This window comes from Marinomonas rhizomae (genome assembly GCF_024397855.1).
Taxonomy (GTDB): Bacteria; Pseudomonadota; Gammaproteobacteria; order Pseudomonadales; family Marinomonadaceae; genus Marinomonas; species Marinomonas rhizomae_A.
Genome location: NZ_CP073343.1, coordinates 288357 through 1211102, shown reverse-complemented (window position 1 = coordinate 1211102; position 922746 = coordinate 288357). Strand labels below are relative to the sequence as shown.

At 43.4% G+C, this 922746-nt stretch carries 863 protein-coding genes, 19 tRNA genes, 3 rRNA genes, 1 other RNA gene and 2 pseudogenes (2 of these 888 running past the window's edge); 347 read left to right on the top strand and 541 right to left on the bottom strand.

Annotation, left to right across the window (positions count from 1 at the left end; translation table 11 throughout):
• From truD to KDW99_RS05590, 8 genes are all read right to left on the bottom strand, one after another.
• Positions 1–990, bottom strand: the 5' portion of a protein-coding gene (gene truD / locus KDW99_RS05625; RefSeq protein WP_255828315.1) for a tRNA pseudouridine(13) synthase TruD. The gene continues 102 nt to the left of window position 1, outside the view; 990 of the gene's 1092 nt are visible here — the first part of the coding sequence; its start codon is at positions 988–990; the stop codon falls past the left edge of the window.
• Positions 987–1493: a 2-C-methyl-D-erythritol 2,4-cyclodiphosphate synthase gene (ispF, locus tag KDW99_RS05620; RefSeq protein ID WP_255828314.1), complete on the bottom strand. Its 507-nt coding sequence runs from the start codon at positions 1491–1493 to the stop codon at positions 987–989. Before ispF ends, truD begins: the two co-directional genes overlap by 4 nt.
• Before the next feature lie 52 nt (positions 1494–1545).
• Complete coding sequence (gene ispD / locus KDW99_RS05615; protein ID WP_255828313.1) at positions 1546–2259, bottom strand: 2-C-methyl-D-erythritol 4-phosphate cytidylyltransferase; 714 nt, start codon at positions 2257–2259, stop codon at positions 1546–1548.
• A complete protein-coding gene (locus KDW99_RS05610) occupies positions 2256–2534 on the bottom strand; it encodes a septum formation initiator family protein (RefSeq protein ID WP_113917303.1) in 279 nt (92 codons plus the stop codon). Before KDW99_RS05610 ends, ispD begins: the two co-directional genes overlap by 4 nt.
• A 154-nt stretch (positions 2535–2688) precedes the next feature.
• A complete protein-coding gene (eno, locus tag KDW99_RS05605; RefSeq protein ID WP_255828312.1) occupies positions 2689–3990 on the bottom strand; it encodes a phosphopyruvate hydratase in 1302 nt (433 codons plus the stop codon).
• 51 nt (positions 3991–4041) lie between these two features.
• Positions 4042–5676 (bottom strand): CTP synthase, encoded by a 1635-nt coding sequence (locus KDW99_RS05600; protein ID WP_205115481.1) that lies wholly within the window; start codon positions 5674–5676, stop codon positions 4042–4044.
• 177 nt (positions 5677–5853) lie between these two features.
• A complete protein-coding gene (locus KDW99_RS05595) occupies positions 5854–6810 on the bottom strand; it encodes a PDR/VanB family oxidoreductase (protein ID WP_255828311.1) in 957 nt (318 codons plus the stop codon).
• Between the two features lie 76 nt (positions 6811–6886).
• Positions 6887–7993: an aromatic ring-hydroxylating dioxygenase subunit alpha gene (locus KDW99_RS05590; protein ID WP_255828310.1), complete on the bottom strand. Its 1107-nt coding sequence runs from the start codon at positions 7991–7993 to the stop codon at positions 6887–6889.
• Between the two features lie 251 nt (positions 7994–8244).
• On the opposite strand from KDW99_RS05590, the gene KDW99_RS05585 reads away from it, so the two are divergent.
• Positions 8245–8970, top strand: coding sequence for a GntR family transcriptional regulator (locus KDW99_RS05585; protein WP_255828309.1), 726 nt, complete (start codon positions 8245–8247; stop codon positions 8968–8970).
• A 9-nt stretch (positions 8971–8979) separates the two neighbouring features.
• Here KDW99_RS05585 and KDW99_RS05580 read toward each other — a convergent pair whose 3' ends face one another.
• Entirely contained in the window at positions 8980–9276 is a 297-nt protein-coding gene (locus KDW99_RS05580) for a DUF6482 family protein (protein ID WP_255828307.1), read from the bottom strand.
• 126 nt (positions 9277–9402) lie between these two features.
• On the opposite strand from KDW99_RS05580, the gene KDW99_RS05575 reads away from it, so the two are divergent.
• Entirely contained in the window at positions 9403–10080 is a 678-nt protein-coding gene (locus KDW99_RS05575) for a hypothetical protein (protein WP_255828306.1), read from the top strand.
• Between the two features lie 38 nt (positions 10081–10118).
• On the opposite strand, the gene KDW99_RS05570 is transcribed toward KDW99_RS05575, so the two are convergent.
• The 21 genes from KDW99_RS05570 to rpsB all read right to left on the bottom strand — a co-directional run bounded on the left by KDW99_RS05570 (position 10119) and on the right by rpsB (position 33457).
• Entirely contained in the window at positions 10119–12155 is a 2037-nt protein-coding gene (locus KDW99_RS05570) for an FUSC family protein (RefSeq protein ID WP_255829259.1), read from the bottom strand.
• Positions 12156–12175: 20 nt separating this feature from the next.
• On the bottom strand, positions 12176–13036 hold the full coding sequence (locus tag KDW99_RS05565) for an efflux RND transporter periplasmic adaptor subunit (protein ID WP_255828305.1): 861 nt from the start codon (positions 13034–13036) through the stop codon (positions 12176–12178).
• Between the two features lie 3 nt (positions 13037–13039).
• Positions 13040–13243, bottom strand: coding sequence for a DUF1656 domain-containing protein (locus KDW99_RS05560; RefSeq protein WP_255828304.1), 204 nt, complete (start codon positions 13241–13243; stop codon positions 13040–13042).
• A 138-nt stretch (positions 13244–13381) separates the two neighbouring features.
• Positions 13382–14692 carry a tRNA lysidine(34) synthetase TilS gene (gene tilS / locus KDW99_RS05555; RefSeq protein ID WP_255828303.1) on the bottom strand — a complete coding sequence of 437 codons (1311 nt, stop codon included), beginning with the start codon at positions 14690–14692 and terminating at the stop codon, positions 13382–13384.
• 84 nt (positions 14693–14776) lie between these two features.
• Positions 14777–15724, bottom strand: coding sequence for an acetyl-CoA carboxylase carboxyl transferase subunit alpha (accA, locus tag KDW99_RS05550; protein ID WP_255828302.1), 948 nt, complete (start codon positions 15722–15724; stop codon positions 14777–14779).
• A 125-nt stretch (positions 15725–15849) separates the two neighbouring features.
• Positions 15850–19326 (bottom strand): DNA polymerase III subunit alpha, encoded by a 3477-nt coding sequence (gene dnaE / locus KDW99_RS05545; RefSeq protein ID WP_255828301.1) that lies wholly within the window; start codon positions 19324–19326, stop codon positions 15850–15852.
• Positions 19327–19330: 4 nt separating this feature from the next.
• Positions 19331–19930 (bottom strand): ribonuclease HII, encoded by a 600-nt coding sequence (gene rnhB, locus KDW99_RS05540; protein WP_255829258.1) that lies wholly within the window; start codon positions 19928–19930, stop codon positions 19331–19333.
• Positions 19930–21087 (bottom strand): lipid-A-disaccharide synthase, encoded by a 1158-nt coding sequence (lpxB, locus tag KDW99_RS05535; RefSeq protein ID WP_255828300.1) that lies wholly within the window; start codon positions 21085–21087, stop codon positions 19930–19932. Before lpxB ends, rnhB begins: the two co-directional genes overlap by 1 nt.
• A gap of 64 nt (positions 21088–21151) precedes the next feature.
• On the bottom strand, positions 21152–21928 hold the full coding sequence (gene lpxA / locus KDW99_RS05530) for an acyl-ACP--UDP-N-acetylglucosamine O-acyltransferase (RefSeq protein ID WP_255828299.1): 777 nt from the start codon (positions 21926–21928) through the stop codon (positions 21152–21154).
• A complete protein-coding gene (gene fabZ, locus KDW99_RS05525) occupies positions 21928–22365 on the bottom strand; it encodes a 3-hydroxyacyl-ACP dehydratase FabZ (RefSeq protein ID WP_255828298.1) in 438 nt (145 codons plus the stop codon). The genes lpxA and fabZ overlap by 1 nt, the downstream gene beginning before the upstream one ends.
• Positions 22366–23403, bottom strand: coding sequence for a UDP-3-O-(3-hydroxymyristoyl)glucosamine N-acyltransferase (gene lpxD, locus KDW99_RS05520; RefSeq protein WP_255828297.1), 1038 nt, complete (start codon positions 23401–23403; stop codon positions 22366–22368).
• Between the two features lie 3 nt (positions 23404–23406).
• A complete protein-coding gene (locus tag KDW99_RS05515) occupies positions 23407–23901 on the bottom strand; it encodes an OmpH family outer membrane protein (protein ID WP_255828296.1) in 495 nt (164 codons plus the stop codon).
• A gap of 31 nt (positions 23902–23932) precedes the next feature.
• Positions 23933–26275: an outer membrane protein assembly factor BamA gene (bamA, locus tag KDW99_RS05510; protein ID WP_370646883.1), complete on the bottom strand. Its 2343-nt coding sequence runs from the start codon at positions 26273–26275 to the stop codon at positions 23933–23935.
• Positions 26256–27602 carry an RIP metalloprotease RseP gene (rseP, locus tag KDW99_RS05505; protein ID WP_255828294.1) on the bottom strand — a complete coding sequence of 449 codons (1347 nt, stop codon included), beginning with the start codon at positions 27600–27602 and terminating at the stop codon, positions 26256–26258. The genes bamA and rseP overlap by 20 nt, the downstream gene beginning before the upstream one ends.
• Positions 27599–28774 (bottom strand): 1-deoxy-D-xylulose-5-phosphate reductoisomerase, encoded by a 1176-nt coding sequence (gene ispC, locus KDW99_RS05500; RefSeq protein WP_255829257.1) that lies wholly within the window; start codon positions 28772–28774, stop codon positions 27599–27601. The genes rseP and ispC overlap by 4 nt, the downstream gene beginning before the upstream one ends.
• Entirely contained in the window at positions 28774–29577 is an 804-nt protein-coding gene (locus KDW99_RS05495; RefSeq protein ID WP_255828293.1) for a phosphatidate cytidylyltransferase, read from the bottom strand. The genes ispC and KDW99_RS05495 overlap by 1 nt, the downstream gene beginning before the upstream one ends.
• Positions 29578–29579: 2 nt before the next feature.
• Positions 29580–30311 (bottom strand): polyprenyl diphosphate synthase, encoded by a 732-nt coding sequence (gene uppS / locus KDW99_RS05490; protein ID WP_255828292.1) that lies wholly within the window; start codon positions 30309–30311, stop codon positions 29580–29582.
• A 49-nt stretch (positions 30312–30360) separates the two neighbouring features.
• On the bottom strand, positions 30361–30918 hold the full coding sequence (frr, locus tag KDW99_RS05485) for a ribosome recycling factor (protein ID WP_255828291.1): 558 nt from the start codon (positions 30916–30918) through the stop codon (positions 30361–30363).
• Between the two features lie 7 nt (positions 30919–30925).
• Positions 30926–31648 (bottom strand): UMP kinase, encoded by a 723-nt coding sequence (gene pyrH, locus KDW99_RS05480; RefSeq protein WP_113917277.1) that lies wholly within the window; start codon positions 31646–31648, stop codon positions 30926–30928.
• 128 nt (positions 31649–31776) lie between these two features.
• Positions 31777–32637: a translation elongation factor Ts gene (gene tsf / locus KDW99_RS05475; protein WP_255828290.1), complete on the bottom strand. Its 861-nt coding sequence runs from the start codon at positions 32635–32637 to the stop codon at positions 31777–31779.
• 85 nt (positions 32638–32722) lie between these two features.
• Positions 32723–33457: a 30S ribosomal protein S2 gene (rpsB, locus tag KDW99_RS05470; protein ID WP_012068986.1), complete on the bottom strand. Its 735-nt coding sequence runs from the start codon at positions 33455–33457 to the stop codon at positions 32723–32725.
• 332 nt (positions 33458–33789) lie between these two features.
• Between rpsB and map the strand changes: the two genes are divergently transcribed.
• From map to KDW99_RS05445, 5 genes are all read left to right on the top strand, one after another.
• Positions 33790–34647, top strand: a complete 858-nt coding sequence (map, locus tag KDW99_RS05465; protein ID WP_255828289.1) for a type I methionyl aminopeptidase — start codon at positions 33790–33792, stop codon at positions 34645–34647.
• A 79-nt stretch (positions 34648–34726) separates the two neighbouring features.
• A complete protein-coding gene (glnD, locus tag KDW99_RS05460) occupies positions 34727–37420 on the top strand; it encodes a [protein-PII] uridylyltransferase (protein ID WP_255828288.1) in 2694 nt (897 codons plus the stop codon).
• Between the two features lie 6 nt (positions 37421–37426).
• A complete protein-coding gene (dapC, locus tag KDW99_RS05455; protein WP_255828287.1) occupies positions 37427–38614 on the top strand; it encodes a succinyldiaminopimelate transaminase in 1188 nt (395 codons plus the stop codon).
• Positions 38615–38660: 46 nt separating this feature from the next.
• Positions 38661–39698, top strand: coding sequence for a 2,3,4,5-tetrahydropyridine-2,6-dicarboxylate N-succinyltransferase (gene dapD / locus KDW99_RS05450; RefSeq protein ID WP_255828286.1), 1038 nt, complete (start codon positions 38661–38663; stop codon positions 39696–39698).
• 61 nt (positions 39699–39759) lie between these two features.
• Complete coding sequence (locus KDW99_RS05445; protein ID WP_255828285.1) at positions 39760–40107, top strand: ArsC family reductase; 348 nt, start codon at positions 39760–39762, stop codon at positions 40105–40107.
• Here the strand turns inward: KDW99_RS05445 and KDW99_RS05440 are convergent.
• Positions 40104–40301 (bottom strand): hypothetical protein, encoded by a 198-nt coding sequence (locus KDW99_RS05440; protein WP_113917269.1) that lies wholly within the window; start codon positions 40299–40301, stop codon positions 40104–40106. The two genes, KDW99_RS05445 and KDW99_RS05440, sit on opposite strands and share 4 nt — an antisense overlap.
• Before the next feature lie 79 nt (positions 40302–40380).
• Between KDW99_RS05440 and dapE the strand changes: the two genes are divergently transcribed.
• Genes dapE through panD form a run of 4 tightly spaced genes read left to right on the top strand, consistent with a single transcriptional unit; the run spans position 40381 to position 42645 of the window.
• Positions 40381–41523, top strand: a complete 1143-nt coding sequence (gene dapE, locus KDW99_RS05435; protein WP_255828284.1) for a succinyl-diaminopimelate desuccinylase — start codon at positions 40381–40383, stop codon at positions 41521–41523.
• A 42-nt stretch (positions 41524–41565) separates the two neighbouring features.
• Positions 41566–41832: a hypothetical protein gene (locus KDW99_RS05430; RefSeq protein WP_255828283.1), complete on the top strand. Its 267-nt coding sequence runs from the start codon at positions 41566–41568 to the stop codon at positions 41830–41832.
• Between the two features lie 4 nt (positions 41833–41836).
• Positions 41837–42211, top strand: a complete 375-nt coding sequence (locus KDW99_RS05425; RefSeq protein ID WP_255828282.1) for a hypothetical protein — start codon at positions 41837–41839, stop codon at positions 42209–42211.
• Between the two features lie 53 nt (positions 42212–42264).
• Positions 42265–42645: an aspartate 1-decarboxylase gene (panD, locus tag KDW99_RS05420; protein ID WP_255828281.1), complete on the top strand. Its 381-nt coding sequence runs from the start codon at positions 42265–42267 to the stop codon at positions 42643–42645.
• A 98-nt stretch (positions 42646–42743) separates the two neighbouring features.
• Here the strand turns inward: panD and tpx are convergent, their stop codons facing one another.
• Positions 42744–43241, bottom strand: a complete 498-nt coding sequence (gene tpx, locus KDW99_RS05415; protein ID WP_255828280.1) for a thiol peroxidase — start codon at positions 43239–43241, stop codon at positions 42744–42746.
• Between the two features lie 27 nt (positions 43242–43268).
• Complete coding sequence (locus KDW99_RS20475) at positions 43269–43739, bottom strand: cold-shock protein (RefSeq protein WP_304941379.1); 471 nt, start codon at positions 43737–43739, stop codon at positions 43269–43271.
• A 289-nt stretch (positions 43740–44028) separates the two neighbouring features.
• Between KDW99_RS20475 and KDW99_RS05405 the strand changes: the two genes are divergently transcribed.
• Positions 44029–44241, top strand: a complete 213-nt coding sequence (locus tag KDW99_RS05405; RefSeq protein ID WP_255828279.1) for a SlyX family protein — start codon at positions 44029–44031, stop codon at positions 44239–44241.
• 11 nt (positions 44242–44252) lie between these two features.
• Here the strand turns inward: KDW99_RS05405 and KDW99_RS05400 are convergent, their stop codons facing one another.
• The 9 genes from KDW99_RS05400 to cysM form a co-directional block, all read right to left on the bottom strand.
• Positions 44253–45047: a class I SAM-dependent methyltransferase gene (locus KDW99_RS05400; protein WP_255828278.1), complete on the bottom strand. Its 795-nt coding sequence runs from the start codon at positions 45045–45047 to the stop codon at positions 44253–44255.
• A gap of 197 nt (positions 45048–45244) precedes the next feature.
• Positions 45245–46045: an undecaprenyl-diphosphate phosphatase gene (locus KDW99_RS05395; protein WP_255828277.1), complete on the bottom strand. Its 801-nt coding sequence runs from the start codon at positions 46043–46045 to the stop codon at positions 45245–45247.
• Positions 46046–46049: 4 nt separating this feature from the next.
• Positions 46050–46757 carry a tRNA (adenosine(37)-N6)-threonylcarbamoyltransferase complex dimerization subunit type 1 TsaB gene (tsaB, locus tag KDW99_RS05390; protein ID WP_255828276.1) on the bottom strand — a complete coding sequence of 236 codons (708 nt, stop codon included), beginning with the start codon at positions 46755–46757 and terminating at the stop codon, positions 46050–46052.
• A gap of 7 nt (positions 46758–46764) precedes the next feature.
• On the bottom strand, positions 46765–47421 hold the full coding sequence (adk, locus tag KDW99_RS05385) for an adenylate kinase (RefSeq protein WP_255828275.1): 657 nt from the start codon (positions 47419–47421) through the stop codon (positions 46765–46767).
• Between the two features lie 226 nt (positions 47422–47647).
• A complete protein-coding gene (gene ppc, locus KDW99_RS05380) occupies positions 47648–50278 on the bottom strand; it encodes a phosphoenolpyruvate carboxylase (protein ID WP_255828274.1) in 2631 nt (876 codons plus the stop codon).
• A 68-nt stretch (positions 50279–50346) separates the two neighbouring features.
• Complete coding sequence (gene mazG / locus KDW99_RS05375; protein ID WP_255828273.1) at positions 50347–51150, bottom strand: nucleoside triphosphate pyrophosphohydrolase; 804 nt, start codon at positions 51148–51150, stop codon at positions 50347–50349.
• Positions 51147–53396, bottom strand: a complete 2250-nt coding sequence (relA, locus tag KDW99_RS05370; protein WP_255828272.1) for a GTP diphosphokinase — start codon at positions 53394–53396, stop codon at positions 51147–51149. The genes mazG and relA overlap by 4 nt, the downstream gene beginning before the upstream one ends.
• A 16-nt stretch (positions 53397–53412) precedes the next feature.
• Positions 53413–54735, bottom strand: coding sequence for a 23S rRNA (uracil(1939)-C(5))-methyltransferase RlmD (gene rlmD / locus KDW99_RS05365; RefSeq protein ID WP_255828271.1), 1323 nt, complete (start codon positions 54733–54735; stop codon positions 53413–53415).
• Positions 54736–54863: 128 nt separating this feature from the next.
• A complete protein-coding gene (gene cysM, locus KDW99_RS05360; protein WP_255828270.1) occupies positions 54864–55757 on the bottom strand; it encodes a cysteine synthase CysM in 894 nt (297 codons plus the stop codon).
• A 382-nt stretch (positions 55758–56139) separates the two neighbouring features.
• Between cysM and KDW99_RS05355 the strand changes: the two genes are divergently transcribed.
• The gene (locus KDW99_RS05355; protein WP_255828269.1) at positions 56140–58923 is read left to right on the top strand and encodes a response regulator; all 2784 of its coding nucleotides are present in this window, start codon (positions 56140–56142) and stop codon (positions 58921–58923) included.
• Between the two features lie 49 nt (positions 58924–58972).
• Here the strand turns inward: KDW99_RS05355 and acpS are convergent, their stop codons facing one another.
• From acpS to glgC, 8 genes are all read right to left on the bottom strand, one after another.
• Positions 58973–59356, bottom strand: a complete 384-nt coding sequence (acpS, locus tag KDW99_RS05350) for a holo-ACP synthase (RefSeq protein ID WP_255828268.1) — start codon at positions 59354–59356, stop codon at positions 58973–58975.
• A 27-nt stretch (positions 59357–59383) separates the two neighbouring features.
• Positions 59384–60121, bottom strand: a complete 738-nt coding sequence (gene recO, locus KDW99_RS05345) for a DNA repair protein RecO (protein ID WP_255828267.1) — start codon at positions 60119–60121, stop codon at positions 59384–59386.
• 5 nt (positions 60122–60126) lie between these two features.
• Positions 60127–61035, bottom strand: a complete 909-nt coding sequence (gene era, locus KDW99_RS05340; protein WP_255828266.1) for a GTPase Era — start codon at positions 61033–61035, stop codon at positions 60127–60129.
• On the bottom strand, positions 61028–61711 hold the full coding sequence (gene rnc, locus KDW99_RS05335; protein WP_113917248.1) for a ribonuclease III: 684 nt from the start codon (positions 61709–61711) through the stop codon (positions 61028–61030). The genes era and rnc overlap by 8 nt, the downstream gene beginning before the upstream one ends.
• A gap of 18 nt (positions 61712–61729) precedes the next feature.
• Positions 61730–62554 (bottom strand): signal peptidase I, encoded by an 825-nt coding sequence (gene lepB / locus KDW99_RS05330; protein ID WP_255828265.1) that lies wholly within the window; start codon positions 62552–62554, stop codon positions 61730–61732.
• Positions 62555–62604: 50 nt separating this feature from the next.
• The gene (lepA, locus tag KDW99_RS05325) at positions 62605–64410 is read right to left on the bottom strand and encodes a translation elongation factor 4 (protein WP_255828264.1); all 1806 of its coding nucleotides are present in this window, start codon (positions 64408–64410) and stop codon (positions 62605–62607) included.
• Between the two features lie 236 nt (positions 64411–64646).
• Positions 64647–65279, bottom strand: coding sequence for a riboflavin synthase subunit alpha (locus KDW99_RS05320; RefSeq protein WP_255828263.1), 633 nt, complete (start codon positions 65277–65279; stop codon positions 64647–64649).
• Between the two features lie 372 nt (positions 65280–65651).
• Positions 65652–66902 (bottom strand): glucose-1-phosphate adenylyltransferase, encoded by a 1251-nt coding sequence (glgC, locus tag KDW99_RS05315; RefSeq protein ID WP_255828262.1) that lies wholly within the window; start codon positions 66900–66902, stop codon positions 65652–65654.
• Between the two features lie 93 nt (positions 66903–66995).
• On the opposite strand from glgC, the gene glgA reads away from it, so the two are divergent.
• Positions 66996–68429, top strand: coding sequence for a glycogen synthase GlgA (glgA, locus tag KDW99_RS05310; protein ID WP_255828261.1), 1434 nt, complete (start codon positions 66996–66998; stop codon positions 68427–68429).
• Positions 68430–68498: 69 nt separating this feature from the next.
• On the opposite strand, the gene KDW99_RS05305 is transcribed toward glgA, so the two are convergent.
• Both KDW99_RS05305 and KDW99_RS05300 read right to left on the bottom strand, forming a co-directional pair.
• The gene (locus tag KDW99_RS05305; RefSeq protein ID WP_255828260.1) at positions 68499–69329 is read right to left on the bottom strand and encodes a substrate-binding periplasmic protein; all 831 of its coding nucleotides are present in this window, start codon (positions 69327–69329) and stop codon (positions 68499–68501) included.
• A 282-nt stretch (positions 69330–69611) separates the two neighbouring features.
• Positions 69612–71828 carry a transglycosylase domain-containing protein gene (locus KDW99_RS05300; protein ID WP_255828259.1) on the bottom strand — a complete coding sequence of 739 codons (2217 nt, stop codon included), beginning with the start codon at positions 71826–71828 and terminating at the stop codon, positions 69612–69614.
• A 372-nt stretch (positions 71829–72200) separates the two neighbouring features.
• Between KDW99_RS05300 and KDW99_RS05295 the strand changes: the two genes are divergently transcribed.
• Entirely contained in the window at positions 72201–72530 is a 330-nt protein-coding gene (locus KDW99_RS05295) for a Rieske (2Fe-2S) protein (RefSeq protein ID WP_255828258.1), read from the top strand.
• A 200-nt stretch (positions 72531–72730) separates the two neighbouring features.
• Here KDW99_RS05295 and KDW99_RS05290 read toward each other — a convergent pair whose 3' ends face one another.
• Positions 72731–73183: a DUF2798 domain-containing protein gene (locus KDW99_RS05290; RefSeq protein ID WP_255828257.1), complete on the bottom strand. Its 453-nt coding sequence runs from the start codon at positions 73181–73183 to the stop codon at positions 72731–72733.
• Between the two features lie 103 nt (positions 73184–73286).
• Here KDW99_RS05290 and KDW99_RS05285 point away from each other — a divergent pair, with 103 nt between their 5' ends.
• Positions 73287–73733 (top strand): MarR family winged helix-turn-helix transcriptional regulator, encoded by a 447-nt coding sequence (locus tag KDW99_RS05285; RefSeq protein ID WP_255828256.1) that lies wholly within the window; start codon positions 73287–73289, stop codon positions 73731–73733.
• A gap of 12 nt (positions 73734–73745) precedes the next feature.
• Here the strand turns inward: KDW99_RS05285 and KDW99_RS05280 are convergent, their stop codons facing one another.
• Together KDW99_RS05280 and KDW99_RS05275 are read right to left on the bottom strand one after the other, a co-directional pair.
• Positions 73746–74384, bottom strand: coding sequence for an HD domain-containing protein (locus tag KDW99_RS05280; RefSeq protein ID WP_255828255.1), 639 nt, complete (start codon positions 74382–74384; stop codon positions 73746–73748).
• A gap of 114 nt (positions 74385–74498) precedes the next feature.
• The gene (locus KDW99_RS05275; protein ID WP_255828254.1) at positions 74499–75110 is read right to left on the bottom strand and encodes an OmpW family outer membrane protein; all 612 of its coding nucleotides are present in this window, start codon (positions 75108–75110) and stop codon (positions 74499–74501) included.
• A 315-nt stretch (positions 75111–75425) separates the two neighbouring features.
• Between KDW99_RS05275 and KDW99_RS05270 the strand changes: the two genes are divergently transcribed.
• On the top strand, positions 75426–76301 hold the full coding sequence (locus tag KDW99_RS05270) for a carboxylate/amino acid/amine transporter (protein WP_255828253.1): 876 nt from the start codon (positions 75426–75428) through the stop codon (positions 76299–76301).
• 54 nt (positions 76302–76355) lie between these two features.
• On the opposite strand, the gene KDW99_RS05265 is transcribed toward KDW99_RS05270, so the two are convergent.
• Positions 76356–77084 (bottom strand): YccT family protein, encoded by a 729-nt coding sequence (locus KDW99_RS05265; protein ID WP_255828252.1) that lies wholly within the window; start codon positions 77082–77084, stop codon positions 76356–76358.
• Positions 77085–77486: 402 nt separating this feature from the next.
• On the opposite strand from KDW99_RS05265, the gene KDW99_RS05260 reads away from it, so the two are divergent.
• Entirely contained in the window at positions 77487–78383 is an 897-nt protein-coding gene (locus tag KDW99_RS05260) for a GGDEF domain-containing protein (protein ID WP_255828251.1), read from the top strand.
• Position 78384: 1 nt separating this feature from the next.
• Here the strand turns inward: KDW99_RS05260 and KDW99_RS05255 are convergent, their stop codons facing one another.
• From KDW99_RS05255 to KDW99_RS05225, 7 genes are all read right to left on the bottom strand, one after another.
• Positions 78385–78813: a GNAT family N-acetyltransferase gene (locus KDW99_RS05255; RefSeq protein ID WP_255828250.1), complete on the bottom strand. Its 429-nt coding sequence runs from the start codon at positions 78811–78813 to the stop codon at positions 78385–78387.
• Position 78814: 1 nt separating this feature from the next.
• Entirely contained in the window at positions 78815–79294 is a 480-nt protein-coding gene (locus tag KDW99_RS05250; protein ID WP_255828249.1) for an MgtC/SapB family protein, read from the bottom strand.
• Between the two features lie 172 nt (positions 79295–79466).
• Positions 79467–81479: a cache domain-containing protein gene (locus KDW99_RS05245; RefSeq protein ID WP_255828248.1), complete on the bottom strand. Its 2013-nt coding sequence runs from the start codon at positions 81477–81479 to the stop codon at positions 79467–79469.
• Positions 81480–81666: 187 nt separating this feature from the next.
• Entirely contained in the window at positions 81667–83085 is a 1419-nt protein-coding gene (locus KDW99_RS05240; RefSeq protein WP_255828247.1) for an esterase-like activity of phytase family protein, read from the bottom strand.
• A gap of 194 nt (positions 83086–83279) precedes the next feature.
• On the bottom strand, positions 83280–85118 hold the full coding sequence (locus tag KDW99_RS05235) for an ATP-binding protein (RefSeq protein WP_255828246.1): 1839 nt from the start codon (positions 85116–85118) through the stop codon (positions 83280–83282).
• A 160-nt stretch (positions 85119–85278) separates the two neighbouring features.
• Positions 85279–86880: an isocitrate lyase gene (locus KDW99_RS05230; protein WP_255828245.1), complete on the bottom strand. Its 1602-nt coding sequence runs from the start codon at positions 86878–86880 to the stop codon at positions 85279–85281.
• A 49-nt stretch (positions 86881–86929) separates the two neighbouring features.
• Positions 86930–89101 (bottom strand): malate synthase G, encoded by a 2172-nt coding sequence (locus tag KDW99_RS05225; protein WP_255828244.1) that lies wholly within the window; start codon positions 89099–89101, stop codon positions 86930–86932.
• 143 nt (positions 89102–89244) lie between these two features.
• On the opposite strand from KDW99_RS05225, the gene KDW99_RS05220 reads away from it, so the two are divergent.
• From KDW99_RS05220 to KDW99_RS05210, 3 genes are all read left to right on the top strand, one after another.
• Entirely contained in the window at positions 89245–90771 is a 1527-nt protein-coding gene (locus tag KDW99_RS05220) for a DUF3612 domain-containing protein (RefSeq protein WP_255828243.1), read from the top strand.
• A 229-nt stretch (positions 90772–91000) separates the two neighbouring features.
• Positions 91001–91306: a hypothetical protein gene (locus tag KDW99_RS05215; RefSeq protein WP_255828242.1), complete on the top strand. Its 306-nt coding sequence runs from the start codon at positions 91001–91003 to the stop codon at positions 91304–91306.
• 1 nt (position 91307) lies between these two features.
• Positions 91308–91907: a hypothetical protein gene (locus KDW99_RS05210; RefSeq protein WP_255828241.1), complete on the top strand. Its 600-nt coding sequence runs from the start codon at positions 91308–91310 to the stop codon at positions 91905–91907.
• Here the strand turns inward: KDW99_RS05210 and KDW99_RS05205 are convergent.
• From KDW99_RS05205 to KDW99_RS05195, 3 genes are all read right to left on the bottom strand, one after another.
• Positions 91852–92169: a CopG family ribbon-helix-helix protein gene (locus KDW99_RS05205; protein ID WP_255828240.1), complete on the bottom strand. Its 318-nt coding sequence runs from the start codon at positions 92167–92169 to the stop codon at positions 91852–91854. The genes KDW99_RS05210 and KDW99_RS05205 overlap by 56 nt on opposite strands.
• A gap of 102 nt (positions 92170–92271) precedes the next feature.
• Positions 92272–92490: a DeoR family transcriptional regulator gene (locus KDW99_RS05200; protein WP_255828239.1), complete on the bottom strand. Its 219-nt coding sequence runs from the start codon at positions 92488–92490 to the stop codon at positions 92272–92274.
• A 17-nt stretch (positions 92491–92507) separates the two neighbouring features.
• Positions 92508–93674 (bottom strand): MFS transporter, encoded by a 1167-nt coding sequence (locus KDW99_RS05195; RefSeq protein WP_255828238.1) that lies wholly within the window; start codon positions 93672–93674, stop codon positions 92508–92510.
• Positions 93675–93805: 131 nt separating this feature from the next.
• Here KDW99_RS05195 and KDW99_RS05190 point away from each other — a divergent pair, with 131 nt between their 5' ends.
• Entirely contained in the window at positions 93806–94771 is a 966-nt protein-coding gene (locus KDW99_RS05190) for an AraC family transcriptional regulator (protein ID WP_255828237.1), read from the top strand.
• Between the two features lie 45 nt (positions 94772–94816).
• Here KDW99_RS05190 and KDW99_RS05185 read toward each other — a convergent pair whose 3' ends face one another.
• Positions 94817–96154: an alpha/beta hydrolase family protein gene (locus KDW99_RS05185; RefSeq protein WP_255828236.1), complete on the bottom strand. Its 1338-nt coding sequence runs from the start codon at positions 96152–96154 to the stop codon at positions 94817–94819.
• 240 nt (positions 96155–96394) lie between these two features.
• Between KDW99_RS05185 and KDW99_RS05180 the strand changes: the two genes are divergently transcribed.
• Both KDW99_RS05180 and KDW99_RS05175 read left to right on the top strand, forming a co-directional pair.
• Positions 96395–97453, top strand: coding sequence for a LacI family DNA-binding transcriptional regulator (locus KDW99_RS05180; protein WP_255828235.1), 1059 nt, complete (start codon positions 96395–96397; stop codon positions 97451–97453).
• A 177-nt stretch (positions 97454–97630) separates the two neighbouring features.
• A complete protein-coding gene (locus KDW99_RS05175; protein WP_114410709.1) occupies positions 97631–98842 on the top strand; it encodes a phosphoribosyltransferase family protein in 1212 nt (403 codons plus the stop codon).
• An 89-nt stretch (positions 98843–98931) separates the two neighbouring features.
• On the opposite strand, the gene KDW99_RS05170 is transcribed toward KDW99_RS05175, so the two are convergent.
• A complete protein-coding gene (locus KDW99_RS05170; RefSeq protein WP_255828234.1) occupies positions 98932–99822 on the bottom strand; it encodes a LysR family transcriptional regulator in 891 nt (296 codons plus the stop codon).
• Positions 99823–99921: 99 nt separating this feature from the next.
• On the opposite strand from KDW99_RS05170, the gene KDW99_RS05165 reads away from it, so the two are divergent.
• Positions 99922–100896, top strand: coding sequence for an NAD-dependent epimerase/dehydratase family protein (locus KDW99_RS05165; protein WP_255828233.1), 975 nt, complete (start codon positions 99922–99924; stop codon positions 100894–100896).
• A gap of 83 nt (positions 100897–100979) precedes the next feature.
• On the opposite strand, the gene KDW99_RS05160 is transcribed toward KDW99_RS05165, so the two are convergent.
• A complete protein-coding gene (locus KDW99_RS05160) occupies positions 100980–101564 on the bottom strand; it encodes a hypothetical protein (protein ID WP_255828232.1) in 585 nt (194 codons plus the stop codon).
• A 135-nt stretch (positions 101565–101699) separates the two neighbouring features.
• Positions 101700–101963, bottom strand: a complete 264-nt coding sequence (locus KDW99_RS05155; RefSeq protein WP_255828231.1) for a DksA/TraR family C4-type zinc finger protein — start codon at positions 101961–101963, stop codon at positions 101700–101702.
• A gap of 167 nt (positions 101964–102130) precedes the next feature.
• Between KDW99_RS05155 and KDW99_RS05150 the strand changes: the two genes are divergently transcribed.
• Entirely contained in the window at positions 102131–103234 is a 1104-nt protein-coding gene (locus KDW99_RS05150; protein ID WP_255828230.1) for an OmpP1/FadL family transporter, read from the top strand.
• A gap of 28 nt (positions 103235–103262) precedes the next feature.
• Here KDW99_RS05150 and KDW99_RS05145 read toward each other — a convergent pair whose 3' ends face one another.
• Positions 103263–103898 carry a LysE family translocator gene (locus tag KDW99_RS05145; RefSeq protein WP_255828229.1) on the bottom strand — a complete coding sequence of 212 codons (636 nt, stop codon included), beginning with the start codon at positions 103896–103898 and terminating at the stop codon, positions 103263–103265.
• 41 nt (positions 103899–103939) lie between these two features.
• Entirely contained in the window at positions 103940–104266 is a 327-nt protein-coding gene (locus KDW99_RS05140; protein ID WP_255828228.1) for a DUF2834 domain-containing protein, read from the bottom strand.
• A 267-nt stretch (positions 104267–104533) separates the two neighbouring features.
• On the opposite strand from KDW99_RS05140, the gene KDW99_RS05135 reads away from it, so the two are divergent.
• Complete coding sequence (locus tag KDW99_RS05135; protein ID WP_255828227.1) at positions 104534–105115, top strand: HupE/UreJ family protein; 582 nt, start codon at positions 104534–104536, stop codon at positions 105113–105115.
• A gap of 236 nt (positions 105116–105351) precedes the next feature.
• Positions 105352–107547: a bifunctional diguanylate cyclase/phosphodiesterase gene (locus KDW99_RS05130; protein WP_255828226.1), complete on the top strand. Its 2196-nt coding sequence runs from the start codon at positions 105352–105354 to the stop codon at positions 107545–107547.
• Between the two features lie 119 nt (positions 107548–107666).
• Here the strand turns inward: KDW99_RS05130 and KDW99_RS05125 are convergent, their stop codons facing one another.
• The 5 genes from KDW99_RS05125 to ectA form a co-directional block, all read right to left on the bottom strand.
• Entirely contained in the window at positions 107667–109109 is a 1443-nt protein-coding gene (locus tag KDW99_RS05125) for an aspartate kinase (protein WP_255828225.1), read from the bottom strand.
• A gap of 87 nt (positions 109110–109196) precedes the next feature.
• Positions 109197–110216: an ectoine hydroxylase gene (gene thpD / locus KDW99_RS05120; RefSeq protein WP_255828224.1), complete on the bottom strand. Its 1020-nt coding sequence runs from the start codon at positions 110214–110216 to the stop codon at positions 109197–109199.
• Positions 110217–110274: 58 nt separating this feature from the next.
• Positions 110275–110664 (bottom strand): ectoine synthase, encoded by a 390-nt coding sequence (locus KDW99_RS05115; protein WP_067013657.1) that lies wholly within the window; start codon positions 110662–110664, stop codon positions 110275–110277.
• A gap of 149 nt (positions 110665–110813) precedes the next feature.
• Positions 110814–112127 carry a diaminobutyrate--2-oxoglutarate transaminase gene (gene ectB, locus KDW99_RS05110; RefSeq protein ID WP_255828223.1) on the bottom strand — a complete coding sequence of 438 codons (1314 nt, stop codon included), beginning with the start codon at positions 112125–112127 and terminating at the stop codon, positions 110814–110816.
• Positions 112128–112272: 145 nt separating this feature from the next.
• Entirely contained in the window at positions 112273–112773 is a 501-nt protein-coding gene (gene ectA / locus KDW99_RS05105; RefSeq protein ID WP_255828222.1) for a diaminobutyrate acetyltransferase, read from the bottom strand.
• Between the two features lie 449 nt (positions 112774–113222).
• Between ectA and KDW99_RS05100 the strand changes: the two genes are divergently transcribed.
• Positions 113223–114581, top strand: coding sequence for a sodium-dependent transporter (locus KDW99_RS05100; RefSeq protein ID WP_255828221.1), 1359 nt, complete (start codon positions 113223–113225; stop codon positions 114579–114581).
• Positions 114582–114683: 102 nt separating this feature from the next.
• Here KDW99_RS05100 and KDW99_RS05095 read toward each other — a convergent pair whose 3' ends face one another.
• The gene (locus tag KDW99_RS05095) at positions 114684–114923 is read right to left on the bottom strand and encodes a DUF2061 domain-containing protein (protein WP_255828220.1); all 240 of its coding nucleotides are present in this window, start codon (positions 114921–114923) and stop codon (positions 114684–114686) included.
• Positions 114924–115025: 102 nt separating this feature from the next.
• Complete coding sequence (locus KDW99_RS05090) at positions 115026–115961, bottom strand: MerR family transcriptional regulator (RefSeq protein WP_255828219.1); 936 nt, start codon at positions 115959–115961, stop codon at positions 115026–115028.
• 180 nt (positions 115962–116141) lie between these two features.
• Here KDW99_RS05090 and KDW99_RS05085 point away from each other — a divergent pair, with 180 nt between their 5' ends.
• The 4 genes from KDW99_RS05085 (at position 116142) to KDW99_RS05070 (ending at position 120244) form a co-directional block, all read left to right on the top strand.
• On the top strand, positions 116142–117155 hold the full coding sequence (locus tag KDW99_RS05085) for an NAD(P)/FAD-dependent oxidoreductase (RefSeq protein ID WP_255828218.1): 1014 nt from the start codon (positions 116142–116144) through the stop codon (positions 117153–117155).
• Between the two features lie 32 nt (positions 117156–117187).
• Entirely contained in the window at positions 117188–118168 is a 981-nt protein-coding gene (locus KDW99_RS05080) for a YbgA family protein (protein WP_255828217.1), read from the top strand.
• A gap of 14 nt (positions 118169–118182) precedes the next feature.
• Positions 118183–119595 (top strand): deoxyribodipyrimidine photo-lyase, encoded by a 1413-nt coding sequence (gene phrB, locus KDW99_RS05075; protein WP_255828216.1) that lies wholly within the window; start codon positions 118183–118185, stop codon positions 119593–119595.
• A gap of 160 nt (positions 119596–119755) precedes the next feature.
• The gene (locus KDW99_RS05070; protein ID WP_255828215.1) at positions 119756–120244 is read left to right on the top strand and encodes a MarR family winged helix-turn-helix transcriptional regulator; all 489 of its coding nucleotides are present in this window, start codon (positions 119756–119758) and stop codon (positions 120242–120244) included.
• Between the two features lie 185 nt (positions 120245–120429).
• On the opposite strand, the gene dapB is transcribed toward KDW99_RS05070, so the two are convergent.
• From dapB to pomA, 3 genes are all read right to left on the bottom strand, one after another.
• Positions 120430–121230, bottom strand: coding sequence for a 4-hydroxy-tetrahydrodipicolinate reductase (gene dapB / locus KDW99_RS05065; RefSeq protein WP_255828213.1), 801 nt, complete (start codon positions 121228–121230; stop codon positions 120430–120432).
• 135 nt (positions 121231–121365) lie between these two features.
• Positions 121366–122358 carry a flagellar motor protein MotB gene (locus tag KDW99_RS05060; RefSeq protein WP_255828212.1) on the bottom strand — a complete coding sequence of 331 codons (993 nt, stop codon included), beginning with the start codon at positions 122356–122358 and terminating at the stop codon, positions 121366–121368.
• A 27-nt stretch (positions 122359–122385) separates the two neighbouring features.
• Entirely contained in the window at positions 122386–123141 is a 756-nt protein-coding gene (pomA, locus tag KDW99_RS05055; RefSeq protein ID WP_255828210.1) for a flagellar motor protein PomA, read from the bottom strand.
• A 174-nt stretch (positions 123142–123315) separates the two neighbouring features.
• Here pomA and KDW99_RS05050 point away from each other — a divergent pair, with 174 nt between their 5' ends.
• The 3 genes from KDW99_RS05050 to dxs are packed head-to-tail and all read left to right on the top strand — an operon-like array spanning position 123316 to position 126382.
• Entirely contained in the window at positions 123316–123558 is a 243-nt protein-coding gene (locus KDW99_RS05050; protein WP_255828209.1) for an exodeoxyribonuclease VII small subunit, read from the top strand.
• On the top strand, positions 123555–124436 hold the full coding sequence (gene ispA, locus KDW99_RS05045; RefSeq protein WP_255828208.1) for a (2E,6E)-farnesyl diphosphate synthase: 882 nt from the start codon (positions 123555–123557) through the stop codon (positions 124434–124436). Before KDW99_RS05050 ends, ispA begins: the two co-directional genes overlap by 4 nt.
• Before the next feature lie 50 nt (positions 124437–124486).
• Positions 124487–126382 carry a 1-deoxy-D-xylulose-5-phosphate synthase gene (gene dxs / locus KDW99_RS05040; RefSeq protein ID WP_255829256.1) on the top strand — a complete coding sequence of 632 codons (1896 nt, stop codon included), beginning with the start codon at positions 124487–124489 and terminating at the stop codon, positions 126380–126382.
• Positions 126383–126402: 20 nt separating this feature from the next.
• On the opposite strand, the gene KDW99_RS05035 is transcribed toward dxs, so the two are convergent.
• The 4 genes from KDW99_RS05035 to KDW99_RS05020 all read right to left on the bottom strand — a co-directional run bounded on the left by KDW99_RS05035 (position 126403) and on the right by KDW99_RS05020 (position 128318).
• Entirely contained in the window at positions 126403–126735 is a 333-nt protein-coding gene (locus KDW99_RS05035; RefSeq protein WP_255828207.1) for a YnfA family protein, read from the bottom strand.
• A gap of 25 nt (positions 126736–126760) precedes the next feature.
• Positions 126761–127204, bottom strand: a complete 444-nt coding sequence (locus tag KDW99_RS05030; RefSeq protein ID WP_255828206.1) for a GNAT family N-acetyltransferase — start codon at positions 127202–127204, stop codon at positions 126761–126763.
• Between the two features lie 212 nt (positions 127205–127416).
• A complete protein-coding gene (locus tag KDW99_RS05025; RefSeq protein ID WP_205115668.1) occupies positions 127417–127878 on the bottom strand; it encodes a DMT family transporter in 462 nt (153 codons plus the stop codon).
• 11 nt (positions 127879–127889) lie between these two features.
• A complete protein-coding gene (locus KDW99_RS05020) occupies positions 127890–128318 on the bottom strand; it encodes a DMT family transporter (RefSeq protein WP_255828204.1) in 429 nt (142 codons plus the stop codon).
• Between the two features lie 89 nt (positions 128319–128407).
• On the opposite strand from KDW99_RS05020, the gene KDW99_RS05015 reads away from it, so the two are divergent.
• The gene (locus KDW99_RS05015) at positions 128408–129358 is read left to right on the top strand and encodes a LysR family transcriptional regulator (protein WP_255828203.1); all 951 of its coding nucleotides are present in this window, start codon (positions 128408–128410) and stop codon (positions 129356–129358) included.
• 53 nt (positions 129359–129411) lie between these two features.
• On the opposite strand, the gene KDW99_RS05010 is transcribed toward KDW99_RS05015, so the two are convergent.
• The gene (locus tag KDW99_RS05010; RefSeq protein WP_255828202.1) at positions 129412–129837 is read right to left on the bottom strand and encodes a DUF7282 domain-containing protein; all 426 of its coding nucleotides are present in this window, start codon (positions 129835–129837) and stop codon (positions 129412–129414) included.
• 421 nt (positions 129838–130258) lie between these two features.
• Here KDW99_RS05010 and KDW99_RS05005 point away from each other — a divergent pair, with 421 nt between their 5' ends.
• From KDW99_RS05005 to KDW99_RS04995, 3 genes are all read left to right on the top strand, one after another.
• Positions 130259–131263: an ABC transporter substrate-binding protein gene (locus KDW99_RS05005; RefSeq protein ID WP_255828200.1), complete on the top strand. Its 1005-nt coding sequence runs from the start codon at positions 130259–130261 to the stop codon at positions 131261–131263.
• 85 nt (positions 131264–131348) lie between these two features.
• Entirely contained in the window at positions 131349–132251 is a 903-nt protein-coding gene (locus KDW99_RS05000; RefSeq protein WP_255828198.1) for an ABC transporter permease, read from the top strand.
• Positions 132241–133428, top strand: a complete 1188-nt coding sequence (locus tag KDW99_RS04995; protein WP_255828196.1) for a quaternary amine ABC transporter ATP-binding protein — start codon at positions 132241–132243, stop codon at positions 133426–133428. The genes KDW99_RS05000 and KDW99_RS04995 overlap by 11 nt, the downstream gene beginning before the upstream one ends.
• Positions 133429–133532: 104 nt before the next feature.
• Here KDW99_RS04995 and KDW99_RS04990 read toward each other — a convergent pair whose 3' ends face one another.
• The 7 genes from KDW99_RS04990 to prfB form a co-directional block, all read right to left on the bottom strand.
• On the bottom strand, positions 133533–134297 hold the full coding sequence (locus KDW99_RS04990) for an anti-sigma factor (RefSeq protein WP_255828195.1): 765 nt from the start codon (positions 134295–134297) through the stop codon (positions 133533–133535).
• A complete protein-coding gene (locus KDW99_RS04985) occupies positions 134294–134863 on the bottom strand; it encodes a sigma-70 family RNA polymerase sigma factor (RefSeq protein ID WP_255828194.1) in 570 nt (189 codons plus the stop codon). The genes KDW99_RS04990 and KDW99_RS04985 overlap by 4 nt, the downstream gene beginning before the upstream one ends.
• A gap of 69 nt (positions 134864–134932) precedes the next feature.
• Positions 134933–135349, bottom strand: a complete 417-nt coding sequence (locus tag KDW99_RS04980) for a hypothetical protein (protein WP_255828193.1) — start codon at positions 135347–135349, stop codon at positions 134933–134935.
• An 18-nt stretch (positions 135350–135367) separates the two neighbouring features.
• On the bottom strand, positions 135368–135844 hold the full coding sequence (locus KDW99_RS04975; RefSeq protein WP_255828192.1) for a prolyl-tRNA synthetase associated domain-containing protein: 477 nt from the start codon (positions 135842–135844) through the stop codon (positions 135368–135370).
• Between the two features lie 121 nt (positions 135845–135965).
• Positions 135966–137027, bottom strand: coding sequence for a histidinol-phosphate transaminase (hisC, locus tag KDW99_RS04970; protein WP_255828191.1), 1062 nt, complete (start codon positions 137025–137027; stop codon positions 135966–135968).
• A gap of 108 nt (positions 137028–137135) precedes the next feature.
• The gene (gene lysS / locus KDW99_RS04965) at positions 137136–138638 is read right to left on the bottom strand and encodes a lysine--tRNA ligase (RefSeq protein WP_255828190.1); all 1503 of its coding nucleotides are present in this window, start codon (positions 138636–138638) and stop codon (positions 137136–137138) included.
• Between the two features lie 48 nt (positions 138639–138686).
• A protein-coding gene (prfB, locus tag KDW99_RS04960; RefSeq protein WP_255828189.1) for a peptide chain release factor 2 occupies positions 138687–139782 on the bottom strand; the annotation gives its coding sequence in 2 pieces (ribosomal slippage) (positions 138687–139709 and positions 139711–139782; 1095 coding nt in all).
• Between the two features lie 144 nt (positions 139783–139926).
• On the opposite strand from prfB, the gene KDW99_RS04955 reads away from it, so the two are divergent.
• From KDW99_RS04955 to KDW99_RS04945, 3 genes are all read left to right on the top strand, one after another.
• A complete protein-coding gene (locus KDW99_RS04955) occupies positions 139927–140226 on the top strand; it encodes a cell division protein ZapA (protein WP_255828188.1) in 300 nt (99 codons plus the stop codon).
• A gap of 129 nt (positions 140227–140355) precedes the next feature.
• Positions 140356–140533: non-coding RNA, 6S RNA (gene ssrS, locus KDW99_RS04950), on the top strand.
• 4 nt (positions 140534–140537) lie between these two features.
• A complete protein-coding gene (locus tag KDW99_RS04945; protein ID WP_255828187.1) occupies positions 140538–141122 on the top strand; it encodes a 5-formyltetrahydrofolate cyclo-ligase in 585 nt (194 codons plus the stop codon).
• On the opposite strand, the gene traF (KDW99_RS04940) is transcribed toward KDW99_RS04945, so the two are convergent.
• From traF (KDW99_RS04940) to astE, 8 genes are all read right to left on the bottom strand, one after another.
• Complete coding sequence (gene traF / locus KDW99_RS04940) at positions 141123–142454, bottom strand: conjugal transfer protein TraF (protein ID WP_255828186.1); 1332 nt, start codon at positions 142452–142454, stop codon at positions 141123–141125. It abuts the gene before it with no gap.
• A 207-nt stretch (positions 142455–142661) separates the two neighbouring features.
• Positions 142662–144089, bottom strand: coding sequence for a conjugal transfer protein TraF (gene traF / locus KDW99_RS04935; protein ID WP_255828185.1), 1428 nt, complete (start codon positions 144087–144089; stop codon positions 142662–142664).
• 197 nt (positions 144090–144286) lie between these two features.
• Positions 144287–145081 carry a 3-deoxy-manno-octulosonate cytidylyltransferase gene (kdsB, locus tag KDW99_RS04930; RefSeq protein ID WP_255828184.1) on the bottom strand — a complete coding sequence of 265 codons (795 nt, stop codon included), beginning with the start codon at positions 145079–145081 and terminating at the stop codon, positions 144287–144289.
• Positions 145081–145662: a KdsC family phosphatase gene (locus KDW99_RS04925; protein ID WP_255828183.1), complete on the bottom strand. Its 582-nt coding sequence runs from the start codon at positions 145660–145662 to the stop codon at positions 145081–145083. The genes kdsB and KDW99_RS04925 overlap by 1 nt, the downstream gene beginning before the upstream one ends.
• A 3-nt stretch (positions 145663–145665) precedes the next feature.
• Complete coding sequence (gene kdsA / locus KDW99_RS04920) at positions 145666–146532, bottom strand: 3-deoxy-8-phosphooctulonate synthase (RefSeq protein WP_255828182.1); 867 nt, start codon at positions 146530–146532, stop codon at positions 145666–145668.
• 74 nt (positions 146533–146606) lie between these two features.
• Positions 146607–147593: a KpsF/GutQ family sugar-phosphate isomerase gene (locus tag KDW99_RS04915; protein ID WP_255828181.1), complete on the bottom strand. Its 987-nt coding sequence runs from the start codon at positions 147591–147593 to the stop codon at positions 146607–146609.
• A 116-nt stretch (positions 147594–147709) separates the two neighbouring features.
• On the bottom strand, positions 147710–148708 hold the full coding sequence (znuA, locus tag KDW99_RS04910; RefSeq protein WP_255828180.1) for a zinc ABC transporter substrate-binding protein ZnuA: 999 nt from the start codon (positions 148706–148708) through the stop codon (positions 147710–147712).
• A gap of 108 nt (positions 148709–148816) precedes the next feature.
• Complete coding sequence (astE, locus tag KDW99_RS04905; protein ID WP_255828179.1) at positions 148817–149833, bottom strand: succinylglutamate desuccinylase; 1017 nt, start codon at positions 149831–149833, stop codon at positions 148817–148819.
• Between the two features lie 273 nt (positions 149834–150106).
• On the opposite strand from astE, the gene KDW99_RS04900 reads away from it, so the two are divergent.
• From KDW99_RS04900 to hemE, 3 genes are all read left to right on the top strand, one after another.
• Positions 150107–150643 carry an NUDIX hydrolase gene (locus KDW99_RS04900; protein WP_255828178.1) on the top strand — a complete coding sequence of 179 codons (537 nt, stop codon included), beginning with the start codon at positions 150107–150109 and terminating at the stop codon, positions 150641–150643.
• A complete protein-coding gene (locus tag KDW99_RS04895) occupies positions 150600–151412 on the top strand; it encodes a DUF2927 domain-containing protein (RefSeq protein WP_255828177.1) in 813 nt (270 codons plus the stop codon). The genes KDW99_RS04900 and KDW99_RS04895 overlap by 44 nt, the downstream gene beginning before the upstream one ends.
• Positions 151413–151630: 218 nt before the next feature.
• Positions 151631–152731: a uroporphyrinogen decarboxylase gene (gene hemE / locus KDW99_RS04890; RefSeq protein WP_255828176.1), complete on the top strand. Its 1101-nt coding sequence runs from the start codon at positions 151631–151633 to the stop codon at positions 152729–152731.
• A 76-nt stretch (positions 152732–152807) separates the two neighbouring features.
• Here the strand turns inward: hemE and KDW99_RS04885 are convergent, their stop codons facing one another.
• Positions 152808–153176 carry a hypothetical protein gene (locus KDW99_RS04885; RefSeq protein ID WP_255828175.1) on the bottom strand — a complete coding sequence of 123 codons (369 nt, stop codon included), beginning with the start codon at positions 153174–153176 and terminating at the stop codon, positions 152808–152810.
• Positions 153177–153304: 128 nt separating this feature from the next.
• On the opposite strand from KDW99_RS04885, the gene KDW99_RS04880 reads away from it, so the two are divergent.
• Positions 153305–153643 carry a P-II family nitrogen regulator gene (locus tag KDW99_RS04880; RefSeq protein ID WP_255828174.1) on the top strand — a complete coding sequence of 113 codons (339 nt, stop codon included), beginning with the start codon at positions 153305–153307 and terminating at the stop codon, positions 153641–153643.
• Positions 153644–153730: 87 nt separating this feature from the next.
• Here KDW99_RS04880 and KDW99_RS04875 read toward each other — a convergent pair whose 3' ends face one another.
• The 5 genes from KDW99_RS04875 to KDW99_RS04855 form a co-directional block, all read right to left on the bottom strand.
• Positions 153731–154441, bottom strand: a complete 711-nt coding sequence (locus KDW99_RS04875) for an ABC transporter permease (protein ID WP_255828173.1) — start codon at positions 154439–154441, stop codon at positions 153731–153733.
• Positions 154442–154444: 3 nt separating this feature from the next.
• Positions 154445–155134 carry an ABC transporter permease gene (locus KDW99_RS04870; protein ID WP_255828172.1) on the bottom strand — a complete coding sequence of 230 codons (690 nt, stop codon included), beginning with the start codon at positions 155132–155134 and terminating at the stop codon, positions 154445–154447.
• Positions 155135–155209: 75 nt separating this feature from the next.
• A complete protein-coding gene (locus KDW99_RS04865; protein WP_255828171.1) occupies positions 155210–155968 on the bottom strand; it encodes a transporter substrate-binding domain-containing protein in 759 nt (252 codons plus the stop codon).
• Between the two features lie 77 nt (positions 155969–156045).
• Positions 156046–156813, bottom strand: a complete 768-nt coding sequence (locus tag KDW99_RS04860) for an ABC transporter ATP-binding protein (RefSeq protein ID WP_255828170.1) — start codon at positions 156811–156813, stop codon at positions 156046–156048.
• Positions 156814–156963: 150 nt separating this feature from the next.
• Positions 156964–157983: a GlxA family transcriptional regulator gene (locus KDW99_RS04855; protein WP_255829255.1), complete on the bottom strand. Its 1020-nt coding sequence runs from the start codon at positions 157981–157983 to the stop codon at positions 156964–156966.
• Between the two features lie 295 nt (positions 157984–158278).
• On the opposite strand from KDW99_RS04855, the gene KDW99_RS04850 reads away from it, so the two are divergent.
• The 4 genes from KDW99_RS04850 (at position 158279) to KDW99_RS04835 (ending at position 166918) form a co-directional block, all read left to right on the top strand.
• A complete protein-coding gene (locus tag KDW99_RS04850) occupies positions 158279–163096 on the top strand; it encodes an NAD-glutamate dehydrogenase (protein WP_255828169.1) in 4818 nt (1605 codons plus the stop codon).
• Between the two features lie 54 nt (positions 163097–163150).
• On the top strand, positions 163151–164386 hold the full coding sequence (locus KDW99_RS04845; protein ID WP_255828168.1) for an aspartate aminotransferase family protein: 1236 nt from the start codon (positions 163151–163153) through the stop codon (positions 164384–164386).
• A gap of 247 nt (positions 164387–164633) precedes the next feature.
• Entirely contained in the window at positions 164634–165782 is a 1149-nt protein-coding gene (locus KDW99_RS04840; RefSeq protein ID WP_255828167.1) for a YjgN family protein, read from the top strand.
• Positions 165782–166918: a M48 family metallopeptidase gene (locus KDW99_RS04835; RefSeq protein ID WP_255828166.1), complete on the top strand. Its 1137-nt coding sequence runs from the start codon at positions 165782–165784 to the stop codon at positions 166916–166918. The genes KDW99_RS04840 and KDW99_RS04835 overlap by 1 nt, the downstream gene beginning before the upstream one ends.
• Positions 166919–166968: 50 nt before the next feature.
• Here KDW99_RS04835 and KDW99_RS04830 read toward each other — a convergent pair whose 3' ends face one another.
• On the bottom strand, positions 166969–167829 hold the full coding sequence (locus KDW99_RS04830) for a PhzF family phenazine biosynthesis protein (protein WP_255828165.1): 861 nt from the start codon (positions 167827–167829) through the stop codon (positions 166969–166971).
• Positions 167830–168051: 222 nt separating this feature from the next.
• On the opposite strand from KDW99_RS04830, the gene sbmA reads away from it, so the two are divergent.
• Complete coding sequence (gene sbmA, locus KDW99_RS04825) at positions 168052–169326, top strand: peptide antibiotic transporter SbmA (protein ID WP_255828164.1); 1275 nt, start codon at positions 168052–168054, stop codon at positions 169324–169326.
• Positions 169327–169424: 98 nt separating this feature from the next.
• Here sbmA and KDW99_RS04820 read toward each other — a convergent pair whose 3' ends face one another.
• The 3 genes from KDW99_RS04820 to KDW99_RS04810 all read right to left on the bottom strand — a co-directional run bounded on the left by KDW99_RS04820 (position 169425) and on the right by KDW99_RS04810 (position 173735).
• The gene (locus tag KDW99_RS04820; RefSeq protein WP_255828163.1) at positions 169425–169634 is read right to left on the bottom strand and encodes a hypothetical protein; all 210 of its coding nucleotides are present in this window, start codon (positions 169632–169634) and stop codon (positions 169425–169427) included.
• Positions 169635–169785: 151 nt separating this feature from the next.
• Positions 169786–172716, bottom strand: a complete 2931-nt coding sequence (gene glnE, locus KDW99_RS04815; RefSeq protein ID WP_255828162.1) for a bifunctional [glutamate--ammonia ligase]-adenylyl-L-tyrosine phosphorylase/[glutamate--ammonia-ligase] adenylyltransferase — start codon at positions 172714–172716, stop codon at positions 169786–169788.
• A 74-nt stretch (positions 172717–172790) separates the two neighbouring features.
• Positions 172791–173735: a CYTH domain-containing protein gene (locus KDW99_RS04810; RefSeq protein ID WP_255828161.1), complete on the bottom strand. Its 945-nt coding sequence runs from the start codon at positions 173733–173735 to the stop codon at positions 172791–172793.
• Positions 173736–173867: 132 nt separating this feature from the next.
• On the opposite strand from KDW99_RS04810, the gene argE reads away from it, so the two are divergent.
• Positions 173868–175043, top strand: a complete 1176-nt coding sequence (argE, locus tag KDW99_RS04805; protein WP_255828160.1) for an acetylornithine deacetylase — start codon at positions 173868–173870, stop codon at positions 175041–175043.
• Entirely contained in the window at positions 175033–176355 is a 1323-nt protein-coding gene (argA, locus tag KDW99_RS04800) for an amino-acid N-acetyltransferase (RefSeq protein ID WP_255828159.1), read from the top strand. The genes argE and argA overlap by 11 nt, the downstream gene beginning before the upstream one ends.
• A gap of 77 nt (positions 176356–176432) precedes the next feature.
• Here argA and KDW99_RS04795 read toward each other — a convergent pair whose 3' ends face one another.
• The 7 genes from KDW99_RS04795 to lptM all read right to left on the bottom strand — a co-directional run bounded on the left by KDW99_RS04795 (position 176433) and on the right by lptM (position 181620).
• Positions 176433–176858 carry a chemotaxis protein CheW gene (locus tag KDW99_RS04795; protein WP_255828158.1) on the bottom strand — a complete coding sequence of 142 codons (426 nt, stop codon included), beginning with the start codon at positions 176856–176858 and terminating at the stop codon, positions 176433–176435.
• 722 nt (positions 176859–177580) lie between these two features.
• Entirely contained in the window at positions 177581–177907 is a 327-nt protein-coding gene (gene trxA, locus KDW99_RS04790) for a thioredoxin TrxA (protein ID WP_255828157.1), read from the bottom strand.
• A 104-nt stretch (positions 177908–178011) separates the two neighbouring features.
• A complete protein-coding gene (locus KDW99_RS04785; RefSeq protein WP_255828156.1) occupies positions 178012–178725 on the bottom strand; it encodes an HAD family hydrolase in 714 nt (237 codons plus the stop codon).
• Positions 178722–179387 (bottom strand): DUF484 family protein, encoded by a 666-nt coding sequence (locus tag KDW99_RS04780; protein WP_255828155.1) that lies wholly within the window; start codon positions 179385–179387, stop codon positions 178722–178724. Before KDW99_RS04780 ends, KDW99_RS04785 begins: the two co-directional genes overlap by 4 nt.
• A 7-nt stretch (positions 179388–179394) precedes the next feature.
• On the bottom strand, positions 179395–180225 hold the full coding sequence (dapF, locus tag KDW99_RS04775; protein WP_255828154.1) for a diaminopimelate epimerase: 831 nt from the start codon (positions 180223–180225) through the stop codon (positions 179395–179397).
• Between the two features lie 10 nt (positions 180226–180235).
• Complete coding sequence (gene lysA, locus KDW99_RS04770; protein WP_255828153.1) at positions 180236–181489, bottom strand: diaminopimelate decarboxylase; 1254 nt, start codon at positions 181487–181489, stop codon at positions 180236–180238.
• A gap of 14 nt (positions 181490–181503) precedes the next feature.
• On the bottom strand, positions 181504–181620 hold the full coding sequence (lptM, locus tag KDW99_RS04765) for an LPS translocon maturation chaperone LptM (protein ID WP_255828152.1): 117 nt from the start codon (positions 181618–181620) through the stop codon (positions 181504–181506).
• Between the two features lie 212 nt (positions 181621–181832).
• On the opposite strand from lptM, the gene KDW99_RS04760 reads away from it, so the two are divergent.
• Positions 181833–182711, top strand: coding sequence for a hypothetical protein (locus tag KDW99_RS04760; protein WP_255828151.1), 879 nt, complete (start codon positions 181833–181835; stop codon positions 182709–182711).
• An 83-nt stretch (positions 182712–182794) separates the two neighbouring features.
• Here the strand turns inward: KDW99_RS04760 and argH are convergent, their stop codons facing one another.
• The gene (argH, locus tag KDW99_RS04755; protein ID WP_255828150.1) at positions 182795–184195 is read right to left on the bottom strand and encodes an argininosuccinate lyase; all 1401 of its coding nucleotides are present in this window, start codon (positions 184193–184195) and stop codon (positions 182795–182797) included.
• A 156-nt stretch (positions 184196–184351) separates the two neighbouring features.
• Between argH and hemC the strand changes: the two genes are divergently transcribed.
• The 4 genes from hemC to KDW99_RS04735 are packed head-to-tail and all read left to right on the top strand — an operon-like array spanning position 184352 to position 188548.
• Complete coding sequence (gene hemC, locus KDW99_RS04750; protein ID WP_255828149.1) at positions 184352–185275, top strand: hydroxymethylbilane synthase; 924 nt, start codon at positions 184352–184354, stop codon at positions 185273–185275.
• A gap of 18 nt (positions 185276–185293) precedes the next feature.
• Positions 185294–186055, top strand: a complete 762-nt coding sequence (locus KDW99_RS04745; RefSeq protein WP_255828148.1) for a uroporphyrinogen-III synthase — start codon at positions 185294–185296, stop codon at positions 186053–186055.
• On the top strand, positions 186048–187322 hold the full coding sequence (locus KDW99_RS04740; protein ID WP_255828147.1) for a uroporphyrinogen-III C-methyltransferase: 1275 nt from the start codon (positions 186048–186050) through the stop codon (positions 187320–187322). The genes KDW99_RS04745 and KDW99_RS04740 overlap by 8 nt, the downstream gene beginning before the upstream one ends.
• Positions 187319–188548 carry a heme biosynthesis HemY N-terminal domain-containing protein gene (locus tag KDW99_RS04735; RefSeq protein WP_255828146.1) on the top strand — a complete coding sequence of 410 codons (1230 nt, stop codon included), beginning with the start codon at positions 187319–187321 and terminating at the stop codon, positions 188546–188548. The genes KDW99_RS04740 and KDW99_RS04735 overlap by 4 nt, the downstream gene beginning before the upstream one ends.
• Before the next feature lie 90 nt (positions 188549–188638).
• Here the strand turns inward: KDW99_RS04735 and KDW99_RS04730 are convergent, their stop codons facing one another.
• The 3 genes from KDW99_RS04730 to KDW99_RS04720 form a co-directional block, all read right to left on the bottom strand.
• Positions 188639–190186 carry a methyl-accepting chemotaxis protein gene (locus KDW99_RS04730; protein ID WP_255828145.1) on the bottom strand — a complete coding sequence of 516 codons (1548 nt, stop codon included), beginning with the start codon at positions 190184–190186 and terminating at the stop codon, positions 188639–188641.
• A gap of 102 nt (positions 190187–190288) precedes the next feature.
• Positions 190289–191200: a hypothetical protein gene (locus KDW99_RS04725; protein ID WP_255828144.1), complete on the bottom strand. Its 912-nt coding sequence runs from the start codon at positions 191198–191200 to the stop codon at positions 190289–190291.
• A 52-nt stretch (positions 191201–191252) separates the two neighbouring features.
• Complete coding sequence (locus tag KDW99_RS04720) at positions 191253–191438, bottom strand: hypothetical protein (protein WP_255828143.1); 186 nt, start codon at positions 191436–191438, stop codon at positions 191253–191255.
• A gap of 91 nt (positions 191439–191529) precedes the next feature.
• Here KDW99_RS04720 and yaaA point away from each other — a divergent pair, with 91 nt between their 5' ends.
• The gene (gene yaaA, locus KDW99_RS04715) at positions 191530–192312 is read left to right on the top strand and encodes a peroxide stress protein YaaA (protein ID WP_255828142.1); all 783 of its coding nucleotides are present in this window, start codon (positions 191530–191532) and stop codon (positions 192310–192312) included.
• A gap of 37 nt (positions 192313–192349) precedes the next feature.
• Here yaaA and prmC read toward each other — a convergent pair whose 3' ends face one another.
• Genes prmC through hemA form a run of 3 tightly spaced genes read right to left on the bottom strand, consistent with a single transcriptional unit; the run spans position 192350 to position 195566 of the window.
• Positions 192350–193186 (bottom strand): peptide chain release factor N(5)-glutamine methyltransferase, encoded by an 837-nt coding sequence (gene prmC, locus KDW99_RS04710; protein WP_255828141.1) that lies wholly within the window; start codon positions 193184–193186, stop codon positions 192350–192352.
• Between the two features lie 19 nt (positions 193187–193205).
• Positions 193206–194294, bottom strand: coding sequence for a peptide chain release factor 1 (gene prfA, locus KDW99_RS04705; protein WP_255828140.1), 1089 nt, complete (start codon positions 194292–194294; stop codon positions 193206–193208).
• A gap of 3 nt (positions 194295–194297) precedes the next feature.
• Positions 194298–195566 (bottom strand): glutamyl-tRNA reductase, encoded by a 1269-nt coding sequence (gene hemA / locus KDW99_RS04700; protein ID WP_255828139.1) that lies wholly within the window; start codon positions 195564–195566, stop codon positions 194298–194300.
• Positions 195567–195788: 222 nt separating this feature from the next.
• Here hemA and KDW99_RS04695 point away from each other — a divergent pair, with 222 nt between their 5' ends.
• The 13 genes from KDW99_RS04695 (at position 195789) to KDW99_RS04635 (ending at position 203663) form a co-directional block, all read left to right on the top strand.
• The gene (locus KDW99_RS04695; protein WP_255828138.1) at positions 195789–197576 is read left to right on the top strand and encodes a tetratricopeptide repeat protein; all 1788 of its coding nucleotides are present in this window, start codon (positions 195789–195791) and stop codon (positions 197574–197576) included.
• Positions 197573–198151 carry a lipoprotein insertase outer membrane protein LolB gene (gene lolB / locus KDW99_RS04690; protein WP_255828137.1) on the top strand — a complete coding sequence of 193 codons (579 nt, stop codon included), beginning with the start codon at positions 197573–197575 and terminating at the stop codon, positions 198149–198151. The genes KDW99_RS04695 and lolB overlap by 4 nt, the downstream gene beginning before the upstream one ends.
• On the top strand, positions 198136–199011 hold the full coding sequence (gene ispE / locus KDW99_RS04685; protein WP_255828136.1) for a 4-(cytidine 5'-diphospho)-2-C-methyl-D-erythritol kinase: 876 nt from the start codon (positions 198136–198138) through the stop codon (positions 199009–199011). The genes lolB and ispE overlap by 16 nt, the downstream gene beginning before the upstream one ends.
• Before the next feature lie 85 nt (positions 199012–199096).
• The gene (locus KDW99_RS04680; protein WP_110577430.1) at positions 199097–200044 is read left to right on the top strand and encodes a ribose-phosphate diphosphokinase; all 948 of its coding nucleotides are present in this window, start codon (positions 199097–199099) and stop codon (positions 200042–200044) included.
• Positions 200045–200113: 69 nt separating this feature from the next.
• Complete coding sequence (locus tag KDW99_RS04675; RefSeq protein ID WP_255828135.1) at positions 200114–200692, top strand: 50S ribosomal protein L25/general stress protein Ctc; 579 nt, start codon at positions 200114–200116, stop codon at positions 200690–200692.
• A gap of 21 nt (positions 200693–200713) precedes the next feature.
• Positions 200714–201298, top strand: a complete 585-nt coding sequence (gene pth, locus KDW99_RS04670; RefSeq protein WP_255828134.1) for an aminoacyl-tRNA hydrolase — start codon at positions 200714–200716, stop codon at positions 201296–201298.
• A gap of 25 nt (positions 201299–201323) precedes the next feature.
• Complete coding sequence (ychF, locus tag KDW99_RS04665) at positions 201324–202415, top strand: redox-regulated ATPase YchF (RefSeq protein ID WP_255828133.1); 1092 nt, start codon at positions 201324–201326, stop codon at positions 202413–202415.
• A gap of 114 nt (positions 202416–202529) precedes the next feature.
• Positions 202530–202604, top strand: a tRNA-Gln gene (locus KDW99_RS04660).
• A gap of 10 nt (positions 202605–202614) precedes the next feature.
• Positions 202615–202691, top strand: a tRNA-Met gene (locus KDW99_RS04655).
• Positions 202692–202701: 10 nt separating this feature from the next.
• Positions 202702–202776 (top strand) — tRNA-Gln (locus KDW99_RS04650).
• Positions 202777–202801: 25 nt separating this feature from the next.
• Positions 202802–202878 (top strand) — tRNA-Met (locus tag KDW99_RS04645).
• 20 nt (positions 202879–202898) lie between these two features.
• Positions 202899–202973: transfer RNA gene (locus KDW99_RS04640), tRNA-Gln, on the top strand.
• A gap of 114 nt (positions 202974–203087) precedes the next feature.
• Positions 203088–203663 carry a hypothetical protein gene (locus tag KDW99_RS04635; RefSeq protein ID WP_255828132.1) on the top strand — a complete coding sequence of 192 codons (576 nt, stop codon included), beginning with the start codon at positions 203088–203090 and terminating at the stop codon, positions 203661–203663.
• Positions 203664–203736: 73 nt separating this feature from the next.
• Here the strand turns inward: KDW99_RS04635 and clpB are convergent, their stop codons facing one another.
• The 3 genes from clpB to rluD all read right to left on the bottom strand — a co-directional run bounded on the left by clpB (position 203737) and on the right by rluD (position 208227).
• Positions 203737–206316, bottom strand: coding sequence for an ATP-dependent chaperone ClpB (clpB, locus tag KDW99_RS04630; protein WP_255828131.1), 2580 nt, complete (start codon positions 206314–206316; stop codon positions 203737–203739).
• A 123-nt stretch (positions 206317–206439) separates the two neighbouring features.
• A complete protein-coding gene (pgeF, locus tag KDW99_RS04625; RefSeq protein WP_255828130.1) occupies positions 206440–207186 on the bottom strand; it encodes a peptidoglycan editing factor PgeF in 747 nt (248 codons plus the stop codon).
• 57 nt (positions 207187–207243) lie between these two features.
• Positions 207244–208227 (bottom strand): 23S rRNA pseudouridine(1911/1915/1917) synthase RluD, encoded by a 984-nt coding sequence (rluD, locus tag KDW99_RS04620; RefSeq protein WP_255828129.1) that lies wholly within the window; start codon positions 208225–208227, stop codon positions 207244–207246.
• Between the two features lie 160 nt (positions 208228–208387).
• Between rluD and KDW99_RS04615 the strand changes: the two genes are divergently transcribed.
• Entirely contained in the window at positions 208388–209230 is an 843-nt protein-coding gene (locus tag KDW99_RS04615; protein ID WP_255828128.1) for an outer membrane protein assembly factor BamD, read from the top strand.
• A gap of 7 nt (positions 209231–209237) precedes the next feature.
• Here the strand turns inward: KDW99_RS04615 and KDW99_RS04610 are convergent, their stop codons facing one another.
• Both KDW99_RS04610 and KDW99_RS04605 read right to left on the bottom strand, forming a co-directional pair.
• Entirely contained in the window at positions 209238–209912 is a 675-nt protein-coding gene (locus KDW99_RS04610) for a glutathione S-transferase (RefSeq protein WP_255828127.1), read from the bottom strand.
• Between the two features lie 114 nt (positions 209913–210026).
• On the bottom strand, positions 210027–210239 hold the full coding sequence (locus KDW99_RS04605; protein WP_255828126.1) for a cold-shock protein: 213 nt from the start codon (positions 210237–210239) through the stop codon (positions 210027–210029).
• Between the two features lie 453 nt (positions 210240–210692).
• Here KDW99_RS04605 and KDW99_RS04600 point away from each other — a divergent pair, with 453 nt between their 5' ends.
• Complete coding sequence (locus KDW99_RS04600) at positions 210693–211904, top strand: ammonium transporter (protein ID WP_255828125.1); 1212 nt, start codon at positions 210693–210695, stop codon at positions 211902–211904.
• 79 nt (positions 211905–211983) lie between these two features.
• Positions 211984–212484: a DTW domain-containing protein gene (locus KDW99_RS04595; protein WP_304941378.1), complete on the top strand. Its 501-nt coding sequence runs from the start codon at positions 211984–211986 to the stop codon at positions 212482–212484.
• Here KDW99_RS04595 and KDW99_RS04590 read toward each other — a convergent pair.
• The 11 genes from KDW99_RS04590 to tyrS form a co-directional block, all read right to left on the bottom strand.
• Entirely contained in the window at positions 212474–213181 is a 708-nt protein-coding gene (locus KDW99_RS04590; RefSeq protein ID WP_255828123.1) for a fumarylacetoacetate hydrolase family protein, read from the bottom strand. The genes KDW99_RS04595 and KDW99_RS04590 overlap by 11 nt on opposite strands.
• A 27-nt stretch (positions 213182–213208) precedes the next feature.
• Positions 213209–213847 (bottom strand): cupin domain-containing protein, encoded by a 639-nt coding sequence (locus tag KDW99_RS04585; protein WP_255828122.1) that lies wholly within the window; start codon positions 213845–213847, stop codon positions 213209–213211.
• 250 nt (positions 213848–214097) lie between these two features.
• The gene (locus tag KDW99_RS04580; protein ID WP_255828121.1) at positions 214098–215003 is read right to left on the bottom strand and encodes a porin; all 906 of its coding nucleotides are present in this window, start codon (positions 215001–215003) and stop codon (positions 214098–214100) included.
• Between the two features lie 396 nt (positions 215004–215399).
• Entirely contained in the window at positions 215400–215942 is a 543-nt protein-coding gene (locus KDW99_RS04575) for a DUF2058 domain-containing protein (RefSeq protein ID WP_255828120.1), read from the bottom strand.
• Between the two features lie 150 nt (positions 215943–216092).
• Positions 216093–216302 carry a cold-shock protein gene (locus KDW99_RS04570; RefSeq protein WP_012071288.1) on the bottom strand — a complete coding sequence of 70 codons (210 nt, stop codon included), beginning with the start codon at positions 216300–216302 and terminating at the stop codon, positions 216093–216095.
• A gap of 1100 nt (positions 216303–217402) precedes the next feature.
• Positions 217403–217517 (bottom strand): 5S ribosomal RNA (gene rrf / locus KDW99_RS04565).
• A 215-nt stretch (positions 217518–217732) separates the two neighbouring features.
• A 23S ribosomal RNA gene (locus KDW99_RS04560) occupies positions 217733–220631 on the bottom strand.
• A gap of 272 nt (positions 220632–220903) precedes the next feature.
• A tRNA-Ala gene (locus KDW99_RS04555) sits at positions 220904–220979 on the bottom strand.
• Positions 220980–221113: 134 nt separating this feature from the next.
• Positions 221114–221190, bottom strand: a tRNA-Ile gene (locus KDW99_RS04550).
• Between the two features lie 94 nt (positions 221191–221284).
• Positions 221285–222824: ribosomal RNA gene (locus KDW99_RS04545) — 16S ribosomal RNA — on the bottom strand.
• The 16S, 23S and 5S rRNA genes sit together here with 2 tRNA genes alongside, the layout of an rRNA operon.
• A 445-nt stretch (positions 222825–223269) precedes the next feature.
• Positions 223270–224574, bottom strand: a complete 1305-nt coding sequence (gene tyrS / locus KDW99_RS04540; RefSeq protein ID WP_255828119.1) for a tyrosine--tRNA ligase — start codon at positions 224572–224574, stop codon at positions 223270–223272.
• Positions 224575–224682: 108 nt separating this feature from the next.
• Here tyrS and KDW99_RS04535 point away from each other — a divergent pair, with 108 nt between their 5' ends.
• Complete coding sequence (locus KDW99_RS04535; protein ID WP_255828118.1) at positions 224683–226089, top strand: peptidoglycan DD-metalloendopeptidase family protein; 1407 nt, start codon at positions 224683–224685, stop codon at positions 226087–226089.
• Between the two features lie 501 nt (positions 226090–226590).
• Here KDW99_RS04535 and KDW99_RS04530 read toward each other — a convergent pair.
• The 5 genes from KDW99_RS04530 to rpoE form a co-directional block, all read right to left on the bottom strand.
• Entirely contained in the window at positions 226591–228000 is a 1410-nt protein-coding gene (locus KDW99_RS04530) for a DegQ family serine endoprotease (protein ID WP_255828117.1), read from the bottom strand.
• Positions 228001–228061: 61 nt separating this feature from the next.
• Positions 228062–228529 carry a SoxR reducing system RseC family protein gene (locus KDW99_RS04525; protein ID WP_255828116.1) on the bottom strand — a complete coding sequence of 156 codons (468 nt, stop codon included), beginning with the start codon at positions 228527–228529 and terminating at the stop codon, positions 228062–228064.
• Entirely contained in the window at positions 228529–229494 is a 966-nt protein-coding gene (locus tag KDW99_RS04520; RefSeq protein ID WP_255828115.1) for a MucB/RseB C-terminal domain-containing protein, read from the bottom strand. Before KDW99_RS04520 ends, KDW99_RS04525 begins: the two co-directional genes overlap by 1 nt.
• A gap of 3 nt (positions 229495–229497) precedes the next feature.
• Entirely contained in the window at positions 229498–230163 is a 666-nt protein-coding gene (locus tag KDW99_RS04515; protein WP_255828114.1) for a sigma-E factor negative regulatory protein, read from the bottom strand.
• Positions 230164–230165: 2 nt separating this feature from the next.
• Complete coding sequence (gene rpoE, locus KDW99_RS04510) at positions 230166–230753, bottom strand: RNA polymerase sigma factor RpoE (protein WP_255828113.1); 588 nt, start codon at positions 230751–230753, stop codon at positions 230166–230168.
• Between the two features lie 232 nt (positions 230754–230985).
• Here rpoE and nadB point away from each other — a divergent pair, with 232 nt between their 5' ends.
• Positions 230986–232581: an L-aspartate oxidase gene (gene nadB, locus KDW99_RS04505; protein WP_255828112.1), complete on the top strand. Its 1596-nt coding sequence runs from the start codon at positions 230986–230988 to the stop codon at positions 232579–232581.
• A 22-nt stretch (positions 232582–232603) separates the two neighbouring features.
• Here the strand turns inward: nadB and KDW99_RS04500 are convergent, their stop codons facing one another.
• Both KDW99_RS04500 and KDW99_RS04495 read right to left on the bottom strand, forming a co-directional pair.
• Entirely contained in the window at positions 232604–232930 is a 327-nt protein-coding gene (locus KDW99_RS04500) for a hypothetical protein (RefSeq protein ID WP_255828111.1), read from the bottom strand.
• A gap of 103 nt (positions 232931–233033) precedes the next feature.
• Positions 233034–233309 (bottom strand): FAD assembly factor SdhE, encoded by a 276-nt coding sequence (locus KDW99_RS04495; protein WP_255828110.1) that lies wholly within the window; start codon positions 233307–233309, stop codon positions 233034–233036.
• A gap of 323 nt (positions 233310–233632) precedes the next feature.
• On the opposite strand from KDW99_RS04495, the gene KDW99_RS04490 reads away from it, so the two are divergent.
• The 6 genes from KDW99_RS04490 (at position 233633) to KDW99_RS04465 (ending at position 240339) form a co-directional block, all read left to right on the top strand.
• Positions 233633–234952, top strand: coding sequence for an ABC transporter substrate-binding protein (locus KDW99_RS04490; protein ID WP_255828109.1), 1320 nt, complete (start codon positions 233633–233635; stop codon positions 234950–234952).
• Positions 234953–235055: 103 nt separating this feature from the next.
• On the top strand, positions 235056–235916 hold the full coding sequence (locus KDW99_RS04485; protein WP_255828108.1) for a carbohydrate ABC transporter permease: 861 nt from the start codon (positions 235056–235058) through the stop codon (positions 235914–235916).
• A gap of 10 nt (positions 235917–235926) precedes the next feature.
• On the top strand, positions 235927–236757 hold the full coding sequence (locus tag KDW99_RS04480) for a carbohydrate ABC transporter permease (RefSeq protein WP_255828107.1): 831 nt from the start codon (positions 235927–235929) through the stop codon (positions 236755–236757).
• Between the two features lie 18 nt (positions 236758–236775).
• The gene (locus KDW99_RS04475) at positions 236776–237870 is read left to right on the top strand and encodes an ABC transporter ATP-binding protein (protein WP_255828106.1); all 1095 of its coding nucleotides are present in this window, start codon (positions 236776–236778) and stop codon (positions 237868–237870) included.
• Between the two features lies 1 nt (position 237871).
• Entirely contained in the window at positions 237872–239302 is a 1431-nt protein-coding gene (locus KDW99_RS04470) for a mannitol dehydrogenase family protein (protein WP_255828105.1), read from the top strand.
• A gap of 140 nt (positions 239303–239442) precedes the next feature.
• Positions 239443–240339 carry a helix-turn-helix domain-containing protein gene (locus KDW99_RS04465; protein ID WP_255828104.1) on the top strand — a complete coding sequence of 299 codons (897 nt, stop codon included), beginning with the start codon at positions 239443–239445 and terminating at the stop codon, positions 240337–240339.
• Positions 240340–240380: 41 nt separating this feature from the next.
• Here KDW99_RS04465 and xylB read toward each other — a convergent pair whose 3' ends face one another.
• Positions 240381–241871, bottom strand: coding sequence for a xylulokinase (gene xylB / locus KDW99_RS04460; RefSeq protein ID WP_255828103.1), 1491 nt, complete (start codon positions 241869–241871; stop codon positions 240381–240383).
• 245 nt (positions 241872–242116) lie between these two features.
• On the opposite strand from xylB, the gene KDW99_RS04455 reads away from it, so the two are divergent.
• The 3 genes from KDW99_RS04455 to ygfZ all read left to right on the top strand — a co-directional run bounded on the left by KDW99_RS04455 (position 242117) and on the right by ygfZ (position 247519).
• Positions 242117–245482 (top strand): MHYT domain-containing protein, encoded by a 3366-nt coding sequence (locus KDW99_RS04455; RefSeq protein WP_255828102.1) that lies wholly within the window; start codon positions 242117–242119, stop codon positions 245480–245482.
• Positions 245479–246474, top strand: coding sequence for a response regulator (locus tag KDW99_RS04450; RefSeq protein ID WP_255828101.1), 996 nt, complete (start codon positions 245479–245481; stop codon positions 246472–246474). The genes KDW99_RS04455 and KDW99_RS04450 overlap by 4 nt, the downstream gene beginning before the upstream one ends.
• A 127-nt stretch (positions 246475–246601) precedes the next feature.
• Entirely contained in the window at positions 246602–247519 is a 918-nt protein-coding gene (ygfZ, locus tag KDW99_RS04445; protein WP_255828100.1) for a CAF17-like 4Fe-4S cluster assembly/insertion protein YgfZ, read from the top strand.
• Positions 247520–247568: 49 nt separating this feature from the next.
• Here the strand turns inward: ygfZ and ung are convergent, their stop codons facing one another.
• Both ung and KDW99_RS04435 read right to left on the bottom strand, forming a co-directional pair.
• Positions 247569–248291 carry a uracil-DNA glycosylase gene (ung, locus tag KDW99_RS04440; protein ID WP_255828099.1) on the bottom strand — a complete coding sequence of 241 codons (723 nt, stop codon included), beginning with the start codon at positions 248289–248291 and terminating at the stop codon, positions 247569–247571.
• 28 nt (positions 248292–248319) lie between these two features.
• Entirely contained in the window at positions 248320–249210 is an 891-nt protein-coding gene (locus KDW99_RS04435; protein WP_255828098.1) for a choline/ethanolamine kinase family protein, read from the bottom strand.
• A 91-nt stretch (positions 249211–249301) separates the two neighbouring features.
• Here KDW99_RS04435 and KDW99_RS04430 point away from each other — a divergent pair, with 91 nt between their 5' ends.
• Together KDW99_RS04430 and putP are read left to right on the top strand one after the other, a co-directional pair.
• Positions 249302–250168: a MurR/RpiR family transcriptional regulator gene (locus tag KDW99_RS04430; RefSeq protein WP_012068799.1), complete on the top strand. Its 867-nt coding sequence runs from the start codon at positions 249302–249304 to the stop codon at positions 250166–250168.
• A gap of 444 nt (positions 250169–250612) precedes the next feature.
• Positions 250613–252109, top strand: coding sequence for a sodium/proline symporter PutP (putP, locus tag KDW99_RS04425; protein WP_255828097.1), 1497 nt, complete (start codon positions 250613–250615; stop codon positions 252107–252109).
• 260 nt (positions 252110–252369) lie between these two features.
• On the opposite strand, the gene edd is transcribed toward putP, so the two are convergent.
• Positions 252370–254184, bottom strand: a complete 1815-nt coding sequence (gene edd / locus KDW99_RS04420) for a phosphogluconate dehydratase (protein ID WP_255828096.1) — start codon at positions 254182–254184, stop codon at positions 252370–252372.
• A gap of 382 nt (positions 254185–254566) precedes the next feature.
• Here edd and gap point away from each other — a divergent pair, with 382 nt between their 5' ends.
• The 6 genes from gap (at position 254567) to KDW99_RS04390 (ending at position 260105) form a co-directional block, all read left to right on the top strand.
• The gene (gene gap, locus KDW99_RS04415) at positions 254567–255580 is read left to right on the top strand and encodes a type I glyceraldehyde-3-phosphate dehydrogenase (protein WP_255828095.1); all 1014 of its coding nucleotides are present in this window, start codon (positions 254567–254569) and stop codon (positions 255578–255580) included.
• Between the two features lie 81 nt (positions 255581–255661).
• The gene (gene pyk / locus KDW99_RS04410) at positions 255662–257110 is read left to right on the top strand and encodes a pyruvate kinase (RefSeq protein WP_255828094.1); all 1449 of its coding nucleotides are present in this window, start codon (positions 255662–255664) and stop codon (positions 257108–257110) included.
• A 6-nt stretch (positions 257111–257116) separates the two neighbouring features.
• Positions 257117–257587, top strand: coding sequence for a methylglyoxal synthase (locus tag KDW99_RS04405; protein ID WP_255828092.1), 471 nt, complete (start codon positions 257117–257119; stop codon positions 257585–257587).
• A gap of 214 nt (positions 257588–257801) precedes the next feature.
• Positions 257802–258293 (top strand): 5-(carboxyamino)imidazole ribonucleotide mutase, encoded by a 492-nt coding sequence (purE, locus tag KDW99_RS04400; RefSeq protein WP_255828091.1) that lies wholly within the window; start codon positions 257802–257804, stop codon positions 258291–258293.
• Between the two features lie 3 nt (positions 258294–258296).
• Positions 258297–259364: a 5-(carboxyamino)imidazole ribonucleotide synthase gene (gene purK / locus KDW99_RS04395; protein WP_255828090.1), complete on the top strand. Its 1068-nt coding sequence runs from the start codon at positions 258297–258299 to the stop codon at positions 259362–259364.
• 267 nt (positions 259365–259631) lie between these two features.
• Positions 259632–260105, top strand: coding sequence for an Lrp/AsnC family transcriptional regulator (locus KDW99_RS04390; RefSeq protein ID WP_255828089.1), 474 nt, complete (start codon positions 259632–259634; stop codon positions 260103–260105).
• A gap of 61 nt (positions 260106–260166) precedes the next feature.
• Here the strand turns inward: KDW99_RS04390 and KDW99_RS04385 are convergent, their stop codons facing one another.
• Positions 260167–261408 (bottom strand): MFS transporter, encoded by a 1242-nt coding sequence (locus KDW99_RS04385; protein WP_255828088.1) that lies wholly within the window; start codon positions 261406–261408, stop codon positions 260167–260169.
• 1121 nt (positions 261409–262529) lie between these two features.
• Between KDW99_RS04385 and KDW99_RS04380 the strand changes: the two genes are divergently transcribed.
• The gene (locus KDW99_RS04380) at positions 262530–263363 is read left to right on the top strand and encodes a DUF2806 domain-containing protein (protein WP_255828087.1); all 834 of its coding nucleotides are present in this window, start codon (positions 262530–262532) and stop codon (positions 263361–263363) included.
• Between the two features lie 91 nt (positions 263364–263454).
• Here the strand turns inward: KDW99_RS04380 and KDW99_RS04375 are convergent, their stop codons facing one another.
• Positions 263455–264345, bottom strand: coding sequence for a LysR family transcriptional regulator (locus KDW99_RS04375; RefSeq protein ID WP_255828086.1), 891 nt, complete (start codon positions 264343–264345; stop codon positions 263455–263457).
• 155 nt (positions 264346–264500) lie between these two features.
• Here KDW99_RS04375 and KDW99_RS04370 point away from each other — a divergent pair, with 155 nt between their 5' ends.
• Together KDW99_RS04370 and KDW99_RS04365 are read left to right on the top strand one after the other, a co-directional pair.
• Positions 264501–265280: a HalD/BesD family halogenase gene (locus KDW99_RS04370; protein WP_255828085.1), complete on the top strand. Its 780-nt coding sequence runs from the start codon at positions 264501–264503 to the stop codon at positions 265278–265280.
• Between the two features lie 324 nt (positions 265281–265604).
• Positions 265605–266945 carry a Na+/H+ antiporter family protein gene (locus KDW99_RS04365; protein WP_255829254.1) on the top strand — a complete coding sequence of 447 codons (1341 nt, stop codon included), beginning with the start codon at positions 265605–265607 and terminating at the stop codon, positions 266943–266945.
• A gap of 12 nt (positions 266946–266957) precedes the next feature.
• Here KDW99_RS04365 and KDW99_RS04360 read toward each other — a convergent pair whose 3' ends face one another.
• On the bottom strand, positions 266958–267431 hold the full coding sequence (locus tag KDW99_RS04360) for a GNAT family N-acetyltransferase (protein WP_255828084.1): 474 nt from the start codon (positions 267429–267431) through the stop codon (positions 266958–266960).
• Positions 267432–267525: 94 nt separating this feature from the next.
• Between KDW99_RS04360 and KDW99_RS04355 the strand changes: the two genes are divergently transcribed.
• On the top strand, positions 267526–268620 hold the full coding sequence (locus KDW99_RS04355) for an MBL fold metallo-hydrolase (RefSeq protein WP_255828083.1): 1095 nt from the start codon (positions 267526–267528) through the stop codon (positions 268618–268620).
• A 66-nt stretch (positions 268621–268686) separates the two neighbouring features.
• Here the strand turns inward: KDW99_RS04355 and KDW99_RS04350 are convergent, their stop codons facing one another.
• Positions 268687–269580: a LysR family transcriptional regulator gene (locus KDW99_RS04350; RefSeq protein WP_255828082.1), complete on the bottom strand. Its 894-nt coding sequence runs from the start codon at positions 269578–269580 to the stop codon at positions 268687–268689.
• A gap of 193 nt (positions 269581–269773) precedes the next feature.
• Between KDW99_RS04350 and KDW99_RS04345 the strand changes: the two genes are divergently transcribed.
• Entirely contained in the window at positions 269774–271798 is a 2025-nt protein-coding gene (locus KDW99_RS04345) for a TonB-dependent receptor domain-containing protein (RefSeq protein ID WP_255828081.1), read from the top strand.
• Positions 271799–271977: 179 nt separating this feature from the next.
• Here the strand turns inward: KDW99_RS04345 and KDW99_RS04340 are convergent, their stop codons facing one another.
• Entirely contained in the window at positions 271978–273354 is a 1377-nt protein-coding gene (locus KDW99_RS04340; RefSeq protein ID WP_255828080.1) for a glycine--tRNA ligase, read from the bottom strand.
• Between the two features lie 343 nt (positions 273355–273697).
• Between KDW99_RS04340 and KDW99_RS04335 the strand changes: the two genes are divergently transcribed.
• The 3 genes from KDW99_RS04335 (at position 273698) to KDW99_RS04325 (ending at position 275392) form a co-directional block, all read left to right on the top strand.
• A complete protein-coding gene (locus KDW99_RS04335; RefSeq protein WP_255828079.1) occupies positions 273698–274141 on the top strand; it encodes a DUF3429 domain-containing protein in 444 nt (147 codons plus the stop codon).
• Positions 274142–274235: 94 nt separating this feature from the next.
• Positions 274236–274628: a thiol-disulfide oxidoreductase DCC family protein gene (locus tag KDW99_RS04330; RefSeq protein WP_255828078.1), complete on the top strand. Its 393-nt coding sequence runs from the start codon at positions 274236–274238 to the stop codon at positions 274626–274628.
• A 38-nt stretch (positions 274629–274666) separates the two neighbouring features.
• Positions 274667–275392, top strand: a complete 726-nt coding sequence (locus tag KDW99_RS04325) for an SDR family NAD(P)-dependent oxidoreductase (protein WP_255828077.1) — start codon at positions 274667–274669, stop codon at positions 275390–275392.
• A 38-nt stretch (positions 275393–275430) separates the two neighbouring features.
• Here the strand turns inward: KDW99_RS04325 and KDW99_RS04320 are convergent, their stop codons facing one another.
• Positions 275431–276159 (bottom strand): DUF1826 domain-containing protein, encoded by a 729-nt coding sequence (locus KDW99_RS04320; protein WP_255829250.1) that lies wholly within the window; start codon positions 276157–276159, stop codon positions 275431–275433.
• A gap of 143 nt (positions 276160–276302) precedes the next feature.
• Here KDW99_RS04320 and KDW99_RS04315 point away from each other — a divergent pair, with 143 nt between their 5' ends.
• On the top strand, positions 276303–276770 hold the full coding sequence (locus KDW99_RS04315; RefSeq protein WP_255828076.1) for an Lrp/AsnC family transcriptional regulator: 468 nt from the start codon (positions 276303–276305) through the stop codon (positions 276768–276770).
• Between the two features lie 19 nt (positions 276771–276789).
• Here KDW99_RS04315 and KDW99_RS04310 read toward each other — a convergent pair whose 3' ends face one another.
• Positions 276790–277050, bottom strand: coding sequence for a DUF5062 family protein (locus KDW99_RS04310; protein ID WP_168822450.1), 261 nt, complete (start codon positions 277048–277050; stop codon positions 276790–276792).
• Positions 277051–277376: 326 nt separating this feature from the next.
• On the opposite strand from KDW99_RS04310, the gene KDW99_RS04305 reads away from it, so the two are divergent.
• The 9 genes from KDW99_RS04305 to ggt all read left to right on the top strand — a co-directional run bounded on the left by KDW99_RS04305 (position 277377) and on the right by ggt (position 289525).
• Entirely contained in the window at positions 277377–278066 is a 690-nt protein-coding gene (locus KDW99_RS04305) for a GntR family transcriptional regulator (protein WP_255828075.1), read from the top strand.
• Between the two features lie 27 nt (positions 278067–278093).
• On the top strand, positions 278094–278972 hold the full coding sequence (prpB, locus tag KDW99_RS04300; protein ID WP_255828074.1) for a methylisocitrate lyase: 879 nt from the start codon (positions 278094–278096) through the stop codon (positions 278970–278972).
• 16 nt (positions 278973–278988) lie between these two features.
• Entirely contained in the window at positions 278989–280128 is a 1140-nt protein-coding gene (gene prpC, locus KDW99_RS04295; protein ID WP_255828073.1) for a bifunctional 2-methylcitrate synthase/citrate synthase, read from the top strand.
• Positions 280129–280169: 41 nt separating this feature from the next.
• Positions 280170–281657: a 2-methylcitrate dehydratase gene (prpD, locus tag KDW99_RS04290; protein ID WP_255828072.1), complete on the top strand. Its 1488-nt coding sequence runs from the start codon at positions 280170–280172 to the stop codon at positions 281655–281657.
• Positions 281658–281727: 70 nt separating this feature from the next.
• Entirely contained in the window at positions 281728–283818 is a 2091-nt protein-coding gene (locus KDW99_RS04285) for a tRNA(Met) cytidine acetyltransferase TmcA (RefSeq protein WP_255828071.1), read from the top strand.
• A gap of 271 nt (positions 283819–284089) precedes the next feature.
• Positions 284090–285082: a TRAP transporter substrate-binding protein gene (locus KDW99_RS04280; RefSeq protein WP_255828070.1), complete on the top strand. Its 993-nt coding sequence runs from the start codon at positions 284090–284092 to the stop codon at positions 285080–285082.
• Between the two features lie 166 nt (positions 285083–285248).
• Positions 285249–285926, top strand: a complete 678-nt coding sequence (locus tag KDW99_RS04275; RefSeq protein WP_255828069.1) for a TRAP transporter small permease — start codon at positions 285249–285251, stop codon at positions 285924–285926.
• A gap of 15 nt (positions 285927–285941) precedes the next feature.
• Positions 285942–287555, top strand: coding sequence for a TRAP transporter large permease (locus tag KDW99_RS04270; protein WP_255828068.1), 1614 nt, complete (start codon positions 285942–285944; stop codon positions 287553–287555).
• A gap of 209 nt (positions 287556–287764) precedes the next feature.
• Positions 287765–289525, top strand: coding sequence for a gamma-glutamyltransferase (gene ggt / locus KDW99_RS04265; RefSeq protein WP_255828067.1), 1761 nt, complete (start codon positions 287765–287767; stop codon positions 289523–289525).
• A gap of 33 nt (positions 289526–289558) precedes the next feature.
• Here the strand turns inward: ggt and KDW99_RS04260 are convergent, their stop codons facing one another.
• The 6 genes from KDW99_RS04260 to KDW99_RS04235 all read right to left on the bottom strand — a co-directional run bounded on the left by KDW99_RS04260 (position 289559) and on the right by KDW99_RS04235 (position 296186).
• The gene (locus KDW99_RS04260; protein WP_255828066.1) at positions 289559–290254 is read right to left on the bottom strand and encodes a GGDEF domain-containing protein; all 696 of its coding nucleotides are present in this window, start codon (positions 290252–290254) and stop codon (positions 289559–289561) included.
• Positions 290255–290341: 87 nt separating this feature from the next.
• A complete protein-coding gene (locus KDW99_RS04255) occupies positions 290342–291106 on the bottom strand; it encodes a sulfite exporter TauE/SafE family protein (protein ID WP_255828065.1) in 765 nt (254 codons plus the stop codon).
• A gap of 96 nt (positions 291107–291202) precedes the next feature.
• Positions 291203–292561: a sigma-54-dependent transcriptional regulator gene (locus KDW99_RS04250; protein ID WP_255828064.1), complete on the bottom strand. Its 1359-nt coding sequence runs from the start codon at positions 292559–292561 to the stop codon at positions 291203–291205.
• The gene (locus KDW99_RS04245) at positions 292561–294783 is read right to left on the bottom strand and encodes an ATP-binding protein (RefSeq protein ID WP_255828063.1); all 2223 of its coding nucleotides are present in this window, start codon (positions 294781–294783) and stop codon (positions 292561–292563) included. The genes KDW99_RS04250 and KDW99_RS04245 overlap by 1 nt, the downstream gene beginning before the upstream one ends.
• 155 nt (positions 294784–294938) lie before the next feature.
• Positions 294939–295916, bottom strand: coding sequence for an EF-P lysine aminoacylase EpmA (epmA, locus tag KDW99_RS04240; RefSeq protein ID WP_255828062.1), 978 nt, complete (start codon positions 295914–295916; stop codon positions 294939–294941).
• 57 nt (positions 295917–295973) lie between these two features.
• The gene (locus KDW99_RS04235) at positions 295974–296186 is read right to left on the bottom strand and encodes a hypothetical protein (protein WP_255828061.1); all 213 of its coding nucleotides are present in this window, start codon (positions 296184–296186) and stop codon (positions 295974–295976) included.
• Positions 296187–296289: 103 nt separating this feature from the next.
• Between KDW99_RS04235 and KDW99_RS04230 the strand changes: the two genes are divergently transcribed.
• Positions 296290–297123, top strand: a complete 834-nt coding sequence (locus tag KDW99_RS04230; protein WP_255828060.1) for a LysR family transcriptional regulator — start codon at positions 296290–296292, stop codon at positions 297121–297123.
• A gap of 4 nt (positions 297124–297127) precedes the next feature.
• Here the strand turns inward: KDW99_RS04230 and KDW99_RS04225 are convergent, their stop codons facing one another.
• A complete protein-coding gene (locus KDW99_RS04225; protein ID WP_255828059.1) occupies positions 297128–297769 on the bottom strand; it encodes a LysE family translocator in 642 nt (213 codons plus the stop codon).
• 2 nt (positions 297770–297771) lie between these two features.
• Positions 297772–298659: an EamA family transporter gene (locus tag KDW99_RS04220; protein WP_255828058.1), complete on the bottom strand. Its 888-nt coding sequence runs from the start codon at positions 298657–298659 to the stop codon at positions 297772–297774.
• A 298-nt stretch (positions 298660–298957) separates the two neighbouring features.
• Between KDW99_RS04220 and KDW99_RS04215 the strand changes: the two genes are divergently transcribed.
• Together KDW99_RS04215 and KDW99_RS04210 are read left to right on the top strand one after the other, a co-directional pair.
• Positions 298958–300382 (top strand): aminotransferase-like domain-containing protein, encoded by a 1425-nt coding sequence (locus KDW99_RS04215; RefSeq protein ID WP_255828057.1) that lies wholly within the window; start codon positions 298958–298960, stop codon positions 300380–300382.
• Between the two features lie 112 nt (positions 300383–300494).
• A complete protein-coding gene (locus KDW99_RS04210) occupies positions 300495–301487 on the top strand; it encodes an NADP-dependent oxidoreductase (RefSeq protein WP_255828056.1) in 993 nt (330 codons plus the stop codon).
• Between the two features lie 57 nt (positions 301488–301544).
• Here KDW99_RS04210 and KDW99_RS04205 read toward each other — a convergent pair whose 3' ends face one another.
• On the bottom strand, positions 301545–302273 hold the full coding sequence (locus KDW99_RS04205) for an SDR family oxidoreductase (RefSeq protein ID WP_255828055.1): 729 nt from the start codon (positions 302271–302273) through the stop codon (positions 301545–301547).
• Positions 302274–302531: 258 nt separating this feature from the next.
• On the opposite strand from KDW99_RS04205, the gene KDW99_RS04200 reads away from it, so the two are divergent.
• Positions 302532–302969 carry a DoxX family protein gene (locus KDW99_RS04200; protein ID WP_255828054.1) on the top strand — a complete coding sequence of 146 codons (438 nt, stop codon included), beginning with the start codon at positions 302532–302534 and terminating at the stop codon, positions 302967–302969.
• 114 nt (positions 302970–303083) lie between these two features.
• On the opposite strand, the gene KDW99_RS04195 is transcribed toward KDW99_RS04200, so the two are convergent.
• Positions 303084–303608 (bottom strand): nuclear transport factor 2 family protein, encoded by a 525-nt coding sequence (locus KDW99_RS04195; protein ID WP_255828053.1) that lies wholly within the window; start codon positions 303606–303608, stop codon positions 303084–303086.
• Positions 303609–303739: 131 nt separating this feature from the next.
• Between KDW99_RS04195 and KDW99_RS04190 the strand changes: the two genes are divergently transcribed.
• Positions 303740–304150: a winged helix-turn-helix transcriptional regulator gene (locus KDW99_RS04190; RefSeq protein ID WP_212917759.1), complete on the top strand. Its 411-nt coding sequence runs from the start codon at positions 303740–303742 to the stop codon at positions 304148–304150.
• Positions 304151–304234: 84 nt separating this feature from the next.
• On the opposite strand, the gene efp is transcribed toward KDW99_RS04190, so the two are convergent.
• A complete protein-coding gene (gene efp / locus KDW99_RS04185) occupies positions 304235–304810 on the bottom strand; it encodes an elongation factor P (protein ID WP_255828052.1) in 576 nt (191 codons plus the stop codon).
• 187 nt (positions 304811–304997) lie between these two features.
• On the opposite strand from efp, the gene epmB reads away from it, so the two are divergent.
• Positions 304998–306035 (top strand): EF-P beta-lysylation protein EpmB, encoded by a 1038-nt coding sequence (gene epmB, locus KDW99_RS04180; RefSeq protein WP_255828051.1) that lies wholly within the window; start codon positions 304998–305000, stop codon positions 306033–306035.
• Between the two features lie 25 nt (positions 306036–306060).
• On the opposite strand, the gene KDW99_RS04175 is transcribed toward epmB, so the two are convergent.
• On the bottom strand, positions 306061–307344 hold the full coding sequence (locus tag KDW99_RS04175) for a ribonuclease J (protein WP_255828050.1): 1284 nt from the start codon (positions 307342–307344) through the stop codon (positions 306061–306063).
• Between the two features lie 236 nt (positions 307345–307580).
• Entirely contained in the window at positions 307581–308987 is a 1407-nt protein-coding gene (locus tag KDW99_RS04170) for an amidohydrolase (protein ID WP_255828049.1), read from the bottom strand.
• A gap of 122 nt (positions 308988–309109) precedes the next feature.
• Between KDW99_RS04170 and KDW99_RS04165 the strand changes: the two genes are divergently transcribed.
• Complete coding sequence (locus tag KDW99_RS04165; RefSeq protein ID WP_255828048.1) at positions 309110–310042, top strand: hypothetical protein; 933 nt, start codon at positions 309110–309112, stop codon at positions 310040–310042.
• A gap of 56 nt (positions 310043–310098) precedes the next feature.
• Here the strand turns inward: KDW99_RS04165 and KDW99_RS04160 are convergent, their stop codons facing one another.
• Entirely contained in the window at positions 310099–310476 is a 378-nt protein-coding gene (locus tag KDW99_RS04160) for a DUF4870 family protein (RefSeq protein WP_255828047.1), read from the bottom strand.
• 165 nt (positions 310477–310641) lie between these two features.
• Between KDW99_RS04160 and KDW99_RS04155 the strand changes: the two genes are divergently transcribed.
• The 3 genes from KDW99_RS04155 (at position 310642) to KDW99_RS04145 (ending at position 313307) form a co-directional block, all read left to right on the top strand.
• Positions 310642–311118, top strand: a complete 477-nt coding sequence (locus tag KDW99_RS04155; protein ID WP_255828046.1) for a LabA-like NYN domain-containing protein — start codon at positions 310642–310644, stop codon at positions 311116–311118.
• An 81-nt stretch (positions 311119–311199) separates the two neighbouring features.
• Positions 311200–312252, top strand: a complete 1053-nt coding sequence (locus KDW99_RS04150) for a GGDEF domain-containing protein (protein ID WP_370646881.1) — start codon at positions 311200–311202, stop codon at positions 312250–312252.
• Positions 312253–312305: 53 nt separating this feature from the next.
• Positions 312306–313307 carry a GGDEF domain-containing protein gene (locus KDW99_RS04145; RefSeq protein ID WP_255828044.1) on the top strand — a complete coding sequence of 334 codons (1002 nt, stop codon included), beginning with the start codon at positions 312306–312308 and terminating at the stop codon, positions 313305–313307.
• Here KDW99_RS04145 and KDW99_RS04140 read toward each other — a convergent pair.
• The 10 genes from KDW99_RS04140 to KDW99_RS04095 form a co-directional block, all read right to left on the bottom strand.
• Positions 313304–313525, bottom strand: coding sequence for a VF530 family DNA-binding protein (locus tag KDW99_RS04140; protein ID WP_110575768.1), 222 nt, complete (start codon positions 313523–313525; stop codon positions 313304–313306). The genes KDW99_RS04145 and KDW99_RS04140 overlap by 4 nt on opposite strands.
• Before the next feature lie 118 nt (positions 313526–313643).
• Entirely contained in the window at positions 313644–314780 is a 1137-nt protein-coding gene (locus KDW99_RS04135; protein WP_205113525.1) for a Gfo/Idh/MocA family protein, read from the bottom strand.
• 4 nt (positions 314781–314784) lie between these two features.
• Positions 314785–315840, bottom strand: coding sequence for a sugar phosphate isomerase/epimerase family protein (locus KDW99_RS04130; protein WP_255828043.1), 1056 nt, complete (start codon positions 315838–315840; stop codon positions 314785–314787).
• 9 nt (positions 315841–315849) lie between these two features.
• The gene (locus KDW99_RS04125; RefSeq protein ID WP_255828042.1) at positions 315850–316989 is read right to left on the bottom strand and encodes a Gfo/Idh/MocA family protein; all 1140 of its coding nucleotides are present in this window, start codon (positions 316987–316989) and stop codon (positions 315850–315852) included.
• The gene (locus tag KDW99_RS04120; protein ID WP_255828041.1) at positions 316986–317750 is read right to left on the bottom strand and encodes a sugar phosphate isomerase/epimerase family protein; all 765 of its coding nucleotides are present in this window, start codon (positions 317748–317750) and stop codon (positions 316986–316988) included. The genes KDW99_RS04125 and KDW99_RS04120 overlap by 4 nt, the downstream gene beginning before the upstream one ends.
• A gap of 38 nt (positions 317751–317788) precedes the next feature.
• Entirely contained in the window at positions 317789–318862 is a 1074-nt protein-coding gene (locus KDW99_RS04115) for an ABC transporter ATP-binding protein (RefSeq protein ID WP_255828040.1), read from the bottom strand.
• 4 nt (positions 318863–318866) lie between these two features.
• Positions 318867–319760 carry a carbohydrate ABC transporter permease gene (locus KDW99_RS04110; RefSeq protein WP_205113520.1) on the bottom strand — a complete coding sequence of 298 codons (894 nt, stop codon included), beginning with the start codon at positions 319758–319760 and terminating at the stop codon, positions 318867–318869.
• Between the two features lie 9 nt (positions 319761–319769).
• A complete protein-coding gene (locus KDW99_RS04105; protein ID WP_205113519.1) occupies positions 319770–320687 on the bottom strand; it encodes a carbohydrate ABC transporter permease in 918 nt (305 codons plus the stop codon).
• A 96-nt stretch (positions 320688–320783) separates the two neighbouring features.
• Positions 320784–321977: an ABC transporter substrate-binding protein gene (locus tag KDW99_RS04100; RefSeq protein WP_255828039.1), complete on the bottom strand. Its 1194-nt coding sequence runs from the start codon at positions 321975–321977 to the stop codon at positions 320784–320786.
• A 215-nt stretch (positions 321978–322192) separates the two neighbouring features.
• Positions 322193–323182, bottom strand: a complete 990-nt coding sequence (locus KDW99_RS04095; protein WP_255828038.1) for a LacI family DNA-binding transcriptional regulator — start codon at positions 323180–323182, stop codon at positions 322193–322195.
• Between the two features lie 161 nt (positions 323183–323343).
• Between KDW99_RS04095 and KDW99_RS04090 the strand changes: the two genes are divergently transcribed.
• Together KDW99_RS04090 and KDW99_RS04085 are read left to right on the top strand one after the other, a co-directional pair.
• On the top strand, positions 323344–323631 hold the full coding sequence (locus tag KDW99_RS04090) for an HlyU family transcriptional regulator (RefSeq protein WP_255828037.1): 288 nt from the start codon (positions 323344–323346) through the stop codon (positions 323629–323631).
• 17 nt (positions 323632–323648) lie between these two features.
• Positions 323649–324662: an alpha/beta hydrolase gene (locus KDW99_RS04085; protein WP_255828036.1), complete on the top strand. Its 1014-nt coding sequence runs from the start codon at positions 323649–323651 to the stop codon at positions 324660–324662.
• A gap of 11 nt (positions 324663–324673) precedes the next feature.
• Here the strand turns inward: KDW99_RS04085 and KDW99_RS04080 are convergent, their stop codons facing one another.
• Positions 324674–325507 carry an SDR family NAD(P)-dependent oxidoreductase gene (locus KDW99_RS04080; RefSeq protein ID WP_255828035.1) on the bottom strand — a complete coding sequence of 278 codons (834 nt, stop codon included), beginning with the start codon at positions 325505–325507 and terminating at the stop codon, positions 324674–324676.
• A gap of 147 nt (positions 325508–325654) precedes the next feature.
• Between KDW99_RS04080 and KDW99_RS04075 the strand changes: the two genes are divergently transcribed.
• Positions 325655–327277 carry a methyl-accepting chemotaxis protein gene (locus KDW99_RS04075; protein ID WP_255828034.1) on the top strand — a complete coding sequence of 541 codons (1623 nt, stop codon included), beginning with the start codon at positions 325655–325657 and terminating at the stop codon, positions 327275–327277.
• 224 nt (positions 327278–327501) lie between these two features.
• Here the strand turns inward: KDW99_RS04075 and KDW99_RS04070 are convergent, their stop codons facing one another.
• Entirely contained in the window at positions 327502–328272 is a 771-nt protein-coding gene (locus tag KDW99_RS04070; RefSeq protein ID WP_255828033.1) for a helix-turn-helix transcriptional regulator, read from the bottom strand.
• 23 nt (positions 328273–328295) lie between these two features.
• Positions 328296–328829 carry a YbhB/YbcL family Raf kinase inhibitor-like protein gene (locus tag KDW99_RS04065; RefSeq protein ID WP_255828032.1) on the bottom strand — a complete coding sequence of 178 codons (534 nt, stop codon included), beginning with the start codon at positions 328827–328829 and terminating at the stop codon, positions 328296–328298.
• A gap of 283 nt (positions 328830–329112) precedes the next feature.
• Here KDW99_RS04065 and KDW99_RS04060 point away from each other — a divergent pair, with 283 nt between their 5' ends.
• Both KDW99_RS04060 and KDW99_RS04055 read left to right on the top strand, forming a co-directional pair.
• Positions 329113–329994 (top strand): MBL fold metallo-hydrolase, encoded by an 882-nt coding sequence (locus KDW99_RS04060; RefSeq protein WP_255828031.1) that lies wholly within the window; start codon positions 329113–329115, stop codon positions 329992–329994.
• Positions 329995–330020: 26 nt separating this feature from the next.
• Complete coding sequence (locus KDW99_RS04055) at positions 330021–330344, top strand: TIGR01244 family sulfur transferase (RefSeq protein ID WP_255828030.1); 324 nt, start codon at positions 330021–330023, stop codon at positions 330342–330344.
• Positions 330345–330502: 158 nt separating this feature from the next.
• Here the strand turns inward: KDW99_RS04055 and KDW99_RS04050 are convergent, their stop codons facing one another.
• Positions 330503–332602 (bottom strand): hypothetical protein, encoded by a 2100-nt coding sequence (locus tag KDW99_RS04050; RefSeq protein ID WP_255828029.1) that lies wholly within the window; start codon positions 332600–332602, stop codon positions 330503–330505.
• 217 nt (positions 332603–332819) lie between these two features.
• On the opposite strand from KDW99_RS04050, the gene KDW99_RS04045 reads away from it, so the two are divergent.
• On the top strand, positions 332820–333164 hold the full coding sequence (locus tag KDW99_RS04045) for a cupin domain-containing protein (RefSeq protein ID WP_110575810.1): 345 nt from the start codon (positions 332820–332822) through the stop codon (positions 333162–333164).
• 81 nt (positions 333165–333245) lie between these two features.
• Here the strand turns inward: KDW99_RS04045 and KDW99_RS04040 are convergent, their stop codons facing one another.
• Together KDW99_RS04040 and KDW99_RS04035 are read right to left on the bottom strand one after the other, a co-directional pair.
• Positions 333246–334406, bottom strand: coding sequence for an amidohydrolase (locus tag KDW99_RS04040; RefSeq protein ID WP_255828028.1), 1161 nt, complete (start codon positions 334404–334406; stop codon positions 333246–333248).
• A 144-nt stretch (positions 334407–334550) separates the two neighbouring features.
• Positions 334551–335030, bottom strand: a complete 480-nt coding sequence (locus KDW99_RS04035; protein ID WP_205113511.1) for a GNAT family N-acetyltransferase — start codon at positions 335028–335030, stop codon at positions 334551–334553.
• Between the two features lie 138 nt (positions 335031–335168).
• Here KDW99_RS04035 and KDW99_RS04030 point away from each other — a divergent pair, with 138 nt between their 5' ends.
• Positions 335169–335948, top strand: a complete 780-nt coding sequence (locus KDW99_RS04030) for an SDR family oxidoreductase (protein ID WP_255828027.1) — start codon at positions 335169–335171, stop codon at positions 335946–335948.
• Between the two features lie 535 nt (positions 335949–336483).
• On the opposite strand, the gene recA is transcribed toward KDW99_RS04030, so the two are convergent.
• Complete coding sequence (recA, locus tag KDW99_RS04025; protein WP_255828026.1) at positions 336484–337551, bottom strand: recombinase RecA; 1068 nt, start codon at positions 337549–337551, stop codon at positions 336484–336486.
• Between the two features lie 110 nt (positions 337552–337661).
• Complete coding sequence (locus tag KDW99_RS04020; protein ID WP_205115792.1) at positions 337662–338156, bottom strand: CinA family protein; 495 nt, start codon at positions 338154–338156, stop codon at positions 337662–337664.
• A 79-nt stretch (positions 338157–338235) separates the two neighbouring features.
• Between KDW99_RS04020 and mutS the strand changes: the two genes are divergently transcribed.
• Entirely contained in the window at positions 338236–340890 is a 2655-nt protein-coding gene (gene mutS / locus KDW99_RS04015; RefSeq protein WP_255828025.1) for a DNA mismatch repair protein MutS, read from the top strand.
• Between the two features lie 140 nt (positions 340891–341030).
• Positions 341031–341354: a ferredoxin FdxA gene (gene fdxA / locus KDW99_RS04010; protein WP_012071401.1), complete on the top strand. Its 324-nt coding sequence runs from the start codon at positions 341031–341033 to the stop codon at positions 341352–341354.
• Positions 341355–341911: 557 nt separating this feature from the next.
• Here the strand turns inward: fdxA and KDW99_RS04005 are convergent.
• A complete protein-coding gene (locus tag KDW99_RS04005; RefSeq protein ID WP_255828024.1) occupies positions 341912–343132 on the bottom strand; it encodes an EAL and HDOD domain-containing protein in 1221 nt (406 codons plus the stop codon).
• 162 nt (positions 343133–343294) lie between these two features.
• Here KDW99_RS04005 and ilvD point away from each other — a divergent pair, with 162 nt between their 5' ends.
• The 3 genes from ilvD to KDW99_RS03990 all read left to right on the top strand — a co-directional run bounded on the left by ilvD (position 343295) and on the right by KDW99_RS03990 (position 347322).
• Positions 343295–345139 (top strand): dihydroxy-acid dehydratase, encoded by a 1845-nt coding sequence (gene ilvD, locus KDW99_RS04000; RefSeq protein WP_255828023.1) that lies wholly within the window; start codon positions 343295–343297, stop codon positions 345137–345139.
• Positions 345140–345233: 94 nt separating this feature from the next.
• Entirely contained in the window at positions 345234–346076 is an 843-nt protein-coding gene (locus KDW99_RS03995; RefSeq protein ID WP_255828022.1) for a 23S rRNA (adenine(2030)-N(6))-methyltransferase RlmJ, read from the top strand.
• Positions 346077–346098: 22 nt separating this feature from the next.
• Positions 346099–347322 (top strand): sensor domain-containing diguanylate cyclase, encoded by a 1224-nt coding sequence (locus tag KDW99_RS03990; protein WP_255828021.1) that lies wholly within the window; start codon positions 346099–346101, stop codon positions 347320–347322.
• A 75-nt stretch (positions 347323–347397) separates the two neighbouring features.
• Here the strand turns inward: KDW99_RS03990 and KDW99_RS03985 are convergent, their stop codons facing one another.
• Both KDW99_RS03985 and folA read right to left on the bottom strand, forming a co-directional pair.
• Positions 347398–347817 carry a secondary thiamine-phosphate synthase enzyme YjbQ gene (locus KDW99_RS03985; protein ID WP_255828020.1) on the bottom strand — a complete coding sequence of 140 codons (420 nt, stop codon included), beginning with the start codon at positions 347815–347817 and terminating at the stop codon, positions 347398–347400.
• A 6-nt stretch (positions 347818–347823) separates the two neighbouring features.
• Complete coding sequence (gene folA / locus KDW99_RS03980) at positions 347824–348333, bottom strand: type 3 dihydrofolate reductase (protein WP_255828019.1); 510 nt, start codon at positions 348331–348333, stop codon at positions 347824–347826.
• 163 nt (positions 348334–348496) lie between these two features.
• Here folA and KDW99_RS03975 point away from each other — a divergent pair, with 163 nt between their 5' ends.
• A complete protein-coding gene (locus KDW99_RS03975; RefSeq protein WP_114413244.1) occupies positions 348497–349348 on the top strand; it encodes a thymidylate synthase in 852 nt (283 codons plus the stop codon).
• A gap of 86 nt (positions 349349–349434) precedes the next feature.
• On the opposite strand, the gene KDW99_RS03970 is transcribed toward KDW99_RS03975, so the two are convergent.
• The 6 genes from KDW99_RS03970 to KDW99_RS03945 form a co-directional block, all read right to left on the bottom strand.
• Positions 349435–349941: a GNAT family N-acetyltransferase gene (locus tag KDW99_RS03970; protein WP_255828018.1), complete on the bottom strand. Its 507-nt coding sequence runs from the start codon at positions 349939–349941 to the stop codon at positions 349435–349437.
• Positions 349925–350452, bottom strand: a complete 528-nt coding sequence (locus KDW99_RS03965; RefSeq protein ID WP_255828017.1) for a GNAT family N-acetyltransferase — start codon at positions 350450–350452, stop codon at positions 349925–349927. Before KDW99_RS03965 ends, KDW99_RS03970 begins: the two co-directional genes overlap by 17 nt.
• Before the next feature lie 354 nt (positions 350453–350806).
• The gene (locus KDW99_RS03960) at positions 350807–351292 is read right to left on the bottom strand and encodes an AAA family ATPase (RefSeq protein ID WP_255828016.1); all 486 of its coding nucleotides are present in this window, start codon (positions 351290–351292) and stop codon (positions 350807–350809) included.
• A 101-nt stretch (positions 351293–351393) separates the two neighbouring features.
• Complete coding sequence (gene lgt / locus KDW99_RS03955; RefSeq protein WP_255828015.1) at positions 351394–352203, bottom strand: prolipoprotein diacylglyceryl transferase; 810 nt, start codon at positions 352201–352203, stop codon at positions 351394–351396.
• 23 nt (positions 352204–352226) lie between these two features.
• A complete protein-coding gene (gene ptsP, locus KDW99_RS03950) occupies positions 352227–354515 on the bottom strand; it encodes a phosphoenolpyruvate--protein phosphotransferase (protein ID WP_255828014.1) in 2289 nt (762 codons plus the stop codon).
• 49 nt (positions 354516–354564) lie between these two features.
• Entirely contained in the window at positions 354565–355050 is a 486-nt protein-coding gene (locus tag KDW99_RS03945) for an RNA pyrophosphohydrolase (protein WP_255828013.1), read from the bottom strand.
• A 135-nt stretch (positions 355051–355185) separates the two neighbouring features.
• Here KDW99_RS03945 and KDW99_RS03940 point away from each other — a divergent pair, with 135 nt between their 5' ends.
• A complete protein-coding gene (locus KDW99_RS03940; protein ID WP_255828012.1) occupies positions 355186–355842 on the top strand; it encodes an HAD family hydrolase in 657 nt (218 codons plus the stop codon).
• Positions 355843–355928: 86 nt separating this feature from the next.
• Here the strand turns inward: KDW99_RS03940 and KDW99_RS03935 are convergent, their stop codons facing one another.
• Positions 355929–357125: a class I SAM-dependent rRNA methyltransferase gene (locus tag KDW99_RS03935; RefSeq protein ID WP_255828011.1), complete on the bottom strand. Its 1197-nt coding sequence runs from the start codon at positions 357123–357125 to the stop codon at positions 355929–355931.
• Between the two features lie 102 nt (positions 357126–357227).
• Here KDW99_RS03935 and KDW99_RS03930 point away from each other — a divergent pair, with 102 nt between their 5' ends.
• Complete coding sequence (locus tag KDW99_RS03930) at positions 357228–358094, top strand: HDOD domain-containing protein (protein WP_255828010.1); 867 nt, start codon at positions 357228–357230, stop codon at positions 358092–358094.
• A gap of 112 nt (positions 358095–358206) precedes the next feature.
• Here the strand turns inward: KDW99_RS03930 and KDW99_RS03925 are convergent, their stop codons facing one another.
• The 9 genes from KDW99_RS03925 to recJ form a co-directional block, all read right to left on the bottom strand.
• Complete coding sequence (locus KDW99_RS03925; protein WP_255828009.1) at positions 358207–359274, bottom strand: ABC transporter ATP-binding protein; 1068 nt, start codon at positions 359272–359274, stop codon at positions 358207–358209.
• 24 nt (positions 359275–359298) lie between these two features.
• Positions 359299–360963: an ABC transporter permease gene (locus tag KDW99_RS03920; protein WP_255828008.1), complete on the bottom strand. Its 1665-nt coding sequence runs from the start codon at positions 360961–360963 to the stop codon at positions 359299–359301.
• A 55-nt stretch (positions 360964–361018) separates the two neighbouring features.
• Complete coding sequence (locus tag KDW99_RS03915; RefSeq protein ID WP_255829249.1) at positions 361019–362086, bottom strand: Fe(3+) ABC transporter substrate-binding protein; 1068 nt, start codon at positions 362084–362086, stop codon at positions 361019–361021.
• Positions 362087–362376: 290 nt separating this feature from the next.
• Positions 362377–363204: an HDOD domain-containing protein gene (locus tag KDW99_RS03910; protein ID WP_255828007.1), complete on the bottom strand. Its 828-nt coding sequence runs from the start codon at positions 363202–363204 to the stop codon at positions 362377–362379.
• A 142-nt stretch (positions 363205–363346) separates the two neighbouring features.
• A complete protein-coding gene (locus KDW99_RS03905; protein ID WP_255828006.1) occupies positions 363347–364552 on the bottom strand; it encodes a UbiH/UbiF/VisC/COQ6 family ubiquinone biosynthesis hydroxylase in 1206 nt (401 codons plus the stop codon).
• Positions 364553–364583: 31 nt separating this feature from the next.
• The gene (locus KDW99_RS03900) at positions 364584–365891 is read right to left on the bottom strand and encodes an aminopeptidase P N-terminal domain-containing protein (protein ID WP_255828005.1); all 1308 of its coding nucleotides are present in this window, start codon (positions 365889–365891) and stop codon (positions 364584–364586) included.
• Positions 365892–365972: 81 nt separating this feature from the next.
• Positions 365973–366563, bottom strand: coding sequence for a UPF0149 family protein (locus tag KDW99_RS03895; RefSeq protein ID WP_255828004.1), 591 nt, complete (start codon positions 366561–366563; stop codon positions 365973–365975).
• A 126-nt stretch (positions 366564–366689) separates the two neighbouring features.
• On the bottom strand, positions 366690–367532 hold the full coding sequence (gene folD, locus KDW99_RS03890; protein ID WP_255828003.1) for a bifunctional methylenetetrahydrofolate dehydrogenase/methenyltetrahydrofolate cyclohydrolase FolD: 843 nt from the start codon (positions 367530–367532) through the stop codon (positions 366690–366692).
• A 136-nt stretch (positions 367533–367668) separates the two neighbouring features.
• Positions 367669–369393, bottom strand: coding sequence for a single-stranded-DNA-specific exonuclease RecJ (gene recJ / locus KDW99_RS03885; RefSeq protein ID WP_255828002.1), 1725 nt, complete (start codon positions 369391–369393; stop codon positions 367669–367671).
• Positions 369394–369756: 363 nt separating this feature from the next.
• Here recJ and KDW99_RS03880 point away from each other — a divergent pair, with 363 nt between their 5' ends.
• Complete coding sequence (locus tag KDW99_RS03880) at positions 369757–370989, top strand: sugar MFS transporter (protein ID WP_255828001.1); 1233 nt, start codon at positions 369757–369759, stop codon at positions 370987–370989.
• Between the two features lie 78 nt (positions 370990–371067).
• Here KDW99_RS03880 and KDW99_RS03875 read toward each other — a convergent pair whose 3' ends face one another.
• The 10 genes from KDW99_RS03875 to ffh form a co-directional block, all read right to left on the bottom strand.
• Complete coding sequence (locus tag KDW99_RS03875) at positions 371068–372174, bottom strand: GGDEF domain-containing protein (RefSeq protein WP_255828000.1); 1107 nt, start codon at positions 372172–372174, stop codon at positions 371068–371070.
• A gap of 161 nt (positions 372175–372335) precedes the next feature.
• Positions 372336–373058, bottom strand: coding sequence for a 16S rRNA (uracil(1498)-N(3))-methyltransferase (locus tag KDW99_RS03870; RefSeq protein WP_255827999.1), 723 nt, complete (start codon positions 373056–373058; stop codon positions 372336–372338).
• 84 nt (positions 373059–373142) lie between these two features.
• Entirely contained in the window at positions 373143–374528 is a 1386-nt protein-coding gene (gene thrC / locus KDW99_RS03865) for a threonine synthase (RefSeq protein WP_255827998.1), read from the bottom strand.
• 12 nt (positions 374529–374540) lie between these two features.
• Positions 374541–375842 (bottom strand): homoserine dehydrogenase, encoded by a 1302-nt coding sequence (locus KDW99_RS03860; RefSeq protein ID WP_255827997.1) that lies wholly within the window; start codon positions 375840–375842, stop codon positions 374541–374543.
• Between the two features lie 162 nt (positions 375843–376004).
• Positions 376005–376721: a thioredoxin fold domain-containing protein gene (locus KDW99_RS03855; RefSeq protein WP_255827996.1), complete on the bottom strand. Its 717-nt coding sequence runs from the start codon at positions 376719–376721 to the stop codon at positions 376005–376007.
• A gap of 105 nt (positions 376722–376826) precedes the next feature.
• Positions 376827–377189 (bottom strand): 50S ribosomal protein L19, encoded by a 363-nt coding sequence (rplS, locus tag KDW99_RS03850; protein ID WP_255827995.1) that lies wholly within the window; start codon positions 377187–377189, stop codon positions 376827–376829.
• 69 nt (positions 377190–377258) lie between these two features.
• Positions 377259–378011 carry a tRNA (guanosine(37)-N1)-methyltransferase TrmD gene (trmD, locus tag KDW99_RS03845; protein WP_114412617.1) on the bottom strand — a complete coding sequence of 251 codons (753 nt, stop codon included), beginning with the start codon at positions 378009–378011 and terminating at the stop codon, positions 377259–377261.
• 22 nt (positions 378012–378033) lie between these two features.
• Positions 378034–378579, bottom strand: a complete 546-nt coding sequence (gene rimM, locus KDW99_RS03840) for a ribosome maturation factor RimM (protein WP_113917778.1) — start codon at positions 378577–378579, stop codon at positions 378034–378036.
• A 15-nt stretch (positions 378580–378594) separates the two neighbouring features.
• Positions 378595–378843 (bottom strand): 30S ribosomal protein S16, encoded by a 249-nt coding sequence (gene rpsP, locus KDW99_RS03835; protein ID WP_012071436.1) that lies wholly within the window; start codon positions 378841–378843, stop codon positions 378595–378597.
• 178 nt (positions 378844–379021) lie between these two features.
• On the bottom strand, positions 379022–380407 hold the full coding sequence (ffh, locus tag KDW99_RS03830; RefSeq protein ID WP_255827994.1) for a signal recognition particle protein: 1386 nt from the start codon (positions 380405–380407) through the stop codon (positions 379022–379024).
• Positions 380408–380536: 129 nt separating this feature from the next.
• Here ffh and KDW99_RS03825 point away from each other — a divergent pair, with 129 nt between their 5' ends.
• The 3 genes from KDW99_RS03825 to KDW99_RS03815 all read left to right on the top strand — a co-directional run bounded on the left by KDW99_RS03825 (position 380537) and on the right by KDW99_RS03815 (position 383219).
• Complete coding sequence (locus KDW99_RS03825; protein ID WP_255827993.1) at positions 380537–381304, top strand: cytochrome C assembly family protein; 768 nt, start codon at positions 380537–380539, stop codon at positions 381302–381304.
• Positions 381305–381387: 83 nt separating this feature from the next.
• A complete protein-coding gene (locus tag KDW99_RS03820) occupies positions 381388–382644 on the top strand; it encodes an HlyC/CorC family transporter (protein WP_255827992.1) in 1257 nt (418 codons plus the stop codon).
• Positions 382645–382673: 29 nt separating this feature from the next.
• Positions 382674–383219: an NUDIX hydrolase gene (locus KDW99_RS03815; protein WP_255827991.1), complete on the top strand. Its 546-nt coding sequence runs from the start codon at positions 382674–382676 to the stop codon at positions 383217–383219.
• Here the strand turns inward: KDW99_RS03815 and KDW99_RS03810 are convergent.
• From KDW99_RS03810 to dinB, 10 genes are all read right to left on the bottom strand, one after another.
• Positions 383200–383508, bottom strand: a complete 309-nt coding sequence (locus tag KDW99_RS03810) for an NGG1p interacting factor NIF3 (RefSeq protein ID WP_255827990.1) — start codon at positions 383506–383508, stop codon at positions 383200–383202. The two genes, KDW99_RS03815 and KDW99_RS03810, sit on opposite strands and share 20 nt — an antisense overlap.
• A gap of 47 nt (positions 383509–383555) precedes the next feature.
• Positions 383556–384419, bottom strand: a complete 864-nt coding sequence (locus KDW99_RS03805) for a DUF72 domain-containing protein (RefSeq protein WP_255827989.1) — start codon at positions 384417–384419, stop codon at positions 383556–383558.
• Positions 384416–384925: a transcription elongation factor GreB gene (greB, locus tag KDW99_RS03800; protein WP_255827988.1), complete on the bottom strand. Its 510-nt coding sequence runs from the start codon at positions 384923–384925 to the stop codon at positions 384416–384418. Before greB ends, KDW99_RS03805 begins: the two co-directional genes overlap by 4 nt.
• A gap of 115 nt (positions 384926–385040) precedes the next feature.
• Entirely contained in the window at positions 385041–385871 is an 831-nt protein-coding gene (locus KDW99_RS03795) for a mechanosensitive ion channel family protein (protein WP_255827987.1), read from the bottom strand.
• 37 nt (positions 385872–385908) lie between these two features.
• Positions 385909–386160, bottom strand: a complete 252-nt coding sequence (locus KDW99_RS03790; RefSeq protein ID WP_255827986.1) for a hypothetical protein — start codon at positions 386158–386160, stop codon at positions 385909–385911.
• 119 nt (positions 386161–386279) lie between these two features.
• Entirely contained in the window at positions 386280–386738 is a 459-nt protein-coding gene (locus KDW99_RS03785; RefSeq protein WP_255827985.1) for a DUF2489 domain-containing protein, read from the bottom strand.
• Between the two features lie 30 nt (positions 386739–386768).
• Entirely contained in the window at positions 386769–387581 is an 813-nt protein-coding gene (locus KDW99_RS03780) for an inositol monophosphatase family protein (protein WP_255827984.1), read from the bottom strand.
• A gap of 48 nt (positions 387582–387629) precedes the next feature.
• Positions 387630–388298, bottom strand: coding sequence for an alpha/beta hydrolase (locus KDW99_RS03775; protein WP_255827983.1), 669 nt, complete (start codon positions 388296–388298; stop codon positions 387630–387632).
• Positions 388299–388419: 121 nt separating this feature from the next.
• Positions 388420–389400 (bottom strand): hypothetical protein, encoded by a 981-nt coding sequence (locus KDW99_RS03770; RefSeq protein ID WP_255827982.1) that lies wholly within the window; start codon positions 389398–389400, stop codon positions 388420–388422.
• A 70-nt stretch (positions 389401–389470) separates the two neighbouring features.
• Positions 389471–390529, bottom strand: a complete 1059-nt coding sequence (gene dinB / locus KDW99_RS03765; protein WP_255827981.1) for a DNA polymerase IV — start codon at positions 390527–390529, stop codon at positions 389471–389473.
• A 393-nt stretch (positions 390530–390922) separates the two neighbouring features.
• Here dinB and KDW99_RS03760 point away from each other — a divergent pair, with 393 nt between their 5' ends.
• The 6 genes from KDW99_RS03760 (at position 390923) to KDW99_RS03735 (ending at position 394802) form a co-directional block, all read left to right on the top strand.
• Entirely contained in the window at positions 390923–391570 is a 648-nt protein-coding gene (locus tag KDW99_RS03760; RefSeq protein WP_255827980.1) for an LPP20 family lipoprotein, read from the top strand.
• Positions 391571–391573: 3 nt separating this feature from the next.
• Entirely contained in the window at positions 391574–392767 is a 1194-nt protein-coding gene (locus KDW99_RS03755; protein ID WP_255827979.1) for a flagellar assembly protein T N-terminal domain-containing protein, read from the top strand.
• A gap of 59 nt (positions 392768–392826) precedes the next feature.
• Entirely contained in the window at positions 392827–393057 is a 231-nt protein-coding gene (locus KDW99_RS03750; protein ID WP_255827978.1) for a cell division protein ZapB, read from the top strand.
• Complete coding sequence (locus KDW99_RS03745; RefSeq protein ID WP_255827977.1) at positions 393054–393527, top strand: hypothetical protein; 474 nt, start codon at positions 393054–393056, stop codon at positions 393525–393527. Before KDW99_RS03750 ends, KDW99_RS03745 begins: the two co-directional genes overlap by 4 nt.
• 186 nt (positions 393528–393713) lie before the next feature.
• Positions 393714–394667 carry a ProQ/FINO family protein gene (locus KDW99_RS03740; RefSeq protein WP_255827976.1) on the top strand — a complete coding sequence of 318 codons (954 nt, stop codon included), beginning with the start codon at positions 393714–393716 and terminating at the stop codon, positions 394665–394667.
• Positions 394668–394718: 51 nt separating this feature from the next.
• A tRNA-Tyr gene (locus tag KDW99_RS03735) sits at positions 394719–394802 on the top strand.
• 1061 nt (positions 394803–395863) lie between these two features.
• Here the strand turns inward: KDW99_RS03735 and KDW99_RS03730 are convergent.
• The 10 genes from KDW99_RS03730 to KDW99_RS03685 form a co-directional block, all read right to left on the bottom strand.
• Positions 395864–396448 (bottom strand): hypothetical protein, encoded by a 585-nt coding sequence (locus KDW99_RS03730; protein WP_255827975.1) that lies wholly within the window; start codon positions 396446–396448, stop codon positions 395864–395866.
• 34 nt (positions 396449–396482) lie between these two features.
• Positions 396483–396558 (bottom strand) — tRNA-Lys (locus tag KDW99_RS03725).
• A gap of 27 nt (positions 396559–396585) precedes the next feature.
• Positions 396586–396662: transfer RNA gene (locus KDW99_RS03720), tRNA-Pro, on the bottom strand.
• Between the two features lies 1 nt (position 396663).
• Positions 396664–396739, bottom strand: a tRNA-Asn gene (locus KDW99_RS03715).
• 33 nt (positions 396740–396772) lie between these two features.
• Positions 396773–396848, bottom strand: a tRNA-Lys gene (locus tag KDW99_RS03710).
• Positions 396849–396861: 13 nt separating this feature from the next.
• Positions 396862–396937: transfer RNA gene (locus KDW99_RS03705), tRNA-His, on the bottom strand.
• A gap of 27 nt (positions 396938–396964) precedes the next feature.
• A tRNA-Pro gene (locus KDW99_RS03700) sits at positions 396965–397041 on the bottom strand.
• 2 nt (positions 397042–397043) lie between these two features.
• Positions 397044–397119, bottom strand: a tRNA-Asn gene (locus KDW99_RS03695).
• A 41-nt stretch (positions 397120–397160) separates the two neighbouring features.
• A tRNA-Ser gene (locus KDW99_RS03690) sits at positions 397161–397251 on the bottom strand.
• A 62-nt stretch (positions 397252–397313) separates the two neighbouring features.
• Positions 397314–398378 carry a polysaccharide deacetylase family protein gene (locus KDW99_RS03685; RefSeq protein ID WP_255827974.1) on the bottom strand — a complete coding sequence of 355 codons (1065 nt, stop codon included), beginning with the start codon at positions 398376–398378 and terminating at the stop codon, positions 397314–397316.
• Between the two features lie 199 nt (positions 398379–398577).
• Here KDW99_RS03685 and KDW99_RS03680 point away from each other — a divergent pair, with 199 nt between their 5' ends.
• The 5 genes from KDW99_RS03680 (at position 398578) to glsB (ending at position 404538) form a co-directional block, all read left to right on the top strand.
• The gene (locus KDW99_RS03680) at positions 398578–399798 is read left to right on the top strand and encodes a glycine C-acetyltransferase (protein WP_255827973.1); all 1221 of its coding nucleotides are present in this window, start codon (positions 398578–398580) and stop codon (positions 399796–399798) included.
• Positions 399798–400823, top strand: a complete 1026-nt coding sequence (gene tdh, locus KDW99_RS03675) for an L-threonine 3-dehydrogenase (RefSeq protein ID WP_255827972.1) — start codon at positions 399798–399800, stop codon at positions 400821–400823. Before KDW99_RS03680 ends, tdh begins: the two co-directional genes overlap by 1 nt.
• Before the next feature lie 73 nt (positions 400824–400896).
• A complete protein-coding gene (gene nudC / locus KDW99_RS03670) occupies positions 400897–401703 on the top strand; it encodes an NAD(+) diphosphatase (RefSeq protein ID WP_255827971.1) in 807 nt (268 codons plus the stop codon).
• Between the two features lie 109 nt (positions 401704–401812).
• Positions 401813–403492, top strand: coding sequence for a choice-of-anchor I family protein (locus KDW99_RS03665; protein WP_255827970.1), 1680 nt, complete (start codon positions 401813–401815; stop codon positions 403490–403492).
• A 134-nt stretch (positions 403493–403626) separates the two neighbouring features.
• Positions 403627–404538, top strand: a complete 912-nt coding sequence (gene glsB / locus KDW99_RS03660; protein ID WP_255827969.1) for a glutaminase B — start codon at positions 403627–403629, stop codon at positions 404536–404538.
• 188 nt (positions 404539–404726) lie between these two features.
• Here glsB and ppnN read toward each other — a convergent pair whose 3' ends face one another.
• The 3 genes from ppnN to KDW99_RS03645 form a co-directional block, all read right to left on the bottom strand.
• Complete coding sequence (gene ppnN, locus KDW99_RS03655; RefSeq protein ID WP_255827968.1) at positions 404727–406097, bottom strand: nucleotide 5'-monophosphate nucleosidase PpnN; 1371 nt, start codon at positions 406095–406097, stop codon at positions 404727–404729.
• A gap of 150 nt (positions 406098–406247) precedes the next feature.
• Positions 406248–407393 (bottom strand): cell division protein ZapE, encoded by a 1146-nt coding sequence (gene zapE / locus KDW99_RS03650; RefSeq protein ID WP_255827967.1) that lies wholly within the window; start codon positions 407391–407393, stop codon positions 406248–406250.
• Between the two features lie 52 nt (positions 407394–407445).
• Entirely contained in the window at positions 407446–408351 is a 906-nt protein-coding gene (locus tag KDW99_RS03645; RefSeq protein ID WP_255827966.1) for a LysR family transcriptional regulator, read from the bottom strand.
• A gap of 123 nt (positions 408352–408474) precedes the next feature.
• Here KDW99_RS03645 and KDW99_RS03640 point away from each other — a divergent pair, with 123 nt between their 5' ends.
• Positions 408475–410097 carry an NADH-quinone oxidoreductase subunit L gene (locus KDW99_RS03640; protein ID WP_255827965.1) on the top strand — a complete coding sequence of 541 codons (1623 nt, stop codon included), beginning with the start codon at positions 408475–408477 and terminating at the stop codon, positions 410095–410097.
• Positions 410098–410106: 9 nt separating this feature from the next.
• Positions 410107–412542, top strand: a complete 2436-nt coding sequence (locus tag KDW99_RS03635) for a YbcC family protein (RefSeq protein ID WP_255827964.1) — start codon at positions 410107–410109, stop codon at positions 412540–412542.
• A 6-nt stretch (positions 412543–412548) separates the two neighbouring features.
• Here KDW99_RS03635 and KDW99_RS03630 read toward each other — a convergent pair whose 3' ends face one another.
• The 7 genes from KDW99_RS03630 to KDW99_RS03600 form a co-directional block, all read right to left on the bottom strand.
• Positions 412549–413769: an MFS transporter gene (locus tag KDW99_RS03630; RefSeq protein WP_255827963.1), complete on the bottom strand. Its 1221-nt coding sequence runs from the start codon at positions 413767–413769 to the stop codon at positions 412549–412551.
• A gap of 171 nt (positions 413770–413940) precedes the next feature.
• Positions 413941–416763, bottom strand: a complete 2823-nt coding sequence (locus tag KDW99_RS03625) for a M16 family metallopeptidase (RefSeq protein ID WP_255827962.1) — start codon at positions 416761–416763, stop codon at positions 413941–413943.
• 93 nt (positions 416764–416856) lie between these two features.
• Positions 416857–419631, bottom strand: coding sequence for a secretin and TonB N-terminal domain-containing protein (locus tag KDW99_RS03620; RefSeq protein ID WP_255827961.1), 2775 nt, complete (start codon positions 419629–419631; stop codon positions 416857–416859).
• A 112-nt stretch (positions 419632–419743) separates the two neighbouring features.
• Entirely contained in the window at positions 419744–420730 is a 987-nt protein-coding gene (locus KDW99_RS03615; RefSeq protein ID WP_255827960.1) for a DUF4880 domain-containing protein, read from the bottom strand.
• Positions 420731–420734: 4 nt separating this feature from the next.
• Positions 420735–421271 carry a sigma-70 family RNA polymerase sigma factor gene (locus KDW99_RS03610; RefSeq protein WP_255827959.1) on the bottom strand — a complete coding sequence of 179 codons (537 nt, stop codon included), beginning with the start codon at positions 421269–421271 and terminating at the stop codon, positions 420735–420737.
• Between the two features lie 148 nt (positions 421272–421419).
• A complete protein-coding gene (locus KDW99_RS03605) occupies positions 421420–422085 on the bottom strand; it encodes a glutathione S-transferase (protein WP_255827958.1) in 666 nt (221 codons plus the stop codon).
• 190 nt (positions 422086–422275) lie between these two features.
• Positions 422276–422689: an HPF/RaiA family ribosome-associated protein gene (locus tag KDW99_RS03600; RefSeq protein ID WP_255827957.1), complete on the bottom strand. Its 414-nt coding sequence runs from the start codon at positions 422687–422689 to the stop codon at positions 422276–422278.
• A 125-nt stretch (positions 422690–422814) separates the two neighbouring features.
• Here KDW99_RS03600 and nhaR point away from each other — a divergent pair, with 125 nt between their 5' ends.
• Positions 422815–423711 carry a transcriptional activator NhaR gene (nhaR, locus tag KDW99_RS03595; RefSeq protein WP_255827956.1) on the top strand — a complete coding sequence of 299 codons (897 nt, stop codon included), beginning with the start codon at positions 422815–422817 and terminating at the stop codon, positions 423709–423711.
• Between the two features lie 19 nt (positions 423712–423730).
• Here nhaR and KDW99_RS03590 read toward each other — a convergent pair whose 3' ends face one another.
• Positions 423731–424903, bottom strand: coding sequence for a hypothetical protein (locus tag KDW99_RS03590; protein ID WP_255827955.1), 1173 nt, complete (start codon positions 424901–424903; stop codon positions 423731–423733).
• 173 nt (positions 424904–425076) lie between these two features.
• On the opposite strand from KDW99_RS03590, the gene KDW99_RS03585 reads away from it, so the two are divergent.
• The 6 genes from KDW99_RS03585 (at position 425077) to KDW99_RS03560 (ending at position 431993) form a co-directional block, all read left to right on the top strand.
• The gene (locus KDW99_RS03585; RefSeq protein WP_205115862.1) at positions 425077–425826 is read left to right on the top strand and encodes a helix-turn-helix domain-containing protein; all 750 of its coding nucleotides are present in this window, start codon (positions 425077–425079) and stop codon (positions 425824–425826) included.
• 133 nt (positions 425827–425959) lie between these two features.
• Positions 425960–426937, top strand: a complete 978-nt coding sequence (locus KDW99_RS03580; protein ID WP_255827954.1) for an iron-siderophore ABC transporter substrate-binding protein — start codon at positions 425960–425962, stop codon at positions 426935–426937.
• Complete coding sequence (locus tag KDW99_RS03575; RefSeq protein ID WP_255827953.1) at positions 426934–427956, top strand: FecCD family ABC transporter permease; 1023 nt, start codon at positions 426934–426936, stop codon at positions 427954–427956. The genes KDW99_RS03580 and KDW99_RS03575 overlap by 4 nt, the downstream gene beginning before the upstream one ends.
• Positions 427953–428993 carry a FecCD family ABC transporter permease gene (locus tag KDW99_RS03570; protein WP_255827952.1) on the top strand — a complete coding sequence of 347 codons (1041 nt, stop codon included), beginning with the start codon at positions 427953–427955 and terminating at the stop codon, positions 428991–428993. The genes KDW99_RS03575 and KDW99_RS03570 overlap by 4 nt, the downstream gene beginning before the upstream one ends.
• Positions 428990–429799 carry an ABC transporter ATP-binding protein gene (locus KDW99_RS03565; protein ID WP_255827951.1) on the top strand — a complete coding sequence of 270 codons (810 nt, stop codon included), beginning with the start codon at positions 428990–428992 and terminating at the stop codon, positions 429797–429799. Before KDW99_RS03570 ends, KDW99_RS03565 begins: the two co-directional genes overlap by 4 nt.
• Positions 429800–429893: 94 nt before the next feature.
• Positions 429894–431993: a TonB-dependent siderophore receptor gene (locus KDW99_RS03560; RefSeq protein ID WP_255827950.1), complete on the top strand. Its 2100-nt coding sequence runs from the start codon at positions 429894–429896 to the stop codon at positions 431991–431993.
• Between the two features lie 178 nt (positions 431994–432171).
• On the opposite strand, the gene KDW99_RS03555 is transcribed toward KDW99_RS03560, so the two are convergent.
• Together KDW99_RS03555 and KDW99_RS03550 are read right to left on the bottom strand one after the other, a co-directional pair.
• A tRNA-Arg gene (locus KDW99_RS03555) sits at positions 432172–432248 on the bottom strand.
• Between the two features lie 192 nt (positions 432249–432440).
• Entirely contained in the window at positions 432441–432734 is a 294-nt protein-coding gene (locus tag KDW99_RS03550; protein WP_255827949.1) for a putative quinol monooxygenase, read from the bottom strand.
• A 146-nt stretch (positions 432735–432880) separates the two neighbouring features.
• Here KDW99_RS03550 and KDW99_RS03545 point away from each other — a divergent pair, with 146 nt between their 5' ends.
• Complete coding sequence (locus tag KDW99_RS03545; protein WP_255827948.1) at positions 432881–433219, top strand: c-type cytochrome; 339 nt, start codon at positions 432881–432883, stop codon at positions 433217–433219.
• Here KDW99_RS03545 and rep read toward each other — a convergent pair.
• The 3 genes from rep to KDW99_RS03530 all read right to left on the bottom strand — a co-directional run bounded on the left by rep (position 433216) and on the right by KDW99_RS03530 (position 438068).
• Positions 433216–435264, bottom strand: a complete 2049-nt coding sequence (gene rep / locus KDW99_RS03540; protein ID WP_255827947.1) for a DNA helicase Rep — start codon at positions 435262–435264, stop codon at positions 433216–433218. The genes KDW99_RS03545 and rep overlap by 4 nt on opposite strands.
• Positions 435265–435419: 155 nt before the next feature.
• Positions 435420–436349, bottom strand: a complete 930-nt coding sequence (locus KDW99_RS03535; RefSeq protein WP_255827946.1) for a bile acid:sodium symporter family protein — start codon at positions 436347–436349, stop codon at positions 435420–435422.
• Between the two features lie 207 nt (positions 436350–436556).
• Positions 436557–438068: a YifB family Mg chelatase-like AAA ATPase gene (locus tag KDW99_RS03530; protein ID WP_255827945.1), complete on the bottom strand. Its 1512-nt coding sequence runs from the start codon at positions 438066–438068 to the stop codon at positions 436557–436559.
• Between the two features lie 115 nt (positions 438069–438183).
• Between KDW99_RS03530 and KDW99_RS03525 the strand changes: the two genes are divergently transcribed.
• The gene (locus KDW99_RS03525) at positions 438184–438399 is read left to right on the top strand and encodes a TIGR02450 family Trp-rich protein (protein ID WP_255827944.1); all 216 of its coding nucleotides are present in this window, start codon (positions 438184–438186) and stop codon (positions 438397–438399) included.
• Positions 438400–438444: 45 nt separating this feature from the next.
• Here the strand turns inward: KDW99_RS03525 and KDW99_RS03520 are convergent, their stop codons facing one another.
• The gene (locus KDW99_RS03520) at positions 438445–438684 is read right to left on the bottom strand and encodes an accessory factor UbiK family protein (RefSeq protein WP_255827943.1); all 240 of its coding nucleotides are present in this window, start codon (positions 438682–438684) and stop codon (positions 438445–438447) included.
• A 492-nt stretch (positions 438685–439176) separates the two neighbouring features.
• On the opposite strand from KDW99_RS03520, the gene glnK reads away from it, so the two are divergent.
• The 4 genes from glnK (at position 439177) to radA (ending at position 444002) form a co-directional block, all read left to right on the top strand.
• Positions 439177–439515 (top strand): P-II family nitrogen regulator, encoded by a 339-nt coding sequence (gene glnK, locus KDW99_RS03515; protein ID WP_024023270.1) that lies wholly within the window; start codon positions 439177–439179, stop codon positions 439513–439515.
• A gap of 39 nt (positions 439516–439554) precedes the next feature.
• Positions 439555–440820, top strand: a complete 1266-nt coding sequence (locus KDW99_RS03510) for an ammonium transporter (RefSeq protein ID WP_255827942.1) — start codon at positions 439555–439557, stop codon at positions 440818–440820.
• Between the two features lie 199 nt (positions 440821–441019).
• Positions 441020–442552, top strand: coding sequence for a carbon-nitrogen hydrolase family protein (locus KDW99_RS03505; protein ID WP_255827941.1), 1533 nt, complete (start codon positions 441020–441022; stop codon positions 442550–442552).
• A 61-nt stretch (positions 442553–442613) separates the two neighbouring features.
• On the top strand, positions 442614–444002 hold the full coding sequence (gene radA / locus KDW99_RS03500) for a DNA repair protein RadA (protein ID WP_255827940.1): 1389 nt from the start codon (positions 442614–442616) through the stop codon (positions 444000–444002).
• A 24-nt stretch (positions 444003–444026) separates the two neighbouring features.
• On the opposite strand, the gene KDW99_RS03495 is transcribed toward radA, so the two are convergent.
• Together KDW99_RS03495 and KDW99_RS03490 are read right to left on the bottom strand one after the other, a co-directional pair.
• Positions 444027–444317: a DUF1289 domain-containing protein gene (locus KDW99_RS03495; protein WP_255827939.1), complete on the bottom strand. Its 291-nt coding sequence runs from the start codon at positions 444315–444317 to the stop codon at positions 444027–444029.
• Positions 444318–444348: 31 nt separating this feature from the next.
• Entirely contained in the window at positions 444349–444882 is a 534-nt protein-coding gene (locus tag KDW99_RS03490; RefSeq protein WP_255829248.1) for an alpha/beta hydrolase, read from the bottom strand.
• Between the two features lie 472 nt (positions 444883–445354).
• Between KDW99_RS03490 and KDW99_RS03485 the strand changes: the two genes are divergently transcribed.
• Positions 445355–446167, top strand: coding sequence for a GGDEF domain-containing protein (locus KDW99_RS03485; RefSeq protein WP_255827938.1), 813 nt, complete (start codon positions 445355–445357; stop codon positions 446165–446167).
• 60 nt (positions 446168–446227) lie between these two features.
• Here KDW99_RS03485 and KDW99_RS03480 read toward each other — a convergent pair whose 3' ends face one another.
• Entirely contained in the window at positions 446228–447718 is a 1491-nt protein-coding gene (locus KDW99_RS03480; RefSeq protein WP_255827937.1) for a CoA-acylating methylmalonate-semialdehyde dehydrogenase, read from the bottom strand.
• Positions 447719–447895: 177 nt separating this feature from the next.
• On the opposite strand from KDW99_RS03480, the gene KDW99_RS03475 reads away from it, so the two are divergent.
• From KDW99_RS03475 to KDW99_RS03460, 4 genes are all read left to right on the top strand, one after another.
• On the top strand, positions 447896–448801 hold the full coding sequence (locus KDW99_RS03475) for a LysR family transcriptional regulator (protein ID WP_255827936.1): 906 nt from the start codon (positions 447896–447898) through the stop codon (positions 448799–448801).
• 137 nt (positions 448802–448938) lie between these two features.
• Positions 448939–450051 (top strand): efflux RND transporter periplasmic adaptor subunit, encoded by a 1113-nt coding sequence (locus KDW99_RS03470; RefSeq protein WP_255827935.1) that lies wholly within the window; start codon positions 448939–448941, stop codon positions 450049–450051.
• Positions 450051–453140, top strand: coding sequence for an efflux RND transporter permease subunit (locus KDW99_RS03465; RefSeq protein ID WP_255827934.1), 3090 nt, complete (start codon positions 450051–450053; stop codon positions 453138–453140). The genes KDW99_RS03470 and KDW99_RS03465 overlap by 1 nt, the downstream gene beginning before the upstream one ends.
• Before the next feature lie 103 nt (positions 453141–453243).
• Positions 453244–454224: a LysR family transcriptional regulator gene (locus tag KDW99_RS03460; RefSeq protein ID WP_255827933.1), complete on the top strand. Its 981-nt coding sequence runs from the start codon at positions 453244–453246 to the stop codon at positions 454222–454224.
• 6 nt (positions 454225–454230) lie between these two features.
• On the opposite strand, the gene KDW99_RS03455 is transcribed toward KDW99_RS03460, so the two are convergent.
• Positions 454231–454455: a DUF1653 domain-containing protein gene (locus KDW99_RS03455; RefSeq protein WP_255827932.1), complete on the bottom strand. Its 225-nt coding sequence runs from the start codon at positions 454453–454455 to the stop codon at positions 454231–454233.
• 154 nt (positions 454456–454609) lie between these two features.
• On the opposite strand from KDW99_RS03455, the gene KDW99_RS03450 reads away from it, so the two are divergent.
• The 4 genes from KDW99_RS03450 (at position 454610) to astB (ending at position 459671) form a co-directional block, all read left to right on the top strand.
• Complete coding sequence (locus KDW99_RS03450) at positions 454610–455623, top strand: arginine N-succinyltransferase (RefSeq protein WP_255827931.1); 1014 nt, start codon at positions 454610–454612, stop codon at positions 455621–455623.
• 70 nt (positions 455624–455693) lie between these two features.
• A complete protein-coding gene (astA, locus tag KDW99_RS03445) occupies positions 455694–456770 on the top strand; it encodes an arginine N-succinyltransferase (RefSeq protein WP_255827930.1) in 1077 nt (358 codons plus the stop codon).
• A gap of 26 nt (positions 456771–456796) precedes the next feature.
• Positions 456797–458269, top strand: coding sequence for a succinylglutamate-semialdehyde dehydrogenase (gene astD, locus KDW99_RS03440; RefSeq protein ID WP_255827929.1), 1473 nt, complete (start codon positions 456797–456799; stop codon positions 458267–458269).
• A gap of 55 nt (positions 458270–458324) precedes the next feature.
• Positions 458325–459671 carry an N-succinylarginine dihydrolase gene (astB, locus tag KDW99_RS03435; RefSeq protein WP_255827928.1) on the top strand — a complete coding sequence of 449 codons (1347 nt, stop codon included), beginning with the start codon at positions 458325–458327 and terminating at the stop codon, positions 459669–459671.
• 104 nt (positions 459672–459775) lie between these two features.
• Here the strand turns inward: astB and KDW99_RS03430 are convergent, their stop codons facing one another.
• From KDW99_RS03430 to cbiB, 6 genes are all read right to left on the bottom strand, one after another.
• Positions 459776–460108, bottom strand: coding sequence for a DUF1904 family protein (locus KDW99_RS03430; protein ID WP_255827927.1), 333 nt, complete (start codon positions 460106–460108; stop codon positions 459776–459778).
• Between the two features lie 50 nt (positions 460109–460158).
• Positions 460159–460566 (bottom strand): DUF2914 domain-containing protein, encoded by a 408-nt coding sequence (locus KDW99_RS03425; protein WP_255827926.1) that lies wholly within the window; start codon positions 460564–460566, stop codon positions 460159–460161.
• A 231-nt stretch (positions 460567–460797) separates the two neighbouring features.
• Positions 460798–461295 carry a xanthine phosphoribosyltransferase gene (gpt, locus tag KDW99_RS03420; protein ID WP_255827925.1) on the bottom strand — a complete coding sequence of 166 codons (498 nt, stop codon included), beginning with the start codon at positions 461293–461295 and terminating at the stop codon, positions 460798–460800.
• Positions 461296–461394: 99 nt separating this feature from the next.
• Complete coding sequence (cobU, locus tag KDW99_RS03415) at positions 461395–461907, bottom strand: bifunctional adenosylcobinamide kinase/adenosylcobinamide-phosphate guanylyltransferase (protein WP_255827924.1); 513 nt, start codon at positions 461905–461907, stop codon at positions 461395–461397.
• A complete protein-coding gene (locus KDW99_RS03410) occupies positions 461904–463001 on the bottom strand; it encodes an aminotransferase class I/II-fold pyridoxal phosphate-dependent enzyme (RefSeq protein WP_255827923.1) in 1098 nt (365 codons plus the stop codon). The genes cobU and KDW99_RS03410 overlap by 4 nt, the downstream gene beginning before the upstream one ends.
• A complete protein-coding gene (cbiB, locus tag KDW99_RS03405) occupies positions 462986–463966 on the bottom strand; it encodes an adenosylcobinamide-phosphate synthase CbiB (protein WP_255827922.1) in 981 nt (326 codons plus the stop codon). The genes KDW99_RS03410 and cbiB overlap by 16 nt, the downstream gene beginning before the upstream one ends.
• A gap of 86 nt (positions 463967–464052) precedes the next feature.
• On the opposite strand from cbiB, the gene KDW99_RS03400 reads away from it, so the two are divergent.
• The 7 genes from KDW99_RS03400 (at position 464053) to KDW99_RS03370 (ending at position 471873) form a co-directional block, all read left to right on the top strand.
• Positions 464053–465576 (top strand): cobyric acid synthase, encoded by a 1524-nt coding sequence (locus KDW99_RS03400; protein WP_255827921.1) that lies wholly within the window; start codon positions 464053–464055, stop codon positions 465574–465576.
• A 42-nt stretch (positions 465577–465618) separates the two neighbouring features.
• Positions 465619–465747, top strand: a complete 129-nt coding sequence (locus KDW99_RS03395; RefSeq protein WP_255827920.1) for a hypothetical protein — start codon at positions 465619–465621, stop codon at positions 465745–465747.
• A gap of 129 nt (positions 465748–465876) precedes the next feature.
• Positions 465877–468018 carry a TonB-dependent hemoglobin/transferrin/lactoferrin family receptor gene (locus tag KDW99_RS03390; protein ID WP_255827919.1) on the top strand — a complete coding sequence of 714 codons (2142 nt, stop codon included), beginning with the start codon at positions 465877–465879 and terminating at the stop codon, positions 468016–468018.
• A gap of 84 nt (positions 468019–468102) precedes the next feature.
• Entirely contained in the window at positions 468103–469194 is a 1092-nt protein-coding gene (locus tag KDW99_RS03385) for a hemin-degrading factor (RefSeq protein ID WP_255827918.1), read from the top strand.
• A complete protein-coding gene (locus KDW99_RS03380) occupies positions 469191–470048 on the top strand; it encodes a heme/hemin ABC transporter substrate-binding protein (RefSeq protein WP_255827917.1) in 858 nt (285 codons plus the stop codon). The genes KDW99_RS03385 and KDW99_RS03380 overlap by 4 nt, the downstream gene beginning before the upstream one ends.
• A complete protein-coding gene (locus KDW99_RS03375) occupies positions 470045–471058 on the top strand; it encodes a FecCD family ABC transporter permease (RefSeq protein WP_255827916.1) in 1014 nt (337 codons plus the stop codon). Before KDW99_RS03380 ends, KDW99_RS03375 begins: the two co-directional genes overlap by 4 nt.
• Positions 471058–471873, top strand: a complete 816-nt coding sequence (locus KDW99_RS03370; protein ID WP_255827915.1) for a heme ABC transporter ATP-binding protein — start codon at positions 471058–471060, stop codon at positions 471871–471873. The genes KDW99_RS03375 and KDW99_RS03370 overlap by 1 nt, the downstream gene beginning before the upstream one ends.
• Before the next feature lie 132 nt (positions 471874–472005).
• Here KDW99_RS03370 and KDW99_RS03365 read toward each other — a convergent pair whose 3' ends face one another.
• On the bottom strand, positions 472006–473358 hold the full coding sequence (locus KDW99_RS03365) for an MATE family efflux transporter (protein WP_255827914.1): 1353 nt from the start codon (positions 473356–473358) through the stop codon (positions 472006–472008).
• Between the two features lie 413 nt (positions 473359–473771).
• Between KDW99_RS03365 and KDW99_RS03360 the strand changes: the two genes are divergently transcribed.
• The 6 genes from KDW99_RS03360 (at position 473772) to KDW99_RS03335 (ending at position 480824) form a co-directional block, all read left to right on the top strand.
• A complete protein-coding gene (locus KDW99_RS03360; RefSeq protein WP_255827913.1) occupies positions 473772–474749 on the top strand; it encodes an IS110 family transposase in 978 nt (325 codons plus the stop codon).
• Between the two features lie 193 nt (positions 474750–474942).
• Positions 474943–475857: a lysine exporter LysO family protein gene (locus tag KDW99_RS03355; protein ID WP_255827912.1), complete on the top strand. Its 915-nt coding sequence runs from the start codon at positions 474943–474945 to the stop codon at positions 475855–475857.
• Between the two features lie 449 nt (positions 475858–476306).
• A complete protein-coding gene (locus tag KDW99_RS03350; protein WP_255827911.1) occupies positions 476307–477011 on the top strand; it encodes an FKBP-type peptidyl-prolyl cis-trans isomerase in 705 nt (234 codons plus the stop codon).
• 159 nt (positions 477012–477170) lie between these two features.
• Positions 477171–477992: a hypothetical protein gene (locus tag KDW99_RS03345; protein ID WP_255827910.1), complete on the top strand. Its 822-nt coding sequence runs from the start codon at positions 477171–477173 to the stop codon at positions 477990–477992.
• Between the two features lie 47 nt (positions 477993–478039).
• Positions 478040–479368: an O-antigen ligase family protein gene (locus KDW99_RS03340; protein ID WP_255827909.1), complete on the top strand. Its 1329-nt coding sequence runs from the start codon at positions 478040–478042 to the stop codon at positions 479366–479368.
• Between the two features lie 40 nt (positions 479369–479408).
• On the top strand, positions 479409–480824 hold the full coding sequence (locus KDW99_RS03335) for an undecaprenyl-phosphate glucose phosphotransferase (protein ID WP_255827908.1): 1416 nt from the start codon (positions 479409–479411) through the stop codon (positions 480822–480824).
• A gap of 19 nt (positions 480825–480843) precedes the next feature.
• Here the strand turns inward: KDW99_RS03335 and KDW99_RS03330 are convergent, their stop codons facing one another.
• The 15 genes and pseudogenes from KDW99_RS03330 to galE form a co-directional block, all read right to left on the bottom strand.
• Positions 480844–481968, bottom strand: a complete 1125-nt coding sequence (locus KDW99_RS03330; protein ID WP_255827907.1) for a glycosyltransferase family 4 protein — start codon at positions 481966–481968, stop codon at positions 480844–480846.
• Between the two features lie 36 nt (positions 481969–482004).
• A complete protein-coding gene (locus KDW99_RS03325; RefSeq protein WP_255827906.1) occupies positions 482005–482910 on the bottom strand; it encodes a glycosyltransferase family 2 protein in 906 nt (301 codons plus the stop codon).
• Positions 482903–483880 carry a GDP-L-fucose synthase gene (fcl, locus tag KDW99_RS03320; protein ID WP_255827905.1) on the bottom strand — a complete coding sequence of 326 codons (978 nt, stop codon included), beginning with the start codon at positions 483878–483880 and terminating at the stop codon, positions 482903–482905. The genes KDW99_RS03325 and fcl overlap by 8 nt, the downstream gene beginning before the upstream one ends.
• 3 nt (positions 483881–483883) lie before the next feature.
• Positions 483884–485002: a GDP-mannose 4,6-dehydratase gene (gene gmd / locus KDW99_RS03315; protein WP_255827904.1), complete on the bottom strand. Its 1119-nt coding sequence runs from the start codon at positions 485000–485002 to the stop codon at positions 483884–483886.
• A 69-nt stretch (positions 485003–485071) separates the two neighbouring features.
• Positions 485072–486028: a GDP-mannose 4,6-dehydratase gene (locus tag KDW99_RS03310; protein ID WP_255827903.1), complete on the bottom strand. Its 957-nt coding sequence runs from the start codon at positions 486026–486028 to the stop codon at positions 485072–485074.
• Positions 486025–487140, bottom strand: coding sequence for a glycosyltransferase family 4 protein (locus KDW99_RS03305; RefSeq protein WP_255827902.1), 1116 nt, complete (start codon positions 487138–487140; stop codon positions 486025–486027). The genes KDW99_RS03310 and KDW99_RS03305 overlap by 4 nt, the downstream gene beginning before the upstream one ends.
• Positions 487137–488090: a hypothetical protein gene (locus KDW99_RS03300; RefSeq protein WP_255827901.1), complete on the bottom strand. Its 954-nt coding sequence runs from the start codon at positions 488088–488090 to the stop codon at positions 487137–487139. Before KDW99_RS03300 ends, KDW99_RS03305 begins: the two co-directional genes overlap by 4 nt.
• 2 nt (positions 488091–488092) lie before the next feature.
• Positions 488093–488962, bottom strand: coding sequence for an NAD-dependent epimerase/dehydratase family protein (locus tag KDW99_RS03295; RefSeq protein ID WP_255827900.1), 870 nt, complete (start codon positions 488960–488962; stop codon positions 488093–488095).
• Between the two features lie 114 nt (positions 488963–489076).
• Positions 489077–489892 (bottom strand): glycosyltransferase family 25 protein, encoded by an 816-nt coding sequence (locus KDW99_RS03290; RefSeq protein WP_255827899.1) that lies wholly within the window; start codon positions 489890–489892, stop codon positions 489077–489079.
• A 4-nt stretch (positions 489893–489896) separates the two neighbouring features.
• Positions 489897–491195 carry a flippase gene (locus KDW99_RS03285; RefSeq protein WP_255827898.1) on the bottom strand — a complete coding sequence of 433 codons (1299 nt, stop codon included), beginning with the start codon at positions 491193–491195 and terminating at the stop codon, positions 489897–489899.
• 50 nt (positions 491196–491245) lie between these two features.
• The gene (locus KDW99_RS03280; RefSeq protein WP_255827897.1) at positions 491246–492721 is read right to left on the bottom strand and encodes a phosphomannomutase; all 1476 of its coding nucleotides are present in this window, start codon (positions 492719–492721) and stop codon (positions 491246–491248) included.
• Positions 492722–492751: 30 nt separating this feature from the next.
• Positions 492752–494149: a mannose-1-phosphate guanylyltransferase/mannose-6-phosphate isomerase gene (locus KDW99_RS03275; RefSeq protein WP_255827896.1), complete on the bottom strand. Its 1398-nt coding sequence runs from the start codon at positions 494147–494149 to the stop codon at positions 492752–492754.
• A gap of 257 nt (positions 494150–494406) precedes the next feature.
• Positions 494407–495675 (bottom strand): O-antigen ligase family protein, encoded by a 1269-nt coding sequence (locus tag KDW99_RS03270; RefSeq protein WP_255827895.1) that lies wholly within the window; start codon positions 495673–495675, stop codon positions 494407–494409.
• 168 nt (positions 495676–495843) lie between these two features.
• A complete protein-coding gene (locus tag KDW99_RS03265) occupies positions 495844–497832 on the bottom strand; it encodes a polysaccharide biosynthesis protein (RefSeq protein WP_255827894.1) in 1989 nt (662 codons plus the stop codon).
• Between the two features lie 277 nt (positions 497833–498109).
• Positions 498110–499102, bottom strand: a pseudogene (gene galE, locus KDW99_RS03260) (UDP-glucose 4-epimerase GalE).
• Positions 499103–499363: 261 nt separating this feature from the next.
• Between galE and KDW99_RS03255 the strand changes: the two are divergent.
• Entirely contained in the window at positions 499364–500362 is a 999-nt protein-coding gene (locus KDW99_RS03255) for a T6SS phospholipase effector Tle1-like catalytic domain-containing protein (RefSeq protein WP_255827893.1), read from the top strand.
• 222 nt (positions 500363–500584) lie between these two features.
• On the opposite strand, the gene KDW99_RS03250 is transcribed toward KDW99_RS03255, so the two are convergent.
• The 15 genes from KDW99_RS03250 to KDW99_RS03180 all read right to left on the bottom strand — a co-directional run bounded on the left by KDW99_RS03250 (position 500585) and on the right by KDW99_RS03180 (position 516270).
• Positions 500585–501136: a sugar transferase gene (locus KDW99_RS03250; RefSeq protein WP_255827892.1), complete on the bottom strand. Its 552-nt coding sequence runs from the start codon at positions 501134–501136 to the stop codon at positions 500585–500587.
• Between the two features lie 17 nt (positions 501137–501153).
• Complete coding sequence (locus KDW99_RS03245; protein ID WP_255827891.1) at positions 501154–502095, bottom strand: UDP-glucose 4-epimerase family protein; 942 nt, start codon at positions 502093–502095, stop codon at positions 501154–501156.
• A complete protein-coding gene (locus KDW99_RS03240; protein ID WP_255827890.1) occupies positions 502088–503260 on the bottom strand; it encodes a glycosyltransferase family 4 protein in 1173 nt (390 codons plus the stop codon). Before KDW99_RS03240 ends, KDW99_RS03245 begins: the two co-directional genes overlap by 8 nt.
• Entirely contained in the window at positions 503257–504888 is a 1632-nt protein-coding gene (locus tag KDW99_RS03235) for a heparinase II/III family protein (protein WP_255827889.1), read from the bottom strand. The genes KDW99_RS03240 and KDW99_RS03235 overlap by 4 nt, the downstream gene beginning before the upstream one ends.
• Complete coding sequence (locus KDW99_RS03230) at positions 504888–506120, bottom strand: hypothetical protein (protein ID WP_255827888.1); 1233 nt, start codon at positions 506118–506120, stop codon at positions 504888–504890. Before KDW99_RS03230 ends, KDW99_RS03235 begins: the two co-directional genes overlap by 1 nt.
• An 82-nt stretch (positions 506121–506202) precedes the next feature.
• Entirely contained in the window at positions 506203–507270 is a 1068-nt protein-coding gene (locus KDW99_RS03225) for a hypothetical protein (RefSeq protein WP_255827887.1), read from the bottom strand.
• Positions 507257–507811 carry an acyltransferase gene (locus tag KDW99_RS03220; RefSeq protein ID WP_255827886.1) on the bottom strand — a complete coding sequence of 185 codons (555 nt, stop codon included), beginning with the start codon at positions 507809–507811 and terminating at the stop codon, positions 507257–507259. Before KDW99_RS03220 ends, KDW99_RS03225 begins: the two co-directional genes overlap by 14 nt.
• Positions 507789–509168 (bottom strand): oligosaccharide flippase family protein, encoded by a 1380-nt coding sequence (locus KDW99_RS03215; RefSeq protein WP_255827885.1) that lies wholly within the window; start codon positions 509166–509168, stop codon positions 507789–507791. Before KDW99_RS03215 ends, KDW99_RS03220 begins: the two co-directional genes overlap by 23 nt.
• Positions 509168–510238: a DegT/DnrJ/EryC1/StrS family aminotransferase gene (locus KDW99_RS03210; RefSeq protein WP_255827884.1), complete on the bottom strand. Its 1071-nt coding sequence runs from the start codon at positions 510236–510238 to the stop codon at positions 509168–509170. Before KDW99_RS03210 ends, KDW99_RS03215 begins: the two co-directional genes overlap by 1 nt.
• Positions 510239–510246: 8 nt before the next feature.
• Positions 510247–511128: a hypothetical protein gene (locus tag KDW99_RS03205; protein ID WP_255827883.1), complete on the bottom strand. Its 882-nt coding sequence runs from the start codon at positions 511126–511128 to the stop codon at positions 510247–510249.
• Positions 511115–512068 carry a Gfo/Idh/MocA family protein gene (locus KDW99_RS03200; protein ID WP_255827882.1) on the bottom strand — a complete coding sequence of 318 codons (954 nt, stop codon included), beginning with the start codon at positions 512066–512068 and terminating at the stop codon, positions 511115–511117. Before KDW99_RS03200 ends, KDW99_RS03205 begins: the two co-directional genes overlap by 14 nt.
• A 39-nt stretch (positions 512069–512107) precedes the next feature.
• The gene (gene tviB / locus KDW99_RS03195) at positions 512108–513373 is read right to left on the bottom strand and encodes a Vi polysaccharide biosynthesis UDP-N-acetylglucosamine C-6 dehydrogenase TviB (RefSeq protein WP_255829247.1); all 1266 of its coding nucleotides are present in this window, start codon (positions 513371–513373) and stop codon (positions 512108–512110) included.
• A gap of 5 nt (positions 513374–513378) precedes the next feature.
• Positions 513379–514662, bottom strand: coding sequence for a UDP-N-acetyl-D-mannosamine dehydrogenase (gene wecC / locus KDW99_RS03190; protein WP_255827881.1), 1284 nt, complete (start codon positions 514660–514662; stop codon positions 513379–513381).
• 70 nt (positions 514663–514732) lie between these two features.
• Positions 514733–515848: a non-hydrolyzing UDP-N-acetylglucosamine 2-epimerase gene (wecB, locus tag KDW99_RS03185; protein ID WP_255827880.1), complete on the bottom strand. Its 1116-nt coding sequence runs from the start codon at positions 515846–515848 to the stop codon at positions 514733–514735.
• A gap of 101 nt (positions 515849–515949) precedes the next feature.
• On the bottom strand, positions 515950–516270 hold the full coding sequence (locus KDW99_RS03180; RefSeq protein WP_255827879.1) for a MarR family EPS-associated transcriptional regulator: 321 nt from the start codon (positions 516268–516270) through the stop codon (positions 515950–515952).
• A gap of 277 nt (positions 516271–516547) precedes the next feature.
• Here KDW99_RS03180 and KDW99_RS03175 point away from each other — a divergent pair.
• Both KDW99_RS03175 and KDW99_RS20500 read left to right on the top strand, forming a co-directional pair.
• Positions 516548–517726, top strand: a pseudogene (locus tag KDW99_RS03175) (MBL fold metallo-hydrolase); the annotation flags it as partial.
• Positions 517700–517987, top strand: a complete 288-nt coding sequence (locus tag KDW99_RS20500) for an MBL fold metallo-hydrolase RNA specificity domain-containing protein (protein WP_370646894.1) — start codon at positions 517700–517702, stop codon at positions 517985–517987. The pseudogene KDW99_RS03175 and the gene KDW99_RS20500, both read left to right, overlap by 27 nt.
• 51 nt (positions 517988–518038) lie before the next feature.
• Here KDW99_RS20500 and glmS read toward each other — a convergent pair whose 3' ends face one another.
• Together glmS and glmU are read right to left on the bottom strand one after the other, a co-directional pair.
• Positions 518039–519865 carry a glutamine--fructose-6-phosphate transaminase (isomerizing) gene (glmS, locus tag KDW99_RS03170; protein WP_255827878.1) on the bottom strand — a complete coding sequence of 609 codons (1827 nt, stop codon included), beginning with the start codon at positions 519863–519865 and terminating at the stop codon, positions 518039–518041.
• A gap of 279 nt (positions 519866–520144) precedes the next feature.
• Positions 520145–521506 (bottom strand): bifunctional UDP-N-acetylglucosamine diphosphorylase/glucosamine-1-phosphate N-acetyltransferase GlmU, encoded by a 1362-nt coding sequence (glmU, locus tag KDW99_RS03165; protein WP_255827877.1) that lies wholly within the window; start codon positions 521504–521506, stop codon positions 520145–520147.
• 293 nt (positions 521507–521799) lie between these two features.
• Between glmU and KDW99_RS03160 the strand changes: the two genes are divergently transcribed.
• Entirely contained in the window at positions 521800–522354 is a 555-nt protein-coding gene (locus KDW99_RS03160) for an MSMEG_1061 family FMN-dependent PPOX-type flavoprotein (RefSeq protein WP_255827876.1), read from the top strand.
• 12 nt (positions 522355–522366) lie between these two features.
• Here the strand turns inward: KDW99_RS03160 and KDW99_RS03155 are convergent, their stop codons facing one another.
• On the bottom strand, positions 522367–523287 hold the full coding sequence (locus tag KDW99_RS03155; protein ID WP_255827875.1) for a LysR family transcriptional regulator: 921 nt from the start codon (positions 523285–523287) through the stop codon (positions 522367–522369).
• A 168-nt stretch (positions 523288–523455) separates the two neighbouring features.
• Here KDW99_RS03155 and KDW99_RS03150 point away from each other — a divergent pair, with 168 nt between their 5' ends.
• Positions 523456–524049, top strand: coding sequence for an FMN-dependent NADH-azoreductase (locus tag KDW99_RS03150; RefSeq protein WP_255827874.1), 594 nt, complete (start codon positions 523456–523458; stop codon positions 524047–524049).
• 93 nt (positions 524050–524142) lie between these two features.
• Here the strand turns inward: KDW99_RS03150 and KDW99_RS03145 are convergent, their stop codons facing one another.
• Positions 524143–526305 (bottom strand): Tex family protein, encoded by a 2163-nt coding sequence (locus KDW99_RS03145; RefSeq protein ID WP_255827873.1) that lies wholly within the window; start codon positions 526303–526305, stop codon positions 524143–524145.
• Positions 526306–526682: 377 nt separating this feature from the next.
• On the opposite strand from KDW99_RS03145, the gene KDW99_RS03140 reads away from it, so the two are divergent.
• Positions 526683–527081, top strand: a complete 399-nt coding sequence (locus KDW99_RS03140) for an H-NS histone family protein (RefSeq protein ID WP_255827872.1) — start codon at positions 526683–526685, stop codon at positions 527079–527081.
• 100 nt (positions 527082–527181) lie between these two features.
• On the opposite strand, the gene KDW99_RS03135 is transcribed toward KDW99_RS03140, so the two are convergent.
• The 6 genes from KDW99_RS03135 to KDW99_RS03110 all read right to left on the bottom strand — a co-directional run bounded on the left by KDW99_RS03135 (position 527182) and on the right by KDW99_RS03110 (position 531895).
• Positions 527182–528324, bottom strand: a complete 1143-nt coding sequence (locus KDW99_RS03135) for an LPS O-antigen chain length determinant protein WzzB (RefSeq protein WP_255827871.1) — start codon at positions 528322–528324, stop codon at positions 527182–527184.
• 92 nt (positions 528325–528416) lie between these two features.
• Entirely contained in the window at positions 528417–529127 is a 711-nt protein-coding gene (gene trmB, locus KDW99_RS03130) for a tRNA (guanosine(46)-N7)-methyltransferase TrmB (protein WP_255827870.1), read from the bottom strand.
• A 185-nt stretch (positions 529128–529312) separates the two neighbouring features.
• Positions 529313–529792, bottom strand: coding sequence for a DUF423 domain-containing protein (locus KDW99_RS03125; RefSeq protein ID WP_255827869.1), 480 nt, complete (start codon positions 529790–529792; stop codon positions 529313–529315).
• 3 nt (positions 529793–529795) lie between these two features.
• A complete protein-coding gene (locus KDW99_RS03120; protein WP_255827868.1) occupies positions 529796–530779 on the bottom strand; it encodes a WD40 repeat domain-containing protein in 984 nt (327 codons plus the stop codon).
• Positions 530751–531221 carry a sigma D regulator gene (gene rsd, locus KDW99_RS03115; protein ID WP_255827867.1) on the bottom strand — a complete coding sequence of 157 codons (471 nt, stop codon included), beginning with the start codon at positions 531219–531221 and terminating at the stop codon, positions 530751–530753. Before rsd ends, KDW99_RS03120 begins: the two co-directional genes overlap by 29 nt.
• Positions 531222–531388: 167 nt before the next feature.
• Positions 531389–531895 (bottom strand): disulfide bond formation protein B, encoded by a 507-nt coding sequence (locus KDW99_RS03110; protein ID WP_255827866.1) that lies wholly within the window; start codon positions 531893–531895, stop codon positions 531389–531391.
• A gap of 152 nt (positions 531896–532047) precedes the next feature.
• On the opposite strand from KDW99_RS03110, the gene KDW99_RS03105 reads away from it, so the two are divergent.
• Complete coding sequence (locus tag KDW99_RS03105; protein ID WP_255827865.1) at positions 532048–532470, top strand: flagellar basal body-associated FliL family protein; 423 nt, start codon at positions 532048–532050, stop codon at positions 532468–532470.
• Positions 532471–532839: 369 nt separating this feature from the next.
• On the opposite strand, the gene KDW99_RS03100 is transcribed toward KDW99_RS03105, so the two are convergent.
• The 4 genes from KDW99_RS03100 to KDW99_RS03085 all read right to left on the bottom strand — a co-directional run bounded on the left by KDW99_RS03100 (position 532840) and on the right by KDW99_RS03085 (position 537983).
• The gene (locus KDW99_RS03100; RefSeq protein WP_255827864.1) at positions 532840–533124 is read right to left on the bottom strand and encodes an oxidative damage protection protein; all 285 of its coding nucleotides are present in this window, start codon (positions 533122–533124) and stop codon (positions 532840–532842) included.
• A gap of 131 nt (positions 533125–533255) precedes the next feature.
• Positions 533256–534467, bottom strand: a complete 1212-nt coding sequence (gene chrA, locus KDW99_RS03095; RefSeq protein ID WP_255827863.1) for a chromate efflux transporter — start codon at positions 534465–534467, stop codon at positions 533256–533258.
• Positions 534468–534488: 21 nt separating this feature from the next.
• Entirely contained in the window at positions 534489–535538 is a 1050-nt protein-coding gene (gene mutY, locus KDW99_RS03090; RefSeq protein ID WP_255827862.1) for an A/G-specific adenine glycosylase, read from the bottom strand.
• A gap of 54 nt (positions 535539–535592) precedes the next feature.
• On the bottom strand, positions 535593–537983 hold the full coding sequence (locus tag KDW99_RS03085; protein ID WP_255827861.1) for an AsmA family protein: 2391 nt from the start codon (positions 537981–537983) through the stop codon (positions 535593–535595).
• 399 nt (positions 537984–538382) lie between these two features.
• Here KDW99_RS03085 and hisB point away from each other — a divergent pair, with 399 nt between their 5' ends.
• The 4 genes from hisB to gshA all read left to right on the top strand — a co-directional run bounded on the left by hisB (position 538383) and on the right by gshA (position 542308).
• The gene (gene hisB, locus KDW99_RS03080; protein WP_113917351.1) at positions 538383–538976 is read left to right on the top strand and encodes an imidazoleglycerol-phosphate dehydratase HisB; all 594 of its coding nucleotides are present in this window, start codon (positions 538383–538385) and stop codon (positions 538974–538976) included.
• A 27-nt stretch (positions 538977–539003) separates the two neighbouring features.
• Positions 539004–539666 carry an imidazole glycerol phosphate synthase subunit HisH gene (gene hisH, locus KDW99_RS03075; RefSeq protein ID WP_255827860.1) on the top strand — a complete coding sequence of 221 codons (663 nt, stop codon included), beginning with the start codon at positions 539004–539006 and terminating at the stop codon, positions 539664–539666.
• 58 nt (positions 539667–539724) lie between these two features.
• A complete protein-coding gene (hisF, locus tag KDW99_RS03070; protein ID WP_255827859.1) occupies positions 539725–540498 on the top strand; it encodes an imidazole glycerol phosphate synthase subunit HisF in 774 nt (257 codons plus the stop codon).
• Between the two features lie 217 nt (positions 540499–540715).
• The gene (gshA, locus tag KDW99_RS03065; protein WP_255827858.1) at positions 540716–542308 is read left to right on the top strand and encodes a glutamate--cysteine ligase; all 1593 of its coding nucleotides are present in this window, start codon (positions 540716–540718) and stop codon (positions 542306–542308) included.
• A 69-nt stretch (positions 542309–542377) separates the two neighbouring features.
• On the opposite strand, the gene KDW99_RS03060 is transcribed toward gshA, so the two are convergent.
• From KDW99_RS03060 to KDW99_RS03050, 3 genes are all read right to left on the bottom strand, one after another.
• Positions 542378–543157, bottom strand: coding sequence for an SHOCT domain-containing protein (locus KDW99_RS03060; RefSeq protein ID WP_255827857.1), 780 nt, complete (start codon positions 543155–543157; stop codon positions 542378–542380).
• Between the two features lie 300 nt (positions 543158–543457).
• Positions 543458–544321 carry a glutathione-dependent disulfide-bond oxidoreductase gene (gene yghU / locus KDW99_RS03055; protein WP_255827856.1) on the bottom strand — a complete coding sequence of 288 codons (864 nt, stop codon included), beginning with the start codon at positions 544319–544321 and terminating at the stop codon, positions 543458–543460.
• Between the two features lie 45 nt (positions 544322–544366).
• Positions 544367–545143 carry a ferredoxin--NADP reductase gene (locus KDW99_RS03050; RefSeq protein ID WP_255827855.1) on the bottom strand — a complete coding sequence of 259 codons (777 nt, stop codon included), beginning with the start codon at positions 545141–545143 and terminating at the stop codon, positions 544367–544369.
• A gap of 283 nt (positions 545144–545426) precedes the next feature.
• On the opposite strand from KDW99_RS03050, the gene msrA reads away from it, so the two are divergent.
• The 3 genes from msrA to KDW99_RS03035 all read left to right on the top strand — a co-directional run bounded on the left by msrA (position 545427) and on the right by KDW99_RS03035 (position 547216).
• Positions 545427–546053, top strand: coding sequence for a peptide-methionine (S)-S-oxide reductase MsrA (msrA, locus tag KDW99_RS03045; RefSeq protein ID WP_255827854.1), 627 nt, complete (start codon positions 545427–545429; stop codon positions 546051–546053).
• Positions 546054–546347: 294 nt separating this feature from the next.
• Positions 546348–546917 (top strand): porin family protein, encoded by a 570-nt coding sequence (locus KDW99_RS03040; RefSeq protein WP_255827853.1) that lies wholly within the window; start codon positions 546348–546350, stop codon positions 546915–546917.
• A gap of 122 nt (positions 546918–547039) precedes the next feature.
• Entirely contained in the window at positions 547040–547216 is a 177-nt protein-coding gene (locus KDW99_RS03035; protein WP_255827852.1) for a hypothetical protein, read from the top strand.
• Positions 547217–547293: 77 nt separating this feature from the next.
• On the opposite strand, the gene KDW99_RS03030 is transcribed toward KDW99_RS03035, so the two are convergent.
• Positions 547294–547716 carry an RrF2 family transcriptional regulator gene (locus tag KDW99_RS03030; protein WP_255827851.1) on the bottom strand — a complete coding sequence of 141 codons (423 nt, stop codon included), beginning with the start codon at positions 547714–547716 and terminating at the stop codon, positions 547294–547296.
• 113 nt (positions 547717–547829) lie between these two features.
• Here KDW99_RS03030 and KDW99_RS03025 point away from each other — a divergent pair, with 113 nt between their 5' ends.
• The gene (locus KDW99_RS03025) at positions 547830–548579 is read left to right on the top strand and encodes an SDR family NAD(P)-dependent oxidoreductase (protein WP_255827850.1); all 750 of its coding nucleotides are present in this window, start codon (positions 547830–547832) and stop codon (positions 548577–548579) included.
• Between the two features lie 44 nt (positions 548580–548623).
• On the opposite strand, the gene KDW99_RS03020 is transcribed toward KDW99_RS03025, so the two are convergent.
• Both KDW99_RS03020 and KDW99_RS03015 read right to left on the bottom strand, forming a co-directional pair.
• On the bottom strand, positions 548624–549286 hold the full coding sequence (locus KDW99_RS03020) for a 3'-5' exonuclease (protein WP_255827849.1): 663 nt from the start codon (positions 549284–549286) through the stop codon (positions 548624–548626).
• A complete protein-coding gene (locus KDW99_RS03015; protein WP_255827848.1) occupies positions 549287–551203 on the bottom strand; it encodes a DUF294 nucleotidyltransferase-like domain-containing protein in 1917 nt (638 codons plus the stop codon).
• A 289-nt stretch (positions 551204–551492) separates the two neighbouring features.
• Between KDW99_RS03015 and KDW99_RS03010 the strand changes: the two genes are divergently transcribed.
• From KDW99_RS03010 to fecE, 9 genes are all read left to right on the top strand, one after another.
• On the top strand, positions 551493–552509 hold the full coding sequence (locus tag KDW99_RS03010; protein WP_255827847.1) for a TRAP transporter substrate-binding protein: 1017 nt from the start codon (positions 551493–551495) through the stop codon (positions 552507–552509).
• Between the two features lie 85 nt (positions 552510–552594).
• Positions 552595–553152: a TRAP transporter small permease subunit gene (locus KDW99_RS03005; RefSeq protein ID WP_255827846.1), complete on the top strand. Its 558-nt coding sequence runs from the start codon at positions 552595–552597 to the stop codon at positions 553150–553152.
• Entirely contained in the window at positions 553145–554461 is a 1317-nt protein-coding gene (locus KDW99_RS03000) for a TRAP transporter large permease (RefSeq protein ID WP_255827845.1), read from the top strand. The genes KDW99_RS03005 and KDW99_RS03000 overlap by 8 nt, the downstream gene beginning before the upstream one ends.
• Positions 554462–554548: 87 nt before the next feature.
• Positions 554549–555040, top strand: a complete 492-nt coding sequence (locus tag KDW99_RS02995) for a gluconokinase (RefSeq protein WP_255827844.1) — start codon at positions 554549–554551, stop codon at positions 555038–555040.
• A 178-nt stretch (positions 555041–555218) separates the two neighbouring features.
• A complete protein-coding gene (gene gntR / locus KDW99_RS02990) occupies positions 555219–556244 on the top strand; it encodes a gluconate operon transcriptional repressor GntR (protein WP_370646877.1) in 1026 nt (341 codons plus the stop codon).
• Positions 556245–556357: 113 nt separating this feature from the next.
• Positions 556358–557251, top strand: coding sequence for a Fe(3+) dicitrate ABC transporter substrate-binding protein (locus KDW99_RS02985; RefSeq protein ID WP_255827843.1), 894 nt, complete (start codon positions 556358–556360; stop codon positions 557249–557251).
• Positions 557248–558249: an iron chelate uptake ABC transporter family permease subunit gene (locus KDW99_RS02980; protein WP_114411759.1), complete on the top strand. Its 1002-nt coding sequence runs from the start codon at positions 557248–557250 to the stop codon at positions 558247–558249. Before KDW99_RS02985 ends, KDW99_RS02980 begins: the two co-directional genes overlap by 4 nt.
• Positions 558249–559205: a Fe(3+) dicitrate ABC transporter permease subunit FecD gene (gene fecD, locus KDW99_RS02975; RefSeq protein ID WP_255827842.1), complete on the top strand. Its 957-nt coding sequence runs from the start codon at positions 558249–558251 to the stop codon at positions 559203–559205. The genes KDW99_RS02980 and fecD overlap by 1 nt, the downstream gene beginning before the upstream one ends.
• A gap of 3 nt (positions 559206–559208) precedes the next feature.
• Positions 559209–559976 (top strand): Fe(3+) dicitrate ABC transporter ATP-binding protein FecE, encoded by a 768-nt coding sequence (gene fecE / locus KDW99_RS02970; RefSeq protein ID WP_255827841.1) that lies wholly within the window; start codon positions 559209–559211, stop codon positions 559974–559976.
• A gap of 8 nt (positions 559977–559984) precedes the next feature.
• Here fecE and KDW99_RS02965 read toward each other — a convergent pair whose 3' ends face one another.
• The 4 genes from KDW99_RS02965 to KDW99_RS02950 form a co-directional block, all read right to left on the bottom strand.
• Positions 559985–560563, bottom strand: coding sequence for a cysteine hydrolase family protein (locus KDW99_RS02965; RefSeq protein ID WP_255827840.1), 579 nt, complete (start codon positions 560561–560563; stop codon positions 559985–559987).
• A gap of 29 nt (positions 560564–560592) precedes the next feature.
• Positions 560593–560955 (bottom strand): hypothetical protein, encoded by a 363-nt coding sequence (locus KDW99_RS02960; RefSeq protein WP_255827839.1) that lies wholly within the window; start codon positions 560953–560955, stop codon positions 560593–560595.
• Between the two features lie 202 nt (positions 560956–561157).
• Positions 561158–563020 carry a methyl-accepting chemotaxis protein gene (locus KDW99_RS02955; protein ID WP_255827838.1) on the bottom strand — a complete coding sequence of 621 codons (1863 nt, stop codon included), beginning with the start codon at positions 563018–563020 and terminating at the stop codon, positions 561158–561160.
• Between the two features lie 211 nt (positions 563021–563231).
• Positions 563232–564128, bottom strand: a complete 897-nt coding sequence (locus tag KDW99_RS02950; protein WP_255827837.1) for a LysR family transcriptional regulator — start codon at positions 564126–564128, stop codon at positions 563232–563234.
• A gap of 159 nt (positions 564129–564287) precedes the next feature.
• Between KDW99_RS02950 and KDW99_RS02945 the strand changes: the two genes are divergently transcribed.
• Entirely contained in the window at positions 564288–564977 is a 690-nt protein-coding gene (locus KDW99_RS02945; protein WP_255827836.1) for a type 1 glutamine amidotransferase domain-containing protein, read from the top strand.
• An 88-nt stretch (positions 564978–565065) separates the two neighbouring features.
• Here the strand turns inward: KDW99_RS02945 and KDW99_RS02940 are convergent, their stop codons facing one another.
• Complete coding sequence (locus KDW99_RS02940; RefSeq protein WP_255827835.1) at positions 565066–565362, bottom strand: Dabb family protein; 297 nt, start codon at positions 565360–565362, stop codon at positions 565066–565068.
• A gap of 165 nt (positions 565363–565527) precedes the next feature.
• On the opposite strand from KDW99_RS02940, the gene KDW99_RS02935 reads away from it, so the two are divergent.
• On the top strand, positions 565528–566118 hold the full coding sequence (locus KDW99_RS02935) for a LysE family translocator (RefSeq protein WP_255827834.1): 591 nt from the start codon (positions 565528–565530) through the stop codon (positions 566116–566118).
• A gap of 10 nt (positions 566119–566128) precedes the next feature.
• Here the strand turns inward: KDW99_RS02935 and KDW99_RS02930 are convergent, their stop codons facing one another.
• From KDW99_RS02930 to KDW99_RS02885, 10 genes are all read right to left on the bottom strand, one after another.
• Positions 566129–566962, bottom strand: a complete 834-nt coding sequence (locus tag KDW99_RS02930; protein WP_255827833.1) for an AraC family transcriptional regulator — start codon at positions 566960–566962, stop codon at positions 566129–566131.
• 39 nt (positions 566963–567001) lie between these two features.
• Positions 567002–567808, bottom strand: coding sequence for an endo alpha-1,4 polygalactosaminidase (locus tag KDW99_RS02925; protein ID WP_255827832.1), 807 nt, complete (start codon positions 567806–567808; stop codon positions 567002–567004).
• A gap of 135 nt (positions 567809–567943) precedes the next feature.
• Complete coding sequence (locus KDW99_RS02920; RefSeq protein WP_255827831.1) at positions 567944–568579, bottom strand: response regulator transcription factor; 636 nt, start codon at positions 568577–568579, stop codon at positions 567944–567946.
• A 23-nt stretch (positions 568580–568602) separates the two neighbouring features.
• Positions 568603–569958, bottom strand: a complete 1356-nt coding sequence (locus KDW99_RS02915) for a cache domain-containing protein (RefSeq protein ID WP_255827830.1) — start codon at positions 569956–569958, stop codon at positions 568603–568605.
• A gap of 120 nt (positions 569959–570078) precedes the next feature.
• Positions 570079–571368, bottom strand: coding sequence for a TRAP transporter large permease (locus KDW99_RS02910; protein WP_255827829.1), 1290 nt, complete (start codon positions 571366–571368; stop codon positions 570079–570081).
• Positions 571369–571401: 33 nt separating this feature from the next.
• Positions 571402–571941 (bottom strand): TRAP transporter small permease subunit, encoded by a 540-nt coding sequence (locus tag KDW99_RS02905; protein ID WP_255827828.1) that lies wholly within the window; start codon positions 571939–571941, stop codon positions 571402–571404.
• Between the two features lie 56 nt (positions 571942–571997).
• The gene (locus tag KDW99_RS02900; RefSeq protein ID WP_255827827.1) at positions 571998–573083 is read right to left on the bottom strand and encodes a TRAP transporter substrate-binding protein; all 1086 of its coding nucleotides are present in this window, start codon (positions 573081–573083) and stop codon (positions 571998–572000) included.
• 176 nt (positions 573084–573259) lie between these two features.
• Complete coding sequence (locus KDW99_RS02895; RefSeq protein ID WP_255827826.1) at positions 573260–573925, bottom strand: GDSL-type esterase/lipase family protein; 666 nt, start codon at positions 573923–573925, stop codon at positions 573260–573262.
• Between the two features lie 17 nt (positions 573926–573942).
• A complete protein-coding gene (locus KDW99_RS02890; RefSeq protein WP_255827825.1) occupies positions 573943–574572 on the bottom strand; it encodes a LysE family translocator in 630 nt (209 codons plus the stop codon).
• 94 nt (positions 574573–574666) lie between these two features.
• Positions 574667–575131 carry a GNAT family N-acetyltransferase gene (locus KDW99_RS02885; protein WP_255827824.1) on the bottom strand — a complete coding sequence of 155 codons (465 nt, stop codon included), beginning with the start codon at positions 575129–575131 and terminating at the stop codon, positions 574667–574669.
• A 147-nt stretch (positions 575132–575278) separates the two neighbouring features.
• Here KDW99_RS02885 and KDW99_RS02880 point away from each other — a divergent pair, with 147 nt between their 5' ends.
• Complete coding sequence (locus tag KDW99_RS02880; RefSeq protein WP_255827823.1) at positions 575279–576019, top strand: ElyC/SanA/YdcF family protein; 741 nt, start codon at positions 575279–575281, stop codon at positions 576017–576019.
• Positions 576020–576022: 3 nt separating this feature from the next.
• Positions 576023–576217 carry a hypothetical protein gene (locus KDW99_RS02875; protein WP_255827822.1) on the top strand — a complete coding sequence of 65 codons (195 nt, stop codon included), beginning with the start codon at positions 576023–576025 and terminating at the stop codon, positions 576215–576217.
• A 10-nt stretch (positions 576218–576227) separates the two neighbouring features.
• Here KDW99_RS02875 and KDW99_RS02870 read toward each other — a convergent pair whose 3' ends face one another.
• The 4 genes from KDW99_RS02870 to KDW99_RS02855 all read right to left on the bottom strand — a co-directional run bounded on the left by KDW99_RS02870 (position 576228) and on the right by KDW99_RS02855 (position 578980).
• On the bottom strand, positions 576228–576530 hold the full coding sequence (locus KDW99_RS02870; RefSeq protein WP_255827821.1) for a helix-turn-helix domain-containing protein: 303 nt from the start codon (positions 576528–576530) through the stop codon (positions 576228–576230).
• 134 nt (positions 576531–576664) lie between these two features.
• Positions 576665–577327, bottom strand: coding sequence for an anthranilate synthase component II (locus KDW99_RS02865; protein WP_255827820.1), 663 nt, complete (start codon positions 577325–577327; stop codon positions 576665–576667).
• 7 nt (positions 577328–577334) lie between these two features.
• Positions 577335–578753 (bottom strand): anthranilate synthase component I family protein, encoded by a 1419-nt coding sequence (locus KDW99_RS02860; protein WP_255827819.1) that lies wholly within the window; start codon positions 578751–578753, stop codon positions 577335–577337.
• Positions 578750–578980 (bottom strand): Trp family transcriptional regulator, encoded by a 231-nt coding sequence (locus KDW99_RS02855; RefSeq protein ID WP_255827818.1) that lies wholly within the window; start codon positions 578978–578980, stop codon positions 578750–578752. The genes KDW99_RS02860 and KDW99_RS02855 overlap by 4 nt, the downstream gene beginning before the upstream one ends.
• A 135-nt stretch (positions 578981–579115) precedes the next feature.
• Between KDW99_RS02855 and KDW99_RS02850 the strand changes: the two genes are divergently transcribed.
• Entirely contained in the window at positions 579116–579403 is a 288-nt protein-coding gene (locus KDW99_RS02850) for a helix-turn-helix domain-containing protein (RefSeq protein WP_255827817.1), read from the top strand.
• A 1-nt stretch (position 579404) separates the two neighbouring features.
• Here KDW99_RS02850 and KDW99_RS02845 read toward each other — a convergent pair whose 3' ends face one another.
• On the bottom strand, positions 579405–581939 hold the full coding sequence (locus KDW99_RS02845; protein ID WP_255827816.1) for a tetratricopeptide repeat protein: 2535 nt from the start codon (positions 581937–581939) through the stop codon (positions 579405–579407).
• A gap of 178 nt (positions 581940–582117) precedes the next feature.
• On the opposite strand from KDW99_RS02845, the gene nadS reads away from it, so the two are divergent.
• Positions 582118–582402: a NadS family protein gene (gene nadS / locus KDW99_RS02840; protein ID WP_255827815.1), complete on the top strand. Its 285-nt coding sequence runs from the start codon at positions 582118–582120 to the stop codon at positions 582400–582402.
• Positions 582403–582543: 141 nt separating this feature from the next.
• Positions 582544–582855 (top strand): cupin domain-containing protein, encoded by a 312-nt coding sequence (locus KDW99_RS02835; RefSeq protein WP_255827814.1) that lies wholly within the window; start codon positions 582544–582546, stop codon positions 582853–582855.
• On the opposite strand, the gene KDW99_RS02830 is transcribed toward KDW99_RS02835, so the two are convergent.
• Positions 582856–583611: an SDR family NAD(P)-dependent oxidoreductase gene (locus KDW99_RS02830; protein ID WP_205113343.1), complete on the bottom strand. Its 756-nt coding sequence runs from the start codon at positions 583609–583611 to the stop codon at positions 582856–582858. It lies immediately after the preceding gene.
• An 85-nt stretch (positions 583612–583696) separates the two neighbouring features.
• Between KDW99_RS02830 and KDW99_RS02825 the strand changes: the two genes are divergently transcribed.
• From KDW99_RS02825 to KDW99_RS02790, 8 genes are all read left to right on the top strand, one after another.
• A complete protein-coding gene (locus KDW99_RS02825; RefSeq protein WP_205113342.1) occupies positions 583697–584668 on the top strand; it encodes a LysR family transcriptional regulator in 972 nt (323 codons plus the stop codon).
• Positions 584669–584803: 135 nt separating this feature from the next.
• A complete protein-coding gene (cysP, locus tag KDW99_RS02820; RefSeq protein ID WP_255827813.1) occupies positions 584804–585817 on the top strand; it encodes a thiosulfate ABC transporter substrate-binding protein CysP in 1014 nt (337 codons plus the stop codon).
• Positions 585818–585933: 116 nt separating this feature from the next.
• Positions 585934–586794 carry a sulfate/thiosulfate ABC transporter permease CysT gene (cysT, locus tag KDW99_RS02815; RefSeq protein ID WP_255827812.1) on the top strand — a complete coding sequence of 287 codons (861 nt, stop codon included), beginning with the start codon at positions 585934–585936 and terminating at the stop codon, positions 586792–586794.
• 9 nt (positions 586795–586803) lie between these two features.
• On the top strand, positions 586804–587685 hold the full coding sequence (gene cysW / locus KDW99_RS02810; RefSeq protein ID WP_255827811.1) for a sulfate ABC transporter permease subunit CysW: 882 nt from the start codon (positions 586804–586806) through the stop codon (positions 587683–587685).
• On the top strand, positions 587682–588803 hold the full coding sequence (locus KDW99_RS02805; protein ID WP_255827810.1) for a sulfate/molybdate ABC transporter ATP-binding protein: 1122 nt from the start codon (positions 587682–587684) through the stop codon (positions 588801–588803). The genes cysW and KDW99_RS02805 overlap by 4 nt, the downstream gene beginning before the upstream one ends.
• A 218-nt stretch (positions 588804–589021) precedes the next feature.
• Complete coding sequence (locus tag KDW99_RS02800) at positions 589022–590002, top strand: TRAP transporter substrate-binding protein (RefSeq protein WP_255827809.1); 981 nt, start codon at positions 589022–589024, stop codon at positions 590000–590002.
• Positions 589999–590511 (top strand): TRAP transporter small permease subunit, encoded by a 513-nt coding sequence (locus KDW99_RS02795; protein ID WP_255827808.1) that lies wholly within the window; start codon positions 589999–590001, stop codon positions 590509–590511. The genes KDW99_RS02800 and KDW99_RS02795 overlap by 4 nt, the downstream gene beginning before the upstream one ends.
• A gap of 1 nt (position 590512) precedes the next feature.
• Positions 590513–591817 carry a TRAP transporter large permease gene (locus KDW99_RS02790; protein WP_255827807.1) on the top strand — a complete coding sequence of 435 codons (1305 nt, stop codon included), beginning with the start codon at positions 590513–590515 and terminating at the stop codon, positions 591815–591817.
• Between the two features lie 45 nt (positions 591818–591862).
• Here KDW99_RS02790 and KDW99_RS02785 read toward each other — a convergent pair whose 3' ends face one another.
• On the bottom strand, positions 591863–592786 hold the full coding sequence (locus KDW99_RS02785; RefSeq protein WP_255827806.1) for a histone deacetylase family protein: 924 nt from the start codon (positions 592784–592786) through the stop codon (positions 591863–591865).
• 166 nt (positions 592787–592952) lie between these two features.
• Between KDW99_RS02785 and KDW99_RS02780 the strand changes: the two genes are divergently transcribed.
• Complete coding sequence (locus tag KDW99_RS02780) at positions 592953–595346, top strand: bifunctional acetate--CoA ligase family protein/GNAT family N-acetyltransferase (RefSeq protein WP_255827805.1); 2394 nt, start codon at positions 592953–592955, stop codon at positions 595344–595346.
• A 154-nt stretch (positions 595347–595500) separates the two neighbouring features.
• Here the strand turns inward: KDW99_RS02780 and KDW99_RS02775 are convergent, their stop codons facing one another.
• Entirely contained in the window at positions 595501–595884 is a 384-nt protein-coding gene (locus tag KDW99_RS02775) for a septal ring lytic transglycosylase RlpA family protein (protein WP_255827804.1), read from the bottom strand.
• Between the two features lie 289 nt (positions 595885–596173).
• On the opposite strand from KDW99_RS02775, the gene KDW99_RS02770 reads away from it, so the two are divergent.
• Positions 596174–597253: an AbrB family transcriptional regulator gene (locus KDW99_RS02770; protein WP_255827803.1), complete on the top strand. Its 1080-nt coding sequence runs from the start codon at positions 596174–596176 to the stop codon at positions 597251–597253.
• Between the two features lie 46 nt (positions 597254–597299).
• Here KDW99_RS02770 and KDW99_RS02765 read toward each other — a convergent pair whose 3' ends face one another.
• The 9 genes from KDW99_RS02765 to radC all read right to left on the bottom strand — a co-directional run bounded on the left by KDW99_RS02765 (position 597300) and on the right by radC (position 605075).
• Positions 597300–597716 (bottom strand): cytidine deaminase, encoded by a 417-nt coding sequence (locus tag KDW99_RS02765; RefSeq protein WP_255827802.1) that lies wholly within the window; start codon positions 597714–597716, stop codon positions 597300–597302.
• A 17-nt stretch (positions 597717–597733) separates the two neighbouring features.
• Entirely contained in the window at positions 597734–598702 is a 969-nt protein-coding gene (locus tag KDW99_RS02760; protein WP_255827801.1) for an ABC transporter permease, read from the bottom strand.
• Between the two features lie 9 nt (positions 598703–598711).
• Positions 598712–599809: an ABC transporter permease gene (locus KDW99_RS02755; protein ID WP_255827800.1), complete on the bottom strand. Its 1098-nt coding sequence runs from the start codon at positions 599807–599809 to the stop codon at positions 598712–598714.
• Entirely contained in the window at positions 599806–601362 is a 1557-nt protein-coding gene (locus KDW99_RS02750; RefSeq protein ID WP_255827799.1) for an ABC transporter ATP-binding protein, read from the bottom strand. The genes KDW99_RS02755 and KDW99_RS02750 overlap by 4 nt, the downstream gene beginning before the upstream one ends.
• A gap of 92 nt (positions 601363–601454) precedes the next feature.
• Positions 601455–602447 carry a BMP family lipoprotein gene (locus KDW99_RS02745; RefSeq protein WP_255827798.1) on the bottom strand — a complete coding sequence of 331 codons (993 nt, stop codon included), beginning with the start codon at positions 602445–602447 and terminating at the stop codon, positions 601455–601457.
• Between the two features lie 239 nt (positions 602448–602686).
• Complete coding sequence (mutM, locus tag KDW99_RS02740; RefSeq protein WP_255827797.1) at positions 602687–603505, bottom strand: bifunctional DNA-formamidopyrimidine glycosylase/DNA-(apurinic or apyrimidinic site) lyase; 819 nt, start codon at positions 603503–603505, stop codon at positions 602687–602689.
• A gap of 176 nt (positions 603506–603681) precedes the next feature.
• On the bottom strand, positions 603682–603852 hold the full coding sequence (rpmG, locus tag KDW99_RS02735; protein ID WP_011978459.1) for a 50S ribosomal protein L33: 171 nt from the start codon (positions 603850–603852) through the stop codon (positions 603682–603684).
• Between the two features lie 11 nt (positions 603853–603863).
• Complete coding sequence (gene rpmB, locus KDW99_RS02730) at positions 603864–604100, bottom strand: 50S ribosomal protein L28 (protein ID WP_011978458.1); 237 nt, start codon at positions 604098–604100, stop codon at positions 603864–603866.
• 300 nt (positions 604101–604400) lie between these two features.
• A complete protein-coding gene (gene radC, locus KDW99_RS02725; protein WP_255827796.1) occupies positions 604401–605075 on the bottom strand; it encodes a RadC family protein in 675 nt (224 codons plus the stop codon).
• A gap of 102 nt (positions 605076–605177) precedes the next feature.
• Here radC and coaBC point away from each other — a divergent pair, with 102 nt between their 5' ends.
• The 4 genes from coaBC to slmA all read left to right on the top strand — a co-directional run bounded on the left by coaBC (position 605178) and on the right by slmA (position 608788).
• Positions 605178–606401: a bifunctional phosphopantothenoylcysteine decarboxylase/phosphopantothenate--cysteine ligase CoaBC gene (gene coaBC, locus KDW99_RS02720; protein WP_255827795.1), complete on the top strand. Its 1224-nt coding sequence runs from the start codon at positions 605178–605180 to the stop codon at positions 606399–606401.
• Between the two features lie 37 nt (positions 606402–606438).
• A complete protein-coding gene (gene dut, locus KDW99_RS02715; protein WP_011978451.1) occupies positions 606439–606897 on the top strand; it encodes a dUTP diphosphatase in 459 nt (152 codons plus the stop codon).
• Between the two features lie 322 nt (positions 606898–607219).
• Entirely contained in the window at positions 607220–608128 is a 909-nt protein-coding gene (gene argB, locus KDW99_RS02710; protein ID WP_255827794.1) for an acetylglutamate kinase, read from the top strand.
• 66 nt (positions 608129–608194) lie between these two features.
• A complete protein-coding gene (slmA, locus tag KDW99_RS02705; RefSeq protein WP_255827793.1) occupies positions 608195–608788 on the top strand; it encodes a nucleoid occlusion factor SlmA in 594 nt (197 codons plus the stop codon).
• A gap of 40 nt (positions 608789–608828) precedes the next feature.
• On the opposite strand, the gene pyrE is transcribed toward slmA, so the two are convergent.
• Positions 608829–609476, bottom strand: coding sequence for an orotate phosphoribosyltransferase (pyrE, locus tag KDW99_RS02700; RefSeq protein WP_255827792.1), 648 nt, complete (start codon positions 609474–609476; stop codon positions 608829–608831).
• A gap of 119 nt (positions 609477–609595) precedes the next feature.
• Here pyrE and KDW99_RS02695 point away from each other — a divergent pair, with 119 nt between their 5' ends.
• The gene (locus tag KDW99_RS02695; RefSeq protein ID WP_011978447.1) at positions 609596–610372 is read left to right on the top strand and encodes an exodeoxyribonuclease III; all 777 of its coding nucleotides are present in this window, start codon (positions 609596–609598) and stop codon (positions 610370–610372) included.
• A 148-nt stretch (positions 610373–610520) separates the two neighbouring features.
• Here KDW99_RS02695 and KDW99_RS02690 read toward each other — a convergent pair whose 3' ends face one another.
• The gene (locus tag KDW99_RS02690; RefSeq protein WP_255827791.1) at positions 610521–611492 is read right to left on the bottom strand and encodes a D-hexose-6-phosphate mutarotase; all 972 of its coding nucleotides are present in this window, start codon (positions 611490–611492) and stop codon (positions 610521–610523) included.
• A 173-nt stretch (positions 611493–611665) separates the two neighbouring features.
• On the opposite strand from KDW99_RS02690, the gene KDW99_RS02685 reads away from it, so the two are divergent.
• Positions 611666–612169, top strand: coding sequence for an ATP-dependent zinc protease family protein (locus tag KDW99_RS02685; RefSeq protein ID WP_255827790.1), 504 nt, complete (start codon positions 611666–611668; stop codon positions 612167–612169).
• Between the two features lie 78 nt (positions 612170–612247).
• On the opposite strand, the gene KDW99_RS02680 is transcribed toward KDW99_RS02685, so the two are convergent.
• From KDW99_RS02680 to KDW99_RS02670, 3 genes are all read right to left on the bottom strand, one after another.
• On the bottom strand, positions 612248–612733 hold the full coding sequence (locus KDW99_RS02680; RefSeq protein WP_255827789.1) for a PAS domain-containing protein: 486 nt from the start codon (positions 612731–612733) through the stop codon (positions 612248–612250).
• Positions 612730–613749, bottom strand: a complete 1020-nt coding sequence (locus KDW99_RS02675) for a response regulator (RefSeq protein ID WP_255827788.1) — start codon at positions 613747–613749, stop codon at positions 612730–612732. Before KDW99_RS02675 ends, KDW99_RS02680 begins: the two co-directional genes overlap by 4 nt.
• A gap of 170 nt (positions 613750–613919) precedes the next feature.
• Positions 613920–615104 (bottom strand): GAK system CofD-like protein, encoded by a 1185-nt coding sequence (locus tag KDW99_RS02670; protein ID WP_255827787.1) that lies wholly within the window; start codon positions 615102–615104, stop codon positions 613920–613922.
• Positions 615105–615287: 183 nt separating this feature from the next.
• Here KDW99_RS02670 and KDW99_RS02665 point away from each other — a divergent pair, with 183 nt between their 5' ends.
• Together KDW99_RS02665 and KDW99_RS02660 are read left to right on the top strand one after the other, a co-directional pair.
• Positions 615288–616055, top strand: a complete 768-nt coding sequence (locus KDW99_RS02665) for an IclR family transcriptional regulator (protein WP_255827786.1) — start codon at positions 615288–615290, stop codon at positions 616053–616055.
• A 38-nt stretch (positions 616056–616093) separates the two neighbouring features.
• Positions 616094–617017, top strand: coding sequence for a DUF808 domain-containing protein (locus KDW99_RS02660; protein WP_255827785.1), 924 nt, complete (start codon positions 616094–616096; stop codon positions 617015–617017).
• Between the two features lie 32 nt (positions 617018–617049).
• Here the strand turns inward: KDW99_RS02660 and KDW99_RS02655 are convergent, their stop codons facing one another.
• From KDW99_RS02655 to KDW99_RS02605, 11 genes are all read right to left on the bottom strand, one after another.
• Entirely contained in the window at positions 617050–617883 is an 834-nt protein-coding gene (locus KDW99_RS02655; protein ID WP_255827784.1) for an HAD family hydrolase, read from the bottom strand.
• Between the two features lie 7 nt (positions 617884–617890).
• Positions 617891–618649, bottom strand: coding sequence for a DeoR/GlpR family DNA-binding transcription regulator (locus KDW99_RS02650; RefSeq protein WP_255827783.1), 759 nt, complete (start codon positions 618647–618649; stop codon positions 617891–617893).
• Between the two features lie 14 nt (positions 618650–618663).
• Complete coding sequence (locus KDW99_RS02645; RefSeq protein ID WP_255827782.1) at positions 618664–619440, bottom strand: glycerophosphoryl diester phosphodiesterase; 777 nt, start codon at positions 619438–619440, stop codon at positions 618664–618666.
• A gap of 7 nt (positions 619441–619447) precedes the next feature.
• Positions 619448–620515 carry a sn-glycerol-3-phosphate import ATP-binding protein UgpC gene (locus tag KDW99_RS02640; RefSeq protein ID WP_255827781.1) on the bottom strand — a complete coding sequence of 356 codons (1068 nt, stop codon included), beginning with the start codon at positions 620513–620515 and terminating at the stop codon, positions 619448–619450.
• A gap of 2 nt (positions 620516–620517) precedes the next feature.
• A complete protein-coding gene (gene ugpE, locus KDW99_RS02635) occupies positions 620518–621366 on the bottom strand; it encodes a sn-glycerol-3-phosphate ABC transporter permease UgpE (RefSeq protein ID WP_255827780.1) in 849 nt (282 codons plus the stop codon).
• A complete protein-coding gene (gene ugpA, locus KDW99_RS02630; RefSeq protein ID WP_255827779.1) occupies positions 621363–622241 on the bottom strand; it encodes a sn-glycerol-3-phosphate ABC transporter permease UgpA in 879 nt (292 codons plus the stop codon). The genes ugpE and ugpA overlap by 4 nt, the downstream gene beginning before the upstream one ends.
• 100 nt (positions 622242–622341) lie before the next feature.
• The gene (gene ugpB, locus KDW99_RS02625) at positions 622342–623643 is read right to left on the bottom strand and encodes a sn-glycerol-3-phosphate ABC transporter substrate-binding protein UgpB (RefSeq protein WP_255827778.1); all 1302 of its coding nucleotides are present in this window, start codon (positions 623641–623643) and stop codon (positions 622342–622344) included.
• A 206-nt stretch (positions 623644–623849) separates the two neighbouring features.
• Complete coding sequence (locus KDW99_RS02620) at positions 623850–624197, bottom strand: Hpt domain-containing protein (protein ID WP_255827777.1); 348 nt, start codon at positions 624195–624197, stop codon at positions 623850–623852.
• Between the two features lie 30 nt (positions 624198–624227).
• The gene (locus tag KDW99_RS02615) at positions 624228–627398 is read right to left on the bottom strand and encodes an ATP-binding protein (protein WP_255827776.1); all 3171 of its coding nucleotides are present in this window, start codon (positions 627396–627398) and stop codon (positions 624228–624230) included.
• A gap of 132 nt (positions 627399–627530) precedes the next feature.
• Positions 627531–627606 (bottom strand) — tRNA-Phe (locus KDW99_RS02610).
• 85 nt (positions 627607–627691) lie between these two features.
• Positions 627692–627767: transfer RNA gene (locus tag KDW99_RS02605), tRNA-Phe, on the bottom strand.
• A 119-nt stretch (positions 627768–627886) separates the two neighbouring features.
• Between KDW99_RS02605 and trmL the strand changes: the two genes are divergently transcribed.
• A complete protein-coding gene (gene trmL, locus KDW99_RS02600; protein ID WP_072838830.1) occupies positions 627887–628360 on the top strand; it encodes a tRNA (uridine(34)/cytosine(34)/5-carboxymethylaminomethyluridine(34)-2'-O)-methyltransferase TrmL in 474 nt (157 codons plus the stop codon).
• Between the two features lie 14 nt (positions 628361–628374).
• Positions 628375–629478 carry a potassium channel protein gene (locus KDW99_RS02595; protein WP_255827775.1) on the top strand — a complete coding sequence of 368 codons (1104 nt, stop codon included), beginning with the start codon at positions 628375–628377 and terminating at the stop codon, positions 629476–629478.
• Positions 629479–629548: 70 nt separating this feature from the next.
• Here KDW99_RS02595 and KDW99_RS02590 read toward each other — a convergent pair whose 3' ends face one another.
• The 12 genes from KDW99_RS02590 to KDW99_RS02535 all read right to left on the bottom strand — a co-directional run bounded on the left by KDW99_RS02590 (position 629549) and on the right by KDW99_RS02535 (position 639972).
• Positions 629549–631279, bottom strand: a complete 1731-nt coding sequence (locus KDW99_RS02590) for a potassium/proton antiporter (RefSeq protein ID WP_255829245.1) — start codon at positions 631277–631279, stop codon at positions 629549–629551.
• Positions 631280–631304: 25 nt separating this feature from the next.
• On the bottom strand, positions 631305–631556 hold the full coding sequence (locus tag KDW99_RS02585; RefSeq protein WP_148834327.1) for a YfhL family 4Fe-4S dicluster ferredoxin: 252 nt from the start codon (positions 631554–631556) through the stop codon (positions 631305–631307).
• A gap of 67 nt (positions 631557–631623) precedes the next feature.
• Positions 631624–632109 carry a pantetheine-phosphate adenylyltransferase gene (gene coaD, locus KDW99_RS02580; RefSeq protein WP_113917486.1) on the bottom strand — a complete coding sequence of 162 codons (486 nt, stop codon included), beginning with the start codon at positions 632107–632109 and terminating at the stop codon, positions 631624–631626.
• Between the two features lie 150 nt (positions 632110–632259).
• Complete coding sequence (locus KDW99_RS02575) at positions 632260–632820, bottom strand: YggT family protein (protein WP_255827774.1); 561 nt, start codon at positions 632818–632820, stop codon at positions 632260–632262.
• Positions 632821–632837: 17 nt separating this feature from the next.
• Entirely contained in the window at positions 632838–633665 is an 828-nt protein-coding gene (gene proC / locus KDW99_RS02570; RefSeq protein WP_255827773.1) for a pyrroline-5-carboxylate reductase, read from the bottom strand.
• Positions 633666–633760: 95 nt separating this feature from the next.
• Positions 633761–634489, bottom strand: a complete 729-nt coding sequence (locus KDW99_RS02565) for a YggS family pyridoxal phosphate-dependent enzyme (RefSeq protein ID WP_255827772.1) — start codon at positions 634487–634489, stop codon at positions 633761–633763.
• Positions 634490–634637: 148 nt separating this feature from the next.
• On the bottom strand, positions 634638–635744 hold the full coding sequence (locus tag KDW99_RS02560) for a diguanylate cyclase domain-containing protein (RefSeq protein ID WP_255827771.1): 1107 nt from the start codon (positions 635742–635744) through the stop codon (positions 634638–634640).
• A gap of 117 nt (positions 635745–635861) precedes the next feature.
• Positions 635862–637139 carry a dihydroorotase gene (locus tag KDW99_RS02555; protein WP_255827770.1) on the bottom strand — a complete coding sequence of 426 codons (1278 nt, stop codon included), beginning with the start codon at positions 637137–637139 and terminating at the stop codon, positions 635862–635864.
• A 1-nt stretch (position 637140) separates the two neighbouring features.
• Entirely contained in the window at positions 637141–638145 is a 1005-nt protein-coding gene (locus KDW99_RS02550) for an aspartate carbamoyltransferase catalytic subunit (RefSeq protein ID WP_255827769.1), read from the bottom strand.
• Between the two features lie 239 nt (positions 638146–638384).
• Entirely contained in the window at positions 638385–638882 is a 498-nt protein-coding gene (gene pyrR / locus KDW99_RS02545) for a bifunctional pyr operon transcriptional regulator/uracil phosphoribosyltransferase PyrR (protein WP_255827768.1), read from the bottom strand.
• A 47-nt stretch (positions 638883–638929) separates the two neighbouring features.
• Positions 638930–639400: a Holliday junction resolvase RuvX gene (ruvX, locus tag KDW99_RS02540; RefSeq protein ID WP_255827767.1), complete on the bottom strand. Its 471-nt coding sequence runs from the start codon at positions 639398–639400 to the stop codon at positions 638930–638932.
• Entirely contained in the window at positions 639400–639972 is a 573-nt protein-coding gene (locus tag KDW99_RS02535; protein WP_255827766.1) for a YqgE/AlgH family protein, read from the bottom strand. Before KDW99_RS02535 ends, ruvX begins: the two co-directional genes overlap by 1 nt.
• A gap of 301 nt (positions 639973–640273) precedes the next feature.
• Between KDW99_RS02535 and KDW99_RS02530 the strand changes: the two genes are divergently transcribed.
• Complete coding sequence (locus KDW99_RS02530) at positions 640274–640429, top strand: hypothetical protein (protein WP_255827765.1); 156 nt, start codon at positions 640274–640276, stop codon at positions 640427–640429.
• A gap of 98 nt (positions 640430–640527) precedes the next feature.
• Positions 640528–641373, top strand: a complete 846-nt coding sequence (locus KDW99_RS02525; protein ID WP_255827764.1) for a 2OG-Fe(II) oxygenase family protein — start codon at positions 640528–640530, stop codon at positions 641371–641373.
• 104 nt (positions 641374–641477) lie between these two features.
• Here the strand turns inward: KDW99_RS02525 and KDW99_RS02520 are convergent, their stop codons facing one another.
• From KDW99_RS02520 to KDW99_RS02500, 5 genes are all read right to left on the bottom strand, one after another.
• Complete coding sequence (locus KDW99_RS02520) at positions 641478–642389, bottom strand: 5-dehydro-4-deoxyglucarate dehydratase (protein ID WP_255827763.1); 912 nt, start codon at positions 642387–642389, stop codon at positions 641478–641480.
• Positions 642390–642520: 131 nt separating this feature from the next.
• On the bottom strand, positions 642521–643315 hold the full coding sequence (locus tag KDW99_RS02515) for an NAD-dependent epimerase/dehydratase family protein (protein ID WP_255827762.1): 795 nt from the start codon (positions 643313–643315) through the stop codon (positions 642521–642523).
• Between the two features lie 34 nt (positions 643316–643349).
• Positions 643350–644633, bottom strand: coding sequence for a TRAP transporter large permease (locus KDW99_RS02510; protein WP_255827761.1), 1284 nt, complete (start codon positions 644631–644633; stop codon positions 643350–643352).
• A gap of 1 nt (position 644634) precedes the next feature.
• Positions 644635–645177: a TRAP transporter small permease gene (locus KDW99_RS02505; RefSeq protein WP_255827760.1), complete on the bottom strand. Its 543-nt coding sequence runs from the start codon at positions 645175–645177 to the stop codon at positions 644635–644637.
• Positions 645178–645261: 84 nt separating this feature from the next.
• Positions 645262–646260 (bottom strand): TRAP transporter substrate-binding protein, encoded by a 999-nt coding sequence (locus tag KDW99_RS02500; protein WP_255827759.1) that lies wholly within the window; start codon positions 646258–646260, stop codon positions 645262–645264.
• A gap of 268 nt (positions 646261–646528) precedes the next feature.
• On the opposite strand from KDW99_RS02500, the gene KDW99_RS02495 reads away from it, so the two are divergent.
• Entirely contained in the window at positions 646529–647254 is a 726-nt protein-coding gene (locus KDW99_RS02495) for a FadR/GntR family transcriptional regulator (protein ID WP_255827758.1), read from the top strand.
• A gap of 53 nt (positions 647255–647307) precedes the next feature.
• Here the strand turns inward: KDW99_RS02495 and KDW99_RS02490 are convergent, their stop codons facing one another.
• The gene (locus KDW99_RS02490; protein ID WP_255827757.1) at positions 647308–648258 is read right to left on the bottom strand and encodes an AEC family transporter; all 951 of its coding nucleotides are present in this window, start codon (positions 648256–648258) and stop codon (positions 647308–647310) included.
• Between the two features lie 139 nt (positions 648259–648397).
• Entirely contained in the window at positions 648398–649114 is a 717-nt protein-coding gene (locus KDW99_RS02485; RefSeq protein WP_255827756.1) for a GntR family transcriptional regulator, read from the bottom strand.
• Between the two features lie 193 nt (positions 649115–649307).
• Here KDW99_RS02485 and KDW99_RS02480 point away from each other — a divergent pair, with 193 nt between their 5' ends.
• The 4 genes from KDW99_RS02480 (at position 649308) to KDW99_RS02465 (ending at position 654030) form a co-directional block, all read left to right on the top strand.
• The gene (locus KDW99_RS02480) at positions 649308–650342 is read left to right on the top strand and encodes a TRAP transporter substrate-binding protein (RefSeq protein ID WP_255827755.1); all 1035 of its coding nucleotides are present in this window, start codon (positions 649308–649310) and stop codon (positions 650340–650342) included.
• A 109-nt stretch (positions 650343–650451) separates the two neighbouring features.
• Complete coding sequence (locus KDW99_RS02475; protein WP_255827754.1) at positions 650452–652530, top strand: TRAP transporter large permease subunit; 2079 nt, start codon at positions 650452–650454, stop codon at positions 652528–652530.
• 15 nt (positions 652531–652545) lie between these two features.
• Positions 652546–652668, top strand: a complete 123-nt coding sequence (locus KDW99_RS02470; RefSeq protein ID WP_255827753.1) for a dihydroxy-acid dehydratase — start codon at positions 652546–652548, stop codon at positions 652666–652668.
• Positions 652669–652758: 90 nt separating this feature from the next.
• On the top strand, positions 652759–654030 hold the full coding sequence (locus tag KDW99_RS02465; RefSeq protein ID WP_255827752.1) for a glucarate dehydratase family protein: 1272 nt from the start codon (positions 652759–652761) through the stop codon (positions 654028–654030).
• A 112-nt stretch (positions 654031–654142) separates the two neighbouring features.
• Here the strand turns inward: KDW99_RS02465 and KDW99_RS02460 are convergent, their stop codons facing one another.
• The 11 genes from KDW99_RS02460 to KDW99_RS02410 all read right to left on the bottom strand — a co-directional run bounded on the left by KDW99_RS02460 (position 654143) and on the right by KDW99_RS02410 (position 667221).
• Positions 654143–655096, bottom strand: a complete 954-nt coding sequence (locus tag KDW99_RS02460) for a 2-hydroxyacid dehydrogenase (protein WP_255827751.1) — start codon at positions 655094–655096, stop codon at positions 654143–654145.
• Positions 655097–655118: 22 nt separating this feature from the next.
• Positions 655119–656057 carry an AEC family transporter gene (locus tag KDW99_RS02455; RefSeq protein ID WP_255827750.1) on the bottom strand — a complete coding sequence of 313 codons (939 nt, stop codon included), beginning with the start codon at positions 656055–656057 and terminating at the stop codon, positions 655119–655121.
• An 89-nt stretch (positions 656058–656146) separates the two neighbouring features.
• Positions 656147–657733, bottom strand: coding sequence for an aldehyde dehydrogenase (NADP(+)) (locus KDW99_RS02450; RefSeq protein WP_255827749.1), 1587 nt, complete (start codon positions 657731–657733; stop codon positions 656147–656149).
• Positions 657734–657878: 145 nt separating this feature from the next.
• The gene (locus KDW99_RS02445; protein ID WP_255827748.1) at positions 657879–658625 is read right to left on the bottom strand and encodes a FadR/GntR family transcriptional regulator; all 747 of its coding nucleotides are present in this window, start codon (positions 658623–658625) and stop codon (positions 657879–657881) included.
• A gap of 67 nt (positions 658626–658692) precedes the next feature.
• Positions 658693–660018, bottom strand: coding sequence for a glucarate dehydratase family protein (locus tag KDW99_RS02440; RefSeq protein ID WP_255827747.1), 1326 nt, complete (start codon positions 660016–660018; stop codon positions 658693–658695).
• A 68-nt stretch (positions 660019–660086) separates the two neighbouring features.
• A complete protein-coding gene (locus tag KDW99_RS02435; protein WP_205113294.1) occupies positions 660087–660995 on the bottom strand; it encodes a 5-dehydro-4-deoxyglucarate dehydratase in 909 nt (302 codons plus the stop codon).
• A gap of 114 nt (positions 660996–661109) precedes the next feature.
• A complete protein-coding gene (garD, locus tag KDW99_RS02430) occupies positions 661110–662681 on the bottom strand; it encodes a galactarate dehydratase (protein WP_255827746.1) in 1572 nt (523 codons plus the stop codon).
• Positions 662678–664186, bottom strand: coding sequence for a tripartite tricarboxylate transporter permease (locus KDW99_RS02425; RefSeq protein WP_255827745.1), 1509 nt, complete (start codon positions 664184–664186; stop codon positions 662678–662680). The genes garD and KDW99_RS02425 overlap by 4 nt, the downstream gene beginning before the upstream one ends.
• Positions 664187–664201: 15 nt before the next feature.
• The gene (locus tag KDW99_RS02420) at positions 664202–664639 is read right to left on the bottom strand and encodes a tripartite tricarboxylate transporter TctB family protein (RefSeq protein WP_255827744.1); all 438 of its coding nucleotides are present in this window, start codon (positions 664637–664639) and stop codon (positions 664202–664204) included.
• 70 nt (positions 664640–664709) lie between these two features.
• Entirely contained in the window at positions 664710–665759 is a 1050-nt protein-coding gene (locus KDW99_RS02415) for an ABC transporter substrate-binding protein (protein ID WP_255827743.1), read from the bottom strand.
• Positions 665760–666009: 250 nt separating this feature from the next.
• Complete coding sequence (locus KDW99_RS02410) at positions 666010–667221, bottom strand: Gfo/Idh/MocA family protein (RefSeq protein WP_255827742.1); 1212 nt, start codon at positions 667219–667221, stop codon at positions 666010–666012.
• Between the two features lie 108 nt (positions 667222–667329).
• Here KDW99_RS02410 and KDW99_RS02405 point away from each other — a divergent pair, with 108 nt between their 5' ends.
• A complete protein-coding gene (locus KDW99_RS02405; protein ID WP_255827741.1) occupies positions 667330–668223 on the top strand; it encodes a LysR substrate-binding domain-containing protein in 894 nt (297 codons plus the stop codon).
• 117 nt (positions 668224–668340) lie between these two features.
• Here the strand turns inward: KDW99_RS02405 and KDW99_RS02400 are convergent, their stop codons facing one another.
• Entirely contained in the window at positions 668341–669411 is a 1071-nt protein-coding gene (locus tag KDW99_RS02400; protein ID WP_255827740.1) for a TRAP transporter substrate-binding protein, read from the bottom strand.
• Between the two features lie 238 nt (positions 669412–669649).
• Here KDW99_RS02400 and KDW99_RS02395 point away from each other — a divergent pair, with 238 nt between their 5' ends.
• Positions 669650–670387, top strand: a complete 738-nt coding sequence (locus tag KDW99_RS02395) for a GntR family transcriptional regulator (protein ID WP_255827739.1) — start codon at positions 669650–669652, stop codon at positions 670385–670387.
• A 96-nt stretch (positions 670388–670483) separates the two neighbouring features.
• Here the strand turns inward: KDW99_RS02395 and KDW99_RS02390 are convergent, their stop codons facing one another.
• The 5 genes from KDW99_RS02390 to araD form a co-directional block, all read right to left on the bottom strand.
• Positions 670484–671230: a TSUP family transporter gene (locus KDW99_RS02390; RefSeq protein ID WP_255827738.1), complete on the bottom strand. Its 747-nt coding sequence runs from the start codon at positions 671228–671230 to the stop codon at positions 670484–670486.
• Between the two features lie 66 nt (positions 671231–671296).
• Positions 671297–672583 (bottom strand): TRAP transporter large permease, encoded by a 1287-nt coding sequence (locus tag KDW99_RS02385; protein WP_255827737.1) that lies wholly within the window; start codon positions 672581–672583, stop codon positions 671297–671299.
• 3 nt (positions 672584–672586) lie between these two features.
• On the bottom strand, positions 672587–673135 hold the full coding sequence (locus tag KDW99_RS02380) for a TRAP transporter small permease (RefSeq protein WP_255827736.1): 549 nt from the start codon (positions 673133–673135) through the stop codon (positions 672587–672589).
• Positions 673136–673145: 10 nt separating this feature from the next.
• Positions 673146–673913 carry an HpcH/HpaI aldolase family protein gene (locus KDW99_RS02375; RefSeq protein ID WP_113917503.1) on the bottom strand — a complete coding sequence of 256 codons (768 nt, stop codon included), beginning with the start codon at positions 673911–673913 and terminating at the stop codon, positions 673146–673148.
• Positions 673914–675635: an L-arabinonate dehydratase gene (gene araD, locus KDW99_RS02370; RefSeq protein ID WP_255827735.1), complete on the bottom strand. Its 1722-nt coding sequence runs from the start codon at positions 675633–675635 to the stop codon at positions 673914–673916. It lies immediately after the preceding gene.
• 240 nt (positions 675636–675875) lie between these two features.
• Between araD and KDW99_RS02365 the strand changes: the two genes are divergently transcribed.
• Positions 675876–677336 carry an NAD-dependent succinate-semialdehyde dehydrogenase gene (locus KDW99_RS02365; RefSeq protein ID WP_255827734.1) on the top strand — a complete coding sequence of 487 codons (1461 nt, stop codon included), beginning with the start codon at positions 675876–675878 and terminating at the stop codon, positions 677334–677336.
• Between the two features lie 86 nt (positions 677337–677422).
• The gene (locus KDW99_RS02360; RefSeq protein ID WP_255827733.1) at positions 677423–678187 is read left to right on the top strand and encodes an SDR family NAD(P)-dependent oxidoreductase; all 765 of its coding nucleotides are present in this window, start codon (positions 677423–677425) and stop codon (positions 678185–678187) included.
• Between the two features lie 82 nt (positions 678188–678269).
• Here KDW99_RS02360 and KDW99_RS02355 read toward each other — a convergent pair whose 3' ends face one another.
• Entirely contained in the window at positions 678270–679346 is a 1077-nt protein-coding gene (locus KDW99_RS02355; protein WP_255827732.1) for a lactonase family protein, read from the bottom strand.
• Between the two features lie 268 nt (positions 679347–679614).
• Between KDW99_RS02355 and KDW99_RS02350 the strand changes: the two genes are divergently transcribed.
• Positions 679615–680280 (top strand): DsbA family oxidoreductase, encoded by a 666-nt coding sequence (locus tag KDW99_RS02350; RefSeq protein WP_255827731.1) that lies wholly within the window; start codon positions 679615–679617, stop codon positions 680278–680280.
• Between the two features lie 123 nt (positions 680281–680403).
• Here the strand turns inward: KDW99_RS02350 and KDW99_RS02345 are convergent, their stop codons facing one another.
• On the bottom strand, positions 680404–681864 hold the full coding sequence (locus KDW99_RS02345; RefSeq protein ID WP_255827730.1) for a benzaldehyde dehydrogenase: 1461 nt from the start codon (positions 681862–681864) through the stop codon (positions 680404–680406).
• A gap of 261 nt (positions 681865–682125) precedes the next feature.
• Between KDW99_RS02345 and KDW99_RS02340 the strand changes: the two genes are divergently transcribed.
• Positions 682126–683889, top strand: coding sequence for a sigma-54-dependent Fis family transcriptional regulator (locus KDW99_RS02340; protein ID WP_255827729.1), 1764 nt, complete (start codon positions 682126–682128; stop codon positions 683887–683889).
• A gap of 94 nt (positions 683890–683983) precedes the next feature.
• Here KDW99_RS02340 and KDW99_RS02335 read toward each other — a convergent pair whose 3' ends face one another.
• The 5 genes from KDW99_RS02335 to KDW99_RS02315 form a co-directional block, all read right to left on the bottom strand.
• Positions 683984–684748 carry a coniferyl-alcohol dehydrogenase gene (locus KDW99_RS02335; RefSeq protein WP_255827728.1) on the bottom strand — a complete coding sequence of 255 codons (765 nt, stop codon included), beginning with the start codon at positions 684746–684748 and terminating at the stop codon, positions 683984–683986.
• Positions 684749–685049: 301 nt separating this feature from the next.
• Positions 685050–685643 carry a Crp/Fnr family transcriptional regulator gene (locus KDW99_RS02330; RefSeq protein ID WP_255827727.1) on the bottom strand — a complete coding sequence of 198 codons (594 nt, stop codon included), beginning with the start codon at positions 685641–685643 and terminating at the stop codon, positions 685050–685052.
• On the bottom strand, positions 685618–686592 hold the full coding sequence (locus KDW99_RS02325) for a DMT family transporter (protein ID WP_255827726.1): 975 nt from the start codon (positions 686590–686592) through the stop codon (positions 685618–685620). The genes KDW99_RS02330 and KDW99_RS02325 overlap by 26 nt, the downstream gene beginning before the upstream one ends.
• Complete coding sequence (locus KDW99_RS02320; protein WP_255827725.1) at positions 686589–687434, bottom strand: arylamine N-acetyltransferase family protein; 846 nt, start codon at positions 687432–687434, stop codon at positions 686589–686591. Before KDW99_RS02320 ends, KDW99_RS02325 begins: the two co-directional genes overlap by 4 nt.
• Before the next feature lie 185 nt (positions 687435–687619).
• Positions 687620–688894 carry an ABC transporter substrate-binding protein gene (locus KDW99_RS02315; protein ID WP_255827724.1) on the bottom strand — a complete coding sequence of 425 codons (1275 nt, stop codon included), beginning with the start codon at positions 688892–688894 and terminating at the stop codon, positions 687620–687622.
• Between the two features lie 189 nt (positions 688895–689083).
• Between KDW99_RS02315 and KDW99_RS02310 the strand changes: the two genes are divergently transcribed.
• From KDW99_RS02310 to KDW99_RS02285, 6 genes are all read left to right on the top strand, one after another.
• Positions 689084–691615: a hypothetical protein gene (locus KDW99_RS02310; RefSeq protein WP_255827723.1), complete on the top strand. Its 2532-nt coding sequence runs from the start codon at positions 689084–689086 to the stop codon at positions 691613–691615.
• Between the two features lie 96 nt (positions 691616–691711).
• The gene (bglB, locus tag KDW99_RS02305; protein WP_255827722.1) at positions 691712–692797 is read left to right on the top strand and encodes a beta-galactosidase BglB; all 1086 of its coding nucleotides are present in this window, start codon (positions 691712–691714) and stop codon (positions 692795–692797) included.
• A 120-nt stretch (positions 692798–692917) separates the two neighbouring features.
• On the top strand, positions 692918–694009 hold the full coding sequence (locus tag KDW99_RS02300) for an ABC transporter ATP-binding protein (RefSeq protein WP_255827721.1): 1092 nt from the start codon (positions 692918–692920) through the stop codon (positions 694007–694009).
• Positions 694006–694995 carry a carbohydrate ABC transporter permease gene (locus KDW99_RS02295; protein WP_255827720.1) on the top strand — a complete coding sequence of 330 codons (990 nt, stop codon included), beginning with the start codon at positions 694006–694008 and terminating at the stop codon, positions 694993–694995. The genes KDW99_RS02300 and KDW99_RS02295 overlap by 4 nt, the downstream gene beginning before the upstream one ends.
• Positions 694996–694997: 2 nt before the next feature.
• A complete protein-coding gene (locus KDW99_RS02290; RefSeq protein WP_255827719.1) occupies positions 694998–696041 on the top strand; it encodes a carbohydrate ABC transporter permease in 1044 nt (347 codons plus the stop codon).
• A 3-nt stretch (positions 696042–696044) separates the two neighbouring features.
• Positions 696045–697067, top strand: coding sequence for a LacI family DNA-binding transcriptional regulator (locus KDW99_RS02285; RefSeq protein WP_255827718.1), 1023 nt, complete (start codon positions 696045–696047; stop codon positions 697065–697067).
• Between the two features lie 64 nt (positions 697068–697131).
• Here the strand turns inward: KDW99_RS02285 and KDW99_RS02280 are convergent, their stop codons facing one another.
• The 3 genes from KDW99_RS02280 to KDW99_RS02270 all read right to left on the bottom strand — a co-directional run bounded on the left by KDW99_RS02280 (position 697132) and on the right by KDW99_RS02270 (position 702283).
• Positions 697132–697641 (bottom strand): GNAT family N-acetyltransferase, encoded by a 510-nt coding sequence (locus KDW99_RS02280; RefSeq protein ID WP_255827717.1) that lies wholly within the window; start codon positions 697639–697641, stop codon positions 697132–697134.
• Between the two features lie 66 nt (positions 697642–697707).
• Positions 697708–698526: an alpha/beta hydrolase gene (locus KDW99_RS02275; RefSeq protein ID WP_255827716.1), complete on the bottom strand. Its 819-nt coding sequence runs from the start codon at positions 698524–698526 to the stop codon at positions 697708–697710.
• 91 nt (positions 698527–698617) lie between these two features.
• Positions 698618–702283 (bottom strand): autotransporter domain-containing protein, encoded by a 3666-nt coding sequence (locus KDW99_RS02270; RefSeq protein WP_255827715.1) that lies wholly within the window; start codon positions 702281–702283, stop codon positions 698618–698620.
• A 414-nt stretch (positions 702284–702697) separates the two neighbouring features.
• Between KDW99_RS02270 and KDW99_RS02265 the strand changes: the two genes are divergently transcribed.
• A complete protein-coding gene (locus tag KDW99_RS02265) occupies positions 702698–704665 on the top strand; it encodes a sensor histidine kinase (protein WP_255827714.1) in 1968 nt (655 codons plus the stop codon).
• Positions 704662–705354 carry a response regulator transcription factor gene (locus KDW99_RS02260; protein ID WP_255827713.1) on the top strand — a complete coding sequence of 231 codons (693 nt, stop codon included), beginning with the start codon at positions 704662–704664 and terminating at the stop codon, positions 705352–705354. Before KDW99_RS02265 ends, KDW99_RS02260 begins: the two co-directional genes overlap by 4 nt.
• 100 nt (positions 705355–705454) lie before the next feature.
• Here the strand turns inward: KDW99_RS02260 and KDW99_RS02255 are convergent, their stop codons facing one another.
• On the bottom strand, positions 705455–706324 hold the full coding sequence (locus KDW99_RS02255; RefSeq protein ID WP_255827712.1) for a DUF4394 domain-containing protein: 870 nt from the start codon (positions 706322–706324) through the stop codon (positions 705455–705457).
• 186 nt (positions 706325–706510) lie between these two features.
• Positions 706511–707515, bottom strand: a complete 1005-nt coding sequence (locus KDW99_RS02250) for a helix-turn-helix domain-containing protein (protein ID WP_255827711.1) — start codon at positions 707513–707515, stop codon at positions 706511–706513.
• 228 nt (positions 707516–707743) lie between these two features.
• On the opposite strand from KDW99_RS02250, the gene KDW99_RS02245 reads away from it, so the two are divergent.
• From KDW99_RS02245 to eat, 3 genes are all read left to right on the top strand, one after another.
• Entirely contained in the window at positions 707744–709165 is a 1422-nt protein-coding gene (locus tag KDW99_RS02245; protein WP_255827710.1) for an ethanolamine ammonia-lyase subunit EutB, read from the top strand.
• Positions 709162–710049 (top strand): ethanolamine ammonia-lyase subunit EutC, encoded by an 888-nt coding sequence (gene eutC / locus KDW99_RS02240; protein ID WP_255827709.1) that lies wholly within the window; start codon positions 709162–709164, stop codon positions 710047–710049. The genes KDW99_RS02245 and eutC overlap by 4 nt, the downstream gene beginning before the upstream one ends.
• Before the next feature lie 74 nt (positions 710050–710123).
• Positions 710124–711530 (top strand): ethanolamine permease, encoded by a 1407-nt coding sequence (gene eat, locus KDW99_RS02235; protein WP_255827708.1) that lies wholly within the window; start codon positions 710124–710126, stop codon positions 711528–711530.
• 115 nt (positions 711531–711645) lie between these two features.
• Here eat and KDW99_RS02230 read toward each other — a convergent pair whose 3' ends face one another.
• Positions 711646–713082: an NCS1 family nucleobase:cation symporter-1 gene (locus KDW99_RS02230; RefSeq protein ID WP_255827707.1), complete on the bottom strand. Its 1437-nt coding sequence runs from the start codon at positions 713080–713082 to the stop codon at positions 711646–711648.
• Between the two features lie 263 nt (positions 713083–713345).
• On the opposite strand from KDW99_RS02230, the gene KDW99_RS02225 reads away from it, so the two are divergent.
• The 6 genes from KDW99_RS02225 (at position 713346) to KDW99_RS02200 (ending at position 719931) form a co-directional block, all read left to right on the top strand.
• A complete protein-coding gene (locus tag KDW99_RS02225) occupies positions 713346–714011 on the top strand; it encodes a GntR family transcriptional regulator (protein WP_255827706.1) in 666 nt (221 codons plus the stop codon).
• 7 nt (positions 714012–714018) lie between these two features.
• Positions 714019–714750 carry an aspartate/glutamate racemase family protein gene (locus KDW99_RS02220; protein ID WP_255827705.1) on the top strand — a complete coding sequence of 244 codons (732 nt, stop codon included), beginning with the start codon at positions 714019–714021 and terminating at the stop codon, positions 714748–714750.
• Positions 714751–714789: 39 nt separating this feature from the next.
• The gene (gene puuE, locus KDW99_RS02215; RefSeq protein ID WP_255827704.1) at positions 714790–715713 is read left to right on the top strand and encodes an allantoinase PuuE; all 924 of its coding nucleotides are present in this window, start codon (positions 714790–714792) and stop codon (positions 715711–715713) included.
• A gap of 190 nt (positions 715714–715903) precedes the next feature.
• A complete protein-coding gene (locus tag KDW99_RS02210) occupies positions 715904–716431 on the top strand; it encodes a sigma-70 family RNA polymerase sigma factor (protein ID WP_255827703.1) in 528 nt (175 codons plus the stop codon).
• Positions 716424–717383, top strand: coding sequence for a FecR domain-containing protein (locus tag KDW99_RS02205; protein WP_255827702.1), 960 nt, complete (start codon positions 716424–716426; stop codon positions 717381–717383). The genes KDW99_RS02210 and KDW99_RS02205 overlap by 8 nt, the downstream gene beginning before the upstream one ends.
• A 127-nt stretch (positions 717384–717510) precedes the next feature.
• Positions 717511–719931, top strand: coding sequence for a TonB-dependent receptor domain-containing protein (locus KDW99_RS02200; protein WP_255827701.1), 2421 nt, complete (start codon positions 717511–717513; stop codon positions 719929–719931).
• Between the two features lie 51 nt (positions 719932–719982).
• Here the strand turns inward: KDW99_RS02200 and KDW99_RS02195 are convergent, their stop codons facing one another.
• The 12 genes from KDW99_RS02195 to KDW99_RS02140 form a co-directional block, all read right to left on the bottom strand.
• Positions 719983–720783, bottom strand: a complete 801-nt coding sequence (locus tag KDW99_RS02195; RefSeq protein ID WP_255827700.1) for an IucA/IucC family C-terminal-domain containing protein — start codon at positions 720781–720783, stop codon at positions 719983–719985.
• Positions 720776–721636, bottom strand: a complete 861-nt coding sequence (locus KDW99_RS02190; RefSeq protein WP_255827699.1) for an ABC transporter ATP-binding protein — start codon at positions 721634–721636, stop codon at positions 720776–720778. Before KDW99_RS02190 ends, KDW99_RS02195 begins: the two co-directional genes overlap by 8 nt.
• Positions 721637–721666: 30 nt before the next feature.
• Positions 721667–722698 carry a FecCD family ABC transporter permease gene (locus KDW99_RS02185; protein ID WP_255827698.1) on the bottom strand — a complete coding sequence of 344 codons (1032 nt, stop codon included), beginning with the start codon at positions 722696–722698 and terminating at the stop codon, positions 721667–721669.
• Entirely contained in the window at positions 722691–723701 is a 1011-nt protein-coding gene (locus tag KDW99_RS02180) for a FecCD family ABC transporter permease (protein WP_255827697.1), read from the bottom strand. The genes KDW99_RS02185 and KDW99_RS02180 overlap by 8 nt, the downstream gene beginning before the upstream one ends.
• A 7-nt stretch (positions 723702–723708) precedes the next feature.
• On the bottom strand, positions 723709–724653 hold the full coding sequence (locus tag KDW99_RS02175) for an ABC transporter substrate-binding protein (protein WP_255827696.1): 945 nt from the start codon (positions 724651–724653) through the stop codon (positions 723709–723711).
• A 172-nt stretch (positions 724654–724825) separates the two neighbouring features.
• Entirely contained in the window at positions 724826–725191 is a 366-nt protein-coding gene (locus KDW99_RS02170) for a cupin domain-containing protein (protein WP_255829244.1), read from the bottom strand.
• 408 nt (positions 725192–725599) lie between these two features.
• Complete coding sequence (locus tag KDW99_RS02165) at positions 725600–726826, bottom strand: allantoate amidohydrolase (protein WP_255827695.1); 1227 nt, start codon at positions 726824–726826, stop codon at positions 725600–725602.
• On the bottom strand, positions 726826–728046 hold the full coding sequence (locus KDW99_RS02160) for a pyridoxal-phosphate-dependent aminotransferase family protein (RefSeq protein ID WP_255827694.1): 1221 nt from the start codon (positions 728044–728046) through the stop codon (positions 726826–726828). The genes KDW99_RS02165 and KDW99_RS02160 overlap by 1 nt, the downstream gene beginning before the upstream one ends.
• A 9-nt stretch (positions 728047–728055) precedes the next feature.
• Positions 728056–728874, bottom strand: a complete 819-nt coding sequence (locus tag KDW99_RS02155; protein WP_255827693.1) for a sulfite exporter TauE/SafE family protein — start codon at positions 728872–728874, stop codon at positions 728056–728058.
• Positions 728875–728968: 94 nt separating this feature from the next.
• On the bottom strand, positions 728969–730564 hold the full coding sequence (locus tag KDW99_RS02150) for a gamma-glutamyltransferase family protein (protein WP_255827692.1): 1596 nt from the start codon (positions 730562–730564) through the stop codon (positions 728969–728971).
• A gap of 4 nt (positions 730565–730568) precedes the next feature.
• The gene (locus KDW99_RS02145; protein ID WP_255827691.1) at positions 730569–731765 is read right to left on the bottom strand and encodes an amidase; all 1197 of its coding nucleotides are present in this window, start codon (positions 731763–731765) and stop codon (positions 730569–730571) included.
• 100 nt (positions 731766–731865) lie between these two features.
• Positions 731866–732684 (bottom strand): MurR/RpiR family transcriptional regulator, encoded by an 819-nt coding sequence (locus KDW99_RS02140; protein ID WP_255827690.1) that lies wholly within the window; start codon positions 732682–732684, stop codon positions 731866–731868.
• A 343-nt stretch (positions 732685–733027) separates the two neighbouring features.
• On the opposite strand from KDW99_RS02140, the gene KDW99_RS02135 reads away from it, so the two are divergent.
• From KDW99_RS02135 to KDW99_RS02120, 4 genes are read left to right on the top strand one after another with little or no spacing between them, the layout of a single operon-like run.
• Positions 733028–733819, top strand: coding sequence for a transporter substrate-binding domain-containing protein (locus KDW99_RS02135; RefSeq protein ID WP_255827689.1), 792 nt, complete (start codon positions 733028–733030; stop codon positions 733817–733819).
• A 10-nt stretch (positions 733820–733829) separates the two neighbouring features.
• Positions 733830–734492: an amino acid ABC transporter permease gene (locus tag KDW99_RS02130; RefSeq protein ID WP_255827688.1), complete on the top strand. Its 663-nt coding sequence runs from the start codon at positions 733830–733832 to the stop codon at positions 734490–734492.
• A gap of 48 nt (positions 734493–734540) precedes the next feature.
• A complete protein-coding gene (locus KDW99_RS02125; RefSeq protein ID WP_255827687.1) occupies positions 734541–735191 on the top strand; it encodes an amino acid ABC transporter permease in 651 nt (216 codons plus the stop codon).
• A complete protein-coding gene (locus KDW99_RS02120; protein WP_255827686.1) occupies positions 735178–735906 on the top strand; it encodes an amino acid ABC transporter ATP-binding protein in 729 nt (242 codons plus the stop codon). The genes KDW99_RS02125 and KDW99_RS02120 overlap by 14 nt, the downstream gene beginning before the upstream one ends.
• A 167-nt stretch (positions 735907–736073) precedes the next feature.
• On the opposite strand, the gene KDW99_RS02115 is transcribed toward KDW99_RS02120, so the two are convergent.
• Positions 736074–737288: an MFS transporter gene (locus KDW99_RS02115; protein ID WP_255827685.1), complete on the bottom strand. Its 1215-nt coding sequence runs from the start codon at positions 737286–737288 to the stop codon at positions 736074–736076.
• Positions 737289–737451: 163 nt separating this feature from the next.
• Between KDW99_RS02115 and KDW99_RS02110 the strand changes: the two genes are divergently transcribed.
• Positions 737452–738072, top strand: a complete 621-nt coding sequence (locus tag KDW99_RS02110; RefSeq protein ID WP_255827684.1) for a TetR/AcrR family transcriptional regulator — start codon at positions 737452–737454, stop codon at positions 738070–738072.
• Between the two features lie 79 nt (positions 738073–738151).
• On the opposite strand, the gene KDW99_RS02105 is transcribed toward KDW99_RS02110, so the two are convergent.
• The 3 genes from KDW99_RS02105 to KDW99_RS02095 all read right to left on the bottom strand — a co-directional run bounded on the left by KDW99_RS02105 (position 738152) and on the right by KDW99_RS02095 (position 739944).
• Complete coding sequence (locus KDW99_RS02105) at positions 738152–738625, bottom strand: GNAT family N-acetyltransferase (RefSeq protein WP_255827683.1); 474 nt, start codon at positions 738623–738625, stop codon at positions 738152–738154.
• Positions 738626–738634: 9 nt separating this feature from the next.
• Entirely contained in the window at positions 738635–739114 is a 480-nt protein-coding gene (locus KDW99_RS02100) for a GNAT family N-acetyltransferase (protein WP_255827682.1), read from the bottom strand.
• A gap of 107 nt (positions 739115–739221) precedes the next feature.
• Complete coding sequence (locus tag KDW99_RS02095) at positions 739222–739944, bottom strand: HPP family protein (RefSeq protein ID WP_255827681.1); 723 nt, start codon at positions 739942–739944, stop codon at positions 739222–739224.
• 160 nt (positions 739945–740104) lie between these two features.
• Here KDW99_RS02095 and KDW99_RS02090 point away from each other — a divergent pair, with 160 nt between their 5' ends.
• Positions 740105–740956, top strand: coding sequence for a LysR family transcriptional regulator (locus KDW99_RS02090; protein WP_255827680.1), 852 nt, complete (start codon positions 740105–740107; stop codon positions 740954–740956).
• Here KDW99_RS02090 and KDW99_RS02085 read toward each other — a convergent pair.
• Positions 740939–741514, bottom strand: coding sequence for a hypothetical protein (locus tag KDW99_RS02085; protein ID WP_255827679.1), 576 nt, complete (start codon positions 741512–741514; stop codon positions 740939–740941). The two genes, KDW99_RS02090 and KDW99_RS02085, sit on opposite strands and share 18 nt — an antisense overlap.
• A gap of 13 nt (positions 741515–741527) precedes the next feature.
• On the bottom strand, positions 741528–741881 hold the full coding sequence (locus KDW99_RS02080) for a DUF805 domain-containing protein (protein ID WP_255827678.1): 354 nt from the start codon (positions 741879–741881) through the stop codon (positions 741528–741530).
• 148 nt (positions 741882–742029) lie between these two features.
• Here KDW99_RS02080 and KDW99_RS02075 point away from each other — a divergent pair, with 148 nt between their 5' ends.
• Positions 742030–743079, top strand: coding sequence for a helix-turn-helix domain-containing protein (locus KDW99_RS02075; protein ID WP_255827677.1), 1050 nt, complete (start codon positions 742030–742032; stop codon positions 743077–743079).
• Here KDW99_RS02075 and KDW99_RS02070 read toward each other — a convergent pair.
• From KDW99_RS02070 to KDW99_RS02035, 8 genes are all read right to left on the bottom strand, one after another.
• Positions 743076–744092, bottom strand: coding sequence for an alpha/beta hydrolase family protein (locus KDW99_RS02070; protein WP_255827676.1), 1017 nt, complete (start codon positions 744090–744092; stop codon positions 743076–743078). The two genes, KDW99_RS02075 and KDW99_RS02070, sit on opposite strands and share 4 nt — an antisense overlap.
• 87 nt (positions 744093–744179) lie before the next feature.
• Positions 744180–745169, bottom strand: a complete 990-nt coding sequence (locus tag KDW99_RS02065; RefSeq protein ID WP_255827675.1) for an aldo/keto reductase — start codon at positions 745167–745169, stop codon at positions 744180–744182.
• 84 nt (positions 745170–745253) lie between these two features.
• Entirely contained in the window at positions 745254–746108 is an 855-nt protein-coding gene (locus tag KDW99_RS02060; RefSeq protein ID WP_255827674.1) for a fumarylacetoacetate hydrolase family protein, read from the bottom strand.
• Between the two features lie 62 nt (positions 746109–746170).
• Positions 746171–747118, bottom strand: a complete 948-nt coding sequence (locus KDW99_RS02055) for an ABC transporter substrate-binding protein (protein ID WP_255827673.1) — start codon at positions 747116–747118, stop codon at positions 746171–746173.
• A gap of 98 nt (positions 747119–747216) precedes the next feature.
• Entirely contained in the window at positions 747217–748224 is a 1008-nt protein-coding gene (locus KDW99_RS02050; protein WP_219701727.1) for an ABC transporter permease, read from the bottom strand.
• Positions 748225–748246: 22 nt separating this feature from the next.
• Complete coding sequence (locus KDW99_RS02045) at positions 748247–749737, bottom strand: sugar ABC transporter ATP-binding protein (protein WP_255827672.1); 1491 nt, start codon at positions 749735–749737, stop codon at positions 748247–748249.
• Positions 749738–749793: 56 nt separating this feature from the next.
• Positions 749794–750543: an SDR family oxidoreductase gene (locus KDW99_RS02040; protein WP_255827671.1), complete on the bottom strand. Its 750-nt coding sequence runs from the start codon at positions 750541–750543 to the stop codon at positions 749794–749796.
• A gap of 81 nt (positions 750544–750624) precedes the next feature.
• Positions 750625–752145 carry a UxaA family hydrolase gene (locus KDW99_RS02035; RefSeq protein WP_255827670.1) on the bottom strand — a complete coding sequence of 507 codons (1521 nt, stop codon included), beginning with the start codon at positions 752143–752145 and terminating at the stop codon, positions 750625–750627.
• A gap of 108 nt (positions 752146–752253) precedes the next feature.
• Between KDW99_RS02035 and KDW99_RS02030 the strand changes: the two genes are divergently transcribed.
• From KDW99_RS02030 to KDW99_RS02020, 3 genes are all read left to right on the top strand, one after another.
• On the top strand, positions 752254–752946 hold the full coding sequence (locus tag KDW99_RS02030) for a GntR family transcriptional regulator (RefSeq protein ID WP_255827669.1): 693 nt from the start codon (positions 752254–752256) through the stop codon (positions 752944–752946).
• Between the two features lie 68 nt (positions 752947–753014).
• Positions 753015–753452 carry an RbsD/FucU family protein gene (locus KDW99_RS02025; protein ID WP_255827668.1) on the top strand — a complete coding sequence of 146 codons (438 nt, stop codon included), beginning with the start codon at positions 753015–753017 and terminating at the stop codon, positions 753450–753452.
• Positions 753442–754269, top strand: a complete 828-nt coding sequence (locus KDW99_RS02020; protein ID WP_255827667.1) for an amidohydrolase family protein — start codon at positions 753442–753444, stop codon at positions 754267–754269. Before KDW99_RS02025 ends, KDW99_RS02020 begins: the two co-directional genes overlap by 11 nt.
• On the opposite strand, the gene KDW99_RS02015 is transcribed toward KDW99_RS02020, so the two are convergent.
• Positions 754264–755160 (bottom strand): GntR family transcriptional regulator, encoded by an 897-nt coding sequence (locus KDW99_RS02015; protein WP_255827666.1) that lies wholly within the window; start codon positions 755158–755160, stop codon positions 754264–754266. The genes KDW99_RS02020 and KDW99_RS02015 overlap by 6 nt on opposite strands.
• 404 nt (positions 755161–755564) lie before the next feature.
• On the opposite strand from KDW99_RS02015, the gene KDW99_RS02010 reads away from it, so the two are divergent.
• The 7 genes from KDW99_RS02010 to KDW99_RS01980 all read left to right on the top strand — a co-directional run bounded on the left by KDW99_RS02010 (position 755565) and on the right by KDW99_RS01980 (position 763259).
• Entirely contained in the window at positions 755565–756575 is a 1011-nt protein-coding gene (locus KDW99_RS02010) for a zinc-binding alcohol dehydrogenase family protein (protein WP_255827665.1), read from the top strand.
• A 3-nt stretch (positions 756576–756578) separates the two neighbouring features.
• Entirely contained in the window at positions 756579–757763 is a 1185-nt protein-coding gene (locus KDW99_RS02005; RefSeq protein ID WP_255827664.1) for a mannitol dehydrogenase, read from the top strand.
• A complete protein-coding gene (locus KDW99_RS02000; protein WP_255827663.1) occupies positions 757760–759400 on the top strand; it encodes a UxaA family hydrolase in 1641 nt (546 codons plus the stop codon). Before KDW99_RS02005 ends, KDW99_RS02000 begins: the two co-directional genes overlap by 4 nt.
• Before the next feature lie 83 nt (positions 759401–759483).
• Positions 759484–760548: a sialic acid TRAP transporter substrate-binding protein SiaP gene (locus KDW99_RS01995; RefSeq protein ID WP_255827662.1), complete on the top strand. Its 1065-nt coding sequence runs from the start codon at positions 759484–759486 to the stop codon at positions 760546–760548.
• 20 nt (positions 760549–760568) lie between these two features.
• Complete coding sequence (locus KDW99_RS01990; RefSeq protein WP_255827661.1) at positions 760569–761141, top strand: TRAP transporter small permease; 573 nt, start codon at positions 760569–760571, stop codon at positions 761139–761141.
• A gap of 15 nt (positions 761142–761156) precedes the next feature.
• Complete coding sequence (locus KDW99_RS01985; RefSeq protein WP_255827660.1) at positions 761157–762434, top strand: TRAP transporter large permease; 1278 nt, start codon at positions 761157–761159, stop codon at positions 762432–762434.
• Positions 762435–762605: 171 nt separating this feature from the next.
• Complete coding sequence (locus tag KDW99_RS01980) at positions 762606–763259, top strand: helix-turn-helix transcriptional regulator (protein ID WP_255827659.1); 654 nt, start codon at positions 762606–762608, stop codon at positions 763257–763259.
• A 42-nt stretch (positions 763260–763301) separates the two neighbouring features.
• On the opposite strand, the gene KDW99_RS01975 is transcribed toward KDW99_RS01980, so the two are convergent.
• The 4 genes from KDW99_RS01975 to KDW99_RS01960 all read right to left on the bottom strand — a co-directional run bounded on the left by KDW99_RS01975 (position 763302) and on the right by KDW99_RS01960 (position 765296).
• Positions 763302–763610 (bottom strand): 4a-hydroxytetrahydrobiopterin dehydratase, encoded by a 309-nt coding sequence (locus tag KDW99_RS01975; RefSeq protein WP_255827658.1) that lies wholly within the window; start codon positions 763608–763610, stop codon positions 763302–763304.
• A gap of 145 nt (positions 763611–763755) precedes the next feature.
• A complete protein-coding gene (locus KDW99_RS01970) occupies positions 763756–764178 on the bottom strand; it encodes an organic hydroperoxide resistance protein (protein ID WP_255827657.1) in 423 nt (140 codons plus the stop codon).
• Between the two features lie 139 nt (positions 764179–764317).
• Positions 764318–764752, bottom strand: coding sequence for a MarR family winged helix-turn-helix transcriptional regulator (locus KDW99_RS01965; protein ID WP_255827656.1), 435 nt, complete (start codon positions 764750–764752; stop codon positions 764318–764320).
• An 82-nt stretch (positions 764753–764834) separates the two neighbouring features.
• The gene (locus tag KDW99_RS01960) at positions 764835–765296 is read right to left on the bottom strand and encodes an Lrp/AsnC family transcriptional regulator (RefSeq protein WP_255827655.1); all 462 of its coding nucleotides are present in this window, start codon (positions 765294–765296) and stop codon (positions 764835–764837) included.
• 159 nt (positions 765297–765455) lie between these two features.
• Between KDW99_RS01960 and KDW99_RS01955 the strand changes: the two genes are divergently transcribed.
• Both KDW99_RS01955 and KDW99_RS01950 read left to right on the top strand, forming a co-directional pair.
• A complete protein-coding gene (locus tag KDW99_RS01955) occupies positions 765456–766892 on the top strand; it encodes a GNAT family N-acetyltransferase (RefSeq protein ID WP_255827654.1) in 1437 nt (478 codons plus the stop codon).
• A 72-nt stretch (positions 766893–766964) separates the two neighbouring features.
• Positions 766965–767183: a putative quinol monooxygenase gene (locus KDW99_RS01950; protein WP_255827653.1), complete on the top strand. Its 219-nt coding sequence runs from the start codon at positions 766965–766967 to the stop codon at positions 767181–767183.
• Between the two features lie 40 nt (positions 767184–767223).
• Here KDW99_RS01950 and KDW99_RS01945 read toward each other — a convergent pair whose 3' ends face one another.
• Positions 767224–768069: a LysR family transcriptional regulator gene (locus KDW99_RS01945; RefSeq protein ID WP_255827652.1), complete on the bottom strand. Its 846-nt coding sequence runs from the start codon at positions 768067–768069 to the stop codon at positions 767224–767226.
• 132 nt (positions 768070–768201) lie between these two features.
• Between KDW99_RS01945 and KDW99_RS01940 the strand changes: the two genes are divergently transcribed.
• Positions 768202–768813 carry a glutathione S-transferase family protein gene (locus KDW99_RS01940; protein WP_255827651.1) on the top strand — a complete coding sequence of 204 codons (612 nt, stop codon included), beginning with the start codon at positions 768202–768204 and terminating at the stop codon, positions 768811–768813.
• 9 nt (positions 768814–768822) lie between these two features.
• On the opposite strand, the gene KDW99_RS01935 is transcribed toward KDW99_RS01940, so the two are convergent.
• Complete coding sequence (locus KDW99_RS01935; RefSeq protein ID WP_255827650.1) at positions 768823–769290, bottom strand: OsmC family protein; 468 nt, start codon at positions 769288–769290, stop codon at positions 768823–768825.
• A 316-nt stretch (positions 769291–769606) separates the two neighbouring features.
• Here KDW99_RS01935 and KDW99_RS01930 point away from each other — a divergent pair, with 316 nt between their 5' ends.
• Positions 769607–771223, top strand: coding sequence for a methyl-accepting chemotaxis protein (locus KDW99_RS01930; protein ID WP_255827649.1), 1617 nt, complete (start codon positions 769607–769609; stop codon positions 771221–771223).
• A 68-nt stretch (positions 771224–771291) separates the two neighbouring features.
• Here the strand turns inward: KDW99_RS01930 and KDW99_RS01925 are convergent, their stop codons facing one another.
• Entirely contained in the window at positions 771292–772368 is a 1077-nt protein-coding gene (locus KDW99_RS01925; protein ID WP_255827648.1) for an MbnH family di-heme enzyme, read from the bottom strand.
• 297 nt (positions 772369–772665) lie between these two features.
• Here KDW99_RS01925 and KDW99_RS01920 point away from each other — a divergent pair, with 297 nt between their 5' ends.
• The 4 genes from KDW99_RS01920 (at position 772666) to KDW99_RS01905 (ending at position 776781) form a co-directional block, all read left to right on the top strand.
• On the top strand, positions 772666–773517 hold the full coding sequence (locus KDW99_RS01920; RefSeq protein ID WP_255827647.1) for an ABC transporter ATP-binding protein: 852 nt from the start codon (positions 772666–772668) through the stop codon (positions 773515–773517).
• Positions 773518–773541: 24 nt separating this feature from the next.
• Positions 773542–774525, top strand: a complete 984-nt coding sequence (locus KDW99_RS01915; protein ID WP_255827646.1) for an ABC transporter substrate-binding protein — start codon at positions 773542–773544, stop codon at positions 774523–774525.
• Complete coding sequence (locus KDW99_RS01910) at positions 774522–775580, top strand: FecCD family ABC transporter permease (protein WP_255827645.1); 1059 nt, start codon at positions 774522–774524, stop codon at positions 775578–775580. Before KDW99_RS01915 ends, KDW99_RS01910 begins: the two co-directional genes overlap by 4 nt.
• 82 nt (positions 775581–775662) lie before the next feature.
• The gene (locus tag KDW99_RS01905) at positions 775663–776781 is read left to right on the top strand and encodes a PA0069 family radical SAM protein (protein ID WP_255827644.1); all 1119 of its coding nucleotides are present in this window, start codon (positions 775663–775665) and stop codon (positions 776779–776781) included.
• 88 nt (positions 776782–776869) lie between these two features.
• Here the strand turns inward: KDW99_RS01905 and KDW99_RS01900 are convergent, their stop codons facing one another.
• The 5 genes from KDW99_RS01900 to KDW99_RS01880 form a co-directional block, all read right to left on the bottom strand.
• Positions 776870–778183, bottom strand: coding sequence for a methyl-accepting chemotaxis protein (locus KDW99_RS01900; protein ID WP_255827643.1), 1314 nt, complete (start codon positions 778181–778183; stop codon positions 776870–776872).
• 146 nt (positions 778184–778329) lie between these two features.
• Entirely contained in the window at positions 778330–778608 is a 279-nt protein-coding gene (locus KDW99_RS01895) for a hypothetical protein (RefSeq protein ID WP_255827642.1), read from the bottom strand.
• Positions 778605–779837: an MFS transporter gene (locus KDW99_RS01890; protein ID WP_255827641.1), complete on the bottom strand. Its 1233-nt coding sequence runs from the start codon at positions 779835–779837 to the stop codon at positions 778605–778607. Before KDW99_RS01890 ends, KDW99_RS01895 begins: the two co-directional genes overlap by 4 nt.
• Complete coding sequence (locus KDW99_RS01885) at positions 779834–780865, bottom strand: class I SAM-dependent methyltransferase (protein WP_255827640.1); 1032 nt, start codon at positions 780863–780865, stop codon at positions 779834–779836. The genes KDW99_RS01890 and KDW99_RS01885 overlap by 4 nt, the downstream gene beginning before the upstream one ends.
• Positions 780866–780878: 13 nt before the next feature.
• The gene (locus KDW99_RS01880; RefSeq protein ID WP_255827639.1) at positions 780879–782891 is read right to left on the bottom strand and encodes a TonB-dependent receptor; all 2013 of its coding nucleotides are present in this window, start codon (positions 782889–782891) and stop codon (positions 780879–780881) included.
• A 158-nt stretch (positions 782892–783049) separates the two neighbouring features.
• On the opposite strand from KDW99_RS01880, the gene KDW99_RS01875 reads away from it, so the two are divergent.
• Together KDW99_RS01875 and KDW99_RS01870 are read left to right on the top strand one after the other, a co-directional pair.
• A complete protein-coding gene (locus KDW99_RS01875) occupies positions 783050–784003 on the top strand; it encodes a helix-turn-helix domain-containing protein (RefSeq protein WP_255827638.1) in 954 nt (317 codons plus the stop codon).
• 74 nt (positions 784004–784077) lie between these two features.
• Entirely contained in the window at positions 784078–785127 is a 1050-nt protein-coding gene (locus KDW99_RS01870; protein ID WP_255827637.1) for a peptidase M42, read from the top strand.
• A 137-nt stretch (positions 785128–785264) separates the two neighbouring features.
• Here the strand turns inward: KDW99_RS01870 and KDW99_RS01865 are convergent, their stop codons facing one another.
• A complete protein-coding gene (locus KDW99_RS01865) occupies positions 785265–786215 on the bottom strand; it encodes an alpha/beta hydrolase family protein (protein ID WP_255827636.1) in 951 nt (316 codons plus the stop codon).
• Positions 786216–786310: 95 nt separating this feature from the next.
• On the opposite strand from KDW99_RS01865, the gene KDW99_RS01860 reads away from it, so the two are divergent.
• Entirely contained in the window at positions 786311–787237 is a 927-nt protein-coding gene (locus KDW99_RS01860; RefSeq protein ID WP_100186139.1) for an AraC family transcriptional regulator, read from the top strand.
• A 110-nt stretch (positions 787238–787347) separates the two neighbouring features.
• Here KDW99_RS01860 and KDW99_RS01855 read toward each other — a convergent pair whose 3' ends face one another.
• The 3 genes from KDW99_RS01855 to KDW99_RS01845 all read right to left on the bottom strand — a co-directional run bounded on the left by KDW99_RS01855 (position 787348) and on the right by KDW99_RS01845 (position 790239).
• Positions 787348–788406: a methionine synthase gene (locus tag KDW99_RS01855; RefSeq protein ID WP_255827635.1), complete on the bottom strand. Its 1059-nt coding sequence runs from the start codon at positions 788404–788406 to the stop codon at positions 787348–787350.
• A 58-nt stretch (positions 788407–788464) separates the two neighbouring features.
• A complete protein-coding gene (locus KDW99_RS01850; RefSeq protein WP_255827634.1) occupies positions 788465–789439 on the bottom strand; it encodes a DUF1852 domain-containing protein in 975 nt (324 codons plus the stop codon).
• Positions 789440–789711: 272 nt separating this feature from the next.
• The gene (locus tag KDW99_RS01845) at positions 789712–790239 is read right to left on the bottom strand and encodes a DUF7482 domain-containing protein (RefSeq protein ID WP_205113214.1); all 528 of its coding nucleotides are present in this window, start codon (positions 790237–790239) and stop codon (positions 789712–789714) included.
• A gap of 112 nt (positions 790240–790351) precedes the next feature.
• Between KDW99_RS01845 and KDW99_RS01840 the strand changes: the two genes are divergently transcribed.
• On the top strand, positions 790352–791239 hold the full coding sequence (locus KDW99_RS01840; RefSeq protein WP_255827633.1) for a LysR family transcriptional regulator: 888 nt from the start codon (positions 790352–790354) through the stop codon (positions 791237–791239).
• A 99-nt stretch (positions 791240–791338) separates the two neighbouring features.
• Positions 791339–791740: a RidA family protein gene (locus KDW99_RS01835; protein ID WP_255827632.1), complete on the top strand. Its 402-nt coding sequence runs from the start codon at positions 791339–791341 to the stop codon at positions 791738–791740.
• Positions 791741–791787: 47 nt separating this feature from the next.
• On the opposite strand, the gene KDW99_RS01830 is transcribed toward KDW99_RS01835, so the two are convergent.
• On the bottom strand, positions 791788–793209 hold the full coding sequence (locus KDW99_RS01830) for an EAL domain-containing protein (protein ID WP_255827631.1): 1422 nt from the start codon (positions 793207–793209) through the stop codon (positions 791788–791790).
• 187 nt (positions 793210–793396) lie between these two features.
• Positions 793397–795415: a sigma-54-dependent Fis family transcriptional regulator gene (locus KDW99_RS01825; protein ID WP_255827630.1), complete on the bottom strand. Its 2019-nt coding sequence runs from the start codon at positions 795413–795415 to the stop codon at positions 793397–793399.
• Between the two features lie 318 nt (positions 795416–795733).
• Here KDW99_RS01825 and KDW99_RS01820 point away from each other — a divergent pair, with 318 nt between their 5' ends.
• The 6 genes from KDW99_RS01820 to KDW99_RS01795 all read left to right on the top strand — a co-directional run bounded on the left by KDW99_RS01820 (position 795734) and on the right by KDW99_RS01795 (position 801847).
• On the top strand, positions 795734–796822 hold the full coding sequence (locus tag KDW99_RS01820; RefSeq protein WP_114413324.1) for an ABC transporter ATP-binding protein: 1089 nt from the start codon (positions 795734–795736) through the stop codon (positions 796820–796822).
• Positions 796823–796824: 2 nt separating this feature from the next.
• Positions 796825–797982: an ABC transporter ATP-binding protein gene (locus tag KDW99_RS01815; protein WP_255827629.1), complete on the top strand. Its 1158-nt coding sequence runs from the start codon at positions 796825–796827 to the stop codon at positions 797980–797982.
• Complete coding sequence (locus tag KDW99_RS01810; protein ID WP_110574667.1) at positions 797972–798841, top strand: carbohydrate ABC transporter permease; 870 nt, start codon at positions 797972–797974, stop codon at positions 798839–798841. The genes KDW99_RS01815 and KDW99_RS01810 overlap by 11 nt, the downstream gene beginning before the upstream one ends.
• A gap of 30 nt (positions 798842–798871) precedes the next feature.
• Positions 798872–799744, top strand: coding sequence for a carbohydrate ABC transporter permease (locus tag KDW99_RS01805; protein WP_441902244.1), 873 nt, complete (start codon positions 798872–798874; stop codon positions 799742–799744).
• An 11-nt stretch (positions 799745–799755) separates the two neighbouring features.
• Positions 799756–800028, top strand: coding sequence for a DUF2160 domain-containing protein (locus KDW99_RS01800; protein WP_255827627.1), 273 nt, complete (start codon positions 799756–799758; stop codon positions 800026–800028).
• Between the two features lie 94 nt (positions 800029–800122).
• Positions 800123–801847 (top strand): ABC transporter substrate-binding protein, encoded by a 1725-nt coding sequence (locus KDW99_RS01795; RefSeq protein WP_255827626.1) that lies wholly within the window; start codon positions 800123–800125, stop codon positions 801845–801847.
• Between the two features lie 127 nt (positions 801848–801974).
• On the opposite strand, the gene KDW99_RS01790 is transcribed toward KDW99_RS01795, so the two are convergent.
• Together KDW99_RS01790 and KDW99_RS01785 are read right to left on the bottom strand one after the other, a co-directional pair.
• On the bottom strand, positions 801975–802157 hold the full coding sequence (locus KDW99_RS01790; protein WP_255827625.1) for a hypothetical protein: 183 nt from the start codon (positions 802155–802157) through the stop codon (positions 801975–801977).
• A 161-nt stretch (positions 802158–802318) separates the two neighbouring features.
• Positions 802319–802501 (bottom strand): hypothetical protein, encoded by a 183-nt coding sequence (locus KDW99_RS01785; protein ID WP_255827624.1) that lies wholly within the window; start codon positions 802499–802501, stop codon positions 802319–802321.
• 384 nt (positions 802502–802885) lie between these two features.
• Between KDW99_RS01785 and KDW99_RS01780 the strand changes: the two genes are divergently transcribed.
• The gene (locus KDW99_RS01780) at positions 802886–803770 is read left to right on the top strand and encodes a phytanoyl-CoA dioxygenase family protein (RefSeq protein WP_255827623.1); all 885 of its coding nucleotides are present in this window, start codon (positions 802886–802888) and stop codon (positions 803768–803770) included.
• 19 nt (positions 803771–803789) lie between these two features.
• On the top strand, positions 803790–804128 hold the full coding sequence (locus KDW99_RS01775) for a hypothetical protein (RefSeq protein ID WP_255827622.1): 339 nt from the start codon (positions 803790–803792) through the stop codon (positions 804126–804128).
• 262 nt (positions 804129–804390) lie between these two features.
• Here the strand turns inward: KDW99_RS01775 and KDW99_RS01770 are convergent, their stop codons facing one another.
• The 5 genes from KDW99_RS01770 to KDW99_RS01750 form a co-directional block, all read right to left on the bottom strand.
• A complete protein-coding gene (locus tag KDW99_RS01770; RefSeq protein WP_255827621.1) occupies positions 804391–805182 on the bottom strand; it encodes a DODA-type extradiol aromatic ring-opening family dioxygenase in 792 nt (263 codons plus the stop codon).
• Positions 805183–805421: 239 nt separating this feature from the next.
• Complete coding sequence (locus KDW99_RS01765; protein ID WP_255827620.1) at positions 805422–805808, bottom strand: VOC family protein; 387 nt, start codon at positions 805806–805808, stop codon at positions 805422–805424.
• Between the two features lie 125 nt (positions 805809–805933).
• Positions 805934–806281, bottom strand: coding sequence for a hypothetical protein (locus KDW99_RS01760; RefSeq protein WP_255827619.1), 348 nt, complete (start codon positions 806279–806281; stop codon positions 805934–805936).
• Positions 806282–806311: 30 nt separating this feature from the next.
• The gene (locus tag KDW99_RS01755; protein ID WP_255827618.1) at positions 806312–807022 is read right to left on the bottom strand and encodes a helix-turn-helix transcriptional regulator; all 711 of its coding nucleotides are present in this window, start codon (positions 807020–807022) and stop codon (positions 806312–806314) included.
• Between the two features lie 4 nt (positions 807023–807026).
• Positions 807027–807473: an Rrf2 family transcriptional regulator gene (locus KDW99_RS01750; RefSeq protein ID WP_255827617.1), complete on the bottom strand. Its 447-nt coding sequence runs from the start codon at positions 807471–807473 to the stop codon at positions 807027–807029.
• A 147-nt stretch (positions 807474–807620) separates the two neighbouring features.
• Between KDW99_RS01750 and KDW99_RS01745 the strand changes: the two genes are divergently transcribed.
• From KDW99_RS01745 to KDW99_RS01735, 3 genes are all read left to right on the top strand, one after another.
• Entirely contained in the window at positions 807621–808517 is an 897-nt protein-coding gene (locus tag KDW99_RS01745) for an NAD(P)/FAD-dependent oxidoreductase (RefSeq protein WP_255827616.1), read from the top strand.
• A gap of 279 nt (positions 808518–808796) precedes the next feature.
• Positions 808797–809792: an OmpA family protein gene (locus tag KDW99_RS01740; RefSeq protein ID WP_255827615.1), complete on the top strand. Its 996-nt coding sequence runs from the start codon at positions 808797–808799 to the stop codon at positions 809790–809792.
• A gap of 678 nt (positions 809793–810470) precedes the next feature.
• The gene (locus KDW99_RS01735) at positions 810471–811019 is read left to right on the top strand and encodes a porin family protein (protein WP_255827614.1); all 549 of its coding nucleotides are present in this window, start codon (positions 810471–810473) and stop codon (positions 811017–811019) included.
• Between the two features lie 147 nt (positions 811020–811166).
• Here KDW99_RS01735 and KDW99_RS01730 read toward each other — a convergent pair whose 3' ends face one another.
• Positions 811167–812402 carry a TIGR03862 family flavoprotein gene (locus KDW99_RS01730; RefSeq protein WP_255827613.1) on the bottom strand — a complete coding sequence of 412 codons (1236 nt, stop codon included), beginning with the start codon at positions 812400–812402 and terminating at the stop codon, positions 811167–811169.
• Positions 812403–812501: 99 nt separating this feature from the next.
• Positions 812502–813086: a DUF502 domain-containing protein gene (locus tag KDW99_RS01725; protein WP_255827612.1), complete on the bottom strand. Its 585-nt coding sequence runs from the start codon at positions 813084–813086 to the stop codon at positions 812502–812504.
• 168 nt (positions 813087–813254) lie between these two features.
• Here KDW99_RS01725 and KDW99_RS01720 point away from each other — a divergent pair, with 168 nt between their 5' ends.
• Positions 813255–814160, top strand: coding sequence for a LysR family transcriptional regulator (locus KDW99_RS01720; protein WP_255827611.1), 906 nt, complete (start codon positions 813255–813257; stop codon positions 814158–814160).
• Here KDW99_RS01720 and KDW99_RS01715 read toward each other — a convergent pair whose 3' ends face one another.
• Positions 814161–815432, bottom strand: a complete 1272-nt coding sequence (locus KDW99_RS01715; protein ID WP_255827610.1) for an amidase family protein — start codon at positions 815430–815432, stop codon at positions 814161–814163.
• Between the two features lie 197 nt (positions 815433–815629).
• Between KDW99_RS01715 and KDW99_RS01710 the strand changes: the two genes are divergently transcribed.
• The 13 genes from KDW99_RS01710 (at position 815630) to KDW99_RS01650 (ending at position 830811) form a co-directional block, all read left to right on the top strand.
• A complete protein-coding gene (locus KDW99_RS01710; protein WP_255827609.1) occupies positions 815630–816430 on the top strand; it encodes a putative hydro-lyase in 801 nt (266 codons plus the stop codon).
• 97 nt (positions 816431–816527) lie between these two features.
• The gene (locus tag KDW99_RS01705) at positions 816528–817499 is read left to right on the top strand and encodes a TRAP transporter substrate-binding protein (protein WP_114413345.1); all 972 of its coding nucleotides are present in this window, start codon (positions 816528–816530) and stop codon (positions 817497–817499) included.
• A gap of 117 nt (positions 817500–817616) precedes the next feature.
• Positions 817617–818135, top strand: a complete 519-nt coding sequence (locus tag KDW99_RS01700; RefSeq protein ID WP_114413346.1) for a TRAP transporter small permease — start codon at positions 817617–817619, stop codon at positions 818133–818135.
• A complete protein-coding gene (locus KDW99_RS01695) occupies positions 818135–819442 on the top strand; it encodes a TRAP transporter large permease (protein ID WP_114413347.1) in 1308 nt (435 codons plus the stop codon). The genes KDW99_RS01700 and KDW99_RS01695 overlap by 1 nt, the downstream gene beginning before the upstream one ends.
• A gap of 34 nt (positions 819443–819476) precedes the next feature.
• Positions 819477–820229, top strand: a complete 753-nt coding sequence (locus KDW99_RS01690; protein WP_114413348.1) for a 5-oxoprolinase subunit PxpA — start codon at positions 819477–819479, stop codon at positions 820227–820229.
• Between the two features lie 3 nt (positions 820230–820232).
• Positions 820233–820937, top strand: a complete 705-nt coding sequence (gene pxpB, locus KDW99_RS01685) for a 5-oxoprolinase subunit PxpB (RefSeq protein WP_205113199.1) — start codon at positions 820233–820235, stop codon at positions 820935–820937.
• Complete coding sequence (locus tag KDW99_RS01680) at positions 820927–821850, top strand: biotin-dependent carboxyltransferase family protein (protein WP_255827608.1); 924 nt, start codon at positions 820927–820929, stop codon at positions 821848–821850. The genes pxpB and KDW99_RS01680 overlap by 11 nt, the downstream gene beginning before the upstream one ends.
• Positions 821851–821986: 136 nt before the next feature.
• Positions 821987–823147 carry an ABC transporter substrate-binding protein gene (locus tag KDW99_RS01675; RefSeq protein ID WP_255827607.1) on the top strand — a complete coding sequence of 387 codons (1161 nt, stop codon included), beginning with the start codon at positions 821987–821989 and terminating at the stop codon, positions 823145–823147.
• 37 nt (positions 823148–823184) lie between these two features.
• Positions 823185–827054, top strand: coding sequence for a response regulator (locus tag KDW99_RS01670; protein WP_255827606.1), 3870 nt, complete (start codon positions 823185–823187; stop codon positions 827052–827054).
• 5 nt (positions 827055–827059) lie between these two features.
• A complete protein-coding gene (locus tag KDW99_RS01665) occupies positions 827060–828139 on the top strand; it encodes a response regulator (protein ID WP_255827605.1) in 1080 nt (359 codons plus the stop codon).
• Between the two features lie 107 nt (positions 828140–828246).
• Positions 828247–828804 (top strand): alkyl hydroperoxide reductase subunit C, encoded by a 558-nt coding sequence (gene ahpC, locus KDW99_RS01660; protein ID WP_255827604.1) that lies wholly within the window; start codon positions 828247–828249, stop codon positions 828802–828804.
• Positions 828805–828895: 91 nt separating this feature from the next.
• Entirely contained in the window at positions 828896–830443 is a 1548-nt protein-coding gene (gene ahpF, locus KDW99_RS01655) for an alkyl hydroperoxide reductase subunit F (RefSeq protein ID WP_255827603.1), read from the top strand.
• Positions 830444–830556: 113 nt separating this feature from the next.
• Complete coding sequence (locus KDW99_RS01650) at positions 830557–830811, top strand: type II toxin-antitoxin system Phd/YefM family antitoxin (protein WP_255827602.1); 255 nt, start codon at positions 830557–830559, stop codon at positions 830809–830811.
• A gap of 79 nt (positions 830812–830890) precedes the next feature.
• On the opposite strand, the gene KDW99_RS01645 is transcribed toward KDW99_RS01650, so the two are convergent.
• Positions 830891–831649 carry a 5'-nucleotidase, lipoprotein e(P4) family gene (locus KDW99_RS01645; RefSeq protein WP_255827601.1) on the bottom strand — a complete coding sequence of 253 codons (759 nt, stop codon included), beginning with the start codon at positions 831647–831649 and terminating at the stop codon, positions 830891–830893.
• Between the two features lie 505 nt (positions 831650–832154).
• Here KDW99_RS01645 and KDW99_RS01640 point away from each other — a divergent pair.
• Complete coding sequence (locus KDW99_RS01640) at positions 832155–832616, top strand: DUF3237 domain-containing protein (RefSeq protein WP_255827600.1); 462 nt, start codon at positions 832155–832157, stop codon at positions 832614–832616.
• Positions 832617–832623: 7 nt separating this feature from the next.
• Here KDW99_RS01640 and KDW99_RS01635 read toward each other — a convergent pair whose 3' ends face one another.
• Positions 832624–834531, bottom strand: coding sequence for a putative bifunctional diguanylate cyclase/phosphodiesterase (locus KDW99_RS01635; protein WP_255827599.1), 1908 nt, complete (start codon positions 834529–834531; stop codon positions 832624–832626).
• 306 nt (positions 834532–834837) lie between these two features.
• Here KDW99_RS01635 and KDW99_RS01630 point away from each other — a divergent pair, with 306 nt between their 5' ends.
• A complete protein-coding gene (locus KDW99_RS01630; protein WP_255827598.1) occupies positions 834838–835305 on the top strand; it encodes a GNAT family N-acetyltransferase in 468 nt (155 codons plus the stop codon).
• Positions 835306–835463: 158 nt separating this feature from the next.
• Positions 835464–835739, top strand: a complete 276-nt coding sequence (locus KDW99_RS01625; RefSeq protein ID WP_255827597.1) for a DUF3817 domain-containing protein — start codon at positions 835464–835466, stop codon at positions 835737–835739.
• A gap of 117 nt (positions 835740–835856) precedes the next feature.
• Here KDW99_RS01625 and KDW99_RS01620 read toward each other — a convergent pair whose 3' ends face one another.
• Positions 835857–836801 (bottom strand): alpha/beta hydrolase, encoded by a 945-nt coding sequence (locus KDW99_RS01620; RefSeq protein WP_114412102.1) that lies wholly within the window; start codon positions 836799–836801, stop codon positions 835857–835859.
• A 71-nt stretch (positions 836802–836872) separates the two neighbouring features.
• Between KDW99_RS01620 and KDW99_RS01615 the strand changes: the two genes are divergently transcribed.
• Complete coding sequence (locus KDW99_RS01615; RefSeq protein WP_114412101.1) at positions 836873–837805, top strand: LysR family transcriptional regulator; 933 nt, start codon at positions 836873–836875, stop codon at positions 837803–837805.
• A 95-nt stretch (positions 837806–837900) separates the two neighbouring features.
• On the opposite strand, the gene KDW99_RS01610 is transcribed toward KDW99_RS01615, so the two are convergent.
• On the bottom strand, positions 837901–838242 hold the full coding sequence (locus KDW99_RS01610; RefSeq protein WP_304941377.1) for a zinc ribbon domain-containing protein YjdM: 342 nt from the start codon (positions 838240–838242) through the stop codon (positions 837901–837903).
• 221 nt (positions 838243–838463) lie between these two features.
• Here KDW99_RS01610 and KDW99_RS01605 point away from each other — a divergent pair, with 221 nt between their 5' ends.
• Genes KDW99_RS01605 through KDW99_RS01595 form a run of 3 tightly spaced genes read left to right on the top strand, consistent with a single transcriptional unit; the run spans position 838464 to position 842853 of the window.
• Positions 838464–839783: a DASH family cryptochrome gene (locus tag KDW99_RS01605; RefSeq protein WP_255827596.1), complete on the top strand. Its 1320-nt coding sequence runs from the start codon at positions 838464–838466 to the stop codon at positions 839781–839783.
• An 11-nt stretch (positions 839784–839794) separates the two neighbouring features.
• Complete coding sequence (locus KDW99_RS01600) at positions 839795–841303, top strand: cryptochrome/deoxyribodipyrimidine photo-lyase family protein (protein ID WP_255827595.1); 1509 nt, start codon at positions 839795–839797, stop codon at positions 841301–841303.
• Positions 841300–842853: a cryptochrome/photolyase family protein gene (locus tag KDW99_RS01595; protein ID WP_255827594.1), complete on the top strand. Its 1554-nt coding sequence runs from the start codon at positions 841300–841302 to the stop codon at positions 842851–842853. The genes KDW99_RS01600 and KDW99_RS01595 overlap by 4 nt, the downstream gene beginning before the upstream one ends.
• 39 nt (positions 842854–842892) lie before the next feature.
• On the opposite strand, the gene KDW99_RS01590 is transcribed toward KDW99_RS01595, so the two are convergent.
• Entirely contained in the window at positions 842893–843825 is a 933-nt protein-coding gene (locus tag KDW99_RS01590) for a DMT family transporter (protein WP_255827593.1), read from the bottom strand.
• Between the two features lie 98 nt (positions 843826–843923).
• Here KDW99_RS01590 and KDW99_RS01585 point away from each other — a divergent pair, with 98 nt between their 5' ends.
• Positions 843924–844829 carry a LysR family transcriptional regulator gene (locus KDW99_RS01585; protein WP_255827592.1) on the top strand — a complete coding sequence of 302 codons (906 nt, stop codon included), beginning with the start codon at positions 843924–843926 and terminating at the stop codon, positions 844827–844829.
• A 23-nt stretch (positions 844830–844852) separates the two neighbouring features.
• Here KDW99_RS01585 and KDW99_RS01580 read toward each other — a convergent pair whose 3' ends face one another.
• The 15 genes from KDW99_RS01580 to KDW99_RS01515 all read right to left on the bottom strand — a co-directional run bounded on the left by KDW99_RS01580 (position 844853) and on the right by KDW99_RS01515 (position 855479).
• Positions 844853–845371: a glycine cleavage system protein R gene (locus KDW99_RS01580; protein ID WP_255827591.1), complete on the bottom strand. Its 519-nt coding sequence runs from the start codon at positions 845369–845371 to the stop codon at positions 844853–844855.
• 1406 nt (positions 845372–846777) lie between these two features.
• On the bottom strand, positions 846778–847323 hold the full coding sequence (locus KDW99_RS01575) for a YiiX/YebB-like N1pC/P60 family cysteine hydrolase (RefSeq protein WP_255827590.1): 546 nt from the start codon (positions 847321–847323) through the stop codon (positions 846778–846780).
• 5 nt (positions 847324–847328) lie between these two features.
• On the bottom strand, positions 847329–847802 hold the full coding sequence (locus KDW99_RS01570; protein WP_255827589.1) for a hypothetical protein: 474 nt from the start codon (positions 847800–847802) through the stop codon (positions 847329–847331).
• Between the two features lie 602 nt (positions 847803–848404).
• On the bottom strand, positions 848405–849418 hold the full coding sequence (locus KDW99_RS01565; protein ID WP_255827588.1) for a hypothetical protein: 1014 nt from the start codon (positions 849416–849418) through the stop codon (positions 848405–848407).
• 7 nt (positions 849419–849425) lie between these two features.
• Complete coding sequence (locus KDW99_RS01560) at positions 849426–849941, bottom strand: hypothetical protein (RefSeq protein ID WP_255827587.1); 516 nt, start codon at positions 849939–849941, stop codon at positions 849426–849428.
• Positions 849942–850169: 228 nt separating this feature from the next.
• A complete protein-coding gene (locus tag KDW99_RS01555) occupies positions 850170–851183 on the bottom strand; it encodes a hypothetical protein (RefSeq protein ID WP_255827586.1) in 1014 nt (337 codons plus the stop codon).
• Between the two features lie 662 nt (positions 851184–851845).
• Positions 851846–851992: an HNH/endonuclease VII fold toxin-2 domain-containing protein gene (locus KDW99_RS20495; protein WP_370646893.1), complete on the bottom strand. Its 147-nt coding sequence runs from the start codon at positions 851990–851992 to the stop codon at positions 851846–851848.
• A 103-nt stretch (positions 851993–852095) separates the two neighbouring features.
• On the bottom strand, positions 852096–852584 hold the full coding sequence (locus KDW99_RS01550) for a hypothetical protein (protein ID WP_255827585.1): 489 nt from the start codon (positions 852582–852584) through the stop codon (positions 852096–852098).
• Positions 852584–853018 (bottom strand): DUF5675 family protein, encoded by a 435-nt coding sequence (locus KDW99_RS01545; protein ID WP_255827584.1) that lies wholly within the window; start codon positions 853016–853018, stop codon positions 852584–852586. The genes KDW99_RS01550 and KDW99_RS01545 overlap by 1 nt, the downstream gene beginning before the upstream one ends.
• 199 nt (positions 853019–853217) lie before the next feature.
• Positions 853218–853427, bottom strand: coding sequence for a hypothetical protein (locus KDW99_RS01540; RefSeq protein WP_255827583.1), 210 nt, complete (start codon positions 853425–853427; stop codon positions 853218–853220).
• Positions 853428–853472: 45 nt separating this feature from the next.
• Complete coding sequence (locus KDW99_RS01535; protein WP_255827582.1) at positions 853473–853676, bottom strand: hypothetical protein; 204 nt, start codon at positions 853674–853676, stop codon at positions 853473–853475.
• A 63-nt stretch (positions 853677–853739) separates the two neighbouring features.
• Entirely contained in the window at positions 853740–854303 is a 564-nt protein-coding gene (locus KDW99_RS01530) for a hypothetical protein (protein WP_255827581.1), read from the bottom strand.
• Between the two features lie 2 nt (positions 854304–854305).
• Positions 854306–854758 carry an HNH/endonuclease VII fold toxin-2 domain-containing protein gene (locus tag KDW99_RS01525; RefSeq protein ID WP_255827580.1) on the bottom strand — a complete coding sequence of 151 codons (453 nt, stop codon included), beginning with the start codon at positions 854756–854758 and terminating at the stop codon, positions 854306–854308.
• Between the two features lie 174 nt (positions 854759–854932).
• The gene (locus tag KDW99_RS01520) at positions 854933–855064 is read right to left on the bottom strand and encodes a hypothetical protein (RefSeq protein WP_255827579.1); all 132 of its coding nucleotides are present in this window, start codon (positions 855062–855064) and stop codon (positions 854933–854935) included.
• A complete protein-coding gene (locus tag KDW99_RS01515; RefSeq protein WP_255827578.1) occupies positions 855057–855479 on the bottom strand; it encodes a hypothetical protein in 423 nt (140 codons plus the stop codon). Before KDW99_RS01515 ends, KDW99_RS01520 begins: the two co-directional genes overlap by 8 nt.
• Positions 855480–855600: 121 nt before the next feature.
• Between KDW99_RS01515 and KDW99_RS01510 the strand changes: the two genes are divergently transcribed.
• A complete protein-coding gene (locus tag KDW99_RS01510; RefSeq protein ID WP_255827577.1) occupies positions 855601–856119 on the top strand; it encodes a tlde1 domain-containing protein in 519 nt (172 codons plus the stop codon).
• On the top strand, positions 856100–856483 hold the full coding sequence (locus KDW99_RS01505; protein WP_255827576.1) for a DUF2195 family protein: 384 nt from the start codon (positions 856100–856102) through the stop codon (positions 856481–856483). Before KDW99_RS01510 ends, KDW99_RS01505 begins: the two co-directional genes overlap by 20 nt.
• Before the next feature lie 123 nt (positions 856484–856606).
• Here KDW99_RS01505 and KDW99_RS01500 read toward each other — a convergent pair whose 3' ends face one another.
• The 40 genes from KDW99_RS01500 to KDW99_RS01305 all read right to left on the bottom strand — a co-directional run bounded on the left by KDW99_RS01500 (position 856607) and on the right by KDW99_RS01305 (position 901950).
• Positions 856607–857062, bottom strand: coding sequence for an HNH/endonuclease VII fold toxin-2 domain-containing protein (locus tag KDW99_RS01500; RefSeq protein ID WP_255827575.1), 456 nt, complete (start codon positions 857060–857062; stop codon positions 856607–856609).
• Between the two features lie 174 nt (positions 857063–857236).
• Positions 857237–857368, bottom strand: coding sequence for a hypothetical protein (locus tag KDW99_RS01495; RefSeq protein WP_255827574.1), 132 nt, complete (start codon positions 857366–857368; stop codon positions 857237–857239).
• A 274-nt stretch (positions 857369–857642) separates the two neighbouring features.
• Complete coding sequence (locus KDW99_RS01490) at positions 857643–858236, bottom strand: hypothetical protein (protein ID WP_255827573.1); 594 nt, start codon at positions 858234–858236, stop codon at positions 857643–857645.
• Positions 858237–858381: 145 nt separating this feature from the next.
• Positions 858382–859257: an energy transducer TonB gene (locus tag KDW99_RS01485; protein WP_255827572.1), complete on the bottom strand. Its 876-nt coding sequence runs from the start codon at positions 859255–859257 to the stop codon at positions 858382–858384.
• A 92-nt stretch (positions 859258–859349) separates the two neighbouring features.
• Positions 859350–859676 (bottom strand): hypothetical protein, encoded by a 327-nt coding sequence (locus KDW99_RS01480; protein WP_255827571.1) that lies wholly within the window; start codon positions 859674–859676, stop codon positions 859350–859352.
• Between the two features lie 160 nt (positions 859677–859836).
• Positions 859837–860451: a hypothetical protein gene (locus KDW99_RS01475; protein WP_255827570.1), complete on the bottom strand. Its 615-nt coding sequence runs from the start codon at positions 860449–860451 to the stop codon at positions 859837–859839.
• Between the two features lie 17 nt (positions 860452–860468).
• Positions 860469–861671, bottom strand: coding sequence for a hypothetical protein (locus tag KDW99_RS01470; RefSeq protein WP_255827569.1), 1203 nt, complete (start codon positions 861669–861671; stop codon positions 860469–860471).
• A gap of 10 nt (positions 861672–861681) precedes the next feature.
• A complete protein-coding gene (locus KDW99_RS01465) occupies positions 861682–862683 on the bottom strand; it encodes a hypothetical protein (protein ID WP_255827568.1) in 1002 nt (333 codons plus the stop codon).
• 10 nt (positions 862684–862693) lie between these two features.
• Positions 862694–864112 carry a PAAR-like domain-containing protein gene (locus tag KDW99_RS01460; protein WP_255827567.1) on the bottom strand — a complete coding sequence of 473 codons (1419 nt, stop codon included), beginning with the start codon at positions 864110–864112 and terminating at the stop codon, positions 862694–862696.
• A gap of 65 nt (positions 864113–864177) precedes the next feature.
• Positions 864178–864867 (bottom strand): hypothetical protein, encoded by a 690-nt coding sequence (locus KDW99_RS01455; protein WP_255827566.1) that lies wholly within the window; start codon positions 864865–864867, stop codon positions 864178–864180.
• A 314-nt stretch (positions 864868–865181) separates the two neighbouring features.
• Complete coding sequence (locus tag KDW99_RS01450) at positions 865182–866384, bottom strand: hypothetical protein (protein ID WP_255827565.1); 1203 nt, start codon at positions 866382–866384, stop codon at positions 865182–865184.
• 18 nt (positions 866385–866402) lie between these two features.
• Positions 866403–867398, bottom strand: coding sequence for a hypothetical protein (locus KDW99_RS01445; RefSeq protein ID WP_255827564.1), 996 nt, complete (start codon positions 867396–867398; stop codon positions 866403–866405).
• A 17-nt stretch (positions 867399–867415) separates the two neighbouring features.
• Positions 867416–869056, bottom strand: a complete 1641-nt coding sequence (locus KDW99_RS01440) for a PAAR-like domain-containing protein (protein ID WP_255827563.1) — start codon at positions 869054–869056, stop codon at positions 867416–867418.
• Positions 869049–870095 carry a hypothetical protein gene (locus tag KDW99_RS01435; RefSeq protein WP_255827562.1) on the bottom strand — a complete coding sequence of 349 codons (1047 nt, stop codon included), beginning with the start codon at positions 870093–870095 and terminating at the stop codon, positions 869049–869051. The genes KDW99_RS01440 and KDW99_RS01435 overlap by 8 nt, the downstream gene beginning before the upstream one ends.
• A 14-nt stretch (positions 870096–870109) precedes the next feature.
• A complete protein-coding gene (locus tag KDW99_RS01430) occupies positions 870110–871192 on the bottom strand; it encodes a DUF2169 family type VI secretion system accessory protein (RefSeq protein WP_255827561.1) in 1083 nt (360 codons plus the stop codon).
• A 1-nt stretch (position 871193) separates the two neighbouring features.
• Entirely contained in the window at positions 871194–871694 is a 501-nt protein-coding gene (locus KDW99_RS01425; RefSeq protein WP_255827560.1) for a DUF6484 domain-containing protein, read from the bottom strand.
• A 4-nt stretch (positions 871695–871698) separates the two neighbouring features.
• Positions 871699–873870: a type VI secretion system Vgr family protein gene (locus tag KDW99_RS01420; protein WP_255827559.1), complete on the bottom strand. Its 2172-nt coding sequence runs from the start codon at positions 873868–873870 to the stop codon at positions 871699–871701.
• A 104-nt stretch (positions 873871–873974) separates the two neighbouring features.
• Positions 873975–874451, bottom strand: a complete 477-nt coding sequence (locus tag KDW99_RS01415) for an Hcp family type VI secretion system effector (protein ID WP_255827558.1) — start codon at positions 874449–874451, stop codon at positions 873975–873977.
• A 285-nt stretch (positions 874452–874736) separates the two neighbouring features.
• Positions 874737–875372, bottom strand: coding sequence for a hypothetical protein (locus tag KDW99_RS01410; protein ID WP_255827557.1), 636 nt, complete (start codon positions 875370–875372; stop codon positions 874737–874739).
• Positions 875365–878016 (bottom strand): type VI secretion system ATPase TssH, encoded by a 2652-nt coding sequence (gene tssH / locus KDW99_RS01405; protein WP_255827556.1) that lies wholly within the window; start codon positions 878014–878016, stop codon positions 875365–875367. The genes KDW99_RS01410 and tssH overlap by 8 nt, the downstream gene beginning before the upstream one ends.
• A complete protein-coding gene (locus tag KDW99_RS01400) occupies positions 878013–879680 on the bottom strand; it encodes a serine/threonine protein kinase (protein WP_255827555.1) in 1668 nt (555 codons plus the stop codon). Before KDW99_RS01400 ends, tssH begins: the two co-directional genes overlap by 4 nt.
• 12 nt (positions 879681–879692) lie before the next feature.
• Positions 879693–880781 carry a type VI secretion system baseplate subunit TssG gene (tssG, locus tag KDW99_RS01395; RefSeq protein ID WP_255827554.1) on the bottom strand — a complete coding sequence of 363 codons (1089 nt, stop codon included), beginning with the start codon at positions 880779–880781 and terminating at the stop codon, positions 879693–879695.
• Positions 880778–882604: a type VI secretion system baseplate subunit TssF gene (tssF, locus tag KDW99_RS01390; protein WP_255827553.1), complete on the bottom strand. Its 1827-nt coding sequence runs from the start codon at positions 882602–882604 to the stop codon at positions 880778–880780. Before tssF ends, tssG begins: the two co-directional genes overlap by 4 nt.
• Entirely contained in the window at positions 882604–883074 is a 471-nt protein-coding gene (gene tssE / locus KDW99_RS01385; RefSeq protein WP_255827552.1) for a type VI secretion system baseplate subunit TssE, read from the bottom strand. Before tssE ends, tssF begins: the two co-directional genes overlap by 1 nt.
• Positions 883075–883128: 54 nt before the next feature.
• The gene (locus tag KDW99_RS01380) at positions 883129–883449 is read right to left on the bottom strand and encodes a DUF1493 family protein (protein ID WP_255827551.1); all 321 of its coding nucleotides are present in this window, start codon (positions 883447–883449) and stop codon (positions 883129–883131) included.
• A 181-nt stretch (positions 883450–883630) separates the two neighbouring features.
• The gene (locus KDW99_RS01375; protein WP_255827550.1) at positions 883631–884467 is read right to left on the bottom strand and encodes a type VI secretion system accessory protein TagJ; all 837 of its coding nucleotides are present in this window, start codon (positions 884465–884467) and stop codon (positions 883631–883633) included.
• Between the two features lie 2 nt (positions 884468–884469).
• The gene (tssC, locus tag KDW99_RS01370; RefSeq protein ID WP_255827549.1) at positions 884470–885915 is read right to left on the bottom strand and encodes a type VI secretion system contractile sheath large subunit; all 1446 of its coding nucleotides are present in this window, start codon (positions 885913–885915) and stop codon (positions 884470–884472) included.
• 68 nt (positions 885916–885983) lie between these two features.
• Positions 885984–887480 carry a type VI secretion system contractile sheath large subunit gene (tssC, locus tag KDW99_RS01365; protein ID WP_255827548.1) on the bottom strand — a complete coding sequence of 499 codons (1497 nt, stop codon included), beginning with the start codon at positions 887478–887480 and terminating at the stop codon, positions 885984–885986.
• 11 nt (positions 887481–887491) lie between these two features.
• Complete coding sequence (tssB, locus tag KDW99_RS01360) at positions 887492–888004, bottom strand: type VI secretion system contractile sheath small subunit (protein WP_255827547.1); 513 nt, start codon at positions 888002–888004, stop codon at positions 887492–887494.
• Positions 888005–888109: 105 nt separating this feature from the next.
• Entirely contained in the window at positions 888110–889219 is a 1110-nt protein-coding gene (tssA, locus tag KDW99_RS01355) for a type VI secretion system protein TssA (protein ID WP_255827546.1), read from the bottom strand.
• Positions 889220–889252: 33 nt separating this feature from the next.
• On the bottom strand, positions 889253–890368 hold the full coding sequence (locus tag KDW99_RS01350; RefSeq protein WP_255827545.1) for a hypothetical protein: 1116 nt from the start codon (positions 890366–890368) through the stop codon (positions 889253–889255).
• A gap of 2 nt (positions 890369–890370) precedes the next feature.
• On the bottom strand, positions 890371–891105 hold the full coding sequence (locus KDW99_RS01345; RefSeq protein ID WP_255827544.1) for a PP2C family protein-serine/threonine phosphatase: 735 nt from the start codon (positions 891103–891105) through the stop codon (positions 890371–890373).
• Between the two features lie 8 nt (positions 891106–891113).
• Positions 891114–891824: a type VI secretion system-associated protein TagF gene (gene tagF, locus KDW99_RS01340; protein WP_255827543.1), complete on the bottom strand. Its 711-nt coding sequence runs from the start codon at positions 891822–891824 to the stop codon at positions 891114–891116.
• On the bottom strand, positions 891824–895372 hold the full coding sequence (tssM, locus tag KDW99_RS01335; RefSeq protein WP_255827542.1) for a type VI secretion system membrane subunit TssM: 3549 nt from the start codon (positions 895370–895372) through the stop codon (positions 891824–891826). The genes tagF and tssM overlap by 1 nt, the downstream gene beginning before the upstream one ends.
• Positions 895372–896694, bottom strand: a complete 1323-nt coding sequence (gene tssL / locus KDW99_RS01330; protein WP_255827541.1) for a type VI secretion system protein TssL, long form — start codon at positions 896692–896694, stop codon at positions 895372–895374. The genes tssM and tssL overlap by 1 nt, the downstream gene beginning before the upstream one ends.
• A 23-nt stretch (positions 896695–896717) precedes the next feature.
• The gene (gene tssK / locus KDW99_RS01325; protein WP_255827540.1) at positions 896718–898040 is read right to left on the bottom strand and encodes a type VI secretion system baseplate subunit TssK; all 1323 of its coding nucleotides are present in this window, start codon (positions 898038–898040) and stop codon (positions 896718–896720) included.
• 6 nt (positions 898041–898046) lie between these two features.
• Positions 898047–898553, bottom strand: coding sequence for a type VI secretion system lipoprotein TssJ (tssJ, locus tag KDW99_RS01320; protein WP_255827539.1), 507 nt, complete (start codon positions 898551–898553; stop codon positions 898047–898049).
• Positions 898550–900121 carry a type VI secretion system-associated FHA domain protein TagH gene (tagH, locus tag KDW99_RS01315; RefSeq protein WP_255827538.1) on the bottom strand — a complete coding sequence of 524 codons (1572 nt, stop codon included), beginning with the start codon at positions 900119–900121 and terminating at the stop codon, positions 898550–898552. The genes tssJ and tagH overlap by 4 nt, the downstream gene beginning before the upstream one ends.
• A gap of 350 nt (positions 900122–900471) precedes the next feature.
• Positions 900472–900585, bottom strand: a complete 114-nt coding sequence (locus KDW99_RS01310; RefSeq protein WP_255827537.1) for an ACT domain-containing protein — start codon at positions 900583–900585, stop codon at positions 900472–900474.
• Between the two features lie 126 nt (positions 900586–900711).
• The gene (locus tag KDW99_RS01305) at positions 900712–901950 is read right to left on the bottom strand and encodes an MFS transporter (protein ID WP_255827536.1); all 1239 of its coding nucleotides are present in this window, start codon (positions 901948–901950) and stop codon (positions 900712–900714) included.
• A gap of 234 nt (positions 901951–902184) precedes the next feature.
• Here KDW99_RS01305 and KDW99_RS01300 point away from each other — a divergent pair, with 234 nt between their 5' ends.
• A complete protein-coding gene (locus KDW99_RS01300) occupies positions 902185–903819 on the top strand; it encodes a methyl-accepting chemotaxis protein (RefSeq protein ID WP_255827535.1) in 1635 nt (544 codons plus the stop codon).
• Positions 903820–903912: 93 nt separating this feature from the next.
• Here the strand turns inward: KDW99_RS01300 and sstT are convergent, their stop codons facing one another.
• Positions 903913–905133, bottom strand: a complete 1221-nt coding sequence (gene sstT, locus KDW99_RS01295) for a serine/threonine transporter SstT (protein WP_255827534.1) — start codon at positions 905131–905133, stop codon at positions 903913–903915.
• 222 nt (positions 905134–905355) lie between these two features.
• On the opposite strand from sstT, the gene KDW99_RS01290 reads away from it, so the two are divergent.
• The 3 genes from KDW99_RS01290 (at position 905356) to KDW99_RS01280 (ending at position 908869) form a co-directional block, all read left to right on the top strand.
• Positions 905356–905994, top strand: a complete 639-nt coding sequence (locus KDW99_RS01290) for an NAD(P)H-dependent oxidoreductase (protein ID WP_255827533.1) — start codon at positions 905356–905358, stop codon at positions 905992–905994.
• Positions 905995–906176: 182 nt separating this feature from the next.
• Complete coding sequence (locus KDW99_RS01285; protein WP_255827532.1) at positions 906177–906713, top strand: DUF3750 domain-containing protein; 537 nt, start codon at positions 906177–906179, stop codon at positions 906711–906713.
• 230 nt (positions 906714–906943) lie between these two features.
• Positions 906944–908869 carry an amylosucrase gene (locus KDW99_RS01280; RefSeq protein WP_255827531.1) on the top strand — a complete coding sequence of 642 codons (1926 nt, stop codon included), beginning with the start codon at positions 906944–906946 and terminating at the stop codon, positions 908867–908869.
• 78 nt (positions 908870–908947) lie between these two features.
• Here the strand turns inward: KDW99_RS01280 and KDW99_RS01275 are convergent, their stop codons facing one another.
• Together KDW99_RS01275 and prlC are read right to left on the bottom strand one after the other, a co-directional pair.
• A complete protein-coding gene (locus KDW99_RS01275; protein WP_255827530.1) occupies positions 908948–909208 on the bottom strand; it encodes a YheV family putative zinc ribbon protein in 261 nt (86 codons plus the stop codon).
• A gap of 105 nt (positions 909209–909313) precedes the next feature.
• Entirely contained in the window at positions 909314–911344 is a 2031-nt protein-coding gene (prlC, locus tag KDW99_RS01270; protein ID WP_255827529.1) for an oligopeptidase A, read from the bottom strand.
• A gap of 166 nt (positions 911345–911510) precedes the next feature.
• Between prlC and KDW99_RS01265 the strand changes: the two genes are divergently transcribed.
• The 7 genes from KDW99_RS01265 to KDW99_RS01235 all read left to right on the top strand — a co-directional run bounded on the left by KDW99_RS01265 (position 911511) and on the right by KDW99_RS01235 (position 915526).
• Positions 911511–912068 (top strand): gamma carbonic anhydrase family protein, encoded by a 558-nt coding sequence (locus KDW99_RS01265; RefSeq protein WP_255827528.1) that lies wholly within the window; start codon positions 911511–911513, stop codon positions 912066–912068.
• A 77-nt stretch (positions 912069–912145) separates the two neighbouring features.
• Positions 912146–912775 carry an RNA polymerase factor sigma-70 gene (locus KDW99_RS01260; protein WP_255827527.1) on the top strand — a complete coding sequence of 210 codons (630 nt, stop codon included), beginning with the start codon at positions 912146–912148 and terminating at the stop codon, positions 912773–912775.
• Entirely contained in the window at positions 912776–912982 is a 207-nt protein-coding gene (locus tag KDW99_RS01255; RefSeq protein WP_255827526.1) for a zf-HC2 domain-containing protein, read from the top strand. It abuts the gene before it with no gap.
• Positions 912983–913078: 96 nt separating this feature from the next.
• Entirely contained in the window at positions 913079–913354 is a 276-nt protein-coding gene (locus KDW99_RS01250; RefSeq protein ID WP_255827525.1) for a BufA1 family periplasmic bufferin-type metallophore, read from the top strand.
• A 17-nt stretch (positions 913355–913371) separates the two neighbouring features.
• Positions 913372–914274, top strand: coding sequence for an MNIO family bufferin maturase (gene bufB, locus KDW99_RS01245; RefSeq protein ID WP_255827524.1), 903 nt, complete (start codon positions 913372–913374; stop codon positions 914272–914274).
• Positions 914258–915013, top strand: a complete 756-nt coding sequence (locus KDW99_RS01240) for an HvfC/BufC N-terminal domain-containing protein (RefSeq protein WP_255827523.1) — start codon at positions 914258–914260, stop codon at positions 915011–915013. Before bufB ends, KDW99_RS01240 begins: the two co-directional genes overlap by 17 nt.
• Positions 915014–915040: 27 nt before the next feature.
• A complete protein-coding gene (locus KDW99_RS01235; protein WP_255827522.1) occupies positions 915041–915526 on the top strand; it encodes a DoxX family protein in 486 nt (161 codons plus the stop codon).
• Positions 915527–915601: 75 nt separating this feature from the next.
• On the opposite strand, the gene KDW99_RS01230 is transcribed toward KDW99_RS01235, so the two are convergent.
• From KDW99_RS01230 to KDW99_RS01200, 7 genes are all read right to left on the bottom strand, one after another.
• The gene (locus tag KDW99_RS01230) at positions 915602–917230 is read right to left on the bottom strand and encodes a methyl-accepting chemotaxis protein (RefSeq protein ID WP_255827521.1); all 1629 of its coding nucleotides are present in this window, start codon (positions 917228–917230) and stop codon (positions 915602–915604) included.
• A gap of 158 nt (positions 917231–917388) precedes the next feature.
• Positions 917389–918180: a zinc ABC transporter permease subunit ZnuB gene (gene znuB, locus KDW99_RS01225; RefSeq protein ID WP_255827520.1), complete on the bottom strand. Its 792-nt coding sequence runs from the start codon at positions 918178–918180 to the stop codon at positions 917389–917391.
• Between the two features lie 38 nt (positions 918181–918218).
• Entirely contained in the window at positions 918219–918995 is a 777-nt protein-coding gene (gene znuC / locus KDW99_RS01220; protein ID WP_255827519.1) for a zinc ABC transporter ATP-binding protein ZnuC, read from the bottom strand.
• On the bottom strand, positions 918992–919492 hold the full coding sequence (locus KDW99_RS01215) for a Fur family transcriptional regulator (protein ID WP_114412085.1): 501 nt from the start codon (positions 919490–919492) through the stop codon (positions 918992–918994). Before KDW99_RS01215 ends, znuC begins: the two co-directional genes overlap by 4 nt.
• The gene (locus KDW99_RS01210) at positions 919492–920478 is read right to left on the bottom strand and encodes a nickel/cobalt transporter (RefSeq protein ID WP_255827518.1); all 987 of its coding nucleotides are present in this window, start codon (positions 920476–920478) and stop codon (positions 919492–919494) included. The genes KDW99_RS01215 and KDW99_RS01210 overlap by 1 nt, the downstream gene beginning before the upstream one ends.
• A 114-nt stretch (positions 920479–920592) precedes the next feature.
• Positions 920593–921213 carry a MarC family protein gene (locus tag KDW99_RS01205; RefSeq protein WP_110574558.1) on the bottom strand — a complete coding sequence of 207 codons (621 nt, stop codon included), beginning with the start codon at positions 921211–921213 and terminating at the stop codon, positions 920593–920595.
• 287 nt (positions 921214–921500) lie between these two features.
• Positions 921501–922746 carry the 3' portion of an efflux RND transporter permease subunit gene (locus KDW99_RS01200; protein ID WP_255827517.1) on the bottom strand. 1856 nt of this gene lie beyond the right edge of the window, so the window shows 1246 of its 3102 coding nt (coding positions 1857–3102); its start codon lies beyond the right edge, outside the window — the gene reads right to left on this strand; the stop codon is at positions 921501–921503.

The following is a 922746-nucleotide window of genomic DNA, read 5'->3' as shown; positions in this document are numbered from 1 at the left end:
CTCCACAATCAACTGCGCATTCCCTTCTTTCTCTCTAAGCAATTCCCACGCCATATTCATCGGCACAAGACGCGCTAGACGACTGTCCCTAGAAAGATCAAACGCAATGAGAGCATCAACCAAATCCATGCGCTCAGATAGGGAAGCCTTCATAACTCGCTCTCTCTGAGGACCTGTGCCGGCCTCCCAACCTTCGCTAATCATAGGTAAAACAGGGCTTACCGTCCCGCGTAAAACGCTCAAATGCATCAAGGCATCAACTTCTTTCACTCGGAATTGCTCATCTTTGTGTTGAAACTGAGCAATATCACCATCACATAAGCGCATCCACATACCGTTTTCCACTTGATCACTTAATGCCTCATTGAAGCACCAAGAGCGAATTGCGGATAACCAAAAGGACTCTGTCTTTGATAATTTACGGCGACTTTGCCGCCCTTTAAGGACAAAATCTTGGCCGTTATGCAAATTATTACCGTTTATTCCAAAGCGCTGTGGCCCATAATAGTTGGGCACACCCGCTTGTTTTATCAAATTCAAGCGCCCTTCTAGTTCGTCCAAATCACCACTCACACTTCGTAATCGAATAACAAAGCGATTTGCTAAATGTGCGCCTGTTCGAAGCTTTTTAGAATGACGTAACTGCGCAATAACTCGCACGTTCTCCGGCTCTCTAAAGGCTTCTTGAATCGTTGATAAATCAGGCTCTTGATTCAGAACATGCAAACAAAACCACTGACGCGTACAAGCATGACGATCTTTTACGCCACTGTAAGTCACTTTATTCGGTGCTATTCCTGCGATTTGAGCCAAACGTTTGGCAAGAAAGTCGGTATTCACCCCTTCTTTCTCAATAAACACAAAGCAAAACTCGCCTTTGCCATCAGGCTCGAAGCCTAACTGCTCTTCGACGTAAAAGTCTTGTACATGGGTCTTCAAATCCCCTGTAACAGTTGGCTTAGACCAAGCGTATCGCCATTCGGTATTCATACATTACCTTGATTTAAAAGAGCTTTATTAAAAATAAGTGCAACCGCTTCAACCGCAATGCCTTCTTTGCGACCCGTAAAGCCAAGTTTTTCCGTTGTCGTTGCTTTGACATTTACCACGCTAATATCGACCGTTAAGTCTTCAGCAATGTTGGCACGCATAGCATCAATATGAGGACGCATCTTTGGAGCTTCAGCAATAATAGTGACATCAACATTGCCCACGTAAAAACCAAGAGCTTGTATTTCCTGATAAGCACGCTTTAATAAAATTCGGCTATCTGCACCAGAAAAAGCAGCATCTGTATCAGGAAAATGCTTTCCTATGTCACCCAATGCAGCGGCGCCTAACAAGGCATCAGTCAAAGCATGTAATGCTACATCACCATCAGAATGAGCAATCAAGCCCTTGGAGTAAGGGATAGAAACACCGCCAATGACAAGGTGATCACCTTCACCAAATTTATGAACATCAAAGCCATGACCAATTCGGAACGGAATCATGATAACTACTCCTGTGCTATGAATTGCACTTACTGTTTAAACTTGAACCGCTTCAATTCGGAAGATTAGAACCTGAAAGATAAGAAAAAAGCGCCTCTGCGATCAATAGGTCTTCTGGTAATGTAATTTTAATATTGCAGCTTTCTCCGACAACAAGATCTGGGTGCCAACCAACAAATTCCATGGCGGAGCACTCATCTGTCACTACGACCCCTTGAGTTTGAGCTTTTTCCAAAGCATCCAATAGGGCTTGGGCAGGAAATTTCTGAGGAGTCTGAGCGAGCCAGATTGTATTTCGGTCCAGAGTCTCACCAACCGATGGCATGCCTATCACTTGACGTTTCACCGTTTCTTTCGCCGGCATTGCCAGTAACGCACCTTGATCTGAATGATGTTGAATAATGCGATTTAACGCGGCCTGGCTTAACAGAGGACGCGCAGCATCATGAACCAAGACATCTTGTTGTTGCACACCGACTGTATCCAACAAATAGCGTAATCCTTTCTGTACGGTGTCACTTCGTTCCTTGCCACCAACAAAACTATGAACTAGATCGTCTTGTCGCCATTTTGAATCTGGCCAGTATGCGTCATTTTCACCAATACCAATCAACACACCAGCGATAAGTGGGTGTGAAGTGAAAATATCTATCGTGCGGTCTAGAATGGTTTGTCCTGCAAGAGAAAGGTATTGTTTTGGGCAATTCGCTTGCATACGTTGCCCAACACCTGCTGCGGGAATGATAACCCACAAAGGTTCGATCATTTTTTATTCACCATGCGATAAAACACTTCACCATCTTTGATATACTGAAGCTCACTGCGAACATGCTCTTCTACCGCCTCTTCACCCTGGCGAAGATCGTGAACCTGAGCTCGAAGCGCTTGATTTCGATGTTTCAGTCGTAAGTTAATCCGTTCTTGATAGGCGATCTGCTTTGCTAGCTCTTCCTGTCGCTTAACGCCCTGCTCACCAAAATATAGGTGATAAGATTGATAACCCACAGCACAGACAAAGAAAACAATTAACAAACGTGCCATAACACCCTCAAACCTAAAATAAAACATTCCTCTCTTCCGAGATTTGATAAAACTACCTCGCAGTTAACGTCTTGCAAAGCTTTTTAACAAAGGAATTAAAGCAAAAAAACAAAAAAGGGAGAACCAAGTTCTCCCTTTTTTAAGTCAGACGAGATTAAGCCTGACCTTTGATCTCAGAAAGACCTTTGTACGGTGCTTTACCACCTAATTGCTCTTCAATGCGAAGCAATTGGTTGTACTTAGCAACACGATCAGAACGACATAAGGAACCCGTCTTAATTTGGCCTGCTGCTGTGCCTACTGCAAGATCTGCAATAGTCGCGTCTTCTGTCTCACCAGAACGGTGAGAAATAACAACGGTAAAACCAGCGTCTTTTGCCATCTTAATAGCTGCTAACGTCTCAGTTAAAGAACCGATTTGGTTAAACTTGATTAAGATTGAGTTCGCAATACCGTTATCAATGCCACGTTTCAAAATCTTAGTGTTGGTAACGAAAAGATCATCACCCACTAATTGGATTTTATCGCCCATTAATTTAGTTTGATGAGCGAAGCCATCCCAGTCTGACTCGTCAAGACCGTCTTCGATAGAAACAATCGGATACTGCTTAGTAAGGTCTTGTAAGAAGAAGTTGAACTCTTCAGACGTGAATTTCTTACCTTCACCTTTAAGGTTGTAGATATTTGCTTCTTTGTCGTAAAACTCAGAGGCAGCACAATCCATCGCCAAAGTGATGTCTTTACCTAGCTCGTAACCTGCTGCTGCAACGGCTTCTTTAATAACAGCCAATGCTTCAGCATTAGATGACAAATCAGGGGCAAAACCACCTTCATCACCAACTGCTGTACTTAAACCACGATCGCTCAATACTTTTTTCAGCGCATGAAAGATTTCAGCACCGTAACGTAATGCTTCGCGAAAGTTTGGCGCACCAACAGGCTGAATCATGAACTCTTGAATATCAACGTTGTTATCTGCGTGCTCACCACCATTAATGATGTTCATCATAGGCACAGGCATTGAGTAAACGCCTGGCGTGCCGTTGATGTCAGCAATATGAGCATACAGAGGCACTTTCTTAGAAGTCGCTGCGGCTTTGGCTGCTGCCAAAGAAACAGCCAAGATAGCGTTCGCACCAAAAGTAGATTTGTTTTCTGTGCCATCCAGATCAATCATAATCTGATCTAGTTCTGCTTGAGCAAGGGCATCTTTGCCGATCAAAGCATCACGGATAGGACCGTTTACCGCTGCAACCGCTTTCAATACACCTTTGCCTAGGTAGCGACTTTTATCGCCATCACGTAATTCTAAAGCTTCACGAGAACCGGTAGAGGCACCAGACGGTGCACACGCTGAACCTACAGAACCATCAGCTAAAATAACATCAGCTTCAACAGTAGGATTACCACGAGAATCTAATACTTCTCTGGCCTTAATATCAACGATTTGACTCATAACAAACCTCTTAAAATAAATGAAAAATCACAAACTACCTGTTTGCTCAAATTATTTTTCTTTTCCTGCGTATTTTAGTGCCGCATGTACAAAGGCACTAAACAGGCCGTGTCCATATCTAGGTGTAGAAGTGAACTCTGGATGGAACTGACAAGCAACAAACCAAGGGTGATCGGCAATTTCTACCATCTCAACCAAAGAATTGTCTTCTGAACGACCAGAAATCGTCAGACCTGCTTTCATCAGATCTTCAACATAAAAGTTATTTACTTCATAACGATGACGATGACGCTCTTTTATGACCGCTTCACCATAAGCTTCAAAGGCTTTTGTGCCTTCCGTAAGATTACAGTTCTGCGCGCCAAGACGCATCGTTCCACCTAGATCGGATTCCTCTGACCGGATTTCTTTGGAACCCTCTGCATTAGTCCATTCTGTAATCAGACCAACAACTGGGTTCTCTGCTTTTAAATTAAACTCGGTGCTGTGTGCACCGGCTAAATTTGCCACATTGCGAGCAAATTCGATAACCGCTACTTGCATACCCAAACAAATACCTAAGTAAGGCACTTTATTTTCACGAGCATACTGAGCCGTTAATATTTTACCTTCAACACCACGTTCGCCGAAACCACCAGGAACAAGAATCGCATCCATCCCTTTTAACTGATCGGTACCTTTTTCCTCGATACTTTCAGAATCAATGTAATGCAGTTTCACTTTAGTACGAGCATGAATACCCGCATGATCCATCGCTTCAATCAAAGACTTGTAGGCGTCCAACAACTCCATGTATTTACCAACCATGGCGATATTGATTTGCTTCTCAGGGTTCAATTTCGCTTGAGTCACTTTATTCCAGATTTCAAGATCTGGCATATTACAATCTAAGTTGAAGTGCTCAACAATCAAGCTATCTAAGCCTTGATCGTTCAACATCTGAGGGATACGGTAAATAGTATCGGCATCAGGAAGGGAAATAACCGCGCGTTCTTCAACGCTGGTAAACAAGGCGATCTTCTTACGCTCTGGCGCTTCGATAGACACTTCAGAACGACAAATAAGAATGTCTGGCTGAATACCGATAGAACGAAGTTCTTTCACAGAGTGTTGGGTAGGCTTAGTTTTGGTTTCACCCGCAGTACGAATGTAAGGGACAAGAGTCAAATGCATGAACAAAGCACGACGTGCACCTAGCTCAACTTTAAGCTGACGTACCGCTTCTAAGAAAGGTTGTGATTCGATATCACCAACCGTACCACCGATTTCAACCAAAGCAACATCTGCGCCTTCAGCACCAGAAATAACGCGGCGTTTAATTTCATCGGTAATATGAGGAATGACTTGAACGGTTCCACCAAGATATTCACCACGACGCTCTTTTTTAAGAACATGTTGATAAACACGACCACTGGTGAAGTTATTACGCTTGCCCATTTTAGTGGAGATGAAACGCTCATAATGGCCAAGATCAAGATCCGTTTCGGCACCGTCTTCTGTTACATAGACTTCACCGTGCTGGAAAGGGCTCATGGTGCCGGGATCCACGTTGATGTATGGATCTAGCTTTAACATGGTGACTTTTAGACCGCGTGATTCAAGGATAGCGGCCAAAGATGCTGCTGCCAAACCTTTACCAAGAGATGAAACTACACCGCCTGTAACGAAAATATATCGTGTCGCCATGAGTGGTTAACCCGCCTTACAAATATGAAAAAATGAGATTTGAAGGCACATAACAATGTACCTTCAGGACGGGAGAAAATAATAACATCGGAAGGCTGTTCACTCAATGTAAAACACAGTTGTTTTACATTGAGTGAACGATTCATCCCAAGAATAGTAAGGACAAATTAAGCAAGGCTATAAGTCCAACTCCAAAACAGGTGTTTTAGAGCGAGAACAACACGGCATAACCAGTTTACCTTGCGCATGTTCTTTGTCTGTCAGAAAGACATCCCTATGGTCGGGAACGCCTTCAATGACGCCTGTTTGACATGTACCACATACGCCAGATTCGCACGACACGGCAAGGAAGACACCATTATTATCCAATACCTCAAAAATACTCTGATCCGCTTCAACATCAAAAACCTCTCCAGTACTATGGATTTTGACTTTAAACGGGGTATTGTCGCCTATATTTTCATCCATTGCAGGCGCGGCAAAAAACTCTCGATGCATACGATCTTCAGGCCAACCTAGCATTTTTGCTTGCAATAGAACGTAACTAATAAAGTCCGCAGGACCACAAATATACAACTCTGAATCACTCGAATGACGTGACAAAACATTCACCACATCCATTCGCCCAGAACTCGGAACCTGACTGTAGTGGAAATGCATTTTATCAGCAAAAGAACTGCTTTCTAATGCCGATGAAAAAGCAGCCGTTTCAGGTGACTTTGCACAATAGTGAAACTCAAAAGGCAATCCCATTTTTTGCAACTGCTGCGCCATTGGCAACATTGGCGTCACACCAATCCCCCCAGCGACCAAGACACTATGTCGTTTTGTGTCCATCAAAGGAAAATGATTCTTCGGTTCACTAATCAACAGTCCATCACCAATTTTTAAGCGATGCACTTCTGAAGAACCGCCTCTTGATTGTGGATCTTTTAAAACCGCAATTTCATAGTACTGCGCTTCCGATTGCATACGACACAAAGAGTATTGGCGAATCAAACCGCTGGGTAAATGAAGGTCAATATGCGCTCCGGCTTCAAAACCAGGCAAATCTGAACCATCCTCAGAACCCAACACAAGCCGAACCACGCCCTGCGCTTCAGTGACAACATTTCTTACAACTACCGGAATCATTTGGCTCTCCTGACCTATTTATTTTTTTAAAACTAGAGAGCAAAGCCAGTTCACTCTCTAGCAGACACCAATCAAGTTAAAATGACACCGTTTGAAGTGGTGCGGTCGACTGAGATGCCGCCGCTTTAGATTGTTCTTTGGCGGCATGCTCTTTAGCAATCAGCCGATCGATTACTCGTCTTGACTGAACGCCACCTGCATCGATATCCAACTTCAATAAATCATAGTCAGGAAAAGCCAATAAGTTTTGCTGCTGTCGCTCTAGCACCTCCAAATCTTCAGAAAAAATCTTGCCCTGCCCTTCACGAATTGTATCCGTGAGTGCTTGATCTTCTGGCTTGAAATTACGCGCCATTCCCCAAAAATACCAAATAGACGTTTCCGTTTCAGGCGTAATAAAATCAACCACAGTGCTGCTGGCTTTTTTATCTGCTGGGGCATCAAATCCCCCATTTCCAGCATGAGCCACACCCACATCTATCATCACATGAGAAGGCGGACTGAAACGACAAATCTGCCAACGATCGACCAAAACGTCGTCAGCCAAACCATTACCTTTTAGCGCGGCCTGCCAAAATGGTGGCGGCATGATGTTTTCCATAAAACGACTCGTAATCACTTTGTCGCCATCCACGTTTGTGGAAACAGGAGACTCATCAATTTCCTTCTGACCAATACTGCTAGCGTGAACATAAGTCTCATGAGTCAAATCCATCAGGTTATCAACCATCAAACGATAATCACAATTGATGTGATACAAACCACCACCATAGGCCCACTCTGGACTTACCGCCCACTCTAGATGTGGAATCTGTGATTTATCGGCTTGAGATTGATCACCCGGCCATACCCAAATAAAACCGTAGCGCTCCTCCACCGCGTAGGATTTCATACAAGGAAAACCTTTCACTCGCTGCAAGGGCATTTCTTTGGTTTTGCCATCCGCGCCCATTTTCAATCCATGATAACCACAGACCAAAAGACCTTCTTCAACATAACCTAGAGACAAAGCGGCTCCTCGGTGTGGACAAAAGTCCAAGACCGCGGCAATTTCGTTATCATGGGAACGGTAAAAAGCGATACTTTCACCACAGATTTTACGACCAAGAGGTTTGCTGCCCGCAACCTCTTCAGACATAGCAGCGACATACCACGTATTTTTAGGGAAAGTTTGCTGACTCATTGGAGTTCTCCTGCTGTTATTTTTATTTATTGGATCCAATATAGCCCAAAAAAATCATAAAACAATATAGCTATGCATTAATTGGATCCATTAAATCCATAATGAATATTAGTTATCAGCCTAAACAATTGATAAATAAAAGCTTCTTTATTGGATCCAATAGTTACTTTTTTCACTGCATTTACGCTATGATTATTTTTAAAATAACAATGTGTCGAAAACAATGAGCGCTTCCCAATGAGTACTTTTCAATGAGTAAACCTGGACAACAAGTAATCAGTCGATTGCGGCAAATGATTTTGTCTGGTGAGCTAGAGTCAGGACAACGACTTGCTGAGATCCCTACCGCAGAACATTTAAGTGTGTCACGCACTCCAATTCGCATTGCCTTTCGAACTTTAGAGCAAGAAGGCTTGCTGACGAAGCTATCAGGGCGTGGCTATATCGTTCGTCAAGTAACACAAGCAGAAATTAGTGGTTCAATTGAAGTTCGAGGGGTGCTGGAGGGGTTGGCAGCAAGACAAGCCGCCGAAAATACCCTATCAAATACCCAGTCTAATGAATTATTAAAGCTATTAAAGCAAGGTGATGAGCTATTCGCGAAAGGAAGCATCAATGAACAAGATCTCGCCTCCTATCACGACATGAATCAGCGTTTTCACCAAATCATCATAGAAGCCAGTTTAAACCCTGCTATAGCTGAAGCCTTAAGCCGCAACGAACATCTGCCCTTTGCATCAGTTAGCGCCCTGGCTTTTGATCGTAACAACCTAGACCAAGAGTACCGACGCTTTAACTTTGCTCACATGCAGCACCACGCGGTATTTGATGCGATTAGCCATGGACAAGGAAGCCGAGCAGAAGCCATCATGCGTGAACACGCTAACGCCACACACAGCTACGCTAAAATTTTTTCTCAAATGGAAGAAAACGGTGAAAAAATGCATATATTAAAAAACATAAGCACACCAGCTTAGAAAAAACACCTAAGACAGATCTGTATTGCCAAGTGGCACTTCTAAAGTATTAACGGCACCAATGGGCTGGCCGACCATTTCATCGTAGGCACTTTGATGGCAAAGCACCATCGCGCCTACCGTCTTACCTTTAAACAACGCCTGTAGGTCCAACTTGTTATGACTAGTAAGAAATCGCCCTGCGTCTGTTTGTATGTAGTCTTCTTCCTCTCCGATCACTACGGACAATTGATACAAGTTTGACTCCAAAGAATGCAGTTTCACTTTATCAACATGAGAGATATTTTTAAGCTCTTTTAATAACATGACAATACACCTTTTGCTGCTTTTCTTTAGATACGCATTTAGCCATCACTCAGTTCACAAAAATTGCGAATCATCTTAATACGTTCGTGCTAGAGTTCAGTAATAGATAAAAAAACAGGAAAATATATGGCTCTTGATATTTATGGCAGCTTTGCAAATTCAGCAGAGCTACAAACGGCATTGGCTAAAATTCAACGCCGTTTAGACGAACCCTGCCGCACCTTGATCGGTTTAACCGGCGGCCCCGGCTCTGGCAAAAGCACGCTAGCCAACTACCTACTTAATCACTTTACGAAACAACAGAACACGCAAGTTACGTGCCTCTCAATGGATGGTTTTCACCTTTCTAAAGCCCAGCTTCAGGCCTTACCCAATGCCGATAAAGCTTTTGCGCGTCGAGGTGCCCCTTGGACATTTGATAGCACAGCCTTTATTGAACGTGTTAATAAGATTAAGCAAAGCTATCAGCAAGAGGATATTTTGTGGCCAAGCTTTGATCACGCCCTTGGAGACCCCATTGAAGATGATGTATCGGTCAACAAAGAAACCAAGGTAATACTGGTTGAAGGGTTATATCTGTTACACCAACAAGATGGCTGGCAAGAATCCAAAGCGCTGTTTGATGAGCATTGGTTTTTAGACATTCCTGTAGCGGATGCCATTGAGCGCTTAGCAAAACGGCACATGAAAGCATGGAACTTTACCCATGAACAAGCAATGGATAGGATCAATCAAAGCGACAGCCTAAACGCAAAATTAGTTGCAACGTACAAAGATCAGGCTGATTGGCTATTAAGAATCTAGACGCTTAATAACACCGCTTTTTAAAGGTTTTTCTCTCATTATGCTTTTTTATCTGCGATGGCCTCAGCACTTCGCTCGAACGTCAAGTTGATCCTCAAGAACATCCCCTGAATGGCTTCAACTTGATTAGTGTCCCCTACCAAATCAAACAATTCTTCATGTAAAGAGTGACAGGCTTTTTCAAAACCATCATCACATCGTCCCTTGCTGGCCAATAAAAAAGCATTAGCTAAAGCCACCTGCCAGCTTTCTAATGACTGTAATTGTTTGCCAGCTAAATCCTCACAGATCGAACGTAAGCGAATTGAAACATGCCCAAGATTCAAAGCCGTCAATGCCAAATCTGTAATCGCACGTGATTGAGAGCCTTGGTCATAGTTCGTTAGACGTAACAATCTATCAGCCATACGACGGTTATACCAAGCAACAGGGCTACTATGCTTATTAATTTCCAATAGATCTTGATAAGTTGTTTTAAAAATACGATGCACCAATAACTGAACACTTGGCCCTGTAATTAAGTGAAACACCCAGAATAAAATGCACACACCTGCAAAAATTGCCATAGCAGAGCTCACGGTGTAATCAATTGAAAAAGATCGACTCATGTCCCTACTTGGGCTAACCAAAATGGAAAAAGGAATACAAAAACCTAAGCCATAAGGTAAGGTTTGCCTATCAGACAAGAGCAATAAACCAATAAAGTAAGGGCCAGCTAACACCAACAATAAAATCTCTAATTGCCCCGAACTCTGAGACAACAAGTTAAGAGCAAAAAATACCGCAACGAGAACCGCCGCAATAACCCCAAGCAACAGCCTTTTTAGCACTACTTTTAGAATCATCAAGGGTAATCGGGCCAGCATGATGGAAAAAATGACGGGTAAAATCATGATCATCAAAGCCGCTGTAGAACCTGTTCCAACCCAGATACAAGCACCAATCAAAAATACAACACTCGTTCGAATGCCAATAATCAATCCTGCCAACGGATCTCGATAGGTCAACATACTCGGCGCATTCAACAAGGTACTATCACGCTTCTCTAGAGCACGATACGCGCGTAATAAAACCGTCATTTCAGATGTGATCTCTGCACTGACATTCATCATATGAGATTCAAACGGCGAGTCAGGCTGATTATTTGAACGGTAGTCAGCAAGATCACGACGCAATGTTTTAACCTGATCTAAGCAATAGTCAAAATCACTCGACTCTGCAATACGGTCAAATGCCTCACGTAATTGATCCAGCAATTGAGACAGCGCAGGTGTTATTAATTCTGCATGGCGACGCTGCAAGCGACCAAATATCTGTACCAATGCCAATAACGAAAGTACTTTCTGAGCCAACTGGTTCGCTGCTCGTGTCCGACCTGGACCTTTTGGACCTTCGTAACTAGCTGCACTAGAGTCTTCGCTCACCATCCCCAATGTCGCCATAATTCCATCTATTTGCTTATGACGCGCTTCGTGAGAACCTGACTTATCTAATTCCGTCACTAAATACTGTAAGGTTTGATTAATAACAGACCTTGCCTGCATTTGCAGACTGTCTTTCACTTTGACAGGCCAGAACATGTGACTAACAACACCAGCACAAATGGACCCAATAACAATTTCACTTACACGCGCTTGAGCGATGCTAAAAACGGCCTGACTGTCAGCGGTTGATGGGCTCGCCATTACCATCAAAACAATAATTTCTGAGGTGACAGCCGCCATAGCGAACGCATAAACAAAATTAGCTTGTCTCACCATGGCCGATAAAGCTGAATTCAGCCCTAACCATAATGTCAAAACACCCAGCGCTAAATAGGGATATGGCATCAGCTGAGTTAACAACAAAATACCAAATAAACCACCTACGATAGTTCCGACAATCTGACAAATGGCTTTTTCAACCACCAAACCACTCTCAGGTCGCATCTGTAAAAAAACAGCTGAGACTAACGCCCAATATGGACGATCCAAATTTAAAGAAAGAGCAATTGTTAACGCCATCGCCATGGCAATAACGCCTTTAAGCGCAAAAATAACCGCCTGCTTTTCAGGAAAAAACAGATTACGAAGCACAATCCCCAAAACGACGCTCCTTACTGCTTAGTAAGATGAATAGTGGCCGTCATCCCAGCGCTAAGTTGTGTTTCAGTATTTGACGTATCTAACTTGATATCTACCGGAATACGCTGCGCTAAACGCACCCAGTTAAAGGTTTGCTGAACCTGTGGTAAAAGCTGACCATTGCTTTGGGTGTTGGTATTCGCTATAGCTTTGCCAATACTCACCACATGACCATTTAGAGGCTTACCACCACTTAGCAAGGTAATTTTGGCTTGTTGATTGAGATGAACTAGAGGAATTTTAGTTTCTTCAAAATAAGCCGTCACATAAAATGAATTGGACTGAACAATGGCAAAAACAGAAGCACCTTGCCCAACATAATTACCCTGACGTAAATTCAAGTTAATTATATTGCCTGACACAGGAGCATAGACCTTAGTACGGTCTAAATTAAGCTGAGCACTCTCCTGCTGAGCAACCGCTAAATCATAATTCGCTTTGGCTATTTCTGTACTAATTCTAGAAGCTTCCAAGTCTTCAGCACTAATGGCTTTTTGGCTCAACAATGCGGTACGACGCTCATATTTATGTTTCGCCAACTGCCAAGAATATAACGCATTCTCTGTATTAGCTTTGCTTTGATTGAGTGCCGCCTGATAGCGCTGGGGATCTACACTAAATAATAAATCGCCTTTTTTGACAGCCTGATCGTTGGTGATATTCAAGTTGGTAACCCAGCCAGACACATCAGGAGCAACCGTTACAATATCGGCACGAATACGACCGTCACGAGTCCAAGGTGAATGCATGTAATCATTCCAAACCCAACGTCCAGCAAAAATTGCAGCCAACACAACCAATACCGTCACTAGAATACGCAGATATTTCGTCATTGATTAACTTCCACCCAATAAATACACAGTTAATGCCAAGTAACAAACAAATAACGACACTTCAAACCAGGCAACTCGCCAAATACGATCGTGCCAGTCCAAGCGGTGAAGAACAAAACGAGTCAAGGCAGCCAATAAAAAAGCAATCGGAAAATATACAACCAAGGGACTAAACTCTAAACCACCAAAAACAACCACATGAAGCATTATAAAAACCTTGCCGTTAAGACATTAGACAACATTATGAATACTCAAAAAAAGATCATATTTAAAGAATAGAATTTTATCTCGATAATACAAACTAAATGTGCAGCTAACAGCCAAATAAAAACACAATAATAACAACTAGCTACATCTAGGAAGGGGTAACTTAGCGCTTCGTTGCCATGAAACCTTAAGGTAACAATAATCAGGATGTTGCCAAAGGTCACCAATAGCCACCAACGTATCTCCCAAATACAAATATGGAAGATGGTCACGCCACCAGCTTGGAATCGCTTTATCGTTAAGCCATTTTTTCAACTTACGCGTTTTGCCATTGGGCATCAGTATGCTTTCACTTTGAGGTCGAGCTTTCAATTCACAGGCATCACTGCCAATCACGCAAATCTTATCAAAAGAACGCTGCAATACCTCACCCGACATCAAGGGGGCAAGTTTCACCGTTTTCTCTAATGGCAAAAGATAAACCGCATTTTGATGGCGCATAATGCGACCAAGAGCAAATACAAATTCAGGCTGCTTATCCTCCCTACTAGAAAACATGGCTTCAACGCTTTCTAACTGAGATTGAGGTAATGAAACCCCTTTGTATTCTAAAAAGTGTCGCCACCAAAAGAGTCGCTCGTCTATCGTTTTTCCCGCAATAGAAGACAAATCCAAACCGCCAAATTCATTACACCAAACAGCGAGCTGCTGCTGAGCAAATTGAGCAAGCATCGCATAATCAGTCGCAATACGCTGGGTACTAGAAAGTATATTTTGCTCCATCTTTGGAAACCGCTTTTTCAGAACAGGAACAATACTTTGACGAAGGAAGTTACGACTAAAACGCTCATCAAGATTAGACTCATCATGAATCCAAGCAAGGTCATTCTGCTGAGCATAATCTTCTATATCTTTTTTTGACGCAGCTAATAGAGGGCGAATCAAACGAGCACAGCCATTACCAAGCGCTCTCTCTCGTGGAATACCTGCTAAACCTTTACCTCCAGTTCCCCGTAACAAACGAAACAGCACGGTTTCAACTTGATCTCCCGCATGATGAGCAAGCAGAATAACGTCTTGCTTTCCCATTATTTTTTGAAAAGCTTGGTAACGAGCATTACGAGCTGCATTTTCTAGGGATGCTTGAGCTTCTAACTGCACCCGCTCAGCAACAAAAGGCACGCCAAGGTTGGCACAAATCACCTTACAATGTTTTAGCCAATCATCGGCATTAGTACTCAAACCATGATGAACATGAAGCACGACAAGCTGCCGTTTTTGCTCTACTGAGATTTGATTAGCTAAAGCATGAAGCAAAACATGAGAATCGACGCCACCACTAAAACCAACCCATACTTTTGTCTGCCCCGAGAATACAGAATCAATCCACTCAGTGTTAAACCTGAGAGGAGATAAAGAAGTCAGTGATTTAGAGAGTAAACGTTTCATCATACAGCCCGGAAGGAAAACACCTTAACCGCAAGAAATAAAAAAGCCCCCTATATATAGGAGGCTTTTTAAGTAAACAAAAATTTATAGACCGTAAGACATCAAACGGTTGTAACGACGAGCCAATAACTCTTCTGTCGTTAATGCTTCCATACGATCTAATGCTGCAAGCACATTTTGCTTCAAGCTTTGCGCAATTTGTTCGTGAGCAATATGCGCACCACCTAAAGGTTCTTGGATAATGGTATCGACAAAACCTAGCTCTTGTAGACGCTGGGCAGTGATGCCCATAGCTTTGGCAGCATCAGAAGCACGATCCGCACTCTTCCATAAAATAGACGCGCAGCCTTCAGGAGAGATAACCGAGTAAGTGCCATATTGCAGCATCATTAGCTCATCACAGACACCAATCGCCAATGCACCACCAGAACCACCTTCACCAATAACGGTAGAAATGATCGGCGTTTTCAAACGAGACATAACCGCTAAGTTAAAAGCAATCGCCTCACTCTGACCACGTTCTTCAGCACCAATACCAGGATACGCCCCAGGTGTATCGATTAATGTCACGATAGGCATATTGAATCGCTCAGCTGTTTCCATAAGACGTAATGCCTTACGGTAACCTTCTGGACGAGGCATACCAAAGTTACGAAGTACTTTTTCTTTTACTTCACGTCCTTTTTGATGACCAATAACCATAACAGGGCGGCCATCTAAACGAGCAATACCACCAACAATAGCACGATCATCAGCATAGTGACGATCACCATGCATTTCTTCAAAATCGGTAAAAACGTGTTTAATATAATCAAGAGTATATGGGCGCTTTGGGTGACGCGCTAATTGAGAAACTTCCCATGCCCCTAAATTACTAAATAGGCTCTTGGTTAATGCTATTTTTTTATCTTCAAGGCGACTAATTTCATCGCTTATGTTGAGTTCATTGTCGTTACCGACTAAACGTAACTCTTCAATTTTCTGTTCGAGCTCAGCAATCGGCTGCTCAAATGGGAGATAATCTAAATTCATGGTTTAATTACACTACTGTTTGGTTGCCATCAAATACAAGGGCAAAAGGCGGCTAGCCAGTTGCTCTATAGCTCTTTAAAGCGTACTGCTACGCTGCATTCCATTGCTAAAACTATTAAATGAGTCTAAGTATACACTAACTGAACATTTTGTTTACCGTATTGTTTCTGAAGTTGATGAATTAATTCGTCATCCGGACGAACTTTCCAACTCGATCCTAAACGGATGTCACCACATGCTTGCGGTGTATCAAAACCTATCACCACATCGCAGCCATCGCCTCGATATGATTCCATAAAGTTTGCCAATGTCTGTATTTCTGTTGGTGTTACTGTCTCTGACGTCCATGTAATTCGTAATGCTTCCACATAACGAACTCGAGCCTGAGCAATATCTAGAATGTTTCTTGCAATAACTTTCTGTCCGCCACGAAACTCGTCAACAGTAATCTCCCCTTCAACCACAACCACTTCATCTTTGACAATAACGTCTCTAAAAGTGTCATAGTTATCAGGAAACACCGTCACTTCTATTCGAGCTGAACGGTCATCTAAAGTGACAAAGGCAATGTTACCACCTTTTTTACTCTTAGTAATACGCAAGTCAACGATCAAGCCCGCCATGATCTGCGTATCACCACGCTTGGGCTGTAAATCCACAATTTTTGAACGTACAAAGCGACGTATCTCTTTCTCATATTCATCAATTGGGTGACCTGTCACATACAAACCCAGTGTATCTTTCTCACCATCAAGGCGCTGGCGCGGAGGCCATTCATGCTGAATGCCAATATCCCTATATGCATCCTCCGTACTTTCTTCTACCGCAACCCCAAACAGATCCATCATGCCGGCATCTTGGTTTTTCGCATCTTGAACCGCTCTCTTAAGAGCCTCATCAATACAGGCAAACAAGGTTGCACGATTTGGCCCAATGGTGTCAAACGCACCTGAACGAACCAAGGCTTCCATAACTCGCTTATTCACTCTCTTACCAACACGTTGGCAGAAATCAAAAATATGCTCAAATGGTCCTTCTTTACGTGCTTCTACAATCGCCTCAATCGGACCTTCACCCACACCTTTAATGGCGCCGAGACCATATACAATGGCACCTTTTGGATTAACGGTAAACTTATAAACCGACTCATTCACGTTCGGTAACTCTAATGCCAGCGACATAGAACGACATTCTTCGATGAAGATAACGATCTTATCTGTGTTCTGCATATCTGCAGACAATACCGCCGCCATAAATGGCGCAGGGTAATGATTTTTTAACCAAGCCGTTTGATAAGAAACCAGTGCATAGGCCGCTGAGTGCGATTTGTTAAAACCATACCCTGCGAACTTTTCCATCAGGTCAAAGATGTTACCTGACAAGTCTTTATCAACATTATTTTTAAGAGCGCCTTCCATAAAGATCAAACGCTGCTCAGCCATAACTTCGGCTTTTTTCTTACCCATGGCACGACGAAGCAAATCAGCGCCGCCCAGTGAGAATTTGGCAAGTACCTGAGCAATCTGCATTACCTGCTCTTGATACAAGATAATGCCGTAAGTTGGTTCCAATACAGGAATCAAATCTTGATGCTGGTAATCAGGGTGCGGAAAAGCCAATTCTGCGCGACCATGCTTACGGTTGATAAAGTCATCAACCATGCCGGAACCCAATGGACCAGGACGATACAAGGCCACCAAGGCGATAATATCTTCAAAGCGCGATGGCAAAAGCTTTTTAATCAACTCTTTCATACCGCGAGATTCCAGCTGGAATACAGCGGTAGTTTCAGCTCGTTTTAGTAGGTCATAAGTGGACTTGTCTTCCAGATCGATCAAAGAGATATCGAGCGGAGGCTTACCTTCTAGCGCATTAATGGTATCAATGTTTTTAACGGCCCAATCGACAACGGTTAAGGTTTTAAGACCCAAGAAATCGAACTTTACCAAGCCCGCTTCTTCAACATCGTTTTTGTCGTATTGGGTCACCAGACCAGAACCATCTTCTTCACAATAGAGCGGGGCAAAATCGATCAATTTGGTTGGTGCAATTACCACACCACCAGCATGCTTACCAAAGTTACGTACCACGCCTTCTAAAGAAATTGCCATTTCCATTACTTCGGCCGCATCTTCATCCCCCGCTAAAAATTCAGGTAATGCAGGCTCTTCTTCTAAGGCCTTTTTAAGTGTCATGCCGATTTCAAATGGGATCAGTTTAGATAGCTTATCACCCAAGCTATATGGTTTACCTTGCACCCTTGCGACATCTCGAACCACGGCTTTTGCTGCCATTGCTCCAAAGGTGATAATCTGAGACACAGCGTCACGACCATAAGTTCGTGACACATAATCGATCACTCGGTCACGGTTATCCATACAGAAATCGATGTCAAAGTCAGGCATGGATACCCGCTCAGGGTTTAGGAATCGCTCAAATAACAAGTCATATTCAAGTGGATCAAGATCGGTGATTTTAAGCGCATAGGCCACCAAGGAACCCGCACCAGAACCTCGCCCAGGGCCTACTGGGATATCGTTGTCTTTGGCCCACTGGATAAAGTCCATTACTATCAAGAAGTAACCAGGGAACCCCATTTGGTTAATAATAGTTAATTCGAAATCCAAACGATCCCAATATTCCTGACGGCGTTTTTCAATACGTTCGCCATATTTTTTAGTAAGGAAGTTAAAGCGCTCAATCAGGCCGTCATAAGAAAGCTTGCTAAAGAACTCCTCCATCGTCATGCCTTCTGGCACAGGGTAGTCTGGTAAAAAGTACTTACCCAACAGAACATCAACACTACATCGCTTGGCAATTTCGACGGTATTTTCTAAAGCTTCTGGGATATCTTGAAACAGCTCCGCCATTTCTTCGGGCGTTTTAAAGTACTGTTCTTCCGAATAACGACGTTTACGGCGAGGGTCATCGATAGTAACGCCATCATGAATACAAACTCGTGCTTCATGAGCATCAAAGTTTTCACGCTTCAAAAAACGCACATCATTAGTCGCAACGACAGGACAACCCAGCTCGCTCGCCAATGGCACAACTGCGTGTATATAACTTTCTTCTCCGGGACGACTCGTTCTTTGTAACTCAACATAAAAGCGATTAGGAAACACAGACATCCAATGCGCTAACCGATTTTTGGCTTGCTCATTTCGCCCCTTTTGCAATAAATAGCCAATATCACCAAAACCAGCACCAGAGAGCGCAATAACATCCTCGCTATGTGCTTCTATCCATTCACGCTGAACAATAGGACGACCTTCTACCTGCCCTAACTGATAGCCTTTCGAAATAATGGCTATGATATTCTTGTAGCCTTTATTTGACGTCGCCAATAGGGTAAATCGATAGCGAGAATCCACATCCTCATCTTCGTCAACCACGACGTCGGCACCACAAATTGGCTTTATACCTTTTTCCATTGCGCCTTTGTAAAAACGCACAAAACCACAAAGGTTATTTTCGTCCGTAATGGCAACGGCAGGCATAGACATAAACTCAGTAGTACCAAGCAAGCCTTTGATTTTTACCAAGCCATCCACCAAGGAAAACTCGGTATGGACTCGTAGATGTATAAATGACGTGGACAAAATATTATCCCTCTAAAATCTTTTTAACTGGGCCAAAACTTCGTCGGTGAATCGGCGTGATACCATGCAACCGAATCGCTTCTAGGTGCAAAGCAGTAGGATAACCTTTATGTTTTTCAAACCCGTATTCTGGGTAAATCTCTGCGGCTTTTACAATATCTCTATCACGGGTAACTTTCGCCAAAATGGAGGCAGCAGATATGGCTGCCTGCCGAGCATCGCCTTTCACCACGGCCTCCGCTGAACAAGGCAAATTTGGCGGTATACGATTACCGTCAACCAATACATGCTCAGGCACTAAGGAAAGTAAAGCAACAGCACGAGACATTGCCAACATACTGGCATGTAAAATATTTATTTCATCAATTTCTTCAATCGTTGCACAGGCAATACCGTAAGCTAACGCTTTATCTATTATCTCAGTGTAAAGAGCTTCACGTTTTTTCTCTGTTAATTTTTTAGAATCCGCCAAGCCAAGGATAGGACGAGCAGGATCTAGAATCACAGCTGCTGCAACAACCTCACCAGCTAAAGGACCTCGCCCAGCCTCATCGGTACCTGCTAGCAAATCACCAAAATATATCTGACTAACAAAAGGCTCCATCACTTCCCTTTTCCTTCAAGCATAGTAACAATAGCTTGTGCGGCTTGGGCGCCTGCATTTTTTCGTAACATAGTATGCAAGTCTAGATACTTGGTCTGAATGTTTTTATCCGTAATGAAAGATCGCCAAGTTTGTATCAAACGCGTCGCCAAATTATCTGGTGTCGCAGCATCTTGCAGTAGCTCTGGAACTAATGCTTCATTAGCTAGCAAATTAGGCAAAGAGACATAAGGTACTTTGATCATTCTAGACATGATGGCATAAGTTAATTTATTAACTCGATATGATACAACCATTGGTCGCTTCACAAGCATAGCTTCTAATGCAGCCGTACCAGATGCCAGTAAAATAGCATCCGATGCTGCCATCACTGTACGGGATTGCCCATCAACCAATATCGCCTCAGCGTTAGTTTCTTGTAGAATCGCTTCTATTTGAGCGCGTCTCTCTTTATTTGAGGCAGGAATCAAGAAAGTCGCATTGGGCTCTTTTTGCTTAATCAGCTTCGCTGTTTCAATAAACAATGGCGCTAAACGAGACACTTCCCCCTCACGGGAGCCAGGTAATATACCAAAAACAGGCCCCTTAACATGATCTAAATCCAGTGTTTTTCTTGCTTCCGTTACATCACTATCAAGAGGAATATCATCTGCAAGTGTATGACCGACACACACTACAGGAATATTGTGTTCATGATAAATTGGCAATTCAAAAGGAAACAGTGCCAGCATCAGATCGACAGATTTTTTGATATTAAAGATTCGTTTTTGGCGCCACGCCCAAACAGACGGGCTGACATAGTGAACAGTTGGTATGCCTGCTTGTTTTAGCTTTCTCGCAAGCGGCATATTAAAATCAGGCGAATCAATACCAATAAAAGCAGTAGGTGGATTTTTTAAACAAGACTGATATAGACGTTTGCGAATACCCAAAAGCTCTCTAAGGCGGCCCAAGACCTCTACCAACCCCATAACAGATAATCTATCCATTGGGACGACACTTTTGAAGCCTTGTGCTTCCATCAATGGGCCACCAACACCCTCAAAAATTGCATCTGGTTGTAACATTTTTAAATGAGCAATTAAGTTTGCGCCCAAAATATCACCCGAAGCCTCACCAGCCACCAACACATAACGTGCCTTAGACGTCACTTGCATTTATACAACCTCTGATAATAAAAAACCCCGAAATAGTCCGGGGTTTTCTTTTAAAACATGATGCCTATCGGACAATTCCACGTTTTGAATGCCGAATTGATAAAACATACTCTGCTACTTCAGGAATATGGATCATATCCCCTTGCTCAAGCTCTAACAGTGCAGCTTCTAATGTTAAACCTTTTAGATATACCGTCTTATATGCAGTGCGCAATGCTCGAATAACATCTGATGGCACGCCTCGACGACGCATGCCTTCAAAGTTCATTCCGTGTGCTTTAGCTGGAGTACCGGAAACCATGACATACCGAGGCACATCCTTAGCAACCATTGATCCCATGCCGCACATACTAAAAGAGTTCACTTGGCAAAACTGATGAATCCCAGTATAACCGCCAAGAATAACAAAATCGCCAACCGTCACATGCCCAGCAAGCGCTGCAAAGTTAGCTAATATATTATTATCGCCAACAATACAGTCATGACCAACATGCGTACTTGCCATAAACAAGTTGTTATTACCAATTAGAGTAATACCATTATCCTGAACTGTGCCACGATGAATCGTTGCATTCTCACGGATCACATTGTTATCACCAATTACAAGCTGTGTTGGTTCACCCTTATACTTTTTATCTTGGTTTGCCTCTCCGACAGAAGCAAACTGATAAATTTCATTATTAGAACCAATCGTTGTGTGACCATTAATCACAACGTGGGATTTAATAACACTATCAGCACCAATTTTCACATTCGGTCCGATCACACAAAAAGGACCAATCTCCACACTGGAGTCAACCTCGGCTTTCGAATCGATCAAAGTAGTTGGATGTATCGCCACTATATCTTCCTGTCAGCACACAGAATAGTTGCAGAACAAGCTAACTCACCGTCAACCGTTGCTCTACACTCAAATTTCCAAATTCCACGTTTTTCAGTAACAATTTTCGCTTCAAGCTGCAATCGATCACCAGGGACAACCGGACGCTTAAAGCGAAGTTTATCAGAGCCTACAAAATAATAGATAGAACCATCTTCTGGCTTTTTATCCATTGTTTTAAAGCCCAGTATTCCTGCTGCTTGAGCCATAGCCTCGATAATCAAAACTCCAGGCATTACTGGATGATCTGGAAAATGACCATTAAAAAATGGCTCATTAATCGTGACGTTTTTATAAGCAATAATGGACTCTTTCAAATTCAGTTCAACAACACGATCCACCAATAGAAACGGATACCTGTGAGGTAAGTATTGGCGGATTTCATTTACGTCCATCATTTATTTATCAACCTTCTCTAAAAACTTATTAACCTGTTGTTTCAGTTGTGCAAACTGCTTTGCCATATCATCTATTCTTCTAACTCGAGCTACTGTCCTGCGCCATTTTCCGGTTGGTTCCATCCCCATCCCAGAAGAGTAAGACCCAGCTTCTGAGATCGAATTACTAATCATACTCATACCAGTAATATGAACTTTATCAGTAAGCTCCAAATGGCCTGCAATACAAACACCGCCTGAAATCGTACACATAGAGCCAATTTTAGTACTTCCAGCAATCGCCGTAGATGCTGCGATAGCTGTATTATCCCCAATTATAACGTTATGAGCAATTTGAACTTGATTATCTATTTTAACACCCTGACCTATTTGCGTATTTTCTATAGCGCCACGGTCAATTGTTGTACTGGCTCCAATCTCAACATTGTCGCCAATAACCACTGAACCTAGTTGATCAATCTTTTCCCAAGAGCCATTGTTAGGAGCAAAACCAAATCCATCAGCACCAATAACTGCTCCGCTATGAATAATACACGCCGCTCCAATTTCTACATTATGGTAAAGGGTGACGTTAGGGTATATGCGAGAACCTTGGCCTATTTTAACACCTCGACCAATAACGCAACCAGCACCGATAACACAGTCCTCTGCAATAACGACATCGTCGTCAATAACAACATTAGGGGCAATAACCACATTTTCAGATAACGTTGCTTTTAAGGAGACTACGGCACTTTGATGAATACCAGACCAATTATGTGTTGCCGGTACAAAAATATGTGATAGCTGAGCAAATGCCAAATAAGGGTTTGAAACAACAATAGCGTTATTGACTAATTTAGCTAACTCTTCAGTCTTGACCAGAACTGCACCTGCCGAGGTAACTTCAAGTAAACTCTGGTATTTGGGATTCGCTAAAAAACTCAATTCATTTCGAGTCGCTTTTTCCAACGTTCCTAATTTATCTATCACTAGATTAGCATCCCCCTTTACAATCCCTTGTACTTTGGCGGCTAATTGCCCTAGCGTATAACTCATAGGTTAATTGTCCTTATTAATACGTTTCACTAGCTCATCAGTAATATCTGCGTCCGCATTAGCATACAAACTTAATTGTCTATTTAATACCAAATCTAATTTTCGCTCTTCTATCAAAGATTTCAGGGCTGCTTCACCTTGTGGTGTCAGAGACTGTATTAATTGCTGTTCTAGTTCTTTAGCTTGACGCTGCATATTGGCAGCCATACCACGCACTTGATTTTGTTGCTCTGCCAATTGCTGACGACGCTTTTTAAATTCCTCTTCGGAGAGCGTTAATTCATCACGCTTCAAATCTTTTGCAGAAGCTTCAAGCTTTTCCTGTTCTTTTTTCAAACGAGCATCCATCGAGGCCACTTTTTGCTTTGGATCTTTGGCAGCATCTTGACCAATATTACTTTGCAAAAGTGCTGCTCTAAAATCTACTACAGCCACCTCAGTCGCTTGCACGCTACCAAAAAAGCATAGTGTAAAAATTACTGTTATGAGCTTTTTCATTTTAAAATCCTATTAAATAATGTTTTTTAAATTAAAAAGTTGTTCCCAGCTGAAACTGGAAAAAGTCTGTTTTATCGCCGCTTCTTGAATTCAAAGGACGTGCGAAATTAAATGACAGAGGGGCAATCGGCGTAATCCATGTCCAACTTAAACCAAGACTAAAGCGAATTTCAGCAGGATCTACACCTTCATTACATTCGGTGTTACCCGCAAGACAGGTATCTGTAAAAACGTTACCACCATCGAGGAATAATGCCGTTCTGACCGACTTATGATCTTCCACCATGGGCATTGGAAAAATAAGCTCAGCCGTTCCCGTCATAAGGATATTCCCCCCCAAGGCCGATGGCGAATTCGACGAGTTTGTGTAGGAGTTTTTTGGGCCTAGTGAAGAGGCACCGTAACCTCGTACCGAATAGGATCCACCCGCGAAATAGTTTTCGAAGAAAGGCAAAACATCAGAATCCCCATACCCTGTACCATAACCTAAACGACCTTTCAGGCGGAACAGCCATAAATCTGATCCATTTAAGTTCCAGTAACGCTGAGAGGACAACCCTAATTTGGCATACTGTTGATCCCCAACAGGAAGAGCAACTTCCAATGTGGCTTTCGTCGAATATCCATTTGTTGGTAACACACCACCAACGAGATCATTATCACTCCATGTTAAACTGGCAATAACATCATCGTAGTTATCACCATTGCTTTTAACATAATCACCTGTTTCATCAGATGGGTCATAACCCAACTTCACTGTCGTTTCTTTAACCGTCATGCCAAACGACAAGCGCTGCGTATCTGAAATAGGATAACCATAACTAACACCGGCACCAATTTCATCTAGATCGTAATCTTCTACATCATCATCCGCATGATCACTGGTTTTATAGAAAATCTGAAAGCCTCGACTAACGCCATCCACTGTGAAGTAAGGGTTGTCATAACTAATGGCATAATCTTGTGTTTGGTTAGTACGTGAGGCATTAAACGACAACTTATTACCCGTACCTAAAAAGTTACGCTTAGAAATACCAAAGCCTAGCACCGTACCATCTTCTTGTGAGTAGCCGATACTAGCCTGAATACTACCTGAAGCTTGTTCCTGCACAACAACATCAAGGTCAACCTGGTCAGAGGTTCCAGCCACAGGCCGCGTACGAAGGTCAACACTACTAAAGAAGCCTAATCGCTCTATTCGACGCTTAGACGCCTGAATTTTAGAATGCGTAGCCAAAGCCCCTTCAAACTGAGTCATCTCACGACGTAACACTTCATCTTGTGTTTCGCTGTTACCACTAAAAGTAATACGACGAACGTATACTTTAGGACCTGGAGCGATTTGATAACTAAGGTTAACAGTATGATTATCTAACTTCTCTGGAATCACATTAACGTTAGTAAACAGATAGCCTTCATCCCCTAGCACGGTTGAAATGCCTTCAATTACTTTGGTTACATCACTACGAGAAAAAACATCGCCTTTTTGCTGAGAAATCTGTTTCCAAACCAAGTCTTCAGAAATGGGCAAACTGCCACTCAACGAAACGTTATTAATATTATAAGGCTTGCCTTCTTCGACATTAATAACAATATAAACGTCACGCTTATCGGCCGACAAACTTACCTGGCTAGAAACCACGTTAAAATCTAAATAACCATGATCTAAATAAAAGCTCTTAAGAGTATTGATATCACCATCAATCTTACCTTTAGCGTATTCGTCAGCAGAACTAAAAGGATTCCAAGACCCTGTTTCACTGGATTCAAAGTCTTTCGTCAGTGTCTCTTCATCAAAAGCTTTATTACCAACAATATTCATATGAACGATTTTAGCCGTATCGCCTTCGTCAATTTTAATGACGATTCCAGCACGATTACGAGGCATATCCTCGACTACAATATCCACTTTGGCACTATAACGGCCAAGCGCATAATATTGACGCTGAAGCTCTTGAACTATTTGATTTAGCGTCTCAGGTTTGTAAATCTCACCTACTTCTAAGCCCGATAACTTTAATCCGCGCTCTAAATCTTCTGTTTTGATCAGCTCATTACCTTCGATAGTCAAGTTGCCTATCGAAGGACGCTCCTCTACATCAAACACCAAGACGTTACTTTCTTCATATACATCTATGTCACTAAAATAGCCCGTATTAAAAAGAGAATTAATCGCCTGATAAACCTTATTTGAGTCATAGGACTCATTCTTATCAAAGCCGATAACATCAAATGCTCTGGACGATGGCATTTGCACCAAGCCATCAATTCGAACATCCTCTACATCTTTTGCAAAACTTTGCACGCTTATTAAAGCCAAAAATACTGCTGAAACGACTTTCACATCTACCTCTCTACAAGCGGGCAATATCATTAAAAATGGCAACGGCCATTAAAGCAAATAAAAGAGAAGCACCAACTCGATACGCCATATTCTGAATTTTTTCAGAGACTGGCTTTCGACGAATAGCTTCAATACCAAAAAATAACAAATGCCCACCATCTAACATTGGAATAGGCAACAAATTAAGCACCCCCAAACTAACACTGAGGTAAGCCATGAACTTCAAAAACGATTGTAACCCTGAGTCTGCTGACGCACTCGCCACTTTAGCAATAGTTATTGGGCCGGATAAATTATCAACAGAAATCAACCCCTGTACCATTTTCCCAATAGAAGAAACAGTTAAAGATATCATCTTAGAGGTTTGCGCAACACCATAAGAAAGCGACTCAATCGGACCATAATGGCGCTCTCTAATAAGATCGTCATCCCACTTAGGTGGAACAACGGCCAATCCAGCATACCCTATCGTCTTGCCATTTTGTTCAGTAGATTTAGGCAACAATAATAATTTAACAACATTTTGTGAGCGCAACACTTCAACAGCAAGCTCCCCACTAGGGCTTGCTTGAACCACTGAAACAACTTGCTGCCAGCTAGATACCGGTCGATTGTTTATACTTAAAATTTCATCTCCAACCTGAAAACCAGCCACAGATCCAGCGCCATCATCCACAACCTGAGCAATAATAGGAACCACTGTCGGCTGCCATGGGGATAAACCAAAAGCACGAATCAGATTGCTTGGTTCATCGCCAACCAACCACCGATTAAGCTGTATAGTATCTTCCTGTAAAGAACTCATACCATCGGGCTGATAACGAACGGTAATAGTTCCTGTTTTTCCTATCAAGCCTGCTAACACTAAATTTACATCTTCCCATGAAGCAACAGACTCATCAGCAAGAGAAACAAGCTCGTCACCGGGCTGAATTTGCGTTTGAGCAATAGGAGAATTTTTTTCAATTTGGCCAATTTTTGGTGCTATAGATTGCACGCCAAGTAAAGCCACTAAGGCATAAATAGCAATCGCTAAAATAAAGTTAGCAATAGGGCCTGCGGCCACAATAGCAATGCGCTGCCAAACATTTTTTGTATTAAAAGCCTGATTTCTCAACTCAGCAGGAACATTTCCTTCGCGCTCATCAAGCATTCGGACGTAACCACCAAGTGGAATCATTGCCAATGTATATTCTGTACCGGTTTTGCCAACATAACGATAAATTGGCTTTCCAAAACCAACAGAGAAGCGCAGCACTTTGACACCGCAACGACGAGCGACAAAAAAATGTCCAAACTCATGAAAAGTAATCAACAAGCCTAAGGCAACAACAATAGAGAGAATATTCTGTATCATGAAAAATTACCGCTAGAAATCATATCCAGTGCCAATTGACGAGAATATCGATCCGCCTCAAAAACATCATCAAGGTCATTCACAACAACGACATTCGCCGCCATCAAAACCCGCTCATTTAGCTTTGCAATGTCCAGAAAGCCAATCTGTTGATTCAAAAAAGCAGCCACAGCAATTTCATTTGCAGCATTCAAAACCGCCATAGCCGTCCCACCCATAAACCAGGAATCAGCCGCCAATTTTAAATTAGGAAAACGTACTAAATCTGGGGATTCAAAATTCAAACGCGCAATATCAACTAAACTCAATGGTGGAACGCTCGTTTTTATGCGTTTTGGCCAGCTCATACCATAAGCAATTGGAATTTTCATATCCGGATTGCCCATCTGAGCAATTACTGAGCCATCAAGGTAGGACACCATAGAATGAATGATACTTTCTGGATGAACCACAACATCCACTTCACTAGGCGTAACATCGAATAACCAGCAAGCCTCGATCAACTCCAAACCTTTGTTCATCAAGGAAGCAGAATCTATAGATATTTTCTGCCCCATTGACCAGTTAGGATGCTTGCATGCCTGCTCTGGTGTCACGGTCGCCATATCATCAAGAGACCAGGTTCTAAAAGGCCCACCAGAAGCAGTCAAAATCACCTTGGAAACATCTTGCTTATGCGCTCCACGATCAGTTTGAGGCAAGCTCTGATAGATCGCATTATGTTCACTGTCTATTGGCAAAAGCATAACATCATGACGAGCCACTTCGTCCATAAAAAGCTTACCGGCAGTAACTAAGGACTCTTTATTGGCTAACAAAGTTCTCTTACCAGCACGAATACCCGCCAAAGTAGGCTTAAGACCAGCAAACCCCATAATGGCAGCCATTACCTGATCAACAGCAGAGTCAGCAGCGATACTATCTAAAGCCATCTCCCCCCACTCAAACGAAATAGCCATGCCCGGACACATTCCAGCCAATTCATCGCGCGCCTTTTGCGACCCCATCACGACACGTTGAGGCTTGAAGCGGCGACATATTTCTGCCATTTTATCGACACTTTCATTGGCCGATGCACTAATTAAAGCAAATTTGTCTGGGTGCTGAGCAATAATATCTAAAGTACTTTGACCTATCGACCCAGTCGCACCTAACAAGCAAATACCTTGCATCAAAGCCATCCAGCCAAACTTAGTAATAAAACATAAATGGGAGCCGCAGCAACCAAACTATCAACTCTATCCATAACGCCACCATGTCCAGGAATAAGATGGCTAGAATCTTTCAAATCTTCATGACGTTTAAACAAACTTTCCGTCAAGTCACCCAAGACAGAAACAGACGATGTAATTAACGCAATGCCAGCTAAAATACACCAATGAGATAGCGTAAAATCATTCAATACAGCAAAAATAGCCACACCAATTTGAGTTAGCACTAAGCCACCCATTACGCCTTCCCATGACTTACCAGGACTAACAAAACGCGCCAATTTCCTTTTACCAAAGGCTCGCCCTGCAAAATAAGCACCTGAATCAGCCCCCCAGATCAACCCCATCAGAAGCAACACCCAAACAACAAAGTTATTTGATTGCTTCAATACCACCAAGGCCGACCAAGTTGTCACTAACACCAAGACGCCAAACAACAAACGACTAAAACTATGACGCCAAATAAGTGGCGCTGGATAACGAATCACCCAATATAATGCCAAGACCCACAACAAAGGGCTCAAATAAAGCGATGCTTTTTGCAAGTCATAATTCAATACGACAAAACAGACACAACCAATAAAAGCAGCAAACAGAATACGAGAGGCCTGATTAACTAAACCAGATAGACGAGCCCATTCCCAGCCTGCTAAAAATACAACAACCCCCATAGCAAAAATAAAATTAGAGGCTTCAAGTACAAAAACAGCAAAAATAAACAATACAGCCATGACAATGGCACTAAAAATTCTAGGGAGTAACATGGTTATCGACCACCATAACGTCGTTGACGGTTTTGATAAGTTTGAATAGCCTCATCAAAATGTTTTTGACCAAAGTCCGGCCATAACACCGGAAGAAAAACAAATTCAGAGTAGGCTGTTTGCCACAATAAAAAGTTGCTAATTCGCTCTTCCCCCGAGGTTCGAATCAAAAGATCAGGCGCCGGCAAGTCTGCCAACTGCATATGCTCACCCAACAACTCTTCATCAATATTTTCTGGAGAAAGCTCACCTAACGCAACACGCTCTGCGATCGCTTTTGTCGCTTGAGCGATATCCCATCGACCACCGTAATTGGCTGCAATCACCAAAGTCATCTGGTCATTGTCTTTTGTTGCATCTTCGACATTCTTGATTTGCTTTTGCAAACCACTACTAAAGCTTGAAAGATCGCCTATCACTCTAAGTCTAATTTTGTGTTCATTTAATCGCTTAAACTCTTTTTTCAAAGAACGCATAAACAATGTCATTAAGCCATCGACTTCTAGCTTAGGACGTTTCCAGTTTTCACTAGAAAAAGCGAACAACGTCAACACCTTAACATCAGACCTAGCAGCGGCCTCAACCACACGTCGCACAGCTGACGCCCCTGCTGTATGACCAGCAATACTCGGAAGATGTTTTTTATTTGCCCAGCGATTATTACCATCCATAATGATGGCAATATGAGCTGGAACGACAGCTGAATTAAGATCAGCGCCATCCAATTCAGACATAGCGTTACCCTAGTCAATAAAAAAAGCGAGCCGAGGCTCGCCTTCTTCATTAAATTTCCATCAAGTCTTTTTCTTTTGCCGCAAGACGCTCTTCAACTAGCGCAACATGCTTGTCCGTAATTTTCTGAACCTGATCCTGTCCACGACGATCGTCGTCTTCAGAAATCTCTTTTTCTTTCACTAGGTCTTTCAAACTTCCGTTAGCATCACGGCGAATATTACGAATAGCAATACGGCCATTTTCAGCTTCGTTCTTTGCTTGTTTGAAGTAATTCTTACGAGTCTCTTCAGTTAGCGCAGGCATAGGAATTCGTATTAGATTGCCATTAGTCGCTGGGTTTAAGCCAAGATCAGATTTCATAATGGCTTTTTCAATTTCAGGGACTAAGTTATTTTCCCAAGGGGAAACCCCCAAAGTTCGTGCGTCTTCAACGGTAATGTTGGCCACTTGGCTTAACGGTGTTTCAGAACCGTAATAGTTCACTTTAACTGAATCTAGAATACTAGGGTGCGCACGGCCTGTACGGATTTTTTTGAATGCAGACTCTACAGAAGCAACAGCTTTGCCCATACGGTCTTCTGCATCTTTAAGAATTTCGTTAATCATAACTTCCTCACTTAATCAGTGTACCTTCACTGCCACCAACCATGATATTTACCAAGGCTCCCGGCTTATTCATATTAAATACGCGTATTGGCATACTGTGATCACGGGTCAAACATATTGCTGTTAAGTCCATGACACCTAATTGTTTTTCAAGAACTTCATCGTAGCCCAATGTATCATATTTCACCGCAGCAGGATCTTTCATTGGATCTGCGGAGTAAACACCGTCTACTTTCGTTGCTTTCAGTACGACATCCGCATCAATCTCAATACCGCGCAAACAAGCAGCAGAGTCAGTCGTAAAGAAAGGGTTGCCAGTACCAGCAGAGAAAATGAGCACATCACCTTCTTTCATCAAGCGCATGGCACGACGTCTATCATAAGGCTCAACGATACCAGTCATTGTGATTGCTGACATCACACGAGTTGCAATATTTGCACGCTCTAACGCATCACGCATAGCCAACGCATTCATTACCGTTGCCAACATCCCCATATGGTCACCAGTAACACGATCCATACCAGCCTGACTTAACGCCTGACCGCGGAACAAATTACCACCACCAATAACGATACCAACCTCAACCCCTATACCGCGCAACTGCCCAATCTCTAGGGCAATACGATTCAACACTTTAGGATCGATACCAAAGGACTCATCCCCCATCAAGGCTTCGCCGCTCAGCTTAAGCAAAATTCTTTTGTATTTTGGACTCTTTTCTTTTGGCATATCAACCTCCGGCAATGATTTCATATCTTGAGTAATTGAGGCTAATGTAGCCGACACTCATGTACTTGTCTTTCATAAAAAGGGGCAGTCAAGCTGCCCCTTTTTTTGCAAGACATTACAACTAGGAATTAACCTTTAAGTTGTGCTGCTACTTCTGCTGCAAAATCCACTTCAGCAACTTCAATACCTTCACCTACTTCAAGGCGAATGAATGAAGCTACCGTTGCGCCAGCGTCTTTTACTAACTGACCAACTTTGATTTCTGGGTTCTTAACAAAAGGCTGTTCAGTTAAGCTGTTTTCAGCCAAGAACTTCTTCATACGACCAACAATCATTTTATCAACGATTTCTGCTGGTTTACCAGCCATGTCTGGCTGCGCACGAACAATCTCTTCTTCTTTTGCAAGAACTTCAGCAGGCATATCTTCACCGCGAACAACGCGAGGAGATACAGCGGCAACGTGCATAGAAACATCTTTAGCCAGTTCCGCAGAACCACCTTCAAGCTGAGTCAATACAGCGATTTGGCCATTACCGTGAAGGTAACCACCTACTAAGCCACCCTCGATGATAACAGCACGACGAGGTGTGATGTTTTCACCAATTTTTTGGACCAAAGCTTCACGAGCTTCAAGCATTTCGCCTGAAATTACTTTCGCCATGTCAGTTTCTTTCGTTGCAAAAACAACGTCAGCTACTTTATTAGCGAAAGAAATAAAACCTTCGTCACGAGAAGCGAAGTCAGTTTCAGAGTTAACTTCAACCAAGACACCGTAAGATGAATCATCAGCTACACGCATAATGATTGTACCTTCAGCTGCAGTACGGCCCGCTTTTTTAGCTGCTTTCATGCCACTTGATTTACGTAGTTCTTCGATAGCCACTTCGATGTCAGCGTCAGCAGCGACAAGTGCTTTCTTACACTCCATCATGCCTAGGCCAGTACGATCACGTAACTCTTTTACCAATGCTGCAGATACTGCGGCCATGTTAAATCCTCTTTATACCAATTCAAATTTAAAAAAGGAGGTAAGAAACCTCCCTTTAGAAACCAGAACAAACTAGAAAGTTTGCTTACGCTTCAGTAGCTTCGCTTACTTCAACGAATTCGTCAGCAGTGCCAGCAGTCGCATTACGACCTTCAAGAACCGCATCAGCAAAAGCGCCAACGTACAATTGAACTGCACGAATCGCATCATCGTTAGCTGGGATGATGTAATCAACACCATCTGGATTACTGTTAGTATCAACGATACCGATAACAGGAATACCTAATTTGTTTGCTTCTTTAATTGCGATACGCTCATGATCAACGTCAACTACGAACAATACATCAGGAAGGCCGCCCATATCCTTGATACCACCCATAGAAAGCTCTAGTTTTTCAAGCTCACGAGTACGCATCAAAGCTTCTTTTTTAGTCAGCTTATCGAAAGTACCATCGGACATTTGAGTTTCAAGTTCACGAAGACGCTTGATAGATGCACGAATAGTTTTGTAGTTAGTCAACATACCACCTAACCAACGGTGGTTAACGTATGGCATACCAGAGCGAGCAGCTTGCTCTTTAATCGTTTTAGACGCAGCACGCTTAGTACCAACAAACAAAACCTTGTTCTTGTTTTCAGCCATTTTTTTAACAAGCTCTAGAGCATTGTTAAGAGCTGGAACAGTGTGCTCAAGGTTAATGATGTGGATCTTGTTACGAGCACCAAAAATGAAAGGCTTCATTTTTGGGTTCCAGTAACGAGTTTGGTGACCAAAGTGTGAACCAACCAATAATAGGTCGCGCATAGAAACTGTAGGCATTTTACTATCCTTTATATTTGGGTTATTTATGCTTACCAGCTAAAAGCGTCAGTCAAATAAGGTTTAAGGCAACCTAAGACACCCAAGACACTTTCTTTAGTAGCGGCAAGATCGTTGATTTAAGTTAATTAGCTTATTTTAGGCACAAGCCTAACAAGCCGGCGTTTTATACCACATTCAGGCAAAAACCAAAAGACTTGAACGTATTTTTTACACACCATCAGAGACACGTTTTTTTCAATTAGAGAGGCGATTCTGCCGCTCAAGTCATGTAGAATGTCCCGCAACGATATTATCGACCCAGATATAAACCTATTTAAGACATGTGAATTATGAGCAACGAAACCCTACAGAAAATTGAAGAGCTGACCAAAAATGGTCGAATAGAAGCACCTAGCTGGACACCACGCCCAGCGTCGACTCGCTTTACAGATATTAGCGATATAGAAGGTATGCGTACGGCAGGCAAACTGGCTGCTGACGTGCTGGTTATGCTAGAAGAATTTGTTGTTCCAGGCGCAACGACAGAGCAGCTAGACATTATTGCCCACAACTACATTATCGAAGTGCAAGGCGCAATCCCCGCCCCCTTAAACTACCATGGCTTCCCTAAGTCTTGCTGCACCTCTGTTAATGATGTTATCTGTCACGGCATCCCAAACGATAAAGCACTAAAAAAAGGTGATGTAGTCAATATCGACATTACCATTATAAAAGATGGGTATTACGGTGACACCAGTAAAATGTTTTTCGCAGGCCCAGCTCTACCTCATGCAGAGCGCTTAGCAAAAATCACTCAAGAGTGTCTCTACCTTGCTATCGACATGGTGAAACCAGGCACACGTCTTGGCGATATCGGCGCCGCTATTTCCGCCCATGCACACAAACACCATTACACAGTTGTGGAAGAATATTGCGGCCACGGTGTTGGAACGACATTTCACGGCGAACCACAAGTCGCTCATTACGGTAAAGCTGGCACTGGCGTTATGCTAGAAGAAGGAATGACTCTTACTATAGAGCCAATGATTAATGCGGGTAAAAAACAAGTTAAACACACCGGTCCAGATAATTGGATAGCTAAAACCAAAGATGGCCGCTTATCCGCTCAATATGAACATACTCTCCTTGTCACTGCTGAGGGGGTTGAAGTGCTTACCCGTCGACCAGAGGAAACGCGCTTCTCTTAAGAGGGGCGCATTTCTTAAGAATAGTTTAACAATCTTTTGCACGCACACTTAACAATCACTTATTCTTCGAGGCTATTGTATGGACTTCCCTGCTTTTCCAGACGCTCCGCCACTTCTGACACAGGAAGAGAAACACGAGCTAGCAAAAGCAAACTGCTCTGTTTCACATTACAAAGCCATCATTGAAGAAAAAACCTACAGCTATAATGATCTTTTTCACTCTCTGTATCCCATTGAAAAACTCGTTAAAGGCCTTTCCTGTTTCTACGACGAAATCATGCAAGCCGCATGGATATCGAAGGGATTAGATAACGAAGCTCATGTCAGCCTTGTTGCCGTTGGTGGATATGGCCGCGGAGAATTGCACCCTAAATCTGATATTGACCTATTGATTTTAATAGAGAATGAAACATCTGCACCAAAAGATAAACTTGAAGCTTTTATTACCTTTCTTTGGGACATCAATTTAGATGTCGGCCATAGCGTCCGCACCATTGATGAATGCACAGAGATGGCAGCCAAAGACATTACCGTCATCACTAACTTAATTGAGTCACGCACACTCATCGGACCAATTAACTTATTAGCCACACTAAAACTTCACGTTGATATATCTCAGATGTGGGATGGCCACTCTTTTTACCAAGCTAAATTAGCCGAGCAAAAACAGCGCCACGCAAAATATCAAAACACAGCATACAACTTAGAACCCAACCTAAAAGAATGTCCTGGCGGCCTAAGGGATATGCAAGTCATCGACTGGGTTGCTAAACGTCACTTACACACCCATAGACTTAGCGCCCTCATCGAAAAAGAGTTTTTATCGGAAGATGAATACATACAACTAAAAGGCGCTGTTAGTCACCTTTGGAGAGTTCGCTGGGCTCTACACATGGTCGCAGGACGCAAAGAAGATCGACTACTTTTTGACCATCAACGCACCCTAACCAAATTATTTGGATTTGACGATGATGACCTGAAGCGAAACGTTGAACGCTTCATGCAAGGCTATTATCAAAGCGTTGCCGCAATTCAACAACTTAACGACTTGCTCCTCCAACACTTTGAAGAGTCTTTTTTAGCCAAAGATGCGATTAATACGGTAGAAGTCATTAATGATCACTTTCAAATTGCCAACGGCCAACTTGAAGCTCGCTCTGCGACACTGTTCAACGACACACCTTCCAGCATGCTGGAGTTGTACGTTTTATTTGGCGCTCACGAAAACATAAAAGGCATTCGCGCCAACACAATGCGACAACTTCGCGATAGCCTAGACCTTATTGATGACGACTATAGAAACAACAAAGTAAATACCGATCTATTCCTCGATATAATAGCCAGTCGTTATCGACTCACCAGCATTTTAAGATCGATGAAACACCTAGGACTACTTGGCCGATATTTACCCGAGTTTGGGGCAATCATTGGACAAATGCAGCACGACTTGTTTCATATTTATACAGTTGATGCACACACACTACAGCTAGTCGAAAACTTACGCCGCCTCTGGCTCCCAGAATTTAAGCAAAAATTCCCTATTTCTGCACAGGCCATCCGTCACGTTGCGAAAGTTGAGCTCCTGTACATAGCTGGCTTATACCATGACATAGCGAAAGGCCGAGGTGGCGACCACTCAGAGCTAGGCTGCGTTGATGCACAAGCTTTTTGCGAGCGCCACGGACTGTCAAAGCAAGACACCGACCTTGTCGTTTGGCTAGTAAGAAACCACCTATTCATGTCAGTAACTGCGCAACGCAAAGACATCTCTGATCCAGAAGTTATTTGGGAGTTTGCCAGCTACGTAAAAGATCAAGAACGCTTAGATTATTTATTTATACTTACTGTTGCCGACATCAACGCAACCAACCCAACGATGTGGAACAGTTGGCGGGCCTCTCTTATGCGCCAGCTGTATTTAGAAACCAAACGCGCACTTCGCCGTGGCTTGGACTTTCCAATTGATGCTGACATGATAAGTGACGAGCACAAACAACGCGCTCTGGAAATTATGATCGAGCGTAATGTAGACATAATGGAAGCCGAAACAATTTGGGAAACCATAGAAGACGAGTACTTTATTCGCTCAAACGGCGACGAAATTGCTTGGAATACCGAAGCCATTTTGCGCCACAGACCCAGTGATAAGCCATTAATCGCCATCACACCATTAGGCGGTCGAAACTTCTCAGGTGCCAGCAAAATTTTCATCTATACCTTAATCAGTAAGCACCTGTTTGCAGTGACAGCCGCGACGTTTGAGCAGCTTGGCCTTACTATTTTAGATGCCAAAATAAGCCACACCACGAACAACTACAGCTTAGACAGCTTTGTTGTTATGGACAGCAACGACAGCGATACAAACCTACACCTAGATAAAGAACGCATCACTCTTATTCGTAAAACATTGATGGAACAACTGGAAACCCCATCTCTTTATGAAAGTGTTGTTCAACGTCACACACCGAGAATTTTAAAAATATTCAACTCTCCATCGACAGCTCACTTTGTCAGCCAACCAGAAGAAGTTTGGTCAGCTCTTGAGATAACCGCCCCAGACAGACCCGGCTTACTAGCCTTGGTGGGACAGTTTTTTATGAATCAGAACATCATGCTTCATAAGGCAAAGATTGCCACGCTAGGAGAGCGCGTAGAAGATACCTTCTACATCACCGAAGAAAATGGTGACCTTATTACAGACCCTGAAACCATGAATAAAATTTGCACCCTTTTAAAAGAGAAAATAGACCGTTTTTCTCAAGCGATGGACTAAAGACCAATGAACCCTCTTATACATTCTTTGCACCCATACCCTTTCCAAAAGCTTGCAGAGCTTATAGAAGGGTTGACTCCAAACCCAGAAAAGCCGCTGATCAAACTAACGATTGGAGAGCCGCAACATGATGCTCCAGCCATCGTCCTTGAAACACTAGCCAATAGCCTTGGTGGTGTGAGCAAGTACCCAAGCACCAAAGGCGAACCCCCACTAAGAGACGCCATTAGCAAATGGGCAAAACGTCGCTTCCATTTGGAAAAACTCGACCCTGATACAGAAATACTACCTGTAACAGGAACAAGAGAAGCCCTGTTCGCCATTACCCAAACACTGGTTGGAGAAAAGCAAAACCCTCTCGTTGTTAGCCCAAACCCCTTTTACCAAATTTACGAAGGTGCTGGCATTCTTGCGGGAGCCGACCTGCACTTTTTACCTTGCGGGTCAGAAACTAACTACAAAGTAGATTATCAACTTGTCGATGACGCTACTTGGCAGCGCTGTGAAGTTTTATTCGTTTGCTCCCCTAACAACCCTAGCGGCAGTATCACAACATTAGAGGAATACGCTTACCTAATAGAGAAAGCCAAAACCTTTAACTTTACTATTGTCGCTGACGAATGTTATTCCGAAATTTATTTTGGCGATCAAGCCCCATTAGGATTATTAGAAGCCTGTGATATATTGGGACATAAAGATTATAAACACTGCCTAATCTTCCAATCCCTATCAAAACGCTCTAACTTACCAGGCCTTCGATCTGGCTTTGTTGCTGGCGATGCCACTATCCTCAAGCCATTTCTTCTATACCGAACCTACCAAGGCTGCGCGATGCCAATTCATCACCAAGATGCTTCGGTTGCCGCTTGGAACGACGAAGAACATGTCATTAAAAATCGTGAGATTTACACACGTAAATTTGATTCAGTTTTAGAAATATTATCTCCTATTATGCCAATATCTAAACCTGAAGCCGGTTTTTACCTTTGGCCAGAACTCAGCATGAGCGATGAAGAGTTCTGTACTGCTTTGTATCAGGAAGAATCGGTTTTAGTACTGCCAGGCAGCTATTTAGGACGTGCAGTAGAAGGCATTAACCCTGGTAGCCACCATGTACGCATGGCACTAGTCGCAGAAGAATCTGAATGCGTTGAGGCAGCTAAAAGAATTAGAGACTTCCTCAGTCGCAGATAACCCCTTAGCAACCCCCTTTAGACAGATAACTCAGTTGGAGAATCACATGAGTAATACAATTTTCGCGTTCGGTCTTGGTATCGGATCACAAAACAAAGAAGGCAACTGGCTAGAAGTATTCTACTCAGCGCCAAGCCTAAACGTAGAAAAAAGCACCCTAGATGCACTTTTAGAAAGCACAAACTACGAAGGCGGTAACAGTACGCTAGTGTTAGATGAAAGCGATCTAAACCGCTTGCACATGAGCCTTCTAAAAGCAGGCAATATCGAACAAGCAGAATTAGCCTCTCGCCTCAAAGCCTCTACTAAGCCTGTTATTCTTTGCGTTCTAGCAACGGATGAAGCACCAACAAGCCCAGCTGAAGTTTACCTAAAGCTTCAACTAATCTCGCATCGTTTAGTTACACCTCACAACACTGTGCTGGATGGCATGTTTGGCCTATTAATCAATACCGCATGGACAAGCGAAGGCCCTATCGACGTTCGTGAACTTGCTGATCGCCAATTAAGCGCCCGTATGGAAGGACGTACCATCGAAGTATTCAGCGTTGATAAATTCCCTAAAATGCTAAACTTCATTGTCCCTACAGGCATCCGCGTTGGCGATGCAGCACGTGTTCGTTTAGGTGCACACCTAGCAGAAGGCACAACGGTTATGCACGAAGGCTTTGTTAACTTCAATGCAGGAACGCTTGGTAACAGCATGGTCGAAGGTCGTATTTCTGCTGGTGTTGTTGTAGGTAACGGTTCTGACCTTGGCGGCGGCTGCTCTACTATGGGAACCCTGTCTGGCGGCGGCAACATTGTCATCGCTGTTGGCGAAAAATGTTTGATCGGTGCGAATGCCGGTATAGGTATTGGCCTTGGTGATCGCTGTATCGTTGAGTCAGGCCTTTATATTACTGCAGGCTCTAAAGTTGCTGTTCTTGATGAAAACAACCAAGTTGTTTCCACTGTAAAAGCCCGTGAACTTTCTGGTCAATCTGATCTATTGTTCCGCCGCAATTCTGCGACAGGCGCAATTGAATGCAAAACCAATAAAACGGCTATTGAACTGAACGAAGCACTGCACGCTCATAACTAATAGTAAGTCCAAAAACGCCATTTTGATTAAACAGCAAAATGGCGTATTAGGAGAACACAATATGATTAAAGTATTTGGCATCAAAAACTGCGATACCATGAAAAAAGCTTTTCGCTGGCTAGATGAAAACAACGTGGAATACAGCTTCCATGACTACAAAAAACAAGGTCTAGACGAAGCCACAGCAAAAGAATGGGTCGATAAGCTAGGTTGGGAAAACGTAATCAATAAACGTGGAACGACTTGGCGCAAACTGGACGAAGAAACAAAGAGCACAATGGACAACAATAATGCTGTCAATACTATGCTCTCAAACACATCCATTATTAAACGCCCACTCTTAGTGGCGGCCGATAACGAAATATATTTAGGGTTTAACCCTGAAGAGTATGCTCAGCAATTACTCTAACGAAGAACTGGAGTATAAATGCGAGGCTGTTCTCGTCGCTGCTGCGACATAGGCGTTACGGTTGGCGTGTAGCCAGAAGATGAGTTATCTGAACGGATAACTGGCACAAAATAGGACTCCTGAATGACAGGTTGCTGAAATAGGCTACAACCAGCGGAAATCAAACCCAAAAAAACAACAACACCTAACTTCATAACCCCACCTTTATTTGAATCTCCTGTTATAGTAACAGAATCTTCCATAAGGTAGCGAAAACCAACACAAAGGTAAAGAATGTCTGACTTGTCTCCTACACTAAAACTTGCCATGGATCTTATTTCACGCCCTTCTGTGACCCCAGAAGATGCAGGCTGCCAAGATCTGATGATAGAGCGATTAAAAAACATTGGTTTTGAAATCGAATACATGCCTTTTGGGGAAGTTAAAAACTTTTACGCAAAGCGCGGTAATACTGGCCCTAATCTATGTTTTGCAGGACATACTGATGTCGTGCCAACTGGCCCAGAAGCCGAGTGGAAAGTCCCACCATTTGCCCCGGCCATTGTAGACGGTATGCTGTTCGGTCGTGGCGCGGCCGACATGAAAGGCAGCCTTGCCGCCATGGTAACGGCAGTGGAAGATTTTGTTGCCAAGCACCCAGACCACCAAGGTCAAATCTCTTTTTTGATCACCAGCGACGAAGAAGGCCCTTTCGTTGATGGCACCACTAGAGTCGTTGATGCCTTAATGGCACGCAACGAAAAAGTAGACTGGTGTATCGTTGGCGAACCTTCAAGCACCAAAACACTGGGTGATATTATCAAAAATGGCCGTCGAGGCTCATTCAGCGGTGACCTAACCGTTTACGGTAAACAAGGTCATGTTGCTTATCCACACCTAGCAGAAAACCCAATTCATTTAGCGGCACCAGCGCTTACTGAAATGGCAAGCGCGCATTGGGATGATGGCAATGACTTTTTCCCACCGACCAGTTTCCAAGTTTCGAATATTCACTCAGGAACAGGTGCTACCAATGTTGTTCCGGGCAAATTAAACGCTCAATTTAATTTCCGCTTCTCTTCTGAGCTAGACTTTGATGCACTCAAAATTCGCGTTCTTGAAATTTTGGACAAACATAATTTACGCTACGATATTGAGTGGACATACAATGGCCTACCTTTTTTAACTCGCCCTGGCGAATTAGTAGATGCGATAGTTGACGCCGTTCAATCAACGGTCAATATCACTCCCGAATTATCCACTTCAGGTGGCACTTCCGATGGCCGGTTCATTGCCAAAATGGGTACGCAGGTTGTCGAACTTGGTCCGATTAACGCGACAATCCATCAAATTAACGAATGCGTCGACGCCGAGAGCATAAACCAACTTTCAGTGGTTTATGCCCGAATACTTGAGAATCTTTTTACTACAAAATAGCCCAAAATAAAGTAATCCGTGAGAGTATAAACCAACACCCAAATGAAGAATGCCATACATAAACTAGCCATGAAGCTGGGCAATAACCCTAGAGCTGCTTTAATCAAGATGATACAAGGCGGATTAATTTTCGTCTTTGGCGTTTTGGTACTTATGGTGGCAGATCGTGTTGTTGTTGAGTCTCTAGCTCAAGAGATCATGGCATTATTTGGACTGATACTTGCGGGTTGCGGCGTGCTATGGACGCTCATTGGCTATTTATCAATGAGCGTCCTCAGAATTTACCACATGATTAAAAAGAAGGATTAGAACGATGCAAGCCGACATTGAAATATATGTATTGTCCTGCCCGACAGAAAACATCATTTCCTGGCTAGAAAACACCTTTACTCTAGTCAAAAAAAGCAGCCCTTCGGCACTCTGCTCAAAATTAACCTTAGCATCAAATGATCACGAAATTGAGGTGACTATTTTAGAGCAGGCAGCGGGCAAGCGCTTCACCTCTATCTGGTTCGACTCAGATAAAACCCCTTGGGAAGACGATATCACTTGTGCCAAGCAAGCATTCAAATCCCTAAATTGCGAAGTGCGTTGCAACTTTCAAGGATGGGAAGAAGAAGGCAACCAAGACCCAGACCAATGGTGGCGAATTAATAGCCATGAAGAAGGCCCGTTCATCTGGAACTAAAGGCGCCATAAACGTAAACACGCTACACAGAAACAATTATAGAGACCCAACACATGCAAATTACACTTCTTAAAGGCAAACTACACATGGCTAGCGTTACCCAAGCGGAGCTTTGGTATGACGGCTCCTGCGCCATAGATAAGGACCTTGTAGAACTCGCTGGCTTTCGAGAGTTTGAACAAATCGATATCTACAACGTCGACAATGGCGAACGCTTTCATACGTACGTAATCTTAGCCGAGTCAGGCTCAGGCACTATTTCTATGAATGGCGCTGCCGCTAGAAAAGTACAAGTGGGCGATCGAGTCATCATTGCCGCTTATGGTCAAATGGATGAAGCTCAAGCCGATGAATTCAAGCCCAAATTAGTCTACCTAAACAAAGACAACAGTGTAGAAAGAACAACCAACACTATTGCTATGCAAAAAGACTAGACCAGACTTTCTGGATTTAAGAGCCAAAACTTTTTTACAAAGACAAAAAAAGGCCGCTTCCGATCAACTCAGAAGCGGCCTTTTTTATCATTATCAAATTACGATAATACAGCCAAAGCCGCTTCGTAATCAGGCTCATCAGCCGTTTCAGCAACTTGTTCTGTGTAAATTACAGAACCCTTTTCATCCAATACCACAACAGCACGAGACAAAAGACCAGTAAGAGGTCCCGTTGCAAAAGCAAGGCCGTAATCAGCGCCAAATGTTGAACGGAAAGTAGATCCTGTATCAACATTATCGATACCCTCAGCACCACAAAAACGCGCTGCAGCAAAAGGCAAGTCAGCCGACACACAAATGACGTTAACACCTTTTAGTGACGCTGCGGACTCATTGAATTTACGCACAGATGTTGCACAAGTTGGCGTATCAACAGAAGGAAAGATATTTAGCACCAATTTAGCGCCTTCATAATCCGCCAATGTAGCGACAGACAAATCCGTTTTGACAAGCTCAAACGCTGGCGCGACAGAACCCACTGCAGGAAGGGAACCTACTGTCTCAAAAGAGTTACCTTTTAATGTTACAGTTGCCATAAAAACCTCTTAAATCGAATAAAAGAATTAACCGCGGATTATAGATACATTTTCAGCTTGCTTGCCTTTCTCACCTTCAGTGACATAAAAGCGAACCAACTGACCTTCAACCAAAAAGCGGCGACCACGACCACGAATAGCACGGTAATGAACAAACACATCATCACCATTTTCCATGGTTAAAAAACCAAAACCTTTAGAGGAGTTAAACCACTTAACCGTTCCTTGCTCACGATCATCATCTTCATCTTCTTCAGACTCAGAATCAAATCCAGCAGAACTGGTCTGGCTTACCATAGCACCGACAAAAACAGACACTAGAAAAAAGCCAAAATATACTAGGTAATTTGTGCCTATCTCTTCTTTCAATACCAAAGCTAAAAGCAAAGGCACAATCAAAGCAATAACAAGGCTAACTATAAATGTGCGCAACGAAAACAAACCGGAACCAACAGAAGACCCTTTATTACGCGAAACATTATCCTGATGATCATTCATAACAGTATATCTCTTATTAAATTAAATATTATTGTGAAGCAGACTAATTCCCTAACAGAAATCAAGCCTGTATTAGTAAAACGTGAATAAATGAATATTTTTACTAAACTCTTGCTGAAATCGCCATGTGAAGCTAAAGAAGATAGTAGTAAAATACTCAACTTCTTATGAGAGCAATTTTCACGCCACTCTTACACGTAAACTGACCAATACTTACGTCATGTTTTTGTATAGAATCGCTCATTAAATACGAATTTAGCCTACTAAGGTTAACACACAGAAGGTATCTATGAACACCTCACAAATCAATCAACGTATTGACGAATTAGAATTCAAACTGCAATTTCAAGAAGATACGATTGATAGTTTAAATCAGGCGCTTATCAGCCAACAAAAAGACATGCTATTAATGAAAGAAAAATTGGTTCAGTTAGGCAATAAGCTAGAGTCTTATCGCCAACAGCAACCTATTCACGATGGTGATCGACCACCGCATTATTAATAGCCGGTGCGTTAAACAGAGGGAGAATCGAGTGATTTTAATACGTAAATATCAAATCGCCCAGACTTACCCTCTAATTGGTAGGTTGGCTCAGTATTATCTAAAAATGGAGCGCCTTTAGGGCGTTTCACAACAACTCGATATTCCGCTAAACGCAACGCATAAGTCAGCAAGTTATCAGCATCTAGATCCTTACCTACTAGATCCCTAAAGAAAGCCATTTCTTTTTTAGCAGCCGCTGAGGATTTATCTGTGTGTGGGTACATAGGGTCCAAATACACAACATCAAACCTCTCTTGTACATCGATACCAGCAATATCCGTCTCGAGCAATGACATCTTAGCGACAATTTCAGCCACCTCATGATGAAAAGACGCTCTATACAAACCATCTTTTAACATGGCACGTACAAAACCCACCCGTTCGCACAAGGAAACAGAACAACCTAAGCAGGCCAATACAAAAGCATCGCGCCCCAAACCGGCCGTCGCATCCAGTACAGATAAGCTTGCGCGCTTATTAAGCCCAACTGCTTTAGCAATATCTTGGCCTTTCCCCCCTCCGAACCGCCTTCTGTGATCGACAGCCCCGGAGGTAAAGTCCACATAAACAGGCTTCGGAGCCCCTTTACCTGTTTTAGCCACCGCAATCCCATCCGGCGTTATTAATAACAGATAATCAATTTTAGAAACAAACTTGAGAGGCTCATGCAAAGACATAAAATCAAGATTTAATGACTTAGCCAATAAGCGAGACTCCGATTCCAAAGACTTATCAGTTGTCGCAACAGCAATGGAATTAAGCAAAAGTCTCTCCAAAAAATATCATTAAACAAAAACAAAAACCGCGCCACCACATAACAATAACGCCAAATAAAACGGATATTTATATGACTACAAATAGAAAAAGCTTCTAAACATTAGAAGCTTTTCACATTAACTAAAGAAGTCCATTCACTGCATCCATTACCAAGCACTCAACCTAAATAAAGAGCCTCGAGCAACTAGAGGTAAACAATTAACAAAAGTATGACACCTAAGACTAACCTGTAGACAAAAAACGGAAAAAAACCGATTTTATTAAGCCATTTTAGGAAAAGATAAATACATAGATAAGCACTGATCGCTGATAAAATAACCCCCATTAGGATACTCACCCAATCAACGTCAATATTTGACGTTACCAGCTCAATCGACTTCAAACCACCAGCGGCCAAAATAAGAGGGATAGATAATAGGAACGAAAACCGTGCCGCACACTCTCGACTAAAACCAAGAAACCGAGCCGCCGTCATCGTAATACCAGAACGTGAAGTTCCTGGTATTAAAGCTAAAGCTTGAGCTAAGCCAATATACAGAACATTTTTTAGTCCAAAATCTTGCTCACTCTTGTTGGAAGAGCCATATCGATCAGATAACCAAAGCAAAACACCAAAACCAATCGTGGTGTAAGCAATCACTTCCAAAGAACGCAAGTGAGTACTAATAAAATCATCAAACACCAAACCTGCCACACACGCCGGCAAGGTCGCAAGGCAAATCCACCAAGCCAAGCGACTATCAGTTGTTGAACGCTTATCTCTAATGGAAACTAACCAAGCCACCACGATTTGCACGATGTCTTTTCTAAAATATCCAACGATGGCAATTAAGGTTCCTACATGCACGGCAACATCAAACGCTAAGCCCTGATCAGGCCAATGCAACAATTGCGCAGGAAGTATTAAATGAGCAGAACTTGAAATAGGCAGAAATTCTGTTAACCCTTGAATAACGGCCAAAAAGACAATGTGATACCACAACATATATTTAACGCTTCCCTATACGTGGAGCCTGTTTTTCCCAGCTTATTTCATCCCTTAAATACGTTGGAATAGCGTCATAGGAAGACAGCATTTCACCTTTCTGAAATTCCAACATGGCCAACTCCGCAATACAAGCGGCACGAGGTGCTAAATCAGTTAAAATATGAGCAGGAAGAATAGGCAGCAAAGGTGTTAAAACATCTTCGTAGCACCAGCCAGAACCAACACCATCAAAGTTAATTGAAAACGCAGACAATGCCGCAGGCTTAACCACGCACTCAGCAATTAAAGGCTCTATTTCGTAGCGCCCTTCTACTTTATTGACACGGTAACCACCCATATAGATTTCACCCATACGAGCATCAAGGGCAGCCAGCCAATTATTTTGCCCCGTTTTCTGAAATCCTTCCAACGACAAAGCCGCAAGTGTAGAAATAGGAATAACCGGCAAATCTGCACCAAAAGCGAGCCCCTGTACAACGCCTGCACTAATTCTAAGCCCGGTAAATGAACCAGGACCTCGCCCAAAAGCGATAGCGTCAATATCAGATAAACTCAAACCTGCTTGACTAAGAATCTGATCAACCATGGGTAAAATCAAATCATTATGGAGACGTGGAGCCATGCGAAAATCTTCCAACACGACCCCGTCAATATTCAACGCCACCGAACACGCTGGCGTTGATGTATCTAATGCTAAAATAACCGTCATTGAATAATTAAGCCTTTAAAGACGCTAATAGGCTTTGCTTAATCTCATTCAAATCGCCAATACCATTAACTTTGACAAACTTAGGCGCTGTTGCGCTGTCTGCTTTTAGCCAATCTTGGTAATAACCAATTAGTGGCGCGGTTTGATCGTGGTATACACCTAAGCGAAGACGAACTGTTTCTTCTGTATCGTCTGCACGCTGCACAAGGTCATCCCCTGTCACATCGTCCTTACCTTCTACTTTAGGCGGATTGTAAACAACATGATAAGTTCGGCCAGAAGCTTCGTGCACACGACGTCCGCTCATGCGCTTGACGATTTCTTCATCAGCCACATCAATTTCAACAACGTAGTCAATTTTCACACCAGCTTCTTTCAAAGCATCAGCTTGAGGAATAGTGCGTGGAAAACCATCAAACAAAGCGCCATTGGTACAGTCGTCTTGCGTCAGACGCTCTTTAACTAAACCAATAATAATATCATCAGAAACAAGTTGCCCTGCGTCCATAACCGCTTTGGCTTTTAAGCCCATCTCACTTCCAGCTTTTACGGCCGCACGCAGCATATCTCCAGTAGAGATCTGCGGGATACCAAACTCTTCCGTGATAAATTGAGCCTGAGTACCTTTACCAGCGCCTGGCGCACCTAATAATATTACTCGCATAAAAAGTCTCCAAAAGACAGCGTTAACTGAATAGCAAGGATGCCCAACACAATGCTTCTTCAACGTACACTTAAGCACGGCAGCAGAGTGTCCAGACAAACCAATTGCATACTAAAAAATTGAATGGCCGCCAAGCATACCCAAGCAGCCATCCATTATGCAAATTTACCTGCCTTTTTTTATCGTTTTCTTACTCATACTGAGCATTTATCAACCAGATTTTCAATTAGCCCGTATTTTGCATCCCACTTGCAATGCCAGCCATGGTAATCATTAAGGCTTTATTCACTTCAGCATTCTCTTCATCTTTTCGACTACGATACAAAAGTTCTGCCTGTAAATAATGCAATGGATCAATGTATGGGTTACGCACATCAATAGACTGACGAATGGTTTTATTGTCTTCGATGAGACGCTCTTGCTTCTTCAGCATTTTCACCAACTCACTGACTTGCTTAAGCTTACCTCGCAACAACCGCCCTAAGCCTTGCAGTTCTTCGCCGACCAAACGCTTTTCATAATATTCAGCAATCTCGGGCTCAGCTTTTGCCAATACCATGTCGAGCATGTCTAAATAAGCACCAAAAAACGGCCATTTTTTATGCATTTCACGCAGCTTTTCTAAATTTCCAGATTCAATACCTTGCTGCAACGCGCTCTCTGCACCTAACCAAGCAGGCAGCATTAGACGAATTTGCATCCAAGCAAAGATCCAAGGTATAGCGCGCAGACTTTCTACGCCACCATCCGAACGACGACGCGCAGGACGAGAACCTAAAGGCAACTTGGCTAATTCTTGCTCTGGTGTTGTCGCTCTAAAGTAAGGTACGAAATCCTCATGACCACGAATAATAGAGCGGTACTGATTCATCCCTACTTCGGCCATTTCATCCATAATCGCACGCCATTCCTCTTTCGGAGGCTCAGCAGGAATCAAAGATGCCTCCATCACAGCGGAGCAGTAAAGCTCTAAAGAACGTACCGCGATATCAGGAATACCAAACTTAAAGCGGATCATTTCACCCTGTTCGGTCACCCGAATAGCACCGTTTACGGAACCCGGCGGTTGCGACAAAATCGCTACATGAGCAGGACCGCCGCCTCGACCTACGGTGCCACCACGGCCGTGGAACAACGTCAGGTGAATGCCATGTTTTTTACAGAGTCGAGTCAAAGCCTCTTGCGCTCGGTATTGGCCCCACGTTGCGGCAATTTGCCCTGCATCTTTGGCAGAGTCAGAATAGCCTATCATCACTTCCTGACGACCATTGATATAAGACTTGTACCAAGGAATTGAAAACAACTGCTCAATAATAGGTTCTGCATTATCCAAATCCGCAAGGGTTTCGAACAAAGGAACAATACGCATTGGAAAGTTAACACCAGACTCTTTTAGCATTAAGGCAACCGCCAAAACGTCAGATGGCGCACTCGCCATGGAAATAACATAAGAGCCAAATGAGTTCTGCTGACCTTGAGAGATCATCGTAAAAGTATCTAATACTTCTTTTACTTCAGCCGTTGGCGTCCACTCCATAGGTAAAAGTGGGCGTTTAGAGTTTAGCTCCGTCAACAAGAAAGCCTGACGCGACGCTTCATCCCATTCTGCATAGTCTCCAAGACCATAGAAACGCGTAATCGCAGATAACGCATCAATATGCCGAGAAGCATCTTGGCGGACATCGAGACGCACTAAGGTCGCCCCAAACGTTGCTGCACAACGAATGAGATCTAGCAGTGATCCATTAGCAATCACCTTCATACCGCAATCTAACAGAGACTCGTAACACAGAATCAGATCATCAGTGAGCTCTTGAATATCAAGGAAAATATCCTCACCAGCTGTTGGCTTACCATCTAAACAGGCTTTCGCCCAATTCTTAGTTGCGAGCATCTTGTTTTCTAGATGTCGTAAAACTTCACGGTAAGGCTGAGCGCTATCACCAACACGGGCACGCAACGCATCATTGCATTGCGTCATAGAAAACTCTGAACGCAATATATTCAAGTCTTTTATATAGAGATCCGCAGCCATCCAGCGAGCTAATAACGTCACTTCTTTAGTTACTGTATGAGTCACATTCGGGTTGCCGTCTCGGTCACCGCCCATCCACGTCGCAAAACGAATAGGCGCCAAATCCAATGGCAAACGATCTTCATTTGAAAACTCACTAAACTGCTCATCTAATTGACGAAAAAAGCGTGGTACAGCTTGCCATAAGGATTGCTCAATAACCGCAAATCCCCATTTGGCTTCATCAACTGGCGTTGGGCGATCTTCACGAATTTCATCTGTATGCCAAGCCTGAGTAATGATTTCTTTCAAGCGGCGTATATGCTTGGTTTCTTCTAAAGGTAAGATATTATCTTTATCGAGAGCTTCCAGTTCACTGGAAATGTTGTCGTATTTACGAATCAATGAACGACGCACGACTTCGGTAGGGTGTGCAGTAAGAACAAGCTCAATCGATTGCGATTGCAGTGATGAAACCATTTGTTCAGCAGTAAAGTTCTGCTTTGAAAGACGGGCTAACAAATCGCCAACAGGGTTGTGGTACACGCCCAAGCTTTCATTGGTTCTGCGGCGGTGAACTCGGTGGTATTGTTCGGCAATATTAGATAAATTCAAAAATTGATTAAACGCACGGGCAACGGGCACAATCTCTTTGTCTTCTAACGCTTCTAAGGCTTGAATAAGAGCCGCAGAATCGCCAGACTGACGCCCATCTTTCGATAGTAATCGGATATTTTCTACTTTTTCTAGAAAGCCTTCTCCTAAATGATTGCTCATGCTTTCGCCAAGACAGTCTCCTAGCAACCTAACATTTTCGCGTAATGACGCCTGACTATCACTCACTTCACCCTCCTAAATGTTGCCAATAACGCCCTTTCAAGCGATCTATTATCCGTGTGTAGATTCTCCCACTATAAACCTTCGCGTTTGGCCTGATCCCAATAACGATCTAGTTCTTCTAATGAGCAATCTGTTAGTTTTTTATTCTGTGCCGCTACAAGGCTTTCGATTCTACCAAAACGGCGGCGAAACTTTATATTCGTTTTATTTAATGCCACATCAGGCGAGACCTTAAGATGACGGGCCAAGTTGCTGACAGCAAACAGAACATCTCCCATTTCCTCTTCAATATGAGGATGGTTTTGCTCCTTCATTGCCTCTTCAAGTTCATCTAATTCTTCTCTGATTTTGTCAAAAACAGGGGCAACATCCGGCCAGTCGAAACCCACCTTAGCGACTTTCTGTTGGATTTTTACCGCCTGCATTAACGCAGGCATAGAGTTTGGCACTTCTGCTAACAAGGCCTTATATGTCGGGCCTTTTTCTTGTGCTTTAATCTGTTGCCATTGCTCCGCGATTTGCACTTCAGTCAGCGCTGTGGGCTCACCAAAACGAGTAATATCCCCATCAGGAAAAACATGAGGATGACGTCGCAGCATTTTTTCAACAATACCAGCCGCTATATCATCAAACGTAAAGCGCTGTTCTTCTTCCGCCATTTGCGCATAAAAAATCACTTGGAAAAGTAAATCCCCTAGCTCTTCTTTTAAATGTTCAAAATCTTCACGCTCAATGGCATCCAACACTTCATACGTTTCCTCTAACGTATAAGGCGCGACGCTTTTATAAGTCTGTTTTTTATCCCAAGCACAACCAAACTGTTTGTCCCTAAGGCAACTCATCAAATACTGAAGCTGTTCAACCTTGCTGCTCAAAAGTCTCTCTCTCTGAACACATTCAACACATTAGGCAACTGATTAATACGATGCAACAACTTACTCAACACGCTCAACTCACCCACCTCAATAGTAAAGCGAATACTGGCTGTGTGGTTTTCTTTTGCAGATAAGGTATTCATCGATAAAAGGTTTACCTTTTCATTCGCCAACAAACCTGTGATGTCATTCAATAAGCCAGTACGGTCATAAGCCTCTACCTGAATATTGACAGGGTATTGATTATCAAGCTCTTCTCCCCAGCTAACATCGATAATACGTTCCGGCTCATCTAAGCCTAACTGAACGATATTAATACAATCCTGTCTGTGTACCGATACGCCCCGACCTTGGGTAATAAAGCCAACAATGTCATCTCCGGGAATAGGTGTACAACATTTCGCCATCTGAGTTAATAATTTGCCCACGCCCAGGATATGAATATCATTATCCGAAGACTTATGACGGCTCTTTTTCAAACGAATAGGACGCGGCGTCGATGTTTCGCCATTGAGGCTGTAAAAATCATCAATAACACGCAACACACGAGATAACTGAATATCTCCCGCCCCTAGGGCAACATATACTTCATCTGCATAAGAAAAGTTAAAGCGCGAAGAAATGGCCTGCAAATCGATACGATTATCTTCCAAACCAAGTCGCTTTAATTGCTTATCAAGCAAGAGCTTACCCGCTTCTAGATTTTTCTCTCGGTCTTCTTTTCTAAACCAGTTTTGAATCTTAGCTCTGGCACGGTTGGTCTGAACATAACCCAATGTAGGATGTAACCAATCACGACTAGGACCACCTTCTTTAGTGGTTAATATTTCAACTTTATCGCCCGTTTTTAAGTGTGTGACCAAGGAAATAATTTTACCGTTTACCTTAGCGCCACGGCAGCGATGGCCAATTTCGGTATGAACTCGATACGCAAAATCAACCGCTGTTGCGTTGATAGGTAAGTCAACCACGTGACCATCAGGAGTAAATACATAGATGCGATCTTGTTCAATGTCGCTGCGAACTTGTTCAGACAAAGACTCCAAATCACCTTGCACTTCATGGAAGTCCAAAATAGTTCTGAGCCATTGGAGTTTTTCTTCATAGCTACTGCTGTTGGAACTTAAATCCGTGCCTTTATATTTCCAGTGTGCACACACCCCAAGCTCTGCATCTTCATGCATTTTGTGGGTACGAATTTGAATTTCTAACGCACGACCTTGAGGGCCAACAACCGCCGTATGAAGAGACTGATAACCGTTCGATTTAGGATTACTAATGTAGTCATCAAATTCCTGTGGAATAGGACGCCATAAATTATGAACAACACCAAGAACGCCATAACATTCCATTGGCTCATCAACTAAGATACGCACAGCACGAACGTCATACACTTCATCAAAACCAATATTTTTGCGCTTCATCTTACGCCAAATACTGTAGATATGTTTTGCTCGCCCCATCAAATCCGCATGAATATTAATGGCCTTTAAGCGCTCATCTAATAAGCTGATCACATCATCGATATACTGCTGACGGTCTAGACGCTTTTCATCTAGCCAAGTGGCAATGCGTTTGTAATCACCAGGATAAAGGTAGCGAAAAGAAAGATCTTCTAATTCCCATTTGATATGACCTATCCCCAAGCGGTGAGCTAAAGGCGCATAAACACTCTGCACTTCTAGCGCAACAGCAACACGACGATCTTCATCTTGATGCTTAGCTTCTTTAATAGCACAGGCACGTTCTGCGAGTTTTATCAGCACCACTCGCACGTCATCAATAATTGAAACCAGCATCTTTCGTAAAGATTCTAGCTGATTATCACTACGGCCTAACACTTCAGCCGCGGAGTCAGCCGTCAAATTTTTTGAGACTTCGCCCATTTTCATTACCCCTTCGACAAGCGAAGAGACTTTTCGACCAAACATCTCAGTCACACGTGAAATAGGTAATTGATCTTCTCGTACAACACGATATAAGGCAGCGGCAACCAGTGAATCTTGGTCGGCTCTAAAACCGGAAAGGATTTCAACCATCTCCAGTCCTGCACGGAAAGTACTCGCTTGCGCGCCCCAATAAGAAGGACGAGCGCACTGCAATTCAGCTTGACGAGCCAACTCACAGGCCATACGTAGAGGAACTCGGGAACTGTCGTCAATCAGATGGGCAAAATGCCCCATCCAAGCATCAATATCGACACTTCCATCCTCTAACACAGGGTGATCTTTTCTTACCGTTACCATTTATCCGCCCTTAAATTCACTTCTTTTTTTGCAATAACATCATCGTTTCTACATGAGAGGTTTGAGGAAACATGTCCATCAAACTAACCCGTAAAACACGATATCCCTTTGCAACTAAATATTCAGCATCTCTGGCTAAAGTAGAAGCATTGCAAGAAACATACAATATTTGCATGGGTCCAATTTTTATTATGCTGTCTAAAAACTCAAATGCTCCAGCACGAGGTGGATCCAACAACACTTTGGTAATGTTCTGCTTAAAAAGTTCATTTTCAACTGGTTTGGTCAAATCAGCCGCTACAAACGACAGGTTGTCAAAACCATTAAGCAGCGCATTGTCCTGCGCTGCTTTAACCATCATGTCTTGCACTTCAACGCCAATAACGGCTTGTGCACGCTGTGCTAGCGGTAACGAAAAATTACCTACACCGCAAAACAAATCTAATACTACATCTTGCTTGCTTGGACTTAGCCAGTCCATTGCTTGCGCGACCATTTTTTGATTCATGGCAGCATTTACTTGGATAAAATCTTGTGGATGATACTTCAACCTCAACTCACCAAGATCATAATAGCGCATTTTTTCAGGTACCACTTCGGCCTTGCTCGCTTTTGGTGCCTGCCAATATAAAGCAACCTGCTCGTTTTCAGCCCAGTCTCCCCATGCTTTTTCAAGCTCATCGGGGATTGAAGACGTTAACCGCAACAGGACAGAAACACCTTTAGTATCTTCAAGTAACTCCACATGACCCAGTACACCCGCTAGTTCATTTTCTAATAGCGCGTGCTTGAGTGAAAGAAAGGTATTTTGCAAATTGGGGGTAAGCACAACACATTGATCGATCGAGATAATGTCGTTAGATGCTTTACCACGAAAGCCAAATGCCACACGGCCTTTTTTGAGATCAATCGATATGCGAGCGCGTCGACGATAACCGCTGGGGTTATCTGATAACAGCTCAAGTTCTTGGGTTGTGATTAGATTACGCAGTTGTCCCTTCAACCAATCGGCTTTTGCAGAAAGCTGTTGCTCGTCCGCTAGATGCTGAAAACTGCAACCGCCGCAAACGTCGAAATGCTGACAAGAGGGATCAACTCGATAAGCACTCGGTTCGATGATGTTTACCAGAACCGCGTCATCAAAGCGACGACCCGCTTTCTTAACTTGTGCCTCGACAGTTTCACCAGGCAAAGCACCTTCAATAAAAGTGACTTTACCTTGTAAACGCGCGACGCCTTTTGCTTCATGCGTCAAACCATCTACCACAAAGGTCTGTATTGGGCCCATCGGCTGTGGTTTAGGTGTTGTTGCTCGACGTGGGGATGTTCTTCTTCTCAAAGGAGGCTCTCTTATTCCTGAGTCTAGGATAAATGCGTGGTTATTCTATCGCATCTGAATACAGAACAGTATGCGATAGCGAGCCTTAAATAATTGGAACCTTGATAAATATCATGAGCAAGGGTTTGCTAACTATCAAAAACACCTGTCGACAAATAACGATCACCACGATCACAAATAATCGCCACAATCACAGCATCATTTAGCTGTTTCGATAATTCCAGCGCGGTAGCAACAGAACCTCCTGAAGATACACCACAGAAAATCCCTTCCTCTTTAGCTAATCGACGCATTGTTACTTCTGCATCCTCTTGAGAAACATCCATAACAGTATCCACTCGAGTCTCATCAAAAATAGAGGGCAAATACTCTTTTGGCCAACGGCGAATACCTGGAATACTTGAGCCGTCTTGAGGCTGAAGCCCAACAATTTGTATATCCTTATTCTGCTCTTTCAAGTATTGAGAAACGCCCATAATGGTACCAGTCGTGCCCATTGAGCTTACAAAATGAGTCACTGCACCTTGTGTTTGTTGCCAAATTTCTGGACCGGTCGTGACATAATGCGCGTTGGGGTTATCTTGATTAGCAAATTGATTTAAAACGATACCCACACCTTGATCTTGCATTTCTTGAGCAAGGTCCCGCGCCTTCTCCATACCTTCTTCTTTGGTCACCAAGTGCAATATTGCCCCATAAGCTGACATAGCAGACTTACGTTCTTGGCTCATATTATCAGGCATGATCAAATGCATTTTATAGCCTTTAATCGCTGCTACCATAGCTAACGCAATACCTGTGTTACCACTGGTTGCTTCAATCAAGCTATCGCCCGGTTTTATATCACCACGAAGTTCTGCCTGAAGTATCATATTTAAAGCAGGACGGTCTTTTACTGAGCCTGCGGGGTTTTGCCCTTCTAGCTTTAATAAAATCGTATTACGTGTATTAGGATTGATACGCTGCAAGCGAACCAAAGGTGTTTGTCCGATTAAGGACTCGATACTAGGGTATTGGATCATAAAAAACTTCATTGACATTGATGACTTAGGGAATGACACTTAACGCATTACGCCTATTTAAGAACACTTACACTAAACAGTACAATAAGAAAGCGTTATAAACTTAGTTTCAATTTCGCATTCTAGAGTAAAAGATATGCTCGTAACACGCATTTTCACCCTACTTTGTTTATCACTAATAATAAGTAGCTGTGACCAGTCCAATGAAGATCTTACTGGACTAAATAATGTAGAACTCAGAAAAAAGTGGCGCGGATGCGCTTACATTAACGCGCCAACTAGCAGTGAACAGAAAGCATGCGGTAACTATGAAAGAGAATGCAATGACCGTAAAAATAAAGGCAATCTATCCTGCTACTAACTCGCCAATTAGATTCATAGCATGAAGAAACCATCCATTAAAAACCTACCTACGCTCAGTCTAAGCAACAAACTATTTTGGGCATTATTTGCGCCAGTTTTCATCATTTCTTTGCTGGCCAGTGGCTTTCTTTTATCGACACGTTTTCACGACCTAAATAACAATTTATACGAGCACACTTCCCACATTACAGAGCAAGTTGCCACCACGAGTGAATACGCGATTGTATTTTCCGACCAAAACATGATGTATCGAATTCTGCAAAATGCCCTAAAAAATCAAGACATTAGTAGTGTGCAACTGTTTAGTAGTGAACAAAAAATCATAGCAGAACTAGGCAAAGCACCAGAGCCGAACGATATTATATTTCCCGATGACAGCACGATAAGAGAGTACGATTCCTACTTAGAATCCATTAGCGCCATTCACTACACCAACAATTCCTCCGATGCTGCCTTTAGTACTCAAGCCGATTTGTTCAACTCAGCGAATCAGCGCAGCCTAATAGGCTGGGTGAAAATTGAAGCGAATAAATCTGCAATACAAATAGAAATGTATCAATATGCTAGCTTGATCATTTTTACTCTCGTCATTTTTAACATCCTGGTTATTTTAGGGGCCTTTCACCTTTCTAAAACTCTAACACTGCCAATAGACAGACTCTCTTCTGCCTTAAATAAACTGGTGAAAGGTCAATTTTCTACCGCTAAGCTGATGAAATTACCGCCAGAATACGCAACGCTTCAAAAGGACTTATTAGATCTAAGTGAAAGACTTGAGCACCATAACGAAGAAATGACAGCGGGTATTGAGCAAGCAACGGAAGACATACGCCGAAGCATGGATAGCATGGAAGAAAAAAGTGCTCAGCTACACATAGCCAACCGCGAAGCGATGGAGTCAAACCGTTTAAAATCACAATTCTTGGCCAACATCAGCCATGAAGTACGAACGCCATTGAATGCTATATTGGGTTACACCAAAACCCTGCAAAAAGACATTACCGACACCCAACAACGTCTTTATGTAGATACCATCGAACAGTCCACTAATAGCCTACTCACGATTATCGGCGACATTTTAGACTTTTCAAAAATTGAAGCTGGTAAACTTAGCCTTGAAAGCAATCACTTTAACTTAAAGGCACTTCTAGATGATGTTTATCAAATCCTCAGCATCAACCTACTGACAAAAGAAAAACAGATCGACCTAGTGCCAGAGTTTAGCCAAGATGTGCCAGAGTGGGTCATTGGCGACAGCACACGAGTTCGCCAAATTTTAACCAATCTTATAGGTAACGCCATCAAGTTTACCCACCAGGGTTCGGTTCGTACCAGGGTATCTATCGCTCCGCAAAACAGCCAAGATATAACCCTGTGTTTTCAAATTATCGACACTGGCATAGGCATCGCTGAACATAAAATACACCGTTTGTTTAAGCCTTTCTCACAAGTTGATACCAGCACCACCAGACAATTTGGTGGAACTGGACTGGGTTTGGTTATCACTAAAAAGTTAGTTGAGCAGATGAATGGTAAAATCGAAGTTAGCAGCGACCCAAGCATTGGCTCGACATTTCGTTTTACCATCGACCTCAAAGCCTCACAAAAATTAAACCTTGATAAAAGCACATTAGACCGACATGTCGTTTTACTCGAACCTAGCACTACGTATAAAAGCTATCTAAACAGCTATCTAAAAAGCATTGGCGTTAGCTGTACAGCCTGTTCTGATTTAGAGCAAATGGTCGCTCTGCTCAATAAGCAGCACGATAGTATTGATGCTATTTTGCTCAGCGTTATGCCTGATGAGCAAAGCGCTGCCGAAGCCCGCGAGCTTATTACCTATTCAAAACAGCAATTTTCTATTCCATGCATTTTGATGATTCAGCCTCCCGGACAAGTCACTCATTACCCAGATCTAAAAGAGCTGTGCAGTGACATCCTGCTTAAGCCTATTAGTCACGATCGTCTCTATAACGCACTGCAAAACCTTAGCAACAGCAATACACCAATTAAGCTTCAAAAACCTAAAATAAATACGCTACACGAAAAAATTAGTGGGCTTAAAGTTCTGGCGGTAGACGACTCACCAATAAACTTACAACTGCTCAAGCACTGGCTAGCCCCAATAGGCATTGAAGTATCTTTAGCTTACAGCGGACGACAAGCCATAGATATGGCAATGAATGAAAGCTACGATCAGATATTCATGGACATACAAATGCCAGAAATGGACGGCATGGAAACCACACGCCAACTTCGACAAATCGAAAACTATAAGAACATTCCTATTATCGCCCTCACTGCGCATGCATTAGGGTCAGAGCAGCAACAGATTCTGTCTAGCGGCATGAATGCTTATCTCACTAAGCCAATTAATGAAGAGCTACTGCTTAACACCATTGCAACATGGCGATCAAATACCGACACCTTTCAAGATCAAGTTGATGCCAAATTAGTCGGTATTTTTGATTTAGACAAAGCACTCGAAATTGTCGATGGAAAAGTGGAAATAGCAAAGGAAATGTTCGATATGCTAGCCGACTCACTGGATGCTGAGAAAAAGCTAGTCCAACATCACCTAGAAAATCAAGACACAGAAAAACTCATTGAAGTTGTGCACCGAATACATGGTGCTTCTAAATACACAGGCACAATAAACATTGCACGTCACGCAGGTTTTTTAGAGACACACCTGAAAGAACTGGGCCTAGAAGAGGTAGAAGGTGTAGCGGAAGACTTCATTGAGGCTATAGAAGATCTGCTGAACCACAGGCAGCTTATTCCTTGGCCTCAGCGGTAAAGCTCTACTATTTAGACTCAATTATTTGGATTCTATTATTTAGATTCTTCTATTTAGACTCAAGAATGACAAAAGCCTGAGCATAGGCTTTTTCGTCTGTCAGGCTTAAATGCCAAGATACCGGAAAATCGTAACGAGCCGTGATACTCTCATCCACGATAAGTACAGGCTGACCAGAAGACAGATTACTAACGTTAAAATGCTGAAAGCTGACCCCAGACCCAATACCCGTTCCTAATGCCTTTACTGCAGCTTCTTTTGCTGCGAAACGTTTAGCGACATAGGCGTTCGCTTTCTCTAAGTTGCTAATTTGTGCCCAACGAGCTTTCTCATCGGCGGTTAATATTCTATCGATGAATCGCTCACCTAATCGCTCAATAGATTGAGCAATACGAGATATTTCTACTAAATCAGTACCAACACCAATAATCAAACACTCACCTCTTTATAGAACTCATTTTCACAAAGCACGAAAAATAGGCACACCTAAATGTCGCTCCCCTTGAAAAGGTTGTTTCGGTAATAAGCGTCTGGAAACGACGGGCTTACCATTCAATAAACTATCCAGCCAATTACGATGCAATTCTTTAGCGAGACTCAAAACCTGCTTATCAGTCCACTTGCCAGCGTGATAATCGAGTGCAACCCGCCCTTCTACAAACAACATGGGTGTTTGTTTAGGTATCTCGCCATAATAAGGCCGCAGACCAAACTTATAATGAAACTGATAAAGCTGACGCGCCTCAAGCGCCTCTCCCCGACCGGTTGATATCATATTAATACCAACACCTAATTCAGAAAAAAGCCCGACTTCAAAGCGCCTTAACAAAGGTGCGATCGGAGCACCAGCATGTAAGTTTTCAATTAACCATTTATAGAGTTCAAAAACATCTGGCAATGGTAAGTTAACAGGCAGCAGTTTCTCAAGCAGCTCATGTACATAAAGTGCCGCGTAAAGAGGCAGCCTCTCTAGAGAGGAGGCTGACTTTATCGACTCTAAGCTTTTTACGGTTTTTAAATCACCACGGCCAGAAAACTCCATTTCATAACATAAAAAAGGCCCAGGTATGACCCGAGCCTCTTTTTTTGGTAATCGCCATACTCCCCTAATCAAACCCTGCTCAAGCGTTAACATATCAAGCAGGATTTTACTGTCCTGAAAAGGGCGGGTATGAATAACATACGCAGAAACGCGCATCGGATTTATTCTTCCTGATAACCTAGACTGGCCAACGCACGCTCATCATCAGACCAACCAGAACGTATTTTAATCCAGAGGTTCAACATCACTTTATGCTGAAACAAGTTCTCCATATCAATACGTGCTTCCTTACCGATAAGCTTAAGTTTTTCACCACGCTCACCGATAATAATGCGTTTTTGGCCGTTTCGCTCAACCAAAATCAAAGCACTAATATGAATAGCAGATTCCTCAAAAACAAATTCTTCAATCTGTACAGCCACTTCATAAGGTACTTCTTGACCAAGCTGACGAGTGATTTTTTCACGAACAATTTCCGCGGCCAAAAAACGCGAACTACGGTTCGTTATCTGATCTTCAGGGTAAAACTGTGTGCCTTCTGGAATGTAGCTTTCAACTAAGCGCTCCAAACGGTCCAAGTTGTTATTGCGCAGTGCTGATATTGGTACGATCTGAGCGAAATTCATCCGATCAGATAAATTAGCTAAGCGTGGCAAAAGGTCTTCTTTCTGATCCAATTGATCCACTTTATTCACTACCAAAATAACAGGGCAGCGAGCATGCTTGACCTTTTGAAGAACCGACTCATCTTCCTCTGTCCATCTATCCGCATCAATAACAAACAACACAACATCAACATCTTTCAACGCGGCGGCGGCTGTTTTATTCATAATACGATTGATGGCTTTCGCTTCACCTAAATGCAATCCAGGTGTGTCAACATAAATGGCCTGAACATGACCTTCTGTTTTTACGCCTAAAATCTGATCTCGGGTTGTCTGCGGCTTACGTGAAGTAATCGATAATTTTTGACCCAAGATGTGATTAAGTAAGGTTGATTTACCCACATTTGGGCGACCAACAATGGCGATATAACCACAGTGCGTAACTTCAACTTCAGCTTCAGACATCTTTCTTTTCCAATTTTTTCAATGCTTTTGCAGCAGCATTTTGCTCTGCAATTCGGCGGCTATTACCCTTACCTTCAATGAACTCTTCACAAAGCTCTATATGACAATGCACATAAAAAGTCTGATCGTGAGGGTCACCTACAATATTAACCACATCATATTGAGGTAATGCATGTTTACGAGCCTGCAAAAACTCTTGTAGACGAGTTTTTGCATCTTTAGTGACAATTTTTAACGATGTCGCATTTAGACGCTCTTTATACCACTCTAAAATATGCTGACGACAAACATCCATACCAGCATCTAGGTACATGGCGCCTATGATCCCTTCGACTGTGTCTGCCAAAATAGAATCACGTCTAAAACCACCACTCTTTAGCTCTCCAGCTCCCAGTTTAAGATAGTCACCTAGCTCAAACTCCCTTGCCAATTCAGCCAAAGTATCACCTTTAACCAACGAGGCTCTCAAGCGGCTTAATTCGCCTTCTTTGGCTTTTGGAAAACGGTGAAAAAGATCTTCCGCAATCACATAGTTAAGAATAGAGTCACCCAAAAACTCAAGGCGCTCATTATTTTTTCCACCAAAACTACGGTGCGTTAGCGCCAGTTCAAGCAGTCCAAGGTCAGCAAAAAAGTAACCAATTCGCCGACTCAGCTTCTGATACAATGAACTCAAAATGTCTCCAAAAAATACTTATTCAATCAAACCGTTATTTTTAAAGCTTGGGATACTGAAAAACTTATCCCAATGTAGCCACACATAAAAGGCGCGACCCTTCATATTTTCATCTGGGACAAAACCCCAGAAGCGGCTGTCTGCGCTGTTATCTCGATTATCACCCATAACAAAGTAATGCCCTGCAGGAACAGTCCATTCTCCTTCATGAGGGGTAAATCGATAACTATTATAAATATCGTGCTGTACGCCACCCAAGTTCTCGCTAAACAACTCAACCGGCTCTTGATCCGGGTTCAATGACACTGACAATTTAGCTAAAAGCTCTTTACTCACTTGCTTATCATTTATCGTCAATATCTTATTGTGATAACTAATATGATCGCCAGGTAAACCGACTAAACGTTTAATATAGTTTAAATCAGGTTTTAACGGATACTTAAAAACCACTACATCACCACGTTTTGGTTCTGTAGTAGGAATGATAGTGGTATTTAAAACAGGCAAGCGAAGACCGTAGTCAAATTTATTAACTAGAATGAAATCGCCTATTTTAAGTGTTGGCAGCATAGAACCAGAGGGAATTTGAAAAGGTTCCACAACAAAAGAACGAAGCCCAAAGATAACAGCGATAATAATGAAGTATGACTTCACTTCTACAACAAACTTAGGCGTCTGTGCCAATCGTTGCTGAGCATCTTTGCTCAAGGCCGCTCGCGTTTCGCTTGCCATATTTGCCATCACCGCTTTACGTTTTGGCAAATACACAATACGGTCGTAAACCCAGAAGACACCCGTCACCAAAAACGCTATGGCCAGTATCAATTCGAAATCAAAACCCATACTTCATTTCTCCACCAAGATGTGCACTGGCACACCTGTTGATTATCTGGCTAGCTATCCAGTTGTAAAACAGCAAGGAAAGCAGACTGTGGCACTTCAACGTTACCAACCTGCTTCATGCGTTTTTTACCTTCTTTCTGCTTCTGTAACAGTTTCTTCTTACGGCTTACGTCGCCACCGTAACATTTGGCAATAACGTTTTTACGCAACGCTTTTACCGTGGTACGTGAAATCACTTTCGCGCCAACTGCACCTTGGATTGCGACGTCAAACATCTGACGAGGAATCAAGTCCTTCATTTTTTCACACAAAGCTCGACCTCTGAACTGCACGTTATCTTTGTGCATAATCAGTGCTAGTGCATCCACTCGCTCGCCATTAATCAATATATCCAAACGGCACAAGGGTGCTGGGCTAAAATGAGAAAAGCTGTAATCCAAAGAAGCGAAACCGCGACTACAAGATTTCAATTTATCAAAGAAGTCCATAACCACTTCGTTCATTGGTAGCTGATAGCGCAACTGCACTTGTCGGCCAACATATAACATGTCTTTCTGAATACCACGTTTCTCAACACACAGAGTAATAACGTTCCCCAAGTACTCTTGTGGCACCAAAATATTGGCTTCCACAATAGGTTCACGCATTTCTTTAATGGTGGCAGGATCAGGCATTTTTGAAGGGCTATCTACATTAATAACGTCACCGTTATTTAGCTCCACTTCAAACACTACCGTTGGCGCAGTGGTAATCAAATCTAGATCGTATTCACGCTCTAAACGCTCCTGAATGATTTCCATATGCAGCATCCCTAAGAAGCCACAACGAAAACCAAAACCTAGTGCATCAGAACTTTCAGGCTCAAAGAACAAAGACGCATCGTTTAGTGTCAATTTATCCAAAGCGACACGAAAATCTTCGTATTGATCCGAGCTTACTGGAAAAACACCAGCATAAACTTGCGGTTTAACTTTTTGGAAACCCGCTAATTGAGGAACATCAGGAGTCGACGTATGGGTAATGGTATCACCCACTGGCGCACCATGAATGTCTTTAATACCCGCAACAACATAACCTACTTCCCCCGCTCTCAACACGCCAGTTTCTTTACGTTTTGGCGTAAAAATACCAGCCATATCAACAGGGTGAGACATCTTAGTAGATTTAATATAAATCTTATCTTTCTTGCGTAAAGTACCTTGCTTAATACGAACAAGGGAAACCACACCCAGATAATTATCAAACCAAGAGTCGATAATAAGCGCTTGAAGCGGCGCATCCACATCGCCTTCCGGAGGTGGAATGGTCGCAACTAAACGCTCTAAAACATCATCAACGCCCATGCCAGTTTTTGCAGAACAGGTCACAGCATTCATTGCATCGATACCAATGATCTCTTCAATTTCAGCACTGACGCGTTCGGGTTCAGCTTGAGGCAAGTCAATTTTGTTCAATACCGGCATAACTTCGAGACCTTGCTCGATGGCGGTATAGCAGTTAGCAACAGATTGGGCTTCAACACCTTGCGCCGCATCAACCACCAGCAATGCACCTTCACAGGCTGCAAGAGAACGTGAGACCTCATAAGAGAAATCAACATGCCCCGGTGTATCGATAAAGTTCAATTGATAAACTTGACCATCTTTCGCATGGTAATCCAGCGTGACGCTTTGCGCCTTGATAGTAATGCCTCGTTCACGCTCGATGTCCATAGAATCGAGAACCTGAGCAGACATCTCACGCTCGCTCAAACCTTCACAAGTCTGAATGAAGCGATCGGCTAAGGTCGATTTTCCGTGGTCGATATGGGCGATAATGCTAAAATTGCGTATGTGCTTAAGATTATTGGAAGACACTATTTACTCACACTTTAAAAGCGATGTTTGAATGATTACCTGTTGATAAACAACTCACCTATGCACATTTTTTAATCTAAATCGTGCATTCGTTAGCTAACATCATCATGTAAGCCAAATGGAAAAATTTATCAACAAGTATTCAGAATAGAAATTGGCGAGCATTCTACCGAAAATCGAGCGCGGACTCCATTTATTTCAGAGATCAAACAAGATGGAGCCTCAACAACTTGCCTTTACGGTAAGACAATGCCTCGTTCCTTCAAAATGCGCTCTACAGTATCGACAGTAGCTTGCGTATGCGCATCTATCTCAAGATTCACTTTATCGCCAACCGACAAACTACCAAAGGTAGTCAACCTGAGCGTTTCAGGAATTAAAGACACCTCCAACCAATCATTGCCAATATCACTAATCGTCAAACTCGCTCCATTCAAGCCGACGTAACCTTTATTGAATAGGTAACGTCTGGCATCGACTTCATCTTGGCGATCAGTTGTAAAACGAATATGGACACTTTCTTCAATTTTTTCGATAAGGGACACAGTAACAGACGTCATGATATGGCCAGACATTACATGCCCGCCAATCTCATCGCCCATTTTTGCGGCACGTTCAAAATTAACCACATCGCCTGCCTGTAAAAGGCCAATATTAGTTAATGCTAACGTGGTATCAATAACGTCAAATGTCAGTACGTCATGTCCCATTTCCGCAACAGTAAGACAAACACCATTTATCGCCACACTAGCGCCGAGTTGCTGGCTCAACATAACCCCAGCAGGAAAAACAATTTCAAGGCGCTTATTTCGCCCAACTTGACTCGCTGTCTGGACAGTCGCCGTGCCCTGAACAATACCCGTAAACATAAAACGCCCTCACTTTCAGGTGAAAATATAAACACATTAGTCAATTAACATACGTTAAATCAAAGACTGAAGAAGAAATGAACACCTATGATCAAAGCTGCATAGTGACTGGTTCTGCGTAAGTTATCAAAGATTCACCAATAGGGTTATCCACAGGTTACGGGGATAACCAACATTCAACCTGATAACTAAAATTCTTAACCCTACTAATGCGCCCAATTTATTGTTTTTCAAGCACTGCAAAAACAATAGTTAAATAAATACCAACCAACAACGAAAGAAAATACACATTTTCACTTATTTTAGAGATAAAAAAACCGCTTTAAAAAGCGGTTTTCCCTCATACAAAAAAAACCAAATTACAAAAAATGGCTAGGATAATGCTTCGATCATTTCTTGTGTCACCAGGGTAATACCATCTGAATTTCGATAAAAACGCGCAGCATCCGCAGCAGGATCTTCACCAATAATTGTACCTTCTGGGATACAGCAATCAGAGTTAACAACCACCTTCGTCAAACGACAATGTCGCCCAATATCGCAACGAGGCAATATGACCGATTTGTTCACATGAGAATAAGAGTTTACGCGGACATTATTAAATAAAATGGACTGCTCAACCGTTGAGCCTGATACGATACAACCCGCTGACACCACAGAATTTAACGCGGTACCAATGCGTTCTTCATAATTGTAATTAAACTTGGCTGCTGGTCGCTGATATTGAGCAGTACGAATCGGCCACTCTTCATCATACAAATCCAGTTCAGGAACCAAACGAGTCAAATCCATATTGGCTTCCCAATAGGCCGTCAACGTCCCCACATCTCGCCAGTAAGGGTCATCAGGATAGTTCTTGTTATCGATGACACTGTTAGCAAAATGATGCGCTTTAATTTTACTGCGGCCCACAAATAGCGGAATCAAATCCTTACCAAAATCATGACTGGATGCATCATCACTCGCATCTGAGCGTAAATTTTCAGACAAGAATTTAGTGTTAAAAATATAAATCCCCATGCTCGCAAGCGAGACATCAGGCTTACCAGGCATTGTTGGTGGGTTAGAAGGCTTTTCTTCGAACGCTATAATATTATCGTTTTCATCCACATGCATAATGCCAAACTGATCGGCCTCTTTCAGCGGCACTTCTATACAAGCAACAGTTACATCCGCCCCACTTTCAATATGGTCTTGTAACATAAGGCTATAATCTTGTTTATAAACATGATCGCCAGCAAGAATCAAAATGTATTCGCTGTCTAAATCATTAATCATGCTTAGATTTTGGTATACCGCATCCGCTGTGCCACGATACCAATCACTACCTGTTTGCTGTTGGGCGGGCCAGAGCTCAATAAATTCATTAAAGTCGGAACGCAGGAAGTTCCACCCTCTTTGAACATGTTGATTTAAAGTGTGGGAGCGATATTGCGTGAGGACAGCAATACGTCGCATGCCTGAATTGATACAATTAGAAAGCGGAAAATCAATTATCTTATACTTACCCGCAATAGGAACTGCAGGTTTAGAGCGGTTATCCGTTAATTGCTTTAATCTTGAACCACGTCCACCGGCTAAAATAATGGACAGAGTCTTCATACGCGCCGTATTTAAATCCATGTAATGCCCTTAAAATTTTTATCAACACACTCTATTCGAAGTTTCATTTAGGTATACTCTTATCATTATTCCAAATCAATAAGATGCCTAATAATGAAAATACTATTTGCTGCCTCCGAAATTTATCCCTTAATCAAAACAGGTGGCTTAGCCGATGTAGCTGGCGCCCTTCCCGCTGCTTTGAGAAAAAAAGGCCACGATGTCAAACTGATAATGCCCGCTTACCAAGGCATATTAGAAAAGGTAGCGCCAATTCAAAAGAGTATCAACCTAGGAAATCCATTTGGGGTTGGAGATTTGTTACTTCTTGAAACTCATATCCCCGAAAATGACACGCCAATTTGGCTCTTACAATGCCAAGCTCTTTATGAACGGGAAGACGGGCCCTATGTCGATAAAAACGGTATAGACTTCGAAGACAACCACATCCGTTTTGCCGCGCTATCATGGGCTGCCGCTACGTTAGCGCTGCATGGGCACCTAATGGATTGGCAAGCCGACATTCTCCATTTAAATGATTGGCAAACAGGCTTTGCAGCCGCCTATTTGGAAAGCTGGAAAACAGAGCATATCCCCGTTGTCACGACCGTACATAATTTACGCTATAACGGTAGTTTTGACATGGATCAATTTTCCGCCATGCAGTTATCTCCAGAATTACTCAGCATGCATGGCATGGAGTTTTATGGCAGATTCTCTGGCCTTAAAGCGGGTTTAGTCTACGCAAATGCAATCACCACCGTCAGCGCCACTTATGCCCAAGAAATTCTCACACCAGAATATGGCGACGGGCTAGATGGTACTCTAAGGGCCATGCAAAATAAGTTAGTCGGTATTTTAAATGGTGTCGACTACGATCAATGGTCACCAGAGAAAGATACATTAATTCCACAAAATTACAGCACAGACACGCTCAATCAAAAACAAGCCAACAAGCTCGCTTTATTACAAGAGAACAATCTATCAGAAGATCTAAACCAACCTGTGTTTGGTGTGGTTAGCCGACTAACCGAGCAAAAGGGATTAGACCTTATTTTGCAAGTTATGCCAGCTATATTAGAGAAAGGAGCCCGACTTATAGTGTTAGGTTCAGGCGATAAACATCTAGAAAACCAGTATTTAGAGCTTCAAAACGATTACCCAAAACAAGTCTCTGTGCGGATTGGATACTTTGAAGATTATTCGCATCGCCTCCAAGCTGGCATTGATGCCTTGCTTATTCCATCGCGCTTTGAACCTTGCGGATTAACACAACTCTATGCGCTTAAATACGGAACCCTTCCGGTAGTAAGGCAAACAGGAGGCTTAGCCGATACCGTGTTTGAAGAAGGGGAGAAAGCGAACGGGTTTGTTTTCAAAGATGCCAATGCAGCATCTTTGCAAGCGGCAATGGAACGTACAGTTGAGAACTTCCATGACGCCACTAATTGGCGACAAAAGCAACAAAACGCAATGAGTTATGACTACAGCTGGGAAGCGGTAACCGATCAGTGGATTCAGCTCTATGAGTCCTTGATCAATCAGTAAAAAGTCACCAAGAAAAAACAAAGGGAGGCAGCAACCTACCTCCCTTTATTCCTACAAAGCCTTTAATCACTAATTAACCGTTATACCTACTCGGGTACGAACATCCCATTCCTGCATGCCATCCAGTGCTGCTTGCCCAGTAAAACCTTCTTTCTTCATATCTTGTAAGGCAATCGCTATTTTGTGCTTTACACTATCAAGGTTACAGGGAGACTTCTTAGACATGGTTAAGTACAACCCCTCTCTACTGATATAGGGCGACACAGGGACAATTAAGTCAGACAATCCCAGCATAGCTGCATAAGCATGCGCTGGATTTTTTTCATATAAGACATAATCCACACGATCTGTGGCTAACATGCGCAGTGCCTGAGACAAACTAGCCACTGCTAATATATTAAGATTTTGTTGGGCATATTGGTCAAAATCTTGACCAAAACTATTATTAATCACAGTCACTCCCCACTTGCCGAGTAAATCTTCTTTCTCATTAAAAGGAAAAGGCTTGTCTCTACTTTGCCAAACAACGCTTGTGGTATGAAGCATCACTGGCGTGAAGTAATCCATGTAATCGGCTCGCTCATTTGTATAAAAAGCCCCAGCCATCAGGTCCACTCGACCACTTTTCACTTCACTTTGAGTTCTAGACCAAGGACCAACATGAATGAGTTTAATTGGGATATTAATACGTCGGCTTAACTCATCAATAATCAGACGATTCACTCCGTGAAGCGCTGTTGAATTAGACGAGTCTCGCCATAAAAACGGAGGGTACTCAGAATTACCTGATGCAGTAAGCGATTTACATAACGAAGACGGTACATCTTGCCCTAGAGCAATACTGGTATTTAAGGAAATTACTGCGGATAGACAGCAAATTATTTGAGTGTGCAGCCGCATAAAGCGCCTCTCCCTTACAAGTAGAATTCAAACGATAAGCGAAGCTTTTTTCTTTTGTATACTCAAGGTGATGCTATTTCTAAGAAGCGTCTTAGCCGACTTCTTTTCTAGGCAGTCATTCCCAAATCGCCTTAATATCTTTTTCCATAAAGGCACCAATACCTTTTATAACAATAACTTAAAAATAAAAACAGAAGTAACATTATCATTGCAAAGACCCTATGAGGCTATATAAGAACTAAACAATTATCAATCTTCTTTTCCAATTTCATATAGATGAATTTAAAAAGGCCAAAAACATGAGCTACTTTCTTTTGGCTCTGTGCCTAAAATAAACGCCAACTGAGTTTTGTCTTGACAACGATCAGCGGCAATCTCAAATTCACTATCTAATACATTGTAACGAGCCGCACCTCTAGGTAAGGCATCTGGCAAAGATCTAGGGTTAACATTTTTGGTAAAATCTACCCAAACTTTCAATGCTCCACTGCTACCTGTAATACTTAATGGCACATTATTATCATCGCCAAGCCATACAGTTGACGAGTAATCGCCAGTAATACCAACAAACCAGCTGTCTTTTTGCTGATTCGTGGTGCCTGTTTTTGCTGCGAAATTCAGCTCTGGAAAAACAGCCTGCGCCGCCCTAGCTGTCCCGATTTTAGGTGTTTTTGTCATGCCATCGAGAGTCACAGCAAGTAAAGCATCAGTAAAAGGCACATCATTATGCTGATCAAACCGTTTCATTAGCTGATCTTTTTGATCCATAACCGCTAACACAACCCCTAGCTCACTGCTCTTTCCTTGAGAGGCAATGGGTTGATATAAGCGAGACACTTCAAAAGGAGACAACTCCAATGCTCCCAGCGCCATCGCAGGATGCATAGTAAAAGATCGCTTTACTCCTAACTGTCGCAAGGTATCACCAACTCGATCAAAACCAATTTGGCTGGCCAAAGAGACGGTTGCCAAGTTATAGGATTTAGCCATGGCCTCATAAAGATGCACTACACCATGTGTTCTTCTATCGTAGTTTTCAGGTTCCCAAACCTGACCACCTACGTTAAAACGTAATTTTTTATCTTCTATCTGACTCCACCAGGTGTAACGCCCAGTTGCCAAGGCCGATAAATACAGCGGAGGTTTCACTAATGAACCAATTGGCCTAACCGCCCCCAAAGCTCTATTGAAACCGGTGTAGTGCTGACCACTAGACCCAACTACAGCACGCACTTGCCCTGTAATCCTATCGGTGACAACCATAGCGCCTTGCAATCCTTTCAACTTAGGGTCACGCTTTTCCAACGCACTCACTTGACGCTGCATGGCTAAACTCGCCGCTCTCTGAGCACGTATATCGACACCAGTATAAATTCGTAAGTTTTTCGTCGCCAAAGTAATTTCATCAAAATCCCGCGACAATTGCATAGCAACCAAATCCAAATAGTCACCAAACACGGAGCGCTCTTTCTTCTTATCAGCAAGTCGGATAGGTTGTTTTATTAAGCTGCTATAATCGGCATCCGATAATCGGCCTTGGTTTTTTAATATTGCCAACACCGTATTACGACGGTTTTTGGCACGATTCGGTGATCGTTCAGGATTATAGAGCGATGGGCCTTTGACCATTCCCACTAACAGAGCCAATTCATCAATATTCAGCTCGTTAAGTGGACGACCAAAAAAGTGCTGACTCGCAGCGCCAAAGCCATGCAGAGCACTGTTACCTAATTGCGCCAAATACACTTCGTTCATATAAGCGGTAATAATGGCTTCTTTCGAATAATGATATTCAAGCAATAAACTCATGACGACTTCAGTTAATTTTCGCGTATAAGTACGCTCAGAGCTTAAATACATGTTTTTCACAAGCTGCTGAGTCAAGGTGGAACCACCTTGACGACGAGAGCCATGGGTTAAATTCACTAAAGCCGCACGCGCTATACCGGTAGGAGAAATCCCCCAATGCTGATAAAAGTCTTGGTCTTCTACGGCAATTAAGATATCGATCAGAGGTTTAGGGATATCCTCGTATGTTAAGATTTGGCGACTTTCAGTATTACCACCGTATAAAAAACCAATACGCTGGGGCTCAATTCGCGCTTCGTCTATTTTATCGCCATTCAATGCTTGAATGACCAAACGTCCATTTTGGAAAGAAAAAATACGCCTTTCGCTCTCATGAAACCCTAGATGATCAACATAGGAACGCAGATGCGCACTGACTTTTGTTCGGCTACGTGCAGCCCAACCAACATTCTGACTATTTCGGCCAAATCGATATCCGGTTTCTTTCAACAGATTTTCGAGATCTTGTTTTTTCCAAGGCGCTCCATTCGACAAAATAATAGGAGCACTATACACCTCCGAAGGAACTTGCCATTTTTGTCCTTCAAATTGACTAACAACTTGACCGTTCAGCCACCATACCCAACCAGCAAAAGGAATAGAGCCCACTAACGTAATAATGATTCCCCATTTAAAGCAGAAACGAATCATCCTCTTCAACCAAGAAGATTTAGGTGGCTTTTTCGAACGAGTTGAGGGCTTACGGGAAGATTTTGTCGGCGTTTTTTTAGTCATAGCGCGCAAGTATAAGGAGCTTATAGGAAGCAAGCAACGGTCTAAAAACAACTAACTCAATTCTTGCGTATTGACTCGTCATCAATAGCACTTTAGAGTCTTTGCTCACAGAAAGATTATACAACTGACGTTTCGCTGAACTTTATTAGCTTAGTCAGCGATAGATTTGAAAGAAAACACCACTAAGAAGACAATATTTTTTGCTGCCGAATTTAGTGCGCATGATTATGGAAAGCGTCAATTCTATTGAAATAAACTACATTCATTATAAAAAAGTGCGGTAATCACGTGTTTAACAAGTACCTTATCCCCGATGCTCAAAACCTTCCTGAAGGCAAAGCACTAAGCATAAAAGTTGAAGAGTACAACTTTTTAGTCACTAAACAGCAAGGGCAGATTCTGGCTTTTGAGAACCTATGCCCTCATCAAAAGAAGCAACTTAATTGGTCTGATGACCTTGCGTTAGATGAAGAAGGTGATTACTTAAAGTGCCACCATCATGGCGCCTTATTTTCACCTGTAGACGGAACCTGCATTACCGGTCCCTGCCAAGGTAGCCAACTTAAAAAAGCCACGGTAGGAATAGAGCAAGGTAACTGCTACTTATTGTTCGCCTAAACAGGCATTTCACTTTAATAATTTAAAAAGAACAACCTAAATATTCTTATCTATTAAGACGCTACCCTTTTATAGCAAGCTTAGCGTCTTACTCTTTACAGACGTTCAATTATGTCTGAATTTTTGACGATCTAAGCATCTACTGCTAATGTCCTCGATTGCTCAAGGCTGCTCAGTTACACTCCTGTTGTAAAACAACCTTATGCAGGCTTAGCCCAAAAAGCGGCTAATTTCGGCTTAATAACTAGAGACATCAATACAGAAATAGCCAACCCAGCCGGTAACGCTGAAACAAACGTCGCAAGCCAAAAATCAACAAACTCTTTTATCATCATAAAACCGTGTAGATTTATCGTAGTAACAACGGCCATAATAGATTCCATCATCACCGCCATAACAAGTCCAAAAACAATGTTTTTCTTCACAGAAGATAAACTTGGAAAGATTAAATTAACCAGTCGATTAATGATAAAAGCAATAACACCACCAATTGGCGCAATACACAAAACGCACAAGGCAAAAGAAGAGAGCCAAGCTCCTATGAAGCCATCAGTAAAACCGATATTCTTCCACGTCATCAGTAAGGTTAAAAAACCACCAAAAGTAACAACCAAACCGAAAATCACACCAATTTTCTGAACATTTTTTGACATAGATCCTCTCGCAATGAATGATAGGGTTAACACAAGAATTGAAATTGACAAAGTCAACCATATGACTTTATGTTGACTTTGTCAACTATCTGGACTTTTTCCCATGACGTATTACGAATCAGAACTACAAACTCTTTTTATAAGCACCATCGGTGGATTAAAGACATCCATGAAGAACACCATGAAAAAGAATGGAATTCCCCTATCTCCTTTGTATTTTATGGTTTTGAAAAATATCCATGAAACAGAAAACTGCACAGCAAACTACCTTGCAGATATAACAGAAAGAGATAAAGGCCAAATCACTCGATTAATTCAAGATGTAGTGAACCAACAGCTGGTGGTTAAATCCCCTAATCCAAAGGATAAACGTAGCCAATTCCTACAGTTAACCGAAAAAGGTTTAAGCTTTTACTTACAATTAGCAGAAGCAGACCAAGCTATTTTAAAAGAAATGAGAACGGATGTTAGTGATCAAGAGCTAAAGGTTTTTTTAGATATTGGCGCCAAAATGCTCTCAAATTTAAACGCCATTAATCACAAAGTATAAAAGAAATGCTGACTAAATCTCTAATGCTAAATTGTCTAAAAAAGACCTCATTATCGCCTCTCGTCGTTTGCCTTCTAACCGTGCAGAGGGCGTATTCAGGCTTCCAGCAATACACAATAACTTATTATAAAAGTGATCAACTGAGTATAGGGAGTCATCAGGCTCTCGGGCTTCACAAAAAGGATCATCTGACGCATACAAAGCGCGATTAAGCGTACCACTTACTTGCATACAACGAGCGATACCGACAGCTCCCAATGCATCTAAACGATCTGCATCCTGCACTATCTTAGCTTCAAGCGTTTCCGCTTTAATATTGGCACTAAAACTATGAGCCTTAATAGAATGACGGATCGCGTCGAAATACTCACTTGAATAATGAATGGAGGCTAAAAACTCAATGGCTTTATCGCTCGCCAATGTCGAAGCCAAATGCCGTTCGGGATGGTTTTTGGGTAAAGATACACAATCGTGAAGCCAAGCGGCCGGAACGACCACTGCCAAATCAGCGTTTTCAGCTGAAGCAAGCTGCTTAGCAACTTTGACCACTCGCAAGATATGATTCAAATCATGGGCGGTATCAGCGTGGTCTTGAGCCTGTAAAAAAGCCCGACAGCGAGATTCAAACTCAGAAACAAAAGTTAAAGACATCGTTTTCCAAAATAACCTTAAATAGAAAAGCCTATCTTACACCTATGAAACAACACAATAAAAAGGCTTTGATTCGAAAACCAAAGCCTTTCCATATCCCCCTAGGTCAAAGTTTTAGAAGGTATAACCAACACTTGCCATAAAGGTAATAGGATCAATGTCAGCATCAAAAGTCCCTACCACTGTATGCACATCAGTATTGATATCCATGTACCAAAGAGAGGCGTTAGCAAACCAGTTTTCAGCAAAATTTACATCTATACCAACCTGAGCAGCTAAACCAAAAGAATTATCAAGGTCGACATCCGTATCCGCTAATGCCCCCTTACCTTTCTCATCAAAGAAGACGGTGTAATTCAAACCCGCGCCGATATAAGGACGGATTTGACTGTTCGCTTGGCCAAAGTAATATTGCGCCATGATAGATGGAGGTAAGTGCGACACTTCTGCAACATCCCCTAAACCTTTTGTAGAAACCTCATGAGTAAAAGGTGTCGCAGCGAGTAACTCTACACCCAATTGATCAGTCAACATGTAAGTAAGTGTCACACCCACTTGAGTATCATTATTCAGTTCTAATTCACCTGAACTGGCAACATCATCGCTGCTTTCATCTGGCATAACAGCCGCTAAGCCACCACGAACAAAAATATCACCGGCATTGTGCGCTAAAGCCATAGATGAACAAAGCGCAGAAACAAAGACAACAGGAAGTAAAGCTTTCATAATCGATTCCTTTTTTGATCAAATAAAATATCTGTGACAAAGAAGGTAACAGGATGAAAAATAAAATTATTAACCTAGATCAAAGTTTTGGGGCAACTCTAAAGGCAATATCAGCAATACCGAAGATAGATCAACAAAACAGTTATTATCTGAACAAATTACGTTCTCTCTATCTTGCTGATAAAAAAAGATTACCTTAGGAAAAGCTCACCGTAGACACATTAGTAAACCATTAAGAATAAATAAGTAAACTGTTTTACCATTCAACTAAAAATCGGTAAACTTTGCGAAAACTCTCATATGGAATCAATCAATATGCCGATACTTATTGCCGTCACCCTACTTTGGGCGTTTTCATTCAGCTTGATTGGGGTTTACCTAGCCGGGCAAGTCGATGCTTGGTTTTCTGTATTAATGCGAGTCGCACTTGCTACTATTGTATTTTTGCCTTTCCTCAAACTGCGTCAAATTGAAGCAAAAATCGCATTCAAACTAATGATCTGTGGTGCTTTACAACTTGGTATCATGTACGGGTTTTACTACCAATCGTTCTTATATTTATCAGTGCCAGAAGTTCTACTCTTTACCGTTATGACACCGCTATATGTCACGCTTATCAATGACATGCTAGATCGTCGTCTTAATGTAGGCTTTGCCATCAGCGCAATCTTGGCCATTTTAGGAGCTGTAGCTATCCGTTATCAAGGTATAGATGAAGGCTTTATTAAAGGATTACTGATCGTTCAAGGCGCTAATATTTGCTTTGCTTCAGGACAAGTTGGTTATAAACGCATTATTGCAAAAGAGCGCCCAGATCTGCCACAGCGCACTGTATTTGGATGGTTTTTCCTTGGAGCAATAGCGGTTGTTGTACCGTGTTACCTAGCATTAGGTAACCCAGATAAGCTCCCAACAACGACGCTACAATGGTCCATTTTGACCTATCTTGGCATCGTTGCTTCTGGGTTAGGCTATTTTGCTTGGAATAAAGGCGCAACCATGGTGAACATAGGTACTCTGGCCGTAGCCAATAATCTTCTTATTCCTGCAGGGATTATCGTCAATGTGGTTTTCTGGAACAGAGATGCCGACATTGTGCGTCTAGCCATTGGTGGCGGAATTATATTGTTGGCACTTTGGGTCAACGATAAATTCAACCAAAAGTATGCAGAAGCAAAAGTGCCCGCTTAGCCTAACTGTATTAGCTAACGCCCAGCTTCCACTGGGCGTTTATTACTTAAAAAATCATTTTAATAGCCAAGCTTGGAATTCTTTTTTCGCTTCTTTATCCGCTTTTTTAACCCAAAACTGGAACATATCAAGCTGAGTATTAGCAACTTTAGGCTTGTACATATTATCCGCTATCCAGATTCGAGCATCTTTGCGAGTTAACTCATCAGATTCGTTATACCAAAACTGCATCATGCCCAATGCCACATCTTCTGCCATTAGAATTGGCGCTCGAACCGGACCAGAATCAGAGCGCATACTGTCCAAAGTTTTGGTTGCCGTTACTTTTTCAATCTCAGAGACATAGTCACGGGTGTTTTGCAGCCCAGACTTAGTTGTTAAACTTTTCTTTTTGTAATCAACGTCCTGTCCGGTCACATCATCATAAATCGTAAATTGTGGATCTTTAGCATTGGCCTCAGCTTGTTTCTGATTAGATATATAAGGAGCTTTTAAGATCAAATACCCATTCTTCGTAAACTGCAAATCTAAGACAACTGGCTCTGATTGATACTCATGAGTATCGCCACCGCTGCGCAACAACTTATTAAAACGCACAACGATCTGATGCTGACCTTCGTCAAGATCCACTTTAAAGTCATTACCAAACTGACTAGCACTTTCAAGGTCTACATACATTATTTCAAAAGACCGCGGCACTTCAAACGAAGCCGCTATTGCTGGTAACGCAGTGAAACTGCCCAATAAAATCCCAAACGAAATAGCATAATTTCTTATTTTCATCGATTTTCCCTTACAACACGTAACAAAGCAAAAGTTGAATCTAGCATATAGTGCTGTTCAATTTACTAGGTTTACTGCGCGTCGAGGTCACTTACTCGATTTTGTCTTTTTTCATGACTTAAAACAGAGACATCGAACACAACTCGACAAAAAGCAGAGTCTCTACATACTTCTATGTAGCTTCATGATGACACTATTGCTGATTATTTTTTTATACAAAATCCTTTGATTCTATTAAAACAGGACATTTACATAAAAGTTATGCCAAACAAAATTGAAACTCAGCTGAGCCACAAACTCATTCTGCGCATAATTGAGTTATCCATCTTAACCTTAATTATTGATCTCACCTTGCGCCCTTTTTTTGTCACGCTACCTATCTACTTTACATGGATTGGTTTAGTGGATTTAGTAATGGTAACCGGCCTCTACGTCGTCATCCGTTGTAATGCTTTTCCTGCATTAGAGATTTATATCTCTTTATTCATTGCTATTATTATAATCCTCCCTTCTCTAGTTTTATCTGGTGGCGTCAACAGTCAGGTCGCTTATTTGCTACCCCTGTACCCTGTCATGGCCGCATTAATTGGGGGTTATAGAGAATCTCTTATTATCACCATTCTGCTAGTCATTGGGGTTATCTTAGCCACGATATTTAGCGAGCACTTCATTGACCTCACGGAAGAAGCGTATTCCAGCACAAAATCAATAGACAGAGGATTTTGGCTAGCTGCCTCTATTATTTTTAGTGGTGTATTTGGACGCTTTTTTCTCAAACGCTATTCAGAGCTCACTGAACAATTGAAAAATGAAAACATACAAGACCCTTTAACTGGTCTACTGAATCGGAGAGGTTTAAACCTCTATTTCAGCCAAGAACTAGATAATGCAGAGGTCTCAAACTTGGCATTGAGTCTCATACTGATTGACATTGACTATTTCAAAAAAGTAAACGATATGTACGGTCATGATATTGGTGACAGATGTTTGATCGAGATAGCCAACACCTTATCTCAAGCAATTAGAAAAACCGACATTATTGCTCGGTTTGGTGGAGAGGAATTCATCATTATTTTACCAAACACACAAGAAATTGAAGCCGAAGTAATAGCGGAAAAATTGAGAGTACTCATATCCGAGCAAAAATTCAGTGAATTTAAATTATCACTTAGCATTACCCAAGGACTCACACAGCGCCATAGCGATAATGATAATGCGCTGAAAATGATTAAGCGTGCAGACAAAGCACTCTATAAAGGCAAAGAACAAGGGCGAAATTGCATACAACGGTCTGAATAAACTATCCCTTATAGATATCCGGCTGCCATTTTTGCATAAAGGTTGCAGGTGAGCTCAACGATGTGTAGCCAAACTGTTGGTATAAGCTATGTGCATCCCTGGTGGCCAGTAGGATTCTTCTCAACCCCTGTAAAGAGGGATGATCATGGACTTCCTGCATAAGCCACTTAGACAAGCCTTTACCACGATGTGCTTCATCAATAAACACATCCGCCAAATACGCGAAGGTTGCCTGATCCGTTATCATTCTGGCAAAACCAACTTGTTTTCCTTCAGAGGAAAAAACACCAAAACATAATGAATTATCTAATGCCTTTTTAAAAGTTTCTTTAGGGATTCCTTCTGCCCAATACGTATTTGATATGTAACCATGAATAACATCAAAATCCATTTCTTCACGAGAACTACTAACCTGATAACCTGACACCATTTTAATCTCTCTTACGCCAACGACTGTATTTAGAATGTACGCCGCGTGTAAAAGCAGACGAATATTCCTCAAGAATGTCTACGCCATATAAAATAGCGACCACAATAATGGATAACTTTATCGCCACGTAAGAACCAACAATCGCAATACACACCCCGATTGCAGCCAATGTCCAAATCGTTGCCGCAGAGGTAACCCCTATAACAGCACCATCTTTAGATAACATAACACCAGCGCCCAGAAAACCAATCCCAGTAATTACCTGGCCAATAATTCGTGATGGGTCCGTTGTATCAGCAGCCACAAACATCGACGAAGCAATAAACACATACGTGCCTAATACAATTAATGCAGACGTTCGAATCCCTACTGGCTTACCTCTCAACTGTCGCTCTAAGCCGACAATAACGCCACAAAAAATAGCCGTAGCAATCGAACTCCAGCTAAAGGGAGTAATGGAAAATAACGATTCTAAATTCATACAAACTTTCTTAGGACAAACGCCATGACGAGAAGAATAAAACCTGATCAATAGGTTACTGAGTTTTTGCGATTAGTACAGTTTTTAGTCAGAGATACATACAAAAAAAGCAGGAAAGAGACGCGCAATAAAACAGAGATGTCTTCCATGACATCATATTAATTTCTTTAGATTAACAAGGGACAAGCACCCAAGAAATTATCGTATTCTCATAACCATCTTGACGTTTGTACTCACGATATCCGTTCGATCTGGCAGCACCAATAAGATATGCAGAGTCATCTAGTCTAATAGCGGTTGCAGTGCTGCCATCTTGGTATAGCTCTGTCATGTTAATGGTAGGAAAAAAGACACTACCAACAGCATGATCATCCGACGAACTTGCAATGACAAAGCCTTTATCAGTGGTGAACAAGGCTTTAGTACCTGTTTTTACAACACCATTGTCTCTGGGCAAAATATCATTAAGAATGGCACGAAACTCTACCGTAGAATCGAATACGATACCGATACCGCCAACCACTTCATTGCTTTTTTCAGGACTACGAATGGCGGCATTATAAATATAAGTATGTTCTCCACCGTAGCACTCGAAAGGCATGAATGGGGATACGCTATATGCGTAAATATCTTGCGAATGAAATACACTCTGTCCAGCAGAATTTGGCTCTATAATCTGCCCAATTTTGCGCTGATAAGTATCATCTGAAAAGGCGATATAACGCCCATCTTGATCATAAACGTATAAAGTATGATACACAGTATACAAGGAATGTATTTTTCCTAACGTCTGACGAATACTGTTTTCATCAACCTCAGGTGCTGATAACGCCGTTTGTAATGATGTGCTCAAGCTCCACCAGCGACAGTCATTTGCACGTTCATAAAGGTTACGATCCATAATGTCTACCGCCAAGCTGGCTTGCAAAATTATTGCATTCAGTTGACCTGAAATGATGGTAGAAAACAAAGACTCAATGGAGTTCGCAAACACATTATCAATGTCTCGACCAATCTTTTTGATGGCCTCTAATACCGGCATAAACTCTACTGCATCTTTGCGAGCTGCTGTAATAATGCCATTCAGAACAATCAACTCTAAATCATCATTGATAGAAATAGATTGGTAGCGGATATCAAAAAAATCTGCTGAAATAAGCCCAGCAAGATCAGCAATCAATGCTTGATGATCCTCTGTATCGCTTACACCCCGATCCATATTTTCTAATGCCAATAAAGACCCCATATGCCAGTTTTCAGGCCCTCTATAGCCTTGATAAGGCTGACCTTTGGCCATCACTTGAACGCTGTCTTTATTGTGAACCGACACCACTTTTGGCGCAGCGCTTATTGATAGATGAGTAGGAAAAACCTGCTGGTAACTTTGTGGGGCAAACAGCACATTTCCCGCGCCATTTAAGAGCAGAAAGTGATTCTCTTCCTTTTTAAATAAAAGATGCTTGGTAATTTCTTCCAGCTCATTTTGGAAGCGAAAACACAAAACAATAACACCAACAACACGATTTTCATCCATGGCCGCACTAGCATACAAAAGACTTGGTAGGGCTCCCTCAATCAAACTCGTTTGCCCGAAATACTCAACATAACGATCTGGGTATTTAATCGCTTGCTGAATTAGCTCATCCTGTACTTTGCCTCGTCGTGAAGGCTGACTGAGCTGAAACACCACCTCGCCATCAGGCGCAACAAGAAATGCATCTTGATAGACTGAGTAAATATCAATATAGGCTTGAAGCCTCTGCCTTAAAAAAACACTATCTTCTTCTTTTGTATCACTATTTTTTAAAAAATGGATGACATCAAGGTCAGTAGCTAAAAAGCCGATATCGGCCGTTCTCTCAAAAAGGTTACGAATTAACACATCTATCGCCATCTGACAGCGTGACAAATCTTGTACGATAACTTTTCGAGCATGCTCGTTTGTCAAACTTTCGATCAATCGTTTTTGCAGAAGATGGAACTGCCCTAAAGTATTATCCATATCTTCTAATATGGTCGAAGCCACTTCAAAACTATTAATTTTGCCAATTAAGGCAATTTTTTCCCACCAAGTACTCAGAGACTTTAATGTTTGATCGTATTTATCCACTCCTTTTATAAAACGTTTAATTGTTGATTGGTTTTTAGCAAGGAAAACGTCCACTTCAGATATCCTAGAAAACATTAAAGATCGCCATAAACAGCAATTAGCTTGCCAATATTGATACAACTAAGAAAAAGCAAAATAACAGTGAATCACACATAATAAGAGCCACTTAGTTAGATAATAACCCTAGGGGTTTAGGATATAAAAAAGGAATGCTCTTTGGCATTCCTTTGTATGAAACCCTTTCGTTGTATCGATAAGTCGATCAATTACCCATCAAATCCGCTTTAATGATGTAGAGACGATTAGAGTCAACCGTGTTTTTATCAAGGTGCTTTTGCTCCAATTTGCCTTTCGTCGACCAAGTAGCAAAATCATCATCATTCAACACTCCAAGATGATTGTTATCAATTACCCACAAACCTTCCATTTTATCGTGAGGATAAGAAACAGCTTTCACCATATCAACAACCAAGGTTTTGCTAACGGGTTTAATTCCTTTCTCTGCCAACGCTTGCCAGCCATTTTTAATCGCGAACTGCTCTAGTGTTAAGCCGTCAATCATCAAACCATGGCTTGCATCACGCTTAACAGACTTAGACAAAGGGATAGAAGACAGAGGGGTGGCTGTTGTTAGATCAATACGATAAACATGCTTTTGTGCATTCGGCTTAGCTTTAGAGTCACCATCGGGGCCGCCTAATAAGAAAGCACCGTCTCGCTCGATCACCAAAAACTTATTCGCTGTTAAAGCAGAAATTTCAGAGTTCGAGTTTTCATTTTTTTCTTGGCGATACAAATACTGTTCAGTTTTGCCAGTGGTTAAATTCAACGTCACAATACGCGTTAAATTACTTTTTTGAGCAGCTTTATCTGGGTTCTGCAACGTCGACTGCATGATGCCCACTAAGGTCGTTTCGTCTGGCGTAATGGCTAGCCCCTCCATGCCTCGGTTGGCTCGACGGTGTGCAAAGACAGCAGGAAGATGATAGATATCACGACTGTCGTCTTTAAAAGCATTAATACGACCTATCTCGACACCATTACTATCAAAATGAACAATGTGTGGCCCATATTCATCACTCACCCAAAACGTACCGTCTTTAAGTGCAACTAAACCTTCGCCATCCAAACCGTAATCATCAAGCTTAATAGGGTTAGTGGTCTTATCGTAAGGCTTATTGTCATTTACTAAAACAGGCTGACCATTTGAATGATAAGGCGTCTCACCTGTGCCACCTAATGAAGACGTATTGGGTAAACCGGAAATCAAGCTGCCTTCTGGACGTTTCAGTAAAATGCTTTTCACCATCGACACCTTGCCATCGACAGCCACTTCAAACAAACCGATACGTGGAGTATAAGACGCCACAGGAAAGCTTTTACCTTTTCCATAATCGCTACTATAGTTAGCATTTGGACCACGATCAGTTAATGCATAAAACTGATTCGCTTGATTTGGATTTGCCGTCATTGCCGAGCCAAAACCACCATTGCGAATTTCAAATGACTGATTCGTCTTACCATCAATCAAATCATCACGTAATACAGAGTAAGGCAACTCACTGCCTTGCTTTGAGACATTATCAACAAAACTTAATGCTGAAGTCGTTGTAGTGTGATTTGCACAACCAGATAAAACCCCAACAGAAATCAAACTCGCTAACCAAATCTTACTTATCATTTCTTCGCCCTTTTTGTGAAATCGCACATCAGTGCATTTTATAATTCTCACTTTAGGGTAAAGACGCGCCATGACGGTTTGATGAACAGGTATAAAAAAGCCTGAACATTGGGAAGATCAATGACTCAGGCTTCGCTTGGAATGCTTGACCTCACGTATTAACCGATGCAAAGAAATCAGACAATAAAAGTAGCCTAACTATTTTTGCCAACCTCTTTTAATGTAATCTCATTATGCATGCCAGCTCGAACTTTATTAACCATGGTTTCTAAATCTTCAAATAAGAAAGGTTTACTAATAAAAGCGTTCATACCGGAATCAAGGCATCGCCGTTTAATATCGTCTTCTACATGGGCGGTCAGTGCGATAATTGGTGTTTGCTTTAAGCCCTTACTTTGTTCTAGCTGCCGAATAGCCACTGTGGCTGAAAAACCATCCATTTCCGGCATGTTACAGTCCATAAAAATGACATCGTAAGGTTCAGGGCTATTAAATTTTTCCAACGCTATAATGCCGGTCTCAGCTAAGTCGACAGAGCATCCCAATTTAGAGAAGAATTGCTCACAGAGCATTTGATTGATTTTATTATCTTCTGCCAACAAAATGCGTAAATCAGTCTGGGAATCAGGTTTTACAAAGAGTTTCTCTGATGACTCTAGGGATTCTTTCACAGCTGTTTGAGCAGACAAAACAAACGGAATCGCGACAGTAAAAGTACTTCCTACTCCCATTTCACTCTCAACCAAGATAGTTCCGCCCATTAGCTCGACTAAGCGTCGTGTAATACTCAATCCCAACCCAGTCCCTCGAATGTTAGGGTTAAAATGGTTAATTTGATAAAACTGCTCAAAAATTTGCTGTTGATCGTCAGGCGAAATACCAATACCCGAGTCTCTGATAGCAAAAGACAAAATTACTGTATTTTCTTCATCACTTTCTTTAGAAGATACCTCAATACATATTTCTCCTTCATCGGTAAATTTAAAGGCATTGCCGACAAGGTTATAAAGGATTTGATGGAGCCTATAAGGGTCACCCTGAACGGTCTCAGGAATGTCTCCAAAATCACAAGTAAGGCTTATTGGTTTTTTTTCAAACTGAGGTGCGAGCAATAACATCACTTCGTTAACAATATTGCGTGAACTAAATAGAATCTTTTCTAACTCTAGCTGCTCTGCGTTAATTTTAGAGTAATCTAAAATATTATTAATAATGTGCATTAAGGTTCGACCCGCATTATTGATCACGGTGACTTGTTGTTGCTGTTTTTCGTTAAGGTCTCCCATCGCCAATAATTGTGCCATGCCAAGCACCCCGTTCATGGGCGTGCGTATCTCATGGGTCATCGCAGATAAAAAATCGGCTTTGGCTTGACCGGCTACTTCAGCCGCTATTTTGGCATTTTCAAGTTCTTCAGCCTGCTCTGAAAGCTTTAAATTATCGTTAAGAGCCTGCCAGTACATTTGATTTTGTTGCTTCCCTGTCACAAAAATAAACAGCCCATAACCAAGAATTAAACCAACAACAATCCAGTTACCAGGCTCATCGAGAAATAAACCAGAGGCCAAAGCAAAAGGCCAACAAATCAACAACCAGTAACTGCGCATTATTCTATAGGAAGGTGCCAATACGGTAATTCCACCAATACTAATACCAGCCGCCGCCATCATGTTAATGGTCACAGGTAAGTCGACAATCGGGTTAATGTAAAAAAGCCAAGCAGAACCACTCACCCACACAATTGCAGAAGAATTGTAAATAAAAGCATAACGGGAAAAATAGGACGGATAGTCAATTTCGTGCGAGGAAAACACTTTGAAAAATAAAACCAAACGGTAAATTTGCAGAAGTATAAAACAGCCAGAAAAAAGGCCAATAATATCGAGATGCTCTCGTGCTGTTGCTGAACTAAAAACAGCCGCCCAAAAGGCAAACAGATAGAAGACGCCACCAAACCGAGAGCGCTTAGCTAAATCTTTTAAGCTAATGTCATTAACTTGTTTATCATCTAGCGCATAACGTGAATTATTCAATAGAATCCTCGAATTCAATAGCCATAAAAGTTTGAGGTAGCCAGTTTCCAACAGCCATAATAATCCATTTACACAATATTAAAAACTAAGCAAAAAAAACCAGCAGGGGGAAGACTGCTGGCCTTTTTTATCAATACATTCTGACGCTCATTTTATTTAATCAGACTGCAAATTGATTCATGGTGTTATCTTTACCAGACGCTTTTAGCGCTTGCTCACCAGAGAAGTACTCTTTGTGATCATCACCTATGTTAGAACCCGACATGTCTTGGTGCTTCACACAGGCCAAGCCTTGGCGAATTTCCTTGCGCTGCACTTCTCTCACATAACCCAACATACCTAGCTCACCGAAGTAGTCTTTCGCTAAGTTATCCGTAGACAAAGCGGCAGTATGGTACGTCGGCAAGGTAATCAAATGATGGAAGATCCCTGCTTGCGCAGCGGCATCTTTTTGGAAGCGTCGAATACGCTCATCCGCTTCCTCGGCTAACATGCTGCCATCAAAATCTTGTGACATCAGTTTCTCGCGTTGGTATTGGCTAACATCTTTGCCTTCTTCCAACCACGCATCAAACACTTGCTGACGGAAGTTCAATGTCCAGTTGAAAGAAGGGCTATTGTTATACACAAGCTTGGCGTTTGGCATAACGTCACGAATACGATTCACAATCGCGGCGATTTGCCCGATGTGTGGTTTCTCCGTTTCGATCCACAATAAATCGGCACCATTCTGCAAAGAGGTAATACAATCCAACACCACGCGGTCTTCACCTGTATTGGGTTTAAAGCGCACCAAACCATTGGCTAAACGAGTTGGCTTAATCAAACGCTCACCCAGTTTGATAGCCATTTCGCCAGACTTCATTTGCTCAAGTGAGGTCACTTCTTCGCCATCAATGAAGGCATTGTATTGTTCTGCCAAGTCGCCAGCCGTTTGTGATACTGGGATCTTTTGCGTTAAACCCGCGCCCAAAGAGTCAGTACGAGCCACGATCACGCCATCGTCCACGCCCAACTCCAAGAAGGCATAACGCACCGCGTTAATTTTCGCTAAGAAGTCTTCATGAGGCACGGTTACCTTACCATCTTGGTGACCACATTGTTTTGCATCTGACACTTGGTTCTCGATCTGGATACAGCAAGCACCCGCTTCGATCATTTTCTTCGCTAGCAAATAGGTCGCTTCTTCGTTACCAAAACCCGCATCGATATCCGCAATAATTGGCACAACGTGAGTTTCAAAGTTATCCGCTTTTTGCTGCGCGGCTTGTTCGCGAACTTGATCTCCCGCTTCTCTGGCGTCATCCATTTCTTTGAATAAATACTGCAACTCTCGTGCATCGGCTTGTTTCAAAAAGGTGTATAGCTCTTCGATCAAAGCGGGCACTGAGGTTTTTTCATGCATAGATTGATCTGGCAATGGGCCAAATTCAGAACGCATCGCCGCCACCATCCAGCCTGACAAGTACAAGTAACGACTACGCGTGGTGCCAAAATGCTTCTTGATAGAAATCATTTTTTGTTGGCCGATAAAACCGTGCCAGCAACCTAAAGACTGAGTGTAGTTCGCTGGGTCTTTGTCGTAGCTCGCCATGTCTTCTCGCATGATCTTAGCTGTGTATTTGGCGATATCTAACCCCGTATTAAAACGGTTTTGCAATTGCATTCTCGCTACGAATTCAGGGTTCATCGCCGCCCAAGTTGGGCCTTGTTGATTGATCGTATTGCTCGCTTGCTGTGTTTTATTATTATAAGTTTGCATGGTTCTTCTCACTCTTTAGGTTGTTTAAGATAAATTTATTAATAGGTAATTAATTTGCTGCTTTCGCTTTAACTCGGTACGCGTGTAAAAGTGGCTCGGTATAACCATTTGCCTGAATCACGCCTTTAAAAATCAAATCTTGCGCTGCTTTAAAAGCGAAACTCTTGGCATTTAAGGCCATCGGGCGATACCCTTCTGTGGCTATATTTTGCTCGTCCACCACCCGCGCCATGCGTTGCATCACCTCATCAATCTGCTCTTTACTGCACACACCATGAAGCAACCAGTTCGCTAAATGTTGGCTAGAAATCCGCAAGGTGGCACGGTCTTCCATCAAACCCACATTGTTAATGTCAGGCACTTTCGAACACCCCACGCCCGCTTCAATCCAGCGCACCACATAGCCCAATAACCCTTGAACGTTGTTTTCGATTTCTCGTTCAATCACTTGCTGCGACAAAGTCAAATTGCTTGGAATCGTCGGGATGGTAAGTAAATCTATCAGGCTCGCTTTCGGACGATTTTTGAGTCGCTCTTGCACTTCAAACACATCCACTTGGTGATAATGCAATGCGTGTAAAGTCGCCGCGGTTGGTGATGGCACCCAAGCCGTATTCGCGCCCGCTTTCGGATGGACTACTTTCGCCGCCATCATCGCTGCCATTTCATCCGGCATGGCCCACATACCTTTGCCGATCTGCGCTTTGCCCGGCAAACCACACTGCAAGCCTATGTCGACGTTGCGATTCTCATAAGCCTGAATCCAAGGCTGGTTTTTAATCTGATCTTTTGGCAAGAAAGCGCCAGCCTGCATACTGGTGTGAATTTCGTCACCAGTTCGATCCAGAAACCCCGTATTGATGAAAAACACCCGAGATTTCGCCTGACAAATACACTCTTTCAAGTTCAAGGTCGTACGGCGTTCTTCGTCCATAATGCCGATCTTGATGGTGTTTTCTGGTAAGCCAAGCATCTGCTCTACTCGAGCAAATAACTCACAACTAAATGCCACTTCCTCTGGGCCATGCATCTTGGGCTTGACGATGTAAATACTGCCCGTTCTACTGTTACGAATGCCCTTGTGACTCTGCAAATCCAACGCGGCAATCAAGCTTGTTACGACCGCATCAATAATGCCTTCAGGCACAAAGTTACCCAGTTCGTCTTGCATCAAGTCACATTCCATCAAGTGACCGACATTGCGAATCAACAACAAAGAACGGCCATGTAAGAGGTATTCTTGATTGTCTAAGTCCGTAAAAATACGATCTGGGTTCATGCGGCGCGTTTGTGTCTGCCCACCTTTTTCGAAGCTAGCTTCTAGCGTGCCTTGCATTAGGCCAAGCCAATTGCGGTACACGTCAATTTTGTCTTCCGCATCAACGGCCGCCACGGAATCTTCACAGTCCATAATGGTACTTAGAGCTGACTCAATAAGAATGTCATTGATATTGGCTGGGTCTTTCACACCATTTTTGCCGTTACGATCAAACTGAATTTCTACATGCAAACCGTTATTTTTCAGTAATACGGCTTCAGGCTCACTACGCTGACCATTTACCGCCACCAGCTGGCAAGGTTGCTGTAAACCGGTTTGGCTTCCATCTTGGAAAAAAGCCAATAAATGATGGTAATAAACCACGTAGCTGATCACGTCTTTGTGAGAACCAGACTCGAGCGGAAACACCTCATCTAAAAAGTCTTTGGCTTTGGCAATCACGGCGTCACCACGAACTGGGTTATAGGCTTTGCCTGTCGCTAGCTCGTCTGTTTTAGGAATCACATCCGTGCCGTAAAAAGCGTCGTACAAACTGCCCCAACGAGCATTGGCGGCATTCAGCGCAAAACGTGCGTTCTTGACTGGCACAACCAATTGAGGCCCTGCTAAGTGAGCAATTTCTTCATCGACATTTGAAGTGGAAATGGTGAAGTTTTCACCCTCTTCGACTAAGTAACCAATCTTACGCAAGAAAGCCTCATACGCTTTGATATCCATCGCTTGACCCTTGTGGTCAAGATGCCATTGGTCAATCTGCTGTTGCATCTGATCACGAGTGGCCAATAGCTGACGGTTTATAGGCGACAAATCAGCAATTAGCTGTTCAAGGTCGCGCCAAAATTTGGTTGGTTCAATAGCGTGAAGTGGCAGCACTTCTTCATTGATGAAGTGGCAAAACCCTGGATGAATCACACTGTTATTTTTAGCTTGGGGCATATTCATCTCACTTTCCTTCTTTCTCTTATCGTTCTGATTCTTAGGGTTAGCAATTCGCTTGATCTCTCTTTCGATTGCTTGATTTATAGTCTATGCCCGTCTAAGCTAAAATTTCACAATAAGAATTACACAGTGTAAATTTTACAAAAATGAAAAATAAAAATAGCCTCAATCGCAAAGCCCATTTTTTGGGAACAAAAATCCGCAACCTGCGTAAACGCAACCGTTTGACGATGGAAGACCTGTCGGCACGGTGCATTAAAATAGACGCAGAATCCGCGCCTTCAGTGTCTTATTTATCCATGATAGAAAGGGGAAAACGCATCCCCAGTGAAGACGTATTAGAAGTCATCGCGAGCGTTTTTCAGAAAGAAGTCGAATGGTTTTTAGACGATATTCCGGAAGAAGAAGCCATTACCCCAACGAAAGGATCTGGCGGTGGTATCGATGGCATGGCCCTAGAGCCGAACTTTTTGTTCTCGAAAGAAATACTGCAAATAGCCATTCCTGAGATGCTTTCCCAAACGGGCACCAGCGGTCGACAATTTGCACATCTATTGATTCGCGCTCACCAAGAACATCATCAAAATCATTTCCCAGATTTAGAGCGCGCGGCGGAAGAAGTGGGACTCAAACGCTTGCCATTGAGCCTTGATGAGATTGTCGCTATCACCAAGCAAATGGGCTTGCAGATTAAATGGTTTCGCAAGACGCCGTTAGCGGTATTACAAGAGATGGGCATCGGTGAAAGCCATGTAGTGACGTCTTTTTTTGATCCACCGAGCACTATTTACATCAACCAAATCATGAAGGCCCAACCACAACGATTAAAATACAATCTCGCAGTGCATATTGGTCACACGGTATTGCACGACAAAGACGGCATGAAAAACGTCTTGGTCACAGGGCGAAATGAAATATCCCCATTGCAGGCTAAGTCATCCAAAATACAATCATCTGGTATGGATGCTCAGGATATTTTGTACGCTTGGCGAGACTTCGAATGCAGCTTCTTTGCGGGTGCTCTGCTTTGTCCAAAAGTGCCGTTTAGACAAATGCTGGATCGCAACGGCTACGAAATTAATACCGCACAACTGGCGGGTGTTTCAGAATCCGTTACCATGCGTCGTATGACAGCGGCGTCGCCTTATCCCCATTGGCATTATTTTGATGCTTACGCACCGGGCAAACTCAAAGCCGTGTATCGAGGCAATGGCATTCCGTTGCCTTGGGGCAACATGAGCATGGTGGAAGATCCTTGCCAGCACTGGTCAGTGTTTCGCAAGATCAGTGAGCCAAGTACTGGCACATCAGCACAAATATCGATTCTTAATGTCGGCGATGAGCCACGAATTTACGCGTGTGAATCGGTGAAAGTCCAAGACCTTGCAGGTAACAATCACGTACTTTGCTCCGGCATCGATTTGAACCCAGCTATTGACGCCCAAGGCAAAGACGCCCTTTCAATTGCCGCCGATTTACGGGAAGCCTGTGTAACCAAAGGCGGCTCCTCACAGATACCAAGAAACATCAAAAAAGACCTAATGAGCGTGGCGAAGATTCTTAACATCAACTGGGTCGAACGAGGCATAGACAATGATGCGAGATTGATTTGCTCTCGTGGCGCCGTCTGCCCAAGAAAACCGAGTTGTTATCAACAATGCGAGGCGAGGTAGTCAGCTTGTTTGAGGAGAGTTTATCGGTGGAAGCCAAGCCGTGTGGTGTTTTGCTTGCGTCACTGACGTCGTCAGCGCAAAACACCACACGGCTAACTTCTACTTATGTTTTTTTATCGTCTCGGTTTTTGGTGATAGTTTGAACTAAAATAAAGATAACGGATTGAAAAGTACGAATAATGACGTACAATAAAAAAGTACGATTTATTTCGTACAAAAAGGAGTAGTGATGGGTTTCAAGGATGTGAAATCACAAGTGATAATTTGCTTAGAAAATGGCTCATACGACCATGAAGTGAGAGAAAAAATTGATATCAAAAACCTTTTCCAGTGCGGTCAGTTAAACGATGATGAGGTTATTGAACTGATACGTCATACTCGCGGCAACGAATATGAATCCAGCCCTCACCATCAAGTATCTACTATTGATGTACATGTATTAAAGCCATTCAAGAATGGTAAACGATGGTATATAAAATTTTACTTTATCGAGCCCGATGCCATGTTTATCAGTGTTCACGAAAGTGGAGTGTAAAATGAAGATAGTTAAAGAAGGTGATTCAAGACAGGTCATTTGCCCAGAATGTGGTTTAACACATGCGACTTATCAGCTTCGAGATGTCAGTTTTAATGATGATTCAGGCTTGGTGAAAAATATCTTGGCGGCGGTATGCAATCACTGTAATACAGTAGTTAGCATCCCAAAACAATCCACCGCGAAAGTGCGTGCCGAGTACAATAAAATCAAAACGCCAATCGATGTGCGTTTGCCTGCTCACTTTTTAGATATTCTAAATATAGCGACGCAGAAAATAGACGCCAGCTTGGGAGACAGCTTTAATAAAGCCTTGGTTTTATACTATCTTCACGCCTTAAGTTCCAATCGATTCTCTCAAAATGACTTAGGCTTGCTGTTAACATCCGACCTTGCCAAGGCAAAAGCTTCAAAGCGCTTTTCAGTTAAGCTTAATGAAAAGAGTATTAACGAAATCAAATCCTTAATGGCATCGCAAAAACTGAAAAATAACACGGAAGTCTTTAAAAGTCTGATACTTAGAATCAATGAGGACATCGTTCAGCCTAAGCAACCCAAACATCTAGCAGAATTGCAAAACTTCGCCGCGGCTTTTGCATAATCAATGAACTAAATAAGTCCATTTGAACAGCACGCTTTGCATCCCATTTCGCTTTAATATCAGAGTGGTCGATCAATTTCCCTTTGTCCGCTGACTCAATGCCTTTTTCTACTTCACGAATAAACCAGTCTTCGCGGGCAGCGTATTGTTTAATCGCTTCCGCCATTAGCCATGCTCGGTGCCTATCCATTGCTTCAGCCATTTGGCCAACACGTTGCAGTGTCTCTTCGTCTAGCCTGACGGAGGTTGCTTTTAAAGACATTGAAATTCTCTGAGGTTCTCTAAGAATCTAAATCATAGTCCATACGTGTTTCTTCGTCTTAATCACCCTTAAAATTTGACGATGAATAAGACAAGATAACAGCTACTTTTCTTCTGGCTCCGAATACGCTTCTACAGCCCCAGCGTCAATACGTTTTAACAAACCCTCTTTTTCTAGATAAATCATGTCGTTGTAAATGATGTTATCCGACACATTAAATCGCTGCTTTAACGTCTCAGAGAATACTTTTCCATCCAATGCTAACAACAGCAGTATGGTTTGTTGTCGCTGAATGCTTTTCCTATTCTCGAAGCTCATCATTACGTCGCTCCTCGTTATTAACGTAAGGAAGTATTGCTGTAACGTCGTAATCGCTCAGTTGTCACTAATATAACGACAGAAAGAAAGATTAATATCACCGGCAATGACGCGAAAGTGAAGGCTGTTGCGGCACTACCTAGCACTGGCGGAACTATCATAATTCCTATATAAGCCGAGGCCATAGATAAGCCTATAATGGTTTGTGATGCAGCCGAGCCAAAACGTTTTGGGGTCATTTGAAGGGTATTAGGAAAGATAGGTGCGCAACCGAGTCCAATCAATATCAAGCCAATTTTTGCAAGTCCATCAAAGAACGGCATAGCCAGTAATATACAACCCAATAAGATAATGAACACGCCAGCTCGTATTAGAGCTTCTTCGGTAATTTTTTCAGCAATGACGCCACAAGCAAATCGCCCAGCCGTAATCCCCAAATAATACATGGCGACCCAGAACGCGGCATCGGCAGCCAATACGTCTCTTTGTGTCGTGAGATAACTTGCCGCCCACAATCCAGTACTCATTTCTATTGAGCAATAGCAAAAAAACACCGCCATTTGCAATGGAACGCCTTTTATTTTCAAGGCGGTCGCATTCGAAACTAGCGCCCCACTAGTGTCATTACTTTCTAAAGACTTAACAGCAAACTTCTTCCACAGTGGCAGGGAGGAAAAGAGCAAAATAACGAGTAAAAATTGCACTACTGCGATTGTTACATAGCCATCACGCCAGCCTTCACTAAGGGTCAGGTAATTCGCCATTAATAGTGGACCTGCCGTCGCACCCACGCCCCAGAATGAATGCAAGTAATTCATGTGTTTCGCTTTGTAATGCAAAGCCACGAAGTTGTTTAATGCAGCATCCACTGCACCCGCCCCAAGACCCAAAGGAATAGCCAAAAATACAAGCGCTAGAGCCACATTGGACATACTAAAACCAAGTAATGCGATGGCTGTCAGCAAAACGCTTATTGCGACGACTTTTCCAATCCCAAAACAGTTAATTGCTTTTGTCACATAAAGACTAGAAAGAACGGTACCAGCACTAATAATGAGAGAAATGACACCCGCAAATTCCATCGAGGCATTTAAGTCGCTCCTCATTACTGGCCACGATGACCCAAGTACAGCATCAGGTAATCCTAAACTGATAAAAGCGATGTAAATAATAAAAAGCAATAGCATGACAATCTTGACCTATATGTGATTTTTTAAAACAATACTGCCTAATTTATTTTGAATATAGATATATACTTCCTAAAAATATAACGATTCTATCGAAACAACGTCGCCAAACAACTTTACTAAGTGATGCCATGCAAATTTATAAAATTGAAACCGAAGAAAATGGCAAAGAGCTAACCACTCACGGTAGCCATGACTTTCCCTGTGGATCTTATGACGAACGTTTTTCCCATTTTGTTGGTGGCGAAGTTCCATGGCATTGGCACGATGAAATTGAAGTCGTATTGGTTATCGAAGGGGCTACTAAAGTCGAATGTCTCAATACCAGTGACATTGTAAGAACTGGTGAAATGATCTTTATCAACGCGAACACCCTACACAAGCTGACGAACCATGGAACTGAAGATTGCCGTATACTCAATGTGGTATTCAGCCCGAAAATACTCGGTGGTGGCGATTTTGGACTCATTTATAAAAAGCATGTACTTCCGGTTATTAATAACAAAGAGCTCATGTTCTATAAATTTTCTACGGATAAAGCTTGGCACCAACAAGCCATTAATGAGTTAACGAGTGCTTTTAAGGTATGGGATGAGAAACGCTCTGATCACGAGTTCTATATGAATATAGCCTTAATGAAATTTTGGCATATTTTCTGTACTAATCATCAAGATATTACCTCTTCAAAGAACGCCTCGAAAACGAATGAAAAAAGAGTACAAACTTTACTCAATTTTATTCATAGCCATTATGATGAACGTATTTCCATTGCTGAGATCAGCCGTGCGGCAAGCATCAGTGAGAGTGAATGCTATCGTTTATTTCGTAATGCGTTGGGCTGCTCTCCTAACAGCTACTTATTGAATTATCGGCTAAGACAATCTGTACAATTACTAACTGAAAGCAATAAGCAAATCGCAGATATTGCCTACGCAAGTGGCTTTAATTGCTCTGCTTACTTTGCCAAAAAGTTCAAACTTGCCTTCAATACGACCCCAATGCAATTCCGTAAAAATTACAGTGTTACTTCTGATCCCTTATCCACTAATCATTTACCCGTGACACTTAAGCCATATAGGCAAGACCCAAAAGCTTGATTCTGTCCTTTTCGATCTTGCCTATATGCGCCATTAAAGGTGTTTTTAAGAATCCGTTTTCAGTGTTTCAAACCTTAATCCACTGGCGCTTCTATTAGGAAAGCCCTTCCAGTAAGTGTGGTTGGCGCTACCCTCACCATCACCCCAAGTGCCTTCATTAGAATGCGGCACTAAATCTAAATAGCCTGACATTGCATCATCATGCTTCAAATACTGACCTAACCAAGCGGTAATAAAATGAGTCGAAACGTTATTCATACGCACATTATCCCAAACAGGGTCCAGGTAATGCATAGACAAGTTGAAACCTAACTCTGGGTCCACTTTATACATTTCAGCTGGGGGTGCCATTGGAGCACCTGCATTATGATTAGCGTAATCAAACGTCAGTAAAGCACGGTCAACGCTAGTTGATGCTTTCCATAACGCACGTACTCCGTCTTCATATCCCACTGTGTCGTCTACCGACCCTGCTATATACAGCATAGGAACACGAATCCCTTTCGCTGTTTTAGCATCCATAAAGCCATTATTCATACCTGCTGGAGCAAAGGTGACTGCGGTTTTAATACGACTGTCCGCCAAAGCAAGATAATCCTCGCTGCCACTTAAGTACTGATCCAATGTGCCGTTCGGTGCAGAAAAGAAACCTTCGTTTTTATTGACACCATAGGAAGTTAAACCACCTCCAACCGTCACAACGGTGCCATAACCGCCCATTGAATAGCCGATAATACCAGTATTATTCGTATCCACTAGGTTATATAAAAAAGAAGATTTGTCTTTCGCCAACTGACTAATTTGATCCAAAATAAACAACTGATCTTTGGTTCTGTTAACGATGCTGGAGCTGATATCAGACAAGGTGCTATAGGTTGAGTCAGTATGATCAATCGCAACGACAACATAGCCCTTTGAGGCAATATTTTCGGCTATTGGGGACATTAAAAAACGGTTACCTGGGTAACCATGAGAAAGTATTACCAGCGGAAAAGCGGTTTTTACCTTAGCAGGTTCAGCATCTAGAATCGCTTGGCCATGCAGCTCAATTTCTGTTTTTCCGTCTCGTGCAAAAACCTTTAACACCTGAGAACCTTTCGAATTAGCTTGCGCCGGATACCAAGTTTCAACCGTTAAAGGGCGATCATAATATGGAAATGCATCGCCTTCTTGTCTCTCTCTATCTGTATTTAATACATCAATCTGATTTTTATGGACAAAATCGATTTGCCTAACACCAACGGCTTGCTCGCCATAAGCTGCTAATTCAGGTGCATCGGCACGGATAATATCAATTCTGTTTTCAGCCTGTACCGCAGAAAATGGAACACAAGACGCAACCAGTAACATAACGGCATATCGGGTCATTTGCTTATTCTTCATTACAACAGTCCTTATTATCTTTATTGTTTTAGCTGTTAAAAGGCCCACCTAAAAGCAACCAAAGTGTTTCTGATAACATTTAGGTAATCGATTAACCAAACAAAGTATAAACAGGTAGACCCTTCACCCTCAAGCACTAACTAAAACAGACTGATACTGACAAACCAGCTTCCCCGCTTGTTGCTCCCATCAAACAAAGATAAAATCTTGGCTCTTCAATGCCTTCATCAAGGAAGCGTCATGCCACCCACCCAGCGTAGAAAACAAAAACATTCATCAAATAATAGAGTGTCTTTAGCTATGGTGGCCGCTCATGCCAAGGTATCGACAGCAACAGCCTCTCGTATCATCAATGGCATAACTAACAAGGCCTCTGAGCAAACTATTCAGCAAGTCAAAAAAGCGGTTGAAGAACTTGGTTATAGACCAGCGAGTATTGGCAGAGCATTGAGGTGTCAGGAAAGCCAAATTGTAGGTGTTTTAGCCGCAAGTTTGGCTAATCCAACAATGTCCGCCATTGCCTCCTCTATAGAGTGGGCATTAAGGGATGAAGGCTACATTATGTCATTGTGCGACACCCACGAAGAGGCAAAAATACAAGACGAATATTTACAAGAAATGCGGTCTCAACTGGCTCGTGCGGTAGTCATTATTGGTGCGGTAAAAAGTGAGCTTTTACATATGTACCGTGATAATGGCACGACATTGGTGTTTGTTAACCGTCCAGCTCCAGATCAAGAAAATAGTCACTATGTGGGCATCAATAATTATCAAGCAGGTGTCGATGTTGCGAATTTACTTCTGCAACATGGAAAGAAAAACATCGGGATCATTCATGCATCGCTTGATCAAACTGCAGCAGCTGAGCGACGAAGGGGTTTACTAGACAGGCTGTCAGAAGCAGGAATTACTCCCGATGATGTCCCTCATGCTCATGCAGAGGGACTTAATCATCTAGAGGTGGGATATAAAAGTATGCACGCTTTTTTAGATATGCCTAAAAGACCCGATGTCATTGTCTGTCTCAGCGATATGCTAGCTTATGGTGCGTATCGTCTCACACAGGAAGCTGGGCTAGATCCCACTGAAGACATAACGTTTTTCGGTTTTGACGATAATCCACTGAACCCTTGGATCGCTAACTGGCTTAATTCAGTCGGTGTTCCAGCTAATTTATATGGGTCAGCTACCGTTGCCACTTTAAAAGCCATCTGGAACCAGTCACCGCCAACAGAACCAGTTTATCTTTCGCATCAATTTCGTTTGAATAAAGTATTTAGAAAGAATGAAAGTAGCTGAGAATAACTATCATCACTGACAACACATTGAAAATTTCTCTTAATTTTTGACTCAATAAAAAGTAAGACTTCATTAGATCGACATAAAAATGCCTTTTTCCGCAATCAGCCCTATCGAAAAAAGCCTACAAGTATTAAAATCAGCGCAAATTCCCATACCCTTAGTTAAGGAAACCTCATGACTTTGTCGACCAGCCAGTCAACTAATGTCGTAGTTGTTAGTAACTCTTCTGATAATCCCTTTGCTATTGATGTTGCCTATGCAATGGGCCAACACGAAGACATCGCTGATCTGATCAGTATGAAGCAATTCATGAACTCTGAATTTTGCCCTCGTTTTATTTCTGACGAAGCAGATTTCGAAAACATTGGCCGTAAACTTAAGGGTAAAGCTGTCATCATCGTCAGTACTGGCAGTCATGTAAAAAGCCGCCAAGAATTAGCCATGTCTAACCTAATTATCGCTCGCGCCGCAAAAGAAAATGGTGCTGATCGCGTTATCTTGGTTGAACCAGATTTATTCTACAGCGCACAAGACCGTGGCCCTCACCAAAGCCTAGGTGAAACAAGCTTCGAGCGTGACATCAATGATGTTAAGAAGTTTGACGGACAGCCTTTCACAGCGAAGCTTTACGCTCAACTATTAAAGCTGTCTGGTGTGGATACGGTAATGACCATCCACAACCATTCTGATTCAGTTCAAAAAATCTTTAATGACGTATTTGAAGGTGATTTCCATAACTTAATCCCTTATGAGATTTACGCCCATTACTTATTGAATTCTAACATTTTGAACTACGGCGAAGACGGCGAAGGACTTGTCCTTTGTGCACCTGATAAAGGCGCTCGCGATTTCGTTAAAGAAATGTTTAGAACTTTGGGTCTTAGCAAAGCAAAATTCATCATGCTTGATAAAGACCGCACGGCTGAACGCAAAGTAGAAATTACGCTTCATAAAGAAAGCGAACACACTTTCGACGGTCTCGATGGTGCGAGCATTGTATTGTTCGATGACATGGTTCGTACGGGCTCTACGGTAGTGAAATCTTGCCAGTTCTTACAGCAGATCAATCCTGAACGTATGGTGTTTGCGGTATCGCATTTTTATGCCAGCGATGAAGGTCGTGAGCGTATGGCGCACCCTGCGATTGGTGAAATTTTAACGCTGAATACTTTACCTACGATTTTGAACCGTGATGAGCAAGGCCGTCTACGTAAGAAAATGGTCGTACTCAAGGTAGAGAAATGGCTTGCTCAAGAGCTTTGCAACATTCTTGATTTGCCACAAACTCACGAGCCGAATCCTTACAAGATCGATATGTCTTCGAAAAACCCACGTTTTAAGCGCAAAATTTGGTTCAGTGAAGAGCTGTCTGAATTAAAAAGCTAACATTCAATATAGCCCAACATGACAACATGTTGGGCTATATACTCCCCGCGTAAGACCTTCCATTGCTTCAAGCTAAGCTTTTTCTCTGGCTAATCCACATAACCTAGCAAACCAGTAACAAGTTGATCAAAGACAGCTTTGCAAGCTGGGCTTTTTCTTAGATCCTCATGCATGGTCACCCAAGTATCCATTTCAAAACAAAAATCATCTGCTAATAAACGAACCAGGTCATCATCTTGCTTGGCTAAACCTTGCTGACAAATACCTATCCCCACACCAGCCCGAATTAGAGCGAGTTGCGCCACATTACTGTCGGTGCGAAAACAGAAACTATCCTTCTCAACAGAAAAAGGTAATGTTTTGACTACTGCTCGGATGTAGTCAGTCAGCCGATCAAAACCAATTAAACGATGCTTTTCAAGATCCTCCAGTGTCATAGGCACGCCATGCTTGTTTAAATAATTTTGATGGGCAAAAAAGCCAACTTCTATATTGCCAATACGTCGTGCGACTAATTGAGTTTGTGTCGGACGAAATAAGCGTATTGCAATATCGGCTTCTCGGTTGAGTAAATTTTGCACCTTATCAGACAAAACCAACTCGATCTCAACCTGCGGTAGTCGTTCCGCAATGTCAGCGAAAATTCTTGGTAACACTTCGATGGCAATCACGTCACTGGTTGTGACTCGCACCGTGCCTTGAATACCGTCAAACTGCGAACTCGCTACACGCTCAATAGCTTCAGCTATACTTGCCATTTCACTCGCTGGCGCCAATAAAGCGTTTGCAGCTTCAGTCGGTGTTAATCCCCCCTGAGTACGGACAAATAGCGTCATTTTCAATACTCGTTCTAACTCAGATATATGCCGTCCAATAGTAGGCTGAGTGGAGCCAAGCGCACGTGCCGCAGCCGATAAAGACCCTTCCTGCATGACACTAAGAAATGACCTGTATAACTCCCATCCAATATTTTCATTCATACAAAAATGTATAGCCGCCCTATTGTTTTCATCAATTTCATTCAACTAAAAGAATATCTAAGCTTGCTTCATCAATCTACTTAATTTTGGAGAAGTAAAATGAAGCAGTCATTAAAGCAAAACAAAGCCTTAATATTAGGCGCCACAGGAGGCATTGGCAGCGAAGTAGCAAATCAACTTAGCAATGCAGGCTGGTACATTAATGCACTCAAACGTCGTGCTCATACCATGTCGGAAAAGAAGAATATTACTTGGTTCGAAGGCGATGCACTCAATCAAGCCGATGTGGAAGCCGCGGCTGAAGACTGTCAAATCATCCTCCATGGTGTTAATCCCGCAGGCTATAAAAACTGGGGGACCTTGGTTTTACCTATGTTAGATAACACTATTGCGGTTGCCAAAAAAACGGGGGCTTGTATTGTTCTGCCTGGCACTATCTATAACTATGGGCCCGATGCTTTTCCTGTAATTCATGAAACATCTCCACAAAACCCTACCACAAAAAAAGGTCGTATCAGGGTTGAAATGGAACGCCGTTTACAAGGTTTTGCAAACTCAGGAGGGAAAGTTATCATAGTTCGAGCAGGGGATTTTTTTGGACCAAGCGCTGCGAACAGCTGGTTTTCTCAAGGATTAATCAAGCCAAATCAAGCCATAAAAAACATCAACAATCCATCTGAAATTAATATTGGCCACCAATGGGCTTACTTACCAGATGTCGCTAAAGTCATGGTTAAATTAATTGAAACTCGTGACACATTAGACAGCTTTTCAACATTTCATATGAATGGTTTTTGGGATGAAGATGGAGTGCAAATGGCAAAATCCATTCGTCGAGTAGTAGAAAGAAGCACAGGTAGAACGCCAAATATTTGCGCATTTCCTTGGTGGCAAATACGTTTTCTCACGCCATTCAATCAAACACTAAAAGAACTGATGGAAATGAAATATCTTTGGCAAAACACGATACGCATGGACAACAGTAAACTTATTCAACAATTAGGGTACGATCCATTTACCCCAATAGACAAAGCACTAGAAAATACCTTAAAAGAACTCAATTGTCTGAATTAAAAAGCTAATTCTATATACTTAAAGTAGCTATAAAAATGCCGCGATCACGCGGCATTTTTGTTTCTTGTGTTCAAGAATATTTCTTAGGCACGAAACGCCAGCAAGAGGATATCTTTGATTTTACGATCTATTTCTACTTGTGCCGTTTCAAAATCGGCTCTTTCTACCTTGTACAAGAAAGGTTGAACACCACGCAGTTTCTTGATCGCTTGCGGATCTTCGGCCAGCAAGACGGCAACATAAGAAAAAGCATCATAGTAAGAAAAAGCCTGTTCTTTAAGCGCATTCAAGTAAGAGTCGACAGACTCTTCTCCAAACACTTGCTTAATCGCCGTAACAGCACCAAACACAGCAACACCTTCACATAAAGCAGGTGTTGTCGCGCCGTCATAACCAATCGGATATTGGCCACGCACCATCTCTTGAATGACATCCGCCAACAGCATGACATCATTACTGAATACTCTGGCTGGCATATGAATTTTGTAACGATATGGCTCATCAGCGTGTATAAATACAGCACTTGGTTTGGCTATATCATCCCAAACTTCAAAGCCATCAAATTTGGCCTCTTCAACGGCTTCGCCAAAAAGAAACTCGACAGCAGGCAACCAAGCTGCACGCAATTTATCTAATTTATTTACTTCTGTTGAGTAAGTGTCTACCACAGCCTCATCCTTATTTATTCTGAAAGAAATTGAGCATCAGACCCATGGTCAAAGTGCCCTTATAGATAGACGAAACCTTATCATATTGAAGGCATCCAAGCAGGAGAAATTCTCGTTAACAAATGAGATAAATCATTATCTTAGCTGGCTATCTTTACTGCCAGCGCGATTATACAAAGCAGAACGACTCTGTTTCTCTTGCTCAGATTGGCACTGGATGCACAAACGCACACCTTGAATAGCTTTACGACGAGGTTCCGGGATCACCGCATCACATTCTTCACAATGAGTCAGACTCTCACCTTTTGGCATGCTGTTTTTTGCACGCTCAACTTCGGAGTCAACTGTTGCGTCTATTTGATCTTGAACTGCGCCATCTTGCGCCCAACCGCTAGCCATAATAGTTAAGCCTCAAACTTTATAAATAACTGATTTACCATTTAGTAATTTTTTGTAAATACTTTATTATTGGCCGCCATAAAAGGCACGCTAAATATTTTTTATTTGCTTTACAGCACCATTTTAAACATTAAGCCGACATAGAACCGATAATAGGTATAAGCTCCATGAAAAAAACAGTCATTTTAATCACTCTTTGTGCAATTAGTACCAAAGAGGTATATGCCGGCGGCATGAGTCTATCTGGTCAATCCATTACGCCCTTATTCGAAAAAGGAACCTATATTGAATTAAGCGCTTATAGCTTTGATCCGGAAGTGTCAGGAAAACTAACGAACTCAATCCATTCAGGAAACGTAGCGAAAAAAGGCTATTTTTTTAGTGGAGCCTATAAACAAGATCTTCCTCACTCTACGTCAATGGCCATTATTATAGATCAGCCTTTTGGTGCAGATATTCGCTACCCTTCTAGCTCGACATACCCCCTTTCTAAAACCAGTGCTTCTGTCGATACTACAGCTATCAAAGGAATCATTCGCTATAAAATAAACACACCGTTTTCAGTCTACGGCGGACTCAGAAATGTCACGTCCAACGGTGAGGTTACCGTGAATCAGCCATCAAACCATCTACTCTATACAATGAAAACGGACACTCAGAACGATTGGGGCTATCTATTTGGCGCAGCCTATGAAATTCCAGAGATCGCACTTAGAGCCTCGTTGACTTATAACTCTGCTATCAAGGTGAAATTTAAGAGCCAAGAAAATATTGTCAATTCCTCTCTTGCGAGAGAGACTTCATTTAACACTGATATGCCGAAATCAGTAAACTTTGATTTTCAAATGGGGGTTTCACAATCAACACTACTGATGTTTTCTGCCCGCTGGGTAGAATGGAAAAAAACAAAAATCACCCCACAACTTTTCACCCAGTTTGTTGATGTTGGAAACAACCTCGTTGATTTTAAAGACAACACAATCACCTACTCTCTCGGACTTGGTCAGAAACTAACAGATACGCTTACCGGGTCACTCACCATTGCGTATGAAGAACCGTCAGAAAAAGTGGCGAGTAATCTGTCACCGAGCGATGGCTATACTTCGTTAATTGCTGGGCTGAAATATCAAGCAACACCAAACACAGCCATTGCCACTGGAGTCTCTTACACATGGATCGGCGAAGCTAAAACTAATTTATCAAGTAATGAAGCGACTTTCGAAAATAACCATAGTATGAATTTTGGAGTAAAGCTCTCGCATCATTTTTAATGTCTTAAAGCTTGGTAGCGAAAAGGCCTTATCGATTACTCAATAATATTCCACCGCCCATGGCGATAAATAAGCTACCTGTCACTTTAGTGATTTTGGCGTCCATGTTTTTTAGCGAGAAACGTTTTCCTAGACGAGCAATACCAAAAGCATAGCCGATATGTACACTGGTAACGATAGCGCAAATAGTAATAAACATGACCAAAAACTGCTGATACGCTGGCGACTCTAGGCTCAGAAACTGAGGCAAGAATGCGGATAAAAATATCAATGTTTTTGGATTACTTGCAGAGACCAAGAACGCTTCACTAAACAGCGCAAGTCCCGTTTTAGTCGAGGTCGTTACGGCTGTATTATCCATTGCATCAAAGGTTGATCGCTTTTTGGATCCTAGTGCTTTAATCCCAAGGTAAATCAAATAGGTTCCGCCCAATATTTTCATCACCAGAAACCAGACTGGTAGAGTTTGTAAGAGTGCACCAACGCCTAAGGCAACCAAACAAACAATCAAAAATTGGCAGGTCAAATTACCAAAAATCGTAATAAAGGCAGATTTCCAACCAAATTGAATACTATTTTTAAGCACTAACAATACGTTTGGCCCTGGCGACAGTGTGGTCACCAGGTAAGCCAAGAAAAACAAAGTCCATAGGTGAAAGGTCATAGCTGATCCCTAAATGTGTTGTTAAATAATAATGGCATTTCTCATTTTCTAATCTGTTCTGCACCACGCTGCCTTTCCCGTAAATAAAGGTACAAAGGGAGCCCGAAGGAAACACCAACACTTAACGTCCCAACTATTGCGATAAATCGCCATCTAACTTGTTTTTTTTGGCCATCATGGATAATAAAAACCAATAGCGTAATCGCTGCCACAACCACATCTAACCACGCAAACATGCTGATAGGATTAGCCATCATTTCAGCACAAAACTGTGGGATATCGACACCGTTTTGAAGCAACCAAGGAACAAAAGCCGCATAAGGCACAAGTACCCCAATAATTGCCAAACCTAAATAAAACATTGTCATCGTTATACCTCCTTGTATCGATTGTTAATTCTCTCTCGAAAACAAGCCCTTTCAGGTCTCTATTTCAAGACAATACCATAAAGTTAAGCACTTCTTATTTAAACTTTATTTGCCAAACTGAATATTTCGTTACCTATTGGCAACATCATTCAATTTACCCTCCCTGTGGGTATGTTAGAATCCTCGCTTCCAGCCGCAAGAGCGGTGGTTTAGAGAAGACTATTTTGTAACGTCTTTTATACTCACATATTTTTTGGAGACAACACCATGCGTTTATCGCTAAAAATGGCATTAGCTGCTCTTGTTGCCGTAATACCTGCTCTTGCATTTGCTCACCCAGGACACGAACACACAACGAGCTTCATGACGGGATTCATGCATCCTATGGGGGGCTTGGATCACTTATTGGCCATGTTGGCCATTGGTCTTTGGGCTGCTAGCCTTGGCGGTCGAGCTTTGTGGGCTGTGCCTTCGGCTTTTGTTGGTACTATGTTAGTCGGTGGCGGTTTAGCGGTTGCTGGCGTGCAAGTACCTTTCATTGAACAAGGTATTGTCTTGTCCGTTATTCTGATGGGGGCATTGTTGGTTGGTGCAGCACGTTTCCCTGTTGCCGTCTGCGCAGGCATTGCAGGATTGTTCGCTTTGTTCCATGGTGCTGCACACGGCTTAGAAATGCCATTAAATGCTAATGGTGCGGAATACGCTTTGGGCTTTGCACTAGCAACGGCTTTGTTGCATGTTGCCGGTATTGGCTTTGGTATGGCAATTGCGCGCTTCCAAGCTCCTATTGTGACTCGCCTAACTGGAAGTGTTATTGCTATTGCTGGCGTATTTTTAGCTCTAGCATAAAAGCTTAAAACGCTACTAAAACCACGGTATTTTTGTCATAAATGCCGTGGTTTTTTTATTTTTACACTATTTTCCCACCTCATCTATCGTCTCAATCAACCAGTCAAAAATGGGTTACATTAATTTTTGCATAATCACGTAACAGCGCATCTATTTACAAAAATATTAAATACCCTGTAAGAGTTTATGTGTATGATTTTTGCTTGTTTATTAATTTCCCAAGAAAGGAGCAATTGTTGAAGAAAGCAGAGTTTAAGCAACCTTCCGCCTTATTTTTCTCGTTGATTGCTTTTTTCGCTATTGCATCTTTTGGGGGGTATTGGACTCAATCAAGCAATAAAGCCATCATTAATCAACAGGAGTCCTTGTTAAGTGGTGTCTCTAGAACACAAGCATCCGTTCTAGAAAGACGCCTTTCTTCGGCCTTTACCTCCGCGCAAATTCTAGCTTATGAAGTTGAACAAAATAGTGGTAGCGGCGAGTGGTTTCCTAGTTATGCAAATAAGCTAATCAAATCCATTGGCGGTATTGAAAACCTTCAACTTGCCCCAGATGGCATCATTTCTAACATCTACCCTCTAGAGGGAAATGAAACGGCTATTGGTTACGATATCGTCTCAACCCCCAAATTTAAAGAGGAAGCTCTACTCTCAATAAAAAATCACAGCCTATTTGTGATTGGCCCAGTCTCGCTTGTACAGGGTGGCGTTGCCGTCATAAGTCGAGCACCTATTTTCTTGCATAAAGGTACCCAGCGAGAGCTTTTTTGGGGGTTTTCTTCAGCAGTCATTTATTTAGATGACCTATTAGAAGCAACACAATTAAAACAGCTAGAAAGCGAAGGCTATCAATACAGCCTTTCGAGACAACATGCAGCAACAGAGGAAACCATCGTTTTATCAGCCTCTGCCACACCACTTTCTGATATTCAAGCATCAACCAATCTGATTTTACCTGTTGGCACTTGGACTCTCAGAATTAGCCGTGATCTAGGTTCTCAATTAAAACAGCGCACGCTAATAGGCTATGGAATTAGTTTTTCCGTAGCATTTTTACTCTCAATTGCTTTATACGCAATCCTAATCCAGCCTTTAAAACTGCGCACTTTGGTGAAAGAAAAGACCGCAGAACTTCAAAAGCTTGCCTATAACGACCCATTGACTGGATTACCAAATCGACGTTTTTTGCAAGATAGTCTGTCCAAGATCCTGCACAACAATCAAAGACGCAAGCGTGTATCCGCCTTTATCTATTTTGATCTCGATAACTTCAAGCGAATTAATGACACCATTGGCCACGATGTTGGAGACCAAGTACTTGTTATTGCAGCAGAGAGATTAAACAAAATAAAAGGTATATCTGACCTTGTTGTACGCTTGGGTGGGGACGAATTTGGCATTTTACTTGGAGATATTGGCGATAAAGCACAAGCAGCTGAGCAAGCAAATCGAATATTAGAAAGTATTCGAGCTCCTATCAAAATGGACTCACGAGATTATAATTTAAGTACGTCATTGGGCATCGCAATGATTCCAGAGCATGGCTATGATCTTGTTACTATCATGCAAAATGCCGATATGGCTCTGTATCAAGCCAAGCAAAAAGGCAAAAACCAATATGCTTTCTATACTGAAAAAATGAAGATCAGTACGCACAATCTGATAAAAGCCGAAGAAGATCTTACGCTTGCATTACAAAGAAATGAATTTGAAATGTATTACCAGCCACAGTTTAATCTTCGTACCAACCATGTTATTGGTGCTGAAGCGCTCATTCGCTGGAATCACCCAGAAAAGGGGCTAATTTACCCTAATGACTTTATCCCTCTTGCTGAAAGTACAGGAAAAATTGTCGAGTTGGGCTACTGGGTTCTAGAAAGTAGCATCGCTTACTTGGCAAAACGAAAACAGGAAGGTCGGCCTGATATTTTACTGCATATCAATCTAGCTTCTGAGCAATTATCAGATCCTCATTTTGTCACTCTAGTTCAGGCATTATTATCAAAATATCAAGTGCCCGCTCATTTAGTTGGCTTTGAAATCACTGAGACTTCTATTCTTGAAGACATTCATCTTGCTAGATATTTGCTGCAAACCCTTAAAGATATGGGGATCTGTATCGCTATAGATGATTTCGGTACAGGCTATTCATCACTGTCTCAACTTAAAAACCTCCCAGTAGACTTACTAAAAATTGATCGTAGTTTCGTGATGGATTTAGAAAACGACCCAGATGATCGAAAAATAGTGGAAGCCATTATCGCCATGGCTCATAAACTCAATATCAAAGTATTAGCGGAAGGTGTAGAGACTAGAGAGCAATGGAAAATGCTCGTGGCATTTCAATGTGATTTTGGCCAAGGTTACTATGTTAGTAAGGCAGTAACAGCCGATGAGTTTAATCAAGGCACTCCCATTGTGCATAAGAATTAGTGTGTTGTCTTATTCTGTATGTAAAATCCTCCAACCTTACACGTCGGTCACAAAAAAGCCCCAAGTATCATCATAGATACTTGGGGCTTTAGATTACCCTAAACAGCGCAGCTTATTGATTAAGACGCTAAGCAAATCGCTCTACCATGGTTATGAACTTCAACCAATTCTTTATGTAGGCTGCAGATTGCTTTTTCGTAGTCTTCTTCATCAACCACAAACTGCATATCTACTTGGCGCATAGATTGGTGCATTGCCAATACGTTAACCTCTTGCTCAGCAATGGCTTTTACTGCCTTCGCTAACATACCTGTGGTTTTCATATCACTACCGATTGCAGAAACTATCGCCACTTTACGCTGCGTGATTTCAGCGTCCGCAAAACGTTCATGCAGAACTCGCATGACTCGCTTCAAGGTTTTTAGATTGATCGCTAGATAATGCGTAATCGTGTTGGCATTAATATCTTTAGCGATGATATGAGCGTGGAATTGTCTTAATACTTTAAGAATATCCACATCAAACTTATCAATATCACCAGCCATGTCTTGGTCAAATAGCTCTACGGCAAATACACCACGACAACCTGCAATGATCTCAACACACGGTGCATCACTTACGTAATCACCAGTAATAAGCGTACCAGTATGTTCTGGTTCAAAGGTGTTTTTCACACGCAATGCGATACCGCTTTGACGCAAACCTTTTGCAGCCTTTGGATGGATCGCTTCCATACCAAGGTTGGCAAGCTGATCGGCCACATCGTAGTTAGTACGACCTATCGGCACAGCTTTGGTTTCACCAACTAAACGAGGATCGGCACTACTTAAGTGAAATTCTTTATGAATCACAGCTTCATGAGCTTCCGTTAGTACAGCAATTCTACTGAACGTCATTTCACTATAACCGCGATCAAAAGTAGACATTAAACCAGTTTCGCTGTGAGCATAGCCCGTCGCAATAGGAAGCTCTTTGCTCATATCAATGTCTTTAAACGCATCTATAATACGCTCATCAAGCGACATATGGCTTGGGCTGTTCCAACCCGTCAAATCAACGAATACGGCATTCACACCGTCACGTTGCAATAGATGAGCGGTGTTCCAAGCACTGTGCGCTTCACCAAGACTGGCAAGCATTTCTCGTACGGTAGCAAGGTGTTCACTAATCGAAAAATGGCCGTGCTGACAAAGGCGATGCAGATCTTCTAGGCACTCTTGAGCTTCTTGCAAACGACTGTTCAAAAACGCGTCCGCTTTATTACGTAACTCACCCACTTCGAACAAACTATGGTTAATGTCCAACATGGCCGTGCGAACATCTTGTAACGCTGGGAACCAGTTATTTTGCTTACGCTCTTGAGCGAATAAAGCAAACACTCCAGCATCACCCGTTTTCTTGTGTTCAAGCAGCTTATCCGTCATACCGGCATAAGCAGAAACAACAAAAACACGCTGATACATGTTGTTCACTAAAGTGGGTTTGAAAATAATATTATCTCTAACTGAACGGTAGTCACTCATGGACGTGCCGCCAATTTTTTCAACTGTATGTTGTCCCATCATTTTTCCAATATGTTAAGGGGCTAAAAGCCATGCCAAAATTTAAACTGCCGCTATATTGTCATAAGGTTGCGGAAAATTTAAGCATTAATCGCTTTTTCTAAGCGCTTTAATCGACTTCCTAGCCGCGATGTATTCAGGCCTTGGGGCTGTGTTGCCAAATGGCAAGTCCACACGGTTCGACAAGGCATTGTAGACAAAAAATAAATTCGAACGAGGCGCTGATGTAATGTTGCCGTTTGAGCCATGTAATACATTGCAATCAAACAAGATGATTCTGCCAGGCTGACCTACTGCGGCTTCTATACCATTCTGCTCTATCAGTGACTGCAATGAGGCATCATCAGGAACGCCAACATTCTGCTTTTTAAGTGAGAAAAGGTAGTTATTCTCTGGGGTATCACCAACACAAGGTATATAAGTATGATGAGAACCGGGAATCAGTAACAAAGGGCCATTGTGGTGATCGTTTGGAGTCAATGTAATGGACATACTTAAGGCTCTCATATGTGGCATGCCATCTTCCACATGCCAGGTCTCAAAGTCTGAATGCCAATAAAACTCTTTACCACGAAAGCCCGGTTTATAATTCAAACGCGTCTGATGAAGATAAACCTCATCCCCTAAAAGGTATTCTGCGATTCGAATCAATCTTGGGTCTTGGGCAATCTTCTGAAAAAAGCCACTTAATCTATGAACATCAAAGACCGAACGAACATCACCGCTACTGGCTTCTGTAATACTCTCTTCTCTTTGCTTAATTGCATCGCTGTCTCGCAAGCTCTGCATTTGCTTTTGCATATCTGCAATTTCACGATCATCGAAAATATGATCTAAAAATAAAAAGCCTTTTTCTTCATATTGATCTAAAAGCGCTTCTTCGAGCGGCGCTTTTTGTCGATCATTTGAGTAGATAACGGGGTCCTTACGGTTAATATACGTTGGCAAAGAATACTTTCTGGAAGGATAGTGATCTTTCTGCCCTCCTCCTTGTGAATTCTTTTTCACCCTCTCTTCGCTAGAATTATCTTTACTTAAAAGCTCTTGTTCCAAAAGCTCTGTATCATAAAAAATATCACTTGCTAAAGCTGATGCCGACGCTGACATTAACGTACCTCCTGATCTACTCCTTCAAAAATTAATAATCTGATCTAAACATTCGAGTTTAATCCAGCAGCTCGTAAGCGCCTTCAGAGTTGTGTACTTCTTTACCCGTAATTGGCGGATTAAAAACACAAGCTAGCTTCAGCTCTTTAAAAGCTCGAAGTGTATGCGCATCATGTTTATCAAGTACGTACACTACGCCTGGCTTAATATGATGTTTTTGACCTGTTTCGCGGCTTTCTACTTCGCCTTCACCAGAAATGCAGTACACAGACTCAAGGTGGTTTTGATAATGCATATCAAAATCTTTGCCTTCATAAATAGTCGTAATGTGAAAAGAGAACCCCATATTGTCTTCTTTCAACAACAGACGTGTACTTTCCCAATTACCATCTGGGGACACTACACGACGTTCGGTTTTCTCACATTCTGCTAAATCACGTGCAAACATTCTTTTCTCCTTTTATGATCCGAAGATCGCTTAAATGCCGGTAAAGAGTTACCGGAGGAAACCTGAGGTTTTTTTCTTACAATTTACTTCACTCAAGTAGATGAAAAAGCCGCCTTCAAATTAAGAAGGCGGCTTTTATAGAAGAGAAACTAGACGGCAATGTCGTAGTTTTCATCAAAGTAGCTTTTTGCTTCTGGCATATCATCTTCTTTAGCACACACATCACGAATAGCGCGCTCTAAGATATCAATACCTTCTTTCAGGTCTTCATCACTGATGATAAGTGGACAAAGAAACTTAACAACCTGGTCATCTGCACCAGATGTCTCAATCATCAACCCATTCTGGAAGCACTTTTTAGTGATTTTATTCGCTAAATCACCACTGATACAGTTGATACCACGCATCATGCCTCGGCCTTGAACAACGAAGTTACCTTCACCGAACTCATTAATAATATCTTGTGTACGCTGATGGATGTATTCACCTTTACGTTTAATTTCTTTCTCAAACGCATCATCTTTCCAATAAGTTTCAATCGCCACTTTAGCGGTTACAAAGGCTAGATTATTACCACGAAAAGTACCGTTATGCTCACCTGGTTTCCATTCATCCAACTCTGGGCGCATTAAAACAACAGCGAATGGCAAACCATAACCGCTCAGTGATTTCGACATAGTGACAATATCAGGCTTAATGCCTGCATCTTCAAAACTGAAGAAAGTACCAGTACGACCACAACCCGCTTGAATATCATCAACGATTAATAGAACACCATGTTTCTTACAAACCGCTTCTAGATTCTGTAACCATTCAAAACTTGCCACATTAATGCCGCCTTCACCTTGAACGGTTTCAACAATAACAGCCGCTGGCGTATCTACACCGCTACTAGAGTCAGACAATACTTTGTCTAGGTACTCTGTTGTTTCAATGCCATCACCTAAATAGCCATCAAAAGGAACGGTAGAAACGCCGGCACCTAATGTAGTTCCTGCTGCGCCACGGTGGTGTGAATTACCTGTTACAGACAAAGCACCCAAGCTACAACCGTGGAAACCGTTAGTGAAGCTAATAATATTTTCTCGACCTGTAACATTGCGAGCTAACTTAAGCGCGGCTTCAACCGCATTGGTACCTGTCGGCCCTGTAAACTGCATCATATATTCCAAGCCACGAGGCTCTAAAATATACTGTTTGAAAGACTCTAAAAACTCACCTTTGGCTTTGGTATGTAAATCTAGGCCATGAGTAATACCGTCTTCCATGATGTATTCGACGAGCTTTTCTTTAAAGACAGGGTTGTTATGACCATAATTCAATGTTCCGGCACCCGCCAAGAAATCTAAGTATTTATTACCTTCCTCATCAAACAAATGAGCGCCTAGTGCACGATTAAAAATTCGAGGGAAAGAGCGCGCATAAGATTGTACTTCTGATTCGATTTCGTCAAAAATTTTCATTTTTTATCATCCTTTAAGTTTATAAATAGTTATTTAGACATCAAGCAGAAAGCAAAAACTGAGAGTGAAAGCAGCACCTTCTAACTCATCGCATTTCTAACTCGCGTACGTTTACATTTATTAAGTCGTTTGACTTATTAGCTTTTTAATTTTTAGTGAAGGGGCCAATCCTTACGAGATGTTCGGTATCGTGCTGCCCTTTAAAGTGATCTTGTTTATCGAACATGACAGATTCTTCCAAAGGGGCGTCTAGCTGATTTGCAAGACGTCGAAACAAAGCCCAAGAACCTTCATTTGATGCAGTAATACTGGTCTCTATGTAACGCACATCTGAACAGCTGGATCGTTCAAGTAGTGATGAAACCATTTTTTTCGCTAAACCCTGTCCGCGCGCTTTTTCACTAACCGCTACTTGCCAAACGAACAGAGTGTCTGCTTGGTTAGGAATGATATAACCAGAGACAAAACCCACCATTTCACCATCTTCGAAGCTAGCCGCTATGGATGTTTCCTTGAAATGGCTGGTTTGGAGCAAATTACAATACGCAGAGTTGGTATCTAGCGGCGGACAAGATGCAACCAACTTATTCACTGCTATACCATCTACAGCACTAGGCTTAGTAAACACAATTTTTTCTGAACTCATAATCATATCCATTAGAAAACAAAGCATTATCAACCAGTTTTTTCATACAAAAAATGTTCACAAGGAACAATGGTGACTGATTTATATGAATTTAATGTTACTAAACTGGTTATCACGTCAATTTAGTTTGATGTCTAATCATTCTACCTAAAAGTAATTTCATGTCCAGATATTTATTTAGAGAACTAACGATTACAGCCGTAACATTCTACCCAAAGCTAGAGCAGCCCTAAGGTAAAAAGCACTCATTAATTTACGAAAAACATCATAAAAAAACATTTTTAGTTGCATATATGCATCGAAATTCGGAAAATCCCGCCCCTATTCGGAGTTTTGCTTACTGGCATTCATTTATGCTGGGGAAGTGGGGGGCATTGGTATAGCAAAAAATACCTACTCCGATCGCTGTTTATGTATTTTGCTTTCAACCATTTAGATTAGAGATAACTATGAAAAATAAAACTTCTATTCAAGGCTCGTGGGCGAGCCGATGGATATTCATTTTGGCGGCAACAGGTTCCGCTGTAGGTCTAGGTAATATCTGGAAATTCCCTTACATCACAGGGGAAAACGGTGGCGGGGCATTTGTTCTTGTTTATTTGGTTTGTATCTTGCTTGTTGGTATTCCAATTATGATGGCTGAGGTGTTTATCGGCCGTCGCGCACGCAAGAACCCAATTGCCGCTTTAACGGATGTCGCTGAAGAATCTGAAGGCGCTAAGTCTTGGGGATTGATTGGTTTGATGGGAATGCTGTCTGGTCTTCTTATCTTTTCATTTTATTCAGTCGTGGGCGGCTGGGTTCTTCACTATATTAAAGTGATGCTAACGGGCGAAATGGCTGGGATATCTTCTGATGATGCTGGCGCTGCATTCGGTGCCCTACTTGCTGATCCAGCAACTTTGCTAGGATGGCACACTCTATTCAGCATTATGACTGTTTTTGTTGTTGCTGCAGGTATCAACAAAGGTATTGAAACAGCAACTCGCATTATGATGCCGGCCTTATTTGTCTTGCTAATTATCTTACTTGGCTATGCAATGACAACTGACGGTTTTGCGCAAGGTTGGAACTTCATGTTCGAGTTTGACTTTAGCAAGTTAACTTGGAATGCCGCTTTGGTCGCTCTGGGCCATTCGTTCTTTACTCTATCCTTGGGTATGGGAACCATCATGGCTTACGGTTCTTACATGACTAAAAATGCGTCCATCGGTAAAACCGTTCTAGCTATCGGTGCACTAGATACTTTGGTTGCTTTGGTCGCTGGTTTGGCTATCTTCCCTATCATCTTCTCGAACGGAATGGACCCTGCTGCAGGTCCGGGCTTGATGTTTATTTCTTTGCCTGTGGCATTTGGTCAAATGCCTTTCGGTCAGTTGTTCGGTGTGTTGTTCTTCGTCTTAGTAGGCGTAGCGGCATGGACGTCTGCCATTTCTTTGCTAGAACCAACCATAGCTTTCCTAGTTGAACGTTTCAAAATGAAGCGTATTACAGCGTCTATTAGCTTAGGCATTGTGGTATGGGGATTGGGCATTGCATGTTTAGGCTCATTCAGCTTTATGTCTGACGTCACCTTCTTCGGCAAGAATACTTTTGATTTCCTAGACTACATTACTGCGAACATCATGTTGCCATTAGGCGGTATTTTGATTGCACTATTTGCAGGCTGGATTGTGAAAAACAAATACGCACAAGACGAGCTAAACTTGTCTGAAACTGTATTCAAACTATGGAATTTTTCTATGAAGTTCACAGCTCCAATCGCAGTGGCTGTTGTATTGTACTTCTTGATAAACCCGATGAAATAACACTTACATACTGTAAATATTATTAATCAGGCTTTTCTGTAAATACCAACCCCATCAGCGCAGAGCGTTGGTGGGGTTTGTTTTTTTATAGTCGCTATAAAGTCACATTGATCTTAGCGCGTAATTTTCCCCTGCGGTTTGAATCGTCTTACTTAACTCAGACGCTACACCCGCATGTTGAACTTTATTCCATACAATCTCATGAAAATAAAAGGCAACGGTATTAATCGCTGGCTCTACGATAGCCACCAAGCCACCGACTAACAAACTCCCCGTAATAAGATACGCAACAGAGAACGCGATCGAAAAGTGCATAACAGCAAACGTCATTGTCTTAGCCATAATTGAATACCCTTCTTTGTTTTATTTGATAACAGAAGAGTAAGCCAGACCTTGCCATAAGAAAAATATATTATAGATATGAATCTAATAGCTTTTTACTTTTTAATTAGCCAACCTATCTATAAAATTAATCACACCTTCAAATGGTTCAGAATAGACTTTGACCTGATCAATGTTCGTCATATTAGACTCATGGGCCGCTAACCAAAAACTCGCTCCGATCACACCAACGGGCCTTTGCCATTGCTGCATTTGATTCACTAATTCTATCGCTTTACTGGCGAGTTCATTCTCACAAAATACCAATACAGAGTGAGCCTGAACACCCTCAATCAAAGTTGACCAATCACTACTTTGCTGTACATTCGGGACAACACTGCACAACATACCTTTATCTAATAAAATGGCCGCGGCCATATAACACCACAAGCTACGCTGGGAAGTTAACCCGGTAATCAACACCTTAGGCGCATTCTTTTTTTGCACTTTAAACGTACTTACACGAGCCATTAAACATGACAGTACAACAGACTCACAGAATGCTAAGACCGCACCTTTTCCCATTTGCTCAAAACTGGGTAATAACCAATCTCGTATAGCAATATCAGCAGGATATTGAGAAAAAATTTGCTGATACATCTGTTCAATTTTGTCCTCTTGAAAAGCCTCAGATGCTTTCACTAAAGATGCTTGCCACTCTAGCCATTCATTCGATGGCACTACGCCGTCTAGCGTCGCCCCTTTCTCCAGCAAAGCTCGAACTTTACTGACTGCAACCCCTTGTTGTATCCAACGCACTATACTTTCTACAAGTTGCACATCACTTTGATCATACAATCGATGACCTTTGCCAGTACGCTTGGGCTTTAACAAGCCATAACGGCGCTCCCAAGCTCGTAATGTGACTGAGTTCACGCCAGTTTTCAGAGATAACTCTCGAATAGGGAAATAGGCAGGACTATCCAATAGTACCAACTCATCTAAAGATTCTTGGTCTTGCTGTTTTTTTATTTCCGCATTTTTGTTTGACTGATTCATACATTTTTCCAAAAATCATCATTCATCTAAGGCAATAAAACGATTGTGACCTAAACTTTTATAACCACCAAAGATCACAGCAAAAACTATACAAATATTTTTTTGTATAAGATAGTTGATTTTCTTGTACGGTTTTATATATTGTATAAGAAAAGCAGCATGAACACTGGGAAAAATAAGATGAATACATTAACCGCCAGTCAAGTCCACACTCCAACCTTTGATATCGCCATTATTGGCGCTGGTCTGGCGGGAAGCTTGTGTGCGCATTTACTCTCCCAGTCAGGACAAAGCGTTTGCATAATAGACAAAAGCCGCGGTAGTGGCGGCAGAGCTAGCAGCAAAAGATTAGATGGTGACATCAGCTGCGACCTCGGTACGCCTTACGTTGTTGCTAAGCATCCAGATACCCTCGCACTCTTTGCACAGCTTATGGAAGAGCATATTGTCGCGCCATGGAAACAGCTTAGTAATATGGGCTCACAAGCCTTTGTAGGTGTGCCCAAAATGAGCGCTATCACTCGCCATTGGATTCAAAACGCTAAATTCATTACGAGCACTCGCATTCATCATTTGGATCAGATCTCACAGCAAGGCGATGATCAGTCAAGTTGGTTATTAAGAGACGATAAATACCAACCTGTTGTCATTGCCAAAAAAATCATCGTCGCAGCGCCAGCACCTCAAGCTGCATCAATACTGGCTTCACACGATAATTTGGCTGTACTGCTACTGAGGGCAAATCAGGCGAGCGCTTCTTATCTATCTCAGTGGGCCATGTGGTTAGAAACAGAACAGTGCGACTTAAACGCTTTGATTGAACCAAAAAACTCTTTAATCAAACGCATGATAAAAGACAACTACAAACCCATGCGTCACAACGAAAAAGTCGACCGTTGGGTTATTCAAACAGAGCCTAACTGGACAAAGCAAAATCTTGATTCAGATAAAGAATGGATCTCCCAAACGCTGTTACAAGCGTTTGCCGAAATCACCGAACACAGGGTTTTAAAACATGGTGAACCACATCGTTGGTTCCTCAGTCGCTTTACTGAAAACAAGGGCAACAAATGCTTCGTTTGGTCTCCTGAACACAATGTGGGCCTAGCGGGTGACTGGCTGTGTCAGGGCGACGCTGAAGGCGCTTTACTCAGCGCCCTATCACTTGTTAATCATATGAAAGATTCAGAATAGAACAATGACGTTGTCCAATGGAGGACTCATCTATGCCACACTCTCAACCATCACCAGATCAGCTAAAACATAAAATCCCTGTTGGTATTAGTTCATGCTTATTGGGTGAAAATGTTAGATTTAACGGCGGACACAGCCATTCTGATTATTGCGATAAAGTACTCAGCCACTATTTTGATTATCAAAAATTCTGCCCTGAAGTCGCTGCAGGGTTTGGCACGCCTCGTCCAACACTGCGCCTAGAAGGCAATCCAGAAGATCCAAGAATGGTTTTCAGCAAGAACTCCGAAGAAGACGTATCCGATGTCTTCATGGCAGCGTCTAACAAGTATCTAGAAAACTTATCCCATTTAGATGGTTATATCTTGATGAAGAAATCGCCAAGCTGCGGCATGGAGCGCATCAAGGTTTATCAAGAAAATGGTCATCCACACATGCAAAGAAGCGCAGGACTTTTTACCAAAGCCCTTCAGCAGCGCTATCCACTATTACCAGTGGAAGAAGATGGTCGTTTAAATGACCCAGCACTAAGAGAAAACTTTTTATTACGTGTTTTTACTCATCACGATTTTCGTCACAGCATGGGCGAAGAATCTAGAATGAAGGACCTTATTGCTTTTCATAGCCGTTATAAATATATGGTTATGGCTCATTCTCAACCCATTTACCGCCAGCTTGGACGCATGCTTTCTGGCAACGACCCAAGACCTTTTGATGAATTGAAAGCGGCTTATTTTGAAATTTTAATGATAACCCTCTCAAAACCAGCAGAGCGTAAAAATCACTGTAACGTGCTCATGCACCTTGTGGGTTATTTAAAACACGCCGTGGATGTATCGGTTCGAAAGGATATTTTAGATGTGGTTGAGCAATATCGTCGCGGTGAAGTCAATCTTGCCACGCCTGTCACCTTACTGCATCACTACTTAAAACATTACGGCAGTGAGTACATCAATGAGCAAAGCTATTTCATCCCCTATCCATCGCCTCTTGGCATTCGTAACACGGTTTAAGGTAACGCAATAAAATGAAGATCACACATTTGGTTTGGTTGCGAAACGACCTTCGCTGCGTAGACAATCCAGCACTTTATTATGCCTCTTTAGAAGCAAAATCCGCTAAAGAAGGCATTGCGGTTGTTGTTACTCCCACACCAACACAATGGGCAACCCATAACGAATCGGATGCTAAGACAGGGCTTCGTGCTGGACTCATCAAAAATCTAGCGAACACACTCGCAACTCTTGGTATTCCAATGCATATTCTGCATGCCGAAACGTTTGGGCAGCTTCCAGATACCATTACTGAATATTGCATTAATAATAGTATCAAACATATTTGGTTTAACCGCGATCTACCTATTCACGAGCAACAACGCGATCAAGCCGTATGCGAAAAATTACAGCAACACCAGGTTAGTGCTCATGTTCAGGCGACAGATATCATTGTTCCGCAAGATGTACTTAGTCAGCAAGGCACGCCATTTAAAGTTTTTACACCGTTTTTCAATCGCTGGGTCACCATGCTTGCTCAGCAAGATATAACACCATTGCCAGCACCAGATCCACAGGCTGAAGCCTTGCCAGAACCAAGTTTAAATCTTACATGGGAAAAGCCATTTAGAGAGGATTTATGGCCAGCTGATCACGACATTGCCAAACAAAAACTCTGGCAGTTTTGTCATCATAAAGAACGCCATTATCAAGAAAGTAGAGACTACCCAATTGAGCCTGCCACCAGCACGCTATCCCCGTACCTTGCACTGGGTGCACTAGGTCCGAGACAGTGTTTGGAAGCGATTTTTTACACTTGCGGTCAGGAAGAAAGGCGCTGGCAAGACAGCATTTGGCTAAAAGAACTGGCATGGCGAGATTTCTACCGCCAGCTCATGGCGCACTTTCCTTTTCTTTGCAAAAACCGTCCGTTTAAACCAGAGACAGATGCGTTGGTTTGGCGACACAACGAAAAAGAATTTCAAGCATGGTGCGAAGGTAAAACAGGCTTCCCTATTGTCGATGCTGCCATGCGCCAGCTCAATCAAACAGGCTGGATGCATAACCGATTAAGAATGGTGGCGGCCAGCTTCTTCACCAAACTCATGTTTGCTGATTGGCGCAGAGGCGAAGCCTATTTCATGAGTAAATTGATCGATGGTGAATTCGCTGCCAATAATGGCGGCTGGCAATGGAGTGCGTCGACAGGCTGCGATGCCGCGCCCTACTTTCGAGTTTTTAACCCGACCAGACAATCACAAACCTATGATAAAGACGGTAGTTTTATCCGTCGCTTTGTGCCTGAACTCGCAAAATTAGACGCTAAATCCATTCATGACCCTAAGCCTGAACAAAGAAAACAGTGCCATTACCCAGAAGCAATCATTGATTATAAACCTGCAAGATTAGCCGCTATTGCGGCGTTCGATGAATTAAAGGGACGCTAAGTTAGGTGTGTTTTTCTGATGGCGATTTTGGCAAATTGGCAAATTGGCAAAAATGAAAAACACGCCTATACTTTGAGTTGTAATATTTATCAAACTAAGCTTTTACACATCAAAACAAAAACATATAATCCGTAAAATTTTTTTGGATATATTAATTGCTATGCCTGACTCACCACAACACTTACATGATGTCCTTGTCCACCTTAGACGCATTATCCGTGCTACGGATCTACAATCAAAGCGCGTTGTAAAAGCCTGCGGACTAACGATTCCACAAATAATGGTGCTTCGTTCTATTGAAGCTCTAGGCGATGTTACTGTACGAAAAATTTCTGACAGTGTGTCCCTAAGCCAAGCGACGGTCACAACGATACTGAACCGTTTAGAAGATCGAAAATACGTTGAACGAGTTCGAGGACAAAAAGACAAGCGTGTCGTTAACGCTCGCTTAACACAAATAGGCGTAGAAACGTTAAAAACCACGCCCCCATTGTTACACGAGAAGTTTATTGCCGAGTTTGACTCTCTAGAAGGCTGGGAACAAACTCAAGTTCTAGCCTCTCTGCAGCGCATCGCAATGATGATGGACGCAGAAAACCTAGACGCTGCGCCTTTACTGGACATCAACTCTCCCGATGCATCAGTTTAAGATATAAAATAAAAAAATGGCCGCAAATTTGCGGCCATTTTTGTTTCAATCAGATTTATTATGTTACTGCTTTTTGGGCACTTTCACGATGCTACTGGCGAAGCAAAGACAACAACAGACTAAAAAATGGAGTTAATAGCCTGTTTTTAGCAAAGTATTGACGAGCACTGCAATCGCGCAAAAACTCATTTTAGATTAAGCACATCCTGCATATCATACATACCAGCAGATTTACCTTCCAGCCAGCTTGCTGCGCGAACAGCGCCTTTAGCGAAAGTCATACGGCTACTCGCCTTATGAACAATCTCAATACGCTCACCTTCCGTCGCAAACCAAACACTGTGTTCACCCACTACATCACCAGCACGAATGGTTTCAAAGCCGATTTCTTTTTGAGTACGCGCTCCCGTTTGCCCTTCACGACCATAAACTGCACATTCTTTTAAGTCACGACCTAGTGCTTCAGCAACGACTTCGCCCATTCTCAATGCCGTCCCGGAAGGTGAATCGACTTTATGGCGATGATGCGCTTCTACGATTTCCACATCATAATCATCACCCAAAATCTGCGCAGCGGTAGCAAGCAACTTCAAAGTTAAATTAACGCCAACACTCATATTCGGAGCAAAAACAACTGCTGATTGCTGAGCCGCCTCATTTAGCTTGGCTTTTTCAGCATCGCTCAAACCGGTTGTTCCAACCACGATGGCTTTTTGATGTTTGGCACAAAAAGCGGCATTTTCTAACGTTAGCGTCGGTGTTGTGAAGTCAATAAGTACATCGAAGTCATCCACACAATCTGCCAATGATGCAACTGCGGCAACCCCCAGTTTTCCAACACCAGCAATTTCACCAGCGTCCGCACCAATTAGGCTACTACCAGGTTTCAAAATCGCGGCACCCAAAGATACATCTTTAGCATCATGAATCGCGGTGATTAAATTTTTTCCCATGCGCCCTGATGCGCCAATAACTGCTACTCGCATTGATCTACTTCCTCAATTTTGTCTGCGCAAACCATAGCAAAAATTCACTTAAATCTCAGCATTAAAAATCAATATGGTCGACTACAGAGCATAAAAAAGGAGCCGGAGCTCCTTCATATGATAATACCCAGCCGATTAAAATATTTCGTTTGGCTTCAGCTCATCCACCATATCTCTGTCAAACTCGATAACGCCGTCCGACGGTATTTCATCTATTGTGTTACGCATTTTAGGTCGAGATGTGTCATTTTGCTTAATGACAATCTCAACACGTCGGTTGGTTGCACGATGAGCCGCTGTATCATTAGGCACCAAAGGACGCGTATCAGCATAACCCGTAACAGCGAATCTGCCCTGATTAAGCTGCCCAGTTGAAAACAGCTCTTCAGCCACAGAAATAGCCCGAGCTGATGATAATTGCCAGTTGGAACGGAATCGACCGCTTCCTATAGGCACGTTATCGGTATGACCCTCAACCGAAATAGTACCTTGAATACCGACAAGAACATCGCGAATCAAATCAATAACAGGAATAAAGTCATAATTTAATTCAGCAGAGCCAGATTCAAACGATCCCTGATCTTTGATCCGAATTGTTATGGTCTCTTCTTGCGTTTCAATTTCCACTGTCCCCTTTGAAATTTCTTCACGCATCACCGAGGCAATCATCTGCGCATCACTTTCAGTTTGTTGAATCTTCTTATCCCTTTCTAGATCAGCTTTAGATTTATCTACAAATGTGACGGGCGAAGGTGATCCAGAATCACTTTGCTTTTTTAATTCTGCATCACCCGGTTTACAAATCACTTCCAGCGTATTTTCAGGTGTATTGTCTGCTTTTTGCTTCACTTCATTAATTGGTGTGGGCTCTGGACGACCAGGGCTAAACTCCTGCGCAATGACAGAGGTGCCCATAGGAATAGAATCGGCTTGAACCTCTCGCTGTACGCCAAATGCGGTTTTTAATGATCCAGCAAGTTGCTTGAATTTTATGACATCCATTTCTGAGAACGACAATAAAAGTACAAAGAAACACATCAACAAAGACATGAGATCCGCAAAAGTTCCCATGTAAGCAGGTAAGCCCTCTACACATTCGGGGCATTCTGACTCTTCTTCATCACTCATTCTTAAATTCCGCTTACATCTAACATTTTATTCACGCTCTAATCGCTTGTTTTCAGCCATATAAGACTTAAGAGCACCATCCAAAATACGAGGGTTCTGGCCAGACTGAATGGCAAGCAAAGCATCTAATATTAACTTTTGGCAAATTAACTCTTCATCAGCACGAATATTTAGTTTTACTTGCATGGGCAAAAACACCATGTTGGCCATCATAGCGCCATATAGTGTTGTTAAAAGGGCTACAGCCATCGCAGGTCCAATTGCTTTTGGATCAGACATGTTTGCCAACATCTGTACTAGACCAACCAATGTGCCGATCATACCCATGGCCGGGCCGACATCACCGAAGGCTTTGAAGATCTTGGCACCGGCCGTATGTCGAGCGTATGACTGATTCATATCTTTAGATAGTTGACTTTTGACCACCGTACTATCATGGCCATCTACCAACATCTGAATACCTTTTGATAAAAACGGGTGACTAACCTCTTTACCTTCTAATGAAAGTAAACCACCCTTACGGGCTTCATCTGCTAGGCCATAGATCTCATCGATCAAAGTATCTAACGGTATGCTCTTAAACATGAAGGCTTTCGCAGCAACTTTGCCGGCACTAAGAAACTGACTTAATGGGTATTGCATCAACACAACAAAGATAGAACCAACTAACACAATCAAAATCGATGGAACATTGAGGAACATCCCTGCTGATCCACCGACAAATATGGCGGAAATAATTACTATAAAAGACCCTATAAGGCCTATTAACGTTGCGATATCCACACACGTCTCCTAACAAAAAAGCTATAATGCGACTGGTACAATTTAATGATTCTATACGAAACACAGAAGAAGAATGACATCTTCTTGCAGAATTTTTGTAATTTTCATTAACACTCCCTCGAACAGTAGCTTATTTTCTGTTACAAAACGTAGGTTTAAACAAGAGTAGTCATCATGCCCCGTAAAACAAATGTCCGTCATTTTGAAGAAAACCTCAGTGAATTAGACACGCTTGTCACGCAACTGGAGTCTAACCAGCTTTCTCTTGAAGAGGCGCTAAAAGCCTTTGAAAAAGGTGTTAAACTGAGCCAAGAATGCCAGTCAGTTCTCACCCAAGCTGAGCAAAAAGTTCAAATACTCTTGGAAAAACAAGATGGTGAGCACCTAGAAACTTTTGATCCGGAATTAAATTCGTGACTTTAGACGATTTTTCTCAATACGCTCGCTGTAGAGTTGATGATTACCTTACAAAAAACTTAGGTCAATACAAACCTGCCTCTGATTTACAAAGAGCCATGGCATACAGTTTGTTTAATGGCGGCAAACGCGTTCGCCCTATGTTAACCTACGCTACCGCCTCTTTGTTTGGGCCGTCTAATGAACTGACTGACGCCAGCGCCGCAGCCATCGAGTCTATTCATGCCTATTCCCTGATTCATGATGACCTTCCTGCAATGGATAACGACGACCTTCGCCGCGGCAAACCCACTTGTCATATTGAATTCGATGAAGCGACAGCCATACTTGCTGGTGACGCACTGCAGACCTTTGCCTTTGAGCTACTGAGTGACTCAAAGCACCAGAATACAACACGTCAAATACAATTGATTCAAGAGCTTGTTCAGGCTTCTGGCCGTCACGGTATGGTCACGGGGCAAATGATTGATTTAGCCAACGTTGGCAAAAATATTAATATTGATGAGCTAGAACAAATGCACCAGCATAAGACGGGCGCATTGATTCGAGCCAGTATTCGCATGGGCGCAATTAGTACTGGAGCAAAGAGTGAAGCCGATTTCGCCGCCCTAGATGCTTATGCAGCAGCGATTGGCTTAGCATTTCAAGTTCAAGACGATATTATCGATATCACCAGCGATACAACGACGTTGGGTAAAACGCAATTCTCTGATGAAGACGCAAATAAGCCAACATACCCAAAACTGCTTGGTTTAGAAGGCGCTCAAGCGCTTGCGCTGAGTTTACATGAGCAAGCTATTACCGCTATTTCACCATTTGGTGACGCAGCCCAGCCTTTAGTTGAGCTGGCGAACTATATTATTGGTCGTAACCACTGATATACTTACCCGCTTTTTTAGATTAATTAAATGTGACCAAACCTGTGCCGATGTTCGAAGAGATACCTACTGCGCGACCTGACACGCCGCTACTTGATCAAGTCAACTCACCTGCTGACTTGCGTGCCTTTAAAAAAGAGCAATTGCCTTCTCTTGTCCGCGAGTTACGAGAGTTCATGCTGTACAGCGTCGGACAAACTGGCGGTCACTTTGGCGCTGGTCTTGGCGTCGTAGAACTAACCGTTGCCCTTCACTATATATACAACACACCAGAAGATCGCATTGTTTGGGATGTAGGACATCAAGCCTACCCACACAAAATTCTGACGGGGCGTCGCGACGCGCTACTTAATATTCGTCAGGAAAACGGTATATCCGGTTTTCCAAAGCGCGATGAAAGTGAATACGATACCTTTGGTGTTGGTCACTCAAGCACATCGATTGGTGCCGCACTGGGCATGTCACTTGCTGCACGTCAATTAAAAACAGGCCGCAAAGCGGTGGCAATCATTGGTGATGGTGCTATGTCTGCTGGCATGGCGTTCGAAGCACTTAATCATGCGGGTGATGTGAAAGCCGATATGCTGGTAATTCTAAATGACAACGAGATGTCTATTTCGAAGCCGGTTGGCGCACTGTCTAGCTATTTTGCTCGTATTTGGGCCAGTAAAACTTATGACCACATTCGAGAAGGTGGCAGAAAAGTTTTTTCAGGTTTGCCTTCCGCATTAGAACTGGCTCGAAAAGCCGAAGAACACATGAAAGGTATGGTATCGCCAGGCATGATGTTTGAAGAACTTGGTTTTAACTATATCGGGCCGATTGATGGTCACGATATGGACCATTTATTAACAACAATCGCTAATCTAAAAGACCGAAAAGGCCCTCAATTCCTTCATGTCATAACAAAAAAAGGCAAAGGTTTTGAGCCCGCTGAAGGCGACCCTATCGGCTATCACGCTATTAATAAGATCGAGCCTGATCCGAAACCAAACGTAGAGAAAAGCAAATTACCAAAATACTGTAATGTGTTTGGGAAATGGGTGTGTGATGCCGCCGAACAAGACGACAAATTGGTCGCTATCACCCCAGCTATGAAAGAAGGCTCCGATCTAATTGAGTTTGCTGATCGCTTCCCAGAAAGATACTTTGATGTTGCCATCGCAGAGCAACACGCAGTGACATTAGCCGCTGGCATGGCCTGTGATGGCGTTAAACCTGTTATTGCGATTTACTCAACTTTTCTGCAACGCGCTTACGACCAACTCATTCACGATGTGGCACTGCAAAATCTTGATGTCTTGTTCGCCATTGACCGAGCAGGATTAGTCGGTGAAGACGGTCCAACTCATGCTGGCGTTTACGATTTAAGTTACCTTCGTTGTATCCCAAATATGGTTGTTATGGCGCCTTCTGATGAAGACGAATGCCGTAAGATGCTACAAACTGGTTACGAACATAAAGGCCCAGCTGCCGTGCGTTATCCTCGCGGAACTGGCCAAGGTATTAATATTGAATCAACATTGAGCACACTTGCCATTGGCAAATCTCGTACACTAAGAACTGGTCAATCTGGTGTTGTCATTTGCGGTTTTGGTCGCCCTACTTACGATGCTCTACAAGCCGCAGATAAATTAGACGCGACCTTGCTCGATATGCGCTTTGTTAAACCGATCGATGAAGAAGCGTTACTTGCTAATCGCGAGGCAAAACTTATCGTAACCGTTGAAGAGAATGCCATCATGGGCGGGGCAGGTTCAGCAGTAAGTGAATTCCTACTTGCTAACAACATAAACATTCCAACGCTTCACCTTGGTTTACCAGATCAATACGAAGAACATGCTAGCCATGCATCTATGCTAAGACGCATAGGATTGGACGCAGAAGGGATTTTGCAAAGTATCGAAAAAAAAGCTAAATTCGCTATAGAAGGCTTCCAAGGCTGAATCTAAGCCACGGTCTGTCGTTATGCTGACCGTGGTGCAAACATAATAATTGCCATTCCTAATAGCGCCACCGCAGAACCAAGCATATCCCACGTCGTTGGACGAATACCGTCAACCACCCACAACCATAAAACGGCCATGAAGATATAGACACCACCATAAGCCGCATAGACCCTGCCTGATGCTGTCGGATGCAGCGTTAACAACCAAGCAAATGCCACTAAGCTAAATACAGCAGGCACTAATAACCAGATTGTTTTGCCTTCACGCAACCAAAGGTAAGGCAAATAGCAACCAACAATCTCTGCCAGTGCGGTTACCATAAAAAGACCTAGTGTTTTTAACTCAGGCAAAAGAGTATTCCTTCTAATAATCTAATCAACGCACCAAACACATAGGCACAAAGCGAATACCATTAAAATCAGCCTCGCTCCCTGTTACTTCAAACCCATAAGATTCATAAAAGCCAACCGCATTCACTGACGAACGCAGACTGATTTCTTTAGCGTCTGTTGTCTCTAATAAAGCGCTAAGTAATTGTTTACCAACCCCCTGACCTTGCAGCGATTTAGACACAAATAAATGAGTAAGATAATTGCCATCACGTAACGCAGCAAAACCAACGATCTCGCCAGAGTCTACGACCTTTAGAGTCTGGAAACGTTCTACATCAAACGTCGTAATAATATCGGGTAAGACACGCGCTTGGTATTCCGCTTTTCCCTGAACATTGAAGTGAGGCAACACGTCCACTGCAGATACTTGGCTAATAAAGAGCTTAACAGGTTCTAAATCTACAACATCCGCTTCCTGAATATTCATTTCTACTCCGTAAACGCAAACCTTAAGTCGCAGTTTTTCATCTAAAAATATCAGTTTACAAGCGAAGCGAACAATACAGAAGGTTGTTCTGTGACATTTTTTTGAGCCAGCTCTATTAAGACGACAGCATTTGAAGAAGTAAAGACGAAAGTGGCCTAGCCGATCTATTGTTTACAAATCGACTAGGCCACTAAAGGTAACAGGATGAATAATTAAGCTGCTTTTAAACTGCGTTTGTTACTCAAATAGATCATTGTGATCGCGCCAATTAACAACAGAATCGCAATGTATCTGCTGCTATCTAATGGAATAATATTATTTTCCAACCAGCCAAAATGGTCGATGACCAGACTCATAATCAATTGACCTGAAATCGTACAGACTGTCGCTGCTGCTATACCAATTTTAGGCACAGCAAACACCACAATTAACATATACATCACACCAAATAACGCTCCCATAAGCTGCCACTTAGGCGCACTAAAAAGGGTGACGTCATGGTTTGGTTCAAAGAAGAAAAACAGCAAGAAGGAGATAGCGAAACCAATCACAAAAGTCAGCCAAGCACTGGCAATTACGCCAACCGTATTGCCAAGACGGCCATTAATGGAAGACTGAACAGACAGGGCCACACCACCCAATATCAACATAAACACGGCGATAATTACGGTCATACTATTTTCTCCTAACTCAAAAGCCAAAGGGCGGCGACAATCATCACCACAGCCAAAATTCGATACGGATCAATCCCGCGTTTTTCACTGCCCAACAAACCATAATGATCAATCACCAGACTCATACCGATTTGTCCTAATAAAACACTGGTCATCGTCATACCCACACCAATAATCGGTGTTGCTATGGTGAGAAAAACAACATAAACAGGTCCTAAGACGCCGCCGGTTAATAACCATTTAGGCTGTTTAAACAACTCAGGTAAATTAGGCTTAGCAAAGAACACCATAATCAATGACAACAATATCGACCCAATCATAAAAATCGCCAAGGTAGCTGAAAAATGCCCAACTAATTCGCCTAATGGCCCTAACAGTCCAGCCTCAGCAGACAATCCCATGCCCGCTGCCAACACCAAGAGATAAACAATTATTTGCATAGCTTTTATTCCACTCGTTTTCGTTGCGGGCATTGTTTATTGATGCTTAAATTAAATCAATAACACAGATAACAAGTAATAATTGCATTATGAGCATCAAACCACTCAGAGTTTTTCTTTCCGTTGCTAAAACAGGTAGCTTTGTTGCAGCTGCACGTGAGCTGAATTTACCTCCGTCTTCTATCTCTCGATACATCTCAGCCTTGGAAGAGGAGCTTGGCCAGCGTCTTTTTTATCGACATACCCGTGCGGTAAAGCTTACCGAAGTGGGCGATTATTATTTTGCGGAAGTAAGAGAAGCATTAATTAGCCTAGATTTAGCCACAGAGCATGCTAAAGGCTCGCTTCTCACTCCACAGGGCAATCTAAACATTAATGCGCCAGTTTCATTTGGCCGATTACACTTATCTCAATTAATCGGTCAGTTTCAGCAGCGCTATCCAGACATAAATGTTGAATTGATGCTAACCGATGCCTATGTCGATCCTGTCGCGAATGGCTCTGATATTGTTATTAGAATTGGTGGTTTTGAAGACTCTAGTTTGAATTACCAAGCCATTGCCGACGAACAATTCGTACTGTGCGCAGCACCAAGTTATCTTGAAAGCATAAAAGAAAAAATCGACACCCTAACTCAGCCAAAGCAACTGCTCGATTTAAACTGCTTGGTTTATAAAGGCAATAACGGACGTCGTAGCTGGTTCTTCCAACAGGAAGGCAAGACCGCATTTGAGTACATTGAAGTCACTGGCAACCTATGCAGCAACAATGCAGACATTCTGGTGCAAGCTGCCTTAGCTGGCCAAGGAATTATTTTATTTCCACGCTGGTTAGTATTTAAGCACTTGGCATCAGGAGAATTGGTTGCCTTGCTAGAAAACTGGGAAGGATCAGAGAAAGACACCCAACAAAGCATTTATGCTCTCTATCCAGGCAACAGACTAAAGTCTTCAAAAGTGGTGTATTTTCTTGATTTTATGGCAGACTTTTTTGGCCGTTCGCATCCCTACTGGAATAAACGCCTTATTGAAAACGCATAAGAAAGGGGGAGATGAAAATACATCTCCCCCTTATTAATCAATAATCTTCGACATTATTTTGCTGTGATCACGTCCATCACTAGCTTGCCGTTCACCTTGATAGGGCCATCTTCTTTCGCACCTAAGGTGTATTCAAAAATACCGGTTTTCATGCCACCAGCCTCACCATGTAACATCAGCATCAACATTTCACCTGATTTAACAGGCTCAGTTAAAATCGCTGATACATCATGATTCATACCTTTTCTAAGTGGTGCATAGGCCACGACAGGACCGGGTTTCATCGCCTTATCTGTACGATGAACAACTAACCAGCCATTACTATCAGCGGTAACGACATCTGCACTTACTGTACCACCAGATACATCTTGATCACTGCCTTTTACCGAAAGATTGCCGCTCATTCCACCTGCTAAAGCAGCACCAGTCATTGTCAAAATACCTAAGCCAAGTGTTATACGTGAAAATGTATTTTTCATAATAAACTCCTAAATAGTGTCTTATTGAGTAGTATTTTCCTTTTACACTGATAGCTACGAGCACAATTGAAAAAGGTTTCAGCCAATTAGTGTTTTCTTAGATTTTTTTAACACTTGAAAATAAATGCCAACCCACCACACATGAGAAGTACAAATCCTTCAAATTATGAGAAGAGTTAAACGCTAATAAACTCCGGCAAACAAAACAATTTACACCTCTAATTTAGACACAACCCTCTCAAATACTCAGGGTATCTTTTTCAGCTAAAAAGCAACTAAATCAAGCATATTAGACGCATACAATCACAACTAAAGCGGCTAAATATTTGAAATACAATAATTAGAGATGTAAGTTAATAGTCAACCTCCTATAAAAATATTAAAAATTCTTTGATAAAAATCATCACTAAAGGACACTATTATGAAAAGTAAACTGCTACTTTCTGTCGCCCTGACCCTAGGCGCTTCAGGGGCATTCGCGGCTCATCATGAGTGCGGAAAAGTGACTATTGCAGACATGAATTGGAGTTCAGCTTCACTGATTGCCAACATCGATAAATTCATTCTAGCCAATGGTTTTGGTTGTGACGCAGAATTAGTACCGGGCGACACAATGCCAACTGGTACATCAATGATTGAAAAAGGACAACCAGACATAGCGCCGGAACTCTGGACCAACTCTTTCAATGACTTATTGAATCAAGGTGTTGATGAGGGTCGCTTAAAACTGGCAGGCAAATCTCTATCTGACGGCGGTGAAGAAGGCTTCTGGGTTCCTGCTTACATGGTTAAAGAAAACCCTGAACTTGCCACAATCGAAGGGGTAATTAAACACGCAAAAGAATTTCCACACACTGAAGATGACAGCATATCAGGCTTCTACGGCTGCCCTGCAGGTTGGGGCTGCCAGATTTCCAGTTCTAATTTATTCCGAGCCCTAAAACTGAAGGAAGCAGGGTTTGAATTGATCGACCCAGGTTCTGGCGCAGGTTTAGCCGGTTCCATCGCCAAAGCTTATGAACGTAAAGCACCATGGTTTGGCTACTACTGGGCACCAACTGCTGTGCTAGGAAAGTACAAAATGGTTAAAGTCGACTTTGGCTCAGGGGTGAAAAAAGAGGAATTCATAAACTGTATTGCGCTAGCAGACTGTTTAGAGCCAACTGTGTCTATGTACCCACCTTCTCCAGTCTATACCGTTACCACAGACGAATTTGCTGATACATCACCAGAAGCTTATGACTATTTAGGCAAACGCTCTTTCACCAACGAGCAAATGAATGGTTTGCTTGCCTGGATTGAAGAAAACCAAGCGGATGGACAATATGCAGCAGAAAACTTTATGTTTGAACATGAGGAGGTCTGGTCTAAGTGGGTCAGCACAGAGGTAAAAAATAAACTTATAGCCGCATTAGATAACCTATAAGTATGCCGTATAACATTCATATCATGAGCATGGTGTCTGCCATGCTCATGACTTTTCCTACCTGATATAACCGAAAGAATACACTATGGCAGATCAATCTTGGCTTACTGAATTTCCCGATATGAGCCGCAGAGAACTTCTGGGAATACGAAAAACACTGGATGGCGCGTATCGTGATTTTTCACGTGCTTATGGAGACCAAATCGAAGCTTTCTTCGATCCTCTACTGAGTTTCCTAGTGTGGTTTGAAAACTTGCTGCTAGATACACCTTGGTTGTTAGTGTTGGGGGTTTTAGCTGGTTTAGTCTATTTCATGAGTCGCTCTTGGAAACTTTGTGTTGGCGTCTCCGTTTCTTTGTTAGCCATTGGTTATTTTGGTATGTGGGATAATACGATGCGAACTCTCAGTATTATTACCGTTTGTACTTTCTTAGCCATCGTCCTAGGCATTCCCGTGGGAATCATGATGGCACGTTCAAATCGAGCGCAATCCATCATCACACCCTTTTTAGACATAATGCAGACCATGCCTGCATTTGTATATTTGATTCCTGTAGTGATGCTATTGGGCATTGGTAAAATCCCGGGGGTAATCGCCGTAGTAATCTACGCCATTCCCCCCGTCATTCGTTTAACCAATTTGGGCATACGCCTAGTGCCGCATGAAACCTTGGAGGCCGCAACGGCATACGGTGCAACGCCAACACAACGTTTATTTGGCGTTCAACTACCACTCGCTATGCCAACGATTATGGCTGGTATCAACCAAACTATCATGATGGCACTCGCCATGGTCGTTATCGCTTCCATGATTGGTGTAAAAGGACTTGGACAACCCGTTTTGAAATCCATCACCAATCAATATTTCACGCTAGGCCTACTTAATGGGTTGGCGATTGTCGCCCTCGCTATCATGTTTGACCGCGTCTCTCAGAGTTATGCAAAGCGCACACAAAAACACCTTGGAGGCGGCCAGAATGGACAATAACGCAACGCCCATTATTGAGATTGAGTCTCTCACTCAAATCTTTGGCAACCACCCTACAAAGGTACTACCAAAGGTGAATGACGGTATGAGCAAAAGCGATGTGCTCGCCAAAACAGGCCACACCGTTGGTTTGCGTGACATTAATTTATCGGTTAATCGCGGTGAAATCTTTGTCATTATGGGACTGTCTGGGTCTGGCAAATCCACTTTAATCCGCCATTTTAACCGCTTAATAGACCCAACAGCTGGTAAGATAAAAGTGGAAGGCGAAGACATACTAACTTTAAGCCCAAAAGAGTTAATAGAATTCCGTCGCCATAAGATGTCTATGGTATTTCAACATTTTGGCTTAATGCCTCACCGCTGTGTCCTCGACAATGTGGGGTACGGCTTATCTGTTCAAGGGGAAAAGCCTAATATTTGGAAAGACAAAGCCAAAGAATGGCTTGAAGTCGTAGGTCTAGAAGGTTATGAGGATCAATACCCTTCTCAATTATCTGGAGGTCAGCAACAGCGGGTTGGATTAGCTCGTGCCCTGTGCACGGACGCTGAAATACTCTTAATGGACGAAGCTTTTTCTGCGCTTGATCCGCTGATCCGCTATGAAATGCAAACTCAGTTAATCGGGTTACAAGGCAAATTACAGAAAACCATCATTTTCATCACCCATGATCTAGATGAAGCATTACGTTTAGGGGATCGTATTGCCGTACTAAAAGACGGTGAAATGATTCAAGTCGGCACACCTGAAGACATCATTCTAAATCCAGTCGATAATTATGTAAGAGATTTTGCCAAAGACGTAAACCGAGCCAAAGCCTTGAAAGTTAGGCATATTATGGATCGAAGTAAGAACAAAATCATCGATTGCGATTTTGCAGAAGGCTTAAGCGATGCGTTCAAAAAGCATGACACCCTAGTTTGGATCAAAAACAATCAGCTGCAAGGAGTGGTCAGTAAAAATCGTCTAGCAGCTTACCAAGCAGGCCGCATCGATTCACCACTTTTGCATCAAGCCTGTGTGAAAGAGAAAGACTACTTACAAACTGTGCTACCGACCGCTCTGTTAACGGACCATCATTTGTTGCCAGTGCTAGACAGTGACAACCAAGTGATTGGCTGCCTTTCAAATGATGCCATTGCAGAAGTATTAAGCCCAAGTTTTGACGCTGCTTGACGACAAAGCTCTCTCAAAAAAAGATGATACAGATTACTAATCAGCCCTAGCGACCTGCTAGGGCTGATTTCTTAGTTCAACTTTGCACCACCGCGATTCCTTCATCACAAAGACGTTGGATATAGCCTACCGTGAATGGCTGGCCCAGTTGGTACTCCGGTTGGAGAGCCGCCTGCAGGTTCAACGCTTATGCCAAACGTTGCGTGGCGAATCACCGCCGGATCATAATTAATTTGTTTTTGGATAGGGTTAGCAATATTGGCTAATAAACCTAAAGAACGTGGTGCTGGACCAATTTCATCCGCCTTAATCCACAACTGATAGGTTTTACCTTCACCTTGTCCCTGCGCACTGACAGGACGAACGGTAAGTTGGCGAGTATCAATATCCAGCGACATGATAAAAGCAGGTTGCTTATCGTCTGCTTGAAACACCGCAACAAAAGGCGCGTTAGCCTGAACGACTGGCGCAACAGGTGGTTTAACCACCATAAAGATGGCAAGACAAGCCGCAATAGCCGATGCGCCAAACGCACCAAATCGCCAACGTTTCAGCTTGGTCCGCATCGCTTCCATTTCGACAACAACAGCGGAGGCGGCTGAATTTAGTGAACGACTGCTCACAGATTTTTGATCTGATCTTTGGTCAAGTTTAGCCAAGATTTCATCAAACAAACCTTCCCTTGGCTCTGCATCCTGCACATAGTCGTTTAGCCCTGCAAGGTGTGCTTGCCAGCTTACAATGGCTTGCTCAAGTAAAGGCTCATTCACGCGGCGAGCTTCTACCGCGTCGCGCTCATCTTTATCCAAAGTGCCCAGTACGTACTCTGCTGCCAATGTTTGAATGGATGTTTCTTCGTCGTTATTCATAAGTTCATACAACCTTGCAGCTGTTTGATGCTGCGATGAAGCCAAGTTTTAATAGTGCCTAAAGGCTGTTCGAAACGTTCAGCAAGCTCTTGACGAGAACAACCATCAAGGTATGCCGCTTTTATCATTTGTGCACGAGGCGATTCAAGGCCATCTAAACACGCTTCAAGCTTTAGTAAATCTCGACTCTTGCTAAAAGAATCATCTGGCGTCATAGAGTCATCTACGATTAAATCAAAATCCACATCAGCATCACTGTCTGGTAATTGATTTTTTCGTACTTCATCAATGGTACGATTACGTGCAATCGTCGCCATCCAAGTAATCGGTGATGCAAGGCTCGCATCAAAGCTTGATGCTTTATCCCATATTTTAAGATAAACCTCTTGCAGCACTTCTTCGGATACCGCCTGATTCTTCAAGATACGATAAACAATGCCAAAAAGTTTCCGATAAGTTGCTTCATATAGTTCAGAGAAGGCAGAACGATCTTCTTTTGCCACTCGAATAAGCAAATTCGCCAAGGATTCCGTCGTGTGCTGTTCCGATAATAAAGATTGATTCATAAGACTCGCATCGATTAGGTACCCACTTCGTAGAGTGTCAGTATTACACTATTTTTGATCAAACCCAATTCAAGAAATCATAACCTCAATAAACCATTTTGGCTGCATAGCCTCGAAGTCAGTTCGAATATTCACAGGTAAGTAACTGGCGGAATCTAGCACAAAAGCTTTACCATCAACTCGCTTAAACACCACCCAATGCCAGAAGTCTTTACCTGCTTCTTGATGCTGCTTAATGGCAAGCAAGGCTAAATCCGGCAAATCATTCCATGATGAAAACGAAATCTCTTCTGTCGATGTTTTCACGCCAGCAGCAGATAACATTTGTCTTACATATTGAGTGTCCGACCAAAGAGATATATCGTCCGCATAAATCCCCATTGCATTGGCTGAGGCTTTCATCTGTCCATAGGTTTTACCCAGAATATTCGCCACAGTAGCAATGCCGCAACCAGTGGCTTCCTCTTGTATTACAGGTTCAAGCATTAATGGCTCCTTAAATATTTAAAGCTGAATAACCTTACTTGTCCTGCCTAAGTGTTCAAATAATATCGCTATGTCGCTAAGTTTCATAACCAAAGTAGAGGTATTCACCAAGGGGTGACACTGTAACGTCTCGGATTGCCATACATCTTGATCAATAATAACTTCCACTAAGCCCTCAGGGTCATTCACCACACCTAAAATAGAAACAGAGCCAGGCGCAGTGTCTAGATACTTTTCTAGTCGTTGAGGAGAGGCGAAACTCAACTGCTTCACATCAAGAATGCTAGATAAGTAATTCAAATCAATTTGCTTCTCATCCAAAACAACGACTAGAAAGTGACGCTTGCCTTTTCGGTCCCGTAAAAATAAATTTTTAGTCTTTGCTCCAGATATATGAGAATTTATACTGTTGGCTTCTTCACACGTATAAACAGGCTCATGATCAAACTTTTCGTATGAAATTTTCAAGCCATCAAGCGTTTCAAATATTCCCATAACCCTCTTCTCTGTCGCTTCCCTGATAATGCAGCTTAACAAAAACTGAGAGCATAAAAAAACCGCTCATTGAGAAGCGGTTTTATAAAACATAACCATTAAAATAAACACAAGTGCGCGATTACAGTGTTTTCAACGCTGCAGTTAGGGCAGCCATTTCTTCATCCGTTCCGATAGTAATTCGTAAATAGTTGTCAATACGTGGTTTGTTGCTACCAAAGAAACGAACAAGAATCCCCTGCTCTTTTAAAGCCAAGTAAATTTGCTCAGCGTCTTTGTCTGGGTGTGTTGCGAAAACAAAGTTGGTCGCAGAAGGAATGATGTTGAACCCTAACGCTTCAAGATCTTTAACAGACTGCTCGCGCGTGGCAATGGTTTTTTCGCCAATCTCTCTTAAATACGCCTCATCTTCCACCGCTGCAGTCGCACCCGCTAAAGCAATGCGATCAATTGGGTAGGAGTTAAAAGAGTTCTTCAAACGCTCCAAACCTTCGATCAAATCTGGATGGCCCAACGCGTAGCCGACACGGATCCCTGCCAAGGCACGGGATTTAGACAAGGTTTGCACAACCAGTAGATTAGGATATTGATTGATCAGTGACACAGCACTTTGCGCACCGAAGTCCACATAAGCTTCATCAACCAACACCATCACATCTGGGTTCGCTTTTAGAATTGCTTCAATATCCGCCAAAGGTAAGGCTTTACCCGTCGGTGCATTCGGGTTGGTAATAACCACACCTGACACATCTAGGTTTTCATAATCTGCAGGGACGATGTCGAAATCATCGTTAAGCGGGATCAGTTTTGGTTCGATGCTGTATAAACCAGCGTACACCTTATAAAAGCTATAAGTGATGTCAGCGAAAGCCAATGGTTTACCACCAGCAAAATACCCCATGAACGCCAAAGCCAATACTTCGTCCGAGCCGTTGCCAACAAACACTTGATTCGCATTTAGCTGGTAACTTTTTGCTAATGCGTTTTTCAGGGTTACACAGTTTGGGTCTGGATAAAGGCGTAAACGCTCACTGACTTCCAATGCCATTGCTTCTAGCGCCTTAGGAGACGGAGAGTATGGACTTTCGTTGGTGTTTAGCTTGATGTACTTTTTGTCTTGCGGTTGTTCGCCTGGCACATAAGGGTCAAGAGAAGCAATTTTATCTGTCCAAAAACGACTCATGGAATGCTCCGTTGTACGTCATCAAAAATAGAGTATGGAAACAAAATAAGGCCTCAATTGAGGCCTTATAAATACATTACTAAGTATCAGTGACTATCCGGCCTGGGATCAGTCCTGAGGCTTCATATGTGGGAACAACAATACATCACGGATCGAAGGTGCATCAGTAAACAACATCACCAAACGGTCGATACCGATACCTTCACCAGCGGTTGGTGGTAGGCCGTATTCTAGTGCATTGATGTAGTCTGCATCGTAATGCATGGCCTCATCATCACCCGCGTCTTTTTCTGCAACTTGACGCATGAAACGCTCTGCTTGGTCTTCTGGATCGTTAAGCTCCGAGAAACCGTTAGCGATTTCACGACCACCCACGAAGAATTCAAAACGGTCGGTAATGAAATCATTGTCATCATTACGACGCGCCAGTGGCGATACTTCCGCTGGGTATTCCGTAATGAAAGTCGGTTGATCCAATTTGTGCTCTGCGGTTTCTTCGAAAATTTCTGTCCAAAGCTTACCCAAGCCCCAAATTGGTTTCACGTCGATTTTTAGTTTCTTCGCAACAGCTGTCGCGCCTTCTAGCGTTTCTAGATCTGCCGCTGTCAATTCGGGATTGTAGTGCAGAATCGAATCCAACATGCTCATGCGAACAAACGGCGCACCAAAGTCATATTCTGAACCTTGGTAAGTGACTGTCGTTGTGCCCAAAACTTTCTCTGCCACTTCACGCAACATAGCTTCTGTTAGGTCCATTAGATCTTTGTAGTCTGCGTACGCTTGGTAGAATTCGATCATGGTGAATTCTGGATTGTGACGAGTCGATGTACCTTCGTTACGGAAGTTACGGTTAATCTCGAATACACGCTCAAAACCACCGACAACCAAACGCTTCAAGTAAAGCTCTGGTGCGATACGCAAGTACATACTCATGTCCATCGCATTATGATGCGTAACAAATGGACGCGCTGACGCACCACCAGGAATGGTTTGTAGCATTGGCGTTTCAACTTCCATGAAACGACGATCTTCTAAGAAGCGACGAATCGTAGAGATGATTTTTGAACGCATTTGGAAAGTCTCACGAGACTCTTCGTTTACGATCAAATCGACATAACGCTGACGGTAACGCATCTCCATGTCAGACAAACCGTGGTGCTTGTCTGGTAATGGACGTAGAGATTTGGTCAGCAATTGCGCTTCTTGCATATCAATGTACAAGTCGCCTTTTCCAGATTTGTGAACTGGACCTGAAATACCAATAATATCGCCCAAATCCCACGTTTTTTGATCGGCCAATAGCTCTGGGCTTAAGGCTTTACGGTTTACATAAGCTTGGATTTGACCTGTCATGTCTTGTAACAACATGAAAGCGCCACGGTTACGCACGATACGACCAGCAATACTAACCTTGTGGTCTTTTTCTTCTAGCTCGGCTTTTTCTAGTTCGCCGAATTCCGCTTGAAGATCCGCTGCGTAAGCATTTGGACGAAACGTGTTTGGGTAAGCATTACGCTCAGCGCGAATAGCCGCCAATTTACCACGACGTTCTGCTACTAAGCGGTTGTCGTCAGATTGTACTGTGGATTCTGTGTTATTTTCGTTAGCCATGATTTTGCTATCTACTCTTTTTAAGTGTTCTAAATAAGGAACGGCGCTTTATAGGCCCTGTTTTAAACTTGCAATGATAAACTGGTCTAAATTGCCATCTAACACAGCACCAGTATTGGAAGTTTCCACTCCTGTACGCAAATCCTTAATACGTGACGCATCCAATACATAAGAGCGAATCTGACTGCCCCAACCGATATCAGATTTGCTGTCTTCAACCGCTTGCGCCGCTTCGGTCCGTTTCATCATTTCAAATTCGTACAATTTGGCACGAAGTTGTTTCATGGCAAAGTCACGGTTAGCGTGTTGAGAACGCTGGTTTTGACATTGCACCACGATACCCGTAGGAACGTGGGTAATACGTACCGCAGAGTCAGTGGTGTTTACGTGCTGACCACCGGCACCAGATGAACGGTAAGTATCTGTACGAATGTCTGCCGGATTGATTTCAATATCAACGTTGTCGTCGATCTCAGGAGAAACGAAGACAGACGCAAACGATGTATGACGACGGTTACCTGAATCAAAAGGCGACTTACGAACCAAACGGTGTACACCGGTTTCTGTACGCAGCCAACCAAAAGCATACTCGCCTTCAAAACGAATAGTCGCGGATTTAATCCCGGCAACATCGCCCGCGGATACTTCCATCAACTCAACTTTAAAGCCTTTGTCTTCACCCCAACGCAAATACATGCGCAATAGAATGTTGGCCCAATCTTGAGCTTCTGTACCGCCAGAGCCTGACTGAATATCCAAGAAAGCACTGTTTTCGTCCATTTCTTTAGAAAACATGCGGCGGAATTCTAACTTGCCTAACAGAGCTTCTAACTCTTCTAGTTCAAGTTCAACCGCTTCTACAGAATCTTCGTCGTTTTCTTCTACGGCGATATCTAACAGTTCTTTGGAATCATTAAGACCAGATTCCATGCTGTCTAGGGTTTCAACAACGGCTTCAAGCGCTGCACGCTCTTTTCCGAGTTTTTGGGCGTATTCTGGATCGTTCCAAATAGCTGGATCTTCCAGTTCTCGGTTAACTTCCTCTAAGCGTTCTTTCTTTGACTCGTAGTCAAAGATACCCCCGAAGGGTTAAAGCACGAGCTGAAAGGTCTTTTATCTTTGAAAGTATCGGGTTTATTTCCATATTGGCGTCAATTTGCTATAAACAGTGTGAATAAATGTGTTTCGGAATTGTAACGAATTTAGTCGCAGCATAAAATGCCATTCGCTACCCAATGATGGAAAAACAGACCATTTTTTGTGGGCCTTGCTATCAAATGGAGTCAATATGGATAAGCCAACCGTTTCAGTCGCCATACTGGGACAAAATTATAAAATAAATTGCCCTAAAGGGCATGAAGCAGATTTGAAAGAAGCTGCTGAATATTTAAACAATCAAATGCGTGAAATCAAAGCCAGCGGCAAAATAGTCGGCCTTGAAAAAATAGCCGTACTTGCGGCGTTGAATATTACTCACGATATGCTTAATAACCGAAAATACGCCCGTTCTAACGAGCAGCAGTTGCGAGAACTGACATCACAGCTTGATGCTGCTCTAACGCATGATACAAAGTTGGTTAACGAATAAACATCCATGGTTTATTTCTTGATCTACTTTTTTGATTGCAAGCGTAGAACACGAATTTTCTTCATACAATGCAGAAAACGTTTTGTGCTATTGAGTGATTTCTATGGTGAGTTACTCTATACTGGACTTCGTTTCCTGGGTTGTTCGAAGCGGCTTAACGCCCTTGAGCCTATGAGTAATACCCCGGAAAGAGCCTGCTGGTTTGGTGTGCATGTCCGTGCGTCGGAAAGCCTAAAGAATCACAGCTCTCTCCACCTTGAACCACTGGGTTCAAGGCCAATAGCCGAAACGGCAACTTGGGAAACTCTTTTATGACATCTCATCTCGACCCTAGACAGACACTTCGTCGTCAATTACGCCAAACAAGAAGAAATCTCTCTATTAGTGAGCAATTAGATGCCGCCACGACTCTAATTCCTTGTTATATAAATCTGTTTGAGCGTCTTGCTATCCACCCAGCTAAGCGTGTTGCTTTATACCTAAGCAATGACGGTGAAATATCTCCACACCTTTTATGCGAATTCTTTTGGCAGCAAAATATCGAAACTTATCTTCCTGTAGTACAAGGCAAACAACTAACATTTGCACGCTATTGCGAAGAAACGGTCTGGCAAGAAAACATTTTTGGTATCAAAGAACCTATGACGACAGAGTATCTATCTGGTAATGAGCTGGATATTGTCTTACTTCCTTTGGTTGGATTCGATTCAAACGGCGGACGGCTTGGAATGGGTGGCGGCTTTTACGACAGGACATTTGAAAACAAGAGAGCAGATGAAACTCCCTTGCTAATTGGTCTAGCTCATGACTGTCAAGAAGTGAAAAGCCTACCTATTGAAGGTTGGGATGTGCCTTTACAAGCCATCCTCACACCAACAAAAATTGTATTGGTGTGATCAAAAAGCAAGACCATAGCCCAACGAAAAGTAAACACTACGAGGCAAACTTTCACCCTCAGGTTTCTCTAGTCCATAGGCAATATCAAAATCCAACCGCCGTATTAAGGTTACACCTACTGTTGCGTAACTCAACTGACTTCCTGCTTGGTTTTTTCTATAACCTACGCGAACACCAGGAAAATAAAAGTTATCACTAAAATAAGACAAAGAAACCGTTTGCCATTGATGCTTATCTCCAACGGCATCTGCGACAGGATTTACTTCATAAGAACCAGCTAAAGACCAGTTTTGATTACTAGACATCAAAGCGGCATCCAATTTAAGTTGAGCTTTCATCTTATAAGTTTCTTTGAGCTTTAACTTCCCTTTATTTGATAAGCGGATAGTACTATTGCAACTAGACAACTCTGGCCCTGATAAACCATTACACTGACCAAGCTCTTCGAAATCGAATTCCGGCTCATTGATGCTAGTAGCTGCAACACCTAATTGATAGTTCGGAGCAGTCCAAATAGCCCCTAAGTCTATACTAATTCCCGACTGGACATTATCTCTATCCATAAGGAAATCACCAAATGCATCTGTAGCACTGTCGTCTTCATTCGTTAAAAATGACAATTTTTGGCCCAAGGCTATCTGGTGAAGGTTTATCTTTCCGCCCAAAATAAGTGCACCACTGACAGGTCGACCAACAGCCTGACTGTATCCAAGCCCAATACGAAAATCCGATGCTCTTTTTAGATATACAGCGGTATCAGATACTAACTCAACCCCTTCATCTAACGTTCGTACAGATATATCATCAGACAACACACCAACACGACCAACAAATGAAAGACCAGAGTCCAGCATGAATGCACCGTGCTTTTGAGTCTTATAAATAACCGGCATAAACGGAACCTGTAAAGCTCCAGACAGCTTGATATAAGCTGTCTCACCAACATTATTGAGGATACTGTTCGCTTCACTTATCGACCTAGAAACTTCATTATCCCCTTCAAGCACTAAAGCATTAATTTCTGCATCAGTGATTCCAAGACTCTCAATATCTGCCTTACTTAAATCACTAAGGTCCCCTAAAGCAATTAACGCAGCCAAATCAGTGGGATCAACTAAAGCCACTAAATCATCAAGTTCGACAAAAGAACTTAAACCATCAGAATCGCCATAATCTTTCTCTAGAATTTTTTCTAATTCCTCGACCTGATCCTCAAGATCTTTCACATCGCCCATTTCATAACCCAAACTTAAAGGGCCTAAAAAGCCTGATCGCAAGCTTTGAATATTTGTCATTAAAAAAGGGGCGGCAGGATTGGATAAAGACGTCATTATTGACTGTCTATTTGCATAACTACCCAATACTGTACTCGATCCAATAGGCGAAAACGCCATTATGTTAGTACTAATAGACGCCAAAAATAAAATCGCATACCGCATTAATCGTATATCCATATCCATGAATTTAAATCGCTCAAAAAATTAAAAAAAGCCAACAACCTACAATGTTATCGGCTTTTTTTCTAAATCTTTACAACCTTAAAAGGCAGTATCATAACCAATTGAAAAATAAGCACTACGAGGGACCTCATCGCCATCCTCATTTTCAACCGAGTCTAAAGCAACGGCAACATCTATGTTTAAACGCTTAACAATGGTTAGGCCGAAAGTTGCGTAGCTTAACTCTGTTCCGGCCATATTCTTACGCAAACCGACCCGAAGCCCTGGTAAAAAGTGTGAATCACCGTAATACGATAGAGACGCAACACCCCATTGGTACTCATCACCAACTGGATCGTTAACAGAATTCACATCGTAAGAACCAGCCAATGTCCACTGTCTATTTTTAGACGTAATAGCGGCATCTATGGTACTTTGCATCTCCATGGTATAATCACCATTTCTTGACAAACTTTTTTCGTCTTTTAATATTGCTGCCGTTTTACAACTTAAAGATGTACCACAATTCTGGCCTAATGCAGCACCGTCAAATTCAGGCTCATTAATATTCGCCACTGTCAGACCCACTTGATAGTAATTAGCAGACCAAACAGCGCCCAAATCGATACCAACGCCAGTAGAGCTAACGCCATCGTCAGAAATGGTATCAGAAATAGCATCACCAGCATCAATACTATCATCTGTCAACGCAACAAGAGATCGTCCCAAGGTAATCTTATGGACATTGGCTTTGGCACCACCAATAAGTACACCATTAGAGTTTTTCCACATAGCCCGGCTATAACCAAAGCCAATATTAAAATCCGTAGCGGCTTGCGTGTAAAAAGAAGCCGTCGATTCGAATTCATTATCAACATTCTTTATAGTACCTTCTATAAGATTGCCTTTTACAGCTGCAGAGATACTAGAATCAATCGTAAACGCACCTTTGTCTCGAGTTTTATAAATCAACGGCATGAAAGGAACTTGAGCACTAACCATCGCTTTAACATAGGCGGAATCACTAATACCAGCTAGTATATTATTTGCTCTAAGTACTGCCGAATCAATTTTATCCCTTATAACCCCTTCAATTTTAACCTCAATATTGCCCTGCTCTCTCCTAGCAATTGCCTCTAATTGTTCTTTGCTAGTTGCGCTTTGAATTTCATCCAATAAAGCCTCAGAAATACCCGAGTTAATAACCTCAGTCTTAATTGACTCAATGTCTGTTGCACTCAGTGAATCGACAAGATCCTGCACCTCATCAACTCGATCTTCTAAATCACTGACATCGCCCATTTCTATACCAATACCAATAGGCCCAACGATACCGAAACGGAAATAATCATCAGTCCCGTTTACCATTAAAAAAGGGGCGGCCGGATTATTAAGCGAGGTAGACAGTGACCTTTGATTAACAGAGCTACCAAGAGTAAAAGAAGAGCCTGTTGGAAGATAAACTGGCGTAGCAGAGAGAACTGCTGTACTCAACAAACTACTGGAAACAAGTAATAGCTTTTTCATAGTTCTATCCTTCAGAAATCGAAATGACCTAGCAACAAGAACTATTATAAACCATTTTTTTACACATTTCTTACGAAAAATAGACATCTTGAAGAAGGGGTTCACAATATTGAAAATAGAAACGAAGGAATTATTACTAAAACAAAACGGCAAACCTTAATAAGATTTGCCGCTCTAATTGTTTTTTAATAAATAGACTAAATGCTATCTAAAGAAAGCTGATACCTAAGCTTTTCCAAATCTTCCGGGGTATCCACACCATGAGTAGGCAAACCATCTGCCAAAGCCACTTGAACCTTGATACCTTGATGCAAGAAGCGTAACTGCTCTAGTTTTTCCCAACGTTCTAGTGGTGACATTGGCAAATCGGCGTATCGGGCCAATAAGCTAGCCCGATATACATACAAGCCAATATGACGAAGGGCAGGAAAACCAACTGGCAACAACCCTGTTCTATCAAGATTACTAGCAAAGCCATCTCTATCCCAAGGCATAGGAGAGCGACTAAAATACAGCGCACGCTGCTTTCCATCACACACCACTTTCACCACATTGGGGTTAAAGAAGTCTTCGGCCTGATCAATCGCGCAGGCAACCGTTGCCATCTCAGCTTCTTTATCTTGGTTTAACGCGATTACACTTGAATGAATCAAGTTAACCGGTAAAAAAGGTTCGTCACCTTGCACGTTAACGACAATCTCATCGCCCAGCCAACCCATTTTGGCCGCCACTTCAGCAAGACGTTCTGTGCCGTTTTCATGATCATCACGAGTCATCACAACTGACGCCCCAAAACCAAGCGCGGCTTTCTCTATAAGCTGATGATCTGTGGCAATCGTTACTGATTGCGCCCCCGCTTTTAAGGCTAACTCGTAAACCCACTGCAATACTGGCTTGCCACCTAAATCGGCCATCAGCTTCTGTGGAAAACGCTGAGAAGCGTAACGGGCAGGAATTACGATGTGAAAATCAGGTAAGGCTTGAATCGTCATTATTTTTCAAACTCCGGCTTTTGAGCCAATTCGTAGGCTTGTTCCAAAGACATTCTAGACGCTAACACCATGTCAGCAACTTCCCTTGCGACGCCTTCACCAGCGGCTTTACTAAGTATAATAGGACAATGACGTTGCAATAAAATATGTGCGTCTGCTGGGCATAGGGCAACACCAACTTTAGGCATGACTTGAAGGTCAATCACGTCATCGCCAACATAAGCGGCTTCTTCTGGTTTAATCCCCAAACGCTCTACCAACTCATCAAAGGCTTCAGCTTTGTTATGGCAACCAGGATAAAAATGTTCTACTTTTAATTCCTTCATTCGTTGCCTTAATGGTGCAGAATCTTTCGCGGTGATAACCGCAACCTGAATACCCCACTTTGGCAACAGCTTCATTGCCACACCATCTTTTACGTTGAAGCGCTTTATGGTTTCGCCTTGCTCAGTGTAAAGCAGACGTCCGTCAGTTAGTACGCCATCTACGTCAAACACCACCAGTTTCAAAGCTTGCAGCTTAGCTAACAACCCCTTATTAGTTTCGAGCGCAGGATAAAAAGAAAGAAAAGCCGCATCCATTTCTTAAACGCTCGTATCCAATGTTTCGAAGGTTTTTACCAATTCATCAAGCTGCTTCATCTGCTTTAGGAATGGCGCTAATTTACCCAAAGGCAAAGCACATGGACCATCGCATTTAGCATTATCTGGATCTGGGTGAGTTTCTAAGAACAAACTAGACAAGCCAAGTGACATACCTGCACGAGCCAATTCAGTGACTTGCGCACGACGGCCATCAGCAGAATCTTCACGTCCACCTGGACGCTGCAAAGAATGGGTTACGTCAAACATGACAGGGAAACCAAACTTTTTCATTTCTCCGAAGCCAAGCATATCAACAACCAAGTTGTTGTAGCCCATCATGGTGCCACGCTCACAAAGCATAAGTTGATCGTTTCCGGCTTCTTGGCATTTTGTCAGGATATGTTTCATTTCATGTGGCGCTAGGAATTGTGCTTTTTTGATATTAATCACAGCACCGGTTTTCGCCATCGCCACAACTAAGTCCGTTTGGCGAGACAAGAAAGCAGGCAACTGAATCACATCTGCCACTTCAGCAACTGGCGCACACTGATACTCTTCGTGCACATCGGTAATCACAGGCACACCAAAGGTGTCTTTGATCTCTTGTAGAATTTTCAACCCTTCTTCCATACCAGGGCCACGGAAAGAATTGATAGACGAACGGTTCGCTTTATCAAAAGAGCCTTTAAAGACATAAGGAATGCCCAGCGCTTCCGTCACTTTTACATGTTCTTCTGCTACACGCATGGCCAAGTCGCGAGACTCTAATACATTCACACCACTGAACAACACAAAAGGAAGGTGGTTAGCCACTTCAATCTTGCTACCAATTTTAATAATCTTTGATTCTTGAGCTGACTGCGTCATGAGAACTCCATTTAAATCTAGGTTTGCTCACTTTAGACAAATCTAAAGCGGCGTAAAATTTGTTGAGCCGTTTTTTATCGATCGTAAATTTCCAAAATACCGGATAAGTTGTTCGCATCGTCCACCACAACCAACAAGGTGATTTTATCGCGCAGCATTTGTTCTTCTGCTTGCACTATCATCACATTTTCATTGATGGTTTTGGGGTTAGGAGTCATCAAGTTAGCCATGGTTTTATGTATCATACCTTCACTTTCTTTAAGCATGGCTCGACGTAAGTCACCATCGGTAAAGATCCCCAGTAACCTCCCTGCTTCTTGAATCAATACCACGCCCATTCTGCCATGTGTCATAACAGAAATGGCGTCTTTCAAGGTAGTTTCAGGTGCACAAACAGGAAGACTATCCTTATGCATTATATCTTTAACACGAGTTAACAGTTTACGACCTAAGCTTCCACCAGGATGAAAACGGGCAAAATCTTGTGGCTGGAAGTTACGACACTCCATCAAAGCCACAGCCAAGGCATCACCCATGGCGGTTGTCATGGTCGTCGATGTCGTTGGCGCTAAATTATTTGGGCAAGTTTCTTTATCAATAGAAAGATCCAATATACAATCACAATGTTTCGCCAAAGTAGAATCTGTGTTTCCTACCATGGCAATACTTCGATTGCCGAAACTTTTCAGCGAAGGAAGTAAGCGCATCAACTCTTCAGTTTCACCCGAAAAACTAATCAGCACTAAGACATCTTCCGGCTGGATCATGCCTAAATCGCCATGAAAAGCCTCTCCCGGGTGGAGAAAGAAACTAGGCGTGCCTGTTGAGGCTAAAGTAGCCGCGATTTTTTTACCGATTAGGCCAGATTTACCCATGCCACAAATAATAGTACGACCCTTGCTAGCAAGAATCAGTCGAACGGCTTTGGGGAATTCTTCGGTTACTTGGTTGGCTAAATTCGCTAAAGATTGGGCTTGTGTAGATAAAGTACGTCGAGCACTTTCAATAAGGATATCGGAGTGAGTACTCGAATCGGCACTCAAATTAAATAAATCGCTCATAAAGCCTCGCTGCCCAATGTAATAATCGTAAAGTAAGACCATTATACAGAGGAGAAAGCGGGAGGACTATCAAAGAGCAAGCATTCCTTGCCTACTCTTTGATAAACACAGAGGTATTATCCTAAACAGCTAAGAAATTGACCACTCAAACTGTCTAAAAATGAGAAGTAAGCATTGCTTCCCATTTTCACCTTGCCACCTAATGGATCCAAAGGTGCGGTTTTTACATCAGAACCTTCCAATAGCGTTTTCACTATCGCAGGGCTAAATTGTGGCTCACTAAAAACACACTGCACTTTGTTCTCTTGGATTTCATGACGGATCTCAGCAACTTTTTTCGCGCCTGGTTTACGCTCTGGGCTGACGGTAATTTCGCCAGCGTGGCTCAAACCATAATGTTGCTCAAAGTAACTATAACCATCATGGAATACGATATAAGGCACTTTATTGACCTTGTTTAGGGCTTTGCGAATTTCTGCGTCTTTCGCAGTAAGACCTTTTTCAAAGGATGCTAAATTCCCTTTATAATACTCAGCATTGGCCGAATCCAATGACACCAAACGAGCTGTCACCGCCTTTGCCAATACTTTAGCATTATCAGGTGATAGCCAAACATGTGGATCTACGCCATCATGATGATGTCCTTCGTGCCCTTCGTGCTCATCATGTTCTTCGTGCTCATCATGATCACCATGTCCTTCGTGTTCATGATCATCATGAGCTTCGTGGTCGTGGTGATGATCATCTTCCGCTTCGTCTTCATCATGGTGATGCTCTTTAGCGAAGTTATGCAATGCCATACCATCTAATGCTAACCACTCGATTGACGAGTCTTCTTTACCGGCATTCTCAAGTGGTTTTTCTAAAAATCGTTCTAAAGACTCGCCTACCCAGACGACTGTATCAGCATTGACAATTTTCCGCAGATCCGAGGGGCGCAAAGCAAAATCATGCGGCGATGCCGTACTGGATACAATTTGCTGAATCTCCGCTTTATCGCCAGCAATCGCGGCAACAACCATAGAAACAGGCTTAATACTGGTGACAATTACTGGTTTAGCGAATGCTAAAGGAGATAAGGCTGACACACCTAAGGCCAAAAGAAGTTTATTCATTATTCAATACCGTCAAATTAATGTTATAACGTAACAGTACGATATTAAAAAAAGAGATTCAAGGGGTTAGCTTAAATCTCTTTTTTCATAAGGCAAAAATTACCCCGCTTAATTTAATGTTAAATCAGCCATTAAGGCGCAACGCACTATCAAGCCAGCACGCTGACCAACAGGGAGATTGGTATTTGGAAACACAATCGCATCACCCGTTTGCTTAATGTAATAATCGCTTTTGTTAGAGAGCGCTATTCGATAGCCAGCTTCAAATGAAGTAAAGTTTTTCACATCATCAGCAATACTTAACTCATAACTGTCATCGTCTTTCACCAAGCTATCTGACACGCTAAATGCACACAAACTAGACAAGGAAGATTGTGCTAGAACGCCCTTTTCCAATAACAAAGTCAAACTGTCTTTAAGATCAGCAAAGCGCGACAAATCATTTTCACCAAACGGATACACTTTCCCCAATTCAACCGTAAAAGCATGAGCATCATGCACGGCAAAACTATAATAAGAAAAAGTCGTTGTTGGCTGGTGCGACAATAAAACCGCGTCGATTCCACTGGCTGCTAAGAACGCCAATTGCTCTTGGTTATAAACACCATTTTCAACATAAGGATAAACGGCAAATTTTTCATACACAGAGCCTCGAATGGCCGTGTGCAGATCGTAATGTAGCTTTACTTGATCCGCTTTATTCTCAACGTTTGAGTAAAAATCACTAACAGCTTGCTCTAGACGTTGCGCTCTCTTTGCTTCAAAACCCTCAAACTTTTGCCACGCGCCACTGAACAATCGATTCAGATTCACATCACAAAAACGTTTTGCCGAATTAGCCGCTACTGGGTTACCTATTAGCACCAATAACCGAACACTCAATGTAACGGCGCCTTCTAATATATTGGTAACCAATTGATTTACTAACTCGATCGGCCCGGTTTCATTACCGTGAACGCCAACGGATAAAACAAGGCTGGTCGCACTCGACTGTGTAGGCTCAAGACGTAAAACTCCCGTATCCTCAACAAAGCCTATACCACCTGGAAAAGAAAACTGAAAAGGCGTAATACCATCTTGGTTAGCAAGAGTTAACGCTAAAAAATCATTGTTCAAAATGGACATGTTTTCCACTAACCTTCCCTATTAATTTGATTACAAAATACAGCTTAGAAGCAACAGATTATGATACCGCTTTAGGCTAAATAATAAGGTAAATAATGCTAAGCCGTAGCTATTACGCAAAAACAGGTCGCTTTCTCGACACCCTACACGCTCTAGTAGGCTTATTATCTTGAGTTACTCTGCATTCTTTAATGAGTAAGAAGGCTTTTCTTTCAAGACAAATGCCGATACCCTTTTGCTTTCTACCAGATTCACTTTCTAATTGAGTATTTTATGCCCGAAAATGACGAAGTCATTATCTTAGTCGATAAAAATAACAAGATAATTGGCGATGTGCCACGACGCTTAATGAACTTTGGCAGAGACTTTCATCGTGTCACTTATATATTGGTTTTTAACACGGCAGGAAATTTACTCATTCAAAAAAGAACCGACGACAAGGCTTTTTGTCCAAGTTTTTACGGAGTGACGACTGGTGGCGTGGTTGAAAAGGGCGAATCCTACATTGATTCTGCCCATAGAGAATTGCAAGAAGAACTAGGATTTGATGCCCCGCTCGAAAGCCAAGGTGTGTTTTTTACCGAAGGTGAAGGCTTTAAAATATGGGGGAAGATTTTCACTTGTCACTACGATGAAACGGTACATGGCGAACTAACCTTACAACCTAAAGAAGTCGCTTCTGTTCATGAAATGAGTATCGATGACGTATTAAACAATACTGACAATTTACCATTCACGCCAGATTCGTTAAGTGCGTTACAACATTATGCTAACAAACTTACTCAGCCTCAGCCTGATGATCCGCTATAGTCCTTTTTGGCTCATAGTTTTTTTCCTCTCCTCATTCGCTTTAGGTGAGGAACGCTGGCAAAACGATGCTTACATACAAGACAGCTTTATTAAAATTGCTTTAGAGCGTGAGTACAAAGAAACCAAATACCCTAAATTAATCCGCTGGAATAAACCTATTAAGCTGTTTTTTGAAAGCGACAGTGGTGACGCCAGCCTACAAAAAGAATTACTCAGCGTCCACGCACAGCACCTTGCCTACATTACAGGGCTGCCAATCGACTTTACCAACGACCCTAAACAAGCCAATATTTTTATTATTTTCACCACCTATGACAATATCGAAAACAAAGTCAGACAATACATAGGTGACCCAGAAAAAATTCGTGCAGCGCTAAATGAAGCCATTTGCCTAGGTAACTTTAGCCGTAATGGAAAATACGAAATCACCAAAGGTAGCATCATTATTCCTGTCGATTATGCACGCAGAAAGGCGCGCTTTTTGGATTGTATTGTAGAAGAGATCACGCAATTACTCGGACTTCCCAATGACTCTAATGATGTTTTTCCCTCTGTGTTTAACGACGTTAGTGTAGATACTTACCTAAGTCCTCTGGATTATTTACTGCTTAAATCCCTTTACTCTACTCATCTCAAGCCAGGAATGGATGTCGCACAAACAAAAGCCGCCTTTCCTAAAGTTTTAGCTGAACTACATGCCAATCAAGACATAGAAAAGGCCGCCCAACGAGTACAAAAATACAGTCTTAAAACCTATCTTGGCGACTGATTTTTATATACGCAGCCAATCATTTAAAGGCCTTTCACGAAAAAAGGCACGATCCTAATAGGCGAAAGAAGTCTTAAATAGGCACAGACAAACCCTGCCATAGATCAATAATATTAGCCTTTTCAATAACCAAGCCATAAATTGTGCTTATTCACTCTGCTTTTCCTGTCCAACTTAGGTAAAATGCGCCAACTGAAAATTTATATCGGAGAGTCCTAATGTTTCCAGAGCTCAAAAATGACCGCTTTTTGCGCGCATTACTCAAACAACCTGTCGATACAACACCTGTATGGATGATGAGACAAGCAGGACGCTACTTACCAGAGTACCGTGCCAGCCGCGCCACAGCCGGAGACTTTTTGAGCCTTTGCAAAAACGATGCGTTTGCTTGCGAAGTAACCCTTCAACCACTTAAGCGTTACGACCTAGACGCGGCCATTTTGTTCTCTGACATACTCACTATTCCAGATGCTATGGGTCTAGGCTTGTATTTTGAAACGGGCGAAGGTCCTAAATTCAGACACACTATTCGCAGCAAAGCCGATGTGGATGCTATTCCTGTTACAACAGCGAACGACTTAGACTACGTAATGAAAGCAGTCACCACGATCCGCCACGCTTTGAATGGTGACGTGCCACTAATTGGTTTCTCTGGCAGCCCATGGACACTGGCAACCTACATGGTAGAAGGCGGCTCAAGCAAAGATTTCCGTCACATAAAAGCCATGATGTACCGTTCACCTGAAACCCTACACGCCCTACTCAGCAAAATCGCGAAATCTGTTATCGCCTACCTTAACGGTCAAATTTTAGCAGGTGCTCAAGCCTTACAGATTTTCGACACATGGGGTGGCGTGTTAAGCGGACCAATGTATCAGCAGTTCTCATTGCTATACATGAAAGAGATTCTAGATGGCTTAATTCGTGAACATGAAGGTAGAAAAATCCCTGTCATTCTATTCACTAAAAATGGCGGTCAATGGCTAGAAAACATAGCAGCAACTGGTGCCGATGCTCTAGGCTTGGATTGGACCACAGACATTGCAGAAGCTCGTGCTCGTGTCGGAGATAAAGTGGCACTGCAAGGCAATATTGACCCTTGCGTTCTTTATGCTGATAAAGATGTCATTGAACGCGAAGTAGAGAACGTATTGTCTGGCTTCGGTACAGGAAGCGGCCATGTATTTAACTTAGGCCATGGCATTCACCAATTTGTAAATCCAGATCACCCAAAATACTTGATCGATGCCGTTCATGAACTAGGAAGAAAATATCACGAACCTAAATATGATGACCTAGATGAGTTGAATGGCCTTTAAGGTCTTATAAACAATAATAGGTAGAGCTTTATCATAAAGACCTTCGCCCAGATACTAGGCGAAGGTCTTTATGATTTTACGCAACCAACGTTTCAAACCCCTGTAAACACAATGCTTCGGCACTCTTATTCTGTTTTTTCCAAATGCCATCTGACGTCATAACCAAGCAATCGAAAGTCTGGTTCACATAGCAACAGACGTGATCGACTCCACGCCAGTCCAACCAAGACAAGCGCCCAAGTAAAAAATCATGAGCAAGCGGAATCAACACCAGCCTTAACTGCAAATTATTAATCGTGCCTTGAGTGCGATAACAAGCAAGGCTTTGAGGCGAAGAAACACTGGACAATTGCACGCCATCGCGGTCAGACAATAAAACAGCAACGTCAGCAAAAAAAGTCTCTGAACCTGATACAAAATGCTCACTTGGTGTTATTTTTTTCATTTTAAGCACTCCATTCCAATGAAGATATGTTTACTAAATGTAGATCATAATCATCAAGCCTGTAGCGACTTTTTTAATAGAGTGGTATTTTTAGACTAATTAATGCTTTATTCGTATGGAGAAAAGAAATGAAACTAATTACGGCCATTGTTAAGCCTTTTAAACTTGATGAAGTGCGTGAAGCGCTTTCTGAAATTGGTATTAACGGCATTACCGTCACTGAAGTGAAGGGTTTTGGGCGCCAACGAGGCCATACAGAACTTTACCGTGGAGCAGAATACGTTGTCGACTTCCTGCCAAAAGTAAAATTAGAGCTTGCAGTAGAAACAGACCAAGTTGAACGCGCTATTGAAGCAATCCAACAAAGCGCAAACACTGGCAAAATTGGCGACGGAAAAATATTCGTTACGGCTCTAGAGCAAATAATCCGTATTCGTACAGGTGAAACGGGCGCGGAAGCAATCTAAGTTATTACCACCCATTTTAGGCATTTAGTTGCTATAAAACAAAAAAGAGGCCTAGGCCTCTTTTTTGTTTTAGTGACGTTTATCAGATCAACCTTTATCAGGAACCTTGATGGATAATGTGCCCAAATAACGATTTTGGCGTAACTCAATCTGACGAAAAATTGCAATGATCACAATGCTAATTACCAAGTAAATAGCACCTGCCGCCAAGAAAATTTCCATCGGCGTATAGGTTCTTGCGATGATAGTTCGCGCCATTCCTGTTAAATCCAGAATCGTAATCGTACTCGCCAAAGCACTGCCTTTTAGCATCAAGATAATCTCATTGCCATAAGCGGGTAGAACAATACCAAAAGCACGAGGTAATAAGACACGTCGGTACATCTGAAACTTCGTCATACCAATGACTTTACATGCTTCAACTTCGCCTTCAGGAATTGCTTGAATCGCGCCGCGGAAAATCTCAGCGGTATAAGCAGAGGTATTTAGCGTAAAGGCAATAATGGCACACCAAAATGGCTCTCTCAGTATTGGCCACAAGAAACCTTCTCTCACGACATCAAATTGCGATGCGCCGTAATATACCAAAAAGATCTGTACTAACAGCGGCGTTCCACGGAAGAAAAAGATATAAGCAAAAGGCACTGCTCGGATCCATGCAATAGGTGAAATCCTTGCTAAAGCAATCGGCAAAGCAAAAACACCACCCAATACAATAGAGACAATCACTAACTGAAGACTAACCCAAGCCCCTTCGAGCAAACGGGGAAAATATTCAACAACAACCGAAAAATCCATACATTATCCCCTATTCAAACCACGGCTCGCTCGTTTTTCCATATAGGAAACGAACACCATAGAGATAATGGTTAAAGCCAAATACATAAATGCTGCGACCAAATAAAACAGGAACGCTTGCTTGGTACTACTTACAGCAATATTTGCCTTACGCATAATATCGTCTAACCCAACAACAGATACCAAAGCAGTATCTTTTAGCAAAACCAGAAATAAATTCCCTAGCCCAGGCAATGCAATTCGCCATACCTGCGGCAAAATAATACGGTAAAACTTTCGAATGGGCCCCATTCCTAAAGCGGTTGCTGCTTCATGCTGCCCTTTCGGAATAGATTGTAGAGCACCACGGAATACTTCTGTTGCATACGCGCCAAACGTCAAACCAAGTGCAGTAACACCTGCTGCAAAAGCGCCAACTTCAATATATTCGTCGTAACCAAACAAACCGGCTATCGCCATCAAAACACTGGTGGCACCAAAATAAATAATAAGTACGGTTAGCAGCTCAGGAATACCACGAATAATTGTGGTGTAACCGTTAGCGATCCATCGAATAACTGCGATAGAGGACAATTTAGCAGAGGCGCCTAATAGTCCTAAAATCAAACCAACAAACAGCGAAGCCAGCGCTAGCTCTAAGGTAACAACAGCACCTTGCAGCAGCTGATCACCGAATCCATGAAGATCAATCATAGTTTTTTCTCAGAGTAAGCTTAAAGTAGGTTTCTCGGCACTATTGTGCCGAGAAACTCTAAGAAATATCTACGCTTAGTAGATAGAGAACGGGAAGTAACGAGCATTAATTTTCTGATAAGTACCATCCGCTAAAATAGCATCAAGTGCTTTATTCAATTTCGCTTTCAACTTGTCATCACCCTTACGAATAGCAATAGCAATGTTGTCTGTTTTCATGAAAGCATCGCCTTTAAACTCAAATTTAGAACCACTTTCTGATGTTTTCAACCAGTTATACGTTGGTAACTCATCAGATAGAACAATGTCCAAACGACCAGAAACAAGGTCTAGATACACATTATCTTGGTTGTCGTAGAATTTTAAGTTGGCTTTACCTGAAAAGTTATCTTCAAGATATTGTGCACCTAGAGTCGCACGCTGCGCACCAATGGTTTTTCCATCAAGATTAGAAAGATCAAATGTCTCACCAACGCGCCCCATGAAACGCAAGCCACCTGAATAATATTTATTGGTGAAATCAACGACCTTCAAACGATCTTCTGTAATAGACATAGACGCAATAATCGCATCAAATTTGCGCACTTTAAGTCCAGGAATCAAACCATCCCAGTCCTGAGTTAGAATCTCGCAATCTGCTTCCATTTTTGCACACAAAGCACGAGCAATATCCACATCAAAACCTTGTGGCTTACCATTTGAGTCAATAAAGTTAAATGGTGCCCAAGCACCTTCTGTGACAAAACGTACTTTATCGGCAGCCTGTACGGAAACAGCGGAAAATGCTGCTGTTAGCAATAGCGCTGACCCCAAAACCATTTTTTTCAATTTCATTGTAATCCCCTTAGTATATTTGTTTATTTATTTAGTCATTTTACTTTGATCTTGTCGTTGCTTTATACAGCAATCAACTAAAACACACTGGATATAAACGCTTTACAGCGCTCTGATTTTGGTGCGCCAAACACTTGATCTGGCGTACCTTTTTCTTCAACCACACCCTGATGTAAAAATACAACTTCACTAGACACTTCACGAGCAAAATTCATTTCATGGGTCACTATAAGCATAGTACGCCCTTCTTCCGCCAAATTGCGCATAACGCTAAGCACTTCGCCCACAAGTTCAGGGTCCAACGCTGATGTCGGTTCATCAAACAATATTACCTGAGGATCCATTGCCAATGTCCTAGCGATAGCCACACGTTGCTGTTGGCCACCAGATAATTGATTAGGGTACATGTCCTTTTTTTCTGCAATACCAACCTTACGCAATAAATGCTCAGCGTATTCTGCGACTTCATGCTTAGGACGTTTTAGAACGTGAAGAGGCCCTTCCATCACATTCTGTAAAATGGTCATATGCGGCCATAAATTAAAGCTTTGAAAAACAAAACCAATCTGCTGACGCATTTGCGTAAGTTGCTTCATATTGTTGGCGACTAAGTCAGACTCACCTTGAATCAAATCAAGCTTATTGCCATTAAAAAGGATATCGCCACGGGTGGGATTCTCAAGCAAGTTAACACAGCGTAAAAAAGTACTTTTACCTGAGCCACTAGAACCAAGAATAGAAATGACGTCACCATCGTAAGCTTTTAGGGAAATCCCCTTCAACACCTCAATATCACCAAACGTTTTATGGATATCAATGAGCTCTAACGCCGGGACTTTCGACATGTTTTATACCTTCTTTTATTGTATGAACTTATTATTTTTGCCGTAATAACAACGAAACACTTAATTGACGACTAGCTAATAAACAATCAACTTGCACAACCAAGTAGAATACAAGAATCACGCCAAGAACAATGTAACCCGTATTTTAAGTTACTTTTTCCAAAGTCGCCTCTTTTTCTTGTCCATTTGGACAGGGGCAGCGCTTTTATTGTGTATTTTATTACGTTCTTCTCTTGGTGTAATTCCAAAAAAACCTTTGTAGGTTGTACTAAAATGGGGCGCAGACCCAAATCCACACTCCAGACCAACCTCGGTAATCGCTTTATCCGTTTGGATGATCAGCTGCTTAGCATGCTGTAGGCGTAATTCAAGATAGTAGCGCGACGGCACAATATCTAAATTACTTTTAAAAAGACGCTCTAGATGTCGCCTAGAAACGCCAACATGATAAGCAATATCATCCGATGATAAGGGCTCTTGAATATTGGCTTCCATTAACTGAACAGCCTCAACAAGCTTAGGCTGACCTGTGCCTATACGAGCTTGAAGAGGTATTCTTTGCGGGTCTTCATGCGTGCGAATTCTCTCACATACAAATTGCTCAGAAATACTACTAGCGAGCGTCATACCATGCTGCTTACCTATTAGAAAAAGCATCATATCCATCGCGGCTGTACCACCACTACAAGTATAACGGTCTCGATCGACTTCAAAAAGATGATTAGAAACGATCGTCTGTAAAAATTCATCTCGCAAGTTAGCCAAACTGCGCCAATGGATCGTTGCACGATAACCATCTAACAGGCCAGCTTTTGCCAATAAATAGCTTCCTGTACACACACCACCAAGCCCAACCTGTTTTTTTGCTTGTTTTTTTATCCAATTTTCTAAAGTCTGACTTTCGTTTTTTATCACTGGCGATGCACCACAAACAAAAATCGCGTCTAAATCGTTTGGCGCGTCACTTGTCAGGTAGTCTGAAAGAGTTACAACCCCCGTACTTGAAGGGATCTCCCTTACTTCATGGCTAATGGTACAAAAAGAATAAAGCTCTTTTCCCGCCACCCAGTTTGCCATATGCAATGTTTCAATGGCGGAAGAAAAACCCAGCATAGAATAATGAGGCAAGAGCAAAAAGCCGTACTTTTGTGGCTTTTTACTTGCCTGCATGATTTCTCTTGATGCGAATTCGGTCTTGTACAAAATATTATCCTGCGAACTATAGGCAAAAAAGGAGTTTATTTCGTTTAAAATGGATAACAAAGGTTTTTTTCGTATTGAGCAAGACTTTTTTAGTCCAATTAACCAGACATCACAACAATATGTCGCAATTTGATAAGTTAGTAACTATGAAAGGAGTGAAATTTTCATAATAATCATATCCAGAGTCCAAACAGAATACTTTCGCAAAATTGCATTAACTACTAGTTTTATTAAGAACACCACTCATGAGGGATGAGTTCTAATGACTGATTACAAAAAAAATGAATTGATCGAACGTGTTGAAGTAGAAATAAACGAAAACTTTAGCACAGCAGAAGCGAACAACTTGATTCAACTTACCCACCTCTACTTCCAGGACTCTTTAACGGAAGATTTGGCCAATGAATCTATCGAAAACCTATATGGCACCATTCTTTGTCTATGGGATTTCATCCAACAACGCCCAGTAAACCAACCTAAAGTTCGTGTCTACAATCCGAACTACGAAGAACATAGCTGGCAATCGACTCATACCGTTATCGAAATCCTAACGGATGACATGCCCTTCCTTGTTTCATCTTTCAATATGGCTCTGGTTCGTCTTGGCCACACTATTCATTTGACTGCGCACCCAGTGGTTCCAGTCGACCGTAACAAAAAAGGCGAGTTACAAGGTATCAACCCGTCTTCAACATCACACGAAGCAATGATGCGCTTTGAAATCGACCGCTTGTCTGATATCAACTTACTTGATGAGATTAAAGAAGAGCTACTTAAGAGCTTAGTCGATGTGAAGAAAACCGTCGCTGATTGGCCAACAATGAAGGCTAAGTTAAGCGATATTATTAGTGAATCTGAACAACTTGCACACTTAAAAAAGAACGAAGAACATCAAGAAATTCTGGATTTCTTGCGCTGGGTTGCCAATGACCATTTCACCTTTATCGGTTTCCGCGCTTACGATCTTTCAGTGGAAGGAGACGAAACACACCTTAAATTGGTTGAAGGCTCAGGCCTGGGTACGTTCCGAGACATCAACGACAAGAAAGTAAAACGCGACATTGTTTTACAAGACAACCTTGCCAAATTGGCCGTTGATAGCAACAACATTCTTGTGTTGACCAAATCAACCGCGGTTTCTACCGTTCACCGCCCTGTCCACCTTGACTACCTTGGCGTAAAACGTTTCGACAAAAAAGGCAATGTGATTGGCGAATGGCGTTTCTTTGGTCTGTACTCTTCAGCTGCTTATATTGCTCGCTTGCAAGACATTCCACTATTGCGCAAGAAATTGAATGTCATTGTCGAAAAAGCCAATGTGGACCCAAATAGCCATAAGGGTAAAAACCTTAAGCACATCTTAAACAGCTACCCACGTGATGAGATGTTACAAGCACCTGTTGATGAGCTTTTTACTACCATCGAAAGCATTCTAGCGATTCAAGAACGTCGTCAGTTGCGCGTATTCCTGCGTAAAGACATTTATGGTCGATTCCTAAACGCTTTAGTTTACGTGCCTCGCGATCGTTACAACACGGAATTGCGTATGAAGATGCAAGACATCTTAATGAGCGCATGCAACGGCACCAGCTCTGAATTTAACGTGCAATTCTCACAGCTTGTTTTAGCTCGTGTGAACTTCACCATTCAAATTGCCGATCCTAAGCAAAGTCCAACTATCGACGCAGAAGACATCCAACGCAAAATGCAGGATGCAATGAGCTCATGGGAAGACAAACTCTTAAGTGCACTTCACAAGAGTCATGGCGAAGAAAGTGGCAATCAAATGTTCAATGATTACGTTCCTTATCTGCCAGCGGCTTACCGTGAGGACTTCTCTCCTAATGCCGCCGTTTTAGACATTGAGCGTTTAAATCAACTGGCTGGTGAAGGCGATATTTCAACACACATCTACCGTCAGGTTGGACAAACCAAAAACAATTACTTCTTCAAAGTATATGGCGCTGGCACAACGCTCATTTTGTCAGACGTGCTACCGATTTTGGAATACATGGGGCTACGTGTACTAGAGGCTCGCCCATACGAGTTAGATCAAAATGGTGATGGTACGGCGAACACCTGGGTGGTTGAATTTGCCATCAGCGTGGATGCGGACATCAACCTTGAGAAGAACTCTCAACGTGAAGCCTTCCAAGATGCCTTCAATCAAGTATTCAGCCGCCGTGTTGAAAATGATCGTTTCAATGCTTTGGTACTAAGTGCTTCTTTGACATGGCGCCAAGTCACCATGTTAAGAGCTTTAACCAAGTACTTAATGCAACTTCAAGTGCCTTTCTCTTTGCAATACATGCAACAAACCCTAGAGAAAAACGCTGGTATCGCTCGCCTTTTGGTTCAATTATTCGAACAACGCTTCGATCCTAGCCAAGAAGCAAAGCGAGATGAAAAAGTACAAAAACTGCTTGAGAAAATCGATCTAGAATTGGACCAAGTTGCCAACTTAGATGAAGACCGCATTCTGAAACACTACCTTTCTGTGATTCAAGCCATGCTGCGCACAAACTTCTATCAAGCAGGCACTGAAGGCGAAGTAAAAGACTATGTTTCTTTCAAGCTGGACCCTTCTCAAATTCCAGCCGTACCATTACCAAGACCGAAGTTCGAAATATTCGTTTATGCACCTTGGGTAGAAGGTATTCACATGCGTGGCGGTAAAGTCGCTCGTGGTGGTTTGCGCTGGTCTGACCGTATGGAAGATTTCCGTACTGAAGTACTTGGCCTAGTAAAAGCACAAATGGTGAAAAACGCCGTTATCGTACCATCTGGTGCAAAAGGTGGTTTCGTTGCCAAGCAGCTTAAAAAGAACGCATCTCGCGAAGAAGTACAAGCAGAAGTTATACACTGCTACACTACTTTCATTAGCGGTTTGCTAGACATTACTGACAACCTAGTGCAAAACCAAGTAGTTCCGCCTCTATCCGTGCTTCGCTATGACGAAGACGACCCGTACTTAGTCGTCGCAGCCGATAAAGGCACAGCCACCTTCTCTGACTTGGCAAACAGTATATCTGCGAAATATGGCTTCTGGTTAGGCGATGCTTTTGCTTCTGGTGGTTCTAACGGTTACGACCATAAGAAAATGGGTATCACGGCTCGCGGCGCTTGGGAGTCCGTTAAGCGTCAATTTAAAGAGATCGGAGTTGATTGCCAAACCACAGACTTTACCGCTGTTGGCGTCGGTGACATGGCAGGTGACGTCTTTGGTAACGGTATGCTGTTATCGAAACATACGTGCCTTATCGCGGCATTTAACCACATGCATATCTTTATCGACCCAACGCCAGATGCCGCGACATCTTTTGTCGAACGTGAGCGTATGTTCAAACTGCCTCGTTCTTCTTGGGAAGATTACAACAAAGAACTTATTTCAAAAGGCGGTGGTATCTTCAATCGCTCTGCGAAATCTATCCCTATCAATGCAGATATTCGCAAAGCCTTGGGCATCGAGGGCAATATCAAATCCATGGCACCAACCGATTTGATCAACGCCATTCTGAAAGCCCCAGTTGACCTACTTTGGAACGGCGGTATCGGCACCTACGTTAAATCCGAAGGCGAGTCCCATGCTGATGCAGGCGATAGCGCTAACAACGGATTACGCGTAAATGGTAAAGAGCTTCGTTGTAAAATTGTTGGTGAAGGCGGTAACTTAGGTTTAACTCAACTGGGTCGTATTGAGTTTGCCCAGAAAGGCGGCTTGATAAGCACCGATGCGATAGATAACTCTGCGGGTGTAGACAGCTCGGATCACGAAGTAAACATTAAGATCTTACTTAACCGCGTGGTCGAGAACGGTGACCTGACCGAGAAACAACGTAATAGTTTGCTCGCAGAAATGACCGATGAAGTGGGTAAACTGGTATTAAGACATAACCGTGGCCAAAGTCATGTATTGTCTTTGGCAAACGCACAAGCACCAGAACGTTTAACAGATCATTGGCGTTTGATTCAATCTCTTGTCCGTGAAGGTCGTTTGAATCGTGAAATAGAGTACTTGCCTAGCGATACACAAATCAAAAAACGCTTAAACAAAGGTTTAGGCTTAGCGCGTCCAGAAATTTCTGTCCTGCTAGCTTATTCAAAAATCAAACTGTCTGAGCAATTAGTAGAAGACGGTATTGGCGAAGACGTCGATTTGACCACTCAAATCAATGAATACTTCCCAACCCAGCTAACCAAGCATTTCGGCGGCCAAATGGCGTCACATCCGTTGATTCAAGAAATCATCGCAGGACATGTGACAAACAACCTAGGCAACCGCATGGGGCCAACGTTCAGCACTTACATGCAAGAAGAAACTGGTGCGACTTCTTTGAATGTCGTGCGTGCATACATGGCAGCGGAAGACATTTTTGGTATTCCAGCACTTTGGGATGCAATCAACGAACTAGACTTTACCGTCTCTAACACGGTTTTAAATAGTTTGCTGATTCGTATTCAAGGACTTCTAGAGCGAGCAACCCTTTGGCTATTGCGTAACACTCGTGAGAGTTTATCGATCCAGCGTTTGAAAGACACTTACAAACCAGGTGTTGAAGTGATTAGAGCCAACATGCAGGCAATTTTGACTGAATCCAGTCAAGCGCATCTGGCCGATATTGCTGCCAACCTTGTTGAGCAAAACATCCCAGCAGAGGTAGCGGAAAGACTATCGTCTCTACACTACCTATTCTACGGATTAGACATTATTCGCGTCGCGGCAAATACCGATACCGAAGTACTGGATGTTGCTCAAACCTACTTCGCCCTTGAAATGGACTTAGAGCTGCATTGGTTGCGTCATAAAGTTAGCGAGCTATCGGCTGACGATATGTGGCAGCGTCGTGCAAAAGCGGGTCTAGGCGACGAAGTGGATAATAGCTTAAGAACACTCACCCAAGAAGTCATTCAATCCAGTGTCGATATCAAGAAACTGGAGCAACGTCTGACTCATTGGCGCGAATCAAATAATGACAGCATCAAGCACTACCGCGCGACTTTTAGTGAAATAAAAGCCGAGAGCGAATTAACGCTTGCTATGGTAACTGTCGCTATTCGTGAGTTGAGAAATCTGATATAAACCAACTGGTGGCTGCTATTGCAGCCACCTATTTTTAAGAGGTCTTTTTTTAGGATGGATAGAAAAGTGACGCAACAAGTAACGAGAGCAACCTTTGACGAAGTAATGACTCCAAACTATGCACCTTCTGCGATTATTCCAGTGCGTGGCGAAGGCTCTCGCGTATGGGACAAAGAAGGCAAAGAATACATAGATTTTGCAGGCGGTATTGCTGTTACTGCATTGGGTCATTCACACCCGACCCTAGTCGATGTTATGCGCGAGCAAGCTGGACAACTTTGGCATTTATCCAATGTTATGACTAACGAACCAGCGCTACGATTGGCGAAAAAGTTGACTGAAAAGACCTTTGCCGATCGAGTTTTCTTTGCTAACAGTGGCGCAGAAGCCAACGAAGCTGCTTTTAAACTCGCTCGTCGTTACGCGTTTGATAATTTTGGCCCAGAAAAGCACGAAATTATCGCCTTTTATAAATCTTTCCATGGTCGTACCTTGTTTACCGTTTCTGTAGGCGGTCAAGCAAAATACAAAGAAGGTTTTGAGCCGACGCCTGGTGGCATCAAACATTGTGACTACAATGATATTGAGCAACTTAAAGCGATTATTAGCGATAAAACCTGTGCCGTTGTTATGGAACCCATTCAAGGTGAAGGCGGAATCATCCCAGCTGACGTTGAATTTGCCAAGCAAGTACGTGAATTGTGTGATCAATACAATGCGCTATTGGTTTATGACGAAGTTCAATCCGGTGTAGGCCGTACAGGTACGCTATACGCTTACGAGCAACTTGGCGTAAAACCAGATGTGTTAACAACCGCAAAAGCATTAGGTAACGGCTTCCCTGTTGGCGCCATGTTAGCCACAGAAAAAGCAGCAAAAAGCTTAGCTTTTGGTACTCATGGCAGCACCTATGGCGGTAATCCAATGGCTTGCGCCATCGCTGAAGCGGTTATTGATATCATCGACACACCTGAAGTATTAGGTGGTGTTGCAAAACGTCATGACCTTTTTGTTGAAGGGCTAAAAGCCATTAACGAAAAATATCATGTCTTTAAAGACATTCGTGGCATGGGACTACTAATCGGTGCCGAAATGGTGGACAGCCTTACTGGTAAAGCCGGTGAGATTATTAAAGCCGCAGCAGAAGAAGGCTTATTTGCCCTAGTCGCTGGTCCAAACGTACTACGTTTAGCTCCGTCTTTGATCATTCCAGAACAAGACATTGCCGAAGGACTTGCTCGACTGGATAAAGCCATCGCAACCGTAGTGGCAAACAACAAAGCTGCATAAACTATTCAGCACTAGACAAAACAATTAAAAATCGGGCTTAGGTCCGATTTTTAAATATTGCATCCGCGAAAAAACTCTTATCTAGTTTCCTTAATACCACATTAAAAAAGGTAAATCTGATTAAAAGTATTAAATAATACATATTCCCTTACTAATCATTTACATATAAAAGATTGAATGAAGCTTAATATAACGATAATATCGCCGAAAATTTTAAGATATATCTGCATAAGAGGGTAAAAAGGAAATGACTCCACTTAAATTCAATGGATCTGGTTCAGAATATTTCAAAATCTGGATAGTGAATATTCTACTGACAATTATTACACTAGGTTTATATAGACCATGGGCTAAAGTTCGAACATTGCGCTACTTCTATGGCAATACAGAACTTGATAATGCAAACTTTGAATACCACGCAACGGGCAAACAACTGTTCTTCAGTTTCATTATCGCCATAGCATTATTTATTCTATACACAATCATAAGCCAAGCGAATGCTATACTGGGAATCATTTTACCAGTAGTCCTCCTTGCAGCCTTACCTTGGATTATTTTGCGTTCAATAAAGTTTAATCTCAGTATGTCAAGCTACCGTAATGTTCGTTTTGGTTTCAACGGCAAGCTTTCTGGATCTTATATCGCATTACTGGCTTATCCTATCGGTATGTTATTAGTCATTATTGGCGCAGTATCTTTAGCAGGTTCAATTTCGTTTTGGCTAGCAGCTATATTAACCGTTGCGGCTTACCCTACTTATCTTGCGATAACCAGCAAAGTGATAAATAACTACATTCTAAATGGCATTAATTTTGGTCAAGGTAAGGTTAACAGTAAGCTTGAATTCAAGCCTTTTTTAATTATTTTTTTTAAAGCAGCAGGAATATTTTTACTGCTTGCACTGGCGGCTGCAATCATTTTTTCAGGTATAGCTTATATCAGCATAAGCTCAAACCAAGTTAATTCACTAATACAAAACATCAGCGAGCTTGGACAGGGCGCAAGGCCAAGCAGCTTCATTGTGTATAGCTTGGTAATATTCTATTTAATGCTTCTCAGCATAAGCATGTATGCACTTGCTTATGTAAAAGCACACCAACGTGTATACCTTTTAAACGAAACTATATTGGATAATTCAATTACATTTGAATCGACACTCACGACAAATAAATACTTTGGCGTTATGTCCACAAATTTATTGTTACTTATCTGCACTCTAGGTTTAGCTTACCCATGGGCCGCGATACGACTCTATCGTTACTCCATAGAGAGTGTCAGTGTTCAGGCTAATCAAGGTTTTGACCAATTCATCAGCACACAGAGTGATAACAAAGGCCCACTGGGAGAAGAGCTTGGTGACGCTTTTAATGCAGATATTGGCGGTCTCGTTTTTTAATGATCAATGGCAAGCTTTATTTGGCAGGAAGTGCAAAATCTCTTGCTGCTGAATTGCACATCTCTGAAAATGGTTTTCAGCTTTACGCTGAAGACCATTTTTCTATGACGGGCAAATTTGATGAACTGGAAATTTCTGACCGTCTAGGCAATATTGCACGTAAAATAACACTTAAAGATGGCAGCGTCTTTGAAACAAAGGCGAATGACGAAATAGACCAATCGTTAAAAAAACAGACCAAATCTACTGGTCTCATGGTTTTTATCCATCAATTAGAGAAAAATTTATCTTTAGTAGTTTTAAGTGTTTTTATTATTGCTGGACTATTTTTTTCAGGTATCAAATGGGGATTACCCGCCGTCAGTAATATCATTGCAGAAGCACTTCCTGATTCTGCTAACCAAGCCCTATCCAGCTATGCTTTGCAGTTTCTAGACTCCAGCATTTTAGAACCAAGCCAACTCCCCAAATCAACACAAGAAAAAATCCTTCAGCATTTTAAAGAAGACATTGCTCCTCTATATCAAGCAAATAATGCAACGAGCTTTTCATTGCATTTTCGCCGTTGGCCATTAAATGGAAAAGACAGCATAGCTAATGCTTTAGCTCTGCCCAATGGCAATATTATTATTACTGATCGCTTTGTCGAACTGGTACAAAATGACAATGAAATGGATATCGTGTTACTACATGAAATGGGGCATATCGTTGACCGCCATGCCTTAAAGAAAGTAATCGCAGGTAGTATAATGACAGTTATTTCATCCTTAATTTTAGGAGATGCCAGCTCGGTGGCCGATTTTGGTGTTGGTATTGGTTCATTTCTTGTCAGCAACACCTATTCTAGACATTATGAAACACAAGCAGACCGCTTTGCTTATGAACATGCGATAAAAGCAGGTATTCCCCCTTTCAGTTTAGGCGCTATATTAACTACAATGGAGCAAGACTCTATTGGAAAAGTGGAGCGAAGAGACAGTAATCCAACTTCTAAGATAGAAGAAACAAAAGCCGATAACAATTTGTCCGACTTTATATCTAGCCATCCAAGTTCCAAAAAGCGAATCATCATGGGGGAACATTACCAAGCCTGTTTTGACAATGGCATAACAAGCTGCCCGCCCCCAGAAAACTAACTCTTCCCAATCACCAAATAAATACAAAAGTCATTTATACTACCAAGGGCTTAGCAAGTTAATATCAATTTTTTAAAGAACGCCGCTTCGCCTCCAACTTGAACCTGAGTTAACAATTCATTTTCTGTTGTTAATTGAGTCACTAGTCGCGATGGCATTCCCATTGCCCGTCCTTGTTCAAAAATAGCCTGCTGATAACTAAAATGACGATGCAAATAACAGGCTAGCGCGCCACTCGAACTGCCAGTAGCCGATTCTTCAGGAATACCAACCGCCGGTGCAAAATTTCGACAACTTGCGGCATAAGAAGATTCTGGTGGATTCATTTCAAAGACATGAAAACCAACAAAATGATGCTGATCACAGAAACGAGTTATTGCATCATTATCAATGTCGAGATTATCCAGCAAGCCGAAGGGAACGGGAACCATTAAATCAACTAACCCTGTCGAAATCGCCTGAGCAGGCAAGCCCGTCTGAGCTATCAGTGATGGCTGAATACCTAGCATGGGCGCAATATCTTCTGCACTGTATTCACCCCACCACACAGGCAAATTCTGACTCATCAAAACATCCCCTTGTGATTCTATCTCGACAGATAAAATACCAGCCTTGGTTTCCTGCTGATAACTACCAGCCGAAATATACTGTAAATGATGCAACAACCAAAACACACTCAGAGTCGCATGACCGCAAAAATCAACTTCTACAGTTGGAGTAAAGAAAGACACTTGAAAATCAGCTTTATCGCTTTGGCAAACAAAAGCGGTTTCTGACACACCGACTTGCTTAGCAATAGACTGCTTTTGCAAATCCGTTAGCGTATCCGCGTTTAAAACCACGCCGGCTAAATTCCCACCTTTTCCAGCAATAGAAAAAGCTCGAATCAAATACAACTCAACTTGTGTCATGTAATTTTCCTATTGTCTTAAGCTTGCAATATAGTGTCTTATTATAATTAAAATGACTCATTGATTAATGCATTATCGCCTTTTTTGCTGATTCCAGTATCGGCATTTGATTGTCATTATCACCTCACTGGTTTAAGCTCCGATCATTCGCCATTAACTAAACCTGCGTATATCAATGGCTTACTCACCTAAACCGATTAACCAACATAGAGAAACAACAACGTGTTTCAATCTTTCTTTCCTAAACCCAAGCTCTTTTTTCTCAGTTTTGTCATCTGGGCACTTGTATGTGTCATTGGCTGGTATTTAGAACTCCAAGATTTAGGCAGCGTATTAAGCCTTGGCTCGTTATTTGGCGTGCATTTTCCAGCAGCATTAGCCGAAGGTGCTGATGCCGCCGCCCAAGCCGCCTTTCAAAGTACCCAAGAAACAGCGTTAACCGTATGGCTCTATCAATACATAGCAGTGTGTTATGGGTTATTTATTGGGATCTGGATGGTCTACGGTGGACATAAATGGGCAAAATGGTCAGTAATGGGGTCTGGCTTAATTATTTTTACGACGTGGTTTAGCGTGCAACTTAGCGTCATGCTGAATAGTTGGTATGGCGATTTTTATAACCTCGTCCAAAAAGCCTTAACAACACCAAATTCAATTACTATGGATGACTACTTTTCTCAGATTTACGTATTCTTTGGTATTGCTTCAATTCACATAACCCTAGTGGTACTTAAGAGTTTCTTTGTAAGCCATTACATCTTCCGTTGGAGAACCTCTATGACGGAATATTACTCTTCCAAATGGCAACAAGTTAGACACATTGAAGGGGCATCACAGCGTATTCAGGAAGACACCATGCGCTTTGCCAGCATAATGGAAGGCCTTGGAGTTCGTTTGATAAGTTCAGTTATGACTTTACTCGCTTTTTTACCTGTTTTGTGGGGACTTTCCTCCTACGTCAAAGAGCTTCCCTTTATCGGAGAAGTACCACAGGCATTAGTTTTTACCGCATTATTTTGGTCTATTATCGGGACGGTACTTCTCGCAATAGCAGGTATCAAACTCCCTGGCTTGGAATTTAAAAATCAACGAGTTGAGGCGGCATATCGGAAAGAACTGGTGTATGGAGAAGATAGAGAAGATAGAGCAGACCCAGCTACATTGAAAGAACTGTTCGATCATGTTCGCAAAAATTACTTCACTCTCTACTTCAACTACTTGTATTTTAACGTGGTCCGTTACGGCTACTTACAAGCAAGTGTTCTTGTACCAATGATCGCGCTTGGCCCTTCTATTGTTGCTGGCGCCATCACTTTTGGGATATTTCAACAAATCAATAATGCATTCAGCCAGGTAGAGAACTCCTTTCAATACTTGGTCAACTCTTGGACAACCATTGTAGAGCTGCTCTCTATCTACAAGCGTCTAAAAGCATTTGAAGCGGTTATCGACAATCAACCACTACCAGAAGAAGATCAAAATTTTATCGGAACCTAGAATTTAAGCGTCTTGCAGTTCTGTTTACATAATAAAAAGCCCCATCATAAGTGCTATTTGATGGGGCTCTCGTTTTTTTACGGTTTTAAGACAATACATCAAACATTAATGTTGATATTCTGACCCAAGTTATCGGTCGTCGTATGTGATCCACTGCTTGCCGCAGGCGTAACACTTTTCGCAGCTTCTTCTAATAAAGTAAGCTCCTGTTCCGCTTTTTGTTGCTGAGCTACTTTAGATAAGCTCGCACTATACGCTTCACTAGCATAATCCATCGCAGGACTACTCAAACCATTAATACTTGGCATCTTTCCTCCTATAAATCTACTCTACGTTCTCCGCACTTGTAGATTAATTATTGATCAAAAGAACTCAATAATTAAAGTATAGCGATACTTTGATCAATTTACGAACACCTTTTTGTAAAGCTTAGCTAACGAATTAAAACAAAAACAACGCCTAGATCTTGCCATCATTAACAAAGCTATCCCAATACTGGCTCACTAAGTTTTGGTTATCCACCAAGGTATCTTTTTGCACCACTCTGCCTTGTTGCTGCAAGCTCAATCGGTGAGTCAGAGACCGATAAAGCGTGTAAGTATCGGTCATTTTTTCAGCTTGTTCAGCACCAATTAAGCCAACTTCGGCTGCCGCCTCCAGCTGACGCACATTGTCGGAAAATCGCATCAATTCCGGGTATTTGCATGACCAAGCCAATACTAAATATTGCACCATGAATTCAATATCAATAATTCCACCAGCGCCTTGTTTAAGGTCAAAACCTTTCTCTTTACCGCCAGTATCAAGATGAGCGCGCATTTTCTCACGCATTTTGATGACCTCGGTTTTTAACACGTTACGATCTCGAGTCGAGGCAATAATACCTTTACGGCAATCTTCAAATTTAGCCAGTAAATTAGACTCTCCTGCCAAGCCGCGAGATCGGGTCAAGGCTTGGTGCTCCCAAACCCAGGCTTCTTTCTGCTGGTAATCTTTAAAAGCTTCCAAACTAGAAACCAACAGGCCTGAATTGCCTGAGGGGCGCAGGCGCATGTCAACTTCGTATAAACGACCAGCAGCGGTAAAGCTAGTAATCATGTGTATTAAACGTTGACCGAGGCGTGTATAGAAGGTGAGATTATCGATACTACGACCTCCGTCTGTACTTCCATTTGCCTGCGCATCGTGAATAAATACCAGATCAAGGTCCGAGTCGTAACCGAGCTCCCAACCACCCGACTTTCCATAACCAATAATCGCCAACTGCGGTGTTGAAGCCACTTCCCCTTGGCTTACTGGAAAGCCGTGTTTCTTGGTTAAATACTGCCACGATTGCATCAAAACCTGATCCAATAGCACTTCCGCCAACCAGGTTAAGTGATCACTTACTTTCATTACAGGTAGTATTTCTGTTATGTCACAGGCCGCAATACGCAAAATGATAGAACGCCTAAAACGACGCATTGCGTCCATCTGTGCTTCTTCATCATCTTCGGGCAAACGCAATAAGATCAGTCGCAACTCTTCCGCCAGCATGGTTTTATCCGGTGGCGAAAAGAGTGTATTAGCGTCTAGTAGTTCATCCAACAACGCAGGTGTCGTTGAAATTGCCTCGGTAAACCAGACACTTTCACGACATAGACGAATAAGATGCGTCAGCGCGGTTTGGTTTTCACACAACAAAACCAAATACGCAGTACGGCGCAACACCGCTTCGAGAATTGGGAAAACGCGCTCTAACACGAGATCTGGATTAGCTTCGTCTGTTAATTTAGTGATCAAAGCTGCTAAAAACACAGCCAGTCGTTCATGCCCTATCGGCTGCATAAATACCACGGTACGGGAACTGAGCAATTGAGAAATTCGTGAAATGCTCGCTTCTTGATCTTGCCCGGCAATCAACTCTATCGCGTCTTGTATGGCCTCTCGGTCTTCTGGATGCTTAATCAGCAAGCGCCATGTTTCCTGACTTTTAACTTCCTCACTGCTCTCATGACCATCGTCGATCAATGCCACAAAAGAGCGATGTACATTTTTCCGGACCTCCCAAAGCCGCTTATCCAAAGCTTCCCAGGAAGGAAAGCCGACCATCAAGGCAATGCGTGTACGTGCTCTATCACCTTCAGGCAATAGCTGGGTTTGTTCGTCATTCACAGATTGCAACGCATGCTCGGTACGACGTAAAAGCAAATACGCCTCACGTAATTGATCCATTTCTTCAACAGGTAAATAATCCTGCTGGGCAAGGTAAGGCAATACTTTCAGTAAGGCTGGCGTTTGCAAGCCTTGATCTCGGCCTCCGTGTAAAATCTGTAAAGCTTGAGCAATAAACTCTACTTCACGAATACCACCTTCGCCTAATTTTATATTGTGTTCTATTCCTTTTCGGCGCACTTCTTTGGCAATCATTTGTTTTAGATCACGCAATGCACCAATCGCACCAAAGTCCAAGTATTTACGATAGACGAAGGGCTTTCGCAAGGCTTCAAATTCACGAACATCCAAAGCATCACCCGACATAACGCGGGCTTTGATCATGGCGTAACGTTCCCAATCTCGACCTTGGTCTTGGTAATAGTTCTCTAGAGAATCCATATTTAAAACCAAAGCACCAGACTGGCCAAACGGCCGCAAGCGCATGTCGACTCGGAAAACAAAGCCATCAGCATTCACTTGGTCTAGATGCTGAATCAGTTTTTGGCCTAGCTTAGTAAAATATTCTTGGTGAGATAGGCTTTTTTTGCCGCCTTGGGTGTCACCATGTTCGCGGAACGCAAAAATTAGATCGATATCAGAAGACAGGTTTAACTCGTTGCCCCCCAACTTCCCCATGCCAATCACAATCATTGACTGAGGTTGGTTGTTGCCATCCAACGCCTGACCGTACAAAGCAAGGTAGTGCTGTGTTGTCCATTGCAGGCTGGCATTCACACAAGCATCAGCCAAAGCACTTAAACGCGACGTCAGCTCGGTCAATGAAAGCCGCTGCTGAATATCAAAGGCAATCAAGCGCACCATCCACCATTGTCGATATAAACGTAAACGCTTAATAAAACTCACTTCATCCAATGGCTCTAATGATTTTGTTGGGCAAGCGCTCGCTTCACATGAAAAAAAAGCCTCGCCAGCCATCAAAGCTTCTTTAGATGGTTTTTCTGGTAGCGCTTTAAGCACCAGCAAATCATCTAGCCAATGGGGAAATCGTATAAACTGCTGATGCAAATACTCGCTCAACATCCACAAGGGCTCTAACGTGTCAATTTGCTCTTGGCTTAATACTTCAAGGCTGTGTCTTTCTCGGGCGTCATGGACGTGCTCTAGTAGCAAAGCACGAGATGAGGATTGTTCACAAAATATCGCGTAGTTCGGGTTCAAATGCGGAGGTGTCACAAGGCTTCCTTACAAAATCTTCTTTTTATTTTTCATACAGTAATGTCATACAGCAACCGCCGTCAAAAAATCCATCACACTTGTTTATTTAACCATTGCCCAACCAATAACATAGTCATGCCAATTTGAGTCATACCCGCTAAGTTTTTCAACAATAAATCGTCTTCCACAATTAATTGCTGCTCTAACTTTGCGTCTAAGCTATTGAGCTCTTGCGCTAACGCTGATGGCACACACGCTTGTAATTGAGCCATGGAATGACGCACTGGTTGCATTAGTGCTTCGTCTTTCATGAAATACATTGCTTCCCAATAGACTAGCCATACCTCGTACCAATAAGCAGCTAACTCTAATGAATTTGACGTATTATCAGGCTTCTCAGGAAACTCTATCTGTCCGTATTTTAAACGCACGCCTTTTTGCGCCTTGGAAACAATACTAACCTGAACAGGAACTCGCTCTGCAAGTTGCAAAGCAAACTGGTACAAACCAGCCTCATCACCGTCTTTTAGTTCCAGCTCTAACTCACAAATAGCGTCTTCGCCATAGGGTGAGGTAACCAGCCCTTGATCACAAACCACTTCCATTTTGGATTCTTGGGATTGGATATTCCAAACTTGTCGCTCAAAGTCAGTACGATATACCTCGATCAACTTGTTACTCCAAGACATACCTTGCAATGATTCCGGTAAAGGCACGTCACTTAATAGCGATAAATCCAATTGGTCGCTGGGGACAAACCACTCCCATTCACCACGAGCATGCATGCCAATGCGGTTGCTACCACGCGTTTTTACGGTTTGAATAAACTTGTTATTTACAGCGCGAATGCGCAGCGCCATCCCGCCCTGCATCAGCTCGGCATCTTCTGTATCAAAATAGGCATTCATCAAAGCCAATGTAGGTTGACGAGATTGATCATCAGCATCAGAAAGTGCACAAACTCCATCAAGAAAATCACTTGCGGACTTGAGATACTCCGACTGAAGCATTAACTTTAGCTCTAGCTCGGTAGCCATAATATACGAACCTCTATAACCTTTGCGGTTGAGCAAACAGCAAAGAAAAAATAATGTGCGAGCAAGTGTACCAGATGCCTAGCGTACAGTAGTAATATTCGCTAATAACTCGGATTCAAGGAACTCCTTTATATGCCCGCACTTCCCTCGCTCATTAGTATGATGTCCCAATTAATTGCATCGCCTTCTATCAGTTGTAGCCAAGCCCATTGGGATCAGTCAAATAAAGGTGTTATTGAATTACTCGAAAGTTGGCTAAGCTCACAAGGGTTTCAATGCGAAGTCATGCCTTTGCCAGATCAGCCCAACAAATTCAATCTGATTGCGACTCTCGGAAGTGGCGACGGTGGTTTGGTGTTATCCGGTCACACAGATACCGTTCCTTACGATAAAGGCCGTTGGAAATCAGATCCGTTCAAGTTGGAAGAAAGAGAGCAAAAACTTTACGGCCTTGGTAGCTGCGATATGAAAGGCTTTTTCGCCATTGTGATCGACACAATTCGCCAAATGCAGCTGTCTGGCCTCAAGCAACCCCTCATCATTCTTGCGACCGCTGACGAAGAAAGCTCTATGTCTGGCGCACGAGCCTTGGTTGAACAAGGATCATTAAAAGCTCGATATGCGTTGATTGGTGAGCCTACCTCTTTGACTCCTATTTATGCTCACAAAGGCATTATGATGGAGCGCATTCAGGTAACGGGGCAATCCGGCCACTCTTCTAATCCATCATTGGGGAATAATGCCCTGGATGCCATGCATGATGTCATGTCAGAGTTGATGTTATTTCGTCAGCAACTTAAAACAAACTATCGCGATGCGAGCTTTGTGATTGATTATCCAACCATGAACTTTGGCTGTATACATGGCGGCGACAACCCAAACCGTATTTGTGGACGCTGTGAACTAGAATTTGATTTGCGGGCTCTACCGGGCATGAGTAACCAAGCCTTAATGCACGAGATTGCTGAAATATTGCCTCGCATCGAAGAGAAAACGGGAACAAAAATTCAGTTAAATAGTTTATTTCCTGATGTTCCATCTTTTTATACATCGATCGAATCGGATATCATAAAAGCCTGTGAAGCCTTAACCAATCGCCAGGCAAGTACTGTGGCGTTTGCAACGGAAGGTTCCTTCCTAAATCAAATGGGAATGGAAACCTTAATTTTAGGGCCGGGCTCTATTGATCAAGCCCATCAGCCAAATGAATTTATGGCACTGAATCAAATTCAACCTATGCAAAAGGTAATTCGCGGTCTAATCGAGCGTTTTTGCCTTCAATTAAACGAGCCAAAAAATGAGGAATAGCGTGACAGAAGAATTCAATTATGTGGACTGGTTCCGCCATTCTTCCCCCTATATCAATGCCCATAGGGGAAAAACCTTTGTCATATTGATTCCAGGTGAAGCCGTCGAATGCGCTCACTTTTCAAGTATTATTCACGATCTTGCCTTGCTGGACTCATTGGGAATTCGACTTGTTTTAGTACAAGGTGCACGTCCACAAATAAGTCGTGTTTTAGCGAATAAACAGATAGTCAGTCGTGTTGAAGATGATTACCGTGTCACACCACAAGATCAGCTTTTGGATATTATCCAAGCCTCTGCAGCCGTGCGCGTTCAGCTGGAAGCCCAACTGTCTATGGGACTATCAAATACTCCAATGGATGGCGCAAGGCTTAAAGTATGTAGTGGTAACTACGTTATTGCCAGACCACTTGGCGTCGTAGATGGCATTGATTACGGTCATACAGGTGAAGTACGCCGCATTGACACAGAAGCCATTTTCCGCCTGCTTGAAGATGACAATATGGTGCTTTTGCCCCACCTTGGCTTTTCACCAACCGGTGAAGTCTTTAACTTAAAAAGTGAAGACGTCGCGATCCAAGCAGCCATCCAGCTAAAAGCTGACAAGCTTATTGTTTACGCTGAAGAAGAAGGTGTCTTTAAAAGCGATGGTGAGCTTTATTCTGAACTATTAACCAAAGACGCAGAGGCCATTCTGAAAGAAAAGTCTCTCTCCAGCATTACCCACGCAGCGTTAGATGCCTGCGTGCAAGCTGTTCGCAAGGGCGTGCCGAGAGCACATTTAATTTCATACAATGAAAATGGCGGCTTACTACAAGAACTCTTCACCCGTGAAGGTTCAGGCACCATGATTGATGAAGACAGCTATGAACAACTGCGCCCAGCTCACATTGATGATGTTGGCGGTATGATGGCATTGCTAGCTCCACTGGAAGAGAAAGGTGTCTTGGTAAGACGATCTCGCGAACTATTAGAGAACGAAATAGATCGCTTTATTGTCATTGAACGAGATGGCGCCATTGTCGCCTGCGCAGCGCTTTACCCATTTGAACAAGAATATTCGGGGGAATTAGCCTGTTTAGCGGTATCGCCAGATTATAGAGGCTCTAATCGTGGTGAACGCTTACTAAAAGGCATAGAACAAGTCGCTAAACGTCAAAATCTAACCATGCTTTTCTTATTAACCACACGAACAGCTCATTGGTTTATTGAGCGAGGATTTAGCGAAACAACATTGGCAAGTTTACCAACGCAAAAACAGGCTTTGTACAACTACCAACGCAACTCAAAAATCTTTTCAAAACAACTTTAATATCGACGCATTTCGTATCTCACACTAGAACCTGCAAGCCAATAATTAATCATTGGCTTGCAGGTTCTAACGTTAGGCTAATCAAGGGCAGCACAGTACTCATTGAACTCGACTAAGATATAAAGATCGCTATCTTGCTGGATAGTCCCATGAATGCAATCATGATCTCGATAATCAAGGCCATGGGCATCGTTGTTTTCAGGAATATCCATAATCCGCTCCACAGCCTCTACTCGAATTCCAAAATAGCCCGTGGGTAAATCCAGTACAATAATATGGCCTTCTTCTTCACACTCAGCTGGGTCTAAATTCAGTAAATGACTGCCATACAACACTGTCACCATATTACCACGTACATCAATCATACCCTCAACGCCTTCACCAGCACCTGGTATAGGAGCAGGAGACTGATAGCTAAGTACTTCTTTAACAGTTGAAATGGGGTGTACATAACGCTCGCTCCCCAAACGAAAGCAAATCCCCTTCTCTACCAATTGCTCCACAATCCGCCCCTCTAAAATAGTTTCTGTCTAAATTAAAAACACTATAAACATGACAAAAAATAGTTACACGTCTAACCTTTAACTTCAAGTTTAAAGCAAAAAAAAGCGACCTTTTTGTTAACACAGTTCACATAAGAGTTGGGGTTAATTGAATCGTTCCAGAAAATCCGATTACGGTTTCTTACTCTACATTACCCACCTCGTCAAAAGCGAGAATCGGCGACAACGTTTGCCTGAAAATCTATTTCTGTAGCTAATCTTAGGCATGATTTTTTTCCAAGATGAAGCAATCGAAGAAGTGACTGGATGTTTAAATGTCTGTTCCGAAGGATCAGTATAGGAGCGACCCGTTACCAATATTGGCGTATTTCGCGCAAGGCATAGCTCAGATTCGGATCCTATGTAGTAGCTAATCAAGCTAACTTGTGAATATTAGATTAATAATCAGTTTTGGTAAGTATTTGATATTTATGGAGTCATACTTGATTATGGCGCCTGCGGCTAAGCCAGAGTCGAAGACAAAAATACGTCTTAAGGGGCTAAGGTCTGGGATATGCAATTCTTTGGCGAACAAAAAAGCGAGGCCTAGTAGGCCTCGCTTGGTATAGCAGTTAAATCCAGCATCTAGCAATACTCTTCCACTTAAGTGAACAGCATTAACCTTTGGACTGCTTTTTTAAAATGTAACAATTATCTAGCTAGGACAAAGGCCCTATTAGAAATTAGATAGCGCTGTTTACAAATTCTACCAATTGAGATTTAGACACCGCACCCACTTTAGTTGCTACCACTTCGCCACCTTTAACGATAAGCAAAGTAGGAATGCCACGAACATTGTACTTAGGCGCTGTTTCTGTGTTTTCGTCAACGTTAAGCTTAACCACTTTCACTTTGCCAGCGTATTCAGCTGCGACGTCTTCCAAAACAGGTGCAATCATTTTACAAGGTCCACACCATGGAGCCCAAAAATCAACAATCACAGGGATTTCTGAATTAAGCACTTCTTCTGCAAATTGAGCATCAGTGATTTGAATTGTGTTGTCGCTCATAATAATTCCTCAAAATTCTATATTTAACTAATGAATGGCGCTAGTGTATCACTAAATGATTAGGGTAAAAACGAGTTCTATCTAATTAAAGCAATAGAAAAATGCTATAGCATTAAAGACCTAATAACCGTTGGCAATTCAAGCAATGAATGTATTTCTGCATGAGATCGAGCGCCCCAGTCATCTCCCCAGCGCTGCGCGCCATGGCGATTGAACCAAACACTTTTAGCGCCAGCATTAGAGGCTCCATAAACATCATCCACAGGATGATCCCCAATATGGATAAGCTCAGAGACGTCTACTCCTGCATTCTTTGCAGCCATTGAAAATACATCAATAGCAGGTTTAGCGATACCAACCTGATCCGCTCTAACAGCAAAATCAAAGTATTGACCTAGACCGATATAAGGATGGAATACATCAGCATTACCATTGGTAATAACAGCCAAAGTATAGTCTTGATTCAACGCCTCCAACACATCGACAACATGCGGATACAGATCCACTTTTTGTCGCCACTCACAAAAATGTGCCAACGCAGCGCCCGCAACAGATTCAGCCTCTTCTGAAGGCAAGCCAAATTGTTTTAATGCAAGTTTGTACACAGCCAAACGAACCGCGGTCAAATTAAAAGCCATTTCTGGATTTTTCGCTAAAACGTTGTTTTTTAACTCTTCTCGGACAAGAAACGAGTATTGAATAGAAAAGCCAGGGAAGCGCTCCTCAAACCAAGACTCCATAGCATGTTCTGCTCGCGTAATTACTGGAGCAACATCCCAAAGAGTATTATCAAGATCAAAAGTAATCAGCACACTCACGGCAACAACCTCAACAAGATAGCACTCAATAAATCAGCAATGTATTGAAGAAATAAGGCCCCTTTTTCTTTATCAAAAGCCGATTTATTTTCAGACCCTAATACAAGAATACCGCATTTTCTAACCTCTCCGCCCTCTCTAGAAAGCAGTGGCAATACAGCAACAGAACGAATTGAAGAAGCATCCTCTGGAAAAAGAAAGCTCATTTCATTGGCGGGCAACATGCCACAAAAACAGTCGGTAAACCCAGCAGCATGAGACAAAAACACATCATCTTCCACCAACACATGAGACCGAACCGCACTATCGGGAAATTCACCATATAAAACCAACGTATGGTGAGAAACGTCAAAATCATCTCTCACCATGTCATCGATAATAACGGAAAGATCATCCAGAGAGCTGCAAGTAAGACCCGCTAAGACTAAGCGACGACTTTTTTGCATCGTTGACTCATTCTCGCGAGCCACCTCTATCAAACGATCGAACTCTGCACGATAATCGGCTGTTGTTTTCCGCAACGAATGCACTTGGTATTCAAGCAGTGAAACCACCTTCCCATTAACTGGATGAGGAAGCGTCAGACTCTCCAACAAATCAGTATTCCGAACAAAAAAATCCGGTGTTTTTGACAAATATTGAATAACTTCTTCTTCGCTCATAATTCCTCTATAGGTAAATTTGACCTTCGAACACCTTTTCAGCAGGGCCCGTCATAAGAATAGGCTGACCTTCACCTTGCCACTCAATATGTAGATCACCTCCGCGTAAATGAGCGGTCACTTTAGGAGACAACCATCCCTGCTTAATACCGGCAACGACGGCCGCACAAGCTCCAGTTCCACAGGCCTGAGTTTCCCCGACGCCACGTTCATAAACACGCAAATTGATTTCATCAGAACTAATAACCTGCATAAAACCAACATTCACATTTCGAGGGAAACGTTCATGACATTCAAGCAAGGCTCCTGCTTTAGCAACCTCTTCGTCCATCAACTGATCGACTTTGATCACGGCATGAGGATTTCCCACAGACACTGGTGTCATTAAATACTCAGTCTCACCAGCCATAATGCTGTAAAGACCATCCTGAGGTTCTGCAGTAAAAGGTAGGTCTACTGGATCAAAGCTTGGCGCGCCCATATCGACGGTGACCAAACCACCATCTAATACACGCAGTTGAATGGCACCGCGCTTTGTTTCAACATTAATAATACGCTTATTCGTTAATTCTCGATCTAAAACAAACTTAGCAAAGCAACGAGCACCATTTCCACAGTGCTCAACTTCGCTACCATCTGAATTATAAATGCGGTAACGAAAATCCATATCAGGATTCGTTGGCGGCTCGACCACTAAAAGCTGATCAAAACCAATCCCCCAGTTTCGATTACTTAATCGCTCGATTTGCTGTTTATTAAAAAACACTTTACGAGACACCGCATCAACGACGACAAAATCATTTCCTAGCCCATGCATTTTGGTAAATTTCAACAACACGACGAACTCCTCAGACTGGCAAAATTTGCTCACCAGCTAACTGATGCTCAATCGTTTCACGAGCACGAATCAAATACGTTTTATCACCGTCAACCATCACTTCAGCTGCACGATTACGGCTATTGTAATTTGATGCCATAGTGAACCCATAAGCCCCAGCTGAGCGAACGGCTAAAAAATCTCCAGCCTGAATATCAAGCTCACGATCTTTGCCTAAGAAGTCACCTGTCTCACAAATAGGACCAACAAGATCGTAGCTCCGTTTACCTTCAGAGGTCGGCAATAAAGACACAGGGACAATATTCATCCAAGCACCGTATAAAGATGGACGAATAAGGTCATTCATTGCCCCATCAATGACGGCGAAGTTTTTGTGCGGCGTGCATTTCAAAAACTCAACTTGGGTCAACAAGACACCCGCATTCGCAGCGATAGAGCGACCAGGTTCAAAAGCAAGTTCAAAATTCTTACCTTTTACTTTTTCGAGCAATAATTTAGCGTAATCGGCTGGCGATGGCGGTACTTCATCGCGATAGCGCACGCCTAAGCCACCACCTAAATCAAGGTGCTTAATCGTAATACCCTCTTCTGCTAACTCATCAACCAAACCAATCAAGCGGTCAAATGTATCCAAGAAAGGCTTAAGCTCGGTCAGTTGTGAGCCGATATGACAATCCACTCCCATGACATTTAGGTTAGGTAATTCATGAGCAATTTTATAGATGCGAACCGCGTCTTGAATATCGATACCAAACTTATTTTCTTTCAACCCTGTTGAAATATAAGGGTGTGTTTTGGCATCAACATCAGGGTTAACACGCAAAGAAACGGGCGCTAATTTACCCATTTCGCCAGCCACTTGATCTAATCGGTACAATTCCGCTTCAGATTCCACATTGAAACAGTGAATACCCACTTCAAGTGCTCGGCGCATCTCTACCGCTTGCTTGCCTAAACCTGAGAACATGATTTTAGATGGCTCGCCACCCGCCTTTAAAACGCGCTCAAGCTCACCAATAGAAACGATATCAAAACCTGACCCCAAGCGAGCCAATACATTTAAAATTGCAATATTTGAACACGCTTTAACGGCGTAACAGATTAACGTGGGGTGTGATGCAAACGCTTCCGCATAGGCTTTGTAGTGCCGCTCAAGAGTCGCACGAGAATAAACGTAACACGGCGTACCATATTGATTAGCAACATCTGATAGAGCAACATCCTCTGCATGCAGAGTCTGATTTGAGTAATTAAAAAAATCCAAAGGGGAATCCTCAGCTATAAAGACGACTCTTGTTGCGAGTCAGTTGTGTCACTCGGCAAATAAAGGGCACCTTTATTTCCGCAAGCCGTAAGTAAAACAGCCAAAACACATACTGAAAGCAATTTAAACATCGTCTTATCTCTTCTATTTTTGATTGAGACAGTATACCTTGCAGCCAGTTCGTTTCCCAACCCCAGTGAGCCAATTACATAGATATTCTTTACCTTGAATAAGAAGGCGCTGTAGCTTGAATTTGCTATATTTATCTCAAGCTATGTACACAAAGACTTAAATTGGGTTACACATTACCAACCGAAGCAAGACATCACATATTAGAAGGTTTATGAAAAACAGGATTGCCCCATGGATGGCAGCACTTTTCTGTGCCATCGCAATACACATAGTTATAATCGGAATCTCAGATAACCAACATTGGTTTGATATAGACACACGCCCATCGACTTTTGAGTTACTTTTATTGCCAGCTGCATCAAATGATGAAGTAACAGAAACAAAGGCGTTTACGCAGAACGAAGAAAATACAGCGGCTGATACTAAGCAAAATGACGCAACTCTCGATACAACTGGAGAGCAAACAGATAACCCTGAACAAGCAGATAACACTGAGCAAACCAATAACTCTGAACAAACAGCTGAGCAGCCATCTGATTCTTTAGGAGCCGAAAGCCTTACTGGCAAAGAACTCAGTGAAAGAAACAATGAGTTTGATCCTCAAGAAATCATCAACAACCAAGACAATGAGCAAACACTATCAGAAACGTTTCTACAAAATGACACATTAAATCCAAGCCCTAATTCCAATCAATTAAGCTCAGACAAACCTGAGTTACTTGATTTATCAAAAGTGTCTTTATCTCCAGACGTAAAGGATGAAGCATTAACAAATATTTTTTCTCCGGAACTCAGAGACAAAATTACCGAGTCTAAAAAAGCACAAAAAGACTATCTGAAAGGCCTAACAAAAGAAGTGGACTACCCAATAACAAAAGACGCGGATGGAACACGCTATGTCAATATCAAAGGGGTTTGCTGGAAACTACCCAAAGAAGGCAGCAATGAAGGTTGGGCCATTGTGTTTGACGGCTGCGGTGTCAAATCCAAACTTTTTCACTTTGAACTAAATATTTCACCTAGCATCATCACAAATGAAGTATTAGGTCCGGATTCGCCATTCAACCTAGATCAACCAATAAAACAATAGCTCCTCTGAGGCCTGACACACATAAAAAAGCGGCAACTCTAAGGTTACCGCTTTTTTAGCATTGTCATTTAGTCTAGCAAAACTTAGCGCGCAGCTAAATCTGCTTTAGCTCGCTCTACTGCTAGTAACACTTGAGCTGGAGCCGTTCCACCAATATGATTACGAGCAGCCACAGAACCTTCTAACGTCAAGACATCAAAAACATCCGCTTCAATCATGCTACCGAAAGTTTGCAGCTCTTCCAGCGTCATTTCGGATAAATCTTTACCTTCTTTCACGCCATGGCCAACCGCTTTACCAACGATTTCATGAGCGTCTCGGAAAGCCACACCGTGACGAACCAAGTAATCCGCCAAATCGGTTGCAGTAGAGAAACCACGGCGAGCCGCTTCATACATATGCTCTTTACGAGACTCTATTGCAGGAATCATATCGGCAAAGGCACGCAATGAACCTTTTAGCGTGTCAACCGTATCAAACAAAGGCTCTTTGTCTTCTTGGTTATCTTTGTTGTACGCCAGACACTGAGACTTCATCAAGGTTAACAAGCCCATCAAATGTCCGTAAACACGACCGGTTTTACCTCGAACCAATTCTGGCACATCAGGATTTTTCTTCTGCGGCATAATAGATGAGCCTGTACAGAAGCGATCAGGTAGGTAAATAAAGTTAAACTGAGCCGACACCCACATCACCATTTCTTCTGCCCAACGAGACATATGCATCATGATGATAGACGCTGTTGCCGTGAACTCGATAGCAAAATCTCTGTCACTAACAGAATCCAATGAGTTATAAGTCGGACGCTCAAACCCTAGTAACTCAGCGGTCATATGACGATCAATCGGATAAGTTGTACCCGCTAGCGCCGCCGCACCAAGCGGTAGAATATTAATACGCTTACGGCAATCCACCAGACGCTCGTAATCACGTTGCATCATTTCATACCAAGCCATCAAATGATGGCCAAAAGTAACTGGCTGAGCCGTTTGCAAGTGAGTAAAGCCAGGCATAATTGTATTGGCTTCTTTTTCCGCCAAACTCAAAATCCCCTGCTGAAGTCGAGTCACTTCTTCCATCAAGAAATCCACTTCATCACGCATATATAGGCGAATATCTGTGGCTACTTGGTCGTTACGAGAACGGCCAGTATGCAGTTTTTTGCCAGTAATACCGATCTTCTGCGTCAAGCGAGCTTCGATGTTCATGTGGACATCTTCTAATTCAACAGACCACTCAAACTCGCCGCGTGCAATTTCATCTTCAATTTCGGTCAGACCCTGAATAATCTGATCTCGTTCTTCTTCCGTCAAAACACCAACGCTAGCGAGCATTTTGCCGTGAGCAATTGACCCTTGAATATCCTGTTTTGCCATACGTTGATCAAACTCAACAGACGCAGTAAAACGCGCGACAAACGCATCAACAGGCTCAGAAAAACGACCACCCCATTGCTGGTTCGTGGTTTTATTAGTATCAGTCATTCGGTTGGTTCCCACACAAATTCAAACAGCTGCCAAGAGTACATTAAGCGCCTCGACTTATAAAGCATTGAAAGATGACGGAGTCCCTCTTAACGAGTATCATTAATCTATGAAATAAGAAGATATTAGTCCATCTACAACCCAATAGGAGATGAAGTGAAAGACAAGATTGTGATCGCAACCAGAGAAAGCCAGTTAGCCCTTTGGCAAGCCAACAATGTCAAAGCGCAACTAGAAAGCCTCTACCCAGACATGACTGTAGAGTTGCTAGGCATGACAACAAAAGGCGATCAAATTCTCGATTCACCATTATCTAAAATAGGTGGCAAAGGCCTTTTTGTTAAAGAATTAGAAAGTGCGCTTATGGATGGCCGAGCAGACATTGCTGTTCACTCTATGAAAGATGTACCGATGGCATTTCCTGAAGGGCTTGGACTTGCCGTCATTTGTGAACGCGAAGACCCTAGTGATGCCTTTGTTTCCAATAAAGTCGAATCACTAGATCAACTTCCCAAAGGCGCCGTTGTTGGTACATCGAGTCTGCGCCGCTCTTGTCAGCTACGCATGAATCGCCCAGACTTAATAATCAAAGACCTACGCGGCAACGTCAATACTCGCCTAAGAAAAATGGACGACGGCGAATACGACGCTATTATTCTGGCAACTGCAGGCTTAATTCGCCTAGAAATGTTTGACCGAATTAAACAAAGAATCCCTGCCGAAACTAGCTTGCCAGCAGGCGGACAAGGCGCAATGGGAATAGAGTGCCGCTCCGATGACGTACAAACCATTAATTTACTAGCGCCACTGCAACATGAAGAAACCGCCGTTCGCGTCGCTGCAGAACGCGCAGTGAATGAACGCCTTAACGGTGGTTGCCAAGCTCCTATAGCCTGTTTTGCGATATTAACAGACGACTCTATTTGGTTAAGAGGCTTAGTGGGCAGCCCTGATGGTAAAACCATGATTGAAGGTGAAATTCGTGGACACAAAGACGACGCAAAATCTCTTGGGGTTCAGTTAGCCGATGATTTACTGGCCCGTGGCGCTGACGTCATTCTTGACGCCCTGTACAAATAACTAAAAGGCAAAATATTGGTGCAAGACTGTCGTATCCTAATTACCCGACCAGAGCCAGAAAATACACTCAGCCGTGAACGCCTAAGCGCTCGTGGCTGGGTAGCGATTCCTCTTCCAATGCTGGAAATTTCACCGATAGAAGACGCTCTTAAAAAAGCGGTCATTCGAGCGCAGGTATTTGATATCGACACATTTGATTACGTCATATTTGTCAGTAAGAATGCTGCTCGTCTCGCTTGTGATTGGTTGGATGAGTGCTGGCCTATGCTGCCCGCCAATGTTCACTGGATAGGCATAGGCCAAGGAACAACACAGACATTACTTGATGAGGGCGTTCCAGCGCTATCAAATCCAGGACACACCACAGAAGCCTTACTTGATTGGTTGAAACCTGCCAGAATGAAAGATCAGAAGATACTGATTGTTCGTGGTGAAGGTGGTCGCCCAGAGTTAGGCAATAAATTAGAAGAGCGAGGAGCAAAAGTAAGCTACCTTTCACTCTATGAAAGAAAAAAACCTCAGTATTCAGCTCAAACTTTCTTCATGCTGCCCGATATCAATTTAATATGGGTTACCAGTGGCGAAAGCTTACTCAACCTATCAGAATACGTGTCACAGCATAAACCAGAGTGGAAAGCTCTGCCGATACTGACACCGAGTATTAGGGTCAATCAACAAGCAAAAGAAATGGGCTGGATAAATGCCTCGTGCGCAAATGGCGCTGACGATAACAGCTTGATCAAAGCGACGGAATTTCACACAGGAAAACAGAATGACTGATAACAATAAACAAGCGCAAGAATCAAACGAGGCGATTGAAAAATCATCAGATGCAACGGAGACTCAACCTACCGCATCAAAGACGCCCCACCAAAAAGAGCCAACACAAAAAACGAGCCTGACACCTAATTCATCCGTCAATACTTTTGCGGCGTTATCCCTCGGGCTTTCCGCCATCGCCATCGCGACAAGTGGCTGGCTGTATTTCCAAAGCACACAAAGTACGCTAAATAGAGACATTCAACAATTAACAGCGCAACAAAACACTTTAGATAGTAGACTCCACGCCAACACTCTCAACAAATCTCAGCTAACACAGTTGGTTGATCAGGTAAAAACGTCTGAAAAAAATCTTCTATTGGAAAAGGCCGAGCTCGCAACTCAACAAGCCCAACAAAATGAAAAACTATTGTCGCTTGAATCCAAACTTAACCGTCTCAATAACACGACAAAAGAAGACTGGAAATTAGCGGAAGCTGAATATTTGATTCGTCTCGCCAATCAACGTTTGTTGCTTGAAGCGGATAACAATGGCGCAGCGACATTACTCATTAACGCTGACGACATTCTTAATGAACTTGAGGACCCTATCGTATTTGCTACACGCAAAGCCTTGGCAAAAGACATCCAAGCGTTAAAATCCATTAGCCAATTTGATCTAGAAGGCGCTTACCTCAAACTGAACGCTTTGTATGATAATGTTCAAACCTTACCTCAACGAGAACCGTCAAAAGAGTGGCAAGCCAGTACGACTGAGAAAAAAAATCAGATAGACGACTCTACAACGGGCAAAATTACCTCCGTTCTAGACAGTTTTTGGAATTCAATACGCTCACTGGTTGTGATTAATTACAATCACAAACCCATCAAAGCATTATTACCACCAGCGGAATACCAAGAACTCATTACTGGCATACAACTGCAACTGGAAATTGCTCAGGTAGCCTTGATCAAAGGTGAGCCCTTGATTTATCAGCAAGCATTATCTCGTGTTGCAAACGCCACAACAGAACATTTTGAAACCCAATCAAGCAGTGTCACGACATTCTTAGCCAGTCTAACCGCCTTGCAACAGCTAAACCCGTCACCAGATTTACCACTCCCTAGAGAGTCATTAATGTCTATGAAATCATTAATGAAAGAATGGAATAACCGTAGCTCAAACAACACAGATACATCCAACAATACTGAGCCATCTCAAATAGAGAGCGAGAGCAAAATTGAAAGCATGACTGCGCCTCAAACCGACCTAGGAGATAAGGCATGAGAAAACTCCTCTTCTTACTTGTCATTATGATGGCAGTCGGTGGTGTCTTAGGGTTGCTTATGCGCCAAGACAGCGGCTACGTTTTAGTCGCCTACAATGGCGTTACCATTGAAACCAGCTTATGGGTTTTAGTGGTGGTCATCGTTATCTCGTTGTTTGTACTTAGCTGGGTAAAACGCATTCTGTTTATCGCTCTAAGGCCTAGTAGCTCTTTAGCAAAAGTTACGGGCAACTTAGCGCAAAAAAGAGCATCACGAAACACCATCCGCGGCATGCTAGAACTCGTTGGGGGTAATTGGAACAAAGCAGAAAAACTGCTAACCAATAGCGCTGAAAAAGTCCCTTATCCATTAATAAACTACATTGGTGCCGCCTACGCAGCAAACGAACAAGACGAAGCTGGACGCTCGAAAGCTTTGTTGCGTGCCGCTCATAAATCAGCACCTGAAGCCGAATTCGCTATTGGCTTCGCACAAAGCCAAATTCAAATAAAACAAGAACACTACGAAGGCGCCTTAGCCTCTCTTTTACGCCTTCAAAAGCTAAAACCGAAGCATAAACAGGTTTTAAAAATGTTAGTGACTGTTTACAAACAGTTAAAAGATTGGGATGCCTTGCTCACTCTCACAGCAACACTAAAAAAAGACGGCATTTTTGACGACGATAATATGCTAGAACTTGAGCGCAATGCGTTCTTGGCACTGCTTGATAAAATCAAATTTCGCAATAAACTCGGACAGAACAGCAAAGAATTAGTCGCTGAAGTTGAAAGCTTATGGAATAAGCTGGACACCCTGTCTCAAGATGACAGAATGAGGCAGCTCTATGCTCATACACTTATCCATTTTGGTGATAGCACCAAAGCAGAAAGCTTTATTCGTAATAGCTTGAATAACAAGTGGTCTGAGGCGTTAGTTTATGAGTATGGCAACGTACAAATAGATAACACTAAGAAACTGCTTTCCAACTGTGAAAACTGGCTAAAGAAAGAGCCAGCAAGCGCAAACTTATACTTGGTCTGCGGCCGCTTGAGTCAGTCAATGATGCTATGGGGGAAAGCACGAGACTATTACGAGCAATCTCTCTCACTTGACTCTCACAATGAGGCATTGGCAGAACTAAGCCGCCTACTTAAAGCCATGGGCGACACCAAAGCAAGCCAAGAGCTAATGATGATCAACCTAAACCATGCTAGCAATCAATTAAAACCATTGCCGCTGCCTTAGTAAGGTCATTTACAAAAAATAAGGGAGGCATAAAAAATGCTGTTATTTTCATAACAGCATTTTTTTATTTTAACTAAGACAAATTGTGAGCTACTTGAAACGCACAACCAATTCATGCATGTTGTTCGCTACATCTTGCAATGCTCGAATACTATCACTTGACTGGTTAGATTTCTCAGAACTCTCAACGGATAAATCAGAAATACGCACCACTTGACGATTAATATCTTCAGAGACATGAGCCTGCTCCTCAACCGCCGCTGACATTTGCATGGCCATATCAGATATTTTTGAAACGCCCTCAACAATACTCCCAAAGGCACTCTCCATCTCAATGATTTTTTCTAACCCTTGAGTGGCATCATGTCGACCCTGATTAGCAATAGAAACTGAGTTTTTAGCTCCGCTACGAAGTGTTTCTATAATATGATGAATATCTTTAGTTGAATCTTGCGTTCTTTGGGCCAGCTGACGAACTTCATCGGCTACCACTGCAAAGCCTCGACCATGCTCACCTGCTCGCGCCGCTTCGATCGCAGCATTCAATGCTAAAAGGTTCGTTTGTTCGGCTATCTGATCAATCATCTGCGCAACTTGTGCTATTTGTTCAGAGCGATCCGCCAACTCTTGTACTGTCGCGCCAATATCATTCACGGTTTCACTCAATTGACGAATAGACTGACGTGTCTCTTCAACAATTTTTTGTCCGCTCCCTGCTGTCTGCGAAGACGATTTAGCGCTATCCGCTGTCATCTGAACATGTTGAGCAACGTCGTTGATCGTCATCGTCATTTGTTGCATGGCCGCAGCTACATCTTGAGTTTCATGTTGCTGACTCACCATACCTTTTGTCGTTTCAATGGTAAGAGCAAGGCCAATTTTAGATTGTTCAGAGACTTTCAGAGACTCATCTTCAAAACGGGTCAATACGGCATCCATTCTTGATAATAAACTCTTTACACCAACATCAAGCGATGCAATATCCAAAGAAGTATCGGAATACGTTATCCCCGCTAAAGGATGAAGAAAAGCACTTGATAACCGCTGTTTTAACGTCGCCTGTAATTTAGAATGATTCAGTAAAAATAAGACATTAGCCAGTAGACTTGTTGCTGCTAATACACCGACGCCATAGAATACATTAACACTACCTGCTGCAAGGGTCAGGACAATACCTACCAATGGCAATATAAGCTTCCATGACATAAAGGATCGTGGAATGACATTTTTACCACTGTTGATGCGTTGATAAACTTTCTCCGCTCGCGCCACATCCTCTCGGCTAGGAACCGTACGAACAGATTCATAACCAACAACTTTTCCGCTTTCAGTCACGGGGGTCACATAAGCGTCCACCCAATAAAAATCGCCATTCTTACAGCGGTTTTTAACCAACCCCATCCATGCTTTACCTTGTTTTAAGGTATCCCACATAATTTGAAATGCTTCTTTCGGCATGTCTGGATGACGCACGATATTATGAGGGCTGCCAATCAACTCGCTTTTATCAAAGCCACTGATTTTTACAAATGCATCATTGCAATGAAGAATCTTTCCTTTTAAATCCGTAGTCGTAATGAGCTTCTCATTTTTAGAGAATGTTTTCTCTTGATTTGTCACTGGCGTATTTTGGCGCATAGAAAGGCAATCCTTGAGAACTTACATATGTTTTTTTAGATAGAAACTAATTTTTCAAAAATTAACTTAAGCATAAGATAAATTTATAAAAATATCTAAATATTACTTTAGTAAAGAAGTATTTAACCAGCGAGTAAAAATAGGTAATAAATATGTGGGTATTTGTAAAGCACCAGCTAAAGGCAAAAACGCCGGCCCTAATAAGACGCCAGCAATGCTATACGTCAATAATACATTTCGATTTCCCGAAGTAATGGCAGCACTAAGCGCAATAGCTTTACCTTGCTTACGATAAAAAAGGTAAGACAATGCGAAAAACAGACAACACAAGCCAGTGGCTATCAAGAAATAATTCAATGCCATCAGTGGGTCTTGATCAAATAGCATGCGAAAACTCCCCACCAGACCAAAAGGAAAAGCAAACACCAATAAAATGGTATAAGGCGATATTTTTATCAAAAAGCGGCTTAGCGCTTCCTCAGGTAAAAAGCGATGAGTAAAAAATGAAAATAACATTGGTCCAAAAATAAAAACGACTAGACGGACAAAATAACTAGACCAATCAAGCTCTACGCTTTCTGTTTGAAAGAATATCAAGGTGATAAAAATTGAAATAGGCAAAACTAATGTCGTTGCAATCGTCATCGCCATTGCTTGCAAACTATCAAACCCTAATGCTCGAACAATCGCGGGCGTTGCAAACAAAGATCCTGTTGCCGCCACAGCAACAACTGCCAGCAAAAGACCTGAATCAAACGACAAAAACCAGCCAATAAAACTGACCACCCCCATAAATACAGCAGAGTGCAAAACAGTATAAAACCATATTTCTTTACTACCTAATCGCTTCATTAACTCATTTTGCTTCATCCCCAACAAAGTTAATGACATTAGAGTAAAGAGTACTATAGGTAGAAAAGGGAAAAAGGCTAACGATATAGAAGGAAACAGGAAGCCAAGTACGGCAAACACAAACATGAAAGGAAGAGAGTTTCGAACAAAGAACTGCAACATGGGTTGAACACCTTAGATAGGTGGCCCACTTTAAACATCAGACATTATCTAATTATTTTTTGGAACCACAACAGATTTTATTATTTTCAGGTAACTCAGCAAGTTCAACCACCCAATCAGCACGAGCCTTATCAAAAGCCGCCCTAAGCGCTGCTAGCTCATCGTTGGATGCCGGAGAAACTTCTTTTTTGCCACGACCCTGACAAGAAGAAGGGAATGGTATCAGATTATTCTTCATAAATTGTCTCTATTAAAGCATTGTCTGGATATCTATCGACACTCTATGGATAATCTTTAACAAACGCAATGATCAAGCAGATGGAATCCTTATGAAGTTCTTAATATCACCAGCAAAAACACTGGACTTAACCTCCACACCTAACATTGATACCGTTAGCCAACCAGAGTTGCTAGATGAGTCTCAACAGCTCATCAACACTATCAAGCCATATACGCCCGCCGATATAGCGTCTCTGATGAAGCTCAGCGATAAGCTGGCCACACTCAATGTCTCTCGTTACCAGGAGTGGCAAAAAGAGCACACGCAAAGTAACAGCCGTCCTGCCATTTATACTTTTATGGGTGATGTGTATACAGGGTTAGACGCTTACTCATTAAATGAAAGCGATCTTAAATATGCCCAAGAGTCTCTGCGCATTTTAAGCGGTCTATATGGATTATTAAAACCGTTGGATCTAATGCAAGCCTATCGACTAGAAATGGGCACTAGCTTAAAAAACGATAGAGGCACTAACCTTTATCAATTTTGGGGAGATATTATCGTTAACAAGATTAACGAGACCCTTGATGAAGGCGAACTACTGGTCAACTTGGCGTCCAATGAATATTTCAAAGCGGTTAACAAGAAAAAGCTTACTGCAACATTAATCACACCGAATTTTCTCGATGAAAAAAATGGTAAATTTAAAGTCATCAGCTTTTATGCGAAAAAAGCACGTGGTTTGATGGCTCGATACTTGATTGAAAACCGCTGTGAAACACTAGATGAACTTAAAGCATTTGACCTTGCGGGTTACCGCTACGACCCTCAACAATCAACCAAAGACAGTCCAGTGTTTATTCGACCAGAAAGCGCCCAGCCGCAAAAATAAAGAGCGACACAGAAGTAAGCGCTAGCGCTTACTTCATTTACTTGAGGCGCCCTATTGTCACCCGGTCATTGCCGCCTAAATCCTGAAAACTCTCGACCGCAATAAAACCCGCTTCAACAAAACACGTTTGCACAGCGATGGCTTGGTCATAACCATGTTCAAACATCAAATAAGCTCCTTGTTTCATAAAACGAGGGGCAACTTGAATAATGTACTCAATGTCCGCCATACCATGATTATCCGCCACCAAAGCACTTTTAGGCTCAAACCGCACATCCCCCTGAGACAAATGCTCGTCGTCAGGATCAATATAAGGTGGGTTAGATACGATTAGATCAAACAAATTGCCTTCCAGCGCTTCGAACCAACTACTTTGTATAAAAGTCGCATTACTCAATTGATTTCGTATAGCATTGCGCTTAGCAAGAGCGACGGACTCTTCAACTAAGTCCACACCGACGACTGTCGATCTAGGCCGTTCTGACGCCAGAGATAACGCAATCGCCCCAGTCCCCGTACCAAGATCTAAAATACGATTAACGTCACCTATATCAAGCACAGAAAGCGCCACCTCCACCAGCCTCTCGGTGTCGGCTCGGGGAATTAAAGTACAAGGCGCCACTTCTAGGTTCAAACTCCAGAATGACTGCTGCCCCAATAAATAAGCAACAGGCTCTCCCGACTCTCGACGCTCTAATAAGCCATTAAACCGACTAATGTCTGCTGCGCTCACTTCTTTCTCGGGCCAAGTGTAAAAATAGGAAGTTGACACCGCCAAGACATGAGCAAGCAATAGCTGCGCATCTAGCTGAGCCGTCTCTGAAATAGAATAAAGGCGCTGAATAGCGCCTTTTAGTAGTTCATCAATTCGCATAAGCGATGATTACCTCAGATTAATTATCGCCACTTAGTGCTGCAAGTTGCTCCGCCTGGAACTCATTCACCAGTGGATTAATCAACACATCCAAATCACCCGTTACGATTTCATCTAACTTATACAGTGTTAGGTTAATACGGTGGTCTGTAACGCGCCCTTGTGGGTAATTGTATGTACGAATACGCTCAGAGCGGTCACCACTACCAACCAAAGACTTACGCGCTTCGGATTGATCACTGGCCGCTTTTTCTTGCTCTGCTGCCTGCAAACGAGACGCAAGTAGTGACATGGCTTTAGCACGGTTCTTATGCTGAGAACGCTCTTCCTGACATTCGACAACAACACCCGTTGGAATATGCGTCAGACGAATCGCTGAGTCTGTTTTGTTAACGTGCTGACCACCAGCGCCAGACGCACGGAAAGTATCAATACGCAAATCAGATTTATTGATGATAATATCATCAATCTCATCCATTTCAGGCATTACCGCTACAGTGCAAGCCGAAGTGTGAATACGACCTTGTGACTCTGTCGCAGGTACTCGCTGAACTCGATGTGCGCCAGATTCAAATTTCAATTTAGAATAAGCACCATCACCAACGATACGCGCGATCACTTCTTTATAACCACCATGCTCGCCATCGCTGGCACTGACGATTTCGACTTTCCAACGTTGCGTCTCAGCATAACGTGAATACATACGGAATAAATCGCCAGAGAATATGGACGCTTCATCACCACCGGTTCCGGCACGCACTTCCAAAAACACGTTACGGGAATCATTCGGGTCTTTAGGCAGCAGCAATTTCTGCAATACCAACTGAAGCTCTTCTTTTTGCGCTTGGCCTGCTTTGTACTCCTCGACCCCCATTTCTTTTATATCTGGGTCAGCATCTGTCATCATTAACTCCGCTTCAGCAATGTTTTCATCAATTTGCTGAAACTCATTAAAACACTTAACAACAGGCTCAAGCTCTGCATACTCTTTGGAGTAAGAGCGGAATAAATCCTGATCCATGATAACTTCCGCCACACCTAACAATGCAGCCAACTCGTCATAGCGATCAGATAAACTTTCTAATTTTAACTTTATGGATTCTTTCATTTTTTAATTATCTTTTTCTTCGTAAATGCCCAATACATTTGAGGCAATGATTAATGCGTCTTGATCAGCGTCGGCGCCCGCATCACGCAAATAGCGTGTTGGAGCATGGATGAGCTTATTCATTAAGCCATGAGCCAGTTTATTAATAACCTGCTCTGGTGGCTGGCCCATTTCAAGACCTTTAAGCGCTTTTTCTAATTCTGTATTTTTAATGGCTTCAGAGGACTGTCTAAAGGTCACAATCAAGTCAGATACTTTTCTCGACTCAACCACTCGCCGATAAGAATCTACCCCTTCTTCTATCATTTGCTCAGCCGCTTTCGCCGCATCTTGCCTTGCTCTGACATTTTCTTCAATCACTGAATGAAGGTCATCGACAGTATAAAGATAAGCGTCGTCTACTTCTTCAACTTCTGGCTCGATATCTCGAGGCACTGCGATATCAATTAATAGCATTGGTTTATGGCGACGCTGTGATGTGGCGCGCTCTACCATGCCCTTACCAATGATGGGTAATTGGCTAGCCGTAGAAGAAATGACAATATCAGCTTGCGATAAATACTCGCCAATATCACCAAGCATAATAGCTTCCGCATCCAGTTCATCTGCCAAAACTTGAGCTCTTGCCAACGTTCGGTTGGCTACAATAATATTTTTAATACCATTTTCTTTTAGGTGTCTTGCCACCAGCTCAATGGTTTGTCCGGCGCCAATTAACAGCGCGGTGCTGTTTCTAATATCGGCAAAAATTCGCTGCGCAAGACTCACTGCTGCAAACGCAATAGAAACTGGGTTTTCACCTATAGCCGTATCGGTACGTACGCGCTTAGCAACAGAAAATGTACGCTGAAACAAAGATTCCAACTCTGGCCCAATACATGAACCTTCTTGCGAAACGGCATATGCCGACTTTACCTGCCCAAGAATTTGAGGCTCCCCAAGAATCAAAGAATCTAAGCCAGATGCCACTCGCATGACATGACGCACGCTATCATCCGCAGAGTGCGTATAACAATATTGCTGCAACTCAGGCAACGCAATACCGTGGTATTCACTTAGCCAAGCAATGACGTCGCCCGCCTTAGTAAGATCTTCTATAGAACAATAAAGCTCGGTGCGATTACAGGTCGATACTATTACTGCTTCATTGGCTTTTTTCTCAGAAATCAGAGAAGACAAGGCATCGATCATCTTTTCAGGCGCAAAGGCCACGCGCTCACGTATCGAGACCGGCGCAGTTTTGTGATTTACACCTACAGTAATTAGCGGCATTCAGGACTCTTCTCAAAGATCGAGATCTTAAGGTAATGACAGAAGCAAGCATTGCTCCAACATGACTCTTTACATAAAGAAGACACATTATACGAGAAATTCGCTTTTTTTCGCACCCCATATGACCAATAAAAGTAATAGGATTAGTTTATAGTTATGACTGACATAACGAGCCGCTAACGATACCATAAGGGTTGTATGAATTTAGCATCGAGAAAAAAAATGCCTGCTGTTTTAGGCCCTATACACAAAAAAGATTCTCCAACGCCCGTTCAGAAAGGGTTGCTGTTGTTGTTAGCGCTACTAAGCCTGCCTCTAGTAAGCGCGTGTAGCCAAGATACACGCCAACAAAACACCTTGCCTCCGATCAAAGAATCGTTTCAGACAGGGAACTTTACTAATGAAAATGAAATTGAAGAATTGCTTAATGCTGAATTCACATTGCAAAGAGAAGGCCCTAATAAAGCGTTCGAACCATTTTATAAGCTAGCCAGTCAATCCGGTGATATCCAGTTAATCGAAAGACTAATGCACATTGCGGTGGTTTCTCAGAATCACTTGTACATAGAAAGAAGTGCAAACTTATGGCTCTCTGCTGAACCGACGGCCGAAGCGGCCTATGCGTTAAAGTTACAAGTTCTCATCAAAGACAACCGTACGGAAGAGGTCACGACACTACTCACGAACGCCATTCGACATAAGGTTTCTCTGCGATTCCTGCCTCTTTATCTTGAAGACAATGTTCGTAATAATGACCAGATCAACACCATAGAAGAGGCAATTTCAGCCCTTTCACCAGAATATAAAGCGAATCAGTACGTACAATTGAGCTACGCACATTTACAACTGCTTACGGGAAAATACCAACTCGCGGTTAATACATCAGAAAAACTGTTAGCCAACCCCAATACAGATAAAAATGAAACACTTCATCTTATTCTCGCTTTTAGCCAAAAAAACCTAGGTCTTACAGAGGATGCAATCAAAACGCTTCAAACAGCATCAAAGCTTTTCCCAAATAACACTAGAGTCATCACACCTTTAATTGATTTTTTGGTTGAAAATGGACAATCAAAGCGTGCTAGCGAAATTTATCAAAAAGCAGATTTAAACTCACCGGAAAAACTACAAGTTGGTATTAATTTAATGCGAGCTTTACTGGAACACAACCAACCAAAATTAGCATTAGCAACGGCCAACAGTCTTCCCGAAGAGCAACTCGGTTTATCAGATCAAATACAATATTTAACGGCTATCGCCACAGCTCAACTAGACAAAAAAGCACAAGCCATTGCATTGATGGAAAAAGTAGAAGGTGCTCTACAGACCAACGCCACCAACCAAATCGCGCTGTGGCTATATGACGAGAACCAAGAAAATGACATTAATAGTATGGTGCTCAATCGAACGCAGCGAGAAAACATGCCAGAGCAAGTTGCTGCGATCAGTCGCCTTCACGAGGAAAAAGGCCGAACTGACCTATCATTCCAGCTAGTCAGCGATGCCTTGGTCGCACTTCCAGAATCGGATGCACTGCGCTATCACAAAGCCTTACTTGCTGACACCCTAGGTAACTGGAAAACGACTGAAAACGAGCTTACCACCTTACTACAAAAAGACCCGCACAATCCTCAGTACTTGAATGCACTCGGCTATACCTTACTCACCCGGACCAAACGACTTGATGAAGCCATGAAGTACATTGAATCAGCTTACGAAAAAACAGACAATGATCCAGCCATAATAGATAGCCTAGGGTGGGGCTTTTTCCTGAAGGGAGAGCTTGAACAGTCTTCTTACTACTTAAAAAAAGCCTGGTCTATTTTACCTGACGCAGAAATAGCAGCGCATTATGGCGAATCCTTATGGAAACAACATCATTATGAAGAAGCAATATCGATCTGGGAAAGCGCATTAGAGACATCACCCGATACACCACTTTTAATCGATACCATAAAACGACTGTCACCGTCGTTACTGGAAGAACAAAAACAGGACTCATCATCATGACTTATCGCACGCTCTACATTCTTGCTTTTACCGCACTCATTAGTGCCTGTAGTTCTAGGCCAACAGGGCCACAAATACCGCCACCAGAAAGTGTAGACGCCATTTCAAAATGGGAAACCTCCGGCAGAGTAGGCATACGAACCAAAAATGATGCGGTTTCCGGCAATTTTAATTGGCAAAAAGATCCAAAAACGTTTGCCTTAAATATCGTTGGTCCATTTGGTCAAGGTGCAACTAACCTAAGCCAAACAACAGATGGGAAGGTGACCCTATCCTATGAGGATAAAGTCATCACAGGCAATGACCCAGCGACACTTCTACAGCAAGAATTAGGCTGGGAGTTCCCTGTTGCTCAAGTTACCTATTGGATCAGAGGACTGGTTGCTCCAACTTCTACGGCTAACGTGACTAGAGACCCAGAAACGCAGTTACCAGAGAAAATAGAACAAGATGGTTGGATTATTACCTACAGCAATTACGAAAAAATAGACGGCTTACCTTTACCGCAAAAAATGCAGGTATCCAACCCGCCGTTTAGAGTCAACCTAATCATCAACCAATGGACTATCCAGTAACCAAGATGCAATTACCTTCTCCTGCAAAATTAAATTTATTTTTACATATCACAGGTCGACGAGAAGACGGCTACCATGAACTGCAAACTCTGTTTCAGTTCATTGATTTGTGCGATACGCTGGATTTTACACTGACACATAATAAAAAAATCACTATTTCACCCATAATTGAACGACTGCCTACCGAAGACAACCTCATTTATAAAGCAGCAAAACTGCTTACACCATTCAGAAAAGACCTCACTTTCGGCATTGATATTATTCTGACAAAACAATTACCTATGGGTGGTGGCATTGGCGGTGGCAGCTCAAACGCAGCAACGACTTTACTGGCCCTAAACGTACTGTGGAAATGCCATCTTTCTTTGGAAAAGCTAGCCGAATTAGGCGTACAATTAGGCGCTGACATTCCTGTTTTTATCATGGGATTTTCAGCCTTTGCAGAAGGCGTTGGAGAGAAGCTGCAAAAAGTTGAGTTAGACACTCCATATTTTTTACTCCTCAAGCCCAATTGCCATGTCTCAACTGGTCAAATATTTACCGATAAATATTTGACAAGAGACACCCCTCCCATCAGAATATCGCACGCCTTGAAGCTGGGTGGGCATAATGATTGCTTAGACGTGGTAAAAAAGCACAATCCTGAGGTCAATGAAGCGTATTTATGGTTGAAAAATCATGGCGACGCGAAGCTAACAGGAACAGGCGCTTGTTTATTTTTAGCATTCGATAATTTGCGCGACGCAGAACGAGTAAGATCGTCTACACCGAAAAAATGGCAGAGCTGGGTTTGCCGTGGTTGTAACACTTCTCCAACACATGACGCGCTAAACCAGTGGATTGAGCAAAATAGGAACTAATGTGCCTATATAAACACATAGTCCTCGGCCTGTCTTTCCTTGGCCAGTCAATAGTCATCGCTACAAAATACAAAAGGTATACACAGTGTCCAAGTTGATGGTTTTTACCGGTAATGCAAACCCTGAACTCGCTCGCAGGGTGGTTCGTCGCCTAGGGCTACCTATCGGAAACGCAACCGTAGGTAAATTTAGCGACGGAGAAATTACGGTCGAGATCAATGAAAATGTTCGCGGTAAAGACGTTTTCATTATCCAATCTACCTGTGCACCTAGTAATGATAATTTAATGGAACTTATCGTCATGGCCGACGCATTACGTCGTGCTTCGGCCACTCGCGTAACAGCTGTTATCCCTTACTTTGGATACGCTCGTCAGGATCGTCGCGTACGTTCTGCACGTGTACCAATTACAGCAAAAGTAGTCGCAGATATGATTTCAGCAGTAGGCATCAACCGCGTACTAACGGTTGATCTTCACGCAGACCAAATTCAAGGATTCTTTGATATCCCTGTTGATAACGTCTATGCAACCCCTTTGCTGCTAGATGATTTGCAACGCCAAGGCCATGAAAATATCACGGTTGTTTCTCCTGATGTTGGCGGTGTTGTTCGCGCTAGAGCGTTTGCAAAACTGCTTGATGATGCTGATTTAGCTATTATTGATAAGCGCCGACCTCGCGCTAACGAAGCTCAAATCATGCATTTGATTGGTGACGTTGAAGGCAAAACATGTGTTTTAGTCGACGACATGTGTGATACAGGCGGTACTCTGTGCGCAGCGGCAAAAGCCCTAAAAGAACATGGCGCTGCAAAAGTACTTGCTTACTGTACTCACCCTGTACTGTCTGGCAAAGCTATTGAAAACATTAAGAATTCCGTGCTTGATGAGTTGGTCGTGACTGATACCATCCCATTGACACAAGAGGCGCTTAACTGCCCTCAAATACGCCAATTGTCGATGTCTGACATTATGGCGGAGGCTGTTCGTCGCGTATGCAACGAAGAGTCTATCAGTGCCATGTTTGGGGCCTAAGCCAAACACTAACGCTCGGAACGGGTCGCATTTCTGGGCACAAACTTTATTAATTATTAGGAAAATACCATGTCATTATCTATTAATGCCGTAGCACGTACTCAAGAAGGTAAAGGTGCGAGCCGCCGCCTTCGTAACGAAGGCCTAGTGCCTGCTGTTATTTATGGCGGTGAGACTGCTCCAGTATCTATCTCTTTCAAAGACAACGAGCTACTTAAAGCTGTTGGCACTCCAGGCTTCTTGACAGGCCTAGTTGAAGTAACAGTAGAAGGCAAAACTGAGCAAGTTCTTGTTAAAGCTCTACAACGTCACCCATCAACTGGCGCTGTAATGCACATGGACCTTCAGCGCGCTCAAGCTGATAAAGTAATCACTACTCGTGTTCCTTTAAGCTTCATCAACGCTGCACAAAGTGAAGGTGTTAAGAGCCAAGGCGGTCGTTTGACTGTTGAATCTAAATTGGCTGAAGTTCGTTGTTTACCAGCGAACCTTCCATCCGTATTGACAGTAGACGTGATCAAAGGCCAACTTGATCAAATCTTCCACTTGTCTGATGTTATCCTTCCTGAAGGCGTAGAGCTTGTGTCATTGCTTAAAGGCGAAGATCACGACCAACCTATCGCTCGTATCGGTAAGTCTAAACGTTAAGATCTCATTGAAGGCAGTATTGTGGCAGGTTTCAGATTATTAGTAGGCTTGGGTAATCCAGGCAGCGAATACGAGAACACTCGCCACAATGCAGGCGCTCAGTGGATTGAGGCATTGGCTCGTCAGAGCCAATGCTCTCTTCGTTCTGAGAAGAAATTTTTTGGCCAATTTGGCAAAGTTTATATAGCTGGTGAAGAGTGCTACCTTCTTATTCCCACCACCTATATGAATTTAAGCGGTAAAGCGGTTCAGGCCGTCTGCCAGTTTTATAAAATCCCTCCTGAAGAAATCCTTGTTATTCACGATGAGTTAGATATCCCCCCAGGTACCGTCAAATTAAAACAAGGCGGTGGGCATGGTGGTCACAACGGATTAAAAGACATTATTTCAAAGCTGGCGAACAATAGAGAATTTGGTCGACTCAGAATCGGTATTGGCCATCCAGGCCATGCCAGCCAAGTCGCCAATTACGTCCTTAAAAAAGCCGCTCCAGACGATTACACGAAAATAGAACAAACAATCGACGAATCATTGCGCTACGTAGATGACATCGTTCGCGGCAATCTTAATGCCGTTATGAATCAACTACACAGCTTCAAAGCATAATCACTTAATTATTAGGAATCTCACTATGGGTTTTAATTGCGGCATCGTTGGGCTACCTAACGTTGGTAAGTCAACTCTATTTAATGCATTAACCAAAGCCGGCATTGGCGCAGAAAACTTCCCATTCTGTACGATCGAGCCAAATGCGGGTGTTGTTGCCATGCCTGATCCGCGCTTGGACGCTTTGGCTGAAATAGTTAAACCCGAGCGAGTTTTAGCAACAACAATGGAATTTGTCGATATTGCAGGCTTGGTTGAAGGCGCTTCGAAAGGTGAAGGCCTTGGAAACAAGTTTTTAGCAAACATACGCGAAACGGATGCTATTGCTCACGTGGTTCGCTGCTTTGAAGACGAGAACGTCATTCACGTCTCCAACCATGTTAACCCAAAGCTAGACATCGAGGTCATTAACCTTGAATTAATTTTTGCCGATATCGAATCCATCGATAAACAGCTATTCCGTACTGCGAAAAACGCCAAAAGCGGCAATAAAGAAGCAATCGCTCATAAAGCTTTCCTAGAAAGCATTAAAGCGCATTTAGAAGATGGCTTACCTGTTCGCGCTATGGAAATGTCCGATGAGCAAAAGAAAGAAGTTCGCTCACTGCACCTTTTAACAACCAAACCTACTATGTACATAGCCAACGTTGCTGAAGACGGTTTTGAAAATAACCCATACCTTGATCAAGTACGTGAAATAGCTGAAGCCGAAGGCGCTATGGTCGTTCCTATCTGCAATCAGCTTGAAGCAGAAATTTCTGAACTAGATGCAGAAGAGATGCAAGAGTTCCTTGATGAAATGGGCATGGAAGAGCCTGGCTTGGATCGAGTCATCCGCGCTGGCTATGAATTACTAGGCCTTCAGACGTACTTTACAGCGGGCGTTAAAGAAGTACGTGCATGGACAGTAAAACAAGGCGCAACAGGCCCACAGGCCGCTGGTGTGATCCACACAGACTTTGAGAAAGGCTTTATCCGAGCGGAAGTTATCAGTTACAACGATTTCATCCAATATAAAGGGGAAAGTGGTGCAAAAGAAGCCGGAAAATGGCGTCTTGAAGGTAAAGAGTACATAGTAAAAGACGGTGATGTTATGCATTTCCGTTTCAATGTTTAAGAGATTATAAAACATTTTTCGAAAAACACTTGACCCATTAACAGGTTATATGAATAATATCGCGCCACAGAGGCAGTAGATCGATTTGTATAAACTGTTTTTGTGTTAGTCTGTTGGGGTATAGCCAAGCGGTAAGGCAACGGGTTTTGATCCCGTCATGCGTAGGTTCGAATCCTTCTACCCCAGCCAACAGACAAAAGGCTATGTAGCTCAGTTGGTTAGAGCACATCACTCATAATGATGGGGTCACTAGTTCGAATCTAGTCATAGCCACCAATTCGATAATTGGGGTATAGCCAAGCGGTAAGGCAACGGGTTTTGATCCCGTCATGCGTAGGTTCGAATCCTTCTACCCCAGCCATCGATATATTTAGTAAAACAGTTAAGGCTATGTAGCTCAGTTGGTTAGAGCACATCACTCATAATGATGGGGTCACTAGTTCGAATCTAGTCATAGCCACCAACTTAAAAGAAATCCTTTATTGGGGTATAGCCAAGCGGTAAGGCAACGGGTTTTGATCCCGTCATGCGTAGGTTCGAATCCTTCTACCCCAGCCATCTATGTAAATATTCTTCACAATTCGTCATATCTCCTCCTTATTTCATTGGATTTTAGTTCTCTTCATCCTATAATTAGTCTAAATTTATCCTATCGATATATGGACAATAATCATGAAGAAATCAGCTATTTTACTCTCAACTGCTTTGTTTGCCAGTGCGGCTAATGCAGATTTTATTGGCGCAAATGCAGAAGCTGGACTTTTCGACAGTGACGATGGATCAGCTACCTACGCAAGTATTGATGTACAGCATCCTATTCCTTTAATCCCAAACCTTCGCTTGGATGTCTGGGACTTTGAATCTGACCCTTCGGGAGTAAATATTAGCCATCTAGATTTCACCGGCTATTATGGTGTAGGTATATTATGGGCAAGCGTTGAAGGCGGTGTCACATTTCGCAATCTAGATATGGATAGAGGCGCATCTAGCGATAGTGAATCTGTGCCAATGCTTTTCTTAGCCGCTTCACTTGCTATTCCAGGCACAGGAGTTACGTTGGCCGCAGAATCTAAAAGCATCTCTTCATTTGATGATGTGACTATTACAGACCAATCATTCAAAATACAGTACCAGCCTATCCCTGTTGTCGGCTTAGAAGCAGGCTATCGATCAATCGATCAAGAAACTAATTTTCTTGGCAACACAGATTACGATGGCTATTTCATCGGCATCACAATCGATATTTAACAACTCCAAAAATTTAGAATTAAAAAAAACGCTAGCCTAGAAAAGCTAGCGTTTTTTTATTCTTAATCAACTATTAATCCTTAGAAAAAACGAACTGATTATTAATTACCTGAACTTTAATCATATCCCCTAAAACGAAATTTCCAGATAGCAGTTCATTTGCTAATGGGTTTTCGATCCATTTCTGTATTGCACGCTTCAATGGTCGTGCACCATAAACAGGATCGTAGCCAACCTCTGCCAACTGGTCTGCAGCAGCTTCAGTCAATGCTAAGGTCATTCCCATCTCTTTCAATCTATCATTTAAATGCGCCAGCTGAATGGTCGCAATGCCTTTGATCTGAGACTTCATTAGAGGATGAAATACAACGGTCTCATCAATACGGTTAATGAATTCCGGACGGAAATGCGTTCCCACCACTTCCATAACTTTAGATTTAATCTCCTCATATTGATCCGCAGATTGATATTCTTGAATCAGATCAGAACCCAAGTTCGAGGTCATGACAATAACCGTATTTCTAAAATCTACAGTTCGACCTTGCCCATCGGTTAATCGACCATCATCTAAAACTTGTAGAAGAATATTGAAAACATCAGGATGCGCTTTTTCAACTTCATCTAGCAGCAATACAGAATAAGGACGACGTCTTACCGCTTCCGTCAAATACCCTCCTTCTTCATAACCCACATAACCTGGAGGCGCACCAATTAATCTAGCAACAGAATGCTTTTCCATAAACTCAGACATATCAATCCGAACCATGGCTTGCTCTGTATCAAAAAGAAACTTCGCAAGCGACTTACATAACTCTGTCTTACCCACGCCCGTAGGTCCCAAGAACAGGAAAGAGCCATTAGGTCGATTAGGATCAGCCAAGCCTGAACGAGAACGGCGAACCGCATTAGAGACAGCCAAAACGGCTTCATCTTGCCCCATGACAGATTCATGCAATGCCTCTTCCATACGTAACAACTTATCGCGTTCGCCTTCGAGCATTTTATCAACGGGAATGCCTGTCCATCGCGACACCACGGTCGCAATTTCTTCCTCTGTCACTCGCCTTTTTAACAATCGAGTTTCTGTTGTTTCTTCTGCTTTACTGGCTTTTTCAATCTCGGCCTCTAACATTGGAATCACGCCATACTGTAGCTCTGACATTTTCGCTAAATTACCACTTCGACGGGCTTCTTCCATTTCATGGCGAACTGACTCCAACTCTTCTTTGAGCTTTTGCGCACCTTGAACGGCGGCTTTTTCAGCATTCCAGATTTCTTCCAAGTCAGAAAACTGCTTCTGTAAGCCATCAATTTCAACATCCAGTTCAGCTAGTCGCAGCTTAGATGCTTTATCCTTTTCTTTCTTTAAGGCTTCTTTTTCAATCTTTAACTGGATTAAGCGGCGCTCTAAACGGTCCATATCTTCCGGTTTAGAGTCCATTTCCATACGGATACGACTGCCTGCTTCATCAATCAAATCAATCGCCTTATCTGGCAACTGTCTATCGGTTATATAACGCTGTGAGAGCTTCGCGGCAGCAATGATGGCGGAGTCAGTAATATCCACACCATGGTGAACCTCATAACGCTCTTTTAACCCCCTCAAAATAGCGATGGAATCAAGCACACTGGGCTCCTCCACCAACACTTTCTGGAAACGTCTTTCTAATGCCGCGTCTTTTTCAATAAACTGTCGATATTCATTCAATGTGGTGGCACCAACACAATGCAACTCACCACGAGCAAGCGCGGGCTTAAGCATATTGCCTGCGTCCATTGAGCCTTCCGACTTGCCCGCGCCAACCATGGTGTGAATTTCATCAATAAACAAAATCACTTGCCCTTCTTGCTTTGCTAACTCATTAAGCAAGGCTTTTAGGCGCTCTTCAAATTCACCACGGTATTTGGCACCCGCGATCAGGGCCGCCATATCAAGGGACAAAACGCGTTTATTTTTTAAGCCTTCAGGTACTTCTCCGTTAATAATTCGCTGGGCCAAGCCTTCTACAATGGCAGTTTTACCCACGCCAGGCTCACCAATCAAAACGGGGTTATTCTTACGACGACGCTGCAGGACTTGAATCGTACGACGAATTTCATCATCTCGACCAATAACTGGGTCCAGTTTGCCTTCTGCCGCTCTCGCTGTTAGATCAACCGTGTACTTATCCAACGCTTGACGACTTTCTTCTGCATCAGGGTCATTCACCGAATCACCGCCACGAATACTATCAATCACAACAGCGATATCCGCTTTTGTCACACCACTCGCTTTGAGGCTTTTGGCAAGATCATCTTTGCCATCAAACATAGCCATCAACACAAGTTCGGATGAGATATACTGATCTTTTCGCTTCTGCGCTTCTTTATCCGCTAAATTAAGCAACCGCCCCAATTCTGGAGACATCTGCACATTGCCATCATGGTCATTCACTTTGGGAAGACGAGTTAATAACTCATTTAAACTTTCGCGAAATTTAGCGACAGGAATACCAGCTTGCTGAAGGATTGGACGAGTACTACCACCCTGCTGATCTAGCAAGGCCATCATCAAGTGAAGCGGCTCGATATAAGAATGATCCTGCCCAAGTGCAACGGACTGGGCATCGGAAAGCGCTAGCTGCAATTTACTGGTTAAACGATCTATACGCATGATCTAACATCCTCTGTAACATAAGATGGAATATTTATATTAAAAGCTTAATAGCCCCTAAAAATGACTTTTCAAGAGCTCGGGTGTCATTTTTTTGACACCCATCAATAAAACACAATATTTCTAACCATCTATCCAAATAACAGAGGCCATTCGCCCTGTTTTACCATCGCGCCGATAGGAATAAAAACGCTCATCATCAGTAAATGTACAATAATCACCTCCATAAATCTGTGTCACGCCTGCAGCCACTAAACGCTGCTTGGCCAATAAATACAAATCACCTAGCCATTTACCTTTTTGCTGGGCTGGTTTGAAAGCCGCTTCCGCATCGGGAATAATCGACATAAATGCTTCTCGCACCTCTTCTCCGACTTCAAATGCATCAGGACCAATTGCCGGCCCTAGCCAAGCCATGATAGGCTCTTTTTCATCGAATTTCGCTAAGGTAGACTCTAAAACGCCGGCACAAAGCCCACGCCAACCAGCATGAGCCACCGCGACCTGCGTCCCAGCTTGATTGCAAAAAAAGACAGGCAAACAATCGGCCGTCAGCACAGCACAAACTTGATTTACAGTATAAGATACCGCGGCATCTGCACTTTCAGGCAATACACCGCAAGGTAAAAGTGCCACATCAATTCCATGCACCTGATTTAGCCAAACAATAGAGTCTGGCATCCCTACACGTGATGCAAAGAGTTGACGATTTTGCATCACAGCAAGGGGATCATCCTGAACATGGAGACCTAAATTAAGCCCATCAAACGGGGCGCCGCTTACACCTCCAATACGAGTAGAAACATAAGCACGAACGGATGATGGCGCAGGCCAACTAGGACAAATATAAGAAGAGGCGTTAGAAGACATAACTATCTCCAAAAATAAAAAAAGGCAGCCAAAGCTGCCTCTAAACATACAATTTAATTAAAAATACTCAGAGTCATTACTACCAGACTCTACCGTATCCTTTTTAAGTGCATCCAATAATTTCTTCATATCAGCTGGCAAATCAATTTCCCATTCCATCCATTCACCCGAAATAGGATGAGAAAGCTCTAACTTCTTGGCATGCAACGCCTGACGACGGAAGTGACGCAATTCCTCTTGTAACTCTGGAGAACACGCTTTTGGCATTTTCAAGCGTCCACCATATTGAGGATCGCCTACCAATGGATATTGAATAAACGCCATATGAACGCGAATTTGGTGCGTTCGTCCAGTTTCTAGTTTTAAACGGATATGTGTATGGTTTTTGAAACGCTCAACCAAACGATAATGTGTGACTGCATCTTTACCGTTTACAGGCTCTACCGCTTGCTTTTGGCGGTTATGTGGGTGGCGGCCAATTGGCTCATCCACTACACCACCGCCAGTCATTACACCAATAGAGATTGCTTCATACTCACGCCCCATGCTGCGCTCTTGCAGCTGAGTCACAAGATCGGTTTGTGCGGCCAACGTCTTGGCAACCACCATTAGACCTGTTGTTTCTTTATCCAGGCGATGCACAATACCCGCGCGCGGAATATGAGCCGTCTCTGGTGCATGATGAAGAATTGCGTTCATCAGGGTGCCATCTCGGTTACCCACAGCAGGGTGAACAACCAAGCCCGCCGGCTTATTAATAATCATAATGTCGTTATCTTCATAAACAACATCAAGGTCCATTTCTTGTGCTTCATGCTCTTCTTGAGCCTCGATCACGATGTCTAATGTCACCACTTCACCACCAAATAATTTCTCTTTTGGCTTAGTGATTTTTCCATCAACTTTCAAGGCTCCTTCTTTAATCCAGCCTTGAATTCGTGAACGGGAATAGTCGCTAAACAATTCTGTTGCGATCTGATCGAAACGGTTACCACCCAAATCGAACGGAACTTGGGCTTCTTTTACTATGCGCTCTGCCATACAATGTACTTTAATCTGTTGTTTTCAGCTCAATAATTTTATCATTGGGCTTGAATGTGAAAAAACGTGTAGCGCCTTGCACTTCATCATCTTTCGCAATATAACGCTACAAAATGCCGATTAAGGCTTATCTACTACCATATCAAGGTTTTGATTATACATGGGATTTCATCACTCGTTGCTCCGATTCTCTGGAATAGTAAGTTTTTCTTTATTCATTGTTGCTTGTTCAAGCAAACAAGTACAGGAACCAGACCTTCCAGAACGCGTCTATTACGACAAAGCTCAACAAGCTCTGGAAGAAAACCTTCCCACGACAGCCATTAAGCACCTTAAAGATTTAGATTCTCGATATCCGTTTGGCGAATTTAGTATTCGCGCAGAATTAGATCTAATTTACGCGCAAATGGAGGCAAGTGATTTCATTGCCGCTCATGCGTCTGCTGAACGCTTTATCAAAAATCACCCAGAGCATGACTCAATTGATTACGCTTATTATATGCGTGCTTTATCAACCTACAAAGGCGCAGAGAGCTTAATGTCTCGCTACCTGGGTCTAGACCCAAGCGAAAGAGACTCAAAAGAGCTAACTAAAGCCTTTAATGAGCTCGCTGATTTCACGTCTCGCTTTCCGAAAAGTACATACGCTCCGGATGCAAAAGCACGAATGTATTATTTACGCGAAATGGTGGCTCGTCATGAACTACAAGTGGCGCATTATTATTTAAAAAGGAAAGCGCCACTTTCTGCCCTACGTCGTAGCCAAGAGGTTATTCAACACTATCCAAGTACACGATCTGTTGAGGAAGCCCTAGCTATTAGCATTCAATCTTACAAGGATTTGAATGAACCAGATTTAGCGCAGACTAATCTTGCAGTGTTAAAACAAAACTTCCCAAACACACTACATATCGATGATCAGGGAAAATTCATCAAACTTAAATTACCAAGTGATGCCGATCCAGGATTTTTATATTGGGTAACGTTTGGGCTCATCGAATAAGCCGTATCTAATTGGCATATTGGTTTGCAGGGTAAAGAGTATTTTCTTGCCCTGCTTGCCAGGCTGGATACTTTACCATGACCACTGAATTAAATATTTCCGAATTTACAAAACTAACCAACCAACGCTTAACATTATTATATTGAGATGCATCAAACCATTTCTGATTAACCGCTGCAAACTGACGTATGAACGGAAAAACAGCAATATCAGCCAAACTCATCTTGTCTCCAAATAAAAAGTTCCTTTCGCTTAAACGCTTATCCAAACGAGACAAAAAGACCTCACCTTTATCACGATAGTAGTCTTCACTGTATTCAGGATATCGATCTGCGTACTTATAACGATCTAACCAGTATTTGAAAAAGTGATCATTATAAGTTATCCAAGCCTTCATTCGATTTCTTCGAATACTATTCGATGGCCATAGCTCATTTACGGCTTTCTTGTAATCAGAGCTGGTAAGCGCCCAGAAAATGATATCAAGACTTTCTGGATACCTCGTCCCATCAATATCAACAAGCTGAGGCACACTGGATCGTCCGCCTAATGACAGCAACTCAGAAGGCTTAGACCTCAAAACCACCTCACGTAAATGTACAGGCACACCCAATAAGGCAATCATATATCTAGACCTAATTGCATAAGGACAGCGTCTGAACGAATACAGAACAGGTAACAAAACAACCTCCTTTTTCTAAAAAATCACAAGCATAAAAAAACCATGCCTTTTAATAAACATCTTATACAAAGTAAGAGGTTCACACGCATGGTTTTTGACCGATTAAAAGCTCAATTAAGCTGGAGTAACATTCTCAGCTTGAGGACCTTTTTGCCCTTGAGTTACTTCAAATGTTACTTTTTGACCTTCTTGCAGAGTACGACGGCCCGTTCCATTTATAGAACGAAAATGAACAAAAACATCTGCTCCACCTTCACGCTCGATAAAACCAAAGCCTTTTTCATCGTTAAACCATTTTACAATACCTGATACTAACTGACCTGACATAACAACCTCATTTTTATGTTGCTCTTAAATGAGCAATCTTTTAACTACACTAAAAGCAACTTAGCTTTGAGTAATTCCCTAACGTTAAGCGTTTTAAGCCAATAATAATCTTAAAAACACACTAACTAATTGATAATAAGTCGTTAATAGCAAAATAGAAAGTAGACTAAAAACAAGTATTGTTAAAAAAAGTAATAACACCTAGATGAAATATTAGCCAACTCCATTCTATTAAGTGAAAACCATAACCCACATTAATCCTCCACCAAAACGGTGCATAAATAATCCATGACACCAAAAGGCACCAAATAATGGCATAAATGGAACAATAATTGCTTAAAGCAGATTAAGCTTTAAATTCATTAATCCAAAACACCAATTAAGCCCCAAAAAAGAGCAACTATGGATGATAGCAAACCTTTTCGGTGCAAAGACAAACGTTAGGAGCCACGTGTGACATCCACAAACAGTGCAGTAGAAATGCTAGTTTCCAGTTCAAACACCCTTTTTATATTACTTGGCGCCATAATGGTGTTCGCCATGCATGCTGGGTTTGCTTTTTTAGAAGTTGGGACAGTAAGACATAAAAACCAAGTAAATGCGTTAGTCAAAATAATGACGGATTTTGCTATTTCAGCGCTCGTTTATTTTTTTATTGGCTATCAAATCGCTTATGGAGTCAATTTTTTTGATAGCGCCGCCGTACTATCGCAAGAGCACGGTTATAGCCTAGTGAAGTTTTTCTTCCTCATGACCTTTGCCGCTGCGATACCCGCCATCATTTCAGGTGGCGTCGCTGAGCGTGCTAAGTTTTATCCTATGCTGATTTCCGCAGCGGTAATTGTTGGTATTGCCTACCCACTTTTTGAAGGCATTGTATGGAATGGCAATTACGGTCTTCAAGATTGGCTAACCAAACATTATGGCGCCCCTTTTCATGATTTTGCAGGCTCTGTTGTCGTTCATGCTTTTGGTGGGTGGGTTGCGCTAGCAGCCATAGTATTACTTGGCACTCGTCGCGGCCGCTTTAAGCATGGAAAGCTAGTTGCTTTCGCACCATCAAACATCCCATTTTTGGCATTAGGCGCCTGGATTCTTTGCATAGGCTGGTTTGGCTTTAACGTTATGTCCGCACAAACGCTAGAAGGGGTAAGTGGCTTAGTCGCTGTAAACTCTTTAATGGCCATGGTCGGCGGCATTATTGCGGCCATGCTGTTTGGTAAAAATGACCCAGGCTTTATCCATAACGGCCCATTAGCAGGCTTAGTCGCTATCTGCGCAGGTTCAGACATCATGCATCCTATTGGCGCATTAGTCACAGGCGCATTTGCCGGTGCTATATTCACCACTCTCTTTACTGTTGTTCAACAAAAATTCAAAAACACAGATGATGTTCTTGGTGTTTGGCCACTTCATGGTGTTTGTGGGGCCTGGGGAGGCATTGCCGCAGGGATTTTCGGATCTGAATCACTTGGTGGACTAGGTGGCGTTAGCTTCCTCTCTCAGCTCTTAGGAAGCCTAGGGGGAGTTGTGATAGCAGCGCTGAGTGGGTTTATTGTTTATGGAATAGTTAAGTCTGTAAGTGGTTTACGTCTCAGTGAAGAGGATGAATTCAACGGCGCTGATTTATCAATTCATAAAATTGGCTCTATTGGCAAAGAATAACACTACTTTTGTTGGGCCTGATGGCGGTTCATTGTTTACTGCACCGCCATCAGGCTTTTTCATATTCTAGTTCATTTTAATGAAGGGTATAATTGCCTATTTATCAATAGCGAAGACTCTAATGAAAATCTGGTTACTCACCCATAGCGAAGAACTCAAAAAGCCTTCAGGTACAGGAAAGCTAGTAAAAGAGGTACTGAATGATGAGTGTGAAGTCGTCGTATGGTCCAGAGTTTCACCAAGCATAGATATCTTAAATCTATCTCCTAGTAACACATTACTCATTTACCTATGTAAAAACGAACAACAAAGATTCTGTGAGGATATTTCGCAGTCAATCAACAACATCATTATAATTGATGGAACTTGGCAACAGGCTCAGAAAATATACAATAAATCGCCCTATCTACATAAGTTTAAACACTATGAAATTCAGGGCGTGACATCTATATACACAAAACGTCGTAATCAAAAAAATATCGGCCTTTGCACTGCTGAAGTTGCAACTCAACTATTAAACGAATATAAACATCCAGCAGCATCCACCATATTCAATAAATTTATTGAATTTAATCAGTAACACTTATTCTTATCTCACCCAAATGCTCAACCCAAGCCAGCATCTCATCATCAGCAACAACAACCCCTACATTTTCAGGCGTCCCTGTCATGATTAAATCACCAGGCCGCAATTCAAATACCTCTGACAGTTTGCAAATAACCTCTTCAATTGACCAGGTTAAATTGGCCACACTACTAATTTGCTTAAGGTCACCATTCACTTTTAAACCGATCTCCGCTTTTGCAACATTACCTGCAAGCAAATCTGTTTTTAATGAAATAGGACTAATTGGTGCGGACTCATCAAATGACTTGCCAACTTCCCAAGGACGCCCTTTCTTTTTCGCCTGCGCCTGAAGGTCACGACGCGTCATATCCAAGCCTACAGCATAACCAAGAACGGCTTCTCTAGCTTGCTGCAACGATAGATTACGACCGCCTTCTCCTAGCGCCACCACGAGCTCTACTTCATATTCAAACTGTGATGTGGCCATAGGGTATGCAATACGAGTAACGTCAGAGAACGCAGAAGGCACAACACTAGAGGCATCTTTTACAAAGAAGAATGGCGGATCTCGTTCTGGGTCATCCCCCATTTCTTTTGAATGTTCTGCGTAATTACGACCAACACAAAAAACGCGACCAACTGGATAAACTTGATCATTTTCAACAATGGGCAAATAAACCCTAGATTGCTCAGATACGATATTCTTCATTTAACCCCCAGCAAAGAATAGGAAGAATTAGAAATGGCCTGACTTTAGCCAAATAAAACAACTTGAAGGTACCACCCAATCCTCTAACTTAAACTCAGGCTCACGTAGCCATACACCAGAAGACATTTGAAGGCCGTCATACTCAGCTTGCCCCGATATAACAAATAACTCAACAGAAGCCGATAAGTCCAATTCATGCAATATATCTTCACCATTCTGAATACGAACAAACCAGACTCGCTCCGAACCAAATTCGTAAAGAGGCAGAATGCCAGATTGTGTAGATGACCAAATACCGGGAGTATCTATATAGACTTGATTTAAATCGGTGGTTTGAAACTGATGTAACTTAACTAATAGAAAGCAACCATTATGGCTATGAGGCGCATGACTACTACCGGGAGGATTTCTAAAATAACTGCCAGCGTTAAAATCCCCCTTTTCATCAGAAAAAATACCGCTCAACACTAATATTTCTTCACCTAAAGGATGTGGATGAGGGCGAAAAACTGAACCCGCCTCATATTGCACAAGACTTGTTGCATGGCCTCGCTCTGCCTCTTCTCGCGCCAAAGGCTTTCTATAAACACCAGACATGGGACTTGCAACCCAATCAAGTTTATTTGTATCGATAAACACAGCTTGGGCAAAGTCCATATTAAGCATAACAACCGCCAATCAAAGTAAAACTTCAGTGTAACGGTTTGGTCAAATAACAATCAAGTATTTGTAATATCAAGTAGAAAAGCTTGTAATAAAAAAAGCACCTGATGTTTCCACCAAGTGCCAAAATGTTCCAACAGTCTGCCTACAAGAGAAGAAATATGGAACCTTGAATGATCTTGCTTAACATAAGGCTCCCACCTTATTAATTAGCAGGAGCCTTAGAGTAAATAAAATCAACTATAAGAAGATCTTAGAAACCGTAGTAAACACCAACAGCTGTTTGTGTGTCTGCATCAGCATCAGCGCTTGCTTCGATGCTAGCTACTTCACCGTATACATAAACATTTGATGCTAGGCTGTATGTTACGCCAACGCCAGCTTCATTGTACTCATCGCCTTGGTCAGGAGAGATAACTTGCGCAGAAGCGTAAACATCACCAGCGCCGTAACCGTAACGAGCAGATAGACCAACTCTATCTTCAGCATCTTTAGTTGTTTCAAATTTAGCCGTAACATTTAAGTTAGACTGAATATCATAACCTACAGATAGACCTATAGTGTTTTCATCATCAGCTTGATCGTTTTCAAGAGAATCATAACCTAGAGCAACAGTCAAAGCGTCAACATTGTATTTACCTACAAGTGTTAGTGCGGTACCGTCGTTAGCATTATCAGTGCCCTTAACTTGAGCTGACGCTTGAACTTCAAAGCCACCCATTGAAGGAGAGAAGTAAGCAATAGTATCGCCTTCAGATGTCGTATTATTTGAAGAGAAACCTAGGTATTCAAACTGATCAACAGAATCTTGAATGGCATTATTATAAATAGAATCGAATGAACCTACTTGAACCTTACCGAAGTTACCTTTTAAACCAACAAAAGCTTGATCAAGATTTACATCTACACCTGACTTTTTCTGGTCAGCATCAGCTTCAAGTTCATATTTGAAAAAAGCAGTCAAATCGTCGTTGATTTTAGTTTCACCTTTAAAACCAAAAGTTGAACCATTATCCTCAAAATCTGAACCAGCATCGTTATCAGTGTATGCGTACTGGATATTACCGTAGACATCTACAGTAGAGCCTTCAGCTGCGTAAGTTGATACAGAAGCAAGTGCCGCACTTGATACAGCAATAGCAATAATCGATTTTTTCATTTTCGTTTCCCTTTTGAATGTTTACGCTTTTCTTGTAGGCGCTTGATATGTGCAAGCAACAGTCAAACAATCTAAACATTTCGTAGAAATAGACAACCACTCGCAAGTTAGTTGCATCAAGTATTCACTATATGTGCTTTTTTCTTGAAATATGTTACATAAAAAGGATATAGAAAAAGAGGTGGATTGAAAATAATATATTAAAATCAATAGCTTAATAGATATAAGGGGATATCAATGTGCATAAAAACGTTATTTAAGTACTTTTTTTTGAAAATACATTGCTTATCGACTACTTCACACAGCAATAAACGACATAGAGGACTAAAAAAGGGAATAGGTAAAATATGAGAACTAGAGGGTTAAGAAAACCCTCATTCAGCAATAACAATACGGTTACCACATCAAATCATCAGGAATTTGAAAGTCTGCATACGGATCATCTTCAACACTCTCAATGCGATTATTACAAACAAGAATATAGGACGAATCACGTTCATTAATTTTCACAGCAACAGGCTCTGGGATGATCTCATACGATTCATCAAGTTTTACTATTGCTAAGCGCCCACGACTCAAATCATCGTGCATAGGTTGACTTATATACAGCTGCTTTACTTTTTTATTATCAGTAAAATGATAAGCAATGTCTCCATCCTCTTTTCGCACACGATTCTGCTCAATCATCTGACGAATCTGCCCATGGATCGCTTTTTGCTCTGCAAGCTTCTGTCGCTCCATGTTTAACGCTCGATCATTCTCAGCCTTCGCCTCCCTTTGACGCTTCAGCTCTTCTTGGCGGCTATCATCAGACGCAACAACCTTGCCTTTTTTTACTTTTTGTTTTAGCTGTAAAGATTCAGCTTTTAATTTCTTAACTTTCTTTTTATCAACAAGCCCAACACCCAACAGTTGCTCCTGTAAAGACTTCACAGCCATTAGAACCTCCTTACTACTTACCAACATAATTTAGGCCTAACTAAGAGAGTCACACCTTATATAAATCGTTACCTATAAAAACAAAAAAAGCGACTTTAAAAGTCGCTTTTTAGCATTCGCACTGCTGAGAGTATCCTCAGCAACGTTACATTATAGAGGTGTAACGTTTTGAGCTTCAGGGCCTTTTTTGCCTTGAGCTACTTGGAATTCAACTTTTTGGCCTTCAGCCAAAGTTTTGAAACCAGAAGTGTTGATTGCAGAGAAATGAACAAAAACGTCAGGACCTTGATCCTGAGTGATGAAACCGAAACCTTTAGTTTCGTTGAAAAATTTTACTGTACCAGTTACTACGTCAGACATGTCTGTTATCCTGTAGGTTAAGTTAATTTATACGAAAATGTAAATCATCTTCGTTATAGTGCTAAAAAAACTCGGTATTACTTATGACTTAACAGGACCGAACATACAAGACGTAATATTCGCAACTCTGGACATAAATATTGCCAACTCTTTTAAACGAAATTGATTGTAGTCCGCTTTGAGCCGCTGGGTCAATCATGTTCTACATATATTTAGCAATATAAGCTAAATAAAAATGTAAGCGGATGTAGGAGAACTCTCTATCTATATGTATTATATGACTTTTTTTCAATTTTAATCAAAAAACAGTTTAAGATAAAACATATAAAAATATTTTTCTTTACGCTCATTTTTCTAGATAACCTCTATCTAAGTAGCATCTAAGGCTCAAGAATGGGAATTATCTATCCCTATGCAAATGCTTAATCGCTTGTACTCGCAATCAAAATTCGAAGTAATCGTTTGAATTGAAAAAGTAACCGACCTGCTGATACAAGAACCTAGCCACCCTTAAACTCAGAATTAAATCCTAAAAGAATCATAATTTGCACAATTATGATGCTCAACAGCTAAGTTTCAATATGAGAAACACTAAATAAGCTAAAGGTGTGAATGATTTTTGAAAAAAAGAATAGAGATAACGAGAATGTGAGAAGTAACGCGTAAAGAGATTTTCCGCTGCGTCCATGCAGCACAATTCATCCTAATAAGAGACAGAGCCTCCATCCTGGAGGCATGAGCGAATCCATTCACTCTCTGTCTGCGGAATAATTTAGCGAAGATGTGCGGTTTCTGCAAGAAAAATACTCGTATAATTCACTAAATCATAGAAAATGTTTGAAAGAGACCAAATAATCAATAGCACTACATCTCTTAGATATCATTTCGCATGAGTTTTTACCCCCTTGCGGGATGCTTATCCTCTTGTAGGAAGACCTACCATGATCTGAAGCTTCGCCGCGCCATTCGGCGCCCTGAGCTGATTCCTTCGGAACATCGCTCAGTCACATGTATTCAGAAGTAGTGAAGAGATGGGGGCTGTTTTTTCCAGACGAAAAAAAGCCCTGACAGCATAGCTATCAGGGCCTTCTTAATATAAAGCTTGACGACGACCTACTCTCACATGGGATCTCCCACACTACCATCGGCGATGGCGCTTTTCACTTCTGAGTTCGGGATGGGATCAGGTGGTTCAACGCCTCTATGATCGTCAAGCAATTCGTTTTGCGTTTGTTTTGAGGTATGCGTTTATTGCATTGTCTTTCGACTTGACTCAAAACACGCGAATACGTGCTTGGATCTTTAACAATTCATTTTGAAATAACGTGTATCAAGCGATAAACCAGCTTATTCAATATCGTATATGTGTCTTTGTCATTTTGATGATCTTGAGCTTTCACTCTTCTCATCCAAAACCACTTTGGTGTTATATGGTCAAGCCTCACGAGCAATTAGTATTGGTTAGCTCAATGCCTCACAGCACTTACACACCCAACCTATCAACGTCCTAGTCTCGAACGGCTCTTTAGGGGACTTATGTCCCAGTGAGATCTTATCTTAAGGGAGGCTTCCCGCTTAGATGCTTTCAGCGGTTATCCCGTCCGAACATAGCTACCCGGCAATGCCACTGGCGTGACAACCGGAACACCAGAGGTTCGTCCACTCCGGTCCTCTCGTACTAGGAGCAGCTCCTCTCAAATCTCAAACGTCCACGGCAGATAGGGACCGAACTGTCTCACGACGTTCTAAACCCAGCTCGCGTACCACTTTAAATGGCGAACAGCCATACCCTTGGGACCGGCTTCAGCCCCAGGATGTGATGAGCCGACATCGAGGTGCCAAACACCGCCGTCGATGTGAACTCTTGGGCGGTATCAGCCTGTTATCCCCGGAGTACCTTTTATCCGTTGAGCGATGGCCCTTCCATACAGAACCACCGGATCACTAAGACCTACTTTCGTACCTGCTCGACGTGTCTGTCTCGCAGTTAAGCGTGCTTTTGCCTTTACACTCTATGCATGATTTCCGACCATGCTGAGCACACCTTCGTGCTCCTCCGTTACTCTTTGGGAGGAGACCGCCCCAGTCAAACTACCCACCACACAGTGTCCTCGATCCCGATAAGGGACCTGAGTTAGAACCTCAAACATACCAGGGTGGTATTTCAAGAGTGGCTCCATGCAAACTGGCGTCTGCACTTCAAAGCCTCCCACCTATCCTACACAAGTAGGTTCAAAGTTCACTGTGAAGCTATAGTAAAGGTTCACGGGGTCTTTCCGTCTAGCCGCGGATACACAGCATCTTCACTGCGATTTCAATTTCACTGAGTCTCGGGTGGAGACAGTGTGGCCATCGTTACGCCATTCGTGCAGGTCGGAACTTACCCGACAAGGAATTTCGCTACCTTAGGACCGTTATAGTTACGGCCGCCGTTTACTTGGGCTTCGATCAAGAGCTTCGCTTGCGCTAACCCCATCAATTAACCTTCAAGCACCGGGCAGGCGTCACACCCTATACGTCCACTTTCGTGTTTGCAGAGTGCTGTGTTTTTAATAAACAGTCGCAGCCACCTGGTATCTTCGACCGACTAGTGCTTACGGAGCAAGTCCTTCACACCGGCCGGCGTACCTTCTCCCGAAGTTACGGTACCATTTTGCCTAGTTCCTTCACCCGAGTTCTCTCAAGCGCCTTGGTATTCTCTACCTGACCACCTGTGTCGGTTTGGGGTACGGTCAATGTATATCTGAAGCTTAGAAGTTTTTCCTGGAAGCATGGCATCAACCACTTCGCCCAAAAGAGGGCTCGTCATCAGTTCTCGGCATTCTCTCTAAAAGAGTGACCCGGATTTGCCTAAGTCACTTGCCTACCGCCTTAAACACAGACAACCATCGCTGTGCTGGCCTAGCCTTCTCCGTCTCTCCATCGCAATATACATCGGTACAGGAATATTAACCTGTTTTCCATCGACTACGCATTTCTGCCTCGCCTTAGGGGCCGACTCACCCTGCCCTGATTAACATGGGACAGGAAACCTTGGTCTTCCGGCGGGGGAGTTTTTCACTCCCCTTATCGTTACTCATGTCAACATTCGCACTTCTGATACCTCCAGCCTGCCTTACAGCTTGACCTTCAACGGCTTACAGAACGCTCCTCTACCATGCCTAATAAATTAAGCATCCGTAGCTTCGGTGTACAGTTTGAGCCCCGTTATATCTTCCGCGCAGGCCGACTCGACTAGTGAGCTATTACGCTTTCTTTAAAGGATGGCTGCTTCTAAGCCAACCTCCTAGCTGTCTAAGCCTTCCCACATCGTTTCCCACTTAACTGTAACTTTGGGACCTTAGCTGACGGTCTGGGTTGTTTCCCTTTCCACGACGGACGTTAGCACCCGCCGTGTGTCTCCCGTAATTGCACTCATTGGTATTCGGAGTTTGCATGGGGTTGGTAAGTCGGGATGACCCCCTAGCCCAAACAGTGCTCTACCCCCAATGGTGAGATACGAGGCGCTACCTAAATAGCTTTCGAGGAGAACCAGCTATCTCCGAGCTTGATTAGCCTTTCACTCCTATCCACAAGTCATCCCCAGCCTTTTCAACGGATGTGGGTTCGGTCCTCCAGTTGATGTTACTCAACCTTCAACCTGCTCATGGATAGATCGCCCGGTTTCGGGTCTATTCCCAGCAACTAAACGCCCTATTAAGACTCGGTTTCCCTACGGCTCCACTATGTGCTTAACCTTGCTACTGAAAATAAGTCGTTGACCCATTATACAAAAGGTACGCAGTCACGGAACAAGTCCGCTCCCACTGCTTGTACGTACACGGTTTCAGGATCTATTTCACTCCCCTCACAGGGGTTCTTTTCGCCTTTCCCTCACGGTACTGGTTCACTATCGGTCAGTCAGGAGTATTTAGCCTTGGAGGATGGTCCCCCCATATTCAGACAGGATAACACGTGTCCCGTCCTACTCGTTTTCATGATTAAGGTGTTTTCGTATACGGGGCTATCACCCTCTATCGCGGCACTTTCCAGAGCCTTCTACTAACACCAAAACCACTTAAGGGCTAATCCCCTTTCGCTCGCCGCTACTTAGGGAATCTCGGTTGATTTCTTTTCCTCCGGGTACTTAGATGTTTCAGTTCCCCGGGTTCGCCTCCACACAGCTATGTATTCACTGTGGGATACTCTACAAGTAGAGTGGGTTTCCCCATTCGGACATGTTCGGATCAAAGTCTGTTTATCGACTCCCCGAACCTTTTCGCAGATTACCACGTCCTTCATCGCCTCTGACTGCCAAGGCATCCACCGTGCACGCTTGGTCACTTGACCATATAACCCAAAATAGTTTCGGATCACATACCAAAGAGCTTTTGTGTCTCTCTGGATTTACGATAATAGAAGTCACTAGGTTAAAGTGAACTTCCACCGGTTTAACGCTTGATTCATCGTTATTTCAAAATTCGAATTGTTAAAGAGCAAGTTTAGTGCAAAGCACTAAGTCAGAGACTAAAAATCACCCAACACACGAATGTGTAAGATGTTTAGCGTCTTGCTTAGAACTCTCTTCTAATCTTTTACACAGAGTGATTGTCATCAGTAAATGGTGGAGCTATGCGGGATCGAACCGCAGACCTCCTGCGTGCAAAGCAGGCGCTCTCCCAGCTGAGCTATAGCCCCATTACTAACTAGATCGTATTTGGTTGACTAAAGAAGATATCTCCAATCAAATACCAGAATGTCAAGAACAAGGCTTTTAAGATCGACGTTTAGCTTTCTAAACGAGGGCTTAAATAACGCGGTTATTGATATACTGGTGGGTCTGGGCCGATTTGAACGGCCGACCTCACCCTTATCAGGGGTGCGCTCTAACCAACTGAGCTACAGACCCAAATACTTTCTGTGCTTCTTATAAACTAGATATTGTGTCGTTTAAAACACCATCAGATAATTTGTGTGAACGCTCACCAGAGGTTTCTATCGTTTAAGGAGGTGATCCAGCCCCAGGTTCCCCTAGGGCTACCTTGTTACGACTTCACCCCAGTCATTGACCACTCCGTGGTAACCGCCATCCCCGAAGGGTTAAGCTAGCTACTTCTGGAGCAATCAACTCCCATGGTGTGACGGGCGGTGTGTACAAGGCCCGGGAACGTATTCACCGTGACATTCTGATTCACGATTACTAGCGATTCCGACTTCATGGAGTCGAGTTGCAGACTCCAATCCGGACTACGACGTACTTTCTGGGATTCGCTTACTATCGCTAGTTCGCAGCCCTCTGTATACGCCATTGTAGCACGTGTGTAGCCCTACTCGTAAGGGCCATGATGACTTGACGTCGTCCCCACCTTCCTCCGGTTTGTCACCGGCAGTCTCCTTAAAGTTCCCACCCGAAGTGCTGGCAAATAAGGATAAGGGTTGCGCTCGTTACGGGACTTAACCCAACATTTCACAACACGAGCTGACGACAGCCATGCAGCACCTGTCTCAGAGTTCCCGAAGGCACTAAGCTATCTCTAGCGAATTCTCTGGATGTCAAGAGTAGGTAAGGTTCTTCGCGTTGCGTCGAATTAAACCACATGCTCCACCGCTTGTGCGGGCCCCCGTCAATTCATTTGAGTTTTAACCTTGCGGCCGTACTCCCCAGGCGGTCTACTTATTGCGTTAGCTGCGCCACTAAGTCATTACAACCCAACGGCTAGTAGACATCGTTTACGGCGTGGACTACCAGGGTATCTAATCCTGTTTGCTCCCCACGCTTTCGCACCTCAGTGTCAGTATTAGTCCAGGGTGTCGCCTTCGCCACTGATGTTCCTTCCTATATCTACGCATTTCACCGCTACACAGGAAATTCCACACCCCTCTACCATACTCTAGCCTGCCAGTATCGGGTGCCATTCCAAGGTTGAGCCCTGGGATTTCACATCCGACTTAACAAACCACCTACGCGCGCTTTACGCCCAGTAATTCCGATTAACGCTTGCACCCTCTGTATTACCGCGGCTGCTGGCACAGAGTTAGCCGGTGCTTCTTCTGGGGCTAACGTCAAAGTAACTGGATATTAGCCAGTTACCCTTCCTCACCCCTGAAAGTGCTTTACAACCCTAAGGCCTTCTTCACACACGCGGCATGGCTGGATCAGGCTTCCGCCCATTGTCCAATATTCCCCACTGCTGCCTCCCGTAGGAGTCTGGGCCGTGTCTCAGTCCCAGTGTGACTGGCCATCCTCTCAGACCAGTTAAAGATCGTCGCCTTGGTAGGCCTTTACCCTACCAACTAGCTAATCTTACGCAGGCTCATCTAATAGCGGAAGGCTCCGAAGAGTCCCCTCCTTTCCCCCTTAGGGCGTATGCGGTATTAGCATGCGTTTCCACATGTTGTCCCCCTCTACTAGGCAGATTCCTACGCGTTACTCACCCGTCCGCCGCTCGTCAGCAGGAGCAAGCTCCCCTGTTACCGCTCGACTTGCATGTGTTAAGCCTGCCGCCAGCGTTCAATCTGAGCCATGATCAAACTCTTCAGTTAAAAAGTTTGCTTACTCAAAATCTATTACACTAACAATAACTTAATCATTTCGTCGTCCCGAAGAACAACAAAACAACATAAAGCGAATTGACGTGTTAGACGTTTCGCAAGACTTCAATTTTTTTGATCATCTCGAATCGGTTAAAAACCAATCTGGACAATCTTCTGAAGCCTCCAGCGAGCGCCCACACAAATTATCTGATTATCTATTTTAAAGAGCGTCTGATTCATCGTTGAACTTGCTTACCTTAGTAAGTTGCAAACCGTTGTTTGCGTCGTTCTCCGTGTCAGTGGGTGCGTATAATACATCCCCAAAAATTCTGCGCAAGCTCTTTCTTGAATTTCTTTTAATTAATTTGAATTTTTTATTGAGCAACCCACATATAAGAAAGACGCCGAAGCGTCTTTCTTATATGTCATGTATCCTTAGATCGTTAACCAACGACTACAACACGAACAAATGATGCTTTTTCTTACCCAGCTTAACAAGGAAGTATTTACCGAAATAACCATTCTCAAGAGTAAAGATATCTGACGCTGCCATATTGTCATTTACCCCTTTTGCAACGCCATTAACAAATACAGAGTTACGCTGTAGTGCATCTTTAACCTGCTTACCGCTAGCAGCCAGCCCTGCATCCGCCATTAGACTAGTAAGCGGAGTCTCGGTCAGATCAATCCCAACCAAAGAACTGCTTGGCAAACCATCAAGCTGAATTTGCTCAAGGTCTTGCTCACTTAATTGGTCTGCCTCACCACTAAATAAGGCGTTGGTAATACGCTCTGCCGCTTGCAAGCCTTCTTCACCATGAACCAATTTAGTTGCCTCTCGAGCAAGAATAGACTGAGCCTGAGGTTTACCACCACTTTCTTTGTCAGTTTTTTCAATTGCATCAATTTCTGCAAGACCTAAAAAGGTAAAAAATTTCAAAAACTTATAAACATCAGCATCCGCAGTATTCATCCAAAATTGGTAGAATGCATACTGGCTTGTTTTAGTAGAATCTAACCAAACCGCACCAGATTCAGTTTTACCAAACTTCGTCCCATCTGATTTTGTAACTAAAGGAACCGTTAAGCCAAAAGTCTGAGATTGATTTTGACGACGAGAAAGATCAATACCACCAACAATATTCCCCCACTGATCACTCCCCCCAACTTGCAAAGTACAATCGTAGGCTCTATTTAATTCTGCGAAATCCATCCCCTGTAACAAGGCATAAGAAAATTCTGTAAAAGAAATACCAGCACCTTCTCTATTAAGTCGCTGCTGAACAGACTCTTTATTGATCATTGCATTGACAGAAAAATGCTTACCGATATCTCGCAAAAAATCCAGCACACTCATTTCACCAGCCCAATCGAGATTATTTACCACTCGCGCAGGGTTAGGTACATCATCAAATTTTACAAACTGACTAACTTGTCCTCGAATTTTTTCAGCCCAACTAGCAACAATATCAGATGTATTAAGTTGACGTTCAGCCGCTTTAAAGCTGGGATCACCTATAAGGCCGGTCGCACCACCGACCAAAGCTATCGGATTGTGCCCTGCATCCTGGAAACGTTTTAACACAAGAAGCGGAACAAGGTGACCCAAATGCAAGCTGTCTGCGGTCGGATCAAAACCACAATAAAGAGTACGACTTCCACCATCAAGATGTTTTTTGAGCTCATCTTCTGCCGTCATTTGGGCGATAAGTCCGCGAGCTTGCAAGTCATTTAAAAGGTCTTTACTGCTTACAGTCATTATTTTGATCCATATCCTAGTTAGTTTATCTTACTTAAGCATTCAATTATAAAAGTAATGTTGGTAGGATTATAAGGCTTTTATTAAAGATTTTTTCAGGTACGTATTTTGACCAAGCTATTACCAACAAAGCACCTACTCCTAATTTCTGGAGTAAGCGCACTACTCGCCATAGTTCTTATTGCATTTCCTGAAAAGGAAACGGACGATAACAACCTCATATCCATCGAAGCTAACTTTGAGGTGATAGATCAGTCCCAACTTATGTTGCAGGATCTGCAAAAACTCACACCCAGAAGCAATATAACTCCACTAGCCGCTATCCCAGTTAGCGACACAAGTTCCACATACGATATCCCAGCACCTCAAAATCTAGTAAAAAAGAGTAGTCCTGCAACATTTAAGGAACAATCCGTTAAAGTAAAACCAGGAGACTCTCTGTCTAAAGTACTATCACCTGAAGGGATATCTACACAAGACATCTACAAAGTATCTTTAGCTGACAAGAAACAAAAAACACTACTCCAAATGAGACCCGGACAGACAATTAACTTTACAAAAAATGAGACAACCGGCGAGCTTACACAACTCACTCTCATACTTAATCGACTGGACAGCGTGACTTTTGAACGCGACAACGATAAATTCAACAGAACAGAAACCTCTAAAACACCAGAAATCGTCCAAGCCTATAAAGAGGCAGAGATTAACAACTCACTATTTGTTGATGGCCTAAAAGCAGGAATCGATCAACCTCTACTTATTGAATTAGCTAATATTTTTGGTTGGGATATAGACTTTGCTTTAGATATAAGAAAAGGCGACAGCCTTAGCATCCTCTATGAAGAGAACTTCCTTGATGGAGAGAAAATCGGACACGGCAATATAATAGCTGCCCAATTCATCAACAATGGTCGAACCTATCAAGCAATAAGGTTCAAGACAGAGAAAGGAGCAAGCTATTACACACCTGACGGGCTTGCTATGAGAAAAGCATTTATACGTACCCCAGTAGACTTCACAAGAATATCGTCTAAATTCAACCCAAATAGATTACACCCTATTTTCAAAACCAGTCGACCACACAGAGGGGTAGATTATGCCGCTGCAAGCGGCACCCCAGTAAAGGCCGCTGGCGATGGAAAAATATCCTTTGCTGGAAAGCAAAATGGATACGGAAATGTCGTTATTATTGATCATGGCAAAGGCTACCAAACCCTTTACGCCCATCTAAAAGGCTTTGCTAGAGGAACAAAACGTGGGACCAGAGTTCAACAAGGAAAAATTATTGCCTACGTAGGTCAAACCGGCTGGGCAACAGGACCCCACCTACACTATGAATTTAGAATAAATGGCACCCACAAGAACCCAGTAACAGTGAAGCTGCCAAATGACGATCCGATGCCTAAAAACGATTTGAAAAAATACCTACCTTACGCAAAACAGGTGGTCGCGACACTATCAAATTCACACTCTCCATCGTTTGCACAAAAATTTGCATCCTTAAAAGACTAACTAACTCAAACAAAAAATGCATTAGTCTGCTTGGATCCAATTAAACACCCGCAAAAAATCCGATTAAGTTTTCTTAATCGGATTTTTTGCGCCCTATTCATCAGTCGCTCCTCCCTATTCATTCTAAGATTACTAACCCCCTCCGAGAACAATGAATCGAGCCTACATTAACGCTATCTTCAAAAGCGAGCATCAGGCGACGATGCTTATCTAAAAGTCAATTTCTTAATTGAGATATGGAACTATCACTGCACTAAAACGGTACCAACATCGTTTCATACCAGCGACAACTCTGTTAACAAATTAGCTCATCAGCGCAGGAAACTTGAACAAGGATACGTAATTTATTTTTGGAGCGAAAAAAAGCGAGGCCTAGTAGGCCTCGCTTGGTTCAGTAATCAAAAACGAAACAATCCATCTCTCGCAAACCTGTTCGACTTGAGTGAACAGTATTAAACTTTTGGTCGCTTTTTTCGTTTCGATTGTTGCCGTTTTTAATGATTAATCCATTATTTTGAATGGAATAAACATAGGGTAACCCTGCCTAATCACTCGCATTGGCACAGAACGACCATTTGGAATATCTTTAGAGATGTCACCAAACTCAGTAACACTGTTAATGCGCTTGCCATTTAGCATAGTAATCACATCGCCTTGCTGCAAGCCATTACGGGCAGCTGTTCCACCCAGAATTTGCTCGATAACAACGCCACCATCAATTTCAAATTTCTTCGCCATATCTTCAGGAACTTCTCCGACAATCATGCCTAGACGGTTTTGATCTTGTTGAGATTGAGCAATGACATTAGGGTCATTTGGTCGAGCATCTAGCGTCACCGAAATTGTTTGTTCTTTACCATCTCGATAGACTTTAGCGTCAATTTTTTCACCCGCTTTCATTTGCCCAACAATGTAAGGCAGCTCACCAGAGTGTGCGATAGACTTACCATTGAATTCTAAGATGATGTCACCTGATTTTAAGCCTGCTTTTTCAGCTGGAGAGTCAGGTAATACACGACTGATTAGAGCACCATTTGATCTGTCTAAACCAAATGATTCAGCCAGTTCATTGTTTACGTCCTGAATCAACACACCTAACCAAGCGCGAGACACCTTACCGTCACTCTTTAGCTGATCAACCACGGACATAGCGACTTTAGACGGAATCGCAAAAGACACGCCCATAAAACCACCAGAACGAGTATAGATTTGTGAGTTGATACCAACCACTTCACCGTCTAAATTGAATAACGGGCCACCAGAGTTACCAGGATTGATCGCGACATCAGTTTGTATAAACGGCACGTAGTTATCAGAAGGCAAGTTTCGCCCTGTTGCACTTACAATACCTGCCGTTACCGTGTAATCAAAACCAAACGGTGAGCCGATCGCCAATACCCACTGCCCAGGTTTAAGCTCATCGGAATCCCCCATTTTAACAATAGGTAGATCATCAGCTTCTATTTTAAGCAGAGCCAAATCCGTTCTAGGATCCGTACCAACCAATTTGGCAATATATTCACGTCTATCATTTAGGCGAACATGGATCACATCCGCGCCATCAATAACGTGATTATTAGTCAGGACATAACCATCATGGGAAACAATAAATCCAGAACCCAATGAACTTCGCGGCCCCTGCTGTGGTGGCGCTTGTTGACCGAAAGGTTGCTGACCAAAGAAGTGCTTGAAGAACTCATTAAGTTCTTCACTATTTGGCCCTAATTGCTGACCACCTTCATTAGCCGTTTTTGTGGTAACAGTTTGTTCCGTACTGATATTCACAACGGCGGGGGAGGCTTTCTCCACTAACTCGGTAAAGTCAGGAAGCGAAGCCGCATGAGTTAACATCGAAGCCATCATAAAACTACTGACGACAATCATGCTAACTTGTTTAAGCAATCTGTTCATTGATTGGTCTCCTTAAGACGTACCAAATTCATTACAGTGCCAGGTGAAGATATTTAGAAGCTTACGATGCCACGACCAAAGGTATATGGCCATCGTTAAGCGCTTCAATTCTTAAAATTTTGGGGTAATAGTCAAGATTGTTCATTTCTTGTTTTGACTTATTTCTCGCTAATAACAAACCACCAGCAAAGCCAAAGATAGAAAAAATAACCGCGATGCCCGATTCACCTCCCCACAAGGAGGGTACAACCGCTCCACCAACTAGGCCAAGTAATGGGATAAGGTACATCCAAACAGAAGCCTGTAGTAGCGTATCTTCAGGGATTCCGACAACAACACTTTGCCCGATTTCTACCGACAAAGGATCAATAGCTCGCATGCGCATTCGGTTTGATGAAGAAACTTGAGCAATAGCATGGTGACCACAACCATGCCGAGCACGACAAGAGGTACAGCTGCTGGTGCGAATGGTTTCTACATCAGCAAAGCCATCTTCTACGGATAATACTCTTCCCGTTTCTTCAATCATTAATCTTGCCTTGGCATAAATACGGTCATCAGTTTCTCAATGGTCGGTTCTGGTACTTCTCCAACCATGGTCAACAAATACAACTGATCTTTTACTTTAATACTACGTTCGCCAGCGATGGTCGCCCCCATGTTTAAAATGGACATGGCTTTAACCTTCATCGTCGGCTCAATAAAAATGGAGATGGTCGCCATTCCATCTGATAACAACAGCATGCTGGTGCCATGATTTAGCGACCTTGCCTCTGGCCACACCAGAGAAAAGCCCTCCGGTAACCAGTCAAATTGCCAAAGATTTTTTACACGTCTTGGCTGAGTTTCCACCATAGGTTCAGCATAACTCCCCTCTTTTGGGACAAAATCTTTGTCTTTCAAGTCAGGGGCAAAATTAACGGAGGTAAATTGGATTCGCTCTAACAATTTACCGTCTGTTTTCAACATATCATGCTTTAAAAGAAAGTGATTTTCTGCGTCTAACCAAAATTGATGCCCATAGCGATATTGATCTTTTGGTACCAACTTTACAGCAATCACTTTGCGACCCGCGATCCGACTTGTGTGTTCGCCAACAATCATATCGTAACCTTTAATAAGCCGGTCACTTTCTACATCTTTAAAACGTTTAAAAGGCGGTATCAATGGTGCACGCATGTTGGCAACAAGTGCATTTGGATACACAGAAATGATTTTGTCATCAATGCGCAAAACTTCAATCTTGTCGCCGTCTAAATCCACCAAACTTTCATATTCCACACCGCCCATCAAATCATGACGGACACGCATGCTGTTCATATTCATCGCTTCAGAGTGAACAAATACACCATCATAACTGAGTGTAGAAAATGACTGTGTCATGCTTCTCAACAAATGCAATGCGTCTGGTGCCGAGTTACTAGCTGTACTTACACCCGAAATAATAAGGCATAGTAGCGTGAAAAAAATATGTAATGGCGAAAATAATCTCATAAATTACTCTTTAACGGGGTAGCTAACAACTCGAGCCATGGGGATCATTCCCTGCCCAACCGTCATCGCTGCTTGCTCAGCATGTTGTCGAAGATAATGCTGCAACCTAACGTTATCTATTTGCAACGCCTCTTTGTCCAATTCCGCCAATGGCGTTACTACCATATTGGTTGATGGTGAACGAACCTCTGCCACTAAATTTGGAGCGCTAACCTCTGATGTTAATAACTCATTACCACCCAATATCACCACAAACGCTACACTCGCCGCCACAGCAACGCTAGACAGGGCGACACGCCAGACTGGACGAGAAGCCGGACTATCACTAGGCAGAACAAAAGGCAGCAAATTGTTTGCACTGTGCTCTTCTGGAAATGAAGAGTCGATGTCAATCCCAGCTCTCACACGAAGCATCAAGCTATCTTCCAGACCAACAATGACAGACGAGTCGTTATGCAGCGCCTGCTGAATTAGATGATAAGATTCTAGTTGACGACTTAGCTCTGCACTGTCCCCATCTATTAAGCGATCTAGATCTTGCTCTGTCGCTTCACCATCAAACATAGCCGACAAACTAGAACGCATTTCTTGGGTGTGGTCGTTTTCTCGAGTACTGCCATGATCTCGGGAGCAATCATTTTGTGGTAAACCGCTGTTTAAAGCTGTCATATTTACTCTCCTGTATCCATCAATGGACGTATGTGTTTTTCTACCGCTTCTCGGGCGCGAAAAATACGCGACCGAACTGTTCCTACAGGGCAGTCCATGATCAATGAAATGTCTTCATAACTCAGACCATCGAATTCACGTAAGGTTAATGCGCTACGTAACTCTTCCGGCAAATTTTGAATGGCATAATGAATCGCTTTTTCAAGACGATCACTGTTTAGGTTTGCTTCAGGCGTGTCTATATCAGCTAAGGATTCATACACGCTGAAAACCTCTTCATTATCCAGCTCGACATCAGATTCTGGTGGACGACGAGAACGGCTCACAAGATAGTTTTTCGCCGTATTAACAGCAATACGATACAACCAAGTGTAAAAAGCACTTTCTCCGCGAAAACTACCTATAGCACGATACGCTTTAATAAAGCTTTCTTGAGCTACATCGAGAACTTCGCTTCTATCTTGTACATAACGTCCAATTAAACCCATGACCTTATATTGATATTTGACAACAAGCAGATCAAACGCCCGCTTGTCACCCTGCTGTACTTTCTCAACTAACGCCTGATCAGAAGACGTTTCGTGCTGCATAGGCACCTCATATAAAAACCTTATTCGTCTGCGCCCTTGCTCATTACAAGAGAAGACAACACTTCACTTAACGAGTTCCCGTCATTGACTACTAAATAAACTATTTAGAGAATCCGTATTCCTCTCTGATACTAGACAATACTTAATATTTAGAATGTGACCTCAGAAAGTGTTCACTATTTACTGGCAACAATAGTAACATTAATTTTTTAGCCATAATCAGATCAATAACATGAGCCGACATTACAAACACGACATCGTCATTATTGGCGCGGGAGCCGCGGGGCTAACGCTTGCTCTTGAGCTGGCAGACAAACACCGCGTTGCCATTTTGACAAAAGCGGATATACGCGAAGGATCCACATTATATGCTCAAGGCGGTGTCGCTGCTGTATTGTCGGATAAAGATACAATTGATTCCCACATTAACGATACCATTGACGCAGGTGTTGAGCTTGGTGATCCAGATGCGATTCGCTTTACGGTTGAACATTCCAAAGAAAGTATTGATTGGTTAATCGAGCAAGGCGTTCCTTTCACCCGCTATGGGGAAAGCGAGGAGTACCATTTAACAAAAGAAGGTGGTCACAGCCATAGGCGTATTATTCATAGTGCCGATGCCACCGGTTTGGCAATATCAAAAGCATTGATTAAAAACGCAAGCAATCACCCAAACATCGAATTTTTCCCTGATCGTGTGGCGATTGATGTCGTGACAACAAAAAAGCTTGGCATTGCAGGTGAAAACAAAGCCGTTGGTGTTTACGCACTGAACTTAGATGATGACGTCATTGAGGTGTTTCACGGGCGTTTTGTGTCACTGGCCTGCGGTGGCAGCAGTAAAGTGTATCTTTACACCAGCAACCCTGACACCGCTTCTGGCGATGGAATTGCCATGGCATGGCGTGCTGGTTGTCGAGTTGCAAACATGGAATTCAACCAATTCCACCCTACCTGCCTTTACGATGCCAAAGCCAAAACCTTTTTGATTTCCGAAGCTGTTCGTGGCGAAGGCGGTAAGCTTTTATTACCCGACGGCACACAGTTTATGGCGAAGTTTGATAAGAGAGAGGAACTGGCACCACGCGATATCGTCGCACGTGCAATCGACCACGAGATGAAACGTCTTGGGATTCACCATGTTCTGCTGGATATTTCCCACAAAGCCCCAGAGTTCATTAAAGAACACTTCCCAACCATTTATAAACGCTGTTTAGAATATGGCCACGACATGACAAAGGGCCCAATTCCTGTCGTTCCAGCCGCACACTATACATGTGGTGGTGTAGTCGTTAATCGTCACAGCGCAACGGACATTGATAATCTTTATGCCATTGGCGAAACCGCTTATACCGGACTTCATGGCGCGAATCGCCTTGCAAGTAACTCTTTATTAGAATGTATTGTTTTTGCTCGTTCTGCTGCTCAACACATTGCTGACAATCATCTACACAGCAATGAAGTAGACATTCCTGACTGGGATGAAAGCAAGGTAACAAACTCTGATGAAGACGTGGTCATCACCCATAACTGGCAAGAATTACGACGTTTTATGTGGGATTATGTCGGCATAGTAAGAACGGACAAACGCCTTTTAAGAGCCAAACATAGGGTGGATTTATTACTATCCGAAATCCAAGAGTTCTATGCTAACTATAAGATTTCGAATGATTTGCTCGAACTACGCAATTTGGCCGTGGTTGCTGATTTGATTATACGTTCCGCCATGTCTCGCAAAGAAAGTCGCGGCTTGCACTTTACGTTAGATTACCCAAATAAACTAACCACCAGCACGCCCACAATCCTTACTCCGAAAAAATCAGACTGAGCTGCGTTTAGGAATTTAAGCGCTAAGTTTTTGAACCAATAGTTTTTTTAGCCTCTTCACTGCGGCGCAACAGGATTTGTTGCGCCGCATAAGAGCGAAGAACTTGATACACTTCCATTCCCACGCTATCGCGATATATCACTCGGTATTTGGGCCAGATTTTATCCCAAAAAGTCTGCACTTGGTCAACTTTAGCAATCAACTGAACACCATTAGCACGAATAAAAAGCAGCCTTTCATAACCACCTCGATCTAATAGAAAAACGCCTTGTTCATCGATACCAATCTGTCGAACAGGTTTTCGCAACATACGAATAAACAGAGTTAATCCAACTAAGCCAACGCTCATATAAAGCAATGCCCGCCAATAGGCAGGCATCCAATAAATTTGCAACAGAGCAGCGTACGCCAGGACTAAAAAAAGCCACAGCCCTACACTAATCCATGAGCATTTAAGCTCGGTAGTTTTCAGGCTGAACACGAGACAAAATAATATTAACAATGCGGGCATGATCCGGATCTTCCGGCTCAGCACTTTGCATAAACCACGGAAACAGTTCCTGATCTTCACAGGTAAGCAAATTAACGAAGCGCTGCTTGTCTTCGTCTTCCAGCGTCAAATACACATCCGCTAAAAAAGGCTCAAGTAGAACATCAAGTTCCAACATGCCACGACGACACTGCATTTTAAGACGTTTAAAACTAATCGAATCTGTGGTTTCACTCATGATATTACCCTTGAAATAGAATGCCGCCATTATAGCCATTTATATAAAAAAAACGAAAATGCCTTGGCCTCATTCACTGACATTTATCACGTAAAACCTTATTAGACAGACAGATAGCGCCAATTAAAGGTCTTAAGAAGAGTATTAAATTGACTCATTTTTTAGAAAAAACTTAAAAATGAAACAAAATAGTACATTTATTGGCAATTTATGTATTAACAGGTCAATTGTCACATAGCCTATATTAATGGTTACTTGATGATCAGTTATCAAGAATTAGGTACGACTATAAAAACAAAGAAACTCCAAACTGGGGGAAACCTATGAAACGCTTTACCAAGAATACCCTAACTTATGCGGTATCTATCACAGCAGCCATGACAGCTGCTAGCGCCTTCTCTGCAACTCAAATCACAGTGGCCACTGTAAATAATGGCCATATGATCGAAATGCAAAAACTCACACCTGAATTTGAAAAAGCTAACCCAGGTATCAAAGTGAAATGGGTAACGCTAGAAGAAGGTGTTTTACGTCAGAACGTGACACAAGACATAGCCAATAAAAGCGGTCTTTATGACGTTATGACCATTGGCATGTATGAAGCGCCTATCTGGGGTGAACGCGGCTGGCTACAAGCAGTCGATACCAGTGGTAGCTACGATGCAAAAGACATTCTTCCATCCATTCGTGGAGGTTTATCTTATGACGGCACTATGTATGCTGCACCCTTCTACGGTGAAAGCTCCATGGTCATGTATCGCAAGGATCTTGTGAAAGCCGCTGGTATGGAAATCAATGACAGAGACAGCTGGGAGCACATTCGTGATGTCGCAGCTGCCGTCAATAACCCAGAGAAAGGCATTTACGGCATTTGCTTACGTGGTAAAGCTGGCTGGGGTGACAACATGGCGTTCATGACCGCCATGGCAAACTCTTTTGGTGCTCGTTGGTTTGATGAAAACTGGAAGCCTCAGCTAGAAACCGCTGAATGGAAAAAGGCGGTTAACTTCTATGTTGATCTATTGAACAATTACGGGCCGCCAGGCGCAAGCAGTAACAGCTTCAATGAAAACCTAGCGTTATTTAACGAAGGCAAATGCGGCATGTGGATTGACGCCACTATCGCAGCGTCTTTCGTCACTGACCCTAAACAAAGTAAGGTTGCTGACAAAGTGGGCTTTGCTCAATCTCCTTATGCAGTGACGGAAAAAGGCGCGAACTGGCTTTGGTCATGGGCATTAGGCATTCCTGCTGCGACTAAAAACGCAGACGCGGCTCAAAAATTCGTTCGTTGGGCAACCTCTAAAGAATACATCCAATTAGTTGGCGAAAAAAATGGCTGGGCTGCGGTACCAACAGGAACAAGAGCCAGCACTTATGCTAACCCTAAATTCCAAAAAGCAGCGGTATTTGCTGATGCGGAATTAAAAGCCATCCAATCTGCTGACCCCACTGACAGTACACTAAAACCAACCCCTTATGTGGGCGTTCAGTTTGCTGCCATCCCTGAGTTCCAAGCAATTGGCACAACAACAGGGCAAATGATCTCAGGTGCATTGTCTGGCTCTATGACAGTCGATCAAGCCTTGAAATCTGCCAATATCTCTGCAGATCGTCAAATGCGTCAAGCGGGTTATTACTAACCATTATTAAGCTCGACAAAGAAATAGGGCGTCGCCCTATTTCTTATCTTGATTCGTTCTGCACGAGAACAAATCCCCCTGCTTATAATAAGAGAAACACAACATGAAGCGCTCAATTACTCGCTTATTAATGGCACCATCCGTCATCATGCTTTTGGTTTGGATGATCATTCCATTATCCATGACCATCTATTTTTCCACCATCCGCTACAACTTATTGTACCCAGGTCAGAATAACTTCGTTGGATGGATGAATTTTGAATTCTTTATTACTGACCCTGGATTCATTCCTGCGGTATCGAACACCTTAATACTGCTACTTTCAGTGTTGATCATCACTGTAGTACTAGGTGTGATGCTATCCGCTTTAATTGATAAGCCATTTTTTGGCCAAGGCATTGTGCGTGTTTTGCTAATTTCGCCTTTCTTTATCATGCCAACTGTCAACGCACTGATTTGGAAAAATATGATGATGAATCCGGTCTATGGCATTTTTGCATGGATATCGGAATCACTGGGCTTTGAACCCATAGATTGGTTATCCAGTTACCCATTAGTCTCCATCATTATCATGGTCAGCTGGCAATGGTTACCTTTTGCCATCCTAGTATTTGTTACCGCTCTGCAATCCCAAGACACGGAACAAAAAGAAGCAGCCCAAATGGACGGTGCGACAGGTTGGCACATCTTCCGCTATTTAACGATTCCCCACCTTGCACGCCCAATTGCCGTGGTGGTGATGATAGAAACCATCTTCCTATTAGCGGTATTTGCTGAAATCTTCGTCTCCACTGGCGGCGGCCCAGGTTACGACAGTACGAACCTAGCGTATTTAATTTATAACCAAGCGCTTCTTCAATATGACGTTGGTGTGGCTTCTGCAGGTGGTTTATTTGCCGTATTGCTTGCCAATATCGTGGCCTTTTTCTTAATTCGTGCCGTTGGCAAAAACTTGACGGTGTGAGGTGAATACGATGACTCTTAATCAACAACGCAAACTCAAAACCATTCTGACTGGCTTGTTCGCATGGACAGTCGCATTGGTGCTATTTTTCCCGATTTTTTGGATGTTTATTACCTCCTTTAAAACCGAATTACAGGCGATATCTGTTCCACCATCGCTGTTCTTTGAACCAACACTGGATAACTTCCGAATCGTTCAAGAGCGCAGTGACTACATTCATCACGCATGGAACTCCGTCGTCACGTCATTTGGCTCGACCATAATCGCTTTGGTTATTGCCATCCCTGCGGCTTACTCCATGGCATTTTTCCCAGGAAAACGTACCAAAGACATTTTGCTATGGATGCTCTCTACTAAAATGCTGCCAGCAGTCGGCGTATTAGTCCCTATTTATATCCTTTGCAGAGACTATGGTTTATTAGATTCAAAAACCGCTTTGGTGATCATTTTCACTCTGATGAACTTGCCCATTATCGTATGGATGCTGTTCTCCTACTTCAAAGATTTGCCAAAAGAAATCCTTGAAGCGGCTCGAATGGACGGTGCCACGCCTTGGGATGAAGTCATCAAAGTAGTGCTACCTCTTTCCGTTGGCGCCATTTCATCAACAGCTCTTTTATCCATCGTACTGTGTTGGAACGAAGCTTTTTGGTCTCTTAACTTAACCGCATCCGATGCCGCGCCATTAACCGCGATGATCGCCTCTTACTCAAGCCCTGAAGGCTTGTTCTGGGCGAAGCTATCTGCAGCCTCCACGCTTGCTTGTGCACCGATCGTCATTTTCGGTTGGTTCTGTCAAAAACAATTAGTCCAAGGCCTTACATTCGGCGCCGTAAAATAATTATTAGGAAGCTTTTTTATGACTTACTTAGCGATCACTGATCTACAAAAACACTATGACAGCTACCACGCATTGCGCGGCATTAATCTAAGTATTACGGAAGGTGAATTCGTCGTCTTCGTTGGACCATCTGGCTGTGGTAAATCCACTTTATTGAGAACTATCGCGGGTCTTGAGTCCAGTACAGGTGGAAGTATTGAACTAGATGGCAGAGATATTACTGAAGTGGCATCATCAAAACGCGATCTCGCCATGGTGTTCCAGTCTTATGCTTTGTATCCACACATGACGGTGGCCGATAACCTTTCGTTCGCTCTTCGTCTCGCCAAAGTATCGGATGCTGAAATCAAAGAGAAAGTACGCTCTGTGTCTGCATCTTTGCAGCTTGACCCTTTGTTAGAACGTAAACCCAAAGAGCTATCTGGTGGTCAACGACAACGTGTTGCCATTGGTCGCGCTATTGTTCGTCAGCCAAAAGTATTCTTGTTCGATGAACCACTATCCAACCTAGACGCCGCACTGCGTGTGCAAATGCGTTTGGAACTCGCTCGTCTTCATAAAAAGCTCGGCACGACGATGATTTATGTCACGCACGATCAGGTTGAAGCCATGACCTTAGCTGACCGAGTAGTGATTTTAAATGCAGGCCAAATTGAACAAGTTGGTACACCGCTGGAACTTTATCGCCAGCCAAATAACCGCTTTGTTGCTGAGTTCATAGGCACGCCAAAAATGAACTTAATCGCCGCGAATAAAATAGTCCGCCAAGAAGATAATCTAGCCATTGAATTACTTGGTCAGCAAATTCTCTTCCCTGCTAACCGCTTAAAAGGCCCGCTGCCAGATTCGGTTGTTGTTGGTATTCGCCCGGAGCATATGTCGTTGGTAGAGGAAGGCGGCGATTTATCTGGTCGCATTGAATTGGTTGAACACCTCGGCTCCGAAGCCTACGCGCACCTTCAATTATCTAGCGATCAAACCATTATCATCAAGGCCCCGGCTCGAACAGAGCTAAAAGACGGACAAGAAGTCAGCCTCAAAATTGACATGTCAGAAGCCATTTTGTTTAACGAAAATGATCGTGTCATCTCTGTTATTCCAGAGGAGGCCTAGTATGGCTAATTATTTACAAGCCGTCTCCAATGCGGAACAGCTTTCAGCTCAGAATTATACAAAAGAAACGATTCAAGCTGGTATCGTCCATTTGGGTGTAGGCGCGTTTCATCGTGCCCACCAAGCGGTGTACATTGATCGACTATTAACTCATGCCAATCAGCAAAACTGGGGGATTATTGGTGTCAATATTCGCCCACAAGACAGCCACGTTTTCGATCGTTTTATTAAGCAAAAGGGCGAATACGTTTTAAAAACCATGGCGGCTGATGGCAAGACAGACTATGAGCACATTCGCTCTATTGTTAAGCAAATTGACGGTGCACAAGCACCTGAAGAAGTTGACTCAGCACTTGCGGACGCGAAGACACAGCTTGTCACATCCACAGTGACAGAAGGTGGTTATTACCTTGATGAAAATCGCCGTTTGATGCTAGAACATCCTGCAATCAAGGCCGATGTAGAAGGTGCTCGCAATACGCTTTATGCGTTTCTTTATGCTGGACTTAAACTGCGAAGCGAAACATCCAAGGCAAAAATCACTCTATTATGCTGTGATAACCTTCGTCATAACGGTGAGCTACTCGAAACTGGGCTAATGCAGTTTTTAGACGCTAAGCAAGATTCGGCTTTATCTGAATGGGTAAAACAAAACGTGTCTTTTCCTTGCTCTATGGTGGATCGAATTACACCTAAGCCAAGCCAGCAACACATAGACGATGTCCGTTCTCGCTTCGGTGTCGATGACGACATGACAGTCATGGGGGAAGACTTCATCCAATGGGTGGTAGAAGATAAGTTTGCCGGTGATAAACCCGCTCTTGACCTCGTTGGCGTGCAATTCGTGAAAGACGTGGTGCCCTTTGAAGAAGCTAAAATTCGCATTTTAAACGCGGGCCATACTTGCGTAACGTATCAAGCAGCATTAAAAGGCCTTACCTACTTTGATGAAGCCATGCGCGATGACGAATTAAAGCAGTATTTTACGGACTTTATTCTACAAGATTCGATCCCTGCGATCGGTGATTCGGTGGTTGATCTGCCTGCTTATTTTGACATTATTGCGCAACGTTTTAGCAACGCCAATATTGGCGATACTGTAGAGCGAATCTGCACTGATGGCTACGCCAAATTTCCGATTTTTGTTTTCCCAACGCTGGAAGGCGCCTACAAAAAAGGCCGCACTCCCGTAAAAACCATCCAAGGCATCGCTAGCTGGTTTGCTTTTATTCAACTATCTAGTCAAGGCAAGCTAAATACGCCTTACCATGAGCCAAATAAAGCCTCTCTAGCGTCATTTAGCAATGACGAAATGGGCATTCGAGCTTTTGCAACAGATCGCTTTTTATGGGGCAATGTGCCAACAGAGTTTCCTGACTTTGTAACTCAGCTCTCTGAAGCAATTCAGACAAGCATGGCAAAGTATGCTTAGATAGTTATCATTAATTAGAGTGCCTAACTCAAGAAAACAAGGTGGATAAAGTTGTCTCTTCCTTGGTTTCTTGAGTATATTTTTATTAAAAATAAAAAATAAGCAGTGAGTGGTCATTTTATCTGCTGAGCGAGAAGATTATGTCTAATACCGCCAAACGCATCACACCCGAATACGAAATCGTCGAAGATAACGAAACCATTCGCTATTTAGAACACGGCTATCCGTGTGATCTTATTCGCTGGCATGCCCATGATGACTACGAGCTACATTTTATCGTCGCGACATCGGGCAAGGTGTTCGTCGGTGATTACATAGGCAATTACTCACCAGGCCAACTCATTTTAACGGGACCTCGACTCCCTCATAACTGGATCTGCCAACACGACCAAGAAGATGTTCAACTTCGGGACATGGTGATTCGCTTTGATCACGAGTCTTTTTCAAATGGTATGAAAATCATCCCCGAACTCGCCGAAATATTGCCTATGTTAGCGAGAGCAAAATCAGGCATTGAGTTTTTTGACCAAGACCACGAATACCTAAAAGATATCTTCCAGAAAGTGCGCGATTCTAGCGGCTTGTCAAGACTGATTCTCGCCCTCCCCCTCTTACAAAAACTGGCTCAAAGTCGAAGTTATCGCTTACTTTCTACAGTGCAAATCGATTTAAAGTCCAGTGAAACACTGCAACGTAAAATCAATACTGTGGTCGATTATGTGTCACAAAACTACGGCCAAGATATTACGCTTTCCAGTGTAGCAAGCTTGATCGGTATGTCTGACAGTCATTTTTCTCGCTTCTTTAAAAAGGCGACAGGCAATCGATTTATTGAATTTGTGAATCGCGTACGAGTCAGCCGCGCTTGCAGCTTATTAACCGAAACAGACCAACAGATTGCAACGATTTGTTTTCAAGTTGGCTTCAACAATGTTGCTAACTTTAATCGCCGATTTCATGAGCTGAAAGGCGTCACGCCTAGAGACTTCCGCACACAAAGCAACATTCACATTGAAGGCACGGCGCCTGTTTCATAATACGACTGTGCCTTAGAATCATTAAAAAGCAACTGTCGTTATTAAGACGACAATTGCATCAATTTTTCGTTTAGGTCTTTTGTCGATTGGTAAAGAGATTGGTATAAAGCGTACTTCTCTTGATAATAAGCGCCTAAAGAAGAGTCTGGTTCATGCACTTCTAATACGTCAGGCATGGTGCAATATTCTGTAATTAGCGACTCAATGCTTTTATTTTGGCCTTGCTTCTCGCCTAACAATGCCAAACGTGCTGCCCCCAAGCCTGGCCCTACATCACCGCCATCACGATAAATAAGGAGCTTATTCAATACATTAGCAATAATCTGACGCCACAAGGCAGAACGCGCGCCACCACCAATTAAAGAAAGCTCATCTACGGCACTTCCCGCACTGTACAAAGCGTTTTGACTATCTAATAAAGAAAAGGCCACGCCTTCTAGTATTGCCAACGTCATCGCTTCAACATTCGTTGTATTCGTTAACCCAATAAATTGCCCATTAGCTAGCGGGTCATTGTGTGGTGTTCGCTCGCCACTAAGGTAAGGCAGAAACAAAACGTTAGTGCGTTGCATATCGCTGTCTTCAAGCGCGTCTAACAACTCAGCAACCGATTTATCCACCAGCTTTGCAAACCAAGCTAATGAGTTCGCTGCACTAAGGGTAACACCCATTTGATGCCAACGATTAGGCAAAGCATGGCAAAAAGCGTGTACCGTATTGAGAGGATTGGCTTTATGGGACTCGCTCACTGTGAAGTACACACCAGAAGTACCTAATGAGATAAACCCTTGACCAGGATTCGTCACTCCCATTCCCACCGCACCAGCAGCATTATCGCCAGCGCCGGCCACAACAGGTAATTGGGGAAGCTCAAGCTCTTGAGCAACCGCTTCAGACAAACTACCGACAACATCACAGCCTTCGTACATTTTTGGCATATTGGCTTGCGTTAGTCCTGTTGCGGCCAATAAAGCATCATCCCATTGACGTGTTTCAGGATTTAACCAAAGCGTACCGGCGGCATCTGAGCAGTCGGAAGACATGGTGCCTGTCAATCGGTAAGCCAAGTAGTCTTTCGGTAATAATACATGTGCCAAATTAGTAAATATCTCTGGCTCGTTTTCTTGTACCCAACGTATTTTAGGCGCGGTAAAGCCTGGCATATAAAGGTTGCCGGAGCGTTCAATTAATTCCGGAAATTGCGCCATCAAGGCTTCGCACTGAGCTTGACTCCGACCGTCGTTCCACAAGATACAAGGACGTAAAACATTGCCTTGAGCATCAAGTAAGGTAGCGCCGTGCATTTGCCCCGATAACCCTAACGCTTTCAATTTGCTTAAATCCAAACGCTGCTGCAATTGCTGAACAACCGTCTTACACGCTTGCCACCATGACAATGGGTTTTGCTCTGACCAAGTAGCCTGAGGACTATCGACAGTTAAAGACACCGACTCCTGGGCCAATACATTACCATTGTCGTCAATAACGACGCCTTTTAAACCAGAGGTTCCAAGATCAAGACCTAAATACATTTTGTTACTCTTCTTCATCAAAAGTGGTGTTTTGTTTTAATTTTTATATGGCATGCTGCACTATTGTATCTATAGCGTTTCATACTCGAAATAATAGGTAAAAGTGTCAATACAATTCTATTAATTAGCCTTTTTAGTACAAGTAGAGAATAAAAACGGTTAGTTTGTGACATATAAACAGCAAAATAAATAATTCTTAAATTCTCTCGCGCCTCGTGACCTAATTCAGGAAATAAGTAGAGTTAATGCAGTTACTAAACAGCTTCTTTGTTACTCAAGTCGATAACTCTCACCTAGCTATGGGAGACTACAACTATCTACTGGTTGCCCTTTCTATCGCTCTCGCTTCAGCGGCTTCTTTTTTTGCTCTGCATTTTGCCTCTATAGCGCAGCATATTGTTATCGATAAATATAAAAAGATTGCCCTTGTCTCTGGCTCTTTCATTATGGCTGGTGGTATTTGGAGCATGCACTTTGTCGGCATGCTGGCATTTAACATGGGACATGAAATTTCTTATGACCCTTGGCTAACCGCACTCTCCCTGATACCCGCTATTCTAGCGTCGTATATCACGCTAAAAAGATTAATTCGAACGGACCTGAGCATTTGGCAGCTATTTGCAAACGGTGCCTTTGTGGGCGGCGGTATTGGAGCGATGCATTATATTGGCATGGCAGCAATGAAAATGGACGTTGAGCTAAAATATGATCCTATGTGGTTCTTAGCGTCGCTGATCATTGCCGTTGTTCTGGCGTTTATCGCCTTATCGACGCATTACTATGTCAGAAAAATTTGGGCTCATTTAAGCCAGAAGTGGATCAGCAGTATCAGCGCACTTATTATGGGAGCCGCTATTTCAGGTATGCACTATGCAGGCATGGCTGGCGCAAGGTTCATTTCGTCCAGCGACGCTGGCATGTCTCATGTACAAAACAGTGCTAACAGCTATCTTTCGTTCGTTGTTGCAATCATCACATTATTACTGTCAATTCTAGCGGCAAACATCGCGTCACAATTGCGCTATCGTCAGTTATTACTGGAAAAAACAGCCAGTGAAGTTCGCCTAAAAACAACCTTAGATACGGCTGTAGATGGCATTATATCAATCGATAGCTACGGCACGATTAAAGAGTTTAATAAGGCGGCCTCTGTCATTTTTGGCTGGAGCGAAGAGGAAATAATTAACCAGCATTTTGGTGTTCTGTTTCCTCAAAAATACGCTGACGAATTCACTCATGCTCTAGCCTCTTTTAGAGATTCCGGTGAAGCAAACATAGCGGGCACAGAACGAGAAATTCATGCCATCAACAGGGATGGGAATATTTTCCCTATTAGATTGGGGGTCGGGAAAGTTGATATACCTAATAGTGACACGTTATTTGTGGGCTTTATTAGCGACATTTCAACACGAAAATCATTAGAAGAAACCATCAAAAAAAGCGAAAAACAATACAGCTCTTTAATCAAAAACATTCCTGGCGCTTCTTTTCGCTGCTTGATGGATGAGCACTGGACAACTCTTTTTGTAAGTGATGCCATTTACGATATTACAGGATGGAGCACATCCGATTTTTACAACAAAACCGTTTCCTTCGCTAAGCTAGTTCACCCAGATGACGAAAATAATATTGCTATCGTTATAGATGAAGCCGTCACATCACGTAAAAACTATAAGTTAGAATATCGATTGAGACATAAAAAAGGCCATTATGTTTGGGTTTTAGAAAATGGCTCTGTCATTTTAAATACTCATGATGTTCCCGAATGGATTGATGGTGTTATTTTAGATATTTCACATCGTGTTGAAATGGAAAACGAGCTTCGTCACGCTAAGGTCAAAGCCGAAGCATCAGCCGAAAGTAAAGCCTCATTCTTAGCTAACATGAGCCATGAAATACGTACACCAATGAACGCTATCATAGGTTTTTCTGACATTTTATTGGAGTCAGAAATCTCGGGCGAAAACAAAAAACACCTTTCGGTTATCAGTAAATCGGCTCGCTCTCTGTTACACCTTCTAAACGATATACTCGACAGTGCAAAATTAGACAAAGATAAGCTTGAATTAGACATACAACCTTTTTTACTTGCAAACTCAGTCGATACGGTCATTTCTACCCTATGGCTACAAGCAAGAAATAAAGGTTTAGAACTAAACTTTCATATTGAGCCCGATGTTGCCGAAGCGTATTTGGGTGCCGAAGATCGCATCCGCCAAGTTCTGATGAATATTTTAGGTAATGCAATTAAATTCACCGAGAAAGGCTATGTTGCTCTAACTGTGTCAACACTAGATGATGGCAACGTGCGCTTCTCTGTAAAAGATTCAGGCATAGGTATTCCAGAATCACGCTTACCACATATTTTTGACCCATTTACACAAGCTGATGCCACCATGAGCCGTCGCTTTGGCGGAACAGGTTTAGGCACTAGTATATCCAAACAACTAGTCACTCTCATGGGCGGCAATTTCCAGGTAACAAGCGAAGTAGGAACCGGAAGCTGTTTCTCTTTTGAGCTACCTCTTGCAGAAACAGAAATACTACTGAGTGCTGAAACGCCTCAACTGCCAGCTATAGCACCAAGAAAAATACTGTTGGCCGATGATGTTGAACAAAACCTAACGCTATTAACTATTATGCTTAAGCGACATGGCCATAGCATTTTTACAGCAAAAGACGGTATTGATGCACTTGAACAATTTAAAATGATAAAACCTGACATTATTCTAATGGATATTCAGATGCCGAATATGGATGGCTTAACCGCTACCCAAGTTATCCGCAGCTATGAAAAAGAGCACCAACTAACTCACACTCCCATTATTGCTTTAACAGCAAACGTATTATTAGAGGATAAATTAGATGCTCAGCAAGCGGGGATGGATGGCTTTGCCAACAAACCTATTGATCTTGGAGCCTTAACCACTGAAATGGCGAGAGTTTTGAATGAAACCCCCACATTCATTAATCAGCAAGATAGTAACCATACAAAGGGTAATCGTAAAAATCCCCAGATCCATTTAGATAAGGGTCTATCATTGTGGAATGACATAAAAATCTATCTCGCTGAACTAACAAAATTTTCAGACGCTAACGCCCATATAGTAGATAGACTAAAAGCTCACCTAGATCATCAAGAGTTCGAAGAGGCTTGTGCTTTAGCACATGCGATAAAAGGCACGTCTGGCAACCTAGCATTATTAAATATCTCCAATTGTATGGCTAATATAGAACAAGTCGCACAAACAAAAGACCACAATCAATTCCTAAAAAGCATTCAGTATTTAAGCGTTTTAATGACTCATTTCTTTGAAGAGCTACAGCAATTAATTAATCAATACAGCAGCCATTCTGAGATACCAAATACAGACACTCAAAATTCGCTATCTACAACACAATTAATAGCACTTCTCGATACGCTCATTATGTCCGCAGACTCGGGCGAAGTAGACGACGACAATATTGCCTTGCTTATCAGCTGCGTCCCCCAAAATATGAAGTCACATGCTGTTTCCGCTAGTAAAGCGATCTCAGACTTTGAATTCGATAGCGCTATCAAGGGCCTTAACAACTTAAAAGAATTGATGACACAGGACGCCACCCTATGAGAATCGGAAGTAAACCTGCACCTCGCGTACTATTGGTTGATGACGAACCGTCAAATTTACGCGTCTTAAGACAAGTATTACAAGCCGCACGCTACCGTTTGTCTTTTGCTCGATCAGGACAAGACGCATTAAAACTGGTAGAGAAAGAGCCTGTCGATCTCATCCTACTCGACATTATGATGCCTGATATGACAGGCTTAGAGGTCTGTGAGCGCCTAAAGCAAAACCCAGCAACAGCCCATATTCCAGTAATATTTGTCACCGCATTAAAAGACAGTGTCGATGAAGCAAAAGGTTTTGAAATTGGTGCCGTTGATTACATCGTCAAACCCATCGTTCCCGCTATCGTCTTAGCCCGTGTCAAAACACACCTGTCTTTAATTAGAGCAGATGAGCTACTAAACACACACATAGATTTAATCCATAGGCTTGGACGAGCAGCAGAATACAAGGACAACGAAACAGGTATGCACGTACAACGTATGAGCCGCTATGCGAGAGTTATTGCATCGGCATACGGCTTTTGCGACGAGTCAGCAGATGATTTAATGATGGCAGCGCCTATGCATGACATAGGAAAAATAGGCATAGCAGACAACATACTACTAAAACCGGGAAAGCTTACCGAAGAAGAGTATGAAGTCATGAAGACTCACGCGCAAATAGGTGGCGAGATTCTCTCTAACCCCAGTTCGTACCTTATCGAACTAGCCCATTCTGTTGCGATGACGCACCATGAAAAATGGGACGGTTCAGGCTACCCCAAAGGCTTATCTGGCGAAGAAATTCCTATTGAAGGCCGTATAGTTGCCTTAGTTGATGTATTTGATGCCCTCACCAGCGCACGCCCTTATAAAAAAGCATGGTCTACTGAAGAGGCAATTAATTACATTTCAGAACAAAGCGGAAAACACTTTGACCCAGCACTCATCCCACTACTCAGACAAGAGTTACCCAAACTACTTGAAATACAAAAACAATTTGCCGAGTAGACTTCTACTTATAAAAAATCATTATCGCCTTGACCATTGAAAAGTAAAAATTAGGCATTACTGATAGGCTATTCACGCAGAGTAACTGCACTTATTTATATGCCTGATCTACTTTATGGAACGTTTTATGACTTCTCTTCACGATATTATTGACTCAACACTACAGAACCAAGACGTCGTCATGAAACAGCAAGATATCGGAATTTTGCGAGTATCAGGCTTGGATTCGAAGAAATTCCTGCAAGGCCAAACAACCTGTGACATGAACAAACTGTCTCACAGTAATGGTCTATACGGTGCCATCTGTAGCATCAAGGGACGCATTATCAGCAGCTTTTATATCGTTCAGAGCAACGATGATGTGCTGATGCTAATGACAAAAGATTTGCTAGAAAAAACCTTATCGCATTTAAAAAAATACGCTGTGTTTTTCAAAACAACATTGACGGATGAACAAGATCATTTTGCGGTTTATACAAAGCTAGCGAGCAAAAAAATAGAAGACGACTCCAATGTAGCATCGAGTATTTTTGCAACCACTCAAGAGAACGACACCATTACATTGACTGTTAGCAATGAGCCATTAGAAGTTCAGTGGCTTATTTCCCCTGCGAACCAAACCGTCATCGAAGAAAAGAACCAAGAGTTAGCTCCATTAGAGCTACTCGCCGCTCGCCCACTTATTAACCTTGAACAAAGCGAAACGATTTTACCTCAATGGCTTAACATGCAAAGCACAGGTGGTATCAGTTTTACAAAAGGCTGTTACACAGGACAAGAAATCGTTGCTCGCATGCAATACAAAGGCAAATCGAAGAAACAGTTGGCATTAGTGACTTGGCAAGGAACGCGAGACACGACACTGGATATTGTCGATAAAGAAGGCAAAAACATAGGTAAAATTTTCTCTGTCGCCCATATTCAAGAAACACATTATGCGCAGGTTATTTTGAACATTGAGCCGAGTGAATCGGAACAACTCCTTTTGGATAGTAAAGAAATCACCTTACTTCCGCTTCCCTACTCTCTAGATAGTAAAAAATAATCGCTGTATTAAATATTTTATAGCGCCAAATAGGCGCTATAAAATCTATTTAGAATGGCAAACCAATCTGCAGGCTTTTTTCTTCTTTATCTGTGTTTTTCACTGGCTCTAATGCCCACTTTATCGGCTCTTTGCCAAAACTGACTAAGTAATCATTCGCCTTAGAAAAATGCTGACAGCCCAAAAATCCACGATATGCTGACAGGGGCGATGGATGTACGCTTTCCAATACGCAATGCTTATCACGATCAATATGGCGACCTTTCTTCTGGGCATAAGCTCCCCACAGCATAAAGACAACGCCTTGATGTTCGTTGTTAATTAGCTCGATGATTTTATCCGTGAAAACTTCCCAACCTTTATTTTGATGGGAGCCCGCTTTACTCGCTTCAACGGTCAATACACTATTTAGCAATAAGACACCTTGCTCCGCCCATTGCGCCAAAAAACCATGTTGCGCAGGTGGAATGAGCAAGTCCATCTCGAGCTCTTTATAAATATTCACTAACGAAGGCGGTACTTTTACATTGGACTTCACCGAAAAAGACAATCCATGAGCTTGGCCTTCTCCGTGGTAAGGGTCTTGTCCAAGAATGACCACTCTAACTTGATCAAAAGGCGTTTTATTTAATGCCGTAAATCGCTCATCTTCCGCAGGATAGATCACCTTGCCCTGAGCTTGCTCAGAAGAAAGAAACTGCTGCAATGCCAGCATGTAGTCTTTACTAAATTCGTCTGCCAACCGTGTTTGCCAACTTGGAATTAACGTCATTTTTCACTCTTGTCTTATTAAAAGGTTATTAACTTGCTGAGGTTTGCAAAAAAGGATTTAGCGATGGCATGGCTTTAAAATCCACATAATAAGGCCAAGCATCAGGGTCATCAGGTGTGGTTAAATGCTTTAATAATAGCCATATCATCTCGCGCAACGAATAAGCCAAGCTGTAGTTAGCGATTTTTTGCAACGTTTCTTCTACATCAAGGGAATCATCATAGCTTTCTACTAAATAAGCTTGTTGCTCACGGGTTAAATTATGAGATCGAGCCACCACGGCTAAATCAAATAAAGGATCCCCCATGCCAGTGTATTCCCAATCAATCAGCCAGATATTCTCATCATCTATTAAAACATTTTTCGGATTAAGGTCATTGTGACAGACCACCGGAGAATAACAGGGGTTGACGCGTGGCAAGTTCGTAAACAGGCCTCGTAAATACCTCACTTCCTCTTGAAGATCTGAATGCTTAGACAATAAAGACTCGATCGACTGCAGATAGTGCTCAATCAAATCATAAATACAAAAGGGATGATCAACCCCTGCAAAGCCATGAACTTGAACCAACGCATTAGCAATTCTCTTGATGCTGCTATTGGAATGCATGACATCCCAGCCTAAAGACGGCTGAACGACAAACTGACAAGCAAAGCCGCCCCGATCATCATGCCATAACACAGGCGGTGAAACTCCGGATTTTGCTGCCGCTTGTAGTACCGTCATTTCACTTTGTCTATCAATACCAAAAGCCGCTTCATCTAAAGCAGGTACGCGAAGCACTATTTGAGGAAGGTTACTCCAATCCAAGCGATATACTTTGTTGGAGAAGCCTTCTTCAAAAGGCGTCACCTGAATTTCATTGAATTTTGGCAAAATACTCGCCATTTTATCGAAATAGACGGTTAAGTTAGCCATTTTAAACCCTTTTTTATTGCCAGAATTGTAAGCGGCTGTCAGAATGAACAACTCAACATTCCGAGTCAATAGTCAACTTTGAAGCAGATCAATGATTAAACACGAAGACATTATTCGTAAGATACAAGAACGACTGAGCACGTTAAGCAAATCCGAGAGAAAAGTAGCGGAAGCCATTCTTGCCGATCCAAAAACAACCATCCATTCAAGTATTGCAAAACTAGCAGCGAGAGCGGAAGTAAGTGAGCCTACGGTTAACCGTTTTTGTCGTAGTCTCATCGGTAGTGGCTTTCCTGACTTTAAAGTATCACTTGCTCAAAGCCTTGCGACAGGTACGCCATACGTTAACTTAAACGTTGAACCTGATGATGCTCCTGGCGCTGTTACCGCGAAAATTTTTGAAGCCGCCAAGAACAACCTCACCAGAGCTCAGGATATTTTACCGGAGTCGCTGATCAGCCGAGCCGTGGATGTATTAGCGCAAGCTCGTCGGATCGAGTTTTATGGTTTAGGCGCATCAGGCCCAGTTGCTAAAGATGCTCACCATAAATTCTTCCGCTTAAATATGCCTGTGGTGGCTTATACAGATATTTTAGTTCAACGAATGGCTGCGGCTGGAGCACATTCAGGTGATGCGATTGTTATCATCTCCTATACTGGACGTACCTTACCGCTAATCGAAACGGCTCGAGTTGCTCGTGAAGCAGGGGCGACAGTTATCGGTATAACCAATCCTGACTCTCCACTAACAGAGCACTGCTCTATCGTATTGCCAATTGAAGAGACAGAAGATACCGATATCTATACACCCATGAGCTCACGTATTGTCTACCTCACTCTGATTGACGCGCTAGCAACTGGCGTACTTTTGAAGCGTGGCCCAGAGTTCAATGCTCATCTTAAAAAATTGAAACAAAGCGTTCAAGACACTCGATTACCGAAAGTTGAAAAGAAATAGCACCAGGATACAAGGCACATACTATGTGCCTTTATTTTGACTGCACTTTCACTAAATAGCCTAAATCAAAAGATATTTACCTAAACACTCCTATTTACGAAGCACATCAGATTTTTTCGCAATTTTGTCAGAGAAATTTGAAAGATTATCCTATCTCAGCCACTTAGAATCGATTCATGTCTTGAAATATGTCATAATGCGATTCATTCTCTTTACGAGAACTTGATTATTTTCACATATTAAATCAATGGCTATCACAACAACGATTTAACAATTATAACTCTTTCGGGTGTGATTTAGAGGCCGCTTTTAAAGCGCCATTTCTCAGTCAGTGGTTATTACTAAACATTGTAATACAAGGATAAAAACTATCCATACTGATAAATAACCTTATCTATCGAAGGTTATTTCACCCGTAATAATATCAATTTGGGGACAATAACAATGATAGAAAGCAGCTATGCGATCAGCTTTACATTCCTAGCCTATCTAGTAGTTATGCTAGGAATTGGCCTGTACGCTTACAAACGCACCTCCAGCTCTGAAGACTACTTTCTTGGTGGGCGATCTCTAGGACCTTGGCCTACAGCATTATCCGCAGGCGCGTCTGATATGAGTGGCTGGTTGCTACTTGGGCTACCTGGTTACGCCTTTGCAGCCGGCTTAGAATCTGTCTGGATTGCTGGTGGCCTTTTTGTCGGAACATGGCTTAACTGGCTAATCTGTGCAAAACGCCTAAGAACGTACAGTATCAAAGCAAATAACGCTCTGACACTTCCAGACTTCCTGTCTATTCGCTTCAATGACAAATCAAAGCTTATTCAAACCATCTCAGCCCTATTCATTTTGCTGTTCTTCTTGTTCTATACAAGTTCCGGTTTGGTTGCAGGCGGTAAATTGTTTGAAACGGTATTTGGCTTAGATTACACCTATGCAGTAATTATCGGCACAGTATGTGTTGTTTCTTACACGCTGTTTGGTGGCTTCCTAGCTGTTGCTTGGACAGACCTTGTGCAAGGCTTGATGATGAGTGCAGCTCTGGTAATAGTACCTCTTGTTGCGCTTGATGGTGGCTGGTCAGAACTGTCTAGCACCTTGATGGAAAAAAACCCTAACTTACTAGACATCTGGACTAGCGTTAGTGGAGAACCTCTCACTGCAATTGGGATTATTTCTCTTGTTGCTTGGGGTCTAGGTTATTTCGGTCAACCACATATCCTAGCGCGCTTTAAAGCGTCTCGTTCTAACAAAGACATTAAAACAGCTCGTCGTATCGCGGTTATTTGGACATTCATTTCCATGGCTGGCGCACTGCTTATCGGCTTAGTTGGCATCACATTTGTTGATAGCAGCCTATCAGGCAATCTGGCTGATCCTGAAAAAATCTTCATGATTCTTGTTAACGCGGTGTTCCATCCTGTTGTGGCTGGTATTCTTCTTGCAGCTATCTTAGCGGCGATCATGAGTACAGCAGATTCTCAACTATTGGTGTCCTCTTCTGCACTCGCTGAAGATTTCTACAAGCAACTATTCAACAAAGAAGCAACTCAAAAACAGATCGTGAATGTTGGACGCTTTGCTGTTGTAGCGATTTCCATTATTGCACTGGTTCTTGCATTAAACCCAGAAAGCTCAGTACTTGGCTTAGTATCCTATGCTTGGGCTGGTTTTGGCGCTGCATTCGGCCCAGCTATCCTTCTAAGCTTGTTCTGGCGTAACATGAACCGAAACGGTGCTCTAGCGGGTATTGTTATTGGTGGTGTGACCGTTGTGGTATGGAAGCAGCTAACGGGTGGTATTTTCGACCTTTATGAAATCGTTCCGGGCTTCGTATTATCGACTATTGCTATCTTTGCAGTAAGTTTAGCGACAGGTGCTCCAGAAGAGTCTGTAACAGAATCTTTTGATGAATACGAAAAAGCACTAGATACAATGGACTAAGTAACTGGCTCTTCGAGCTCATTACTTACGAAGGCCCGAATCTATAACAGATTCGGGCCTTTTTTTATCTTTAAAATATTGATACTTGATTTGGATTAAGATGATATTTGGTTGATAACCTATCGATACACTGCGAGTCAAATAGAGAACAAAAGATTTAAGCAATAAACTAGAATAGTAAATTACAGACAAAAAAATGGGGCTTGAAACAAGCCCCTAAACACCATTTACTAACAAATGTTAGTAGTCAGAGGAAAGGTTTAATCATTAAACAAGCTGCAAGCACCTTGTTCTGCGCCACTCACTAAAATGCGTTGTGCGCTAAATAGTTCACGTCCCATACCTTGATGGGAATCCGTTAAATCTTGCTGTGCCGCTTCACGCTTATTAAGCTCTTCATCTGAGACCAACACAGACAAAGTACCTTCAATGGCATCCAAGCGCACCATATCGCCATCTTGAATTTTAGCAATCAATCCGCCCGCTAATGCTTCTGGAGTTAGGTGAATAGCAGCAGGCACTTTACCGGATGCACCAGACATACGACCGTCGGTCACTAGCGCCACTCGATAACCTTGATCCTGCAAATTACCAAGGTAAGGCGTCAATTTATGCAACTCTGGCATCCCTATTGCCTTTGGCCCTTGGAAGCGAACCACAGCCACACAGTCACGCTTTAGCTCACCACTCGCAATGGCATCAGCCAATGCATTTTGACTGTGAAACACAGCAGCAGGCGCTTCGATAATTCGATTTTCATCTTTTACAGCAGAAACCTTAATCACAGAACGACCAAGATTACCTTTAAGCAAGGCCAACCCACCTTCTTTGCTAAACGGATTATCGATAGGTCGTACAACATCCATATCCAAACTTTCATCTGTGCCATCACGCCAAACTAGATTATCACCCTCTAGAAAAGGTTCTTTGGTGTAATGCGTTAAGCCTTTACCGACGATAGTGTTTACATCTTCATGCAACAATCCACCTTTCAATAATTGCTTAACCAAAAACGCCATACCGCCAGCCGCATGGAAGTGATTAATATCCGCCTGGCCGTTCGGGTAAATTTTCGTCAATGACGGCACGACTTTAGAAAGAGCTGAGAAGTCATCCCAAGTAATAATAATGCCCGCTGCACGAGCGTAAGCCACAATATGCATGGTGTGGTTTGTTGAGCCACCAGTCGCCAATAAACCAACAATTGAGTTAACAATGCTACGCTCATCGACTATTTCATATAAAGGTCGATAATCTCGACCCAAAGCCGTAATCTTGGTAGACAACTGAGAAGCATAGTTAGTCAGTGCTCCTCGCAATGGATCGTCTGGGTTAACAAAAGAGGACCCTGGGAGCTGAAGCCCCATAATTTCGACTAATAGCTGATTCGAGTTAGCTGTACCGTAAAAAGTACAAGTACCCGCACTGTGGTAAGAAGCTGATTCAGCTTCAAGCAATTCTTCACGAGTCGCTTGTCCTTGCGCATAACGCTGACGAACGGCCGCTTTAGCCGCGTTAGTAATCCCCGAACGCATAGGCCCTGCAGGAATAAACAAAGCAGGCAAATGGCCAAAACGCAGTGCCGCAATCAACAAGCCAGGTACAATCTTGTCACAAATACCTAAATAGATAGCCGCATCGAACATGTTATGGGAAAGCGCGATTGCTGCACCCTGTGCAATATTGTCACGGCTAAATAAGCTTAACTCCATGCCGTCTTGACCTTGGGTAACACCATCACACATGGCAGGTACGCCGCCAGCAAACTGAGCCACAGAGCCCATTTCTTTCACCGCAGCGCGAATTTGATCAGGATAATTTTCGTAAGGCTGATGAGCAGACAACATATCATTATAAGAAGATATGATTCCTATATTGGCTTCCTCCATCAGAGTCAGCTTTTGCTTATCTTGAGGTTGGCATGCCGCAAAGCCATGAGCTAGATTCCCACAAGACAGCTTTCCTCTGTGCGGCCCTTGCTCTTGCGCTTTTTTCATATCTTTAAGGTATTGCCCGCGCAACGCTTTGCTTCGTTCAATGATGTCGTTCGTTACCTTAGCAACAATCGGATTCATGCTTCTCTCCGTTTTTTAATTCAGCTATCTCAGCAAACTGCCTGACACTATAATATTATGTAATATTACTACATTTTTATTTTATTTCACGCCTAAAACTTAGAAAAAAACGACTTTAATACAATATTTTGTAATTTTTTTACAAAAAGAATTCGGGAAAGGCTCTATTTCAGCTAAAATACCCGAACTTCTGTAACATAATTCTGTACAATGTTAGATGTCGATCAATAGATGGTTAATAAATAGCCAGATTGAAAGGAATTTGTTACTAATCCTTGCTTAAAAAAATACTTATGTAGTATTTTTACGTAAAGAACAAAATTGAACGCTTGATGTTCGAATTCGAACATAAAGCAAATTTCGCACTATGTTAGAGGTGAGTATGACGATTAAGGTAGCTATCAACGGTTATGGACGCATTGGACGCAACACGCTTAGAGCTTTATATGAATCAGGCAAGCGTGATCAACTCCAAATCGTAGCCATTAATGATCTTGGCGATTCAAAAACCAATGCTCATTTAACGAAATACGACACAGTCCACGGTCGCTTCAACGAAGAAGTGACATTTGATGAAGAAGCACTTTACATCAACAAAGATAAAATCCGCACTTTCTCTGAACGCAATCCAGCAGACCTTCCTTGGGCAGAGCTTGGCGTTGATGTTGTTTACGAATGCACAGGTTTCTTTACAACAAAAGAAAAAGCCAGCGCTCACATTACTGCCGGAGCGAAAAAAGTTATCATTTCCGCGCCTGGAAAAGAAGTTGACGCGACTGTTGTATATGGCGTAAACCAAGATATTCTTACATCTGACATGACCGTTATCTCTAATGCTTCTTGTACAACTAACTGCCTAGCACCATTCGCTAAACCATTAAGTGAAAAACTGGGCATTGAAAGTGGTTTGATGACAACCATTCACGCTTACACCAACGATCAGCGCCTTTCAGACGTTTATCACGAAGACCTTTACCGTGCTCGTGCCGCCGCTATGAATATGATCCCAAGTAAAACTGGTGCAGCTGCGGCTGTTGGCCTTGTCATACCAGCACTTGTTGGCAAGTTTGATGGTCTTTCTGTTCGAGTACCAACTATCAACGTTTCACTAGTAGATCTAACCTTCTTGGCACCACGTGAAACCACAGTAGACGAAATAAACTCAATCATTGAAGACGCTATCAAAGCGGATCCGATTCTTGCGCAAGTATTGCATGTCAATCATGAGCCACTTGTCTCTTCTGACTTCAACCACAACGCCTACACTTCTAACTTCGATGCGACACAAACTCGCGTACAAGGTAAATTAGTAAAAGTGATGGCTTGGTATGATAACGAATGGGGCTTCTCAAACCGAATGCTTGATAATACTATCGCATTAATGGCTGCGAAATAGTCAAAATACACGAAGGCTGCTGACGCAGCCTTCGTCGTCTCTTATACTTCATATCACGCTTTCTAATCTTTGGTATTTAAAATGACTCGTAGAACTAAAATTGTTGCCACTTTAGGCCCAGCTTCCAGCTCCCCAGAAATGATCGAAAAATTAATTTTAGCGGGCGCTAACGTATTCCGTTTGAATTTTTCTCACGGTCAGCCAGAAGACCACATCAACCGCGCCGAGGTTGTTCGTGAAATGGCAAAGAAAAATGGTCGTCATGTTGCTATTCTTGGTGATCTACAAGGGCCTAAAATTCGCATCGCGCGTTTCAAAAACACCAAAGTTGAACTGAAAGATGGCGCAACGTTTATTCTTGATGTGGGTTTTGATAAGAACAATGGTGATGAAACTCGCGTAGGTATCGACTACCCACAACTGGCAAAAGATTCTCAGCCTGGCAATATTCTACTTCTTGATGATGGCCGTGTTGTTTTAGAAGTATTAGAAGTAAAAGGCCAAGAAGTCATTACAAAAGTCATCGTAGGTGGCGCTCTGTCTAATAACAAAGGCATCAACCGACAAGGCGGTGGTCTGTCTGCGGCAGCATTGACTGATAAAGATCGCGAAGACATTAAAACAGCAGCGGCGTTAAACGCTGATTATTTGGCCGTGTCCTTCCCTCGTAGTGCAGAAGACTTACACGAAGCTCGTGCTCTAGCGGAAGCCGCTGGCCTTAAAGCGGGTATCGTTTCTAAAGTAGAACGTGCTGAAGCCGTTGCTGATAATGAAACGCTGGATGCAATCATTCTTGCTTCTGATGCTGTTATGGTGGCTCGTGGTGACCTAGGTGTTGAAATTGGTGACGCAGAATTGATCGGTGTACAAAAACACATGATCAAGCGTTGTCGTCAATTGAACCGCCCTGTTATTACCGCGACACAAATGATGGAAACCATGATTACCAGTGCTATGCCAACTCGTGCGGAAGTATTTGACGTAGCCAACGCGGTTCTAGATGGCACCGACGCGGTCATGCTTTCTGCCGAAACAGCGGCTGGAGCATACCCTGAAGAAGTAATTAAAACCATGAACCGTGTTTGCTTGGGCGCTGAAAAACAACCTGCAATCAACCGTTCTAAACACCGTATCGATGTTACGTTTACCAGTATCGATGAAACCATTGCGATGTCCGCTATGTACGCAGCCAACCATTTGGAAGGCGTAAAAGCGATCATCAGCTTGACAGAGTCAGGGACAACACCACTACTAATGTCTCGCATCAGTTCTGGTTTACCAATCTATGCATTGTCTCCAAACCAAGCAACACTAAACAAAGTGAATTTATATCGCGGTGTAACACCGGTAGCTTTCTCTTCACAAGAGTTCAATGTAGACACAATTGTTGCTGGCTTAGTTGACCATGTTAAATCTCTTGGTCTAATCAAAGATGGCGAGCTTGTGATTGTGACAAAAGGCGATCACTTGGTCAGCTATGGCACTACCAATATGATGAAAGTCGTCAAAGTCGGTGCTGTTGAGGAATAAGTCACAGTGAAAGGTAAAACGTTGCAACAAAAAACGATCACGACACCAGAGCGTAAAAACGTCGCTCTGGTTGCTCATGATAATATGAAACCTGCTCTTATTGAGTGGGCAGAAAAACACAAAGAAAAACTGATCAAGCACAATCTGATGGCGACTGGCACCACTGGCAATTTAATGCAAAAGCAATTGAATGTTCCAGTACAGTCTCTCATTAGCGGCCCTCTCGGTGGCGACCAGCAACTTGGTGGACTCATCGCAGAGGGTAAAATTGATGTTCTGATCTTTTTCTGGGACCCCTTTGAACCGATGCCTCATGACCCTGACATTAAAGCACTTCTCAGAGTCGCAGCGGTTTGGAACATCCCTATTGCTTGTAGCGTTTCTTCAGCCAATTTTTTGGTGACGTCGCCCTTATTCGAAAGCGAATTTGAACGACAAATTCCAGATTACGAAAAGTACCTCCAAGAGCGACTCTAGTCGCTCTTTTCTTTTCTCATTATCTATATTTCAACTTGTGTATTTCTACCTACCTCAAAGCTCGCGGTTTCCCTCAAAATCGGCTATATTAGCCACAAATTATTGTCATACGCAAACGTGTTAGGCCGCGTTTAAACAAGACAAACTTACTGATTAGATTCAACGTACAACCCCCCTCAATGCCGCGTTGGATACCACTTATAGGAGAAGAATTTTGCAAGCAGATGTAGCCCTAATAATGGGATCAAAAAGTGACTGGGCGACAATGGAAAGTGCCGCAGAAATAATGGATGCTCTTGGCGTAAGCTACCACGTCGAAGTTGTCTCCGCGCACCGAACACCAGTCAAACTTGCAGAATTTTCAGAAAGCGCTGCAGATAAAGGCTTTAAGGTCATTATTGGTGGCGCTGGTGGTGCGGCTCATTTGCCTGGTATGGTAGCTGCCCATACACACCTACCTGTTCTGGGTGTGCCTGTGCAAAGCAAAGCTCTAAACGGCATGGATAGCTTACTTTCTATCGCACAAATGCCGAAAGGCGTTGCTGTTGGAACCCTTGCTATTGGTAGCGCTGGCGCTTTCAATGCAGGTTTATTAGCTTGCCAGATTCTAGCTGTCTCTAATCCTGAGCTCGCGAAAAGAATTGAAGCTTTCCGCACTAATCAAACCGAAACCGTTTTAGCGAATCCAGACCCAAGAGAGGCTTAATCTATGTCAGTTCTATGGGTATTAGGCGCAGGTCAATTAGGCGCTATGCTAAAACAAGCAGGAACACCACTTGGTCTTGATATTCGTCCAGTGGATATTGAATCGACTGAGACACTAGACCTATCTCCGACAGATATTGTGACAGCAGAAAGAGAAGAATGGCCTGAAACCGTGGCGACCAAACAACTCGCTACGCACAGCAACTTTGTCAACTTAGCCACCTTCCCACAGCTTGCTGATCGTTTAACCCAAAAACAATGGCTAGATCGTCTAGAACTAGCAACAGCACCTTGGTTTCCAGTTGAGTCTGATTCCACCGCCACGAAAGCTTACGAAACATTAGGCGAGCGCGTGCTGATGAAACGTCGTCGCGGTGGTTACGATGGCAAAGGCCAATATTGGTTAAAGCAATCTGAAAAAACCGAAATACCGGAAGATTGGAAAGGCCAAGCTATTGCGGAACAAGCCATCAATTTTGATGAAGAAGTGTCATTAGTTGGTGTTCGCGGTAAAAACGGTGATACCCATTTTTATCCTCTAACATTGAACCTTCATATTAATGGCATTCTTTACGCTTCCATCTCACCATTAGAACGCCTAAAGCCTCTACAGAGCAAAGCAGAAACTATGCTGAGCAAACTTATGAACGCCCTAGACTATGTTGGCGTGATGGCGATGGAGTGCTTCCGTATAGGTGATGAATTACTCATCAATGAGCTTGCTCCAAGGGTCCACAACAGTGGCCATTGGACTCAGGCAGGTTCAAGTGTATGTCAGTTTGAAAATCATGTGCGCGCCGTCACAGGTCTTCCACTGGCGCCAGCAGAAATCAAAAATCAAAGTATGATGGTTAACTTGATTGGCGTCGACCTCAACTATGATTGGCTCAACCTACAAGGCTTAGAACTCTATTGGTATAAAAAGGAAGTTCGTCCAGGAAGGAAAGTAGGCCACCTCAATTTTTGTTCTGGCAATCACTCAATATTAGAGTCGGCCTTAACAAAATTAGATCTTCCACAGCCTTATCCAGAAGCCTTGCAGTGGCTAGCTAACAACCTACCCAAGGAATAAATACCTGGATATTTAGTAACGAACAACAAAATGCCGCTATCGAAAATGATAAGCGGCATTTTTTATGGATCAGAACACAATCTGGATTACATTCCGTCTATTCATGTAAAAAACAAATAAACGTGCAAAAAAATGTCTAAAAAAAAGCAAATATAACATTTTTAAACTTGTTTACTTTACAAAACACCTTATTCTAATTGATCTAGCTGAATCAGCTTATTCAATATAAGAAAAACAGCACTCTTAGATGCTGATAAGGAACCTTGAATGAACCACCTTGAACTAGACAATTATGATTGGCGTTTACTTAAAGCGCTACAAGGCAATGCACGACTTACCAATGTTGCACTATCTGAACAAGTCAATCTATCCCCTTCCCAATGTTCAAGACGACTACAAAGACTAGAGCAAAACAATTTAATTGAAGCTTACTTTACTCAACTTAATGCAAGTGAACTTGGCTACCAAGTCACTGCGTTTTTAAACATTAAACTTGATAAAAGCATTAAAAACTCAGATCAAGAATTCAAAAAAGCCATTGAAGCCATTCCGCAAGTATTAGAATGTTACTCAGTTAGCGGCGAAGCAGATTACTGGTTGCGGGTTATTAGCGAAAACCTACCAGCACTATCAACATTTCTAAATGATTCCCTTGCAAGCCTACCCTCTGTCAGAGACCTAACCTCAACCGTCACTCTCAACCGCGTAAAATACGCTCCTTCAATCCCACTACCTAACTAACCAAAAACAGATAGAAGCGACAAAGCCCTTAACTTCCAAAATATTCTAAGGGTGTCGCTTTTTACACCTCAGGTAATCGAATCACCATATAGACTCCTGCTAAAGTAATTAACGAAAACACCAAAACAAGAGAGGCCAAAGAAATAGAGTAGGCCAGTAAGCTAACACTGCTCATGACCAGTAATATAAAACCAATGATAGTATTACTTACAGATACGTAACTAGTTCGCTTATTTCCCTCTCCTAAATTCACCAAATACGTTTTACGGCCAATTCTGACACCCTGATGAGCAACATTCAAAACGAAATACAGGATCACAATAACTACTATCCTAAAGCTTACATCAGAATAAAACTCAACTATTGAAAATAAAGCGACACCGGTGAAAGCACTCAAAAAAGAGGCGGATGCCATTACTTTTCGGCTAGAATAATCTGAAAACAAGCCCCAAAAAGGAGAAGATAGCAGAGAAGCTAAACCACTCGCCAAGATAAATAGACCTAAAACAGAAACGTTATTTTCAGATCCCTGCTGCGCAATTAATACATAATAAGGAGCACTCAAGGCCGCACATAAAAATAACGAACGAGCAATAACGAATTCACGAAATACAGAATCCGTTTTTAATAGGCTAAGCTCTTTAAAGACATCGCCTAGCTTCTTACCTTTATCTCCGATCTCACTTAAAGGTTCTTTTACAAAAGAATAAATTAAAGCAGCAAGTAACCAAACCAGTGTCGCAGCAACAATTCCCAACACATAAAAAAACCTATCCCCCTGAACGCTGTCTAAGAAAAATAGCGTACAGACAGCAATACCGATAGTAATAAGACCAGAAGCACTAGACGACCAACCAGTGACTCTTCCGCGCTTATTTTTCACAACCGTCTTTCCAAGTACATCTTTCGACGCAACAGAGTTAAGACCCCGTGCCACACTGAAAATTATCAATGCAGCAACAATAGCCCAACCGGCACTAGCACCTTCTAGTAACAAAGCGGCACAACCAATCACTACCACAGATAACGATTGAATGAGACTACCTAACACCCAGACCCATTTTCGAATTCTCACTCTATAAATAAAGTGAGCAATAACTAACTGAGGTAATAGTGACCCAGATTCACGTATTGGCACCAACCATCCCAACAGATATAAAGGGGCACCCAAACTTTGTAACAGCCAAGGTAAGGTAACTTTTGGATTGATTAAAACATCACCTAAATTAATCAAGAACTGAGAAACGACCAATTTGAAAGCATTTCTTCTATCTACCTGATTTTGTTCTTTTTGATCTAGCATGGCAACACTCTATTTGACATTTTTCTCATAGCACTCTCATGAAAATTTATCTTTAAAGACACCAGAATAAAGGAGAACAAGAAAGATCTCATTCTAAACAAATTAATAGCCCTTATAAAATTCTTAACAAGCCTAAACTTAGCAATATTTCTATAAGTAATATCAAAAGCTGACGAATTATTAACCAATGGCACAAGGTGTTACTATAATCTTTAGGCTTCACTCGTCGCCCCAACCTCTATTCCGCCCTGCTGGGCGTGTAACTTTTGCCCGCTATCTAATTCAAGAACGTACAAAAGTAACCAAAAGGTCTCTTTAAGGGAGTTTGCCTCGTAAACCCTTTTGTATAGATATTTGTCTTCTGACCTAACGCACAGAAGGCATAGATTGTTTTCGCTGTTGTGAGCAAGGATATTTTTAACTGACTCTGAAACTCCATAGGGTCGCGCAATCAGCTCCCTAACAAAGAACGCGTCGAAGTGACTTTATCGGTTTTCGTAGGTCTGCATGAGGGAGGCACGACCGTGATCAGACGGTTTAAAGCGAAGCTTTCGTTTTCTAAGATAAGTCGTCCTTTAGCCCAACGCGGAATTTAGGTTCCATTCGAACGCTTTGTATTCCCAACCTTTATTCCGCCCTGCTGGGCGTGTAACTTTTTGCTAGCGCCCAAAAAGTAACCAAAAATTCGCTTTAAGGGAGATTGCCTCGTAAACCCTTCTGTATAGATGTTTGTCTTCGGACCTAACGCACAGAAGGCATAGATTGTTTTCGCTGTTGTGAGAAAGGATATTTTTAACTGACTCTGAAACTCCATAGGATCGCGCAATCAGGATTGCGTCGAAGTTCGTTCTTCTGTGGTATGGGTTCAGAAAGTGTGAATGGGCTTTGGTGGAATTAATCAAGAACGGCTTCTCTTTAACTATGAAACTCCATATGACCGTCAACTCTCAACTCTGTTCGTTGAAAAATTCATGTAGAATGGTCCACCATTCAGAAAAATGAATGATACATCATGTGTACTGGTAGAAATTTATAAAGCATCTTAGTATCTAACAATAAGGTTTTTCTCTTATAGTTAGATACCTCATCATAAACATTATGAAACCAGAGAATCATAAGAAATGGCAGAAACAACCCTTATTGACCTAAAAGCTTTATCTGAGCCTGCTTGTAAATTAATTGATTCAGTTAGTAATGCAATTGGTGTGCTTTATGAACTGACTAGAATTAGACGAAAGACAAAAGCAGAGTCAGACGCTCTTGTGATAATGGCAAAAGGTGAAGCTGATGCTCTTACTTTTAGAGCGGCAAAACGAGTCTCTACCCAAGAAACACGTAGACAAGAAAATATCGAAGAAATAATGGATAAGTCTCTCAACTATCTTGAGCGTCAATTTAGTAATGAAGCAACTTATATAGACACTGATTGGCTCTCGTTTTATTTTGATAAATGCCAAGATATATCCATAGATAATGTACAAAATCTATGGGCAAAAATATTAGCTGGTGAAGTTCTTGAACCAGAAGCATGTAGCAGAGGAACTTTATTAATTCTTCAGTCTTTAAGTAATAATGATATAAAGCTATTTAATAAATACTGTCAGTATCTATTCAAAGTTAATGGTGAGTTACTTCGTTTTAAATACTCATCTCTAAACAAGCATTTAGAAAACAACGGAATTGACGAATCGGATATCAGACACCTTCAAGATGCAGGCCTAGTTCAACCACAGCAACAATTTCACTTCACAAAAAATGAACGATATGTTGTAGAATATTTTGACAATCAATTTTCCATGATTTTGAAAGGTCACAGAGAAAATAGAACGGAGTTTTTAACAAAAGCAGGTAGAGAGCTATATCGGTTTATAGACACCTCACCCTGTGAAAAGTATTACGAAATACTATTAAGCAGATCTCAAATTATGTCTAGAAAAGTCAAAGAGATAAGGTGAATATCATGACTTTTACACCTTTATCTGAATTTAAATATCTTGTTAGTAAACCACTCTAACAAAACTATCCTTTTCTAAAATAACATGGCATTTAATCCCCTCCACCTTTCAACCGCTCTATCAGCCCCATCGCTCCGTCTTTATTTTTCGTTCTATCTGGATAAACGAGGTAGTAGGCTTTTCTTAGTGGAAGTGTGATTGGGCTGAGTGTGATGAGTTGCCCTGTTTTCAGTGCGTTTTGGATGAAGAGTCCTTGGCCGAGTAGTAGGCCTTTGCCTTGTATGGCGGCATCTATCGCCATGCTGGAGAGGTTGAATTGTGGACCTTTGTTAGGCCTTCGGTTTTGATAGCCTGCGACTGTTAGCCAGTCTTGCCAGTTTGGTAGGTATGGATTCTCGTTGCCCCAGTCGATATGGATCATTGGTTTTTCAAGTAAGGTATCTAAATCCCCCTGCGCTATTCCGTTAACGAGTGATGGACTGGCGACTAGGTGTACTTCGTCTTGGAATAGAAAATCGTGGTTCAGTGATTTGTCTTGTTTACCAAAGCTGATGCTTGCATCACAACGGCTCAAGTTGAAGTCGACCGACGTATGGCTGGCTTCGACTCGTATTTCTAGGTCTGGATGTTGTTCCATGATGTGTAGCACTTTGGGCATTAACCACAAGCTCGCCACTGAAGGTAATGTGTGCAGCGTAAAAATCGTTTGCTGCTTTAATTGGTCTAAGCTGGCTTGTCCACGTTGCAGGCTTTCAATCGCTTGGTTGGCAAAGTATAGGTATTGCTGACCCGCTTGAGTCAGTTCGACACCTAGTTTAGAGCGTTCAAACAGTGTTGCGTCTAGGTGAGATTCTAGCTGTTTTATTTGTTGGCTGACGGCCGCTGGCGTTATGCACAAGGCTGTTGCCGTTTTCGCAAAATTGCCTGTTTGCGCGGCATTTATGAACGTGATTAAGCTGTTTAGATTAGGCAGTTTTAACATAGTCGGGTCATCCTATAGCTCAATTTACAAGCCTTATCATTAAGAAAAAGCTAATGATAGATGTGAATAATATTGATTTAACTGTGAGGCTAACTTCATTAATCTGGACGATATCGTTTTCAATATAAAAGATCAAAACCTAAAGGGGAACAGCAATGTCATTATCCAATATTATTAATAAAGCCGATTATCCTATTGAAGATGATGACTTTAGAGAAGATTGTAAAAAAACGTTGGCAGAAAACGGTGCTTTGGTCTTGCCAAACTTCCTCAATCATAAGGCGATCCAAGCCATTATTGAGGAAGGCGAGGCGAAGAAAGACCTCGCTTGGTATACGAAGTCCACTCATAACGTTTACTTAACGAATATCGATCCAAACTATGACGCTGATCATGCGAGAAACAAACAGGTCATTTCGTCTAAAGGCTGTATTACGGACGATCAAATTGATGGTGATTCGCCACTACGACAGCTTTATGATTCGGCTGTATTTCGAGCCTTTCTTGCCAATGTGTTAGATGAAGAGGCGTTGCATAACTATGCCGACAATCTTTCGTCTATCAATTTACACTACGCCAGCGAAGGCCAAGAGTTAGGTTGGCACTTCGATAACTCGTCGTTTGCTATTACCTTGTTAATTCAAAAGCCTGAGGGTGGCGGTGTATTTGAATACATTGAAAACATGCGCAACGCCGATGTTGGTGAGATGAATTATAGCGGTGTCAGTGAGGTTCTTGCGGGGCAAAAGGAAGTCAAAGAATTGGCCATCGAACCCGGTGCTTTGGTGCTATTCCGTGGTCGAAATGCCATTCATCGAGTTACGCCAACACAAGGCGATACCACGCGTATGTTGGCGGTTCTCGCCTATAACTCACAACCTGGAATTGCACTGTCTGAAGCGGCAAGCAAAACCTTTTATGGTCGGCTGAATTAATAGACATCCGCCGTTTTGTGTTCACTTCTGGTGCCTCTTCAACTAGCAGCAGCACTTTCAAAACATTTCCTCGATAAATCCGTTTACAGTTGACCGATTAAAAATTAAATTAGTCGCGTTATTTTTGCTGTGAATAGGTCTTTGCTCAATTCTTCTGTCGTGCTAACGGCGCCGCCTATCTCTTCTCCCCAAATACAAAATGTGGATGCTATGAACGAAAACGTTATGAATGTGACTAATAAGCCACCATTCAAGGTGATGGCTATTGCCTGTGTGGTTTGTTTAATCTTAGGTTTTGGAATTCTTAATCCTGGTAGTTTGCCAATTAACTCTGTGGTGTTAGCTATTGGTTTAATGATCTTTCTCTGTGTTGCGCGAGTGCCCGTTACTATTGCTTTGATCGCTTCCGCTTTAGTGGGCGGTTTGCACAGCGGTTTGTCTACTGAAGAAGCCATTGCCGCGATCAATGACAATTTATTGGTCGGCTCACAAGTTGGTATGACCTACATTATGGTGGGTGCGCTTGCTGTTGCTCTTGCTCGCAGCGGTGTGTTGGATTTGCTGGCTAGAAAGCTGGTGAGCATGTTGGGCAATGAAGATACAAAACACCAAAGTAAGGTGAAGTGGCTGCTTTATGGAATTTTCATGGTTGCTTCGCTTTTGTCGCAAAATGCCGTGCCTGTTCATATTGCGTTTATTCCAGTAATGATTCCCCCACTGTTGGTAATTTTTAATAAATTACGCATCGACCGCCGCGCCATTGCCTGTGTATTAGCATGCTCTATCACTTCGAGTTATTTGTTGTTACCAACTGGCTTTGGGGCAATTTTCTTAAATGAAATCCTGCTAGCAAACGTTAACGACGTTGGTTCTGCCTACGGTTTAGCGGTGACGGCTGACATGGTACCAAAAGCAATGTTTTTGCCGGTGATGGGGATTCTTGCGGGTATGTTGGTAGCGGTGTTTTTCTCATACCGCAAACCGCGCGACTACACGACGAATGACGTTGCCTTAGAACATCTAGAGAAAACCAAAGACACGGTAATCAAACCATTTCAATTGGTGATGACGCTGATTGCGGTTGCGGTCACTTTGGTGTTTCAAGTCACTTTTGATTCGTTGCTTGTTGGCGCCATGCTTGGCTTTATGATTTTATCCCTTGCCGGTATTTTCCGTTGGGACCAGCAAGACGATGTATTCACGCAAGGCATGCGCATGATGGTGCAGATTGCAGTGATTATTACCATCGCGTCTGGCTTTGCTGGCGTTTTGGAAGCAACTGGGGAAATTAAGCCTTTGGTACAAGCCTCGGCTGAACTGATTGGCGATCACAAGGCGCTAGCCGCTGCGATTATGTTGATTGTTGGCTTGTTCATTACCATCGGATTTGGTGATTCATTCGCCAGTGTGCCTATTCTTGCACCCATTTATATTCCCCTTGCTCTGACGCTAGGCTTTTCGCCAATGGCAGCCGTCGCCTTGTTAGGCGCTTCTGCTGCATTGGGTGATGCTGGCTCACCCGCTTCAACTATTACTCTTGGCGCGACCTCTGGCCTCAATGCCGATGGTCAACACGACCACGTGCGTGACTCGGTGATTCCTACCTTTATGCACGCTAACTTTGGCATGGTTATTTTTGCTTGGATTGCCGCAATGGTTCTATAAAAATAGAGCACTTCACGCCAACGCCTTGACCATAATGTGCTGTGGACCCGCAGCACCGCCGTGGTAAAGGGTGTTGGTGTCTTCAAACCCACCCTTTAAATACAGTCCCTTGGCGATAGGATTTTGACAATTTACCGTGAGGTAGATGGTTGAATGATTAGGATAAGCTTCGCTTAGGTAGTTTGATAACACCAAGATCGCCTGTTTTGCGTAGCCTTTTCCCTGATACTTTTTGTCAATAAAGAAGCTACGCAGGCCGATTGAATGAGATTGACTGACAAAGTCGTATTTTTCTGCGTACGTGGTATCGATCAAAAAGAAGCCAACTACTTGATCCCCGGCGAAAATAACATGGGGACGTATTTGCGCATTAGCGCTTTTTATAATCTCGTCAATGGTGCCAACAAACTGCTTTTGTTCTTCAACAACTCCCAGTGTAATGACGTCTGCTAAGTGCCGAGTCGTCATTTTTTCAATAGTAACCATGCTCTCTCCTTCTCACTATTTTCTTTTTTATCTTGTTGTATTTATTCCATTAGCCCAAATTATAATCAGCTATCCAATTTAAAAGTGGTGTTCTATGTTTTTCATCAAGCTCGTTGTTGCCTTGATCGTTATGCTGGGTCTAGCGATTTATCTCGTTAATTTAAACATTAAATCCAAGGTAAATCCTATCGAGGAAGTCACTTCCGCGCCCTATGAAAACTCAAAGTTTCATAATACCGCACCACGTAATCCCATGTCTTTTGCTGACACTGCGGCGTTATGGGTTCGTTTTTTTACTGAGAAAAAAGTCGACACCACACCCGATATCAACATTCCAGTACGTACGGTTAGCCGAGCGAATTTAGACGCACTGAGCGAGGATACGATCCATTTGGTTAAGCTTGGGCATTCTTCTATTTTATTAAAAGTCTATGGAGAGTATTGGCTGATTGACCCTGTATTTTCGGATCGTGCATCACCGTTTCAATTTGTTGGACCAAAACGATTCCATCAGCCGCCAATTAGTTTAGAAGATTTACCGCCTATCGATAAAGTCTTGATTTCCCATAATCATTACGATCATTTAGACAAAGCGAGCATCAAAATTTTGCTCGCGAAAACGCAACAATTTTTGGTACCAAAAGGTGTAGATGGAGATCTAATTAATTGGGGAGTCGAGGCCAATAAAATCGTTACATTCGATTGGTGGCAAGAACTTCAGACGCGCCAAGGTTTGGTTGCTTTTACACCTACGCAGCATTTTTCTGGCCGCGGCATGGGTGATGGCAATGCTACCTTATGGGGATCCTGGGTCATTAAAACGCCACAAGAAAGTATTTTCTTCAGCGGTGATTCTGGCTATTTTGCGGGCTTTAAAGAGATAGGTGATAAGTACGGGCCATTTGATCTTACCATGGTGGAAACAGGTGCATACGATAAAAACTGGGCTGATATCCATATGAAGCCAGAGGACAGTGTTCAGGCCAGTATCGATTTACAAGGAAAGGTGATGATGCCAATTCATAATGGCACTTTCGATTTGGCGTTTCATACTTGGCATGATCCTTTTGATCGGGTGGTTGCCGAGTCAGAACGTCGTGAAGTGACGTTAAGCACTCCAGAGTTTGGTCGCATATTTTCCATTACCGATTTGCCGCCGTTAACGCCTTGGTGGCAGCAGACACCTTAATCAACCCATCTTTCGTAAGACCTCAGCGCTTTGCTATCCTCTGATAACCAAGCGCTGAAACTATCGTCAATAGAATGCTTTCGCTTCTTCTCGTAGATATTGAATCAATGTCTGCATTTTTTTAGGTAGGTGACCAAAAGGATATTGTAGATAAACAGGAAGTGGCTTGCCCTGCCATTCCGGCAAGCATGAGACAAACACTTCAGGATGCCGTTTTATATGTTTATCTGCAAAATAATGTGGCAATAAGCCAACGCCTTTACCTTGAATAATGGCTTCTGCATGCAAAATATATTGGTCTACCGTAAGACGTGATTGCGGCAGATCAAATGATACATCACCCTCAGTTTCATGCTCTAAGGTGATGTTGTTTTGTTCATTCTTTAAGGTATCAACCCAAGCGTAATGATTAAGCTCTGTCGGGTGATTTAACATACCAATACGTTCCAAATAGGATGAACTGGCATACAAACCTTGGCTTAGAGCGCCAATCTGCTCAGATCGTAACTGATCATTAACCGGCTCACCAACCCACACGCATATATCATTACTTTTTATTTCTTGGAACAACTGATTGCCAGTGCGGACTTCAATATTGACCTGAGGAAACTCTTCTAGGAAATCAAACATGAGTCCCGAAAACCAACCTCGAACTAGCGTTGTGTGAACATACACAACTAACGACCCACTAATTTCATCTTTCAATTCTTCAACCGCTTTGTGGCCTTCATCGGCGACATGGAGCATTTTTTTGGCAAACGGCAAGAACTTAATCCCAGCCTCATTGGCAAAAAGTCGATTGGCTTGCCGACGCAGTAAAGGCTGATTTAACGCCTCTTCCAAATGGCTAATACGACGGCTCAGGGTGGACTTTGATACACCTAACTGTTGAGCACTATCCTTAAGGCTGCCTGTTTCCATAACGGATACAAACGTCCTCACTTCATTCAAATCGTACATTTACTTTCCCTTGACTCATTTTTAATGCCCTAAACAAAGCAGTCTTTCATAGGTTGTTGCAAAAAAAGGAACAGAGCGTATCAACACAAAATAATCATATTACTAGATAATACAAATGATAAGCATTCTTAATATCTTTTAGTCTCAATTATACAAAATTAGTTCCAACACAACTATGGAGAAATTGTTCATAATGACCCCTTCAGCTCGCCATTATAAACTTACAACACTAGCGGTTCTAATCAGTGCCGCATCCTATTCAGCAACACTCTATGCGGAAGAAAGCACGGTTGACCTAGATAAATTGGTTGTATCGGCTTCGGGAAGTGCACTTGATATAAAAGACGCCCCAGCATCTGTTAGCGTAATTACACGTGAAGACATTGAAAGAAGTCCTGTAACAAGCGTGTCAGAGTTATTAAAAGACTTACCAGGTGTAACTGGTGGTTATAGCAATGCAGGGGCTGGTTCAAAAATTTCATTCCGTGGAATGCCTGATAAGTACTCTTTGATTATGATTGATGGCAAACGTGTTGGCGGCTCATCTCTTACTGGATATCGCGCAGACTTAGTAGGGCAAGATATCGATTGGATCTCTCCTGAAATGATCGAACGAATAGAAATTGTCCGCGGTCCTATGTCTACACTGTATGGATCAGAAGCAATGGGCGGCGTAATCAACATTATTACACGAAAAATCCCCGCAAAATGGGGTGGTTCTGTGTCAGCAAACCACCAAAAGCCTGATAGTGGTTCATATGGCGATACTACTCAAGTATCTGCCAATGTTGCAGGTCAAATCAGTGATAATGTCGGTATAAAAATTGGCTTAAACAAAACAGGTCGTGATGCAGATACTAACGCAAGAGGTAGCTCTGGTTTTGATAATAGCAATGTAAGTACAACGTTAGATTGGCGCATAAACAAAAATCATAGCGTAACGCTAGATTTGAGCCGCGGCTTACAAGAATCCGAATCAGCGCCTAATGCTGAATACGAACAATTTCGAGTTGGCGAGCTAGAACACCGTAGTTATGGTATCGGCTATGAAGGCTATGTTGGCAACATTAAAAACACCGTCAATTTGTATCATAACCAATACAATAATAACGACCAATCAGTACCGAATGGTCGCGGTGGTTACACCACTGGCGACTCTGAAGCAAACGAAACGGTACTTGATGCTAAAACAAATATCCCTTTAACCTTTGGTGTTGATCAGGATGTAACGGTTGGCCTGCAATATAAAGAAGAAGATATTTATAACCGCGCAATTATCGGTAACTTAAGCCAAGACAAAGACGGCAATCCAATAACACCGGAGCTAAACCCTGAAGGCTGGTCGGGCTCTCTATTCGCGGAAGACCAATTATATTTAAAAGATAATTTAACACTTACATTAGGCGCACGTTTGGATAAAACAGATGGCTTCGATGCCCACTTAAGCCCTCGGGCTTATTTGGTTTACCACCCATCATTTGATTGGACGATTAAGGGCGGTATATCCCAAGGCTTTAGAGCGCCAACATTACTTGAACGTTCGCCTGGATCGGGAACCTATTCTCGAGGAAATGGATGTACTTCCTTGATCCCATTAGGCTATACCAGTGGCGGCTGCACCATGCTAGGTAATCCTGATCTTGAGCCAGAAGTTAGTACTAACTATGAAATTGGCATTTTGTTTGAAAACGCAGGCTATGAATTTGACGCGACCTACTTTTATACAGATATAAAAGACCTAATTCAAAACAACTTATACGGTGTTACAGGCGGACAATGGTTTACCATTCAACGGAATGTCGGTAGAGCAAAAACCAGTGGTATTGAAACAACCTTTGCTGCGCCAGTGGCTAGCACTGTAAATCTAAAAGGCAATCTGACTTATATTATTGAATCAAAAAGAAAAGATAATAACGAGCCATTACTACTTGTACCAGAAGTGACAGCCAATGTCGGCTTATATTGGGATATTAACAATCAATGGAATGCCTTTTCAAAAGTACAATATCTAGGCAAGCAAGCATACAACAAGGATGACGAAATCCGCTTCGCTAAATCCTATACAACGCTTGACGTAGGTACGACGTTTAACGTCAATGAAAGCTTAAGCCTACGCGCAGGTATTGAAAACCTAGGCGGCACTATTGTGAAAACAGGTGACGACCACGGCGATGGCAGTCCTAGAATGTATTACATGGGTCTAACCAGCCGGTTTTAAGCGCCTTAATACAGATAACGTTTCCCTTTGCGCTAACCGCACACAAAGACCGCAACCTAACTTGCGGTCTTTTTTTGTCTTCGCTTTTTGTTATCATTTTTTCTATTTGACCAAATCACAGGCGAAAAAAAACCACGCCCTCCAAAAGAGAGGCGTGGTTTTTATACCATCAACAAAAATTAGTTTTGGTTGATGAAGTAATTAATCACGTAAGCAGGCAGTTCTGCCGCTGGCACAACGATTTGTTCCATTGTGTCACGATCACGAACCGTCACTGGTGCACCTTCTTGTTCGATAGAATCGAAGTCGACGGTGACACAGATAGGCGTACCTACTTCATCATGACGACGATAGCCTTTACCTACGTTACCTGTGTTTTCATAAAGAATACGACCAAGACCCAATTTCTGCAGCTTGTCCTTCAATTCTTTCGCAAGAGCAACGATCTCTGGCTTGTTCTTCTTAAGCGGCATGATAGCCACTTTAATCGGTGCTAGATGCGGTTTGAACTTAAGTACTGTACGAGACGTACCGTTTGGTAGCTCTTCTTCTGTATAAGCTTCTGTCATCACAGCCAGTAGACCACGGTCTAGACCTGCTGATGGCTCGATACAGAAAGGCACTTCCCACTTGTTCGCTTCAAGGTCACGGATAGCCAACTTAGCTGTAGAATGCTCGTTTTTCTTAACTTTTGCAGAAAGACCGAATTCTTCTTGAGCTTTGGTGTGAGAACCTAGATCGTAGTCAGTACGGTTCGCCACGCCTTCTAGTTCTTCAAAACCATGTGGAAACTTGTACAAGATATCCACAGTAGATTTAGAGTAATGCGCTAAGTCATCGCCAGTCACGTATTCAAACTGGATGTTTTCTTCGGCAAGACCTTGATCCAACCACCACTGTTTACGTGCACCAACCCAGAAGTCATGCCATTTTTCATCTTCACCTGGCTTACAGAAGAATTCCAATTCCATTTGCTCGAATTCACGAACACGGAAGATGAAGTTACGTGGTGTGATTTCGTTACGGAAAGATTTACCAATCTGCGCGATACCGAATGGCAATGTACGAGAAGTAGAATCAACCACGTTTTTGAAGTTAGTAAAGATACCTTGAGCGGTTTCTGGACGAAGGTAAGTATAAGACTCTTCGTTCACCATTGGGCCAACGTTGGTTTTGAACATCAAGTTAAAATCGCGAGGCTCAGTCACATTGGTAGAACCACAGTTGTCACAGACTTTGATGTCTTTCATGTGGTCGGCACGCAAACGAGATTTACACTCATGGCAATCGACCATTGGATCGGTAAAAGTATCTTCGTGACCAGAGTATTTGTAGACGTGTTTGTTTTGAATGATGGCAGCATCCAAACCTTCTACATCGTCACGCTCATAAACCATGGCGCGCCACCAAGCGGCTTTCAGGTTGTTTTTTAATTCAATACCTAGCGGACCATAATCGTAAGCACCTTGCATACCACCGTAGATTTCACTGCCTTGGAAAATAAATCCGCGACGTTTACATAGGGAGACGAGTTCATCCATTGTTTTAGCTGGCATTTCTAAACACACCTTAAGAAAATTCGTTAATGAGGACATAAAAGCCGATTAGGCTCCATGTTCAAGTAATAATAGTTGTCCATTGTACTCGTTGACCCTATTTCGCTCAATGGCGATTACATGCAAGCAATGAATAAGTATTTCTTCTTACTTCCCACGTGCTCAAAACAAAAAAAACGACCATATATTCTTACTAAACAGGCCCAACAAAAAACTTTACACTTTTATGCACAAAAATAGGACGAAATAAGGAACTTAGGTGCTGTTTTATGGTCTATTTTGATGGATAATCCGTATTGTTTTCATATTCTCTTTTGTACAGTTCAATTTTAAAGGTAACGGCATGCGTTCTTACAAGCCAATAGTAGCCACATTAGCAGTATTGGGCATTATTCCATTTTTCTTCACAACATATTTAAGCCTAACCAATGGTAGTTTCCTTGGTAAATCTGGTGTCACGCTTTTTGCTTCTTATGCTGCGGTTATGATTAGCTTTATTGGCGGCACGATGTGGGGGCGATTAATAGAGCTTCCTGAAAGTCGTACTGGCGCAAAACTGCTGATTTGTTCTTTTGTAGCGGTCTTTTTCGCGTGGGTTTCTTTACTATTAAAAACGCCTGAGCTTTCTGTCGTGCTTTTATTGCTAAGCTTGATCACCATTTTTTGGGTAGATGCGCGTTGGTTAAAACAGTCTAATAATGCAAAACCGTATTACACTTCGCTTAATTTTAGTCTGACCTCAGTTATCTCTATTATGCATTTGCTGGTTCTGTACCCACATTATTAAACCCTTCACCGGAAAATCGGCACAAGCAAACTGATCTAACTTTCTTTTCGCTACGTATCATTACTCGACAAACACATGAAAAGAGTAATGATACATGCTAACCATTTTCTACGATGGCCACTGTCCTCTCTGCGCTGCTGAAATGCAGACGTTGCGATCATTAGATACGCAAAAAAAATTGCAGTTAGAAGACATCCACGCTGATAATTTCACAGAGAAATTCCCGTATATTGATACAGTTGAAGCGGATAGATTGCTTCATGGTCAACTCGCTGATGGCAAAATAATCAAAGGATTAGACGTCACTTGTCTTGCTTGGAAACTAGTAGAAAAACACAAATGGATGCAAATGCTCCGCTGGCCAGTAATTCGTTTTTTTGCCGACATAGGTTACAAGTTTTTTGCGCGTTACCGCCACCAAATATCATCCTTTGTGACAGGTAAACCACGCTGCGCATCTTGTCTTAAAGATCGTTGTGACCTGTAAACGACCTTATCTACTTTGCTTATTGTCGGAGTATTAACATGCCCTCTTTCTACGCCTTGGTGATTGGTGCGAGCAGCGCCATTGCTCAAGCTACTATTCAACAGTTCGAAGCAGACCAAGACTGCCTTGGCGTGTTTGCCGTTAGTCGTTCTTTACCACTCCATCCAGTCCATGAAAAAGTTCAATGGCTAGAGTCTGATTATACGGAAGCCAGTATTCAGCAGGTCTGTAAAAAACTGACGCCTTATTCTGGAAAGATAAATAAAGTATTGATCTGCAATGGTATTTTGCATGACGAGAGTATGATGCCAGAAAGAAAGCTAGAAGAAATAAGAGCTTCTCAGCTAGAAACTATATTTCATACAAATACCATCACTCCCATGCTGTGGCTCAGCCAGTTATTACCCGTTTTACAAGGCGAGCAAGCTACACAAGTTGCATTATTTAGTGCTCGAATTGGCAGTATTTCAGATAATAAAACCGGCGGTTGGTACAGTTACCGAGCCTCAAAAGCCGCTCTAAATATGCTCATTCAAACCAGCGCAGTGGAATACGCCAGAAGAGCCAAAAACATCAAGCTCATCGCTTTTCATCCTGGCACCACAGACACACCGCTATCCAAACCTTTTCAACGATCAGTGCCAAAAGACAAACTTTTCACTGCAGACTTTGTTGCCACACAGCTTTTATCCATAATGGAAAATATCGCCATGGACAACAAAGCGGCTTATCTTGATTGGAATAACCAACCGATTGAGTGGTGATATTTCAAACACCACTCAACGATGAAGTAGAGGATGTGTTAAATCATGTCCAAGCTTAAAAACAATCGCTTACTTTCAACACTGGCCGACGGGGAACGATGCACTACGCCACGACCCAATGACGTTGGCCATTCATCGCCTTTCATTAACGCCACATCTCCCACGCTTAATTGATTAATGCGCCCTTTATTATGCAAACCACTATTGTGATCCGTCACGTGACTAGCCAATCCTAGGCGATCTCTTATTACATGAGCCTCATGCAGCCATTCACTACCACTTCCGGCGTACGTCGATACCAACCGGCAAGGAATTTTATCCACATGAAAACGCGGACACATTGCATTAGAAAGTACATTTAAGCGCAAGCCCACTTCTTCAAGGTCAAATAAGCACGCAAACATATCAACCAATAACATCACATCTTCCACAAACAGAGCTTTATCTTCAGTGTCAGGCAGCTGCTTAGTTAACATGGCTTTAAGTTGATCTGAATTTCCTTGAGATCTAAAAGCAAAATTCGGGGCAGACACCAATAGAGACTCAGCATATTTTTCCAATAGACCGAGCGGTCTTTGCCAAACAGCCATACTAATATTGTTTTGATAAATATCAGCAAGCACATCTTGATGAGAAGACTTCACCACACCAAGCAAGGTTGGCTTTTTATCAACCTTCTTTTGATCGATCTGTTCAGAATGGCTGACGTTGAAATTAATGCTCTTTAAATCAACTGATTGGGATATTTTTTGTAAACTAAGATTCACCTTCAAAACAACTTCCTCTAAAAATGCAGACAACAAGTAGCGTCAAACACAACAATGTTACGTTATAACATTTTAAAAATAAAGAATTGAAATGATGCCTCCTAATCCATTAAGTTAGTGCTAATTCAAAAGAGATAGATGCCATGGAACAGCTAGATTCAACCGATCGTAAGATTCTTAATTTGCTGCAACACGATGGCAGTCTGAGTGCGACTCAAGTGGCCGATAAGATCGGCTTGTCTCAATCGCCCTGCTGGCGGCGTATTAATCGTCTGGAACAAGAAGGCTATATTCGCTCGACACAAGCAATTTTAGACAGAAACAAATTGGGGCTAGGCATCGTTGTCTTGGTAAATATCAAACTCTCTTCCCATGGCAGAAAGATGCTGGATGAATTCGAGCAAGCCATTGTCGACTATCCCGAGGTGGTAGAATGCTGGACAATTTCTGGATCAATGGATTACAGCCTAAGAGTGGTGTCCAACAGCATTGAAAGCTATGAGCACTTCTTGCGCAGCCAGTTATTGCAACTGCCACACATTCAAGAAGCACAAAGTCACTTCACTATGCGTGAAGTAAAGAATATCACTACCCTACCATTGGACTTTTAACGATTAGCGCAGCAACCCTCTATTTAAGCAGCGGATCGTCTTTTGGTAATAGCTTTTGAATCCACAACGCGAGCTTGTGTTTCATACTTGGCAAGTCTTCTTTATCCGCTGGCAATGCAACCACCAACTTATCCAATACCAATAAACGATAAATCGCTTCGGTTTTTTCATTGGCAGACATGGTGGAAGAAAAACCCGCATAACCACGTTTCAGAGCATAATTTTCTCCCACTTGAATGGCTTTTTTACTAAGAGCGGCTTCATTTTTAATTTTTTTCATAGCTTTCCCTATTCGTTGCGTGATCAAACAAACCGCTTAAGGGGATTGTCGACATACTTGGTATTCAAATCATTCTCATGACTCTATCAGCTTTTACTACTCAACCAAGCATTTCCAACGAATAAAAGCCAAAAACCACTTAATAAACACAATGTTAGTGACTTTCTTAACACCAAAACATCCCTTATATACGACTAAAGAATAAGAGTAAACTCAAACTATTGTCGACAATCCGGCTTGATAAAACACAAAAACACGACTATAACTAGGATCATTGTCAACAATAAAGCATTTTATGACGCTTATTTTGTCTATAAGAGTAAAGCATGAGTAACCTAATTTCGATCAAATCTGCGACACTGTCTGAAGACATCGCCCAGCAGCTCACCAACGCTATTGTGCAAGGTCATATCTCCCAAGGCAGTAAGATATCTGAGCCAGAACTCGCCAAACAATACGGTGTTTCTCGCGGGCCATTAAGAGAAGCCATCGTCAAACTAGAAGGCCTTGGCCTTGTCACCCGCACTGCCAATGTCGGCGCTCGCGTTATCCAGCTAAACACACAAGACATGCTCGACACCTTCACCATGCGAGAAGCATTAGAAGGCATGGCCGCTCGCTTAGCTGCCAGCAAGATGCCATCTGATGAAATAGACAGCTTGTACGCATTGCTCGATAAGCACCAAGCGCACCTAGATGCCAATCAAGACGAACATTACGTGCAACAAGGTGGCAACGACGATTTTCATTTGCGCATCATTCACGCCAGCGGCAACGCCAAACTTATTCGCTTATTAACAGAAGAATTGTACGCAGTGATTCGCATGTATCGTCGCCATACAGCAGATCAACGCAGCGACCCGCGCCAAGCATTACGCGAACACAAAGCCATTCTAGATGCGATAGCGAATCACGAAGGCGATCTTGCGGAACTACTGATGCGTCGTCATATCAGCCGTGCCAGCAAATTATTGGAACAAGCAATGGAACATTCTGCCGTTGCTTACCGACCCTAGTTAACTCGTTCTAAAGAGAGAAAAATAATGACAAGACTTTCAGCAGGCGCCCGTTTTAGACAAGCCGTCGCCACACAATCTCCCTTACAAGTCGTCGGCGCGGTAAACGCTTATTGCGCCATGATGGCGGAACAAACGGGCCATCATGCCATTTACTTATCAGGCGGTGGCGTTGCTAACGCATCTTATGGACTACCCGATTTAGGCATGACAGATTTACACGATGTGTTAGAAGACGTAAGACGCATTACGTCTGCCTCTAACTTACCGCTATTAGTCGACATTGATACTGGCTTTGGTGGTGCCTTTAACATCACCAGAACCATTCAACAAATGGAAAAAGCCGGCGCGGCGGCGGTGCATATTGAAGATCAAGTCCAGCAAAAGCGCTGTGGTCATCGCCCCAATAAAGCCATTGTCAGCCAAGACGAAATGGTCGACCGTGTAAAAGCCTGCGTAGATGCGCGAGTTGACGACGACTTTGTCATCATGGCTCGCACCGATGCTCTGGCTGTAGAAGGCATGGAGTCGGCTATCGAACGCGCCATTGCTTGTGTGGACGCTGGGGCGGACATGATTTTCCCAGAAGCCATGATCACCTTGGATCAATACAAAGAATTTGTCGCTGCGGTGAAAGTGCCTGTATTGGCAAACATCACCGAATTTGGTGCGACACCGCTGTTTAGTAAAGAAGAATTAGCCAGCGCTGGCGTAGATTTGGTGCTTTATCCGCTCAGCGCATTTCGCGCTATGAACAAAGCGGCCCTCAATGTCTATCAGCATTTATTAAACGATGGCCACCAGCGCAATGTGGTCGATGAAATGCAAACTCGCAACGAGCTTTACGAATTTCTCAACTACCATGAATACGAAGATAAATTAGACGCACTTTTCTCTAAAAAATAAGAACAGGAGTAGGAAAATGGCTAAAGTACTTTCTGGCGCAGGCCTACGTGGCCAAAGCGCAGGCGAAACCGCACTCTGTACCGTTGGCAAAGCCGCTTCCGGATTAACCTATCGTGGCTACGATATCGATGTATTAGCAGACAAAGCCAGCTTTGAAGAAGTCGCTTATCTCTTGTTGCACGGTCAGTTACCTAACCGCACTCAACTGCACGATTATGAACAAAGATTAATGAGCTTGCGCAGCTTACCTGACGAGCTAAAAGCGGTATTAGAACTGATTCCCGCCAGTGCTCACCCAATGGATGTGATGCGCACAGGTTGTTCTTTTTTAGGCAACCTTGAACCTGAGCTGCCTTTTGAAAAACAACCTTCGTTGGCGTTACATAGTGCCGATCGATTAGTCGCAACGCTGCCAGCTATGGTGGTTTATTGGTATCGTTTTAGCCACGATGGCGTTCGCGTAAATACACACAATGCCAACGTGCCTTCCTTGGCAGGTCATTTTCTCACCATGCTGCATGACAAAGAACCAAGCCCCCTTCATACCCAAGTTATGAACGCGTCTTTGATCTTATACGCTGAACACGAGTTCAACGCCTCGACCTTTACCGCTCGTGTTTGCGCTTCCACCTTGTCTGACATGTTTTCCTGCGTCACTGGTGGTATTGGCAGCTTACGTGGTCCACTGCATGGTGGCGCCAATGAAGCGGCGATGGACATGATAGAACCATGGAAAACTCCAGACGAAGCCGAAGCGGCCTTGATGCAAAAACTCGCCAATAAAGAAAAAGTCATGGGCTTTGGTCACGCTATTTACAGTGAACGAGATCCTCGCAACGACATCATCAAAAAATGGGCCAAAAAGCTCAGCGAAGACGTCGGCGACGATCACTTGTACGCCGTGTCAGAGCGCTGCGAAGCTGTCATGTGGCGCGAGAAAAAACTCTTCTGCAACGCCGACTTTTTCCACGCTAGCGCGTATCGCTTTATGGGCATTCCCACCAAGTTATTTACGCCTATTTTCGTTTGCTCCCGCGTCACTGGCTGGGCCGCTCACGTGATGGAGCAAAGAGCTAAAAACCGCATTATTAGACCTAGCGCTGATTACACAGGTCCTGAGCATTCTGAGTGGATCGACATCGACGACCGTCATTAATCCAACATAAGCATAAAAAAATTAACGATTAAGGATCACTAATGAGCAACAACGTAGACCTAAACAACCGCCCAGATTATGACCAAGTCATCCAAGATATCGCGGATTATGTACTGAATTTTAAAGTCGAAAGCCAAGAAGCTCTCGACACAGCACGCAATTGTTTAATGGACACCCTCGGCTGTGGTTTGCTTGCCCTACGCTTTCCAGAATGTACTAAACACCTTGGCCCCATTGTACAAGGAACAGTGGTGCCAAATGGTGCTCGCGTTCCAGGTACGTCTTTGTCCCTCGACCCGATGAAAGCCGCGTGGGACATTGGTTGTATCATTCGCTGGTTGGATTACAACGACACTTGGTTGGCGGCAGAATGGGGACATCCATCTGATAACTTAGGCGGTATTTTGGCCGTCGCCGATCACCTTTCACAAGTTCGACTATCCAACGGCGAAAGCCCAATGACCATGCGTGAAGTATTGGAAGCCATGGTGATGGCCCATGAAATCCAAGGCGTTATTGCCCTAGAAAACTCATTCAACCGCGTGGGTTTGTGTCACGTTTTATTAGTTCGTGTGGCCTCGGTTGCAGTGGTTACCAAGATGATGGGCGGTGACAGAGAACAAATCATGGCGGCGATTTCGCAAGCGTGGGTCGATGGTTCTGCCCTGCGGACTTATCGCCATGCGCCAAATGCTGGCTCGCGTAAATCTTGGGCGGCGGGCGATGCAACGTCTCGTGCGGTGCGTTTGGCCGATATGTCAATGCGTGGAGAAATGGGCATTCCCGGTGTGCTTACCGCAGATCAATGGGGCTTTTATGACGTGTCTTTCTCAAAAACCAATAAAGACCAAGCCATCAAGCCTGAAGACAAACGTGAGTTTTCTTTCTCACAAGATTATGGCACGTACGTGATGGAAAACGTCTTATTCAAGATCTCTTTCCCAGCAGAGTTTCACGCTCAAACCGCTGCTGAAGCGGCTGTTACTTTACATCCTTTAGTGAAGAATCGTTTGGCAGAGATCGACAAGATCGTTATTCGTACTCATGAATCTGCCATTCGTATTATTTCCAAGTCTGGCCCATTAGCAAATGCCGCCGACCGCGACCATTGCTTGCAATACATGGCCGCTGTGCCATTGGCCTTTGGTAACTTGATCGCTGAACATTATGAAGATGACTTTCATGCCGCCAACCCCATCATTGATGAGCTGCGCAACAAGATGGAAATCGTTGAAGACAAACGCTTCACCGCAGAGTATTTAGAAGCCGACAAGCGCTCTATTGCCAATGCGATTCAGGTGTTCTTTAAAGATGGCAGCAGCACAGAAGAAGTGATGGTGGAATACCCAGTCGGACACCGTCGCCGTCGCGCAGAAGGCATTCCTTTGTTGGAACAAAAGTTTAAAAACAACTTGGCAACACGCTTCCCAAGCCACCAATGCCAAAACATTTTTACGCTCTGCAAGGATCAAGCCGCTCTTGAAAGCACGGCAGTGAATCGCTTCATGGATTTATTTGTTATTGCCTAGGCTTAAACAAGCATTGGCACTTCCTTGTGGTCACAGTATTATAGAGTGATCACAAGGAAATTTTATTTATATGTCTGACAACCACCGCCACTGTTTTATTTTAAAAGGCTCGCCTAGCGAGGTTTTGTCAGACTTTCTTCATCTGTGTAAAAACTTCTCCACACCGCTTATTGCTGCTCATGATGTAAGCCAATATGACGAATTACTCGCTCCATCGTTAAAAACAAAACAGTTTAAAACCTGCTCTTTCAAACAAGTCAGACAAGAGCTCGGCAGCAGTCACGATGCTATTTTGGTGGATTTGACTCATGGAATATCTGCCAGTGCATTGGCTATTTTAGCGGGCACGGTAAGAGGCAATGGTCTCTTTGCCATTGCTCTGCCACATGAAGATTGGTTGTCTATGACAGACCAAGATCTATCGCGCTATTTACCTTGGCCTTTTGAACCAGAGCAAGTAACGTCGTACTTTAAACGTTACCTACTCGATACATTACAAGCCGATGAATCTCCTTTTAACCTTGTAAAATCCAGCGACATGCGGAGCTTACCTAAGCTCAAACCGATAGTTCCCAATGCCCCTCTGACTCAAGAGCAAGCCAACGCTCAGTCCTGTTTATTCGAACAGCGAGCGAAATCCTATGTGCTGATTGCCCCAAGAGGCCGAGGCAAGTCCACTCTATTGGGCGACACTCTGGCAAAACTCATCAACGCAGGAAAACGAGTGGCAATAACCGCGCCGAATCAAGAGGCGATTGTGAGTCTAAAGACTCGCTTTGAGCAAGTTATTGATCAAGACAGCATGACGCTGCCTTTTTTTGCCCCTGATGCCCTAATAAGCGATTCGACTCACTGGGACTTTCTCTTTGTTGATGAAGCGTCAATGATTCCCTTGCCCTTGCTTATGGCATTAAACGAAAAAGCCCAACACTGCCTTTTCAGCACCACTGATTATGGCTATGAAGGCGCTGGCAAAGGCTTTGGCATTCGGTTTTGTCAGTATTTAACATCGCAAAAAACCACCAAGACACTTGCTTTGCAATCACTCATTTTGAGCCAACCTATTCGATGGGGGGGAAATGACCCACTCGAACACTGGATCAATGATTGCTTCTTTTTAGCCACACCTGAAACTAATACCCAAGGGGCTGAGAGTACGAATGCAGGCACGACTAGCCTGGCAACATATCGTCAACTTACTGGCGCAGATTGGCTGGAGAACACAGACTTACTCGCCGATACATTTCAGTTATTGGTCAGTGCTCATTACCAAACCTCACCTGACAACTTGCGTTGGGTATTAGACGATCCTTCTGTGTCTACGCATCTTTATCTATCAAACGGAAAAGCACAAAGCGTTGCGATTATTACTAAAGAAGGCAACTTACCCAGTGCGCTCAGTCAAGAAGTCATGCAAGGCAAACGCCGCCCAAGAGGCCATTTAGTACCGCAATCTCTGCTGGCTCATGAAGGTATGGAAAACGCAGGACAGTATTATTACTTGCGCATTAGCCGCATTGCAACAGAGCAAAGCCAACAAAACAAAGGTATTGCGAGTCAATTACTTACGCAGATAGAAAGCCTTGCCAATGAGCGATGCGACTTTCTCTGCACCAGTTTTGCGGCCACGCCCGATGTGGTGTCTTTTTGGCTAAAAAATGGTTATTTACCGGTTCGATTGGGAACGAGTAAAGACCAAGCCAGCGGCAGCTACTCTTTGATGATGGTAAAGCCAATGACTCAACACGCTGCCTTGTTAGCGAATGATTGGCAAAACCGTTTTATTGAACAGTTTTTGCTTAACTTGCTGCTGCAATATTTCGATTTATCTTCAGAGTTGATTCTGATCATCCTGAGCCAAAAACATTATGGCCAAGATGAGCTTCCCGCTCTGGCGATGTTATCTTCAGAAGACTTGCGGGATATCGCGCTATTTGTAGATCATCATCGTCAATTTGACAGTATTCGACCTATTTTCCTTAAGGCAAGCCTACGCCTTGCCTTAACAGGACAGCTAAGCGCCAAAGATCCAGCCCATCGTCTATTAATTGAGGCTGCTTTAGGTCGTAATATTGAACAGGCTCGTCAAAAAGCGCAATTGTCTGGCAAAAAAGCCATGCACCAAACCTTCAAAAGACTTTTGACGCAGCTGATCAAGTAAAAATGGGTGGCTAACCGCCCATTAAAGATCTACCTATGTGTGTAATCCCCCCTATTAAATTCCATTGGTACAACAGAAAAAATACATAATAAGATATTTTCTACTTAATAATCATATACTTAAATAAAACCTAAAGACTTGGCACAGATTGTGTAAACAGTATGGCTAGCATCGCCTGTTTTGCTTTGTCTGTCGCCGATGAAAAATCAGCAATAAGTCAGGCTAAAAATCAGGTAAACAATAATAATTCAGTTTTTGGAGTTTTATAAAAATGAAAAAAATCAGCCTTGCTCTAACCTCTTTAGCTCTTGCTCTTTCTGCTGGCACAGCGGTTGCGAATTGTGATTCAGGTGAACGCGTTGTCAAATTCAGCCACGTTACTGGTGGTACTACTCACCCTAAAGTAGTTGCTGCAAATAACTTCGCAGAGCGCGTGAACAAAGAAATGAACGGCAAATTGTGTGTTGAAGTTTTCCCTAACTCCACATTGTTTGGTGATTCAAAAGAACTTGAAGCCCTACTTTTAGGCGACGTTCAGCTACTTGCTCCTTCACTGTCTAAGTTCGGTTCGTACACTGATAAATACGGTGTATTTGATCTGCCTTTCATCTTTAAAGACATGGACCACGCTATCCGCTTCACTAAAACCGAAGAAGGCAAAAAGCTACTTACCGAAATGGATGAGTACGCAGGTTTTGTTGGTCTAGGTTACTGGATGTCTGGTATGAAGTATTTTTCTGCCAACAAACCTCTTTTAGTGCCTAGCGATGCGAAAGGCATGAAATTCCGTGTACAAACATCTGACGTTGCAAAACAAATGATTGCGGCTATGGGCGCATCTCCTCAAGCAATGGCGTTCTCTGAAGTGTACGGTGCCTTGCAAACAGGTGTTGTGGATGGCCAAGAAAACACTTGGTCAAACATCTACACGAAAAAATTCTACGAAGTACAAGACAGCACAACGGAAACCAACCACCAGTTGTTGGCTTACTTGTTCATGACATCGTCTGAATTCTTGCAAAGCCTTTCTCCTGAAGACCGCGCGCAATTCACTAAAATTGCTGATGAAGTAACACAAGAAGCAAACTTGAACGTTAAAGCAGCAGAAGCGGCTAACCGTCAAAACATCTTGGATGCTGGCGGAAAAATCAACGTACTGACACCTGCACAACGCCAAGAATGGGTAGATACAATGAAGCCTGTTTGGAAGCAGTTTGAAAGCTACATTGGTAAAGATTTGATTAACGCTGCTGCTGGCGCGTAATCCATTTTTATCCCGCAGTGAGCTGACCTTAACCGGTCAGCTCTTGTGGTTTTATCCTGTGCTTTCTTGATCCTAAATCTCACACCGATGATCGATCCTAGAACCTACAAGACTTGCCACTACTGCACTTTAACTTGTTTTGGTCCACTTAGTTAAGGAGACCCCCATGGCACATTGGCCGCATCTTTATTTACTTATTTTTATTATTGTTCTTTGGCTATTAGAAAAGCGCTTCCCAAAAGTCATGGAGCGAGCAGAAGAAAACCTGCTAATCATCGTTATCTCCTCAATCATGGCGGTATCGTTCGGACAGGTTATAGCTCGTTATGGGTTCAACACTGGCTGGGACGCAGCACTTGAGTTCAATACAGTCGCCTTCTCTTGGTTGATCTTGTTAGGCATGAGCTACGGTATCAAAACCGGTCTTCATCTTGGTGTCGATATCGTCTTAAACGCGGTTCCAAAACCTGTCACAAAAGCACTTTCTTTGTTCGGTGCAGCAGCCGCTATGATGTACGGACTTATCCTCCTCGACTCCACTTGGTTGGCAATGCTTGGGGTAGACGTGAGCGGTGGTGCGATCGAGTATTGGTTGAAAATGTTCAAAATTGGTATAGGTTCAGAAGAACTTCGTTACCCAGAATTTGTACAAGAAATGTTTGGTTTGCGCCCCCGCGTTCACCGTTGGATTGTTCTTGTTATCCTGCCAATCAGCTTGGCTCTACTTTCTTATCGTTCTTTGCAAGCCTTTATCGATATTGCCCGCGGCAAACGAGACATGTTGATCAGTGGCCATGAAGCACAAGATCTTGTTAAAGAAAACCAAAACGTCTTGAAAGACTAGCGCAGGAGCATCATCGTGGAATCAATCATTCTATTTTCATTGGTAATTGTCCTGCTGTTTGTAGGTTTACCCGTTGGTATATCGTTGGGCTTATCGTCCATACTGTTTATTACTTTTTTCTCACACGACTCATTGTCGTCTGTGGCTATTTCTCTATTTGGGGCTGGTCAGCACTATACCTTGCTCGCTATCCCATTTTTCATCATTGCCTCGTCTTATATGTCGACTGGCGGCGTAGCGAAGCGTTTGATTAACTTCGCCATTGCCAGTGTTGGTCACTTCCGTGGTGGCTTGGCGATGGCATCGGTATTGGCGTGTATGATGTTCGCCGCCTTGTCTGGGTCCTCTCCAGCAACGGTTGTTGCCATCGGTACGATTGCCATTGCCGGTATGACACAAGTAGGTTACTCAAAAGAATTTGCAGCGGGCATCATTGCCAACGCGGGTACCTTGGGTATTTTGATCCCACCTTCTATCGTAATGGTGGTATACGCTGCGTCTGTAGACGTATCTGTTGGTCGCATGTTCTTGGCGGGCGTTATCCCAGGTTTGATGGCTGGCGGTATGTTGATGCTAGCTATTTATGTGGTTGCGCGTATCAAAAAGCTACCAGCTGAAGAGTGGAAAGGCTTTGGCAACTTAGTTCGTGGTGGTAAAGAAGCCGGTTGGGGCTTATTCCTTGTCGTGATCATCATGGGTGGTATTTATGGTGGTGTATTCACGCCAACAGAAGCCGCTGTTGTTGCTGCTGTTTACTCTATGTTCATCGCCTTGTTTGTTTATCGCGATATGGGGCCTTTAAAAGGCAAAACATGGACGAACGACAATGATGCTCCTCATGCGCGTGTTGGCTTCAACGGTACGGTTTATGGCGTGTCTTTCTTCCTTGTTTGGGAAATCATGTCATTCTTCGTATTCGCTGACAGCGAAACCGTCACTGGCGGCGATCGTGCGATTTGGGGCGCGATCATGTCTGTCGCTTTGGCCATTTTTTATGTCTACAAACGCTCTAGCAAGCTAGAAGAGTCTATTGGTGCTTGTTTGGCTGCTGGCGTGCCAATCTGGGGCCGTAACTTGTCCATGATGCTACGAGGTTTCTTCCCATCTTTGTTTGGTGAAGAGTCTCGTAAGGTAATGCTAGAAGGCACAAAAACCACCATTATGCTGATGTTTATCATCGCCAATGCTCTGTTGTTTGCTCATACCTTGTCAGCAGAGCGTATTCCTCAAATGATCACTGAGTGGATGCTTGGCGTCGGCTTCAACTGGTTCACCTTCCTAATCGCTGTGAACATTTTGTTGCTAATTGGTGGTCAGTTTATGGAGCCATCGGGTCTATTGGTTATCGTTGCGCCAGTGGTATTCCCTATTGCGATGGAACTGGGCGTTGATCCAATTCACCTTGGTATCATCATGGTAGTAAACATGGAGATCGGTATGATCACACCGCCGATTGGTTTGAACCTGTTTGTTACCTCCGGCATCACCGGCATGAGCTTGGCGCGTGTAGTAAAAGCGGCCATGCCATTTGTATTGGTATTGATGGTGTTCTTGGTGATGGTCACTTACATCCCAGCTCTTTCTACTGCATTGCCGTACAGCATTATGGGACCAGAAATCGTTCAATAACGCTTACGATCCCTCACTGTGTTGTTAAAGACACATGTAAAAAGTTTATAGAGTTTAGCGCCCTTCGGGGCGTTTTTTTTGCCTATCAAAATGAATAATGTGGAATATTTTCATTTTCTTTTCTCTAATTGTTTCTTTAATGACTTCACTCAACTTAATATTTTTGTTTTGATGGAAATAAGATATTCCATTCATCAACAAGGATTTTAATGATGCTATCAACTCGTTGGTTAAAAGCATTCGGTCTTATTCCCTTACTTGCTATTAGCCCTTTTACTTTGGCTGCAGAGCAAGCCGCCGACACGGTTGCACCTGAAGCAGCAAGCGGCACTGAAAAGAAAGCCTTGGCTCAGGCTGAAAAGTTTATGGTGGCCACAGCCAACCCTGAAGCGAGTAAAGCCGGTTACGATGTTTTAAAAGCTGGCGGCTCCGCCATTGATGCTCTGGTGGCTGTACAAATGGTACTCGGTTTAGTTGAGCCTCAATCCTCTGGTTTAGGTGGCGGTGCTTTCGCTGTGTATTATGATGCGACGAATCAAAAGCTCACGACCTTTGACGGCCGTGAAACCGCCCCTCAAGAAGCAACGCCAGAGCTTTTCCAAGATGAAAATGGCAAACCGCTTGCTTTTTACGATGCCGTTGTGGGCGGCCGCTCTGTTGGTACTCCCGGCACGGTTAAGTTAATGGGAGAGCTACACGAACGCTATGGCACTATGCCATGGGAAGATTTATTAGAACCAGCTACAGAACTTGCCCAGAAAGGCTTTATTGTTTCACCTCGTTTAGCGAATGCAGTCAAAGGCAGCGCGGAAAGATTGTCCCGTTATCCCGAAACAAAAAGCTACTTCTTCAACTTAGACGGCACCCCCATCGAGGCTGGCAGCCGCTTACAAAACACGCAATATTATGAAACCCTCCGCTTTCTTGCCACATACGGTGCGGATGAATTCTACACAGGACAAATTGCCAAAAAAATTGTTTCTAAGGTACGTGGTGCATTAGATAACCCTGGTGTTTTGTCTGAACAAGACTTTCTCAGCTATCGCGTCAAAGAGCGCGCTCCTGTGTGCCTACCCTATAAAGAATACGATATTTGCGGCATGGGACCGCCAAGTTCAGGAGCCTTAACAGTTGGCCAAATCCTTGGTATTACCAAGCAATTTGACCTAGCGGCCCTTGGCCCAAATTCTCCTGAAGCATGGCAGATTATCGGCGATGCTTCCCGCCTTGCTTTTGCCGACCGCGGTCGTTACATGGCAGACACTGACTTTGTGCCTATGCCACAAGGTTTATTGGATCAGTCTTATTTAGCCGATCGAGCTAAACTTATCACCAAAGGCAAAGCCTTAGACAGTGTAGATGCTGGTGAGCCTGAGTGGCGTCATCCAATCAAACAAGCTGATGATATTGCAATAGAACTACCTTCCACCAGCCACATCTCGATTGTCGATAAAGATGGCAATGCTGTATCTATGACCACCACCATTGAAAATGGCTTTGGTTCAAATATGATGAGCAATGGTTTTTTGCTTAATAATGAGCTGACTGACTTTTCCTTCAAATCTCAACAAAATGGCTACCCAATTGCCAACCGCTTAGAACCGGGTAAACGCCCTCGTTCATCTATGTCGCCAACCATAGTAATGAAAGACAACAAACCTTATTTGGTAGTTGGTTCACCGGGTGGTTCTCGAATTATTGGCTATGTGGCAAAAACCCTTATCGCTCACCTTGAGTGGGGGATGGATATTCAACAAGCCATTAACTTGCCAAACATGCTAAATCGATTCGGTACTTTTGATTTAGAAAAAGGCACAGAAGCAGAAACTTATGCAAAAACCCTGACAGATATGGGCTATAAAGTATCGATACAGGACTTGAATTCTGGAGTACAAGGTATTGTTATCGATAAAGGCGGTCTACTAGGTGGCGCGGACCCAAGACGAGAAGGCTTGGTATTAGGAGATTAACAACGAATAGGAAACGAAAGAGCATTAGCCGGCCTAGCTATTTTCTTCCGCAATAGACAGACGATAGCAGTCTCGCCCTGATTCTTTAGCTTCATACAGGGCGAGATCTGCATATTTAAAAGCATTTTCAATAGTGCTTTTGTGGTAATTGATATTAATGGAAAACCCAATACTCACACTAAAAGAGACAGAGATGTTGTTATGCTTCACTACAATATCTCTTGTACGCTGACAAATATTTTTTGCCAACGTCTCAGCAGACTCGGCATCCATGTTAGGCACAAATATCGCAAACTCTTCACCACCAAGACGGCCAACAACACTTGAGACTGGAGCCTGTTCCCGGAGAATGCAACCAAATTTCTGTAAAACCTTATCACCGCAAAGATGGCCGTATCGATCATTAATACCTTTAAAGACATCTAAGTCGATCACAAAAAAAGCATACTTAGTGTCAATATTTAACTTAGCTCCAAGCCAATCCTCTATTTGTTTATAAAAAAATCTGCGATTACAAACAGACGTTAAATCGTCCACCTTGGCTAATCGACTCATCTCTTTTTCCAAAATATCCATTTGATAAAACATACCAACCAGATGCCAAGAAAGAAGAGGAGCAAGAAAAATAGGGATAATTGATGCTCGAAAAACATCCTCAAAAAATGAGGTTTGGAAATTAAAAAGTACTGAAATAAGAAGATTACCAGCAGACGCTAAAATTATAGCCAAAATAGTAATGACACAAACCAATCTCGTCCGTCCAAGTTTTTGGAGCCGACCTCTCATACTTATCCTCCTCAGCAAAGAGTATTCCGATCACGCAGTAAGCAAAACCATAGACTGCCAAATTAACCTTAACGCCATTGCGGTCAACACTATATTAAAAATTCGATGAAAGTGACGATCAGGCATACGCTTTAGCACTTTAAGCCCAACCCAAGTACCTATTGCACCGCTAATAACCATACAAAACAATAAAGGCAACCAATCAACTAGCGGAAATCCAGCAACTTCAAAAACTGTAATTTTCAACACATGCTGTAACGACATCGCCGTCGCGAAGGTCGCTACGGTTCGAAAACGATCAGCATGAATCTGCTTGATAAAAGCCGCTACCAAGGGCCCTGTAGCACCAGCAAACAAAGTAATAAAGGTCGTTACGCCGCCTGCAATGGCAGTTCCCCAAGGACCAAGCACCATTTTAGGTAGTTTTGGCCCCCAACATAAATACAAGATAAATAACGCAATGGTTAAATACATAATAGCAGGCGGTAGCGAAACCAAGACAAAACTGCCAATAAAAGCCCCCAACAAGGCGCCAGGAGCAAACGTACCTATTAGTTTCCAGTCAATATGACGCCAACTCATCGCCGCTCGACCAGCGTTAGACCCAAGCTGTGCCACGCCATGCAGTGGAATAATAAGCTGTGGCGGTAACACCTGCGCCATCACGCCAAGCAACATAACGCCACCACCCGCGCCAAAACTGGCAGTAAAAAAAGACGTTAATCCAGACACAATAACAAGAAGGATAAATAAGTGCGGAGACACTTGATCAAAAAGCAATGCAGTTAAATTCATATAGTCGACAGGAAATCACATGTAATAAAGGCGGCAGGATAGCAAAATGGGCGTCTGAAATCTCAGCCACCCTATTCTTATTCGTGATACAGAAAATTATTGCTTATAAATATCTTTATCAAGATCGTACTTACGCATCTTGTCGTAAAGCGTTTTGCGCGGTAAACCAAGTGCATCCATCGTCCCTTTGATGGAACCCTTTTGGCGTAACAATTCTTGCTCTAACAAGGTTTTTTCAAATCGTTCCAGCTGCTCTGGGAGCGTCATCACGCCAGGGTTATTTTCATTGATAATAATCTGATCGAACTCAAACGAGCCGGCTTCGCCCATCAGTACATAGCGCTCGGCAAGGTTACGCAGCTCTCGCACGTTCCCTGGCCAATCGTAGCTCAGCAAGCTGTGCATTCTTGCTGCTGAAAGTGCCTCTGACTCACGTTTGTACTGGGCAATCGCCACCAAACAAAAGTGTTGCCACAATAGGGAAATGTCATCTTTTCGCTCACGCAATGGCGGAATATCCACACGCACCACGTTAAGTCGGTAATACAAATCTTCGCGGAAAGTACCGCCTTCGCTGAGCTGTTTGAGATCAACCTTGGTCGCGGCCAAAATACGCAAATCTAAATCTATCGCCGTATTAGAGCCTAAACGCTCTAGGCGACGTTCTTCTAACACTCGCAGCAAGCGGATTTGCATCGACATCGGCATGCTTTCAATTTCATCTAAAAAAAGCGTGCCGCCGTTAGCGTGTTCCAGCTTACCAATACGTTGCGTCTTGGCATCCGTAAACGCGCCTTTTTCATGACCAAATAATTCAGACTCCATTATAGAATCTGGTACAGCGCCGCAGTTAATTGCCACAAAAGCATGGCCTCGGCGAGAGCTGTGTTCATGAATATAACGCGCTACCAACTCTTTGCCCGTACCCGTTTCCCCTTGGATAAGAATATCCGCACCAGTGTCAGCCACATGCAACAGTGCCTGACGCAGACGATGGATGCCAGGCGTATTACCGATAATCCGTGGTCCAGGGGCATTTTGCGCCGCCAATTCCAAACGTAAATTACGGTTCTCTAAAGTAAGCTGTCGCTTTTCTGAGGCACGACGTACCACTTCTAGAAAATCTTCATTCGAAAATGGCTTCTCTATAAAGTCATAGGCGCCATCGCGAATGGCGCTCACAGCCATGCTAATATCACCATGCCCAGTGATCAGAATAAAAGGAATTTCCGCGTCTATTTTTTTAACATCTTCAAATAATTCTAAACCGCTTTTACCGGGCAAATTAATATCGCTGACAATCACACCAGACCAATCTAATGACAGTTGTTCAATCACGCCTTGCGCAGATGCAAACTCAACGACATCAAAATCTTCAAGCTGTAATGTCTGAGAAATCGCCATGCGAACCGCTTGTTCGTCGTCAATTAGTATTACTTGCTTGCTGTCCGGCATTAGCTTTCCTCTTGAGGATCTTTAGAAGGAGATTGAGATGATTGCTGGTTGTAACGAGGTAGCCTAACACAAAACTCAGCACCGCCAGAGTCTCGATTTTGCGCGCTAATTTGCCCACCCATGGCCTCGACAATACGCTGGCTAATCGACAAACCTAATCCTAATCCTAAGCCTGATGATTTGGACGTGAAAAATGGTTCGAAAAGATGTCGAATGGCGTCATCACTCAGTCCGTTTCCTGAATCTTGGACACAAATAACCACCTGGTTGTCCGTCGAGGTTTGCTCGATACAAACTCGCCGATGATGGTCTGGCGCCTCTAAAATAGCATCTGCAGCGTTAGCCAATAAATTCACCAGAACTTGCTCCAAAAACACCATATCGCCGTTTACGATGAAGCCTTGGTCTTCGGTCACCACGAGCTCTATTCCCACTTCTTTATAACGTGGGCTCATAATTTTTAGCGCGCCCATAATCGCGGTTTGCACGGCAATTGGTCCATACTGTACATCCCCTTTTCGAGCAAACACTTTAAAGCGAGCAATAATGTCGCCCATGTGATGACCTAGCTGGCTAATATGCTGTAAGTTGGTATGGGCCTGTTCATATTGACCACGATCCAAAAACTTCAAGCCATTACCCGCAAAAGCACGAATGGCGGTCAGTGGCTGGTTCAATTCATGATTTAACCCTGCACTTAATTGCCCTAATACCGCCAACTTCGCGGTTTGAATCAACTCCCGTTGCGTTCCCTTGTGCTCTTCTATTTCATGACGCAATCGAGTATTGGCGCCTTCTAATTCAAAGGTTCTCTCTTTGACTCGCTCTTCAAGCTCGATACGTGCTTGGGTAATATCTTGTTCATAGCGTTTGCGTTCCGTCATGTCATGAAAGGTCACCAAATAACTCAAACGATTGGGAAGCTGCATCTTACAAAGGGTCATTTCCACTGGGACCGTTTGATCGGCATAACACAAACGCCCTTCTCGAGTCAGAACTTCAATGCCTAAATCATTAGTTGCTTCTAAAAAGTTATCGTTAGCCGATAAATCGGAAACACCTTCCTCATCAGGTTGAAATAACACTCCGAGTGGCTGCCCCACTAAAGGGGATAATGGTTGACCAAGCAGCTTCTCAACCGCGGGGTTAAAAGATTCTATTTTGTGGTGTTCGTCCAACGTCACTAAGCCAGCTTGCGTATTTTGAATCACCTCCCGAATGTAGGCTTGGTTGTGGCGCGTCATTTCATTGGCATCAGAACGTTCTCGCAACATACGTCGACGCAACATAGCCAAACCTAATAACAAAGCCGTAATGGTCACTCCACCGGCAAAAATGGTGCGCCATAACGAGATTTCTTCATTGATGATCTTTAACGGCGCAAGAATCGATATTTGAAAACCTAATAGACGAATCGGGCGACTCATTCTCAAAAATGACAGGCGCTGCAATTCTTCTTTACCATCAATAACAGTATTTTCTAACACATCGACAATTTGTGATTTTTCATCAAAGCGCTTTTGATAAACAATCGCCAGTTTCTCAATAGATTTACCGTAATAACGCTGGGAATCAGCAATACGTTGTAACTCAGTATGTGACAACTCGCCCAACACCCGGTACAACCAGTTAGGTCGCGAGCTACTAAAAACAATACCATCAGGGTCAAGTAGTAGAAATTCATAATGCTGATTGGCAAAGCGTTTTTCGAATTGAGTCAAATCCACTTTAACAACAGCAATGCCAATAATCGAATCGCCTTCATAGACAGGATACGAAAAGTAATAACCACGCCGATTTGATGTTGTACCCAGCGCATAATAGCGCCCAGGTTTGCCTTGAATGGCATCTTTGAAGTAAGGGCGAAATGCAAAGTTACGACCAACGAAGCTCGCTGATTCTCGATAGTTTGATGCGGCAATGGTTAGACCATTAGTATCCAGTATGTAACTGTCTGAGGCTTCAGTAATGCGGTTAATCTGTTCAAGCTCACGATTGAGCTGATTAATGTCCGATTCAAAGCCATCCCGCAGGGCTTTTTTCACTCGGTCATTCGATGCCAATAATGTTGGCATGTGTTGGTACTTCGCAATGGCGCTTTCTAATACGCTAGCAAGCTGATTTAACTGCTCAAAAGAATCGATGCGCAGAGTTTTAATTTGCTGGTTTTTTAGCGCTTCCCCCCCTTTCCAAATCAGCAAAATCACCACTAAAAAGGCCATTAAATAAAGCCAAAATAATTGCTTCGATGAAAAAAACCACCGCATGTTAAAACCGAACTTTCCTTTCAATGCTCTCACCTAAAAATATTTTATTGTTTTTATCGCCACATTTATTTCAGCGAAAGAGGACAAAATGTCACCTTAGACAACAAGGCTTACGCTCTAGAATGAGCAAATGGCAACACCTCTTCGATATGAGATTTATGACACAGTAACATCAACAAACGATCCACTCCTAACGCCACACCAGCGCAATCTGGCAAGCCGTGTTCTAAGGCCGTAATGAGTCGCTCATCAAACTGACGATCAGCTAAACGCATTTGTACACGTGTTTCTTTGTCTTCGGCAAAACGTCTCGCCTGCTCCTTGGCGTCCGTCAATTCATGGTAGCCATTGGCCAGTTCCATGCCTTGCCAATACAATTCAAAACGCGCAGCGACTAATTGACCTTTTTCATCAAAATGAGTCTTGGCAAGTGCCGCTTGCGAGGCGGGATAACTATGAATAAAGTAAGGGACAGATTTACCAATGGCAGGCTCTACGACGCTAGAAAAAAGCAACTCCAGTAAAGTGTCTCTATCCTCTTCCTGCAAACCATATTCTGTGTGCTCATGGGCACATTGTTGTAACTCAAGCAATGTAGCGGTGAAAGGGTCAAGCTCGGTGTGGCGCAAAAACGCTATTTGATAACTCAGCCGCTCACACGTCAAAGTCTCGTCATTTAACAATACCGACAGCAACTGTTGAATCTCATCCATCAATTGCCAATGATCAAAACCCACTCGATACCATTCCAACATAGTAAATTCGATACTATGACGACGGCCGATTTCCTCAGCGCGGAATACTTTCCCCAACTGATAAATAGAACCAGAACCAGCACACAATAAACGCTTCATAGCGAACTCTGGCGAGGTTTGAAGGTAATACGTCAGGTCTTCAGCTTGAGAACGCGTCTGACTGGTTAATACTTCAATATGTGGATCTGTAATACTACCCAGAGACAGACACTGTGTGTCCACCTCCATCACTTCACGGGCATCAAAAAAAGCACGAGTGGCTTTCAGTAACTGTGCGCGCTTTTGCAAAATAGAAAGATCAGCACTGGGTTGCCACAAAGAAGCATCGTACATAGAAAAGCACTCTGAAAAATAAAGTGCATGATAGCAAATACAGCGTGAAAAATGGGCTTATTTCCCCTTCAATACATTAGTTGCCATCTTTAAGGCGGCTTTATAACTCTTCGCTAGACATAAAATTAACCGGCCATCACCACCGCTATTGGCTTCATAATAAGCTTGCTCCTCTCTCTGCTTTAGTGACAGTGAAGCGTGAGGAAACGGCACATTAGCAATGCCGTGGTACTTGGTCTCTTTCTGTTTTTGATAAATATCATCGTCCATCTTCGCTCCCCTAATCAGACATATAACTCAATAACTATTGACGACTTCATAGGGTACGAGATATTTTCTTTTCATCAACAAAACAGAAAGAAAAGGACTTTTCATGAATGAAAAGGTAAATAAAAAGAGTCTCGATTGGAATGACCTGAAACTCTTCCTTGCTGTGGCACGTGAAGGTGGCCTGACTGCTGCGGCGAAATCGACTCAGCGGAGCCCAGCAACATTGGGCAGAAGAATGTATGAGCTAGAGCGAAGCATGGAACGTGAATTGTTCATTAGACATGATCGTGGCTATGAATTAACACCAGAAGGCAAAGCTTTATTAGACGAGCTAACTTTGGTTGAGCATCAGATTCACCGCCAAACAACGCCAGCCAATCAAAGCGCTCGCCCCTTGGTTAAAATATCTGCGGGTACTTGGACGACACTTTCGTTAATTAAGAATTTAGACATGCTCGTGGGGTCACCGCCAGACATACTGCTACGTTTTGTTTCTGCCGAAAAAGTACTCGACATATCGCACCGCGAGATAGTGATAGGGATTCGCAATCAACGACCAAAAGAAGACTCTCTGGTGTGCCGCAAATTAGCTCGAGTTGAGTTCGCGCCTTATGCAACAAAAAGTGCGCCAGACTTTTATATAAAGGTAATGGCTGATACACCGTCAGCGCGTTGGGTTCACAACAATATCAGTAGCAATGATATTGCTTGCGAAGTAAACAGTCCAAGGAACAGTCTTGATTTAGCGCTTGAAAACAAAGGCATCGCGCTGCTTCCGACGTTTATTGGTGACGCCCAGCCACAATTACAGCGCGTAGGAAATATTATTGAGGAATTAGGCCACGACCAATGGTTGGTGACCCATCACGAAGACCGCTATTTGCCAGAGGTAAGAAGATTAATCCAGCGCATCAGCACGGTATTAGATCAATCATAAAAACCTAGGGAGCCAATTTACTCAACAGTATTTTAACACCTGCTGCGCCAAACATCAGCGCGAAGGCAGCATCAAAGCCGCGTTTCATTTTGAAATAGCCTTGGCGAATCCGTGTGTTGGAAAACAACACAGCGTAGCCCAAATTTATGCAGGCGCTTTGAATCGTTAATAAGGCAATCACAGACAACAAACCTTGTGTAGAAACCGAACTCGGCATCCCCATGGCAAATAACGATCCTATAAACAAAATCGCTTTAGGATTGGTTAAATGGATAGCCAAACCACGAAGATAAGCTGAGCGTAAAGATGTTTGTTGAGTCTCTGACGTAGCCAACATTTTGCTCGCATCCGATTTGTTAGCCATCGCTGAACGACAAGATTTGTAAGCCAAAAATAATAAATATGCCGCACCAACATAACGTAAGCTTTCGAATAGCCAGACATTCGCATACAGCACAGCGCCTAAACCAAAGGCCGCCGAACAAGACCAAAATAGTGAACCTGTTGATATTCCAGATGCCAACGCCAAACCTTGCACGCGCCCCTGATTCATTGACGTCGATGCAATAGCTAAGGTCGCAGGCCCAGGGCTTGCCATAACAACAAAAGCACCAATTAATATCAAGACATAGTGGATTTCTTGCATCGCTAAACCTCTCTCACTCTCTTAAAGAAACTCAATTTTGGCACTGCCATTTGCCCGAAAAATAACCCCAGCAAAATCAAGATTGCTGCGATTATCTGATTCATTTCAATTGGTTCATTGTAGAACCAATAACCGCCTAAAATACCAAACACAGGCACCAACAAGGTCATTGGAGCAACACTCGAAACTGAGTATTTCATGATCATCTTATTCCAAAACCAGTAACCCAATAATGTCGTCGGATAAGCTTGAAAAAGAACCGAAAATAACGTCCATTGAGTAAATTGACTAGGCAACGCTGTAACAACTTTTGTCCCTTCAAACATAACCGCTAGTAACAACAAAGGCAAAGGTGCAAACAGCATTCCCCAGATATTAAAAGCAAAAATCGCTTTGGTATTCGCGCGTTTTACAATCAAGCCATTAATACTCCAAAATACAGAGGCCATTAATACCAGTACCAAGCCTTTGCCAGTCACCGAACCGCCTTCAGCCTGCATAATCAAAGCTAAGCCAATTAGCGCCAATCCAGCGCCGAGTAATTTGTTACGAGTAATGGTTTCGTTTAAACATAACCAACCCACCAGCAAGCTACTGACAATACTCATATCCAATAACAAAGACGCCATGCCCGCCGAGACACCCGCGCCAATCGATAACGTTGTTAACCCCCACACGCCGACACCAAAAGACAAACCGTAAGCGATCAAATAACGCCATGGCACGTCCGGTTTCTTAACAAAAAAGATCAAAGGAAACACCGCAAAGCTAAAACGCAACGCGGTAAGCACTAAAGGATGAACACTGTTCACACCCAGCTTGATCACACTGAAGTTCAATCCCCATAACGCCATCAAGGCAAACAACAACCCAAAGTCTCGTAGTTTCATTATTCGTTCCTAGTAAATAAAATCTGTTGTAAACAATAACGAAGGCGCTCAATTACACGCGGTGTTTCGATGAGGTAGACGCTAGTTTCAAAAAGAAACATGGCTTTTCAGTACCACAACGAACTCGATTGTTGAGACAGTGTGGTGATTCCTGAGGTAGGCGTTAGTTTCGAGAGGAAGCGCCACACTGACTCAACATTGGCCCCCAGTATCACTAAAAAACAAAAAAGAACACAGATTCAATTTTTAATAAAAATAAGAGTACAATTTAGAGAAAAGAAATATTTTTGGAGAGGTTATGGCGCTTTACGAGACACTTGCTCAGCATTATATCGACGACATTCAAGCGCAAAGACTGCCTGCGGAAAGCCGTTTGCCAGCGTTACGGACCATGGCGAAGCAACATCAAGTCAGCATGACCACGGCAACCAAAACCTACGATTACCTGCAGCAAACAGGTTGGATTTATGCCCAACCGCAATCCGGTTATTTTGTAGCTAATCAACTCGAAAGTACGGCCTTCCCAAGCCTAGACATCAAAAGTATTGAACAACGAGATCCAAAACGCTTCGCGCCATTAAATGGCTATAACCCTGCCTCGGCGCTTTTTAGTCCGCTTGGCACCTCAATGATTGCGCCAGAATTACAACCAAGTAATGCCCTACAACGCAGCATTAAGCGCGTCACTCAACGAGCAGAAAAACACCTATTTCAATACCCTGAAACACAAGGTGATCAAGGCCTTAGAAAAGCACTTGCGGAACATCTACGCCACTATAACCTAGCCTTTTCAGCAGCCGACTTTGTTATCAGCAATGGCTGTATCGATGCAGTAAGACTAGCGATAGAAAGCGTGACCAAAGAAGGCGACACCATTGCGATTAGCTCCCCTTGCTTCAGTGGTTTGCTCGATCTACTCAGCGCCCTATCTCGTAAAGTGATTGAAATTCCTATCAGCGATCAAGGCTTGGATTTAGGCCATCTGGAGACCTTATTGCAACAAGGCCTAATTAAAGCGTCACTGTTTAGCACATCAAATATGAACCCAACAGGAATGACATTGCCAATTGAGCAAAAACAAGCTCTCGCCAAACTCGCAGCTCAATACCAAATTCCCATGATAGAAGACGACGTCTATTTCGAATTAGGTCACCAGAAACAACAAGCACTGCCAGCCAAATATTGGGACAAAGAGGGTTACGTGATTTGGTGTGGCTCTTTTTCAAAAACATTAGCTGCAGGACTGCGACTTGGCTGGTGTGTTCCTGGTAGATATTTAACGTCTTATCTGAACCAACATGCCTTAACCAGCTTTGGGGTAAACGGACTTATACAGTCTTGCATGGCAGAGTTTATTAACACGGGGGAATATCGCTCTCATGTGAATAAAATACGTACGGTATTGAATCAACACATCCATCGTTATCAACAATTTTTGATCGAACACTTACCCGCCACAGCGAAAATCAGTGCGCCACAAGGTGGGATTGTGCTTTGGGTGCAAATCCCCAGTTTAAATGCGGTACAGCTTGAAAAAGAAGCCAATAAACAAGGCATCGACATCCGCAGCGGCGCTTGTTTCAGCACCCACGACTTCTATCACGATTGCTTCCGCATTAACTGCGGTTGGCCGCTAGAAAATACTGGGGATAAATACAGTACTTATCAACAATTGATCAGCTTGTGCAAGATAATCAATGATTTGATGAAGGCAGAGGCGTAACTAGATTGGAGCGTTTGCACCTTTACTCCTTTAATCCTAACCTTTAGATCAATAAAAGCGCCCCAAACTCTGTAGGTAAGTTTTAAGAGAAACATAAAGAGGAATATTTGCTATGTCTTATCGCTCTGTAAAATTGGTTAAACGCCCCACTCTAGAAATCACCGAAGATGCCTTCAATATTGTGAGCCAAGATATTCCCACGCCAGCAGGAGGTGAGGTACTGGTAAAACTCTCTCACTTGTCTTTAGACCCTGCCATGCGAGGTTGGATGAGCCCTGACGAAAACAGCTACATTCCGCCAGTAAAACTAGGCGACACTATGCGCGCCAGTGGCATTGGTGAAGTGGTTGAATCCAACAATGAGAAATTCCCTGTCGGCACTCGCGTTATGGGGCTTATGGGTCTAACTGAGTATGCGATCAGTGATGGTAATGGCTTGAATGTGATCCCAAAAGAATTACCCGCTGAAGCGATTCTTTCTGTGATTGCCTTGCCTGGCATTACCGCTTATCACGGTGTGTTTGAAGTACTTAAACCCGAAGCAGGTCAAACACTTATCGTCACTGCCGCAGCGGGTTCTGTCGGCTCACTTGTTGGTCAAATGGCTAAAAATCTTGGTTTAACCGTGATTGGTGTCGCAGGTTCGGATGAAAAATGCCAATGGCTTACCAAAGAGTTGGGCTTCGATCACGCGATTAATTACAAAGACGCAGACTTTGTTGAGCAATTGACAAATGCCACACCGAACGGCATCGATCTTTTCTTTGAAAATACGGGCGGCGTGGCACAAGGCCCGATCTTTGAACGCATGAATCCTCATGGTCGTATCTCTGTTTGTGGTCTCATCGCTGACTACCAAAAAGCCGAGCCAGCACCGGGGCCAAGCTGGGTTGGTATCATCAAACGTCGCTTAACCATCCAAGGCTTCACCATGCCAGATCATTTCCATCGTATTCAAGAGTACGGTCAGGCGCTAGGCGCCATGCTAGGAAAAGGCGAGTTGAAATATCGTGCCCACGTCATTGAAGGTATCGAAAGTGCAACCAGCGGTATTAACTTATTGTTTGAAGGTAAAAATACTGGCAAGTTGATCGTTAAGCTATAACGGCTCTCATATAGAAAAAACTTTGCACGAACCAAGTAGTCGTGCAAAGGCTTCTAGCTATAGGTCAAACTGCGACGGCAACATCACCACATCTCGAATCGTCACGTGACGAGGGCGCGTTAGCATGAAGATGAGAGCGTCAGCCACATCGCTGGCTTCCATCAAGCTGCCTTTCTCCTTGGCTTCTGCCAGTTTGTCAGCGGGCCAATCAGATAATAAAGAGGTAATCACTGGACCTGGCGATACAGAACCAACACGAATGCCATGCTTGCTGACTTGTCTACGAACGGTTTGAACAAAACAATTCATCGCCCACTTTGACGAAGCGTAAACCGGCTCCCAAGGCGTCGGGAAGTGTCCCGCTAACGAACTGGTGATTAAAATATCACCCACGCCTCGTTCAATCATATGCGGCAAAACATCACGTACGTTTTTAATGACCACGTTGATATTCAGATTCAACATTCGATCTATGGCGTCGTTATCGGCATCCACTAGATCACCGCCCACATACAAGCCTGCATTCGCGTGAAAAATATCGATCACTTCGGCTTTTTCTAAAATCCGTGGAACCATGGCGGAACAAGCCACAGGGTCCAGCAAATCTACCGCAAGGGTCATGACTGAATCGCCATGCTTGTCCTGCAACGCTTGAAGTGCCTTTTCGTCGCGGTCAACGATGACGACTCTAGCCCCTTCGGCTATCATGCCTTCAACACTTGCCAACCCAATTCCTGATGCGCCACCGGTGACAACGGCGACTTTTCCGATTAATGCTTTAGACATGTTTATTCTGCTTGTTGTTATTAATAGTAATAACAACACGCTACCACTCTCATGATAAAAAATTCTGCTACTTTTTTGCTTATAACTAAACCAAATAGGGAGATTTCCCAATAAAACCACTTTCAAGTGGGTGTTTCAGGCAATGTTCAATTTTATTGATCATTTACCTCAAAAAACTCCGTTACTCTATTTCTTTTTTTTATATATAGTACCTATCACTTAAATAGAACCTCCCCCTAACAGTAAGGTAAGTAAAAAATGGCATCTTTCATTCAAAACATCACAAACACGACATCTGGTATTGCTAGCACAATTTTGCGTATTCCAGTCGGTCTCATTCTAATGGCTCATGGCGCACAAAAGCTGTTCGCTATGTTTGGCGGTTACGGTCTTGAAGGGACAGGTCAGTTCATGGCGTCTCTTGGTCTTGAGCCTGGTTATTTGATGGCGCTTTTGGCTGGCAGTGCAGAATTCTTTGGTGGTGCTGCGCTAGTAATCGGTTTATTAGTTCGCCCAGCCTCTGCGGTGATTGCCTTCACTATGCTAATGGCAATCATAGCTGTGCATATTTCAAACGGTTTATTCATGGCAAACAACGGCTACGAATACGCTCTAACGCTTTTGGTTGTTGCTGTTTCTTTGGTATTCAGCGGCGCAGGCTCTTACTCTGTTGATAAAGCGCTTTCAGCTAAATAGTTACCCTTTCTAAAAGCAATGTAAAAAGCCTCGATACTGAAAGGTATCGAGGCTTTTTATACGTTATGAAAATCAGATCAAGAAAAAGGGAAATGCGAATAGGACTACCTGGGGTTATGGACTCAAGTCTGGGTTTTCATTCATCAATGAAGAATCCCAATGCTCCATCGCTTTGCCATCTTTTATACGCCAAGTATCAAACCAAGCGGTGGTGTAAGTACCCTTTTCAGTTTTTACCTTACGAGGTGTGATCACGGTAACTAGATCACCTTCAGCCATCACTTCTGCTACTGGCCAATTCAACTTATCTGCAACGGGCTTAGGCTTAGTTTTGAGTATTTCAGTGAAAAAATACACAACGGCATCACGCCCATTCGCCGCATTTGGGTTATGTTGAATATAATCTTTGGCAATAAATTCTGACGCCCTATCCCACTGATTCGCTTCTAATAACACTTTCAGAATATTATAAACTACCTGTTTATTCGCATGCAGTTTTGGGTCATCACTGACAAACAAAGCATCCGCATCGGCTCTAGCCACGACAGGAGTAGCAGGGGAAATGGCGGCAGATTGTTCAGCGTACACTGGAATATTTGTCACAGCAGCCAGGAAAGCCGCCAAAAAGACTCTTTTCATAAGGTTATCTCCTGCATAAAATCGTTACTCTTTATTAGTCTATTTAAAATACTAGATATATATTAGAGACTAATGAGCCATTGTAAATAAGGCAGTTTTTAAGTAGTAAGTAACATAGAGGTAACTACCTAATGGACAATTCAGATCAAACAAACCCTGAGTCAATAACGCCACTGCATAATAAACAGAACACAAAAGCATTTGAAGCTTGTCCAATTCGCGACGTGTTAGATAGGATTGGAGGCAAATGGAGTATGTTGCTACTTCTGACGCTAGCAAGCGAAGCCCACCGATTTAGCGCATTACGTCGCGCAGTTCCCGATATTTCACAACGCATGCTGACCCAAACATTACGAGATTTACAGCATGATGGTTTTATCAGTCGCCATGTTTACCCAACGGTGCCACCAAGTGTGGAATACAAATTAACTGCTCTTGGTCACTCGCTGCTTGAGCCATTACAACAATTAACCAAGTGGGCTGACGCCAATCATGATGCCATTCGTGCCGCACGAGTAGAATTTAAACAGAATGCCGTTTGATGAAAAAACAGCCGTTTATAGACAAAAAAAGCCCCGATAGTTTCCTATCGGGGCTTTTTTTCATTCATCACGCTAAGCTAGGAATTATTTACCTGTTGCGCGAGAAACGTATTCGCCAGTACGAGTATCAACACGTAGAACTTCGCCAATGTTGATGAACAGAGGAACACGAACCATAGCACCTGTTACCAAGTACGCAGGTTTAGAACCGCCGTTAGCCGTATCGCCTTTTACACCTGGATCAGTGTCTTTCACTTCAAGTTCAATGAAGTTAGGTGCAGCAACAGCCAATGGAGCACCGTTATAAAGAGTAACAACGTATTTCTCTTGCTCTTTTAACCATTTTACTGTGTCGCCAACTGCGGTTTCATCAGCAGCATGTTGTTCAAAAGAACCGTCTACTGCCATGAAGTGCCAGAACTCACCGTCGGTGTACAAATACTCCATATCGGTGTCCATCACATCAGCAGATTCAAGCGTATCACCTGATTTAAAAGTACGTTCCCAAACTCGACCAGAGCGTAAGTTACGCAACTTCAAGCGGTTAAAGGCTTGGCCTTTACCTGGTTTAACGTGTTCGTTATCGATAATCGCACATGGATCACCGTCAACCATTACTTTCGCGCCGTTGCGCATATCGCTGGTAGAAATATTAGCCATACATCCTCACAGTATATTTTTAGAGAAAAGGCTCTGACTGGCGTATCATGTCAGTCTCAAGATCTCTGCGAACTTCTTTTTATGCCATTTAGGACCGCTAAATAGGCAAATAAAAAGAGCGTTTGCAAAGATCTCGAAGAGCCATTGGCCGAATCGGCCCAAATAAGTTGGCGCAATCATAACCTAAATGAACACAATTTTGCAGATATTTGACGTGATCCCTATTCAAACTAAGAACAATTTAAGCTGGTCGCAGCACCTGTCAAAGGCCCTAACCTCATTGCCGGAATTGATTGAGCATTTAGGCCTACCGAAAAGCCTAGCTCAACAAGGCAAAGAAGCACATGACAGCTTCAAATTATTGGTACCTCGGCCTTATTTGTCTCGCATTGAATATGGCAATCCAAACGATCCGCTGCTGTTGCAAGTCTTACCCAGCATCTCAGAAATGCAGAAAGTCGCAGGTTACACAAAAGACCCACTAGAAGAAGCCGACCACAATCCACAAAAAGCCATCGTGCATAAATACAAACGACGATTGCTCGTCATTACCACTGGTACCTGCGCGGTAAATTGTCGTTACTGCTTCCGTCGTCATTTTCCTTATGGTGACAATCAACTGGCACAAGCTGAATGGCAGTCAGTGATTGATTATTTGCACGATCATCCAGAAGTTAACGAAGTAATCTTGAGTGGCGGCGACCCTTTGATGATGAAAGATAGCTTGCTCGCTGATAAAGTCCGTAAACTTGATGCCTTGCCGCAAATAAAACGTCTACGCATTCACTCACGATTGCCTGTGGTGATTCCAGATCGCGTTTGCGACGACATGCTGGCGTGGATCAAGTCGAGTCGTCTCGACATCGTGATGGTGTGGCATATTAATCATGCCAATGAAATGGACGAAGAGCTTGCGCAGGCGGCTTATAAGCTAAAAAGAGCCGGAGTCACCCTGCTAAACCAAGGTGTTTTACTAAAAGGCGTCAACGACTCTGTAGAAGCCCAAGTCAACTTGAGCGAGGCGGTGTTTGATGCCGGCATTTTGCCATACTACATGTTCACCTTAGATCCAGTAGAAGGCGCGGCGCATTTTGATATTGCTATCGAAGACGCACAGCGCTTGATGGGACAAGTCGCCGCAGAGCTTCCCGGCTACTTAGTGCCTAGACTCGCCAAGGAAATCCCCGGCAAGCCAGCGAAAAGTGTCTTCGCTCCAACTTTTTAGAACGAATATACTTTATTAACTGTCTTTACCTAAGCAGCGCAATCCGCCCCACTTTTACTTGCTGACGTCGAATGCTCACGTTCGGCGCTAGCTGGTATAAGTCGCCATTTCGACCAATTAATTGATCTGGCACATGACTGAGTTTCGCCACTTCAGCGTGAGCATCCAAATGTTGCGGCTCGCCATGAACCGGAATAGCCAATTGTGGTTGTACCCAAGTATAAAGCTGTTTGAGCTCTTCACGGCAAGGATGACCACTCACATGAATGGTTAAGTCAGTTTCATGAGCTTGCAAAGTGCGGATTTTCCGACCTTTAAATTGTTCGGCTAATCTGTCTATGGCTAGCTCATTGCCCGGAATACGCATGGAACTGAAAATCACTAGATCGTCGGCTTCAAGACTTAGATCAAAACAATTATCGGCAGCGAGTCGATTCAAGGTCGCTCTTGGCTCCCCTTGGCTTCCAGTCACTACCGCCAGTACTTCTTCTCTTGGCAAATAACCAAGATGCGCGGCATCGATAATCGGTAAATCATCTGGCCAATGTCCAGTTACTCGAGCAGCACTGACCATATTTATCAGCGACCTTCCAATCAAGGCAAGGTATCGACCCGTCTCTTTTGCCACTTGCCCTAATGCGACTAAGCGCGCGACATTACTGCTGAAACACCCCACCACGACACGGTTCTTTTCTGCCTCGATGGTTTTTAATAAGCCATGATAGCAATCGCTTTCTGACGGCGAAAAACCACCCTTCAGCGCATTCGTGGAATCACATACCATGGCAAGAATATTTTCTTTGGCTAGGGCTTTAAAGCCGGAGGGAGAAAAACCGTCACCAAGAATCGGAGTCTTATCAATTTTCCAATCACCTGTATGAAAGATTTTTCCTGCAGGTGTGTCGATGGTCATGGCATAAGGTTCAGGCACAGAATGTGTTAATGCCAACCATTTGACATTAAACACGCCAATTTTTTTGGTTTCATTTTCTTTCACTTCGATAATCGGTACTTGATCAGTTAAGCCCACTTGAACCAACTTACGGCGCAGCACTTCGGCGGTAAATGCCGTGGTGTAAACAGGGCATTTGAAACGCCGCCACAAAAAAGGCAAAGCGCCCACATGGTCTTCATGGGCATGTGTAATAACGATGCCTGCTAAACGCTCTTTTTGCTCGCTGATAAACCGTGGATCGGCACATACTATTTCGGACGTACGCAAATCATCAGGCGTTAATGGCTCATTGAAGGAAACACCGCAATCGACCATCAACCATTGGCCATCGTGACCATAAAGGTTCATGTTCATGCCAATCTCGCCGGTGCCACCTAAAGGCAAAAACCATAAGTCCTCTTGCGAGGGAATCAAAGATGAAATAACGCACTCCTTGTGAATACTAGTCAATCCTCTCTATGGTACGCATTTTTCATCAATATCCCAGCACACTCGTAGCGATTGGATAAAAGAAACCAAAATAAAAAACCTCTTTCTACTTTTGAGGTAAAAAGAGGTTTTTATCAAATCAGAAAAATCTCAAAAATGGCTTATAGAACTTCTTCACCATTCGCTATCACTGTATCTCGTACGGTTTGAGTATAGTCTTGAGCCTCTTTCAAGATAGCCGCTTCATCTACGGTGAGAATTTTTTTGTCTTCCATGAGGATTTTTCCATCGACTATGCTGTGTCGAACATCGCTAGGATAGGCCGAGTAAACCAAGGCAGAATATGGGTTATACATTGGCACCATATGTGGCGCTTTGGTGTCGACAACAATAATGTCCGCTAGTTTTCCAACTTCCAATGAACCAACGCGATCTTCCATATGCAATGCTTTTGCAGAGCCCATTGTTGCCATATCAATGACTTTAATCGGCGGCATAGCAGCACGATCTTGGTTTACTAACTTATGAACTTTAGCGACCTGACCAAACTCCGCAATCGTACTTAGGTTATTACCGGACATTGGGCCATCTGTACCTAAACCAATGCGTACACCTTCGTCATACATTTTCAAGGCTGGAGAAACACCTTTCGCCGATTTAATATTCGCGCTCATGTTATGCGCCACGCCCATACCACTTTTTTTAACAAGCTCAATATCATGGTCGTCTACTAGGATCATATGAGCGCCAACTAAATGCTCATTCAAAGCACCAATATCATGCATGTACTGCACTGGGCTTTTACCATCTGCACGCGCTGCAATTTTTTCCTGCTCTGTGTGAGATTCAGCCAAATGAATCAAAACAGGAACACTTTTCTCTTTGGATAAATCCGACACTCGCTGCAATACTTCTGTCGTGTTGGTATAAGGCGCATGAGGTGCAAACGCTGGCGTAATACGTGGGTGATCTTTGTATTCTTCAATGAATTTTAACGCATAGTTAATACCTTCTTCGGCATTTTTCGCATCGGCTACAGGAAACTTAATGACAGTTTCACCAAGCACTGCTCGCATGCCAATTTTATCGACCGTTTTCGCCACTTCATCTTCAAAGTAATACATATCAGCGTAAGTCGTCACACCACCACGTAGCATCTCAACGTTACCAAGATTAGCACCGATACGCACCATATCGCGGGTGATAAGCTTGTTTTCAAGAGGGAAAATATAACGATGTAAACGATCTGGCACATCATCTGCCAAAGAACGTAAAACGCTCATAGATACATGTGTGTGGGTGTTGATTAAACCTGGCATAACGATATCCCCATCCACATCCAACACTTTTTCTGCGTCAAATTGGTCCGCTAATGACGCTTCACCCACTGCTAGTATTTTGTTGCCTTTAATTGCGATCACACCATTTTGATAAAGTGTTTTGCTTTTATCCATGGTCAAAACGGTAGCGTCTTTGATTAGCAAGTCGACAGTCTCTGCACCCCAAGATGGCACTGATAACGTCGTTGTTGCTAATACTGCCAATAAGACACTTTTTTTAAACTGCATTCGATTGTCCTTTATTAGATAATGTTCTAGGTTTGTCGTTCTTTAATAGCGACAACATTGCTCAATAATACTTGCATGTTTTATTCCAACACAGACACAAGTTGAAAATCTAGGATGAGAAATTGAATAATATCGGAAGCAAACTTAAGAACGGCCTTGGCAAAGCAGTAACCTACTTTATTTTACTCTCTTGTTTCGCTGTTTTGCTCATTTACTTAGTACAGCGCTTTGGCGGGGATTACGCAGAGCAAAAGATTCAAGAACAACTAGAGCTATCTGGCCTCGCTCCTTTTGTTCACTATGAAAGTGTTCACCTTGATCCCTTCACCCTCACCCCATCGCTAGAAAATGTCAGTTTTGGTAATGAGTATTCTCCATGGCTAAGATTTGCCAGAATCTCATTGAACAGCTACCCAATCAAATACCCCGACCTAGATGTGGATTTTTGGATTCAAGAAAGTCCAATAGACAGTCTATCCCGTGATACAAGAAACCTAATGCGTGCTGCTGGAATCGAAACCTTACTGGGTAAAGGCTCTTTTACTTCCAAGGTGGAGGGTAACAAAGTGTCATCAAGCTTCGCGCTAGACATTAAAGATATTGGCAAGCTAGCTTGGGCGTCAGATATAAGTGTATTAGATAAAACCATTGCGATGGATAATCTGCGTTCCGATGTAATTGCTTCTTTTGCATTAGGTCAGCCAGAAGCTCTCCCTATCATTTATGGTGATGCCATCGAAGTGCATTCTTTAAAAGTGGAATACGAAGAGTCAGGATTGATTGCTCATCTGGTCCCTAAGTCAGCGATCTCACGCGACTCAAATGAAAACCAGTTAAACGGGCTGAAATATATGAGCCAAGCATTAGGTCTTGCACCAGCTAACTCAAAAGAAGCAGAGCAGATTGCCGAGACGTTACTGACGTTTTTAAAGCAACCAGAAAAGCTAAATCTAACGCTGTCGCCTTCATCAGCGATTAGCCTAAAAGAGCTCGCACTACTGGCAAACGAAGGTACGCTTTATAAAGACAGTAAGATGGAACTATCAAACAAGTAGAACGCTTATTTACAGCCCAGGTGCATGAACAAATGGGCTGTAAGAACATAAGGCGTTTAAAAAGGATTAAACATTTCGCGATAAGACTGGTTAGAGGTCGCTCTGGCGATGCCTTTCACCATTCTGAAAATTGACCAAATCCAGACACCAAGCAACACAATATAACCAATAAAGAAGAACGCTAAAATCACCCCCACGACACTCCAGAAAATTCCCCACCAAAAAGTACCAATGATATTAGCGTAGTGATCTTCAAAAAGCGTGCCGCGAGCTTCGTCCGCTTTCACCATGGCCCAAATCGCACCGATAAACCAAAACACACCAGTAAATATGCCCAGCAACATAAAAATATAAGCGATCACTACATTACTTTTAGCATTTTCCTCTCTTGGTGTTAGCGGTTTAAAGCGATTATCAGGCTCAAATCCGGACATATTCAAACACTCCGTTATTCAATAAAATTTTGTCTAGTAAGCATAATGGGGATAGTTTGAAAATTATCGCCCCCTTCTTATCAGCTTTATGATTTCTTTTCGCTACGAATACTTGTAACGTGGTCTTTTCCCGTTCTGTTTTCACCCATACTGCCAAGGAATACCATGACAAACGTGACGATTTTAGTCGATGTTCAAAATGTCTATTACACCTCGAGACAAGCATTTGGACGCTCTTTCGACTACAACACTTTTTGGCAACAGGCCACAGAAGGTCGCAAGGTAGTCAAGGCTATCGCTTACGCTATAGACCGAGGCGATGAAAAACAGCGTCAGTTTCAAAACATTTTACGTGCGATTGGCTTTGAGGTGAAATTAAAGCCTTTTATTCAGCGCTCGGATGGTTCGGCAAAAGGAGATTGGGATGTGGGCATTGCCATTGATGGCATAGAACATGGCAAAGACAGCGATGTCCTTGTTCTGCTTTCTGGCGATGGCGACTTCGATATTTTGGCAAAAACACTCAGGGAAAAATACCAAACCAGGGTAGAAGTCTACGGTGTTGAATCCTTAACCGCGCAGTCATTAATCAATGCTGCAGATGACTTCACCGCCATCGGTAACAAATTGTTACTTAAATAGATAAAACTCATCTATATTTTTAAGAGAGAATATGTCGCCTTAAGAATCCTTACTGATTATTTTATATACAAAAAGTAAAACATGATAACTCAGACCAACTCCTTATTATTAGAAACAAGAGACATACTGCATAAGTGGCTTAGCCTTGCCACCGGTGCCATTATGATTTTTTTCTGCTTCATTAATGTCGTTATGTTAAACCAAGTAACTATCGGGGTTATTGATGCCGTCTTTGGCCTGCTGAATCTATACTCCTTTAGAAAGGCTTTATTAGAAAAAACGCATGAATGGCATCATTATATGTTGGCTTTTTCAATGACTGCCGTTGTTTTATCTTCCTTTTATTTTGCAGATCTAAGAGCTGGTTCTATCTATTGGCTTCTTATTCTACCGCCTTTATATTGTTTATTAGCAGGTCCTAAACTTGGTCTTTTCTATACAATTATCTTGTCCTTGCCTGCCCTTGCTATTTTATTCATTAAATCTGATACCGAGAACTTCCTCCCCTATCGGGCCATTCTTAATTTCGTATTAGCCTATTTTTTGTCCTACGGTATTTGTTATTTATACGAAAGCCAGTACGCAAAAAGCAGTCTATTACTCGAAAAAATGGCTTTCCAAGACCCATTAACGGGGGCGCAAAACCGTCATGCATTAAAGCTGTTCTTTGACAATTTCAATAATGCACCGGTTGATCCATTCTTAAAAGTTGAAACAGAAGAAGCTCGCTTATTGATCATTGATATTGACTATTTTAAAAGCGTAAATGATGAATTTGGTCACGATGTTGGTGATTCAGTGTTACTTGAAATGACTGAACTACTTCACTATTTGACGCATGATGAGCATGTTTATCGTATAGGCGGAGAAGAGTTTCTGATTACTTTAAAAAACCACACACAAAATCAGGCTTATGATTTTGCTGAAAAAATTCGCAAAGAAGTCGAAAAAACAGTATTTCGAGCCCATCTACAAAGCATTAAAATCACCGTCAGTATTGGTATAGCGCAACTCCAAAAAGGCCAATCCTTCAGAGAATTTTTACGAGACGCAGACAAAAACCTCTACTCCGCAAAAAATAAAGGCCGTAATTTGGTCCATTATGGACCTATGCATGTAACCGAGGCGGTTTAGTCGATCATGTTGGCATACAACTTTTTGTCACATATCCTTAAGCGAATTAATTAATGATGACCACAAGACATCTCCCGCAAACGGCAGTGACTCCGGCATCATTCCACAAATGGTTAAGTATCCTAATTTGTGTATTGAACAGCATCTATTTCCTACTTAACATGATTACAATGCAAAAGCTGGGAATTGGTGCCGTACAATTCATTGTCGCTATTTTTAGTGGTTATTGTTTTTATACTTCTTCAAAAGGCCTATACCGCCCTTGGCACAGCTACGCTTTGCTTTCATTACTCACTCTCAACATTTTACTTTCTATCGCAATAATGGAGCTCGTAGCCGGTGCAACCTATTGGGGACTCGCCTTACCCTTCTGGTACTACAGCCTATTTGGCTTAAAAAAAGGCTTTATTTTTAGCGCTGTGGTGGTTTTATTGGCTGCGGTGGTGATATTTATTCGCACCGACACAAATCTATTCATGCCGTTTAGAACTGTGTTTAACTTCACGCTTGTCTATTGCTCTATTTGGCTTGTGTGTCATATTTACGAAGTTCAGAACCAAAAAACAAGTAAGTTTCTACACTCTCTTGCATTACAAGACGACCTAACCGATTTGCAAAATCGTCACGCTCTTAAAGCGGATTTTAGAGCCTTCCATAAAAGTTTCGACTGTCTACACATGCTTATTATTGATATTGACCACTTCAAAAACATCAATGATAAATATGGGCATGATATTGGCGACTCTGTGCTTATTAACGTCGCGAATGTGTTGAAAGAGTGTGTTCAAGGCAAAGAAATATATCGCCTAGGTGGTGAAGAGTTTGTTGTTTTATATAAAGATATTAGTAATATTGAAGCCTACACTAAGGCAGAAGAAATACGCATAGCGATAGAGAAAAACGTATTCTACAGCCACAAGGAAGACATCAAACTGACTGTGAGCATAGGCTTGAGTTCACTTCACTCCGACCATGAATTTGCCGACTTCCTTCGAGCTGCGGATCAAAAACTCTATCAAGCAAAACATGAGGGGCGAAATAGAGTCTGCGGTTAACGGCTAAAGGTTTCCAAAAAAAGCGCTTCAACCTTGTCTCTCGCCCAAGGCGTTTTACGCAAAAACTTAAGACTAGACTTAACCGATGGATCGCTTTTAAAACAATTAATATTGATGCGAATAGCCAACTCTTCCCAACCGTAATGCTCCACCAGATCCGTGACAACCTTCTCTAGTTTAACGCCATGCAAAGGGTTATTAGCTTGTGTTCCGACCATATCTATTTATTCCTGTGACTCAATTAGCAATTTAGCCGAGAGTATACAGCAAGCAAGAAAAAGCCGCTTATAGATATTGCGGCTGATTCCAATATTACGCTTTGCCTTCTTAAAGCAACTAATCGTCCAATGGAACCCAAAGGCAATTATTTTGACTGGAATACACACTCGCGGCAATAAACCGCATTCCATGTAACCCCGTTGCCAATGTTGGTAAATTAGGGCTCTGAGTTGATGTAAGTAGCTGCTCAGCAAACTCACTGTATAAATTCGCAAACGCCTCTAAATAGCCCTCAGGATGACCAGAAGGAATACGAGAAACCGATGTGGCTGCTTCGCTTAGATAACCATTACCACGTCGGAGGCGTTGGCTTGGTTCTCCTAACACGGAATATGTCAGCTCATTAGGCGATTCCTGATGCCACTCAATACCAGCTTTATCTCCATAAATCCGCAATGATAAGGCATTCTCGTTGCCCGGCGCCACTTGGCTCGCCCACAAATGACCTTTGGCTCCATTACAAAAACGCATCAAGATATTGGCTTCATCGTCCAACTGACGCCCTTTCCCCCAGCTGGATAAATCCGCCAAGATTTCTTTCGCCTGAGTATTACCAACAAAGCACGCTAATTGATAAGCATGGCTGCCGATATCTCCCATACAACCAGCAATACCGGATTGAGCGGGATCGGATCGCCAAGTGGCTTGTTTGTTGCCGGTTTTCTCTAACGGTTCCGTCAGCCAGTCTTGTACGTATTCCACTTGAATAGAACGTATATTGCCCAACTTACCTGTTTTCACCATGGCTCGCGCCTCGCGCACCATGGGATAAGCTGAATAATTATGGGTTAATAAAAACTGCGCTTGGCTTGTTTCAGCGGCTTGATATAGCGCTTCCGCCTCTTCAAGAGTCGCCGTCAGTGGCTTATCGCAAATGACATGAATACCTCTTTTAAGAAACGCCATCGCCATCGGTGCATGTAGATGGTTAGGTGTCACGATAGACACCACTTCAATACCATCGCTACGCTCACTTTCTTGCTGCGCCATTTGCTCGAAATCCACATAAGATCGAGCAAGACCAAGTACCTGCGCTGATCGCTCTGCTTTATCTGATTGGCTCGATAAAGCTCCTGCCACCAACTCGTAGTGATCATCCAGTCGAGCTGCAAAGCGATGCACTTCTCCAATAAAAGCGCCTTCTCCACCACCCACCATGCCAAGACGTAAACGACGTTTGCTTGCTTCAGTCATAAAATCACTCCAGCCCCAACATTTTTCGGTTCGCTTGCGCGTCGATGCCACTGTCAGCAAAATCGTCAAAGGCTTTATCGGTTACTCGGATAATAAAGTCTTGAATGTGTTGCGCACCTTCTCGGGCACCCTCTTCAGAATGCTTTAAACAACACTCCCACTCCAAGACCGCCCAGCCTGCAAAATCATAAGCGGTGAGCTTAGAAAAAATACCTTTGAAATCCACCTGGCCATCACCGATAGAACGAAAACGTCCAGGACGATCTACCCAGTTTTGGAAACCACCGTAAACGCCACATTTGCCACTCAAATTCAGCTCCGCATCTTTCACATGGAACATCTTAATTCGATTATGGTAATGATCAATAAAGGCCAAATAATCCAAATGCTGCAACACAAAATGACTAGGGTCATAAAGAATATTGGCCCGAGGATGATGATCCACTTCATCGAGAAAACGCTCGAAAGTCACACCATCATGAAGATCTTCACCGGGATGGATTTCATAACAAAGATCCACACCAGCCTCATCAAACACATCAAGAATTGGCTTCCAGCGCCGCCCCAGTTCAGCAAACGCCTCTTCTACTAAGCCTGCTGGTCTTTGTGGCCATGGGTAAAAATAAGGCCACGCCAAAGCACCAGAAAAAGTTGCATGAGCCGTCAGACCAAGACGTTTGGACGCCTTGGCGGCCATTTTAAGTTGCTCCACCGCCCACGCTTGGCGTGCGGTGGGGTTGCCTCTTACGCTCGGATCAGCAAAGCCATCAAACGCTTCGTCATAGGCCGGATGTACTGCCACCAGCTGACCTTGTAAATGCGTAGACAATTCCGAAATCACTATGCCGTGTTTCGCAGCTATCGCAATCAGTTCGTCACAGTATTCTTGACTGTTTGCAGCTTGCTCAAGATCCATTAAACGCTTATCCCAAGTAGGCACTTGCACACCTTTATAACCCAAAGAGGCAACCCAGCTACAAATGGCATCGAAGCTATTAAAAGGTGCTTCATCACCAACAAACTGTGCTAAAAAAATAGCAGGTCCTTGTATCGTCTTCATAATTTCCTCCTAGAAACAAGCAGCAAGCAAAGCTTTAGCTGCCTCAGGGTCAAGCGCGCGGGGACGATCACAATGGGTGGTCATCTTGATGGATTGTCCACTCTCACCAGACGCCAAAATCGCCGTCATTACTTCCACACCATGTAAAGCTCTGTCCAGCGAACACATATGATCTCGTCCCATATGGATCGCCATTACCATTTCTGCCAAACCTGCGGTGCGATAATTAGCCTTTGCTAGCTCGCCATGAATTTGATTTGGCACGCCAAATGGGTGATCCCATACTTTCAAAGGCGTTTCACGACCCTCTTGAATCAGCGATACTTTTCCGCCAAAAAAGTTGGGATCAGGCAAATACATAGAACCTTTACTACCGTATAACTCCATATGGGAATGTTGATGGGCTTGCACGTCCCAACTAGCCCCCAAGGTAATAACTGCACCATTTTCAAACGTTAAAATAGCGTGAATGGTCGTCGGTGTTTCTACATCTATCATCTCGCCAGACCTTGGTTGGCTGGTGATTTTACGTTGTTTACGCGGAATCGCCGTTTTGGCAATCACCGACTCCACAGGACCTAATAGCTGGATCAAGTTCGCAATGTAATACGGGCCTAAATCAAGAATAGGGCCACCGCCAGCCTTAAAGAAAAAGTCCGGATTAGGATGCCAGCTTTCCATGCCAGCACTCATCACATGGCAAGTGCCTGAATACACATCACCAATCTCGCCTTTATCTAATAAGTGCCGAGCAAACTGATGCGAACCACCCATAAAGGTGTCTGGCGCACTGCCGACTTTGAGGCCTTTCTTCAGTGAAAGCGCTTTCATTTTTTGACCTTCTTCAAGGCTCAAAACCAAAGGCTTTTCTGAGTAAACATGCTTGCCAGCTTCTAGAGCCTGCATACTCACTTCATAATGCGCAGCAGGAATCGTTAAATTGACAATAATATCAATATCTTGAGAGGCTAATAATTCATCTACAGTACGCGATTCAATGCCATACTTCTGTGCTTTAGTTACCGCTAATTCAGTGTTTAAATCCGCACAGGCTAAAACTTTGAAACCACAAAACTGTGGCGCCAAAGACAAATAGCTGTCAGAAATATTGCCACAACCAATCAGCCCAACATTCAAAATCGTTTTCATACTATTGCTCCTTTTGCTAAGGCCTGCGCCCCTTTTAGAGCTCGATTGGCAAAGCGCGATAAATCATTAGGGTTATCATGCTCCATCACAAACGCATTGGCTGGCGTTGAACGCACCACTGGCCACCAGTCTCGCCAAGGTAACGTTCCGTGGGTAAAATCTGCCCAGCCATCTTCATCTTGGCATTCACCTTCGGGTGCAATGTCTTTTAAATGCACAGCACAAATTCGGTCACGATACATAGTTAGCCACTTAGCAGGATCCTGCCCTCCTCTGACCACCCAAGACACATCCATTTCCCATTTAATATTCGAGCCGCCTTCTAGAATCAACGACATTGGCAAAGAGCCATCGGCTAACGGTTCAAACTCAAAATTATGATTGTGCCAACCAAATTCAAAGCCAGCATTGATGGTTTTTTCTCTAATAGCTTCTAAGCGCTGCCCGAATTCAAACCAACCTTGTGCACTATTTGGGCGCTGGTCAGGCATAATAAAGGGACAAATAATGGTGTGCATATGTAGCGTCTTAGCAATATACAAAGCCTGCTGAATATTGTTTTCCAACATGGTTAAATCAAAATGCCCGGTTGGCATAGTCAATTGATGTTTTTCTAATAAGCTTTTCAACTCATCCAATTGACCATACAAACCACCATAACCTTCCACTTGCTGATAGCCAGCTTGGTGTAAAAGAGCAAAAACTTCATCGAGAGATTTAGTATTACGGGCGCTATAAAGCTGAAATGAAAATTCGTTCATATCGTTTCCTTTTTATTTTTATTGCAATGACTGTTGGCTTAAAGCCGCACTTCACTTTGCTTCGAAAAGAGATGAGCTTTTTTCGGATCAAGATAAATATCGACGTCTTCATCCCATTTAAGCTGATGATCTCCATGAACTTTTACTGACCATTTACGGCCCATAAAATCAAACCAAACAATGGTTTCATCACCCATTGGCTCTAAGATATCAATCTTGGCAGAGGTCAATTTTACATAGCCGTCACGAGGCCCAAGCGCCAAATGCTCAGGGCGAATTCCCAAAAAAGCGTTCTCGTCATGATCACCTTGATTAATAAACTCATAACCCATTAAGTTGACGCGATAATCTTGATAAACAAAGTTTTCGCCAACGACACGACCTTCCAATAAATTCATGCTCGGCGAACCAATAAATTGCGCGACAAACAGGTTACAGGGTTTATGATAAATATCCGCTGGAGTGCTCAATTGCTGGATTTCGCCGTCCTTCATGATGGCAATTCGATCCGCCAAAGTAAGCGCTTCCACTTGGTCATGAGTCACATACACCATGGTGTTTTTTAATTGCTGATGCAGGCGCTTTATTTCTACGCGCAAATCTGCCCGTAATTTAGCGTCCAAATTCGATAAAGGCTCATCGAATAAAAAGACATCCACATCTCGTACCAAAGCTCGACCTATCGCCACACGCTGACGCTGCCCACCAGACAATTCAGACGGTTTTCGATGCAGAAGCGGCTCTATTTGCAAAATTTTAGAAGCACGGTCGACTCTCTCGCGGATCTCATCTTTTGGCATGCCTTTTACCTTCAAACCGAAAGACAAATTCCTTTCCACTGTCATCTGCGGATACAAAGCATAAGACTGAAAAACCATACCGATTCCGCGATCTTTAGGCTCTTCCCAAGTCACATTGCGATCATTGATCCAAATCTGCCCAGCAGAGATATCCAATAAGCCAGCGATGCAATTAAGCAAAGTCGATTTACCACAACCTGAAGAGCCCAGCAGAACCAAAAACTCCCCTTTTTTAATATCAAGATTAAGCTGTTTTAAAACATGGGCATCTTGATACTTAAGATCCAATTCTTTAATAGATATACTGTTCATAGTCTTACCCCTTCACCGCGCCAGCCGCTATGCCACGCACAAAATATTTGCCAGACAACAAGTAAATAGCCAACGGAACTAACGCCGTAAGAATTGTTGCGGCCATATTCACGTTGTATTCACGTACACCAAATGTGGTTGCCACTATATTGTTCAACTGCACGGTCATTGGTAAGTTCTCTCGACCAGCAAAAATCAAACCCAATAAGTAGTCATTCCAAATTCCCGTAGTTTGTAAGATCACCGCGACCACAGTCACTGGAATGGATAGCGGCATCATAATTTGAAAGAAGATCTGCCAAAAATTTGCGCCATCTACTCGCGCAGCTTTAAATAATTCATCGGGTAATGATGAAAAATAATTGCGAAATAACAAGGTCATGATCGGCATACCAAAGATGGTGTGAATCAAAATAATCCCAGTTAAAGAACCATAAAGCCCCATCTCGCGAAGGAAAATAATCAGCGGAAAGATCACTACTTGAAAAGGCACAAAAGCCCCGAACAGCAGTAGACCAAACAACAAATTAGAACCCTTGAAACGCCAGAATGACAAAGCATAACCATTGATCGAACCTATGATGATAGATATGGCCACGCTTGGAATGGTGATCTTCACTGAATTCCAAAAACCTGTTTGAATCCCATTACACTCCACACCAGAACACGCCTCACTCCAGGCTTTTACCCAGGCTGCAAAACTTGGGTCGCCAGGTAACGAAAAAAGCTCCCCTAAGCGAATCTCAGGCATGCCTTTTAGCGATGTAATCAACATCACGTACAAAGGAATACAAAAGAAAACGGCAGCACTGAATAAAAATGCATAAACGCCAAGCCGTGAGACTGTGGTTTTTTTCGGTTTTGGCCCATGTGGACCAGTTAATTGAATCTGTTCCATGATCGACTCCTAATGTTTGGCTGGACGAACATATTCGCGATAAATCCAGGGACCAATCACCAAGAGCACAGGGAGCAACATCATGGTTGCCGCCGCCATCCCCAAGCCCACATTGCCACGGGCTGTAATGTGATCAATAACGAACTTCGCAGGCATTTCCGTCGACATACCAGGGCCGCCACCGGTTTGCGCGACAATCAGGTCATACACTCGCACGACACCAACGGCTAGCAATACGACGGAGGTAATCATCACTGGTCGCATCATTGGCAAAACGATAAAGAGGTAGGTTCTCCACGTTGGAATACCATCCACACGAGCCGCTTTCCAGATTTCGCCATCAATGCCTCGTAAACCTGCCAACATCAAAGCCATAACTAGCCCAGACGACTGCCAAACGGCGGCGATTAATACACCATAAATTGCGTACTCTGAGCTGACTAATGGGGCGAACTCAAAAGACTCCCAGCCCATACGCTGAACGACATTTTGAATCCCCAAAGAAGGTTCCATCATCCACTGCCAAACTAGACCCGTTACAACCAAGGACATGGCATAGGGATAAAGAAATAGAGTACGAAAACCACTTTCAAAACGTACTTTCTGATCAAGAAACACCGCCATAAAAAAGCCCGAGATTAAACACAAGGCAATAAATAGCACTCCGTACAGAAATAAGTTTTCGACAGATACCACCCACCGAGACGTTCCCCAGAGGCGTTCATATTGGTCTAGTCCGACCCAATTAAAGTTTGGAAACAAGCGTGATTTCGTGAACGAAAGCATCACCGAATAACCGACACAAACTACAAATACGCCAATTGCAACAATCGCCATGGGCGCACTTGCTAATAACGAAGAAATTTGAATTCGTTTCGTACGTCGCGGGGTAGATACTTTTGCTGTATTAGCCATAGTCTCTTCCATCTTAAACTCCTTTTGAAACGCAAGAATTGACCGCCAGAACTGCATCTTCAGCACTAAATACTAGAGAAAGCTGGTGGTTATTCTGATTATCGAAGGTTACTCAGCGTCTTCGATGATGCCTTTGAAAATGCTAAGTGCATTGTCGACAGACATACTTGGCTCGTTCCAGAAAGTAGAGACTAAATCTTGAACCTGCCCATTCGTATCTTCCGTAATGTAATTATTTGCAGGTGTAATAGTCGCTTTGGGGTCATCCAACAAAGCAAGACCTTTTTTCATACACGCATCCGCCACTTTTAAGTCAACATCGGCACGTACTGGCAAAGAGCCTTTAGTATTGTTAAATTTTGCTTGAATAGTTGGACTCAACATCATAGAAGCTAACTTCATTTGTGCCGCTTCAAGATCTTTATCTGAGGATTTAGGAAAGATGAATGCATCGCCCCCAAGGGTAAGAGAAGGTCGTTTAGCGGGTCCCGGAATACAGCCGTAATCGACTTCGGCGACTTTTCCTGCCGCGGCAAACTCACCACGAGCCCAGTCACCCATTACTTGTGCAGCCGCTTTGCCAGTGATAACCATGTTAGTGGCATCATTCCAATTTCGACCAGGCGCCCCCTCATCGATAAATTGTCGTAATGCACCAAAAGTTTCAAACACCTTACGCATTTTATCGCTACTAGCAGCCTTTGGGTCCTTATCTTTCCATACCCTGTTCCAGAATTTTTCATCTGTCACGCCAATCATCACTACATCAAAAACATGGCGCTCCTGCCAACCTTGCCCGCCAAAGGCCAAAGGAATATACCCTGCACCACGAATTTTAGGCGCGACAGTCAAAAACTCTTCCCATGTATGAGGTTCTTTCACTCCAACATCGGCAAAGACTTTCTTATTCGTCCAAAGCCATTGATTAGAGTGAATATTGACGGGGACACAATAAATACCGCCATCTTTCATACAAGGATTTAAGATACTGGAAGGACGAATAAAGTTTGTCCAACCTTCTTTTTCAGCAACCGGAGTGAGATCTAGGAGAAGACCTTCTTCAATCAGTTCTTCGAACTGACGAGAGGTATTGAATTGTGCGGCGCCCGGTGCATCACCACCTAGAATGCGCTGCATAGTAAGTGCTCGCGCGTTTTCGCCTAATGCGACAGCGGTGTCCACCCACTTGTCGTTACCCAGTTTATTAAATTCCTCGGCCAACACAGTAACGGCTTTTTGTTCTCCGCCAGATGTCCACCAATGAATCACTTCAACATTGGCCGCTTGGACCGACGCACTCATAAATCCTGCCCCTATTGTGGCAGCAAACAGTTTTTTACCCATCATATTATTTTTATCCTCTATTGGGTTTTTGTCCTCAAAACTTCCTTACGAAAAACTTGAGTTGAAAACGGTAAAACTTGAAATGAAACCGCTTACATGAACAAATATTAGACAATAATATGACTCCGTCAATACATTTTACTTATTTGTTTTTTATAGTAGGAATGTTTGGCCTAAGCTGATTGGCGAACAATTAGCTCTGGGGAAAACCGGGTTTGTACAGGAAATTGAGTATCATAAACACGGTTTAAAAGCAGATATGCTGTGGCTTCAGCCATATCGTATAGCGGCAATTTTATGGTGGTAATACTTGGGGAATAATACTTAGAAATATCTAGGTCATCAAAACCTATGATTGCGATATCTTCCGGGACCTTAACACCTTGCTCAGCGCATACATGCAGCGCTCCCATCGCCATAATATCATTGGCAAAAAAGATTGCCGTTGGCCTATCTTCACGCTCTAAAATAGATTGCATATGAGCCATACCGGAACTTGCACTAAAGTTACCTTCCAGTTGAAAATACAGATTTAAATCCGCGTTTTGCAAAGCTTTTTGACAACCTAAATATCGCTGATAAGCATCATGCTTCCAAAGTGGACCAGTAACCGTCGCAATTTTCTTGTGACCTTTATCAATAAGATATTGGGTCGCCATTTCACCACCCGCAAAGTTATCAAAAGTAATATGATGATCATCGCCACCGGGAAAGGTCTGGTTCAAAACAAAAGCTGGGCAACGTAAATTAATCTGCGATATTTCCTCTTCTGATAAAAAATTAGTAATAATAACTAATGCATCGACTTGACGTTTAATCAAAAACTCAACCGCATCACGCTCACCCTCCAACGAGCCATTGCCACTGGCGATGATGACATGACGATCACCACCACGCAGGGCCTTTTCAACACCACTTGCTGCCGGTCCGTAGTAGGCAGTATCGATACGAGACGCCACCAAACCAATGGTGTAAGTTTTATTACTGGCAAGAGATCTAGCCGCCTGATTAGGGCTATAAGATAGTGTCTTAATCGCTTCTAATACACGAGATTTCGTCTCTTCTTTAACTGGAACCACGCCACTTAACACTCGGGAAACAGTAGCTTTTGACACACCCGCGAGGGTTGCAACTTGGTTAATCGTACTCATCGTTTTTTTCAAGCTAATATCCTAGGAAAAAGAAAATGCCAAAAAGTTATTATACTTCGACAGAAGGATTATCCTGTGGTAATTCTGTAATCGGTTTAATTAAATAATACGACGGTATTTGACTATTACAATAAATCCCCGAAAAATAGAGAAAAGTATAGGAGAATGTATTAATGGGTATTTTATCTGGCCTTAAAGGGCTATTTGCTGGTGGCGAAAGCGCACCAGAAAAAACAGAAGACGTCGTAGAACACAAAGGCTTTTCAATTATACCAGCACCGATGAAAGATGGTGGCCAATACAGAGTCGCTGCAACCATTACCAAAGGTGAAGGCGAAGAGCAAAAAACACACAATTTCATTCGCTCAGATTTAATGCCAAACCGCGACGAATGCATTGAAATAACCTTGCGCAAAGCCAAGCTTACCATTGATCAACTGGGTGACAATATTTTCGGCTAATACAAAGGAAAAGTATAATGAGCACACCAATAGGACAACACTGGCAACAAGTAAACGAATGTGAAGACCTATTGGGTGCCGACTTTCGTGCCCGCACTTTTTCTTTTGCTGGACCGAAAACCCAAGTCCACACCACACTCATTCATCACCTTGGCAACCCATCGGCAACCAAAGCCATTTTATACGTACATGGCTACACGGATTATTTTTTCCAAACGGGTTTGGCTGAGCATTTTATCAATTTGGGCTATCGCTTTTATGCCCTGGACTTACAAGGCTATGGCCGCTCTATCCGCCCTTCTACACCGCCAAACTGGTGTGAGTCTATTGAACAATACGGACAAGATTTAGACATTGCCTTAGCAACCATGAAACAAGACGGGGTAGATCAAGTCGTCATACTCGGACATTCCACTGGCGGCTTAGTGGTATCAACTTATTTAGCACAACCTTATGCCTTGCCAGAACGAGAGAGCCATTACAATAAGGCTTTTCCTGACGTGGTTGGGCTCATGCTCAACAGTCCATTCCTTGCTCTGCCTTTTCCACCAGCCGTGTTAAATTTTGTTAGCTGGCCTGTTCGAATTCTGGTTTCTTTATTGCCGTTTTCCTATTTGCGGGCAAAAAAAATCAATATTTACTCAAAGTCTCTGCACACAATATACGACGGTGAATGGGATTACCGCTTGGATTGGAAGCCCTCGCATGGCTTTGATTTATCTTTCCATTGGTTAAGAGAAGTCATTGTTGCGCAGCGTAATCTTGCTAATCAGCGCCTCAGCATACCAACGCTGATGTGCCGTTCAGAAATCAGTACTATTGGAAAACGCACCGTAAAAGAAGTGCAGCTTGGTGATGGTGTATTAGATGTCGACAGCATGCAGCAAGCCGCCAAAAAGACCTTCACCAACCTCACGCAAGTGGCTATTCCCCAAGGTTTCCATGACTTGTATTTGTCTCACCAAACCGCCCGCGATGCTTATTTAGCGGCCATGACGGAATGGTTAAAAACACTCGATGCAAACGCCTAACTAAATAGCCATTACGCCCCCTGACGTCGCATGACCCAATCTAACAAACAAGTTGGTAATACGCGTTTCATAATGACAGCCGCATATGTTGGCATAGTCACGTAATAACGCGCTCTTGGACGAGGTGATTCCAAGGCATGAATCAATTTTTCAACCACTGCACTGGCTGGCAAGGTTTGCGATGAGGTCGCTCCCTCTTTGCTCAAACGCGCAATCGCTTCCGCATAACCTTTTTGGTGACGGCTATTTTCCATATCGATATTGTCTTGCAGAGCAAGCAACGCATTCGCACGGAAACGACTTTCAATGGGGCCAGGTTCAATCAAACTCACTTTTATCGGCGTATCCGACAACTCCAAGCGTAAGGTATCGGTTAGGCCCTCTAAAGCAAATTTACTGGCGTTGTAAGCACCACGGAACGGCGCAGCAACCAAGCCGAGCACAGAGCTATTATTTACAATACGACCGTAACCTTGAGCTAACATGATTTTCAGTACTTTGATCGTAAGTTCATGAGTACCAAAGAAATTACACTCAAACTGTGCTCTTAACGCATCAACCGGCAAATCTTCAATGGCCCCCGGCTGGCCGTAAGCGCCATTATTAAACAAAGCAAAGAGCTGACCATTGGTAATCGCCAGTGTTTCTTGCAAGCCTTTTTCTATCGAAGCCGAATTGGCTAAATCCAACTGAACAACGTGCTTGATGCCTTGAGCATGTAATGCTTCCACGTCCTCTTGTTTACGACAACTTGCTACCACGAGAAAATCACGCTCTTGAAGCATTTTAGCTGCCTCCAGTCCAATTCCCGTCGAACAACCTGTGATAAGAATAGAATATTGCATTGCGCTTCCTTATGAAAAAATTCTTCAGGTCTTGGATGTTAACAAAATGCCAAACAAAGTGCTTTTATCTTGATTTCGATCACAATCTCAACCGGCACTCCAGCCCATAATCCCTGCTTATAAAATAAACATTAATAGGGATGTCGTATGAAGCTAAGTTCAATCAAAGTAAGCTACAAACTATGGGGACTTATTGCCACTTTAGTCACATTACTCATCGTTTTTAGCGCTATGGCCTATAACGAACTGCACAGCGAATTACTCAACGCGCGACAATTACAAGTAAAAGAACAAGTCGATAGCGCCTACTCCCTGGTAAAACATTACGGCGATCAAGCCCCCATTATTGGCGAAGCCCAAGCCAAGCAATCCGCTCTAAAAGCCCTTTCAGCCCTTCGTTTTGGCGATGAAGGCTATTTCTGGGTTAACGACATGCAAACTAAGTTACTCATGCACCCTTTCAAACCTGAAATCACAGGCAAAAGCATGGCTAATGTGACCGACGTTAATGGCTTTCATCACTGGCAAGCAATGGTCTCTATAGTAAAAAACAAAGGTGAAGGTTACGTTAACTATGCCTACAAAGGTCCGCAAGTTTCACAACCTGAAGACAAAGTCTCTTATGTAAAAGGTTATCAACCTTGGGGCTGGGTCATCGGCAGTGGCGTGCTGTACAGTGGTGTGACTGATATTTTTTGGGCGGCAGTACAAAAGTCTGCGGTGATCGAACTCATTCTAGTACTCATTGCACTTATAGGCAGTGTCACTATTGTGCGCAATATTACTCGCCCACTTAAAACCGTAACCGAACACCTTCAGCATATTTCAGATGGTGATCTTACTAAACAACTAGACATGCAACGCGGAGACGAAATAGGTATTCTAGCCAAGGCGGCAAACCGCGCATCTGAATCATTAAACGATACTTTACTCGAAGTCGACCACGCCATCACAGAACTGCAAGCTGTTTGTGTTCAAATGCAAAGTAACAGTCTGCACACCAAGCAAGGAATGGATCACCAATTCCAAGAAGTCGAAATGCTTGCTACCGCTATGAACGAAATGTCTTACTCCATTCGGGACGTCGCACAGCATGCCAAAGACACAGCAGATGCCACACAAACAGTACAAACCATCACCCGTCAAAGCAGCCAAGACTTAGACGCGACAAATGAAGACATTCAAACTCTGACTAAAAACATAGAAGGCGCTAACGACGTCATCATCAAGTTGCTTGAACAAACTGGGGATATAGATTCTGTTTTAGGTGTTATCGGTGATATATCCGAGCAAACCAACCTACTAGCCTTGAACGCAGCGATCGAAGCGGCTCGCGCAGGAGAACTCGGCCGAGGCTTTGCCGTCGTAGCAGATGAAGTTCGCTCACTGGCCAGCCGAACACAAGGATCAACCGTCGAAATCCGCACCATCATCGAAAAGCTTCAGCACCAATCAAAAGAAGCATCTGTATCCATGGCAACCAGCACCCAACAAGCTGAACGCGGTGCAGACAGAATGCATGTTGCCGCTGAAAACCTGAAAAACATGCTAATGCGAGTGGACGACGTTTCTGCTCGTAGCCATCAAATCGCCTCTGCCGCTGAACAGCAAGGTACAGTCGCAGAAGAAATTAATCACAACATTATGGGCATTCGAGAGGTCTCTGAAAAAGTCCTCGAAGATTCTCAGCAAGTATCCGAAGGCAGCACCATGATTGCCAACATGACCGATGACTTAAGCAAAAAAATCAAACAATTCCAGTTTGCTTGATTTCACTTTCTAACCAATTATGAAGAGATGAGCAAAATGCTCTTCTCTTCTTTTCGAAAGACAGTGACTAGCAAAAAATAAAAACCGCATTTAAATCCCCCCCCACTTAATACCAATTAGGTAAAGATGCCCTATAGCTAGGATTGTTTACCATAGGCGAAATCATCATTGCGTCGTTACGCTTCAAGAAGAAACTAGGGCAACTTTTCATTCAAAGACACCGATTAAAGTGTCTTTATGTATTCATTTGGTGTCACCCCAAACGACTTAAAAAAACGCTGACTAAAACGTTCTTGAGACTGGTAACCGCAACGAACGGCAATGTCTATTTGCTGTCGATATCCTTGTTGCATCAAACTAATAGCATGATTCATTCGCACTCGAGTTAACAGCGTTCTGAACTGTGTATTTTCGTCTTTTAAACGGCGAATCAATGTTGCTCGACTCACTGAAAAATGCGCAGCAACTTGATCCAATTGATAACCTTGCCATGGCGTTTGTTGCAACAGTTCAGTCACTTTTTGCGCAAAAGGCACAAAATGCCCATCAAAGAGTAGATGTAACTTCCCTACTTCGGCCAGTTGCTGGTAAAAACCATTTAACCAATACGCTTGAGTCGTTTCACTCAATCCATCCGTATCCAATTCAAACAAAAAATCGAGACTCGCCATCAAAGATCGACTGGGTTTAAAGCTTGGCGTTCGCTGAGCATTCACTGTGATACTAAGCTCTATCAAGGCTTCTGGAGGCGGTCGTTGAAAACTCATCTGTGCTGACAAAAAACGCTCTTTAGTCGGCTCGTTTTCAAACGTCAATTGTTGCCCTGCTTTTGTTAACAAAAGTGTTGAGGCATCAAAATCCAACACGTCATCTTGCCAAAATAGCCGTTTTCGCCCTGAGCGAATTTTAAAAAGGCTAGGAGTAAGAATTGCTACATTACGCATTCGCTGTGTTTGCACACCATACATTTGGCTAACTTTAAAAGCAGGGCCCATTTTCACTCCTAGCCGATGATTCGTTAACGATTATAAGGCGCGACTAATACTGCCTTGCCCAGAGCCATACTACGTACCGTATAACCCGCCAGTGCCGGTGAAACATCAGCACTTAAGTCCAGCTTTTCCACAGGTAGTGCCCAAACAGTAAATTGATAACGATGCATATTATCGCCTTTTGGTGGACAAAAACCGCCAAAGCCAACACTACCGTAATCAGATTTAAGCTCTGTCGCACCAAGCTTCGTTAAGTCAGCACCTTGAGCTAAAGACGTAACCGAAGTAGGAATATTAAAAGCCGACCAATGCCACCAGCCACTGCCTGTTGGTGCATCTGGATCGTACACGGTAATAGCGAAGCTCTTCGTCCCCTTAGGTGAATCCGTCCAGGCTAATTGAGGAGATTTATTCTCTCCATCACAACCAAAACTATTAAATTCAAACGCCTGTGGGATTTTCTGCCCTTCTTGAATGTCTTGGCTTGTTAGCTCAAACGCATTGCTGCTCATGGAGACCAATCCGCTTAACGCCACCGATATCAGTAATACTTTTTTCATTATTTTCACCTTACTATTTCAACCTTTAAAGTCGTTATAGTAAAGAGCTCAGATAACATAAACCCGACCAAAAATATCTTATTTCAAACAATAATCAATTATTTGATACTTTTCGTAATAAGACACTGTTTTTTCATTTTTTCAAACAAGGACAGAGCAGACAAGAGTTAAGTTTTACATCAACAGGGCTAAAAAATATCTTTTAAATATACCGACACTCAACTATATTAGATATAACTAATATTAAGACATCTTTGACTCAACAACTTCAACGAGGCAAAAAATGACTACTGACTCTCTCTTCCACCCCAGTGTTGTCACGTTTTTTGATAAAGACTCCAATACCTTTTCTTATGTCGTTAAAGATCCGGCCTCTTCTAGCTGCGCCATCGTCGACAGCGTATTGGACTTTGACTATGCATCTGGCGGCACTTCCCATACAGGTGCTGACGAAATTATTGAGTACATCACCACACATAAACTAGAGGTAGAATGGTTAATTGAAACTCATGTCCATGCAGATCACCTTTCTGCAGCACCCTATATTCAAAGCAAAGTCGGTGGCAAAATAGGTATTGGAAAGCAAATCACCATAGTGCAAGACACCTTTGGCAAGATATTCAATGAAGGCACGGCATTTAAATTAGATGGCTCACAATTTGATCACCTGTTTAATGACAATGAACACTATCATGTCGGCTCGATGCTATGTACTGCGCTTCATACGCCAGGCCACACACCAGCTTGTTTCACCCATGTTTTAGGTGATGCGGTTTTTGTTGGCGATACTTTATTTATGCCAGATGCTGGCACTGCACGTGCAGACTTTCCCGGTGGAGATGCAGGCATATTGTTCGATTCGGTACAAAAGATATTGTCGTTACCAGAAGATCATCGCATTTTCATGTGCCATGACTATTGTCCCAACGGTCGCGAACTAGAATATGAAACCACAGTCAAAGCCCAACGCGAATTGAACATTCATGTTAAAAAAGGCATGAGCAAAGAAACCTTTGTGGAATTACGTGAAACCCGTGACAAGACATTGGCCATGCCTCGCCTAATTTTGCCATCGCTGCAAATTAATATGAGAGCGGGACACATGCCTGAACCAGAAGACAATGGTTTGTCGTATCTAAAAGTTCCTTTGAATGCATTCAAATAAAAAATAATTCTATAAAGAGAGTAGCTATGTTACGCAAAATAATCACAGACAACTATTCCGTGTCTGAGCAGATCAGCTTGGACGATGTAGACACCTTAGCAAAATCTGGCGTCACGCTTATTATCTGCAATCGACCCGACGGTGAAGAGGAAGGACAACTTCCATTTGCCGACATTGCCGCATATGCGAAAGAGAAAGATATCCGAGCGGAGCACATCCCCTTTGTAGGCGGACAAATGGCAGAGTCCGATGTCGAAGCTTTTAAAGCAGCCATTCAAAACGCTAAAAACATTCACGCTTATTGTCGAACAGGGAACCGCTCTGGCCAGATTTGGCAAGCGGCGCAATAACCTTTTCTAGCGCCGGATACTCTATTCATGGGCATCGTATTTACCAACGCTAAATAAGGTGACCTAATATATAAACTTGCGATAAAAAAAATCCAATAGCGGCAAAGCTATTGGATTTCTTATGCGCATAATAAAGCTCTAAATTAACGCGGAGCCAATTACTTCTGTGTATAACGATAAAGCGCTTTGTACTCGCTATCGTCTTGCAAGCAATAAAACGAATTGTCTTTTGCACTTAAGATTTGGCAGCTAAAGTCGACACTTTCTTGTTGTTCCCATTCGCTATCACAGCCACTACGGAACTGTGTGTCCGAGCCACTTTCCGTAATCATAAGCGTCGAGTGCGACCAGTTAAAACGACTTTCATATACATTACAGCTGTCAGATTCATCCGTATCAACAAAGGTGCCAGTGCCATCTTCATTAAAGGTTTCAATTCCCGTATCAATCCAGTTGCACTGCTCATCTAAGTACTCTACGTTAAAGCTGTTTAGCAAATCTTTACGCTTAATATTTTTGATTTCAGCTAAACCTTCAACATACATAGACCAATTACTTTCGTAACCTTTGTCGTTAAAACCTTCTTGAATATTTAACGTAAATGGCAAGCCACTCAGCGCTGCGGAAGCTGTGTACAAGTCCGTACAATCGCTCCCCATCTTGGCAGTGTATTGTCCAAAATTCATCAGTAAATCGCTTAACTTAGTGCTGTCCATAGCGACGGCAACCATGCCATTTTGAGTCACTTCTTCCGTTGCTAACTGCTCAGCAATTTGTTTACTTTTATCACCAGTGTAAGCGACTAAATGCTTCCCCTTAATCGCCACGAATGCATCAATCGGCAAGCCGCTGTCAGCTAGATTTACTGCACTTCCGTCGGTTGGAATCTGAATACCGCGAAGCATAGGGATATACTGAGCAGCAAGTGCTGCCAATACGTCTGGCTTATCACTGGTAAGAGTCGCAATAGCATCGTATTTCACGCCTATTTGACTGCTCTCATCTTTTGCAAGATCAAAGATACCGACACTCACGCCCGATAAACCTTGCGCCATGCCGGTAAATACAGAAAGTGCAGCAGGGTTCTGTTCGCGCAATTTTGATTGCGCTGTCAGTAGTGGTTCACAGCTAAAGTCAGCTTTTGTGAATTGGCGCCACAAGCTCGTCAACACAGGCGAAACAGCATCAGATGCTACTCCAATCCCCAAGCCAAGCGTCAAATCATTATCGGCTTTCAAATAACTTGGGATAAAACCACGTAATTTATTTAACTCACCGAGAATGCTGGCATTTTTAATTTCTAATGCGTAAGAGAAGCCTACTGCCATGTCATCGCCTTGAATGTCATAGCTATTCAGGCCAAAGACCACACGTGGGACACCAGACACAATATTGACGATGTCGGCTTTACATTGCATTTGTGCAGCACTCAATTCTGGCAAGTCATCACCCACCAATGCTTTCACTTGTTTGTGAGCGCGGGAGTCTTTATCTAAGATCGCATTCGCAATGTTCTGCAAACTCATATAACCATGAGAAGCCGCTAAGAAGTTATAAGCCCCACCATCGTTCTTCCAACTGTCAGCAGACATAGGCTGCGCAGGTTTCGCCAATGCAAAGCGCTGCTCTTGCGCTCCTTTATCTTCTTTTTGCGATATAACAGCCGCTGTCAGCACCTTATCCTTGATCATAAAACCCAGTTTCAGCACGACATCATCTTTGTTTACCAGCTCAACCGTCGTTAACGCCTGACCAGCAATCGTTTCAGAACCAAGGGTGACATCGGTTTCTTGTGCTGCTTGCTTTATCAGCGTCAAAAACGTCTCTTCATTTTCTAACGCTATACGCGCAACAGGAAAGACCCCATCCAGATAAATAACGCTCGCACCTTCAATATCAAGACCGTAATGTTGGTATATTTCCATGCCACCATTAGGTGCAACGTCGTAATAGTCTTTCACCAACCAATTAACAAAATCCAAGCCCTTACTGGGAGGCAAAGATTCGAGCAACTCCATCACAACTTCGGCGTCGCCATTGCCTTTCAACTGCGCCATCATCTCGTCAGAACTGGTAACAAGTTCTTCATTCGAGACACCGCCTAGAAAAAGCGCCGTATCAGCAGGGACATATTCAATCATGCGGTCGATCGAATTGCCTTTTTGAAACCAGCCAAAAACATCCAAGTTAAAGCCGAATGCGGCAGCGGAAGACAGACAAACCACAACGGCAGCCGCTTTAAAAATTTTTACCTTCATTATGAATCCTTCAAAATGAGCACTTATAAAAATGCATTAAATGATGTTGAAAATCACGTATTTATAACGGCCAGATTTTAGCGTTAAACAGGATGAAGAGCCATGACAGATGTTAACAACTGTTTAAAGGATATTTATGACGTAAACAGACAACCCCCTAAGTCATCCGCACCCTACAATTTATGACCTTTAACTCAACTTACAATCTGGAGCTACTATGTCTGACTTTATCACCGTCATGCGTGAAACCTGCCCTACCCCTGTGGTAAACGCAACAAAATGGACTCGTATTGGTGGCGATCCGCATACAGTAAACCTAAACGCTTACCTTTCAGCAGACGGCAGCAAAATCATGGGGACTTGGATCTGTACCCCTGGCAAGTTTGAAGTGAACTACGACAAATGGGAATTTTGCCATTTCTTAGAAGGCTACTGCATCATCACACCAGAAGGCGAAGAGCCAAAGCACCTAAAAGCAGGTGATGTATTTGTTATCGAGCCAGGTATGAAAGGTACTTGGGAAGTAGTAGAAACCGTTCGTAAATACTTTGTATTCGCTTAAATAGCACGTCAAAGTAGTCGGTAACAAACGTATCTCAATAAATGCCAGCAAATAGTCGTTTCTGTCTGCTGGCATTTTTTACTAACGGCCACGATCCAGACCATTTAACTGACGAATAATATCCAGAAACAAATCACGACCAACGGGAAGCAACCCATCGGGAAAGTCGTAATCAGGGTTGTGTAATTGCGGGCTAGCTTGCCCAGCACCCAAGGCAAACATAGCTCCTTCTTTGGCTGTCGCGGTAAACTGTCCAAAATCCTCCGACCAACGCATTGGTTCATCTAATAATAAAAAAGGCGTTTGAGTGTTATCACAAGCACAGACGACCAAATCACAGCCTTGTTGAGAGTTCACGCTAGCCTGAAACGCATCATCGTATTCAAACGAAATGCTTAGGTTTTCACTCTTTGCCACAGTTTGAGAAAAGCGCTCAGCTTCCTCTACCAGAGCTTGCATACCTTCATTACTTTCACTGCGCAACGTCACCATAACCACGGCATCGCCTGGCGCCGTACCAAAGGCAATTTCGCCTAATTTTGCGTGGATAACCGTTACCCAATTTCGCCCTGTGGCCACTTGTTGCGGAATCTTTGCTGGCAGAGAGTTCAGTTCTTGGATAATTTTGCACATGGCATTGGCAGGACTGACGCCATTTTCAGGATGCGCCGCGTGGGAGGTTTTGCCTTTTAAATGGATAATCATGCCCCGAGACGCACAATTGAACGTGCCCGCTCGCACTGCAACCTTGCCTAGCTCTAAGCCAGGGTAATTGTGCAATGCAAAAGCATAATCCGGAAGGAGAGCCGCAAAACGCGCATCGTTTACGACTTGAATCGCCCCCATACCAGTTTCTTCTGCCGGTTGAAAACACAGCACGACACGCCCCTTCTTAGGACGATGTTTCGCCAATTCCGCACCCAATGCTGTCACAATACTCATGTGCCCATCATGACCGCATTTATGAGAAACGCCTTTCACCTGTGAGCGGTGTGCAAAGCTATTGGTTTCTTCAATCGGTAAGGCATCCAACTCACTACGAATCAAAGTCGTTGGCCCACTTTCAGCGCCATTGAATACAAACGCCAGACCCGTTCCGCCAAGATCGGTAATAACTTCATCCGCAGAGAAAGCCTGAAACTCTTCGAGAATTCGAGCCGCCGTCGCTTGCTCTTGATTAGACAACTCAGGGTTCTGATGAAGGGTTTTACGTAACGCGATTAACTCATCAAAAGATTGCATAGTTGGGCCTGTTAATTAAGATATTACGAGTGACTTTTGTTGCCGTCATTCCAGTCATCACACATATCAAGATTGTCAAACTTATAAGGGAATTGTACACATCAAAGAGAAAGCATAGGACAAACGTATTTTAGTCATTAAAAATTAAAGCTGCTTTTTCATATTTACCAACTGAAAAAATTGGCCATTAGAAAGCGGCTCTTGAACACGCCCAATCTCGGTAAAACCTCGTTTTCGGTAAAAAGACTCACCCGACAAAGTGGAAGCTAAAAACAACGACTTAACACCTCTTTCAGAGCAATACTTTTCACAATAATCAAACACGCTTGAAGCGACACCTTTTCTGGCATATTCAGGTGCAACAAAGAAGCCTCGAATCTCGGCACTCGTTTCTTCATCCAATGACAAAGATACACCGCCACAGCCAGCAATTCGCCTATCTATTTCGGCAACAAAATACTGTCCAGAGTGGATGAGAGTATCTAAACCACTAATCAACTCCAACGCCGCTTCAATCTCTGATTCCTCATAAAACCCACGCTGAAGCTCACGCGTGGAGCGATTGATTAATGCTTCAATCGACTCTAGCTCTTCTATTTTTGCTGCTCGGATAGTGAGATTCATAGAATGATTTTCCTGCAACATTTTCCGTTAATTAGTAAATTTAATGGAGTTAAAAGGCGCATCCACACAACTATATAAAAAGCGTATAGAGTAATTAAGCATATAAACAATTTCAATCACTAACAAGAGGATGTACTTATGCAAAATAGGGCTATTATCATTACTGGAGCAGCAATGGGTTTAGGCCTAGCTACAGCTGAACTATTAGCTGCTAAACAGGCAAAACTTGTTTTAGTGGACTATAATGCGGAAGCTCTTCAAGCCGCAAAAACAAAAATTTTAGCAAAATCGCCAAGTGCAGAACTCCTACTCATCCCAACTGATGTTTCAGACGAAGAGGCAGTACAAAGCTATGTAGAAAAAACGGTAGAGCACTTTGGTAGAATCGATGGACTCTACAATAATGCGGGAATTGAAGGCAAACAAGCACCACTCACAGAATACGATATAGACGTTTTTAAGCGTGTCATAGACATTAACTTGATGGGTGTATATTACGGTATGAAATATGTTATTCCCGTAATGAAAAAGCAGAATTACGGTAAAATCGTCAATGTGGCATCAGTTGGAGGAATCCGAGGTGTTGTTAACCAGACTGCTTATGTTGCATCAAAACATGCCGTTTCAGGGATGACAAAAAATGCCGCCATCGAATATGGTGAGTATGGCATTTTAACCAACGCCATTGCACCAGGTGCAATTTTAACCCCCATGGTCGAAGAAGCATTTAAACAAGTTAACCCTGACGACCCAAAATCGGCAGAGCAGGAATATGCTCAAAGAAATCCAACCAAAAAGCTGGGCCAGCCAACCGATGTCGCCAACGTTGTTGCTTTTTTATTGAGTGAAGATAATGGCTATGTAAGCGGACAAACTATCGCAATAGATGGTGGCGAGTCTAACTTGTACGGCAATTAATATTGTCATCGGGAAATCTTTTTTTATCATACCGAAAAAAGCGGGCCTTACTAGGTCTCGCTTTTCCCACTCTAAAATCACATACAGCCCCAAGGCCCTAGCTCCTGAAGGCGCATTCCTGCCTTCAACTCTGGCTTAGTCGTAGCCATTACGACCCAGTTTTTGACAAAATATATGCCAGTCGCTCTAAATAGATATCTCACGCATCTTAGATTACTTAGTCACGAAAAAGAGCCATACTTAACACTATCTACAGTGCTTTATTGCAGATAAACATCGTCTGATGCTCGTTTTTAAAAATAGAATTAATGCAGATTCGATCCATTCGAAAAGGGTATTCTGGATGCAAGTCGAGTAACCTGAGAAGGAGTTAAGTCCATCGGTAGTAAGCAATTAATGCTGTATAGAAACAAAGAAATCCGATTAAGAAAGCTTAATCGGATTTTCTAATGCTATTCAATTAAATTCAACCCTTAATTGAATAGCATTAGGTACAGGGCCTGCTTTTTTAAAATATTGTATTTGCTAAAAGAGTTTAGAAATCTAGCTGTTCAGCTTCTTCAACTTCTGCTTCTTTATCATTAGTTTTGCCGTCTGCTTTAACTGTTTTAGGCAATAAATCTTCTCGAATCTTCGCTTCAATTTCTTTCGCCATTTCAGGATTATCAGCTAAGAACTGAGCCGCATTGGCCTTACCTTGTCCAATTTTGTTCCCATTGTAAGCATACCAAGCACCCGCTTTATCAACGAAGCCTTGCTTAACACCTAGGTCGATGACTTCGCCCATGCGGTAAATACCAGCACCGTACATGATTTGGAATTCAGCTTGTTTAAATGGCGGTGCAATCTTGTTTTTCACCACTTTAACGCGGGTTTCGTTACCAATCACTTCATCACCCTGCTTCACCGAGCCGATACGACGAATATCTAAACGTACAGAAGAGTAAAACTTAAGCGCATTACCGCCCGTTGTTGTTTCTGGAGACCCAAACATCACACCAATTTTCATACGAATTTGGTTAATAAAAACAACAAGGCAATTGGCATTTTTGATAGAACCGGTCAATTTACGCATTGCTTGAGAAAGCAAACGAGCTTGAACACCAACAGAAGAACTACCCATTTCGCCTTCAATTTCAGACTTAGGAACCAAGGCAGCCACAGAATCGACGATAACAACATCGACACTATTAGAGCGTACCAACATATCTACAATCTCAAGAGCCTGCTCACCCGTATCTGGTTGAGAGATCAAAAGATCAGCGATATTTACACCTAGCTTTTCTGCGTAAGAAGGATCAAGCGCATGCTCGGCATCAATAAAGGCACAAGTCTTACCTTGTTTTTGTGCTTCCGCAATCACACTTAGCGTAAGTGTTGTTTTACCTGAAGATTCTGGTCCGTAGATTTCACAAATACGACCATAAGGAAGACCACCCGCACCTAGCGCAATATCCAGACCTAACGATCCAGTAGAAACAGTATCAATATCAAGCTTGGCACCTTCGCCCATCTTCATGATGGCACCTTTACCAAATTGACGCTCGATTTGAGACAGCGCTGCATCCAGCGCCTTTTTCTTGTTGTCTGCAATAGATGACATGATGAATTCCTTGTGGATACTTTTCGTTGTGACTAATTGTCGTTGTCGGTAACTCTATCGTTTTTTTTGGGTAATCTCAAGAAATACTGTATATAAAAACAGTATTATTTTTAAACTCTTTCAAGCATCTCTTTTACACCGCGAAGAGCCTCTAAAACCGTCCCCTCTCTTACCGCCTGACGATCCCCAGAAAACAAAAATCGCTCTACTCTGGCTTCTTCACCAATCCGTTGCCAGCCAATATAAACACAGCCCACAGGCTTTTCTGGTGAACCGCCCCCAGGACCTGCCACACCACTTACAGCAACAGAAATGTCGCCGCCCAATTGTAAAGCACCAGCACACATCTCTTTTACAGTTTGTTCAGACACGGCGCCAAAAGACGACAGGGTTTCTTCTTTCACTGACAAACCACGCATTTTAGCTTCATTGGCGTAACTAATCACACCACCGAAAAACCATGCCGAGCTACCAGCTATTTCCGTGCATACCGCGCCAATCAAGCCACCAGTGCAAGACTCTGCCGTGACGAGTAACAGCCCTCTTTTTTGTAAGAGCTCTCCAGCTTGTTGTGCCGCGTGTGTCATTTTTTGCATTGGATTCATTATCATTATCCCTTAAATCCTTGGAAAATATCCCGTAGAATACCCCTCTATTTTTTGGATCACAATCGAGCTTTCCCAGATGAGCAAAACACCAGCAGATAACCATACACCAATGATGCGCCAGTACTTCGGCCTTAAATCACAGCATCCGAACCAACTGCTATTTTATCGCATGGGAGATTTTTACGAGCTTTTCTACGACGACGCTAAACGCGCGTCTCAGCTGCTTGATATTACACTTACCGCTCGCGGTCATTCTGGAGGCATGCCTATTCCCATGGCTGGCATTCCCTTCCATGCAGCAGAAAACTACATTGCACGCTTGGTTCGCATGGGCGAGTCCGTTGTGGTTGCTGAGCAAACTGGCGATCCAGCTACCAGTAAAGGTCCAGTCGAACGCCAAATCGCTCGCATCGTCACACCCGGCACCATCAGTGACGAAGCCTTTCTTGAAGAAAAGCGCGAGAACCTTTTACTATCACTTGCTCACCAATCCCGCAAAGGCTTGGATGTGTTTGGTTTTTCTTATCTAGACATGGCCAGTGGTCGTTTTTGCCTGTTTGAGGTCGATGGCCACGAAGCACTTTCGAGTGAGCTGCAGCGCTTGTCTCCAAGAGAAATACTTATCTCTGAAGATTTCCCTGCGCGCGCGACGCTTAAACTAGAAAAAGGCATTGCTGAACTTGGCCCTTGGCATTTTGATTATGAATCCAGCTATCGCCAACTTATTCAGCAATTCAACACCAAAGACTTATCCGGCTTTGGCTGTGAAGCATTAACGGCCGCCATCTCATCTGCTGGCGCATTACTGCAATATGCGAAAGACACACAGCGTTCAGCTTTGCCACACATTCAATCCATCATGGTTGAACACAAAGATGATTCGGTATTAATAGATGGCGCAACCAGACGCAACTTAGAAATCGATATCAACCTTACAGGCGGCACCAGCAACACAGTCGTGGAAGTTCTCGACAAATGCTCTACGCCAATGGGCAGCCGTTTGTTAAAACGCTGGTTACACACGCCAATTCGTGATTTGAACGAAATTCAAGCTCGTCAACAGGTTGTCGCTGAGTTAAAGAACAATCAAACTTACGACACTTTTGAAGCACCACTAAAAAAAGTCGGTGACTTGGAACGTATTTTATCTCGTGTTGCTTTACGCTCTGCTCGTCCTAGAGATTTATTACGCTTACGATTTGCCCTTGAAGCCGCGCCAGAGATCAACCAACTATTATCAAGCGCCACTTCTGAGCGACTACAAGAGCTCAATCAACGCATTATTGCGCAGCCAAATATCACTGAAACCTTGGCAAAAGCGCTAGTTGAAAATCCACCATCAGTGGTTCGTGATGGCGGCATTTTTGCTAAAGGTTACGATGAAGAATTAGATGAGCTGTTGGCGCTATCTACCAATGCCACCGATTTTCTTGCCGAGATGGAGCGCAGCGAAAAAGCTCGCACTGGAATCAGCTCATTAAAAGTCGGCTTTAATCGAGTTCATGGTTATTACATTGAGATCAGTCGCCTGCATTCCGATCAAGCACCGGTTGAATATATACGTCGCCAAACACTAAAAAATGCTGAACGTTTTATTACGCCAGAATTAAAAGCCTTTGAAGACAAAGCCCTCAGTGCAAAATCCAAATCACTTGCCCGTGAAAAAGAGCTTTATGAAAGTCTTCTAGATCAACTAAACGAGGCACTAAGCGAATTACAAACCACCAGCCAAGCCCTCGCACAGTTAGATGTACTGAACAACTTCGCCGAACGCGCTAACATACTTAATTTCAGCTGTCCGGAATTACACAATCGAGGCGGCATTCAGATTAGTGGCGGACGCCACCCGGTTGTCGAATCGGTTATTTCAGAACCCTTCGTGCCAAATGATCTCGACCTAAATGACAAGCGCTCACTGCTGATGATTACCGGTCCGAACATGGGTGGTAAATCCACTTATATGCGCCAAATCGCTCTCATCACTTTGTTAGCGCATACAGGTTGTTTTGTGCCTGCTGAATCTGCTTCCATTTCAGTAGTAGATCGAATTTTTACGCGTATGGGCTCATCAGATGACCTTGCTGGCGGTCGCTCAACCTTCATGGTGGAAATGACAGAAACAGCAAACATCCTAAACAACGCCAGTAAAAACAGCTTGGTTCTTATGGATGAAGTTGGACGTGGCACCAGTACTTTTGATGGCCTATCTTTGGCTTGGGCTGCTGTTGACTATTTAGCTAACAGGCTCAAATGCCACGTATTGTTTGCAACGCATTACTTTGAACTCACTACGCTAGCAGACCAGCTAGAAAATGCCGCCAACGTTCACTTAACAGCAACCGAGTACGAAGATGAAATCGTCTTCTTGCATAAGGTTCATGAAGGTCCAGCTAGCCAGTCGTATGGTTTACAAGTTGCGCAATTAGCAGGGGTTCCTCGTGATGTTATTGGGCACGCTAAGCAAAAGCTGAAAGAACTAGAAGTCGTAACAGGAATAGACCTTGATAGTCACTCTTTAGAGACTTCAACTATTTCAGCAACGTCAACAAAAGTAAAAACCAAAGAACATGCTATACAGGAGAGCAACAATGGCTACCAACCTCAGCAAGCAGATATGTTTGCTCAGGCGGAACAAAACGCCTTGAAAAATGCCCTTGAAGAACTGGATTTAGACAACATGACGCCATTAGAAGCAATAAGCGCCTTGTACCAACTTAAATCTCAGTTGTAATAGGTTCAGGACTGAGACTACTGTTGATATAAGCTAATAGCAGATAAATGTAGAATATTGTCGATTGTTGCTTGCCGCGAAATGGCCTATACCTCTAAAATAGTGCGCAATCATTTTTATAGCTTGTAAGGAGAAGTCGAATGGCTTTCATCGTTACCGATAACTGCATTCGCTGCAAATACACTGACTGTGTTGAAGTTTGTCCTGTGGACTGCTTCTATGAAGGCCCTAATTTTTTGGCGATTAACCCTGACGAGTGTATCGACTGCGCATTGTGTGAACCTGAATGTCCAGCTAATGCCATCTTCTCGGAAGATGAATTGCCTGAAGATCAAGAAGTATTCGTCGAATTGAACCGCGATCTGTCTTTGATCTGGCCAAACATTGCTGAGAAAAAAGACGCTCTTCCTGATGCTGCGCAATGGGATGGTGTTGAAGATAAATTAGAGCACTTAGAGCGTTAATTTAACTCAGCACTAAATCTAAAATCCAAGTATAAAAAAAGCGACTTTAAGTCGCTTTTTTTATACTTAACGTTAATGCTAATCGACAAATGATAAATTTTAGGCAAAAAAAAGGGCGCCTATTGGCAACCCTGCTTTTTGCTAACATCCTGTAAGCAACTCTTCCGATAAGTAAAACATCACTGTTTGCGTCGCCCTGAAGCTTCCAAACTGTCCTTATTTAATGGCGTATCCATCAAACCACATTTATTCCCTTGAACAATCCATTGCTCTTGAACATCCGAATTCAATCCTCAACGCCATCAATGGCATACCATCAAGCACTCCATGTGCTCTTCATCCATGAACTCCGTTTGGATAAGACACAATTTACCAGCTAAAAAATATATATCAACCTTGCAAAAAACTGACAATTAATAAATATTTACCTATAAATCAATAACATAAGTGACAACCATAATAAAACATGACATTAAGCCACGCAACAAACGGGAAACACCTACAGATATGTAAGAAAAGGACTACACAGGATCAGTATTTATTTAAAATACACTTCATCACACGGCAAGTAGAAATTCGTCGGCCCATCTGATCGCATCTAAATAGGTCTTTTTTAAATCCACTAAATCTTGAGAATTCTTGATGGTATGGCCATTACCATAAAGCTCGACTAGATCAAGCGTATTACCCACTCTTCCAGATCGATGTACTATCGCATTAATAAATTCACTGGGTAAAGGTAACTCACCGAGCACCTCGTCTAATTTCATACCCGTGCAGACATCGATCATAGACAACATTCCGGCTAAAAAATATTTGTCTTGATTATTATACCCTCGGCTTTGGGCAAACAATTCCGCATGTTTCGCGCGAATCATTATTTGCTCTAACAACACATGGCGATCGCCCACCATTTCAGACATTAACAATAAGTTAGTTAATGATTTAAGTTTTTCCACACCTATCAGCATAATCGCCAAACGAACAGAATCTACAGAAGCGACTAAGCCTGTTATAGGAGAGTTTAAATAACGTAGTAGTTTATGCACCAGCCCCGCATCTTGGCTAACTATCTGTTCCAATTCATCAATGCTTAAAACGGAGGTATTTAACAGCGAGGACATCAGTTGAAGCAGCGTCGTGCTATTCACTTTGGTCGCTTTACTCGACATCAGCTCAGGCTTTTCAAAAAAATAACCCTGAAAATATTCTATGCCTAACAAGCGACAGAACTGATAGTCTTCCCACGTTTCCACTTTCTCAGCAATAATTTTTACGTCAAAGCCTCTTAGTGCTTCAACTTCTTTATGAAGCTCATCATGACCTAAAGCCAATATATCCAACTTTATGTAGTCAGCGAGCTCTATAAAAGGCGTTAATTTACTATCAAAAATAAAATCGTCTAATGCTATCGAACAACCTGCTTTTACCCAACGGCGTAATGATGACAATAAAACCGCATCAAAGCCTGAGTTTTCCAATACTTCAATCACGATATTTTCTTTGTTGATTGGCATGCCGCTAGGGCTTAACAAGTAAGCGCGAGGAAAATTAATAAATGCTTTATTAGTACCCACAAGGGTTTCCATACCGAGCTCAAAAAGACTGGCCGCAATCACCTGAGCGGTGGCAGCAACCTCATCAATGACGTCTGCCTGTGCTGCGACAGTATTCTTGCGATAAAGAAGTTCATACCCCATTACAGCAAGGCGACTATCTACTATTGGTTGCCTTGCCAATGTAACGTTAGAGTGGGCTGACAGTAAGTTTTCGGCCATATCGTTTCCGTTTCAATAAAAATATCAGTATCGATTCATACAGTGTCTCAATATTGCCTAAAAATTGCCATTGGGCATACGCAATAATCTTGGTAACATGGACGCATTAAATGTAGACAACTATATAAAATAAAATAAAGCAAAAAACCTGTGGGGAAAACAATGCCAGTATATCGCTCCAAAACAACTACATCGGGCCGTAATATGGCCGGAGCTCGTGCGCTATGGCGTGCAACCGGAATGACAGACGATGATTTTCAAAAGCCAATCATCGCCGTGGTCAACTCTTTCACTCAATTTGTACCAGGTCATGTTCATCTCAAAGACATGGGGCAACTGGTTGCTCGTGAAATTGAAGCCGCTGGCGGTGTAGCAAAGGAATTTAACACTATCGCTGTCGACGATGGTATCGCCATGGGTCATGACGGCATGCTTTATAGCCTTCCATCCCGTGATTTGATCGCAGACTCTGTTGAATACATGGTTAATGCTCATTGCGCCGATGCTATGGTGTGTATTTCAAACTGCGACAAAATCACACCTGGAATGTTAATGGCCGCTATGCGTATTAACATTCCGGTTATTTTTGTGTCTGGCGGCCCAATGGAAGCGGGTAAAACCAAGCTGTCTGAGAACAAGCTTGACCTAGTCGATGCTATGGTTATTGCTGCAGACCCAACGGCAACAGATGAAAAAGTCGCCGAATACGAACGTTCTGCGTGCCCTACATGTGGTTCTTGTTCTGGTATGTTTACAGCCAACTCCATGAACTGCTTAACCGAAGCACTTGGTCTAAGTTTACCGGGCAACGGCACGACACTAGCGACTCACTCAGATCGTCGCCGTTTGTTTCTAGATGCAGGTCGTCGCATTGTAGACATAACTAAACGTTTCTACGAAAACGATGAAGCAAACTGGACGCCACGCTCTATTGCAAGCTTCGAAGCCTTTGAAAATGCCATGACGCTAGACATCGCTATGGGTGGATCAACCAACACTATCTTGCATTTATTGGCGATTGCCCGTGAAGCTGGTGTTGAATTCACTATGGAAGACATCGACCGCTTGTCTCGTAAAGTGCCTCAGCTTTGTAAAGTAGCACCGAACTCACCGAAGTACCACGTTGAAGATGTACACCGTGCAGGTGGTATCTTTGCTTTGCTAGGTGAGCTTGATCGCGCAGGCATTTTACACAACCAATGTCACACAGTGCACTCGAAAACCATGCTAGAAGCATTAGAAACATGGGATATTATGCGCTCACCGACTCCTGAGATTGTCGAGTTTTACAAAGCAGGACCTGCTGGCATCCCAACGCAGACAGCCTTCAGCCAATCCACTCGCTGGCCTTCTCTAGATGGTGATCGTGCAGAAGGTTGCATTCGTTCTATCGAAAATGCTTTTTCCCTCGAAGGCGGCTTAGCCGTACTTTATGGCAACATCGCTGCGGATGGCTGTGTTGTAAAAAGTGCCGGTGTAGACGAATCGATTCTTGTGTTTGAAGGCCGTGCTCACGTAACGGAATCTCAAGACGAAGCGGTTAAGAACATTCTTGATGATAAAGTAGAAGCTGGTGACATTGTCATCGTTCGCTACGAAGGCCCTAAAGGCGGCCCAGGCATGCAAGAAATGCTTTACCCAACGTCTTACATCAAATCAAAAGGCCTTGGCAAAGCCTGTGCCCTACTTACAGATGGTCGTTTCTCTGGTGGTACATCTGGCCTGTCTATCGGACACGTTTCTCCTGAAGCGGCTGCCGGCGGCGCCATCGGTCTAGTTGAAAATGGTGACCGTATTTTGATCGACATTCCAAACCGTTCGATCAACGTATTGCTATCCGACGAAGAGTTGGCCCACCGTCGTGCCGCCATGGAAGCAAAAGGCGCAAACGCTTGGAAACCTGTTGAAGAGCGTCCTCGTAAAGTATCTCCAGCACTCAAAGTGTATGCACACTTTGCAACCAGTGCAGACAAAGGAGCGGTACGCGATATTAGTCAAATCGACTAATATCTAAAAAGTAATAAGCAAAAGGCCGCTTTGCCAAATATAGGCGTTGCGGCCTTTTTCATTCACAACCCAATAACTTACCACAGGAAAGACCATGCTCAGCTATCGCCATATTTATCATGCAGGCAACCACGCTGATATTTTAAAACATTTGACGGTCAGTCAAATATGTCGCCATTTCATAAAAAAAGACGCGCCCTTTTTCTATTTGGATACACACGCTGGCATTGGTCAATATTCCCTAAACTCTGAACAAGCGCAAAAGAACAAAGAATTTCACTCAGGTATCGCACGATTGTTAACTGAAGATAACCTTCCAGAGCCATTGGAAGATTTATTAGACATCGTCCGTGATATGAACCCAACGGATAAGTTGGAGTTTTACCCTGGCAGCCCAAAAATTGTCGATTATTACGTTCGCCAAAAAGACAAACTACACTTATGTGAGCTGCATCCAAACGATTACCCAATTTTAGCGGCGCTGTTTCCAAATAAGCGTAAAGCCAATGTTGTTAAAGACAATGGCTTCGCAGCAGTTAAAGCCATGTTACCACCACCGCAAAAGCGTGGATTCGTTCTAATGGACCCGCCTTATGAGGTGAAGAAAGACTACCAATACGTGGTTCAAGCATTGGAAGACGGTCACAAGCGCTTCCCTCAAGGCACTTATGCTATTTGGTATCCGGTATTAAATCGTCAGCAAGCTAACGAATTATTGAAATCGGTTAAAGCCACCAATATTCGCAATGTACTTTTGCTGGAACTTTGCATAAGAAATACAGAACAAGAGCGCGGCATGGCTGGAAGCGGTATGATTATCGTCAACCCACCTTGGACTCTAGAAAAAGAAGCCAAGGAATTTTTGCCGGTTCTGAGCAAACTGCTCGCAGAAGATAATGATGCGGATTACCAAGTCACTTGGATCACCCCAGAATAACCGAATTATAAAGGAGCGTGTCATGAACACCGCTTTCGAACTCGCGTTTAAGTACATGCCAACGCCTGCTTTTATAATAGAAAGCAGCTCTGGTAAACTATTATCGTGCAACCGCAACTTTGAAGTTTTATTTGAAAATTTTAATGCGACACCATCCGATACATGGGAATCCCTTTGTGAAGATGCTGTCTGCGCAGAAGATTGGCAAACACTCCAAAACAAAATTAAAACTGGCAATATTGAACGCTGCGAGAGCGTGATTCGTGTTGGTGACAAGCTCGTCAATATGCAACTGGAAATGCGCCATCTTGGCGAAACAGTGCTCGCTTGTGTTTACAATACAGATCACATGGATCTTTCTGCGGCTGAAAACACTCTGCTAAAATTCGCATTAACCGAATCATCTGCAGGGTTGTGGATCTGGGAAACAGGGTCAGATTTAGTCTCCTGTTCAAAGTCCATTGCAACATTATTAAATTATCCACTCGATCAAACACCACGCTCAACATCGGAATGGCACGCCCTCGTTCATCCTGATGACGTGAAAAGACTGGCGACTGTAGTCAATGAGCACGTGGCTCTTAACCAAGATTATTATGAAGTGGAATACCGTATTTTGACTGGAGATCAGCACTATCTTTGGGTAAAAGAGCGCGGTCGAAGCTACACCAAAGGACCTGATGGTAGCATCAAAAAAATCATTGGTTTCATGGTCGATATTAGCCCCCAGAAAGCATTAGAAGAACATCTGCGCAACCAAGCTACTTTCGATGAACTAACAGGCTTGCTCACCCGTGGCGCCGCGCTGACACACTTCAAAAAACAATTGGGGTTGGCAAAGCGTCAATATACGCCGTTAACCATGGCGAAAATCAACCTTGATGCAAATGAACGCCTAAGCAAGCTCCCAATGGAAGCACGCAATATAGCCATTCAAACTTCCGCTCGCTATATTTATAAAAAAATCCGCGAGGCCGATGTATTGGCACGGGTAGAGCCTGACAAACTGCTGTTGTTACTACCTAATACCAGTGTAAAAGATGCCAAGACATTGTTAAAACATATCATCAACCCTACAGAAGATGAGAAGTCTGTCTTATTTGAAGGCAACTCAGATCCACTGGACTTCTGCGTTGGTATCGCCGCTTTTCCAGAAGATGGTGAAACGATAGAAGAATTGGCTCTTAGCGCAAATCAAGCGGTTGAAAATGGACAAGCTTCTTGTAAACAAATTGTGGTTAACTAAATCGAACGATCAAAAACAAAAACGCCGCATTGAAAAATGCGGCGTTTTTATTTTTACCAAATATTATTACCAGTATTACTCACCTTGCAGCGTTAATACCATCCGCCTCGCACCGCCATGATCTCGGTGCTCACCTAAATAAATACCTTGCCAAATCCCTAAGCACAAGCGCTTATCCCGAATCGGAATCGTCAAGGACGATCCCAACATGCTGGCTTTAATATGCGCAGGCATGTCATCACTGCCTTCGTAAATGTGTTCATAATAGGGTTGATCTTCCGGCACCATATGAGAAAAATGGCGCTCCATATCTCGGCGGACCGAAGGATCGGCATTCTCGTTGATCGTCAAAGACGCCGAAGTATGAAGCAATTGAACATGCAACAATCCTATCGACACAGGCGATAATTTAGACAAAGCCTCTTCTACCTGATCGGTAATCAAATGAAAGCCTCGACGCACCGCTGGCAATTGAACTTCAGCTTGCTGCCACATAACGAATTACTCTGCGCTGGTTCTTTGGTAAACAGAAAAACGGTAGTCGTATGGGTTTGGTCCTTCAGCGGCAAACGCTTCCTCACCTATTAGAGTAAACGAAGGCCATTCTACTTCTGGGAAAAACGCATCGCCTTTTACTTCAGCATCCACATGCGTAATGTATAAACGATCTGCGCGCTCAAGCGCTAATTGATAAATTTGTGCACCGCCAATCACCATGACTTCTTCTTGGCCATTGACCAAGCAAATATCTTCACCAAGGGAAATGGCATCTTCCAGCGTTGTTACCACATCAATCCCTTCTGCTTGATAAGCGGGGTCGCGACTAATAACAATATTACGACGTCCTGGTAGCGGCTTACCAATCGATTCAAAGGTCTTACGCCCCATGACAATGGGCTTACCGATCGTCGCTTGCTTGAAGTATTTAAGGTCATTTGGCAAATGCCAAGGCAAAGAGTTATTAATACCGATCGTTCGGTTCGTAGACATAGCGACAATAAGTGACAACATAAAACAACCTGCGTAAAAATCTTGGCTCTTCTTTGCTCTGACAATCCAAGAGCAAAGGCTTCTGATATAATCAATGGCATTTATTATACCCATGACGAACCAGATTGCATTTCTTAACCTGAACTAGCAAACGTCATCAGGAAAAACAGACAAGGCATTTTTTATGAAACAGTATTTGGATCTTTGCAACCGCATTGTCAACGAAGGTGAATGGGTCAAGAACGAGCGAACAGGCAAACGTTGTCTAACCGTTATAAATGCCGACCTAACCTATGATGTCAGCAAAGGCGAATTCCCTCTGGTTACCACACGCAAAAGTTACTGGAAGTCTGCTATTGCCGAAATCATCGGTTATTTAAGAGGCTACGACAACGCAGCGGACTTTCGGGCGCTGGGCACCAAAACTTGGGATGCCAATGCCAACGAAAACGACGTTTGGCTAAACAACCCTTATCGTAAAGGCGAAGATGATATGGGGCTTTGCTACGGCGCCATTGGCCGTAACTTCCCTAAGCCAGACGGCGGTCATATCGACCTATTAAAGCAAATTGTTGATGATCTAAGTCGTGGTGTGGATAACCGTGGGGAAATCCTCACATTTTATCACCCCGGCGCGTTTCACATGGCGTGTCTTCGCCCTTGCATGTACAGCCATCACTTTTCGTTGCTTGGTGATACGCTTTATCTAAACAGCACTCAGCGCAGCTGTGATGTGCCGCTCGGGCTGAACTTCAACATGGTTCAAGTATATGTATTACTTGCCATCGTTGCGCAAATCACTGGCAAAAAACCAGGTAAAGCCTTTCATAAAATAGTAAACGCTCACATCTATGAAGATCAGCTAGAATTAATGCGTGACGTACAACTAAAGCGCGAGCCTTACCCTCTGCCAACATTAAAAATCAACCCAGAAATCAAGTCCCTAAAAGACATAGAAACTTGGGTCACCATGGACGACTTTGAAATCGAAGGCTATCAATTCCACGAGCCTATCGCCTACCCTTTCTCAGTGTAAGCAACTCTCGGTTCAAGAGACCTAAAAGCAAAACGGCGAACCATTTTGGATTCGCCGTTTTTATTGAAATGAACTTTGTGGATAGATTAATCCAACAAGAACTTTTCTATCAGAATCTCATCAATATATTTACCACGAACTTTAGCGTGCTTTTTCGCAGTTCCTACCACTTCAAAGCCTTGTTTTAAATATGTCGCTAAAGCGTTGGGGTTATCTTCTCTGACGTAGGCAAATAACTTCTCATAGCTTTTTAATCTTGCTAAGTTGAAGGTAGCTTCAAACAAACTCGATGCAATACCTTGTCTTCTACAACCGGCATCAACAAAAGTCCCAATAATTCCAACATGATCAAAGGCATGCGTATAAGCTGCAAACGGCTCAACATTTTGAAAGCCAACGACGTTTGAATTCTCTTCATTTAACGCCACATGAAACACACCACGTGTAGGAAAATTTTGAATAAATTGCTTCTCCTCTTCCTCTGAGAAAGTGGTATCAAGTACGGTAAAAAGACCTTCCTCGATAATGGGGTTCAAAATATTAATAATACCCTGTGCATCTTTAGTCTGTGCTTCTCTAACTAAAAGAGTCATCTCTTTCCTTAACGATTTTCTGGTATTCAATACAATTAATGTTTTTATCCTGCACTTCAGCAAAGTTTTCATGGATCTTGATTTCAACAAATCCGCTGTGTGTCAGTACTTTCTGCGAGGCAATATTATCCACAGAGACAAAAGCGATTAAGGTTTGTAGATTAAGCTCGTTAGCGAGTTGAATCATTTCTTTAACGGCACGTTTGGCAATGCCACGTCCGGCAAACTTTTCACCTATTCGATAGCCTAAATAAGCTTCGCTCAATACCAGATTAATATCCGTTAAATTGACACGTCCAGCAATCTCGCCACCATCGTCAATAATAAGCATCGGCAGCATAGTTTTTCTTTGATGTTGCGAAAGAAACTCTTCAATATGCTTTTTTACGCCATGGTCAGTGTAAAAACTAACTTCCCGTGGATTAATATGCGATTCAAACCAAGCTCTGTTTTCTATTTCAAACAGCAACAAAGGTCTAGAATCAGGCCGAGATAAGAGACGCAGTTCCATTTATTTTAAGTCCTTTATGCTAGGGAAGGTGCGAACAAGTCCTCTTGTCTCAGCATGTGAATAAAAGCCTGTTTTTCGAGGCGAGTACCGAATGTGAATAGTGGTTCTATTTTCGAGGTGCTCAACAAAGAATACAGGCTTTTAGAGCATGCCCTCGGCAATTGCTCCTGCATTGCCCTAATTACCTACATCCATGTAGGTAATTAGGGCAATGCAGGAGCTTACTATTAAAAATAACAGGCCACATATCGTTGCGACTCTTTGAAAGGTACCTACATTCCTTCAGAGTCGCGCCTTATTTGACGATTTCTCTGAAAGACTGAGGCTTAGTAGACTTATTCGCACCTTCCCTAGCTAATTTCTAATAATGTTCAGACCTTCATCATCAGATGGAGCCTGAAAAAACTGAGTAACATGATGAAAGACTGTTTCGTTATCAAACTGAGCTCGTTCAGGCTGCTCAGTGCGACGCTTCGCAATTCGAGCAAGACATTGCTCGTCACTTAAATCAAGAAGAACAAGCTCATGCTGGCTGTAAATCTCAGAACATAATTGCTTGAACCACGCGCGCTGACTTACCGTGTTGGCAGGAAAATCCATCACCACATTGGTTCCCGTCTGCAGAATATTTTGCACATGTGCTTTTACAAAAGGTTTTATCAACACAGAATAAGTTAAGTAATCATCGAAAGAGTGAATTTGATTGGGATAATGAGCAGCAAGCCAATCATCTTCCGATAACAGCACGGCGTTTTTTTCAACGGATAATACTTTAGATTTAGTCGATTTACCTGCGCCCATTTTTCCACAAAAAAATGTCAGCACTCCTCTATTACTCATAACTCCCCCCTCTCAACGATGTCTACCTGCAAGATTAAAATTACTAGCATAAAAAAACCAGCCGTGTGGCTGGTTTTAAGCGTCATACTTAACTCTCTTAGTTACTTTGCTGTACTGGCTTGCGGAAAGGTTTTCAGTTTGAATCCAACAACAATCAAGCCAGCCCCAATGATCACCATAGGCAAAGACAAGAGCTGCCCTTCTGTCAGCCAACCAAAAGCAAGGTAACCAATCTGTATATCTGGCTCACGAACAAATTCTACTAGGATTCGGAAAATACCGTAGAAAAGTAGGAACATGCCGGAAACACAATAACGTGGCTTTGTTCTTTGCGAAAAGAACCACAAAATACAAAACAGAGCGACGCCTTCTAGGGCAAACTGATATAACTGTGAAGGATGGCGAGCAAGTTGCAAAGGATCGTTAGGGAAGATCATAGCCCAAGGAACGTCTGTCGGCTTACCCCATAATTCGCCGCCAATAAAGTTACCTAAACGCCCTGCTCCTAAGCCGATTGGTACAAACGGTGCCAGAAAGTCAGTCACATCCACAAGGTGTTTGTTATAGCGACGAGCGAAGAAGAACATAGCGGTAATAACACCTAGCAATCCACCATGGAAGGACATACCACCTTCCCATATACGCACAAGAATAAGTGGATTATCCACAAAAGCAGGAAACTGATAAAACAAAATATAACCAATCCGCCCACCTAAAATGACGCCAAGTGCACCATAAAATATCGCATCACTGACCATCTCTGGCGTCCAAAGCCCATTAGAGCGTTTGGCGCGATACATGCCGCACAGGTAAGCTCCGGCAAAACCGATTAAATACATAATACCGTACCAATGCACGGAAATTGGCCCTATTGAAATGGCGATAGGATCAATGTTTGGATATGAAATCATATAGAAAAAATCTCTGGTAGGTATTATTCCACGTTTGTGGTTTTAGATGGTCGAATCAAACGCTCGATATTGGCTTCGCGCATGAGTCGTGTCATGGTCTGTGTGACCGCTTCGGCATGAGATAGTTTCATAACTTCACTAAGCATTGCTTGGGCCTGTTCCATCGAAATGTTTCGTATCACTGCTTTCACCTTAGGAAGGCTAGTCGAACTCATCGATAAAACGTCATATCCCATGGCCATCAATAAAATAGCGCCCATCGGATCGCCAGCCATTTCACCACACACACTTAAACCGACACCTTCATCTTGAACTTGTTCAACTATGCTGATCAGAGCACGAAGAACAGATGGATGAAATGAATTATATAAATCGGCAACTCGCGGATTATTACGATCAACAGCTAATAAGTATTGAGTTAAATCATTGCTACCGACGGAAAGAAAATCGACCATCCCTGCCAGTTCTTTTGCTTGATATACCGCGGCTGGAATTTCAATCATCACACCCACTCTCGGCATTTTGACATCGTATCCTTCTTCTTTCACTTCCGCATAAGCCCGACGAATAAGCGCTAACGCCTCCTCGACCTCTGCGACATTAGAAATCATCGGCAACATGATTTTTAGATTATGCAGGCCAGCACTGGCTTTGATCATGGCACGAATTTGAGCCATGAAAATTTCCAAGTGGTCTAAGGTTACTCGGATACCACGCCACCCTAAGAATGGGTTCGCTTCGTTGATTGGAAAATAAGGCAGTGCTTTATCACCACCGATATCTAAAGTACGAACCGTTACTGGCGCAGGAGCAAACCCCTCTAGTTGCTGGCGGTAAATAATCACCTGCTCAGCTTCTGTGGGAAAACGATCACGCACCATAAAAGGAACTTCTGTACGATAAAGGCCGATGCCTTCGGCTCCGCGATCCAAGGAACGAGCAATATCTGCAGACAACCCCGTATTCACATACAAAGATAATCGATGGCCATCAAGCGTTTCACAGGGTAAATCTTTAAGTGTTTCGTACTCTTCTTCTAGTAGCCGCTCTTCATCAACAATCTGCTGATAGTTTTCTATTAATGCTTCTGAAGGGTGGGTGTAGATTTTACCAAGATAGCCATCAACAATAAGATCCACTTTATCTAGCTGGGCATAAGGTAAATCCAACGCCCCCATGACAGTAGGAATCCCCATCGCACGAGCTAATATCGCCACATGGGAGTTACCAGAACCCATGACAGAAACGAGGCCTTTGATCTTGTCAATTGGGATTTCACCCAACATAGATGCGGTCAGTTCTTCACCGATAATAATAGACGGCTCGCTGAAACGCTCTGCAACATTCGGGGCTTTTTCCTGCAAGTGAGATAAAATTCGTCGCCCAAGGTCGCGTAGGTCAGACGCACGCTCACGAAGGTATGGATCATCCATGCGGTTAAACTGCTGGATATGTGTTTGAATAACTTGTCTTAATGCACCCTGTGCCCAATTACCGTCCTTGATTTTGCGAACAACCTCTCCGGCAATGGAGTTGTCATCAAGAATTTTTAAATAAACATCGAAAAGCGCTTTTTCATCCGCTGAAAGGTGCTGACTAATTCGGTTACTGGCGCGACGAATATCTTGACGAACAGCATCTAAAGCTTGGTAAAAATCTTGGATTTCTTCTTCAAAATCTGTAGTGCTGCGATCCGGAATAACATCCAAATCAGCAGGAGGAAACACCACGACACCGCGACCAATGGCCACACCTGAACTACCAGGAATACCTTTGTAACGGAAATCCGATCCACTGGGAATAACATTAGGGTTGATACTGGTAATCGCACCAGTGGCTTCAGCGTGGGCAATAACCCCCGCTAGCTGGGCAGATAGGGTAATAAGAAAGGCTTCTTCACCCTCATCAAATCGTCGCTTGTCTTCATGCTGAACTACCAACACGCCTAAAACTTGTCGATGATGAATAATAGGAACCCCTAGAAAAGAACGATATCTTTCTTCTCCAGACCCCTTCAAATAATGAAAAGAAGGGTGAATATGAGCGTCTTCAAGGTTTACAGGTTCAGCCCTACGGCCCACCAAACTCACCAAGCCTTCATCCGCTTGTAGACTAACATTACCCGCAACGTCCGCATTCAAACCACGAGTTGCCATCAAGATATATTCTTTAGTATTTTTGTCTACTAAATAAATAGAACACACTTCTGCTCGCATAGCTCTGCGTACACGCCGGACAATAATATCCAGTGCCGCAGACAAAGACTGCGCGGCGGTCACTTCCTGGGTAATTCGTCTTAACAAACTTAGCATAGCTCTCCCATCAATCTATATTACCTCCAGCATCAAGCCAGCAAGTTTATCACTTTTCTAGTCGACGATGTGCGCAGGGGATCAGCTCTTTCAGCGCTCGGCGGTAAACATCTTTTTTAAATGCCACAACTTGGCCAAGTGGGTACCAATAACTTACCCAACGCCAACCATCAAATTCAGGCGTTTCAGTTCCATCCACGCACACAGATGCATCAGGGCAACGAATAGAAAGAAGAAACCATTTCTGTTTTTGTCCAATACATAAAGGCTTACTATTGTGTCTTAGCATGCGTTTAGGAAGACGATAACGCAGCCAACCTCGGGTTTTCCCTACGATTTCCACCTGATGTGGGTCTAATCCCACTTCTTCTTTTAACTCTCGATATAAAGCTTCTTCAGGTGTTTCATCAGGTTTAATCCCCCCTTGCGGAAACTGCCAAGCATTCTGCCCAACACGTCTCGCCCAAAGGAGCTGGCCACGCTCGTTCATCAGTATGATGCCCACATTCGGTCTGTATCCGTCTGCATCAATCACGAGCTATCACCTTTTAATATAAAAATAAATTAGATTCATTGTTCCATAATTCCCCCATCTGCACAATTAAGACTGCTGTTATTTATTGTCTGCAAGGCTATAATTCGCGCACTTTAGAAGAATTGAGGACAGCTTGTGACACTCGCAATATTTGACTTAGACGGCACATTATTAAACGGCGACAGTGATTACACTTGGGGACAATTTCTGGTCGAGAAAGGCCTAGTAGACAGCCAAGTGTACAAACAGGCGAACGATAAGTTCTTCGAAGAGTACCAAGCAGGTACTTTAGACATTCATGAATATTTGGCGTTTAGCTTAGAACCACTCACCAAGTTTTCAAAACAAGAACTAGCTAAACTTCATAACACTTTTATGCAGGAAAAAGTTCAGCCGATGATGCAAGAAAAAGCCAACGCTTTGCTAAAGCATCACAAAGACCAAGGCCATTTCTTGCTGATGATTACTGCGACCAATCAGTTTGTTACTGGGCCAATTGGCGATGCCTTGGGCATGGATCATATCATTGCGCCTGTGCCAGAGATTATTGATGATCACTACACAGGAAAAATTGTTGGTGTACCCAGTTTCCAAGCAGGCAAAGTCACGCGCCTCAATGATTGGCTCGCTGAAACAGGACACTCAATGGAAGGCAGTTATTTTTACAGTGACTCACGCAATGATTTGCCTTTGCTAGAATTAGTCGCTCACCCAATTGCAGTGGACGCGGATGAGACTCTAACAAAGATTGCGCAAGATCGTGGTTGGCAACACATCTCTCTAAGGGATTAATCAAAGCTCATAAAAAAACGCTGTCAGAATGACTCTGTCAGCGTTTTTTTTCGCTTATTTTTTTAATAAGCAATCAGCAAATAATGCTATAAACCCATATTGTTATGGATACGATAAAACAGTGCTTTTAGGTATTCTGTTTCTTCAATAGCAGGATGCACAGGATGATCTGGCGCTTGCGTACCACGGTAAATCAATTGTGAGAATCGCTCTAACTGACGGCTATTGCTGCGAATAATATCGTGCAAGCGCCCTGTTTCTAAATGCATAGAACAGGAGCCTGAAACCAAAATACCGCCCTTAGCAACCAAGCGCATCGCCAGTTGATTTGCTCTATGATAAGCCCCTTCACCCGCCTTAATATCTTTACGGCGAGCAATGAAAGCCGGTGGGTCCATAATGACCACATCAAAGCGCTCTTTGTCTTCAATCAAAGACTGCATCGCCTCAAAGGCATCACCATGCATTAAGTTAGAACCACCTTCATATTGATTCAACTTAAGGTTTTCACCTACATGACTCAACGCACTCTCAGACGCATCAATAAAAGTAACATCGGTTGCACCAGCTGATGCCGCTTGAACTCCCCAACCACCAATGTAGGAAAATACGTCTAATACGCGCTTTCCATCACAGAAGTTTTGCATGGTTTTACGGTTTTCACGGTGATCATAGAACCAGCCTGTTTTTTGTCCATCCCACACTGGCGCTTGGAACAACACACCATTTTCTTGTAGGAAAACCAATTCTGGCACCGTACCGAAAGCTTCTTCAACATAAGTCTCAAGGCCTTCAATTTGACGCATCTTGCCATCATTTTTCATCAGAATAGCTGACGGCTTCACCACATCTTGCAAAGCTTCAACAATTTCGTTTTTCACGCGTTCCATGCCTGCAGTCGAAATTTGTACGACCAATACATCAGCAAAGCGGTCAACCACTAAGCCAGACAAGCCATCAGAATCACCAAAAACAAGTCGGTAATATGGCGCAGGATACGTAAGCTCGCGCAAAGATAACGCAATTTTTATACGATGAACCAAAGTCGATTTATTTAAAAACGTATCGGTACTACGGCTCATTAAGCGACCACAAATCAAGGTATTAGGATTGATTGTCGCAATTCCAAGAGGTTTACCTTGAGCTGTTTCGACAACAACCTGATCCCCTGGAGTAAATTGCTTTAATGGCGTCGCTGAGGTATCTACCTCATTACTGTATATCCATTGATGTCCAGCCCTTAATCGGCGATCAGCTTGACCTTTTAGTCGAATAACACTCAAAATTTTCACCCAGTATATTTAAAAAACGCTATTATAAAGACTCTAGATTCAATTGCTACGAATTACGTGGCAGTAAAGTTACTTGCCTTAAAGAAGTATGCCATGTCATCTACATTAAATGAAAATCAGCTTAAACTTATCCTGCAAGGCATTAGCATTCCACCACAGCCACAGATAATGGTGGATCTACACATGGAACAGGCCATGCCTGACCCAGACATGGACCGTATATCAGATATTATTTCACAGGATGTGAGCCTTTCAGCGGCCGTATTAAAACTGGTCAACTCAGCGTCTTTTAATTTGCCTAAAAAAATTACCTCAATTCAAAAAGCGGTGATGCTGCTTGGCCCAAATAGTGTCACTAATATTGTTAATGGCCTTGCGGTAAAAAGCGAATTGTCTGATGAGGCAATACAATCACTGCACAGTTTTTGGGACACAGCCAGCGAAGTTGCGGCGATTTGCTCCAGCCTAGCCAACCAACTTGGTTTTAAATATCAAGATGAATGCTATGCATTAGGGCTGTTTCATAACGCTGGTATCCCTTTGATGCTTAAACGCTTTGACGGTTACCAAGATGTGTTAAAACAAGGCTATCAAGACCCTGAGTTCAATCTAACCGACCTCGAAAACCAAACCTTTAAAACTAACCACTCTGTGATTGGCTATTATTTAGCAAAGTCATGGGGATTGCCTAAAAGTTGCTGCGCTGTCATAGCCAAACACCATCGGGTCGAATATCTATTTCGCCACAGAGTACCGGGCGACTCTATCAACCTAACCTTTGCTTCCATTTTAAAAATGGCTGAACACATAGCATCTACTTTCAGGCATATAGGTGGAGCAAATGAAGACCATGAATGGCAAAAAATTGGCCATTACGCTCTGGATCATTTAGAACTGACGGAATACGACTTTGAAGGCATGATTGAAGTGTGCCACGAGCAGGGAATCGGAACAGTTTAACTCTTTGATTACGTTATTTAACTAGCAAGCATCTATAAAAACAAAACGCCCAAGTCACTTGTTTGTATATGACTTGGGCGTTTTTATAGGAATCTTTTTGAAGCACTATTTTCTAACGCGGGAACATCACCAAGTGATCTAAATGAACGCTTAATCCAATTTCCTGACCAACAGAGTGATTGTGATGGGAAGAAGCAAAACAATATACTACCTTTCCAGAAGACAATTTCACTCGATATAAAAAATGCGATCCTCGAAACCAGCGGCTAACAATAACACCAATAAACTCACTGTCGTCATCATGCAAAATATCATCAGGACGGACCAACAAATCCACTTCAGTATTGTCAGCGAAACCGTGATGTAAATCGCCACGGATATTGCCTAAGTCAGAATGCACACAATCTGGCCCACAGACGGTTGCCGTTAAAAAGTCTCCATGGCCAATAAAACTCGCCACAAAGCGCGTTTCTGGTCGATGATAAATCTGATACGGCGAACCGGTTTGATGAATCACCCCTTCGCTCATAACTGATACCTGATCCGCCATGGCAAAGGCTTCCATCTGATCATGCGTCACTAATAAAGCACTCATTTTTTCATGCTGTAATATGGCGCGTATATCAGGCACTAACTCTTCTCTTAACTTGGCATCCAGCCCAGAGAAGGGTTCATCCATCAGCAATAATTTAGGCTTAGGGGCAATGGCTCGCGCCAAAGCGACGCGTTGCTGTTGCCCACCAGAAAGAGAGTGCGGATAGCGAGATTCAAAACCTGCCAACCCAACTAAGTTTAACAAGTAAGTCACACGTTCCTGTACTGACTCTTTAGTCCAAGCTGACAAGCCAAAAGCAATATTTTGTGCAATGGTAAGATGTGGAAACAAGGCGATATCTTGAAAAACCATACCAATAAAACGATGTTCAGGATTCACACTGTGAGATGAACTGGAAATAACCTCGCCATCAATGCCTATTTCACCCGCCATTAAAGACTCAAAGCCTGCAATGGCACGCAACAAGGTAGATTTACCGCAGCCACTTGGTCCAAGCAAACAACCTATCTGTCCTTCTAACAACTTAAAGGAAGCATTTTTGACAACCGCATTCCCCTCGTAACCAACCGAAACATCGGTCAGTATCATTTCTTTCAATAGTTTATGAGGAGGTAACGATGACATTTGCAATCCTATTATTACTAAACTTTATTTAGCACTGTCAGTGCGAGAAGAAATGGAACGACTCAATAAAATCACTGGTACTAACCCCACCAGCACTATCATTAATGATGCAGGCGCAGCGTCAACTAAGCGTTCATCTGACGCCAGTTCAAACGCTCTCACCGCTAAGGTATTAAAATTGAACGGTCGCAATACCAAGGTAGCAGGTAATTCTTTTAGAACATCGACAAAGACAATTAAGATCGCCGTTAAAACCGAACCTTTTAATAACGGAATATGGATGCGCGTTAATACTTTAAAAGGCGACATGCCGAGCGAACGCCCAGCCATATCCATACTAGGCTTGATTTTTCCAAGACCATTTTGAACAGCGCCTAACGACACCGCCATAAATCGAACCGTGTAGGCAAATAATAGTGCCACTAACGTACCTGAGAAAATTAAGCCAACTCTGTCACCACTGTAATGTTTAACCAAATCAATAATTCGATGGTCTAACCAAGCCAACGGAACAATAGTACCGATCGCGATAATGGTCCCGGGCAAAGCGTAACCTAAACCAGCGATTCCAACCGATGCTCTAACTGTTTTACCGCTATTCAAACGAATCGCATAGCTCAGCACCAAGGCCAAACTCACCACTATCAAAGAAGCCATCGCAGCAAGATAAAATGAATTCCACGCCAATTGAATAAAGTTTGTTCCGGGCATTTCTGCTTTAAATATCGCCCAATACGCCAGCACACTTACAGGAATAAGAAAGCCCACTAGAATGGGGAATAAACAAAAAATGCAAGCCATCAATCCTCGGCCACCGCTTAAAACGATGCGCCGACTGCTGGCTTTTTTTAAACCTGATGCATGATAGCGAATACGATGTCGTGAATGCCGCTCAAGCAGTATCAACACAGCGACAAATATAAGTAAAACACCCGCTAACTGAGAAGCAGCTGCCACATCACCAAAACCATAAAAAGTTCGTAAAATACCTGTAGTGAAAGTATTTACACTGAAATATTGTACTGTGCCGTAATCTGCCAATGTCTCCATAAGTGCCAAGGTTAAACCAGTCACAATAGCAGGACGAGCAAGAGGAAGTGCCAATTTGAAAAATACAGCACGGCCAGAGTAACCAAGTGTGCGACTGACTTCTAACGTATTCTCTGATTGCTCTAAAAAAGCCGCTCGGCTCATTAGATACACATAGGGATACAGCACCAAAGTTAGCATGACAATGGCACCTCCGAGCGAGCGTATTTCAAAGAACCAATATTCACCATATCGCCAACCAGTTAGTTCGCGAATGAAGGTTTGCACTGGGCCAGCGAAATCCAATACTCCAGTGTAGGTATAAGCAATAATATAGGCAGGCACTGCCATAGGTAGCAGCAAGGCCCAAGAAAGAAATGCACGACCAGAAAAATCGCACATACTAGTTAACCAAGCACAAGGCACACCAATTATCAGCACACCAGTGCCAACACCCAACATAAGCAACAAAGAGTTAGATATATATTCCGTTAAAACAGTCTGGTAAAGGTGTTGCCACACCTCACTATCACCGGTCAAAACGTTAATCACTACAACCAAGATGGGTAATGCTAAAATGGCAGCAATTAGCATTGCCGCCATTTTCAACCAATTCCACTTAGACTTACTTGCGAAACTCGGGTGAGCTAAATTAGCCATTAATAATCAAAAACCATATAAGAAAGCTCGTTATACTGAGCGAACATCAGAAAAATCACTTCCAACCAGCAATATCCATAACTTCAACGGCTTCACGGTTATTTTCACCAAGTTGGCTCAATGAAATAGTATCCGCACGGAAGTTACCAAATGGCGCCAGCATTTCTGGGGCACCAATGCCTTTTACGACAGGGTATTCGTTATTAACATGTGCATACCATTCTTGAGACGCTTGATTGGTAAGAAACTCCAGCAGCAAAGTTGCATTTTCAATATTTGTTGCTGCTGCCGTAATGCCTGCACCACTCACATTTACATGAGCACCACGTTCACCCTCAGCCTGATTAGGCCAAAACAATTTCACCTTATTATAAACGGCTCTTTCGTCTGAGCTGTCACTTTGACCAAGACGGCCATAATAATAAGTGTTCGCCAGAGTTAAATCACAAACACCTGCAGAAACTGCTTTCAGTAGATCCACATCACCACCAAAAGGCGGGCGCGCTAGGTTCGATATTAACCCTTTAACCCAAGCTTGAGTTTTTTCACGACCATCTGCATCTAACATGGAAGCAACCAAAGACTGGTTATAAATATTAGCTGATGAACGTACGCAAATACGGCCTTTCCACTTTGGATCAGCAAGGTCTTCGTAGGTAGTCAAATCTTTGAGGGGAACGGTTTTAGGATTATAAAAAATCACGCGAGCACGCTGAGACAAACCAAACCAATAACCATCGATGTCGCGTAAATGGCTTGGAATATTAGCACTCAATACATCACTTTGGATTGGTTTTAATACCCCTGCCGCTTTTGCACGGTGCAAACGGCCAGCATCAACCGTAATAAAAACATCCGCAGGACTGGCATCCCCTTCTGCTTTCAAACGGCTTAACAAAGCATCGGCAGACCCAGTAATAAGGTTAACAACTACATCGTTCTGTTCTGAAAATGTATCTAAGACCGGCTTTATAAGAGATTCTTTACGGGCAGAATAGATATTCACTTCGCCTTTGGCTTGTAAGCTAGTGGAAACAAGCAGTGACGAAGCTAACGCTGCAAACCCGACATAGTTCAATATTGGTTTTTGCCCTTGCGTTTTAATCGTTTTGCGTAGTTTCACAAACATACTCACCTTCCAACAATTTAATGGATTCCCTCCTCCTAAAGCACCATATATATATGGCGGTAGTGAGAGAAAAGACCGTAAAAAAAAGAGACAAGAAATTAGCACAACACACAGCCAAACACTAGCGATTATCATTTATTTATAGAGTTATACTCAGGAGATTCGGCAAGAAAAAACAAAGGTGAAATCATAGATAAATTTGTTTTTCAAATACGCAGATCTATTAAACAAAAGTATTAAATAGCATCGATAAACATTAAATTACGACCCTTAATCCTTAAAGCTTAGTGAAGTAGTTGATTAAGGCCATCACCAATAGCCAAAGCATCATCTAATTCATAAATGATGCCTTCAGGTAAACCTGCTGCTTTTGCGACTGCTGAAGGGAAACCTTCCCGAACTAAATCGTATTCTCGCTCATTACGAATACAGGCATTTATGTAGCAGGCTAGATTTAATACACAAGCAAGCGAATTAGGATCACCATCTGAAAAAGGGCGTTTATGCTGTTGCACAGCGTAGCCTAGTCCGGCAGGAAATTTCCATAAGTCCATTAGTGCTTTACCCGCATCCTGAGTCGTAAAGCCAAGTAAATCTTGCTCTGCTTTAACACGACCAGCCTTTCGGTTAGCCACCAAAGTGTGAATTTCTTTCGCGATATCAGGCTCAGTTAGGTGCAACAATAACCGGCCGATATTATGAACGATACCTACAGTAAACGCCTCGTCTTCTTGAACCAAAGGCGAGCGTTTGGCAAACCACTGCGCCAACTCAGCGACCCGAAAAGAATCAGCCCAAAACTCAGACAGTTTTATTCCATCCACCTTTGCAACGGAATTAGAAAAACCAGAAGCAATCACTAAGGTCCTTAGTTTGTCCGTACCAAGCAAAACGGTTGCTTCATCTATCGAAGAAATTTTTCTAGATAAGCCAAAATAAGCTGAATTAACTATTCGTAATACTTTTAAAGAAATCGTCTGGTCATGGGAAACACGTTCAGTAAGATCAGAATAATTTACATTAGGATCACTAAGCAGCTGAATGAGTTCACGAACTACATCTGGGACATTGGGAAGTTTATCCGTTTTCTTCAGAAGATCAGTTGGTTGCATACCATTCAGCCCTTTACTCTAATTAGTTATATATCTATACATGCAGAATAAGACAGCCAATGTGTTTTGCAACCGGAAATACGTAGCGTTTTGAAAACACGCTTTTCGCCTCACTATTATGAACGACCGCACTGACACCCTATTAAGAAAAAGAAGACAAACCTGCAGCACGAGCAACCAGCTTTTTCTTCAAAGATTCACCTTTATTAAACTGCTTCATGCCGATATTTCTAAGCTGAACAACCAGAGGTTGCTGTGTAGAAAATAAACGTTTAAACGATTCCATTCCAGCCGCCATGGCAATATTATCCAGCATTCGAGCGCGTTGATAACGGCGTAGAACCCTAGTCGCTCCTAAGTTCTCGTTACGTCGATACGCTTTCTCCAACACTTCCACCAAGGCTTTTACATCACCAAACCCCAAGTTGGCCCCTTGTCCAGCGAGAGGGTGAATTGTATGGGCAGCATCACCTATCAATACCAGCCCAGCTTTAACATACTGCTTGGCATGACGTTGTCTCAACGGAATGGCCTGACGAACCTGAGTAAGCCCGAGTACATCAAAGCGCTTGTTCATTGCGTAATGTAAACGGCGACAAAAAGCGTCTTCGTCGAGAGCCAGCAGAGATTCAGCGTCTTTTGGTGGCACAGACCAGACGATGGAAACAAAATGCCTCTGATCGACCGAAGGAAGTGGCAGAAATGCCAGAATTCCTTCTTCTCCGAAACTCTGCCAAGCGGTATTTTCATGGGGTTGAGCAATCTCGATCGTAGTGACAATCGCATGATGCCCATAATCCCACTCAACCGTATCAAAAGCATTTTCGCTGCGAAGTTTGGACATAGCACCATCTGCAGCAACAATCACCTGAGCGTCCAAAACATGGCCTGATGTCAGTTCTACTCTTACTCCAGACTCACTTAATTCATGAGACTCTAAAGTATCGTCTAAATACAAGTCGATGTTTTTTGAGTGCCGAACTTGAACCATTAGTTGCTGATTTAACACCGCATTTTCGACTAAATGACCAAGCTCTGGCATGGTCGTCGCTTGAGCATTAAAATCAATATATCCCTCACCAAGCCCATCCCACACAACCATATTGTCATAAGCCGCAATACGGTCTTGATCAATGCCTTGCCAAACATCGCCTTGTTCGAGCAAGGCTTTTGATTGGCTGGAAATAGCGCTCACTCGAGCGTCATAAGCGGGCGGAAAGGATAATGGATATTCACCATCATGTTTATCAACAAGCGCGATTCGTAAAGAAGATTTAGCCAACAATATCGCAGACAAAGCACCAACCATACCAGCGCCCACAATTATTAAATCGTATGATTTAGCCATCTAACTTGTCTCCGTCTTGTCTAAGTGGTGTTTATCGACTTTCAGCCATTAAGGCCTCAATGTCAGCAATTTCTTTTGGCAGGCCGTGGGTTAATACATAAGGACCATCAGCGCGAATTAGGACATCATCTTCAATACGAATGCCGATACCTCGCCATTTAGCATCAACCGATTCGTTGTCTGCCGAAACATACAAACCTGGTTCAATGGTTAACACCATACCTTCTTCTAACAAGCGAGATTCACCGGCGAGTTTATAAGCACCACAATCATGAACATCTAAGCCTAACCAATGCCCGGTATTGTGCATATAAAAGTCTCGATATGCTTTGCTCTCGATCAGGAAATCCACATCACCAGTTAATAACCCATGATCCACTAAGCCTTGCGTTAATGTTCGGACCGCTGCGTTATGGCATGCTTCATAAGGCGTTCCCACGTTAAGCTCTTTCATTCCCGCATGGTAAGCGTCTAATACAACTTGGTATAAAGCAGCCTGCGGCCCACTAAATTTACCGCTTGCAGGAAAGGTACGAGTAATGTCCGCGGCGTAGCATCCCAACTCAGCCCCCGCATCAATTAAGATCAGGTCGCCCTCGTCGATCTCTTCGTCATTTTTGATGTAATGCAAAACACAAGCATTGCTGCCTGAGGCGACAATATTGTTATACGCAGGTTGGCGCGCACCGGATTTCATAAACACGTAATTCAATTCAGCTTCTAACTGATATTCATTCATCCCCGGACGAACAGAGCGCATTGCCTGTTTATGAGCTTCAACACTAATTTGCGCTGCGGCTTCCATAATGGCAATTTCTTCAGCATCTTTATGCAAACGCATTTCAGCAACATGAGGGGCAAGGTCGATGAAGCTTGCAGGTGCAACAGCGCCGACTCTGACCCGTGCGGCAATAGCATCACGCCAGCTGGCAATTTTTTCGCGTAAAACATCATCATTAAACAAATACACCACATGCTCCACGCCATCCAGAGCAGAAAAAGCGACCTTGTCTAACTCTTCTAGCGGAGCAGCATCACTTGCGCCAAAATTTGCTATCGCCCCTTCACTACCAAAACGGAAACCATCCCACTGCTCACGCTCAGGATCTTTTGGCAGAGTGACGAGCGTCATCTCGCCAGCGCCATAAATAATGGCGTAGGCGCTTGGCTCAGGAAACCCCGTTAAATAGAAAAAACTACTATGAGGACGAAACTCATACTCACAATCATTATTACGAGTGGCTAGCTCACCCGTTCGTATAACCACCACACTGTTTTCAGGCAATGATTGCATCAAACGCTCACGGCGAGCCTGATAAGTCTGAGTATCAATTTTCATAGAAGGTCTCACTTATTAATTGTCATTCCATCAAATACCATCGGTCACATTTTTCTTAGACGCTTTATTAGTGCAAAATACTTAATGCAAAGGATTCTGTTTAGTATGATCAATATCTGGGTTGATATCATGATGCTCTGTATACATCATCATCGCTGATAACCTGACATATTCAACCAGCTCGGTTAAATCGGCTTCATTGTCATTGTTGTCTTCTAATGCACGCATTTCTGCTTGCATGCCAGAGATATTGGCAAAATCACGTAAGATTTGTTTGGTTTCATCAGAGAGTTCATTCTTCTGACCAGATAAACCATAACCCGCCAAAAAGCCATGCGCCCATTGAGATAAAGTCACACCTCTTTCACATAATTCGGCATCTTCGTCTGAAATACTTGGCACAAGTGCAAACTCACCATTTTGAAGCAAGGTTAACGTAGCAGTATAAAGTTCAACAATAACGGCTCGACTTGCTTCTTCTTTCCAGCCTTCAATGTCACAAAACTCTACCACCATCTTCAGCCAATCTTCCAATGGCAAAGTCACACCAGAAGCCAAATAACCACAAAGCTGGCCGTGCAACTCGGAGGGTGACGCCGTAATAGATTCAGTAACAAAAACATCGGCGATCAAATCGAAGTCCAATGCGTCTTTTAACATTTCTGTGGACATATCATGCCAACCTTTTGCAGTTCAGTTTATAAAAAAAGAAGCCGCACCTAATGGCGCGGCTTTCTGTCCCATCTTGCGATCTTATCTCAACAATATGGGGCAGTTATACAGACCTTTCAAGTCTGGTTAGCTTAGTTGTTTCAGGCCAGACTCTAGTGTTTGCAGTATCAAAGTGTTGATTGTCATTGGACCAACGCCACCGGGAACTGGCGTATAGGCCGCAACGCGATCCTTCAATGGACCCAGTTCGATATCACCAATACCACCAGGATGGTAACCAGCATCGACAACGATTGCCCCGTCTTTAATCCATTCTGCTTTAATTAACTCAGGCTTGCCTACAGCGCCGACGATCACATCGGCTTGCTTAACAAATTCAGACAAGTTTTGAGTACGAGAGTGACACATTGTTACCGTAGCATTGGCGTTCAACATCATCATCGCCATCGGCTTGCCAAGAATTGGACTACGACCAACCACAACAACATGCTTCCCTTCTAATGCTATGTCGTAAGCGGCGAGCAAACGCATAATACCCGCTGGAGTCGCTGCACCGTAAGCAGGCTCTTTCATTGCCATACGGCCAAAGCCAAGACAAGTCACACCATCGACATCTTTATGAGCAGCAATCGCGTCAAAACATAGACGCTCATCAACTTGTACTGGAACGGGATGCTGTAGCAAAATCCCATGCACATCAGGGTTATTATTTAGCTCATTAATTTTGTTTAAAAGCTGCTCTGTCGTAGTGCTTTCAGGCAGTTCAATGGCCATAGAATCCATGCCAACGCGACGGCAAGCATTGCCTTTCATTTTCACATAAGTGGCTGATGCTGGATCAGCACCCACTAATATTGTTGCTAAAATAGGGGTGCAACCGGTACGCGCTTTAAGCTCAGTAACTTGAGCCTTTAGGCGGTTTTCAGTTTCTTTGGCGCAAAGTTTGCCGTCAAGAACCAGTGCAGTCATGAATGAGCTCCAGTAAAATTAGAGTGATGTATGAGGGAGCGGCATTATACCTCAACTTTTGTTTCGATACGCAATGCCTAAAACAATTTGTTCCTCAAAATGGAAAATCTTCCCCTTTTCGCTCTTTAATACCTAATTATGCAGGCTCTAAATAGTCCACTAGTAGCTGCAGATTACGCTGACCTCGAAACTCATTCACATCCAGCTTATAAACCAAGCGTGCTTGAGTCGCTTTATCATTGGGCCATTGGTCTAAATCGACAAAAAAACTAATCGCATCCAGCAATAGCCCACTGCTCGGCTCGCGTACCATAAGCTTCAGGTGCTTTTCACCCACGATACGCTGCTGCAGAATATCAAATACACCATCAAAACAGGGTTCAGGAAACATTTGTCCCCACGGACCAGATAAACGAACTTGCTCGGCAAAACTCAAACTAAAATCTTCTGGCGCCAGCGGCCCATCAGTCAATAAGGTTGCTTCTAACTGTTCTGGCGTCACCCACTCAGTAATGATGGCATCGAATGCCAGCTGAAAAGCCTCATAGTGAGACTCTTTAATCGACATCCCCGCCGCCATTGCGTGACCACCAAACTTGCTGAGCAATTGTGGATAACGCTTAGCCAATAAATCCAATGCATCGCGAATATGCACCCCAGGAATGGAACGCGCTGACCCTTTTAATTCATCTTCACCCACTCGGGCAAAAGCAATCACCGGGCGATGGCATTTGTCTTTCATTCGCGAGGCTAAAATGCCAATCACGCCTTGATGCCAATCCGCATCATAAAAGCACATACCATTTGGCATTTCCTGCTCTTCGTCCAACAAAGAGTCAAGCACTAACTCTGCCTGCTCTTTCATATCAGACTCGATGGCTTTGCGCTCGCGATTAAACTGATCTAACTGCTGCGCATAATTACGCGCCTGATGTGGATGAACCGCCAACAGACATTCAATGCCAATCGACATATCATCAAGCCGCCCAGCCGCATTTAATCTAGGACCGACAACAAAACCCAAGTCTGATGCCTTCAATTGAGTATGATCACGACGCCCTACTTCTAATAAAGCAAGGATACCAGGACGCGCTAACCCAGCCTGAATTCGCTTAATGCCTTGCTGAACCAAAATACGGTTATTGGCATCCAAAGGCACCACATCGGCTACTGTACCAAGCGCAACCAAATCTAAATAGTCCGCCATTTTCGGCTCTGGAATATGCTGATCAGCAAACCAGTTACGGCTATTCAACTCGGCTCTTAACGCCGACATCACGTAGAAAATCACCCCAACTCCAGCTAAATTCTTGCTTGGAAAACCACAATTTGGATGGTTTGGATTCACAATAGCATCGGCATTTGGCAGCGTATCACCGGGCAAATGGTGGTCAGTCACCACCACCTTCATACCGTAATTTTTTGCCGCTAGCACACCATCAATACTGGCAATGCCATTATCCACCGTGACTAAAACATCTGGCGATCGCTCTTGCGCGACTTCAACAATTTCAGGCGTCAGTCCATAACCAAATTCAAAGCGATTTGGCACCAAATATTCTGGAGAAATCGCGCCCATTGCTTCTAAAGCAAGAATCCCAAGACTGGTACTAGTCGCACCATCCGCGTCAAAATCTCCAACAATCAAAATTTTCTGACCAGCCACAATAGCATCCGCCAAAATCACGGCTGAATTTTTTAGATCAAATAAAGAATCAGGTCTTAATAAATGCGGTAAGCGATAGTCCAATTGAGCAACAGATACTACATCACGAGACAAAAAGACTCGTTGTAACGTCGCAGACATTGTTGATGGAAAGTCATTTTTATCAACCGGTACAGCTCGGCGCTCAATACGCATAGTAGTCTCTAAGTCAGGATAAGTAGATAGCTAAAGAATAACACGAAAGTGATGACTCTCGCGCGCCTTGCTATTACGAAAAGAAACGCCAGCTCACGCAATCCCACCAGTCTAAAAGAGCATAAAGTGCTTAAAAATCAACCTATTGAAAACATTATACTTTGTTACATTAGACGTAAATATATGAGGTTTTCTTACAAAAGTGACGCAAAAAAGGAATATTTCAGGCTATCGCCTTTTTCTCCCAACACCTGACCAGAAAGTTAAGATGTTCGGTGCTATGATGCCGCACTTTTTTGATTTGGATAGACGTCCTAAAGATAAAAACTGAGTAACTCTCGCTTTAACTCATCGGAAAAAAATATGAATAATCACACTTCCGTGGCAGACAAGCCACAATCAAACCAGCGTTTTGCCTTGATAGCTCTAACATCACTGTTTTTTATGTGGGGTTTTATCACCTCACTAAATGACATTCTAATACCGCACTTGAAAGGCGTTTTCGATCTTAACTACACCCAAGCAATGATGATTCAAATGTGCTTCTTTGGCGCTTACTTTATCGTCTCGATCCCTGCTGGGAACTTGGTTAAAAAAGTGGGATTTCAGCGCGGTATTGGCATCGGCCTAATGATTGCTGCGGCTGGCTGCTTGCTTTTTGTTGCTGCTGCAAAAGCACAGCAATACAGCATATTTTTAACAGCTCTGTTCGTTTTGGCTGCAGGCATTACTATTCTTCAAGTTGCCGCCAATCCACTTGTAACTGTAATGGGTCCAACCGAAACGGCGTCAAGTCGTTTGACCCTTTCTCAAGCCTTTAACGCATTGGGTACAACGGTTGCTCCTCTTGTAGGTGGTGCACTGTTGTTCACTGTCGCTGGGCAATACGCGACGAAAGCCCAAGAAGCGGAAAGTGTAATCATTCCTTATATCGGTTTAGCGATTTTGCTGATTCTTTTAGCGGCAATCTTTACTCGAATCAGCCTTCCAACGCCATCGAATATAGAAGAAGATACTACGGATGCACCCAGTGTTAGTATTTTAAAACACCGTCATCTAGTTCTAGGGACTGTCGCTATATTCATGTATGTGGGTGCAGAAGTTGCTATCGGCAGCCTACTAGTGAATTTCTTTGGCCTTGAAAATATTGCAGGGCTTGCAGAAGCCGATGCGGCTCATTACGTTGCCTACTACTGGGGTGGTGCTATGGTTGGACGCTTCATTGGTGCCGCTTTGATGCAGCGTATTTCTGCCGGCAACTTACTGACTTTTAACGCTTTAGCCGCCATTGCATTGATTGTAAGCGCGATTATGAATGATGGGCATGTTGCTATGTGGTCTATCTTATTAGTTGGCCTGTTCAATTCCATTATGTTCCCAACCATCTTCAGCCTTGCACTAAAAGACCTTGGTCCACAAACTAGCCGTGGTTCCGGCTTGCTTTGCTTGGCGATTGTGGGTGGCGCTATATTACCTGTATTGCAGGGTTCTATTGCGGATTCAATTGGTCTGCAAATTTCGTTCGTAATGCCTGTAATTTGCTATCTATATATTGCTTACTTCGGCGTATTTGGCTCTAAGCCCGTGATTCGATAATCACACAGAATACGTCGCCTTTATAAAAGACTTTCATATAGGGTGAGCCATTATGGCCACCCTACTTTATTTCAAACTTTAGCCTTTACGTGTTCTATTTCGACCCGAACGCTTTGCACTGTATAAGTAATTATCAGCCAGGGTAATAGCCTCCCTTAACGAAGTCGTTTCATTCATCGTTGCCACACCAAAACTCATGGTCATTTGGAACTTATGATCCAAATAAGCAAACTCATATTTTTCAACACGCTTTCGAATAGACTCCGCCAAAGCAAAAGCTTCAAGGTCACTGCAATCACATACAGCGATCAAGAATTCTTCGCCGCCCCATCGAGCCGCCAAATCGCTCTCAGAAAGAGACTCTTCAATAATTTTAGCCAATTGAGAAAGTGCATAATCTCCCGCATCATGGCCATATTCATCGTTAATGCTTTTAAAGAAGTCAACATCAGCCAATAGCAGATGAAAACTCGAATAAGAACTTGCTTCAAGCCGCTGTAGCATTCCCCTACGGTTCAATAACTCAGTCAAAGAGTCTGTATAGGCTACCAACTTAAGCTTAGCTGACGTCTCTTTTAGCTCCTCATTAAACCGAGCCATGGAGTACTCATAAATCCCAGAAAGAAACACAACCACAATAAATGAAAATAGAATTCTCGATTTCAGCGTAGGATCATAACCAAACTCAGCAAAGTGATTATTAGTAAAAAACATAGTAATGATCAAAGCAATCGTAAATAGAGCAAGCTCAATCATGCCTCTCTTCATGCCATGCAAAAACAAAGAAACGGCTGGAACACAATATATCCAAACATGCCCAGTACCACTTACCCCACCTGTGTAGACAAGATAAATCATCAAAATATAAAGTGGATAAATAACAAAATTACCAGACACCGCATAGTTATGGGTATAGCGCAGATAAACATGGTTCATCGCGTATAACAGCGCAATAAACAGCAAGCAGATCCCCAAAGTGACCTTGCCTTCAAATAGTGAAACAAGCCCTAGAGGAAGAGTAAAAAGAATACCAACGGAGGCAAAAAGATTGATAATGAAAATCCGACGAATATCTTCAGAGAAAACATCATCGGTTATTCCGACATAAAAAAACTTCAACCATGCGGATTTAGTTTTATTATTTTTAGCATTTTCGGCTTTCAATTTATATGAATGTTTTGTCATGCGTATTCTCCGACCCAGCGATACTAAGTCGCAATGGTGGGGAAAATTTGAACAAACTCCCCAATACGCACAATCCTACACCAAAGCCTGAAATAGCTCCCCTAGAAATCAGCAACGCTTACAAATTACAACAATTCATATACTTAGCTATACTTAGCCATCTAAGCTGGATACAAACGTGATAACAAAACAGGCACAACGGTTTCAACTTTTAGGATTCTATCCCCTAAATGTACCGATTCCATTCCCGCTTCGTGCCACTTACTCACCTCAAATTCATTCCAACCGCCTTCTGGACCAAGAGCTAGGACACAAGGCTGCTGGATATCAATAGGACAACGCTTTGCTAAATAGGGATGAGCAAGTAACCCAACTTTGTCTTTTAAAATAGCCGGCAATTGATCTTCTACAAAAGGACGAAAACGAGGAATAAGCGTCCAGTTAGGCATAATAGTATCTTTTGCTTGCTCTAGGCCTTCTAACAAACATTGATGAATAGATTCCGTTTGTAATACGGGGCTTTGCCAATAGCTTTTTTCTACTTTGGCTGAATGAATAAGATATAAATCCTTTACTCCCATCGCGGTTATATTCTGCAAGGTTCGCTTCAGCATATTTGGCCTTGGCAAAGCCATAACCAGCACCATGGGTAAAGGCTCTGGTGGCTGTGAAGATAAATTTAACGAATGGATATAGCCAAATTGATTGTCGTCGTTTGGTGGTTCATAAATACCCTCTCCAATTTTTCCATTCAACATCCCCACTCGCAGAACATCACCTTGTTGCGCTTTAATCACTTTTGAAACATGGGTTTGTTGGCGTAAAGAGAGTCCGTAAAGGCCATCACCAAGGGTATTTTGAGGATCGAGTAAAATTATATTCATATGACAGGCGCAAAAGTATGAAGGAAAAAGAAACGGCCAATCTTAGATTGGCCGTTAATATTAGTCTTGCTGAACTATTTAAAACTAGATTTTATCTGCAACAAACGCCTGGACATCACTCAGACTATTATCTAACACTTCATAAGATTCTTCTCTCTCGAAAAGATCTTTCATGTGCTCTGGCAGCACAGGCGTTTCGCAGCCAGCTTTTTCAACGGCTTCTGGAAACTTAACAGGATGCGCTGTTGCTAAAGTAATCATAGGAACAGACTGATCTTTCCAGCAATGACGAGCCGCTTCAAGGCCTATCGCCGTGTGCGGATCAAGCAAGTATTGTGTTTTAGCAAACACATCTGCAATCACTTCACAGGTTTTCTCATCATCCACTTTATAGCTATCAAAGTTTTCTTTCACAAAAGACCAAGCTTGATCATTTAAGGACACATCGCCTTTATTAAAGCGCGCCATCAAATCATCAATCGCCGCACCATCACGACCATGAGCATCGAACAACAAACGCTCGAAGTTGCTTGAAACCATGATATCCATACTCGGCGATAAGGTGACATTCAAAGACTGGCGACTCATGTCGTTTTCAGCGATCACACGATGCAAAATATCATTTTGGTTAGTAGCAACCACAAGCTGATCAATTGGTAAGCCCATTTTCTTCGCCAAGTAACCAGCAAAGATATCGCCGAAGTTACCTGTTGGCACAGAAAAAGACACCTTACGATGCGGCGCGCCAACTGACAAAGCAGAAGAAAAATAGTAAACGATCTGAGCCATGATACGCGCCCAGTTAATCGAGTTAACCGCGCCCAGCTTAGCGCCTTTCAAGAAAGACTGATCCGCAAAGCTCGACTTCACCATGCCTTGGCAATCATCAAAATTACCTTTTACCGCAATATTAAACACATTATCGTCAATAACTGTGGTCATTTGACGACGCTGCACTTCAGATACACGCTGGTATGGATGCAAAATGAAAATATTCAGATGCTCTGAATGACGACAACCTTCAATAGCAGCAGAACCTGTGTCACCTGATGTGGCCCCAAGAATGACCAGTTTTTCCTTGCGCTCAGACAGAACATAATCCATCAAACGACCAAGTAGCTGTAAGGCAAAATCTTTAAACGCTAAGGTTGGGCCGCGGAATAATTCCAGAATCCATTCGTTGTTACCAACCTGAACCATAGGCGCGATAGAAGTATGATTGAAGCTCGCGTAAGCATCATCAATCATAGTTTTAAATGCGTCAGCTGGAATATCACCTTCAACAAACGGCCACATTACCTTGAAAGCAAGCTCTTGGTAACTCAAATTTGCCCAAGAAGCGATCTCTTCTTTGCTGTAATGAGGTAAGGTTTCTGGCACATACAAGCCACCATCATTTGCCAAACCAGCCAATAACACATCACCAAAAGAAAGCGCTGGCGCTTTACCACGAGTAGAAATGTATTTCATATTTGTTCTCTCTTACGCCAAGTTTTCAACACGGACTCGTTGCACTGTTCCAGCAACATCCGGCAAGGCTTCAATTGCTGCTATCGCAGCATTCATATTGCGTTCTTTTACATCATGAGTCATTACAACTAATGGCACTAGTTCGCTGCCTTCGCGCTCACGCTGAATAAGAGACTCGATGCTGATATCGTTAGTCGACAGAATTTGTGTGATATTTGCCAAAACACCAGCACGATCTTTAATGGTCATGTTAAGGAAAAAGCCACATTCAATTTCTTCCACAGGTAAGATTTGCACATGAGATAAAGAGTCTGCTTGGAATGCAAGGTGAGGCACTCTATTAGTTGGATCTGCCGTTAAAGTACGAGCCACATCAATCACATCGGCGATAACAGAAGAACCTGTTGGCAATGCGCCTGCTCCAGCACCATAAGTCAAAGTCGGCCCAACAACATCCCCTTGAACCATAATGGCATTCATCACGCCATTCACATTGGCCAAAAGCTGCTTATGAGAAATCAAAGTCGGGTGAACGCGCAATTCAATACCCGCTTTAGAGCGACGAGCGATCCCCAAATGTTTTATTGCATACCCCAGATCATCGGCAAAACCAACATCCTCAGCGGTAATTCGGCTAATACCTTCGGTATAGGTTTTTTCGAACTGTAAAGGAATACCAAATGCAATAGATGCCAAAATGGTTAATTTGTGTGCAGCATCGATACCTTCGATATCAAACGTTGGATCTGCTTCGGCGTAACCCAGCGCTTGCGCTTCTGCCAATACATCTTCAAAGTCGCGGCCTTTTTGACTCATTTCTGTCAAAATAAAATTACCGGTGCCGTTGATAATCCCCGCCAACCACTCAATTCGGTTAGCAGACAAACCTTCACGAATTTGCTTGATGATAGGAATGCCACCAGCAACCGCTGCTTCAAACGCTACGATCACGCCTTTTTCTTGAGCTTTGGCAAAAATTTCATTGCCATGCTCAGCAATAAGCGCTTTGTTTGCTGTAACAACATGCTTGCCATTTTCTATGGCCGTAAGAACCAGTTCTTTAGCAACAGACGTTCCGCCAATCAGTTCTAGAACAATATCGATCTCAGGATTATTAACCACCTCAAAAATATCACGGGTAATATTAATACCGGTGGTATCACAAGCGTCGTTATCGCGACGGGCACCTATTTGCTCAATAACAATACTGCGACCCACACGTCGTGTAATCTCTTCCGCATTATTACGAAGAATGTTAAAACTACCGGACCCCACTGTCCCCAGCCCACAAATTCCGACTTTTACCGGTTTCAAAACAATACCCCACAGAGACAATTTAATTTTTATAGGTTATTTAACCCTTTCTAAAATACAGGCTAAGCAACAAGTTGATTTATTATAACGCCAGTCTTATTCAAACCCAACGTAGAAAAGGCTGAAGAAGGCTCATGTTTAGTGGAATATTTCGCGATTAGACTATAGCCCAAGGTGTTTAACCAACTCAGCGGCAGGCAAATAACCTGGTAGAAACTCACCATTACCCAACACAATGCTTGGCGTTCCACGAACACCCACTTCGTTTCCTAGTTTATACTGATCTGCTACTGGGTTAACACATTTGTTTTCAGGAATCTCAGCACCTAGTTTTGCTTGAGTTAGCCACTCTTTAGGATCAGCAGAACACCAAATGCTCACCATTTTTGTATACGCTTCTGAACCAATGCCCGCTCTTGGATAAGCTAAGTAACGAACAGTCACGCCAGCTTCGTTAAGCTTTGGCACTTCTTTATGAAGCATTCGACAATAGCCACAATCAACATCCGTAAATACGGTGATATGTGCTTTTTCGTTCTTCGCCTTATAGACGATCATTTGCGACTCAGGAAGTGTTTCAATTTTAGCCAATTTTGCTTTTTCGGTTTCATTCTCAAGCGTTGTATTATCAATGCGGTAAAGGTCACCAGCGACAAAATACTTACCATCTTGTGTCACATGCAATGTTGGACCATTTTTTAAAACAACAACATACAAACCCGCACCTTCATGCAATTCAGCACTTTCGACGTCGTATTGAGGCAGCGCCATTTTAACAGCAGATAAAACAGCGGATTGATCAGCAAATACTGCACAAGAAAGAGAAAAAAACATACTCATTGCAATAAAGCGAGATAGGGAACGGAAAAAACTCTTCATGGAGAACCTCAAAGACATGATAAATAGTCTCTATTAGGCCATACGAACGGGGGTTAGTTCCATAAAAAAAGGCGACTCGCGTCGCCTTTTTTTAATAAGAAAAAATTAACGTTTAGCCAATTTTTCTTTGATACGTGCAGATTTACCAGAACGCTCGCGTAGGTAGTAGATCTTAGCTTGACGCACGTCACCGCGGCGTTTAACTTCGATGCTTTCAACCAAAGGGCTGTACGTTTGGAAAGCACGCTCAACACCGATACCGCTAGAAATTTTACGAACGGTAAATGCTGAGTTAAGACCACGGTTACGCTTAGAGATTACAATGCCTTCATAGGCCTGTAGACGCTCGCGTGAACCTTCTTTAACTTTAACTTGAACAACAATAGTGTCACCAGGACCGAAGGCTGGGACTTCTTTTGTCATTTGTTCAGCTTCTAACTGCTGAATCAGTTTAGTTTTATTACTCATGGATGTGACTCCTAATGATATGGTTTCTTATCAGCATGAAGGTTCTTCTGTCTGATAAGCTCGCAATTCCTACTCTGCCGAGGTTGAATCTTCAGTTTCGCGAATAAACTCTTCTAACAGCAACTGCTGTTCCTTGTCCAACTCAAGGTTCTGCAGAAGGTCTGGCCGGCGCTGAAAAGTTCTTGCGAGCTTTTGCTTTAAACGCCAGCGTCTAATCTCCTCGTGGTTGCCACTAAGCAGCACCGATGGCACAGGTTCACCATTTAGCACTTCCGGGCGAGTATAATGCGGGCAGTCCAACAAACCATCAGAGAATGAATCTTCATCCGCAGACGCTTGTTTTCCCAATACTCCTGGAACCATGCGGAACACAGCATCCATAAGCACCATTGCCGGCAACTCACCACCGCTTAGGACAAAGTCGCCAATTGACCATTCTTCATCAATCTCAGATTGAATCAAACGCTCATCAACGCCTTCATAACGACCTGCTACCAGAATAAATTCTGCTTGTTTAGCAAGCTGTTGCACGCCTTCTTGCGTTAGCGTACGCCCTTGAGGGGATAGATAAATAACTTTTGCATTGGGCACCGATAACTTGGCACTCGCAATTGCATCTTTGAGAGGCTGAACTTTCATCAGCATCCCTGGACCACCACCGTAAGGTCGATCATCTACAGTCTTATGTTTGTCATGTGTAAAGTCGCGGGGATTAAAAAAATCCACCTCAACCAACCCAGACTTAATGGCTCTGCCTGTTACTCCATATTGAGTAATGGCCTGAAACATCTCCGGAAAGAGCGATATAACGCTAACCTTCACGTTGTGACCTCAGCTTATCTGTTTAAAATTCTGGATCCCAGTCCACTACCATTTCCTGCTGTTCTAAATCGATGTTTAAAACATAAGTTCCTGGAGCATAAGGAATCAATCGCTCTTCACGATCAAAGCTACCTTCACACGCGCGGACAACTATTACATCATTCGCACCAGTTTCCATAAGTTGAGAAACCTTCCCTAAGAGGACACCCTCTTTAGTAATAACCCTCAGTCCTTCCAGTTGGCTCCAGTAATAATCACCTTCTTCCAAATCTGGCAGTTCTGCTGCATCTATATAAACGTCCATACCACAGATATCTTTTACTTGATCCCTGTCGGTATAACCTTTTACCGATGCTACCAAACCTCGTCCTTGCAGACGGCCTTGGCTTAATTCTACGATTTTCCACCCACTAGGAGTTTTCAACCACCAATGCTTGTAATCAAAGATCCCTTGCATTGGGTCGGTGTGTGAATATAACTTCACCCACCCTTTAACACCATATACCGATGTAATGCGTCCAACCACAAGGGCTTGCTCAGGAGCGGCCGCTTGTTTTAACTCAGACATAGCATTACCTCAGTATTAAGCGTTTTTGCTAGCATCTTTTACAAGCTGCGCAGCACGGTCAGAAAGTTGAGCGCCTTGGCTAACCCAATGATTTACGCGATCTAGATCGATGCGTAGACGTTCTTCTTGACCACGAGCAACAGGGTTAAAGAAACCCAAACGCTCGATATAACGACCATCACGAGCACGACGGCTATCAGCCACGTTCAAATGATAGAATGGGCGCTTTTTAGAGCCACCACGAGAAAGACGAATAGTTACCATATGATTGGTTCCTTATTGCTTAACGAAACACCCCTTGCCGAGTCGTATTTTTGACTCATACAACAAGAAGGCGGCATATTCTAGTCGATTAACTAGAAAAACAAAAGGGCGAATTACTCACCCAGACATTAAAAACGGCAGTTTTTTAACTGCCGTTAGTAAAAACAAGAAGATATGCTTAAAATTTAGGGAAATTTCCGCCGCCAGGCATACCACCACCTGGCATCATTCCACCCAAACCACGCATCATTTTCTTCATTCCGCCTTTAGCGCTCATCTTCTTCATCATCTTCTGCATTTGTTTATGCTGTTTTAGAAGACGATTCAAATCTTGAATTTGTAAACCCGCACCTGTTGAGATGCGTTTTTTACGAGAACCATTAATCACATCAGGGTTATGACGTTCTGCTGGCGTCATGGAATTAATCAAGGCTTCCATTTGAACAAACATTTTATCATTCACTTTATCTTGGATATTACCTAGCTGTCCGCCCATGCCTGGAAGCTTATCTAACATGGAACTCATACCGCCCATGCTTTTCATTTGCTGAAGCTGTTCTTTAAAGTCGTCTAGATCAAAACCTTTGCCTTTCTTCAGCTTACCAGCAAGCTTTTCAGCTTTTTCTTTGTCGATCTTCTGCTCTGCTTCCTCTATTAAGGAAAGCATGTCGCCCATACCAAGGATACGAGACGCTAAACGGTCAGGATGGAAAGGTTCAAGTGCGTCCGTTTTTTCTCCCACACCTAAAAACTTAATCGGCTTACCTGTAATGTGACGAACAGATAAAGCCGCACCGCCACGAGCATCACCATCTGTCTTGGTAAGAATCACGCCTGTAAGCGGCAAGACATCACCAAACGCTTTGGCTGTATTCGCCGCGTCTTGCCCCGTCATGGCATCCACAACGAACAAGGTTTCAATTGGGTTAACTGCTGCATGCAGCGCTTTAATCTCTGCCATCATGTCTTCGTCAATCGACAATCGGCCAGCCGTATCGACAATCAAAACGTCTTTATGGCCTTTCTTGGCGTAATCGATAGCATTATTAACGATGTCGATTGGCTTTTGTGACAGATCGCTAGGGATGAAATCTACACCCACTTCACCCGCCAAGGTTTCAAGCTGTTTAATAGCCGCAGGACGATAAACGTCGGCACTAACAACCGATACCGATTTTTTCTCACGTTCTTTTAAGTATTTCGCCAATTTAGCGGCAGATGTGGTTTTACCCGCCCCCTGCAAACCAGCCAATAAAATAACGGCTGGACGAGCTACACGAAGGTTAAGACCATCGTTCGCTTGCCCCATAACACTTTCGAGTTCCTGCTTTACAATTTTCAGGAAAACTTGACCTGGACTCAAGCTTTTGGATACTTCAGCCCCTATTGCACGTTCTTTAACCGCGCCGATGAAATCTTTAACAACTGGTAAAGCAACGTCTGCTTCAAGAAGCGCCATACGCACTTCACGCAACACTTCTTGAATGTTGTCTTCAGTTAATTTAGCTCGACCTCGAATGCGATCAAGCGAGGAAGTTAAGCGATTCGATAAATTGTCGAACATATTGCCCTCAAATTTTGGCTCTAAATGGAAAAAACCTACGGTTTCAGTTTATCCAAGGTGAAATTGTCTCTATTATAACGGATAAATGATTATCACCCTATACCTTTACCCTGCGGAACCTTTAGTTTCATGACTCAATTATCGCTTTGGCTTGCTTGTATCGCTTGTTTGATTGCTGGCACAGCGTATTTCCTGCGTCCAGAAAATCGCTCAACCCAGTACATTGGGGCGCTTACGATTGCCCTGCACACATTTTCTCTCACTCAAGTATTACTTAACCGAGATGGTTTTAATTTTTTAACTATTGGGCTATTAATTGCTTTAATTGGCAATAGCCTGCTCTGGTTCAGTAATCGCAACAAAGATTTATCCCTATTGCTCGGTACAGCTTTCCCCTTGGGAGCAATAATTATCGCCTTAAATGCAATCGAACCGTGGAATTTAACCCAACTGCATAGCAACTCTTGGGGTACAAGCGCCCACATTCTTATTGCCTCCGTTGCCTACAGCTTATTCACTGCTGCCTGCGGAGTTGGGATTTTACTTTCCATGCAAGAGTACCAACTTAAACACCACAAACTGAAACAGCTACTTAGAGTGCCGCCACTACAAGTATTAGAGCGCTTGATGTTTGAGTTTATTTGGGCGGCTTTCATTTTGTTAACCATTACAATAGCAACGGGCTTCTATTTTATCGAAGACATGTTTGCTCAACACTTGGTTCACAAAACATTTTTCACAATTGCTTCTTGGTTTGTGTTTGCTGGTTTATTGCTTGGCAGACATATAGCGGGTTGGCGAGGGCAGCTAGCGGTAAAACTGACGTTGAGTGGCTTTTTCTTGCTGATGCTAGGCTACTTTGGCAGTCAAATAGCACTACAAATTTTACGCCATTGATCAATAATGGCGTAAAGTATGTTTGACAGTCTGATCTTAAGAACCAATAATCCAGTTATCTACATAATTGAGGCGATCCCTTTTTGAACGAAGTACCCTTAGGTGTTCTTGGTGGAATACTTTTTTGTCTAATTTTACTTTCTGCTTTCTTTTCGAGTTCCGAAACAGGGATGTTGTCGATCAACAAATATCGACTAAAACACCTTGTTAAAAACAAGAACCGATCTGCAATCAAAGTAGACTCTCTTTTAGAACGTCCCGATCGACTTATCGGCGTTATCTTAATCGGAAACAACTTTGTTAATATACTTGCTTCTGCTATAGCAACCATCATTGCTGTGCGTCTTTGGGGCGATGCTGGTGTTGCTATTGCGACAGCTGCACTCACGATGGTTGTATTGATTTTTGCAGAAGTGACACCAAAAACATTGGCCGCCATCCACCCAGAAAAAATCGCTTTCCCAGCCTCTTGGGTTCTTGCCATTTTATTAAAAATTCTTTATCCGCTTGTTTGGCTAGTGAATGGTTTGTCTAATGGACTGTTACGTTTAATCGGCGTACACGCTTCTCAAAAAAACCATGACACGCTTGACTCAGAAGAACTAAGAACCGTAGTAAATGAAGCGAGCGGCTTAATTCCAGCTGCCCACCAAGAAATGCTTATATCGATCCTTGACTTGGAAAAAGTCTCTGTCGAAGACATTATGATCCCTCGTAATGAAGTCATAGGCATTGACATTGAAGACTCCATTGAAGAAATCATCGAACAGATTTGCCAAAGTAGACACACTCGCATGCCTGTTTACAATGGTGAGATAAATAAGGTCATTGGTATTCTCCACGCTCGCCATGCGGCAGTCTTTCTACGCGACCCTACTCCATCAAAAGCAGCGCTTTTAAAAGCAACCGTTGAACCTTATTTCATCCCTGAAAGCACATCCCTAAACACAGTACTGCTGAACTTTCAAAAAGACCATCAGCAAATGGGCATCGTGGTTGATGAATATGGTGATGTCCAAGGTATCGCCGCTTTAGAAGATGTACTTGAAGAAATTGTGGGCGAGTTCACTCCGCCAACTCAAGATGAAGAAGAAGAAATCCAAACGCTGGACGATGGCTCTTTTAGGATTGAAGGCTCTACGCACATTCGAGAAATCAATAAAACGCTTGAATGGCATCTACCAACAGACGGACCAAAAACACTGAACGGTCTTATCATCGAAACATTGGAATTCATCCCAGAGCACCCTATTAGCTTGTGGGTTGGTCATTACATGATTGAAATCCAAGAAATCGAAGATAAAGTCGTAAAATACGCCAAGCTTCAGTTGAAACGCTAAGCCCAAGTAAACACGTTAAGGATGTACACATGAGATACTGCCCGCAATGCGGTCACGCCGTTAACATGACCATCCCTGCTGGGGATAATCGACCACGCGCGGTATGTCCAAGTTGCGATTTTATCGATTACGACAATCCTAGGCTAATAACGGGTACCCTTCCGCTTTACGACGGTAAGATATTATTATGCCGAAGAAACATTGAGCCTCGCTTAGGTTTCTGGACGCTACCAGCAGGCTTCATGGAAAACCAAGAAACCACAAGCGAAGGTGCATTAAGAGAAACATTAGAAGAAAGTGGCTCTGTAGCGATCTGCAAACAAGCATTCAGCATGATCAGCATTCCTAGAATCAATCAAGTTCATCTTTTTTACATTGCAGAACTAGAAAGAGACGACTTTCATGCCACAGAAGAAAGTTCCGAAGTGGCACTGTTTGGGCTAGATGAAATCCCTTGGGACGAACTGGCTTTTAGTAGCGTTACTAAGACCATAGAGTTTTTCATCGAAGACCATAAAAATGGTCAATATGGTTTTCACGAAGACACCATTCATTTCAATACTGTATCTGAATAAAGTGGTAGGCCACCTCTTCATAGGGGTGAGCCAAGAGTAAAGCGGCTAAAACGCTCGCTTTACTGTCATCACCTACCACCATTTCAACACGATATTCATCGACTAACTCTAACTCATCGACTTGACCAAGAAAGGGCGTCGCTCCTTTTATCGGCCTAAACTGCCCATGCCCTTTTACTTGCCAACAGCAAGAATCGTAGTTTCCCATTGAACCTGCACCAGCCGAAAACACCGCTTGTTTGACAGACTCCAAATGAGACTCAGGTACATAAAACACGAATGAATACATAATATTTCCCAACAATTTCACAAAAACAAGAAATCAGCTTATTAGACTCACCAAAGACTAACTTGCTCCTGACTTTGCGGCAACGTCAAAGCGCTCTGATAATTAGGCGTTAATAAACGAACCTTTTCATCCAATTTTGCCGCTAACGTAGGTGCCGCGATATTATCCGATGAATGCACAAATACACTTGGTGTCAGCCCTTGTGATAACCACTGGGACAGTTTTATCGCCCACTGATCTAGCCATACGTCGTTACGCGGTAAATCCGGGTGACCAATGAAACGCACGACTGGATGTCTCGCCGTCACTACAGGATGACAAGGCACCCTCGGCTTTTTCTTCTGAGCATCAACCAGACTTTCACAATACGCTTCGGTAGAAAAAACAGGCCGAGAATCCATCACCACACGATTGACATGACGATCTGACAAACCGGCTAAAAAGCGCGGCTCTGTTTGTTTTTTATCGAAATAGGCAAGATTACGTACCTCCACAGACAAAGGCGTAGGCAAAGTCCACATATCACACAAAGCCAAAATAGTATCTAAAGCACGCTCATCGCATATTGCTGGAAACTGCAGCATGGTTGGGCCAAGCTTATTCTGTAACGATTGCAAGGACAGCATAAAAGCCACCCAATTTTGCTGAACATCACGCCAAGGACGCTCTAACAATCGATGAGTAACCGTTTGCGGTGCCTTAAAACTAAACTTAAAGTTCTCATTAACAGACTCATACCAACGCAATAGCTGAGCATCATCCACTTTAGTATAAAAAGTACTGCCAACTTCAACCGTTGAAAACACCTGCGAATACCGACCAATTCGCTCACCCGGTGCCAAAGAGGCAGGATAAAGCCAATTAACCCAAGCCGGATGCTGCCATTGCGCCATGCCGTAATGAATAGTCATGCGGGTACTTGGCGATACTCAACAGCATCAATAAGATAGTTTTTTTCTCCGCCAGCAAGGCGAATAATTACTTCATCACCTTCTTGCTTCTTGAGCAAAGCCCGCGCAACAGGTGAATCGATACTAATGTAATTAGGATGATGATCCAGTTCATCTGGACCAACAATGCGATACTCTCGAAGATTCCCATCATCATCTTCTAATGTTACCCATGCGCCAAAAAACACACGCTCCTGATCCGCTGGCAAACGATCAACGACCGTGCAAACATCCAAACGTTTTTCGAGATAGCGTACTCGACGGTCGATTTCTCGAAGCTGTTTCTTGCCATAAATATATTCAGCATTTTCCGACCTATCACCTTGGGCTGCGGCTTCACGAACTGTTTCAGTCACAGCCGGACGCTTTTCTTTCCATAAATACTTAAGTTCAGCCAATAAAGCTTGCGCTCCTTCTTGAGTGATATAAGCAGACTTTGGCGGAGATGGGGGTCGATATCGACTCATGAACAGAAGCCTTTTCAATGATAAAAACGAAACACAATAAAAACAAAAATGCCGCCAATATTTCCTTGGCGGCATTTCATATTTTACAACGATGAGGAGTTAAAGCTATATGTGCTTACGATTCCTGTTTGTGTACATGAACATCCATTTGAGGGTATGGAATACCAACGCCACGCTCATCAAAGGTATATTTAATTTTCTCCAAAAGATCGGCCCGCACTGTCCAGTAATCGCCCGCTGCAACCCAAGGACGCAGGAAGAAATTAACCGAACTATCTGCCAATTCGGAAACAGCGATTAAACACTTAGGGTCTTTTAGAATACGTTCGTCAGCATTAACAATGTCTTCCATAATCTGTTTTGCCAAGCGAATGTCCGCATCATAACTAATACCAATAACAAGATCTAAACGACGAGTCGCTTCACGAGAAAAGTTAACAATAGAACCATTCATTACTGAAGAATTCGGCACTATAATGACACGATTGTCTGGCGTTTTAAGATAGGTATGAAATAACTCAATACGATTAACCGTACCCATTTGGCCGCCGGCATCAATAAAGTCACCAGAACGGAATGGACGCAATATAATAATCAACACACCTGATGCAAAGTTAGACAAGGACCCCTGTAATGCAAGACCGACTGCCAAACCAGCCGCACCAAGAATAGCAATAAAAGATGTGGTTTCTACGCCAATTTGCCCCAGCGCCATCAAAGCCACACCAGCAAACATCAAGGCATACAAGATACTCGATGCGAAGCCTGCAACCGCCTGATCAACGGACGCTTTCAGCATTCGCTTTTCACACCATTGAGACACTTTGGAAGCAATAAATTTACCTACAAAGAAAACAACAAGACCAATAACCAAATTAATAACACTATCAGCCAACCAAGGCATCAATTCGGAACCTTGATCAAATAACGCTTCTATCTCATTCATACATGTAAACCCTATGCTCTTCCGTTTTAAAATAAAATCAGACTAAATACTTTGATTTATGCTGCCACTCATCCAACAACATTTCCAGCTGAGAAATACCTTTTTTATTAAAAGTGATACAAACTTGGCCATTAATAAATTGCGACCCTTTAATACCGAACTCTTCAATAAGCAAACACTGCTCTCTTAACTCATCGAGCACATCATCATCTCTAACAGTCATACCGATAAAAGCATGCCACTCATGCTCTGGTAGAACACCTTGAATCGCTTTTTGAAGCAAGGTCACACATTGCTCTTGTGTCAATCTATAATAGGGTACTTTTGATTGATGACGAATAAAAAACAACACAAGTAAAACTAACAACAAAAATAAAAAACTGATAGAAACGAGCAACTGAACTAACATTACTTAAAGTCATAAGCCATCAATGAAGTTCTAGCGCGTTGCAAATGTTCGGCATATTCCACTTCATAACCATCCATTTCAAGACGAAATTTCATTTTTGCAGGCTTAGGCAAATCCCCCCATTGCTCGTGAGTAGGAATATGCAGAGTTTTCTCAGTAATAATATAAAACGCGGAAATATCCTCATGTTCAGATAAATCCTCGCTTAACTGATCCAATAGATTTTTTATTCGAATACTGGCTTCAATCCAGTTTAACTCCTCGGTCCCCACTGTTTTTAACAGAACCCGAATGCTATCGATTCTTTTTTGCCGCTCTTCAAAAAAGCGGTCCTCTCCAGCACGAATTTTTTCTTCTCGTGCTTTATTTAATTTTAGCTGATGGCGAATAAACCAAAGTGAAACGGCAATCACGCCAACACAGCCGAGCAAAACCAACATAAATGCAGTAAAAGACATAATAATTCCAATCAAGCAGAAGTAAATACGTTATAAATCAAGATCAACAAGCGCCAAAAGATCGTCATACAATTGAGGGGTTGATACCAAAAGCCCTTCTCCATTAACCACGTTGGGCCAAGAAGATGCGCTAGATAGATAATACCCAACTTTGGCACCCGCCTCTTCCGCTATTAAAGCCCCAGCAGCCATATCCCAAGGTTTTACGCTTTCAAAATACGCATCTAAACGACCTGCAGCAACCCAGCATAAATCCAAAGCGGCAGAACCATTACGACGAACATCTTGGCAGTGATGCAAAATACGCGACACTCGTTCAATGATAGGCGAAAGTGCCGTTTTTTGATAAGGAAACCCTGTGGCAACCAATGCACTTCTTAGCTCTTGAGCACCCGAAACCGCCAGCGGCTTCCCATTACAAAAAGCACCCGAACCTTTCACAGCCCAAAAACACTCCTCTAAAAACGGAGCATTCACCACGCCTAAAATTCGCTGATCGCCAATATAAAGGCCAATTGAAACCGCCACATGATGATGCCCATGTGCAAAATTCACCGTTCCATCTATCGGATCAATCACCCAAACCGGAACATCATCACCAATACCGCTAAGATCCAGATGCGGCGAAGACTCTTCTGACAAAATACAGTGCGAAGGATAGCGCTCAAGGATGTGGCTACAAATGTATTGATCAACCGCAATATCCGTCGAAGTAACCAGCTCATGATCCATTTTGTAATCGCGCACGAAGGTTGAATTCTCTCGCGCATCCACTATCATCTGGCCTGCATGTATCGCTAGATTTTTCGCAAAATCCAGCCATTCCTCATAGTTTCCCGACACAAAAGCTCCTTAAATAAGACAAGAGAATCTCACCGACTCTGATAACAGTTATGCCAATCGAGTGTTTAACCAGTGAGAAATATCCTGCACCTGCTCAGGACACACAGAATGAGGCATTTCGTAAGATTGATAAGCGACAGAATAGCCCTTAGACATCAAAAGATCCCTTGCTTGAGTCGCCAACACAGGAGCAACTACTGGATCTTGCGAGCCATGATGGATAAGAATCGGTGTTTGGCCATTAGGACAAGCATCGGCTTCAGGCACTTCATCACCATTAACTAAATAAGTTGATAGCTCAAGAATACCCGCCAACACATGCTTAGTGCGTAAAGCTGTGTGGTATGCGATCACCCCACCCTGTGAAAAACCCGCCAAAACAATTCGATTTGCAGCAATGCCTTTATCAATTTGATCTTGTATTAACCGCTCAACTTGCAGGCATGATTCTTCGATATTTTCCATATCGACTTTACGCTCTAACGTCATCTCATAGATATCATACCAAGCACGCATTTCCATACCACCATTGACTGTAACAGGACGACGTGGAGCATGAGGAAAAACAAAACGCACTTTCAATGTTGGCAATAAAGATAAAGCTGGAACCAAAGACTCGAAATCATGACCATCTGATCCAAGGCCATGCAACCAAATAATAGCGGCATCAGGCTGCTCGTTTGTTTCCACTAAAACAGAGGGCAATAATTCAGTCATTTTCAACACTCCAAAAAAAATAGGCTATCGCAATTCGCCATAGCCTATCATATTGACGTTTATCACTCGACACATTGAATCTACTACACTCGCTTTATAAACAAACTTTTGACGTTAAGGCTTAGTGCTCAACTGGGAAGCGCATTTCCATTACTTCCTGTTTTTCATTTAACTTAAATAGCACATCCGCCTTACTTGGCATCACAGCTAACATGTGTCGCGTCAGCCTTTCGTAATATTGCATGAATCGTTTCAACTCTTCTGAAGACATTACTTTCAAATCAATGGTATCTAGTAGGACACCATGAATATCATGAAGATGGTTTTCTAAAACCCGCTCTTGTTTATTACGCCAATGATAGACAACGTTGTAGTCTGGAGCCTGCATCCAAGCCATCAGATCAATTTGTGAAAATAACGACTTATAATCCTCTTTTAAGAGTTGATTCACTTTATTACGCCACAAACCATCGGCATCCATTTCCGCCTCAAGCTCATTCAATGCTTGACCCAAGCCTTCAACCATTGGCGGCGCACCAACACACCAACCTTCAAATAAAACAATATCAACAGGACCCTGAACCTCTTGCCATAAATGAACCGCTTTTCGGTCATCAATCGACTTATCAAAACGAGGAAACTTCATCACCTCCCCATCTTTAAGGTTTTTCAAGCGCTCAAAAAGAGAAAGAGCAAAGTCGACATCATGAGTTCCAGGCACACCTCGTACAGAAAACATTGGGGTTGTTTGATTGGCAAACTTCATCCGATCTTGCCGAGTGCTATATAAGTCGTCCAAACTGATTACAATACTGTTCAGGTCAAACCCCTTCTTTAATATTCGACTAATAACACTACAAAATGTGGTTTTCCCACACCCTTGAGCACCACCAACACCAACAACTAAAGGCCCTTTCCCAGAATGCGCTTTTTGACTTAGCCAACTAGAAAAAGGGAGATACAATTCATCCATTTGATCGACCAAAGAAGCATCTGCATACAAACAACTCAATGTTTGCTCCACTTCAAAACGCAACCTATGCGACAAAGGGTCAGGCATACTTAAATTTGTATAATCAAACTTACTCTGTTGTTTCAACATAATGAGCACCTCCGAATTATTCATTCTTCAGTATAGTTAGAAGCTGCAAAATTGGTTGGAATTTACATTTTTAAACAAAAGGTAAATTCAACTGATGTGGTTCTGGTGGCGATAATCGATACCCTACACCAATCAAACGAACTGGACGCCGAGAGCGAGAATACGCCTGCTGCAAAAGTTGTGAAAACACCTCATCTGACAATTTAGCCTTAATTGGCTGCTCAATCGTGGTTTGCTTAAAATCGTCAAATTTCACTTTAAGATAATATTTACTTAGCTGTGACTCAAAGTTTCTTCCTGTCATCCGTTTTTTTAAATCTGCAAGCAAAAGAGGCAAAACAGCCTGACAGGCCGGAAGATCAAGTAAGTCTTTTGAAAACGTATGCTCCACAGAAACACTTTTCCTTTCACGAGAAACAGTTACTGGTCGGTCATCAATCCCAAGGGCAAACTGCGATAACCGAAATGCCATACTACCAAAGCTTTTCTGCAAAACCGAAAAGTCCAAAGCCTGCAAATCAGAGCATTTAAAGACTCCCAATGCGGCTAATTTTTCTTGCGCTACGCGACCAATACCAGAAATAAACTTAACAGGGACATTAGAAACAAATTCAAACTGCTTTGCTGGTGTAACCACAGTCAAACCATCTGGCTTATCCCAATCACTCGCCACTTTCGCAATAAATTTGTTTGTCGCCACGCCAGCCGATACAGTAATCCCTACTTCTTTGGATATTCGTGAACGAATTTCTTCTGCTATTCGTGTTGCACTACCTTGAAAGTCCGTTGTATTCGTTACATCCAAATAAGCTTCATCCAATGATAAAGGCTCAATAACATCGGTAAAATCACGAAAAATGGCGTGCATTTGCTCTGAGGCAATTCGATATTTATTCATATTTCCAGGTATCACTAACAATGCAGGACAAAGTCGCTTAGCGACTGACGTTGGCATAGCAGAACGCACACCAAAAACACGAGCCGCGTAGTTAGCGGTCGACAACACACTTCGACCACTTTCAGGGCCACCAATTGCAATAGGAACATCACGCAGACCAGGGTCGTCGCGCATCTCTATCGCTGCGTAAAAACAATCAGCATCGATATGAATAATCTTACGATTCTGCAATGTAACACCCGAAAAGCACTGTATAAAAAAACAGTTTATACCATTTCAAAAAGACCTTCATCCCCTATAAAAATTGTAAAGACACTTCTAGAAAAAACCTACAGACCGTAAAATAATTAAGCAAATCTTAAAAAACACATGAAAAGAACAGTTTTATTACAAAAATCAAAGAAAAAGTGCTTTTTTAAGCCCCCAAACATGGACGCTGTAGAGCAAAATGGTTTACATTTTGTCCATCGGATTAGGCATATTGAAAAATAAAGCTTTTTTGAACAAACTACGAATAGTTACACCTGAAGCGATTCATCGCTTAGTTGAAAAGCACACCATTTAAATTTAGTGGCTACTAGACTCAGGATATTAATGTAAGGACTTCCATACAAGGGCACCACCATGACACTATCACTTCGAATATTTTTTATAGCCATAGGTGCCATCACCCTAGCGGGTTGTCAAAACCTCGGTCAACAAAGCGCCGCCGGCACAACTTGTACAACCGTCGCACCTTGTAATGGCAACATAGTTGGCAATGGTTCTGGTCGTTATACACAACCACAGAACGGTACTTTGCAAAGCGGCGCTTTAAATGCCAACAACAGCATTGCCGTTATTAAACAAGAACCCGTCATTGTGACAGCTACAGGCTATGCCGCAATGATGACAAATAAACGCCTAACCAAATCTCAGGCGCGCATTATGACACTACGCAGCTCTATGCTAGACGCATATCGAAACCTATCAGAGCGTGTTTATGGTTTAAAAATTGATGGTTCAAGCTCCTTGAGTAACATGGTCATGCAAAACGATGAATTAAGAACCTATGTTGATGCCTACCTAGTGGGAGCGAAAGTTGTCTCTCAGCGCGAGCACGAAGACGGTACATTCGAAACTGTTGTAGAGATGGCCTTACAAGAGAACTTCCGCCAGTGCTTAAGCTCTTCAAACATCCAATCTGATCCAAACTGCAGAATTCAACCAGGATACCGCGCCATTAATGTTGAAAACGCCACTCCGACGACCAACTTTTATAGCATTGAGTAAACAATGTTTGTCTTAATTCGATTACTCGCTGCTACGTTAAGCATTCTTCTGTGCTGTACCGCTTATGCAAGAAGCGTTGATGCAAAAGGTGAAGCCGTCATTTATGACAACGATATTGCCGATGCTCGCTACAGAGCAACTCAACAAGCGATTAAACAAGCGGTTCTTGAGTCTAGTTCCAGAGTTAATGTTAAAGATGAGCTTTATAATGGCGAATTAGAGTCAAATTTGGAAATTAGGAGCTCTGGCCGTGTACAGCAAGCCCGGATTATTTCCGAAGAACAAGATGGAGACTTCCTTACTGTTATTGCTCGTGTAGACGTTACTCCTGATTCACAATGCAGCACAGGCCCAACCAATTACTACAAAAAAACCATTGGCATTACTGGTTTCGAATTACAAGTTCCACAGCAAGCTAGATTGGGTGAACTAAGTAATATTTCCAGAGAATTACCAAAAGATTTAGCTAACGAAATAAATAAAAAAGGCTACCTAAGAGCCCTAACAGCAACCAATATTGCCATCTACCCAGACCTTATCAATGCCCCTTCATCTACCAACTACGATGGCTCACTGACAAATGTCACTAGAATCAGTGAACAGCTTGGAGTCCAGTATATAATGAGTGGGGTTATTAGAGATATTGGAGAATCATACCTAAGATATCCAGACGACAAGAACGTAAAAGACTTATTAGATGAAGGAATTGATAAAGAAAGAAATTTTGTGGTCGATATCTATATATATGATGGATTTAGTGGTGCACTATTGTTCGAGCACCGTTATAGTGAAGTAGGCAACTGGGATGTGACTGATCATGCACGAATCGGTTTTGGAAGCGCGAAGTTTTGGACTGTACATTATGGTAAAGTTGTAGAACAAGCATTAAAAGAAAGTGCGTTAGATACCAGCGAGCAACTCAGGTGCCAGCCTTTTATTGCAAATATTTTTCGCACTGAAGGTAATAGAATACATATATCAGCAGGGTCGCTGGCAGGAATTAAACAAGGCGATAAATTCAATGTTTATCGTCGCTACGAGGTTTTCAACCAGTTACAATCAGCTCAAACTCAGCTGAATAACGCCAATATCAGTGTTACAATCAAGCAAGTACAACCCAACTTTTCTGTTGGGGAACTTGTTGTTGACTCTCACATACTAAACGTGCAACAACAAGATGTTGTAATTGCTTGGTAATTTTTACAAAATGACGCCCTACATACTAATGGCGATTTTTATTTTTTAGGACACATATAATGAATAACGAACTACTACACCACTTAGAACAACGCATCAATGACGCCGTAGAAGAAATCTCCTCCCTACGCAAACGAATTTCAGAATTAGAAATGCAAAACTACGAGCTAAGCGAAGAAAAAAGCGAAATTGAAAAAACTTTAAATCAAACAAAAGAACAACAGTCTAATTGGGAGTCATCTCTTTCCCAAATGCTAAATAGACTAAACCAAATGGACGACAAACAATGAAATCACTTCTACTTGCAACTTTAGTTCTAGTTAGTGCTCACGCATCTGCTCAAGACCAAATTGCGAGTCTAATTACTTTCGAGTCGACCGCAGCACGACCAAACAGTGACACCAATCATAGTAATATCACGTCTATCATTAATGCAGAAATGGAATACACTTTACCAGAAAACATTTCCTTCTATGGCGGTTTCTCATTTGTATTGGGCGAACAATTTGAAAGCTCGGTTACTGTAGGATCTCGCTTTTATAGCGCCACACCAGCATTTCAAATATTTCCAGGCGTCCCGATGTGGTCCTTTATAGGCGGTGGCATTTCATTCCTTGATGACATGGTATATTACCCAGAAGCAGGCTTTCGTATCGCAACTTCCAACACGTCACGAATGGATATTTTTGTTAAAATTTTAAACAGCAGCAACAAAACCTATGACAAACATGTCATGATTGGTGCAGGACTTACTTTCTAAGTAAAATGAAGTTACTACCTCTTTTCGGCGCTAGTTTGCTAATAACAACGATTTACGTATGGTGGCAAAGTGAGAGCTATATCTCCGTCACGCTGCCAAATGAAAATCAGCGAAAAGAAATGATTGGCACAAGCAATACACCCAGTATTCCGCTGACTCCAATAAAAAATTGAGCCTTGTGTCTTTATGGAACAACTTATTGCTAAACTCGAAGCAAGGATTAACTGGCTAACACAGCAGCTAGAAGATGCGAACGAGGAAATACAAAGATTAAAGGAAAAGAACGATCCTTCCATTGAGTACAGCGCTTCAATGGACCTATTGCAACACATGGCCGATCGCTCAACTGAAGATCAATTGCAGCTCTACATTGAAGACTCTCTTGATCTTTTAAACGACGCATCAGCCCCGGAGCAAGCAATAAAATCAGACGCAGTTGAATATCAACTTAACTTTGACTTATTGCACGAGCATGCTGAAAGCAGCACCACAACCACGACAACAGAACAGATTGATTACATGACCACACAACAACCTGAGCTTAACGGCTTGCAAGAAGACGACAAACTAGTCGATACCGACACTAGCGTACAAGAAGCAAGCGACAGCACGACAGAGATAGCGACTTTGACGCCGGAACAAAGAAAACGTCAAAAAAATCAAAAGAACAATCGCCGTCTAATCAAATTGCTTGAAGACCGTTACCCCAAAGCGTTTGACTGGAATCAACCCAAGCCTCTAAAAGTCGGCATAGACAAAGATATGGTGCTGGATGAAGACTTTAACGCTAGCAAACAAAAACGCGCTCTTGCCGCTTATACGCGCTCAGACAGATACAAGAAATGCCTTCAGTCTGGTCAGCCACGAATCGATTTAGAAGGCGTTGCCGTTAATAACGAGCCAGCTTTGCCTGAATCCATGATTCCAGCAAAAGCCAAAACAGCGACAACCAGCAGACCCACAAAAGAAAGACCAGCTCAACCTAATCGCAACAATGTAAAAGCGCAGCCTAAGAATAAAACACACTCAAAACCTAAATCATCCCCAAAAAGCGCACCTAAGCAAGAAGATATTTATGACAATTTATCTCCTGAAGAGCGCATGAAGGCTAAATTAGAAAAATTACTAAATAAATCTTAAAAAAGTGTTTACATAGTAGGGCGCGATGTATATTATACGTCGCGCTGCTGTGGAGGGGTTCCCGAGTGGCCAAAGGGAGCAGATTGTAAATCTGCCACGAAAGTTTCGGTGGTTCGAATCCACCTCCCTCCACCATTAGCAGTTTCTACTTAAGATTCAACACCTTATCATGCTCACTAAGAATTCCTTACACAACAAATTCATTACCATTTCTCAGCTACCATAGATAAAACAAAACCTTATCAACAATTTTATCCACAACAGAAACCTAAGCCAAAACCCACAATACAAACACCCACCATTAGAGCACACAAGCCCGACCACATAACAAAGCACTCACACACCACCTAAAAACAACACAAAAGCACACCCCATAAGCCTTAGCGTACCCCAAACCACCAACACCATAAAAAACACATCAGCCACACCACCACCAAAACCCCAAACAACCAACAAAAGACAACAACCATTAAGACATAAACTTATACACAAGCAACTAAAATGACTCCACGCAACCACAAGACAAGCATCAACGTTAAAATTTAGTTAAATAAGAGGCGCTTCATGACACCTAAACGCAACCCTGAAAAGCTCAAAAGAGAAGCCGTTAAATAATGGCCATTCTGTTGATGGAGCGACTCAACAGCTAGACACAACCACTCATAGCTTACGCTTGAATTAAAATACATGAAGAGCTATCACAACTTCAGTCATCTGAAGACCTTTATTCAACCTCTGGGAACCCTCTACTCAAATCCAAGCCTGGACCGATCGCGGAGGAACATAACACTCCAAAAAAGGCCGTAAGACACTTTACCCACAACCCAGAGCATAGTACGCCTTTGTTCGCGACCATCAACAAGAGCATTCCATTCAGCCGATGTGTTACACCTTCAAAATTCATCGAAGCGGCTGTTACGCATGATTAAAAAAGCCTTTACCTGATCGAGAGACTGAGAACTTAAGACTATTAGAGCGTATAAAAGAATGCCACATTGCCAAGTCCATGAACACAACAAAGCCTTCGTGATAAGGGAGAGCTCTGTCGTGCGCATTGTGCATCCAAGATCATGCGCAACGATAACATTATCGCCGTTGCCGAGATCTTTTTCGCAACTAATAAGAAGCGAGTAACGAAAAGACGAACCTATTCAACACACGAAGAAGCCCACTCCCGCCTCTGCTGACAAACCAACTTATCGATAGACGATAGACGATAGACGATAGACGATAGACGATAGACGATAGACGATAGACGATAGACGATAGACGATAGACGATAGACGATAGACGATAGACGATAGACGATAGACGATAGACGATAGACGATAGACGATAGACGATAGACGATAGACGATAGACGATAGACGATAGACGATAGACGATAGACGATAGACGATAGACGATACGATAGACGATAGACGATAGACGATAGACGATAGACGATAGACGATAGACGATAGACGATAGACGATAGACGATAGACGATAGACGATAGACGATAGACGATAGACGATAGACGATAGACGATAGACGATAGACGATAGACGATAGACGATAGACGATAGACGATAGACGATAGACGATAGACGATAGACGATAGACGATAGACGATAGACGATAGACGATAGACGATAGACGATAGACGATAGACGATAGACGATAGACGATAGACGATAGACGATAGACGATAGACGATAGACGATAGACGATAGACGATAGACGATAGACGATAGACGATAGACGATAGACGATTTTGAAACTATGTAGGGAAAGGTCAAGGAATAAATATTAAATATTATGGGATTATGAGAATGGTGGGTCGTACTGGATTCGAACCAGTGACCAATTGATTAAAAGTCAACTGCTCTACCAACTGAGCTAACGACCCGCTCATAATTTTCTACTGATTTATTAATGGTCGGAGTAGAGAGATTCGAACTCCCGACATCCTGCTCCCAAAGCAGGCGCGCTACCAGACTGCGCTATACTCCGATGGCTCCTCGAACTGGACTCGAACCAGTGACCCAATGATTAACAGTCATTTGCTCTACCAACTGAGCTATCGAGGAATTAATCAGATTTGCATTCTGCACAGAGATAGTTGGTGGGTCGTACTGGATTCGAACCAGTGACCAATTGATTAAAAGTCAACTGCTCTACCAACTGAGCTAACGACCCAACTATCAAGTAATGGGGTGGACGATGGGGCTTGAACCCACGACCGCCGGAATCACAATCCGGAGCTCTACCAACTGAGCTACGCCCACCATTACTAATGGTGATAATAAAATAAATGGTCGGAGTAGAGGGATTCGAACCCCCGACATCCTGCTCCCAAAGCAGGCGCGCTACCAGACTGCGCTATACTCCGAATGGCTCCTCGAACTGGACTCGAACCAGTGACCCAATGATTAACAGTCATTTGCTCTACCAACTGAGCTATCGAGGAACTAATATTTTATCTTGCTTACAACAACCATCTTTAGAAGATGGCGGAGGAGGAGAGATTCGAACTCTCGGTAGGCTATTAACCTACGCCAGTTTTCAAGACTGGTGCATTAAACCGCTCTGCCACCCCTCCGTTGCGAGCGAGGTGTATAATACTGATTTGAAATTTCAGTGCAACCTCTTTTTGAAAAAAGTTTAACTTTTTTCACTCACATAGCCCTGATCAGCCGAAGAACGGATCCAAACGTTAGAATACCAGTAATAATGCTTGCCTGAATTGTCTGGCATAGTGCAGTTAATACGGCCTCGACCAACGCCAAATGGTTTAGGAGCCGTCGCCGTGACTTCAGTATCAGAAACCCAGTCCAGCTTAGCTTTACCTTGACCAGATACATAACAAGCCAAGTCTTTAAAACGATACCTACCTTCTTTAAAGGTTAAACGGATCGACACAGGCTGATCCGTTGCATAATCTCCGCCAGTCTTTTCAGACAATAAAGGCATAGGCTTGGCATTTAGCTTCGTCTTTAATGTAGACATCTTGGCATAAGCACCTGAAGCAGGAAAACGCGGTAAGTTTTCAAAATCTGAATCCGCACTCACCACACCAGACTGCTGACCAAATGCCATTATGCCTCGATCTTTCATCATATCTCGTATCTGGCTATTCGATTCGCCATAAGGATAAGCCAACATCTTTGGTGAATGACCTAGGTTTTTTTCAAGCAGCTCTTCAACGGTATCCACTTCTTTTGTCATACGAGACAACCAAGCTTCATCAGACTCGCCCTTCTCTTTACGCAACATATAAGGATGACTGATAGTATGGTTAGCAAACACCCCACCAGATTGCTCCATCTCTTTCATCTGATCCCAAGTTAAGAAACTGCGACTCTTACGCTCAACGGGTTCGGTATTAATAAACACCGTAAAAGGAAAGTTTCTTTCTTTAAGAATAGGAAAGCCTGCTTGGTAAATGCTGCGATAAGCGTCATCAAACGAAATAGCAACGGCTTTTTCCGGCAACGGCTTATTTGCCTTTAAGTCATCCAACGCAGAACGCAGATCCACTACCTGAAAGCCCGCGCTCTTTAAATAATCCATTTGCTCGGTAAATTGTTCAGGTGTCACTGAAGTCGATTTCGGTGAACTCGCACTTACATGGTGGTATTGCAGAACCGGTAAATAATCCTGAGCTTGAACCGCCATACTGGCACTCAACGCTCCTAATAAGATGCTGTAATGAACCTTTGACAACATGTCATTTCCTCTTTGATTAATGTTTGCCCACATTCTACGGACGAACTGGCAGCGTGACCAGTCTGTTCAAAACAACAAAACTGTTATGCCTGTTTTGCCATGTCACTGCATCTACTCATATTGATACAGGCCTCCTACACTCAATAGACATAAGGAGTGAATAAGACAAGGAATCACTATCTCCACAAGAGGAAAGAAAATGAGCAAATCTACTTTTTACAAGAATTTAGATAACCAACTCCAAGGTCTTAGAGAAGAAGGCCTCTATAAAATAGAGCGCCCACTAATCACACCACAAGCGAGCCAAATCACTACAGCTGACAAAACACCTTTAATCAACCTGTGCGCAAACAACTACCTTGGACTGGCAAATGATAGCCAAGTCACAAAAACCGCTCATCAGGCACTAAATGATTACGGCTACGGCATGGCTTCCGTGCGTTTTATTTGCGGAACACAAGACATACATACTCAACTGGAAAAAAGCTTAAGCGACTTTTTACAAATGGAAGACACCATTTTGTATTCTTCTTGCTTTGATGCCAACGGCGGCTTATTTGAAACACTGCTTAATGATGAAGACGCAGTCATCAGTGATGTGCTCAACCACGCCAGCATTATTGACGGTATTCGCCTATGCAAAGCAAAGCGCTACCGTTACGCCAACAACGACATGAATGAACTGGAAGCCAAGCTCCAACAAGCCGATAAAGACGGTACGAAAACTAAGCTGATTGTAACCGACGGTGTGTTTTCCATGGACGGTATCATCGCCGACCTTAAATCGGTTTGCGACCTTGCCGACAAATACGATGCGTTAGTAATGGTAGACGATTCTCATGCGGTAGGTTTTTTGGGCGAAAATGGCCGAGGCAGCCATGAATACTGCGATGTACTCGGTCGTATCGACATCATCACTGGCACATTAGGTAAAGCCCTTGGTGGCGCTTCAGGTGGCTACACCAGCGCCTCTAAAAGCATTGTCGACTGGTTACGCCAGCGCTCTCGCCCTTACTTGTTTTCAAACTCACTGGCGCCCGTCATTACCGCCACCAGCTTACAAATTATCGAGACTCTCAAACAAGGCGATTCGGCTCGCAAGCAATTAAAAGCAAACAGCCAATACTTCCGCAGCCAAATGAACGCTTTAGGCTTCAACCTGATACCTGGCGATCACCCTATTATTCCTGTTATTTTAGGAGACGCAAAACTCGCACAAGAGATGGCAAATGCGCTATATAAGGAAGGGATCTTTGTAACCGGATTCGCCTACCCAGTTGTCCCAATGGGCAAAGCCAGAATTCGCACACAAATGTCAGCGTCACTAACAAGGGAACAGCTCGATCTTGCCATAGCCGCCTTTGCCAAGGTAGGCCGCGAGATGGGTGTCATTGAAGGAAAAAGGGAAGGAAATAAATAATGAAAACGCTTGCGAAACTTCATGCGGAAAAAGGCATTTGGATGACAGACGTCCCGCATCCAGAATGTGGACATAACGATGTCGTGATCAAAATAAGCAAAACCGCCATCTGTGGAACAGACATGCATATCTATCAATGGGACGATTGGGCGCAGAGCACCATTCCTGTGCCTATGACAGTGGGTCATGAGTTTGTTGGTGTGATCACAGAGATTGGCCCAGAAGTGTCTGGGTTCAGTGTAGGTGACCGTGTTTCTGGGGAAGGTCATATTACTTGTGGCCATTGCAGAAACTGTCGTGCCGGCCGTCGCCATCTGTGTCGAACAACGCTTGGGGTTGGCGTCAATCGCACCGGCGCTTTCGCGGAATATTTGGTCATTCCAGCCAGCAACGCATTCAAGATCCCCAATAACATCAGCGACGAAATGGCGGCAATACTCGATCCATTTGGTAATGCCACTCATACCGCCCTGTCTTTTGACCTAATCGGTGAAGACGTTTTAATCACAGGCGCAGGTCCCATTGGCGCCATGGCAGCAGCCATTGCTAAGCATGTAGGTGCGCGCAATGTGGTGATTACCGATATAAACGACTTCCGCTTAGATCTGGCAAAAAAAATGGGCGCGACCCGCACCGTCAACGTCAGCCGTGAATCATTAAAAGATGTGATGAACGAGATAGACATGCACGAAGGCTTTGACGTGGGCTTGGAAATGTCAGGCAATGACACTGCATTCCGCTCCATGCTGGAATGCATGAATCACGGCGGGAAAATTGCCATGTTAGGCATCCCAGGAAAAGACACACTGATAGACTGGAACCAAGTCATCTTTAAAGGCCTTATAATCAAGGGCATATATGGACGAGAAATGTACGAAACTTGGTACAAAATGGTTGCCATGCTGCAATCTGGCTTAGATATTTCCCCAATAATCACCCATCGCTTTCATGTTGATGACTTTCAGCAAGGCTTCGACACCATGGGGTCTGGCAAATCAGGAAAAATCATTCTGGACTGGAATTAAATCCACCAAGGTTATTGCGTCTAGAAGATGATCGCGTTAGCGTAATTCTTTTAGACGCAAACCGAGCAATCACATGTTAGAAATAGGCACTCAAACACACCCTCTTCCCCATCAAGATGCGCTCTATATTCTGCTACATCGAAATCAAGTATTAGTAGAGTCAGAAAATCAATTTCTTACGCCTTTTACACACTTCCAACCTAATTCAAAAATGAGCGCTATCTACTGTGGAAAATGGCATGGACAAGACATCTTCGTGTGTCGCTTTGAATCCATTCCCAAAGGCTTTTCCGAAATTGGTCTCAGAGAGTTGCTCTTCTTACAAGACCAGCACCATTACATTTTATTAAGTCGTGCTCATCAGTTATCTACCTGGGATCGTGATCACCAATTTTGTGGTCGATGTGGCTCGCCAATGAACGAAAAGCACGTGGCCGAACACACCAAGATCTGCCCGTCTTGTCACCTGCGTCACTATCCTCGCATTTCCCCTTGCGTCATTATATCGATCCGCAAAGACGATCAAATTCTACTTGCTCGTGGCCCACAAGCACCTAAAGACAGGTTCAGTAACATCGCGGGGTTTGTCGAAGCGGGGGAAACATTAGAACAGGCCGTAGCAAGAGAAATTAGAGAAGAAGTCGGTCTGGAAGTCACCAACATTCGCTATGTAAGCAGCCAGCCTTGGTCTTTCCCACATCAGTTAATGGCCGGTTTTTTTGCGGACTATAAAAGTGGTGACATCACCCCTGCACCAGGTGAAATAGAAGAAGCCAACTGGTACTCAATTGATGACTTACCAAATATCCCCAACAACGCGACGATTTCAGGACAACTGATTAATCTACATGTAGAACACATCAAAAACTCATTGCCTTAACTTGTTATCGCAAATGGTAGTAAGTGAAAAACAACTGCCATTTGCAACTTTCTTGTCATATTCAGTCGCTAGAGTAAATGCACAAACTTTCCCCTCTGGAGACATCTTCATGCGTTTGCCTATTGCATTACCTTTATGTGCCACTGTTGCCTTACTTGGTGGCTGCACAACAACGAACACCGACACATACTCTGCAACGTCTTCCATCGAACTAAGCTTTTTAGGACGTTATGAATCGGGCGTATTTGACGGCAGTGCTGCCGAGATAGTGGCGTATGATGCAAAAACCCACGAAACATTTGTGGTCAATGCGAACTCTGGAAAAATAGATGTTCTATCTATGAAAGAACCAACAGCGCCCAACAAAATCAAAACACTGGATGTCAGCAAAGACGTCGCAAACTTGATGGGAGTAGCCCTTGGCGCAGCAAACAGTGTCAGCGTACACAAGGGTATTATGGCCGTTGCTATTGAAGCTAAACCAAAACAAAACATGGGTTACATCGCTTTCTACAAAATTGATGGCCATACCTTTATTACCGCTGTAAAAGTCGGTGCGCTTCCTGATATGGTGACCTTTACCCACGATGGTAAACAAGTTGTTGTGGCAAACGAAGGTGAGCCAAACGATGAATACACCATTGATCCAGAAGGCAGTATCAGCATCATTGCCATTCCAAATGACATCACGACATTAAGCCAAAAAGACGTCACCGAGGTATCATTTCGTGACTTCAATAACGGCGGATCACGAGCGGCTGAGCGCCCTGCTGGATTACGCATTTTCGGCCCTAACGCCAGTGTCGCTCAAGACTTAGAGCCAGAATACATTACTGTATCCAAAGACAATCGTTATGCGTTTGTGTCATTACAAGAAAATAACGGTATCGCAAAAATCGATCTATCTAACAAGTCAGTCGATGCTATTTGGGCTTTAGGTGTCAAAGATTACAACAAAACGGGTAACGAGCTTGATATTAGCGATAAGGACAAAACCATTCAGCTACAAAACTGGCCTGTTCTAGGCATGTATATGCCAGACAGCATTGCTTCTTATATGATTTCTGGAAAAACCTACATCGTCACAGCCAATGAAGGTGACTCTAGAGATTACAAAGGCTTCAGCGAAGAATATCGTGTCAAAGACCTTGCCGAACTCAACAGCCGTCTTGCACTAACTAGCCCGCTTAAGCATAGCATTGAAGGTCAGCTAGAAGATGACAAAAACCTGGGGCGCATGAAAATCACCAGCACGTTGGGCGCAAAAGATTGTGAGCTCGTAAAAGGCGCACCAAGCAATTGTACTTTTACTGAGTTGTATGGTTACGGCGCACGCTCATTTTCTATATGGAGCGGTGACACTGGCGAGCAAGTCTTTGATAGCGGTAACGATTTCGAACGTATTACGGCTAATCAATTAGGCGAAAATGGCTTTAACGCGTCGAACGACTCGAACAAAACCGATGGCCGTAGCGATGACAAAGGCCCAGAACCTGAAGCTTTAACCCTAGGCCAAATCGATGGTCGTACTTATGCCTTTATTGGTTTAGAGCGTGTTGGCGGCATCATGGTATACGACATCACAACACCGGCAAAAAGCCAGTTTGTGCAATACTTAACCAGCCGGAACTTCGATGCTAAAGTTGACACCTCGGCAGCAGGCGATCTTGGCCCAGAAGGTATGAGTTTTGTTTCAAAACAAGACAGTCCAACAGGTCAAGCCCTATTGATTGTCGGCAATGAAGTCAGTGGAACCACATCGGTTTACGGCATTTCACCAGTCAAATAATGATCCATAATCAATAACTTTAGCCCCCTCTTTTGGGGGCTTTTTTATGCACTTCATTAAAAAATTCCACTGGGGTTTCCTTATCAGTTTCTCTATACTAGCCGCCCCCTTTAACGCTGTTTAATGAGAGTGATGTGGAAGATTTACTGCATTCAATAGAACAAAAAGTAAAACCATTAATCGGTTTAGGCAAAGTTGCAGACTACATACCCGCATTGGCGAATGTCGATCCTAATCAGTTTGGTATCGCCATCTATAGCAACGATGGTGAGCTGTATCATGCCGGCCAAGCCCATACAGACTTCTCTATCCAGAGTATTTCTAAAGTCTTTAGCTTGACCCTTGCCATCAAACACTATGGCGAGGACATGTGGAAACGCGTTGGACGTGAGCCTTCTGGCAATCCGTTTAACTCCCTCGTACAGTTAGAATACGAAGCGGGCGTACCGCGCAATCCCTTCATCAATGCTGGTGCCTTAGTGATCAGTGATATGAATCAATCGCGTTTCGCCTCACCACATTACGCCATGCGAGAGTTTATTCGTCGCTTAGCTGACAATCCCCATTTGAATTCTGACCATATCGTTGCCAGCTCTGAATATGAGTTTCGTGCTCGAAATGCTTCCATGGCGTACTTAATGAAAGCCTTTGGTAATTTCGAAAATGATGTAGAAGATGTCTTGCATAGCTACTTCGACAACTGTGCGATGCGCATGAATTGTGTGGACTTAGCGAAAGCCTTTAGTTTCCTTGCTAATAAGGGCTACTCACAGCTCAGCGGCGAGCAAGTTCTTAGCGCAAGAGAAACAACCCAAGTTAACGGCCTACTCGCCACCAGCGGACTCTACGACGAAGCAGGTAACTTTGCTTATCGCGTTGGACTACCAGGAAAAAGTGGCGTTGGTGGCGGTATTTTAGCCATCGTCCCTAATCGCTTTTCCGTTTGCGTATGGTCTCCAGAGCTCAATAAATCGGGCAATTCACTAGCGGGCATGGCAGCCCTTGAAGCCCTATCCGAAAGTATCGGCTGGTCAGTATTTGGCTAGGCTCTTCTTAAACCAGAAGCAAAAATACAACGACCAAAAACAGAAAAGGGCTTCACGAGAAGCCCTTTTTTAGTATCACAGTTTTTAACAACATATTGGCGAGCGCAGTAGCCACCTAGTTAGAGATGGCGTCACGAGCGAAGCCAAGACGAGTCTTTTTTTAACAAAGAGCTCATAACGTCATACAGTTAGTCTGTGATGACTTTGTAACACGGCACATACGCACTGCCCGGCAACTTCATCCGTTGCTGACGAACAAACGCTTGCAACAAGGCATCCAGTTTCGCCAATAACGCTTTGTCGCCATGAATCTCGAACGGCCCAAACTCTTTGATGTAAGCCACGCCTTGCGCTTTTACGTTGCCGGCAACGATAGACGAAAAGGCACGACGTAAATCCGCGGCAAGCAAATGCGTCTCTTGATTGAAGTGTAGGTTTAGCTCTCGCACTTTTTCATGTGTCGGCTCAAATGGATATTGGAACTCTTCTGGAATATGCAGTTTCCAGTTGTAGTAAAACGCATCTTGATGGGCTTTACGATACTGACGAACTTCTTCCATGCCTTGCTTCATGGCACGGGCAACTTCCACTTCGTCTTCAATGATAATGCGGTATTTATTCTGCGCTTCCGAACCTAATACCTCACCAATGAAGGCATGAATTTGCTCGAAATACTCCGCACTCTCTTTTGGCCCTGTAAACACCAATGGAAAAGGCACGCCAGCATTTTTCGGGTGTAATAAGATACCCAAAATATACAGAATTTCTTCTGCGGTTCCGGCGCCACCAGGGAAAACGACAATGCCATGACCAACACGGACAAAGGCTTCTAGACGCTTCTCTATATCCGGCATGATGACCAACTGATTCACAATTGGGTTCGGTGATTCAGCGGCAATGATACCTGGCTCAGTTAAACCTAAGTAAACACCGTTTTTGATACGTTGTTTGGCATGGGCAATAGCGGCACCTTTCATCGGCCCTTTCATCGCACCCGGTCCACAACCAGTACAAATATTCAGTTCACGCAAGCCCAACTCATGACCTACACGCTTGGTATAATCGTACTCGTGACGAGCAATAGAATGGCCACCCCAACACACCACCATGTCAGGGTTTTGAATACGGCGGAACACATTGGCATTACGCAATAATTCAAACACCACATTGGTTAACTTATCTGAGCTAGCATCTTCAAGACCACGAGCAAGAATTTCATGCTGGGTAAAAATAATGTCGCGCAATACGCTGAATAGCATCTCACGCACACTGCTAATCATCTTGCCGTCAACAAAGGCACTGCCCGGTGCATTTTTCAGTTGCAGTTTCACGCCTCGTTCTTGTTGCACAATACGAATTTCAAAATCTTTAAATTCTTCCGTGGCAGCTTGAGGATCATCAGAATCACTACCACAGTTCAAAATAGCCAAGGCACAACGGTGAAATAGATCGTGAAGCGGACCAGACTCTTCTGACAGACGAGAAATCTCGTCTTGGGATAACATTTCTAACGAACCTTTCGGTGCGACTAACGCATCAACACGATCTTCGTACTGCATGATCGCCCTCCTTAATTGTCATTATATTAATGTCTTTTCAATTCATTGCTTTTAAATATATTGGTAGCGCATTCTTGTTTTATCAAGCTTTTACGAAAAACTTAGTAAAATTAGTCAGAATGAAATCAATTATTTAGACTCTCTATTTGGTCAACAAAGTTTGTTTTCTATACGGGTTCGCAACGCTTGATAATAGTGGGACTTCATTTCAATTAAACGGCTATAAGTGCGACGAAACTCAAACAATAAGGACCCGTTTAAATACAAGCTTTCCAAAGGCACCTCGGCATTCAACAAAAGTACCACTTGATGGTCATAGCATTCATCCACCAAGCTTATAAAGCGACGCACGGCATCGTCATTTACTCCCAATGAAACAGCACGCTCTCCAGTTTGACCGGAACCAATCGCACCGTCTTCTGTGCCTCGCGCCTTAATATGCTCATAAGGCTCGCTGCTCAATTCTGGAATGCCAGTGAGCATTATCATGGGATACGTTTGCGCCAATTCGATGTAATCTAACGACGACCTAGGGCCATCGCACAAGGCATAAAAATCAAACCAAACAATATTGTCTGCCGACTCAATGACCGTAATCGCACGACGGCACACTTGTAGCGGTTGCTGATTCATCTCGCCCTTTGCCAGCAGCTGAAACAAAGCCGACATATCTTGCTCATGTTTGACAAAATAAATCGGCGTAAAGCCAGTATGACGCAATCTATGGTCTTCTTCGCCACTAAGGTGGATGCTTTTTAAATGGTCTTGTAACAAGGCAATGGCGGGCGCAAAACGCTCTTTTTGCAATTGGTTTTGGAACAGGTTTTCCACCGCGATATTCGACGTGGCCACCAGCACCACACCTTCTTCGAATAAGGCTTCAACCAAACCGCGCAGCAACATGGCATCACCGATGTCCGAAACAAAAAACTCATCAAAACACACTACTCGACATTCTGAAGCCAAACGTTTCGCTATGCCTTTTAAAGGATTTTTCTGGCCGAAGGCAAGGTTCAACTCTCGGTGTAAGCGCGCCATAAAATGATGAAAATGCAACCTTAACGCCATGCCATCTGGCAAGCAGTGATAGAACAGATCCATCAAGAAAGTCTTGCCACGCCCCACATCGCCCCAAAGATAAACGCCTTTAATTGGCGCCGCCTTGTCGTTGTCTGATGAATTCGAAAGTAACGCTTGATAAACACGCTCCAACTCCTGTAACGCGGACTGTTGGCGCTCATCAAAACTCACTTCGTTTTGCTCTAGGCGAGTTTGATAGGTTTGCAAAGGTGTCATGCACTATTACCTTTTAAAATATATGAGCTTTAAAACTGGCTCATCTGAATACTTACATTGAATGGTCGACAGCATACTGATGAATCGCCATCTTGATCAAATCCAGTACGGGTTGCGAAGTGAACTTACGAGGCATAGTAATGGCGTAAAAATTTTCGAACGCTTGGGGAATGCTTTCATAATCCTCCAGCACGTTCGATTGAATCTCATCTTTTACCACCACTGGCGGCAATACAGACAAATAACCACTGTCCCTTGCTAACAATCGCAGCATCGCCATATCGTCAACTTCCGCTTTGATATCTGGCTGATATTGATGAGTAGCACAAAAAGATTCGAAGGATGAACGAATATCGGTATTGCGGCCTGGCACCACCCATTTTTTACCTTCATAGCCTTGGGGAAAAGGCGCATCCGGCTTTTCACCATAAGGGCCAACTATCGCCACAGCTTGTCTTGCAACCAACTGATTTTGCCATGTGGTGTCGTGGCCTTCGCTTAAAATGGCACGATTGGTTAGCGCTAAATCCAATTCGTGATTAACAAGACCACTGAGCAAATCCGTCATGCCTCTGGAAGCAAGTGAAAAATCCACATGCTCGCTTTTTAGCAAGGGGGCAATAAAGCTCTCGATAAAATTCCTCGACAAATTACTCTGCACACCAATGGTTATGTGCTGAACCTGCGTGGCGCTGTCTTTCTGGATAAACTTCTCTAACTCTTCACCGGTATTAAAAATATCTTGCGCATAAGCCAACACACGGCGACCAACATCGGTCAGCACCAACTTACGTCCTTGGCGAACAAATAACACCACATCCAAGCTTTGCTCTAGCTGCTTTATCTGCGCAGACAAGGCCGATTGAGATATATGCAAGGTTTCTGCTGCTTCCGTCAGGCTTGGACTCCTAGCGACTCGCCAAAAATAATACAAATGGTGGTAATTCAGTCGTGCCATAAAAAAGTACCCACAGATACATAATAAAAAGTGAACGTTTTATAACAATATATGTATTTTTATTAACTAAATAAAGCCTTCATAATCGCCACAACTTGTTCAACCTAAAAGATGTAGGTATTTATGTCGCTTCTCGCGTTAAGTTTTCTACCGATTTTCATTCCCTTTGCGCTGTTTTTTGGCGGCTGCTATCTCGGCCGTAAAAAAAGCACAGCGGTTGCTCAAAAAGCCTCTCGATTAAGCTTTCTGTTACTGATTATTTTTCTTACCACTTTTCCGGTTAGCTACTTTTTTACCGATGCTTGGCAGTCTTCTAATTTGATTCGCCACACGGCTCTCAATCAGATCATGCTTGGACTCGTGACAGTCATGGGTTGGGTGTTGATCAGTTTTTCTCGTAATTACATGGCGGGACAAGCCAATCTAAATCGCTACTATCGTTGGTTGATGTTTACCTTAGCGTCCGTTGCTATCACAGTCACCACCAACCATTTGGTGATTTTTTGGCTAGGTTGGTTAGGCATTAGTTTATCACTCAATAATTTATTAACCTTCTATGCGGATCGTCCCCGAGCCATTCTAGCGGCGCACAAAAAATTTATGCTGGCACGAGTTGCCGAACTGTCTTTGTTTGCCGCCTTTGCCTTGCTTTACCAGCAATACGACAGTCTATACATCAACACCATTATCGATACCGCTGTTGCCCAATCTAGCGCCGGCTTAGCATTACACTGGCAAGAGCAAGTGGCGGCCTGTTTGATCGCACTGGCAGCGTTAATCAAATGCGCTCAATTGCCTTTCCATGGCTGGTTAATACAAGTAGTAGAATCACCAACCACCGTTAGCGCCTTGTTGCACGCCGGTGTGATTAACTTAGGTGGCTATCTATTGCTTTTGTTTACGCCAGTGGTTGCGCAAAGTTCTGTCGCAATCTGGTTGTTATTGGTTGTGGCAGGGCTTTCGACCCTCGCCAGTGCTTTGATAATGACCACTAGAATCAGCGTAAAAGTTCGCCTTGCTTGGTCTACTTGTGCTCAGATGGGTCTGATGCTGTTAGAGTTCGCCTTAGGTTTGTACGAATTAGTCTTGCTGCATTTGCTCGCCCATTCGTTTTATAAAGCCTACTCATTCCTCAACTCCGGCAACGCGGTGAATGACGCCATTAGATTGCGCCTTTCTAGCGCGGCAAAAACTAATACTCAGTCTTCACCGACGAATAAATCCGTCGTGCCTAACGCGCAAACTTGGCTACTTGCCCTGACCTTAAGCACGGCAGTTGTAGTCGTTGTTCGAACCTTATTTGGCTTCGACAGCGCGTTTAGTACTTGGTGGTTATTCGCTCTCGCGCTCACTGTCCTTATCGTACAATGGCGCACGTGCGAGCACTCGCCTTCGGTTGTTTATACCTTCGTGATGGGCGTGTTTTTGTGTGTGATTTATGCCGCATTAAAATACGCCACGCACTACGCATTGCCGACCTATTCAACCCACACGGTTCAGGCTTTTTCCCTAGCCGATATCTGGGCCATGGTTTTATTTAGCCTGCTCTTCCTCTTGAGTGCACTATTGCATTATCAAGTACGCTGGCGTGCTGTTCGTCGCTTGTCAATCGCATTGTTCGCAGGGCTTTATCTGGATGAATGGCTAACACGTTTGGTGCTGAAATTCTGGCCAGTCACTTTACCCGCTCGAACCAAGCAACAGCATCACCAAACAAGCAACAATCAACCGTCGCTAAAACCTTAGGAGAATCGCATGACTATCAAGGCCACAAATACGTTAAGCATGCAGCAAAAAGACCTCCTGCTTGATGCGGCCAGTACCATCGCGCCCCACTGGCAGCTGGATAAGCTGATCGCGGTGAACCCACTTTGGTCATTGGTACACAAACCCTTTGACGAGATATCTGATGAGCTATCTGCCTTAGCTGGTATCAAAACTCATTTACCTATTAAGTCTTATCGCGCCTGGTTTGACGAAGGACGGATTTCGCAAGATTGCCTTGTCAAAGCAGCTCATCATTATGACCTCAAGGTGGCGCCAGCATCCTTACTTGACCACCTATCTCAACTTAGCACTGCCCCAACCCCATGGCGCAACATTGCCGATCTTGCAGATCAACAGCGCTCCGCCCATAAAATGTCTTGGCACGACGAAATCACTCACCAAGTAAGCCAGTTTTGCGCGGCCCATTATCAACAGCAAAGCCCCACTCTGAGACAACAAAACATCGACAGCGAACTCGATCTTTACAGCCATTGGCTAGAAGTCACCAATGAAGACAAAGGCCTAAGTATCATCATGGCCGAATCCAAGCTAATCGATTTCTTTCATCATTTACCCAGCGATAAAGAAGCCTTGTTTGCCCTCGCTATCGAAGAATTAGCCTTGGACGATCAAGCGCTGCACTTCTATGCCCAAGCGTTATTGCTGGATATTAATGGTTGGAGCAGCTACTTGGCTTACCTGAATTGGTCCAAAGGAGATAACAACGAAAACTTAGCAAAAGAAAACCATGTAGAGTCTTTACTTGCCATCAAAATGGCCTGGGAATTGGTTGTTTGGCGTTACCTAAAACACACATCGACAGCATTGCACGCCGCAATAGAAACAAAATGGTCAGCACAAAAAAATGCCATTCTACAATTGATTGAAGCCCATCAAGACGCTTTATTAACGCCTAAAGTATGGGCCTTAGCACTGGAATATAGTGAACAAAAAAACCTACATAAAACACTAACAACAGAACAACCTGTTCCAGCACTGTCAACTAGACCTGAACTCCAAGCGATTTTCTGTATCGACGTTCGTTCTGAAGTGTTTCGCCGTGCGCTGGAAAAACAATCCGATACGATTCAGACCCTTGGCTTTGCCGGCTTCTTTGGCTTACCGATCGAATACAAAGCGAAAGACAGCAACTATGAACGCCCGCAGCTTCCTGGTTTGCTGCAAGCCTCCATCACTGCCACCGAATGTAAGAGTGATAAAAATCACGTTCACCACCAGCAAAAAGAAGCTCGCTGGCATCGTTGGGGGCACTCAGCGCCTGCATCGTTTTCCATGGTGGAATCCATGGGTTGGTGGTACGCCTTTAAAATGTTCAAACAAACTCTCTTATCCAAGCGACAAGAACACCCAGCCAATCGTTTAGCACCAAATACCCATTGGCAATTGACCCAACAAGGCGTGGCTTTAACCGACCAAGATAAAGCCAATTTGGCAAAGGAGATTTTAGACACCATCAAGCTAACAACTTACGCGCCTATCGTCATGTTAGTCGGTCACGGTAGCCATACTAGCAACAACCTTCATGCCGCAGGCTTAGAATGTGGCGCTTGCGGCGGCCAAAGTGGCGAAGTTAACGTGAGAGTGTTGGCTTCACTATTAAATGATGACAAGGTACGCGCCTTACTCAACGACATGGGGATGAAGATTCCTAGTGACACGCAATTTGTCCCTGCGTTGCATAACACCACCACAGATCAATTAACTTGCTTTGATACCACAGAAGGCTCTACAAGCACCAACAGCAAAATGACCGAGTGGTTTGAAAAAGCGCAATATCTCGCTCAGCAAGAACGCGCGACAAAATTAGATACCTCCTTGCTGGATGCTTCAGACAAACAACGTTCGAAGGCCTTTACCAAACGCGCCAATGACTGGTCACAAGTGAACCCAGAATGGGGGCTCGCCAACAACCATTCCTTTATCATTGCGCCACGCCAGCAGACTCGACACCTTGACTTACAAGGCCGCAGTTTTCTGCACGACTATGATCAACTCAATGACCCCGACTTCAGCATCTTAGAACGTATTTTAACGGCGCCCATGCTGGTGACTCACTGGATCAACATGCAATACAACCTATCGGTAACCGATAACTTCAAATTCGGCTGCGGTAATAAAGTGCTACACAATGCCGTGGGTGGCAACATTGGTGTATTTGAAGGTAACGGTGGGGACTTGCGCATAGGCTTGTCTATGCAATCACTAAGCAATGGTGAGAAATGGATGCACACGCCGGTCCGACTTGCGGTCTACATTGCCGCCCCAAAAGCCGAGATCGAGAAAATCGCTGCAAAGCATGACATTGTCAGGCAATTGATCGATAACGGCTGGCTGTATTTGTTTCAATGGGAAGGTGACAAGATCCAACGCTTTTACCAACAACAATGGCAAGCACAAGGATAAGAGACCTCAAGCCCCAGCGGCACGCAAGCGTGTCACTGGGCGCTCATCAATCAAGATATGAATTAATGCTGTGATCAAAGCAATAATACAGGCTGCCCACCAAACAACATCGTAAGACCCCGTTTTGTCGTATAGATAACCGCCCAACCACACTCCGCTAAACGAGCCAAGTTGATGGCCTAAAAAGACGATGCCGTAAAGCAAGCCCATGTAACGTAGGCCAAACATTTGCGCGACTAATCCCGATGTCGGTGGCACAGTCGCCAGCCAAAGCAAACCAGTGACTATTGAAAACACATAGACCGACATATCGGTCATCGGTAATGTCATAAACAAGGCAATCGCCAAGGCTCTTAGTGCATAAATAATGGTGAGTAATTTTTTCTTCGAGTACTTTCCTGCCCAACTGCCAGACAATAAACAGCCAAAAATATTAAACAGCCCAATCAGAGCCAAACTTGCTACAGCAATATCTGGGGAAAAACCTTGGTCAGATAAAAACGCAGGCATGTGAACTGTGATAAAGGCTAATTGAAAACCACACACAAAAAAGCCAACCACCAACAACCAGTAATGCGAATAAGCACTGGCTTCGCGCAATGCTTCTTTCATGGTTTGGGCTACGTCTGTCGTTGACGACCCTGCATTTTTAGCATCTTTTTCATGGCGAAACGGGCTCGATAACAACACCATCATCAAGGCACAAACAGCCATCAGCAACAAAGCATTGCTCCAGCCATACCCTGCGATAAACTCTTGCGCCACAGGAATCACCAATAGCTGCCCAGCAGAACCCGCCGCACTGCCCAAACCCAAAGCAAAGGAGCGTTTTTCAGGCGAAACCATACGCGCCATCGCTGGCAAGACCACCCCAAAGCCTGTCGCTGCGATACCCATGCCCATCAGTACGCCAGCGCCCATATTGAGCCCTAGCACGCCATCGGCACCCGCCGTCACATACAAACCCAATGCATATAACGCGGCACCAATGAACAAGGTTTTCAAGGTACCGTAACGATCGGCAAAGGCACCAGCAATAGGCTGAAATAACCCCCAACATAAGTTTTGTAGCGCCAGAGCAAAGGCAAACACTTCTCGCCCATAGCCAAACTCTTGGGAAATGGGGGCCATAAAAAAGCCCATTGATGAGCGCAAACCAAAGTTCAACGCCAGCAAGAGGCAGATAAGACCAATAGAAACACTGAGCAACTTAACAGGACGCGACATGAATGTTTTCCTAGCTAGGTAAGATCACAACGATAGATGGCTTTCATAGTATTCATGACTAATTCATAAGTCGAGCAACAAGCCACTTTTCAACTTACCTTTAATGTTAAAAAAATGCCCAACAAAATCATTGTTGGGCATTTAACTTTTGTAGGTTCGTTATCTAAATATCTATTCCAAAGGACGATACAATCCGATCACCCGATCGCTGAATGTTAAAGTATCAACAATATTTTTTAGTCTCTCTAATGTTAAACCAGAAGCCAATTCATCCATTTCATCTAAATAGCGATCATCACCATACAGGGTTTCGCTCAATTCAAGTCGGTGCACTAACGTGCCATCAAAATCCTTTTCTAAGCGATTTTGCTCCACATCGACAAACGCCTTATGAATTTCATCCACCCACTCTTCGGTGATCATCTTTGGTAATTCCGTAAGCGTTTTTTGGGTCATGTCGGCCAAATCATCTAACCGTTCCGGAGAGCTTGAATATTGGATTTTTAGCTCGGCACGATTAGTCTCTTTATTAAGATCCAAGCCGACTCTAACACTATAAACACCTTGAACCTCACTGCGTAGGCGCTGCTTTAACTGCGCTTCTAACCGCTCGCCTAAGTAAGTAAGCTGTACCGCCGCAATTGGCGACCAAGGAATAGATTGATACGCATACATCCTATATTCAGCTTTCGGCTCTGTATTTAATGAAACATCAACAATCACTTGACCTGCTTGTTGTACAACTGCAGTGGTATTATCCATTTGCGCATTCAAGTCACGTGGAATATTAGCTAGGTACAAAGTAACTAAGTCTTTAATATCCTCTTCAGGCAAACGAGACACCATAAAATAATGAACAGGCAACACCGCTTGCTTGTAACGCGTTTGCTGTATTACTTCTAACGACAAAGGCGCTAAATTAGATAAGCTAACCGTTAACTCTCTTTTACCGAAGCGTGCCTGCGCTAGACGACGGGAAAACACCTCGATAGGACGCTCTACCTTAATGCTGGCACTTCTTTTCAAATTTCTTATTATGCTGTCGTAAACATCAGCATCAATTTGGGGGTTAACTTGGTTAATATGATAAAGCCCCAATAGCTTATCTAACTTTTCATCATCAATCGCTCCGCGATACGCAAGACTTTGTTCCTTTTGCTTAGATGACAAAAACACACTATTCTCTTTTCGCCATTGCTGGAACTCTTCATCACTCCAACCATATATCCCAGTCGCATCAGACATTTGCGCAGCGATTTGTTCTGCCCAAACAGAGCCTTTTTTTACGTTATAACCCGCAGCAGAGAGGGCCGTAAAATAAGTTTTATTATCTTCCTCGGACTTATCTATTTGATAATGCTCGGCCAACACACTGGGATCGAGCAGTGTGAGTTTATCGCCGTTTGATAAAGACCAATACGATATACCTAATTCTGGGTTTCTCGAGGAAAGCGTCATTGAACCGCTTTTAGTAACCGCAGGTAATATTTTTACCGCTACTACTTTTTCTATTTCTAAGGCTCCAAGCTGTCGAGACTTCATTTCTTTAAAAATAGCTTCAACGGATTCCGCTGTACCGATATCGACACTTTTCCCACCCACAGCTTGCGTATAAAGAATACGATCTGGCGAAGACAACCACTGCGTCAGACGAGCATTTACGTCTTCCAAAGATATCGTTTTCACAAGACTCAGAATTCGATCATTACTCAGCTGAGGATCTTGCAGAACTTTATCAGAAGTGACAGCATCCATCATTTTAACTACCCAAATAGTACCTCGACTCTTCGCTGCGTTTTTATTACGCTCTGCTGTATCAATGACTTTTTGATAAACCTGATCAAAATCTTCTTGCATAAAACCATGTTTTTCAATTCGTTCTAATTCTTGAATTAATGTATCTAATCCTAAAACATGGTAACCATCATCGACATTCACAGAAAAACCTAAGATTGCCACATTAGGTGACACGTTACCTTTGGTAGTAGATAAGGCACGAACATGCTCTGGTAACACTTCTTTTTGCCGACGAACCTGCTGGGTCAATAGGTTACGTGTCATATAGTTAATCACGCCATTACGTATTCCTTCGTCCGTATCGTCAGTCTTACTTTCAAAGCGATATAAAAATGCCACTTGATTCCATTTATTACCTGGATCTTGAAGCTGACCAATTTTAAGCTTTTCATCTAAAACAGGATCTTTGGGATGGCGTTTTGGCAGCTCTCGCCTAGGTTCAGCGCTAAACATTCGCTTAACTTGATCTTCCAATTCCGCGGTATCGACTGGTGCATAAATAACCAATGCCATATTATTCGGCGCATACCAATCTTGGTAAAACGTCTGAAGTTGATCCGCGGGCGTGTTTTTAATCGTCGCTTGTGTGCCTATTACTGGGCGTTCTGGATACAAGGATCCAACCCGTAATAAGGCTTTTTTCTCATTATTTACTCGGGAGCGGTGGCTTAACTTACCACGCCATTCCTCTTGAATAATTAAACGTTCTTTGTCCAACGACGAAGCTTTGATTTCAGCATGAAATGCCATTTGTTGATAAATATCCAACACCTTAGTCAATCGCTCAGGCGTGGTGTTTTTCAAGTTCACCATATAGCGGGTATTTTCGCTGTTGGTCATGGCATTAAAGTCACGGCCTTGCTTGAATCCCATATCAGTCAAGGCTTTACGCACACCGTTTGGAAACGTCTTACTTTCATGGAACACCATGTGTTCAACCATGTGCGCCACACCTAACTGATTGTCTTTCTCATCAATAGCACCAGAAAGCACGACCAAATTCGCTAACGTCAGCCCTTTTGGCGCATCTTTTTCTTGTCTTGAATCGAATAAATAATAGCGAAAACCATTATCCAAGGTACCTTGTACAACTCGATTATCCCAAGGTAAAGCTTTGTCATCAGCATGCACTTGGGCCGTCAGAGCAAACAAACAAATCACCCCAGCAATACTCAGAAATTTCTGTAAAAAAAGCATAAAACAGCTCACAAAGAAGTTATTTAAAAACAGCCATAAACAAATGCTCGACAGAGCATTTGTTTATAAGAAAGGAAGTAAAGAAAAATTCACTTAAAAGCGCATGCCGACTTCCATGGATATTTTTCGACCGGAGGTGAAAGACTGCGTCGCTGTCGCATTGGTTGATGTTGAGATAACATCATCAAATATATTCGTAATTTTCACCTCAACATACCCTTCGCTGCTCGCAAGTAAAGGAGGAGAAAATCGAATTTTGGAGTCTAACGTCACTAATTCACTAAAGTCATAGTCTTCGTATATATCAAGTCCAGATTCCGAGTCTGATTTATACGTATTTTTAGCAATGGTTCCGCCACTCCTAAAGTTTACAAAATTACTCCACTGAAGATACCAAGCAGGAATAACCGTATTTGAACTTAGCTTCACGGTGAATGGAATATTGTAATCCCACGAAGGCAAGTCACTATAGTCTATGACCTTTCCGTTGTAGAAAATTTGATCTTCATCCTCTACTGTTTCATCATAGGCATCATCACCTTGGGCGTTTGACTTACTCTCTTTCCATGCAACTGAAAAATTGATTTTGGTTTGACTGTTAAGCAATTCAAAAGGTACGCGCTGCAGAAAAGCAAGCTCAACACTGTTGGTACTACTACGCCCTTCATTAGTGTAATAGTACAATTTATCATCTGAATTTTTTATGCGTTGAACATCATCTCGACTCTCACGATTCACTAAGGTCAAAGAAGCATCGATAGGCCCCATTTTTTGATCAACTCGAAACATTATTTCATCAGAGTAAGGTGTTTTTAAATCATAATCTGAGAAATTTCCGTAAGCACTTGAACTCTGTCTTGGATAGTTCGTTTTGACGCTGCCATCACTGTTATATTGGGTTGTCGTATACCACGACTTCATTTCGTTACTGAGAGCATATTTAAGGAAACTGCGCCCATAATAGCGGCTAGCACCAGTGGTCAGCTTTGTGCTGCTATCGCCAAAAACATCCCATTGCAAATTTGCACGTGGGGAAATATTAATATTATCAAGCAAGGTTTCATTGTCAGCTCTTATTCCTGCAGTCAACCTCCAGTCATTAATATCGACTTTATCCTCAAGATAAATACCATAACTTTGATAATGCTTAGTTATTTTGTTCGCCGTTAATACACCATAAGTTTTCAGATATTCATCACTTTCATCATGAACCCCATCACTATTTGAGTCAGCACATCCAGAGCCACTACTTCCAGATAAACAGGAGTACTGAAAGTACTCGCTGCCACCGGCTTGATATAATGCTTTTTTAACGGCTATGTCAGCACCAATTTTAAAAGTATGCTTTGTTTGACCTATGGAGATAGCATCGTGAACCCATCTTGTATTCATGCTTAACGTGTCTTGCTGCTGTAAAATGTCGCCATAGCCGCCAGAATAAGGAAGACCATTATAAAAGTTTTCCGTTGGATGAAATGTATAAACATTAGAACGGGAATCAAGCTCGTCGAAGGAACGATCGAATGCGGTATCAATGGTTAGCACACTATTGTCAAAGCGGTAGTCGAAGTTATTCCCAACACCATAAGCAGTATGAGACTTAACAAAGGTGTCTGAATAATCCTTTGAGGTTAATCCATCATGAAAACGATCGGAATAACGTAAATAAAAACCTAAATTTATTCTGTCATTCACTTTGGCGTCAATGCGCGCCATCATATTATCGATGGTGTCATTATAATAAATTGACTTAACCTCATCGGCACGGTTTTCATATTGCTGCCTGAATTCAGAGGTTTTACGAGAAATGGTTAAGGTAGATCCCACCTTATCGGACAAGCTTTTTAACGCTGTTATCGAGTAATTTTGTTTTTTGTATTCCGGCGTATAAGCCCCATCGATACTGTCAGCCCCATAGAATTCTTCTGCTTTTTTTTCATCAAAATGGAATTTTTCCCAAGCATCTTTAGACAATCCATATTTTATGGAAACGGAATCCTCGCCATCATAACGCTTAAGGCGAGCGTCTATCACACCACCCATAAAACCACCGTATTCCACAGGAATATTACTGCTGTATACCTTGACCTGCTCTAAAGCATCGACATCCATGTAATAGCTTTGTGGGGAGCTACCAGATAAAGTACTCAAATTCCCAGGAATGAACGGATTTGTATAACTGTCACCCGCGCTGCTAGAACCTGGGTCAAAATCATTAGACGTATCAACACCATCAATCATAAAGGCGTTTTGATAAAATGCTTGCCCATGAATAGAAACCTCATCAGGGCGCATACTGCCGCTATTGGTGGAACTACTACTTGAACGGCTAAAGTTAACGGCCGTGTTGGTTCTAAGTAAATCCGTTAGATTTCCACCTTCCGTCGGCATGGCTTCAATCTCATCCAAGCCAATCGTCTGCACACCCACTTCAGCTCTATTCTGTTGACCTTGCACCAACAATGGCGCCATGGTTATGCCGTCGGCACTTTTGGAGACAGAACTAGAGTCAACTAAAACAACGCTTTTATCATCACCAATATCATAAGAAAGGCCAGTGCCAACCAGTAACAAATCCAATGCCTGTCCTGGCGTATATTCGCCGTCAAAACCAAGTGTTTTCTTGTTTTTAAGAAGCGCCCCATTACCACCTAAGTACATACCCGATACAGCAGCGAAAGCATTAACAGCTTGTGGTAAAGGTCCTGCGGGAATGTTGTAGTAACGCTTTTCAACAGCAGCGGATTCGGCATAAGCGGTGGATGTCATCGTCAACGCTACGCCACTGGCGAGAAGCGTGTTCATAGCAAGCAGAGAAGCGGTTGTGCGCTTCTTGAGCTTCTGTCTTGGTAATCGGAAAAAAGCCATACGAACTCCGTAATAATAATGTTTCTTATTACTATTACCGAACGTAAATAGAAAAAGGGACATGAAAAAAGCGTTTTTCTTACAATAGTTTAAAAATAATGTTTAGTGAACGCTAAGCCGCAGAAACACTCACCCACCAAGGCAGCGGGTGACGCACTCGAATTGGAAACGATTTAGACAACATAGAAAGCACAAGATTCAGATCGTGATTCGGAAACGTCCCCACCACTCGCAGATCATCCACACTGGGATCGAGGTTGATATAATCATGGTTATAACGCCCAATTTCTGCCATGAAATTTTTTAGGGGCATATCTTCAACAATTAACAATCCATCACGCCAAGAGTCATATAGAAGAGAAGCTGGCTGAGTATCGGCCATAGTGTGGGAACTAAAAATCACCTCTTCCCCGCCATAAAGCGTTCTAGAGGCGCTTGAATCAAAAGGTGCCAGTGATACAGCCCCCTCATAAACAGCTAATACACTTTGCTCTGTTGACAACTGTCTCACACAAAAACGTACAGTTTCTTCGCTTGATCTAACAAGCCCATGTGCGCATGAAACAGAAAAGGCTCGGCTGTCGAGAGAGGTTTGTGTTTGCACCAAGACCTCCCCCATCACCAGAGACACACCTCGATTTTCACGACGAGGGAAACGATTTATCGCACTATTGGTATTCAACCAAACTTGTGAGCCATCCTCTAAGTCATAAGTAGCGACTTGCCCAACTTGCGTATGAAAATCGGCCATCCATGATGACGCTATAGTTGGCAATGGCGTTTCATTCCAACCAATCCAGCCTAATGCCGCAACACCGGTCACCCCCAACATCCCCTTCATGAGTTGACGACGATTCACGGAGCCACCATTATTCAAAACATAGCCCGCTGAATGTTTTTCTGTGTCATCTTTAAAAGCAGAAAACATTGCGCCAACGGATTCAACCTGCTGCCATGCTTGACGGTGAGCGATGTCATCCTCCAACCACTGCTGCCAAGCACGTCGATCCGATTCTGAAACAGGTTTATCAGATAATACAGAAAACCATTCAGAAGCAGCTTCTAAATGGGCGTGATTTGAAGGTCGTGAGGAAGACATAAGATTATAGAGACTGATCAGATTTAAATAAAAGACACTGTAACATAGCCTGAGCCATGTAGCGCTTTATCATTCGCTCCGAAACAGACAAACGTTCGGCAATTTCTCGGTAAGTTAAACCATGAAGTTGAGACAAGATAAGCGTATTAGCCACCTTTTTGGGTAACTTAGCGATCATGGCGTCTAATTCACAAAGCAACTCAATCATAGACGCAGAATGCTCAGCAGAAGGCACAAATTCTTCTTCACAATTGGCCAACGACTCTAACCAAGCTTGCTCAACCTGCTTACGACGCCAATGATCAATATACAAGCCTTTCGCTATCGTACTTAAAAAAGCACGAGCTTCACCTATATTAGAAAAGTATTTCGGTTTTTTGAGTAATCGTACAAAAGTATCTTGTGCAATATCTGCTGCCAATTCATGACAACCGAGGCGCCCACGAATCCATCCCGTTAGCCATGAATTATGCTCAGCATAAAGCTCACCAACGTGTTGAGTTGTTTGACGCTCAGGATTCATCGAACCGTTCGACCTCATAGTTACTCATAATATTTTTTAGAAGCAGAAAAGTACAACAAATGAGAATGAATATCAACAAATCAAAGGTATTTAAACACCAAACTAAAGATTATCCGGAAGAATCAATATGCTTTAGCTTGATGTAAAAAAATACTTTAGGCAGAAGCTACAGTGTCGTATATGCCCCGCCTTTTGCTAAGGCTTGTTGATAAGCAGGAATAGCTTCTACCTGCTTAATAAAACGGGAAATATTCGGATATTTAGACAAATCCATACGCGAGCTCGACGCTTGTAATGGAAAACTCATCTGAATGTCTGCAGCGGTTAATTTGTCACCAACAAACCAAGTATGTTCACCCAATGTTTGTTCAATAAATTCCATCTGAGGTGTTATACGTGGTGTGATGAATTTCTCTTGAACTTTACCCGAAATCGTCTTGGCAATCGGCTTCACAAAAAACGGCATCGGACTTTTAGGGATCTTCATCATCACCAACTTCATCACCAACAACGGCATTAAAGAGCCTTCAGCAAAATGCAGCCAATAACGGTAGTCCAGCAACGCCTTGCCATCCGTCGGTCTCAAGCGCTTTTCCGTATCATACTGATCCAACAAATATTCAATAATCGCCCCTGACTCGGCCACCGTTAACTCGCCATCCGTAATCACTGGCGACTTACCCAACGGATGGACTTTTTTTAAAGATTCAGGGCCAGAAGCGGTTTCAGGATCTCGCTTGTATTCTACAATTTCATACTCAAGGCCAAGCTCCTCCAACAACCACAAAATACGCTGGGAACGGGAATTTTCTAAATGATGAACCGTAATCATATAATCTCCTTATTGTCTTATCGGGAATGAATATCGCTAATTCTTACAATACAGACTATACGCAATGAAACAAAAAAAAGATGACTGATTAAAAATATAGCGTATTTAGAGCCAAAAAAAGGCGAACCAAATTGATTGGTTCACCTAAAGCGGTTGCTACACTATCGGTTCAGGGAATCTAGGTGGTTACTCAAGCATGTTGGTAATAGCCGTATTCGTTTTCGTATTCTTCATAGATGTCGCGCGGCATTTTCTTCTGCGGTCTCATCTTATGAAAAGCCGCTTTGAGTCGGGTGGCTTTGTGTTGTAGTCGCTCAATACGTCGTGTCACAGTACGGCTTGTTCGGCCAGCGGCACTGTCTATTGCCGAATAAAGATCGGCTTGCTGTTCACTAATCACCACTTCTTTTTGGCCATTGAGTTTGACCAAAACTTGGCAGTGTTTGTCTTCACCGCCTTTTGGACCATTCACGTCGGTAAGCGTGACCGTCACTCGTTGAATATTGTCATAACGGGAATTCAAGGCAAAATTAAGACGACGTTTCACATACGCTTTTAGGCTTTTGGTAAGAGCTAGACGACGTGCTTGTACTTTGATTCTCATCTTGTTCTCCTTCACTCATGAATGAGTAAGTTATGTTGGAAACTTCAAGTTACTCACAAAAACCCATAAGATATAATCGAATTATTTATGTAAACAATCAGCTTTTCTCGAAGTATTGGTGAAATATGATCAATTTCAAGCATTTGCATTATTTTTGGATGGTGGCGAAGCAAGGCAGCATTACAAAAGCCAGCGAACATTTGCACATAACGCCACAAACCATCAGTGGACAGATCAGCTTACTAGAAGAACAACTGGGAAAAGCCTTATTTAGCAAAGTCGGACGCAACCTAGAATTAACGGATACTGGCCACATGGTATTAAGTTACGCCGATGAAATTTTTTCCTTAGGCAGCGAGCTGGAACAATCTGTACGCATTGCTTCAAGTGACAGAACGCAATTACTACGTGTTGGCATTGCGGATTCGATTCCAAAATCCATCGCGTATCGATTATTGGCTCCTGCCATGTCGCTAGAAGATCCTATACGACTTGTCTGCAAAGAGAACAGTTTAGAAGATTTATTGGGTGAGTTAGCGCTGCATAAATTAGACATGATTATTGCCGATGGTCCAATACCACCTCACTTGGCGGTGCGTGGCTTCAATCATTTTTTGGGGGAATGTGGCACATCGTTTATGGCCGCCCCCAATTTAATAGAGCAGGTTGAAGGTGGCTTTCCTGCCTGTTTGAGGGGAGCGCCATTTTTGATTCCCAGTGACCAATCGTTGATACAAATTCAACTTTTACAATGGCTTGAAAAGCATCACCTTCATCCAAAAATAATGGGGGAATTTGACGATCGAGCGTTAATGAAAACGTTCGGTCAAGCGGGCGCGGGCGTGTTTATTGTCCCCTCCGCCATTGCTATGGAAGTGGCAAAGCAATTTCAGGTCGAGATCATTGGCAGCACCGAAGAAATACGCGAGCAGTTCTTCGCTATTGCTACCGAGCAACGCTTATCCAACCCTGCTATCGTTGCCATTACGGACGCGGCGAAAGGCTGGTTAAAGCATAACTAGAAAAACACAAATACAGCGTTTACAGACTCTCTTGCACGCCTTTTTTAGCTCGCTCAACCAGGTCAGACGGTTTGATTTGCCAGACTAATTTAAAGCCTTTAGCGCCTAAATAGAGAAACAGCACTGGGATCAACACGGTATTGAAGGCAAACAACGCCAGCAAGGTAAGAAAGTCGTTTACCAAGCCATTCAGCGTTTCAACATACTCGCTGATCTTGTCTTTAAAATGGCTCAACCCAAAGGTACTTTGTTTAATGGACGCGAAAAAGCCTTGATCTTCTAAGGTAACATTGTCTAGACCATCAATGGATTGTTGCAAAGCCTCAATCTTACTTTTCGACATTTTGATGTCTTGCTCTGTACGTTGACGTTCGCCCATTAAAAGGCTCTGTTGCGTTCGCAACCCAGCCAGCATGTCATCGTTATTAAACAAAATATCCATGGTCGATAATGTCTCTTTGCGCGCCGAAATTAAGCGATTAAGAGACTCATTCTGGGCGGTCAAATCTACTAAACGCTCATCATGCTCTGACAGGCTTTGTTGCTGCACATTCAGCCTGATTTGTAGCGCCTGTTTGTCTTTATCAAGGGATTGTTTGAGATCCGCTGCGACACCTAGACCTGTTGTCACTTCGTTCATCTCGTTAGAATGCACTTGGATTTTATCCATGGTTTGCGTCTTTTCTTCATTCAAAAATGAGGCATCAACCAAGGCTGATAACAAAACCACCAGCACCAATAAAAACTTCGCGCCAACCGCCGTCACAAAGACTTTATAAGCCACTTCGGTAAAACGGCTTTTTGCCCAATACAAATAACCAAACAGCAATCCAGACACGGTAACAAAGGCTTTGAAATACACAGTGGCAATAATTTTGAGCAGAATGCTTTGGAAAATAAGCGAAGACACCGCCACCTTCATCACGCCAGAAAAATCTTCCACCATGTCGTTGAATGGATCTAATAACTCGCCAATGGTGACAGAGCTGACAAACACACTTATCTGAATACTTTGCAGTACAGAAACAGTCGCATTAAACAGTTTGGCTAAGCCAAAAGCACTTAACGCCTGCACCAAGGATGAGGAAACGTAGTCGGACGCCTTATCATCTAGAAAGCCCCACCAAGCAAAAACAATTGCCACGGCAACAGCAAGGTAATAACCGTTTAATTTGCTTTGTTGCTTGACCATGTGTCACCTCTTTTATCCCCAGTGCATCATAATGACAACTAGGTGTTAATACGAATCTATCTCAATTGAAGCTAGAAGATCGATTTTTAATCGTTATACTATCTACTTACATTTAAAGTAGCCATCGAAGGAACGAACGCGCCACACTCACCTACAACTTTTGCGATTAGGTAATGAAAGAAACCATTCAACTAACGTCATTAGAACCAAACGACGACTTAGCTCCATTTATTGAAAGCTTTTGGATGATCGAAAATCCAAGCGATGAAGATGAAGAACTTTCCACCTTCCCTGATGGCGGCATTGATTTGTATTTTTTCCACAATGCCGAGTATCCGCTGCATATTTCCTTGGTTGGACTAGAAACAGACGCCAAAGTAGGCGCCATGCCCAAACACTCTGTATTACTTGGTGTTCGCTTAAAAATACTGGCCGCAGAGTATTTATTAAGCACATCTGTCGCCGACATTCTGAATGATCGCATTACACTCGATATTGGCTTCGCTGGCATAGAACTAAACGATCTAAAAAGCCTGGATACTTTTGCTAACAAGCTCAGTTTGTATTTTGCTTCACAGCTGACAGCGCCAATAGACCCTCGAAAAAAAGTCATGTCAGAACTGATTTATACGACCCACGGTTCAATAACAGTGACTGAAATATCTCAAGCAGCAAATTGGAGCAGTCGCCAAATCAATCGATACTTTAATAAGTGGCTTGGCTTACCGCTAAAAAGCTACTGTGACATTTTACGGTTTCGCCACAGCTTCGACTCACTCAAGGTCGGTGAACTCTTTCCCAAAGAAGGTTTTAACGACCAATCTCACTACATAAAATTGATCAAAAAGTATTCTAGCCTGACACCTAAGCAACTGGCTCAAGACGAAAACGACCGATTTATACAATTATATTCTGAAGATTAACTCTATCATCCGACTCGTTTTACAATTGATGATGAGATTCATTTCCATCAAAACTCACTCATTAGATTGTAATTACTTACGACCTCGCTCCTTTATTTCGAACTAAATTTGATTGGCATGGCACATAAATAATATGAAGATGATTATCGTTATCACCATTATTTCTATATTTTTAAATAATGCATGGGCTGCAGACCACTCTCGCTTCCCTATTACGATTCAACACGCTTTCGGCTCGACAACGATTACTCATAAACCAAAACGCGTGGCGACGGTGGCATGGGCAAACCATGAAGTACCACTTGCTTTGGGTATCGTTCCCGTTGGTTTTGCTGCCGCCACATTTGGTGACGACGATAACGATGGTTTGTTGCCTTGGGTGGCTGATCGCCTTAAAAAACTCAACGCCAAAACCCCTGTATTATTCGATGAAGGCGATGGAATCGATTTCGAAGCGGTCGCAGCCACACAACCCGATGTTATTCTGGCGGCTTACTCTGGCTTAAGCCAATCCGATTACGACACACTAAGCATGATAGCGCCTGTCGTCGCTTTCCCAGACAAACCTTGGTCTACCAACTGGCGCAGCATGATTCGCATTAATAGTACTGGGCTGGGAATGGCGGAAGAAGGCGAAGACCTCATTAACAGCATTGAAAAAGACATCGCCGAGCGTGTTGATCAATACCCAGAATTAAAAGGCAAATCCGCCATGTTTATCACACATCTGGATCCAACCGATTTAAGCGTCATTCGTTTTTACAGCGCGAATGATACCCGTGTGAAATTTTTTGATGACCTCGGTATGCACTCTCCGCAAAGCATCAAAGACATCAGTAAAGATGGGCTCTTCTCTGGCGAAAGCAGCATTGAGCAAATAGACATGTTTAACGACGTAGACATTTTTGTTACCTATGGCAATGAAGAATTACTGACGCCTTTAGAATCGAACCCACTTATGTCAAAAATGCGAGCTATTAAAAATGGCTCTATCGTCATGCTTGGTAGTAGCAAAATGGCGACTGCAGCTAATCCGACGCCACTGTCTATTACTTGGGTGTTAGATGATTACCTTCAAGCGCTTGCAGAAGCGGCTCGTCAAGCAAAATGAGCCAAGGTAACGCCAAACATAAAGGCCTTTTACAACAGAAGCCCATTGCATTATTCGTCGTCCTAGTGGCTTTACTGCTGTTGAGCTTTTCCTCAATCGCCATTGGGACAAGGGATGTATCTTGGCAAGAAATAATCGGAGCGCTACAAGGCCAGATGAATACCATGGGAGAAGCGTCTGTCACCATGCGCCTACCACGCACAGTGCTCGCCATTTTTGCGGGCTGCGCCTTGGGGTTATCGGGTGCTATTATGCAAAGTGTGACCCGAAACCCATTAGCCGACCCAGGGATCCTTGGCGTTAATGTGGGTGCCGCTTTCTTTGTTGTTATTGGACTAGCATGGTTTGGTATCAACCAACTGCAAACCTATGTTTGGCTCGCCACCTTAGGAGCTGGCATAACAGCCATCTTTGTCTATTTCATTAGTTCGTTAGGCTACGGCAAATCCACCCCGCTCAAATTCGCTTTGGCAGGTGCCGCTACGTCTGCTGCACTGTCTTCTTTTATTGTGGCTGTCGTCTTGCCAAGGAATGACATTGCTGGCAGTGCAAACTCTTGGCAAATTGGCGGCGTCGGAGGTGCCACCTTTGACAGCATACAACTTGTACTGCCCTTTCTGATCGTTGGCTTTTTACTCAGTGTATTTGTGGCTAGAAAGCTCAATACACTGGCGCTTGGGGACGATATCGCCGCAGGACTGGGAGAAAATGTCGCTTGGATTCGTGCCATCGCTTGGCTGTCTGCGGTTTTACTCTGTGGTGCTACAACCGCCATTTGTGGCCCCATCGGTTTTGTTGGTCTCGTGGTTCCCCATTTATGTCGACTGCTTGTCGGAGTGGACAACCGCTGGCTGCTCATTTTTTCAGCGCTCGTCGGTGCTTGCTTATTATTAAGTGCGGATGTGTTAGGACGCATTATATCAAGACCCAGCGAGCTTTCTGTCGGCGTCGTGACCGCCTTTGTTGGCGCACCTTTCTTCATCTGGATTGTCCGTCGACAACGGGTGAAAGAGTTATGATTAACACAAGCTCGACACTCGCACGCGTTACCAATGGACGTAAAAACCGATCTAAGCGCTGGAAATGCGTGGCTAGCTTACTTTGCTTATTGGCTGTGGCTGCGTTTTCAATCACCTTAACCTTGGGGCAATCCTTTACACCACCACAAGACGTCATAAACGTTTTATTGGGTAAAAATGTCCCAGGCGCGTCTTTTGTGGTGGGTCAGTTACGCCTACCAAGAGCGATTATTTCCCTTCTCGTCGGCATGAGCTTTGGTATGGCTGGCGTGGCATTTCAAGTCATGCTAAGAAACCCATTGGCCAGCCCCGATATTATCGGAGTAAGTTCTGGTGCGACTGCTGCTGCCGTATTTGCCATTATTGTGCTGCACATGGATGGCACTAGCGTGGCCTTCTTCTCAATCGCCGTAGGCTTATTGGTTGCCTTAGCGGTCTATGGGTTGTCCTATCGAAATGGTGCGTCAGGTGCTCGACTTATTCTGGTTGGTATTGGCGTCTCTGCGATGATTGAAAGCTTTATTGTGTATTTGCTATCACAAGCGCAAGCATGGGACCGCCAAGAAGCTATGCGTTGGCTTAGTGGCAGTGTCAACTCCGCACAAATCCATCAAGCCTTACCACTCATTCTCTCTTTATTGGTGTTCGGTGGATTTTTACTAAGCCGCTCTCGAGACCTAGAAGTATTACGAATGGGCGACGATACCGCTCATGCATTGGGTGTTCGTGTCGGCATGACGCGCATTACAGTCATTGTATCCGCTGTTGGGCTGATTGCTGTGGGAGTCGCGATAACAGGGCCTATTGCGTTTGTTGCTTTCTTGTCAGGTCCCATTGCTGTTCGCCTTGTGAAGAACAATGGTTCACTGCTTATTCCTTCTGGTTTAGTTGGGGCTTGCTTAGTCATGGGCGGTGATTACATCGGACAATTCTTGCTGCCGAGTCGCTACCCTGTTGGCGTGATTACTGGTGCTCTAGGCGCGCCCTACCTTATTTACCTTATTATTCGTGTCAATCGTAAAGGTGGCTCACTATGACACTAAAACACCAACTCGTTGTCGACCATCTTGCTGCTGGTTATGGTGAAAAAACCATCCTGAACGATATCAACATTGACATTAAACCCGGTCAAATTACGTCTATCATTGGCGCCAATGCCTGCGGAAAATCCACATTATTGCGTACTATGTCACGCTTAATATCGCCATCTAATGGCCAAGTCTTACTTGACGGAAAATCGATACACAACACGCCAACACGACAACTAGCACAAACGCTTGGCTTATTACCCCAATCACCTATTGCACCGGAAGGCATTACGGTCAGCGATCTAGTCAGCCGCGGCAGACACCCACATCATGGATTCCTATCAAGGTGGTGCAAAGAAGACGATGAAGCCATTGCCAAAGCACTAGAAACCACCAAAACCACAGAGCTTTTGGACCGAGAAATAGACGAACTATCCGGTGGTCAACGCCAGCGAGTCTGGATCGCCATGGCATTAGCGCAAGAGACCGACATATTGCTGTTAGACGAGCCGACCACCTTCTTGGACGTCGCTCACCAAATTGAAGTACTGGACCTACTTGTCGACCTAAACCAAACCCGTGGCACCACCATCGTATTGGTATTGCATGACCTGAATCTGGCAGCGCGTTATTCAGACCAGCTCATCGCCATACGACAAGGTCAAGTATGTGCCAATGGAGCGCCAAATGAGGTGGTAACAGAGGACATGATTCACACTGTTTTTGGCCTGCAGAGCCAAGTCATCACAGACCCTATTTCCGGCAGCCCAATGGTTTTGCCAATTGGGCGACACAAGAGAATAAAACACACTTAAACAAAGCAAATTGAAACCGTTAATTATTACAAATTTTAATCAATAATCATTAGCAATACTGTTTTCATAACATAAAATTATAGAGGAACCTGAAATGAACAAGAAAAGCACTCTTCCCTTGAAGTTAAAGCAAAGCCATTGTGCTGCCGCGACACTTTTCTGCTACTCCGTACTAACACCAATAGCAGGTTATGCAGAAACAGAAAATGAAGCAGGCACCTTTAGACTTTCTCCTATCATGGTGAATGATCAAGCCATAGCCGATGATGACTCAGAGTCTGTTGTAGCAAAAGAGTTATGGGTCGGTGGTAAAGTCGCCACCAGCATTCAAGACACACCGGCGTCCGTCTCTGTCATCACTGAAAAAGAAATCAAGCAACGTGGCGCCAGCACCACAGAAGAAGTGCTTGAATACACACCAGCTACAGTGACAGGCTACTACAGTACCGATGACCGAAATGACTATTTTCAGATTCGTGGCTTTAGCGCCACAACCTATCGCGATGGACTCACTCTTGGCTCCATGAGAGGCATTAGAGAAGACGCTTACGCTTTCGAACGCGTTGAAGTGATCCGCGGGGCGAACTCCACCTTATTCGGCCCTGCTGACCCAGGTGGATCCATCAACTTTGTGAGTAAACAACCAAAATTCTATGGTTTTAATAATGCCTTCGTCACCTATGGATCTAATGACCATAAAGAAGTCGGCATCGATGTCGGCGACACACTGGATGAAGACAAAACGCTAGCTTACCGACTAACGGGTAAAATAAAAGACAGTGACCGAGAATACGATTACTCAAAAGACGATTCGCAATTCATCATGGGCGGCCTTTCTTGGGAGCCTAATGACAACACCAGAGCCAACCTAATTGTTGACTACCTAAAAACCGACTCTTCACCAAACAGTGGTGGCTATCCTGCTGGTAAAGACTACGACAGCAGCTTATTTTACGGTGAACCTGATTATAATTCCCACGATGTAGAGCGAACCAACATCAGCGCCAATGTTACCCACAAGCTTGATAACGGCTTCAAAATTATTTCCAACGTACGATACAGTGATGCCGAAGACAGCTTTGGTTACTTGTATCTAAGCAAATATTCTAGCGACACATCAGGCACTACTATGGGGCGTGACTATTATGCCCAAGCTTCCAAGCTAGAGCAGTTGAATGGTAATCTGCTAGGTCAGTATGACATCAGTTTTGACCGACTAGACAGCAGTACTGTATTTGGTGTTGAGTATCAGGATGCAACAACCGATTCCACTACCTACTATGGAAGCGCTTCAAGTATTGATATTAATAATCCAGTTTATTCTGGCGCTCCTGCAAATACGCCTGTCTACGGAAACACAAAAACTGATTACCAAACAAAAGCTGTGTTGATTCAACAAAATTTTGCTTTAGACGATAAATACATCCTGACTCTTGGCGCGCGTCACGACGACATTGATGTTCGTCAAATGAACTATTTAACCAGCACCAAGTCATCAAATGACTTTTCAGAAGACACCTTCCGCTCGGCATTCACATACAAATTCAGCGATGAAGTCTCCGCTTACATAAGCCAAGTAGAGTCAGTAGCACCGCCATCAGCAACAAGTACCAAAATTGTCCGCGGCGACCAGACTGAGGTCGGTGTTAAATACTCACCCAGTAATATGAATGCCCTGTTCTCTATTGCTGTTTACGATCTTGAAAAAAGCAATGTAGAAACTTCATCTTTCCAAAGTAGCGGCATCGTTCGTGAAACCATTGGTAAAAACCAAGTGAAAGGTGTGGATCTAGAAGCTCGAGCGGAGTTAACCGATAATTTAAGCATCTCAGGTGGTTACTCATACATGGAACCAAAAATTACCAAAGATGATAACTACGAAGGTAAAACGATCTCATATACACCCAAGCATTCCGCTTCTGTATGGGGACATTACACACTTCCACGCCAAGACATGTCTATCGGTCTAGGGGCTCGTTACATCGGCTCCTACTACTTCACTAATACCAACGATTCAAAAAGTGAATCGGCTATCATAGTCGATGCTTCTTTTGGCTATGAGGTTACACAAGATACCCAACTTTCTATGAACATCAGCAACTTACTTGGCAAAGAATACGTCGCAGGTTCTGGTTCAGCTGACTTCTACAATCCAGGCAGAGATATCACTCTTACCTTAAACCACAGCTGGTAAACAGCACTAATGCAATAAATCGAACACCATCCCTTTTATTTAGCCAGTATGGATATCCATACTGGCTTTTTTTGGGCACGACTTTTTCAAGAACAATAGAGCCCAGCAATCACCAGCTGACCATTATTTGACTATCATAAGAATTGATTGTTTTTTTTACATGTGCGGGAATTAAAAATGGTACGCCCGAGAGGATTTGAACCTCCGACCTTCGCCTCCGGAGGGCGACGCTCTATCCAGCTGAGCTACGGGCGCATGACTTGTTGCGTGGCGCTAATAGCTTTGTATGAAACAAAGCGGCCAGAACAAATTGGAGTGCGTATTCTAAAGGAAATTCTTCAGGTTTCCAGTGCTTAAAGTAATAAAGAACAGATATTAGCGGTTTTTTATTACTTTGCTGCCACAGAGATTTTCTAGCCAGCTGTTTATAGAGTGAACAGCCAGCTATCAGCCAATTTTATGCAGTTCCGTGACATTAAAGTCTGCAATCACATCTTTGGTGACTTCCAGAAAGGCGTTAATGTGATCTGTATTCATATGGTCTTGCCAGACATCATAATCTGCCCAACGTTCGAAGAAGACAAAGGCATCGGGATGTTTGTTATCTTGATGAAGGTCGTATTGAAGGCAACCAACTTCTGCTCTGGTTGGCTCTAGAAGTGTTTCAAGCGCGGCTTGCAGCTCGGCTCCTTTGCCAGGGTGAGCGATAAGATTAGCAACGAGAACGAGTTCGGTGGTCATAATTTTTTCCTTGTCTTATTAACTTATTGAAAACCTTACACGACTGCTATGCGCGCTAATACTGTGTTAAAAATACGCGTACGAAAGCATGCCCTTGTGTTTTAATAACTGTACCGTTTTTGACTCTGAATCGCTAAGGAATCATTGTGACTTTTTCTCTCACGACATTGACCAAGCCGCTTGTTGCTCTGGCTTTTATAGGCTTCGCGCTTGGCCTGTCTTCTTTTGCCAATGCCGCACGCTCTGGCGAGGCGCTGTACAACAGTTTTTGCATTGCCTGTCACATGAATGGCGTTGCAGGCGCGCCAAAATTTGGTAATAAGGCTGATTGGCAACCACGCATTGAAAAAGGCATTGATACTTTATTAAAAGATGCGACAACAGGTTTTAAAGCCATGCCGCCGAAGGGGTTGTGCTTTGATTGCAGCGAAGACGAGTTGCGTGGTGCGATTCAATATATGATCGACCACAGCTCAAGTGATTAACCGTTTAACATCGCTTTTAACGCCGACAAAGACGCTTGGCCACGTTCTTTTTTAGTGCTTTCTCCTTCGTCGCTGCGACCTTCCCACACCAAGTCTTCTTCTGGTAATTCGTCCAAGAATCGACTTGGCAAGCAGTCGATCTCTTCACCGTATTGACGACGTTTCGCCGCTAAGGTGATACACAAGGTCTTTTTCGCCCGAGTGATGCCCACATAAGCCAGTCGACGTTCTTCTTCAATGTCGTCGTTCTCTATGCTGTTTCTATGAGGCAAAAGCTCTTCTTCACAACCAATCAAAAACACATGGGGATACTCCAAGCCCTTGGAGGCATGCAGCGTCAGTAACTGCACCTTGTCTTCGTCTTCCTCTTCTTCTTGGCGTTCCAGCATGTCGATTAATAACAGCTTACTAATCGCTTGATCCAAGCCTGCTGTTTCATCTTCTTCCCATGCGGACTCCATCATGCGCTGAATGGAATCGAGCAAGAAGCGCACGTTTTCGATGCGTCGATCACCCGCTTTGTTAGAGGAGGTTTGCTCTTGAATCCAGCCGTAATAATCCATGTCGTGAATCATTTGCTCGATCACGGGGACAGGTGAAGCGCCTTCTAGGCGTTGGCGCAAATTGGACATCCAACGCTCGAAATCCTGCAAGCTTTTTAATGATCGACCAGAAATAGTTTCTTCTAGCTCTTTGTAACCCGATGCTTCAAACAGACTTACGCCGCGCTCGGTGGCCAAATTACCGACCTTTTCCAGCGTTGCGGGTCCAATTTCTCGGCGTGGCAGGTTCACGATACGCAAGAAGGCATTGTCGTCCGATGGGTTCACCAAGAGACGTAAATAACTCATTAAATCTTTGATTTCCGCACGCGAGAAAAACGACGTACCGCCGTTCATCTTGTAAGGAATACGGTAGGCTTGCAGCTTGATTTCCAACAGACGCGCTTGGTGATTACCACGATATAAGATGGCAAAATCTCGATAAGGAATTTCATGACGCAAATGGCGTGATTGAATTTCCGCCGCTACACGTTCTGATTCGGCGTCTTCGTTACGGGTCACCATAACACGAATCGGGTCGCCCTCTTCGTGATCACTCCACAAGGCTTTATCGTAAATATGCGGATTGTTGGCGATCAAGGTGTTGGCCGCTTTCAATATGGTTTTAGTCGAGCGATAATTTTGCTCCAACTTAACCAGTTTTAAACTCGGGTAATCAACAGACAAGCGCTCAAGGTTTTCAGGACGTGCGCCACGCCACGCATAAATAGATTGGTCATCATCGCCCACCAGAGTAAAACAACGACGAAACCCAGCTAACAAACGAATCAATTCATACTGGCTGGCATTGGTGTCTTGGCACTCATCCACCAGCAAGTAGCGAACTTTGTTTTGCCAGCGATCCCGCAATTCCGCATCGGCCATTAACAAACTAACCGGCAACAAGATCAAATCATCGAAATCCACCGCGTTGTAAGCACGCAAATAACGCTGATATTGCACATACACTTGCGCCGCTAGCAAAAACTCTTCGGTGTCTGCATTTGTCATGGCTTCTTGTGGTGTGGTTAGGTCATTTTTCCAGTTGGAAACCGTATTTTGACAGTAAGCGGCCGAGTCGGTTTGACCGTTGAATTCTTTGTCGAGGATTTCTTTAATAAGACTAAGGGAGTCTTGGGAATCAAATAGAGTGAAGCCTTCTTTTAAACCTGCACGTCGATATTCTTTTCGAAGAATCCGTAAGCCTAAATTATGGAAAGTCGAGATACTCAAGCCGCGACTTTCTTGTTTAGACAGCATGCCAACAACACGCTCTTTCATTTCGCGCGCGGCTTTATTGGTAAAGGTTACCGCGATAATGCTGTTTGCCTTAAAACCACAGGTTTGAATCAGATAGGCTATTTTTGTGGTGATTACACTGGTTTTTCCTGATCCAGCACCCGCTAATACTAGCAAAGGCCCATCGATTTGTTTGACGGCATCTAACTGACGCTCATTCAAATTACGAAGACGATGGGATATGGATGGCATTAACTCACTCATGGAAAAACTCTGGCTCGTAAGGCTATTAAAAATCAGCGCTAAGTGTACCCGACAATGAAGAATCTCGCACTGAGATAAAAATCATAAGAGCAAAACCAACCGACAAAAAAGGGATGCGTAAATGGCATCCCTTTTTTTGTCGCTAAGTAAATATCTTATTTATCAGTATCTTGAGCGTTGCTTTCAGTAACTGGTCGACGACTCCAGTAGCTCGCCAACAAAGACCCTGAAATATTGTGCCACACACTGAAAATAGTGCTTGGTAGCGCTGCCATCGGCGTAAAGAATTTCACCGCAAGCGCAGCAGCCAAACCAGAATTTTGCAAGCCGACTTCAAACGCAACAGTACGACAAACACGTTGATCAAATCCGAGTAAGTAAGTTACCCAGTAGCCCAAAGTTAAACCTATCGCATTGTGAAGAATAACCGCAGCCGCAACGACCAAGCCAACTTGTACAATTTTAGAAGCACTCAATGCCACCACAATGGCAATGATTAGCACGATAGCAAACATCGAAATGTAAGGAAAAATCGGTTCAGCCTTGCGGACAAACTTAGAGAAAAACGTGTTAATCAATACACCAGCCGCTACAGGAAGAAGCACAATTTTAAACAAGCTCATTAACATGCCAGCGACAGGCACATCGACACTTTGACCAATCATTAACGACACTAAAAATGGTGTCAATATTACGCCAAGCAAGGTCGAAATAGCCGTCATGGAAATAGACAGCGCTGTGTCGCCTTTCGCTAAGTAACACATAACATTCGATGAGGTACCACCAGCTACACTGCCCACAAGCAACATGCCAACGGTTAATTCCGTATCAAAACCAAACGCAAAGGCTACACCAAAGGCAGCAATCGGCATGACCAAAAATTGCAACAACACGCCAACACCGACGGCTTTGCCGTTCTTCAACACTTGCTTGAAGTCCGTAGGACTTAAAGTCAATCCCATTGCCAGCATAATGATGGTCAATAATGGAACGATTTGAGTTTTCAAACCAACGAATAAATCAGGTTGAAAGAAGGCAATTGCAGAAAGCAATAGAGCCCAAACAGGAAACAGCTGGATAACCATAAGACAAAACTCCACATAGGCTACTCGCCATTGCCACCAATAAATTGACAAGAGCGAGTACGCAACGACTATTTAATTATTATTAACCCCAGAAACGGGGGGATAATTGTATCGAAATGAAATATGTTAAAACAGTTTTTATCTTGTATTTAGAAGAGACACAAACTTCAATTTCACTTTATTAAAGACCCAATCAAAATGGCCACTTCATGACGACACCGCCATGGATAAAGTCTTCTCCATTTTCCTGTAACTTAAAGATTCCATTAAATGCGCCCTAGTGACTGGAGAATCGTTTAAATCAGCCAAGGTAAGCGCAACTTTTAATACTCTATGATACGCACGAGCTGAGAGTTTCAACTTTTCCAACGCCTGTTGCATGAACTGCTTGTCATCATCACTTAACGCACAAATGGCTTCTAACTGACGGCCGCTTAACAGTGCATTTTGCACTCCTTGGCGTGACCTTTGCCTTGCGACGGCACGCTCTACTCGTTCACGTACACTGATGCTGCTCTCTCCTTCTTCTTGAGCATTGACCAAAACATTCGAAGGCAAAGGTGGCACTTCGACGTGTAAATCAATACGATCTAAAAAAGGCGCAGAGAGTTTCTTAAGATATTTCTGGCTGGCACTCGATTGATAATAATCTTGGCCTCCGCTGTAAGCTTCATTACTGGCGTTCATAGCTGCCACCAGCTGAAATCGAGCGGGAAAGGTAACCTGACCGCGAGCCCGTGAAATATGTACTTCGCCGTTTTCCAATGGCTCTCGCAGCACCTCTAACACTTTGCGGTCGAATTCTGGTAATTCATCAAGGAATAAAACGCCACAATGCGCCAAAGACGCTTCGCCCGGTTGGGGAATGGAGCCACCTCCTACTAGCGCTGCCGCGGAGCAAGAGTGATGAGGAGACCGAAAAGGTCGCTCGGACCAATGCCAATCCAGCCCCATTTTTCGCCCTGCTACCGATTGAACTGACGCCACCGCCAATGCTTCCGCTTCTGTCATTGCAGGCATTATGCTGGGTAAACGAGACGCCAACATGGTTTTACCCGTTCCCGCTGGACCAATAAATAAGAGATTATGTCCACCCGCGGCGGCGACTTCTAAGGCTCGACGTGCTTGATATTGGCCTTTCACATCGCGCATGTCTTTATGATCTAGCGGCAATGGCTCGGCCGTTTTTGATACACAAACAGGCAGTGTAGTTTGCTTCAATAAATGCGCTGTCACTTGGGTTAAATGTTTGGCAAATACGGCATTGCCTTCCACAAGAGCGGCTTCTTGTTGATTGTCCTCAGGAAGAATCAATTGACGATTCGCTTGATGACAAGCAATAGCAGACGGCAATAATCCGGGGACACCACGAATGTCACCTGACAACGCCAGTTCTCCAATAAATTCGGTATCTCGTAGATTCAACTCGCCAAGCTGCCCTGAGGCGACTAATACACTGATAGCAATCGCCAAATCATAACGACCGCCCTCTTTAGGCAAATCTGCTGGCGCTAGATTGATAGTCACCCGTCGAGTAGGAAATTCAAAATGACTGTTAATAATCGCGCTACGCACACGATCTTTTGCTTCTCGTACAGCTGCTTCAGGCAAGCCTACTATGTTTAGAGAAGGAAGCCCGTTTGAAATATGGGTTTCAACGGTAACTAACGGGGAAGACACACCCACGCGGGCACGACTATAAATAGTGGCTAAACTCATGATCACTCCTTGATCAAATTATTTATTTGTTATGCTTTATTACGTGAAAAGCAATCCAGCTAGTCACTTGTTTCGTATCTAGATTTGTTCAGTTTTTATAAGGTTAAACATCCTAATGCACCAAATAAACCCCAATAAGCTTCTGCTATCGAAATGGACGTCCACATCGCCACAACAAAAAGAGAAGCATTTCATTGTCACTAAACTGATTCGTGATGAAGACGACATCGTCGTAGAATGTGTGCTTGAAGCCGTCATCAACAAAAATCAGTATTACTTGCCTTGGCAAACGCTAGCGTCGCCAGACGATTGGCTTCAAGGTTGGAAATAGCTCAAATAAGCGAGCTTTCCAAATCTCGACTACAAGGAGACCAGATCAGTCGTTTTTCTCTAGCTCGTTTAAACGCGCTTCTAGCACAGCCAGCTTTTCACGGTATTTGGCTAACATCGATGCTTGCACTTCAAACTCTTCGCGGGTCACCAAATCCATTTTCGTTAAGGTATTCTGTGCGACCTGATGAAGCTGAGCCTGAATTTCTTCTTTTGGTAGCTTGCCTAATGTTTCTGCGGCTTGGCCTAGACCGGTTCCAAGCTGCTTTATAAATTGATCAATCATACGAGTCTCTTTTTCTGCGTTTACAATACAATAGTATAAAAGCCTAACTAAGGCGCTAACAAGGGATCTTGGTGAACATCTTGTGTAACACTGCCCTTTTTATTAACACTCCAATCGATTTTATTGCCTCTTTAGTGTGCATAAACTCAAACATTGTCGTTTCTATTAAAGACCCTCTCTCACTAAAGCGCACATACTATTCTCATGTTGCGAGTCTATTTTTCAATTAGAACCAACAAGATAGCCGCAATCACTTATTTTCTTTCTCGTAAAAATGCCACATTCGCACCAACTTAATGCAGCAATTTATAGCAACAACCCAATATGCCGCACTAATTAAAGCGATACACGGCTCTTTTTAATTTCGTAAAGTCGACAAAATCCTTACAAAGCCATTGTTATAAGGGCATCCCCATATGTGGCACGCATATTGAATAGAGCTAGGTACCTGCGATACGACAATAAAACTGACTTTTTAAGGAGACAGTGGGTATGAAGCTTATAACTGCCATCATCAAGCCATTTAAACTCGATGATGTTCGAGAAGCACTTTCTGAAATCGGCGTTCAAGGTATCACCGTAACAGAAGTAAAAGGTTTCGGACGTCAAAAAGGCCACACAGAACTATACCGCGGCGCTGAATATGTAGTGGATTTTTTACCTAAGGTAAAAATCGAACTTGCCATTGCGGACGATATGACCGACCAAGTAGTTGAAGCCATCACTGGTGCAGCAAACACTGGCAAAATCGGCGACGGTAAGATCTTTATCGTTAACCTTGAACAAGCGGTTCGTATTCGTACCGGTGAGACTGGTGTAGAAGCAGTTTAATCACTGCTCGATTTATACAAGCCTTTAGGGGGGCGAAACATGCAAGATCAAATTTTTCACTTACAATATGCGATGGACACCTTTTACTTCTTGGTGTGTGGCGCGCTGGTTATGTGGATGGCAGCTGGATTTGCCATGTTGGAAGCGGGTCTAGTACGTGCTAAAAACACCACTGAAATTCTTACTAAAAACGTGGCTTTGTTTGCCATTTCTTGTGTTATGTACCTAGTTTGTGGTTACGCCATCATGTACGGCGGCGACTGGTTCCTTACTGGTATTCAAGACGTCGATGTGGCTTCTACTTTAACTGACTTCGCTGGTCGTGAAGGCGGATTCGAAGGCGGCGCAATCTACTCTGGCGCTTCTGATTTCTTCTTCCAAGTAGTGTTCGTTGCAACAGCAATGTCTATCGTATCTGGTGCGGTTGCTGAACGTATGAAACTTTGGGCTTTCCTAGTCTTTGCTGTTGTTATGACAGGTTTCATCTACCCAATGGAAGGTAACTGGACTTGGGGTGGCGGTTCTGTATTCGGTATGTTTAGCCTTGGTGACCTTGGTTTCACTGACTTTGCAGGTTCTGGTATCGTTCACATGGCCGGTGCTTCTGCTGCACTAGCTGGTGTATTGGTACTTGGCGCTCGTAAAGGCAAGTACGGTCCAAACGGTGAAGTTCGCGCTATTCCTGGTGCTAACCTTCCACTTGCGACATTAGGTACTTTGATCCTTTGGTTGGGTTGGTTTGGATTCAACGGCGGTTCTGTACTAAAACTTGGCGATATCGCTAGTGCTAACTCTGTTGCCATGGTGTTCTTGAACACTAACGCTGCAGCAGCGGGTGGCGCTATCGGTGCACTTATCCTTGCTCGAATCTTATTCGGTAAAGCCGATCTAACCATGCTTCTAAACGGCGTACTTGCTGGCTTGGTAGCAATCACGGCAGGTCCTGATACACCGTCAGCTCTAGGTGCGACTCTAATCGGTCTGGTTGGTGGTTTGATTGTTGTTGTGTCTATCTTGACTCTAGACAAGCTTAAAATCGATGATCCAGTGGGCGCAATCTCTGTTCACGGTGTGGTTGGTCTTTGGGGCTTGCTAGCTGTTCCACTAACGAACGATGGCACAACGTTCGGCGGACAAATTGCCGGCGCGCTTACTATCTTCGTTTGGGTATTCGTTTCTAGCCTAGTGGTTTGGTTAATCATCAAAGCCATCATGGGTGTTCGTGTAAGCGAAGAAGAAGAATACGAAGGTGTAGATTTCTCTGAATGTGGTATGGAAGCGTACCCAGAGTTTAAAAAGAGCTAATCGCTTTTCTTAAAAGCTCAGCGTTTTAAAATACAAACCCTCGCCTTGGCGGGGGTTTTCTTTTGCTAACACTATTGAGTTAATGCTTTACGCCCTCATCACTATTCAATCGACATGATACTGACTCACAATCTCCTACTTACTGACACAGATAAACGGTATCATGGCTAATACATAAGACCGATTTACAGAGGCCAACATGCAGCACGACGATCTACATTTAACGATACGCAACCTGACCAATAGCGATTACGAAGAAGTAAAAGTACTAATGGATAAGGTTTATCATGATATTGGTGGCTCATGGCCTGAACACACGATTCATAAATTGATCAAAGATTTTCCTGAAGGACAAATTTGCCTAGAAGATCACGGCAAAATTGTCGGCTTAGCGTTATCTGTACAAGTCAGCTACCAACGCTTCAGTAACCCACATACTTATGACGATCTTATCGACCAAAAAGAGAATGTTCTAAACGATGCTCGTGGTGATGCCATGTATGGTTTGGATGCGTTAATTGCCCCTGAATATCGAGGCTATCGCCTTGGCCGCCGACTATACGAAGCCAGAAAAGACCTTTGTCGCCAACATAATTTACGCGCTATTTTGGCCGGCGGTCGTATTCCAAATTATCACGAGCACGCCCATGAAATGAGCGCTGCGGAATATTTAGAAGCGGTGCGCGAACGTAAAATTTACGATCCGATTCTGACCTTCCAACTATCAAACGATTTCCAAGTCACTCGCTTGCTAAAACGCTATATGCCGGAAGATGAAAAGTCCCAAGGCTACGCAACCCTACTGGAATGGAAAAACATCTTCTTCGAACCCGATACCAACGTGATTCGCTCACGTAAAACACAGGTTCGTATCGGTGCGATTCAGTGGCAAATGCGTGAAGTAGAAAGCGTTGACGAGTTATTGAAACAAGTTGAATATTTTATCGATGCGGTGTCCGATTATAAAAGTGACTTTGTTTTATTCCCTGAGTTTTTCAATGCGCCATTGATAGGGCTGAGTCCTGATCAAAGTAATCAAACCGAAGCAATTCGCTTTTTGGCCAGCTTCACCGAACGCTTTATCAATGAAATGTCTCAGTTCGCAGTCAGCTATAACATCAACGTCATCACAGGTTCTATGCCAGTGATTGAAGATGAAACAGTTTATAACGTCAGCTACTTATGTCGCCGTGACGGAACTGTGGAAGAGCAAAAGAAAATTCACATTACCCCTCATGAACGCCGTGACTGGGTGATTGAAGGTGGTAACGAATTGCGCGTTTTCAATACCGATGCCGGCCGTGTAGGCATCTTGATTTGTTACGATGTGGAATTCCCTGAATTGGGCCGTCTATTGGCTGAACAAGACATGGATATTCTATTTGTACCATTCTGGACAGATACCAAAAACGGTTACTTGCGCGTACGTCGTTGTGCTCAAGCACGCGCCATTGAAAACGAATGTTACGTGGTTATTTGTGGCAGCTGTGGCAACCTTCCACAAGTAGAAAACCTAGACATTCAGTATGCGCAAAGTTCTGTATTTTCGCCTTCTGACTTCTCTTATCCGCACGATGCAGTCATGGCGGAAACCACACCAAACACAGAAATGATCATGTTCTCGGATCTGGATTTAGACAAGCTAAAACTGACTCGCAGCGAAGGCTCGGTAAACAACCTAAAAGATCGTCGTACCGACCTTTACTCAGTCAACTGGAAAAAATCGAAATAAGCGAAGCCGCTTTTTCCTGTGATAACATGGACGTTATCGCTACATCTTAAAGAGACTTATCATGGCCAAAGCAAAAACCGCTTTTGTATGCAATGAATGCGGAGCTGACTACGCAAAATGGCAAGGGCAATGCCAAGCCTGCAGCGCATGGAACTCCCTATCCGAAATACGCCTTACCTCTGGTAAGACCTCTGCTCGCGTTTCCGCCAGCCAAGATCCACGTTATCAAGGTTACGCTGGTGCGGTAACGGGCATCCAGAATTTATCCGATGTAGATTTAGGAGATGTACCTCGCTTTAGCTCCGGAGCAAACGAATTCGACCGAGTATTAGGCGGCGGGTTAGTCCCCGGTGGTGTGGTGCTGATTGGCGGACATCCTGGTGCAGGTAAAAGTACTTTACTACTGCAAACCATGTGTTGGCTCGCGCAGCAACAAAGTGCTTTGTACGTGACAGGTGAAGAATCCCTTCAACAAGTCGCCATGCGAGCACAACGCCTTGGTCTGCCAACGCAAAACCTAAAAATGTTGTCAGAAACCAATGTGGAAGCGATTTTAACCATCGCCCAACAAGTTAAACCTAAAGTCATGGTGATCGACTCGATCCAAGTTATGCATTTGGATGGCGTAGAATCGGCTCCCGGCAGTGTGTCACAAGTACGAGAAAGTGCCGCGGTTTTAACACGCTTCGCCAAACAAACCCAAACAGCGGTTTTGCTTGTCGGTCACGTGACCAAAGACGGTTCTTTGGCCGGACCAAAAGTACTTGAACACATGGTGGATTGCTCTGTTTTGCTGGAAGGCTCAGAAGACTCGCGTTTTCGAACACTTCGTGGCATGAAAAACCGCTTTGGTGCAATCAATGAATTGGGCGTTTTCGCCATGCTCGAAAATGGCTTAAAAGAAGTCAAAAATCCTAGCTCTATATTCTTGAATCGCAGCAATCATCCTGCGGCTGGCAGCCTTGTCATGGTGGTTTGGGAAGGAACGCGTCCTCTATTGGTTGAGCTTCAAGCTTTGGTCGATGATTCAGCATTAGGCAACCCAAGACGCGTTACCGTAGGCTTTGATCATAATCGCCTAGCAATGTTATTAGCGGTACTCCATAAGCATGGCGGCTTACTCACATCCGATCAAGATGTCTATTTAAACGTAGTAGGCGGTGTCAAAGTATTGGAAACAAGCGCGGATCTAGCGGCCATCGCGGCGGTGGTTTCTAGCTTTCGCGACAGAGTCTTGCCTCATGACTTGGTGGTACTTGGAGAGGTGGGTTTATCTGGTGAAATTCGCCCTGTGCCATCAGGGCAAGAACGTATTAGTGAAGCGGCGAAACATGGCTTTACCAGAGCCGTGGTACCAAAAGCCAATTGCCCGAAAAAGCCCATTGAAGGCATGAAGGTGATTGGAGTGGATCGTTTATCAGAAGCATTAGACGCGATTTTCGAAGACTAACGTTTAATCAAAGCAAGATTCTGCTTAATCGTTTGTTAGCTCAAAAAGATCTGCCACTGGCTCGGACTCATCCTCCATCCCATAGGGAAGCGCCTTGGCAGAATCGGCTTCCAGTCTGTCTTGGCGAGCTTTTAATAAACGTGCTCTGCGCTGCTTGCATAGGTCCAGTACTTGGTGACGATCTTCGTTTGATAAGGAGAACCAATGAAAGCGTTCTTCTCGACTGCGCAAACAGCCTTTGCAGAAACCTTTTTTACTATTTTCGCACACGCCTCGGCAAGGGCTTTCTATGACGAACAGTTCTATTTGCTCCATAATGCCCCCTAGACGTTAATATGAGGCGACGCTATTCTGTCGCCAACTCAAAATCGTACACTTCTTCAGGTGATAAAAAATACACTCGGTCTGCTGGTGCAGCATCCAGGGAAAACCAGTAAAAACGCTCTGGCACCCCCATCTCTAAATAAAAATTAACATATGTCGCATGAACAGGATCAGCGACATTTAGGCTTGTCGCACTGACTTTGGTGCCATCTGACCACGAATGAACGCCCACACCAGCACCAGCACCAATACTGCGCGTTACACCTCCTAAGAATAGATCAACACCACCAGAAAGCACATAACCCGTCGGTGCTATGTGTGTATTCAAACCAAGGCGACGAATCAAACGCGCACCTTCCATTGTCGCTTGTTGGTCAACGGAACCAGGCACATCCACCAAGACTAAATCTGTCACATTGGGATTTTTGCGTACCATATCACTGAGTTGCTTGACTAAATCGGCACCCAAAGCACCAGATAAGTACGCTGTATTTTTTTCCACCTCAATAACCAAACCATTTGAACTATCAGCATCTATTTTTTGATTCACTTCCATTCCTGAGCAAGCAGACAAAAATAGCGCTATAATTAAGCATGGAAATCTTGATAATGAAGCAACGCGACACTTTTTATTCATGTGATGTCCGGTATTGTGATAAAGAAATTCAACAGGAGTGAACCAAAGTAGATTCTATTTCGTACTAAGAGGGGTGCAATTAGTTGATGAAAAAGCACTTTCATATACCTAACTAAACAAGTCAAGGGTTGCATCACTCGTGGTAAATACTAGCCAATTAAATCATCCGCATTCGTTCACTTCAAACCACGCTTTCAATAGACTTCAGCAAGCGTCGACAATTCTAAATATAGCATCGGCAACGGGAAGTATTGCTCATTTTATTTTCCTTTTCTTATTTATCTATCTTGATCAAACTCTGCTTGCTTGGATCAATATTTTCAGCGTATCAGCTTGGCTACTAACCTTTTGGTTTAATCACAGGAAACAACATAATGTTTCGATTTTAATCATGAGTGTCGAGGTGCTTATTCACGCGATATTAGCCACCAGATTACTAGGAGTCGATGCAGGCTTTCAATATTACCTATGGTCTATGGCTCTACTCTTGATGGCTATTCCTTGTCTCAGTATCACATGGTCTACCATTATTGCTTTTGTCCATATAACCACATTTACTATACTCACTGTATTATCCCAAGACCAAGCAGACAGTTTAACCTCTTACTTGCCACTGCTATTTATAGCCAATGTAATAGGGGCAAGCCTTCCCTTTATTGCCACTGCTGCAATTTCCCGCTCGACCTACGCAAGCCAATATATATTAATGGCAGAATTAGCTGAAAAGGATGAACTCACTCAACTATTTAACCGTCGTTTTGGCCTTGAAGCATTAAATTATTATGTTAATCAAAAGGCTGAAAATAAAGTTCCTTTTTGCATCAGCTTAGTGGATGTTGACTATTTCAAAAGGGTAAACGATCTATTAGGCCACAGCAAAGGCGACGAGATTCTCGTCAAGATATCAAATTATCTATCAAAATCCATGCGAGAAACCGACATCTCAAGTCGTTGGGGTGGCGAAGAGTTTCTGTTCATCTTTCCCAATGTTGAACTTGCTCAAATTCAACAACGCATTGAAACAATCTGCAAAGAGATGCCAAACAAGATATCTGTAGAAAACTGGGAGCAAGCAATCAGCTGTAGCTTTGGGCTGATTCAAATTGAAGACAATGAGACAGCTGAAGACGCCTTAAAACGAGTCGATGAATCGCTTTATAAAGCAAAAGAAAATGGCCGTTACCAAGTAGTAAGCGACCATTAAAAACATTTCTCGCGCAGTATAAAAAATCAAAAGAAACGTCTGGGACTCTAAGCTTTCAATTTATGAAGGAAATGAAAAACTCTTCCCTTCACGAACGCCAGCCGAAGGCCAACGCTGAGTGATCGTTTTACGCTTGGTGTAAAAGCGCACAGCGTCTGGGCCATAAGCGTGTAGGTCACCGAACAAAGAACGCTTCCAACCACCAAAACTGTGATACGCCACAGGCACTGGCAAAGGTACGTTGATCCCCACCATGCCGACTTCAATATGATCGGAAAAGTAACGCGCTGCTTCCCCATCACGAGTAAAGATACAAGTACCATTGCCATATTCATGGTCATTAATCAGCGTCATAGCCTCTTCCATCGTATCGACTCGAACCACTTGCAGCACTGGACCAAAAATCTCTTGCTGATAACTGTCCATGTCTTTGGTCACACCATCGATCAGTGTCGCGCCAACAAAGAAACCATTTTCATAACCAGCGACTTGTGGATGACGGCCATCAACAACAACAGTCGCACCTTGCGCTTCTGCGCTATCAATAAAGCCAACGACTTTGTCTTTATGCTCTTGAGTAATAACTGGACCAAAGTCATTGGTTTTGTCTGAATACTCACCCACCTTAAGTGGTTTCATAGCATCCGCCATTTTACTAACCAAGGCATCACCCGCTGCTTTACCAACCGCAACCGCGACAGACAATGCCATGCAACGCTCACCAGAGGAACCAAAGGCCGCGCCAAGTAACTGACTAACGACGTTATCCATATCAGCATCTGGCATCACAATCGCGTGATTTTTCGCGCCACCTAGAGCTTGGCAACGTTTGCCGTTGGCGCTGGCTTTACTGTAAATGTATTCTGCAATCGGTGTAGAGCCAACAAAGCTCACGGCTTTGACTCGTTTGTCTTCTAACAAAGTATCCACTGCAACTTTATCGCCATTTACCACGTTAAAGACACCTGCTGGCAAACCTGCTTCATGCAATAATTCTGCGATAAACAATGCTGTACTTGGGTCGCGTTCAGACGGCTTCAAGACAAACGTATTACCGCATACAATCGCCATCGGAAACATCCATAATGGCACCATGGCAGGGAAGTTAAACGGTGTAATGCCTGCAACCACACCTAGTGGTTGAAACTCACTCCAAGAATCGATATTTGGGCCGACGTTTTTACTGTACTCACCTTTTAATAATTCAGGGGCACCACAAGCGTATTCGACGTTCTCAATACCTCGCTGCAATTCACCAGCAGCGTCATGGCAGATTTTGCCATGCTCGGCACCGATGAGTTCGCAAATTTTATCGGAATGCTTTTCCAATAAGGCCTTGTAATTAAACATGACACGAGCACGTTTTAACGGAGGAGTATTACGCCATTCAGGGTAAGCGGCTTGCGCTGCGGTAATGGCTTCTTCAACCGTTTCTCTAGAAGCAATAGCGACTTTTTTTGCGACCTTGCCTGTCGCCGGATTAAACACATCTTGAGTACGTTCAGCTTGCTCTGAATATTGACCGTCGATCAAATGCCCGATGATTTCCATGAGTACTCCATAAAGTCATTCTAAAAGGGTTAGCCGCATCATAACGACATAGTAAAAAATCACACTTGTAACAAATATTGACTCTACTATGCCAAGAGGCATAGATTATAAAAAGTCGAATCTATTAACGCTTAGTTAATCATTTACTTAACTAAATTATCTTGGGTGGGATCAACAATGAATCAATTTCAAAGTCAGGTAAGTGATGCAGACCTGCGTATTTTACGGATCTATAGGACAGTGGTGGAATGCGGCGGGTTTTCGGCTGCAGAAGTTGAGCTAAATATCAGTCGCGCCGCTATCAGTATTGCCATATCCGATTTAGAGACACGCTTAGGCTTTCGTTTATGTCAGCGGGGTCGTTCTGGGTTTTCGCTAACAAACGAAGGCAGTCAAGTCTATGATTTCACTTTGCAACTACTGTCTTCTATCGAAGACTTCAGAACCAATATCAATGCCCTCCACCAGCACTTAAAAGGAGAGTTAAATATTGGTATTACTGACAACCTAGTTACCCTGCCATATACCCGAATAACACGAGCCTTGGCCGGCCTAAAAGACAAAGGGCCGCAAGTCGCTATCAATATTCGAATGATTCCACCAACGGATGTAGAGCGAGGCGTTTTAGATGGACGTTTGCATGTGGGTATCGTGCCAGATTTGAAAATACTCAGCGGTTTGGATTATCACCACCTTTATGAAGAAGAGTCCAAGCTCTATTGCAGTGACACGCATCCTTTGTTTTCCGTCACCGATGACAAAATAACTAAAAACAAACTCAAAGACTACGACGCAGTGCTTCCTGCTTATGCTCAGACGCCTGAAATCAAAGCCCAACATCAACCCCTTACCACCAGCGCCACAGCCACTGACCGAGAAGGAATAGCTTTCCTTATTTTAACTGGGCGCTATATCGGCTTCTTGCCAGACCATGTAGCTGAACGTTGGATCCGAGATGGTCGCATGCGTGCAATTCTGCCAAATGAATGCCACTACATTACTCAGTTTTCCGCCATTACCCGCAAGGGGGCTCGTGCCAATTTGATTTTGGAAACATTTTTAGCCGAATTAGAAAAAACATAATGAAGAAAACATAACGCTCTGCATTAGATATTCAAATTAGGTAATATCTTTCATATATATTTAAAAGTTTATATCCCGGCCTCAGAGATATAAAATAGTTTCATCTAAATATTTCCTATATTTTTACGGAGCAATGAATGAATCCCCAAAAACGTTTTAATACGATTATTGGTCTAACGTTAGCCGTATCACTGCTACTAACGGGCTGCTCATCCAACGAAGATGAAACTGTCGTTGAAAAAGAAATTGTACGACCTGTCAAACTCATTACTATTGAGCCAACAGACTCTATCAATATTCGTCGCTTTCCTGCCGAATTAAAAGCCAGTGAAGAAGCCGACATCGCCTTCCGTGTTGGCGGACAGTTAATGCAAGTGAATGTTGTCGCTGGCCAACGCGTTAAAAAAGGTGAGCTTCTCGCCGTACTTGACCCAAAAGATTTCAAACTGGAAGTTGAGCTTGCGCAAGCAAATCAAAGCCTGGCTGAAGCGCAATTTAAACGTATTCAAAACCTACTACGCCAAGGCGCAACGACTCAGTCTCAATACGACTCGACCAAAGCGACCTTAGATCAAGCCAATAACGCATTACAAACGGCAAAAAACAAACTGCAATACACGAAAGTTTACGCTCCGTTTCAAGGGGTTATCGCCTCTGTAGCAACAGAAAACTTCCAGTACATTAGTGCTGCAGCACCTATTATGCATATCCAAAACATTGAGGACTTGGACGTTGAGTTTCAGGTTCCAGAAAGCTTAGTGGTTAGCATTAAATCAACACAATCAGATTACCAACCAAACGTCGTTGTTGATGTAGCGCCAGACGAAAAACTGTCAGGAACCTATAAAGAACATAATACAACCCCTGACCAAACAACCATGGCTTATGATGTATCACTTCGCCTAACTCGTAATAGCGCATCAAAACACACTCTATTACCTGGGATGACAGCGAACGTAGACATTGATCTAAGCCGCCTTTTAGGCGTGACAAAACATGTTGTTATTCCTGTTGAAGCCGTAATGCGCCATGAAGATATAGACACAGGTAAATCCAACAGCACCGTTTGGGTTTTCAACAAAGACACAGGTAAAGTGAATGCACGTGTCGTGACTCTTGGATCATTACAAGGCAATCAGATTGAAATCGCGTCTGGCCTTGAAGCAGGTGATCAAGTGGTTGCGGCTGGAGTAAGTAGTCTTACTGATTCTATGCACGTTCGCCCTTGGACACGTGAGCGAGGTCTATAATGGATATTGCTGCTTATTTCATTCAACGTAAAGTAACAAGCTGGATGGTGACACTGATCTTATTGGTCGGCGGCGCCATTGCGTTTACTAATCTGGGGCAATTAGAAGACCCTGAATTTACCATCAAGGATGCGTTAATCATCACTCAATACCCTGGTGCATCACCAGAACAGGTAGAAGAGGAAGTGACCTATCCGATTGAAACGGAACTACAGAACCTGCCTTATGTTGATAAAATCACATCAACCTCAAAAGCAGGTTATTCCAAAGTTCAATTAACGATCAAAGACACTTATCGTGCCAAAGAGCTTAAGCAAATTTGGGACGAAGTACGTAAGAAGATCCGCGATATTCAAGGCCAATTTCCAAGCGGTGTCGCTAACCCTATGGTGTTAGACGACTTTGGTGATGTGTACGGCGTGATGCTGGCGATTAATGGTGAAGGCTATCCATACAAAGACCTTAAAAATTACGTAGATTACATTAAACGTGAATTAGTATTGGTTGATGGCGTAGCGAAAGTAACCGTGGCGGCAGAGCAAAACGAACAAGTTACCATTGAGATTTCCCGTTCTAAAATGGCCAATATGGGCATAGCGCCAAGCCAATTAGAAACCTTACTAGCGAATCAAAACAGTGTATCGAATGCTGGCCGTGTAAAAGTTGGCAGTGAGTACATTCGCATTAGCCCGACGGGTGAATTCAAAGACATCTCTGAACTTGAAAACCTAATTGTTGGTACACCTACCGATGGCAATTTAATTCGTCTACGTGACATCGCCACAGTGAAACGTGAATACGTTGAGCCACAAACTCACATTGTTGATTTTAATGGCGCTAAATCACTGTTGCTTGGTATCTCATTTTCATCCGGTGTCAACGTGGTGAAAATCGGCGAAGCATTAGAAAACCGTATTGAAGAGCTACAGTACCAACAACCTGTTGGTCTAAACATGGAACCAATTTACTTCCAGTCAAAAGAAGTAGAACGTTCTGTATCCGATTTCTTGCTTAACCTTGTTGCCGCCGTTGCTATCGTTATTCTAGTGCTATTGGTCTTCATGGGCATTCGTTCTGGCATTTTGATTGGTATCATCCTACTGCTTACCATTCTTGGTACCTTCATTGTTATGGATTACTTCCATATCAATCTACAGCGGATTTCTCTTGGTGGTTTAATCATCGCCCTCGGGATGCTGGTGGATAACGCCATCGTGGTAACCGAAGGCGTGCTCATCGGTATGCAAAGAGGCATGACCAAAATACAAGCCGCCAGTGCGGTTGTAAAACAAACCAAATGGCCGCTTTTAGGTGCAACTGTTATTGCGGTGACAGCGTTTGCTCCAATTGGTTTGTCCCCAGACTCAGTGGGTGAATTCGTTGGTTCGCTGTTCTATGTCTTGCTGATTTCTTTGCTACTGAGCTGGATAACAGCCATTACCCTAACGCCTTTCTTTTGTGATTTATTTTTCAAAGAAACCATTACAAAAGCCAACAGCAAAGATGGCTCTGTAGAAGAATTAGCTGATCCATACAGAGGCTTCATCTTTACTGGCTATAAATGGCTGTTAGATAAAGCCATGCATTACCGTTGGGTTACTGTCATTCTGTTAGTAGGAAGCTTATTCACTGCAGGTTGGGCATTCCAATTTGTGAAGCAGTCTTTCTTCCCACCTTCCACAACCCCAATGTTCTATATGGACATTCAAATGCCGGAAGGAACTCACATAGACAGCACTTACGATACGGTACAACAGATTGAAACAGATCTTTTAAAAGATGATCGTATTAACTATGTAACATCAACAACGGGTCAAGGCGCGTTACGATTCATGCTGACTTACAATGCAGAACAGGCTAACTCTAGTTACGCTCAGTTCATCATTCGTACAGAAAGCACCGAAGTCATTCCGGGGTTACTCAAAGACTTGTATTACAAAATGCAGGAAGAGTATCCAGAGCTGGAAGTAAAACTACAACGTCTACAGTTAGGGCCAGCCAGTGGCGCGAAACTTGAAGCGCGTGTAAGTGGTCCAGATCCTAAACATTTACGTCAGATAAGCGCGCAAATCCAAGATATTTACCGTGCTGATGGCGGCCTTGAAAACATTAAAGATAACTGGCGTCAGCCTGTTAAGGTGCTTCGCCCAATATTTAATGATGCTCAAGCTCGACGTTTAGGCATCAGCAAGAAAGAATTGGACGATGTATTGTTAACCAACTTTACTGGGTCGCAAATTGGCTTGTACCGTGAAGGCACCGATTTACTACCAATCGTACGCACAGCACCAGAAAACGAGCGCGTTTCTATCGATCAAATTCGTGATTTGCAGATTTACAGCCCGGCGTCAGGATCTTACGTGACCCTTTCTACATTGGTCTCTGGTTTTGAAACCGTATGGGAAGATCCGATCATTGAGCGTCGTGACCGTAAACGTACTATCACTGTGATGGCTGACCCTAAGATTTTGGGCGATGAAACGGCCATGGCAATCTTTGGTCGTACTCGCGGTGCAATCGAAGCGATTCACTTGCCACCAGGTTACGTATTGGATTGGGGTGGCGAATACGAAAGCAGCACCGATGCTCAGGCAAACATATTCAAGGCATTGCCTATGGGCTACTTGTTTATGTTTATCATCACCATATTACTGTTTAACTCAATTCGCGTGCCACTGACCATTTGGTTCTGTGTGCCTCTCGCGTTAATTGGGGTGTCAACAGGATTACTCGTGATGAACTCGGCATTCAGCTTTATGGCGTTGCTTGGCTTCTTGAGTTTGTCTGGTATGACAGTGAAAAACGGTATCGTATTGGCGGATCAAATCAACTACGAACTCGAACAAGGTACAGAGAAGTATGAAGCTATTTTCAACTCCGCTGTAAGCCGTGTTCGCCCTGTTTGTATGGCAGCAATCACGACTATTCTTGGCATGGTGCCTTTGCTGTATGATGCTTTCTTTGAAGGCATGGCCGTAGTAATTTCTTTCGGTCTAGGCTTTGCGACCTTGCTAACACTGGTCGCAGTACCTGTCTTTTACGCCATGTTATTCCGAGTCAAATATCGTCATCACGCAGACTTTGAATAATACGACTGAATAATAAGCTAACCTTGTATTTAGAGTAAGGAGCCTTATCAATTTAATTTGATAAGGCTCCTGTTTTTAAAATATAAACAATACTGAGAAAACCATGCATCTAGACGACATCTTAAAACTGGATATTAAGCTACTCGTCGCTTTCGTTACTATCATGGAAGAAGGCAGCGTTTCTCGTGCTGCAGAAAGACTGGGAGTGACACAGCCTGCACTAAGCAAAAGCTTACAGCGTCTTCGAGAGTTATTTAAAGACTCACTATTCACTCGTCAGGCCTACGGTCTCAGCCCTACTGCACGAGCCTCTGAATTACACGACCAAATTCAGCCTATTTTAAATTCTCTTTCTGAATTAATGAGCCCAAACTCGCTAGATCTAAAAAATCTAGACCGCCGTATTAAGCTACGTGTAGATGAAGGTGACTTAGAAAACTTTATAGAACCACTCTTGGCGTCATTGCAATACCAAGCACCAGGCATGCGATTGGCGATAAGCTCATGGGGAGATACACAGCTGGATGAACTGGTTTCTGGCAATGTGGATCTTGGCATTATGCGCATTAGTGACACGCCAGGTAATGTTCGCAGTAAACTAATAGGTTACATGGAAGCCTGTATCATTTTAAGTGAAGCTCATCCATTATTTCACCAAGATGAGGTAACTGTACAAGACTTGCTATCGCATAAGGTTGTCACACACCATTTACGCAGTAATCACCACAACTCATTTACGAAAACAGAACAAAAGCTCAAACAAAGAGGCCACATAATACAACCGAATCTAGAAACAGACAGCTTAATGGTCGCCATGCAAGCGGTAAAACGAGGCATGGCATTAGTTACCTCTCGCTCCATTGGTGATTTGTTCTTGAATGTAATGTGTGAAAAAGCCCATTTTTATCCCGTCAAATTATTGCCTATTCCAGCGGAAGTGCTGGAACTCGACGAATACAATGGTCGCCACCCTATCCACATTTTTTGGCATGAGCGCTTTAACAATGATCTTGCCCATCGCTGGCTAAGGGAACAGATCATCTACTTTATGCGTGAATCACCTTGGATGCATCCTCCGATCTGATGCACCTCATTCTCCCGCGTTGCGCTCGGCTCTCAACCAATCAAAGCGCGGGATGTTTTCACCGTTTATTTCAACCGTTTCTTGAAACATACTCAGCGGTCTTGCCCACCAGCCAAAGTCGCCATATAAAGCCTGATAAATCACTAACTCTTCTTCTGTTTCGCTGTGTTTAGCCACTCGCTCAACCCAATAAAGCGATCCTTTATAATGCTGATACACGCCCTCTTTCATACTAAACCCCTTCATACTTTTTAAAAATCGACCATAATTAGCCAATATCTAGAAGAACTTGTCGCTAATGCGAAAGTTACTCTCTTACACGTCTTACACAACTCAGCAATAATACTCACATATTATGGCCCTAACCCATTTCTAGGAATTTTCTATGTATCTAGTACGACCAGTCGATTTTGCAGATCTTCCCGCACTGGAACGCCTTGCCCAACAAGCTGGTATAGGCATTACAAACTTCCCTGCAAACAGGGAACGCCTTAACGACAAAATTGCGACGTCACGTCGTTCATTTCAAACGGATGTGGTACAGCCAGGCGACGAATCCTACTTGTTTGTCTTAGTGGATACCAGCAATGAACAAATTGTTGGATGTTGCGGAATCGATGCCATGGTCGGAGTGGATACGCCCTTTTATAGCTATCGAATTGATGAAGTTGTTCACGCGTCGCCACAGCTACAGATTCACAACCGCATCCCTGCCCTTTTCTTATGTCATGACTACAGCGGAACCAGCCGACTCATCGCCTTGGTGGTCGATAAAGCACACCAGAACCCTGTTGCCATGTCTTTGTTATCCAGAGCTCGCCTGCTTTTTATTGCCCGTTATCCAGAACGTTTCACTAAGCGCATATTTGCAGAGTTACGTGGAGAAAGCGACAAACAGGGCTACTCCGCTTTTTGGGATGCCTTAGGGAAACATTTTTTTACCATGGACTTCAAGAAAGCCGACTATCTTTCAGGTGTCAGCAACAAAAACTTTATCGCGGAATTGATGCCACGCTATCCAATTTATGTTCCAACCTTGCCAGAGGCCGCTCAAGAAGCCATTGGCGTAGTGCATGAAAATTCAGGACAAAGTGCCGACATTTTATTGGATGAAGGGTTTGAATTCCGTGGCTATGTGGACATTTTTGATGCCGGCCCAAGCATTGAAGCGAGAACAGAAAGTCTACACACCATCGTCAACCAAAAAACAGACAAAGCACTGTCGCTAACAGAAACATCAAAAGGCGCTATACACCTGATTTCAGCAGGACATTTAGAAAACTTCAGAGTCACGGCAGCGCCTGCTGAACCACAAGTAGCAGGCTTAGCCTTAGAAAAAACGACTCAAGAGCAACTGGGTATTTCGACAGGAAAACGCATCCAGTGGATTGCACTATAAACAATAAAAATCATCTGCATGACATTAAAAACCGTCAAAAGCAGCTAAATTATACACGAGGAAAACCATCATGATGGTCATACGCCCTATTTGTCAAAATGACCTAAAGTCACTTTACCGACTAGCAGAAAAAACCGGCATTGGTTTTACTTCTCTGGTATCTGACGAAGCCATTCTCCAAAAGAAAATCGACGGTGCTGTACGTTCTTTCAATAAAGAAAACGTTACCAAGCCCCATAATGAAGATTACTTAATGGTGCTTGAAGACACGACAACAGGCGACATCGTGGGCACTTGTGGAATATTGGCAACCGTGGGATTAGATGAGCCATTCTACAGCTATCACCTAGGAACCATTACGCATGCCTCTCGTGAATTAGGCATACACAATGCCATCCCGACTCTGATCCTCAATAACGACTTCACTGGTTTTAGTGAGATCTGCACACTGTTTTTAGAGGAAGATTACCGTCACTCTAAAAACGGCCAACTGCTTTCTAAAGCACGCTTTATGTTTATGGCACAATTCCCAGAACGCTTTACCGAGAAAGTATTTGCGGAAATGCGCGGCATCAGTGATGAAAATGGGGTTTCTCCTTTGTGGGAAAGTCTTGGTCGCCACTTCTTCTCCATAGACTTCAAAGAAGCCGACGAACTCACTTCTCAAGGTAACAAGCAGTTTATTGCTGAGCTGATGCCAAACAACCCAGTCTACGTAAACTTGCTTCCTCCTGAAGCCCGCGAGGTCCTAGGACAAGTCCATCAAAATACCATTCCTGCTCGTCGCTTATTAGAGCAAGAAGGTTTCCGCTACGAAAACTACGTCGATATTTTTGATGGCGGCCCAAGCCTAGAAGCACGAGTTCAAGACATTCGCGCCGTACGCGACAGCCGTCTTTGCCTTGCTAACATAGGCCAGCCAAAAGGCATCTCTGAAAGCAAGGGCGAAGGCGTTACTGAAAACAAAAGTGAGGGCAATTACTACCTAGTTTCCAACGCCAAGGTCGCCGATTTTCGCTGTATCTTAATCCAGCGTACCATTCCACCAGGTAGCGCCATGACCCTAACGCAAGAAGAAGCTGACGCACTTTGCATCACAAATAAAGAACCCGTTCGAATCGTCGAATTATCCCCTTATTCAAGATAAATGCGCACGAACTAACAGGAGTCACCATGAAACAAGCACAGTATATTAATGGTCAATGGACAGCAGGCGAAGGCCAACTACTCCGCTCTATCGATCCAGCAGACGCCAGTTTAGTATGGCAAGCCAACACGGCCACATCCGGTCAAGTCGATTTAGCCGTCGATGCCGCTCGCGCTGCGTTTCCTGCTTGGGCAAATCGTCCGTTAGAAGAACGTTTGAGCATCATTGAAGCCTTTGCAGCCTTGGTTAAAGAACACAGCGAAAACATAGCGACCGCTATCAGCCGCGAAACAGGCAAACCTATTTGGGAAACGCGTACCGAAGCCGCTGCCATGGTGGGAAAAGTCACCATTTCACAACAGGCTTACCATGAAAGAACCGGCGAAAAAACTACGCCTATGCCGGGCGCAACAGCTCGACTACGTCATCGTCCACATGGTGTCGTTGCTGTATTTGGCCCTTATAACTTCCCTGGGCATTTACCTAACGGCCATATTGTTCCTGCGCTGATTGCTGGCAACACCGTCGTTTTCAAGCCAAGCGAACAAGCGCCAGCGACGTCTGACCTAATCATTCAATTATGGGAAAAAGCGGGCTTGCCAGCTGGTGTACTCAACCTAATTCAAGGTGAGCGTGAAACAGGCGTTGCTTTAGCAAATCATCAAGGCATCGACGGATTATTCTTCACCGGTAGCCCACAGGTCGGTCATATTTTACATAACGACTTTGCGGGGCATCCAGGTAAAATCTTAGCCCTAGAAATGGGCGGCAATAATCCATTGTTGGTCTCTGAAAAAGTCGCAGACCAACGCGCAGCAATACATGAAATCATCCAATCGGCGTTTATCTCAGCAGGGCAACGCTGTACTTGCGCTCGTCGTTTATTGCTACCTAAAGGCGAACTAGGCGATGCGATTTTGCAATCTCTAGTAACGGCCACCAAAGCATTAAAAATCGACCGTTTCGATGCGGTCGAACAACCATTCATGGGGCCAGTGGTGTCTGCACAAGCGGCCGACGGTTTGCTGCAAGCCTACCAAAAACTCATTAAGCTAGGAGCCTCTCCTATCTTAGAAATGACTCGCGGCGATAGCCAAACTGGCTTTGTGACACCGGGCATTATCGATGCCACCGACATGTTAGACGAACTGCCAGACCAAGAGTACTTCGGCCCACTGCTGACCGTGATTCGTTACGACTCGCTAGATCAAGCCATGAGCATCGCCAACAACACCAAATTTGGCTTATCGGCAGGCATTTTGTCTGACGATGCAGCCGAGTACGAATGGTTCCTACAACACAGCCGTGCTGGCATCATCAACTGGAACCGTCAAACCACTGGCGCATCCAGTAACGCACCCTTCGGTGGCACAGGCGCCAGCGGCAACCACAGAGCCAGCGCCTACTATGCAGCGGATTATTGCGCGTACCCAGTTGCCAGTATTGAAGCTGACAGCTTAACCATGCCCGAAAAACTCGGCCATGGCATAACGCTTTAGTGCTCCATAGAGAACGACAAAGAAAACTTAGATTCAGATACGACAAGAGGCAATTATGAACACAGCGACAGAAGCCAATTTTGACGGCTTAGTGGGCCCAACCCACAACTACAGCGGCCTATCTTTTGGTAACGTCGCTTCATTGAATAACTCAGCACGCCCGTCTAATCCGAAAGCCGCAGCAAAACAAGGCTTGGTCAAGATGAAAGCCTTGGCGGATCTAGGATTCGTACAAGGCGTACTCGCGCCACACGAACGCCCACACATACCAACCCTGCGTCGTTTGGGCTTTTCTGGTAGCGATGCGAACATATTAGAACAAGCTGCTAAACAAGCACCAAAACTGCTCGCAGCGGTTAGCTCCGCGTCTTGCATGTGGACAGCCAATGCAGCGACCGTCTCCCCAAGTGGCGACACCAGCGACAATCGCGTGCACTTCACGCCTGCAAACTTGGTCAACAAATTCCATCGTTCCATCGAACATGAAACCACAGGCGCGATTTTACAAGCGACCTTCAAAGACGATAAGCACTTCGCTCATCATCCAGCTTTGCCAAGTGTCGATCACTTCGGTGATGAAGGTGCAGCGAACCATACGCGCTTTTGTCATGATTATGGCGAACAAGGCATCGAATTCTTTGTCTACGGAATGGAAGCATTCAACAACAGCGCACCGAAACCCGCTAAATTTCCAGCGCGTCACACCTTAGAAGCCTCTCAAGCCGTGGCACGTCATCATGGATTATCAACAGAACAAGTGGTTTACGCACAGCAAAATCCCGACGTCATCGACGCAGGCGTCTTCCACAACGACGTCATCGCTGTAGGGAATCGCAACGCGCACTTTTTTCACCAAGAAGCTTTCTTAGACACCGCTAAAATGAAGCAAAACCTGCTCACCGCTTGGGGAAACAGAGCGTCTAAATTTCATCTCATTGAAGTGCCAAGCAGCGCCGTATCCGTACAAGACTGCATCCAGTCTTACTTGTTTAATAGCCAGCTACTAAGCCGTGGCGACGATGACATGGTGTTGGTAGTACCTGGTGAATGCGAAAATAATCCAGCGGTATGGGCCTATTTGAGCAGCCTAGTGACTGGCCAATCGCCAATCAACGAGATTAAAGTCTTCGACCTCAAGCAAAGCATGAGCAACGGCGGCGGCCCAGCTTGCCTAAGACTTCGCGTCGCCCTAACCCAAGCAGAACAACAAGCCATCAACCCATCAACGCTAATGAACAATGCCTTATTTGAACGCTTAAACACTTGGGTAGATAAATATTACCGCGACGAACTGCACGAAAAAGACCTTGCTGATCCGCAGCTATTAATCGAAAGCCGAAATGCATTAGATGAATTAACTCAGATAATGGACTTAGGAAGCGTATACGAATTTCAGAGGTAGGATTATCAACCCAACTAAATGCTACTCCCCCGACCAAGGGTTGGGGACAAAAATGCCTTAGCTCCTCCCCCTGCTAAGGGAGAGGCTGGGAGGGGATTACTGTCTTAGAAGTGCTCGCCATTCTCATAGTAGTCCTTGCCCTGCAGATCATGGAACAACACTGTGATATCTTGTCCACTGTCTACCAAAGGTCTAACCAATTCTTCGATGATTAACGCGACTTTACGTTTCACCTCTTCGCCTCGGTCAAACCATAAAACATCAAAAAAGGGATACGCAGGAGAAGCACCACCAACGGCCAGATAGGTCGTTGCTTGGTACTCAAGGGTGAAATGAGAATTCGGCGTGTCTGTTACTTCCGCCAAGTTTTCTATCAGGATATCAGCAATAGACTCTAGCTCATCAAAAGCCAGTCCACGAACACGTAAATGAGGCATATTAATCCTTAGTCGGTGTTAAATATTAGCCGTAAATAATGCCTTATTTACTAGCCTTCATCCACATAATCAAATGTGCGAGTTTCAATCACCTGCCCATCCTGAACAACGTCGACACTCCATTTGCCATCGAAGCCTGGCATGAGTCGCTTACTTGACCATACACGCCAGCGATCGCCACCAATATCAAATCCTACGTCTGCTTGCTCTTCACCGTCTAACTTCCAACGATGAATCACTTGGCTGCCAGACATATCTCGTAGATCTGTAAAGAAATACACACGCTGTATTTCGCCGTACTCTACTTTTACAGTTGGGCCTATATCATCCACCGGTTCACGATCAACCACATCGGTTGAAAATTGAGCTCGAGCTACAGTACCTTCAGCCCATGCTGGAATTATCATCGCAAACGATAAAATACCAGCCAAAGCAACTTTCGTTAACGTTTGCCACATAATAAAATCCTATTGTCATTACATAAAATGTTTGCATTAAAATGCGTGGAACAGCCATTTATTTCGCCATTCTTTGAGTCTAATTTTGAAATGAATATAACCATAAAGTTAGCTCAAAAAAGTGTAAAAGAAACGAGAGTTTTGTGTAATTTTGCAAGCCTGCTCGTTTCTTTTGTGTCAATTGATAACTAACTTTATTATCAGGATAATATACGTAGCTGAAGTGAATGCTTACTTTGCTTGGCGATTAGCCAAAGGGGTTGAGAAGGTATATTCCATATCCCAAGGGAAGCGTATCCAAGTGTCTTGGCTGACTTCGGTGATAAAAGTATCAACCAATGGCTTACCAGCAGGTTTGGCATAAATGGTTGCAAAATGCGCTTTGGGTAACATTTCGCGAACTTTTGCTGCGGTACGCCCAGTGTCCACAAGATCATCGATCAGGATAAAGCCTTCGCCATCGCCTTCTACGCCTTTCAAAACGTTAAGCTCGCCTTGCTTCATGGCGCCGTTGCCCTTTTCGTCTTCACCGTAACTGACAATACAAATGGTATCGATCAAGCGGATATCCATTTCACGGCATAAAATAGCTGCAGGCACTAAGCCACCACGAGTAATCGCAATAATCCCTTTCCATGGGCCTTGCTCCAGCAAACGCCAAGACAGAGCACGAGCATTTCTGTGTAACTCTTCCCAAGATACTGGAAAATCTTTTGAATACGGGGTCATCAAAGCTCCTACGCTTTTCGCTATCAATTACAATGTTTAATAATAAAATGCCGACAAGAACAATAATAGTTCAAGAAAGCACGGAATATGGATGGAAGGTTAGGATTTTAGCGGCAATGGTAGTCCCGCCGCAACAAAAGTTACCCGATTGGTCAATTTAGCCAGAGCCTGATTCATTGCACCAGCTTCATCACCAAAACGCCTCGCCAACGCATTCATTGGCATAATGCCTAAACCCACTTCGCTAGACACCAGTACCAAATCCCCTTCGAACGCATCAACCGCGTTTAATAGCGCCTGCTTTTCTTCTTCTAAGCGCCCTTCGTCTTCTAGGCACAACAAGTTCGTCATCCATAAGGTAAAACATTCAACAATCACCGCTTGCTCCGGTGAATTAAGAGAATGTAAGACACTGGCTAACGCTAAGGGCTCTTCTATTAACTGCCATTCGCTTGGCCGGTTATCTTTGTGCTGGCGCACACGATCTGCCATGTCGTCATCCCAGACTTGAGATGTCGCCACATAACAGACTGGTTTCCCGCACGCTGCTATTTGCTCTTGAGCAAAGGCACTTTTGCCACTGCGAACGCCACCTAATACAAGATGCTTCATGCTAATTCTCTGCCCCCCGCGGTTTTTAATAAACGAATCAAGGCACTGTTTAAAGCATCCATTTCATTAAGCGCTGGCAATGCCACACGAATCCAGCCTTCGCCTAAACGAGTATGAACGCCAACTTGGTGCAACATGTCGAATACTTGCTTGGCGTATTCTTCACTTTCAAGAAACCAAGTAACAAACAGTGGACTCAACACATAATCTTGGGAATCAAAAATGGTATTAAACTTGGGGATGACTCGTTCAACAAAGGCAGCTTGTCGTACACTTAAAGCTTTTATAGCTTGAGACTGCCAAGCTTTATCGGCAAAAGCCAATCGCACCAAATGCAGACTCGGCGTCGCCACTGGCCAAGGCCCCAATAAGTTTTTTATCGCGGCTTGCCATTTTGTCGCACAGAAAACAAAACCGACCCTTGCGCCAGCCAAACCAAAAAACTTACCAACGGAACGTAAAACAAAAAGCGAGTCACTCAGTGCTTCACCTTGTTGACTATTCAACAGGCTCAACTCAGGGCAAGCATCAACAAAGGCTTCGTCCACGACGATATTCGCCCCTTGCTGCTCAGCGTAAGTAATCAGCTGAGACAAAACATGGTGTGGGGCAATTTCGCCTGTTGGATTATTCGGCTGAATCACCACAGCAACCACCCAATTCTGCTCTAATAACTCATCCAAAGCGTCATAGTAGGCAATATCAAAGCCCCATTTTTTCCAAGTAAAGGCATGTTCCTGATAACCAATACGCGGCACAAAAACCGTTTTCGTTGCAGTAAGCAAAGCCGAAGGCTGGCTCGCCAGCAACATAGGCGGCAAAGATTCAATAATATGCTGAGAACCCGCGCCAATCGCATTAGGGCGACGACCGAAATAGCGTTCGGCCTCTTCTAATAAATCGGCTTGATCAGGTAAATCCATCCATAACTCAGGTGCTATTTCAGGTATCGACCAAGGTTCACGGTTACAGGCGGAAGATAAATCCAACCAATTCAACGCTTCATTACCGACTTTACGCTGCCAATAAGCCAAATCACCACCGTGCTTTGGGGGCGAGCTTTCCAACTTAGAAAAGCCTAGACCAACAGACATATCACCAATCCCCATAAATATACGCTTTTATCCACCAGCCAAATGGCTTCTTTTAAATGTTGAGGCATAGGTAAATCACCCTCGCCCAAAATTGGTCGCGTTTCGACTTTGCCAAAATACGGCGCTTCGCCACCTAACTGAATCCCTAAAGCCCCTGCGCCTGCTGCCATCACAGGGCCAGCATTAGGGCTTTTCCAACGGGCAGAAGGCCGTCGTGCGCTGCGAATCGCAGAACGCCATTTACCACAAGCCCCATAGGTATAAACCACAAGACGAGCGGGAACATAATTCAATACATCATCAAAACGCGCTGCGAACCAACCAAAATGCAGTAAAGATTCTGTTTTATAGCCCCACATAGCGTCCAGCGTATTCGCAAGGCGATACAAGAGCACACCCGGCGCACCGAAGAGAATAAACCAAAATATCGGTGCAAATATCGCATCACTGCCGTTTTCTAAAACCGACTCAATACCCGCTTTTGCAACCGCCGATTCATCCAAATTCTGTGTGTCACGGCTGACGATATAGCTCACAGCAAGTCGCGCTTCATCGAGCTTTTCTGCCGACAGTGGAGAGACAGACAAAGGCTGATAAATCGCCAAAGCATGCTCACGCAAACTCTGCCAACCAATGGCAAAATACAACACCACCACAGACAGCAAAGTATCTAGCCAACTCGGCAACAACCAAAACAAAGCCAATAGAATCATCACCCAAGGCAAAACCGCCACCAGCCATGCCAACACACCAACCATGCGTTGACGAGATTGCGAAGCGTCTAAAGGCAACTGAATATGATGGCGACAAAGGTCCACCCAGCGACCAAACCAAATCAAAGGATGCCACGTCTTTGGCTCGCCTAATAAGCGATCCAATACCAAGGCCGCGACCAAAATGAAACTGGCCATAGAAAACGCGCCAAGAAAACCATCAAAACTACTGTCTAAATTAAAAAGGATCATAAATATAAGTCGTTTTTTCACTTAACAAGGTGCATAGGTAAGGTAGAATTCTACCACCTTATTGATTTGAAGCGTGATGATACTGAATGCCAGCCTTTAGTTTAATGATCCAAGGAACCACCTCGGACGCCGGAAAAAGCACATTGGTTACGGCATTGTGCCGTTTATTGGTTCGCCGAGGCATCGCAGTCGCGCCGTTTAAACCACAAAACATGGCATTAAACAGCGCCGTCACGCAAGACGGCAACGAAATTGGCCGAGCCCAAGCCGTGCAAGCCTATGCAGCTGGGCTTGAACCCCACGTGGACATGAACCCGATTCTACTCAAACCAAACACAGACACAGGCGCGCAAGTCATCATCCAGGGCAAGGCCATTGGCAACATGAACGCCGTGGGTTATCACGAATACAAAAGCATCGCCAAAGTCGCCGCATTGGATTCTTATCAGCGTCTAGCCGACCAATACCAAGCCGTGTTAATTGAAGGCGCAGGCAGCCCAGCGGAAATCAATTTACGTGCCCGCGACATCGCCAACATGGGCTTTGCGGAAAGCATCAACTGCCCAGTTATTATCATTGCTGATATCGACAAAGGCGGTGTATTTGCTCATCTCGTTGGTACATTGGATTTACTTAGCCAAAGCGAACAAGACCGAGTGATTGGCTTTGTGATTAACCGTTTTCGCGGTGACATCAGCTTGCTGCAATCTGGTTTAGATTGGCTAGAAGAACGCACCGGCAAACCGGTTTTAGGCGTACTGCCTTTCTTAAAAGGCTTTCACCTAGAATCCGAAGACGCCGTCGCCAAAAGCCCAATCAAAACCGACACCAACGCCAAGTTAAACATCGTCATTCCCATTATGCCACGCACCAGCAACCACACAGACTGGGACGCATTACGCCTTCATCCAGATGTGCAAGTCACCCTGGTTGGTGCCAATGAAAACATTCCACCAGCGGATCTCGTCATATTACCAGGCAGCAAAAGCGTGCAAAGCGACCTCGCCTTTTTACGCCAAGAAGGTTGGGAAAACTACCTGAATAAACACCTTAGATACGGCGGAAAAGTCATCGGGATATGCGGCGGCTATCAAATGCTCGGCGAACAACTGCTCGATCCACTAGGACTGGAAAACCAGCACGCCAACACACAATCCGCTGGCTTTGGCTTTATTCCTATGGAAACCATCCTAAAAGAAGAGAAACAGCTCAAGCAACGTCATGGACAACTTACCTTCTCAACAAGCTCAAACCACTCTTCAAACAATCATGCCAAAGTTACCGGCTACGAAATTCACTCTGGCGTTTCAAGCTTTGCTACCAACGCCAAAATAAACCACTTCGCTCTCTTAGATAACGGAAAAAACAAAGAAAACAGCGAAAAAGAAGGCTATATCTCAGACGATGGCAACATCATCGGCACTTACCTTCATGGCGTATTCGACCACCCAGAAGCCCTACAAGCTTTACTCAACTGGGCCGGCGTCGACCAAGCTGCCACCTTCGACTACGACCAATACCGCAACAGCGAAATCAACCGACTAGCCGACAGCACAGAACAACACATGGACATAGATGCGTTAATCAAAACATGCCGAGCATTTCACTAAAGTCCCCCTCACACCCTAGGTCGGTATGAGGGAGGAACGACCGTGATCCGACATTTTAATCCCTCTTACGACCAATACCGCAACAGCAAAATCAACCGACTCGCCGACAGCACAGAACAACACATGGACATCGATGCATTAATTAAACAGTGTGAAGTTTTCTGTTTTTAGTCCGAAAATAATTCCAAAGAAATCCCTTAACTTATCATTAATTTATAAACCTTAATGAAAGTCATTTGCATTTGCATGTACTTTTTGTTGATAATAGTTCTCATAAACTTTCAAATTATGAGAACTATCATGACCAAAACAACATTCCCAGCCCCTTTATCTTTGATTGCTTTGTCCATCATGATGGCAAACCCAGCTTTTTCAGCCGACAAAATAAATGTAGAAACTCAACTAAACACGATTAGCGTGGAAGCTGATCAGCTAACCCCATCTACTGCAATTGGTAGCTCAGTATCTAGTATCGATGATGACGACATAGAAAAAACACTGGTGCGTAATCTAGACGATCTAGTCCGCTACGAACCAGGCGTCGAGGCCAGCCAAGATTCTCGCTTTGGCATCGGTAGCGTGAATATTCGTGGACTAGATGGCGACCGTGTCAAAATCAGTGTCGATGGCGTATCGCAAGCCGATGCATACGGTCCCACAACTACCTATTTAAGAACAGGACGAAATACGGTTGATATGGATTCATTAGAATCTGTTGAAATTATTAAAGGTGGCGATGTAGTAGAAGGTAGCGGCGCTCTTGGTGGTGTCGTGAAATACAGAACAAAAGAACCGAGCAGCTTTTTATCCGTAACAGGTAATAACACCTCAGGCTCATTAAAAGCCGGCTACAAAAGCGCATCCGATGAATTCAACCAAACGCTGACTATCGCAAACCGCACTGGCAAGGTGGAGTCTTTACTTATATACACGAACCGAGATGGACACGAAAATAAAAACCATCAAGGTGACGCTGGATCAGATCAAACCGTCGGGGTGACACGTGCTTCCGTCGACCCAGCCGAAACGGGCTCAGAAAACACACTCGCCAAAGTGCAGGTGCAAGTAAACAACAGTAACCGTATTGGCCTAGTCGGTGAATACTTCCACAGCACATCGGAGTCCGATTTATTTTCAGAAAGTTCCGCAACAGATCAGCATAGCTCAGACGACAAAGTGGTCCGTCGCCGTATTGGTTTTTTCCACGAAAATACTCAAACAAACGCCCTATATGATCGTCTGAAATGGCAAGTCGATTACCAAGACACAAAAACCACAAACAAAACACATCGAAGCAATAACAATCGCCTTGTTAACCGCTTTTATGACGAAGAAAGTACAAGCCTGAAAGCCGATTTAGTGAAACAAATTGATACTCACCAAATCCGCTATGGTCTTACTTACGACCAAAAATCATTGGAAAATCTAAACAAAAACACAGTTTCAGGCACAACCACAGCGTCTCGATTCTCTCCAGTGGCTGACGCAGATATTTTTGGTTTGTACCTCGAAGACAGTTGGTCAGCTACGGACAAGCTAACTCTCATTCCGGCCATTCGTTACGACAATTACAAATACACAACAACAGGTGACGAATACATAGACTCATGGGGAAATAATGAAAATGAGTCACTAACAGCACAACTAGCAGCAGACTTTGCAATCAATGAAACCTACACAATCTTTGGTAAAACAGGCTCAGGTTTTAGAGCGCCTAACTTAGACGAGCTATACTATTATTTCGCAAACTCAGCACCATATGGTTCTTACCAAATAACGCCAAACCCTGATTTAGAACCAGAAGAAAGCCTATTCATTGAAACAGGTATTCGTGCTCAAAACGCCTATGGTACCACTGAATTGACCGCGTTTTATAACGACTACAAAAATTTCATTGAACAGGTATCACTGGGTACTTCCGCCGCCTTTAGCCTTGGTGAATACACCAATCAAAACCTTACTCATGTGGTGATAAAAGGGGTTGAAATCAAAGGTAATCTAAATCTCTCGAAAAGCATTGATGCTCTTGGTGACGGCTGGTCGCTGAATGGCGCAATCGCATACGCGGAAGGCGATAATCTAGAAGACAATGAACCGCTAGACAGTATCTCACCGCTCAGCGCCGTCGTTGGTCTTGGCTATGATGCACCATCAGAACAATGGGGTGGAAAGCTCAATCTAACTTGGGCGTCAGGTAAGAAAGCAGAAGACATATCCACCAGCAAACAATGGCTTGCCACATCAGATTACAACCTTGTTGATCTAACCGCTTATTACAAGCCGACGCAAAATCTCACCTTTAACGCCGGTCTTTTCAACCTCACAGATGAAAAGTACATGAACTGGAACGACATTCGTAACTTAACCAATACCAGCACCAATCTGAATCGATATACACGCGCTGGTCGTAACTTTGGTATAGACGCAACGCTGTCTTTCTAAAACACGCACACAAAACCTTTAATTAACAAAATAATACACAAGGGAAAAGGGAGCATTTCTCTTGTTTATAAACGGAGAATTTCCATGTCAACCATGAACGAAGCACCAGAAGTTGAAACAACAAATACAACCAATCATCCCACTTATTCACGATATCTAGAAGCGATGTCATCAGGCAAAACGCCGCGCGCTCGGGAACTTGCCAAACAGCTCGACATTAGCGAAGGCGAGTTGGTCGCTTGCCGACAAGGCATAGAAACCTGGGTGATGAAGTATCCCTTTCAAGAACTATTGGCAAAACTGGAAAGCCTTGGTGAAGTGATGACCATCACCCGCAACGATGAAGCCGTTCACGAAACGACAGGAACCTATGATAAATTTAGCTTTATGGAAAAGAGCAACATGGGCCTCGTTCTATCAGACGACATCGACTTGCGACTTTTCATTGGACAATGGCACAGCGCCTTCCATGTTGTTGAGAATGCTCGCCACAGCATCCAATTCTTTAACGCTAATGGCGTAGCGGTTCATAAAGTGTACCGAACAGACAATACACTGGCTGAAAAATGGGACGCGCTTATTACTGAGTTTCGCGACCCGTCACCCGTTATTCCAACTTATTTAACGCCAGAAGAAGATCCAGCTAGCGAGCTACCTGCCGACTTTGACCAAGCTCGTTTTGCTCAAGAATGGTCTGAACTAAAAGATGTTCATGAATACCATGGCATGCTCAAACGTCATGGCCTTTCTCGCACTCAAGCTCTATCTCAAATTGGCGAGCAATGGGCTACCAAGCTAGACCAAGACAGCGTAAAAAGTGCAATTACTCTTGCCGCAGAAGAAAACTGCAACATCATGGTGTTTGTGGGCAATAAAGGCTGCATTCAAATTTTCAGTGGCGAAGTACATCGCCTAGTGCAGCAAGGTCCTTGGTTCAATGTTTTAGACCCTGGCTTTAACCTGCATCTAAGAGAAGACTTGATTGCAGAAACTTGGGCCATCAAACGTCCAAGCAGCGATGGAATTATTACCTCTATTGAAGCATTCAACGCCAAGGGCGAGTCCATCTTAACGCTATTTGGTAAACGCAAACCGGGCAATCCTGAATTACCTCTGTGGCAAGACATAGTCGAAAAGACGACTAGTCTCAGCGCGAAACAGGAGAGAACATCATGAAGCGAAACATCATGAGACAAAAGCCACTTATTTTCGTAGTCTTGTTAGCGCTTGCATCACTGAGCAGCTCCGCCAGTTTTGCTCAAAGAGTTGTCAGTGTCGGCGGTACTGTGACAGAAATCGTCTACTTATTAGACGCACAGAACCAACTCGTTGCCAGCGATACCAGCAGCATTTACCCTGATGCCGCCAATAAAATACCCAAAGTTGGCTATCAACGCACGCTATCAGCAGAAGGTGTATTGAGCGTTCATCCCGAACTCTTACTCATCACACCAGCGGCTGGGCCAGCTAAAGTATTACAACAGCTAAAAGACACCAATATAGAAATTGTCTCAATCGACGCACCAGATACCAAACAAGGTATTTTGGATAAAGTCTCACAAGTTGCCCTTGCCTTAAATCAAGAAAAAGCTGGCAAGCAAGCGGTTGATGACATTCAGCAAGCCTTCGATAAATTGACGACACCTAAAGCTTGGTCGAAACGCCCACCTCGCCTACTCTTTGTCTTACAAATGGGCGGCGCACCTATGGTGGCAGGACAAGGTACGGCTCCCGATGCCCTATTCCATCTCGCTGGGGCAAGCAATGCGGTAAGCAGTATAAAAGGTTACAAACCTCTCACTCCTGAAGCGATACTACTCGCTCAGCCTGATGCCATTGTAGTGACTCAACAAGGACGAACAAGAGCAAGCGAAGAAGCCATCTGGTCGTTACCTGGAATGGCATCAACGCCTGCCGCAAAAGCCCAGCGTTTAGTCACCCTAGATGCCTTATTGGCTTTAGGCCTCGGCCCAAGAACGCCTCACGCCATTGAGCTTATACATCAACAACTTGAAGACTGGGCGCCATGAAACGCGTCCTTAACTCACAAATCCCTTATCCTGTCCTCATCCTGACATTGCTTATTGTGGGCATATTGGCATTGACTCAAGGTGCCTATTCGATCTCATGGCGAGATCTTTTATGGTCACCTATCAATGACATAGATCGACAAATACTGATGACAGTCCGATTACCAAGGTTACTCATGGCCGCTTTGGTCGGCGCTGCATTGGCTGTGTCTGGCGCATTGATGCAAGCCCTGTTTCGCAATCCATTAGCAGACCCTGGCTTATTAGGTGTTTCATCTGGCGCGTCTGTTTTTGTCGGCGTTCTGATTGTTCTCAACCCTTTCGCTGGTGATTTACCTCTGTGGGCAGAGTCTTATATGCAAAGCGTGGCGGCGTTTTTAGGCGCTGTACTTACCTGTTGGCTGATTTTCCAATTATCCAAACACAAAGGCCAAGTATCTGTGCTGCACTTGCTTCTTGCCGGTATCGCCATCAATGCACTGTCAGGATCAGCTACTGGGTTACTAACTTATACGAGTAATGATGAACAACTAAGAGCTTTAACATTTTGGGCGATGGGAAACTTGGGCGGAGCGAGATGGGAACAAGTTATCGTTATTGCGACTATTTTATTGCCGCTACTTTGCTACGTATGGCGCCAATCAAAAAACTTAAACTTATTGCTGCTGGGTGAAGACGAAGCCCGTTACCTGGGACTAGATGTTGAACGTTTCAAAATCAAACTCATCGCCGTTGTCGCCTTATGTGTTGGTGTCACCGTCGCCTTTACCGGGCTTATTGGCTTTATTGGGCTGATGGTTCCTCATCTTATCCGCATGCTTTTTGGTGCCGACAATCGCATCGTGGTTCCTTGCTCTGCTTTATTGGGTGCCAGCTTATTAACAGGCGCCGATACCTTATCTCGGCTTCTAGTTATTCCAGCGGAACTCCCCGTTGGCTTAGTAACCAGCTTACTAGGTGGGCCGTTTTTCTTATGGCTACTATTAAAAAATATTCGAGAAACAAGTTAATGCTAAACATCAGCGAACTATCCCTTATTCGTTCTGGAAAGAGCTTACTAGATAAGGTCTCTATGAGCATCGAACCAGGACAACTGACCATTGTCCTTGGGCCAAACGGAGCGGGGAAATCAACATTATTGAAGTGTTGTTCGGGAGCGATGCAAGCCGATGCAGGACACATAACATTAGACGAACAGTCACTATCGAATTGGTCGTTGGCCGAACTTGCTAAGAAACGCGCAGTATTGACTCAGCAAATACACCTGCCTTTCGCCTTAACCGTTAAAGAAGTGGTTTCCCTTGGGCTTGCCCCATGGACATTGTCGGATCATGACGCCTCGACGTTAATTAATGACACTTTAGTAGAAGTCGGCATGCAAGAAACCCAAACTCGCCAATACGCCAGCTTATCCGGAGGAGAACAGCAACGCATCCAACTAGCACGAGTCTTAGTTCAACTCTTCGCCGACAAGCACTCAGGAACTAAAAAACACCCAGAAACGGAACAGCGACCATATGAGGGTAAATACTTACTGCTAGACGAACCCATTTCCGCACTGGATTTACATCAGCAACAACGAGTCTTAAGACTACTTAAAAACCTCGCCCAGAAAGGGCTAGGTATTTTCTGTATCCTCCACGACATCAATCTCGCCGCACTCTATGGAGACAAACTGGTTCTACTGGAAAAAGGCCAAATTACCTTCAATAGCGAACCGCAAAGACTCGCCCAAGACAACACCATAGAAACCGCTTATCAAGCAGACTTGATTCGTCTCGCTCACCCGGAGAATCAACTACCCCAGTGGCAGTTTAGACAATAACCAAACGTAGATACAAGGTCGGCATGAGGGAGGAACGACCGTGATCCGACATTTCAATAAAACCCCAACGGCAGATCACACTCGTGCCTCGTTCATCTGCCCTACTAAACGAATAGGAACAAAAATGCCTAGCTACGCCACTTCCCTAGGCGAGGCAATGCGCTTACCTTCATAACGACGCAAAACAATTTGAAAGCGTACGATAAGAGTCGCCGCTAGCAGGGTTAAACCCGCGCCGAGGCCAATGTAAAAACCTCGCAGTGACAAGGTTTCGGCCCAAGGGCTGTAGTGAGATAACCAATAGCCAAACGGAATACTCAAGCCAAACAAAGACACGGCAAAAGCAATCATAGTCGAGCGTGTTTCACGAAAACCTCGTAAAGCGCCAGTAAACACGGTTTGCAACATATCAGGAAACTGGTAACAAGAAGAGATCAGCAAAATGCTCGCTGCCAAGGCCACCACTTCCGCATTATTGCTATAAATATACGGGATCTGATCGTGAAAGATCTGAGTAATCATAAAACAGGTACTCACATAAGAAAGCCCTAGCCAGACAATCACTCGTATACGTTTTCTAACACCGCTTACGCCTTCTTTCGACATGGCTTTTGCTACCACAATCGCCGTCACGGCACTCATCGCCATCATTGGGGTAAACAAGAAAGACGTATAAGACATGACAATCTGGCCGCCACCCAACGCCAAATCACCGAAGGACGAAATCAACCACGTCATGGATGAAAACAAGCCCACTTCAAAAGCAAAGGCAAAGCCCGCTGGCGCGCCAACATTCAATAGAATTCCAAACTTACGCGTGTAGCGCCACACTAAGCGGGTAAACAAAGGCGTTTTATTGATAAATCGGTCATAAACAAAAAACATAGTTACGGCTAAATACAAAGACAAAGCAGACGCCAATGCCGCGCCTTTTGCGCCCATTTCAGGAAAGCCGAACTTGCCGAAAATCAGCACATAATTGAACAAGATGTTTAACACTAAACCAAAGCTCGCCACGAACAAAGGAAAGCCAGGACGACCCGCCGCTTCAAATAAATTCTTATACGCCGTCATCAAGGCCAACATAGGAAGTGCAGGAGCAAAGATATACAAATAAGAAACCGAAACTTGTCTTGTTTCTTCTTCCGTCGCCATCAACCCTGCAAAATAGGGCAATAAGAAAATAGCCACTAAGCTTGCCAACAGACCAAGCCCTACAGATAGCCCCACCGCTTGCGACATATACAAGTTAACCAGTTTCGGTTGTCGGCCATGTAAATGACGTGTTACCAAAGGCGTAAGGCCGAATGTCACACCAATCAAGAAACAACCAACAGGTAGCCATAAGCTAGATGCCAAGCCAACTGCCGCCAAATGTAACGCGCTGTAATGGCCTAACATAATGGTATCGACGACGCTGATTGACAGTTCCAATGTCATCGTTAAAATCATAGGAAACAACAAATGCAGAACTTCTTTTAACACTGGAAAACGCTTAACCACACATCACCGCCGACTATCCATAGAAAATACGCAAAAAACAGCCGAGCAATTTACCATTGATCGCTAAATATTGCACCGTTGGTCAGCTTTATTTTGCTTCCCTATTCGGCAGATCACACTCACACTCGTACCTCGCTCATCTGCCCTAGCCCCTCCCCCTGCTAAGGGGGAGGCTGGGAGGGAGTCCAAAAAGTTAACAACCCCATCCTAACCTTGTATCTTTCTAAGTGAATTGCTTAGCTAGTAATTCACTCTAGTCTGGTAAGTATGTTCCTAGCCTAAGCGCTACGATGCTGTGGGGAAGATTATCCTGCCAGACTAATCCTTCAACATTGGATGGTATCCAAGCGCCTGTTTCTACAGTGATGCTGCATGTACAAGGGGAATAAGGATAAATGATTTATATAGGTATTGATATTGGAAAAAATAAGCTGGATTGTCTTTGGCTTAGAGACGCCCTATCAGAAAAAGTAAAAACAAAAGTCTTTAAAAACAATCAGGAAGACTTTGAAAATATTGCTCAATGGCTCATGAAAGTGACATCTGCACAACCTGAAAAAATTCATGTCACTCTTGAAGCGACAGGGATTTATCATGAAGGCATTGCTACCCATTTGTTTCATATAGGTTTTCAAGTTTGTGTTGTTAACCCAGCAAGGCCTAAAGAGTTTGCCAAGGCGCTTGGCGTGACTCACAAAACGGATAAAGCCGATAGCCTTCTTTTAGCTAAGTTCGGTTATCAAATGGATCCAAAACGCTGGACACCAGAAGCACCAGAGGTACGTAAGCTGAAAGCTCTGATCAAACGTATAGAGTCGATAGAGAAAGACATACAGCGCGAATTGGATCGGAAAGAACAAGCTGAAATAGCAGACGGCTCTTCTGTTGTTATTAAATCGATAGACAACATTGTGTCTGTGTTAGTAAAAGATAAAGAGAGGCTGATTGAAGAGTTGAATACGCATATTGACAATCACCCAACGCTGAAAAAGAAAAGACACCTTCTCAAGAGCATTCCTGGTGTTGGCTCTGTTGTATCAAGGCTTATGTTGTCGGTTTTGTCCTCTCATCAGTTTGAAAAAGCAGGAAGCGTATCCGCCTACTTGGGGCTTGTTCCAAGAATTAGAGAGTCGGGAACATTAAAAGGTCGTTCGATGTTATCAAAGATTGGACCACCTAATATTAGAGCTAAAGTTTATATGGCCGCCGTTGTCGCAAAACAGCATAACCCTGATGTAAAAGCTCTTTATGAACGTCTAAAAAGCCGCGGAAAAACGCACATGCAAGCACTCGGAGCAGCAATGAGAAAGCTTGTACAAATTTGTTTTGGTGTTGTGAAACATCAAAGCGAATACAAGCCTCAAATAGTCTAAATGACTAAAAAAGGCTTGATCGGAAAGATGGCATCTTCCCCTTGAAGATAAAGGGAAGGAACAAAAATGCTTCGCCCCTCCCCTTGGAACAACATTTACTCGAAACACAAAAACCAAACTTGTATTTACAACTCAATACAGAGAAAATGCCGCTCCAGTATTTAACACATCTGTCTAGGAAGACTATTCTCGCATGACTATTCTCACCACACTTGGCCCATTATTAGTCGCCCTTCTGTTTGGTTACTGGGTCAATATCAAGGTATTCACACCAACTCGCGTGGCAAAAGGCTTAGAACAGCTTGTGTACCTCATTTTGGGCTTAATTGGCTTTAGCCTTGGGGCGTTAGATAATTTGGCCGAGAAGCTCTTTATCGCCGGTTACCAAGCGATTATTTTTTTTGTCCTGATCAGCGTATTAAGCCTAGGTGGTTTATATCTGAGTGGCCTACGTTTTGGTGGCACGCATGCAGACAGTCTTGCTCAAGGCCCATCTGACAGTAAGTCCCATGCATTGATGGATGCAGCAAAAACCCTCGCCTGGGTAATAGGTGGCGTCATCGCTGGCATATTTGCCAAAGACTGGCTGACAGGCGTGGACGAGCTAGTAACTGGCTTGCTGTATGTTTTGCTGTTTCTAATTGGCTGTCAGCTTCGCCAAGGTAATCACCGTCTACGTAAGCTTTTTTTGAACTCTCAAGGCGTCATCATAGCGCTTGTCACTATCTTCACCACGCTACTTGCAGGCTGGATTGGCAGCTTTGTATTAGGCCTAAGCTGGAACCAAGGGCTTGCGGTCGTCTCAGGCTTCGGCTGGTACAGTTTGTCTGGCATTCTTATTACTGGCTTAGGTGATCCAGTGCTTGGCACCACGGCTTTCTTGCTAGACCTTGGGCGTGAAATTTTGGCGCTGATGCTAATTCCATTCTTAGCTCGACTAAACAGCCACATGTCGGTTGGTTATTCTGGCGCAACCGCCATGGATTTTACCTTACCCATGCTTGGTAAATTTCACGGCGCGCAAATTATCCCTGTTTGCATCGCCAGCGGCTTTATTATGAGTATTCTCGTGCCGATTCTGATTCCATTGTTCATGGGGATTCATTAGCAAAGTAGGCAAGCCTACATTTGTCAAATATATGTAAAGACAGCCTTGTAAACAAAGCAGCTTTCGCAAACTCTGTCATGCTTTTGTAAAAGCGATTGTCTCGGTAAAGAAGCGAGGATTAATCTCAATACACGTCTTGTGCTTTGCCGAACCGCTCTATCTTTTGAAATCAAACAAAGTGTGCAGGTGAAGGGGTCGCTTTGGTAACGTAAGAACATATAAATTGGCGTAACCAGCCCATCTTATGTTAGAACACTTACGTTAAACAAAAACGACGGATCCGGTTTTGCAAAGCACAAGGCGTATACCATTGTTCCTGCTTTGTTTTGCCCCATGACATGCTGGTCCAAAAGATGCGAATCGAACTCCGTCTTAAATGTTAATGCTTTACATCACAAAGTGATAAACCCACAAATAATGGAACACTTTTCCTTATGAAAAAAATAGCTATGAAAAAAACTCTTATCGCGGCGCTGGTCATGTCATCCGTTTCTTTTGCGCATGCAGCAGACAGCGCGATTAAACTGGACACTAAAGAACAACGTCTTGGTTACAGCATTGGCACCATGTTTGGTTCACGTATGTCTCAGGATTTCTCAGAACTAGACATGAAAACATTTATGGCAGGTTTTCAAGACTCATTTGCTGGTAAAGAAGGCCAAATGAGCATGGATGAAGTGACTAAAACCATCCAAGATTACCAGCAAGAACAAATGAAAAAAGCGCAGCTTGAAGAAGAAAAAGCCGCTGAAGAAGCAAAAGCCGCTTCTGCTGCTTGGCTGAAAGAAAAAGAAGCCGAAGATGGCGTGAAGAAAACCGACTCAGGTTTGCTGTATAAAGTCATCACCGCAGGCGAAGGCGAAAAACCAAGCGCCACTGACACTGTAAAAGTAGACTACGAAGGCAGCCTAATTGATGGCACGGTATTCGATAGCTCATACAAGCGCGGTGAGGCAATTACTTTCCCATTGAATGGCGTTATCCCAGGCTGGACTGAAGGTCTACAACTTATGCCGGTTGGCTCTAAATACGAGTTGTATATCCCTGCTGACCTAGCATACGGCCCAGGTGGCACAGGTCCTATCCCAGCAAATGCAGCGCTTAAGTTTGTTGTGGAACTGCATGACATAGAGCAACCAGAAGCAGCTGAGTAAACTTCCTGCCTATCTAAAAAAACCGTTTCAAATTTTTTGAAGCGGTTTTTTTGTTTGTGCGTTTTTGCATGTATACAAAGCTATTGATGTAAAATATCCCTTGATAGACAATACCGCATCGTAAACACGTTCAGAATATGAATCGAAAAGGAAAAAGCGTTGAAGCTGAAAGAGTATATCCCCGCTATGAAAGCCGCATACAGGCTGAAAAGAATACCTCTGCAAACGCTTAAAGCGAACACAGACAAGCTTCTACCTTTAATCGTCACACTCACTTCGATTCCATCTCGATTAGACATTATCGACTTAACCATTCGTAGTCTATTAAGCCAAACCGCTAAGCCCCAGAAAATATTACTGTGGTTAAACGAAGATTTACGCAACCAAATCCCAAAAAAGCTAACCGAGCTGGAAGGCGACATTTTTGAGATCCGCTATCAAAAAGAACTCACCTGCTCCCACAGAAAACTAATCTACTCATTAGTCGAATTTCCAGAGACAACTTTAGTAACCTGTGACGATGACCTTATTTATACAAACACCTGGTTAGAATCGCTTTATAAAGAACACCAGCAACACCCTAAAAGCGTTATTGCTAATGAATGTCGCATGATTTCTTATGATGCCGAAGGCGAACTGCTGCCTTATAAACAATGGAAAATGCAAAAAGACGCCGATCTAGCCGATCAAAAACTACTACCAATTGGTTATGGCGGCGTCTTGTACCCTGCTCACTCACTGCATGCCGATGTAACAAACCAGAGCTTATTTTTAAAGCTAACACCAAAAGCAGACGACCTCTGGTTTAGAATGATGTCCTTTTTACAAGGAACAGAAGTAAGGAGAGCATCAACATCATCGCCCAAACCAACACCTATTGCAGGGTCACAAAAAATTTCCCTGAAAAAAACCAACGTCAGACAAGATGGTAACAGAGAGCAATGGCAAGCTTTATGTAGCTATTACAACGTAAAATTATAATGTCATTTTCTACCTTCAAACATTAACGGCTAATAACGAGAAAATAGATGCTATCCTCAGCCTTACATAACTTTTTTAAGCGTCAAACGCCAGAAGAACAACCTACCTGGCTAATACTACTAGGAATAGCCTCTATTGCCATCTACGCCTTTTCACGGACAGGGTTCATGGATGCGGCGGCAGTAAGTTCAGCTGTAGCAACCCTTACCGGCTTTTGGGGGCTCTATAAATACGGCAAAGTAGTAAACAGTCATATCCTAATACGTTTTATCTGGGTGGCGCTTATATTCCAATTTATTTCATGGGCACTGTCTGTGTACGTCACTCCTGAATGGGCTCGAGAAACGCCGCAGTTAGATAAAGTCACTCGGTGGTTTACCTTCATTCCCCTTGCATGGTGGATTGCACAACGTAAAAGTGCGATCTGGCTTATTTGGGGGAGCGCAGCACTAGGAATACTGATTTCACCTTGGGTTACTGGAGAAGGTATTCCAGAGATTATTAGAGGCCTAAATGGAGAAAGGGTATTTTTTGGCCTTAGACAAGCACAACATACCAGTCTATTCTTCGGTATTATCCTGATCGGCTTGCTATGCTTTACAAGGAAAATAATTACTTTCAACAAATGGTTAACTCTTCCCCTTTCGTTAACCATTCTATATTGCCTTTTAATCATCTATATAAACTCATCTCGTCAAGCTTGGCTCGCATTGCTCCTGACAGCTTTCTTTATGGCCAGTTATTTCACCCTAAAGCGATTTAATAGAGCCACAGGAAAGCAAAAAGTCATCACTATCAGTATCTTTTTTGCAGGGATATTAAGTTTAGGCAGTCTTATTGCCAGTAACGACACCATAATAGATCGTGTTATGGTCGAGAAAGAAGCATTGTCAGCCATTGCCTCATTAGATTTTGATGATGTCCCCTATTCAAGCTTTGGCATTCGTTTACACAGCTGGGTGGCCGCTACCGACTTCATAAAAGAAAAGCCAATCTTTGGCTGGGGTAGTAATGGCAGAACACTTGTGATGAAACACACAGAATGGCTTCCAGACTGGGTACAGAATGATTTTGGACACCTACACAATACTTACATTGAAATGCTAGTAAACTTCGGCATTATTGGCTTAGTTTTTTATCTATTTATGTGGATATATATGGCTAAAAGCCTTTTCAAAGAGATTCGAAAAGGTATGATTGAAAAAAATATTGGTTATTTTTTCATGAGTTTCAGCTTTTTTTGGAGCATCATGAACTGTTTTGAAGCCTATCAGAACTTCTGGACAGGGGTGTTTTATTTTACAGTATTCATGACCGGTATACAGGCTTCAATTTGGCGTTCCAAATATCAATTTAGCCCAAAAATCCAAGATTAAGAATCAATTATGCATTACATAATAACAAGTAGAGAATAACGTGAAAAAAGGTTTAGCGTTAAAAGAGCACAGCACATCGCTTAATATATTATTAAGAATAATTGACTGCATTGGTCTATTGAGTGCAGGACTATTTAGCTACTGGCTAAGATTTGCAAATCTAGAGCTGAATTTCACATATAAAAATGTGCTTTTACTTGGAGTATTACTCGGCGCAGCGAGCTTATCATTTTTTGGCGCATATAGGGCATGGCGAGGTGCATCATTCACATCTGAAATGAGATGCGTTATTAGCGCCACATTAATTACATTCTTACTATTAATTATTAGTGGCTTTGCTACCCAATCTTCAGAGCTTTTCTCTCGTATTTGGATGGTTAGTTGGTTGTGTACCTCAACTACAATAATATTGTGTTACAGGTTTTTACTCCGAAAATGCCTAGGAGCACTAAGAGCAAAGGGATTCAATATAAGAAGCGTCATTATTATTGGTGATGGCGATCTAGCACAACAAGTATTGGAACGACTACAGCAACATTCTGAAATGGGCCTAGTAGTAAAAGGCATACTTAGTACACAAAATCAGACAAAAGTCATTGATGAAATTAATTCAGTTCCACTTTTAGGTACATTGGAAGATCTAGATACCGTAGTTAAAGATCATAAAATAGATCAGGTTTGGATTGCCCTTCCGATGAGCGAAGTTCAAAAAATGGAGCAGGTACAGTCCGCTTTAAGCAACACATCTATAGTAATTCGTATGGTTCCAGATATCTTTGGCTTTAGATTAATAAACCAATCAGTAACTGAAGTCGCTGGATTACCAGTTATAAACATTTCCACTTCACACATGCTCGAAGGGAAAAATCGATTATTGAAATTATTAGAAGATAAAATACTTGCAACCATCATTCTAATACTAATAAGTCCGATATTAATTAGCCTAGCTATTATAATTAAGTTTAGCTCAAAGGGCCCCATTCTATTTAAACAATATCGCACAGGTGCCAATGGCCAAGATTTCAAAGTCTATAAATTTCGATCTATGGTGGTTCACAACGAAGAGGACGGAAAAGTAACACAAGCTAAGAAAGGAGATAGTCGAATCACACCTATCGGCGCTTTTATGAGAAGAACCTCTTTAGACGAACTTCCGCAATTCATAAATGTACTACAGGGTAGAATGTCTATCGTTGGGCCCAGACCCCATGCACTTGCTCATAATGAGCATTATAAGACTCTTGTAGAGTCTTATATGCGCCGTCACATGGTAAAACCTGGAATAACTGGATGGGCGCAGGTAAATGGTTTTCGTGGGGAAACGGATACTATTGATAAAATGGAAAATAGGGTTGAATATGATTTATATTATATTGAAAACTGGTCCGTATGGTTCGACATAAAAATCATCCTTTTAACTATATTCAAAGGTTTCACCCACAAGAATGCAATTTGATCTTTAATAAAAATGAAATTCATATTCCCTTTTCTTCACATTTTTCAAGAACAAACTGTTTGAAGTTTTCTTTGAAAATATCAGTGGAAAACGTCATTGCATGAGCCCTAATTTCGCTTGGCTCAAGCAATACCATATAATTATTTTCAAAGTTATTAACAGCTTCAACAATAGAGTCTACTGACTGTTCATCAAAATAAAAGCCGGTTTTTTTATCTATAACTGTATCTAGTGAACCGCCTTTACCAAATGCAATAACAGGAGTACCACAGGCTTGAGCCTCTAATGGAACAATACCAAAATCCTCTTCCGCTGCAAAAATAAAGGCTCTGGCTTTCATCATATGCTCTTTAAGAGTTTCATAATCTTGATAGCCTAAATAGCTTATATTTGAAGAGCACGATGCTATTTTTTCGACCTTCCCCCGCTCAGGCCCATCACCTATTATAATAAGCTTTTTATCTGGCATTGTAGAAAATGCTTCAGCAATAAGGGCTAATCGTTTATAAGGTACTAAACGTGAAGCCGTAAAATAAAAGTTTTCTTTTATTTCATTCAAAGGAAATGCATCTACATCAACATTAGGAAATATTATCTTTGAGTCTCTTCTATAACATTTATATATTCTATCTTTAATAAAATTACTAATTGATATAAAAAAATCCACATTATTACTAGTATTAACATCCCACATTTTAATTTTATACAAAAAGTATCTAGCCAAAAATGATTTAAATCCACTAGTAAGATTAGACTCTTTTAAATATTCGAACTTCATATCCCAAGCGTAACGAATAGGAGAATAGCAATAACAAATATGTAATTGATCAGGTGATGTAATAACACCTTTCGCTACCGCATGACTACTACTAATAATCAAATCAAATGCAGTAAGGTCCAGCTGCTCTATTGCAAAAGGCATAAGAGGTAAATATGTACGATATTTTTTCTTGGCTAATGGAAGCTTTTGAATAAAGGTGTTTTTTGTAGTTTTACCATTAAGATATTTCTTTCTTTGATCATCTCCAAAAAAATCTACAACAGAGAATAGATCAGCTTCAGGAAAAATATCAACAATGGCTTTTATGACATTCTCTGCACCACCAGGATTAACAAACCAGTCATGGACAATCGCTACTTTCAATGAAATACCCTTATGAAAAATTAACTTATAAAAATCCTACTTTACTGTCCACTTCCTTTTCTTAAAGTATATAAGTCTAACAATATCAGCCATAATATTTAAAAACCTTAAACCTAGATACTTCAAAACGAAAATTTTCAGCTTAACTTTTAAAAAATATAACATTCTATTTTTAAAAGGAACGGGCAGACTAAATTCTTTTGATATTTCCTTTAGCTCTTCATATATTATATTTGCACTATCTGGACTTGTAGAAACACCACCATGTGTCATTTTGTCGATGAGTATATTTATAAAAAGAGGGTCTTTTCTCAGAACACTATGTACCATCACATAGCAATCGCCGGCAATTTTATAGTTAGGGAAGTCTATTCTTTTAAATATAGATTTATGATGAAAAACTTCTGGGTGCATTGGTAGCACAGGACGAATCCCTCTCCATTTTTTCCTCATGCTTTCCCAAGGAATAGCTATACGCTCTATAAAGACTCTATTAGACTCGCTAATTATATCAATCGAACCATAAACAAGTTCATAGGTCGGAAAAGCAGTAGACAGATATTTAGATACTTTCTCGAACACAAACTCATCAGCCAACTCATCACCAGCGCCTATAAATTGAATCCACTCACCCTTTGCATGTTGTAATGCCTTATTCCAAGCATCATATATACCGCTGTCTGGTCCGCTAAACCAGAAATCAATAACATCTTCATTTTGCATCAAAATATCAACCGTACCATCTTTAGAGCCGCCATCGGCGACAATCCACTGAATATTTTGATACTTTTGGGTGCGAATGGAATCTATTGTCCAATGCAGAGAAGCCGCTGCGTTGTAAGTTGATGTGATTATAGTGATAAGTGGTTCTTTTTCAGAACCTAACTTTGGACCTTGACGAGTTTCACGACCTCCATAGAGAGGGAACAGCTCATCAGTCATTTAAACCTCTTACTTCGGACTGATATAAACAGAACCACTCATAAGCATCTTTCAACCCAGTATTTAAATCAATATGAGCTTCCCATCCGAGACGACGTAAACGATCAACATTCATCAGCTTACGCGGCGCACCATCAGGTTTAGTAAGGTCTGAGTTTATCTCTCCCTCAAAGCCAATAATATCTGAAATAAGATGGGCAACCTCTAAAACAGAACAATCAAAGCCAGTACCAACATTTATATGGCTCTGCATAGGTTCAACTTGGCTGTCATACTTAGCTTTATCTAGATTCATGACAAAAAAGCTAGCGGCGGCCATATCATCAACATGCAAAAATTCTCGTTTTGGTGTGCCTGTCCCCCAAATAGTAACCTCACTTAGCCCTTGCTCTTTTGCTTCATGTATACGGCGTATGAGAGCTGGAATGACATGACTATTTTCGGGGTGATAATTGTCCCCCGGTCCGTAAAGGTTCGTAGGCATAACACTACGATAATCTACGCCATACTGCCGATTATATGATTCACATAATTTTATTCCCGCAATTTTAGCAATAGCATATGGCTCATTCGTTGGTTCTAAATAGCCTTCCAACAATGCGGATTCTTGCATAGGCTGAATGGCATTTTTGGGGTAAATACAAGAAGAACCTAGAAACAAAAGTTTTTGAACGCCATGCAAATATGCCTGATGAACAACGTTAGCCTCTATCATCAAATTCTGATAAATAAACTCTGCCGGAAAAGTACTATTGGCATATATGCCACCTACTTTTGCGGCAGCTAAATAGACTTCATCAATGTTCTGCTCAGCAAAAAAAGTGGATACTGCAGCTTGATTTGTCAAATCAAGCTCAGCAGAAGTTCGCGTAATAATATGCTTGTAACCATATTTTTTAAGCTGACGAATTATAGCGGCACCCACCATTCCACCGTGACCTGCCACATAAACTCTTGAATCTAAGTTCACCTATTAATTCTCCTGAGCCACAGGTACGTCATAGCCATTCGCTTTTAGAAAAGCATGTTGCTTAGCTGTCTTAAGGTCCTCAGAAACCATCTCAGAACACATTTCTTGTACTGTAATTTCTGTTGTCCAGCCTAATTTTTGCTTAGCTTTACTTGGGTCCCCTAGTAAAGTTTCTACTTCAGCAGGGCGGAAATAGCGTGGATCTACCTGAACCACGATATCGCCAACTTTCAATGCTGGTGCTTTGTCACCTTCGATAGCTGCAACAACCGCTTTTTCATCGACACCTTGACCTTCAAACTTCAATTGAACACCCAGCTCCTCCGCAGACCATTCAATGAATTGACGTACAGAGTACTGAACTCCTGTTGCTATAACAAAGTCTTCTGGCTGATCTTGTTGCAGCATCATCCATTGCATACGAACATAATCTTTAGCATGACCCCAATCGCGTAATGCATCCATATTGCCCATATATAAGCACTTCTCTAAACCTTGCGCGATGTTCGCCAAACCTCGTGTAATTTTACGAGTAACAAAGGTTTCACCACGACGAGGTGACTCATGGTTAAACAATATGCCGTTACACGCAAACATGCCATAAGACTCACGATAGTTAACCACAATCCAATAAGCGTACATTTTTGCAACCGCATAAGGGGAACGAGGATAAAAAGGTGTAGTTTCTTTTTGAGGGGTTTCTTGTACAAGCCCAAAAAGTTCAGAAGTAGAAGCCTGATAAAAACGTGTTGTCTTTTCAAGACCTAAAAGACGAATAGCTTCTAAAATACGCAAAGTTCCCATGCCGTCAACATCAGCAGTGTACTCAGGGGATTCAAACGATACAGCAACATGAGATTGAGCCCCCAAGTTATAAACTTCATCAGGCTTAACTTCTTGCAAAATTCGAGTCAAGTTCGAACTATCTGTCAAATCGCCATAATGCAACTTCAGCTTTGGATTTAGTTCGTGAGGATCTTGATATAAGTGATCAATTCGCTGTGTATTCAATGAAGAAGCTCGACGCTTAATACCGTGAACCTCATACCCTTTTGCTAATAAAAATTCAGCTAAGTATGAACCATCTTGACCTGTGATACCTGTAATAAGTGCTTTTTTCATAAAAACCTACGCATTTAATAAAGTTATGATTAACGCAAACTAAAAACTGCCATCAATAATGGTAAATTATTAATCCGTTCTTCCATCAATCATCATTCTAACGACATCATTCATTTTATACTTCGCCTCCCAACCAAGTAAATTCTTCGCCTTAGTTGCATCACCTAAACTCACACTTAGATCAGTAGGACGCATAAAATCAACATTCTGCTTGGTATATTTTCTATAATCCAAACCAAGTTCAGAAAAAACCACCTCAACAAATTTTTCTAATGTATTTGTTTGACCAGTAGCAATAACAAAATCCTCTGCTTTATCTTGCTGCAACATCAACCACATTGCATTTACATACTCGGGAGCCCAGCCCCAATCTCTTGAAATATCTAACCGACCTAGCTCTAAACTCTCATCCGAACCAGCATGAATTCGTTTTGCAGTAGAGATAATTTTTTGAGTAACAAAGCGCTCGGGGCGTAGAAGTGATTCATGGTTGAATAAAACTCCTGTGCAGGCAAAAAGACCATACGCCTCTCGGTAGTTATCTACCAACCAGAATGCGGACGCCTTCGCTACTGCATAGGGGCTCTGCGGATGAAAAGGTGTGTTCTCATTGGCAGAAACACCACTAGTATCTCCAAAGCATTCGCTAGACCCTGCGTGATAGACTCTAGGCGCTTTATCAAGCATTCGACAAGCCTCAAGAACGTTCAATATACCAAAGGCAATACTCTGTATTGTCTCGGCAGGCCTCTCAAAGGATAGGCCAACTGAAGACTGACCAGCCAAATAATAAATTTCATCTGGGCAAGATTTATGAAGAGCAACTAAAACACTGCGAAAATCTTCTGGAACCATTGAAACGAAGTGCACCTTATCCTTGATACCTAAAGCGGTAAGATTAGAAAAAGAAGCGCCTTGAGCATCTCGGGAACTACCCCAAACTTCGTAGCCTTTTGACAACAACAGCTTAGCTAAATAAGCGCCATCCTGCCCACTAACACCGCAAATTAATGCTGTTTTCTTCATGAATTACCCAATACCTTTTTATAAACAGTCAGAGTTTCATCTGCGCACTTACGCCATGAGAAACTTTTTATATTTTCAAAACCAGCTAAAACCAACTCGCTTCTCACAGTCGGTGAAAACACAACATGCTCGATTGCAAACCTAATGTCTTCTATTTCTCTCGGATTAAAGTAAACACCTGCACTTCTTACTACTTCAGGCATAGAACTAGTATTAGATGTTATTACAGGACAGCCCGACGCCATAGCTTCTAATGGAGGAAGACCAAAACCTTCATACAAAGAAGGGTATACAAAAGCTGTAGCTCTGCTGTACAAGGTTGCCAACTCTTTATCGCTGCCTCTGCATTGCCTTACTTGGGATCCGGAAAAACCTAATGACCTTATTAGAGAGAGCTCCTCTAGGCTAAAGTCACCTCCACCAAAAGCGACAATATCAAAATTAGACTTAAGTGTATCTGAACTTGCTACGGCTTTCAGTAATCCATCAAAATTCTTATAGCCAAAACGGCTGCCTACGTACAATAAAAAAGGCTTATCATGAGTAGATAAATCATTGCCTAAGGCTGAATTAAAAGCATCCAAGGATACGCCTAATTGAACAACAGAAATTTTCGATTCATCAATACCAAAAAAATGTATCAAATCACGCTTAGTACTTTCTGAGATACTAATTATATGATCAACTCGCTCTAAAGTTTTCCTCTTCGCCTTTGATGTGTTATCACTCAATGGGAACTGGCTAGGAAATAACTCATGTATCATGTCATAAACCGTTGTAACACGAGCACTTGGGCTGGAAAAAAAAGAAGGCAATGATGAATAGTAAGTTTCATGTAAAATGTCTGGCTTCCAATTTCTAAGCTGAAATTGGTTAATTATGTGGTTAACACCATGAAAAACACGACTAGACTTTGGCGGAAATGATCGAAGTTTAAACTCAGATAAAATTTCAGAAGATAAACTTTTAAGATAGTTATTCTGATGTATTCCTGCAAAAACCTTAACATTTTGTTTCGATAGAAAAAGCTGATTAGCAAGTATTGAGTAATATCTTGAAACGCCGCCATAAGCCTGATAAGTAAATGTTTGATGATCAAATGCAATTTTCATCTAACAATACTTTTGCCGAATACTAAGCGAGATAACTTATTTATTATTCGACTTAAAATAGTTTTTTTATAAAACTCATTCTTATCATAAAAATCATTTATTTTACTTTCAGAATCGTTTTTTATAGAGTGATTTAAAGGAATATTAATTTCATACCTTTTTCGATTAGCAGATTCAGACCCTGAATCAAAAGTATGTGTTGCATCGACACCGAAGCCTACATTTTCTATCAGGTTTAGTTTAGGAACGATACATCGAGCCTTGTTTTTAAGCAGCAAGTAACAAAACTGAAAATCCCAAGTATCAACCTCTTTTTTATACATACTTTCAAAAACACTTTTCCAAAATGAATTTGTTGCTTTGTTACTAGATATTTGACTTGGTAGTATATTCCTTTGAATTGGCCAATCCTCTAACTCAGGATCATAATTTTCCCAAACTCTTCTCCAAGAAGCCCACCCCCAAATCATTGGATACTTACAGAAGCTATAATCCTCATTCATTTTAAATGATTCAGGACCTCTAGAATCACCTGATATTAGATATATAGACTTATCAGCTTTATATTTTTCCAATAACTCCTCACAATACCAAAAAAAACTTTGACTTGGTAAACAATCATCCTCAAGAATAATACCTTGCTCTTCATTCTCAAAAAACCAAGTAACTGCGCCACTAACAGCATATTTACAGCCAAGATTTTCATCACGAAATAGCGTATTAATTTCACATGACCAGTCAATACTCTTCATAATATAGTCACGGACGGCTTGAACCTTTGCACTCTCACCATCTTTACTTTTTCTAGCACCATCTGCCGCTACATATAGACGTGGTGGCTTCGCTCGACGAATTTCATCAAAAACTTGTTTCGTTGTATCCAATCGGTTAAATACCAAAAAAAGGACTGCGGTATTTAATTCATGAGGAGGAGTAAAACCTTCAGACATCATTAATTCCAATCATTTTTTCTAAGTGTTTCTATATAACCAAAAAGAGTCTTCTTAGCAGACCATCCTAATGCTTTTGTTTTATCCGTCATAACATCTGCTGTCATCCGATTGCCTTTACGCTCTGGAAGCATTTTAATATTTCCACCAAACATATTAGCCACATCTACAACACTAAAACCTTCTTCACTACCAATACCAAACTCATCCCCATAGCCGTGCTCACCAACTAACACTAAACCATCGATGATATCATCAATATGTGTGAAATTACGCTTCTGCGAGCCAGGGCTCACCACTGTCAAAGACTCATTATTTTTCATTTTTTCTTTAAATAAGGCAATTAAAGTAGCGTACTTACCTGTTTGAATTTCTCGGTCGCCATAAACATTATAAAAATAGGTGATAGCATATGGCACATTAAACCAATTCCCGTAATTCATAACCAGCTCGGTATTACTTGCCTTTGTCCAGGCATAAGGTGATGCACTTCGACCAAGACCGCCATCACCAAACTTAGTGCTACTTCCTGCATATAGTATCTTGCAGCCTACCTTACGAACAAACTCTAAAACAGCAAAAATCCCTTCTTTATTATAGGCCCAGACTTTTTCTATATCCTCAAAACTTTGTTCTACTCGTGAATACTCTCCAAGGTGATAGACCATATCTGGAGCAAAATCTACAATCGCCGAAATATTTTTCGTCTCACCTCGTATATAAGTAACGCCATCAATATGATTATCTTCACTGCCAGTAAAATAATTGTCTAAAGAATAGACATCGTATCCGCCCATCTTCAACAAACGCTCACATAAATGACTACCAACAAAACCAGCGCCACCAGTTACCAATACTTTTTTATTAGTCATTATAAAACCTTAGATAACATTAACGAGTAAACATCTCTAAACTAACACTCAGCAACTCGTCATTCACTTAATTAAAAAAACATATTCAAAAAATACACTTCCATGACACTAAATTCATTTATCCTGCCATGACTGATATTCACCAGTAAATGAGCCATGATTAAATATTGGTGGATTAAAATGAAAACTTTCTCTTTGGTGATTTTTCATTTCTATAGAAAGTCTATTCATAAGCCAATCAATACTGGTATCTCTGTAACTTGGATTTTCGATTAATATAGCCAAAAATTCTTTCAACAATCCTTTTGAAAGCATATAACCACAAGCGGTATTGGTAACAATTTTTTCATAATGAACAGCCCCAATCGAAGATAATTCATCACTTATATTATCAAATACCTTTAAACCACTAATACCTAATGCTTTTATGTCCAATCCACCAGCCAAGTCAAAATATAAAATTTTATTTTCACTGGCTTCTGCAAAATTAATAACTTTTTCTAGATTACTAATACTTTCTTTTTTGAAAATAACATCATCTTCAAATATGACAATATAATCAGAATCTTCTATTGCCGAAAACCATAGCCGGAGGTGCTTATCTGTAACAAATGTCTCTATAATACTGTGTCTAGTAAGTTTCTTTAAGTCTACAACCCTTAAAAACCATAAAAAAGAAGAAATAAAAAATCTAAACTGCCCACCAGACTCTTTATGAGCATTCCATTTTAACATCAACTTAAAGTATTCAAACCTTCTTTTCAAGAACCTGAAAACACTATGATTATGAATCTCTGGCTGATAACTTGAATAGCCAATTTCAACATCTTTTCCATCTTTTTGAAGGACAAGTTTTAAAGTTTCAATTTCATTTTTAACATCACCAACATGCGCACTGTTGTTATGAACTAACCCTAAATAAACCTTCATTAAACTACCACCTTACTAAAAAAGCATAACTTTTAAGATAGAACTGCCCTCTTGTTTTATTAAAAACAAAATCCAAAAGAAAACTAGACAATAGTTGAGACAACAGTGTGGCTAAAGCAACGTAAATCAGTCCATATTTAATAAGCCAAAAATTAAGTAAAACATTCGCTAAAGCACCAACAAGGCTTTTATAGAAAAATATTTTTGTAAGCTTTTCAATAGTAAAATACGCTCCTGCAGTACCCAAAAAAACAAATACACCAGCCCAGATATGAACCATCAAAACTTGAGATGCTTGCTGATAGACCTCACCGTATAATAAAGTAATAATCCATTGGCTTAAAAAAGTCACTGGCAATGCTATAGCAATTCCCAACCACACCATAAGAGTATAAAGACGCTGTAGTCTTAAGGTATAAAACTCATTACTAATATTTTTTGCATTAACGATTGCAGGAAAAAGAGACCCAGCAATCGTCATCGGTATAAAATACCAAACCTCACTCAACCTCACTGCAGCGGCATACTGCCCTACCGCTTCGGCACTCATCATTTCCTTGATCATAACCTGATCAATTTTCATATAAATAGAAACAACAATACTAGACAAGATCAATGGCCATGAATCTTTTAACAACTCAAGAGCAACATAGTAATCAAAATGCCAATGAGTGATACTAAGGTGCATTCTTCTAACATAAAAATAAATAAGACCTAAGGATAAGACAACAGAGTCAAATAGAATCACATAAGCGAAACAGACTAAAGGCGCTTCATTGAGAATAAAAAAAACTTTCAATCCACTGGAAACAAACAATAAAAAACCATTTGACCAAGCCACATACTTAGATAACACTTTAGATTGACAATAAAAGTCAATCACATTAAAGCTTTGAAATATAGTCGAAGAAGCAATTATAAATATAAGATGATTTGTAGGGTCATTATTATTAGTAAAGCCAACAGCGATATAAAGGAATGGAAGTAACAAAAAAGCACCGCCCAGCTTTAAAAAAAAGGCTGTTCCCATCAAAGTATTAAGTCGACGGTCATCTTTAACCAGTTCTCGAATAACAATACTGTCTAATCCTAGTGTTGCGATTGCAGCAAATAGAAAGGTAAAGCTCTGCGCATAACTAAACAAACCGAACTGTTCAGGACCTAAGTATCGGGCCACCCAAATACTAACAAATAATCCCACAGTCATACGCAATAGCTTTTCAGCGATCAACCAAGATGCATTCGCAGCATAGCGCTGAAAACCTTTATGACCTATTAAGTTCACTATTTTATTTTTTAGCAAAATAAAATCTCAAGAAACATATAAAAATTTAAAAAGAGTGACATTGACGGCTACTCACCAACCATTTTAATGACTCTACTAAGCACTTTATTAACAATACCTTTAGCAACAAGTAAACTCTCCGACTCTACATAACACCTTAACTCGGGTGCATTTCCAGATGGCCTTAAATGCACAATATCGCCATTATTTAGTGTCATACGAAGACTATCCGTTTCATCAATTGAAACAACCTCTAGCAGCTCATCTTCTTGCACTATTGCTGATAAAAGCTCAGTTTGCTTAGCCTTACTGGTTTTTATATACGCTATAAGCTGTCGACTAAAATCTATTGAAATGTCTTTGATTCGATCACTGGCGGTGTAGCGCTGCGGATAGTCATCCGTCAATTGGCTAATTGGGCGATCCTGTTCAAACGACATAGCCAATACAATTAATGCAGGCAAGACTGAATCGCGCGTTGGTAAAGCATGCAATGTTTCGCCATTCACAACAAAATCTGCACCGACCAAAAAACCGCCATTGGCTTCATAACCAACAACTCTGGCATCTGGTGAGTGTTGCAATAACTCTTCCATACCTGCGATGACATAAGGAGAGCCAATTTTGGATCTTAATGTTTTTCTTTCTAAGTTTTGCAGTTCTAGCACAGTATTCACATTCACCGGCGCCGCCACATGGGTTGCAGCTAGATACTCCGCACAGAGCACACCAAGAATATCACCGCGCAGCCACTCACCTTCTTCATCGGCAATCAACGGGCGATCTCCATCGCCATCTGTGGATATAATGGCATCCAGTTTATACTCTTTGGACCAATCCAAACCTTTCTGCACATCTTCGACCGATACCGCTTCCGTATCGATGGGTACAAAAGTCTCAGTACGTTCTAACGAAACCACCTCAGCACCGAAATGAACCAGTAACTCTTTGATAACATCTCGTGCCACACTAGAGTGTTCATACACACCGATACGTTTACCCTGCAGCATATTTGATGGAAAAAGCAAGGTATAACGCTGTTTAAAAAGTTCAATAGCTGAACAGTCAGCGACAGGAAAAGCGAACTGAGCAGCTTGATCTGAAACAAATTCAGGCACTTCAACCAAACCATCCATAATAGAGGCTTCGTCAGCTTTACTAATCTCACCATCAGGACGGTAAAATTTAATGCCATTGCGGTCAAAAGGAATATGGCTGCCCGTTATCATTACGGCTGGCATGTTATTTTGCATGGCATAAAACGCCAAAGCAGGCGTTGGCAAAGCACCACAAAACGCAACTTTGGCACCAAATGATTCAGCAGCAAGCACACAAGCTTTAACAATATCTGGGCTACTCGGACGGAGATCCATACCAATCGCAACGCGTTGAGAAGAGGGGCAGACCGTTTGCAGAAAAGAACGAACAAAAGCAAAGCACAATGCTGGCGTTAAGTCTTTGACCAAACCACGCACACCGCTTGTACCAAAGGCAACATCCAATTCATCGCTAAGTTGTTTTACCTGCACCGTATTAGAACTCATAATATCACCCCCAACTTAACAGCCATTTTCTTAACGACCATAGCGATCACTAAAGCGTACAATATCGTCTTCACCTAAATAACTGCCAGACTGCACTTCCACAAGCTCTAAAGGTATTTTCCCTGGGTTTTCTAGAGCATGAATCACACCAAGAGGAATATAAGTAGATTCATTCTCGGTCAATAAAATTTCACGATCACCGTTTTGCACCTTAGCAGTTCCAGACACTACCACCCAATGTTCGGCACGATGATGATGCATTTGCACACTTAATTTTTCGCCTGGCTTAACCATAATCCGTTTAACTTGATATCGATCGCCAAGATCAACTGTTTGATAGCTTCCCCAAGGGCGATGCACCGTCGTGTGGTACATGTGCTCTTCACGACCTTCGGCTTTAATCCGTTTAACAATCTTCTTCACATCCTGAGCATTATTTTTGTCCATTACCAAAACAGCATCCGCGGTTTCAACAATAACAAGATCACTCACACCCACCGCAGCAATTAAACGCGACTCAGAACGGATAAAGCAGTGACTAGAGCCTTCAGCCATAACATCGCCTAATAGAACATTATTATCTGCGTCTTTATCTGCGTAATCATATAAAGCATCCCAAGCGCCTATATCGCTCCAGTCGCCGACATAAGGAACTACTTTCGCATTCTTGGTTGGCTCCATCACAGCAAAATCAATCGACTCTTCAGGACATTGAGAAAACAACTCAGCATCTATACGGACAAAATCTAAATCTTCTTTACGCTGTTGATAAGCAAGATTTACCGCTTGAAAAATATCATCGCGATGAACCGCTAACTCATCCAAAAAAGTCTTAGCTCGGAATAAAAACATACCGCTATTCCAGAGGTATTCACCGGAATCTAAATACGCTTGGGCTTTTTCAAGATTGGGTTTTTCAATGAACTCAACTACAGAGAAGTTTTCACCGGAACGAATGTAACCATAACCTGTTTCAGGGCGAGTTGGCTGCACGCCAAAAGTAACTAAAGCATCTTGTTTAGCTAATGCCACCGCTTGTTTAATCGTCGCTTCGAATGCATCAAGATCACGAATAACATGATCTGCAGGTAACACCAGCATTAGCGCATCACCTGATTGGTTTCGTAATGCTTCCAACGCCGCCAAGGCTATTGCTGGCGCGGTATTACGTCCCTTGGGTTCTAAAAGAATTCTGGACTTTTTCACACCAATGGACTGTAACTGCTGCGCGATTAAAAAACGATGATCTTCATTACAAACAACAATAGGATCAGCCACATCTAAAGATAGAGTACGAAGTATCGTTTGCTGCAGAAGGCTGCATTCTTGATCGGTCAGCGGCAAACACTGCTTAGGATAATGTTCACGAGACAGCGGCCAAAGACGACTACCAACACCACCAGATAAAATGACAGGAATAATTTTCAAAACAGATCCTTCGTATACGACAAAAAAAATCCGTTCAAGTCTAACAAAAGTAAGAAATAAGAAATATAAAAATGAAAAAATAAAGATCGAACTAACAATGTTTTAGGTGGAGCCGCTGAGAATGTCTGCAGGCATCTTAAGTTGGTTTACGGTTGCGAACTGATCAAGCGCAAAATACATAATATTTCGCATTTTATGAGTAGCTAAGCCTCACCCTATTGAGGCTTTGATATGAAATCAAACCCTACTATCGCTTTTTAAGAAGCAGTACAAGAAGGCGACTTGGATTCTTTATCCTTTTCAATTTCTGCCAAGCGCACAGCCACCCAAAAATAAATAATAGGAAATGCGTACATAGTGACTCCAATTTTATGCACAAACATAACCTCTGTTAGACCAAATAACATATAGCACATTGGTATAATGGAACCTGCTAATGCATAAATCTTTATATCCCAGTTATCTTTATGCACTTTCATTTTTCTCAAAAAAAGCATTAGCGGGATAATATATATCATCAATTGCAGCAGTAAACCAACACCACCTCTATAGCCAAGAGCGTCAAAAAAAACATTATGGGAATGAGTAAATTTTATAGCCTGTGGGACGATTTTACCGGATGCAACAAGTTCTTTTTTTATACCGCTACTGCTATGCCTACCAGCGCCAAAGTAAGGCTTTTCTTGGAACATATAAATCGCTAGTTTCCACATTTCGAAACGAAGACCAACTGAACTCCCTCGCTGTTCACCTTTGACCATATAATCTAGCGTTTGATTGACACCCAGAAAAATTCTATTTTTTACTTCAGTTTGTGGGCTAAAAACAAAAGTAAAAACAGCTAAAATAATAACGGTTAGAAGACAAGCATAGAACTTTATTTTTATCACATTACGAAATTGCCAAAATAAAAACAACACAATGAATGGTAAAGCCAACCAACTACCTCTAGATCCGGATAAAACTGAAGCTCCAATACCACACAATACGGCGAATAAAGAAAACACTACACCTAAATACCGTCTTTGCTTATAAAAATAGACAAATGAAATTAAACTTAGCATGGTAAGTAAAACCCCAATATCACCAAAGACAATAGAAATCAAACCATTACTAGCTTTATAATGTCCTAGGAAAATAACTTCATATAATGCCCATAAAAATGCTGTAATTGCACCAAAAAACACACCATACCATATATAATAACTGTAGTTTTTCACATTAAATAAAAGTAACATAACAGGAAGAACTATAATGAATCGAAGAGGCAATCTTGGGTTAAATAATGTTTTATCATCTATATAGTCAAAAACTAATAGACTAAACCCATAAAAAAGAAAGGCAAAAAAAATGATAACATCAGTCTTTGAAAAATGCTTTTTCTCTACTTTCAAAAAAAGAAGACCAATCGTTAATACGCACAAAAAAAGAGAAGCATACCTATATCCATCATAAATTGAGATAGAAACAGCAAAACTTGCTGCTACAGTAAGCCAAACAAATTTAGAAAACGCTTTGTAACACATACATTAAACTCAGAAAAATTTTATATTTACTACCCTAAAACACTGAGAAAAACAAATTAGTGGCCTAAGACTTTTTTATTAACCACAGATGACAGTATTTCAGTAATAAACCACCACACAATAATATTTAATCATAAGGGGCTAAATCTTAAAAGACTACTTATGGCGCTAGACACCATCAAAAAACTTGCTGTTCAATCGAACTACGTTGGTATTATCTATTTTATTCTTTAATGCTTGCGTTGCATTCCACACAAAATCTCCAATACCATCGGTGGGCTGAAAATCGGTTGGCGCAGCAATCAAGATCTCACGTACTTTTTCATGATCAAAATCATGACAAGCTTGATCCAATTGCTCCATAGTTTGAGCGAAATCAGACAAGGATAAAAAACGCTCATTGGCCGTCATTATACGCTTGTGCTGAGTTTCCTGCACATTATCACCAATCAATAACTCCTCGAATAGCTTCTCACCAGGGCGAAGACCTGTAAATTGGATTTCAATGTCACCATTTGGGTTTTCAGTAGATTTCACCTCCAAACCAGACAATTTAATCAGGTTTATCGCCAAATCTACAATTTTAACCGGCTCACCCATATCCAAAACGAATACGTCTCCACCCTTGCCCATGGCACCTGCTTGAATGACAAGCTGAGCCGATTCTGGAATAGTCATGAAGTAACGAATGATATCTGGATGTGTCACGGTAATAGGTTGATTTTCAAAAATTTGCTTTTTAAAAACAGGTATAACCGAACCCGAAGAACCAAGCACATTACCAAAACGCACCATACAAAAACGAGTAAACTTTTCTTGCTTAGCGGCTTTTTTTGCTTCCGCTTCGGCCAAGGCTTGTAAGCCCAACTCTGCCATGCGCTTTGTTGCGCCCATGACATTAGTCGGACGCACAGCTTTATCAGTAGAGATTAATACGAAAGACTCCACACTACTTTCAATTGCCGCTTTGGCACAATAATAAGTACCAAAGGCATTGTTTCGAACCCCTTCCACTGCGTTATATTCTACCAAAGGCACATGCTTATAAGCCGCTGCATGATAAACAGTATGAACGCCAAAAGCCTTCATTATTGATGCTAAACGACTAATATTTTGCACAGAACCTATCAAAGGAACAATCATTAAATCAAAAGGTAATTCTCTCAGCAGTTCGTCCAACTCTTTGTTTATTTCATATAAAGCAAATTCAGACACATCAAATAAGATCATTGTGGAGGGACGCTGTACTAATATTTGTCGACATAATTCAGAACCAATCGAACCTCCTGCACCAGTGACCATAACTACTTTACCATATATATTTGCCTGCATTAACGATGCTACAGGCTCTACAACATCTCGGCCTAACAGATCATCTACAGCAACATCTTGCAACTCACTAACTTTTGCTTTTCCAGTCACAATATCATTAAAATCAGGCACGGTCAGAACCTCAACTGCATAGGGCAACAGCTGATCAATCACTTTTTTACGTTCAGATCGTGTAGCGCGAGGAATAGCCAACAAGACTTTCTTAATACGATATTTTTTTATTAGTCGGCCTATTTCATCCAAATGATACACTGATACGCCTTGAATGATGGTATTGACTAAAGAATCGTCGTAATCAATAAAACCTTTCACTTGATAAGCGCTTGCTTGGCGTAACGCCAAACTAAGTTGACGACCAGTTGATCCCGCGCCCAACACCAATACGGACTCAGAGGTTTTGCTAGATTTTTGAACTAGCATAGCCCGTACCAGCAAACGAGCACCGCCACACAACATCACTAAAAAAGGGAAATAAATAATAGGAACAGTGCGAGGTATCGGTGCCTTAGCAAAATAGGCGAATGTTGTAATGCTAAAGGCTGACACAGCCGCACCAAACAAAATCGCACTAAAAGCATGAAAAGTTAAATAACGCAAAACAGCGCGATACAAACCAAGCTTAATATTGGCTAGCAAGGTAACAATTATCGTTCCTATTAAAACAAACCAAAGCGAATTATCACCAACTACACGAAATTCACCTAAGCGGGCCCAATAAGCACAAACGAACGCAAGGACAACAAACAGTGCATCAATAATCAGACTGATCAAACGCTTATAAAATCGGGGGAGAGACCAAAGAAAGTCTAACTTCTTTATAATCATTTACAATCCACACGAACAAAGACTAACGGATAGCGCATCATAATCACCAACGCTCCCCTTAGTAACAAAATACCTAGTAAGTAAAAAATTATCAGTGAGAGGCACTAGTAAAAACAAACCATACATGTAATTTTATTCACCTTACGCTAATTGTACAAAATACATACTGCACTAGCATATATTTAATATCCTTAAGACCCACTTATAAAATAAACGGCTCAATTGAAGACCCTATAATATACAACATAAAGAGATATTTTGAACGTTATATCTTGCATTAACTCACAGAAACACAATCAAACCCATTCGGATTGTTAGACTGCCAACGCCATGTGTCTTCACACATACGTGCCAAATCAAACTCCGCCTGCCAGCCTAAAAATTTCTTCGCCAAACTTGGGTCCGCGTAACATTCCGCAATATCACTTGGACGACGTTCGACCACTTTATAAGTAACGTTTTTATGAGACACAGCTGCAAACGCCTTCACCATTTCCAGCACAGAATAGCCGTTGCCAGTGCCTGGGTTCACCACAAAATGCCCGGCATTTGCCAACACCTTGTCCAGCGCACAAACATATCCACTCGCCAAATCCACCACATGAATGTAATCACGCCCCCCCCCAGTGCCATCAACCGTATCATAATCATCACCAAATACGCTCAAACACGGCAGCTTACCCACCGCCAATTGACTCACAAAGGGCATCAAATTATTCGGCACGCCCTTAGGGCCTTCGCCAATCAACCCAGATTAATGAGCACCAATCGGATTAAAATAACGCTAGGTCGCAATATTCCATGCCGAATTCGCCTTCGCTACATCTGTCAAATTACTTTCTACCATTAACTTGCTGGCCCATAAGGATTCGACATATGAAGTTGCAAAATCTTCACGTATCGGCACCGACTTAGACAAACCATAAACAGTCGCAGAAGAACTAAAAATCATATTACGCAATCCAGCCTGTTCAATCGCCTTAATCAAATTCAGCGTACCCGAGACATTATTCTCATAATACCAAAGCGGTTTTTGCACCTACCCCACCGCCTTCAACCCAGCCAAATGCATCACCGCCGCAAACAAATACTGCGCAAACACACGATCCAAAAAAGCCGAATCTAAAATATCGCCTTCCATAAACACAGGATGTTTACCGGTAATCGTCTCAATACGACCTAAAACGATCTCTTTATTATTCGAGAGATTATCGATAATAACTGGCTCAAAACCCGCCTTAATCAACTCAATACATGTATGTGAACCAATTTAACCCGCACCGCCAGTCACCAAAACCAACACCCTCCCCCTAAAATTCAAAAATCTATTAAACCAAACCACCCATAGGTCAGATGGACCGAGGCACGAGGCGTGATCTGACGAACAAGGCGTGACCTGACATTCCCAACCAACATCATTAAACGACGCATCACGCTCCACTATTAATGGCCTACAAAACACAATAAAAACCATGTTATTCTAACTGCAGCCCTCAGGAAGAGAGCCAATAAAACAACAAGGAGACACGATATGTCGATGTTATTTTTTCATTTCGATGGCACAGACAATAGCCCAAATGACGCTTATGCACCAGAACATAGCATTTCCAGCATCACCAATGTATTAAAATCCCATTTACTGCTCGGTGGACGCGTACAAAACCACTCAAACACCACACCCAACCTTTTACCCTATCGAAGCTTTTACTACGCTGGCATTGGCACCTATGGCAGCTGGCTAGAACAAAAACTAAACGCCGCCTTCGCAATCGAAGCAGGCCATGTTGCCAACATCCTAAACCGCGCCTTAAACGACTTTAAAAACCATTATAACCAATCGATTCGTCACATTGTCTTAATCGGCTTTAGCCGAGGCGCCGCCCTAGCCAGACGCTTCGCCGCGTTCATCACACCGCTGATTGATCGCCCCATCATCATAGAAGCCGTCATCGACACCGTCGCCTCCATTGGCTGGCCTAACTTAGACACAACACAACGCCCAACAACCGACGTCGTCTTTGAACATGGCAACACATTACCAGAAGGAGTCCATCGCGCATTACACCTTGTCGCACTCGATGAGCAACGCCTCGCCTTTCGGCCAACGTTAATCAACCAAGATGGACGCGCACTGGAAATATGGCTTGCAGGAGTACATTCGGATATTGGCGGTGGATACCGCAGAGATGGAATAGGAGACATCGCCTTGCGAGTCTTAATAAATTGGATAGAACAACAAACCAAGCAAAACCGTTATCAAACAACACGCCTAGCCAAAACACAGCCGCCCCATTGGCAGCCGCTACTCACCATAGAACCCAAGCACCTAGGCAAAATACACTACCAACAACGCCGCTTACGCCCCTGGCGAGAACTCACCCTGGCACCACGACACTGCTGTGTGCTGAAAAACGACCACCCCAACCACACACTATCACCCAACTGGCACCACAGCGTCACCCAGAGAATCCAAAGCAACATCGGCTACTTCCCCATTGCACACTGCCCAACACCCGCCATACTTTGGTAACACAAATACCCGTAGGCCGGATAAATCGAGGAACGAAGATGTAACCCGGCGAATTCCCATCCCTTACACTTCCAAGGGGAAGACGAACTGGTTTTTATTACCTCCCCTTATGTCTTCCAAGGGAAGGGCTAGGGTGGGGTCATAACTTAACTACAAACCCAACTAAAACATTCTACACCAATTTTGCAAACAATATGCATGTAAGGTTTGCGAAAATCATTACTAACCCTTCACTCTGTCTCCAGACCCACTGCCCGTTACTGTCTTGATGATATAAGAAAAATACAATTTCAAAGACAAACTCTGAATCATCTTCGCATCCGTCTCCGCCAACAACTCAGGCGTCGACATATCAATATCCGAAATTTGCGCCAGCCCAGTAATACCAGGACACACGGCAAACACACCTTTTGCTTCACGGGCTTGGGTCAACTCAGTTTGGTTAAACAAACCAGGGCGCGGGCCAACTAAACTCATCTCTCCTTTTAATACATTCCAAAGCTGCGGAAGCTCATCTAATTTAGTTCGACGCAAAAAACTTCCTAGCTTAGTAATGGATGACGTAGATGCCAAATGACTCGCCACGGAAGCCGTATCCACCGACATAGTTCGAAACTTCACCAACACAAACGGCTTTTTGTTACGCCCTACCCGTTCTTGACGAAAGAGAGGCGAACCCGTATCAAATAAACCAATCAGATAAATCATCAACAACACAGGCGAACCACACACCAAGCCCAACAAAGAAAACACCAAATCCAATAACCTAATCATTTCATTCAATCCAATTTTTAATCTGTTTTCTTCGCTGCTAAGGCAAAACCATGCTCAACAGAATAAGGCGGGGCCCAGTCTAACGTATTTTTCGTATGGTCAATGTCAAGTTGCAAAGACCCAACCAAACGATCGACCACGGCCTTTTTTTTGAACAGTTTACCCGCCAATTTAAAACACCACACAGGCACAGGAAGCGACAGATTTGCTTTCCCCTGCACCTTTGCCATCAAAGCAACCATACGAGACGTCGACATATCATCGTCATCTGACACTAAAAACACTTGGTTTGCCGCTTTGGCATGATCAATACAAACCTTAATCAAATCCGCCAAATTATACACAGAAACCAAACTACGTTTGTTCTGATTAATGGCGCGAAATGGCAAGGGAAAACCTTTACCAACCAGTTTCATCAAAGAAGCAAAATTGGCTTTTACTCCTTCGCCATAAACAAGCGGTGGACGAATAATCACAATCTCCATGCCCGTTTCTTTACCAAGCGCTAAAAGCTGTTCTTCTGCTTCAGACTTAGACTGACCATAAGGGTCTTCTGGACTACGAACATCAAACGCTGTAAAAGGCTGACGATCAGACGTGGATTCGCCGTTTACCTTAATCGAACTCAAAAAGATAAAGCGCTTTACTCCTGCTTCTGCCGCTTGTCGAGCAAGGTTTAACGTGCCTTCCGTGTTGACGGCTTGAAACTCAGCCAAAGGATCTGAGGAAGAGTCATTCATGATGTGAACACGAGCGGCGAGGTGGATAACGACATCTACATTATTGAACGCAGTTAAATATTGAGTGTCTGGTTGAATTTCCCCTCTAACAAAGTAAGCATCAGAGATGCCTAAATCTCTCCGCCCAAAAATAAATATTCTATTAGTTGGTAAAACGGATAATAAAATAGTACCAACAAAGCCAGAACCGCCAGTAATAAAAATTCTTCTATCACTCATTTTTCTTACCAAATTCAACAATGTCCTGAGCCATTTCGGTCATGATTTGCTCTCGAGAAAACTTACTAATAAACTCGCCTCTTGGCCGAACACCCAAGTCTAAAGCATCAAAAGATCGATATGCTTGCTCATCATTACCTGGATAAAATACCGACGAGTTAGCAACTTCTTCTTTTAGGAAGTCTGCCGCATATCCTGAAACGCCTGCCCAAACAGGCTTTCCTAACGCTGCATATTCAAATATTTTGGATGGCAAAACTTTACGAAAAGCAGGGTAATCATTCAAATGAAGAAACAACACATCTGCATTCTGATACTCTTTAATCAATTCAGCTCGACTCACAGGCGGCAGTAACTCGACATTCGTTACTCCTGCTAACTGGTTTTGCAATAATAATTTACGCCCACCATCACCAATAATTCTAAATTGCGTTTTTCCCTCTAGACGCTTAGATAGCTTAGGGAGGATAGTATGAAGCCCCTGACCTTCCCCAATATTCCCAGCGTAAAGTACCGTTGAAACACTGTTCTTCTGTAAAGTATCTGTTGTTTGAGGTGCAACAGCCAAAAACTCATTATCTATGCCATTGGTAAACCAGCGATATTCGGCTTTAGGATAACGGCTAGAAAAATAGCCTGCAAACCCTTTGGAGACTAAGTTAATGCGCTTCGCCTTACGAAAGGCATAAGACTCAACCAACGAAAACAAGGGGTTTACAAGCCAAGTGATTTTAGGTGTCAGCACATCTTTTATCGTATCTACAAAAATATCCCTAATATCCAGATATAAAGGTAATTTTTTAGAGGATGCTACGCGAGCCCCCAAAAATGCGGTAAATAATCGAGAAGATGTCGCGAAAACTAAATCGTAATTTTTGTCTTTGGTTAAAGTAACCGCTTGTCGATAAAAAGCAGTAAAGGCTTTCACCTGATCAAGCATGCCGCTTTTATGTGAAGGCAGCGAAATCCGATGCACTTCTACACCATCTTTTATTTCATGCGCCGGGGCATCTGCAGAAAAAGAGGCATAACGATTAGGAAGTGTGGTTATAACCTCTACTTCGACACCAGGAATTTTTTTGAGCTTATCAACAAGGGCTGTCGTTCTGAACGAACCAGCACAAAGGTCAGGGGCATAATAAAAAGTCAGTATTAAAATTTTCAACTTTTGTCCTTTAAAATAGTAATCTTTGTACTTAAACGTCCTGTATTAAAAGGCACTATGATTTTTTTATTAGGAACAGAAACGCCAAACTCAGGATGCCACGTACTCTCTTCTAATATCAAAGGGCATTCACATTCAAATTGTACCAATGTTAGACAGGGTAATTGAAGCATTAGCTTCTTTTCCTCTACATTAACGACAAGAACATCAGGGTGAATGTGCAAATGGAAAGAAGCATCGGTAGGCTGAGATAACTCATCCAAAAGAATAAAGTGCTCTGCATTCGATATAATGGTTCTCTTATGGACTATTTTGGGTTTTAGTCTCTTATAACCATCATGACTTGCCGATAAGGTCACCACACCATCTGTCTCGTCGCTTTTTAACAATATTGCATAGGCCCTGCGTGCAACTCTAAATCCTGACCAAACCTCAGAAGAACTTTGCCCATTCACCACGACGGTATTGTGTGCTGCGGTCTCTCTTTGTCTTAATCTCTCTGGACTCACACCATAAAGCGACGTGCCAGAGTTTACAAAAACACGTTGCACTCCAACAGACATTTCAAAACTTAACGAATCGGCATGAGCGTGGCCTGGCAAATAATCTGGTCCGACATTAGCGTGATCAAAAAACAATCTATAAACGCCAGTATTAACACGACTATAGCCGCTGCTCTTATTTGAAATCAGTATGCTCTGATCACCATAGCAAGAAAGGCCTAGCTGCTTAGCATAATCGAATATTTGTTGTGGCTTTGCTGCTATTCCAATCGCGGCATCATTGAAAAAAGTAATTTCTCCATCAAGGTGAAGCATACTCTGTAACCAAGAAAGTGCTTTTTCCGCAACCACACGCCATTCGGCATTACGCTCTATTAAACTAGGGTTCTGGCTTATGTCAGCCAAATCTATAAGCTCCAGTAAATCCCAAAGCAAAATTTCATGGTACATAGGTGACAACTCAAAGTGAGCACCATCATCTAAAAATTGCTCAGGTATTTCACGATCCAATATTTTCAAGCCCAAATCTAAAAATCGTTTAGCATCCTTACCTTGCAAATAAGCCCCGACAAAAACCAATGCTTTAGCATTCGCAAATAGATGATTACCTAAAATATGGTACTCAATTTGCTGAGTTAACGCATCCGCCTGCATAGCAATGCTGTTAAGGTATTTGCTATCAACATTGTCTTTTCTACTAAACCACTTAACCCAATTCACTAAGCGTAACGAAATGGGATAAGGCTCCCAGCCATTACCTTGGCAAGGTGGATTTTCAGCAACCCAACGGTCAATAAACCGATAATGAATTATTTCACGCTCTGCGTAACTTTCAGAATTAAGGTCATCGAAGTAATGTAAATTATATAACCAAAGCTTGGAATAATTAGGTGAGTTCCAATCAAAAGAATTCTTAATTAAACCGTCTTGATTTAAAAAAGAAACCTTTTCATCGTCGTAAAATGATTGATTATTAAGAGTCGGCGCACTCCAAAACCAACCATTATTACGACTAATTAATAGATCATTAACTTTAATTCTTTTAATTTTATAAAAAAACCTAAAAAATAACTGATAGAAATTTAAATGTTTTATTGTATTAAAAAATAGCACTATTTTTTTCATCAAAAAAACCTTAAGAACTTTTTCTTGAGCGTAAAATATATAAAAAACAATATAAACCATGTAAATGGTGCTGTTGGCGAGCCATCTTGAAAAGTAATAAAAAAAGTAGCAATAAAAAAATATAAACCTATCCAATATTTTTTATTCTCAATAATTACACAATATCTCAACATGCTAAAAATAAAAAATAGATACAACAACATCATAGGTATACCAAACAATCCAAACTTCAAAAGCCACTCAATAAAACCACCTAGATTTCTATTGCTTGCCAAATAATCCAATTCTCCAAAAGGAGTATATAAAGATGCATAATATACGTTCGGATTGTTATTAGCACCTAAAAAACCAAAATAATAAAGATTATTAATTGAAATGGGTATATTTAGTAACCTTCGCACAGCGCCTTGTTCCAATAGTAACGACGGATCACTGAACGCAATATAAAAAATTTGCGCAATTCTATAGGACTGCATATCAGATATATATCTCAGAATAAAAGAAAACACACACACACACAAAACAAAACCAACAAAAAAAGTTTTTTTATAAAAAACAAATAAATAGCAAACAACAAAAACAAATTGAATACCTACTGCATAAGCAGAACGTGCTATAGTTATATTTAGTAACAATATAACTACTGTAACCACTAAACCAAAAGCTGTTTTTTTACTTTCGGAAACTTTGTTCTCTGTATGAATTAAAATTATTAACAATATATTAAAAACATTAAACATTTTACCTAATGTAGCAGGTTCTGATGCCAGAGATCTAACCCCCCTGCCGGATTCAGAGAAAGAGAGCATAGCTTCTTGCGACCTGGTTACGGCCCAACTCATAAAATTAGGATCATAATATTGAATTATGCCAACAACAGCGTAAACAAAGACAAATAAAAAAATATTTTTTGATGTTATATTAAAAAAATCATTTTTAATAAAAACATAAAGAAAAAAAACATTCAAAAGCACAACAAAATAAGTAATCACATATATAATATTAATATAGTAATAACCAAACACTAAAGAGAGACAAAATACAATACACAAAAAAACAAAAAAACAAAAAAACAAAAAATCAACTTTAATATATCTAATAAAAAAACAAAGCGCAAAAAATGAAAAAACAACAAAATTAGGCTGAACATCTATATTCTTTACCACTCCAACAAAGGGAAAAAATACAAAAAAAAGAATTAAAAAAAATAAACTAGCTTTAAACCCCTTCAATAGCTAACCTCTAAAACTTTAAGTGAAAAATAGATTTTTCATGACCAATTCTATATCGAAAAAATCAACCATAAAACATTAATTATTTCTTATTGATGATTTCAAAAAGCGGTTCTAAAGTTCTATCCCATTGATATCGAGCATACGAAAGCTTCACCTCATTTCTCATTTGATTATAGGAGCCTAATGTTAAAGACTCAATTTTAGGAAAAACTTCTGAAAATAAACAATATGAAATAGAAAAAACTTTATCTTCATCAAAATTAGATAAACAATATTCAGTATGAAGCAAGGGCAGAGACAATGACATATAATCAAATACCTTAATAGGCCTTGCGCCATTATCATTTAAAATATTTTTTAACGGTATAATACCAAAACACATCCCCCCTAATTGAGAAATATACAAAGACAATTGCTCTAAATCCATTACCCCAGGGCAAAAAACATTTGAGGAAGAGTAATGTTGTAAATTAGGACCAATAAGATGCAAGTGAATATTTGAATTCTTTTTAACCTCTTCAACCATTTCTCTAATAGAATAATGTTCTTGATCACCACCATAGAAGATAATTGCTACTCCCTTGCCCCCTGCCACTGCAATTTTGGTATCAATTGGTAACGGACCACCATTTTCGCAAACAAATAATTTATCAGCATTAAAATGTAAGTATAAACTTTTCCTAATTGAGTCATTAACACAATAAGTGTGATCACTTAATAAAGTAGGTATAATATTTATTAATTTAAAAAAACCTCTAAAAAAAACAGGTATTTTTTCGTTAAACTCACCAGATATACCATTATATTCGTATATTAAGAATTGCTTTTTCTTGAGAACCTTTAAAACAATACACTTAATTGGATAAATAAAACTAAATATCAAGGAACCTAGCAACGTTTTCCTGACTATATAAAAATCGCTATCTAGATCAAAAATATAATCACATACTATTCTCAAATAATAAAAATTCAACCCAAGGTTTTTTAACATTACCCCTTTGATACTTATAAGATTAATATGATGCCCAACTAATGTTACCAAGTATAATTTACTCAAAGAAGTTGCCACACCTTTAAAATGTGAATACCCTCCCAATTTCTTTATAAAAACATCTTTCTGCATACTTACATATTTAACTTTTTTCATTAACTGCTCTCAATATTTTTGCTGGGTTGCCACAAACAATAACACCAGGCTCATCAAATGACTTTGTAACAACACTGCCTGCGCCAACTATAATCCCATCGGCCAATTTCACACCTGGCAACAAAACACTATTCATTCCTATCCAACAACGCTCACCAATGATAATGTCTTTTCCAGGAAGATGTTTTTTTAAATCAGTTAAATCATGATTGGCTGTTATGAGCCCAACATTTGGAGCAATAAAAGTTCCTTTTCCTATATATATATTGGCGGAGAAATTTTGAAAATAGCATCCTTCACTTTGAAATAAGGCAATATCTTCAGGATCAAAATAAATTTTTTTCCAATTAGATATCCTTACTTTATGACTCGCAGGGAAAGGATAGTTTTTTCCTAATCTTAACAATCTACAATGTACAATGGTTTTAAAACACCAATTATACCCCGTCAAACCTGAAAACCATCTACCTTTTAAATACTCTTTTGAGAAAAAAAAAGACATAAAAAAATTTAAAAATTTAAAAATTATTTTTTTTAACATATGAAAAAAGCCCAAAGCACAAAAGAACGAACAAGAAAGAATAAATCACAACAATCAAAATTAAATCCTCATCATTAAAACGCAAAAAACAATAAAGAGAAAAGATATAAAACACATAAAAAATAAAAGCGAAAAAAATCTTAAAACAGCTTAAACCAATAAAAAACAAACTATATGCTATATAAAAAAACCAAAATAACGAAGCAACTAAAAACAAAACCATTACAGAGAAAATCGAGTTCCATTGAAAAGAAAAGGTTAAAACTAGTACAGAAACCCTTATAGCTATCATAAAAAACTCAAAAAACATTGCACTTTTATTACAGCCAATTTTCAACATTATGTTGTACAGTGGCATCCCAATAAGTGTAAAGCCTCCTAGTACAATAGCATATTCACTATATTTAGCCGCCCCCACCCATTCAGCTCCAAAAAAAAACACAATTAAAGGCTCAATAAAATAAAAAACCACAACAAACACAGGAATTGAGCACACAAGAACATAAAAAATTATATTTACAAATAAAATTGCATTTTCTTTTTCCATATCAATTTTGTTTGTATATATTATTTTAGATATTGAATCAGCTATCATTTTTATTGGTGCAGAAATTATCTTTTGACTTAGCATTAACAGACCAACCATATCAAGTCCGTAATAAGCACCAAAAAATAGTATATGCACTTGATTACCCACTGCATTTATTAATGAACTAATATTTGTATATAAAGTAAATTTATATTCTTTTTTACAAACAAAAAAGATCTCTCTAAAACTAAATTTATTGAAATAAAAAATCTTATAATTTAAACACAAAATATAAACTGGAAAAACGAACGATAGGGAATATCCAAGAACAAGACCTAAATCAGATAATGGATATAGTAAAAACTGTAAAAAAAGCATAGAAAAAATAAGCAAAACTCTAGAAAAACCAGCTTTCCTATATGCTTTATCTCTTAATGCACATGAGACGGCAAAATTGTAAAAAACAATCCCAGTGCAACCTAAAAACAAAAAAAATAAATTTACTTTTTTAACATCATCCCTAAAAAAAAACACATCAAATTTTGATAAGACAACTAAAATAAAGCCTAAAATTAGCAGTATAAAAATATTAATCAAAAATGCACAATTCACAATACTTTGATAGTCTTTATCAACACTCACATTCTGCATAGCTACATCTAGTTTAAAAGATCCAATACTACTAAATATTGTTACACAACCAATTAATATCGCTAAAGTGCCAAATAAATTTGGGCCATATAACTGTGCTAGAAAAGGGGTGGCAACTAAAGTCCCCACCTGTGCAATAACAGTACCACCTAATAAAAATAAAAAACCTTTAATCATTATAATCTCAGATAACCATGCATAGGTATACTAAAAGCTTTTTTAGCCATATTTTCTGCAATCGGAAAATCTCCTTCTTGATATCCCAATTGACTGAATGCTGTTTGTTGATGCATACAGGCTCTATAATAAATCATAGTGGGAACATATTGTTCTTTATACTTCATCATTTCAGAATCACGATCATCAGAAAGTACCGTATACTGCGCCCAGGAACTAACATAGCCATCTGGTACAGATGGTATTCTATATTTAGCAGCTAAAGTTGTGCTGTAATTCTCAGCAGCTTTATTACGATTAATCAGCTCAATAGGAAATTCTGCTAGTTTTTCGAGCAATATGGCGGCTTGAATAGTATCTAACCGACTATTCATACCAATGCGAACATTATCGTATTTATCAATCCCCTTACCATGTACACGATATGACCTTAGCAGCTCTGCATATTCATCATTATTGGTAAATATAGCACCACCGTCACCATAGCAACCTAGAGGTTTCGCTGGAAAGAAACTGGTTGTTGCAATGTCACCGAAACTACCAGCTCGTTTACCATTAATCTCACCACCAAAACCTTGTGCAGCATCCTCTACCAATTTTAAATTGTATTTATCGGCAATTTTTTGTATTTCTGGATAGTTGGCAGGTAAACCAAACAAATCTACAGCAATAATAGCTTTAGGGGTTAATATCCCATCAGCCATAGTCGCCTGAATGCGCTTTTCTAAATCTATCGGGCAAATGTTAAAAGTTGCTTCGTCTGAATCTACAAAAACTGGTATTGCACCTTCGTAAGCAATCACTTCCGCTGTTGCAAAAAAAGTAAAAGTTGGACAAAAAACAGCGTCACCTGGTTTAATATCAAGCACCATCATAGCAAGAGTTAAAGCGTCTGTTCCATTTGCACAGGTAATCACATGTTTAACACCAACATACTCAGCCAACTTTTCTTCTAGTTCCTGAACCTCTGGACCCATAATATAATGACCATGATCCAATACAGCTTGAATACGCTTATTTATTCTTGCTTTTAGATGCATATACTGCGCTGCCAAATCAATAAATTGCATAGATATACCTACTTTATACTCTTTGCATAGTTACGAATAAATTTTTCATGAGGAATTGCAAAGTTTCCTGTTAATTTTTCATTCTTGGCAACATCCCTTACTATGACAGAGCCTATGGTTAAAAAAGAGTTATCTGCTATTGTAATACGGTTTGATATTGAAACACTTGGTCCAACCCAAACATTATTACCTAATGTTACATGCCCAGCAATCATAGCATTTGCAGCAATTAAACACCCTACTCCACATTGTACTCCGTGGGCATAATGAACCAACCCATCTAACTTACTTCCCTCTCCAATAATTGTATCCCGGTATCCAAATCCTTTAATTATCGTATTATTTGGTCCAATTTCTGCATTTTCTTCAACTATTAATTTTCCATCATGCACTACTGAAAGGGGACCCTTACTAGTTTTTTTATGCTCAAAACCATCTACACCTAAAACAGCACCAGCTCTGACTATTGAGCCTCGCTTTAATACTGTATCTTTGAGTATTGTTACATTTGGTTCTACTAAAACATTATCTTCAATTACAACCCCTTCACTATCTATAAAAGAAGTAGGATGAATTTTAGCGCTTGTAGAAATACTACTTGGCTTTCTTTTTTTATTTTCAGCCAAATAGTTCATTAAAGAAAAAAAATACCATTTAGGATCATCAACATATATCCTAACTATATCATCTCTAATAACATCACTATCGACTTCTTTAGAAAAAACGGCCTTTATACTTTTATTTTTATTAAGATCAGAAATAAATTTTCGGTCTGATAAAAACGTCAATATATCACCAGATGAATCAGTTGTAGCAACGCCTAAACTATCAACCTTGAAGACTAACGATTCAATACCGAATAATGTATATACTAGATCATTTGTTATCATAGAGCCTCTCAAAATATGGATGATAATATATGGGTTTTTTTATAATTGCAGAATTACGTATGACCTCAACCGTTTCAATGGCGGCACGATTATCTTCTACGCCGTAACCTTTGCCTTCTAATACACGCTGATAGCTTTGTGTATGCAGATCAGTAAAACCACCGGAGAATTCGAGCTCTTCACCTTCTATCGTAATACTACGGAAGGTAGATTTCTCACCATGAACGGCATTTTCAGGTAGATGATTGGCATCGATAGAAAGAAACCAACGAACGCGAGCACGCTCATATTCCAAATACCCTGCTGAGGTTTTCTCATCTCGGTAATGCACTTCGTTTTTAACAATATCACCAAAGATGAAATGCAACATATCGTAGAAATGGACTCCAATGTTGGTCGCCACACCACCAGATTTGTGATCAAAACCTTTCCAAGACTTCATGTACCATTTTCCACGCGAAGTCAGGTAAGTGAGATCCACATCGAATATTTTATCCGCGGGTGCATTAGCAACTTTTTCTTTGAGCGCTAAGATAGAAGGGTGCAAACGCAACTGCAAAATAGAGTTTACTTTTGCACCATATTTTTCTTCATACAGTTTGAGTGTATCTAAATCTTCTACATTTAGTACCAATGGCTTTTCACAGATCACATCAATGCCATTCTTTAGAGCGTATTTCATATGAGGTAGATGTAGATAATTAGGCGAGCATATCGCAACATAATCAATAGTTTCGCCTTTCAATTTTTGGTCTTCAACAAACCCTTCGAACTCTTCAAACTCTGTAAAAAATTCAGCATTCGGAAAATGACTGTCCATAATGCCAACAGAGTCATTTATGTCCATCGCAACGACAAGGTCGTTATTGGTTTCTTTGATCGCTTTTAAATGTCTAGGTGCGATGTAACCTGAGGCACCGATAAGGGCAAATCGCTTCATCTTTATTCCACTAAAATAATTTATTATCAAAATTAAACACTATAAACGTATGTCAGACTCACCATAAGGTAAGACGTATTTCACATCATAAAGAACGTGCTTTTCCTTACCTAAGCTGCGAATCTTTTCTTCGCCCCATTTTTTATAGTCGGAGTGATCCACCGCCAACACAATAGCATCATAGTAACCAGCTTTAAGCTCGCTTATCAGCTCAATACCATATTCATGTTTGACTTCTTCAGGGCTTGCCCAGTGATCGTAAACATCGACATGCATATTGAAGCTTTTTAATTCTTTAACCATATCGACAATTTTGGTATTGCGTACGTCAGGACAATCCCCTTTAAAGGTAAAGCCGAGCACCAACACTTTCGCTTCATCAACGTGTATTTTTCGCTTAGAAACAGCCTTTACGAGTTGTGTCGCTGTATACTGCCCCATACCATCGTTAATACGTCGTCCAGCCAAGATTACTTCAGGCTGATAACCCACCTCTTTGGCTTTATAAGTCAAATAGTATGGATCTACACTGATACAATGTCCGCCTACTAAGCCTGGTTTGAATGGCAAAAAATTCCATTTTGTACCTGCGGCATCAAGCACTTCTTGTGTATCGATATTAAGAATATTAAAAATTTTGGCAAATTCATTGATGATGGCAATATTCAAATCACGCTGCGTGTTTTCAATAACTTTTGCCGCTTCAGCGACTTTTATAGAACCCGCCGAATGAGTACCTGCTGTAATAATAGAGCCATAGAGGTCATCCACAAATTTTGCGATTTCGGGTGTAGAGCCAGACGTGATTTTTTTGATTTTAGTTAAAGTGTTTACCTTATCACCAGGATTAATACGCTCCGGACTATAACCCGCAAAAAAATCTTCATTAAATTTAAGCCCTGATGCCTTTTCAATAATAGGGATGCAAACTTCTTCCGTTGCACCGGGATAGACAGTCGACTCGTAAATTACAACGTCATTTTGTTTAATAACCGTTGCTAACATAGCAGACGCTTTGCGAAGCGGCGTTAGGTCGGGTGCGTTGGCTTCATCTATAGGTGTAGGCACTGTAACAATGTAAATATTACAATCTTTTATATCCTCAATAGCAGAAGAAAACTTCAATAAAGTCGCTTGTTTTAATTCCGCAGGAGTTACTTCTAACGTCGCATCTTTACCTGACAACAACTCGCTCACTCGTGCTTGATTGATATCAAAACCAACGATTTGTTGCTTTTTTCCAAATTCCACTGCGAGCGGTAAACCTACGTAACCTAGACCAATTACTGCTATCTTTTTTGACATTACGCTCACAACCAAACTCCTTTCGTATCGATTAAATAACAGCTTGATATTTTTGCTGTTTTAAAGACTTTATGATCCACCAATAACAAATGCACATCCGCCATTTCTTTCGCTTCTTCAAAGCTCACAAGTTCAAGCGTTGTATTCATAGCTGGCAGCGCCTTAATATTCGGCTCAACAGCCAATACTTTACCTGAATGTATTTCGGTAATTTTTTTCGTGATATTAAGTGCTGGGCTTTCACGTAAATCATCAATATCCGGTTTAAACGCTAGGCCGTAACAAGCTATCGTTACATCCTTAGCAGTTTTATCTGGGTTCGCTTGTAAAAAATCGGCAATAGCTATTTTCACTTTATTGATGACCCATTCCGGTTTGGCATCGTTCACTTTACGAGCCGTATGAATCAATTTGGCTTCTTCCGGTGTTTTGCTGACGATGAACCAAGGATCAACCGCGATGCAATGTCCGCCAACACCCGGCCCCGGTTGTAAAATATTAATACGTGGGTGACGGTTCGCGAGTGAAATCAATTCCCATACGTCGATGTCTAGCTTGTCACAAATGATAGAAAGCTCATTAGCAAAAGCAATTTGCACATCTCGACAAGAGTTTTCTGTCAATTTAGCCATTTCCGCTGTGCGGGCATTCGTGATAACGCACTCACCTTGTACAAAGGTTTTGTATAGCTCTACGGCGCGGGCAGAACATTTCGCGGTCATCCCACCGATAACACGGTCATTTTCTACTAATTCACGCACAACATGGCCTGGTAAAACGCGCTCAGGGCAATGAGCCACATTCACATCCACCGTTTCATCCATTGCTTCACTATTAGCAGAAGGAAACGATAGGTCTGACCTCGCTGCTGCTAGCCATTCTGCCATTTGCTCTGTGGCACCCACTGGTGAGGTTGATTCCAGGATGACCAGGTCGCCTTTTTTCAACACTGGCGCAATCGCTTCAGCCGCTTTTTGGATGTAAGTTAAATCTGGCTCAGGAATATCATCTTGATTTAACGATTTTTTAAAGGGTGTAGGCACCGCAATTAAAAAAGCATCGGCAGGTTCAGGTTTTAACACGGCTTTTAAATAGCCTTCTGTAACGGCTGCATGCACTATCATGTCTAAATCAGGCTCAACAATGTGTATTTCACCGCGATTTATGGTGTCTACAGCATGTTGATTAACATCTACTCCGATCACTTTTTTCTTTCTAGAAGCAAACATAGCCGCGGTTGGTAGGCCAATATACCCTAAACCAATCACAGAAATCGTATTAAAAGACATGATATTCCTTAATGTTCAAAAATGTTTGTTACTGTTGCCATGGTCCGCCTCAAGGCGGGACCTAGATTTATTATTTAGCCAAAATACCGCAAATTCGCTGACAAGCTTTACCATCACCATAGGGATTATGAGCTCGGCTCATTTCGCTGTACGCTAGGTCATTCGTTAGCAGTTCATTTAGGGCCGTGGTAATTTTTAACACATCGGTTCCAACCAACTTCACCGTACCAGCGTCTACCGCCTCAGGGCGTTCTGTTGTATCACGCATCACCAGTACGGGTTTACCTAGACTAGGAGCTTCTTCTTGAATACCGCCGGAGTCGGTCAAGATAATGTGCGCTTTGTTCATTAAGTAGACAAACGGAAGGTATTGCTGCGGCTCAATAAGATGCACATTATTCACATCGCTCAAAATGCGATTCACCGGTTCCTGCACATTGGGATTTAAATGCACTGGGTAAAGTATTTGAACATCAGGGTGCGCTTTTGCCGTTTGCGCCAATGCTTCACAAATACGTTCAAATCCACCACCGAAACTTTCGCGTCGATGGCCTGTCACAAGTATCAGCTTTTTACTGCTGTCTAGCATAGGAAATTGAGCAGCCAGAGAATCGGTTAAAACAGTGTCAGATTCAATTTGAGCTTTCACGAGAAGCAAGGCATCAATAACGGTATTGCCTGTTACATGGATATTGTCACTGGTGTAGTTTTCGTTAAGCAGGTTTTGCTTGGAATTTTCTGTCGGCGCGAAATGGTACTTTGTTAAGGCACCGGTTAACTTGCGATTACCTTCTTCAGGCCAAGGTGAGTAGATATTACCCGTACGCAAGCCCGCTTCTACGTGCCCCACGGCAATTTGCTCATAATATGCGGCTAGGCTAGCAGCGAAAGTAGTGGCTGTGTCACCGTGAACCAGTACAACATCGGGTTTAAATTCTTTTAGTACTGGCGTTAATTCAAGCAAAATTCGGCTGGTGACTTCGGGCAGAGTTTGTCCCGCCTTCATTAGATTTAAATCATAATCTGGTGTTATTTTAAAAAGATCCAATACCTGATCAAGCATCTCGCGATGTTGTGCGGTAACACACGCTTTTGCTTCAAAGCGTTCATCTTTAGCAAACGCATGAACTAAAGGGGCCATTTTTATTGCTTCAGGACGGGTACCAAAAACGGTAAGTACTTTCATTGTGTTCTATGGCTCTTTTTTGGTTAATTTAATTAAATCTTCATCAAGTTTTTCATTGTCAGATCACGCCTCGTGCCTCGTCTCATCCGGCCTACGGGGCATTATGTTTTCACTTCTTGCCTTAGTTGCTCTATTTCTTTTTCTAGGGCTTCGTGTTCTTTTAATTTTCGTTGCAAAAAACGCTGTGTAAGAGAAACCTTTTCTTCTATGCCTTTTGGGGTGAGTAGGTATAAATAGCCTATTTTGTTAGTGCTGTTTTTAAAGTTTTCCGCTTTTATCAGGCCTTTTTCTATTAGTGCTTTTAGGCAAAAGTTGGCTTTTCCTAGGCTGATGTCTAGACGCTTAGCAAGTTCCCGTTGGCTAATGTTTGGGTCTTGTTGTAGTTCTTTTAAAATCTTGTAATGATATTCATCAGTCAACATAAAGATAACCTTAGCAGAGTCAGCCTATTCAAAGCCAAAAACGTACTTCCCTATCCCTTCACCTAGTTGTTTTTTGACAACTACAGAACAGCGTTCAACATGTGAACAATCTTAATTTAAAACCTCTAAGCATGCAAAGAATGTGATCCAAAAGTTCTTCAGAAGCTTGACTGAGGTCTCCAAGGCACACGAAAGAATTCGTGAAAAAGCATCAACATATAAATTCTAATATGATTAAATTGTAAGCTCTTGTTTAAAAAAATACATAAGGATTTGTATGTTATCTATTAAGCACTATGGAGCTGTGCAGGGTGTGACGGGTTCTTGTCATGAGTTGTTTGTTGATTCTGATCAGTCTGTGTTGGTGGATTGTGGTCTGTTTCAGGGGGCGGAGACGTCTGGGTCTGGGGCGGATTCAAACAGTTTAGAAATCGATTTTGATCTGTCGGCTGTTCAGGCGTTGGTGATTACTCATGTTCATATCGATCATGTTGGGCGTTTGCCTTATTTGTTGGCGGCGGGATTTACGGGACCGATTTATTGCTCTAAACCCAGTGCTGAGTTATTGCCTTTGGTGATTGAAGATGCGCTTAAGGTGGGTGTGACGCGCAATGCCAGCATAATTAAGGCGTGTTTGGAGCGCTTGGCATCGCAGTTAGTTCCGCTGGATTATAAAACTTGGACTGACGTTCCTTTAACTTCCAACAATACCACCAAAGCACAAGTGCAGATGCGTCGTGCTGGGCATATTTTGGGTTCGGCTTATGTTATTTTCAGAGTCTCTAATGCTGAAATTAGATCCCAAGAAAAACGCTACCATGATGTGTTGTTCTCAGGGGATTTAGGTGCACCCCACTCGCCTTTATTACCTGCACCACAATCGCCTTACCGTGTAGATCAGCTTGTTTTAGAAAGCACGTATGGCGATAGAAATCATGAAAAACGCGCAACAAGGCGCAAGCACTTACAGCAAAGTTTAGAGCATGCGCTCAGTGATTCTGGCACTGTGCTGATTCCAGCTTTTAGTATTGGCCGTACGCAAGAGTTGCTGTATGAGCTGGAACATATTATTCATCAGAACAAGCTAAAACCTGTTAGCCAGACTCGCTCCGGTGTTTCGTTAAATTGGGAAGACATCGATATTATTATTGATTCACCATTGGCGAGTCGTTTTACTGAGGTGTATCGATCTTTGGCGAACTATTGGGATGATGAGGCAAAGCACCGCGTAAGTTCAGGTCGCCATCCGTTGAATTTCGAGCAAGTCACGACGATTGATGGTCATACCACCCATTGACAAACCGTCTCTTACCTGCAGCGCCAAACTCGCCCCGCTATTGTTATTGCTGCCTCAGGCATGTGTGCTGGCGGTCGTATTGTGAATTATTTAAAAGCTTTGTTGGGTGATGAGCGTAACGATGTGTTGTTTGTGGGCTATCAGGCAGCAGGCACACCAGGGCGAGATATTTTGCGATATCACGACCAGCCAAATGGTTATGTGGTGTTTGATGGGGAGTGTTATGCCATTAACGCAAAAGTGCAGCAGATCAGTGGCTATTCTGCCCACGCTGGGCAACGGGATTTATTGAATTTTATTAAGCGTATGCGAGTGAGACCAAGAAAAGTACATTTGGTCCATGGGGATGATAGTGCCAAGCGGACGTTAAAGGGGTTGATTGAAATAGAGCATCCAGAATGTGAAGTGGTGGTACCATGATAGACCTCCAGCTGTCACCCAAAGAACAACAGCCAGAGGTTTATTACAGCCCTATTCCACCGTCACAGACTTCGCTAGGTTGCGAGGTTGATCTACATCGGTGCCTTTAACAACAGCTACATGGTAAGACAATAACTGCAGTGGGATGGTATGCACAATTGGCTCTAGGATGCTGTCTACTTTTGGCACTTCGGTGAAGGTGATGTTGTCTTCGTTATGCAGGTCTGTGTCTTTATCCGCAAAGACATACAGTTCGCCACCGCGGGCGGCGACTTCTTGCAGGTTTGACTTAAGTTTGTCCAACATGTCGTTATGTGGAACCAAGGCAATAATCGGCATGTCTTCATCGACTAATGCTAATGGGCCGTGTTTCAGCTCGCCTGCAGGGTAAGCTTCCGCATGAATATAAGAAATCTCTTTTAGTTTCAGGGAGCCTTCTAGTGCAATTGGGAACATTGTGCCGCGTCCCAAAAATAGCGCATTGGTTTTATTGGCAAATCGATCCGCCACTTTCTTAATGTGTGCATCTGCCAATAAAGCATCATTCACGTAAGCAGGTAAAGAACGCATGGCTTGAACCAACTCTTTTTCTTTTTCTGCGGACAAGCCGTTTTCGACAGCAATGGCCACACTGGTAATCAATAATGCTGTTAGCTGAGTGGTAAAGGCTTTGGTTGATGCTACGCCAATTTCAGGGCCGGCATTGGTCAACAGAGTAAGCGCTGACTCACGCACTAAGGTGCTTGATGGCACATTACAGATGGCTAACGTGGTTAAATACCCCAGTTCTTTTGCCATACGTAGAGCTGCTAATGTGTCAGCCGTTTCGCCCGATTGCGACAAGGTCAAAAATAAAGTTTTCTTTGGCACGGCTACTTTGCGATAGCGATATTCGCTGGCCACTTCAACAGTACATGGTAAACCCGCTAAATCTTCGATCCAGTATTTTGCTACCATGCCGGCATGGTAACTGGTACCACACGCAACGATGTGTACGTTTTCGATTTCTTTTAAGAAAGCAGAATCCACCCCAAAGCAGCTAGTCAGCACCTTGGTTTCACTGATACGACCTTCTAGACAAGCACTGATCACTTTAGGTTGCTCGTAGATTTCTTTCATCATGTAATGACGAAATTCGCCTTTGTCTGTCGCATCAATATTGTGGTTAAACACGCTAATAGGACGATCTTGCAACTCGCCTTTTGCATCATAGATAGACACTTGGTCGCGGCTAACTTCTGCTATATCGCCTTCTTCCAAAAAGATAAATTGGTCAGTCACATGCAATAGCGCAAGCTGATCTGAGGCAATGAAGTTTTCTTCGATACCAACACCAATAACCAGCGGACTGCCTTTACGAGCCGCTATAAAGCGTTCGTTGTCGTCTTTTTGCACAACGCCAATGGCAAATGCGCCATGGAGTTTGGTTAATGTTGCTTGCACTGCTTTCAGTAAATCTGGCTGTGTTTTCATTGCATCATGAATAAGATGAACAATGACTTCGGTGTCTGTTTCAGATTTGAATTCATAACCTTTAGCTTTTAATTCGCTGCGCAATGGTCCGTGATTTTCAATAATGCCGTTATGAACTAACGCCAAATCATCACCGGAAAAGTGCGGATGCGCATTCGCTTCGGTTGGCTTACCATGGGTTGCCCAACGAGTATGGGCAATGCCCATTTTTCCATCTAGCGGCTCTGCTGCAAATTTATCTTTTAAAGCTTGAACTTTGCCCACAGCACGGTGCGAATAAACACCTTCTTCGTTGTTAATGGCAACACCAGATGAATCATAGCCACGATATTCAAGGCGACTAAGTCCTTCAATTAAAATTTTTGATACGTTACGGCGTGCAATGGCGCCAACTATTCCGCACATGAGAGAGTCCTTTTTTTCTGTGAAAAAAGGGGTCAGATCCCTTAAAATTAATATTAAATAGTCTAATTACGAATGTTCTGTAAAAGGGATCTGACCCCTTTTCTATTCCGTCATTCCCGCGAAGGCGGGAATCAATCACTTATGGTCATCGGAAATAACCCTATTTAGACAACACCACTGGTTTCCAGCCTTCGCGGGAATGGCAATCGTGGCGTGGCTATAATTATTAGCGCCGCAAGCGGCGAGGAATTACACCCAAAAAGATTAAAAGCTAAAACGTTACTTTTTGGTTGGTCGAGGCCAATTGTCTTTATTCGTTTGTCGCGCTCTGGCGAAAGCCAATTGCTTCTCGCCCACTTGTTTCGTGATAGTCGAGCCGGCCGCTATCGTCGCACCTTCAGCCACTTGCACTGGAGCAACTAACGAGGTGTTTGAACCAATGAAAACATTATCGGCCACCTGCGTTTGATGTTTATTCACGCCGTCGTAATTACAGGTAATGGTGCCCGCGCCAACGTTCACGTTCGCCCCCATTTCTGTGTCACCAATGTAGCTTAGGTGATTGACCTTGCTGCCTTCGCCAATGATGGCTTTTTTGGTTTCAACAAAGTTGCCGATCTTGGCTTTATTAGCAAGTTGAGTACCTGGACGTAAACGAGCAAAGGGACCTATGTCGCAATTTTCACCAACTTGGCTGTCTTCAATGAGGGTGTTGCTTTTAATAATGGTGTTATCGCCAATGGTGCAGTTTTTAAGGTGGCAATTTGGCCCAACTTCCACGCCAGCACCCAGTATTACTTTGCCTTCAAAGACACAGTTTACGTCGATCACCACGTCGTTGCCGGTTGTCAATTCTCCACGCACATCAATGCGGGATGGATCTAGTAATGTTGCGCCATTTTGCATAAGGCTAATGGCTTGCTGGTTTTGCAGCTCACGCTCCAATGCGGCAAGCTGAACACGGTCATTGACGCCAGCCACTTCGGCTTCATTTTCAGGGTTCACCGTAACGATATCCACACCATCACGTGCCGCCATGGCAATCACATCGGTCAGGTAATATTCACCTTGAGCGTTGTTGTTCGTTAGCGATGCAAGCCAGCCTTGTAGATGATTATTTGGCGCAAGCAGAATGCCTGTGTTCACTTCATTAATCGCAAGCTGGCTAGCTGTGGCGTCTTTTTGCTCCACAATCGCCGTCACTTTGCCTTGATCATTGCGCACGATACGCCCGTATCCTGTTGGATTATCAAGAGAGATTGTTAACAAAACCAAAGTATTAGAATCAGACAGCGCCGTCATTTTTTGCAATGTACTGGCACGGATTAGCGGAACATCGCCGTAAAGCGTTAATGTCGCGCCATCTGCTTGAAGGAAAGGCGCAACGCGACGTAATGCATCGCCAGTGCCTTGCGGATCATTTTGCCAAACAATATTGGCCGAAAAATCCTGACAATTTGCCTCGACTTGTTCGCCTTGGTGGCCAACAATTAAATGTAGTTTTGATTCAGGTAGTGTACTTGCTGTTGTGAGTACTCGTTTTACCATGGCGATGCCGCCAACTTTGTGCAATACCTTGGAAAAGGCTGATTTCATTCGACTGCCCTTTCCGGCAGCAAGAATTACGATATCCTGAGTCATGAGCATCCTTGAATTGGTGTCTTTTAATAATGAATATTACTTATTCGAGCTATTAGACCTTTTTGCCCAAACCGTCACAACCCAAATTGTCACAAAAAAAATGACAATTTTTATAAAAAATCATAAACCAATGATTTTCAAAGCATCTCAAAAAACTTAGCTCAAAGATTGTCAGAAAGTAATTACTCTGATGCTGATGCGTTACATTACAGCATCAGCAGTATAAAATAGCCGCAAAAATTAATGAAAACCATTATCGAATGAATTACACACCACTATAGTAAAGGATTAGCATGAGCCAAATCAGCGAACCAACACAACTTGATGAGCTTTATAATGAGGCGCATCCTTTAGCCTTGAAAAAAGAGATTGATGCACTAGAACAGCATTCCATCACCTTCATAGAACACTGTCCTTTTATTATCATGTCGACAACGGATGAGAATGGCTTTGCAGATGTGTCGCCTCGTGGCGGCGATGCAGGGTTTGTTATAGTGCTGGATTCAAATACCATCGCCTTTGCCGACACGGCGGGTAATAATCGCTTAGACAGTTTGAGAAATATTGTAGAAAGGCCAGAAGTTGGCCTGCTTTTCATGATTCCGGGGATCGGTGAAGTTGTCCGTCTAAAAGGTCACGCCAGCTTACATACCGATAACGAGACGCTGGCGTTATTTGCCGAAAATACTAAACTGCCAAAACTTGTGGTCAAAATAAACGTACATAAACTGCTGTTTCATTGCCCCAAAGCCATTGCCATTGCAAAACTTTGGAGCGAAGAAAATAAAGTAGAGCGTTCTTTTTTACCTTCCCTGCTGAGTATTATTCAAGATCAGGTTCAGGAATAAAGCTGGGCTTGATTAAGGCGCTTGCGAAATGGCAGAGCGTCTTGGACACGCATTGCATTCAGCTTGAAGGAGTTCTACTAATAGACGCGTCGCTGGGCCAGTTCGCTCGCCTTTGCCAAAAATGGCATACATGTGAAAGTTGCGTTCGCTTCCAGAAACCAGTTTCAGTCTTTTGAGCTTACTACTTTGCAAGGCGTATTCTAAATCGGCCTTGGGCAACCACGCGAAACCAATGCCGCTTGTCACGATTTCCAGTGCGGATTGCACGCTTGATACCGTCCAGCGTCGATCTGTACCCAGCCAACCCGCATCGACAGAAGTTTCCGATGCGGAGTCTCGGATGACAATCTGCAACTCGCGGCTCAGGCGTTCGTTATTAATTGGGTCTGCTTCTTGGTGCAAGGGATGGCTCGTCGCGGCGACGGCGATCATTTCCACTTCGACTATGGGGTCTGCCAAATAGCCTTTGGGTACGATAGAGCTAAGTACAAGATCTGGGCTGCCTTTTCGCAGTGCTTCTTCGCCTCCACTTAATACGGCTTCTTTTAGCTGGACTTGTGTGCCTTGGCTCTGTGGTTCGAAAGCTTGCAAGGCTCGCAGCAAAGCAGGCGTCGGGAACGCCTGATCGACTACTAGCTCTAGTTCTGGCTCCCAACCTTGTCCAAGTGTGTGAGCCAGTTCTTCTAGATCTACCGCTTCTTTTAATAAATGCCGTGAACGACGCAACAAGACTTCACCTCGCTCTGTTAGCTTGGCTTTTCGCCCCTCTATAATTAATAACGGATAGCCTAGCTGCTCTTGAAGCTTTGCGACTGTATAACTGACAGAAGATTGGCTTTTGTGAAGTGCTTCTGCCGCTTGCGCAAAACCGCCTTTATCGACAACAGATTGCAGTACTCGCCATTGCTCTAGGGTTACTCTTGGGGCTTTCACAGTCGCTCTCTTGTAATTCGTATATGAAAGATTAATGTATCGTATTTTTCGATCAATATCTCCAAAAAATGTCGCTTTTTAATCGAATAACTTGGTTATAAGATAGCTTCATTATCAAGTGACGAGCCATCTTGGCTCACTTAAGATTACCGAGGAGAAATTATTAAAATGGCTACTTTATTACGTATTGACTCTAGCGCTTCTGGCGAAAACTCTAAATCACGTCAACTAGCAAACGAGTTTGTTGAAAAATGGTTGGCAAAAAATCCTGAAGGCCAAGTGGTTGCTCGTGATGTAACAGCGAACCCACTACCTCACTTTACTGGCGAAACATTGGGTGCTTTGTTCACTCCAGAAGAAGATCGTTCTGCTGAGCAACAAGCTATTGCTGCGATTGGCGATGAGCTAATTGCTGAATTAGAAGCGGCTGACCTAGTTATTGTTTCTGCACCTATGTACAACTTCGGCATCCCTTCTACATTGAAGTCTTACTTTGACTATGTTGCTCGTGCTGGCCGTACATTTAAATACACTGAAACTGGCCCTGTTGGTCTTGTAAACAAAGATGCTTACATTTTTGCTGCAAGCGGTAGCTTCTTAGCGGGCGCGCCAGTCGATCATCAAGTACCACACATTCAAACATTCCTAGGCTTCATTGGTCTAAATGTGAAAGAGACTTTCATTGCTGGTGGTCAAGCAATGGGCGAGCCAGGTGAAGAAGCGTTCAACACAGCAAAATCACAAATCGCCGTAGCTGTTTAATACTAACTTTTCCCCTTTAAGTTATTGTTATTGGTTATGCCTAAAAACCGATTAGAGTTTTCTAATCGGTTTTTTGTTTTCAGGGACTTTTGATCAAAGCCCATTCGCTTTCAGGGCAATGCGCTTACGTTGTACGTCCACTTCTAACACGGTGACCTTGACTACTTGCCCTACTCGCACTAGATCTCTTGGGTCTTTGACAAATCGATCGGCCAATTGCGAGATATGAATCAATCCGTCTTGATGCACTCCTAAGTCTACAAAGGCGCCAAATGCTGCCACGTTGGTCACAACGCCTTCTAACTCCATGCCTTCGTGTACATCTTCCAGCTTTTGCACGCTGTGATCAAAAGACGCATAACGAAACTCGGGCCTTGGATCTCGGCCAGGCTTGGCAAGTTCATTAAGTATGTCTGTATAAGTAAAATCGCCTGCCTGGGCAAAGCTTGGTGCCGACAACTTTAACTGCTGCAAAGCGCCGCTATTATTAAGCAAGTCATGGGCTTTTAACTTTAGTTGCGCGGCCATTTTTTGAACCAATGGATAGGATTCAGGGTGCACGCCAGACTGGTCTAAGGCTTCTTTGCCATTGAGTATTCTTAAAAAGCCTGCGCACTGCTCGAAGCTTTTATCACCGATGCCTTTTATCTTCAATAGCTCACTTCTGGATTCGATTCGCCCTTTTTGCTGGCGATAATCCACGATATTTTGCGCTAATCGATTGGTTAGCCCAGAAACATAAGACAGTAAGGATACCGAGGCGAGGTTAATATCCACCCCAACGCGGTTTACGCAATCTTCCACCACGTTTGCCAGTGACTTAGACAACAAGGCTGCTTTGACGTCATGCTGGTACTGACCAACGCCAATCGCTTGAGGGTCAATTTTCACTAATTCAGCAAGGGGATCTTGAAAACGACGAGCAATAGACACAGCACCTCGAATAGTGACATCTAAATCTGGAAATTCTTGTATTGCGATGGGTGACGCCGAATAGACAGACGCACCCGCTTCGCTGACCACCACAGCTCGGCAATCTAAATTCGATTCGCTAATGAGCGCTTTGACTAGTGCTTCTGTTTCTCGTGATGCCGTTCCATTCCCAATCGCCACCCAACCAATGCCATGCTTGTGTATCAGCTTAGAAAGCACTGCACTGGCTTCTTGTGTGCGATTTTGAGGCCCATGAGGATAAATAACACCGTGATCCAGTAAAGAGCCCTGTTCGTCGATAACGGCCAACTTAACGCCGTTACGAAAGCCTGGATCAACACCCAATACTCTATAAGCGCCAGCCGGTGCAGCCATTAATAAGTCTTGCAAATTATCAGCAAAAACCTGAATAGCGCCTTCTTCTGCCCGCTCTTTCAATTGAGAAAGAACATCTGTTTCTAGTTTAGGTAGAAGTTTATTTTCCCAAGCATGATTTAAATACTTACGCTGCAAAGGCGTTACTCGATGGGATTCTGGCAAACTTGCATCAAGCAATGAATTAAGGTGGGGAAGAATTAATGTATCTGGATAATTTTGCTCATTTTTTAGGGAAACACTTAATTTTAATATCGACTCTTTTTTTCCTCGAAAGAGCGCAAGCAAACGATGGGAAGGCACTTTAATTATCGCTTCTTGATAATCAAAATAATCTCTAAATTTTTCACCTTGCTCCTTTTTACCTCGCAGCACCCTACTGGTTAAAAGACCGTCTTTGAGCAATATTGCACGACCCTTTTTTAGAACCTCGCTGTCATTAGCAATTGCTTCATTCAATATTTCAGTTGCCCCTTCTAAGGCAGACTCTGCCGACAGGACAATATTATGCTGTTTACACCAAGCGTCGATTGCGGACAAGGTATCAGAGCGCTGGCCGGACCATATTAACGCAGCCAGAGGCTGAAGCCCCTGCTCTCTAGCCTCATCCGCTTTTGTCTTACGGGTTTTCTTAAAGGGCGAGTATAAATCCTCCAATTCATTTTTAGAGACAGCGCTTTGTATTTTTTTTCTTATGGTGTCTGAGACATTTGTATCGCCTGCTAATAACGCAAGGATGCTTTCTTTACGTTTTTTTAATTCGACTAAGTATTGCCATCTATCGTAAAAAGACCGCAAATCCATATCGCTCATGCCGCCTGTATTTTCTTTTCTATACCGCGCAATGAATGGAACGGTTGCGCCTTCTTCGAATAATTGAATAATATTGTCGCTGTATTTTTTTAATATAGAAAACTCTATTCTTAAGTTATCTGATATGGAATTCATTTATTACCCTATTGTTTACACTTTTTTAACGGATTAAACGCATTATTTTGTTAGCATGTTAGGTTGTTTTTTATTAAAATCCACACACAAACTTGAAATAGTATAAAATTACATCACAATGTACTGATATCAATTCAATGTTTTTTTACGGTACGAATTAATATTCAATTTGCAACATAAGATAAAACACGTTTTTCGTCTGGTTAAGATTTACTATCAGATTTAAAAACACTTTATCTTTTCCGATCTTATGGAAGTTTCGAATTTATGAATTTTAACACATACCGCTGGCCATAAAAGATGGATCTCTTTTTCAGTGCAGGACCAACCAGTTCTTAACAGGCAACCAGTTCTTAACAGATAATTAGGAGACACCAATGAGTTTATTACTAGAATTAGCAGGCAACAAAGCCAAAGCACGTGCAGCAGCAAAAGAGCTAAACGTTGCGCAACTTGAAAACCTAATTGCAGGCTTCAACAACGCGCTTGAAAAAGCAAAAGAAGAAGAAGCCGCTCGTGAAGCAGAGCAAGCTCAAAAGTCTGCTCGCGCTGAAGAAATCGCAAACCTAATCGCGAAAAGCGGCTTAACAATGGAAGAAGTAGCATTGCTAACGACTCCAAAAGCAGGCGCAACTAAAGGCAAAACGGTTGAACCTAAATATCGCCTAACAGTGGCTGGCGAAACTCACGAATGGACTGGCCGTGGCCGCACTCCTAAAGTATTCCAAGAATACTTTGATGCCGGCAACAGCCGTGAAAGTGTAGAAATCAAATAACTATTTATTTCTACCTTTATTTAAATAATAAAAAAGCGACTCGTTGAGTCGCTTTTTTATTTCAAACTAACTTAAGCCATATTTACTACTTTTGAGTCATTTACTTTTCTCTAAACGCAAACCTCACCAGCACAATAAAGCAACCTAACATCCCTCCCAGCAGCACTCCTAAAACAGCAATAAGAGGCCTTTTAGGTGCAGTTCGACTAAGTGGCTTTTCTGGTGCCTCAATGTATTGAAAAGTATTAAAAGACACATTTGAATTCACGTTCAAAACATCTAACAAGTTCAGCTTTGAACTAATTGTCTGTAATCTTGGCTCTATGACGCTAAGCTGATCAGCACTAAGACCCTCTAAAACTTTTACTTTAGCTTCGAGTGCATTAGCTCCAATATTGATGGCAAATATCTCTTGATCTCCTAAATTCTGCTGAGGCCCATCTAAACCTGCAGCTTTAGCTATCTGCAAAGCATATTTAGCAAGCTCCGTCTCACTTTGCAAGCGACTCTTTGCCTGATCCACTAACATGCTTTTTTGCTGAGTTAATTCACTAGATTTAGAATCAACTGTGGATTTGAGATTAGCAAGCACAAGCTCTCGCGCCTTAGCTTCAACATATTTAATGTACCCGTTCAAAAAATCAAGACTTTCTTTAGCATTCTCACCATTACCTTTTAGAGAGTATGATTCTGGCTGGTCTTTTGATTTTATTGCAGCTGCTGTTAGCTTTTTATACCACTGGTTATACAATTTAGACTCTTGGGCCCGAGACTCATCACCCTCACTTGTTTGATGTATTGTTTTTAACTCTTCTTCAAAACCATCAAAAGAAGTAATGTAGTCTTTTTTATTACTTCTAGCATTGTACTGCTGTAAATAAATTTGAAATAGTTTTTCGGGTGAAACAAAGCTCATTAACTGCTGGCTAATCAGAATAGTCCCACCTTGATAAACATCAAAAATAGGCTGGAAATCATTCACCATTTTTTGGTAATCTGCAAAAGCACTTATCTGAGGCTCTGTAATGATAGCCTCTGTTGTCCACTTTTCTTTTGCTAATAATGCGTAAGCAATTGCTATTACTGTGCAAAAGATAGTCACCACAATGATTGTAAACTTCCCCTGCCATAGAGCCAAGATAAGCTCTTTTAAATCAATCTCATCATCATGACGATCAAACCGATATTTTGCTATATCTGAACTTTGTTCCATTTTTCCCTGTGATAGCTGACCTTTTGTCACAATACGCCTCTCCATAAAGGAATAAAATTATTCAAATCTAAAATATATCATCTAAATATACCGATAAGGGCATGTATTAGCCATTTATTCGATTACCTTTGTTTTGTATAAATCAAATCCCAAACACCATGACCTAAACGTTCACCACGTTGCTCAAATTTGGTCAATGGACGCGATTCAGGACGAGGGTGGTACTCACCTTTACCTGCTGCGTTTTCATAGCCTTCTTGGGCTTCCATTACTTCCATCATGTGCTCGGCATAAGGCTGCCAATCTGTGGCCATATGAAAGTGTCCACCGTCTTTTAATACATTCGCTACTTGCTGAGCAAACAACGGCTGAACAATACGACGCTTATTGTGCTTTTTCTTGTGCCAAGGATCTGGGAAGAACAACTGAAAGGTGCTGGCTGTGTTTTGCGGTAAGCAATTTGCCATGATTTCAATCGCGTCATCACAGTAAACACGTAAATTAGTAATGCCTTCTTCTTTTGCCAGCATCATCAGTTTGGCAACACCTGGTGGGTGCACTTCGATACCGATAAAATCTTTCTCTGGCGCGTTTTTCGCCATTTCAACAAGCGAAGCTCCCATGCCAAAGCCAACTTCAAGCACCACATCTGATTCACGACCAAATACTGTTGTGTAGTCAATTCGCCCATCAGCAAGATCTAAACCGTACACGGCCCAGTTCGCATCGTAATTCTTTTGTTGGCCTTCCGTCATGCGACCACCACGTACAACAAAGCTGCGAATGGTGCGTTTCTTGATAGGTTCTTGAGTATCGTTTTCTTGCTCTTGCATGGTTAAATATCGCTTCAGTGTGTTCTATTTTGATGAGCTGACACAGATCTAATACGTTCGTTTTAGATCAATCATTGGCCAATCGTGTCTTTTGGGTAAGACTAGCGGGGCGCTATCCTACCGAAAAAAGCCTTTAATGTCCTGCTTTTTTCGGTTCGTTTATTAAAGCCTAGACTATGTATTGTCTATGAATTATGACTGCTTGAACGCCATAAATGCCATATCAAAATCCCCCAAGCAATGAGGTAGCACAACCCACCCAATGGCGTCACCGCACCTAATATGGTGTACCCCGTTAAAGCCATGACATACAAACTACCAGCAAACAAAACATTGCCAATAATAAGCAGCCACAATATGACTTTCGTCGAAGGTATATATGCAGACAACGCCACCACGGCTAATCCGGCTAAAGCATGATACATAAGGTATTGGCTGGCCGTATGCCACCAGCCTAGCGCTTTCGGGTCCAACATATCGGTTAATGCGTGGGCACCAAATGCTCCAGCAGCAACCGAAATAAAAGCTTGAGTTGCAAAAAAAGCGCCCCATTTTAGAGGAAGATGAACGGATACTTTGTTTATTTGAAATTGTTTGGCCTGCTCTTGCTGAGTGTCGTTTTGCTTAGCAAGAAGTAAAGCAGACTCGTCGTCGTGATAAGACATGAATTATTCCAATACGTTTAAATAACCATTACTACCAATGGCGTAATAACGATTACCGGTACCAAAAGCCAACGCTAAAACACTGGCACCACTAGGTCGACTTTTTGGAGTAAAAAGCTCCCACTCTTTTTGAACGGCGCCTGTACTGACTTGCACCAGGGTGACTCGGCTATTCACTTCACCAAGCAAAATAGATCGATCATCTTTGGAAAAGACCGCTTGGCTGATGCTGGCGTTACGATACTGCAATGCGCCAGTGTCTATTTTAGTTAGCTCTTTACCCGTTGCCGTTGACCAGATTTTTGCGTTTCCTAATTGGGCGGCACCAAACGCATATTTACCGTCAGCAGATAACGCCACACTGCCAATGATATTACTTAGTGGCCACTGGTATTTCTTTTCGCCGGTCTGCATATCCCAGAGGATGACATTGGAAAAATCGTCTCCGGTTATGCCCATCATTCCATCAGGTGTCACATCGACTGCACGGACGGTCGCGCCAGTTCTGAGCGTTTGCTTAATACCGCCTCGTTTTATATCGAAGAAACGAGCCGTCTGGTCATTCAAACCAACCAAGGCATAATCGCCATTTTGGGTGAGTTTTAGAGATTGGATGTCACCAGGGGTTGTCCAGAAACCATCTGACTTTCCTGTTGATGTATTCCATAAGACGAGCGTTCGAGCACCACCCGTGGCCGCAAATTGGCCACTTGGATCAATATCCACACCATACAGGGAAGTGTAATCGCCTTGGGCATGATTCCAGCTAAAGCGACGCTCATTGACGGCGTTAACCCAGAAGCTGCCGCCATGTTGGATGGAACCAACCAATGACGTGGTGCCGTCATCACTTAGCACAGCAGAATAAAAACCCTGCGTAGCGTATTGAGCCGTTCGAACTGGCGCCTCTCCCGAGCAAGACAGTAAAGCGACCGAGCTGAAAGCGATTAAACTAAGCTCAAGCGCTTTTTTCACTGTGCGCTTCATGTAATTCCTTAATCAGCTGGTCTTCGTACTGAAAGCGCTCAGCCATCACCACAGCCAAAGCCTGAAGTGAAAAAGGCAAGGCCTCAAGCTGGGCATTACAATGCTCTTTGGTGTCGTATTTATCGTTGAACTCAATAGCCACCTCGGTGGTGCTATCAATGAGAGGCAACAACTCACGCAAAAGATTCGCAGCACTGTCGTCATGAAACTCTTTTGCTTCTAAAGCCAATTGTTCATAGACAGTAAAGTGGCCAGCAGAAACATAGTCGACCAGCAGCTCACAAAAGGTTTGGATTTTAGGCGTATCCGTTGGCGTTAAATCTCCACGCTCACGCAAATAAATGCCTGTTTCCAATAGCTGTCGACGCTGTTCTAACCATCGGTCAATAATAATGTGCACTCCGCCCCATCGTTCTTGGGCTGTTTTACAACCTTCTAACATATTAAGACTCCATCTGGCATTAATTATTAATAAACTTTGTCTCAAGCATATTCCGATACGTTACCCCCTGCAAGGTAATAGCCAGAGGGATTTGTAACCTTTTTAGAGTGTTTTATTGGATTACCGTATTCGATAATCCTTTGCCAAAACACTCGCAACCCCCCTATTTAAAAAGAGGCTTTTTTATTTGCTCGCAATGCAATCACAATATTAATGATGGCCATACCAACAAACGCAACCAGAGTCCAACCAGGAATACTAAGACCCAAAAACGTCCAAACTACATCGCCACACTCACCGGTTCCCATCACCATAGCTTGCATAATTTCTTGCCATGGAAAAACCTCAAACATGTAACTTAACCCTGGTAAGCAGGCAGGCAGCTCGTCCATTGGTAAGCTTTGTAGATACAAATGACGAATCGCTAACGCGGCACCAGCGAAAGACAAAACAACCACGATCCAAGCAAATACTTTTCGCGCTTTTTCACTCCCCGTTAAAGCAGAAACCAACGACACCACACCAACACAGAAAAACACGATACGTTGCAACATACATAACGGACAAGGCTCTAAGCCCATCTGATATTCCATATAAAATGCCACTGCCAAAAGAGCAAAAGCCGCAAACGCAACCAAACCATGAAAACGACGAGCAGATAAAAACGCGAACATATAAAAAGATTCCTAAACTTGCTAATGGGACATTTTTAATCGAATACTATTATTACGACAACAGAGAAACAGTAAAGTGCTAAATTACTGCTGACAGATAGCTTTAATGCCAGTTAGTATACTGGCTATTGGAATGAAAACGAGAACCTAACATGTCATTGATGATATCCCTGCGCAACAAATCACGCTTATTTGCCTTAGTATTACTCTGTGCGCTAACGAGTATAACAAGCCATGCCGAAGACGAAGCCGCCGCAACCGCGGCTTATATCGAGTTAAAGCCTAATTTTGTCGTGAATCACCTTGGGAGCGACGGCCAACTTAAATACATTAAAACCAGTATCAGTATTCGCACCGACACCAATTCTAAAGACTTAATCGAAGCCAATATGCCATTGGTCAGAGACGCTATCGTGATGTTCCTTAGTTCTCGAACCACAGAACAAGTTACTGGCGCGATTGCCCGCGAAAAAACCCGTGAAGAAGCGGCTATTGCAGTAAACGACGCCCTGCAAGAAGAAACTAACCTTTCACCTGTTAAAGACATCTTGTTTGCCAGCTTTGTCACCCAGTAAATGACATTGCGCTCGTACTAAAAAATACAGCCGACCAATAAAAATGCCCCTTGCTAAATCGTTAGCAAGGGGCATTTTTTTACAATCCGCTATTATTTAAAGCCTAGGGAAGGTGCGAACAAGCCCTCTTGTCTCAGCATGTGGATAAAAGCCTGTTATTCGAGGCGAGTACCGAATGTGAATAGTGGTTCTATTTTCGAGGTGCTCAACAAAGAATACAGGCTTTTAGAGCATGCCCTGCGGGTCTTTCAGAGAAAACGCCACATGTCGTTGCGACTCTTTGAAAGGTACCTACATTCCTTCAGAGTCGCGCCTTATTTGACGATTTCTCTGAAAGACTGAGGCTTAGTAGACTTATTCGCACCTTCCCTAGAGTTCTTTAATCTCATCAGGATCAACATATCCCGCCAGCTTATCCGTTGCTTCATTATTGAAAAACTTTTCCATCTGCTCCATTACATATTTGCGAGATTCTGGTTGCATCAAGTTCAGTTGTTTTTCATTAATCATCATGGTCTGAAGTTGCTGCCATTCTTGCCAAGCTTGCTTAGACACATTCTGTAGAATCTCTTGGCCTTTTGCCCCGGGCAATGGCGCACGATCTAAGGCTTCCATTTCTTTCTGGAATTTCTTACAAAAAACAGTATTCGACATAAGAGTTTCTCGCCATCATCAATGTATAGAGTGAATAATGGCGTTAACACAGCAGAATTCAAGGCATTCTATAAATAAGATCAGAAACGCAATCGTACTAAGCTCCTCCCTCTTGCCTCTTATGGGGAGGCTTAAAGACTTCTCGCCAAGCCAATAGCAACAAACACCAAAATCAAAACAAAAATCGATGGGCGTTTATAGGTTAACCAGGCAAAACCTAACACAGCAATGGCGATGTCCATCCAATCAAGCAAGCTCGATATTCCGATAGGATAGTATAACGCCGCCAGCAATATTCCGACCACAGCCGCATTTAGACTCGCGACCGCTGAGCGAAAGCGATCATAATGAGTCAAGCGCTGCCAAACAGCTTGAGCACTTAGCATCAACAATAGCCCCGACAAAAATACCGCTAAGGTTGCCACGCCTGCCCATAGTAAAATATTGCCGCCGTCGGGAGTGACTGCTGCGCCTAAAAAGCTGGCCATGGTAAACATGGGCCCGGGGACCGCTTGAGCCGCGGCATAACCTAACAATAAATTAGATTCATCAATAACCGCTGATGCAGGCTCTACAAAAGAATCAGGCGTCAATGCGAAAGTCGACAACATCGGCAGCACCACATGCCCACCACCGAAGACTAAAGCGCCCGCGCGGTAAAAATCGGCAAACAAACCACTCAATCCGCCACTTACCAGAAAGCTAGCAAAGAAAATTGCCATGGCAATCAAAAAGAAACACCAAGCAAAACGCACCTTAGGCAAAGCTTCTGAAGCAGTAGGAACCAGAGGCGGTCTTGCTAGAAAACCAAAACAGATGGCAACAAACAACACCATCAAATTAGCAAAACCGGAAGGAGACAACACAATAAATGCCGCACTGAATACTGCCAGACAAGCCATTGTCTTGCTCTGACAAAAAGACCGCCACATACTGACACAAGCATCAGCCACTATGACTACCGCCAAAAGCTTTAAAGCATGAACGACGCCATCAAAAAACACATTCCCCTGCCAGTGATTACCAAACTGCGCCAACAACACCATGATCACAAAAGACGGCAAGGTAAAAGCCACAAAGGCCGCTATCGCACCAAATAAGCCAGCGCGATGATAGCCCAAGGCAAAACCAACCTGACTTGAACCCGGCCCAGGTACGATTTGACTCAGCGCCACCCATTGAGTGTATTGCGCCTCACTCGCCCATTTTTTTCGCTGAACAAAGGTCTGATTAAAATAACCGAGATGAGCGGCAGGCCCACCAAAGCTGGTAAAACCTAATAAGAGGAAAGAGACAAAAACCTCTGCTACGCGTTTAAAGTATGAGAGGTTTTTGTCTGTCATAGTACGAAGATTCCGAATTAGTTAGTCAATTTGTTCCAAGATACTTCTGACAGGAGCAGGCAACCCTTGGGTCATGGCATCCTGTTGGCTGAACCATTGATATTTATCGCCATCCATTACCAACTTTGTATCGGCTATTTGAATTTGGCTAGGTGAAATATCCAGATGATAATGACTAAAAGTATGTCTAAAAGATGACAAGGGTGTGACAGCAGCAACTTGTGTCGCAAATCGTTGTTCAATATGAAGCACTACCGATTCATCTGGCGCAAGTTCGGGCAGACTCCACAATCCGCCCCAAATTCCCGTAGAAGGACGCTTCTCTAATAACCACTGCCCTTGCTGATTGGTCAACACCAGTAACTGAATGCTCTTTTCTGGCTTAGCGGCTTTTTTCGGTTTGCGGATAGGAAATTGTGTTGGATCTTGAGTAAGGCGCGCTTGGCAATCGCTTTGCAGCGGACAAATCAAGCATTGTGGTTTAGAACGAGTACAAAGCGTCGCTCCTAGATCCATCATAGCTTGCGTGTAATCACCACATCGCTCACTCGGCATATAATGCTCTGCTAACTCCCACATGGCATTTTCTGTTTTCTTCTCACCCGGCCAAGTGGGCACAGCATGGAAGCGCGCCAAAACACGCTTTACATTGCCATCTAAAATCGCTGCTTGTACACCACGTGCAATAGACAAAATGGCGGCGGCCGTTGAACGGCCAATGCCAGGCAACTCACATACACCTTCAACCGTTTGTGGGAATTCACTGTCAAACTCTTCCACCAGCATTTTGGCCGCTTTATGCATATTACGCGCCCGAGCGTAGTAGCCTAAGCCACTCCAGTGAGCGAGCACCTCATCTTGTTCAGCATCCGCCAAAGCCTCAACCGTTGGAAAAGATGTCATAAATTTATGGTAATAATGGATAACTGTGGTCACTTGCGTTTGCTGCAACATGATTTCAGAAATCCATACTCGATACGGTGTTTTATTCTCTTGCCAAGGCAAACTTTTACGCCCGTGCTCATCAAACCACGCTAAAACACGGGGCGCAAAATTTTCAACTGGTTGCATTTATCTCTCACGTTTACGGCGTTTTAATCTATCTACTTTTCAATCAGGCAATAATTAAAACAAGTTCTTTAGTTTTTCTTTTAGCTTCTCTTTTGCTCTTTCTTCTTCCGCCTTGCGCTTTTCTTCAAGTTCGGCTTTCAAACGAGCTTTTTCTGCATCAATTTTGGCTTTTGCTTCTGCTTCTTTTTCTTTTAAACGGGCTTTTTCAGCATCTCGTTTCGCGTCTACCTCAGCTTTTAAACGGGCTTTTTCAGCATCAACTTTGGCTTTTAGTTCTGCTTCTTTTTCTTTCAGACGGACTTTCTCTTTTTGCAATTTTCTGTTCAGTTCAGCTTTAGCTAAATCGGAGAACAAGGCACCGAACCCCTTTATGTCAGGACGACATAAACCCGCAGGATCGTCGCTAAATTTACCTTTACACACAATAGGAAATGCAAGCTGAACGATTTTTTCATTGACGCGACACGCTTTATCTAATGAACTCCCTGAAAGAGCAACATTGGCCTGATAGTCCAAAGAAGAGCCTGGAAGAGACACAACACCGTCACCAGTCACCTGAATACCCGCAGAACTTATTTCCAATCCTGGCGTCGATACTTGACCATTGATGATATAGGCAGGAAAACGCATGGTTTCAAACGGTGTATCTGGGCCGAATTGCTCGTCGTTGAGTTTGTCTTTATTGACCGCAGCAATGCCTTCACATACTGTCTTCGTTAAATTCGTTCCAACCAAGGCGCCATTTTTAATCTCTACCAATAGATCCCCTTGTAAAGAAGACATAAGGGTATCAATACTATTTCCCTTAGCGCTCAACTCACCATTTAAAAAGGTTGCACCGGCAACTTTATCCATATCCATAAAATCGATCAGCAAAGGCTGTATTTGAACACCATCGATTGCAGGAGAAACATTGAAAACTGGTGTTATACCTCGTACATCCAAACTCGCTTTTGATGACACAGTACCTTTATACAAAGATGCTCTCAGCGGTGAGACTTTTACCAAGCCATTTGCTTGGGTTGAATCCAATTCAATTTTGTCTATTTTTAACTTCTTCATGGTGAGATTTTCAAATACAACGCCGACATGACCATTTAACGAACGAATCAAGTCGATTGGGATGAGTGTGCCTGCATCAAGATCATTTTGTGATGATGAGTCTTTTATTTCATTAGAAGTGGACACCGTACCTGATATGACATCCTCTAAATCAGCACCGTCTTCACTATTTTCAACTGGTGTAGGCAAGTAACGGTCAAGGTCTAAGTTTTTACCCGCCACACTAACATCCCAACGCAAGGGCGATAAATCCACCACAGCATTGGCTTCGATACTGGTATCGTCCATCACGATTGAAATCGGCTGTGCGGTAATAGAATCTAAACTGCCTTCTAACGTGATATTAGCACGCGCTTTGGTCAGTGCGGTTTCATCCGACATATCTGGAAGTGGTAGTTTTAAACGTGTCATCAGGTAGCGTGGATTAAACTCTCCGATGGTTAACACTGCAGAAAACTGAGGATCGCTCAACACTTGATAAGCTTGAACTTTGGCATCGACGTTGACACCCAAAACACTTAGTGACAGCCCTTCCGCCAATACGTTCTCTTGCGGTAAATCAACATCCACATTGGCCGCACTGAGTTTTGCGCTGATTGGGCTGGCTGGTAATAAATCACTTTCAATATCAGCAGACAACACCAAAGAATCTAACGATAAAAATTCACGTTCTGGGAAAACCGCAAGATTCGCATTTAAAGTGGCTTTCGCCTTTACGGGTGATTTTCCCTGCAAATCACTCTGCGTCACAGCGATATCCATCGCCATTGGCCACGCTTTATCCCATTGAACGTCATTTAACCGGACGTTTAAGGTCGCATTTATCAACTGCTTAGTTTGCTCATCACGGTATTGAACTTGCGCGTTTTCAATACGCAATTCATCGAGCTGAATATCAGGCAATTTGATTTTTTCAGCACTGTTATTCGCGGCATTGGAATCGGCACTAGCGCTTGTTGATGGTGACACAGAGCTTGCTACTGAAGAGTTGTCCGGTAAATCTAGCTGCCAATTACCTTGGCCTTGGGCGTTTTTATTTAAGCTGGCTTTTAGGTTCACCAAATTTACTTTATCCACCTGAATTTTTTGTTCAAGCAAAGGCAAAATAGCCAAACCAAACTCGGCGCGATCGAATTGTAAAATTTCGGGATCTGAGCCAACAGAAACACCTATGTCTTCTAACCCCAACCCCAGCCAAGGAAAAAACGACCAACTGATGTCACCGTCCAAACGTAAATTAACATTGGCTTTTTCTAGCGCAACGCTTTTTAGTTCGTCTTTAAAGTCATTTGGATTCACAAACAACATGACGTACGCCAACAAAAGAGCAACAACAGCTAATAAACCAGCCACCAACAGTAAAAGTCGCTTTATCCAAACCATGACACACTCCTTAATAAATTACTCTTACCAGCCTCCCTCTTAGCAGGGGGAGGAGCTAAGTTCGTTTTTTTGTTCCTTACCCTTATCTTTAAGGGGAAGGTGTAGGATGGGGTTGTTAACTTTATTAACCCCCTCCCAACCTCCCCCTTAGCAGGGGGAGGAGCTAAGTTCGTTTTTTTGCTCCTTCTCCTCATCTTCAAGGGAAGGAATAAAATATCGCCATATCATAGCACTCGAAGTAAACGTTTATCGACGCAATAGCGACAACTCATCAAAAAACACACAGACAAACCATAGAAGCCAAAGAGTGCACGTTCTATAATGGGCAAATTATGTCATGCTCTTATTATACAAACACGTGACGACCACTCGTCACCATCACTGTGGAGAACTCAATCAATGTCCGATCGCATTGCCAGTGTCGAGCGTAATACGCTTGAAACTCAGATCAAGGTATCGATTAACTTAGACGGTACCGGTAAATTCAACTGCATCACAGGTGTTCCTTTCCTTGACCATATGCTTGAACAAGTAGCACGTCACGGCCTAATTGACCTAGACATCCATGCGGTTGGCGATCTTCACATTGACGCTCACCACACCGTTGAAGATTTGGGTATCACGCTAGGACAAGCTTTTGAGATTGCCGTTGGCGATAAAAAAGGCATCAAACGTTATGGCCATGCTTATGTTCCATTAGACGAAGCCTTGTCTCGCGTAGTGATTGATTTCTCTGGTCGTCCAGGGTTAGAAATGCACGTGCCTTTTACTCGTGGCTCTGTCGGTGGTTTTGACGTAGATTTATTCTCAGAGTTTTTCCATGGCTTTATCAACCACGCCAAAGTCACGCTGCACCTAGACAATCTTCGTGGTAAGAACACTCACCACCAAGCGGAAACCATTTTCAAAGCATTTGGCCGTGCATTACGTATGGCATTAGAAGCTGACGAACGTATGGCAGGGCAAATGCCTTCCACTAAAGGTTCTTTGTAAAGTTCTCTTGGAATGAGTAGTAAGAGTATGAGTGAGATGAAAAAATCTACCGTCGCAGTAATAGACTATGGCATGGGTAACCTTCACTCGGTTGCCAAAGCCCTTGAACACGTGGCGGATGAAAACACTTCAGTGATTGTCACCAGTGACCCTGCGGTGATTGATGCCGCTGATCGCGTGTTGCTACCTGGTGTTGGCGCGATTCGCGATTGTATTGGTGAAATGCACAATGCTGGACTGGTTCCTAGCATACATAAAGCCATGGCAGAAAAACCTTTTCTTGCCATTTGTGTCGGCATTCAGTCGTTGATGTCTCACAGTGAAGAAAATGGCGGCGTCGATTGCTTGAACCATTTCCAAGGCAACGCTCTGTTCTTTGGTGAAAAACACACAGATCATGACGGCAGCAAACTTAAAGTACCGCACATGGGCTGGAATCAGGTGCAGCACACTATTAACCACCCTCTTTGGGCGGATATTGCAGACAACGCTCGCTTTTACTTTGTACACAGCTTTTATGTGGTGCCAGAAAACAAAAGCGAAGTCGCGGGTACCTGTGACTATGGTTTGGAATTCTGTGTGGCGCTCGCTCGCGACAATGTTTTTGCAGTGCAGTTTCACCCAGAAAAAAGCCACAAAGACGGCCTTCAGCTTTATAAGAACTTCCTTCACTGGGATGGCAAGCCATAACCGCATGCCTTATAAGTTTGTTTAGATAGAAGCATATTAGATTCTAGGAGCGCCATTTATGGGCTTAGCAAAACGTATTATTCCTTGCCTTGATGTGGACAATGGCCGCGTTGTAAAAGGCGTCCAGTTCGTTGATATTCGTGACGCAGGCGATCCTGTTGAAGTAGCAAAGCGCTACAACGAGCAAGGCGCGGATGAGATTACTTTTCTAGATATCACCGCCAGCTCAGACGATCGTGAGACAACCGTTCATATGGTCGAAGCCATTGCCAGCCAAGTATTCATTCCTTTGACTGTTGGTGGCGGCATTCGTACCTGCGAAGACATTCGTCGCATGCTAAACGCTGGCGCTGATAAAGTCGGCATTAATACCGCTGCGGTATTCAACCCTGAATTTGTCCGTGAAGCAGCTCAGCGCTTCGGCTCTCAATGCATTGTTGTTGCTATCGATGCCAAAAAAGTCAGCGCTGAAGGTGAAACAGACAAATGGGAAATATTCACCCATGGTGGCCGCAAACCGACAGGTTTGGATGCGGTTGAGTGGGCAAAGAAAATGGTCGAATACGGCGCAGGGGAAATCCTGCTAACTAGTATGGATCGAGACGGCACGAAAAATGGTTTCGACCTAGGCGTGACGCGCGCTATCAGTGAAGCGGTTCATGTGCCTGTTATCGCCTCTGGCGGTGTGGGTAATTTGGATCATCTGGTCGATGGCGTGATTGAAGGCAAAGCGGATGCGGTATTGGCCGCCAGTATTTTCCATTTTGCTGAATACAGCATTCACGAAGCCAAACAACGTATGATCGATGCTGGCATCGAAATGCGTCTGTAACCCACCCCTATAGCGATAATTGTCAACCTAAAGGCCGCCCTACAGCTAAATAAGTTAAATGTAGGTCGGTCTTTGGCATGGCAAATTGCTTTTATCTATTATATTCAGGAAGTCAGCATTTTTTGTGCACAAGGCATCTGTTGCTTGCCGCGAATAAGCTCTGCCGAGTACAATCCTTAAAATTTAATTTTGCCTTATTTAATAGAAGGAAGACTTCTTGACCACCTTAACCGATGCCTTGCAAGCGTTGGCAACTCATTGCCAACAAGCCGCGACGACTTCTGCTTTAACATTTCATCGTGGTGTGGAACGAGAAGCACTCCGAGTTGATCGTACTGAAGGTCATATTTCACATAAGCCCCACCCAAAAACATTGGGTTCGGCCATGACACACAGTTCTATCACAACGGATTATTCCGAATCTTTGATGGAGTTTATTACTGGCGTTCATCCAAGCGTTGAAGGCGTTATTAAAGAGCTGGAAGACATTCATAACTTGGTTAACCACGAACTCTACAAACAAGATGAATGTTTATGGCCGGCCAGTATGCCTTGTTATTTAGCGGGTAATGAAGACGTTCCTATCGCGTATTATGGCGAATCCAACACTGGCAAACTAAAACGCGTTTACCGCGAAGGCTTGTCTAATCGTTATGGACGCATCATGCAGTGCATCGCTGGCATGCATTATAACTTCTCTTTCGATAAAGACTTCTGGTCTTTCTTGGAAAGCTACAAAGGCAAAACCAACCTTTCAGACACTGATAAACAAGCATTTCAATCAGACAGCTATTTTGCTTTGATCCGAAATTTCCGTCGTAGCTCTTGGATGTTGTCTTTATTATTTGGCGCATCTCCAGCCATCGATGAAAGCTTTTTACCAAAAAAGCCAGATAGCCTGAGTACACTTGAGAAGAATACCTGGTTTGGCCCAAAAGCCACTTCACTGCGTATGAGTGACCTTGGCTACCAAAACAAAGCTCAAGCCGATTTATATGTTTGTTACAACGAAGTTGAAACCTACATCAGCACGGTCAGAAAAGCCCTGCAGACGCCTTACCAGCGCTATCAAGACATTGGTGTAAAAGTCGATGGTCAATATCGTCAGCTTAACAGCAATTTATTGCAGATCGAAAATGAGTATTACAGCGATATTCGCCCAAAACGTGTAACACAACCAGGCGAGCATCCAAGTGCCGCCTTGCATGCTAGAGGTGTTGAATACATCGAAGTTCGCATCATGGATCTCGATCCAAGCTCTTCTATCGGCATGCAATCGTCAACGCTATATTTTATCGATGTATTTTTGCTTTACTGCATGCTACGTGGCGATGAACGACTAGGCAGCGCGGAATGCAACCAACTCCGTCAGATGCAGCAAGAAATTGCTTCTCATGGCCGTGATTTAGACATGAGCTTTGATTTTGGCCAAGGCCCAACCAAGCTACGTACGAAAGCAGAAGACATGTTAAATTCACTGGCTGAAGTAGCAGAATTTTTATCCGCCAAAACGGGCAACCCGGCTTACCAGCAAGCTGTAGAAGTCCAACGAGAAAAATTAAGCAATGAAGCCTTGCTTCCTTCTGCTCAGCTATTAGAGCGCAGCAAGATCCAACAAGGTTATCAGAATGCTATGTTGGCACTGTCAAAAGAACAACAAACAGAATGGATGTCTCGTCCTCTATCTGATGAACTTACTCGTGAGTTTATGGAAAAAGCTGAGCGCTCTTTACGTGATCAAGAAGCCATTGAAGCGGCAGACGAAGTGGACTTTGACACTTTCCTCACCGCGTATTTAACACCACAGTAAATCAAAGTTTTAAAACTGATAGACACAAAAAAGTCTTATCCGAGGCTTTCTTTGTGTCTACCCATCCTCTCAAATACGATTGAGCAAGTCCGTTTTCTTTGAATTGTATTCGTTATCCGAAATAGCGCCCATGTCGCGGAGCTTTGCCAGCTTTTCAATCAACTGAATCACTTCATCGACTGATGCCGTATTACTCAAGTTCTGAGGTGTTTGCACCTCAGGAGTTGTCGTATAGGCCATTTGCGCAGGCGGAGCGACAAAGTTGTTCTGTGATGCTTGATTGTTTGTATTTGAATTAGCGGAACCCGCGCCAGAAACAATCGGCAATGTATTCACCGCAATCGTGCCGTACTGGCTGGAAAAAGTCAGTGAAGAATTACCACCCTGCTGCTGGCTTATGCCACCAATATTATTGTCTAACGTATCGTATACAGTGACATTACCATTCACTTCAACCGCCAGGCGATTCGGAAAAATAGCGTAGCGTGTACTGTTTTGTGCACCGCTGCTAAAAGGCTGTCCAAGATCACCAGGCCACCATTGATTACTGGATGTTGAACCTTTTGGTAATGGCATAAAAACCTGCATATTAGCAAGACCGTTAGCCAACTCATTACACAAATTGTCCACTGTCGATTTCAAACCATAGTTAAACATATCACCGACCATGGTCATGCCACCGCGCATCCACTGACCGCCACCGCCCAGTTCAGGGCAATTAAATTGCGCCATGGAACCATTGCCATTGTTGACGGCTATCAGCATGTGAACCACAGCATCGAAACTTAGGTTGTAACGACGGGAAAGGGAGTTAACTAGGTTTTGTCCATCTTGCGTTAAATTTTGCATGGTAAAGCTCTCTAAATGAGACGTAGAGCTGTTCTCTTTTATCTAGCCATTGCAAAATTAGGCAAACATCGCCTAGTACATGGACACAAACAAAGAGTAGGTTGCAGCATCATGCTGGCCAACAGGTTTCGTAGAACACCACTCTAACACATGCATGCCTTACAAAATGGTGACAAGCCACCGAATAGGTGCAAATAACTGTTTATTTTTCAAACAACCATTTTTTATTACCAATAAAAAAGGAATAAGCCAGTAAATGGCTTATTCCTTCATAAAAACGCACGATTCCAACGCTATAGCTTACTTAATAAGACCATCGAAATCTGATGCGTCATGGCGTTCTTGAAGCTGTGCTCCGTCGCCAAAAGACTTATTAACAATGCGTCCACGCTGAACAGCTGGACGTTGCTCGATTGATTTCGCCCAACGCAGCACGTTTTTGTAGCTAGTCACGTCTAAAAACTCGGCCGCATCGTACAAATTGCCCAAAACTAAATTGCCATACCAAGGCCAAATCGCGATATCCGCGATTGAGTATTCTTCGCCCGCCATGTAAGTATTATTGGCTAATTGCTTATCCAACACATCCAACTGACGCTTGGTTTCCATCGTAAAGCGATCGATCGGGTATTGCATTTTAATCGGCGCATACGCATAAAAATGACCAAAACCACCGCCTAGATACGGAGCAGAGCCCATTTGCCAGAACAACCAGTTGCGGCATTCTGTTTTTGCCGCTAGGTCTTTTGGCACCAAAGCATCAAACTTTTCCGCTAAATATTGCAGGATAGAACCAGACTCAAATACACGAGTCGGTGGCGTCGTACTGTGATCCATCAAGGCAGGGATTTTTGAGTTAGGATTGATTTCAACAAAGCCTGAACCAAATTGATCACCTTCGCCGATGTTAATCAAATAAGCATCGTATTCAGCAGCACTGATTCCTAGAGCCAATAGCTCTTCCAGCATGATAGTGACTTTTTGGCCATTTGGTGTCGCTAAAGAATGAAGCTGGAGTGAATGCTTACCGACTGGCAACACTTTTTCGTGCGTTGCACCCGCTATTGGACGGTTGGTGCTGGCAAATTTACCACCGTTTTCGGCATCCCATTGCCAGACTTTTGGAGGAACGTAATCTTGATTCGATGTGGTATCAGAACTCATAACATCTCCTAAAATGATTTATCAGCAAGAGAATCACTCTCGCAATTAATGTTCAACAAAAGCTCGCTCGATAACATAATCCCCTGGCACACCAATCTTTGGTGATTCTGTAAAACCAAGTTCATCAAGCAAGGTTGATGTGTCTTTAAGCATACTTGGGCTACCACAAATCATGACTCGATCATTCAATGGGTTCAACTGAGGCAAGGCAATATCTTCTGCTAGCTTACCACTGCGAATCAAATCTGTCAGACGTCCCTGATTACGAAACGCTTCACGAGTCACGGTTGGGTAATAAATTAATTTGTCTCTTACTTGCTCACCAAAGAATTCATTTTCAGGTAATTCTTTTTCAATAAAGTCAGCATATGCCAATTCACTTACATGGCGAACACCGTGAATCAATACAATTTTTTCGTACTGCTCGTAGGCATCAAAATCTTGGATAACACTTAAAAAAGGCGCTAAACCTGTGCCAGTAGACAACAAATACAAGTGTTTACCTGGATGTAAATCACGAGTTACCAAGGTGCCAGTTGGTTTGCGGCTAACCAAAACATCATCACCCACTTTTAAATGCTGTAAGCGTGAAGTCAGTGGTCCATTAGGTACTTTTATACTAAAAAACTCTAAATGCTCTTCGTAGTTAGGGCTAGCTATACTGTAAGCACGCATCAAAGGGCGAGTTTCCGTTTCCAAGCCAATCATCACAAATTGACCGTTATCAAAACGTAAGCTCGGATTACGTGTGACTTTAAAGCTGAAGAGATTTTCATCCCAATGGTGAACGCTTAATACACGCTCAGTAACAAATGCACTCATGACCCCTCCAATTAAATAATCTGATTACATTGCATGCTACAGCACATTCTTATATTCATTTAATTGATATTTCAAATGACTTTAATACGCTAAGCATATATAGATAATAATATGCTTATTATGTCATCCAAATGGACAGCAAATACGTTAGGAAGTAGGAAGGTAAAATTCATTGTAAGAAAAGCGTTCTGCTGTACGTCAAAGATTCAGCAGCATAAGAAAGACTTTATTGCTAACCGCGTCATCGAACAGACGCGCTCACACGATAATAAGGACAAACGACATGAAAACTCGACATTTATTCAGTAACACCTTTGGGTTACTGCTACTTAGTGGAGCGGCCGCTTTTAGCAGCTTATCCCAAGCAGCCCCGCAAACAATGATAGTCGCTGGCGGCTGTTTCTGGTGTGTAGAATCTGATTTCGAATTAGTCCAAGGCGTCAGCGATGTTGTCTCTGGTTACATAGGAGGCCACACCGAAAACCCAACTTATAAACAAGTCTCCTCCGGAAAGACAGGTCATTTTGAAGCCGTAATGATCAATTTTGATGATGATGTGGTCTCACTAAAAGCATTAGCAGATTATTACTGGAAAACCATCGACCCAACCGATGCCGCAGGCCAATTTTGTGACAAAGGCTCACCCTACAAGACAGCGATGTTTTACCAAGACGACCAACAAAAAGTCGTTTTCGAAGCTTCTCTCGCTAAAGTTAATAAAACAAAGCCCTTTAAAGACGATATCGTGACTGAGATTCTACCTGCTAAAACCTTTTACCCTGCAGAGGAGTACCATCAGAGTTACTACACAAAGAACCCAATTCGCTACGCTTACTATCGCGCAAGCTGTGGTCGTAACAGTCGTATTGAAGATTTATGGGGCGAAGTCGCTAGTAAAAAATACCATTAACATAAATGCAAAGAGCTCTCTCTGTTCTAGACTGAGCTCTTTCATCTTCCCTCACTTTCTTTGCTATCTATCTCATCCATCTATTCCTGCATGCTCACCAATCGATTACGACCTGTTCAAAATCCATTCTGCCTTTTCGTACTATCAACAAAGCGTTTTTAACCTACGTTAAGCGCATAGAAATTGAAGCAAATAGGTAAGTAGCGCCGAAATCCTAGCCTTTCCGCCGTTCATACAGCACATTAATAACGCAACTCACGAAGTTCTAACAAAGTAACTAAAAGGAGTTATATAATGAAAAAGTTTATCCCAGTAATCGCAGGTAGCATCGCTTTAGCTTCTCTAAGTGGCGTAGTAAAAGCAGAAGATATGTCAGAAAACAACAGCGGTCTTTATGTTGGTGGTAACTATGGTTACCTTAAAGTAGAAAGTGATGACGACTTCGACGACAACAACGATGTAGTACAAGGTATTGTCGGTTATCGATTTAATTCCTTCCTAGCATTGGAAGGTAGCTACATTGATTTTGGTAAATATGGCGGCAGTGCAGCTAGCGCATCTACAACGGGTTATACCGCCGCCCTAAAAGGCACCTTGCCGATTACTCAAACGACTGAATTGTTTGTTAAAGCAGGTCAACTATGGCACGAAACTGATTACAACGTTGCCTCAATAAAAGGCAGCTCAGACGATAGAAGTTTATTCGCTGGCGCCGGTATCAACTTTAACGTAACAGAGAACTTACTGTTAAATGCACAATACACTTGGTACGACGTCGACCTAAACGCGGACAACGTCAGCTCTGATTCTAAATTCGAAACAGACTTCAACCAAGCCAGCGTTGGTGCCGAATACCGTTTCTAACATTCATGTTTCCCTTGAGTGAAAGACTTAGCCTGTTTGGCTAAGTCTTTTTTGTTTAAAGAAATCAAACACCTTAAAACTGCCTCTTTTATACACAAACCTTCGAACAGCTCGATCTCTTCTTGCATGACTTAAGCTCCGAATACAACGATGGCGATTGGGTAGAACATTGCACAGCATTAACAGAATCTGCTGCAGGGGAAATGAGCCTGATGCACTGGTCAGAAAACCCAAGAGTCTTAGCGACAGAGCCAAAAGAAGAAGATTGGGGATTATCGCCAGTACCTGCTCGAAGTTAGTGGTAAAGGAATAAAAGGAGCAGTCATTTTTGCTATTCCCGCGAAAGCGGGAAACCATTGCTGTTTTCTAAAAGGACTCATTCGATAAACGATTCCAATAGATCGAGTAGGTTTTTTCCTTCCAAATGCTTCATAAGCACACCTTCCATCTCTCCCAAGACATGATCAAATACGCAATGAATGTTAGAGCCTATGGGGCAACCTTCATAACCCATTCCTCTACTAAGCATGAGCTTTGAACTGAAAGAAGCCTCGTATATCTCCCTCAGTGATACATCTTTCGCATCTTTTGCTAGAGCCACACCTCCACTCTTCCCCCTATAAGTTTTGATTAAGCCTGCTTCATTCAGCGGAACCAGTAGCTGGCGAATCAGTGTGGGGTTACTTTTCGTGCTAGTAGCCAAGTCACTTGATGACACCAACTTTTCTGGATTTCGACGAGACCTATATGCAAGCGCCAACATAATATGTAGCGACGTTGAAAACCTGTAATCAACCATTAGCCATGACTCTCATAATTCATTTAAATGTTATTTTAATAATAGCATTTAAAAAAAAACCGCGCTATCCTAGCCTTAAATGCTATTCCTAAACTAACATTAAAGGAGAACAGATGAAAAACCTAACTGGAAAAGTAGCTTTGGTAACAGGCGGGTCTAGAGGTCTAGGCGTTGCTATCGCATTAGAACTAGCAGAAGCAGGTGCCGATGTTGTAATCACATACAATCAATCCGCTCAAAAGGCACAAGAAGTAATTAGTAAGATTGAAAAACTTGGGCAACGTGGATTGGCTTTACAAAGTGACCAAGGTGACACAAAGGCTGCACCACTTCTTGTTGAGCGAGTAATAGAAGAATTCGGTAAGCTAGATATTCTCGTTAACAATGCTGGACTTGCTAATCAAGGCAGCAAAGTTGATGATCCAAACGCCGACACCCAAGCTTGGGATCGCATGTGGCAAGTTAACGTTCTAGGCGTTATTTCCACAATTCGAGCAGCGTCACAAAAAATGAGTAATGGTGGCCGCATCATTTCAATTGGTACCGGATTAGCGACACATGTTGGTGTCCCTGGTGTTACAGAATATGCAGCGACAAAAGCAGCGATTGTAGGCTATTCAAAGGGAGCAGCGAGAGATCTGGGTGCTCGTAAAATCACAGTAAACGTTATACAGCCGGGCATCATGCTGACAGATATGCAAGCAGGGATAGAAGACGTACCTGATATCCTTCTAAACATGAAGGCCATTCCAGACACAATTGAAATTGAAGATGTCGCCGCTGCGGTTAGCTTCCTTTCAGGCCCTAGAGCAAGCAAAATCACTGGCGCAGTCCTTGATATAAGCGGTGGTTGGACCGCCTAATTGTAATTACTAAAATACTATAAAATACCAAAGGGGGGCTATTGCTAACGCGTCGCCAACCGCACTCTTCCGCCTCCCATTTGGTTTAGGTCGTGTAATCGACAGTCTCTGCCTTGGTAGGCAATTTGGGCGAGCAGTAGTTCGGCCGTGGCTAAGGCATCGGTTAAGGCGTCATGGCCTTGGTATTCCGGTAAGCCGTAACGTTCTCGGCAGGAGCCGAGGCGAAAGCCGCCGTCTTGAATAGGTTGATGCGCTCGGTTGGCTTTGGTGCGTTCAATGGCGAGTGTATCTAGCCAGTTAGCTGAAAATGTCGCTAAGGCTTCGGTTTGCCACGCTTGTTTTAAAAAACCCAGTTCCATTGGTGCGTGGTGCATTACCAAGACGCGTTCGCGTAGAAGGTGTCGTAGGTAACGCAGCACGCTTTCTTGTTTTTTACCTTGCTGCAAAACGTCTGAGTCAGTAATCATGTGAATGCCGACGTTGTCGCCAATTTGTGCACTATCCAACACAATATGTCGCGCGGTATCTAATTCAATCACACCTTTATGAATACATACCCAACCAAAACTAACGATGTGATCTTGCTTCGGATCTAACCCCGAGGTTTCGATATCCAGTACAAGATAATCCCATTCAGACCAGGCTCGTTTAAGCGATTGCCGCGACAGGTGCCACGCACTGAGCTTTTGCATGAACGCAAGTGCCATCTAGCTGTATCCTCTTAAAAACCGCTGCTGTGCCACGTCTTGCACATCATTGATGATGCTAAAGGTGGTCTTCAGATGCTTACGCTCTAATGAACTCAAATCTTTCGGATCCAAATACGCGCTGGCTTTACCAGTGGCTTGCCAGTGTCGTCCTTGAGCTTCAAGACGCAAGCCATTGAGTTTGTCCCAAGCGTCCATCAGGTTGCGTGCAGTATCGACACTGATGAGCTTTTCGCGAATGGCTTGCTCGATTCGATCCAAGGTACCGGCTCGATAGGTCTTGCAGGACAAGCCATACAAGCGTGCCAAGTCATTGATAAGCGCTAATCCTTGATGTTTAAGGTCAAGCTGGTTTTTATGCTCGCCAGAGGATTCCAAAACAAAATGACGGAAGAAGCCTAATGGCGGTTTGCTTGCCAACGCGGTGCGTGTCAGCGTCGCTAAAAACACACTGTTTTTGCTTACCTCCAACTGCATGGCTTTGATTAGATTATTCACCGCATCACCTTGTTTATCCCCTGAATCATACACACAACGAATGTCGAAAAAGATGCTCGCGTGAAGTAAAGCGCTCGGTGCACTGCTTTTTATCCAAGTAGAAAAAGCTTGCTGCCAGCCGACTGCTGTTCTTCGCCATTCAGGATTGCTCGCCATGATGTTACCGGGGCAAAGACGAATGCCGCAAAGCCCCAAGCCTTGGCAAATACACTCGGATAAATCGGCAAAATATTGGCTTTCTTTTTCCGTTGGTTCGCGCTCTAACATTAGGCCGTTATCTTGATCACTGCCCAAAGATTGATCCCGTCGCGCTTGCGAACCGAACACCAAAAACTGAAACGCCATGGGCGCTGGGCCATACTTATCCAGCGCTAGCTCAATGACGCGGCGCGTTAGGTTATCACTCACGGTCGCCAGTACTTTGCCCACATCAGCGGGTTTCATATCGGTGACAATCAGATTCATAATCAAAGTCGGCCATTGTTTGCAAACACGAGCTAACTCTTCAATAGACTGCTGACGATGGATTTGATTGATAAGCAGCAACGGGCTGAGTTCTTGATGTCGCAACAAATCAGCAGCGGTTAACATGCCAACGGCTCTTTGTTCTTCATCGACAATGGGCAAATGGTGAATATTGCTTTCGCTCATCAGAGTCTGTGCCTGCATTACCAAGGCGTCTGGTCTCAAGTTAACAGGGTCTTGCGTCATTACCTCTTTTACTAATGAATCTGCCGAGCCGCCAAGGGCCAAAATACGCGAGCGTAAATCTCGATCCGTGACGATGCCAGTTAGTTTGTCACCCTCTACCACCAAGATAGAACTGACTCGCGCTTCGGTCATACGCATGGCGATGGTTTGAACACTTTCTTCTGGGGTCGCAAGAATCAATTGACGCGTCATAATGTGTGAAATGGGTGTCGATAACTGCAAGGCAGGAGAGGCTAATTCATTACTCTGACTACGAGAAAGTTTACGTAACCGATTGTGCTGGGTGTGTTCAAAGAAAAGCCCAAAGGCTTCACTCTGTGCCAACGTTTCCATAAAGCGTGTTTTTTCAAAGCGATACACCAAACTGTCTTCCATGGCGACTACTTGCAAACCGTCTGGATTTTGCGCCATCACACTAGACACACCAAAACATTCACCGTCGGCAATTTGATCCACCAGCCCGCCTTTAGGCGTGCGAATTTCGCAGGCGCCGCGACGAATCAAATGCACGGTTGCCGCTTCATCTTTTAGTATCAAAGTCTGGCCCTGGCGCACGTACAACATGGTTACACCTGTGAGTAGTTGTTTTCGCTCAGGCAAGCTTAAACTCGAAAAGGGAGGAATCGTTTCAATGAATTTATGGACTTCAGGAATATCTATCGCGGCCATTTTATTATTCTCTTTTTTTGCAGACGAAACTTTTGACATAAGAAGGCACCCATCATGAGTGTGCGCTTTTATTTTAGACAACAAAACGCTTCTTAGACCAATGTCTAGCAAAATAGACCCAATTCACGCTAATAAGATTTCTTTGCATATCAAGCATCTATCATTTAACGGCTGTTTATTTGTTATCAAAGGCTTGACTAAACCGAAATGTTATCGGTAACATCACGCCTTAGTTACCGGTAACATTCATTGTAACTAAACGTACTATTCCTAAAAATCGCGAACGATAAAGCGGTTCTTTCAAAAAAAAATAATGGGAAGCAATACCATGAATAAGTTCACTACCACGTTATTGACGGCCGCTACAGCCGGTATTCTATCGACTTCAGCAATTGCAGCGGATTACAACTTTAAGTTCCAATCTTCTGACCCTGCTGGCGACAAAAACTTCCAAGTTCAAAAAGAATGGACGAAACGCGTCGAAACAATGACGGGTGGTCGAGTTCATATCGAGTTGCTTCCTGTTGGCAGTATTTTCAAACACACTGAAACGCTAGATGGCATCAAAATGGGCATCTTGGACGGCCAAATCACAGCGACCGAGTTCTTCTCTGGTAAAGATCCTGCTTTTGGCCTGATTGGTAACACAGTCGGCGCTTGGTCTAATACCCAGCAACTTCTGCAATACGTAAACTACGGCGGCGGTTACGAACTAATGAACGAGCTTTACGCACCTTACGGCGTAAAATTCATTGGTGGTTCTACGACAGGTGTTGAATCTTTGGTTTCTCGCGTTCCTCTAGACAGTGTTGCAGACCTAAAAGGTCTGAAACTTCGTGCTCCTGAAGGCTTGGTTCAACGCGTATTTGCAGCAGCAGGTGCGGCACCAGTTAATCTACCAGGTTCTGAAGTATTCACCGGTCTTAGCAAAGGCGTTATCGACGCGGCTGACTACACGGTTTTCTCGACTAACCAAAAAGCCGGCATGAACGACATTGCGACACACCCTGTGCAGCCTGGCTTCCACTCTTTGCCATTGATCGATATTTCAATGAACAAGAAAAAATGGGACAAACTGCCAGCAGACATTCAAGCTATCCTAACGGTTTCAGTTCGTGACTTCGCTGAAGACATGACAACACAACTGCGTATTGCGGACCAAGCTGCCGTAAAAGCAGCGAAAGCGGATCCAAACATTACCATTCACGATTGGTCTGCAGAAGAGCGTAAGAAATTCCGTGCGATTGCTCGTACACAGTGGGAAGAGTTTGCCAAAGGTTCTGACAATGCGCAGAAAGTGTACGACTCTATTACAACGTACCTAGAAGCAAACGGCCTTCTTTAAGCTCGCCTAGAAGCCTTTTAACCCTGCAAAACAGGCGCACTGCATACCTATTGCATCTGCGCCTGCTTTTCATTGGATCATGATCATGAAAGACGAAATTCATCCACAGACACTAGACAGTTCTGAACAGCCGAGAAACGCCCTAGATCGTGCGATCTATTGGTTTGGCAACCTCATCAGTTTGCTGTTTATCTTTACCGTTGGCATTTCTTTTTACGAAGTTGTGATGCGTTACCTATTCAACGCACCAACCATTTGGGTTCACGAAACCGCCTCATTTCTAGGTGGCTGTTTGTTCGTTTATGGCGGCATTTATGCGTTGTCCATTAACAAACATGTTCGTGTGGTGCTGATCTATGACATTGTCTCAGACACAACACGTCGCTGGTTGAATGTTTTCCACCACATCATGGGGCTGCTGTTTACCAGTTTACTTAGCTGGGCCGCTTATCAAATGGTTCAGGACTCATGGTTTACGCCATTTGGTGATCTTCGATTAGAAACATCTGGTTCCGCTTGGAACCCCGTTTTCCCTGCCTTAGTGAAAGGCATGATTTTCGCCACGCTCTGTATCATGTTTGTGCAGTTTTTCTTGCACCTAATACAAGAACTAAATGGTTTAAGGAAGCGCAAAGATGTTTGATTTATCCGCTATGGGCATAGGCTACGGCAGCCTACTAATGCTCGGCTCTATGATTTTATTGTTATTAACAGGCATGCAATTGGCCTTTGTGACCGCGTTAGTGGCGCTTGTTTTTGCTATTGGTTGGTTTGGCGTGGGCGCGTTGCCTTTGATCACCAGCCGTTTGTACAGTTTTGTCGGTAGCTATGTATTTCTGGCGGTGCCCATGTTTGTTCTCATGGCCGCCTTATTAGATCGATCTGGTATCGCCCGAGACCTGTTCGACGCCATGAAAGTCTTTGGCCGCAAACTACGCGGCGGCGTGGCAGTACAAACTCTTTTAGTTGCTATCGTTCTAGCGTCTATGTCTGGCGTGATCGGCGGTGAAACAGTATTACTTGGTATCTTGGCCTTGCCGCAAATGTTGCGCCTTGGGTACAACCGCAAACTGGCCATTGGTGTGACCTGTGCCGGTGGCGCATTAGGCACCATGCTACCACCCAGTATCGTATTGATTATCTATGGTTTAACAGCCAGTGTTTCCATCGGTGATTTGTTTAAAGCGGCGTTCTTACCTGCTTTTATTCTTGCCTTCGCTTACATGGCTTACGTGCTGATCATTTGTCGTCTTCATCCAGAATACGCGCCCTTGCCGAGCGAAGAAGAGTTGGCGGCGGACAAAGACGTCAATTATTTCAAAGCGCTACTCTTCCCTCTTCTTACTGTAATGATGGTATTAGGCAGTATTTATACTGGTGTAGCGTCTGTGACTGAAGCCTCTGCACTGGGTGTGGTTGGCATTATTATCAGCGCGGCGATTCGTGGCGAGCTGAATTTCGCCATGCTAAAAGACAGCGCAAAAGCCACCATGAGCACCTGTGGCATGATTATCTGGATCGGTATCGGGGCAACCGCTCTGGTCGGTGTATACAACCTGATGGGCGGAATCTCCTTTGTTGAAGAAACCATTCTTGCCCTAAGTGGCGGCAGCGTCATGGGCACCGTCATGATCATGATGATCATCTTACTGGTACTCGGTATGTTCTTAGATTGGGTCGGTGTTGCACTATTAACCATGCCGATCTTCGTTCCTATCATTACAGGTCTTGGCTTAGACCCTATCTGGTTTGGTGTGGTGTTCTGTTTGAACATGCAGGTGTCTTTCTTATCACCTCCATTTGGCCCCGCGGCGTTTTATCTTAAATCTGTGGCGCCAAAAGACATTAGTCTGGGCGAAATCTTTAGCTCTCTCATGCCTTTCATTGGCTTGCAGGTTTTGGTTCTTGCTTTGGTCATATTCTTCCCTGAGCTGGCCCTTTGGTGGAAATAACCCATTGAGACCATGCCGTTCAACACGGCTTTTTGAACGACACTGCGGCCTTGCTGGACAACAGCAAGGCGATAAGGAATTAAGAAGATGACAAAGAAAATTGTAGTATTAGGCGTATCAGGTTCAGGTAAATCTTTAATAGGCAAAAGCATAGCAGATAAGCTTGGTTACCCATTTTTTGATGGCGATGACTTTCACTGCCAAGCCAATGTAGACAAGATGCGCCAAGGTACGCCGCTCACAGATGAAGATCGCAAGGATTGGTTGGCAACACTCAACAACATATTGACTGATAACCCAACGGCCGTTATTGCTTGCTCAGGACTGAAGCCAGAATATCGCGCCATGCTGCGCAATGGTTTAGACGATGTCACCATGATCTATTTAAAAGGCAGCATCGATACCATTTGGCAACGTCATCAAAAGCGTGATGGTCATTATTTTAATGGTCGAGAAATGCTAGAAAGCCAATTCGCCACTTTAGTTGAACCAACAAGCGACGAAGCTCTGGTGATCGATATTTCTCAAAATGCCGACCAAGTTTTAAATGAAGCCTTGACGCTTTTAGCGATTAAATAAATATATAAGCAAGAGACACAACCAAAAAGTTGTGTCTCTTGCTAAAAAAGTGAATGCTCACTTTCAACATAATTCCTACTTTAATTAACACCGACTCCATTAATGCCTACTTTTTGTTTCTAGCCATGAATGGCTTATGATAATGTTACCTGTAACAAAACATGGATACGTCACTGGTATGAAAAGCTCCGACAAGAAAAGCCCAAGCATGAAAAACAAACGCCCAACACTGCAAGACGTGGCTGACTTAGTTGGCGTGACAAAAATGACCGTGAGTCGCTTTCTTAGAAATCCAGATCAAGTTTCTGTGCCATTACAAACTAAAATCGCCGATGCATTAGAAGACCTAGGTTACATCCCCAACCGAGCACCTGATATTTTATCCAAATCAAAAAGCCACGCGATTGGCGTTCTACTTCCCTCTTTAACCAACCAAGTATTCGCTGAAGTCATTCGTGGTATTGAATCCGTCGTTGAACCCGCGGGCTATCAAACCATGCTGGCTCACTATGGTTACAGCAAAGAAGCGGAAGAAGCCCGTATTGCGACTCTCTTGTCTTACAGTGTCGATGGATTAATCATCTCCGAGAGCTATCACACAGAGCGCGTGAGAAAAATGCTAGCCGTGGCTGGCATTCCCGTTATTGAAATCATGGACTCCGTTTCCCCTCCGATTGAGCAAGCTATCGGCATAGACAACGAAGCCGCCGCGTATGCCATGACGGATTTTATGATCAAACGAGGCCGACAAAAGATTGTCTATTTTGCCGCGCGAATGGATCAGCGGACTCTGTTTAAAATCAAAGGCTACGAAACCGCCATGCAAGACAACGGATTAACGCCTTTGTGCCTGAAAACCAACAGCGCGTCTTCATTCACCCTTGGGGCTACTTTTCTACACGATGCCCTGCAGCAACAACCCGATACCGACGGCATATTCTGCACCAACGATGACTTAGCAATTGGTGCGCTGTACGCTTGCCAAAAAGCTGGCATCAAGATTCCACAAGACATCAGCATTGCAGGTTTCCACGGCCATGATATTTCCCGCGCGATGGTGCCTAGACTGGCAACCGTCATTACGCCCCGTGAAGAAATGGGACGCCTTTCTGCCGAACATCTGTTGTCACGTCTGCAGGGGAATCCCGTCTCTCAAACCATTATTGATTTGCCCTTTCAAATAGAAGCCGGCGAAAGTCTTTAATCATTAGAAAATAAGATACAGCGTCAAAATTGATTATTGAGAAGAAAACACTTAACACTGAAATGAGAAGTGTTATTATTATCGAAATTTTTCAATAACAAAGACATATTCTTATGAAACGCTTGATCTATCTTGCCTTAACCGCTCTTTCTCTCTGCCTGTGCTCACTCGCTCAAGCTGTCACGGTAGAAGACAGTAAAGGAACATTTAGCATCGATTACACGCCAAAGCGTATCGTGGTGTTGGAGTTTTCATTTGTCGATGCATTAGCTGCCGTTGGTGTCAGCCCTGTCGGTATCGCGGATGACAAAGATTCTGAACGTATTCTAAAAGAAATTCGTGATGAAATTGGCGATTGGGCATCGGTTGGTACGCGCTCTCAGCCTAGCCTTGAAACCATTTCTTCGCTAAAACCAGATCTCATCATTGCCGATATTTCCCGCCATGAAGGTGTATATGCTGATCTACAAAAAATAGCCCCCACCTTGATTCTGCCTTCACGCCGAGCCACCTATGAAGAAAACCTTCAAGCCACAGCCATTATTGGTAAAGCCATAGGCAAAGGCAAAGAAATGCAAGCGCGTCTGAAGAAACATGACGAAGTGATGGCTGAACTAGCGGCCCAATTACCCAAGGGCAAAGAAGTGCAATTTGGTGTTGCCCGTGATGACGCCTTATTTCTTCACACAGCAGATTCCTATGCTGGCGGCGTGATACGCGCATTGGGCTTAAAAAATGCCAATACTGGCCGCAGCGATGATGCTTACCGTCAAACCAGCTTAGAACAACTACTTACGGTCAACCCAGATTATTTTATCGTCGGTAATTACGTCACACCCAGCATCGTCGACAAATGGAAAAGTGAGCCGCTTTGGTCAATCTTAAAAGCCGCTAAAAATAACCACATTTATGCGGTTAATCCTAATACCTGGTCCCGTTGCCGCGGCATTATTTCAGCCGAAACCATGGGGCAAGATCTAATCAAGGTCTTCAACGCGAAAAAATGATCTCGTTACGTTTTTCTTTTTTTGCCCAGTGCCTATTGCTACTACTGCTTCTGTTTGCCTGTTCATGGATCAGCCTGTTTAGCTGGTCCGTTATTACCGTCACGCCAGCGGACGCTCTGCATGCCTTATACAATATGAATCAGGACAGCATTGCCCAGCATATTGTTCATGATTTAAGACTGCCTAGAGTACTCGTTGGCATCATGGTCGGCGCTAATCTCGCAGCGGCTGGTGTCATCATGCAGGGCCTGACACAAAACCCTCTTGCTTCTCCGTCTGTGCTTGGCATTAACGCTGGCGCAGCTCTGGGAATGGCAAGTGTTTCCACGATCGCCCCTTGGTTTGGTTTACTCGGCAGTTCAATCGCCGCCATTATCGGTGGCGGCATTGCCTGGGCTTTCGTTATGCTGCTTGGCAGCGCATGGCGCGGCGGCAATGAACACGGAAGATTAGTATTGGCTGGCGTCGCTATTTCCGCTTTATGTGCCGCCTTAACCAAAGCCGTGATTATCATTGCCGAAGATCAAGCTGCAGGCGTACTAACTTGGCTCGCGGGGAGTTTGACTGATGCTAGATGGCAAACCTTCGATTCCCTTTGGCCTGTCTGCCTAATTGGTTTATTAGGTGCCATGCTGATTGCCCCAACACTGAATCTATTGCAGCTTGGCGATGACAATGCGCGAAACCTTGGCGTGTCGCTGATGTGGGTAAAACTAGGCGGCAGCTTTCTCGTCTTATTATTGGTCGGGAGCGCCATCAGCAGCGTCGGTGCAATTGGTTTTGTCGGCTTACTAGTGCCACATATGGCACGCATGTTAGCGGGGCAAGATCATCGTAAATTCTTGCCGATCGCCATGATACTGGGCGCCTGCTTGGTTGTCTTATCAGATACAGTCAGCCGCGGCATTATCTATCCTGCAGAAACACCGGCTGGCGCTATTTTGGCCTTGATCGGCGCGCCGTTTTTCATCTACCTCGTCCGTAAGAGAACCTTATAATGGCCACGCGCTCGCTGCCTTTTTTAGTACTTGCCATGATAGGACTGCTGATCGCTAATCTCATGTTTGGTGCGGTTTCGATTCCATTCAAACAGATTTTAGATGGTCTTCAAATCGGTAACGAACACTACTTCACCGTTCATGAATATCGCTTACCGCGCACCATTCTCGCCATGTTAGTTGGTGCCATGATGGCGCTGGCGGGCGCCTTGGTTCAAGGGGTGATTCGTAACCCTCTGGCGTCACCAGATGTACTTGGGGTTAGCCATGGTGCTGGATTGGCCGCTGTGTTCTATATGACTTTTTTTCCCAATGCCGATATTAGCTGGCTGCCTGCGGTCGCCCTAGTCGGCAGTTTAGTGGCAGCGTTAATGTTGTGGTGGTTATGCGGCTCACATAGCAGCACCATAAAACTGGCCATTACGGGTGTGGCATTAGCGGCCTTATACGCCAGTTGTATCGACTTTTTGATGCTGGTTAAACCATTGGAAATCAACAACGCTCTTTTGTGGCTAACGGGCAGTTTATGGGGGCGTGGCTGGAATCAGCTTGCTATGTTATTGCCTTGGCTTCTATTAATTCCCTTTGCCCTTTGGCTTGCTAAACCTTTGAACTTAATCCATCTCGGTGATGACAGCGCCATTAGCCTTGGTATAAAGGCGAACAAGCTACGTTTGACCTCCTTGGCTATTGCTGTTGGACTGACGGCGTCTTGTGTGGCGATTTGCGGCCCTATTGGCTTTCTCGGTTTAGTGGCTCCGCATTTAACGCGAAAATTGGTCGGCGGCCGTCATCAAATACTCTTACCTGCCACCATGTTGGTTGGTGCCATTTTGTTGCTGCTTGCGGATCTTGTGGCTCGCACCATTGATCCACCGATTGAATTACCTGCCGGTATTATGACCGCCATTATTGGTGCACCGTATTTTCTTTGGCTACTCCTTAGGACGAAATGATTTATGTCTCTTAGCACTCATAATTTATCTGTTGGCTACCATGATACAGCCATTGTAAAACAGGTCGACCTAACCATTCCTGAAGGAAAGATCATTGCGTTACTTGGACCAAACGGTTGTGGCAAATCCACCTTGTTGAAAGCCATGGCGCGCATTCTTTCTCCTATGGATGGACAAGTTCACTGGCAAGGCCAGAACCTTCACGGCATAGCGTCTAAAAAACTGGCACAACAATTAGCTTTGTTGCCACAAACCCAGCCGATTCCAGAAGGTATCAAAGTCAAAGATTTGGTCGCCTATGGACGCAGCCCATACACTGGTTTTTGGGGACGGATTAGCAAAGAAGACCACGACATTATTACTCAAGTCATGCAAGAAACCGGCATTACCGAGCTAGCTGAGCAACTGGTCAGTGAGCTGTCTGGCGGTCAACGTCAGCGTGTTTGGCTCGCCATGACGTTAGCGCAAGACACCCCGTATTTGTTGCTGGATGAGCCCACCACTTACATGGATTTAAGCCATCAAGTAGAGCTAATGCACTTATTGCGCAAGTTGAATTTGCAAGGCAAAACCATCATCACGGTACTCCATGACATCAACCAAGCGGCACGTTATTGCGACCACTTGATTGTGATGAAGCAAGGGGAAATCATCACCCAAGGCTCGCCAGATTCGGTTCTCACCCAGCGGTTATTAAAAGAGGTGTTTTCATTGAGCGCGCAGATTCACCAAGACCCGATAGCTAAAACACCAATGTGTGTGGTGGAGTAATGAAAAGGCTAATCGCTTAGTGAAGTGTGTTCTTGCGGCAACAAGGCAAACGCCTCATCTTGTGTAATCACAGTCGCGTATTCACCATGCAGATTCGCCAGCGACATAGCGTGTACTTCATCTGCGCTGCGTGATAGTCCAAAGAAATCGTCTTTTTCAAACGCAAAACACGCACTGCCGACCACGTAGGTATTAAATCCTAAGTTACCAGCACTTCTCGCGGTAGATTCAACAGAGTTATTGGTACTGACGCCAACCACCACCAACGCTTGTGTGTCTTGATCCCGTAGCCAGCTTTCTAAATCGGAAAAGGTAAAGGCATCGGGAACGGATTTTTCAATGACCTTCTCATCCGCCAAAGGTTGGAAAGCGTCTTGAAAGAGAGCGCCATCTTGATCAGGCCAAAACAAAGATTCCGGCTCATTCGACAAATGGCGCACATGAACTATCGGCGCGTGGATTGATCGCCAATGAGCCAGTAACTCGGCAATTTCATGTTCAGCATTCGGGTTATTACGTTCACCCGCCTGTGGCCAAGACATGCCTTGCTGCATATCAATAATCATCAATACTATCGGCTTAGACATTACCTTTCCTTTGCATTAAACATCTGCGTTTAGGCGTCTTTACTTTGCTGCTCGATAGCTTTTTCATTTTCTCGATTTTCGAGCGCTAACAGTCGTTTTTGCTGATTGCGCAGTTTAAAGAAGAAAACCACCAGCGCCATACATAGTAAGAAAGTTAAGTTACCCAAAAAATTCACACGATATTCTAACGACTTAACATGAGCCATTTTGGTAGAAAGTGATTGGTAATCGCCTAAAGATGCGGTGGACAGCTGTAAAATTGCCACGCTACGCTCAAGTTCAAAAACAGTCTGCTCAAGCGTCTTCTGATCTTCTGAAGTCTTAGTCGCTGCCATGGAAGAAACCGATACAAAGCTCCCCAGAATCAAACATAATAACAATCGATATAGCATAATTAATCCCTAAAATAGCGTCAGTTGATAACTGCATAATAACGGTATCGCAGGCCTAATGGCTAGGGGAGATGTGAATAACAGGCTTTTATCCACATGCTGAGGCAAGAGGAATTACTCGTGCCTTCCCTAGACCTGCAATACCTGACTGTCAATACGAATCATGATGCTATTACAGAAACAGTCGATACCGACAGCCTAGTTATACTTTGAAAATCGAAATACTGCGGTTCAAGGATTCCGCTTGATCAGCAATGGCTTTACTTGCTTGGGAATTCAAGGCTACCGATTCTGAAGTGTCTTCCGTGATTTCACGTATAGTATCGACGTTTTTACTAATCTCATTGGCCGCTATCGTTTGTTGTTCAATGGCAGTGGATACAGATCCAGCCATACCGGAGATCTCTTCTACATCGAGAATAATCTGCTCGAGCACAACACCTGTCGTCGCGGCTTCATCACGACTTAACACGCCATCCTGACGGCAATTTTCCATCAGCGTCACGATACCTTTAGTTCGTTCTTGCAAGGTAACAATAATGTCTGAAATCTCTTCCGTCGCTGTATGAGTTCGGCTTGCTAAGGCACGAACCTCATCGGCAACAACGGCAAAACCTCGTCCTTGCTCACCGGCTCTCGCGGCTTCAATCGCAGCATTAAGCGCCAGCAAGTTAGTCTGCTCGGCAATACCTTGAATAACGCTTAACACAGTGCCAATACTTTCGCTTTCTTTGGCTAATTCGCTGACGGTTTCGACCGAGCCTTCAAGACTATCTGAAAGCTGGCGAATACGATCAATGGCCGAGTTCACTTGAGATTGACCTTTTCGTGCGCTTTCTTGTGTAGATCGTGCCTTCGCTGCGGCCATTTCCATACTGCGTGAAATATCTTCCACGGTACCGACCATTTCAGTAACAGATACCGCAACCATGTCCGTTTCTGAGCGCTGCTTCTGAGCATCGTCTGATGTTCTTGCCGCATTTTGTGACAACTGAACAGTTGTCGTATTCATTTCTTGTACAGTGAGGTTTGCGTTAGCAATCACTCGGCTAAAATCGGCCAACATATCGTTGATACTGGCAGCAACAAAGCCAATTTCATCTTTCGCAGGTAAATCAACACGCAAACTTATATTGTGAGTCGTTTGAATGTCTCGCATTGTTGATTGGATGGTGTTCAATGCTGAGTTAATCGTGCGGTTAATAATCCACCCAACAAACACCCCGGCAACAATAATGACACCACAAAGAATGGTCGTCAGCATCATGGCAAAGGATGTTTTTTCCTGAATAACCGAGGTTAATTGAGTTTCTAGTGAATCGAGTGCGGTTTCCGTTTTATGAATCGATTCACGCATCGCCAATAATTGCCCTTCTTTACTGTTCAAGCCTAAAGCTTTTTTGCCCTCTGCATATTGATTAAAACCTGTTCGGTACTGTTCAGAAAGAGACACCAACAATTCAACTTTATCCGCCGGTAATGAACCGCTGCGTAGATTGCTTTCTAATTGATCTAATGTTTTATTAAAAGAGGCAATATATTTAGGGTTATTACGCAGCATAAAATCTTTTTCATGTCGACGAAGCTGTAACATGGTCACCAACAAAGCATCCTGATTCAGAGCAGACAATTCACTCTCAATATTATGCACAGCGCCACGTAGTTTGCCCTGCAACCCAGTCTCTGGTGTTAACCCTAGTTCTGTCGAAGCAGATACCACCGAAGCAAAATCAGCCTGATATTCTTTGAAATCATCGCCTAGTTCCAACAAAGTATCGGTATTTATGTCAAATTCGTTCATCACGTTTTCAAGTATTGTTTGATCCGTGAAAAGCGAAGTTATTGTCTCGTTGAATTTTGTTTCATAGGAAAGGTCGAGACGCACGAGAAAATCTTTCTCATTACGACGCAAGGTAAGCATATTGACTTGTTGGTGTACGACAAGATTCTTGGCGTAGTTTAGTTTTTCTAGATTGCTCTGTGTGTTGTAAAAAAGCCCTAACATGGCAACTAAGGCAACAACCAATAGCACGGTATTTAAAATTAACTTATGTTTAATAAGCACAGGAGGCTCCTATTATTCAATGTAAAACACTCCCTAACTTACAAAGAAGAGCCCTTATGCACGATACAGATCACACAGGTCTCTAAAACTAAATCCATCTGTCTGTATAGTAATGCATTAAAACCGTAAGATCTGTCGAGCACACAATTCCATAATAAACGTCACAGTAAATAACAAAGCTAACTGAGATTTGTTACAGAAAAAAGTTCACTCATAAAAATCGAGTAAAAGATGTTTTCAGAAAATCCAGCAGCAAACGCAACTTTTTAGATTCTGCAGTACCTGGTGGAAAGACCGCGTAAACATCTATTCCTGTGCATTTATAATCCGGCAAAATTCGCTCTAAACGCCCATTGGCGATACGTGGCTGAGCGTCGTACATTGGAATTCGGCCAATACCATTTCCACCTTCTAAAAAAATAGTTCTGGCGGCCGCATTGTTGGTGCTTACCGCACCACGCACAGACAAACTGAACGATTTGGAGCCTTGACTAAGGTGAACGGTATTCGCCGCTGGCGTATACACCACCCAGTCGTGGTCATACAGCTCTTCTGGTTGAGTGGGTTTGCCGCGTCGCCGAAAATACTCTGGTGAGCCACACAAGCAGGTTTCGAATGTCGTCAACTTGCTGGCTTGTAATCCAGAATCCAGTAATGGCGCACCTCGAATGGCCAGATCAACGCCATCTTTGATGATATTGACCACTTCATCGCTCAAGGAAACATTCAATTCAATTAACGGATAAAGTTGTCGAAATTCGTTCAGAGCAGGCACAATCACCTGCAAGCCTAAATTCACTGGACAGGTAATTTTCAGTTTACCAACGGGCTCTTGTTTGGCTTTTTCTATTTGCTGATTCGCTTCATGGGCCTGAAACGCAATAGCTCGGCAACGCTGATAATAGGCTTCGCCTGTTTCAGTCAATGACAAAGACCGAGTAGTACGATTCAGCAGTTTTACACCAAGTTGTTCTTCTAGCTTTTTCAGGTGATAACTCACCACACCACGGGAAATCCCCATGAATTTGGCGGCGGCCGTTAAACTGCCTTGCTCCACCACTTGAGCAAACACCACCATACTTTTTAGCTGTTCAAACGAGACTTCCATCGTGACGGCTCTTTTTTTAATAGATTAAGAAAACGATTCCAATTGTATCAATTATTAAACCAATGAAGTCAAAAACCTTCCCATTACGTCTATTCGATTAATCAGATAGACTAATCATAAGTTAACAAGTCAACTCATTTAAAAACTCAGGAGTCACTTATGAGCAATAAAAAAATTCTCGTCGTTCTAACATCTCATTCAGATTTGGGCAATACAGGCCACAAAACAGGTTTTTGGGTAGAAGAATTCGCCGCTCCTTATTACGCGTTTATTGATGCTGGCGCTGAAGTAACAGTCGCAACACCAAAAGGCGGCCAAGCACCTATTGACCCAAACAGCACTGCACCAGATGCACAAACCGAAGCAACAGAACGCTTCTATAAAGACCAAGCAGCGCAAGATGTGATTACCAACACAGTAAAACTCAGCGATATGAAACAAGACGATTTCGACGCTATCTTCTATCCAGGCGGCCACGGTCCATTATGGGATTTGACTGAGAACGAAGAATCCATTGCCTTGATCGAAAGCTTTATTAAAGCCGACAAGCCAATCTCTTCTGTTTGTCACGCACCAAGCGCTTTCTTAAACATCAAAGACGCAAACGGCGAGTACTTCATTAAAGGAAAAACCGTTACAGGTTTCACTAACAGCGAAGAAGCTGCGGTTCAATTGACCGAAGTCGTGCCTTTCTTGTTAGAAGATGAAATGAAGAAACGCGGTGCAGACTACAAAAACACGGCGGACTGGACACCTTTCGCAGTGCAAGATGGCTTGATGATCACAGGTCAAAACCCTGCAAGCTCAGAATTGGTTGCTGAAAAGTTATTGGCTCAATTGGCTAAATAAGTTCCAAGTACAATAAGTACTATAAAACCCGCCTCAAGGACACTTGAAGCGGGTTTTCTCGTTCTGGTTGCGTGATATTAAAAAGCGACTATATGGCGTAATCGAAAACAATAATGTCTTCTAAAATCGGCCCTAGTTGCGCTTTTAACACCTCGTGTTCAGGATGAGGAATATAAGTATCACGAGCCACTTCATCCACAAAGGTCATAAACACGCAATGGGTATAGTCTTTGTTGCGGCCTTCTGGACTGTTGTTTAAGCCCCATTCAACCGACTCAATGCCATCAATTTTACTTTTGATCGCCTCGAAATTGGCCAAAGAGGTCGCAATGTCTGCTTCACTGGCTTGCTCTTTATACTGAATAAACAACACATGACGAATCATAAGAACTCCTGTTTGAATAAAGGGATTTTGCAAAATCATACTCCGCCTTTCTCGCTAAAAAAATGCACACTGCAAACAATCCTTAAAAGGTCAATTTTGTTCAATACGTGAGACACCTAAAACACGATAGTGAACACCTGTTTATTATCTTTTTAGGAACATCTGATGACTCTATCGTTAATCACTTCTATGTCTTTGTTTGCCTTGGCAGCGTCTTTGTCACCTGGGCCTGTGAACCTTGTCTCGCTAAGCGGCAGTGCGCGTTATGGCATTAAAACAGGACTTGTTTTTGTAACGGGAGCAACCCTTGGTTTTATTGTGCTGTTTTTACTGATTGGCTTTGGACTGCATTACTTAATCGACCAATTAAGCTGGATAACCCAAGTGCTGCAATGGTTCGGTATCGCCTTCCTGTTGTATCTTAGTTATCAGTTATTCACTGACAATGGCGAACTGAATTCTGACAAACACAGCAAGGCGCCAACCTTTATGACCGGTGCCATTATGCAATGGCTCAATCCAAAAGCGTGGCTGGCTTCGCTATCAGGTATTGCGGCTTATATTCCCAATGCAGAAGCAATGGAAGTAATGATTTTTGCCGGCCTGTATTTGCCAATCTGCTGGCTGTCTTTGGGTATTTGGGTATGGATAGGAAAAATACTCGGGCAGTATTTTCAGAGCCCAGCCAAGATGCGCTTGATGAACAAAACCTTGGCGATATTACTGGCAGGCAGTTGTGTGCTTATTCTGGTCTAACCGGTCTTAACTAAGAAGAAACCGAGCGCCGATACTGGTCTGGCGTGGCCGCGACGCGCTGTTTAAATACTCTTTGAAAATGCGCTTGATCACTAAAGCCAACGGTCTGTGCAACGTCAACAATGGCTTGGCCTTGCTTCAATGCTTGCTGACCCAATTGAATGCGACGATTCAAACGATAAGCATGGGGCGTCATATTAAAATGACGCTTAAACGCACGAACCAAATAACCGGTACTGAAGCCAAACTCGGCGCTAATTTTCTCAATCGAAGTATCGTGCAAACAGTATTGATTCAAATAGTCCGCCACTTGATATAAGTTATTCACTGGCAAAGCTGTGGAAGATTCGATGTTATTCGCATCCAACTCCGTGAACAAGTCCACCAGCACCGCTTCTAGCTTTTGGCCTTTTTCTAAAGACGAAAAAGTTGCAGCCATTAGACATTCACATACTTCTACAAATGCCTGATAAGCCTGAACTGACATTAAAGTATCACCCAGGGTATCTTGCCAGATCTGAGTTCTTCTAATGCCACGGGCAAACAACAAGGACGCAAGCCAGTCTTTATCTAGATGCATCATATAATAAGCCCAAGGAGAATCTTGGCGAGGGTTACAGGCATGAACCACATCTGGATTCATCATTACCAAAGCGCCGCGCTCAACACCGTGTAAGCGGTCTGCACAGAGAAATTCACTCTGGCCTTGCACAATGGCACCAATCGACCACTCTTGATGGGAATGCGGTGCATAGCTGACCTCTCTGCCATCCAATACTTGGCGAAGTTCAACGTAAGGCAAAGCCGGATCTCGCCAAAAAATCGGATGGGTAGAAGGTGTCATCTTATCTTCCTATCAATCAAACCGTTTAGGTCAAATCTTTTACGGTAAGCAACTGAAGCGAAACGTGTCATCCAGCGCCTTAGGCAGTACCAAGGTACTGAACTGTAAGCGTTCTGATTGTTTGCATACACTATTTCGCTCTGATTCATCGTCCACATAAATGCGACGATATTCTGTATTAAAAACAGGCTTGCCGGCTTTAATAAAGTTTGAATAAGAACGGCATTCAGAGTATTCAAAGCATTGCTCTGTGACAGCAAAATCAAAATCGCTGCTCAGCGCTCGAGCCTGATCAGGATCGTTTTTCAAACCAATTGCCAAGCCTCTACTATGAGCCTCTGCCGCTAAAAAGCGATTATAATCTAACTGATCATTAGCTCGAAACGAAAAACCCGTATTCGTGCGATAACTGTCTACGTTATCTGGCTCAACGCCATCACACCCTTTTGTGACGGCTAAATCCAGGCGGCGAATCATCACCTCACGCACTTGGCTAGAACGAATATCCAACCAACGCTCATTATCCCAACCACTCAGCGTTTTGCCCAAATCTTTGATGGCAAAATCCGCAGCGTCAGGACGCCAGTCTTCGTAAGAACCGGCCGAGAAATAACAAATCACTTTTTTATCGGAGGCTTGCAGACGTTGAATCAGTTCAACAGACGAATCAAATAAATCAATGTCGTATAAATCCACGTCGTAGCCTTCATTTACCACACCATCCAGTTGCCAATGCCAAGTCGCAGAAACCGGTGGACGATACCAATCATCCGCCGCATAAAGAGGGGAAAAGAGAGACGAAAGCAACACACACAACACAGGGAATGGAAAAAATAGAACGCGCATAGTGGACTCCATATGCTCAAAAGGCTAAAAAGCCCACGACAGGTCTTGCCGTAATCTATCACTCTACCCTGTTATGACGGCAAAAGCTTACAATCTAAAAAATCATTCGCTCTCTACCGATACTTTCTAAGGTACTTAATCAATCAACTGCTTAGCTAAAGCGTATTTTATTAAGCCGGCGGAAGTATGAATATCTAACTTGTTCTTCACATTTTGACGATGGGTTTCGACGGTTCTGACACTAATATCCAGAGTCTGAGCAATCTCTTTATTAGACAATCCAGCCGCAAGAGCTTTTAATACGGAGGTTTCACGTTTTGTTAACTCTTCACTTTCTTTTGGCGGAGGCGGGGCAGCAGAAAACAGTGAATCTGACGCGCCAGAACTAAAATACGTACCACCTTGGCACACTGTATTAATCGCTTGAACAAGTTCTTCTGATGATACATCTTTCAGCACATAGCCATTCGCACCAGACTGAATCAATGACAGAATATATTCTTTATCATTGTGCATACTAAGCATCAGAATTTTTATATTAGGCTGCTCCGCCTTAAAGCGCTTAGTGGCTTCCAGGCCATTTAACACTGGCATCGAAACATCCATAAGAATCAAATCTGGCTGGGTTTCTTTGGCTTTTTCTAACGCTTCCAAACCATTCGACGCGGTGGCAATAATGTCAATATTACCTTCCAATTCCAAGCGAGCTTGCAGGCCATCCAGCACCAACATGTGATCATCGACTAAGAGAACACGAATTTTTTTTGTCATTATTATCACTCTATACTTACTGATTAAAGATGTTGCTCAAGGGGCAATAGCGCACGCACTGTAGTGCCTTTATCACGTTGCGATTCCAATATGAAATCACCACCAATCAATTCGATTCGCTCGCGCATATTGATCAAACCGATCCCTGAAAACAGCTCCGATTTTTTCGAGATACCTTTACCATCATCCAAACACTCAAACACAACTTGCCTATGTGACTGCGAAACCTGTAGCGAAATATTCTTAGCCTCGGCATGCTTTTCAATATTCGTTAGCGACTCTTGAGTAAGGCGATACACCGTAATTTCTATTTCATCAGGCAACTTAGCGGCCACATCAAAACGATACGCCACCTGGATTCCTGTTCGTTCCATGAACTGGTCAATCAAAGCTTGTAAGGCTGTATCCAAGCCTAAATCATCTAATAAAGTAGGTCGTAAGTTATGGGAAATCTGCCGCACTTCACTGATGGTTTGGTTTATTAAATCACCGGCTTTTTCCAACTCCTGATGAATCACTTCTTTTTCATGACCGCGATTTAACTTGTTTTCTGCTAACTCAATTCGAAACTTACAACTCACCAATAATTGATTAATGCCATCATGAAGTTCACGAGAAAAGCCTCGCCTTTCACTAACTTGCAAGCGCATAAAACGCTGGGCCAGTTCCTTTAGCCTTGAGTCCGCTAATTTGTGCTCATGGAGATTGATCGCCAACCCCAACAAGATAACCAACACCACAGTCACCACAACCACTTCAATGATAGTAAAAAAGCTGCGCTGAATATTGTCATTCATCGTCGCTTTGGTTTTCGCCAATTCTGCGTAGATGTCATCGAGATACAACCCGGTTCCCATCATCCAATCCCATCGATCGATAGCAACTACATAACCCAACTTATCCTCTTGCTTCATCAGTGGCGGCTTCTCCCATATATATCTATGATAGCCACCACCTGCTTGAGCAGCTCGGATTAACCCCTGAATCAGGAAATTCCCTGAACGATCCTGAAAATCCCATAAGTTTTTACCGACAAAATCCGGTTGGGTTGGATGGACTAAATTGACCCCAGACATTTCATAAGCGAAAAAATAACCATCATCTTCATAACTTAATCCCGCGAGAATTTTCTTTACCCGATCCTGTGCTTCCGCGTCGTCTAATTCTTCATTTTCCAATATTGGGCGAATCGCAGACATAGCGATATTAACGTGGTTTTTCAGCGCCATTTTCTTGGCATTGACCAAATTAAATTCATAGATAGATAATTCTTGAGAGGCTAAATCACGGGCTGACTGCAACCCCAGATAAATAATGATGGCAGTCGCGACAATAAGTGGCGCGACTGCAAGAAGAATAATTTTACTTTTTAATCCCACGGACAAAGACCTTTTTTATTATTTTTAGGCTTTCAATATTCAGTGATGGACAGAAAACGCTATCAACAAAAAAGCGGGTAAAGACCCGCTTCCTTGCTTTATATTTTACCCGGTTATAAATCAGTCCATGCCATATAACTCTGGGAAAACCATAATACTGACTAGAACCAAGATCTGGATCAATATAAATGGCATGACGCCTTTATAAATATCCGTTGTTCTAATCGAACTGGGAGCCACCCCTTTTAAATAGAATAGACTAAAACCAAAGGGTGGGGTTAAGAAAGAGGTCTGCAGGTTCATCGCAATCAAGATCGCGAACCACACCATATTAATCCCTAACGCTTCGGCAACAGGCGCTAAAATCGGCACTATAATAAAGGCAATCTCAACGAAGTCTATAAAGAAGCCCAAGATCAAAATAGCAATCATGGCTAATATAATAAAGCCCCATTTTTCACCCGGAAGATTCAATAACACTTCTTCAACAATGTAATCACCGCCGGTATAACTAAACGCCATCGAAAAGGCCGTTGCGCCCATCAGGATAGCAAACACCATCGCTGTCACTTTTACCGTTTCTAAACCACTGTCATAAAGCATTTTCCAGCTAAACTGGCGGTATAACAGAGCCAATACAATCGCCCCTACGCCACCTAATGCAGAAGATTCTGTCGGTGTCGCAATGCCGGTAAAGATAGAACCCAATACGATCAACACCAAGGCTAACGGCGGAATAATCGCTTTTAACGCACTGCGAATTTGCTGCGCACGAGTCTCATCATCTAAGTCCTGAGGCATGGCTGGCGCCATTTCAGGCTTTAAGAAAGTCAGAATCAAGATATACACAATATAACAAGCGATTAGAATCATGCCAGGAAACAGGGCCGCATGAAAAAGATCACCGACAGGAATGCCTAAAACATCCCCCAAGATGATCAAAATAATCGACGGTGGTATGATTTGACCCAAGGTACCAGACGCACAAATTGTGCCGCATGCTAAAGACTTGCTGTAGTTATACTTCAGCATAACTGGCAAAGAGATTAGGCCCATTGCCACGACACTCGCGCCAACCACGCCAGTCGATGCCGCTAATAGCGCACCCACCAATATTGTCGAAATAGCCAAGCCACCGCGAACACCACCAAACAGTTTGCCCATGGCTTCTAATAATTGCTCGGCCAACTTGGTCTTTTGTAACACAATACCCATGAATACAAATAATGGCACCGCCATCATCACGGTATTTTCCATGTAGCTTTGGATGCGGAAGGGCATGAAAGCAAACATATCGAAACCTTCGGCAAATACGCCGAAAATCAGAGCAATACCGCCAAAAGTAAAGGCAACAGGGAACCCTAGTAAAAGCATTACTAGGGCAACGAAAAACATGATTATTCCAATCATAAATAACCTACAAGCTTAAAATGGTGACAAAAATTAATGTTGAATAGGAGGGTGCGAGAAACCGTCTTCGCTCACGCCTCGCAGCACATTAATGCAACGAATAACCATTCCTAACCCACTGATCGTCATAGAGAAAAAAGCAAAAGGAATAACCGCTTTAATAATCCAACGGTACGGCAGACCGCCCGGGTCGCCACTGGTTTCGCCCAAAACATAAGCTTCATGAGCAAAGCCGACACCGTAATATCCCACTAGCAAAGTAAAAGGCATTAAGAAAAACACACAGCCAAACAGATCTACCCATGCTTTGCCTCGAATCGACAAATTCTCATAGATCAAATCCACGCGGACATGGCCGCCGTGCTGAATGCCGTAAGGAATACCTAACAGAAAAATGGCAGCGTATAAGTGCCACTCAAGCTCTTGCATCCCAATGGACACATCGTTGAAGGCATAGCGCATCAAAACATCGTAGAAAACGTTGAACAGTAAGACGATAAACAACACCGTCGAAAGCACACCAAGGAAATTAGAAAAACGAGTAATGCCTCGTTCTAGGGTGATTAACAACATGACAAACTCCTAGAAAAAGCATGACGAATAAAGGTTACTCGCCATGCTTAGAGGTTTTATTCCGCTAGACTATCAACACTGTCCAAGTAAGCTCGGTCAGAAATATTGGTCCAAACACGTACTTTTTTCAGGTACTTAGCTTGAGAGTCCAAAATCTCTTTCGCCAAAGGATCTTCGGCTGCTTTTTCATCAAGGAGTTCTTGGTTAGCTTTTTTCATCGCCACAAGAACTTCTTTCGGGAAGGTCTTAACTTGAACATTCGGGTATTCTGTCTTCATAGTCGCCCAGTTTTCTGCGCTCTCATGGTATGACTGAATGTACATGTCGTAAGACGCTAGCTTCATAGAAGTACGAAGAATTTCACGAAGGTCATCTGGAAGTTTTTTCCACGTGCGCTCGTTAACTAGGAACTGAAGTTCCGTCGCTGGCTCATGCCAACCTGTGTAGTAGTAAGGCGCAATTTTGTGGAAACCCATACGCAAATCAAGAGACGGCCCTACCCACTCAAGGGCATCGATAGTACGACGCTCAAGCGCTGTGTAAAGTTCGCCAGAAGCGATATTGGTAGGCTTAGCGCCCAGTTTCGCTAGGACTTCACCCGCAAACCCTGGAATACGCATTTTCAGACCTTGTAGGTCATCAAGAGAATTGATTTCTTTTTGGAACCAGCCGCCCATTTGATTGCCAGTATTACCGCCAGGGAAGGACAACAAACCAAACGGTTGATACACTTTCTGCATCAACTCCATGCCGCCACCGTAATAGAACCAGCCATATTGCTCAGGCGTAATCATGCCAAATGGCATGGTAGTGAAGTACAGAGTATTTGGCACCTTGCCTTTCCAGTAGTAAGACGCAGAATGTCCCATGTCGTACTGACCAGAACGTACCATATCAAACACACCCAAAGGTGCTTTGTGTTTGTTGGCAGAATCGATAGTGATTTTTAAACGTCCGTTAGACATTTCATCAGCAATACGCGCCATGTTTCTAGGGGCATCACCAAAGATAGGAAAGTTAGATGCCCACGTTTCGGCCATCTTCAATCTATAAACTTTATCCGCCGCAATAGCAGGTAGAGAAAAAGCGCTTAGAGCCACTGCGGTTGCAGCAACTAGAGTTGTAAGTTTTAAGGATTTCATTGTTTTTATCATCCTGTGAGTCTTATTTTTTATAATTTAAGATCGAGCAGGATGAATAATGGCGTGTATAAAAAGTGCAAACAATTCGTACGAATACCGAGTACAACACCGGAAACTACGCACACGACTACGTATTAATACGTAGAAATAAATGAAAAGCAGTCCAAATTAAAGCGCTAACCTTCTGCCAACAATGAAACGATTGTTGACTCTATTGCCTCAGCAAAAAGTTGATATTGCGAGGCATTCGGGTGCAAAAAGTCATTCATCACATCACTGGTGATTCGTCCTTCTTCATCCAGAAAAACATGATTAATATCGCGAAAGAACACCCTTTCATCATCTGCATAACTGCAAATAATTTGATTCACTTCATTGTTCAGTATTCTGAGTTTTTGTGTTGGCTTCGCACTACGAGGGAAAATTGCCAAGAGCAGCAATTTAGTCTGCGGCAACTTTTCCGCCAACACAGACAGAATCTGCTTAATGCCTAACGCCGTGTCTTCGGCTTTGTCCATCCGATGACCTGCGTTATTGGTTCCAACTAATAAAACCAATAACCTAGGCTGAATATTATCTACCTCACCATGGGCAAGTCGCCACAAAACGTTTTCTGTTTTATCGCCATTAAAACCCAGATTCAGCGCGGATCTTGGTTGGTAAAATACCTGCCAAACATCGGCCCCTTCTTTCTCCCAAGCTTGTGTGATGGAATCCCCAAGAAACACCAAATCCACTTTCTCCATGGCATTTTTTTCTGCCAACTTTTCCTCATGGCGAGGCAACCACCAAACCGTGTCTTGTGGAGCGGGTCGCAAGGCCAGCGGCCATTCCTTTGTCATCGTTCACCTCTGTTGTATTAAGACACGGTACGTTTAGCGAATAACGCCCAAATTCCAGCTATCGACATCAAAGAACCACCAGCTAGATTAAAGCCACGCATAGCTTTTTCGGAAGAAAGCAGCGTACGTGCTCTGAGCGCAAAAAAAGCATAGGTAGAAGCTGACAAGGTCGCTAACATCACAAAAGTCACTGCTAAAATGAAAAGTTGTTCTGTTGTATTCCCTTGGTGAGAAACAAATTGTGGCAAGAAGGCCACGAAAAAGATAATACCCTTTGGATTCAAAGTCGTCACAATGTAAGTATTTAAAAAGAGGCGCCATTTTGAAGTAAGTTTATCAGATGAAGGAATCTTCATTGGTGATGTACCAGACCTAAGTAACTTAATCCCCAAATACAAAAGATATAAGCCACCAATCCCCTTCACCACAGTAAACCAAAAAGCCGACACAGAAAACAAAGCCCCTAATCCAACTAAAGAAGCTAATAACGCGGTGGAATCTCCCAGCGCCACACCAACCACCAAAGGGATATTCGCTCGTCGACCATGGGCTACAGAATTCGCAATCACAGCCAAAATAGTTGGTCCAGGAATGACCAACATGGTAATAGACGCGACAACAAAAGCGAGCCAAACTTCAATCGACATAGAGCTTTCTCCTTATTAAATAGATCTCTATCAATCCATAGCCGACAGCAAAGATCAATGTTTAACCTCGTAAAAAAACAGACCGAGACACAAGTTACAAATCACATCCTAAAAAGTGCGTCCCCGGAATTGGGTTGTAACTGACTGGATCACAAGGCTCAAAACCCAAACGAACATACAAACGTCTTGCGGTGTCAAAATCCGCCAAGACATCCAAACACATACGTTGATAACCATTTTTCTTCGCACAAGACATTAGTGCAATGACTAGCTTCTCGCCTAATTGATGGCCGCGTTCTGTTGGGCGAACATAGACTCGCTTCATTTCACAAACAGCAGCATCAACTCGACGAAAGGCGCCACAGCCAACCACTTTATTATCTTTCCAGATAAGTAACACCACGCCATTGGGAAGCGAGTATTTACCATCCAGAGCAACAAACTCTTGCTCATTCAATTGGTAGTCCAAGCTTACTGGTGCCGACGAAATATACTCACGAAAGATAGCTAACACACAATCATTGTCTTGTGGAAAATCGGCAGGGCGAATGGAAAACATGACGCATCCTTAACGTTAAAAACTTAAAGTCAAAATAATACCGACAAAACAATCTGAAAAACAAAATTTAATAGATTTCTTTGAGGGAAAAGCAGACTCCTTTATCATCTCAGCATTCTAAAACGACATAATTAAAGAGATAGCTCTGTGGGCATTGTTCTTTTTTACCTTAAGAAAATCATAGGCATGATGCTTATGCCAATTCCTCTCTCTTTGCTGGCTATGTGCCTCGCGTTCTTGCTGATAAAAAAACGACCTAAGGTCGCCAAGTTTTTCTTGTTATGCGGCATCTTAATGTTGGGATTAACTAGCTGGAATCCTGTTGCTAATAAACTCATTGCAACGGTAGAACACGACTATTCTGTATTTGATATTGAGCAACCCGTGGATGTGGTTATCGTGCTTGGCAGTGGCCACAAAGATTTAAGTAATACCCCAACAGTAATGGCGCTAGGCAACAGTGCCCTATTCCGCCTCGAAGAAGGTTTGCGCATCCTAAAAGCCAATCCAAACGCCCAGTTATTTGTTTCCGGTTATTCGGGTGAAATGACCGAAGCGCACGCAAAAGTCATGCGCAGAGCAGCCATAGAACTAGGCGTACAACCCAATAGAATTAGAGCCTTCCCTCTTGCCAAAGACACAGAAGAGGAAGCCAACAGCATGAAACCCTACCTAGAAGGAAAACGAGCCGCGCTAGTCACCGAAGCGTCACATCTAAAACGTGCGTCTATCTTCTTCGAAAAAGCCGGCATCAACATTATTCCCGCACCGGCTCTGTATTTAGGGTCAGAAAAAAGCGACTGGCAAATCGACGCCACGGCCAACTACAAAAGCCAACGCGCTTTTTACGAATGGCTCGGACGCACTTGGCAATGGATTAAGGAGTAAGCAATGGCATCTAAAATGACATTTGAAGCGGATAAGAGAGATGACCTAATATCTCACGATACTTGGTTGATACAGCAAATAAACGCCGCTTTCGATCGCATGGAAAACGGCCTTGCTGTATTTGTGTCAAACGAAGAAGCCAACGCTCAGATGGAAGATTTTAAGGCAAAAGTTCGTGCTAGGAATAAGAACTTATAGTTACACTGCCTTATAAATTAAACCCATAATGGCTGCCATCTGGCAATTCAACATCCACGGTTAATTTGCCACCAGCGCCTTCAACATAGCGCTTCAAAGTAGATAATTTGACATCTCGACCTTTGCGCTCCATACCTGCAATCGTTGGCTGCTTCACACCTAGCGTGTTTGCCATATCTTCTTGAGTGATTTGCATACGTTCACGCAACTGGGCGAGATGAATGCCAAGCACCATATCTTCCGCCTTTTTACGGGCATTTTTTTCTATTTCAGGCTTCTGATCTGAAATTAACTTATCAAGCGTTCTAGCCATTACTCACCTCGACTTTTATAAGTTAGCCATTTTAATAAATTATAGCCTTAAGACTATAATTTAAACAAAAAAACAGCACCCATCACTGAGCACTGCTTTTCTATTACTTCAAGAGTCGAGTCTTTTCGAACCCATCAAACCTGAAACAAGAAGTTTTTGATCAGGTCTTTTCCGCCTTCTGTTGCGAAAGATTCTGGGTGAAATTGAATGCCTTGGATTGGGTATTCTTTGTGTCGAACACCCATCAGTTCAAACTTACCACCTTTATGAATCGTGGTAATGTCTTTGAAGTCCGCTGCTTTTAACTCACCAACAGAAGCCGTTACTTCCAACACATCTGGGAAGCTTTCTGCTTCGGCGATTAATGAGTGATAACGCATGACTTCTAGTTGATCTGGAATGTCATGAAAAATACCTTCGCCGTTGTGGGTAATCGGGCTGGTTTTACCGTGCATTGGCAATGGCGCTTTGACTACCTTGCCGCCAAATACATGACAAATACCCTGCATACCCAAGCAAACGCCCATTAATGGAATGGTTTTGCCGAATTCCAGAATCACGTCAGCACACACACCAAAGTAAGCCTTGTCGTCTGGTGAACCTGGGCCGGGGGAAATGATAATACGATCTGGCGCGGCGGCACGAATGTCATCCAACGTCACTTCATCGTTACGCTTGACAATCACCTCAAAAGCGTCGATTTCACCACGGCTTTTTTCGGTTTCTAATACTTCACCAATAAACTGATACAGGTTGTAAGTGAAGGAATCGTAGTTGTCGATAATATAAACTTTCATGCTTCCCTTACTCCTGATTAGCTTTTGGCGCGAAGCTGTCTAGCACACGTTTAGTGCCAGCAAATTTGCGTTGAATTTCTTCGTATTCGTCTTCGGCATTGGAGTCATACACGTTACCGCCACAAGTTTGCACGTAGGCCTTATTACCCTTGGCAAACACAGTACGAATTGGAATCGCAAACATACAATCGCCATTGAAAGAGAACTGACCCACCGCACCGCCGTAAGGACCACGACCGTCGTTTTCCAAATCATCGATGATTTTCATCGCTTCAATTTTCGGTGCGCCCGTCAAAGTTCCCGCTGGGAAGTTACTTGCCAAAGCAGAGAACATATCGTGCTCTTCCGCCATGATGCCGACAATTTCACTGGAAATATGCTGAACGTGACTGAAACGTTTGATATCCATCAAGCTGCGCACTTTTACCGTACCGAATCGCGCAACGCGGCCAATGTCGTTACGATGCAGATCGACAATCATATTGTGCTCAGCAATTTCTTTCGGATCGTTCAACAAAGCACGAGCAAACGCCGTATCTTCAGCGGCGTCTTTACCACGCTTCGCCGTTCCTGCTAATGGGAAGGTTTCCATTTCCCCTTGGCGCACTCGGAACAACAACTCTGGGCTCGCGCCAATGACTTTTTGCTCACCAAACTTGATGTAATACATTTGCGGCGATGGGTTCACTTCACGCAATTGCTCGTACAAATTGATGGTGTCGCCTTCCATGTCGAACCATTTTTTGAAGCCCACTTCGCACTGGAAGATCTTACCTTCTATGATGTCTTGCTTCACCTTGGCAACCGCATCCGCATGATCGCTCTTACTCATGGACTCGCCCGCAGGCGTCACCACAAATGGGCCATTTTCTGGCGTTGGTTCCGCCATCATGGCGTTCACCAAGTCCACACGGTTTGCATCACCAGACTCGTCTTCATAGTAGAAGTAAAAAACTTCGCCTGTCATCTTGTCCAAAATCAGACCATCTTTGTACAAACCAAAACGGAAGGCATCGAACATTTCGCTCGATTGCAGATCCAAGGTCGGCTCGAAATAGTTCATGCTGTCGTAACCGATATAACCCGTTAAACCACCAGCAAAACCGCGGGACAAAATATTCTGCGGCACGATATCGCGCAGTAAGTAATACGGATTGTCGGATTCATAAGATTCCGTGCTGCCGTCACGCTCTTGGATAAACAGCTGCTTGCCTTCGGCCCAGATCAATTTTTCAGGATCAAAGCCAATAATCGAATGGCGGGAAATAAAGCTCTCTTCACCAAGGGATTCCAACATAAAACAGTTATCAAAACGCTTCTCGACCTTCTTGAACAAGTCAAAAAAATCACAGGCAGAACTGATGGTGACGTACTTAGGCTTACGCGGCAGCGTGATGCGCTGCGGCTTTTTATTGTATGAACTCATATTTCTTTTAATTCCTTCAATGCTCGGGAACCACGGGTCACAGTGGCAATACCCACACCCAATTGTTTCGCAATGTCTCGCTGAGGAACGCCTTGCTCCAACAGAGATAAAATTTGTAATCTGTGCTGCATCTCGTTGATTTCTTTTGGTGTTAGCAAGGCTTTTAAGCGCTTCTCCAACACCGCATCATCACCGGCTTCGGTTAAAAACTGGACCAAATCTTTCATAGGCACTTCTATTTGATAAACAGTTATGTATTCGCGTACTAGTACAGTAATATTTTTTGTTTTTTAAAGCAACTGCATAGAGTGAAAAAATCAAAAGAGAGGTTATCATTTAAGATAACAAGATAGGGGGAGTTGATGAGTCTACAACACTTAAAACAACAGGCATTGGCTAACACAGAAGTTCGTATGGAATATGAACGACTTGAAAATGAATTCGAGTTCATTGATCAATTGCTTTCTATGCGAGCCCAAGCGGGATTAACTCAAGAACAGCTGGCAAAACGCATGCATACTCAAAAAAGCAACATCAGTAGATTAGAACGCGGCAACGCCAACCCGAGCTGGGCAACATTATTAAAATATGCCCATGCTTGTGGTTTTGAGCTTAACTTAACAACGAAGAAGATATCGCATAATACTTAAATCAAGTATTAGAAATCTGATCTAACTCTTCTTTTAGTTTAGCTTTGTCATGATGATCTTCGAAAAAACGCGCAAAGGCTTCGGCTTGTTCTTTGCGAGGAGACTCTAAGTTTTCAATAACAGGGCGAATTTCGTTAAAGCCCCATCCTATAGCTTCGCTTTCAGGGATATCTTCAATCTTGCTGAGCACATCACTAACTGCCGATTCATCAATAATGCAGTACAGTATTTCCATCACTGATCTATGCTGTTTATAGCCCTCTTTCATAAAAATAATGGCTTCCTGAATAGCTTTGACCGATTGCTCTTTGTCATTGACCAGAAATACCAGCTCAGCTTTATTAGATAAAGCAGTCACTACTTGTCTTTGTATAACGGCTTCTTCATTATCTTTGAATCGCTCTAGCAACGCGTCATACACCGCAATCGCTTCTTCTGAACGATTCAATCGGCCTAAAGTAATCCCTTTATTTACCAGTGCTTTCGCTACCTGTTCCTGTAGCGCCAGTTCATCGCTGTCTTTGAATCGTTCCAGCAACGCGTCATACACCGCAATCGCTTCTTCTGAACGATTCAATTGGCCTAACGTAATGGCTTTGTTTACCAGTGCTTTCGCTACCTGTTCCTGTAGCGCCAGTTCGTCGCTGTCTTTGAATCGTTCAAGCAACGCGTCATACACCGTAATCGCTTCTTCTGAACGATTCAATTGGCCTAACGTAATGGCTTTGTTTACCAGTGCTTTCGCTACCTGTTCCTGTAGCGCCAGTTCATCGCTGTCTTTGAATCGTTCCAGCAACGCGTCATACACCGCAATCGCTTCTTCTGAACGATTCAATTGGCCTAACGTAATGGCTTTGTTTACCAGTGCTTTCGCTACCTGTTCCTGTAGCGCCAGTTCGTCGCTGTCTTTGAATCGTTCAAGCAACGCGTCATACACCGTAATCGCTTCTTCTGAACGATTCAATTGGCCTAACGTAATGGCTTTGTTTACCAGTGCTTTCGCTACCTGTTCCTGTAGCGCCAGTTCATCGCTGTCTTTGAATCGTTCCAGCAAGGCGTCATACACCGCAATCGCTTCTTCTGAACGATCCAATTGACCTAACATAGCACCTTTGTTTACCAGTGCTTTCGCTACCTGTTCCTGTCGCGCCAGTTCGTCGCTGTCTTTGAATCGTTCCAGCAAGGCGTCATACACCGCAATCGCTTCTTCTGAACGATTCAATTGGCCTAATGTAATGGCTTTGTTTACCAGTGCTGTCGCTACCTGTTCCTGTCGCGCCAGTTCGTCGCTGTCTTTGAATCGTTCCAGCAAGGCGTCATACACCGCAATCGCTTCTTCTGAACGATTCAATTGGCCTAACGTAATGGCTTTGTTTACCAGTGCTTTCGCTACCTGTTCCTGTAGCGCCAGTTCGTCGCTGTCTTTGAATCGTTCCAGCAACGCGTCATACACCGCAATCGCTTCTTCTGAACGATTCAATTGGCCTAACGTAATGGCTTTGTTTACCAGTGCTTTCGCTACCTGTTCCTGTAGCGCCAGTTCGTCGCTGACTTTGAATCGCTCCAGCAACGCGTCATACACCGCAATCGCTTCTTCGGGTAGATTCAATTCACCGAGAATTACACCTTTCAAAAAAATTGAATCTGCATTTTCTAAATCTGAAAGTAACCCTTTTCCAGATAAAGCCTTGTTTATATAACTTAATGCACTATCAAAAGATTCATTAAAGTACGCTTCAATTGCTAATGATTTCCAATCCTCAACCGTTCTTTCAACTTCCTCTTTTGTTGAAGCATTTTCTGCATGCTTTTCTATATTTTGACGCTCTTCTTTTGTTATTTTCTCTAAGTTATACCCAATAGAGGATATGACACGCTCTGTAACCGCACTTTCCATAGACTCAACGCGCGTTTCAACTGATTCAATTTTCCCTTTACTGCTACGAATTAGCTCTTCTATTTGTTTTTTAGCTGAGACTATTTCGACTTCCAAAGTCCCTTCTAAGCTTTCTTTCGCTTTTTCTTTTGCTTCAGCCAACTGAGCATCTAACTCAGCTTTATTGCTTTCTAACCAATCATCAACATGTTTCTTAGCTTCTGATTTGGCCTTTTTCCCTGCTGAAATCCAACCAAACATTACGGCGATAATAGATGCAACAAGCCCAAGAATACTCGCAAGTGTCCCAAAACGATCCGTCGATGCATTAATGGCTTCAACATACTTCCCTTGTAATGCTAGCTTGTCATCCACTCGTGACTGGGACTCTTCAAGCCTCACTTCGACTTTTCCAATCCGTTCTTTCAACTCTTGAATTTGCTCCTTTGACGCTCCAGTTGCATCAAGCACACTGACCTCTTTGCGAATTGACATGAGTTCTCGATACAACCATTCGGGAAATTGGGCGTTCGATATGGGTTGTGGAGCAACTTGTGAAGCTCTTGGCTCAGTAGAAATTGATGCATTATCTGCCGAGAAGACAGCCATGGAGGAGAATAGAAAACTGATAAAAACAAAACGAATGAGAGAGGTGAGCACTCTGTGACATCCTTGTGAATAAATGAAGGTGAGACAAGAGTAGCGCCTAATAGCGCGTTCAGGCAATTCATACTAGCCTTATTTAGCCAAACAAGATCAACTTATCTAGTTTTCAGGCTTGGAAAATAAAACCAACGGAGTACTATGTACACCACATAGATTTACTTAGAGAAACCCTATGACTCTTTTCAAAGAATTAAAATCTTCTTTAGAAGAAGCGGTAGAAATCCACCAAGGCCGTAAAACAGCCTCCCGTATCACTCGCTTTGAGATCGCTGATGTAAAGTCTATTCGTGATAGCCTTCAAGTCTCTCAGGCGGAGTTTGCCAAAGCACTAGGCACCAGCGTGGATACAATTAAAAGCTGGGAAAGCAGACGTCGTAACCCAACAGGTTTGGCGGCTAAAGTACTAGCAACCATTCAAGACAACCCAAGTTTTTATCAAGAACTATCCGTTCACTAACAACACATTCCCTCTACTCCCTGATAAAACGTCGCTTTCACCGTCAAAGTGATGTTTTATCGCTTTCTCGATTGTCTAACGATTAACTAGCTTGTACTTTTGATTTATCAAACAATTTATCAACGTCCAAAAGGCCTACTCATGACATTCATCAAAGCCAAAGACTTCACTGCAGATCGCGCTTGGGGTGCGTTGGATATTGCCAATATGAACGGCGTGACGACGCGTTTACATTGGACAGATCAACCGTATAAATGGCACATCAATGATGGTGAAGAAGTGTTTGTGGTGTTAGACGGCGAGGTGAATATGCACTATCGAGTCGATGGTGTTGAGAAGGTTGAATTGATGGCTATAGGTGATATTTTTTATGCTGCAATTGGCACAGAACATGTTGCGCACCCCATTGGTGAAGCGCGCATATTGGTGATTGAAAAAGAAGGCAGTGTGTAGTTATAGAAACATACCGCCAGACGCTTCAATACGCTGTCCCGTAATCCAGCCGCTGTCTTCACTCAGTAACATGGCAACGGCTTTACCAATATCGTCCGCCTCTCCAACCCGCCCCAAGGCGGTAACAGATGCCACCATTTTATTCACTTGTTGGTTGTCACGCACATTACCACCGCCAAAGTCTGTCGCGATGGCGCCAGGTGCCAGGGTATTTACGCGAATTTGTCGATTTGCAAACTCTTTAGCCATATAACGCGTCATGACTTCTACTGCACCTTTGGCCATCGCGTAGGCACTTGAACCTGGCATACTAAAACGTGCCAAACCAGAAGAAATATTGAGAATATGACCGCCGTCTTTAATATGTGGTAATAATGCCTGCGTTAAAAAGAAAGGCCCCTTTACATGGATCGCCAGCATATTTTCTAGCTCTTCATAAGTGGTTTCTTCAACACTTGCACGCAAACCTGTGCCAGCGTTATTTAACAAATAATCGAAATCGCTTCGTGCAAACTCATTGACCAATAAATTTTGAAGCTGGTTAACGAACTCAGGAACGGCATCAAAATCGCGTGTATCCAATTGAAGAGCAAAAGCTTTTTGGCCTTTTTGTTTAATCTCTTCAATCACATCTTGTGCCGCTTGAAGATTATTGTGATAAGTAAAAATAACATCTATGCCTTTGTCAGCTAACGCTAAAGCACTGTTTTTTCCTAAACCACGGCTAGCACCAGTAATAATTGCTAATTTATTCATCACTCACTCCAATCTATTCTGTAAGAATTTTAAAGCCTTAAACCATATCGGCTCTGGGCACGTTGAACAGAGTAGATAATTTATTGTGATCGATATACATGATAAAAGTGATAACATTGTTCGTATTAAGCGAACAAAGGTAGAAGAGATGGACAAGTTTGAAGCCATGCAGCGCTTTGTATTGGTTGCTCAATTCGGTAGCTTCACCAAAGCAGCAGACGCTCTTGGCTTACCAAAATCAAGCATATCCAGTGCCATACAAGGACTTGAAAGTGAATTAGGCACGCGGCTTTTTCATCGCAGTACGCGCAGCATCACCTTAACGCAAGACGGTGAGACCTACTTGCCACAGTGCCAAACACTGCTCGCCGAACTAGATGCCCTAGGAAGCCAGTTCCAACGCAACCCTGATGATGTTCGCGGTGTACTCAGAGTCGACATGCCAAGCCGCTTTGCCACTACGGTTGTCATTCCGCATTTGGCCGACTTTCTCGAAAAATACCCGAACATACGCTTAAAGATCAGCAGCGCAGATTATCGAGTAGATATGATTAAAGAAGGCATTGATTGCGTCATTCGGGTGGGTGATCTTGAAGATAGTAGCCTTATCGCTCGCCCATTAACGCTGTACCGAAGCGTAAACTGCGTATCGCCAAGCTATGTTAAAAAATATGGTATTCCACAGAGTCTTGCAGAATTAGCCAATCATAAACTGATTGGATATTCTCATATGCTCGGTAATTTCGACGCCCAATTTGAATACATGGAAGGCGACACAGTAAAACAACAACCCATGCCAAGCAGCCTAGCGGTTAATGGCACAGATGCTTATTTAGATGCTTGTTTAGCAGGGCTTGGCATTGCCCAACTCCCCGCTATTGGCGCAGAAAACCTCATCAAGAAAGGCCTACTCATCTCTGTCCTACCTCAATTTGAAGCCGAGCCAATGCCGGTGTCTTTACTCTACTCATCACGTAGACAAACAACCAAACGCCTAACTGTATTTATGGATTGGCTGCAATCAGTCATTGAAACGAAACATTTTTTAAAGAATTAAATAATTGAAAAATATCTTTTGCAAAAAACGCCTTATGCATATTCCAAAAAAGTTTATTTATAGCCGTTGTAATAACTAAATCTTTTAAGTAACCTCTCACTTAATGAAATATTAAGCTTCCCAGATGAGGTCACTATGAAATCTAAGCAACGCTTTTTAAAATCTATTATTGGTACATTGTTATTGAGCGGAGCCGTTCAAGCGTCGGCTGCGGATCAAACAATTCTTAACACGTCTTACGATATCGCTCGTGAGTTGTTTGCCACTTACAACCCAACGTTTGAAAAACATTGGTTAGAGAAAACGGGCAAAACCATCGAGATCAAACAGTCTCACGCAGGTTCTTCAAAACAAGCCAACGCCATCATGAATGGCTTGTCAGCAGACGTCGTTACTTTCAACCAAGTCACTGACGTTCAAGTTTTGCATGACAAAGGCAAAATGATCCCAGCAGATTGGAAAAATGAATTCCCAAATGCCAGCTCGCCTTATTATTCAACGATTGCCTTCCTAGTTCGTAAAGGCAATCCGAAAAATATCAAAAGCTGGGGCGATCTAGCTGGTAATGATGTGGCATTGGTGTTCCCAAACCCTAAAACCTCTGGCAACGGTCGTTACACTTTCCTAGCGGCTTACGGTTATGCACAAAATACCTTCGGTAAAGACAACGAAGCGAAAGTGGATGATTTCCTAGGTACTTTCCTAAAAAACGTGTCTGTGTTTGATACTGGTGGCCGTGGCGCGACAACGACTTTTGTTGAGCGTGGCATTGGCGATGTATTGATTACCTTCGAATCGGAAGTAAACAATATTCGTAACCAATACGGTGCAGACAAGTACGAAGTGGTTGTACCAAAAACCTCTATCTTGGCGGAATTCCCAGTCGCTGTAGTGGAAAAAAATGCGAAGAAAAACGGCACAGAAGAAGTGTCTCGTGAATACCTAAGCTACTTATACAGCGAAGAGTCTCAGCGTTTATTAGCGGGTTTCAACTACCGCGTACACAACGACGTAGTGAAAAAAGAATTTGCTGACAAGTTTCCTGAAGTGAATTTGTTAACCGTCGAAAATATTGCTGGCGGCTGGCCACAAGCGACTAAAGAATTATTCGCAAATGGTGGTAAACTAGACCAACTTCAGCGCCGCTAATATCTAAATAGATAACAACTAGCCGGATACGCTTGCGTCTCCGGCTTTTCTGTCTCTAAAGCGACTAGCGTCTTTATCATTGAACTTCTTTCATTAAGACCCTAATAGGCAAATACATGGCAACACATCTAAGCGCGACCGAGACACGGCCTCGCCACAAGCGAGTCTTGCCCGGACTCAGTTTGAGTTTGGGCACGTCTCTACTGTTTATCAGCTTGATTCTATTACTCCCAATGAGCGGGCTGGTTATGCAATCGGTCGATATGGGCTGGGAAAGATATTGGCAAGTCATCAGTGACGAACGCGTAGTTGCCAGTTACAAAGTAACGCTGTGGGCGGCATTAATCGCCTCTGTTTTTAATGGTTTTTTTGGCCTTCTACTCGCTTGGGTATTGGTGCGTTATGACTTCCCCGGACGCCGTATTCTGGACGCCTTGGTGGATTTACCTTTTGCCTTGCCAACGGCCGTTGCCGGTATCACCTTGGCGACCTTATATGCGCAAAACGGTTGGTATGGTGAAATCCTTGAAAGCCTAGGGCTAAAAGTGGCTTACACGCCTTGGGGCATTGTACTTGCTATGGCGTTTACCAGTATTCCCTTCGTGGTTCGAACCGTTCAACCAGTATTGGAAGAACTGTCTCCAGAAGAGGAAGAAGCAGGAATGACCTTAGGTGCTTCCGATTGGTCGGTATTTCGTCGGGTTATTTTCCCCGCCTTATGGCCAGCTTTGATGACGGGCATTGCCTTGTCTTTCACTCGTAGCTTAGGCGAATTTGGCGCGGTGATCTTTATCGCGGGCAACATGCCTTACGTCAGCGAGATTACGTCTTTGATGATCTTCGTTAGCTTACAAGAGTTCGATTTCCCTGCCGCCAGCGCCATTGCCTCGGTTGTGTTGATGGCGTCGCTAGTCCTCTTGTTCGCCATTAACATTTGGCAGGCACGTTATTTACGTCGTCTTCACGGACGCAGTTAGGAAGCTTATATGTCATCGTCTAAACACTCATCAAACCAACTTAGAGTCGGCGACAGCCCATTGGTGAAATGGTTACTCATTGGTCTCACGCTGTTTTTGACCGCGATTTTGTTAGTCGTGCCGCTGATTGCCATCTTCCAACAAGCCTTTGTGGAAGGCGCAGCGCACTACTTCAACAGTTTGATTGAAGCTGATACCTTGCACGCCATTGGTTTAACTCTGGTGGTTGCGGCGCTAACCGTGCCGATTAACTTGGTATTCGGAGTCATGCTCGCATGGGCCGTAACCCGTTTTGAATTCCCCGGTCGAAAAATCCTAATGACTTTGATGGACATCCCTTTTGCGGTGTCACCTGTGGTGGCGGGCCTGTTATATCTTTTGTTGTATGGCAATAACGGCTGGATTGGCTCTTGGCTTTATGATCAAGACATCCAATTGATGTTCGCTTGGCCGGGCATTGTCATGGTCACCGTGTTTGTGACTTGTCCGTTTGTGGCCCGTGAATTGATCCCGCTGATGCAACAACAAGGTCGAGAAGACGAAGAAGCCGCAGTGATTCTAGGCGCTTCTGGCTGGCAATTATTCCGCCGAGTGACGTTACCAAATATCAAATGGGCGCTGATTTATGGCGTAATTTTGACCAACGCGCGAGCGGTCGGTGAATTCGGCGCTGTGTCTGTGGTGTCCGGCAACATTCGCGGTGAAACCAATACTCTGCCATTACAGGTACAAGCCCAATATGAGGATTATCAAGCCGCTGCCGCGTTTGCTAGTGCCTCGCTTTTGGCAATGATTGCCCTACTTACCTTGTTGCTGAAAGCCTTCATCGAATGGCGTCAGGAACGTAGTTTAAAAATTGAAGCTGAAAAAGAAAGACAGGTGACACAATGAGCATTTTGATTGAAAACATCTCCAAACACTTTGGGCATTTTCAAGCCTTGTCACCTTTGTCATTGGACATCAACGAAGGCGAAATGATTGGCTTGCTTGGACCATCCGGTTCTGGAAAAACCACTTTATTGCGTATTATTGCTGGATTAGAAGGCGCAGACACTGGCCGCATTCAGTTTGGTGACAGAGACGTAACCAACTTACATGTGCGAGATCGTCGCGTGGGATTTGTGTTCCAAAACTACGCCTTGTTCCGTCATATGACAGTGGCGGATAACGTCGCCTTTGGCTTAGAAGTCTTGCCTCGTAAAGAGCGCCCAAGCCCAACCGAAATCAAAAACCGCGTGATGCATTTACTGGAAATGGTACAGCTTGAACATCTTGCCAATCGTTTTCCGTCTCAGCTTTCTGGCGGTCAAAAACAACGTATTGCCTTGGCACGTGCCTTGGCAACACAACCGGAAGTTTTGCTGCTAGACGAACCTTTTGGCGCCTTGGATGCCAAGGTTCGTAAAGAGCTACGCCGCTGGTTGCGCGGATTGCACGATGAGTTAGGTTTCACCAGTGTGTTTGTGACCCATGACCAAGAAGAGGCCTTGGAGCTCTCTGATCGCGTTGTCGTCATGAGTAACGGACACATTGAACAAATCGACCAACCCGGTGCACTTTACGCCTCACCAAATAGCCGATTTGTGTTCGACTTCCTTGGTAACGCCAATGTCTTCGAAGGTAAGGTCGAAAACGGCAAATGGCAAAATCAGCAAGCCAATATCGTTCTGCCAAATGGTGCAGAACAGAAAGACGGCCAACTGTATATTCGCTCTCATGAGTTCTTTGTATCAAGAGAACCAACGGAGCAGGCTAACTTGCCGCTGCGCGTGATTGCCATCAACCCGATTGGCGCCGAAGTGCGTCTAGAGCTCACTCCGATTGATTGGCAAAGCAACGATGTCTGGGAAATCGATCTGCCTCACAAAGCATTCGATAAAAACTGCTTCGAAAAAGGCCAGACCTTATATGTCACACCAAAAGCAGGTTACTTCTTCGCCCATGACGCACAACAACCTGTGCTATTGAATTGGGAAACGGAGAAAATACAAGTCACTGAGCAAGCCTAATAAAAGACAACCTAAGTACGGCATTCAGAGTGCCGTTCTTCTTTTTTTCTGCCCTGCAATGATACGTTTGTTCATCCTATGAACTGAATAAGTGCAAAGAAAGTCCTCCCAAAATCCCCCCGTCGTTTTCCGTCATCCTTTCGCCGCAATAAGTAACATAACCAAAAGGCTAGCGGTCTAGAGTCAATAAACACCAACCTTATAAAGGAAAGAGTAATATGCGTTACTTTAGTCTATTGGCCGCTTCCATCGCCTTGTCCCAAGCTCCATTCGCATTATCCGCCGCTAAATTCGATTTCTCAAACGAGTACAACGCGACATCAATTCATGCTGAAGGGGACAAATATTTCATCGATCAAGTGACTAGACTAAGCAAAGGTGACGTGGATATTACGCTTCACACTGGTGGATCTTTAGGTTTCAAGTCGGCGGATAATTTTTACGCCGTTGCCGATAATGCCATTCAAATTGCAGACACATTGGCTGGCAGCATGGCGGGTATAAACCCAATTTTTCTACTGTCGTCTTTGCCTTTCATCGTTGAAAATGAAGACCAAGCAGAACTGCTTTATCAAATAGCTAAGCCTTATTATCAAAAAGTCTTCGCTCAAAATGGACAAATTTTACTTTACGCTTCCCCTTGGCCTGCAAGCGGTATTTGGTCTCAAAAACCCGTTACTTCAAAAGCAGAGCTCGCCAACTTAAAAATCCGTACTTATGATAAAAATGGCACATTAACACTACGTGAAGCTGGCGCGGAACCTATTAAGCTATCTTGGGGTGATGTTGTACCTCAACTGTCCACAGGTGGAATCAAGGCGGTACTTACTTCTGCTGACGCAGGTGCAAGTGGTAAGTTTTGGGAACACCTTGATAACTACAGCGCCATTCAATACGCCATTCCTCTAAACATGGTTCATATGAACAAAGATGCGTTTGATGATTTATCCAGTGATGAGCAAAGTGCCATTTTGAAAGCGGCCGCGTTAACAGACGAGCATAACTGGAAAACAGTAAGAACGCGCGTAGCAGACAACTACAAAGAACTTTCTGCAAACAATGTAGCCATTCATCAAGATCTTTCAAAAGACTTTATTAGTTGGCTTCAACAGTCAGCAAAACCATCATTGAAAGAATGGTTAGAAGACACAGGGAAATCTGGTAACGATATCATGGCGGATTTTGAGAAAAACAAATGATCATCCGTTCTTTGGCTATATTATCCAGACGGCTGAACCAGCTGTCTGGCGCCTTAGCAATATTGCTTATCGCGTATCTGCTGTGTCACATATTGTTAGAAATTGTCTTACGCTTTTTCGGCACATCAACCTATGTTCTTGATGAGTTCGTTGGTTACGCAATCGCAACGATTACCTTTCTAGGGTTAGGCTACAGCCTAGAAAGAAACGGACTCATTAAGGTCAACATTTTAAGCGACCGACTCCCTGAAAAGTACCATTGGATATTAGATACGTTTATCTCTCTGGTTTCTTTTGCCATGTTTTTTTGGGTTTCATGTTATTGGTACATCAATGTATCCCGAAGCTTTAAGCGCAATATAACCAGTGAGTCTATTGCAGAAACACCTTTGTGGATCCCTGAAGGCATGGTGCTCGTTGGCTTAGGTCTTTTGTGTTTGACGCTCTTTGTAAGAATACTTGTCCTCATATCTACACGCCACGTTCCTCACATCGAGATCAATAAATAAGATGGAAATTGTATTATCAGCCGTTGGCGTTATCGCCCTAATTCTCATGGTTCTCGGGCTTGGTGTTTGGGTATTCTCAGGCCTAGCAATCGTTGCCTTGCTGTCTCTCATTGTCATTGGCGATGTCAGCATGGATCGCGCTGGCGCCATACTCAGCCGCATTCTTTTTCGATCCGCCAATTCTTGGGAATTATCTGCCATCCCGCTCTTTATTTTGATGGGCGAGCTTATCTTTCGATCCAATATTTCAGATAGATTGTTTCGAGGTTTAGAGCCTTGGACGAAAAAAATTCCTGGCGGCATACTTCATACAAATGTGTTTGGCTGCGCACTCTTTGCAGCGGTAAGTGGATCAAGCGCTGCCACCACGGCAACCGTCGGCAAAATCACCACGACAGAGTTGAAAAAGCGTGGTTATGACAGAAGTTTGTCCATCGGATCTTTGGCTGGTGCTGGCAGTTTAGGCCTATTAATTCCACCTTCTCTTGTGATGATCGTTTATGGAATCCAGTCAGAAGTGTCAATCAGTAAGCTTTTTATGGCGGGAGTGTTACCAGGCATTTTAATTGCGACGCTTTATTCTGGCTACATAGTAATAAGAGCCTTGTTAAACCCTTCGTTATGCCCACCTGAAAAGTCCGACACAGCAGGAAAATTAGAAAGCATCTTCCTCCTGTTGCCCGTTATTTCTCTGATCGTCATTGTTATGGGAGCGATTTACTCTGGTATAGCAACACCATCAGAAGCCGCAGCCGTAGGTGTATTTGCGACACTTGTTATTCTAATAAAAGAACGCCAGCTATCTTTTAAAATGATACAAGAAGCCATGATTGCCACCTTGTTGAGTTCAACCATGGTGTGCAGCATATTGGTCTCTGCTGCGCTGTTATCGACGGCAATGGGATTTCTTCACCTACCGTCTGAACTCGCCAGCTATATCGCTAGTTTAAACCTTTCTCCTAGTTTATTGCTGTTAGCGCTGGCGGTATTTTACGTCATATTAGGTTTATTCTTAGATGGCATATCCATTACCGTTATGAGCTTACCTATCACTCTGCCGATTGTTATTTTGGCAGGATTTGATCCAATCTGGTTCGGTATTTTTCTTGTTATACTGATAGAGCTTGGGCAAATTACCCCGCCAGTTGGTTTTAACCTGTTTGTCTTGCAAGGTCTAACCGGTGAAAAGATAGGACAAGTCGCAAAATCCGCTTTCCCTTTCTTTATTTTGATGTGTATTGCGGCTTTTATTCTCTGTCTATTCCCAGAAATAGCTTTATGGCTGCCTAATGCCCTGTCGAAGTAGATTCATCAGACTTTAAATACCTAGCCCTACATTATAGGGCTAGGGTCAAATCCTCATCAAACTACGAATATGACAAAACGCGGCGCGGCCTAGTGCGTCTATGTTGTAGCCACCTTCTAAGACAGACACAATTTTCCCATCACAATGGCGATCCGCTACGTCCATCAACAGATCGGTAATCCAAGTGAAGTCTGACTCGCTCAGTCTAAGTTGTCCCATAGGGTCTTCTTTGTGAGCATCAAACCCTGCGGAAATCATAATCAACTGAGGCTTGAAGGCTTCCAGTGCAGGCAAGAGCTGCTCGGAAATAATGGTTTGAAAGGCTTCACTTCCAGAACCCGCTTCTAACGGCATATGAAGAATATTATCGTGAGAAGCACCCGGATCGCTGTAGGGGTAAAATGGATGTTGGTAGCTGGACGCATAAAGTACTTTGGAATCGGATTTGAAAATATCTTCTGTGCCGTTGCCGTGATGAACGTCAAAATCCACAATTGCCACGCGCTCTAAACCATATTGTTCAATGGCATAACGAGTGCCAACGGCGATATTATTGAACAAGCAAAAGCCCATGGCTTTGTCGACTTCCGCATGATGGCCTGGCGGACGAATGGCGCAAAACGCATTATCCATCTCCCCAGTCATGACAAGATCCACCGCTTTAATCACAGAACCAGCAGCGTACAAAGCCGCATCCAAAGTATGCGGCATCATCAAGGTTTCTGGCTCTAGTTCCACATGACCTTCTTCTGGCGCGCGCGCAAAAATAGAATCCACGTAGGCTTCATCATGGGCAAGGAGAACCTGCTCTCGCGTCGCGGGATCGGATTCCATTCGACGTAGAAAATCCATCAACTGCCCCATGATCAAACGATTCTGAATCGCACCAAGGCGCAGCGGAGACTCTGGGTGATCGTCTCCCATATCGTGCTTGTCGCAATAAGTGTGTGTGATATAAGCCGTTGTCATTAGGTATCTATCTCTACATTATTATTTTTCTGTATCTGCTATAACCGTGCCTTGTATCAAACCACAAACACAGCAAAACAATCTATCCTACCATGGTCTATCATGGCGACAGACGAAGACTGTGCTACTGTCATAAGATGTACATTGAGTTTATGGAGAAGATCAGGTGAGCCAACACGCATTACAATCTCTACTCGCCCCTAAGTCTATGGTGGTTCTCACCGGAGACGATGCGAACGATCCGCTTATGTTGGCATTATTAAGCTCGTTAACGATGGCTCAGAAATCTTGTCCTGTGTCTTTAGCGGGGATTCAACCCGCTATACCAGTCTCCTTTCCATTGGTAGCAAACTTAACAGAATTAACCACCCGCCCAGACATCGCCGTATTAGTTGGCACCCACAACACTCAATCAATGGAAGATATTATCGCTGACTGTGGCGCAGCGGGCATTGGCTCTTTGCTGATGTTGTCGTGGACGGGAGACAGCCAAGAATCCCTAGTTGAAGCGCTGCGCAAACACAATGTGCGCTTACTTGGACCCAACAGCTTTGGGATTTGTCGCCCAAAACAAGGCGTGTTTGCTTGGCTTGGCTTAACGCAACCGCTAACGGGCCGTTTAGCCTTAATGTCACAATCTGGTACGGTCGCAAGCGCCCTTGTGGACTGGGCAACTTGGCAAGGCATTGGCTTTTCGCAAGTGGTTTCCATGGGATCACCTGTTGATGTAATGCCGTCGCAAGTCTTGGATTACTTATCCAATGATTTCGACAGTCAGGCGATTTTAATGTATCTGCAAAAAATTGGTCGCCCAACGCGCTTCCTCAGCAGTCTACGATCCACAGGACGTAGCAAGCCGGTTGCCGTTGTGACAGAACACTCTATTGGCGCCGATGAACGTGTGCTCGACGCGGCACTGAGCCGAACCGGTGCGGTACGTGGTCGACGCTTGAATGATTTGATCGCTGCGGCTTCGGTCATGACCAACGCCCGTCGGGTAAAAGATGGCTCGTTGTTAATTATTGGGAACGGTGCAGGACCAGGCGAGTTAGCCGCACAACGAGCCACAGAGCTGGGGATTGATTTGCTTACTCCAGCTGGCGAGTTGCACAACAAACTGGAATCCACCATGGCAGGCCGAGGTGGCATTGGCCCAGTGACAACCGTTTGGGCAAGTTGTGCAACGGATCTATTCATCGACCTCGCCGCCGATGCGCTAAGCAGTGCAGATTGTGGGGCTGTATTATTAACACTCAGCCCAACCGCTCTCATCGATATCGACTCTTTGTACGATCTCATCATCAAGTTACATCGCACTCAGAAAAAGCTCGTGATGGTCTGTTTGCTCGGCGGTGGCAATATGACCAACATGCGCACACGCATTAATGAAGCGGGTATTCCAACTTTTCGAACCCCAGAAACCGCCGTTGAAGGCTTTCAGTTCTTGGTGCAATTCCAGCGCAACCAATTACTCGCCAAGCAGTCGCCAGACAGTCATGCGTTCCGCTTTAAGATCGATGTCTCAGAAGCTACTAACAAACTTAACCTACTTTACAAACAAGGGGATAAAGCGCCTCATGCAGACTCGTTACGAGATATTTTTGAACTGTTTCATATTCGCTTAATTACTCGTCGTCAGTCGTCAAATCAGTTATCTGCTCCTGTTCATTTACGCGTCTTTCAAGATGCCGTATTTGGCCCAGCTATTGGTTTATCTTTGGAAGGCGCTCAGCAACATAAGCAAGCGGAAGCCGTTGCCTTGCCGCCGCTGAATACCATTTTGGCAAAAGACTTAATACAACGAGCGTTTCCCAGCGAAGAATCTTTTGAATTAGAAAGTCTGCTGCGCAATTTATCCACCATGGTGTGTGAATTACCTGAAATTGAAAGCCTAGAAATGGCCGATGTGAGGCTTCACGACAGTGGCAGTGTTTACGCGGACGTCACTGCAAACCTTCGCCTTTGTAAAAACTGGCGGCGCTATGAGCATCTCGCCATTCACCCCTACCCAAGACAATGGGTATCGGAACGAGTACTAAAAAATGACGAGATCGCCACCGTTCGACCTGTTTTACCAAGAGATTCTGGCATCTTAGCGGATTTTGTCCGCAGCATGTCCCACGAAACCCGCTATTTTCGCTTCATTTCTAATATCGAAGAATTAACCCCTCGCATGCTCGCCAGCCTTTCCCACATCGACTATGACCGAGAAATGGCCTTACTCGCAGTGATTCAACGGGATGGACAAGATTTGCTCATCGGCACTGCGCGCTACATAGATAACTTTGACGATCAAAGTTGTGAGTTTGCCGTCGTGCTTGGCGATGAATTCCAAGGCTTGGGTTTAGCGTCTTACCTGATGCGCCGACTGATGCAAGTCGCCGCAGACAAGGGAATTCGAGTAATGAAAGGTATCGTCTTGGCCGAAAACAAACGCATGATCGAATTCTGCCGTCATTTAGGCTTTTCTATTCAACGCGACCCAGACGATTTTGGTCAAATGGTCGCCAGCATTAAACTGACGCCGAGCTTGCTTGAAAAGTGTCGAGGTGCTTCCTAACTGTGAAATGAAACCGAGACCTTTTTCACAATGTCACGAGCGAAGTCAAGACAAGGCAAAAATAGACGAGAAGGCGGAGTTTATGGGTTATAAATGAGCAATTCGAGTCTATTTTTAACATAGTATTGGCAAGCACAGTAGTTGTGCAAAGGTCTCAACGCAGCACTTCAATCTCAACTTCTATTACACCATCGCGAGTGTTTCCGATTCGTTGGAAGGCGGATTTACTCAGGTCAATAATCCGACCACTAACAAACGGCCCACGGTCATTGACTCGCACTACGACGCTTTTGCCATTGTCGACATTGGTAACTTTGACTTTAGAGCCAAAAGGCAGACGTTTATGAGCTGCGGTCATGGCTTTTTGATCAAACAATTCCCCACTGGCGGTTTTACGTCCTTGGTATTTCATGGCGTAATAACTGGCTCCACCACTTTCTTCGAACCCGACTGAATCTGAACGACTGATTGGACCACTCGCGCAGGCTGTCAAAACGAGAGAAGAGATGACCCAACATAAGATGCTAATTGTTCGCATGGTTTTTTCTTTTCCTTTAAGCGGCATTTTCAGTTGCTGTGCTTTTAACCCCCATAGTAACAGATAGACTTGTCTAACAAACTCAGCCTAACGAAACATTAGTCAGCGTCTTGTCAGTTTTTTGGCGTATCTTGCTATGCTTTACCTTAATGCTCACGACAATTGCCAACATGACAATGCACCAACATAAGTTACGAGCATGCTTAACATCACCAGAGATGCCAATAATGACCGCTCATTTAAGGTATGCTTTGCCTATTAAACCCACTGCTTTTTTCGAAAGATAGACATGACTTCTCGTTTTTTATTGCTTTGTAAAACCCCTTCTCGTTGGCCAACTCCGTGGCGATTATTCGTCTTATTAGCCGTGTCTTTTGTTTTAGTGGTGTGCTTTGAATACGCAAACTTGCCCGCCGCACTCTTGCTTGGCCCTATGATTACAGCCATCACTTTGGCGGTTAGCGGAGCAGGCATGACAATGCCCAAACCACTGTTTTTAATGGCTCAAGGCATTTTGGGCATGATGATAGCGAATAGTCTGCCACTCACAGTATTTACGAAGATTTCTATGGAATGGCCGCTGTTTCTAATCGGTACTGTATCGACCATTGTCGCTTCTAGCTTTTTAGGTTGGCTGCTTAGTCGTAGTGGTTTATTACCTGGCACCACGGCCATTTGGGGCTCATCTCCCGGTGCCGCTTCAGCAATGACCATTATGTCCGAATCCTACGGAGCGGATATGCGACTGGTCGCCTTTATGCAATATTTGCGTGTGGCGTGTTGTGCTGTCGCGGCGACAGTTGTTGCGGCGGTATTTCACGTTGATGGCGTTACTGGTGAATCGATTGATTGGCTCGGCGTGCCTTCATGGTCAGGTTTCGCCATCACATTATCGGTCATCTTGGTGGTGAGCATTATTGGCATCAAGCTTCGCCTTCCCAGCGGACCTTTGCTACTTTCTCTCGCAGTAGGGTTGATAATCAAGTTTACCGGTGTTTTACCTATTGTTCTGCCTCATTGGTGCTTAGCAATCAGCTTTGCCATATTAGGTTGGGGCATTGGTTTTCGTTTCACTCGGCAAGTATTACAACATGCATGGCATGTCTTCCCACACGTGTTAGGCGCGATTCTAGCGCTTATTGCCATTAACGCTTGCTTGGCCATGCTGTTGATTACTTTTGCTGATATCGACCCGCTCACAGCGTTTCTCGCCACAAGTCCTGGTGGTGCTGACTCTGTTGCTATTATTGCCGCATCGACCAGTGCAGATGTGTCTTTTGTCATGGCCATGCAGGTGGCGAGGTTTCTGCTGGTGCTGATTGCTGGGCCAATGCTGGCGCGTTGGCTTTCAAGAAACCAAGACGCCTAAACGAAAAAACCACCCGAAGGTGGTTTTGTAAGCTAACAAATAAATACTAGCTAGCTTGTTCGAGATTTTCTGGGCCAAACGAGAAAGGCAATAGCTCGTTCATCGTAAGAGATTTTCTCACGCCTTCTGCGCCACAAATATGAATCATGGTATCGACAGAAGAGAACTCACGAATTTTCTGGCGGCAACCGCCACAAGGCGTTACCAATTCATCGCCCTTGCCAATCACATAGATGTCTTTGATCTGCGTATCACCGCCAAGCACCATAGAAGCAATCGCCCCCGCTTCGGCGCATGTGCCTTCTGGATAAGCGGCGTTCTCTACATTACAGCCAGAATAAATCTTACCAGCAGCCGTTACTATTGCCGCACCAACAGGAAACTTAGAATAAGGCACATAAGCCTTATCCATTGCTTCTTTGGCAAGATCAAATAGCTCAGTGCTCTGCTTTGTATCAGACATGATTAAAATCCAACATATTAGGCTCGCTCTTTCACGTAAGGGCGGCCAACGGCTTTGGGCCCAATAGCTTTACCAATGAAGCCAGCGAGTAGCAACACAGTTAATACATAAGGCAATACTTCAATTGCCTGAACTGGAACTTCACCAATACCCGGAATAACCACACCTTGCATACGAACAGCAAAGGCGTCCAAGAAACCAAACAACAAACAAGCCAGCAAGACTGGAACTGGGCGCCATTTACCAAAGATAAGCGCTGCCAATGCCATGTAGCCTTTACCCGCACTCATATCTTTCAAGAAGCCAGCGTTATGAGCGGTAGACAAATACGCGCCAGCAAGGCCACATAAAATGCCGCAAATGATCAAGGCACGATAACGAATAAAGGATACTGAAATTCCCGCCGTATCTACCGCATGAGGGTTCTCACCCACCGCACGCAGACGCAAACCGAAACGAGTCTTATAAATTACCCAATAGGTCACAGGCACCATTAAAAATGCCAAATAAACCAAAATATTATGACCACTTAGCAAGTTCGAATAAATAGATCCGATCACAGGCACACTTGCGATTGCATCAGCAAATGGGAAGGTGATGTCTAAGAAACGCGCATCACCAACCAATGCCGGTGTTTGTCCGCCCATACCAAACCAGTGCATAGACAAAGTCACAGTCAAGCCCGCTACAATGGTATTAATCGCCACACCAGAAACGATATGATCGCCTCGGTGTGTGATACAAGCAAAGCCGTGAATCATGGCTAAGCCAACCGAGGCCATTATACCAAAACACAAGCCAATCCAAGCGGAGCCAAAAATAGACGCGGCCGCGGCAGCTGCAAAAGCACTGCCCAAAATTTTACCTTCTAGACCAATATCAACAATGCCTGCGCGCTCAGAATACAAGCCAGCTAACGCCGCAAAAATAAGCGGAGTAGAAACGCGCATTGTCGCGTCTAACATAAGTATCAATGTTTCAAACATAGTTTTCCCCTACGCGACCGCTCTGCGAATAAAATAGCCTTCGATACGATCTTTGAACATGTGTTCAAGCGCACCAGAGAACAAAATCACCAAACCTTGGATCACCACAACGATTTCAGGCGTAATGGTTGGAATTTCAAATGCTAACTCCGCACCACCTTGGTATAAGGCACCAAATAAAATAGCCGCCAAAATAATACCAATCGGATGATTACGCCCCATCAGAGCCACCGCAATACCGGCAAAACCATAACCCGCAGTAAAGTTAAGCAATAAATTATGGTTCACACCCATGATTTCATTAAGGCCAACAAAACCTGCCAAGCCACCAGAAATCAGCATAGCCCAAATGGTTACTTTCGCGGTATCAATACCAGCGTATCGCGCTGCAGTAGGATTGGTTCCTAATGTACGTAGTTGATAACCCCAACGAGTATGCCAAACCAATCCCCAAACAAACACACAACACAACAAAGCCCAAATGAAAGCGAGATTTAACGGTGAATCACCAATATCAATACCCAATGGGGAAAGCAGTTCATGTAGATAAGGTAGCCAAGCGTTTTCTTCAAATGTTCGGCTATTTGGCGCCATACGGCCATCTTCTTTTAACCAGTTTACAATCAAGTAAACCATCAACGAAGAGGCTATAAAGTTAAACATGATGGTAGTAATTACAATGTGGCTACCACGACGTGCTTGTAGGTAAGCTGGAATATAGGCCCATGCTGCCCCAAAAACCGCCGCACCAACAATAGCCAAAGGCGCGATCACATAAAACGGCATAGTGTGATCCAATGACAAACAGATCAAACCAACCCCTAAACCACCAATATAGGCTTGCCCTTCACCACCGATATTGAACAAACCGCCTTTAAAGGCAACAGACACTGCTAAGCCCGTAAAAATAAGGTTCGTTGCATAGTACAGCGTATAGCCAATGCCTTCGTCGTAACCAAAAGCACCATAAATAAGGTAACCTGCAGCTTCAATTGGGTTTTCACCAATGGCAAGAATCACCAAACCAGAAACCAAAAAGGCCAGCATGATATTTAGCACAGGGATAAGAGCAATATTTACCCATGTAGGGACTTTTGCCTGACTCATGCGGACACCCCTTCTTGCTCTTCATTGAAAGCATTAGCCATCATTAGGCCAAGGGTTCGTTCATCAGCGTCTTTTGCATCAAGCTCACCAACAACCGCACCATCAAACATCACAATAATGCGATCACTCAGTGCCATAATTTCATCCAATTCAACGGACACAAGTAAAATGGCTTTACCTGAGTCTCTTAGTTTAACGATTTGTTCGTGAATGTTTTCGATGGCACCAATATCAACGCCACGCGTTGGCTGGCCAATCAACAACACTTCAGGGTTTTGCTCGACTTCACGGGCAATAACGATCTTCTGCTGGTTACCACCAGAAAAATTTGCCGTTTTAAGATGAGGATTCGGTGGACGCACATCCCACGCAGCCATGCGCTCATTGCATTCATCCAGCATGGCCTTGCGGTCCATAAGGATCTTGCCGTTATACGCAGGCGAGTTATGGTAGCCCAGCACCGCCGCTTCATAGGCTTCAAAGCCCGTTACCAAGCCCATTTTATGGCGATCTTCTGGCACATGTGCCATTTTCAGATCACGCATCTGAGCGGCATCTTTCGGCGCTTTTGCGTTGATTACTTGACCTGCAAAGTGGATCTCACCTTCGTCCATCGGCGTAATACCAGACAGAACGCTCAACAGTTCGCTCTGACCGTTACCAGACACACCAGCGATACCTAAGATTTCACCTGCACGCAGCTCTAAACTGACATTTTTTAAACGCTTTACGCCCTGACTATCAAACTGAGACAAGTTTTTCGCAGACAATAAAACATCACTAGGTTGAGCTTCATCTTTATCCACAGTAAGACGGACTTTTTTACCCACCATCAACTCAGCAAGATCTTCCTTGCTCGTATTGACTGTTTCTCGGTGAGCAACCATCTCACCTTGTCGCATCACCGACACATTATCAGTGGAAGCCATGATCTCACGTAATTTGTGAGTGATTAATAATACGGTAACACCCTGATCTTTTAGGGCTTTTAGGATACGAAATAAATGATCCGCTTCTTGTGGCGTCAGTACGCCTGTGGGCTCATCTAAAATAAGAATACGCGCGCCACGATATAAAGCTTTTAAAATCTCAACACGTTGCTGCAAACCAACCGGAAGTTCCTCTACGATTGCGTCTACATCAATATCCAAACTGTATTCATGAGCCAAGCGTTGCAATTCTACACGCGCTGCACCGATACCATTCTTTAGTACCGCACCACCTTCTGCACCTAGAATAACATTCTCAAGAACACTAAAATTTTCCACTAACATGAAGTGCTGATGCACCATGCCGATGCCGGCATTGATCGCATCCTGAGAGCTACGAATATCAACACGCTTACCATCAACTTCAATATGACCTGTATCGGCTTCATAAAAGCCATAAATGATACTCATCAAAGTGGATTTACCCGCGCCGTTTTCACCAATAATACCGTGAATCGTGCCAGCTGGAACTTGCAAGCAAATGTCTTTATTGGCCTGAACTGCACCAAAACGTTTACTTATGTCTCGCAATTCTATTGCGTATGGCATTGTTTTATTCGTCATAACTAAAAGTAATTCATCTGCTTAAAATGGAACACACTAGAACAAAAAAAACAGTTACCTACGCTGTGTAAGTAACTGTTTTTTGATGCAACTTAGTAGTTACAAGTGTTATCTGACATGTAATCGTGAACTTTGATTTCACCGCTGACGATTTTTGCGCGAATGTCTTTCATTGTCGCTTTCATATCAGCTGTAATTAAACTCGCATTGTTGTCATCTAGCGCCCAATCAACACCACCTTCAGCCAAACCTAGAACAACCATTCCTGGCTTCCAAGTTCCTGCAGCGGCATCTTTGTACGTTTTGTAAGCTGCTTGGTCTACACGTTTAACCATAGACGTTAGCATTGTGCCTGGCTGAATGTGGTTTTGGTTTGAATCTACACCAATCGCCAATTTGCCATCATCTTTTGCCGCTTGATATACGCCAATACCTGTACCACCCGCTGCTGCGAAAACAACATCAGAACCTTTAGAAAACTGACTTTTTGCCAATTCAGACCCTTTTGTTGGATCATTAAACGCTGCGCCTGTAGAACCCGTCATATTTTGCAATACAGTGGCACTAGAAGACTGATATTTAACACCTTGCTCATAACCACACGCGAACTTACGAATCAGAGGAATATCCATCCCACCGACAAAGCTGACTGTATTGGTTTTAGATGCCATGGCCGCCAAAGCGCCCACTAGGAAAGAACCTTCTTGCTCTTTAAAAACAACAGACTGAACGTTCGGAAGATCGATAACACCATCAATGATAGTAAAGTTGATTTCAGGGAAATCTTTCGCTACTTTCTCAACCGCAGACGTCATGTTAAAACCAACCGTAACAATTGGAGAATAACCACGTTTTGCAAGGCGACGTAGACCTTGCTCTACTTGCGCTTCGTTCTTAGGTTCAAACTCTCGAACCTGAATACCCGTCTCAGCCGTGTACTCTTTAACGCCATTGTAAACGCCTTCATTAAAAGACTTATCGAATTTACCCGCTTGATCATAAACAACCGCAGGTTCTGTTGCGGCATGAGCTACAGTTGATGAAATAGCTAATGCCGTGACGGACGCAAGAAAGACAGCTTTCATTCCAATTCCTCTTAATATATGTAATTTAGTCTAGACAATTATAAACCCTGCCTAACTGGTCAAAAATAAACCGATTAGCAGAATACCGCAATGTAATCTGCACATTTTAAGCGATATTTTTACGCATATCGCTAATAAAAAAATCTTTTTCCGCTATGGCGATTTAATTAACACTGCAATTAACACTGATAAATAGCAATTCTTGTGCCGCCATTTCCATATAGACAAGGAACAAGCTTTCAAGATTGACAGTTCACACAAAAAACCGTGCTACGCTGAGCTTGACGTATTTCTTTCAGTGGCGCACTACACACAATACAAGCCTTATCTGCTCTACCGTAAACAGCCAACTCTTGCTTAAAATAACCAGGTTTTCCGTCACCACCTACAAAGTCTTTTAGAGTGGTTCCGCCCTGTTTAATGGCGGCTGCCAGCACCACTTTAATGCATTCGACCAAACGGGCTAAACGAGCCTTGCTTATTTTACCGGCCAAACGATCAGGGCGAATACCCGCTTTAAATAGCGCTTCATTGGCATAAATATTCCCAACACCCACAACCACCTTACTGTCCATGATAAAGGTCTTAATGGGCACTTTGCGCCCCTTCGCTCTTGCGTACAGCATGTCAGCATTAAAAAGCTCTGATAGCGGCTCTGGGCCTAAATGCTTAATAAGCTCATGCTCGTTCCAATCTTCCGTTGTCCACAGAATGGCACCAAAGCGACGAGGATCCGTATATCTCAACCATACATCATCATCGGCGAAGCAAAAATCCACATGATCATGAAACAATGGCGGCGTCTCGGCAGGCACAAAATACAAACTACCAGACATACCAAGATGAACAATCAAGGTGCCTTTTGAAGTATGAATACCAATGTACTTTCCGCGACGAGAAAGGTGAGTGATGTTCTCCCCAACCATTTCAGAACTTAGCTCAGGTGTGATCATCCAACGTAATTTAGGCTGACGAATATCCACCCTAGCAAGAGTACGCCCTAATAACTTGGGCTCAATACCACGTAACGTGGTTTCTACTTCCGGCAATTCAGGCATAGGCAACCCTCCAGAGAATCCTCAAACAAGATCATCGCACAATCTCATGTGGGTTCTGTGTCATGTAAAGATACAAACCATACTGACCAATCGAACAAAGTATTTCTATTACTATCTTTTACTAGATATAAAAAAACCGACTCAATGAGTCGGTTCCTTTTGACAAGAAACAAAAATTATTTAATTTTCGCTTCTTTGTACATAACGTGCTTACGTACAACTGGATCAAACTTTTTCATTTCAAGTTTGTCAGGAGTATTTCGCTTGTTCTTGTCAGTTGTGTAAAAGTGACCAGTACCAGCAGAAGATACCATGCGAATTAGATCGCGAGCGCCTTTAGAAGCCATGATTCAGATCCTTATACTTTTTCGCCGTTGGCACGAATTTCAGCAAGAACTGATTCAATACCTTTTTTATCGATAATACGCATACCTTTAGAAGATACACGTAAACGGATGTAGCGGTTTTCACCTTCGACCCAAAAACGGTGCCAATGAAGGTTAGGAAGAAAACGACGCTTAGTACGGCGTTTTGAGTGAGAAACGTTATTACCTGTAATAGGACGTTTCCCAGTAACTTGACATACGCGAGACATAATTAAATACCTTTTGCTATCCAGAAAGATTATTGGAAGTGTTTCACTTCCTCAGGCGGAGCATGATTCCTTATGAATCAAAAAAATCCCATACCGAGGATATAGCGGCGCGCATTTTCCCATAAGCCAACCCATTGAGCAATTCTTTTGTTAAAAAAATGATCAATTAGCGCGTTCAAACAAAAAATCTCAATAAAAAACAGAGTGATGCTCCCTATCGAAACCGGCCTATCTACTACGAAGCATCATTAACACTTTTCTAAAGTGACTATGTTTTTCTAAAATAACAACCTTACTAGACTACACCAACCCTCTTTCTGCCAAGGACACAGGCGAACCATCACCGACGACAAAGTGATCGAGCAATCGCACATCGACGAGGTCTAGTGCACGTTTGATTTTATCGGTAATACTGATATCCGCTTGGCTCGGTTCGGCCACACCACTTGGATGGTTATGGGCGAGGATTACCGCTGCGGCGTTGTATTGCAGAGCCGCTTTAACAACTTCACGAGGATAAACCGCAGCCGCATCGATGGTGCCCATAAAAAGCTCTTGATAGCGAATTAATCTGTGTTGCGTATCCAAGAAAAGCACGGCAAAGACTTCTCGCGGAGAGTGACGTAGCTGAGAAGAAAGGTAAGTTCGGACGTGTTCCGCGCTGGTAAACACGGTTTCACGCATTAGCTGCTCTTGCAGATGGCGCTTAGACATTTCCAGTACAGCTTGCAGTTGAGTATATTTTGCATCCCCTAAGCCAAACCCTTGGCAAAACTCTTCACGGCTCGCCGACATTAATGCACGCAACCCACCAAACTGACTCAACACTTGTCTCGCCAGCTCGACAGCACTGATCCCTTGTGTTCCGGTTCGAAGAAAAATAGCTAACAGCTCAGAATCACTTAACGCTCCAGCGCCTTGCTGGATAAGCTTCTCACGTGGCCGCTCTTGTTCTGGCCAATGCTTAATACTCATGATCTACTCCTTGATCCATGTTAATCTTGCTCTCATTTTAAAGAGAAAGGCGTCCTGCCTCTTGCTAACCTTATCTATCACAGATCGGATTGAGAAGTTTTTATGTCAAATCTCGCTCAAAAACGCATTCTATTAGGCATCACTGGCGGCATTGCCGCTTATAAAAGCATTGAGCTAATTCGCTTGCTAACCAAAGCAGGCGCTGACGTTCAGGTAGTGTTAACAGAGGGAGCAAAGGCGTTTGTAACTGAGATGACGCTGCAAGCGATTTCTAGTCACCCTGTACGCAGCACTTTATTAGACCCCAATGCGGAAGCGGGAATGGGGCACATAGAATTAGCAAAGTGGGCTGATTTAATCGTCATTGCGCCTGCTTCTGCTGATTTTATGGCGCGTTATGCCCAAGGTATGGCAAACGACTTATTAAGCACCTTGTGTATCGCCACAGAGTCGCCTGTTTTGCTCGCCCCAGCGATGAACCAAGCCATGTGGCGTCACCCTGCAACACAAGCCAATGCGAACTTGCTCAATGAACGAGGCGTATTAAACATTGGGCCTGCCGATGGCGCGCAAGCCTGTGGCGATATTGGCCCTGGCCGCATGAGTGAGCCGAATGATATTTTTAATGCTGTTATCGCGCATTTCCAAAGCGCTCTAATCGAGCAAGATCTAACTGGCCAACACTGGGTTATTACCGCAGGCCCAACCATGGAAGCCATCGACCCAGTTCGTTTTATCAGTAATCACAGCTCAGGAAAAATGGGTTACGCTCTCGCTAGCGCTGCGATAGCTCGTGGAGCAAAGGTCACATTAGTAAGTGGCCCAGTACAGATCCCACCGCCAGATGGTGCCAATGTTATTGCAGTAAAAAGCGCGGATGAGATGCTCAATGCTTGCGAGCAAAGCATGAGCACGCAAGCCGATGTGTTTATTGGGGCCGCCGCCGTGGCTGACTTTAAAATGAAAGCTGCCAGCAACCAAAAAATGAAAAAGCAGTCTGACACAGAAGAAGTAACTCTGACGCTAGTTAAAAACCCAGACATCATCGCCACACTTGCCCAACACAAGCGCGCAAAAACCATAGTGGGCTTTGCCGCTGAAACGCAAAATGTGATCGAATACGCGAAAAGCAAACTAGAACGAAAAGGCTTGGATATTATTGTCGCCAATGATGTCTCGCGCAGCGACATTGGTTTTAACCAAGATGAAAACCAAGTCACAGTGATTACCAAAGACAAAACTTGGTCACCTGACAAAGCCGCAAAAAGCGAACTAGCAAACCAACTCGTTGAGTTTATTCATCAACATATTAAGTCTTCGTCTTAACAGCATTAATACATTAAGAGCAAAAGAGAAAATAACCATGAAACAAGCGATTCAATTAAAAATCCTGAGCGACAAAATCGGCAAAGAGATTCCATTACCAACTTATGCGACAGAAGGTTCTGCTGGTTTGGATTTGCGCGCTTGCCTTGATCAGGCAATCGACCTTGCACCAGGTGAAACAACACTGCTACCAACTGGCTTGTCTATTTATATCCAAGATCCGAATCTAGCGGCGACCATTCTGCCACGCTCTGGATTAGGCCATAAACATGGCATCGTATTGGGCAATTTGGTTGGTTTAATCGATTCTGATTACCAAGGCGAGCTAATGGTGTCTTGTTGGAACCGCGGCAATACAACATTCACGATCGAGCCGGGTGAGCGTGTTGCTCAGCTTGTTTTATTACCTGTTGTTCAAGCCGAATTTAATATTGTTACTGAATTCGAAAGCACCGAACGCGGCGAAGGTGGCTTTGGTCACACAGGCACAAAATAAGCAAAAAACACTCAAAAAAGGTGAGATTAATTCATCTTTTTTGAGTTCGTTACCACATTCATTCACCCTTCTTTCGTCACACAAACAAAATTAACTTTCATAAGTCTAAACTTCGTCAGTTTCCTACAAATTTCTATAGTTAATCCTTCAGGATCACGCTATCATTTCAAACCTAAGTGGTTGCTTACACTCGTTGTCAGCCTTAGCTGTCACCGTTCTGCCATACTTAGTAAGTATATTATCTCGTTGATAGACCAATACACCTATCAAGTTTGTATCTTTTTTTGTGCGACCCATTTTTATTTACAGGAGTACATAATCCGTGGCTTTTTCTCGTGAATCTGCTTTAGATGTTGCTAAGGTTTTAAGCGAATCGCTTCCTTACATTCAACGCTTTGCTGGTAAAACGCTGGTTATCAAATACGGCGGTAATGCCATGACAGATGAAAACCTTCAAGCTGGGTTTGCACGAGATATCGTTTTAATGAAAGCCATTGGAATTAACCCTATCGTAGTCCACGGTGGCGGCCCACAAATTGGTGACATGTTGGCTAAGCTGAACATCGAATCAAAATTCATCAATGGCATGCGTGTAACCGATACCGCTACCATGGATGTAGTTGAGATGGTGCTAGGTGGACAGGTTAACAAAGAAATCGTTAATTTAATTTGTGAAGCTGGCGGTAAAGCCATTGGCATCACAGGTAAAGACAGCCGCTTCATTAAAGCGAAGAAGCTTTTCGTCAAACACCAAGCGGAAGGCATGACCACACCGGAACAAGTGGATATAGGCCACGTTGGCGAAGTTGCCAGCGTCGACACCAGCTTCCTGAAATTCTTTGAGAATAGCGACCTGATCCCTGTTATCGCTCCCATTGGCGTGGATGATGAAGGCAACTCTTACAACATCAATGCAGACCTTGTTGCTGGTAAAGTCGCGGAAGCGGTTGGTGCAGAAAAACTCATGCTGCTGACAAACATTTCAGGCGTACAAGACAAGCAGGGCAATGTGTTAACTGGGCTAAGCACGGCGCAAGTCGACGCCTTGATTGCAGACGGCACAATTTATGGCGGCATGTTACCTAAAATTAGCTGTGCGCTATCTGCGGTGAATGCCGGCGTAACAAGCGCCCATATTATTGATGGTCGGGTTCCACACGCTACATTATTAGAAATTTTCACCGACACAGGCGTTGGTACATTAATATCAAACACCAAGGTTGGTGAATAAAAGCTTTCGCTTTTGTTGGTACTATTACTTAAAGATACTGGCAATTAACAAAACTGGATACGAACAATGAGCAATAAGAAAAACGATCGTCGCACTCAGATATTGCAAGCCCTTGCTCAAATGCTAGAAAGTAGCCCAGGAGCACGTATCACTACGGCGGCTTTGGCGAAGCAAGTTGGTGTATCAGAAGCGGCGTTGTATCGTCATTTTCCCAGTAAAGCTAAGATGTTTGAAGGTTTGATCGAATTTATTGAGGAAAGCCTCTTCACTCGAATCAACCGCATTGTCCAAGAAGAAAGCAACGTGATTACTCGAATTGAGATGATCGTTACTCTGGTATTAGGGTTTGCTGAGCAAAATCCAGGTATGTGCCGTTTGCTAACGGCTGACGCCTTGGCTGGCGAAACAGAGCGTTTGCGGGTTCGTATTACCCAAGTATTTGATCGCATAGAAACTCAGCTAAAACAAGTCATTCGTGAAGCTGACTTAAAACAGGGCTTACGACCAGCAATGGGCGTTGCACCTTGCGCAAACTTTCTTATTGCTATCATTGAAGGAAAAATACGCCATTACGTTCGTAGCGAATTTAAGGTGAAGCCAATGGAAATTTGGCCAGAGCAATGGGCAACATTGGCACAAAACTTGATGCTGAATCGCTAAGATTTGAGGAAAACCTCAAACCTTAGCTTTTGTATTCGCATTAAATGCCGTACTGAAGACGATATGCTTTAACAGCACTAAGATGTTTCGCAAATTCAGGAGAATCCTGTTCTGCCAAATACGTCATGATGTCATTTAAAGATACGATACTAATAACAGGCATACCGAAGTCACGTTCGACTTCTTGGATAGCAGACAGTTCACCTTGGCCTCGTTCTTGACGATCCAAGGCGATAAGAACACCAGCCGGAAGGGCGTTGGCTTGTTTAATAATAGCCATCACTTCTCGAATGGCGGTCCCTGCAGTAATAACGTCATCGATAATCATGACGTTACCCGCTAAAGGAGCCCCTACTAGAGAACCACCTTCACCGTGAGTTTTTGCTTCTTTACGGTTGAAAACGTATGGTGTGTCTACATTATGATGGTCATAAAGAGCAACTGCGGTAGTTGTTGCTAAGGGAATGCCTTTATAGGCAGGACCAAATAAAACATCAAATGGAACATTTGCTTCCATTAATGAGGTTGCGTAAAAGCGTCCCAATTTTGCTAATGCTTGGCCAGAACTAAATAGGCCTGCGTTAAAAAAGTAAGGACTTACGCGACCTGATTTAAGCGTAAATTCGCCAAAACGCAGCACATTTTGCTCGATAGCGAATTCGATAAAGTCTCTTTGGTAAGGTTTCATGCCGACTCCAGAAAGATAATAAATAGTACACAACAAAGCGCCGCCGAGAACGAGCGAAGCCATGCCAACATTGGATAGGCGCTAATATAACACACGGCTAGGAATTGTAGGGACCAGAAATGAAGGTCATCAGCCTTAATGTAAACGGTATAAGACAAGCAGCAGAACGCGGCTTTTTTGAATGGATGGTTCGTCAGGACCCAGATGTTGTGTGTCTGCAAGACATACAGGCAGATGAACGCACGTTAAATGACAGTGTATTTTTCCCACCTGGATACAATACATACTTCTTTGACTCCATGGAAAATCCAGAGCAAGCAGGCGTCGCTATCTATTGTAAAACCATGCCTAAAGCGATTATGACAGGCATGGGATTCCCTGAATGCGACTTCGAAGGTCGTTTTATTCAAGCAGATTTCGATAAAGTAAGCATTGGCGCATTCTTGACTCCTCACGGTTCAAACCATGAGGAAGCATTACAAGAACATAAATACCGTTTTATGGAAGGTTTTAAAAACCATCTGATTAAAACTCGACGCAAGCGTCGTGAATTTATTTTCTGCGGTACCGCCAATGTTGCACGTTCACCGATTGATGTGAGCAGCTGGTTCGTCAACCAGCGTAACTCTGGCTTTCTGCCAGAAGAGCGCAAATGGATAAATGAGATTTTCAATGAGCTGGAATACATTGATGCTTTCCGTCAAGTAAACAAGCAAGACAAGCAATATACTTGGTGGCCAGATTATGAACGCGCTTGGAAACTGGATGAAGGCGGTCGTTTAGATTATCAAATCACCACGCCCGGCATCAAAAACCTGATTCAAGGCGGCACGATTTACAAAGGCCAACGTTTTTCAGATCACGCGCCCTTGATCATGGAATACAATATTGATTAAGCCTTGCCTCATTTGTTGAGAGAGCACTGCTCTTTCGCTGGAATGGAAAATCAAAAACAAAAAAGCCCGCTAGACATGACGTTTAATATTTAAACAGTCAATGTCGGCGGGCTTTTTATATTAGGAAGCTTTCTCTTAAATAAGGCGTCTATTCGTCCACCAGAGGCTTGCTCTTCACTTTTAACTTGAGCTGATGGATTCCACCAACCGGAATGCTATAAGCATCGCTAAGGGCATTACCAGCCTCGACACACACGAAACGGCGATAATCATCGTCTTCCATATCTGTACGCTGTTTAGCTATTTCGGCACCGGGATTCCATAACACGGTACTGTTACTGCCTTCTGTGCTAATCACCAGTCTTCTTTGTAGCCCTGTATCGAAGATGCTGCATTTTTCTGGTGCAGAGGTATACACTCTATCCATGTAATCACAAGGAGTCACAACACCTTGCTGCAACTTCTGGTTAGCATTATCAAATTTATCAACGTAGCTCACTTGATCTAAGCCATGTACTTCAGCAGTTTGATTATCTGATACATTAAAATAAGTATGCAGAGCTTCACTGATTGGCATCGGTTTATCAGACAAGTTAGCGGCCGAGAAATTGACTCGAAAACCCTTATCAGAAAAACGGAAAACTTGTCGTAATTCAAAAGCAAATGGCCACATTTCTTCAATCAATGGATGATCTTCAGAAGCCAAGCGAATGACGATTTTCACATCACCATTTTTAAAACGCCCTGCCTCAATAAACTCCCAACGAAAATAACGAGCAAGACCATGCGCAGGGAAATCTGGCTGCGCCTCATTGGCGCCAAACCAAGGCCAACAAACAGGAACACCAAAGTGTCGACGACCAAAACGGCCCTCACCACCAAGATTAGTAGATTGAAATAATAGATCCTCTTGACCAGCAGGAATAAAGCTCTCCAAATGCCCGCCCCACAAGGCAATAACCGCACTAAAGCCTGGTTGCTCTATGACGATTTCATCGCATTTTCTTAAGCTTGCTGGGCGTATTTCACCACCCAACTCTTCCAACTCTTGCATCAGTCGGCCATTCATCAATAACTCCATTAAATAATTTTGTACGCCCATATTAACTTTAGACGCCATGATTACAATAGTTTGAGCTTATACTGACAATACAGCAAAGCAGATAACCTTATTTATGCATCAATAAAGACTTAACCTGATCGCACTTTTACGCTATAAAACACAGCAACTTAGGGTGAGTTTTCCTTCTTGCTAACGTACGCTACTTTTATTTTAAAAGGTCACATTTTTTTATGAATCAACATAACGAGCTCAAAATGGTCATTGGTTGCGAGGAGTGGTGCGCATTTCCTTCTATTAATATCCCAGCGATCAAAGCTCGAGTTGATTCTGGTGCAAAAACATCATCCATTCATGCAATTAACATTGTACGTTTTGCCCGAGGCGATGAAAGTTGGGTAAGCTTTGAAGTTCATCCCCTACAAAAAAATCGTAAAGTAACTGTTCATTGTGAAGCTCAACTTGTTGATCAAAGAGTTATTAAAAGCTCGAGCGGAGACAAAGAAAGCCGCCCAGTCATCCGTGTACCTCTAACACTTGGTGATAAAACATGGGAAGCAGAAGTCACGCTGACCAACAGAGATACCATGGGCTATAGAATGCTACTTGGACGCGAAGCCATGATTGGCCGCGTTCTCATCGACCCTGAAGGTCTGTGTTTACAGGGTGAGAAACAAGATGAAACCTTGGTAGAGCTTTATAAAGCCCCCACCAAGAAGACAGTGAAAAAGAAATAGCAGAAAAACGCTCTCCTTTTTAGCTAATACAGAGGAAAGCGTTTCCATTATGTTTTCCAGCGATTAGATTAGCCCACGCTATTTAGAGAGAGCTTGGCTCAAGCGGCGCAGTTTATGGTTAGCGGCCGATAATGCCATTTTATTGGTTGCTATATCTGTCACATCATAGACCACCAAACATATATTCTTGATTGACCCATCAGGACTAGTGATCGGACGTATTGCTACGTTCTGAAACATCTTATTCGCAATTCCCGTAATGGGACGGTAACTCTTAAATGGGAAAAAATGCGGTCGCTGCTCCCAAGATACAAAAATCGGCGTTTTCAAACCAAAAACATTATCCAATTTCTGGTGCAACCATCCCGTATCTAATTCTGGATAAAGCGTCAGCAAAGATTGCTCTTTAGCTATCGATGAACTCACACCACTGTGGTTTTCCATGAAGTTATTCCATAACTTCACTTGATATTTCGAGTCCAAAACGACAAGCCCAACATCAATATGATGAAGCATATCAAACATCCAGTGGAGATCTGCCATCCCATCTGCTTCATTACTCATTCGTCTTCCTCAACCAAAAAGGACAATAGGTTTTCTAATGTCGGCACAGAGTCTTCAGTGAAAAGCATAATTAAGTCACAACTAATTTGATAGTTTTCCACTTCATAGACAATTTCAACCGCTAAGGTTCTTTTCCACGTTGCTTTCTTTTCGTTGATCAAGTCTGCAATTTTAACATGCTGACCCAATAGCAGCGGATGACTATGGCTAAAGTCGATATTAAGCTGCTTTCCAATGGCGGCCATAAAAGGGCCAACCAAAACCGAAGAAACATCCATCAAGAGCTCTGTTTCTAGCTCTCTGGTAATATCCTCCGACACCCCCAATAATTTCGCCATATCAGGGAAGCTAGAATCACTAAAAATGAGCAATGTTTCAAACGCAATACCGGAGCCGACATAACCTTGCGACACAGCAGAGCAACTGCCATTTTTAACACTGTAATCCAGTGCCATCTGCAATTCACTTACTTCCAAAATATTCACGGTAGGCACTGGTAGCTTAACAAAAACATTTAGCATTTCAGCCAATACACTTGCGGCACGCCCCATCGCAATATTCGAGATTTCTTGTAAACACTCATTAAGAGTAAACTGCTCAGCCGCAGTCGGCTGCTCTACAACTTTAGTCTGTTGATCAACAACACCAACAGAAAAAAGCCCTAGAGAAATCAATAAACTGCGCAGTTCTTCAGCCGATGCGGGCTTTTTATGGAAAGCTATTGCCCCCATTTCTTTTACTCGCTGTATCGCTTTCGGCTGCACATCACCGGACACAACAATAATCGCTGGAGTCTGTTCTACTGATTGTAAGGCTTCAAGTGTTTCATAGCCGTCTTTTACCGGCATATTTAAATCTAAGAATAAAATATCAAAACCTGAGGATGACAATATATCCAGCGCGTCTTGGCCGTCTACTGCAAACTCCACTTCAACATCCCAATCGGTCGGCAATATCCTTGCCAATTGCTTGCGAGCAATTTTGGAATCATCACAAATCAGTACTCGTGTACTCATTACCACTCTCTTTTTGATCGGCGCTACATACCACGTACTATGACACTTAAAGGCTTGTTTTTAGAAATACAAAAATGTTAAGTCACGTAACCAAAAGTAATCACAACCGTATTTATTATCCACATTAAAGATAGCACAAACTTCACTTGTCACTCTTTACAACGGTAAATTTAAACAAATGACAACAAGGCTCTGGCGACTAAACGCTCATCATACTTATACTGTTTTGCCCCTATCAATGGCGTCCTAATAACCACCACATTTAGACTATTCAATAATTCGCTGTCCAATTCACCATAATTGTATGAATCATCAAGCAATAGATAATCAAGAGCACCAAATGCACCATTGTTATCTGTATCGGCCAAAACAGTAGAAACTAAACGTTTTATGCGCTCCATCAGTGATAAGCCATGTTGTTCTGGGTCTACTCCTAAATTAGGTAAATACACTTTCGGATTAGAATTTTGGCAAATTGAGCGCCCAACACCTTCAGGCAATAGGTTCGCCAAAAGGCTACTGTAGAAACTCCCCGGTGGGTAACAAATCAAATCTGCGGTTTCTATGGCGTCTTTACGATCATCTGCGATATGGCAATTAGTCGGCACGATATTGCGTAAGCCTTTATTTAACCAAATGCGTTTTATTGGGCTCGACAGCTCATCGGTTTCTTTTCCCGTGATCAAGTGCTGCCCCAAAACGATGTCGCCGTTATCGAGCTCAACCCCCAAATGCAGACTGGCATCCAGTGTGGTTTTCACCTCACCCAACGCCTTAATCAATCGGGAAAACAAAAACACGATAGGGTCTAACTGGTGCTGATTATTTAAATATCCGCCCGCCATGATTAAATTACCAATACTGGCGCCACGTAAATCAAAATCAGCGTGAATTCGAGCCTGAGTCACCGCTAAATGCGTTTGAATCAAGGCTTTCATAGGATTAGGAATACACTCAATTAACGGATGTTCACCCAAAACCAACAATTGCAATTGCTCTCTTAATGCTAATGCTTCTGCCTGTTGAGGAAGACGATGCGTAAACAAGTCATAAACTTCAGGCTGCCCCAATACTGTTTCATCGGCCAACGCCATCAGACGACTGCGCAAATCGCCAACGGCTGGAATATTGAACTCGGCACGTAAACGCGCGGAACTGCCGCCAGAGTCAAAAGGCGTGACTAAATGCACAGAGTGATGTGTGTACTCTTTAAATACTCGGCTGATTTTATTTAACGCCGAGCCACCACTAAAAAACAACACTTTTGGTCCTTGATCTGGCAAACTCTGATAACGATGAGCACGGACGAGATCAGGCATAATCATACGACGCCAAATACGCATTGAAGTTGTCATACAAAACCTCATCTACAAAACTAATAAAAAAAACACCGCTCACCGCTATAGCAGCAAATCAAAAAGCGAAGCGTTGTGACAGTATATTTAAATGAGTGGATATTATCTTCCATTCAGCGCAAATGATAAAATGCCATCTAATAGTACTTTCAACAATAACAAGTATTACTAATAGGAAGCGCCATGGAAACTAAAGCCTCGGGGTCATCTCTTAGCAAAGCATTAAATATGCTAAATCATGTTTGTACGTCTCCAGTACCATTACGTTTTGCAGAGTTAGTTGATCTTTCTGAACTCCCAAAAGCAACCGCACATCGACAATTAAATACCTTACTTGAACACGGTTTAGTGCGCTTTGATGAACACAAACAAGCCTATTATCCGGGTTACGGATTACTTGCTCTTGCTCATCGTACTTGGGCCAATTTGGATATCCGAGACGTGGCAGCAACACCGATGCGAGATTTATGGTCCAGCACACAGGAAACCATTCACCTTGCCGTTTTAGATGGCGCTGATGTTATTTATATCGACAAGCTAGAAAGCCCCAAAAGCTTGCGTCTGTACTCCGCTGTGGGCAAGAAAGGCCCTATCTATTGCACCGGTGTTGGTAAGGCCATGCTGGCATTTATGCCTGCTGACAAACAACCAGCAGTGATCGACGCTCAGGCTTTTTTTAAACATACAAAACACACTCTCACTTCGCCTAATGCGCTAAAAGCCAACCTCGAGCTTATCCGTGAAACCGGCATATCACTCGACTTAGAAGAACATGAGATGGGAATAAAATGTGCAGCTGCGCCTATTTTTAACTCACGCCATGAAGCCGTAGCAGCGATTAGCGTTACCGCTCCAGTTTTTCGTACCAGTGATGATGTTTATGAAAAGATGAAACAGCAAGTCAAACTGGCAGCAAGCACCATATCCAAACGACTTGGCGCTTGCAAGTAAGTAGTCATAACATTTGAGATTTTATAGGGAAAGCGATCATGGCAATGACAGGTTTATTAGCACTTCTTGATGACATCACCACACTGCTGGACGATGTCGCCGTTTTCTCTAAAGTCGCGGCGAAAAAGACCGCTGGCGTATTAGGTGATGACCTTGCCTTAAACGCCGAGCAAGTGTCTGGCGTCAAAGCCGACCGCGAACTGCCTGTCGTTTGGGCTGTGGCCAAAGGCTCTTTTATCAACAAGCTGATTCTGGTGCCTTTAGCATTGGCCATCAGCGCATTTATACCTTGGTTGATTCAACCTTTATTAATGGCTGGCGGTTTGTATCTGTGTTTTGAAGGTGTGGAAAAAGTGCTCCATGCTTTTAAAGATAACCATGAAGAAAAAGAAACCTTAAGGAAAAACGTCAAGCAAGCAAACTCAGCACAAGAGCTCTTAGCCCTTGAAAAAAGCAAAGTGAAAGGCGCGATTCGAACCGACTTTGTGCTGTCGGCAGAAATCATTGTTATCGCGCTAGGCACCGTCGCAGAACAAAGCTTATTAACACAAGCCATGGTGGTGAGTTTAATCGCTTTTATTGTCACCGTCGGTGTGTATTTCTTGGTGGGATTAATTGTGCGCCTTGACGATATAGGACTACACCTCAATAAATCAAAAAACACCTTAATTAAACAACTAGGTTTCGTCATATTGAAAGGCGCGCCAATGCTAATCCGACTGTTAACCATTGTCGGCACCATTGCCATGTTCCTAGTAGGCGGCGGCATTTTTGTTCATGGCTTGCCGACATTGCATCATCTTGCTGACATGGCCGTGTCCGGTGAAATCGCCCAACTCCCATTTATCACGAGCTTGATAAACACCGGAGTTAGCTTTTCGGTTGGCTTAATTCTAGGTGGCCTGGCCGTTGGCATAGCTTCACTTTTTAATAAGATAAAAGAGAGCCAGAAGAAAACCTAAGACACTCAATCAAGCACACGACAAGCAATAAATTAAGCTTGTCGTGCAGACAACACAAACTCCGCCAACTCGGCAAAACCCAAGCCACCCGGTTGCATTGTTTGATAACGAGGACGATACTGCATAAATTCCAAATGCTCTGCGATATTGGCGACTCCCACACTCAATGGAAAACGCGCAAACATGCTTTCATCATTCGGTGCATCGCCGACATAGAGCACTTGCTCTTGCTGTTGCGCTTCGCTCAGACCATACACGTCACTTAATACTCGCTGCGCCATGGAAAACTTATCATAGCCTTGAGAACACACGTTTATGTGTATTGAGCTTGCCTTAGCGTTTAACCCCATATCAATCAAAGCGGCCAAGCAAGCATCTTTCTCTTCGACTGCGGCTGGCTTCACATCTTGAGCGTAATCAATCGCAACATCGGTAAGTCGATAAGACTGATCCCTTGCCAAGCGTAAGCGCGGAAATTGCGTTAAAACCTGATTCACCTGAGTCAATATATGCGCTTGTTCAGCACGCATCTCAGACTCTTCACGCCAGAAGGAATACGTTAGATGACGGTCTACTGTTCTGCCAATAAAGCAGGCACCGCCTTCAGTAATCACGCCATCAACAGGGAGCGCTCTGGCAATCATATCCGACCAGCCAGCACAACCACCTGTTACTGGGATCACCTTGATGCCATGCGCTTCCAGTTGCGCTAGTGCTCGTAATGTTTCAACAGGTAACTGACCTTCCCATGTCAGCGTGTCGTCAAAGTCCGTTAAAATAAAACGCAAACCTTGGCATGCACTTTCCTTAATAGAAGAAAGCTCTAAACCAAAATCACCTAACGAAGAAGAAACAGATATCGACATATTCGTCCTAAGAGCAGAGTTTAATTTGAACACCATGAGAGGTGAGTAATTGCGTTTGCGACTTGGTTAGCACATCACTAAATAACCAGTCTATCGCAGCAAAAGGCTGAACTCTCGCCATGGCTTTTCGCCCCCATTTATGCTGATCTGCAACCAATAAAGTATGACGACTTTGCTCGACCAAAACACGGCTCACTGCGGCTTCTTCAGGGTCAAAATCCAATATCCCTTGCTCTTCATCCATACCACCACAGCCTAATACGCCGTAATCAAAATAGTATTGGCGCAATCCAAACAAGGTTTCTTCACCTACTAAGTCATGATGCTGATGGCGTAATTTTCCAGCCAAAACACGCACTCTTACCTCAGGGTAATTGCCCAAGATGCTCGCCACCGTTAAGTTGTTGGTAAAGACTTGTAGGTCATGATGAGACACCAAGGCTTTCGCCACATATTCCACTGTGGTGCCAATCCCTAGAAACACTGAGGCACCGTCGGGTATCACCTGAGCAACATTCGCAGCAATCGCCTCTTTCGCATCACTGTTCAAAAACTGGCGATGGTCGAACGGCAAATTTTCCGTACTAGATACTGGTGCAATACCGCCATGTGTACGACGGACAAGATGACGTTCTGCCAGCTGATTAATATCTTTACGTATGGTCTGAGATGAGACATTAAAGCGTGCCACCATCTCTTCAACCAATAGGGCGTCTTCTTGCTGCACCCAATTTAATATCTGGTTTTGCCTTTCATTTAATCCCACACAACGCCCTTAATTTATTCTGCCAACAGTGATGAGAACTGAGTCGGATCATCGGTAATCACAGCGTCCATTCCCCACTCCCAATGCCGTTCCACTTCCTTTGGGTCATTGGCGGTGTAGCACAGCAATTTATAACCTGCGGCTTTTACCGCTCGCGCCTGAGTTTCAGTCAATCGAGAGTAATCGCAATTCAAACTGTACGCTTTAATAGCCGCAAGCCGTTCTTGCCAGTCGTCAGGAATGTTTTCATATAAAGGAGCGAGGTGACGCTGAGGATCAATCTCGTAACAAAGCTCTAACGCCGCTAAGTTAAAACTGGAAATCATCAGTTTATTGTTGTCTTGCCAATAATCGCGCAACATCGCCATAACAGCAGGCACAATGTTTTCTACATCGGCGCTATCGTGTTTAATTTCAAGGTTTAGGCCAAGATTCAATGACTGAATGCATTCCAACGCCTCCAACAAAGTAGGCACTTTCTCACCAGCAAACTTGTCAGAAAACCACGCACCTGCGTCCAGTTGAGCTACCTCGACAGGACGTGCATCACGAGTCACACCTGACCCATTGGTACAGCGATCAAGAGTGTCATCATGAAAAATAACCAGACCACCCTCGGCAATTAAATACACATCAATTTCGACCCAAGTCGCACCGACCTCAGCTGCTGCTCGAATAGATGCCAAGGTATTTTCAGGTGCCAATAATGCCGCACCACGGTGCCCCATTACTTTGGTATTGAGTACCTTGTCTTTCACAATATAACCGGTAGAAACATTGTCATTTGTCATATCGATCTCACAATCGTTGTTGAGTTTTTGCATCAAATAAGTGCCAATGAGACACTGGCGCCGTTAACCACATAAGACTATTCACATCCGGCAAATGTGGCCCAGACAAACGCACCACCATAGACTCTCCATTACCAGCTTCGGTCTCTATTTTGCCATGAATTAACGTCTCTGCCCCCAAGGATTCTACCGCTTGGATGCGCAAAGCGAAATCGGCATTGTGTTCATCACTCACTTCCAAATGCTCAGGACGAACTCCCCATACGATGCCACCTCGGTGTTGATGGGACAAAGGTAAAGTTAGCGCTTCTGAGATTTTAATGCCTTGCTCAGTAAGATTCGCGTCGATCAAATTCATTGAAGGAGAACCAATAAAGGCTGCCACGAAAGGCGTGGCCGGTTTATTGTATAAATCCATCGGCGTACCAATTTGCTCCGCCTTGCCTTTGTTTAAAACCACCAAGCGATCTGCCAAGGTCATCGCCTCAACTTGATCATGGGTTACATACAAGGTCGTGGTGCCTAATTTACGCTGCAACTGACGAATCTCGACACGCATCTGCACACGTAATTTTGCATCTAGATTAGACAAAGGTTCATCGAACAAAAACACTTTCGGGTCTCGCACCATAGCGCGCCCCATAGCAACACGTTGACGCTGGCCGCCGGATAATTGACGCGGCTTACGCTGTAGCAGTTCAGTTAAACCCAGCATCTGTGCTACATCACTGACCTTTTCAGCAATTTGATCCTTTGGCATGCCGCGGTTTTTCAGGCCGTAAGCCATGTTATCGTACACCGACATATGCGGGTACAAGGCGTAATTCTGAAACACCATGGCGATGTCACGCTCAGCGGGTTCCTTCTCATTCATGCGCTCGCCACGGATGCGCAGCTCACCAGTAGAAATACTTTCCAGACCTGCCACCATGCGCAGCAAGGTGGATTTACCACAACCAGAAGGGCCGACTAAAACAATAAATTCGCCTTCTTCAATCGTTAAATCAACGCTTGGAATGGCATGATAGCCATTAGGGTAAGTCTTACCCACTTTTTCTAAAATAACGTCCGTCATTACTACTTCTCCGAATCCACTAAGCCTTTAACAAACAGCTTCTGCATGCCTATCACCACCGCAACGGGTGGCAACATCGCTAATAAGGTAGTTGCCATAATTTGGTTCCATGCGATATCACCATCGGTCACCGACAGCATGCGCTTAATACTCATCACCAAGGTGTAATAAGCGTCATCTGTGGTGATCAACAAAGGCCATAGATATTGATTCCAACCGTAAATAAACAAGATCACAAACAAGGCCGCAATATTGGTTCGAGACAGCGGCAACAAGATATCGAAAAAGAAACGCCATGGCCCTGCACCGTCCATTCGAGCGGCTTCCACCAGCTCCCCTGGGATGCTTAAAAAACACTGACGAAACAAGAAAGTCGCCGTCGCACTGGCAATCAAAGGCAAGGTTAAACCTGTATAACTGTTAAGCAGATCAAGATTCGCCACCACCTCGTAGGTCGGCACAATCCGCACCTCCACAGGCAGCATTAAGGTCATGAAGATGATCCAAAAGCACAGGTTACGAAACGGGAAACGGAAAAACACAATCGCATAAGCAGACAACAAAGAGATGGCGATTTTGCCGAAGGTAATGCCCAGCGCCATAATCAAAGAGTTCAGCATCATAAACCAGACAGGCGTATCCACGCCGTTGCCCGCTTTTTCAAACAATACCGTTCCCCATGTTTGTGCGCCCGCACCGCCAAACCACAAAGGAATATGCCCAACGCCAAACGCCGAAGCAGGATGTGTCGATGCCACCAACGCCATCCAAACAGGCAAGGCTACTAAAGCGATCCCAATCAACAAGGTCGCGTGACTTGCAAAGGTTAACCAAGGTCGATTTTCGATCATGAGTACTGCACCTTACGCTCAATAAAACGAAACTGAATCACCGTCATCAAGCCGACAATCGCCATAAGAACAACCGATTGCGCCGCTGATCCACCCAGATCTAAACCAACAAAACCGTCATCAAATACTTTGTAAACTAAAGTGGTTGTACTTTGCCCTGGACCACCTTTGGTGGTCGCATCGATCACCCCGAAGGTTTCAAAGAAGGCGTACACAAGATTCACTACCAACAAGAAAAACGTCGTCGGAGACAATAGCGGAAAAACAATGGTCCAGAAGCGCTTAAAGGGACTCGCACCATCAATCGCTGCTGCTTCAATAAGCGAGCGCGGTACGGCTTGCAAACCCGCAAGGAAAAATAAGAAGTTGTAACTAATTTGCTTCCAAGTCGACGCAATCACCACCAAGATCATCGCTTGGTTACCATCAAGATAATGGTTCCAATCAATACCCGCTGACTTCAACCATAGGGCAATTGGCCCCATGCTCGGATCAAACAAAATCCACCACAAAACACCCGCCAACGCAGGCGCGACAGCATATGGCCAAATTAACAAAGTTTGATACGCCAGCTTGCCACGGATAATACGATCCGCCATCACGGCCAACAACAGCGCTAAAGACATGCCCACAATGGCAACAGAAAAACTGAACACCAAGGTGGTTAACATAGATTGGTAATACAAAGGATCAGTAAATAAATCCGCAAAGTTTTCCAAGCCAATAAACTCTCGACTCAGACCAAAGGCGTCTTCCTGATAAAACGCTTGCTCTAAGGCTTGCTCAGCTGGCCAAAGAAAGAAAATAGCGGTCACCAAGAGCTGGGGCAACAGCAAAAGCCAAGGTAGGCCTTTTTGGGGAAAGGTAACTGTCATCGGACAATCCAAAAAAAAAGAAAACGACAAATTAAAAAGAAAAATACGCCATGCAATAAAAAGCGCCCTTATGCAGAAAACATAAGGGCGCTAGTTTTATTTAGTCGTTCGCTTTTTCAAACTTACGAAGTTGCGCGTTACCACGTTCAACAGCGGTATTCAAAGCGGTTTGAGCATCTACATCGCCACTCCAAACAGATTCTAATGCTTCGTCTATGATGCCACGAATCTGTACAAAGTTACCCAAACGCAAACCTTTAGTGTTTTCCGTTGGCGTACCTGTTGTCATTTGGATGACACCCGTTTCCGTACCAGGGTTCGCGGCGTAGAAACCTTGACCTTTGGTCAAATCATACGCGGCCTTAGTAATTGGCAAGTAACCAGAGAACTGATGCCAGTCAGCCTGAACAGATGCACTTGATAGATAGCTTAGGAAAGACGCCACACCTTTGTATTCTTCTTTAGAGTGACCTTGCAATACCCACAAAGACGCGCCACCGATAATGGTATTAGAAGGTTGTTTTACCTTGCCTTCCCAGTAAGGAAGTTCCGCAACACCAAAATCGAATTTCGCATTACGTTTTATGCCAGCGTAACCGGCAGAAGATTCAGTAAACATGGCACATTCTTGGCTGTAGAACTTCGCTGCACCATCGTTAGTACGACCTGAATAGCTAAAGATGCCGTTCTTTTGCCATTCGCCCATTTTTGAAATATGCGCAACTTGCAATGGACCATTAAATTTCAACTCGGTTTTCAAACCGCCAAAGCCATTCTCTAACGTAGCAAATGGTACATTGTGACGAGAACTTAAGTTCTCTAGCTGTACCCAAGATTGCCAAGCCGTCGTAAAGCCACAAGATACACCTGATGCTTGCAGTTTCTTAGAAACACTTTCGACATCTTGCCATGTTTTAGGCGCTTGGCTGATGCCCGCTTTTTTGAACAAATCTTTGTTGTAGTAAAGTACAGGCGTAGAACTGTTGAATGGCATAGAAAGCATTTGGCCATCACTGTTGGTGTAATAACCTGTCACAGCGCTCAAATAAGCACTTTCATCAAACGATTGACCAGACTCACGCATCAGCTTATATACTGGGTAAATAGCGCCTTTAGCCGCCATCATACTCGCAGTACCTACTTCAAATACCTGAACGATCGCTGGTTGCTGTTTCGCTCGAAACGCGGCAATAGCTGACGTCATCGTCTCTGTGTAATTGCCTTTATAAACTGGCTTCACTTCATAAGCATCTTGGGAGTCGTTAAACGCTTTAGCGATTTCATTTACTTTTTCGCCATTTGCACCACCCATTGCATGCCACCATTCTACTTGTGTGGCGGCAAAGCCTGAACTCGCAATAGATAGACCAACAACCACTGACGCTAACTTCAAATTATGCATTTCCGTGTTCCTCACAATGAGTTTTTATTAGAAAAGAAAGAACGACTATAGAAAGAATATATTTCACTTTGATGATAGTAAGGTTTCATTTGAAATACAATCGCAATTCAAATGAAACTTTCAAACCAACAAATAGCGGAAAAACAAAAGAAAAATGAAGAAAAATGAAGAAAAATAACAGAAATGAAAAAATTATTAGATAGGGATTAACGAAAAATTTCTTGATTCAAAGCCAATACGAGAGCATCAAACTCTTCAGTGAGCGCCACATGGTACGCCGCCAACAAGTCGCTTTCATGCTTTATCACGAGCGCTTCCATCTCTGAGATTAATTGACAAAAGCGATAGCCAGACACTTCCAAAGCGGCGCCTCTTAAGCGATGCGCCACCAGAGCGAAATCATGCCAATCGCCGCCATTAACATGAGCCTGCAGAGTTTTCAGTAAGGTCGTTGCTTCTTTAATAAATTCACCCGCAACCAATGCCATTAATTCGTGGTTATAGGCCAAACGACTTTCGTAATCTGTATTATCAAACACCTTAGGCTCAAACATAACTTAGAATCTCCGTTTCCATACTATTCTCTAAGGAAGCCATTTTGTGAGTATCGCAACTAACTTTTCCTGCGAAATGGGTTTTGCAATATGGTCATTCATGCCAGCTGCGAAACATTCGTCTTCGTCGCCTTTCATTGCATTAGCACTAAGGGCAACAATCGCTACATCAGAAGGCGTTTGCCCATCAGTAAACTGGCGAATCGTTCGTGTCGCTTCATAACCATCCATTACTGGCATCTGGCAATCCATAAAAATCATATCGAATTGAGTCGATTGGGCTTGCTCAACCGCTTCTTGGCCATTTTTCGCCACCACAACGTCTACGCCATACAAGTTCAACAAACCACGGGCAACAATCTGATTGGTCAAATTGTCTTCTGCTAACAATACTTTGGCTTTAAATACTGGCCGACCATCAGGGGTCTTCTCTACTTCACTCGCCATCTCAGGCTCTCCTTCCACTAATGGTTTTAGATTTTCAAGCACGTCCAGCAGTGGCTGCTGAAAGACAGGTTTTGCTAAAGCAGCAACATACACTTCTTTATCAAAATCCATATCTGAACGACCTTGTAGCAATACTCGCTTAATCGCATTTTTCTGACAGAATGCGTTCAATTCAGAGACATCAGAAACTGCCGAAATGACATCAGAGTCCAGTAAAACACAACGCCCTATCCATTCACTGTCAGCCAGCGCGGTAGCAATACTGTCGTAAGCATTGTGAATAACACCAAATGAATCCAGCAATGCAGCAACATAGTCACGACCGGTTTTATTAGCATAAATTAACGTCACTCTAACAGCTTGTTCTTCACCACCCGTTATCAATGGGGTCTGCTCAGCCATTGAAACCACATCAAGTGGTATACGAAACCAAAAATCAGAACCCTGACCTTCTACTGAGTTTAATCCAATCTCCCCATCCATGGCTTGGATAATCTCTTTACTGATTGCCAAACCTAAACCCGTTCCACCAAACTTACGTGTTGTCGAACCGTCTGCTTGTTTAAAGCGCTGGAACAAATGCTTTTGATTCGTTTCAGAAATACCAATCCCAGAGTCTTCAATATTAATGTGTAAAACGACACTGTCATCAACTAACGGCTCAACCGAAAGACGTAACGCCACTTCACCCTCTTGGGTAAATTTGACCGCGTTAGCCATTAAATTCACCAACACCTGTTTAATACGTAATCTATCACCAAACAACATCATATTGGGAATCGGCGTGGTGGGCGAGTTCAGTACGATGCCTTTTTCTTCCGCTTTTAAAACAAAGATACTGGTAATTTCTTCGATTAATGCCCGCAGCTCAAATTCTTGTTTATCTAAGGTAAGCGTCCCCATTTCGATCTTAGACAAATCTAAAATATCATTAATAATATCCAACAAGGATTCTGCACTCTGCTGAGATATTTTAGCTAAATTAGCTTGTTCAGACTGCAATTTCGTATTCATCAGCAAAGACAAACAACCAATAACGCCATTTAATGGTGTACGAATTTCGTGGCTCATATTCGCCAAAAACTCACTTTTAGCGCGGTTGGCTTCTTGTGCTTCTTCTTTGGCTTTACTTTGTTCCAATTCAGAGGCTTTTAAATGCTCGTTTGCCAACTGCAAATCTCGCGTTCTTAATCTCACTCGATTTTCTATTTCCGCCGTGTGGCTACTTACAATCAATAAAAACCAGCCAGCCAAGCCGGAGAACAAAAAGCCACAAGCCAAAACAAATTTCACGATCCAAGGCTGTTTGAAAAAGTAGTTGTCAGTAACTTGATATAACTGCCATTTTTTACCACCGACATCAATATCAAAACGAACAGCGTGACTAAAATCACCCGCACTGTAACGATCTACAACGTCTTGAGCAGACAGGCTCGCTGTCAAATTTTTAGTGACAAGCGTTGGCGTTGAAGAGCCATCATCTAAGTCCACCAAATACAAATCGGTATTAGGTAATAAACCCCGCTCTACAATGGTATTGGTTAATACATCCAGCTCTATTACTGCGGTTGCAACGCCTAAAAAGACATCGGTTTCCCGATCAAAAAATGGCATAAATAATAGAATGGCATGAGAACCTTGTACAAGCTTGAGGGGCGTCGTCGGGTAAGCCTTACGCAACGTTATCGCCTGATCAAGAGCAAAACGTCGGTCAGCCTGAGAGTAAACATCGTAACCCAGTGCCTGCTCGTTCCCCTCCAAAGGACTAATGTAAGTGACGACTATGTGTTGTGACCTGGGTGTAGCAAAAACAAACTGGTTCGCGTCATTTTTTTCCCTAACTCGAAATACTCGATCAGGATAGTCCTTTTGAATATCACGTTCAAAACTGGCTAAGTTTTCACCTGCCATAGCAAAATTCAAACTAACAATGAGTATCGAATCGTCGCGTTGCATCACACTGTTAGCGAACAATTCAAATTCTTTTGCATCCACTTCATCACTGCCTTTGACCAGACCAACAAAGCTATGCAGCATATCCACACTGTTTTTAATACGATTATTGAGCAACACGTCTAACAATTCAGCGTTGGAACGAAACTCTTTCGACTGCTTGTTCCATTCCGAATAACTGCTTCCCCAAGACAAAACAATCGTAAGCACCAAGACAAATAGAAAACCACCCACTAAACGCAGCGGATGTTCGAATTTATTACCAAAATACTGAGGAAAACACACCGCCAACCAAGGCACCATGACCAGCACCCCGATCATGTCGCCACCCCACCAAACTAGCCAATTGGTTACAAAGTCCTCATTACTGATGATGCCAAAGGAAAGTAACGACGTTGAACCAACGCTAGCGCTAATCAAGGTGGATAAAACACCCGCTAAAAAGACAAACCGAACCACTAAGCCAGTACGATGAAATTGGAAAGGCACACCAACAAATCGGCGAACTAAATAGCCGCCAACAAAAGACTGTAACGTTGAACCAAGGGCAATAAGAAAAGGAAGAGACAAAGCAAACACATGATTATTAACCCAAGTCGCACCCATGTTTAGCAACAGAGACCCTAGGAAAATACCGAACGGCGCGTACTTAGGAAAAAAGATAGACGCCGCCACCGCCAAACCAGAAGCGGGCCAAATAATCGTCGAATAACCAGGCGAAATCGCAACAGCTAACCCCACAACGCCAAGGATAAAATACCCCAACGCAGTTAAGGCGATAATCGACATCACTTTCATCATACAAACTTGCTCCATCAAAGATGATCTAAGCATAGCTAAAATCACGAATTATGAAGATCTAATATTGGTTACGTTATGTAATAAATCATTAACTTAATAAGCGCAAGAGAAGAGAAGCAAGTGATGAGTATATGGTGCCCAGAGACGGAATCGAACCGCCGACACGAGGATTTTCAATCCTCTGCTCTACCGACTGAGCTATCTGGGCAAATAGAAAAATGACTATGAAGATGTGCGAGCCATTTCTGACCAAAAAAAAGCCTGCTAAAAATAGCAGGCTTTCTTTTTAATCATGGTGCCCAGAGACGGAATCGAACCGCCGACACGAGGATTTTCAATCCTCTGCTCTACCGACTGAGCTATCTGGGCAAGTGGGGCGTATTATAGAGAAACCTTTCTTTTGGTCAATAGTTTTTTTGAAAAAAAATTAAAAACTTAGTTTCTTCTGCTCGTCTGGTATTATCTTCCTATATCAAGGAGATAAACCAATGCTTCATATAGTACTTTACCAACCAGAGATTCCGCCTAACACGGGCAACGTTATTCGATTGTGTGCCAATACGGGCTATCATCTTCATCTTATCGAGCCACTTGGCTTTGAGCTTGAAGATAAAAAGCTTCGCCGAGCTGGGTTAGATTATCATGAGTTCACGCGCCTAAAACGCTACCCAGATTTTCAGGCCTTTGTTGATCAAAACGAGATTGGTACTATCTACGCATTGACGACAAAAGGCAGCCATACGCACAGTGAAGCAAGCTTTGCTGAAAATGATGTGTTGGTTTTTGGCCCTGAGACGCGCGGATTGCCAGCGGAGTTTATTGAAGCCTTGCCGCCCGCTCAGCGTTTACGTTTGCCGATGCAAGCAAATTCTCGTAGCTTGAACCTATCCAATACCGTTGCTGTTATGGTGTACGAATCTTGGCGTCAGCTAGGTTATGCTATGCCAGCCGATAGCGAATAACCAACAGAGGTACGATGAATTCTCTTTCACTGCTCTTGAAGAAAAAAAACAGCCGTCGTCAATTTCGAAAAAAAGTACACTTGCACGAAACAGGCGATTTAAAAAAACGCCTTGTACTGTTAGCCGGTGTGATCGGGCTGCACAGTTTGGCGATGGTGTTCTTTGAAGACTTAAATTGGTGGCAAGCTTTTTGGCTAACCATGACATCAGCCAGTACCACAGGTTATGGTGATATTTCTGCAGCGACTTTTTGGGGACAATTTTCCACCATTGTCTTAATTTATGGCATGGGAATCACCCTGCTCGCACAGATCGCCAGTGACTATGTTGAAATCAGGCTAATCCGCAAAGAAATGCGTATCAAAGGCCGTATGAGATGGGACGACATGCAAAACCACATACTTATCATCAATACTCCAAAGCACGATGCAGAACGCTACTTAGGTTTGCTGATCAATCAAATTAGCCAGACACCTGAGTTAGTCGACATTCCAATTCAAATCCTCACAAAGGCGTTTCCAGAAGGTTTACCATTGGACCTACGATCTCAAGGCGTGGTTCATCACACTGGCGATGCGCTAGAAGATGGCATGCTGGAATCAGCCGGGACGAGCAAGGCAAAATACATCGTCGTGCTTTGCCAAGACGTTCAAGACAGCTACTCAGACAGCTTAACTTTTGATGCATTACATAGAGTTCAGGCGATTAACACATCGGCGTTCATCATGGCTGAGGCGATTAATGACTCAAACCGACCTCGATTCAAGGCCGCAGGCGCAAACGCTGTTATACGACCTGTGAGAGCGTATCCTGAAATGCTAGTGCGATCGCTAATAGCGCCAGGGACAGAGCAGGTACTGGAAGATTTGTTCCGTCACCAAGGCGATCATACGATTCGTCTTGATGTAGAAGTAACTGGCGTGGCGTGGGCGAAAGTCGTCACCACGTTAATTCAAAAAGATGTCGGTACTGCGCTTGGTTATGTGAACAAAAATGGGGATATTATCACCCATCCGCAAACCTATTCGGTCATCGATGCTCAAGGACTGATCATCCTAATCAACGACGATCAAGAGATTCCATCGTTAGCCGAGATTAGTCAGTTTTTTAATGATTAAAAAACGTAGTCGAATAGTTTAAGCTGAGACTTTGCCGCGATCTAGCTAGCATGGCTGTCGTGCGAAAGTCTCAGGCTTGTTTATCTTGCAGTTTAAGGCCAATCATTTCGATCTGATTGCCATTCATTTGTCGAATGGTTAGACGTATATTACCAAAGCGCACTCGGTCACCGACGACCAGATTCTTACCAAGCTGACGTTGCAACAATTCTGCGGCGGTGTCGGCTTCATCAATACCATCCATCGGCACACCATACACTTTCGCTAAATCAATCAAAGATGCATCACCACGAATAGCAAATTCACCAAAGAAGTTCTGCAGTAAGAAAGATGAAGATGCTTTATGAGAGAAGATCTGCGCCACGTCGTTTACATCACCAGGATGCAATAACATCCAAATCTTATCGCCGGATTTCAGTTCTGTATCAGCATTCACGACAATCGGCTTTTGATCCCGAACGAGGGAAACAAGCTGAGGAGTAGAAACCGTCGCGCTAGGGACATTCTGCACTATCGCTGCAGGAATTCGAACACCTTCCGCTTGAACCAAAAACTCATACAACTCTAGAGAGTGATCCGAATCACTGTCATTTATCAATGAGAAACGTGTCGTTGGCGCAGGCGCAGGCGGAACGACAATTTTTAACCATCGCGCTACTTGTGGGACCGTTGATCCCTGTAGTAGCAAAGAGATAAGCACCACTGTAAAAGTAATTTCGAACAACAATTCAGAATTAGACAGCCCTGCGATAACAGGATAAAGCGCCAAAACAATCGGTACGGCACCACGCAAACCAACCCAACTAATATAAATGCGCTCACGCAAGCGGAAATCAAATGGCAATAAACACACCATAACGGCCAAAGGACGCGCTACAAAAATCAAGAATGTGGCAATCGCCACCGCTTGCCAACCGTGAGTCAAAAGGCTAGATGGCGTCACCAACAAACCGAGCAACAAGAACATGCCAGCTTGCGCCAACCAAGCCAAACCATCCATCACTTGTGATATGGCATCTTGCTGTTTAATTCGACCGTTGCCAACCGTCAAACCAACCAGATATACCGCCAGAAAGCCGCTGCCGCCAATCATGTTTACGCCAGAGAATACGGCCAAACCAAAAGAAATAATAAGCAACGCATACAAACCTTCGATTAAAGGCACACGACGTAGAATCATGAGCAGCAGCTTGCCACCAAGCAAACCTAAGACACCACCAACTGCAAACTGTTGGATCATTTGGCCTAAGAAAGTCCAAATACTCAATGCCTCTGCACTTTGCAAAAGCCCAGTCAGCATCACCACCAGCAAGATGGCCATTGGATCATTGGCACCGGACTCTATTTCGAGTGTACCGCCCACACGCTCATTCAGTTTCACACCACTGTTACGCAATAAGCTGAAAACGGCTGCAGCGTCTGTCGAACCAACAATGGCACCAAGCAACAAACCGTAAATTAGCTTAACCTCTAAAAGCCAAGCGGCAAACGCCCCAACAGAGGCTGTAGTGATCACAACGCCTAAGGTAGCAAGCGATAAAGACGGCCATAAGGCAACGCGGAAGGTGCTGGTTTTGGTCTGCATACCACCATCTAAAAGAATGACGGCTAAAGCGAGGTTACCAACAAAAAAGGCAAGGCTTGGGTTGTCGAAGTCTAGTCGGCCTATTCCCTCTTCGCCCGCTAACATTCCCATCCCGAGAAACACAAGCAATAAAGGTAAGCCGACACGAACAGTAAAAGAACTGGCCAGAATACTGACTAAAAACAGTATTCCAGCTAGGAAGATATAGCTATTTATTTCGATGGTAGCAACGACCTATAGACTAAAGTTGACCTGTGAGCGTTAGGTATTTTTCCATTAACTGCTCTTCTGTTTCTTTGCGATTAGGATCCAAAGGGATGCAATCAACAGGACACACTTGCTGACATTGAGGCTCATCAAAATGCCCGACGCACTCAGTACATTTTGATGGTTCAATCACGTAAATCTCGTCACCCTGAGAAATAGCTTCGTTCGGGCACTCAGGCTCACAAACATCACAGTTAATGCATTCATCGGTAATAATAAGAGACATTCTTCTCTCCTAAAACCGCTGCCTTACTTATCAAGGTATTAAGCAGCGGGACTTAAAAAAACAGAAACTAAATCGTTTTATAATGCTCTTGCAGAACACGTTTTACTTCTGGGTTAACGAACTGGCCAAAATCACCATTTAAAGACGCAATTTCGCGTACCAATGTTGATGAAATATAAGAGTGCTTTTCAGAAGGCGTCAAAAAGATGCTTTCTACATCCGGCGCGATCGCACGGTTCATATTGGCTAACTGGAACTCGTACTCAAAGTCAGAAACAGCACGCAAGCCACGAATGACTACTTTGCCACTGACAGAGCGAGTAAACTCGGTTAGCAAGTTATCAAAACCAACCACTTCCACATTAGGCAAATGGCCCAATACTTCTTTTGCCAATGATATACGTAATTCATGGGACAGCGCTGGACGCTTTTTAGGGCTCGCAGCGACAGCTACGATAACCTTACCAAATAGCTTTGATGCGCGTTCAACCAAATCCGTGTGGCCGTTTGTAATAGGGTCAAAAGTCCCCGGATAAACCGCAATCGTACTCATAGCTTTCATCCAAAAAATTAATAGGGAGAACGAGTCAGGTAGCTAACGACTTTTGTCTGTGCTAATTCCCGTTTAGGGGTCGCATCATATAGGAATACGCCCCTGTTCTCAATTCGCCAAGTTTTCTTATTCTAATTCGTAAAAAATGATTTAGATTCTAGTTCCTAAAATATAAATATATGGACTAATCATTGTCTGCAGGAAGAATATCGCTAAAAAGATAAAGATAGGTGATAAATCCAACCCTCCCAGTGATGGAATCACACGGTGACAAGCACGGTATAAAGGCGAGGTAATTTGCCCTACCAGCATGGCTCCAGGGTGATTTGCACCTGGTGCTACCCAACTAAGAATAACCGAAACAAGCGTTGCCCAAAAAAACAGATCCAACAAATGGTACAAGGTGCCGGCAAACGTATAAATAGCGTAGCTAATCGGCGATATAGCCACACCTTTAATCAACACGACTAAAAAGACGGTCGCAAGCTGAACCGCAAACGCCAGAACAAGAGACGCTGTATCTAAACGACCAATGGCAGGAATCACTTTACGTAAAGGAATAACAATTGGGCTTGTTGCTTTGACAATCCCTTGGCTAATAGGATTATAAAAATCTGCGCGAGTAAGCTGAAGCACCAAACGCAGCAACACAATAAATAAGTAAAGGTTACAAATTACCTTTACGAGCATAACAAATGGATCGGAATACATAGTGTCTATGTCCTTAATTAGTCTTTCTTGGCGGCAAAGTCTGCCGCCATTTCTTTAGATCGGTTCACGCAGGCCGTCATTGCATCTGCGACTATTTTATCAATATCAGCGGCTTCAAAAGACAACAAAGCTTGCTCGGTTGTTCCATTTGGCGAGGTGATATTTTTACGCAGTTGAGCAATAGGCTCGTCTATTTCCATTACCATTCGTGCAGCACCAAACATGGCATTGCTGGCCAACTCACGACTTGTAGCTTCATCTAGCCCTTGGTCTTTAGCATTGTTAACCATGGCTTCAATGAAGCGAAAGAAATACGCTGGTGCACTGCCAGACAAGGCCGTTACTGTATGCATGTGGCCTTCATTTTCAACCCAAACAGAGCTACCAATACTAGAAAACAACTCACTTACCCAATCCTTTTGCTCGTTACTCGTGTGTGCATTGGCTATCAAGCCCGTCATACCCGCGCCAATTTGCGACGGTGTATTTGGCATACTACGAACCACAGCGGCCGGCTTTCCTAACCAATAAGCCAATGAATCTATATCAATACCCGCAGCAACAGAAATAAACAATTGCTCTTCTCGTACTTGATCTGAAAAATCTTCTACCACGGCCTGCATTTGAGCTGGTTTAACGCATAACACCACAACATCCGCCTGACTCACGGCCGAATCATTATCTGCCAGCATAGTGATACCGTATTGTTCATGGTAATAATCGCGTTTTTCTGGCGTTCTAGACGTACCGATAATTTTGTCCGCAGGATAGCCGCTTGCTAACATGCCACTAAAAATCGCTCTTGCCATATTACCCACGCCGATAAAGGCGATACTTGGTGTCATTTTATATCCTATTCTTTCATCATTTAAGCAGACCAATTGTCATCTACTTATTCAAACGTTTTTTGATATGCAAAATCATTCGTGCTTTCATCGAATCACGCTTTAGCGGAATAGTCTCGCTCGCCGAAAATTGCTGTTCCAACACGAACCATAGTACTACCAGATTCAATGGCCGCTGGTAAATCTCCAGACATTCCAATGGACAAGGTATCTATCATGCTATCGGATTTGGATAATTCAACAAAAGCCTGAGCCAAAGGTTCATACACTGCACATTGTGCATCATGATTATCCTGTGGTGCGGGAATTGCCATTAATCCGCGAAGACGTAAATTAGGCAGCTCTGCCACCAACGCCACCATGTCATTTAACTCAGATAAAGTCACTCCCGCCTTAGTATCTTCACCACTAATATTAACTTGAATACAAACATTCAACGCTGGCAAATCGTCAGGACGCTGTTCGCTAAGCCGACGAGCAATTTTTTCACGATCTACGGAGTGAACCCAATGCATGGTTTCTGCGATCAAACGAGATTTATTAGACTGGATAGGCCCAATAAAGTGCCATTCAATATCCGACAAGTGTGCTAGCGCGTGGTATTTATCCACGGCTTCTTGCACATAGTTCTCACCAAAGGCTCGCTGACCGGCGCTATAAGCTGCTTCAAGTGCAGATAACGGCTTTGTTTTACTGACTGCCAACACACGCACACTACCAACCTTTCGCTGGTACTGCTGCTCAAGCTGTTCAACCTTCCGAGACACTCTCGCTAAATTGACTTTAATCTCTTGTGCTTCATTGCTTTCAACTTCAATCGACATTTCGCGCCACGCTCCGCTGTTATCAAGATGTAACGAGTGAATCCATGAATCGTACCTCAGGAAAGCACTGGATACGCATCATAGCATCTTTTTAAAAGGCAGAAAAAAGCTTACATGAAGCACACTAAAAGACGGGATTTAAACAGGCTTACAACGAATAAAAGTCCGCGCTCGATTTATAACATTCACCGTGAAACTCAAGGAGGTAGCCTGATGTATTTTTTAAAGAATTTGCAGCGAATAAAGCGGCTTGATGAAGCGCTTCCAGCGATGAGTGTTCGGGATAAAAAGCAATACCAATAGATAATCCTTCACGTATTAAACGGTTGTCTGAAAACTTAGGAGAATTAAGAGATTTTAATAATTTTGCGGCAACTATTTCAGCGTCTTCCAAGTGCTGAATACGAATTCCCATGACCAATTCACGTTCATCATAATGCGCGATAAGGTCATTATCTCGCACTGTATCGCTCATTACCTCAGCAAGTAGTTTCAAATCAGCATCATTCACTTTTGAGGAAGACAGCAAGCGAAGAGAAAATAATGCAGCGCGTTGAAAATGGCGGCGAGAATCCTTTAAAACAATGCCAAAACTATTTTCAAAACTGTAGCGCCTTAGTAAGCCCGTCGTAGGATCTCGATGGCTATCTTCTAACAGTAAATAATCCGCTTGCTCTCGTTCAAATACAGCACTTAACCAAGAGGCGTAGCTGTCTAATGCCAACGCCATTAGCTCGCTTTCTAGGCGAGTTTCTTCACGCTGAAATGCCAACATCAGATAAATAGAACCTTGGCTATCTGACACACTGACCATAGACACATCAGAAAACGCATGATCCTTTAAAAAAGGCAACCAATGCTTCCAACCTGATGCACTCTGAATATCAATGTCGTGACGTTTCGGGCAAGACGGGCTTGCTGCAAAAGTAACTAACGCTTGAGGGACAGAGCTTAACTGACTATTAGAATTGAGTAATTGATCATTAATAGAATCGGTATATTGCAAACGCCACTGCAAACACTCTTTATCACAAATAATAAAAAGGCAGTATGCATTGGGCAGTTGGCTTTGCATTTTATTTTTGAAGCGATTAAGCGAGGTGCTTAACAAAGACCCATTGGCGATCACCTGAAGCGTTTGAGGCATATCGCTGTACAAGCTTTTTATGAAATCTCGCTCTTTTTCAAGATATGCAACACGAGACTGCAAGACCTGCTGTTCCTTGAGCAATGAATTTAAAGAGTCGATTGGCATAAAATACTGAAACCATAATAATCCGTAATTCAAACTAGATTAACTGGCTAATATAAAAAGTAAAGAAATAGTAAGGCCAAGTGAAAGAAAAACTCTCAATAGACCTTACTATTGGGCTTAAACAGCCTGATAGACTCGTTGACCTGAGATATAAGTCGACGTCACACGCCCAACGAACTCATTACCAAAGTAAGGCGAGTTATGACCTTTTGTCTTGCGACCTTCATAAGACCAAGTCCAACGTGCGGTGCTGTCGTAGAAAATAAAGTCAGCAAAACTCCCTACCGACAAAGACCCCGCCTCTAATCCAAAGCAAGCCGCTGGACCAGATGTTAAACAAGTCAAAACGGTCGAAAAGTCTAAATCTCCTTCATCCATGAGCAACATAGCCAAAGGCAATAATATTTCAACGTTGGCCATACCTGGCTCTGTTGCCGCAAACGGTGCAATTTTCGCCATCTTTTCATGTGGCTGATGATCAGAGCAAATGGCAGAAATAACCCCTGCTTTAATACCTTCGATCAAGGTCAGACGATCTTCATCACTACGAAGTGGTGGCAGCACATGATAATGACCATCAAAACGATTGAGCATTTGATCATTCAACAAAAGGTTATGCACAGCAACATCAGCGGTGACATCTAATCCAGACGCTTTGGCATCGGCAATCATCTCAACCGACTTAGCACAAGACAATCGAGCAAAGTGTGCTCGTACTCCGGTTTTTTCCACCAGCAATAAATCACGCATCAGAGCAATGGTTTCTGCTTCTTCAGGAATCCCGGCTAAACCATGCATGGTCGACATCAAGCCTTCATGAGCACAACCACCTTCTGAAAGGCTGGATTCATCAGGGTGAAAAACCACCAATAAATCATGTGTCGACGCATATTCAAGCGCACGCGACAGCACCTTAGTGCTTGCCATCGGATGACGGTGATTCGATAAAGCAATACAACCGGCATCGGTCAAAGCAACCATGTTACTCAGCTGCGCACCTTCCAGTCCTTGTGTTAGGGCGCCAAGCGGAAACACATTGGCCATACCTGCATCGTCAGCCTTGTCTTGAATAAGCGCAGCCACAGCTGGAGTATCAACAATTGGGCGCGTATCTGGAGGACAAACCAAGGTCGTAACACCACCAGATACAGCGGCGCGACCTTCTGTTGCAATACTGCCTTTTTGAGTTTGACCAGGCTCGCGAAGAGACACAGCAAGATCCACCAAACCGGGTAAAATCCATTGGCCTGATGCATCTATCACTTCAGCGTCTTCAAAGCCTGCTGGCGCGTCACCAATCGCAACGATTTTTTGATTATCAACAAACAAATCCGTTACTGCATCAATATCTTGACTAGGGTCGATCAAACGACCATTTTGAATACGTAATTTCATGTTATTTTTCATCCTTCGCGACTGGCGTATCATCACTTTGTAACTGACCACTCATTGCCATCGACATGACAGCCATGCGCACCGCGATGCCGTTAGTTACTTGGTCCAAGATAACTGAATGCTCGCCATCAGCCACTTCAGAAGAAATCTCGACACCACGATTAATAGGACCTGGGTGCATAACAATGGCATCAGGCTTCGCCCAAGCAAGCGTCTCTTCCGTCAAACCATACAAGCGATAGAATTCACTTTCACTCGGCAACAGAGCGCCTTTCATACGCTCTTTCTGCAAACGCAGCATCACGACAACGTCGACATCTTTTATGCCCGCTTCTAAATCATGACAAATGGTTGCGCCCATTTCCGCAAAAAAACTTGGCACCAAGGTTTTGGGTCCGACTAAACGAACGTCACTCACCCCCAAAGTAGTCAGTGCTTGAAGCTGTGAACGCGCCACACGAGAATGTAAAATATCACCAACAATAGCGACCTTGAGGCCATCAAAACTGCCTTTGTGACGACGAATCGTCAGCATGTCTAACATGGCTTGTGTTGGGTGAGCGTGACGTCCATCTCCGGCATTAATAATCGCCACGTTTGGCGTGCAATGTTCAGCAATAAAGTGGGCGGCGCCGCTGTCAGAATGACGGACAATAAACATATCACTTTGCATCGCTTCCAGGTTTTTCAGAGTATCCAGTAAGGACTCTCCTTTCGAGGTGGCTGATGTTTCAATGTTTAGATTAATAACATCTGCCGACAACCGCTTGGCGGCCAATTCAAATGTAGTACGAGTACGCGTAGAGTTTTCAAAAAACAAGTTGACCACGGTTTTACCGCGTAGAAGCGGTACCTTCTTAACCGATTGCTCTCCCATTGAGAGAAAAGAATCTGCTCGATCGAGAATCTCCGTCAAAATGGTTTTGTCCAATCCATCCAGCGTTAAAAAGTGCTTAAGCTGCCCGTATTCATTTAACTGTAATGCCCGAGGCTCGGATCGCATCATGGTTTGCTTTCCTCAAACTGCAAAGACGATGGTGTCGTCTTTCTCTATTTAAAATAGGATATTCAGATAGGAAAATGCCCGGTACAGAGTAACTGCAGCCGGGCATTTATGACACTAAACGATTGTCTCACCGTATTTTTTTGAGTGAGATCTCATTCTTTTAACCACAGTGTCGTCAATCTTATCCATACGTTAATTGTCGTACGTGTTCATCAAAAAATAAAGCTTTGTTATGCATATTAATGGGTATCAATCACAGAAACGGTAAGCACTTCTGGCCCAGCCAACTTAACCCTTTGATCAGGATTAAGAGCTAAATGCTCTCCAACGATATCCGCAGCAATAGGTAACTCATGCTGACCTAGATCGTAAAGGATAGCTAACGTAATACTTGCTGGTCGGCCAAAATCAAATATTTCATTCATTGCCGCGCGAATCGTACGGCCAGACATCAATACATCGTCGACCAAGATTACGTGACGATCTTCAATCGCTGGCAATAAGGTTTGATTTACCTTGGGGTTCAAGCCCGCTTTAGTAAAATCATCACGATAAAACGTGATATCTAAAGTCGCCAAAGGTTCTGTCGTTGGCACGGCTTCCATCAAACGTTCTGCCACCCAAACACCACCGGTATGAATCCCCACAACAATGGCATCTTCGATGTTGTTCTTTTTACAGTACTCTGCCAATTGCGTTTTCATGGACGCTAGGGAATGCTCTAAATCTAACTTCATTGTTTCTCAAACCTTTTCATAATAAAACACCGTGAAGCAAACAATCCTTAATAAGACTCTGCAAACCAAGTCTCTAAAATCATTTGAGCGGCCAAACCATCTACCGAATTCTCTTTAAAGTTACGATTGCCTCCGCGAGCAATAACCTGCCCCTTGGCCTCATAAGACGACAAGCGTTCATCCATCATATGGTAAGGAAGGTTAAAACGTCCATGCAATCGTTTGGCAAATTTGCGTGCCCGTTGACACATCTCATTTTCTGAACCGTCCATGTCAAGTGGCAAACCAACCACAAAAGCATCTGGTTTCCATTCTGTGACGATACGCGTGATTTCATCCCAATTGGGAATACCTTCTTTGGCCTTAAGCGGGTCAAGCGGCTGAGCAGTGCCAGTAATACTTTGACCAAATGCAACACCAATGCGTGTCGTGCCAAAATCAAAGCCCAATACTGAACAAACAGTATTGGGCTTCTGGTTATCATCTAACGATGTTTCTGTAGAGATCGACCCTGTCATTAACCATGTCCTATATCCGGTGAAAGTCTTGTCATATCAATTCCCAACACGCGTGTCGCGGCGGTAAACTGCATATCACTTGGTGTGTTAAATAATACGTCTAAATCCGCTTCGCATACCAGCCAATCATTATTGGCAATCTCGGTTTCAAGCTGTCCTGCATCCCAGCCCGCGCAACCTAGTGTAATCCGAAACGCTTCCGGCCCTGTACCTTGTGCTATATCTTCCAACGCTTCTAGCGACGCAGATAAAGAAACCTCATCGTTCACTCGCAACGTATTACTCCAAACTTTATCTGCGGTGTGCAGAATAAAGCCGCGCTCTGCCTCCATTGGGCCACCAGTGTAAATTGGCTCAGAGGTTAAGCGTGGGCTGCTGATTCGAATGCCAAGGTGATCTGCCAATTCGGTAAAATCAACATTTGAGGGACGGTTAATGATAATCCCCATAGCGCCCGCTTCGGTGTGCTCACAAAGATAAATAACAGTATGTTCAAAATGTGGGTCGTCTAGGTGTGGCATAGAAATTAAAAAGTGATTTTTAAACGAATCGAAAATTGCTTTCATAGTCATGAGCCCTCTTTAATTGATGACAGCGCAAAAATCGCGCTAGTTACTAAAACCTAAGAAGTACCTGAACTTAAGACAAAACTCGCCAATGAGGCGAAATATAGATATAGAGAAGAGCAATAAGAAGACGGCAAATAAGAATAGCCGACCTCTGCAGTATAGGACAAATGACGCATTTGCCCACCCCCAAACTACAAATTATTACTGAATCCCTTCAAAACTCACATTTCAAGCAGTAAACTAGCACCCTTAATCCTCAATTAAGGGTTAAATGTATCTATTTATCGTGCTTCGGAGGCATGTAATGCCCTTACTATCTTCAAACAACGTGCAAACACAATCGGCTTATGCTGAGATGTTTGATCGTCTAGATGGGATGAGTCTGGCGCAATGGATTGAACATTACCAAGCCGAAACCATCGATTTGCGCTACTTTTTCCACAGTGGTTGGTCGTCTTAGATTCCCTATATTGTTCTCGAAAATTCACTGTATCCGTCTATTATCAAACGGTACCTATTTCAGACAAAAAGCCAGTATTTGGCCTATAGGAAACAATCATGCAATTACAAGCTATTGATTACACAAGCCCAACCGCCGCAGAGGATTTTGTAAAATCTCTTCGTGAAACAGGCTTTGGCGTCCTTAAAAACCACCCAATCAAAAAAGAACTCGTTAGCGCTATCTACAAAGATTGGCAAGAATTTTTCTCGGACGATAGCAAATACGACTATCGCTACAATGTTGGTCCACAAGATGGTTACTTCTCGCCAAAAGCGGCTGAAACAGCAAAAGGCCATACCAAACGAGATATAAAAGAATACTTTCACTACTACCCTTGGGGACAATGCCCTGCTAAGCAGAAGCCATCTTTGGAGCAATATTATGGCGAAGCCACCAGCTTGGCAGAAGAGCTACTGGCTTGGGTAGAACAGCATTCTCCAGTAGACGTGGCAAAGCATTACACGCAGCCGCTCTCCAGCATGGTAGAAAATAGCCAGCAAACCTTACTGCGTATCTTGCATTACCCACCACTAAAAGGTGATGAAGAACTTGGCGCGATTCGAGCGGGTGCCCATGAAGACATTAATCTATTGACGATACTGCCTTCTGCCAACGAGCCAGGGTTACAAGTCAAAGCCAAAGACGGCACTTGGATGGACGTACCTTGCGACTTTGGTACATTAATCGTCAACATTGGCGACATGCTGCAAGAAGCCTCTGGTGGGTATTTCCCATCAACGTCGCACCGTGTAATAAACCCAGAAGGCGCAGACAAAACCAAATCGCGTATTTCTCTGCCTCTGTTCTTACATCCGAAGCCGGAAGTCGTGCTTTCCGAACGCCATACGGCAAAAAGCTATTTACATGAACGCTTAGTGGAATTAGGTGTTTTACCCGCCTAGTAGTTACTAATAAAGTAAAATGCAAAAAAGCCGCTGTTCATATTGTTATGAACAGCGGCTTTTTTGTTAAAAGTTAAGAGACATCAACTAACAACTGAAGGTCTCTATTTATTCGAGTCGATTAACGCTTTCAGTCGACCTTCTTGCTCTGTTGTCGGCATAGTTAAAGGCGCTCTGACTTCCCCTGCAGATCGACCGATCGCTGATGCCCCTGATTTGATAAGGCTGACTGCATAACCTTTTTTCTCATCCCGTAGACGACAAAATGGAATAAAGAAGTCTTGAATAATAGAGGTGACAACTGCCTTATTTCCCTCTCGTAATGCCTTATAAAAACGGTTCGCCATTTCAGGCATAAAGTTAAATACCGCCGACGAATAGGTATTTACGCCGATCGAAAGATAAGCCTCAGCAAAGATCTCCGCCGTTGGTACACCACCGATGTAAACCAGTCTATCGCCTACTGTTTTAATCGTATCGTTCAAGGCGGCAATATTACCTACACCATCTTTTAACGCGATTAAGTTAGGGTTATTCGCAGCCAATAATTTGACATTTTCCGCACCCAAAATACCATTACCACGGTTATAGTAAATGAACTGAATAGGACTGCTTTGCATAATCTGAGACGCATATTCAATAATACCGTCTTCTGGGCACTCAGTTAAAAACGGAGGCATTAAGAGAATACCATCGCAGCCAGCCTCTTCGGCGGCAAGAACGAACATCTTAGCTTCAGCAACACTCCGCCCCGCACTGGCGATCACAGGTACCCGCCCGGCCACAGTCTCAACGGCAATTTTAACAATCTGTTTATATTCAGCTAAATCCAAAGAGAAAAATTCCCCTGTACCACCCGCAACAAAAACAGCAGACACATCATGCTCAATAAACCACTCAATGCGCGCCTTATAGGTTTCTGGGTTAAATTGGCCTTTTTCATCAAAGTCTGTAATTGGAAACGAAAGTAAACCATCGCTAAGAGATGCTCGAATACGCTCGACAGAAAGTGTCATAGAATCATCCTTTTTTTGTTATTTTTTGGGTAAAAAGCTCTTATTTTGGCAGCACAAAGCCCTGCCCAATAAATCGAGCAATAAACCTTAAGAACCGATTTGATTTAATCGAAATAAACTAAGTTGTAACGCTAATCTTCAAAATGCCCTGCGCAGGCAAATCCCCCTCCTTGAAAACGGACTGCTGGATCATTTGGGTCTGCCTGCTCTTCTTGCAAATACGCTTCATTTTCAAACACCGCAGATGAATCCTTTGGTGTCCAACCTATAAACTTGGCGTGGCGGTTATCCCACCACGTGCTTGGGTTGTCAGATACACCATATATAACCGTGCAACCTAATCGATCTGCGGCATATACTTTTTTGATCAAGTCTGACAAATCCCCCTCACTTAACCAAGTCGATAACATGCGACGGTTACTCGGTTTGGGAAAACAAGACCCAATGCGAACTACTGCCGATTCAATACCAAATTTATCGTAATAATACTGTGCCAATAGCTCACCAAAGCATTTCGATAGTCCATACATACTGTCTGGTCGCATTGCACAGTGGGCATCTAAAAGTGTTTCTCTATCATGAAAACCAACCACATGATTGGAGCTAGCAAAAAAGATACGCTTTACACCATTTTTCCTAGCGGCTTCATATAAATTGTAAGCACCTTTTATGTTTCCATTTAAGATATTATCAAACGTATTCTCTGTTGATACCCCTCCAAAATGGACAATCGCATCACATCCTTCGACTAGGGAGATAACCGCATCAGCATCCCCTAGATCGCACGGAACAAAGTGTTCATTCGATTTTAAATCATCTACTTTGGCAATGTCAGAAAGGCGAATTTCTGTCGCCCAGTCATTTAATCGGGGACGCATAACATTACCTAAATGGCCAGCAGCGCCAGTGATCAAAACACGTTTCATTTTTACTCCTATGGCCACAGCAATGACCCTATCGTTATGGGTTAATCCATCCAGGCAAAGTCATAGAGACAGCAGGGATATAAGTCACCAGCATCAACGCTGCCAAAATTGCCAAGTAGAATGGCCAAATACTCTTCACTGCTCTTTGTATTGGCACCTCACCAATGGCACAACCCACAAACAAACAGCCACCAACTGGTGGTGTACAAAGCCCCAACCCTAAGTTCATCATTAGCATGACGCCAAACTGAATCGGATCCATGCCCAAACTAACGGCAACAGGTAGGAAAATAGGGGTACAAATTAGGATTAGTGCCGCCATGTCCATAATCATGCCCAACAAAAGCAAAATCAGGTTCATTAGCAAAAAGATAACTATCGGATTATCCGAAACCGATGTAAGCGCACTCGCCAGTACTTTTGGTACCTCATAGAGAGCCAGCATGTAACCGAATGCGCCTGCACAGCCCACTAGAATCATCACCATCCCCGTTGTTCTAACCGAACGGATAACAGCAACCCAGAAGTCTTTTAAACTTAAAGAACGATAAACAAGCGCTGTAATGAGTATTGCATATAAAGCACCAATAGCCCCCGACTCAGTCACAGTGAAGATGCCAGATAACGCCCCACCTACCACAATGATCGCGGTAATTAAGCCTGGGAAAGAGGCGATAAACGCCACAAAGACAAAGCGCCACCCCGCAAACTGTTCCGTTGGAAAATTTCTACGAATCGCAATCCAACGAGCCACAAAGCCCAACATCAAACACATCAAAATGCCGGGAACAATACCTGCAATAAACAAGCTAGCAACCGAGATACCGCCACCCGCTGCAACCACATATAAAATCATATTATGGCTAGGTGGAATCATGATCCCCGCAATAGAGGAGCTTACTGTTACATTCACGGCATAGTCATCGTCATAGCCTTTTTCCTTCATCACAGGAATAAGCAAAGACCCTAGCGCCGACACGTCCGCTACCGCTGATCCAGAAATGCCACCAAACAACATACTAGAGAAGACATTAACCTGCCCCAAGCCACCACGCATCCAACCAACACTGGCAGACGCCAAGCGAATCAAACGTGCTGCGATACCACCATGCAGCATCAGCTCACCGGCAAAAATAAAGAATGGGATAGCCAATAAAGAGAAAGTAGACATGCCAGCCACAATGCGCTGGAAACCAATCATTAGAGGCAGACCTTCGTACCAAAACGCACTGATCGCAGCCATACCTAATGCAAACGCTACCGGCACACCAACCACAGTTAATAGGGCAAAAATGCCCAATAAAATTGCTAAGCCCATGTTATCGATCCCCTTTTGGAGCGGATTTATTCACAGCTTCCAGAGGCGAAAACAACGCAGCGACGCCATTGAACACACGATAGGAAGAGAAAAGAAAAATTAGAATGCCCGCTGTCACCACTGGTATGTAGCGAACCCCATCGGGAATACCCAATAAAGGAATGTTGCGACTCCAAGCAAAAGATGCCAACTCATGGCTGTAGTAAGCCATGGCAACACCAAACACCAATAACGTTAGATCAATAAAAATATCGACACACTTCATGCTCTTCTCTGGTAGCACCAAAGACAGCATTTCAACGCTTAAATGCGTACGTTGATGAATACCAACTGACGCACCTAAAAACGTGATCGTAGTAACCAACAACATCGCCATTTGCTCGACCCAAGTTGGAGTGTCATTTAAGACGTAACGACCAAATACTAACCAACCGAACGAGACAACAAGAATGACCATGCAAACGCCAGACATGCTCATTGCAATGACTGACAGCAGATCAAGAAAACGCTTCACGACGGGTTCTTTTATAGAAGAAGAATTCATCACATTACTCGCGATAAAAAATCATCGAATTACCGCCACCCAACACCAAAGTATTAGATGACGGCGCTTACTTCACTCTACGATTTAGTTCGTGTTGCGAATTTTTTCGATTAATGGAGCCAAAGTAGGATTATCTTTAACCGCTTTCGCATAAACGGGAGCCATTGCATCTTGGAAGGCCGATTTATCTTTGATCTCTGTAATTTCAATACCTGCGTCGATTAGCTTTTGGCGGCTCTCGGTGACTTTTTCGGCCCATAGCTTACGCTCAAGCATTGCACTGTCTTGAGCCGCTTTACGAACGGCTTTTTGATCGGCTGGAGACAACTTAGCCCATGCTTTTGCACTGACACTCAAGGTTTCAGGCAAGATAAGGTGCTGAGTCAAAGAGTAATATTTTGCCACTTCAAAGTGATTACTAGAGTCATATGATGGCCAATTATTTTCAGCCCCATCCACTACCCCAGTTTTAAGAGACTGGTACACCTCAGAATAAGCCATTGGTGTTGCGTTACCACCAAGTGCTTCTACCATGCCAACATAAAGTTCATTGTTCATTACACGAAACTTCATGCCTTTCATGTCTTCAGGTGTTTTTATCGGCTTACGTGAATCATAAAAGGAGCGAGATCCAGAATCGTACCAAGCCAGAGAGATAATCCCTTTTTTCTCCATCGCTTTACTTAGCTCGTCGCCCACAGGACCATCCATAACGCGATGCATGTGTTCAACGTTTTTGAAAATGAAAGGCAGAGAAACGACATTAACTTCTGGTACGGAGGCACCGATCGGACCTAAGTTAAACTCGGCGAAATCGATACCGCCGACTTGCATCATTTGAATAGCGTCTTCTTGGCTACCAAGGATAGCACCATTATAAACTCGGCCACTGACACGACCATCGGTCGCTTTCTCAGCCTCTTTTATAAAAGACTCCATCGCAACCGTTACAGGATAGCCAGCTGGATGGACATTCCACCCCTTCCAATCCGCTTGTGCTAAGGGCGCAAAGCAAGCCGTTGCTAAAGCACTACTAACCAGCAAAGCAGACCCGATTTTTTTAGTGGAAAATTTTTTTATCATTGTTATTTCTCCTTTTTCGTCACCATTATCGGTGGCGGTTTATGTTGTCGAGATGACCGTTTAAGCAAACACATATCACCAACAATTAATTTGTATCATAAGATTTAGTTGTATTACAACAGACATCATATGACTAAATCTAAAAAACACTACAATTCGCTCATAAAACAGCCAAAATTTAAAGAAAAGCCAGAGTCATCATATGTGATATACTTATCTACCGCTTATACACATAATGTTAATCGAGAAATAACAGGTCATTATAAAAATGCCAGAAAAAGACAACACCAAATTGCGCCTTCCACAGCTAATAGCCATACGTCTACGAGATAAAATCGCCCAAGAAAAGCTCATTCCTGGCGATAAATTACCAACAGAACCGAGTTTGATAGCAGAAATGGGAGTAAGCAGAACCGTCCTTCGTGAAGCCATCGCGACTCTTAAGGCTGAAGGTTTAGTCGAAGCAAAGCAGGGTGTAGGGGTCTTTGTATCCAGCCCTAAAACGGAAACTGTAGCAAGCTTAGCGCAAGGTGAGATGACCTTGACAGCCATCATAGAGACGATCGAAATCCGCATTGCGCTTGAGATTGAAAGCATTGCATTAGCTATATCACGTAGTTCACTAGCACAAGAAGCAGAAATTTATCGGTGTTTCGACCTGCTAGAACGCCAACTAAAAAACCAGCAAAACGCAGAAAAAGAAGACTATGATTTTCACCATGCCATTGCTAGCGCAAGCAACAACCAGCATTTTGTGGATTTACTGTCCATATTAGCTAAGCGTTCTATTCCACGAACTCGCCTTCATGATGAGGCGAACCTCATTCAGAAGCCAGGTCTTGAAAAAATATTAATAGAAGAACATAAAGCCATTATTGATGCCTATGCGGAAAAAGACATAGACGCCGCAAGAAAAGCGATGAGAGCCCACTTAACGAATGGGCTTGGACGATATAGAGAGTTGATAAGGGAAATAGATAGAGGCCACTCATAGTATGACTGGCCAAACTCCTATCTTAGCCCTACGTTTTCAAAAAGTTGGGCTAATCAGCTGCTCGTTAATCTAACGATAATAGGCACACAAATTACAATGATCACCGACGAGATTAACGTCGAGCTCGCTATCGCATTTGCAGTCGACCTACCGTCATCTCCTTTCGATACTGCCGACACATAAGCGGATGCAGCGGTTGGCGCATTCAAGAATAGGAAGAGATATAATAATTCTTTTTGGGTAAAACCAAGCCAAAAAGCAATAAAAGTAAACAAAAACGGGCTAATCAGCACCTTACCTAGAATGGCAAAAGAAAAAAACCTAGGCAACTTAAGACCGCTTGTCGCCAACGCACCACCAATACAAACTAATGCCAAAGGCAATGTGACACCACCAATCAAGGAGCCTGTTTTTACGATAAAGACAGGTAGCTGTAAAGCACACACATTCGCCAGAACACCAAGAATAATTGCCAGAATAAGAGGATTCTGCGCCATGTTTTTTAACATAGACCGAATGCGTAGAGCGCCATCACTGTACCGCGTCAAAATTACTTCCGCCAAGATATTAAACAGCAGCACACTTAATCCTGACATAACCCCACCGATAGCAACGCCTTCTTGACCGAACATGTTAACGGCTAGCGCTAAACTAAATACCCCGCAATTTCCTCGAAAGGCTATTTGTACAAAAACCCCACGCTGGGCAGCAGGCAATGAAATGCGAATCGCGAGAAACCAAGCGAGCAAAAAAGTGAGGAAAATAGAAAAGACAAAATATAACGCAAAATTGACGCGGATAAGACCACTGAGATTATTAGAGTACAACCCCAAAAACAGCAAGGTTGGCATGCACACTTTAAAAACAAACCGCGAACTAACAAGAATAAAGTCGTCGTTAATCAGCTTGATTCGCCTTAAAAAGACACCCATCGCTACCATAAGTAAAACGGGGGCTGCCACATCCAAAATAACGCTTTTTGCTTCCAACAACATAGACTCCATAAAGAAACGCTCTACCAACCTCTTTGGTTAATAGAGAGCTCTATCAATACTTAAAAAAGCCTATTTTATACTAACTTCTCGTTGATCAATTAAGGAATGTTCAAGGGATTTTTATCTTGAGCCAAAACCTGCATATTGGTTAACAGAAATACTCTGGGAACTCCTCCTGCAGAATACGTACTCTTGAAATAGTGCCCGCCAAATGATCACGCATCGCCTCAAAGGCCTTGTCTGGCGAACCACTCTCTATCGCATCAACAATTGCCGTATGTCCAGCCAGAACACTGCGAATCTTGCCTTCAGAAGGTAAATGCAAGCGTCGCACACGATCCATATGCCCAGACCTTGAACGCACCAATTTATACAAAGACTCATGACCTATGGCAGTAAACATTGAACGATGGAACAGCTCATCCAGTTTAGCAAACATGATAATGTCCTCGCTGTCTGCTGTAGAAACCTGCTCCTGCATTGCAACAATCTCTCGTAACTGTGAAACAATTCCCTCGTTTGAAATCAGCGTTAACTGTCGCACCACTTCAAACTCCAGCGCCTCTCGAAGAAAGTGACTCTGCTCTAATTGTTTTACATCGATGTAAGAAACTTCTGTACCAGACTGAGGCTTAACGTTCACCAAGCCCACCTGCTCTAGTCTCAGTAATGCTTCTCTGACCGGTGTTTGACTGACTTTATATTCACTGCACATCTCACCTCGAACAAGCTGGGATCCAGGTGGAAGCTCTAAACTAACAATGCGACGCAATAGATCATCATACACACGATCAACCGCTGTACGAGGCAAGTCGTTGCTCTGCTCTAAATAATTTTTAATCAAATAATTATTCTTCTGGTTCATAAGATTGAAGCCATATTTTGCCTTAAATAGTTAAGTCATTATCTCAGAGCCGTTTGCAGCACGAAAGAAAAAAGACTTGCGCATCGAAATTAATATATTAGTATATAAATGACAAAACCAACTAATATATTAGTATATAAGAAACCATAAAGAGCAATTCCTAACAATAAATCTAAAAATCAGGAGAAGAACAATGCCTCTCAAATCCATACCTAAAACTCTCACCGCTACTCTAATTACGGCCGGTTTAGCTTTTTCAGTTGCTCCAACCTACGCTGAAACACTCAAGGTCCAAACCAGCTTTAATGCGTCACACATCAGTTTGACTCGCTTGAATCAAATATGGATACCTAAACTAAAAGAAATGACTGGAGGCGACCTGCAAATAGAATTGCTACCTATTGGCTCTGTCGTTTCACATAAAGAAACGCCTGTGGCGGTTTCTATGGGAATCTTGGATGGCGATTTAACCGCAACCAGCTATTTTGCAGGCAAAGACCCCGCTTATGCCTTAATGGGTGACCTAATTGCAGGTTATGACAATCCAGCCCAAATTGAAGAGTTTTGCATGCAAGGCGGCGGTAAAGAGCTGCTACAGAAGATGTACAACAAATACGACCCCGACGTTCATGTCATTGGCTGCAGCTCTGAAAAACGCGAAGCCTTCGTATCAAAAGTACCTGTTCGTGGTGTCGCAGATATGAAAGGGCTTAAAGTTCGCTCCCCTGAAGGTCTTGCTGCCGATGTATTCCGTCGTGCTGGCGCAGCTCCTGTATCGCTGCCTGGTTCAGAGGTGTACACCGCCCTAGAGAAAAACGTGATTGATGCGGCTGACTCCTCAGCGTACGCAAACAATGACGCCAGCGGCATGCATAAAGTCGCCAAATACCCAATTTATCCAGGCATTCACTCAATGCCTTTTATGCAATTTACCATCAATGAAGCAACCTGGAACAAGATAGACAAAGAAGACCAAGCTGCTCTAACAGAATGGTTCTTGAGCGCTTACGCAGACCTACGCACCTATCTAGATGCTAAAGATAAAGAGCTGGTCGCACGCGACAAAGCCAAAGGCGACATTACCGTCATCGACTGGCCTCAATCCGAGCGAGACGATTTCCGTAAGATAGCAAAAGAAGCATGGGAAGCCTTTGGTAGCGCATCTCCTCTGGCAACCGAAGTGTACAAAGCACACGTTAAATTCATGACCGAAAAAGGCTTACTCTAGCTCAAGAGTGTTTTACCACTAGCGACGGCTGGGACATCGTCCCGCCGCCGCACTTTCCATATAAAAATAAGCCTACCCATGCAGTAGACTGATAGATCAGGTGAACACTATGTCCAAAACTCAGAGCCTCAACGCTGATGACATTGTCGAAATTGCCGACGACAACCCGATTGAGCATGCGCAGCCGCATGAAGAATTCGAATACACACCCATAGATCACTTTAGCCACTTTTCTGGCATTGGGGTTTCGCTACTTTACCTTGTTGCGGCCGGTGCTACCTTATGGGAAGTCGTTGCCCGCTATGTGTTTAATTCGCCAACACAATGGGCATTTGAAGTGGTGATGGTGCTGTGCGCTGCAAGTTGGATGCTGTCGGCAGGCTACATCACGCTCAAGAAACGCCATATTGGTATTACGGTGATTCACAATATTGTCTCTCCTAAAGCCCAATGGCGTCTTGATCTATTTGCATCCAGCATTGGTATTGTTGCGCTATTTCTGTTGCTATCTGATGCTTCCATGCGCGCCTACATGGCGATAGATCATATTGAACGTACCGGTAGTGCGTTTAACTCCCCCATGCCGATGCTGTTGAAAACCTTACTGATGCTGGGTGGGTTTATGTACCTCGCTCAGCTAACCGTTAACCTATGGCGTCACGTAAACAGCCGATGGGCCAAAGCGGCGGTGAAGCTAATCGGTCTATTTATGGTGTTGTACTTTATTAATGGGGTACTGGCCTATATTTCTGGACCTGGATCGATTTTCGACGGCGTGAGTGGTTACTTCTCAGCGGTAGGGCAAAGCCTAGACCCAAGCGCAGCACTGGACATGCGCTCTTATAGCTTAGGGGTAATATCCTTAATCATGGTCGCAATGTTGGTGTCTTTGATGATGACAGGTATGCCACTGGGCATCGTAACCTTGATCGTCTCAGTCGTCATGGCAATTGCCTTCTTTGGCCCCCGTGGGTTGTACTTAGTGTCCGCCAACACAGCAGCATTGCTTGACCACTACACCTTGATTGCTATTCCCTTTTTCGTATTAATGGCAACGATCCTCGAAAAGTCAGGTATCGCAGAAGATTTGTTCGATGCCATGTCGATATTCGCAGGCAATCTACGCGGTGGCGTAGCAGTACAAACCGTAGTGGTGGCGGTCATTCTCGCGGCAATGTCTGGCGTGATGGGCGGCGAAATTGTGATGCTTGGCCTTGTGGCTTTGCCTCAAATGCTACGTTTAGGCTACGACCGCAAAATGAGCATTGGTCTAATTTGTGCTGCAGGCGCCTTAGCTACCCTGATTCCACCTTCGATCATCATGATCGTTTACGGCCTGTCTGCTGAAGTCGCCATTGGCGATCTATTTATGGCAGGAGCTGTACCTGGGCTAATGCTGGCTGTCTTCTATGCACTGTATGTTCTGATTCGTGTACACATTAACCCTAAATTAGCGCCAACAGCGAAAGAAGTAGCAGAACTAACCGGTGAAGAACGTAAGCTGTCTAAAGCTCGCCTGAGCGCAGTATTCTTGAGCATTATGCTAATCGGCTGTGTGATGGGGTCCATCTATGGCGGTATCGCTTCGGTCACCGAAGCGGCGGCAGTGGGTGCCTTGGGTGCCATGATTGTTTCTGCAGTACGTCACGAATTTAAATGGTCCATGCTGAAGGCATCTTTAGTTGGTTCTATGGCCACCGTGGGAACCATCATTTGGTTGGTACTGGGATCCGTATCTTTTGTCGGTATCTTCAATCTAATCGGTGGCGCGGACTTTATGCGCTCACTGTTTATGAACCTTGGCATTCCAGCCATTGGCGTGATCTTGGTAATGATGCTGATTTTGGTGATCTTAGGTACATTTATGGAATGGATCGCCATCGTGCTAATTACGGTTCCTGTTTTTGCCCCCGTCGTCATGACCCTAGCACCCGAGCTTGGACTGACGCCAGATCAAGCAAAAGTCTGGTTTGGTATTCTGTTTGTTCTCAACATTCAGATTTACTTCTTATCACCACCGTTTGGTCCAGCCTGCTTTTGGCTCAAATCAGTCGCACCAAAAGACATTTCTCTGCAAGAAATCTTCATCTCTGTGTTGCCATTTATCGGCTTACAAATTGTCGGGTTGATTCTCGTCATGAGCTTCCCTCAAATCGCCCTTTGGCTTCCCGAAGCACTCGGAAATTAACCTAGGAGAATATTTATGATTGGTCACGATAACCAGTCTGAAATAGACCGCTACGGCATTGCACCTTGGATTGCTGGGGGCATTGTTGCCACTATTTTAATCGTTTGTATGTTTGCTCTCGCTGCAGGTTTTGCCTAGCACTTTAGGATATTAACCATTCACACTTTTTAACCATCTTATCGATGATGACAGTCATCGATAAGACTCCCTTTTTCAGGAGATAACCGTATGTCACGTATTAAACAAATTGAAATTACTCCTATTGCGTTCCGTGATCCTCCACTACTCAATGTTTATGGTGTTCATGAAGCATGGGCCTTGCGCACCATTATTGAAATAAAGACAGAAGACGGCCATTACGGTTTAGGTGAAAGTTATGGTGACGAACAAACCATCAGCCAATTGCGCCAAGTCGCGCCACATCTAGTGGGCATGGATGTTTTCAATGTCAATGCGATCCGTAACAAAATTGAATCCGTTGTCACTCTACCGGATCCAAATTCAGGACTAGACATCGCCCCAGGTACATTGGGTGCAACCACGGTGCCACGTATTTTCTCTGCCTTCGAAGTTGCTTGCTTAGACCTGATGGGTAAGATTACAGGCCGTCCTGTGTGTGATTTATTAGGCGGTAAAGTACGCGATGAAGTCGCCTACAGCGCCTATCTATTCTACAAATTTGAACGTCATGGCTTTACCGAAGATCCATGGGTAGATACGTGGGGGGAAGCGGTAACGCCAGAGCAAATCGTTGCGCAAGCGAAAAAGATGATTGATCAATACGGCTTCCAATCGATCAAACTAAAAGCAGGGGTGTTCGAGCCTGAAAAAGAGATTGAAGCGCTAGAAGCACTGCGTGAGGCCTTCCCTGATGTGCCGCTGCGTATTGACCCCAATGGTGGTTGGACGGTGGAAACCACCAAGCGTTTATTAGACAAATTTGGTAATGGTCTACTGCAATATTTAGAAGACCCTACCCACGGCCAAGAAGCCATGGGACAAGTAAGCGCCATGACCGACATTCCATTAGCGACCAATATGTATGTCATTGGGTTCTTTGACATTCCAAAGGCCATCAAGCTGGATTCAGTGCAAGTTATTTTGTCGGATCACCATTACTGGGGCGGCCTAAGAGCCACGCAAGAACTGGCACAGTTGTGTAAAACATGGGATATCGGCTTATCAATGCACTCCAACTCTCACTTAGGCATCAGCTTAATGGCCATGACTCACGCAGCCGCAGCGATTGATAATCTAACGTACGCTTGTGACACTCACTATCCTTGGCAAGAAGAGGAAGTCATTATCGGCGGTAAGATCCCATTCAAAAATGGCGCAGTCGTGGTCCCTGATAAGCCGGGCTTAGGTGTGGAATTGGATAGAGACGCCTTGGCCGTGTTAGCCAAAAACTACGAAAACTGTGGCATTCGTGCCCGTAATGACGTTGCGGAAATGCGCAAGTACCAACCAGACTGGAAAGGGACAGTACCGCGTTTCTAAGACGTTAAATCCTTGAATGCCTTACCAAATAAAGTTGGTGTTCAGGCAAAAAATTGTGCTCCTGTTTGCTCGAATTTCCTAACGGAAATTCGAGCTTTTTTTATTTAGGAAATCAAAGAATAACAGGCGTAAGCAGTGGTTTAGCTGCAAAGTGCGCAGCGAGATTATCCACTACCAATTGCGCCATGGCAGCACGCGTTTCATAAGTGCCGCTAGCACAGTGAGGCTGTAAGACCACGTGATCCATAGACAGTAACGCCTGTGGTACATTCGGTTCGTCGACAAAGACATCTAAACCTGCGCCTTTGATCGCACGCTGTTCGAGCAAGTCTACTAACGCTTGTTCATCAACGACGGAACCACGCGAAACGTTGATAAAATAGCTGTTTTCACCTAATGCGTTCAGAACTTCGCGGCTAATTAAACCTTCTGTCGCTGGGCCACCGGGAATAACTGGCGCCAAAACATCCACATCTTTTGCCAAGGCAATCAGATCATCGTAATGACGGTAATCGACATCCGTTTTAGCTTGGCGGCTGAAGTAGCTAACATTCATACCAAATGCTTCGGCACGGGCTGCGATGGCTTTACCAATTCGTCCTAAGCCGACAATACCAAGAGTCTTGCCTTTCAGGGAGGTATTCAATGGCATCATGCCCTTCTCGACCCAGTGACCACTCTGAATCCAATCTACTGCAGGCAACATGCGACGCAGAGTAGTCAATGTGAGCATCATCGCCATATCGGCCACATCATCGGTCAATACATCCGGTGTGTTTGTAACAGGAATGCCGCGCTTGTGGCAGGCTTCCACACAGATGGTATCCAGACCCACACTGGATGAACAGACGATTTCCAAATTCGGCAATTGCGCTAATAAGGTTTCGTCAAATCCGCCCCCGTGAGTGGTTGCCACCGCACGTATCTTGTCACCAACAGCACCGATCATGGCGGCTTTTTCTTCTGCTGAGGCCAGATCGTAACGGTGCAGTTCATAAGTGTCTGCCAGCATTTGCATTTGTTCTGGGCGGTTTGGCCAAACGACCAATACGTCAATTTTACTCATGTAATGATTTCCTTATGTCCGTTTAAAGTATCGCCAACAGCAATGGTGCGATAAATACGATCACCACTGAGCCGACTAAGGTGGATGTGGCAATGGCATTCGCGGTCACTTTGCCGTCACTGCCGTGCGCCACAGAAACGACGTAGGCTGACGCTGCGACGGGCGCACCAAAGAACAAAAATAGATACAACTGCTCGTGCTCAGAGAAACCTAATAATGCAGCCAAGCAGGTTAAAATCACTGGGCTAATAAAAACTTTAACCGCAATCGCTAATGAAATATGACGCGATAGAATAAAGCGACTAGTGGCTAATGACCCGCCAATGCACAACAAAGCTAAGGGCAAGGTCACACTGCCTAAATACTTACCTGTGGTCACTACCTGACTCGGAATCGGCAAGCCGATCAGATTCACGATAATGCCTGCCACAACACCAACAATCATCGGATTGCGCACGATTGTGCCAAACAATGCTTTGTGACTAATGGTGTGGTCTTTTTGATAACGTGACAGCGCAATTTCGGCCAACACGTTAAACATAACAGACGTAATACTGGCTAAAACGCCGCCAATTACGACGCCTTCGTCACCGAACATGTTCACCACAAGGGCTAAACTGAACACCCCAGTATTACCGCGAAAGGCGATTTGAATAAAGATGCCACGCTCGTGTTCTGGCACTTTCGCACGGCCAGATAACCACCATGCGAAGCCGAAGGTAAGCAGTATACCTACCGCAAAAAACAGCGGCATTTGCCATGACATCAAATTACTCGGACTCGCCCCAAGCATGCTAAAAAAGAGTAATGTTGGCATGCCGACAGCAAAGACAAAGCGCGAGCCAGAAGCAATAAAGCTGTCATCAATAACACCTCGATTACGCAGAAAGGCCCCGACCACTATCAGTAACAAAACGGGGATGGACACATCCAAAATAGCTGTAAAAGCAGTCGCTTCCATCAATCTCTCCCTAATAGCACAGCAACAAATAAAAAGGGGCACCGAAGTGCCCCTTGAAATAGCGAGTATTGGAGCTTAATCAGTGTGACTTAGTTAAACTTTCCATCCACCAATTGCGGCACATTCAAAGGATTCTTATCTTGAATGGCTTCAGGGATCAATGAGCTTGGGAAGTCTTGGTAACACACTGGTCGTAGGAAGCGATCAATCGCCGCACTACCAACAGACGTAGAACGGCTATCAGATGTTGCAGGGAAAGGACCACCATGAACCATGGAATGACACACTTCTACACCTGTTGGGTAGCCATTGCATAGGATACGACCGACTTTACGCTCTAGCGTGGGTAACAAAGCTCGAACGGCTTCGACATCCGCATCTGACATTTGAACCGTTGCAGTCAATTGACCTTCTAAATGCTCAGCCACCACCTTGTATTCATCCAAGGTATCGCACTCGATGATCAAAGACGTTGAGCCAAATACTTCATCTTCCATTGATGCATCAGCCAAGAAAGCTTTCGCACTGGTAGCGAATACATGTGGGCAACACTGGTTTGGTTGATCGCTATCATTACCTTTCGCCAACAGTGCCGCTGCTGAGTTGTTGTTCAGTTTCTCAACACCTTCACAGTAAGCTTGGTAAATACCAGGTGTTAGCATGGTTTGTGTGCCCAATGCTTGTACTTCGCTAGCAACCGTTGCTTTAAAGCTATCCGCCGCTTCGCCTTTCAACAGAACAACCATGCCTGGGTTTGTACAGAATTGACCTGCGCCCATGGCAAGTGAGCCAACAAAACCTTTCGCCACACTTTGCGCTTCAGCAGACAGTTTTTCAGGCATGACAAAGACTGGGTTGATGCTGCTCATTTCTGCATAAACAGGAATTGGCTCAGGACGATTTGCAGCAATATTCATCAGCGCAACGCCACCGCTACGAGATCCAGTAAAACCAACGGCTTTAATAGAAGGGTGCGCTACCAAAGCACTACCGATTTCACGGCCAGAGCCATAAAGTAGAGAGAAAACGCCTGCAGGCAGGCCGCATTTTTTAACCGCTGCCGTAATCGCGCGACCAACAAGTTCAGACGTACCAGGATGAGCAGAATGTGCTTTTACGACAACAGGACAGCCTGCCGCCAATGCAGACGCTGTATCACCACCAGCAACAGAGAAAGCCAATGGGAAGTTACTTGCACCAAAGACCGCAACTGGGCCTAAGGCAATTTTTTGGAAACGTAAATCAGAGCGAGGCAATGGCGCACGATCTGGCATAGCAGGATCAATGCGAGCATCCGTAGCTTTACCCAAACGAACAACGCCAGCGAACAAACGTAATTGCCCCATAGTACGGCCACGCTCACCTTCGATACGCGCTTTTGGCAAACCAGATTCCGCCATAGCACGCTCTACCAAGGCATCACCTAATGCTAAAATTTCATCAGCGACGCATTCTAGGAAAGCGGCACGTTTTTCTGTACTAATGGCACGGTATTGATCAAATGCTTGCCAAGCAGCACTCACCGCTTGCTCAACTTCGTCTTTGGTTGCGCCATTATAAGCAGGTTCAAGTGTTTCATTTGTCGCAGGATTGATTGCATAAATGGCTTTTTGCGTGCCAGTAATATCGTTACCTGCCACCAATGAAGTGCCTTTAAGAAGCCCTTTCGTATCCATGTTTCCCCCAATTTTTTTGTACAAAATAAGCGCGTGCTTAAACAACACGCGCGAGCAATAAAAAGAAACGAGCTAGGTTCGTCTCAATTACATTGTGGTGAAGGCTTTGTGCAATACAATAATCTGATCGCGCGTAAAAATGGTCTCACTCTAAATCAAACGTATTATCGCTTTGATAACGTTCATATAGGTGATAGGCACGATATAAATGGTTATGCATTGCCTGTCTGGCACCTTCTGCATTTTGGTCTCTAATACAGTTAAAGATCTCAAGGTGCTCAGATCGAATACGACGTAAGTATTCGTCTGTTGCAACTTGCTCCAAGTCTGTATTTATTAACTTTGCTCTGGGGATAACGTTCTTATTAAACTGTTCATAGAACTGTTTAAGAAAAGGGTTACGAGTAGCGGAACAAATAGCTAAATGAAAAGCATAGTCTTCTTTTCGTGCTAATTCGCCTCGGCTTAGAGCCTCGTCAAACTCATTAAAATGCTTCTCAAGTATTGCCACGTCTTCTTCTGAGCGACGTAAAGCAGCCAGCTCACAAGCGGTTGTTTCCACACTCAAACGCATTTCTAAGATATGTAGAATATCGGTAATGGCAGTGGGGTCAATCTGATAAGCAAACAACGTCTCACTAGACTGAGCACGAATAACGCTGGTACCAACCCCTCGTTTCGTTTCAACTAGTCCAAGTGATTTAAGCTGTGTAATTGCTTCTCGGATAACGGTACGGCTCACACCAAATAGGTCGCATAATGCATTTTCTGTTGGTAATTTATCGCCAACAGAAATATGGCCAGCCGAGATCTGCTTTTCAAGTTGTTTTGCAACATTGCTTGCTAAGCTATCGCCCTTACCTACTCGCTCTATTTGTAGTGATTTAGCCACCGTTTTAACCCCATCCATTCTAAATACGCCGTATATTCTAAAACCCAGAACATTACCCCAGTGCTAACTATCTAACAAGCGCTGGTTTCTTAGAATCAAATGTCCAACCCGGAATAAGGAACTGCATTGCCTGACTATCGTCACGCTGCCCTAAGGTTAACGTTTTATATAATTCGTGCGCTTCCATCAGTTTTTCACGGTCCAATTCAATACCTAAACCAGGTTTAGTTGGTACGGTAATTTTGCCACCACGAATTTTTAATGGGTCTTTGGTAACGCGCTGGCCATCTTGCCAAATCCAATGGGTATCAATTGCGGTCACTTCACCAGGACAAGCTGCAGCAACATGCGTCATCATCGCTAAGGAAATATCGAAGTGGTTGTTACTGTGGGATCCCCACGTCATGCCCCACTCGTTACATAATTCACCTACGGCTACGGCACCTTGCATAGTCCAAAAATGGCAATCCGCTAGTGGAATATCAACAGAATCCATACGCACTGCATTTTTAAACTGTTTCCAGTCCGTTGCGATCATGTTTGTTGCGGTTTTCAAACCGGTTCTGCGTTTGAATTCAGACATGGTCTCGCGACCAGACCAAGCACCTTCTTGACCACAAGGGTCTTCTGCGTAGCTCAGCATATGTTTAATTGGATCTAGATATTCTACTGCCTGATCAAGCGTCCAAGCGCCATTTGGATCTAACGTCAAACGTGCTTCAGGGAAAGCTTCGTATAATGCGCGAATACAATCTGCTTCTTGATGGCCATCAAGAACACCACCTTTTAATTTAAAGTCTTTGAAGCCATAACGGTCGTAAGCGGCTTTTGCGAGTGTTGCTATAGAATCTGGCGTCACGGCTTCTAGACCACGAACACGATCCCACTCATCAACAGGATTGTCATAGGTTGGGTAAGGCAAGTTTGTTTTGGTGCGGTCACCTAGGAAAAATAAATAGCCTAACGCTTCAACTTCGTCGCGCTGTTTGCCATATTGACCAAGTAAATCAACAACAGGTAAGCCCATATTTTGACCAGCCAAATCCAACAATGCAGACTCAATTGCTGTAATAACGTGAACGGCCGTTCTAAGGTCAAAGGTTTGGTTACCGCGAACATCATCCGCTTTACCGGATGTCGCATTACGCACATCACTAATAATGCTTTTCCACTTTCCGACGCTCTGCCCTTCGACTAGGGCGCGACATTCTTCCAGTGTAGAAATAATTTTATCGGTTGCTGGCACTTCGCCTAGGCCGATATTGCCATCATTATCTTCCAGTACTACTACTGTACGAATAAACCATGGTGCATGACCACCACTAAGATTCAGCAGAAAACTATCATAGCCAGCAACTGGCACTACCTGCATTTTTTTAATTGTTGTAAACATATGATGGGCTCTCCCCGATTTATTAGATCGAATGGGAGAGTAAACTCCCCCACCTTAATCTTTAATGCTTAATTACGTTCAATAATCGCTTTTAAAGCAGCAAGATCTGCAGCGTTTGGCATAGTAAGAGGCGGACGCACATCGCCAGCTGAGATGCCTTTCAGTGCCGCACCAGCTTTAATCAGACTTACCGCATAACCCTTCTTAGTGTCACGTAGGCGACAGAAAGGAATGAAGAAATCTTGAATAATACGCGTTACCGTTGCCTGATCACCACCACGCAATGCTTTATAAAAGTCCATCGCCATTTCAGGCATGAAGTTGTACGCAGCAGATGAATATGTATTAACACCAATTGAAAGGTAGGCTTCAGCAAAGATCTCAGCCGTTGGAACACCACCGATGTAAACTAGACGATCACCTACTGTTTTAATCGTGTCATTCAATGCTGCGATGTTACCCACGCCATCTTTTAGCGCCACCATGTTCGGGTTACGAGCAGCCAGCTCTTTAACAGACTCAGCGCTTAAAATGCCATTACCACGGTTATAGTAAATAAATTGAGTATCAGCGCTCGCCATAACCGCCGATGCGTATTCTATGATGCCGTCTTCTGGGCATTCCGTTAAGAATGGAGGCATCAACAAGATACCATCACAACCTGCATCTGCAGCAATTTTAGAAAAGTTAGACGCATCTTTTACGCTGCGGCCTGCAGCAGCAATTACTGGTACACGACCTTTTACTGTTGCAACAGAAACCTTAACGATTTCGCGGAAGTCTTCTTCATCAAGAGAGAAAAACTCGCCAGTGCCACCAGCAATGAAAATTGAAGAAACGCCGTGCTTGATGAACGACTCTAGGCGCTCTTTATATGTCTCAGCGTTAAATTTACCGTTCGCATCGAAGTCAGTTACCGGGAATGATAAAAGACCATCACTTAGAGCGCCGCGCATTTGTTCAACAGAAAAAGCCATTTTGTTTTCCTCACTTCTTGTTATTAACTTTGCCTTAAGGCTTGTTAGAAATTTTTAGGTTGTTATACATCATACAACTATACATTCAAATAGCAATGACATTTCGCCTAATAATTAGGTTACAGGTGCAGGATTAAATAAGACCAAATCATTGTGTAAGCCCAGCTTATCTGCAGCCACTTGCTTACGCCCTGACGCGACATCAAGAATGAGGTGGAACAACTCCCAGCCTGCTTCTTCTAAAGTAATTTCTTTGCTCGCGATACGTCCTGCATCCATATCAATTAAGTCGTGCCAACGCTTACCCAAAGTAGAGTTTGTCGACACTTTAATAACAGGGGCGACCTCCAAGCCATACGGCGTACCACGTCCTGTGGTAAATACTTGGATATTCATTCCAGAAGCGAACTGCAAGGTGCCACAAATAAAATCACTGGCAGGCGTTGCCGCAAATATAAGCCCTCGTTTACGAATACGCTCACCTGGACTTAGCACATCGATAATGGGGCTATTACCCGACTTAGTAATGGAACCAAGGGATTTTTCCACTATGTTGTTCAGACCGCCTTTTTTGTTACCCGGTGTGGTGTTTGCGCTGCGATCGGCTTGACCTTGATTTAGGTAATCGTCGTACCATTGCATTTCACGCAGCAAGGCCTTTCCAACTTCCACTGTGTCCGCTCGTGGCGTTAAAAGATGGATAGCATCACGCACTTCTGTCACCTCAGAAAACATGACAGAACCGCCTGCACGAACAATCAAATCTGACGCATAACCAACAGCGGGGTTCGCCGTAATGCCAGAAAAAGCATCGCTGCCGCCACACTGCATACCAACAACCAGTTCTGAAATTGGGCACGGCTCTCGACGTCGCTTGTTTAAACGTTCAAGGTGCGCTTCGGCCATCTCCATAATATGGTCGACCATATCTTGGAAACCGTGATGATTTTCATCCTGCAGGCTCACTACATGATCTTCTAAGGTCCTGGCCGCTTCAGAGTTTGGCAAAATATTAATCGCCTGCTCATCGTCTATTTCAAGCAAGCGTGATGGCGAGAGCTTTTCACAACCCAAACCTACCACCATTATTTCGCCACCAAAGTTCGGATTTTTAGCGATGTTTTGCAAGGTTCGAATTGGCACGATAGCCGCAGGCGCAGTAATTGCCACCCCACAACCATAGCTATGATTGAGTGCCACAACGCCATCCACATTTGGATACTTTGGTAAAAGCGTTTTTTTGATCAGCTTAACAACATAGTCAGTAATACCGGCAACGCATTGCACGCTAGTACTGATACCTAACAGGTTTTTAGTGCCCGCTGAACCGTCCGGATTTTTATAACCATCAAAGGTGTAACCTTCCAAAGGCTCAAAGGCTGGTTTTTCGCGAGTTGCCAACGGCAATTCATCTAGCGCTGGCGGCGTTGGCATATCAACTACCTTCTCAGACACCCAAGAACCTTGCTTAATCTCGTGTTTTGCGTAGCCCACCACTTCATTGTAACGACGCACTTCACCACCATCAGCGATATCACTCAAAGCGACTTTGTGCCCCTGTGGAACATCTTCTAACAAGACCACTCCACCTGGAAGCTCAGCACCTTTTGGCGCACCACCTTGGTTTAATATGATGGCAACATTGTCACTTTCATGTATTTGAATTAGTACATAAGAATCGCTCATGACTTCGCCTCTTTATTCGCGTGTTGTTTGCTTTTTCTATGGATCATCACAGACACGACGATTGATAAAATGATCATGCCCCATAACACCATCGCAATCGGACTCTTGGTGAACAAAATGGAGTACTCACCGTAAGACTCTAAACTCTTCACAAAATACACTTCGGCACTGCTGCCCAAGATAAAGCCGATAACCAAAGGCGCAATCTCAATACCAATCTTAGTAAAGACCCAACCTGCAACACCGAATAAGAACAATGTCCACACATCAAACATGATGCCGTAGTTAATCGCATAAGCGCCTACAGCACACATCATTACTATGATTGGGTATAAGATGAATTTCGGAATCAGCACCACTTTGGCGATATGACGAATGGCATAGAACATCACGATAAACATGACGATATTGGCAAACATAAGCGCCGTTATCATCGAGAACCATGTGTCTATATTTTCGCCGATAAACAAAGGCCCTACTTGTAAACCTTGCAGCGTGAAGGCACCAATCAAGACAGCCGTTGTACTGTCGCCAGGAATACCCAACGACAACAAAGGAATCAAAGCACCACCAGTCAAACCGTTGTTTGCCGACTCTGAAGCCACCAAACCTTCTGGCTCACCTTTGCCCAATTTTTCAGGGTGCTTAGAAAAGTTCTTTTGTTGTGTATAGGCTAAAATCGACGCCGCACTTCCACCAATACCAGGCAACATGCCAATGAATGTACCGATCGAAGAAGAGCGCAACAAGTTACTGAATTGGCCCTTGAAAATATTGAAGCGGAACGGCGTACCTTTACTTAGGCTGACTTTATTTTCAAAAGAGGGTTCTCTAGCGCCCTTTTCAGCCTCTTCAATGATGGTTGAAATACCAAAAAGACCAATCAACACCGGCAACAACGAAAAGCCGTACGCTAAATAAGGCTCCATAAACGGCGCCATTAGACGATACTCACCATTACCACCGTTAGATACATCGTAAGTGCCTATCAAGCTAAGCAATACACCAAGTAGCCCACTAAAAACGCCCATTAGAATATTTTTAGACAATGACGCAATAACCGACATTGCAAAAAAGATCATTAAGAACTTCTCAATATACGAAAACTTAATAGCGAAATCAGCCAAGACAGGTGCAAAGAAGAACAACACAATCGCACTGAACGTACCGCCAAACAAAGAGGCAACAATACAGGTTTTCAAGGCGCGCTCAGCTTCACCCCGTTGCGCCATCGGATAGCCATCAAAGGTTGTCGTAATGGACGACGGCGTGCCTGGAATGTTGAGCAATACTGCAGGCACCAAACCACCCGAAATACCGCCAACATATAGCCCTAACAAAAGCGCTAAGCCTTCTTGTAAGCCCAAGGTATAAGTTAATGGTAGACACACCGCAACGGCCATTGTCGCTGTCATACCAGGGATAGCACCAAAAATGATGCCGATAATGGATCCAGCCGCCGCTAATAAAAAGAAGGACGGTGAAAGTAATTCAAGAAATTCCATAAAGTCACTCCGCCTCTAAGGCATCGACACAGCGAATAGGTGGTAAAGCACACCCCAAACAAAGGTCGGTGTTATTACTGCGTTGGAAACAATGATTATCAGGTTACGACGGGTCATATCGTGGCAGTACAACATCGACATCAGGAAGACAAAAGGAATCGATGCCAGTAAAAAACCTAACCCCATATTAGGTAGCATTGTCCCTATCGCATCCATCCCCCAAAAATAAGCAGGGATCAAAGCGAACGTCATTAAGAGACGAAAAAAGTCTGCATTTTTAACAAAGAACTGATATCGACCGGCACGAATAGCCTGCATGACAGGACGAAAATAAGAGACGACTATCACCAATCCTAAAATTAGCAACAAGGAAATAACAATCCTTGGGAAAAACAGATGGGATGTATCGAAGTCGATCACTACGGTATTTAAGGATGAAAACCAGTCAGACATTATAACCCTCTCTAGCGAAAGATTACGGCACCGCAGCCAAACTGCATTCCACGGTGCCGACTTACTTTAATTATTTATGTAGGTTATTAATGATTTTCGCATAACTGTCACGCTTCTCTTGGAAGTGCTTTTGCGCTTCTGCAGAAGTACGGAAGTTAGGGATAAAGAAGGATTTCTTAAATGTTTCTTGAACCTTGCCATCAGCAAATACTTCTGCCAACGCATTGTCTAAAAACTTAATCACTTCCGGAGACATACGCTTGTTGTATAAAAAGTAGAACTCTTTATCAAAGGTAAAGTTATTCTCTGCGTCCATTGGAATATTCACCCCAAGACCGGATGCGTATTGCATCAACTGATCACGAGAGGTTTCTCCCATACCGTTAGGGTTTGCTTTAGCAATTGTTGACGCTTTGGCAGTCAACCAAACGAAATCCATGGCTTTTTGGTCATCTGCAGGAAGGCGAGTATATTGCTCATTGGCTTGTACACTGCCATTGATAACATCCGCTAGACCATCAAATAATGCTTGGTTTTTGTCTGATTGAGAGCCTGTATTCAAGGCAACAAGATTGTCTTCTTGACCTGGGTACGCCAAACGCACCGCGTTCTTCATTGCTGTATAGCCAATCTCAGATACACCACCTGGCTGAATAGCAACACGTATTGTTTTGCCATTGCCCGCAGCGTTTAAGATTTCATCTATGTTTTTGTATGGTGAGTTTTTAGGTACAAGGTACCCATTACCTGGATTCGTGGCGAAAGAAGGTCCTATCGTCCATTCTTTGAAAGGGTCTTCATAACCTTTTTGGCCATATAGATTTCCAAGATAGGCTTGGTCGTGGAATATCATTAAAGTGTTGCCTGTTGGCACTCGACCTAATGCCTGATAGGCAGCAGAAAAGCCAACAGCATCGACTTTAATGTTCGCATCAATCTTTTTCGCAAGCGCTTCTGCGATAATGGAAGAAGCTTGATAAGTATCACCACCCGTTGATTTAGAACCAATTACAACGCGGATGTTTCCTCTAATTGGATTGTCTGAAGCATAGGCTGCAGCAGGTGCGAATGCACAGGCTGCTGCCATCAAAACTGTTGTGCTCTGTAGTATTTTTTTCATAACCACTTTTCCTATAATTGTTTTTTTATGTAGGACGTTGTCATTAGTTCCATTTATCGAACGTAATAACATCATACATCATACAACCTATATTTCAATACGGAATTATTTATTTTATTGCACATTAAAAATAGCACTCCCTTTCCGTAGTAACCCAAAAAAAATTGCCTAAATAACACCACAAAACAAAAAAAGCCCAGACCTTGTAAACAAGGTCTGGGCTGCGATGTGACTTATTTAAAAAAAATAATTAAAGATCAATACCTTTGGATTTAAGCAGTTCTGCGACTTCTATAATCTTACCTGTCTTTACGGATTCTTCCGCTGCACAACCTACTACAACAGACCAGAAACCTTCTTCGACTGTCGCGCTGTTGGTTTGCTTACCAGCCATTTGATCGGCAAAAGCGATGTGCTCAAACCAAGTGGCACCGTTGTGACCAGAGGCTTCAATTAATTTAGGATAGCTCGGCTGTGAGGTTTTAGATGGACGATTCTGACCACAAAAGACCTCCATCTCTGTACGCAAACGCGCATTTTCACTGAAGTCTTCAATCTCAGCCGCTTTCACTCGACCTTCGTCGCCGCACACCAATAGCTCTTCATGGAACATAGGCGCAAACATGCAAAGGTTGAAGCCAGCGCGAACGCCATTTTCATATTCAACAGTGACAAAAGCACTATCCAGAATATCGGATTTTTCGCCTTTAAACTCGAAGTCACGGAAGTTGGTAGACTGGGAACCGTTGGCATAAACACGTACTGGACGAGACTGGGCGAACAAGTTCATCAAATCAAAGTAATGGCAGCATTTTTCCACCAGCGTACCGCCAGAGAATTTGGAGAATTTATTCCACTGATTCACTTTATCAAGGAAGGGAATACGGTGCTCCATGATGTTGATCATCTTCACTTCACCGACCGCTTTGCGCTCTAGTACTTCATGAATCGCTTCGGAATAAATAGATTTATAGCGATACTGCAAACCAATTTGCAAAACAGCGCCGTACTCTTTCGCCATCTTGGTAATTTCATAGGCATCTTCTAATTTGGTCGCCATCGGCTTTTCCATGAAGATGTGCTTGCCCGATTTGATCGCCACTTTTAGAACATCAAGATGCGTAAAATTAGGCGTACAAATTAAAATACCGTCAACTTCTGGGTCGTTACATGCCGCTTCTAAGCTATCGTAAACTTTAAAGTCTTCATCAGTGATTTTGGCGAATTCTTCTTTCGCCACTTTAACACTGCGCTCATTTAGATCGAACACACCATGAATAGCAGAGCGACCAACACGAGTCGCCACGCGCATGTGCTCCATACCAATCATGCCACAACCAATCAAATTCACACGAAACTGAGCTGGCTCTTTGGCGAAGAAGTGACGCTCCTCTTCATTGATGTAATGAAAGGCTGGGCCTGTGTAGCTAAAAAGCTGTCCGTCGATTTTTTCTCTGCTCATGATGTCTCACCTAAACTAACTTAGAATTATTTTGTAAGACTAAGATAGGAAAAGCGCATCATTATGTCTAATATATGTTAATCACATGCTTAATATGAAAAAGATATCATGCGTTTTAGAAAATTAAAGTATTTTATTACCGTAGCGGAAGAGCTGCACTTTGGACGCGCTGCGGCTCGCTTGCATATTGCCCAGCCGCCGCTATCCCAACAAATCAAAGCCATTGAAGATGAAATCGGCGCCGTACTTTTTGAGCGTAGTAGCCAGAAAGTCTCTCTGACGCCTGCAGGAGAAGCCCTACTACCTCAAGCAAGGGCTCTTTTGCAGGACTGGGAGAAGATACAAGAACAAGTTCGCAGCATTGCCAACGGCACATCAGGCAACCTATCACTAGGTTTTGTTTGGGCGGCTGGCACGCCGCATTTTTCCAAAGGCATTGCTCAGTTCAAACAAGACAACCATGGCGTAACGCTCAATCTAGAAGAAATGACCACGACCCATGCCTTGGATGCCCTAAGAACAGAAAAAATCGATTTGGCGATGATCTTCCTTAATCCCCTAATGGACATCACCGACCTAGAACACCAAGGCTACGAAACACAAAAACACCTGCTCGCTCTGCCTGAGAACCACCCACTCGCACAAAAAGAAAGCGTGCCTTTAAGTGACTTACACCAGCTGCCGTTTATCTCGTTTGTTAGACAAGCTCACCCGTCTTTGTACGACCAAATCATGCATCACCTACATGCTGCTGGTGTTGAGCCTGATATTGTACAAATTGCTCGGTTGACGCAGACCACTAGAACTCTAGTCGCCGCTGGCGTGGGTATCGCACTTGTTCCAGAATCCACACAATTCGATCAGCGTGAAGGACTCACCTATCGTCCAATTGATGGCGAGCTACCAAAACTGGACATCCACTTTGTATGGCGTAAAAACAGCCTAACTCCCTTGATGGAAAGATTAATCGCCCACCTTCAAGCGCAGGTGCCAAAACAATAAAGCTCGACAATTATCAGCACCAAACAACAGACAAAAAAAAGCCAGTGCAAGCACTGGCTTAACGGAAAATACCGTTCAGAAGAATATTTACTATTTCACTAACGCGGTCATCATGGATTAATTCTGCGCCATGTAAGCGTCATTTATAGAAGCTTCACAGGATTTAACCGCGCTTTCTGTGGTTTCAACCCACTTAGCGCCATATTCATTAACGAACCAATCACGTACTGGTTTCGCCGCTTCTTGGAACTGCGCTTTTTCTTCTGCAGTCGGGGCATAAACTGTACCGCCAGATGCTTTAAACTCGTTATACGCTTCTATCTGACGACGTTTTGGCATGACCGTTGTCACTTCACGTAACGCATCAAAGCCATCCATCATGATGTGTTGAAGGTCTTCTGGCATATCTTTCAGTGAGTCGTTATTCATCCACCACATAGACGCCATATAACCATGGCCATCTAACGTCATGTATTTAATATGTTCATTAAACTTCATACCCATAATATCGGTAATGCCGTTTTTAGTGCCTTCCACCAAGCCCGTTGCCAATGAAGTATATACTTCAGGCCAAGGCACAGCCGTTGGGCTACCGCCCATCGCTTTCACAAGCTGCATTTGGATCGGCGAGTTGATCGTACGGATCTTCAAACCTTCCACGTCAGCAGGTGTTTTAATCAATTTATTGGTTGTCGCAAAGTTACGCCAGCCGCCCGTATTACCAATGGTCATTAAGCGCATAGTACCTGTTCGGTCTAGCAACTCTTTACGAATTGGTCCGACCAACATTTCATTATTCAAGGCACATTCGGCAACACGATCTGTTGGGAATATATAAGGGATATCAAGCGCTTGGATCTCTGGGAAAACATTCGCTAAACCACCTGTCGTGGTATTAAACACTTGGATCAAGTTAGCTTGTAGAGCTTCAATACATTCTGTTGGGTTACCACATAGCTGACCGCCAGAATAAATATTAACGTGAATACGACCGTTTGAGTGCGCTTCAACATAGTCTTTCAACACAACAGCGCCGTCATAATCTTCATCGCTGGTATTAGAAAGATGGACAATATTGAAATCATAATCAGCCGACAATGCAGGCATCGCAGCAAGAGACAAACTCGCCGCCATTAATGTTGGAACAAAAGCAGCTGTGGTCTTTTTTAGTAAAGCGGTTTTTTTCATTTCGAAGGCTCCGTTTTTTATTCTTTGATCACTTTTTTTATTCTGAATCACGCAAGTGGTAAACAAATAAATAGGTCATTCATAAGACTGTCTCAAAAGAGATTACTTATAGAAAATTCACTATTTTCTTGTCATGTCTTGTTTTATATCTTATATAAGACATAAAGTGCAAGAAAATAACAGATTTTTTTATTTCGTCTGGTATTCTAAATTGATTCGATACAAAGCAGGGCAACCCATGACAGTCAGTACACCGCAGCCATCCCCAACCTTCAAACCTCTGTATAAACAGGTTCAAGAGTTAATTACGGAAAGAATTATCGAAGGTTCTTGGAAGCCCGGTGAGATTTTACCGAGTGAGTTTCAGCTTGCAGACCTGCTTGGCGTCAGTCAAGGAACAGTTCGAAAGGCACTTAACGCATTAACAGAAGACAATGTCTTATTTCGTCGTCAAGGCGTGGGCACCTTTGTATCAGAACACACACTGCAAAAAATGATGTTTCACTTTTTCCATTTCAAAAGTGATAACGGTGATATTCCCGAACTGCCTTATGCCCAATTACTCGAAACACAATTAATTACACCCGATGATAAACTGCGCACTCTTTTCGAACTGCCGCCAGAAGAGAAAGTCATTGAAATCCATCGTGTACGCTCGATTAACAATACGGCTTCCATCCGTGAATTGATTTATCTACCCCATCGTTACTTTGCCGATTTACACAAAGAAGAAAAGCTACCACATTCCCTGTATCACTATTATCAGCAGCACTTCAATATTACGGTACACAAAGCCACCGATAGACTAAAAGCCGTGTTAGCCGATGAACAAGACCAAAGTGTTTTAAACATCGCTGCAGGACAACCTCTATTAGAAGTCATCCGCACTGCTCGCGCATTGGACGGACGCACCGTGGAATACCGAATCAGCCGCGCCAACAGCGAAGACCTACATTATCTTGTCGAACTCAATTAACTGACTCTCTATATTAACAAGCAAAATTAACAAACAAAAAAGAGCGCCTGACAGCAACGTCACGCGCTCTTGTCTATTTATTCAAACCTTTCCTATCTAAACCCCCTGCCACATCAAGCTAACACCCGACAATAGCAACAAACTAAACGCCACAAAGCGCATAGCCCGAGCTGAGATAGGAACGGGAAATTTTCTCGCCATTAATGTTGATAGCACAACGACTGGAAAGCCAAGCGCACACAATAGCCAAGTATCAATATCAACACCTTGAGTAAAACTAACAGAACCCACACGTAATGCCGCCGTACAACAAAATATCCCTAACAAGGTCGCGCGTATTCTGGCTTGGTCATCTGGCTGGCGATACATCATGAAGGTAATAGGCGGACCGAACGTTGCAAACATGCCACCCATCACGCCACCAATCACCCCACTGACAGCAAAAGCACCAGCAGAGGATTCCTTTCTCACCCTATGAGCTTGTAGCATCATCACCAAGCTACTGACCACAATGCACAAACCTAAGCTAAATTTGAGCCACCCTAGCGCATTTTCACCCAGATAACCAAGCAGCCATACACCAAGGAAAATGGCTGGTAGGCAAGGCAAAATAAAGCCCCAAAAAGCGCGACGATTTATCTTTCGCCAATGCCCACCATAAAGCCCGATCCCCGCATTGATAAGACTTAACACACTAACCGCAAACGCAGTGACCTCAATGGGCGCTAAACCTAATGCCGATACACTGCTCACGACAATCAATCCAAAAGCGAAACCTGTTGTCGCCTGAATGTAACTGCCGAGCGCAAAGAACAATAATAAAAGCAGGCTCGAACTATCCATAAGCATAAAAGCCTCCCTCGTTTGTTTCGTCCTTAACTATGCCAAAAAACCGTGGTTTACCATCCATCAGGAGGCAAAACCGAGCAAACGAGGCAAGGTCATTGTTAATGCTGGAATATAGGTAATGAGCAAAATAACCATGATATGCACAGCCAAGTAAGGCAGCATTTCGCGGCTAATCGTCTCAACTCGCTCGCCACTCACACTGGACGCAACAAACAGCACCAAGCCCATGGGTGGCGTCGTCAAACCTATGGTCAAGTTGACACACATCACGATGGCAAAATGTAAAGGATCAATACCAAACTGCGTCACGATCGGCCCAAGAATAGGACCCAGAATAAGAATCGCAGGGCCGGCATCTAAGAACATGCCGACAAATAAAAGTAGCAAGTTAATAATCAGCAGTAGCAGCAATGGATTTTCAGTCAAAGAAACCATGATCGCAGCGACTTTTTGTGGCGCGCCAGATAGGCTGATCACCGAAGAAAACGCCACCGCACTGCCGACAAGGAACAAAATCACCGCGGACGATTTAGCCGTAGCGTAAAACAAGCTTGGCAAGCTACTCATCTTCATCGTTCTCGACAACAAGCTAACAACCAAAGCGTAGGCAGCCGCAACCGCCGCCGCCTCTGTCGGTGTAAACACTCCAGATAAAATACCGCCAAGCAAAATAACCGGCGTCATCAAAGGCCAAAAAGCTTGTTTAACCGCCGTACCACGCTCTGACCAAGACGCCTTTTCTGATGCCACTTTATAACCGCGACGACGTGCTAAAAACCACGTCATCGCCATCAAACTAGTGCCAACCAAAACGCCTGGGACAAGACCGGCTGCAAACAATCCACCTACCGACACGTTCATTACAAACGCATACAAGATCATGATGCCACTTGGTGGAATAATCGGCCCAATCACAGACGAAGCTGCTGTTACGGCTGCCGCAAAACGACGCGAGTAACCGTTCTTTTCCATCGCTGGGATCAGCATTTTCCCTAACGCCGAGCAATCCGCTACCGCCGAACCACTAAGGCCTGCAAACAACATAGAAGACAAAATATTAATTTGCGCTAAACCGCCACGTAGATGCCCGATGAAGGCTTGGCTTACCTGTACAAGCGACAAGGTAATGCCACTGCGGTTCATTACCTCACCTGCCAACATAAAAAACGGAATCGCCATCAAAGGAAAGCTATCAATACCGTTATACAAACGCTGTGTCAGCAAGAGATAGAACATCTCTTTGCCTTCTAGAAATAGACTCAAACCCGGCGCAAACAACAAAGCAAACGCAACAGGCATCCCCAAAAACATCACAGAAAGCAAAATCCAGAAAAATGAAATACCCATGGGTTATCCCTCGCTTTCGCTATCTGACAACACAAAATGGTCGTCGTTAGATTCATTAAAAAGACGCGCAATACCAATTAAGAAAAGTTCGATATACACCAGCATCATGACGCCAAAACCAATCGGCATCGCCATGTATGACCAAGCTTTGGTAATAGGCAGCGCCGTGGCTAACATGCGCGTCCCTTTTAGGGCGAAATCTAGGCTTTTATTAAACGCGTAATACAAGACAATCCCGACCAATACATACAACACCAACTCCAGCAGCAAGCTCAAGCGTCTTGGTAAAGACCCTAAAATAATATCGAGCGCCGCGTGTTGCTTAGTGCGAGAGACCACAGGCAGTGTCAAAAACGTCATCCAAACCATCAGGTAACGCGCCAGCTCTTCAGACCAAGGCAATGAATCGTTAAGCACATAACGACAAAATACCTGAACCAAAATCGAGGCGGTCATCACTGCAACGGCAGTGATCGCCAGATACTTGAAAACGAACACAAAGGCAGAATTCACCTGCCCTAGCAAAGTTATTATTCTTGTTAATAAAAGCATAGAGACACCTTTACGAGTTCTTCATTTGCGCCAAATGCGCTTTACACTGACCCAACATATTGGCCAGATCATTGGCAATCGAAACAAAACTAAAGCCGACTTCTAATGCCCATTTTGCATCGTCAGGCGTAGGCATAACGGTTCCTACAGGAATCCCAGCTTGGTTACAGGCTGTCACACAAGCCACGATTTTGGCGCGCACATCAGGGTGATTTACCTGACCTGGCAAGCCCATGGTCATCGACAAATCACCAGGGCCAATAAACACTGCGCTTACGCCATCAAGCTGGCCGATTTCTACCGCAAGCTCTAACGCTTCAACGGTTTCCAATTGAGGGATCAGACAGACTTGCTCATTGGCTGCTGCTGGGTAATCCTCACGGGTTGTATAACGCGCAGCTCGGTGCATTTTTGCGAAGCCACGTTTGCCTAATGGCGGATACATACTGGCCTGAACAATGGCTTTTGCCTCTTCGACCGATTCAACGAATGGGAAATACAAGGTCATACCGCCTTGATCCAATACTTGCTTAATCGCAATCGGATCATGGCTTGGCATACGAACCACCGCTGCGGTTGGCGTTTGCTCAACCGCCCGTAAAATCGGCGTAGTATCGTGAATGCTGGCAGGGCTGTGTTCTAAATCCACCACCAAATAGTCATAGTTCAAAAACGCCATAGCCTCTGCGACCGTTGGGCTACCAGACAGCGTCCAGCCTCCAATCAACTTTTGACCATCCAGTAAACGCTGTTTAAATGGGTTAATCGTCTTGCTCATTTAGAATATCTCCGGTTCATCGATGACAGCGTCACCTTGTAAAAAGTCAAAGTCGCACCCTTCGTTTGCTTGGGTGACATGGGTTGAAAACATAGCGCCATAACCACGAGCAAACTTTGGTGGTGGTGGTGCCCAAGCCGCTTTTCTCGCCGCCATTTCTTCGTCACTAATTTCTAAATTCAGCGTGCGCTTTTCCACGTCCAAGGCGATCCAGTCGCCGGTCTGAACAAAGGCCAGCGGCCCGCCAACATAAGATTCAGGCGCAACGTGTAAAATACAGGTGCCGTAATGGGTGCCGCTCATGCGTGCATCTGAAATACGCACCATGTCACGCACGCCTTTTTGCAAAAGCTTTTTCGGAATCGGTAACCCGCCCCATTCAGGCATACCCGGACCGCCTATTGGCCCAGCATTTTTAAGCACTAAAACGGTATTCTCATCCACATCAAGGTCAGGGTCGTCGATCTGCGCCGTCATTTGAGCGTGGTTTTCAAACACCAAGGCTTTACCGCGATGATTTAACAAATGCGGCGACGCTGCAGAGGGCTTACACACCGCGCCATCAGGGCATAGGTTTCCGGTGATCACACCAATCGTGCCGCGGTCGTTTACTGGGTTATCTAGAGAACGAATCACGTCGTCATTATAAATTTCGACGCCATCCAAGTTCTCACCCAAGGTACGACCATTCACGTTACCTTGATCCAGATGCAAGAAATCTTTAAGGCGAGTTAATAACGCTGGCAAACCACCCGCGTAGAACAGGTCTTCCATTAGGTATTCACCCGCCGGCATAAGATTGGCAATAACAGGGACTTTGCGTGCCCATTCATCAAACAAAGACATGGGTAAATCAATACCAGCACGCCCCGCCATGGCGATTAAATGGATAATGCCATTAGTGGAACCACCCAGCGCAACATAAGTGACAATGGCGTTTTCAAAGGCTTCTTTGGTGGCAAGGGATTTTGGTGTTAGGTCTTCAAATACCATTTTGGTAATGCGCTCACCCGCCAAAGAACACAGACGTTGATGAGCCGAATCGGCCGCAGGAATAGTCGCCGAACCAGGCAAACAAAAGCCCAACACTTCCGCCATAGAAGTCAGTGAAGAAGCCGTCCCCATGGTGTTACAGGTTCCCACAGAACGGGTCATTTTGGCTTCTAGTTCAAGCCAATCTTCATCACTTAAATTACCCGCGCGTTTTTCATCCCAATATTTTCGAGTATGAGTGCCGGTACCAATTTTTTCGCCTTTGAAATTGCCGTTTAGACTCGCGCCTGCGGGAATATAAATAGCGGGAATGTTCATACTAATGGCGCCCATTAGTAAGCCTGGAGTGGTTTTGTCACAACCGCCCATTAAAATCGCGCCATCAATCGGATGACTGCGCAGCAGCTCTTCCGTTTCCATCGCAAGAAAATTTCGGTACATCATGGTAGTTGGTTTTACCATCACTTCACCAAGTGACATGGCAGGCATTTCTAATGGATAACCGCCGGCACGAATAATGCCTTCTTTCACAAACTGCGCACGTTCTCTAAGGTGAGTATGACAAGTACTGATGTCGCTCCAAGTATTAATGATGCCTATAACGGGGCGATTCATGAAATCGCTGCGCTTGTATCCAGTCTGTTGCGTTCGTTGTCGATGCGCAAAAGCTCGCATATTGTCAGGAGCAAACCAACGCTGACTGCGAAGGTCTTCGATACGTTTTGCCATGATGTAGTCCTGTTCTTTCAGTGTTTATTTTTATCGTTCGAGCGCTTAACCAACAATGATTGTTTACGGCTTCTTCAAACTTATGATATAACTCTTATATAAGACATAAGAGAAGTCAAGAACTATCCCATTACTCGTTAAAAATAGTGAACAAAAGTAGCAGCGAAAAGCAGCGACTTGAAATAGATACAATCCGTAGCAATCTAAAAATAAAGCGAACAAACTAATAGAGGTACCGCAATGCTTGAACTAAAGAACAAAGCACTCCTACAAACAAAATGTTTAATCAATGGAGAGTGGGTCGAATCTTCCGAAGGCAATACGCTAGATGTATTCAACCCAGCGACAGGTGAATTAGTAACAACCATTGCAAGCGTTGGTCCTGCCGAAACACAGCAAGCCATCGCTGCGGCGGAAGCGGCGCAAAAAACCTGGAAAAAGAAAACCGCCAAAGAGCGTGCTGGATTATTGCGCCGCTGGCATGACCTACTAATGGAAAACCAAGAAGACTTAGCGAAGCTAATGACCGCTGAGCAAGGCAAACCATTAGCAGAATCCCGTGGCGAAATCGGCTATGCCGCTTCTTTTATTGAGTGGTTTGCTGAAGAAGGCAAACGTATCTATGGCGACATGATTCCAACTTACGCGCCAGATCGCCGCATCCTAGTAATGAAAGAGCCTGTTGGCGTATGCGCTGCTATTACGCCTTGGAACTTCCCTGCGGCCATGATCACTCGTAAAGCGGGTCCAGCGCTTGCGGCGGGTTGTACCTTGATCATCAAGCCTGCCTCCGAAACGCCATTAAGCGCATTGGCCATGGGTGTACTAGCAATCGAAGCAGGCATTCCAGCAGGCGTGATTAATATCGTTGTGGGTAAAGCGAGCCAAATCGCCAAAACCCTAACCGACTCTTCTGTTGTACGTAAGCTAACATTCACAGGCTCTACACCAATCGGCAAATTGCTGATGAAAGACTGTGCTGACACCATGAAGAAAGTCTCTCTTGAGCTTGGTGGTAATGCGCCTTTCGTGGTCTTTGATGATGCAAACATCGATGACGCGGTGGCAGGTGCCATGATGTCCAAATACCGTAATGCGGGCCAAACATGTGTTTGTGCCAACCGCATTTATGTTCAAGCAGGTGTATACGACGCCTTTGTTGAAAAATTTGCCAAGCAAGTAGCCGCCATGAAAATCGGCCACGGTACTGAAAGCGGTGTTGAACAAGGCCCGCTGATTAACCGTGCTGCCGTCGATAAAGTCGACGAACATGTACAAGATGCCATTAGCAAAGGCGGCACAGTCGTTACTGGTGGTAAACGCCATGAATTAGGTGACAACTTCTATCACCCAACCGTTATCGCCAATGCAACACAAGACATGCTGTTTGCCAAAGAAGAAACCTTTGGTCCTTTGGCACCCGTCTTCAAGTTTGAAACAGAAGACGATGTCATCGCTATGGCAAATGACACAGAGTACGGCCTAGCGTCTTATTTCTACTCTCGTGATATTGGTCGTATTTTCCGTGTAGCAGAAGCGTTAGAAACAGGCTTAGTCGGTGTGAACGCTGGCGTCATCGCTACAGAAGTCGCGCCATTTGGTGGTTACAAAGAGTCAGGTCTTGGCCGTGAAGGCTCTAAATATGGCATTGAAGACTACATCAACACCAAATACGTCTGTGTTGCTGGTCTAGATAAATAGCAGATAAATAACAGATAAATCAAAACTTGTAAGGTGTGCTCATATAGCTATGAGCACACTAATTTTTGTCGATCGGAGAATAATAAATGCCGACATTAACCAACCAATACCCTTCCTTAAAAGACAAAGTGGTGTTTATCACGGGCGGTGGATCAGGAATTGGAGAATACCTTGTTCATCACTTTATGGGACAAGGCGCACGCGTAGCTTATATTGATATTGATGACGCTAGCTCTACCGCGTTAAACCAAAAATTGAGCGACGAATTCAACGTTGAACCTTGGTTTAGAAAAGTCGACGTGCGTGACATTGCTGCCTTGCAATCAGCCATTGATGACGCAGCACAAGAGCTTGGCCAGTTAGACGTATTGGTCAATAACGCGGGCAAAGACGACCGTCATAAAATCGAGGACGTCACGCCAGAATACTGGGACAACTGCCTAAACATCAACATGCGTCCGCATTTCTTTGGTATGCAAGCGGCTGCTAAATGGATGAAAGAAGGTGCAAGCATTATCAATATGGGCTCCATCAGTTGGATGCGTGGCCGTGCTGGAATGGTGGGTTACACCACCTCAAAAGGTGCGATTCATACCATGACACGCACAATGGCAAGAGAGCTTGGCCCGCGCGGTATTCGAGTCAATTCCATTGTTCCGGGAGCGGTGGTCACAGAACGTCAAAAAGCCCTGTGGTTAACACCAGAATTGGATCAAGAATTTATTGATGTGCAATCTCTTAAATTCCGCATTGAACCAGACGACATTGTCGCCATGGCGCTGTTCCTTGCCTCTAAGGATAGCCGGGCCTGCGCAGGCCAAAACTTTGTCGTAGATGCCGGAATTGTTTAACCGCCATAACTAATAAAAAAGCATCCTTCTACTTTGCCTAAACTAGCGAGCAAGCAGGATGCTTTTACTTATCCAACGCGTATTAAAACTCAACAATCTCAACCCAATTAGCACCATCACCAGTTGGAGCCCCATCAATTTTAGTGAATCCCCCCGTCTCCACATCCACTCGATATAAACCGACATTAGCGTCATTTTCACCCGATACCACCATAAAGTGACCATCTTTACTGAGCGCAAAACCACGCGGTTGTTGCTCGACTGGAGTCATGTTTTGGTAGCTTGGCAGCCCCGTATTTTGATCAATCGACAAAGTCGTAATGATGCTTTTGGTTCTTTCAGACACATACAAAAAACGACCATCCGCTGACAAATGCATATCCGAAGTCCAAATTTTAGGAAGATCATTACTGGCTTTGATGGAAGGTGGCACACCGTTTTCCAACGCTAATTCTTTCGCAGGGACACCCTCACTTACGCCTTTTAGAGCCAGCAAACCAGAATTAGAATCATACTCATAAGTCATTACCGTGCCTGACAGTTCCCCTAGAACATAGACATATTGACCATCATTAGAAAATACAAAATGCCTTGGACCTGCGTATTTTTCAGTTTTAACGGAAGCAGGCGAGTTTGGTGTTAATTGCCCACTTTGCTCATCAAATAAATACTGCATCATTTCGTCATCTCCTAAGCTAGAAGAGAATACAAAACGATTGTCTGGGCTGGCGTGAATAGCGTGAGCATTGCGGCCAGTATCTAGCACTTGCTGCGCTTCACGGACTACCACACCTGAATCATCGATAGGACTAACACTAACCACATGGCCGCCATAAGATGCGGCAAAGAGAAAACGCCCGGTCTTATCTGTCGAGATGTTCGCCATACTGGTTGGTAAATTCGCGTCACCAACTTGTTTTAAATCACCAGATATAGGGTCAATACGATAAGAAATAACACGAAACGGCTCAGAACGAATTGAAGCGTATAAATGAGACTTGTCTGGACTGACAGACAACGGCATCACATTATCACCCGCTTTCGTACTGCCTAGAAGGAGCAACTTCCCCTGTTTATCGTCTAATAGGTATCGAGTAATGGTGCCGCTTTTTGCATTTGAAACATACACATACTGATTATTATAAGTGTTCTGAGTCATTAATCTTAATCCTGTTAACCTAGTGAATGTCATCAAGTCAGTTAAAAAATATTAAATGTATAACATCACACAAGCATAGGATCATCAATAAACTTTTGCAGGAGATTCAGAGCGACCCTAAGGTTAATTTATTCAGGTTTGTGTAAATTATCTGCAATGGTCACCACGGGAAGGCTTTCTCTCTTTTAATTCTTACACACGCCCCCATTTATTTTCCTATGTACAATTTTTAACCTTAATCTTTTATCTACAAGCGATGGGAACCACTATGAAAGAGCCATTAGATATTCAATTTGTTTCCGATGTAATGTGCCCTTGGTGCGTTGTCGGTCTTGGTAATCTCAATAAAGCACTGGATCAACTTAGCGACAAAATCGATACCACACTGACCTTCCAGCCATTTGAACTGAATCCGAACATGCCTGCAGAAGGTCAAGATCTAAGCGAGCACATCACAGAAAAATACGGTATCAATAAAGAACAATCAGACCAAAACAGAGAAATGATCCAAGCCCGAGGTAAGGAGGTCGATTTTGATTTCAACTTCAATTCAGAAAGCCGCATGCGTAACTCATTTGATGCTCACCGCTTGCTGCATTGGGCCCACCTAGAAGGCAAACAGGCGGAACTTAAAAACGCTCTGTTTAAAGCACACTTTACCCATAACCAAGATGTGAGTGACCACAAAGTGCTCGCCAACCTTGCCGCTAGCGTGGGTCTAGACCCAACGACAGCAAAAGGCATTTTGGATAAGAACCACTTTGCTGATGAAGTCAGAGAACAAGAGCAAACCTGGCAACAGAATGGCATTACCTCTGTACCAACGGTCATCATCAATAACGCCTACGCGATTTCCGGTGGCCAACCAGCAGAAGTGTTTAAAAGCGCAATAGAAGAAGTCCTAGAGAAAATTAAAGCAGAACAATCAGCTTAATAATCTAACGCTTCATTTGAACATAGAAAAGATGACAAAAAAGAAAAGCCCCATGCTACTTTCCAACCAAAGGACAAATAGCAAGGGGCTTTTTCCGTTTAAAATAACTTACCTACTTATAGGTTAGAAAGGATATGGTGTAGCAGATTGCTTAACCGTTACCCATTGCCAATGTGTATAAAGATCCCAATCCGCAGGACCACAAACCGAATTTCCATTACCTGATGCACCACAACCACCAAATGGGTTGATGCATTCATCATTAACGGTTTGATCATTGATATGCAGCAAACCAACATGTAGCTGAGCACCAATGCGCTGCGCACGGGAAAGATCATTCGAAATAACCGCGCCCGCTAAACCATATTGAGTATTATTGGCCATCGCAATCGCTTCATCATCGCCTTTAAAGGTGACGATATTGACCACTGGGCCAAAAATTTCCTCTTCAAAAGAGCGCATTCCCGGTTTCACATTACTCAACACCGTTGGCGAGTAAAAAGGCCCGTCATGCGTTCCGCCCGCTTCTAATTTAGCGCCCGCAGCAATGGTGTCTTGCACAATGGCATGTACTTTTTCAAGTTGGCGCTGATTAATCAGCGGGCCCAAAGCCACTTTCCCAGACACAGGATCGCCAACCGGTAAATGTTGTGCTTTTTCGACGATTTTTGCGGTTAACGCTTCTGCAATACTCTCTTGTACGAGAATACGACCAGACGCCATGCAAATTTGCCCTTGGTGGAAATACGCGCCCCAAGCAATATTGCTCGCAGCCACATCAAGATCGGCGTCTTCAAGAATAATCAGTGAGCTCTTACCGCCTAACTCAAGAGACACTTTTTTCAAGTTACGGCCGCAGGCTTCACCAACTTTACGACCCGCTGCAGTCGACCCAGTGAACGCCACCATACCTATTTCTGGCGCGGCGCAAAGAGCTTCTCCGGCTTCAACGCCACCAGGTAAAACTTGGAATACGCCTTTTGGCAAACCAGCGGCTTCCAAAGCAAGGGCGAGAATAAAGCCACCCGTTACTGGCGTTTGAAGGTCTGGCTTAGTCACAACGGCATTACCCGTCGCTAAGGCTGGCGCAATAGATCGAATCGAAAGAATCATCGGAAAATTAAACGGCGAAATAACACCCACCACACCAATAGCCTTGCGTGTCGCATAAGACATACGTTCAGGAACAGAAGGCAACGTCAGGCCATTAGGCTCCAAGGTCATATTGGCCGCCAATTGCAGGATTAAAATGGCTTCTTTTACTTCGTGCTGACCTTTAGAAATAATGCCGCCCGTTTCACGCGCGATATACAAAGCAAGCTCCTCGGCATTCTCTTGAATAAAATGCGCCGCTTTATGAAACAAGGCTGCCTTGTCTCTTGGTGGGACTTTGACCCATTCTTTTTGCGCTTCATGCGCTCGCTGACATGCGGCATAAACATCGTCTGCCGAGGCAATACCAACGTCGCTTAAAGGCTTACCCGTTGCGGGTTCCATGACCTCTTGCTTATTTGAAGCCGCAACCCAATCACCCGTAAAAAACGTCCCTGACCATTTTTTTGATTCCAGTACGGATACCGTCATATCTGCTCTCCTATTTATTTTTATTTAATGGTTTATACCTAAAGCAATACCTATGCCGAAATATTATTATTTTTCTTTCACTCTCAATAGAAGTGTCAAACCATTGATAACTAATGCATTTCAATCAATATAAAACTAGAAAGTACGATCTAGCATAGCTTAAATATTAAACAGCGCACTTGACGATATCATTAAACTCAATCAACACTAGGAAAAAAGCAGTTGATCATTTCATCAATTAGATGGAAGAGGAAAATAATAATGACAGACTCGCATCGTATTTCTTTGGCAGATTTGGCTAAAAACAGCAAAAAGATCTTACTCAAAGGCTGCTCCAGTGAACTAGATGGCCAAAATGCCCCCACCGTAGAAGAGCTGACCGAATGCCTATTTTTCTCGCCAGGTGATGGCCGTATTTGGTTAGACGATCAACGCATGCTGCTGATTCACAGCTCCTCATTTGGGCTGCTGCGGCGCGAAATAATTGATTCTCTTGGTCTCGATAAGTCTCGCGACATTCTCACTCGAACCGGTTATTTGTCCGGTCTTCGTGACGCAGAACTCATTCAAAAACGCTGGCCAGATTCCGATCCTGCCTCCATTTTTGAAGCCGGCACTCACCTTCATGGTTTAGAAGGTGTTGTCAAAGTGGAAACCATTTTCTTTGAGTTTGATACAGAAAAAGGCGTATATGACGGTGAGTTTTTTTGGCATCACAGCAGTGAAGACGAAGAGCACATTGCCGCCTATGGCATTGGTAGCTACCCCGCCTGCTGGATGGAATTAGGCTACGCCATCGGCTATGTCTCTGGTTTGGTCGGCTCTTTGGTGATTTTCCGAGAGGTAGAATGCCAGTCTATGGGACACTCCATCTGCCGAGTCGTCGGTAAATCCGCTGAACTTTGGGATGATATCGAAGACGACATTCGATTCCTGAATGTCACTACCAACGCTGCCGACATGCGTATAAAACCAGACCCGCAGCTCGATAAAATGGAACCAGAAACATCAGACGACCAACCCAAGATGATTGGTGTTTCCGCTGCGTTTACCGCCGCAAATCATTCATTACAAAAAGTGGCGCCAACCAATGCAACGGTATTATTCACTGGAGAATCAGGCGTCGGTAAAGAGCTTTTTGCCAGCATGCTGCATAAGTTTAGTCATCAAACGGGCCCGTTTGTGGCATTTAACTGCGCCGCCATTCCTGAAAGCCTAATGGAAACAGAACTATTTGGTGTCGAAAAAGGCGCCTATACTGGTGCAACGAGTAGCCGCCCTGGACGCTTCGAGCGAGCAAACGGTGGCACGCTCTTCTTGGATGAAATTGGGACTCTTAGCCTTGCTGGGCAAAGTAAATTATTGCGCGTCTTACAAGAAAAAGAAGTAGAGCGAGTCGGAGGTATCTCGGCAATTAAAGTCAATGTTAGAGTCGTCGCAGCAACCAATGTCGACCTACGTAAGGCCGTTGAAAAAGGCGAATTCCGCGAAGATCTATTCTTTCGTTTAAACGTATTCCCTATCCATCTACCACCACTAAGAGATAGAAAAGCCGATATTCCCCTGCTCGTTAACCACTTCTATCATCAGTTTTGCCAACTGCATCAAAAAGCCCCTTCGGGCATGGCGCAATCCGCGCGACAGGCGCTATTAAATTATCGCTTTCCGGGTAACATTCGTGAGCTACAAAATTTAATGGAACGCGGCGTGATCGCTTCCGAAGAAGGTGAGCCCATTGATCTCCCGCATTTATTTAGAAATGAATTTATTCCCGAAGAGATTATTTACTCAGTGAATCATCAAGGCACGTTAAGCCATGCTGATAGCAAAAAAGCATCCACTGAATCGCTCTTGGAGCAGATCACGCAATTTGTCGGTGGGAAAGATCATCTAGATATTGAAAAGCTCGAACAAAATTTATTACAAGAAGCCGTAGATAATGCTCAAGGCAATTTATCTGAAGCCGCCAGACGAGTTGGTCTAAGCAGACCCCAACTGGCTTATCGCCTCAAAAAAAATAAGTAAGGCAGAAAAATGGTCATTTAAAATAGAGTAACGCCATGAGGAAGCGTGATCATGGTGCCACTCTATTTGTTGCAGTCTGTCGTATTGCACGTCGTTACAAATAAGTCGAAGCCAGTCCGCCATCTATAGGAATATTTGCACCACACACCCAGCGGGATGCATCGGAACAGAGAAAAGCAATCACTTCTGCCACTTCATCCGAATAAGCGGGACGCAACATGCGTTCGGCGTCTTTTTGGACTCGCTCTTCACCCAACATAGACACAAAATCACCTAAAATGGGCGTAAAGACAGGACCAGGAGCCACACAGTTCATACGTATGCCATGATCACGAAACCAAGTAAAAGCTTGCTGCGTAGACCAAACAATCAAGGCTTCTTTAAAATATTGATAGCAGGTTTCTTGTGGCACTGGATTCTTTTTCAGCCAAGCAGCGCCTTCTTCAAAATAAGAGGTATCAGCCAAGGTTTTATGCTGTTCAAGACGTTCTGGCCATTCAATACCTAGAACAGAAGCCACATGCACAATGCTGGCCCCTTGATTGAATCTAGGAATCAAAGCTTCACTTAAATGGCGTAACCCCAAGTAATTAACTCGACCAACCAAATCAGCCTCAGCCGTACCAGGAACACCTGCAATATTACATAGAGCATCGATTTTTTCTGGCAATAAATCCAAAGCCGTATCAATCGCGGTAGGATTACCCAAATCAATTTGGACAAAACCATCCAACGTCATACTAGGTTCATTGCGATCAACCCCTATAACCCGTGCACCATGGAAACGAGCCAGCCTTGCAACGTCAGCACCGATACCAGAAGACACACCGGTGATTACGATCGTTTTATTCGTTAACATTATCTTGTTTCTCCTTATTTTTTTTATGAAACCGACAGAGTAGAAAAACGCCACTGTGCTAATCAGTTACAAGGAGAATTGCATGGAATATGCCCAAATCGAAAAAACAACCATAATTTTATTTTATGCTTCTTAAGGCATTGATATTCATATTGATTTCTTATCAAGGAGTAAATAAAGGACAGGACAACCTAGAAGGTTTCTTCCCCTATATTTAACCAAATAGTAAAACCCAAAAATCGGATAAAAAGAAAATTTGATGATTTAAAGAAATAGTCGAAAGGCAAAATGGCAGCAATAATCAGTCTTTCTGCCATTTAAGCGTCTGCCGGATTCGGCTTAACGCCACAGGAGTAATGCCGATATAAGACGCAATTTGTTGCTGTGGAATCACATTTTTCAGTTCAGGGTAGTCGGCACAAAAATCGAGATAGCGACGCTCAGCAGAATGTTTTACAAAGGCATTTTCACGCTCTTCTTTGGTAATAAAAATACGCTCTAGAAATTTAGCATAACACTCTAAAAAACCAACATCCTGACGCATCTGCTCGTAAAAAGCTCGCCAAGGATAGGAAGAAATCATGCTATCTTCCAAGGCCTGAATACCGAACAAAACACGTGCTTCGGTCACCATCGCCTTAGTTGAGCCAATGATTCTTGGGCTCTTCGCAAAGGTTTGCGTGAACTCTTTCCCTTCATCGGAGACACTCACATAACGCACTAATCCAGAATGTAAAAAAAACAGACGATTCGCAAAATCCCCTTGCCGAAACAAATAATCGCCTTTTCGAATGACATGAACGTCCATTGACACTGTCAGTCTTTGCCAATCAATGTCATAACCCAATTCGTTAAAATAGGCTTGAAAGCTATTTTGCAGTTGAATTCGATCCATGGACTATTTTCACCTTGCTTAAATTGCCATCAATAAGAAACAGTGCGATACCTAAAATGAGAATGCCTGAAGCAAAAGGCCAATCTACCAAACTTAATAAACGTGATTGAGTCAACGCAGTAAACAAGGCAACCCAAACAGGTATCGTATAAGACATCGCCAGCAGTCGACTCGCTCCAACTGTCATCACCAAACGCTGCTGCAATATAAAGGTAAATAAGGTCGTAAACACAGTCAAATACAATACATTCACCCAAAAACCTTGTGACGACCATTGCACCTGATCCAATTCACCCCAGATCAACGCAATAGGCAGCAGCCAGAGCGATCCAAATAACATAATCATAAACGCGCCAGACAGCGCGCCTAACGAACGCCCCCATTTTTGTACCGACACCACATGCAGCGCCAATAAAAAACACGCCCCAACAAAAATATAATCGCCTGAATGCCACCCGAAGCCATCGTTACCTTGAATAGGAAAGTCTTGCGCGGAAGAACCTTGTGTAGAAAATAACACTATCATCGCGCCGATAGAGCCAAGCACAAAGCCAATCACTCGCCACAAAGGCGCGACTTCTTTTAGCCAAACTCTCGCAATCATCACACCAATTAAGGGAACCAGTGTATACAAAACAGAAGTATTAAGCGGCGTTGTAGACTTCAAAGCGACAAACAAACCGATAAAAAAGCCGACTAACGCGCCACTGATCACCACATAATGAAAAAGCCGCTGTCGAACAGCAAACAACGCCTTAAACTGCTCGATTTTATTCAGCTTGCCACGATGCCAGCTGAACAATAAGGCCGGCAGCATAATGAGCATCGCCAATAAAAAGCGAAACGCCGAGGTCGCAATAGGACTAGCGTATTCCACCATATGACCCGATACGATAAAAGAAGACGCCATCAACCAAGCCCACAACAATAAAGTAAAAAGCGCAGTCATGATTTTACTCCGACGCTATTCACCGACAACATGGGCTCTAAAAAACGAATAAATAAATGCTCGACCACCGCGGGTTCAAGAGCAAGACCAAACTCAGACAGTAGAATATTCCCAAGCACTTCTGGGCTTTCAATCTGCTGCTTACGCTCGCCTAATCGGTCTCGCGTGATAAGTTCAGAATTCACCAACGCAAGGGTCTGATCGTTCTTTTTCAGTGTCACCATCAAGTTCTTTAAAAACACCGCATGTGGATTTTTATGAGAATAAAAATGCCCTAACTCACAATCTGCATCGGTGTAAGTCGCCCCGTCAAAACGGTAAAGCGTGAAATAGTCCGCGCCTTTTATAACCTGCAAATCATACTCGCCCTTGCCTTTTGCCATCAGGCGATAACGATCCAAACCGGCCGATTGATCAGTATTGATATCGAGTCGTAATGGCGCTATTGGCCCATTACCACCAAAACCTGTGTCCACTAAATAGCTCACGCCTTCTATTGTTAACAAGGTTACTCTGTGGGTTCTGCCTGCTTCGCGCTCAAGGTTATTATTCAGTACTCGCGCCAACTTAAGCTGCACGTCATAACCCAACGCTTTCAACAACTCATACGTCAACTTGTTATGCTCAAAGCAATAACCACCCATACCACGCGTGACGATTTTCTCGCTGATTGCCTCTACATCCAGAGAAATATCTTCCCCTAGCACCACCGCCAAACTATTAAAGCTATAACGAGCCACATGCTTTTCTTGCAACGCCATAACAAATTCAATGTTCAGCAGCTCCGGAACCGCCAACCCAAGGTCGGATACATAGTTTTGTAGACTTGGTGATAACAACATAATTTGCGCCCTTTAATAATGAACAAACATGGAATACAACCAAGATTACAGGAGCCGAGCAGATAAGGAATTAACATAGGTTAAGGAGGCATCTTTTATATAGTCAGATTTTAGACAAAAAAAAGCAGCGTTTTACCGCTGCTCAAACTTTCGCCGTAGAAGCCTTCTTCATACTAGATAAAGCACTATTGCTTACTTAACTCCGCATTTCCTCTTGCCACATCTGATGCCATGCGTTCATACGTTTCTTCTAATGTCAGCTCTCCAACGATTAACTGACTCATCCGTTGAACAATGGTGTCATAAACAATATTGCCGCCTTTGGCTTTCTGGAATCGACGAATGCTTTCAGTAACATTGCTCGCATTATTCGCAAAGACCGTCATTGCAGACTTGGCATTTTCATCTTCCAGCTGGTAATTGATGTTTTTAACATTAGCACCTGGAATAATAATAAACTCTTCTGCTAGTTCTCTTTGTACAGACGCAGAACCTAAGTACTCAATTAACTCAGCCACCGCTTCAGGATGTTTAGTTTGCTTAAAGGCTGCTACATATGTAGCACCAGGCATCGGAATACAACCACCGTCACCACAAGGTGCATTCAAAGCCGTCCACTCAAATGCATCGCCTATTTTTTCTTTAAATGGGTTTACCATCCAGTTACCAGCAAAATACGTCACAACATTGGCATTAATGAACTCATCGCCCATATTTTTATAACGTGTTCCGCCTGCCGCACCCCACATTTCTTTCGGGAAAGCGCCTGTTTTCGTCCAGTTATAAAGGTCTTTTATGTAAGCTTTCGTTGGCGCATCTGGGAAGTTAAACGTTCCGTCACTGTTAACAAAGTTAGCGCCATAAGAATAAGCAGGACCGCTAAAGCGGTGCCCAGAACGGTCCATAGTGAAAGGAATCTCAACACCCGTTTTATCTGCAACCTTGACCGATGCAGCAACCACGTCAGCAAGGGTCGCGCCTTGTTTAGGGATTGGGACGCCAGCTTGTTCAAATAAGGTGACATTCACGAAAGGTAAATTAAGGGTTTGTGATGCGACATAGCCACCAATTTTATCTGGCGCACTTTTATCATCTCGTAACAAACTTAAGGTGTTGCCATGAAGCTTGGCAAAGCCATCTGGGTCTTTCATATAAGGACGCAGGTCTAAGGTAAACTTCATGAGCGAGTTATCAGCAATTTTCGCAAGGTCAGGGCCCTCACCCACAGACAACTGCAAAGGCAACTGTTCTTTGGATTGCGCATAACTAGTAGTGACATAATCCACAGAAATATCTGGATGTGTTTTTTCAAACTTTTCGACCAACTCACCCATTTTTTTCACATAATTGGGATCATCATCAGTAAACCAAAAAGTTAAGTTTTGTGTGGCGGCTTGCGCCTGCCCAGCCAATAACGATGCGGCAGCAAGAGTACTTAGAACAACATTCAAACGAGCCATTTACTTCACCTCATTTTGTTTTTATTTAGTTAAGGTTATGAAAATATTTTCATTAAATTAATTCGAAATTTACTATTGATAGCGGTTAGATTATAGACATATACTGAAAAAAATTGCCAAATAAAATTTGAAAAACTCTTTCAACAAATAAACAATGAAAATTTTTTCATAAATATAAAGAGACCCAAAATGAACAAAAATAAAATCTATTGGGACCTTGCTACTAACAGCGCAATTAACCGCTGGGCTATGTCACCTGCCGAAGAAACCTATTTTCCGGGCGAAGCCAGAATCATGCCGGACGCCGTAGACTATCGCTTTATCAATGGCTGGGTAGAGACAGGGGATTTACCCTGCAGGGAAAGTTTGAGGGAGCATATTGCTCAGCGGACCGTATCCCTTCCTAACGAACTTTCTTTCCCTGAAATCTATTTCGGCGGTGAAGACAACCGTGTGGACTTCTCCACTTTTCGCTTCCGCCCAACATTAATAGAGCGCTGGCTGACTTGTTCCTTATTCTCAGAACAAGCCCAAGAAGTTGAGTTTGCCTTAGAAACTTGTGGTGGCGTTCACATTTGGCAAGATGGCCAAAAAGTGGTCCAGCTTGACCATTATCAACGCAACAGCCCAACAAACCAATCCTTCACTTTAAACCTTCCAGCAGGCAGCTGTGAACTGATTGTTTTCTTAGAAGAACTCCATGAACGTGATGCCAGCTGCTATTTTGTATTGACGCTTAAAAAAGGCGACCAAATCAAAACGGGGCTATCACTAGAAGTTGATGAAGACGAAGTAAAAGAAATCGAAAAAACCCTCGACGGCTTACGTACCAATCAAGTGTTTTATTGCAATGAAGACCTATTGATCGAAGCCGATTACAGACCAACAAAAGCGACCAAAGTACAGCTTGATACTGGCAGTTACCCTAGCGAAACCGTCACCATGAATGTACTACTTGATGGTATGAAGATGCAGGAAGAAGTCAGCTTCGTTGTTGACCAAACATTTTCATCTGCCACTCTATTTAATACTCAGGGTTTAAACGCAGGCTGTATTTCACTGCGCTTTTTGGTCAAAACAGGCCCACTTACTTTTAGCCGCAGCCTTGGCACGACCATTTTACCACCAGCAATCGATGTCACTTCTTTGGATTTAGCCTCTCGCAAAGCCCTTGCTTTAGAAACCATGCTCAGCCATGGCAAGGAAGAACCAGCCAGAGCATTAGCCGCTCTCGCCTTAAAACAACAGCCAGAATTAGCCAGCCGCCTGATTGAACGCGCCCTACTGCCTATTAAAGAGCGCCACGATTGCGCGGATTTCTGGATATTGCCACTTCTTTGGATGTACAAAAGCTATGGTTACTCTCAACTTGAACCGGCGCTTTGGGATCAAGTCAAACACGAGGTACTAAACTTCCGCTACTGGCTAGATGAACCGGGCAATGACGTGATGTGGTTCTGGAGCGAAAACCATGTTTTATGCTTTCACGTCGCACAATACCTTGCCGGCAGTTTATTCGAAGATGAGATCTTCCCGAATAGCGGCAAAACAGGTAAACAACATAAAGCTCAAGCCCATGCTCGTTTAATCCGTTGGTTTGACTCAATGGATGATCACGGGCTAGCGGAATGGAACTCAGCCGCTTATTATCCGATTGATTTTCTTGGCTTATTTACTCTCATGACCAATGCAGAAGATGACATATTGGTTTCTCGAGCTAAACAGCTGATCGATCAGATTTTTATCATGGTTGCCCTTCACACCACTGGCAGCGTATGCGCCGGCTCTCAAGGTCGAATTTATGAAAAAGAATTATTGGCGGGACCTGCAACAGAGCTTGGCTCCATCGCGGCTATTGCCTTTGGCGGACAATGGTACCCAGGCTACGACCGAGTAACAGCGTTATTAGCAGTAAGTGATTACCAACCGCCTAAGCTTTGTGAGCGTCTACTGAGTGTACCTGCTGGAGAATCCATCTACTCAAGATACACACAAGGATTAGATCACAACGCGAAGATCACCTTATGGAAATCAGCGTCATCACAGCTGTCGACGGTGTCCGACTACAAAACTGGGCAAAAAGGCCACCAGCAACACTTTCTAGATGTTCAAACCAACGCTCACCCATTGGCTCGTTTCTGGATCAACCATCCAGGTGACCTAAAAGTCTGGGGCGGTAGTCGACCTTCTTATTGGGCCGGTAACGGCGTGCATCCAAAAGTCGCGCAATACAAAAACATTGGCTTTATGATTTTTGACCAAAGAGCCTTCGATGACGTTATTAACTTTACCCATGCCTTTGTGCCAGCACCGATCTGCGACGAATTTATCGAAGAACCCCATTGGCTATTTGCTCGCTCTGGTTCCGCACTGGTCGGTATTTATTCCTCTCAAGCCTTACAACCATTAAAGCATGGACTTTACGCCGGTTATGAATGGCGCGCTTATAGCGACCATTGCGCCTGGTTGGTGATAAGCGGCGAAATAGACGATCACAAAGATTTAGAGCGTTTCCGCGAACACTGCTTAGCGCACGCCCCTGAATTCCGAGAGGAAGATAATCAAATTAACCTAAATTACGGCAATGGCACACTGGCATTGAACTACCACTCTGGTATTCACCTAGAAGGTAAACCTATCCCGTTTGCTCCCTTGTCACCCACTCCACACTTAGCCTTTTGCGACGCTGAGCTTATTCCTTGGAAAGATTTATCGTCGTAATGCCTTTTTCAATTTATTAGGGCTATTAATCCAGCCGCAGTTTATCAAGGCTCTATTTATTAAGTGATAGAGACTAAGTATTTGGAGAACACAAACATGCAAACAAACATCAACGCAGACAATTTAAACCAAGCATTAAACGCTTTATCGCAAGGCTTCCGCTCACTGAAAGGCATAGGCGATGTCGAAGCAAAATCCAGCAATGACATCCTATTTGATGAATGGGACTGGGAAGTAGGCGTCGGATTATACGGTGATTTTCGTGATGCCAAAGAACGCAACGACCAAGCCGCACTAGAACGTATTGGCCGCTGGTACGATTGGCAGATCCAACGCGGTTTACCTCGTCGCCAAGTCAATTCAACTGCGCCTATGCTAACGCTGGCCCTCTTAGCCGAACACTTTCAACGTGAAGACTGGAAAAACATTGTCGAAGAATGGGCCGACTGGATTCACACTCAAATGCCCAAAACCGATGAAGAAGGTTATCAGCATCTTGTCAAAGAACGTGACAACGACGGTGAACTCTGGGATGACACCTTATTCATGGCCGCTTTATTTATGGGCGTAGCGGGCAAACTTTGCCAACGACCAGAGTGGTCCGAAGAAGCGCAATATCAATATTTATGTCATATCCGTTTTCTTGGCGACACGCACAGCGGACTGTTTTATCACGGCTGGACATTCCTTGGTCGACATAACTTTGCCAATGCACTTTGGGCCCGTGGCAATGCTTGGTTAACGCTTTCTATTCCGGAGCTGTTTCGCATTCTTAAGCCGCAAAGCGTCACCGCTCGACAATTAAAAAATGTGTATTTAACGCAAGTCAAAGCACTAAAAGAGTGCCAACGTGAAGACGGAATGTTTCATACTTTACTTGATGACCCTAGTTCACCCATTGAAGCATCGGCCACCGCCGCCATTGGTTATGGTTTACTGGCAGGCTGTCGTGAAGGCTTGCTAGAAATCACAGAATACCAAGACATGATTAATTTATGTCTGAATGCAGTGGTCACTAGAATCAATGACAAAGGTATTTTGGAAGAAGTATCCGATGGCACTGCCATGGGACACTCATTAGAGTTTTATAAACAAATTGGCAATACGCCAACGCCTTACGGCCAAGCACTAGCGTCACTTTTTTTATCTGAATATCGGAGTGTAACCAACAAAAAACGCTAACACTCGCATTAATAAATACTCTTATAGAGGCCTTTTTCACGACACGCGAGCGAAACCAAGACAAGGTAAAGCAGTCGTAAAAAGACTCTAATAACAAATATAAAAAACAGGAGCACCAAAATGGCTGCCATTCAGCTCAAAAACCTTCATAAACGCTATGAGTCCATTGATGTCATGCATCACGTTAATATCGACATCGAGGATGGAGAGTTTGTCGCTTTGGTAGGACCGTCAGGTTGCGGCAAGTCCACTTTATTACGCTTAATTTCTGGATTAGAGGAGATTACATCAGGGGAAATTTTATTTGATGGCAAAATTGTAAATCGGCTTTCTCCCGCCGAGCGAGAAATCGCCATGGTGTTCCAATCCTATGCGCTTTACCCACATATGACAGTGAAGAAAAACCTGTCGTTTGGTCTCGAAAACCTCAATATGGATCGTGCCATCATCGAAGAACGTATCCAAAAAGCGGCCAAGCTACTCGACCTTCTACCTTATATGGACAGAAAGCCCAGAGCGCTGTCTGGCGGACAAAGGCAACGGGTCGCCATTGGTCGAGCCATCGTACGTAACCCAAAAGTTTTTCTATTTGACGAACCTCTGTCTAACCTAGACGCCAAGCTACGAGTGCAAACCCGCGGCGAAATTACTAAGCTCCATAAAAAGCTAAATACCACCATGATTTATGTGACCCACGATCAAGTGGAAGCCATGACCATGGCTGAAAAAATCGTCGTGGTAAACGCCGGTAGAATTGAACAAGTCGGCAAACCTCTCGATCTTTTCGAACGCCCTGCTAACCGTTTCGTTGCTGAGTTTATTGGCTCACCCAAAATGAACATGTTTAAGGCCAAAATCACCAAGGTTGATGAAAGCGGAATTGAAGTGTCCTCAAGCACTATCGATCACTTCAGTATTCCCGTCATTTCGGAAAGTGCAAAAGTAGGCGATAGCGTCACTCTTGGTGTTCGGCCTTCGCACATCGAAATTGCCGAATCAGGCATACCATTAGAAATCACTCAACTTGAGTGCATGGGACATGAAACCTTTATTTATGGATCCATGCAGGGAGAAAGTGAAGAGTTAGTGGCACACCTTCCCCATCACTTTGAAGCTGAAATTGGCGACACCATTTTCCTTCGCTTCACGTCGCAATTCATGCACGTCTTCTGCGATAAAACAGACCAAGCATTTAAGAGGATAGAAGCATGAAAAATCTGTCCGCTTTCCTTTTCTCGATTCTCGATAGATTCATGCGTTTTGTTGAATTGCCGACCGTCTATTTACAGAAAAAGATTGGCGTACAACGCATGGGCTACCTGTTTGTCGCTCCAAACATGGTGCTATTTTCCTTGTTCGTTTTCTTACCCGTTGGCTTAGCCATTGCTTACGCTTTTACTGGCGGCACCAATATGCTGATTTGGGATCGTCCCTTTGTTGGCCTAGAAAACTTCTCACGCCTACTGAACTGCGGCAGCTATATGGACCCCGCCAGCTGCGAGTTCGATCTTTTTTGGACCGCCGTTCACAACACTTGGTGGTATACATTACTCAACGCTACAGGCACCTTGGTCATGGCGCTGATTACCGCCGTGGTGTTAAACCGCTTAACCAAAGGCAAGGCGCTTTTCCGCTCCATTTTCTTTTATCCGGTACTGCTTTCTCCAGTGGTTGTCGGGCTTATTTGGAAATGGTTTCTTGCCCGTGATGGTCTGTTGAATGCACTGGTATTGGATCTTGGCGGTGAACGCACCATCTTCCTTCTGGAGGTCTGGTGGTCTCGTTTTTGGGTGGTTTATGTGTCTATCTGGTTTCATATGGGCTTCTTCACGCTAATCATCTTAGCCGGTTTGCAAGCCATTCCAAGAGACATTTACGAAGCCGCAAAAGTCGATGGCACCAGCGAGTGGCGACAATTTTGGCGTATCACCTTGCCCTTATTGACCCCCAACTTATTGGTCGTCGCCGTACTCTTATTGATTCGCTCTGTACAAGTATTCGACGAAGCCTGGGTACTAACCGATGGTGGTGGTCCCGGAACCGCCAACACATTCATTGTGCAATTTATCTATCAAACCGCCTTCAGCTCTGAAGTTAGACTTTATGGTCTTGCATCAGCGGCATCAGTATTAATGGGCTTAGCCCTGCTCGCGCTGACGTTAATACAAGTCTGGCTAGCGAAAAAAGCGGAGTACTAATTATGCTTAAATTTTTAACCCGTACTCGTCATCACGGAAAAATGGACATTACCGATATTTTGTCTTGGCTTTGGTTAACACTCGGCACGGCCGTGATTGCCATTCCAATTGCTTGGGCCATGTTGTCTTCACTTAAAACCGAGGCTGAAGTAAACAGCTTCCCACCCAGCCTCATCCCACAATCGACAGTGAACACTCAGGTAGAGGGCTACGACAAAGACCTTTCTGTTTGGCAGTGGACCAAGCCCGATGGCGAAACCAAACAAGTCGCCCTAGTGCGCCGTATTGGTATCAAAGCCACTGTCGTGGATATGGATAATCCAGAAAAAACCTTCCAAGTGCCTATTTCAGAAATCACCCAATTAAAAGACGTGCATTTTCAATGGCAGAACTATACGGACCCTCTAGAGCGTTTTGATTTTTTCACTTACATCAAAAATACGGTGTTCGTCACTGTAGTGGCAACAATATTGACGCTACTGCTTAACTCTATGGCGGCGTTTGCTTTGTCAAAGTATAAATTTCGCGGCAAAAATGCGATCTTCATGTTGATTTTATCCACCTTAATGTTGCCGCTATCTGTCATAATGGTGCCTGCCTTTATCGTCATTGTCGGCTTAAATCTCGCGGACAATTTATGGGGGGTGATTTTTGCCACGGTCGCCACACCGACTGGCGTCTTTATGCTAAGGCAATATATGCTGACCATTCCCGACGATTTGATCGAAGCAGCACGAGTCGATGCCGCATCAGAGTTTCGGATTTATTGGCGCATTGTGTTACCGCTTTGTGCGCCAGCTTTGGCGGTATTAGCGATATTCTCTGTCATATGGAGATGGAATGATTTTCTCTGGCCATTGATCGTGCTATCAAGTCCAGAAAATTACACATTACAGATTGGTTTGAATGCTTTCCAAGGGCAATTCTCGGTAGAGTGGCACTATATTCTCGCGATGACCGTTATTGCATTATTACCAGTGACCATCGTCTTTCTTGTTTTACAAAAATACATTACTGAAGGCGTAGCAGGCAGTGGAGTCAAATAAGCTATGAGTTTAAAGAAAATCTCAGAACAAAGCGGTGTCGCCATCAGTACGGTCAGTCACGTACTGAATGGCACCGCCAAGATATCTGATGACGTTCGCCAACGAGTATTACAAATAGCCAAAGATATTGGCTATTTGGATTCTCGTATCAAGCGCGCACAGACACCAACATTGCGTAAAATCGCTCTGTTTGTAGACTCTGATCGCCTTAGACAAACCGACGTCAATTTCGTCTCATGGACAATACTCGAAACACTGCGCAAGGAATGCGAGCAAAAAGGGGTCGAAATCGAACCCATTTTGATCGACGAAATAAAAGGCGATTACAGCAAGATATCGGAACGCCTGACAAAGACGAAATGCGATGGCATTTTGGTGTACTTCGATGAAAACCAAAAGCTTCTTAATGAAGTCATCAATACGGCTTTGCCCTGTATTTTGCTCGCAGGGCAAGAACCCGGCATGCACATTGGCTCAGTCGGTATTGGCGACAGAAACGGCGCTCGTCTAGGTGTTGAGCATCTGATAGAACTGGGCCACAGAGACATAGGCATTGTCTCTTGGCCTGGGCGCTATACCATCCGACAACGACTTGATGGTTTTAAAGAAGCCATTAATGAACACCTCGAGCTGGGTCTTTCAACCACTGACATTCAACTGGACAGTTTTCAACCAGACATTGCTGAAAAAGGCATGACAAAATGGTTGGAACAGAACCCAGACCTAAACCAGGTAACCGCCTTCTTTTGTCTTGCCGACAACGTCGCCATCGGCGTCTTGAATGCCTTGCAAAAGAAAGGCATTCAAGTACCTCAGGATGTGTCTATTCTCGGCTTTGATGACGTATTTGCAGGCCAGATGATGAAACCAGCTCTATCAACCGTTCATACGCCGCTGCATCACATTGCCCGCTGCGCCTTGGAAGAGCTCGAACTTCTCACTCGTCGCACCAGCAAAAATGCACCAGCGCGAAGAGTAGAGCTCGGTTGTCGTCTTATTGAAAGGCAATCGTGTAAAGCGATATAAAAAACGATATAGAAAAGCGACGTTAAGCCAAACCCAATTTCTCAAAGACGTTGGGCTTGGCTTTTTAATGACTTCCACCAACCTCTTTTTCGAACCACTCCACATCCCAGTATTGTCCAAATTTCCGGCCTACTTCGAGGTAGACACCAACGGATTCAAAACCAAATTTTTCATGGATAATTTGTGAGGCTTCATTAGGCAAGGTGATGCCTGCGTAGGCGCGGTGTACGTCCTCTGTTTCCAGTTGCTCAAACAGTTCAAGATACAGAGCGGTTCCTAGACCTCGACCTTTGGTGTTTGGCTTTAGATAAATACTGACTTCTACCGAGGTTTCATAAGCGCGTTTTGGTTTGAATTGACCGCTACAAGCATAACCAAGAATGTCACCGTCTTGTTCCGCCACCAATAAGCGGTGCCGACCTGTGGGCGCAAACTGCGAAAACCAAACCGCTCGACCTTCTAACGTGTAAGGCTCAATGTCAAAGGTCGTCGCCGTATTCACTATGTAGTGATTATAAAGGTCGGTTAATGCGGGTAGATCGTCAATCACAGCAGGACGAATTTGGATGCTCATTTTTATCTCCCAATGGCAATAATCTAAAGCCACATTACTTTCGACGAAATGGCGTTTTATTAAACTTTATTTCATCAGCTCTGGCCATTGCGTAGACCAACAACAATGGTGATCAAAACCTGCCACGATTTTTATTGGCGGTTTCTTTCCGTCAGGAAAGCGCGATTGATAGGACTCCGCGACGAATAACGGCACCGTACTATCATTTCCGCCCACAAGATGAAGTTGTGGAATACTCACTAACTTTTCCCAATAGTCGGCAGGATTAAGCGAGCCAGTCAAAGGCGAAACATTCAGCTGCTGTGTCCATGTTTGAGGATCTAAATTCCCGGCCACAGTAACGAGTCGAACCACATCATCGCGCCTTGCAGCCACCAAAGCCGCCACAGCGCCACCGCCGGAATAGCCCACTAAAACGAGCTGACTTGCGTGCATTTTTGCTTTCACCAGTGATATAGCTTCATCCATTGACGACACAACTTCAGGGGCAAAACGTTCAGCGGTCCAATACTTTCTAGAACAATTATTGTCTTCAACATACTGGCAAGGACGACCTAAATACACAGCATTACTTTTATCCTTTATCGCCAACGTCAGAGCCAAAGGGTTCATCGGCGTTGGGTTGGATGACGCTTTTGTGCGACTAATCCACGCTAAACCATCGCCTTCGATATAAATGGTTAATGGATCATTTGAGACGCTTTTTTCTGCATTAGGAGAATAACTGCGAATAGCAAAATACTCAGTATCTATTGTCTGTTTTTTCCAACCCACATACTCCGCCATTGAATCAGCATTTTCTACTCGGCTTTCAACGGAAAAACGTGCGCAGCCTTGCAGTATCAATACGGATAACACTATAAAAACCCAAAAACATGTTTTCATACCATTCCTTTTCGATGCAAAAAAAAGCCCCGCATCATAATGCGAGGCTTTTATCATAACCACTTGGTGTTTAAAAACGAGACTTTAGCCTTTAAAACATCCAAGTAAATTTCGCGGTGGCCGTTTGGTTTAGGAAGTCGGAACGCCCTTCTAAGTCATAACGAACGGTGATTTCTGTCATATCGTCTAGCTCATAGTTCACACCAACACCGGCACTAACCACCCAAGGAGACAATTCCAAACCTTCCGTTGTAAAGGCCGTGCCGCCACCGGCATAAGACGCGGTCAGTGATGAGGTTTCATTCATCACGTCATAACCCACACCCGCACTGGCTGCCCAAGACAAGCTATCATTAATACGCTGGTTCAGATCGCCATTGATCGAGATCAAAAACGCTTCCGCTGTGTTGCTGCGTACGTTTAAATTCAAGGCATCCGCACCCGTTTCTTTATAGCTTTCGTCTTTGATATAAGAGTAAGCAGCACGCACACTTGGCGTTAAACTCGTATCGCCATTGATCGCAAACGTACGACCCAAACCAGCACTTAAATTCCCGGTATAACTGGTGTAGTCAGATTTAGCCGTCGTGCTCATGAAGTTGATATTTCTCGTGCCGTCAGTTTGGTTAACACCGGCACTCGCTTGCCAAGAAACATCTACATTATGGAACGATTCACCCAGATTGCGCTGTCCATAGAGAATTACTTGATAAGCATCGATATCCGCATGGTTGGTTGTGCTCGTTCCTTTACCATCACCTTTGGTGTTCATGTAAGACAAGGCAAAACCAATCGACGTAGTGTCATTGATATCACCGTCCATACCACCAATAATGCCATAGGTCTTAGCATCGTAACCACTTACACCATGTCGTGTATCTTGTTTTGCCCAGCTGCCCACCGGTTTTACCCAGGCGTTTCCATCGGCAATAAAACCATCACCAGAAGAGGTACCCGTTTCTGCTGAACGGCCACCAGATGAAGCGCCCACTGTGCTGGACTGACGTGCTGCGACTACATTGCCATTGGCTTGCATCACGCCAGAAGAGACTTTCGCTGACGAACCAGACAATAGCGGCAAAGTTTGCGCTACGGCATCACTTACTTCTTTTTCAGTTGTAAGTCTAACGAATGAGGCAACGACACTATCCATAGTGGAACCTGTCGTTCCGCTATCAACAAAAGCATCAACAAACGAATCTAAAACTGTAGCTGCCCCTGCACCACTGGAAAAGCCTTGTTGCTCAACAAACTTTGCAATAGTTACTTGATTGTCAGGTGTCGGCTCTGGCGTTGGCTCAGGAGTCGGTGTTGGCTCAGGCTCAGGAGTCGGTGTTGGCTCAGGAGTCGGCGTTGGCGTTGGCGTTGGCGTTGGCGTTGGCGTTGGCGTTGGCGTTGGCGTTGGCGTTGGCGTTGGCGTTGGCGTTGGCGTTGGCGTCACCGTGGCACGAGCAATGGATAGGTCAACTGATTTCTTATCGTCATTAACACTGGCTTTGAAATCAAACAACGTGGAATTATCCGTCACGACAAAACCCTCAGATTTCAACGTATCCGCTTCGATGACTTTCGTCATGGTACCAGCCCCTAAGCTGTTCACTTTGGTCACATCCACATCGATTTTGGAATCTTTTGCAAACGTCGCCGTGTTAGTCACTTTTAACTTACCAAAACTGGTTAAGCTGCTGGCGCCTACTTTCAGTGTGCCACTGGTTTGATTGTAATCACCGCCTAACGTCAGAGTATCGCCATCAGCAATAGACAAGGTACCGCCATTAACGTTAGTCTTTCCCGTGTAACCAGATAAATCACCCGTAAATCGGGTAGTGCCATGTATAAGGTTGATATTGCTTTTGTCACTCGCTCCGCCAGTAATGTCAGAAGCGAAAACATAGTTTGTATCCGTGTGGTTAAACACTAAAGTGCCCGCTCCAGCGCCAAACTCAATAGCCTTTCCAGCACCTACCGTCAATATGCCTGCAGCCGTGGCCGTATCGTCTTGTGCCGCACCAATATTAACGATACCTTGAGAGTCAGCTTTATTTCCGATGAATAAGCTCTCAGAAGTAACCTTTGCCCCGTCAGAAATCGTCAAGGTGCCTTTGCCTTCTCCCCCAACATACACTTTTGATTCTAAAGAAGAGCCATTTCCAGATACGGTAACGGTCCCTTCAGAGCCGCCAAGAGTTCCGATAACAACACCTTCATCAGAAGTAACCTTTGCCCCGTCAGAAATCCTCAAGGTGCCTTTGCCTTGATACCCTAAATACATATACTTTGCTGTTAAAAAAGAGCCTTTTCCAAAAGAGTCAATCCCCTTTACATCAATGATACCTTCAGAGTTGCTCTCATATCCGTAAATCAATGGACCAGAAGTCACCTTTGCCCCGTCAGAAATCGTCATGGTTCCTTTGCCAGAGTACCCAACAGTCATATTGCCTGTTGATTCTAAAGAAGCGTCGCTTCCCGTTACGGTAACGCTCCCTTCGGAGCTCGCTTCCCCTGCAATAGTTAATACGCTACCACCTAATTTACCCTGATCCGCAATCGACAAAGTACCAGCTGAAACCGTTGTGTTGCCGGTATAATTTGAGTTATCCCCCGTCAACGTCAACGTACCCGCACCGGATTTAGTCAGTGCTCCACTACCAGAAATGACACCAGAAGCCGTGACAGTCTTGTCACTTGCAACGCTGACAGTACTTGTTTTATCGGCAGTTAGAGTCACTGCATTTGCAAGTGTTGTATCATCGGTTACTTCCAACGTACCGCCGCTCAAGCCTAAATCACCAGTGCCGAGATTATTCTGTTCAGCAATAGATAAGGTACCGCCCTTAACATTGGTCTTTCCCGCATAACCAGATAAATCTCCAGTAAATTGGGTAGTGCCATGCACAATGTTAATATTGCTGTTGTTGCTCGTTCCGCCAGTGATGTCAGGAGCGAAAACATAATTCGTATCCGTATGGTTAAACACCAAAGAGCCCGTTCCAGAGCCAAACTTAACAGCCCCTCCATCACCGACAGTCAATGTACCGGCAACCGCTGCCGCTTCGCCTTCTGCTGCGCCGATATTAATGGTACCTTCAGAGCTGCTGAGATATCCGATATTTAAATCGCTACCAGCGGTCGCGGTCACCTTTGCCCCGTCAGCAATCGTCAAGGTGCCTTTGCCAGATCTCCCAACATACATGCTTTGTTTTGATGTTAAAGAAGAGTTAGCTCCCTTTACCGTAACACTACCTTCAGAGCCGTCAACATATGCGATTTGGATTGTGCCATCCGAAGTCACCTTTGCCCCGTCAGAAATCGTCATGGTACCTTTACCACTGCCCCCAACATACATAATGTATGTTGATGTTAAAGAAGAGCCCTTTCCCGATACGGTAACGGTACCATTATCATCTTTATTATATCCAAGCCTTAAAGATTCACTAACGGCTTCAGTCTTGTCTGTTACATTCGCTGTTCTGCTATTGACATAAACTTCATCACCTATTGATGGCACACTATCGCCCGCCCAGTTCGCACCTTCAGCCCAAGAGCCATCCTCCCCCTTCCAAGTGACTGTATCCGCCAATGCACTTGAAAGGGGCATTAAGCCAATACCCGCAATCAGTACACTTCCCAATACACCGGACTTTAGTTTAGGTATTTTGCTTGAGGATTGGGTTTTATGTTTTCCCTTGGCGGCTTCACTGGCCACAACCCATAACCCTAGTGCGGCGTTCCAAACAAGACGAAATGAACGATTCATTGATTTTTAACTCCAAAGTATTAAGAACAAAAGTGAACCAGCAGCGCGAAAAAACCACCACTCAGTCAGAATGTCGTCAAGAATAACGCTTTGAATAGGCCTGAAACTGACGAAAGCTGTCAAAACACCCTTGAAACGTGCAAGAAAAGAGACTTTATTACATTTCATTACAGTTAATTACATTTAGAGGATTGTTGTACTTGGCAGAAGATTGAAATTGGTAATGTGAGGAATGGGCGAAGATGAAGTAACACTGGATGCAAGCCTAAAAAAGCCAATAGAACAAAGACATGGTTTATGTAATAGTTACGTATTAAGCCAAATTTTCTTCGTGTCCATTAAAAAAGACCGTACTGATGAACTATGACAAAAAACATCGCTTTCTTTAACCGCTAACAAGCCTATCGTTTATTTATGTCTATTTTTCCTCGCGTTGTTACTATTTTGCTTAGCTTCATCATGAGTCTTGCTTCGTTATCGGCTCATTCTCAAAACATCATTATCGACAATGACGTTAGCACGCTGAATCTCACCCAAAATATCGAGTATCTTGTTGATGAAAAAGGGAATCTAACACTAGAAGACGTTCTGCGTAAACAGGATGATTTTGTAGCAGTGACTTTTCCCTTTGGAGCCGGCTTTTCAAAAAACGCTCATTGGTTTAAGTTCACTTTACAGCGTGAGCAAGGCGCTGAAAAAGACTGGCTGTTAGCTGTTAATCCAATCTACTTAGACAGTGTAAAACTGTATACTGATTTGGGGGCTAATGGTCATTATTCCGAAGACGAAGTCGGTGACCAGCTCCCTGCAAGCTCACGCATTTCGAATTCAATTCTGACGCTATTTTCCTTTCCAATTGCGTTAACAGACACTCACCCTCACACTTTTTATATTCGGCTACAAACAGAAAGTTCTACTGTATTACAACTCACCCTAAGAACAATATTGACCGCCGAGTTAGAAAAATCATCATTAACGTTAAAATCAGGTATCGAAATTGGTGGCTGGCTAATGCTTTGCCTTTACGCCTGTGTTATGTCATGGCTTTCAAAAAAAAATGCTTATATATTGAGTTGCCTTTACGTTATTGGTTGCATGATTAGACGAATCCACATCAGTGGAATCGCAGCACAGTATATCTTTCCAAACGACCCTTTCTTAGTAAGCTTACTTGCTCCTTTGGGAGTATGCTTAATGATATCTGGGGTTACCGTATTCTTTATGACTTTTTTCAAAACCAAGACTCATTTTAAGAAGTTGCATTTTTTCTTAAAGTTTGAACTTGGTATTGTTTTGGTTGCATTTATTAGTATTTTTTTGGGGAAATATTATTTAATTGCTCCATTCATGTTTTACAGTGTGATAATTTTATTCCCTATACTTAGCTTTATTATTTGGAGAGGTGTAACACTAGATATAGCAGGAAGTCGATCCTTATTCTGGGGTTTTTTGATTTTTTTCCTACTTAATGGAAGTGTTGCCATTATTACCGCATCAAACATATCGACACCGCCTTTGTTGCTAGAAATGCCAGAGCTCGCTTCTTTTGTTTTTATTCTTTTAATGTACCAAGGTCTGTATCAACGTAAAAAAATAGAAGATGATAGAAAAAGAGAATCAAAATCAAAAATAGAATTAGCAAACAAAAATACTGAGATGGAGAAAAAACTAAGAGTTGATCAATCCAACTTTATGATGCTGATTACTCATGAATTAAAAACGCCACTGACTGTAATTGACAGCGTATTGCAAACCTTGGATATCGAAAAAATCAATATATCTGCTGCTCTTGCTGCGAGACACAACCTTATAAAAAAATCACTTGATGAACTAAACTCCTTAATCAATACCACATTAATGACAGAACACTCAGAGTCGAAAAGTTTCTCTCCAATTCCTAAAAATGTGGATGTTTATCAATCCCTTCATAACGCCATCAATCAGTTGTCTATTAAAGAGCAAGAGTCTCTTCTAAAGGTTCCAAGAAAATTAAAAATTTATGCGGATCCATCGTTATTCAACTTGGTACTCAGCAATCTATTAAGGAATGCGCTAAAATATAAAACACCAGACTCATTAATCGCTATTAGTGCGACTAAAACAATACAAGAAAATAAGAATGGCACTGTAATTTCTATATCAAATTATTATGATTCAATAGAAGAACCCAATACAGAAATATGGTTTCAGAAATACTACCGCCAATCCGATACTCCTAATATTCAAGGCTTTGGGTTGGGGTTATATCTGACAAAAGCTATTATTGAGGCTCACTCAGGGCAGATCAAATGCCACGCAGAGAAAAAACAAAACCTTTGGAAAATCACCTTTGAGATATGGTTTCCTTCTTTAAAAAATGATCAGGACTTATCGAAAATATGACATGTATTTATTTTGTTGAAGACAATACAGTTTTATTAAATAACGGACTGTTATGGCTAAAAAGTGAAGGCTATGATGCCCATGGAGCTAGCTCTGCTAAAGAACTTTCTGGCTTAATGGAAAATCAAATACCAGATCTAGTGATTCTGGACTGGAATTTACCTGGGGAGGATGGTCTCTCTATTGCGGGTAAATTGAGAAATGACCCCGAAACCCAAGATATCTTTATTATTTTTGTCACCGCTCGCAACTCAATGGATGACAGGTTATCAGCCCTTGGAGAAGCAGATGCTTATATTACCAAGCCATTTGATTATCGTGAATTACTTGCCACCATTCGTGCTTTGCTACGACGATCAAATAATAACGATACCGAACAAGATCTCAACACCTGGAAATACCTGCCAGCAAAAAGCATTATCCTTTCTCCAGACGAAATAGAGCTAGAAATCACCGAAAAAGAAAGCATACTCATTCAGCTTTTTATCCAGCATCCCAAGAAGGTTGTCTCTCCAAAAATGATTTCTGAAGCCTTCAATGAAGATCTCAGTATCTTCGAAAAAAATCGCATTGAGGTGCTTGTTTCTCGCTTACGCAATAAATTAAAAACCGGTAACGACAACCCAATTCGCAGCTTTCGTAACAAGGGATACCAGCTAATGATCAACATAAAAAAAGTCGAGGAATAGACCATTAGAATTAATTAGGGCCAGATGAAGAATACGGGGATTTCTTCATCTGGCCCTAGCTACCATTGAATGACTGTGGGTGTAAAAACACCCTTTGTCATTATTTGCTGCCAGAGACAGCAAAGCCGCTAAAGCCACCCATTGGCAGGTCAGCCATTAGGGTTGCAGCGCCTGTCATTAGGTTCATAGAGTAAAGCCCAGCTTTTGATGCACCTTCAAGCTGCAATACAGCGTAAGCGGCGTCAGAACCTTCTTTAGCAGAAACAATATCGAAGCCACCCATTGATGATACGTCTACGGCCTTGCCATTGATGGTGATCTTAGCGACGGTTTTTAATTCACCTACATTATTAGCAAGGCTGACCAAGGAATCTGTTTTGCTGTCTAACGCAAACTGGAACGTGCTCGACGCTTTTGCACCGGCAATGGCGTTCGTGTAAGCATTGGCAAAAATCTCAGGCGTCATGCCTTCGTTGCTGTCGCCTTTTGCATAAAATGTTGAGGTGAATTTTAATACTGAATTGGCACGCTTATCTTCTTTACCAAAACCAACTGGGAAATACACCAAGTTTGTACCATCAGAACCTACCATACGAACAGCATCGATTTTATTATTAAAATCCATCGCGGTTGCTGAAGCGCCCTTTGAAATCATGGCACCTTTTGTGAAGCTAGCACCAAGATCTGTTAGCTTGCCTGTCTTAGTATCAACAGAATAGACAGCGCCATTGGAATAGCCCAACAACTCACCAGTAACTGGGCGATAAGCCACGGCATCAAGCTTACTACTTAGCGTAAAAGTGTCCATTTTAGCAGGAGACGCGATAGACCCCATTGTGATCAAGGTCGTTCCATTATTGGCAAGCGCGTATCCAGCTATATGGCTATCTTGGTCTGATGTTCCATAAAAGCCAGTTGAACAAGCAGAAACAGCGAAAGCGGTTGAGGCAGCAATAATTGTCTTTTTCATCATAATCATCCTATATGAGTTGTATTAGTAAACTAAGTGTCACCCAATTGGGTGGCTCATACAGAGATACTCATCTTTTAAAAAAAGGTTTCAGATAAAGGATATTTTTAAAAAATTTATTTATTACACAAACCGAATCTGGCGTTCACAGTCTTAACATACGATGAAATCATGGTTGCTGTTTACTCAGCCGTTCAGTCCTATGAGTGTTTTTGAAGGTGTTTCACCAAAAAGTTGTTTGTAGTCTTTGGCAAACTGGCTTAGGTGCCAGAATCCCCATTGGGCGGCGATGTCGCTGACGGATTGATCTCTTTTTGCCTGTACCAGAGAGCGACGCACGCCGTTTAGTCGGCTGATGCGTAGGTATTGAATCGGGCTGACGCCGAGGATGCTTTCAAAACTGTACTGCAAGGTACGACGGCTAACGTTGGTTATTTCACATAACTGGGTAACCGTGACAGGCTCATCAAGGTGGTGATCTAAAAACTGACGGGCGCAATCGACGACTTTTTTACGGTGGTAATAGCTTTGTGTTTTGGCGGGCTGTGGGGTTTCTACTTTGAGTACTTCGAGCAATGCCATCATCACAATATCTTGCTGCAAGCGCGGCGGTGTTCTGCTTTCTGCACTGAGTAATCGCGCGAGTAAGAAGCGCACTTCTTCTAAGGTTTTATCTGGCACGCCAAGGCGGCCATGTTCGGTGAGTTCTGTCCAATTTAGATCGACACCATGGATCAACGCCATCTTCATTAGCTTGGACTGATCTACCACTAGGCCATATAGGTCGTAATCTTGCGGTGTGGAAAGCTGGAAATCACAATCGCCCGGTCGACACATAATGTTATTTTCATGAATCGTTAAACCATTAATGCGACTTTCTTCTTGATCGACAAGAGGAATCCCCAACCAAACAGAGTCAGGCCAAACGACACATTTTTGCTGCAATGACTGACTGGTGTGCTCACAAAAAACCTGTAAGCCATCAAAAGGTAGCTCGACAATCCGGCCATAAAAACTACCACGGCTGGTCTGATCGTACTCTTGTTGCCAGTTGGTCAAATTACTGGCGTGCAAATCTGCGTCGTGCGCTTCCGACAATCTTACTTTCGGCACACGAACTTGCGATGCATCAGCTTTCGATATATCAGAGGAAAAGCCCTGTTTTGGTGCGTCAATCATTGAATTCAACATAATCACGTCTATCCATGTTTATTGATTTTCTTCGAAATAAATAGAAAACCAACCTAACAATTTGAAAAATAAAGATTTTATTAATTTTGCCATTATTCGATAACGTCGTTTTATGGAATTCCGTAATGTTAACTAACGTTATATATGTTCAAGCTATGCAAAATTTACACCCTTTTATTGTTTGCTTTTTTGAACCAACACCATGTCAGTAAAGCGCGTGAGATAATTATGAGCAAGCCAAATTCGACTTTTCAGTTTAAGAACACAGTAGGCGAACGCACCTTCGGCTTTGTCGATCTTGCCGAGTTAATGGCGAAGGCCACGCCGGCTCGATCTGGTGATCGCTTAGCCGGTGTGGCCGCCGAAAGCGCTGAGGAACGTGCCATTGCTCAAATGACGCTTGCCGATGTCCCTCTTACTCTTTTCCTTGAACAAGCACTTGTTCCCTACGAAGAAGACGAAATTACCCGACTAATATTAGACGATCATGACAAAACTGCCTTTTCTTTGATTTCACATCTTACTGTGGGCGGGTTTCGTGATTGGCTATTAAGTGATTTAGCCTCCAGCGACGTGCTTATTCAGATTCGCCCCGGTGTAACACCAGAAATGGCGGCCGCCGTGAGTAAAATCATGCGTAATCAGGATTTGATTCTGGTCGCGAAAAAATGCCATGTAAAAACCGCGTTTCGCAACACCATTGGTTTGCCTGGGCATTTGTCGACGCGCTTACAACCAAACCATCCAACCGATGATTTAACCGGCATCGCGGCCAGCATGTTAGACGGTTTGCTCTACGCCAATGGTGATGCGGTGATCGGCATCAACCCTGCCACCGACAACGTGCAGCAAGCCACGCGCTTGATTAAGATGATGGATGAAGTCATCCAGCATTATGAAATCCCCACTCAATCTTGCGTTTTAACTCACGTGACCAATACCATCGAATGCATCGAGCAAGGCGCGCCAGTAGATTTGGTGTTTCAATCGATTGGCGGAACCCAAGCCACCAACGACAGCTTTGGTTTTAACCTAGCGAATCTGGCCGAAGCGCAAGACGCCGCCTTGTCGCTGAATCGCGGCACGGTTGGCAACAACGTTATGTATTTCGAAACAGGCCAAGGCAGTGCCTTGTCCGCCAACGCCAATCACGGCTTAGATCAGCAAACGTGCGAGGCTCGCGCCTATGCCGTGGCACGTAAGTTCAATCCATTGCTGGTTAACACGGTAGTCGGTTTTATCGGCCCTGAATATTTGTACGATGGCAAAGAAATTACTCGCGCAGGTTTGGAAGATCACTTCTGCGGCAAGTTGCTTGGCTTACCCATGGGTTGCGACGTCTGTTACACCAACCACGCCGAAGCCGACCAAAACGACATGGATAATTTACTGACACTTTTAGGTGTCGCTGGTTGCACTTTTGTTATGGGCATCCCAGGTTCCGACGACATCATGTTGAACTACCAGACCACCTCGTTCCATGACGCACTATATGCTCGCAAGGTATTAGGATTGAAGCCTTCACCAGAATTTGATCTTTGGTTAGCCAAGATGGAAATCTTCAAAAACAACGAGCAATTTACGCTCAACCACCAGCTACCCGATGCGTTTCATAAGTCACTCAATCGTATGATTGGAGGTCGCTCATGAGCCAAAACATCCCTAAATCTAATAAGTCCTTCCCTACTCACCCGCATGCTTCTGTGGTTACTGGAAAAGAAGAACCCGTGACGGAAAACGCATGGAGCAAGCTTAATGCCTTTACCGACGCACGTGTGGGCTTGGGGCGTTCAGGTATCAGCGTTCCAACCAAACATCTATTAGCCTTTCAGCTGGCCCATGCTCAGGCCATCGATGCCGTTCACACCCAACTTGATAGCGGGGCTTTGTCGAAGGCTCTTTTAGAGCAAGATTGGGTGAAAGATTGGACGAAAAACTGTGCCCCCCTAATGCTGCACAGTCGCGCGACGGATCGCGCAACCTATCTACAGCGTCCAGATTATGGCCGCCGATTAGACGAAGAATCCGCCAATAAACTAGACGAACATCGAGCTTCCACAACGCAAAATTATGACCTTGCCATTGTGGTGGTGGATGGTTTGTCATCACTGGCAATAGAGCAAAACACGCTGCCTTTTCTGCAAGCGCTTGCTAGCCATATAAACGATTGGAAGCTAGCGCCTATCTGTTTTGTAAAACAAGGCCGAGTGGCCATTGGCGATGATATTTGCGAAAGACTAAACGCCAAGTGCGTTTTGGTGTTAATAGGCGAACGCCCGGGGCTGAGCTCGCCCGATAGTTTAGGTTTGTACCTAACTTGGGGCGGCAAAGTCGGCTTTACCGATGCCTATCGCAACTGTATCTCCAATATTCGACCAGCGGGGTTGGTTTACCAAGAAGCGGCGCGCAAAGCCTTTTATTTATTAAACGAAGCACGAACCCTGAAGCTGTCTGGCGTCAAACTCAAAGACAGATCAGACGATGATTTAATTATGGACACCAGCAAGGAGTCGAAGAACTTCCTCATCTCTTAGGGACAAGAAATACATAAGCCCATCGGGCAAAAATGACGGTTATACCACTTAACTAGAGCATAAAAGGAACGACAATGAGTGATCAATTAGATAAGGAATACCTGGCAAAACGCCAGTTAAAAAGGGGCTCCGCTGGCTGGATTTTGCTAGCGGGTTTAGGGGTGTCTTACGTAATTTCAGGCGATTTCGCAGGCTGGAACTTTGGTATCGCTGAAGCTGGCTGGGGTGGCTTTGCCATTGCTGCCGGATTGATGGCCGTGATGTATCTGACGCTGGTTTTATCCTTGGCAGAAATGTCCGCAGCGATCCCAGCGGCAGGCGGCGGTTATAGTTTTGCTCGCCAAGCAATGGGGCCTACTGGCGGCTATTTAACAGGATTAGCCGTGTTAATCGAGTACGCTTTGGCCCCTGCGGCCATTGTCATTTTCATCGGCTCTGCGGTGGAAGCCCTCCTAGGATTTAATGGGCCTTGGGTTTATGCGGCGTTTTATCTTGTTTTTATTGCCATCCACTTGGCTGGGGTTGGTGAAGCACTAAAAGTCATGATGGTCATCAGTGGCTTGGCGGTTATCGCCATCTTAGCAACGGCGGTTGCCTTGATTGGTGATTTTGATACAAGCCGTTTATTCGATGTTGCCGTAACCGATGCCGCTGGCGCGTCTGAGTTTATGCCAATGGGTTGGTATGGTATTTGGGCAGCACTGCCATTTGGTATGTGGTTATTCTTGGCTGTTGAAGGCGTTCCTCTTGCAGCTGAAGAAGCCAAAGACCCAGCGAAAGATGTGCCTAAGGGCATTATCGGCGCGATGATTTTCTTACTTTTCACTGCACTTTTAGTGGTGTTTTTATTGGCGGGCGCAGCAGGTGCAGACGCCATGAGTAAGAGTGCCGTGCCTTTAGTGGATGCCTTGAACTTTGCAGGTCACGGAACCTTGGCAACCGCGGTTAACGTATTGGGACTTGCTGGCTTGATTGCCTCTTTCTTCTCCATCATCTACGGTTACAGCCGTTTGGTATTCGCTTTGTCTCGCGCCGGTTACCTTCCGAAAAGCTTGTCTGTTACCGATAAACGCAAAGTGCCTTCTCGTGCCTTGATCGTACCTGGTATTTTGGGCTTTCTTGCTTCTTTAACTGGCGAAGGCGACCTGATGTTAGCCATGGCCGTTGTTGGCGCGACTGTGTCATATGCCTTGATGGCGTTAAGCCATATCTTATTGCGCATCAAGCAACCAAACATGGAACGCCCATATAAAACACCTGGCGGTATCGTTACCTCATCTATCGCTTTTGTTTTGTCTCTATTGGCTTTGACTGGTGTTTACGCTTACGATCCACGCGCGTTTTTCTACACGCTGGTATTGTTTGCCATCGGTGCCGCTTACTACTTCTTGTACAGCAAAAACCGCCTTGTGGCGAAAACACCAGAAGAAGAATTCGACATGCTGGCGGCGGCCGAAGCAGACCTTGCTGCCACGGTTTAATGTTTCCTAGATGTCATAACTGATAACTTAAGCGCATTATTTATGCGCACGAAAAAGCCCCCGCATTTTTCAATGCGGGGGCTTTGTTTTGGACTAGTTTACGACTTAAAGCGAATTACGATTTAGCAAGGTTCATACTTTGCAAAGCAAGACGTTCTGGCTCCATCATATAACGGTAAGACAAGGCCGCCACGATACCACCAATAAAGATAGCGTAGTTTGCCAAGGCACTAAATACGAAGGTCGCTAAGATAGAAACCGCGCCCGCAATAACCAAGGCATACACACTCTTCTTATTCACCCCATTTTCATACCAATAAGCGCCTTTTGGTGACTCTGTATACAAGGCAGCTATATCGATGTTGCCTTTTTTGATAAAGAAGTAATCCACAATAATAATGCCGTACAAAGGCCCAATCATCGCGCCCAATACATCCACTGTGTAATGAATCACTTCTGGGTTATTGAACAAGTTCCAAGGCGTTAGTAAAACAGAACCAAATGCGGCAATAAAACCACCCGCTTTAAAGCTGATTTTCTGTGGAGAAACATTCGAAAAATCAAACGCTGGCGCAACAAAGTTCGCCACGATATTGATACCCACTGTCGCAAAGATAAACGTCAATGCACCCAGTACTGTGATAAAACCAGAATCAAGACGTTTCACGGTTTCCACTGGATCGGTGATCATCTGACCAAACACAGGAATCGAAGCCGAAACAATCACCACACTGAACAAAGAGAACAACACAAAGTTAAACGGTAAGCCCAACAGGTTACCCAATTTTAATTTTTTATAACTGCCGCAATAACGAGAGAAGTCACTAAAGTTAAGTGTTGGCCCTGCGAAATAACCCGCGACCAAGGCAATCGCAATAAACATCTGCGCATACACATCTAGGCCCGTCAGATTATTTGAGCTCAGATTGAAACTGATGTTTTCCCAACCCGCTAGATTTATCATATAAATACATAACGCAAACATAGCGATGTAAATAGCAGGGCCAGACCAATCAATCACTTTACGAATCATGTCCATACCAAACATAAACACAATGCCTTGCACGACCCACATAGCAGAGAAGCCAATCCAGCCTAGGTAAGACAGACCGATAAAAGATTCGTCCGCAAGCGATGCCATTTCAGGGAAGAAGTACAGCAACAAGATAATAAAGGAACTGGATGCCAGAAAGGTTTGAATACCGTACCAGACAACCGCGATCAAGCCTCGAATAATGGCCGGAATATTCGCACCGAACACGCCGAAAGACATACGAGCAACAACAGGAAATGGCACACCTGCTTTTTGTCCCGGCTTACCCATCAGATTGGCAAACACCAATACAATGGAAATCCCCAATAACAGACTGATAAATACCTGAATACCATTTAACCCTAAGGCAAACAAACTGGCGGCAAACACATAACCACCCACACTGTGCACATCGGACATCCAAAAAGCGAAAATGCTATACCATCCCCACTTTTGATCTTTCTCCGGCAGTAGATCGCTATTCGCTAATCTAGGGCTTTGCTCAAATTCTTGTTTCATGGTCTTGTTCCTTTTTAATTGTATACAATGACAAATACAATTTATGTGCCAAAAACAGAAACCCAAGAATTTAGGAAAAAACACAATTTACAGACATAAAAGCATCTTATAACGCACTAATCCGAGTCAAAAACAAAATAAACACACCATTTCTGTGCAACATGATTGGACTTTTATTTGAGATGTACCTGACGAGTTGTCGTGCTATATTATTTCATCAACAATATTTACCAATAGATTGTATACAGTTAATAGAGAGCAACATGTCCAATGACGAGAACATCTACCGACAAATGTTAAAAGCGATTGTCGAACACCAACTGCCACCAGGTGCGCGCTTACCAGAAGACCGTCTATCAGAGGCCTTTGGCGTAAGCAGAACCGGCATTCGCAAAGTATTACAGCGGCTCGCCTTAGAACATTTTGTGGTGATCGAGAAAAACAAAGGCGCACAAGTAAATCACCCAAGCAAAGCAGAGGCATTAGAAGTACTAGACAGTCGAATATTAATCGAGCCACAACTCATCCCTGCTTTACTATCGCACTGGAATTCGGCGCAGTCTCAACGCTTTCGCACTATGGCGATAGAAGAAAAACACGCAGAAGAAAGTAATCAACTTGCTGACTCTATTCAGTTAACCGCTCGCTTTCATTATGAATTGGCCACATTATCAGGCAACAAAGTGCTCGCCAGCTTTATCGAACAGCTTTGTTATCGATCTTCTTTAATACTGGCTGCTTACGGCACACGCGGCAGTGTTGGTTGCGACTGCGGCGAACACTCGGAGCTACTGGATCTTCTTGATCAAGGAAACGCAGACAAGGCGCAAAACTGGATGAGTCATCACCTTAAACACATCAAATCCTCACTCATTCTCGAAAGCAAACCTGAAGAGAGCATAGATTTCCAACAACTTTTTGGCCGCTAGGAGCACCATGCGAATCCAACTAATCAACCCAAACACCAGCGCCGACATGACTCACGCTATGGCGCTGAGCGCGCAATCTATAGCTCTTGATAGCACCCATATTATCGCTAGTACTCCAGAGCATGGCCCAAAAAGCATCGAATGTGCTTTTGATGAAGTCATCGCCAGCGCGGCTCTTCTCGATCTTATCGAACAAGGCAAACAACAAGGTGTCGACGCTCACATTATTGCTTGCTTTGGCGATCCAGCTTTAGATGCGGCGCGCGAATTAGCTGACGCACCTGTCATCGGCATTGCTGAAGCGGGCTTTCACATGGCCAGCCTGATTGCCCATCGTTTTGGTGTTGTAACCACGCTATCTCGCACTTTACCAGCGAGTGAGCATTTACTACAAAAGTATGGTCATAAGCATCATTGTAGCGGAGTAAGAGCCACCGACATCCCTGTTTTGGCATTAGAAAATATCGGTCCTGAAGCCTATCAACTTCTGAAAACGGAATGTTTAGCGGCTATCGAACAAGATGGCGCCGATGCCATTGTGCTAGGTTGTGCTGGCATGTCGAATTTGGTCAAACAACTTTCATCAGAACTGCCGGTTCCTATTATTGATGGCGTTGTCGCCGCGGTAAAACTGGCAGAATCATTGCATCAGTTAGGCCTACAAACCTCTAAAAAAGGTCAATATGGGCAGCGGGTTAGCAAAGCTTTTACTGGGCGCTATGCTCATTGGAGTCTATAACCGCTCCCAAAATACCTTACAAACAATGGAACACAGACCATGAAGCATTATTTAGAACGCGATTACGCGGGTTATGGCCGCCAAGGGCTGCCAAACGTAAAATGGCCAAACAACGCCCGAGTTGCCCTACAGTTTGTTTTAAACTTTGAAGAAGGCGGTGAAAACTGCGTCTTACATGGTGATGAACATGCCGAGACTTTTTTGTCGGAAATTTTCGGTGCACAGCCTTTCAAAGATCGTCACATGAGCATGGAATCCCTTTACGAGTACGGCTCCCGCACTGGCGTTTGGCGTATCCTTAACGAATTCGAAAAACGCGGACTGCCGCTGACGGTTTTTGCCATCGCCACCGCCTTACAGCGCAATCCGGAAGTAGCAAAAGCTTTTGTCGAAGGCCAACACGAAATCGTCTGCCATGGCTTAAAATGGATTCACTACCAAGACATGCCCATCGAGCAAGAACGCGAACACATGCAACAAGCGCTCGCCTTAATCGAAGAAGTTACCGGCGTTAAACCTGCTGGCTGGTACACAGGGCGCGACTCGCCAAATACTCGCGCCTTAGTGGCCGAGCAAGCGCAACTCAAATACGATTCCGACAACTACGGCGACGACCTACCTTACTGGGTAAAGGTCGACACTCCAAATGGTGGCAGCAAACCGCACCTAATCGTGCCGTATACACTAGACTGCAACGACATGAAGTTTTCCTCGCCTTATGGCTTTAATCACGCGGAGGAGTTTTTCCAATACTTGAAAGACAACTTTGATTGTTTGTATGAAGAAGGCGCGACCGCACCCAAAATGATGTCCATCGGCATGCACTGCCGAACACTCGGTAAACCAAGTCGTTTTATAGCACTGAAGAAATTCTTAGACTACGTGCAATCCCACGACGACGTCTGGATCGCCCGCCGTGGAGACATCGCGGATCATTGGATCGAAAATCATCCTCCAGAATGATTTGGCGTTAAAAACCTTTTAATACAATGACCAACAAAGAAATGGAGAGCGCCTGTATTCACTTTACAACGGCGCTTTTTCCTCTCTATTCGATGCAAAATAGCATCCACGCCAACACGCTTCTTGACATGGTAGCCACAAAGCCTTTTAATGATATTAATTATCATTTCACTATTTAAGGCTTGGTTTCATGCCGCACAATGCGAACCACAGTGTGCAACATGACGTAATGCACTCTTTATATGTCAACCACCACAACTGGCTATTCACATGGATTCGTAAACGTTTAGACAGCCAATACGATGCCGCAGATTTAACTCAAGATACTTTCTTGCGTATTCACGCGAAGCAAAATGCGGCAACCATCAAGGAACCCAAGGCATATTTAGTAACTATTGCCAAAGGTCTTGTTTGTCATTTTTACAGACGAAAATCGTTAGAACAGGCGTACCTAGAGCTGTTAGCAAAGCAGCCAGAATCTTTCGTCATTTCGCCTGAAAATGAGTTCATTATTTTACAAACCTTGGAGGAAGTAGACGCTTTGCTGAATGGCCTTCCAAGCCAAGTAAAGCAGGTATTTTTGCTAGCGCAAATAGAGGGTAAAAAGTATCAACAAATAGCCGATGATATGCAGCTTTCTCTCGCCACAGTGAAGCGATACATGAAACAAGCTTATGTTAAGTGCTTTGTGTTGATGGGGGACGACTTGTTTGAATAAAATATCAAAAAAGAGCATGCACGAAGCCGCTGATTGGCTAATCAGACAACAAGAAAAGCCTCTCACTGACAGCGAGCAAAAACAACTACAAGGTTGGTTAGAAGCAGACAAAGACAATCAGCTCGCATGGCAACGAGCCCAACACTTTATCAATCAAGTGGACACTTTACCTAAAGACATTGCTTACGCAGTATTGAATCGACTTGACGATGCAACACGTCGTTTAAATATTGGCAAGCTGGCATTATTATTGGCTTCTGGACCGTTAATTTGGGGAGGCTATAAAACAGTCGACAGTCAGCAATGGAACGCCGATTATCGCACTGCGAAAGGACAGCAAAAGCAAGTCACCTTACCAGACGGTACTATGGTGAAGCTCAATACGGCAACGGCATTTGATATTTCTTTTAATGACAAGGCACGCTTATTATCACTGCGAGAAGGTGAAATCCAAGTTCATACTGTATCGACACACTCTCAACAGCTGCCCTCTTTCACAATCAAGACACAGGATGCAATTTTATCGCCCTTGGATGCGAATTTCACCGTACGCCAATATAGCGGTCTAACCAGGTTAGGGGTGATTGAGGGTCAGGTTGAAGCGTCACCTAGTCTGTTAAAAAACACTCAAGACAATACCATTAGCACAGGTTATCAAATCGAGCTATCCAGCCATGGTGTTTTATCTCGTAAAGCACTCGCATCAGAAACCACTTCATGGCTAGACAACATGCTAGCTGTTCACAATATGCCATTAAACCAGTTCATCAGAGAAGTCTCCCGCTATCATAGAGGCTTACTACGAGTTTCTCCCGATATTGAAAACATCGATATATCAGGAGCTTTTCCTCTTAAAAACATCAATACCATTTTCAGCATGCTATCGCACACCTACCCTATTCAAATAAACAGTCATCTGAGGAATTATTGGGTCACTTTAGAAGCCGTTTAAGGAAGTCAAAAACCACCTAATCAAAAAAAACGAATTAATTCCTATTTCGGCTGACACTTTTTTTCTTTTCAGGTGGCTTAGTAGTTAAACAACTAATAAGCATCCTAATTTGAAAAAGGAGGTGGCCATGTCTACCCGTAAAAAAACACATTTAAAAACACAATTTCAGAAAGCGATCAGCACAACATTAACCTGCAGTGGTTTAATAATCGCGTCTGGTATTAGCCCACTTACTTTGGCACAAGAAGCACCAAGCCAGAGCGTTCAGCAACCACTAAAAATTGAAGCTGGCAATCTTGGAAACGCCCTCACTACGTTTGCTGCTCGTCACAATATAGCACTCTCATTTAACTCAACATTAACGCGAGATCTTCAAAGTAAAGGCATTTCCGGCAACACTAGTCCGATAGAACTCATTGAGCAATTGTTATCTACTACTGATTTAGAGATGGTTCCTAATCAAGATGGTACCTATAGCTTGGTAGAACGTGGTCAGTATCTGACAACAGACAACCAAGCAATTAATCTTAATGCTATGGTTATCCAAACCAGCCGCTCTAATACGAAAAAAGAAGACAGCCCTCAGGTCATTACCGTTATCAATCGTGAGCAAATCGAGGAGCAGCTTTCTATTTCAACCGATAGCTCTCAAGCCCTGTCTAACCTTCTGCCCGCTTATTCTCCAAATACACAAAAACTGAATAACAGCAGCCAGACATTCCGCGGCCGTTCTGTTTTATACATGATAGATGGTGTGCCACAGTCCAACCCCATTCGAGAAGGCAGTCGATCTGCCCACACTATTGACCTTTCTATGGTGGAACGCATCGAAGTTATCCATGGCGCAACCGCCGTTCACGGCCTAGGAGCAACTGGCGGCATCATTAACTTCATCACCAAATCAACGCGCTCCAACAAGCTAAAACAACATGTCGATGTACAAATGACCACACCGACTGACGAACTAAGCAGCGACACCTTATCTTATAAAATTGGCTACCAAGCAGAAGGTTCACAAGGCGATTTCGATTACCTTGTCGGTCTAACCAACGAAGTACAAGGCATGTACCTAGATGCCGATGGTAATTATGTTGGAGCAGCAACGGTTCGTGGTGACATAATGGACTCAAAAAGCTATGACACATTCGTCAAGCTTGGTTATTGGCTTAGTGACGAAAAAAGATTGGAACTAGAAGTTAATAAATACCAAATGAAAGGACGCATGAATTTTACTGGAGTGGATGGTGACAGAGATAATGGTGTTGCAACCAGTTCTGTCAAAGGAACTCCTTCAGAGGGTGTGGCTCCTTACAACGATGTGCAAACTACCAGCCTTTTGTATACTGACAGCGACCTTGATGGCATGGAGTTTAAAGCCCAAGCTTTTCATCAAGATTTTGAAGGTCGTTACGGAGCATCAAACTCCAACAGTTTTCAGGACACCAGCATTGCTCCAAGCGGCACCCTTTACGACCAAAGCCAAAACCAATCTGAAAAAATCGGTGCGAAATTTAGCCTGACCAAAAATGACCTATTAGATAATACTTTAAGCATCACGACAGGGTTAGATTTACTACAGGACAAAACCAGTCAGACATTGATATTAACCAACCGCACTTATGTGCCAGAAACAGAATATACCAACTATGCACCTTTCATTCAGTTTGAATATAAGCCAACCGAGCGCTTGGTGTTGCAGGCAGGTGTTCGTGATGAACACGCTAAATTAGACGTAGGCACCTATCAGACAGTGGCCGCTAACAACGGTGTGACAGTCAATGGCGGGAGCCCAAGTTTCCACGAAACTGTCTACAACGCAGGTGCTGTTTTCAAAATAACACCGGCCGTAAGTGTTTTCACCAACTACTCACAAGGCTTTGGCATGCCTGACGTTGGACGCGTACTTCGCGGGGTTGATATTACAGGTCAAGACGTTGATTCGCTGATAGATCTATCCCCAATTGTGACCGATAACTATGAAGTGGGATTTCGTGTAAACCGCCATCCATACGATTTCGAATTAAGCTACTACGAATCTGATTCAGACCTAGGTAGCCGTATCGTTGAAGAAAATGGGCTTTATATTGTCAAACGTGAAAAGAAAGAAATTCAAGGCGCAGAAGCTTCTTTAGGATTCCAACTAAACAAAAAGCACAAGTTGCAAGCCAGCTATTCTTTCATTCAAGGTAAATCAGACACAGATGGTGATGGAAAGGTAGAGACTAAGCTAACAGGAGCTGATATATCACCAAACCGTTTAGTTACTTCATGGAACGCAAATTGGAATGAAAAGCTGTCTTCTTTACTGCAAGTAAGCCACGCCTTCAGCCGAAGCTTTGATAATGAGGATTTAGACTTTGACGGATATACTCTAGTCGATGCATCTATTGGCTATAAACTGCCAGTAGGCAAGATGAATGTCTCAGTGGCTAACCTCTTGAACGAAGATTATTTCACTTACTATTCACAAGCCGCCTACGCAAACGACAGCTTCTACTTCAAAGGAAGAGGCCGTACTGTGACATTGGCTTATGGCTTAGACTTTTAACCTCCCAAAAACGACGAGAACAACCTCCTCCTCTTACCTTCAAGGGGAGGATTAAGGCGAGGTTGTTTTCTTTCTCAAAGGCAAAGGACAGGAGCCGCAATACACTGGCGGCTCAGTCGCTTGGTAGTAAAAACAACAAGTACGTCGAACTCGAACAGGGTTTTCCGATAGTGCCGTTAACTGCTTATCTCGATAAAAAACCGTCAACGGATTCTCTTTTAAGCCAAACAGCTTCGTCGTAGTTTCATCAAGCAAATACGCATAATCCGCTTCCGCTATCGCCCTTTTCTCTTCAGCAATATTGGTAAGAATACGCTGCTCGTAAATGCTAAAAACCCGCACAGCGATGTTTTCCCAGAGAACGCGCCGAGAGACTTTTGTTAAGTGGTAAAATTTCTCGACCAATAAGGTTAGATGTCCAGCAAACACCTTACCTAGAATCTCATTTCGCCAAACTTCTCGACTTTCTTTATCCGAACGTTTCCAAACCGACACAGATGTGTCTTTTAATGGCATTTTAGATTGCCATATGCGGTTTTCGAGCGGATATTCAAAGACACTGTTTTCTATTGAAGCATCAAGCCCTTTATCAAAACTCGACATAGCATATAAAACAGGCGCAAGAGTAAGAAATGCCACACGCTTGATTACTAAAGACGCCGTTACTTTAAGATTTGGAGCGCCGAGTTCTGGCATGATTTTGCGTAATGTATCTAGACACAAGTCGTCATCTAATAACTTGCTTGAATCAATCGCAAGCGGCTCATCTTGCTGATAAGCCTTAAGCCCAAATCCCGCCAATACTTCCCACTCAGCAGAAAGGAGTACATGCTTATTGTCTTGTTTAAACATTCTCAACGGCCTGAGTGTCGACCTTGCGACCTTTTCCATAAGGAATACACATTGGCGTACCAAACAGTGGATCAGCGCTAATATGACATTCCATATCAAACACTGCTTTCACCATGTCATGATCTAAAATCGCCTCTGGTGCGCCTTGGCAAAAAACCGTACCGTCTTTAATGGCTATCATTTTATGGGCGTAACGAGCAGCCAGATTCAAGTCATGTAACACCATTAGAATAGTCGTATTCTGGGTCAAATTAAGCTCAAACAGCAGATCAAGAATCTCTATCTGATGGGTTAAATCCAAATAGGTTGTCGGCTCGTCTAGTAACAAAATATCGGTATTCTGCGCCAGCGCCATGGCAATCCAAGCTCGCTGCCTCTGACCACCAGATAAAGCATCAATGGAACGACCAGCAAACTCAGTCATATTGGTGTCTTGCAAGGCTTTACGTACTAAACGCTCATCTTCTTCCGTCCAGCTTTGCAACCAATTTTGATGTGGATATCGGCCTTGACGAACCAACTGCTCAACCGTTAAACCTTCTGGGACGACAGGCCCTTGCGGAAGGATAGCCAGCTTGCGAGCCACGTCTTTTCCAGACAATGAATGAATATCAGCGCCATTCAAGAGAATCTGCCCTGAGGATGGCTTTAATAACCGCGCAAACGACTTCAGTAAGGTAGATTTACCACACCCATTGCCGCCCACCAACACAGTGATTTGCTTAGATTCAATAACTAAATCCAAAGACTTAATAATGGTTTTTTTCTCATAACCTAAAAACAGCGCCACACTTTCTAATGGACTCTGAGCTAATAAATTATCGTCTACTAAAGAATGTTCAGACAAACTCATGATTAAAAAATCCCAATATGGCTAACCGACTCAGAAACGCTGTCGATAGAGTAAATAAATAAAGAATGGCGCGCCAATAGCAGACACAAAGACACCAGCAGGAATGTCCAAAGGCTGAAACAATAAACGACCACATAAGTCTGCCAGCATGACCAAACAAGACCCCACCAAGGCCGAGGTAGGCAGTAACAGCGCGAAACTCCGCGCAACAAGACGTCTAGCAATGTGTGGCGCGATCAAGCCAACAAACCCCACCGCCCCAGCATAAGCAATCGCCGGAGCCGCCATAATCACACTCAAAAACAACAGCGACAAACGCAAACGCTGCACGGATATCCCCAATCCAGTTGCCAACTGATCGCCCAATTCTTGAGTATTCACACGACGCGCTAAATAAAACGCCAACGGCCATGAAATCAGCAACCAAGGTAACAAGGCCTTCACCTCAACCCAACTCGCACCATACACACTGCCCGTTAGCCAGATATACGCGGTAATGCTGGTAGAAAGTGGGCTCGCGGCAATAACAAAGGTCGTCACCGCACCCATTGCCGAAGAAATACCAATACCGACCAATACCAGCCGCATCGGGGTCACGCCACTATTCCAAGCAAGAGTATAAATCAACAAAGCTGCCAAAAAAGCGCCCGCAATGGCAAAAACAGGCAACCAAACTAGGCCGATTACCATTGCGAAAAATGATAGAAAACACACGGCCGCAGCGGAAGCGCCACCAGTAATACCGATGATATCTGGAGACGCTAACGGATTACGTATCATGGATTGCAGTACTAACCCAGACGACGCCAACGCAGCGCCCACCATGGCCGCCATCAGCACCCTCGGCAAACGCAAGGTTTCTACCACAAACTGAGTTCCCTGATCACCATGACCAAGCAGAGCCTGAAGCACACGCGGCAGAGCTATGAACTCCTCACCAAGGCACAGAGAAAACAACATAACAGCGAGAAAGAAAGCAAAGAGCGCGAGCATCGACCACAGAGAGCGAACAGGGGTCGAGAAAGAGAAAAATCGATGACGAACGCTAAAAGACTTACTCACGTTTGCCTCCTTTACGTGCCAAATAAATAAAGAAAGGCGCGCCCAAAATCGCTGTCGTCACACCAATGGGCACCTCTTCTGGCATAATCACAAAACGACTGATGACATCGGCACACAACAGCAAAATTGCCCCCCATAAAGCACTTAATGGGATCAACCATTTATGATCATAACCCACCACGGAACGCACCATATGTGGCACCATCAAACCGATAAAACCAATACTGCCACCCAATGCGACCGAACCGCCAGCTAAGCCAATAATTAGCAAACTCAGTACAACCTTTATTAAAACTGTGTTCTGCCCTAATCCTTTAGCAATATCGTCACCGGACAATAAAATATTGATCTGCGGTGCCGCCAGTATCGCCAACACAATACCAACAACAAAAGCGGGCACTAATGGCATCACCATAGACAAATCACGACCAGATAGAGAACCAGCTACCCAAAACAACACACTGTCTAAGCCTTCTTGACCAATCACCAAAATGCCTTGGGTAAACGCCATGAAGAGCGCGGAAATTGCTGCCCCAGACAAGACAATACGCACTGGAGACAATCCGTCTTTTCCTAAACTGCCCAAGCCATACACCAAGGCGCCAGCCACGCTCGCCCCTAAAAAAGCCAGCCATAAAAACGTATTCAGGGAAGTCACCGAAAAGAAGGTCGAAAACAAAACAATCGCAAACACGGCGCCCGCGTTAACACCAAAAATAGACGGTGATGCCAACGGATTACGCGTTAAAGCTTGCATCAAGACACCGGAAACCGCCAGCGCCGAACCGACTAAACAAGCAACAAGAGCGCGGGATAAACGCGTGGTACGGATAATAACGTGATCTATCGATTGAGGATCGTATGCCCAAAATGCCGTCCAAACGGATTTCATTGAAACAACATACTGGCCATAGACAATGCTCCCCATTAAAGAGACCATCAGGCATAAAAGAGACAGAGCAAGAAGACCCCATTTAAAAGTACGACTACTGAGTAAGACCATAAACGCTCTAGTGGCCTGCCTGAGGTAAGTTATAGATTTGGTATAGCTGATCCAAGATTTTCTCAGCCCCTAAAATCCCGCCTGACAACAACCAAGCCACATTATCTACTTCATACACTTGCTGGTTTTTAGGGGCGGTGAGCATCTTCCATAATGGGTGGGCACGCCACGCATCGTAATTTTGCTTAACGGCTGCATCATTAGACTGCTGGATAATAAAGAACACGTCCGCGTTCACACTTGGCAAGGCTTCCTTCGTTTTCAGCTTAACACCCCAACCTTTTTCATTTGGCAAAGGAAATTGAAAGCCTATCTCCTTCAACACCACACCCGAAAAACTTTGCTTCAAATACAAGCGCAAATGATCCGCGCGAATATTTAAAACCGCGGCGGTCAAAGGCCAGTTTGCCTCGCGCTGCTTGATGGCCTTACGGAAAATCCTAATACGCTGCTGAAAAACATTCCAAACCTGCTTACCTTTCTCTTGCTTGCTCAATGCTTCAGCGGTTAAATCCAGGGTGGTTTTAAAGTCATACACATTTTCTGCCATTACCGTGGGCGCGATCTGTGACAATTGACGATAGATCTTTTCATGACGAGACTTGGTACCAATTATTAAATCTGGTTTCAGCGCTACAATGGCTTCTAGATTTGGCTGAGTTTCCAATCCCACATGAGCAACGTCTTGCAAATCATCTCGCAAATATTCATAGGTTGGCTGCTGTGCCCAAGAATCCACCACACCAACTGGCGTCACACCCAACGCCACTACAGAATCCGTCGCCCCTTGAAACAAGGTCACCACACGTAAGGCTTTTTTGGGCACATCAGTGCTGCCCATCGCATGAGAGATCGTCTTTGTTTCTGACGCCATGACCGGAGTCACAGGCACAGCAACCAAAACACACATCGCCAGCAACAACACCCAACGTTTTACTCGGTTTACCTGCATCTTGAGGAGCTTCCTTAGATTGTTATTTTTAGCAAAGGCTTATAATAACAATTATCATCCTCATAAACATTAAACATGGTGTAAAAGACCAGATGAAAGACAATAAAAAAGCCTGAACCATGTGATTCAAGCTTCTTAGATTTATGCTCAGTTCTATTTGAAACGTATAGTGCTAAAACACCACATCTTCCGGCAAGGTAACGAAAATCGAGTGTCTGACTTCGTTGAATAATGCCTTACTGCAATGGCCTTCGCCTTCGGTGTCTTCTAACAAAACCACATCACCTGCACCAAATTGGCGGGTTTCACCAGACGACACTTTAAACTCACAACGGCCTTTTATAATGAACAAAAGCTGACGCTGCGGCGCTGGATGCCATTTAAAATCGTAGTCGCTTGGAGTCTCACGAAAAATCATCTCACCCGCTAGAAAACGCTCCGACAAGAAACCGATGGGGCCACCATCACGAACATCAACATTCAAATCACCGAAGTGGCTTTTACCCTGATCATCGTTAAAAATACGCGTAAAAATCATCAAAATTCTCTCTACTTACAAAATTTATAAGTTCTAGTCTGCTCGTTTACCGTCATCATAAGCGTCCATGCAATTCAATTGGCTTGCGTATTGTCTCGTTCCTCGACACGTCGACACCCATTAAGCACATGGAAACTTTTACCCGCGTATTCATACTTGCTCGTTTACCGTCATCATAAGCGTCCATGCAATTCAATTGGCTTGCGTATTGTCTCATTCCTCGACACGTCTGCGCCAATTAAACGCATGGAAGCTTTTAACCGAAGAAGGCTAGCTTCCCAGCATAACGTGAAAGCGATTCTTCAACCGCCCATCACAAACTGCACCCAGAATCACGCTAGAGCGATTCTTCGAGCTTGCTCGGGGAGCGAAGCGTGATACTGGGTTCAGTACAACAGGAGCGAGGCGTTACACCAAATTCTGTATCGCATGGCTCAACACCGCCAAGGTCACGGCCACATCTGGCGTATCAATCGCTTCCGCTGGGTGATGACTAATGCCTTTGTCGCAACGCATGAATAACATAGCCACAGGGCAAATATCCGCAATCGCCATGGCGTCGTGTCCTGCGCCAGAGAACAAGGTGTGAACCGGAATATTTTGTACTTCAATCGCTTTGCGCAACACGCCTTGTAGTTTCGCGTCGCAATGCACCGCGTCAGCAGCATGGGTCGCTTTGCGCTCAATACCTACATTACGACGGGCCGCAATGGCGTCTAATTCCTGCAAGATTTCATCGAGCGCGACGTCACGTTTGTCATCAAACTCGCTGCGAATATCGAGGGAAAAGCCTGTGTTGCCTGAAATGACGTTCACGCCATTAGGGCGATTCTGAATACGCCCAACGGTGGCGACTATGCCATGATTTTGAGCGATTTTTTCCACTGCAAGAATCATCTCACTGCTGGCACAAAGCGCATCTTGGCGAAGGGGCATTGGCACAGTTCCCGCGTGTCCGGCCATGCCGGTGATGTTAAATTCAAAGCGTTTTGCACCTGCGATGGCACTCACCACGCCAACGGGTAAATCCAAGTCTTCCAGCACTGGTCCTTGCTCAATATGCAGTTCAAGGTAACCGAGTAAATTATCTGTCGCGATGGCCGCATTTGGAATGCTCGCAAAGTCTGAGCCAAAGTCTTTCAATGCTTGCGATAAACTAATGCCATCGCTGTCTTTCACATCGGCCCAGCTTTCAGGCCATTGACCTGTTAAAGCACGACTACCAAGCAAGGTTGAGCTAAAACGCGTACCTTCTTCGTCGCCAAAGCCCACTACATCCAAGTGAAAAGGCAAACGAACACCCGCGGCTTGCATCGCTGCGATCAAGGTAACAGGTGTAATCACACCCAACATGCCATCGTATTGACCGCCGTTTGGAACCGTATCCAAATGGCTGCCCATGATAAATCGCGGTGCATCAGGGTCGGCTGCTTGCCAACGTCCCCATAGATTACCTGCTTCATCTTGCCAGGTTTGCATGCCCGCTTCTTGCATCCAGCCGCCCACCAATCCATTGGCTTGTTTGTGTTCTTTGGTGAGATAACGACGATCTAGGTAATCGTCGCTTTGACTGATTTTGCCAAGTTCGTCACAGCGGTCCATGACCAACTGAGCGAGTTTGCCGTAATCTGTCATTATTTTTCTCCTGCGTAAACCGACATGGCTGCATCTACTGCAGCGCCAGCAGGTAATGCAAAGCCAGCGCGACGAAGTACGGTTTCTAGGGACTGTAAAGTATGCAAAACAGCGTCTTGGCGAGCGTTGTAACCCATGGTGCCAATACGCCACACCTTGCCTTTTAATGGCCCAAAGCTAGTACCGATTTCGATATTAAAAATGTTCAGCAAATCATGACGTATTTGTTCACCATCAACATTAGACGGAATATATACACCAACGACGTTGCTCATTTTGTGTTTCAAATCACCAAATGGCTGCAATCCCATAGCAAGAACACCTTGCAGCATGGCGTTGCCAGCCAACTGATGACGTTGAATCACCGCATCTTGGCCTTCGGTCAATAACTGAATCGCACACTCACGAGAACCAAATAACATGGTTGCCGCTTCCGTATGGTGGTTCAAACGCTCATCGCCCCAATAATCCATGATCATAGGCAAATCAAAGTAGTTAGAACGAATACGCATGCCAGACGAACCTTGGTGATGAGCATCACGAATCCCCGCTTCCACATGGGCGCGTTTGCGTACACAAGACACAAAGCGATCACTTAATGTAATTGGCGCACTGCCTGATGGGCCGCCAAGACATTTTTGCAAACCCACTGACACAGCGTCGATTTTCCACGCGTCCACTTCCAACGGGTTACCACCAATCGATGCCGTAGCATCGGTATAAAACAACACATCGTGAGCGCGACAAATATCGCCTAGCTCTTCTAATGGCTGAAACATGGTTGTCGAAGTATCGCCTTGTACAATCGCCAATAATTTTGGCTGTACTTTCTTGATCGCGTCTTCAATTTGCTGAGGATCAAACACTTCTCCCCAAGGCACTTCGATAGTATGAACTTCGGCATCAGCGCGCTCAGCAATCTCCGCCAACAAGTGACCAAAACGACCAAAGATAGGAATCAGCACTTTATCGCCAGGCTCTAAACAAGACACCAAAGCCGCTTCAATACCGGCACGAGAAGTACCATCGATTAAAAAGGTTTGCTGATTCTGAGTATTAAAAACACGACGATACAGCTCCATGACTTCGTTCATGTAACTGGTCATGGTGGGATCGTATTGTCCCACTAGCTGAGTCGACATCGCCGACAACACCCGTGGGTAACAATTGATCGGGCCTGGGCCCATTAATAATCTTGGCGGCAATGAAAGCGGCTGCATAATAATCTCCTAACCTAAAACCTGATAAAGCATTTTGATGCCAGTAAAAATCAACACCACAGCAAAGACTTTCTTCAACTTGGAAGCATCTAAACGATGTGCCAATCCCGCACCAACAGGCGCAAACAAAACGGTCAATGGAATGATGCAAGCAACGCCGATTAGGTTCACCAAGCCGATGGTGCCATAAGGCGCATCAAACGGACTTTGACCAAAAATCAGCATGGTTAATGCCGCAGGTAATGAGATGATCAAACCCACCGCAGCGGCGGTGCCGACTGCTCGATGCGCAGGATAGTTACAAAAAGTCAGTGTCGGAACCGTCAAGGTGCCACCACCGATGCCCACCATAGAGCTAAAGAAGCCAATACAAGTCGCCATAACACTTTGACCCGCGTTGCCTGGTAGGGATTTGAACACGCTGTCTTTTTTGCCCAGCAACATATTTAGCGCAGATAAAGTAGCAATGACGCCAAACAACAAAGACAACCATTGACCATCCACACGTGTTACGACAAAACTACCAACCATGACACCGAAAAAGATGAAAAAGCCCCAACGTTTCAGCAAGTCGAAGTCCACATTGCCTTTGGCTTTATGTGAACGAATCGAGCTTATAGAAGTAGGAATGATGGTCGCCAATGACGTCGCCGTTGCCACAAGCATGGCAGAATCAGCACTGACGCCCATACCTTGATACAAGAAAAACAACACTGGCACGATAACGATACCGCCGCCAACACCTAACAAACCGGCTAAAATACCGCCAACCACACCGGTGGCCATCATGGCGAGAATCATGGAATAGTTTTCCATTATGAATGACATTTTTCTGTTCGCTCCTAAGTGAGATGATTACTAAATAAAAGTATTACTAACTAAACGTATTTTTAAATGACCGTGTTTTTAAATAACAACCTTCTTAAATAACAATGCTATCGATGGCTAAGCCATCACTTCGTGGATCTGTTGATGCGTCGGTGTGCCCATCTTGATGAAGCACCACCGCACCCGCGTGACCCATTAATTCATTGCAGGAATCAATGATGACTAAATCATGCCCACGTCGCACCAATTCCTCGGCGACGACATCGGCAAAATCTCGCTCGATTTTCAAATTATGACTGACATCGCCCCATGTTCGACCGAGCAACCAACGACCTTCGCTGATGGCTTTATCCAGTGGCATATTGTGGTAAACATAACGACTAAATAACGCAGCTTGAGTCTGCGGCTGGCCTTCTCCGCCCATGGTGCCGTAACTCATACGACGGCCATCGTTTAGTTCAGCAAACGCGGGATTCAAGGTATGAAAAGGTTTTAGATTCGGTCCAAGTTCTTGCAAGGAACCTTTTTCCAACGAAAACGACGAACCGCGGTTGTTCCACACAATGCCAGTAGAAGGACTCACCACACCGCTGCCAAACTCCCAATACAGACTCTGAATATAACTGACCATGCGGCCTTCACTGTCACAGGCGCCCATCCAAATAGTGTCGCCATGCTTGGCTTGATGAGGCCAAGGCTGCGCACGCTCTAAAGCGATCTCGTGACACATTTTTTCTAACTGTTCGTCATCCAATAAAGATGACAAATCCATTGCCAAACGCGATTCGTCGGTAACAAATTCATTACGCGCGATAAAGGCTTGTTTAGTGCATTCGATTAACAAATGCGCCATGTCTGTGGCGGTTTTTCCTTGTGTATAAAGCTTGTCATACAAAGCCAAAATCAATAGTGACGCGATGCCTTGTGTCGGCGCGGACAAGTTATACAGCGAGCCAACACTGGTTTTCACCTGCAAAGGTTCTACAGACTTTGCTTGATACGAATGGAAATCCGCCAAGCGAATCGGAGAACCCGCCGTCGCTAAATCTTTCGCTAATCGCGCGGCAATATCACCCTGATAAAAATCGTTTAAACCCTTCTCTGCGAGTTGTTCTAGCGTGTGTGCCAGTACTGGCAAGGTCAAGTTATCACCCTGTTCGTACAGGCTGCCACTTTTTAAAAACGACGATGCAAAACCCTGAACGTATACCAAGTCGGCAAAGGTTTTTTTGCTGGCATCGACGTAGGTTTTTGTCACTGCGCTGCCGTTTTTCGCTAACTGAATCGCATCATCAAGCAAGGTCGTTAACGGCAAGTTTGGTGCGTTGGATGCGGCTTGCCAAGTTTGGCTCACAGCAAGAGCTTCTTGCCAACCAGCAACAGCGCCAGCCATGGTCACAGCCGCTTTGCCGCCACGTGCTGGAATGCTATCGTAACCTTTATAAAAATCCAGTGTCGCCAGTTCCGCCGCCTTACCGGAAGCATCAATGCCGATGGGCGTTTTACCTGGCTCGCTGATCAACCAAAAACCGTCGCCACCCAAGCCATTCATGTGTGGATACACCACGGCAATTGTCGCTGCTGCCGCCACCATGGCTTCTATTGCTGTTCCGCCTTGCTCGAGGATTTTTCGACCGGTTTCTGTGGCCTTAAAATGCGGCGCCGTAAACGCTATCTCGCTCTTTTTCATGACGCTACTCCATTAAGGTTTTTGCGAACTCAATCAGCGCTAAATCTGTGCCTTTTGAACTCACTAAAGACAAGCCACATGGCGCACCATGCAAGGTACAAACCGGCAAATGCAATTGCGGTAAGCCAGCCAACCCTGCAATGGCGGTAATATCCATTAGCTGATTACGATACGCCGCGAGATCGTCATCTGCCGCATCAAATAAAGGCGCTAACCCTGGCGTGGTCGGGATGATAAGCACCGACCCTTCTATTTCGTTTTCTAGCCAACCGGTAAAACGCTGCCTTTGCTGTTTTGCTGCGGCAACATCGGCTTCAGTTATAGTTTGGCACCAGTCAAAACGCTGCTGAATGTCTGGCGAAAATACCGCTTTCCCCTTTTCCAAAGCACCGACTTCTGTTATCCACTTGCCATGTTCATGCCAAATTTCTGCGCCTTGTAAGGTTCGAAATGTCTCGCTGGTTTTCCACACTTTGGTATCGATTACGACAGAAGACTCTTTTGGAAAACAACCTTGCTCACGCCATATTTGAAGCTGACTATGTAGCTCTTCCACGTGAGCGACTTGATCAATTAAATTCTTAGCAATCAAGACGTTATTAAATTCTTTAGAAGGTTTTCTTTTCAGCAATGTAGCGGCGGTTTTTGCTAACGCGTCTAAGTCTCTGGTAAGCCAACCTACCGTATCGAAAGACGGCGCAAGGGCGACCATGTTATCGGATGGAATCACCCCATGGGTTGGACGTAATCCAAACAAACCGTTATAGCTTGCTGGCACACGAATCGAACCGCCAGTGTCTGTGCCCAAACCTATATCAGCAAAGTCGGATGACACAGCCACCGCCGAACCCGATGACGACCCGCCTGGGAGACGATTAGGTGTCACCGGATTTGAGGGTGTTCCGTAGTGAATATTTTGGCCATTAAGGCTGTAAGCCAACTCGTCCGTGATGGTTTTTCCACAAAAAATAGCGCCGTCACTCAGTAAAGCAGCAACGCTGGAAGACGTTTTTGTCGGAGTGGGATGAGTCGCCAACCAAGTCGGATTGCCTGCGGAAGTCGGCAGTTCTGCCATATGAAACAAGTCTTTCACCGCCAACCGCAAACCACCCAATGGCAAAGTAGGATCAGCTGATGAACTGTCGTTCCAAGTCGTTTCACTTAAGTTAAGAAAGGGATTTTGTACGATGAAATGTTTCATATGTCCTCCGCCTGTGTAGAACATATGAAACAATCGTTTCACCATTCTGTCAACTGAAACGAAAAATAAATCTATTTATTCTGAAAAATATCAAAGGCCGTTAAGGCTCTAACTCATCCAAATCTTCATACAACGCCGAAATCGCCTGCGTCTGGCGGCTAGCCGCATCACCCAGAACTCCAAACACGCGATTGCACAACATAGAAATCAGGCTCATCGGCGCAGCGTAGCTGTCGAATGGACTTTCGTTACCAAGGTGACAAACCAGCACGTGAGATACCTGTTGGTTATAAACCTGCCCTGTGGGATCGGTAATCAAGATGGTATTTCGGCCTTTCAAGGCTTCTACGATTTGCTTGAACTGGCGGGTACGGCGTCTAAAACCCAACAACACAACAACTTCATCATCCAGAATATCGTGTAGGTCTTCCCCTAAGGTTTGACCTGGCTGTGGCAATAAGCGCACGGAATGACGCACTTGTTGCAACTGCTGACGAAAATGCAACGCCAATGGATAGGCATTACGAAAACCGATCAAGGTGACTCGGCTTGCTTTGGCTAGGCGTTCGCTGATCTCGTTCAGAGTGTCTGGTCGTAAACCTTCGAAGGTTAACGACAAGTTTTTTAACTCTTGTGCGGTTTGATCCAAAGAGGAACCTTGGGTGAATATCGGCACGCCGCTTTCTCGTAATGCAAGCTGTGCGTGTTTCGCGCCTTGCTGAGAATCGTAGCCAAGCTGACGAAAGAAACGACTCACAGTCGCTTTTGACGTATTGGTGTTTTCAGCAATCTCGGCCGACGTTTGACTCACAATCGCCAAGGGATTCTGTTGTAAATAGTTCGCTATGGATCGCGCTGACGGAGACAGTGTTGGGTAAGTCTGCTCGATCAGGGATAGCACATCCTGCTTTGTCGCCACGGGTTAACCTCAATTCGGGATATTTTGCTCTACGGTAATTGATTATCGTTGAGCTGCCAACTTAGATTATTGCTTTAAGGCCTTGTTGTACGATTTGATCTCTAGAAAAAGCGATCACGCACCAAAAAGTCACCATCGCCCCATGATGGCGCGCAAAATAAAGCCCAACCTCCCCATTTCATTGCATGCCTTCTCGTTATTACACTTTGCGATAATGGGTTTCATACTCGACTTGCAGTGTTTTGTTACATAAATCAACAGTTAAGAAACTTTTGTTTCAGATTGGCATGGGTGTTGCAAATTGTGTTTCAGGCATTCACAAAACACAAATAGGATCCCCCTCATGAAAAAATTGACCAAACTACTAGGCAAAGCACTGATCATCGCAGCGGGCTTTAGCGCATTAAGCGCAAGCGCAGACGTATTGCAGGATATAAAAGACCGTAACTTGATTCGTATTGCTGTTCCTCAAGATTTCCCACCGTTTGGCTCTATTGGTACGGATTTGAAACCACAAGGTATCGATGTGGATATGGCAAATTACATCGCGAAGGAAATGGGCGTGAAGATCGAGATCGTTCCTGTCACCAGCGCCAACCGTATTCCGTACCTGCAAACGAAAAAAGTAGATTTAGTCATTTCTAGCCTTGGTAAAAATCCAGAACGACAAAAAGCCATCGACTTTTCGACTCCTTACGCTCCTTTCTTCTTAGGTGTTTTTGGTTCTAAAGAGGTTGCCGTGTCAGAAATCGGTGAGCTAGCAGACAAAACAGTAGGCGTTACTCGTGGTTCAGTAGAAGATTTAGAGCTTGAGAAAAACGCACCGAAATCTGTCAACGTACGTCGCTTTGAAGACAACAACACCACGCTAACAGCTTACCTATCAGGTCAAGTTAATTTGATTGCTACTGGTAATTTGGTTGCCGCTGAAATTGCGAAACGTCAGCCACAACGCGCACCAGAAAGTAAATTCATGCTGAAAGACTCGCCTTGCTACATAGGTATGGCAAAAGGCGAAACGGCTCTACAAGCTAAAGTGAATGAGCTGATCAAAGGCGCCTTGGCATCGGGTGAATTAAACGACATTTCCATGAAATGGTTAAAAGCACCACTACCTAAAGGCTTCGGCGCATAAGGCTTTCGTTATGTTGTATTTCTCTGATCTATTGCAATACAGCGACGTGTTCCTCAGTGGCTTAAAAACCACTGTCGAACTCACTGTACTGACAACGATCTTGGGCGTGGCATTAGGAACAGCCTGCGCGACGATTCGCCAATATGGCAACCGAGCCAGTCAACGCGTCGTCAGTGTGTATGTGGAACTGATCCGTAATACGCCCTTTATTGTTCAATTGTTTTTTATCTTCTTTGGTCTCCCTGCTATTGGCATGATGTTGTCGCCATGGGAAGCCAGCATGATTGCTCTGACTATCAATCTTGGCGCCTACAGTGCTGAAATTATCCGCGCAGGCCTTGGTAGTATTTCCAAAGGCCAAATAGAAGCAGCAAAGGTACTAGGGCTGAACTTTCGCCAAACACTTACTCGCGTGATCTTCGTTCCAGCATTTGAAAAAATTTATCCGGCACTTACCAGCCAATGCATCATCGTCATGCTGGGGTCAGCTGTGATTTCTCAAATCTCAGTAGAGGATTTAACTTACGCAGCCAACCTTGTGCAATCACGTAACTTCCGTGCTTTTGAAAGCTACTTCGTGACCGCGCTCTTGTACCTTGGTTTGTCTATTTTGTTGAGATTTGCTTTCAACGCTTTAGGAAAACGCCTATTTGCTTATCGTACAGCCGATTAAAGGCATTCTTAAAAAGAAGAGGATGAAAAGCAAAATGAGGAATACTCAATGATCGAATTTTCTAACTACGACATTCTGCGCAATCTTTTGTTTGCGACACAATGGACGGTTTTATTATCACTGGCGGCGTTTATCGGTGGCACAACCGTCGCGCTTGCATTAACCGCCATGCGTTTGACGCGTAATCCAGTCATGCAGCGCATCGTAAAAATCTACGTGGAATTATTTCAAGGTACGCCATTGCTGATGCAAATGTTCTTGTGCTTTTTTGGCTTGTCCATGCTGGGCTATGAAATATCCGCTTGGGGCGCGGCGATTTTGTCGCTGACGTTTTTTACCAGCGCATTTTTAGTAGAAATCTGGCGTGGCTGTATCGACACCTTGCCGAAAGGCCAATGGGAAGCTAGCCGTTGTTTAGGATTGAGCTTTTTACAAACCTTGCGCTTTATTATCTTGCCACAAGCAATTCGTGTGGCGACGGCTCCAACAGTTGGCTTCTCGGTACAGGTTATTAAAGGCACCGCGTTGGCATCAGTAATTGGCTTTGTCGAACTGACTAAAGTTGGCACCATGTTAAACAACGCCACGTTTGAACCTTTTAAAGTCTTTACTCTCGTTGCGCTTATCTACTTCTTACTTTGTTATCCACTGTCTCTGTACAGCAAGCATCTGGAGAAAAAATTCAATGTCTCTCGTTAACTTACATCAAGTCCATAAATACTATGGCGATCATCATGTGCTGAAAGGCATTGATCTAGATATCAAAGCAGGTGAAGTGGTGTCTATCATCGGCAAAAGTGGCTCTGGTAAAAGTACACTACTGCGCTGTATTAATGGCTTGGAACATTACCAAGAAGGCGGCATTACCGTTGACGGTAAAGAAGTCACCACAGAAGACATTCAGGTGCGTCGTCTTGCACTTAGCGTCGGCATGATCTTCCAAAACTTCAACCTATTCCCACACATGACAGTGGGCGAAAACGTCATGCTTGCGCCGACAATTGTGTTGAAGAAAAGCAAAGCCGAGGCCGAGAAAACCGCACGCGCTATGTTGGAAAAAGTGGGACTGGCAGAAAAATTCGACAGTTTCCCAGAAAAGTTATCTGGCGGCCAGCAACAACGTGTTGCCATTGCCCGTGCATTAGCCATGTCACCCAAGGTATTGCTGTGTGATGAAATCACCTCGGCCCTCGACCCAGAATTAGTCGGCGAAGTATTAAAAGTACTCGAACAACTGGCGAAAGAAGGCATCACCTTAGTTCTAGTTACTCATGAAATGAATTTCGCCCGCGACGTCGGCAGCCGAGTCGTCTTCATGCACCAAGGCAAAGTCTGGGAACAAGGCGATCCAAAAACCATCTTGTCCAACCCACAAACCGATGAATTGAAGCAGTTTATTGGGGCAGTGCTTTAACTATCGTTGATAGCTAAGTAAAACCACACTCCAAAGTGTGAGTGTGGTTTTACAAAACGAAGTAATACAAACCTTCGGATGCTACAAAGAGCTCGCGAAAATAATGATACTTAGTCAAACGTCCTTAGATTGTTAGGCCTACTTAATCAGACATTTTTCAATCAATGTTAAACGGCCGACCTTCCACCAATACGCGCCCCAGATTTAAAGGCATGCGAATGATATGACCAAGCTATTAAAAATGCGATTGAAAGTAAGGCCAACAGAGACCAAGGGAAAGAGCTAACACCTACTGAATCAAGCAGTATCCCGCCAAGGATACCTCCGCAGGCAATAGCTGAATTCCATGCAACAACATTCATAGAAAGCGCCACATCAGCACCATTACCTGCAGCATCGGCCAATGCGGTTTGCAATAAGGTGGATGCGCCTCCAAAAGTGATGCCCCATACTGCGACACCGATATAGATAATTTCTGGAGATTGAGCACCAAATCCAAATATCAAAGCAATTAAAGCGAATGCTAAAAGACTTGTTAGAACGGTAGTACGTAAATAGCGGTCCACCAGCATGCCTGCAAACCAAATACCGACAAGGGCCGCAAGACCAAAGGTAAGTAGAACCAAGTCTATTCGTTCTCCAAGCCCTGCTTGCTCAACAAACGGGGCAATATAGGTATAGAGAATATTGTGGGCTAACATCCATGTCATAACCACGCAGAGTACTGGTCGTACTCCGGGACTCATGAAGACTTTCTTCAACGGTAAGCGCTCGTGAGCAGACTGTCCCGGATAGTCAGGAACCTTCGCTATCACCCAGACGATCAAGACAAGTGCCAAACCTGACATAACGCCAAATGCAGTTTGCCAACCGATAGTAGCGCCCATAAATGTGCCAAGAGGTACACCCAAAGACAAAGCAAGAGGGATACCGACCATGGCGACAGCCATTGCACGGCCTTGCTGATGGGGCTGGACCATACGGCGCGCATAACCAGCTAATAGACTCCAAGCAAGTCCAGCTGCAACACCCGCGAAGAAACGAGCAACCAATGTTAGAACATAGTTGCTTGATAAAGCGGTAACCGAGTTGAAAACGAAGAAACCGAAGATGGTCAGCAGCAGAACGTTACGCCGCTTCCAGCCACGTGTCGCAATTGTCAATGGAATGGCCGCAAGCAACGACCCCAACGCATATGCAGTTACCATTTGACCTGCCATAGCTTGGCTTATTTCCAGACCTGCACTGATCTGAGACAGCAGCCCCGCAGGCAATGTTTCAGTGACGATACAAATGAATCCGGTCATCGCCAATGCAAGCAGTGCCGACATAGGTAAGCGATCTGGATCTCCCGCATTTGCTTTATTGAGAGAATTATTCACAAAAAAACTGTCCTTTAAAAATTTGGTGGGTTACACGTTGGCACTTATGTGTCTCCGTGACGACTTATAGATCGATCGATACAAATGTATGACAAAGCACCTAACATTGTCAATAAGTTATGTATCAAGTAGTATATAAGTCATAAAAGAAATGGAGAAAGAAATGGCAAAAATGGGCAGACCTAGAACATTTGATCGCCAGAAAGCAGTTGTGCAAGCTATGCATCTTTTCTGGGAACATGGCTACGAAATGACTTCTCTAAGCCAACTAAAGGCTAATATTGGTGGAGGGATTTCTACGCCAAGCTTTTACGCTGCATTTGGCTCTAAAGAGGAATTGTTCAATGAAGCTGTACAATGTTATTTAGAAACTTATGCATGCGTAACAGACTCCCTATGGGACGACGAGATTCCACCCAGAGACGCTGTTGAGCTTGCGCTCCGTCGCTCGACAAAAATGCAATGTGAATCAGGACATCCCAAGGGATGTATGGTGTCTTTGGGGACAATGAGCGCACCCACGCCAGAGCTTACTCACGTTGTTGAACCACTTACTGCCTCGCGTTCACGAACGCTTCAAGGCTTTGTGCGATGCGTAGAACGCGCAATCGCTATGGGAGAGCTGTCCAAAAAAGCGAACGCTAAGTCTATGGGAATTTCCTTCAATAGTTTCCTGCTTGGTGTATCGATACTAGCTAGAGATGGAGTGGATGCCTCGGACCTCGACGCTTCCATTACTGAATTAATGAAACTATGGAATATCGAAGTGTGTCAGCCCAAATAGAATGTATCATTCGATAAAGAGCGCTTACAATCCCAGCTAAGTGCTTTAATCGGGTAACTAGAGTCTCTAATCCCAGTCCCTACAAATCAAGTTGATAAAAATCCATGTTTTTACCTTTAGGGTTAGGGAATAAATACGTCCAACCTGAGCGTGTATAATGACGCAATGCACGTTCATTAATCCTACTCACGCAAAGCATTGCTTTTGTACAACCAGCTTCTATCAATTGAACACAGATAAATTCTTGCAGTTTGTCTCCTAAGCCTAAACTTCGATATTCGGGAATCAAATAGATTAATTGAACATAACCAGTATCAACAGACCTAGAAAAAGATCGAAACTCCAACTGACCGATAAGCTGACTTTCGTGCCAGATATGAAAGTAATACCAACCTTTTTCTAACGTGTTTTGTCGTAACAGAGCTTCGTAGCCAATGATTGAATCTTCAAAACCAACATCCGTTCCGAAGCTGCATAAGTAAGCATCCCGTCTAAATGCCACACATTGAGAAAAGTGTGTATCGATATCAATCGGTTCAAACCTAATATCCATACCCTACTCTTAAGAATCCGCCAGAGCCGTCAGATGCTCACCCGTTAACTGATAACCTAGCCATTCACTCTTAGGCTTTGCGCCTAGTGATTCATAGAAGTCGATGGCGGGTTTATTCCAATCCAAAACATTCCATTCAAACCTACCACAGTCATTCACAACGGCAATTCCTGCCAAATGCTTTAATAATGCTTTGCCAGCGCCACTGCCTCGTTCCGACGGTGACACAAACAAGTCTTCAAGATATAGACCATGCTTTCCTAGCCATGTGGAATAGTTAAAAAAGTACACGGCAAAGCCAATTGGATTGCCACCTTTCTCACAAATGAGCGCTTTGGTAGACGAGTGCTCTGAAAAAATAGAGTCTTCAATCATCTGCTCGGTAGCCAGTACTTCATGTTCCGCTTTTTCATAAGCTGCCAATTCTTTAACAAATTTAAGAATGGTATTTGAATCTTCTCGTTTGGCTTCGCGTATTAACACTGTCATAAAAACTCCTTTTTAAACGTCTGACATAATAATAAATATGCGAAAACATGTTAGCTCTTTTGCATTAGATATCAATCTAGGAATGGATTTATGGAAGTGATAGAGCCCTATCTCGACAATTTCGCTATACGTCTTTTATGGCGCTCTTTCGCGTGCTCTCTTGCGGCGTTGTAGATGTGCATAAGCTCTTCTGCACTAACGTCGATAAAAATATCCTCCTGCTCTAGCACATGATAAAGATCTTCCATTTCAAGCAAGTGCTGTTCATGGGCTTCTTGATGGAGTGATATGTTTAAAGAAGCAGGATAACGCCTCCAGTGAAAAGCATTATTGATGATGAAAGCGAACACAAGCATCGCTAATAAATTAATCAATAATGGATACAGTAAAAATTCAAACCCCATTGCATGTATACTGCTGCCACCAATCACACACGATAACGCGGTCGACCCGCCTGGCGGGTGCAAGCAACGCAGGTAATGCATGCCGATAATCGACACGCCCACAGCGGCCGCTCCCGTCACAAAAGACGCTCCGAACGCCTGATAAAAGCCAATACCAATCAGCGCTGATATTAGATGCCCAGTAACAAAGGGCCACGGTTGAGACAAAGCACCATGGGGAATGGCGAACAATAAAACCGCACTGGCTCCAATAGAAGCAACCACCAATAATGAATCCGGCAGAGATAAAAACAGGCTCGATAAATAGTAAACACTAACTAATGCGAGACAAGCTGTCATACCTGATAAAAAGCGTTCAAAGTGAGAAGTTTTATTGGTTTCAATACCAATAAATAGAGCAATATTACGACAACATGAGAGGAACATTTCTTGAATGAGGCCTTACAAAAATAAATAACGATTTCAAACAACTAAAGCGATCTGTAGTGTTTTCCTAGTAACGGCGCCATTTTAGTGATTAAAATAGCCTCATGTATAACGAATTTAAATGAGGATTAAGTGCAATATAATTGCATTTAAAATAAAGATGGATATTGAGCAAGCCAGAACATTTCTCGAAATTATTCACGCGGGTACTTTTGCCAAGGCTGCAGCACGTCTACACGTGACTCAAACAACAGTAACAGCCCGAGTTCAAGCTCTGGAGTCATCCTTAGATTGCCGTTTATTTGTGCGTAATAGAGCCGGTGCTAAGCTAACCAAAAGTGGGGAAGCCTTTGTGACTCCTGCGAAAAATATGATGGAAGCTTGGGAACAAGCGAAGCAGCTCTGTGGCATTTCAGATTATCAGGCTCAGCAAACCTTGAGGATCGGTGGGGAGATAAGTCTGTGGAACCCGATACTGATCGACTGGCTACTGGCAATGAGTGACGACATGCCTCACTTAGTCATCAACAGCCAAGTGACGACTACCGACAGTTTGTATCAATCCCTACAGAAACAAGAAGTAGATGCCATTATTGTCCACAGTCCACGCTATTTACCCGGTTTAATCGTCGAACAGATCGTGGAGGAAAAACTCATTCACGTCGTCTCAAAGCAGCGAAAAACACCGGATTTATTTATTGAATGGGGGGAAGAGTTCACCCTGCAGTTTGATCGTTGCGTCCCTTTTAATCGCCGAGCAGCGATGCAATTTTCGCTTGGACCTATGGCGCTCAAATACATGTTAGCAAAAGGCGGAAACGGCTATTTCCGCACACGAGTGGTTGATCGATATTTGCAAGAAGGACGGTTACACAAGGTAAAAGGCGCAGCCGAATTTACTTACCCTATTTACCTTGTATCTCACAAAAACACTACGCTGCCTGACGGCTTCGAACAGGCAAAAAAGATATTGTTAGACAGCATGAAAAATGTCTCAAGTTGGGCGATTTAACGCATAACTTTTAAGACTGCAATTCACGTCTTGGTGATCCAACCCAAATACCGATGACCAAGACCATTCACCAGGGTTAAGAACAAAACCATAACTGAGCGTTAAGCCAGATTCGATTTTGATGTCGCCAAGTCCGGCATCGTTTTGATCGGTAATAACATAATGTTCGCTGACCACTTCATCACCGGCGATCAATTTTTCTGCGACCTTGTCGGAGTAGATAAGCAGTCGAATGGGCTCTGCCGACTGAATCCCAATGCTGTCGCCACTGAAATCCCCCGCGGCGAGTCGAATGGGAGCAGAAACACAGGTTGCTTGGTCTTCTTGTCGGTTACTTTTCTTGGAGATCAGCACACCTTTTCCTGCGATACCTCGAAGTTGCAACAAAGTCCCAACTTTCGGCGAGTCAATGTAGACAACCGCTTTTAGGCTCTCGGTAGTCGCCAGATGATCTTTATCCGCACTCTCCAACTCACTGCTGCAGGCTGAAATAGACAAAAGCAGTAAGATTGCGCATAACATGGTGGATAAGTGGGGGAAGTTATTAACATCTTTCATGTTTCGCTCCTATTTATAGCATGGCGTTGTTTTGTGGATAATTGCCAAAATCCTTGTTCGACTCACTTGGTAAGGCCAATAGCACCAGCAAAACAAGCATGCCTATAGCAGGCACCAAGACCACCAGCAACCACCAGGCCGAACGGTTCGTGTCATGCAATCTACGCACAGTCAAAGACAGCATAGGTAAGAAAACCAACAAGCTATAAAGCGCCTCTATCTTCCATGTCGATTGAGAGACTATTTCCAATACAACAAACACAACCGAGATCAAACAGTTCACCAAAAAGAACATCCAAAATGCTTTTAGCGACGCTCGTCCAGAAAATTGCGCATAACGCTTCCACGCATCAAAATACCAGTTCATACTTTTCTCCTTTGATTAACCCAAAGAGTTATTGAAGGCTTAAAGTACGTTGCGAAAGAAAGATTCGCGTCCTAAATCAGGTTTAAGGACGTTCTTGATAAGGATCTAGGACATAATAAAGATCTGAGCAGTAAAAGATGGAGCCAAAATGATCGCTATTCCCTTACCTTTTGTGGTTGCCTTGCTGTTAGCTATTTTGGCTGGCGTGTTGTTTTTTCGTCGCGAAGAAACCACACCGTCAGCGTTCGTTTTTATTGCTTTGTGTGCGCTAACAACGACCGTCGTTGGTCTACGTTGGACCTTTGATTATTCTTTATTCCGTCTGATTCAGCCTATCTTGGCTGCTTGTATTCCCGTTACTGCTTGGTACTGTTTTTCAAGTGCTCATCAGCGCCATAAATTTAAAGTTTGGCATTTTTTACCGCCTATTTTAGTTACCTTGGCGTCTTTCAGTTATCCATTTTGGCGACCACCTTTGGACCCAATGTTAACGCTGCTTTATGTGAGCTATGGCATTGCATTGATTCGCGCCTCATTTAAAACATCAAACCTACCTGAACAAGTGCGTTTATCCGACATCGACAACGCCTTAAAAGCCGAACGCATCGCCGGTAGTATTCTCTTAATGTCTGCTATGATTGATGGTGCTTTAGCTGTCGATTTTTCTTTTTTTGCTGGCGAGCATGCACTGATAATTCTAGCTATTGGCCATGCGGTCTTACTACCCATGCTGTCAGTTGCCGTTATTATGATGAGCCTAAGTATTGCGCCCAATATCCATGACTCGCCAAGCAAAGATGAACAAACAGACCTTATAGAAGAACCAAAAGACAAGCCTCAGCATCCATTAACCGACGATGAGGTGAAAGACATAATTCACAAAATAGATGTGTTGCTGAGTACCAAAGAAGTGTTTCTTGATCCAGACCTAACGCTTGATAGACTCGCTAGAAAAGCCTGTATTCCAGCGCGTCAAATCTCCGCTGCCATCAATCAAGTTTACGGTCGCAACATTTCACAAGTAGTGAATGAATACCGTATTGAACGCGCCAAAGCACTGCTGCTATCCACCGACAAAGCCATTACCCAGATTTATATGGATTCTGGCTTTCAAACGAAGTCTAACTTCCATCGAGAGTTTTCGCGCGTGACACAACAAACACCGAGCGCCTTTCGGCGCGCTAACATGAAGAGTTAAGAATCCTGGATAAATCGAATGATGTCTTGATACATCACCTGATGAAGTTCATCTCGTGACCTATCATTGCCGTCTTGACAAACAATGCCATCGCCTGGATTTTCCTCTTCGATCAAATCAATGGCACCGGGCTTACAAAGCTGCATAAAGCTAAAGTGCGCGGCGTCTAGGTAGACAATGTATTGACGCTTATTTTTGGGGATATATTGGGCGAGAAAGCCGGATTCTTCTGCTTGAGGTAAATCACCAATATCGACATCGGCCGCAAGGATTAAAGTTGGAGCGGTTAAACTCTGTAAGCTCTGGCGTGACAAACTACGTGCCAAGCCCAAGTCTAACGACACTACTCGCTTGATTCGCGAGTCTTGCAAACTGCCCGTTGGTTCGCCCACTTGCACTTTATCTAGGCCAAGTTCCGCCCTCAAACCGCACACGCGAGGACTCGCTTTCAGGCTGCATTCTTGCTTCAACTGATCACGATCAAATTGCGCACCCGCTAGCAACATCACGGTCCAGCCGCCCAATGAGTGGCCAATGGCGGTAACGTTATTAGCGTCGATATTTGGCAATAGGTAAGACTCCTCCAACAACCAATCTAACAAGCGCGATAAATCACCTGCACGCTGCCACCACTGAGCCGCCGCTTGCGCAGAATGATCAAACGACGTTGTACCAGGATGATCAATCGATGCCACGACATAACCATCTTGCGCCAATTTTGTCGCGAGCCAATTCTGATTACGCCAATTGCCACGATAACCATGAGAAATCACTACCAGCGGAAACTTACCCGCCTGAGGCGTTCCCACTCGTACTACATTGGTTCCCAAAAACGCAGCATTTGCCGCAACTTTTTCAGTGGGAAAGATCGTCTGTGATGGATACCACACACTGGCTTTTAACGGCCTATCGCTGTCTATATATAACTGAACCTGATCAAAACCCACCGAATAGGTAGAAGCATTCACAGCCCAGCAGCTGACTAATAAAACAAAACACGCAAACCGTTTCATGATGATATTTCCTTTCAAAGTGCATTTAAAAGAAGTCACTATGAAAGGAAAACATTGGTAAAGCGTCCTAAAACAGGATTAAGGACGTTATGATGAGTAAATGATCGGCGCTAATGCCTGCCAGAATGCTTCAGGAATAGATTCTTCATACCAAGCTATATTTTGTATAACTCGATCTTCATTAGTCATGCCAATTAGCACAGATTTCACACAATCATAACGTAATGCGTATTGAATCGCGGCCGCCTGTAGCGAGACATCAAATTGATCACAAATAGATTCTATGGCAATGACTTTATCGACAATGTCTTTAGGCGCTTCACCATAGAAATAATGGCCTAAATTTTTAGAGCCTTTGGCTAGAATGCCAGAATTAAACGGCGCGGCGGCAATAAGAGAAACATTATTCTTGCTACATTTGTCAGTAAAGGTATGCGTAATATCGTTGTTTAATAAGGTAAAACAATTGGCAACCATAAAGCAATCAAACTGGGCGTGATTCATGGCTTGATCGCATATTTGCCATTCGTTCACACCTAAACCAATATTGCGCACTAAACCTTGATCACGTAATTCCATCATCGCTCTAAAGCCACCCTCAATGGCTTGTTGAAAATACATGACGTGCTGTTCTTTATGAGTCAGCTCACCTATATCATGCATTAACAGCATATCAATATGGCTCACGCCAAGCCGCTGAAGAGAGTCTTCGAAGGATCGCATAACGCCATCGTAGGTATAATTGTATTCACGATCAAAAGGGCTTGCGCCAACAAAGCCGTCTGCTTCTTTTTGATCTACTTTGCAGTCCGGATGCAGCAATCTTCCCACTTTTGTGGATAGGAAAATATCTTGGTGTAGCGTTTCGCCAAGAGCCAAGCCTAAACGACGCTCTGAGAGGCCGGCGCCATAATGAGGAGCGGTATCAAAGTACTGAACACCTAACTCACTCGCTTTAAGAACGGCACCACAGATATTCTCGTAAGACACCGGACGAAATAAATTACCTGCGCCGGCACAACCAAACCCTATTTCTGTAATAGAGGAACCACTGCTGTTTATTATTCTTGTTTTCATTGCTTACTCACTTAATCACAACTCCTTGCACCCACAGGGTTCACAAGGAGTTGAGTTGCCATATGAATATTGGTGCTGTTGAATCTAAGCCTTAACGACTTTCTGACATTGCACACCGAGCTTATCAATGCCAAGCTTCATTTCTTCACCACCTTTTAGATAAATTGGCGGATTGAAACCCAAACCTACACCCGGTGGCGTACCAGTTGAAATAATATCGCCCGGTTGCAAGCTCATATATCGGCTGCAATAAGCAATCAAATGAGGCACTTTAAATACCATGGTTGATGTCGAGCCATTTTGGTAACGTTTACCATCGATTTCTAACCAGATTCCAAGATCATTGAAGTCACCGACTTCATCTGGGGTTACTAACCAAGGTCCCGTTGGACCAAAGGTGTCGCAGCCTTTCCCTTTGTCCCAAGTGCCTGTTCCCTCAAGCTGGAATGCACGCTCTGACACATCATTGATCACACAAAAACCCGCAACGTGCTTCATTGCATCAGCTTCTGCAATGTCACTGCCGCCTTCGCCAATAACGATACCTAATTCCACTTCCCAATCGGTTTTTTCAGAGCCTTTTGGAATTTTCACATCATCATTTGGCCCAACAATCGCCGACGTCCATTTATTGAAAATAACAGGCTCTGCAGGAACAGGCATGCCAGATTCGGCAGCATGATCGGCATAATTCAAGCCAATACAAATAAACTTACCCACATTGGACACACAAGCCCCGAGACGCAGATCTTCTTGCGGTACGCCATCGACCAAAGGCAAGCTATCAATATCTAAGGTGTTTAACTCTTTCATGCTTGCTAAGCTTAGATGCTCATCAGATAAATCTGGAATGACTGACGACAAATCACGAACTCGACCGTTATCATCAAGTAAACCTGGCTTTTCTTTCCCTAGTGGCCCAAAGCGAACTAATTTCATTGTTTTCTCCTATCGGTAAAAAATGCTGTGGTGAATAAGAGATTCACCACAGCATAGAGTTTTTATTTATATAGAACTGCAGCGATTTTTGGATCGTCGATGTTTTTAGCCGTGTAATAATAGAAGCCTGTGTCGATAATTTTTGGCACCTTTTCACCCTTGATGGTTTTAACCGCTGCTTTCACAGTTTCATAACCAATACCGATTGGGTTCTGTGTAATAGCACCAGCCATCAAACCACTACGAATCGCATTCATCTGAGCTGTACCTGAATCAAAGCCGATAATGACAAGATCTTTAGCTTTAGACTCACGGGCCGCATTTACCACGCCGACAGCAGAACCTTCATTGGTACCAAACATACCGGCTAGCTTTGGATAAGAGGTCAGAATTGCACGAGCAACTTCCGTTGATTTCAGTTGATCGCCATCACCGTATTGAACGGTAACCACGTCAATATTTGGATGAGCTTCTTTCATGCGTTTTAGAAAGCCATCACGGCGATCAATGCCTGTTGTCCCTGTTTGACTGTGAGCCACAACAGCGACTTGTCCTTTATTACCAATCAACTCAGCCATTTTGTCTGCCGCTAATGCAGAAGCTGCCAAGTTATCCGTCGTTGCTGTTGTTACTGGAATATCACTTTCCACTCCACTATCGAACGCAACAATTGGAATACCGGCTTTTTGTGCTTTACGTAACAGAGGAATAGCCGCTTGGCTATCTAAAGCAGCAAAACCAATGGCATCGGGTTTATTGGCTAATGCCGCGGCTAACATATCAATCTGGCGATCCACTTGTGCTTCCGTATCAGGCCCTTCAAATGTAACGCGTACGTTGAATTCTTTTGCAGCCTGATCGGCACCTTGTTTCACAGCTTGCCAAAACTGATGCTGAAACCCTTTTGAAATCAGTGGAATATATGGCTGGTCATCTGCTTGCACAAAAGATGACGCTGCCATAATAGTAACAGCACTGATAAGACCTACTAATTTGCGACGTGACAACATGTCCGTTCCTCCGTTATGTTGTTATTTTCGAGGTTTGCTTTTTATTGTTGTGGCGATATGCCACCGATTATTTCTAACTCTTATTACCTTACATTGCCTTATTTAGACTTTTGACGGCGCATCATATCGGCGTAAACTGCTAAGATAATGATGATACCGGTGACAACAGTCTGCCATTCTTGTGCAACAGACAGTACGCGTAAGCCGTTCGTTAATACCGCCATAATGAGTGCACCGATTAGTGTACCGATTATCGTTCCACGCCCACCTGACAAAGATGTACCACCAATGACTACAGCGGCAATCGCTTCCAATTCATAACCAAGACCAAGGGCGGGTTGAGCCGAGTTCAAACGTGACGAAATCAAAATCCCAGCAATACCACAAATACCACCCGCTACCGCATAAATCGCAATTTTCCAAAAGTCCGTATTCACACCAGATAAACGTACAGCCTCTTCATTAGAACCAATACCGAAGCAATAACGACCTAGAATGGTTTTACTCAATACGTAACTCGCCACACCAGCAACAATGAACAGAATCAACACACCGTTTGGAATAGGTAGAAAAGGTAAGACTTCACCAATTAGGGAACCACGCGAAATCTCGTCAAAACCTGGCGTGTTATTGAAGTAAATAGGGCGCGCACCGCTTACCACCAATGACAAACCTTTTAAAATCAGCATCATGCCCAATGTGGCAATAAAAGGTGGAATCTTCATCTTGGCAACAAAAGAGCCAGAGCAGAAACCACAAAATGCACCTGCTAGAATGGCACCAAGCACACCAATTGGCAGTGGCAAATTCATATTGGTTAACAGTACACCAGCAACTACAGCGGTGAATGTCATCAAGGTTCCGACAGACAAATCAATACCGCCGGAGATAATTACTAACGTGGCTGCCACAGCTAGAACGCCATTAACAGACGTCGCTTGCAGAATCGCCAGCATATTCGATGTCTGCATAAAATTCGGGGAAGCGATAGAAAACACGATCAATAATACGATCAAACTCGCAAAGGCGAGCACTCGCTGATGTGCTGACATTTTTATCAACTTACTGATAAGACTTGGTGATGCCTTTTGGCTTTCGGTTATCATTATTTTTCTCTCCTGTTAGCCTTTACTGAGTGGCTAATGCCATAATTTGTTCTTGATTTGTTGCTTTTCCACCGGGCAATATTCCAGTAAGTTTCCCTTGGCACATAACGGCAATTCGATGGCTTAGGCGCATTACTTCAGGTAACTCCGAAGAAATGACAATAATCGCTTTACCTTGCTTGGCGAGAGATTCTAATAATTTATAAATCTCCGACTTGGCACCCACATCAATTCCTCGCGTTGGTTCATCAAAAATCAAAATGTCACAGTCTCTTAATAACCATTTTGCAATGACTACTTTTTGCTGATTACCACCAGACAAAAAGCCGACTTCCTGTGTATCAGACGGGGTTCTAATACCTAACTGCTTAATATAACCATTGGCTACAGAACTCATTTCCGATTCATTCAGTGCCCCTACAGAACCAGTAAAACGATTTAACGCAGCCATAGCGATGTTGGCTCGTACATCCATACCTAAAGCTAAGCCAAAGTGTTTACGGTCTTCCGACAAATACCCAATACCTGCAGCAACGGCATCACTGGGAGATTGGATTTGGCAGTGCTTACCATTTACCCAAACCTCACCAGAATCGATTGGATCTGCACCGAAAATGGCACGAGCTACTTCGGTTCGCCCTGCTCCCATTAAACCCGCAAAACCTAAAATCTCGCCTTTCTTGAGAGAAAAACTGACATCCTTGATCTCTTTTCCGCGATTCAGGCCTTTCACAGAAAGTAGCTCAGGCTGATCAGACAAATCGGGGATATCAACCGTTTCATCTTTCACTTCGCGACCAACCATCATTGAGATAATTTCAGATAGTGGCGTCTCTTTAGCCTCAACTGTGCCGATGTATTCACCATCGCGTAGCACAGTAACGCGGTCTGCGATTTGCTTGATTTCATCCATCTTGTGACTGATATAGATGATGCCAACACCTTCCGCTTTCAGGCGACGGATAATGACAAACAACTCTGCAATCTCCGCATCATTCAAAGCCGCTGTTGGCTCATCCATAATGAGAACGCGTGATTGAAAAGATAAAGCCTTGGCTATTTCGACCATCTGTTGCTTAGCGACCGTTAAACTGCCAATTTCAGTCATCGGATCAATATCGAAATTCATCTTCTTAAAGATGTCACTTGCCTGAGCATTTAAACGTTTTTCGTCAATCACCCCCCAAGCAGAACGAGGTTCTCGACCAATAAACACATTTTGAGCAACGGTCAGATCATTCATCAAACTCAGTTCCTGATGAATGATGCCAATACCCGCATTTTGCGCAGCTTTTGGGCCATCAAAGACAGCAAGTTGGTCATCGACTTTTACTGTGCCACCGTCTTTTTGATAAACACCAGACAGTATTTTCATCAACGTCGACTTACCAGCACCGTTCTCACCCATCAAAGCATGTACTTCACCTTTTTCAAGATCGAAATTAACACCTCTCAGGGAATATACACCGGGAAATCGTTTTTCAATTCCACTCATTTCAACCAATAACGGCATCGTTTTTACTCCGTAACAAATAGTAGGCTGATTCGAATATCATCTACGTGACGTAATTAAATCGTCACACCACCATCTACGAGCAAAGACTGCCCCGTCATAAATGCACTCTCATCGGACAGCAAGTACACAATGATTGGCGTAATATCACTTACCTCAGCTAGGCGCCCCATAGGTTGGCGAGCGATAAAATCTTTTTGAGCTTGAACTGGATCAGCGGCTGAAGCGATACGACCTTGTAGGGAAGGCGTATTCACCGTTCCAGGGCAAACCGAGTTACAACGAATACCTTGTTTGACAAAATCCGCTGCAATGCCTTTTGATAATCCAATGACACCTGCTTTGGTCGCGCCATAGGCTGTCCGCATTGGGAAGCCTTTGATTGAAGAGGCCATAGAAGCCATATTGACGACAGAAGAAGAGCCAGTAATTTCGGCTTGCTTCAACATACCGGGTAGAAAAGCTCGACACATACGCATCATAGAAGTGACATTCAAGTTCACACTGAACTCCCAATTTTCATCACTAATATCTAAAACAGTGCCGTTATGAACAAAACCTGCGCAATTAAACAAACCATCTAGATTGGGCATCTGCTCAGCGAATGATTTAATCGAATTGGCGTCCGTAACATCGAGTATATGTGTTTGTATAGTTGGGCAATCTTGCTGCAAAGATTTAAGCGCCTCATCATTGATATCTGTAGCAATGACATGCGCCCCTTCTTTTAAACAGGCTTCGGCACTTGCTCTACCAATTCCTTGGCCAGCAGCTGTTATTAATATTGTTTTTCCCTTGAGTCTCATAAGTTTTTCCCCGTTTTAGTAGCTGTCACCACCACTGCCAACAGCCGCCTTTTATTTGTTTTTATTAAATTGAAAAAAGACCTACATCACTGCGCCAATTTGCCAAGGCACAAATTCTGCCCCGCCAAAACCTAACGCTTCACTTTTTGTTTCTTCACCTGACGCAATTCGAATAATTAGCTCGAATAGCTCCGTACCTTTTTCTTCAATTGACACACCACTAGTGACGATATCTCCACAGTTCAAATCCATGTCCTCTTGAAGCCGACGATACATTTCTGTATTAGTTGCCAACTTAATACATGGCGTAGGCTTATAACCTGAAACTGAACCACGTCCTGTGGTAAAAATAATCATATTGGCGCCCGACGCGACTTGCCCGGTTACTGAGCATGGGTCAAAGCCTGGGCTATCCATAAATACAAAGCCTTTTTTATCAATCGCTTCGCCAAACAGGTAAACATCGGTTAATGGCGCGCTGCCGCTTTTGGCAACTGCTCCCAAAGACTTTTCAAGAATGGTAGTTAAACCACCATTTTTATTACCCGGACTTGGATTGTTGTCCATTTCGCCGCCATTACGAGCACAGTAGTCTTCCCACCAATGAATCCGATCAATCAGTTTTTTTCCGACCTCCGTAGACACAGCACGTCGCGTCAATAAATGTTCCGCGCCATACACTTCAGATGTTTCTGAGAGGATAGTAGTGCCACCGTGACGAACTAATAAATCAGAGGCATAACCTAAAGCTGGATTAGCCGTAATGCCGGAATAGCCATCGGAGCCACCACATTGCATACCGACCATAATTTCGGAGACAGGAGCAGGTTCTCGTGTTGCTTTATTTGCCTTTTGAGCTAATAAATGCAGTTCCTGTAAGCCTTTTTCGATTGTTTTTCGCGTACCGCCTTCAGACTGAATCGTCATATAACGAAAGGCAGCACTCGGTTCTTGGCTGTCCACAAGGCTAGACACTTGCAGTACTTCACAGCCAAGACCGACCAACAAAATGCCGCCGAAATTTGGATTATTGGCATAACCCGTCAGCGTACGGTGAAGAGTTTGATAGCCTTCGCCTTGACTCGACATGCCACAGCCAGTGCTATGAACAATCGGCACGATGCCATCAATATTCGGATAATCTTTTAGGAAATCAGTTTTAGTAGCCGCCTCTTCGATAAAACGTGCGACCGAGCCTGCGCAATTTACCGACGTCAAAATGCCTAAATAATTACGAGTCCCTACTTTGCCATTCTGGCGATGGTAACCGTTAAAAGTGCGCGCTGGTGATATGGGAGGCAGCGAGTTGCTGTTGCGAGAAAACGCATAGTCTTGCAGGTGCTCGCCCATACCCATATTTTGAACATGAACATGTTCGCCGACGGCAATGGCTTGCGTAGCTTGACCAATGATTTGGCCATAGCGAATAACATTATCGCCTTTCGCTATTTCTTTAAGCGCGACTTTATGACCTCTTGGGACATAGCTCAGTAGCGTGATATCAAATTCGTTTAATTTACTGCCTTCAGCAAGGTCACTTAAGGCGATAACGACGTTATCATTAGCATGTAAACGAATGGTTTGTTTGGACCCAATGATCATGGGAATCCCCTGTTCTAAATTCACATTTAATTATTGTTGTTGTATATTCAAACTAGCACCAACAATTTCAATCGTCAACTAACATGTTAGTATTAAGGAAATAAATTTATGGCAGAGTCATCGCTTAATAAAATTCAGAACTTGAGCGGTTCACTGTCTCAACGGGTATACCAATCACTGCGAGAAGCCATTCTTTCTATGCAGTACCCTCCCGGAACAGTGATTCGAAAAGGCGCAATATGCGAGCAATTAGGTGTTTCTCGCTCTCCGGTTGCTGAAGCATTAGCAAAACTTTCTGCAGAAGGTTTGGTGGATGTTATTCCGCAATCTGCGACAAAAGTATCGTGCTTTTCAATGGATGAAATACGTGAAGCAAGCTTTTTGAGGCAAGCTTTAGAAGTCGCCGCCGTTGAAAAAGTAACGCTAGAACGCAGCGATGAACAATTAGCCGCCTTGACTCGTAACGTACGAATGCAAGCGTTATTAGTGGAAGACAAAGACTTCGTGGGTTTTTACCAAGCAGATGAAGAATTTCACACTCTGCTGATGAATTTCACTGGCTTCAACGGTGTTTCACAAGTGTTAGACAGCGTCTCTCTACACTTGGTGAGAGCGCGTATGCTGATTTTGCCGGAAGAAGGTAGACCTGCGGAAGCCGTAAAAGAACATCAGGCGATTCTTGCTGCGATCAAAGAACAAGATGTGGATGCCGCTCGGGAAGCAATGAAATATCACATTGGCCAACTGATCCCTAGAATTTTGCCATTGGAAGAATCTCACGCTGAGTATTTTAAAATGTAATTCGCAAAATAATGAGAAGTTCTGTCTTCTCAAAAAACTCTTTCCATAATAAAAACAAGAGGAACATCATGCTTTATCACATACCAAGCATTATTACGCCCGAACTCCTTTATGCAATGAGAGCAATGGGGCACGGTGATGAGTTACTCATCACCGATGCCAATTTCCCAGCCACCAGCCATGGTCGAGAGTACATTAGGCTAAGCGGTGTAAACAGCTCTGAAGCCTTATCCGCTATCCTCACGCTCCTCCCTATCGATACCTTTGTTGAAAACCCTTTTATTACCATGGAAACAGTCGATCACCCTGAGATCGTTCCTTCAACAGTGGAGGATTTCACACAAATAATTCAAAAGAAAACCAACTTCACCGCTCGTCCAATTGGGCTTGACCGATTTGGATTTTATCAAAGAGCAAAGCAAGCCTTTGTGATTATCCAGACTTCAGACATTCGCCCTTACGCAAATATTATGGTCAAAAAGGGAGTGATAAATCATGCGGATTGATGCTCATCAGCACTTCTGGCGCATAGAGCGGAACGATTATGGCTGGTTAACGCCTGAGTTAACCACGCTTTATCAAGACTTCGAACCAGATGATTTAATGCCTTTGTTAAGAAAACATAATATTGATGGCACCATACTGGTTCAGGCCGCCCCCACAGAAGCAGAAACTCAATTTTTGTTACGGCTTAGCGAGCAATACGAATGCATCAAAGGCGTCGTTGGCTGGGTCAATTTTGATCATAGCGACGCACCAAAACACATCGCTGAATTAGCAAAGCAACCTAAATTAGTTGGCATACGTCCAATGATCCAAGACATTAAAGACATTGACTGGATGCTAAGTCCCTCTGTTGCTAAAACATTACGCAGTCTAAGCCAACACCAACTTGTATTCGATGCTCTTGTTAAACCACAGCATCTAAAAAATTTAAAACAACTGATAGAACAACATCCAGACCTAAAAATGGTTATCAATCATGGTGCGAAACCAAACATTAAAGAGCGTGAATTGTATCAGTGGCGTACAGATCTCAGTGCGTTTCGAGATTTACCAAACATAAGTTGTAAGCTTTCTGGTCTCGTCACTGAAGCAAGCAGTGATTGGCAAGCGAAGGATTTATTTCCTTATATCGATACTATTTTTGACGTCTTCGGGGAACAAAGAGTCCTCTGGGGCAGCGACTGGCCAGTCAGCCTTCTGGCATCCTCTTACGCCAAATGGTTCAACACCATTGATCTATATTTGACACAAAATCGCTTATCTAAGGCCAAAGTGTTCGGTGGCAATGCGGAGCGCGTTTATAGCTTATCATCATAATGTTGCCGTGCTCTTCAAAGATTGTTTGGCGGTATTTAAGTGTCTTTCAAGGGCTGACGCTGCTCCTCGATAGTCTTTCATTAACATCTTACCGATAATTTCTAGGTGCTCTTGTACTGCAACCGTATTCCGTTCGCGTTCAGTACTTCTATCCCATTGATAGTGATAATGAAAGACAAAACTGATGATGTCATAAAATTCATTGACGAATTGATTTGGATGGGCCTGTTGAAGTAACCCATGAAGTTTTTGGTCTAATCTAGGAAAGTCTTCATAACAAGTGTCCATCTTGAGAGACAAATCTTTATGTTCAATAAAAAGATCATTAAGTTGTTGCCAATATTCACTATCTTCGGGCAATTGAATGAAATTAGACAAGGAATGCATTTCAAAAAGATGGCGAATCTCATAAAGCTGATCGACAAAAGCTTCATCAAATTTTTTCATTTTCCACTGAGAGCGAGGATTCTTTTCAATCAAACCAAAGCGAGAAAAACGAATCAAAAACTCTCTGACAGCAATGGTGCTAGTGTCTGATTGGCGAGCTAATTCAAGTTCTGAGAATTTGTCTCCAGGCTTAAGCTTGCCATGCTGGATCAACGATAGAAAATACTCTTCGACCAATTTTTCTTTCGGTTTGCTTTGCTTACTAACATCAAAAAAATGCTCCGAATTAGGTATACATATTATTATCTTGGATGCACCAGACTTAACGAGAATATTGAGCTCTTCTAGGTACTCAACGACTTTACGAACTGTTGTCCGGCTCACGCTAAACTGGTTCGCTAAGACAACATCAGACGGTAAACTATCATTTACTTTGTAGTTTTTGATGATGTGTTCTAACAATGTATTAACTATTTTTTGAAATACAAAATTCTTACGACTCACAAGCATTCCAACCTTTTTTATTCTTCAAAATTGTCCTAATGATAGCCTTGATCAAAAATAATTACAGTTTTTCTAACTCTCTGGATATAAAGTCTTTTATAAACAGAAAAACACATTTTGTCACAAAAATAGCAGGTAGTGTTTTTTATTTTCTGTATTTTATAAATAAAAAACAGTTGAACTTTGAATTTTAAATTCCTATTCTGGGCGAAATATAAAAATAAAGCATGTTAGGTAACCTTATGAATCCTGCAAAAAAAACATCTTTTCTTTTGACGCTCTATGACAATTCACTTGGCTCAGCCACTGTCACTCCTATCTCGTTAAGGCGCTTTTTTTAGGCTCCAAACATCGCTTGTATTTTTGACAATTTTTAAAATCTCTTTATTGGAAAGTCGATAATTATGAAATCTGCAATCTGTACTCAGCCTGGTGTTATTGAAATACAAGACGTTGCGCGTCCTGTGGATAAACCTGGGCACGTTATTATTAAAATCAAACACATCGGTATCTGCGGTACGGATATTCATGCTTTTGGCGGGCAGCAACCTTATTTTGAATACCCACGAGTATTAGGTCATGAACTGTCAGGTACTGTTGATTCAGTAGGTGAAGGTGTGGATCTTGCTATAGGGCAGAATGTGTATGTTGTACCTTACATGGCATGCGGTAAATGCATTGCTTGTCGAAATAGCAAACCAAACTGCTGTACAGACATTCAAGTCATTGGTGTGCATGTGGATGGTGGGATGACCGAATACTTACAAGTTCCTATCGATTACGTTGTTGAAACTAATGACATGCCATTAGATCACATGGCGGTTGTTGAGTGCTTAGCGATTGGCGCCCATGCTGTTCGTCGCTCTCGATTAGAAGCGAATACGGATGTCTTGGTTGTTGGAGCAGGTCCTATTGGCATGGGTGTCGCGCAATTTGCTAAAGAGCGCGGTGCTCGTGTGATCATGATGGACATAAATCAAGACCGTTTAGATTATTGTAAAAGCTCGCTAAAGGTCGACGCAACGGTATTGGCTGGAGAGAAGGCAACAGAAGAGCTGGCAGCGTTAACAAATGATGAATTTCCAATGACTGTATTTGATGCAACAGGAAATCCTAAGGCTATGCAGTCTTGTTTCGGCTGGGTTTCTCATGGTGGCACTTTGGTTCTAGTCAGTGTTGTTAAAGCCGACATTCAATTTTCAGACCCTGAATTTCATAAGCGCGAAATGACGTTAATGGGCAGCCGGAATGCGACAAAAGAAGATTTTGAACACGTTATTAAATGTTTGCGTGAAGGGCGTGCAGTGGTCTCTTCTATGATTACTCACCGTGGCTCTTTACTGGATTTACCTACCTTATTGCCTCTATGGAGCAAGAGTGAGACAGGTGTTATTAAAGCCTTGGTTGAGGTGTAAGCCATGCAGAAGAATTTGCTGAACCAAAATTTAATTATGCAGTTTGGCACTAGCCGCTTTTTACAGGCTCACGTCGATTTTTTTGTTGGCGAGTCCATTACACAAGGCTTGTCATCGAGCAAAATTGCCATTGTGCAATCGTCTAGTAGCCCAGCGGGTAAGCACCGCATGGCGGCTTTTAATTCGCATTCGACTTATCCGGTAAAAGTACAAGGCATTCAAGATGGTGATGTCATTGATAGCACTTATCAAATTAATGCCATTGAAATGGCACTACAAGCGGATGAGGATTGGCAAATCATCAAAACGTTGTTTTGCCAACGCGTTTCGCATGTGGTGTCTAATACTGCCGACCAAGGATTTCAGCTAAATGCTGACGATCACACAGATTTGCTCAACTCGAATACGGCCCCCAAAAGCTTTCCAGCAAAGCTTTTGGTCTTACTAAAAGCACGCTTTGACTTCAACCAACAAGGGCTGGTTATCATGCCTTGTGAGCTGGTTGTGGATAACGGCGATGTGTTAAAAGATTTGGTTATTGGGTTAGCCAAAACATGGCAACTATCAGAGCCGTTTGTATCTTGGTTGCAAGAGTCCTGTTGTTGGGCTAACTCCTTAGTGGATCGTATTGTTTCGGATGCCATTGAACCCATTGGTGCGGTGGCAGAACCCTACGCATTATGGGCAATTGAAAAACAGAGAAACCTGACACTGCCTTGCCAACACACTTCTATCAAGTTAGTGGATAGCCTAAAAGACATCGAGTTTCTAAAGCTTGGTGTACTGAACTTGTCTCATACATATTTAGTTGATTTATGGAAGCAAGGCGAGCTTAACGGTCTCTCTCTGAAAGAGGTAATGACGGTTCGAGAAGCAATGGAACATAAAGATTTACGCGCGGCGCTAGAATCCGTTTTAGCAGAAGAAGTCATCCCTATTTTGTTGGCAGCGAACTTGTCAGAAGACGTTGAGTCTTATGTGGAAAGCGTTAGAGAGCGTTTTTTGAACCCATTCTTACAACACAAATTGAGCGACATCGCCCAGAATCATCAAGCAAAAGTTGAACGCCGTATTTTGCCTATTTATCAGAAAGGCTTAGACGTTTTGCCTGCTAAAAGCTTTCCTAAATTAGCAGCATGTTTATCAGCCAATGGATTTCATCAATCCGTTGAGGAGACGTTTTTATGAAGCGCCGAGTATTAAAAATACATCCGGATGATAACTTGATTGTGGCTCTCGACAACTTACAAATGGGTGAAACCATCGAGTTAGATGGCATTCATTACCCTATAAAAGAAAATATTAAAGCCAAGCACAAATTTGCCACGCTTGATTTTGCTGAAGGAGACACGCTCATTCAGTATGGCATCACGGTCGGTAAAGCCATTAATACCATTGAGCAAGGGACAGCCATCACAACAGATAACACCCGGCATAGTAGTCAAACATATGGCAAAGATGGTCAAACTTATGAATGGAAAAAGCCGGATGTATCCAAGTGGCAAGGGGCAAGCTTCCAAGGAATCCGACGCGAAAACGGTCAAGTAGGAACAGCAAATTACTGGCTTGTAGTCCCCTTAGTGTTTTGCCAAAACCGTAATGTTGAGCAAATGAAAACGGCTTTGCAAGATGCGCTTGGTTACAGTAATGAGACCCATTATATCGACCTTGCTCGGAATTTGGTAAAAGGGCATTTGACGAATCAACCGGACGCTTCATCAATGTCTGAGGATTTGATTTCATTACCTCAGGAACGTGTTTTTCCAAACATTGATGGGGTGAAGTTTTTGACTCATTCCGCTGGTTGTGGGGGAACTCGAGAAGATGCGTTGTCTTTTTGTAAACTCTTAGCGGGTTATATTCATCATCCTAATGTGGCTGGAGCAACGGTCTTTAGTCTTGGCTGCCAAAACGCGCAAATGTCTTTGTTACAAGAGGAATTATCCAGACTTGAGCCAAACGGTGATACACCTGTTTTATGGTTTGAGCAACAGGCTTATGGAAAAGAGCGCACTATGATGGATGCGGCTATAAAAGGCACGTTTGAAGGGCTAGTCAAAGCGAATCAATATCAACGAGAAGCGGTACCTCTGTCGGCTCTTAAAATTGGTGTTGAATGCGGTGGTTCCGATGGTTTTTCTGGTTTATCCGCTAACCCACTTATTGGTCGTGTCGTTGACAAAGCGGTGGCACTTGGTGGCGCATCGATATTAGGCGAGTTTCCTGAGCTATGTGGCGTAGAACAGAATATGTTAGATCGTTGTACCCGCCCCGAATTGAAAAGCCGCTTTTCTGGATTAATGAAAGCATATGAAGCTCATGCTCTTGCGGCTGGCGCTTCTTTTGATATGAACCCCTCTCCGGGAAATATTCGTGATGGCTTAATAACCGATGCAATGAAATCCGCTGGGGCGGCATTGAAAGGTGGAGCCGCGCCAGTTTCGGATGTGCTTGATTACACTGAACTCATGACTCAACCGGGATTAAATTTGCTGTGTACTCCTGGAAATGATGTCGAATCCACGACGGCATTAGTCGCATCGGGAGCAAACCTTATTTTATTTTCAACAGGACTTGGCACACCAACAGGTAACCCTATTGTTCCAGTGCTCAAAATTTCTAGCAACTCAACCATCGCCGAGCGTATGCCAGATATTATTGATTTTGATGCCGGTCCAATCGTGACGGGTGAGAATACCTTAGACGTATTAAGCAATGACTTATTTGAGTTGTGTCTTGAAACCGTGTCAGGCGCCTATGCAACAAAAGCAAAGCGGCTTGGTCAAGATGACTTTATTCCATGGAAACGAGGTGTTTCTTTATAAAAAAATTTAATGTTTGGTTTCTGCTTAGCGGAAACCACGAAACGACTTAGGAAACGTTGCTTGTCTACACCTAAGTAAACCCTTTGATTTTTTATAAAAATAAAATAGGTAAAATCATGATGAAAATCAGTCGTAAAATAAACGAAACTAGCCAAGCTACTTTTTTAAATAAATTAACTCGCCGTACTTTCTTAGTCGCGGCTTCAACCATTGCCGTTGGCCTTGGTTTTGCTGGTTCAGCAAATGCAGCAACGACGCTAAAATGGGCTCACGTCTATGAAACCGGATCAGCTTACCATGAAGCCCTATTATGGGCTGCCGATGAAATAGAAAAACAGACGGAAGGAAGAGTAAAAATTAACGCCTACCCTGCTTCATCTCTAGGTAAGGAAGCCGAGCTTAGTGAGGCATTAGATTTTGGGGCGGTTGATATTATTTATACTGGTGACATTTTCGCGGGACAAACTTATGCACCTATGCGTATCTCTTCTTTCCCATTTGCAATACGCGATTTTAACCACTGGAAGCATTATCGTGACAGCAGCTTATATAAAAATATTACATCCGAATATGAAAAACAAACAGGTCACGATGTAGCAGGTTTTACTTACTATGGTTCGCGTCATGTCACATCCAACTTCCCAATAACTAAACCTCAAGATATGGAAGGCATGAAAATTCGAGTACCGAATGCTCCCCTCTATCTGATGTTTCCACAAGCTGTTGGGGCAAACCCAACACCAATCCCATTTTCGGAAGTATACCTAGCTCTTCAAATGGGAGTTGTTGATGGTCAGGAAAACCCATTACCAACAATCAAATTTAAAAAGTTTTATGAAGTCCAAAAATATATAAATTTAACCGGACACATGACTAACTCTGTTTTCACCATGATCTCGAGTTACACAAAAAACAAAGTCAGTAGCGATGACTACAAAACCATTGTCTCTATTACCAATCAAGCTGCGAGTAAAGCTTCTGAGGCAATTAATGAGTCAGAACAAAACCTTGTCAGCTGGTTCAAAGATCAGGGTGTCATAGTACAGGAAGTGAATAAGCAACCATTTGTCGATGCGATTCAGCCTTTGCTTAACTCCCAAGATAATGGATTCACTGCTGAACAATTAGCTGAATTAGAAGCGCTATAAATACATAGAGGGGCTGCTTGATGGATAATCAACAGACACAAGAGCGAGCTAAAGAGAGCTCGCTTCCCCTCGATCTGATTGATGAAGATCAGGTCGAGGATTCATTCAAATTTAACCTAGCCGATTTACCGGTGATGCTATTTTTCTGGATGTTGATCATCGTTGTTTTTTGGCAATTTTTCACTCGTTATGTGTTAAATGATTCGCCCGGCTGGACGGAAGAAATCGCGCGCTACTTACTTATTATGGTCGGCTTTATTGGGTCAATTACAGCTGTTAGAAAAGGTAGCCATATATTTTTAGAATTCATATATCGCTACTTACCAGCAGGACTAACAAAAGGCCTAGTGATGTTTGCTGATGCTACATGTGTAATTTTTTATGCGTATTGTGCACATTTGTCTTTTCAAGTAGCAATGCGTCTACATCAAACACTCGTTTCGATACCAATACCAAAGTCATATATCTATTGGACTATTGGAGTTTGCTTCATTTTGATGGCCTGTCACTCTTTACTGTGGCTGATAAAACACTGCAGACAAAACAGTGATGAATTGGTTAGTCATATTAATGATCAGATCGTACCTGATTGAAGGCTAAGGATTTTTATGTCTATTCTTTTCATGTTTCTTATTTTATTTGTGCTGTTAGTGATTGGTGTACCTGTTGCTGTGTCACTCGGCGTCGCTTCTTTAATCTTCATAATAATGGAAGGCATGCCCAGTATTGTGGTATTGCATAACATGGTGAATGGCGTTAATAGTTTCACCTTAATCGCCATTCCATTCTTTATACTGGCAGGGCACTTAATGAATACGGGGGGAATTACCAATCGTATTTTCTCCTTTGCCCGATCTTTAGTTGGGTGGATGCCCGGCGGATTAGGTCATGTAAACGTAGGTGCTAGCGTTATCTTTGCCGGCATGTCTGGCGCAGCGGTAGCGGATGCCGGAGGCCTTGGGAACGTAGAAATTAAGGCAATGAAAGACGCAGGGTACGATACGGATTTTTCCGTTGGAATTACGGCAGCCTCTTCCACTATTGGTCCGATTATCCCCCCATCTCTCCCTTTAGTGATATATGGTGTGATGGCAGACACCTCCATCGGCCAACTCTTTGCCGCTGGTCTTGTGCCTGGTTTACTGATGGCTTTTGCACTGATGATTATGGTGTCTTGGTTCGCAAAAGTGCGTAACTATCCGAAAGATGACCATTTTAGCATCCGTATATTATGGGCTACTTTTAAACGTGCATGCCTCCCGTTAATGACACCTGTGATTATCGTAGGAGGGATAGCAACCGGGATATTTACACCAACTGAAGCAGCTGTCGCGGCTGTTGCTTACTCCATGTTCCTAGGAATGTATGTTTATCGCACACTTTCCTTTAAAAGCCTTATTCGAGTGTCGCAAGAAACCATTGAAACAACCGCCTCAATCTTAATGATAGTCGCAACGTCAACGATTTTTGCGTGGATTCTGACCGCGAACCAATTCGCCACTTTTTTTGCAGAGCAGCTGCTTACTTTCACCGAAAATAAAATCATGATACTGCTCATTATCACCGTCATGGTATTAATAATTGGCTGTTTCATGGAGACAATTGCCGCTATAACCATTTTAGTACCAGTACTTTTACCGGTAGCAGTACAAATAGGAATTGATCCAGTCCATTTCGGTATTATTTTGATTCTGAACTTAATGCTTGGGTTACTTACCCCTCCAGTAGGCATGGTGCTATATGTTCTTGCAAAAGTCTCTGACACGCCATTTGAACGATGTGTAATAGCTACTGCACCATTCTTAATCCCACTCGTTTCAGTGCTACTTTTGCTAACCTTTATTCCCGCTATTTCAATGTGGTTACCTACCCTTTTGTACCGCTAACATAGTTAATCCAGGACCACAACAGAGTACCTAGAACACAACTAGGTACTCTTTTCGTTTAAATCTTTTCTGTTATTTTATATTGTTACTTATCTGTCATATTAGCTCTGTACTCTCATTTCATTCACGGTACTCAACCTCGCTTTTTTATAAAGCCTACGGAGACGAAAAATGAAGATGAAAGGACAATTAGACAGCGCTCAACCAATGAAGAAGCATAAAACAAAGTCAAAAAAGAATGAGCTGAAGAAGAAAAAACAAGACAAATTGGAAGTAAAAAAGCAGGCGAAAGCTAAAAAAGAAGCGAAAGCCAAGGCACCAGTAGAGTCTGTAAATAAAGAAAAAGCCAAGGTCCCAGCCAAAGCAGTAAATAAAGTCGTGGAAGCGTCGGAAGCCGTAGAAGCCGTAGAAGCCGTTAATGAACCCATCGTGCCGTTAAAAAAGACAGCGACGACGGCGAGTGCGGTTGTTGAGGAGTCAAACGCTTCACCCAGTGATGCACCACGTCAGCGTGCATCAAAAAGCTTAGAACCCATGACAAAAGAAGAGCAGTTAATTGCGATTAATCAGATCATCAAGCGTTTATTGTTGGATGAAATGACGCAAGGTGCTGCGTTGCGTGAATTACGTGTTAACGTTCTAGGCATTAGACAAGACGCCTACACAAAACTGTGTGGCGTCTCTCGTAAAACCTTGTCAGAAATCGAAAACGACAAAGGTAATTACACGGCAGAAATCATCAACAAGGTGTTCAAACCTTTCGAAATCAAAGTGGGCCTAGTTCCGACTTCCAGCCAATTGTTGGCCGCTATTTTGACCAATTAATTCTGTTATATGAAAAGCCTATGCGTTGCCGTGAAATATTGGTTAAACAGACAATGCAAAGGCTTCCATTTTCTTAGCTAAATCAAAGTCTTTATTGGAAATGCCAGATACATCGTGAGACGTCAGTTGAATACTGACTTTATTGTAAACATTGAACCATTCGGGATGATGATCTTTCTTTTCTGCGTATATCGCACACATGGTCATAAAACCAAAAGCGCGCTGAAAATCTTTGAATTTAAAGGTTTTACTGAGTTTTTCGTCTTCTATTGCCCAGTCTTCTGACGCTTCTGCATTTAGCTGGTTAAGGGCTTGCTCTATCTCATGCTGTTCGAGCTTTCGATGTGTCATGCTGTTTCACCTCTATTTGAATCAGAAAATGTGTCGTATCAACGCCAGTGTAGTCGGTTAAGGCAACGATTTAAACGTACAAAAAATCCCTTCTACAAATTCATGCAAAAGGGATTCTTAAGACTAACACGGCAAATAAAAATGGTTATTTGATAGTGAAGTTCACATCAATGTTGCCGCGTGTTGCGTTTGAATATGGGCAAACTTTGTGAGCAGCTTCAACCAATTGCTCAACAACGTCTTTTTCTACGCCAGGCACATCGACTTCTAAATCTGCACAAATATTGAAACCTTCGCCTTTAGGGTTTTCACCAATACCAATGGTCGCCGTTACACTCACGTCATTTGGAATTTTTACTTTTTGCTTAGAAGCAACCAATTTAAATGCGCCGATAAAACAAGCTGAGTAACCTGCGGCAAATAGCTGCTCAGGGTTAGTCCCTTCGCCACCAGCACCGCCAAGTTCTTTTGGCGTACTTAGAGCAAGATCCAATTTTTTGTCAGATGTGATTGAACGACCATCACGGCCACCAGTCGATGTAGCGGTTGCACTGTATACTGCTTCCATAATATTGCTCCTCGTATGAGTTTATTGAAAATAAGCTATTTAGAAAAATAGTTATCGCGATAACAATATATCTAAATAAAAGCTCAGTTACCTGAGCTGATGAATTTATGTTATTGCAATAACTATTATTGCGCAACCCCTATTTTGTAAGTTTTCTTCTAAGGCCGATTAGCTGCTCACGCAATGAGATAATTTCTTCTAGGTTAATCCCGCAAGCTTCCGCCACACAGCGATTCACTTCTAAGCCTTGTTCACGTAATTTTTTGCCTTTTTCAGTCAAGGCAATACTCAAGCTTCGATCATCATCCACACCCCGTAAACGCTGCACTAAACCATCGGCTTCCATGCGTTTTATTACTGGAGTCAAGGCTCCAGATTTTTGCCCCAGCGCGTTACCGATATGTTTCAAGCTGACGCCATCTTGTTCCCATAAAATCAACATCACTGTGTATTGTGGATAGGTTAAACCAATAGCGGATAAAGGTTCTTTGTAAAGCTGCGTCATCGCTAGCGAAGTCGAATACAAGGCAAAACACAATTGGTTGTCGAGTAATAAGGGATTGTCAGAAGTCATAAATTCTCATTGATAGTTGCGCGAACAGTTATAGCGATAATAATTAAGAATTCTACCCTTTTTACCGCCTTAACAACACACCCTAAACCAGCAAGCGTCGAGTCACTGGGGTAGATTTCACAATAGCTGTATTGGTATCCGCTAGCTCAGAGACTCGGTCGAGAATCGGGTCTAGCTCACTAATGTCTTTTAAATACAGGCGAGCAACGTAGCAGTCTTCCCCCGTGACTTTATCGCATTCAACAAATTCGGGGATCGAGCTAATTAAGGCTTCTAGGGCTTTCAACTTGCCCGGTAGCTGACGCATACGAACAATCGCCATCAAGCTGTAACCCAGCACCTTAGGATTCACTTCCACTCGATAGCCTGCAATCACGCCACTTTCTTCCAATCGCTTGAGTCGTTCATTAACGCTTGGTGCACTCATTCCCACGGTACGAGCCAAGTCGGTGACAGGTGTCCTTGCGTTCGCGTAAAGTAGCTCAATGAGCTTAGTATCAATACCATCTAAAGCGAACTCTTCTTTTCTAAGGCTATTTCGCATTTTTACCTCCAATACATACAGTCTATTGTTGTATTTATCTCTTTTTATATCTGCAAAAGTCAGACTTTCGGCTTTATTCTATTCACCATAGATTACTTCCTCTAAAAAAGGTACTCACCGGAGCACTTAAAAAATAGAGGGCACCATTAGGAGTCAGCAATGAATCGTTCCAGCAACACAATCGGCAGCATCGAGCTCATTTTAGCCATGATACTGTCTGGCACCATTGGCTATTTTGTTATCAGTTCAGGCCAAGCCTTTTGGAACGTAGTATTTTTCCGCTGCGTCATCGGCGCTGTTGTTCTAGGCGGTTACGCCTACTATGCAGGACTAATTCATCGAGAATACTTTCAGCGCAGTGTCTTGCTGATGATTATTTTGGGCGGCATAACGTTAGTAGGAAACTGGATATTTCTATTTGCTTCGTTCAATTACATTCCCTTTTCTATCGCCACAGTGGCCTATCACATGCAGCCACTATTTTTAGTCATAACTGGTGCGTTAATTACCAAAGAAAAGTTATCGGCCAGCTTACTGTTTTGGCTCGCCTTGGCGTTTATCGGACTGTTTTTAATCGTAGAACTGGATTTAAATGAACTCAATGCCCTCTTCTCAGGTGAAGCAAGCAACGATGGATCTTATGCATTATTTGGCTTATCACTCGCTTTAGGCGCGGCGTTACTTTATACCGTGACTACCTTGGTGACGAAAAAAGTCAGCCAAGTACCTTCTACCTTTGTGGCCTTGGTACAGGTGATCGTTGGTATCTTTATGCTTTTGCCCTTTGCGGACTTCGACAATTTACCAACACAAACCAGCCAATGGATGGATCTATTGATACTCGGTGCCGTGCTAACCGGATTTATGTACATCATCATGTACGACAGCTTTCAAAAGCTACCCACCAGCTTAATCGCTTTATTGTCATTTATTTATCCGATTACCGCGTTATTTGTCGACCATTTGGCATTTTCGACCCACATCAGCCTAACGCAAATTCTGGGTGTGATATTGATATTATTCGCCGTCAGCGCAGTAAAATTTAATTGGGCATTACCTAAAAAGGAGCCTAGGGGAAAAACCATGAGACAGATAAAAGAAGTGTTTGCCGATCAAGCGGACGTCCTTGCTCACCTAATTCGTGAGGCCAACCGTCCTGTTGCTGACCGCTTTGGAATCAACCAAGACAACGGCCCGAAACATCCATCTTTTTGCGAAAGTAGTTGGGTAGAAAAAGATTTTGAACGCGGCGAGCGCTACTTTGTTTTAACGGAAGACCAGCAGCCTATAGCCTGTGTCGCTTACGAAGTTCCTGTAAAAAACAATGGCGTTCGCAAGGCCTACTTGAACCGATTATCCGTTTTACCTGAGCGACAAAGCAAAGGCATCGGATCACAACTCGTAGCACATATTATTGAACAAGCCAAAGCTGACCAGCTCGAACTCATCAGCATTGGTGTAATCGGCGAACACATAAAATTGCAAGACTGGTACGAACAACTTGGCTTTGTAAAAGGCAATACCAAACACTTCGCCCATTTGCCTTTTTCCGTCACTTATATGGTGTATGACCTTAATCAAAGCCTAAATAAATAGAGAGCGCTAACCATGCCCAAAATCACCCTAAGCGGCCACATTGAAGTGCCATCATAAGATCTCAATGCGGTATTGGCAGAACTACCCAACCACATCGCGCTGACTCATCAAGAAGCGGGTTGCATCACCTTCACCGTGATCCGAGATTTAAACAATCCGCAACGCTTTGATGTCTATGAAGAATTCACCGACAAAACCGCATTTGAAAAACATCAAACCAGAGTAAAAACCTCTCATTGGGGTGAAATAACGAAAAATGTTGAACGGTTTTATACGGTGAAAGAGACTTAAACAGCCTAGACTCAAGCCATAGCCCAAGCTGTCTCTAGGTTTATTTTCTCACCCGTTCAATCAACTCTTCTATCCACGCAACCGTTAACCAATCTGGTGCAGAGGCGGAGCGGGAAAAGGCAATTTGTACCGCGGGCAAGGCAGGCAATAAATCGCTTTCGATGATTTCCAGTGAGTCATTCACGCTGATGCTAGCAATGGCGGAAATGGCTTTTTCGGCCATTAACAGGCTTTCGATAAGCGTGAGATTAGCGGTGACGCAATAGAGTTGATAATCCGTACCTTTTTTCTGCAAACCATCAACGGCACTGGAATGAAACTTACAGCTAGATTCATATAAGGCCAGTGATAAAGGATTCAGTGTCGTCCAATCAAAGCCTTTTTTCGCTACCCAAACACCTTTGTCTTGGAACAAGGCTAAGCCTTCGTCGCTATCAGGCGTTCGCGTGACTAAAGCCAAATCGACTTCGCCTTTGTCCATCAGTTCTCTTAGTTCAGCCGATGTCCCCGTGCGAATTCGAAAGCGAATATTCGGCAACATGGCTTCCATGACAGACATGACGACAACGAGTAAATTCGCCACATAATCATTAGGGCAACCAAGATTAAGCAAGACACCCTGCTGTGGACCTTTGATGGATTGTAATGCGCTTTCTTGCAGCTGCAAGATACGCCGTGCGTAATGCACCAGCTGTTGGCCATCTTCAGTAAGCACTTGCTCTCGACCTTGCTTGCAAAACAGCTCGGTGCCGACTTGTTCTTCCAGTCGTTTCATCTGCATACTTATCGCTGATGGCGTTCGAAAAGTTTGCATGGCGGCACGCTGAAAGCTGCCGTGATCAACAATCGCTACAAGCGTCTTTAATAGTTCCGTATCCAATGCCATCCTCTCTTTAATCTACGCACTTTAACTTACATGCATTCATCAAAATACGTTATGCCTGTCTTCAATTTAATTGGCTTTTTTCTGTCTCTTGTTTATCGCAAGATCAGGCCATTAACTAAGAAGGAAGAAACTATGATTCTGCACGATTTTTTACCCTCAGGGAACGGCTATAAAATCCGTTTATTATGCGCTTGCTTAGGCCTGAAAGTGTCGTTAAAACAATATGACATTACGAAGGGAGAAACGCACACAGAATCTTTCTTGGCGATGAACCCAAACGGGAAAATCCCAGTATTGGAGTTAGATGATGGACAATGCTTGAGCGAAAGCAACGCGGTGCTTCTCTATCTTGCGGAACAGTATAATTCCTCGCTATTACCGCCGGATCCGATCCTTAGAGCCAAGGTCTATAAATGGTTATTTTGGGAGCAATACAGCCACGAGCCAAACATTGCTTCACCGCGTTTTTGGTTAACTCATAACGCCATGACGGAACTAAAGAAACACATGCTGCCAGACCGCATTCAGCAAGGTCACGCCGCGTTAAAACAAATGGAAGAGGCCTTAGCCGCACACACTTATTTACTCGGAAACACTATGACTCTTGCCGATATTTGCCTATTCCCTTACACCCACGTGGCGGAAGAAGGCGGCGCTTATCAATTGTCTGAATATCCAAATATTCAGCGTTGGATTAAAGGGATTGAGGACTTGGATTGGTTTATTCCCATTACTCAGGTTTAACGTCACAAATCAAACACAAAACGCCTCATCGACTCGAACTTCGGTCAACACTGAGTTGGCGATAAAACAGGCTTCGTGGGATTGGTGATGAAGCGCTTTTAATACATCTGCGCTTGGCTTTTCACCCACAAAGGTGACCGTTGGACGAAGCACGACCTCGGTCATCATTTGTTTGCCGTTGGGGCCGACGGCCAAGGTACCAATAGCGCGGTCTGTGTATTGTTCGACTATGAGTTTTTTGCGTGAGGCGAAGTCCAAAAAGAACAACATATGACAGCTGGAAATAGAAGCAACAAAGGCTTCTTCTGGGTCAACGTTTTCTGCTACCGACATAGGCAAAGGCACAATGTGTGGCGACGACGAAGCAGGAATAACGACACCGCCTTCGAACAGCCATTCATGGGCACGGCTGTATTTTTTGTCTGAAAAAACCTGTGAACCACGCTTCCACTCAACCGTTGCAAAATACTCCGACATGTTTCCTTCCCCTTTTTGTTTAATTTATTCGCTCAGAATCTAATCACTGTCACTCAAGTTTTCGTATGGCCATATTAACTCGAATCTCAGAGCCGTTTTTTGCACAACATTGTTCTTTGCAAAAAGTTACAATTTGTTTATAAAACCACCTAAACATTGCTTGCACATTTCAAAACCCAGTGTCATTTTTAATGTGGTGCTATTGTCTAATTAATGTCGTCCATTTGAAAAGGATCGTTTGAGAAAGACCGCTGTATAGCAAGGAAATAGGAACCATTCCTTGGTTCCTTAAGACTTCAATCACAGGGATAATTTTATGAAGATGCTACAGACGATAAGGGGTCGCTATACGTTCATATTTGGCGGGTTAGCGTTGGTTTTTCTACTGGTTATTATCTCTACCGAGACATTGATCAGTTACTTGCAAAATAGTATAGGTAAGTACACTTCTGGGACAGCTTTGATTCAAAACGCCGATAGAGACTTGTATCAATCACGCCTAGCTTTGGCCACATTAGTATTCGAAAAAAGCTCAACCGACGCTAAAGAATTAGAAGTTTTAGCGCTATTAAATGCCAAACAAGCGCTAGACCGCATGCAAGAATTCCGGCTACTCACTACCGATATCGATGAAATTTCCCAGTTATTAGCAAACTTCGATACTCTCTATAAAAATTGGTCGGCTGGTAGCCTTAAGATTATCCAATTAGTGAAAGACAACCCTGATGCGGCTATGATTCTTTTTATTGATGAAAACCAAGCGAACTTCATCAAATTACGATCACTTTACGATCACTCTGAAGAGCTGATCAGCAAACATTCCGAACTTGAAAACCAAGCCATCAACGAATTCACTAACACTTTTAAAGTGATTGTAGCCATCTTTGCTATTTTCGCTTTATTATTGAGCATCGCGCTTGCTTGGTTTGCCCCGCGGAATATTTCAAAAGCCATCAAATTGGTCACATCAGGTGTACGCGAAATTAGCTCTGGCGATGGTGATTTAACTCGCCGTATAGACAGTGTGAAACCAGACGAAACAGGCGAATTGAGTAGAGAGCTAGACCGCTTTGTTGCACGACTTGGCAGCTTGATTGGCCAAGTTCGTAATGGCTGTGAGCATATCCGCCAAGAAATGTTTAACTTGGGTGAGTCCGCATCAGAATCCGCGGATCTGAGTGAGCGTCAAAATCAATCACTGGACTTTGTCGTCACTGCAGTGGAAGAAATGGGTGGTGCCACTCGTGAAGTCGCACAAAATGCCGCCGACACAGTGGCAGAAGTCGAAGCGTTAAATCGATCCGCCGATGATGGCGTAAAACAATTAGACAGTGCTATTGCTCAACTAGATGGTCTTGCAGCACAAATCCAAAGCGCTGCAGGCGTCATCAATCAACTTTCTGAACGATCTGATAAGATTGCGTCCGTATTGGATGTCATCATTGGCATTTCCGAGCAAACCAACTTGCTCGCGTTAAACGCGGCAATAGAAGCCGCACGAGCAGGAGAGCAAGGCCGAGGCTTTGCCGTAGTCGCCGATGAAGTGCGAAATCTCGCCAGCAAAACGCAAAACTCCACCGAAGACATTCAAAAGATGATTAATGACTTACAGTCTGGCGTGAGCAATGCGGTCAACTCGATCACCCAAAGCGTTGATATGGCCGGCACCAGTGTCTCTCTTTCGCGTAAAACCATGGATTCCATTGCCGTCGTGAAAACATCGGCAGGGCGAATCTATGACTTTACCGCGCAAACCGCCAGCGCCACCGAAGAGCAAAGCAAGGTCACTGACGAGATCAACGAGAACTTATCAAATCTTGCCAGCATGTCGAAAGATGTAATGGAAATATCCAAACGTATTAGCCATTCAGTCCATCAGACTTTAAACAACTCCGATGAACTTGCCGGACAAGTGAAACGCTTCACGGTTTAATAAAGCGCTTCTTAAAACCTAAAAAACCGTCTTAATCATCGATTACGACGGTTTTTGTCTCTTTCATGCTATCTAAATGGGGTCGTAAAGCGCGGATTTTCTATGAATTCGCCGTCTGTAAGACTCGTTAAAAAGGCAATCATTTGACGTCTTTCATTGGCCGTTAAGACAAATTTATGGATTTTCTCGGATATCAAGGGAGAAGCGCTTCCCTGTAATGCGGCACGTCCACCAGCGCCATAGTGATCTAATACTTCTTCTAACGTCGCGATAGAGCCATCGTGCATATAGGGAGCTGTTTTGCCGATGTTGCGCAAGGTCGGGGTTCTGAATCGTCCCCTGTCTGAACTTTGTCCAGTATGTTCATACAAGCCCTGATTACCTTTTGGATAAGCGCCTTGTTCGTCTAGGTTATAAAGCCCCGTATTATGAAAAGCTGACGCTTTCGTAGCATCGGAGAAATGCACGCCAGAATGACAGCCAGAACACCCCAGTCTAGCGCTCAAAAATAACGCTTCACCACGCTTGGCATCCTCGCTAATGGCGCTGCCATTATGATTGTATTTGTAATCGTCATAAGGGGATTGATAACTAATTAAAGTACGTTCAAAAGACGCCAACGCTTTGGTAATTGTATCGAAACTAATTGGGTCATCTTGATCGGAAAAGGCTTTTTTAAATAAGCCTGGATAAATAGGGTCTCGTTGTAGAAACAAGATAACCTTGCCTTCTTGGCCTTTAGTGCCCATTTCTATCGGATGAATGCCGAAAAGAGGCACCTTAGCTTGGTCTTCTAAACGCACTTCCTTAGGATTCGCCCAAGTCAGTGTTTTCATATAGGCCACATTCACAATCGCCATGGCATTGCGATTATGAAACTGCCCAGTCACACCAACAGAAACGGATCTTGGCTCTGAAAAAGAATGTTCAGGCATGTGACAAGTTGAACAAGACATGTAACCTGGGCCAGACAAATTGGCGTCATAAAAAAGCCGCTGGCCTAGCTCAACTTTTTCTACGCTCATTGGATTATCAGCAGGCACCAGCGGAGGCGTCATCCAATTAGGCAAATCCCATTGATAACTTCCAGCAAACAAAACAAACGGATGCAATAAAAAGCACACTAGATAAGCACGATACGCCATCTTTATCGCCTCCTGATTCCTAAGTTAAGGAAGGTACAAACAAGTCTTCTTAATAAAGAAAGAAAACATCGCCCTAAAGTATTTAAAAGTTTAGCTAGGAAACACCTAAGCACCAAGTTCTGAGCAAGAATCTAGACAATATTCAATTCCCACATGTGAAGATGAAAATTCACCAGCCAACAGGCCTTGTTGAGCCAATCGTCCTTCCGTATAGTCAGGTTTTTTAAAGGGCAGATTGTGTCCATGTCTTATTTTGTTATATTATAACAAAATAAATATTACGGACCTCTATTCGCCTTGACCAACAAAACCATTAATACTCCGACTAATAACTGCCAACAAGACGATACTTCTTACGCGTTTTTTTCTGCTTGCAAGCCCGCTGGCATGCAGTTGAACGACGTCGCTTGGTCGCCTTATCGTGACAAAACCTTGCTCAAACCAATAACCGTCACTATTCATCCTGGCGAGTTTCTGGCGATTGTTGGGCCGAACGGTTCCGGAAAAACCAGCTTATTACGCTGTCTTTATCGTACTAATAAACCAACCAAGGGCACGGTTTTACTTGATGACCAAAATTTATGGTCCTTGTCGCCTCGTCAATGCGCCCAACGCATCGCTACCGTGTTACAAGACGCTGGCGGTGAATTTGGTCTAAGCGTTTTTGAAATGGTAGAAATCGGCCTGACACCAAAGTCTCTTGTTTGGGGGCGCTCCGACGAAGATTCCCAAATCGTCGATAGCGCACTCGCCTTACTCGATGTGGCACATTTAGCCGATCGCTCTTTTGACTCTTTATCCGGCGGTGAACGCCAACGAGTGATGATCGCCAGAGCGTTGGCGCAGCGCCCTGATGTACTTATTCTCGATGAGCCAACCAATCACCTCGACATTCGTCACCAGCTTGATGTGTTGGCCTTATTAGCAAAACTGCCTTGCACGCTTATTGTGTCATTACACGATTTAGCCCTCGCCTCCGCTTACGCTGACCGAGTACTGGTGATGCAAAACGGTGAAATGCAGGACTGCGCACCACCCAATGATGTCTTTACCAAGCAACGCATAAAACAAGTATTTGATGTGGACACCATTATTGATGAACACCCCATCACGCAACGACCAAGGTTTTCTTTTTACATCAATGATTAACGGAATGATTAACAGGACACTTTCATGACAACGAACGTCAATACGCACATCAAACACACGTCACTAATTATTGGCGGCGCATTACTTGGGCTTTTACACACAGGTTTGGCCAATGCTTCTGGTTATCCTGTTACGGTACAAAGCTGCGACCGTGAGGTCACTTTTGAGCAAGCGCCCAAAGCCGCGGTATCAAACGATGTGAATCTAACCGAGATGATGTTGGCCCTTGGTCTACAAGATCACATGGTCGGCTTTACCGGTGTTTCTGGCTGGAAAACCCTAGACCCAACGCTACGAAATGGCATTGGTGAATTACCTGAACTTTCGCCTAAATACCCAAGCAAAGAAGTCCTATTAGGCGCCGATGCCGACTTTTATTTTGCTGGCTGGAACTACGGCATGCGTGTCGGCGGTGGCGTCACACCTGATACCTTGGCACCGCTTGGCATCAAGGTTTACGAGCTAACCGAAAGCTGCATTCACATCATGGACAAACCAAAAGTTTCCATGGATGACCTTTATGTGGATTTACTCAACCTAGGTCGTATTTTTGACAAAGAAGAAAAAGCCCAAGCCTTAGTAAAAGGTTATCAACAAGACCTTGCGAATTTCCAAGCTAATCTCAAGCCATTAAAAACAGCACCGAAAGTCTTTGTTTACGATTCCGGTGAAGAGCAGCCTTTTACTTCAGGTCGATTCGGCATGCCAACGGCATTGATCGAAGCTGCAGGCGGTAAAAACATCGTCGATGATGTACAAAAAAGCTGGACACAAATTGGCTGGGAAGCCGTCATTGACCGATCTCCAGAGGTGATTGTCATTGTTAACTACGGCGACGTGACCGCAGAACAAAAAATCAATTTCTTGCGAAGCAATCCTGCCTTCGAAAATATTCCAGCGGTGAAAAACAATCATTTCGTGGTATTGGAATACGTCGAGGCAACGCCGGGGCCTCGTAATATTAATGCAATTAAACGCTTAGCTGAGGCTTTTAGAACCGCATCATGAAAGCAGGCCAGAAAAAGCTCACCATCATGGGACGCGTTCCCCTGCCCGCTTTGTTAATCATGCTAAGCATACTGCTGCTGTTATTAATGGGCGTGGCGATTGGCGTGGGTTCCGTGTCCATTAGCCAGTCCACTGTGTGGAGCGTGATCGGCCATAAACTGTCGATCACCAACACGCTTCCTAACTGGTCGATGGGGCGCGAAAACATCATCTGGGCCGTTCGCTTGCCGCGCACACTGCTTGCCGCCATGGTCGGGGCCGCCTTGGCAATTGTTGGCGCGGCACTGCAATCCGTGACTCGCAACCCTTTGGCTGATCCACATTTATTGGGTGTGTCTTCTGGTGCGGCGTTAGGCGCGATTATCGCCTTGCTCCACACTGGCATGATTCTGGGCGTGGTTACGGTTCCCGTGTTTGCCTTTATTGGAGCCTTAGGTGCAATGTTTTTAGTCTTGGCCGTCGCGAACTTTTCCTCGGCACACAGCGCGGGACGTTTGATTCTCGCCGGTGTCGCCGTCGCCTTTGTGCTAACTGCCTTGGGAAATCTGTTCATTTTTATGGGCGATCACCGTTCATCTCATACGGTGATATTCTGGATGCTCGGCGGCTTGGGCCTTGCTCAGTGGGGGCAACTTTGGTTTCCGCTGGTCACGCTTTTATTAGGTTCCGGCTATTTGATTTACAACGCCCGTTATCTAAACGCCATGACACTTGGCGATGAAAGCGCCAGCACCTTGGGCGTTCCGGTCGAACGCTTCCGCCTGATCGTGATTGTTGTCTGCGCGCTGCTGACTGGCGCGGCGGTGGCGTTTTCTGGTGTCATCGGCTTTGTCGGCTTGATGGTGCCGCATATCGTACGCTTGTTGGTTGGTGGCGATTATCGCAAAGTCCTGCCGTTATCGGCGTTATCCGGCGCTCTGTTCCTCGTCGCAGCGGACATTGCTTCCAGAATTATCATGCCACCCGAAGACATGCCAATCGGTATTCTTACTGGCCTTGTCGGTGGCATCGCTTTTGTATTCCTGATGCGGCAAAAACGTAATGTGTCTCTGTAGATAAGCAAACAAAAGAAAACTTGCTTTATTGAAACCCAACACCCAATATACTGGTTATATATACAGCGTTATGGGGGATTTTATGTCTGCTTCTTCTACCAACAACAGCGATCAAAAAGGTGAGAAATCCCCTCTAAATAATCCGATCAAGGGGCGCGGTACTGCCAATAATATGGCGGGACGCTTTGCAATTACCTTGGTGGAAGTCGATGAAAATGACGAAGCCATTGCTTTGCTGGAAACATCATCACCCAAGACGGAAGTTCGCTATGAACGCGCAAAAAGCATCATTAGTCGTAATTCATCTCCTGATATTCCTTTTCGCCTGTCAGTAAACCCTTATAAAGGCTGTGAGCATGGTTGTGTGTATTGTTTTGCTCGTCCGACTCATGCGTATTTAGATTTGTCGCCTGGATTGGACTTTGAAACCAAGCTGGTTGCGAAGACCAATGCGGTGTTTTTGTTTGCAGAAGAATTGGCACACCCAAATTATCGTTGTGAACCCATTGCATTAGGTATTAATACCGATGCTTATCAGCCGATTGAGAAACAACTCAAGATCACGCGGCAATTATTAGAAATTGCTTTGGCGCACAATCAGCCAATTTCACTGATCTCCAAGAGCACCTTGATACTCAGAGACATAGATTTGCTCACGCAAATGGCAGAGAAAAAGCTCATCCATGTGGCAATCAGCGTGACGACACTGAATAACGATTTAAAGCGTATTTTGGAACCCAGAACGGCGTCTGGAAAGACACGTTTACAGGTGATTAAAACCTTACGAGAAGCAAGCATTCCGGTTTCGGTTCTTGTCGCACCAGTGATTCCTTTTATTAATGATAACGAACTAGAAGAAATAGTTGCTGCCTGTGCTGAGGTTGGCGCACAATCCATCAATTACATCATGTTGCGTTTGCCTCACGAGGTTGCGCCTTTGTTTGCAGATTGGCTCCACCAGCACTACCCAGAACGTGCTGAGCATATTTTGCAGCGTATTATGGACATGCGTGGCGGCAAGTTCTACGACAGTAGGTTTAGCAAGCGTATGACAGGGGAAGGCATTTTTGCGGATTTGATTAACCAACGCTTTCACGTGGCGCGACGCAAGTATGGATTGGATGACAACCGACTGAGTTATCTCGATTGCCGTCATTTTACGGTTCCGCCAAAAGAAGGTGACCAGATGACGTTGTTTTAGTAACTGGGGCTCTCTACTTAACGAAAAATTCCCCTAAGCGAAAAACGCTTAGGGGAATTTACATAGCGGTTGTGAACTTCCAGAAGGGTTATAATTTGTTGTTAAATTGACTTACCGCATCAACAACTTGTTTTGCGCCTTCCTGAATGTCATTCATCACATGACCTGCTTCGGTTGAAAGATCGAGGGCTTTCTGAGCCTTTTCCATACTTTCTTCAATTAGCGAGACTGCCTGTTCTGTGAGTTTTTTATTGTCCCCTACCACACTAATAATTTCTTCTGTCGCCGAACTGGTTCTAGAAGCAAGCTGCCTTACTTCATCAGCAACAACAGCAAAACCCCGACCCTGCTCTCCGGCTCTAGCAGCTTCTATTGCGGCATTAAGCGCAAGTAAATTAGTTTGATCGGCAATTCCTCGAATACTTTCAACCAAGTTAGCCACTTTCATTGATTGAGTATTCAGTTCGAAGATGCCCTTGCTTGCTTCGCTCATTTGCGTAGACAATTCATTCATCGTTTGGACAGTAGACTCGATGACTTTTTTCCCATTGATGGCATCTTGATCGCTTTTTTGAGATATATTGTAAGCTACCTGAGAGGTTTCTGAAATCGCAAACTCACGATTCATTTGTTCGGTAATAACCGTAGCAAATTTAACCACTTTATACAGTTCGCCACTTTCGTCATGTATTGGGTTATAAGATGCTTCTAACCAAACATCATGTCCGTGACTATCAATTCTTTTGAATCGATCTGAAACAAATTCACCAGAACGCAGTCGCTGCCAAAACTGTTTATATTCCTGCGACTCAGCTTCTTTCGGTTCACAAAACATTCTGTGGTGCTGGCCAACTATTTGGCTTTTAGAATATCCCATGCCCTTTAAGAAATTGTCGTTAGCATTTAAGATAATGCCGTCTAGGCTAAATTCTATTACTGCAGATGATCGGTGCAATGCCGCTAACATGTCTTCCACTTCTTTCGAGTGTGAAATCGTTCTCGTTAGTTCCGTCGCATAAGACTCCAGCATAATCGAACCGTCAGCGACTTTTTTCGGCTGAACCGTCGCTCGATACCAAACCTCTTTGCCATTTCTACTTTCTATTTGCAAAGCGCCATGCCAATGCTTTTTTCCACTAATTGCAGACAACATTTTTTGACTATGATCTTTTTCTAAAGACTTACCAAGAATGAAGTCTTTAATGTTTTTACCTACTAATTCAGTTTTCTCAAAACCACTGGATTTTAAAAAAAGTGTATTTGCATCAACTATTTTTCCGTCTGAAGTCATGGAAAAATACAACATTTCTTGTCGAAGGTCAGCTTGCGTTTCTTGAAAGGAAGCAAGCTCTGTTTCTAACTCTTTAATTCTAGATAATAGTTTGTTGTTTCCAAATAACATTTAATGCTTCCCTTAACAATCACAATTAGATATGCATTAAAGAGTAGCGGATGTTTCCCATTAGCACGATAGTTTTTTTGTAGCATTCTGAAAAGCTTTGTACTAATTACAAAAAAACGTTAGGCTACACAGCCAACCCTGTCTCTTTATTTGCGCAACCAAGCAAAAAACTTCTTTTGCAACCCTCCCAGAATAAAGCTCATAATTGGCACAATAACAACAGTCATAATGAATAGCCTGATAGGTAAAGAGAAGTCGCCAATATAAGGAGTTAGTAAAGGAAAGAAGATGTTCAACAACGGGTAAATAGTCACCCAAACGAGCAACATCATCTTCCATTTTTTAGGGGCAACTTTCATTAACTCTTGCCTTGTTGGTTCATTAAGCATCAATGAGTCTAATTGACTATTTTTATCGTTTATCATGATTTTTCCTTTTTAAACATCCAATAAAATGACAGGCAGCAAGCTACCAATGCCCCAGCTACAAGCCAGGTAAACATGCCAACATACCCCGTGCGATCGAGAATTATGCCAGCAGAAATAGGCACCAAAATACGAGACAAAGAAAATAAGCTGGTCTGTAAGCCATAATCGCTGGCAGACAAATGCGGACGACTGTGAATCATAATCAAGCCAAACAACACGCCAGATGAAAGGCCAAGCGCAATTGCCACAACAAACACAGCACATATAAGACGCCAATCCGACCACTCCATAGCGACAGCAAGACACATTCCTAACAATGCAATCACATTCATCACAGAAAAGGCGAATAAGGCTCGATAAGGCGATATACGAGCAATACAAAGGCTATAACAAAAACCCGATAACGCTGCGAACACACCGCTGCAACTAGCAATCCATGCAATGTTATCTATGCTCAGCCCAAGATCTAACATAACGGGTTTAAGATACAGCCAAGCGGCACCAATAAAAGGAAAGTAGAGCACAAGGATAATGTTCCACATCACCATATCGGGTCGTTGAAAATAGCCTTTCCACATGACAAAAAGCGACCCTCGTGATGTAACTGTTGAGGGATTTTCTGAATTAAAACTTTCACTTTCTATCAGCGGATAACGAACATGGGCTATATACAACAGAACACCGCAAAGCAAAGCCATTAAGCCGAATATATAAAAAGGCCACGCCCAACCAAAGCGTGCATACACCAATAGCATGGCCCCCCCACCAACAACCGAAGCTAGTGCCGTCACAGCCGAACGTATAGCGCCCGTTTTAGGACGTTCATTTTCTGGGAAACGCTGAATAGCAAACGCGTTAATAGGTACATCCAGCCAAGACGTTATCAAGGTGGTACACACGGCAATAATAAATAGTGTCTTAAAAGTTGTTATTTCAATGTCTGCTAGAGATAGCATCGTCAGGCAACAAATGAAGCCGCCACCAAGCAATGCACTCCATTTAAGATAGTTCGACTGCTGAAAACGAAAAATATCAATCGGCGATGCCATTAAAAATTTAAGCATGACTGGCAGACCGGATACTTGAAACAAACCAATATCTGTACCACTCCAACCATATTCTCTCATCATCAATGGCACACCAAGATAGAGATAAATTGATGAAGCCGTCAGAGTAAAATTACACCATCCAATAACCCAATGGAGATAAAAGTAAGGGGATTTCATCTCTGTACTTTTCTCCCACAATAAAGCCACACAGACGACATTGGGAAGTCTGTTATTTCCTCTGATTGCAGAACGTCTAACCCGTTTTGATCTAACAACGCAACAATTTCACCTTGCTTTGGTAGATAGTTGCCTTTCATAACCATAGGTAAATAAAAGGGTAAAACACCTTCACACTGTTTCTTTTCAGCGGTTTGCTCGGCATGAAGAATCAATAAGATGCCATTCGGTTTAAGTAACGCCGAGATCCGTTTTATCGCTGCATTAGCATCATCTAAAAAATGCAATACAGAAGAACACCAAATCAAATCAAATTGCCCATTTGGTGATTGCTTATTCAAATCACCCGACTGCACTTCAATACGATGTTCCAACTTCTCTGCTATGACATTTTTGTATGCTACTTTTGCCGTTTCAGGGAAATCAAATAACACGCCCGTGGAGTTTGGAAAGTGGCGTACAAGTGACAGAGCGACCAATCCAGGTCCGCCACCTAAATCTAAAAAATGCAGTGGTGTTTCTTCAGCAATAGTCACGTTTAGCACACGATCAAGGATACGGTCGAGTGCTGGCACAGTCACCGCACGCTGCTCTTGAAAAATCTGTGCTTTAGCTGCTTTTGCCCATAATGGCGCCATAGCTGAAGATAAAGCGTTATGATTCTTTGGCACATACAGTAGTGCTTCAAATTGTTCAGTAAAGTGTCTTAACGTTTGAAAGCGAAATTGCAAAGCTTGCGAACAATCCATTGCTGAAACACTCGTCATATAACGTTTTGCTAAAGCACTCGTTATATATTTATTATCAACAGCCGTATCAACGCAGCCCATACTCCATAAAAGGTCTATCCATCCCTTGATATTGGTTGATGGCATCGCCAATTTATGGGCTATCTCTTCTATCGAGCAAGGCTCTAGCAATACATCAAACAAAGATCGAGATAATGCAACTTCAAGCGCTTTTATCTTCACTTGCGAACCGGCCAGATCCCAAAATGTTTGTAACTCATGACAATCCAACTTAGTCATATCCATATCTCCGTTAAAGCTCTAAGGTGAATTTCACGCCATATTCTCTTGGCGGGCTGTAAACTGTCACGTAGCCATTTTGATAACCAACAGCATCAAATTGACGGTCTTGCAGATTATTAACATACGTTGACAAAGACGCTTTATCAGTCAGTGGATAACTCGCGGAGACATGGACAAGCTCATAACCTTTTTGTTGATACTTGTTCGCCGCATCAAGATAGACCGCGCTGCTTCCAACTAGACTAGCTGCCACAGACCAACCACCTACATCCTCATAACGCAGCGATAAATGGCCATTCATTTCAGGAGCAAAAGGATTTCGATTACCTGAATAGTCATTGTTACCATCAATAAAACGATCGAATCGTGTTTTATTCCAAGCCACACCAATTTCCGTGCTCCAGCTTTCATTGAAGTAATACTCAAGAGAGGCTTCCAAACCATCTGAAGTGGCATCAGCTGCGTTAGTCAAATAAATCAAACCTACAGTTGGCATCTGAGTAACTTGCATATTTTTTATATCCATATGATAGGCAGACAGGGTGTAACGTAGCGGTTTATCTGATAGATCGCCCTTTAACCCGAGCTCAAAACTTTGGTTTTTTTCTGGATCATAAGATGAATAATTAACGGCTGGAGAAACAGTATTAAAACCACCAGAGCGAATCCCTTCTGCATAGCTGGCGTAAAGCATATGGTCAGAATTAATATCGTATTTTAGAGTTAACTGAGGCGTTAGATCAGTCCAACTTTTAGACTTTTCTTGTGCGATAGAAGGATTTAGCTTTACCTCGTCTCGCGAAGCTCGAATACCCGCAATAACAGAAAGATCCGAGCTGATCGGCATTGTCCAATTAGTGAAAAGCGCATAGGAATTACCCGTTTGCTGGGCTTGTAAATCACTCAAACCAAAAAAAGTTTTGGAAAGCGTACGCAAATCATGATCTTGGCGTTCTAAATAAGCACCGAATAACCAGTCTGCTTCTCCTAAGTTTCCCTCTAGACGAAACTCTTGGGATAAGGTCCGAAGATGATGATCTCGACCAATATAAGTGCTTTCTGATGGTTGGAAATCCGTATCTTGCTGTACTTTATCTCTATAATCGTTATACGCCGTGACCGAATTAAGACGCACTCCTGATGGCAATTCATGATTGGCATTAATCGAGAACGTTTGACCTACAGAGTGATTCCAGCTGTCCGTTGCTGATGCTACCGTGGCCCGTTTTCCACTAGGTGAACCCCATAACATCGCATCATCGTCATAGGCTTGTCGGCGATAACGAACAACCACGTCTGTTTTGTTAGAGATTAACCAACGTAATCCTGCATTTAAGTTCTGCCGTTCTTTATCGTCCGCCTTATTTCCCGTCGTGGCATTATCAATAAAACCATCCTGCTCTAGAAACTCCCCTGACAAGCTGATATAGACCTCATCTTCAACCAAGGTCTGGCTAGTTGAAAGCTGTACTCTTTGTTTGTCTCGGCTACCAACTTCAACGCCCAACATTGTCTTGTCTTCCCCGACTAGATCATTACTAAAAATAGAAACCACACCAACTTCAGCATTGTGGCCATATACAGTTGATTGCGGGCCACGCAGCACCTCAACCCGATCGATATCAACAAGATTATTTTCGAACCCCTGAGCGGTTAACGTGGGTACACCATCAACCATTAGCAAAGTAGAACTAGACAGCGCATTAAAATTTGCCGTCAAGCCTCTAATAACAGGAGAGTTAATACCAGACTGCCCAAATGGTTGAAAGCTCAAACCAGCAACTCGACCTTCCAGTTTCGCTAAGCTATCTACGCCATCTTGCTGCAATACTTCGGTATCGTAGACAGTTGCATGCGATGTTGCTTTCGATAAGGTTTGCTGCTTTTTATCCGCTGTCACCATCAATTCAGGTAACAAAGTCGTACTTTTTTGTCCAGTATCTTCTTGAGCAAGAATAGATACAGGAAGCAGTGCTAAAGCACCGATCATTAATTCAATCTTGAATACTGTTTTTCGTTTCATCTCACTTTCTCTTTCTCGTAATTAATGCTTTACGCTATAGAGAAAGATGATAATATTAATTGAGATTGATTATCATTTGATTGCTTATTCATTTCGTTAATATTCATATTCAATACGTTCAAATCGCATAAAGAGCGGGAAAAATCATGGCCTTTCTAGTGAATAAAAATGCATTAACAGCTGTCACAAACCTTCAATCTGGTTGGCAAAGACAGGCTATTTCTTCTCAACTAGGAGAATGTTATATAGACCGGTTTATTATAGAACCTGGGCTATCTATTGCTTATTCACGTTACACACCAACGCAAGATTTAGTTGAAGAGAGCACCATAGAAAAAGACTCATCAACACTTAGTCTTACTTATGGTTTAGAAGGGTATTCTCGTTATCAGGCAAAGCAGAACAATACTGAAGATTTCATTTTTGAACCTAATTACACCACCATCACCACCTTTGGTAACAGCTCTGGAAAACGTGTGTACGCCGCGAATAAAACCACCAGCCAATTAAGAATATTAGTGGACGGCAGTGTCTTTAATCGCTACCAAATCCCATTCGAGTTTCAAGCAGACAAAATTCCTTTACCTCGCCAACATCAACATATAAAAACGTCTAAAAATACCCAACACTATATCAATAGACTGATGCATCTAGCGTTATCTGATCATACTGAACGACCTTTAGAAAAAAATATTCTGGTGCTCAACTTACTTAGCGAACAGATTGAACGACTTCAAACAAACACTATGATCGAGCCCCAAAGTCTAGGTATTAGCCTTGGGGATGAACATAAAATCGCGCAAGCTCGGCTGTTCATGATTCAACATATGAGCCAACCTTTGAGTATTGCTTTTATCTGTCAAAAAATTGGAATTAGTGAAAGCAAACTTAAACAAGGGTTTCATGCCATTTACAATACCAGCCCCTATAAGTTGTTATTAGAAGCAAGAATGCACAAGGCATGGGAATTACTCACATCAGGCCATCAGGTAGCCCAAACAGCCTATGCGGTAGGCTACGAACACCCCTCTAATTTCAGTGCCGCTTTTAATCGTTTTCATGGCTGCCCACCAAAGTCATTAACCTCCTCAAACAAACATCAAAATAAATAAAAAAACGTTATGTAATTCACACATTAACCTTTATAAACAAGGTTCCGATTCCCCCTTTTTTGGAACCTATTTGCATGCCTAGTGATGACTTTATCGATCTGCTCAAATTGCTTATTCGCGCGCCTAGTGTGGTTGGTGCAGAGCATTCATTTTTCCGCGTGTTACAACGCGAGCTGGAAGAACGAGGGGCAAAAGTCACTTGGTACGAGGGTTTGCTAGTTGCCCAAGGTAGCGACCCGTTTAGCACCATGTTTTCGGCGCACATAGATCGTCATGGTTTGGTGTGTACTGGCCCAAATGAATTCCAATACGCGGCGTTTGTTTCCGCAAACCGCACCGACTTATTGAACAACTCGGTGTCTGAAGAATTGATGACTAAGGTCACAGAGCGCTTCAACCATGAAGAAATCTACGCTTACGAGCCTTGGTCTGGCGTATACCGTGGCAAAGGCACCATTAAAAGCTCTTACGTTTGTGAATTCCGTAACAACTTGATTTTCGAAACAGAAGGCTTAGAAGGTGTGGTTGCCGGTACGCCAATCGCTTTTAAAGACCAATTACACATAGTCAACAATCGCTTAGAAGGTCAGCTCGATAACGTGATTTCAGCGGCGGCTTTGGTGCATCTTTTTGATCATGGTTTTAAAGGCACGGCCTTTTTTACTGCCCAAGAAGAAGCAGGGAAAAGTTGGCGCTATTTGCTTGAGTGGTTCCGTCGTTTTGGCGGTTCAACCAACCGTTTATTTGTGGTTGATACTAGCCCGTTCCCGAATCTTGATGCGGCTAACGAGCAGCTTCTGGTACTTAGGGAAAAAGACGCCAACGCCACGTTCAACAAAGACAGCACAAAACTTTTAAAGAACCTGTGCGAGAAAAACAACATCAGTTATTTGTATAAAAACCGTTACGTAGAAAATGAAAACGCGAAACGGGCTGAGCAGGGCTTGCCGCCGAGCTCCCTTGGTAGTACAGAGCTTGGCCGCATTATCGCCGCGTCGAATGGTTTAGTAGATGGCACCACTATTCAAATCCCCACCATCGGCTATCACACCATGCACGAATCGGCAGCGGTGGAATCGGTGGATGCGTTTCTAGATATGCTAAAAGTGGTGTCGAACATTTAATTCACTTCGTACCATTTACTGATTGGTACTATTTGCAACACACAAAAATCCCGTTTCGATATATAAATTCGAAACGGGATTTTTTATCTACTCAAAAGTAAATATTTAAGTTATTGGAGTCTTCAGCTTCATAGCGTTCAGTTTTTACTTTCTACATAAGCGTGCTTACTGGCAAAAGCTTTCAGAGCCTCACAAGCTTGTTCCCATGCATTGTCGTCCTCATATAAAGCAGATTTTAAATACGCTGATGTCATTTTTTGGGTAATGGCGAGACGATCAGGATCTTCGTCATCCGTTTCTTTTGCATCATAACCAGCAATGCCACCTAACCCGTGTTTACCACCAATTAACGTCAATAAGAAGTCACTGGCTGGAGACATGTGATAGGAATCTGTATGCCAATCTGCGCCACGGGTTGTGAAGTGGGGGCTAAGATCTTGATCACCATACACTACTAAATTCTTTGTGGTCATTGATGAATAATCTGGATTAATTTCAGGGAACCTTTCTCTTGCTGATTCAATTAAATCATCTCCCCCTTTGCCCACTGCCGCTAATAGGACTCCGGCTTTGATACGCTGATCGAATACGCTGCGTATATGTGGTAGCGTCATGCCCATTAACATAGCCGCTGTCATCGCCCCTGCAGAATGCCCCACGATCGCGATGCGTTCCTTATCTAATCGGCCAGAAAGACTGACTATATCGCGCTCAATTTGCGCCAAATTGTCCAAAATGGTTTTCATTTCAATCACTCTTTCATTGAGAAAAAGTGGCGCATCTGGGTGAGTATTGTCGAGACCACCCACTCTTGAGCTTGCATGGGTAGGTTGAATAACGGCAAAACCTTGCTCAGCGTAATAGTTTACCAGCGGGGCGTAACCATCTTTAGAAGGCAGGTACGACGATGGCCCATGTCCATGAGAAAGTAAGATAATTGGAATATTATCGCCACTTACTGGCAGGGTAATACGAAGTTCAAGTGGTGTTTCACGGCCTTCTACCGTTAGGGTAATTGGGCTAATAGACAGGGTAAGTTGTCGATTAGACTCTGGGATATTCTTAGATTCGGTAACGAGATTATTCATAAAAACTCCTTAAGCAATTGAGGTGCTAACTCTACCTAAAGGCGAATGTACAATATATAATGAAAAATCCACATTACATTACCAATAGTATTTAAATGATAGATCCTCTTTCGAGTATTGTGACTCTATTGCAGCCAAAAGCCGCTTTTTCTAAGGTAGTCCACGCCGCAGGCATGTGGCGTATTAGACGCGAAGAAATCGGTAATCCTTTCTATTGTGTCGTGCTAGAGGGAAATTGCGAGTTCACATTAAAAGGCGATGAACCGATTTATCTAACCGCTGGCGATTTTGTCCTTGTTCCAGAAGCTCATGCTTTTACGGTAGCTAGCAGCCATGCTCCAGCACTGGACGAAGCCGATACTGTGCCCATTAAAACGGCTGCTAGCACCTATTTTGTAGGTGAAGCAGAGCAAGAGTTGAATGCGCATTTACTTATTGGCCATTGTCAATTTGAGGCGCCTGATTCAAAAATACTAGTATCGCTTCTTCCGAAACTTGTTCACCTCCGCGAAGCGAAAAGGCTCACCACGCTGGTCGAGCTTGTTATTGAGGAATCTTTGGCGCAACGCCCCGGCCGTGATTCTGTATTGGCTAGATTATTAGAGATTCTGCTGATTGAAGCTTTTAGAACGAAGATGGACACACCAGAAGTTCCTGGTTTGTTAGTCGGTTTAGCCGATGAGCGACTTGCAATAGCAATTCGAAAAATCCATCAAGATGTGAGTAAGGCATGGACGATTGATCAATTAGCCAAAGAAGCCTCATTGTCTCGTTCCAGCTTTTTTCAGCGCTTTAGTAAAGCCGTGGGTTATACACCAATGGAATATGTTATTGCATGGCGTATGGCGATTGCGAAAGACCTCTTAAGACGCCAAACCTTTACTATGGCCACCATTGCAGAAAGGATAGGTTACCAATCTGCCAGTGCGTTTAGCTCTGCTTTTAGCAAACATACAGGACAAGCTCCGTCAAAATTTTTAGTTGAAGACGGTCTTGTTGAGAGAAAGTTACAGGAAGTTTAAACAGAGCAAAACTAGCTTTAGCTACACGCCTACCTAAATTAGCAAATTCAGAAAGCAAAAAAAATCTCGTTTCAAAACATAAACTTGAAACGAGATTTTTACAATTCGAACTATAAAGAGAGCTCTTTTCGAATGATGTCTGCACCCGCTGTTAAGGCATGTAGCTTGCCTCTTGCCACAGCACGAGGCAGCGGCGCCATGCCACAGTTAGTACAAGGATAAAGCTTATCGGCATCGACAAACTGCAGCGCTTTTCGCAGAGTATTAGCCACTTCTTCTGGTGTCTCAATGGCATGGTTTGCCACGTCGATTGCGCCGACCATGACTTTCTTACCGCGAATCAGCTCAAGCAATTCCATTGGTACATGGGAGTTATGACACTCAAGCGAAATAATATCGATGCTGGATTGTTGTAACTTAGGGAAGGCTTCTTCATATTGTCGCCATTCAGACCCAAGCGTCTTTTTCCAATCCGTATTGGCTTTAATGCCGTAGCCATAACAAATATGCACCGCCGTTTCGCATTTAAGACCTTCGATAGCTCTTTCTAAGGTTGCGATGCCCCAATCATTCACATCATCAAAAAACACATTAAACGCGGGCTCATCAAATTGGATGATGTCCACACCAGCCGCTTCTAATTCTTTTGCTTCTTGGTTGAGAATTTTGGCAAACTCCCAAGCAAGCTTTTCGCGGCTTTTATAATGATCATCATAAAGTGTATCAATCATGGTCATTGGGCCTGGCAGCGCCCATTTAATCGGTTGCTTGGTTTGCTGACGCAAAAACTTAGCATCCTCAACAAAAACTGGCTTGATACGACTAACAGGACCAACGACAGTAGGTACGCTCGCGTCATAGCGGTCACGAATTCTTACTGTCTGACGATTCTCAAAATCAACGCCGCTGAGGTGCTCAATAAAAGTGGTAACAAAGTGTTGGCGCGTTTGTTCACCGTCACTGACAATATCAATACCCGCTTGCTGTTGCTCTTGAAGCGAGATGCGCAGTGCATCCTGTTTGCCGTCAACTAATTGATCGCCTTCCAATTTCCAAGGGGACCAAAGGGTTTCTGGCTCTGCAAGCCATGTGGGCTTCGGTAAGCTGCCAGCGGTTGAAGTCGGTAGCAGTGTGTTGTTAGCAACTGTTTTTTCAATATCTGTTTTCATAATAAAGAATGCCGTTTATTAAATATAATGTTAGAAAAATAACCATTAAGGGTCGCGTTTATGCGTAATTAGCAGACCACTGCTCAAGTACCTTTTGATATGGCTTTATGAAATTCTGCTCAGCAAATTTTCCTTGCTCACTCGCCAATTGGCTACGCTCTTCACGGTCATAAATAATTTGCGTTAAAGAGTGGTCGAGGTTTTTTAAGTTAGGTTGATAGCTCTTTCCAGCAACCGCGTTAGCGTTGTAAATTTCTGGTCGGTAGATTTTCTGGAAGGTTTCCATCGTGCTGATGGTGCCAATAAGCTCAAGGTTGGTGTAGTCGTTCAGCAAATCACCCACAAAATAAAAAGCCAATGGCGCAGCGCTGTTTGCAGGCATAAAGTATCGAACCTGTAAGCCCATCTTCTGAAAGTATTGCTCGGTCAAAGAGGTGCCATTTGGTTGATATTCTACCCCCAGAACTGGGTGCTGATTTCCTGTACGCTGGTACGTTTTATTGTCGGAAACACTCAGACAAATAACAGGTGGCTTAGTAAAGTTTTCTTTAAAGCTGTCCGATGTCACAAAACTTTTAAAGAGCTTTCCATGTAACTCACCGAAGTTATCAGGAATACTAAATTCCGCTTGGTCTTTGTTGTGGTTTGGTAGCAAGACGCTGAAGTCATAATCACGCACATAAGAAGAGAAATTGTTTCCTACAATACCTTCGATACGCTGCTCAGTGTGATGATCAAAAATATTCGTCTTCAAGATTTCAATGGTTGGAAAAGACTGGCCTTTTCCTTCGATATCAACATCAACCGAAATGATTTCAAGTTCAACAGAGTAACGATTTCCCTTTGCATTATCCCAATGCGCCAGCGCATTAAAACGGTTGTTAATCATCCTCAATGCGTCACGAAGATTTTCTTGTCGTCTCTCTCCTCTAGCCAAGTTCGCAAAGTTCGTTGTGATGCGTGTATTGTCTGCAGGGCGGTAGTTTTCATCGAAGCAAATACGCTTAATGTTAAAGATAAAATCGTTGCTCATGGTGACCTCGTATCCTATTTTCTGAAGTGAAATAAGGATCTCTTCCTTGTTCTCACTTGCCAGTTTTTGATTATTGGCGATATGTCTAATGACTCTATGAGTACATTTATACGCAACCATAATCATGAATAAAAATGAATTAAACTTAAATATATTGAATATCATTCATCTTAAGAGATGGACGAGCCTCAGGATTGGGAATTTTCAATAACGACTAGGAGGGGAGAATCAAAGACAAGAACGCCCTAAATAGGGCGTTCTATTATCGGGTGCTATTCAACAAGAGAAAACGGAATGACCGGACAATTAAGCACGACATCGGTTCGTTCGATGGTAACCAAACCTTGATCTTCTGCTGTAAAAATCGCTTCTTCAGATGTCAATTCTGTTGCCTTGCTTGGATCTTTCCATACCACGACGTACATCAACCAAAGTGGCGAGTAATGAGTGTCTTGGCTTTCATAACCTAATGGCTCTGGAACCGACGCAAATACGCTCCAAGCTTGCTCTTGATTCGGAAATGCATACACACGCTCTAGCACAGTTTTCACTTGGGGTGGTTTCGGGTAATTCGGCACAGCATCACGTAACCGAGGCGCATAATTGGCATTTTTGGCTTTGGCCACCGCTTGGTCTGATACGTCGGTTGTTATGTAGAGCACCTCTTTGTCATCATGCCAGCCATGTAATAAAGGCAAACTAACACTAGCCTGCCGAGTTTGTTCATCTTGAATAGAATGAGAACTGCAAGAAGCTAATGACAAAACACAGATAATCCCTAAGAAACATTGACGCAACATGCCATTCACTCCAGAGTGTTTTACATAGAAAAAAGTATTGAAAACGATCATTTAGCAACTATTAATAACATCTATACACCTATCTGTACTACTAATAGCCAACGAGACGCGCATGATAGATAAACTTGAAATAAATCATCTTAGAACATTAAGCGCTCTTTATCAGTTCGGCAATATTTCAGCAGCGGCAGAACATTTAAGTGTTTCTCAACAGGCTGTCAGTCTTCAACTTAAAAAAATAAGAAGCATTCTTGGTGATCAACTCTTTGTTAGAACAGGGCATGGAATGATTCCAACACCCTACGCCAAAGAGATAGAGCAACACATCGAAAAAATATTAACCTACATAAATAGCATCCCTCTGGCAAAAGCGTTTTCACCACAGGAAGCAGAAAGAACACTGGTTATCTGTGCAACAGACTACACCCAAGAAGTGATCGTCACCGAGCTCATTAGAGAGCTTAGACAGTACGCTCCTAAAGTAAAAGTGATCGTTACCAATATCGAACACGCCAACCTAACCAAAAAAATCCATCAAGGCTCAATAGATATTGTTTTTACCACCAGCGCCTATGCTCCCGAAGGATTGATTTCAACGCCGTTATTTACCGAAAAATACCTATGCGTAACAGCGAATAAATCCATTGAACGTACTCATGGCCTATCACTAGAACAATTAACCACACACGACTTCGTCATTGTTTCGCCTGGCGTTGGCAGCTTTATAGGCTCTGCTGATACTTGGTTTGAACAACAAGGATTTCCACGTCATGTCGCCGTATCCGCCCCGTCCTTTCATATGGCGAAAGAGACCTTAAAGCAGTCAAACATGGTGGGATTCATCCCTTCGAGGTTACTACCGTGCGATGGACTATTTGAGCTTGCATTGGAGAAATACCCGCCAGGTTATCAAGTCGTAGCTGCCTATCACCCAAACGCAAAACATGACCCATTAATTAGCTGGTTACTGGATAGCACCCAGAAGAAATTTGCTCATTAAAAAGATCTTCGCTTGTATGAGCAACAAGCTTAGCTTTATCGCCAAACGCCCCACTCACCTCTACCCTAGCGTCACTTTAAACACTATGTAGAGGTCATTATGTCCATTAAACGCATTAATCCACTATCCTTATATGATGGTGCAGCAACAGGTATGTCACAAGCCACGGTAGATAACGATACGGGATTGGTTTTTATTTCAGGGCAAGTCGACTGGGACAGCGATTTTCAAACTCATAATCACGACATGAAAACGCAAACTGCCAATGCAGCAAAACACTTAATCACGGTGCTAGAAGAAGCAAATTCCTCAGTCGAAAATATCCTGCAGCTAAGAGTCTATATGCGTGGTGAGGTTGCAGACCATATGGAAGACATCGTCCCTATTATCGCCAGCACACTAGGTACCTCACGCCCTGCATTAACGGGGATTGGCGTTGCCTCTTTGGCTTCCCCAGAGATTTTAATTGAAATTGAAGCCGTGGCTAAGGTGTCAAAATAAACTCGCGCAAAAGACCTTATTGAGATGATAAATAATCTGAAAAGAAACTAATAATAAGCAAGAATATCTTCTGCCTTCATCGGTCGGCTATGAAACCAGCCTTGATGAAGGTGAATTCCTAGCTGGCTAATTTTTTGACTGTCTTTCTCTGTTTCAATGCCTTCCGCAATACAAACAATGCCAAGCTCGTTGGTCAATGTGATGATGGACTTTAAGATAGCGGTATTTTTTGCTTTATCTTCTATAAAGATTTTGTCCGTTTTTACAATATCAAAGTCAAATTCTGAGACATAGGATAAGCTGGAGTATTCCACACCAAAGTCATCAATTGCGAATCTATAGCCTTTTTGCTTTAATTTTTGCATATGATCTTTAATAACGTTCTTTTCTAGCATTAAGTTTTCATCTTCTGTGACTTCAAGAATCAGGCTAGAACATATCTCATTCTCTAGAGTAAGCATTTTTCTAACAAAAAAATCACTTTCCAGATGCAAGCTGGAAATATTCACTTGGAAACTATTGTTAGAAATGAACGCTTTATTGAAGCTCGACTTGATCAGATTAATTTGAAATAAGGTGTACTCAACGCATAAGTCTAAGTTTTTAATTTGGTCAATACTGTCTTTAACATTAACACCGTCTTTGCTTCTTAAAAACACCTCAATAGAGAACAAGCTTTGATCATTCGTATCAATAATAGGTTGATATTCATTGTAATAAACATGATGTTTTATCTTCCCTCGAATGCACCTTCTCTCGAGAAGTATTACTATTCTTGGTGTCACAAGGAAAATACATACTAAAAATAGCAATAGCGTTGTGGGTACAAAATATAAGTTATAGCGTTTGACGGAATCCGTTATAGGAACAACATAAGAAAGGTTATCTATGATATCCGAGTTACGGTATTTATCACCTAGCTCTTTATCATTAATCGATATGACAATGTCTGAACTATTATTTAAAAATCTATCGACACTGCTTTTCTTGATCAATATATTGAATTCAAAATTCTCTGTGGTTTTTTTGATAACAAAAATAGGCATTTCTAACGAATTGATTGTATGAGGCCCTGTTATCAAGAACCCCTCATGTGGAGATGGTTTTCTTACCTCGATTCTTTCGTTTTCGCCCCAAGAGTTACATACCACAACACCATGATCGCCGTCTTTCTGAATGACTCCAAACTCTATTGACCCGGGGATGTTAAAAAGCTCTTTACGCATTTGTAAAACAAAACTGCGTGGGCAATTATCTGTATAACCAACGGATATGAAAGCAATAAAATTCGCTACTTCTTTAAAATAACCTTCCATTTCGGAAAAATATAGCTGCTGTATCTTCTCTTTGGACTCTAATTCTCGTTGTTGATGCCACTTACTTTCTATGAAGTATAGAGAGCTGGTCAAAATAACTACCAAAGAGAAATTAATAATGACGGTTATTAACATCCTTGATTTTGTAGACATGTAACTTCCAATATCTCTTGTTTGTATAGCCTCATTTATAACAAGTTACTAAAGAAAAAATACATAACATTTGTAACCTAAATAAGTCATCTACATTACATAAAACCTAACCAACCTTAACTTACTGAAATATAAGACATTATAAATTTCTAAAAAAAGACAACCAAAGACAAATAATTACAATTTGCTACATAGAATCATTTTCGTCTTTTAACTTTGCATACTTATAAACCGTATTGCGGCTCACTCCAGCGGTTTTGGCAGTTTGCGAGACATTGCCTTTGAATTCATTTAACAGCCTAGGTATCAAGTCTTCTAACGGTTCATCTTGTTCACTGGCCGCCTTTGATGATGTTGAATCATCAACTTGCCCCATGGCATCGAGGTCATCAAAGAAATCATCAGGTAAATGCCATTCTTCTAGCTCTTCCTCATCGGCCATTGCCATGCCGACTTTTAATACATGAGCGAGTTGGCGCATGTTTCCCGGCCATGGATGCGTCACCAGTAAGTCCAACATAGCTTGCGACAAAGCTGGGCCTGGTTCTTCTTTGCGTAAACGCTCATGAAGGTATTTGATCAATGCCGCTTTGTCAGTGCGCTCACGCAAAGCGGGTAGCTCTATGTTCAAACCTGAAATTCGATAGTATAAATCTTGGCGAAAACGCCCTTCTTTCACTTCTTCTTTTAAGATGCGATTGGTGGCGGAAATCAGTTTAATGTCCACCGGAAAGGCTTCGGTAGAACCCAATGGCGTGACCACTCTTTCTTGCAAAACTCGCAATAAACGCGACTGCACTGCCATGGGCATTTCACCAATTTCATCAAGAAATAATGTGCCGTGATGGGCGCGACGAATCAGACCAATGGAGCCTCGATTTTGCGCACCAGTAAAAGCGCCTTTTTCATAACCAAAAAGTTCAGACTCCACCAATTCAGCAGGAATAGCCGCGCAATTTACCGCCACCAACATCTCTTTGGCGCGGGAGCTGTGATAATGCAAACTGCGTACAAATATCTCTTTACCAGCACCCGTTTCACCATGAATCAAGATAGGAATATCTTTTTCCATAATCTTATGAGCTTGGCGCACTAAACGCTCGACTCGATCGTCGCCATGTTGTAATTCAGCCAATGGAATGACGTTATCTGGAATCGCTTTAGACGACAGTATTTCCGGCTTCTTCACCTTTTCAACGGGTGGATTTTTTTCATTCATAACAATAGCTTCTGGCTGTGATGGTGCAACATAATCTGCTCGCTGACGAAAGTCTGGTATGCGCATGATTTGCTGTACGGGAGGAATCACTTTAACGTAAAACTGATAACGCCCCATGGCAATCAACTTCATCGGCAAACTAAAAGGATGATGTTTGATCTCACGCATTTCGATATCAAATATTTGATTAATGTTGAGCAAAGCCAAGTCCTGCGCGAGAACCACTTCCGCACGACGGTTAGCAGAGACAATCGTACCGTTTTCATCCAGCACCAAAATACCAGACCAATGACTGTCCAAACTGACCACATTGGTATTAAAACTGAGAATAAAATGCTCTTGCTGGAAGGCGGAAAAGATCAGGCGATTCTCCACACTCAACGACATAAGTTTGACCATGCCAAAAGTATGATCTTGAGGCAGATACGCGTCTGAGGAGATGTCCAACACACCAACCAAATCGTTTTTGGTGTTGTAGATAGGCGATGCCGAGCCAACCATAAAACGATTAGCACGTAAGAAGTGTTCATCTCGACCCACTTGAATCGCTTCGCCAGTAATCAGAGCGGTACCAATCGCATTGGTGCCAACGCCCATTTCGGTCCATTGGTTCCCGCCTACCAAACCATGCTGTGCAGCACTGCCAAAACGCGGTTGCCCCCAAGTGTTCAATACATGACCTTGGCGGTCCGCTAAAACGATCATACAAGCTGAATTGCTCAGAATATTTTCGTAATACGGCAACACTTCGTTTTCTGTGGTTTCGAGCAAGCTACGATGCTGATCTATCAGATCTGTTAACGAACCTTTTGGCAAGGTCGCGAAATCGGGTCGACTGCTGTGATCCAAGCCAAATTGCTCGCAACGATACCAAGACGCTTGAATTCGCTCCTTGTGAGTTTGCGTCAAATTCGTTTCCGATCCAGAGTCTATGGAGGCAGATGCGGCGGCACTTTGTTGTTGTTTTTGTTCTTCTTCGTCTTGCATTTCCTACTCCAACACCTCAAGGAGATCCCTCGGAGTGTGCATGAAATGTTCACTGTGATTGGCAGACTGTAAACACTTTGAACACTCGTGAACAGTCCTTTTTCGAAAGTGAAAGCCACCAAACCCAACCAAAAATCACAATAAAACCAATATTTTTCAATGATTTATACCTGACCAAAAGTATAGAAAAATTTTTGGCACGGCTTTTGTAAGTACTTACAACATACAGACAAAATTACTGTGCGTTCATTTTTGAGCCTTGCGAAAGACACAAGATGTTCACACAAGAAAACAATAACAACAAAAAAGGTACTTACAATGTCTCTGACGCTGCAGAATGTATCGCGCGTTGTTGAAGGCGAGACGTGGATCGATGATGTAAATTTATCTCTCGAACCCGGCTCTTTCAACGTTCTACTTGGGCGCACTCTGTCCGGTAAAACGACGCTAATGCGCCTCATGGCAGGTCTTGATCGACCTACCAAAGGAAAAATCCTCATGAATGGAGTGGACGTAACAGGTGTGCCTGTTCGCGAACGCAACATCTCCATGGTGTATCAACAGTTCATCAATTATCCCAACCTCACGGTTTACGAAAACATCGCGTCGCCACTTCGCTTGGCAAAGATGGATGAAAAAGAAGTCGACCGCCGTGTACGTGAAACCGCAGAAATGCTTCGCATCGATCCTTTCCTTGATCGTTTGCCACTGCAACTTTCTGGTGGCCAGCAACAGCGTACCGCCATGGCGAGAGCCTTGGTGAAAGACTCGCAAATTATCTTGTTCGATGAACCTCTGGTTAACCTCGATTACAAATTACGCGAAGAGCTACGTCAAGAATTACGCGCCTTGTTCAAAGCCCGTAACTGCATCGCCATTTACGCCACAACCGAACCTAACGAAGCCTTGGCTCTGGGTGGTAACACCGCTGTTTTAAACGAAGGTCGTTTGCTGCAAATGGGGCCAACTGCCGAGGTTTATCACCAGCCAAAAGACATTATCACTGCAGAGATGTTCTCTGAACCACCAATTAACGTGGTTCCTGGTCGCGTCAGCGAAGAAGAAGTCACTTTCGACGACACTGTCCATTTCCGTTTAAACAGCGATTTGCGCCGCCTAACTCCTGGTGAATATCAATTTGGTGTGCGCGCTTCGCACATAGGTTTGGTGCCGCACTCTGACGATGATTTAGAGTTGCCTGTCCGAGTTGATTTGGCGGAAATCAGTGGATCAGAAACCTTCCTGCATGTTCACAACCCGCATTTTGATTTAGTACTGCATTTATCTGGGGTTCACGCTTACCAAGTGGATCAAGAAATTAAAGTCTATTTCCCGACGCACAAGCTGTACGCCTTTGACGCTCAAGGCAAGATGGTGCATTCCCCAGCACGAATGAGGGATCAATAATCATGGCTTCTATTACCTTAAATGCCTTAGCGCATACTTATACCGATAATCCAACCAAGCCAGAAGACTACGCCATCCGCGAAATGTCTCACGTTTGGGAACAAGGCGGTGCCTTTGCCCTACTTGGCCCATCTGGCTGCGGTAAATCCACACTACTGAATATTATTTCGGGCCTGCTAAAACCTTCTAACGGGGAGGTTTTATTTGACGGCAAACGCGTTAACGAATTAAAACCCGAAGAACGCAATATCGCGCAGGTTTTCCAATTCCCAGTGGTGTACGACACCATGACAGTGTTTGATAACTTGGCCTTTCCGCTACGCAATATTGGCGTACCAGAATACAAGGTGAAGTCGAAAGTCTACGAAGTTGCCGAGATTCTTGAACTGTCTGACCAGCTAAAGCGCAAAGCCAAAGGTTTGTCAGCGGATCAAAAACAAAAAGTCTCCATGGGACGTGGCTTAGTACGTGACGATGTATCAGCAATTTTGTTTGATGAGCCTCTTACCGTTATCGATCCACAGCTGAAATGGAAATTACGTCGTAAGCTCAAGCAGATCCATGAACAGTTCAACATCACCATGGTGTATGTGACACACGACCAATTAGAAGCCTCCACCTTCGCCGATAAAATTGCTGTGATGTACAACGGGCAAATTGTCCAGTTCGGCACACCACGGGAATTATTCGAAACCCCAGCGCACACGTTTGTTGGCTACTTTATCGGCAGTCCAGGCATGAACTTTTTTGAAGCCGAACTGAAAACTAACAATGAAGAAAAAGCGGCGCTGATGTTTGGAGAGCATGAAATATCCGTTAGCGATGCCATGCTAACGCGCTTAAGCGCCATGGGAGCCAGCAAGGTCACCTTAGGGATTCGCCCTGAGTTTGTCCATGTATGGGAAGGTAAAAATGACGACGCCTTTTCTGTCAACGTGGATTACGTGGAAGACCTTGGTACCTACAAGATTCTGTCTTTCATGTTCCATGGGCAAGTAATGAAGGCGCGCTTGAGCGAAGACCAAAAGGTCCCTTCAGGGCAAATCTATGTGAGCTTTCCGGAACAATGGACCAAGGTCTATGTGGACGAATATTTGGTAGATGTAGACGGTCAAGCAGACACAGCTCAGCAGAATAAGGAGACCGACCATGCAAACTAAAGTCGAGAACAACAAGGCATGGTTCCTTGTTATGCCCGTTTTCCTCATCGTTGCCTTCTCAGCCATCATTCCGTTGATGACGGTGGTGAACTATTCGGTACAGGATATTTTTGACCCTTATACGCGCTACTTTGTCGGCACTGAGTGGTTCAAACAAGTGATGCTAGACAGCCGCTTACATGAAGCCCTGCTGCGTCAATTTATCTACTCATTCACCATTCTTATCATTGAAGTACCACTGGGTATTTGTGTTGCCTTAATGATGCCAACCAAAGGTCGCGGCGCCTCTTTGGCTTTGATTTTGGTGGCGATTCCCCTGCTGATTCCATGGAACGTAGTAGGCACAATTTGGCAAATCTTCGGCCGTGCCGACATAGGTTTGTTCGGTGCCTTTATGAGTAGTATCGGTGTCGATTACAACTACGCGTCTGATCCTACTGATGCTTGGTTAACCGTAGTTTTGATGGACGTTTGGCATTGGACGCCATTGGTTGCCTTGTTGTGCTATTCAGGTCTACGAGCGATTCCTGAAGTCTATTATCAAGCGGCGCGTATCGACCAAGCGTCTCGCTGGGCAGTATTCCGTTATATCCAGCTGCCTAAGCTTACTAACGTACTGATTATTGGTGTGTTATTGCGCTTTATGGATTCTTTCATGATTTACACCGAGCCTTTTGTACTAACAGGCGGTGGTCCAGGAAGCTCTACGACTTTCTTGAGTCAGTCCTTGGTACAGCAAGCCATCGGCCAGTTTGATCTTGGCCCTGCGGCGGCGTTCTCACTGGTGTACTTCTTAATCATCTTGCTCGTGTGTTGGGTGTTCTACACCACCATCATGAACATGCAAAAAGACAAGTAGGAGCGGATCATGACGCAATTAAAAACATCAATGACGCGCCACAATACAGGTACAAAAGAGCAAGCTCCGGTGTATAGCCGAGCTGAGCGCAAAACCCGCAACGCACACCTTCGTGGTCGCTTTGGTTTGGTGCTGTATTTGGTTCTGTTATTACTGCCAATCTATTGGCTAATCAACATGTCATTTAAAACCAATACGGAAATTCTTAGCGGGTTATCTTTCGTCCCAGCGGATTTCACTTTGGCGAACTACGCCAAGATATTTGGCGACCCAACCTGGTACATGGGTTACGTAAACTCAATCTTTTACGTGTCCATGAACATGGTCATCAGCTTACTAGTTGCCTTGCCTGCTGCTTATGCCTTTAGCCGCTATAAGTTCATTGGCGATAAGCACATGTTTTTCTGGTTGCTATCTAATCGTATGGCACCACCCGCGGTTTTCTTACTGCCTTTCTTCCAACTGTATTCGTCAGTGGGGTTGTTCGACACCCATATCGCCGTGGCGCTAGCACACTGTATTTTCACTGTGCCATTAGCTGTTTGGATACTGGAAGGTTTTATGAGTGGCGTGCCGCGTGAGATTGATGAAACAGCATACATAGATGGCTACTCGTTTCCGAAATTCTTCGTGCGTATCTTCATTCCCTTGATTCGCTCAGGTATCGGTGTGACGGCCTTCTTCTGCTTCATGTTCTCTTGGGTAGAACTATTGCTAGCGCGAACATTAACGTCAGTCGAAGCAAAACCTATTGCCGCCATTATGACAAGAACGGTGTCTGCTTCAGGGATGGATTGGGGGCTGCTCGCGGCCGCAGGTGTACTGACAATTATTCCGGGAATGCTGGTCATTTACTTCGTTCGTAACCATGTGGCGAAGGGCTTTGCCCTTGGTCGAGTGTAAGGAGAATTATTATGGCTTGGATGTCTTGGACATTACCTACTGCCCTGTTTTTTATCGGCATTGCTGTGCTCTTGGTCGGTATGACCACATGGCAACTGATCTCACCTTGCGTAGAGCGTCGTGGCTTTTTACCACTAGCCACCACACGCGGTGATCGCTTATTCATTGGCCTGCTTAGCAGTGCTTTTATCCACCTTGCATTCGTTGCGTTAACGGATGTGAACATCGCGGTGGCCACCGTCCTATGTGCATTTTGGATGCTTATCCTAATGCGCTGGGGCTAGTCAGCGTCCTTATCAGTAATAAAGGATGGAATTTTTGGCACGGAAGCCAAACCTAAAAACCTAAAAGAAAAACCAAACTTAGTTGAGGTAAAACATGCACTACAATAAGAAAAAAATTGCACTCGCCGCCTTACCCTTTGCTGTCATGATGCATTCAGCCACCTTATGGGCTGACGCATACTCAGATGCTGCAGAAAAATGGGTAGATACCGAATTCACCGTTTCTACACTAAGCAAGCAACAACAGCTTGACGAAATGCATTGGTTCACCGAAGCCGCAAAAAAATTCCGCGGTATGGAAATCAACGTCGCGTCTGAAACGTTAACAACGCACAAATATGAGTCTCAAGTGTTGGCGAAAGCCTTCACTGAAATCACTGGTATCAAGGTCAACCATGACTTGATTCAAGAAGGTGATGTCGTTGAAAAACTGCAAACACAAATGCAATCTGGTCGTAACATCTATGATGCTTACGTGAATGATTCCGACTTGATCGGTACCCATTTCCGCTACGGAAAAGTGGTACCTATCTCTGACATGATGCAAGGCGATGGTAAGGATTTCACATTACCAACCTTAGATCTTGCCGATTTCATCGGTTTGGATTTCACCACAGGGCCGGATGGCAAACTTTACCAATTACCAACGCAGCAATTTGCTAACCTTTATTGGTTCCGTGCTGACTGGTTTGCTCGTCCAGACCTAAAAGCCAAATTCAAATCCATTTACGGTTACGAGCTAGGTGTGCCAGTTAACTGGTCTGCTTATGAAGACATCGCAGAGTTCTTCACTGACAAAGTGAAAAACATCGATGGTGAGCGCGTTTACGGCCACATGGATTACGGTAAAAAAGACCCTTCTCTAGGCTGGCGTTTCACTGATGCTTGGTTCTCTATGGCGGGTGCTGGCGATAAGGGTACACCTAATGGTTTACCTGTCGATGAATGGGGTATTCGTATTAAAGATGCCTGCTCACCAGTAGGCTCCAGCGTTTCTCGTGGTGGTGCAACAAACGGCCCAGCTGCGGTTTACGCAACAACCAAATACGTCGAATGGTTGCGTAAGTACGCGCCACCAGAAGCTCAAGGCATGACCTTCTCTGAATCTGGCCCAGTGCCAGCGCAAGGTGGCGTAGCTCAGCAAATTTTCTGGTACACCGCGTTTACCGCTGACATGACGACGAAAGGTCTTCCTGTTGTAAACGAAGATGGTACGCCAAAATGGCGCATGGCTCCTTCTCCGGTTGGGCCATACTGGGAAGAAGGCATGAAGAAAGGTTATCAAGACGTTGGTGCTTGGACTTTCATGAACTCGACACCAGACGATCGTCGCCTAGCGGCTTGGATGTATGCTCAGTTCACAACGTCCAAAACAGTCTCTTTGAAGAAAACCTTAGTCGGTCTAACGCCTATTCGTGAGTCGGATATCAACTCTCCTGAAATGGCCGCAGCAGCGCCTAAATTGGGTGGTTTGGTTGAGTTCTACAAAGGGCCAGCTCGTAAAGAGTGGTCGCCAACTGGGATCAACGTGCCAGATTACCCTAAGCTGGCTCAGCTTTGGTGGCAGTACATTTCTCAAGCAGCAAGCGGAGAAGCAACACCACAAGAAGCACTTAACGGCCTAGCGGCAGCACAAGATAAAGTCATGGAGCGTCTAGAACGCGCTAATGTACAGCCTATCTGTGGACCGAAAATGAACAAGCCGCGTGATGAAGCGTACTGGTTGGCTCAACCTGGCGCACCAAAACCGAAGTTGGCTAATGAGAAACCAAAAGGTGTTACGGTTTCTTATGACGACCTACTTCGTTCTTGGGAATAATATCTCGTCATTATCTCTGAACGTTTGACCGGCTTAGGCCGGTCTTTTTTTGGTGGGTAAATAGAAAGGTGATTGCCTTTGAAGTATTAAAAGTGCGGGGGGAAACAACAGAGTAAAAATAGCAGCGTCAGTGTGTCATTGGCTCGTCGTCCGACATCAAGGCTTTTAGCTCATCCTGCAAACTTTCGATTTTTTCGGCCAATATGTGCTGCTGTGAAGGCGGTATTTGCGCAATATCCTGAAGCGACACTTTTTCCAAATTTTCGAGCAAGCTAACCAAATGTTGTATGCGGTCATCTTTTCTGTTCATGCGGGTTCTCTCCGTAGATTGCATGGTAGTTACTTAACCATAGACAACTTTAGGAAATTACTCTGTCATAAATAAGAAAAGTTATGTAAAAAATTGAAGTATTTACAGAAAATCGTACGGATAATAATCATTCTCGGAGCCCAAAAAGAAACCACCAGCAGCTAACAAGCACCTTTTTTCGCTTGTCCCGGAGGGCAGAATGCCCCTGCTTTGCCACTCTCTCTGTGAGCATCATCGTTTTTCGCCTCAATATCTATGCCAGCAAATTTCCCGCCCACTCGATTTATCTCGCAACCGGTTAACGACACAAAACTAACTGCAATAATAAGTAAAGTGGCTCTCATTTTTATCTCCTCATTTTACGAATGAGCGAGCATACCAAAGTGCCTCTCTCCTAGCTTAGGGACTTACAATTACTCAACTCAAATTTTCACTATACAAAGGTAGCTGACCTTTCCTTTTCAAAACAATCATCTATCGATCCAATCGTTAATGACTTTATTGCAGGAAACACTCTGACTCATATAGGCAGAAAATGAGAAGCAAACACAGGATGAAGAATATCTATTAAGCCTTTAGGCAGTAGCGAAATCATGACTTCATCAACAAAAGCATATTTTTGAGACAAGTTTTTTCAGACTATAGCCTTCTTTAAAGAAACCCCAATGGTATTATTGATCGTAGACAAAAATCACTGAGACGCTAACGCTGAATGGGAAACTAATTCGATGACAGTATCTAAACAGGAAGACTTCCAAAACAAGGGTGTCCTTAAGCTTTCCAATGTCATCGATGTTGAAAAGGTTGCCGATGTACAAACCCATCTTTGGCAGGAAGTTGACCGCAAGTTTGGCATTCATATCGACGAACCTAACACATGGTTTTCCAATGCCAATAACCCTGTCGGAGACGCTCGTGCAAAACGGCTGAATGGTGTGGGATCGATTATGCGAGACTTAAAAGCCTCGGGGAAACTCGATGATATTGAGCGTGCGATCCAACTGGTTATCGATCAAGTATTTGGCGCTGACACTTGGCGCCCGTTAGATCTTTGGTATTCTTTATTGAGCTTTCCTGGCTCAGAGTCGGTTTGGAATGTGCCTCATAAATCTTGGCACTGCGATGAACCCTGTGTGGTGGGAGACGCCGAGCCTTGGAGTTTATTTGTCTTTGTGTTGCTCGATAATGTCACGACAGATATGGGGGCGACAACCGTCATTTCAGGGTCTCATCGACGTGCGGAACGTCTGGCTAAAACACTCGGGACATCAAATAATGAGGCATTAATAAACGCCTTTGAATCAGTAAATAGCGGACTGTTTGATAATCCGAACGACGTCACGCTATTGCCGATGGATCAGGTGTTAGACCCTCTTATTCAAGAAGATCCTTGGTTCCAAGAGCTGGTTCAAGAAGGCTCCCCTGATCAACGAATCCAACGATTCATAAAAGAAGGCAGTTCGCTGCACAACATCGAACAAAAGGTTGTCACATTGACCGGTATCGCAGGCGATATCATCGTATTTGATCCGCGCTGTCTTCATACCTTTTCCGCGAATGTGTCTAATCTTCCGAGACAAGTATTACGACTCGATTTTAGACGCCAATTATAATCTACCTTCCAAGGCTTTCATGACCACAATGACGCGCAACGACGAACAGACAGATCAACCAGATGAGACATTGAACAATGCGAGAAAGGCGTTTGAAATCAGTTTGTCTAACTTCACCACGGATCACACGGAAGTCATCAGCCACATGCAGGAAATTGTTGAAATTTTACTTAAGCAGAAGCAGTTTGCTGAAGCGTTAAAAGAAATCGAGCAATTAAAGACACTGGCAACGTCGAATAAGAAGATAAAAATTGCCATGTTGGAAATGAAAGGTCGTATCAAACAGGTTGGCGCTAGATCTGGTTTTCGATCTAGAGCCACCAAAAAATATAAGACAAGAAAACCTAAGAACGCTTAAGGAAGGTACGAATAAGTCTACTAAGCCTCAGTCTTTCAGAGAAACCGTCAAATAAGGCGCGACTCTGAAGGAATGTAGGTACCTTTCAAAGAGTCGCAACGACATGTGACGTTTTCTCTGAAAGACCCGCAGGGCATGGCCTAAAAGCCTGTATTCTTTGTTGAACACCTCGCAAATAGAACCACTATTCACATTCGGCACTCGCCTCGAACAACAGGCTTTTATCCACATGCTGAGGCAAGAGGACTTGCTCGCACCTTCCTTAATCAAAGCGGAAGCTAGACGCTGTCCAACCGCCAAATATTCCTTCATCGTGGTAAACACAAGTTGCTTTCGCATTTTCAGCTGCACCAAGGGCAACCATAAGAGGAATCAAATGATCTTCTCTTGGATGGCAAAGTCGAGCGTATGGGGCTTTGTCCCACTCCACTATGCTTGCACTGCGCTCGGCTGGTTCAGATTCTAATAAGGTTTCTTGTAGCCAAGCATCAAACTCAGTAGAGGGTTTAATGGCTTGCGGCCCCCTTAATCCAAGGTTATGAAAGCTCAAACCACTGCCGACAATTAAAACGCCTTCTTCACGCAAGGGAGCTAAGGCACGGCCTAGCGCCATATGTTCTTCTGGATTTAGGTTCGATTTAAGTGACAGCTGGACCATAGGCATGTCTGCTTCTGGATACATCACGGCCATTGGTGCGAACGCACCGTGATCGAAACCTTTTTTATCATCCAGATCCACTGGAAAGCCTGCGCCTTTAATAAGTTCAGCGACGCGATTGGCCACCCCTGGCGAGCAAGGGGCTTGGTATTTCACCTCATAAGTATGCGCGGGAAAACCGTAATAGTCGTATTCCATTCCAGGCGCTGGGTTAGACTGCACACCAAAGGTGTTGCGTTCCCAATGACCAGAGATCATCAAAATCGCTTTTGGCTTTTCAGGCAATTCTTGTGTCATTCGAACCAAAGACGCTTCAAGGTTGGAAAACATGGCGCGCATGTCAGCGATATAAGGCCAAGGGCCGCCGCCGTGAGAAATAAAATAAGTGGGTAACATAATCATTCACCTCTAAAACTGGAGTCGTTAGCCAACTTGCAAAACACTAAATTGGCTTTAATTAATGCGATCAGTTTAGGCTTGTGACATGGCTTGATCAATATACATCCGGTTAACCTATCATTTCACTTTGATTAATAATAAAAGCAGAAAATGGCATTTGATTTCATTTAGATCAAGAAAAACAAACACCTCATGCCATAAATCATGACGGTGTTTGTTTGTAAGCTCGTCACTTATTATGAGGCGTTATTGGCTTTTTCAGGAGTATAGACACGCAAACGATGACCATCGGGATCAAGCGCAGTAAAGGTCGTACCAAAATCCAACTCAGTTGGGTCTTGAATGATGTCGACACCCAGCTCTCGCCATTTGATGTAGTTAATCTGCAAAGTAATCAGGTTATCAAGAGTTAATGCCACTTCCATACTGCCGGAGGGAACATCATTGGCTTTTGGTAATACGTCTTCTCGCGCCCATAAGCCAAACTTGGCTCCCGTTTCCGAGACAAACAAGGCAAAGCCTTCAGTTAACTCCACAGGTTCGCGGTCAAACAAAGGACGGTAAAAATCCACACTGCGCTGAACATTATCCACATATAAGATGGTGAAATTTGAAAGATCCATACTGATAATCCTATTCGCTGTTTATATTTCACGTTAAAAGTTTAGTACTTCTCATCAGGCTTTGACCCGATAAAGTGAGAATAAACAAGCAGAGTGTCAGATCTTGTCAGTAGTCAAAGCTAGCTTTAAAGCAAAATGCCTCGATCAGCCAAAAACTGCTCTAAGTTCTTATTGATAAAATGGCCTTTTACGATACGTATAAATGTCCAAATTGAAGTCAATAGCAATAAAACAATAAACCAAAGGTGAAAATCTGGCAGATAGAACTGCATCAGGATTTGAATAATAATCCCGCAAAAACTAAGCCACTCAAAAATCATCAACCTAGATACAAAGTACATATCTCTAGAGCGGCTCTTCAAGATTTCAAAAGACCCAGTCCAACTATGAATGGCTATTACCGTGTTTTTATACTTCAACTCAGCTGAGTAGCCAGATCGCTTGAACTCGTTTGCAAGATTGATTATGTCCATAACCTATTCCCTTCCTTGGTTAGTTACTATTTATTTGTCCAATAAATCATCACTTTTACTGGGTTGATCCAATGTCGCTCTCCATTGTTTTAGCAATACATGACGAGGTGTTGCATAACGAGTATTGATTAGTTCACTCGATAAGATTCTATCGGTTCGAAAGTTTCGAATCTCTTGTCTCAACTCACACCAAGCAACCAACACACGCACTTCGTCGAAATAGCCTAAAGCAAATGGCCAGATACGGCGCTGAGAGTGTTTGCCTTTTAAATCTCGATAATCAATGGAAAGAATCTTTTCATCTCGAATCGCTTGGCGAACTTCGGCCATATTCACCGTATCTGTGGTCGTCTCTTTACTCGGGCCGATCAACAAAGTCGTATCGTCGAGCATGTCTTTTAACTCCATAGGCAATACCGCTGCAATTTTGTTTAAGGCATTTTGTGCGCCATTGCTTAGTTGGTTGTCAGTGCGTTGCGCCACCCAACGAGCACCAAGAACCAAAGCTTCTATTTCTTCCTCGGTGAACATTAATGGCGGCAGCAGAAAGCCAGGCTTGAGTACGTAACCCACGCCCGCTTCGCCTTGGATATTTGCCCCCTGCTCTTGCAGCGTTGCAATATCTCGATACAGGGTTCGCACACTCACCTCCAGCTTGTCAGCTAAGGTTTGGCCAGATACCGGATATCGATGACTCCGCAGTAAAGCAATGAGAGCAAGCAAACGTTGAGAACGAACCACGTTTTTACTCTCCGCTAGAGGTTTTTTGGTTCAGCGGATAATCTGCAAAGCCCACCGCTAACTTGTCCAATGTCACATCCCGAAAACGCTCTAACAATAACGCTTCGGCTTCAATCAATACGTCACTAATCGCTTGGTTAACGGCTATTTCGATGGGGCACGAGGTATGTTCGTCCGACAGCCCTATGGTGAAGACAGAGCTTTCACCAAGCGCATTATGAATGTCTAGCAAGGTGATATCAGACAAGGCGACGGCCAATGACCAACCGCCACCATGACCTTTCACCGAGGTGACATAGCCTTTGTCTCGTAAACCCGCCATGGTGCGACGCACGACAACCGGGTTGGTATTAAGCATTGTAGCGATCTTTTCTGACGTCGCTGGTGCATCTAACTGATCCATGTGAATCAGTACGTGCAGCATACGGGATAAACGGCTGTCTTTTCTCATCAGGTCTCTCATAGCAAATAGCAATGTCTACATTCTACCCCAGATTATCAAATAACATTAAAAGTATCGTAAGTTGACTTTTCTTTATCATGTAACTTATGATGTTTCTTAATATCAATCTACTTACACAGAAACAAGGAACAAACAATGCAACTCGACGTTATCGTAATTGGTGGAAGCTTTGCTGGGCTTTCCGCCGCCATGCAGCTCGTAAGAGGACAAAGAACCGTCACTGTCATCGACGCAGGCGAACCTAGAAATCGTTTCGCGGATGAATCTCATGGATTTTTCGGCTTGGATGGCGTATCGCCTGTTGCCATTCAGCAAGAGGCTTATCGCCAGTTACTAAAATACCCAACCGCCAGTATTGTGAAAAGCAAAGCGACAAGCGTCGAAAAGCTCGCTGAAGGGTTCAGCGTTAGGCTCGCAGATAAAAGCATATTGACCAGTAAGAAGCTCATTTTGGCGACGGGATTAAAAGATGAGATTCCAGACATCCCAGGTCTAACAGAACGCTGGGGGGCAACCGTCATTCACTGCCCCTATTGCCACGGCTATGAAGTTCGCAACCAGCAACTTGGTGTTCTTGCCACCAGCCCAATATCCATTCATCAAGCAGGGATGATCCCTGACTGGGGCCCAACTACTTATTTTACTCAGGGCCTGTACGAACCAGACGAAGAACAGCGAGAATTTTTACTGAAACGAGGTGTCACCATTGAAAGTACTCCTATATTAGAAGTATTAGGACGAGCACCGGAGATTTCCTCTGTCTACCTTGCTGACGGCAGGACAATTCGTCTTGCGGCACTCTTTGTTGCCCCCAAGACTCATATGACAAGCCCATTTGCAGAACAGTTAGGCTGTGAGTTTGAAGAAGGCCCTCTTGGTCTTGTGATCAAAACCAATGCCATGAAACAAACGTCAGTAGAAGGTGTCTTTGCGGCTGGCGATGCAGCCAGCCCAATGCACAATGCCACCTTAGCCTCGGCAGCTGGTGTAATGGCCGGCGGTGGCGCTCATCAGTCATTAATGCACGATTAACGTGTTCTTGTCTTTACATGAGGTATCAACACACGCCTGATACTTCATTCTCGATTTGAAAATCTCGTGTAATGAATATCTCCTTTTCTACGCTTTTAAACGCTCATTGACCTCTTTATCCGTGTTAAAAACGCCTGTTAAGTAAACACCGAGTCATGATTACGCAATAGCGCGTGACACACAGGCTATTAGTAAATCAATTGTCAATTAGTAACAATTGATAAACACGCTATAATAATCAAAGAACAACTAACATAGCTATTTATCAGGAGATAAAAAATGTCTTTTACCATCGCAAAACGCACGCTTCTCAGCAGTATTATTGCAGCGTCTTCAATATCAACAATGGCACTTGCACAACAAGAAGAAGGCTTTACCCTAACGCCAAGCATCGGATATTACAACTTCGACAATGAGAGAGGCATAAAAAACGACAAAGCCTACTCATTAGGGTTGGGTTATCAATTCAATAACCCATGGGCAGTAGAGTTTGTATATCTAAATGCCGATTCGAAACAATCAGGTAGTGACGTCGATGTTGATCAATACCGTTTAGATGGCCTCTATCATTTGCCAACCATTAACAGCACTAACCTTACACCTTACTTAGCCGCTGGCGTTGGCACCGCAGATTTTAGCAACGATTCTGGACATGATAATATTCATGTTAACGCAGGTGGCGGTTTAAAATACGCAGTCAATGATACGGTTTCACTAAGAGCAGATTTCCGCTTAGTCGATGACATCGAAGATCATCAACTTGATAACGTTACATCTCTTGGCGTACAAATGACCTTTGGTGGCCCATCTAAAAGCTCAACTACTAATGACAATGTCTACGCTAAAGCTGAACCCGTTGCTGTTGAGCCAGAACCAATAGAACAAGTTCAACCTGTAGAAGAAACACCTCAGCAGCCAGAAGTCGTTGCACCAGAGAAAATTAATATTCAATTTGGCCTTAACAATAGTACTGTTGAACAGAAGTTTTATCCCAAAATAGAAGAAATTGCATCCTTTCTTAAAGACAACCCAGAAAGCACTGTTGTAATCGAGGGCCACGCTGATGATACTGGCGCAGCAAGCTACAATCAGACCCTATCTGAAAAACGCGCAAAAGCGATTTCAGATATACTTGTAAGAACCTTTGAAATATCAGAACTGCGCATTGATGCCATTGGCTACGGTGAAGAAAGACCTTTTGTTGAAAATGATACTGAAGCACATCGAGCAGAGAACCGTCGTGCCGTCGCTATCATCTCAACCAGCGAAGCTTGATTAGCTAAATTACGTTCTCCAAAATGCCCTTAGGCTATGAAAACGCCCGATATTTTTATATCGGGCGTTTTTGTTTTGGGCGATGTAAACAGCTCCTCCTCCCTGTTTTGCACTGACACTTCTTGAATAATGAGCACTTTGTGAACGCATTGTACTTAGTCGCGTCACAATTAATTTTTGCCATTTTTAAGTGAAAACTTACTGTAATAAGCAGCGCATTTCCTACACCATTTCGAGCATATTTTGATCGCTCAATCGCTTGAATATCACCACTTTAGTAAAGCTTTCGTCATGATTGGGTAGCGGCGGTTCATGTCCCACTTTTTACGCATTTTAGGTGGGCTTTTCAGAAGAAAAAATCAGCGTAATCTAGGGAAGAAGTGAACAAGTGCTCTTGTCTCAGCATGTGGATAAAAGCTTGTTATTCGCGGCAAGCATCGAATGTGAATAGTAGACTATTGACGAGATGCTTAACAAAGAATACGAGCTTTTAGACCATGCCCTTCGGGGCTTTCAGAGAAAACGTTACTCTGAGTTGCAACGCTTCAAAAGGTACCTACATTCCTTCAGCGTCGCGCCTTAATTAACGATTTCTCTGAAAGCCTGAGACTTAGACAACTTATTCTCTTCTTCCCTTATCACGAACAACAAAACATTATGTTCATTAGGAGAAATAATATGTCTACATCTTTTAAAAAACGCACTCTTTTTAGTGGTGTCCTAATTGCTTCATCTCTCGCTACAATGGCATATGCTGAAACACCAAAGCCAGGTCTTACTGTCACGCCAAGCATCGGCTACTACAACACAGATGGCGATAGACAAGCAGGCAACGACACATCTTACTCAATCGGTGTCGGCTACCAAACAAATAGCCCACTGGCAGTAGAAGCCGTTTACCTTCATTCAGATGCCAGTAAACGCGGACGTAACAACGACCTAGATCAATACCGCGTTGATGGCTTATACAGCCTTCCAGAATTTACGACGGTCAATCTGACGCCCTATGTTGCAGCAGGGGTTGGTATGACAGACGTAGATGGCGACTCAAACAACCTGCTGGTTAACGCAGGTGGTGGCGTGAAATATGCGATTAACAGTGATGTGGATCTTCGCGCAGACTTCCGCCTAGTGAAAGACATTGAAGACAACCATTTAGATAACGTGACGTCTGTGGGTGTGCAATACAGCTTCGGTATGCCAAACCAACAAGCTTCAAATAATTAAGCTTTAAAAGACAATCGAATCATTTTCGGACATGGATGTCTTTTACTCCCTAGCTAGAAAGTTTCAATAATCGTTAAAACTAAAACGCCCAATGGCAACATTGGGCGTTTTTTTATGTATTCAGCCTAGGTGTTTTATATCTTCTACTCAGGACAGGAATTCATCTACGCCTTTAGCGACCAAGTGTCCTGTCGCAAAGCACGCGGTTAATAAGTAGCCGCCTGTTGGCGCTTCCCAATCCAGCATTTCACCCGCACAAAAAACACCAGGCATGGCGTTCAGCATTAACCTTCCATCAACGCTACTTTCACATACACCACCCGCACTCGAAATCACTTCTTCTATCGGCTTGGTTTTGTAGAAACTAACAGGCACAGCTTTTAAACATTTAGCCAAAGCTTCTGGTGTCTGGAAGGCTTCTTTAGGAAAAGACTCATGCAACAACACGGTTTTTACACCTGTGATGTTTAAAGTGCGTTTTAAATATTTACTAAAGGATTCTTTGGGCTTGATATTGCGCAGTTTTTTGATGACCTGCTCTTCACTTTGCAGCGGTAGAAAGTCCATCAACAAAGACGATTGTCCTGAGTCGTTAATGCCATCTCGAAGGTATTTGGAAAACGCATAAATCAGGCTGCCTTCCATACCATCTTGAGTAACAATACACTCGCCCTTTTTCGTCACCACTTGCCCATCTGCTAAGGTAAAAGAAAACGCCACGTCTTTAAGAGGACTACCGGCAAATTTTGTTTTTAAATGCTCACTCCACTCACTGTAAAAGCCGCAGTTAGCGCTTTGTAGAGGAGCCACATCAACGCCATTATCCGTCAATACAGAAAACCAAGCACCGTCAGAGCCTAACTTTGGCCAGCTTGCCCCGCCCATTGCCAACACAATCGCATCGGCCTTTGCCGTCACACTTTCACCAGCATGATCAAACACGACTTCATTGGCTGACAACTTGATCATTTTGTGGCGCATATGAAACTGCACACCGGCATCACGTAAACGCTTTAACCAATTACGCAATAACGGGGCGGCTTTCATGTCCTTGGGGAAAACTCGGCCAGATGTGCCGACAAAGGTTTCGATACCTAAGTCGTGAATCCATTCACATAAGGCATCAGCATTGAACTGACTAATTGAAGTATTAAGCCATTCGGCTTTATCGTAATAGCGCTGGATAAACTCTGGATACGCTTCGGAATGGGTAATGTTCATGCCGCCCACACCCGCTAATAAAAACTTACGGCACGCACTGGGCTTGGCATCGTATACATGAACCTGATGGCCAGCGGCACAGATCCCTTCTGCTGCCATCAGGCCTGCAGGGCCTGCTCCAACAACAATAACTGTTTTCTGCGCTTGCGCCGCTTCTTGCATACTTACCAACATCACTTCAAAGAGTTACAAAAAAAGAAGTGTATGATAAAGAATTTTGACTCACGTCCCAATGATTTCTAGTGAAATACAAACTTTAAATCATTCAGCCTTAGGTTTACTCTGCACACCTGCGGTCAAGGCCAGACGCATGGCTTCTTCTACGCCAATATCCAACTCAGTCAAACGGTCACGGGATATATAAAGCGTCATGCCGCCAATCTGATAACTTAACGGTACATAAACGCCGACTAAGTCTTGCTCGCCAAACAGCTGCTGTCCAGTTTGCTCACCGGTAACAAAACCAATCACTTGCGCGCCGTTCCATTCAATCGACACAACACTTTTCATTTCCTTCTTTTCTGCCAAATTGAAGACCATCATCATGTCTTTAATCGCACCGTAAATGGACTTTACTAACGGGATGCGCTCGAAAATATTCTGGCTAATTTTAACCAAATAACGAACGCCATAAAGGTTGACTAAAAAACCAATCAACACCAAAGTGCCCAAAGTGGCGATTAAACCTAATCCGGGAAAATACAGCACATCAGGAATAAGAAGTAACAACAAGGGCTGCGCAATCGCTTCGCCCGTCGCCAATAACCAATAGATCAGATACACGGTTAACCCAATCGGTAACACCGCCACCAGCCCTTTAAGCAATAACGTAATCAATTTATTCATGTTTGAAATGATCCTCTAAAATTGTTCACAGCATACCGCAAGCTTTGTGCCACTCCTATTACTCCGAGTAAGACTTAACGAAAAGGTTGCCGAAACATTGCCAGCCTTATACTCTTTTGGACAATCCTTGCTTTTTTGTCTACTTATTACACTAGAGGTCGCAATAACGTGAACTATAAACGTCTTGAAACTTTTGTTTGGGTTGCCTCTTTAGGAAGCTTTCGTAAAGCCGCCGAGCGTCTCCATACCACGCAACCAGCGATTTCAGCTCGGATATCAGGATTAGAAGAAGAATTAGGCGTCAAACTATTCGAACGAGAAGGCGGCTCCAGCCCGATTATGCTGACCTCAAAAGGCAAAGAATTACTCCCTTATGTAGAAAAAATTCTTTACCAGACCGAGCAACTTAAAAAGCGCGCGGGGCTTTCTACTGCATATTCAGGTGTGCTGCGTTTGGGGGTTTCAGAAACCATAGTAAACACTTGGTTACCGGATTTCCTTTTACGGCTCAACAAAGACATGCCCAATCTTGATGTGGAAATGACCGTCGATATCACCAGCAATTTGGCCAATGGTATAAAAGACAGGTCATTGGATTTAGGGCTTTTGATGGGGCCGATTTCAGAACCAAATATTGTTAACCGCGAACTCTGTACGTTTTCTCTTTCTTGGGTAGCAAGTCCACATTTAGACCTGCCTGATCGATTATTGTATTTAGAAGAATTAGCCAAGTGGCCCATTATCACTTACGCGCGGGCCACCAAACCTTATGTGGAAATCAATCAAAAATTCCGCGAGCTCGATGGGCCTCCAGCACACTTTTTTGCATCGACATCCTTGGCTGCTTGCCGTAGCTTAGCCATTGACGCCGTAGGGATTTCCACCCTACCGAACATCATGATTACTAAAGAACTAGAGGCGGGATCCCTACGAAAGATTAGAGCAGTCTGGACGCCTAATGACCTCACATTCACCGCCTCTTATTCGGACGAGCCATTTAACCCCATTGCTGAAGTAGCAACGAATATTGCTGTGGTCTCCGCTCAGGAATACAGTAAAAAGCAAGCTCAGTAATTAGTCTCTTAAAATAGACTGCAACCTTTTGGCAAGATCCAATATCGCCTGATCTTTACCGTTGCCAGCGGTCAACATTAGCCCCATTGACTCTTGTTGGAAGTTGAATGGTAAGGAAATACTACAACCGTTTAATACATTGGCTAACGACGTATTGCGCAAGCACAATAAGTTTAGACGATCGTATTCGGAATCTTGTTCTAAATCAGACAACTTAGGTGCGACCACAGCCACCGTTGGTAACAAGAAAACCGTATTAGGTTCCTCTTCTGACATTCGCTTAATAAACGCCTGTCGAGCCACTTGAGTCTGCTGAAAACTCTCAGCACTAATGGTTTTCGCACGGGCGATACGAGAGGCCACTCGTGGGTCAATATTCGCTTTGTCCAGATCGTAATTCTTGCTATAAAACGACCAACTTTCAAAGGCGGAAAACTGCCAAACAGGTAAGGTTTTATAGTTTTCCAGCGCATCAATAAAACATCGTTCAACCACCACGTCAGCAGCCTCAAGACGAGCCAATTGCTCGGCAAAACCTTGTTCAACCTGCGCATCCAAATCGTTCAAACCAAAGTTGCTCGGTATGACAATACGTAGCGTTTCTATGTCTTGGCTGCTTTTGCAATCAGTTAAAGGTGTCGTACCAGATAACACCTGCCACAGTAATTCACACTCTTCTACTGTTTTAGCTATTGGACCAATAGAATCAAGTGAATCTGACAAGGGTAAACAGCCTTCTCTGGAAACAGTTTGTTGTGAGGGTTTAAAGCCTGTTAAACCACAAAACGCCGCCGGTATACGCAATGAACCGCCTGTGTCTGTACCAAGTGCCGCGTCCGCCACACCCAAAGCTACCGAGGCAGCGCCGCCACTGGTTGATCCTCCGGTAATGTGACCTGCATTAATCGGATTATCCGGTGTACCGTAATGAGGATTTAGTCCTAACCCAGAATAGGCAAGTTCTGTCATATTGGTATGACCCAAAAAGCTCGCTCCGGCTTCTCTTAACTGAGCCACAGCGGCAGCATCTTGGTCGGCAAGTTGTTGATTAATAAATACAGATCCAGCTTGCGTGTTATAGCCTTGTACTTGAAACAGGTCTTTAATCGAAATAATCGCTCCATTCAATGGCCCTGGCTGAGGCTCAATATAATCAAACAGCTCAGTAAAAACTGACTGGCCTTTTGTATCAATAACCTCTAAAGCACTCTTCCACTTGGCGATAAGATCTCGGTCCTGCCAAGCAAAATTCGATAGTTTGGATTGCGTCATAGATTCGCTCACTATTGGGTATTCATTGCTCTGGAAAACTACCCTCCTTGGTCTGTTCCGTCAAAGGTATAATGCTCATTACAAACGACCTAATAAATATTTTTTATCAAATAACCCAAAAAAACATGATTAGACTTTTATGGTAGGCAAGATCTACTCTTGGTCTATAGATTGTGGCAAGAATAAGGAAAACCTCCATGAAACCAGCTCAGTCACCATTACTGCAAAAAGCATATGATTTGCGTCAAGCAATTCGTAGTAAAGCGCACACTGGCCCTACGAGCGGTTTGGTACAAGGGGCGATGCAAGGCAACGTGGTTATTTTACCTGCAGATTGGGCAAGTGATTTTTTGCTTTACTGCCAGAAGAACCCAATATCCTGCCCTTTGATCGGTGTTTCTGAAGTTGGCGATTTCACAATGCCAGAGCTTGGCCACGACATCGATATGCGCCACGACATTCCAGAATACTATGTTTACCGCAATGGCGAAAAAGTCGAAAACCGTACAGATATTGAAGAACTATGGCAAGACGACATGGTGGCTTTTGTCCTAGGGTGTTCTTTTTCTTTTGAACATGCTTTGTCACAGGCAGGTCTTACACCAAGAAATATTGAAGAAGACGTTAATGTTTCTATGTATGAAACCAACATTGCTACTGTACCAGCCGGTCGTTTTTTCGGTAACACAGTCATGACAATGCGCCCTTATGTACCAAAAGATGCGATCCGAGCGATTCAAATCACCACACGTTTCCCAAAAGCTCATGGCGCGCCATTACATTTTGGTTCTCCACAAGAGATTGGTATCGCAGATTTAAGCAAGCCTGATTACGGCGATGCAGTCAGCGTTAAAGAGGGAGAGGTACCCGTATTCTGGGCTTGTGGCGTCACACCACAGGTGGCCATTCGTAACGCAAAACCACCGATTTGCATTACCCATTCACCAGGAAAAATGCTGGTGACAGATATTTTAGATACCGATCTTGCTGTTCTTTAGCCTTACAAAGAACACCTGAGAAGCTCTGCGCAGATAAAAATATCGCGCTATTAATAATAAGAAACACACAACCACACTTAAAATAGGAACGATTACTATGTCAAAGTTATCCAATGCATTAATTGTTAGCGGCATCGCTCTTGGCGGTCTGACCTCTACAGCCAGTTTTGCTGAAAAATGGCATATGCCAACGCCTTACGGTGATGGCAACCTGCAAACGCAAATCGCTTATACCTTTGCGAAAGAGGTCCAAGACAATAGCGACCTTGAAATTACTGTTCACTCTGGTGGCTCTTTGGTAAAACACCCTGAAATTCCACGTGCAGTAAAAACGGGGCAGGTACAAATGGGCGAAATGTTCTTGGGGATTTTGGGTAATGAAAACCCGATCTACAAGCACGATAATATTCCGTTCTTGGCAACGTCTTTTGAAGATGCTAAAAAATTGTGGGAAGCAGCTAAGCCATCTATTGCTAAAGAACTTGATAAAGACGGCATGATGTTGCTTTACACTGTTGCATGGCCAGCGCAGAGCCTTTACAGCAAAGATGCAGTGAACACTTTGTCAGACCTAAAAGGCCAGAAAATGCGCGCTTATAGCCCAACGCAATCTCGTCTTGCTGATTTGATGAACACCACGCCAATGACGATCCAAACCCCAGACATTCCTCAAGCTTTTAGCACTGGTATCATTCAAGCCATGATTACATCACCGTCAACAGGTGTTGATAGTCAAGCTTGGGATTATGTGAATCACTACACAGATGTAAAAGCGTGGATTCCAAAAAACATTGTGGTGGTCAACAAGCGCTCATTCCGTCGTTTGGATAAAGCCACTCAACAAATCGTACTAGACGCTGCCAAGCACGCTGAGGCAGCTGGTTGGACTCAAATTGCAGCGCGCGCGGCGAAGGACAAAGCTACCTTGGTTGAAAACGGCATGATGGTATCAGACCCGTCTTCTCAGTTAGTTGAAGAATTAAAAGCCATCGGTAAAACAATGACAGAAGAGTGGAAAGCAGAAGCACCAAAAGAGATTGGTGAAATCCTAACTCGCTACCAAAACTAATGATTAAGTCTATCTAATTAAAACAATTAGATATAAGTGTCCTCCTAACACCGCCTACTTCTAACCATTACCATAAGATAGGTTTAGGCGGTGTCTTCCAAGCAAAAAGTGAACACTATGAGCCAATTAAAAGAAAAACTTTACCTCTGCTCTGGCCTGCTGTCCGGTTTGTGTATCGTTATTATTACCTCGCTTTTATTAGCACAAATCGTCGGTCGTTTATTCGGTTTTATTGTCCCCTCTGCAGAAGACTTCGCAGGCTATGCACTTGCGGCATCGACCTTTCTTGGATTGGCTTATACCTTCCGTGAAGGCGGCCATATTCGAGTCACCTTGCTGATTCAACGATTTTCTCCGGTACCTCGCAAGATTCAAGAAGGCGCGATTCTAATCCTATCCTTAGCGTTATTGAGCTATTTATCCTATGCCTGCTGTTACATGGTTTACGAGTCCTATATTTATGAAGAAGTATCATATGGCTACATTCCTGTGCCACTTTGGATACCTCAACTGCCTGTTGCCATTGGTGTCATCGCACTCAACCTAGCTATTTTGGATGCATTAATCTCAGTACTTGGTGGTAAACAACCTACTTACAGTGAACAAGAAGACGCCCTGTCTTTGGAGGAAATCTAATGGATATGATGTGGATTTCTATCCTGTTGGCATTTGCCATGCTTGCCCTTTTGTCACTGGGTGTTTGGGTGTCTTTTACCCTAATCGCCATTGGTGGTTTGGGCTTAATTCTTTCTGAAAACTATCAAGTGGATTTGCTTTTTGCGACCTCAAGCTGGGGGGCAAGTACTGCGTGGTCACTGACCGCTTTGCCATTGTTCATTTGGATGGGGGAGGTGCTATTTCGTACGCGCTTATCTGAGGATTTATTCAAAGGTCTGTCGCCTTGGTTAGGTGGCGTTCCGGGTAAATTGCTGCATGTAAATATTCTTAGTTGTGGCATTTTTGCTGCGGTATCGGGCTCTTCTGCAGCCACCGCTGCGACAATAGGGCGCATGACCTTGCCTGAACTTCGCAAACAAGGTTACAGCGATCGTATGGCCATCGGCACCTTAGCAGGCTCTGGAACATTGGGGCTGTTAATTCCACCATCGATTATTTTGATTGTTTATGGTGTGGCGGCAGAAGTGTCTATCGCACGCTTGTTTATCGCTGGCGCTTTGCCGGGGTTATTACTTGTATCTTTGTTTATGGGCTTCACCATGATCTGGGGACACCTACATAAAGACGAATTACCTAAAACAACAGGCCATGAAACTAGCTGGTCTGCACGCATTAAAGGCTTGCGCAAACTATTGCCTGTCATGGGTTTAATTGGCTTTGTTTTAGGTTCTATTTACGGCGGTATTACGACGCCAACAGAAGCCGCGGCTTTGGGCGTAGCGGGCGCTTTGGTGCTTGCTGCACTCACAGGCTCATTAAGTCGTCATAGCTTTATGGACAGCTTATTAGGTGCCGTAAAAAGTTCTTGTATGATTGGTTTCATCTTGATCGGCGCGCACTTTCTAACATTGGCAATGGGCTTCTTGGGCATACCTAAAGCCTTGGCTTTGTGGATTTCGGGCATGTCTTTGTCACCTATGGAATTGATCCTATACCTCACCGTGTTATTCGTGATTTTAGGCTGTTTCTTAGATGGTATTTCTGTAGTCGTGCTGACCGTTGCGGTCATCTTACCTATGGTACAAGCAGCGAATATTGACCTGTTGTGGTTTGGTATTTTCATTGTATTAGTGGTGGAAATGTCGCAAATCACCCCACCCGTTGGCTTCAACCTCTTTGTGATTCAGGCCCTGACAGGGAAGAACATTTTGTATGTAGCAAAAGCTGCCTTACCGTTCTTTTTACTTATTGGCGTGGCCATTCTGTTAATTAGTATCTTTCCTGAAATTGTGACCTATTTACCAACAACCATGTCTCAAAACTAAGCGCTTAACAGTGAACAGGCTTAAGGAATCAAAAATGAAATTAAATTGTGATATGGGCGAAGCGTTCGGCACTTGGCAAATGGGCTTAGACGATCAAATCATGCCATTTGTTGATCAAGCAAACATCGCTTGCGGCTTTCACGCTTCCGACCCATTGACCATGGCAAAGACCGTTGCCTTAGCAAAACAGCACAATGTCACCATTGGCGCGCATCCAGCTTATCCGGATTTGGTTGGCTTCGGTCGTCGTAATATGGATATTGCTCCCGCTGAATTAAAAGCGTTGATTCAATATCAAATTGGCGCCTTAAAAGGCATCTGCGAAAGCCAAAACACCCATGTGGATTACGTCAAACCTCATGGCGCTTTGTACAACACCATGATGGCTGATTTCGCTGTGTTAGACACAGTGATGCAAGCAGTAAGCGAACTAGACGCTACATTGACATTAATGGTGATGGCCGTGCCAGAAGCCCCTGAGATTAAGAAGATGGCCAAGAAATACGGTCTCAACGTTTGGTTTGAAGCTTTCTCTGATCGCTTATACACAGACGAAGGTCGACTCACGCCCCGTAAAGAACCAAATGCCGTTCACGCCAGCTTTGATTTGATCGAAAAGCAAGTCGAACAATTATGCGAAACAGGCACATTAACGACCAGCTCAGGCAAGCAACTGGCCATCCATGCAGATACCATTTGTGTGCATGGCGATGGCGCTCATGCTGTAGATGCCGTAACGCGCATCCGTACATTGGTTGATCGACAAAATCAGACAAATGCGAAATAAATCATGAGCGGTGAAAATCTTCCAAATATAGAAATGGTCAGTAATCAGGCCTGCTTATTAACCTTTAGTCGGGTGATTAGCGAAGCTACGTCCAACTACATTGCTCAAGTAACACAATACTTAGTAAAACTAGAAGGCATTGTTGATTTGGTGCCATCCTACACCACCCTATTGGTGGTGTTTGATGACGACCATTATGACCGCTTTGCTATTTTTAAAACCATTCGCCAGACCATAGAAGCCATTGATCCTAATGACTTTTCAGTCAAAGATCAGCGCGAAGTGGTGATTCCTGTTTATTACGGTAAAGAAGTCGGGCCTGATATCGAAGACGTTGCCAAGCACTGTCATTTGAGCATCAGCGAAATAATTCAGCGTCATAGTGAAACAACCTATCGCGCCTATGCCATTGGGTTTACGCCGGGGTTTGCTTTTTTGGGGAATACGCCCGATGAACTTCATGTTCCAAGAAAAACCACTCCACGCCTAAAAGTACCGGTTGGTAGTGTGGCATTGGCAGAAAATCAAACCGCAGTTTATCCCAGTGTTACGCCGGGTGGTTGGCAAATTATTGGCCGAACGCCTGTCAATTTAATTGATTGGGGAAGTGAAAATCTCGCACTGATCGCCATGGGGGACTCGGTTCGATTCGAGCCGATTTCTCGAGATGAGTTCTTGGTACAAGGAGGTCAGCTCGATGGCTTTTAAAGTAATTAAACCCGGTTTATTGGCACTGGTTCAAGATTTGGGTCGTCACGGCCATCAGTCTATTGGGTTAACCACGGGTGGGCCGATGGACGAAGTTGCCTTTCGTTGGGGCAATGCTTTGCTCGATAACCATGACAATAGCCCACAAGTCGAAATTACCTTTGGCATGCTCACTCTGGAAGCACAAGCCAACACTAGCATCGCCATTACTGGCGCGGACCTTGGAGCAACACTAAACGATAGAAGCATCACGCCTTGGCAAACTTACGCCATTAAAAAAGGCGATATCTTAGCCTTCCACCAGCCTATTTGGGGCTTGCGTGCTTATCTTGCGGTGAAAGGCGGTTTTCTTTGTGATCCAACGCTAGGTAGCGTTGCCACGGTAATGCGTGAAAAAATTGGCGGTTTAACGGGCAAAGGTGACAAGCTAAAAAAAGGCGATATGTTAGCGTATCAAGCTGACTCTGATCATCAGCAAAGATCGGTGCCACGCTTAGCGATTCCCAATTATGGCGACAGAGAAATCCCAGTGATTTTAGGTTATCAATACCAGTCTTTTTCCTCTTTGGAACGGGCAAATTTTTTCTCTAGCGATTACACAGTATCGTCAAACTCAGACCGCATGGGTTACCGCTTGGAAGGGCAAGAAGTTCACAGCGACTTAAAAGGCATTATTTCTGAAGGTATCGCCTATGGCGCAATCCAAGTACCCAAAGACGGCCAACCAATTGTCTTGCTGCAAGACCGACAAACCATCGGCGGCTACCCAAAAATGGGCTGTGTGACACGTGTTGGCGGTAGCATTCTCGCCCAGCAAAAGCCGGGGGATATTATTCAGTTTACGCCGATCACCGTTGACCAAGCGGAGCAAGAACGTCATTTACAAATGGCTCGACTCGCTCAGTGGCGTTGACACCATCTCATCAAGGTAAAGCTGGGTAACCAGCTTTGACATTTACTTACCAAACTTTCATTCCATTCCTGTGTTTTTGTCTTAGACTGATATATTGAGGTTTTTGCCTTTAGTATCGACGGGATTGCATCTATTTATGAGATTGAAAGTCATTGCTTGTCTAGCTCTGTGCCTTTTTATATTAGGTGGAAAAGCGTATTCAGCGGAATTACGCTTCGGCTTTACTGGCCCCCTAACTGGCCCAAACACTTTTATGGGCACTCAAATCGTACGAGGTATCGAGTTAGGCTTTAAACGAATCAATGACAGTAAAAAACTCAACTACCAGCTATCTTTAGTCCCCTTAGATGACGGTTATGAGCCTAGTAGAACCCCCTCCCAAGTATCCACTCTCATTAATGATTATGGGGTAAAGGCCATGTTAGGTAGCGTTGGTACACCGACGAACCTTGCATCTCTTAGTGTTTTATCCAAATACGATATACCACTTATATCTCCGCTCACTGGTGCGCAATCTATGCGAACAGAGAGATCTTCTCCCTTTATTTTTAACACTCGGGCAAGCTATACAGAAGAAGCCTACTATTTAGTGAACATTCTAGTGAACGACTTGGGGATAAGACCGGATGAAGTAGCTATTTTTGCACAAAAAGACAGCTACGGAGACGCAGGATTAGCAAGCGTAATAGAAGCACTAACGGACGCAGGTCTAAAAGACTCAGCATCAATACTTCAGATTAGGCATCAGCGAAATAGTGATGAAGTCAGCCATTCTGTTGCCGATGTATTAGGCGTTTTCCCCACACCAAAAGCCATTATTATGGTCAGCACCTACAACACCAGCGCGAACTTCATCAAGCGACTTGAAGACTTTGGTATCTCGCCGGTGTTTTCCGCTTTTTCATTTACAGGGCTAGAGGCTTTACAAACGCACATTAGCGACACCAAGGCGAAAGTATTAATCACGCAAACCACACCTTCGCTTATTAATTCTCAAGCTCCTATTATCAAACAATTAAAAGAAGATATGGCACGATTTGGCGACGCTACACCACCAACAACCATGCAACTTGAAGGTTACATTAATGCACTCATTGTAGGGCAAGCGCTTTTGCCACTCAAAAACGTGCCTACCAGCCAAGAGATTGAAGATAGCTTAAAACAACTCGCGAAGAGTTATCATGATTCTCAAGAACAAAACGAACTTGCTGTGCTAAACCCAAATAAGAGACATATTTGGATACAACTTATCCACAATGGTGTATTAAAAGAGTTGTCTTATGCTGACATACAGTAACCCACCACTAAAACGAGAGACTTAGTAGATTCTTATCATGATGACATTAGATCGACATCACTTATCCATATCTCCCCTAGTGTGGTTATTAGCATTCGTCGCTTTGATATCGTCCATCATAGGCGCAGTAATATTAACCATCACCTTGCAAGAGCTCACAGCACAAAGACAGGGTCTAAGAAGTCAGCAAACGAAACTCTTAGATGCCTCCGCAGAGCTAAGAGCAATCGTCCCTACTTACCGCGACCAGCTTCGCCAAGTGTTGCTAGAGGGTGTAGTCCCTACCGTCAGTAACCAATACAATCTTAGTTTATATTATCGTGCGGTTGCGACGCTTGAAACCGAGTCTAACGATGCAGAAACACAACAAATCAGTTCTGAATTAGCAGAACAAGGGCCAAATATACTAGCCACAGCCAAGCAAATAACTGACTGGCACATTCGCAACGCAAAGCATGATTTGGATGAAATAGAACTCAATTTAAAAAGTAAAGCACTAAATCAACTACAACAATTAAAACGCCTTACCTATCGCATGACAGGCAACAATCGTTTACAAGAAAACTTCCTTATCTATCAATACAACACCGCCCCTTACGAGAAAAGAGATGACCTTGCTAAAGCGTATTTGAAACTGCGCCTGTCGCGCCTTGAGTCTGCGCTAAATACCGCCATGGAAGACATTAATACCTTAGAGGTTTCACTAAATGTGATGATCGCTTCCAATTCATTAAGTGTCATCACGGATCTCAAAGACAATCAAATTAAGTCATCGCTGGATCGCTTAGATTACGTCATCGCTGAATCCGCTAAGGTACATCCAGAAACAGCAGAAAGGTTACAACAGGAAAGAAACGCCCTTGGCAGCACGCTTTTTGGCGAGGGCTACTTTTTTGATAATACAGAACAAGTCATCAAGCTAGGAACTAAAGGGTTTTTCCAAGAACGGACCGAGCATATTACTCTTGGGGAAGAACAAATTAAGCTCATCAGTTTATTGGAAAAAACCTTTTCTCCGTTACCAAGGTTAATGGATCAAATTGGTGAATTTGTTCAACTTAATTCAAAAAATCTAGACCAAAAGATTGAAAACCAACTAACGGAAGTGAAAACCCGCATTCTTTGGATCAGCGGCATTTCCATCACTATATTATTACTATTAGCCTGGGCTATTTCTCGTCGAGTCACTCGACAACTTTCCAGTTTTATCGAAAGCGAAGAACGTTTTCGCTCTATGTTTGAATTTACTCCCGATCCAGTCTGGATTTTGATGGATCACAAAATGGTAGAGTGTAATAACGCGGCAGTTCAAACACTCAAATACTCTGAAAAAGACGCCTTGTTAGGCAAACAAATAGGCGATATATCCCCCTATAAACAGGCCGACGGCGCGCTTTCCTCATCCAGTTTAAACAGTCATTTAAGACAAGTTTCCTTGTATGGAAATACCAGGACCGAGTGGGTTTTCAAAGGTTCAGATGGTGAGCTAATTCATGCCGACATGACCATTCTATCGATTTCATTTAATGATCGCCCCGCCACTATTATCTCTTGGCGTGACGTGACTGAAAAGTTCATCTCACAACAGTCACTCGCACAATATAAAGAAAAACTAGAAAACGACATTGCCTTGCAAACCAAAGAGTTGCAAACAGCAAAAGAAGCAGCAGAGGACGCCAACCAGGCAAAAAGCGAATTCCTTGCCAATATGAGTCATGAAATTCGTACCCCTATGAATTCCATCATTGGCATGTCTTCTTTGGCTCTTCAAACCTCCTTAAATGACAAACAGCGCGGTTATATCGAAAAAGTCAGTCATTCAGCCGAATCGCTTCTCAATATTATCAATGACATTTTGGACTTTTCAAAAATTGAAGCGCGCAAAATGGACATTGAGAGTGTGCCATTTATCCTGCCTAGCCTTATCCACAAGGTAGCGCACGTACTTGAACTTAAAGTAGAGGAGAAAGGCCTAGAACTGATCATAGACATTGACGCAAACGTCCCTCAACAAGTCGTCGGAGATCCAACTAGACTTCGCCAAATCCTGCTTAATCTCGGCAATAATGCGGTTAAATTTACTAAACAGGGTGAAATTATCATCCGCGCCACCTGTTCAAAACAAGATCAGCAAGAAAACTTGATCCACTTCTCGGTTCAAGATACCGGTATAGGCATCAGCAAAGACAAACAAAACAACCTATTCAAATCCTTTTCTCAAGCCGATACTTCAACCACTCGACGCTTTGGTGGCACAGGCCTTGGTCTTGCCATATCAAAACGACTGATTCAATTGATGGGCGGCGATATCTGGGTCGAAAGTGAAGACAATAAAGGCAGCACCTTTCACTTTACCGTGGGATTCCAATCCACAGAAAATGTCGCTTCTCAATATGCATTAAACAGACATACTAATTTAAGCCAAGTAATGATTGTCGATGACAATGACACGGCCAGAGAGGTTTTAAAAGCCAGTGTAGAAGCGCTTGGCCTTGTCTGCCATACCTGTAGCAGTGGCCACGAAGCGGTTCAGTACATAGCGTCACTTAAAGCAAAATCTCAGCCTTACCCGTTAATGTTGATTGATTGGAGAATGCCGGAACTGGATGGTATAGACACCTGCAAAGCTATTCTTGAGCAGACCCAAGACACCACCCCTATCACTATTATAATGGTGACGGCATATAGACAAGAGGAAGCCCGCAAAGCTGGCGAAGAGCTACCGATTTCAGCCTATTTAACCAAACCCGTCACAACATCCAGTCTATTCGATCAGATTATACAGTTGTGCGGTCCCCAATCTGTCTCGCTTATTGGCAATAGCAACGACAGTAATGACAGTAATGACATCGTATTTTCTTACGAGCTTGCAGGAGTCAATGTATTGCTGGTTGAGGACAATGAAATCAACCGCGAATTGGCCGAAGAATTACTATCACGTAGCGGCATTCAATTTACCTCTGCAACAAACGGACAAGAAGCGATTGACTTACTAGGATCCGATCACTTTGATTGTATTTTAATGGACTGCCAAATGCCGGTAATGGACGGTTACACAGCAACCCAAAAAATTCGCACGATGCCAGAGTACAAAGACATTCCAATTATCGCCATGACGGCCAACGTAATGGCAGAAGACATTAAATACGCCAAAACTTCTGGTATGAATGATCACATCGCTAAACCTATCCATTTTGACACCATGTTTAATACCTTGCGCACCTGGATCAAACCCAACATTAATAACACTCGCGCAGGATTAGTATCTACATCACCAGATAATACAGATACTGCAGAGCTACCAGATAGCATGCACATAGACGCAGAATTAGGTTTAGCAAGAACACTAACTAAACCACTTTATACTCGGCTGTTAACACGTTTTCTGGAAACACATACGTCCTTCATCGATGAATGTAACGCGGCCATAAAGCAGGGTGATCTTGTATTAGCCAATAGATTAGCGCATACACTAAAAGGAACCGCCGCGACCTTAGGTATGATCGAACTAGCAACATCGGCCGGCCAATTGGAAAACGCTTTAGAAGAGGCTAATGTCAATATAACGCCTATACTGTTATCTGTAGAACAGGATTTAACTATTGTCCTAAATGATCTTAGAGCGTGGCATACGATTTATAGCCATGCTGTAGAAAAAGAAACCACAGCATCACAGTCAATGAACCAAGACGAATTTAAAAAGAATATTGAAAAATTAACCACTTATATCGATAAAAATGTGGTGGAAGCACTTTATCTAGCACAAAATTTGCTTCCAAATATCGCCAGCAAAGAGGCTTATGCCATGATGGCAAAAGTCGTCGCAGCCTTAAAACTTTACGACTTTGAACTGGCAGCAAAACACTTAACTATGCTTATCGAACATTTAGAAGACTCTGAGAAGTAGACATCATGATGAAGACGTTTGAGCAATCTAATACGACACAACCACTAGAGAGACCGACTATCCTGATCGTTGACGATACGCCAGAAAACATTGACGTTTTAGTTGCGTCCTTATCTGATGAGTACACAGTTAAAGTCGCTTTAAATGGTATGAAAGCCTTGGCTATTGCGGCTTTATCACCACGTCCAGACCTTATACTGCTAGACGTTATGATGCCTGAAATGGATGGCTATGATGTCTGCACACAATTAAAAGCCAATCCTGTAACAGCCAATATTCCAGTTATTTTTGTGACGGCCAAACACGACATCAAAGATGAAGAGAGAGGGTTCTCCTTAGGTGCCGTAGACTACATTATCAAACCCATCAGCCCACCTATCGTTCGTGCCAGAGTCCGTACACACCTCGCTTTATATGATCAAAACAGACAATTACAGAAAAAAGTAGACGAGCGTACCAAAGCACTGCAAGCCAGCCAGCTCCGCATTATTCATCATCTTGGTCGTGCGGTAGAGTTCAAAGACAATGAAACTGGCGCTCATGTTATTCGCATGAGTCACTATGCACGCATGATTGCACAAGAATATGGCGGCAATGAAGAGTGGATAAACCGGATTTTTCAAGCCGCCCCAATGCATGATGTAGGAAAAATAGGCATCTCTGACGCCATTCTTTTAAAACCAGGCAAGCTCACACCAGAAGAATGGGAAAAGATGAAACTTCATACGGTTTATGGTGGCGAAATATTTGCTGAAGACGACGATCCAATGCTGCAAATCGCAAAAACCATTGCCCTTACCCATCATGAAAAATGGGATGGTAGTGGCTACCCGAATGGCTTAAAAGGTGAAGAAATACCATTAGAGGGTCGTATTGTCGCCATTGCAGATGTGCTCGATGCGCTGATGTCAAAACGCCCTTATAAAGAAGCATGGAGTTTAGAGGCGTCTCTTACCTATATTAAAGACAGTGCGGGCAGTCATTTTGACCCAAACCTGGTTCCTCTACTTAACAATCTAACCCCCCAGATTTTGTCGATCCGACAACAACACCCAGACAAAGAAGAAGACATAATCGTTAAATAGCTTTTATCAATCACAACTTTAGTTAATAACAATTTTTACTATCACAACATTTTCCCTAATATGTGTCCTGTTGGTAACGCACTCAAACACACATTAGGAGAAACACAATGATCAACACTCAAATCAAACCATTCAATGCAACGGCTTTTAAAAACGGCGAATTCGTAGAAATTTCTGAAAAAGACGTGCTAGGAAAATGGGCCGTATTCTTCTTCTACCCAGCTGATTTCACTTTCGTTTGCCCAACTGAACTTGGCGATGTTGCAGACAACTACGCTGAACTTCAATCTCGCGGTGTTGAAGTATTCTCTGTCTCTACAGACACTCACTTCACTCACAAAGCATGGCACGCAAGCTCTGAAACAATCGGCAAAATCCAGTACTACATGGTTGGCGATCAAGCTGGCAACGTAACAAACAACTTCGGCGTAATGCGTGAAGGCCAAGGTCTTGCAGACCGCGCGACTTTCTTGATTGACCCAGAAGGCACTATCCAAGCCATGGAAATCACAGCTGAAGGTATCGGCCGCGATGCCCAAGATCTACTTCGTAAAGTAAAAGCAGCACAATACGTAGCCGCTCACCCAGGCGAAGTTTGCCCAGCAAAATGGAAAGAAGGCGAAGAAACATTGACTCCTTCTCTAGACCTAGTTGGCAAAATCTAAACTGACTGAATAAAGAACCCAAAAGGGGTCACACCTGACCCCTTTTTACTTTCAGCACAGTAAATCACTCAATCAAACAGGTTTCATCATCATGTTAGAAGCAAACTTAAAACAGCAGTTGGGCACATACCTGCAAAATATCGTTAATCCGATTGAAATTACTGTGTCCACAAACGGTTCAGCAAAATCAGAAGAATTACTTAGCTTAGCTCGCGAAATTACCGAGCTAAAAAGCGACAGAATTACCCTAACGGTAGATGCAAACTCACAAGATCGTGCGCCGCAAATGGCCATTGCGCCAAAAGGCGAAGCAGCACGTGTGCGTTTTGCAGGCATCCCAATGGGTCACGAGTTTACCTCTCTCGTACTGGCTCTATTACAAGCGGGTGGTCACCCATCCAAAGCGGCACAAGAGACCCTAGAACAAATTAAGTCTCTAACATCTAAATTGAACTTTGAGGTGTACATTTCCCTCTCTTGCCACAACTGTCCAGACGTTGTGCAAGCCGTTAACTTAATGGCGGTATTAAACCCTAACATTACCGCGACCATGATTGATGGTTCTTTGTTCCAAGACGAAGTGAACGCACGCAACATCATGGCCGTGCCATCTGTGTACCTAAATGGCGAAATCTTTGGCCAAGGTCGCATGACATTGGCAGAAATAATCAACAAAGTAGACACGGGCGCAGCGGACAAACAAGCTGCTGAGCTAGCAGAAAAAGCACCGTACGATATGCTCGTTGTTGGTGGTGGTCCAGCAGGCGCAGCCGCTGCCATTTACGCCGCTCGTAAAGGCATCCGCACAGGCGTTGTAGCAGAACGTTTTGGTGGACAAGTCAGTGACACCATGGCGATTGAAAACTTCATTTCTGTGAAAGCCACCGACGGCCCGAAATTGGTCGCCGGCCTTGAACAACACGTATTGGATTACGATGTTGACCTAATGAAGCTGCAAAAAGCCGTTCGCCTAGAGAAGAAAGAATTCATCGAAGTAGAATTGGAAAACGGTGCAATACTAAAAAGTAAATCCGTTGTGTTAGCCACTGGCGCACGTTGGAGAGAAATGAACGTACCGGGCGAGCAAGAATACCGTAACAAGGGTGTAGCTTACTGCCCACACTGTGACGGCCCATTGTTCAAAGGCAAAAGAACCGCGGTTATTGGTGGTGGTAACTCAGGTATCGAAGCGGCAATAGACTTGGCAGGTATCACAGAACACGTGACCGTGTTTGAATTTGCCGACACCTTGCGCGCCGACGATGTATTGGTGAAAAAAGCCAACTCATTACCAAACGTTACTATCATCAAAAATGCTATGACAACCGAAGTAATCGGCGATGGTCAGCGCGTTATTGGTTTAAAATACACAGATCGCTTAACCGACGAATCACACCTTGTTGACGTTGCGGGGATCTTCGTACAAATCGGCTTAGTGCCAAACAGCGAGTTCTTAAAAGACACCTTGGAGCTGAGTAACCGCGGTGAAATCATCGTCAATGCTCACGGTGAAACCTCTATTCCAGGTGTATTCGCAGCAGGCGACGTTACCACAACGCCATACAAGCAAATCATCATCTCCATGGGTGGCGGCGCAACCGCAGCTCTAGGCGCATTTGATTACTTGATTCGTAACTAAGCAAACAACTAGAGTTATATAAACCGCCCTCTGGCTTAGCTGGATGGCGGTTTTTTTGTAATCTAGAATTAAGTACAAGTACAATTTTAAGCACTTACTTGTAGGAGTAAAAAATGGATACGCTAAGTTATTCAGCTTTTAGAGCAAATCTTGCCAGCACGTTTGATAAGGTAAATGACGATCATAAGCCTGTGCTCATTACTCGCCAGGGCGGGAAACCGACTGTACTGATAAGCTTGGAAGATTTTCAGGCCTATGAAGAAACTGCTTACTTAATGGCGAGTCCTAAAAATGCTTCTCGTTTAAACACAGCCATTGCGGAAGAGGAAGCAGGCAGAAAACAGACAAGGGAAAGAATTGAGAAATGATGCTATTTTGGACAGAATTTGAATCAAACAGCCAATACAAACGTCAATCTGTATTGGCTTTTCAGAATTTAAGGCCGCATTATTTTGCAGCTTTTTCATCCCATGCTTTTAGCTCTGACTTCGACCAAGAACCATAGGAGGCATTAGGCATAACGATCCAATCGTTACCAAAATGCTTGGCTTCTTTGGCAACTAAGCCGCGTTGGTAATCTGTCGATTCTTTGTTTTTAAATTCAGCAGCAAAATCATGCAGGCTGTCACCAATTAACATAATAATATCGTGGTTTTTACGGGCAATCTCACGACGAGACTCTTTCGACTCGGTATAAAGCAGCACATTATCACTAGCCACTTGAGGCAGGTTCAGTTTTTTCAGCGTCTTAAGCGTGTCTGCTTTGTTCTCCTGAAAACGATCCGAGATATAGTAGATTTTCACGCCTTGCTGCGTGACAAAGTTGATAAAATCTTTTGCGCCTGGGATCAAGGTCGGTTCGCCTTTTTTCTCCCAATCGCTCCAAGTATCCCAAGAAGTGTAATCGTGACAGTTATTTACATCACGAACTAATAATGGCGTATTATCTATGACGGTTTCATCCAAATCCAACACAACAGCTGGTTTTTTATCCGAGTGATGATTCGCTAAAATCTGAATAAAACGCTGCGTGGCAAACTGGTATGCCTGCAACTGAAGTGCCATAACTTCGGCAGATTGCTGCTGATAACGCAATGCCATGTTGTACTCTTTTGCTTTGCAAACAACGTCTTGGTCTGCTGAAAACGCAGCACTACTGCTTAATAAAGGTAACGCTACGAGTAAAGAGGTGGTAATTTTTTTCATAAAACGAACTACTCCTTTTTTGTTTATGAGTAGATAAGGTGACATATTTTTTTATTAAACGCCAATTTAATTACAACTCAAACCTATTCGTTTCATATCTGCGCAATTTGGACATAGACTTCATTTAGAACAACAAAGGCATTATGGGAAAATCATCGCGAGACGCTAATTTAAGGAAGGTGCGAGCAAGTCCTCTTACCTCAGCATGTGGATAAAAGCCTGTTATTCGAGGCGAGTGCCGAATGTGAATAGTGGTTCTATTTTCGAGGTGCTCAACAAAGAATACAGGCTTTTAGACCATGCCCTTCGGGTCTTTAAGAGAAAACGCCACATGTCGTTGCGACTCTTTGAAAGGTACCTACATTCCTTCAGAGTCGCGTCTTATTTGACGATTTCTCTGAAAGACTGAGGCTTAGTAGACTTATTCGCACCTTCCTTAAAGTGGTACATTATTTCTATGACACTATTTCCCTAGCACTCACACAATAAAAATATGAGGTAATCCATGATCACAGCACCGGAGCTTAAACATTTTGCGACGTTAGAAATCGAGGTGGCCGCACCGCAAGAGATTGGTAAAACCCTTCACGGCGAACGTCGCATCATTCCTATCCTAGGCGGCAAGGTCACAGGTGACGGCTGGCAAGGCAAAGTGCTTGCTGGTGGTGCAGATTATCAGCTTATTGTTTCACCAAGAATGTCTCACTTAGATGCTCGCTACGCCTTTGAAACAGACCAAGGTGAACGCATTTACATACACAATGAAGCAATGCGTGTAGCGTCTGCTGAAATAACTCAAAAGATCAAAGACGGCGAGCTCGTGGACCCAAAAGACGTGTATTTTCGCAGTGTACCCAAATTTGAAACCAGTTCAGAGCGCTTTCAGTGGATTACCGAGCGAGTTTTTATTGGTGTCGGCATTCGCAAACCCACATTAGTAGAACTACAAATATTCGAAGTGTGTTAGATAAAAGTTACAACGCTTCCAAATACTCTAACGCTTGTTCTGACTCAATGGGTCGAGAAAAGTAATAGCCTTGCAAATAGGTGACATTAAGATCTCGTAAGACATTGGCTTGCTCTTCTGTCTCGACCCCTTCCACTACAACCTGATAATTTAACTCTTTGGCGATAAGCAGTACGGCAGTAATAATACTGAGCCCGCTGCCTTGTATGGTATCAACAAAGCTTTTATCAATTTTAACGATGTCGACGCCCATATCTTGTATAGAAGATAAAGAAGAGTAACCCGTTCCAAAGTCATCAATAGAAATCTGTACGCCCATTTTCTGCAATGCTTTAATTTTCTGCATTAAACCCAGTTTATCCGAAGCGAAAAAAGACTCGGTGATTTCAATATTCAAGCCGGAAGGGGCAAAATCATATTTTTGGAAGATATTCGAAATTTGCTCGACAAAATCCTCATCTTGAAACTGTGCCACAGAGACATTGACGCACATAGTCAGATTCGGAGATATGAGTTGAAATTTCTTCGCTTGTTGACACGCTTGCTCTAGCACCCACAAACCAATGCTTTTTATCTGGCCATATTGCTCGGCTATAGGAATAAATTGATCTGGTGCTATTGGTCCAAAAGCGCTATTCCAGCGCAGTAAGGCTTCAAAGGCGTCCGGTTTTCCTGTTTTAGCGTTCACAATCGGCTGATAAACAAGTCTTAACTCCTCTCTATCAATCGCTGTAATTAATTGGTCTCGTAAATTAAATTCACGCTGTAGTTGCAAACGCAAAGTCTCATTAAAATAACCTACACTGCCCTGTGCATGGCGCTTTTGTTGATACATCGCCATATCAGCATGCTGAATTAACACCTCTTTACGCTGGCTGTGTTCTGGATAAATCGAGATACCAATAGTGGCACCAATTGTCACTCGATAGTTATGATCAAAATAAGGCTCTGATATTTTTTCAATCAAGTCTCGGGCAAAAGCTGAGGTCTGAGAAACACTCTTATGAGGCAATACAACAATAAATTCATCCCCACCCCAACGACAAACAAGCTGAGATTCGCTGTTGAAATTTTTAATACGGGTGGCTGCCATTATTAAAACTTGATCGCCTATTTCATGACTTAACGTATCATTAATCCCTTTAAAGCCATCTAAGTCGACGAACAAAACAGCGAAGGATTGTGTTTCTGGCTGGTTGTGTATTAATGCATTAAACTGCTCTAAAAATGCTTTACGATTCAAAAGATTAGTGAGTGAATCTATATTTGAAAGCGTAATGAGTGCCTCTGTACGTTCCTGTATTTTTTGCTCCATACTAGATAATAACAGGGCGTTCTGATGTTTGGTGGAAATCACATCGATAGTAAAATCGGCAAATTTAATCGCCTTAATAAAAACGAATAACGCGAAAAAAAGACCAAGAAAACCCAAAGACTGATGCGATGCTTCATCAGAAAGCGTCAGCAATATCGAGTAAGGCAAAAGCAAAACAAGCACATAAAAAGTCGCTAATACTTTATTTGCTGCAAGAATAATCGCTGAACCACCTGCAAAACCGGCGATGACAACCATAGTGCTCGTCAACTCTAGGTCGCTGGCATTTTGATAAAAATACAATGGATAAAAAGACCACATTAATGCAGTCGCAACGGCTCCAACAGAAAATACATACAAGTCGTATTTCGAGTTTTTAGCAAAAAAATGTTGGCCGAAAAAAAAGCATATAGCACGACAAATCATGATACTGACCATGACAAGCCACCAAGTCACTTTTGCGTCCTGATCAATGTTTTTTTCAAAACCAAAAGCCAAAAAAGCACTGGTAATGATGTTTATGAAAAATCCGGCTATTGAATGACTTTTTAGTAAACCAATAGCATCTTCTTTTACTTTTCTATCTACAACTGTTGACATAAATGTCTCTATAATCTGGCATTTTTAAGTAAGAACAGATGATATTAGAGCCAAAGTATCAACATTGAACTTATCAGATAAGTTCAAATAAGTGTATTCCATGACATGGTTTCCATTCTTTAATAGGCATAGTTTAAATCAACACTTATTATAAAGTTTTCAAGATTATTTTATAATAAATTTAAAATATTTTTTATTGAAATAAATAAGGATAAAGAGGGGTTATCTAGAAAATAAATTAGAATCACTACCCTCTACTTAATCCTATTTAAAAAAACTTAATAATTAAGAAGTGAAGAGGTTATTTTGAAAGTCTCATTTTTACACGATCAGAAGTCATTTATTCCTACTATCGCCCAGTGGTATTTCGATGAGTGGGGACATTTATCACCTAACCGTTCGCTCGACGATATTCTGATAAAAGTCACGGCAATGGGGCAAAGTAGAGAGAGTCTGCCCCTATCTTTTGTTCTGCATGACGATCACGAGTTACTGGCTGTGGCAGAGTTGAAGTTCCATGAACACCCTGATTTCCGAGACTACAAGCATTGGCTCGGTGGTGTTTTCGTTCCAGCTAATAAACGTGGGCAAGGTTACTCCAACATGATTCTTCCTTATGTTTTTGATCGCGCTAAAAACCTAGGTATTTCTGCTCTGTACTTGCAATGCGAACAACACAATATTGATCTGTATTTAAAGCATGACTTTGAAGTGATACACAGATTGAATGACAAAGGTGTCGAGAAAGCAGTGATGGTTCTTAAGTTTGAATAGGGAAGAAAAAAACTGTGTAGGTTCTCACACTTAATGCCTCTGCCTGCATTATTCCACACCTTAAATATCCGACCTTAGAATGAAATTAAAATGCTATTCTGGGGTCTGATTAGCGCTGAATACATTCTTTCAACACACTTCAATAAAAGAGACATAGTATGAAAATGTTACGATTTATCTCCATTTTAGAAGGCACGTCGCTTCTATTGCTGCTCTTCATTGCTGTGCCATTGAAACGCCTGATGGATATGCCAGAGTATGTGAGCGTTATTGGCCCGATTCATGGTGGGTTGTTTATTTTGTTTAACATTCTTTTGATGTTAAGTATCTCTCGATATGGGGTTTCTTCAAAACACGCTTTGATAGGGTTTATTGCGTCAGTAATACCATTCGGTAGCTATGTCTTTAAAGCGAAGGTCTTAAATAAATACTAATTCCCCCCTTCCAATAACATTGAGCCAATAAAAAAGCAGAGAAAAAGACCTCTTCTTCTCTGCTTTTTACAGGCGATTCCTAATTTTTAACCACAAACCTTAGTTAGACGGGCGCTTTTAAGCTTGTTCGTTGGTATCCAGCTCTGATGTAAAAGCATCATCGATAAATCTAACAGCATTTCGTAAAGCGTGATCAGCTTCAGGAAGTAACCCTGAAAAAATATGCCAAACGTGAAACATTCCAGGCCATACTTCTAACGTCGTCCTAACTCGGTTTTCACCAAGATGAGAAGCCAGTCGGGTCGCGCCATGCAACATAACTTCATTTTCACCGATTTGAATTAAGGTTGGTGATAATCCTCTAACATCCGCAAAAATAGGTGATGCATCAGGGTTCGTTGGTAACTCGCCAGCCAAGAATAGAGCCGCTAGCTGGTCGAGAAAATCCGTAGTACATATTGGATCAATGCCATTTCTAATTCTGGCGGAAACACCACAGTGAGTCAGGTCTGCCCAAGGAGAAATAGCAACCGCTGCGGCAGGAAGAGGCAGCTTCGCATCTCTGGCTTTTCTCATAATGGTGACGATCATGGCCCCGCCTGCGGAATCACCGGAAATGGCTAAGGTGCGAGGGTCCCCCCCCTGCTCTAGCAAAGCCCTGTAAGCATTGAATGTATCATCTATCGGCAAGGGAAATGGGTACTCAGGTGCTTGTCGATAATCCGGTACATACACTTGAGCACGAAGCTGCTTAGCATAATGCCCAGCTAACCCTCGATAGGCTTTTACGCCGCCATGAACATAACCGCCGCCATGTACATAAAACAATACTCGACCTTCTATGACATTATCTGGTGTGACTAACATGGTAGAAACACCACCTAGATCAACATGACGAAATGAAACGCCTTCTGGTGCAGGAAACAGTTTATCAAGATCATCAACATAACTAGCGCGGGCATCTGGCCAGCTTATGTCACTTTGGCCTGTCATTTTTTCAATAATCGGTGTGGCCGCTTTTATCCAGCCATTTAAAGCATTTTTCGCATTTTCAGGTAGCATAACGTCTCCTTTATGGTATTTTATTCAACAATCCAAATTCTAAGTCATATCTTGGGGAATAGGTTTCTACAGTGAGCATCCAAAAATTCAGCACACACCATTCGACGGGCAGTATCGAGCTAAACACCATGCGTACTTTTGTGGCTATTGCTGAAGCTGGAAATTTTGTCCTTGGAGGAAAAAAGATGGGCTTAACCCGTTCAGCAGCGGGTAAATCATTAGCGCGCTTGGAAGCCCACCTTGGTACACGCTTACTCCATCGCACTACTCGCCGAGTCTCATTGACCTCCGATGGGCAGTATTTCTATGAGAGGTGCACGCAAATACTCAGCGACATAGAGGATGCAGAAAAAAGTGTTCGACAGGATGACATGGAACCAAAAGGCACATTACGCCTCACTGTAACAGCGGCTTTTGGAAGGATAGTGATATTGCCACTCCTCAATAAATTCCTGAAGCAATGGCCCCATTTAGAAGTAGAAATAAGCTTTACAGACAGAATTGTGGACTTGGTAGAGGAAGGTTTTGACCTAGCAATCAGAATGGGAGATATGCCAAACCAATCTTTAATGATTGCCCGCCCCATTGCTAAATACTCTCCTTATATTTATGCATCGCCCACCTACTTAGCAGAAAATGAGATAACAGAAGATATCACCGCACTAGAAGAGCAGCAGCGTCTCATCTATGGGCTGAATCCCAATTCAAGTGCTTGGCATTTACACCAAGAAAATGGCAAGGATGTCACCATAGCAGGAACACAGCGCCTACGTTTTGATAGTGGTGAAGCCGTGAAAGATGCGGCAGTAGAAGGAATGGGGGTGGCATTTTTGCCTTCTTTTTTAGCCGTCGATGATCTACAAAAGAACCGTCTTGTTAAGCTATTTCCGGAGTATTCAGGCAAGGAGATTCCGATTCATGCGATCTACCCTAATCGCAAGCATCTAGCTGCAAAAGTACGCAAGTTCATCGATATGCTCACTATAAACCTACAAAACCACTAAATTTAACGAGATGACTATCGGATAGGGAAATCGAGAAAGACACAAAAAAGGGTTAGAAAAGACCAAACGAGCCCTATCTAACCCTTCTACAGATCTTAAACGGAAGATTTCTTCACAAACTGAGATTTCAGCATCATTTCGCCGCCGCCATCTATTTTGCAATCGATGTCATGGTCGCCATCGACAAAACGCTTAATAGTCGCTTTGGTGCCGATTTTTAGTACTTGAGAAGAGCCTTTGACTTTAAGATCTTTCGCCAACGTCACTTTATCGCCTTCTTGCAATAAGTTGCCGCCCATGTCTTTGATAATAAGAGCATCTTCATCGACCACAACTTCATTCGGATTCCATTCGTGCGCGCACTCTGGACAAATCAACATCGCTTGATCTTCATATACATAAGTGGAATCGCATTTTGGGCAATTTGGAAGACTCATAATTATCACTACCTTCTAACGTAAAATGGAAAATTTCGCGCATTATAACCCTATTTTCGTTATGGTTTTTGTCTGCCAGCAAAAAATTCCGTAAAAACTTTCTGTTGTTCAACAAAATCATCCCACGAGATCAGGGCAAAATAGATTTGCATCTTAATTAAACCAATATTCTCTTAAATACGTACTAAGGTTAATTGACACAATATTGATAGGAAGATGCGATGAAGTTGGGTGTTGTTTGGTTCGGAGAGGATTTACGCTGCGCGGATCAGAATATGCTACGCAGAGCCGCGCAAGAGGTCGATTATCTTGTCTGCCTATACTGCGATGAGCCTCATAATAACCGCCCTAGTCGCTATGCAACACAAGGCATGTCGCCCAATCGTCGCCGTTTTCTAGATCAAGGTCTCCAACATCTAGCATTACAATTACAAGCCTTGGGGCAAACGTTATTTATCAGCACGTTAGATGCTGGCACCAGTTTAAATATACTACTCAATGAAGTACCGATTGCACATCTATACCGCAACCACCACGGCGGCTGGGACGAACAACAAACGCTAAAACGCATCGCCAACCGATATCCTGACGTACACATTCATCTGGACCATGGTTTGAGTCTATTTACGCCCTCTCAACTGCCATTTGATATAGCAAAATTGCCGGATTCCTTTTCAAAATTCCGTCGCTTAGTTGAAAACATAGACGTTTTCCCCCCTCTACCTGCATTGCAAAAACTACCACCAGCACCCGTTTTTAATATTCAGCGAATTCGTCCTTGGAGGCTTAAGAATATAGAAGACGAAAGTGCGTTCACTGGCGGGGAGCAAGCCGCAATTGATCAGCTAAGCGATTATTTCTCGACCAATTTGCCAAGTCGTTATAAAGAAACTCGTAACGAGTTAGATGGTTGGGAAAACTCCACCAAGTTTTCACCCTGGTTGGCACAAGGCAGTTTGTCAGCTAGGCAAATTAAAGCCAGTATCGACGCCTATGAACGCGATCATGGCGCAAGCGAATCCACTTATTGGATCTATTTCGAGCTACTCTGGCGCGAATATTTCCATTGGTATGCAACCCGTTATGGTAAACAACTTTTCTTGCCGGGCGGCTTAACAGGAAAACAAAACCAAGGCAGTTATTACGCTGAGCGTTTTCGAAAATGGAGCCAAGGTAATACGCCTTACCCTATCGTTAACGCTTGTATGAAACAGCTTAATGAAACCGGTTTTATGAGCAATCGTGGCCGCCAAATTGTTGCAAGCTGCTTGATCTATGAATTAGGCATCGATTGGCGTTATGGCGCGGCGTATTTTGAAGAACAACTGATCGATTACAGCGTCGGCCCAAACTGGGGCAACTGGCAATACATTGCGGGCGTCGGAGCGGACCCAAGAGGCGGCCGTCATTTCAATTTGCAAAGACAAAGCGAACAATACGACCCCAATCGGCATTTTATTCATAAATGGCAAGGCCAAGTCTATGATACACAACTGGATTCGGTCGATGCGGCCGACTGGCCAATTTATCCAGCCAGATGAGCGCCCATCGGATGACTGAGGATATTGCGGTAAAACCCGTTGTCGTTTGGCTTAAGAGAGATTTGCGCTTGAGCGATCATCTGCCCCTTGCATCGGCCATTGCGCAGAACAGACCCATTATTCTGCTATACATCTTTGAACCTAGCCTTATCGCTGATCCGCATTACAGCGAGCGCCACTGGCGTTTTGTTTGGCAATCCTTAGAGGATATGAATCACCAGCTTGCCGAGCATGGCGGTCACATACATATAGTTTGGCAAGAAGCCTTATCTGCTCTCGAAGCGCTCCATGACACAACGCAGTTTGATAAATTATTCAGTAGTGAAGAAATTGGCATCGGGCGCACCTTTGAGCGTGATATAGCGGTTAAATCCTGGTGTCAGAAACAAACTATATGCTGGCATGAATCACCAACTGGTGCGGTGATACGACCACTAGATAACAGAAAGAACTGGGATGATGATTGGCAAACTATCATGCGTGCTCCTTTAGCCGACATCAACCTTGAAGCGATAACCTGGTACGACATACAGACTCAATGGCCTTCGATTCCAACCTCATGGCAAACACCACAAAAAGGTATCCACACGGGCGGCCCTACGCTGGCTTGGAAAACCTTAGAGAGTTTTTATGAAGGGCGAGGGAAAAACTATTATCGTTCTATTTCCAGCCCTCTTAGCAGCCGATCGGCCTGTACTCGGCTTTCTCCCTATCTCGCTTGGGGGAATATCAGTATAAGAGAAGTCTACCAAGATTTGCTGTCTCGCTGGAAAACGGCTGGCTGGAAACGCACCCTCATCGCGCTGAGCTCTCGATTACATTGGCACTGTCATTTTATGCAAAAATTTGAAAGCGAATGCCGCATGGAATATCACCCAGTGAATCGTGCTTATGCCAATTTTCCTTATCGACAGGATGATCAGGTCGAGGCCGATTTACTCGCTTGGCAGCAAGGCAAAACTGGCTACCCTCTCATTGATGCTTGTATGCGGGCCTTACACCAAACGGGATACATTAACTTTCGTATGCGCGCCATGCTGGTCAGCTTTTTATGCCATCATCTAAATATTGATTGGCGCTTAGGTGTGCATCATCTAGCAAGACTGTTTCTCGATTTTGAGCCAGGCATACACTACCCACAATTTCAAATGCAGGCTGGCGTTACTGGATCCAATGCCATTCGAATTTATAACCCCGTAAAGCAGGCTCAAGACCAAGATCCAGATGGTGAATTTATCCGTCGCTGGGTACCAGAATTGGCCGAAGTGCCTGTCCCATTGATACACTCTCCTTGGGAAATGTCGCCGATGGAGGAAGCCTTGTATCAATTCAACGTTGGAGAAAACTATCCTGTGCCCATTGTCAGCCTTAAAGAAGCGGCAAAGTCTGCTCGTGATCGACTCTGGGGATACCGTGAACAACCAAACGTTCAACAAGAAAAACAACGCATTTTAGCGACGCATGTGCGTTCGAATAGTGGAAAAAAATCCAGGCCATCGAAAGTAAGGACACCCTCATGAAACCATTCCACACGCTGCGCGTGATTCTTGGCGATCAACTCAACGCTGCGCACTCTTGGTTCAAAAAACATGACCAAGGTGTGCTGTACCTCATTACTGAATTACACCCAGAAGCCACTTATGTGACTCATCATATTCAAAAGCTCTGTGCATTTTTTCTTGCCATGGAACACTTTGCCAATGCCCTAAATGAAAACGGTCATCAGGTATGCCATCTCACCTTAGACGACACTCAGGGAAAAAGCCTAGAAGACGTAATATTGGGTATTGCTAAGCAACATGGCATTGACCGTATCGAGCTACAACGCCCAGATGAATATCGCGTGTTACAACAATATCACTCGCTGATCACAGACTCGACCAAGCCCGCTGTCAGCATGGTCGATAGCGAGCATTTTTTGTTGCCTTTCAACGAAATCCCTAGGCTCTTTCACGCTAAAAATCCCGTTCGCATGGAACACTTTTATCGAAAAATGCGCCTGCGCTTTAATATACTAATGGACGATCAAGATCAGCCGGAAGGTGGCCAATGGAATTACGACAATGCCAATCGCAATAAGCTTAAACCAAAGGACTTAGCCGATATTCCAGAACCTTTGTGTTTTCAGCATGATGTCACTCACCTGCTTGAACGCATTCAACGTCATCAAATTCCATCTATTGGCAAAACGGACTCGATCTTACTGTGGCCCGTATCAAGCCAAGATGCATTGAATTTACTCGCCTTTTTCTGTGACCACTTGTTACCAAACTTTGGTCGTTTTCAAGACGCCATGACAAATCAAACACCCCACAGCTGGAGCTTGTATCATTCACGTTTGTCTTTTGCGCTTAACGCCAAATTGATTAGCCCAAAGCATGTGATCAAAATGGCTATTTCGGCATATCGAGAAAACGACAATATCGACATTGCTCAAGTTGAAGGCTTTGTCAGACAAATTCTCGGCTGGCGCGAATATGTGCGCGGCATGTATTGGATCAATATGCCGGACTATCAACAGCAAAATGTCCTAAACGCTGAACGAGACCTACCAAGCTATTTCTGGAACGGGCAAACCAAGATGAAGTGTCTTGCCAGCGCCATTGGGCAATCTCTCGATTACGCTTATGCTCATCACATTCAGCGCTTGATGGTCACGGGGAACTTCTGCATGTTAACTGAGATTCAGCCCGAGCAAGTCGATGAATGGTATTTAGGCATTTACGTGGATGCGTTGGAGTGGGTGGAATTGCCCAACACCCGTGGCATGAGCCAATTCGCCGATGGCGGTTGGATTGCTTCCAAACCTTATGCAGCCAGTGGCAGCTACATGCAGAAAATGAGCGACTACTGTGGTGATTGCCATTACAAGGTAAAAGAGAAAACCAGCGAAGAATCTTGCCCACTGAACAGCTTATACTGGCGCTTTATGATCAAACATAGAGAACGTCTTGCGAAAAACCATCGCATTGGCATGATTTACGGCAACTGGGACAAACAAGACGACGCCCGAAAAAGCGCCGTCTTACATAGAGCGGAATGGTGCTTAAAAAATATCGAATCGCTGTAAATTTCTACTTTTTACTTTCTGATTGCTCGTTCAATTAGTCTATGCGGCTTCTTGGCGATTAAAGCGTTGTTGCTGCCATTTAACCATTCTTGGCAGTAACAAACCGGCAATAACAATCGCTACGCCTAATAGCTGCAAGTTTGTCACAGTTTGACCGTAAGCAAATGCCGTCAAGGCCGCAAAGACAGGCACAAAATTGAAGAACAAGGAAGCGTTCGCTGCACCTAGCTGCTTCACACCAGAAATCCACAACAAGTAACCACCCACGGTACCAAACACACCAATGAACAATAAGTCTCCAAGCACATAACCACTGATCGCTAAACTTTCTTGTAGTGGATGAACCTCAGCACTAAACGCCGTGACCAAAGAGATCACTCCTAGCCCTGATAACATGCCAACCAAAGTGTAAGGAATCATTGGCATCCAGCGGCTCACACCTTGTGTTAAATAGGTATAAAGGCTCCAGCACAACATGCCTAGCAAGATCATTTGATCACCGTGGTTAAACTCAAAACCCAATAGTCTTTTTAGCTCGCCATTGGTTAACACCAGTAACACACCAGATAAACAAACTACCAAACTAAACACCGCACCGCGAGCGGGCAGTTTGCGCTGTAACAAAGAACCAATAAAAGAGGTGGCCAATGGGCTGAGCGCCATAATCAAGGCACCATTGCTGGCATCGGTTTGCGCCAACCCAGTAAACAAACCAAGGTTTAAACCACCGACACCTATAATAGAAACCCCTATCACCCACGCCCATTGCTGTGCCGTTAGACTAGGCATTGGCGTATTTTTCCATTTCGCATAAATAAACAGACAAATAGCAGCAATAGCAAAACGCCAGATAACTAAGGTGAGTGCATGCACTTCTCCCAATGCATGTTTACCAACAGGGAAACAGGCTCCCCAGAAAAACGTGCATAGTAATAATAACAATACGGCATTCATATTCGACGAACGCTTCATATCTTTCTCCATAAAAAGAAAACTTGAAAATATAAGGCGCAGTGTATAGATTTTGAATACGGAATAAATAGACAAAATTGAGACGATAGATCCCACATATGAAATTTAACTATTCACTCGATGATATGCGTTGTTTTTGCGCGGTTGCTCAACATGGCAGCTTTAAACAAGCTTCAGCTGTGCTGGAAATGCCTCTGTCTACCTTGAGTCGGCGAGTCGCTAAATTAGAAGAAGACTTAGCAATAAGACTACTGAATCGGGATGCCCACAGAGTCCAACTCACCCATTCAGGGCAGCGATATTTCGAAAGGAGCGCGTCTCTTTTTGAGGAATTAGACGATGTTGCTGTGTGCCTTCTACAGGACAACACCCAAGCAAAAGGCACGATTCGAGTTTCTGCACCCGTGAACTTTGGCGTGCATGTTTTAGCTCAGCATTTTAATGCCTTTTTGATCGAATACCCTGACATCCATTTGGATTTGCGACTTTCAAATCAAAACATCGATATTGAGGAAGAAGCCATCGACATCGCGTTTCGTGTCGGTGACCATAATGCAGTCCATTGGATTGGCAGGCATTTAACGAACATTCGCTTTGTTATTTGTGGATCCGTCCATTTAGACCTGTCTAGCATAAATACCCCTCGTGACTTAGAAGGTTTTCCCACTGTATTATGCGCACCTATTTCCACTTGGAAGCTGCAACACACGACATCGGGAGAGATACTAAGTCATAAGCCAAACCATAATATTCGCCTAAAAGTAGACGACATCAGCTTACTTACGCGCGCTATACAAGATGGCCTAGGCATCGGTTTTATGCCAGACTATCATGCACAGCCATTAATCGATTTAGGTGAAATTCGACAAGTTCTACCTGAGTGGAGCAATCAAGCTCGCGGTTGCCAAATGCTCTATCGTGATCGAGATAACATGCCATTTCGGTTACGTTTGTTAATCGATTTTATGCTCAAGCGTTTTAACGATCATCCACTGTATGAATGATCTAAAAGGCCCAGATAAAACCACTAAGCAAACTGATTAACAGATAGCTCCACCATTAAATCACTGCTGATCTTTTCTAGTGCCACTTCCAGTTCTGATAGCGGCAAATCTTTGGGAACAGCCAATACCATATCAGTTTTAAACAGCATGTCAGAACTCATCGGTGCCGGTTCACAAGTGGTCGTAAGCTCTTTGACGTTAACCATCAATGAATGCAGTACTTGGGAAACTTCTTTAACAATACCTGGTCGATCATTGCCAACAACAGACAGTGACAAGGTCGATCCTTCTGTCGCTTTCTTATTTGCCAGCTCAACGGTGACATGCAAACCAAGCTGTTCAAAATTACGCAGTGCATCAACCAGTGCCTCTTGATGTTCCAAGGGCACAGACAAGGTTAAAATACCGGCAAATTTATCCGCAAGATGCGCCATACGGCTTTCTAACCAATTACCGTGATGACGTGAAATAGTATCGGACAAACGCTCAACCAAACCAGGGCGGTCGTCTCCGATAAAACTCAATACAAGATGCTGTGACATAATGTTCTCCATCAATTTTTTTAGAATTATGCAAAAGAGTGACTGCTTTACGCGACGCTATTTATAAAAAATACACTAAATACTCAATATAGACGACTGCAATTCATTTAAAGTCTTTACCACTGAGTTAAAGTATTTTGTTTTTGAATTCGGTTTGAACCTGCCTACGCAAAAAAAAGCCCAATGATGCTGCCGCAACACCCGAGATACTTCCCATGCCAATCGCCCATCTGGCAACAAAAGCATCGGCGATCCAACTCCCCCAAAAGACTCTCCTTTAAACTCGAAGACTACCTAGAACTTTTCGACTTAACAGGTCGAATCGTTCGTCAAGGTAAACGCGACAGTATCGACTAACCTTTGCCCCATTTTACAACGCCTTAATATCCCATCGGAAAACTGGCTCACCATCTCTACGCAGTTTGAACAACAAACTTTCGCTGCTGTCGGTACAGAACTGATCTTATCCAACTACTACCAACATGCAGGCTATAAACGAAGGCCGAAAATCAGCAAAGCAAAACAACTGCTTGCCTAACCTACCTTCTAGCCCTTCCTTTCAATATTGCTTTCCTTGCAAGGTAATCGCACGCCCTTGATTCGGTAAAATCGACGAAATAGCACCCTACCGTGATGATTTAGACACAAAAAAGCCAGTTTTGGTTAGAACTGGCTGACTTAGAAAAACTGATCATAACTGAACTAAGAGTCACTTTTTTAAGGTGCGTGTCCTAATTAACGCCATTTTGATGTTTTAATTAACATGTTTAATTTTTATTCAAGGCTTTTCTAATAAGCCAACATATAGCAGTTGAAATACAGGCTAAGAGTAAAGCTATTATCGACGCTTCAATGAAATCAAAAATAGAGTAATAATGATTGGGAGCCCCTAATGACTTTGATAGGTAGTCCAAAAAAAGTAATGATATAATGAAAAAATAGCAAAGCTCACCCAAAAGCAGTTTTTCATTTTACTTCACCCCTGCATTAGCATGAGATCTCATGTTTTGATAAGCAACTCTTGCCTTAGTCGTGGATGATATGCCTCCAATGTCGCTATGATTGCAATTAGGACAACGTAAGACATGAGATGTTTTAGCTTTTATTCTAGGGTCTCTTTCAACAAAATCTACCCATGGAGCAGGGCCAGAGCGATCACCAGCAATTAAATGAAAAAGTAATCCACTTCATTAGGATCAAATAAAGGGGCAACCATTGCTACTGAATCAAAGAGACCAAGAAACTTAATTTTGGGTATCATAGGGGCTTCTTATGCGATAATAGAGCGATGCCTTATGCCTCTTCTAGTCTGAAAGGACTTTCTTTTAAAAATTTGAGCAAACTCTTTTAACATTAATGCTTGATCGCATGTTCCCTAATATAAATTCAACCTTACAAGACAAAATTTATTTTAAACGCCCAATAAATGTTAGCTTGTCATTGACGGCTAGATCTCGTGGTGTGGTTTGGCTTGCTGCATAGTTTAAAGGTACACCTGCACTTTTATAGGAAAAAGCTACAAGTTCAGAACAAAAGAAGTCAAATTCTGAATTAATTAAATTCTGAAGTTTTGGTAACGGACCTAGAAGCAATGCTCCAGTAACGGATGAACTTAATGCCCCTGAAAGGTCATATTCCTTTCCTATCTGATTACTTGAATACTCAACTATTTTTGATTTCTGCGTTGCACTAAGGTTCGGGTAACGATACACATAAGTGTAGGTGTCATGCTCAATAAGATCGATTATATTATCTCTAATAACTCTTGGATCAATTGCCTCAATTACTTCAGAGTCGCCGATATATATTCTAGCATGACTAAACTTCGAGTTAGTTCCAACCCTTACTGTTGATGATACAGAGCCTTCACTTGTAGATAAAATAATATCTCCTACTTGAAGTTGACCAACGGAAATGAATTTTGTCTCATTTACTACTTCATTAGCTTTCATTTAACTTATTTCCCTGTTCTAGACATCCATTCAATATTTACATTTTTATAGTTAAGATTTCCCTTTATTTTTATTCTTACTATTATTTCCTCTTTATCAATTTTTTTTTCTTTTAGTCTAAAAATTATCCCCCCTGATTGTCCTGAAGGTTTGAAAGCATATTCTATATTAGATGAGCTGGTTGCAACGATCTCAAAATCTATTACTTTTTCAGGGAATTTCTCTGATTTAAATATTGACTTATTATCTATAATTGAAAAGTCTAAAATTTTAGGGTCGCTTCCTTCAAAAGAGACAGTTATGGTTTGCTCTCTATTGATAGCTTCTAACTTGGTATCAAATTCGTACCATTTGTCAGCTTCCATATTCTCTATTTTCGCAATTTCTACAATGTGAGGGTTTCTGAAAATTTCATTGAATGTGTTGCTATCGCATGCAGTGATAAAAAAAGTAGATAGTAGTATAATAATCCGTTTCATTAATAAATCCTTTAAATTTAGGCGCTAATTGTACATTAACGACCTGTCTAATTTTTGTATATATAGAGTTATTTTCTTTTAAATTCATTGTTAGTTTTTTTAAAAATCTGCTTATATATTAGTAGGTTTAATATTAAATTTTTAACTTTCTTCAAAATTCCTAATAACCCATTGGTACGCGAACTGATGGGGTAGCTAGAAAGGTTAAACTCATTCAGCTCCACCGATTGCAGCGGCCATTAGCAAGGCTAAGGATCGCCACAAGTACACCACGTATTAGTTTGGCATCACTGTCGGCTTGAAAACATTTTCTTGGCGTGCAATGAGCCAAACGGGGGTTTTTACAGCCTTTAATCTGATTCTCATCTATTGGACATGAGATTCAAAGAAAAGCGGCTAACAAGGTAGATAAGCAAAGAGTTGCGTGGATAGAATACAAGTGATGGCGTAAAAGATAAGATCAGTGTTCCTAAAACCGGCTCGGTTCTGAGGCTCATAGAGGCAGATCATCTGATGAGATAGGAGCGGCGAATTCCATCTTGAGTTTAGAAAAGATCGGGGATAAGTCTGCGGGTTACTCATGACTTATCCCCGCAATAGCATCATTCAGGTGAGTAAAAGTAGATCTTGCCTGCTGACATGTCGACAGTGACGTGATCAAAAGCGTTGATCATGTTCATACCCATTACAGCTAATGGCTCACCATCAATTTCTCTGCTCGTTTGTGTCACGACAGAGCTTTGCATTGTGTAATCCCCAAATTCAAAATCCTTTTTACAAATTTTGGCTTCATCGCCGACATCAAGTCCTCGCTCTTCAAGTTCAGAGAAGTCAATTTCTTCAGCGATGCAACGATCTTCCAATGAAAAGGGTACAGTGGAGATAGGACTACCTGTCTCAAAACTGACTCGTTCAATACGACCGTTTAGTGGATAAAAGAAGTGCAAGTTTTCACCGTCAAAATCTGCATCGTAAGACACACATTTCTCTGTGCAGGTAATGTCTTCTGGCTGTATCGCGATACCATCTGAATAAAATGAGAATTGATCGTATTGACCAATAAAATCGAAGCCTAAAACACCTACATCTCTATCTTGAGTAACGATTATTTTATTTCGCATACCACTTATATTTGTATTTATATCAATCAATGCAAGGTTGGCGGTTATTTTATTTTTATAAGGGTCAAAGAAATCGAAAGTGGTACTTATAAGGTTTGGAGTAATATCAGCTATACTCATAAATGATGCAGTATCTAAAAATGCCTCAAAGCTTTCGCCACTTCTAGTATGAGATTTCACATAGTGAAGAGAAAAGTCTTCATTTGAGTAGTTAGAAAATATAGTTTCTGACTTCTTTAATGTATTACGAATTTCATTTTTAGAAAAAAGTAATGAGATCTCTTTATTTTTTAACTTCTCAAAAACTTCACATAATGAATCATCGCGATCAGACAAATATTTTTTTTCCTTGAGACAATATTTGTAGGCCTCATTTGATAAAGGTAAACCATTCAAGAATACAATGTCATAGAAATAATTTTCAACATTTAAAGATGTATTTGAGAAAGCAAGCCCAGGAGCAAATAAAATTAAAATAAGAGGCAAAAATTTCATAATATTCCTAAGTACAATTTTTACGTTTGATATTAATTGATACTATTTTTGCATTAATACCGTAATTAACTACTTTATCAGCTTCAACTTGAAACCCTTTGCCTTTACCTCGATACCTTGGTTTAGATACGCTAACGTCATTTTTCCATTCATCAAAAAATGGATTGTACTCTGAGCTGGCTTCTGCTTTACCAAGACTCATATCTAACCCTTTCCCTAAATGCGAGCTAGCCTCAATAGATGCCCTTGCAAAAACTTTTGAGTCTAATCTTTCACCCGGAGTATGGCTGTAACTAAAGCCTGCAACAGCCTGAGTATTGATATCTAAAATTGCTCTTTTATCACGAATCCCCTTATGCCAACCCGCAGTCAGTTCGACAATCGTCATACGACACTGACCCTGCTCATCCGGACCAGTGATCTGATATCGAATCACATCTCTTGCCTGCATATCAGCCTGAAGGATATCTACTGAATCTTTTAATTTAGAAAGAGCTAATTCCCTAGCTTTGCTAGAACTCATGATAACGTCCTTTTAATTAAATACCGATATCGAACTCTATCATCAGCCATTAAACAAAGGCGAGCCATTCAGTTTAAACCTCTCACACCTTTACAATAGATTTTCAGAAATATTACTAAATCCATCAATATGAAAATGGCGCTATGTGCCAATTAAACTGCCATCAAATGATTAGAGAGGATTAGAGATAAGTCTGCGGATTGCGTATGACTTATCCCTGCCACAGCGTCATTCAGGTGAGTAAAAGTAGATCTTGCCTGCTGGCATGTCGACAGTGACATGATCGAAAGCGTTGATCATGTTCATACCCATTACAGCTAATGGCTCACCATCAATGTCTCTGCTCGTTTGTGTCACGACAGAGCTTTGCATTGTGTAATCACCAAATTCAAAATCCTTTTTACAAATTTTGGCCTCATCGCCGACATCAAGTCCTCGCTCTTCAAGTTCAGAGAAGTCAATTTCTTCATCGATGCAACGATCTTCCAATGAAAAGGGTACAGTGGAGATAGGACTGCCTGTCTCAAAACTAACTCTTTCAATACGACCGTTTAGTGGATAAAAGAAGTGCAAGTTTTCACCGTCAAAATCTGCATCGTAATACACACATTTCTCTGTGCAGGTAATGTCTTCTGGCTGTATCGCGATACCATCTGAATAAAATGAGAATTGATCGTATTGACCAATAAAATCGAAGCCTAAAACACCTACTTTTCCACCTTTAGTAAGGATAGTTTTATTCCCAATACCACCAATATCAGTATTCACATCAATTAGCGCTAAGCCTACTGTATTTTCACGGTTATATGGCCCCTTAAAATAAATTCTGTCCTGTAGCATATTAGGATAAATATCTGCAAAGCTAACATATGAAGCCGTATCAATTAAAGCTGTAAAAGACTCCCCTTTATGAGTGTAAGCGTTAACTTGATATCGAGAATAGTCCTCATCAGAATACTCATAAAAAACACTGTCTTTCATCTTTTTTGTTGGTTGAACAAAGCCTTTATATACCCTAGTGGACATTTCTTTACCATTTAAATCTTTGAAAACCTGACACAAATCTAGTTTTGACTTTGATAGGTGTTCTGAATTTTTTTGACAATAAGAAAAAGCCTCTCCTGATAATGTTAAGCCATTTAAAAAAATTATATCGTAAAAATATTTTTGTACGATTTCCGTAGGGTTTGCACTTATAAAAGGTGCATATAGAGACAACGTAAAAATTAGAGCTTTATACATATTAACAACCTAATTACAGTTTTTTCTTATTAAGTTTATGGCTGCAATTTTACCATTTAACTTATAAGATGTTTCGTCTTTACTTTCTATCTCAAATTTTTTTCTCTTAATTTTAAACATTGGTTTTTTGAAGTTCGCAGTCACTTTAGTCCTATCTTGAAAGGCATTATATTCTGCATTTGCTTCTGCTTTAACTAGGGAAGGTGCGAATAAGTCTACTAAGTCTCAGTCTTTCAGAGAAATCGTCAAATAAGGCGCGACTCTGAAGGAATGTAGGTACCTTTCAAAGAGTCGCAACGACATGTGGCCTGTTATTTTTAATAGTAAGCTCTGAAAGACCCGTATGCCTACATGGATGTAGGTAATTAGGGCAATGCAGGAGCAATTGCCGAGGGCATGTTCTAAAAACCTGTATTCTTTGTGAGCACCTCGAAAATAGAACCACTATTCACATTCACTACTCGCCTCGAATAACAGGCTTTTATCCACATGCTGAGGCAAGAGGACTTGTTCGCACTTTCCCTTACATTTAAAATCTTTATAAAACTCTTTTAGCTGGGCTTTAATACAATCAGGGTCACAATGTTTCCCAAATCACCTTTCACCAAAGTCTGTATTCACCGCATTCTGGTGACCCTCTTGTGCAAGGTTAATTGACTGATCTATAGAACAAGATGTTTTTTTGACACTTCATCCGTTTTAGTATGAAGCGTTCCATGGGTGCCATCACTATGGCCCACCCCTTCCGCACATACTGTTGCCGCCTTGTTATGTACTGACTTGCTGTAACCGCATGCCAAACAGATCATCCGCATTGGTCTTACCCGCACTGCTGGTCTTGGCGACGTTTGTGGACAGATAAACATCAAGCCAAGACTCCGCGCCACAATTAAACGCATAGTCATAGAGAATTTAATCCACCATATATACAGAGATGGCTTGGACTTGCTCAAGTAGGCGTTTGGCTTGTTTTTTAAATGGTGCATCTGGGTGAATTATGTAGCTGGATAAGGAGGTCTCTAGTTCCATTTTTAGGTCATTCAGCGGCTGAACTTGATCTGGATTGATGGCGGTAAAGACTTGCCCTTGAAGCTGCTTAAGCCAGCGGTTGAAAGATTTTGGGTTGTCATGCAACGCATCAAAAGTAAGCTCAGGTTCAGCGATAATAGCCTGTAGAATGAGCGGGGAGATCTCTGCCGTCAATGCCCCATCGCGGCGTTCCCACACCGCAATAACGGTGTTGAGCACTGGTAAAAAATCTTTGCTTTGCTCTGAGGTAAGCGCGTTATCAACGTACTCTTGATGGCTTGTCAGCCAATCCATGTTGGCTTCTACTAGAGACTCTGCGCTAGCAGAAAGAGAAGAACAGAAAACAACAGCAGCAAACAGGTGGCGCAGCATTATTCTTCTCCTACGATTGAGTTGGTAATATCGATGGTGATACGGCTAGTGCCGTTAAGATGAGCTTTAATGTCATTGAAAGCATTGCGGCTACTGCCGACCGCAAGATCAGCGCCATCCATCATTTTTACTTTGCCCGGCATCAAACAACCTTCCGTATTGCTATGAAAATTGCCTGGGTGAATAAGAATATAAGTGCGCCCTGGTACATCTTTTAATTCAAATGCATTGGGGTATTTAGGTGACGAGTACGGTGCAATACGGTAGCTGCCCGCGGGAATACGCTGATCTGATCCCTCTTCTGCGGAGTCTGGGCCCGATGGCTCAAGTACGTACCAAGAGCCAGCCTTACCACTAATAGTCAGTACTCCACGGGTGGCGTTAGCAGAGACTTCTTGACGATCCAGTCTTAATGACACTGGTGCGTTTTTCATACGTAAATCCTTCTTAAAACAACTTCAACATTGAGCATCCTAACATTCCCATTCAGGCTGCTAACGCTAGCGCACTATAATTCCCATTTCTTGACACCCACCTACCAAATGGATGAGTACAGCTGACACTTTGCCGACATTACCACGCGTAGGGCGCATCATGTTTAACATGGGCAAATAGCCAAGGGGACAGTGCCATTTAGCCCTGCCCCTTCGCGGATTTAAGCTTGTCGGCTAATTCTGTCAGCTCATCAAGCTCTTGCTCCGCTTCTTGCGTCAACATCTCAAGCAGCATGGCCTCTTCTTTTGGCGATGAACCACCACCATAGAGATATTGCCAGTTTTCACCGTCATACAAGGCGACACTGTTAAGACTGGCCGCCAGCAATAGGCCATGCCCTGCATCCAAACGACGCGCATTTAATGGGCTGATTTGTCCCTCAAAATCATAAGGCTAACAGCTAAAGGCTTCGGTATTTTGTTGTGACACAAACACGCCATTTTCGCTGCCGAAAAATACACGGCCTTGATAAGCCACGGTATCGCAGAATTTTACATTTTTATCCGTATGAAAAACGTCCCATTCTTCACCTCGACCACGTAGGACAATGCCCCATGCACAGCCGATGTAGACATAACCGTCTTCGGCACAGCACACGGAGAAAGGTAATACCTTTTCATCACAGACATCAATATAACGCCACTGCTCACCATCAAAGTGCTAAACATCATTGTGTCCCCCCGCAGCATAAAGATCGTTTTCAGCGAAACCATTCATATCTTTAAAACCGATATCACCATCACTGGGACAACGAATGCTCTCAGAGATACACTCCCAGTTCTCGGGGCCCATCCGCTTAAATATCTTACGGCCACGACCAACGCCATACACTTGGTCATCGACTTTTGCTAACTGATGAAAGCGCGTTTTTGGAGATGGCTGTTTTTCAGCAAACTTATTATCGCCAAGGCCTAGATAATAGCCTTGCCCCGCGTCGTCCATCATTAAACACTCTTTAAGTTCAGTATTAACTAATCGAGTATTAAAAAAAGAATGTCGTGGCCAAACTATACCTCCCCATACAGGCGACTTTCCTTTTTCTTGCCTATCATCCGAATATGATCCCACTTGTGACTTTCCCCTCGACTCGTAATAGTCGAACTCTTCTTCTGGCAAAATTTCTTCGGCGCTTACCCCATAGTAACCTTTGGAAAGAATTACGCAGTCATGTATCGTAAACCCATCAAAAAATCCGCTCTCTTCATTCAAATCATTTTTCGACATATTTAGAATCCTTCTCCCTTCGTGCTTGTGTCACTAGTAGCACCTTCGCCACCCACTTTATCTTTTACCGTAGGCTTACATTTAAAATCTTTATAAAATGCTTTTAGCTGGGCTTTAATACAGTCAGGGTCACAATGCTCCCCAAACCACCTTTCACCAAAGTCTGTATTCACCGCATTCTGGTGACCTTCTTGTGCAAGGTTAATTGCCTTATCTATAGAAATTTGTACACCAAGATGTTTCTTTGACACTTCATCCGTTTTAGTATGAAACGTTCCATGGGTGCCATCACTATGGCCCACACCTTCCGCGCAGACTGTTGGCGCTTTGTTGTGTACTGACTTACTGTAACCGCATGCGCTGTCCGATAACCACGCTTCGGGGAGTAGGTGGTGGCCCGTTTGGCCAGGGCAACATCCACCTGTCGAAGCGTTTCCTAACTGGCTACTAGCCAAAGCGGATGCAATTCAGTTTTTACGCCAAAACACTGCTAAGCAAGAAAAAGTAAAAACCAAATTGTTAAAGAGCCAACCCACATTTAGTACAATAAAACACACAGGCCACCAACGACATGTTTTCAACCCATGCCGTGGCGTATGTTTCTTAGTGTGAGTCGCTTTAAATCTGTGCTACAAGTCGATGCGTTCAAGTGGGCTGTGTTTGCTTTGCAGGGCTTTGATAAGTGCGGCGTATTGGCGTTGTTGCTGGTTGCCATGTTCGATAATGTGGCTCATGGCATCCGTGCTAAAAGGCTTACCCATTAGGTAGCGTTGCTGAGGGGCTTTGGTGCGCATTCCACCATTGAACCAACTCTTCCACACCGGGCTTGGCAAGGTCGATTTCATAGTCTTGTTGCCATGGGTTTTTGTCTGCGCTCAGTGAACTGAGATCACCGTCTGGATCGATCGGGCTAAGATCGTCTTCTTCAATGTCCACTCCCGTAATACAAGCAAAGACTCCCCCTGCGATACGACTCAGTTCTTCATCCTTGGTGTATTCGATAATCATAGGAATCGCCTGCTCACAGCCACTGTAGGCCATGGCCGAACGTTTAAAGCGCTCATTTAAATGCATAAAGAGCTGCTCTGCGCAGTAACGAGCATCGTCTACGTCGGGCCGAGCGTCACTGGCGGCACACAAAAAGATCGGCGTTGTCGAAAGCTCGATGTTCGCCACGTCGGTTAGTCGCTCTAGTATGCCTACTTGTAAAATATTAGAAAACTAAATTGTTTTTTAGAATGAAGTGTATATTTTAAATTTGATAAAATTTAAAAACATAAATTATATAGGGACTTATATGTTAGAAGACATGTTATATAATGGAACCTCTATTGAATGGGGAAAGCATGGGAGTTTTAAGGCAACATCGGGGCTTCCTGATCACCAAGTACCTGATCAATCTTGTACTCCAGATTCAGGCCCAATACCTGAAGGATACTATAAAATTTTTATTTCTGACCACGGAGTAGCTACAGATAAAGGGCTAGGGCGTTGTGCTCTAAGACCATCATGGGGCATTCAAGAAATACCTCGTGGCGAACTAGCAGGGCTCTGCGAGCCATACTGGGAAAATTGGGGTAATAACCGTGCTAGAATGGAACCTGCAGATCAAGCAACTAAAGATAGATGTTTACCTACTAAAAGAGGTGGATTTTATATTCACGATTCAACGAAAGGTTACAGCCATGGCTGCATTGAAGTTGAGACAAAAATATTTCCTCTCCTCAAGCATGTGAATTCCACCAGAAGTAAAAAAGTACTAATTATAAAAGTTGCATATAAGGGAGTTTCAACAAATGGTGGTACTAAAGTATAGTATTGCTTTTTTAGCATGTACGTTTAGCATTTTTTCATATGCTAATGAAATTATTTTTAACAACATTAAAATTAATAATACAGTAGAAAAATGCATTATTTTCTCTCCAGTTGATACTACGAATGAAAAAAATTCTGTATTGATGGTTATTAAAGCCAACGTAGAAAAACCTACTTATGAGTGCGGTTGTAGATCAATGCTGCTTGATTATAGTGTCGATGTGCAAAGTAATGAAGAACCTTTTCAGGTTCTAAGGTCTAAAATTTCAGTTTTGTCATCTCAAGAGCTGTTATTGCCTTTAAGCACTGATTCAAAGCTCATTGCCTCTCGGGAATTGACGATTAACTTTTCATGTAGCAATTAATTTACGTAAAAAATGGCGCTTTCCAAATAGAAGCGCCATCACTGCTACAGAATTTGAGCTATGCACCTTCGCCGCAGTTAACCTTCCAACATCCGATATTCAGCACCTTCATATTTAGTCATATTATTTAACACCTTTCACACTAGTCTCTTTAAGGTCACCACTATCAGTTCCACCCACTTTATCTTTTACCGTAGGCTTACATTTAAAATCTTTATAAAATGCTTTTAGCTGGGCTTTAATACAATCTGGGTCACAATGCTTCCCAAACCACCTTTCACCAAAGTCTGTTTCCACTGCATTTTGATGGCCTTTCTGAGCATAATTTATTGCATCATCCATGCTGACTGTTTCACCTAGATAATCCTCAGTTACATCATCCGTGGCGTCATGAAACGTTCCATGAGTGCCGTCACTATGTCCCACTCCTTCCGCACATACCGTTGGTGCCTTGTTATGTTTTGACTTGCTGTAACCGCATGCGCTGTCCGATAACCACGCTTCGGGGAGTAGATGGTGGCCCGTTTGGCCAGGGCAGCAACCACCGGTTGAGGCATTGCCTAACTGGCTACTAGCCAAAGCAGATGCAATTCAGTTTTTACGCCAAAACACTGCTAAGCAAGAAAAAATAAAAACCAAATTGTTAAAGAGCCAACCCACATTTAGTACAATAAAACACACAGGCCACCAACGACATGTTTTCAACCCATGCCGTGGCGTATGTTTCTTAGTGTGAGTAGCTTTAAATCTGTGCTAGAAGTCGATGCGTTCCAGTGGGCTGTGTTTGCTTTGCAGGGCTTTGATCAGTGCGGCGTATTGGCGTTGTTGCTGGTTACCACGTTCGATAATATGAGCCACGGATTCAGCGTCGAAAGGCCGTCCCATTAGGTAGCGCTTGGTTGGCTTGCCAGCATTGAATCAACTCTTCCACACCGGGCTTGGCAAGGTCGATTTCATAGTCTTGTTGCTCATTAATCAAGTACCTATAATGGTGTTCGATCCTTGATAATAGACAACTAACAACTCGATCTAAACAGCCAAGACCTGTTCGCCGAGATATTAGGAAAACTACCAAGGTACATTTGATCATCGAGACACATCGGTAAAACTAGGTTAGAGCAGACAAACAAGAATACTTAGCTGCGTAAAGTACCTACTTTCATTGAATGGCACCTACCTTAGACTCGTATTCTTCAAGAACCTTACATGCCTTACCGAGGTCTGTAGTAGAGTACTGACCGATTTGAACATCTAAAACTCGGAACTGATCTACTTCCTCACTCGAAATTCGCTGTTCCTGAAAAGCCAGATTCACTTCTTGCATCGCCTCTACATAACGAGCCCAAAGTGATCCTTGGTCGCACGTCGGATTCTTATAAACTTGAACCGCACCATCCTCTTCGCCACCATAGGCCTCAATCAAATCGTCGTAACCTTGACAAATGGCCGGATCCACAGCTGAAGAAGGCTGCATTGACTCTGGACTGGAGAATTGACCCATCATCTTATTCAACGGTGTAGACTCATCCACCATGCGCGTCAGCTTTTCATGAAGGTCTGAAGGGATAGGCTCACCCGCTGCCTGTATTTTTACTATTTCTAAGTTCAAATCCTGCATAATATTATTGAATCGCAGCATACTGTCCTGAGATTGCTGGTAGCTACACACTTCACTTGCCTGCGCAGAAGCAGAAAAAGCTCCAGCTATACAAAACCAACTAACAGCACCCACTATCCTTGCACCAATCTTCATACGCTAACTCCTTATAAATCGACCTGATAAGTATTTATTTTCAAAATTAAAACACGATTAACCAAATAAAAAATTATGTTTGCACACAGCTCTATCTTTTTATTAATTTAATTAAACCAATTAAGCGTCCAATTAAAACGAGCACTTAACGCAAGCTATACATAACAGGAAGGTTTAATATCAAACCTTCATTAAAACAGATGCCTTTTGATACTAGAGGTTTAACTTTAGCCTCAGCCTCTACCTTTTTAAAAGTTTGAAGCGTGATGTCATCAAGTACCTTGTAGCCAGAGCTTTCAGAAATCCTATACTTATTTATAATTCCTGACTCACCTAGAACAATTTTAACAGTAACTTTTCCTTCTATCCCTTTTTCTCTAGCTTCACTAGGATATTGATAATACTTTTTAAATAAAGGCTGAAGCTTTCCAAAAATATCTGTCATTAGTATCTTCTTCTTTGCAGAATCTAGACTTTTAAGATCAATACAAGTACTTGAATAAATAATTTTATCCGCTTCACTCGGTCTAATTAAAAGATCCTCTTCTACCCATGGTCTACCTAGAATATTCAAGATTCCTGGTTTAATGTCTTTTACCCATTCACCATTTTCCTGTATTTCAAAGTATTCTGGTTGCTTAGGAAAAAACCAGACGTAAAGCTGTTCATTTTGTCCCGATTCAACTTGTACCAAACCACCAACTAAAGACTCAACTTTACCTCTTCCAATATACTCAAAACCTTCTGGCGCTTGATAAAAAGTGCGACCTTTTGATTTAAATATAGGAACGTATACACCCTCAGGAACAAAAGCAGAAAATTCATTTTCTAAAATTCCTCTTGTGACTGTAGGGCTATAGTTTTTCGCCAGATAAAGCTTAGGAGCATCTGTAAAATCGACTTCTGATGAGTAGTCGTTTTGAACATCGATACTGCGATTAAATCCAGCACATGCACTGATCGACTGTACGGCAAACAACATCAAAGACCATTTAAATAGATTTCGCAACTTACTTATCATTCCTTTAAAAACCTTTTTAAATAGACATTTCAACTTAGTAATCTCAATTAATAAAAATAAAAAAACTATAACCATAAAGTGAAAAACACAGCTCAAAGCGATTTACTATTAACAAAACTAATAGTTTCTTTTTTTAAGCCTTTGAACGAGTTATCTAGATTATCAAATTTTGAAAACCACCCTTGATTGCTTTTTTTATTAGCACACCAAAGATTGACATTACCCAACGCCCAATAGCAAAGCGCTTTAGCGATTATTTTGACATAATCGACAGATGGGGTTTTAAAGAAAACCTCAAAAGTGATATTAAATAAATCTTCAACAGATTGGCTCGTGCAATAAGCTTTGGATGAGAGTTTTTCCTTTGAAGAAAGAGCAAATGAATTCGATACTATCGCGCCCTTAGCTGATATTGACACAGTATCTATATCGGCTTCTAGTAGCGTTAATAAATATTGAAAAACGTCTGGTGTTCTTGATCCGTAAGCTGATAAAGCAGCCGCATTATCATAGATTGAATCAAGTGGATGTCTTATTAACCATTTTAAAAGTATAATGTAACTGTATACCTTGTTCCAATTAACCTTTGACTAAAACACTCTTTCCTTTTAACACATCTTTATAAATTGAGCTACAGTAACAATCGATATAAGGCTCATCTGACTCACCATCTAAGTAGTCGTCTTCATCAACCTCAAAATATTCGTCTTTTATAGTATTTTTAATATCGCCAAAATACTCATTAAGGGCATTATCCACAAATGCCTTAACATTTTTTTCTTTAGCCTGAATCATGGCGCTGGATATATCATTTCCGACAAATGGCCCTCTAGGATCCACAATGTAAACAGTTTCTCCATCACCTCCAAAAACAACCAGTACATCTTCAAAATAGCTTATTCCATTAAAACTACAGGTTGTACCTTGAATAAATATACTTCTTGCTCGAACATCACCTGTTACAAATAGACAACCACCATACTTACAGTCCATTACACCATTAACTATTAGATCACCATCGATAATAACCTTATAATCCTCAAATAATTTCAGCTGCTCAGGATCAATTTCTAAGTCCCCTTCAAATACAAGCCACCCATGACGTTCTATATACTGAGTAAATTCGAAGTAAACCTTCTTCATTAAAATTAAGAACTGGCTTTCAGTCAGCTCTTTGAAGCCCATTTGAACCATTTGATTCTCCCGTGTTTTCATTTGTAGATATTGAGGACAATTTTTTTAGCGTCATACAAAGAGCTAATTAAAGCCGCGTATTTGCGCTGCTGTTGGTTGCCACGTTCGATAATATAAGCCACGGATTCAGCGTCGAAAGGCCGCCCCATTAGGTAGCGTTGCTGAGGATTAAACTGGCTTTGGTGCGTGTTCCACCATTGAATCAACTCATCCACACCGGGCTTGGCAAGGTCGATTTCATAGTCTTGTTGCCATGGGTCTTTGTCTGCGCTCAGTGAACTGGGATCATCGTCAGGATCGATCGGGCTTAAGTCATCTTCTTCAATGTCCACTCCCGTAATACAAGCAAAGGCTTCGCCCGCTATGCGGCTCAGTTTTTCATCTTTGGCGTATTCAATAATGGCAGGAATCGTCTGCACACAGCCGCTGTAGGCCATGGCCCAGAGTTTAATGCGCCCCGACACATCCATTTGTTTGATCGCCTCAACAATGCGTAGCGCTTGATCCATCGGCTGGGGCGCCAGCGCTAAGGGGAGCGCCTCAACTAATTTGACTGAGTCGGCGTGTAAAAAAGCGCCTAATTCACTGATACGGGGCAGATTGCCCAGCAAGATATCGGCTCGCAGGGCATAAAAGCGCACCGCCTCATCGTCGTCTTCACGCCACTCTGCCAGTGGCTTAGGAGAGTCAATTTTTAGATCGCCCATTAACTGGAAAGCAGATACCCACAAGGCTTTGTCATCGCTGGCCAGTAACGCTGATAAATACTTTTGGTCCACGCGAATGCGCTGACCATGCAAGGCTTGGGCGATGATCCATTCCGCGTTGCTTTGGCTTTCTACTTGGCGTAGATGTGGAATCGCCCACATCAGGTCCGCTTCAGAGCGATAGACCAAGGCATCAATCAATTCGGCAAACTGCGCGTCTTTTTTCAAAGACCGAAACACCGCTTGTAAATGCTCTGGCGAACGATAGTGCTGTGAGAAATAGGCATTCACAAACACTCCGCCCCAATCGTCTAACGAGACATAATCCAGGGATTTCGCCGTGCCTTGGATCTGCATAACGCTATCAAGGCACTGCAAATAGCCATTTAAGCGCTCACCAAAAAACGCCAAGTCAGACTTGCCATAGCGCGAGGAGTTACGCCCTTTACTCCAGACTACCCAAGCAAACGGCGCGTCCATGGTTAATTGTTGTTCAATAACGGGGTTTAGCATGACACGCTCTCTAATACAGTGCTGGGCCGGCCATTTCAAGCCATTCCTTGCCATCAAATAACATCACTTGCTCTGTACCGTAGGACATAAGTAAGTCATCGTTTGCGTCTACGCCAAAGAAGGAAAACTGTGCTGGGCCATCTTCTGGGAATTCATAGCGTTGGTATTTTCCATCTTCCATGACCCCCAGTTCGTAATCGCTGCCTAGCCAAACTTTGCCATCAAACCAAGCCAGTGATTTATAATCTAATGCTGGGGCATCGAGCACTTCCCAACGCTCTTCGCGACCACGTAATACTGGACCACCACGGCCCGTTACATAGACGTAGCCATCCGCTGCGCACAAGACAGCATTAATACTGGGGTATTCCGGCAGCATAATTTCATGCCAGCGTTTGCCATCAAAGCGCCATAAATCACGACGTCCGCCTGCATAAATATCTACATCACTAAATCCATCAAAATCAATGAAACCTGCATAGCTATTCCCATAATTGCCATCTCGCTTTTTTAGATATTTTAAACGTTTAAATAAATTAGGGTGTTTATCGGGATCAGTTAAATCCGTCCACTCTCCTACATCATCACGACGAAATATCTTACGTAAAGTACCTGCTGCAAAAACTTGTTCATCAATGACCTTTAGACCAGCCCCCATACGGGTGTAATCATCCCATTCAGAGCGGGGTTTACCAATATCCATGATGGGGGTATCTCGTTCTGAAACTCTAAATACATCCGTTAAAACAACACTTCGTCCTTCATCGGGAAGAAAAGCAGAATAAAGATACTTTATTCCAGTCCATGTAGAGGCATGCAGGTGATCATCTGTGGGAACAATTTCAGAAAATGTGATGATTTTATAGGGATAATCTTCAATTGCCTCGGGAGGTCTACCAGATTGATCATCAATCATTTCTTTAGCGCATATCTGAATATCGCCTTCTTCTGATATACTGGCATACATAATCTCATATTCAGATAGGTGCTCTTCATAAAAAGCTTGACTCATTTTCGTAACATTAAATTTGGCCATTTCCAGCATCCTCTCCAATTTTTGCAAAATCTAGTTCTGATTCATCGCTACACTTCGCATCGCCTTTATGATAGTCATCTAACTGAGACCTTAGGCAGTCAGGTGAACATATACTTAATGGGAAGGTATCCGTATGTGATTTGATCGCTGCTTCGCGAGCATCTTCATAAGATATTTTCCCATTTTTTTGAAGATCTCCGCCAAAAGTGTTTAATGCCGTATGCGCCGCGCCATGGGAACCTTGTGAATGCCCCGTTCCCTCGGCACAAACCGTTGGTGCTTCGCTGGATTTATAAGAGCGACATGTTTTCCCTTTAAAGAAGGACTCTGGAATAAGGTGATGGCCACTCTGTCCGGGACAACAACCATTTGTCGAGTTGAGACTTTTACTGGCACGATCCGCATGTTTATATGGAACCAGCATGCATTTTCTGGCTCTGATACAGGCATTCAACGTTGCAACGGTGCGCTGAATATCCGCTAACTCTTTTTGAATCTTACCACCAAGCTTTTCGAGCTTTTTCCCTGTCACGCTCCCGCTTCGAGCTGTTTTAAAATCCCCTAATAGGGCTTTCATACGATTTCTAAGACCTGCGGCCTGATCATAAATACGACCAACTTCTCTTTTACCCGCTTCGTATACTTGATTAAAATACTGTACCTGCTCTATATCGTCTTTTACAGTTAAAACCTGCCAAGCCCAGCCGACAATAGGGATTTTCTTAGCTGCTTGTTTGGCTACAAACTGCACCCCTTTGCTTATTAATTCCTCTTGCAGAGCTCCTAGCGCGTCTGATAATGCATCTTTCATATCAAGGCCATTAATTTGCTTTTTAAGCTGCTGCATCACATCCGATTGATCATTTTTCGACATGATTTTTGGACTATTTGGTCGTACATTCAGTCCCATGCATTTAGACAGTTTCCACTTAACTTTTTTAGTGGAACCTTTTTTACTACCGCAGGCTTCTTCAACACGCTTGAATTCACGACTGCATTTGGGAAACAATGCCTTACCATCCATGTAACGCCAAGTGCCTGTATTCCCCACTTTCGGATTATGATTATGCGTCATTATGTCCGTATGACGGGTAACATTATAACCTTCTATCTTGACGTTCATTGACCAGGTTCGAAAATACGCTTTGCCTTTCTTTGCCCCCGTTATGACACCTTTTGGCCCAGCCGCGGGCTCATTACCGGTACTGGTTTTAAAGTAGAAGTGATCCTTAAGCATCACTGGCTTATTGGTAATAAACACCGTTTTGGACGCATTGGCCGTATCTTTGGCATAGGTTGTGTTCGCATACGGGACAGGGATCCAGCCTGCCGGAGGCGATGGCGGTGTAAAACACACATCTGGAAAACACGTTTTGAATTGCTCGATCACTAAAGCCTGAGCCAATAGGAAATGTGCCGCAACCCAGACTGGCTACAGCACATTGAGAGGGGTTCATTACCAAATTATGTTCAGTGATTGATACTTTTCTCATGTACCCATTGATCGTTCATTAACACTAAAATGGCGGATTGCTCTTTTTGACTAGACAATACTTCGGTTAATTCTGGAAATGCCTTAAATAATGTTTCCTGTTTCGCTTGCTCATCTTTAGCAAGCGAAACGCTATACCAAACTCTTGAGACGGTATAACCATTTTTAGCAGACGGTTCTGTAAAACGAAGCACTTCATCGACCTCAAATCGTGTCACACAAACACCAGCCTTGGCTCGACCAGAAGACAAGCTATTCCACCCGTCATTGGTGTAAGCAGTTTTACCGGCTTCTGTTAAGTTGTACGTTTTCTCCGATTGCTCAGTGTCTACTTCTGTCTTGAGTAACCCCAGATCGACCAAAGCGTCGTATCGAACTTGAGCGTCACGCTCCCACTGATCCTTCATAGACAAAAAAGTCTTTTCTTTGGGTAAAATGGCAAAGCTCGTTGGAAACCCACGTCGATTATCCGACACCAAAAAGCAACTATCCCCTAAATACTGATTGAGTGTTTCTTTGAAATTGTCTTTGCTGGCTTCTTTCGTGTCGTTACATCCCGTCATAAACAACACACTCCCTGCGATTATACTTGTAAAAACGGTTCGTTTTATGCCGCTCTCCAATCGCTTTTTCGTCATACTGTTAGTAGGGTTTGTTTCAGTATTCACTTCTCTATCCTTGTTAAAAGTTATGTTTGTGGTATTCGCTTTTTTATGTTGTTACTGTTTTACTACAAGTTAATACTTCGTGTTCTGAGGTTATCAACCATGAAGTTTCACCGATGTAGCTGGCTAGCAGCCAAAGTGGTTACTATTTGGTTTTTACGTCAGAGCATTTTACTAATCAAGACAAAGTAAAGACCAAATTGTTAAAGAGCAGACCTGGATGTAGGTCAATAAAACGCGCAGGTTGCCAGCGACATGGATTAAATTACATGCCGTGGCGTATGTTTTTTCATAGTTTGAGTCGCTTAAAAGCGGTGCTAGAAGTCGATGCGTTCCAGTGGGCTGTGTTTGTTATGCAGAGCTTTGATCAGTGCCGCGTATTGGCGCTGCTGTTGGTTGCCATGTTCGATAATATGAGCCACGGATTCAGCGTCGAAAGGCCGCCCCATTAGGTAGCGTTGCTGAGGATTAAACTGGCTTTGGTGCATATTCCACCATTGAATCAACTCAGCCACACCGGGCTTGGCAAGGTCGATTTCATAGTCTTGTTGCCATGGGTCTTTGTCCTCACTCAGGGCACTGAGATCATCGTCAGGATCAATTGGACTAAGATCGTCTTCTTCAATGTCTACCCCTGTAATGCAAGCAAAGACTTCCCCCGCTATGCGGCTCAGTTTTTTATCTTTGGCGTATTCGATAATCATAGGAATCGTCTGCACACAGCCGCTGTAGGCCATGGCCCAGAGTTTAATGCGCCCCGACACATCCATTTGTTTGATCGCTTCAACGATGCGTAGCGCTTGATCCATCGGCTGGGGCGCCAGCGCTAAGGAGAGCGCCTCAACTAATTTGCCTGAGTCGGCGTGTAAAAAAGCGCCCAATTCGCTGATACGGGTCTGATTACCCAGCAAGATATCGGCTCGCAGAGCATAAAAACGCACTGCTTCATCGTCGTCTTCACGCCACTCTATCAGCGGTTTAGGAGAGTCAATTTTTAGATCGCCCATTAACTGAAAGGCCGAGATCCACAAGGCTTTGTCATCGCTGGCCAGTAACGCTGATAAATACTGCTGATCCACGCGAATACGCTGACCATGTAAGGCTTGAGCGATGATCCATTCCGCGTTGCTTTGGCTTTCTACTTGGCGTAGATGAGGGATCGCCCACATCAGATCCGCTTCAGAACGATAGACCAAGGCATCAATCAACTCGGCAAACTGCGCGTCTTTTTTCAAAGACTGAAACACCGCTTGCAAATGCTCTGGCGAACGATAGTGCTGTGAAAAATAGGCATTCACAAACACACCACCCCAATCGTCTAACGAGACATAATCAAGGGATTTTGCCGTGCCGTGTGCCTGCATAACGCTATCAAGGCACTGCAAATAGCCATTTAAACGCTCAGCAAAAAAGTTCAGATCCGACCGACCATAGCGGGAAGACACACGCCCTTTGCTCCAAACCACCCAAGCAAACGGCGCATCCATGGTTAATTGTTGTTCAATAACGGGGTTTAGCATTGATTCAGTTATCCTCAGTTACACGCTTAAGCTTCCAATCAGCTCAACCCACTCTTCCCCATCAAACGTTAAGAGTTGCTCTAGTCCGTAGGAGATGAGCATCTCATCGCATGCGTGTACGCCTTTAAAGGAAAATTGAACGGCTCCATCGTCAGGGAATTCATAGCGTCGGTATTCACCGTTTTCGTATACGCCTAACTCATAATCACTGGCGAGCCAAAGCTTACCATCGAACCACGCCATTTCGTTATAATCGAGGGCGGGGATATCCAATATATCCCATTCGTCACCGCGGCCGCGCACAAGTGGGCCATTGCGGCCTGTAACGTAGACATAACCGTCTTTTGCACACACGACGGATTTGATATTAGGGTATTGGGGTAACTGAATTTCATGCCAACGTTCGCCATCATAACGCCATAAATCATGACGTCCGCCAGCGTAAATATCCTCTTCACTAAACCCATCAATATCTGCAAAGCCTGCATAACTATTGCTATACTTACCGTCTCTTTCTTTTAGAAACTTGAGGCGTTTGAATAGGTTAGGATGTTGATCGGGATCGGTGATATCCGTCCACTCTCCCACATCATCACGGCGAAAAACCTTACGCAGTGTGCCGCAGGCATAAACATGATCACCAATGATACGAAGATTATTTCCGCGGCGGGTATAATCATCCCATTCAGAGCGAGGCTTATAAATATCCTGAAAGCCTATTTTTTTAGTTTCTCTTACTCTAAATCTATCGGACAGAGAAACGCCTCTTTTTTTATCTACTATAAGTGATACAGGGTAACTAACATTCGTTACTTGAGCCCCATAAAACCCTTCATCTTCAGACTTTAACTCAGGAATATAAGAAACAAATCGTGTATCATACTCGTGCATTTCTTTATTATCATCAATTTCATCCGCTTCTTTTAAGCAGATTTGAATATAATGCGGTGCACTAATGTAGGATTTTACAATATAAAACCCGCCTATTAGCTTATTATAATTTTCCGGTGTCATAAATAAACCTATTTAAATTATTCCTCAAATGTACCTGAACTAATGTTAAGATCTTTGTCTTTTTCAGCGCCAATTTTGCTAAACTTCAAATCCGAATCGTCTGAACAGTTCGATATATCTTTGTAATAGTTATCAAGCTGTGCTCGTAGACAATCCTCTGAGCACATACTCAGCGGAAACACTTGCGTCACACACTTTATCGACGCATCACGAGCGTCCTCGTAACTAATATTACTGGTTTCTGGATCTGCATCGTCCGCAGAGAATGTATCCATTTCCGTATGCAATGCACCGTGAGATCCAAAGTATTGGCTCGTGCCCTCAGCACAAATAGTAGGGGCTTTATCATAGTCATATTTATTACACTGAGAAGCGTTATCACGGTTCTCAAAAAAGGCATCTGGAATTAAGTGGTGCTTTGTCTGTCCCGGACAGCAACCAAGCTCACTCTTTTTATCTGAGCTATGATCTTTACTACCCGTTTCTTTGTACGGTAGTAACGTACACTTGCGGGCGCGAGTACAAGGGTTTAGTGTTGCAATGGCGCGCTGCATATCTGACAAATCGCCTTGCACTTCACCGCCAAGCATCCTTTTGCCATTTTTGGTAAGCTTGCCCTCTTTAGTGACGACTGTTTCTACCTTACCGTTTTGCTTTGTTCTAACTAGCCTGCCATTTTTTTCTGTTACACCTTTTTTACTTGCAATACTTTTAATCTGATCATCGCTCAAGTTGTCACTTAATAACATATCAATATTGTTATTTAGATTATCGAATCTATTAGGAATGTTCTTTAACTGATCTGACAACCGAGTCGCTTCTTTGTTAACCGCTCCTGACACTTGAGACATATATCGGACTTCATTGATGTCATCCATTAGTGTGTAAGCTTGATATGCCCAGCCTATTATCGGGACTTTTTTGACCAACTGTTTTACACCAAACTCAGCTACTCGCTCACCTATTTCTAAGGCAACCTCTTTCCCTACATCAATGACTGCTTGCTCTATATCCAGAGACTCCATCGCACCTTGAATATCGTCTGATAATCCTTGCAATCTCGCTCTAGGGTCACCAGCAGAATTAGGTGATACAGGACTGAGATTAAGGCCATCGCATTTTCGCTGCTTCCAATTTTGCTTTTTCTTTTTAGGGTCTTTTTTCTCATCTTTACTATGATCGCATGCTTTCTCAATTTTTTTATTTTCGCTTTTGCAACTTTCTTTTAACGATGCGCTATCAAGATATTGCCAAGTAACAGTATTTCCTACTGCTGGATTATGGTTATGAGTCATTAGGTCCGTATGGCGGGTAACATTATAACCTTCGACCTTAACGTTCATTGACCAGGTTCGAAAATACGCCTTGCCCTTTTTAGTACCAGTGGCGATGCCCTTTGGCCCAGCCGCGGGCTCATTACCGGTACTGGTTTTAAAGTAGGAGTGATCCTTAAGCATCACGGGCTTATTGGTAATAAACACCGTTTTGGACGCATTGGCCGTGTCTTTGGCATAGGTTGTGTTCGCATACGGGACAGGGATCCAGCCTGCCGGAGGCGATGGCGGTGTAAAACAGACATCTGGAAAACACGTTTTCGATACCCCGGCAGCGGCTTTGCAGGCGATTTCTAAATCATTAGCAAATACTTGGTTAGCCACGGGCCACTCCTTGGTACTGTATCTTCATTGCAACACGGTGTGCATCATCGTTACTTAATAGCATTAAGGCACTGTGTCCCGGCGCGTAGCCCTGTTTCATACCGTAATAGGCTTGCAGCAACGCTAATAGGCCGGCGCTCGCACCGGTCTCGCCGACTTGATCCGCTGGGTGCCATAGCGGCTGTTCATTAGGATACGGTGGCTTTAGCCGTTTTTGTGCCATCACCACTTCTTCAAAGTAATACGACTCACCCGAAACACTGGAGATCAGAAAATCAAAGGTGCTGGCATGGCTGTTTGTCATGGTTTGAATGGCTCTCACCGCGTCGCCAATACCTTGTCCACGAAAGGGCTCTGAGGAGGAATACAACACAGACTCTTGTGCCCAGCTTATGCCATCTATGCGACAGCCCTCAGCTTGAGTACTGGCTCGCTGTACCACACAAGCCGCCGCCGCTTCGCCCGGCACAAAGCCATGAGCCTCACCAGATCGCAAGATACGACCATTACCAAACCCCACATCCCCTTCAAAGGCGCGTAGCGCAGCGGGCGTCATTAAGCTGTCTACACTCATCAATACGATGTGAGATGTTTGATCACTTAAAAACTGATCCGCCATTTCTAATGCTCGTGCCGTAGCTACCCTATCTTGAAGAACAATTCTGTCCATTGGGTGAGGGGAGCGTTTAAAGCGCTCATTTAAATGCATAAAGAGCTGCTCCGCACGGTAACGAGCATCGTCTACGTCGGGCCGAGCGTCACTGGCGGCACACAAAAAGATAGGTGTTGTCGAAAGCTCGATGTTCGCCACGTCGGTTAGTTGCTGATAGGTACGCTCAAGCATTGCTAAAAAACGGTTAAACCCAGTCAGCCCTTCCAAGTTAATGGCCGGCGCACAGTTCGCTTGTTCTTGTGTGTCGGAAAATTTGTATTCAACTTGGGTAAAACCATCGTAGCCACAACGAAAGGCGGCACCGTTTATATCGCCCCCATCACCAAGGCAAGTCGACGCAGAAAAATGAGAAATTAAGAGATCCATTCAGCTATACACCACTATGAAAATTTGGAGAGATTACGCATCGAACGATAGCGTTTACCTTTGGCCCGAGCTCTTAACCAAGCAGGGCTTGGCTCACCAATGATTAAGGTGTCGATTTTCGGTTTGTTACGAGGTAATGGATGTAAATAGCGCCAGACAATACTAAGTCGCCTATCATCTGGTTCAATGACTAGGGTATCGGCAACACACTGCACGTTGATCAACGTCCCATAACTGTCTTTGATGGTCAGGTGAACTTCTTGTGTCGGTAAAGTAAACAACTCTTTGCCATTGGGGGTGAGATTAAACAAGGCAACGCTTTCACCGCCTTGTATGTAATTCATTTGTTGGTCTACAGGCGCAGACTGAAAGAAGGCATTATCAAAGTCATCGGGTAAAAACGGGCTGACATTATCAATCCAGTCCTGATCATACGTACCCGCTAGCGGTAAGCGTGGCTGCCAAGCGCGACCAATACAACCAAATGACATAGGCTGATAAGAACCTGTTGTGCTGGAGATTGCTTGGTTAATCACTTCCGTATGAGGGCCGGGCTGGTCAATCAATGAGTCTTTATCACCTTTGCAAAAGCCTCGCCCTGCATGATTCAACTCAAACGCCGCCGTTTTTTCTTCCCCTTTACTGGTATCAATGCCACCAAAAGCACAGCCGTAGTCAATGGTTTGTTTTAAAAAAGGTTCTGGATCTGTGAGTGTTAGACGGCCTAACGACTTTTTCCAATAGCGATTGCCCTTTACCATAAATTGTTTGGTAACTTGTCCGGCGATGTCTAAACCAACAATGCATTCTTTGGTTGGCTCGCCATTGGGTGCATAGGCATGACCGTTTAGTATGACGTCACATTGAGGTTTAATCGGCGCAAAGTCGTTTTCTTGTAGGGTGATAGTCGCTCCCTTATCTAAGTGAACATCACTGTCAATAAGAGGTAATGGCTCTTTGGATAAGACACACACTTGGCCAATTTCATCGGGAAATAACCATGTGCCCTTCACTGCAACAACCAGAGCGTCTAAACCTTCTTTGGTTTTAGCACCTCCGACTTCGGCAACCAGCTTAGTATTATTGATGACTTCCATATTAGTTGATCTTCACCGAGGCACCTTTAAGGCGTAAAGCGCTGTAGGCTTGATGTTGAATCGTCACGCCTTTCACTGATACATGCCCATCAGGATCAAGCTCCATACGACTGTCACCGCTTTTAATCACCACGCCAGAATCGTAGTTCAGCTCGACTGGCTCATCTGGTAACGCTTGTGGTTGAATAACGCCCATCACGATAGGTTGATCCGCTCGACCCTGGTTAAAAATAAGCGTCACCGGTTTGCCAATATCAGACGTCGATAAAATCTGCGTCGAAAGGGCTTCATAGTAAGTTTCTGGAGCCAACGGATGCGACACAACCGCTTGGCCTGCATCGGTAAAATCCTCTAAAACACCAATCAAGGGCGTGGTTATGTGGACAGGGAGACCTTTGTCTTGCTGTAAGACTCCGTCGACAACCGACGCCTCAGAAACAGAAGAGTCCACTTCTGCCGAAGCGGCATAACGAGTGGTTTTTTGATCCAACTTATCTTCCATTGTGTTAGTTCTCCAAAATCTTTTTCGCTTTCTGGGTAATCAGGCCACTGGCTTTCATATTAGTGTCTTTGGTTGAAACCGTATTGATGTTCTCTTCCGCTTCAATCTTGATATTAACGCCAGAAATAGTGATGGTGCCGTCGGCAAGCATATGAATGGACGATTTTCCTGTGCGAATGATGATTTCTTCTCCGACATCCACACTCATTTTTTTACCAACAGACGTTGTTTGATCTTCTCCAACACTGGTCGTTTGCGTCATACCAATCGTGTTCGTTTGCTTCATGCCTATGGTATTTTGCTGCGCCACACCCACAGTGTTGGTTTCATTCAGGCCTACAGAATGCACACGAGCTAAGCCCACAGATTTAACCTCAGCCATGAGCGTAGTATGCATGCGATTTTGAGAGATAGTGACCATCTCATTCGCCCCCACCGTTTCGGTTCTATTTGCACCAATCGAAATCGTCTCATTGACACCAACAGTTTCCGTTCGATTAACGCCAATGGTGATGGTTTCGTTGTTGTCTACGGTTTCGGTACGGTCGTGGTGGACGAAGACGGTTTCATCGTTGTCGATGGTTTTGGTGCGATCGTGACCCACCCAGTGGGTTTCGTCGTTTTCGACTTCGATATCTTGGTTTTTCTCGGCATGAAGAAACACTTGCTCTTCGCCAATCTTGTCTTCAAAGCGTAACCAGTTGGCGTTTGCGGCGGTGCCTTCTTTGGTCGAGCGCGTCAGGATACCACTTTGGGTTTTATTGGCAGGCAAGTCCCAAGGCGGCATTTGGTCCGCATTGTAGACACGACCGGTAATGAGAGGACGATCTGGGTCGCCATCCATAAAATCAACGATGACTTCTTGCCCAATACGTGGCAAGAAGATAGCCCCCCAGTTTTTACCCGCCCAATTATGGCTGACACGCACCCAGCACGAGCTATTTTCGTCGTAGCTGCCATAGCGGTCCCATGGGAACTGGATTTTGACGCGACCGTATTCGTCGGTGTAGATCTCTTCCCCTGGCGGCCCCACGACCATGGCATTCTGCGGGCCTTGCATTTTTGGCCAGCCGGTCGTCATCCGTGGGCGGTAAACGGTCGCCGATGGGATACATTGAAAGCGGTTTTCGTATTGCATTTCCGCTTCGTCATCCACCGTGTAAGAATAATCCTGTGCTTCGTGTCGCACAGATAGCAGTGCGTATTCGGCGATTTCACTTGGGGAATCATCATGGCGAGCAAGGGTAAACTTATGGCCAGGAGTGAAGCTGCGACAGCCACTTTCACCATGAACAATGTCGTGATGGGCTTCATCCGACTCAACACGTAAACGCGTCCAACCATCGCCTACGCCCTTTTCTTCATAGCGTCCAGGATAAACGAAGTGTTCATACTTTCCCACGCCGGGGACTTGCATGCTAGCGTTTTCGCCGGTTTGAAGCGTGTTGCGAGGCTTTTTAAAATCGTAATCACGTTTGGCGTAAGCGCCTGTACGAAATTCGTAACGGTGATTCCAACCATGAACGGAATGCGCTGTCTGCGTACCACTGCGGTAATCCACAGCCGCTTCATCGCATTGACCGTAGCCACCGACGTGATCACTAATAACTAGGGTATGCGTACCCGCCGAATGCTCGAAGTAGTAGTAAATACCTTCTTCTTCAAACAATCGGGATAAAAAGTCAAAGTCACTTTCTTTGTATTGAACACAATACTCGCGTGCGGGGTGTTGACCCGCCAAGCGAAAGGAGAAGTCACTAAAACCGTTTTCAGCAAAGACCGCTGAAGCGATTTCTTTCACGGTTTTAAATTGAAAAACCTTGCAGTCACTGGTTTGTGTTAAAAACCAAAACCAAGGTACTACAACGGCCGTGTAACTTTGTAAATCTTGTAATTTGTTACCATCTTGACGAAAGCTCTGTACGTAGCCATTAATATAGCGATAGCTGCCCGCTTGAAATAACGCATCGTCATCGGTAAGAGAGATTTTCAGGGTGACGTTTTTGCCCACTATTTGCGCAGGCGAAATATCTTTTAGTAAGGAATATGCTTCGATCTCAAAGCCAAACAGTGTCGAAACCTTCTCTTCCCCGACCAAACGAGTTAATAGCAATGTGTCTGGCCCAAGTGGCGAGTCGATGGCCAAAAGGCGACCTTTTTGGGAGAAATCAGCCATATACGTCCTTGTTGCCCCTAATTAAGAAATAAGAATTAAACAATCCAAACCCAATACGCTATAAAACAAACCGCAGCCCATGGGCTGCGGTTTGTAAGCATAGCTTACAGACGTGTACCTGTAGCCAAATCGTAACCCGATGGCACGCTGCCCTCTGGCTGATGCTTTTCATCCCACGACGTGTATTTCATTTCAACTTTAGTAAAGTTAAGAGCGATAGCTTCTACAGGACGATCGCCATTAGATACAACGTTGTAACCACTGATAAGCGTGTTAGTCAGTGTGTATTCCATGTACGTCTCGATGCCTTCTGGGGTTGTTTGCACAAGATGGATTTCAGCTTTTTTACCTTGACCAACACAAGATTCTACAAAGAACAATGGAGAGGTTTTATCCATTTTCGTTGTTATTGTGATCTCACCGATAACAGGTGTTGTTGACTCACGATCTTTACCTTGACCGGGCTTAGTAGATAAGCTGCGATTGATGTTCCAATCTAATGAGTCACATTCAACCCATTTTTCATGACCCGCTGCTGTTACGTCGCCATCAATACCATCGATTTTTAGATAGATTGCCATGGTTCTACACTTCCTTTTTTAAAAATTAATTTACTGGATTTTTACCCCATAAAATAAAACAACCCCGATAACTTAAAAATTAAGCATTGGAATCATTTCACTTTATTTTATGAAATAAATCTTTAGTAGTTAGTAATTTTGGAAAAAACAATAACAGGATGGGGAGTTCTAATATAAAGACATATTAGAACAGACATCCTTGTCTTACTATTTTAGCTAATACATATTTTATTAACTAACCTACATTTATTATTCAAACATAAGGAAAAATCATTTTCCCAACATTTATTTTTGAACAAATATTTTATCGACAAGTTTACCTTCTAACCCGCAATCTTTGCCACTCTCGCACAAAGCGCTGTTAGCAAGGAAGCGGTCAAACCATTTAACTTCCTTTACAGAAAACTGAAAGTCTTTACCTTTCCCTGTCTCGTAATGACTATATATATATGTTCCGAAATTGCTTATATATAATCGCCCACGTTCGAATTCGTATAGATTATCGCTGTTTAGCTGTTCACACACACTCCACCAGTTAATATGCTGTCCATCATTGTAGCGTCGAACCTGACCAACACTTACCTTATAATTTACACAATCTTTTTTAAGTCTTGTCGCTAGAATCGTATTCGCGAAGCTTGAAGGGTTTGATGAAGCCAGCTTCTGTAAATCTGAAGGCATGTATTGTGTTAAATAACTTTGTAAGCGCAAACGCATGTCAGCATTATTTTCGGAAAAGTTAACCAAACCACCGTCTAAATTCTCATTCGCTTGATAAGACGTCACTTCATAACCTTCAGGTAATGCCACACGAAAATTATCATTTTTTGCCGCTAACGCTTGCCCTGAAAATAAAACAGACATCCCTAATACACCGAGTGAAAAGCAATGTGGCGCTAAGCATTTCAATACGCTACGCATTTTTAGGGCTCCGCTGAAGTTGGTAAGTGAATTGACTGTTATCATCCATATCAATGGTGACACCTATAATACTTTGCTCTTCACCCATCGATTCAAGCACATGCATTGATATCTCAGGCAACAAGGTACGATTGATGATGTGAATCGCATTACGCGCCCCTGTATCCACTTCTTTACAACGACTTACTATGGTGTCCACTACAGCATCGCTGAACTCAAATTGAGCCTTGTATTGCTCAGCTAAACGCTGGCCGACACGATTTAGCTGTAAGCGAATAATGTTACCCATCACATCGTCAGTCAGCGGTAAGAACGGCACCAATCGGGTACGCCCCAAGAAAGCAGGTTTAAAGTAAGTCAACATTTCATCTTTGATCAGACCTTCAAGCTTCTCTGGTGCTGGCGCGGTATCAGGGTCAGCGTAATACTGAGAAATGGTCTCGGTTCCAGCATTAGAGGTCATAATAATCAGTGTATTGCGGAAGTCGATATCACGCCCTTCACTGTCTTTCATGCTGCCTTTGTCAAAAATTTGGTAGAAGATGTCTTGCACACCTGGGTGCGCTTTCTCCATTTCATCGAGCAAAATAACACTGAATGGCTTACGACGAACGGCTTCGGTCAGTACACCCCCTTCACCGTGGCCAACATAGCCAGGTGGCGCGCCCATCAACAGCGATACTTTATGCTCTTCTTTAAATTCGGACATATTGATGACCGTAAGATTTTGCTCGCCGCCGTACAGTAAGTCCGCCAGCGCCAACGCTGTTTCTGTCTTACCGACACCACTGCTACCGCAGAACATAAATACGCCAATTGGCTGCTTCGGATCTTTCAGCTTAGCACTGGCAATACGTACACTTTGGCTAACCGCATCCAATGCATGATCTTGACCGATGATGCGTTTTTGCAACTCTGTTTGAACCGTCAGAACCTTTTGAATCTCACTAGAAACCATGCGGCCCGCAGGTATGCCTGTCCATGAAGAAATAACTTCTGCAATCACTTGGCTGTCCACATGAGGACGAACCAACGGCGCTTCACCTTGCAGAACTTCTAATTCAACCAGATGCGCGGTCAACTCTTCTTTCGAAGCAGCCAATTCCAACGCTGGTTCAGCATCAGCGTCACTGATCTCTTGGCGTAACGCTACAATCTGATCAACTAACGTCTTTTCCTTTTGCCATGACTGCTCAACGATAACTTTCTCAGATTCCAGTTGATCAATCGTCGCGCGCAGCGCTTCTACTTCTTCGACAAAGCCTCCATAAAGACTGTGCTCACGCTCTAGTGCAGACAGTTCACGTTGCTGCTGATCTAGACTGGCATTTAAATTATCCAGCGCAGCGGGGGCATTGCGAAGTTCTAGATTGACGCGTGAACACGCGGTATCCAGTACCGATACACAAACATCTGGCATCTGACGGCCAGAGATATAACGCTTCGACAATAATACGGCGTCGCGAATAGCTTCATCCAAGATCATGACTTGATGATGGGCTTCAAAATGCGGCGCTAGCGTACGTAGCATGCGCATGGCATTCTCAGGGCTTGGCTCATCCACTTTTACCACTTGGAAACGACGCGTTAGTGCCGCGTCTTTTTCAAAGTACTTTTTATACTCTGCCCAAGTGGTCGCAGCGATGGTACGTAACTCTCCTCGTGCCAAGGCAGGCTTCAAGATGTTAGCGGCATCACCTTGACCACCAGAATTGCCCGCACCAATTAAAGTATGCGCTTCGTCAATAAAAAGAATGATTGGCTTAGGGGACTGCTTAACTTCTTCGACAACGCCTTTAAGGCGGTTCTCAAATTCCCCTCTTACACCGGCTCCGGCTTGCAGCAGCGTTAAATCAAGAATACGGATATCGACATCTTGCAACGAGTCCGGGACATCGCCATCGACAATACGCTGCGCCAAGCCTTCTACGATGGCCGTTTTACCGACACCGGCTTCACCTGTCAGAATGGGATTGTTTTGACGACGACGACACAAAATATCGATCAGCTGACGAATTTCCGCTTCACGGCCGACCACTGGATCTAACTCACCTGAACGCGCTCGTCCTGTTAAATCAAGCGTATAAGACGCGAGAGCACTGTCACCTTGAGCAGGATTGCCAACACTGGTTTCAGCCGACCCATCGGCTTGAGCACCTTGACTCCCTCCAGCATTCGGGTTTTCAAGTTTGACAAGATTCGGACCATTGCGGACGAAGTCCTCTTGATCAAATTGAGCCAATGCAGGAAGCTGAGAGGTCAATTGTAATGCCATCGCAGGCTCTTTAAACAAGGCAACCAGTAATGTGTTGCCCGCGACGTCTTCATCACCGTATTCAAGACTCGACAATAGCCACGCTTTACGAATCAACTCAACCACATTTGGGGAAAACGACGGCGCGCCTGTATGACCTTTGTCAAAGCGTTCAAAGACCGTCAAGATATTACCTTGCAGCTGATCGACATTGACGTTGTAGCGGCTAAGCGCTTGACGTGCACCTGTTGCAGGCGCTTGCGTAAGCGCCAATACAATGTGCTCAAGCTCAACGGCGTAATGCTTATGAGTGACCGCTAAGGATGCAGCGCTTTCAAAAGCGGCTCGACTGGTTGCGGATAATTTACCAATTAGTGCTCGTGTGTTCATTTAACATCCTCTGTTTTGCGGATTACAACAGTTTTATTGCCATCGGTTTCGATCTCAGATTCGCTCAGCTGTGCTTGCTCAATATCTGGATCAGATTCTTTAATAAAGGTTTCCATTTGCTCTGCCAGCTCATTGAACTGACGTTTGGCATAGCCCACTTCGTCTATTTTGCTTACCGGTAAGCGAGTGAAGTAATTACCGACGTAAAGACTCTGCATGGCTTTGCCTAAATGCTTAAATTCGCTGGTAAAGAATCGGCAGATAAAGAATACCAGTGCAGAAATAAACACGCAGACAAGTAAAATAAAGCAGACTAAGACAGACATTGTTCGCCACCACACATCATCTATAGAACGCGCTGATAGCCCCATTACGACGCTGCCTATCACCTTGTCGTTAAACAAAATTGGCGCTTTGAAGTCATACACCCGCTCACCATTATTCACACTGGGAGGCAACTGCGAAACTCGACTCCCTTGAAGTTCAGTCAATGGCTGCAACTCAGCAGGCGCTCGATAGGTGGTACCAATACTTTGCACATCACTAGATGCTTTGATCGTGCCACTGTGATCGGTGATGTATAAGTAATTTATTTGTTCATTAGAAGCGATACGCTCTGCTGAAACAGTTAAAGCCAAACCATCATTCAGTAGTAAGGCTTCATCAACTTCCTCTTTTGTCTGCTGTACCAACATGCTGCCGTAATCGCTTAGTACTTGTGTCAGATTTTTTGATAAATCATTCAGCGTGAATAACAAAAAACCAATTAACAAAATACTGCAGGTTCCCGCTACTACTGCAGTATAGAGCCACGTAGCAGTAATGCGCTCACTCCATTTGCTGGCTTGACTGGCCAATTCTAAATCTAATGCTTCTAGTTGTCTGAGCAGCTCCTTGGCATTGTTATAACGGAACGTGGCCTTTTTATGCAGCAAGCGACGAATGACTTTTTTCACCGCATGAGGACAACGAGATGTGTGTAAGTTCACATCTGAGGTTTGAATAAGGTTAAACAAATCACGAATGGTCGAGGCTTCAAAAGGCAAGGTACCAAACACCAATTGATACATGACGACCCCAAGGGAGTACAAATCACTGCGTTGATCGGGCGTTTTACCTGCCAGTTGCTCAGGAGACATATAGTAAGGCGTACCAACAATCGTTTCGCCTTCTTCGACCTGTTGAACATCGGTCTGCTCATGCAGATATGCAACGCCAAAATCGGTCAAGCGAACACGACCATTCGATTCGATCAGTACATTACTCGGTTTTAAATCCCTGTGCACAACGCCCTTTGAGTGAGCGTATTCCAAAGCGGCGCCAAGTTGGCCAACAATATCAATCACCGTTTCCAAGGGAACTTCTTGCTGTCGAGCTAACCATTCATCAAGGCTTTCACAGTCGACAAATTCCATCACAATAAACGGTACATCATCGACTTCACCCACATCAAAAATCTGTACAATATTAGGGTGATTCAGCTTTCCAGAGATGGTCACTTCGTTTAAGAAGTAACTTAAGCGCTCTTTGTCTTGTGCAAAATCAGGTTTTAATACTTTGATGGCCAGCGTACGCTGCAATGCGGGATCATAGGCTTTATACACCTGAGACATCGCACCTTCGCCGATCAATTCTTTTAATTCATATCGTCCAAGTTGATTCATGGTCACACCAGATTAACGATTTAAGTTATAAACAGTATCTGCAACATCATGGTCAGCCGGTTCACTGGATAACCAGAGTCCTTCACCAAGAGCTAAAGAAGGTTGCGAGCTAGAGCCCCCTCCTATTTGCAGTGCTGGCCGATCGTTTCCTTTCAATACAACTTGTAGGTCTACCCAATAGTCGGCCCCAAGAAAGGAAAACAAGACATCTTTAAGTCGCTCAAACAAAACACCGCCGGGTCTGATGCGCTGAAATGCAGAATAACCCAGTGGCTCTGTGCGTAATCGCATACTAAAGCCGCCTTCATAAATGGCGCCACCCACCACAAAACTTTGCCCTAAGCTGCAATTAGCCTTACCTAATACATTACGCTGACTCGGTTCAAGCTCGAACCAGCGACCAAAAAACTGTTTTAAGGACACGTCACATCCCAAGACATGACCAATGATTTTACGTAGAGCATTGGCATTACGAGGTCGCTGACTAAAGTAGCCCGAAAAATAGTAGGCAATGTCTTCACAACTCGGCACATTTAGCTCGCCATCGGCAGACGCTTCCACAGAGCTATGCTCAACGCTTTCAGATGCCGATTCACCATGGCGAAGCCCGGTATAACTCATCATCATTTTTCGGGCAGGGTGAATCTGAGTACTCTGCGGATTTCTCCCAGCTTGCTCTTCTAAAATGGCTAAGCGGTTCTTCTGCCAAGCACGATATAAAAAGCTAATAGCTCGGGCATTGAAGCCATCCAATAACACTTTTAAGGCCGTATCTTTGTCCCGATTACGCTGAGCAAGCATCTCGGTATAGTACTGAGGTAAAACGCCAGACGGGCCGGTTAAACCGAAACAGGCCACATGGAGCATGCGTTTCTGGTAGCCATGCTCAGCAGGCACCATCTCAATTTTTTGCTTAGCCGCATACGGTGAAACCAAGGATTGTATGACGCAAAAATCCACAAACTCCCGATACAACGGGTAATCGTACCCAATCGGGGCATCAGCCAGTTCATTGCTTTTACGAGCATCAGCTTCTAGAAGTCGAAGTCGTTGGAAAAAATCGATATCTGGTAAAGCATACGGGATAGAAGTATCCATCATAATAGAGCCTGATCCCCACTGCGTGGCGGCCAAGCGCATAGCGGCATGTCTCTGCCTTGCAACTCAACCGTTAGCTGCACAAAAGAGTTAATTTGCGTATAAAGACCAAGAAAGCGCTCAAGCACTGCGGCAAATAAATACGGTGAACTTCCCGCAAAACGAGACTCGTCTAGTAGCAAAGTCACTTGACTGCCTCGGCAGAAAAACGGGATACCAGTGTCATCAAGAATGCGCATAGTACTTGGGGATACAGACTGAATTTGGACTGCATTAACCACGCTTTCGTTTTCACCAGTCTCATTAAAATTATACAGCGAGAGAATTTTCTGGAAGGCATTTGAGCCTAACGCCCCAGCAGTCAGGGAAATATGATTCAAATTCAAATGAGACAATAGCTGCCAATAAATATCATCGTCGATACGCGGACGAACCGTATCGGTAAAGGCCGTCTCGCTGACAATTCTACCAATTGCGGCCGATCCAGAGCGCGGTAAAAGATTCGGCTGGCTTTCTCTTTGGTTGATGACATACGGTAATCGACCATTTGAACAAGTCAAACTAGCAATGAACATACCGCCTTTATTTTTACTAAGCGCCGCTTCTAAATTTATCAGTGATAAATGAAATAAACTGCGAACATTACCTTGCTCTAATTCTTCACGACGTGTGTGCCAACGAACTTCACTCAACTCAGAACTTGGCGTTGCACTAACGCCAAAGAAGGGGTTGATATAATCAATATTGGCACCGTCTACTGAAATGGACAGTGAATCAATATTGTAAATCTCATCTCGATCCGGATGACGGGCATCAGCAATCACTGGATATTCGTATATTGAAAAATCTAATAATGACGGCTCAGAGCGCTTTTCAAATAGATTAATTTGAGGCGTTGCGTTTAACACAAAGTTGTTTTTATCTACCGTCGCTTCGATATCCGGCAAGGCTTTGTCTAGATAGAAATACAGCTCAATATGCTGCCCATCCAAAACACTTTGAGCTTCACTGATATCAACATCGAAAAATAAAAATTTTTCTGGGTAAGCAAAATATTCGGTCAGTAATCGATAACCAACAAACGACTGTTCGGGATAAGGCAACATGCCCTCATCTTCTTCAAACCCTACTGTTTTGAGCGAAGTTTTCACATCTAAAAATACAGCATCAGGATCATGCGGACCTTTCGCTACCGCTATTTTCAGACTGTGATTTAAAATAAGTTCATACAAAGCAAAGCTATAGTGACGTGTTCCCTTTATGTAAAAACGAACTTTATTTAAATCAAGCTTCTCAGCTTGGACAGCGCTGTTGATTGCGTCCAATCTAATACTTAGAACAGCTTTAATATCGCTGAAACTTCCGGGGTTCGGTGCTTCAACAGGACAAGTTTGTAAGCGAGCGCCCCCCACTTTAAACGGTAAAATCTGCGCATCATATATCGTTTTAAAGAAGCATAACTCACTTGAATTCTGCCCACTGTGCTCGACCACTAAACCTTTAGGAACATGCGACACACTAGTAAGGTTTTTTTCCGGTTCAAAGCTAATAATGTTATAGCTTGGCAGTGGACGTAAATAATGCGGATAAAGCACATCCAATAGCGTCTGACACAATTCAGGAAACTCGTCATCTAACTTTTTACGAATTCGAGCATTAAGAAAAGCGACACCCTGAATAATACGCTCAACATGAGGGTCACGAGCATTATCCTCAGTGATATGCAAACGCGCACCAATTTTAGGGTGCTCTTTAGCAAACGCTTCTCCACGTCGCTTAAGGTAGCTTAACTCCTTTTGGTAAACATCTATCAGTGCTTGTTTCATTATCTTCCTGACCTGAAATTAAACATTTTTAGCGCGGGTTCGAATAAAGCCGTGATCATCACAGCTTCCGACTCCCCGTAAAACATAAGCTTTGCTTTAATATAAAAACCCAAGCTATTGGTTTCGATTTTTTCTTCACTAAGCGTGACATTGATATCACTTAAGCGCGGCTCATTTAGACGCAGTGTTTCCTGTATTTTCCTGCGCAACTCATCACGCCCGCTCAATGACGAAATATTGATGTGAGCAAAGTCTGTTACGCCATAAGTCAACAAAACATCACTCTTTACTTCTGAAAATGGGTTAAGCGAACGACAGCGGCTGTTCAATAACTCCTGCAGATCCCGCATCACACTGTTTTTATACTGAATGTAATACTCAACCTCAGGACGATGCCGATCGATTTTACTTTCAGGGGCTTCGTCTTGAATCAGCTCAATAAAAGGTAATTGCAGTGAATCATTTGTCATAGCAGCCCTTCCAAAAGAAAAAACACTTAAAAGCATTAAACATAAGGTATAAATTTAATTCCATTTTCGATTTATAGCCGCCTGCATAAGCATATCAACCGTTATTTCATCTACTCTATGATTATTACCGCCAACTCCAAATATAGAACCAAAAATGGAGAGTGAATCAAGGCCTTCGCCATTGAAATAGAGATCAAAGTTAAAACCACTCATATCTACCAGAAACTTATCAGAGTATTTTCCCATTAACTCCATAGCATCCTCACCATCTACCCTAACATCATGATATAGAAGAGTTTCTTTTGATATTTTATCTCTTGGGCACCCTGTTTCCCCCTCAATAAACGTAGCAAGCTCTTCGAAAACCTCACTCATAATTAATCCGTTAACCTATCAGAGTCATTTATAATTGCTGATACAGCTGCAACATCATTAACACCAAGTTGCTCGAATGTTTTATCTATAACTATCGCAGTATATAACTCAGAACTTGAAAGGCCTGTTTCATTTCTATAGGTATACATTGATCATTACCTCAACAACTTAAATCCATTTCTTAGTTAGGTCGTGAACGTTGAAGTGACTGTATCTGAAGAATCGGTACCAGCTCATCCCCTATTAACCAGCATTTCTGACCGATCCCGGTGACGATTTCAGTTGTCTCATCCGCATCCCAGTCGGTCGCGCGAGCCAAGGAGGCTTGGGTGTCCGTGCTGCTGGTGCCAGCATATATTGTCGGAACAAACACGTGCATTGGCTGCGCTTCCTCACTGTCTTGTGGTAACAAATACACCATTGCTTTGCGATATAACAAGTCGATCGGTTTTTCATAAGGGAAAAACTCGATACTTTGTATTTCTTGCCAGGGAAGCCATGCATAACCTTGATTCGCCACAAACACTTCTAAGGCAAACGCCGTTAAATCATCCGGCTCAATCAATTCGCCGGTCAGCGTTTCTTCACCTGACTTACATTCAAATAATGGCTGAGGTCGATCGGCCAATAATTCCTGTGCCTGAGCTTTGGTCATGGAACCGTCGGCAACACCTTTCATCAAAGCAAAACTTGGTTGCAAGAACGTTTCGTGCGCTTCGCCCAATGCTGGCATAGTTGTCAACGAAGAAAAGAAAGCACGACGCTGGTTATCTGCTTTGAGCATTTCTGCCATGACTTTAAGTGTCATAAACGAAGGCAGGTCATCTTGGTATTTTTTTTCTAGAATCGTAAGCTGACTGATGGCTTTATCGATTTCGCCAACAAACAAATAAAACTGCAACAATAGGCTTCGACCTTCATTGCTTTCCGGGTTATCTCGAACAAATGTCTTGGCATGTGTCAGTGCAGAGGAAAGATCCCCTTGATCATACAGTTCGCTAATTCCTTTAATATCCATGATTATCCTGTCACTCTGTTGGAGACAACCTCAGCACTAAACTGTATTGAGGTTTCAATTGTTTCTAGTTGAAAGTGCGGCTTTAAGTGCACCACACATGTATAGTTACCACTCACACCCGCCTTCTCATTAACAGACACTCGAGCATCTCGGAGTGGATAGCGAGCAAGTAATTCATCACTCGCCTCATCGGTTGCCATCACATAATTCATGATCCAGCTTTGTAAAAAACGGCGACACTCTTCAGCTGTATAAAAAGAACCCACATGATCCCGTACGATCACTTTAAGGTAATGCGCAAAGCGTGAAGTGCATAATACGTACTGCAACATGGCCGAGTATCGAGCATTGATATTGGCTTGTTCGCTGGTATAAACCGGCGGGCTTTGAATCGACGGAGCACTATAGAACACACCAGAGCCACCGTTAGCACTGTAACAAGCCGAAATAAAACCGTACTCCGTAAGCGTTCGCTCTAAATTATCTGGAATCATGATTTCAGCTGCGACAATCGATTCAAGATCCGCTTCAGATCTATGCTCATTAGGGTTAGCAATTACGCCACCACCAAAATAGCGCTCGCCAGTAATTTCAGCCAACCAGCTGGTGTTAGCAAAACAACGAGCCATAACCGCACCTAAAGCAAAAACAGCGCCTGTTTTTAATCTGTCCGAGCGGTGAGACAAACGCTCTTGGTAAACAAATTGATCGGTACGAGTAGGGTTATGTTCATAAGGCCGACGCAAATAAATATTCGGAAGTGTTAGCCCAATAAAACGTGAATCTTCTTTACGACGTAGGCTTTTCCATTGCATAAAATCCAATTGCTGATAGGTACGCTGTAGGTTCAGCAGTGAGTTCATATTAGTAAACTCATCCAGATCTAATAAAGACGGATGTGTATTAAAAATAAACGGGCAAAAAGCAGCCGCTGCGACTTGCGCCAAACTATCCACCAAGCGAAGATCATCAACCCCGTGATAATGCGGTTTCAACGCCACATCGAAATTACACAGCATGGCACTAAAGGGCTCACCACCAGCAATACCAAATTCACCGTTATATACTTTATTGAAGATTTCACTCTGATCAATCTCAATCGCACGCATCACATCACGATTCACCTCAGACCAAGATACATTCAGCATTTTCACTTTGATTTGATAGCTCAAACCAATCTGGTTTAGCAAAAAATGACAGCCGAGCCAACTTGCTTCTAGCGCTTGAAACTGAGGATGGTGTAATACTTCATCTAACTGAGTTTGCATTAGGCGATCAAGCTTAGCGATGTGTATTGCCAACAGATGAATCACTTCCTGCTTGCTTGGCACATAATCAAGTTCATCAAGGCTTAATGTATCGATAAGCTCATTGACCCAAGCATATTGGGAAGCGGATTCTGCTCGTGATGTCTGGATTTTCTGATGAAAAACGCCTTGTGCATCCATGGCTTGATCTCCTTTGAACGAAGACTGCTAATTGCTGAAATTGCAGTCCTCGTTATACCATATCTAGCTTAGTTGCCCATTTGAGGGATACGCGCAACCATACGCATAGATGCAGTCAACTCTTCCAGTTGTAGCCAAGGGCGCATCCACGCGACAACATTGTAAGATCCAGGACGACCTGGAATTTCAGTCACCTGAACCTTCGCTTCACGAAGCGGGTAACGGGCTTTCATTTCCTGTCCTGAGTCCGGATTATTGTTCACATAGTTAAGCAACCAGCGGTTTAACCAAGATTCCACATCGTCTTTTTCCATGAAGGAACCGATTTTGTCTCGCCCCATTACTTTCAGGTAATGCGTAAAGCGAGAGGTAGCCATCATGTATGGTAGACGAGCAGAGATCGCCGCATTAGCGGTCGCTTCTGGACGGTCATAGATTTTTGGTTTTTGAGTAGTTTGTCCACCAAAGAACACTGCGTAATCTGTGTTTTTATAATGGCACAAAGGAAGGAAGCCTAGTTTCGATAGCTCCGCTTCACGACGATCCGTCAAGCCAATCTCGGTTGGACACTTAAGATCTAAGTCGCCATCATCACTAGTGAAAACATGCGTCGGTAAATCTTCTACACGACCACCCCCTTCTGCACCACGGATAGCAGTACACCAGCCTGTTGTTGAGAAGGCATGTGTCATGCGCGAGCCCATTACATAAGCAGCGTTCATCCAGCAATAATCATCATGATCACTCACACGTGCTGTACCACCTTGATCAATCGGTGCTTCTTCATAACCGAACGCATCAATAGGCTTGGTTTTGTCACCATAGGGCAAACGAGCCAAGACGCGTGGTAGCGTTAATGATAGAAAACGTGAGTCTTCAGTATCGCGGAAACTACGCCATTTAATATATTCTTTAGAATCAAAGATTTTTTCTAGATCGCGTGGACGTGATAATTCAGTCCAGCTTTCCAATCCGAACAGCTGAGGGCCAGCAGATGCAATGAAAGGACAGAATGCTGCAGCAGAAATGTTAGACATTTTCGACAGCAGTTCAATATCATTTGGAGAACTATCAAACGCATAATCGCCAATCATAGCGCCAAACGGCTCACCACCCGGTGTACCAAACTCTTCTTCGTAAATCTTTTTAAACATTTCGCTTTGATCAAACTCAACAGCACGATCTAAGTCTTTATAAAGATCACGTTTACTAAGATTCAGCATTTTCAGTTTTAACGCAGAGTTTGTTTCAGAGTTATGTACCAAATAGCTAAGACCACGCCACGAACCTTCTAATGCTAAAAACTCTTCTGAGTGCATGACTTCATTAAGTTGCTCAGAAAGCTTATGGTCCAGTAGATCGATTGCTTGATTGATAGTCTTGGCGATATTTCGATCCCAAACCACAGTGCCTTCCATCGCACCATCTACTAATGTTTTAAGTAAATCTTTCGCTACCGTGCTCTCAGTTTGTTTGGTCGCACCGATCACTTGATCAAGTAAACTTGTTTGCTCAAGCGTTTGGGTTTGCGTCTGTGGGTCTAGTGTTGCTGTAGTATCTGTCATCCCTGTTGCCTCTAGTTTACATCACTGTCTTGCAGTTCATTGGAAAGCTTCTGTACGCTATCAGTATTTTGCAATACTTGCTCTAGCAAAGATTCCAACTCTTCAGAGCGATCAGCCTTAGTCAGCAGGTCACGCAGTTTGTTACGTGTATCCAGCAGTTTTTTCAATGGCTCAACTTGCTCGACCACCTGACCAGGCTCAAAGTCATTCATCGAACGAAACTTCAAATCGACTGGAATAGTACCTTCTTGATCGGTCAATTTATTATCAACTTTAAACGCTAAACCAGGTTCAAGCTTGGTCATCACATCGTTTAGATTATCACGGTCAATTTGTACAAACTTACGATCTTTTAGGCTCTTCAATGGCGCACCTGGATTATTCCCTGTGAATTCCCCCATGATCCCCATTACAAAAGGCAGCTCCTTAACAACAACAGCGCCCTCTGTCTCAACATCGTAAGTGATATGAACTCGTGGCTTACGAACCCTTTCTAACTTTTTGTGAATACTTTCGCTACTCATGTTTCGTCCTCGACTATTCCTTTATTTCGTATTTGCTTTGGCTTAAATGCTTGAGCAAACATCTCGAACTGATACGCGTACCACTCAATCGCGCATACAACCCCATTAGCTCCCGGTATTCGGGTTTAAGCCAATTAGGCGGAAGAACTGTTGCCGTGCATTATCATCGTCCAATAGTTCTTCCATTAACTCAGCCAAACTCATTCTTCCCCAACGCTCTACCCGTTTCATCTGATGGGACAATGGTGAATGAGGCTCTGTATTTTCAAAAAACAAACTAAGTCTTGAGGTCATCACCAACGCCTCCTCTCGAGAGGCTGGGTAATAACTGGCAGGATCAATTGCGCCTACACGTGTGATCGGCTTTGATTCAACCCGATCGCTTTCCTCAACCTCTTCTGACTCTGGTATGTCTTCAGGATCTACAGAACGAGCTTCAATATGAGCAATAACTTTCAACGCTTCCTGAGCCACCGACAGCGTATTTTTTATGGCAGACGTTGGCGGTGCATCAAAGCCGCACATGTCATTCAAAAAGCTTTCTAGGGAGATAAAGCTTTCTTTGGCAGCGTACACTGCATCAGCGGTGGCACGTATTGCCGCTAGGTCATTGCCATGAACCAGTTTTTGTAACTGGGCAATGGTTTGCTCACCATTATCTGTTCGACGCTTTAGTTTTTCTTGGTCTTGAATTTGGGCCAGCTCACAGGCCTTGATATAATCCCATACCAACACTGGCTCTTGCTCGTTACTGTACATAAAAGGTGACATGCGAATCGGCATAATTAGGGTACCTTCGCCGTTGTCACCATTTAAACCACTTAACGGATAAAGAGTCGCTTGAATGCCATCTTCATCTGGGCGAGGATACATCTCCCCCCAATATTCACGGATAAGCTGATCTGCTAACGCTAAGGATTGAGCTAGACCTTGAAAGCCTTCTAACCGGATGCTGGCTTCAATAAGCCATGCAAGTACTTCCACATCCTTTGAGCATTGAGACAACACAACAAGACATTCGTCTCTAACAGGCTTCCATTCAGCAGTCAGGCCTTGCAAGTCCTCCAGCTGAACAACTTGTCGCTCTTCTGCTCGAATACGGTTACGCAGGTCACGTAATGTAAAATATTGCTCACTAAAGTCTGCGTGTTCGCGGATATCAAATCCAGCAGGAGCATCTTGGGTGATTGGCGTAAGTACGCTACTAAGTTCCATACCATCCCTGTCATACGACTTTGTTCAGTCAATTTATTCTTGAATCGTTTTCAACCTTTCTAGCAATTGCATACATCTCGCTCGGTAGACACTTGCCTGTGAATAAGTTGGATCAACACTTAACACTTGATCAAACTCGTTAACGGCTTGCTCAAGTTTTTGCTCTTGATACAACGTTAGACCACGAGCATAAGGCTTTTCGATTAGCTCACTCTTTAAATCACTTAGGACTTGTCGCCCTTCAGTAGAAAGGTTTGATGCAGAGACTAACAGAGAATAAGCCGTCTTGTGTGAGCCTTTACGATATTCAGACAAACCTTTTACCTCTTTTTTAGACTCCGCAAAAGTTTCCTTGAAGTTATGCTTTATTTCTCCCTCATTCGGCTGAGGGCGCTTATTTAAATTGTCGATTTCTGGTGATTGATTAGCATCCGTTTTATTAGAACTTTTATCTAATAAAATTGTTTTTTCAGGTTCAGAAACAACGGCCACGTCAGCTTCTTTAGCTGTAGGCACTGTTTTTATATCGACTTTTCCTACACTTTCCTTTCGATTTGGTAAGCTGGACTTGTAAGCTTTTTTAATAGGTAAAGGTTTTGAAATCTTCTTTTTAAGGGGAATCCAAAGCTGTCTTTTCTCATCTAGGTTTATTCCAGAAAGCTTATTTAAACGCATCAAAAATATTAACCCATCTGTATTGCCATAAAATCGTTCTGCAATGCTTTTCAAATTATCATTTGCTTTGGTGATATAAACGACCTTATCCGCATTCAGATCAAATCCTTCATTAACCGCTAACACAGCTAATTCGCTAGATATTTGATTGTAAAAATCGATCGCTTCCGAATTATTTTGATCTTGATAGAAGACTTTACCCAACTCGAGACGAGCTTGATCATAATCTGCGGATGCATAAACCCACTGCTTCGCTTTTTCTATAAGATCACTTGGGCTTTCAGAGGAAGGTGCCAGTGTTATTACACCAATACGCTCCATTCCAATATAGCTATCAATACTCGGTTCAATCTGTTGTTGGTCCGCTATAGTGACAGTTTGCCAGCTTTTATGCGCACGATCTTCAGCGGTCTGAAAAGCCGAACACCCTGATAACACTAATAAAGTTGAGAGACAGTACAACACTATCCTCATAGTCACGCCCCTTCTTTATCTACAATTAAAGCAGTGACATTATCGGTCGCTTGCTTTGCTATGGCCATGTTGATCAAGTTAGCTACGGCTCGGTTTTTGTCTTCGCTGTAATAAATAATTTTTGCCATCTCAAGTTGGCTAATGATGTTTGACAATCCATCACTACACATCATAAAGATATCACTGTCGCCTAGCTCAATATCGAGCTCTTCAATTTCACAGTAGGCGCTCGCACCCAGCGCTCTGGTTAACATATGATTGCTAGGGTGACCAGAGTTCGACATTTCTAAGACACCCTGATTGGCCAATTCTTGAAACTGAGTATGGTCTTCTGTCATTAATTCAAATGCCAAATCTCTCATGCGATAAAGACGAGAGTCACCCACCCATAACACCTTCGCTTGGCGACCATGAATAATTAAAATGACGATAGTTGTTCCTATAACCTCCTGCTCATAAAAACTGCTGGACATAGCACAAAGAGACTGATTCACCTCATGAATCGTGTCTTTAACCGCTTGAGCCACTTGTTCAATAGAGGTGAACTGTTGGCGCTGTAAGCCTTCAAGACTTTGCGTGGCCAAATGACTGGCGATACCACCTTCTTTGTGGCCGCCCATTCCGTCGGCTACACACCAAACGCCAATCTGATCAAGAGCCGTTAGGCTGTCCTGATTTTCTTTACGAAGTGGTCCAATGTCAGTTTGTCCGTGCCCAGTCCAACTTGGCTTAGTCATAGTTAACCTTAGCTTTGCATTGCTTTATGTTTACTTTGAATACTTGCTGCTGTACCAGTTAACAAAAACTCATATTCGCTTGGTATTGGTAAATCACGGCATTTAAAAAATGGTTTTTGATATTTATTGATATCACTTAAAGTCCACAAAAGAACGCCGTCTAACTGCACCAATGACCGCTGTAAAAATGCATCATTAGACGTGGTAGGTTGTTCACAACTAAACTCCAATGCTTCAGAATTTAGGGAGTTTGGTAACACTAGCTTTTGACCAAAGTTAAAGCCTTCAAGCTTATTAGCTAAAAGTCTTTTAAGTTGTGAAAAGTTAAGTTGCTGCTGTAGCGCACTCATAGCCACCTCTTCCATGACTTTAAACAGATCAGTGCATTCCTTAAACAACCATTCGACTGTCAACGACTTGAACTCTGTTTCAAATACTATAAAAAGTGGAAAATATCGCCCTAAAGCATCAACACTGGGGACCATAACCCCCACCCATTCGTGCGTACGTTGCTCATTTTTTGGAACAACCATGCGCCAAATTGGCGACACTAAATAAGCTGGAAGCCATTGGCTCTCGCTCATTTTTTCACGACTATGAAACATAACCGTTTGTGCCCAGTCATATAGCTCATTAGAAATGTCGGCATGAAGGGTGTCAGATATAAAATCTGGATGGGCAGGCACCTTACCATATATACCTACTTTTAGGGCTGACATTATTGACACCTCACTTGCTGTAATTCAGACATTAGAAACGGGTTATAAACACTCCCAGCACGTAACTCAAGGGAGACTGAATAAGTGTTATTAAGGGTGAAATCAAGCAGGTAACGCTCGCTGTCAACACGTCGAATTTTAGCCTGATCAAATAACTTAAACAGCGCCCAATCCCCTTGTTCAGTAATCGATTCTTGACCATCACTTGTGACAATGACTAAACGAGCCAAACCACGCTCAGCATGCCCATCAGACTCAGGCCACTGAAAGCGCTTCCCTCGTTGAGGACCATGCGCATAGGTCATTTGCTGTCCATTAATTGTTAAGCTCATCCGCAAAATAGACTTGTCCATGCTGATAGGCTTCAACTCAAAGTTGATATTTGGATTGGGGTGCCCGTTACGATAAAAGGTATCTCGAATCACCCGGCCTGTTTCAAGCTGTGTTAACACCTCATCGGAAAAGCCAAGGCTAATACCATTCGTAGTATTCCACTGCCAAGGACGGCGAGTCGTGTCGACATAATCAATCATCACTTCGTCAAAATAACTTTCTACAATTCCACTTGGGCCAAAGTAAGCACTCACATCATCCAATGTGGCTTCTCTTTTGCTGGATTTGTCAAACGGATAGCGCCCCTCAATCATCGCTTTACATTGTTGAACCACATCATTTTCCCAACGACGCTCCATATAACCTTTTGCATCAGTGGTCGTTAATCGGCGAGCATTATCGGTCACGCGACCAATGAAACCGGCTAATGGCTGAGGGAAACGAGAAGCCTCTACATCTATTTCACGCAGGACAGCAGAAGGTCCATTAGGATCAGACGTATTTTGGAAAGCCGCCTTACCTCGATTTAAAGAGCCATCCATTGCACTCATATACACATACAGCTCGTCCAAAAGCTTAAGTGTTTCATCAATTGGCGGAGCGCTCCCTTCACTAGCCTCAACCATTAAATTAAGGTCTTTAAAGTACGTAACAACTGGATTTTCTGGTCTCTCAAATTGCTCTACAGGCGCTTTATTGTTAATTGACGTTAAGACCGATGAAACATTGTTCATCACGCCTTCTTTTGACTCTGTTGACAACACAGAGAACGCTTCAGCGGAGGTGTGCTTTTTAATACCTTGCAACAACCCTATCAGGGGGGAGTCATCACGAGACAATCGCTTTAGAAGCAACAGGCTTTCTTGGTTAGTACGCACTGGCTTAAACGCTATGCTTTCAATGTAGCCACGCCAATGAGACAAATAATCCTCTAAATACAAACGCTCCACTTGTCTGAATAATCGGTCGCCATTGGCACCAACGGCTGATAAACCATACTCATCCCCCATCACCCACTCATCAGTAAGTTGATCCTGAATCAGGATATGGCGCTGTTTAATAAAGTAATGCTGATACGCAGTTCCCGTATAAAATCCATTAATGCCTGCCGTAAGCTTCTGCCCATTATTAAAACGGAATAAATAAATAGAATCCGCGCCAACAGCGTCTACCAATCGAAACTCACCCAGTTCAGGGTTATTTAAACCATCTTGTTTTAGATGTGCGTAAAAACGACGCGCAGGCGGTTGTTTACTTAAAATAGTACGCGCACTAGCAATCAGCTCTTCGTTAGGCTGTAGCGCCGGAAGACCAGGCATAAATTCCATTAAGGCGTTCAAGTGCTCTTGCAAATGGTTAATCAGCTCATGCTGACGAGCATTGGGCAAACTTTTCTGCCAATCCCGCTCAAACCATCCACTCACCACATCCGCGTTAAAATGCTGCGAGTCAGATAACATCAAGTAAACCCTCAATGTTTCATAAAGTGCATCTGCACTGCTTCGCTCTTGATACATAGCCTCTTCCAAGCGCGCCATAATACGAGGCAAGAAACTTTTATAAAGCAGCTGTTTATAAGCCTCTATCGCCTCTTGACCCAGCTTATCACCTTGATACAAGCCCATTTGGAATACCGACTGCAGACGACTAGCATCTTTATCAACATAACCTGTCGTAATATTGCGCACCTTATCTAACGCTGGCAGAGGCGCCATCAGGTTATGATCGTAAGCACTGATATTGCTAATTTCATCCTGCGCTGCCGCAATGTCCTGCTCCACTTGCACAATCAGCTGCTTGTTATCGAAGTAGCTATAGATCCAATAACTGGAGAGCCCTAATGCCATTAATGCTGAGACACCATAAGCGGCCAAATGCACCCACAACATACGTCGCTCTTGTTTAATATTAACGCCTGCAAGACCCGACTCTTTGAAAATCACCTTTGCCATTAAGTTATGCAAGAAGTATGCTTTGCCCTTGCCAGCACGATGGGATGAGGCATCGCTCTTAAGGCCGAAATTCGCCCCCAATGAGCTAATGACGCGGTCAAGCGTCGTACCATCTTGTGTACCACTAGTGAAATACACACCACGTAACAAAGGTTGCGTTTCATAACGTGTTGGTTTAAATATTTCGCCCAAGAAGGTCGCAATAGGTGCTTGCAGCAACCCTAATGTACGAGGAAAAACATAGATTAGCTCGCGGCGATTGACATCACTTTCTGCCTGCAGTCGGCTAGACTCTCGCGATTGAATTCGCTCTTGCAAAGTACGGTATTCGGTTAAGAAATCAGGCACAACATCCTGTTCTTGATCTTCACTGACAGGGAATGTCATACCCCACACCTGAGCTCGATCTTCTTTACCTAAATCATCAAAATACTCACTAAAACCAGGCATTAAATCACTTTTAGTGAGCGTGACGTAGACAGGGAAACGAATTTTAAAGGTTTCTTGGAACTCTTGGATTCTCTGCTTAATAAACTTAGCGTGAGCAATCAACTCAGATTCAGGCAATCTTAAAAAATAATCCACGGGAAAAGAGACGATCAAACCATTAATCGGCTTACGAGATCGAAACTTTTTCAACAACCCTAAAAAGCCTTTCCATTCAGCCTCATCTAACTCACTTTGATTATTTTGAGTCGTATAACGCCCTGCTGTATCCAGTAAGACAGCTTCATCAGTAAACCACCAGTCACAGTTTCTGGTACCACCCACGCCTTTTACCGATGCGCCAACAGAATCCATTAACGGAAAGTGTAAATCTGAGTTTAATAGAGCGGTCGTTTTACCTGCACCTGACGGACCAATAATCGCGTACCAAGGCAAAACATATAAATAACTTCCTCGTCCGCCTTCTTTGGTTTTTACCTTCTTAAGCGCTTCTAGAGCAGACTCGAATTTACCTTTCAGCTCAGCGACTTCTGCCTCACCAACCGCTGCTTGTGGAACATCTGACTTTTCAGTCATCTCTTTGGCCATTGCAGCATTATTTCGCTTACGACCAATATATTGTTTCAGCTTGTAGGCCCCCGCCATAGCAAACATAGACGCTATGGCGACGATACGTGTCATAGATGACCCAAAAGGCGTACTGCCACCAATACTGATCATCGGCAGGACAAACCATATCAATATGGCAACAATAACCAGTGCAAGCAGCCACAATAGGCCCTTAAAAAGACGTAGGAATGACGTCATAAAACGCATTAGTTACTCCCTCCTTGGGAACGCCAAATCACATTGGAAAGCAAAACAATTTCTACTCGACGATTTTGAGCTCGACCATCACGGGTGCTGTTATCTGCCACGGGTTGACTGTCGGCTTTCGCTTCAGACTTAAAGCGTTGACTTTCGTTTGTATAGTCGCGCAATTCAGTTGCTACCGCTTCCGCTCGAGCTTTCGATAAATGCCAATTTGATGGAAATTGAAGTGTGTTGATCGGCTGATTATCGGAATGACCTTCTACCAATACAGAACCTTCGACCTCAAGTAACGCTTGAGCAACTCGCCTCACCAGAGAGTCGTATTTAGACGTCAGTTGGGCACTGCCTGAACGGAAAAATAAATCACCTTGCATGATTATTCGTACATTGGCATTGCGCTCTTCCACCTTAACCAAACCCTGTGCTATCTCAGGTTTCAAGAATTTTCGAAGCGTCTGCAGTGCCGAGACATCAATAATGCGCGGACGATCCAGCGTTGTAACCGTCTGTTCAGATAAACTAGTAAGCTGGTGGTAAGGCGGATTAGAAGACTGATTTAAAGCATACAGTAGAAAAAACAGAAGTAGTGCTAAGACACCACTAAGCACAGCAACAAAGACCCACAACGGCACAAACCGACGCAGCCCTTGATTACTCATACTTTCACCCTGCCAGTTTGCTGAAAGGTATCGTGCTGGGTCCTTACGCTGAGTACTGATTAACCGATACAAGCGTGACCTGATTTGCATAAGCTTACCAGCACGATCTTCCTCAACGGCATAGCGCCCTTCAAAGCCCAACGAAAGGCAGACATACATCAACTCAAGCAGATCTATATTTCCTGCCGGATCTTTCTCAAGATTCTCCAGCATGACAAAGAAGTTTTCACCGCCCCATGTCTCTTTATGAAATAGACTTAGTAATGAATCATTTTGCCAATCACTTTGCCCACCCCAAGGGGTATTCAATACAGCCTCATCTAATACCGTGCATAAAACATAGCGACCAATCATCACTGTACGAGCATCGATCCCCGCTTTACGAGCGGAGGTTTCATATATCTCTATTTCCTCAACAATCTGTTGACGTAACAAAGCCAAGCTAGGATTGGTTTGAGATTTACGAATAGCAGGCACCAAAGACAGCAACTTAAATGCAGAACTCTCTAAGCGATTAAGCCCTGAGCACGTGAATTTTTCAGGGTCATCAAACAACCCTGACCAATTAACGTCGCCCTGCGCACTTGTAGAGGGTGCTTGCTCTGAAAGGGAAGTTTGCCCGCCAGGCATAGGAATGATGACGGTGCGATTACCATTAAAATCCATTTTCAAACTCTTCCTGTAAGTCGTTATTTAATAACCCAGAGTTCCAAGGATATACCTGGGAACTGGCTACCTACGTGTAATGCAAGGCCTTTACTGTCAACAACATCTTGCCACCACTTGCCTTGCGTCTTAAGTTCGAAGTATACAGCGCCAGAATAAAATGGAATTTGTCGAGGCGCAGAGGCTAAAGGATCAATTTGAATACCAGGCAGCTGCTTATTGACTAAATTATTGATTCTTTCGATCGAGCCAATTTTTGCCTGCATAGGTAACTGACGACGTAACTCCTCATTCGGCATTTCAGCTCGTGCGCATAAGACAAAACTTGCACTCGATTCAAGCTGAGGAATATAGCCAATGCGAATACCAAAGCCTTTGTTCTCAAGCTCTATCTGGATGGCACTTTGATCTAATAGCAAGCTCAACGGCTGCTGCAACAACAGCTCAAAGCTTTCAAACGTTACTTGCAAATCATCATGAAAATAAGGTGGCGCGGACGCCAAACGCTTATCTTGATGCGTAAATGTTGCTAGCTCACTAGCAAGCTGAGCAAACAATTGATAGACACGTTCGGGGTGGACACCGTCTGCTGCTAAGTAATGATCTAAAATAGGTTGATACCGATTCAACATCTGCAGCAACAAAAAGTCAGCCATTTCCACGCCATTACCATCAGCTAAAGACTTCAAACGCTCTGCCAACAAAATCGTACGCTTCTGCACTAATCCTTGAACATCCCGAACAATGTTGACTAAGGCTGCACTCGACTGCACGTCTAACGCTGCAGGAATGAAGCGCTCATCGAGCTCTATCGCTTTATTTTTTACCGATTTTACTTTAGCTATTGCAATGGCTGAATACTGTTTCGGACCATCTCGCTCAGTAACAACGCGCACTTTTTTACTGGCAAGCTCGATGCTGGCAGCGGTATTAGAACTGCTAACGATATCCGGTACTTCCATATGACTTAGGCGGTAACGCGCATTGCTGTCATCCGCATTTTGGCGATCAATATCGTTTGCACCGGCCCGCCAAATAGGTAAGGCCAAATATATGAGTAGACCTTCGTCTTTCTCTTGTATAACGATGGGGTCAGGAATGCCATCTTCACTAGGCATATCAATGATGCTACCGTCGGGAAGAAATGCTCGACATTTCTTAATCACAAAGTGCCCTAAACGCAGTGCAGCGACATCAAACTCTAATTCAGATATTCCCCAACCATAACCGTGTAACTGATGCGTAAGGGAAGCAAGACTCCATTCCAAATGACGATCTTGCTGCTGAAAATGCTGAGGCCGAATGAATGCCCCTTCCTGCCATGCAACTTTCCTGTGCCAACTCATGCAAATTCACTCTTGCTCAACTATTAGGGAAACCTGATCTTCACTGGCTTTTGCCTGTAAAGTCATTCGTTTATGGGAACCGATTAAACGCAGTAAAAAACCTCGTTCATCGCGTACTCGAATGGAGTCATGCCAGATAGCGTTATCTAAATCTCTATAACCTGCCACAACCCCGATAAACTGTGTATTTATGTCTAAGTCTGTGTCTACAAAAACCTCTTCACCAGGCTTCACAATAAAAATTCGTGTATCCAGTAAACTCGAGGCTAAAGGCTTTTCAGTAAACAAGTCGAAGAAATCGGCTTGATGAAACTCAGTTAAAGAGTTTAGTTGATACAAGCGAATCTCTATTGGTGAAGGTTTGCCTTGTATGTCTGGATTGAGGTCCTCTGACGCCTTTATTTTGAACTCCAGCGTCACTGCATTTTTATCCGCATCGGAAAATGGATTTAAAGAGCACCCTATCAAGAACAAACAACTAAGAACCATTCCCTTTAGAAGTCTCGATTTCATCGTAACTTCCTTAACTGGCTTTCGTAGGCTTTACCAAACTCATTAGAAAATAGATCTTGGAACTCGTCTTCCATCATCGTACATATATCTTGATAGTAATCTTGATACTCACGCCAATAATCTGTTTTACCTCGAGCCAGCAGACCTTTGTTATAACGCGGGCGAGCGTCAAACTTTCGCACCAGTTTTTGTGGCTCAAAGCGACTCAATAAATGTGAAAACGCCCCCTGAATACCAGACATCATCGCGAGCTGATGGGCTTGAATGTCTTTGAAACCTTCTTGTATCGCGTTTTCAGCAGGCAAATATGCTGCCGAATCGGCCATCAACATGACTTTCAAAGCTTCATCACCAGATGGCGACAGTTTCAGAGGGTTATTATCAACGGGGCGTATCATCGTTTGCTGTAAACGAAACTCACTTTTTACCATATTGCGAGTGGCTAACGTTTCCGTTGTCCCTTGAGCAAACTGTCTTAACATACGCCCAATTTGCAGTGCCATTTCCGTATGATCTTTACCTTTATAGAGGTGCTCAGGAAGCCCTGCTTCCTTCATCATCAGCTCAAACAAGTCATTATCCTCTGATGCCTCTTGAGATACCGATGTTGATTCAGCGACAGCCTGCGTCGAGGACTTACCAGTAGGCATAATATATGGCTCTGCCTTGAGTGGCGCCTCTGTTTGCACTGGCGGCGCCGCGTTTTCAAACGAACCCAACTCTTGCGTTGTCAAAACACTCTCTTGGCTCGTTACCTCTACCCCTTCAGCTTGTTCCACAGATACTGCAGCTTGAGACATTTCTTCATGAACTGCGGCTGTTTCACTTTCATTTCCAGCCACTAAATCAAGCCAATTATCAGGAATGGCATCATGGTTGTTATCTTCTGCATGAGGCATCTCAACGCCATGCTTCTGATCAGGCTGAGCAGCAGACTGTACTTTAGGCGGTACGTAGTAGGCTTTTTCTGGCGCAATGGGCCGTAGCAGCTCACTGATTGTAGGATCTGATGATAAAGCACCAGTAGGGGCTGCGCTTGAATTTACTAACTCACTGACCGCCGTTTTATGAGAACCTTGGTTCGCTTTGACAGAGTCAGGATGAGTTAGTGCATCTCTAACAACATCAGACACCGATGCGAATTTCATATCACGCGGTTCGGCCTCTTGCATCGCTTCCGCAATAATAGTACTTTGATCCAACTCTTGGTGGGTTGGTGTTTCAGCCAAGTTTTCTGAATAAGCATCACTTCCGATCATATCGGCATAGACAGTATACTCACCAATCACTAGCACATCCCCCTGCTTTAATACTTGGCTTCGGCCACGTCCAAGAGGGTCAGATGAACCGTTTAGATAAACACCATTGGTGCTGATATCGGTGATATGAAACTCATTATTCTTACGATGAATCACACAGTGTTTATTAGAGATATGAAGTCTAGGATCGGGTAACACCCAAGAATTGTCGTTTCCACGGCCAACAGAATAGACATCAGCATCCACTAAAACACTAGCGCGATTACCTAGTAACTCTTTTCCCTGATGAGCAGTAAGCTTCAAATCCATGAATAATTAACCCTTTAAAAACACAAAAGCTCTAATCAAAGACGAACGAAGAACCGAGACACTTTGCGCCACACTCAACCTTCACCTCTATACGGGTATATTTTTAACATCAGTTACATTATTAAACCTAACCCCCCCGCAAATCATTCATTTTTTTAAAGTAGTCTTTACATTTTACAAGCAAAAGCCTACACAAAACTTTCAAAGCGAGGACCCCTAAGAGAGCGTTGCTTTATGCTTGCCTAATTAACAATGCCACTACAAGCTATTCAAAATGACGTAGTACAATAACAAGTACTGCTTGATGCTCAAAGAGAACAGATAAGTTCAAAATACTGTGAATTCATCTGCTAAATGCGCCTTTCTAACCAATTACCATGATGACGTGAAATAGTATCGGACAAACGCTCAACCAGGCCTGGACGGTCGTCTCCAATAAAACTCAATACAAGATGCTGTGACATAATGTTCTCCATCAATTTTTTTAGAATTATGCAAAAGAGTGACCGCTTTACGCGACGCTATTTATAAAAAATACACTAAATACTCGGTCTAGACGACTGCAATTCATTTAGAGTTTTATCATTCCGCTAAAGTGCCTTGTTTTCTAATTCAGCTCGAGTTTGCCTACGCAAATACCAAAAGCCCAGCGACGCGGCCGCAACACCTGAAAAACTGCCCATACCAATCGCCCATCTGGCACCAAAAAAGTCGGCAATCCAACCAACTAAAGGCGCACCTAGCGCGGTACTTCCCAACGCTGTTGCGAGAACTACCGCCATGACTCGTCCACGGTAACGTTTTTCTGTTGTCACCTGCATATAAGACGCCGTTGACGTTGTGAATAACTGCAAACTCAACCCAAGTAAAATAAGCAGCACGGCAAATGCCCAAAACGATGTACTGATTGACACCAAAAAACAGCTCACAGCGAACATGGCAGCCACATAAATCATAAAACGAAACGACGGTGAAGAACGACGACTTGCCGTCACCATAGCACCAGAAATAGAGCCAATCGCCATCATTGAAATTAAGAAGCCGTATTGATCCGCATGACCTTGAAATACATGCACTGTCATCGCAGACAAATACACTGAAAAGTTCATTCCCAAACTGCAGACCAAGAAGGACATCACCAGTATCACAGCCATCTCACGGTGTTGCCAAATATAACGAAAGCCATCTAAAAACTTCGCCATATCAGGCGTGGCTTTACTATTGTCTGGAACAGCGGCTGGCAGGCGTTTCTTAAATGTCTGTAGAGCGATTAATAACGGAATAAAAGACAACACGTTGATCATGAATACCCAACCAGTTCCGATCAATGCAATTAATATCCCTGCAATGGCAGGCCCAACTAAACGGGCCGAGTTAAACGACACGGAATTGAGCCCAACGGCATTCGATAGCTCTTTTTCACTGACAATGTCCGAAACAAAAGCGTGGCGAGCAGGTGCATCAAATGCCGCCACACAACCCAGCGCGAAGGCGCAAGCGCATACTTGCCAAAGTACTACATGGCCACTTAACACCAACAACCCCAATACCAAAGCAAGCGTCGCCATTAAACACTGAGTGATAAAAAGTAGCTTACGACGATCCATTCGATCCGCCGTCCAGCCAGTGATAGGCAATAAAAGAATTTGTGGCGCAAACTGTAGAAACACAACCAGACCAACGGCTGATGCATTTTTATCCGATAGCTCTGCGATGACAATCCAATCCTGTGCCGTACGCTGTAACCAAGTACCGATATTAGAAATGACTGCGCCACCAAACCAAAGCCTATAGTTCGGGTTTGATAAAGATCGAAACGTACTGCCCAATACAAACTCCTTCAATTCTTAAATAAGATTTTCGATGATATTTATAAATGTCATTTTTGGAATGTAATATAAAAATTAATAATAGAGCTCAAAAAATAGGCTCTTTAAAAATAACTATCTTGTATAATAAAAAAACATATTCTGTTCTATATAACGAGAAGTAATAACTCACTTCGTAGTAAATGCGCAATTTAAATAACTAACAGCAGGTCTCAAATAGTGATATTCAATAAAATGTCTCTGAAAACACAATTCATTTCGGTAATCGCCTTACCTTGCCTAGTGCTCTTGCTTATCAGCTGGGCAGGATTACGCGGTTTATCCAATGCCCAAGAACAAACCAAACAACTCGCTCAAAATACCAGCGCGCCGCTTAGGTCAATGGCAGAAGTCGCCTCGCGTATTCCACGTATGCGAGTTGGTATCGACATCATCTTACTACAAGAAATTCCTGCAATGCAGGATGAAAGAGGCGCTTTAACACGCGTCAAAGAAACTCGTAAAGAAGATATCCCTGAAATGGATATGGCACTGAATCAAGCATTAGCGGCGCAAGTCACACCTAAAATGCGCGCAGAAGTTCAAAAAGTCATTGATATATTTGCCAATGTTAAAAGCAACGAGTTAGCGCCAATGTTGTCGGCAATCGAAAAAAATGACCTAACCACAGCTCAAGAAATCTACAAAACAAAGTATGCCAACAGCTACGGTGTCATGCGTAAAGAGGTTAATAAAATACTAGATGATTTGCTTGAACAAGGCGAGCAAGCCTACGCTGAAAGCCAAACAAATTACGAAAACAGCCGAAATGACATGATCATTTTGATTGTCATCGCGCTTTCTGCTTCTGTCTTGTTGGCTTGGTTAGTATTACGCCGCCTTAACCAACGTGTCGCCTATCTACAAGAACATATTTCAAGCGCCAGTGATAAGCTTGACCTTGGCACAGTAATGAGCCTTGATGGTAAAGATGAGCTTAGTGATATCGCTCAGCACTTCAACCAGTTTATTACTAAAGTTCGCGTCGCTATCGAAAACGTAGCAGACAACTCTCGCCAGCTTGCCCATACCGCCAATGATGTTGCCGCCAAAGCTAAGGCAACGCATTCAAACAGCATAAATGAACGAGACCGTACCACGCAAATTGCCACGGCAATCCATGAAATGGGCGCGACCGTTGAAAACATCGCAGAGAACGCTTCTCAAGCAGCAAGAGCAGCCCAAGAAGCCGACAAACAAGCTCATCAAGGTGCTGGCTTAGTTGCCAAAGCACGCCAAGGCATAACAGCACTGTCTACTGAAATTAATCACATCAGTTCAGATATTGGTTCATTAGCCACGCAGACAGATTCGATTGGTAGCATTCTTGATACTATCCGTAGCATCTCAGAACAAACCAACTTGCTGGCTCTGAACGCTGCAATCGAAGCGGCTCGCGCCGGTGAACAAGGCCGAGGGTTCGCCGTCGTTGCCGATGAAGTTCGTAATCTGGCAAGCCGTTCAGCCGCTTCCACTGATGAAATTCAAAAAATGATAGACCAACTACAAGAACAATCCGCTAAAACGGTTGCCACAATTAAAACGGGGCAAGATCAAAGCAACTCAGTAGTCGGTCAAGCAAATGAAGCAAACACGGCTCTTGAGCAAATCACAGCACACATTGGCCAAATCAGTGACATGAACATTCAGGTTGCTACTGCGACAGAAGAACAATCTCTTGTGGTCAATGACATGAGTAAAAACGTCGAAGAGATTAACCAGCTAACAACGGAAACGTCTGAAATAGCGGATGAACTGACTGCATCAAGCACCAACTTACAGAAACTGTCTGTTCAGCTTGATAAACTGGTTACTCAGTTTAAACTTTAAAACGAATAGCCGTTTCGCTAGTAATCCATAGAAACAAGAAAGGGAGCCGAAGCTCCCTTTCTTTTTGCTGCTCTAAAACAGCCCTGTATCTAATTAACTCTTATCATCCGAGAGACAAGCCGCAGCCGTAAACAAAACATCAGTCGAGCTATTTAGCGCGGTCTCAGCGGAATCCTGCAACACACCAATAATGAAACCAACAGCAACAACCTGCATGGCAATTTCATTTGGAATATTAAACAAGCTACACGCCAACGGAATTAGCAACAAAGAACCACCTGCCACGCCCGATGCACCACACGCAGAGACGGCCGCGATAATGCTAAGCAATAACGCCGTACCAAAATCCAATGAGATGCCTAAAGTATGCACCGCCGCTAAGGTTAACACCGTAATGGTAATCGCCGCGCCTGCCATATTAATGGTCGCACCTAATGGAATAGACACAGAATAGGTGTCTTCATCCAAATCTAAACGCTTACAAAGATCTAAGTTAACCGGAATGTTAGCCGCCGAACTACGGGTAAAGAATGCTGTCACGCCACTTTCTTTTAGACACTTAAAGACCAAAGGATACGGGTTACGACGAATTTTCCAGAATACCAACAATGGATTGGTAACAAGCGCAATAAACAGCATGGCGCCAATCAATACCGCTAACAGGTGCGAATAACCAAATAGAGCATCAAAGCCTGTTGCCGCTATCGTGCTGGCAACCAAACCAAAAATACCAAAAGGTGCCAAGCGGATAATGAAGGAAACAATGCCAGTCACACTGGTCGAAATGTGCTGCAATGCCGATTTCGTCGATTCAGACGCATGACGCAAACCTAAGCCAAAGCCAATTGCCCAGGTTAAGATGCCAACGTAGTTGCCTTGAACCAACGCGTTAACTGGATTATCGACCATTTTAAACACCAGTGTATGCAGTACTTCGCCAATACCTTGTGGTGCACTTTGGCTTAGATCAGGTGAAACTAAGTTTAATTGCGTCGGAAAGGCAAAACTGAACATCACAGCCGTTAAAGCGGCGACAAAAGTCCCCGCAATATAAAGCGCAATGACAGGGCGAATATGACTTTGTTGAGCTTGCTTGTGATTGGCAATCGATGCCATCACCAACAAAAACACCAAGATTGGCGCAATGGCTTTTAGTGCCTTGACGAAAAAGTCACCAAGCAGGCTGGTCGATAAGGCAATGCTAGGCGCAACATAAGCCAGAACGACGCCACAAACTATACCGATGGCAATTTGTAGCACCAAACTACCGCGAAGATAACGCTGAAACAGCGAAGGTTTTTGAGCAAATGTCATTAGAAGGGGTCCATTGAAATTTTCAAGGCCGCACCTTACTTCATCCTCGCTCAAAAATGAACCATTTTAGGGCGTAATTGCAGATATTATTGCAACATATCAACCAAATCGAAGATTTAACCGATCATTCAACTTCCTCATTTCATCCTGAAAGCACCACTTGTACTCAACCTATATTGGCCTAATATTCTTCACATATACAAACCTTACCAAGGAACTACAATGTCGAATTTGTTAGAAAAATTGAACTGGCGCTATGCCGCTAAAAAAATGGACTCAAGCAAAGCCGTTGAGCAAGAAAAAGTAGATCGTATTTTAGAAGCGATTCGCCTAACAGCAACATCAAGCGGTCTTCAGCCATATGAAGTCATCGTTGTTAAGAACAAAGCATTGCGTGAAGCCATCGTTCCCCATGCTTGGAACCAAGCACAAATCACTGACGGTTCTCACCTATTAGTATTTGCTGCGTGGGATAACTACACAGAAGAACGCATAAATAATATGTTCGACCTAGTAAACGACGAACGAGGCTTTAAAAATGAAGGCTGGGAAAACTACCGTCAAATGATCCTTGGCGCTTACCCTCCACGTGACGCTGAAGTAAATTATCAACACGCAGCTCGCCAAGCTTACATTGGCCTTGGCACGGCATTGATTGCAGCCGCTGAAGAAGGCGTAGACAGCACACCAATGGAAGGCTTTGACCCTGCTAAAGTTGACGAGATTCTAGGTCTTACTGAACGTGATCTGCGCTCTGTAATTCTATTGCCTTTGGGTTACCGTGCAGAAGAAGGCGACTGGTTGAAAGACCTGAAAAAAGTCCGTCGCGCAAAAGAAGAATTTATTACTGAAATGAACTAATTTCAGGCCTACTCAGAAGTACAAAACTAAAACGTCAACATCGTTGGCGTTTTTTTATGCTCATTTTTTGAACTTGGCAAAAAATAGGGAATAGTGAACCAAAGCCATAAATAGTGACCCAAATACACCAAAATTTGCGTATGTTAATAGCAATAAAATACCCAACAGCCCAAGGACAAAGCATGGCAAAGTATCTAGGACTTATTTTCATCACACTATTTTTAAGCGCTTGTTCTTCCAACGACAACTGGCGTACTGCAAGCCGAGAGCCTGCTGGTATAGCGCCCTCTCCAGAAACAGAAAAAGACGCTGTCATCGAGTTTTATGCCGCCGATGCCTTTAGTTGGCGAGGTTGGTTTGCGGTTCATACTTGGGTGGCGACCAAAGAAAAGAACGCATCCGAATACACGGTACATGAAGTGGTCGGTTGGCGAGTAGACAGAGGACTTCCAGCGTTATCTGAATATAAAACGGCGACACCCGATCGCTACTGGTTTGGCGCGAAACCAGAAAAAGTACTGTCTATTATTGGCCCAAAAGCCGAAGCATTGATTCCGAAAATAGACGCAGCGGTGAAGCGCTATCCTTGGGCAAACGAATACACCGTCTTCCCTGGGCCTAACAGCAACACCTTCCCAACGTGGATTGGCCTACAAGTCCCAGAGCTGGATCTGGATATGCCATTTCGCGCCATTGGTAGTGGTTATGCTGACAATTAATTTTGCCTACATAGAGAGCTTTAATTTCCGAGATACCCTACTTCTCGGAAATTAAGTCAGTATTTAGAAAGTTGCCATATTGACCCGCCATAGTCCTTAGGCTACGTTTTCTTTATAGGAAACGAAGCGCGTTAATCTTGCGGTTAGAGCGCCCCTTCACGCCAATCTTCCCTAGACAACAATAATCCGAACTCGTCGTTTTTTACGAGCACGTCTTACAAGGCAACATCATGGTCATGAATTTCGCTTTTGAAGCACAAAAAACACAACAGCGCCTATTAGCGGAATTAGACTTTAGCCAGCTAACATCCCAGCAAAAAGCCATTTTCATTCAGCGTTTAGAAAGTGGCTTCAAACCTCTTTTCGAACAGATTTTTCCGCTTTATGGACAATGCTTCGACTTGCATTATCATCTAAAAGTCCTGCTGCAATCTTTTATCGATTTTCAGAAAAAACAGCGTCCAGCCCAGATCAAAGACAAAGCAGAATTTTGGTTTGAATCCAATAAAAATGTCGGCATCGCCGTGTACGTGGATTTACTAGCGGATGATCTAAATTTTCTTATCGATAAGATTCCGTACTTTGAATCGTTAGGAATCAATTATGTCCATCTAATGCCGCTGTACTTATCACCAGAGGGCAACAGTGACGGAGGTTACGCGATTTCAGATTATCGCACCGTGTCACCAAATTTGGGCACCAACAAAGACTTAAAAGACCTGGCTTCCGCGCTGCATAAAAAAGGCATCCGCATGGTATTGGATTTTGTCTTTAATCATACCTCAGACGAACACCGCTGGGCCGAAGCGGCAAAATCTGGCGACCAGGAATTCCAAGGTTATTACTATTTCATGGGCGAACAAGAGGCCACAGAATACAATAAGACAGTGCGTGAAATTTTTCCGCAGATCCGTCGAGGCAGTTTCACCTATTTGCCTGAATTAGACAGTCATGTATGGACGACCTTTAATTCATTTCAATGGGATTTAAACTATTCCAATCCGGCAGTTTTTGTCGCTGTAGTCGAAGAAATGTTACATCTAATTTTAAACGGCTGTGATGTTTTACGACTCGATGCCTTAGCCTTTGTCTGGAAAGAGAAAGGCACAGTGTGTGAAAACTTACCTAAGGCTCATAATCTGATCAAAGCTTTCAAAGCCTGCTTGGACATTGCCGCACCGCAAGTGGTGTTTAAATCTGAAGCCATCGTTCACCCTGATGAAGTCAATAAATACATTGGCGCCAATGAGTGCACCCTGTCTTACAACCCACTAATGATGGCCTTGTTATGGGAAAGTTTAGCGACACGCCAAACCAGCTTGTTATACCAATCCCTTGAACGCAGTTTCACCATTCCAGAGCATACCACTTGGATCAACTATATCCGCTGTCATGACGATATTGGCTGGTTATGGGATGACGCCATTTCTGATCGTCTTGGCATTGATGGTATCGGCCATCGTCGCTTCTTGAATCAATTCTATACGGGTCAATTCGAAGGTTCTTTTGCCGCGGGCGTCCCCTTTCAAGAAAACCCAGTGAATGGCGATTGCCGAGTGTGCGGTACCTTAGCGTCTCTGGCAGGTGTAGAAAACGCCATTGCCGCAGAAGATCCGCTGTTGCTTGATCATGCCATCAAACGCATTCGTTTATTGAACGGCATCAACTTCGCCATGCCCGGCATCCCGTTGTTGTATCAAGGCGACGACCTTGGTGTACTCAACAGCAACGACTACTTAAATGATCAGACTAAGGTGGATGATAGCCGTTGGGTGCATCGTAAGAAGCTCACCAAAGCCGATTTCGCGCTGGCAGAAGATAAGAGCACACCACAAGGCAAAATCGCTCAGCTGATCCGAGAGATGATCCAAATTCGCAAAGCCAATCCGCTGTTTGCTGCGCAGAAGTTTGAACTAGTCTCACTCGGCAGCGAACACTTATTCGCTTTCAAACGAACCATGGGCAACGAAACGCTCTTCGTCATCGCCAACCTGAGCGAACACCTAGTACCCCTCGGGCATCTTCCATTAGGTCAATCACTAAGTGAGTTAATCGGCCAAGACACAGCAATCAACTTGCTCGATAAAGAGTTAATTAATTTGCCATCATTAAGCCTTATCGAACCGTTAGACATTCTTTGGTTGGTCAATCACTAAGCGCTTTTCAGCGGATACAAAAAAGCGGATTGATAAAGATATCAATCCGCTTTTTAAGTGTCATATGCTCGGTTAGGGCTAGTGCTTAGTCGAACCCGGATTTGGAATGAAGTTAATCACGACTTCTTCTGCTTCTGGAGAGCTGCTGTGAGGCGTGTTTACTCGTGTTGGAATCTCAGTGGGCTGCGCCTGTATAACCGTAGACTGCTCATCCGTGTAACCACAACCAACGCACTCACGATATTGCTTTTCAGCGTCATCGTCGCGCCATGCACGAATCTTATCCATCTCACTACAACGAGGGCATACCGCCCCTGCGATAAAGCGTTTTACTGTCATAACCCTACCTTCAAAAAAAGTAACGCCCTAATTCGGCGTTATAAAAAAGCAGCGCCTTGTCTGATTATCATCAGGCGAGGCGCTGCTTCCTTGCAGTACAAAAAATTAAGCCGCGATGCCGCTGTGTCTCAATAAGGCATCGGTGCTTGGCTCACGACCGCGGAACTCAGCAAATAATTCAGCTGCTGGACGAGAGCCACCATTGGCCAATATGGTATCACGGAAGCGAGCACCAGTATCTTTATTGAATATGCCGTCTTCTTCGAATTTCGAGAAAGCATCTGCCGATAACACTTCTGCCCATTTGTAGCTGTAGTAACCGGCCGCGTAACCACCTGCAAAAATATGCGAGAAGCTATTTTGGAAACGGTTAAACTCAGGCGGCGTAGTCACAGCCACTTTGCTACGAACATCATCAAGCACCGATTGAACGGAAATGTCTTTTTGATATTCCATGTGCAGACGGAAATCGAACAAAGAAAACTCCAATTGACGCATCATCTGCATGCCGGATTGGAAGTTCTTCGCTGCTAGCATCTTGTCTAACAAGTCTTGCGGCAACGGCTCACCTGTTTCGTAATGGCCTGCAATATGAGCCAGAGCTTCTGGCTCATAGCACCAGTTTTCCATAAATTGACTTGGCAACTCGACGGCATCCCATGCAACACCATTAATGCCCGACACAGAAGACACATCCACTTGGGTCAACATGTGGTGCAAGCCATGACCAAATTCGTGGAACAAGGTAGTTACTTCATCGTGCGTCAATAAAGCGGGTTTGTCACCGATTGGCGGAGTGAAGTTACACACAAGATAGGCAATCGGTAGCTGCAAGCGGTCATCGCTTAAACGACGGCGAGTACGGCAAGAATCCATCCACGCACCACCGCGTTTTGCTTCACGCGCATACGGATCTAGATAGAAACGAGACACGTCTTCCCCATCTTTGCTAATAGTGAAAAGCTGCAAGTCCTTGTTATAACTATCAAATTCTTTTTCTTCGCGAATATCCACACCGAATAAAGTTTGTGCCACGTGAAACAATCCAGACAAAACCTTGTTCATTGGGAAGTAAGGACGCAGCTCTTCTTGAGAAATACTAAACTTATGCTGGCGTAGTTTTTCCGCATAGTAAGTCATGTCCCAAGCGTTCAATTTCTCTATGCCATTTTCATCTTTCGCAAACGCTGTTAGCTGCGCAAGATCTTGTTCTGCTGAGCTTTTTGACTTTTTCGCTAAATCGTCTAAGAAATCGATAACCTGCTGGCCATTGTCCGCCATCTTAGTGGCAACAGACAATTCCGCGTAATTATCAAAACCAAGAATATGAGCCATCTCATGACGTAGCTCTAAAATTTCGTCAATCAGAGGTGCATTGTTGAATTTGATGTCACCACCTTGATCTGACGCGCGCGTCGCAAAGGCACGGTACATTTCTTCGCGCAGTTCTGCATTGTCGGCGTAACTCATCACTGGAATATAAGATGGGAAATCCAAGGTGAACAACCAGCCATCTTTTTCTTTGGCTTCGGCCATTTGTTTGGCTTGTGCCAAAGCCGATTCTGGCAAACCAGACAGTTCACTTTCGTCGGTGATTAGTTTGCTCCACGCCTGTGTCGCGTCTAATACGTTTTCACCAAACTGGCTGCCCAACTCGGACAAACGCTGGCTGATCTCACCATAGCGTTTCTTGGCGTCACCTTCTAGGCCGACGCCAGACAATTCGAAATCACGAATCGTTTGCGCCAAGGCTTCACTTTGAGCTTGGCTTAGCGTTTTCGCCGCCTCACTTTCAGCAAGATTCTTGTAAGCTTGATACAAGGCTTTGTTTTGCCCAAGATCCGTATAAAACTGAGTCAATTTTGGTAAGCAAGCGTTGTAAGCGGCACGTAATTCAGGCGTATTTTTAACGGAATTTAAATGGCTGATTGGCGACCAAAAGTTATTTAGGTCGTCGTGAAGTTGATCCAACGGCAAAACAAGACTTTCCCATGTTGGATTGGTGTTTTCGCTCACACAAGCATCAATCGCGGCTTGGTTCTGCTTCAGTAATTTCTCTAGGTCCGCTTCGATGTTCGCAACATCGACATCGGTGAAGTTCGGTAAGCTGGTCGCGTCCCATACAGACTGTGACATATCATGATATCCTTTTAAAAATTGAACGCTGTAATGCATTGGTCAATACTATGCTTAATAAGATAGGTTGTCTTAACACTTTTTCAATGCATAAAACGCTATTGTGTTAATAGTTCCTTCATTTATTAACACTTTCTATTAATCAAATCCTGTAAGAGAGCAGTATATGGTGATGAAATCTTTCCGTGGCAAAACACCACAACTAGGCGACCGTGTATGGGTCGATGACAATGCAGTGATCATTGGCGATGTCACCATTGGCGAAGACAGCTCGGTTTGGCCTTTGGTGGCGATCCGTGGCGACATGCATCGCATTCGTATTGGTGCTCGCACCAGCATTCAAGATAACTCCTGCTTGCACATTACTCATGCCAGTACCTACAAACCTGAAGGCCACCCTTTGGAAATTGGCGACGATGTGACAGTGGGTCACATGGCGATGTTGCACGGTTGTACCATTGGCAGCCGAGTCTTAGTGGGCATGGGAACCACCATCCTTGATGGCGCAGTGATTGAAGATGAAGTTATCATAGGCGCTGGCTCTTTGGTGCCACCAGGTAAGCGTTTAGAAACCGGTTTTATGTACATGGGCTCCCCTGTTAAGCAAATCCGTCCACTTAACGCCAAAGAAATCGAATACTTTCAATATGCCGGACTTAATTACGTTAAATTGAAAGACGAGTACTTGGCTGAAGCAAAAGCTGAATCCGAAATAAGCCGATAGATAGAAAAATTACGGTTAAAATAGTAATAAAAGCCAGACCAAGATCGTCTAATGACCACACACACTCCGAGGCTTAAATGACTAATGCGAATGTTTCTGTTGAAATAGATTCTTCAGCAGCAGTAAATATCTTTCAGGATACTGTTTTTATTGAAGATTTACGTACACAGATGCTGAAGTTCGCAAGGCTTCAAGTTCGAGACAATCAGATTGCCGAAGACGCAGTACAAGAAGCGATGATCTCTGCGTATCAAAATATTGATCGTTTTGCGCGACAAGCCGCGTTTAAGACTTGGGTGTTTTCCATTTTAAAGAACAAAATTATCGATTTGTTGCGTAAGGAAAAACGCCACACGGCAGCCAGTCAGCTTGAAGACGGGCCTAACCTAAATGGCGATGCGTTAATAGAACACTTGTTCGAGGAAAATGGGCATTGGCAAAAAGATGAGCGGCCCAAAAAATGGGACCAACCAGAACATGGTGTTGAAAACGAGCACTTCTGGCGAATCTTCGATGCTTGTTTGGACGCGCTACCAGCCAAGTACGGCCGATTATTTATGATGCGCGAATTTCTCGAAATGGACACACCTGAAATCTGCCATAACGAAGAAGTAACCGTTAGCAGCCTAAACGTCACCTTGTATCGCGCTCGGCTCCGCTTACGAGAATGTCTAGAAGACCACTGGTTTCAAAAGGAGATGTCGTAAATGATTAAATGCAAACAAGCGACTCAGATGCTCTCTGAGAAACTGGATCGCCCTTTATCCGCCAAAGAAAAGATAAACTTGGCCATGCATACGGCGATCTGTGGACCGTGTCGTCAATTTGGTAAACAAATGGAAGCAATCCGTGAGTTATCTCGATCTTATACACAAAAAAAACCATCAAATAAAAAACAATCAGATAAAAAATAATTTTTTTGTGTAATAAAGTTTAAACTTCTAACGTCAGACAAGGGTAACTAACAGATTTTATCTGTCTTTCTATTTTATATTGCATAAGGATTACCCATGAAAAATACTAAAGCGTCTTTATCTCTTGCACTTGGTACTGCGATTGCCCTTTCAGCCGTTGCTGTACCAGCAGAAGCCGCAAGTAAAGAAAAATGCTATGGCGTTGCACTTGCTGGTCAAAATGATTGTGCTGCAGGCCCAGGCACTTCTTGCGCAGGCACTTCTAAAACTGACTACCAATCAAATGCGTGGAAACTAGTCCCTGCTGGCACTTGCATAGATATGGAGTCTACAACCTCCCCAACAGGCCACGGCCAATTAAAAGCCTTCTAAGAAAGACTTTTAATAACATGTCATATTCAGGCCAAAACATTTCGCAAGCTGAAGGCCATGTGCCTTCAAGCTTCGATTTGCACACAGGTGTAAGCTTAAAATCAGCTTACTATCAAACCATCTTAACCGAATTACCCAATGTGGGATTTTTTGAAATTCACGCAGAAAATTATTTGAGCAAAGGCGGCCCTGCTCGGCACTACTTGCACAAAATAAGAGAGCACTACCCCATTACTGTTCATGGTGTTGGCCTGTCCATCGGTAGTGAGCACTCATTAGATAAAGAACATCTAAAACGCGTTGCTCTATTACTAGACGAGACACAACCTGAAGTTTTTTCAGAGCATCTAGCGTGGTCAACCCACGATAACGCATTTTTAAATGACCTACTGCCCGTGGCGTATAATGCTGCTACATTACAACGTGTGTGTGATCATATTGATCAATTACAAAGCATACTAAAACGTCAGATACTCATTGAAAACCCGTCAACCTATTTCGAGTTCGAACGCAGTGATCGCAGCGAAATAGACTTTATTACGGCTATGGCAAAACTCACTGGCTGCGGTTTATTGCTCGATGTGAATAACGTAGAAGTATCATGTTTTAATCATCAAACTGATCCATACCAATATCTAGATAGCTTTCCCACAAATGCGGTACAGCAAATTCACCTTGCGGGTCATACCATCGACCAAAATCCAATCACACCATTAAAAATAGACAGTCATGATGAGCCCGTATCCCGTGATGTTTGGCACTTATATCAACACATACTAAGCCGTATGGGCGATTGCCCAACGTTAATTGAGCGCGATGGAAATTTACCGCAGATCGAGGATTTGATAATGGAAGCGAATCACGCAAATAGAATACGCACTCATATCCGTCAGGAATACGACCATGAACACACAGTTTAAAGAAACTTTATTCAGTGAAGACAAGGCTTTCTATGCTGAGATAAAGGCAAGTTCAGAGGAAGAAAGGAACGTTCGCTTAAATGTCTATCGAAATAATATGTATGTGTCATTAATCGATGCTCTCGCCGACATTTTTCCTGTTACCCAAATGCTAGTTGGGGAAAATTTCTTTCGTGCCATGACAAGAGAGTTCATTACTCACAACCCACCCAAAAGCCCGATTATCAGTGAATATGGCGACGATTTTCCTGAATTTATACGGCATTTCGAACCAACACAAAGTCTGCCATATTTAGCCGACCTTTCAGCGTTAGAAAGGAACTTGCTGTTACTCACCAATGCGCCTGAATACAACACACTTGAACATCATGATGTTTCTGCTGCTTTTGCAGCAACAACAGACCCAAGCAATTTAGTATTAGGTTTGTCGCCAAACTGCCAATTGATGACGTCTAGTTTCGCCATTGGCTCGCTTTACCAAGCTCACCAAATAGATACTCGAGTATCCATGAGTAGTATCTCTATAAATAAAACTGAGCACTTACTTCTTTCAAAATCTGATCTTTATGGGTTTTTTTATATTATCAGCGAAGATGAAAAATATTTTCTCCATGCGTTATTACAACATAAAACACTTGAAAATGCGGTGCCTCACTCCGAATCTTTCGACCTAGGCAGCACACTTGCAAAACTCATTGAGTGGAAGTTACTCATTAAAATCACCGAAATAACGGTGTAATCAACTTATAAAACAGGAAGGTGGAAGATGGTGTCCTTTTTAGTGAATAAAAGCGAAAGTGTGTTTAAAAAAATACCAGAATCCATAATTCTATTTATTGCTCGATTTGCCATTGCTGCCGTCTTTTGGAAATCAGGGCAAACAAAAATAGAAGGCTTTTCACTGGATATTATTGCCATGAAAATGCAGTTAGGCTGGCCACACCTAACAGAATCCGCTGTCTTTCTTTTTGAATACGAATACAATTTACCTCTTTTACCTCCAGCTATTGCGGCGATTCTTGCAGCCTTGGCTGAACACTTTTTACCCATCCTCATCCTAACGGGTCTATTTACTCGCCTAGCGGCCTTTGCGTTAGCTTGTATGACATTGGTCATTCAGATTTTTGTGTATCCTGATGCGTACCCAACCCACGCCACTTGGTTGGCTATTGCAATGCTGCTTATGTACAAAGGGGCGGGCAACCTATCGCTTGATCACTTGTTTTTCAGAAAACACTCTAATTCACTCTAACGTAAAAAAGCCACTTTAGTTCCCAAAAGTGGCTTCTTATCATCCAAAAAACACCCTCTTTATCTACGCAATACGTTACTGAGGTAAGGTAAAAGTCGATGTTGCTTCGTCCGTTTGGTCTGCTGCTCCAGACAAGGTGTCCGTCAGTTTGCTCAAACGCTTCGATGTTTGTTCATTACTCGCCGTCACTTCGACAATCCGTGTTATATGCTCAGCAATCTCATTGGCCTCTATAGCCTGCTGTTGAGCCAATTGAGACAAACCGTCCAGACTTTCCAATGACTTGGCCGAATCTTTCTCTAGCTGGCTCAGAGGGGCGATAACATCTTCGATTTGAGCAACGCCTTGGCGCATTTTTTCTTGCCCCACTCCCATTTCATCCGAGATCTGTACAGATAAACTACCAATTGTTGTAATCACGGTATCAATAGACGCCGTCACTTCGGCCGTATTGGTTGCCAAATTCCGTACCTCGTCAGCCACAACAGCAAAACCTCGACCACTTTCTCCCGCTCTGGCGGCTTCAATAGAAGCATTCAAGGCGAGTAGATTGGTCTGTTCCGCAATGTTACGAATACTGTTTACGAAGTCAGTAACCGTACTGGCACTTTGATTCAATTTCGCAACAGCATGTGACGTTTCTTCAATATAAGATGCGACCGCTGTGATATCAGTAGCGGCTGAAGTAATGACCTGTTTACCATGTTTTGCAAGATCATGAGCTGCTTCCGCTTGATTACGAGACACACTCACATGGTCGGCCATTATATGAGCTGCATTTGATAGTTCACTCACTGACGCTTGAATATCATTTGCCATTGCAGCTTGTGTATTAGAGCCCTGCTGCACGTCCGCCACACTGACGTGTATTTCACGGACGACACCCACTACGGTTTTAGCACTTTTATCAATTTTATCAATCACACTTGCTAGACTCACTCGCATACGTTTTACACTATCCAAGAGCTGGCCTATTTCGCCTTTTTGATCTGCTGAAATTGCTTGAGAAAGATCACCTCGTGCAAACCTATCTAGCAATGCCATAACGTAATTCAGCGGGTTCACAATGCTACGAGTAATCAGTACTGACATCACAACACCAATAAAAATTGCAAAAGCTCCCACGCCAAATATCAACCAAATAGCTAAATCTGACTCAGACAGCGCCTCTTGCTGACGAGTTTGCATTGCCTCCAATTCCCGCTCAGCCAACGCCTGAACCTGCGTTAAAAACGTCTGTAATTCATTACGAGTCGGCCCTGCCATCAATGCTTTGGCATCTTCAAGTTCACCAAATTCTAATGCTTCAACCGTAGACTGAAGTGCAGCCTGGTATACTTTACGCTGAGTTTGTAGGCCAGTAACGATTAATTGGTCTTTTTCTGTCTGCACCAGAATCGCCATTTTTTCTAGGCTGTCATCTAAACGCTTATTACGCTCATCAATCTCTTTGTAAATGGCCACTCGCGCATCGCGCTCTTCTAACACAAATAACATTAGTAAACGGCTAGCTAAACTTTCGGCATTTACATTCAATTTGCCAGTTAGCTCCACTAAAGCCGCATTTTCATCAACAATACCGCGAATATTGTGCGATAGCAGCTGGAAACGAGAAGCAGCCAACACCATCACCAGCACCAACATTACCAGCAAGATTGAATAACTCGTCCTTAAACGACCTCGAATACTCTTAAAACCTAGCATGAAGAACCTCTTTTTATAAATAATGTCGATCTGTCGATTTCTCTACTTTAGACGTTGAAAGCAGCCTATTTCTTACAACCTTGTACACATAATTACCATAAAAAAAGCCGCTTTGTTTTCCCAAAACGGCTTCATTCAATAAATAATTGAAAACGTTGCTAACGCAAACGCTTAAACGGCAAGGTATAAGCGATCAAAAACAACAAAGCGGCACAGACAACGACACTTGGCCCAGTTGGTGTATCCCAGCGGTAAGATGCCCACAAACCGCCACAGACAGACAGACAACCAATCAAGCTAGCGAACGACGCCATTTGAATCGGCGTCTTCGACAGCTTCCGTGCGGTTGCTGCGGGAATGATCATCAAAGAGGTAATCAGCAACACACCGACAATTTTCATCGCCACGGCAATCACCAAAGCCACCAGCAACATCAGCAATAAACGAATCGCCTCTACCGGATAACCTTCTACTTTTGCCAATTCTTCGTTTACGGTAACGGCGAGCAATGGCTTCCAGAAAGTCACCAATAGCGCGATAACCGCCAGACCACCGCCATAAATCCAATACACATCGGCTTGGTTAATCGCCAGCAAATCACCAAATAAATACGCCATCAAATCGATGCGAATGTTATCGAGGAAACTCACCGCCACTAGACCAAGCGACAAAGCGGAATGCGCCAAAATCCCCAACAAAGTATCCGTGGCAATAATGTGCTTCTTCTGCAACGTCACCAGCACCAAGGCCAAACCCACACACAACACAATAATGGCAAGATTCAAGTTGATGTCGAATAAAAAGCCTAACGCCACGCCTAACAAGGCAGAATGCGCCAAGGTATCACCAAAATACGCCATGCGTCGCCACACAACAAAGGCCCCTAGCGGCCCAGCGACCGCCGCCACACCTAACCCACCAAACAAGGCTCTCAGTAAAAGATCTAACATGGTTTAACAAACTCCAATATCGGCTAACTTAGGTGTGATTAATGATGTTTACAAAGGGCATGGGCATCGCCATCGTCCGACAAAATACTACCGTGTTCATCATGCACATGATCATGCTGATGGGCATAAATCGCGATGGATTCGTCTGCTCCTGGTACGCCAAACAAAGCTTGATAGGCTGGATGACCTGTAACGTGTTGCGGACTACCTGAACAGCACACATGCTGATTAATACAGACCACAGTATCGGTTTTCGCCATCACCAAATGCAAATCATGGGACACCATCAAAACACCGCAATTTAGCTCATTACGAATGCCTTCAATCAGGTTATAAAGTTCCACTTGCCCATTCACATCCACGCCTTGAACAGGCTCATCAAGTACCAATAAATTCGGTCGATTCAACAAAGCGCGAGCCAATAATACGCGCTGCGTTTCGCCACCAGACAACACATGTACTTGGGATTGGAGCAAATGACCAATGCCAAGTTTTTCGAGTGTTGGAAGAATCTGTTGCTTATCGACACCACGCACCAAGGCCAAGAAATGCTTTACCGTTAATGGCAGGGTCGGATCGATATGCAGCTTTTGCGGCATATAACCGATACGCAAGGTTTTGTGTCTTACCACTTCGCCTGACGTGGCTTCTTGCAAGCCTAACAGGGTACGAATCAGCGTACTTTTACCGCTACCGTTTGGGCCAATCAGGGTGACAATTTCCCCTTCGCTGATCGTCATATCTATGTTTTCGAGCAACACTCGGCCATCAAACGCTATACCAATTTTGTCAAAAGCAACCAATCGTTTACTCACGCGCTTGCTCCTGCTGATTGTTCCTTACATTTCGCGCACAACCCCGTTAACTCAATGGTTTCAGCTCGCAGCTCAAAACCTTGATGCGCAGCCTTTTCAACCAACGCCGCATGAATATCTTGGTAATCAAATTCCATAACATTGTGACATTCGTCGCAAATCAAGAAATAGCCTTTGTGAGCTTTGTCTGCATGGGCACAACCAAGGTAAGCGTTCATCGATTCAACTTTGTGAATCAAGCCTGCGCCTAAAAGAAAATCCAATGCACGATAAACCGTTGGTGGTGCAGAGTTAAACCCTTCTTCGGCCAACTTCGCCAATAGCTGATAAGCACCAAGCGGTCGATGACTTTCCCAGATTAATTCCAATGCGCGACGGCGTACTTTCGTTAGTCGCTGCCCCTGCTGGACACACAGCGCTTCCGCCGTGCTCAACGCACTCTCAATACAGTCATTATGGTTGTGATGGACGTGCTGATGCGAGTCTTCATGTTTCATTAGAAAGCCCTTCCTGCATTACTTAAGTAGCTCCAAATCATTGAAGTACTGATGATGATCAAAGCGAAAGCGGCAATAAAACCAAATGCGCGCGACACTCGTTGTCGCCAAACGCGATGCTCACTGCTTAACGCAAAGCCGGTATCGCGCACAAACACACTGACACCCGCCAAAGAGGCAACCGTAATTGCTGTGCCTAACGCCATGGCAAAAGTCGCCACCAGGCCCCAAACAAAAATACCCGTGCTCAAAGAAAATAACAAAACCAAAATGGCCCCAGTACAAGGACGAATACCAACCGCAGCCACCATGGCCCAAATACTCCGACGGGCGGTTTTTGCCTCGTCTTCATGGTGTGCACAGCAAGTATGATCATGAGAGTGGCTGTGCGAGTGACCATGACTTCCATGGGAATGACCTTCATGTGTGTGACCCTCATGAGAATGGTTATGGTGCTCTTCTAAATGATCTTGCGAGTGATCATGACCACAACCAGACTGGCCGCGTAATAAGCGCACAAGAATCCACACACCAATCAAACCAACCGCAGCAAAACTCGCCACTTCAAAGAAACGACTGATTTGCATGGCTTTTCCCGCCAAGGAAAATACTTGGCTCAACACCACAATGACTAATACCGCCATCACTGCTTGAACGCCAGCACATAAAAAAGCCAAGCTAACACCGCGACGTAATGGTGCTTTGCTCGCCAGCATATACGCCGAAATCACCGCCTTGCCATGCCCAGGCCCTGCTGCGTGAAACACGCCGTAAAAAAAGCTGGTAGAGATTAATCCCCACAACAAAACTGGACTGCCGCCCTTACTAATAGAACGCACTAAAGACACTAATTCACGATGAAAGGTGGCCTGCTGAGAAATCACCCACTGGATAAAGTCTTGATACACCGCAAAATCCATCGCGGCATAAAGAGGCGAGCTGAGACATAAAAAAGATAACAATAAAAAAGCGACGTTCTTTGCCATAATTGGCTCTCACCGAGATTGGATAGAATTTTGTTATGATATAACAACTAAAACCCAAGGAGAAGCCAAAGCCTAGAAACGCCGCATTTTGTACAAGATTTAACTTATAACCGCTTAGCTAACCGCCGTCGTGACGGGTTCTATAAAGCCCATCACACCGCTCATGAAGATCTGCGCAGCCATAGCCGCCAAAATCAAACCCGTAATTTTCGACAAGACATTTAAACCGGTTCGGCCCAACATCTTCTCGATCAAAGAGCCAGAATACAGAATGATCGCCAAGGTGCCCAACGCCAACAACAAACCACATAAGCCAATGAACAAATCCCAGCCTTGTAATTCAGCACCATAAACCAGAATCGTACCTATAGTCGCAGGCCCGATAATGGTCGGCACGGCTAATGGCACAACCGACACATCGTCACGTTCTTCGCTTGGCATACCCACCGCATGATTACGCGTACCATCACGAACCAAACTCAAGGCAGACATAAACAGCAGAATACCAGAGCCAATCCGAAAGGAATCCAACGTGATACCCAAGACAGCAAACAAACTACCGCCAAAGAACAACAGCACAATAGATATCGCCACCGAAGCAATAATGGCTTTATTCGCCACCTGTCGACGCGACGCAGAAGACTCCCCGCGAGTTAACGCAAGAAACATAGACAATACAAAAAACGGAGCGAAGAGAAAGAAGAACTTAATCGAAGTCGAGATCAATAAACTCATTAAAAAAATCACCAAAGAAACAGGCAGCAAAGCCGCATGCTTATTATCTAAAGCCCCATCATATATTGCTAGGACACACCCAATTTACAGCGCTTGTGGCACGGCAAATATCTACCTGAAAGCCGTCTCTATTTAAGAAGCGTTTCTAAGAGAACACAGATGAGAGAATTCTAGCAAAAAATCAGAATAAAAGAGGAATAAATAACCGTGAATGACAAAAAGAAAAGCCGACATAAAGTCGGCTTTTTCGAACACTCATTCATTTTTCGCACGCAAATTAATGCGCTTTATGACTCAGCTTTCTTTTGAAAGCGTCCAAGCACCCAAGTAAAGAATACAGGTACAAACAACACACCTAATAATGTCGCAGAGATCATGCCGCCGATAACACTCACACCCAAGGAATGCTGGCTTGCTGCACCGGCTCCCGTTGCGATAGTTAATGGTACTACGCCGAGAATAAAGGCCATAGACGTCATAATAATTGGACGGAAACGCAATTTAGCCGCTTCAATTGCAGAGTCCTTCAAGGAATACCCTTGCTTATAAAGGTCTTTGGCAAACTCAACAATCAAAATCGCATTCTTCGCTGACAAACCAATAATCGTGATCAAGCCAACTTTGAAGTAAACGTCATTAGACATTCCCGTTAGGTACACCGCCGCAACCGCACCCAATGCACCAATTGGAATAATCAGAATAACCGAAAACGGAATAGACCAGCTTTCGTACAATGCAACTAACAACAAGAAAACCACTAATATCGAAATAGCCAACAACATAGGTGCTTGAGAGCCGGCCGATTTCTCTTGGTAAGACAGTCCCGTCCACTCAAACCCAATGCCTTTTGGCAAAGTGTCCACTATGCGCTCAATTTCAAGCATGGCATCCCCCGAACTATAACCAGGCATCGGGCTACCAGAAATTTTATACGCTGGATAACCATTGTAACGTGACACCTGAACCGGTCCTATTTCCCACAAGCTGCTTGCGAACGAACGCATAGGAACAAGGTTACCTTCGTCATTCATCACTTGCAGCTCTAACACCCGCTCTGGTGTCATACGATCAGCAATATCGGCTTGCACAACCACTCGTTGTAAACGACCAGCATTGGTAAAGTCATTGACTGAAGCTGAGCCATACGCAGTCGACACGGCGTTATTAATCGATTCAAAACCCACGCCTAAGGCTGTCGCTTTTTTACGGTCAATATCGATTCTAAGCTGAGGTGCGTCTTCTAAGCCTTCCATCATGGCATAAGCGATGATTGGAGACGCGTTTGCTTGACCTAGCACCACATTACGCGCATTCGTTAAAGCTTCTCGGCCTAAATTACTACGGTCTTGTAGTCGTAACGAAAAGCCGCCCGAATTACCCATACCTTCGATCGGCGGAGGAGGCACAGCCATAGAACGACCATCCGTAATGCTACCGGCAAACTGACCGTACGCCCCAATTTCATCAAACAAAGACTGATCACGTTCTGACCAATCTGTAAAAGTCGGAAATAGCAAACCCGCATTCGAACCC

Excerpts from the sequence above, each read along its gene's own strand:
- ispF (WP_255828314.1), bottom strand. The coding sequence starts at position 1,493 with ATGATTCCGTTCCGAATTGGTCATGGCTTTGATGTTCATAAATTTGGT.
- ispD (WP_255828313.1), bottom strand. The coding sequence starts at position 2,259 with ATGATCGAACCTTTGTGGGTTATCATTCCCGCAGCAGGTGTTGGGCAA.
- KDW99_RS05610 (WP_113917303.1), bottom strand. The coding sequence starts at position 2,534 with ATGGCACGTTTGTTAATTGTTTTCTTTGTCTGTGCTGTGGGTTATCAA.
- eno (WP_255828312.1), bottom strand. The coding sequence starts at position 3,990 with ATGAGTCAAATCGTTGATATTAAGGCCAGAGAAGTATTAGATTCTCGT.
- KDW99_RS05600 (WP_205115481.1), bottom strand. The coding sequence starts at position 5,676 with ATGGCGACACGATATATTTTCGTTACAGGCGGTGTAGTTTCATCTCTT.
- KDW99_RS05595 (WP_255828311.1), bottom strand. The coding sequence starts at position 6,810 with ATGATTCCGGTAGTTGTAAGAAATGTTGTCACTGAAGCGCAGGGCGTG.
- KDW99_RS05590 (WP_255828310.1), bottom strand. The coding sequence starts at position 7,993 with ATGAGTCAGCAAACTTTCCCTAAAAATACGTGGTATGTCGCTGCTATG.
- KDW99_RS05585 (WP_255828309.1), top strand. The coding sequence starts at position 8,245 with ATGAGTAAACCTGGACAACAAGTAATCAGTCGATTGCGGCAAATGATT.
- KDW99_RS05580 (WP_255828307.1), bottom strand. The coding sequence starts at position 9,276 with ATGTTATTAAAAGAGCTTAAAAATATCTCTCATGTTGATAAAGTGAAA.
- KDW99_RS05575 (WP_255828306.1), top strand. The coding sequence starts at position 9,403 with ATGGCTCTTGATATTTATGGCAGCTTTGCAAATTCAGCAGAGCTACAA.
- KDW99_RS05565 (WP_255828305.1), bottom strand. The coding sequence starts at position 13,036 with ATGACGAAATATCTGCGTATTCTAGTGACGGTATTGGTTGTGTTGGCT.
- KDW99_RS05560 (WP_255828304.1), bottom strand. The coding sequence starts at position 13,243 with ATGCTTCATGTGGTTGTTTTTGGTGGTTTAGAGTTTAGTCCCTTGGTT.
- tilS (WP_255828303.1), bottom strand. The coding sequence starts at position 14,692 with ATGAAACGTTTACTCTCTAAATCACTGACTTCTTTATCTCCTCTCAGG.
- accA (WP_255828302.1), bottom strand. The coding sequence starts at position 15,724 with ATGAATTTAGATTATCTCCCATTTGAGCAGCCGATTGCTGAGCTCGAA.
- rnhB (WP_255829258.1), bottom strand. The coding sequence starts at position 19,930 with ATGGAGCCTTTTGTTAGTCAGATATATTTTGGTGATTTGCTAGCAGGT.
- lpxB (WP_255828300.1), bottom strand. The coding sequence starts at position 21,087 with ATGCAAGTGACGTCTAAGGCACGTTATGTGTTGGTGGCTGGTGAGGCT.
- fabZ (WP_255828298.1), bottom strand. The coding sequence starts at position 22,365 with ATGATGGACGTAAATGAAATCCGCCAATACTTACCTCACAGGTATCCG.
- lpxD (WP_255828297.1), bottom strand. The coding sequence starts at position 23,403 with ATGAGTTATACGCTAGGGCAATTAGCCGCCAAAGTACAAGGGATTGTA.
- KDW99_RS05515 (WP_255828296.1), bottom strand. The coding sequence starts at position 23,901 with ATGAAAAAGCTCATAACAGTAATTTTTACACTATGCTTTTTTGGTAGC.
- bamA (WP_370646883.1), bottom strand. The coding sequence starts at position 26,275 with ATGATATTGCCCGCTTGTAGAGAGGTAGATGTGAAAGTCGTTTCAGCA.
- rseP (WP_255828294.1), bottom strand. The coding sequence starts at position 27,602 with ATGATACAGAATATTCTCTCTATTGTTGTTGCCTTAGGCTTGTTGATT.
- ispC (WP_255829257.1), bottom strand. The coding sequence starts at position 28,774 with ATGCAAGGTATTTGCTTGTTAGGTGCGACTGGGTCGATAGGTCAAAGT.
- KDW99_RS05495 (WP_255828293.1), bottom strand. The coding sequence starts at position 29,577 with ATGTTACTCCCTAGAATTTTTAGTGCCATTGTCATGGCTGTATTGTTT.
- uppS (WP_255828292.1), bottom strand. The coding sequence starts at position 30,311 with ATGTCTGAATTGGATGGCGCTGATCTTAATTCAGCTGTCGTTCCAGCT.
- frr (WP_255828291.1), bottom strand. The coding sequence starts at position 30,918 with ATGATTAACGAAATTCTTAAAGATGCAGAAGACCGTATGGGCAAAGCT.
- pyrH (WP_113917277.1), bottom strand. The coding sequence starts at position 31,648 with ATGCCAAAAGAAAAGAGTCCAAAATACAAAAGAATTTTGCTTAAGCTG.
- tsf (WP_255828290.1), bottom strand. The coding sequence starts at position 32,637 with ATGGCCGCAGTATCTGCAGCATTGGTAAAAGAGTTACGTGATCGTACT.
- rpsB (WP_012068986.1), bottom strand. The coding sequence starts at position 33,457 with ATGCCTACAGTTTCTATGCGCGACCTATTATTGGTTGGTTCACACTTT.
- map (WP_255828289.1), top strand. The coding sequence starts at position 33,790 with ATGAGCAACGAAACCCTACAGAAAATTGAAGAGCTGACCAAAAATGGT.
- glnD (WP_255828288.1), top strand. The coding sequence starts at position 34,727 with ATGGACTTCCCTGCTTTTCCAGACGCTCCGCCACTTCTGACACAGGAA.
- dapC (WP_255828287.1), top strand. The coding sequence starts at position 37,427 with ATGAACCCTCTTATACATTCTTTGCACCCATACCCTTTCCAAAAGCTT.
- dapD (WP_255828286.1), top strand. The coding sequence starts at position 38,661 with ATGAGTAATACAATTTTCGCGTTCGGTCTTGGTATCGGATCACAAAAC.
- KDW99_RS05445 (WP_255828285.1), top strand. The coding sequence starts at position 39,760 with ATGATTAAAGTATTTGGCATCAAAAACTGCGATACCATGAAAAAAGCT.
- KDW99_RS05440 (WP_113917269.1), bottom strand. The coding sequence starts at position 40,301 with ATGAAGTTAGGTGTTGTTGTTTTTTTGGGTTTGATTTCCGCTGGTTGT.
- dapE (WP_255828284.1), top strand. The coding sequence starts at position 40,381 with ATGTCTGACTTGTCTCCTACACTAAAACTTGCCATGGATCTTATTTCA.
- KDW99_RS05430 (WP_255828283.1), top strand. The coding sequence starts at position 41,566 with ATGAAGAATGCCATACATAAACTAGCCATGAAGCTGGGCAATAACCCT.
- KDW99_RS05425 (WP_255828282.1), top strand. The coding sequence starts at position 41,837 with ATGCAAGCCGACATTGAAATATATGTATTGTCCTGCCCGACAGAAAAC.
- panD (WP_255828281.1), top strand. The coding sequence starts at position 42,265 with ATGCAAATTACACTTCTTAAAGGCAAACTACACATGGCTAGCGTTACC.
- tpx (WP_255828280.1), bottom strand. The coding sequence starts at position 43,241 with ATGGCAACTGTAACATTAAAAGGTAACTCTTTTGAGACAGTAGGTTCC.
- KDW99_RS20475 (WP_304941379.1), bottom strand. The coding sequence starts at position 43,739 with ATGAATGATCATCAGGATAATGTTTCGCGTAATAAAGGGTCTTCTGTT.
- KDW99_RS05405 (WP_255828279.1), top strand. The coding sequence starts at position 44,029 with ATGAACACCTCACAAATCAATCAACGTATTGACGAATTAGAATTCAAA.
- KDW99_RS05395 (WP_255828277.1), bottom strand. The coding sequence starts at position 46,045 with ATGTTGTGGTATCACATTGTCTTTTTGGCCGTTATTCAAGGGTTAACA.
- tsaB (WP_255828276.1), bottom strand. The coding sequence starts at position 46,757 with ATGACGGTTATTTTAGCATTAGATACATCAACGCCAGCGTGTTCGGTG.
- adk (WP_255828275.1), bottom strand. The coding sequence starts at position 47,421 with ATGCGAGTAATATTATTAGGTGCGCCAGGCGCTGGTAAAGGTACTCAG.
- relA (WP_255828272.1), bottom strand. The coding sequence starts at position 53,396 with ATGGTAACGGTAAGAAAAGATCACCCTGTGTTAGAGGATGGAAGTGTC.
- cysM (WP_255828270.1), bottom strand. The coding sequence starts at position 55,757 with ATGATCCAATACCCTAGTATCGAGTCCTTAATCGGACAAACACCTTTG.
- KDW99_RS05355 (WP_255828269.1), top strand. The coding sequence starts at position 56,140 with ATGAAGAAACCATCCATTAAAAACCTACCTACGCTCAGTCTAAGCAAC.
- recO (WP_255828267.1), bottom strand. The coding sequence starts at position 60,121 with ATGCGCGTTTCTGCGTATGTTATTCATACCCGCCCTTTTCAGGACAGT.
- era (WP_255828266.1), bottom strand. The coding sequence starts at position 61,035 with ATGTCTGAAGCTGAAGTTGAAGTTACGCACTGTGGTTATATCGCCATT.
- lepB (WP_255828265.1), bottom strand. The coding sequence starts at position 62,554 with ATGGGTTTTGATTTCGAATTGATACTGGCCATAGCGTTTTTGGTGACG.
- KDW99_RS05320 (WP_255828263.1), bottom strand. The coding sequence starts at position 65,279 with ATGTTTACGGGTATTGTTCAGGGCACGGCGACTGTCCAGACAGCGAGT.
- glgC (WP_255828262.1), bottom strand. The coding sequence starts at position 66,902 with ATGGATTTAAATACGGCGCGTATGAAGACTCTGTCCATTATTTTAGCC.
- glgA (WP_255828261.1), top strand. The coding sequence starts at position 66,996 with ATGAAAATACTATTTGCTGCCTCCGAAATTTATCCCTTAATCAAAACA.
- KDW99_RS05305 (WP_255828260.1), bottom strand. The coding sequence starts at position 69,329 with ATGCGGCTGCACACTCAAATAATTTGCTGTCTATCCGCAGTAATTTCC.
- KDW99_RS05300 (WP_255828259.1), bottom strand. The coding sequence starts at position 71,828 with ATGATTCGTTTCTGCTTTAAATGGGGAATCATTATTACGTTAGTGGGC.
- KDW99_RS05290 (WP_255828257.1), bottom strand. The coding sequence starts at position 73,183 with ATGTCAAAAAATGTTCAGAAAATTGGTGTGATTTTCGGTTTGGTTGTT.
- KDW99_RS05285 (WP_255828256.1), top strand. The coding sequence starts at position 73,287 with ATGACGTATTACGAATCAGAACTACAAACTCTTTTTATAAGCACCATC.
- KDW99_RS05280 (WP_255828255.1), bottom strand. The coding sequence starts at position 74,384 with ATGTCTTTAACTTTTGTTTCTGAGTTTGAATCTCGCTGTCGGGCTTTT.
- KDW99_RS05275 (WP_255828254.1), bottom strand. The coding sequence starts at position 75,110 with ATGAAAGCTTTACTTCCTGTTGTCTTTGTTTCTGCGCTTTGTTCATCT.
- KDW99_RS05270 (WP_255828253.1), top strand. The coding sequence starts at position 75,426 with ATGCCGATACTTATTGCCGTCACCCTACTTTGGGCGTTTTCATTCAGC.
- KDW99_RS05265 (WP_255828252.1), bottom strand. The coding sequence starts at position 77,084 with ATGAAAATAAGAAATTATGCTATTTCGTTTGGGATTTTATTGGGCAGT.
- KDW99_RS05255 (WP_255828250.1), bottom strand. The coding sequence starts at position 78,813 with ATGGTGTCAGGTTATCAGGTTAGTAGTTCTCGTGAAGAAATGGATTTT.
- KDW99_RS05250 (WP_255828249.1), bottom strand. The coding sequence starts at position 79,294 with ATGAATTTAGAATCGTTATTTTCCATTACTCCCTTTAGCTGGAGTTCG.
- KDW99_RS05245 (WP_255828248.1), bottom strand. The coding sequence starts at position 81,479 with ATGTTTTCTAGGATATCTGAAGTGGACGTTTTCCTTGCTAAAAACCAA.
- KDW99_RS05240 (WP_255828247.1), bottom strand. The coding sequence starts at position 83,085 with ATGATAAGTAAGATTTGGTTAGCGAGTTTGATTTCTGTTGGGGTTTTA.
- KDW99_RS05230 (WP_255828245.1), bottom strand. The coding sequence starts at position 86,880 with ATGCAAACTTATAATAATAAAACACAGCAAGCGAGCAATACGATCAAT.
- KDW99_RS05225 (WP_255828244.1), bottom strand. The coding sequence starts at position 89,101 with ATGAATATGCCCCAAGCTAAAAATAACAGTGTGATTCATCCAGGGTTT.
- KDW99_RS05220 (WP_255828243.1), top strand. The coding sequence starts at position 89,245 with ATGAAAAATAAAAATAGCCTCAATCGCAAAGCCCATTTTTTGGGAACA.
- KDW99_RS05215 (WP_255828242.1), top strand. The coding sequence starts at position 91,001 with ATGGGTTTCAAGGATGTGAAATCACAAGTGATAATTTGCTTAGAAAAT.
- KDW99_RS05210 (WP_255828241.1), top strand. The coding sequence starts at position 91,308 with ATGAAGATAGTTAAAGAAGGTGATTCAAGACAGGTCATTTGCCCAGAA.
- KDW99_RS05205 (WP_255828240.1), bottom strand. The coding sequence starts at position 92,169 with ATGTCTTTAAAAGCAACCTCCGTCAGGCTAGACGAAGAGACACTGCAA.
- KDW99_RS05200 (WP_255828239.1), bottom strand. The coding sequence starts at position 92,490 with ATGATGAGCTTCGAGAATAGGAAAAGCATTCAGCGACAACAAACCATA.
- KDW99_RS05195 (WP_255828238.1), bottom strand. The coding sequence starts at position 93,674 with ATGCTATTGCTTTTTATTATTTACATCGCTTTTATCAGTTTAGGATTA.
- KDW99_RS05190 (WP_255828237.1), top strand. The coding sequence starts at position 93,806 with ATGCAAATTTATAAAATTGAAACCGAAGAAAATGGCAAAGAGCTAACC.
- KDW99_RS05185 (WP_255828236.1), bottom strand. The coding sequence starts at position 96,154 with ATGAAGAATAAGCAAATGACCCGATATGCCGTTATGTTACTGGTTGCG.
- KDW99_RS05180 (WP_255828235.1), top strand. The coding sequence starts at position 96,395 with ATGCCACCCACCCAGCGTAGAAAACAAAAACATTCATCAAATAATAGA.
- KDW99_RS05175 (WP_114410709.1), top strand. The coding sequence starts at position 97,631 with ATGACTTTGTCGACCAGCCAGTCAACTAATGTCGTAGTTGTTAGTAAC.
- KDW99_RS05170 (WP_255828234.1), bottom strand. The coding sequence starts at position 99,822 with ATGAATGAAAATATTGGATGGGAGTTATACAGGTCATTTCTTAGTGTC.
- KDW99_RS05165 (WP_255828233.1), top strand. The coding sequence starts at position 99,922 with ATGAAGCAGTCATTAAAGCAAAACAAAGCCTTAATATTAGGCGCCACA.
- KDW99_RS05155 (WP_255828231.1), bottom strand. The coding sequence starts at position 101,963 with ATGGCTAGCGGTTGGGCGCAAGATGGCGCAGTTCAAGATCAAATAGAC.
- KDW99_RS05150 (WP_255828230.1), top strand. The coding sequence starts at position 102,131 with ATGAAAAAAACAGTCATTTTAATCACTCTTTGTGCAATTAGTACCAAA.
- KDW99_RS05145 (WP_255828229.1), bottom strand. The coding sequence starts at position 103,898 with ATGACCTTTCACCTATGGACTTTGTTTTTCTTGGCTTACCTGGTGACC.
- KDW99_RS05140 (WP_255828228.1), bottom strand. The coding sequence starts at position 104,266 with ATGACAATGTTTTATTTAGGTTTGGCAATTATTGGGGTACTTGTGCCT.
- KDW99_RS05135 (WP_255828227.1), top strand. The coding sequence starts at position 104,534 with ATGCGTTTATCGCTAAAAATGGCATTAGCTGCTCTTGTTGCCGTAATA.
- KDW99_RS05125 (WP_255828225.1), bottom strand. The coding sequence starts at position 109,109 with ATGGGACAACATACAGTTGAAAAAATTGGCGGCACGTCCATGAGTGAC.
- thpD (WP_255828224.1), bottom strand. The coding sequence starts at position 110,216 with ATGTCAGCGTCGGCATCAGCTTTAGCAAGTGATATTTTTTATGATACA.
- KDW99_RS05115 (WP_067013657.1), bottom strand. The coding sequence starts at position 110,664 with ATGTTTGCACGTGATTTAGCAGAATGTGAGAAAACCGAACGTCGTGTA.
- ectB (WP_255828223.1), bottom strand. The coding sequence starts at position 112,127 with ATGAAAATTTTTGACGAAATCGAATCAGAAGTACAATCTTATGCGCGC.
- ectA (WP_255828222.1), bottom strand. The coding sequence starts at position 112,773 with ATGAGTTCAGAAAAAATTGTGTTTACTAAGCCTAGTGCTGTAGATGGT.
- KDW99_RS05100 (WP_255828221.1), top strand. The coding sequence starts at position 113,223 with ATGAAAAATAAAACTTCTATTCAAGGCTCGTGGGCGAGCCGATGGATA.
- KDW99_RS05095 (WP_255828220.1), bottom strand. The coding sequence starts at position 114,923 with ATGGCTAAGACAATGACGTTTGCTGTTATGCACTTTTCGATCGCGTTC.
- KDW99_RS05090 (WP_255828219.1), bottom strand. The coding sequence starts at position 115,961 with ATGAATCAGTCAAACAAAAATGCGGAAATAAAAAAACAGCAAGACCAA.
- KDW99_RS05085 (WP_255828218.1), top strand. The coding sequence starts at position 116,142 with ATGAATACATTAACCGCCAGTCAAGTCCACACTCCAACCTTTGATATC.
- KDW99_RS05080 (WP_255828217.1), top strand. The coding sequence starts at position 117,188 with ATGCCACACTCTCAACCATCACCAGATCAGCTAAAACATAAAATCCCT.
- phrB (WP_255828216.1), top strand. The coding sequence starts at position 118,183 with ATGAAGATCACACATTTGGTTTGGTTGCGAAACGACCTTCGCTGCGTA.
- KDW99_RS05070 (WP_255828215.1), top strand. The coding sequence starts at position 119,756 with ATGCCTGACTCACCACAACACTTACATGATGTCCTTGTCCACCTTAGA.
- dapB (WP_255828213.1), bottom strand. The coding sequence starts at position 121,230 with ATGCGAGTAGCAGTTATTGGCGCATCAGGGCGCATGGGAAAAAATTTA.
- KDW99_RS05060 (WP_255828212.1), bottom strand. The coding sequence starts at position 122,358 with ATGAGTGATGAAGAAGAGTCAGAATGCCCCGAATGTGTAGAGGGCTTA.
- KDW99_RS05050 (WP_255828209.1), top strand. The coding sequence starts at position 123,316 with ATGCCCCGTAAAACAAATGTCCGTCATTTTGAAGAAAACCTCAGTGAA.
- dxs (WP_255829256.1), top strand. The coding sequence starts at position 124,487 with ATGTTCGAAGAGATACCTACTGCGCGACCTGACACGCCGCTACTTGAT.
- KDW99_RS05030 (WP_255828206.1), bottom strand. The coding sequence starts at position 127,204 with ATGAATATTCAGGAAGCGGATGTTGTAGATTTAGAACCTGTTAAGCTC.
- KDW99_RS05025 (WP_205115668.1), bottom strand. The coding sequence starts at position 127,878 with ATGACCGTAATTATCGCCGTGTTTATGTTGATATTGGGTGGTGTGGCC.
- KDW99_RS05020 (WP_255828204.1), bottom strand. The coding sequence starts at position 128,318 with ATGCAAATAATTGTTTATCTCTTGGTGTTGGCAGCGGGCATGGGATTG.
- KDW99_RS05015 (WP_255828203.1), top strand. The coding sequence starts at position 128,408 with ATGAGCATCAAACCACTCAGAGTTTTTCTTTCCGTTGCTAAAACAGGT.
- KDW99_RS05010 (WP_255828202.1), bottom strand. The coding sequence starts at position 129,837 with ATGAAAAATACATTTTCACGTATAACACTTGGCTTAGGTATTTTGACA.
- KDW99_RS05005 (WP_255828200.1), top strand. The coding sequence starts at position 130,259 with ATGAAAAGTAAACTGCTACTTTCTGTCGCCCTGACCCTAGGCGCTTCA.
- KDW99_RS05000 (WP_255828198.1), top strand. The coding sequence starts at position 131,349 with ATGGCAGATCAATCTTGGCTTACTGAATTTCCCGATATGAGCCGCAGA.
- KDW99_RS04995 (WP_255828196.1), top strand. The coding sequence starts at position 132,241 with ATGGACAATAACGCAACGCCCATTATTGAGATTGAGTCTCTCACTCAA.
- KDW99_RS04990 (WP_255828195.1), bottom strand. The coding sequence starts at position 134,297 with ATGAATAACGACGAAGAAACATCCATTCAAACATTGGCAGCAGAGTAC.
- KDW99_RS04985 (WP_255828194.1), bottom strand. The coding sequence starts at position 134,863 with ATGAATCAATCTTTATTATCGGAACAGCACACGACGGAATCCTTGGCG.
- KDW99_RS04980 (WP_255828193.1), bottom strand. The coding sequence starts at position 135,349 with ATGCTTGAACCTGTAATACAAGAGGAAGCCACTGGTTGCGGCATTGCT.
- KDW99_RS04975 (WP_255828192.1), bottom strand. The coding sequence starts at position 135,844 with ATGGGAATATTTGAAACGCTTGATGGCTTGAAAATTTCATACGAAAAG.
- hisC (WP_255828191.1), bottom strand. The coding sequence starts at position 137,027 with ATGAGTCGTTTTTGGACAGATAAAATTGCTTCTCTTGACCCTTATGTG.
- lysS (WP_255828190.1), bottom strand. The coding sequence starts at position 138,638 with ATGGCTAACGAAAATAACACAGAATCCACAGTACAATCTGACGACAAC.
- KDW99_RS04955 (WP_255828188.1), top strand. The coding sequence starts at position 139,927 with ATGGATAAGCCAACCGTTTCAGTCGCCATACTGGGACAAAATTATAAA.
- KDW99_RS04945 (WP_255828187.1), top strand. The coding sequence starts at position 140,538 with ATGACATCTCATCTCGACCCTAGACAGACACTTCGTCGTCAATTACGC.
- traF (WP_255828186.1), bottom strand. The coding sequence starts at position 142,454 with ATGACGTCTTTATCCAATCCTGCCGCCCCTTTTTTAATGACAAATATT.
- traF (WP_255828185.1), bottom strand. The coding sequence starts at position 144,089 with ATGAAAAAGCTATTACTTGTTTCCAGTAGTTTGTTGAGTACAGCAGTT.
- kdsB (WP_255828184.1), bottom strand. The coding sequence starts at position 145,081 with ATGACGATTCAAGCCTTACCTGATTTTCACATCGTAATTCCTGCCCGT.
- KDW99_RS04925 (WP_255828183.1), bottom strand. The coding sequence starts at position 145,662 with ATGGATGCGGCTTTTCTTTCTTTTTATCCTGCGCTCGAAACTAATAAG.
- kdsA (WP_255828182.1), bottom strand. The coding sequence starts at position 146,532 with ATGACGCAGTCAGCTCAAGAATCAAAGATTATTAAAATTGGTAGCAAG.
- KDW99_RS04915 (WP_255828181.1), bottom strand. The coding sequence starts at position 147,593 with ATGAGCGATTTATTTAATTTGAGTGCCGATTCGAGTACTCACTCCGAT.
- znuA (WP_255828180.1), bottom strand. The coding sequence starts at position 148,708 with ATGAATAAACTTCTTTTGGCCTTAGGTGTGTCAGCCTTATCTCCTTTA.
- astE (WP_255828179.1), bottom strand. The coding sequence starts at position 149,833 with ATGTCCATTTTGAACAATGATTTTTTAGCGTTAACTCTTGCTAACCAA.
- KDW99_RS04900 (WP_255828178.1), top strand. The coding sequence starts at position 150,107 with ATGCCCGAAAATGACGAAGTCATTATCTTAGTCGATAAAAATAACAAG.
- KDW99_RS04895 (WP_255828177.1), top strand. The coding sequence starts at position 150,600 with ATGCTAACAAACTTACTCAGCCTCAGCCTGATGATCCGCTATAGTCCT.
- hemE (WP_255828176.1), top strand. The coding sequence starts at position 151,631 with ATGTTTCCAGAGCTCAAAAATGACCGCTTTTTGCGCGCATTACTCAAA.
- KDW99_RS04885 (WP_255828175.1), bottom strand. The coding sequence starts at position 153,176 with ATGAAAAAAATAACACCAAGTGAGCATTTTGTATCAGGTTCAGAGACT.
- KDW99_RS04880 (WP_255828174.1), top strand. The coding sequence starts at position 153,305 with ATGAAACTAATTACGGCCATTGTTAAGCCTTTTAAACTTGATGAAGTG.
- KDW99_RS04875 (WP_255828173.1), bottom strand. The coding sequence starts at position 154,441 with ATGGATTTTTCGGTTGTTGTTGAATATTTTCCCCGTTTGCTCGAAGGG.
- KDW99_RS04870 (WP_255828172.1), bottom strand. The coding sequence starts at position 155,134 with ATGATTGATCTTCATGGATTCGGTGATCAGCTGCTGCAAGGTGCTGTT.
- KDW99_RS04865 (WP_255828171.1), bottom strand. The coding sequence starts at position 155,968 with ATGAAATTGAAAAAAATGGTTTTGGGGTCAGCGCTATTGCTAACAGCA.
- KDW99_RS04860 (WP_255828170.1), bottom strand. The coding sequence starts at position 156,813 with ATGTCGAAAGTCCCGGCGTTAGAGCTCATTGATATCCATAAAACGTTT.
- KDW99_RS04855 (WP_255829255.1), bottom strand. The coding sequence starts at position 157,983 with ATGCAGGCAAGTAAAAAGCCACAAAAGTACGGCTTTTTGCTCTTGCCT.
- KDW99_RS04850 (WP_255828169.1), top strand. The coding sequence starts at position 158,279 with ATGACTGATTACAAAAAAAATGAATTGATCGAACGTGTTGAAGTAGAA.
- KDW99_RS04845 (WP_255828168.1), top strand. The coding sequence starts at position 163,151 with ATGGATAGAAAAGTGACGCAACAAGTAACGAGAGCAACCTTTGACGAA.
- KDW99_RS04840 (WP_255828167.1), top strand. The coding sequence starts at position 164,634 with ATGACTCCACTTAAATTCAATGGATCTGGTTCAGAATATTTCAAAATC.
- KDW99_RS04835 (WP_255828166.1), top strand. The coding sequence starts at position 165,782 with ATGATCAATGGCAAGCTTTATTTGGCAGGAAGTGCAAAATCTCTTGCT.
- KDW99_RS04830 (WP_255828165.1), bottom strand. The coding sequence starts at position 167,829 with ATGACACAAGTTGAGTTGTATTTGATTCGAGCTTTTTCTATTGCTGGA.
- KDW99_RS04820 (WP_255828163.1), bottom strand. The coding sequence starts at position 169,634 with ATGCCAAGTATTAATGGTTTGAGTAGTCCTGCGATGGATTATGCTAGT.
- KDW99_RS04810 (WP_255828161.1), bottom strand. The coding sequence starts at position 173,735 with ATGGCTACCGAGCTAGAGCTAAAGTTAATGCTTCAGTCGGAGTATCTC.
- argE (WP_255828160.1), top strand. The coding sequence starts at position 173,868 with ATGCCCGCACTTCCCTCGCTCATTAGTATGATGTCCCAATTAATTGCA.
- argA (WP_255828159.1), top strand. The coding sequence starts at position 175,033 with ATGAGGAATAGCGTGACAGAAGAATTCAATTATGTGGACTGGTTCCGC.
- trxA (WP_255828157.1), bottom strand. The coding sequence starts at position 177,907 with ATGAGCGACAACACAATTCAAATCACTGATGCTCAATTTGCAGAAGAA.
- KDW99_RS04780 (WP_255828155.1), bottom strand. The coding sequence starts at position 179,387 with ATGAGCGAAGAAGAAGTTATTCAATATTTGTCAAAAACACCGGATTTT.
- lptM (WP_255828152.1), bottom strand. The coding sequence starts at position 181,620 with ATGTTTAAATTGCTTTCAGTATGTGTTTTGGCTGTTTTACTTACGGCT.
- KDW99_RS04760 (WP_255828151.1), top strand. The coding sequence starts at position 181,833 with ATGAAAAACAGGATTGCCCCATGGATGGCAGCACTTTTCTGTGCCATC.
- argH (WP_255828150.1), bottom strand. The coding sequence starts at position 184,195 with ATGACTGATACTAATAAAACCACGAACCAGCAATGGGGTGGTCGTTTT.
- KDW99_RS04740 (WP_255828147.1), top strand. The coding sequence starts at position 186,048 with ATGACTGATAACAATAAACAAGCGCAAGAATCAAACGAGGCGATTGAA.
- KDW99_RS04735 (WP_255828146.1), top strand. The coding sequence starts at position 187,319 with ATGAGAAAACTCCTCTTCTTACTTGTCATTATGATGGCAGTCGGTGGT.
- KDW99_RS04730 (WP_255828145.1), bottom strand. The coding sequence starts at position 190,186 with ATGCGCCAAAATACGCCAGTGACAAATCAAGAGAAAACATTCTCTAAA.
- KDW99_RS04725 (WP_255828144.1), bottom strand. The coding sequence starts at position 191,200 with ATGTTGCAGTTCTTTGTTCGAAACTCTCTTCCTTTCATGTTTGTGTTT.
- KDW99_RS04720 (WP_255828143.1), bottom strand. The coding sequence starts at position 191,438 with ATGAAGAATAATCTGATACCATTCCCTTCTTCTTGTCAGGGTCGTGGC.
- yaaA (WP_255828142.1), top strand. The coding sequence starts at position 191,530 with ATGAAGTTCTTAATATCACCAGCAAAAACACTGGACTTAACCTCCACA.
- prmC (WP_255828141.1), bottom strand. The coding sequence starts at position 193,186 with ATGCGAATTGATGAACTACTAAAAGGCGCTATTCAGCGCCTTTATTCT.
- prfA (WP_255828140.1), bottom strand. The coding sequence starts at position 194,294 with ATGAAAGAATCCATAAAGTTAAAATTAGAAAGTTTATCTGATCGCTAT.
- hemA (WP_255828139.1), bottom strand. The coding sequence starts at position 195,566 with ATGCCGCTAATTACTGTAGGTGTAAATCACAAAACTGCGCCGGTCTCG.
- KDW99_RS04695 (WP_255828138.1), top strand. The coding sequence starts at position 195,789 with ATGCCTGCTGTTTTAGGCCCTATACACAAAAAAGATTCTCCAACGCCC.
- lolB (WP_255828137.1), top strand. The coding sequence starts at position 197,573 with ATGACTTATCGCACGCTCTACATTCTTGCTTTTACCGCACTCATTAGT.
- ispE (WP_255828136.1), top strand. The coding sequence starts at position 198,136 with ATGGACTATCCAGTAACCAAGATGCAATTACCTTCTCCTGCAAAATTA.
- KDW99_RS04675 (WP_255828135.1), top strand. The coding sequence starts at position 200,114 with ATGTCATTATCTATTAATGCCGTAGCACGTACTCAAGAAGGTAAAGGT.
- ychF (WP_255828133.1), top strand. The coding sequence starts at position 201,324 with ATGGGTTTTAATTGCGGCATCGTTGGGCTACCTAACGTTGGTAAGTCA.
- KDW99_RS04635 (WP_255828132.1), top strand. The coding sequence starts at position 203,088 with ATGAAGAAATCAGCTATTTTACTCTCAACTGCTTTGTTTGCCAGTGCG.
- clpB (WP_255828131.1), bottom strand. The coding sequence starts at position 206,316 with ATGCGTATAGATCGTTTAACCAGTAAATTGCAGCTAGCGCTTTCCGAT.
- pgeF (WP_255828130.1), bottom strand. The coding sequence starts at position 207,186 with ATGTCTTCTAACGCCTCTTCTTATATTTGTCCTAGTTGGCCTGCGCCA.
- rluD (WP_255828129.1), bottom strand. The coding sequence starts at position 208,227 with ATGGCAGAGCGCATAGTAAAAGAAGCCCAAGTTCCGTTCGATTTGGGT.
- KDW99_RS04615 (WP_255828128.1), top strand. The coding sequence starts at position 208,388 with ATGGGATTTCATCACTCGTTGCTCCGATTCTCTGGAATAGTAAGTTTT.
- KDW99_RS04605 (WP_255828126.1), bottom strand. The coding sequence starts at position 210,239 with ATGTCAGGTCAGTTAGTATCAGGTATTGTAAAATGGTTTAACGATGAA.
- KDW99_RS04595 (WP_304941378.1), top strand. The coding sequence starts at position 211,984 with ATGAAGGGTATAATTGCCTATTTATCAATAGCGAAGACTCTAATGAAA.
- KDW99_RS04590 (WP_255828123.1), bottom strand. The coding sequence starts at position 213,181 with ATGAAGAATATCGTATCTGAGCAATCTAGGGTTTATTTGCCCATTGTT.
- KDW99_RS04585 (WP_255828122.1), bottom strand. The coding sequence starts at position 213,847 with ATGCTTAATATGGACTTTGCCCAAGCTGTGTTTATCGATACAAATAAA.
- KDW99_RS04580 (WP_255828121.1), bottom strand. The coding sequence starts at position 215,003 with ATGAAAAAATCGATTATTGCTATTGCTGTATCAAGTGCGGCACTTGCT.
- KDW99_RS04575 (WP_255828120.1), bottom strand. The coding sequence starts at position 215,942 with ATGGCTGTGAAGTCTTTACAGGAGCAACTGTTGGGTGTTGGGCTTGTT.
- KDW99_RS04570 (WP_012071288.1), bottom strand. The coding sequence starts at position 216,302 with ATGTCTGACGTAGTAACTGGTACAGTAAAATTTTTCAACGAAACTAAA.
- tyrS (WP_255828119.1), bottom strand. The coding sequence starts at position 224,574 with ATGACTGTAAGCAGTAAAGACCTTTTAAATGACTTGCAAGCTCGCGGA.
- KDW99_RS04530 (WP_255828117.1), bottom strand. The coding sequence starts at position 228,000 with ATGAACAGATTGCTTAAACAAGTTAGCATGATTGTCGTCAGTAGTTTT.
- KDW99_RS04525 (WP_255828116.1), bottom strand. The coding sequence starts at position 228,529 with ATGATTGAAGAAACGGGAAGAGTATTATCCGTAGAAGATGGCTTTGCT.
- KDW99_RS04520 (WP_255828115.1), bottom strand. The coding sequence starts at position 229,494 with ATGAGATTATTTTCGCCATTACATATTTTTTTCACGCTACTATGCCTT.
- KDW99_RS04515 (WP_255828114.1), bottom strand. The coding sequence starts at position 230,163 with ATGACAGCTTTAAACAGCGGTTTACCACAAAATGATTGCTCCCGAGAT.
- rpoE (WP_255828113.1), bottom strand. The coding sequence starts at position 230,753 with ATGCAGCACGAAACGTCTTCTGATCAGGCGTTAGTTGAGAAAGTACAG.
- nadB (WP_255828112.1), top strand. The coding sequence starts at position 230,986 with ATGAGCCGACATTACAAACACGACATCGTCATTATTGGCGCGGGAGCC.
- KDW99_RS04500 (WP_255828111.1), bottom strand. The coding sequence starts at position 232,930 with ATGAGCGTTGGCTTAGTTGGATTAACTCTGTTTATTCGTATGTTGCGA.
- KDW99_RS04495 (WP_255828110.1), bottom strand. The coding sequence starts at position 233,309 with ATGAGTGAAACCACAGATTCGATTAGTTTTAAACGTCTTAAAATGCAG.
- KDW99_RS04490 (WP_255828109.1), top strand. The coding sequence starts at position 233,633 with ATGAAACGCTTTACCAAGAATACCCTAACTTATGCGGTATCTATCACA.
- KDW99_RS04485 (WP_255828108.1), top strand. The coding sequence starts at position 235,056 with ATGAAGCGCTCAATTACTCGCTTATTAATGGCACCATCCGTCATCATG.
- KDW99_RS04480 (WP_255828107.1), top strand. The coding sequence starts at position 235,927 with ATGACTCTTAATCAACAACGCAAACTCAAAACCATTCTGACTGGCTTG.
- KDW99_RS04475 (WP_255828106.1), top strand. The coding sequence starts at position 236,776 with ATGACTTACTTAGCGATCACTGATCTACAAAAACACTATGACAGCTAC.
- KDW99_RS04470 (WP_255828105.1), top strand. The coding sequence starts at position 237,872 with ATGGCTAATTATTTACAAGCCGTCTCCAATGCGGAACAGCTTTCAGCT.
- KDW99_RS04465 (WP_255828104.1), top strand. The coding sequence starts at position 239,443 with ATGTCTAATACCGCCAAACGCATCACACCCGAATACGAAATCGTCGAA.
- xylB (WP_255828103.1), bottom strand. The coding sequence starts at position 241,871 with ATGTATTTAGGTCTTGATCTTGGAACCTCTGGTTTAAAAGGCGTCGTT.
- KDW99_RS04455 (WP_255828102.1), top strand. The coding sequence starts at position 242,117 with ATGCAGTTACTAAACAGCTTCTTTGTTACTCAAGTCGATAACTCTCAC.
- KDW99_RS04450 (WP_255828101.1), top strand. The coding sequence starts at position 245,479 with ATGAGAATCGGAAGTAAACCTGCACCTCGCGTACTATTGGTTGATGAC.
- ygfZ (WP_255828100.1), top strand. The coding sequence starts at position 246,602 with ATGACTTCTCTTCACGATATTATTGACTCAACACTACAGAACCAAGAC.
- ung (WP_255828099.1), bottom strand. The coding sequence starts at position 248,291 with ATGACGTTAATTCCAAGTTGGCAAACACGGTTGGCAGACGAATTTAGT.
- KDW99_RS04435 (WP_255828098.1), bottom strand. The coding sequence starts at position 249,210 with ATGGCTAACTTAACCGTCTATTTCGATAAAATGGCGAGTATTTTGCCA.
- KDW99_RS04430 (WP_012068799.1), top strand. The coding sequence starts at position 249,302 with ATGATTAAACACGAAGACATTATTCGTAAGATACAAGAACGACTGAGC.
- putP (WP_255828097.1), top strand. The coding sequence starts at position 250,613 with ATGATAGAAAGCAGCTATGCGATCAGCTTTACATTCCTAGCCTATCTA.
- edd (WP_255828096.1), bottom strand. The coding sequence starts at position 254,184 with ATGAATCCGATTGTTGCTAAGGTAACGAACGACATCATTGAACGAAGC.
- gap (WP_255828095.1), top strand. The coding sequence starts at position 254,567 with ATGACGATTAAGGTAGCTATCAACGGTTATGGACGCATTGGACGCAAC.
- pyk (WP_255828094.1), top strand. The coding sequence starts at position 255,662 with ATGACTCGTAGAACTAAAATTGTTGCCACTTTAGGCCCAGCTTCCAGC.
- purK (WP_255828090.1), top strand. The coding sequence starts at position 258,297 with ATGTCAGTTCTATGGGTATTAGGCGCAGGTCAATTAGGCGCTATGCTA.
- KDW99_RS04390 (WP_255828089.1), top strand. The coding sequence starts at position 259,632 with ATGAACCACCTTGAACTAGACAATTATGATTGGCGTTTACTTAAAGCG.
- KDW99_RS04385 (WP_255828088.1), bottom strand. The coding sequence starts at position 261,408 with ATGCTAGATCAAAAAGAACAAAATCAGGTAGATAGAAGAAATGCTTTC.
- KDW99_RS04380 (WP_255828087.1), top strand. The coding sequence starts at position 262,530 with ATGGCAGAAACAACCCTTATTGACCTAAAAGCTTTATCTGAGCCTGCT.
- KDW99_RS04375 (WP_255828086.1), bottom strand. The coding sequence starts at position 264,345 with ATGTTAAAACTGCCTAATCTAAACAGCTTAATCACGTTCATAAATGCC.
- KDW99_RS04370 (WP_255828085.1), top strand. The coding sequence starts at position 264,501 with ATGTCATTATCCAATATTATTAATAAAGCCGATTATCCTATTGAAGAT.
- KDW99_RS04360 (WP_255828084.1), bottom strand. The coding sequence starts at position 267,431 with ATGGTTACTATTGAAAAAATGACGACTCGGCACTTAGCAGACGTCATT.
- KDW99_RS04355 (WP_255828083.1), top strand. The coding sequence starts at position 267,526 with ATGTTTTTCATCAAGCTCGTTGTTGCCTTGATCGTTATGCTGGGTCTA.
- KDW99_RS04350 (WP_255828082.1), bottom strand. The coding sequence starts at position 269,580 with ATGTACGATTTGAATGAAGTGAGGACGTTTGTATCCGTTATGGAAACA.
- KDW99_RS04345 (WP_255828081.1), top strand. The coding sequence starts at position 269,774 with ATGACCCCTTCAGCTCGCCATTATAAACTTACAACACTAGCGGTTCTA.
- KDW99_RS04340 (WP_255828080.1), bottom strand. The coding sequence starts at position 273,354 with ATGCCAGCTAAAACAATGGATGAACTCGTCTCCCTATGTAAACGTCGC.
- KDW99_RS04335 (WP_255828079.1), top strand. The coding sequence starts at position 273,698 with ATGCGTTCTTACAAGCCAATAGTAGCCACATTAGCAGTATTGGGCATT.
- KDW99_RS04330 (WP_255828078.1), top strand. The coding sequence starts at position 274,236 with ATGCTAACCATTTTCTACGATGGCCACTGTCCTCTCTGCGCTGCTGAA.
- KDW99_RS04325 (WP_255828077.1), top strand. The coding sequence starts at position 274,667 with ATGCCCTCTTTCTACGCCTTGGTGATTGGTGCGAGCAGCGCCATTGCT.
- KDW99_RS04315 (WP_255828076.1), top strand. The coding sequence starts at position 276,303 with ATGGAACAGCTAGATTCAACCGATCGTAAGATTCTTAATTTGCTGCAA.
- KDW99_RS04310 (WP_168822450.1), bottom strand. The coding sequence starts at position 277,050 with ATGAAAAAAATTAAAAATGAAGCCGCTCTTAGTAAAAAAGCCATTCAA.
- KDW99_RS04305 (WP_255828075.1), top strand. The coding sequence starts at position 277,377 with ATGAGTAACCTAATTTCGATCAAATCTGCGACACTGTCTGAAGACATC.
- prpB (WP_255828074.1), top strand. The coding sequence starts at position 278,094 with ATGACAAGACTTTCAGCAGGCGCCCGTTTTAGACAAGCCGTCGCCACA.
- prpC (WP_255828073.1), top strand. The coding sequence starts at position 278,989 with ATGGCTAAAGTACTTTCTGGCGCAGGCCTACGTGGCCAAAGCGCAGGC.
- prpD (WP_255828072.1), top strand. The coding sequence starts at position 280,170 with ATGAGCAACAACGTAGACCTAAACAACCGCCCAGATTATGACCAAGTC.
- KDW99_RS04285 (WP_255828071.1), top strand. The coding sequence starts at position 281,728 with ATGTCTGACAACCACCGCCACTGTTTTATTTTAAAAGGCTCGCCTAGC.
- KDW99_RS04280 (WP_255828070.1), top strand. The coding sequence starts at position 284,090 with ATGAAAAAAATCAGCCTTGCTCTAACCTCTTTAGCTCTTGCTCTTTCT.
- KDW99_RS04275 (WP_255828069.1), top strand. The coding sequence starts at position 285,249 with ATGGCACATTGGCCGCATCTTTATTTACTTATTTTTATTATTGTTCTT.
- ggt (WP_255828067.1), top strand. The coding sequence starts at position 287,765 with ATGATGCTATCAACTCGTTGGTTAAAAGCATTCGGTCTTATTCCCTTA.
- KDW99_RS04255 (WP_255828065.1), bottom strand. The coding sequence starts at position 291,106 with ATGAATTTAACTGCATTGCTTTTTGATCAAGTGTCTCCGCACTTATTT.
- KDW99_RS04250 (WP_255828064.1), bottom strand. The coding sequence starts at position 292,561 with ATGCCGGACAGCAAGCAAGTAATACTAATTGACGACGAACAAGCGGTT.
- KDW99_RS04245 (WP_255828063.1), bottom strand. The coding sequence starts at position 294,783 with ATGGCCTTTTTAGTGGTGATTTTGCTGATTTGGAAAGGGGGGGAAGCG.
- epmA (WP_255828062.1), bottom strand. The coding sequence starts at position 295,916 with ATGTACGATGCTTCTTTGTGGCAACCCAGTGCTGATCTTTCTATTTTG.
- KDW99_RS04235 (WP_255828061.1), bottom strand. The coding sequence starts at position 296,186 with ATGGACGATGATATTTATCAAAAACAGAAAGAGACCAAGTACCACGGC.
- KDW99_RS04230 (WP_255828060.1), top strand. The coding sequence starts at position 296,290 with ATGAATGAAAAGGTAAATAAAAAGAGTCTCGATTGGAATGACCTGAAA.
- KDW99_RS04225 (WP_255828059.1), bottom strand. The coding sequence starts at position 297,769 with ATGCAAGAAATCCACTATGTCTTGATATTAATTGGTGCTTTTGTTGTT.
- KDW99_RS04220 (WP_255828058.1), bottom strand. The coding sequence starts at position 298,659 with ATGAAACTACGAGACTTTGGGTTGTTGTTTGCCTTGATGGCGTTATGG.
- KDW99_RS04215 (WP_255828057.1), top strand. The coding sequence starts at position 298,958 with ATGGCGCTTTACGAGACACTTGCTCAGCATTATATCGACGACATTCAA.
- KDW99_RS04210 (WP_255828056.1), top strand. The coding sequence starts at position 300,495 with ATGTCTTATCGCTCTGTAAAATTGGTTAAACGCCCCACTCTAGAAATC.
- KDW99_RS04205 (WP_255828055.1), bottom strand. The coding sequence starts at position 302,273 with ATGTCTAAAGCATTAATCGGAAAAGTCGCCGTTGTCACCGGTGGCGCA.
- KDW99_RS04200 (WP_255828054.1), top strand. The coding sequence starts at position 302,532 with ATGGCATCTTTCATTCAAAACATCACAAACACGACATCTGGTATTGCT.
- KDW99_RS04195 (WP_255828053.1), bottom strand. The coding sequence starts at position 303,608 with ATGAAAAGAGTCTTTTTGGCGGCTTTCCTGGCTGCTGTGACAAATATT.
- KDW99_RS04190 (WP_212917759.1), top strand. The coding sequence starts at position 303,740 with ATGGACAATTCAGATCAAACAAACCCTGAGTCAATAACGCCACTGCAT.
- efp (WP_255828052.1), bottom strand. The coding sequence starts at position 304,810 with ATGGCTAATATTTCTACCAGCGATATGCGCAACGGCGCGAAAGTAATG.
- epmB (WP_255828051.1), top strand. The coding sequence starts at position 304,998 with ATGAACACAATTTTGCAGATATTTGACGTGATCCCTATTCAAACTAAG.
- KDW99_RS04175 (WP_255828050.1), bottom strand. The coding sequence starts at position 307,344 with ATGAACATGAACCTTTATGGTCACGATGGCCAATGGTTGATGGTCGAT.
- KDW99_RS04170 (WP_255828049.1), bottom strand. The coding sequence starts at position 308,987 with ATGCAGTTTAAAAAAAGTGTCTTATTGGCAGTATTAGCAACAACGACG.
- KDW99_RS04160 (WP_255828047.1), bottom strand. The coding sequence starts at position 310,476 with ATGTCCGGATTTGAGCCTGATAATCGCTTTAAACCGCTAACACCAAGA.
- KDW99_RS04155 (WP_255828046.1), top strand. The coding sequence starts at position 310,642 with ATGACAAACGTGACGATTTTAGTCGATGTTCAAAATGTCTATTACACC.
- KDW99_RS04150 (WP_370646881.1), top strand. The coding sequence starts at position 311,200 with ATGATAACTCAGACCAACTCCTTATTATTAGAAACAAGAGACATACTG.
- KDW99_RS04145 (WP_255828044.1), top strand. The coding sequence starts at position 312,306 with ATGATGACCACAAGACATCTCCCGCAAACGGCAGTGACTCCGGCATCA.
- KDW99_RS04140 (WP_110575768.1), bottom strand. The coding sequence starts at position 313,525 with ATGGTCGGAACACAAGCTAATAACCCTTTGCATGGCGTTAAACTAGAG.
- KDW99_RS04135 (WP_205113525.1), bottom strand. The coding sequence starts at position 314,780 with ATGACTGAAGCAAGCAAACGTCGTTTACGTCTTGGCATGGTGGGTGGT.
- KDW99_RS04130 (WP_255828043.1), bottom strand. The coding sequence starts at position 315,840 with ATGAAGACGATACAAGGACCTGCTATTTTTTTAGCACAGTTTGTTGGT.
- KDW99_RS04125 (WP_255828042.1), bottom strand. The coding sequence starts at position 316,989 with ATGAAAACGATTTTGAATGTTGGGCTGATTGGTTGTGGCAATATTTCT.
- KDW99_RS04120 (WP_255828041.1), bottom strand. The coding sequence starts at position 317,750 with ATGAACGAATTTTCATTTCAGCTTTATAGCGCCCGTAATACTAAATCT.
- KDW99_RS04115 (WP_255828040.1), bottom strand. The coding sequence starts at position 318,862 with ATGAACAGTATATCTATTAAAGAATTGGATCTTAAGTATCAAGATGCC.
- KDW99_RS04110 (WP_205113520.1), bottom strand. The coding sequence starts at position 319,760 with ATGGAACAGATTCAATTAACTGGTCCACATGGGCCAAAACCGAAAAAA.
- KDW99_RS04105 (WP_205113519.1), bottom strand. The coding sequence starts at position 320,687 with ATGGAAGAGACTATGGCTAATACAGCAAAAGTATCTACCCCGCGACGT.
- KDW99_RS04100 (WP_255828039.1), bottom strand. The coding sequence starts at position 321,977 with ATGAGTGCGTCGGTCCAAGCGGCCAATGTTGAAGTGATTCATTGGTGG.
- KDW99_RS04090 (WP_255828037.1), top strand. The coding sequence starts at position 323,344 with ATGGGTATTTTATCTGGCCTTAAAGGGCTATTTGCTGGTGGCGAAAGC.
- KDW99_RS04085 (WP_255828036.1), top strand. The coding sequence starts at position 323,649 with ATGAGCACACCAATAGGACAACACTGGCAACAAGTAAACGAATGTGAA.
- KDW99_RS04080 (WP_255828035.1), bottom strand. The coding sequence starts at position 325,507 with ATGCAATATTCTATTCTTATCACAGGTTGTTCGACGGGAATTGGACTG.
- KDW99_RS04075 (WP_255828034.1), top strand. The coding sequence starts at position 325,655 with ATGAAGCTAAGTTCAATCAAAGTAAGCTACAAACTATGGGGACTTATT.
- KDW99_RS04070 (WP_255828033.1), bottom strand. The coding sequence starts at position 328,272 with ATGGGCCCTGCTTTTAAAGTTAGCCAAATGTATGGTGTGCAAACACAG.
- KDW99_RS04065 (WP_255828032.1), bottom strand. The coding sequence starts at position 328,829 with ATGAAAAAAGTATTACTGATATCGGTGGCGTTAAGCGGATTGGTCTCC.
- KDW99_RS04060 (WP_255828031.1), top strand. The coding sequence starts at position 329,113 with ATGACTACTGACTCTCTCTTCCACCCCAGTGTTGTCACGTTTTTTGAT.
- KDW99_RS04055 (WP_255828030.1), top strand. The coding sequence starts at position 330,021 with ATGTTACGCAAAATAATCACAGACAACTATTCCGTGTCTGAGCAGATC.
- KDW99_RS04050 (WP_255828029.1), bottom strand. The coding sequence starts at position 332,602 with ATGAAGGTAAAAATTTTTAAAGCGGCTGCCGTTGTGGTTTGTCTGTCT.
- KDW99_RS04045 (WP_110575810.1), top strand. The coding sequence starts at position 332,820 with ATGTCTGACTTTATCACCGTCATGCGTGAAACCTGCCCTACCCCTGTG.
- KDW99_RS04040 (WP_255828028.1), bottom strand. The coding sequence starts at position 334,406 with ATGCAATCTTTTGATGAGTTAATCGCGTTACGTAAAACCCTTCATCAG.
- KDW99_RS04035 (WP_205113511.1), bottom strand. The coding sequence starts at position 335,030 with ATGAATCTCACTATCCGAGCAGCAAAAATAGAAGAGCTAGAGTCGATT.
- KDW99_RS04030 (WP_255828027.1), top strand. The coding sequence starts at position 335,169 with ATGCAAAATAGGGCTATTATCATTACTGGAGCAGCAATGGGTTTAGGC.
- recA (WP_255828026.1), bottom strand. The coding sequence starts at position 337,551 with ATGTCATCTATTGCAGACAACAAGAAAAAGGCGCTGGATGCAGCGCTG.
- KDW99_RS04020 (WP_205115792.1), bottom strand. The coding sequence starts at position 338,156 with ATGAATCCAATGCAAAAAATGACACACGCGGCACAACAAGCTGGAGAG.
- mutS (WP_255828025.1), top strand. The coding sequence starts at position 338,236 with ATGAGCAAAACACCAGCAGATAACCATACACCAATGATGCGCCAGTAC.
- fdxA (WP_012071401.1), top strand. The coding sequence starts at position 341,031 with ATGGCTTTCATCGTTACCGATAACTGCATTCGCTGCAAATACACTGAC.
- KDW99_RS04005 (WP_255828024.1), bottom strand. The coding sequence starts at position 343,132 with ATGGCCGAAAACTTACTGTCAGCCCACTCTAACGTTACATTGGCAAGG.
- ilvD (WP_255828023.1), top strand. The coding sequence starts at position 343,295 with ATGCCAGTATATCGCTCCAAAACAACTACATCGGGCCGTAATATGGCC.
- KDW99_RS03995 (WP_255828022.1), top strand. The coding sequence starts at position 345,234 with ATGCTCAGCTATCGCCATATTTATCATGCAGGCAACCACGCTGATATT.
- KDW99_RS03990 (WP_255828021.1), top strand. The coding sequence starts at position 346,099 with ATGAACACCGCTTTCGAACTCGCGTTTAAGTACATGCCAACGCCTGCT.
- KDW99_RS03985 (WP_255828020.1), bottom strand. The coding sequence starts at position 347,817 with ATGTGGCAGCAAGCTGAAGTTCAATTGCCAGCGGTGCGTCGAGGCTTT.
- folA (WP_255828019.1), bottom strand. The coding sequence starts at position 348,333 with ATGTTGTCACTTATTGTCGCTATGTCTACGAACCGAACGATCGGTATT.
- KDW99_RS03975 (WP_114413244.1), top strand. The coding sequence starts at position 348,497 with ATGAAACAGTATTTGGATCTTTGCAACCGCATTGTCAACGAAGGTGAA.
- KDW99_RS03970 (WP_255828018.1), bottom strand. The coding sequence starts at position 349,941 with ATGACTCTTTTAGTTAGAGAAGCACAGACTAAAGATGCACAGGGTATT.
- KDW99_RS03965 (WP_255828017.1), bottom strand. The coding sequence starts at position 350,452 with ATGGAACTGCGTCTCTTATCTCGGCCTGATTCTAGACCTTTGTTGCTG.
- KDW99_RS03960 (WP_255828016.1), bottom strand. The coding sequence starts at position 351,292 with ATGAGTAATAGAGGAGTGCTGACATTTTTTTGTGGAAAAATGGGCGCA.
- lgt (WP_255828015.1), bottom strand. The coding sequence starts at position 352,203 with ATGATTTCATATCCAAACATTGATCCTATCGCCATTTCAATAGGGCCA.
- ptsP (WP_255828014.1), bottom strand. The coding sequence starts at position 354,515 with ATGCTAAGTTTGTTAAGACGAATTACCCAGGAAGTGACCGCCGCGCAG.
- KDW99_RS03930 (WP_255828010.1), top strand. The coding sequence starts at position 357,228 with ATGTCATCTACATTAAATGAAAATCAGCTTAAACTTATCCTGCAAGGC.
- KDW99_RS03925 (WP_255828009.1), bottom strand. The coding sequence starts at position 359,274 with ATGTCATCGTTACCTCCTCATAAACTATTGAAAGAAATGATACTGACC.
- KDW99_RS03920 (WP_255828008.1), bottom strand. The coding sequence starts at position 360,963 with ATGGCTAATTTAGCTCACCCGAGTTTCGCAAGTAAGTCTAAGTGGAAT.
- KDW99_RS03910 (WP_255828007.1), bottom strand. The coding sequence starts at position 363,204 with ATGCAACCAACTGATCTTCTGAAGAAAACGGATAAACTTCCCAATGTC.
- KDW99_RS03905 (WP_255828006.1), bottom strand. The coding sequence starts at position 364,552 with ATGGCTAAATCATACGATTTAATAATTGTGGGCGCTGGTATGGTTGGT.
- KDW99_RS03900 (WP_255828005.1), bottom strand. The coding sequence starts at position 365,891 with ATGAAAATTGATACTCAGACTTATCAGGCTCGCCGTGAGCGTTTGATG.
- KDW99_RS03895 (WP_255828004.1), bottom strand. The coding sequence starts at position 366,563 with ATGTCCACAGAAATGTTAAAAGACGCATTGGACTTCGATTTGATCGCC.
- folD (WP_255828003.1), bottom strand. The coding sequence starts at position 367,532 with ATGACTGCACTGGTTCTTGACGGCAAACTTTGCGCCAAAGAAACTGAA.
- recJ (WP_255828002.1), bottom strand. The coding sequence starts at position 369,393 with ATGCGTATTGAGCGCCGAGCTGTACCGGTTGATAAAAATGACTTTCCA.
- KDW99_RS03880 (WP_255828001.1), top strand. The coding sequence starts at position 369,757 with ATGAATAATCACACTTCCGTGGCAGACAAGCCACAATCAAACCAGCGT.
- KDW99_RS03875 (WP_255828000.1), bottom strand. The coding sequence starts at position 372,174 with ATGACAAAACATTCATATAAATTGAAAGCCGAAAATGCTAAAAATAAT.
- KDW99_RS03870 (WP_255827999.1), bottom strand. The coding sequence starts at position 373,058 with ATGAATATAATTTTACTCGATCCTCAAAATACCCTTGGTGATGGCCTT.
- thrC (WP_255827998.1), bottom strand. The coding sequence starts at position 374,528 with ATGAAATACATTTCTACTCGTGGTAAAGCGCCAGCGCTTTCTTTTGGT.
- KDW99_RS03855 (WP_255827996.1), bottom strand. The coding sequence starts at position 376,721 with ATGAAGAGTTTTTTCCGTTCCCTATCTCGCTTTATTGCAATGAGTATG.
- rplS (WP_255827995.1), bottom strand. The coding sequence starts at position 377,189 with ATGAGTAATAAAACTAAACTGATTCAGCAGTTAGAAGCTGAACAAATG.
- rimM (WP_113917778.1), bottom strand. The coding sequence starts at position 378,579 with ATGTCTGAGTTAAAACAAGCGGCCGCTCCTGAGCAAGCCCTTGTGGTT.
- rpsP (WP_012071436.1), bottom strand. The coding sequence starts at position 378,843 with ATGGTAACTATTCGTCTTTCTCGTGGTGGCTCTAAAAAGCGCCCATTC.
- ffh (WP_255827994.1), bottom strand. The coding sequence starts at position 380,407 with ATGTTCGACAATTTATCGAATCGCTTAACTTCCTCGCTTGATCGCATT.
- KDW99_RS03825 (WP_255827993.1), top strand. The coding sequence starts at position 380,537 with ATGACTCAATTATCGCTTTGGCTTGCTTGTATCGCTTGTTTGATTGCT.
- KDW99_RS03815 (WP_255827991.1), top strand. The coding sequence starts at position 382,674 with ATGAGATACTGCCCGCAATGCGGTCACGCCGTTAACATGACCATCCCT.
- KDW99_RS03810 (WP_255827990.1), bottom strand. The coding sequence starts at position 383,508 with ATGTATTCATTCGTGTTTTATGTACCTGAGTCTCATTTGGAGTCTGTC.
- KDW99_RS03805 (WP_255827989.1), bottom strand. The coding sequence starts at position 384,419 with ATGACTATTCATTACGGCATGGCGCAATGGCAGCATCCGGCTTGGGTT.
- greB (WP_255827988.1), bottom strand. The coding sequence starts at position 384,925 with ATGAGTCGATATCGACCCCCATCTCCGCCAAAGTCTGCTTATATCACT.
- KDW99_RS03795 (WP_255827987.1), bottom strand. The coding sequence starts at position 385,871 with ATGAATGAGATAGAAGCGTTATTTGATCAAGGTTCCGAATTGATGCCT.
- KDW99_RS03785 (WP_255827985.1), bottom strand. The coding sequence starts at position 386,738 with ATGTCTTTTACTGCATTTATGTTGGTTTTGCTCGGCTGTGTTGGCGTG.
- KDW99_RS03775 (WP_255827983.1), bottom strand. The coding sequence starts at position 388,298 with ATGACTGAATTATTGCCCTCTGTTTTAGTGGAAACAAACGAGCAGCCT.
- KDW99_RS03770 (WP_255827982.1), bottom strand. The coding sequence starts at position 389,400 with ATGTTGAAACAACAGAGTAAGTTTGATTATACAAATTTAAGTATGCCT.
- KDW99_RS03760 (WP_255827980.1), top strand. The coding sequence starts at position 390,923 with ATGACACTATCACTTCGAATATTTTTTATAGCCATAGGTGCCATCACC.
- KDW99_RS03755 (WP_255827979.1), top strand. The coding sequence starts at position 391,574 with ATGTTTGTCTTAATTCGATTACTCGCTGCTACGTTAAGCATTCTTCTG.
- KDW99_RS03750 (WP_255827978.1), top strand. The coding sequence starts at position 392,827 with ATGAATAACGAACTACTACACCACTTAGAACAACGCATCAATGACGCC.
- KDW99_RS03745 (WP_255827977.1), top strand. The coding sequence starts at position 393,054 with ATGAAATCACTTCTACTTGCAACTTTAGTTCTAGTTAGTGCTCACGCA.
- KDW99_RS03740 (WP_255827976.1), top strand. The coding sequence starts at position 393,714 with ATGGAACAACTTATTGCTAAACTCGAAGCAAGGATTAACTGGCTAACA.
- KDW99_RS03685 (WP_255827974.1), bottom strand. The coding sequence starts at position 398,378 with ATGTTGTCAAAGGTTCATTACAGCATCTTATTAGGAGCGTTGAGTGCC.
- KDW99_RS03680 (WP_255827973.1), top strand. The coding sequence starts at position 398,578 with ATGAGCAAATCTACTTTTTACAAGAATTTAGATAACCAACTCCAAGGT.
- tdh (WP_255827972.1), top strand. The coding sequence starts at position 399,798 with ATGAAAACGCTTGCGAAACTTCATGCGGAAAAAGGCATTTGGATGACA.
- nudC (WP_255827971.1), top strand. The coding sequence starts at position 400,897 with ATGTTAGAAATAGGCACTCAAACACACCCTCTTCCCCATCAAGATGCG.
- KDW99_RS03665 (WP_255827970.1), top strand. The coding sequence starts at position 401,813 with ATGCGTTTGCCTATTGCATTACCTTTATGTGCCACTGTTGCCTTACTT.
- ppnN (WP_255827968.1), bottom strand. The coding sequence starts at position 406,097 with ATGCAGTACGAAGATCGTGTTGATGCGTTAGTCGCACCGAAAGGTTCG.
- zapE (WP_255827967.1), bottom strand. The coding sequence starts at position 407,393 with ATGACACCTTTGCAAACCTATCAAACTCGCCTAGAGCAAAACGAAGTG.
- KDW99_RS03645 (WP_255827966.1), bottom strand. The coding sequence starts at position 408,351 with ATGGCACGACTGAATTACCACCATTTGTATTATTTTTGGCGAGTCGCT.
- KDW99_RS03640 (WP_255827965.1), top strand. The coding sequence starts at position 408,475 with ATGTCGCTTCTCGCGTTAAGTTTTCTACCGATTTTCATTCCCTTTGCG.
- KDW99_RS03635 (WP_255827964.1), top strand. The coding sequence starts at position 410,107 with ATGACTATCAAGGCCACAAATACGTTAAGCATGCAGCAAAAAGACCTC.
- KDW99_RS03630 (WP_255827963.1), bottom strand. The coding sequence starts at position 413,769 with ATGTCGCGTCCTGTTAAGTTGCTCAGTGTTTCTATTGGTCTTATCTGC.
- KDW99_RS03625 (WP_255827962.1), bottom strand. The coding sequence starts at position 416,763 with ATGCTTTTTTTACAGAAATTTCTGAGTATTGCTGGGGTGATTTGTTTG.
- KDW99_RS03620 (WP_255827961.1), bottom strand. The coding sequence starts at position 419,631 with ATGGCTTTTTTCCGATTACCAAGACAGAAGCTCAAGAAGCGCACAACC.
- KDW99_RS03615 (WP_255827960.1), bottom strand. The coding sequence starts at position 420,730 with ATGTCTTCCTCACGACCTTCAAATCACGCCCATTTAGAAGCTGCTTCT.
- KDW99_RS03610 (WP_255827959.1), bottom strand. The coding sequence starts at position 421,271 with ATGAGGTCGAACGGTTCGATGAATCCTGAGCGTCAAACAACTCAACAC.
- KDW99_RS03605 (WP_255827958.1), bottom strand. The coding sequence starts at position 422,085 with ATGATTACGGTTCATCATTTAGAAAATTCCCGTTCCCAGCGTATTTTG.
- KDW99_RS03600 (WP_255827957.1), bottom strand. The coding sequence starts at position 422,689 with ATGAGAATCAAAGTACAAGCACGTCGTCTAGCTCTTACCAAAAGCCTA.
- nhaR (WP_255827956.1), top strand. The coding sequence starts at position 422,815 with ATGATCAATTTCAAGCATTTGCATTATTTTTGGATGGTGGCGAAGCAA.
- KDW99_RS03590 (WP_255827955.1), bottom strand. The coding sequence starts at position 424,903 with ATGGTCAAGCAACAAAGCAAATTAAACGGTTATTACCTTGCTGTTGCC.
- KDW99_RS03585 (WP_205115862.1), top strand. The coding sequence starts at position 425,077 with ATGAAAGAAACCATTCAACTAACGTCATTAGAACCAAACGACGACTTA.
- KDW99_RS03580 (WP_255827954.1), top strand. The coding sequence starts at position 425,960 with ATGAAGATGATTATCGTTATCACCATTATTTCTATATTTTTAAATAAT.
- KDW99_RS03575 (WP_255827953.1), top strand. The coding sequence starts at position 426,934 with ATGAGCCAAGGTAACGCCAAACATAAAGGCCTTTTACAACAGAAGCCC.
- KDW99_RS03570 (WP_255827952.1), top strand. The coding sequence starts at position 427,953 with ATGATTAACACAAGCTCGACACTCGCACGCGTTACCAATGGACGTAAA.
- KDW99_RS03565 (WP_255827951.1), top strand. The coding sequence starts at position 428,990 with ATGACACTAAAACACCAACTCGTTGTCGACCATCTTGCTGCTGGTTAT.
- KDW99_RS03560 (WP_255827950.1), top strand. The coding sequence starts at position 429,894 with ATGAACAAGAAAAGCACTCTTCCCTTGAAGTTAAAGCAAAGCCATTGT.
- KDW99_RS03550 (WP_255827949.1), bottom strand. The coding sequence starts at position 432,734 with ATGACCACCGAACTCGTTCTCGTTGCTAATCTTATCGCTCACCCTGGC.
- rep (WP_255827947.1), bottom strand. The coding sequence starts at position 435,264 with ATGAGTGAGTTAATGCCATCCATATCCCATCGTCTTCGTAATTTGAAT.
- KDW99_RS03535 (WP_255827946.1), bottom strand. The coding sequence starts at position 436,349 with ATGGTTATCCAGCTGTTTCCTGTTTGGGCTCTATTGCTTTCTGCAATT.
- KDW99_RS03530 (WP_255827945.1), bottom strand. The coding sequence starts at position 438,068 with ATGAGTTTAGCCACTATTTATAGTCGTGCCCGCGTGGGTGTGTCTTCC.
- KDW99_RS03525 (WP_255827944.1), top strand. The coding sequence starts at position 438,184 with ATGCACCAAATAAACCCCAATAAGCTTCTGCTATCGAAATGGACGTCC.
- KDW99_RS03520 (WP_255827943.1), bottom strand. The coding sequence starts at position 438,684 with ATGATTGATCAATTTATAAAGCAGCTTGGAACCGGTCTAGGCCAAGCC.
- glnK (WP_024023270.1), top strand. The coding sequence starts at position 439,177 with ATGAAGCTTATAACTGCCATCATCAAGCCATTTAAACTCGATGATGTT.
- KDW99_RS03510 (WP_255827942.1), top strand. The coding sequence starts at position 439,555 with ATGCAAGATCAAATTTTTCACTTACAATATGCGATGGACACCTTTTAC.
- KDW99_RS03505 (WP_255827941.1), top strand. The coding sequence starts at position 441,020 with ATGCAGCACGACGATCTACATTTAACGATACGCAACCTGACCAATAGC.
- radA (WP_255827940.1), top strand. The coding sequence starts at position 442,614 with ATGGCCAAAGCAAAAACCGCTTTTGTATGCAATGAATGCGGAGCTGAC.
- KDW99_RS03495 (WP_255827939.1), bottom strand. The coding sequence starts at position 444,317 with ATGGAGCAAATAGAACTGTTCGTCATAGAAAGCCCTTGCCGAGGCGTG.
- KDW99_RS03490 (WP_255829248.1), bottom strand. The coding sequence starts at position 444,882 with ATGGAAGTGAATCAAAAAATAGATGCTGATAGTTCAAATGGTTTGGTT.
- KDW99_RS03485 (WP_255827938.1), top strand. The coding sequence starts at position 445,355 with ATGAGTGTCGAGGTGCTTATTCACGCGATATTAGCCACCAGATTACTA.
- KDW99_RS03480 (WP_255827937.1), bottom strand. The coding sequence starts at position 447,718 with ATGGAAATCATCGGGCATTTGATCGACGGTCAATATTCAGAGCAAGCT.
- KDW99_RS03475 (WP_255827936.1), top strand. The coding sequence starts at position 447,896 with ATGAATCAATTTCAAAGTCAGGTAAGTGATGCAGACCTGCGTATTTTA.
- KDW99_RS03470 (WP_255827935.1), top strand. The coding sequence starts at position 448,939 with ATGAATCCCCAAAAACGTTTTAATACGATTATTGGTCTAACGTTAGCC.
- KDW99_RS03465 (WP_255827934.1), top strand. The coding sequence starts at position 450,051 with ATGGATATTGCTGCTTATTTCATTCAACGTAAAGTAACAAGCTGGATG.
- KDW99_RS03460 (WP_255827933.1), top strand. The coding sequence starts at position 453,244 with ATGCATCTAGACGACATCTTAAAACTGGATATTAAGCTACTCGTCGCT.
- KDW99_RS03455 (WP_255827932.1), bottom strand. The coding sequence starts at position 454,455 with ATGAAAGAGGGCGTGTATCAGCATTATAAAGGATCGCTTTATTGGGTT.
- KDW99_RS03450 (WP_255827931.1), top strand. The coding sequence starts at position 454,610 with ATGTATCTAGTACGACCAGTCGATTTTGCAGATCTTCCCGCACTGGAA.
- astA (WP_255827930.1), top strand. The coding sequence starts at position 455,694 with ATGATGGTCATACGCCCTATTTGTCAAAATGACCTAAAGTCACTTTAC.
- astD (WP_255827929.1), top strand. The coding sequence starts at position 456,797 with ATGAAACAAGCACAGTATATTAATGGTCAATGGACAGCAGGCGAAGGC.
- astB (WP_255827928.1), top strand. The coding sequence starts at position 458,325 with ATGAACACAGCGACAGAAGCCAATTTTGACGGCTTAGTGGGCCCAACC.
- KDW99_RS03430 (WP_255827927.1), bottom strand. The coding sequence starts at position 460,108 with ATGCCTCATTTACGTGTTCGTGGACTGGCTTTTGATGAGCTAGAGTCT.
- KDW99_RS03425 (WP_255827926.1), bottom strand. The coding sequence starts at position 460,566 with ATGTGGCAAACGTTAACGAAAGTTGCTTTGGCTGGTATTTTATCGTTT.
- gpt (WP_255827925.1), bottom strand. The coding sequence starts at position 461,295 with ATGACCCCGTATTCAAAAGATTTTCCAGTATCTTGGGAAGAGTTACAC.
- cobU (WP_255827924.1), bottom strand. The coding sequence starts at position 461,907 with ATGAAGCATCTTGTATTAGGTGGCGTTCGCAGTGGCAAAAGTGCCTTT.
- KDW99_RS03410 (WP_255827923.1), bottom strand. The coding sequence starts at position 463,001 with ATGTCTGTTGGTCTAGGCTTTTCTAAGTTGGAAAGCTCGCCCCCAAAG.
- cbiB (WP_255827922.1), bottom strand. The coding sequence starts at position 463,966 with ATGATCCTTTTTAATTTAGACAGTAGTTTTGATGGTTTTCTTGGCGCG.
- KDW99_RS03400 (WP_255827921.1), top strand. The coding sequence starts at position 464,053 with ATGCCAGCCTTTAGTTTAATGATCCAAGGAACCACCTCGGACGCCGGA.
- KDW99_RS03390 (WP_255827919.1), top strand. The coding sequence starts at position 465,877 with ATGACCAAAACAACATTCCCAGCCCCTTTATCTTTGATTGCTTTGTCC.
- KDW99_RS03385 (WP_255827918.1), top strand. The coding sequence starts at position 468,103 with ATGTCAACCATGAACGAAGCACCAGAAGTTGAAACAACAAATACAACC.
- KDW99_RS03380 (WP_255827917.1), top strand. The coding sequence starts at position 469,191 with ATGAAGCGAAACATCATGAGACAAAAGCCACTTATTTTCGTAGTCTTG.
- KDW99_RS03375 (WP_255827916.1), top strand. The coding sequence starts at position 470,045 with ATGAAACGCGTCCTTAACTCACAAATCCCTTATCCTGTCCTCATCCTG.
- KDW99_RS03370 (WP_255827915.1), top strand. The coding sequence starts at position 471,058 with ATGCTAAACATCAGCGAACTATCCCTTATTCGTTCTGGAAAGAGCTTA.
- KDW99_RS03360 (WP_255827913.1), top strand. The coding sequence starts at position 473,772 with ATGATTTATATAGGTATTGATATTGGAAAAAATAAGCTGGATTGTCTT.
- KDW99_RS03355 (WP_255827912.1), top strand. The coding sequence starts at position 474,943 with ATGACTATTCTCACCACACTTGGCCCATTATTAGTCGCCCTTCTGTTT.
- KDW99_RS03350 (WP_255827911.1), top strand. The coding sequence starts at position 476,307 with ATGAAAAAAACTCTTATCGCGGCGCTGGTCATGTCATCCGTTTCTTTT.
- KDW99_RS03340 (WP_255827909.1), top strand. The coding sequence starts at position 478,040 with ATGCTATCCTCAGCCTTACATAACTTTTTTAAGCGTCAAACGCCAGAA.
- KDW99_RS03325 (WP_255827906.1), bottom strand. The coding sequence starts at position 482,910 with ATGACTGATGAGCTGTTCCCTCTCTATGGAGGTCGTGAAACTCGTCAA.
- gmd (WP_255827904.1), bottom strand. The coding sequence starts at position 485,002 with ATGAAAAAAGCACTTATTACAGGTATCACAGGTCAAGATGGTTCATAC.
- KDW99_RS03310 (WP_255827903.1), bottom strand. The coding sequence starts at position 486,028 with ATGAAGAAAACAGCATTAATTTGCGGTGTTAGTGGGCAGGATGGCGCT.
- KDW99_RS03305 (WP_255827902.1), bottom strand. The coding sequence starts at position 487,140 with ATGAAAATTGCATTTGATCATCAAACATTTACTTATCAGGCTTATGGC.
- KDW99_RS03300 (WP_255827901.1), bottom strand. The coding sequence starts at position 488,090 with ATGTCTGAAGGTTTTACTCCTCCTCATGAATTAAATACCGCAGTCCTT.
- KDW99_RS03295 (WP_255827900.1), bottom strand. The coding sequence starts at position 488,962 with ATGACTAATAAAAAAGTATTGGTAACTGGTGGCGCTGGTTTTGTTGGT.
- KDW99_RS03290 (WP_255827899.1), bottom strand. The coding sequence starts at position 489,892 with ATGAAGGTTTATTTAGGGTTAGTTCATAACAACAGTGCGCATGTTGGT.
- KDW99_RS03280 (WP_255827897.1), bottom strand. The coding sequence starts at position 492,721 with ATGAGTTCTAATACGGTGCAGGTAAAACAACTTAGCGATGAATTGGAT.
- KDW99_RS03270 (WP_255827895.1), bottom strand. The coding sequence starts at position 495,675 with ATGTGTTACAAAGCGTTTTCTAAATTTGTTTGGCTTACTGTAGCAGCA.
- KDW99_RS03265 (WP_255827894.1), bottom strand. The coding sequence starts at position 497,832 with ATGATTATAAAGAAGTTAGACTTTCTTTGGTCTCTCCCCCGATTTTAT.
- KDW99_RS03255 (WP_255827893.1), top strand. The coding sequence starts at position 499,364 with ATGTCGATGTTATTTTTTCATTTCGATGGCACAGACAATAGCCCAAAT.
- KDW99_RS03250 (WP_255827892.1), bottom strand. The coding sequence starts at position 501,136 with ATGATTAGGTTATTGGATTTGGTGTTTTCTTTGTTGGGCTTGGTGTGT.
- KDW99_RS03245 (WP_255827891.1), bottom strand. The coding sequence starts at position 502,095 with ATGAGTGATAGAAGAATTTTTATTACTGGCGGTTCTGGCTTTGTTGGT.
- KDW99_RS03235 (WP_255827889.1), bottom strand. The coding sequence starts at position 504,888 with ATGAAAAAAATAGTGCTATTTTTTAATACAATAAAACATTTAAATTTC.
- KDW99_RS03225 (WP_255827887.1), bottom strand. The coding sequence starts at position 507,270 with ATGAAAAAAGTTAAATATGTAAGTATGCAGAAAGATGTTTTTATAAAG.
- KDW99_RS03220 (WP_255827886.1), bottom strand. The coding sequence starts at position 507,811 with ATGTTAAAAAAAATAATTTTTAAATTTTTAAATTTTTTTATGTCTTTT.
- KDW99_RS03215 (WP_255827885.1), bottom strand. The coding sequence starts at position 509,168 with ATGATTAAAGGTTTTTTATTTTTATTAGGTGGTACTGTTATTGCACAG.
- KDW99_RS03210 (WP_255827884.1), bottom strand. The coding sequence starts at position 510,238 with ATGCAATTTATTGATTTGGCAGCGCAGTATATGCATCTAAAAGCAAGA.
- KDW99_RS03205 (WP_255827883.1), bottom strand. The coding sequence starts at position 511,128 with ATGATAACAAATGATCTAGTATATACATTATTCGGTATTGAATCGTTA.
- KDW99_RS03200 (WP_255827882.1), bottom strand. The coding sequence starts at position 512,068 with ATGAAGCGATTTGCCCTTATCGGTGCCTCAGGTTACATCGCACCTAGA.
- tviB (WP_255829247.1), bottom strand. The coding sequence starts at position 513,373 with ATGTCAAAAAAGATAGCAGTAATTGGTCTAGGTTACGTAGGTTTACCG.
- wecC (WP_255827881.1), bottom strand. The coding sequence starts at position 514,662 with ATGTCTTTTAATACGATTTCTGTGATTGGTTTAGGGTATATTGGCCTA.
- wecB (WP_255827880.1), bottom strand. The coding sequence starts at position 515,848 with ATGAAAGTACTTACCGTTTTTGGTACCCGTCCTGAAGCAATAAAAATG.
- KDW99_RS03180 (WP_255827879.1), bottom strand. The coding sequence starts at position 516,270 with ATGTTGACTGATGAATATCATTACAAGATTTTAAAAGAACTACAACAA.
- glmS (WP_255827878.1), bottom strand. The coding sequence starts at position 519,865 with ATGTGCGGAATAGTTGGCGCCATTGCACGCCGTAACGTATCAAAAATT.
- glmU (WP_255827877.1), bottom strand. The coding sequence starts at position 521,506 with ATGACTCAGGATATCGTAATTCTTGCTGCCGGAAAGGGCAGTCGAATG.
- KDW99_RS03160 (WP_255827876.1), top strand. The coding sequence starts at position 521,800 with ATGAGCCAAATCAGCGAACCAACACAACTTGATGAGCTTTATAATGAG.
- KDW99_RS03150 (WP_255827874.1), top strand. The coding sequence starts at position 523,456 with ATGGCTACTTTATTACGTATTGACTCTAGCGCTTCTGGCGAAAACTCT.
- KDW99_RS03145 (WP_255827873.1), bottom strand. The coding sequence starts at position 526,305 with ATGAATTCCATATCAGATAACTTAAGAATAGAGTTTTCTATATTAAAA.
- KDW99_RS03140 (WP_255827872.1), top strand. The coding sequence starts at position 526,683 with ATGAGTTTATTACTAGAATTAGCAGGCAACAAAGCCAAAGCACGTGCA.
- trmB (WP_255827870.1), bottom strand. The coding sequence starts at position 529,127 with ATGCAAGAGCAAGAAAACGATACTCAAGAACCTATCAAGAAACGCACC.
- KDW99_RS03125 (WP_255827869.1), bottom strand. The coding sequence starts at position 529,792 with ATGTCTTATCACGACGACGAGTCTGCTTTACTTCTTGCTAAGCAAAAC.
- KDW99_RS03120 (WP_255827868.1), bottom strand. The coding sequence starts at position 530,779 with ATGAAGCGCACAGTGAAAAAAGCGCTTGAGCTTAGTTTAATCGCTTTC.
- rsd (WP_255827867.1), bottom strand. The coding sequence starts at position 531,221 with ATGTTAGAAGGTTGTAAAACAGCCCAAGAACGATGGGGCGGAGTGCAC.
- KDW99_RS03110 (WP_255827866.1), bottom strand. The coding sequence starts at position 531,895 with ATGTTCGCGTTTTTATCTGCTCGTCGTTTTCATGGTTTGGTTGCGTTT.
- KDW99_RS03105 (WP_255827865.1), top strand. The coding sequence starts at position 532,048 with ATGTCATTGATGATATCCCTGCGCAACAAATCACGCTTATTTGCCTTA.
- KDW99_RS03100 (WP_255827864.1), bottom strand. The coding sequence starts at position 533,124 with ATGTCGAATACTGTTTTTTGTAAGAAATTCCAGAAAGAAATGGAAGCC.
- chrA (WP_255827863.1), bottom strand. The coding sequence starts at position 534,467 with ATGACAGACAAAAACCTCTCATACTTTAAACGCGTAGCAGAGGTTTTT.
- mutY (WP_255827862.1), bottom strand. The coding sequence starts at position 535,538 with ATGCAACCAGTTGAAAATTTTGCGCCCCGTGTTTTAGCGTGGTTTGAT.
- KDW99_RS03085 (WP_255827861.1), bottom strand. The coding sequence starts at position 537,983 with ATGGTTTGGATAAAGCGACTTTTACTGTTGGTGGCTGGTTTATTAGCT.
- hisB (WP_113917351.1), top strand. The coding sequence starts at position 538,383 with ATGTCCGATCGCATTGCCAGTGTCGAGCGTAATACGCTTGAAACTCAG.
- hisH (WP_255827860.1), top strand. The coding sequence starts at position 539,004 with ATGAGTGAGATGAAAAAATCTACCGTCGCAGTAATAGACTATGGCATG.
- hisF (WP_255827859.1), top strand. The coding sequence starts at position 539,725 with ATGGGCTTAGCAAAACGTATTATTCCTTGCCTTGATGTGGACAATGGC.
- KDW99_RS03060 (WP_255827857.1), bottom strand. The coding sequence starts at position 543,157 with ATGCAAAATTTAACGCAAGATGGACAAAACCTAGTTAACTCCCTTTCC.
- yghU (WP_255827856.1), bottom strand. The coding sequence starts at position 544,321 with ATGAGTTCTGATACCACATCGAATCAAGATTACGTTCCTCCAAAAGTC.
- KDW99_RS03050 (WP_255827855.1), bottom strand. The coding sequence starts at position 545,143 with ATGAGTGCATTTGTTACTGAGCGTGTATTAAGCGTTCACCATTGGGAT.
- msrA (WP_255827854.1), top strand. The coding sequence starts at position 545,427 with ATGAAAACTCGACATTTATTCAGTAACACCTTTGGGTTACTGCTACTT.
- KDW99_RS03040 (WP_255827853.1), top strand. The coding sequence starts at position 546,348 with ATGAAAAAGTTTATCCCAGTAATCGCAGGTAGCATCGCTTTAGCTTCT.
- KDW99_RS03030 (WP_255827851.1), bottom strand. The coding sequence starts at position 547,716 with ATGGTTGATTACAGGTTTTCAACGTCGCTACATATTATGTTGGCGCTT.
- KDW99_RS03025 (WP_255827850.1), top strand. The coding sequence starts at position 547,830 with ATGAAAAACCTAACTGGAAAAGTAGCTTTGGTAACAGGCGGGTCTAGA.
- KDW99_RS03020 (WP_255827849.1), bottom strand. The coding sequence starts at position 549,286 with ATGGCACTTGCGTTCATGCAAAAGCTCAGTGCGTGGCACCTGTCGCGG.
- KDW99_RS03015 (WP_255827848.1), bottom strand. The coding sequence starts at position 551,203 with ATGTCAAAAGTTTCGTCTGCAAAAAAAGAGAATAATAAAATGGCCGCG.
- KDW99_RS03010 (WP_255827847.1), top strand. The coding sequence starts at position 551,493 with ATGAATAAGTTCACTACCACGTTATTGACGGCCGCTACAGCCGGTATT.
- KDW99_RS03005 (WP_255827846.1), top strand. The coding sequence starts at position 552,595 with ATGAAAGACGAAATTCATCCACAGACACTAGACAGTTCTGAACAGCCG.
- KDW99_RS03000 (WP_255827845.1), top strand. The coding sequence starts at position 553,145 with ATGTTTGATTTATCCGCTATGGGCATAGGCTACGGCAGCCTACTAATG.
- KDW99_RS02995 (WP_255827844.1), top strand. The coding sequence starts at position 554,549 with ATGACAAAGAAAATTGTAGTATTAGGCGTATCAGGTTCAGGTAAATCT.
- gntR (WP_370646877.1), top strand. The coding sequence starts at position 555,219 with ATGAAAAGCTCCGACAAGAAAAGCCCAAGCATGAAAAACAAACGCCCA.
- KDW99_RS02985 (WP_255827843.1), top strand. The coding sequence starts at position 556,358 with ATGAAACGCTTGATCTATCTTGCCTTAACCGCTCTTTCTCTCTGCCTG.
- KDW99_RS02980 (WP_114411759.1), top strand. The coding sequence starts at position 557,248 with ATGATCTCGTTACGTTTTTCTTTTTTTGCCCAGTGCCTATTGCTACTA.
- fecD (WP_255827842.1), top strand. The coding sequence starts at position 558,249 with ATGGCCACGCGCTCGCTGCCTTTTTTAGTACTTGCCATGATAGGACTG.
- fecE (WP_255827841.1), top strand. The coding sequence starts at position 559,209 with ATGTCTCTTAGCACTCATAATTTATCTGTTGGCTACCATGATACAGCC.
- KDW99_RS02965 (WP_255827840.1), bottom strand. The coding sequence starts at position 560,563 with ATGTCTAAGCCGATAGTATTGATGATTATTGATATGCAGCAAGGCATG.
- KDW99_RS02960 (WP_255827839.1), bottom strand. The coding sequence starts at position 560,955 with ATGCTATATCGATTGTTATTATGTTTGATTCTGGGGAGCTTTGTATCG.
- KDW99_RS02950 (WP_255827837.1), bottom strand. The coding sequence starts at position 564,128 with ATGGAAGTCTCGTTTGAACAGCTAAAAAGTATGGTGGTGTTTGCTCAA.
- KDW99_RS02945 (WP_255827836.1), top strand. The coding sequence starts at position 564,288 with ATGAGCAATAAAAAAATTCTCGTCGTTCTAACATCTCATTCAGATTTG.
- KDW99_RS02940 (WP_255827835.1), bottom strand. The coding sequence starts at position 565,362 with ATGATTCGTCATGTGTTGTTTATTCAGTATAAAGAGCAAGCCAGTGAA.
- KDW99_RS02935 (WP_255827834.1), top strand. The coding sequence starts at position 565,528 with ATGACTCTATCGTTAATCACTTCTATGTCTTTGTTTGCCTTGGCAGCG.
- KDW99_RS02930 (WP_255827833.1), bottom strand. The coding sequence starts at position 566,962 with ATGACACCTTCTACCCATCCGATTTTTTGGCGAGATCCGGCTTTGCCT.
- KDW99_RS02925 (WP_255827832.1), bottom strand. The coding sequence starts at position 567,808 with ATGCGCGTTCTATTTTTTCCATTCCCTGTGTTGTGTGTGTTGCTTTCG.
- KDW99_RS02920 (WP_255827831.1), bottom strand. The coding sequence starts at position 568,579 with ATGACAAAAAAAATTCGTGTTCTCTTAGTCGATGATCACATGTTGGTG.
- KDW99_RS02910 (WP_255827829.1), bottom strand. The coding sequence starts at position 571,368 with ATGATTGGAATAATCATGTTTTTCGTTGCCCTAGTAATGCTTTTACTA.
- KDW99_RS02905 (WP_255827828.1), bottom strand. The coding sequence starts at position 571,941 with ATGTTGTTAATCACCCTAGAACGAGGCATTACTCGTTTTTCTAATTTC.
- KDW99_RS02900 (WP_255827827.1), bottom strand. The coding sequence starts at position 573,083 with ATGAAATCCTTAAAACTTACAACTCTAGTTGCTGCAACCGCAGTGGCT.
- KDW99_RS02895 (WP_255827826.1), bottom strand. The coding sequence starts at position 573,925 with ATGACAAAGGAATGGCCGCTGGCCTTGCGACCCGCTCCACAAGACACG.
- KDW99_RS02890 (WP_255827825.1), bottom strand. The coding sequence starts at position 574,572 with ATGTCGATTGAAGTTTGGCTCGCTTTTGTTGTCGCGTCTATTACCATG.
- KDW99_RS02885 (WP_255827824.1), bottom strand. The coding sequence starts at position 575,131 with ATGTTTTCCATTCGCCCTGCCGATTTTCCACAAGACAATGATTGTGTG.
- KDW99_RS02875 (WP_255827822.1), top strand. The coding sequence starts at position 576,023 with ATGGCATCTAAAATGACATTTGAAGCGGATAAGAGAGATGACCTAATA.
- KDW99_RS02870 (WP_255827821.1), bottom strand. The coding sequence starts at position 576,530 with ATGGCTAGAACGCTTGATAAGTTAATTTCAGATCAGAAGCCTGAAATA.
- KDW99_RS02865 (WP_255827820.1), bottom strand. The coding sequence starts at position 577,327 with ATGAAAGTTTATATTATCGACAACTACGATTCCTTCACTTACAACCTG.
- KDW99_RS02860 (WP_255827819.1), bottom strand. The coding sequence starts at position 578,753 with ATGAGTTCATACAATAAAAAGCCGCAGCGCATCACGCTGCCGCGTAAG.
- KDW99_RS02855 (WP_255827818.1), bottom strand. The coding sequence starts at position 578,980 with ATGAAAGATTTGGTCCAGTTTTTAACCGAAGCCGGTGATGATGCGGTG.
- KDW99_RS02850 (WP_255827817.1), top strand. The coding sequence starts at position 579,116 with ATGAGTCTACAACACTTAAAACAACAGGCATTGGCTAACACAGAAGTT.
- nadS (WP_255827815.1), top strand. The coding sequence starts at position 582,118 with ATGACTCTTTTCAAAGAATTAAAATCTTCTTTAGAAGAAGCGGTAGAA.
- KDW99_RS02835 (WP_255827814.1), top strand. The coding sequence starts at position 582,544 with ATGACATTCATCAAAGCCAAAGACTTCACTGCAGATCGCGCTTGGGGT.
- KDW99_RS02830 (WP_205113343.1), bottom strand. The coding sequence starts at position 583,611 with ATGAATAAATTAGCAATTATTACTGGTGCTAGCCGTGGTTTAGGAAAA.
- cysP (WP_255827813.1), top strand. The coding sequence starts at position 584,804 with ATGAAATCTAAGCAACGCTTTTTAAAATCTATTATTGGTACATTGTTA.
- cysT (WP_255827812.1), top strand. The coding sequence starts at position 585,934 with ATGGCAACACATCTAAGCGCGACCGAGACACGGCCTCGCCACAAGCGA.
- cysW (WP_255827811.1), top strand. The coding sequence starts at position 586,804 with ATGTCATCGTCTAAACACTCATCAAACCAACTTAGAGTCGGCGACAGC.
- KDW99_RS02805 (WP_255827810.1), top strand. The coding sequence starts at position 587,682 with ATGAGCATTTTGATTGAAAACATCTCCAAACACTTTGGGCATTTTCAA.
- KDW99_RS02800 (WP_255827809.1), top strand. The coding sequence starts at position 589,022 with ATGCGTTACTTTAGTCTATTGGCCGCTTCCATCGCCTTGTCCCAAGCT.
- KDW99_RS02795 (WP_255827808.1), top strand. The coding sequence starts at position 589,999 with ATGATCATCCGTTCTTTGGCTATATTATCCAGACGGCTGAACCAGCTG.
- KDW99_RS02790 (WP_255827807.1), top strand. The coding sequence starts at position 590,513 with ATGGAAATTGTATTATCAGCCGTTGGCGTTATCGCCCTAATTCTCATG.
- KDW99_RS02785 (WP_255827806.1), bottom strand. The coding sequence starts at position 592,786 with ATGACAACGGCTTATATCACACACACTTATTGCGACAAGCACGATATG.
- KDW99_RS02775 (WP_255827804.1), bottom strand. The coding sequence starts at position 595,884 with ATGCGAACAATTAGCATCTTATGTTGGGTCATCTCTTCTCTCGTTTTG.
- KDW99_RS02770 (WP_255827803.1), top strand. The coding sequence starts at position 596,174 with ATGACTTCTCGTTTTTTATTGCTTTGTAAAACCCCTTCTCGTTGGCCA.
- KDW99_RS02765 (WP_255827802.1), bottom strand. The coding sequence starts at position 597,716 with ATGTCTGATACAAAGCAGAGCACTGAGCTATTTGATCTTGCCAAAGAA.
- KDW99_RS02760 (WP_255827801.1), bottom strand. The coding sequence starts at position 598,702 with ATGTTTGAAACATTGATACTTATGTTAGACGCGACAATGCGCGTTTCT.
- KDW99_RS02755 (WP_255827800.1), bottom strand. The coding sequence starts at position 599,809 with ATGAGTCAGGCAAAAGTCCCTACATGGGTAAATATTGCTCTTATCCCT.
- KDW99_RS02750 (WP_255827799.1), bottom strand. The coding sequence starts at position 601,362 with ATGACGAATAAAACAATGCCATACGCAATAGAATTGCGAGACATAAGT.
- KDW99_RS02745 (WP_255827798.1), bottom strand. The coding sequence starts at position 602,447 with ATGAAAGCTGTCTTTCTTGCGTCCGTCACGGCATTAGCTATTTCATCA.
- mutM (WP_255827797.1), bottom strand. The coding sequence starts at position 603,505 with ATGCCTGAATTGCCGGAAGTAGAAACCACGTTACGTGGTATTGAGCCC.
- rpmG (WP_011978459.1), bottom strand. The coding sequence starts at position 603,852 with ATGGCTTCTAAAGGCGCTCGCGATCTAATTCGCATGGTATCTTCTGCT.
- rpmB (WP_011978458.1), bottom strand. The coding sequence starts at position 604,100 with ATGTCTCGCGTATGTCAAGTTACTGGGAAACGTCCTATTACAGGTAAT.
- radC (WP_255827796.1), bottom strand. The coding sequence starts at position 605,075 with ATGAGTATTAAGCATTGGCCAGAACAAGAGCGGCCACGTGAGAAGCTT.
- coaBC (WP_255827795.1), top strand. The coding sequence starts at position 605,178 with ATGTCAAATCTCGCTCAAAAACGCATTCTATTAGGCATCACTGGCGGC.
- dut (WP_011978451.1), top strand. The coding sequence starts at position 606,439 with ATGAAACAAGCGATTCAATTAAAAATCCTGAGCGACAAAATCGGCAAA.
- slmA (WP_255827793.1), top strand. The coding sequence starts at position 608,195 with ATGAGCAATAAGAAAAACGATCGTCGCACTCAGATATTGCAAGCCCTT.
- pyrE (WP_255827792.1), bottom strand. The coding sequence starts at position 609,476 with ATGAAACCTTACCAAAGAGACTTTATCGAATTCGCTATCGAGCAAAAT.
- KDW99_RS02695 (WP_011978447.1), top strand. The coding sequence starts at position 609,596 with ATGAAGGTCATCAGCCTTAATGTAAACGGTATAAGACAAGCAGCAGAA.
- KDW99_RS02690 (WP_255827791.1), bottom strand. The coding sequence starts at position 611,492 with ATGGCGTCTAAAGTTAATATGGGCGTACAAAATTATTTAATGGAGTTA.
- KDW99_RS02685 (WP_255827790.1), top strand. The coding sequence starts at position 611,666 with ATGAATCAACATAACGAGCTCAAAATGGTCATTGGTTGCGAGGAGTGG.
- KDW99_RS02680 (WP_255827789.1), bottom strand. The coding sequence starts at position 612,733 with ATGAGTAATGAAGCAGATGGGATGGCAGATCTCCACTGGATGTTTGAT.
- KDW99_RS02675 (WP_255827788.1), bottom strand. The coding sequence starts at position 613,749 with ATGAGTACACGAGTACTGATTTGTGATGATTCCAAAATTGCTCGCAAG.
- KDW99_RS02670 (WP_255827787.1), bottom strand. The coding sequence starts at position 615,104 with ATGACAACTTCAATGCGTATTTGGCGTCGTATGATTATGCCTGATCTC.
- KDW99_RS02665 (WP_255827786.1), top strand. The coding sequence starts at position 615,288 with ATGGAAACTAAAGCCTCGGGGTCATCTCTTAGCAAAGCATTAAATATG.
- KDW99_RS02660 (WP_255827785.1), top strand. The coding sequence starts at position 616,094 with ATGGCAATGACAGGTTTATTAGCACTTCTTGATGACATCACCACACTG.
- KDW99_RS02655 (WP_255827784.1), bottom strand. The coding sequence starts at position 617,883 with ATGTCGATATCTGTTTCTTCTTCGTTAGGTGATTTTGGTTTAGAGCTT.
- KDW99_RS02645 (WP_255827782.1), bottom strand. The coding sequence starts at position 619,440 with ATGACAAATGACAATGTTTCTACCGGTTATATTGTGAAAGACAAGGTA.
- KDW99_RS02640 (WP_255827781.1), bottom strand. The coding sequence starts at position 620,515 with ATGACGGACGTTATTTTAGAAAAAGTGGGTAAGACTTACCCTAATGGC.
- ugpE (WP_255827780.1), bottom strand. The coding sequence starts at position 621,366 with ATGATCGAAAATCGACCTTGGTTAACCTTTGCAAGTCACGCGACCTTG.
- ugpA (WP_255827779.1), bottom strand. The coding sequence starts at position 622,241 with ATGACAGTTACCTTTCCCCAAAAAGGCCTACCTTGGCTTTTGCTGTTG.
- ugpB (WP_255827778.1), bottom strand. The coding sequence starts at position 623,643 with ATGCATAATTTGAAGTTAGCGTCAGTGGTTGTTGGTCTATCTATTGCG.
- KDW99_RS02620 (WP_255827777.1), bottom strand. The coding sequence starts at position 624,197 with ATGTTTGAGCCTAAGGTGTTTGATAATACAGATTACGAAAGTCGTTTG.
- KDW99_RS02615 (WP_255827776.1), bottom strand. The coding sequence starts at position 627,398 with ATGATGAAAGTGATGTCGATTATCGCCTTAACTGCGTTGGGGTATTTT.
- trmL (WP_072838830.1), top strand. The coding sequence starts at position 627,887 with ATGCTTCATATAGTACTTTACCAACCAGAGATTCCGCCTAACACGGGC.
- KDW99_RS02595 (WP_255827775.1), top strand. The coding sequence starts at position 628,375 with ATGAATTCTCTTTCACTGCTCTTGAAGAAAAAAAACAGCCGTCGTCAA.
- KDW99_RS02585 (WP_148834327.1), bottom strand. The coding sequence starts at position 631,556 with ATGTCTCTTATTATTACCGATGAATGCATTAACTGTGATGTTTGTGAG.
- coaD (WP_113917486.1), bottom strand. The coding sequence starts at position 632,109 with ATGAGTACGATTGCGGTTTATCCGGGGACTTTTGACCCTATTACAAAC.
- KDW99_RS02575 (WP_255827774.1), bottom strand. The coding sequence starts at position 632,820 with ATGTATTCCGATCCATTTGTTATGCTCGTAAAGGTAATTTGTAACCTT.
- proC (WP_255827773.1), bottom strand. The coding sequence starts at position 633,665 with ATGACACCAAGTATCGCCTTTATCGGCGTGGGTAATATGGCAAGAGCG.
- KDW99_RS02565 (WP_255827772.1), bottom strand. The coding sequence starts at position 634,489 with ATGTCGATTGAAGTTGAAAGCAATGAAGCACAAGAGATTAAAGTCAAT.
- KDW99_RS02560 (WP_255827771.1), bottom strand. The coding sequence starts at position 635,744 with ATGCCAATCGACTCTTTAAATTCATTGCTCAAGGAACAGCAGGTCTTG.
- KDW99_RS02555 (WP_255827770.1), bottom strand. The coding sequence starts at position 637,139 with ATGAAATTACGTATTCAAAATGGTCGTTTGATCGACCCTAGTCAAGAT.
- KDW99_RS02550 (WP_255827769.1), bottom strand. The coding sequence starts at position 638,145 with ATGATGCGATCCGAGCCTCGGGCATTACAGTTAAATGAATACGGGCAG.
- pyrR (WP_255827768.1), bottom strand. The coding sequence starts at position 638,882 with ATGAAGTTAGATTTAGAGCATTCCCTAGCGTCCATGAAAACGCAATTG.
- ruvX (WP_255827767.1), bottom strand. The coding sequence starts at position 639,400 with ATGACAGGGTCGATCTCTACAGAAACATCGTTAGATGATAACCAGAAG.
- KDW99_RS02535 (WP_255827766.1), bottom strand. The coding sequence starts at position 639,972 with ATGACTATGAAAGCAATTTTCGATTCGTTTAAAAATCACTTTTTAATT.
- KDW99_RS02530 (WP_255827765.1), top strand. The coding sequence starts at position 640,274 with ATGCCCTTACTATCTTCAAACAACGTGCAAACACAATCGGCTTATGCT.
- KDW99_RS02525 (WP_255827764.1), top strand. The coding sequence starts at position 640,528 with ATGCAATTACAAGCTATTGATTACACAAGCCCAACCGCCGCAGAGGAT.
- KDW99_RS02520 (WP_255827763.1), bottom strand. The coding sequence starts at position 642,389 with ATGACACTTTCTGTCGAGCGTATTCGAGCATCTCTTAGCGATGGTTTA.
- KDW99_RS02515 (WP_255827762.1), bottom strand. The coding sequence starts at position 643,315 with ATGAAACGTGTTTTGATCACTGGCGCTGCTGGCCATTTAGGTAATGTT.
- KDW99_RS02510 (WP_255827761.1), bottom strand. The coding sequence starts at position 644,633 with ATGGGCTTAGCAATTTTATTGGGCATTTTTGCCCTATTAACTGTGGTT.
- KDW99_RS02505 (WP_255827760.1), bottom strand. The coding sequence starts at position 645,177 with ATGAATTCTTCTTCTATAAAAGAACCCGTCGTGAAGCGTTTTCTTGAT.
- KDW99_RS02500 (WP_255827759.1), bottom strand. The coding sequence starts at position 646,260 with ATGATAAAAAAATTTTCCACTAAAAAAATCGGGTCTGCTTTGCTGGTT.
- KDW99_RS02495 (WP_255827758.1), top strand. The coding sequence starts at position 646,529 with ATGCCAGAAAAAGACAACACCAAATTGCGCCTTCCACAGCTAATAGCC.
- KDW99_RS02490 (WP_255827757.1), bottom strand. The coding sequence starts at position 648,258 with ATGGAGTCTATGTTGTTGGAAGCAAAAAGCGTTATTTTGGATGTGGCA.
- KDW99_RS02485 (WP_255827756.1), bottom strand. The coding sequence starts at position 649,114 with ATGAACCAGAAGAATAATTATTTGATTAAAAATTATTTAGAGCAGAGC.
- KDW99_RS02480 (WP_255827755.1), top strand. The coding sequence starts at position 649,308 with ATGCCTCTCAAATCCATACCTAAAACTCTCACCGCTACTCTAATTACG.
- KDW99_RS02475 (WP_255827754.1), top strand. The coding sequence starts at position 650,452 with ATGTCCAAAACTCAGAGCCTCAACGCTGATGACATTGTCGAAATTGCC.
- KDW99_RS02470 (WP_255827753.1), top strand. The coding sequence starts at position 652,546 with ATGATTGGTCACGATAACCAGTCTGAAATAGACCGCTACGGCATTGCA.
- KDW99_RS02465 (WP_255827752.1), top strand. The coding sequence starts at position 652,759 with ATGTCACGTATTAAACAAATTGAAATTACTCCTATTGCGTTCCGTGAT.
- KDW99_RS02460 (WP_255827751.1), bottom strand. The coding sequence starts at position 655,096 with ATGAGTAAAATTGACGTATTGGTCGTTTGGCCAAACCGCCCAGAACAA.
- KDW99_RS02455 (WP_255827750.1), bottom strand. The coding sequence starts at position 656,057 with ATGGAAGCGACTGCTTTTACAGCTATTTTGGATGTGTCCATCCCCGTT.
- KDW99_RS02450 (WP_255827749.1), bottom strand. The coding sequence starts at position 657,733 with ATGGATACGAAAGGGCTTCTTAAAGGCACTTCATTGGTGGCAGGTAAC.
- KDW99_RS02440 (WP_255827747.1), bottom strand. The coding sequence starts at position 660,018 with ATGTTTACAACAATTAAAAAAATGCAGGTAGTGCCAGTTGCTGGCTAT.
- KDW99_RS02435 (WP_205113294.1), bottom strand. The coding sequence starts at position 660,995 with ATGGCTTTTTCTGTTGAACAAATGCGCGGCGCTCTAAGTGATGGTCTT.
- garD (WP_255827746.1), bottom strand. The coding sequence starts at position 662,681 with ATGAGCGATTCTTATGTACTAATTCAAATACATGAAAGTGACAATGTT.
- KDW99_RS02425 (WP_255827745.1), bottom strand. The coding sequence starts at position 664,186 with ATGGAATTTCTTGAATTACTTTCACCGTCCTTCTTTTTATTAGCGGCG.
- KDW99_RS02420 (WP_255827744.1), bottom strand. The coding sequence starts at position 664,639 with ATGTCTGACTGGTTTTCATCCTTAAATACCGTAGTGATCGACTTCGAT.
- KDW99_RS02415 (WP_255827743.1), bottom strand. The coding sequence starts at position 665,759 with ATGAAAAAAATACTACAGAGCACAACAGTTTTGATGGCAGCAGCCTGT.
- KDW99_RS02410 (WP_255827742.1), bottom strand. The coding sequence starts at position 667,221 with ATGAGCAGAGAAAAAATCGACGGACAGCTTTTTAGCTACACAGGCCCA.
- KDW99_RS02405 (WP_255827741.1), top strand. The coding sequence starts at position 667,330 with ATGCGTTTTAGAAAATTAAAGTATTTTATTACCGTAGCGGAAGAGCTG.
- KDW99_RS02400 (WP_255827740.1), bottom strand. The coding sequence starts at position 669,411 with ATGAAAAAAACCGCTTTACTAAAAAAGACCACAGCTGCTTTTGTTCCA.
- KDW99_RS02395 (WP_255827739.1), top strand. The coding sequence starts at position 669,650 with ATGACAGTCAGTACACCGCAGCCATCCCCAACCTTCAAACCTCTGTAT.
- KDW99_RS02390 (WP_255827738.1), bottom strand. The coding sequence starts at position 671,230 with ATGGATAGTTCGAGCCTGCTTTTATTATTGTTCTTTGCGCTCGGCAGT.
- KDW99_RS02385 (WP_255827737.1), bottom strand. The coding sequence starts at position 672,583 with ATGGGTATTTCATTTTTCTGGATTTTGCTTTCTGTGATGTTTTTGGGG.
- KDW99_RS02380 (WP_255827736.1), bottom strand. The coding sequence starts at position 673,135 with ATGCTTTTATTAACAAGAATAATAACTTTGCTAGGGCAGGTGAATTCT.
- KDW99_RS02375 (WP_113917503.1), bottom strand. The coding sequence starts at position 673,913 with ATGAGCAAGACGATTAACCCATTTAAACAGCGTTTACTGGATGGTCAA.
- araD (WP_255827735.1), bottom strand. The coding sequence starts at position 675,635 with ATGGCAAAACGTATCGAAGACCTTCGCAGTCAGCGTTGGTTTGCTCCT.
- KDW99_RS02365 (WP_255827734.1), top strand. The coding sequence starts at position 675,876 with ATGCTTGAACTAAAGAACAAAGCACTCCTACAAACAAAATGTTTAATC.
- KDW99_RS02360 (WP_255827733.1), top strand. The coding sequence starts at position 677,423 with ATGCCGACATTAACCAACCAATACCCTTCCTTAAAAGACAAAGTGGTG.
- KDW99_RS02355 (WP_255827732.1), bottom strand. The coding sequence starts at position 679,346 with ATGACTCAGAACACTTATAATAATCAGTATGTGTATGTTTCAAATGCA.
- KDW99_RS02350 (WP_255827731.1), top strand. The coding sequence starts at position 679,615 with ATGAAAGAGCCATTAGATATTCAATTTGTTTCCGATGTAATGTGCCCT.
- KDW99_RS02345 (WP_255827730.1), bottom strand. The coding sequence starts at position 681,864 with ATGACGGTATCCGTACTGGAATCAAAAAAATGGTCAGGGACGTTTTTT.
- KDW99_RS02340 (WP_255827729.1), top strand. The coding sequence starts at position 682,126 with ATGACAGACTCGCATCGTATTTCTTTGGCAGATTTGGCTAAAAACAGC.
- KDW99_RS02335 (WP_255827728.1), bottom strand. The coding sequence starts at position 684,748 with ATGTTAACGAATAAAACGATCGTAATCACCGGTGTGTCTTCTGGTATC.
- KDW99_RS02330 (WP_255827727.1), bottom strand. The coding sequence starts at position 685,643 with ATGGATCGAATTCAACTGCAAAATAGCTTTCAAGCCTATTTTAACGAA.
- KDW99_RS02325 (WP_255827726.1), bottom strand. The coding sequence starts at position 686,592 with ATGACTGCGCTTTTTACTTTATTGTTGTGGGCTTGGTTGATGGCGTCT.
- KDW99_RS02320 (WP_255827725.1), bottom strand. The coding sequence starts at position 687,434 with ATGTTGTTATCACCAAGTCTACAAAACTATGTATCCGACCTTGGGTTG.
- KDW99_RS02315 (WP_255827724.1), bottom strand. The coding sequence starts at position 688,894 with ATGGCTCGTTTGAATGTTGTTCTAAGTACTCTTGCTGCCGCATCGTTA.
- KDW99_RS02310 (WP_255827723.1), top strand. The coding sequence starts at position 689,084 with ATGAACAAAAATAAAATCTATTGGGACCTTGCTACTAACAGCGCAATT.
- bglB (WP_255827722.1), top strand. The coding sequence starts at position 691,712 with ATGCAAACAAACATCAACGCAGACAATTTAAACCAAGCATTAAACGCT.
- KDW99_RS02300 (WP_255827721.1), top strand. The coding sequence starts at position 692,918 with ATGGCTGCCATTCAGCTCAAAAACCTTCATAAACGCTATGAGTCCATT.
- KDW99_RS02295 (WP_255827720.1), top strand. The coding sequence starts at position 694,006 with ATGAAAAATCTGTCCGCTTTCCTTTTCTCGATTCTCGATAGATTCATG.
- KDW99_RS02290 (WP_255827719.1), top strand. The coding sequence starts at position 694,998 with ATGCTTAAATTTTTAACCCGTACTCGTCATCACGGAAAAATGGACATT.
- KDW99_RS02285 (WP_255827718.1), top strand. The coding sequence starts at position 696,045 with ATGAGTTTAAAGAAAATCTCAGAACAAAGCGGTGTCGCCATCAGTACG.
- KDW99_RS02280 (WP_255827717.1), bottom strand. The coding sequence starts at position 697,641 with ATGAGCATCCAAATTCGTCCTGCTGTGATTGACGATCTACCCGCATTA.
- KDW99_RS02275 (WP_255827716.1), bottom strand. The coding sequence starts at position 698,526 with ATGAAAACATGTTTTTGGGTTTTTATAGTGTTATCCGTATTGATACTG.
- KDW99_RS02270 (WP_255827715.1), bottom strand. The coding sequence starts at position 702,283 with ATGAATCGTTCATTTCGTCTTGTTTGGAACGCCGCACTAGGGTTATGG.
- KDW99_RS02265 (WP_255827714.1), top strand. The coding sequence starts at position 702,698 with ATGTCTATTTTTCCTCGCGTTGTTACTATTTTGCTTAGCTTCATCATG.
- KDW99_RS02260 (WP_255827713.1), top strand. The coding sequence starts at position 704,662 with ATGACATGTATTTATTTTGTTGAAGACAATACAGTTTTATTAAATAAC.
- KDW99_RS02255 (WP_255827712.1), bottom strand. The coding sequence starts at position 706,324 with ATGAAAAAGACAATTATTGCTGCCTCAACCGCTTTCGCTGTTTCTGCT.
- KDW99_RS02250 (WP_255827711.1), bottom strand. The coding sequence starts at position 707,515 with ATGTTGAATTCAATGATTGACGCACCAAAACAGGGCTTTTCCTCTGAT.
- KDW99_RS02245 (WP_255827710.1), top strand. The coding sequence starts at position 707,744 with ATGAGCAAGCCAAATTCGACTTTTCAGTTTAAGAACACAGTAGGCGAA.
- eutC (WP_255827709.1), top strand. The coding sequence starts at position 709,162 with ATGAGCCAAAACATCCCTAAATCTAATAAGTCCTTCCCTACTCACCCG.
- eat (WP_255827708.1), top strand. The coding sequence starts at position 710,124 with ATGAGTGATCAATTAGATAAGGAATACCTGGCAAAACGCCAGTTAAAA.
- KDW99_RS02230 (WP_255827707.1), bottom strand. The coding sequence starts at position 713,082 with ATGAAACAAGAATTTGAGCAAAGCCCTAGATTAGCGAATAGCGATCTA.
- KDW99_RS02225 (WP_255827706.1), top strand. The coding sequence starts at position 713,346 with ATGTCCAATGACGAGAACATCTACCGACAAATGTTAAAAGCGATTGTC.
- KDW99_RS02220 (WP_255827705.1), top strand. The coding sequence starts at position 714,019 with ATGCGAATCCAACTAATCAACCCAAACACCAGCGCCGACATGACTCAC.
- puuE (WP_255827704.1), top strand. The coding sequence starts at position 714,790 with ATGAAGCATTATTTAGAACGCGATTACGCGGGTTATGGCCGCCAAGGG.
- KDW99_RS02210 (WP_255827703.1), top strand. The coding sequence starts at position 715,904 with ATGCCGCACAATGCGAACCACAGTGTGCAACATGACGTAATGCACTCT.
- KDW99_RS02200 (WP_255827701.1), top strand. The coding sequence starts at position 717,511 with ATGTCTACCCGTAAAAAAACACATTTAAAAACACAATTTCAGAAAGCG.
- KDW99_RS02195 (WP_255827700.1), bottom strand. The coding sequence starts at position 720,783 with ATGTTTAAACAAGACAATAAGCATGTACTCCTTTCTGCTGAGTGGGAA.
- KDW99_RS02190 (WP_255827699.1), bottom strand. The coding sequence starts at position 721,636 with ATGAGTTTGTCTGAACATTCTTTAGTAGACGATAATTTATTAGCTCAG.
- KDW99_RS02180 (WP_255827697.1), bottom strand. The coding sequence starts at position 723,701 with ATGGTCTTACTCAGTAGTCGTACTTTTAAATGGGGTCTTCTTGCTCTG.
- KDW99_RS02175 (WP_255827696.1), bottom strand. The coding sequence starts at position 724,653 with ATGCAGGTAAACCGAGTAAAACGTTGGGTGTTGTTGCTGGCGATGTGT.
- KDW99_RS02170 (WP_255829244.1), bottom strand. The coding sequence starts at position 725,191 with ATGATTTTTACGCGTATTTTTAACGATGATCAGGGTAAAAGCCACTTC.
- KDW99_RS02165 (WP_255827695.1), bottom strand. The coding sequence starts at position 726,826 with ATGACAGATTACGGCAAACTCGCTCAGTTGGTCATGGACCGCTGTGAC.
- KDW99_RS02160 (WP_255827694.1), bottom strand. The coding sequence starts at position 728,046 with ATGCAGCCGCTTTCATTGCCGCCAAGATTATTAATGGGCCCAGGCCCG.
- KDW99_RS02155 (WP_255827693.1), bottom strand. The coding sequence starts at position 728,874 with ATGTCATTCATAATGGAAAACTATTCCATGATTCTCGCCATGATGGCC.
- KDW99_RS02150 (WP_255827692.1), bottom strand. The coding sequence starts at position 730,564 with ATGAAAAAGAGCGAGATAGCGTTTACGGCGCCGCATTTTAAGGCCACA.
- KDW99_RS02145 (WP_255827691.1), bottom strand. The coding sequence starts at position 731,765 with ATGAAACATTTCATCGTACAAAATCCCTTTCTTAACTTAAGTGAAACG.
- KDW99_RS02135 (WP_255827689.1), top strand. The coding sequence starts at position 733,028 with ATGAAAAAATTGACCAAACTACTAGGCAAAGCACTGATCATCGCAGCG.
- KDW99_RS02130 (WP_255827688.1), top strand. The coding sequence starts at position 733,830 with ATGTTGTATTTCTCTGATCTATTGCAATACAGCGACGTGTTCCTCAGT.
- KDW99_RS02125 (WP_255827687.1), top strand. The coding sequence starts at position 734,541 with ATGATCGAATTTTCTAACTACGACATTCTGCGCAATCTTTTGTTTGCG.
- KDW99_RS02120 (WP_255827686.1), top strand. The coding sequence starts at position 735,178 with ATGTCTCTCGTTAACTTACATCAAGTCCATAAATACTATGGCGATCAT.
- KDW99_RS02110 (WP_255827684.1), top strand. The coding sequence starts at position 737,452 with ATGGCAAAAATGGGCAGACCTAGAACATTTGATCGCCAGAAAGCAGTT.
- KDW99_RS02105 (WP_255827683.1), bottom strand. The coding sequence starts at position 738,625 with ATGGATATTAGGTTTGAACCGATTGATATCGATACACACTTTTCTCAA.
- KDW99_RS02100 (WP_255827682.1), bottom strand. The coding sequence starts at position 739,114 with ATGACAGTGTTAATACGCGAAGCCAAACGAGAAGATTCAAATACCATT.
- KDW99_RS02095 (WP_255827681.1), bottom strand. The coding sequence starts at position 739,944 with ATGTTCCTCTCATGTTGTCGTAATATTGCTCTATTTATTGGTATTGAA.
- KDW99_RS02090 (WP_255827680.1), top strand. The coding sequence starts at position 740,105 with ATGGATATTGAGCAAGCCAGAACATTTCTCGAAATTATTCACGCGGGT.
- KDW99_RS02085 (WP_255827679.1), bottom strand. The coding sequence starts at position 741,514 with ATGAAAGATGTTAATAACTTCCCCCACTTATCCACCATGTTATGCGCA.
- KDW99_RS02080 (WP_255827678.1), bottom strand. The coding sequence starts at position 741,881 with ATGAACTGGTATTTTGATGCGTGGAAGCGTTATGCGCAATTTTCTGGA.
- KDW99_RS02075 (WP_255827677.1), top strand. The coding sequence starts at position 742,030 with ATGATCGCTATTCCCTTACCTTTTGTGGTTGCCTTGCTGTTAGCTATT.
- KDW99_RS02070 (WP_255827676.1), bottom strand. The coding sequence starts at position 744,092 with ATGAAACGGTTTGCGTGTTTTGTTTTATTAGTCAGCTGCTGGGCTGTG.
- KDW99_RS02065 (WP_255827675.1), bottom strand. The coding sequence starts at position 745,169 with ATGAAAACAAGAATAATAAACAGCAGTGGTTCCTCTATTACAGAAATA.
- KDW99_RS02060 (WP_255827674.1), bottom strand. The coding sequence starts at position 746,108 with ATGAAATTAGTTCGCTTTGGGCCACTAGGGAAAGAAAAGCCAGGTTTA.
- KDW99_RS02055 (WP_255827673.1), bottom strand. The coding sequence starts at position 747,118 with ATGTTGTCACGTCGCAAATTAGTAGGTCTTATCAGTGCTGTTACTATT.
- KDW99_RS02050 (WP_219701727.1), bottom strand. The coding sequence starts at position 748,224 with ATGATAACCGAAAGCCAAAAGGCATCACCAAGTCTTATCAGTAAGTTG.
- KDW99_RS02045 (WP_255827672.1), bottom strand. The coding sequence starts at position 749,737 with ATGCCGTTATTGGTTGAAATGAGTGGAATTGAAAAACGATTTCCCGGT.
- KDW99_RS02040 (WP_255827671.1), bottom strand. The coding sequence starts at position 750,543 with ATGAGACTCAAGGGAAAAACAATATTAATAACAGCTGCTGGCCAAGGA.
- KDW99_RS02035 (WP_255827670.1), bottom strand. The coding sequence starts at position 752,145 with ATGATCATTGGGTCCAAACAAACCATTCGTTTACATGCTAATGATAAC.
- KDW99_RS02030 (WP_255827669.1), top strand. The coding sequence starts at position 752,254 with ATGGCAGAGTCATCGCTTAATAAAATTCAGAACTTGAGCGGTTCACTG.
- KDW99_RS02025 (WP_255827668.1), top strand. The coding sequence starts at position 753,015 with ATGCTTTATCACATACCAAGCATTATTACGCCCGAACTCCTTTATGCA.
- KDW99_RS02020 (WP_255827667.1), top strand. The coding sequence starts at position 753,442 with ATGCGGATTGATGCTCATCAGCACTTCTGGCGCATAGAGCGGAACGAT.
- KDW99_RS02010 (WP_255827665.1), top strand. The coding sequence starts at position 755,565 with ATGAAATCTGCAATCTGTACTCAGCCTGGTGTTATTGAAATACAAGAC.
- KDW99_RS02005 (WP_255827664.1), top strand. The coding sequence starts at position 756,579 with ATGCAGAAGAATTTGCTGAACCAAAATTTAATTATGCAGTTTGGCACT.
- KDW99_RS02000 (WP_255827663.1), top strand. The coding sequence starts at position 757,760 with ATGAAGCGCCGAGTATTAAAAATACATCCGGATGATAACTTGATTGTG.
- KDW99_RS01990 (WP_255827661.1), top strand. The coding sequence starts at position 760,569 with ATGGATAATCAACAGACACAAGAGCGAGCTAAAGAGAGCTCGCTTCCC.
- KDW99_RS01985 (WP_255827660.1), top strand. The coding sequence starts at position 761,157 with ATGTCTATTCTTTTCATGTTTCTTATTTTATTTGTGCTGTTAGTGATT.
- KDW99_RS01980 (WP_255827659.1), top strand. The coding sequence starts at position 762,606 with ATGAAGATGAAAGGACAATTAGACAGCGCTCAACCAATGAAGAAGCAT.
- KDW99_RS01975 (WP_255827658.1), bottom strand. The coding sequence starts at position 763,610 with ATGACACATCGAAAGCTCGAACAGCATGAGATAGAGCAAGCCCTTAAC.
- KDW99_RS01970 (WP_255827657.1), bottom strand. The coding sequence starts at position 764,178 with ATGGAAGCAGTATACAGTGCAACCGCTACATCGACTGGTGGCCGTGAT.
- KDW99_RS01965 (WP_255827656.1), bottom strand. The coding sequence starts at position 764,752 with ATGACTTCTGACAATCCCTTATTACTCGACAACCAATTGTGTTTTGCC.
- KDW99_RS01960 (WP_255827655.1), bottom strand. The coding sequence starts at position 765,296 with ATGCGAAATAGCCTTAGAAAAGAAGAGTTCGCTTTAGATGGTATTGAT.
- KDW99_RS01955 (WP_255827654.1), top strand. The coding sequence starts at position 765,456 with ATGAATCGTTCCAGCAACACAATCGGCAGCATCGAGCTCATTTTAGCC.
- KDW99_RS01945 (WP_255827652.1), bottom strand. The coding sequence starts at position 768,069 with ATGGCATTGGATACGGAACTATTAAAGACGCTTGTAGCGATTGTTGAT.
- KDW99_RS01940 (WP_255827651.1), top strand. The coding sequence starts at position 768,202 with ATGATTCTGCACGATTTTTTACCCTCAGGGAACGGCTATAAAATCCGT.
- KDW99_RS01935 (WP_255827650.1), bottom strand. The coding sequence starts at position 769,290 with ATGTCGGAGTATTTTGCAACGGTTGAGTGGAAGCGTGGTTCACAGGTT.
- KDW99_RS01930 (WP_255827649.1), top strand. The coding sequence starts at position 769,607 with ATGAAGATGCTACAGACGATAAGGGGTCGCTATACGTTCATATTTGGC.
- KDW99_RS01925 (WP_255827648.1), bottom strand. The coding sequence starts at position 772,368 with ATGGCGTATCGTGCTTATCTAGTGTGCTTTTTATTGCATCCGTTTGTT.
- KDW99_RS01915 (WP_255827646.1), top strand. The coding sequence starts at position 773,542 with ATGACAACGAACGTCAATACGCACATCAAACACACGTCACTAATTATT.
- KDW99_RS01910 (WP_255827645.1), top strand. The coding sequence starts at position 774,522 with ATGAAAGCAGGCCAGAAAAAGCTCACCATCATGGGACGCGTTCCCCTG.
- KDW99_RS01905 (WP_255827644.1), top strand. The coding sequence starts at position 775,663 with ATGTCTGCTTCTTCTACCAACAACAGCGATCAAAAAGGTGAGAAATCC.
- KDW99_RS01900 (WP_255827643.1), bottom strand. The coding sequence starts at position 778,183 with ATGTTATTTGGAAACAACAAACTATTATCTAGAATTAAAGAGTTAGAA.
- KDW99_RS01895 (WP_255827642.1), bottom strand. The coding sequence starts at position 778,608 with ATGATAAACGATAAAAATAGTCAATTAGACTCATTGATGCTTAATGAA.
- KDW99_RS01890 (WP_255827641.1), bottom strand. The coding sequence starts at position 779,837 with ATGAAATCCCCTTACTTTTATCTCCATTGGGTTATTGGATGGTGTAAT.
- KDW99_RS01885 (WP_255827640.1), bottom strand. The coding sequence starts at position 780,865 with ATGACTAAGTTGGATTGTCATGAGTTACAAACATTTTGGGATCTGGCC.
- KDW99_RS01880 (WP_255827639.1), bottom strand. The coding sequence starts at position 782,891 with ATGAAACGAAAAACAGTATTCAAGATTGAATTAATGATCGGTGCTTTA.
- KDW99_RS01870 (WP_255827637.1), top strand. The coding sequence starts at position 784,078 with ATGCCTAGTGATGACTTTATCGATCTGCTCAAATTGCTTATTCGCGCG.
- KDW99_RS01865 (WP_255827636.1), bottom strand. The coding sequence starts at position 786,215 with ATGAATAATCTCGTTACCGAATCTAAGAATATCCCAGAGTCTAATCGA.
- KDW99_RS01860 (WP_100186139.1), top strand. The coding sequence starts at position 786,311 with ATGATAGATCCTCTTTCGAGTATTGTGACTCTATTGCAGCCAAAAGCC.
- KDW99_RS01855 (WP_255827635.1), bottom strand. The coding sequence starts at position 788,406 with ATGAAAACAGATATTGAAAAAACAGTTGCTAACAACACACTGCTACCG.
- KDW99_RS01850 (WP_255827634.1), bottom strand. The coding sequence starts at position 789,439 with ATGAGCAACGATTTTATCTTTAACATTAAGCGTATTTGCTTCGATGAA.
- KDW99_RS01845 (WP_205113214.1), bottom strand. The coding sequence starts at position 790,239 with ATGTTGCGTCAATGTTTCTTAGGGATTATCTGTGTTTTGTCATTAGCT.
- KDW99_RS01840 (WP_255827633.1), top strand. The coding sequence starts at position 790,352 with ATGATAGATAAACTTGAAATAAATCATCTTAGAACATTAAGCGCTCTT.
- KDW99_RS01835 (WP_255827632.1), top strand. The coding sequence starts at position 791,339 with ATGTCCATTAAACGCATTAATCCACTATCCTTATATGATGGTGCAGCA.
- KDW99_RS01830 (WP_255827631.1), bottom strand. The coding sequence starts at position 793,209 with ATGTCTACAAAATCAAGGATGTTAATAACCGTCATTATTAATTTCTCT.
- KDW99_RS01825 (WP_255827630.1), bottom strand. The coding sequence starts at position 795,415 with ATGCAAGACGAAGAAGAACAAAAACAACAACAAAGTGCCGCCGCATCT.
- KDW99_RS01820 (WP_114413324.1), top strand. The coding sequence starts at position 795,734 with ATGTCTCTGACGCTGCAGAATGTATCGCGCGTTGTTGAAGGCGAGACG.
- KDW99_RS01815 (WP_255827629.1), top strand. The coding sequence starts at position 796,825 with ATGGCTTCTATTACCTTAAATGCCTTAGCGCATACTTATACCGATAAT.
- KDW99_RS01810 (WP_110574667.1), top strand. The coding sequence starts at position 797,972 with ATGCAAACTAAAGTCGAGAACAACAAGGCATGGTTCCTTGTTATGCCC.
- KDW99_RS01805 (WP_441902244.1), top strand. The coding sequence starts at position 798,872 with ATGACGCGCCACAATACAGGTACAAAAGAGCAAGCTCCGGTGTATAGC.
- KDW99_RS01800 (WP_255827627.1), top strand. The coding sequence starts at position 799,756 with ATGGCTTGGATGTCTTGGACATTACCTACTGCCCTGTTTTTTATCGGC.
- KDW99_RS01795 (WP_255827626.1), top strand. The coding sequence starts at position 800,123 with ATGCACTACAATAAGAAAAAAATTGCACTCGCCGCCTTACCCTTTGCT.
- KDW99_RS01790 (WP_255827625.1), bottom strand. The coding sequence starts at position 802,157 with ATGAACAGAAAAGATGACCGCATACAACATTTGGTTAGCTTGCTCGAA.
- KDW99_RS01785 (WP_255827624.1), bottom strand. The coding sequence starts at position 802,501 with ATGAGAGCCACTTTACTTATTATTGCAGTTAGTTTTGTGTCGTTAACC.
- KDW99_RS01780 (WP_255827623.1), top strand. The coding sequence starts at position 802,886 with ATGACAGTATCTAAACAGGAAGACTTCCAAAACAAGGGTGTCCTTAAG.
- KDW99_RS01775 (WP_255827622.1), top strand. The coding sequence starts at position 803,790 with ATGACCACAATGACGCGCAACGACGAACAGACAGATCAACCAGATGAG.
- KDW99_RS01770 (WP_255827621.1), bottom strand. The coding sequence starts at position 805,182 with ATGTTACCCACTTATTTTATTTCTCACGGCGGCGGCCCTTGGCCTTAT.
- KDW99_RS01765 (WP_255827620.1), bottom strand. The coding sequence starts at position 805,808 with ATGGATCTTTCAAATTTCACCATCTTATATGTGGATAATGTTCAGCGC.
- KDW99_RS01760 (WP_255827619.1), bottom strand. The coding sequence starts at position 806,281 with ATGGACATAATCAATCTTGCAAACGAGTTCAAGCGATCTGGCTACTCA.
- KDW99_RS01750 (WP_255827617.1), bottom strand. The coding sequence starts at position 807,473 with ATGAGAAAAGACAGCCGTTTATCCCGTATGCTGCACGTACTGATTCAC.
- KDW99_RS01745 (WP_255827616.1), top strand. The coding sequence starts at position 807,621 with ATGCAACTCGACGTTATCGTAATTGGTGGAAGCTTTGCTGGGCTTTCC.
- KDW99_RS01740 (WP_255827615.1), top strand. The coding sequence starts at position 808,797 with ATGTCTTTTACCATCGCAAAACGCACGCTTCTCAGCAGTATTATTGCA.
- KDW99_RS01735 (WP_255827614.1), top strand. The coding sequence starts at position 810,471 with ATGTCTACATCTTTTAAAAAACGCACTCTTTTTAGTGGTGTCCTAATT.
- KDW99_RS01730 (WP_255827613.1), bottom strand. The coding sequence starts at position 812,402 with ATGCAAGAAGCGGCGCAAGCGCAGAAAACAGTTATTGTTGTTGGAGCA.
- KDW99_RS01725 (WP_255827612.1), bottom strand. The coding sequence starts at position 813,086 with ATGAATAAATTGATTACGTTATTGCTTAAAGGGCTGGTGGCGGTGTTA.
- KDW99_RS01715 (WP_255827610.1), bottom strand. The coding sequence starts at position 815,432 with ATGACGCAATCCAAACTATCGAATTTTGCTTGGCAGGACCGAGATCTT.
- KDW99_RS01710 (WP_255827609.1), top strand. The coding sequence starts at position 815,630 with ATGAAACCAGCTCAGTCACCATTACTGCAAAAAGCATATGATTTGCGT.
- KDW99_RS01705 (WP_114413345.1), top strand. The coding sequence starts at position 816,528 with ATGTCAAAGTTATCCAATGCATTAATTGTTAGCGGCATCGCTCTTGGC.
- KDW99_RS01700 (WP_114413346.1), top strand. The coding sequence starts at position 817,617 with ATGAGCCAATTAAAAGAAAAACTTTACCTCTGCTCTGGCCTGCTGTCC.
- KDW99_RS01695 (WP_114413347.1), top strand. The coding sequence starts at position 818,135 with ATGGATATGATGTGGATTTCTATCCTGTTGGCATTTGCCATGCTTGCC.
- KDW99_RS01690 (WP_114413348.1), top strand. The coding sequence starts at position 819,477 with ATGAAATTAAATTGTGATATGGGCGAAGCGTTCGGCACTTGGCAAATG.
- pxpB (WP_205113199.1), top strand. The coding sequence starts at position 820,233 with ATGAGCGGTGAAAATCTTCCAAATATAGAAATGGTCAGTAATCAGGCC.
- KDW99_RS01680 (WP_255827608.1), top strand. The coding sequence starts at position 820,927 with ATGGCTTTTAAAGTAATTAAACCCGGTTTATTGGCACTGGTTCAAGAT.
- KDW99_RS01675 (WP_255827607.1), top strand. The coding sequence starts at position 821,987 with ATGAGATTGAAAGTCATTGCTTGTCTAGCTCTGTGCCTTTTTATATTA.
- KDW99_RS01670 (WP_255827606.1), top strand. The coding sequence starts at position 823,185 with ATGATGACATTAGATCGACATCACTTATCCATATCTCCCCTAGTGTGG.
- KDW99_RS01665 (WP_255827605.1), top strand. The coding sequence starts at position 827,060 with ATGATGAAGACGTTTGAGCAATCTAATACGACACAACCACTAGAGAGA.
- ahpC (WP_255827604.1), top strand. The coding sequence starts at position 828,247 with ATGATCAACACTCAAATCAAACCATTCAATGCAACGGCTTTTAAAAAC.
- ahpF (WP_255827603.1), top strand. The coding sequence starts at position 828,896 with ATGTTAGAAGCAAACTTAAAACAGCAGTTGGGCACATACCTGCAAAAT.
- KDW99_RS01650 (WP_255827602.1), top strand. The coding sequence starts at position 830,557 with ATGGATACGCTAAGTTATTCAGCTTTTAGAGCAAATCTTGCCAGCACG.
- KDW99_RS01645 (WP_255827601.1), bottom strand. The coding sequence starts at position 831,649 with ATGAAAAAAATTACCACCTCTTTACTCGTAGCGTTACCTTTATTAAGC.
- KDW99_RS01640 (WP_255827600.1), top strand. The coding sequence starts at position 832,155 with ATGATCACAGCACCGGAGCTTAAACATTTTGCGACGTTAGAAATCGAG.
- KDW99_RS01635 (WP_255827599.1), bottom strand. The coding sequence starts at position 834,531 with ATGTCAACAGTTGTAGATAGAAAAGTAAAAGAAGATGCTATTGGTTTA.
- KDW99_RS01625 (WP_255827597.1), top strand. The coding sequence starts at position 835,464 with ATGAAAATGTTACGATTTATCTCCATTTTAGAAGGCACGTCGCTTCTA.
- KDW99_RS01620 (WP_114412102.1), bottom strand. The coding sequence starts at position 836,801 with ATGCTACCTGAAAATGCGAAAAATGCTTTAAATGGCTGGATAAAAGCG.
- KDW99_RS01610 (WP_304941377.1), bottom strand. The coding sequence starts at position 838,242 with ATGAGTCTTCCAAATTGCCCAAAATGCGATTCCACTTATGTATATGAA.
- KDW99_RS01605 (WP_255827596.1), top strand. The coding sequence starts at position 838,464 with ATGAAGTTGGGTGTTGTTTGGTTCGGAGAGGATTTACGCTGCGCGGAT.
- KDW99_RS01600 (WP_255827595.1), top strand. The coding sequence starts at position 839,795 with ATGACTGAGGATATTGCGGTAAAACCCGTTGTCGTTTGGCTTAAGAGA.
- KDW99_RS01595 (WP_255827594.1), top strand. The coding sequence starts at position 841,300 with ATGAAACCATTCCACACGCTGCGCGTGATTCTTGGCGATCAACTCAAC.
- KDW99_RS01590 (WP_255827593.1), bottom strand. The coding sequence starts at position 843,825 with ATGAAGCGTTCGTCGAATATGAATGCCGTATTGTTATTATTACTATGC.
- KDW99_RS01585 (WP_255827592.1), top strand. The coding sequence starts at position 843,924 with ATGAAATTTAACTATTCACTCGATGATATGCGTTGTTTTTGCGCGGTT.
- KDW99_RS01580 (WP_255827591.1), bottom strand. The coding sequence starts at position 845,371 with ATGTCACAGCATCTTGTATTGAGTTTTATCGGAGACGACCGCCCTGGT.
- KDW99_RS01575 (WP_255827590.1), bottom strand. The coding sequence starts at position 847,323 with ATGAAAGCTAATGAAGTAGTAAATGAGACAAAATTCATTTCCGTTGGT.
- KDW99_RS01570 (WP_255827589.1), bottom strand. The coding sequence starts at position 847,802 with ATGAAACGGATTATTATACTACTATCTACTTTTTTTATCACTGCATGC.
- KDW99_RS01565 (WP_255827588.1), bottom strand. The coding sequence starts at position 849,418 with ATGAAATTTTTGCCTCTTATTTTAATTTTATTTGCTCCTGGGCTTGCT.
- KDW99_RS01560 (WP_255827587.1), bottom strand. The coding sequence starts at position 849,941 with ATGAGTTCTAGCAAAGCTAGGGAATTAGCTCTTTCTAAATTAAAAGAT.
- KDW99_RS01555 (WP_255827586.1), bottom strand. The coding sequence starts at position 851,183 with ATGTATAAAGCTCTAATTTTTACGTTGTCTCTATATGCACCTTTTATA.
- KDW99_RS20495 (WP_370646893.1), bottom strand. The coding sequence starts at position 851,992 with ATGATCTGTTTGGCATGCGGTTACAGCAAGTCAGTACATAACAAGGCG.
- KDW99_RS01550 (WP_255827585.1), bottom strand. The coding sequence starts at position 852,584 with ATGCTGCGCCACCTGTTTGCTGCTGTTGTTTTCTGTTCTTCTCTTTCT.
- KDW99_RS01545 (WP_255827584.1), bottom strand. The coding sequence starts at position 853,018 with ATGAAAAACGCACCAGTGTCATTAAGACTGGATCGTCAAGAAGTCTCT.
- KDW99_RS01530 (WP_255827581.1), bottom strand. The coding sequence starts at position 854,303 with ATGTCGAAAAATGATTTGAATGAAGAGAGCGGATTTTTTGATGGGTTT.
- KDW99_RS01520 (WP_255827579.1), bottom strand. The coding sequence starts at position 855,064 with ATGGGTAAGCCTTTTAGCACGGATGCCATGAGCCACATTATCGAACAT.
- KDW99_RS01510 (WP_255827577.1), top strand. The coding sequence starts at position 855,601 with ATGTTAGAAGACATGTTATATAATGGAACCTCTATTGAATGGGGAAAG.
- KDW99_RS01505 (WP_255827576.1), top strand. The coding sequence starts at position 856,100 with ATGGTGGTACTAAAGTATAGTATTGCTTTTTTAGCATGTACGTTTAGC.
- KDW99_RS01495 (WP_255827574.1), bottom strand. The coding sequence starts at position 857,368 with ATGGGACGGCCTTTCGACGCTGAATCCGTGGCTCATATTATCGAACGT.
- KDW99_RS01490 (WP_255827573.1), bottom strand. The coding sequence starts at position 858,236 with ATGAAGATTGGTGCAAGGATAGTGGGTGCTGTTAGTTGGTTTTGTATA.
- KDW99_RS01485 (WP_255827572.1), bottom strand. The coding sequence starts at position 859,257 with ATGATAAGTAAGTTGCGAAATCTATTTAAATGGTCTTTGATGTTGTTT.
- KDW99_RS01475 (WP_255827570.1), bottom strand. The coding sequence starts at position 860,451 with ATGGTTCAAATGGGCTTCAAAGAGCTGACTGAAAGCCAGTTCTTAATT.
- KDW99_RS01470 (WP_255827569.1), bottom strand. The coding sequence starts at position 861,671 with ATGCTAAACCCCGTTATTGAACAACAATTAACCATGGACGCGCCGTTT.
- KDW99_RS01465 (WP_255827568.1), bottom strand. The coding sequence starts at position 862,683 with ATGAGTCAAGCTTTTTATGAAGAGCACCTATCTGAATATGAGATTATG.
- KDW99_RS01450 (WP_255827565.1), bottom strand. The coding sequence starts at position 866,384 with ATGCTAAACCCCGTTATTGAACAACAATTAACCATGGATGCGCCGTTT.
- KDW99_RS01445 (WP_255827564.1), bottom strand. The coding sequence starts at position 867,398 with ATGACACCGGAAAATTATAATAAGCTAATAGGCGGGTTTTATATTGTA.
- KDW99_RS01435 (WP_255827562.1), bottom strand. The coding sequence starts at position 870,095 with ATGGATCTCTTAATTTCTCATTTTTCTGCGTCGACTTGCCTTGGTGAT.
- KDW99_RS01430 (WP_255827561.1), bottom strand. The coding sequence starts at position 871,192 with ATGGAAGTCATCAATAATACTAAGCTGGTTGCCGAAGTCGGAGGTGCT.
- KDW99_RS01425 (WP_255827560.1), bottom strand. The coding sequence starts at position 871,694 with ATGGAAGATAAGTTGGATCAAAAAACCACTCGTTATGCCGCTTCGGCA.
- KDW99_RS01420 (WP_255827559.1), bottom strand. The coding sequence starts at position 873,870 with ATGGCTGATTTCTCCCAAAAAGGTCGCCTTTTGGCCATCGACTCGCCA.
- KDW99_RS01415 (WP_255827558.1), bottom strand. The coding sequence starts at position 874,451 with ATGGCAATCTATCTAAAAATCGATGGTATTGATGGCGACGTAACAGCA.
- KDW99_RS01410 (WP_255827557.1), bottom strand. The coding sequence starts at position 875,372 with ATGCGTAGCGTATTGAAATGCTTAGCGCCACATTGCTTTTCACTCGGT.
- tssH (WP_255827556.1), bottom strand. The coding sequence starts at position 878,016 with ATGAACACACGAGCACTAATTGGTAAATTATCCGCAACCAGTCGAGCC.
- KDW99_RS01400 (WP_255827555.1), bottom strand. The coding sequence starts at position 879,680 with ATGAATCAACTTGGACGATATGAATTAAAAGAATTGATCGGCGAAGGT.
- tssG (WP_255827554.1), bottom strand. The coding sequence starts at position 880,781 with ATGATGGATACTTCTATCCCGTATGCTTTACCAGATATCGATTTTTTC.
- tssF (WP_255827553.1), bottom strand. The coding sequence starts at position 882,604 with ATGAAACAAGCACTGATAGATGTTTACCAAAAGGAGTTAAGCTACCTT.
- tssE (WP_255827552.1), bottom strand. The coding sequence starts at position 883,074 with ATGACAAATGATTCACTGCAATTACCTTTTATTGAGCTGATTCAAGAC.
- KDW99_RS01380 (WP_255827551.1), bottom strand. The coding sequence starts at position 883,449 with ATGAGTGAGGTTTTCGAAGAGCTTGCTACGTTTATTGAGGGGGAAACA.
- KDW99_RS01375 (WP_255827550.1), bottom strand. The coding sequence starts at position 884,467 with ATGGATATTAAAGGAATTAGCGAACTGTATGATCAAGGGGATCTTTCC.
- tssC (WP_255827549.1), bottom strand. The coding sequence starts at position 885,915 with ATGGATGCACAAGGCGTTTTTCATCAGAAAATCCAGACATCACGAGCA.
- tssC (WP_255827548.1), bottom strand. The coding sequence starts at position 887,480 with ATGACAGATACTACAGCAACACTAGACCCACAGACGCAAACCCAAACG.
- tssB (WP_255827547.1), bottom strand. The coding sequence starts at position 888,004 with ATGAGTAGCGAAAGTATTCACAAAAAGTTAGAAAGGGTTCGTAAGCCA.
- tssA (WP_255827546.1), bottom strand. The coding sequence starts at position 889,219 with ATGGAACTTAGTAGCGTACTTACGCCAATCACCCAAGATGCTCCTGCT.
- KDW99_RS01350 (WP_255827545.1), bottom strand. The coding sequence starts at position 890,368 with ATGAGGATAGTGTTGTACTGTCTCTCAACTTTATTAGTGTTATCAGGG.
- KDW99_RS01345 (WP_255827544.1), bottom strand. The coding sequence starts at position 891,105 with ATGACTAAGCCAAGTTGGACTGGGCACGGACAAACTGACATTGGACCA.
- tagF (WP_255827543.1), bottom strand. The coding sequence starts at position 891,824 with ATGTCAGCCCTAAAAGTAGGTATATATGGTAAGGTGCCTGCCCATCCA.
- tssM (WP_255827542.1), bottom strand. The coding sequence starts at position 895,372 with ATGCGTTTTATGACGTCATTCCTACGTCTTTTTAAGGGCCTATTGTGG.
- tssL (WP_255827541.1), bottom strand. The coding sequence starts at position 896,694 with ATGGATTTTAATGGTAATCGCACCGTCATCATTCCTATGCCTGGCGGG.
- tssK (WP_255827540.1), bottom strand. The coding sequence starts at position 898,040 with ATGAGTTGGCACAGGAAAGTTGCATGGCAGGAAGGGGCATTCATTCGG.
- tssJ (WP_255827539.1), bottom strand. The coding sequence starts at position 898,553 with ATGAAATCGAGACTTCTAAAGGGAATGGTTCTTAGTTGTTTGTTCTTG.
- tagH (WP_255827538.1), bottom strand. The coding sequence starts at position 900,121 with ATGGATTTGAAGCTTACTGCTCATCAGGGAAAAGAGTTACTAGGTAAT.
- KDW99_RS01310 (WP_255827537.1), bottom strand. The coding sequence starts at position 900,585 with ATGTCACAGCATCTTGTATTGAGTTTTATTGGAGACGACCGTCCAGGC.
- KDW99_RS01300 (WP_255827535.1), top strand. The coding sequence starts at position 902,185 with ATGTCTCTGAAAACACAATTCATTTCGGTAATCGCCTTACCTTGCCTA.
- sstT (WP_255827534.1), bottom strand. The coding sequence starts at position 905,133 with ATGACATTTGCTCAAAAACCTTCGCTGTTTCAGCGTTATCTTCGCGGT.
- KDW99_RS01290 (WP_255827533.1), top strand. The coding sequence starts at position 905,356 with ATGTCGAATTTGTTAGAAAAATTGAACTGGCGCTATGCCGCTAAAAAA.
- KDW99_RS01285 (WP_255827532.1), top strand. The coding sequence starts at position 906,177 with ATGGCAAAGTATCTAGGACTTATTTTCATCACACTATTTTTAAGCGCT.
- KDW99_RS01280 (WP_255827531.1), top strand. The coding sequence starts at position 906,944 with ATGGTCATGAATTTCGCTTTTGAAGCACAAAAAACACAACAGCGCCTA.
- KDW99_RS01275 (WP_255827530.1), bottom strand. The coding sequence starts at position 909,208 with ATGACAGTAAAACGCTTTATCGCAGGGGCGGTATGCCCTCGTTGTAGT.
- prlC (WP_255827529.1), bottom strand. The coding sequence starts at position 911,344 with ATGTCACAGTCTGTATGGGACGCGACCAGCTTACCGAACTTCACCGAT.
- KDW99_RS01265 (WP_255827528.1), top strand. The coding sequence starts at position 911,511 with ATGGTGATGAAATCTTTCCGTGGCAAAACACCACAACTAGGCGACCGT.
- KDW99_RS01260 (WP_255827527.1), top strand. The coding sequence starts at position 912,146 with ATGACTAATGCGAATGTTTCTGTTGAAATAGATTCTTCAGCAGCAGTA.
- KDW99_RS01255 (WP_255827526.1), top strand. The coding sequence starts at position 912,776 with ATGATTAAATGCAAACAAGCGACTCAGATGCTCTCTGAGAAACTGGAT.
- KDW99_RS01250 (WP_255827525.1), top strand. The coding sequence starts at position 913,079 with ATGAAAAATACTAAAGCGTCTTTATCTCTTGCACTTGGTACTGCGATT.
- bufB (WP_255827524.1), top strand. The coding sequence starts at position 913,372 with ATGTCATATTCAGGCCAAAACATTTCGCAAGCTGAAGGCCATGTGCCT.
- KDW99_RS01240 (WP_255827523.1), top strand. The coding sequence starts at position 914,258 with ATGAACACACAGTTTAAAGAAACTTTATTCAGTGAAGACAAGGCTTTC.
- KDW99_RS01235 (WP_255827522.1), top strand. The coding sequence starts at position 915,041 with ATGGTGTCCTTTTTAGTGAATAAAAGCGAAAGTGTGTTTAAAAAAATA.
- KDW99_RS01230 (WP_255827521.1), bottom strand. The coding sequence starts at position 917,230 with ATGCTAGGTTTTAAGAGTATTCGAGGTCGTTTAAGGACGAGTTATTCA.
- znuB (WP_255827520.1), bottom strand. The coding sequence starts at position 918,180 with ATGTTAGATCTTTTACTGAGAGCCTTGTTTGGTGGGTTAGGTGTGGCG.
- KDW99_RS01215 (WP_114412085.1), bottom strand. The coding sequence starts at position 919,492 with ATGAAACATGAAGACTCGCATCAGCACGTCCATCACAACCATAATGAC.
- KDW99_RS01210 (WP_255827518.1), bottom strand. The coding sequence starts at position 920,478 with ATGGCAAAGAACGTCGCTTTTTTATTGTTATCTTTTTTATGTCTCAGC.
- KDW99_RS01205 (WP_110574558.1), bottom strand. The coding sequence starts at position 921,213 with ATGAGTTTATTGATCTCGACTTCGATTAAGTTCTTCTTTCTCTTCGCT.